This is a genomic window from Pyxidicoccus sp. M6 (genome assembly GCF_055568925.1).
In genome coordinates, this window is sequence record NZ_CM145714.1 from 6112439 (window position 1) to 7035184 (window position 922746).

The window sequence follows — 922746 nt, forward strand, 5'->3', positions numbered from 1 at the left end:
GGAGCGTCGAGGACAGGCCGCGCTTGAGCAGCACCGGCCGGAGCGACTTCCCCAGGGCCCGCAGCAGCGAGAAGTTCTGCATGTTGCGCGCGCCCACCTGGAGGATGTCCGCGGACTCCTCCATGAACGGCAGCTGCGCGGGCTCCATCACCTCACTGATGATGGGCAGCCCGTGGCGGCGGCCCGCCTCGGCCAGCACGTGCAGGCCGGGCTCGCCCATGCCCTGGAACGCGTAGGGGCTGGTGCGAGGCTTGAATACGCCGCCGCGCAGGACATGGGCCCCTGCGTCGGCAACGGCGGCCGCGGCGCGCTCCACCTGCTCCGTGCCCTCCACCGCGCACGGCCCCGCCATGACGACGAAGCCCGGGCCTCCGAACTCCACGGAGCCCACCCGGATGCGCGTGCCCTCGGGCCGCGTCGCACGCAGCACCTTCCTCGCGCCTGTATCCCGCGCCCCTACTGCGGGTGCGTCTGGCCGCTCGCCTCCCACGGACCCTCCGATTCATGGAGTTCAAGAGGTTTTGAACTCCTTGGTGCATGTATAGCCGAGATGGCTTAGAAGACAACCGAAGGTGATTGCCTCGCAATCGCGGATGAGGACCGCTGATGAAGACGCTCAATCCCGTTGAGGGCCAGCGCTGGGTGGCCGGAATGATGCCCCTGGCGGTTGGGGATCCGCTGGCGGGAGCGGACGTGCTCGGCGTTCCTTCGGTGTATTGGGAGCGGCCGCTGGCCCAGGAGGCCGCGGCCGGCTGGGGTGAGGCGGCGGTGGTGGTGGCGGAGGAGCCGTCCCAGGTCCAGGCCGCGCTGGCGTCCCTGGGCGCCCTGTCGCTTCGCTGGGTGGGCGAGGAGCCCGCGTCCATCCCTGGCCCGTGGTTTGGCGGAATGCGCTTTGGCGCCACCGGTGTGCCCGACGCGGCGTGGGACGCGCACGGTGTCGCGCGCTGGACGCTGCCCGAGGTGTTGGTGTGGCGCGACGGCACGGGGCTGAAGGTGGCGGCCTTCGCGCCCGAGGAGCGGGGTGGAGAGGACGCGGTGCGTTCGCGGCTGGAGCGGGTGCGTGCGTGCTTCCCGGAGGCGTACCGCCATCCGCGCGGCGCGGCCGTGGCGCTGGCGCAGTCGTCCTCGCGTCCGGCCTTCGAGGCGCGGGTGGAGCGCGCGCTGCAGGCGATTGCGGCGGGGCACCTCCAGAAGGTGGTGCTGGCGCGCTCGCTGGACGCGGAGGGGCCCGAGGCCTTCGACGTGGTGGACGTGTTGGCGCGCCTGCGCGAGCAGAACCCGCGCTGCGCCACCTTCCTCTTCCGCGCGCCGGACGGCACGTGCTTCCTGGGCGCGACGCCGGAGACGCTGTGCCGGGTGGAGGGGCAGGTGGTGCAGACGGAGGCGCTCGCGGGCACGGCGGCGCCGGGGCAGGCGGAGGGGTTGAAGGGGCACGACAAGGACTTGCGCGAGCACGACTCGGTGGTGCGCTACATCCTCGCGACGCTGCGCCCGCTGTCGGAGCAGGTGACGTCGGACGCGGAGCCCGCGCTGCTCCCGTTGAAGAACGTGGTGCACCTGCGCACGGGCATCCGCGCGGAGCTCAAGCCCGGCGTGACGGCGGCGCAGGTGGTGGCGGCGCTGCACCCGACGCCGGCGGTGGGCGGCTTCCCGCGTGAGCGCGCGCTGTCCTTCCTGGTGGAGCACGAGGGGCTGGACCGTGGCTGGTACGCGGGGCCGGTGGGCTGGGTGGGGCCGAAGCGGGCGCACCTGATGGTGGCGCTGCGCTCGGCGTTGGTGCGAGGCGCGAAGGCGCGGCTGTTCGTGGGTGTGGGCCTGGTGGCGGGCTCCACTGCGGAGGCCGAGTGGCGGGAGACGGAGATGAAGAGCCTGGCCATGTTGCGGGCGCTGGGAGGCGGGGATGTCGTCAGACGCTAACGTCAACGTGCTGTGGGCGCGCGCGTTGCTGGAGGAGCTGACGCGCGGTGGCGTGCGGCACGCGGTGGTGTGTCCGGGCTCGCGCTCGTCGCCGCTGGCGCTGGCGTGCGCCCGCGCTGAAGGTGTGCGCACCTGGTCCGTCATCGACGAGCGGAGCGCGGGCTTCTTCGCGCTGGGGCTTGCGAAGCAGTCTCGAGCGCCGGTGGTGCTGGTGGCCACGAGCGGCACGGCGGGCGCGCACTTCTACCCGGCCGTCATCGAGGCCGCGCAGGCGCACGTGCCGCTGGTGGTGCTGACGGCGGACCGGCCGCCGGAGCTGCAGGGGTGGGGCGCGCCGCAGACGGTGCCGCAGGCACGCTTCTACGGTGAGCACGCGCGCCTCTTCGCCGACCTGGGCCTGCCCGAGGCGAGCGACGTGGCCGTGGCCCACCTGCGCGCCACCGCCGCGCGCGCCGTCGCCACCGCGATGCGCGCTCCGCGAGGCGCCGTGCAGCTCAACGTGCCCTTCCGCGAGCCGCTGGCCCCGGTGGCCGAGCCCTTCGGCGAGGAGCGTCTCTCCGCGCTGACGAAGGCGGGCCGGCCCGGTGCGCCGCTCACGCGAATCGTTCCACCCGCGCCCATGCCCGACGCGGCCGCGCTGGAGGACGTGCGCCGCCGCATCGCCGCCACCGAGCGGGGCGTCATCATCTGCGGTCCGCGTGACGAGGCGGACGGCTTCGCGGATGCCATCAGCGCGCTGTCGCAGGCGACGGGCTACCCGGTGCTGGCCGAGGCCACCTCGCAGGCGCGCTACGGCGGCGGTCCGCTCACCGTGTCGCACTACGACGCACTGCTGCGCCACGCGCCCTTCGCGAAGGCGCACCGGCCGGAGCTGGTGTTGCGCTTCGGCGGAGGGCTGACGCCAAAGGTGCCGCAGCAGTGGCTCGACGCGTCGGGCGCGGACATCGTCCTCTTCAGCGATGGGGGCGCGCTGTTCGACCCGACGCACCGCGCGTCGTTGGTGGTGGAGGGCTCGGCGGTGGTGGCGTGTGAGGCGCTGTCGAAGGGCCCCACGCGTGGCGCGGGGGCGTGGGCACGGAGCTTCCTCGCGGCGGAGCGTCTGGCGCGCGGCGAGCTGGAGGCCGCCTTCGCCGAACAGCCCAATGCGCTCAGCGAGCCGCGGATTGCTCGCGAGGTGGTGGCGGCGCTGCCGGCCGGTGTGCCGCTCTTCGTCTCCAGCAGCATGCCCATCCGCGCGGTGGATGCCTTCGCTCCGGCGGGTGCGGTGCCGCTGCGGGTGTTGGCGAATCGCGGGGCCAACGGCATCGACGGCATCGTCTCCAGCGCGCTCGGCGTGTCCGCGGCGGCGGGGCGGCCGGCGGTGCTGCTCACTGGAGACCTGGCGCTGCTGCACGATGTGGGCGCCTTCGTCACCGCGTCGCGCGCGAAGCTGTCGCTCACCGTGGTGGTGGTGAACAACGACGGCGGCGGCATCTTCTCGTTCCTGCCGATTGCGCAGGCCGCGCGGCCGGATGACTTCGAGTCCCTCTTCGGCACGCCACACGGCGTGGACTTCGCGCACGCGGCGGCGCTCGGTGGCGCGCGCCTGCACCGGCCCACGACGCCCACGGCGCTGCGGGCGGCGGTGCGCGAGGGACTGGAGGGTGGACTCCATCTGGTGGAGGCGAGGGTGGACCGAGCCTCGAACGTGGACGAGCACCGGCAGCTGTTCGCTCGGATGGCTGCCGCACTGGGAGACGGACCATGGGCGTGACGCTGGCATATGAGACGTGGGGCGAAGGCCCCCGGCCGCTCGTGCTGCTGCACGGCTTCACCGGAAGCCGGAGCTCCTTCGACCACCTGTGCCCGCTCCTGGGCCGCGCGGTGAAGGCCATCACCGTGGACCTGCCCGGACACGGCGCCACGCCGCTGCCGCAGCGCACGGGCCGCGAGGGCTTCCTGGAGACGGTGGACGCGCTCGTCGCGCTCGTGGACCAGCTCGATTTGGGCTCGGTGGACATCCTGGGCTATTCGCAGGGCGCGCGCGTGGCGCTGGCCGCTGCGGTGCGCGCGCCGGACCGCTTCGGCCGGCTCATCATGGAGAGCGGCTCACCGGGCCTGCACCGCCGTCAGGAGCGGGCCGCGCGGCGCGAGGCGGACGCGCAGCTCGCGGCCTTCATCCGTGCCCGGGGCGTGGATGCCTTCGTGGACCGTTGGGAGGCGCTGCCCCTCTTCGAGGGCCTGCGCCAGTTGCCCCCCGAGCGCCGTGAGGCCCTGCGAGAGCGCCGCCGCGCCTGCACGCCGGCGGGATTGGCCGGAGCGCTGGAGTGCCTGGGCCTCGGCGTGCAGCCGGACTTCTGGCCGGAGCTCCACGCGCAGCGGCTGCCCACGCTGTTGCTCACCGGCGCCAGGGACGAGAAGTTCACGCAGACGGCGCGCCGCATGGCCGCGGAGTTGCCGGTGGTGTGGCGCCGCTCCTTCACGGACTGCCACCACGCGCCGCACCTGGAGGCGCCGGAGGAGTACGCCCGCGAGGTGCTGGGCTTCCTCCAGACGCCCTGGTACGAGGCGCCGCAGTTCGACAGCCCCGCCGCGACGGTGGCGGGCGCGGGGAGGGTGAGCTGATGAGCACGTCGGTTCCTGGCGTCGGGCCCACGGTGGAGAAGCCGCGCCCCGGGCTGAAGCTCTGGGTGATGGCGGCGCGGCCGAAGACGCTGACGGCGGCGCTGGTGCCGGTGCTGGTGGGCACGGCGCTCGCGTTCGGCCTGGGCGTGGGGCGTGCGCTTCCGGCGCTCGCGGCGCTCATCGGCGCGGTGCTCATCCAGATTGGCACCAACTTCATCAACGACTACTACGACTTCAAGAAGGGCGCGGACACGCACGAGCGGCTCGGCCCCAAGCGCGTGACGCAGAGCGGGCTCATCGCGCCGAGCACAGTGCTGGCCGGCGCGGCGGTGTGCTTCGGGCTGGCGACGGCGGTGGGCCTGTACCTCGTGGTGGTGGGCGGCTGGCCCATCATCGCGATTGGCGTCGCGTCGCTGCTGTGCGGCTTCGCGTACACGGGCGGCCCGTTCCCGCTGGGCTACCACGGGCTCGGCGACGTGTTCGTGTTCATCTTCTTCGGGCTCGTGGCGGTGACGGGGACGTACTACGTGCAGGCGGGCTCGGTGGGCACGGCCGCCTGGTGGGCGGCGGTGCCGGTGGGAGCCATCGGCACGGCGCTCATCGTGGTGAACAACCAGCGTGATGCCTCGACGGACGTGAAGGCGGGCAAGCGGACGCTGGTGGTGCGCTTCGGCACGGGCATGGGGCGCGCGGAGTACGTGCTGCTGCTCGTGCTGGCCTATGCGACGCCCTTCGCCATGTACCTGCTGGGGCAGGCGAGCCCCTGGGTCTTCCTGGCCCTGTTGAGTCTTCCACTGTCGATTCCACCTCTGAGGTTGATGATGACCGCCCAGGGGGCCGCGCTGAACCCGGCCCTGGGGGGGACGGCCCGGCTTCAGCTCGTCTATGGCCTGCTGTTCGCGCTGGGGCTGTACCTGAGATGATGTGAGGCCATGCGCATCGCCCAGACGTCGCTCACCCCGTTGCGGCTGGACCTGGTCCAGCCCCTGAAGACGTCCCGAGGCACGTATGCGGCGCGCGAGGGTTTCCTCGTGCGGCTGGTGGACGAAGCAGGACGGGTGGGCCTCGGCGAGGCGATGCCGCTGCCGGAGTTCGGCACCGAGTCGCTCGCCGACTGCGGCGCCACGCTGGAGGGCTGGCTCTCCGCGCTGAAGGGGCAGTTCCTGGGCGACTCGGTGCGAGCCATCGAGGACACGCTGTCTCCGTTCCCACCGGCGGTGGCGCGAGGTGACGGCGTGCGCATCCGCTCGCGCCAGGCCACGCCGGAAGGGCCCATGCCCGCGTCGGAGCACGCGCTGGAGCTGGCGCTGTTGGATTTGCTCGCGCAGCGGCAGGGCGTCCCGTTGTGCTGGCTGCTGGCGGAGGAGGCGCGGACGGAAGTCGCGGTGAATGCGCTGCTGGGCGCGAGCAGTCCGGAGGCCCTGGCCGAGGAGGCGCGCAAGGCCGTGGCCGAGGGCTATGGGACGCTGAAGCTGAAGGTGGCGGGCCGGCCGCTGGAGGAAGACGAGCAGCGCGTGAGGGCGGTGCGCGAGGCGGTGGGGCCGGACGTGAAGCTGAGGCTGGACGCGAACGGCGGCTGGTCCGAACCCGAGGCAAAGCGCGCGTTGGACAAGCTGGGCTGGTACGGCCTGGAGCTGGTGGAGCAGCCCACGCCGCCGGAGGACCTGGCCGCGCTGTGGCGCGTGCAGCGGCGGGCCCCGTGCATGGTGGCGGCGGATGAGTCGCTCGGCTCACCGGAGGCGCTGCGGGCGCTGCTGGCCGTGGACCCGCTGTTGGGTGGAGGCCCTGCGGTGGGCGCGGTGGTGCTCAAGCCGATGGTGCTGGGCGGGCTGTTGCCGTGCCTCGTGGTGGCGATGCGCGCGGCGCGGCTGGGCATGCAGTCGTACGTCACCAGCTCGCTGGACGGAGTGGTGGCGAGGGCAGGAGCAACGCATCTCGCGGCGGCGCTGCCTTCGGGAGCATTGGCGTCGGGGCTCGCGGTGGGGCGCCTCTTCGCGCATGAGCCCGCGACGCATCCGTATCGGCCCATTCAGGGGAACATCCGGCTGCCCCAGGCGCCGGGCCTGGGGCTGTCGCCCCAGATGGTGGGATGACGGTGTTGACGGACACGAAGCCTGACGCACAGCGAAGCTGGACCTGTCCCATCCGAGAAGGCGCACAGCGGCATCCGGAGGCACAGGCGCTCACCTTCGGCGCCAACGCATGGACGTACCGCGCGCTGGACGCGGAGGTGAGCGGGTGGGTGACGGCCCTCGAGGAACGAGGCATCGGCGCGGGTGACCGCGTGGCCTTGCTCGCGACGAACCACGTCGCCTCCGTGGGGCTTTTCTGGGCCCTCGGACGACTGGGGGCGGTGTTGGCTCCACTCAACGCCCGGCTCACGCGCGCGGAGCTGGCGCCGATGGTGGAGGACATCGAGCCCCGCCTCGTGCTCGCGCTGGGCACGCTGGTGGACCGCCTCTCTTCAGCCGGGCGGCTGGAGTCCTTCGTCGCCCCCGACAACCTGCCGTCCCCCACCTGCGCGCCGCTGCGTGACGATGCGCCTCGGGTCATCCTCTTCACGAGCGGAACGACGGGACGGCCCAAGGGGGCCGTCATCACGGAGGGCAACTTCCGAGCGTCCTGCAAGGCCTCCGCGGCGAACCTGGGCGCACACCCTGCGCCACGCTGGCTGGGCACGCTGCCGCTCTTCCACGTGGGCGGCCTGGCCATGCTCACCCGCACCGCCTACGAGGGCGGCTGCCTCATCCTCCACGACCGCTTCGACGCGGACGCGGTCAACCGGGCCATCGACACGGAAGGCGTCTCGCACGCGAGCCTCGTGGCCACCACGCTGGAGCGAGTGCTCGACGCGCGCGGAGACCGCCGCGTGCCGTCGACCTTCCGGCTCGCGCTCATCGGCGGAGGCCCCGTCCCCGTCCCGCTGCTGGATCGCGCACGCGCCGCGGGACTCCTGGCCCTCCAGACCTACGGCCTCACGGAGGCCTGCTCTCAAGTCACCACGGAGCGCCCCACCGAAGCCGATGGCCGCACCGCGGGGCCTCCGCTCCCGGGCAACTCCATCCGCATCGTCAGCGAGGACGGCACGGCACGCGGCCCCGGCGAGGAGGGCGACATCGAGGTGCGCGGCCCCACCGTCATGGCGGGCTACTGGCGCCGCCCGGACGCCACACGGGATGCACTCAGAGACGGTTGGCTGCGCACGAAGGACGTGGGCGTGCTCGACACGCGCGGGCGCCTCACCGTGCTCTCCCGCCGCACGGACCTCATCGTCCGCGGCGGAGAGAACCTCTACCCCGCGGAAATCGAAGCCGTGCTCCTGAATCACCCGGCGGTGCAGGAGGCCGCCGTGGTGGGCATCCCGGACGCGCGCTGGGGCGAAGTCCCGGTGGCCTTCCTCGCGCTTCGAGCCGGCCAGCCCACGCCTGGCTCCGAGGCCCTGGACGCGTGGTGCCGCCAGTCGCTCGCGGGCTTCAAGACTCCGGCGCGCTTCTCCTGGGTGGACGCGCTGCCTCGCAACGCCATGGGCAAGGTGGAGCGCACCGTGCTCCGCCAGCGCGCCTCCGCTGACGCCAAGGCCTGATTCTGGAGTCAAGTTGGAGACCAGGGGCCTCGCTCCCGTCCCTCGGGGGAGGGCGGGGGCCTCGTCGCGGTCTCCGGGGCCCACCAGGCCCTGGCGCCGTCAAGAAAGGACGGGGCCGGGCTTCAGGGGCGCGAGCCGCTCAGCACTCCGAGGCGGGATGGCCCCAGGGGTTCGTGCGCGGGTACGAGCGCAGCATCGCGTTCAGCCGGTACGCCGCGGCCACGGTGGCGCTAGCGCCGGGCCGACGGGCCGCGAGGGCCCCCCGGCTGATGGCCGCGCCCAACCGGGCAGCCTGCATCGCCAGCTGCCGCTCCACTTCGGGGGACCAACGGGGGAACTCGAGCCATTCCATCTGTCTGCTCCTTGAGGGACTTCGGAGCCTGCATCCCACCAGTCCGAATCTTGGAAATCACGACGCCGCGCGTTGGAGGGGAGCGTCACTGCCGTGTTCCCGACACGCCTGCCAGGTCACCGCTCCGCCGTGTTCGCTGACGAGCAGGCTGGGCGTTCTCCCGCACCGCACTGCGTCTTCCATGCGGGCGCAATCTTGAAGCATGCAAGGAATTGACAGACGCCGCCGAGTGGACGGCCGCCGGGTGTGACGCCACCCTGTGTCTGGACATGAGACATGCCCGATGAGCGGCAACGGATTCGCGAAGCCGAAACTCAGACATGCAAGGAATTTCCCCTCGAACGTTGAACTAGACGAGGGGGACGAAGGGCGGGACGGGACGCGGTGGGGGCTTTCGGGGCACGGACTGCTCGGAGCGGGGGCCCCACGGCGAGGGGAGAAGTCGGGCCGGTTTCCGAGGGGAAAACAGGTGATGCGGGGAACGGGATGGGTTTGCGCCGTCCAATGTTGGTCAGCTCGGCGCACGGTGGAAGTCAGGTGGGGGTCGGAGGGGTTGTCAGGTTGTCTTGATATCTTTATCTCCCAGGTCAAGGGGGGAATCGGTCCAAAGGCAGATCAACGCGCGCGTTACGCAACGGGAGGCGGACATGGCTCCAGAGACTGTTGATGTCATCATTGTCGGGTGTGGGCCTGTCGGAGCGATGGCGGCGAACCTCCTGGGGCAGCAAGGGGTACGGACGCTCGTCATCGAGCGGGAGATAGCCCCCCACGGCCAGCCCCGAGCCATCAGCGTGGACGACGAGGCGCAGCGCATCTTCCAGTACGCCGGCCTCGTGGAGGACCTGGCGCCGGGCTTCCACCCGTGCCGCCGCCTCCAGTATCTGGACGACGAGCTGCGCTCGCTCGCGGAGGTGGACTTCACGAAGGTGGACCAGCCCTTCGGCCACTTCGTGGGCGCCTTCTTCCAGCAGCCTCGCATGGAGGAGGCGCTGCGCAGGGGCATGGACCGCTTCCCTCACGTCAGCCTCCGGCTCGGCCACGAAGTCGAGTCCTTCGTGCAGGACGAGGAGGGCGTGACGGCTCGGGTGAAGGAGGTCTCGAGCGAGCACGCAGTGACGGTGCATGCCCGCTACCTGCTGGCTTGCGACGGCGCGCACAGCGCTATCCGCCATCGGCTGGGGCTGAAGCTCGAGGGGACGACGGCGCTGGAGCACTCGCTCGCCATCACCGTGGCCACCGCGTCTCCGGAGCCCGACTTCACCGCGTACCTCTGCGGGCCTGGCCGCCGCGGCTTCATCACCCGCACGGCGCACGACGAGATGCGCTTCGAAATCAATCTCGCGCCGGACCAGGACCTGGTGGCGGCGCGCAAGCCGGAGTTCGTCCGGAGCCTCATCGCGCCCTACCTGGACCCGGCGACGGTGAAGGTCCGTTCCGCCAATGTGTACTCGTACCACTCGCGTCTCGCGGAGCGGTGGCGGGTGGGGCGTGCGTTCCTCCTCGGGGATGCCGCGCACCTGATGCCTCCCTTCCTGGGGCAGGGGCTGTGCGCGGGCCTGCGGGACGCGGCGAACCTGTCGTGGAAGCTGGCGCTGGTGCTTGGGGGCGCGGCGGATGCGTCGCTGCTGGACACGTACGAGCAGGAGCGGCGCACGCACGTGGCCGAGGTCATCCGCAGCTCGGACGCCATGGGCCGGGTGATGATGACGGGCGGGCAGGTGCTGGCCCGGGCGCGCAACGCCCTCATCCAACTGCTCTACCGCATGCCCGTCACCGGGGACTTCATCCGCCAGTACAAGATGAAGCCGATGATGCCGCTGGAGCAGGGCTTCCTCGTCAACACCCGCCGCGCGAAGAAGGACGCTCCGGAGGGCACCTACTTCCCGCAGCCGCGCGTGGCGCTGCCGGACGGGAGTACCGCACTGCTGGACGACGTCCTCGGCGAGGGCTTCGCGGTGCTCACGCGGCCCGGTGCTTCCCTGGAGTCGCAGCGCGAGGCGCGGGCGCTGGCGGAGCAGCTCGGCGCGCGCTGGCTGCCGGTGTCCGCGGCGGAGCGCTCCGGTTCAGTCCGGGTGGAAGGCGTGGTGGACGTGGAGGGCCGGCTCGGCGCCTGGTTCGCGCGGCACGCGGCGGACTTCGTGGTGCTCCGTCCGGACCGCTACGTCTACGGCACCGCGGGGGGCCGCGAGTCCGGCCACCTGCACGGCTCGCTGCGCGGACGCATCCGCCCGCTGGCGCGCCGGGGCCACAGCCGCGTGCGGCGCGCGGGGTAGGCGCCTCGCGGGATTTCCGCCGGGACGGAAGCGAGTGGGGCAGGGGGCCGCGGAAAAAGCCACGGGCGTCGCGGGCAGACTCCTGCCCGTGACGCCCGGATGACTTCACTTCATGAGGGAAGAGAAGCGGCGCTTCAGGCCGCGGCGGACTTCAGCATCTGCTCGGCCTTCGCCACGCAGTCGGCCATGAAGTTCAGGTAGATCTCAAGGGCGCGGGCGCCGGTGCGGCCAATGATGGGCGCCTTCTCGGGTATCTGGCCCAGCAGCTTGCCCAGCATGAACTCGTTGAGGGCGGTGTGGCCCACGTCGAGCTCGGCGTGCTCCTTCACGAACGACATCGACTCCATGATGTTGTCGCCCAGCACCCGCTTCGCCTGCTCCATCAGGCCGGGGGCGAACACCACGGACAGGTTCTCGATCTCGTACTCGATGGCGACCTGCGCGGCCGGCACCGGACCGACGATGGTCTCCTCGTGGATGGCGCGGTAGTCCTTCATCGCCTGGGTGGGCGCCTGGGCAATCAGCGCCTCCGCGTTCAGCTGCGGCTTGCGGTGCTTGTTCCACCGGGCCACGAGGTTCTTGGTGTCCTCGATCATCATCACATGATGACCTTCCTCGTGCTTGGCGTGCTGGGTCAGCTTCTCGCCCACTTCCACGAGGCCCATCTTCTTCACCGTCGCCTCACCGGCGCGGCGGATCCAGCCGTCCACGGGCTCCGTCATGTACACGCCCAGGGAGTTGAGCTGGATGAGGAAACCCTCCACCAGCGCCGGGTCCACCTTCGGATCCAGCAGGGCCTTCAGCGCGGGGTGCGTCTGGAGCCGCTCACGCGCCTCCTTGACGTGCGGAACGTACAGCTCCTCCACGAGTTTCTTGCTCATGTCATCTACCCTTGGCGAGTGTTGTGGGCGCTTCGACGCCCGATGGTCAGTTCACTGATGTGTTCGAGGAAGTCCGGCACCAGCTTGGCGGAGATGATCCACATGTACGGATCAGGCCCGCTGTGGATGCCGGCCTCCTGCACGTAATCCCCCCCTTCGTCCTCACAGAGATAGTGGAACGAAGTGCGACGGCGCGCGGCGTACCAACGGCGAGCGGCATCGACCAGCGCGACATAAGCGGACGGCCCCGCCTCGGTGAGCGAGAACAGGCGGGCCATGTCCAACAGACTGTAGAGATTGGTGCCCTGCTGGCCCATCTCCAGGACAGCGGCGGCCACCGGAACGCCACCGCGGCGCGCGACGAGAATCTCGCGCTCACGCTCCAGGCCGAACTCCTTCCAGCGGGCCTGGACGGGACGCAGGTCCATGCGCTCCCGGCTGAAGTCCAGCGCGTCCACGTAGCAGGCGGGGCGCGTACGGGCGATGGTGTCCGCCAGAATCGTCAGCTCGTTCTGCGTGGCGGAGCCGACGGAGATGCCCTCGAAGGTGCGGCCCGTCTGCTCGTGGCTGTACACGTCGAGCATGTGCACCTTGCGCGTGAAGGCCAGGCCGGCGCCCGTCTCCATCTGCCGCTCGGCGTAGCGCACGTGCGCCTTGGCAATCCACGGGTTGAGGGCCTCCACATAGGCCACCACCCACTTGAAGTCCGGGTCGCTCTGCGGGTGCTCGAACGTGCGCAGATACAGGTCACGCATGATCTGCCCGGGCTCCGACACGTTCGCGGGCGGCTTGCCGGGGCGCTTGGCGACCTGGTGCCCCATCCACGCGTGGCGGTAGGGCTTCATGAAGGACAGCGTCGCCTCCAGGCCGCGCTCGGACGGCCACACCGCCTGGCAGAAGAGCTGCGGAATCTCGGCGGCCTTCTTCGCCATGTTGCGGAAGGCCAGGCGCAGCTCCTCGAACTCCTCGGAGGACTTGCCCGCCAGGCTGAAGAAGCCGGAGCGGGTGAAGAGGTCCCACAGCCCGTCCTCCAGGTTCTCACTGGTGCGGGTGTTGGGGGACGCCGCCTGCGACACGAAGCGCACCCAGCGCGCCTCGTCGGAGGAGTAGGGCATCACGCTCAGGCCGCACAGCACCGTGCCGTCCGCGCGGACGCTGCTGACGTAGCGGATCTCCCCGCGCAGCGTGATGACCTGACCGTCTTCGGTCTGCATCTCGAGCAGGGGCGGCAGCAGGCCCGGGAACACGAGGTCCTCGGGGCGGCAGCGCACGCACATGCCGGAGAAGGAAACGTCCACCACGTCACGGGCGAGCTCGCCCAGCTCCCGCCACAGCGGGTGGTGGAAGCGCACCGTGGTGCCGGCGGGGGCCGCCACGCGGCGGTGCCAACGGTGACGGATGCGGAAGATCACCTCGGGCAGCGGCGTGAGGAGCTTGTCACCCTCGACGGTGCCCGACTCCAGCTTCATCCGGTACGCGCTGTTGTAGCCGATGACGTCGATGTCGTAGGGCGCCTCGCCCCACTCGGCCACGGGCTCTTCGGTCTTCCACTCGAGCTGCGAGGTGGTGGGGTTGAAACGCTCCAGCACCATGCGCACCGTGCGGCCCATGCGGCGCATGACGCCCTTGTTACCGGACGCGCAGATGGCCACCAGGATGGAGCGGATGCGCTCGGCGTGCTCGATGGTGTCCTGCACCGGCAGCACCGACGCCGCCGGCTCCGCCACGCCGCGCTTCAGCGCGTCCGCCAGCAGGGAGAGGATCTGCCGGCCCTGCTCCAGCGTCACGCCCACCAGCTGCAGGCCCACCGGCGCGTTCGGCGTCTCGAAGTCCGTGCGGATGAAGGCGCCGTGGATGGGGCCAATCGTCACGCCGCAGCCGGACAGGTACACCGGCAGCGTCCGCGTCTCGGACGCATTCACCTGGCTGTTCGGCGTCACCCACACCACCGTGGGAGACAGCCGCGTCACCTCTCCAATGGAGGCGTCCGGCGTGCCCAGCGAGCAGGTGATGGCGTCAGCGCCCGTCCCGTGCAGCGAGTAGCCCGAGTCATCCAGGGCCGCCTCGGCAGGCGGGAGTGGAATCACATTGAAGAGCGCATCACGGCTGACGAACTCCAACGTCCGCTTGGCGAAGAGCGGATTTCCCCCTTCCATAGGCAGGAGCCCCCTTCTCCGGTGCTGAGGAACGCCTGATGCGGATGTCGAAGTTGCAAGCACAACAGTCCCTCCCTGCTCCAGCGGTTCTGCGGTGGGCGGCGAATCGCTATGGGTCCGCATCATACGGATTCAGGTGGAACAGTCAAACCGAATTAATTCAGCCACGCTGTTTTCTGGCTGGCGGGAATGTACGGCCGTGGGTCGGGGATGACAGGTGCTTTTCCGAGTTCCACGACTTTCAATGCCCTCCAGTGAACAACATCACGGAGATGTTGTCGCGCAACTGTAATGTCACAAGTCAGGCACGAAGTGCGTACTTTCTCGTAGTGGAAATAGAGAATGTCAGAGGTGGCCGTTAGAGTGGAAGCAGTCGGCCAGAGGGAGAGGTGAGGGATGAGTGCTGCGGTGAGCACGATGGGTGGGGCGCAGTCTGGAACGGGCTTCCATCAGGGCGGAACGGGGCGTGGCCCCTCATTGGAGGTAGTGGACGCTCCGGACCATCTGCGGGTGGACGTGGCGGAGGTGGCGCGCGCGGCGGTGGAATTGCTGAGCGCCACGCGCCGCCTCCATGGAGTGGAAGTGGCGCTGGAGCTGCCGGAGGACGCCGTCCCCGCGCGCGTGAGCAGCCGGCGGATGCAGCAGGTGATGCTGCTCCTCCTGGCGCACGCCGCGGAAGCGGGGAACGGGGAGGGCGTCCGGCTGACGGTGGACGCACCGGATGACTTCGGCGACGTGGGCCCGCGCTTCCAGGTGGTGGCACCCGGCGCGTCGCTCTCCGAGCGCGAGGCGAAGGCCGTCTTCCTGTCGCCCATGTTGGTGGGGCCGCTGCACCGGCGCCTGTCCCGTGCTCGCGAGCTGGTGGAATCCGTGGGCGGCACGCTGGAGGTCGCACGCGGCGATGACTCCGGTATCACCGTTACCGTTGAACTGCCCGCGCCCGGCCTGTCGAGCTGGTAGTCGCGGTGCCCGCGCCGCCGCGGTTGCTGCCGCGGCGGTTGAGGTGGAGTGAAGCCCCGGAGGACTGCTGCGCACGCGCCGGTCCTCCATTCCCGAAAGCGCTCATCGTATGACGCAGCACGGCGGAACGCCTGCCGCTCCGGGCGCCGTGCCTCCGCGCCGTCGCGCTTTCCGTTCACTGCCGCATAGGCGTCTGGCCTTCGCATGCGTGCAGCGGCGGACGCCCGCGCCATGCCGCTGGCTTCGATAAGTCCTGCAACCTGAGCGGTCGGCCAAACTCCTTGACGGGAGGGGGCGGGTTTTCGACTATCCCGCGCCTCTTCTTACACGGTCACACCTTCCAGGAGTTCACGCCCATGGCGCCCCCGTCTTCCGGAGAGAAGATCTCCCTGCAAAACGGCAAGCTGTCCGTGCCGAACAACCCGATCATCCCCTACATCGAGGGAGATGGCACCGGCCGCGACATCTGGCGCGCTTCCCAGGCGGTCTTCGATGCCGCTGTGGAGAAGGCCTACAAGGGCCAGAAGAAGATCGCCTGGCACGAGGTCCTCGCCGGCGAGAAGTCCTTCAAGCAGGTCAACAACTGGCTGCCGGATGAGACTGTCGAGGCCTTCCGCACGTACCTCGTGGGAATCAAGGGCCCGCTGACGACGCCGGTGGGCGGCGGCATCCGCTCGCTCAACGTGGCACTGCGCCAGATGCTGGACCTCTACGTCTGCCTGCGCCCCGTGCGCTACTTCAAGGGCGTCCCCAGCCCGGTGAAGACGCCGGAGAAGGTGGACATGGTCATCTTCCGTGAGAACACGGAGGACATCTACGCGGGCATCGAGTTCGAGGCCGGCACCCCCGCCGCCGAGAAGTTCCTGGGTCTGCTGAAGCAGGAGTTCCCGAAGGAGTTCGGGAAGATTCGCTTCCCCAGCAACATCGGCCTGGGCGTGAAGCCTGTGTCCAAGGAGGGCAGCGACCGCCTCATCCGCGCCGCCATCCAGTACGCGGTGGACCACAAGCGCAAGAGCGTCACGCTGGTCCACAAGGGCAACATCATGAAGTTCACCGAGGGCGCCTTCCGCAAGTGGGGCTACGAGCTGGCCGCCCGCGAGTTCGGTGACAAGGTCTACACCTGGGACCAGTGGGAGGTGACGAAGGCGGCCAAGGGTGAGGACGCCGCCAACGCCGAGCAGAAGGCCGCCGTGGCCGCCGGCAAGGTCATCGTCAAGGACTCCATCGCGGACATCACCCTGCAGCAGGTGCTCACGCGTCCGGACGAGTTCGACGTCATCGCCACGCTCAACCTCAACGGCGACTACCTGTCCGACGCGCTCGCGGCGCAGGTGGGCGGCATCGGCATCGCGCCGGGCGGCAACATCAACTACGTCACGGGCCACGCGGTGTTCGAGGCCACGCACGGCACCGCGCCGAAGTACGCGGACCAGGACAAGGTGAACCCGGGCTCGGTCATCCTCTCCGGCGAGATGATGTTCCGGCACCTGGGCTGGCACGAGGCCGCGGACCTGATGATCAAGGGCATGGACCGCGCCATCGCCAACAAGACCGTCACGTACGACTTCGCCCGCCTGATGAAGCAGGAGGGGCAGTCCGGTGTGACCGAGGTGAAGTGCTCCGAGTTCGGTCAGGCCATCATCAAGAACATGTAGTCCCCCGTCGGGGACCTGAGAGAGGGCGAATCCATGGCTCAGAATCGCAAGAAGAAGATTGGCCTCATCGGTGGCGGCCAGATCGGCGGCAACCTGGCGCTGCTCGCGGTGCAGAAGCAGCTCGGCGACGTCGTGCTGTACGACATCCCCGCGGCCGAGGGCATGGTCAAGGGCAAGGCGCTGGACATCAACCAGCTCTCCGCGGTGGACGGCTATGACTGCCGCGTCACCGGCTCCACGGACTGGAAGGACGTGGCCGGCTCGGACGTCATCATCATCACCGCCGGCGTGCCGCGGAAGCCGGGCATGTCCCGCGAGGACCTGCTCGACATCAACCTGAAGATCATGAAGGACGTGGCGGCCAACATCAAGCAGCACGCCCCCAACGCCTTCGTCATCAACGTGGCCAACCCGCTGGACGCGATGGTATTCGCGCTCCACAAGATCGCGGACCTGCCGAAGAACATGGTGGTGGGCATGGCGGGCGTGCTGGACACCAGCCGCTTCAAGTGCTTCGTGGCCGAGGCGCTGGGCTCCTCCATCCGTGACGTGGAGGCGCTGGTGCTCGGCGGCCACGGCGACGACATGGTCCCGCTCGTTCGCCACAGCACCGTGGGCGGCGTGCCGCTGACGCAGCTGATCGCCAAGGACAAGCTGGACGCCATCATCAAGCGCACCCGCGAGGGCGGCGCGGAGTTGGTGGGCCTGTACAAGACGGGCAGCGCGTACTTCGGTCCGGCCGCCTCCTCCATCGCCATGGCGGAGAGCTTCATCTTCGACCGCAAGCGCGTGCTGCCGGCCGCGGCCCTGCTCGAGGGCCAGTACGGCATCAACGGCTACTTCTTCGGCGCCCCGGTGCAGATCGGCGCGGGCGGCGTGGAGAAGGTCATCACCGTGGAGCTCGACGGTGACGAGAAGGCCCAGCTGGAGAAGTCCTTCCAGTCGGTGAAGAAGACGGTCGACTCGGTCAAGCTGTAGTTTCGCTGACGGGCACCCGAGGCCCGCCGGGTTCTTCCGGCGGGCCCTGTGCCTGATGCCGTGGATGACGCGGCCTTATCGTGGCCCGCGCGTTCCTTGCGGCGGAGTTTCATCAAGTTATCTAGCCTGTAGATCTCGCACGGGATGTCAGGGCCGTGGCGCGCCGCGTGGCGAGCCGGCTCACGACGGCAGCGTCGGGCATCCGGCAGTCAAGGAGACGATGATGGCAGCAGCAGCGCGGTTCACGGTGGTGGGCGGCGGTCTCGCGGGGCTGATGACGACAATCAAGCTCGCGGAGGCGGGTCACCAGGTGGATGTGCTCTCGCTCGTCCCGGTCAAACGCTCCCACTCGGTTTGCGCCCAGGGCGGCATCAACGGCGCGGTGAACACCAAGGGAGAGGGCGACCATCCGGACATCCACGTGAAGGACACGCTGCGCGGCGGCGACTTCCTCGCGGAGCAGACGTCCGTGAAGGGCATGTGCTACGCGGCCCCCGGAATCATCTACCTGCTGGACCGCATGGGCGTGACGTTCAACCGCACGCCGGAAGGCCTGCTCGACTTCCGCCGCTTCGGCGGCACGCTCCATCACCGCACCGCCTTCGCGGGCGCCACCACCGGCCAGCAGCTCCTCTACGCGCTGGACGAGCAGGTCCGCCGCTACGAGTCCGAGGGCAAGGTCACCAAGTACGAGTACTGGGAGTGGCTCGGCACGGTGAAGGACGAGGGTGGCCGCGTCATCGGCAGCGTCGCCGTGGATCTGCGGACCATGGAGATCCGCACCTTCCCGGCGGAGGCCGTGTGCCTCGCCACCGGTGGTCCGGGCATCGTCTTCGGGCGCTCCACCAACTCCATCATCAACACCGGTACCGCCGCCGGTCGCGCCTTCATGGAGGGCGCCATCTACGCCAACGGCGAGTTCATCCAGGTGCACCCCACCTCAATCCCAGGTGAGGACAAGCTGCGCCTGATGAGCGAGTCCGTGCGCGGCGAGGGCGGCCGCGTCTGGGTGCCCCGGAAGAAGGGCGACACGCGCAACCCCCGGGACATCCCGGAGAGCGAGCGCTTCTACTTCCTGGAGGAGAAGTACCCCAAGTACAAGAACCTGGTGCCCCGCGATGTGGCCACGCGCGAGATCTTCATGGTCTGCCGCGACCTGGGCATGGGCATCGGCGGCAGGGACGGCGTGTACCTGGACGTCACGCACATCCCGGCGAAGACGCTGGACGCCAAGATCAAGGGCGTCATGGAGATCTACGAGAAGTTCGTGGGAGACGACCCGCGCGTCACGCCGATGGTCATCTTCCCGGGCATGCACTACTCCATGGGCGGCCTGTTCGTGAAGTTCGAGGCGGACTCGAAGACGCAGACCCCCGTCGAGGGCAGCCCCGTCAACCAGTCCACCAACATCCCCGGTCTGTACGCCACGGGTGAGGCGGACTACGCGTTCCACGGCGCGAACCGCCTGGGTGCCAACTCGCTGCTGTCCTGCATCTACTCGGGCATGATCGGCGGCCCGGCGATGGCGGCCTTCGCCAAGAGCCAGAGCACCAGCGCGGCGGCCATGCCGGAGAAGTACTTCCAGGACGCGAAGCGCTACTGGGAGGACCGGTTCGCCACCATCAAGAAGATGAACGGCCCGGAGAACCCCTACGCGCTGGCGCGCGAGCTGGGCGACATCATGACGGAGAACTGCACCGTCGTCCGGTACAACGACCGGCTGAAGAAGACGGTGGAGAAGATCCGCGAGCTCAAGTCGCGCTGGAACAACGTCAACGTGCTGGACACGGGCAACGTGGCCAACCGCGCGCTGTCGTACACGAATCAGCTCTGGAACATGCTGGAGCTGGGCGAGGTCATCGCCACCAGCGCGCTGCTCCGCGACGAGAGCCGTGGCGCGCACTACAAGCCCGAGTTCTCGCTTCCGGAGCCGAAGGTGAAGGATCCGACCAAGGACCCCGAGTGGATGGCGCTGTGGAAGAAGCGCCACGAGAAGTGGGCGAAGACGACCATCGCGAAGTACAGCGAGCAGGGCCCGCAGATCTCCTACGAGGAGATTTCCACGCCGGTCCTGGATCCCGAGCCCCGCTGGTACGCCTGAGCGGAGCACGCAACTTCTGGTGGGCCCGCGCCAGCAACGGCGGGCCTTCCGTCACTGAATTGGAAGTGAAGGGTCGAGCGACATGGACACTGCACAGGCAACCGCCGTCACCACGAAGACCATCACCTTCCGCATCTGGCGGCAGGATGATCCGAACAAGCCGGGTCACTTCGATGAGTTCAAGGTTCCCTATACGAAGGGCGCCAACGTCATCTCGTGCCTGATGGAGATCCAGCGCAACCCCGTCACGGTGGAGGGCAAGAGGGTTCCTCCGGTGATCTGGGATGCCGCGTGCCTCGAGGAGGTCTGCGGCAGCTGCGCGATGAACATCAACGGCCGCGTGCGCATGGCCTGCTCCGCGCTCATCGACAAGCTGGAGCAGCCGATCACACTGGAGCCGATGAGCAAGTTCCCCGTGGTCCGCGACCTCGCGGTGGACCGCGAACGGATGTTCAACGCGCTCAAGCGCGTGAAGGGCTGGATTCCGGTGGACGGCACCCACAACCTAGGGCCGGGTCCGCGTCAGTCTCCGAAGGACCAGTCGGTGATGTACGTGCTGTCCACGTGCATCACCTGCGGCAGCTGCCTCGAGGCCTGCCCGCAGGTGACGCAGGAGAACAGCTTCATCGGCGCCGCCGCCATCAGCCAGGCCCGCCTGTTCAACATGAACCCGACGGGCAAGATGCAGTCCGAGGAGCGCGTCCGCGCGCTGATGGGCCCCGGCGGCATCCAGGACTGCGGCAAGGCGCAGAACTGCGTGAAGGTCTGCCCGAAGGAGATTCCGCTCACCACGTCCATCGCGGTGATGAACCGCGAGGTGACGAAGCTGATGATCAAGGACATCTTCTTCAAGGAAGAGGAGCAGAAGAGCCACGGCGGTCCGGGGTAGTCCCTCCGGCGTCCGTTTCTTCGCAGCGAAGCGGCCCCGTGCTGGCGTCCTCCGAGACGCCGGGCGGGGCCGCCGCCGTTTGCAGGACTCAGGGCTTCGCACCCTCGGCGCCCAGCGACTTCAGCGCCTTGTGGATCTCCTCCGCCAGCACCGGGTCCTCCGTGCGCTTCGCCAGCGTGCGGAGCGCGGCGACGTGCGCGGTGCGCAGCGCCTCCGCCGCGGGCACCGCGACATCCGGCTTCACGCCCACGCCCTCCCAGCTCGTCTTCGTCACCGCGTGCACCGTCTGCCCCATGGGGACGCCCACGACGAAGTGCGCGTCCGCGGGGACGGCCACGGCCGGGTTGGCGCCGCCGCGCGTTGTCTCGCCCACGATTCGCGCCCGCTTCCGCGCCTGCAGGTCATACGCGAAGGCCTCCGCCGCGGAGAAGGTGTCCCCGTCCGTGAGGACGTAGACCTCCTTGTCCCCGTACCGGCCGGCCACGGGGGGCTCGGGCGTGTAGAGGGATTCCTTCGGCCGGCCCTTCCACAACGTGTCCCGGACGTGCACCCGCTCCGGCAGCAGCCAGCCCAGGTACAGCGCCACCAGCGAGTCGTCGCCGCCGCCATTGCCGCGCAGGTCGATGATGAGCGCATCCGTGGCGGACAGCAGCCGCATCGCCGAGGCGGATGCCTCCGCCGCGTACTTCGGCTCCGGCAGGCTTATCAGGCGCAGGTAGCCCACGTTGCCGTGCAGCCGCTCCACGCGGCCGATGCCGAACGCCTCGCGCAGGGCCATGCGCTTCCAGCGCTCCTCGAGCGAGGCGCGGAACGCCTCCACCTCCGGCGTCGCGGGCTCCCACGGCGGGGGCAGGTTCAAGGGCACCGGCTGGGCGCTGTAGATGACGGAGAAGTGCGCGTCCTGGCCGTCCCTCACCAGGTGCTCGGTGAGGACGCTGGCCAGCTCCCGGGGCTCCGTGATCGCATCGTAGTCGCCGCGCTTCAGCCGGGAGCGCAGCATCCGCTCCGCCAGGGCCGCCTTGTCCGGCGAATAGAAGCGCGCCTTCACCCGGGCGATGACCGCGTCGATGATCCGGCTGCGCTCCTTCGCATCCAGGACGGGCGCCTCCGGGGCCTTCTGCGCATCCGTCGCGGAGGCGACAGCCGGTACGGCGAGGAGGAGCAGCCAGAGCAGGCGCCACGGACGGAAGGACATGGGCGAGGACTCCTGGAAGAGGACGGGGCAGGGGACGGATGCCCGGTCCTTCCCATCGAACGCCCGGGCGCGCGTTCCATACCGGTGACACCGGGCCTCGGAGCGGGCGCCTCGGCCGGGGTCATCCAGGCCACCCTGTCTTCCCGTCATCCCCGGGATGTCCGCCTGCCGCCGACGTGCCGGGCCTTGGTCTCCCTGGAGCCCCCACGGCCGTGAAGCCGGGCTCATCCTGGCGGACAATCCTGATTATCTCCTGTGCATGGGGCCGCACGGAGCGGCTCTACCGGGGTCAAACGGCCTTGCCATCCGTCGGTTTCTGCGCAATGAGGGCCCCGCGCTGACGCCTTCTGTCAAGGTCGTCTCCCTCGTCTCCACCGGAGCCTCGATGAAGATCCACGAGTACCAGGGCAAGGAACTCTTCCGGAAGTACGGCGTGCCCACGCCGAAGGGCATTCTCGCGCTTTCGCCCAATGAGGCGGAGGCCGCGGCCAAGCAGCTCGGCACGTCCGTGGTCGTCGTGAAGGCCCAGATCCACGCGGGCGGCCGCGGCAAGGGCGGCGGCGTGAAGCTCGCCAAGAGCCCCGCCGAGGCGAAGGACCTCGCCAAGGCGATGCTGGGCATGAAGCTCAAGACCATCCAGACCGGGCCGGAAGGCCAGACGGTCCACAAGGTCTACATCGAGCAGGGCCTGAACATCGGCCAGGAGCTCTACCTCGGCGTGACGCTGGACCGCGCCACCAGCCGCATCACCTTCATGGCCTCCCGCGAGGGCGGCGTGGAGATTGAAGAGGTGGCGGAGAAGCACCCCGAGAAGATCCTCCGCGAGGCGGCGGACCCGGTGGTGGGCTTCACCGACTTCCAGGGCCGCAAGCTCGCCTTCGCCCTGGGCCTCACCGGCCCCACGGTGAACAAGTTCGTCCAGTTCTGCACCGCGCTCTACAAGATGTACGTGGAGACGGACGCCTCGCTGGTGGAGGTCAACCCGCTCGTCATCACCAAGGAAGGCGACGTGGTGGCGCTCGACGCGAAGGTGAACTTCGACGAGAACGCGCTCTACCGGCACAAGGAGCTGCTGGAGTACCGCGACCTCGCCGAGGAGGAGCCCCGCGAGACGCAGGCCAAGGAGTGGGACCTGGCCTACATCGCGCTCGAGGGCAACATCGGCTGCATGGTGAACGGCGCGGGCCTGGCCATGGCCACCATGGACACCATCAAGCTGGTGGGTGGCAGCCCGGCCAACTTCCTGGACGTGGGCGGCGGCGCGAGCAAGGAGAAGGTCACCGCGGCCTTCAAGCTCATCCTCGCCGACCCGGCCGTGAAGGCGGTGCTCGTCAACATCTTCGGCGGCATCATGAAGTGCGACGTCATCGCCGAGGGCATCATCGCTGCGGCGAAGGAAGTCCAGCTCAAGGTCCCGCTCGTGGTCCGGCTGGAAGGCACCAACGTGGAGAAGGGCAAGGAGCTGCTGCGCAACTCCGGCCTTGCCATCACCCCGGCGGACAACCTGCGGCAGGCGGCGGAGAAGGCCGTCGCGGCCATCAAGTAGTCCGGCCCCTCCGCCAACACTTTCCAGAAGGAACGCCATGAGCATCCTCGTCAACGAAAACACGAAGGTGGTCTGCCAGGGCATCACCGGCTCGGCGGGCTCGTTCCATTCGAAGCAGATGCTGGAGTACGGCACCAAGCTCGTGGCCGGCGTGACGCCGGGCAAGGGCGGCACCGACTTCGAGGGCAAGGTCCCCGTGTTCAACACGGTGGCCGACTCCGTGAAGCAGGCCGGCGCCAACACCTCCGTCATCTTCGTGCCGCCCCCCTTCGCCGCTGACTCCATCATGGAGGCCGCCGACGCGGGCATCTCCCTCATCATCACCATCACCGAGGGCATCCCCGTCAACGACATGGTGCGCGCCAAGCGCTACCTGCAGGGCAAGCCGGGCGTGCGCCTCATCGGCCCCAACTGCCCCGGCGTCATCACCCCGGGCGCCAAGTGCAAGATCGGCATCATGCCGGGCCACATCCACAAGCCGGGCCGCATCGGCGTGGTGTCCCGCTCCGGCACGCTGACCTACGAGGCCGTGCACCAGCTCACGCAGCTCGGCCTGGGCCAGTCCACCGCGGTGGGCATCGGCGGTGACCCGGTCAACGGCACGGACTTCGTGGACGTACTGAAGCTCTTCAACGCGGACCCGGAGACGGACGCGGTCATCATGATTGGTGAGATCGGCGGCGACGCCGAGGAGCGCGGCGCCGAGTACGTGGCCCGAGAGTTCACCAAGCCCATCGCCGGGTTCATCGCCGGACAGTCGGCGCCTCCGGGCAAGCGCATGGGCCATGCCGGCGCCATCATCTCCGGCGGCAAGGGCACGGCGACGGAGAAGATGAAGGCCATGGAGGCCGCCGGCTTCCTGATGGCCGCCAGCCCCGCCGAGCTCGGCACCACGCTGCAGGAGGCCCTCAAGCGGGGCGCTCCGAAGAAGCGCTAAACCCCAACGAGCAAAAAAGAGGAGCCAGTCACATGGCCATCGAGCGCACGCTGTCCATCATCAAGCCGGACGGTCTGGAAAAGGGCGTCATCGGGAAGATCATCAGCCGCTTCGAGGAGAAGGGTCTGAAGCCGGTCGCCATCCGGCTGCAGCAGCTCTCCCAGAAGGAGGCCGAGGGCTTCTACGCCGTCCACAAGGCCCGCCCCTTCTTCAAGGACCTGGTGCAGTTCATGATCTCCGGCCCCGTCGTCCTGATGGTGCTGGAGGGCGAGAACGCCGTCCTGGCGAACCGCGACATCATGGGCGCCACCAACCCGGCCAACGCGGCCCCTGGCACCATCCGCAAGGACTTCGCCACCAGCATCGACAAGAACACGGTGCACGGCTCCGACAGCCTGGAGAACGCGAAGATTGAAATCGCGTACTTCTTCCGGGAGACGGAGATCCAGGCCTACCCGTACCAGAAGTAGCCAGCAGGCCCCTCGTGGAAGAAGAGGGGCCGCTGTTCCCGGCCCGGTGTTCAGTGCCTGCGAAGGCCTGGGCCCGGGCCGTTGTTCTTGCTGAAGACGGGTTGCGAAGCGTCCAGCAGGCGGGTAGGGGAGCGTGGGCTCCTTTGACTTGTCCTCCCGAGGTGTGGGAAGGGACGCCCTCGGGCCCACCGTTAACAGCCCAACGACGATGTCAGAGACCTCCGCTACCGCCCTGCCCGTGACTGAGCCGCTTCCGGCGCCCGCGCCCGCGAAGCTGGTGGACGTGGCCAGCCTGTCCATGGAGGCGCTCACCCGCTTCGTCACCGAGACGCTGGGCGAGCGCTCGTTCCGCGCACCGCAGCTCTACCGGTGGATCCACCAGCGCGGCGTCACCTCGTTCGACGAGATGACAGACCTGTCCAAGGCCCTGCGCGAGAAGCTCAAGGCGAAGGCGGAAATCATCCCGCTGGTGATGGACTGCGAGCTGCGCAGCACCGACGGCACCATCAAGTACCGGTGGAAGACGCGTGACGGGCGCTTCATCGAGTCCGTCTACATGCCCGCCGAGGACCGCAAGACGCTGTGCGTGTCCACCCAGGTGGGCTGCGCCATGGCCTGCGGCTTCTGCATGACGGGCACCATGGGGCTCAAGCGAAACCTCACCCCTGGCGAAATCGTGGCCCAGGTGCACGCCGTCAACCGCGAGGTCCGGAAGAACGAGGGCCTGGAGACGCTGCGCCCGCTCAGCAACCTGGTGTTCATGGGCATGGGCGAGCCGCTGCACAACTTCGAGAACCTCAAGACGGCGCTCTCCATCCTCCAGTCCGAGGACGGCCCCAACTTCAGCCACCGGCACATCACCGTCTCCACGGTGGGACTGGTGCCGATGATTGAACGCTTCGGCCAGGAGACGGACGTCAAGCTGGCCATCTCCCTCAACGCCAGCACGGACGAGCAGCGCAGCAAGACGATGCCCGTCAACCGCAAGTGGAACATCGCGGCGCTGCTGGACGCGTGCCGCAAGTTCCCCCTGCGCCAGGGCCGGCGGATTACCTTCGAGTACGTGCTCATCAAGGGCTTCAACGACGCCGACGAGGACGCCCACCGGCTCATCGAGTTGCTCAAGGGCATCCCCGTGAAGGTGAACCTGATTCCCTACAACGAGAACCCCGGGCTGGGGTTCCACACCACGGGTGAGGAGCGGGCCGAGCAGTTCCGGGCTATTCTCGCCGACGGGCACATCGCTGCCTACATTCGCAGGAACCGGGGCCGGGACATCGCCGGGGCTTGCGGGCAGCTCGCCAACCAGGGCGAGGCTGCACCTACCGACGGTGCGACATAAGGTCCCGAGCTTCCTTGACAATCCCGCGGGGGCGGCGGTAAGAGCGCCCCCCTTTCCAAAGTTGTAACTGTTATTTGGAGCAACTCATGGCCGTCGTCCTCCGTCTCGCCCGCGCGGGCGCCAAGAAGAAGCCGTACTACCACGTGGTCGCCACCGACTCCCGCAACCCCCGGGACGGCAAGTTCATCGAGGCCGTTGGCGCGTACGACCCGAACCTCGAGCCCCCCAAGGTGGAGTTCAACGAGGAGCGGCTGAACTACTGGCTGAAGACCGGCGCGACGCCTTCCGAGACGGTGGCGGACCTCATCAAGGTTGCCGCGAAGGCCAAGCCCGCGACTCCCGCGGTCTGAACCACGCTGCGCTGAGCGGACGTGGAGCAACTTCTTACGTATCTGGCGCGGGCCCTGGTCGACCAACCGGACCAGGTCGGCCTGCGCGTTTCCGAGGCGGAAGGCGCCCGGCTCTATGAGCTGAAGGTCGCCCCCGAGGACGTCGGCAAGGTCATCGGCCGTGACGGGCGCACCGTGAATGCCCTCCGGACGCTGCTCAATGCCGCCGCCCAGAAGGCCGGACAGAAGGTCCGCCTCGAAATCCTCGATGACCGGCGCAACGCGGCCGGCGCTCCTGGCGCCGCGGCCGTGCCGCCCGTGACTCCGGACGCCTCGCGGTGACGCCCCACCTCGAGCTCGGCTACGTGGCGCGAGCGCACGGGCTGCGCGGCGAGGTGGCCATCCGCACGTTCGACCCGGCCTCCGAGGCGCTCGATGTCGTCGAGCGCATCCTCGTGCGCACCCGCGGCGGGGAGGAGCAGGAGCTGTGGCTGGAGGCCGTGCGGCCCACCCCCAAGGAGAACATCGTCGTCCTGGAGGGCGTGGACTCGCGCAACGCGGCCGAGGCGCTCGTGGGCGCCAAGGTGTTCGTCTTCCGCGAGGATTTGGAGCCCCCGGCCGAGGGGGAGTTCTTCCAGGGTGACCTGGTGGGCCTCACCGCGGTGGACGAGTCCGGCGCGGAGCTGGGCCTCGTGGAGGAGATCTGGGCCACCGGCGAGGTGCCCAACCTCGTCATCCGCGCGCCGAAGCGCCCGGAGCTGGTGGTGCCCTTCGCGGACGAGTTCGTGCCCACCGTGGACATCGACGCCCGGCGCATCGTCATCCGCCCGCCCGAGTATGAGGAGGTGGGGCGGCCCGAGCGGAAGGTGCCCGGCGTGGCCTCCGCTGTCGTTGCCGCCGCCGCGGGTGACACCGGGTCCGGGGATGCCGAGGACTCCGACGAGGGCTCCGGCGACACGGACGAGGACTCCGGGGACGCGGCATGAGCCCGCCGTACCCGGTCGAAATCCTCACGCTGTTCCCGGGCATGGTCTCCAGCTATCTGGGGGCGAGCATCCTCGGGAAGGCCCAGGAGAAGGGCCTGCTGTCCGTCACCGTCACCGACGTGCGCGAGTACGCCGAGGGCAAGCACCGCGTGACGGACGACGCGCCCTACGGCGGCGGGGCCGGCATGGTGATGAAGCCGGATCCGCTGGTGGCCGCGATTGAAGCCGCCCGGGCGCGGCTGCCGGGCGCGAAGGCGCTCCTGATGAGCCCGCGCGGGCCCACCTTCACCCAGGCCACGGCGCGCGAGCTGGTGCGCCACGAGGCCGGGCTGATCCTCGTCTGCGGCCGTTATGAGGGCGTGGACGAGCGGGTGATGGCGCACCTGGATGGCGAGCTGTCCCTGGGCGACTTCGTGCTCACGGGCGGCGAAATCGCCGCGATGGCCGTGGTGGATGCTGTCGCGCGGCTTGTCCCCGGAGTGCTGGGCAACGTCGACTCGTCCGTCACGGAGAGCTTCGAGGAGGGGATGCTGGAGCACCCCCAGTACACCCGCCCGCCCGCCTTCCGGGGCGTCGAGGTCCCGGCAGTCCTCCAGTCCGGGGACCATGCGCGCATCGCCCGCTGGCGTCGATGGAAGTCGCTCGTGCTGACGCGGGAGCGGCGGCCCGACCTGTTTGCTCGCCTGCAGCTCTCGGCCGCCGACCAGAAATTGCTGGCTCGCCGGGAGGAAGAGCTGTAACCCTGTGCGTTCTCAGCGGGTTGATGCACAGCGGGCTTGTCCGACCCTGCTCTCTCTGGTAGTACGGCCCGCTCTTTCACGCGCCCCGCGCGTCAGTTTCCGATTTTCCGGAGTCAGTCATGCGTAACGCCGCCATTCAGCACGTCGAGGCCAAGTTCCTGCGCCAGGACGTCACCGCCTTCCGTCCTGGTGACTCCGTGCGCGTCCACTGGAAGGTGAAGGAGGGCGACAAGGAGCGCGTTCAGGCCTTCGAGGGTGTCGTCATCCGGCTGAGCGGCCGCGCCCACCGCGCCACCTTCGCGGTGCGCAAGACGTCCTTCGGCGTCGGCGTGGAGCGCATCTTCCCGCTGCACAGCCCCCGCTACGAGAAGATCGAGGTCCTGGCGCGCGGCGACGTGAACCGCAGCCGCCTGTTCTACCTCCGCAACCTCAAGGGCAAGGCCGCCCGCGTTGACGTGCAGGAGGAGGCGACCCCCGCCCCCGCCGCCAAGAAGGCCTGATTGCCTGCCTGCCCGGAAGGGCACAGGGGTTGTCATGAAAAGGAGCGTCCGATCCCGGACGCTCCTTTTTTCATTCGCGCTAACATGCGCAAGCCATGCAATTCGCCGAGGTCGCCGTCCAGAATGTCCGGGGCTTCTCTCCCGCGGGGCGCTTTGCGCTCAAAGCCGGGTACCTCGTCCTCAAGCCGCCCGCGGCGGAGGCGAGTCCGCTGGCGGGCTTGTCGCTCGCGCTGCTCTTCGCCGACGGGCGCGGCGGCGACGTCAGCTTCATGGCCCCGGGCGCGAAGACGGCCAAGGCGGCCCTCACCTTCGTGGGCGTGGACGGCGTCACGTACCGCGTGCTGCGCGAGTTGGGTGGTTCCGGGTCGCTGCACCGGATGAACAAGGCCACGCAGCAGGCGGAGCTGGTGTCCTCGGACACGTCGGAGATTGGCCAGTTCCTCCGGGGCCAGGCCGGCCTGCCGCCGCGCACCACCTTCGAGCAGGTGTACTGCCTGCAGCCGGCGCAGCTTCCCTCGAGGCGCCCGCGCAAGGCGGCCGCCGCCGCGAAGCCGGACCCGAAGACGTCCGGGAAGTACCCATCGCTGGCGACGGCGTCCGCGGTGCAGCCCGCAGAGGACATCCCCGCCGCCGAGGCGAAGCTGCGCGCGCTGGAGCAGGAGCTGGTGGGCTCCTCCGAGGTGGATCAGCTCCAGTTCAAGGCGGACGGCCTGCAGTCGCAGCTCTTCGATGCGGACCAGCGCCTGAAGAGCACCGAGGGGCTGAAGGTGGCCATCTCCGACGCGGAGGCCGCGTGGCGGGCCTCGCCCACGCCCGAGTCGCTCGGGTTGCCGCAGGACATCCGCAACCGCGCACACCGCTACCCCAAGGTGATGGCGAAGCGGGACGAGGCCCTGGCGCGCCTCAACCAGGACCGCGAGGCGGGAGTCGAGGAGTCGGCCCCTTACGTGGAGCCGCTCAAGGACAATCGCGCTTTCTGGGCGGGGCTGGGCGCGGGCATCCTCTTCCTCGCGCTGGGGCTGGGCCTGGGCTCTGGCGTGGACAACACGTTCCGCTACATCGCCCTGCTGGACATCCCCGCTTTTGGCGTAGCCGCCTTCATGGCGCTGCGCCACGTGGACGATTTGCAGAAGGCGTCCCGGCAGGGCAGCAAGGAGGGCCGGTTCGAGGCCCGCGAGAAGAAGATTCTCGATGAGTTCGAGGCCGAGGCCGCGCCGCTGCGCATGGCGCAGAAGGCGCTCGGCGTGGAGGAGATTACGGAAATCGTCCCCATGCTGGAGCGCAAGGAGCTGCTGGCCGCGCGCGTGGTGGAGCTGAAGCAGGAGCTCGCTGCCAAGGAGGCGGAGCCGGAATTCTTGGAAGCCTCCAGCCAGCGGCAGGCGCTGAAGGACGAACTGGAGACGGTCAACGCGGAGCTGACGCAGAAGGGCTCCTACGTGCGCGACATCCGCGAGGTGGAGCGTGAGATTGCCCGCGTGAAGGAGTCCATCGTGCTGGCCCGTGCGCCTCGTCCGGCCGCGGCTCCGGGGGCGGAGGGTGCTCCCGCGGCCGAGCCGCTGGAGGACCCGTCTCCCGTGCTGCTCTCACAGGCCGCGGATGTGTTCACCACGGACGTGCTCTCCGTGCAGGGCATGTTGAAGGATCGCTGCCTCCAGTACCTCACCGCGCTCACGGACCGGCGCTACCAGGGCATCGAATGGGACCGCGAGGGGCGCGCCTTCGCGCTCACGCAGGGCAAGCGCATCCCCGTGGGCGAGCTGCCGCCGAAGGACCTGGACCTCTACTACCTGGCGCTGCGGATGACGGTGGTGGAGAAGGCGAGCGCCCGCGTGAAGCGGCCCTTCCTGCTGGAGGACGTCTTCGCCGGCGTGGAGGAGGTGAAGCTGCCCCTTATCGCCCGCATGCTGAAGCACCTGGGCACGCTGACGCAGGTGCTGCACGTCACCGCGCACCCCGGCTTCGCGCAGATGTCGGACGGCACCGTTAACGTGTAGTCCGACGCGGCGGGTTGCCTCCACGAGGAAGGACCGGCGCGGGCGGCTGGTGTCGAGACGTGTGGCTTGATGCGGGGGCCCCCGGATTGGCGGTTCCTGGCGGCAGGTGGGGGTTGGAGGGGAGGGCGTATGCGGGGAGCGGAGCCGCGGGAGCGGCGGCAGTACGGGGATGCGGGCGAGGACGCGGCGGTGGCCTTCCTGGAGGCGCAGGGCTGGAAGGTGCTGGCGCGCAACTGGACGTGCCGCTACGGAGAGCTGGACGTCGTGGCCGAGCGCGGGGACACCCTGTGCTTCGTGGAGGTGCGGATGCGCTCCACGGCCGTATGGGGAGACCCGGCGCATACGGTGTCGTTCGCGAAGCAGCGTCGGGTGGTGAAGGCGGCGCTGCACTACCTCTTCGCGTATGGCCTCGGCGAGCGGATGATTCGCTTCGACGTGATTTCGGTGGTGGGGCGCGGCGAGCGCGCCACCGTGGAGCACATCCCCGGCGCCTTCGACGCGGGCATGTGAGAGGACGCCATGGCTGGAACGCTCTACCTGGTGGCCACGCCCATCGGGAACCTGGGGGACGTGACGGCGCGCGCGCTGCAGACGCTGCGCGACGTGCGCTTCATCGCCTGTGAGGACACGCGCCACTCGCGCGTGCTGCTGGACCACTTCGGCATTGGCGGGAAGGACCTGGTGAGCCTGCCGGCCTTCGCCGAAGGGCAGCGCGCCGGGCGAATCCTGGACCGGATTGCGGAGGGCGAGGACTGCGCGCTGGTGACGGACGCGGGCAGCCCGGCCATCAGCGACCCTGGCGAGAAGCTGGTGGCGGAGGCGCTGGAGCGCGGGCTGAACGTGGTGCCCGTGCCCGGCCCCACTGCGCTGGTGGCGGCGCTGAGCGCGTCAGGGCTGCCCACGGGGCGCTTCCACTTCCTGGGCTTCATCCCGCGCAAGGGCTCGGAGCGGCGGGCCATGCTGGAGGAGGTGGCCAACCTCTCCGCCACGCTGGTGCTCTACGAATCCCCGCGCCGCGTGGGCGAGACGCTGCCGGACCTGCTCGACGCCTGGGGCGACCGGCGCGCCTGCGTGGCGCGCGAGCTGACGAAGCTGCATGAGGAGTTCGCCCGGGGCACGCTGTCGGAGCTGGCGGCGCGCTACGCGGCGGAGGAGCCCCGGGGCGAGGTGGTGGTGCTGGTGGAGGGCCGCACCGGCGAGCGCCGCTGGTCCGAGGAGGAGCTGAAGAAGGCGCTGGAGGAGGGCCTGTCGCGCGGCGAGAAGCTCAAGGCGCTGAGCACCGAGCTCGCCCGCCGTGCGGGCTGGGCCGGTCAGGACGTCTACCGGCTGGGGCTGTCGCTGAAGCGCTGAAGCCGAAGGCTGGGACGGACTGGAAGCAGCCCGTCCCAGCGCGCGGCTAGAAGTTGAACGAGGCGCTCAGGTCGAAACGGAACGTGGTGCTCTCTACCGCGCGGAAGCGGCGGGAGACCAGGTCATAGCGCCAGTCGAACGTCGGGTTGAGCTCCGCGGGGTTCGACTCCACATCCACCGAGCCGCTGCCGTCGATGTCCTGCCCCAGCTCCTCGGCGGTGAGGGTGTGGTCGGTGTTGTAGAGGAACGTGCCCGAGGCGCGGATGGTGAAGGACTCGGCCGCGCTGGCGCTGACGCCCAGCATGCCGCCCACCTGGAAGTACTGCTCCGAGGTGAGGAGCTTGCCCAGCGCCTGGCTCAGCTCGTTGTAGTACCGGCCGCCGCCCACGTAGTTGCCGATGCCGCGCACGTCCAGGGCGAACTTCTGGGACTTCTGCGGCTTCTCGAAGGGCACCAACTCCACGCCGAAGAGCATGCCCGCCTGCGTGGGAGCGTGGATGCCCGTCTCCTTTCGCGTCCACGGGCCGGTGCCGCAATTCTGCGGTGCGCCCAGGGTCGGCGGGTCCGCGTCGCGCTGGTCGCAGTTGGAGTAGATGCCCGGGCCGCGCACGGGGATGGTGTAGCTGGCCTTGAAGTACGGCTCGGCCACGCCCATGCGGCGCGAGAAGGACGTGTAGATTTGATACTTGTGGACGCGGTCGCCGATGTTGCCGCGCTCGTCCGGGTCCGTGGTGTTGGCGCTCGGGTCGCGCTGCTTGGCGGTGGGGGCCTCGTAGTCCAGGCCCACAATCCACGTGGGCTTGGTGGGGTCCTTCTCCTGCTTGAAGAAGGCGTAGGCCAGCCCGAAGTGCATGTTGCCCAGGCCGCCGCGGAAGCTCTCCTGCGGGATGCCGAAGAGGGGCGTGGTGTTGCCTGGCCCGCAGCCCGCAATCACCGAGCCGTCCGGGTTCAGGCAGTTGTTGGTGATGGTGGAGTTCTCCGGCGACGACTCGGAGGTGTAGTCCCACCGCTCGTTCTGCTGGAACACCAGCGGCAGCTTGAACGAGAACTCGAGGTCCCGGTACAGGCCGAAGGCGAGCTGCAGGTTGAGGCGCGCGTCCACGCCCTTGTACCAGAGCTCGCTGGCGTCGATGCGCGTGGTGGCGTCCGACGAGCCCGCGGGAATGAGCTGCTCGCGGACGATCTTCGCGCGCGTCTGCGTGCGCTCGAAGCCCACGTCGATGAAGAGGTCGAACGGGTCGTCATCCTCGAACGACGACGCAATCCGGGTGATGTCCGCCGCGCTCGCGGCGAGGGGCGCGCCCAGGGTGACTGCGGCGAGTACGGCGCGAAGCCTGTGCATCCGACCTCCGACGGCGAATCGCCCGGGCCTTCCGGCAAGGCCCGGGGGCTTCCAGCTAGCCGCGCCGTCGGAGGAGTGTCAAGAAACGGGTAGGATTTACTTCCCGGCCACGGAGGTGCCGAGGAGCCCATCCAGGCGGCGCAATTCGGTCTCGAAGAGGGACTTGTTGGCCGTATTCAGCGAGCGGCGGTAGGTCTTGTGCTGCTCGAAGGGGTCCAGGACCTTCTCCTCGCCCAGCATGAGCTGGTAGTGCAGGTGGGGGGCGAAGGAGTGGCCCGTGTTGCCGCTGGCGGCGATGACCTGGCCCGTGGTGAAGCGGCTGCCCGGCTTCAAGTCCCTGGGCAGCTCGTCCAGGTGCAGGAAGAGGGCGCGCCGGCCGCGGCCGCCGGACTCCACCAGCTCCACGCAGTTGCCGTTGCTGCCCCAGTTCCAGTTCTTCCGCTTCACCACGCCGTTGAAGGGCGCCTTGATGGGGGTGCCCACCGGGGTGCGGAAGTCCACGCCCTTGTGGCGGCGGCCGTCGCGCAGCAGGGACGTCACCTGCTCGTAGTCGTCGATGGGCGACTTCTCCAGGCGCATCTCCAGCTCGTCGCCATTGGGGAGGTAGTAGCGGGCGTTCTTGTCGCCCTCGCCCTGGTAGCGGTAGGCGCTCATCGTCTTGCCCAGCTTGCCGCTGGTGAAGCGCACCGCGTACACGAGGGGCTCCTCGTTCTCACGGCGCTGGTACAGCACGTCGAGCGTGTCGCCGCGGAGGATTTCCCCCGGCACCTCCACCCACCACACCAGCGTGCGCGTCACCACCTGCGCCAGCGCGGGGCCCACCTCCGGGCCAGCGGCGCCAACGAGCGCCGTCTCCAGCGGACCGTCGATGCGCACCGAGGCGCGCTCCAGGCCGGCGGCCTTCACCGGGTCCACCGGGGCAGGAGGCGCGACGGGCGCCGCGGCCACGGCACCTGCATCCGCCGGAGCCACGGGGGCGGCGACCTGCGCGGCCTGCTCCGTGGCATTCACCATCCGCTGCTTCCACCACCACACGCCACCGGCGGCTCCGCCGAGGATGAGGGACACGGCGACCACCGGTCCGAGCGGGCTGCGCTTCGGAGGGGCACCGAGGGTGGGAAGGTTCGGCCGCATACAAGCTCCCTGGGTTTGGAAAGAGTGGGCCGGCCCGAAACCGACGCGCGCGCGGATTAATTTCGCCGCGCGCCGTTACTCGTCGGTTCCGTCGTCCTGCCCGTCTGGTGTGGTGTCGCGCAGGCCGAATTCCTTCATCTTCGTCTGCAGCGATTTGCGGCTGATCTGAAGCAGGCGAGCGGCCCGCGTGACGTTGCCGCCCGTCTCATCCAGCTTCTTCACGATGAGGTCGCGCTCCAGCTCGGCCGCCTTCATGCGGACGATGTCCTTGAGCCCCACCTCGCCCGTGGGCACTTCCATGGACGGCGTGGAAGCAGACGCCACGGCGCCCGCCTGCACGCCCGCTCCACCGCGGACCGGCTCGGGCAGGTCCTTCGCCGTAATCAGCGGCCCGTCCGCGAAGAGCAGCACGCGTTCGATGAGGTTCTCCAACTCGCGGATGTTGCCCGGCCACGCGTAGCCCTGGAGCAGGGCCATTGCGTCATCGGCGATGCCTTCAATCTTCTTGTTGAGGCGCCGGTTGTACTTGTCCACGAAGTGCCGCGCGAGCATGGGGACGTCGCCGCGGCGCTCGCGCAGGGCGGGCAGGGTGATGGGGACCACCGCGAGCCGGTAGTACAAATCCTTCCGGAAGCGTCCCGCCTCGATTTCCGCCTGGAGGTCGCGGTTGGTGGCCGCCACGAGGCGCACGTCCACGCGCGTCGTCTTGATGCCGCCCACGCGCTCGAACTCGCCCTCCTGGAGCGCGCGCAGCAGCTTCACCTGCATCTCCACCGGGATTTCGCCAATCTCGTCCAGGAAGAGGGTGCCCTCGTCGGCCAGCTCGAAGCGGCCCGGCTTGGAGGTGACGGCGCCGGTGAAGGCGCCCTTCTCGTAGCCGAACAGCTCGCTCTCCAGCAGCGTGGCGGGGATGGCCGCGCAGTTGATCTTGATGAACGGCTTGTCGCGCCGGCTGGAGGCGCCGTGCAGCGCGGTGGCGATGAGCTCCTTGCCGGTGCCGCTCTCGCCGGTAATCAGCACCGTGGAGGGCGTGTCCGCCACCTTGTCGATGATCTTGTAGACCTCTTGAATCTGCGGCGAGTCGCCGATGATGGCGGCGCGCGCCTTGACGTCCGGACGCACGGAGCGGCGGGCGCTCTCGTTCGTCTTGGCGGCCTTCGCGACGACGGAGGACAGCTCCGCCTGGTCGAAGGGCTTGGTGATGTAGTCGAAGGCGCCGGCCTTGATGGCGTCCACGGCGGAGTCCACGGTGCCGTGCGCGGTGATGATGATGACCGGCACGTCCGGGTTGGCGGCGCGGACGGTGCCCAGCACCTCCATGCCGCCCACCTTGGGCATCACCAAGTCCGTCACCACGATGTCCGCGCCGTTCTTGTGGAACTCGGCGAGCCCCTGCTCGCCGTTCTCCGCCACGGTGACGTCGAAGCCGTCCCGTCTCAGCATCGCGGCGAGCACCTTGCGGAGGTTCGCCTCGTCGTCGATGACCAGGACCTTTGCCATGAGGTGTGTCAGGGCGTGCGGCTAGCGGCGGTGCGTGGGGGCCGGGGGCGCGCTGTTGGCGCCGGGGCCCTCGAGGGTGCAGATGGCGTCCGGGTGCTTGATGCGCAGCAGCAGCGCCTCCAGCACGCGGAACGGGTGGTTCATCCGCGAGGCGCCCAGGTACGCGGCCACCATGTCCATGGACACGGCCAGGTCCATGTTCTCCCGGCCGGTGGACACCACCACGCCGGAGTCCCCGCGCAGGCGGTTGGACTGGTACACGCCGTCCGACGCGAGCTGGCGGATGGTTTCAATCTCCAGCACGCCCGTCTTCTCGTAGATGCGGTGCAACTGCGAGTACAGCCGCGGCGACAGCACCACGGCGTACGGGCCGAAGTGGCCGTGCTCGTTCAGCTTGCGCGTGGAGTCGACGATGGCCTGGAAGCCGCCGCCCGCCACCGTCCAGTCGCCGAGCGGCACGGTGAGCCGGCCGTTGGCCGTCATCAGCCCCTCGTAGCCCAGGCGCGCGTCGCCGTAGAAGATGAGCTCGTCCTCCTGCTGCGCGCACAGCGCGGCGGCGCCCGCGGCGGCGGACACGTCCAGCGGCATGTTGTGCGTGCGCGCCGCCTCGATGTCGCGCCAGTGCAGCAGGAAGTCCTTGTAGATGATGGGGATGGTCTTGAACTTGCGAGCGTCGGTGAAGACCATCGCGGTCTCCTGCTCGCCCACGATGTCCACCGCGCCGGGGGACACGCCCTGGAACTCGTCGTAGGGCACCGTCTGCACGCCCGCGCCCAGCGGACCGTAGATGTCCAGGATGCGACGGCCGACCAGCGACCGCCGAGCCACCTGGATGACGGTCTCGTTCAGGCGCGCCCACTCCTCTTCGCGGAGGGGGTTCTCGGCATGTCCAAGGAAGTCAGGCATCGGGTGTTCTCCAAAAGCGTCAACAAGCAGAGAAGGGGGACGTCAGCGACCGCTGCCACTGCTGCCACCACCGCCCCGGCGGAGCGAGCCGACGGTCAGCGGGTGGGACTCCGCCGAGGGCGGCGGAGCCGGGAGGCCATACATGAGCCGCTGCGGAGGCAGCGACGTGGGAGGCTCGAGGCGGCTGTTGCGGCCATTCACGGTGGGCGGCGCGGGAGGAGGCGCCGCCGGGGCCGCCCGCTGGGAGGGCGGCGGGGGAGCGGCGGGCGCTCCGGGCCCCGCGGCGGCACCCTCGAAGTGGCCGGTGGCCACCGGCTGCGTGAAGAAGGTGTCCTGCCCGCTGTCCAACAGGCGCAGCATGTGGACGGCCTCGGAGACGTGCTCCTTCTCCTCGGCGGCCAGGTGCAGGAAGAAGGCGCGGACGTCGGGGGACGAGGAGGCCCGGGCAAAGGCCTCGTATTCGTTGATGGTCTCGAGCTCGCGGGCCAGCACGCGGCGGATGCGCGCCACGTCGTCCAGGTCGCTGTCGGGGGTTCCGGCCATTGCCACCGGACCCTGGCAACCTGGCGGGTTAGCGTCAAGTGAAAGAGGCTGCCCGGGTTTGGCGTTTCATGCCACTCAACGGCGTGCGTAGAGTCCCGCCCCTGGTGACTGCCTCCACGCCCGAGCCCGTGTCCCCGCCGCCGCCCTCGACTCCTCCCGCCCGGCTCGCGCGCCCAGGAGGAAGGGGCGCGGTGCTCGTCGCCACCGGCATCCTCGCGTCCCGCCTGATGGGCCTGGTGCGTGAGCGCGTCTTCGCGCACTACCTCGGCAACCTGGACGCGGCGGCCGTCTTCAAGGCCGCGCTGCGCATCCCCAACTTCCTGCAGAACCTCTTCGGCGAGGGCGTCCTCTCCGGGTCGTTCATCCCCGTGTACGCCGGGCTGCTGGGGCGCGACGAGACGAAGGAGGCGGACCGCGTGGCGGGCGCGGTGTTCGGCCTGCTGTCGCTCATCACCGCCATCATGGTGGCGGTGGGCATGCTCGCCACGCCGTTGCTGGTGGATCTCATCGCCCCGGGCTTCGAGGACCACTCACGCGAGCTGGCCATCACCCTGGTGCGCATCCTCTTCCCCGGCACGGGGATGCTGGTGCTGAGCGCGTGGTGCCTGGGCATCCTCAACAGCCATCGCCGCTTCCTGCTGTCGTACATGGCGCCAGTGGTGTGGAACATCGTCATCATCGCCACGCTCGTCATCGCCGGGGCCGGCGGCGGAAGGACCGATGACGAGCTGGTGCAGGTGCTCGCCTACGGCGTGGTGCTGGGCTGCTTCCTCCAGTTCGCGGTGCAGGTGCCGTCGACGCTGCGGCTGTTGGGCGGCTTCCGTCCGTCGCTGTCGCTGGCCAGCGGGTCCGTGCGCCAGGTGCTGAAGAACTTCGGTCCGGTGGTGCTGGGGCGCGGCGTGGTGCAGTTCAGCGCGTGGGTGGACACCGCCTTCGCGACCATCATCTCCAACCGCGCGGTGTCCTCCCTGCTGTACGCGCAGACCATCTACCTCATCCCGGTGAGCCTCTTCGGCATGGCGGTGTCCGCCGCGGAACTGCCGGAGATGTCGCGCGCCTCGGGCGAGGGGCAGGACGTGGCCGCGAAGCTGCGCGAGCGCATCGGCAACGGCGCGCGGCGCATCGCCTTCTGGGTGGTGCCCTCCGCCGCCGCGTTCCTCTTCCTCGGGGACATGGTGGCCGCGGCGCTGCTGCAGACGGGGCGCTTCGGGGCAGGCGACTCGCGCTACCTCTGGTACCTGCTGATGGGCGCGGCGGTGGGCCTCGTGGCCTCCACCGTGGGGCGCCTCTACGCCTCCGCCTTCTACGCACTGAAGGACCCGAAGACGCCGCTGCGCTTCGCGATTGTGCGCGTGTCCACGGGCGCCCTCGGCGCGTGGCTGTTGGGCCTGAAGCTCCCCGGCTGGCTGCACCTGCCCGAGGACCTGGGCGCGGTGGGCCTCACCCTGGTGGGCGGCATGGTGGCCTGGCTGGAGGCCGGCCTCCTGCGGCGCCGGCTCGTGAAGCAGATTGGCCCGGTAGGCGTGCCCCCGGGGCTGCTGCCCCGGCTGTGGGCGGCCGCTGTAGCCGCCGGGCTGGTGGCCGTGGGCGTCAAGCTGGGGCTCGCGGCCCTGCTCGGCCCCATGCCCGACGTGGCGGAGTGGGGTGGGAGCATCCTCGTCCCCCCTCAGTTGCACCCGGTTGTTGGCTTCCTGGCGACGGCGATTCCCTTTGGCGTGGTGTATTTCTCACTGGCCGCCGCCATGGGGGTTCCAGAGGCCGGCGCGGTGTTCCGCAAGGTCGGCCGCAAGCTCCGGCTGGTGCGCTAACCTCCCGCGAATACTCGGCTCCTCACGGGCCAACCGGCGGTTGTTTGGACCCGCAAGCAGTGCGATGGGATGGCCTGACGCACCGCCTCCGTTAGTGGACGAAGCATCGGGGCACACGGCGTGCGCGTCATCTGGCTTCCGCCGGGCATGGCGCGCGTGTAGAGTGCGCCGCCTTTTTCACCGGGGCCCGGCTTCTCGGGAAGTCAGGGTCGAATTCGTCTCAGGAAGGTCTCGGCAGTGAGCGACGAGAAGAACGGTTCCAATTCTGGCGGTCCGGGCGGGATGGGTCCCAAGAAGCCGAAGGCTACCTTCGGCGACGTGATGCTCGGCATCCCCTCTGGGGGCAGTGGCCGCGGCGAGGGGGACCGGGGTGGGCGCGGTGGTGGCCGCGGTGGCGAGCGTGGAGGCGACCGCGGAGGTCGTGGCGAGCGTGAAGCGTCGCCGCGCCCCGAGGGTGGTGCCCCGCGCGGCGACCGTCCCCCGCGTGGCGGTGGTGACAGGGGAGGCGAGCGCCGCGGTGGCGGTGAGCGCCGTCCGTCCGGCCCCATGGTGGTCGTGAAGCGCGCGTCCGGCGTCATCGAGACGCGCGGTCCGGTGGCCGACAAGCCCGCCGACGCGACGGCCACGGCCGAGGCCACGGGCGCCGCCGCCGAGGCTTCGGCCGCGACGCCGGCCCCCACGCCTGCTCCGCGCCCGGCGCCGGTTCCCGCGCCCACCAGCGCGCTCTACGAGGAGGTCCCCGAGTCCCAGTCCTTCGCCGAGATGTTCGAGGCGCAGGCCAAGGAGGGTGGCACTCCGGGGCGCCGGGGCGTGCGCGTGGGCGAGAAGGTCCGCGGCACCATCTTCCAGCTCGGCGCGGACACCGCCTTCGTTTCAATCGAGGGCGCCGCCAAGAGCGAGGCGATGATCGAGCTGCGCGAGCTCAAGGACGATGAGGGCATCCTCCGCTTCGGCGTGGGTGACAGCATCGACGCGCACGTCATCGAGGTGGGCGCCAAGGGCATCATGCTGTCGCGCGCGCTCGCCAAGGGCAGCGCGTCCATGGCCCTGCTCGCCGAGGCCCGCGCCTCCGGCATGCCCGTGGAGGGCATGGTCCTCAGCGTGAACAAGGGCGGTGTCGAGGTCGCCATCGGCGACATCCGCGCCTTCTGCCCCATCAGCCAGCTGGACCTGCGCTTCGTGGAGAAGCCGGACCAGTTCATCGGCGAGAAGCTCCAGTTCCGCGTCACCGAGGTGCGTGAGCGCAACGTGGTGCTGTCGCGCCGCGCGCTCCTCGAGGAGGAGCAGAAGCGGCTGGCGGCCGAGACGCGCAAGAACCTGGGCGAGGGCAGGGTCGTCAAGGGCAAGGTCACCGGCGTGCGTGACTTCGGCGTCTTCGTCGACCTGGGCGGCGTGGAGGGCATGATTCCCGTCTCCGAGCTGTCGTACACGCGCGTGGGCCACCCGAGCGAGGTGGTCAACGTCGGCGACGAGGTCGAGGTGGAGATCCTCCGCATGGAGGCCGCGCAGCCCAACTCGCCCGACAAGAGCAAGCAGAAGGAGCGCATCACCCTGTCCATGCGCGCGCGCATGGAGGACCCCTTCAAGAAGGCCATCTCCGAGATCAAGGAGGGCGACCGCCTGCAGGGCAAGGTCGTCCGCCTGCAGCCCTTCGGCGCCTTCGTGGAGCTGCGCCCCGGCGTGGATGGCCTCGTGCACATCTCCGCGCTGAGCGACCGCCGCATCGCGCACCCGCGCGACGTGGTGAAGGAGGGTGAGGTCATCTGGGTGGCCGTCGAGAAGATCGACGCCAACGAAAAGCGCATCGGCCTGCGCCGTATCTCCGAGGAGGAGGCGCAGCGTCCTCCCGAGGAGCGTCCGGCGCCCACCGCCGCCAGCGCCCCCGCGCAGGCGAAGCAGCCCGCGGCGCCCCGCCCCAAGGTGGGCGAGGTCGTCGTCGGCAAGGTGGACCGCATCGAGCCGTACGGCGTGTTCCTCCAGTTCCCCGGCGGCAAGGGCCTCCTGCCGGCGAGCGAGACGGGCACCGAGCGCGGCACGGACCTGCGCAAGCACTACTCGCTGGGCCAGGAGGTGAAGGTGGCCATCCTGGACATCGACGCGTCCGGCAAGATTCGCCTCTCCGTCACCGCCGCCCAGCGTGCGGAGGAGCGCGCCGAGGTCGAGGCCTGGCAGAAGACGCAGCAGCCGCAGGGCGCGGGCAAGAAGGGCTTCGGCACCTTCGCCGACCTGCTCAGCAAGATGCGCAAGTAACGCCCCCTTTCTCCTCGCTGCTCCGGATGAATGGAGCAGCGCGGAGAAAGGTGTTGACGCTCCAGGGCGGGGACGGTACTTACCGCCTCGCTTCTCTCTGACGCGGGGTGGAGCAGCCTGGTAGCTCGTCGGGCTCATAACCCGAAGGTCGCAGGTTCAAATCCTGCCCCCGCAACTCGTTGCACCTGAAGCCCGGCGGAATGTAAGCCGGGCATCAGCGGTTCGAAGACAGACACATGACGCGGGGTGGAGCAGCCTGGTAGCTCGTCGGGCTCATAACCCGAAGGTCGCAGGTTCAAATCCTGCCCCCGCAACTCGGATCGGCCCGGTCATCCTCCTGGATGGCCGGGCCGATTGCTTTGGTGCACCCGCCGCCGGGACTCCTGCTCGTCCCTCGTGCGGACCAGGGGCCCCCAGAGGGTGTGTCGCAGTCGGCATCCTCCCGACGCTCCATCTTCCCGGTGAGGCCGCATGCGCTGGACGGGGCCCCCCTCCGCGCCTGCCCGCCGGTGAGGAGGAGCGCACCATGGACACCGAGGCCACGCACGTCCTGCTGGTGGGAGGCACGGGCAGGTTCGGGCACCGGCTCGCCTCGGCGCTGCTCTCGCGGCCCGGCATTCACCTCCACGGGCTGGTCCGCCCGGGCACGCCGCTGGAGTCGCTGGACGGGCTCGCGGACCAGGGCGTGACGCTCGTCGAGGGCTCGCTTCAGGATGCGCGAGCGCTCGACTCGGCGCTGGAGGGCGTGGACGCGGTGGTGTCCGCCGTGCGCGGCGGGCGCGACGTCATGGTGGACGGACAGTTGCGGCTGCTGGACGCGGCGAGGCGGCACGGCGTCATGCGCTTCATTCCCTCCGACTACTCGCCGGACTACTTCGGGCTGGGCGAAGGCGAGGACGCGCGCCTGGACTGGCACCGGCGTGTCGCGGAGGCCGTGGTGAAGAGCGGCCTGCGGCACACGTTCATCCTCTGCGGGGCCTTCATGGAGGTGGCGCTGTCACCAGCGGCGCACGTGTTCGATTTGGAGCGCGGGCACGTGGCGTACTGGGGCACGGGCGACGAGCCGTTCGACGTCACCGCGATGAGCGACGTGGCGCGGTGGGTGGCGCAGGCCGTGGTGGACCGGAGCACGGAGAACCGGCGGTTGGAGCTCGTGGGGGACGTGGTGACGGTGAACGAAGTGGCCCGGCTCTACGAGGAGCTCACGGGCCGCCAGCTCCAGCGCGTCTGCCGCGGCTCGGTGGAGGAACTTCGCCGCTACCTGGCGCGCGCGAGCTCACCGGTGGAAGAGGCGCGCGAGGGACTCGTGCGACCGCACCTCCTGATTCAGCTCGCCGGACGGGGCCGGCTGCGCCACCCGGAGACGGACGCATTCGCATGGCGCCAGCCGATGACGGTCCGCGAGTACCTCGAGGCGCAGCTGCGCACGTGGATGGCTTCGCCCGCGGAGGCCTCGCTCCCCGCGCACCCGTGAGCGCACGGCGAGGCCCTGCTCAGCGCTCCGGCGCGGGATGCCCAGGCGCGGGGTCGCACGCGATTTGCGCGCACTCGAGCGCCGTGCCGCAATGCCCGTCACAACAGCGCTCCAGCTTGCGCGGACAACCGCCCGCGTCCGCCGCCGGAGCAGGGGAGGGTGGCGGCACCTCGCGTTGCTCCACGCCCGCGTCGCGGCCTTGGACATCCGCGGCCGCCGCGCCGTTCCCTCCACCCGTCACCTGGGTGTCACCCGCCACGGCGGATGGAGGCGTCTTCGCGGGGCTCCGGCAGGCCGTGGAGTGCATCGCCGGGCCAGAAACCAAGAAAACGGAAATCCACAGGGTCCGGAACCACCGCATTTTTCCTCCGTATTCCCTCATAACCTGCCGCAACCACGGAATTCTGCGCCGCGTTGGGAATAAAACGCGAATGTCGCCTTTCAACCCACATCAGTAAGGGCACTAATCTCTCCAACAGGTGACAGTTTGTCACCTGGGGGTCATCCGGCTGCGACCTGGAGTTCCGGCGATGGTGCTGGGACACCTTCCCAGGTCGCAAGGTGGCTCCCACCCCGCCGAAAAAGGGAGCTCCCCCACGTGAGAAGGTTGGTTGCCACTCTGTCTGGCCTGTCGCTGGTGTTGTCTGGAGCCAGCGCTGTAGCCCGGACCCTGCCGAACTACGATGCCTTGCAGGACGCGAAGCCCGCGGGTCGAGTCGCCGCGGGTTTCAAGCCCGTGGACTTCAAGGGGCCGCGCGTCGCTCATCGTGATGAGCGGACCGGTTCTCCGACGTTCATCTGGGCCCAGAAGCGCGCGGATGCTTCGACGAAGCAGCGCGCCGCCCAGCTCGCGAGCATGGCGCCCGAGCAGGCCGCTCTGGAGCAGATCGCGGACGCCGCTCCGCTCTATGGCGTGAGCTCCTTCGAGGCCGCGGGCGCGAAGGTCGTCAACGTCAGCAAGAACAAGCAGGGCGTGAAGATCGTCACGCTGACGCAGGAGGCCGGCGGCATCGAGGTCTTCCGCAGCACGCTGAACGTCCTGCTCAACCGCAACAACGAGCTGGTGGCGGTCTCCGGCGAGCTCTCCAAGCACGCCTCCAGCGCCGCCGCGCCGCGCGTGAAGTTCCAGATTCCGGCCAACGCCGCCGTTGCCGCGGCCTACCAGGACCTCACCGGCACCGCGCTGGACGCCAGCCTGCTCAGGAACGTGAAGGCGGCCAACGCCGGCAAGTACACGCACTTCGACCTGGCCACCTACGCCCGTCCGCTGGAGGAGGGGCTCATCATCCCGGCGCGCGCGAAGCAGGTGTACTTCAACCTGCCCAACGCGCTGGTGCCCGCGTACTACGTGGAGCTCAACACGGGCCGCCCGGACAGCAAGGACTCCGACTACTACTCGTACGTCATCTCCGCGTTCGACGGCCGCATCCTGATGCGGAACAACCTGACCTCCGACGCGGAGTTCAGCTACCGCGTGTTCGCGGACTCCACGCCGCCGTACACGCCGCACGACGGCCCCGCCGGCACCAACGCCACGCCGCACCCGACGGGTGTTCCCGACGGCTTCCGGCCGCCGTACGTGGCGCCCGCGCTCGTCACGCTGCAGAACGCGCCCTTCAGCCAGAACGACCCCTGGCTGCCGGATGACGCCACGGTGACGACCGGCAACAACGTGGACGCGTTCGCGAACATCGCGGAGCCGGACGGCTACAACGACGGCGACCTGCGCCCCGCCGTCACCGCCCCCGGCGTGTTCGACCGGACCATGCTGTTCGACATCGAGCCGAACGCCAACCCGGAGCAGATTGCCGCGGCGACGACGAGCCTGTTCTTCCTCAACAACTGGCTCCACGACTGGTACTACGACGCCGGCTTCGACGAGGCGTCCGGCAACGCGCAGGAGGACAACTTCGACCGCGGCGGCATCGGCGGCGACTCCATCAACGCGCAGGCCCAGGACTTCAGCGGCACGAACAACGCCAACATGGCCACGCCGGCGGACGGTGCACATCCGCGCATGCGCATGTACCTGTTCGATGGCCGCGACGCGCGAGTGACCGTCAATGCCCCCGCCAGCGTCGCGGGTGACTACCGGGCGGGCATCGCCACGGACTTCGGTCCCCAGACGTTCGACGTCACGGGGGACGTGGTCGTCGCCCTGGACGCGGCGAACACCGCTGGCCCGTCCACCACGGACGGCTGCACCGCGTTTACCAACGCCGCGGCCGTGGCGGGGAAGATTGCCTTCATCGACCGCGGCACGTGCGCCTTCACCGTGAAGGCGGCCAACGCGCAGGTGGCGGGCGCCATCGGCGTCATCATCGCCGACAACCAGCCCGGCTACCTGACCAACCTCGGTGGTGCGGCCGACGGCATCACCATCCCCACGCTGCGCCTCACCCGGGCGGAGGGCAACGCGCTGCGCATCGCCGAGGGCCTCAACGTGCGCCTGGTCCGCAACGCGGCCCTCAACCTCGACGGCACGGTGGACAACATCATCGTGGCCCACGAGTGGGGCCACTACATCAGCAACCGCCTCGTCCAGAACTCCGCCGGTCTGACCAACAACCAGGGTCGGTCCATGGGCGAGGGCTGGGGCGACTTCACCGCCCTGCTGATGGTCACGCGTCCCGAGGACATCAACGTCCCGTCCAACGCCAACTGGAACGGCGCCTACGGCGCGGCCGAGTTCGCCACCCGCGGCAGCTCGCCGGACCCCGCGTTCTTCGGCATCCGTCGCGTGACGTACTCGTCGGACATGGCGAAGAACGCCCTGACGTTCAAGCACATCACCGACGGCGTGGCGCTGCCCACCACCGCCCCCATCTCCCCGGGCGGCGTCAACTCCGAGGTCCACAACTCCGGCGAGGTCTGGGCCACGATGTTGTGGGAGTGCTACACGTCCCTGCTGCGCGCGCATCCCTTCCAGGACGCGCAGGACCGCATGAAGAACTACCTGGTCAACGGGTACAAGCTCACGCCCGCGGCTCCGACCTTCCTCGAGGCGCGTGACGCCATCATCGCCGCGGCCTACGCCAACGACCCGGCGGACGGCGAGCGCTTCTGGAACGCCTTCGCCAAGCGCGGCGCCGGCGCCGGCGCGGTGGCTCCGCCCAAGGGTTCCACCAACCACGCGGGCGTGGTGGAGAGCTTCGTCACCGGCATCGACGTGCAGATTGTCGCCGCCTTCTACGAGGACGACCTGTCGCACCCCGGTGACGAGGACGGCATCCTCGACAACGGCGAGACGGGGCAGCTCACCTTCATCGTCTACAACAGCAGCTCCCAGCCCGCGACGGAGACCAGCGTCACCGTCATGTCGTCCACCCCGGGCGTGACGATGGGCAACCACGGCACCGCGGCCTTCCCGGAGATCCCCATCTTCGGCTACGGCATCGTGTCCGTCCCCGTGTCGCTGTCGGGCGCGGCGACGGCCCAGCGGCTCGACTTCTCGTTCGCCGTGCGTGACGATCGTCAGGCCGTTCCGGGCGACAAGACCGACACGCTGGCCTTCAAGGCCAACTACGACGAGGTCCCCAACGCGACCTCCAGCGAGACGGTGGAGGCCACCCCGAGCAGCCTGCCCTGGGGCGCTGAGTACAATGAGGACCTCGTCGAGGCGGAGTTCGGCGTCGTCGAGTTCAGCGACCTCAACCGCTCGTTCTACGGCGAGGACGTGGGCGGGCCGGCCGACTACAGCCTCGTCACCCCGCCGCTGACCGTCAGCCCGACCGAGCCGCTCATCGTCTCCTTCAAGCACTCCTACGACTTCGAGAGTGACAAGGACGGCTACTACGATGGCGCCGTCATCGAGCTCTCCGAGGACGGGGGCGACACGTGGGTGGACATCGGTACGTCGCTCTACACGGGCGAGCTGGTCGTCTACGCCGGCAACCTCAACCCGCTGAAGGGCCGCCGCGCCTTCGTCGGCACCACCGCGGGCTTCCCGGCGTTCAACAACGCCACGCTGAACCTGGGGACCGCCTACGCCGGCAAGACGGTGCAGGTCCGCTTCCGCATCGGTACGGACAACGGCGCCGGCTTCACCGGCTGGGTGCTGGACGACATCTCCTTCTCCGGCATCACCAACACCCCGTTCATCAAGATCTGCGCGGACTCCGGCGTGTGCGCGAACACCGCTCCGGTCATCTCCGCCGGTCCGGACGTGACGGTCAACGAGCGCAACCCGGTGTCGCTCATCGGTAACGCCTTCGATGCGGACGGCCAGGCGCTCACCTACACCTGGACGCGCGTGTCCGGGCCGAACGTGACCATCACCAACGCCAACACCCTGACGCCGTCCTTCACGGCGCCCGACGTGGCGGCCGACTCGAACCTGGTGCTCCGGCTGTCCGTCAACGACGGCGCCGTCACGGCAACCGACACGGTGACGGTGCGTGTCCTCGAAGTGAACCGCGCCCCCACCGTGAACGCGGGCATCGACGGCACCGCCGACGAGCGCACCACCGTGACGCTCTCCGGCTCCGCTTCCGACGCGGACAACGACGCGCTGACCTACCTGTGGACGCAGACGGCCGGCACCAAGGTCGCGCTGCAGGACTACGACAAGGCGACGGCGACCTTCACCGCGCCGGAGACGCAGACGGGCGAGACGCTCACCTTCCAGCTGAAGGTGAGCGACGGCAAGACGAGCACCAGCGACGCCGTGGACGTGATTATCGGCAACGTGAACCGCGCGCCGGTGGTGACGGCCTCGTCCGCCTCCTTCGACGAGCGCAGCGCGGCGACGCTGTCGGCTTCCGCCACGGATCCGGACGGAGACTCGCTGAGCTATAGTTGGACGCAGCCGGAGGGCCAGAACGTGGTGCTCTCGGGTGCTGACTCCGCGACGGTGTCCTTCAACACCGGCGAGGTGCCCTCAGACGCGGTCCTCTCGTTCACCGTGACGGTGAGCGACGGCCACGACCAGGCGAGCCAGACGGTCGTCGTGAACGTGCGTCAGGTCAACGTCCCGCCCACGGTGAACGCGGGTGCGGATGCCGCTGCGGACGAGCGCTCGGCGGTGACGCTGACCGCCTCCGCTTCCGACGCGGACAACGACGCGCTGACCTACCACTGGGTGCAGGTGGGCGGCACGCCGGTGGCGCTGTCCAACGCCAACTCGGCCACGGTGTCCTTCACTGCGCCGGAGACCGCCAACGGTGACACGCTCTCCTTCATCGTGACGGTGAGCGACGGCAAGTCGACGACCAGCGACACCGTGGACGTGCACGTGGGCTCGGTCAACCGCAACCCGTCCGTGACGGCCTCCGCGGTGGTGGTCGACGAGCGCAGCACCGCCTCGCTCGTGGCCTCCGGTGTGGACCCCGACGGCGACAGCCTGACCTACGCCTGGGAGCAGGTGTCCGGTCCGACGGTCACCCTGACGGGTGGCAACTCCGCGACGGCCACCTTCCCGACGGGCGAGGTGACTGCCAACACCGAGCTCACCTTCCGCGTGACGGTGAGCGACGGCCATGCCTCCGCCACCCACGACGTGGTGGTGACGGTGCGCAACGTCAACCGCGAGCCCGTGGCCGAGGCCGGCCAGGCCATCTCCGCCAAGGGCAAGGCCGCGGTCACCCTCGACGGCAGCGCCAGCGCTGACGCCGATGGCGACACGGTGACGTACCAGTGGACGCAGGTGGGCGGCCCGTGGGTGAGCCTGAACGGGGCCACCACGGCGAAGCCGACCTTCACCGCGCCGGACGTGAAGGCGAGCACGGAGTTCGTGTTCCGCCTGGTGGTGAGCGACGGCACGCTCACCAGCGCCGGCGACACCGTGACGGTGACTGTCACGCAGGCCGACAACATCGTCCCGGTGGCGAAGGCCCGCATCCTCCTCTCTGGCGACCAGACGTCGATGACGCTCGACGGCTCGGCCTCCAGCGACCCGGACGGCGACGCCATCACCTACAAGTGGGAGCAGACGGGTGGCCCGGCCGTCACTCTGAGCAGCCCCAACCAGGCGGTGCTCAGCGTCGACGTGCCCGAGCTCGATGACGACAGCGCCTCGTTCAGCTTCAAGCTGACCGTGACGGACGCTCGCGGCGGCACGCACACCGCCACCGTGGAGGCCACGGCCACGCCGGATCGCGGCGGCGGCTGCTCCTCCACGGGCGCGGGCGCCCCGGCCGGTCTGCTCGGCCTGGCGCTCCTCAGCCTGCTGCGCCGTCGGCGCAACACGCTGGCCTGAGGTGACGGTGCCGCCAGGCCCGGGCGGCTTCAGAGGCCCGGGCCCGGTGGTTCCCCGCTGAAGTCTTGAAGTCTTCCGGCGGCCGGTTCTCCCTTCGAGGAGGCCGGCCGCCGGTGTTTCTGGGAGACAGCGCTACAGCGGCTGCACGTGCTCCGCGAGGCGGCCGGTGGCGATGAGCTCCAGCAACTCGTCGCCCATGCGCTCGCTCTCGGAGACCACCTGATTCCAGGCGCGGATGCGCTCGGTGTCCGAGAGCCGCTCGAAGTCCACGCGGTCCGGAATCTTCCCGCCGGGCAGCCGCGCGACGAGCTCCTTCGACGGCGCAATCAGCAGCGCGCGGCGGAAGTTCGCCGGACGCGCGCGCCGCCAGGGCAGGGACTTGTCGAACCAGCCGGGCACCACGTACGGGTAGAAGTGCGGGTAGAGCACCAGCCCCTCACCCGGGCCGAAGTCCAGGTCCAGGTGGTAGTCGAGCACGCCGCCGTCGCGGTACAGGCCAGGCCGCGCGCCCGGAATCCTCACGCCGCTGAGCACCAGCGGAATGGAGCCCGAGGCCAGCAGCGCCGGGCGCAGGTTCTCCTTCGTCAGCGGCAGGTGCAGGGAGGGCAAATCCCTCAGCCCGGCGAAGGGACTGGTGTCCCCCGCGGAGTGGAAGATGACGCGCTCCATGTGGAGCCCCAGCGTGCGCCGGCTCACGAGGTTTCCCACCGCGCACAGTGCCAGCCCCAGCATCTGCACGCGCGGGTGCTCCACGCCCACGGGCCCCTTGCACAGCGCGGTGACGACGTGCAGCCGCGCCCACGGGTGGTTGAGGATGTCCGCCTCGCCGTCCTCTCCCAGCAGCGCGTCGAGGATGCGCGCGCTCGTCTCGCTCACCAGTGATGGCGGCGGCTTCGCGGGGTAGCGCTGGTCGATGTACGCCGCCTCGAAGCGGTGCAGCGCCGCCACCGGCTCTCTCTGCGCCACGCACGCCATCCGCCAGCTTCCAATGGACGAGCCAATCAGGTGCAGCGGCCGCGTGCGCCCCTTGAAGAGGCCGGCGAAGAGGGCCCGGTCCAGCCCCGCCAGCACCAGCCACTTCGGTCCGCCCGAAGCGCCGGGCACGACGTCCACGTCGTCGCCACGCAGGCCCCGCTCACGGATGATTCGCAATGCGTCAGGGCCGGCCAGGAGGGTCAGGTTGGATGCCATATCGGGGCCGGCAACGTAGCAGGCACCGTCAGTGCGCGCGGCGCTTCTCACATGCGCGGGGCGCGGCTTGCGACAGTCCTCGCGCCGCTGCTGTAGTGCGCGGCACCCCATGAAGAAGCCCACTCCTCCTGGCAGCTCCTCCGCGGCCTTGAGCCGCCGCGCCTTCCTCGGCGGCACGGCCGCGGCCACCGCCCTCGTCACGCTGGAGTCCCACGCGCAGGCCCCCGCCGCGCCCGCTTCCACAGCCGCGCCCGCCTCGAATGCGAAGCCCTTCGAGTTGGAGGAGGCCACCGTCGCGGACCTCCAGGCGGGCATGAAGTCCGGCAAGTACACCGCGCACGGGCTCACGGAGAGCTACCTCGCGCGCATCAACGAGCTGGACCGCAAGGGAGACCTCCCGCTCCTGTCCGTCATCGAGCTGAACCCGGACGCGCTCGCCATCGCCGCGGCGCTCGACAAGGAGCGCAAGGAGAAGGGGGCTCGCGGGCCGCTGCACGGCATCCCCGTGCTCATCAAGGACAACATCGCCACCGCGGACCGCATGGAGACGACGGCCGGCTCGCTCGCGCTGGTGGGCGCGAAGCCCCAGCGCGACGCCTTCATCGTCGAGCGCCTGCGCGCGGCGGGCGCGGTCATCCTCGGCAAGACGAATCTGAGCGAGTGGGCGAACTTCCGCTCCACGAAGTCCTCCAGCGGCTGGAGCGGGCGGGGCGGGCAGACGCGCAACCCGTACGCGCTGGACCGCACGCCGTCGGGCTCCAGCTCGGGCTCCGGTGTCGCCGCGGCCGCCAACTTCTGCACGGTGGCCGTGGGCACGGAGACGGACGGCTCCGTGGTGTCGCCCTCGGCGGCCAGCGCGCTCGTGGGGCTCAAGCCCACGGTGGGCCTGGTGAGCCGCTCCGGCATCATCCCCATCTCGCACTCGCAGGACACCGCGGGCCCCATGACGCGCACCGTGGCGGACGCGGCGGCGCTGCTCTCCGTGCTCGCGGGCATCGACACGTCGGACGCCGCCACCGCGGCGAGCCAGGGCAAGGCCCACGCGGACTACACGAAGTTCCTGGACCCCAACGGCCTCCAGGGCGCGCGCATCGGCGTGCCGCGCGAGCGCTTCTTCGGCTACCACGCGCCCACCGACGCGCTGGTGGAGCAGGCGATTGAACTGATGAAGGCCCGGGGCGCCACCATCATCGACCCGGCCCCCATCCCCACGGCGGCGAAGATGGACGAGCCCGAGTTCGAGGTGCTGCTCTTCGAGTTCAAGGCGGACCTGGAGGCGTACCTCGCCGGGCTGGGGGAGGGGACGCACCCGCGCACGCTCGCGGACCTCATCCGCTTCAACGACGAGCACCGCTCCACCGAGCTGCCGTACTTCGGTCAGGAGCTCTTCCACATGGCGCAGGCGAAGGGCCCGCTGACGGACAAGAAGTACCGCAAGGCGCTGGCGGACTGCCGCAGGCTGTCGCGCGAGCAGGGCCTGGACGCCGTCATGGCGAAGCACAAGCTGGACGCGCTCATCGCCCCCACGCAGGCGCCTCCGGGCCTCATCGACCTCGTGAATGGCGACCATTGGCTGGGCAGCAGCTCCACGCCCGCGGCCGTGTCGGGCTACGCCTCCATCACCGTGCCCGCCGGCTTCGTCTTCGGGCTCCCCGTGGGACTGTCCTTCATCGGCCGCGCGTGGAGCGAGCCCACGCTGCTGAAGCTCGCCTACGCCTACGAGCAGGCGTCACACCACCGCCGTCCGCCCACGTTCGCCCCCACGGCGGACCTGCGCCTGAAGGCGTCCACCTGATTCACCTTTCAGGAGGCGTCGCCGCACGGTGACGTCGCCTGGCGTGGCCGCGCTACTCCAACTCGCCCACGGAGCCGCGCTCGGGCCGCTCGCGCCAGTCATCGAGGTACGCGGCGAAGCCCGCCTTGGACTGGATGCGAAAGGTGGGGATGCGCGCGAGCGCCTCGGGCGGGAAGGCGTACTGCTCGCAGACGAGGCTCGCCCGCCGCGCGCCCTCCGGGCCTCCGGTGAAGGGCCGCACCTCGTGCTGCAAGTCGCCTCGGAAGTGCACCAGCATTCCCTCGCGCGGACGCACCTCGCCCACTGACGCGTTGTCGTGCAGCAGACACAGCTCGCCGCCCTTCGCGCGCTCCGGGAACTGGAGGTACAGCACGCTCACGTGCTGGGGCGTCGCGTCGGGCACGCCGCTGGGCTCCTGGAGCGTCGCGTCGATGTGCCGGCCCACGCCCGTGCCCGCGTCCAGCAGCAGCAGGTTCAGATAGAAGGCATTGGGTAGGAGCCGCTCCTTCCTTCGCCCCAGCAGCCGCTCGCGCCACGGCAACAACCCGCGAGCACTGGCCGGATCCAACACCCTCGCCAGGTAGCAAGAGAGGAACGGGAAGCGGGCCTCCAGGGTGGCGCGCCCCTCGTGTGTGAAGATGAAGGCGAAGCCCCGACTGGCGCGGAACGTCCCCATCAACGGGCTCCGCGCGACGAAACGTGAGCCGAGTAGGGACTCCCGGAGCATTTCGAGCTCCGGTGCGGGTAAGGTTTCACGTTGAGTGGTGTACGGGCGCACGTAAGGGAAAACCGCAAGACGGGTTCAATAGACCAATCGCTATTTTACAGCCTACCTTCTAGGTTCCAGCCCCGCCGTTCCTTCAACCCCCAGAAGGACCCCCATGAGTCAGCACCCTCGACCCACCAACAGTCCCCCTCCCGCAGCCCTCATCATGACGCAGATGGTGTACGGCTTCTGGGTTTCTCGTTGTCTGCAAATCATGGCCGAGTTGGGCATCGCCGACACCATTGGCGATGTGCCCAAGACGGTGGAAGAGCTCGCGGCAGCGAGCGACACCCACGCGCCTTCGCTTCGCCGGATGCTTCGTCTGCTCAGCAGCCTGGGGGTGCTGCGAAAGGACGAGCAGACCGAGCGCTGGGGGCTCACCGAGCTGGGCAGCATGCTGCGCAAGGACAACCCGGGCTCCGTGTACGGCTCGCTTCGCGCGCATGGCCACATGCTCTCCTGGCAGGCATGGGGGGACTTGAAGTCCTCGCTCAAGACGGGCCAGCCGTCCGTCGAGAAGTTCATGGGCGACACGTTCTTCAACTACATGGTCTCGCACCCGGAGGATGCCGCCATCTTCAACGGCAGCATGGCCGCGTACCAGACGCTCAACGCGCCCGCCGTGGTGAATGCCTATGACTTCAGCTCCGCCCGCACCGTCATGGACGTGGGCGGTGGCACCGGCACGCTCATCTCGCACATCCTCCGCGCGCACCCGGCCATCCAGGGCGCCATCTTCGAGATGCCCCACGTGGCGGCCGAGGCGCGCGAGCGCGTCGCCTCGATGGGCCTGAAGGAGCGCTGCGACGTCGTCGACGGCGACTTCTTCGCCAGCATCCCCAAGGGGCAGGACGTCTACATCCTGTCGCAGATCCTCCACGACTGGGACGACGAGAAGAGCCTGCGCATCCTGCAGAACATCCGCGAGGCGATGCGGCCGGACTCGCGGCTGCTCATCGTGGAGACGGTGCTGCCGGGCGACAACGCCATGCACTTCGGCAACCTCTACGACGTGGCGATGCTCGTCCTCGTGGGCGGGCAGGAGCGCACCGAGGCCGAATACTCGGCGCTGGCGCGCAAGGCCGGGATGAAGATCGCCGGCATCTTCCCCACCACCATGCCGCCGAGCGTCGTCGAGCTCGTCCCGGCCTGACGTGACGGGCGGGCGCATTCGCCCGCCTCAGTGCTTCGCCTCGTCGAGCATGTCGAGCAGGGCCTTCTCCGAGCAGTGGAGGCCCTCGCTCGTCGTCGCGGCCAATTCGTCCACCGACTCGAAGTAGCGGTCCACCACCTGGCCACGCTCGAACATGGCCAGCACGGACGGGTAGATGTACGAGGACTTCGCCACCGCGGGCGTGTTGCCCAGGTGCGCGGCGGCCTCCTTCACGGCGGCCACCATGGTCTTCTTGAGGGCCGTCTTCTTCGCGAGGTCGCCGCCGGCCTCCTTCTTCACGCGCTCGCGAGCCCGGGCCAGCGCGCACGCGCAGATGAGCGTGCCCGCCCAGGTGCGGAAGTCCTTGGCGCTGAACTGCGGGCCCATGACCTCCTGGATGTACTCGTTGAGGTGGCGCCGCCGCACGTCCACCACGGCGCCGTCATCCAGCACGAACTTGAAGACGTCGCGGCCGGGCACCTTCATCAACTGACGGACGATGGTCGCCACGCGCCTGTCCCGGAGCTGCCGGTGCTGCTGCTTGCCGCTCTTGCCCGGGAAGTCGAACGTCACCGTGTCGCCCGCCACGCGCACGTGCCGCCTGCGCAGCGTGGCCAGGCCGAAGCTGCCATTCTCGTCCGCGTACTGCTGGCTGCCGGGGCGGATGAAGCACGAGCCGAGGATGCGCAGCATGCACGCCAGCACCTTGTCCCGGCCCAGCCCCTGCCTGCGCAGGTCCGCATTCACGCGCCGCCGCATGCGGGGCAGCACCCGCGCGAAGCCGACGATGCGCTGGTACTTCTCCTCGTCCCGCCGCTTCCGGTGCGACGCGTGGTAGCGGTACTGCCAGCGGCCCGCCGCGTCCAGGCCCACCGCCTGCAGGCGCGCCGAGGGGGACGGAGCGATGGCCACCTGCGTCCACGCCGGAGGAAGCCGCATCGCGTCGATGCGCTCGCGGTCCGCCCTGGACACCGCCTTCCCGTCCGCGCGCACGTAGCGGAAGCCGCGCTTCGCGGTGCCCAGCCTCCGGATGCCCCCGCGCTGGAGCCGCTCGAGCTGCGTCTCTCCGCTGGCCCGGTGCCGCTCGGCCTTCCGGGGCTCCGTCGTCGGTGAGGTGGGCTCGGCGTGCATCAGCATGGGTCCGGGGTACAGGGAGACCCCCGCGCACCATGCACGGGGGCTCCCCGTGAGGTGGACAGCCCCGGGCCACGCGGCAACGCAGGCGTCGCCCGGCCGTCTGCCCCCGTTTCAGGCGGAAAAGCGCCTGGCCGCGTTTTCGATGGGAATAAGGCTCGTTTAGAGTGTGGCGCGAGCCATGACTGAGTTTCTCACAGCCATCCTGGCCTTCCCGACCGCCGTCTTCACCATCGTCATGGGCGTGGTGCTGACGTACTGGCTCTTCGTCATCATCGGCGCGGTAGGCATCGACGTCCTCGACGGACACCTGGACTTCGAGGCCGGCGCGAAGGCCGCCGGCGGCGCGCTCCAGGGAGGGCTCAAGGCCGCGGGCAGCGCGCTGGAGGGTGGGGCGAAGGCGGCGGGTGGGGCGCTGGAAGGTGGCGTGAAGGCCGCGGCCGCGCACGGGCATGACCACTCGGCGGACGTGGACGGCGGCATCCTCGCGGCGCTGGGCTTCGCGGGTATCCCCCTCACGGTGTCCGTCAGCCTCGTGGGCTTCATCTCCTGGGCGCTGTCGCTCCTGAGCGCGGGCCCGGTGCACTCCGCGCTGGATGGGCGGCTTCCGTCCTGGCTCACCAACGGCACGCTGGGCCTCGCGTGCTTCGTCGTGGCACTGGTGCTCTCCGGCTTCGCCGTGCGGCCGCTGCGGCCCGTCTTCGTCGCGCGGCGCGCGCCCGGCCGTGCGGAATTGATGGGCGGCGTTTGCAACATCAGCAGCGGCAGCGTCACGGACCGCTTCGGCCATGCCACCTTCGAGGACGGAGGCGCGGGCCTCATCCTCAACGTCGTCTGCTCCAAGGCCAATGGCCTCAAGCGGGGCGACCCGGCGCTGATCCTCGGCTACGACGCCGAGCGGGATGCCTACGAGGTGGAGCCGGTGGACTGGCTCCTCCCCGAGGAAATGAAGCAGCTCGGGGACCCGAGCAAGGCCGCGAGCATCGCTCGCGCGAGGGCGCGTCACTGAGGGACTTCCGGCGTCTGCCCTTTGGGAGGGCGGCGGCCGGCACAACACATCCGGAAGGCTTGTGCGGGGGACTTCCGGAGCTTGGTTCACGGCCCGCGGTTTTCACGTCACAGGAAAGGCCATGGAACTTTATCAGCTCCTCCCCATCATCGCGGTGGGCGTCATCGTCCTCGGCGGTATCGCCCTCACCATCGTCCGGCTCTATCGCCAGGTGGACCAGGGCAAGGTCCTCATCGTCAACACGCTGAAGAGCGAGCCGCACGTCACCTTCACCGGCACGGTGGTGTACCCCATCATCAACCGCGCCGAGGTGATGGACATCTCCCTGAAGACGGTCGAAATCGACCGTCGCGGGAAGGAAGGCCTCATCTGCAAGGACAACATCCGCGCGGACATCAAGGTCACCTTCTTCGTGCGCGTGAACAAGACGCGCGAGGACGTGCTCAAGGTGGCCCAGTCCATCGGCTGCGCGCGCGCCTCCGACCAGGAGACGCTGGAGAACCTCTTCGAGGCCAAGTTCTCCGAGGCCCTCAAGACGGTGGGCAAGAGCTTCGACTTCGTCGAGCTCTACACCAAGCGTGACGAAATCAAGGACCAGGTGGTCCGCGTCATCGGCCGCGACCTCAACGGCTACATGCTGGAGGACTGCGCCATCGACTTCCTGGAGCAGACCCCCGTCGAGATGCTCGACAAGGACAACATCCTCGACGCCGAGGGCATCCGGAAGATCACCGAGCTGACGACGAAGCAGAACGTCTTCACCAACGAGCTGCGCCAGGACGAGCGCATGGCCGTCACCAAGCGCAACGTCGAGGCGGATGAGGCCATCTTCGCCCTCGAGCGCCAGCGCGAGGAGGCCTCCGCCAAGCAGAAGCGTGAAATCGACAGCATCCACGCGCGCGAGGCCTCCGAGGCCGAGCGCGTGAAGCAGGAGGAGCACGCCAAGTCGGAGCTGGCCCGCATCAAGGCCGAGGAGGAAATCCTCATCAACGAGCAGAACAAGTCCCGCCAGGTCGAGGTGGCCCAGAAGAACCGCGAGCGCGTCGTCGGCGTGGAGGCCGAGCGCGTGGAGAAGGACCGCGCGCTGGAGGCCATCAACCGCGAGCGCGAGACGGAGCTGCAGCGCATCGCCAAGGAGAAGGCGCTGGAGGCCGAGAAGAAGGCCATCGCCGACGTGGTCCGCGCCCGCATCGCCGTGGAGAAGACGGTGGCGGAGGAGGAGGAGCGCATCAAGGACCTGCGCGTGAAGGCCGAGGCCACCCGCCGCAAGGACGCGCTCATCATCACCGCCGAGGCCCAGGCGCAGGAGAAGACGGTCAAGGACGTCAACGCCGCCAAGGCCAACAGCGAGATGGCCGTGTTCATGGCCAAGGAGAAGCTCACCCTGGCCGAGGCCGACCTCGAGGCCGCCGACAAGACGGCCAAGGCGAAGATGCGGCTGGCCGAGGGCATCCAGGCCGAGTCCGCCGCCAACGGCCTGGCCAACGTCCGCGTGAAGGAGGCCGACGCGCAGGCCACCGAGAAGCTCGGCATGGCGCAGGTGCGCGTGAAGGAGGCCGAGGCCGGCGCCATCGAGAAGCAGGGCCACGCCCAGGCCACCATCGTCCGCGAGCGCCTGCTGGCCGAGGCCGCGGGTGAGCAGGAGAAGGGCCTGGCCCGCGCCCGTATCCAGGAGGCCGAGGCCAGCGCCATCCAGAAGCGCGGCGAGGCCGAGGCCATCGCCATCCGCGAGAAGCAGCTCGCGGAGGCCGCGGCCATCCAGGAGAAGCTGCTCGCCGAGGCCCGCGGCCTCGCCGAGAAGGCCGCGTCCATGAAGCTGATGGACGGCGTGGGCAAGCAGCACGAGGAGTTCCGCCTCCGCATCCAGAAGGAGCGCGACGTGGAGCTCGAGGCCATCCGCGTGCGCAAGGACATTGCACACGCGCAGGCCGAGGTGCTGTCCAAGGCCTTCGCCAACGCGAAGTTCCAGATTGTGGGCGGCGACGGCCAGTTCTTCGAGCGCTTCGTCAAGGCGGTGTCCTTCGGCAGCGCGGTGGACGGCGCCCTGGACCACGGCGAGTCGCTGAAGAAGGCGCTCGGCGGCTACCTCAACGGCGAGAAGGACCTGCCGGCGGACCTGAAGGAGATCCTCTCCAAGCCCGGCCTGAGCGGCGACGCGCAGAACCTGGCGGTGGCCGCGCTGCTGCACAAGATGGCCTCCAGCCCGGTGGCCGCGCAGGGCGCGGGCCTCAAGGCGCTGGTGGCCGAGGACGGCCCGCAGCAGGGCTGAGCGAGTGAAGGGGCCGCCACCGCGCTTCACGCCGCGGTGGCGGTGGTTGGCGATGACGCCTCGTCCTGGCCTCACACGTGAGGGCAGGGCGGGGCGCTACGACGCATCTTCTGGTGAACATCCATGGCAACTGAAGGCAAGGGCGCGGCGCCCGGGGGCGAGGCGGCGCTGGAGGGCGGCAGCTACGAGGTCATCCGCACGCGACTGCTGGCGCAGGCGGACGCGCTCGGCGCGAAGGCGAACGACCTCAACGCGCGCCGCAAGGCGCTCTTCGGGGGCACGGAGCTCACCGTCATCGGCAACGAGCGGGTGCGCACCGAGAACAACTGCGTCCCGCGCGACATCGTCAGCGTCGGGAAGTACCTCCTCTTCGGCTACAACGTCTTCATCGGCCTGAAGAAGGAGACGTCCGTCTCCGACGTCTTCTCGCTGCACCGCTTCGAGAAGACGGCCGAGGGCTTCGACCTCTCCACGGTGCCCAACACCGAGGCCGGCGGCTTCCTCGCGGACCCGCGCTTCGTGAAGGACTTCGGCGAGCTGTACAAGTACTACAAGGACGCGAAGCTCCTGCAGCTCCGCCACCGCGACTCGCGCCTGCTGGCCATCTTCCAGACGGGCCAGTCGCTGCGCGACATCAAGGTCTTCCGCTTCAGCGTTGACGTGGAGGGCCGCGCCACGTACCTGGACAACCAGGGCGAGCGAGACCACGTCTTCCCGCCGTCGCACGACTTCGAGTGGACGGTGGCCACGCGCGAGAACTACGTCACCGGCCAGCACCCGCACGTCAACGTGCTGGACCAGGTCTTCGTGGAGACGGTGAAGGGCGACCTCACCGTGAAGGTGGAGAACAACACCTCCACCGGCCTGGGCATCTACAGCGAGCCCGTGGAGGACCCGGACCAGTCGCTGGACGACGCGGAGTTCGCCTGGGCGCAGGTGGGCACGCTCATCCTCCTGCGCGTCCTCCCCTTCCGCGAGAAGACGTACCGCTACCTCGTCTTCAACTCGCGCACGCAGCACGTGGTGCGCATCGACGCCATCGGCCAGTCCTGCGTGCGGCTGCCGGAGGACCAGGGCATCGTCTTCCCCGGCGGCTATTACCTGCAGACGGGGGACTTCAAGGTCTTCGACGGCGCCGCGTCCGCGGAGGGCATGGAGTTCGCGCGGGCCATCCGCTCGCCCAACGGTGAGGACGTGCTCTACGTCTTCCACCGCCGGGACGAGGGCTCCTACGTGCTCTTCCCGTACAACCTGGTGCGCAAGGAGGTGCAGAACCCGATTGTCGCCCACGGCATGAGCCTCTTCGCGGACGGGCGGCTGGTGGTGTTCCGCGCCACGTCCGCCGAGCCCACGCGCGTGCACCCCATGCAGGTGTGGCAGACGCCCTTCGTCTCCGCCGAGCACGCGGCGGCCACGCCTCCGGCCCCGGGCTACCTGGGCAAGGTGGGCAACGCGGAGCTGGTGCGCGGCATCTCCGACGCGCTGACGCTCCAGCGGATTGCGAAGTCGGACAAGCCCACGCGGCGCACGTACGAGGACCTGGTCACCGCGGCCACGCGCGCGCTGGATGCGTACTACTGGCTGGGCCACGCGGAGACGGCCTTGCAGGAGCCGGTGGAGGCGCTGCGGCGCACCTCCGAGCTCATCATCGACGAGTTCGAGAAGGTCCTCACGCTGCGCAAGCGCGCCACCGAGTCGCTCGCGGCGGCGGTGACGGCGCAGGACGAGTTGCTGCTGCGCGTGCAGCCGGAGCAGCTCACCACCGCCGAGGCCTTCATGCAGGCGCTGGCGGACCTGCGCAAGCAGCGCGGCCACCTGATTACCCTCAAGGACATCCGCTACATGGACCTGGGGCGCGTGGACGCCCTGGAGGCCGCGGTGGTGGAGGCATCCGACAAGGCCAGCGCGGCCTGCGTGGACTTCCTCCAGAAGGGCGAGGCGCTGCAGCCGCTGGCCACGCGCCTGGATGAATTGCTCGCGAAGCTGGAGCCCGTGCAGACCACGGCCGAGCTGGCTCCGCTGGGCGAGGACGTGGACAAGACGGCCCACGGGCTCGAAGTGCTGGGCGAGGTGGTGGGTGGGCTCCAGGTGGGTGACCCGCTGGCCCGCGCTCGAATCCTCGAGGGCATCTCCGAGCTGTTCAGCCGCCTCAACCGGGTGCGCGCCAGCCTGGGCGCCAAGCGCAAGGAGCTGTCCGGCCGCGAGAAGCGCGCGGAGTTCGGCGCCCAGTTCAAGCTGCTGGGGCAGAGCATCGAGAGCGCGCTGACTCAGGCGGACTCGCCCGAGCGCTGTGACGAGGCGCTGTCCCGCCTCACCGTGCTGCTGGAGGAGCTGGAGGGCCGCTTCGGCGAGTTCGACGAGTTCCTCGGTCAAATCACGCAGAAGCGCGAGGAACTGCTGGAGGCCTTCGGCGCCCGCAAGCAGTCGCTGGTGGACGAGCGCCAGCGCCGCGCGCAGGGCCTCTTCAGCGCGGCCGAGCGCATCCTCCAGGGCGTGCAGCGCCGCGCGAAGTCGTTCAAGACGGACGACGAGCTCAACGGCTACTTCGCGTCCGACGCGATGATCCAGAAGCTGCGCCAACTGGCCGAGCAGCTCATGGAGCTGCAGGACAGCGTGCGCGCGGACGAGGTGCAGTCGCGCATCAAGTCCGCGAAGCAGGACGCGCTGCGCGCGCTGCGCGACAGGCAGGACCTGTTCGCGGACGGCGACGCGCTCATCAAGCTGGGCACGTTCCGCTTCAACGTGAATACGCAGCCGCTGGAGCTGACGCTGGTGCCGCGCGAGGGCGCGCTGTACCTCCAGCTCACCGGCACGGACTACGCGCAGAAGGTGGAGGACCCGGAGCTGCTGAAGTACCGCGACTTCTGGGAGCAGCACCTCGTCTCCGAGTCGCGTGACGTGTACCGCGCGGAGTACCTGGCCGCCTGTGTCCTCGCGGACGCGGAGGACGGGAAGGGCGGGCTGACGCTCTCCGCGCTGCACGAGGCCGCGGTGGGCGGCACGCTGCTGGAGAAGGTGCGCGCGTACGCGGCGGACCGCTTCGACGAGGGCTACGAGCGCGGCGTGCACGACGCGGACGCGGCGGCCCTGCTGGAGAAGCTCCTCCACCTGCACCAGGGCGCGGGCCTGCTGCGCTTCGCCCCGGTGCCGCGCGCCTGGGCCGCGCTGTACTGGACCTTCGACGCGGACGAGGCGGGCAGGGCGCTGTTCCACCGCCGCGCCCGCAGCCTCGCGCGGCTGCGGACCACGTTCGCCTCGACTGGAGGCCTCGCCGAGCTGGGCACCGAATTGGGCGAGCGCGTGGCCGCGTTCCTCACCGCGCACGGAATCGAGCACTCGCCCGCGGAGGCTCGGCAGGCGGGCCGCTACCTCGTGGAGGAGCTGGGTGTGGAGCGCCCGCGCTTCACCACCAGCGGCGAGGCCCTGGCGCTGAAGGACCACTTCCTCGGGCAGTTGGACCGGCAGGGCACGCGCTCGGCCTTCGAGGATGATTTGCGCGGGCTGGAGAAGGACCTGGGCTCGCGGCTGGAGATTTCGCGCGCCTGGGTGGGCGCATACCTGACGAAGCGCGAGGAGGGCCCCGGCGCGTGGGCACACGTGGCGTTGGAGACGGCGGTGCTGCTGCTCACCGAGCGCAAGCTGGACCGCGAGCCCGCGGGCGCGCTGACGGCCTCGGAAGTCACCGCGCTGCTGGGGAGCCACCCTCGCATCCAGGACCGCAAGCTGCCCCTGCGCCTGGACGAGTTCCTCGCGCGCACCGGTGAGTTCCGGCAGGTGCGCGTCCCGCAGTACCAGGCCTACCGCGCCATGCTGCGCGACTTGCTGGAGCGCGAGCGGCGCAAGCTGCGCCTGGAGGAGCTGACGCCGAAGGTGCTCAGCTCGTTCGTGCGCAACCGGCTCATCGACGAGGTGTACCTGCCGCTCATCGGCGCCAACCTCGCGAAGCAGCTCGGCGCGGCGGGCGAGGGCAAGCGCACGGACCGCATGGGCATGCTGCTGCTCATGTCGCCGCCGGGCTACGGCAAGACGACGTTGATGGAGTACGTGGCCAGCCGCCTGGGCCTCACCTTCGTCAAGGTGAACGGCCCCGCGCTGGGCCACGCGGTGAAGTCCCTGGACCCGACCGAGGCTCCCAACGCCACGGCCCGCCAGGAGGTGGAGCGCATCAACCTGTCCTTCGAGATGGGCAACAACGTGATGCTCTACCTCGACGACATCCAGCACACGGACCCGGAGCTGCTCCAGAAGTTCATCTCGCTCTGCGACGGTCAGCGCCGCATCGAAGGCGTCTGGAATGGCCGCACGCGCACGTATGACCTGCGCGGCAAGAAGTTCTGCGTCGTCATGGCGGGCAACCCGTACACGGAGACGGGCGAGCGCTTCCGCATTCCAGACATGCTCGCCAACCGCGCGGACACCTACAACCTGGGTGACATCCTCGACGGGAAGGAGCACCTGTTCGCGCTCAGCTACGTCGAGAACGCGCTGACCTCCAACGTGGTGACGGCGCCGCTGGCCACGAGAGATCCGCAGGACACGCATCGCCTCATCCGCATGGCGCAGGGCGAGGAGGTGCCCGCGGGCGAGCTGAAGCACGGCTACGCGGCGGCGGAGCTGCAGGAAATCGTCGCGGTGTTCCAGCGCATGTTCAGGGTGCAGTCGGTGCTGCTGAAGGTGAACCAGCAGTACATCGCCTCGGCGGCGCAGGACGAGCGCTTCCGCACCGAGCCCGCGTTCAAGTTGCAGGGCAGCTACCGCAACATGAACAAGCTCACCGAGAAGGTCGTCGCGGCGATGACGGACGACGAGCTGGAGCGGCTCATCGACGACCACTACCAGGGCGAGTCGCAGACGCTCACCACGGCGGCGGAGCAGAACCTGCTCAAGCTGGCGGAGCTGCGCGGGCGCCTCACGCCGCAGAAGGCGAAGCGCTGGGAGGAGATCAAGCAGGGCTTCGCGCGCGTGAAGCGCATGGGCGGCAAGGAGGACGACCCCGTGGCCCGCGTCACCGGGCAGCTCAGTGGCATCGAGGAGCAGCTCGGCGCGGTGCGCGACGCGGTGGTGCAGGCGGCCTCTCAGGTGTCGCGCGGCGGCGAGCAGGACACGAACCCCGCGGGCGAGGTGTTGCCCCACCTGGAGTCCCTGCGCGACGCGGTGCTCGAGGTGGCGAAGGTGGGCCGCGAGGTGAAGGCCGCGCCGCCGCCCGTGGCGGCAACGGCCCAGGCCACGGACCTGGCGCCGTACCTCAAGCACCTCGCGCAGCTCCTCAAGGCGCTCACGGAGCGGGTGGCGGTGCAGCCGCAGCAGCAGGCCCCGGCCGTGGTGCAGGCGCAGGCGTCCGCGCCGGACTTCGGGCCCTACATGGAGCAGCTCTCGCGGGCCATCTCCGCGCTTGCGGATAGGCCGGTGAACGTGTCGGCCAACGTGCCCGCCGAGGCGCTTCAGCGCACGGCCCTCACGGGCCCGTCTCCGGCGGAGCTGAGCCGGCAGATCGAGCTGGTGGAGGGCGTGCTCCTCCCGCTGGAGCGGGCCTCACGGCGCGCCATCCAGGGCGAAGGGGAGGGCGTGAAGTCGCTCCAGGTCTGGCAGAACGTGACGGAGGCCCTGGAGCTGCTGCGCTCCATGCTGCGGCGGTAGAAGGCCAGGCTTCGGCTGTTTCATGGCGCGTGTGGAGCGTCCGTTCCCACGCGCTCATGGAGCCACTGGAACAGGTCCTGCCAGGCAGGGGCCGGCAGCTTGTGGCCTGACTCGTACCAGCGCACCTCGTGAGAGGGGCCCGCGGCACGATGCAGGGCCTCGGCCTTGGCGGGCGGGACGAGCGGGTCCTCGCGGCCGTTCAGGAAGAGGATGGTGCCGGGACGCGCGCGGCCCACCCAGCGGATGCCCTGCACGGGCCGCATGGCGGTCGTCCAGAGCACGTACTCGTCCAGGGGGAGTGAGGCCAGGGGGCCCTCCGGGGTGCCATCGAGCGAGGTGAAGTGGGAGATGACGCCGCCATCCGCGACATAGAGCACGTAGGTGGCGGGGCGCGGGTCGACGCCGGCGAAGAGCGCGCCCACACTGCCGCCATAGCTGCCGCCCACGAATGCAATGCGGGTGGGGTCCACATCCGGTCGTTCGAGGAGCAGGTCCACCGCGCGTTGCAGGTCCACGATGAGCTGCACCTGGTCCGCGCGGTCCGCCAGCGTGAAGCTCATCGGCGGGGCATCGCGTCGGGCAAAGGGCGCGTCCAGTGCCACCACCACAGCGCCCAGGGCCGCGAGCTGGAGGGCTCGGGGAAGGGCGGACAGCGCGCTGCCGGGGGCGCCGTGTTGCATCACGATGCCTGCCTTCCTTCCCGGACGTCGAGGCACGAGCAGGCGCCCCGTGGCACGGCCACCCTTCGGACTGACGAAGGACAGCGCGTGGACCTCCACGCCGTCTTCCACGGACAGGCGTGTCGTCTCCAGCTCCAGGGGCGCGTCACGGTCATATGCGAAGACCGCGAGCTCCGCCTCCGCGGCAACGTCGGGCAGAGGTGGCGTCGCGTTGACCGAAGCGGGGGGACTTGATGCGGAGACGGCGGTGGAGACAGGGGACAACAGCAACGAGAGTGCGAGCAGCACGGTGCGAGTCATTGAGGATCTCCCGGACCTGCCGCGAATCGGGCAGGGGCGCACACCGCCCGAGGCCGGTGCCGCTGCCCTCCGGTAGAGCAGTCTGCGTGCCACCGCTCGCGCAGACGCTCTCCGTCGGAAGCGTGCTCACAATCCCCCTCGCAGGGGTTCACCCACGGGACGCGGCCCTCCCAGAAGCGGACAGCCTCAGGCGAGGTGCACGGTCTCCTCGTACCCATCGCCGTCCGTGACGGTGACGGACTGGAGCCGGGGGAATCGCGCCTTCGCGAGTGCCACCACGTCCTCCAGCGAATCGCGAGCCTGCGCCTCCTCGCGGTACGTCACCGTGAGCTCCTCGACGCTGTTCGAGCGCATCCTGGACAGCTCGTGCAATGTCATGTCGTCGCCGCCGAGCCGGAGGATGCGCAGCCGGGGGAGCAGCTCCACCAGCTCGCCCGGGAGGCGCTGTGGGTAGAGCTCCTCGGTGATGTCGGCGTGCGCGCGCCGGCGCCGCCACGGGAAGGCGGGGAGCAGCTCGATGCGGGAGTTCGCACTGCCAGTCCACTCGGGCTCGAAGCCGTGCTTGCGCAGGGCCTCGACGACGGCGCGTCCCACCACGACGTCCTTCTCCTCGTCCCGGTACTCCTCATCGGTGAGTTCGCCAAAGGCGAGGTGCAGCGGACCGCCCTCCAGCGCGTGCTCGGTGTCCTGGCCGTGGAAGAACACCGCGCCCCAGGGCTCCAGTCCGCGCTCCCGCTGCTCGCTCGCGAGCTCCTGCATCATGTCCCAGCCGCCGCTCTGGGTGTCCGTGGCGCCCATCTCCGCGATGATGCCCTCGCGGCGCAGGTCCTCGAAGGCGGCCTCCAGCCGGTCCGCCTCGATGACCTCGGGCCAGGTCTTCTCGTCCGCCAGCCGCTTCCGGACGTCCTGGACGAAGGTCTTCAGCACCCTCCGGATGACGTCGTCGTCCTCCAGGGAGGGCCAATGGAATCCTCCGCCGATGGACAGGATCTCCGGCAGGGAATGGGTTCCAAGCGCGAGCTCGCGGCGCAGGTCCTCCACGGCTCCGTTGAACGCCTCGGTCTGTTCCTCGTCCAGAGGCGCCTCCTCGGGCTGGAAGCCCATGGCCTCCAGCCGCCGCGCGAGCTCCTCCGCCTTCGTGGTGAGCCCGAGCTTCTCGACGAGGCGGGGCATCGGCACTTCGCCGCGCGTCGTGGCGAGCACCTGGTGGTGGAGCTCCCAGAGGCTCGGCTTGTGGAGCTGCTCGACCACCACCCGCCAGTGGCCCTCGTCGTCGAGGGTGACCTCCACGTCTACGCCTGAGCCCTTCAGTGTCTCCCGGGCGATGGCCTCCACGCGCGCCTCCCTGGACGACTCGGCCTGCTCGGGCCTCAGCCCCAGGGCGCCCAGCTTCCGCGAGAGCTCCTCCGCCTGCGTCAGCAGGCCATGCTTCGCGGCGCGCACTGGACGAAGCACGTCGCCCCGCGTCGTGGCGAGCGGCAGGGGCATCAACTGCCCCAGGTCTTCATCGACGAGCTCGGCGGAGACCGACCAGTGCCCGTCCTCGCGCTCGTGGATGGTGAGGTCCGGAGCCCCGTGCACCGTGTTGACCGCCCAGTTCCCGAATCCTTCCTCGTTGACCGCCCGCGCGCCCGCCATCACTTCGAGGGCGATGGCCCGAACCTGCGCCTCCAGTTGTTCGTCGCTCACGCTGTGCCCCTTTTCAGAGGCATCCTTCCCAAACGCCAGCGGGGTTCAAGTGCAACTATGAGGCAATTCAACTCACAGGGGCTTAGCGACCTGGAGCGCGGGCGAGCCTTTCGAGCCGTCCGGCTCCCCGGGCCTTCGCCTCGCGGTCGACGACGCGCAGCAGCTCCGTCCCGTCGGCCCTTCGCCCCGCGGCAACCTGGGCCCGGGCCTGCGCCAGCCGCGTCTCGAGCCCGCGGAGCACGTGCCCCTTCTCCTCGAAGAAGCGGAGCGGCTCTCGCGAATCTCCGAGCGCGCGGGAGGGCTCACCCATCGCCGTCCAGAGCTGCGTCTCGACCACCGTCACCTGGTGCTGGAGGAGCTCGGACCGGGCCACGGCTCGTGCCTTCTCGAGCTCGGCCCGGGCTCCCTCCAGGTCCTTCTGCGCGAGCAGGCTCTGGCCCAGCACCACATGGGCCTCCGCCAATGCGTCGGACGCCTTCTGCTCCTCGAAGGACTGCTGTCCCTGACGCGCCAGCGCTTCCGCCATCGCGGGCTTCCGCTCATCGAGCGCGAGTCGCGCCTGCATGATGCGGACGTTGCTGGCATCGCCCTGGCGTTGGGCATCGAGGAAGAGGGCGAGTGCCTCCTCCAGGTGCTGCCGAGAGCGCGGAATGTCCCCCTGGTCCCGGTAGACGCCGCCCAGTCCGGCGAGCGCGTGGGCCCTATAGATTTCCAGGCCCGCCTCGCGGCTCAGCTCCAGTCCTTCGAGGAAGCGCTCCTCCGCGCGCGCGAGCTCTCCGCGCCCATGGTGGACGATGCCCAGGTTGAGCAACGTCGCGATGAGCCCGGGCCGCTCACCCGTTCTCCGCGCGAGCGTCAGTGCCTCTTCGAGGTGGACCTGGGCCTCTTGCAGCTCCCCCATGGCCACCAGCACATTGGCCAGACTTCCACGCGCCCGCATCTCGTCATTCGGCGCGCCGCGCCGCGTGGACGCATCCACGAGACGCTCCAGAATCTTCAAGGCCTCGGCGAGCTCTCCCTTCCTCCGCAACGTGTTCGCCAGGTTGTGCAGGGCCTGCTCTTCGCCCCGGACATTGCCAATCTTTCGCTGGAGGGCGACGGCCTTCTGGAGGGACTCGGCGGATTCGTCGAGCCGCCCCTGCTGGAAGTCCATGGCGCCGAGCATGTCCGCACCCCGGGCGAGACACCCATCCAACTGGAGCCGCTCGCACGTCTCCACGGCCTGGCGATGCGAAGCCCGCGCGTCATCCATCTGGCCCAGTTGGAACAGGGCCCAGGCCTGGGAGTACAGCAGCTCGGCCAGCACCCGGGTGTTTCCCAGCGGACGCGCATGGGCCTCGCCACGGCGGGCGGCATCGAGCTGGCCGCGGAAGTTCCCCATGTCCTGGCGGGTCGACGCCTCCTGAAGGTCGATGCGTGGATCCTGGTTCGCGGGGGAGGGGAGCTGGCGGAGCCGCTCCAGCGTCGACAGGGCCTCCCGTGGCTGGCCCGCCTCGGTCTGTGCGCGAGCCAGGCTCAGTCCGTAGCCCAGGTTGTCGGGGTAGAAGGTCCACAGGGCGCCGAAGGTCTTCACGGCCTCGGGATACGACTTGGCGATGGAGAGCACGTCTCCCTGGAGTGCCAGGCGGGCCTCTCGGGGAAGGCCTTCCGAGAGCTGGATGGCCCGCTCCGCCGAGGCCCGGGCCGCGGTGCTGTACCCCAGCTCCGCGGAGACCCGGGCCAACGCGGCGTGAATCATGGGGTGCGAGGGCTCGGCCCGGGCCGCTCGGGTGAGCAGCTCGTGGGCCTCATGCACCGCCTGCCGGCGCTGGGCCGCGAGGCCCTCGGCATAAAGACGGGCGGCCTCGGCTCCTCGCGGAAAGATGCCGCGGACGTCCCGGGCCTCCGACTCCGTCAACGCCTTCAGCTTCAGCTCCTCGCGCAGCGTCCTGCCCGCGCGTCGGGTCAGCTCGAGGACCCCGTCCGCGCGGGTCCCAGATTCGCTCACGCGGGCCAGCTCGGCACCGGACGCGACGTCGTGGAGGACCAGGTCGACCTGCAGCAGCTCGCCCGAGTCGCGCTCCGTCACGCGAAAGCCGCCGGAGAGCGCGAGCTCCGCCCCCGTCGCGAGCTGCAACCGGAGGAGCGCCTCGGTCGAGGGCGCCGTGGGAAGACGAAGGTCCGCCACCACCTGGGATGGCACGGTCCGGAATCCCTCGCCCGCCGACAGCTCCGCGGTGAGCGCATCCACGAGCACCGTCCCGAGCCAGGCGTGCGCGGGCGCCTGCGAGCGATTGTCCAGCGCCAGCACGGCCAATGTCCGGCGCTCCGCCGTGCCATTTCGCGCTGGCCCGTGCCAGGGCCGCCACGCGAGGGCCGAGCCGGTGAGCAGCAACAAGAGCGCGACGGCGCCCATCGCGAAGCGCTGCTTCAGGGGTGCCACCGAGCGGGCTCGAGCGAGCGCCGCCAGCAACTCCTCCATCGAGCCGTAGCGCGCTTCCGGATGCTCCGCCAACCCTCGCGCGAGCACCGCATGGATGCCCGCGGGGATGGGCGTGTGGTGATGCTCGCGGAGTGCCTCGTCCAGGGACACGCAGAAGCTGTACACGTCCGAGCGCACGCTGGCGGGGACCCTGCGAAGGAGCTCGGGAGCGACGTAGCCGGGAGTGCCCTCGATGCGGGAGGCGAGCCGCACCGTCACCACGTCGCCCGCCGCCCCCGGGAGCTCCGCCTCTGGAGCCGGCGCATGCGGTGGTGGGGGAGTGCCGGACGACAGCAGCCGCGCCAGCCCGAAGTCGGTGACGCGAGCGTTGCCGGTGCGGTCCACGAGGACGTTCTCCGGCTTGAAGTCGCGGTGCACGAGCCCCACCGCGTGAGCGGCGGCCAGGCCCTGTCCGGCCTGCTCGAACATGGAGAGGATTTCCTCGACGCCGCGCGGGCGCTCCTTCAGCCATCCCCGCAGCGTCGTCCCGTCCACCCGCTCCATGGCCAGGAAGACGCGCTCTTCCTCCACTCCGACGTCGTGCACGGTGACGACGTGGGGATGGGACGGCCGCGCCGCGGCCTGCGCTTCACGCAGCAGCTCTTCCGAGGCGGCCTGTCCCGTGGCGCGCAGCAGCTTGAGGCAGATGTGCCGGTCGAGCCGTGGGTCGTATGCCGCGTACACCACGCCCATCCCGCCCGAGCCGAGCACCTCCTGGACCACGTACCGCCCCAGCCGCGTCCCCCGGGGAAGGAAGCCGCCTCGCGCGGGCGTTCTCCGCTCCGTGATGACGTCCGTGGGCTGTTCCGCCCAGTCGGGAGGCTCGGCTCTCATGGTGCGCGGGCCTCTATCTGAACGAACGTTCGCTCGCAAGCGCCCTCATGCGCTCCTCTCCGCGGCCCCGGCATGAGGGTGATGCCCGGGGCCGCGCGTCTGTCGAGCGGCTTCAGCGGAACTGGCTGGAGCCGTCGACGCTGTCGTCGTCGAGCACCTTCGAGAGGGTGTCCTCCACCTGCTGCCCGTCGCTGGCGGTGACGCGGAGCTGGAAGCTGCCTTCGCCCATGCCGCTGGAGTTGACGAAGTAGTTGTAGTTCTCGCGGGGAACCTCGTTCCACCCGCCGGTGCCGCGCTTCCACTCCAGCTTCTTGATGGGGAGCCGGTGGTTGCGGACCTGGATGGCGGTCCACCACGGGTTGCTGCCGTCCTTGAAGTGGTACTCGAGGTTGCCGGCCACGTCACAGGACACGGGCGTCCAGGTGATGTTGACCCGGCCCGCCTGCATGTCGGCAATCTTGGCGAAGGCCTCGCGGCTCAGGTCCAGGTGGCCGCTGTTGCAGTCCGACGCCGGGCAGCGGTCGACGATGCGCACGCGGACGCTTCCCTTGGGACCCTTGACGTCCACGCACATGCCGCAGGCGGCGCTGTCGGCGTACTGGGCCTCGTTCATGGCCGCCACCATCAGGTCGCCGGTGGGGTCGAAGCTGCAATTCCCGGCGCCGTTGGCGTCGTAGTAGGTTGCGATGCCTTGCTGCTCCTCGCCGAGCGGCGTACCGCCGCCGGACGGGTCGTCACTGCACGCACCACACGCGAGGAGGGCGGCGAGGGGGAGGAAGAGGGAACGGGACTGTGGGGGAAGGTGTCGCATGCACGGTGCAGCATACCCGCAAATGGCGCCGCGTTTCCCCCACGGAATGGATAGCGGACATCCGCAATCCCTCTCACCGCGCCCGGCTTCCAACTCTTGCCCTGGAATGTCGGTCACCGGGGCCATGCAACACCAGATGTGCCAATGCAGCGATGCGTTACCTTTCTTCTTGCTCTCGAGGGTTCCATGCATCGAAACCGTGTCGTCACCCGATGGCTTCAGGGCGCTGTTCCCGCGCCCGTTCTTTCTCTCGACGTCCTGCTGCTGGCGGCCCTGCTCGTCCTCGTCACGGGCTGTCATGGCTCCGACCCGGAGCCGACACCCACGTCCCCCTCACTCGTCGAGAGCACCCAGTCCGCCGTCAACGTGCTGCCCCGCGACACGGTGACCTTCCACGTCGCCGCGAAGGACGACGCGAATCGCCCCCTCCGCATCACCTGGGAGGCCAGCGACGGCGAGCTCGAGGTGCCCCAGGGCACCGCCACGACGAGTGATGTGAAGTGGCGGGGGCCGGACTGCATGCCCGCGGGCAAGCGCATCCACGTTACCGCCACCATCACGAATGACGCGGCACCCGCCATCTCCCACACCTTCATTCTGTCCGCCCAGGCCTGCCCGGGCCCATCCATCGTGGGGGGATACATCCACTCGCTGGCCCTGCGCGCGGACGGCACCGTCTGGGTCTGGGGCCGTGGCGGCACGTCGATGACCAGCAGCACCCCCAGCACCATGGTGAAGGTGCCCGGGCTGTCCGACATCACGGCCGTGGCCACGGGAGGCGGCCACTCGCTGGCCCTGCGCGCCGATGGCACCGTGTGGGCATGGGGATACAACGCCAACGGTCAGCTCGGTAACGGGGAGACGTGGAGCACGGACCGCCCCGTCCAGGTGCGGGGATTGACGGGCGTCATCGCCGTGGCCGCGAGTGGCAACCACTCGCTGGCCCTGCGTGGCGACGGCACCGTGTGGGCCTGGGGAGACAACACCGACGGCGAGCTCGGTGATGACACCAACGAGGAACGTCACAGCCCCGTGCAGGTGCGGGGGCTGACTGGCGTCACGGCCATTTCCACGGGCTCCTTCCACTCACTGGCCCTGCTCGCCGATGGCACCGTCCGGGCCTGGGGACAACATCTCTTTGGCACGCCCGATGGAATGGGGGGGAGCGTCAGCTACACCCCCGTGCAGGTCGCCCCATTGACGGACGTCGTCGCCATCGCCGCGGGATGGCACAACTCGCTGGTCCTGCGCTCGGACGGCACCGTCTGGGCGTGGGGCATTGATGGCGAGGGCCTGCTGGGCGCCGGGGCAACGAGCTCCAGCACCACCCCCGTGCAGGTATCCGGGCTGACCGAGGTCACGCTCCTGTCCGCGACGCACTCCCACGCGCTGGCCCTGCGCGCGGATGGAACCGTGTGGACGTGGGGAAACAACAGCTTCGGACAGCTCGGCGATGGGACGAACACCCGCCGCCGCGCCGCACCCATGCAGGTGCCCGGACTGGTGGACGTCACCGCGGTGGCCGCCGGCGGCAAACACTCCCTCGTCATGCTTGCCGACGGAACCCCGCGGGCCTGGGGCTCCAACCTGGACGGACAGCTCGGCATGTCCATGGACACGACCCGGCGCTTCACCCCGGTGCAGGTGTCGAGCCTGTCGGGCGCCACCTCCGTGGCCGCGGGGTGGGACCACTCGCTGGCCTTGCGCGGCGACGGCACCGTCTGGGCCTGGGGCAGCAACCTCAGGGGGCAGCTTGGAATCGCGACGGGCAGCAGCGGCAGTGCGACGCCCGTTCAGGTTCCCGGCTTGAGCGGCTGCGTCGCCGTGTCGGCGGGCAGCGACTTCTCGCTGGCGCTGCCTGGCGATGGCAATGTCTGGGCCTGGGGCGCCAATTTCTACGGCGTGCTCGGCATCGAGGCGACGCTTGGCCGCGACACGCCCGGGGTGGTGCCCGGCGTGACGGGCGTCAGCGCGGTGGCCGCGGGCGAGTCCCATGTTCTGGCCCTGCGCGGCGACGGCACCGTCTGGGCCTGGGGAAACAACCAGGCGGGTCAGCTCGGTGATGGGACGACCACCGAGCGGCACAGTCCCGTGCAGGTGGCGGGCCTGACGAACGCCGTCGCCATTGCCGCGAGCCGGGCCCACTCGTTGGCCGTGCGCGAGGATGGCACCGTCTGGGCCTGGGGGAGCAACGGCTTCGGCGAACTGGGGGATGGGACGGCGACCGACCGCGTCACTCCGGTGCAGGTGCCGGGGTTGACGGGTGTCATCGCCGTGGCCGCGGGCTCGAACCACTCGCTGGCCCTGCGTGATGACGGCACCGTCTGGGCCTGGGGATTCAACTACGAAGGCCAGCTCGGGATTGGGACGAGGACGGGCCAGCTCGCCCCCGTGCAGGTGTCAGGGCTATCCGGCGTCAAGGCCATTGCCGCGGGTGGGGACCATTCGCTGGCTGCCATCGACAAAGGTCCCCTCAGCGCCTGGGGAAGCAACTTGCTGGGGCAGTTGGGGATTGGAGCGGGCTCTGGCCGGAACACGCCTGGACCGGTGTCCACGCTGCCTGGCGCCAGTTTCATGGTCGCGGGCGCCGCCCACTCGCTGGCCGTGGCCGGCGACGGTACCGTCTGGGCCTGGGGCCACGGCGCGTATGGACAGCTCGGGGAAGGCACGGCGGGCTACGTCAGCCGGCCCGTTGTGATTTCACTGCCATGAGGTATTGAGAAAGAGCCGGGTTCCCGCATACCCGGCTCACCCTGGCCGCGAACACCGACGGCGAAACACACGCGCACGCCGGGATGAATCCTCTCATGCCGCGCCGCATGAGTGTGAATCAAAAGACAGATTGTTGCTGCAATACGTCTCGAGATTGGTACCTTGCGCGCCCCTTCAACCAGGGAGTTGCAAGCGTATGCAGATGTTCGGACGTGGTGTCTATCTTTGCGCGGCAATCGCTCTCACGGCGTGTGGAGGTCAGGAGTCCCAGTCGCAGCAGCAGGAGCCGGGCTCTGAGGTGGCCACGCAGGAGGCGGGGCTCACCGAGGGCACGTCGCGCGGGTGCAGCTTCAGCATCTCCTACAGCGCGCGTCCGGGCACCCTTCCGCCCGTGTACGACGTGCAGTTGAACCGCGCGGCGTCGGACACGTGCGCGGGGGGCCAGGCGAGCCTGCCGCTGGGCTCGTCCACCAGCTTCACGCCGAGCATCTCGCTGGCGGCCAATGACCTGGGCGTGGCGGTGAGCTGGGTCTACAAGTCCTCTCCGAGCGGCAGCTCGCCGTCGCTGCTGGCCCTGCGGCACGTGGACCCGGACACGATGACCATCGTGCGCAGCGAGGGCCTCTCCGCGGGCAGGTTCGGCTCGGGCAGCATCTACTCGGGTAACCTGGCCATCCTCGCGGACGGCACCACGCTCACCGTGACGGGCACCAAGTACGGCGTCATCAGCGGCGAGACGGGCAGCGGCAGCAACTACGTCGCCACCTACGCCAACTTCTTCACCAGCACCGCGCCGCGCACCGTCGTGGCGTACTGATTCATGACTGAAACGGCGGCCCCGCGAGAGCAGGGCCGCCGTGTCCATGTCTCAGGGCTCGGCGGCGTAGAGCTGCCCGCGCATCTCGCCGTAGTAGGTGTGGGCCTTGGTGTGGAGGTTGAAGTAGAGCACGCCCTTGCGCGCCAGCCACTCCAGGCCAGCCACCGTCTTGGTCTGCGCGAGGAAGCCGAGCTCGGCGGGGCAGCTCTCCGGCAGTCCGGACTTCATGCCCTTCATGTCCTTGATGAAGACGATGTCCTTGTTGCTGATTTCGAGGGACATCTTGCCGGCGGCCAGCGTCTTCGTGAGGTCCCTGGACTCGCCGAGGTTCACGATGACGGGGCCGAGCACGCCCGGCGGGCCGCAGTGGATGTGGAACATGAGGATGTCGGCGGCGTTGACGCCTTCAATCTGGACGTCGATGTAGGCCTTGCTCAGGTCCTTGGCGAACCGCACCTGGCCCCAGCCGCGGGACTTGCGCTGCTCTCGCGGCGTGGAGGGCGCGGTGGCGCCGAGGCTCTTCTCCAGGACCTTCGGCGTCTCGGACTCTTCACCGGGCTCCTGCGCGGGGCTGAGGAAGGCCTCGTAGACGGTGAACGTCGAGGCCCCGAGCGCGGGCTCCTTGGCGTGGGCGGACAGGGCGAGCAGGGCAACCGTGAGGGCGAGTCGATTCGGCATGTGCATGGCGGGCTCCAGCGCGGGACGGATGCCTCCTGAGTAGCGCGGGCCCGGGATGGGTGATGGCCGAAGGTGGACAGCCAGTGTCCATTATCGGTCTGCTCACAGCGGGTCGAGGACGCCCCGGATGTGTGACAGCACGTGTTTGACCTTGGGAATCTCGGAGAGCGCCTCGGGGACGCTGATGCGCAGCGGGCGCTCGCGGCCCACCGCGTCGTGGAGCACGGGTACGAGCGTGTCGTCGGGGATGCCCGGGTCGGGCAGGTCGACGCTGGGCACGAGGCCGATGCCCTGGCCGGCGATGCAGCACGAGCGGATGAGGTGGATGTCCGGGGTGATGAGGGCGGGCTCCACGCGGAACAGGGGGCCCTTGAGCGAGGGCCACAGCCGCGCGTCCTCGCCGGGGGGCTCCCAGGCGAAGAGCTCGTGGCCCTGGAGGTCCTCCACGGAGTGGGGCGTACCGCGGCGCTCCAGGTACTCCCTGCTGGCGATGAGGCCTTCGCGGAGGCGGAGCACCGCGTGGGACAGCCACGGCCCCCTGGGCAGGTCCTCGCCGAAGTGGACGGCCATGTCCACGTCGTCGAGGGGCTCGCCGAGGGGGTTGTCGCTGAAGCGGGCGTGGACGCGGAGCTGCGGCCAGGCGGTGCGCAGCGCGCCGTAGAGGGGCGTGAGCAGGTGGGGCGGGAGGCCGATGGGGAGCACCACGCGCAGCAGGCCGGAGGGGGCCTGGCCCACCTCGCGGATGGAGGCGAGCAGGGCGCTCGTCTCCTGCATCATGATGCGTCCGCGCTGGGCGAGCACCGCGCCGGCTTCCGTCAGGACGATGCCCGAGCGGGTGCTCTTGAGGAGCGGTACGCCGGCGCGGGCCTCGAGCGCCTCGACACGGCGCCGCAGCGTCGTGCGCGACACGCCGAGGGAGTCCGCGGCCGCCAGGAACGAGCCCGTCTCCGCGACATCGAGAAAGGCGCGCAGCTCTTCCAGGTCCATGCTCTTGCCTCGCTGACGTGAGTCTACGTCAGCGGAGGCGCGTGGCCCTCCTCGGGGCGGAGCCAGAGGCTCCAGCTCCCGGAAGAAGAGCCGCCGTCATCACGGGGGCGTGAGCACTTCGACGAAGTAGTAGTCCGCCGAGTACGGCACCCGCTCCCGCTTGCCCTCGTCCGCCGCGCCCGCGCAGCCCGACGTCGGCGCAATCCCTCCCACGGTGTTCAGCCGGAGCACGTAGCCCCGCTGGGTCCCATCGGAAGTGGTGCGCGAGAACACGTCCGAAGGCAGCCCCTGGTCGATGCGCGCCGCGTTGGAGAGGCGCAGCACCGGGACATTCCCCGCCCCGTTGGGGACCGAGGCATCAGCGGCGCCGATGAAGAGCGTCTGCCCCGACGTGGGCACACCGCCATTCAGCGCCGGAGCGGAGACCCGCCAGGCGGGGCCGATGGGAGGCGTGCCGGTGGGAGCCCCGAAGTCGATACCGCCCGGGTACCGGAAGTGGTCGAAGACCAGCGTCTCCAGTCCGGGGACGTCCTCGGTGGTGATGGGGCGGAGGCCGGCTTCGGGCCGGAGGAAGGTCCAGGCGAAGCTGCCTCCGGAGCTACGGCACTCATACACCTGGGCCGCGGGCGCCGAAGGCGTGACGTCCGTGGGGAGGCTCACGGAGCCCGTCCCCAGGGGTGGTGCGCCCGCCGGAGTGTCGACAGTCTTGTATGCGGCCACGATGCGAGCGGAGGGACGCGAGCCGGGCTCGCGGCCCAGCAGCTCGCCGAGGTCGTAGTCCGTGCCTCCCAGATTCACGCGCAGCAGGTCCGCCGGCACGCCGTCCGGCAGCTCGGTGGGCGCGTCCCGGGTGATTCGCCGCAGGGCTTCCGTGGCCTTCTCCGCGTCGGAAGCGTCGTCATCATCATCGTCATCACACCCTCCGAGCACCGCTCCGGAGAGCGCGAGCGCAGCAATCACACACGAGGGCCACGGGCGAGAAGTCTTCAAAGGCGTCCTCCAGCGACAGTCGGCCCACGGTGAGGCCGGCCCGTCGTGCCAACAATCGTGCTGATGGAGGACCCACTGTTTCGCACTGGAAGGCGCGGCAGCCCCAGGATGCCGAGGCTCGGTGCTGCCGTTCCCCAGGGTTATTGCCGCCGGAAGATGGAGCGTCCCTCGCGCAGGCAGGCGATGAGCGCGTCGCGCCGGAGCCCGCTCGCATCGACGACCTCGTCCACGAGCCACTGCCGCACGCGCTCGAGGAGTTCCTCGTTCCGGAAGAAGTCCTCGTCGGAGCCCAGCTCGGTTTCCAGATCGCCACCGAAACGGATGTCGTGGTCCTCGCCCAGGAACAGCCGCGTGCGGATGCCGCCGGAAGCCATCAATGACTTGTCATTGCGGAAGCCATGGACGAAATCCCTGGCGAGGATGTCTCCGCCGACGAAGAAGGCTCCATCGGTGACGAGACTTCCGCAGCTCAGCTTCCCGGCGATGGCGACGCGCGAGTCCGGATCGGAGTCGCGAACGAGCCCCGTGACTTCCGTGTCCCCCAGCACGAGCAGGTTGCCCACGACATGCAGGTTGCCTTCGACGCGAAGGTCACCGGGGACGACGCGGACCTCGCCCGGTTCCACCTTCAGGTCTCCGGAAACGATTTGCGAAACTCGTGGCGTCAAAGCCGCCTCTCGAAGCAGCCATGCAGCCGCGTAGAACACCCAGGGCTCCGCGTTCCGTTTCCGGAGCTCGCGAACCCATTCCTCGGCGGAGGAGGGCACTGCCTCCGGGCACCGGTCGAGGACCTCCAGACGGCGCGGTTCTGCGTGTCGGGCTCACTCCCCAGGACGGTGCCCTCGGGTCCCACCCCGATGCAGAGGCGGTCTGCCTTCATCCGCACCTGGGCCGGGTGGGGCTGTTTCGGGCTGCGGAGGATGGGCGCCAACTGGGACCACGGCGTGTGCGGTCGTAGGGAATCTCCATCCGCGCAGTATGCCCCGCGCGGGAGGGCGCCCCTACGCCTGCACGTCCCAGGCGATGGGGAGGTGCTCGAAGCCGCGCAGCATGAGGTACGGCCGGCGAATGGCGGGCTCGTCGGTGCGCAGGCGCAGGTTGGGCAGCCGCTGCAGGAGCTGCTCGAAGGCAATCCGCCCCTCCAGCTTCGCCAGCGGGGCGCCCACGCAGAAGTGGATGCCCTTGCCGAACGCCAGGTGCTTCCTCGCGTCCGCGCGGTGGATGTCGAAGCGGTCCGGCTCGGTGAACTGCGTCTCGTCGTGGTTGCCGGACTCGTACAGGATGAACGTCCGCGAGCCCTTCGGAAGGGACACGCCGCCGAGCGTCGTGTCCGTCATCACCTGGCGGAAGAAGCCACGCACGGGCGGCTCCTGGCGGAGGATTTCGTCGATGGCGTTGGGCAGCAGGCCCGCAGGGTCCGCCTTCACCTCCCGCAGTTGCTCGGGGTGATTGAGCAGCAGCCACAGCCCGTTGCCGAGGAGCCCCGTCGTCGTCTCATGACCGGCGGAGAAGATGTCCATGGCGTTGCAGACCGCTTCCTGCTCGGTCATCGGCGCGGTGCCGCCCATCGACTGCGGCACGAGGAGGGTGAGCAGGTCCTCGCGCGGCTTGCGGCTCCGCTCGTGGAGCTTCTCCTTGAAGTACCGCTCCATGGCGATGAAGCCGTGCGCGCTCTCCACCTGCTGCTCGATGGGGGCCGTCGCGGACATCAACAGCGTCTTGTCGTCCGACCAGCCCTTGAGCTGCTGCATGTCCGAGCGCGGCACGCCAATCAGGTCGCAGATGACGAAGGCGGGCAGGGCGAAGGCGAACTGCTGCACCAGGTCTCCCTGGCCGTCCTTGATGAAGCCGTCGATGAGCCCGTTCGTCGTCGCCCGGATGGAGGCCTCCATCGCGGCGATGCGCTGGGGGCTCAGGGCCCGGCCGAACACGTTGCGCATGCGCGTGTGGGTCGGCGGGTCGCTCTGCACGAGCGACTGGAACTGCGAATAGCCCTGCTTGAGGATGTTGAGCACCTCGGGGTGCGGCTCGGCCTTGGCGTCGAGCGCTCCCACCGAGGAGAAGCGGTCCGTATCCCGCTCCACCTCGGCGATGTCCGCGTAGCGGGTGACGACCCACAGGCCGAACATGGGGCTGTAGAACACGGGGCGCTCACGGCGCAGCCGCGTGTACATCGCGTAGGGGTTCTCCATCTGGTCGGGAGCCATCGGATTGAAGGCGGCGACCAAGGCGTCAGTGTCCTGGATGTGCGTGCTTGGGGGAGCCATCCCCCCAGCATAGAGCACCTAGATAGCTGGATTCACTCGGATTTCGCGGGGAGCGCGTTGACGCCTGGGTTTGTCAGTACGCCATGTCATGGTTGCGCCCGGCTTTCACCGCGAGATGTGACATGCGGAAAAAAGCCAGACACGGGGGGACGCGCTGCGGCAGCGCTGACAGTGCGAGGTTGCCCTCCGAATGACCACGCAGAGGAGAGCATCAGTGAAAAAACACAGCCAGAACAATCCCATCACCCAGGCAGTCGCCACCGCGCTCGTCCTGGCGGCCAGCTCCGCGTCCGCGGCGGACCACGTCGACCTGCACCTGCAGGACGTCGGTGCCATCCGCCAGCAGCACGCGGCCATCGCCGCCACCGGCAGCCTGGCTCGGGAGGACGCCCGCCATGCTCGGGCCCTCGGCCTCGGCGCTGACTCGAGCCTGCGTCTGCTCGACCGCGTCAGCGAGCGTGGCGCGAGCAACTACCGTTACCAGCAGACGTTCCGCGGCCTGCCCATCTTCGGCGAGCACGTCATCGTCAACGAGGACGCCAACGGCGAGATTCGCACGCTGTTCGGGCGCAAGGTCACCGGCCTGGAGCGCGACATCCAGGATGGCACCCCGCGGCTCACCGCCACGCAGGCGCTGGACATCGCGAAGGGCGCCGGCCTCGGCAAGCGCATCAGCGCCATGCTCACGGCCAACGAGAAGGCCGAGCTGATGATCTACGTCGACGACGACGGCCGCGCCCACAAGAGCTACGTCGTCAGCTACTTCGCGGATGCCTTCGGAGGCGGCTCGCCGACGCGCCCGACGGTGATTGTCGACGCCGAGGACGGCACCGTGCTCCAGCAGTGGGAGAACCTGCAGCACGCGCTGGTTGGCACCGGCCCCGGCGGCAACCTCAAGACGGGCCAGTACGAGTACGGCACGAACTTCGGTTACATGGACGTGGCCCAGTCCGGCACCACGTGCACGATGACCAACACCAACGTGAAGACCGTCAACCTCAATCACGGCACGTCCGGCACCACCGCGTTCGCGTACACCTGCCCGCGCAACACGGTGAAGAACATCAACGGCGCCTACTCGCCGCTCAACGACGCGCACTACTTCGGCGGCGTCATCTACAACATGTATCAGGCGTACGTCGGCAGGGCTCCGCTGACGTTCCAGCTGACCATGCGCGTGCACTACAGCACCAACTACGAGAACGCCTTCTGGGACGGCTCGTCGATGACGTTCGGTGACGGCTACACCACGTTCTACCCGCTGGTCAGCCTCGACGTGGCCTCGCACGAGGTCTCGCACGGCTTCACCGAGCAGAACTCGGGGCTCATCTACTCCGGCCAGTCCGGCGGCATCAACGAGGCCTACTCGGACATCGCCGGCGAGGCGGCCGAGTACTACATGCGCGGCACCAACGACTTCCTGGTCGGCGCGCAGATCTTCAAGAGCAGCGGCGCGCTGCGCTACATGGCCAACCCGCCGCAGGACGGCATCTCCATCGGCCATGCCGCCGACTACCGGGACGGCATGGACGTGCACTACTCGTCCGGCGTGTACAACAAGGCCTTCTACCTGCTCGCCACGAAGACGGGCTGGAACACGCAGAAGGCCTTCCAGGTCTTCGCCCGGGCCAATGACCTGTACTGGACCCCGAGCACGAACTTCAACCAGGGCTCGTGCGGCGTGCAGACGGCGGCGCAGGACTACGGCTTCAGCGTGTCCGACGTGGCCTCGGCCTTCGCCTCGGTCGGCGTGAGCTGCGGCGGCGTCATCGAGGTGTTCCGGCAGACGGACGCCAGCGGCAAGCTCACCATCGCCGTGTTCGAGCGCTACGCGACGACGGCCGCCAACCACAACACCAACTTCGCGGTGACGGTGCCGGGTGACTTCGTGGTGATTGGCGGTGGCGGCGAGGGCAAGGAGAGCCCGGCGGGCAACCTGCTGACGGCGTCGTACCCGGACACCGGGCTGACCTCGTGGCTGGTCTCGACCAAGGACCACGTCAATGCCGACCCGGTGCAGGTCCGCGCCTGGGCCATTGGCCTGAAGGCCACGGGGCTGACGGCGGCGCAGCTGCGCAGCTATGTGACCCTCAGCACCGCGACCAGCGCCCTGGTCGCTCATCCCGACGTCACCGCGACCCTGCCTTCCGGCTATGTGCTGGCGGGTGGCGGCATCAAGGTGAACTGGACGGGCGGGGGCAGCCTCGCCACCGCCTCCGCGCCCTCGGGCACCGCCTCCTGGCGCGTGCGCTCGAAGGACCACACTGTGTCCTCGCCGGCGACGGCGGTGGCCTACGCGATTGGCATCAGCAGCTCGATTCCGGGCGTCGGCACGATTGGCAACGTCGTCAACAGCGGCACCTCGACGGTCGTCGCGCATCCGAGCTTCAGCGCGGGGTTGACCACGGGCTATGCGCTCAGCGGCTGCGGCGCGTTCGTGAACTGGAGCGGCGCCGGCAACCTGCTGTGGCGGATCAAGCCGTACAACTCCGGCTGCACCGTCTCCTCGAAGGACCACATCGATTCGTCGCCGGCGTCCATCTCCGGCTACGCGATTGGCCTCCGCGCGTTCTGAGTGATTGCGGCTCCGCTCCGGACGCCGCATGACGTTGAGGCCCCAGGTTCCCCGCGGGACCTGGGGCCGCGTCGGCACCGCGGAGTTCCATGGAAAGGCCCTACGGGGGGCAAGGCTTGACAGGGCGCTGCCCCTGCTGCCGAACTCCTTGGGTGCTCCCAGGGGACAGGTCCATGGCATCTGAAGAATCGCATTCAGTGGCGGCCCGGCCCGAGCAGCTCGATGGCGGCGACGAGCGCAGGATTCCTGGGGCACCCGAGTCCAGGCGCGGCATCTGGCGTCGCCTCGCGGATCGGGTGTTCGGGTACGACTATTTTGTCTGCTACGCGTGGGCGGATGGCCGCCCCTACGCCATGGAGTTCGCCGCGCGGCTCGAACGGCTGGGGCTTGATTGCTTCCTGGACTCCGAAGACTACGCCTTGTCGGATGACTGGGAGCGCGTGGGCAGCTGGACGCTTCGCAGGACCGGCCAGCTGCTGCTCATCGGCTCACCCGTGGCACTCGAGCGTCCGGCCGTCTTGCGCGAGGTGCGCCTGTTCGCGCGGACGGGCCGCCGGATTGTTGCCATCAGCTTTGGAGGCAGCCTCGACCCAAGCCGTGGAAACTCGAGGCTCTTCAGATACCTGAAGGCCCAGACCCTTCGCTTCGAAGAGCGCCCCGAGAGACTGGCCATCGGCCCCTCCGACGAAGCCGTGGAGCGTGTTGTCTCCAGCTTCGGGGTCGTCCGGCAGAGAGACAAGCGGCTGCGCCTCGTTTCCCTGACGGCCGTGCTCCTGGGACTGCTTGCGGTGGGTGCTGGCATCGCGGCGGTCCTCGCGGTTCTCGCGCGTGCGGCGGCGGAGGAGCGCAGCCAGATCAACCTCTCCCAGCGGCTCGCCGCACAGTCCGCGTTGGTCCAACAGGCCTTTCCCAAGCGGAGTGCCCTGTTGGCGCACGAGAGCCTGCGCGTGGCCAACGCGGCGGGAGTCGTGGTTCGCGATGCGGAGGAAGCGGCGCGCCGGGCGCTCGCGGCCTTGGGTGAGTCCACACCGTACGCGCACGAGGGACTCTCGGCGATGGCCCTCAGTCCAGATGGACGCTGGTTGGCCACTGGCGGCGAAGACACGTTGATACGGCTCTGGGACCTGGAGCATCCCACGGAGCCTTCCATTCTCCGTGGACATGAGACGGCCGTTCAGACGCTCGTCTTCAGCCCGGATGGGAAGTGGCTCGTCAGCGGCGGTGAGTACTACGGGCGTGGAATCATCACCGAGAAGAGCGACCGCAGTGCGTTCCTATGGAACGTCACCTCTCCACAGGCTCCACCCGTACGATTGGCAGGTCCCGGTGTCGCCGTGGAGATGGCATTCCTCAGAGCTTCCTCAGCGGTGGCTGTCATGTTCTCGGAGGGGGCCGTGGGCGTCTGGAATGTATCGAAGCCGGGGGCCGAGGCCCAATGGCTCGGGGGGACCGACCTCGATGCCAGGAACATCGCGGTGGATGGACAGGAGCGCTGGCTGGCGGTCGGTAATCGAAACGGAGCGGCACTGCTATGGCAGCAGGAGGAGCTGTCCGCGGAGGCAGAGCCGCTCGTGCTGGGCGGCCACGACGACCCCGTCGTGCGCACGCTGACCTTCAGCCCTGACGGACGGTGGCTGGTGACGACCAGCACCGACCCGCGGTCGGATTCTGGCGCGCCACCGACCTCCTCGCGAACGGCACGCTTGTGGAATCTCCAGTCCAGCACGCCCGCCGCAACCACGCTCGCCATCCGGGCGACGTGGCACCCGGTATTGCAGGTGGCGTTCAGCGAGGACTCGCAATGGCTGCTGATGCGCTCCGAGACGGCTGACCTGCGGCTCTGGCGCATGCCGGAAGTTCAAGGCGAGCCGCTGACGTTCACGCTCAGAGATGAAGGTGGCGACGAGCTCGACGGGCTCACGAGCGCGGCATTCAGCCGGGATGGACGCTACCTGGCAGCAGGGACAGAACGCGGCGGCTTGCGGGTCTGGCGTCTCGACTCAGGTGTGCCGCGTGACTGGCGCGCATTCTCGATTGCGAACGCCGAGGTGACGACGCTGGGCTTCTCGCCCAACAACGCGATGCTCTTCGCGGGCGGGCGCGATGGCTGGATTCGCGCCTGGAGTCTCGATGACACCAGTGGCCTGCCCGCGGATGTCATCGCCGGACACGAAGGCCAGGTGAATGGGCTCTGGTTCCTGCCTGGAGGCCGTGAGCTCCTGACGGTGAGCTACTCCAACCAGACCGTGGGAGGAGTCGGCGACGAATCCGTGCGCAGGTTCCGGCTGGATGACGCCCAACACCTCGCTCGTGCGGCGGAGCTCCTGCGGATTCCCGCCGGCGGCTATTCGGCGCAGCAGAGCGAGGACCGAGTCTGGGTTGCATTTGCATCCGGTGCGGACGAGACCACACTCATCAAGGTTGGCACCCGAGACTCGGCCGCTCGATACACTGTCGTCCCGGGTGCGCTCGTCCAGCAGGCATTCAGTCCGTCCAGTCGGTGGCTCGTCACCCATGCTGGCCACTCCGTCGTACTGACCCACCTCGGCGACGAGAAGCGTCTGACCCTGGACGCGGCCGGGAACACGAATCCGGCGGATGCCGACGCTCGAATCGTGGACGTTGCCTTCAGCGCGGACGAATCACGGCTGATGGTTTCGACCCGCCGGAACGTGCTGCTGTACGAAATGAAGGGCTCCGAGGTTCCCTCATTGAAAGCGACGATGACCGCTCCGAGCACCCCGTCATCGGGCCGGGTCGGGAAGGCCAGCAGTCTGTCCATGGCCCGTGATGGGAGGTGGCTGCTTGCAACGTGGCACCCGGAGGATGCCCCTGGTGCGACTCCGGAGGCCTTTCGCGGGAGCGCGACCCTCCTGAACCTGGGTGCGTCGGGACAGGTAGAGCAATACCGGCTGGACCTGCCCATCGCGCACACAGGCGTCATCATCGGAGACCACGCTGTCGTCTCGACGCCGGATGGAACCGCGTATGTGTGGCGGCTGCCGTATTCGCCCGGCGACCCGCCGGTCATCCTCCAGGGAGGCGGAAGAGCGCACCCGGCCACCGGGAACGCCTACGGGAGTCCTGACGGACGGTGGGCGCTCACGCTCTCGGCCGACACGGCATACCTCTGGAGACTCTCATCGAACCGGCGGAGCGCGGTCCGAGCAGCCATCGGGCCCATGGAGCCGAACGCCATCAACGGAAGCTACAGCGCGTGGGGCCGGGTCCGGTTCAGCGGCACCGGTAAGTGGCTCGCGCTGACGCAGAAGCAGGAGGAGGAGCCTCACATGCTGCTGTGGCTCGTGAGGTTGGATGGCGCGACCCCGGTGGCGAGGCGGCTTCCGCATGGTGAACAGGACACGTTCGAGGAGGTCGCGTTCAGCCTGTCGGGCGACTGGCTGGCCACGGGGGGCGGGACGAGTACTTCACGCATCGTCGAACATACCAGCATCAACCTCTGGGACCTGAGGAGGGCGGGTTGGGGAAGGGCTCCCATCCCACTCTCCGCGCATGAGACAACGATTGATGGGCTGCTGTTCGATGACCCCTACCTGTTCTCCAGCGCGGAGGACCGGTCCGTTGTCAAATGGGACACCTCGGTGGACGAGCCCGCCAGCGCGTATTCCTTCCTCCAGCGCTCCGCAGGCACGTCCTTCATGCAGAACGCCATCATTCTGCGCTCGGCCGTGCCTGGCACCGTCCTGACCCTCACGGAGGAAGGAAAGATTGGCTCTGAGTATTCGTTGCTGAACCGGTATCTGACCGACCCCGCGGGTCTGCTGCCCGTCATCCCACGGGTTGTCGGACGCCCCTTCACCGCCGCGGAGTCCAGGCGTTATCTCGCGCACTGAGCGGGGCATCGGCGCCGCGCGCTGCCTGCGCGCGTCAGCCCAGGCCCAGGCGGGGCAGGGTGACCTCGCGCACGCGGGGGATGCGGAAGCGGTAGAGGAACGCGTCCGCGAAGTAGTGCGCCAGCACCACGGCGTTGGTCGCGATGACGCCCAGCGACCACCAGGGCTGCTGCCTCAGGAGGTAGGCGGTGGCCGCGCCGTGCGTGATGCCATCCACCAGCGGCACGAAGGGGCTGTTGGCCACGCCCACCAGGATGATGGGCGCCATCACCGCCAGCATCGCCGCCCACGCCCCGGGCCCCCGCAGACGGGCCGTGGTCTCGCGAGCGGTGGGCTGCAGCATTCGCCCGGTGAGGAAGAAGTACTCCAGCCCGTGGATGCCCGCGCTCAGGATGGAGCCCCACAGCGGCCACACGAGGTACACCGCCACCACCGTCGTGTGCGCGAGGACATAGAGCTTCCGGGGCGCGCTCTGTCCCGGAGCTCCGTGCAGCGCGAGGACCAGCCGCACGGCGAAGACGGCCCAGATGGCGAGCAGCGCCCACGTGAGGCCATGGGGTAGCGAGCCGGACTCCGCCTGCCCGATGTCAATCATGGGCCGCGCGCCCGGTATGCCGGTGACGGGCAGCGCCAGGGTACGCACCATCATCAGGACCAGCGCGAGCGGGACGAACTGGCGCTGAAGAGTGCGCTCGGCATCCGAAGGGGGCGGGGCGCCTCCGGCACGTCCCCGGAGCGTGTGCAGCGCCCACAGTCCCTTCACCTGCGACAGCGTGTGGTGCATCGCCAGGACGTGGGTGCCCGAGGCCAGCAGGAGGGCGAGCAGGGGAGCGTGCTCGCTGGCGTACCAGAGCAGCCCGAAGGTGAGCGCGAACACCGCCGCCGAGCCGCCCACGAGCAGCCGGGACTGCGACGGCGTGGTGTGCAGCAGCTCGCGCCGCGTGCCCACCAGCAGGAATGTCAGGATGACGTGGGTGCCGTTGAGGAAGACGTACTGCGACGTCCACCGCCCGATGGCCTGGGAGAACCCCTGCGGGCCCTCGCCGGTGAAGCTCGCCAGCCACACGCACGCGAGCATCAGCAGCGTGGGGAGCAGCAACAGGCTCACGTCCACCCGGGGCGAGAAGAGCCACAGCCACTGGACGCGCGCGGACGCCGAGGCTTCGGACGTGGCGAGGGCAGGGGCGAGGGGAGGCGACATGCGCGCGGGAGTATAGCCCGGAGGCGGGTGGGGAGCCTCAGGGCAGCGTGAAGATGCTCCGGTACTGGGCCCACGTCGTCCGGTCGCCCGGGATGCGGCCCTGCCAATAGCGCGTCATCAGGAACCCCTCGAACGCGACGAGGAGGACGAGGACGGCCCCGGCGAGGCGCCGCGACACGGGGCGCTCCAGCCGCGCGAGGAAGCCGGCGATGCCCAGGGAGAAGAAGGCGCTGGCCTCGGTGAAGGCGCGGTGGCTGAAGCTGGACCCGTAGGGCCAGTGCCACCACGTGGACACCAGGTAGAGGTGCACGATGGAGAAGAGCAGCACCGGCAGGAGGTGGTCCCGCAGCCGCGCCCTGTCTCGCACGAAGCCCACGACGGCGAAGAGCCACACCGGCGTCCAGAAGAAGAGGCCCTTGCGGACGCTGAAGAGGACCGAGAGCACCAGGGGCCGGTCGAACTCGAAGCCCTGGCCCCGGTAGGAGAACACCAGCCAGCGCCCTGTCGCGAAATGCCAGTAGGCGACGAGGATGCTCAGCACCGCGCCCGCCGCGAGCATGGCCCACGCGACGCGACTCCAGTGCGCGCGGAGGAAGGCCAGTCGCTCCCGCTGCGTCCGCGTGTCGAAGACGCCGTACAGCGGGATGAACAGCAGCGCCACGGCATTGGGGTTGCGCACCAGCATGATGAACCCCGCCACGAGCCCCAGCAGCAGGGAGCGGCGCACGGTGGGCTCGCGGTACCACGCGGGCACGAGCACGAGCAGCGCCGAGAAGAGCGCGAAGGAATAGACGTGGCTGAAGATGGCGTCGGCGGTGCCGTAGTGGAACAGGTTGGTGCCGAAGGTGACGATGGCGAGCGTGGCCAGCACCACCGGCGCAGGGTAGAGGGCCTCCAATGCCTTGCGCAGCAGCGTCAGCCCGATGACCAGCGCGAGCAATCCGTTGAGCGCCGCCGCCACCTGGTAGGGCCGAGAGAAGCCGTCCTGGCGCGCGCCCACCAGCGGAGCGCTGACGTGCGCGACGAGGAAGGCGGGCATCATCAGGATGGCCTGGCCCGGCGGGAAACGATTGAGGTAGCGGCCCGTCGACTCGTCCAGCGTGAGCCCCAACTCGTAGGGCATGTCCGGTCCCCACTCGGCGGCCTCCGTGCGCAGGGACAGGTCGTGCTGAACGAAGAGCGCCGTGAGGTAGAGGTGGTAGCCGTACCCGTCCGAGCGGATGGGCGTGCGCGTCGGGTTCGCGCGGTAGAAGAGGACGAGGGCCACCAGCCCGAGCACGCCCACCGCCGGTGCGAAGAGCCTCAGCGCACGATGCACCCACGCGGGCGCGGACGAAGCTGGAGCGAGCGAGGATGTGGCGGGCGTCATTGGCACCGACTCTACCGTGCGCTGCCTCGATTCCTGCCTCTTCCTGCTGCCCCGGCCGTGCGTGTGATTCAACGCCCGATGGGCCGGGGAATCCCCTCGCCGCTTCGACGCCCGCCGAGCACACTGGGAAGGTCGCTCCTCCTCGGATGCTGTTCCCGAAGCCTGTCGGCCCAACTCCTAGGTCATTCAGGGGAGGAAGCGGTGAGGACACAGAGTCGACATGAGGTAGGGAGCCGCCGACGTACGCCCGTTCCCTCGGCGCGGACCGCGCGCAAGAGCGCGAGCCGGCCCGCGAAGGAGAAACAGTCCCAGCCCCGGCGCAAGGCGGCCCCGGTCTCCCCTGGAGGAGATGGACTGAACGTGCAGCGTGTCCTCTGGCGGGGGACCGCCGAGTCGTCGCTCGAGACCCTGCTCGGGCGCGAGTGGCTCGTGACCAATGGGCTGGGCGGCTATGCCGCCGGGACGGTGGCGGGTGTGCCCACCCGCCGCTTCCATGCGCTCCTCGTCTCGGCCCTCCCCGCGCCGCTCGGCCGGGTCGTGATGCTCAGCCAGCTCACGGAGCGCATCACGCTGCCGGATGGCCGGTCTGGCGAAATCAGTGGAAGCGAGCAAGCGCCCGGCAAGCTCGATGTCCATGGGCTCGCGGCGCTCAAGGAGTTCCGGCTGGAGCAGGGCCTGCCCGTCTGGCGGTACGAGGCCGCTGGCCACGTGCTCGAGAAGCGGATCGTCATGCTGCACCAGCAGAACACGGTGCACGTCCAGTACACGCTGATCAGCGGCCCGGGGCAGGTGACCCTGGAGGTACGCCCCTCGCTCCAGTTCAGGCGGCACGAGGACCGGCTCGACTCCCCCGTGGCCGAGGACTACCCCCTCACGCGAATGGGAGACCGCTACGAGCTGCGTGCGCCCGAGCCGTACCCTCCGCTCCGGATGCGATTCGTGGGGCAGTCGTCCACGTTCCTGAGCGAGCCGCGCGTGTTGGAGAACATGTACTACCGCCTCGAGGACCGGCGTGGGTACGACTCGGGAGGGCGCCTGTGGAGCCCGGGCAGCTTCCGCGTGGAGCTCTCCTTCGACCGGCCAGCGACGCTCATCGCCTCCACCGAGGATTGGGAAGTCATCGACGCGTTGACTCCGGTCCAGGCCCTGAAGTTCGAGGCGCTGCGGCGTGAGCGGATGCTGGAGGCCGCGCATCCGGCGGCGAGGACTGGCATTGGCCCGGCACTGGTGTTCGCCGCGGACCAGTTCATCATCTCCCCCGCGGGTCGCGTCGCGGATTCCGCGCGCGTGCACGCATCGGGAGACGAGCTGCGCAGCGTCATCGCGGGCTACCACTGGTTCACGGACTGGGGGCGGGACACGATGATCAGCCTGGAGGGCCTGACGCTCGTCACCGGGCAGCACGACATCGCCCGCGACATCCTGCGCACGTTCGCCTTCTATTCGAAGGACGGCCTCATCCCGAACCTGTTCCCCGAGGGCGGGAAGGATGGCCTCTACCACACCGCGGATGCGACGCTGTGGTTCTTCAACGCCGTCGACCGTTACATCCAGGCGACCGGTGACCGTGAGAGCGTGCAGCGAATCCTGCCGCTCATGCGAGACATCGTGGCGCATCACCTGCGCGGGACCCACTTCAACATCGGCGTCGACCCCGCGGACGGGCTCGTCCGTCAGGGCCAGAGCGGATACCAGCTCTCGTGGATGGACGCGAAGGTGGGGGACTGGGTGGTGACGCCCCGGCGGGGGAAGACGGTGGAGATCAACGCGCTCTGGTACAACGCCCTCATGCTCCTGGCGGGCTGGGAGCGGGAGCTCACGGGCGAGCAGGAGGCGCGTCAATACACCGAGCTCGCCGCGCAGGTGCGCAAGTCGTTCAACGAGCGGTTCTGGATTGAGCGCAGCGGCTACCTGTACGACCTCGTGGACGGTGAGCGCGGGGACGACGCGGCCTTCCGGCCGAATCAAATCCTCTCATTCTCGTTGACGCACCCGGTGCTGGACGAGAAGCGCTGGGCGCCGGTGCTCGAGAAGGTCATGGAGCAGCTCTACACGCCGGTGGGGCTCCGCTCTCTCTCGCCCGGACATCCCGACTACAAGCCCCGGTACGACGGCGACCTGCGCTCGCGAGATGCGGCCTACCACCAGGGAACCGTCTGGGCCTGGTTCGCCGGGCCGCTCGTCGATGCGTGGCTCCGCGTGCATCCGGGCGACCGCGAGGGCGCGCGGAAGCTGCTGAAGGGCTTCGAGAAAGAGCTGGGCGATGCGGGGCTGGGCACCATCGCGGAGATATTCGACGCGGACCCGCCATTCACTCCGCGCGGGTGTGTCGCTCAGGCCTGGAGCGTGGCGGAGGTCCTGCGCGCCTGGGTGAAGACCGCGCCGGAAGACGGGCAGGGCGTCCGGAAGCCGCCCCGGCGGAAGGGGACGACCCACGGCCGGCGGCACCCCGCGCGGCATTGAGCGGCCCATGGGGGCCACGCCTGAGTGGGGCGCGGCCCGTGCCCCGAATGAGTCCCGCGCGAATTCTTTGCCGCAGTGCGGCGTACTTCGGGGAGGATGCCGGGCATGACGGACTTCGGCATCAACGTGGACCCGGGTGAGGTGGGGCTGGACGCACAGCGGCTGCGGCGCATCGACACGCACTTCCGGCGGTATGTGGACGACGGGAGGCTCGCGGGCTGGCAGGTGATGGTTTCGAGGCGCGGCAAGGTGGCGCACCTGGCGTCGTACGGGCATGCGGACCGCGAGGCGGGGCGGGCGGTGGAGACGGACACCGTCTGGCGCATCTATTCGATGACGAAGCCGGTCACCTCGGTGGCGGCGATGATGCTGTGGGAGGAGGGCGGGTTCGAGCTGTCCGACCCCATCAGCAAGTGGCTGCCGGAGTTCGCGCAGCCGCGCGTCTACATGGGCGGCCCGGCGACGAAGCCCGTCACCGTGCCGGCCACGGAGCCCATCCGCGTGTGGCACCTGCTGACGCACACCGCGGGGCTGACGTATGGCTTTCACCGGGTCCACGTCACGGATGAGATTCACCGGCTGCGAGGCTTCGACCTTGGCGCGCCGGAGGGCTATGACCTGGCCGCGTGCGTGAAGGGGTGGGCGGAGCTGCCGCTCACGTTCCAGCCCGGAGCCGAGTGGAACTACTCGGTGTCGACGGACGTGCTCGGGCGGCTGGTGGAGGTGGTGTCGGGGAAGTCGCTCGACGTGTTCTTCCGCGAGCGCATCTTCGGCCCGCTGGGGATGCGGGACACCGGCTTCTGGTGCCCCGAGGACCAGCAGGGCCGGCTGGCCGCGCTGTACATGCCCGTTCCCGCGACGGGAAAGGCCATCCGCGCGGATGCGTTCGCGAAGCTCGGGACGAAGCCTCCGGCGTGGTTGTCGGGTGGAGGCGGGCTCGTGTCGACGACGCGAGACTTCACGCGCTTCACGTGGATGCTGCAGAACGGTGGCGAGCTGGAGGGAGTGCGGCTCCTGTCCCCGCGCACGGTGAAGTACATGACGCGCAACCATCTGCCGGGTGGAGTGGACCTCGCCACGTATGGCCGGCCGCTCTTCGCGGAGACACGGTACGACGGCGTGGGGTTCGGGCTGGGCTTCGGCGTGGTCATCGACCCGGTGGCCTACCGCGTGCCGACGAGCCCGGGCGAGTACCACTGGGGAGGCATGGCCAGCACCGCGTTCTGGGTGGACCCTGGCGAAGAACTCGCCGTTGTCTTCATGACCCAGTTGCTGCCGTCCAGCACGTGGCCGCTGCGCTCACAGCTGCGGCAGCTCGTGTATCAGGCGATGGTGGATTGAAGATGCGAGTGGCAGGCTGCGTCCGAACAATGGGGGGCGGTGGCTGGATCAATGGCTAACGTCTTGTCGGAGCCTACCAGGTATTCCGTTCCGACAATTCGGTTGTATGGCATTGGAGCTCCGGAGACGCGGAGTGCGCGTCCCCGAAGCCCCCGGGCCGGCCTGGTGGAGGAAGCGGCTTCGCAGGGCCCGTGGAATAACGGAGCCCGATGCGCGTCCGGAGGGCACATGAGGGGCTCCCGCTTCTGGAATGTCATGGTGAGGTGTTGCGCGCTGGCACTCGTCCTGATGGCGAGCATCGCCTCCGCGCGGGATGTGCATGCGGGGGCCTTCCTGCGCTGGGACCTGGAGGAGCGTGCCCGTGCGGCCGGAGCTCAGCGGGAGACGGTCTGCCAGGCCGTCTCGGTGAGCTGGCTCGACGCGGGGGACCGCGTGCTCTGGACGGCGCCACTCCCCGACAGGATGCGGGAGGTCGATTGGGAACCCTGCGGCTGCCGTCCGCCCGGGGATGGCGGCGTGTGCGTGTCGGGACTCCACGCGTACCTCGACCAGCCGCGTGCGTCCGTGCCTCCCTTCGTCGTCGGCATGCTCCGGAAGGGAGACGTCCTCGCCGTCGCGGACATGAGCGGCGTGCTGCTCCTGGACGTGCGCTCCGGCAAGGTGCTCCTCGACTGGGAATCACCCCGGGAACAGAACGCGCTGCTCTTCGTGGACGAGGGGCGCTTCACGCTCGAGGGCATCCCCGGGTGCTCCGGGCCGCTCGCGAGGGGGCGCCTGTTGCACCGCTGTGGCTCACGGTTCGTCTATTTCAATGGGACCGCCGTGGCGTTGTTCCAGACACGGCCGCCGGGCCTGGGGGCCGCCGTGCGCGCGGAGGCCGCGCATCTCATTCCGCAACGTCCTGCTCGCGTGAAGGCACGCATTCCCATTGGCGGCGGCACCTTCGTGCTGGAGGGCATTGTCTACCTTCACTGAGGCTCGGCGCAGGGGACCGCCGCGGCGACCCATGCCCTTCCTATTGCTATCGGCCGTCCGTGCTATCCGTGGGACTCGAAGTGGGGGGGCGCGTGCGGGGGAACACGGGGAAGTAGCAGTCGCCCTTGTAAGTGTAGGCGTCGATGTCGCACTCCTTCGTGGCCGCATTCCCCCGGATCCAGCAGCCACCGTTGATGGGGATCTGCATCTTGCTGGGGCAGCGGCCGTTGGCATCCGGTCGGCGCTGCCCTGGAAGGGGCTTCGGTGGAATCTCCAGGGCGATGCTCGTCCATGTGGACGGTGCTGCCCAGGTGGGTTCCACCGGTGCCGTCAACGCCGTGTCCCCGACAGCCACGGTGCCGCCATCCCTCGCCTCCTCGCTCGGTGACACCTGCGCCTTCTCCGGCTCCTCCCCAGTTCGCGCGGTCAGCAGCCAGGCGGCTCCGAAGGCCAGTGTCGCCCCCAGGCTGGCCGCCCCGGGCCAGGACCGCCACACGCGCCTCCTCACTCGCGGCGCGACGTGCGGGGGCGCGCCCCTTGCGCCCACAGGCAGCTGCTCCTCCCGAGCGAAGAGGGGCACATCCGCTTCGGAACCCGCCTTGCGCGCGGCCCGCTCCAGCGCCTCCGCCAGCTCGCGGGCGCTGCCGCGCGCCTCCGGGCGCACGGAGACCATCCGGGACACCAGGGCACTCAGCTCCGCACAGCAGCGGGCGTTGACGGCTCGCGGCGGCTGGGGACCGGGGCCAGCCTCATGCCAGACGTAAATCCCTTCGTCAGCGGGCTGTGTCGCGGGAGGGTACTCGTCCGTCACCAGCCGCCAGGCGGTGATGCCCAGGGCGAAGACATCGTCCGCGGGGCCGGGCGCGTAGGGCAGGGCGGAGGCCTGGATGGGGGGCCGCACGGAGCGCCACGCTTCCGGTGAGCGATAGGCCGGCGTGCCAGGAGGAAACGCGCCCCCGGTCAGCTTGGATGCACCAGAGTGGTACCTCGAGCCGAAGTCGGTCAGGAAGACCTGGCCATCCACCTCGCTCACCAGCACGTTGTCGCCTTTGACGTCTCTGTGAACGCCGCCCACGGAATGCGTAGCCTCCAGGGCCCGCGCGAGGTTGGCGAGGACTCGGAGCACCTGCCTCGACGTCGGCGTGTACTCCCGCGCCCAGTCGTACAGCGAAATGCCATCGATGAGCGCCATTGCGAGGAAGGGATAGGCGGGGCCCACCGGAGGCTTCCAACTCCCGTGGTCCACGAGGCGAGGGACGCTCGGGTGGCGGATGCGCGAGAGGAGCTCCACTTCCCGCGCGAAGCGCGCATCCCCGGGGTGCAGGGCCACCTTGAGGGCCACGGGGCCTGTCTCCGCACTGAAGGCGCGGTAGACGGCACCGTAGGCACCCATGCCTCGGCGCTCCACCACGCGCCAGGGGCCAATCCGGGTTCCCAGGGGAAGACGTGCCGGATTCACGTAACCAGGCTGCATGGAGCGCTCGTGAGGGGACGCAGTGGACGTTGCGCCCGGGAGACTACTCCGCGAGTAGTCTCGCGTCAGCCTTGTCTGCCGGATGGTAGCGACGCCGTGAACAGCGCTTGCTGAAAGCTGTGCTCTCGAAGCTCGCTCCTGCAGCGAGCGCATCTCTCATTCGAGCGACTTCGCGCTCCATTGCTCGACCATCAGGTCGATGAAGCGCCGCACCTTCGCGGGCAGGTGCCGTTTGCTCGGGTAGATCGCCATGATCCGGACGTCCTCCCTTTCGAAATCCGGAAGCAGCGCCTCGAGCCGTCCACTCGCCAGGTCTCCGTCGACCAGGAAGCCGGGAAGGGCGGCGATGCCCAGTCCCGCGACGGCCGCGTCCCGGAGCGCCTCGCCACTGTCGAGACGCAGGCGGCTTCGCCCCTCCACCTTCACCCAGGCGCCGCCCTTCTGGCGCAGACGCCAGCCCTGTCGTCGCGTCCGGCTGCTGAATATCAGGCAGTCATGCGCCGCGAGCTCCTCCAGCGTCTCGGGTCTGCCACGGGCCTCGAGGTAGGAGGGCGCGGCGCAGATGACCGCCCGGTGTTGAGCCACGAGCCGGGAGACCAGACGCGTATCCGTGCTGGACGCATTGATGCGCACGGCCAGGTCGTAACCCTCCTCGATGATGTCCGCGGCGCGATCGGTGAAGCTCACCTCCGCCTGCACCTCGGGCCAGGTCCGCAGATAGTCCCGCAGCAGGGGAAGGACATGCAGTCTGCCGAATGCGTCGGGCACGGTGAGCCGCAAGACTCCCCGAGGCGTGCCCGTGCGCTGCCCGACGCTGGCTTCCGCCTCGTCCAGGGCCGCCACGACCTGCAGGCAGTGCTCATGGAAGACACGGCCATCGTCGGTGAGACTCAGGTGGCGCGTCGTGCGATTGAGCAGGCGCACCCCGAGGCGGGATTCCAGCCGGGCCAGGGCCTTGCCAGCCGCCGAGCGTGTCAGGCCGATGGCCCGGCCGCCGCCCACGAAGCTGCCCGCGTCCACGACGGACATGAACGCGAAGATCTCATCCAACTGGGCGCGCTTCATGGAGGGCCTTCGATTGTAGCTCCCGCATCGCCGGAGAGGGGAACGCCGTTCGTCAATGGGCTCGGTATACGAGCCCGGCATTCACCTCTTCATCCTGGAGCCCACCCATGCCCGTAACCCTGCTCAACCCCGACGGAATCCCGAAGACCGAGGTGTATCGGCAGGTGGCGATTGCCACCGGCACCCGGCAGGTGCACATCGCAGGGCAGGTTGCATGCGATGCGAATGGCCAGCTCGTCGCGCGGGGGGACCTGGCTGGACAGGTGGCGCAGGCCCTCCGCAATGTCGCCATCGGCCTCGCGGCCGCTGGAGCGACGTTCAGCGACGTCGTCCGACTGACGTTCTACGTGGTCGATTGGAAACGCGAGCTGATGCCCGACTTCCTCGCCGGCATCGAGCGGGTCGCCAAGGAGTTGCAGCTCGCGCCGGCGCCGGCATCGCTGATCGGGGTCTCCGTGCTCTTCGAGCCGGGCGTCCTCGTCGAGATCGAAGCCACCGCGGTCCTGGACTGACCCACGCGGCAACCCGCGCACGAGCGCCCCACGGCCAATGGACCGCGGGGCGCTCCAGGTCCGCTTCGAGGCACTGGCGCAGTGCCCCGAGCCGAACCACCGCCCCTCAAGGGGCAGACTGCAGCGGCTTGCGCTCCTTCACGCAGGCCTGGATCAGCTCGAGCACGTTCATCTTGGTGCTGCCGACGTCGAACTTCTGCTCCTTGAAGTCGGGATACCGGTTCTCCAGGATGCGCCCCTCGGCGATGCACTCGTTGAGCTGCGCGAGTGCGTCGCTCTTCTTCCCCTTGGAGAGGAACTGCTTCGCCTGGTCGTAGGCCTTCTTCGGGCCTTCCTGGAACCGAAGCTGCACGTCGGCCCGCTTCTGTGGCTCCAGCAGCGCGTCTGCCTTCTGGGCGCACTGGGCCATCACCTCCTGGGGCCGGGTGGGGATACCGCCGACGAGCACGTCGACCGAGGCGAGGCTGGCGTTCTCCTTCACCATCCTGGCGCCGTCGTCCTGGCAGGCCTTGAGCTTCTCCATCGCGCTCGCGTACAGCCCCTGCCGCTTGCGCAGGTCCGCGGCGGAAGCGGCCTCTTCCGTCGCCTTGCTGGCGGCGGCCAGGGCCTCACCGGTCATCCGGCGCAACGCCCGCGCCTGCCGCGCGAACTCGAGCGCCTCCACCAGCTTCAGCCACTCGGCGCGTGCCCGATCCGCGTATGCCGCATAGCCCGCGTCCTGCCGCTGCAGCTCCGCGCGCGCATCGAACATCTGCATGATTTCGTCCACGCTCTTCGAGGCGGTCTCGACGTCGCCGTCGGTCGACGAGATGAGCTTCGCGGCTTCGATCTTCTCCTTCGTCGAGGCCAGTCGCTCGGTGAGCTGGGCGCGGGCGTCCGCCGCGGACAGCACGATCTTCCGCCGGTTGATGCGGTCGCTCAGCTCCGCCATGCGCTCCTTCGACTCCTTGGCGTAGACCGCGTAGTCGCGGTCCTTCTTGACGAAGGCGGCGCCAGCCTCCAGCACCACGCCAATCTGCTTGACCGCGTTCTCCGCCTCCTGGAGCTGCGCCTCCGTGGGCTTGTCCTTCTGAATCTGGGAGACCACGGCCGTCGCGTTCTTCCGCGCCTCGTCGACCTTCGCGCGCTGCTGCTGCAGATCGACCTCGTACCGGCGCCGCTCCATCGTCGCCCGCCCGTCCTTGAGCAGCTGACGTGCCTCGGCGGCGGCTGGACTGATGGCGGGGTTCTTCGCGTGCACCGTCTCGAGCGTCTTCTCCAGGACGACCAGCGCCGTCTTCGCCTCCTCGAACTGCTCGGCCGTCGCGGACCGCTTCTCGACATTGCGCAGGGCCTGCAGGACGTCGGCGCGAGCCGCGTCGAGGCCGCGCACCTGGAGGGCCACCTCCACCTCGACGAGCGTGTTCTTCACCTCGGCGATGTACTGGCCGATCGCCGGGCTCCGCGCGGCCTGCGGCTCGTACCTGTCCACCAGCTTCCGGACGACGAACGACGCCGTCTTGGCCTCGGCGAACTGCTCGGGCGTGGGCTTCCTCGCGCGGAGCGCCTTGGCGGCCACGATGAGCTCCTCATGGGCAGGCCCCATCTCCGCCTTGACCCGCGAGACACCCGCCTGCACCACGAGCTCCTCCATCCGGCGCTTCGCCTGCGTGATTTCGGCTCGTGCCTTCTCCGCGTCCGCGCGATACGCCTTGTCGCGCTCCTCGAGCGGCCTGCCCTCATCGAGCTGCTTCTGCAGCGCCGCCGTCGCCTTGTCGGCGGCGCCGAACTTCTCGTCCGACCAGGCCTTGTCCAGCTCGGCGAGCGCGGTGGACAGTCCCTTGCGACTGTCGGCCAGGAGCCCTCGCTGCTTCTGGGCCGACTGCTGCAGCCACCGGTCGTCGAGCGTCTTCTCGTGACGGGCGATGGTCGCGTCGACCTCGGTGAGGTACGCGGCGAACTTCGCATCCTGGTTCGTCAGGGGCCGCCCCTCCGCGGTCAGCTTCTTGAGCGCCTCCACCGCGGCCCGGGCATCGTCCATCGCCTTGGGGGCGGCGTCCTTCTCCGAGAGCTTCGCCATGCGCTCGTTCAGGGGCGCGAGCGCGCCGTCGATGCGCCGGCGGAACTCATGGATGTGGACCTTGGCCCGGCGCTCCTCGACGTACTCGCGCTGCGTCCGGAGCTGCTTCCGCGCGGCCAGGACGGTCTTGGCGTACTCGAGGTCCTCCGTCTCGAAGCTCGCGCCCGCATTGAGCGCATCCTTCAGCGCCTCCACCGCCGCGAGGGCGGCGTCGAGGTCGGTGTTGCTCGGCGGCTCCTTCTCGATGCGTTGAACGGCCGTGGTGAGGGCGGTGCGAGCGCTCTCCACCCGCTTTGATGCCTCCGCGACGGACCTCGCGGCGCCGGCTTCTGGAGACGCGGCGGAGGCAGTGGCAGAGGTGAAGACGAAGAACCCGATAAGTACCAGTACTGAGGGACGTACCATCCGCGCGAACCTACTACAGCGAAGCTGGGGAGCTCCGACTTAGTGTCGGCGCCCGTGCACGCCCGCTCGGCTCGCAAGTGGTGGCGGGGGCGCTGCCTGCGAACCACCCCAGGCCCGCCCCTCGAAGGCGCCGCGGACATCCTGTTCCGCTCCGCGGGGTAGGGCGCGCTCGCCGCGCGGAGAGATGCGCTCCATCAGGATCCGAGGACTACCCGGGCAGTCCGTAGCTGGATTGCATTGCTAACTTCTTCACCTATTCGAGCGTTCCGTGCTTTGGTAGTTCTACAGTCCTACCGCGTTTGGATAGACCACAAGCCATGAAAGCCGCTCCCTTTCGCCTGGGCATGCTGATCCCAGAGTTCCCCACGCAGACCCATGCCTTTTTCTGGCGGGAAATCACCGCCCTGCGCGCCGCAGGCATCGAGGTGCACATCTTCTCCACCCGGCGCCCGGCGGAGGACTGCCCGCACGAGTGGGCCGAGCGAGCGGCCTCCGAGACCACGTACCTCTACCCGCCGCGACTCTCGTCGGCGCTGGTTTCGCCGCGGGACTTCCCGGGCATGGCCCAGGCCCTCGTGTACGTCTCCAAGCTCTCGGTGGACATGAAGCAGAAGGCGCGGACGCTGGGGGTGCTGGCGTGCGCGGTGGACCTCCTCCACTACGCGCGCGAGCGGAAGCTGGACCATATCCATGGCCACTCCGCCGCGGACGCCGCGCACGTGCTCGCGCTCTGCAGGATCCTCGGCGGCCCGCGCTACAGCTTCACCCTGCACGGTGACCTGCCGGTGTACGGCACGGACCACGCCGCCAAGGCCTGGGATGCCACGTTCGTGGCGGCCGCCGCGCGCCCCATGCAGCGCCAGCTCATCGAGGACGCGGGACTGCCACCGGAGCGGACCTACACCCTGTGGATGGGCGTGGACACCGACCGCTTCCGCCCTCCGGCGCAGCGCGTGGAGTCCCCCCGTGGCCTGCACCTCGTCTCCATCGGGCGGCTGAACCTCTGCAAGGGGCACGTCCATACCTTCGCCGGGATGCGCAAGGCGCTGGACCGGGGACAGCAGGTACACCTCACGTTGGCGGGGCGGGGCCCGCACGAGAAGGAGATCCGCGAGGCCATTGCCCGCTTCGGGCTGGAGAAGCACGTGGACCTGGTGGGGCCGCTCGGAGAATCGGCGATCATCGAGCTGCTGCACCGGGCGGATGCCTGCGTGCTCTCCAGCACTGGCCTCGGCGAGGCCTCTCCCGTCGCGGTCATGGAGGCCATGGCGTGTGGCGTCCCCGCGGTCTGCTCCATCATCGGTGGCACGCCGGACATGATCACCGACGGGACGGATGGACTGCTGGTGGCCCAGGGCGATGAAGAGGGGCTGGCGGAGGCCTTCCTCCGGCTCGGGAAGGACGCCGCTCTGCGCGAGCGGATGGCGCATGCCGCACGCGAACGTGCCGTGCGCTCCTTCGACTACCGCGAGACGAGCCGCCGCCTGCTGGACGCGATCCAGGCCTCTCGCGCGCCCCAGCCTCAGCCTCAGCGTCAGGCTGCGTGAGAAGCTGGGGGCCCGAGCCGGCCTCTACATCCAACGGAACTTCCTCATCCTCAGACGCTGCGCCCTTCTCCTGCGCAGCGTCTGCAGTTGCATTTGATGGAAGTTTCTAGAACCAGCGGACTTGCCGAATCCCTGCTGCGCGCGAGCGCGAGCTTCGACGCGTCTGGAGTCCCCGTTCTCGCTTCTTGAATCCAGAGGAAACTCACGGCACACAGTTGCGGATAACTCCTTACACTCGTTTCCCCCGCGAGGAGTTGTCATATGGCGCCCCCCGTTCGCGTTGAAGGCAGCCGCACCACCGCGTATCGCCCTCCCGAGAAAGATGTCGCGCCCAAGCCCCAGGCAAAGCCTGCCGCGGCGCCCAAGGCCGCCGCTCCCATCAAGGACGAGTTCGTCCTTCCCACCGGCCCCACCGCTGGCAGGGAGGTTCTGAAGACGCTCCAAGGCGCGGTGGCGAAGCTCAGCGGCGACCCGCTCTCCGCCGACCAGAAGAAGGACCTGAAGGGCGTCTTCGGGAACAGCGTGGACCTGGACAAGGTCCGCGTCGTCAAGGGGCCATCGGAGATCTTCGACCATCTGCCCCGCCACGTGCCCGCCGTCACGCTTGGGAACAAGATCGTGGTCAATCCCAAGAACTTCCCGCCCTCGAAGGACCTCCTCGCGCACGAGGCCACGCACGTCTGGCAATACCAGAACCATGGCGCGGACTACGCGGCCAAGGCGCTGGTCGCCCAGAACGCCGGCGATGGCTACGACTGGAAGAAGGGCGTCGGGGAAGGCAAGAAGTGGGGCGACCTCAATCCCGAGCAGCAGGGCCAGCTCATCCAGGACGCCTACGATGCGGGCTACTTCAGCGGCACGCGCCCCATCAAGCTGGGTGGCAAGGATTACACCTCCTTCATTGACGAGTCGGTGAAGCAGCTGCGCGCGGGCAAGGGCGAACCGGACTGGGACGTCTCCAAGGTCAAGGAGAAGGTCAAGGACGTCGTGGACGGCGCGAAAGACGCCGCCGGCGACGCCTGGGACAAGGCGAAGAAGTGGCTTCGCCCGAGGTGGCTCTGACAGGAATTGAAGTACGCGGCCTTGCTCGGAGCCCGCTGCGTGCGTCGCTGTCACGACAGCGGGCTGAGCACAGTGCTTTGATGCTCCGACCATGACCGATGCGCTCCGTCCACAGACCGTGGTCGCCTCCTCGGACATCCTCGACGTCGCAGCGCTGCCCGATGGTGGCTACGCGGCGCTGACCCGGACGGGGATCGAGCTGTTCGATGGCTCACTCGCGCGCCGCGCCTCGATACCGGGCGAGCACACTGGACGGGTGCTCGCGGTAGCGGGGGAGCGCTTCCTCGTTTACGGGGCGCGGCCGTCGTGGCTCTACCTGGGCGAACCCGGCGGCACGCTCGCGAGGGTCGATGTCGGGTTGCTGGAGGCGGTTGCTGTCACCGAGGCTGGATTCCTCGCCGTCGGGAGTGATCGCGTGCTCGTGGAGTACGCCGGTGCCCGGACGGTCGTCTCGCCCGAGGGCCGCTTCGAACACGGCGGAACTGCGTGGCGCGGCGGGGTCGCCGTTGCCGGCCCCGAGGGGCTCGCGATCCTCGCGGCCGACGGCTCGATCGTCGCTCGTTCGACCGAGAAGCTGTTGCAGCGGTATCGGCCGGTCGCGCTCGCGCACGCGATTGCGGTGCCAGACCACGACGGTGTCGTCCTGTTCGACGGCTCGGCGCAGGTGATCGCGCGCATCCCGGAGTGGGCCAGCGCGGACGCGCTGGTCGCATTCGGGGAGGACGTGCTGATGTCTGTCTACGACGAGGACGCGCGCACGACCGAGGTCAGCTCTTGGGATCTCACCGGCGGCGAGCCGAATGAGCGCTGGAGCCGCACGTTCCCCGGCATGTTGCAGACACCGGTGGTCGTGGGGGAGCGCGTCGTGCTCGCGTCCTACGAGACAGCGGCATGGATCCTCGACGGCGAGGGCGAGGAGCTTGCGAGGCTCGAGCTGAGCGCCCTGGTAGACGACGTGGCCGCATTCGCGGGCGGCATCGTGCTGGCCGTGCGCGACTCGCCGGACGTCGTGTGGTGGCATCCCGATGCGCCGCGCCCGCGCCTCGCGCACGACGTGGCGCCGAGCCTCCTGCGCGCCGTGCCGGGCGGAGTCGCGTCTGCCGACGGCAATGTCCTCTACGTGTGGCGCACCGACGTGCAGGGGCCGGAGTTCGCGCCGATCGCATCCGAGCTTCCGATGAACACGCCGATCGTGATCGAGGGGGAACCCGTACAGATTGTCAGCGCCGGGCGGTTCACGCTTCGTGGCATGAGCCTTACCGGTAAGGGTAGGCCGCGGCGCATCCAGCCCGGTGCGAAGTGGCGGCCGCTCACCACACGCGACGAGGCCACTCGGTGGGTCGAGCGGCTCGTCCAGCGCAGGTTCGACGGGCCGTCTGCGCCGGTGCCGCTCGATATCCCGTACGGCGAGCTCCGGACCCGGCTCGGGCAGTTGCCGCTCGCCGAGACCGTCGACCTGCATGGCCGCGCCCTGTTCGCGGCGTCCTCGCTCGAGCCGGAGGTGTGCGCGCGGGTCTCGTGGGTCCGAGGGCTGTTCTTCGAGGAGCTCGCCGCCGCACTCGGCACGTCCGGCCGCGCGCTGCTCGCCGCGGTCAACGCACGCAAGCACAAGCTCGAGCCGCCGCGGCCGATGCCGGCGGGCTACGAGTACCTCGGGACGTTCATGACGTCGGGACAGCTCAACGTGAGCGACCCGTGCTACGTGGGCAAGAAGGTCCATCCTGCGATCCCATTCTCGCTGTCGGTCAAGGTCACCGGCCACGAGGGCGTGTGGCATGCCTTCGTGCGCGGCGGCCGGGAGTCCTCCACCGAAGAGTTGGTGGTGATCCACGACGACGGCTTCGACGTCTACGCGTCCGCGCTCGTCGGAACGATCGGCGTCGATTCGGGCTCCGCCGGCGTCTACGACGTGAAGTGCCCCAAGCGCCAGCCCAACGGGGACCTCTACGAGGGAACGTTCGCGGGGCTCGGTGTGGTTGCCAGCACCGGGTACGGCGACGGCTCGTACGGCGTGTACGTCGGCGAGCACAAGGGGCTCGTCGTCAAGATCCGGCTCCCCTATGTCGCGGACGATCCGGAAGTCGATCGCTCGGTCGCGAAGGTGCCCTCCGCGGCCAGGCCGTACAGCACGTCGGCGAAGTTCGAGGTCGGCGACACGATCGAGCACGCAAAGCTCGGCACCGGCCTGGTGATTCGCGTCCGTGGCGACGGCAAGATCGACGTCCGATTCGCCGATGACACGCGCACGCTCGTGCACGCCAGGAAGTAGCGCGCTCCAGGTCTGCCTGGAGGCACCGGCCTGGTGCTCAGTCTGCTGGTGGCAACGCCAGCAAGCCTTCGATGCCGGTGAGGAGCTTCCGGGCGCTGAGCTCTCCGGTGACCCGCTCCCCGACGCCGTCGGGGTCGCTGTCGACGCCGAGGATGTCCTGGCCACTCCCGATGCCGACGTAGCCCTCGACGACCAGGTCGCCTCCGATGAAGACCTGCACGGCATGGGCTCCGCTCCAGGGCGGAGGCTTCGTGAGCTCGTGCGGCCAGAGGCGCCTGCAGAGTTCCGAGGCGAGACGGGGAGGGTGGACGGCCACCTGCGTCCGCTGGCTGGCTTGGACGAGCGGAGTCGTGATGACCGAATCGATGCGGGCGTCGCCCTGGGCCTTCTCGAGGTCGCCGTTCTGGTGCACCCGGAGCCACAGTCCCGGCCGTTTCTGCAGGCGCAGCATGAGCGGGCTACCCATGCGGGAATGGCTGGCGATGCGCGGCACCGCCACGGCAGGCTCGATGACCGCGTCGCCGACGTCGTGGACGCCGACGTCTCCATTCGAAGTCCCCACCGCGACGAAGCGGTCGTTCGGAGACACGCTCAGGCACGAGATTTCCCACGCGGGCACCTCGCATGGCAGCACCCCGAGCACCCGTCCGCTGCGGTTCGAAATCAGCACCACGCCATCCTGGCCGCCGGTCGCGAGCCATCGCGTGCTCCGGGCCATCGCCAGCAACGGTCCGCAACTGTAGTGACTATGCATCAGGAGCTCGGAGCTCCAGTCATGTCTGCCGGAATCGAGGTCCCACTTGTAGAGGCGCGGCCGGACCGGCTCGTCATCCCGGTTGAGCTGCGATTGCACGGCCACCGCACGGCGCCCGGGAGGCAGCACGAAGCCGTTCCCGAAGGCCACGTCCCGGTCTCCCTTGAGTCGTGCGAGCTCCGCACCTGTCCGCGTGTCGAACCCCACGAGGTCCCACTCGAAGAAGCACCACAATTCCGTCCCGTCGCGGGAGAACGACAGGCCGCAGTAGGGCTCGAAGGTGGAGAGGCCTTTCAGGAGCTGCTTCGGCTCCTCGCCAGGTCTCCAAGACCAGAGCACGCCGCCATCGGCGCCGAAGCCCGCCCAGTACACTCCGCCGTCCGGAGCCACTTCCAGCGCCTTGGCATGAGCCCGCTGGCGTGTGCTCGCGAGCTCCCCGCCGGAGTCGAGCGCGTACACCCGGACGACCTCGTCGTCGAACGTCGCGGCCAGCCGGTCCCCGGATGGGAACAGCCGGACGTGGTTGACGCCCTTCGCGACCTCGACCTTCAACACGGTCCGCGCGGCTTCGACGTCCCACACGCAAACCGTGGAGTCGTTCCAGGCAGCCGAGACGAGTCGTGACGAGTCCGGGGACCAGTCTGCGGCGATGATGCGCGTGGAGTGGCCCGTGAGCGTCGTGCTCGGCCTGTGAAGGCGCCTCTCCCGCGATGACGTGCTCATACATCCAAGAGCTACGCTCCTGGAGCGCATTCCGCAACGTCACCGTGCCTTCCCAGCTCAGGTCTCCGCGGCCTCTTCGGCGCGGACTACGCCCGGGCGCCGATCATCCAGCAGGCAGCGGTGAAGCGGACTTCCGCGCCGTGCACATAGGGCTCGAAAGCGGCGCGGGCCGTTTCGATGACCCGGGTTCGAGTCCCGTCGTCCGCCTCCTGGAGAATCAGGCCGAGAGGACCGAACCGGGTCAGGTAACGGACCAATTCCTTCTCGGGGAAGGTGCAGGCGAAATCGATCGGCCGGATGTCGATGTCGGCCCAGCCGCTCTCCTCCAGGATGCGGTGGACCCGCCGCGAGTCCGCGAAGGCGAACTGCCCCGGCGCGTCGGGCCGGCGGGCGGGGAGGTTCGGCAGGAGCGGTGCCGCGGCGCGCTCGGCCGTCGTCATGAATGGATTCTCCGAAGGACTCCGCCAGGCGATGCACCGCAACCCGGCGCCGTCCCTGGCTGCATGCCTCAGGTTGGCAAACGCCCGGACGGGGTCGTCGAAGAACATCACGCCGAAGCGCGAGATGACCATGTCGAAGCTCGCGGGCTCGAAGACGGGGTCTTGAGCATTGGCGCGGATGAAGTCCGCCGGTATGCCTGCCCGTTCGGCGCGGGCCCGGGCGGCGGTGACCATCGGCTCCGAGATATCGATGCCGGTGCACCGGCCCTGCGCACCGAGCAACCTCGCGACCGCGAGCGTCGTGCTGCCCGTACCGCAGCCGATGTCGAGCACCCGGCGACCCGAGCCGGCGGAGACCGCTTCGACGAGCAGGTCCTCCATCGGCTTGAACATCGCATCGACCAACTCCTGCGCCTCGACCCAGGTGCGGCCGGCGTGGCCATTCCAAAGCTTCGTCTGCTCGTCATCGGTCTGTCGCGGGACACTCATGTTCGTCTCCTTGGGCGTGCTTTCGAGAATCGGAAGCCATACCCTGCCACTTCAAGTCGACTTGAGGTCAAGCGGATGAGAGACCTGGACATCACCGAGGTGGCGAAGCGGTCCGGCGTGCCTGCCTCCACGCTGCGGTTCTATGAGGAGAAGGGGCTCATCACCTCTACAGGCAGGCGAGGCCTGCGCCGCCTGTTCGAGCCCGGGGTGCTGGAACGGCTGGCGCTGATAGCGATGGGGCGCGCCGCCGGCTTCTCGCTCGATGAAATCGCGCGGATGTTCGCGCCGGACGGCCGGGTGCGCATCGACCGACAGGTGCTCGTGGCCAAGGCGGAGGAGCTGGACGAGACGATTCGCAAGCTCAGCGCCATGCGCGACGGCATACGGCACGCCGCCGCCTGCTCCGCGCCGAGCCACATGGAATGCCCCACCTTCCGCCGCCTCCTGCGGGCCGCCGCGTCCGGAGCGATTGGAGAGCGGAGGAAGAAGGCCCCTCAGAAGTTCGACTTGTAGAAGGCCGGCAGCTTCAGACCGAAGGTTTTCGTGTGCAGGGTGAAACTCACGGGCGGCTGGAGTCACTACGCGCATCACCGAGGAGTACGCAATGCGGATGCTGCTGCTGGTTCTGGCAATGACATGTCTCCCCGTGGCTGGTCGGGCCGAGACCTCGGCCAGTTACATCAAATCCAATGCCCATGGATTCAAGAACCTCGAGGTCTCCCCTTCGCTGCTGAGCTCCATCGAGGACAAGAAGCTCATCCTCCTGGGGGAGTCTCACGGAACCAACGAGATGACCGACCATGCCTTCAAGATTGTCGAAGCAATGGCCAGGAACCACGATGTTGCCGTGGGCCTGGAGTTTCCGGTCGACATCCAGGACGAGATTGATTCATTCCTGAAGACCGGTGACGACAAGGTCCTGGCTCCGCTCGAGTTCTTCCGGAATGCCGAATACCACTCCGGACGGGGCAGTGAGGCCATGGTGCGGCTCCTGAGGAGCCTTCGCGCGCTGCCGAAGGTCAAGGTCTTCTGCTTCGACATTCCGAAGGGGCAAGGTGGGAAGGAGGATTTCGCCGCCAGGGACACGAGAATGGCCATGAACATCGTGGGTTTCCTGAAGAAGAATCCAAGCAGCACGGTCATTGCGCTGACGGGCAATCTCCACTCCCGGTTGACGGTCGGCACGCCCTGGGACCCGGACACGAAGAACATGGGCTCGGAGGCGCTGAGGCTCTCGGGCGGAGCTCTCTCGCTCGAGAACTCCCGGAGCATCTACTTCCGTTACGATGAAGGCTCGGCATGGCAATGCCTGGGCGACAGCAACAACAAGGTCGTTTGCGGAAATAACAAGTTCGGCCCTTTGAAGACCGTCTATCGAACGGCTGTGAATCTCGACCGGTACTTTCTCGAGGAGCCTGAAATCACCGATGGTCATTTCAGCGCTGTCTTCATCAAGAAGGTGTCGGCGTCACCGCCATGGAAGTCAGGCCGTCATTAGAGGCATGCCTCGTTCTGGCTCAGGGACGCTGAAGGCGGGGAAAATCGGCAGGACGCGTAGCCAGCTTTTTTCGGGCCTACGTATTCAGGCCGGAATCACTCGATTCCCCATCGCGCGCGCCACCGCGTGCGCCGCCTGCTTCAGCACATGTGTTTCACGTGTGACCGCCAGATCGTCACGTACTACGAGCCCGTCGAGCTGTCGGACGGCGACATCATCGAGTACACCATCGAGCACGGTGTCGCGAGCCCGGACGTCGTGGAGTTCAAGCTGGAGTCCGGTCCGGACGTGACGTGGTGGAAGCAGGTCACCATCATCGGCGGTGGCGAGACGTGGCGCGTGTGGAACCAGGACGGCCACTCGTGGTGCGACTGGCCGAGCCCGTCCACCTCCAACTGCAACACCAACTCGCAGTGGACGAGCATTGTCACCGCCCCGGGCACGCGCTTCGTCTTCAGCAAGGCCAAGGGCATCTTCGCGACCCACGAGGACAAGTACGCCCTCTACGGCCTCTACAACCGGCTCACCGGCGGTGACCGGGTGACCTTCCGCTGGACGCGGGACTGACGCACGGGTGGGTTGTGGTGGCATCGAAGCAGAGGCGGAGTCCGAGCCCATGGGCACTGCGTTGGCATGGAGGTGCGTATTGGCATGTCAGCGTGTGTGCGGCGTGGCGGAGGCCGCGGGTGTTACGGGCTCACCGTCACCCCGCGCCAACGCCTCCCGGTTCTTGAAGAAGATGAAGACGCCCATCACGACGAGGAAGATGGAGAAGGCGCGCTTGAGGACCGCCTGCGAGACATGGTGGGACGCCCAGGTGCCGATGAGGATGCCCGCCACCGCGATGGCCGTGAAGATGCCCAGGTAGAGCCAGGGCACGTCGACGTGGCCGAGGTAGCCGGCGAAGCCCACGAAGGAGTTGAGGGCGATGACGAGCAGGCTGGTGCCCACCGCCTGCTTCATCGGCAGGCCCACCAGGAGCACCAGCGCCGGGACGATGAGGAAACCGCCGCCCACCCCGACGAGTCCCGTGAGTCCACCCACGCCGAGGGCGGCCAGGGCCATGACGGGGAAGGACGCCTTGTGGGGCTCGGGCGCGTGAGCGGTCTGCTGGCGCGCCGCGAGGGCCGCCTCCTTGCGGCCATTGCGGAACATGAAGAAGGCGGCCACGAGCATCACCGTGGCGAAGAGCAGCAACTGCAAGGCGCCCGAGACGAAGGCGGACAGGCGCGCTCCGGCGTAGGTGCCCGCCATGGCCACCGCCCCGAAGAGGAGGGCTGCCCGGAGCTGGACGTTGCCCCTGCGCCAGTGGCCCGCCGCGCCGAAGAGACTGGTGACGCCCACCACGGCCAGTCCCATGGCGATGGACTCCTTGGCCCCGAAGCCCAGGACGTACACGAGGATGGGGACGGTGATGATGGAGCCGCCGCCGCCGAGCAGGCCGAGCGACAGGCCAATGAGTGCGGCGAGGGAGAATCCGATGATGGGCATGGCGTCCTTTCCCGCGCGAATCCGCGCTCAGCCCTGGGGCCGGGCAGCGGGCGTCTCGCGCACGGCGAGCATTCCGCCCGCCAGGTTGTAGAGGTGTGTGAAGCCACGTCGGGCGAGCGCCTGCGCGGCCTTCGCGGAACGTGCACCCGAGCGGCAGATGAGCAGCAGCGGCGCCTCGCGGGCCCAGGAGGCGGAGGCCTCCTCCACCGTGGCCAGCGGGACGAGCTCCGCCCCGGGCAGGTGGCCCAGGGGGCCGGTGTACTCATCCGGCTCGCGCACGTCGATGCGCCGCACCCCGGAGCCGAGCGTGTCGAGCTGCGAGGGCGTGATGTCCTGGTACGGACGGGGAGTCATGTTCGTGCCTCCTTCGGAGCAGGGCAGGGCGCTCAGGCGCCCTGCGGTGAGGGCGCCACGTGTCCGCAGGCGCGGTTGGCGGGGACAGCGACGTCAATCTTCCGGGGCTTGGGAAGGTTGAGGTTCGCCATGATGTGGATGAACTCCTCCCGGCTCTTGCCGGCCACGCGAGGGTTATGCCGCTTCTCCTCGGCGATGCTCGTCGCCGTGCGGCCCTTGTAGTCGTGGCCGGGGTAGACGAGCGTGTCGTCGGGGAGTGTGAAGAGGACGCGGGTGAGGCTGTCGTAGAGCTGGCTCGCGTTCCCGTTCTGGAAGTCGGTGCGGCCGTTGCCGCGCACGAGCAGGGCATCCCCGGTGAAGACGCGGTCGCCGAGCAGGTAGCTGACGCTGTCGTTCGTGTGTCCCGGGGTGGCGAGCACCTGGAAGACGAGCTGCCCGACGCGCATCTCGGCCCCGTGGTGTGCCTGGACGTTGGCGCATGAGGCGCCTCCCACGCCACCCACCACCGTGCACTGCGTGCGCTCGCGCAACACGCCCGACGCGGTGACGTGGTCCGCGTGCACATGGGTGTCGAAGACGTGCGTGAGGGTGAGGCCCAGCTCGCTCACCAGTTGCAGGTCCCGGTCGACCTGCTCCAGCACGGGGTCGATGAGGACGGCCTGGCGCGTGGCCTCATCGCCAATGAGATACGTGTACGTCGAGGACTCTGAATCGAAAAGCTGGCGGAAAATCATGTCGAAGCCTCCTGTCCATGAGAGCCAGGGGGCCGCGAAAAGGATTCAGGGCGTTTTCCAGTCGGACTGGGGCAGGCAGGGGAGCAGGGGATGGCTCTCCAACCTGGGCGCGGGCTCCTGCAGCGCGCCCGCCGCGGAGCCGGAAAACGGAGGGTGAATCCTTCTTCTTGGACCCTGGCTCCAACGGGGCATGACTTCCTCCATCATTCTTCCCCTCCTGGGCGGGGCTCTCATTGGCCTGAGTGCGTCGCTTCTGCTCCTGGCCAATGGCCGGGTGGCCGGCATCAGCGGCGTGGTGGGCTCGCTGCTGGCTCCCGTCCGCGGTGACATCGCCTGGCGCGTGCTCTTCTTCGCCGGGCTGCTCACCGGCGGCCTGCTGCTGGCGTGGTTGCGTCCCGGCTCCTTCGCGGCCCCCTCGTCCCTGAACGCGGGCGGCATTCCGCTGCTGGTGGGGGCCGGACTGCTGGTGGGGTTCGGCTCGCGGCTGGGCAACGGCTGCACCAGCGGACACGGCATCTGCGGCATCAGCCGGGGTTCCGCCCGCTCCATCGCGGCCACGCTCACCTTCATGGCCACCGGCATCCTCACCGTCTTCCTGGTCCGCCACGTCTTCTAGAGAAAGTTCCCATGCGTCCTTCCATCAGTGCGTTCCTCAGCGGCCTCATCTTCGCCTTAGGCCTGGGCCTCGGCGGCATGACGGACCCGGCCAACGTCCTCGGCTTCCTCGACCTCGCGGGTGACTGGGACTACCGGCTCGCGTTCGTGATGGCCGGCGCCATCGCCGTGCACGCGGCGCTTCGTCCGCTCATCCACAGGCGGGAGCGGCCCCTGTTCGCCGCGAAGTTCCCCATGTTCTCCGGCAGCCAGGTGGACCGGAAGCTCCTCGTGGGCGCGGGCCTCTTCGGCGTGGGCTGGGGGCTCGGTGGCTACTGCCCCGGCCCGGCGCTCACTTCGCTGGCCAGCGGTGCCTCGCAGCCGCTCGTCTTCGTGCTCGCCATGTTCGCTGGCATGGGCCTCGCCCACGCGCTGCAAGCGCGGCGGAGCACGAGAGCGGAGACTCCGGGCCTGGGCGCGACGCCTGCTCCGTGATTATCCGGGAGTTCTTCACCCGACCCACCGTGTCACGCGTGGCGTGACGCGGTGGGGCTTCACACCCAGGCCTCTTCGGAGAGACCGAGGCCCTGGGACACGGCCAGGCACGGACCGGTCTACCCGCCCGCGCTGGTGCCCGTGGGTGACTGCGTGCTCGCCAGCCACCCACCACCCAGGGCCTTGTAGAGGCTGACCAGGTTGGACAGGCGCGAGAGTTGCGCGGTGATGAGCGTCTGCTGCGCGCTGTAGAGGTCTCGCTGCGCGGTCAGCAGGTTGATGTAGCTGTCCATGCCTGCCCGGTAGCGCTGCTCGGAGAGCTTGTAGCGCTGTTCCTCCGCGGCCACGCGCTGTGTCTGTGTTTGGAGCTGAGCGTCGAAGGAGTCACGGGCGACGAGCGCATCCGCCACCTCGCGGAACGCCGTCTGGATGGTTTGCTCGTACCGCGCCACCTCGATGGACTTCGACACCTCCGCCACGTCGAGGTTGGCCCGGAGCCGGCCTCCCGCGAAGAGGGGAAGGCGAATCTGCGGGATGAAGCTCCACACGCCCGAGCCGCTTCCGAAGAGGCCGGAGAGCTCATCGCTGGCCGTGCCCAGCGAGCCCGTCAGGGTGATGGACGGGAAGAACGCGGCGCGCGCCGCGCCGATGTTGGCATTGGCCGCCTTGAGCGCGTGCTCTGCCTGGAGGATGTCGGGCCGGCGCTGCAACAGGTCCGACGGCAGCCCCGCAGGCAGCTCCGCGAGCAGGTGCTGGTCGACCAACGATTGCGGCGCGGGGAGCCCCTCAGGCAGGGACCTTCCGATGAGGAGCACCAGCGCGTTCTGTGCCTGCGCCTGCTGACGCTGGTAGAGCTCCAGCGCGAAGCGGCTGGCGTGGACCTGCGTCTCCGCCGTGCGCAGGTCCAGCTCCGACGCCCGGCCCAGCTCGTGACTGCGCCGGGTGATGTCGAAGGACGCCTCCACCGTCTCCAGTGTCTGGCGCGCCAGCTTCACCTGCTCATCGAGCGCGCGCTGCGTGAGGTACGCCTGCGCAACCTCCGCCACGAGCGCCAGGTGCGCGGTGCGCTGGGCCTCGCCCAGGGCCAGGTACTGCTCCAGCGCCTGATTGTTGAGGCTCCGCACGCGGCCGAAGAAGTCCAGCTCGTAGGCCGTCACTCCCACGCCCACGCTGTACGTGCTCGACTCCACCGCCTGTCCCGTGGGGCTCTGGAAGGCGGGCAGCCGCTGAATCGTGTCGCTCGCGGTGGCGTTGACGGTGGGGAACAGGTCCGCGCGCTGGATGCGGTACTGCGCCCGCGCGCGCTCCACGTTCAGCGCGGCGATGCGCAGGCTCCGGTTGTTCTCCAGGGCCAGCGCCACGAGCTGCCGCAGCCGCTCGTCTCCAAAGACATCCTTCCAGCCGAGGTCGGCCGAGTGCGTACCCTGGCCTCCCTCATCCTTGGAGGCCCCTGGGAAGGCCGAGGCGACGGGTGCCTCGGGACGCTGGTACTTCGGAGCGAGCGTGCAGCCCGACAACAGGGCCACGCTCGCGGCGGCCAGCAGGGAATGTCTAACCATGGACGACACCTTCGACGGCGGGTGCCGGCGGCACCACGGTGAGAGGCTTCGAGAATCTGCGAAGGATGACGACGAAGAACACGGGCACGAGGAACACCGCCAGCACCGTGCCGGACACCATGCCTCCGATGACGCCGATGCCGATGGCGTTCTGGCTGCCCGAGCCCGCACCGCTCGCAATCGCCAGCGGCAGCACGCCGAGGATGAACGCGAGCGACGTCATGATGATGGGGCGCAGGCGCATGCGTACCGCCTCCAGCGCAGCGTCCTTCAACGTCCGGCCCTGCTCGTGCAGCTCCTTGGCGAACTCGATGATGAGGATGGCGTTCTTCGCGGACAGGCCAATCGTGGTGAGCAGGCCGACCTGGAAGTACACGTCGTTGTTGAGCCCGCCCAGCAGCGCCGCCAGCAGCGCGCCGAGGACGCCCAGCGGCACCACCAGCATCACCGACACGGGGATGGACCAGCTCTCGTACAGCGCCGCCAGGCACAGGAACACGACGAGCAGCGACAGCGCATAGAGCGCCGGGGCCTGCGAGCCCGACAGCCGCTCCTCGTAGGACATGCCCGTCCACTCGTAGCCGATGCCCGGCGGGAGCTTCTGGACGAGCTCCTCCAGGGCCTTCATCGCCTCGCCGGAGCTGTGGCCCGGCGCGGCCTCGCCGAGAATCTCCGCCGAGGGCAGGCCGTTGAAGCGCTCCAGCTTCGGCGAGCCATACGTCCACTCGCCGGTGGCGAAGGCGGAGAAGGGCACCATCTCCCCGAGCGCGTTGCGCACGTACCAGCGGTCGATGTCCTCCGGCTGCATGCGGAACGGCGCGTCCGCCTGCATGTAGACCTTCTTCACGCGGCCCCGGTCGATGAAGTCATTCACGTACGCGCCGCCCCATGCCGTGGACAGCGTGCTGTTGATGTCCCCCAGCGACAGTCGCAGCGCCGCCGCCTTCTCCTGGTCGATGTGCACGCGGTACTGCGGCGCATCGTCGAGTCCGTTGGGGCGCACCTTCGTCAGCGCCGGGTGCTGCGAGGCCATGCCGAGGAGCTGGTTGCGCGCCGCGATGAGCGCCTCGTGGCCCAGCCCGCCCCGGTCCTGGAGCTGCAAATCGAAGCCCGTCGCGTTGCCGAGCTCCTGCACCGCCGGAGGCACGAAGGCGAACACCATGCCCTCCTTGAGCCGGGAGAACGCGCCCATGGCCCGGCCCGCCACCGCCTTCGCCTTGAGCGCGGGAGACTTCCGCTCGCCCCAGTCCTTGAGCTTCACGAAGGCGATGCCCGCGTTCTGCCCACGGCCGCCGAAGTTGAAGCCGGCGATGGCCATCACGGACTCGACGGCGTCCTTCTCCCCATTCACGTAGTGGTCCGTCACCTTCTGGAGCACCGCGGTGGTCCGCTCCAGCGTGGCGTTGGGCGGCAATTGCACCTGCGTGAGGAGCATTCCCTGGTCCTCGTCCGGGAGGAACGCGGAGGGCAGGCGGACGAGCAGCACGCTCATCACCGCGACGAACACGGCGTACACGAGCATCGACCGGCCCGTGCGGCCCAGCAGCTTCGCGACGAGCCCCTGGTACCGGGTGCTGGTGCGCTCGTAGCCGCGATTGAAGGCGCCGAAGAAGCCGCGCTGTCCGTGGCCATGGGCGCCGGGCTTGAGCAGCGTGGCGCACAGCGCGGGTGTCAGCGTCATGGCGACGATGACGGACAGCACCATGGACGAGACGATGGTGATGGAGAACTGCCGGTAGATGACGCCCACCGAGCCGCCGAAGAAGGCCATGGGAACGAACACGGCGGACAGCACCGACGTCACGCCGACGAGCGCGCCGGTAATCTGCCCCATGGACTTGCGGGTGGCCTCCTTCGGAGGCAGGCCGTCCTCGCTCATGACGCGCTCGACGTTCTCCACCACGACGATGGCGTCGTCCACGAGCAGGCCGATGGCCAGCACCATGCCGAACATCGTCAGCGTGTTGATGCTGTAGCCGGCCGCCGCGAGCACGCCGAAGGTGCCCAGCAGCACCACCGGCGCGGCGATGGTGGGAATCAGCGTCGCGCGGAAGTTCTGCAGGAACAGGTACATCACCAGGAACACGAGGAGGATGGCCTCGAAGAGCGTCTTCACCACCTCTTCAATCGACAGCCGCACGAAGGGCGTGGTGTCCATGGGGTAGGTGACCTGCATCCCCGCCGGGAAGAACCTGGCCAGCTCGTCGATGCGCGCGCGCACCGCCGTGGCCGTGTCCAGCGCGTTGGCGCCGGTGGCCAGCTTGATGCCCAGCGCCGTGGCGGGCTTGCCGTTGTAGAAGCTGTTGCTCTCGAAGGATTCGCCCGTCAGCTCCACGCGCGCCACGTCGCGCAGCCGCACCTGCGAGCCGTCCGGGTTGACGCGCAGGAGGATGGCGCGGAACTGCTCCGGCGTCTGGAGGCGGCTCTGCGCCGTCACGGTGGCGTTGAGCTGCTGGCCCTCCACGGAGGGCGCGCCGCCGAGCTGGCCCGCGGAGATTTGCGCATTCTGCGCCTGGATGGCGGCGCTCACGTCGGCGGGGGTGAGCTTGTAGCTGGTGAGCCTGTCCGGGTTGAGCCAGATGCGCATGGCGTACTGGCCGCCGAAGAGCTGCACCTCGCCCACGCCGGGCACGCGGCTGAGCGGGTCCTGGACGCTGGACGCGACGTAGTCGCTCAAGTCGTTGCGGCTCATGCTCCCGTCGGTGGAGATGAAGCCGACAATCATCAGGAAGTTGCTGACCGCCTTGTTGACGCGCAGGCCCTGCTTTTGAACTTCCAGCGGGAGCAGGGCGGTGGCCGTCTGCAGCTTGTTCTGCACCTGCACCTGGGCGATGTCCGGGTCCGTGCCCGCCTCGAAGGTGAGGTTGATGGTGACGTTGCCCGCCGAGTCGCTCGACGAGGCCATGTAGCGCAGGTGGTCGAGCCCGTTCATCTTCTGCTCGATGACCTGCGTGACGGTGTCCTCGAGCGTCTGCGCCGAGGCACCGGGGTAGAAGGCGCCGATGCTCACAATCGGCGGAGCGATGGCGGGGTACTGGGCGACGGGCAGGCCCAGAATCGCGAGCGCGCCTCCCAGCATGATGATGATGGCGATGACCCACGCGAAGATGGGGCGGTCGATGAAGAATCGGGCCACTGAGGTTTCCTCGGAGGTGCCGGGCGCTCAGCGCGCGGATTGGGTGCCGGGGGAGCTCGCGGCGGGCACCGCGCGCACCTCGCTGCCGGGCCGCACCTTCTGCAGGCCCTCGACGATGACCCGGTCTCCCGCGGTCAGCCCTGCCGTCACGAGCCACTTGTCACCGACGCTCCGGTCCGCCACGAGCGTGCGCGGCTCGGCCTTGTTCGCCGCGCCCACGACGAGCGCCGTCGCCTGGCCGCGGGAGTCCCGCGTGACGGCCGCCTGGGGAACGAGGAGCGCATCCGGGTCCACGCCCTCCTCGAGCCGCGCGCGGACGAACATGCCCGGCAGGAGCAATTGCTTCGGGTTGGGCACGAGGACGCGCAGGGTGATGGAGCCGGTGGACGGGTCCACCGTCACGTCGGAGAACTGCAGCGTGCCCGGCTCGAGGCACGCGGTGCCGTCCTCCAGGAGGAGCTTCACCTGCGCGTGCGTGGCGTCCGCGCGCCGCAGCCGCCCGGCCTCCAGCTCGCGCTGGAGTCGCAGCACCTCGGTGCTCGACTCGGAGACGTCCACGTAGAGCGGGTCCAATTGCTGCACGGTGGCCATGAGGGTGGCCTGTGCCTGCTGGACGTAGGCGCCCTCCGTCACGCTCGCGCGGCCGATGCGGCCGGACACGGGGGCGGTGACGCGCGTGTAGCCCAGGTTGAGCTGCGCCGTCTGCACGGCCGCCTTCGCCGAGGCGACGTCCGCCTGGGACACCTTCTGCGCCGCGGTGGCGTTCTCGTACTCCTGCTGGCTGATGGCGCGCGCCGCGAGCAGCTCCGTCGCGCGCTGCGCCAGGAGGCGGTTCTGCTCCAGGCTCGCCTCGGCCCGGGCCAGTGTGGCCTTCGCGCTGTCGAGCGCGGCTTGATAGGGCAGGGGGTCTATCTGGAAGAGGGCCTGCCCCTCCTTCACGTCGCTGCCCTCGGTGAAGAGCCGCTTGAGGATGATGCCGCTGACGCGAGCTCGCACCTCGGCCACGCGGTACGCGGACGTCCGTCCCGGCAGCTCCTTCGCGAGCGTCACCGGTGACGGATTCACCTGCACCACGCCCACCTCGACGGGGCCCTGCGGGCCCATGGGGCCTGCACCGGCCGGTGCGCCGGACTTGTTGCCACACGCCGTCAGCAGCAGGGCCCCGAGGGCCGTGGCCCGCAGGCCTCCGACATAGGGGCCGCGGAAGGGCCGGCGGGGGCTTCCCCGCCCGGCGGCTCTCTGGACTCTGGATTCTGTCTTCACCCTGCCTCCATCGGGCTCACGGCCTGCGGCCGGCCCTCGAATGGGTCGCCTGAACTGAACGGTTCAGTTCAGGCTGGTGGATGAGTACTGTCGCGGCTATTGTTCGTCAAGACTGAACGGTTCAGTTCAGTAGCGCCGTGGGGGTGGCGGGCGGGGCCGGGACAGGCGAGAAGGGTGGAGCATGCCGAAGGCACCGACAGAGCTATCGCCGGCCAAGCGGGCGCAGATCCTCAAGGGCGCGTCCGAGGTCTTCAACGAGCTCGGCTTCGAGCGGGCCAGCGTGGACGCGATTGCCGCGCGCGCGGGCGTCTCGAAGGCCACCGTCTACAACCACTTCCAGGACAAGCAGGCGCTGTTCCTCGCGTGCTTCACCGAGGAGAGCCGCGCCCTGGACGAGCACCTGCGCCACGTGCTGGACACGCCGACGGGTGATTTGGAGAAGGACCTCACCCAGATTGGCGAGGCCCTGCTGGGGCTCATCCTGTCGCCCGCCGTCCTCAAGCGGCACCGCGTCTTCACGTCGCAGGTGGACCACTTCCCGGAGCTGGGCGCGGCGCTGTTCGAGCACGGCCCCCGGGCCACGCAGTTGCGGATGACGAAGTACCTGGAGCGGGCCGCCGCCAACGGGGAGCTGGTGCTGGACGACCCCGCGCTGGCCGCGCAGGACTTCTTCGCCCTGTGCCACGGTGACCTGACGCTGCGCGCGCAGCTCGGCGTGCTCAAGGACTCCACGCACGCGCAGCGGCGCGCGCGTGTCGCCCGCGCGGTGCGCCTCTTCCTTCGCCTCTACCGGCCGGAGCCGGGCAGGGAACGGATTGCTGGGCGCTGATTCGCGGTCCCGCTGATGTGTGCCCGTTGAAAAGGGCCCGATATGCGGCCTGGGGCTGGGAGTTACCTTGGGTGTGGTTCGCTCGCATCCGGGAGGACACCCCATGCGTCGTGCAGCCCTGGCTCTTCTTCTGTTCCTCTCCGCCTGCGCCCATGGCCCCGCGCAGCGCTCCGGCCCCAGCGTCGTCCTGGCTCCGGCGGAGCTGGCTCGCCAGTCGGGCCTGGAGCCCTGGGCCATCTCCATGCCCTTCGACAAGGGCCAGGATGGCACGGAGCTGGTGCTGAAGTTCCTGGACCGCGCCGAGGCCTCCGGCGCCCACTTCGTCAGTGACGTGCAGGTGGTCTTCATGGCCGAGGAGGACGGCCAGCCGCTGGAGTGCCGCACGCGCCTGGTGCCCCCGGGCACCGCCAGGGACCTCCAGAAGGGCATTCGCACCGCGAAGGCGGACACGCGGCCGGCGCTGACGCTGGTGATGCGGCCTGTCTCCACCGTCCAGTTCTCCTGTGGGGAGACGCAGGTGGCACGCCTTCAGACCCAGGCCTACACGGACTCCGTTCCGACGCCGACGACGCGCACCAACGCGAGGACGAGCGGGCATCCCTTCAACACCGTCACCCAGTGCGGCTACCAGCCCGTGACGCGGCTGCTCACGCGCTACGCCTTCGAGGACGCCGTCAATTACGTGCCGCCCGAGCTGTCCCGCATCCAGCAGGTCCGCCCGACGCTGCATATCGAGGAGACCGGGGCGGAGTGCCTGCCCCGGCTGCCGTCCGCCCCGGCCGTCAACCGCATCGAGGCCATCGCCTACGGCGGCTCGGGCCCGAGGGCCGCGATGCAGGCCACTCCCGACGTCCTCCCGGTCCGCCTGGACCTCTGATGTCTTCGAAGCGCGGACGCCGTTTCCCGCGCTCGTGTCGCAGGCGCCGATGTCTTCAGCGCCCGAGCGCCCCGCTCCGCGGCTTCCGGCACGGGGCGCCCGCTTGCGTCACATGCCACGCACCTCGTGGGGCTTGTAGGGCGCCTCGAGCGCCTTCAGCTCCTCGGGAGTCAGTTTGAGGTCGACCGCGCGCACCGCGTCCTCCAGATGCTCAGGCTTCGTAGCGCCGATGATGGGTGCCGTCACAGTGGGGCGTGACAGCAGCCACGCCAGCGCAACCTGGGCAGGAGGCACGTTGCGCGCGGTGGCCACCTTCTGGGTCGCCTCCACCACCTCCCAGTCTCCGGGCTGGTCATAGAGCTGGCCGGAGAACGTGTCCGACTTCGCGCGCGCCGTCGTCTCGCGGTCCGTCAGCGACTTGCGCGAGCCCGCGAGCAGGCCGCGCGCCAGCGGGGACCAGGGGATGACGCCGATGCCCTCGGACTCGCACAGGGGCAGCATCTCCCGCTCCTCCTCGCGGTAGACGAGGTTGTAGTGGCCCTGCATGGACACGAAGCGCGACCAGCCATTCAGGTCCGCCACGCCCAGCGCCCGCGCGAACTGCCACGCGTACGCGGACGAGGCGCCCAGGTAGCGCACCTTCCCCTGGCGCACGAGCTGGTCCAGCGCGGACAGCGTCTCCTCCAGCGGCGTGTTCGGGTCCATGCGGTGGATCTGGTAGAGGTCGATGGCCTCCACGCCCAGTCGCTTCAGGCTCGCCTCGCAGCCCTGGATGATGTGCTTGCGCGACAGGCCGCGCATGTTCTGCCCGTCACCCATGGGGAAGTAGACCTTGGTGGCGATGACCACCTCGTCCAGGCGAGCGTAGCGGCGCAGGGCTCGGCCGGTGACTTCCTCGCTGACGCCCACCGAGTACATGTCCGCGGTGTCGAAGAAGTTGATGCCCAGTTCCACCGCGCGGCGGAAGAACGGCTGCGCGGACTCCTCGTCCAGCACCCATGGGCGCCAGGTGGGCGTGCCGTAGCTCATGCAGCCCAGGCAGATGCGGGACACCCGAAGGCCGGTGCGGCCCAGGTTGGTGTACTTCATCGGTTCAATCCTCCGTCGTGCTGGAAAATCCGGAGCGCTCGGGCACCCCGGTTCATGGAGCGCTCGCGTCATACCCCGTGTGGGTGGGTCTTTCGTGAACGGGTGTCTTTTCTGAATGCCCAGATTCCGCTAAACGTAAGGGGAATCCGAGGGGGACGCTGGACGAAGTCGTCGTGCGCGCGTCCCCGGATTTGCGGGTGGGGTGCGCGTCGCGAACCTCCGTTTGCGGTGTCCTCCCGGGAAGGCCCCCCCCGGGACACACGACATGCACCTGTTGACGCGCGCCGACCCCGCCACCGAATTCGTCTGTCCGGAGAACCTCACCCTCGTGGACCTCTGCCGCGCCCGAGCCGCGGCGCAGGGCGGACAGAACGTTTTCACCTTCTTGGAGGAGGAGGGTGAGCGCACCGTCACCTACGCGGAGCTTGACGCGGGGGCTCGGGCTGTTGCCGCGTTGCTTCAGCAACACCTGGCACCTGGAGAGCGCGCGCTGCTGCTGTACCCGCCGGGCCGCGAGTACGTGCTGGGCTTCCTGGGGTGCCTGTACGCGGGCGTGGTCGCGGTGCCCGCGTATCCGCCGGACCCGATGCGGCTGGGGCGCACGCTGCCCCGGCTCCAGGCGTTGGTGGCGGACTGCGGGGCGCGCGTGGCGCTCACCACGTCCGGCATCGCGGACATGGTGGAGCCGCTCACGGCGGACGCGCCCGACCTGCGCGCGCTGCGCTGGCTGGCCACGGACGTGGTGCCGGCGACGGAGTCGGAGCAGTGGCGCGCGCCCGAGCTCACGGGCGACGCGGTGGCGTTCCTCCAGTACACGTCGGGCTCCACGGGGACGCCGCGCGGAGTGGTGCTGCGGCACCGGCACCTGCTGCACAACTCGGGGCTGATTGCGCGCGGGTTCGATGCGAGCCCGAATCCAGTGGGCGTCATCTGGCTGCCGCCGTACCACGACATGGGGCTGATTGGCGGCATCCTCCAGCCGCTGTTCCGCGACGTGCCCACGGTGCTGCTGCCGCCGCTGTCCTTCCTGCAGCGTCCCATGCGGTGGCTGGAGGCGGTGTCGCGCTTCGGCGGCACGGTGAGCGGCGGGCCCAACTTCGCGTTCGACCTGTGCGTGCGCAAGAGCACGCCCGAGGAGCGGGCCGCCCTCGACTTGAGCCGCTGGGAGGTGGCGTTCTGCGGCGCGGAGCCGGTGCGCGCGGAGACGCTGGAGCGCTTCGCGGAGGCCTTCGCGCCCGCGGGCTTCCGGCGTGAGGCGTTCTACCCCTGCTACGGGCTGGCGGAGGGGACGCTCATCGTCACCGGAGGGAAGCGCGCGGCGGCGCCGGTGGTGCGGAGGTTCGCTCGCGAGGGGCTGCGGCACGGCGAGGCGCGGGCGCCGGTGGACGGCGAGGTGGAGGCGGTGCTCGTCGGGTGCGGCGAGGCGCTGGGTGGGCAGGAACTGCGCGTGGTGGACCCGGAGACGGGCGCACCGAGCGCGCCGGGGCGGGTGGGGGAAATCTGGGTGCGTGGGCCCAGCGTCGCGGATGGGTACTGGCAGCGGCCGGAGGAGACGGCTCGCACGTTCCATGGGCGACTGGCGGACTCGGGCGAGGGGATGTTCCTGCGCACCGGGGACTTGGGCGTCGTCGAGGGTGGCGAGGTGTTCGTCACCGGGCGGCTGAAGGACGTGCTGGTGCTGCGCGGGAGGAACCACTACCCGCAGGACCTGGAGTTGTCGGTGGAGCGGTGCCACCCGGGCCTGCGCCCTGGCTGTGGCGCGGCGTTCTCCGTGGAGGTGGATGGGGAGGAGCGGCTCGCGCTGGTGCAGGAGGTCTCCGCGAAGGTGGCGGGGGACGTGGACGACGTGCTCGCGCGCATCCGCGCGGTGCTGGCCGAGGAGCACGGTGTCGCCGCGCATGCGGTGGTGCTCATCTCCGCGGGCGCGTTGCCCAAGACGTCGAGCGGGAAGGTGCAGCGGCGCGCGTGCCGCGAGGCGTTCCTGGCCGGCTCGTTGGATGTGGTGCGGGAGTGGCGGGAGCGCGCCTCCACGACAGATGCGGCGGAGGGCGGGGCACACGTGGCCCGCGCGGAGGTGAGCCCGCCCGGTGTTGATGGTGGAGCTTCAGCGGTGCGCCCGGAGGAGCCCACGTTCGGAGCGGATGCACGCAAGGAGTCAGCACCGGGCCACGGCGACGTGCTCGCATGGCTCCGCCCCCGGGTGGCGCGACTGCTCGGTGTCGCCGCGGATGAGCTGGACACGGAGGTGCCGCTCACGCACTTCGGCCTCGACTCGCTGCGCTCCCTGGAGGTGCTGCACGCGGTGGAGGAGGGCTGGCGCGTCTCGTTGCCGGCCGCACTGCTGCTCCAGGGACCGAGCCTTCGCGAGGTCGCGGCCTGGGTGGAACAGAAGCGCGGTGAGACCTCTGGCGGTGCTGCGTCCACGTCCACTGAGGGGTCCGCGACCCATGTGTCCGACGGACAGCGCGCGCTGTGGTTCCTCCAGCGCATGGCACCCGGGAGCACCGCGTACCACGTGGCCCGCGCGCTGCGGTTCACCTCGTCCGTCGATGCCGCCGTGCTCGGGCGCGTTTTCTCGGCGCTCGTCGCGCGCCACCCCGCGCTGGCCTCCGCGTTCCCCGAGGAGCGCGGCGAGCCCGTGTTGCGGCCCGCGGCCACGGTGCCGTCACTGGAGCTGGAGGACGCCTCGTCGGCGACGGTGGAGGCTCTGCGCGAACGGCTCGACGCCGAGGCACATCGGCCCTTCGACCTGGAGCGTGGACCGCTGGTGCGCGCGCGCCTGTTCACCGGTGCGCCGGGCGGGTCCGTGTTGCTCATCGTGCTGCACCACCTCATCACCGACTTCTGGTCGCTGGAGGTGCTGGCCGAGGAACTGGGCACGCTCTACACCGCCGAGGCCCAGGGCACACCCGCCGCGCTGCTTCCGCCGCCGCCTCCGGCTCCCGCCATCCTCCGCGCGCAGGAAGCGCGCTACACCGGCGCCGCGGGTGATGCGCTCCAGGCGTGGTGGCGCGAGCGGCTCGGTGGCGAGCTGCCCGCGCTGGAGTTGCCCACGTCGCGGCCCCGTCCCCGGCTCCAGTCCTTCCGTGGGGCCACCGTTTCCTTCCGCGTGGAGCCGCGAACGGCCGCGCGCCTGAAGGCCCTGGCGCACGCGCACGGCGCCACGCCATTCATGACGCTGCTCTCGGGGTACCTCGCATTCCTGCGCCGCTACACCGGGCAGGAGGACATCATCGTGGGCACGCCCACGGCGGGCCGGACGCGCGCGGACCTGTCCCGGCAGGTGGGCTACTTCGTCAATCCCGTCGCGCTGCGCGCCCGGATGCCCCGCTCGCTGTCCTTCTCGGGACTGCTCACGCAGGTGCGCGGCACGGTGCTGGAGGCGCTGGAGCACCAGGAGCTCCCCTTCGCTCGGCTCGTCGAGCGGCTCCAGCCTCGCAGAGACCCGTCCCGTGCTCCCGTCTTCCAGGCGATGTTCGCGTTGCAGTCCGGCCGGCCCGGGCGCGAGTCGCTGGGCGCATTCGCGCTTGGCGAGCCGGGCGTGAGGGCCCGCCTGGGCGCGCTGGAGGTGGAGTCCTTCCCGCTGGGCCACCGTGCTTCCGCCTTCGACCTCACGCTGATGATGGCGGAGGTGGAGGGGGGCTTCGCCGCCAGCCTGGAGTACTGCGCGGACCTCTTCGACGCGGAGGCCGCCGCGCGCATGGCGCGTCATCTGCGCGCGCTGCTGGAGACGGCCTCCTCGTCACCGGATGTCCCATTGGTGGAGCTCCCGCTGCTGGATGCCGATGAGCGGCGCGCCCTGGTGGACCTGGGACGACGGACGGACACCCAGAGCCCCGTTGCCACTGCGGAAGCCCATCGCCTCATCGAGAACCAGGCCGCGCGGACGCCCGACGCCGTGGCGCTCGTCGCGGGTGCCACGCGCTGGACGTACCGCGAGCTGGATGCCTGGGCAGGACGGTTGGCGGCCCGGCTGCGACGTCATGGCGTGGGGCCCGAGGTGCGCGTCGGCACGTTGGTGGAGCGCGGAGGGCCGGAGGCGGCGGTGGCCTTCCTCGCCGTGCTGAAGGCGGGCGGAACGGTGCTGCCCTTCGAGCCGTCGAATCCTCCCGAGCGTGTGACCTGGATGCTCGCGGACGCGGGCGCGCGGGTGCTGCTGGCCCACGGACGACTCGCGCAGCGGCTCACGCTTCCCGAAGGTGTGGAGCTCCTGCATTGGGAGGAGCACGGTGCACCGGGCATGGCCGCTGACGAGCCGGTCCTCTCCGGCTCCTCCGTGCCTTCGCCGGACTGTGCCGCCTACGTCATCTACACCTCCGGCAGCACCGGCCGTCCCAAGGGCGTGGTGGTGACACACCGGGGTGCCGTGCACATGGCCGGGTCCATGAGCGCGGGCCTTCCCCTCGGGCCGGGGACGCGGCAGCTCCAGTTCTGCTCGCCCTCGTTCGACATCTCGGTGTCCGACTACTTCCAGGCCCTCTCCACCGGAGCCGCGCTGCACCTGCCTCCGCCCGGCGAGCTGCTCGCGGGCGAGGCGCTGCACCGTGTCCTCAAGGAGCAGCGCATCACCACGGTTGTGCTACCTCCGTCCGTGGCCACGTTGTTGCCCGAGGCCCCGCTGCCGGACCTGACGCTGCTCGTGACGGGAGGAGAGGTCTGCCCGGCGGACCTCGTGACGCGCCTCGCGCCGGGCCGCACGTTCTTCAACGCATACGGCCCCACGGAAATCACCGTCTGCGCCACATGGGGGCGCTGCTCGCCGGGAGAGGCGGGGCCGCCGCCCATCGGCCGGCCGCTGTCTCACATCGACGCGTACGTGCTCGACGATTCGATGCAGCCCGTGCCCGTGGGCGTGGCGGGAGAGCTGTACATCGGCGGGCCGTCCGTGGCGCGCGGCTATCTTGGCCGCCCGGAGCTCACAGCCGAGCGCTTCGTGCCGGACCCGCATGGGGGCGAGCCCGGCGCGCGGCTGTACCGCACGGGCGACGTGGTGCGCTGGCGCGCGGATGGGCGGATCGACTTCGTGGGCCGCGCGGACTCGCAGGTGAAGCTGCGCGGCTTCCGCATCGAGCCGGGTGAGGTCGAGGTGGCCCTGCGCGAGGTGGCCGGGATGCGGCAGGCGCATGTCACCGTGTGGCGGCCTCCGGCGGGCGGAGAGCCCCGGTTGGTGGCGTACGTGGTGCCCGCGTCCGGTGAGCCGCTCGCGCCCGGCGAGGTGAAGGCCCTGCTGCGCGCGCGGCTGCCCGAACACCTGGTGCCCGCGGACATCCTCGCGCTGAGCGCACTGCCGCTGCTGCCGAGCGGCAAGGTGGACGCGCGTTCACTGCCTCCGCCCACGAGGAGCGCGGCACCCGACGGTGCGCCGCGCACGCCTCTGGAGGAGACCATCGCTCGTGCGTGGGCCGAGTCGCTGGGCCACCCGTCGGTGGGCGTGCACTCGCACTTCTTCGACGACCTGGGCGGCAGCTCGCTCACGGCGGTGCGGGCGTGCGCGCGGCTGCGCGAGTCGCTCGGCAGGGACGTCCCCATCACCCACTTCTTCGAACATCCCACCGTCCACGCACTCGCCCGGCGGCTGTCCGCCGAGGCGCAGCCGGCGGTGGAGGGCGTGAAGCACCAGGAGCGCGCGGAGGCCCGCAGGCAGGTCCTCCAGCGTCGCGGAAGGAACACCCGAGGCCATGAGTGACCAGGACGTGACGACGGGCGTGGGCGGCAACGACATCGCAATCATCGGCATGGCGGGACGCTTCCCCGGTGCCGCGGACGTGCGGGCCTTCTGGCGCAACCTGTGCGAGGGCGTGGAGTCCATCTCCCGCCTGAAGCCTGGAGAGCTGGAGGCCTCTCCCGTCGCTCCAGAGGCGGTGCGCCAACACCCGGACTTCGTGCCCGCGGCGTCGGTGCTGGACGAGGGCGAGTCCTTCGACGCCAGCTTCTTCGACGTGCCGCCGCGCGAGGCGAAGTGGATGGACCCGCAGCAGCGCGTCTTCCTGGAGTGCGCCTGGGCCGCGCTCGAGGACGCGGCGTATGACCCGGAGCGCTACGCGGGGAAGATCTCCCTCTACGCGGGCGCGGGGCCGTCGTTCCACACGCTGTCGTTGATGGGGCAGGGGAAGCTGGACCCGGCCTCGCTCTTCGAGCTGCTGGGCACCACGGGCGAGAACCTCGCGACGAAGGCGTCCTTCAAGCTGAAGCTGCGCGGTGAGAGCCTCGCCGTCTACACCGCGTGCTCCACGGGCCTCGTGGCCGTCCACATGGCGTGCCAGAGCCTGCTGCTGCGCCAGTCCGACATGGCCATCGCCGGAGCGGTGCGTCTGGCACTGCCGCAGCGCACGGGCTACCTCTACCAGGACGGGATGATTCTCTCCCCGGACGGACACTGCCGCGCCTTCGACGCGAAGGCGGCGGGCACGGTGCCGGGCAACGGCGTGACGGCGGTGGTGCTCAAGCCGCTGGAGGACGCGCTGCGGGACGGGGACCACGTGTACGCGGTCATCCGTGGCTCGGCGCTGAACAACGACGGTGGCCAGAAGATTGGCTACACGGCGCCGAGCGTCGAGGGACAGGCGGACGTCATCGGCGAGGCGCTGGCGTACGCGGGGCTGGAGGCGGGGGACATCGGCTACGTGGAGGCGCACGGCACCGGCACCGCGCTGGGGGACCCGATTGAAGTCGCCGCCCTGACGCGCGCGTACCGGAGGCAGACGGACCGGAAGGGCTACTGCGGCCTCGGCTCGGTGAAGACGAACATCGGCCACCTCGACACTGCGGCGGGCCTGGCCGGGCTCATGAAGGCGGCGCTCGCGCTTCACCATGAAGAGCTGCCTCCCAGCCTGAACTTCGAGCAGCCCAACCCGGCCATCGACTTCGCGAACAGTCCCTTCTTCGTCGTGAATTCGCGCAGGGCGTGGCCTCGGGGCGAGGTGCCCCGGCGCGCGGGCGTCAGCTCGTTCGGCATTGGCGGCACCAACGCGCACGCGGTGCTGGAGGAGGCGCCGCTGCCTCCGCCGCTCGCGCCGACCGCCCGGCCGACGCAGGTGGTGACGCTGTCCGCGCGCACGGCGGGAGCGCTGGAAGCATCGGCGAAGCAGCTCGCGGACTGGCTGGAGTCCGCGCCGGCTGACGTGGTGCTGGCGGACCTGGCCTTCACGCGCAACGTGGGACGCCGTGGCTTCGAGCACCGCCGTGCCGTGGTGGCGAAGGACAGGGCGGAGTTGGTGGCGCGGCTGCGTGCTCCGGGCAAGGCGCGGGTGCTGGAGGACGTGGCGGCGGCGCGGGAAGGGCGTGTGGCCTTCCTGCTGCCGGGGCAGGGCGCGCAGTCGGTGGGCATGGGGCGCGAGCTGTATGCGGCGGAGCCCGCGTACCGTGAGGCGCTGGACGCGTGCCTGGCGGGGTTGGGGCCTTCGCTCGAAGCGGCGGTGCGGGGCGTGCTGATGCCCGCGCCCGGAGCGGAGGCGGCCGCGCGCGAGACGCTGGCGGACCCGCGCTTCGCGCTGCCGGCGCTGTTCTCCGTGGAGTACGCGCTGGCGCGGCTCTGGGAATCGTATGGCGTGAAGCCGTACGCGCTGCTGGGGCACAGCTTCGGTGAGTACACGGCGGCGTGCCTCGCGGGAGTGATGCCGCTGGAGGACGCGCTGGCGCTGGTGACGGCGCGTGGGCGGCTGATGGCGCGGATGCCTCCGGGAAGCATGACGGCGGTGGGCGCGGCGGAGGAGGTGGTGCGCCCGCTGCTGTCGGGCGGGCTCTCGCTGGCGGCGGTGAACGGGCCGGAGCGGTGCGTGGTGTCCGGGCCCTCGGCGGAGGTGGAGGCACTGGAGCGCGAGCTGACGGCGCGCGGAGTCGGCGTGCTGCGGCTTCCTGCGGGGCACGCGTTCCACTCGGCGGACGTGGAGCCGCTGATGGACGAGCTGAAGCGCGTGGTGTCCGGCCTGCGTCTCTCCGCGCCCCAGGTGCCGTACGTGTCGAGCGTCACCGGCACGTGGATTCGTCCGGAGGAGGTGACGGACCCGGCGTACTGGGCCCGGCAGATGCGCGCGCCCGTGCGCTTTGGTGACGGACTGGAGGCCCTGAAGGCCGACGGCTGCACCGTGTTCCTGGAGGTGGGGCCGGACCAGGCGCTCACCGCGTTGGCGAGGCTGGGCCTGCGCGGTCACTCGGGACGCGCCGTGGCTTCGCTGCCGCGCGCGGGGGCCAAGGCGTCCGAGCATGCGGCGCTGAGCGAGGCACTGGGTGCGCTGTGGGAGCAGGGCCTGGAGGTGCGCTGGGAGGACGTCTACGCGCACGAGCAGCGGCGGCGATTGTCGCTGCCGACCTATCCATTCCAGCGACAGTCCTTCGCGGTGGAGGTGCCCGCGTCCCTTCCCGTGTCGTCCGTTGCCGCCGTGCAGGCAACGGCGCCTGTACCGGAAGCCGTCGCCGCGCCGCCAATGGAGCTTCCGTCGGACAAGGCCGCGCCACGCACGGACGTGGAGCGCAAGGTGTTGGAAATCTGGCGCGAGCGACTGGGGCGCGCCGACTTCGGCATCCACGATGACTTCCTGGAGCTGGGCGGCAACTCGCTGATGGCGGCGCAGATGCTGACGCGCCTGCGCGAGGCCTTCCCCGTGCAGCTCCCACTGAGCGACCTGTTCGAAGCACCGACGGTGGCCGGTGTGGCGGCGCGCATCCAGGCGCGAATGGGCACGGGGGAGGAGCGCACGGAAGCGGCGCTGCCGCCCCTGGTGCGCGTGCCTCGTGAAGGGGCGCTGCCGTTGTCGGTGGTGCAGGAGCGCGTCGTCGCGCTGGAGCAGGCGCTGCCGGGCAACCCGGCATTGAACATGTCCATGGTGCTGAGGCTGCGCGGCACGCTGGACGTGGCCGTGCTGGAGCGCAGCCTGGAGGCGATGACCCGGCGTCACGAGGCCCTGCGGACTTCGTATCCCCGAGTGGACGGGCGCACGGTGCTGCGCATCGCCCCGGAGCTGAAGCTGCCGCTGAGGGTGGAGCCGCTGGCGGGGAACACGCCGGAGGAGCGCGAGGCCGAGGGGCGCCGGTTGATTCACGCGGAGACGGCGGGGCCGCTCGACATCGAGCGTGGGCCCGTGGTGCGCGCGCGGCTGCTGCGGCAGGCATCGGACGAGCACCTGCTCGTCGTCACGGTGCACCACGTCGTCTGCGACACGTGGTCGCTGGTGGTGTTCGGGCGGGAGCTGGGAGCGCTCTACGGTGCCTTCCAGCAGGGCCGGCCGTCGCCGCTGCCCGAATTGCCCGTGCAGTACACGGACTACGCGGCGTGGCAGCGCAAGGCGTTGGAGGTGGGCGCGTTCTCCTCGCAGATGGCCGCGTGGCGCGAGCGGCTGGTGTCGCTGCCCGAACCGCTGGACCTGCCGGTGGACCGTCCGCGCGGAGACAGTCCCGCGCTGAGCGGTGTGCGCCGCAACGTAGGCTTCTCCCTGGCGGTGACGCGCGCGGTTCAGGCGCTGGCGCAGCGCGAGGGCATCACCCCGTTCATGGTGCTGCTGGCGTCATGGAACGCGCTGCTGCTGCGCTGGACGGGCCGCGATGACCTGGTGGTAGGCACGCCCATCGGCAACCGGAGCCGCCCGGAACTGGAGCCCGTCATCGGCTACGTGGCGCACGCGGTGCCGCTGCGCACGGACCTGTCCGGGGACCCGACCTTCCGCGAGCTCCTCGGCCGCGTGCGGGATGTGACGCTGGAGGCGTACGCCAACCCCGACGTGCCCTACGAGTACCTGGTGCGCGAAATCGAGCCCAGGAAGGACACGGGCCGCGAGCGCGTATTCGACACGCTGTTCATCCTGCACACCCGCTTCGAGCCGCACCTGGACCTGCCGGGCCTGCGGATGAGCCTGGTGGACGTGGAGGACGGGCCGGTGCAGTTCGGCGCAGTGCTGTCGTCCCTCTCCGTGTCCATGGGCGAGAGCGAAGAGGGCTTCTCCGGCACGCTCGACTACGCGATTGAGCGCTTCGAGCCCGCGACGGTGGACCGGCTGCTCGCGCACTGGGATGCGCTGCTCACCGCGGCGGTGGCGGAGCCGGACCTGCGCCTCTCCGCGCTGCCGCTGGAGGCGAGCGAGCCACACGTCGAGCCTTCCCTGGTGCCGAACACACCGGTGCCGGCGGCGTCGTTGCTGGAGGCACGAGCCGCGAAGGAGCCCGGAGCCGTGGCGCTCACCGTGGGCGAGCGGCGTGTCACCTGGGGCGAGCTGCGCGAGAAGGCGCAGAAGCTCGCGGCGGTGCTGACCGCGCGAGGCGTGGGGCCCGAGGTGCTGGTGGCCGTGTGCCTGGAGCCGTCCGTGGAGCGCGTGGTGGCGCTCTGGGCGGTACTGGAGGCCGGCGGTGCGTATGTGCTGCTGTCCGTGCCACAGCTCCGTGAGCTGGCCGCACTGGCGCCCGAGGGTGGACCGCAACCCCTGCTGCTCGCCCACGAGCGCGTGCGGACGAGCGCGACGCTGGATGTCTCGCGCGTGCTGCATGTGGACACGCTGCTCGCGGAAGGGAAGGGCACCGATGCGCTCGCGTTGTCCCGCGCTTCGCTCCTGCCCCATGCAGGGACCACGGGCTCACTGGAGACGCTCTCGGAGTCGATGATTCGCGCTTCTCGCGCGGAGTCACCCACGCGCAGCCGTCCGGCGAATGTGTCCGCGGAGACGATGGTGTGCCTGGAGCCGCGAGTCGGTCCCTCGGGAGACCGGCTCCGCGCCATCCACACGCACCGCACGGTAGCGGACGTGTTCCACCGCCTGGATGCAGTGGGGAACACGGCGAATGGTGTGTGGCTCGCGACGGAGGAGAGCCACGCTCCAGGCTCGGGGCTGGAGCTGCTGTGGGCCCTGTCGCGGGGCCTGCGTGTGGTGGTTCCGGAGGAGCGTGCCCGCCTCCACCTGCTCAATTCGGGTCATGGTGCCGGGCGTCGGGGACCGGACTTCAGCCTGTCGTTCTTCGCCAACGACGAGGACTCGCTCGGAGGACGCAAGTACCGGCTGCTGCTGGAGGCGGCGAAGTTCGCGGACGCGAATGGCTTCTCCGCGGTGTGGACGCCGGAGCGGCACTTCCACTCCTTCGGTGGTCTCTACCCGAGGCCGTCGGTGGTGGGCGCGGGCGTGGCCACGGTGACAGAGCGCGTGGGCATCCGCGCCGGCAGCGTGGTGATCCCGCTACACGACCCCGTTCTCGTGGCCGAGGAGTGGGCCGTCATCGACAACCTCTCCGAGGGCCGAGTGGGTGTGTCGTTCGCCTCGGGCTGGCACGCCAACGACTTCGTCTTCGCACCGGACCGCTACGCGCGGCGCAAGGAGGTCATGCTCCGCGGTATCGAGGAGGTCCGCGCGCTGTGGCGGGGTGGCACGGTGCGGCGCCTCAATGGCGCGGGTGACGAGGTGGAGCTGTCCCTCCGCCCGCGTCCCGTCCAGAAGGAGCTGCCCGTCTGGCTCACCGCCGCGGGAAGTCCTGAGACGTTCCGCCTCGCGGGTGAGCTGGGTGCTTACGTGCTCACCAACCTGATGGGCCAGAAGCTCGATGAGCTGGCCGGAAAGGTGGCGATCTATCGCGAGGCCTGGCGCCAGCACGGACACGCGGGCCGGGGGCACGTGAGCCTCATGATGCACACGTACCTGGGCGCGGACCCCGCGACGGTGCGCGAGCGTGTGCGTCAGCCGTTGCTCGACTACTTCCGCAGCTCGGTGGACATCACCTCGGGCTTCATCGCCAGCCTGGGGTTGCAGTTGGACCCGCGCTCACTGACGCCCGCGGACGTGGATGCGATGCTGTCTCACGGCGTGGAGCGCTACCTGGAGGACGGTGGCCTCTTCGGCACACCGGACTCCTGCGGCCCCATGGTGGAGCGGGTGCGCGGGCTCGATGTGGATGAGCTGGCCTGCCTCGTGGACTTCGGTGTGGAGGTGGAGGCGACGCTCGAAGGGCTGCAGCATCTGGATGTGCTGCGTGGCCGATATTCGCCAGCGCCAGCGGCGGCGGTGCCGCTCTTGACGCTGCACGAAGGGCCCGACGCGGCGGAGACGCTGCGGTCGCTCGTGAGAGACGCGGGCATCACCCACCTGCAGTGCACGGTGGCACAGGCTCGTGCGCTGTCGGAATCGCTCGGCTCGCTGCGCCGCGTGCTGTTGGAGGGCGCGACGCCGGACGAGGCTTCCGCGCTCGCTCGTTCCCTGGGCACGGACGTCGTGTGCCGCACCGAGGGGCTCGGGACCTGGTCCATGCCCGGTGATGGGCTCGTGGGTTCCTGGGAGGTCGTCGACTCGCGGGGCCGGCCTGTTCCACAGAACGTGGTGGGCGAGCTCGCGGTGACGGGCGCGGGTGTCCCGCGAGGCTTCTGGAACGCGCCAGGCTCGGCATCGCTCCGCATCCTCCAGGACACGCAGTCCGGGACGCGCAAGCTCCTGACGGGCCGCCGCGCCCGCCGCCGCATCGACGGTTCCCTGGAGCTGCTGGCCGCCGTGCCCGTGCCGTCGCGCCGTCCGAAGCCGCCGAAGGTCGCGGTGACGCCGGGCGCTTCGGCGAAGAAGCCCGAGGGCCCGCCGCCCATCCCGCGCGTCTCGCGAGACAAGCCGCTGCCGCTGTCCTTCGCGCAGCAGCGCCTCTGGTACATGGACCACCTGGAGCCGGGGAACGTGGCCTACAACAACGCCGTCGCGCTCACGATGAGCGGCGCGTTGGACGTGGCCTCGCTGGAGCGCGCCCTCAACGAGGTGGTGCGCCGGCACGAAGTCCTCCGGACCACCTTCGCCATGGCGGACTCGGGCTCGGTGCAGGTCATCGCACCGTCGCTGGAGGTGCCCATCGTCCTCTCCGTGGCGGAAGGCGCGAGCGAGGACGAAATCTCCGCCTGGGCGAGGGATGAAGCCCGCCGCCCGTTCGACCTGAAGACCGGCCCGCTCATCCGCGCAGCGCTGCTGCGGGTCACCGGCACCGAGCACGTGCTGCTGCTCGCGCTGCACCACATCGTCTCGGACGGCTGGTCCGCGGGCGTGATGATGCAGGAGCTGGCGACGCTCTACGCGACCTTCCAGGCGGGACTGCCGTCGCCACTGCCCGAGCTGCCCGTGCAGTACGCGGACTACTCCGTCTGGCAGCAGGAGTGGATGCGCGGCCCCGAGCTGAAGGCCGAGCAGGACTGGTGGCGCGACGTGCTGGCCGACGTGCCGGTGCTGCGCCTGCCCACGGACCGGCCCCGGCCTCCGGTGCAGACGTACCCCGGCGCTCGACTGCCCTTCGGCGTGTCACGGCAGCTCACCGATGCGCTGAACGCGGTGGGCCGGCGCGAGGGCGCCACGCCCTTCATGGTGCTGATGGCGGCCTGGCAGGCCCTGCTGCACGCGTACTCGGGGCAGGAGGACTTCGCGGTGGGCACGCCGGTGGCGGGCCGCAACCGCCCCGAGGTCGAGCCGCTCATCGGCTGCTTCATCAACTCCATCGCCCTGCGCGCGGACCTGTCCGGTGACCCGACGTTCACCGAGCTGCTGGGCCGCGTGCGCCGCTCGGCGCTGGGTGGCTTCGCGCACCAGGAGGTGCCGTTCGAGAAGCTGGTGGACGCGCTCCACGTCGCGCGCGACCTGAGCCACACGCCCATCTTCCAGACGATGCTCGTGCTGCACAACACGCCCGCGCCGGAGGTGAAGCTGGCGGGGGTGCACATCCGCAACCGGGCCGTCCACACGGCCGCCACCAAGCTCGACCTCACGCTGGAGTTGGTGGAGTCGAAGGAGGGGCTGACGGGAGGCATCGAGTACAACACCGACCTCTTCGACGCGGACACCCTCTCCCGGTTGTCGGGGCACCTGGTCCGTCTGTTGGAGGCGGTGGCCGCGTCGCCCGAGCAGCGCCTGTCCCGCCTCTCGCTGCTGTCCGAGTCCGAGAAGCAGCGGCTGCTCGTGGAGTGGAACCCGCCCGCCGCACCCGAGGTCTCCCGGAACGACACGGTGCCCGCGCGCTTCGCGGCGCAGGTGGCTCGGACACCGGACGCGGTGGCGGTGGAGGACGGCTCCCGGCGGCTCACGTACCGGGAGCTCGATGCGCTGTCCGCGCGGCTGGCGAAGCACTTGCGCGGTCTGGGCGTGGGAAACGATGCGGTGGTGGCGCTCGCGCTGGTTCGGCCCGCGGACGTGGTGGCGGGAATGCTCGGCGTCATGCGCGCGGGCGCGGCGGCGGTGGTGCTCGATGTGGACCACCCGGCGGAGCGGCTCTCCGGAATCCTCGAGGACACGCGGGCGCGCGTGGTCGTCTCGACTGTCGCGCATGCCTTGCTGGTCCCCACGCGCGAGGGCACGACGGTGGTGTCGCTGGACTCGCTGCCTGAAGCGGCCGGTGGAATACAGCCGGTGGGGCGCGCGGGCACGGCGGAGACCTGGCTCCCCGCGCCCGAGGCACACCATGCGGCATGCATCGTCTACACGTCCGGCTCCACGGGCCGGCCGAGGGGCGTGGTGCTGGAGCACCGGCAGCTCGTCTCCGCGACGCGGGCCCGGCGCGAGGTGTACGGCGCGCCCAGCATCGTGCTGTCGCTGGCGCCGTTCACCTTCGACGCCTCGCTGGCGGGCCTGCTCTGGTCCCTCTTCGAGGGCGGCACCCTGTGCTACCCGGACCTGGAGGGGCGTGAGGACCCGAGGAAGCTCGCGGAGCTGATGGCCCGGGCTGGCGTCACGCACCTCATCTCCGTGCCGGCGCTCTACGGTCAGGTGCTCGCGGCGGCGCCGCCGGGAGGCCTGTCCGGCCTGCGCGCGGTGAGCGTGGGCGGCGAGGCATGCCCGCTGGAGCTCTCGCGTGCGCACCACGAGGCGCTGCCCACGGTGGCGCTGTTCAACGAGTACGGCCCCACCGAGGCCACCATCTGGAGCACCGTGCACCGCGTGCGTCCGGACGAGCAGGGCAGCGTGCCCATCGGCCGCGCGGTGCCCGGAGCCCGTGTGTACCTGCTGGATGCGCGGCGCCAGTTGGTTCCGCACGGTGCGCCGGGCGAGCTGTACGTCGGCGGCGCGAGCGTGGCGCGCGGCTACCTCAACCAGCCGGTGCTCACCGCCGAGCGCTTCGTGGCGGACGCCTTCGACGGACGCCCCGGCGCGAGGATGTACCGCACGGGAGACGTGGCGCGCTGGCGGAAGGACGGGACGCTGGAGTTCCTCGGCCGCGCGGACACGCAGGTGAAGGTGCGCGGCTTCCGCATCGAGCCGGGCGAAGTCGAGGCCGCGCTGCTCGCGAACCCCGCGGTGAAGGACGCCGCGGTGGTGGCGAGGGAGGACGGCAAGGGACCGAAGCGCCTCGTCGCCTACGTCGTCGCGACGGAGGGGAAGGCCGAGGCCCTGTCCGCCACGGAGCTGAAGGCGTGGCTGCTATCTCGACTGCCACCGTACATGGTGCCCGCCGCGTACGTGGCGCTGCCGGCCCTGCCACGCACGCGTCACGGCAAGGTGGACACGCGCGCGCTCCCCGCGCCGGAGACCGGTAGCGCGGAGGCCCGGGGCACCGCCGTGGCTCCGCGCAACGAGGTGGAGGAGAAGCTCGTGGCACTCTGGCGCGAGGTGCTCCATGTGGAGCGCATCGGCATCCACGACGACTTCTTCGAGCTGGGCGGAGACTCCATCCTCGGCTTGCAGATCATCACCCGGGCCCGAGCGGCGGGCATCGAGCTGTCCCCGAAGCAGCTCTTCCAGAACCCCACGGTGGCGCGGCTCGCCACCGTCGCGGGGACGCGGCTTTCCGTGCAGGCCGAGCAGGGGCCCGTGGTGGGCCCGGTGGCCCTCACGCCGATTCAGCGCTGGTTCTTCGAGCTGGGGCTGGAGGCGCCGCACCACTGGAACATGTCGCTGCTGCTCGACGTGAAGGCCGCGTTGGAGCCGGCGCTGCTGGAGCGGGCGCTGACGCACCTGGTGGAGCACCACGATGCGCTCCGCCTGCGCTACGCGCGCGCGGAGGACGGCTGGCATCAGGCCTCCGTGGCTCCGGGCGAGCCCATGACACTGGTGCGCGTGGACCCGTCCACCGCCTCGGTGAGCGAGCAGGCGGAGACGCTCCAGCAGTCGTTGCGGCTGGACGGTCCGCTCCTGAAGGCGGCGCTGCTGGAGCCGGGCGAGGGGCGGCCGGCGAAGCTGATGCTGGCGGTACACCACCTCGTGGTGGACGCGGTGTCGTGGCGCATCCTGCTGGAGGACCTGGCGGTGGTGTACGCGCAGCTCGCGAAGGGCGCGCCGGCGCAACTGCCGCCGAAGACCACGTCCTTCCAGGCGTGGGCGCGCGGGCTGGAGTCGCTGGCGCGCTCGGAGAAGCTGGCGGCCGAGCGCACGTGGTGGCTGGAGCGGCGGTGGGGCGAGGCCGCGCGGTTGCCTCGGGACTTCTCGGACGGCATCAACACCGAGGCCACCGCGCGCACGGTGCGCGTGTCGCTGGACGCGGAGGAGACGAAGGCCCTGCTGCATGACGTGCCGAAGGCATGGCACACGCAGCCGCAGGACCCGCTGCTCACCGCGCTGGCGCAGGCGCTCGCGGTGTGGACGGGACGAAGCGCGGCGCTGGTGGACGTGGAGGGCCATGGCCGCGAGGAGGTGCTTCCGGGCGTGGACGTGTCGCGCACGGTGGGTTGGTTCACGCGCTTCTTCCCGGCGCTGCTGGACCTGCGAGGCGCGCAGACAGTGGGCGAGGCGCTGCGCGCGGTGAAGGAAGGCCTGCGCGCGGTGCCGTCGCAGGGCATGGGCTGGGGCCTGCTGCGCTACGTGGCTCGGGACGCGGAGTTGTCCGCGCTGCCGTCGGCGGAGGTCGGCTTCAACCACCTGGGACAGGTGGACGGCGCGGTCGGCGCGGGCGCGCCCTTCACGCTGGCTCCGGAAGGAGATGCCCTGCGGCAGCGGGCTCCGAGCTCACGCCGTCCATACGCGCTGGACGTGACGAGCGCGGTACGTGACGGGCGGCTCGAGGTGACGTGGACGTACAGCGAGGCGCTGCACCGTCGCGAGACGGTGGTGGCCGTGGCGGAGGACTTCCTCGCGCGGCTGAAGTCGCTGGTGGTGGCGTCGCGGGCGCCGGACGCGGGTGGGCACTCGCCGTCCGACTTCCCGCTGGCGAAGGTGAAACAAGCGCAGCTCGACAAGCTGTCCGCCCGATTCGGGAAGAAGACGCGATGAGCGACAACATCGAGGATTTGTACCCGCTGTCGCCCCTGCAGGGCGGCATGCTCTTCCACGCCCTCGCGGAGCCCGGACAGGGGCTGTACTTCAACCAGCTCGTCTGCGAGCTGCGTGGGCGGTTGGATGTGGACGCCTTCATCGCGGCGTGGAAGGGCGCGCTGGAGGCGCATCCCGTGTTGCGCACGGCGCTCGTCTGGGAGGACGTGGACGAGCCCGTCCAGGTCGTGCTGCGCGAGGTGGACCTCCCGGTGCGCATCGAGGACTGGCGCGGGCTGTCGCGCGAGGCGCTCGACGCGAGGCTGGCGAGCTTCTTGAGGGAGGACCAGCGCGAGGGCTTCGACCTGTCCAGCGCGCCCCTGGTGCGGTTGACGCTGCTGCGCACGGAGGAGTCGGCGTGGCGGTTCGCGTTCAGCCACTCGCACCTGATGCTGGATGGGTGGTCGCTGCCGCTGCTGCTGCGCGACGTGTTCGCGCTGTATGGGGGGAAGGCTCGGAGTCTGGTGCCGCCTCGGGCCTACCGCGACTTCATCGCGTGGCTCGGAGAGAAGGACGCGGGGCAGGCACGGGACTTCTGGACGCGGTCGCTCGCGGGCTTCACGGAGCCCACGCCGCTCGAGTTTGGTGCCGCACCGGTCGTGGGCTCGGGGCGGGGAGAGCGGACGCTGCGCCTCGGCGCGGAGGAGACGGCGGTGCTGGAGTCCTTCGCTCGAAAGCGGGGGCTGACGGTTGGCACGTTGGTGCAGGCGGCGTGGGCGTTGTTGCTGGGCCGCACCAGCGGCAGGGACGACGTGCTCTTCGGCGTCACGGTGGCCGGACGTCCGGGTGAGCTGCGCGGCGTCGAGGACATGGTGGGGTTGTTCATCAACACCATCCCCGCGCGCGTGCGGCTGACGCCGTCGATGACGGTGGATGCGTGGCTGCGAGAGCTCCAGGACTGGCTGCTGGAGGCGCGGCAGCATGAGCACACCCCGCTGGTCGAGGTGCGGCGGTGGAGCGAAGTCCCCGCGGGCGCGGCGCTCTTCGAGAGCCTCGTCGTCGTGGAGAACTATCCGCTGGATGCCGCGCTCAGCTCGGCGATTCAAGGCATCGAGGTGCGGGACATCCGCTCGGTGGAGGTGGACAACCATCCGTTGTCGCTCGCGGCCGTGCCCGGTCGTGAGCTGGTGCTGCGCATCAACTACAGCGCCGAGCGGTTCGATGTCGCGACGGTGGACCGCATGCAGGTGCATCTGCGTCACCTGCTGCGTGCGTTGGCCGGTGGGGAAGGAAAGCCGCTGTGGACACTCACCCTGTTGGACGAGGAAGAGCGCAAGCGGGTGCTGGTGGAGTGGAACCAGACGGCGAGGGAGTACCCGAGAGACGCGACGCTGGCGGAGGTGTTCGCGTCGGTGGTGGCGAAGTACCCGGACAAGGTGGCGCTGGAGTTCGGGGACGAGAAGCTGACGTACCGGCAGTTGGACGCGCGAGCGAATCAACTGGCGTGGCACCTGCGCGGGCTGGGCGTGTCCACGGACTCGCGAGTCGCGGTGGCGCTGGAGCGCTCGCTGGAGCTGATTGTCGCGCTGGTGGCCATTCTGAAGGCCGGTGGTGCGTACGTGCCGCTGGATGCGGCGTACCCGCGAGAGCGGTTGAGCGCGATGGTGGAGGACGCGAAGCCGCAGGCGCTCATCACCACGCATGAGTTGCTGGTGAAGCTCCCCGCGTTCGACGTGAGGACGGTGGTGCTGGAGGAGGCGACGCTGTCCGCGCAGCCCACGCATGCGCCGCCCATGGCCGCGTTGCAACAGAGCCTCGCGTACATCGACTTCACGTCGGGAAGCACGGGGAGGCCGAAGGGAGTGGGGACGCCGCAAGCGGGCGTGCTGCGCACCGTCTTCGGGGTGGACTACGCGAAGCTGGGGCCGGAAGAGACGCTGCTGCTGATTGCGCCCATCTCCTTCGACGCGTCGACGCTGGAAGTCTGGGGCGCGCTGCTGCACGGGGCGAAGCTGGTGGTATTCCCGCCGCACGCACCGTCGGACGTGTACGAGTTGGAGTCGGTGCTGGTGAAGCACGGCGTCAGCACGTTGCACCTGACGGCGGGACTCTTCACGCAGGTGGTGGACACGCACCTCTCGGGCCTGCGCACGGTGAAGCAACTCCTCACGGGTGGCGACGTGGTGAGTGCGCCGCACGTGCGCCGTGTCCTCGAGGAGCTGCGCATACCAGTGACGGCCTGCTACGGGCCGACGGAGACGACGCTCTTCGCCTCGTGCCACCGGATGACGGACGCCTCGCAGGTGGGTACGTCGGTGCCGATTGGACGGCCCATTGGGAATACGCGGGCGTACGTTCTGGACGCGTCGGGGCAGCCAGTGCCAGCGGGAGTGACGGGCGAGCTGTACGTGGGCGGGGACGGAGTGGCGCGAGGGTACGTGGAGCAGCCGGCGCTGACGGCGGAGCGCTTCGTACCGGACGGCTTGTCGGGAGTGCCTGGGGCGAGGCTGTACCGGACGGGAGATTTGGCGCGGTGGCGCAAGGACGGAGTGCTGGAGTTTTTGGGCCGAGCGGACGCGCAGGTGAAGGTGCGCGGGTACCGGATTGAGTTGGCGGAGGTGGAGTCGGCGCTGCAGCGGCGCGAGGAGGTGCGCGAGGCGGTGGTGGTGGCGAGGGAGGACGGGCCTGGGGGCAAGCGCCTCGTGGCGTACGTGACGGCGAGAGAGGGCAGGGCGGTGGAACCGCAAGCACTGCGTGCCCACGTAGGCGCGACGCTGCCGGAGTACATGGTGCCGTCGGCGGTGGTGGTGCTGGAGGCACTGCCGTTGACGTCCAATGGCAAGGTCGATCGCAAGGCCCTGCCAGCGCCCGAGTCCACACGGGCCGCCACTCGAAAGGAGCGCGTCGCACCCAGGGACGTTACCGAAGAGACGCTGGCTGCAATCTGGTCCGAAGTCCTCCGGGTGCCGCAGCCAGGCATCCACGACGACTTCTTCGAGCTGGGCGGCGACTCCATCCTCAGCCTGCAGATCATCGCGAGGGCTCGGGCTGCGGGCCTGCACCTCGCCCCCAAGCAGCTCTTCCAGCACCCGACGATTGCCCGGCTCGCCGCCGTGGTGTCCACGGCTTCGGCCACGCAGGCGGAGCAGGGCGCGGTGGAGGGCACGGTTCCGCTCACGCCCATCCAGCATGCATTCCTGGAGGACCACGCCTCGGAAGAGCCGCACCACTTCAACCAGGCGGTGATGCTGGTGGTGCGACGGCGATTGGACGCCTCGCTGCTGGAGGCCGCGCTGCGCAAGGTCGTGGAGCACCACGATGCGCTGCGCATGCGGTTCACCCGCGACGATGACGGGCACTGGCATCAGCACAACGCAGGTGCCGTCCACGGTCCCACGCTCAAGCACCTGGACCTCACGGCGGTGCCTGAGGCGGGACGTCCGGCCCTCATGGGCCATGTGGCCGCCGAGCTTCACGCGAGCTTCCATCTCGACGCGCCGCCCCTGCTGCGCGCGGCCCTCTTCGACTCCGAACGCGAAGGCGATGCACGCCTCCTGCTCGTCGCGCACCACCTGGTGGTGGACACCATCTCCTGGCGCGTGCTGGTGGAAGACCTGGAGGTCGCCTGCCAGGCCCTGATGCGTGGGCAGGCGCCCGCGCTTCCTCCCAAGACGACCTCGTTCAAGGAGTGGGCGGAGCGTCTGCGCGCGCACGCGCTCTCCGAATCGCTGAACCCCGAGCTGCCGTACTGGCACGACGACGCCCGCGCCCACGTTCCGCCCCTGCCGCGTGATGAGGCGTCGGGGCCGCCGACCGTGGCCTCCGCGCGGCTCCACTCCGTCTCCCTGGAGCTCGACGAGACACGCATGCTGCTGCGTGAAGTGCCCACGGCCTGGAGGGCCCAGGTACAGGACGTGCTCCTCACGGCCCTCGGCCGCGCGCTGTCGTCGTGGACGGGACATTCGCGCTTCCTCGTCGACACCGAGGGGCACGGCCGTGAAGACCTCTTCCCCGGCGTGGACCTGTCCCGCACCGTGGGCTGGTTCACGTCCCTGTACCCGCTGCTGTTGGAGGTGCCAGAGAACGCGAGTCCCGGAGACGCACTGCGCGCGGTGCGCGACGGCGTGCGGCGGCTTCCGGGGCGTGGTCTCGGTTACGGTCTGCTGCGCCACCTGAGCCAGGACGCACGGCTGCGCTCGCTGCCTCGCGCCGAGGTGTCCTTCAACTACCTCGGTCAGCTCGACGCGTCCCTGGCTGCGTCCACGCTGTTCGCGCTCTCGCAGGAACCGTCGGGCCCTGCCATCAGTTCCAGGGCCGTGCGGGACCACCTCCTGGACGTCAACGCGTACGTCCAGGGCGAGCGGCTGCACGTGAGCTTCACCTACACCCCGCACCTGCATGGCGTCTCCGTCGTGCAGGGGCTCGCGGAGGCGTTCCTCCAGACGCTGCGCACGCTCATCGTCACGCGCGCCTCCGAGGACGCGCGGCGCTACACGCCCTCGGACTTCCCGATCGCGCGCCTGTCGCAGCCGGTGCTCGACACGCTGGTGCCTTCGGGAACGCTCGTCGAGGACCTCTACCCGCTGTCTCCCTTGCAGCAGGGGATGCTCCTCCAGACGCTCCTGGCGCCGGCCTCCGGCGTCTACGTCACCCAGCTCGGTTGGACTTTCGGTGCGCCGCTGGACATGGGCGCCTTCCGCCGCGCGTGGGAGAGCGTCATCGAGCGGCATGCGGTGCTTCGCACCTCCTTCGTGTGGGAAGGACTCGACGAGCCCGTGCAGCGCGTCCACCCTCGCGCGGCGCTCTCCATCGAGGAGCACGACTGGAGCGGCCTGTCTGCCGCCGAGCAGGACGCGCGCTTCGAGTCCCTGCTGCTCGCGGACCGTGCCCGCGGCTTCGATGTGAGCCAACCGCCGTTGATGCGCATCACGGTGGCGCGCCTGGATGCCCGGGTCCACCGCGTGCTCTGGACGCACCATCACCTGTTGATGGATGGCTGGAGCCTGGGCGTGCTGTTCCGGGAGTTGCTCGCGACCTACGGAGCACTGCGCGAGGGTCGACCGACTCCATTGGGCAAGGCGCCTGCGTACCGGGACTACATCGCCTGGCTGCAGGCGCAGTCCGAGTCGCAGGCGGAAGCGTACTGGCGAGCGACGCTGAGGGGCTTCACGTCGCCCACGCCGCTGCCGGGCCTGCTCTCGGCGAGCAGGCAGGGCCTGGCCCGTCGCAAGGACACGCGCTCTCTGAGCCTGCGCGCCGAGGAGACGCACGCGCTCCAGTCCTTCGCGCGCCAGCATCAGCTCACCGCGAACACGGTGGTGCAGGCCGCGTGGGCGCTGGCCCTCTCGCGCCACACGGGGCAGTCGGACGTCCTGTTCGGCGCGACGGGTTCCGGACGTTCGGCTCCCATGTCGGACATTGAGAACACGGTGGGCCTGTTCATCAACACCGTGCCAGTGCGCATCCAGGTCACGAGCGAATCCCCGGTGCTCGCGTGGCTGAAGGACCTGCACGTGAGACAGCTCGAGCTGCGCCAGTACGAGCACTCTTCGCTGGTGCGCATCCAGGGCTGGAGTGAGGTGCCTCGCGGGACGGCCCTCTTCGAGTCCCTGTTCATCTTCGAGAACTATCCGCTCGACTCGGCGGTGGGTTCGCTGAGTGCGGGCCTCGACATTCGCGACGTCGCCGTGCGCGAGCAGGCAGACACGGCGCTGGAGGCCGTGGTCGTTCCGGGGGAACGGTTGAGCCTGAACCTCGCGTACGACACGTCACGCTTCGATCCGGACCTCCTCGACGGGCTGTTGCGGCACTGGGCCACGGCACTGCGGGAGTTGGTGTCCCGACCGGAGCGACGACTCGGTGACGTGACGCTGTTGGATGGGGACGAGCGCCGACGGGTGCTGGTGGAGTGGAACCAGACGGCGAGGGAGTACCCGAGGGACGCGACGCTGGCGGAGGTGTTCGCGTCGGTGGTGACAAGGTACCCGGACAAGGTGGCGCTGGAGTTCGGGGACGAGAAGCTGACGTACCAGCAGTTGGACGCGCGAGCGAATCAACTGGCGTGGCACCTGCGCGGGTTGGGCGTGTCGACGGACTCGCGAGTGGCGGTGGCGCTGGAGCGCTCGCTGGAGCTGATTGTCGCGCTGGTGGCCATTCTGAAGGCCGGTGGTGCGTACGTGCCGCTGGATGCGGCGTACCCGCGAGAGCGGTTGAGCGCGATGGTGGAGGACGCGAAGCCGCAGGCGCTCATCACCACGCATGAGTTGCTGGTGAAGCTCCCCGCGTTCGACGTGAGGACGGTGGTGCTGGAGGAGGCGACGCTGTCCGCGCAGCCCACGCATGCGCCGCCCATGGCCGCGTTGCAACAGAGCCTCGCGTACATCGACTTCACGTCGGGAAGCACGGGGAGGCCGAAGGGAGTGGGGACGCCGCAAGCGGGCGTGCTCCGCACCGTCTTCGGGGTGGACTACGCGAAGCTGGGGCCGGAAGAGACGCTGCTGCTGATTGCACCCATCTCCTTCGACGCGTCGACGCTGGAAGTCTGGGGCGCGCTGCTGCACGGGGCGAAGCTGGTGGTATTCCCGCCGCACGCACCGTCGGACGTGTACGAGTTGGAGTCGGTGCTGGTGAAGCACGGTGTGACGACGTTGCACCTGACGGCGGGACTCTTCACGCAGGTGGTGGACACGCACCTCTCGGGCCTGCGCACGGTGAAGCAACTCCTCACCGGTGGCGACGTGGTGAGTGCGCCGCACGTGCGCCGTGTCCTCGAGGAGCTGCGCATACCAGTGACGGCCTGCTACGGGCCGACGGAGACGACGCTCTTCGCCTCGTGCCACCGGATGACGGACGTCTCGCAGGTGGGCGCGTCGGTGCCGATTGGACGGCCCATTGGGAATACGCGGGCGTACGTGCTGGACGCGTCGGGGCAGCCGGTGCCAGCGGGAGTGACGGGCGAGCTGTACGTGGGCGGGGACGGAGTGGCGCGAGGGTACGTGGAGCAGCCGGCGCTGACGGCGGAGCGCTTCGTGCCGGATGGCTTGTCGGGAGTGCCTGGGGCGAGGCTGTACCGGACGGGAGATTTGGCGCGGTGGCGCAAGGACGGAGTGCTGGAGTTCCTGGGCCGAGCGGACGCGCAGGTGAAGGTGCGCGGGTACCGGATTGAGTTGGCGGAGGTGGAGTCGGCGCTGCAGCGGCACGAGGAGGTGCGCGAGGCGGTGGTGGTGGCGAGGGAGGACGGGCCTGGGGGCAAGCGTCTGGTCGCGTACGTGACGGCGAGAGAGGGCAGGGGGGTGGAGCCGCAAGCGCTGCGTGCCCACGTGGGCGCAACGCTGCCGGAGTACATGGTGCCGTCAGCGGTGGTGGTGCTGGAGGCACTGCCGTTGACGTCCAATGGCAAGGTCGACCGCAAGGCCCTGCCAGCGCCTGACTTCGCGCTCGCGAGAGCTGCGGCTTTCGTCGAGCCACACACGGACACCGAGCGGAAGCTCGCGGACGTTTTTGCGGATGTACTGCGGCTGAAGCAGGTGGGCCTGCACGGTAACTTCTTCGAGCTGGGCGGTCACTCCCTGCTGGCCACCCGCGCCGTCTCCCGCCTTCGCGCTGCCTTCGGCATCGAATTGCCCCTCCGCGAATTGTTCGAAGCGCCCACGGTGCAGGCGCTCGCGGAACGCATCGAACGTCGCACGCGCGCGGACAGCGGCCTCTTCGCGGCCCCGCCGCTGAAGCCACGCGAGGATCGGAGCCGGCCTCCGCCACTCTCCTTCGCGCAGCAGCGGCTCTGGTTCCTGGATCAGCTCAAGCCAGGGAGCGCCATCTACAACATCCCATCGGCCGTGAGGTTGACCGGGTCGCTCGACAGCAAGGCGCTCGAGCTGAGCTTCGAAGCCCTCGTGCGGCGTCACGAGTCCCTGCGCACCACGTTCCGCACCGAGGCCGGAGTCCCGGTGCAGGTCATCACGGAGTCCCCCGTGCTCGTCTGGCGCGAGGTGGACCTGAGCTCGCTTCCAGACTCCAAACGCGAGGCCGAGGCGCGACTGCACATCGTGCGCGAGTCGCTCCGTCCCTTCGACCTGGAGCGGGGCCCGCTCTTCCGGGCGACGCTGCTGAAGCTGTCCGCCGAGGACCACGTGCTGGTGCTCGTGCTGCACCACATCGTGTCCGACGGCTGGTCCACGGGCGTGCTCGTCCGCGAGGTCGGAGCCCTCTACGACGCCTTCTCGCGGGGGCTGCCGTCGCCGCTTCCTCCGCTGCCCATCCAGTACGCGGACTACACCGTCTGGCAGCGAGGGTGGCTGAGCGACGAGGTGATGGAGGCGCAGCTCGACTGGTGGAAGGCACAGCTCGCCGGTGCGCCTCCGCATGTGGAGCTGCCCACGGACTTCCCGCGGCCGAAGACGCTCTCGAACCGGGGAGGCACGGTGCCCGTGCGCCTGCCTCGCGAGCTGAGCAACGCGCTCAAGGCGCTGGCGCAGCGTGAAGGAGCCACGCCCTTCATGCTGCTGCTGGCCGCATTCCACGTGCTGCTCTCGCGGTACTCGGGGCAGGAGGACATCGCCGTCGGCTCGCCCATCGCGGGCCGCCGCCACGCGGAGACCGAGGGGCTCATCGGCCTCTTCATCAACACGCTCGTCCTGCGCGCGAGACCCTCGGGCCGGCGCTCCTTCCTGGAGCTGCTGCGCCAGGTCCGCGAGACGACGCTCGGCGCCTATGAGCACCAGGACGTACCCTTCGAGAAGCTGGTCGAGGAGCTCCAACCGGTTCGAGACCTGGGGCGGTCGCCGCTGTTCCAGGTCCTCTTCGTCCTCCAGAACGCGCCAATGGAGGAGGTGCTCCTGCCCTCGCTGGCCATCCGCCCGATGGAGGGCGGAGTCGGCGAGGTGTCCAAGTTCGAGCTCAGTCTCAACCTCTCCGACTCGCCCGAGGGCTTCTTCGGCCATCTCCAGGTGGCCGCCGACCTGTTCACCGAGGCGACAGGTTCGCGCCTGATGCGGCACTTCCAGGTGCTGCTGGAGGCCATTGCCTCCAACCCAGAGCAGCGCCTGTCCGAGCTGCCAATGCTGACGCCAGCCGAGCGCCAGCAGGTCCTGCAAGCGTGGAATGGCACCAGCTCCGACGCATTGCTCGATGGCAGCTTCCATCACGCTTTCGAGCAGCAGGCCGCACGCACCCCGGATGCGCCCGCCGCCCGCTTCGAGGACACCGTCCTCTCGTTCGCTCAGCTCGAGGCTCGGGCCAATCAGCTCGCGTGGCACCTGCGCTCGCTGGGTGTCGGGCCCGACGTTCGCGTCGCGCTGTGCCTGGAGCGCTCGGTGGATTCGGTGGTGGCGTTGCTGGGCATCATGAAGGCCGGTGGCGCGTACGTGCCGCTCGACCCGGCGTGGCCCGTGCAGCGGCTGGAGCTCACGCTGCGTGACTGCTCCGCCCCCGTGCTGCTCGCGCACCAGCGAGTATTGGGCACGTGGACTCCAGCGGCCGTTCAGGTGGTGTGTCTCGATTCGTCGGAGGCACTGCCTGCTTCGCTGCCGACTCACAGTCCGGCGGTGGCCGTGTCGGCCAGCAATCTCGCCTATGTCATCTACACGTCGGGCAGCACGGGCACGCCGAAGGGCGTCATGGTGCAGCACCGCTCGGTGCTCAACCTGAGGCACGCGCTGGCTCGCTCTGTGTACGTTGGCCAGCCCTCCGGTCTTCGGGTCAGCGTCAACGCGCCGCTGGCCTTCGATGCCTCGGTCAAGCAGGTCGTGCAGCTCCTCGATGGCCACTGCCTGTGCATCGTCCCGGAGGAGACGCGGCAGGACCCGCGAGCCCTGCGCGATTGGGTGCGCCGCTTCCAGGTGGACGTGCTCGACGGCACGCCTTCGCTGCTGCGGCTTCTGGTGGAGGATGGCCTGCTCGACGATGCGTCGGCCCCGCGCCTGCTGGTGCCCGGCGGTGAAGCCATCGACGAGGCCCTGTGGCAGCGGCTCGCCGCGGCGCCTCGCACTCGCACCTTCAATGTCTACGGTCCCACCGAGTGCACGGTGGACTCCACCGCATTCGCGGTGCTCTCCGGCACGCAGCCCACCATTGGTGGTCCGCTGGCCAACGTGCGCGCGTACGTGCTGGACGGGCACCTGCAACCGGTGCCCGTCGGCGTTCCCGGCGAGCTCTTCATCTCCGGCGCGGGGCTCGCGCGTGGCTACCTGGACCGCCCGGCTCTCACCGCCGAGCGCTTCCTGCCCGATGCCTTCAGCCCCACGCCCGGCGCTCGCATGTACCGCACGGGAGACCGCGTGCGGTGGCTCGCGGACGGCACGCTGGAGTATCTCGGCCGCACCGACTTCCAGGTGAAGCTGCGCGGCTTCCGCATCGAGCTGGGTGAAATCGAAGTGGCCCTGGCTCAGCACCCGTCCCTGCGTCAGGCGCTGGTGCTCGTGCGCGAGGATGCGCCCGGTGACAAGCGGCTCGTTGCGTACGTCGTCCCTACCGAGACGGCTCTCGAGCCTGCGGACCTTCGAGCCTTCCTCAAGCAGCGGCTGCCCGAGTACATGGTGCCGTCGGCCTTCGTGCCGCTGGAGTCCTTCCCGCTCACGCCCAACGGCAAGGTGGACCGGAAGGCACTGCCCGCACCGGAGGGCAGTGCACAGGCCGCTGCCTATGTGCCGCCCACGACGCCCACCGAGGAGCAGCTCGCCGCGCTCTGGGCGGAGTTGCTGCGCGTGGAGCGGGTGGGGCGCCTTGACGACTTCTTCGCGTTGGGCGGCCACTCGCTGCTGGCCACGCAGGTGGTGTCGCGCCTCCGAGGACTCGCGGGAGTCGACCTGCCGCTCCGCGAATTGTTCGAGTCCCCCACCGTGGCTGGGCTCGCCGCGCGGGTCGACGCGCTGGCACGTGCCTCCACGGGCGCCCCGTTGGCACCGCCGCTCCGGCCCGTGCCGCGAGCCGGGCCGCTGCCGCTGTCCTTCGCGCAGCAGCGCCTGTGGTTCCTCGACCGGCTCCAGCCCGACAGTCCCTTCTACAACATGCCCGCCGTGCTCTGGCTGGAGGGCACGCTCGACGTGAGCGCTCTGGAGCGCGGCCTGTCGGAGTTGGTCCGCCGCCACGAGGTGCTGCGCACCACGTTCGAGGAAGGACCCGTCCAGGTCATCCATCCCCCCGCGCCCGTGCCGCTCGCGGTGGTGGACCTGACCGTGCTGTCCGACGACCTGCGCGAGAGCGAAGCGCGGCGCCTGGCTCGGGAAGAAGTCCGGCGCCCGTTCGACCTCCGGCGCGGTCCGATGCTGCGCGCCACGCTGCTGCGCGTGTCCGCAGCGCGCCACCTGCTGGTGCTCAACATGCACCACATCGTCTCGGACGGCTGGTCCCTGGGCGTGCTGGTGCGCGAGTCCGCCGCGCTCTACGCGGCCTTCGCGTCGGGCCAGCCATCGCCGCTGCCCGAGCTTGCCGTGCAATACGCCGACCATGCGGCCTGGCAGCGCGGCTGGCTGCGAGACGCCGCACTGGAGGCGCAGCTCTCCTGGTGGCGCGAGCACCTGTCCGGTGCGTCTCCCGCGCTGGACCTGCCCACCGACTTCCCCCGTCCCGCCGTGCCGGGCCTGCGGGGCGCCATGCTCACGCGCGTGCTGCCACGTGCGCTGGCGGACGCGCTCAACGCGCTGTGCCGCCGCGAGGGCACCACGCTGTTCATGGCGCTGCTGGCGGGCTTCGAGGTGGTCCTCTCGCGCTACTCGGGACAGGACGACTTCGTCGTCGGCACGGACATCGCGGGCCGCAACCGCGCGGAGACGGAAGGGCTCATCGGCTTCTTCATCAACCAGCTCGCCCTGCGCGCGCGGCTGGAGGGAGACCCGACGTTCCGCGAGCTGCTGGGCCGCGTGCGACAGGCCACGCTCGGCGCCTACGCGCACCAGGACCTGCCCTTCGAGGAGTTGGTCCGCGCCCTCAACCCCGAGCGTGGCCAGGGCCACGCACCGCTGTTCCAGGTGAAGCTGGTGCTCCAGAACCAGCCCGCCTCCTCGCTGGAGGTGCCCGGCCTCACGTTGCGCGGCGAGCACATGGACGCGGGCACGTCCCGCCTGGACCTCACCGTGTCCGTGGCCGAGACGACCCGAGGCCTGGAGGTCGGCTGCGAGTACCGCACGGACCTGTTCGAGGCGGAGACGATTGACCGGTTGGTGCGGCACCTCGGCACGGTGCTGGAGGCGGCAGCGGCCCGGCCCGAGGCCCGCCTGTCCTCCCTGCCGCTCCTCACCGAAGCCGAGCAGCGGCAGGTGCTGGTGGACTGGAACGCCACGGAGCGGGACTTCCCGCGAGACGCGTGCGCGCATCACCTCTTCGAGGCTCAAGCCGCGCGCACTCCTGACGCCGCGGCGCTGCGCTTCGAGGGCCGGTCGCTCACGTACTCGGAGCTGGACCGTCGGGCCAACCGGCTCGCGCATCACCTGCGCGCGTTGGGCGTGCGGCCCGAGGTGCCGGTGGCGCTCTGTGTGGAGCGCTCGCTGGAGCTGGTGGTGGGCATCCTCGGAATCCTCAAGGCCGGCGGCGCCTGGGTGCCGATGGATTCGAGCTACCCGGTGGAGCGCCTCACGTACATGCTGCGCGACTGCGCGGCACCGGTGCTCGTCACCACCGAGGCCATCGCGGACGAGCTGCCCGCCGGCGGTGAGCAGCTCGTGCTGCTGGATGCCGAGGCAGCGCTCATCGACGCTCGGCCGGACACCGCGCTCACGGTGGAGGTGAGCGCGGACAACCTCGCGTACGTCATCTACACCTCGGGAAGCACGGGCCGTCCCAAGGGAGCGCTGTTGCAGCACCGCGGGCTGTGCAACACGGCGCTGACGGCCGGGCGCGAGCACGGGTTCCATCCTTCCAGTCGCGTGCTCCAGTACGCCGCCTTCGGCTTCGACGCCTCGGTGGCGGAAATCTTCGGCGCGCTGCTGGCGGGGGCGACGCTTGTCCTCGCGCCTCGCGAACGGCTGTTGCCCGGTGTGCCACTGCGCACGCTGCTGCGCGAGGAGTCCATCACCGCCGTCACCCTGACGCCCTCCGTTCTGGCGCAACTGGAGCCGGAGGACTTCCCCTCGCTGGAGACGCTCATCTCCGCGGGCGAGGCCTGCACGCCGGAGCTGGTGGAGCGCTGGGGGCGCCGTTTGCGGATGCTCAACGCGTACGGTCCCACGGAGGTCACCGTGTGCGCGACGCTGGCCGGGCCGCTGCGTCCGGGAGAGCGGCTCACCATCGGCCGTCCCTGGGCCAACGTCCGCACGTACGTGCTGGATGCCGCGTTGCGCCCGCTGCCTGTCGGCGTACCGGGCGAGCTGTACGTGGGGGGTGTGGGACTGGCCCGTGGCTACCTGGGCCAGCCGTCACTGTCCTCCGAGCGCTTCGTGCCGGACCCGTTCTCCTCTGTGCCTGGGGCACGGATGTACCGCACGGGAGACCGGGCGCGCTGGCTGCCGGACGGCACGCTGGAGTACTTGGGCCGCATCGACCAGCAGGTGAAGCTGCGCGGCTTCCGCATCGAGCTGGGAGAAGTGGAATCCGTCCTGGCGCAGCACCCCTCCGTGCGCGAGGCGGTGGCCACCGTGCGCGAGGACGCTGCTGGAGAGCGGCGCCTCGTCGCATACGTGGTCGCGGAGGAGGGTGACGCGCTGGATGTGGCCTCGCTGCGTCAGGCCCTCAAGCAGCGTCTGCCCGAGCACATGGTGCCCGCGGCCATCGCCGTGCTGCCCGCGCTGCCGCTGACGCCGAATGGCAAGGTGGACCGCAAGGCCCTGCCCGCACCGGAGGGGGCTCGCACGTCGGCCACACGCGAGTACGTGGCGCCGCGCACGCCGCTGGAGGAACAGCTCGCCGCGCTCTGGGCGGAGTTGCTGCACGTGGAGCGCGTGGGTGTCCACGACGACTTCTTCGAGCTGGGTGGCCACTCGCTGCTGGCCACGCAGTTGGTGGCGCGACTGCGCGACTCGCTGGGCGTGGAGCTTCCGCTGCGCGTCTTCTTCGAGGCACCCACGTTGGAGGCACTCGCCCCGCGCGTGGAACAGGCAGCGCGGAGCCTCGCGATGCCCGCGCTCCGGCCGGTGCCCCGCGACGGTTCGCTGCCGCTGTCCTTCGCACAGCAACGCCTGTGGTTCCTCGACCGGCTCCAGCCCGGTGATGCCACCTACAACGTTCCCTCCGTGCTGCGCGTGGAGGGACGGCTCGATGTGGCGGCGCTGGAGCGGGCCTTCACGGAGCTGGTGCGCCGGCACGAGAGCCTGCGCACGCGCTTCCCGGACGAGGGAGGTGTTCCCGTCCAGGTCATCGAGGCTCCGGGGCCTGTCCGGCTTCAGGTGACGGACCTGCGCACGCGAGAGGACCGGGAGGCAGAGGCGCGGAGGCTGGCGCGTGAGGAGGCGGCTCGTCCGTTCGACCTGGCGCGGGGGCCGCTGCTGCGTGTCTCGTTGCTGCGGCTCACGGAGGACCAGCACCTGCTGCTCCTGACGCTGCACCACATCGTCTGCGACGGCTGGTCCTCGGGTGTGTTGGTCCGTGAGCTGGAAGCCCTCTACGTGAGCTTCGTCGCGGGACGACCTTCGCCGCTGCCGGAGCTGCCGCTCCAGTACGCGGACTACTGCGTCTGGCAGCGCGAGTGGCTGCGTGACGAGGTCTTGGAGTCGCAGCTCGCCTATTGGAGGACGCATCTGGCCGGAGCGCCGCATGCGCTGGAGCTGCCCACGGACTTCCCCCGTCCGCCCGTGTCGTCCTCCCGGGGCGCGAGCTTCGAGTTCCACTTCTCGCCAGAGTTGTCCCGTGGACTCCAGTCGCTCTGCCGAGCCGAGGGCGTCACGCTGTTCATGGCCTTGCTGGGCGCGTTCCAGGTGGTGCTGGCCCGTCACTCCGGACAGGACGACATCGTCGTGGGCACGCCCATCGCCGGCCGGCGCTTCGCGGAGCTGGAGGGGCTCTTGGGCCTCTTCATCAACACGCTCGCGCTGCGGACTCACTTGGAGGGAGACCCGTCCTTCCGCGCGGTGCTGGGGCGCGTCCGCGAGACGACCCTGGGCGCGCAGGCCCATCAGGACATCCCGTTCGAGAAGCTGGTGGAGGAGCTCCGGCCCCAGAGGGATTTGGGCCGCTCACCGCTGTTCCAGGTGATGCTCATCCTCCAGAACACGCCCGACGCGGGGACTCAGCGGAGTAGCGCGCTCTCGATTCAACCCGTTGAGGTGGAGAGCGACACCGTCAAGTTCGACCTCACCGTGGGCTTCGTCGAAACGCCCGAGGGCGTGCGCGGGCAGATTGGCTACCGCACGGACCTGTTCCGCGAGGAGTCCGTTCGCCGGCTGGTCGACCACCTGCGGGTGCTCCTGGAGGTCGTCACCGCCAGACCGGAGCTGCGCCTGTCCGAGCTGCGCCTGTTGACCGCCGAGGAGCAGCGGCGGCTGCTGGTGGACTTCCAGGGGCGCGATGATGCGTACCCTCGCGACGTGTGCCTGCACTCGCTCATCGAGGCGCAGGCGGCGCGCACGCCGGATGCGGAGGCGGTCCGCTTCGAGGACTCGGCGCTCAGCTATGCGCAGCTCGATGCTCGGTCCAATCAGCTCGCGCGGCACCTGCGCTTGCTGGGTGTGGGGCCGGAGACGCGCGTGGGCGTGTGTCTGGAGCGCTCGCTGGAGTTGGTGGTGGCGCTGCTGGGCGTGCTGAAGGCGGGTGGTGCGTATGTGCCGCTGGACCCCGCGTATCCTCGCGAGCGGCTGGCGTGGATGCTGGAGGACTCGGAGGCTCCGGTGCTCCTCACGCAGCGGCGCCTGCTCGAGGTGCTGCCTCCGCACTCCGCGCGGGTGCTGTGCCTGGACGCGGATTGGGACGTGGTGGCTCGTGAGGACTCCTCGCGTCTCGCGTCCCTCGCGGGTGCCGACTCGCTGGCCTACGTCATCTTCACCTCGGGGAGCACGGGCCGGCCGAAGGGCGCGATGAACGCGCATGCTGGCATCGTCAACCGCCTGCTGTGGATGCAACGGGAGTACGGGCTGACGTCGGCCGACACGGTGCTGCAGAAGACGCCGTTCAGCTTCGACGTGTCCGTGTGGGAGTTCTTCTGGCCGCTGATGACGGGCGCGCGATTGGTGCTGGCCCGGCCCGGTGGGCACCAGGACCCCGCGTACCTCGTGCGACTGATGGAGCAGGAGCGCGTCACCACCGCGCACTTCGTCCCGTCCATGCTGCAGGCCTTCGTCGAGGAGTCCGGACTGGAGCGGCTCACGGACCTGCGCCGCGTGGTGTGCAGTGGCGAGGCACTGCCCGCGCCAGTGGTCCGCCGTGCGCAGGCGCGACTGCCGGTGGCGGAGGTCCACAACCTCTATGGCCCCACCGAGGCGGCGGTGGACGTGACGTATCACCCGTGCCCGCGAGGCGATGCGCGGGCCGTGGTGCCCATCGGCCGGCCGGTGGCGAATACGCGCATCTACGTCGTGGACCGCTACGGGCAGCTCGCGCCGGTGGGTGTGCCGGGTGAATTGCTCATCGGCGGCGTCCAGGTGGGCCGGGGCTATTGGCGCAGGCCGGAGCTGACGGCGGAGCGCTTCGTGCCGGACGCGTTCTCCGGTGTCCCGGGAGCACGGCTGTACCGCACGGGTGACCTGGCGCGCTGGCTGCCGGACGGCACGCTGGAGTACCTGGGCCGGCTCGACTTCCAGGTGAAGCTGCGCGGCTTCCGCATCGAGCTGGGCGAAGTCGAAGCCGCGCTGCGCGCGCATCCAGATGTGGGCGACGCGGTGGTGGTGGCACGCGATGACGGCCCGGGTGGCATGCGACTGGTGACGTACGTGGTGCCGAGCACGTCTGCCGGTCGCTCACTTCACGAGCGCGCCGCACCGGAGCACATCGCGATGACGGGCTCCTCCGTCGCTTCGAACGGAGGCCAGCCCGTCGAAGTGCCTGTGCCCAAGGTGACGGAGCTGCGCACCTTCCTGTCGCAGCGGCTGCCCGCGTACATGGTGCCCTCGGCGTTCGTGGTGATGACGGCCTTGCCGCTGACCCCCAGCGGCAAGGTGGACCGCAAGTCACTGCCAGCGCCGGAGGATGGGGCCGCTACGTCGAGCTCCGTGTACGAGCCTCCGCGAACCGCGCTGGAGGAATCCCTGGCCGCGGTCTGGGCACAGGTGCTGCGCATGGAGCCGGGGCGGGTGGGGCGGCGCGATGACTTCTTCGCGCTGGGTGGTCACTCGCTGCTGGCGACGCAGGTGGTGGCACGGCTGCGCGAGGCTCTTGGCGTGGATGTTCCCCTGCGTGCCCTCTTCGAGGCGCCCACGGTGGAGCGGCTCGCGGCCTGGCTGGAGGGCGCGAGGACCGACGGCCCCGCGCGCCACTGCGTGACGTTGCAGGAGGGCACGGGCACACCGGTGTTCCTCGTGCACGCGGTGGGGGGCGCGGTGGGGCCGTACCGCGAGCTGGCTCGGAGGCTGAAGCGGCCTCTCTACGGACTGCAGGCCTCGGGGCTCGATGGACGCGAGCCTCCGCTGGATACCGTGGAGGCACTGGCCAGGCGGTACGTGGAGGCAGTGCGCGCGGTGCGGCCGGAAGGGCCGTACGTGCTCGGCGGCTGGTCCATGGGCGGCGCAGTGGCCTTCGAGATGGCGCGCGAGCTGGAGCGACAGGGACAGCAGGTGGAGTTGCTGGTGCTGCTGGACAGCTTCGCTCCGTCGGAGGAACTGCCCGCGCAGGAGCCGGATGGCGCACTGCTGCTCGCGGGCATGGCCATGGACCTGGCGCGCACGGCGGGCGCCGAACCGACACTGCGGCCCGAGCTCCTCGAAGGACTGTCCGACGACGAGCAGCTCACCCGGGTGACACGGCATGCGCGTGATGCGGGCTGGCTTCCTCCGGAGGTGCGGGACTCGGACCTGCGCGCATGGCGCGACGTGATGCGGGCGAACCTGAGCGCGCAGATGGCGTGGCGGCCCGGGGAGTATCGCGGTCCGGTGCTGCTCCTGCGCGCGAAGGACTCGAAGCGCGAGCACGCCGTGGATGCGAGGCACGGCTGGGCGCATTGGGTGAAGTCACGCCTCACGGTGGAGGACGTCCCCGGAGACCACTACAGCGCGCTGCGAGCACCTCACGTGGATACGCTGGCGGCCCGGCTCACGCGGCATCTCGATGAAGCCTCGGACGACTCGACAGGAGACGAGCAGCGCGAGGAGGGTTGAGCATTAGAAAGCCAGGCACCTCCCCATGACGGCTCGCTGGCGGCCGCCACCTATCTGGGCCAGCATGAAGCGGTCGAGGAGGAGAGCATGAACCGTCTGCGCGAGCTCCTGGGCATCGAGCTCCCCATCATCCAGGCGCCCATGGCCGGGGTGCAGGGGAGTGCACTCGCCATCGCGGTGTCCAATGTCGGAGGCCTGGGGTCGATCCCCTGCGCGATGCTGACGACCGATGCCCTGCGCAAGGAGCTCGGAGCCCTCCGGGCGGGCACGTCGAAGCCGTTCAACGTCAACTTCTTCGCGCACACCCCACCTGTGCCGGACGAGGCTATCGAGTCCGCGTGGCGCGAACGGCTCGGTCCCTACTACCGCGAGTTCGGAATCGACCCCGCCAGCGTCCCGGCGGGCCCGGGCCGCCTCCCCTTCGACGCCGCGGCCGCGGAGGTCCTGGAGGAGTTCCGCCCCGCCATCGTGAGCTTCCATTACGGCCTGCCCACCCCCGAGCTACTCGCGCGCGTGAAGCGCACGGGCGCGAAGGTCCTGTCCTCCGCCACCACCGTGGAAGAGGCACGCTGGCTCGAAGCGCACGGCGCCGACGCAATCATCGCGCAGGGCCTGGAGGCCGGCGGCCATCGTGGGCACTTCCTGTCGGACGACCTGACGCGGCAGATGGGCACCTTCGCGCTGCTGCCGCAGGTCGTGCACGCGGTGAAGGTGCCGGTCATCGCGGCCGGGGGCATCGCGGATGCCAGGGGCGTGGCGGCGGCGCTGTCGCTGGGCGCCGTGGCGGCGCAGGTCGGCACCGCGTACATGCTCTGCCAAGAGGCGACGACGAGTGCGGTGCACCGTGCGGCCCTGAAGCGCGAGTCCGCGCGGCACACCGCGCTGACCAACATCTTCACCGGCCGGCCCGCCCGCGGCATCGTCAACCGCGCCATGCGCGAGCTGGGGCCGCTCAACTCCGCCACGCCGGCCTTCCCGCTCGCGACGGCAGCCCTGTTGCCGCTGCGGGCGAAGGCCGAGGCCGCGGGGAGCGGCGACTTCTCGCCGCTCTGGTGCGGCCAGAACCCCGAGGGGTGCAAGGAAGTCGGCGCCGCCGAGCTCACCCGGGAACTGGCATCGCTCGCTTGAGCGCCTCAGGTCGCGCGGTGTCCCCGCGACTGCATGCGCGCCAGGCAATCGGGGGCCGCTACGGAAATCTTGGCTTCTTCAGGGCCGGGCCGTCGCGCTGGGGCCTGGCGCCGGCGCGAAGGCATCCACCAGGCCCTGGGCCACTGCCGCGGAGAACGCCTCCAGGGTGCGTTCCTCGCGCCAGCGCGCGGCCTCCTCGAAGTCGAGCGCGTGGTGCGTCTCGATGATGACGGAGGGAATGGTCGGTCGGCGGAGCACGAAGATGCGGCGGTGCGTGGGCTCGCTCACCTTCGCGACGAAGACGCCGGACTGCGCGGCGTCGGCGGCATAGAGCCCCGTGTAGTCCACGCCGTCATAGGTACGAAAGCCGGCGCTCCCCATGTTCCGGGCGAGCGCACGGGCCAGCAGGGCCCGCTGGGAACGAAGGGGCGTACCGGCCTCCTCGGACCAGAGCACGCTGAAGCCGGGGGACGCGTCCTGCCGGTAGCACTGTTGTCCCGGCGTGGGTTCCCAGGGCTGCGCCAGGCCGCGCGCATCCGAGTGCAGGCTCAGCAGCACATCCGCGTTCCAGCGCCGCGCGGCATTGAGGCGGGACGGGTAGGGGACGCGCTCGCCCGGCTTGCGGCTCAGGCGCACGCGGAAGTGCCCGGTGGCCTCCAGCCGCCGAGCCAGGTCCTCCGCCACGCGCAGGGTGAAGGCTTCTTCGTCCTCGCACGTGACGGAGCGGTTGCCCGTGTTCCCCGCCGCACCGTGCCCCGCGTCCAGGTAGATGCGCCGCTTCCCGAAGCCCTCGGGAAAGCGCACCTCCGCCACCGTGAGCGGTGCGCCCGGGGCGGGCCACGCGGGTGAAATCGTCGAGGCCTCGGCGACGCCGTGTGCCGCGGGGACGGAGGTCGTTTGCACCGTGTCCGATGCAAGCGCGGACCCGGCTCCCATGGCGATGCACAGTCCGAGCAGGAACGAGGCTTTCAGCATGGCGGGTGTGACGCCCGGGGGCGGAGCGTGGTTCCGCAGTGTCTCCCGACGTGTCGCCCTCGCGAAAGAGGTACCCGGTGCTCCTGGGCCGCATCTCGCTTCCCCGCCTGGTGGGGGCGGAGGCTCTGCGCCCCGCAAAGACAACGGGCAGGTCCCCAAGGAGGGAACCTGCCCGTGTCACTTCAGGCCGTGAAGCCTCGCGCTAGGCGCGGACCTCGGGCTCCGCCGGCTTCTGCGCCAGCGGGGCCTCCTTGCCCGGCTCGCCCCCGCCACTGCTGGCGAGGCCGACGGGCATGGACTCCAGCGCGGCCTTGAGCACCTCGTCCATGTGCGTGACGAAGATGAACTCCAGCTCGTTGCGCGCCTGGTCCGGCACGTCGATGAGGTCCTTGCGGCACCGCTCGGGCAGGATGACCCGCTTGATGCCCGCCCGGTGCGCCGCCAGCACCTTCTCCTTGATGCCACCCACCGGCAGCACCAGGCCACGGAGCGTCGCCTCGCCCGTCATCGCCGTGTCGTGCCGCACCCGGATGCCCGTCAAGAGGCTCGTGAGCGCGGTGAGGATGGTGACGCCGGCCGACGGCCCGTCCTTCGGAATGGAGCCCGCCGGGAAGTGCAGGTGCAGGTCCGTCTTCTCCAGGAAGTTCGGGCTGATGCCGAGCTGCTCCGCCTTGCTGCGCAGGTAGCTCAGCGCCGCCGTGGCGCTCTCCTTCATCACGTCGCCGAGCTGGCCGGTGAGCGTCATGCCGCCCTTGCCCGCCATCTTCGTCGCCTCGATGAAGAGCAGGTCGCCACCCGCCGCCGTCCAGGCGAGGCCCGTGGCCACACCCGGCACCTCGGTCCGCTCGGCCACTTCCGAGTAGAACGTCTCGGGCCCGAGGATCTCCTTCACGCGCTCGGCGTTGATGCTCTGCTTCTCCGTCTTCCCGCCGGCCACCTCCACCGCCACCGCGCGGCAGATGTCCGCGATGCGGCGCTCGAGGTTACGCACACCGGCCTCGCGCGTGTACGACGTGGTCAGCGTGAGCAGCGCCTCGTCGGTGATCTCGATGTGGTCCCCGCTGAGCCCGTGCTCCTTGAGCTGCTTGGGCACCAGGTGGATGCGGGCGATGCTCTGCTTCTCCTCGAACGTGTAGCCCGTCAGCTCGATGATCTCCATGCGGTCCCGGAGCGGCCCGGGGATGGGGTCGAGCTGGTTCGCCGTGGCGACGAACATGACCTTGGACAGGTCGAAGGCCACGTCCAGGTAGTGGTCGCTGAACGAGTTGTTCTGCTCCGGATCCAGCACCTCGAGGAGCGCCGCGCTCGGGTCGCCGCGGAAGTCCGCGCCGAGCTTGTCGATCTCGTCGAGCATCATCACCGGGTTCTTGGTGCCGGCCTTCTTCATGCTCTGGATGAAGCGGCCGGGCAGGGCGCCGACGTACGTGCGACGGTGGCCGCGGATTTCAGCCTCGTCACGCACGCCGCCCAGGGACAGGCGCACGAACTTGCGGCCGGTCGCCTTCGCCACGCTCTGGCCCAGCGACGTCTTGCCGACGCCCGGAGGGCCCACGAGGCAGAGGATGGGGCCACGCATGTCGTTCTTCAGCTTGCGCACCGCGAGGTACTCCAGGATGCGCTTCTTCACCTTCTTGATGCCGAAGTGGTCCTTGTCGAGCTGCTGGCGCGCGTTCTCGATGTCGAGGTTGTCCTCGGACACCTTCGACCACGGCAGGTCGGCAATCCAGTCCAGGTAGGTGCGCGAGACGGTGTACTCGCTGGAGGCCGCCGGAATGGTCTTCAGGCGGTTGAGCTCCTTCTGGGCCACCTTCTCCACGTCGGGCGGCAGGCCCGCCTTCTTCAGGCGCTCCTGCAGCTCGTCGAGCTCCTCCTCCTCCTCGCCCATCTCGCCGAGCTCTTCCTTGATGGCCTTGAGCTGCTGGCGCAGGTAGTACTCGCGCTGGGTCTTCGACATCTCGCCCTTCACGGCGGAGTCGATCTTGTTGGAGAGCTTGAGGATCTCCCGCTTGCGGTTGAGCAGCTCGAGGACGAGCTTCATGCGCGCCTTGAGGTCCACCGTCTCGAGGACGGCCTGCTTCTCCTCAATCGGGACGTCCACGTTGGCGGCGATGAGGTCCGCCAGGTGGCCCGGATGGGTGATGCTCTCCACCAGCTCGGTGGCGGCGGCGGGCAGCTCGGGCATCAGCTCGATGACCTCGCGCGCCAGCTTCTTCAGGTTGATGCCGAGGGCCTCGACCTCGACGTTCTCCGAGGAGGTCTTGTCCTCCACGGCATCGACGCGGGCCTTCAGGTAGGGCGCTTCCTGCACCAGCTCCACCACGCGGAAGCGGGCGAGGCCCTGGACGACGAGCGAGTAGTTGTCCTCGCCCATCTTCAAGAGCTTCACGATGCGGGCGACGGTGCCCATGGTGTAGAGGTCGGAGGCACCGGGGTCCTCCTCCTCGGCGCGGCGCTGCGTGACGACACCGATGACCTGGTCGTCGCGCACCGCGTCCTTGATGAGGGCAATGGTCTTCTGTCGGCCGACGGCCAGCGGAAGCACCCCGCCCGGGAAGAAGACGCTGTTCCGCAGCGGCAGGATGGGCAGCACCTGCGGAATGTCTTCCTTGTTGATGAGCCCCGGCGGAGCCATCGCGGTCGGCATGGCGCTCGCGGCGGAGCCCTTCTTCTTCTCGTCGGACATGAAGTTCGGCCTCTTCTCTTGCTCTTGCTCAAGCCCGGTCAGTAAGCGACCGGACCGCTGGACTTCTCTCGGTTTTCTGCGACGGATGAACCAACGTAACAACCAAAACGGACATGGCAAACGCGATGTGCGATTTTCCACGCCCTCGTCGGATGCCCGACGATCCTCTGAAGTCTCGCGTCCTTGCGTGGGGTGGGGCATGCTTGCCCCCCCAGCCTGATGCGGCGCGCCGCCCCCGGGGCGCGCCGACCCCCTCGGAGGCACCCATGAAGCTCCGCACCTGTGCAACCTTGTTGCTCCTGCCGGCCCTGTGGGGGGCGGCGTGCAAGTCCCCCGTCGACGAGCCGGGCTCCACCCTGCCAGGGAACTGCGAGGCCGAGTCCCCGCTCGTCGCTTCTCAGAAGACGGACATCCTCTTCGTCATCGACAACTCGTCCTCCATGGCCGAGGAGCAGGAGGGCATCGCCCGGGAATTGCCGGCCTTCGTGGAGGCCCTCAAGGCGGGCGGCGGCGGCCTGGAGCAGGACTTCCGTGTGGGCGTCATCACCACGTCCGTGTACCGCCGGACGCTGTTCCAGGGGAAGGAGACGGTCCGCTACTACGACGAGGAGGCCGGCCGCCTGAGGCCCGTGCCGGACGCCTCGGGCCAGGCGACGGACGAGCACTTCATCGAGGGGACGGACGAGTTCCTGGTGGAGAAGTTCCGCCGGCTGGTGGAGCAGGGCACCGAGGGGAGCGGGCAGGAGACCCCCTTCGAGGCCGTGCGCCTGGCGGTGACGGAGCCGCTGGCCACGACGAGCATCGCCGAGGGCGGCAACGCGGGCTTCCTGCGGGACGGGGCGCGGCTCCTGGTGGTGGTGGTGTCCGACGAGGAGGACTGCAGCTCCACCGCGCGCCCGCCCCCCGTGGTGCTCACCGACGACACGTCGGTGGATCACTGCACGGAGCAGGGGGACAAGCTGACGTCCGTGGACGAGTACTTCTCGTACTTCCAGGGCCTGCATGATTCGACGGGTGCCTCCCGCGAGATCCTCTGGGCCACCATTGGACCGGTGGCGCTGTCCGACAAGCGCGCCGGTCTGATTCAGGACGTCACGAGCGACGGCACGTACGTGCGCAACGTCGACTGCCCGACGTCGAACGGGCCGGGCTACCGGCAGCGCGCCATGGCGGAGAAGTTTGATCAGGACCTGCAGAACCTGGACTCCATCTGCAAGGAGGGCTACCGGGAGACGCTGCTGGGCATCGCCGCGCTGGCCTCGGTGGCGCAGAGCATCGACGTGGTGAACCTGCCGGATCCGCGGCTGGCGCAGGTGGAGCTCACTCGCGCGGATGGAACGGTGGAGCGCTGCTCGGTGGCGGCGGGTGACTTGCGCTACGAGCCCTCGGGCGAGGAGCGCTCCGCGCGCCTGTACTTCCTGGGCTCGTGCCTGCGCCGCGCGGATGACACGAAGGTGGAGGTGAAGGTCCTCTGCGCCGGCTAGCGGCCCGGGAGTCCCCCTAGACGCTGGAGATCTCTCACGTCGCACGCGCGGACCCGCACCGTCAGGTCGGATCCGCCGCCCCGTCGCCATGCGTCCTGTGCGGCGCATGTCAGACCCCCGAGCATACTGAACGAGCGTCCAGACAGGCGTTCGTGCAGTCCGGGTTCTGGCGAGGAGGCGAGATGCGCGCGGCGGTGGAGCAGCGGGTGGAGGCGGGGGCGGGAGGCTCGGCCGGCTCGGTCGTCGAGCAGCTTCGGGAGCGGATCCGCCAGTTGCAGGCGGCGCCCCGGCGCTACCTGGCGGTGCTTCGCACGGGGATGGAGGCGGTGGATGCGCTCTTGCCCGCGGGCGGCTTCCCGCTGGGGCAGGCGGTGGAGCTGTGCGGCGAGGCGGCCTCGGGGCGCACCAGCCTGGCACTGCGCGCGGTGGCGGCGGCGCACCAGGAGGAGCGGCTGTGCGCGTGGGTGGATGGCCCGCGCGAGCTGTACCCGCCCGCGGCGGCGGCGCTGGGCGTTGATTTGGAGCGGCTGCTCATCGTGCGGCCCCAGGCGCCCGAGCAGCGGGTGTGGGCGGCGGTTCAGCTCGCCCGCAGCGGGGCCTTCGCCTGCGTGGTGCTGGATTTGACCCGAGGGGTGGGCTCGACGGCGAGGGCACCTCGGATGGCCCTGGCGGAGGCGCGCAAGCTGGCGGACGCGGCGGAGCGCGGGGGCGGGCTCCTGCTGTTGCTCACGTCTCCGGACGCGCCGGCGGACGGGGTGACGCGGCTTCGCACCGAGGCTCACGACGGGAAGGGCTGGTCCGTGGAGGTGGTGCGCAGCCGGCAGGGTGGCACGGGGACGCGGGCGGAGCTGCCGTGGAGCGTGCTGTACCCGGAGCTGGGGCTGGAGGGCGGCGGACGGGTGCTGGACGTGGCGGAGGGCGGCGCGGATGTCACTCCGGACTTCCTGCGCGATCAGTCCGGGGCGCTGCGTAACGGTTGCGGAATCCTCGGCCAGCGGCCCGGCCGTGATGCGCCCATGCCGTCCCTGCGCGAGGGCCTGGACGCGGCCGGCGCGGCGTACTGAGGGGGGACATGCGCAGGGCGTATCTGCACTTCACGCGCTTCCCGGTGCAGCGCCGGGTGCTGGAGCTGCCGGAGCTGGCGGGCCGGCCCTTCGCGCTGGTGGAGGAGGTGCGCGGCCAGCGGCGCGTGGCCTTCGCGTCCACCACGGCGCTGAAGGCCGGGGTGCGCCCGGGCATGACGCTGACGGCGGCGACGGCGCTGGAGCCGGTGCTGCGGCACTTCCCCTACCGCCCGGAAGACGAAGCGCGGGCGCTGACGGCGCTGGGCGAGGCGCTGATGGCGCTGGCGCCGGGCTTCCAGTTGTCCCCGCCGGACGGCCTGTGGCTGGACGCGGGGGCGGCGCACCTCGTGGATGGCGAGGCGCGGCTGGTGACGCTGGCCCTGGAGCGGTGCGCGGAGCTGGGCTACCGGGGGCATGCGGTGGTCGCCTCGGAGGCCTTCACCTCGCGGGCGCTGGCGCGGTACGGGGCCCGCCGGGTGGAGGTGGTGCCGGAAGGCGAGGCCGCCCGGGCGCTGGCGCCGCTGCCGCTGGCGGCGCTGGAGGGCGGAGAGGTCGCGCCCTTCGCCTCGCTGGGACTGACGACGCTGGGGGATGTGGCGGCGCTGCCCGCGGCGTCGGTGGCGGCGCGCGGTGGGGCGGCCGGGGCGCGGGTGCACGCGCGCTGCCGGGGGGAGGACGACACGCCCTTCGTCGCGGCGGTGCTGGACGAGGTGCTGGAGGAGCGTGTGGTGCTGGACTTCCCGGCGGAGTCCTTCGAGCCGCTGCGCTTCGCGCTGAAGACACTGACAGACCGGCTGGGGGCGCGGCTGTCCGGGCGGCGGCGGGCGGCGGTGCGGCTCACGTTCTCGCTGAAGCTGGACCCCCGGGGGCAGGCCCGGGTGCCGCTGACGCTGGCGCGGCCCACGGCGCAGGCGAAGCTGCTCATGGACCTGGCTCGGCACCGGCTGGAAGAGTTGAAGCTGGAGAACCCGGTGGCGGAGGTGTCCGCTCGGGTGGACGAGCACTCCGAAGACAGGGGACAGCAGCTCGCGCTGGGGGACGCTCCGGAGGGAGACGCGGCGCTGGAGGTGGTGCTGTCGCGGCTGGTGACGACGCTGGGCGAGCAGTCGCTCTTCGCGGCGGGGCTGGAGTCCGTCCACCGGCCGGAGGTGGCGCACCAGGGGCGGGCCTTCCACCCGCCGGAGCGCAGGCGGGGACTCGCGGCGGACGGGCTGGAGGCGGGTGCGCGGGGAGACCCGGCGCCGGGCGTGGGACGGGAGCGGCCGTCGCGGCTGTTGGCTTCGCCGGCGTGCCTGGACGCGGAGGTGGCGCAGTCGGGGCGGCTCGTGGCGGCGCGGCTCGGCGGGAAGCGGCACCGGGTGACGGCGATGGCCGGCCCGGAGCGGCTGTCCGGAGAGTGGTGGTCCGACGCCCCCTACGAGCGGGACTACTACCGGGTGCACTTCGAGGGGCTGGGCCCGGCGTGGGTTTTCCGGGATGGGCGGGACGGGCGCTTCTACCTGCAGGGACTGTTCGACTGACGTCCCGTCGGCCTCGGCCACCGGGGAGGGCGGCCCCCGCGGCCGTCCTCCCCGGTGGCTCCGTTACGTCGGGAGCCTCGCTACGTCACGGAAGCACGTTCTCGCAGCGGCCCGGGATGGCGCCCTTGCGGAGTTGCTTGTTCATCTCGTGCGGGAAGCTGACCTGCTTCGTCTTCGGCTTCTTCCCGTGCGGGTCCACGCACACCGCCACCTTCTTCAGCGTCACGGCCCAGCCCTGCACTCCGAGCGGCCCGAAGCCCCAGCCGGTGATGACCCGGCCGTTCTCGCTGATGGCCATGGGCGTGCCGAGGTCCCACTGCTCGACGCCGTACATGCCCTGGCCGATGAGGAAGTCCCCGAGGTTCACCATGCCCAGCTCCCGCGTCCACAGGAACGGCTCGCGCTGGATGAAGAAGCCCGAGTAGCCCAGGACGACAGCGCCGTCCTCCGACACGGCGCTCGCCGCCGAGCGGTTCCAGAAGTCCGGCAGGCCGGGCACGGGAAGCTTCCCGAGTGACTCCAGGCCGGTCTCCTCGTCGAAGCGCCAGGCGTTGCCGTCCTGCCCGCCCAGCCCGACGATGACCTTGCCGTCCGAGCTGACATCCGAGGCCTCACCGACGGGCTGCTCCGAGTCCACCAGGAACTGCAGACCGTCCTTCCAGTAGACGCCGATGCGGCCGGGGTACGTCTCGCTCAGGTCGTTCCAGCCCACCACCACCTTGCCGTTCCTGTTGGTCGCGTTCGCCCGCGTCCACGGCCCCAGGCCGCCCAGGTTCTCCAGGCCGCGCTTCGCCGTCCAGCGGAAGGCGAACGGAGCACCGCAGCCCTCCGGGCCGTACGCCAGGCCCACCACCGCGTCGCCGTCCCCCGAGATGTCGAAGGGGCTGGTCTGCGTCGCGTCGCACGAGCCCACCTTGCCGTGGCCCACCGGGAGGGCCTTCCAGGACTGGCCGCCCTGCCAGAGGCCCACGCGGATGAGGCCGTCCGAGCCCATGAAGCTGCCGCTGATGACGTGCCCGCTGTCGTCCACGCTCACGTTGCCGGTGCCACCGAGCACCGTGAAGCCGTCCTTCTCCGTCCACCGCCAGCCGGGCGCGTCCTGCCCCGCGAAGCCGCCGACGATGACCTTGCCGTTGCCCGACACGCCCGTGGCCTGCGTGCTGGCGACGGGAATCGCGAGGAAGTTCTCGTCCGCCTCCGCGGTGTTGAAGAGGATGTCCGCGGTGATGGGCGCACCCGCCGCCGCGACGAGCGCGGTGGAGGCGCAGCGGTCATCGGTCTCCGTCCGGCCGGACTCGCCCGTGCCGTTGTAGAACTCCTCGGCACCCGGCAGCGGCGAGGGAGGCGTGGAGAAGCCGCCCTCCACGATGCCGTCCACGTACACCACGTACCGCGCGCCCGGCGTCAGGCCGTTGAGCGTGAAGCTTCCATCCGGCGTGGTGGACGCGCCCTGGCTGTAGTCGCCGGACAGCGCGGACACCGCGTCGCCGTAGGGGTTGTCCACGTTGCGCGCGATGACGTTGATGCCGGTGATGGGCGTGCTCCCGTCCGTCAGCAGGATGCGGCCGCGGATGCTGCCCCTGCTCGCGGGCCAGCCGGCCGCGGGGTAGAGGTTGGAGAGCGAGGCGACGTCGTCCGGGTGCTCCACCGTGGACTGCACCCGGCCCGTCTGCCCCGGGTTGATGAACGGGTACATCGTCTCGATGTCGTTCAGCGTGAGCGGGGCGGAGTAGGGCGGCGTGCAGCCCGCGGGCGCTTCCGTGTCTCCGAGGAAGGCGATGGCGCCGTTCGTCTGGGTATGGGCCAGGTTGATGGCGTGGCCGAACTCGTGGGTGAGGACGCCTGCGAAGTCGGCACCCGTGACGTCCGCCGGGTCCACGGCGGCGCCGTTCATCACCGCCCAGCTCTCGATGATGGTCGTCCCGTCGGTCCACTCCGGGCTGGCGATGCCGAGCACCCCGTCGGGCGCGCCGAAGAAGTCGCGGATGATGGAGCCGTCGTGGTCGTACAGGACGTGGATGCCACCGCCGTTGAAGGCGCCCACGACGAGGTCCGCGTTCGTCCCGGTGATGTCCGGCAGCCCCAGGCTGGCGAAGTCACCGGCCACCACGGCCGTGAAGTCCGAGGTGGGCACCTGCGTCCACTGACCGAACGCGAAGGCGGTGAGGCCATCCGCCGTCTCGTTGGACAGAGGCCCCAGCGCGTCCAGGTCGGTGTACACCTGCACGGGCACGCCGTTGGGCCAGGCGTAGGGAATGTGTCGGTCCGGGTCCGCGATGGCGAGCGGGCCGCCGGCGTGGGCCAGGGTGGCCGTGGTGAGCACGGCCGCGGCGCCGATGCGGAGGAAGCAGTTCCTAGCGCGCATTCTTCATCCTCCCCTGGGACACCCAGTTCTCCTTCACGGCGCGGCGGACCAGCCCGAGGAAGGCCGTGGCATCCACGGCGCCCCGCTGCTTCGCCAGCATCGCGGCCTCCTCCTGCTTCAGCAGGGCGGGGTCGACCTTCACGCCCGCGAACAGGCCCTCGTTGTCCACCGCGTTGAGCACGCGGTTGTTGGAGATGCGCAGCTTGCCCTGCGCCAGTCCCACCGCCGTCTGCAGGCCCGTGAGGCGCGCGGGCGCGTGGAGGAACATCACCACTCGCTCATCCTTCAGGTAGCGAGGCCAGCCCTCCGGAGTGACGGCCATCAGCGTGCGGCCATTCGCCATCTTCCGCGGCGCCATGAGCCCGAACTGGCGGAAGGTGTACGTCCCACCGGCCTGCTTCCCGCGGAGGTTCTCGTCCACGCGCAGGGTGACTTCCGTGTACGGCACTCCACGCGCGTCGATGCCGTCGGTGACGCGCTCCACCGCGCCCACGAGGATGCTGTCCGACTGCTCGATGAGCTCCACCAGGTTGCGCTTCTCCACCGACGCGGCGGATGCACCCGTCGAGAACAGCAGGCAGCAGGCGAGCAACGCGAGCACTCCGCGCCGCGTGCCTCCGCCCACCGGGCTCCACTCCGGATACGACATGTCGACCTCCCAGACTGCGGTGAGTCCTCCGACACAGGTCTGTGCCGGAGCACGTCGCGGACGGTAGGGCCGGGGTGAAGGCAGACACCATCGGGGACTCCCTGAGAGACCTCGGGGAATCCCTGAGGGGTGAATCGGCGCTCAGGTGGACTCGGCGGGCACCAGGCCGTGGCGCATGGCCAGCCGGACGAGCGCGGGCACGTCATAGATGCCCAGGCGCTCCATCAACTGGGCGCGGTGCGTCTCCACCGTCTTGACGCTGACGCCGAGCCTCGCGGCGATGCCTCGCGTCCCATGGCCCTCCGCGATGAGCTGGAGGATTTCGCGCTGCCGGGGCGTGAGCAGCGCCAGCGGGTTCGCCGCGGGCGGCTTCTGCTCGTCGGTGCGCAGGAAGCCCGCCACCACCGCTCCGGAGATGGCGGGGCTGAGGTACGTGCGCCCCTGGTGGACGGAGTCCAGCGCCACCTTGAGCTCGTCCACCGCGGAGTCCTTCACGAGATAGCCGGCCACGCCCGCGCGGAGCGCCTGGGCCACGTACTCGGTGGCGGTGTGCATGGAGAGGATGAGCACCCGCGTGGCGGGGGACAGCGGCGCCAGTCGCTTCGCCACCTCGATGCCATTGAGCCCCGGCAGTGAGATGTCCAGCAGCAGCACGTCCGGACGCAGGCGCCCGGCCAGCTCGATGACCTCCTGGCCGTCCCCACTCTCCGCCAGCACCGTGACGTCCGGCAGGGACTCCAGCAGGGCCCGCAGGCCCGCTCGCACCAGCTTGTGGTCATCCGCCAGCAGTACGCGCACGGTGCTCCTCCTCGTTGGCGAGGGGAACCTCGGCCACGACGCGCGTCCCCTCGCCAGGACGCGACGTCACCTCGAAGCGGCCGCCCAGCTCCCGCACCCGCTCCTGCATGCCGAACAGGCCGAAGGTCCGCGCCGCGCCTCCCGCGAGGGCCGCCTCGGGTGCGAAGCCCCTCCCGTCATCGCGCACCTCCAGCCAGACGGCGGCTCCCGAGGGCTCCAGCCGCACGTCGATGCGCCGCGCGCCGGAGTGGCGCACCGCATTGGTGACGGCCTCCTGGATGACCCGGAAGAGGACAATCTCCCTGCCGGCCCCGAGCATCGGCAGATTCTCCCCCGCGTCGAAGCCGAGCTCCACGCCGCCGCGCTGTCCCACGCCCCGGAGGTAACCCTCCAGCGCGGGCACCAGGCCCATCTCGTCGAGCACCGGCGGGCGCAAATCGATGGAGAGCGCTCGCACCTGGCCGATGAGCCCGTCCACCATGGCAATCGTCTCCGTGAGCCGGTCCATGCCCGCGCCGTTGGCACGCGCCGCCGTCGCCACGAGGCCCAGATTTATCTTCACCGCCGTGAGCGCCTGGCCGAACTCGTCGTGCAGCTCGCGGGCGAGGTGCCTGCGCTCCTCCTCCTTCGCCTCCTCCAGCCGCATCGTCAGCCGCCGCAGGTGGGCGAAGGCCTCGCGAAGGCCGTCGCGACTGGAGCGCGCCTCCTCCAGCGCGGCTTCCCGCTCGGCCTGGAGCGCTCGGAGCGCCTCGTTGCGCCGCTGCAGGGCCCGGGTGCGCCAGGCCAGGCCCGCCACGACGACGAGCATCACCAGGACCAGCGCGCCGACGCGCACCTCCCCGCGCCGCCAGAAGGGTGGAGCGACTCGCAGGGCGAGCGGGCGTGTCTCGTTCCAGTCCCGCCCCGGCGCGCGTCCCCGGATGCTCAGCAGGTAGTCGCCGGGCGGCAGCGCGTGGAAGGTGAGCTGGCTGCGCGTCCCGAGCGGCGTCCAGGGCCCGTCGGCGGTGAGCTGGTAGGCGTACTCCGCGTCGCCCCGGCTGAAGTCGAGGACGGAGAACTCCAGCGAGAAGGGCTGCGCCCAGGGCACCTCCAGGGACGTCAGCTCCCACACGGGCCGCTCGGGGAGTGCCTCCAGCCCCTCGATGGAGGTGATGATGATGGGCGGCGTCGGGCCTCGCTCGGGACGGATGGAGGGGTCCAGCGCGACGATGCCCTTCGTCGTGCCCCAGTAGAGCCGGCCTCCGTCGAGCGCGACGGCCTTGAGATTGAACATGGCCGTCGGCAGCCCGTCGGCGGTGCCGTAGCTCTCGAAGTGTCCCGAGGCCTGGTCGAAGCGCGAGAGCCCCGCGCGCGTGGCCACCCAGAGCGCGCCATCCGGGGCGAACGCGAGCGCCACCGCGTGGTCATCGATGAGGCCCTCGCTCCGGGTCCACCGCTCGACGCGGGAGATGCCTCCCTGCGCATCCGGCGTGGCCCGGTGGAGCCCGCCACCCACGGTGCCAACCCACACCGCGCCGGACGGGTCCTCCAGCAGCGCGCCGACGTGGTGGTGGTTGAGCCCTGGCGAGCCGCCCGGGGACAGGCGCGTGCAGTCGAGCGACTCGTGCTTCTCCGTGCAGAGCGCGGCCCCGCCCGAGCGCGTGCCCATCCAGATGCGCCCGCGGCGGTCCTCCATCAGCACCGTGATGAAGTCGTCGGGCGGTGAGCGCGGGTCCACCGCGGAGTGACGGAAGACGACGAAGTCATCCGTCTCCGGCCGGTAGCGGTAGAGGCCACCGCCGCCGGAGCCCAGCCATACGCGGCCTCGCGAGTCCTCGAGCAGCGAGTAGACGAAGCCCGGCGCCCGGCCTTCTCCCTCGCCCAGCCCCCGGCGGTAGAACCGGAAGTCCCCCGTGACGGGATTGAAGCGCCAGGCGCCCTCGGAGATGCCGGCCCAGATGAAGCCTTCGCGTGTGCGCAGCAGCGAGAGGACGCCGTGCACCTGCTCGTCGGGCGGCGCGGGGATGACCAGCGGCTCCACCGTCCCCGTGGCCACCGTCAGCGTCGCCACTCCGTCGCCGTAGTGCCCCAGGAGCAGGCGACCCTCGCCATCCGGCAGCACGGCGTAGAGGTCTCCCTGGGCCAGCGCGTTCGCTTCCGCCGTGCCCACGGTGTCCACGCGCTGGAGGACGGGCGGGTGGAGGGAGGCGCGGAACAGCCCCGCGCCGAACGTGCCGACGAACAGTCCCTGCTGGGCGTCCAGCGCCAGCGCGCCCTGGTCGATGTGCTGCCCACCCGCGCCCCGGACCGGCATCTCCACCCCGGCCAGCCTTCCGGTCGCCGTGTCCAGCCGGTAGAGGCCCTGGCCGTAGGTGCCAATCCAGAGCGTCCCGTGTCCATCCGGCTCCAGCTCCGTGACGTTGACCAGCGCGTCGGCGAGCTCCGGTGGTGAGAGGTCCACGCGGCGCAGGTGCCCGGTGCCGGGCTCCACCCGGTAGAGGCCATCTCGCGCGCCAACCCAGAGCCCTCCCCGCGGGTCCGGCGCGAGCGTGAAGACGTTCAACGGGGCGAGCTCTCCCGCCTCGGCGGGGACACGCTCGAACGAGGTCTTTCCCGCGCGCCGGCGGAACAGGCCCCGGCCGGTGGTGGCGACCCAGAGCTCTCCGGAAGGCTCGCGGTGCACCGACATCACGAACTCGTCCCCACCACCGGGAAGCAGTGGCACCCGGGTGGCGCGTCCGGTCGACGGGTCCAGCAGGCTGAGCCCGGAGGCGGTGCCCACCCACAGCCGGCCGTCCTCCTCGTCCTCGAGCGCGAAGACTCCGCCGTCGTCGATGCTCGTCGGGTTCGCGGGGTCGTGGCGGAAGTGCTGGAACGTCCAGCGCGCCCGGTCGAGCAGGTTCAGTCCTCCCGTGTTGGTCCCAATCCACAGGCGGCCCCGCGCATCCTCATGAAGGGTCCTCACGGCGCTGCTCGACAGGGAGTCCGGGTGGCCGACCTCGTGCTGGAACTTGCGGAAGCGCTGGCCGTCATGGAGGTAGAGCGCCTCGCGCGTCCCAATCCACAGCAGCCCCACGTGGTCGCGGAACACCTCGGTGATGATTTCGGCCTCGAAGGAGCGGGAGACACCCACCTCACGGAAGTCGAACCGCTGCGCCCCGGATGACGCTCCGGTCATGAGCAGCAGGAGCAGCAGGCTCCCGACGAGTCTGACCACACCACGCGTGACGGCGGACATCCGGCCCACCGTACCAGCAGTCACCGCATGTCCGCGCGGCCACACCCGGGAAAGTCAGGTGTGCATCTTGGGGGAGGGAGTGCTGAAGTCCGGGCGCTTCGTGCGCTGCCTGCATCGCAGCCCCCTTCCATCTTCCGGGTCCATCGCCATGCGCATCCTCCGTCCCGCCGTCGTCCTGAGTCTCCTGCTCGCCGCCTGTGCCGCGCCCCAGGTCCGTCCGCCTGGAGCCATCCGCAAGGTGGTGGTGGTGGTGGGCTCGCGCGTGGACACGCTGCCCACGGCCACGTACCGCGAGGATTTGATGGGGGAGGGCAACCCGCGCACGGTGCTCGTGAGTCAGACGGAGGCGGTGCTGCGCGAGCGCGGCTTCGAGGTGGTGGGCACGCGAATCTCGGCGGCCCCCGCGCCCTCCACGGACGAGGTGGTGAAGCTCATCGACGACAACCAGGCCGAGGCCGCGGTGGTGGTGGTGCTGGCCTGGGTGGACGCGTCCACCATCTACTCGCTGGGCCGGGCCGAGGTGGTGCTGGACACGGGCGTGGTGTCCCCCGGTGGGGACCTCAAGTGGCGCAACGAGACGCACACGGTGTCCCAGGTGAGCGTCTTCACGGCGCAGGCGGACTGGAACTCGTACCTGCGCAAGGCGGTCATCGAGGCCGTGCGCGCGGTGCCCTGAGCCTTTGGGCACCGCGCCGCTCCGCGAATCGTCAGGGCGCGGGAGGCGGCTTGGGGCTGGCCCGGCGCAGGTGCTCGTGGACGGTTTCGGCGCGCAGGTAGAGGAACTGGGCGTCGCCGAAGGCCAGCGTGTCCCCGTCGTGGAGCGGCACCTGGGCGCGGTAGGCCAGCGGCGCGCCGTTGAGGAAGGTGCCGTTCATGGACTCCGCGTCGCGGACGGTGAAGCCGCCGCGCTCGGCGTTCCACCGCAGGGTGGCGTGGTGCTGGGAGACGGACGGGTCCGGCACCACGAGGTCGCACGTGTCGGTGCGGCCCACGGTGAACTCCTCGCCGTCGACGGTGGGCTGGAGGAAATGGACCTCCAGGCTGTCGAAGTCGCGGAGCATGGCCAGCAGCCGCTCTTCCATGCGCGCGCGGTGGGCCATGGCGACGGTGCGGACGCTGGTATTGCTCAGGGCGGCGGCCTGCAGCAGCGCCGCGGGTGGCTGGATGAGGGCCACCGGGCCGGACGCGGCCATGAATGCGTCCAGCGGGGCCCCGGCAAAGGGACGGAGCTGTTTCACGGACACCATGCAACCTCCACCCTACGTGCAAGCGGTGGAGACGGGAAGCGCTCCGTGGGAGCGTACGGGGCGCATGCGGGTCCTCGTCACCGGAGCGGCGGGTTTCATCGGGCATCACGTCAGCGCGCGGCTGCTCGCACGGGGGGATTCCGTCCTCGGCGTGGACAACCTGGACCCGTCCGGCGCCGTGCCCCTCAAGCAGGCCCGGCTCGCTCGCCTGAGGAGCCTGCCGGGCGCCAAGGGCTTCACCTTCCATCCGGTGGACGTGACGGATGGGGAGGTGCTGCGCGCCCTCTTCGAGCGCGAGCGCCCGGAGCGGGTGGTGCACCTCGCGGCCCGCGTGGGCGTGCGGGAGAGGGGGCCGGGGGCCTCGCGAGGCTACCTGGATGCGAACGTCACCGGGTTCCTCCACGTCCTGGAGGCAGCGCGGGGCGTGGAGCACCTGGTGTACGCGTCCTCCAGCTCCGTGTACGGCGCGGGCTCACCGGTGCCCTTCCGGGAGGACGCGGCGGCGGACCGGCCGCTGAGCGTCTACGCGGCCACCAAGCGCATGGACGAGCTGCTGGCCCATACCTCAAGCCACCTGCACGGGCTGCCCACCACGGGCCTGCGCTTCTTCACGGTGTATGGGCCGTGGGGCCGGCCGGACATGGCGCCCATGCTCTTCCTGCGGGCCCTGCGCGAGGGGCGCCCCATCGACCTCTACGGCGAGGGCCGGATGCGGCGCGACTTCACGCACGTGGACGACGTGGCGGAGGCCGTGGTGCGCGTGTTGGACAGGCCACCTTCCGGGACACCGCCGTACCGGCTCCTCAACGTCGGCCGGGGCGAGCCGGTGGCGATGCGCGACTTCCTGGCGCTGCTGGAGCGGCACGTGGGGACGCGAGCGCGGGTGAATCCGCTGCCGGCCCAGCCGGGAGAGCTGGACGCGACGTGGGCGGACGCTTCCGCGCTGGAGCGCGAGACGGGCTTCCGCGCCCGGGTGTCGGTGGAGGAGGGCGTGGCGCGGCTGGTGGCGTGGGACCTCGAACACTCCGGCCGCTGAGCCGTTGAGTCGCTCCGCGCACGCCGTGTCTATAGTGCCGCCGTCGGGACGCGCGTCCCGGTCACCCGGGCCGGCGGGTGGCGTGCTCCTCGAATCCATCTTCTGCAACGCCCCGCCGGAGTGACGTCATGGCCCGCCTTTCCCTCATGCTTGCCGCCCTCGTTCCGTTGCTTGGAGCCTGCTCGGACTCGGCCAACGACGACTGTGTCCGCGACGCGCAGGCCGGCTACGAGGCGCGGGAGCCCTTCGACGCGCGCACCCGGGTGAGACGGGTGGACTGTGGCTTCCAGAGCAGCGTGCACGCGCTGTCCGTGCTGGCGGACGGCTCCGCGTGGCTCCGCCGCGGCGAGTTCAAGGACCACGGCGACGAGAGCTTCTACTACCCGGCCGTCAAGGTGCTGACACACGTGGGGCCCGGGGGAGAGCTCCTCGGCGAGCTGACGATGCCGGACTTCATCCAGGACTTCGTCGTGCACCCCAGCGGGGAGCTCTCCGTCTTCGGCTGGGAGAAGACGGCGTCGAAGACGGAGCTTCAGCTGCGGCGCCTGCGTCCGGACGGCACCGTCATCGCCGAGCGCGTGCTGCGCAACGATGTGCCTCCGGAGGAGCGGCTCTACTTCGAGGCCACACCGGACGGCCGGGTGTCGAAGATCGAGGTGCCGGAGGACGAGCGCACGATGACGGCCCTCCTCGTCCAACCCGTCGGCGAGGACGTGTACGTGCTGGCGGGAATGGACGGCCTGCGCCTGCTCCGGCTCGACAGCCGCCTGCAAACGCAGTGGGTGGGGGTGGTGTCGCCGAGCGTGGCTCTCCGGGCCTCGACCTGGGAGCAGATGTACGCCATGGGCGCGCCCTTCATCGGCTGGGCGCTGACGGTGGACGAGTCGGGCCGGGCCCACGTCGCCACGCCCCTGCTGGACGTCCAGCGGCGCGCGTACGCGGAGTCGCTCCGGCGGCTTCCGGACGGGCCGCAGCGCCGGGGCATCCTCGTGACGAGCTTCGAGTCCACGGGCGCATTGCTGGGCGCGAGAATCGTACCGACGGACACCGCGGACGATATCGCCGGCCTCGCGGTGGGGGGCGGGGCCTTCGCCATCGGCGCCCGCTCGAGCAGCCGGACGGAGCGCGAGGACAAGCGCTTCGACACCAACCTGTTCTTCGCCTCGGGCCGTCTGGACCGCCCGGCGGAGGAGTACGTCACCCGCGACTTCTCGCTGGACCAGGACGAGGCGCCCGTGGCCCTGGTGCCGTGCGGGACGGAGCGCTACTGCCTCGCGGGCCACACCGGCTACGTGGAGCTGAACAACGGGCGCACGCAGGACAACGGCAAGGGCTTCATCCTGACGCTGGACGCGAGCGGCGCGCAGCAGGACCTCCTGCTCCTCGAGGGCCAGCGCGACACGGAGGTCGTCCAGGCCGCGGCGGGCCCTGGCGGCTCGGTGGTGTTCGCGTTCTCCACCAACTCGCCCCCCAACCCCGCTCGCGTGGCCGACCACCTCAAGAACAACGAGGTGTGGCTGGGCGTGTACGGCGGCCCCTGACGCCGGACGCCCTGGAGGCGGCGGCCCCTGACGCCGGACGCGGCGGCTCCTGCTCAGCGAGCCGCCGCGCGGGACTTCGAGCTCCAACTCACAGCAGGGGCACCCTCGTGGACACGGGCACCACGACCTGCTCCGCGTAGTCCGCGGGCGTGAGCACCTTCACCGTGCCGGAGTACGAGTACGTCCGGCCGAGGAAGTCCGCGTGGGAGAACTGCAGCGAGTACGTCCCAGCGCCGAGCCACGAGGAGAGGTTGCTGGACGAGCTGTAGCTGATGCCTCCCAGCGTCCACGCGAAGGACGAGGCGACGACGGAGAGCGTGGCACCGCGCGCGCCCCAGGCGGAGGACAGGCTGAGGGGCTCGGTGGTGCGGATGACCGTGCGGCCCACCAGCTCCGCGACGCGCACGGGCTCCGGGTAGAGGATGTGCAGCGCGAGCTGGTCCCACGTGGACAGGCCCGAGTGGCCGTAGTTGCCGTCGATGCCGCAGGCCAGGAACTGGTAGTGCATCACCGAGTACCTGTCATACGGCGTGAGGTGGCCGCTGCTCGCACTGCCGCCGTAGCCGCTGGCGGTGCACGTGGCGGAGTCCACGTCGTTGCGGACGTGCTCGTGGGCGAGGCCCAGCGCATGACCGAACTCGTGCAGCGTGTGGTTCCTCCAGGGCACGCCAAAGCCGTCCGCGTCGTCACCCAGCTTCAGGTTGTAGCGGCAGCTTCGGTTGGCGGTGAGGTCGCTCGGTGCGTTGGACCAGCTTCCCCAGCCGTTGTTCTCTCCGTTGTAGTTGCCGTTACCGTCGAGGAACATGGGGCAGCCGTTGCCGGGCACCATGCCGGTGCCGGAGACGCTGGTGCCGGGCAGGACGACACGGATGTCGCCGCCGAACCAGTCATCGCCGTTGGCCTGGACGATGGAGGCCGGGCAGGTGCCCAGGTAGTTGAAGCGGATGTTGGCGGCGCGCTCGAAGTCGTGGATGTAGTCGAGCACCTGCTGCACGCGCGTGGCACGCGAGGTCAGCGCGTCGCCCACGAAGCAGATGCTGGGCGTCGTGCTCCGGACGCCATGTTGCCAATACAGGGAGGCCTGGGCGGGGAGTGCTCCCAGCAGACAGGCCAGGAGGGAAAACCCATACCAGACGCGTCGGATTTCCATGGGAGGCCTCAGGAATCCGTGACGTCTCACCACATCGCAACCCAGTTGATGAGCCGGCAGTCATTGGACTGACAGCCGATGCTGGTGCCCGCGGTGGTAGAGGGGTTGTAGTCGATGGACAGCGTGCGGCCACCGGCGAGCGCGGTGCTGAGCAGGCTGAGCATGCGATTCGCATGAGCGGTGTCGGTGGTGGACAGCGCGAAATACCAGATTCCGCCCGCGGCGGACGCGGCGCACTTCACGTGGATGCGGCTGGAATACACTGCCACATTGGCAGGCGTGCAGGACGCGCTGTCCGCGAGCGCGGGAAGGCTGGTGAGGGCAAGGCCGAGAGCGAGGGCAGGGGCGATACGGGACGTCTTCATCATCATTCTCCAGGGTGCGGACGCGGAATGCGTCGGTGTTGGTGCAGTGAGAACGAGGGCTCGCGAAAATCTTCCCGGCGATGCGAATTTCTTCGTCAGGAAATTGTAGGGAAGCTCGACGACCCGATGCCGAAGCTCCGTCCGTAGGTATGTAGAGGGGGAGTCCCGAAGTCCGACAGTGATTGGGCCAGCACCCCGGCCGGGTGGGTGTCTGGAGCAGGGGATGTGTGTATGCGCATTCCCGCTGGAAGGATGGTCATGAGGGGACACCGCGGTCATACGCGCTCGCGTACGCAGCGCGAATGTCAGAGGGAGGCTGTCTCATGCCCGGCGTGAAGGTGCAAACCACCCGGGAACCGGCGCGTGTCCGGTTCAAGCCTCCAATAGCGCTACCTCAAACCGAGCCGCGTGAGATGGATGCGGAGCGGGAGAAGCTGCGGGACATCCTCGAGGATGCTCCGGCTTTCACGCCCGTGCCGTCCGCCGTGGCGCCAGAGTCTCCGCCGGCCTCCGTGTCTTCCGGCGCGGGTGGGCCTCCTGTCGTTCCCCTGGGGGACTCGGGGCCGCCGTCCGTGTCTATCGGCGGAGTCGGTGAGGTCTCCGGACATTCAGCGGCGCCGTCTGCGTCCGTTCTCGCAGGAGACATCGTCTTCGTGCGCCCCTCGGCAGGTGGCGTCAGTGCGCTGCTCGATGAAGGACGCGCGGAGGTGGCGAGGCAGGGCAGGGACGGTGAAGCACTGCTCTCGCGCCTCGTCACGCTGCTGCTCGTTGGGGACACGGTCATCTGGTTCGGACCGAACGGGCAACAGGTGGACGCCTTCATGCTCCGGCCGGACGCCTCCACCTGGAGGCCGGGCTGGTACCTCGCAGCCGAGTCGGAGCTGTTGCGCCTGGTGGAGCTGAACGGCGAGCGAAGCTGGGAGTCGTGGGTCTTCGAGAAGGAGGACGTGGCGTTCCTCGCGCGCTGGCTGAAGCCGGAGGAGGCCCGGCGCTTCACGGAGCGGGTCGGCAGGGAGGGCGGCAACGTCGTGGCGTTGGTGGGCATCCCCACCACCACGCCCTCCGGTGGCACGGGGAAGGTGGACACGTCGGGCGCGGAGCAGCTCGTCGCCGGAGTCCGCGAGCGGTTCGCGCAAAAGGCGGACGACACCGGTGTGCCGGGCGGCGAGGAGGGGCTGTCCACATCGGAGCGCCGCGTGGTGCCGGACCGGCTGGTGGCCTGGTCCAACGAGCGCGGCGCGTTCGTCAACGTCTGGGTGGATGGCGCGCACACGTCGCTCCCCGTGGCGGGCGACGAGACGGTGGACGCGCTCGCGCGGCGCGTACAGGAGGCCGCGGAGGAACTGCGCGAGTCGCGTGACGCGGAGGCGAGCACGCGCGTGACAGGTGGGGCCTCGGAGACGGGCTTCACGAAGAAACAGGGCACGGCGAGGCCGGAAGCGCCCAGGCTGGAGGGAGCAGCGCGCGTGGCCAACGCGCCCGCTTATCCGGCGCGCATCATCAACTACGGCCCGGACATCACCGTCACCGGCGCCACGCAGCGCTTCGAGATGGTGCTCGACTACGCGCCCGCGGGGATGACCACGATGGACCAGGTGGCCGCGCGGCTGCAGCCCATCTCGTACGTCTGGGACATCTACGAGGTGACGGACGTGAAGCCCGAGGCGCGCGGCGCGCTGGCCTGGCGGGCCACGGACTCCGTCGAGCAGCTCTCGCGCATGGAAGGCTCCGCCCGCGACGTCGAGCGCGAGCTGGAGGACAGCGGAGAGGACACGCGGGCCGACTTCGAGGATTCCCTCTCAGGTCCGGCGCCCCTGGTCGCGGCGACCTGGCAGGCCCGTGCGGCGTGGCTGGGCGTGGTGGGTCTGAGCAACGTGGTGCGGCTTGGGCGGGCCAGCATCAGCAGCTACATCGACCTCGTCACCACGCCGCGAAGCGAGCAGGGCATCGGGTGGAGTCACGAAGGCGAGTTCCTCATCCGCTGCATCGCCACGCCGACGTCCGACGAGAGCAGTGTCATCCGCCGCGCGTCCAGCATCGCCACCTTCGCGGTGAAGGTGGTGGACGTGAATCGGCGCGCCGCCGAGGTGAACGAGCGCGGCGCCAACGAGCTGCGCCGGCTGGAGGCCGAGCGCGACACGGCGGAGGGTGAAGAGCGCGAGCGGATCGATGCTCGCATCGCGGCGCTGCACAGGGCGGAGACGGGTACCGCGGCGGAGCTGGGGGCAGACGCGGTGAAGGCGCTGGAGCAGCGCCTCGCGGCGGCGGACCGGCTAGCCGCGGACCGCAAAGCCGGCACTCCGAGGGAGCAGCGGAGCGCGGAGGCGCGGCTGCTGGACGTGCAGCTGGAGCTGCAGGGCATTCCGCTCGGCGAGTACCAGCGTGAGCTGCGCGCGCAGAAGAAGGGGATGGACGCGCGCCTGCGGCTGATTGGCGAGGTGGACGGCAGCATCCCCGGGCGCGACTTCCGGCCGCACGTGACGCTGGTGTCCGAGGAGACGGGCCAGGTCAACGAGCTCATCATGATGCTCGGCGAGGCGAAGAACTCGCACGAGGGGGCCCGGCACTACCTGCTCGCGGACGTCACCGTGCCCTCTCCGAGAGACAGGCACGTCTTCGAGGGGCGCAGCACGCAGGCGGGCGCGGCGGGCCACGCGGAGGCCGTGCGCAGGGCGTTCGTCGACTTCCGGGAGAACAACGGCTACGGGCGCGGCACGCTCGCCATCCGCCTGCCCGAAGCGCTGGAGAAATCCGCGAACGGTCCGCTGGGCGTGGAGCCGCGGATGCGGAGCGCTCCGGGCACGCGCGCCCGGGTAATGCAGCGCCTGAGAGACCTTGCCACGGCGGCGGAGCTGGCCGGCCTGTTCCTCACGGGGCCCGTGGGCCTGGCGGTGGGAGCGGTCGGCGCGGTGGCAGGCGCCGTCGTCGCGGTGGACAGCCTGTCGCGGCGACACTCGGCGGGAGCGCTGCGGTGGGACTTCGAGACGATCATGGACGTCTCGTCGATTGTCGGCGGCATGGCGGGCGTGGCGGCGCCTTCGCTGGGCGCGCTGCGCAACGTCCCTCGCTGGGCCAACCGCGTGGAGCGGCTGCAGGGGATGCTCCACATCTACGGCCAGCTGCAGCTCGGCTCGTCGGTCATCGTCATTCCGGTGCAGCTCGAGATGGAGCTCGCGGCGCTGGAGAAGCAGAAGGGGCAGCTCAGCCCGGGCGAGCTGGCGGCGAGACGGGCGGAGGCCATCCTCGGCGCGGTGCGCTCGGGGTTGATGACGGTGGAGTCCGCCGCGCAGATGCTGCACCCGGGCGACGCCGGAGGCACGCGTCGCACGTGGGTGTCCGAGACTTCAGCGCGGCCCGTGGAGGCGGAGGCTGGCAGGCCCGTGACGGGAGAGGCTCCCGACGTACGCGCGCGTCCGGACGGTGAGCCGCACGTCACGCCGGAGGGCGATGGTGTCGCGACGCCGCGCCGTGAGGACTCCGCGCTGGCCTCGCGCGAAGCGGCTCCGGCGATCCATGCGCCCGAGGTGAACACGCGGGTGCGCCAGCTGGAAGCGGAGCTGGGGGACTTGCAGGGCCGGGTCTCCGTGGTGGAGCACCCGGACTTGAAGAGCGGGTCCACACGCGTGCGCTACCGGCGCGGGCGGTTCCAGCTCGAGGTGGGACCGGACGCGGGCCCGTTCCAGATTCGCACGCACCTGGAGACGGCGCGCATCCTCCTCCGCTACGAGGGGCCCATCGGCCACATCCGCCGGCTGCTCAGCCGCATCACGCAAATCTTCACCCGCATCCCCGGCTACGGCACGCAGGGCTTCGAGTCCCGCCTGGAGGTGCGCAAGCTGCGCGGCATCATCGACGAGCTGGAGGTAATGCGGCGGGACATCGAGGGCCGCATCGAGCAGCTCGGCGACAAGGACAGCGCGGCGCTCGCGCGCGAGGCCGAAGCCATCCAGCAGCAGCTCGATACCCTACGGGGCCAGCTCTACTACTACGAGAGCCTGGTCGACTCGGTGGCCGAAGGGCGAGGCTTCGTCGCCGCCTACGAGAAGGCGACCCTGCAGGACCTGGGTGCGCAACAGGCCGAGCTGGAGGCCATCCGTGTACGGCTTCAGAAGACGGGCCAGGAGCCCCTGACAGCCATCATCGACCGGGCGGCGGACCTTCAGGCCGAAGGCCGCCTGGTGGGGCTTGAGGGGTGGCTCCGGGAAACCGCCGCGCAGCTGGCGGACCGACGGACACTCGACCTCCGGCTGAGCGCACTCACCGAGGCCGTGAAGACAACGGTCTCGGCGGACCCCTCGGACCGTGTGGTCCTGATTCCTCCCGCTCCAGGAACCACGGGAGCATTCACCTCCATGCTGGAGTCGGGCGCCGCCACGGGCGGCCGGATTCCCGAGCAGAATGAGCAGTACGCTCGTACTCGCATCCCACCCGACAAGCGGGCGCTGTTCGACTTCTGGGCCAGTCGCGCGGTCCGGAGCGGCGTCCCGCTCGAGTCGAGGCTGGATTGGAGGGCCGGGAAGGGGATGCCTCAGGCCCGCTTGGAGGCCAGGCTGGATGAGCTGGCGGCGGAACTGGCGTCACATGAGCGCCTCTACCGACACGGCTCCAACCTGAGAGCTCCGCTCCGGCCGGACCTGCCTGGCTTCAAGCAGGAGGGCCAGGTCTCCATCCGCTTCGAGGCGAAGCCCCCCGCGGACTTCGAAATCGAGCAGGCCAGGCGGCTCCAGGACTACAAGAAGGAGGAGCTCGTCCTCTTTGGAGACACGGCCCTGCGGCAGTCGTACCCGGGCATTGACGGGACGCTGGGCTCACCGCCACGGCCCATGCAGCTCAAGTACATCCCTCCGAATGACAGGGATAACTTCCCCCCCTCGTCCGTGCGCGGCACGGCAATGGGGGCGTTGGAGAAGGCGCGCGCGGCCGGCATCCACCACGTGGAGGTCTACATCGAGGTGCCGGGCTACACGCTCGCGGAAGTGGAGGGCGGCTGGGCCGGTCCCCTGGAGGGAAAGGACAAGAAGCCCAGGGTCGTCGGCGACGTCTTCGACGGAGACCTCGTGTCGCTCATCGAGATCCACTGTCAGGACGCCAAGGTTCGCGTCACGTTCGATGGCACGCGGTATGACTTCAAGAAACTTCCCTGAAGGGAGCGGGTGATGGCGGGTCACTTCATCAGTTGCCTTGCTCCCGGAATCGGGCTGGAGGCGCATGGGCGGCTCGCGGAGGCGCTTGCCCGCGTGGGGAGACAGGTGCTGGCGCGCCAGCGTTTCGAGCCCGGCGCGCCGCTTCCAGTGCACGAGCCCGGAACACTCCGGTGGCGTGTGCTCCGCGCCCGCGAACGTGGAGGTGCGGTGCTGGTCCTCGACGAGCACGGGCCGGAGCACTGGGACCTCTGCTTCTTCAGGGGCTTGTCGGCGGTGGCGGATGGCCTCGTCGTGGGCATGGAGCAGTACGACCTGCTCACGCGAAGAGGACTCTGCGGCTTCTTCTCCGGGCGCACCCTCGAGGTGGCGCGTGAGGAAGGGGGGCTGACGTCCACCACGCTGGGAAGTCCGCCCCTGTACCAGCTTCTCGGAGGGCGCTCCCTGGTGGACCTGTATGAGGAGCGCTTCGCGAACCTCTGCGGCACGCTCCCTGGGAGACTGCACTACGCGGAGGTATTGGCGGTGGAGGATTGGAAGGTATCCGCCCCCATGGAGCGCTTCTCGCCCGAGGCCCTCTCCCGCGAAAGCCTCCTGATACTGTCGGATGTGGAGGAGCGTGCATGGCGCACAGCGGCCGAGTCTGGCCTGATGCGCGGCGGCCGCTGGCGAGCCAGGCGCTCCCCCGCCTTCGACGCACCGTATGTCGAGGTCCGCCACGACGGCGCCTTCGAGGACGCCCGAATCATCGACCTCTCCCGCGTGCTGGGGTGCTTTGTCTCTGCGGTGGAGTTGTGTCCGGCGGGGACTCCGTTCCGGTGGATGGAGGCGAGCCATGGCGCGCTGGAGGACTCGGGCACCGGAGCGACAGGCGAAGAGTTGCTCAAGGTGCTTCTCCGGTCCGTGTTCCAGATGGGCGAGGGCCCCGGGCTCATCTTTGGCCACGGAAACGACGGCTGGAATCAAATTCCAGGATGAGTGTTTTCACTCCTGACCGCCAGTCAATCATTGGGTCCGGCAGAAAAATCGTCCCGCCAATATCCAAGCAAAATTTCCTGGCGCGTATAGGGAAAGGGTTGGCGGGGGGGCGATAGGCGGTTGTCAGACGTCGATTGTATAAGCCTTCGCAACTCACGGCGGTGCCTCAGGCGCCGGGCGCGGTCGGGCGTCCGGTAGCAGTGCCTGGCCTGCTCCTCACTTCATACGGCAGTCCGTCTCAACTCCCGTCATGACCTGACAGGTCAGACGTGTGTGCAATTCATTTCTCAAGGAGAAGTGGCATGGCGACCTATCTGCACCCCGGTGTCTATCTGGAAGAGATTCCGAGTGGTGCAAAGCCTATCGAGGGCGTGGCGACATCTCTTGCCGCCTTCGTGGGTGAGGCGACACGCGGGCCCCTGGGCACGCCGGTGTTGGTGCACAGCCTCGAGGAGTACGAGCGTACCTTCGGGGCCATCAGCAGCGAGCAGGATGCAATGGGTTTCGCGCTGCTGGCCTACTACCAGAACGGTGGCAAGGACGCGTACGTCGTCCGCGTGGCCAACCCCTCGGGGGCGCAGGCCGCGTCGGTGACGCTGAACAACACGGACGTGACGCCGGACCCGGTGCTCACCCTGCGCGCCACCAGTGAAGGCGCGTGGGGCAACGGGCTCCACTATCGCGTCACCCGCTCGGCCTCCCTGGCCGCGCCCGCGTTCACGCTCGAGGTCGGTCACATGGAGTTGGTGGACGGGCTGCCGCGCTTCAAGGCGGACCTGACGTTCCCCAACCTCTCCATGAACGAGCGCGCGCCGACGTACGCGCTGGCCGTGGTCAATGGCGAGTCCTCGCCGGTGAAGCTGCAGCTCGCGAGCCCCACCGTCATCGGAGACCTGTCCAACGGCGGCAAGCTCACCGGCGCGGCGCTCCACGCCACCACGGTCCCCGCCAACTACTTCGCCCCGGGGCCCCTGCCGGCGGAGCTGCCGTTCAGCCTCAACCTGGACGGACTGGGAGCGCGCTCCTTCACGCTCCTCAAGGCGGACCTGGCGCTGGGCGGCACGGACGCCGCCGCGGACGCCGGGAAGGTGGCCACCGCCCTCCAGAACGCGGTCCGCGCCCTCGCGCCCACCGACTCGCCCTTCAAGGACTTCACCTGCGCGTACGACGGCACCAACCGCCAGTTCGTGCTCACGTCCGCGAAGTCGTCGTCCTCCTCCGTCGAGGTGTATGACAGCGCGCTCGCGCGGCTCATGAAGGTGGACCCGGCGTCCAACCCCGCGCAGGTGCACGGCTCGGCGCTGCTGGTGCCGGCCACGGTGGAGGCCAGCGCGACGGCGAAGCTCGCGGGCGGCGCCGCTGGCGCGCCCCGCACGGAGGACTTCCAGGCCGTCTTCGCCGGCGCGCTGAAGAAGATTCGCGACATCACCACGGTGCTGCTGCCGGGCAACTCCCTGCCGAGCACCGGTGCGGGCAACGGTGCCGTCAGCGCGGCGCTGGCGCACTGCGAGGAGCTGCGCAACCGGGTACTCATCGTCGACCCGGAGCCCGGCTTCGAGCTGACCTCCGCGTCGAAGGTGGACCAGCTCAAGCTGCCGACGTCCACGTACTCCGTCGCGTACTACCCGTGGGTGAAGGTGGCCAACCCCTTCTACAAGGCGGAGGCGCCGGGGACGAAGAGTCCCACCGTGCGCGTGGCTCCGTCCGCGTTCGCCGCGGGCATGTGGTCCCGCATCGACGCGCGCCGCGGCGTGTGGAAGGCGCCCGCGGGCGTGGAGACGGGGCTGACGGGCGTTGCCGGCCTGGAGTTCGTGGTGGACGACGGGACGCAGGACCAGCTCAACCCGCTGGGCGTCAACTGCCTGCGCTCGCTGCCCAACTTCGGCTCCGTCATCTGGGGCGCGCGCACGCTGGCCACCAAGGCGGAGCCCGAGTGGCGCTACGTGTCCGTGCGTCGCACGGCCATCCTCATCGAGCAGAGCGTCTACAACGGCATCCAGTGGGCGGTGTTCGAGCCGAATGACCACCGGCTGCACGCGGCGCTGCGCACCAACATCGGCTCGTTCATGGACGGGCTGTTCCGGGCCGGCGCCTTCCAGGGCGAGAAGGCCTCCGACGCGTACTTCGTCCGCTGCGGTCTGGGCGACACCATGACCCAGGGGGACATCGACCGCGGTCAGGTCATCGTCGTCGTCGGGTTCGCGCCGCTCAAGGCGGCCGAGTTCGTCATCGTCCGCATCCAGCAGAAGCTCCAGCAGTAAGGCCACCGAAAGAGGTGATGAGACATGGCTGCACCGATGTTCACGGTGAATACGCACCGTCACGACCCGTACCGGACCTTCAAGTTCCAGCTCCTCATCGACGGCCGTCCGGTGGCCGGACTCAAGAAGATGGGGGCCCTCAAGAAGAAGACCGAGGCCATCAAGTGGCGCACGGCGGGAGACCCGTCGCACGAGCGCATCCTTCCGGGGGGCACGAGCTACGACCCCATCACCCTCGAGCAGGGGCTGACGCATGACCCCGTTTTCGAGGCGTGGGCCGCGCTGGTGAACAACGTCGAGGGCGACGCGGCGATGTCCTTGAAGAACTTCCGCAAGGACCTCGTGCTCAACGTCCTCAACATGCAGGGCCAGGTGGCCATCTCCTACAAGATCTTCCGGGCCTGGGTGTCCGAGTACCAGGCGCTGCCGGACCTGGACTCGCAGGCGATGAACGCGGTGGGCATCCAGACGCTCACGCTCCAGCACGAGGGCTGGCAGCGTGACACGAGCGTGCCCGAGCCCGCGGAGACCTGATGAGACTGCCCGGGGGACTCCTTCGCGCGGGGGGCGTGCGGCGCGGCTTCCGCTTTCGCGAGCTCGACGGTGCCGTGGAGCTGGGCATCGCCGAGCTGGCGGGGCGGGACACTCCGCTGCCGAGGCGGGTCTCCCAGGTGCTGGCCGCCACGCTGGAGCACGTGGGCGGCGAGCCGGTGAGCGAGGCGCTCGCCGGTGAGCTGTGCGTGGCGGACCGGCAGTTCCTCATGCGCGAGCTGGAGCGGCTGCTCGGGGTGGAGCAGCCGTGGCACACGGTGGTGTGCGGCGCGTGTGGGGAACGCTTCGACTTCGAGCTGCGTGTGTCGGAGCTGCCGGTGAAGGAGGCGGGCGAGGGGTTTCCCTTCGCGGAGGTGGAGACGGCGCGGGGACGGCTGCGGGTGCGCGTGCCCACGGGCGCGGACCAGGAGGCCCTGCTGGAGGACGGGGGCGAGGCGGATGCGCGAGCGCTGCTGGCTCGCTGTGTGGAGTCAGGTGGGGACGTCGCGCGGCTGGAGAGCGAGGACCTGCGCCGCATCGATGACGCGCTGGAGGCGGTGTCTCCGGCGGTGGTGACGCGGGTGGGCGCGACGTGTGTGGCGTGCGGGGTGGTGCGCGAGGTGGAGGTGGACCCGTACGCGTGCCTGGCGATGAGCCCGGCCGCGTTGCTGGAGGAGGTGCACACGCTGGCCACCACGTACCACTGGAGTGAGCGGGAGATTCTCGCGCTGCCGAGGCACAGGCGGCGGCAGTACCTGCGTCTCGTGGAGCGGGACGCGGGTGTGACGACGTGATTCGGGCGGGAGTGCGCGATGGGGTTTCTGACGGACATTCTTTCCGATGCACACCGGAAGCAGGCGCCCGGCGCGGGGCCGGACGCCGACGCGACCGGGAGCGCGCACGCGGATGCGGCTGGGACGGCAACTCCGGAAGACCAGGGAGGCGGAGCGGCTCTCCGGACCGAGGGACTCGCGTTGGAAGGCCGGGACACCTTCGAGCTCGCGTCCAACACGGTCCGCGAGCGCTCGGCGACGCAGTCCCTGACGACGCGCACGGTTGCCTACGATTCAGTGCTCGCGGCACCCGTGCACGCGAAAGCAGATGGCCTGGCGTCGGGCGCGTTGAAGCGAGTCAGCGCAGACAGCTCTGTGCAGCGGGACGAGGACCGTGCAACACCCGGTGTGTCGTCGCTTGGGCGCGACGGGCGTGCGAAGTCGGGCGGTGTTGTGAAGGCAGAGGTGGAGCGCGCCGAGGCCCATGACTCGATGCAAGGGGCCGAGGCACTTGCCGCCACTTCGCGAGTGTCCGGTGCGCCTTCGTTCCTCGCTCGCTCTCTTCCGCCGAAGATGTCCCCTGGGGCTTCGTCCTTCCTCGCGGCGGGCCGCGAGCCTTCCTCCCTTGCGGTGCCCCATGATGTCGCGCGCACGGGAGCGACTGCACCACTCACCGACGCGAGCGACCTTGTCGTCACCCGTCCGGACGCCGAGGCGAGTCTCTCCGCGCAGGTGGCTGAGGCGCTCGCGCGAGGGGCGCGCGGCCCCATGTCCGTGCCCGGCACGGCCGCGGTTCGAGTCTCCGGGAAGACGCAGGGGGCAGACACGCTGCTCCAGCGCCTGCGCCGCGATGACACGGTGCCTGCGCCCAACGCGGCTGTGCGCGCCCCGAGCGCGCCTGACGCGGCCCCTGGCTCCGCTGTGTCGCCGACACCGGGTTCGTTCGCTCCACCGCATTCCGCGACGCACCCCACCAGTCCGGGGCAGCACATGTCTCCGACCGCGGCCGCGCGGGCAACGGGCTCGGCGGCGAGCCCCACCGGCGCTCGCAAGGACGCGGCTCCTGCCTCTCGCGTCAGCTCCCCGTCGCGCGCACTGACTCCATTCGGCGCGGCGCCGCCCGAGCCGGTCCGGCCTCCATTTGCTCCGCCTCGGCGCGAGCCCGCGGAGCCTCGCGTCCACATCGGCGAGGTCCACGTGGTCATCACCGCGCCCGCACCTGCTTCCTCTCCGTCGTCTTCCTCCGCGCTTCCGAGCCATGGCTCGGACCTGCTCAACCGTCACTACCTCCGGAACGCCTGAGATGGCTCTGCCTGAATCCTCGGTCTCCGTCGCCTGCCGCTCGCTCGCGGACTTCGTCCGCGAGAGCTTCCGCGCGCTCGGACAGACGGTCCGCGTGCCCATCGGCACTCCGGCCGCCGCCGCGCCTGGCGCGAGCGATACGGACCACCGGGTCAACCTGTTCTTCCATCGCTTCGAGCCGCCCCCCATGGGCGCGGACGTGCTCCCCGGCCAGCCGTGGTTCCTGCGCGTGCACTGCCTGGTGACGGCCTTCGCCGCCGCCGAGGACACGGTGGGCGCGGGCGAGAACGACCTTCGCCTCCTGGGCGAGGTCATCCGCCTCTTCCACGAGAAGCCCGTCATGGACGCGGTGGACGCGTCCGGCGAGGTCGTCCGCATCACCCTGGTCTTCCAGCCGCTCAGCCTGGACGACATCAACCGCCTCTGGTCCACGCAGAAGGACGTGGCCTACCGTCCGTCCGTCGCGTACGAGCTGTCGCTCGTGCCCGTGGTGCCGCGCACGCGCACCGTCGAGGGGCCGCGCGTCGTCTCCGTGGGCGCGCGGGTGCAGCAGGGCACGAAGAAGGGCCCGGTGGTGCCCGTGCCGGGCTGGACGCCGCCGCTGCCACCGCTGCGCGTGGACACGCTCCAGGAGGACTGGGCGCCACAGTTGGGCTTCGTGCGCGGCGGCACGTGCACGCAGAGCCTCGTGTTCGAGGTCGGAAGTCCGGAGCTCGCGGACTTCGTGCCGGAGGCGGTGGTGGCCGGTCTGCCGGGTGCGTCCGTGCACTTCCGCTGGGACGTCTGGGAGCGGACCACCGGCTGGCGCACGGTGGACACGGCGGTGGACGCGACGGTGGCGGTGTCCGAGGTGGACCCGGAGCATCCGCCCGCGACGTCTCGCGCCACCGTGCCGCTGCCGTTCAAGGATCGCGCGGGCCAGGCGGTGCTCTACGCCGTGCACCGCTACCGCCGCGCGGCAGACGGGCCGAGCGGGGTGGAGCTCGAGGTGCGCGGCAATCCCGTGCTCGTCACGCTGCACGGAGGTGGCGCATGAGCGCGGACTCCCTGCGGGTGGAGGTGGAGCGCGTGGAGATTCTCGGCCAGTGCCTCGCGCGGCTGCGCCAGGGCGCGAAGCTGGAGGACGCGGTGCTCGGTCAGCTCCGCGACGCCCAGGTCCACGTGCGGCGGGGCCGCGAGGACGGCTCCACGTGGCAACGGCTGCGCACGGGCGCGCTCACGCCCATCGAGTACGACGTGCTGGCGTGCGCGGTGGCGCCGGAGGTGGAGCCTCGCGTGGGCTGGCTCTTCCAGCAGCTCCAGCCCGGCGCGACGCAGCCCGTGTATCCGTCCGCGGCGCTCATCCAGGAGCTGCTCGCGCTGCAGCCCGCCGAGGGCGCACGGCTGTCCACGGTGCTGTCCGAGGACGCGCCGCTACGCAAGCGGGGCCTGCTGGAGCGCGAGGAGTCCGGGCCCTACGCGCCCCTCCGTCCGGGCCGGGGCATCACCTCGCGGCTGCTCGGGGCGCCGGAGTCTCCGCTCTCGCTGCCCGGCGCCCTGCGCGTGCAGGGGACGGCGCGCTGGGAGGAGCTGGTGCTGCCCGAGCCGAAGCTGGCGGTGATGCGCGAGTTCCTGCTGTGGGTCCGTCAGCGGCAGACGGTGGTGGAGCAGTGGGGAGGCCGCGCGGTGGGCGGGCCGATGGCGCTGTTCGCCGGCCCGTCGGGTACGGGCAAGACGTTCGCCGCGTCCGTGCTCGCCACGGAGCTGGGTTGGGAGCTGCATCGGGTCGACCTCGGTGCGCTCGTCAGCAAGTACATCGGCGAGACGGAGAAGAACCTCAACAAGCTCTTCGACGCCGCGCACGGCCGCGACGTCGTCCTGCTCTTCGACGAGGCGGACAGCCTCTTCGGCCGACGAGGAGAAGTCCGCGAGGCGCGCGACAGGTACGCCAACCTGGAGGTGAGCCACCTGCTCGCGCGCTTCGAGCAGCACGACGGCCCGTGCATCCTCACCACCAACCTGCGGGGCAACCTGGACGCGGCCTTCGCGCGGCGCTTCCAGGTGGTGGTGGAGTTCCCCCGGCCAGACGCGCGGGCCCAGGCGAAGCTGTGGAAGGGTCTGCTTCCGCCGCGTGCGCCGCTGGCGCCCGACGTGGACCTGGAGATGCTCGGCGCGGCGGTGAACCTGTCCGGCGGCAGCATCCGCAACGCCGCGCTGCACGCGGCCTACCTGTCCGCCGGCGCGGGCACGCCCATCTCGCTGCGGGAGATTGCCCTCGCGGTGTGGCGAGAGCTGGGCAAGGACGGGCGCGACGTCTCCCCCGCGGAGCTGGGGCCGCTGCGCCGCCACCTGCCTCGGGAGGTCGTCACGTGTTGACCATCGACTCGCTTCATCTGGAGCTGCCCGCCGGCCTCGAGGGCCGAGCGGATGCCATCGCCCGTCGGGTGGCGAGCGCGCTCTCGCGCGCGCCGATGCACATCGAGGGAGAGCACCGGCTGCCTCGCGCGGACGTGGCGCTGGAGCTGAGCCCGGAGCTGTCCGACGGAGAGATTGCCTCGCGCATCGCCACCGCGCTCCTCACGCACGTCAGGGGCACCGTGGATGCCGGGTTCATCGTTCAGGAAGGAGGCCGCGGATGGTGAGGGTGACGCGAGGCGCGCTGGTGGAATACGGCCTGTCCGTTCCGCCGCTGATGCTGGTGTTCGACTTCAACCCGAAGAGCCTCTCCCGTACGCGCACCCTCCGGCTGCGCGCGGGAGGCACGCCGGGACTGCGCGGGGGCTACGACTTCGTGCTGCCCACGGAGACGCCGCGCGTGGCGCAGGGCGTGGCCGTGCAGCCCGAGACGCTCACGCTGGAAATCCTCCTCGACGCCACGGACCGCATGCACGAGGGCGACCCGGTGGCGGCATCGCTCGGCATCCAGCCGGAGCTGGACACGCTGCGCACGCTGGTGGAGCCCAAGTCGCAGGGGCCCGGAGGACTGCAGCTGCTGGCCAGCCTCGGGCTGGGCTCGGAGCGGGCCTTCCAGCGCGAGCAGTTCGCCTCCGTGCTGCTCTTCGTCTGGGGCGGACAGGTGCTGCCGGTGTTCCTCATGTCGGTGAACGTGGAGGAGTCGGACTTCCTGCCGTCGCTCGTCCCGTACCGGGCCCGGGCGTCACTCACGCTGCAGGTCATCGAGGGGAAGAACCCGTTCTACCTGCGGGAGAAGGCGCGGCAACTGGTGGGCGCCGCGGTCAACAGCGGCCGGTTGGCCACGGACGTGCTCAAGGGGGTGCTGTGATGTTCCTGCGTGACTCGCGCTACGCGAAGGCGAAGGCCTTCGACGAGGACCCGGAGCTGGGCGAGGTGTTCCGCGGCGTGCGTCCTCGCGCCATCGGTCCGGCCACCGGCGTGCTGGAGCACGTGGTGCGCTCGGGAGAGCGGTTGGACCTGCTGGCGCGCCACTACTACAACGACTCGAGGCTGTGGTGGCGCATCGTGGATGCCAACCCCGGCTTCCTCTACGGCGGAGACATGACGCTCGAGGCCTACGTGGGCCAGGTCATCGTCATCCCGAGAGCGACGGAGTAGCGCCATGCTGGCTGAGCTCATCAGCGCTCCGTTCCGCGCGCCCGCCGAGTGCGACATCCAGGTCCGAGGCCGCTCCATCTCCGAGCTCTATCCGTACCTCGCCGAGGTGCGCGTGGAGCTGGGACGCGAGCGCGCGGGCGCGGCCACGCTCGTCTTCGAGACGCGCCGTGACGAGAACGGGCGCTGGACGGTGCAGGACGCGCAGGTGCTGGTGCCCTGGGAGCCCATCGTCATCGAGGCGCTCTTCGGACCGCAGCGCGGCGAGGAGGTCTTCCGCGGGTACATCCGCCAGGTGCGCGCGGACTACCCCGAGGACTCGGGCGCCGCGCGCGTCACGGTGGCCTGCCAGGACGAGTCGCTGTCCATGGACCGCGAGCACGTGCGCCGCGTGTGGGGCGCGGACGTGCCCACCACGGACCGCATCATCCTGATGGAGATTGCGGGGCGCTACGGGCTCACGGTCGACCTCACCAGTGGCGCGGGCATGAGCGGGCTGGTGGTGCCGCAGGACTCCACGGACATCCGCTTCCTGCGCGCCCGCGCGGAGGCCAACGGCTACGAGCTGCTGGTGCAGGGCGGCGAAATCTACTTCGGCCCCATGCGCCTCACGGCCGAGCCGCAGCCCACGTTGCGCGTCTACGCGGGGCTCGACACGCACTGCCGCTCGCTGTCGATTACGACGGACGGCCACCTGCCCAACGCGGTGGCGGTGGACGTGACGCCCGAGGAGGGCTCCAGCTCCAGCCGCCGCGAGGTGACGCCGGACCTGCCGCTGCTCGGCACGCAGGCCGCTCAGGGTGGCAGGGAAGGGCGGGACTTCACCTGGCTGCTGACGCGCGAGGGCACGGTGGACGAGGAGGAGCTCGTCGCTCGCGCGCAGCGCAAGGTGAACGACTTCTCCCTGCGCGTGCGCGCGGAGGGCGAGGTGGACGGCACCGCCTACGGGCACGTCCTCAAGGTGGGGCAGCCGGTGTCGGTGGATGGGGTGGGCGAGTGGCTCGGCGGCGTCTTCTACGTGGATGCCGTGACGCACGTCTTCGCGCAGGACGGGTACCGCCAGGGCATCCGCCTGCTGCGCAACGCGTACGGGGACAACCTCGGCGGCGGCGCGCTCAACGCATTGAGGGGGATTCTGTAATGGACGAGGTGCTTCCCCAGCTCATCCGGCAGGTCCGGGAGAAGTACTACGGCAAGTACCGCGGCTTCGTGGCGGACAACGAGGACCCGCAGGGCCTGGGCCGCATCAAGGTGAGGGTGCCCTCGGTGCTGGGCAGCGAGGCCTCGCCATGGGCGCTGCCGTGCGCGCCCTTCGGCGGCGGTCCCGCCCATGGCTGGTTCGCCGTACCCGAGGTGGACGCGCAGGTCTGGGTGGAGTTCGAGGAGGGCGACATCCGCCGTCCCATCTGGACGGGCACGTTCTGGCAGAAGAAGGCGGACGTGCCGGAGGACGCCGCGAAGGCGCCCGCCACCACGCGCCTCTTCCAGACGCCGAGCGGCCACGTGTTGTCCTTCAGCGACAAGAAGGACGAGGAGCAGGTGCGGCTCGAGCACGCCAAGGGGGCGCGGCTCGCCATCGACCCGAAGGGCTCGGTGGCGCTGACGGATGCGAAGGGCGCCACGGTGGTGATGGACGCGGAGGGCGAGGAGCTGCGCATCGAGGACAGCCACGGCAACTCCATCGTCATGTCCTCCAGCGGCATCAAGGTGGAGGACTCGAGCGGCAACACCATCGAGACGGCGTCCTCGGGGGTGACGGTGAAGGGGCAGAAGGTCGTGGTGGAAGGGACGCAGGTGCTGCTCGGCGGCGCGGGCGGTGAGCCCGTCATCAAGGGCCAGAGCTTCCTGGCGCTGTTCGCCACGCACATCCACACGTCCGTGCCGCTGGGGGGCCCCACGTCGCCGCCGATTCCCCAGGGCGAGATGAGCACGCTGTCGATGTCGGTGATGACGAAGTGAGCGAGAGGGACGAAGGATGAGCGAGCCATTCGACCAGAGCCAACGACTTGGAGACCCGCCCTGCCTGGCCTTCCCGTTCCGCGTGGAGGCACAGGGCCCGGCCGTCAGCCGGCGCAGCCAGCACGTGCGAGAGCAGATGGAGCAGGTCATCTTCACCACGCCCGGCGAGCGGGTGTTCCGCCCGGACTTCGGCGGCGGCGCGAAGATGCTGGTGTTCGAGCCCAACGGCACGGCGCTGTGGGACGTGACGCGGCGGCGCCTGCAGGCGGCGCTGGCGGACGCGCTGCGCGGCGAGGTGGACCCGGGCAGCCTGGAGGTGGAGGCGGTGGGCGACGGCGAGAAGCTGGAGCTCGTCGTGCGCTACCGCCTGACGACGCTGGGCGTGCCGCAGCAGCAGACCTTCCCCATGGGAGGCTACGGTGGCTGACACGCCGACTCCCGAAATCGTCTTCGAGCCCGGCGTGCCCGGCTGCGGGCGGCGCGTGGTGCGGGGGCTGCCCCGGCCGCTGCCGGACGTGGGCAACGACTTCGACTGGCAGGTGCGCGACTTCGACGGCTTCCGCCTCTTCATGATGGAGGAGCTGGCGGCGCGCTTCCCGGAGCGCCAGCGCTGGACGCCGGCCGACATGGAGGTCGTCCTGGTGGAGGTGCTGGCCGCGGTGCTGGACCAGCTCTCGGACATGGCGGACCGCGTGGCGGCGGAGGCCTTCCTGGAGACGGCGCGCCGGCCGGAGTCGGTGCGCCGCCTGCTGAAGCTCATCGGCTACGACGCGGAGCGCATGGCCTTCGCGGCGGGGGAGATTCGCACCAACCCCGCCACGGACGCGGCGGGCGCCCGCACCGAGCTGGAGCGCGCCTGGGCGGCGAACCCCTTCCTCATGGAGGCCGCGCGCCGCGCCGGCCCGCGCGAGCTGCACGTGCAGCGCCGCATGGTGACGGTGGAGGACTACGGGCGGCTCCTGGAAGAGCACCCGCTGGTGCTCCATGCCCAGTCGCTCCTCGAGTGGGGTGGCGCATGGCCGGTGGTCCGGGTGGCCATCATCGGCTGGAACGACCGGAGCCTGGACACGCCCGAGGGCACGGACGCGCGCTCCACCGTCCCGGCGGACGTGCGCAAGCGCGTGGAGCGCTTCCACATCGAGCGTGGGCTGGAGGCGCCGTACTGGCCGGACACCACGCTGCGCATGCTGCTGGCCGACTACGTGGACCGCTACCGGATGATGGGCCAGGAGGTGCAACTGCAGGACGCGGTCCCCGTGGGCATCCAGCTCGAGCTGACGCTGCAGGTGGCGCGCGACTACTTCCAGTCCGAGGTGCGCGCCGCGGTGGAGCAGGCGCTCGGCCGGGGCCAGGGCGGCTTCTTCGAGCCGGGCCGCCTGCGCTTCGGCGAGGACATCAACGTCAGCGACCTCGTGCAGGCGCTCACCGCGCTGGAAGGCGTGGAGACGGTGGCCATCGACCGGTTCAAGCGCGCGGGCTCGCGCTTCCCGGACCAGCTCGCGACGGGCCGCATCGTGCTCAAGGGCACGGAGCTGGCCACCTGTGACAACGACCCGAGACACCCGGAGCGCGGCGCGTACACGCTGAACCTGCGGGGAGGGAGGCGAGGGTGAGCAAGACGAACGACATCACCCGGTGGAACCGGGCGGGACTGCGACGCATCCGCTACGTGGATGCCAATGCATCCAAGTTGCTGGAGGAGATTCGCGCGCGCCTGGACGAGCGCTTCAACCGGCCGCTGGAGCTGCCGCGCTGGCCCGCCATGGCGGGGCCTGCCTCCGAGACGGAGACGGAGCGCGAGGAGCGGTTGCTGGCGCAGTACGAGGCGCCGCGCGCCCCGGTGCCCGACTGGGGCTGGGAAATCGCTCGCGCGCTGGCTCGCGCGGGGCATGTGCTCGTCGAGCACGTGGATGCGTACGCCAACGAGGGCTACCTCGGCACGGCGACGCAGTGGGAGAGCCTGCGGCGGCTGGTGGAGATGATTGACTACCACCCGGCGCCGCCCGCTTCGGCGTACACGCCTCTGGTGCTGCAAGCGAAGGCGGGCACGCGGGGCCGCGTGGTGAAGGGCTTCGCCGTGCGCCACTCTCCCGCGGATGGAGGCACGCCCGTCGTCTTCGAGACGCTGGACGAAATCGACGTGGCCCCGGAGCTCAACCTCGTGCTGCCCGCGGGGCATGGCGTCAATCCGGGCGCGCTGCTGACCGGGATGACGAGCCTGGTGCTGGAGGGGCGCGTGTCCGGCATCCAGGTGGGGGAGCCGCTCGTCCTGGAGAATGAGACGGACGGCAGCTTCATGGCCCACGTGGTGGAGGGCGTGGTGCAGGGCGAGAGCACCACCACGGTGATGGTGGCGCCCGGGCTCGAGGGCGTTGGCTTCACGCGGGGCCGCACGCGCGTCCATCTCAGGCCGAAGGAGCGCCTCGCACCGCTGGGCTCCGTGCTCGGCACGCAGACGGTGGGCACGACGCTGCGGCTCGCGGTGGAGCCCGCGGGGCTGCTCGCCGGGGACGTCATCACCGTGTCGGACGGACAGCGGCGCTACTACCGGCGCGTCTCCTCGGTTCAGGGGCGGGTGCTGGAGTTGAACCGCGCCGTGGGGGTGTTGGCGCTGGACCGGGCCACGGTGGCGCGGCCGGTGGTGGTGGCGGTGGCGGGAACCCCGCAGACGCAGGACGTGGCCGGCAGCACGCCTCCGAAGGTGGAGCACCTCGTCAAGCTCGCCGGCGCGTGGGCACGGCTCAACGGAGAGACGCTGGGAGACCCGCGCGCCTTCGACGGGACGGTGTCCGAGTCCGAGGTGAAGGTGGTGTCCGCCGTGGAGGTGCCGGTGCAGTCGCCGGACGAGGCGAACCGCGGCCACACGGTGCTGACGCTCACCCAGCAGCGCGCGCCGGAGGAGCCGCCCGCCCGGCTGGCGAACCCGCGCGTGTTCCTGGTGCCGCCACCGGCCTCGGCTGGAGGCTGGGCGGTGGACACCTTCCTGAGCTCCGCGGACCCGGTGTCGCGCCTGCCGATGCCGCTTCGGGTGGAGACGCCCCGGGGCCTCGTCCCCGGTGACCTCGTGGCGGTGGTGAGCGGAACGCAGGTCTCCTGGGGACGGCTGGGCTCTGCCACGATGGCTTCGTCCCTGGAGTACGCCGACTTGTGGCCGGAGAGCACGTGGCGGGGCCGCGGAGGGAGCGACTACCCGCGGGCGGACACGCGCGTGTTCGGCCGGTTCCAGGAGGTGGTGCAGCTGGAGGGCTGGGACGTCAACACGACGCCGTTGAGCGGTTCGAGCGTGCCGCTGGAGCCCGTTCCCGAGGGGCTGACGTCCGGCCGCCTCGTGGTGGTGCGCCAGGAGGGGACGGAGGCGCCGCCGCTGCTCACGCGGGTGCGGGCCACGAGCTCGGGAGGCGTGACGCTGATGGATGCGCTGCCTCAGGGCACCACGGTGGCCAACCTGGTCCTCCACGCCAACGTCGTCCTCGCGGGACATGGCGAGCGCAAGCCGGAGCAGGTGCTGGGCAGCGGCGACGCCACGCGGACGGGGCAGCGCTTCCTGCTGCGGGAGCGGGACGTCTCCTTCATCGCGGACGCGACGCGTGCCTCGGGCGTGCGCGCGGACCTCGACGTGCGGGTGGCGGGGCGCACGTGGACGCAGGTGGAGAACCTGCGCGACTCGGGCCCCACGGACCCGCACTACACGGTGCGCGTGGTGCAGGAGGGCGCGCTGGCGGTGGTGTTCGGTGACGGGCGCAATGGACGGCGCCTGCCCACCGGCGCGAACAACGTGCGCGTCTCCCTGAGAGCGGGGGCGGGCCTCGGCGGCAACCTGGCCGCCGGCAGCCTGCGCAAGCCGGTGCGTCCGCACCCGCTCATCGAGTCGGTGGAGCAGCCGCTCGCGGCCGTGGGTGGCAATGACGTGGAGGAGCTGGAGTCGCTGCGCCGCAACGCGCCCGCGCTGGTGCTGACGCTGGAGCGCGCGGTGTCCACGGAAGACTTCGCCAGCCTGGCCATGGGCCACAGCAGCGTGTGGCAGGCGCGCGCCGTCCTGCGCCGGGCCAGCAGCTCGCGGCGCACGCAGGTGGAGGTGGTGGTGGTGCCCGCCTCGGGTGGCGAGCTGGGCGTGCTGAAGCAGTCGCTCACGGACTTCCTCCACGCCCATGCCGCGCCGGGCGTGGAGGTGGCCGTCACGCGTTTCTCCAGCACGCCGGTGACGCTCGACGTGGAGGTGGAAGTGGACACGAAGGCCCATGACCCGGAGACGGTGGTGCGCTCGGTGAGGGCGGCGCTGCTGGAGGCCCTCTCGCTGCGCCGCCGCGAGCTCGGTCAGTCGCTGTACCTCAGTGATGTCTACAAGGTCGTCGAGGCGGTGACGGGCGTGGAGAGCTCGGTCTGCGTCATCGACGGCACGCCGGGCCTGCAGCGCAAGGACGCGCCGGATGGCTCGCACATCATCTACCTGGCGCCGGAGGGGCAGGGCCTCACGGTGCGCTTCCAGGAGTACACGCTGTGAGCACGGGAAACGGGACGGGAGGCGGCATCGGCGCGCAGCTCCTCGGGATGTTGCCGGAGATCTACCGCGGCCGGGACAACGGGGACCTGCGCGCGTACCTGGAGTCCTGTGGCGAGGTCCTGGACCTCGTGAAGGACGTCATCGGCCAGCGGCTCGCGGACTCGTTCGCGGACCACCCGGACGCGCAGGGCTGGGTGCTGCCGTATCTCGCGGAGCTGCTGGACCTGAGGCTCATCTCGCCGGGCGAGGCCGAGCAGCGACAGGAGCTGTCGCAGGCCGTGGCGCTGCGCCAGCGCAAGGGCACTGCGGGCGCGCTGGAGCAGGTGGGCCGAGCGCTCGGGCAGTACGCGTGGGAGACGGACGACCCGCGGCGCGAGCCCGCGATGCCGGTGTACCTGCAGGAGGGGTGGAAGCGCGTGGCCGTCACGCCTCGTGTGGGGCAGCCGCTGTTGCGGCCGGAGTTGCTGGGCGCGTTGCCGCCGCCGGGCTCGAACGACCCGCGCCAGGTGTCGCGCCACCCCGCGCTGCCGGCGGTGATGGTGGACTTCCGGCGCGTCTCGAGGAAGGTGGCGGTGCCGGCCCGGCCGGATGGGGTGCCGCGTCCGCCGCTCCAGCAGGAGCCGCACGGCGTCCCGGAGGCGCCGGGGCACTTCGATGACGTGTCGCTGCGGCTGCCGGACCTGCGCGCGCCTTCCGCGCGGCGCGGCCACGTGCACCCGAAGCGGGTGATGGTGTTCACGCTGGCGCGCGCGGGTTTCTTCCCGGCGGGCTGGGAGCAGGGGGACACCTCGGTGCCTCCCACGCCGGAGGACCCGCTGCGCTCGCGTCCGCGACGCCGTCCAGGCGTGCTGCCCGCGCGTCCCGTGTCGGGGGACTGGCTCGTGGAGAACCTCGTTCTGCCCGAGGGACAGTCGCTCCAGGTCACGGAGGGCGTCCGGCTCGTGCTGCGCAACTGCGTGGTGCGCGGCGACGTGCTCCTCGAGGCCGGCGCGCGGGCGCACGTCATCGAGGACTGTCTCGTGCGAAGCGCGGTGCGGCTCACGTCGGGCACGCTCACCGTGCGCCGCAGTGCCCTGTCAGGGCTCGTCGTGACAGCGGGCTCGCTGGAGGAGCCCGTCGTCGAAGTGGAGGACAGCCTCGTCTGGGACGTGAGCAGCGAGGCGTTGGTGGCGCTGCTGAGCGCCACCGTCCTCACGCTGCGGACGGCGCGCTGCTGGGCGAGTGACTCCATCTTCACGGGGCCGTTCGAGGTCCGCGAAGGCGAGGGCACGGGCCGGCTCAACTGCTTCCGCTACTGCCGCCTGCCTCCGGAAGTCATCAGTGGCTACGTCACGAGCGGCGAGGCCTTCGAGTGCACGGGAGACGTGCCCCGCTTTCGCGCCACGGACTTCGGCCAGCCGGGGGCCGGCGTCCTCACGGAGGACAACAGCGCGCGGCTGCGGGACGGCGCCGAGGACGGAGGCGAGCTGGGGGCATACCACCACCGGCGCTACGCCCTGCGAGACCAGGCGGTGATGGTTCGCGTGCGGGAGTCACTCCCCGCGGGCATGACCGCCGTCCTCGTCCCCGACGAGCGGCTGGCCCTGCCACTGCCTGTCGTGACGCCTTCCACTTCTGAATCCTGAACCGACCTCTCGAAGGAAGAGCCTCATCATGAAGACACAGATTTCTCGCCACTCGCACCAGCCGGAGAAGCGCTACTCGGGCGTGTACCAGCAGCAGGGCCGGATGTTGACGGACGCGGACTGGAACGAGCTGGTCACCATCATCAACGAGCGCATCTCCCAGGCGCTCGGCCACGTCGTGGGGAGCGGCATCCCGTTCACCGAGGAGTCGCAGTTTCGGTTCGATCCGCTATCAGGGTCGATCGACCCCTGCACCTTCTATGTCCAGGGATTGACCGCGGAGATCCCCTCGTCGGTGTTCTACGGCAACCAGCCGGATCTTCCGTTTCCTCCCTATCCCCTGATGGAAGGGGACATCATGTACCTGGACGTGTGGGAACGGGCCGTGTTGCCACTGGAGGACGCCCACCTGAAGGACCCCGGCCTGCACGGCGCGGACACCTCAACGCGCACGCAGGTGATGTGTCAGCTGAAGCGCAGCCCCGGTGGCGTCGATCCCATCAATCCAACCCTGAACCCATCCTGTGGTGACGGGAGGTTCTCGCTGCGGCTGCGTCCGACGGGCACCGAGTCGGAGCCCGATGCCGCGCGGGCTCCTGGCAACTATGTCTTCCGGATCGAGATCCACGACGTCAAGGGCCCTGCCCAGGAACCCACCGAATTCACATTCAAGTGGTCGTCCGAGAATGCCTCCGAGGTGTACGCCAACGACGACCAGGTGCCCCAGGAGTTCAAGGGGGACGACTGGACCTACGAGTTCTACAACGACTCGAGTGAGCGGCACCTGGGCGTACACCTCGCCAGCGCGCCGGGATTCCCGGTGCGCGGCATCTTGACGTCTGGCTACCCGGCCTCGCCTCCAAACCCGAGCGCCTGGCCCTACGTCCGCAGATGGGACGGCTGGGGTGTGATGAGGCGGGAGACGGACAATACATGGACCCTGGTCGAGGGCAGGGACCGGGGCGTGGTGCTGACACAGGTCGCCGGCGAGCCCGTGAGGCATGGCGAGGCACGGATGGTCGATCGCACCTTGGAGCTCGCCACACAGGAGCTGCAGCTCTCGCTGTCCTGGCCGAACAGCCTCGTGGTCGCTGGGGATTTCTGGCTGGCAACGGTGCGCGAGAACGACGAGGTGGAGCAGCTTCTCGCCTTCAACGCACCACCCGCCGGAATCGTCCACCGCTACCTGACGCTGGGGAGGATCGTGGTTCTCACCCCGGAGTTTGGGGTGTTCATCCCGGCGCTGAACATTCGGTTCCCCTCACTCTCGACGCTGGCTTCGGCGGAGGAGGTCCGCTCGGGTTCTGGCTACATCGGCAGCTCGGAGATCCGGACCTCGCTTCGGAGCCTCACGGCAGGCAACGTGAAGTCGCAGCTCTCCGAGCTGCTCACGCATGTGAACAGCGTGGGGACCGTCGTGCATACCGCCTCCTTCCAGGGGGCGGTGACGTCGGGTGCTGGCTCCGCCGACCGGGGTGACGGAATCCTGGTCATGCGCACGCCCACGGCCTCGACGACGCAGTCCTTCGAGCTGCGGAGCAACCCCACCACCCATGTCATGGGACACCATGGTGTAGGCAGCTTCATCTCCTTCAGTGGGTCGTTCGATAACGTCAGGAGCAACGGCCAGTCCGTCCACGTCATGCGCGGCGCCGCCACTGCCAATTCATCACATACCTCCGGAGGTTTCGGATTCCGGATCGACCATGATGGAACGGCACGCCGGCTCTACGGCGTGGCCTACGGCGCGAATGGCGTGCAAGCCCAGAGCTGGCAGCTCCGTTCGTCGCTCCCCGACGGCGTCCATACCGTCAAGGCCATCCGCGAAGGCACCATCATCCGCTTCTACATCGATGGGAGCTCCACCTCCACGATGCCCGTGGCGAACATGGCGGAGACCACGACCGACACCTATTCGGTGACCATGTCGAGCCCCGGCGCGCAGCCCCTGGAAATCGCCATCACCTCCCTCGCCGTGGGGAACGTGCTCACCTGAGCAGCCGTCTCACTCGTTCTACCCCGACGCCACCTCCACCCGCCCGTGCTCCACACGCCAGGATTCAGACGTGCACGCACGGGCGAAGGCGGCGTCATGGGTGACGAGCAGCAGCGCGCCCGGGTACTCGCGGAGCGCCGCCTCCAGCCGTTCAATCGACGGCAGGTCCAGGTGGTTGGTGGGCTCGTCCAGCACCAGGGCCCACGCGTGCTGTCCCAGCCCGCGCGCGATGAGCAGCTTGCGCGCCTCTCCCGGTGACGGCTGCTCCGACGCGAGCAGCCGCTCCGGGTCCACGCCGAGCGCGGCCACCAGCGACAGCACGCGCCCGCGCTCCTCGGGAGGCAGCTCGCGCACCGCGTCCAGCGTGGCTCGAGCCTCCTCGGCGCCGACGTCCTGGGGCAGGTACAGCACCTTCTCCCGCGGCACGCGCGAGTGCTCCAGCAGCGCGCGCACCAGCGTGCTCTTCCCGGCGCCGTTGGGGCCCTCGATTCGCACGCGCGCCTCGCGCCCCACGGACAGCTTCACCGGCCCGAGCAGCTCCACGTCCCCCGCGCGCAGCGACGGCGCGTCGAGCGTGAAGAGCCACGGATTCGGCGAGCGCACGTAGCCCACGAACACCGAGCGGCCCACCGTCTTGTCCGCGGCGAATTCACCCACCGCCTCGTTGGCGCGCTCCAACTCACGGCGCAGCACGCCCACGCGCTGGCCCGCGCGGTCCTCCGCCCAGCCGGCGACGACCTTCGCGCCCATGGAGCGCGCGTCGTTGTCGTTCTTGTCCTTCATCCGCTTGCGCGTGTGGCGGTTGGCGCTGGCGCCCTGCTGATCTCTCCGGGCCTGGTCCAAAAGCTGCGCCGCGCGCCGCACCTCCGCGCGAGCCCCCTGGTGCGCGGCCACCTCCGCCTCGCGCTCCGCATCCCAGTGCACCTGCGCGGCGGAGTACGCCCCGGGCCACAGCCGCGCGGTGCCTCCGTGCACGCGCAGCGTGGACGTGGTGAGCGACTCCAGCAGCGAGCGGTCATGCGACACGACGACGCCGATGCCGCGGAAGCGCTTCAGCGCGGCCACGAGCCACGTGCGCGCCTCCGCGTCCAGGTGGTTGGTGGGCTCGTCCAGCAGCAGCACGTGCGGCTCCGCGGCGAGGGCCGCGCCCACCTGCCACCGCTTGCGCTCGCCCGGGGACAGCGTGGGCCAGCGCTCCAGCGCGGTGACGTCCAGCCCCAGCTGCCCGTGCAGCCGCCGCGCGAGCGAGTCCCACGACTCGGCGAAGGCGGTGATGTCGGGCGTCAGCGCCTCCACCTCCTGTGGACAGAGGCGGACGGTGGGCGAGGGCGGCTCGAATTGGAGGTGCCCCTCCGTGGGCGTCAGCTCACCGGACAGCAGGCGGAGGAGGGTGGACTTGCCGGCGCCATTGGCACCGACGAGCCCCGTCCAGCCGGCGGGGAGGTGGAAGTCGACTTCGGAGAGGACGGTGACGGCGTCGGAAAAAGCAAACGACACGCGGTGCGCGCGAATGGATGACATATGAAGCGAGCTCCTGAATCCAGGGCGCGAGCCCGCCGGAAGGCGGCTCAGCGCGGGAAAGGCAAACGGGCCTGGGGATTCAGCGGCTCAGCCTCAAGGGTGAATCGACCTCGCGTAGGGAGGGGGTGTCAGGCCCTCCGGTGGAACGAGCACAATCTATGGCCAGAAGCGGACGGGAATGCAACCCCTGTCCGCCCGGCGGCATTCCTGGACGGGGCGCGCGCGGGCGCCCTGACGTCCGGAATACATCAACCCAAGGATGCGCGGGCTGCCCGGTTGCTGAGCGCCAGCCGCAGCGCGCCGACAGAGGTCACGATGGCGCTGAACGTGGTCAGAATCAGCGCGAGCGTCACGTTGCGGAGTGACTCATAGAAGCCCACGAGGAGGACGGACGTCGGCGCGTCCGAGCCCGCGCCGGTGTAGTAGCGCAGCACGGAGATGATGCCGGAGGCGAAGCCGAGCGCGCCGGCCATCAGGGTGACCAGCCCGAGCGACAGCATCAGCGGCACGTAGCGCGACTCGGGCCGGCGCGCGTACTGGAGGCAGGTGAGGATGAGGGCGAGCCCTGCGAGCGACGTCGGATACATCCCCCAGCCGCCTTCGATGAACGCTTCCTTCATGGTGTCTCCGGGTGACTGCGGTGTCCGGCCTCACGGACACACCGGCGCGGAAAAGGTTCCCACGCCGGGCCGGACGTCACCGGGCGTCAGTCGTCCTGCGACTCGGAGGGCGGGCGCGGCCGGCGCGCGGTGACGGCGGGCGTGCCGACGAGCGTGGCCGCCTCGGGGACGGCGGTGCCGCGGGCAATGGCCTGGGCGCTCAGCGCGGCGGCGGAGGGCGCCGGGGCGCGGGGAGCCGAGGCCTGGGCGGTGGGAGCCCGCTGCTGCTTCTGGGCCGTCTCGCCGAAGAGGTCCTTGATGGCGGAGACGGCGCCCAGCGCGGCGGTGGCCTCATAGGGGATGAACATCTTGTTGTCGCCCTTGCCCAGCTCCTGGAGCGTCTCCATGTAGCGCAGCGCGAGCACCTCGGGGGTGGCGCGGCCCTGGTGGATGGCCTCGAAGAGGAGGCGGGTGGCCTCGGCCTTGCCCTCGGCCTCCAGCATGACGGCGCGCTTGTGGCCCTCGGCGCGGGCAATCTCCGCGTCGCGCTCGGCCTCGGCGCGGAGGATTCGCGAAATCTTCTCACCCTCGGCCTGGAGGATGGCGGCGGCCTTGTCGCCCTCGGCCTTCGTCACCTCGGCGCGGCGCTCGCGCTCGGCGGTCATCTGCTTGGCCATGGCGGACTTGATGGCCTGGGGCGGCTCGATTTCGCGCAGCTCCACGCGCGTCACCTTCACGCCCCACTTCTCGGTGGCGTCGTCCAGCACCATGCGCAGCTTGGTGTTCACCGTCTCGCGGCTGGTGAGCGTCTGGTCCAGCGTCAGCCCGCCCATGATGTTGCGCAGGTTCGTCATGGTGAGCTGCTCGATGGCCAGCGCCAGGTTCTCCACCTGGTACAGCGCCTTCTGGGGGTCGACAACCTGGTAGTAGATGACCGAGCCGACCTCCATGTTCACGTTGTCGTGGGTGATGACCTGCACGGTCTCGAAGCCCATGACCTGCTCGCGCAGGTCCACCAGGTTGCTGCGCATGTAGCGGTTGCCCGCGCGCATCTCGAAGGCCCGGGGGCTGTCGAGGAACGGAATCAGGATGTTGAGGCCGCTGGTGGCCACGCTGTGGAACCTGCCCAGCCGCTCCACCACCATGACCTTGGCCTGCGGGACGATTCGGATGCCGGTGATGAGGGCGATGCCCACCACCACCGCCGCGATGAGCAGCAATACGGTCAGGAAGTCCACTTAGCCCCTCTCCTTCTTCTTCTGTTCCACCAGGGGAACCGACATCGACGCCGAAGGGCGGCGCACCCAAAGCTTCAAACCTTCCACCTGCTCCACGGTGACGCGCTCGCCCTCGGGCACGAGCCCCGACAGGGAGCGGGCCATCCACAGCTCTCCGTTGATGCGCACGGTGCCCCCATGGGGCTCGCCAATGGCCTCCACCACCACCGCCTCCTGGCCCAGCATCGCCTCGACGCCTGTCTTCAAATGCGAGGCGGTGCGCATGAAAACGTTTTTGAAGAGGGTGCGCGACGCGCCGAAGAGGCCGGCGGACACGGCGGTGAAGAGGAAGAGCTGGAAGTTGATGCCCAGGCCCACCGCGGAAGCCAGCGACGAGGCCAGCGCCCCCACCGCGAACCAGAGCATCACGAAGCCGGAGAGCTTGATTTCCAGCGCTCCGCAGACCAGCGCCGCGACCATCCAGAGCTGCCAGGCTGTGGGGGTGAGGTCCATGGTCCCCTTGTTTGGCAGCCGCCTCGCCATCCTGTCAAACCCTGGGGTGGGGGCATGGCGTAGGGCGGGAAACAATCGCCCTGGAGCCGGAGGTTTCGGCTCCGGACCACCGCCGTATCCTGGATATCCATGCCGTTCCTGTCCATTCGTGGCGCGAAGCTCTACTACGAGGACACTGGAGGCCCCGGCGAGCCGGTGCTCTTCAGCCATGGGCTCCTATGGGACTCCCACCTGTTCTCCCGGCAGGTGGAGGCGCTGAAGGGCCGGTACCGCTGCATCAGCTATGACCACCGCGGGCAGGGCCGCAGCGAGGCCCCCGAGGACGGCAAGCCCATTGACCTGCGCACCGTCTACGAGGACGCGGTGTCCGTCATCCAGGCGCTGCGGCTGGCGCCGTGCCACTTCGTGGGCCTGTCCATGGGCGGCTTCGTGGGGCTGCGCGTCGCGGCGCGGCACCCGGAGCTCTTGAGCTCGCTGGTGCTGCTGGACACGTCGGCGGGGGCGGAGCTGCCGAGCAACCTGCCGCGCTTCCGCATGCTCTCCGCGGTGACGCACTGGCTGGGGCTGGGGCCGGTGGTGGACCGCATCATGCGCATCTACTTCGGGCCCACGTTCATGAATGACCCCGCGCGGCGGGCGGAGCGGGAGGCGCTGCGCCGGCAGCTCGCCAGCAACCCGCGCGCGGTGTGGCGCGCCATGGACGGCGTCATCAACCGCCGCAGCGTGGAGGACGAGCTGCACCGCATCGTCACCCCGACGCTGATCCTCGTGGGCGAGGAGGACGCGGTGACGCTGCCGGAGATGGCGGACCGGCTGCACGAGCGCATCTCCGGCTCGCGGCTGCTGCGGCTGCCTCACGGCGGGCACATGAGCAACCTGGAGCAGCCCGAGGCGGTGAACGCCGCCATCTCCTCGTTCCTGGACGAAATCTGCGAGGACCAGCTCCAGGCGGTGTGAGGGATTGCGCAATCCCTCACGGCGTGTCTGGGATTGATTCCCGGGCGCGCGCAGCTCTCGGCGCAGGGCGCGGACTCGGACAATGGCGGTGGGAACGGCAGGGGAGGCGAGGGCGCTGCAGGCCGCATGGGCTCCGAGGCACCGGCTCCACCGTCCCCGCACTCCCTTGTAGAAGGATGATGCACCCCAGGCGCGTGGTTTGAGGTGCGAAGAGCCCACGCCCTTCCGGGGCCGCGACGGCGCGTCCGTGCCTGGTATCCGCCGGCGCTTCACGGTGGGTAGTTCGAACTCCCAGGAACTGAACAGTTGCTCGGTCTCCCCCGGGATTCAAAGTAGGGGGCCGGCCCCTCATTCTCTAGGCTGCCCCCGGCCCTGGGTTCCATTGGAGACAACCTGCTTGAGCACCGCCCATCAGCCCATCCAGTCCCCTGTGGAAGGCGAGCCCGTGGCGCCACCTCGCCAACGCGAGGATCGCTACAAGCTCGCCATCCAGAGCGTGAAGGACTACGCCATCTTCATGCTGGACGCGGAGGGCCGGGTCCAGACGTGGAACTCGGGCGCCGAGGCCATCAAGGGCTACAAGGCCGAGGAGATCATCGGCCACTCCATCTCCCGGTTCTACACGCCCGAGGACGTGGCGGATGGGCGGCCCCAGCGGCTCCTCGGCGCCGCCGTGCGGGACGGGCGCGTGGAGGACGAGGGCTGGCGGGTACGCAAGGACGGCACGCGCTTCTGGGCGGACGTGGTGATTACGTCGCTCTGGGACGAGTCTGGCAAGCTGTACGGCTTCAGCAAGGTGACGCGGGATTTGACGGAGCGGCGCGCGGCGGAGGAGGCGCTTCGCCAGAGTGAGCTCCGCTTCCGGCTGCTCATCCAGAGCGTGAAGGACTACGCCATCTTCATGCTGGACCCGACGGGCCATGTGGCCACCTGGAACACGGGCGCCGAGCGCATCAAGGGCTATACGCCCGAGGAGATCATCGGCCAGCACTTCTCGAGGTTCTACCCGCCGGAGGAAGTGTCGAGCGGCAAGTGGGAGCGGGAGCTCGAGATTGCCGTGGCCGAGGGGCGGTTCGAGGAGGAGGGCTGGCGGGTGCGCAAGGACGGCTCGCGCTTCTGGGCGAACGTCGTCCTCCAGCCGGTATGGGACGGCGACCAGAAGCTCGTCGGCTTCGCGAAGGTGACGCGGGATTTGACGGAGCGGCGCGACGCGGAGGCGGAGCGCCTGCGGCTCGCCCAGGCGCAGGAGGCCATCCGCCTGCGCGACGAGTTCCTCTCCATCGCCTCGCATGAATTGAAGACACCGCTGAGCGCCATCCAGCTCCAGCTCCAGAGCCTGTTGCACGGCAGCCACGGCCTGGAGCCGAAGCTGCGCTCCAAGGCGGAGCGCGCGCTGCGCGGCGGCGAGCGGCTGACAGCCCTGGTGGAGGCGCTGCTGGACGTGTCGCGCATCGCCACGGGGCGGTTCGTGCTGAGCCCCAGCCGCATCGACCTGGCGCGGACCGTGGAGGAAATCACGGAGCGCTTCCGGGAGCAGGCCGCGCAGCAGGGCTGTGAGCTGCTGCTCCGGCTGGGAGAGTCCGTCACCGGCGAGTGGGACTTGTTGCGCGTGGAGCAGGTGGTGACCAACCTGCTGTCCAATGCGCTCAAGTATGCGGCGGGAAGTCCGGTGGAGCTGGCGGTGAGAGCCGAGGGCGACAACGCCGTCCTCACGGTGTCCGACAGGGGACCGGGGGTACCGGAAGCCGAGCGGGACCGCATCTTCGGCCGCTTCGAGCGCGCGGCCCCGATGCGTCACTTCGGTGGGATGGGGCTGGGGCTGTACGTGGCCCGGCAGATTGTCGAGGCGCACGGGGGCGCCATCGCCATCGAAAGCGTGCGACCCCACGGGGCCCGGTTCATCGTCACCCTTCCGCGCGCGCCGAAGCCGGCGGCGGCTCCGAAGGCATCCGTTGGAGAGGAGGCGGGCTCGTGAAGCGGCACAAGGTGCTGGTGGTCGAGGACGACACGGAGATCCGCGAGGCGATGGTGGAGCTCCTGGAGGACCAGGGCTGTGAGGTGACGGGAGCCGCCAATGGCGAGCGGGCGCTGGCCTGGCTCAAGAGCACGGAGGCGCTGCCGTGCCTCATCCTGCTGGACCTGATGATGCCCGTCATGGACGGCCATGCCTTCCGGGAGGCGCAGGTGCAGGACCCGGCGCTGGCCGGCATCCCGGTGGTGGTGGTGTCCGCGTACCGGGACGTGTGCGGAGATGCCGAGAAGCTCAATGCGGCCGCCTTCATCAAGAAGCCGCCGCGGCTCGAGGAGCTGGTGTCGGCCATCGACCGGCATTGCTGAGGCCTCAAGCGGGGCGGCGTGTACCCGGATCGTCCTGACTGACATCAACCCATGACGTCTCCTCGCCTGCTGAGTGCAGATCCAACCTAGCGCCTGAACGCCCGGCCAGTATGTTGATCGGCCGTGGACTACGCCGAGCTCGTCTGTCGCTCCAACTTCTCGTTCCTGCGCGGCGCCTCGCATCCGGAGGAGCTGGTGGCCACGGCCGCGAGGCTCGGGTTGCGCGCGCTGGCGCTGACGGACGCGGACGGGCTGTACGGGGTGGTGAAGGCGCACCTGGCGGCGAAGGAGCACGGCCTGAAGCTCATCCTCGGGGCCGAGCTGACGCTGGAGGATGCCCCGCCGGTGGTGGTGTACGCGGCGGATGCGACCGGCTACGCGAACCTGTGCAGCCTGGTGTCGCAGAGCCGGATGACGCACCCGAAGGGCGAGGCGGGGCTGCCCTGGCGGGCGCTGGCGGACCGCTCGGCGGGGTTGCTCGCGCTGCTGCCGGAGCCGTGCCCGGTGGAGCGCGTGGCCCCGCTGGCGGAGGCCTTCCCGGAGCGCTTCCACGTGGGCCTGTGCCGGACGCTGTCGGCGGGGGACTTCGCGCGGGAGACGCGGGTGGACGCGCTGGCGCGGGAGTTGGGCGTGCCCGTGGTGGTGCACAACGACGTGTACACGCACCACCGCCGGCGTCAGCCGTTGCAGGACGTGCTGGTGGCGATTCGTCACGGGACGACGGTGGACAAGACGGGGACGCTGCTGCTGCCCAACGCGGAGCGGACGCTGAAGGGGCCGTATGAGATGGCGCGGCTGTTCGCGGACCGGCCGGAGGCGCTGGAGCGCTCCTGGGAGCTGGCCTCGCGCTGCCATGCCTCGCTGGATGACCTGCACTACCGCTTCCCGGAGGAGGACCTGCCCGAGGGACGCACGGCGAACGAGCACCTGCGCGCGCTGACGTATGAAGGGCTCGCGGTGCGCTATCCGGGCGGCGTGCCGCCGGAGGTGGTGCGGCAGATTGAACATGAATTGAAGCTCATCGCCGCGCTGGACTTCGCGGGGTACTTCCTGGCGCTGTGGGACATCGTGAAGTTCGCGCGAGGGCGGGGGATTCTCTGCCAGGGGCGGGGGAGCGCGGCGAACTCGGCGGTCTGCTACGCGTTGCAGATCACGGCGATTGACCCGGTGCGGATGGGGTTGCTGTTCGAGCGCTTCCTGAGCATGGAGCGCAAGGAGCCGCCGGACATCGACGTGGACTTCGAGCACGAGCGCCGCGAGGAGGTGCTCCAGTACGTCTACGAGAAGCACGGCCGGCAGCGGGCGGGCATGGTGTGTGAAGTCATCTGCTACCGGGGCCGTCTGGCCTTGCGCGAGACGGGCAAGGCGCTGGGGCTGTCCCTGGACCAGGTGGACAAGCTGTCGAAGGTGGCGGCGGCGAACGGGTTCCAGGTGACGCCGGAGGTGCTGCTGGAGGCGGGGCTGTCTGCCTTTGACAGCCGGGTGCAGAAGACGCTGTCCCTGGCGATGGAGATGGAAGGCTTTCCGAGACACCTGTCCATCCACGTGGGCGGCTTCGTGATTACGCGGGAGCCGTTGACGGAGCTGGTGCCGGTGGAGAACGCGGCGATGCCGGGCCGCACGGTCATCCAGTGGGAGAAGGATGACATCAACTCGATTGGCCTGCTGAAGGTGGACCTGCTGGCGCTGGGGATGCTGACGGCGCTGTCGAAGTGTCTCGCGCTGATTCGAGAGCACCACGGGCGTGAGCTGTCATTGGCGACGATTCCGCCGGAGGACCCGAAGGTCTACGACATGCTGTGCGAGGCGGACACGGTGGGCGTGTTCCAGATAGAGAGCCGCGCGCAGATGAACATGCTGCCGAGGCTGAAGCCGAGGACGTTCTACGACCTGGTGGTGGAGATTGCCCTCATCCGCCCGGGCCCGATTGTCGGGAACATGGTGCACCCGTTCCTGAGGCGCAGGAACGGGGTGGAGAAGGTGGAGTACCCCAGCGAGGCGGTGAAAGAGATCCTGGGGAAGACGCTGGGCGTGCCGCTCTTCCAGGAGCAGGCGATGAAGCTGGCCATGGTGGCGGCGGGCTTCACGGCGGGGGAGGCGGACGGGCTGCGGCGGGTGCTGAGCCACAAACGCGCGGAGTCGATGCTGTTGCAGTACCGGGGCCGCTTCGTGGAGGGCTGCATTTCCCGTGGGTACGCACGAGCCCAGGCAGAAGAATGGTTCGACAACTTCCGAGGCTTCGCGCACTACGGCTTCCCGGAGAGCCACTCCGCGAGCTTCGCGCTGATTGCGTATGCGTCGAGCTGGCTGAAGTGCCACTACCCGGGGGCCTTCACGGCGGCGCTGCTGAACTCCCAGCCGATGGGCTTCTACGCGCCGCACACGTTGGTGGCGGATGCGCAGAGGCACGGGGTGGAGGTGCGGCCGGTGGACGTGCAGCGCTCGAAGTGGGACTGCACGCTGGAGGACGGCGGGAAGGCGCTGAGGTTGGGGCTGCGGATGGTGAGGGGGCTGGGGGCGTCCGCGGGGCGCCGGGTGGAGTCGGCGAAGAGGGAAGGCGAGCTCTTCCGCGACGTGGGAGAACTGGCGAGAAGGGCCAGGATTCCGAGACACGAGCTGACGCGGCTGGCGCTGGCGGGATCGCTGGCGGAGCTGTGTGGCTCGAGGCGCAAGGCGCTGTGGGAGATCCAGGCGCTGGGGCCGCTGGACTCGGATGATCTGTTCTTCGGGATGTCGATGGACGGCACGGAGGTGGAGCTGCCGTCGATGAACCTCTACGAGCGTGTCGTCGCCGACTACGACACGGTGGGGCTGTCGCTGGAGAAGCACCCGCTGGAGTTGCTACGGCCCACGCTGAAGAAGATGGGCGCGGTGACGGCGGAGGGGCTGAAGAGGGTGCGCTCGGGGCAGAAGGTGGCGGTGGGCGGAATGCTCATCTGCCGGCAGCGGCCTCCGACGGCGAAGGGCATCTGCTTCATCTCACTGGAGGACGAGACGGGGATTGCGAACCTCGTGGTGCCTCCGGACGTGTACGAGGCGTGCCGGAAGCAGATCCACGGCGCCCTGTTCATCGTGGGCCAGGGCGTGCTGGAGCGCTCGGGAAATGTGACGAACGTGAAGACGAAGTCTGTGAAATCGCTTCAGCAGTGACCACAAATTCAGTTTGGTGCGATACGTCTTGCCGGAGTCGAACTGGAGTAGACCAAGAACGAATCGTAGCGAATCATGTGGGCTGGCGAGCGTGGGCGAACTGCTCCATGCGAATGTTGAGAAGGTCGTTGGCGAACCCGCGCACAATCAGTGCTTCCAGGTCTTCAATCATTCCGTCGTCCACTGAGTAGGCGCTGAAATATGCGGCTAAATCGTGGAGGCGCAAATAGCTCTTTCGAGGCTGTCTTGCATGTTCATATTGCGGTTTGAATATTTGATTTCGGTGTGGGTGTGAAATTTGGAAAAGAGTTTGAGTCAGGCGCGGCCTGTTGAAGGCGTTGTTCATCTCTTTCCACAGGGACTGCTTGCGTGCTTTTCCTGCATATAGGGCGCGCCCTCCTGAATCGTAGAAAACGTACACCCCTGATTGTGACTCCAGTTCTTTGCGCAACCCCTTGAGATAGAGCGTACTCTTTGAGTCAAATATTTCGTACTTTGCTCCGTTCCTTGATTGGGCGCATTGGACCCGAAAGTGTTCAGCTATTGGTCTTATCGCATTGTGCTGAGATCTGCTGATGGCGGATTTTTGGGTTTTCCTTATGAGGCGCGCCATCTGTAGCGGTGTTACATTTTTGTTGCTCTTCTTCCAGGTAATTATTGTCTGTGTGGTGATCCCAAGGACTCTTGCTAGCTCGATTTGAGATCGAGTCTCAAGTGTTTTCTCTAGTGCGGCAAAGAAGTCTTTTGCCTTCATGTTGTGAACTGGAGGGTGCGCAGTTAGGGGAGTCAACTCTCTGTGGTTGAGAGCGGCTGGAATTCTTCTTATCTTCGAAACTTCTGCTGACTGGCTGCGTTGTCTACTTCGTTTCCAAAAAGCACAAGCAATTCGTCGATGTGAGGGTAAAGTTGGAGGTAGTCTTCGAGTGCGACTTTTTCATCGTCGCCATGCGCAACTCCATTTCTGAGTTCCAGCAGGCGCTCAATAATGGGTTTCTCTGCGAGGGAGTACTCAGGGCGATAGTCAAGACCCAGGGTCTCTATGATGTTTTTGAACAGATCAACCTTGAGGTTTGATCCGGTGTCTATTGTTTTTTCGATTGAAATGTATGCCTCTTCGGATTGTTTGGCTCGGAAGAAGTTGACTACATCGATATGCGGCCTGATTTTGTTGGATTGTTGGGCTGTGTTGAGCGTTTTGCGCGATGCTATGGCAGTGATGTTGGCCGCCAGTTCATCATATGGTAGGCGCTGGTTGTTGATGAATTCGAGGTAGTACTCGCCTGTCGTCTTGACGAATCCTTCCCAATGCGCGTAGAGCACGGCTATGGCGCCGCGAAGGAATGTTCGCCTTTGGAACCCCATGGTGTTGTCTATTAGTGACTTGTATTGAATCAGTTCCTTTCTGCGCCAGCCCAGGTCTTTCTGTATGGCCGAGTTGAGTTGCGTGAGGGTGCGTATGCTCATGGGATGAAGTGTTTTCTTCCGAAGGGAATCGACTTCTGAATTCTCTCTCTGGCGGGAACGCCAATGCCGATGTGATCAGTAAAGTCAGGGCTGTTCCACATGGACTTGATTAGGGTGGTGAGCTTTGATGGGGCGTTTGATGTTTGCTGCCATTTGTTGATGTTGTGGGCGACGCCGAGAGCGACGGCCTCATAGGCTGAGATTAGAAAAGGCCCTCGAAAATCCGACTTTGAGCTGTCGTATTTTCTGAAGCTGTTTTGGTTGAGGGCCTGCGATAGTAGGTTGAATGTCTGTTCGAATGTGGATTGTTCGTTAGCTCGATTGAAGTTTTGATTAGAGGCGAGGATGCGGTTTTGTTCATCGAGGAAGTCGCCCAGATCCTCGATCTTTCGCAGTTGTTGCTCGGGGATTTGGTGAAGTGCAAAAAACCTTAGCAGAAGCTCTGTGCGGTATTGTTGGTCTTCAAGGCGCTCGGATAGTTGAACGCACTCTTTGAAGTTGATGTTTCCGTTTAGCGTTTGCATCCAGTCGAATAGGGATTCGTTCATCCAGACGAGAACGCAGTTGCGAACCTCTTGTCTGGATGCAAGGCTCCCACCTGTGTTGAGTCTCTCAAATAGTTCGTACTTGCTGGTGGGGTCGGACTCTTTGAGTATGATGTGTAGGTCGAGTCGTGAGCGCCTGAAGTCGAGTTGCTGTGAGGTTGTAAAGGCTTCTTCTGGCTGGAGCCTGTTCTCGAAGGACTTCCCTTGGAGAAGCGGAAGTAGCTTCGTTTCTGAGAGCACAAGAGGCTTTTTCAATGCGCCGTTGGGATCTTTTAGAATACCTAGGAATTCAAAGATGGTGCCGAGTCGTTGGACTCCGTCCACAACATCCCATCTCCCTTCTTTGTCTTGGGCAACAAAAATTGGAGGGATGGGGATGCGCAACAGTATTGACTCAATCAGCTTTGTCTTCTGGTCGATTGTCCATCGTAGAAATCTTTGGAACTTGGGATGAGTATCAAGTTCTCCTCTTTCATAGAGGCCAGCCAGTTCTCCAATCGACATGGAGAGCCGATCGCTGTGGGTTTCTTCGGGCTTCGATCTGTTCCTGTAAATCCAAGATGCCTCCAGTAGGTGTTTGTTTCTGAAATTAGTTCTCGCTCAGCAGTCGAGCGTCATCTAAATCCAGTTCATCCCAGATGAGGTCAACGCCATGCTGCACGAACCGCAGTGCCGCTGCCTTGCTTCGTGGCCCGTGCTTGTTGTCCATGCACCACTGCGCATGTTCGCACAGCAGTGTCAATTCCAACGTCCGCCCTAGCGTAAGTGCGAACCGTCGGGCTCCAGCCTCCAGCATCGCGGGATTGCCCAGCGCTTCAGACACCCACGCCCGCGCGTGCTCCAGTGCGCTGTGCGCCGCGTCCACGCAGGGCCGCAGACCCGAGTCACGCACCTTCGCCAGTCGGCTGTCCACCTCGTGGAAGAACGCCTCCAGCGTGCCTTCCTTCGTCAGGGCCCGCAGCGCATCCAGAGACAGAACGTTCGTCGTTCCCTCCCAGATGGACAGCACCTGTGAGTCCGCCTGGATGCGTGGGATGCCCGTGTCCTCTACGTAGCCCGCGCCGCCGAAGGACTCGGAGACCTCGGACGTGACGTGCACCGCTTGACGCCCCGTCGTCAGCTTCGCCAAGGGCGTCACCAGCCGCTGAAGTAGCAACTCCTGCTCCGTGGCCACCTTCGTCTCCAGTCGTCCCAGCAGCTCCACCGCGCGGAACGCCAGCATGAACCCCGCTTGGAACTCCGCTTCCAGTCCCGCCAGCGTGTCCACGTGGAGCGGCTTCTCCGCCAGCTTCGCTCCGAACTGCACCCGCTTCTGTGCGTAGTCTCGGGCCAGTGCCAGCGCACGACGCATGCTCCATGCCGAGCCTGTGGCGTTCCATGTGCGCGTCACGTTCAGCATCCACGCCATGTTCTTGATGCCGTCCGTCAGTCCGGCCACCGGAATCGCCAGCGTCCCATCCAGCGTCAGTTCCGCCGTGGGCACCTTCCGCGTCCCCAGCTTGTCCTTCAGCCGGTTGATCTGGATGCCATTGAGCTTCCCCGCAGCATCCCGCGTCTCCACGTAGAAGATGGCCAACCCCTTACCACCGGGGCCATTGCCCTCGGGCCGCGCCAGCGTCAGCGCCATCTGCGCCGTCGTCGCTGACGTGAACCACTTCGTCCCGTAGAGCCTCCATCCCTCGGGCGTCTTCCGCGCCACCGTCTGCGTCAGGCCCACGTCCGAACCACCGGTCCGCTCGGTCATCCACTGGCCCGACGTCCAGAAGCTCGCCGGGTCGCGCGAGGTCAGGTGGGGCAGGGCGCGCTCAATCAGCTCCCGGTTCCCCAGGTTGAGCAGCGACCGGGCCGCCCCGTCCGTCATCGCCAGCGGGCACGAGTACACGTCAAGCGACGCCTGCACGAGGTAGTTCAGGACGAACTGGTGCACGCGGCTGAGCTCACCGCTCTTCTGCTCGTACGCCGTCGCCACCAGGCCCCGCTTCGCGGCGAGTGCTTCCGCTTCCTTCCATAGCGGCGACACCTCGATGTGGTCGATGCGGTGGCCCCACGCATCCCACTGCGTCAGCTCGGGCTCGTTCAGCCGGTCGCGCAGTTGGAACTGGTAGTAGTACCCGCCGCCCAGCTCGCCCAGCTCGCGGAACTCGTCCAGGTGCGTGCGCCGGATGTCCTCGGGCAGCGTGCGCGCCAGGTAGCTCTGCAGGAGCGTGTCGTCGTCGTACTGGTTGCCAAGTCGCGGAGGGTCCTGGAAGAAGCTCATGCGCCGAAGCTAACACCCGCTCTCCCGGGTGGGCACTCCTCACGTCAGACGGCGGGAGGCGCCAAGGGGCGTGCAGGACTCGCCTGCTACGTCTGCGCATGGGCGACAGCATCCCACCGGATGATGGCCTCGTTCCCACTCAGACTTCGTCGAACTGTGCCCCGACGATCCCAACTCGCTCCAGCGCTTCCTTGATGTTGCCGTCCACGATGATCGGTGGATGCCAGCCCCACAGCCGGAACACATGGGCGTCGCCGACCTTCGACTTGTCGATGCGAAGACCGGACACGGCTCGATACTCTCCAATCTGGTCGGGCCGTTCATCTTCAGGGCCGTAGCGTTGAACCTCCGCACATGCCGCGTCATCGATGCAACGAATCTCGCGCGCGACATTGAGCAGGTAATAGGGCTTGTCTTCCCCTTCGACGTCGACAGGGAAGATCTGCACATCGTCGGGCGCGAGTTCTCGGAACACGGACGCGATCCGTTCGTTGACGATCGGCGTCTGCCCGGCTCCAGCAGTCGTGTAGTCCAGGGCCTTCCCAGGGCGCCTGAAGGGGACACGCAGCTTCTCGTGGAGCTCGACCTTCCGGCCCTGCATGAACTGCCAGCCGTCCTCGAGTTCTGCTCCCGAGAGGTGTCTTGGCTCCGTGAGATACCAACGCCCGGGCACGTACACATCGATAGCCAGGTGAAAGAATCGTCGTTCCATACCCTCAAGCTCCCGGCTTCCCAGGGATGTGCACCCATCGAGTGCCCTGCAATGGTCAGGTCTCGTCGGTGGCAGGACCCACGGACCTTTTCAGACTTCATCGAACCGTCCCCCCACAATCCCAGCCCGCTCCAGCGCTTCCTTGATGTCGCCGTCAACGATGATGGGCGGATGCCACCCCCACAACCTGAACACGCGGGCGTCGCCGACCTTCGACTTGTCGATGCGGAGACCGGATACAGCGTGATACTCGCCTACACGTTCCGGGTATCCGTCTTCCGGAGTGTAGAGCTGGACCTCTTCACATGCTGCGTCGTCGATGCAGCGAACGGTGCGCGCAACATTCAGGAGGTGATGGGGCTCTCTCTCTCTATCCTTCGACCTTCACGGGGAAGAGCTGCACATCTCCGGGTGCCATCTTGCGGAATACGGCGGCGCCTCGCTCGCTCACGATGGGGGTTCCGGCGACGGTTGTCTTGTCGAAGTCCAGAGGCCTACCGGGCCGAGAGAAGGGAATGTGCAACGGCCCGGGGTCGCCAACGGGTTTCCCTTCAATGAACGCCCAGATGTCCGAAACCTCGTGCCCTTCGAGATTCGTGGGTTCGAGCAGGTACCAACGACCAGGCATGTCCACGTCGAAGTTGAGTCGGAAGAATCGGCGATTCGTCACGTCATGCCTCAGGGGCGTTCACGATGTGCTCCCCAACTTCATACCGGCAGTCGTGAGATGCGCAGCAAGACGTTCCCGTGAGTCCTCATAAAGCCCCCGAGTCGAAGCCCCGCGGCCAGAATCACCGCGGGGCAAGCACGACGCTCGCGCTACGGCTGCAGCGTGAACCGGTAGTTCGCGCTGTAGTTCGAGTCCCACCGGTGACACGAGCCACGGTCCCAGTTCTCGAACCACATCTGCACGGACCGAGCTCCAGCCGGCGGCGTAATCGTCACCGGCACGCCGAACCGCGAGTACCCGGACACGGCCGTGACGCTCGTGCTGCCCGACGCGCCCGTGTCGAACCGGTAGTACACCCACACCTCCCACGTCGGCGCGCCGTTGTAGAGCAGCCGGCACTCAGGCAACCGGTCGATGTCGAAATCCACGACGAACGGCTGGCCCGCCTTCAGCGTGCCCACCACGTACTCCACCCAGCCCTCCTGGAAGACAATCGTCGGAGGCGTCGCCGTGCCAGCCGGGTGCACCGTGAAGCGGAAGTTCGTCCCGTAGTTCGAGTCCCACGCCTCGCAGCCCGCGCTCGACACGCGGAACCACACCTCCAGCGGGCCCGAGACGGGCAGGGCGATGACAGGCCCGGCCCCCGTCGTCGGAGCGCCCGCCACGTCGAAGCTGCCCACGGCGCCGTTGTTCAGCTTGTAGTACCCGGTGAGGCTCCAGCCCGGGCTGCCGTCCGGCAGCGTGACGCGGCACTGCGGCAGGCGGGTGGCGTCATAGGCCACCTGCACCTGTCCACCGGCGATGAGCGGCGAGGACTCGGAGAGGCTCCAGTTGGCGTTGAAGGTGATGACCGGCGCCGCCGTCTGCGCCGAGGCAACGGTGCCGACGAGCAGCAGGGGCAGGGTGAGCAGGGACAGAAGTCGCTTCACGGACATGGCTCCTATGGAAGAGGGGAGCCTCCGGCGGGGGCGGAGGGGCGCGCATCCATGCCACAAGCCCTTGACACGGAAAACCCGCACTGCGTGAAAATCCGCCCAACCCCGTCACTGTCCTGTTTCAATGAAACAGCAGCGATGCGGTAGGCTCGCGGGCTCTACCCCCGAGCGAGCGCCAATGTCCCTGTTCAAGAGGCCGTCCCCCTCGGCCCCGGACGAAGCGGCCGACGATTCCAACCGCAGCATCACCCCGGTGGAGACTCCCGCCGTCTCCAGCCCCGTGCTCTCCGGCCCGCCCCGTCCGCGCACCGTCACCAGCACCAGCCCCGCGCTTCCGCCCCGGCCTCCCGCGCCCGCCGCCCAACGCCCGCCGCCTCCTCCGCAAGAGGGTCCCGACTTCCCCACCGAGCGCCGCTCCGTCGTCGTCTCCCCGGACGCCGCCATCCCCGAGCGCCGCGCTCCGTCTCCGCTCGTGTCGCCGCCCGAGCGCCGTGCTCCGCCCGTCACCACCGCGCCCCCCGAGCGCCGAGCGTCGCCTCCCCCGGTCGCCACCGCCACGTACTCGGGGCCTGATCGCCGCGTCGCCAGCAGTCCTCCGCCGAGCGCCGAGCGCCGGGGACCGGGACGTCGGGCCGCGGACGGCGCCCCCGGGGCCGATCGCTTCTGGCCCACGCAGCCGCGCGCCCTGGAGGACACCGGCCTCACGGCGACCTTCGTGGAGGAGCTCGTCCTCAAGGCCCTCTTCGCCGCCGGAGAGATGCGCGGCATGGACCTCGCGGCCCGGCTCCAGCTCCCCACGGCCATCGTGGACGACATCATCGAGGGCCTGCGCCGCCAGAAGTACGTGGACATCCGCGGCGGCGGCGCGTCCGGCGTGGGCAAGTCCACGATGATCTACCAGCTCACCCCGTTCGTGACGGACGTGCTGCGGCAGATCAACGACCGCAACCGCTACAACGGCCCGGCGCCCGTGCCCTTCCAGGAGTGGGTGGCCGCGGTGAAGAAGCAGACCGTCCGCGGCAACCGCATCACCCGCGCGCGGATGCAGGACAAGTTCGGCGACCTCATCATCCGCGACTACATCTTCGACGGCATCGGCCCGGCGATGAACTCCGGCCGCGCCATCTTCTTCTACGGCCCGCCCGGCAACGGCAAGACGGCCATCTGCCAGGGCATGGTGAACTGCTTCGAGGGGGACATCTTCATCCCCTACGCCATCCTCATCGACGACTTCGTGGTGAAGATTTTCGACGCCAACCTCCACAAGCCCGTCGAGGACGACGAGGGCGCCGCGTACGACAGGCGCTGGGTGCGCTGCCGGCGGCCGCTCGTGGTGGTGGGCGGTGAGCTGACGCTGGAGATGTTGGACCTCGTCTACTCGCCGGAGGTGAAGTTCTACGAGGCCCCGTTCCAGATGAAGGCCACCAACGGGATGCTCCTCATCGACGACTTCGGCCGGCAGAAGGTGTCGCCGAAGGAGCTGCTCAACCGGTGGATTGTCCCGCTGGAGAGCGACATCGACATGCTCACCCTGCACACCGGCAAGAAGGTGCAGGTGCCCTTCGACGTGTTCGCCGCCTTCTCCACCAACCTGGACCCGAGCGACCTCGTGGACGACGCCTTCCTGCGCCGCGTCCGCTACAAGCTCGAGGTGCAGCGCCCGGACGAGGAGCAGTTCCACGAAATCTTCCAGGTCATGTGCCGCAAGCGCGGCGTGCCCTACGACGCGGCCGCGGTGGACTACCTCATCGACACGCACTACCGCCCGGTGGGGCGTCCCTTCGCCGCGTGCCAGCCGCGAGATCTGCTCGACCAGGTCATCGACATGGCGCACTACCAGGGCACCGAGCCGCGCCTGGAGCACGCGCTGCTGGACGCGGCGGTGCGCGGCTACTTCGTCCGCTTCGACGCGAGGAAGGGCGCGCCCGCGACGCCCTGAGCCTCACGTCGCCTGCGCGAAAGGTCCCCAGGGCGAGGGCTCCAGCCACCGGCGCACCTCGTCCACGGGGACGTTGGCCAGCACGTCCACCAGCGACATGCCGTGGACGAAGCGGCCCTCGCGGCCCTGCGGATACTCGGGGTGCCGGAAGCGCTGCCACAGCACGCGCACGTCCGCGTCCCGGAACAGCGCCACCTTGAGGTACAGCGACGAGCCCAGGCCCGAGTAGTACGTGTGCGCTCCGAGCTGCTGGCAGTACCGCACCAGCCGCTCCGACTTGTCGTCACCCCGGCGCTCCAGCGTGGAGGCGAGGACGATGTGCGGCGTGAGGCCCAGTGGCTCGTGGAAGAGCGCCATGCTCGCCAGCAGCACCCGCAGCAGCGAGCCCGGCCCGGACTCGCGCGCCGCCGCGTCGTAGAAGGACTCCAGCCGAGGCAGCACCTGCGCGGCGAAGTACGGCCGCTTCCCGTACAGCGCCACCAGCGTCTGGAGATGTTTGCGCGCCCACGGCTGGCGCGTGTCCACGGCCAGGTCCCGGATGAGCATGTCCCGGTGCGGGTCCTCCAGGGGGATGGACAGCCACTGGAAGCCGGGCTCGCTGGGTGGGGGCAGGGGGACGTTGGCCGGAAGTGCCACCCGGGTGCGCCGCTGCCAGCCGCGCCGCAGCCACTGCACGTTGTCCAGCACCACCAGGGTGCCCGCTCGCGCCACCTGCTCGTAGAAGTCCACCCACGGGAGGTAGTGCGGCTGCTCGGCCACCAGAATTCCAGGGATACCCGGCACGGATTCGATGATATGCGGCCCGCCCCGCCCTCTGGTGGCCGTCGAACACCCAACGGAGTCACCCAATTACAGCCCGCTGGGAGGGCCGTGAGGCGGGCGGGACCCACCCTGGAGGGCAAGGGGCGGGCCTGGATTCTCGTACTGCGGGGCTGTAAGATTTCAAATGCACGGCTTCCCAGAGGAAGCAGGAAGGGGCGGGATGAAGTTCCTCTGCGTCAGCACGGACACGCGGCACCCCGTGGCGGAGGAGCTGCGCCGGCAGGGGGAGGACGTGGCGGTGGCGTCGACGGTGGCCGAGGCCGACGCGGCGCTGGTGCACGGGCCGGTGGACGTGCTGGTGGTGGAGGCCAGCGACCTGGCGGCGGACGCGCGGTGGCTGGACTCGCTGCGGATGCGGGCGCGGCCGGACGTGCCGCTGGTGCTGGGGCTGGCGCGGGCGGGCTCGGACGCGGAATTGGAGCTGTTGCTGGCGGCCGGCGTGGACGAGTACCTGGTGACGCCCTTCTCGCAGGGCGAGGTGCGAGCGCGGCGGGTGATGCTGGAGCGGCGCGGCGCGGCGCGGCGCCAGCGGCGGGACTCCGAGGAGGCGGCGCGCGGGGAGATGGAGCGGCTGTCCGCCATCATCCAGACGCAGGCGGACGTGGCGCTGGCGGGGCTGGACCTGGACGAAATCATGGGCCTGCTGTGCGAGCGCTCGCGGGTGCTGTGCGGCGCGGACGGCGCGGCGGTGGCGCTGGTGGAGGACGGCATCGTCGAGTACCGGGTGGCCACCGGCAGCGTGTCCCAGCACACCGGCTTCAAGCTGAAGGTGGAGGGCAGCCTCACCGGCGCCAGTCTGCTGCGCGGCGAGGTGATGCGCACGGACGACACGGAGAACGACGTGCGCGTCAACGTGCGCGCCACGCGGCACGTGGGCGCCCGGTCGATGATTTGCATCCCGCTGTGGCGCGAGGCCCGGCCGGTGGGCGCGCTCAACGTCGTCGCCCGTCAGCCGCACGCGTTCGATGACCGGGACGTGCGCACGCTGGAGCTGATGGCGGGCCTGCTCGGCGCGGCCATGGGCAATGCCACCGAGGCGAAGGCGCGCCAGGAATTGATGGTGCAGCGCACGGCGGCGCTCGCCGCGCTGCAGGAGTCGCAGGAGCTGTTCGAGTCGTTCATGAACAACAGCCCGGTGAGTGCCTTCATCAAGGACGAGCAGGGCCGGCGCGTCTGGGTGAACGAGCCCTACCGCCGCTTCTTCCGGCTGCCGGAGGGCGTGGACGTCCAGCAGCTCGACGACATGGCGCTGATGCCGCTGGCGTCCGCGGAGCACGTGCGCCGCGAGGACCAGGCGGTGCTCCAGTCCGGCAAGCCCAGCGCGACCGAGGGCATGATTCCGACGCCGGACGGCGACGAGCGGTACTGGCTCACCTACCGCTTCATCGTGAAGGAGCGCTCCGGCCGGAAGCTGCTGGGGGGCGTGGCGCTGGACGTCACCGAGCGCAAGGCCATGCAGGCGCAGCTCGTGGTGTCGGACCGGTTGGCCGCGGTGGGCACGCTGGCGGCCGGCGTGGCGCACGAAATCAACAACCCGCTGGCCTTCGTGCTGTCCAACCTGTCCTTCCTCACGGGTGAGCTACAGGGAGTGTCCCGCGAGCTGCCGCCGGGGCGCACCGCGGAGATGGAGGAGGTGCTGCGCGAGGCGTCCGATGGCGCGCACCGCGTGCGGCAGATTGTCCGCGACCTCCGCACCTTCTCGCGCGGGGACGACGAGGTGGCCACCGCCGTCAACGTGCAGGCGGTGCTGGAGTCGGCGATTACGATGGCGCGCGGCGAGCTGAAGATGCGCGCGCAGATTGTCCGCGAGTACCGCGAGGTGCCGCTGGTGGAGGGCAACGAGGGGCGCTTCGGGCAGGTGTTCCTCAACCTGCTCATCAACGCCGCGCAGGCCATTCCGCTGGGCAAGCCGGAGCAGCACGAGGTGCGGCTCGTCCTTCGCCACTCGGGAGACAGGGTCATCGTCGAGGTGAAGGACACCGGCAGCGGCATGCCGCCGGAGGTGCGCGCGCGCATCTTCGACCCGTTCTTCACCACGAAGCCGGTGGGCGAGGGCACGGGACTGGGCCTGTCCATCTGCCACGGCATCGTCACCGGCTTCGGCGGCGAAATCACCGTGGAGAGCGAGGAGGGGCGGGGCAGCACCTTCCGCGTCAGCCTCCCGGTGGCGCAGCGCGGCCGCGACACGCTCGTGTCGTCGCCCATGCGCCCGCACCTGCTGACCTGACTTCAGCGCCTGAACACGGGCGGGAAGACGCGCGGCGCCTTCTTCTTCCTCACGCAGCGCACGTCCGCGCCCATGTAGCAGGCGGAGAACGCGCGGCGGCGCAGCCCGGGACGCCCGCGTCCGGAGCGGTGCCACACGTGGTTGTGCACGAGGATGGACTCGCCCGCGCGGACCGGGAGGGGCAGGGCGTGGCGTTCCGCGTCCGCAGCCGCCACCGCGTCCGCGGGGATGACGCCGCCCAGCGCCGTGACGAGCCCGCCGCGATGACTTCCCGGCACGACTTCCAGACAGCCCCCGCCCTCGGGCGCGTCGTCCAGCGCGGTCCAGATCTGCAAATCTGGCTCGCGCGTGAGGCCCCACAGCTTGCCCCCGTCCTGGTGCCACGGGAGGTTGCTGCCTCCGGCCTGTCCCTTGTGGAACAGGATGGCGCGGTACAGGACGATGTCACCGGAGATGCGGGCGCGAGCAAGCCGCTCGAACAGCGGGTTCTCCAGCCACGCGAGGAAGCGCGGGTCCTTCTCCAGCTTCTCCAGCTTGCGGTAGTCGAGCGACGGCCCCTGCCAGCCCAGGCCCAGCGGCGCATCCTCGTAGCGGCCGGTGGTGGCGTCCGGCTGGAAGAACATGCCCTCATGGACGACGCGGCCGAGCATGAGGTCGTCCGCCCGCTCACGCAGGGCCTCCAGGCCTTCGTCGCCGAGCACCCGGCCCAGCCGGGCATAGCCGTGCTCGGCATAGTGCGCGAGCGGGGTGCTGATATCGAACTGTTCCGCGTCCACGCAGAGCATGCGCCCCACTCATAACCCGGCCATGCCCCGGGCGGGGAGCGTCACGGTGGGGTGAATCACCGCGAGCCACTGTCACGAGGGCGCCTGCCCGGAGGCACGGAGACCTTGCGCCCTCCCGAGGGGCGCCCCATGGTTGGAAGTGGCATGCCCTACCGCCGCTCCACCCGCTTCGTCGTCGCCCCGGATGCAACCCGGGTGGCCTGGCATACGCACGTCGGCGACCTGATGGAGGACCACGCGGACACGGAGTTGCGGGAGCGGCCCACGGTGCTGCTGACCAACGGCATCGGCACGTCGGAGAACTTCTGGCGGTACATCGTCGCCAACCTGGAGCAGGACCACCGGGTGGTGCACTGGAACTACCGGGGGCACGGCAGCAGCGAGGACTCGCGCGGCGGGGACTACCGCGTGCCCGTGCACGTGGATGACCTGGAGCGCGTCACCGAGGCGGTGATGGCTCGGGGCAACGGGCGGCCGCCGCTGCATGTGGCTTTCTCCATGGGCGTGCGCGTCCTGCTGGAGTTGTACCGGAAGCGGCCGGACCTGGTGCCCGCGATGACGCTCATCGCCGGCACGCCCGGGGCACCGGGCTCGGGGAGCCGCAACCCCGTCGCTCTGGCGGCGTTGTCCGCCACGCGGGGGCTGTTCCGGGCCACCACGCCCGTGCTGCCGCTGGCGGCGCCGGTGGCGCACGCGGTGATGGCCAGCCGCTTCGCCTATCCGCTGGGCCGGGCCGTGGGCGCGCTGCGAGCACGCGCGCCGCGAGCGGACATCGACGAGTTCATGAATGCACTGCGGCGGATGAGCCCGGAGGCGTACTGGTACACGCTGCGAGGGCTGGCGGAGGGGCACGCGTGGGACGTGGTGTCCCGCGTGAAGGTGCCCACGCTCATCATCGCCGCGCGCGACGACACCCTGGTGCCGCTGCGGGAGATGGAGCGCATGCGCGACGCCATGCCGCACGCCCACTGGCTGCGCGTGGACGACGCGGGCCACGCGGGACTGCTGGAGGCGGGCACTGAAATCGCGGACGCCGTCCGTGCCTTCCTCGTGCAGCACGGCATGGAAGCGGCACGCCCGGATGCTCCCGCCAGGCCCTCTCTCTAGTCTTCAGCGGAGGCTGGCTTCGGCTTCCGCGCGTCATGGCGCTCCTGTGCCACCTGGCCGGGTTCTGGGGCTGAGCCGGCCACACCGAATCGGAGGAGACCATCCACTACTGGATGCTGGCGCGTGTTCGTGTTCGGCGGTGGATGGCCGGAGTGTCTGTCATTGGATGGAAGGGGCTGCTCCGGGGCGGTGTCTCGCGTGTTCTGATATTGTGATTTTACATCCTTCGTGGATGTGAGTCGCAGTCTCTTGAGGGAAGCGCATGCAGACCGTCGAGCTCGGCCGCTGCCGCGGTGTGGGGAGTCGTGTTGTTTCGTGGGCCCTGGTGTCGTGCGTCCTGATGTCGGGGGCGCCAGGCTGCGGGCAGGTGGAGGAGCCATCGACCGAGCCTCCCGAGCCACAGGTCCAGGTTCAGGAGCTCGAGACCGGAAACGCGCTGTCAATCAATGGCTTGTCGTTCAATGGGCTGTCGTTCAATGGATTGTCGTTCAACGGGCTGTCGTTCAACGGCCTGTCGTCACAGTCGTTCAAGTCGTGGTTCCAGTCGAACCCGGCGCGGGCCGACGAGGTGATGCGCTACGTGGTCCGCTGCGCCGTGCCCGCGGGGCAGACGCGGACCTTCACGGATACGACGGCGGGAAGGACATACACCTGGTCGGGCTCGCTGGGCCTGGCGCCGCTCTGGTCCAGCGGCGTGGCCGCGCCGGAAGCCGAGCAACAGCTCGTCTCCGCATGCCTGGCTGCGCATGTGAATGCCTACGGCATCAGCGTCCCCGTCTCCATCCTGGGCCGGAATGCCCTGGGTGGGGTGCTCGCGTACACGGTCGATGAGCTGAATGGCTTTCCGAAGGAGGAGTCCTGCTTCTTCGGCAATCTCTTCACCGGGCAGGGCATCTACGCGGGCAGCCGCGGCACGCTGTTGAACCTGAGCACGAGCAGCTCGCGGGCGTGTGCCGTGGTGGACGGCTCGGGGAGTCAGCGCAAGAACTGCTCACCGCTCGTCTACGTGGGGGACTGCTCCAGACATTGCTCGCTGGATGTCCTGGGGCTGTTCTACGTCGACTGCAACTACGCGGGTAGACACTTCCGCCCTCTCACCACCCGGCTCAGAGACCAGGACATCTTCCGGTGCGGCGACGGCAAATGCCAGGTGGCGGAGTCGTGTGGAAACGCCAACTGGTACAACAGCTGCAAGGCGGACTGCGGCCTCTGTCAGTGAGCCCGGGGTGCGCCGCCGGCCCGCCTGCCGCGGTGTCCGGAGGCGCACGGGCGGGAGCGCCCGGCGGGACACTTGCGCGTCCACCGCGGAGAGCCTGTCTGCCCCGTGGCACCATTGGCGGACGTCCGCGGTCGTCCCCACCGTGGTCTTGTCATGTGGCGTGTCCTTTCGCTCCTGCTCCTGCTGGCGGGTGCCTGTGAGAGCGGCAGGCCGCCCGAAGCCCCCGACGGAGGGGCCGAGACGGACGGCCCGGAGCCCGCGCCACCACCGGCCCCTGTACCTGAGCCTCCGCCCGCGCCTGCACCTGAGCCTCCGCCCGCGCCCTCCGGGCTTCGCACCGTGGAGGAGTGGGAGCGGTTGTTCCTGACCACCTGGGAGCGCGAGCACCAGGAGAACTACCTGCGCAGGAGCCAATCGACGGACAGCGTGGACTTCTACTACCTCGCGGACAGCATTGACGCGAACACCGCGATGTACCGGGCCACCCGGCGGACCGCGTACCTCGATCGCGCGCTGCTCTACGTCAACAACCTGGTTGGCACGGCCCGTGTCTCCCGGTCGCTGTCCAGGAGCCAATTCAAGGACGACTTTTTGGGCTGGGCCTCGGCAACGTCGACGCCCCCGGGGCAGGAGTTCGCACTGTACGAGAGCTACTGCTGGCGCTACGTCACGCACCTGCTGCGCCTCATCCGCCAGACGCCCGAGCTCTACGACAGCGCCTCCTACCGCTCGCAATACGAGCAACTGCTGGCCTTCACCGAGAAGAACATCTTCGAGAAGTGGTTCGAGCGAGGAGCCAATGACTACATCTACCGCGGGCGCACGCACATGGCCGCGCACTGGGCATTCATCGCCATGGACCTGATGCTCATCACGACGGACGCCTCGAGGAGGGCCACGTACCAGGCCGTCTTCGACAACATCAACCAGGGCCTGCCCAACTACCATGCGTCCCTGCGCTCGCAGCTCGGACCGCATCACCTGCACCCCGAGGCCTGGTTCTGGAGCAACAGATGGGGCTCGCACGCGCGGCCTGGACAGGACGTGTCGCATGGGAATGGGGTGCTCGCGTTCGTCGTGGAGGCGCACGACGCCGGCCTCACGTGGACGGAAGATGACGTCCAGCGCTTCATCGCGACGCTCGACACCGTCGTCTGGCCCGGGGAGGAGACGTACGCGAAATACGTCGACGGCTCCGGGAAGGGAAACGGCTGGTTCAACGATGGCTGGATGAAGCTCGGCCGCTACGACGTCGGCCTTCAGCGCCGGCTGGAGCAGCACCGCGTGGGCGAGAACAGCCAGTACTACGCCAACGGCGCGCTCAACGCGCGCATCCTGTCCGAGCCTCCCAGGCCGTGAGGCGCATCCGTTCCTCGACGCCTGGGGCCGGAGAATTGGACGGCGCTTCTATCGGCTGGAAGCAGGCTGCAGGAAGAGCAGGTAGTGCTGCGGAAGGTCGTTGTACTCGGAGACGATGGCGTAACCCGCGGACTGGGCGGCGGCGACCAGCGGCGGGCGCATGGCCCGCACGTGCGTCACCGCGATGCGGCCATTCGGCGTGAGGGCGGCGCGCAGGCGGTTCAGGTAGTCCACCCGGTCCGCGAAGAAGTGGTCCACCTCGGAGAGGAGGATGAGGTCGTACGTACCGGGCTCGAGCCCCGGGTCGTCCGGCGCCACCTTGCGCACCACGACGTTCTTCCGCTCGGACATGCGCTGGCGGAGCCTCGCGAGGACCTCGTCGTCGATGTCGGTCGCGACGACCTGGCCCGTCGGCCCGACGGCATCCGAGAGGCGCGGCGTGAAGTAGCCCAATCCGGCGCCGACATCCGCGATGCGCTGGCCCGGCGTAATCCCGAGCGCGGCGACGAACTTCGCCGGCTGGCGCGACTGGTCATACGCGGGTTGATCGCCCTCGACTCCGCCGACGCCATGCAGCTCGGTAGGGGGCTCCGCGGGGGCCGCCTTCGCCGGTGCGGGAGCGGGCTCCTGGCGCTTCGCCTCGCCGCTCTCGGAGCGGCACGCGGCGGTGGATGCCGTCACCGCACAGAGCAGCATCAACGCGAGACGGCGGGGAGTTGCAGGCGCACGAGAGAAAGTCATGGTGGTCACCGGCCAGCGATGGGACTGCCTGTCTTGGACTGAAGGAGCAACGGGTGCTCCTCCGGTTGCCGGGCCGAGGTAGCCCGGCGGGTCCTGCATGGGCCCTACCCGCTAACAGGGAGTGCAGTAGGTGGCCTTGAGGTAGATCGTCCGCGTGCCCCAATTCGTGATCCACCTGGCAGAGCAGGTGAAGTACCCCTCGCCGACCAGCGTGGTCATGGTCGCGTCCGAGTAGTACTCGAACTCACAGGACTCATCGGGCCGCGCTTCAGCCTTCGGGGCGTAGGCCAGGTTCATCAGGAGCGCCAGGGCCGGGACCGCGAGCGCGCAGCCAAAGATCAGCTTCTTCATGTACTGCCTCCGGATTGGGTTCGGGACGGCGAGCCGGAGGCTATGAAACGCCGGAATGTTCACTCAAGGTAAATTCCGGCATTTTCAGCAAAGCCAGAATAAGTCGAAGAGGTGCACCTGCGTGGCTGGGCGGGGTGGCTCGGGAGCATTCGCCTTCGCTGGTAGCCCCATTCCATACACGCCATGAGATGGATGGTGCTTCATGGAGGCATTTGCATCCTGAGTACGGAAACGGGTGTGCAGGCCGCGCTGTGCGCATGTCCCTGAAATCACTGACAAACCAGCCTTAGCTGGAACTGACGGGTTCTTGTGTAATTGTAGCCTGCCGTTGATTGCGTACCGGTGGACATTTGTGGGATTCAGGAAGTCCCTGCAGTCGTAACGGAGTTTCCCCTAATGCCCTGGTCCTTCCGGCAGCTCCTGGCGCCGCTCTCGGCGCTGCTCATCCTCGTGTCCGCTTGCAGTGATGACCCGGAATGCGGCAACGGCGTCGTGGAGTCCGGCGAGCAGTGCGACGACGGCAACACCGCCGACGGCGATACCTGCCCGGCCAACTGCCAGTCCGCGCCTGTTTCGGATGGTGGTAGCGCCGTCTGCGGCAATGGCCACGTGGAAGGCACCGAGCGCTGCGACGACGGCAACCGCACGCAGGGCGACGGCTGCGAGAATGACTGCACCATCACACCCGAGCAGATCCCGGACTCCGGTACGACGGTGGACGCGGGCTCGGACGCGGGTGTGGAGACCGATGCGGGCTCGGAGACGGATGCGGGCTCGGAGACGGATGCGGGCTCGGAGGCGGATGCGGGCTCGGAGGCGGATGCTGGTTCGGAGACCGACGCGGGCTCCGTGACGGACGCGGGCTCGGAGACGGATGCGGGCTCCGTGACGGATGCGGGCTCCGTGACGGACGCGGGCTCGGAGACGGATGCAGGCTCCGTGACGGACGCGGGCTCGGAAACGGATGCGGGCTCCGTGACGGATGCAGGCTCGGAGACCGACGCGGGCTCCGTGACGGATGCAGGCTCCGTGACGGATGCCGGCTCGGAGACCGACGCAGGCTCCGTGACAGATGCCGGCTCCCCGACGGACGCGGGCTCTGAGATCGACGCGGGCACGGGCATCGACGCCGGCTCGGACGCGGGCTCGGACATCGACGCGGGTACGGGCATCGACGCCGGCACGGACGCGGGCTCTGAGATCGACGCGGGCACGGGCATCGACGCTGGCACGGATGCGGGCTCTGAGATCGACGCGGGTACGGGCATCGACGCGGGCACGGACGCGGGCACCGACATCGACGCGGGCACGGGCAGCGACGCTGGTATGGACGCGGGTTCCGACACCGACGCGGGCACGGGCACCACGGACGCCGGCACCGACGCGGGCACGGGCACCGACGCGGGCACGACGCAGGTGGCCCTGGCCGACCTCGGTCCGACGGGGAACTTCGCTCGCTCGGGCTTCACCGGCCCGACGTTCCCGGATGCGCTGCGCGTGACGCTGAAGGAGCCCGCGCCGACGGACGTCTGGGTGGAGATGGCGTCCTCCAGCCGCGCCGTCACCATCGAGGGTGGCAACCTCGTGCGCGTCCCGGCCGGTGCCACGTCCGCCGCCGTCATCGTGACGGCGGACCTGGCCGCGGACCCGGGTGTCACCAAGGCGGTGCTGACGGCCACGGTGGGCAGCGACTCGCGTCAGGCCACGGTGCGCGTCCTCGCGGTGAACCAGCCGGCGTCCCTGTCGCTGCTGACGCCCGAGGCGGCGGTGGTGGCGGGCGGCGCGAAGCACACCTTCACCGTGGTGCTCGACGTGCCCCCGGCCGTGGACACGGAGGTCCAACTCTCCCTGCAGCCCGCGTCGCTGGGCACGGTGCCCGCGCGGGTGACGGTGGCGGCCAACACGCTGTCCGCCAAGTTCGAGTTCACCGCGGCCGAGACGGCCGGCCAGGGCCAGTTGGTCGCGACGCTCGGCGCCCAGACGGCCGCGTCGAACGTCCAGGTGACGGGCACTGGCGCGAACCACGTCGTCATCAGCGAGGTCGCGGCGCGCGGCCCTGGCACGGGCACCCCCGGTGACAACGACGAGTTCGTCGAGCTCTACAACCCCACCTCGAGCACGGTGGACATCTCCGGCTGGAAGGTCCAGTACCGGTCCGCGAACGGGGCCGCGTACAACAACGGCTTCGAGCTGCCCGCCAATTCGACCATCGCGCCGAGGGGCTACTTCCTGGTGGCCAGCGGGAGCTACCTGCCCGGGTCGACGGGGGCCGCGAGGGATGCGAACTGGGGCACCACGCTCACCCTGGGCGCCGGCGGCGGCCATGTGCGCATCGGCCCCGCGTCGCTGTCCACGAACCTCAACGACTCGGCGACGGTGGACAAGCTGGGCTACGGCACGGCCGTTGGTGCGGAGGGCTCCGCCATCACGTCCACGCCGGCCACGACGGGCAGCTTCGAGCGCAAGGCCAACGCCAACGCCACCGCGGCCTCCATGGAGACCGGCTCGGACGCGCTGAAGGGCAACGGGCAGGACACGGACAACAACGGCGCCGACTTCATCCTGCGGACGACGCGCCAGCCGCAGGGCAAGGCGAGCGGAACCGAGCCCCAGTAGGCGGGCTCGCCCCCACCCCCACCGTGAGTGCGCGCGGTGGGGGCTGGAAATAGCGCGCGGGTCGGGCCATAAGCCTCCCGTGCGCGTCGTCTCCTGGAACGTCAACGGGCTGCGTTCGGTTCACCGCAAGGGATTCCTGCCATGGCTGGCGGGCTCCCGGGCGCAGGTGGTGGCCGTGCAGGAGGTGCGCGCCCGTGAGGACCAGCTCCCCGAGGAGGTGCGTGCCCCGAAGCGGTGGAGCACGCACTTCGTCGCCGCGGACCGCCCCGGCTACAGTGGGGTGGGGCTGTACTCCCGCCTGGCGCCGGATGACGTGGTGACGCGGCTGGGCATCTCCGAGGTGGACGTGGAAGGGCGGCTGCAGATTGCCCGCTTCGGGAAGCTCACCGTGGTGAATGGCTACTTCCCCAACGGCAATGGGAAGGACCGCGACCTCAGCCGCATCCCCTACAAGCTGGACTTCTACCGCCGCCTCTTCGAGCGGCTGGAGAAGCCGCTGCGCGACGGCGGGCGGGTGCTGGTGGTGGGGGACTTCAACACCGCGCACCAGGACGTCGACCTGGCGCGGCCCCGGGAGAACCGCGAGACGAGCGGCTTCCGCCCCGAGGAGCGCGAGGAGTTCGACCGCTGGATTCGCGCCGGCTGGGTGGACACCTTCCGCCATTTCAACAAGGCGAGCGGGCACTACTCGTGGTGGAGCCAGCGCGTGGGTGTGCGGGAGAAGAACATCGGCTGGAGGATTGACTACGTGCTGGCCACGCCGGCGGCCATGGCGTACGTGCGCAAGGCGGCAATCCACCCGAATGTGACGGGCTCGGACCACTGCCCGGTGAGTGTGGACCTGGACCCGGCGGTCCGCTGACGGTTGTTCGAGGCTCTCATGAACGCACTGCTCTCCATCTGGACGTGGCTCGAGATCAGCCTGGTGGCGCTGTTGGGCTTCTTCGTCCAGCTCGCGCTGGCCATCGTCACGTGGCCGTTCGACCGGTTGCGCTACGTCACCGGGCGCTGCTTCCGGCTCATCGGTGTCACCGCGGCGAAGCTGACGCCCTACTGGCGCTTCGGTGTCCACGGCCCGGTGCCGGAGCGGGTGACGGGGAACGTGGTGTGCGTGAGCAACCACGAGTCCAACGCGGACCCGTTCCTCATCTCGCACCTGCCGTGGGAGATGAAGTGGCTGGGCAAGGCCAGCCTCTTCAAGATTCCGGTGGTCGGCTGGATGATGTGGATGGCGGGTGACATCCCCGTGCACCGCGGGGACCGCGACTCCGCGACGGGCGCCATGGCCCGCTGCAAGGAGTGGCTGGCGAAGGGGATGCCGGTGATGATCTTCCCCGAGGGCACGCGCTCGAAGACGGACGAGCTGCTGCCCTTCAAGGACGGCGCGTTCCGGCTGGCGATTGAAGCGCAGGCGGACCTGCTGCCGCTCGCGGTGAGCGGGACGCGCAAGGCGCTGCCGAAGCACTCGTGGCGCTTCGCCACGTCGCGCGGGCTGGTGACGGTGGGCACGCGCATCTCCACGAAGGGGATGACGCTGGCGGACGTGGAGAAGCTGAAGGACCTGGCGCGCGAGCAGATTCTCGCGCTGCGCGCCGGGCTGATGCCGCTGACGGGTGGAGGCGCCCAGGCTTCCGGCTCGGACGCCGCGAACGCCGCGTAGTCAGCGGAGCGGGGCAGGGCGTCTTCAGACGTCCTTGTCCTCGTCGTCGAGGATGTGGCAGCGCATGTCCTCGTCCAGCGCGTCCTCGATGATGCCGCGCACCACGTCCTTGCCGCCAATCATGAAGGAGAGGCTGACCTTGTCGCCCGCGACGTCACCCTCCTTGTCGATGTGGAGCTGGCCGCCCAGCGCCACGGCGTCACCGTCGACACGGGCGCCGTCCTTGATGCGGACCTCGCCGCCGAAGGACAGTGCGTTGCCCTTCACCCGCGCGCCGGCCTCGACGATGACCCGGCCGCGGATGGCGACGGCGTCCTCGACGACAGCGCCCTTGCGGATGATGACGTTGCCCTCCAGGGCGACGGCGTCCTTCACCTTGTCACCCGCCTCGATGACCAGGTCCGTGCCCTGCACGGCGCGGCTGCCGTCCTTGGTGTTGGTGGCACACACCACCTTGAAGTCACGGGGCTTCTTCGCGGGGGCGTCCTCCGCGAAGGCCGAGCCGGCGAAGGTGAGGGCGAGGGCCAGGGCGGGGATGGGCGACAGGCGCATGGTCGGCTCCTGAGAGGCGGGACACCCTTCCTACGCGGGAGTCTCAACCCGATTGCATATCGCCTGGCGCAGTAAGAATTCCGTGGGGTTGCGGCCTGGCCGGCGTCCCTGGCGCCTCCCCGACTCACACGCTAGAAGGCGCCCGCGATGACCCGACCGACCTGTTCCCAGCATCCTGATACCGCCGCCACCACCGAGTGTGGCGGCTGTGCGAAGCCCCTCTGTGCGAAGTGCGCCACCTTCGAGGGTGGCAAGGACCGCTGCGCCGCGTGCGTCGCGCGCTACCACCAGGCCAAGAAGCTCCGCACGGTGATGGTGGGCGCCGCGTTCGGCGTGGCCGCCGTCGGCGCCGGCGCATGGTTCGTGCTGAGCCCCGCCAGCGAGTCCGCTCCGGAGGCCCAGGCCTTCGACTACGGCAAGAAGGGCGTGCTTATCCGCCACCTCAAGCAGGAGCTGGACCTCAACCCCTGCGACAAGACGAAGGGCCGCGAGTACGTGCAGGCCCTCTTCGAGGCTGGAGACCACCAGGGCACCATCCAGGCGGCGGATGCCTTCATCGCGAAGTGCGGGAAGTCCACCGCGCTCCGGCAGCTCACGTACACCGCGCACGTGCAGCGCCAGGAGTACGAGCTCGCCGCGAAGGACGTGTCGGAGCTCCTCGAAGGGGCCCCGGACAACACCAACTACCTCGTCTGGCGCGGCATGGCCTACGAGGCGAGCAACGCGCTCGACAAGGCAGCCTCCGACTTCCAGCAGGCCTTCCTCCTCAAGCCCGAGGTGATGCAGGTCGCCAACCTGCTCGCCACCCTCGCCGTGCGCCAGGGCCGCGCCTGCGACGCGCGGGTGACGGTGCTGGAGCACTTCCAGGTGGGCCCCACGCCCGCGCGCGGCTCGAAGGAGGAGGAGCGCCTCAATCAGCTCTCCAGTGCCCCCCGCTGCGGTACGGACGGGCAGGGTCGCGCCGAGCTGTCCCTCTCATCGAAGGGGCCGGCGCAGGTGGAGGCCGTCGTCGGAGGCAAGGAGACCGGCCGCTTCCTCGTGGATACCAGCGCCGCGCGCGTGGTGCTGTCGAAGGCCTTCGCGGACAAGCTCGGGCTCAAGCTCGAGGGCGCCCCGGCGTTGCGGCTCCAGGCATCCCATGACCGGCTCGACGTCCGCCTGGTGAAGGTGCCGGAGCTGTCCCTCCAGGGGGCGAAGGCCAGCAACGTCGAGGTCGCCGTCACCGAAGCCGCGCTGCCCGAAGGTGTGGACGGGCTGCTCGGGCTGAGCTTCCTCGCGCGCTTCGACGTGAAGCAGGACGCGAAGGCGGGCCGGATGACGCTCACGGCGCGGCCCCAGGACGCGCAGGCCACCGAGACGCCTTGAGTCTGGCGGCATAGGATGGGGCCGGGCGCGCGCCTTGCACTGCCGCGCCCTGGTTCCACTCCGGAGGCACCCCTGGCACCCCCGCAGACGCAGCACGATGACTCGAACGACCTGACCATCTGGGTGTACGCCTTCGGCTACTTCGCCGCCTATGCGCCATACAGCGCGCTGACCAAGGCCCTGTCCGGCGGCTCGCTGCCCGGCATGACGCAGGGCATCTCCGGCTTCACGCTGCTGCCGGTGAGCACCTCGGCCTCGCTGGTGGGCATGTTCGTCTTCATCACCCTCAAGCGGTGGTGGCGCTACGCGGGGCACCGCGAGGTGCTCGGCCTTCGCGTGCCCCTCCCGGGGCGGTGGACGTTGATGTCCGGGCTGTGCTCGGCGGCCATCATCGGCACCACGACGCTGGCGTACACGCTGCCGGGCGCGTCCATTGTCTTCATGATGTTGCTGATGCGGGGTGGGGTGCTCGTCCTCGCGCCGTTGGTGGACGTCCTCAGTGGACGGCGGGTGCGCTGGCCTTCGTGGGTGGCGCTGGCCTTGAGCCTGGGCGCGGTGGTGGTCGCCACCGGGACGGACATGCGCGGCACCCTCACGACGCTGGCCATGGTGGACGTGGGGGTGTACCTCGCCGGCTACTTCTTCCGGCTGCGCGCCATGAGCCACCTCGCCAAGTCCGGCGACCCGGCCGTCTCCATCCGCTACTTCGTGGAGGAGCAGATGGTGGCCACGCCCGCGCTGGTGGGCACGCTGGCGTTGCTGGCGCTCATCGGTGGGGACGGCATCCTCGGGGATGTGCGCGCCGGCTTCACCGGCTGCCTCGCGCGCGGCCACCTGCTGGAGGAGGTGCTGGTGGGCCTGCTGTCGCAGGGCACGGGCATCTTCGGCGGCCTCATCCTGCTCGACGCGCGGGAGAACTCCTTCACCGTGCCGGTGAACCGCGCCTCCAGCGTGCTCGCGGGCGTGGTGGCGTCGTGGGGCCTCTCCATGTGGATGGGCCTGCCCGGCGTGGGGGTGAGCGAGCTGACTGGAGCGGGGCTCGTCATCGCCGCGATGGCTGTGCTGGCCGTGCCCACGTTGCGCGCCGCACGCGCCCGGGCCGCCCGCGAGGCACAGGCCCGGCTCCATCCTCAGTGACGGCGCGCACTTCCTGCGGGGGCACCGTCACGAATTGCGCGCCAGCTCCCGCAGCGCGGCGATGAGCACATCCAGCTCGCGGTGGATGGCTCGGAGGGCGAAGGCCGCGCGGCCCGGAGGCTCCGCCGTCTCCTCCAGCGCGGCCCGGCCTTCCGCCAGGGCCTCGCGCAGGGCGCGCGCCTCCAGCAGCTCCAGCGTGGGCCGTATCTTGTAGGCCTGGTAGCCGAAGGCCTCCCGGTTGCCCGTCTCGAGCGCCTGCTGGAAGTCGAGCTTGTATCGCTCGCAGCTCCCGGCGGTGAGGGTGCTCAGCTCGACGATGGCGTGCCGGTCGTCCTCCAGCAGGCGCTGAAGGCGCCGGAAGCTGAACGGCGGCCCCGCTGACGCTGGAGGCTCCGAAGTCTCCGCCTCGCGTTGTCGCCACGTGGCATGGCGCGCCAGCAGCGCGGCGAGCTCCGGCGGCTTGTAGGGCTTGCCGATGAAGTCCGTGAAGCCCGCGGCGCTCGTCCGGTGCTCCAGGCCGCTGTGGGAGGATGCCGTCACCGCGATGATGGGGATGCGCGCGTGGTGTCCGCCGGGCAGGGCGCGGATGGCGCTCGCGGCCTCGTAGCCGTCCATGACGGGCATGCGCACGTCCATCAACACGAGGTCGTACGCGTCTTCCTGGACGCGCTGGACGGCCTTCCGCCCGTCGCCGACGACGTCGAACGCGGCGCCCCACTTCTTCAGGAACTGCGTCAGCATGAAGACGTTGATGTCGTTGTCCTCGGCCACCAGGATGCGCAGCCCCTGGAGGAGCCGGGGGTTGGCGTCGCCCTCCGCGGGTTCCTTCGCCGCGGGCTCCTCCTGGCCCGTCTTCATCCGCAGGGTGAAGGAGAAGCACGAGCCCCGGCCCGGCGTGCTCTTCACGGCAATCCGCGCGCCGTGCAGCGCCACCAGCTTCTGGCTGATGGCGAGCCCCAGCCCGGTGCCCCCGTACTTCATGCCGATGTCGTAGTCGGCCTGGGTGAACTCCTCGAAGATGTGCGTCAACCTGTCCTCGGGAATGCCGATGCCCGTGTCGGTGACGGCGAAGTCGAGCGACACCGAGTCCTGGAAGGCCTCACGCACCCGCAGGGACACCGTCACCGCGCCGTGCTCGGTGAACTTGATGGCGTTGCCCACGAGGTTGGTGAGCACCTGCCCCAGCTTCACCGGGTCCCCGAGGACGAAGGCCGGCACGTCCTCGTCAAGCTCCGCGACGACGGGGAGCTTCTTCTCCTCGGCCTTCACGGCGAGGGCGGCGAGGGTGCCGTAGACGAGCTGGCGCAGGTCGAAGTTCCGCTCCTCCAGCGTCGCCTTGCCTGCATCCAGCTTGCTGAAGTCCAGGATGTGGTTGATGAGGCCCAGCAGGTTCTCCGACGAGGACGCCAGGATGCGGACGTACTTCTGCTGCTGCGCGGACAGCTCCGTGCGCTGCAGCAGGTGGGCGATGCCGATGATGGCGTTCATCGGCGTGCGGATTTCGTGGCTGACGGTGGCGAGGAAGTCCGACTTCGCCTTCGCGGCCTGCTCCGCCTTCCTGCGCGCCAGCACCAGCTCCCGCTCGAACTTCTTCCGGTCGGAGATGTCGAAGAGGGTGGTGCGGTGGAGCACGGCCCGGCCCGCCGCGTCCTGGCGCTGCACGGTGCTGGCGAGCACGGGCAGCAGGGCGCCCGTGCGCGTCACCAGCTCGAACTGCACCTCGTTGACGAAGCCCTGCATCTGCAAGAGGGGGGCGTAGTGCGTCTCGTGGAAGATGCGCCCGCCCACGGACAGCAGGTCCTGGAAGCGCCGGCCCGGCAGCAGCTCCTCGCGCGTGAGGCCCATCCAGCGCAGGAAGGTCTGGTTGGCCTTGACGATGACGCCGTCCGGCCGCGTGGAGATGTAGCCACACGGCGCGTTCTCGTAGAGGTCCTCCGCGCTCTCGTCGAGCAGGTCCTCCCGGATGTTGCTCACGGCGCGTGGCGTCTTGTCCAAGGCGGCCCCAGGGTGACTTCCGCCCACTCTGGCCCCGAACCGACGCGCCCTACAAGCAGCGCTGCCCCGGAGCGTTGCTGCCGGACATCGTGCGCCAGCGGGCGCGGGCTACTTCTCCGGGGCGACGTGGAGCGTCAGCACCGGACAATGCGCGCGGGAGACGACCTTCTGCGCCACGCTGCCCAGTAGCAGCTTCGGCAGTCCGCGGCGGCCGTGCGTGCCCATGACGATGAGGTCGTACTTCCCCTGCTCGGCGAGGTCGAGGATGGTGGACGCGGCCTCTCCCACCAGGACCTTGTTCGTGAGCGGGACGGGCGGCTTCTCCAGCGCGTTGATGAGGGCCGTCAAATCCTTCGTCGCCGTCTCCACCGCCACCTGCTCCAGGGAGAGCGAGTTCCAGCCCGGCGCGGCCACGAGCAGGTCAGGCGCCACGTACTGCGGCGGCTCCCAGGCGTGGATCACGTGCACGGCGGCCCCGAAGGGACGGGCGAGCTGGATGGCGTAATCGATGACGGCGCGAGAGCCTTCGGACAGGTCCACGGGAACGAGGATGCGAGAGGGAGCGGGCATCGGGTCTTCTCCTTGCGGGGTGCTTCCCCGCGGGCTTCGTTGCGGGGCACCTCCCCGCGGGCTTCCATGAGGTCGACTCACGCTCATTGAAAGAAGCGTGCCGCCGCCAGCGTGCCTGTCCGGCCCACGGGCGTGCAAGCGTTGCGCGAGGGGAGGCATGCGGCGCAGAGCATGCGCAGCATGGGCAACTTAACGAAGCCGAGGACTTCCCCATGCCTCCTCCTCCCATCGATCAAGGTACCGTCCTCATCATCGGCGCGACGGAAGGAATCGGCCGGGAGCTCTCCCGGCTGCTCTCCCGGCGGGTGCGTACCCTGGTGCTCGTGGACAAGCGTGCCGACCGTCTGGAGCCGCTGCGGGACGAGTTGCTCGCACACAACCCCACGCTCGGTGTGGTGCTTCACCGCTGTGATGTCGCGAAGCCGAGCGAGGTGGACACATTGCTCGCCTCGCTGGAGGCGCACTTCATCCGCGTGGACGTGCTGGTGAACAACGCCGCCCTGGGTGAGCGCGGCCTCTTCGCCGAGGAGGCCTGGGGGCGCGTGGAGGAGATGCTGAAGGCCAATGTCTGGGTGCCCGCGATGCTGACACATCGGCTGCTCGGGCCCATGTTGGCGCGGGGGCGCGGAGGCGTCCTCAACATCGGCTCGGGGGCCGCGCGGTTCATCCTGCCCGGCTCCGCGACGTTCGCCGCCACGCAGCGCTTCCTCGACGGCTTCACGGAGTCCCTGCGCCTGGAGGTGGTGGGGCAGGGCATCACCATCACCCGCGTGGCCCCCGGGCCGCTGTGGGATGCGGGCGAGGAGGCAGTCACGGACGAGCTCGCGCCCTTCTTCCGCATCTCCCTGTCGCGGTGCGCGCGCGAGGCGCTGGCCGGATTCGAGCGGGGCGAGCCGCTGGTGTACCCGGGCTTCGGCCACCGGTGGGTGATGCGCCTGCTGCCGCTGCTGCCGCGCTCGGTGAAGCGCGGCCTGGGACGGTTGGTGCTGCGGGGCCTGCGGCGCGAGTCGCTGCTGTCGCCACAGGCTCCCCCGGTGGGGCCCGAGGAGCGGCCGGTGTTGCTGGCCGGCGAGCCGTCACCCGTGTGACGCGCAACGCCGCATGGAGCAACTCCCGCTCGGGGCTGCGCTGCCGGGGCCGAGAATCCGGCCTCGCGCGAGGCGTACCCGAGCGGGCTCGCTCCCGGCGGATTACAGGCCGATCTCAGCCAGGCGCGCCTTGACGCGGGTGGCCTTCACGCCGGTGTTGGCGGTGCCGCGGCCGGACGAGTTGCCGCCCAGGCCGATGTGGTGCAGGGCCACCACCTCGTTCGAGGAGGTGGACAGCACGGGCGAGCCCGAGGAGCCGCCCAGCGTGTCCGCGTCGTAGGAGATGTCCGTGGTGCTGTAGTTGCCGTTCTTCACCACGCCCGGCGAGGACTTCTTCGTCGGCGAGCAGCCGCTCGTCGTGTAGTAGTCGCAGTTCTGGTGGACGACGTAGACGCTGGCGTTGGTGGCCGCGTTGGTGCTGGAGACGGTGAGCCAGCCGTACACGTCACCGGGGAGCTGGCCGTTGACGGCCGAGCAGCGCACCGCCGTCATGTCGTCGGTGGACCACGTCTTGATGAAGGTGGCGCAGTCGTACCAGATGCGGCCCGTGGAGGCGACGCCGTCCTCGTAGTTGAAGGACGCGCGCGCGCCCACCGCATTGGCGGCGCTGCCGATGCAGTGGTTGTTGGTGATGATGACGTCGCGCGACACCAGCCACGCCGTGCAGCGCGAGCCCACCGCGGGGATGGACAGGTAGCCCACCGCCTTGGAGCGCGTGCGCTGCGTGCCCGTCAGTGTCGTGGCGCTCACCCAGTTCACCGAGCCCACGATGACGTTGGACTCCTGGGACGCCAGCGGCTCGTTGGCCTCCACATCCGGGGCATCCGGCGGAAGCTCGGTACCGCAAGCAGACAGGGCACCCACCAGGAACAGCGCACGAACGCTCTTCGCGAACATCGGACCACCTCCTCGCGCGGAATTGCGCGGCGTGGCCCCAGGCACGCTCCGTGCCACCGCATCCCTCCGAGGGAGGACCTCCTCGCGGCCGGGCCATTGTGGAGCATGGCCGCTCGCGTAACTCAATTGCGTTTGTAAAGTCGCTTCACGCCGGCCCGGTGCATTCCCAGCGGGCGTCTTGACTTACCTGTTTTGCTGGAACTGTCGTTTTCCTGGGCAGTGACGCTCCGCGTGCTGTCGCAGGTCCGGACAGTGCCCGGAAAAGTACAGGGCCGCGACCCATGGAGGGTGCGCGGCCCTGGTGCGTCACGGCGGGGGCAGGGGCCCTTCAGCCGATGATCATGTCCTCGCGCTCGAGGGTGCCCTCGGAGAAGCGGCGGAGGTTGAAGCGGGTGAAGAGCTCATCGGACTCGCCGGTGGCCATCCACTTCGCCATCCGCTCGGCGACGGCGGGGGCCATCATGAAGCCGTGGCCCACGAAGCCGGACATCTGGAGCATGTTGTCCAGGCCGGGCGTGCGGCCCAGCACCGGGTTGTTGTCCGGCGTCACGTCGTAGCAGCCGGCCCACTGGCGCAGCACCTTCACGTGGCCCACCTGGGGGAGCTGCTCCATGAGGGCCTGGGCGAAGCGCGCGACGAAGCGCAGCGTGCTGCCCATGTTGAGGCCCGCGGGCTCCTTCGGGTCACCCATGCCGCCGACGATTTCGCCGCGCATGGACTGGCTGAAGTAGAGGCCCGTGTCGAGCACCGACACCAGCGGCCCGAGGAAGGGCTTGAGGGGCTCGGTGCTGAGGATTTCGTGGCGGTGCGGCTCGTTGGGGAGCTGCACGCCCGCGAGCTTCGCGACTTCGGGGCTCCACGCGCCGGTGGCCACCACCACGGTGTCGCAGGCGATGTCGCCGCGCGTCGTCTTCACCTTGCGCACCTGGCCGTCGCTCGTCTCGAAGCCGGTGACGTCCGTGTACGTCTCCACGCGGACGCCCTTCTTCTTGCAGCCCTGCGCGTAGCCCCAGAGGAAGGGCCAGGGGAAGATGACGCCGTCCTCCGGGTTGTAGGACGCCGTCAGGCAGTCCTTCATGGTGAGGCCGGGGACGATGTCGCGCGCCTCGTCCGGGCTGATGATGCGCGTGGGCACGCCGAACTTGTTGTGCAGCGCCACGTTGCGGTCCAGCCGCTCCGCCACCGGCTTCGTCTTCGCGAGGAAGATGTAGCCGCCCTGGCGCAGCCACACGTTGATGCCCAGCTCGCGCGCGAAGCCCTTCATCAAGTCGATGGAGCGCTTGGCCAGCTCGACGAGCGCCGGGGTGCCCCACTGCATGCGCACGCCGCCGCCGTTGCGGCCGGACGCGCCCGCGCAGAGGTAGCCACGCTCCAGCACCACCACGTCCGTCTCACCCAGGCGCGCCAGGTTGTACGCCAGCGCGAGCCCCATGATGCCGCCGCCGATGATGACCACCTTGGCCTTCTGCGGCAGCGGCCCCTCCGGCTTGAGCGCGGCGGGGAAGGCGTCCACCTCCTGCGGCACGCCGCCCACCGGCGGCTGGTCCATGTCCACCGGAGCAGACGCGAGCAGCCGCAGCTCGGTGGGGTAGAGCGGCGGGCGCGGAGTGAAGGGCACCACGGCCTGGGGCTTGAGGGCCTTCTCCTGCTCCAACAGCGAGGCCACCGCCGCCAGACAGCTCTTGCCCTGACAGATGCCGGTGCCGAAGCCCGTGTAGCGCTTCACCGACTCCACGTCGCAGAAGCCGCGAGACACCGCGTGCTTGACGTCGTCGACCGTGACGTCCTCGCACGAGCACACCATCGCCTTGCTCATGACAGCCCTCCCACCAGCGCCTCGGCCGCGCGGCGTCCGGCGGCGTCCGCTTCCTTCGCCGTGCCTCCGCCGGTGATGTCTCCCGCGGAGAACACATCCGTTGCCTGCGTGCGCCCGTCCGCGTCCGCCTCCACCACGAAGAGGCCGCGGCCCGCGTCGAACGTCACCTGTGCGCCGCCCTGCCGCGCCAGCTCGAAGCTGGGGCTGACGGGGATGGACACCAGCACGGCGTCACAGGACACCTTCTTCCTGCCGCCGCCCGCCTGCGTGTAGCTGAAGGCGTTCACGCGCCGCAGGCCGTGGGCCTTGGGCTCCGAGCCCTGCACCGCCAGCGGGTGCGCGTCCTTCGGCGGCGCGCCCTTCAGGTCCACCACCGCCGTCACCTTCACGCCGCGCTCCTCCATCAGCTTCGCGAGCGCGTGCAGCTCCGGGCCCCAGCCGACCAGCGCCGCCATCTCCGGCGCCACGTCGTAGCGGCGCAAGAGCAGGCTGGCCGCGCGGCCCGCGTACACGCCGGGCAAATCGTTGTTCTCGAAGGGCAGCATCGGCGGGTGGCCGCCCGGCGTGAGCAGGAAGCGCTCCGCGTAGACCTTCAGCAGGCGGGGGCCTTCCGGCTCCAGCGCGCCCACCGCGAGGTAGCGCCCCTGCTCGTCGTCATACAGGCCCAGCACCGAGGCGCGGGTGAAGATGCTCCCCTTGGGGAAGGCCGTGAGCTCCGGCACCCCGGGCGCGTCCTTCTCCGGCGCGCCGTACGCCAGGCGTCCGCCCAGGTACTCGTTGCGCTCGAAGAGGTGGAAGGGCACGCCCCGGCTCGCCAGCACGCGGGCCGCCGCGAGGCCCGCCGCGCCGCCGCCCACCACCGCCACGCGCGTGCGCAGCGTGCGGGCAGGAGGGGCGACAGGCGCCTCCTCTTTCGGCAGCAGGCCGAGCCCCGCGAGCTGCCGCGCCACCTTGGCCATCACCTGCTCGACCACCGGCACGCCCGCGAACATCTCGTGGTGGTCCAGCCCCTTGGGGAAGAACCAGTCGATGGTCTCGAAGACGTCCACCTTCGCGGAGGGGTATGCGTTCTGCCGCTCCAGCCGCATGCCGTCGCGCGCGGGCGTGCGGCACGTGTAGACGTTGGGCATGCCGTCCACCCGCATCAGGCAGTGGGAGCAGGCGGCGGCGAAGCAGTACGGGCTGCGCGGCCGGTGGTACTTCACGGAACGGGCGAGGACGGGCTCGTCCGCGGCGGCCAGGGAGCACGCCACCGGCTCACCTTCGATGGCGGGGATGCTCTCGCCATCGAGGTCCACGGTGATGGCCCTGCCGCGCGGAGGTGCATCTTTGAGGCGTCGCATGGGGCGCCCAAAATGGCGCACCGGGCCGGGGGAATCAAAGCCTCTCGGGGCATGACGCACCATGGCCATGCGCGTCAGGCGACAGTGCAGTTGATGGAGCGTGCGAGCTTCTCTAAGGGCTCGCGGAGCCTTGCCCCCAAAACACCTCGGGGACCGCCACGGGCCGTACGGGCCTCGCGGACAGTCCCCGGAAGGAGCGGAGTGCCGGGCTGGAGGCACGGCACGGGAGTGGAGGTCCGGGCTGGCGGCCCGGCACGGGCCCGTTACACGGGCTGCTCGGTGGAGTGGATGACGGGCTCGGGCATGCCGCGCGAGCGGTTGCCGAAGCGGGTGCGGATGACCGCGCCCAGCGCCATCAGGCAGATGAGGAAGGAGACGATGGCGCCCAGCACGGGGATGGCGCCAATCACCATCAGCACCAGCAGGCCCAGCGCGAGCACCACCGCCTGCGTCTTGCGTCCGCGCAACAGCGGCAGGTGCGTGCCCACCTCGCTCGCCACCGCCGCGTAGCCCAGCGCCACCGCGAGGGGCGCCGCCATCCACAGCACCAGCGCCGCGGGGATGCCGATGATGGTGATGCACAGCACCACCGTCAGGGGAATCATCGCCAGCATGCCGAGGAAGCCGGTGAGCCCCGCCTGCACGGGCTGGCGGCGGACCTCGTCGCCGAGCTGCTTCATGCGCGCCGGGAAGAACATCTGCCCCAGGAAGCCCAGGCCGAAGAGCACCGCGAAGGTGAGGATGAAGCCGGCCAGCCCGCCGCCGTCGTCGCGGTCGCCATCGTCCTCGTCGTGGTCGTGGTGGTCGTGGCCCTCGTTGCGCGCCTCCTGCATGCCGCGCTTGAGCTCACCGGCCACCATGCGGCCGATTCCGGCGCCGCCGAACGTCTCCACGCTGCCGTCCACCTGGGCACCGTCCGCGCGCTCCACCGTGCCACCGAAGGAGGACACGTCACCTTCCACCTGCGCGTCCGGCCCGAGGATGACGTTGCCGCCGAAGGCGTGCGCGTCTCCCTCCACGTGGCCGTGAATCTCCAGGTTGCCGCCGAAGGCGACGGCGTCGTCCTCGACGTGGCCATTCACCACCAGGTTGCCGCCGTACACGACGGCGCTCTCCACGTTCTGGCCCTTCTTCACCTCGAGGGACTGGCCGCGCGCCACCACGTCGCGGCCGCCGCGGCGGTTGCGGCGAAGCTGCTCGTTCGTCTTCTGCATCTGCTCGTGCACCTGCTCCCGCAGTTGCTCGGCATTCGCATGCATCTCCTCCGCCTGGGCGCGCGCCTCCTCCGCCGCGTCCTCGGCGTCCTCGGCGTCCTCGCCGGGCATGGGCGGCATCGGAGGCATGGGCGGCATGGCCGGCATCGGAGGCATGGAAGGCAGCGAAGACGTCGCCTCCTCCTTCGCGGGCGGCGAGGCAGGATGCGCGGCGTCCGCGCTCTCACCCGAGGCGGCCGCCTCCTTCTCCTTCGCCGTCATGGGGCGCAGCGTGAAGATGGAGCCGTCCTGCTCCATGCGCAGCGAGTAGGCGCGGGACACGGTGCGCAGCGCCTGGGTGGCGGTGACGCCGCGCAGGTGCACCTCGGCGGGCGTGTCCAAATCGCCCGTGACGACGAGGTTGAGGCCGCCCTTGTCGGCGATGGTCTTCAGCGCGTCGCGCAGGCTGCCGCGGAAGCTGACGTCGATGGTGCGCTCCGCCTGCGCGCTGGCCGCGGCCTGCGGGGCGTTGGCACCTTCCGCTCCGAGCGCGAGGGGCGCGCCGAGCAGCAGAGCGGGGAGAAGGATTCGGGGGGAGATCTTCATGGTTCGCTCAGGCTTCGGAGGGGGTGGGAACGTTGCCCGCCAGCCGCTTCAGGCCCAGCAGGGACATCAGGAGGAGGAGGGCGAGGGTGGTGGCCACCGCGAGCCCCGCGGTGGACCACAACGCGTGGGCGCCACTGAGGACGCCCTCGGCGAACAGCCTTCCTTCCACGATGAAGGAGGCGACGCCGGTGCCCAGGCGGCCCAGCGCCTGGTCATTCATGAGGAGGTAGCCAAGACCTCCAATAAGGGATGTGAGGAGGATGGCCAGGCCGGACCAGACCTCGCGCCGCTGCGGAATCGGCTCCGCGGCCACGCGGGCCATGACGCTCGCCACCAGCGTGGGCGGCGGAAGCGGGTCCGCCAGCCGGTACAAATCATTCTCCATCAGCCGGTGCTCTTCGAGGACGGCGCTGCACGCCTCGCACTCGGCGGCATGGTCCAGGGCGGGACCTTCACCTTCCTCCAGCTCCGCGAAGAGGACTTCCAGGTCCGGGCACGGGTGCGGAGTCATCGGGCGGCCTCCTCGGGCGCGGCGGGGGTCATCTTCTTGCGCAGCTTCTCACGGGCGCGGAACAGCCGCGCCATGATGGTTCCCGGAGCACAGCCCATGACCTGGGCAATCTCCTTCGTCGTGCGCTTCTGGACGTAGTAGAGCGCCAGGACTTCACGGTCCTCGGCGGAGAGGGTGGCCATGGCCTCCTCGAGCGACTGCCGCTCCTCGGTGGCGATGGCGCGGTCCTCTTGCGACGCGTCGCCGCTGGGGAGGACCTCCTTCATGGGCTCCAGCTCCTCCGTCTTCACCTTGGTGCGGCGGCGGAGCAGGTCCAGGCAGAGGTTGCGGGTAATCGCCAGCACCCAGAGGTCGAACGGGCGCGTGTCGTCGTAGCGGTGGAGGTTCTGGTAGGCGCGCAACAGCGCCTCCTGGGCCACCTCCGCGGCCTCGGCCTCGCGCTGGAGCAGCCGGAGCGCCAGGCCGTACACCGGGCGCTGCACGCTGCGCACGAGGGACTCGAAGGCGGACGGATCACCACGGCGAGCGGCCGCGACGTCCGCCTTCCAGGGGAGCGGGGGAGCCTCCTCAGCCATCAGCATCCCGATGGCATGGGCGAGCGACCCGGGCACGTCGTCGAGGGCAAGAGCGTTCACGCCTAGGACTACGGCGCCCCCGCCCAGCCATTGCGTGCGGCTGTGACATCTCTATTTCTTCCGTGATTTCGAGGCCTTGGCCGCTCGCTTGGCCGCCGTTTCAGATCGCGCCACCTCGCGCGCCGCCTTCTTCTGGCGCTGCCGTTCGCGGAATCCGAGGGGCACGGCGGGGGCCTCCGGACGCTCGGCCGCCTGCTTCTGGGTGGCCAGGGTGCGGTGGCGGGAGGGCCCCTCGGTGGCGCGTGGCTCGCGCCCCTCGGTGGCCCGGCGGCGGGAGTCCGACGGAGCCCGGGCACCACGCTCCTCGCGGCCGGCGGGCGCGCCGCGGCGGGGGCCGTCCTCGCCGCCGGCCCGCTCCATCTCCACGAAGCGGGGGCGCTGGGTGGCGCGGATGACCTCGGGGGTGTCCTCGGCGTACTCGAAGTGGAAGAGGCGCTTGATGACGAGCGTGGCGTACGCGCCAGGGGGCAGGGTGAAGGCGACGTTGACCTTCACGGCGTCCCGGTTGAGCTCGTCGTTCTGCGTGCGGCCGATGACGAGCTTGTGCGGGAAGACGAGCAGCGGCCGCTCCTCGTGCTTGAAGTAGAGCCGGCGCGGCTCCTCCTCGATGCGCAGGTCGGAGAGCTGGAGCTTCTCCCGGCCCAGCACCCACTTCACGGCCTCTTCCACCTTCGGGTCCGTGAAGGTGGTGTCCGGCGCGAGCAGCGGGAAGGTGGCGTCGCGCAGGGTGCGCAGCACCTCCGGGCTGGCGTCGCGGTGGAACAGCAGCGTGCCGGCCTGGTAGCGCAGGGGGAAGAGGTGCTCGCGCGGCAGCAGTAGCTGGAGGTAGCGCCGCACGCCCTCGTTCCAGAGGTAGCTCTGGTACGTGAAGAGCAGCATCGCCCGGTAGTCCGAGTCGATCTGCATGAAGGCGCGCACGAAGTCCTTCGGCTCCTCGCGCAGGGACTTGAGGATGCGGTGGTACTTGCGCGTGCCCTCGTAGGGGACGCGCGCGTCCCAGCGGCCCCAGTTGTCGCGCCAGAAGGCCTTCACCTTGGCGTCCTCGGTGCGGTCCAGCTCCGAGGGCGCGGCGAGGTAGTTGTGCAGGGCCGCCTCGAAGTCGCCGCGGATGAGGTCCTTGGCGATGAAGCCCTGGCCGTGCTTCAGGGAGCCGAAGCGCTGGCTGTCGAAGTAGTTCACCACGCCCAGGCGGTTGACCTCGGCGGTGGCGACGTTGAGGGGCCCCAGCGACTGGGGGCTCATCGCGCGCACGGTGACGGAGAAGCGGTTGGAGGTGATGTTGGCGGCGGACAGGGGCTTGTCCGTGCGGCCCAGGTACTTCAGGCGCAGGTCGGGCTCCTGCATGTCCACGTCGGCGCCGTCCACGGCGATGATCTGCTCGGTGCGGCCCTGCTTGTCCTTGAGGCCGCAGTAGCTGATGGCGCCGGGCTTGAGGCCGAAGGCGTCCCGCAGCCGGGCCACCGCGTCGAAGGTGGACAGCTTCTGCTTGTCCATGAGGTAGACACGGTGACGTCCCGTGGCGACCTCGTCGAAACGGTAGGACTCCTTGACGGAGAAGTCTTCGGGCTTCTGTTTGATTCTCACGGGCCCCCCTTAGCAGCGTGGGCCCGCGGATTGAAGCGCGAGCGCCAGGAAGGGTTAACGTCGGGGCCCATGCGGCTTCTTCCCGCCCTGCTTTCCGCCCTGGCGCTGGCCCTGGCCCCCGGCTGTGCCACCACGCTGTCCACGATGCAGACGGCCCGTACGCTGGAGCCCGGGCAGGTCCAGGTCTCCGGGGGGATGGGCGTCTTCATCCCCGTGGGCAACCTCATCCGGGTGGTGGACCTCGGCATCGACCAGGGCAAGGAGGCCCGGGACGCGGTGGACGAGGACCGCCCGTACGAGCTCACCGAGGAGGCCCAGCAGAAGCTCCTCACCGCGGGGGTGTCCCTGATGGTGGCCCCGCCGGGCGTCAACCCGGAGCTCATGGTGCGGGTGGGGGTGGTGGAGGGGGTGGACGTGGGGGTGCGCTACAGCGGCATCTCCCTGCGGGTGGACGGCAAGGTGCGGCTCGCCCACGGTGGGGAAGGGGGGCGCAGCTACGACATGGCCCTGGGCCTGGGCGCGGCGCGACACTTCTTCTCCAGCCCGGTGTTGGACGTGCTGGAGGTGGTGCAGATGGGCGACTTCAGCCGCTACGACGTGGAGGTGCCCCTGTACGTCAGCGCGGACTTCGGGGACATCTTCAAGCTCTACGGTGCGCCCAAGTACGTCTACAGCCGCACCCGGCTGGACGCGCGGCTGGTGGACTATTCGAAGGAGGGCAAGCCGGTGAGCGGCTTCGACGCGACGCTTCCGGCCACGGTGAACAGTCACTTCTTCGGCAGCACGGTGGGGCTGGCCCTGGGCTACCGGTACGTCTACTTCTTCGCCGAGCTGACGGGCGGTTACGTGAGCTGCAAGCCCAACCTGTTCGGTACGGAGCGGCAGTTGGGTGGCGTTACGTTCTACCCGGCCTTCGGGATGGCCATCCGGACGGGGGCCCCGAAGCAGGAGCGGGCCGGCCATGGCCGCTGAGGGTGGAAGCGGGCTGGATGCTGACCGGGCGTGCAGTCTTCCGGACGTCGGCTGGGGAGGGGGGACGGCGTCGAGCGTTCCCCGGATTCGGGTGGCTCTGATACTGTCCGCGCCGGTGAGGATTCGCGCGTGACCCAGGCCCCCGCCCCATTCGCTCAGAAACCCGGGCAGCAGATCCGCGGCCCCCGGCTGACCGGGCGCTTCGCGGACGGCAGCCTGGGTGAGTTCCCCTTGGGACCGACGACGTCGCTCGGCCGGCATCCGTCCAACACGCTCCGCCTGGTGGACCGGGAGGTCTCCAAGGAGCACGCCATCATCGAGCGCGTGGGCAAGGATTTCGTCCTCAAGGACCTGGGCTCGTCCAACGGCACGTTCGTCAACGGCCGGCGCGTGAAGGAGCTCAAGCTGCGGGACGGGGACGAGATTGCCCTCGGCTCCTCTCGGCTCATCTTCCACAGCGGCGAGCCGGCGGTGAACCACACCGCGCCCACCGCGCCCGGCGTGACGGTGGTGGCGCAGTCCGTGTCCATGCCCGCCTTCCTGGCGCAGATGGACCAGGTGCCGCAGAACTTCCGTCCCGTGGAGCTGGTGACGGACATCGACGCGCTGAAGCGCGACTACGAGAAGCTGCGCATCGCCCACGAGTTCCACCGGCAGGTGAGTCTCCAGGGCAACCAGACGGGCCTCTTCGAGCAGATCCTCAAGGTGGCCTTCCAGCTCCTGGCCGCGGACCACGGCGTCATCCTGAAGGTGGCGGATGACGGCCAGTTCATCCCCGCGGCGGTGCACCACCGCACGGACAAGGCCGTCAACGTCATGCTGTCCGACACCGTGCTCAAGCGCGTGGTGGAGACGCGCAAGGCGGTGCTGACGGCGGACGCCATCATCGACGAGCGCTTCTCCGCCGCGGAGAGCATCGTGGCCCAGGGCATCCGCTCCGCCATGGCGGTGCCGCTGATGGTGAACGACAAGATTCAGGCGGTGCTCTTCCTGGACAGCCGCCAGCAGATCAACGCCTTCTCGGAGAAGGACCTCACCATCCTCTCCGGCATCGCCGCGCAGGCGGGAATCGCCCTGGAGAACGCGGCGCTGGCCGAGCAGATCCGCGCCGAGGCGGTGACTCGCGCGGAGCTCAGCCGCTTCCTGTCCAAGGCGGTGGCGGACGCGGTGATTGCCGGCGAGGCCGAGGACCTGGCTCAGAGCCGGCTGGCCGAGGTGAGCTGCCTCTTCGCGGACATCCGCGGCTTCACGACGATTTCGGAGAACGAGTCGCCGCAGGAAGTGGTGAACATGCTCAACGGCTTCTTCTCGGCGATGGCGGACGTGGTGTTCCGCTACGAGGGGAACCTGGACAAGTTCATCGGCGACTGCGTCATGGCCGTGTGGGGCCCGCCGCTGTCGCACCCGGACGACGCGGCGCGGGCGCTGCGCGCGGCGCTGGAGATGCAGGACGCGGTGGAGGCCATCAACCGCCAGCGCACGGCCGAGGGCAAGAAGCCGATTGAAGTGGGCATCGGTGTGAATACCGGCCAGGCGGTTGTCGGCTACATGGGCAGCGCCGAGCGGCACGAGTTCACGGCCATCGGCGATACGGTGAACACGGCGTCGCGCCTGTGCGGCCTGGCCAAGAGCGGCGAGGTGCTGGCCTCGGAGAGCACGGTGCGCAAGGCGGGACACGGCTTCGACGTGGAGGGGCTGCCGGCGATGCAGGTGAAGGGGAAGGAGAAGGCCGTCCCGACGTACCGCGTCCACGGCGTGGAATACACCACGGCCGCTTCCCCGCGCCGCGCATGATGACGACGCAGGCCTGTCCCAACTGCGGGACGCAACACGACATCCGGGTGTACGTCAGCGGGCAGAAGTTCACCTGCCGCTGCGGCATCAAGATTGAAGTGCGTCGCGGTGACTCCACCGCCGCGGCGGGGGGCCTGCGCAACACGGTGGTGCCTGGAGGCAGCGGCGTGTTCGACCGGAAGTCCCGCGTGGGCAACGGAGCGGCGGAGGCGCAGGGCCTGAAGGCCGTGACGGAGGCCATCACCGTCGTCCCGGGCGCGGAGGCCCCGGGTGTCGCCGCGCCCATTTCGGTGGTGATTCCCCAGGCGGAGCGGTCCGCGCCGGCGGGCCAACCCTCGCGTTCGGCGGTGATTCCTCCCTCGGCGGTGCCGGAGTTCGGCGTCGCGAAGCCGGATTCGAGCGGCGCCCACAAGAACGGGGCACCGGCTCCGAGTGCCCAGGAAGCGCGGGACGCGGCGAGCGGCGTGGCGCTGCCCTCCGACGTGGTGGGCTCGGACGCGCCGGTGGATGCGACGGTGGTGCGTTCCTCGGCGGTGAGGACGGGCCATGGCACCGCGCGCTCGGACCTGGGCGAGCAGGACCTGGGCACCTTCGTCGCGGCCAGCAAGGTGGACCTGCCGGGCTTCGAGCTGCTGGAGATGCTCGGCCGGGGCGGCATGGGCGAGGTGTGGCTCGCGCGCCAGCAGTCGCTGGCCCGCACGGTGGCGGTGAAGCTGCTGCCGCCGCAGCTGGCGAAGGACCCGGAGTTCGTCACCCGCTTCGAGAAGGAGGCCACGGCGCTGGCCGCCCTCAACCACCCGCACATCGTCCAAATCATCGACCGGGGCGTGGCGGGCGAGCACTACTACTTCGTCATGGAGTACGTGGAGGGCCGCTCGCTGCGCGAGGCGATGGCGGCCGGCCTGGCTCCGCAGCAGGCGCTGAAGCTCCTGCTCTCGGTGGCGCGCGCGATTGAGTGCGCCCACGACAAGGGCATCATCCACCGCGACCTCAAGCCGGAGAACATCCTCCTGGACTCGCGGGGCCACGTGAAGGTGGCGGACTTCGGGTTGGCGGGCATCCAGGGGCCGGACTCGCGGCTGCAGCTCACCGCGACGGCGGTGGCCATGGGCACGCTGAACTACATGGCCCCGGAGCAGCGCCGCGACGCGAAGAGCGTGGACGGGCGCGCGGACCTCTTCTCGCTCGGCGTCATGCTGTACGAGGTGCTCACCGGCGAGCTGCCCCTGGGGCGCTTCAAGCTGCCGTCATCGAAGGTGCCAGGGCTGGACCCTCGCGTGGACACGGTGGTGGAGCGGCTCCTGGAGACGGAGCCGCAGGCCCGCTACGCGACGGCGGGCGAGCTGTGCACGGCGCTGGAGGCGATGATCTCCATCTCGTCCGCGCCCGGCCTGTCCCCGAGCCAGGGGGACACCCGGATTGTGCCCGCGAACGCGCGAGCCCAGACCCGGCTGACGCGGAAGATGCGGGCGGGCTGGCGGCGCGTGCGCGCGGGCCTGTCGGTGGTGGGCGGGCTCGCGCTGCTCGGCTTCGCGGTGCGCTGGTTCGTGGGGCCGGTGAGCCTGCACCTCGGCAAGGACGACCGGGTGGTCATCGGCACCAATGGCGTGCAGGTGGCGCCCGGTGCGAAGCCCTGGCCGCCGAACACGTACGGCGAGGTGTTTGCCTCGGTGAACCTGGTGGACGCGGCGCAGCCCGGCGGGTCGTCGCGCTTCGAGGTGGGCTTCGAGGCGGGCGACGAGGAGATCAACGTCCACAGCGGCCAGTGGACGCTGAAGGACGGGGAGCTCAAGGCGATTCAGGGCGGGAAGGAGACGGACGGGCGGCGGCTGGTGCCTCGCGCGTACGTGGCGCACCGCTACTTCTCCACCAACGACTTCCGGGCCGAAGTCATCATGGACGTGAAGCCGCTCGGGAAGCAGTACCCCGAGGAGCCCGACGCGCAGCACTACGGCGAGCTGGCCTTCCGCATCAAGGACCTCCAGGTGTCCGCCTTCGCCATTCCGGAAGCGGGCATGCGGCTGGCGTGGCGCTACTTCACGGAGGACGGCCAGGAGGTGGTGGGCAACAGCGCGCTGGACACGGACAACCTCGTCGAGGACGAGATGCCCCTGCCCGCGCACGGCCCCTACCTGGTGCGCCTGCAGATGCAGCGCATGAAGGGCGGCATCCTCGTCGAGGCGTACCTGAACAACGAGCGCTTCGCGCGCAAGCTCCTGCCCGGGCTGGAGGACCGCGTGGGCAAGGTGGCGCTCGGGTGCCGCAACCTGGAGTGCTCCTTCGACGACTTGAAGGTGAAGGGCGTGCTCGAGGCGCGTCCCAAGCGCAAGGTCGCGCAGGGCGCGGGCGGCGCGGAGTAGGACACCGCGGCTCACAGCTTGAGCCAGGCCACTCGCAGGGCCACCGTGAAGAGCCCGTGGAATCCATCGTCCACGGGCGGCAGCGGGAAGGTGCTGGAGCCGGCGCCGGGAATCGACACGGTCTGCTCGCCCACCCGAATCGTGTAGCTGCCGATGGACGCGGTGATGATGGGGCCGAGGAACAGGTTGCGGGAGATTCGCACGTCCCCACCGAGTGTGAGGCGCGCGTACGTCGGGCCGCGGTCGGTGATGGAAATCTTGACGTCGGCGGGCACCGAGCCCCCGTCGGGCGTGGGGACTTCAACGGAGCCCTCCAGGTCGCTCGGGGCGATTTCCAAGCCCACGCCGAGCCCCACCCACGGGTCGAAGCCGGAGCCGGGCCGGAAGTGGTAGCGGCCCTCGGGGCCGAAGCGCCACTGCCGGAAGTTGCATTCGAAGCCATCGGGGCAGGACAGCTCGCTGTCCTTGGAGAAGACCTTCTCCCACGAGCCCCACAGGCCGACGTACCAGTGCGGAGTGGCCCGGTAGCCCACCTCGAGGAGGATGGGGAGGGTGATGCTGGAAGCGTCGGTGACCTTGAGGTCCTCCGGCTGGCCCGTCACCAGGTTCGCGCCGTTCTTGTAGACGTAGCCCGCGCCCGCGCCCGCGCCCACGCTCAGCGAGAACTGCGGGCCCACCAGCTCCTCCTGGCGCGGTGAGTCCGTTTCCTGGGCCGCCACGGTCCGCGCGAGGCCCAGCGTGAGCAGCAGCGTCAACGTCCAGCAATGCCTTCCAGGCATGGGATTGCCCCCTCCGTGTGCAGCGCCGCGCAGGTGATGGGCGAGGCGTCCGACGCCAGGAAAGGGCACGCCGGGACACCGTCATGTCGAGGAGGACAGCGGTACTCGCGCGGGCTGAATTCCGATGATTCCGGGATTCATGTAGTGCCTGTGCGTGCACGGGAACCAGTGCCCCGACGTCGGTGGGGGAGTCGAGCAGGTGTCGTCATCCGGCCCTCGGAGGCAGGGGCTTTTGTGGCGGGATGTCGGTGCGGGAGTCGGGCAGACATGGGAGCCCGGCCTTCGGGGCGGTTGCTGTCGAGGGATGGACAGCTGCCCGTCCCCGGGGAGGGAGCTTGCACGTGCGGGCCGGCGTTCCCACCTTGCCCAGGTCGTGGCCTGTCATGAGGCGGCCGCGCCGAGCCTGGCGGGGAACGGGATGGACCTGTGGCGCATCCTGCTGGCACCGCTGTACGCGACGTGCCTGGCGGCGCTGGTGGTGACGGCGTTCGCTTTCGGACGGAAGGACGCGTCCGCGCGGCCGTGGCGCGTTCCGCTCACGTGGTTCGGGTTGCTGGTGCTGGGCGCTTTCTGCGTTGCGTGGCGGTTCCAGGGTGGAGCGCTGAGAGTGCTGTCGTTCGATGTGGCCACGAAGGCCGCGGGAGCGGCGCTGCTCGTCGTGGCGGCGGGGCTGGCCGTCCGAGGTTCACGGGTGCGATTCCGCGCGGACCTGCTGCGGGCCTCGGTGCCGAGGCCGCTGGATGAAGCCGTCGCTGCGTTGAGAGCGGGGCAGGCGCCGGGGTGGGGAGTGTTCCGGGGGAGCCTGGACGCCGCGGACACGCTGACGTCACCGGGTGGAGTGGCCTGTGCCTTCTACGAGGCGGAGGTGCGTGAGGTGGCGGAGGACGGGCGCAAGGGGCCGATGCTGTCTCGCGAGCGCGCCTATACGCCGGTGTTGGGGTTGAAAGGCGAGAAGGTGAGGGCGACGGTGCGCTTCTCTCCGTCGTCGCTGATGGCGCCGGTGGAAGTGCGCCGCTGCCAGGCGTTGCCGGGAATGGTGCCCGCGTCCTGGTACGAGGAGATGCCCGCCACGGAGACGGGGAATCACGCTTCGCGGACCACGGCCCCGGAGGCCCTCTCGTGGGAGCGCGTGGGCGCGGCGGGAGAGACGTGCCTCGTGGTGGGCGAATTGCGACGCGGTACCGAGGACGGCACCTACGTGCTCTGCGGGCGGGATGGCGGGCCGGCGATGGTGGTGCTCGGCCCCGAGGCGCCCGTCACAGGAGGCATGCTGGCACGCCGCGCCTGGACGCACTTCGCGGCGGCCGGAGCACTGTCCATGGCTGCGGCGTTCGTGCTGTCGGGAGTCCTGTGAGTTCGACGACGCGATTTCAGAGGTAGGTGTCCCCGTGAAAGCGCGGGGATGGGCGCGTCACTGCGCCGGGGCGTCGAGCACGTCCGAAAGCGTGGTGGCGTGAAGGGACTTGTCGAACCAAAGGTCCAGCGTGGCGACGTCGGTGCAGTTGAGGATGCGTTGCCGGGCCTGTTCGTCCACGTGCAGTCCCCGGACGGTGAGGATCCGCAAGATGTCCTCGGCCCGACCACGGATGACGCCCCGTTCGAGCCCCCTTGCCAGCCCGCTCGCCAGGCCCTCCTGACGTCCCTTCTCGATGAGTTCCTCGCCGTAGCTCCGCATCAACTCCTCCGCGCGCTTCTCACCCACCACCGAGATTAACACCTGTCCGGCGGCGGCATGTGCCGCCTGGTCTCGCAGCGTCCATGGCCGCTGCGCACCGGACATCCAAGCTCTCTGAAGCGCGAGGAAGCCCGGGAACGAATCCCGGGCTCCCAATGCTTCAAGCCCGGTGTCTCAGGCCCCGGTGCCCTTCGCCGTGGAGAACACCAACTGTTCCCCCCGGTCCGCCATCGTCACGGTGAAGGTCCGCTCCACGCTGGCGAGCCCCATCGGCGTGGCCTTCGCCAGCTCCGACAGCAGTGAGCCCGCGGCGCGCAGGTGGAACCCCGTGTTCCACATGCCTTCCAGCTCACCGAACACGGTGCGCAGCTCATCCGGCGCCTTGCGCTCATCAATGGCCCGGCGCAGCCGCACCATGCCCGCCACGAAGGCCTGGCACTTGGCCAGCGTGCCCGGGTTCTTCTCGATGACCTGCGCGAACGAGAAGCTGCCGCTGTCCGGACGCCACTCGCTCTCGATGAGCAGCAGCTCCTTCCCAATCGGGTCCTTCTTCAGGAAGTACTCGGCGATCTGCGCCGCGCGCGACGGCGGCAAATCGCGCGTCATCATGCTGCCCTTCTCCTGCACCTCGCGCAGGTACGTCTCCCAGATGGGCGCGTACACGGAGCGGCGGAACTCCGCCGAGGCCCGCGGCGTCTGCTCGCTCCACGGCAGGGCCCGCGCCAGCGCGCGTGAGAACGTCGCCACGTCGAACGACTGCATCTGCGGCACCAGCGCGCGGAACGTGTCGTCCGCCATCTTCAGCTCGAGCCGCGTTTCAATCGGCTCCTTGCCCGTGTCGTTCTGCAGCGTGCTCATGACGGCGGCCGCGTCCACCGCGTCCAGCACGCCCCACACCACGGCGTCATCCACCGCCGCCTGGAGCTCCTTCCGGGTCATCTTCTTCTGCCGGCCCCACAGCATCAGGTGCAGCCCGTAGCGGAAGTCCGACGCCACCGGAGCAGGGGAGAACCGCTCCATGTCCGCCTTCAAGTCCACCACCCACTGCCCGCGGTTGCCCAGCAGCTTGTCCTCGTACCCACGCCGCCCGAGGAACGCCTGCCGCCGCGCGCCCTGGCCGTTCTCTTGCGTCACCCAGCTCTCCTTCCGGGTGCCGCCCGCCTTGAGCACCTCGAAGGAGCCGAGCCCCAGCGAGAAGCCATACGCCTGCTGCCGCGTCAGCGTGTTCGTGTGCAGGTAGTTGAGCAGCTCGACGGACTTCTGGTTCTCCGGCAGCTCCTTCATCCACTTCAGCAGGTCCACCAGGTTGCCCTTGATGAGCGAGCCGTGGAACCGCATCGCCGTGGCGTCGTCCACCACCACTTCCAGCAGCGTGGAGGACTCGGACAGGCGCAGGTACTCGTACTGGAAGCCGGCGGCAATCTGCGTCTTCGTCGCCTCGTCCAGCTTGCTCTCGACCTTCTTCTTGAAGCCGTCCCACGCCGCCTTGATGTTGGAGACCTCGGCCAGCGCCGGGTCCAATCCAATCCGCTCCAGCACGAGCCGCAGCGCCTGCTTCTGCGCGTCGTTCAGCTTCGCCTTGCTCGCCTTGTCCACCAGCGCGTCCATTACCTGCAACGCGGTGGCATCCGCCGGCAGGCCCGTCTGCTTCGCCAGCTCGCGCAGCGCCGGGCCCAGACTCGCTTCGAGCACCCGGCCGAGCTGTGCCTTCACCGCAGCCGCGTCCACGAACTCCACCTTGACGCTGAGCCCCGCGCCGAGCGTCGCCTCGCGCGACTTCGCCTTGCGCACGGCAATCTGGATGCGCCCGGGCTGTGGCCGCGAGAAGGTGAGCTGGAAGTCATCCGTGAGGCCGACCTTCGCGGACACGGCCGCCTTCACGTCCGCCTTGAGTGCCAGCAACTCATTGCCGCGCACGAAGGCAAGCTTGCTCAGGTTCCCCGTGAAGAGGTCCGCCCAGTTCAGCTCCAGCCGCGTCTGGAGATTGCCGCGCGCCTGCCACGACAGTGCGTCGCCCGAGTTGAGCTTGGCGATGTCCGTGGACTGCATCAGGCGCAGCTCGGCGAGGTCCATCCGCGCCGCCTCGCGCATGTTCTGGGCGAGCGGGTGCGCGCGGTAGTCGCTCAGGGTGACGGACAGCTCGCCCTCCGTGCCGCCCGCGAGGAAGGACAGATTCACCCCCGCCGCGGACTTCACGCGCGCGCTGATTTGATAGCGCATCCACCCCATGTCTCCGCCGAGCAGCAACTGTGGACGTGGCGCGCCCGGCGCGGGCTCCTCCTCGGTGGCCTCGCCCACCACGCGGTTCTCGTCCACGTCGCCGGGCGAGTTGAAGTTGCGGATGGATGCCTCGGCACCAGCCTCGAACGAGAGGGTGAAGTCCGTGAGGTTCAGCTTCGGCGGGAGGAGGTTCTCCTGCGTGAAGGTGCCCTGGGCGAGGGACACCTTGATGTCCTGGTCCACGAGCTTCACGTCGGGAACCTGTCGGGCCACCTCGTCCGGAAGCTTCGCCAGCAGCTTTTTGACCACCTTCATTCGGGTCCCCCTGGGCTATGGCCGTCGGCCATGGAGTTCGCGGCCCTCTGGTCGTACGCCGACCGGGGGGCGCGGAACAAGCCACGTGCCCGAAACGACAGGCAGTCAGCGGAAGCCTGCCCCCGGGGACAGGTGCCCGCGCACCCTCGCGCGGCGCGTCAGGCCTCGTCGCCCAGGCCGTACTCCTTGAGCTTCCGCGCCAGCGTGTTGCGGCCAATCTCCAGCACCTTCGCCGCCGCGGTGCGGTTGCCCTTCACCGCGTCCAGCACGCGCAGGATGTGGCGCCGCTCCACCTCCGCCAGCGGCAGCAGGCCCGCCTCGCCGCTCGCCGCCTGCGCCGGAGCCGCCTCTCTCTCCGCGGTGGCGGGAGCGGGCGAGAGCGGCGCGCGGTCCAGGTTGGGCAGCGGCAGGTGCTCCTCGAGGATTTCGCCCTCGCACAGCACCACCGCGCTCTCGATGCAGTTCTCCAATTCGCGCACGTTGCCGGGCCAGCGATAGCGCTTGAGACGCTCCAGCGCGGCGGGGCTGAGACGCGGAGGCTGCAGGCGGTGGCGCTTCGCCACGGCGGCGATGAAGTGCCGCGCGAGCCGCTCGATGTCCTCGCCGCCGCGCTCGCGCAGGGGCGGGAGCACCACCTCCACCACCTTGATGCGGTAGTAGAGGTCCTCGCGGAAGCGGCCCTCGGCCACCATGCGCGCGAGGTCCCTGTGCGTGGCGGCGACGATGCGCACGTCGACCTTCACCGCCTGGGTGCCGCCCACACGCTCGAACTCGCGGTCCTGCAGCACGCGCAGGAGCTTGCCCTGCACGGGCAGCGGCAACTCGCCAATCTCGTCGATGAACACCGTGCCGCCGTTGGCCGCCTCGAACTTGCCGGGCACGCGGTGGTCCGCGCCGGTGAAGGCGCCGCGCTCGTGGCCGAACAGCTCGTTTTCAATCAGCGTCGCCGGCAGCGCCGCGCAGTCCACCTTGATGAAGGGCTGGTCTCTCCGAGGTCCGTTGACGTGCACGGCGCGCGCGAACAGTTCCTTGCCGCTGCCGCTCTCGCCGCGCAGCAGCACCGTGGCGTCCGTGGGCGCGGCCTTGCGCACGAGGCGATAGATGGCCTGGAGCTGGGGCGACTCGCCGATGATGCGGTTGAAGAAGTAGCCGACGGGCGCCTGCGGCTGGTCCTTGGCGCGCTGGAGCTCTTGATAGAGGCTGGTGCTCTGCAGCGCGGTGCTCACCTGCGAGGCAATCGCGGTGAACCGCTCCGTGTCGTCCGCGGTGAAGGTGTCTCCGCCGCGGCGGTTGAGTACCTGGAGCACGCCGTAGAGCGCGCCGTCCGCGTCGCGCAGCGGCACCGCGAGCAGGCTGGTGGTGCGGTAGCCCGTCATCCGGTCGATGTCCGCGAAGAAGCGGCGCTCGCCGCGCGGGTCCGGGACGTTGATGGCCTGGCCCAGCTCGGCCACGGTGCCGGCGACGCCCTGGCCCAGCTTCACGCGAATTTGCGACACCTCGGGCAGGTGCGCCGCGCGGCTGAACAGCTCTCGACGTGCGGGGTCCAACAGCCACAGCGTGCCCCGGTCCGCCTGCATCGTCGTGGCGATGCGGTCCATCAGCGTCTGGAGGAAGGCATCGAGGTCCACCTCCCTCCCGACGAGACCGCCGAAGGGGAGGAGCACCTGCGTGACGTCCGAAGGCGGTTGGGGCATGGGGGGCAGCGGCGGAAGTACGAAGGCCGCGGCCTCACCATAGCATCCGGAGGGCATCGGGCCGTCCCCCTCTCAGGCCGCGCGGCCCAGGACGAGCCGCTGGCCCTCGCGCGCGGGCTCGCACACCGGGAAGAGCGAGCGGGCCTGCTCGGCCATGTCCTCCAGCACGTCGTCCGGGTGCGCCGGGTCGTGGTGGAAGAGGCACAGCCGGCGCGCACCCACCATCTTCGCCACGCCCGCCGCGTCCATCATCGTCGAGTGGCCCCAGCCCTTCTTCGACATGCCCTTGCGGCCGTCGTACTCGTCGGGCGTGTACTGGGCGTCCAGGCACAGCACGTCCGTGCCCTCGAAGAGGCGCGCGACTTCAGGAGACATATCCTCCATGCGCACCTCCACGTCCGTCGCGTAGATGAACGAGTGGCCGTCCGCCTCCACCCGGTACGCGAGGCACCCCTGCGGGTGCGGCACGTCGATGGGCGTCACCTTGAACGGGCCCACCTCGATGGGCTTCGCGTGCAGCGCCGAGCGGAAGTCCATGTGCGAGCGCATCGTGGACAGCGGCACCGGGAAGTGCGGCGGCTGCATCTGCGCCGAGAGCTCGGAGAGGAGCGCCTGCGCGCCATTCGCGCCGGGGCCGTACATGACGAGCTCGGACGTGGGCAGGTACGCCGGCGTGAAGAAGGGGAAGCCCTGCACGTGGTCCCAGTGCAGGTGCGAGAAGAACATGGTGGCCTTCTGGGGCGCGCCCTCGCGCATCATCACTTCCCCCAGCGCCCGGATGCCCGTGCCCGCGTCCAGGATGAGCCGGTGGCCCTGGCTCGTCACTTCCACGCACGCCGTGTTGCCGCCGATGCGCGAGCCCGACACCGCGATGCTCCCCCGAACCCCGTAGAACCGGACTTCCATGATGAGCCTCCTAAAGTGGGGGACATCCTCTTCGGACGTCCTGACACCCGGAGGCATGAGCACGGAAAGTGCCAAGTCTAAGTGTTTGGATTCATTGGGGACGGAGTGCCCGGTGTCGGGCCCTGCACCATTCTGGATCGCCACCGGATGGCGCGTGCGCGCCAAACCGGAGCATCCGGGCTGACGGGGGTTCCGGCTCTGGGACGTGGGATGTGCGGAGGTATTCAATCACGCCTGGACGGTGGGGCGGCCGGAACGACGTACGCCCGGAGTCCGGAGCTAGATTCGCGCGGATGAGGCTCCTCGTGTTGGTTCGTCCCTCCACGTCCCCGGAGGCCGCGGCCATGGACGTCGCCGAGCTCGCGGGCATCTCGCGGCAGGACGCGCGGATGCGTCTCGTCGTGGAGCCTCCCGCGCCACTCGCGCTGGTTGCTCCTGGCGAGGCGGCCGCCGCGGTGGCGCGGCTGGGCCGGATGGGGCTGGCCGTCGTCGCTCCGCCGATGCCACCTCTCTCGGACGCGCAGTACACGGTGGCGCGCACGGTGGCAGTGAGCCCCGAGGTGCTCTCCGTCCGTCCACGCGATGGCGCCTCCGTCGAGCTGCCCTGGAGCGAAGTGGGCGCCATCCTGCGGGGCGCCGTCGCCACGCGCACGGAGAAGGAGTCCGTTCAGAGACAGGTGAACACGACGCTCGGCATGTCCCTGGACGGCAGCATCACCGCCCGCAGCGAAGTCATCAGGACGTGGGAGACCTCGGCGGACGAGGACACCGAGCAGCTCATCCAGGTCTTCGGCAGGGGAGGTCAGCGCCTGTCGCTGCGCGAGCGCTCGCTGGACTTCTCGGGCCTGGGCCAGGAGAAGGCGGCGACGCGCTTCCAGAACACCGTCCACCTCGCGAGGCTGTTGAAGGAGAAGGCACCGCACGCCTTCTACGACGAGCGCCTGGTGCGGCTCGGGCGCCGCCCGCTCCCGGTGTTCCTGAGAGCCCACGACAGGGGGCAGTCCACCTCGCCCACCACCCAACGCACCGACACCCGCCTCACCTTCGAGCTGTTGTCCGAGGCGCTGTGGCTCGCGGTGTGCGAGGGGCTCCTGCCCTGAGGGCTCGGCTCGGTTCGACGCTTGGTGGTCGACAATCTTCCCACCAGGGACGCGGGTGCGCAGGTCGAAATGCGAAGGCCGGCCCGCCCACTGGGGACGGACCGGCCTGGAGCACATGCTACGTCGCGGGGCTCAGTTCACGCTGACCGCGGACCAGGCGGCGGCCACGGCCTTGTACTGGGTGCTGGTGGAGCCGTAGAGGTCCGTCGCCGCCTTCAGCGTGGCCGTGCGGGCCGCCGCGTAGTTGGTGGTGGACGTGAAGTACACGGTGAGCGCGCGGTACCAGATCTTCCCCGCCGCGTCGCGGCCGATGCCGGTGACGGCCGTGCCGTTGCAGGTGGGGCTCGCCGGGCTGGCGGCGGAGCCCTGCGACAGCAGGTAGAAGAAGTGGTTGGCCACGCCGCTGGAGTAGTGCACGTCGATGGAGCCGATGCCGCTGTACCAGCAGTCCTTCGACGCGCCATCCAGCGAGGGCTTGTACATGTAGCGCAGCGCGTCCCCGGCCTTGTTGGGCGTGTAGATGCGCTCGCCGATGAGGAAGTCGCCCGGGTCGTTCGCGTTGGCGGCGTAGAACTCCACCAGCGAGCCGAAGATGTCGCTGGTGGCCTCGTTGAGGCCGCCGGACTCGCCCGAGTAGACGAGGCCCGCGGTGCGGCTCGTCACGCCGTGGGTCATCTCGTGGCCGGCCACGTCCAGCGCCACGAGCGGGGTGAAGGTGGTGCCGTCGCCGTCGCCGTACGTCATGCAGAAGCAGGAGTCGGTCCAGAACGCGTTGTTGTAGCGCGTGCCGTAGTGCACCTTGCTGTAGCCGGTGCGGCCCGCGCCGTCGATGCCGTTCCGGCCGTGCACGTTCTTGTAGTAGTCGTACGTCGTCTTCTGGCCGAAGTGCGCATCCACCCCGGCGCTCGCGGCGTCGCTGGTGGTGCCGCTGCCCCAGACGTTGTCGGCGTCGGTGAAGATGGTGCCGTTGTTGGTCGTGTAGAAGCCGCTGCCACGCGTCGTATCGCGCATCTCGTAGCCGCTGGTGATGGAGTTGGTGCCGATGCTCACCGTCCCCAGGTAGAGGCTCTTGCCGGAGCCGGTGGCCGCGGCGGTGTGCACGCCATCCCACGAGCCGCGCAGCTCACCGGTGCGCGCGTCCACCAGCACGTGCAGCTCGCTGGGCGTCTGGTCCGACTTGATGCCCTCGAGCACCACCTCGTACGCGAGCCCCGGAGCACGCTCGGGCCGCGCGTCGATGATGAGCTCCGCGCTGGACGGGCCGCTGCGCTGGCCGACGAAGGCCGCATCGGCCAGCACCGTCGCCGCCGCGGCGTCGAAGGAGGGCAGGGTGGAGAGCCCGCGCAGCGCGGACGGCGCCGCGAAGTCCACCTCGGAGGCGCGGCCCGCGTGGTTGTGCACCACCAGGTCACCGCCCAGCACGCGCAGGCCCCCGAACGAGCGGTCGAAGCGCACGTGCTCGGAGCCGTTGTCGTCCACGATGACCGTGCGCGCCGTCAGCTTCTCGGAGGCGTCCGCCTTGGCGACCAGCTTCATCGCACGCGAAACGACGGCCGACTGCTCGGAGGAATCCGTCAGCTCACGCGACGTGTTCACGGGTGTGTCATTCGCATCACCACATCCCACAGCGCACAGCGCAAGCGTCGCGACAGCAGTCGGCAGGAATCGCTTCATTGGGCGGTACTCCCAGGCGGGGTTGGACGGCGGCCGACTTGTACGGGCTATCCGGATTAAGCTCAAATTAAGTTAAATTACGGAGTTCCTGGCTGGGTGGGTCCTGATTACCCGAGTGCCTATTCGCAGCGAGCGCCCTGGGTGAAGGGACCTCCGGTGACGGAGCCCTGCCGCGCACAGACGACGGAGGTCGAGTCCTTGTTGAGGAAGAGCGACACGACGTCGTTGTTCGAGCTGATGTACTGGTACGTGCCGCTGAAGTAGGGATTGGAGAGGGTGTATGTGTAGAGCGGCGCGGTGTTTGTCTTCAGGGTGATCCAGCTCGCGTAGAGCGACACGCGCGCGTACTGGGCCGGGTACTGGGGGTTTCCGCAGCTCGTGCCCCAACTGACGATACCGGCCAGGACGCGCGTGCCATTCTTCAGCACCGTGAGGGGCCCGCCGCTGTCTCCGTCGCAGGGGCCCTTGTTGGGCGTGGTCGTCGAAATCAGATCCGCGGTGAATGGCACGTTCGGGTAGTACGTCTGCGCCAGGGTGCCGCTCAGGATGCTCACGTCCGCGGTCTGCAACACATTGGAGCCCGAGCCGGGCTTGCTGAGCAGACCCCAGCCGGTGACGCGCGCGGTGACGCCATGGGCGGTGACGCCCGAGGCCGAGTCGTCCGGCGACACGAGGCCGATGGCCTTCACATTCGGACCACTCAGGTCCAGGGGCGTGGACAGACGTAGCAGCGCCACGTCCTTGCCGCTCGTCACGGCGTTGGTGAAGCCAGGATAGACGACCACCTGGGCGACCGTGCGGAGCTGCCCGGAGGTGCTCATCCCACTGACCGTGGTGCTTCCCGCCCCCACGCGCGCGGGTGGGGTGATGACACCGCCCGCGTTCACACAGTGCTGCGCGGTCAGGATCCAGCTCGCGTTGACCACCGAGCCGCCACAGAAGTGTGAGCCCGAGCTGTTCTGGAGCGACACCTGCCAGGGATTGTCACCAATGGCCGCGTTGGTGCCGCCGATGATGTCCTGCCCGGCGGACGCGAGCGGCTCCACCGGTGAGGGCCCGTCGAGCACTTCCGGACCACACGCAATGATGAGCAACATCCCACTGGTGATGAACGTGCGACGAACGAACCTGCTCGGGGACATGGACGACCTCGGAACCGCGGGGGAGTGAGGCCGCTCCAGTGTGAAATCGGCACCACCCGAGGTCAATGCGGGCACCGTGAGGTCACCCGGCGGAGCTGAGGCTGGGTGGAGCGCGATTGACGCTAGGGATTGGCGGGAACGGCTGTCAAACCTCGCTGCATCGAGGCCTGGCGCGCCCACTCCGCGCCGAGGAGCAGGCGGAGGAACTGGGGAAACTCGCGCCCCGGGTAGCGGTGGACGACCGCGTCTGTCATCCGCGCGAAGGTCTCCGGCGTATACGCACCCTGCGGGTGTTCCGCGGCGACGGCATCGATGACGGAGTGGAGGTACTCGCGCTGCTGGTCGATGAGCTCGGGGCCGCCGGGGCGTCCGTGCCCCGGGTGGACCCATTGGGGCTTCAACGCGCTCAGCTCATCCAGGCGCTGAAGCCACGCGTCGGTGCTGCCGTTGTCGAACCAGCTGTGGCTGCCATTCGTCACGAGGTCGCCTGTGAAGAGGTGGCCCTCCCACTCGACGACGACGTGGGCCGGGCTGCACCCGGTGCCGAGCACGTGCGCCTTCACGGTGATGCCGCCGGCGCTCAACTCCGTGGTGCTGCCGCCGAAGCTGTCGGGGAGGGTGAGGGTGCGCGGGTAGAGCGCGATGGCGTACTTCTGGAAGAAGACGGGCCACCAGCGCTCGTGAGCCTCGGGGATGCGCTCGCGCACCTGCTCGGAGGTGACGACGGGGACGCCGAGGTCCTTCACCCAGGCTGTGCCGTTGAAGCGGTCCGGGCTCGGGTGCAGGACGATGGCGAGCTTCACCTTCTTGCCCGTCTTGTTCTCCGCGAAGCGGATCTCCTTGCGCAGCGCCGTGGGCACGAGCTGCGTGTCGATGAGGATGAGCCCCTCGGGGCCTTCAATCCAATACGACGCCGTCTTGAAGGACCACTGGCCCGAGACGTACTCGCCGACCCGTTCATCTCCCTGCTCCTGGACGGAGCTGGAGTACCAGTGGCCGTCCTCTGCCGTTCTCGGGGCAGCACACCCACTCACGAGGAGCACGGCGAGCGCAGTCATGAACAGGCGTCTCATTGCCGCGAGCATGGCCCTCACTTCTCCAGCGGCTTCGCACGGACCTTCGTCCGGCCGCTGCCGACTTCGAGGCACAGATTCCAATCGCCCTTGCGCAGTGCCTCCGAAGGATCGGGCTCCAGCCAGCGCCGCAACAGGCGGTTGTAAGCCGCGTATTCGTTCTCGTCGTCGTGTTCGAGATTCAGGTCGGCCATGCTGTCCTTCCACTCCTCGTACAGGCGCTTCTGCTCGGGCGTGGGCCGGTACGGCTCGCCGCCCCAGTAGTCGACAATCTTCCCACCGGGGACACGGGTGCGCAGGTCGATGAGGGCTTCGTCGATGTCGCGTCGGCGCGGATGCATGACCGCGCTTCTACTACGCGGCTCGGAGCAGCCACCGCGCCCCGGCCGTGGACCCCGCGCCTGAAGCGGGGCCGTCGAAGTCACCGGAATCCGGCCGGTTGTGCGGGCTGCTGAATCACTAGACGACCGGTCTAATGGTCGTTAGATCCGGCCCCATGAACGTGACTGCCGCTCCCACGGACGTTCGCCGGCACATCCTCGACGTGGCCCACTCGCTGATGCTGCGCAAGGGGTTCACCGCGGTCGGCCTGACCGAGGTGCTCGCGGCGGCGAAGGTGCCAAAGGGCTCGTTCTACCACTACTTCGGATCCAAGGAGGCCTTCGGCGAGGCGGTGCTCGAGGCCTACTTCACCGACTACCTGGCGCGCGTGGACACACTGCTGACGGCGCCGGGCACGGCCGCGCAGCGGCTGATCAACTACTTCCACGACTGGCTCGACTCGCAGACCGGTGAAGAGGCGCAGAGCCGGTGTCTCGTCGTCAAGCTCGGCGCGGAGGTCTGCGACCTGTCCGAGAGCATGCGCGCGGCGCTGGACCGCGGCACTCGTGGCATCACCGAACGCCTGGCTCGCTGCATCGAAGCGGGCAGGGCGGATGGCTCGATACGGGCCGTGGCGGACGCACAGGTGGCCGCGGTCACGCTCTATCAGACCTGGCTCGGTGCGAGTCTGCTCGCGAAGATCACGCGCAACCGCGCGCCGCTGGACACGGCCATGGCCGGCACGCGGCAGATGCTGGGCCTGACGCACGACGCTTGAGGCGGGAGCGGCACCTGCGTTCCCGCCTCTTGCTTTGAGCTTCTTCTAGACGACCGGTCTTTTGGCCGTCTCGCACCGTTCGCGCTCGCTCGAGCCGGGGCGCGTAGCGCGCCCGCCGAATGATTCCCCCACAGAAGCAGGAGCAAACCCATGCCACAAAGCGACACCGTCAATCGCCGCGTTGTCCTCGCCGCTCGTCCGCGCGGCCTGCCAACGCCGCAGGACTTCCGTTTCGAGGAGGCCGCTGTCCCGACGCCCGGCGAAGGACAGGTGCTGCTGCGCACGCTGTACCTTTCGCTCGACCCATACATGCGCAACCTGATGGACGAAGCCGGCACGAGCTACGCATCCGCGGTGCCACTGGGCGAGACCATCGTGGGCGGCACGGTCAGCCGCGTCGTCGCTTCCAAGCATCCGCGGTTCCGCGTCGGAGAGCTGGTGCTTGGCAACTCCGGTTGGCAGGACTACGCGCTGTCGGACGGTCAGGGGCTGACCCCGCTCGGTGACCTGGCACAGCCGTCGCTGGCGCTGGGCGGGCTCGGCATGCCGGCGTTCACCGCCTACGTCGGCCTGCTCGATATCGGCCAGCCCAAGCCGGGCGAGACCGTGGTCGTGGCGGCGGCGACGGGTGCGGTCGGCGCGGTGGTCGGGCAGATCGCCAGGCTCAAGGGCGCGCGTGTGGTCGGCATCGCTGGTGGCGCCGACAAGTGCCGCTACGCGGTCGAGGAGCTCGGCTTCGACGTCTGCCTCGACCGCCGTGATCCACGGATGGCCGAGCGTCTCGCCGCCGCATGCCCGAAAGGCATCGATGTCTATTTCGAGAACGTCGGCGGCGAGGTGTTCGACGCGGTGCTGCCGCTGCTCAACAACGGCGCGCGCGTGCCGGTGTGCGGGTTCATCGCGCACTACAACGACGAGACGCTGCCGGCAGGCCCGAACCGGCTGCCGCTGCTGTTGGAGACGGTGCTGCAGAAGCGCATCCGCATGCAGGGCTTCATCATCCTCGACCACTACGCCGACCGCGTCGACGCCTTCCGCCGCGACATGGGCGAGTGGCTTGCCGCCGGCAGGGTGAAGCTGCGCGAGGACCGGGTCGACGGGCTGGAGAATGCGCCGTCGGCATTCATCGGCCTGCTCCAGGGGCACAACTTCGGCAAGCTCGTGGTGCGCGTCGCCGACCGTTGATGCGCCGCCAACGCGCTCTGAAGCGCGGACTCCGCCGCCCTCGCGGCCCGGGTGGGACGAGGGCGGTGAGCCGGGCACGTCAGAGGTGGTAATGCCCCGCGGCCTCGGGCTGGTACGGCACCGCGACGACGCGCAGGCGCCGGGTGCGTCCGCCCGGCATGGGCCACGAAATGGACTGCCCCACCGAGAGGCCGATGAGCGCGCTGCCGACGGGAGCGAGGACGGAGACGCGGCCATCGTCGCTGCTGGCATCGCGCGGGTAGACGAGCGTCACCTGCCGGCGCTCCCCCGTTTGCTCGTCCTCGAAGATGACGGTGCTGTTCATCGTCACCACGTCCGCGGGGACTGCTTCCGAGGCCACTACGCGGGCCCGGGCCAGCTCGACCTCGAGCAGCTCCGCGAGCTCTGCCGTGCGGCCGCCTCCATGGTGGTCGATGACGTCGCGCAGGCGCTCCAGGTCGGTCTCGGTCACGATGAGGGATTGCTCGGGGTTCATGGCTCCAGGCTCCCTTGAATGGAGATGGGGTTGAACCTCGAATAACGGCGGGCGCGCGGGACTATTCCCGGGGACTCAGCCACCCGAGGGCATGTCGAGCACCCACCACTCGATTCCGTGCGCGCCGTCATCGGCGAGGAAGAAAACGCGTGAGCCGGCACGCGTGAAGAAGTAGGGCAGCGCGCCGAGCCGTCCCGGTGCCAGTTCCTGTCTCGGCTGGGTGCCGGCCCAGGTGCCATCGGTGCGCCACAGCTCCGAGCCGTGCTCGCCGTCGTCCGCGTGCAGCAGCGCCAGTCCGCCGACGTCCGTCATCCACCGGGGGTCCGAGTGCGCCGGGCCGGGACGGAGGTCTCTCAGCAGGGCCGTGCCGCCCGCCGTCCCATTCGAGCGCCACGGCTCATGTCCGTGCACGCCGTCATCGGCGCTGAAGAGGACGGTGGAGCCCAGGGCTCCGAACCAGCCGGGGTACGAGCCCTCCGGTCCGGGCCGCACGTCCGCGAGGAGCGAGGTGCCACCGGGCGTGCCGTCGGTGAGCCACGGCTCGCGGCCGTTCATCAAGTCCGTCGCCGCGAAGTAGACGCGGTTGCCCACCACGGTGAAACCATCCGGGACGGAGCTGCCCTCGCCGGGCTGGATGTCGTTCAGCAGCAGGGTGCCGGCCTCGGTGCCGTCGCTGACATAGGGCTCGTTGCCATGCTCCAGGTCTCCGGCGGAGAAGATGACGCGCGTCCCGAGCGCGGTGAGGCCGCGAGGGAAGGAACCACCGAGCCCCGGCACGAGGTCCTTCACGAGCCGCGTGCCATCGGTGGTGCCGTCGCTGACGCCGAGCTCCCAGCCTTCATCCGCGAAGAAGCCGGCGAAGAACAGCCGTTCCCCCGCGACGAGCAGATGGCCTCGCAAGCCATCCTCCGGGCCCGGGCGGAGGTCCTTCACGAGGAACGTGCCCTCGGTGGTGCCGTCGGTGCGCCACAGCTCCTCGCCGTGGATGCCATCGGTGGCGGTGAAGTACGCGATGCTGCCCATCACCACTGGCGAGCCGAAGGAAGCGCTGTCCTCCAAGCCCGGGTGGATGTCCTTCACGAGCACGGTGCCCGCGCGAGTCCCATCGGTGCGCCACAGCTCGCGGCCCGCGATGCCGTCGTCAGCAAAGAAGAGGATGTGCGAGCCGAGGACGACGAACTGTGAGGGCTCCGAGCCCGCGGGCCCCGGACGGAGGTCCTTCAGGAGGACGGTGCCCTCGGGAGTGCCATCGGTGAGCCAGGGCTCCTGGCCGACGCTGCCGTCATCCGCGTCGAAGAAGAGCACGCCACCCCGAGACGTCCACGAGGAGGTGGACGGAGGGAGGGAACCGGGGCGCAGGTCCTGCACCAGGCGGGCGTGGTCCACGTCCCACTGCGCGGTGGCCTCAGCGGAGACAGTTGCCGTGCTGAAGAGCAGGCGCGCGGGGAGCTGGATGACGTCGCCAGGGAAGTGGAGGGCCCAGAGCTCGTCGCCGGTGTCGCGGTGGGTCGCGTTGAAGAACAGCCGTCCGCCGCTCACTGTGAATCCATGCGCCGAAGAGGAGAGCGCGCCGCCAGCGATGTCCCGGATGCGTGAGGTGGTTCCGGCATGGCCGGTGCTTGTCCACGGCTCGTGTCCCTTGCCGGGCTCACGGGCGGCGAAGAAGAGCCGGCCCTTCTGCGCACGCAGGAACGCGAGCGCCGAGCCCTCCGGTCCGGGAGTGATGTCCTTGACGAGCACGGTGCCCCCGGGCGTGCCGTCGCTGCGCCACAGCTCGTCGCCATAATCGGGAGACCAAGCGGAGAAGCAGAGGAGGTTGCCCACCGCCGTGAGCTCGCGAGGATTGGAGCCGGCCGCACCCGGTGCGATGTCCGAGATGCGGTACGTGCCGTCGTGAGTCCCATCGCTGCGCCACAGTTCGTCACCGTCCTCTGGGGTACTGGAGACGAAGAAGAGGAGCTCGCGTGCGGAGGTGGGGCGCGGGTCGCTGTCGAGCGTGGGCCGTCCGAGGTTCGCGAGCCGCACCGTTCCATTCGCGGTGCCGTCGCTCTTCCACAGCGACAGGGACGCAGGGGTGAGCTGGGTGACGTCATCGTCATTCGACTCGAGCTGGACGAAGAAGAAGAGCCGCCCCGAAACATCCGTGAGGCCCAGCGGCCGGCTGATGAAGCCGGTGGGAGCTTCCAACTCGCGAACGGGAAGGGTGCCCTCCGGAGTGCCGTTGCTCTTCCAGAGTGTGCGGTCGACGAAGAAGTAGAGCCGTCCACCCGACACGGTGAGGTGCGAGGGATACGAGCCCGAGCCACCGGAAGCGAGGTCCTTCACCAGCCGGGTGCCTGCGGCCGTGCCGTCCGTGCGCCACAGCTCGACGCCGGAGTTGCCGTCACTGGCGACGAAGTAGAGGACGTTTCCGAGGGCGGTCAGGTCCCGAGGGCCCGAGCTGGAAGGACCGGGGCGCAGGTCGATGACGAGCGAGGTTCCGGAGGGTTTGCCATTGCTACGCCACAGCTCGTCGCCGTGCTCGCCGTCATTGGCGATGAAGAAGAGACTGCCGCCGACAGCGGTGAGGTCATGGGGCTCCGAGCCCAGCGGGCCGGGACGGATGTCCTTCACCATGAAGGTGCCGGAGTCCGTGCCGTCGCTCTTCCACAGTTCCGTGCCGCGCGAGAGGTCCGTGGCGCCGAAGAGGAGGGTGCCCGCGACATCGGTCAGCTCGTAGGGCGCGGCGCTGAGCCGGCCTCCCGCGATGTCGTCCACGGAGTACGGAGCGCTGGACATGAGCGCGGAGTCGCCGTGCCCGAGGTCGGCGTCATCCGGGAGGAGCGCAGGCGCGGAGAGGGAGCCATCACAGGCGATGGCGCCCACGAGACAGAGCAGGAGGAGACAGGGGCGGACAGGCTGCGAAGCCATGGAGGGCACCGTCCTTCGCGCCGGAGAACGCACGCGGGTGGGGCGCCAAAGCTGGGCTCAATTCGCTGGCCGGATAGCCTCCCCCGAGGGCAGCAGCCGTGCGTCCTCGACGACACACGCAGCGCCGTCCGGCCGCTGGCGTAGCACCTGCCATCCAGCAGCCGTCAACGGAGAGGGAGAGCGCGAACGGTGAAGCCTACTCTCGTCCGCGTTCAGAACGCGCAGTCCGCGCCCTTGCTGGGAAGCGCCGACCGCCCACCGGAGAGGTACGCGTCCACGGACTTCGCGGCCTCTCGTCCGTCCGAGAGCGCCCAGACGATGAGGCTCGCACCGCGGCTCGCGTCACCCGCGCAGAACACTCCGTCCGCTGTCGTCGCGAAGCGCGCGTCCACCTGCACGGTGCCTCGTGGCGTGAGCTTCACGCCCAGCTCCTCCGACAGCGTCCCCGGCTCCGGCCCCGTGAAGCCCATGGCCAGCACGAGCAGGTCCACCTCCAGCGTCGACTCCGTGCCCGGCAGCTCCACCATGCGCGGCAGGGCTCCAGGCTCGCGGTGGAGCTCCACCTGCACTGCTTGCAGCGCCTGAAGCCTTCCATCCGTTCCGCTCAGCCGCTTCGTCAGCAGTCCGAAGGAGCGCTCGCCGCCCTCCTCCTGGCTCGACGACGTGCGGAACACCACCGGCCACTTCGGCCACGGATTGCCCGCCGCGCGCATGGCCGGGGGCGCGGGCAAGAGCTCCACCTGCACCACGCTCTTCGCGCCCTGCCGCAGCGCCGTGCCCAGGCAGTCCGAGCCCGTGTCACCGCCGCCCAGAATCACCACCCGCCGCCCCGCCGCGTCCAGGCGCGCGTCCCTCTCGCCCTGGCCCGCCACGAGCCGGTTCTGGTGCTCCAGGTACTCCATCGCCTGCACCACGCCGGACAGCTCGCGCCCCGGCACCTCCAGCTCCCTCGGCCTGCGCGCGCCCATCGCCAGCACCAGCGCATCGTGCTTCGCGCGCAGCTCGCGGAAGCTCAGCGCACCGCCGACATCGACGCCGCTGACGAAGGTGATGCCCTCCGCCTCCATCACCGCGAGCCGCCGGTCCAGCACCGACTTCTCCAGCTTGAAGTCCGGGATGCCGTAGCGCAGCAGCCCGCCCGGCTTCGCGTCCCGCTCGTACACGGTGACGCTGTGTCCCGCCGCGTTGAGCTGCGCCGCCGCCGCCAGGCCCGCGGGCCCCGAGCCCACCACGCCCACGCTGCGTCCCGTGCGCCGCGCGGGCGGTCTCGGCTTCACCCAGCCTTCCGTGAAGGCCCGCTCGGCAATCTCCTTCTCCATCTGCTCAATCGTCACCGCGTCCCGGTCGATGGCCAGCACGCACGCCGCCTCGCACGGTGCGGGGCACAGCCGGCCCGTCATCTCCGGGAAGCCGTTGGTGCGGCTGAGCAGCTCGTATGCCTCGCGCCAGCGTCCCCGGTACACGGCCTCGTTGAAGTCGGGGATGAGGTTCCCCAACGGACAACCCTGGTGGCAGAAGGGCACGCCACAGTCCATGCACCGGCCCGCCTGGCGCCTGGCCTCCTCGGGCGCCAGCGGCAGGGCGAACTCCTTCCAGTCCCCTACGCGCTCCTGCTTGTCCCGCTTGTGCGCGTGGACGCGCGGCCACTCCATGAATCCCGTCGGCTTTCCCATGGTCAGGCCCTCCCGCCCGAGCTGGCCGTCTGCTGAAGCTGCTCAGTGATTGCTTCCATGGGCTTGCGCGCCGCGCGCCGCGCCTGGAGCACGCGCTTGTAGTCCGTGGGCATCACCTTCACGAACCGCGGCACCATCAGCTCCCAGTTGTCCAGCACCCGCCTCGCCAGCGCGCTGCCCGTGTGGCGGTGGTGTCGCTCCACCATGCCGTGCACGAGCCAGATTTCCGACTCGTCCACCAGCGACTCCAGCTCCACCATCTCCAGGTTGCAGCGCTGCCGGAAGGACAGCTCGCGGTCCAACACGTACGCCGTGCCGCCGCTCATGCCCGCCGCGAAGTTGCGGCCGGTGGGGCCGAGCACCACCACCACGCCGCCCGTCATGTACTCGCAGCCGTGGTCGCCCACGCCTTCCACCACCGCCTGCGCGCCGCTGTTGCGCACCGCGAAACGCTCACCCGCGAGCCCTCGCAGGTACACCTCGCCGCCGGTGGCGCCGTAGAGGGCCGTGTTGCCCACCAGCACGTTCTCCTCCGCCACGAAGCGGCTGCCCTGCGGCGGGTAGACGATGATGCGCCCGCCGGACAGGCCCTTGCCGACGTAGTCGTTGGCATCGCCCTCCAGCTCCAGCGTCACGCCCGCCACCAGGAACGCGCCGAAGCTCTGTCCCGCCGAGCCCTTCATCTTCACGTGGATGCGCCCGTCCGGAAGGCCCCGGCCGCCGTGCCGCCGTGCAATCTCGCCCGACAGCATGGCGCCCACCGCGCGGTGCGTGTTGCTCACCGGCTGCGTCAACAACAGCGGCGGCCCGCCATCCAGCACGTGGCTCGAGGCCTTGAGCAGCGTGTGGTCCAGGTGGTCCGACACGTCCTTGCGCCACGGCTGCGTGCAGTGGCGCGGCTCGCTGGCCGGCGCCGCGGGCGCCGTCAGCATCGCGGACAAATCCAGGCGCTTCGCCTTCCAGTGGTCCACCGCCGGCCGCTGGCGCAGCAGGTCCACGCGGCCCACCAGCTCCTCCACCGTGCGCGCGCCCAGCGCGGCCATCTTCTTGCGCAGGTCCTCCGCGACGAGGAGGAAGAAGTTCACCACGTCCTCGGGCCGGCCCTGGAAGCGGCCGCGCAGCTCCGGGTCCTGCGTGGCGATGCCGGCCGAGCAGGTGTTGAGGTGGCACTTGCGCAGCATGATGCAGCCCACCGCCACGAGGCTCGCGGTGGCCATGCCGAACTCCTCGGCGCCCAGCAGCGTGGCCACCAGCACGTCGCGCGCGGTGCGCAGGCCGCCGTCCACCTGCACGCGGATGCGCGAGCGCAGGCCGTTGTGCACCAGCACCTGCTGCGTCTCCGCAAGCCCCAGCTCCCACGGCAGGCCCGCGTGCTGGAGGCTCGACAGCGGCGAGGCGCCCGTGCCGCCCTCGTAGCCGGAGATGACCACCGCGCCCGCGCCCGCCTTCGCCACGCCCGCGGCGATGGTGCCCACGCCCACCTCGCTCACCAGCTTCACACTGACGCGCGAGGACGCGTTCACGGACTGCAGGTCGTAGATGAGCTGCGCCAGGTCCTCGATGGAGTAGATGTCGTGGTGCGGGGGAGGGGAGATGAGCGTCACGCCCGGCGTGGACCACCGCACGCGCGCAATCCGCTCGTCCACCTTGTGCCCGGGGAGCTGGCCGCCCTCGCCAGGCTTCGCGCCCTGCGCAATCTTGATTTGGAGCTCGTCCGCGTTGACGAGGTACTCGGTGGTGACGCCGAAGCGCGCGCTCGCCACCTGCTTGATGGCGCTGCGGCGCGAATCACCGTTCTCGTCCGGCGTGTAGCGCCGCGACTCCTCGCCACCCTCGCCGCTATTGGAGCGCCCGCCCAGCCGGTTCATGGCAATGGCCAGCGTCTCGTGCGCCTCGGCGCTGATGGAGCCGAAGGACATGGCTCCGGTGACGAAGCGGCGTGCAATCGACAGCGCCGGCTCCACCTCTTCGAGCGGTACCGGCGTGCGGCCCTCCGTCACGACGTCCATCAGCCCGCGCAGGTTGCAGTGCTCGCGCGTCTCATCGTCCGCCAGCCGCGAGTACTCCGCGAACTGCACCGGGTCATTGCCGCGCACCGCCGCCTGCAGCTTCGCAATCGTGGACGGGTTCCACTTGTGGCGCTCACCCAGGCGGCGCCACCGGAACTGGCCGCCCACGGGCAGCATGCCGGCCTCCGCGTCCGCCTCCGCGCCGAAGCCGCGCACGTGGCGCTCGCGCACTTCGCGCCCGAGCTCCGGCAGGCCCACGCCCTCCACGCGCGAGGACGTGCCGGTGAAGTGCCGCTCCACCAGCGAGCGTTGAAGCCCCACCGCCTCGAAGAGCTGCGCGCCCCGGTAGGACTGGAGCGTGGAGATGCCCATCTTCGACATCACCTTCAGGAGGCCTTCCTCCAAGGCGTGGATGAAGCGCTCCTGCGCCTTCTCCGCGTCCACCGCCAGCTCGCCCGCGTCCGCCATGGCGCGCAGCGTGTCCAGCGCGAGGTACGGATTCACCGCCGCCGCGCCGTAGGCGAAGAGGCAGGCGAAGTGGTGCACCTCGCGCGCCTCGGCCGTCTCCAGCAGCAGGCCCGTGTACATGCGGATGCCGTCGCGCACGAGCCGCTGGTGCACGGCGGACATGGCGAGCAGCGCGGGAATCGCCGCGTGCGCCGCGTCCACGCCACGGTCGCTCAACAGCAGGATGCTCGCGCCCGAGTCCACCGCGTCCACGGCCGCGGTACAGAGCTTCTCCACCGCGGCCTCGAGAGCTCCCTCGCCGCCGTCCACCGGGTAGAGGAGGGAGAGGCGCTTCGTCTCGAAGAGGCCCTCACCGTGGATGGTGCTCAGCCGCGCGAGCTGTCCGTTGGTGAGGATGGGGCCCGGCAGCGACAGGCGGTGGCACTGCTCCGGCGTCTCCTCGAAGGTGTTGCTCTCCGGGCCCAGGGCGGTGGCCAGCGTCATCACCAGCGACTCGCGCAGCGGGTCGATGGGCGGGTTCGTCACCTGCGCGAAGAGCTGGTGGAAGTACGAGAAGAGGCTCGGGGCCTGGTCGCTCAGCACCGCCAGCGGCGTGTCCGTGCCCATGGAGCCCACCGGCTCCTTGCCCGTCTCCGCCATGGGCGTGAGCACCGAGCGCACGTCCTCGGCGGTGAAGCCGAAGGCGCGCTGGAGCCGCCACAGCTCCTCGCCGCGCAGCCGCTCCGGGGCGGTGACGGTGGGGAGGTCATCGAAGGTGTAGACGTTGCGCTCCAGCCACTTGCGGTAGGGCCAGCGCGTGGTGATGTCGCGCTTGACGTCCTCGTCCTCGAGGATGCGCCCCTCGACGGTGTCCACCAGCAGCATGCGGCCCGGCGTCAGGCGCCCCTTGCGGCGAATCTGCGAGGGCGGCACGTCGATGACGCCCGTCTCCGACGCGAGGATGATGCGGTCATCCTCCGTGACGAGGTAGCGCGCCGGACGCAGGCCGTTGCGGTCCAGCGTGGCGCCGATGAGCTGCCCGTCGGTGAAGGCAATCGCCGCCGGCCCGTCCCACGGCTCCAGCAGGGCGGAGGAGTACTCGTAGAAGGCGCGGCGCTCGTCGGCCATCAGCGCGTCGCCCTCCCACGCCTCCGGAATCATCATCATCAGCGCGTGCGGCAGCGTGCGGCCGCCCAGGTAGAGCAGCTCCACCATGTTGTCGAACTGCGCCGAGTCGCTCTTGCCGGGGACGATGACGGGTTGGAGCGGCTCCAGGCTGCCGCCCAGGCGCGCCGTCTGGAGCAGCCCGCGCCGCGCCGTCATCCAGTTGCGGTTGCCACGAAGTGTATTGATTTCGCCGTTGTGCGCGATGAAGCGGAACGGCTGCGCCAGCTCCCACGTGGGGAAGGTGTTGGTGGAGAAGCGCGAGTGCACCAGCGCCAGTGCGCTGATGAAGTCCGGCTGCTGCAGGTCCGCGTAGAAGCGCGGCAGGTCCACCGGCAGCATCAGCCCCTTGTAGATGAGCGTCTCCGACGAGAGGGACGCGACGTGGAAGAGCCCCTTCGGGTCCACGCCGCGGTCGCGCACGCGGTTCTCCGTCAGCTTGCGGATGCGGTACAGCTTGCGCTCGAAGGCGCTGGGCACCACGCGGCGCCGGGAGATGAAGAGCTGCCGGATGACGGGCGCGGCCTCGCGCGCCAGGGGACCCAGGTGCTCCGGGTCCACGGGTACGTCGCGCCAGCCGAGGACGCGTTGACCTTCCTCCGCGACCACCTGCTCAAAGGCCTCCTCGCACGCGGCGCGCGCCACGGGCTCGGGCGGGAGGAAGACCTGCGCGACACCGTAGTGCCGGCGCGCAGGCAGCTCGAAGCCGAGCTCCGGGACGACGCGCTCGAAGTAGCGGTGGGGGAGCTGCACCAGGATGCCGGCGCCATCTCCTGTTCGAGGGTCCCTCCCAGCGGCGGCGCGGTGGCTCAGCCGATTGAGCAGCTCGAGGGCGTCCTCAACGATGCCTCGGGAGCGCTCGCCGCGAATGTGGGCCACGAAGCCCACACCGCAGGCGTCATGCTCGGTCTCGGGCTCATAGAGGCCGTACCGGCCGGGGAGGATTGCGGACATCAACTTCCCCCATTCCCGCCAACGCGGGAGGTTATGTGTGTGACGCAGGATGCTAACGCGTCGCGTTGCCAAATGGCAGCCCTCGGCGAGTTTTGGAGGGTTCGCCAGAGGGGCTGTCCGACACTCCGGGACAGGGAGCCGTCGGTTTCCAGGCAGCCGCTTGGCCCTGGAGGACGAGCGTCCCGTGACACGGGGCGGCGCTCGGAAGCCAGGGTGATGACGCGGAGCATGGGGGAGGGAACGAGGGTGGCGCGGCCTTTTGTTTCAGGCAGGCACGCCAGCAGCCGCTGTACCGCCAGGGCCCGTCACCCCGGTCGGGCGCGCGGGACTGCTGGTGCGGTGCGGCACTTTGTTCTACGCAGGCGCGCCACCGTCCCACTCCCTCGCCAGAGCCCGTCATGCCCTACACGCCCATCATCGGCACGCTCGGCTACGTCATGTCGCCGGACCGTCAGCGGGTGCTGCTCATCCACCGCAACGCGCGGCCGGAGGACGCGCACTACGGCAAGTACAAGAGGGCCCAAGTTCGCCCGGTGCCGCCCGGCACCGCGTAGCGCCGCCCCAGAGTGATGGGCGGGCAGGTACGCGCCGCCACGCATCGCCACGCGTCGCCCTAATCCAGCAGGGGCGGGACACTGATGGGACGCCGGAGCCGGACCCCGTCGAGTCCTTCCGAGCCACCGTTCCGCCCCGCGTGGAGTGCCCGGACTGTGCCGGCCGGCAGCGGGCGTGCGCGAGGCACGCCCTGGAGTCGGCCCTCAGCATCTCCGATGTGATGACGGACGCCTTCCGGGAGCAGACTCCGAAGGCGATTGAGGCCGAGCGCGTCCCCCGCCTGGAGCTGGCGCTCCGGCTGGTGCGAGACGTGGTGCGGGCCAACGCCGACTCCTTTGGTGAGCAGGCCGCCTTGCCGGGTGCCGTCCTCCAGGGGCTCGCGCTTCAGGTGGATGCGCTGATTCGCGAGGTGCTCCGGTGATGGCTTGCACCTCTACGGTTGACGTCGCGGCCTGCTCGGAGCGCGGGAGGCGTGCCCACCACGAGGATGCGGTGGGGCACCGTCCAGGACCTGAGACGGCGGTATACGCGGTCGCGGACGGGCTGGGCGGGCACTCGGGCGGTGACGTCGCCGCGCAGCGCGCCGTGGCCGCCGTCCTCGATTTCGTGCCAGGGCCCGGGGACCTGGCCGGCATCGCCCGGGGCGCGGTGGGCCTCGCGCACGAGCTGGTGCTCGATGAGCAGAACCGGACGGGCCTCGACTGCCGCACCACGCTGGCGCTGCTGCTGGTGCGCGGCGAGCGCGCGGTGGTGGCGCACGTGGGCGACTCCCGCGTGTACCGGCTGCGCGCCGGAGTCCTGGAGCAGCTCACCCAGGACCACCGGCATCCCATCCGCCGGAACGTTGTCATGCGCTCCCTGGGCAGCCAGCGGTACGAGGAGAACGCGCCGGTGCCCGACGTCCGGGAGCTGGACGTGTCCTCCGACGACGTCTTCCTCCTCACCACGGACGGCGTGCACGACACGCTCGGCAACACAGGCATCCGCGAAGTGCTGAGCGACGTGGCCGAGCTGGGCACGCGTTGGGCCGCCGAGGAACTGGTGCGCCAAGCCCTGGAGCAGGGCAGCTCCGACAACTGCACCGCCCTGGTGCTGCGCGTTGGAGGTGGCCGGTGAGAACCGTCATCGCCTTGCTCGCGGCGCTCGCCGCCGGCTGCCCGACGGAGCCCTCGTACACGCCCCGGCCGGGCGCCTGCCACTACGTGGAGTGCAGAGGCCTCACGTGGCTGCCTGGGTACTGGCAGTGCGCGGTGGTCTCGGACGGGGTCGCGCGCGTGTCCTTCGGCACCCGAGAGGAGGCCGAGTCCTTCATCCAGCGCCACGGGCTCCTCTCCTGCGCGGGGAAGGCGGTGAGGCCGTGAGTCGCCCGGGACACTTCAGCAGCATCTCCATGCGCGGCCCGCTCGGGCATGTCTGCACGCTGCGCGCTCCCGGCATCGAGGTGGAGTGCCACGCCCGCACGCGCCAGGACGCGGAGGCGAGCGCGGCGCTGGCCCTCACCCAGGAGTTGCGCCGGCGCGAGCAGGCCGCGTTCCGCGCGGGGCGCCTCCTTCAGTCCTACTCGCTGTCCACGCGGAGTCCCGCATGAGCACACCCCTGCGAATCGTCCTCGTGGGCTGCGGCGCGAAGAAGGCGGACAGGGCCACGGTTGCGTCCGAGCTCTACACCGGGCCTCTCTTCCGGAGCGCTCTGGCGTACGCGCTCGCGCGCTACCCCCGCGAGAAGGTCTGCATCCTCAGCGCGCACCACGGGCTGCTCACGCTGGACGCCGTGGCCGCACCGTACAACGTGCACCTGGCGCAGCTCTCCGAGCAGGAGTGCGAGACGTGGGCGGAGGGTGTGGCCGCCGAGCTGCGCCGGCGCTTCCCCGTCGAGACGGCCGAGGTAGAGGTGCTGGCGAGCCGCCTGTACGTGGAGACACTGCGCCCCCACCTGCCGGTGGGGTGGAAGGTGTCGGCGCCGCTGGCGGGGCTCACCGCGCTGGCGTGGCGAAAGTGGCTGCGGCAGGCACGCGAAGCCGCCCGCACGTCGAATCACCCTGACAAAATTCGGGTGCCGGCGGTAGAGATGGAACAGTCGCCCGGACGGCGCCTGTACCTCTTCGCCGTCGACGGGAAGCGGGTGCCAGAGTTTGCCACCGTGTCCCGCGTGCGCCGCGCGGACGGGCATCTGCAGGGCTACCAGCGGCCCGAGGCGCTGGCCCACGTCCAGGCCATCCGCGCGTACGTGGAGAGCGCCGCGCCGCTGATGCCCAACGCGGTGGTGCTCGCGTTCGACAGCCGTGTCCGCTTCGAGGCGCTCACTGCGGAGGCCACCGGCCCGGCACGGCACGGGCACCTCGTCATCCCCCTGGTGGCGGGGGAGGGCGCCCCTGGCTTCATCGTGGATGGGCAGCAGCGCCTAGCCGCCGTGCGCGAGGCGGAGGTGGCTTCTTTCCCGCTCGCGTGCTCCGCGTTCATCACCGACGACGTGGGGCATCAGGCGGAGCAGTTCATCCTCGTCAACTCGACGAAGCCGCTGCCGAAGGGCCTTATCTACGAGCTGCTGCCCAGCACCCGCGGTGCGCTGCCGGACGCGCTGGAGCGCCGCCGTTTCCCCGCCGCTCTGGTGGAGCGGCTCAACCTGGACGAGGGCAGTCCGCTGCGCGGCCTGGTGAAGACACTCACCAACCCCGGTGGGCTCGCTCAGGACAACAGCTTCCTCAAGGCGCTGGAGAACAGTCTGCGTGACGGCGTCCTGTACCGCTTCGCCGAGGCGGAGGGCGGGCCGGACGTGGACGGCATGCTGGCTCTTCTGCGCGCGTGGTGGGGCGCCGTGGCGAGCACCTGGCCGAAGGCATGGGCGAAGTCGCCGAAGGAATCCCGCTTGCTGCACGGCGCTGGCGTCGTGGCGCTCAGCTTCCTCCTCGATTCGGTGGATGTGCGGCTCAGGGCGGAGGTGGGCCGTCCGCCGCCGACTGAGGCGCAGTTCGCCCGAGAGCTGGCGCTGCTGAAGGACGAGTGCCGGTGGACGGACGGCGTCTGGGACTTTGGGCCCGGACGGCAGCGGCGGTGGAACGAGCTGCAGAACACCTCCAAGGACGTGGAGCTCCTCTCCAGCTTCCTCACGGTCACGTACCGCGAGCGCAGCAAGGACAAGCCCGCGCCGAAGGGCCGGGCACGAAAGGCAGGTGCCGCATGACGTCCTGCAACCGCCGTCCGCCTTTCGGGCATGACCCGTCCGGTGGAGTGCCCACGGAGCGCCAACTCGAGGTGCTGAGCTTCATCGACGAATTCAAGTCCGCGCACGAGATGGCGCCCACGCTGCGCGACATCTGCGTGCGCTTCGGCTTCTCCAGCACCAACGGCGCGAACGACTTCCTCATCCGGCTGGAGGGCTACCGACTCCTGACGCGGCAGGAGGCCAAGGCGCGCTCGCTGCGCCTCACCGAGTCGGGCAAGGCCGCCGTCGCGGAGTTCCGCCGGCAGCGCACCGCGGCCTCCCAGGTACTGCGGAAGGAGGGGGAGAGCCGTGTCTGACAACAGCGCAATCGAGTGGACCGACGCGACGTGGAACCCGGTGCGCGGCTGCTCCCGGGTGTCCCCGGGCTGTGGTGGCGGGACGCCAGGCTCGCTCAAGGGCGGCTGCTACGCCGAGCGCGTCGCGGCGCGCTTCTCAGGGCCGGGGCAGCCCTACGAGGGACTGGCGAAGTTCACGGAGGCGGGCCCGCGATGGACGGGCGTCGTCCGCGTCGTGGAGTCGATGCTGTTCCAGCCGCTCGCGTGGTCGCGCCCGCGCCGCATCTTCGTGAACTCCATGAGCGACCTGTTCCACGAGAGCCTGGCGCTCGCGGACGTGGACCGCATCGTGGCGGTGATGGCGATGTCGCCCCAGCACACGTTCCAGGTGCTGACGAAACGCGCCGCGCGGATGCGGGACTACTTCAACGCGCCCGACCTCGCTCATCGGCTCGGCGTCGTCATGGCTCGCATGCTGGAAGACAAGCCGCGCCTGCTCCGGAAGCGCGCAACGGTGCCCATTCAGCTCCCGCTGCCGAACGTGTGGGGCGGCGTCTCCGTGGAGGACCAGGTGCGCGCGAACGAGCGCGTGTCCGAGCTCATCGCCACGCGGCTCGCCGTGCGCTTCCTGTCCTGTGAGCCGCTACTCGGGCCGGTGAGCATCGGGCTTCTGGGGACGATGCCGAAGACAATCAGCCCCATCTACGCGCCGGTCCGCGACCGCATCCACTGGGTCATCTGCGGTGGCGAGTCGAAGGACGGGGCGAGGCCCATGGACCCGGCCTGGGCCCGCGCGCTCCGCGACGAGTGTGTCGCCGCCGACGTGCCGTTCTTCTTCAAGCAGTGGGGCGAATGGGCACCGCTGGAGGCGCTCAAGAGCGACCCGGCGCAGACGGCCAAGGTGCACGGCGGCAAGGTGCCGGAGATGCAGGTGGGCAACGCCACCGTGTATCGCGTGGGGAAGAACGCCGCCGGCCGCGAGCTGGACGGGCGCACCTGGGACGAGTTTCCCGCTGAGGTGCCCCGTGCGTGAGCACCGCTGTGAAAGCCTGCGCCACCCGGTGGGCTGGCCGGACGCGGACCTCTTCAAGTGCGTGGCCTGTGGCCGCTGGGTGGACGCGCACTGCGAGGGCTGGTTCGCCATGGACGGCGACACGGGGCGGTGCGACCCGTGCGAGTTCAAGGCCACGGGCCGCAAGGCGCCCGACCACGGCCTGCCGCCGCCTCGCGGCAGTTTGGGCCATGCGGCCCGGCTCGCCGCTGTCCCCGTCGACGTCCTCCCGCGCGGGGTGACGCTCATCCGCCCCTGGGCGTGGGCGGTGGCCTGCGCAGGGAAGGACGTGGAGAACCGCACGTGGGAGCCGTGGCGCTCCGCAGTGGGCGGGTGGCTCGCCATGCACGCAGGCCTGAAGTGGGACGAGGCGGCCCTGCCGTGGATTCGTGAGCGCGTGGACTCCCGGCGCATGCCGCTGCCTGCCAAGGGCGAGGACCCGAGCGGCGTCATCGTCGCGGTCGCCCAACTGGGCGCCGTCCTCACGAGCTCCGCGTCCCCCTGGTTCACGGGCCCATACGGCTGGCGTCTCGACAACGTCGTCCGTCTCCCCAAGCCGGTGCCGTGCAAGGGCGCGCAGGGGCTCTGGCAGCTTCCCGCTGACGTGCTCGCGAGCGTCCGGGCTGGGGTGGAGCAGCTCCGCGCGGAGGTCCGGCGATGACCTCCGCGAAGAACATGGCCGAGCGTCGTCCGTCGCTGCCTGGGTGGGCGGAACTCGACGCTCCGCGCTCCGGTGGCTCCGTGCTGTCGGTCAGCGCGTGGCGACGTACCAGCAGCGGCGCGCTGGTCATCTCCGCCCTGGAGCTGGCGGAGATGCCAGACCGGAGCGGTACCGGCCCCCAGTGGCACATCTCCGTGTCGCGCCTCGGTGGCCGCCCGCGTCCGGCGGACGTGCGCGCCTCGCTCCGGGCCTTCGGCCTCATCGGGGCTGAGGAGGACAATCACCACCCGGGCGTCGCGCGGCACTTCTGGCTGCCCGTAGACCCGGCCCACCGCGTGGACTGCGAGTGCAAGGAGGACGAGCAGCTCATCACGGAGTCGGACGGATACCGCTGGACGAACCCGCACGAGGGGGAGTGCCGCGGGTGCGAGCTGCAGCGTGCACTGGGCCGTCCGTGTCCGCTGCACGCCCAGAAGGGAGTGCCTCGGTGAGCCGCCGTGCCCGAACCCTCGGCCTCGCCGCGCTGGCGTGCGTGTGCACCTGCACGGGCGTCCACGCCGCCCGCGTCGAGCAGCACCTGCCTCACGCCGCTGCACTCGCGGCCGGCGCCGTCGTCGCCTTCCTCTCTGCGGTGCTCGTCACCGTTGCCTACCTCACCCGGAGCCGTCACCCATGAGCTGCATCCGCGAGTACGAGTACACCGTCGGCTACCTCTTCTGCGGCAGCGGCCTGGGGGCCCTGGGCCACGACGCGGCCAGCCTCTCCCTGGACGGGCACACCGCGCGCTGGCGCAACCTGGGCGGCGTCGACTTCGACGCGCTCGCCTGCGAGGACTTCCGTCGCCTCACCGGAGCGCCGGCCCTCTGCGCGGACGTGGCGGCCCTCACCCCTCAGCAGCTTCGCGCTTTCTGGGGGGCGCGCGCGCCGGACATGACGAAGTGGAGCCCGCCCTGCAAGGGGGCCAGCCAGCTTCTCTCCGTGGAGGCCAGCCAGTCCGCGAAGTACCAGGCCATGAATCGCCTCATGCTGGACGCGACACGTCTGGTGCTGGCTGCCTATCCAGAGCCGGACAACCGCCCGGCCCTCATCATCGTGGAGAACGTCCCCAGCTTCCGCACGCGGTGCCGGGAGACGTTGGCGGAGACCCTCCGCCTGCTGCGCGAAGCCGGGTACGTGGTGGACGTGCGCACGCACGACTTGGGCGCGGAGGGCGGGTTGGCGCAGCGCCGTGAGCGCTTCACCCTGGCCGCCCGCTGCCCGCGCCGATGCCCCGTCCCGGTGCGTTTGCCCCCGCCGAGGCGACTCCGCGGAGTCGGGGAGGTGCTGGGGCCGCTGCCCTGGCCGGACGACCCGCGTGCCGGGCGCATGCACCGGCTGCCCCGCATTGAGTGGCTCAACGCCGTGCGACTGGCTTTCGTACCGCCGGGCGGGGACTGGCGCGACTTGCCCACGCGGGGCGGTGTGGTGGAGTGGCTCGCCGCGCGCGGGCTGTGGCCGACGGGGGGGGACACCGCTGGCTTCCGCGCGCTGGTGGAGGAGCAGCTCGGCAACCCCGTGGCGCAGGGCCAGCAACGGCGGGAGGTGCACCGGCGCCACCCGGTGCAGGCCTGGGCGGAGGCGGCACCCACTGTGTCGGGCCCTGGCGGCGCCGGGCTGTGCGCGGTGGAGGACAGGCGGGTGGAGCAGCTCGCCCTGGGGCATGAGCCGCGACGCGGCGCGGAGGGCGTGGCTGCGTGGAATGGCCCGGCGGCCACCGTGCGCGGTGTGGCCCGGCATGACAACGGGGGCGCTGCGGTGGCGGATGCCCGGGTGGACGCGCTCGCCTTCGGCACAGGCCAGCGCGCCGGCTCCACGGGCGTCTACGAGTGGAGTGCGCCCGCGCGTACCGTCATCGCCACGCCCTACGTCAGCGGGGGGAGTGCGCCCGCCAGCGTCGCGGACCCGCGCACGCTCGAGCAGTTGGGCCTGGGCCGCACCGCAGAGGGGGCGGACACGTACAAGGGGAGGCCGGGCCTGCTGGGCGTCGGCTCGTGGACTGAGCCGAGCCCAACCGTGGTGGGGCGGGCCACCGTCTCCGGAGGCAATGCCCAGGCGGCCGTCGCGGATGAGCGCGCCCGCGAGGGGTTGGAGCGTCTGGGCGTCGGGGAGAATTGCCGGAATGGCTTCTACGGCGTCCTGGAGTGGGGGGAGCCCGCCCGCACGGTAACGGGCAGCCTCCAGCTCGACAACGGCCCAGCGGTGGTGGCGGACCCGCGGCTGCCGCAACCGCGCCCCCTCATCGACATTCGCATGGCGCTCGCCCTGCTTGCCGAGGGCTGGGAGGTGCCGCGCGGGGCTCTCATGCCCGCCATCGTCTCGCCGCTGTCCGGCTGCTGGCACCGGCCCCTCACCACGTTGGAATTGGCGGTGCTTCAAGGCCTGCCGCCGGTGGTGGGCGACGAGCCGCTCAGCCTGGCCGGCAACAGCGACAGGGCCTGGAGGGAGCGCATCGGCAACGGCATCCCCGTGGGCGGGGCGGAGGCGTGGGGCCGCAGCACCTTGGAGGCGTTGCTGCGCTCCGGCCTGGGCAACCCATGGAGCGCGTGGGGCGGTGGGCACTGGGTGGCCCCGGCGCTGGAGGGCTACGCGGCATGAGTCGCCAGTGCAGAAAATTGGGGATGTCAGGTCCGGCCGGTACCTGCGGCCCCATGACATCCCTCGTCGCCCTGTCCATGAGGAGCGTTGAATGAGTGCCTGCGCATCCAGCCCAGGCCGCGCGCCTCTCCTCGCCGTCGCCGTCCCGCCGGAATGGGCCTGGGCAGTGGCGGTGCGCAACACCGCCGTGCTCAACGCGCCCGACGCCCCGCCCAACGCGGCGCTGGGCGGCTACGTGGCAGTCTGCGCCGGCGCCGAGCACGAGCCCGCCCTCGTGCCGTGGGTGGCTACCTGGTGCGCGGTGGAGGTGCCCCCTGCCGCCGAGCTGCCTGTGTGTGCGGTGGTGTCGGTGGGGCGCCTGGAGGCCGTCTCCCAGCACCCGGACGGCCCGCGCGAGTCGCACTGGTACGTGGGCCCGGTGGGGCTGTGGCTGGCGGACGTGGTGCCTCTGCCTGAGCCGGTGCCCTGCCAGCCGGACCCGGTGTCCATGTATTGGACCTTGCCCGAGGATGTCCTCGCTGCGGTGCGCGCGGCCTACTCTGCGGTGAGGCAGTCCGATGCGGCCCGGTGGCAGGCGTACGAGAAGCGCGCATCCGCCGCCCTCAACACGCCAGCGCCCCCGGGGCTCCGCGAGCGCGTGCTGAAGCTCTGCACGTGTCGCCGGGCGATGACTCTGTGTCCCACCTGCAGGGCCTTCCGTTGCCCGTACCCGGCATGCCCGCCGCATGCATGCGCGCAGGAGGTCCGCCAGCCGTGAGTTGCCCCGAGGACAAGCAGCAGGGGAGAGGCGCCCCGGGCCGCGCCACATGCGAGCTCCACCACCTGACGTGCCAGTTCGGCTTCCGCGTGCTGACTGGCACCACCGGCCGGCCAGAGCGCGTGGAGGTGTCCATTCCCGGGTACCGGGCCACGTGGCGCCGCATCCCCGGGAGCTTCTACGAGCGCGAGCCCGACACCCGAGAGGAATCGCCATGACGTCGTGCGCGCGCCGCGAGGACGCGGCACCCACCGAAGCTCCTGACGACATCCCGCCCGGCCACGTGCGCCTGCGCTCCGGCCAAGTGGTGCCCGAGTCGCTGGCCGCCCAGGTGCTGCCCGCGCCCCAAGGCGCCGAGGCTTCGCTGAGGCTTCGTCAGGAGCGCGCCGGGCTGGCCACGCCTGCTCCTGCGTGCACCTGCGCCCGGGGCGAGTTGGAGGAACTGCTCGCGGCCCTGGCCGAGGAGCGCGCGTCCCGGGTGCGCATGGAGGGAATGCTTCAGCGGGCGCTCGACCTGCTCGCCCAGGCGCTGGAGTCCCGGCCCATCGGAGTCCCAGGGCAGGTGCCCGTCTCCCCCCAAAACGTGTCCCCGGCCGTCCCTCTCGTTGTCCCCTCGTCCCCGGGGGACGCGTCCCCCTCTGTCCCCCGGGGACGAGGGGACATGAAGGGGGGTAGGGGGGAAGCAGCAATAGCGACGACGAAGTCGGAGCGGTTGCGAGAGAGAGACAGACTCAAGAAACAGAGGAAGAGGGCGAGACTGAGAGCAGAGAAGGAAGCTGCTGCTGAAGGCGCGCACGAGGCGTCCCCCTCTGTCCCCCGTCCCCTGTCCCCCGGGGACGCGTCCCCCTCCGTCCCCCCGGGGGACATGTCCCCTCCGGCCCGCGCCCCGGCGCCGCCCGCCGTGCGCCGCAGTGCCCGGCCGGCATGGACGGACGACTCACCGCCGGGCCCGGAGAAACTCTTCTTCGCGTGGTGCCAGGAGGAGCGGCAGCGCATGTTCCCCAACGCCCTGCAGGAGCGCCCTCCTGCCGGTTGGGGCGCCTGGTACACCGAGGCGCTCGCCGTGGTGGGCGGGGACGAGGAGCGCCTGCGCGCGGCGTGGCACACATGGCTCGCTGACTCTTGGGGGCGGGGATGCAACCCGGTGTGCCCCGCGAACGCGTTCACCAAGGTGTGGCGCCGGCACGTCCCGGGCCAGGACGTCCCCGCCGAGGGGGCTCTGCCGCCGGTGCCCGCGAGCGCTGCGGAGGCTCGCCGCAGGTCTGCTCTGGGGGTGGGCCGTGGCGAGGAGCCGCCGCGCGTCGCGTGCGCCACCGGCTGCGGCGAGGTGAGCTGCCAGCTCGTGTGGGGCCACCCCCTGGCCGCCAAGTGCCTTGCGCGCTTGGAGGCGGAGGTGGCCACCTGGACTGGGGATAGCGTTAACGCGTGGGTACAGGCTGTGCGGGCCGGTTTGGCGCCTACAGCAAGTCATTCAGCATGAGTTGCCCAACTCTTCACAGCCTTATGCAGCCAGTTGATATTGAGCACTACTGCCACACCCACAGGTCTAAGGCGTCCAACGGGCGCGCATTTCATCCTCGTAGAAGAACGCCCCCTCGATCCTTATGGCCCAGCTTCCGACAATATCTTTCCATACGGATTGAACTGCATCCAGCGGCACCGACACAATACGCTCACCCATTGATGGGGTTTGCCTGTGGCCCTTGAGCGTGACGACGTTCTCGGCGGCTGCAATACCAATAACTTCTACAAAGTCGTAATAGGCAGACCTCGTGTACACTCGAAGCACCTTTCGCTCTGTCTCCGGAATGCCTTGAAGCAGTACTGCTGCCCGACGAGTCAGGGCGTGCATGATGAGAGGCAGGCTAGATGGCTGAAGCATAGTCGTGTTTGTTGCAGTGCGAAGTGGAAAGACAAAGCAATGACCGGCATATCCATCATTTTCGTCGCCGCTCAACCGAACGCCGACTGCCTGATCTGGGAAGGCCCACACGTTTGCGGCGACGACGAATCCTCCCTGGTGTGGGATCACGACCACGTCGAGCACTGGTGCTGGAATGCAACGCTGCGATGCTGCGTTCTGGAGCTCTGTCTTGATGCTGCTTGCTACGCCATGCGTTAATGGCACATAACCAGAGATTTTGCCGGTCGCCTTGTCCTCCTGCGCTCCAATCAAAAGAGTGCCGCCGTATGCATTTGCGAAGGCGGCAATGTCCTTTGCCATTTCAAAGTGATTCCATTGCTCTTTGCCGTTGGGAAATTTCTCCTTCTTCAGCACAGCCTTGAAATCTAGGGTGAGGCGCTCTTGACCGCCTCCTAATGGAGGCAGGTCGCTGGTTGAGAAGATCATAAGAGGAATATCCCAGCCCAATGAGGGGCTTTACAAGTGCGTTGGTGCGTGCACGCAATGATAATCCAGTCGAGGATGTGTTCAGAGGAGTGCGCATCGCAGTGGACATCGCGAAGCAATTCTGGAATCCGCGCCCATTCAATTCTGCAGTGCTGGCGCGTCGGGGCTGTGGCGCGTCCGCCTCACACTCGAGCTGCTGCCTGGAGGTGCTGCGTGACGGCCTGCGATGTCCTCACCTGCGCGGATGACCGCTGCAGAAGGCCGCTGCCAGCCGACGCGGACCCGCGCGCCCGCTACTGCACCCGTAAGTGCCTGCTGCGCGTCTCCGCCCGCACCGCCGCGCGAGCACGCTCGAAGACGGGCACCACCAACCGACAGCCGGCCTTCATCCGCCGGCTGCGCGCCGAGGTGCCCGAGGGGCTGTGCGTCTACTGCAAGGAGCCCCTCGCTCCGCGCCAGCGCTTCATGTGCGCGAAGCCGAAGTGCCGCTCTGCCTACAGCGCAGACCACCGGCGCGAGACGCGGACGATGCAGGAGTCGGGGGCGGACGACATGGAGGACAGCCCCGGAGCGGTACTCGCCGCGGAGCTACGCGCCAGCACCGTGCAGCTATCCGCGAAGCTCGACGCGTTCCGGGCGCGGGTCCACGAGTTCTGCGCCAGCGTGCTGGTGGGAGGGGTGCGGTGAGCTGTGCGATGAGGTAGACCCGGCCATCATGGCGTTGCCGAAGCTGGAGGCCTGATTGCGGTCGGCCTGTGTCTCAAAATCCAGTGCGGCACATCAGCTGGCGCCTGTGCACGCGTTAATGCCATTGTGTCTGACTATAGTGTGTCAGATTTTTTGCTGCCAAACTCAATGTCCCATGCAACAACTCATGTGGCTCATGCGTATGTGGGCGAGCTATGAAAGGGGCATGGGGCTGTGCGAACAGACATTATTGAACAGGCAATGTGGTTTATTGTGCATCTTCGACTCTCTCGGATGAGGGGGTACCTTGATGCAATGCGAGAACTCTCTGCGAGACATCCTTCAGGACATGATGCTGATGCTGCGCGCGACGAACTCCGCCGTCTCATGCGGGCCTATAACGCGTGGCGGCTCATGGGGAGTGAGCGGCGTCTGCGTCTTGGGTTGTTTTTTCTCGGTGCGGCCCATCAATAGCTGGCTTCGTGGGTGCTGCCATTGGGTGTCATGCGATAGCCTTCTGGCGATGCCGCGACAGAAAGTGATGTCTCCCCGGTGAATCGGCTGATGGTTGCGGCCCGTGTCCTCCTCTCCATCGAGAGTTGACGGCGAGGAGGACACTGATGATCTGCATCCGCTTCGAGGTGCCCGTGGTGACAAAGAACCCCACCAACCAGCGCGAGCACCCGATGGCCCGGCACCGCCGCGCGAAGGGCCAGCGGGACGCCACGGGCTTGCTGTGGCCTGGGTGGAAGGGCCCGGCCCTCCTGGTGGTGCGCCTCACCCGGGTGGCGCCCCGCCGCCTGGACCGGGACGACAACCTGCCGGCCGCGTTGAAGTCTGTCCGCGACGAGGTGGCTCGGCAGCTCCGCGTGGACGACGCGTCGCCCCTTGTCCGGTGGGTGTACGCGCAGGCCCAGGGCACGCCCACGGTGATGGTGGAGTTGGCCTGGGGGGACGACGAGCTCGCCGCGGCCGTTCGCGCCCAGGATGCGCTGACACCGCCTCCTCCGCCTGTGCCCGCTGAGCCCAGGGCCCAGCCCCCGGCCCGTTCGCGCACTGCGAAGAAGGCGCCCAAGGCCGGTGGAGTGTCCCGCTCGTTCGCGGACATGGTGAAGCCGGCCTTCCGGAAGGGCGGTGTGCCGTGATGGCTGGCCGGCGGAGCGCTCCCGCCGGCCAGCTCTGCATCAGCGACCTACCGACGTCGCGGACGATGCCGCGCGCGCATGGGCAGGGGCTTCACGCTCTTCACGGCTTCCTTGGGGAAGAGCTCCAACTGCTCCGGTTTGAGCCGGAGGTCGAGTTCAAGCTGCGGCTTCGCAGGTGGTCGCTTGCCGTAGTCCCAGGTGGGCTTGCCCCGGATGGGGAAGGCCTTCTTGCCGTACTGCCATGCGTAGATGATCCGGCCGTTTCGCAGCCGGATTCGTGGAGTCCACCCGACGATGGGACGAGGGTCCGGCCGCAGGCGGCCCCGACTGCGCCGTGTAGCTGTGTTCACCACTGTGCGACCGCGTTTGAACGCGGTATGGGCTTGTTGTGTCGACAGTCTGCGTTTATCCTGTCGGCGTTCTTCGCTGTTCGCGCGGCGGGGACTGGCTGTGTCTGTGGGAGTTGGCGCTCTCCACTCAGCCTGAGGGGTCGGGCTCTTCTTCGGCCGACCCCTCTTCTTTTGTTGTGGCGGCCCGGTCGTGCTTCGGTCCATTTTCTCGCGACTCATTCGTTCTCCTGCGTGTGACTACCCAGGTGAGTGCTGGGAGTTTGAGGCAGACCATGTACGCTGCCTGTCGTTGGACAGGGCAGTGACCAAGAGAGCGACTTCTGCTCCCGAGACGGGCTGGTCTGTTCAGGCGAGGGGCCGTATTAAGCTGCTGGGCCCCTGTCGACGGACAACCGTGCGCCCGCTTTCACCGCACCGTCGACCGGCCACAAGCTATGGGGGGGCATTTTACGTGTCAACGCAAGACCCCGTAACTGGCTGGGCCCGATCATTGCAATCTATGATCGAGCTCCAACACGATTCGTCACGTTGTGATTACGACGCTTGGTGAGGAGCCTAGTGACTTGTTGTATGGGCTTCCTGAAATCCAACCTGAGCGGCTGGTCTGCGGCTGGATTTACGCGATTCCGCCCGCGTCCGGACCGTCTGGAACGGGCGTCTCGGGCGGTGCCGACGGGATAGGTGAAGGTGGGGCGATGGGCGTCTCGGGCGCAGGCTGCTCGGGGGCGCCCTGGGGCCGCTGAGGGTGTGGACGGCGCGGCGGAGAGCCTCCTCGAGCTCGCGGGCGGGCGGGGCGACGGTGGAGAGCAGCTGGTTGGCGCAGCGGGCGTGGCGGCTCTGGCTCTCCGCGGCGAGCTTGAGCTGGGTGAGGGCGTCGCTGACGAGCCTGCGGGCGTCCTCCAGCTTCTGGCGGGCCTGGTAGTAGGCGACGTCCGTCATGAGCTTCTGGAGCGTCAGGCGCTGCTCCTCGGTGATGCCGGAGAGCTTCTCCGCGCGGCGCAGGTAGTAGAGGCCCTGGTCCACCTTGGCGGGCTCGTCCGAGTTGATGCGCGGGCGGGCTAGCGACTCCAGGAGGGGGAAGAGGGCGCGGTCCAGATCGTCGCGCTCGGTGAAGCTGCGCATGGCGAGGGAGGTGACGTCCTGGCCCTCCACGGGGATGGGGGCATAAGCGTCCGCCAAGCGCGCGTCCCCGGGGCGGTAGGGCGCGGAGCCCGCCGGCGCGTTGCGGCCCTTCATCACCACGAACTGCCCGTCCACGAGAGACAGCGATGTCATCCTCGCCCCGCGCTGCCGTCTCCAGCGAAGCCTTCCAGGTGGGAGCCAACGAAGAACGGCCAGAAGCCTGCATCCACGACCGCGTCGAATGCGGTTGGCGCGGTCGAGTTACTGCGAGGCCGGCGTCCGGAGCAGCCGTGCCGGTCCATACCGTTGACGGAGGCTCGGCATTCAGCTCACCTTGTGGGGCGATGCCCTCCTGCCCACAGCCTAATCAGTGCTCCGAGGATGGCTGCCGCCGGCCCGCAGCGCCGCGGCACAAACGCTGCTGGGGGCACCTGAAGCGCGTGACGCGCAAGCAGTCCCTGGAGACGCCCCTCGCCGAGGCGTACTCCTCGCCGTGGGATCGCCTGACGGCTGCTGCCCTGGCGTACGCGGATGCGGCCGATGACGAGGAGGACTTCGTAAGGGCGCGGGACCGGCTCCGGAAGGCTGCGCTCGCATATGCCCGAGCGAGGCGCGCGCGGCTGAAGCGAGATGCCGCGCGAGAAAGGCCACAGAGTTCGGAAGGCCAGCTCACGTTCTGGCCGAAGGGCCCAAGGTGATTGGGCCCTTCGGGAGGCAGGCGCGGCGATGTTACCGCCTCTGCATTCTCTCCATCCTGGCCATGTTTTCGCGGGCTTGCTGCTGCTGCTCGAAGCGCTTGTATTCCTCGTTGGCAAGTTCGCTTCGGGTCTTCACGCCGCCCTTCCCAGATTCAGCTCGCCAGATGACCCGCATTCCAAGGAACATCCCCCCAATAGCGTCTTCAGGGCCCAATCTCGTGATGGCGGTGACCAGATCCCCGACCTCGTTGAGGGAGAGCTCCGCGAGGCGCGCTTCGAGCTCATCATCAACGAGCAGGAAGATGGTCTCGTCGGCGTTCCGACGCCGAGCTGCAGCCTTTTCTCTCATCAGTTCTGCTTTGAGTCCTGCCATACATCCTCCAGTAACGTGAACCACGTCGTTCTGTTCCACGGCCGTGGTGCCCGACCGCATGAGGGAGAACACGGGGCATGTGTGGGATATGCCATCTTCTCGTCGCTCCTCGCGCTGAAGTGTGGTGCGCCGGACGCTGTCCACGCTGCCCGGGAGACTGGGCACCGTGGCACGCGAGCGCACCAGGAAGCCCACCACCAGCACCGGCCGGGAGGCACCGGCTGAGTCGTCGCGCGAGCTGACGCCGAAGCAGGCCGCCTTCGTCCGGGAGTACTTGGTCGACTCCAACGGGACGCGGGCCGCCATCCGCGCTGGGTACTCCGAGCACTCCGCCGAGGTGACGGCCTCGAAGTTGTTAAGGAATCCCAAGGTCTTGGCGGCCGTGGAGGCGGGGCGGGCCGCCATCGACGCTGCCGTCCAGGAGAGCATCGTCGTTGAGGTGGTCGAGGTGCTCCGCGAGCTGCGGCGCATCGGCTTCTCCGACATCGGAGAGGCGGTCGGCGAGGACGGCACCGTGCTGTCGCTGAAGCGCATGCCGGAGGCCATCCGTCGCGCCATCTCCAGCATCGAGGTGGAGGCCCTCTTCGAGGGGAAGGGGGAGGAGCGCGTCCAGGTCGGCACCGTGACGAAGGTGAAGCTCTGGCCGAAGGACAAGGCGCTGGAGCTGCTGGGCAAGTACCTGAAGATGTTCACCGACAAGGTGGAGCTGGGCGGTGAGCTGAAGGTGAGCCACGAAGACGCGCTGGGGGCCCTGGAATGAGGGCGGCCCGTGCCAGCGGCAGGGTGCCCCTCCAGCGCCAAGTGGTGAGGGGCCGGGCACCGAGGGAGCTGAAGGCGCGCTCCGGCAGGGAGCGCCAGCGCCGGGGCCCCGTCGAGCTTCCCCCACGCGAGAAGGTCATCCGCCAGCGGCTGAAGGACGACTTCCCGCACTACGCCTCGCGGTGCCTGCGCATCCGCCCGAAGGAGGTGACGGGCGGGGACTTGCCGCCGCTGAAGCTCAACCGCGCCCAGGCCTTCATCCACGAGAGGCTGGAGGCGCAGCTGAAGCGCATGGGGCGCGTGCGCGCCATCATCCTCAAGGGGCGGCAGCAGGGCTGCAGCACCTACGTGGAGGCGCGCTTCTACTGGAAGGTGTCCCACCGCAAGGGCGTGCGCGCCTTCATTCTGACGCACGAGGACCCGGCCACCGCCAACCTCTTCGAAATGGCGAAGCGGTACCACGACAACTGCCCGGAGCTGGTGCGCCCCTCCATTGGCGCGTCCAACGCGAAGGAGCTCGTCTTCGACAGGTTGTCCTCCGGGTACAAGGTGGGCACCGCGGGCAGCAAGGGGACGGGACGCTCCTCGACGATTCAGTACTTCCACGGCAGCGAGGTGGCCTTCTGGCCCAACGCCTCCACCCACATGCGCGGCGTGCTGGAGGCGGTGCCGAATGCCGAGGGCACGGAAGTCATTCTGGAGTCCACCAGCGACGGGCCGCAGGGCCTCTTCCACCGTCTGTGCAAGGCGGCGCAGGAGGGCGCCAGCGAGTACGAGCTGATTTTCGTCCCGTGGTTTTGGCAGCCCGAGTACCGGCTGCCGGTGCCCGAGGGCTTCCAGCGCACCTCGGAGGAGGACAGGTACGCGGCCCTCTGCCTGGAGGCGCACGGCTACGAGTTGGAGGACGCGCAGCTCGCCTGGCGCCGCTCGAAGATTGCGGCCTTCGAGAAGGGCGTCCACGACTTCCGGCGCGAGTACCCGGCGACGGTGGAGGAGGCCTTCAAGGCGGCGGCGGTGGGCGCCCTGTGGACGCAGGAGTTGCTGGACAACGCCCGGGTGCCTGAGCTGCCGAAGGACGCGGAAGGGCGCCCGCTGCCCATGGTGCGCGTGGTGGTGGCGGTGGACCCGGCCGGCGGGGACGGCCCCAACAACGACGAGGTGGGCCTCGTCTGCGCGGGCAAGGCCACCAACGGCCACGCCTACGTGTGGCGCGACGACTCGGCGAAGTACTCGGCGGAGGGCTGGGCCACCAAGGCGCTGGCCGTCTACGAGAAGGAGAGCGCCGACGCGGTGGTGGGCGAGAAGAACTTCGGTGGCGACATGGTGGAAACCACCATTCGCAGCAAGGCCCGCGAGTCGCACAAGCACGTGCGGGTGAAGGTGGTGACGGCTTCGCGCGGCAAGGCGAAACGCGCGGAGCCGGTGGCGGCCCTCTACGAGAGGGGCCTCGCACACCACGTGGGCCGCCTCATTGCCCTGGAGGACGAGCAGACGACGTGGGTGCCGGGCGAGTCCACCTGGAGCCCCAACCGCATGGACGCCGCGGTGTGGGCCCTGACGGAGCTGATGCTGGGCGGCCCGGAAACCTTCCAGGTGGGGAGCTACCGGTGAGCGCCGCCCGTCTTCGTCTTCGCGAGAGTCGCCGCCCGCGTGCGCACGGGGTGCCGAGCGCCGCCCGACGGGACAGGGTGTGGGTCATCGTCCGCATGTTCTCGCACCTGGTGGACCCGCGGTACCGCCGCCTGACGCGCATGGCCTCCGGCGCAGGGGCGTACGTGCACCTGCGCCGAGCTGGCCATGCAGAGGGGAGGCGCTGACGTGGCCGCCGCCGACGTCAACACGCCGAGCAGCACCTACCGGGACATGCTGCCCGACTGGGAGCTGGTGCTGGCCCTGCTGGGCGGCACCCGTGCCATGCGCGCGGCCGGCACCCAGTACCTGCCGAAGTACGCCCGCGAGGAGGAAACGGCCTACCGGGAGCGCCTCCAGCGCACCGTCCTCTTCAACTACTTCGCCAAGGTGCTGTCCTTCCTCGCGACGCGGCCCTTCACGAAGCCGGTGCGCCTGGGCGACTCCGCGCCGGAGGAGTTGAAAGCCCTGGCCGAGGACGTGGACAAGCTCGGCAGCGACGTCACCTCGTGGGCCCGCCCCGTCTTCAAGGACGGGCTGGCCAAGGGCCTCACCCACGTGCTGGTGGACTTCCCCGCGGTGGACGCTGAGGCGGTGCGGACGCTGGAGGACGAGAAGCGCGCGGGACTGCGCCCGTACTTCGTCCACGTGCCCGCCGAGTCCCTCATTGCCGCCTACGTCGAAGTGGTGGACGGCGAGGAGCGCCTCACCCACGTCCGCATTCGCGAGTCCGAGGTGCGGCGCGAGGGCTTCGAGGAGGTGAAGGTGGAGCGCGTCCGCGTCCTGGAGCCGGACGCCTGGGCCCTGTACGAGCGCTCCGGCACCAGCGAGTGGGCGCAGGTGGACGGCGGGCCCAACAAGCTGGGCTTCATTCCCCTCGTCACCTGGTACGCGCACCGCGAGGGCTTCCAGCTCGCCAAGCCGCCGCTGCTGGACTTGGCGCACAAGAATGTCGAGCACTGGCAGAGCAGCTCGGACCAGCGCAACGTCCTCACGGTGGCGCGCTTCCCCATGCTGGCCGCCTCGGGTGTGGCGCCGCCGCCGGGGCGCGGCGAGGACGAAGGGGAGGGCGGTGGCCTGAAGGTGGGCCCGCACTCGCTCCTCACGACGGAGTCGCCGCAGGGGAAGTTCTACTACGTGGAGCACACCGGGGCGGCCATTGAGGCGGGCCGGCAAGACTTGGAGGACTTGAAGGAGGAAATGGCCGCGCTCGGCGTGGAGTTGCTCGTCCGGAAGTCCGGCGGCACCACCGCCACCGAGAAGTCCATCAACACCGCGCAGTCCCACTCCGAGCTGCAGGCCATGGCCGAGTCCTTCGGCGATGCCCTGGAGCTGGCCTTCTACTTCGCGGCCCGGTGGCTTGGGCTTGAGGTGGAGGACGGGGCGCTGAAGGTGGAGGTGCACACCGACTTCGGCCTCTCCGAGGGCGACGCGCAGGGGCTGGACGTCCTCTTCAAGGCACGCGCGGCCCGGGAGATTTCGCGGCGGGCCTTCCTCGGCGAGCTGAAGCGCCGCGGTGTCCTCGCGCCGGACTTCGACGCCGAGGTGGACGCGGACCTTCTCCAAGCCGAGGGGCCCGCGCTGGGCACCCTGCGCCCGCCGGCTGCCCCTGGCACGTCCCCAGGGCAGCAGCCGGCTCCGGGAGGCGCGTCATGACGGTGGCCCTCGTGGTGGCCGTGCTCGCGGCCCTGGGGAGCGCGGCCGGGTGGGGGCGTGCGGAGCGGCGGCGGAAGGCGGCCGAAGCGCGCCAGGCACTACCCGAGGACCTGGAGCGCCCGGGGGAGCGCGCAGCGGCGACTCCCCCAGCCTCGGCACCGGAACCCGGCGAGCCGGAGGGGCCGGGGCAGGTGAGCACGCTGAAGCCCTGGCAGGTGGTGGACTTCCCCCACTTCGTCGGCGTCCGCCACGCCAACGGCACCTGGACGCACGTCATCCTCAAGCCCACGGGCGAGGCGCTGGACGTCGAGGCCGCCGGCAAGCGCGTGGAGCTCCACGACAACGGCATCGAGTTCCTGCCCCCGGAGTCCGGGACGGCGGCCGTCCTCCCCTTCCGCGCGCGCGGGCCGGACGACTCACCCAAGGGAGGTGCATAGGTGGCCGGCCCCTCCCTCACCGCCAACGAGGCTCTCCTCGAGCGCACTCTCGCGCACGCCGTCCAGGTGGAGCGCTACAAGGCCGGCGTGGTGCACCGTGTGGTGGAGTTGCTCAACGCCACCGAGGACAGCCTCGCTGAGCAGCTCTCCGCCCGGCTGGAGCGGATTCTGGACGCGGGCGGCTTCGACGCGGGGCCCGTCACCACCGCGCGGCTGCAGGACATGCTGGAGGCGGTGGGCGGCCTGCGCGCGGAGGCATACGCCGCTGCCGCCGGCTACCTGCGCGAGGAGCTGTCCGTCTTCGCGGCGTACGAAGCCCAGTGGCAGTCGGCCGCGCTGCAGGAGACGCTCATCGTCGAGCTGTCCGTGGCCGCGCCCACGGCGGAGGTGCTGCACGCGGCCGTCTTCGAGAGGCCCTTCACCGGCGCCGTCTTCGAGTCCTGGGTGGAGTCCATGCCGGCGGCGGACCTGGAGCGCATCTCCCGGGCCGTCCAGGTGGGCGTTGCCGAGGGGCAGACGACGCAGCAAATCGTCCGGCGGGTGGTGGGCACGCGGGCAGCCTCGTACGCGGACGGCGTCACGGAGGCGAGTCGGCGCAGCGTGGAGACGCTGGTGCGCACCGGCCTCAGCCATGTGTCCACCCAGGCGCGCGAGGAGGTGTACCGGGCCAACGCGGACATCATCGAGGCGGTGCGCATGGTGGCCACGCTGGACGGGCGCACCACGGTGGGGTGCATGGCCCTGGACGGGAAGGTGTTCCCCGTCCGCGAGGGGAAGCGTCCTCCTTTCCACCCTGGCTGCCGCACCACCACGGTGCCCGTCATCGACGGGGTGAAGCTGGTGGGCGACAGGCCCGCCGTCACCGACGTGCGGACGCGTCGCCAGCGCGAGGTGGACTTCCGCGCGGAAGCGAAGGCGCAGGCGGGCGCGGCCTGGGCGGACATGTCCGAGAAGGAGAGGCGCGCGGCCATCGCCCGGCAGCGGGAGAAGTGGGCGCGGCAGCACATCGGCCAGGCGCCCAAGGGGCTGTCCTACGAGGACTGGCTGCGCCGTCAGTCCGCCAGCTTCCAGGACGAGGTGCTGGGGCCCACGCGCGGGCGTCTCTTCCGCGAGGGCGGCCTGCGCCTGGAGAGGTTTACGGACGCCAGCGGGAAGACGCTGACGTTGGAGCAGCTGCGCAAGGCGGAGTCTGCCGCCTTCGCGCGCGCGGAGTTGTAGCGCTACTGGCCCTCAAGGGCCGAAGGAGACGTGGCACATGGAGTTCGAGTGGCAGGCGGAGTTGGACGCGGTGGACATCGTCCCCGAGAAGTTCCGCGGGCTGTACGCGAAGGGGGAGGGTGAGGGCGCGAAGTACACCCTCGACGCGGACATGGTGAAGCGGCTGGACAACAGCAGCCTCACCACCGCGCTGAAGAAGGAGCGCGACTCCGCGAAGGAGTTGAAGGCGCTGGTGTCCGCCTTCCAGAAGCTGGGGAAGACGCCGGAGGAGGCGGAGAAGCTGGTGGGCGACTTGCGCGCGCAGTTGGCCGAGTCCCAGAAGGGGAAGGAGGGCGCGGCCGCGTGGGAGAAGCAGCGCACGGAGCTCGAGTCCGGACACGCCAAGGCGCTCGCGGAGAAGGACGCGACGCTGGAGTCCATGCGCAGCGCCCTCCACAAGCGACTGGTGCACGCGGAGGCGCTGTCCGCAATCACAGACGCCAAGGGCAGTGCCGCGCTTCTGTTGCCTCACATCGAGAGTTGTGTGAAAGTGGTGGAGGAAGACGGCGACTTCTTGGTCCGTGTTGTCGACGCGAAGGGTGAGCCTCGCGAGCACAAGACGGGCGGCTACGTGACGACGCGAGAGTTCGTCGCGGAGCTCAAGAAGAATCCTGACTTCGCTCGGGCCTTCGAGGGCACGGGTTCCTCCGGAAGCGGGATGCGACCGGGGGGCAAAACGGGCGGGACGCCCGGCAGTGAGGTGCTTTCCCCCTTGCAGCGCATCGCTCGGGGGCTTGCAGACAGGAAGTAACCGTCCCGGGTTCGCGTGACGCGGCCTGAGACAAACCGGGTGTGACGCCCGGAGCAATCACTCTCTCCCATTCCCAGACGTGTCTCTCGGGCTTCAGGCAGCCCTTGCCCGTGGCGCGTCCGCACGCCGTTGTCTCTTATCCCTCTCGCCGAGGAAGAAAGCCTTTCCATGCCTTCCGTTACGCTCATCGAAGCGGCCAAGCTGAGCCAGGACGACCTGGTGGCCGGCATCATCTCCAACATCGTCACCGTCGACAGGTTCTACGGCCTCCTCCCCTTCGAGCCGGTGGAAGGGCCGGCCGCCGTCTACAACCGAGAGAATGTCCTCGGTGACGTGCAGATGCTCGGCGTCGGCGGCACCATTACGGCGAAGGCGGCCACCACTTTCACCCAGGTGACGAGCGCGCTGAAGCGCATCGTCGGCGACGCCGAGGTGGACAACTTCGTCGAGGCGACGCACTCGGACACGACGGACCAGCTCGCTGTCCAGGTGGCCGGCAAGGCCAAGGCGGTGGGCCGCAAGTACGCCAACCTCCTCCTCAACGGGACGGGCGCGAATGACGAATTCGAGGGCCTGCTGGCGCTGGCCAGTGCCGGCCAGACGCTCATCGCAGGGCCCAACGGAGCGGCCCTCTCTTTCGGGCTGCTGGACGAGCTGCTCGACAGGGTGACGGCGAAGGACGGGAAGGTGGACTTCCTGATGATGCACGGGCGCACCATCCGCTCGCTGAAGGCGCTGCTGCGGGCGCAGGGCGGTGCCGGCATCATCGAGACGCTGGAGCTGCCGAGCGGCGAGGAGGTGCTGGAGTACGAGGGCGTCCCCATCTTCCGCAACGACTGGATGCCGACGAACCAGACGCAGGGCACCTCCACCAACTGCACCAGCATCATCGCCGGCTGCCTGGATGACGGAAGCCGGCGGGTGGGCATTGCCGGGCTGCACGCGAAGAAGGCGATGGGGATTCAGGTGAAGGACATCGGCGAGTCGGAGACGAAGGACGAGTCGATTACCCGCGTGAAGTTCTACTGCGGCCTCGCGGTGTACAGCGACCTCGCCCTCGCGGTGGCCCAGGGCGTCACCAACTAACCAGGCCTCTCCCAACGCCGGGTGGCAGCCAGGGGAATGCCGTCCCTGGCGTGCGCCTCCGTGCTGTCCAACCTCGTGCCCAGCCGGTGCTGGGCGCCTTCCATGTGGAGCATGACGTGACTTCGACGACTGGAAACCGACGCACCGTGGACGTGGTGCTGGTGGGCCCCCGAGAGGGGCAGACGTGCAGCCTCGCGGGCTTCGACTTCAAGGACGGAGTGGCGCAGGTGCCGACGAATGCGGCCACGGCCATTCACGTCCTCGGCAAGTACCACTCGGCGTACCCGAAGGACTCGCGCGAGTACGAGGAAGCCCAGTCGCGCTGGGAGCGCACCCGGGCCGCGGGCACCTCCGGGACGACGGGCGCTACCCCCTCCTCTGCGCCGGCCACCAGCGCGCCCGGAGCGACGGCCCAGGGCGCTGAGCTGGCGCGTGTGAAGGCGGAAGCCGAAGTCGAGCGCACCGAAGCCGAGGCGGAGATGACACGCCTCCGGGCCGAGCTGCGCAACGCCCGCGAGGCCCAGCGCGCCGCGGAGTCGAAGCTCGCCGACGCCGCCAAGCCGCAGGAGGCGAAGCCGGCCTCTGCGCCGCCGCCGCCCGCCGAGGAGCCGCAGAAGGGCGGCCGGGCCAAGAAGGCGCAGGGCGAGTAGTCCGCGAGCCCCACCAGAGGATACCCCATGCCCCTCGACGCAACCCCGGGCGGCCCGGCCGCCGACTCGTACTGCACGGTGGAGGAGGCCGACGCCTACCACTCGGCGCGCGGCCACAACACCGCGTGGAGCATGGCGGACGTGGCCACGAAGGAGCGGCACCTGAAGTGGGCCACGCGTCTCCTCGACGCCCACTACACGTACGTCGGGGCGCGGGCGAGCGCGGAGCAGGCGCTGGCATGGCCCCGGCGCAACGTGGTGCTGGACGGGTGCCCCGTCTCCGACGCCAGCGTGCCCCTGCAGGTGAAGGGGGCGGTGGCCGAGTTCGCCTTCCGCCTGCTGGGCGAGGACTGGACGGCGGGCCTGGGCCCGGTGGTGGACGAGGGTGTCCAGGTGGGGCCGCTGCGGACGTCGCCGGAGAAGCACGTGCCCATTCCCGCCCAGGTGGCGACGCTGGTGCGCCGGCTGGTGCGGGGCGGCACGGCTGGCCTCGGCAGCCTGGAGGTCCAGCGGGGATGAGCGCCCTGGCAGACAGACTGGCCCACAAGGCCCTCGAGCTGGTGAAGCGCTACGGCGAGGCGGCCACTCTCACGCGGCGCGTGGTGGGGGCCTACAACCCCGCCGATTCCGCGCCCTCGGCGAGCGCCACCACGCACCCGGTGCTGGTGCTGGTGCAGGCCGACAGCGGGCAGGGCCAGGAAGGCGACGCGCTGGCCAAGGGCACGACGGTGAAGGTGGGCCACCGCAAGCTGCTGGTGGCCGCCAGCGGGCTGCCGGTGGTGCCTGGCCCCGGTGACGAGGTGGGGCCGCTGGAGGGAAGCACCTGGCGGGTGCTGGGGACGGAGCCGCCGGTGCAGCTGCAGGGCACGCCCGTCCTCTACGTGCTTCGGGTGGCCTCATGACTCTCAAGCAGACGGACGCCCGCGTGCGGCGCGGGGCCGGCTTCACGCGCCAGGTGGAGTCCTTCGTCAATGCGGCGACAGGCAAGGCGAGCGAGGTGGTGCGCAAGGCTGCCCTCGGCGTGCTGGCCAACGTCGTCACCGCCTCGCCGGTGGACACCGGCCGCTTCCGAGGCAACTGGCAGGCCGGCGTGGGTGCGCGCCCGTCCGGAGAGGTGGAGGGCGCGGACAAGGACGGCAGCGCCACCGTGGCCGAAGCCCAGCGCGTCCTGGAGGGCGCGGAGCTGGGCGACTCCGTGTACGTCGCCAACAACCTGCCGTACGCGCGCCGGCTGGAATTCGGCCACAGCCAGCAGGCCCCGCGCGGCATGGTGCGCGTCACCCTCGCCAGCCTCCGCGAGATTCTGGCGGAGGCGGTGAAGGACGCGAAGGGAGGGCAGGGCCCGTGAGCACCGTCCTCCTCGACATTCAGCGGGCGCTGGAGCTGCACGCCCAGGCGGTGCTGGCGCCCGTGGTGGGGCAGGCGGTGGCCTACCCCAACGTCTCCTTCGCTCCGGCCGAGGGCGTCCCCTGGGCGAAGGTGGACCACCTGCCCGCGCGCACCGGCCCGGCCGGCGCCGGGGTGGACTCGCAGACGCGGCGCCCCGGCGTCTTCCAGGTGTCCCTCTTCTTCCCCTACGGCCAGGGGACGAAGGCGTCCACCGACGCGGCCCAGGCGGTGTGCGACGGCTTCAAGCGCGGCACCTCGCTGACTCGCGGCGCCACCACCGTCCGCGTGCAGTCCGTCTCCCCGGGCCCCGGCGCGCGCGAGGACACGTGGTGGGCCGTGCCCGTCTCGGTGTGGTGGTTGGTGCACTCCATGGATTGAGCCGCCCCACGCGGGCGGACGGAAGGAGAAGTCATGGTTTCAGCTTCAGGGCAGCGCACGGCGGTGCGGTACGTGGCTGAGTCCGCCTTCGGCGTCGCGGCGAGCACCACCTTCAAGGCGCTCCGCTTCACCGACGTGGGCCTCAACCTCGCCAAGGCGACGTACCAGTCCAATGAGATTCGGCCCGACAGGCACCGCGTCGATTTGCGCCACGGCATGCGCAGCGTGGGCGGGGACTTGGGCTTCGAGCTCTCCCTCACCACCTTCGACGACTTGCTGGAGGCCGCGCTGGGTGGCACCTGGGAGTCGGTCACCTCGGGTGCGCTCTCGCTGGAGGCCGACGCGGACACGGACTCCTACGTCCGCGCCGCCGGCAGCTTCCTCGCGGACGGCTTCCTGCCGGGTGACGAGGTGGTGGCGAGCGGCTTCACGCAGGCGGGCAACAGCGGCCGCGCCCGCGTGGTGGCCGTCACCGCGCTGGCCCTGACGGTGGACAAGGCCCTCACCGACGAGGCCGCCGGCGCGGGGCGCACCGTGGCCCTGGTGGGCAAGCGCCTGAAGTCCGGCACCGTCATGCGCACCTTCTCGGTGGAGCGCGCCTTCACCGACGTCAACCAGTACCTCCTCTACCGTGGGTGCGCGGTGGACGACTTCAAGCTGTCCGTGAAGCCGGAAGAAATCGTCAGCGGCAGCTTCAGCTTCCTGGGCAAGGACATGCTGCAGGCGGGCGCCTCGCATGCGGCGAGCGTCACCCCGCCCGGTATGCACAGCCCCTTCGACGCCTTCACCGGCCGCCTCTGGGAGGGCGGCCAGGTGGTGGCCAACGTCACCAGCCTGGAGTTGGACGTCTCCAACGGCCGCAGCGTCAAGGGCGTCGTCGGCCACAACAGCCCCCAGGAGATTCACGAGGGCGGCTTCGAGGTGTCCGGCAGCGTCTCCGCGTACTTCAGCGACGCCACCTTGCTGAACCGCTTCCTCGACGAGGAGGAGTCCAGCCTCGAGTTGCTCCTCATGGACCCGAATGGCGCCGACTTCCACCGCATTCGCGTGCCGCGCCTGAAGTACACCGGCGGCGACTTGGACAACCCGAAGGAGGGCCCCGTCGTCCAGACGTTGCCCTTCACCGCGCTGCTGGACGCCACTGCCGGCGCCTCCCTCGTCTACCAGCGCAGCAACCCGTAACCCCTCCCGCGCGGGCACTCCCGCGCTTCCCCCCGCAGTCCCCGAAGGAGCACCATGGACACCAATGGCTTCGACTTGAGCAGCCTCCAGCAGCGCGACACCGTGCAGGTGGACATCCTCCACCCGCTGACGGGCGCGGCCACCGGCACGCGCGTCGAGGTGGCGAGCACGGACTCCACCACCTTCCGCGTGGCGGAGCGCGAGCAGCGCAACCGCCGGTACCAGCAGCTCCAGCTCGGCAACCGCCGCGCGGCCCTCACCGCGGAGGAGTCGGAGGCGGACGCGCTGGAGTTGCTCGTCCGCTGCACCGTCTCCTGGAGTGGTGTGCGCGAGGGCGCGGTGGCGGTGCCCTTCACCCCGGAGAATGTCCGCCGAGTCTACACGGCCTACCCGTGGCTGCGGCGGCAGGTGGACGAGGCCATGGCGGACCGCGCCCGTTTTTTCGAGAGCTCGCCGACGAGCTCCTCGGCTACGCCCGCCACCACTTCCGCCTGAGCCGGGAGGACGCGTCCGGAGTCTCCCTTCGCGCGCAGCTTCAGCAGGTGGCGAAGTCCACCGGGCAGGTGCCGCCGGGGCTGGTGGGCGAGCACTCCCTGCCGGAAGCGCTGGCCCACGTCTGGGAGTGGTTCTGCGAGCTGAGCAATGCCCGCAGCCCGGGAGCCTTCTCCGTAGCCCCCATCTCCTACCAGGACATCGCGGCGTGGGCCCGGCTCACCGGCCACAGGCCCACGGCGGCGGAGGTGGCGCTGCTGCGGGAGCTGGACGCCGCGTTCATCGCGTCCCTGCGGAAGGAGTGACGGGTGGAGGCGACGACGTCAACGGCGGGGCGAATCCAGCTCAGCTTCGCTGCACTGGTCGCGACGTCGAAACTCCGAGAAAGGCTTCGTGACTTCCTCGCCAGTGTCGATGTCACGGACTGCGACGTGGGTGTACCCATCCTTCATGTATGACTGGGACGCGCAGTCGAAGAGGGAGAACTGCTTCTTCAACTCTGCGGCGCGTACTGAGGAATCACCCTGCGGAAAGCGGATCACCCGGACGAAGGTGGTGTTGAAGCGGCCGGCTGTCTCCAAGCGGAAGTCAGGGCCCGCGAGAGCTTTATTCGTCTCGCGGACCTCTTCCAGCCTCATCTTCTCCTTCGCCTTCTCCTCGTCGGAACGCAGGTCACACCCGGCCACGGCGACGAGCAGGAGCGAGGACACACATAGCGCGCGCATGGAGCGAAGCCAGCACAGGGCCAGCGCCTCTCGCCACTGTACGTGATTTCAGTATTTGGCCTTTTGTCTGGTTTCGCCGCTCCGTAGCTCGTGAAGGGGCTCTTCCATGTCCTCCGAAGGCATTGACCTTGCCACGCTGTCCATCCGCATCGACTCGTCCGACGCGAAGACGGGCGTGGAGTCCCTCACGAAGCTCAGCGGCGCCGCGGAGAAGACGGAGACGGCGACGAAGAAGGTGGAGACGGCCACCGAGCAGTACATGAAGGGCCTGGAGCGCATGGTGCGGGAGGTCGAGGAGACCAACCGGGCCCTGGAGCGGATGCGCACCGTCAGCAAGGACCTCGAGCTGGTGAGCGCGGCGGCTGGCGGGCTCCAGGCGGCCTTCGGCAACACCGGAGGGCTCCAGCGCTTCAACACGCAGCTCGGCGCCACGGACGTCGCCATGTCCCGCTTCCAGCAGTCCCTCGCGGACACTGCTGCGGTGGGCCGCTTCATGGGGGAGCTGGAGCGGGCCTCCCGGAAGCTGATGGACATGCACGCGGCGCAGGAGAAGGCGGCCGCCGCCGTCCGGGACGTCCAGCATGTCACCGAGGCCGCCGAGCCTCCCGTCACGCGCCTTGCGCGCGGCCTCGGCGGGCTGGTGGGGCAATTCGTGGGCGTGGCGGCTGCCGGCGCGGCGCTGCGCAGCGCCACCACCGAGGCCCTTGGCTTCGGGACGGCCATGGCTCAGGTGAGCACGCTGCTGGACGGGGAGCAGTTGCAGATGATGGGCACGCTGGCCGAGCGCGCGAAGGCCCTGGGCGCGGAGTTCGGGCGCATGCCCACGGACCAGGTCAAAGCCCTCTACGACATCATGAGCGCCGGCGCGTCCGACGCCGCGCAGGCCACGGAGATGCTGCGCGTGGCCAACCAGCTCGCCATCGGCGGCGTCACCGATGTGGGCACCGCGGCTGACGGCCTGACGAGCATCATGGCCACGTACGGCAGCAGCCTCCGGAGCGCCACCGAGGCGGCGGATGCCATGTTCGTCTCGGCTGCGGACGGGAAGACGAGCATCGAAGCCATCGCCCGGCACATCGGCAAGGTGGCCCCCATCGCCTCGCAGACGGGCGTGTCGCTGCAGGAGCTGCTGGCGGCCAACGCGGCGCTGACGAAGTCGGGCATCAAGACGGAGACGGCCCTGGAGGGCGTGCGCAGCATCCTCGCGCAGGTCGCCAAGCCCTCGGAGGACGCGGCGAAGCTGGCCCGCGCGCTGGGCATCGACTTCACCACCGCAGGACTGCGTGCTCGGGGCTTCGCCGGCTTCATGGAGGACGTACGCGAGCGCACGCACGGCAACACGGAGCAGCTCGCCATCCTCGTGGGAGGCGTCGAGGCGCTGCTTCCTGCCATGGCCCTCACCGGCACCGCCGCAGCGGACTTCGCCGCGTCGCTGGAGCACATGAAGGACTCGGCTGGCCGCACCGAGGAGGCCTTCAACAAGATGGCCGAGACGCCGCAGATGAAGCTGGACCAGCTCCGCGCGCGCTTTGCCGCTCTCCAGGTGGACGTAGGCGACGGGCTGCTATCCGCCATGGGACCGGCCATGGATGGGCTCCTGCGCCACTTCAACGAGGCCACGACGGCGGTGCGCTACCTTGGCGAGGGGCTCGCGGTGCTGGCCACCATGCGCGCCGCCGGGTGGGCCCAGGAGTGGACGAAGGCGCTGGCGGACAAGGCCGGCGCGGCGCGACAGGCCCGGGACGCGGTGACAAACGCCGCGCTCGCGGATGCCAACTACTCGCGCCGGGTGAATGAGAGCCGGGCGGCGGCGCTGCGCAATGCCCTGGCCATGCTGGAGCAGCGTCAGGCGGCGCTGGAGACGGCGGCCGCCCTGGAGGGGCCCTTCACGGTGGCCCACACCCGCGCGGCCATCGCCTCCAACGCGCTTGCCCAGGCGAAGGTGAAGGAGGCCCTGGCCATCGAGGGGGCGTCCTTCGCGGCGCGCGCGGGCTCGGCGGCGCTCAACGCGCTGGGCGGCCCCATCGGCATCATCACCACCGCGCTGGGGCTGGCGGCGACAGCGTATTTCGAGTTCGGCCGGGCGGCTGAGGAGGCCAGCGAGAAGGCGAAGCAGGCCATCCGCGAGAGCGGAGCCGCAGCGGACCGGGCCAGCCAAATCATCACCGACCTCCAGGCGCGGCTGAAGGTGGAGAAGGACCTGACGAAGCAGCAGGAGGCCTACAACCTCGCCCGGCTGGAGTTCATCAACCTGGGGCCGAAGTACGAGAAGGCGCTCAGTGCCGGGACGGGCACTATGGAGGGCTTGCGCGCTGACTTCGAGCGGATGGTGAAGGCCGACCTCGTGGATGCGCGCCTGGAGCAGGAGCGCCTCAAGAAGTACTGGGCCAACACCGAGAAGGCGATTTCCCGCGACGCCGAAGGCCAAACGCTCCACCAGCTTCCGGAGGAGATTCGGGCCACTCCCAAATACAAGATGCGCTCGGAGAAGGAGCTGAAGCCCATCGAGGAGGAGCTCCGGGCCCAGCGCGAGCGGGAGGTGCAGCTCCTCAAGGCGCAGCAGCGGCTCGACGACGCGGCGAAGGCTTCCAACACGCTGACTGCGGAGGAGGAAAGGCGCGCAGCCGCCACGGGGAAGGCGAATGCCGCCACCTCGCAGTCCGCGCAGGCCCTTCTCGACGACGCGAAGGCGAAGGACGAGGCGGCGAAGAGGGCTACGGCGTGGCTCGTCCGGCTGGAGGAGGAGGCGCGCGCTCTGGGCAAGACGAAGGGGGAGGCCCTGGAGCTCTCCGACGAGTATGCGGCGCTCACCGCCGAGCAGAAGAAGCAGGCGGACGCGGCCATCGCGAAAATCAAGGCCGCCGAGGCCGCGGAGGAGATGGTCAAGGCTGCGGCGAAAGCCGAGGAGGAGCGCACGCGCATCCTCCAGGAGCTGAACCGCGAGCTGGGCAACCCCGGGGCGGAGAAGTACGCGCAGGCCCAGCGCGTCCTCCGCGATGAGTGGAACCTCGGACGCCTCTCCCTCTCCGCCTACCAGGCGCAGCTGGCCAAGGCGCGAAGCCTCTGGACGGACGAGGGGAGGGCGGAGGCACAGCTCGCCAAGGAGTTGGAGCAGCTCGAGCGCCAGCTCAGCCCTCTCGCCGAGGCCCAGAAGCGCATGGACATGGTCAACCGGCTCTTCAAGGAGGGCCGCCTGGGCGCCGAGGCGTACCGGAAGGAGGTGGAGCGCCTCCAGGAGCAGCTCTCCACCGGCTTCGCGCTGGCGAAGGACTCCATGGTGGCGGCCACCCAGCACATGGAGGACGCCTTCGTCACCTTCGCCACCACGGGCAAGCTGGAGTTCGGCAGCATGGTGGACGGCATCCTGAAGGACCTGAGCCGGCTTATGGCTCAGCGAGCCTTCGTCGCCCTGCTGGACACTGCCACCAGCGCGCTCGCGGGCGCGTGGGGCGGGGGAGGCGGCGGAGCCACGGTGGGCGGTGCGGACTTGTCCGGCATGTTCGGCTCCATGGTGGGCGGAGCTGCGGGAGCTGGCGGGGCGGGGAAGCTGAGCTTGGGGGCTGAGGTACCCCAGGTGCCGAAGCTCTACGTGCCCAGCAAGGCGGACATCCTCCCGCCTGCAGAAGCAGGGACCGGGCCTGCTCCCACCGTCAACCTCACCGTCAACGTCAACCAGGACGGCTCTTCGTCCGTGGACGTGCAGTCGCAGGGCGGCCGCGAGGAGGCGCAGCGAATGGGTCGGCACCTGGCGGACGCCATCCGCAAGGTGGTGGGCGAGGAGCTTCAGCCTGGCGGCAGCATTTACAACTTCACCTGGAGGCGTCGATAGAGGCCGGCGGTGTGTTGTCACGTCCGAGTTTTGGCGACAGAACCGGGCCACGCCCAACGCGGCGCGCTTGCGCGGTGAGGGCCTCAGTCACTAGCTCGGTGGGCCTGCCTCCACCTCTGTGGCTGGCCGGCCGCTTCATCTCCTCTATACGTGACGTCGCGTGACGAATCCCTGAGACATCCGTCGCGTCACAGCCGGCTTTCCGGCGACTCCATCCATCCATGGATGGGTGCGGCCTTGGGAGGCGCACGAAGAGGGGGATGGGATGGACACAACCACGCGGCAGACAGGCGTGGAGACTCCGTATGACAGCTCGGAGCTCGATGACAGCCTTCTGCGAAAGGTCGCCCGGAGGGAGCCGCGGCTCTCGTTGCCTTTCCCTGGAGAGCGGCTGGGGGGCCAGGACGGGTGCCGTTACGAGGTCACGCGGTTGCTCGGCCGAGGAGGCATGGGCCACGTCTTCAGCGCCCTGGACCACGAGCTCCAGCGCACGGTGGCCCTGAAGTTCCTCTTGCCGCGCGGGGGACAAGCCAGCACCGAGATGCTTGCGCTCCTGCGCGAGGAGGCGCGGGCCGTTGCCCGGTTGGACCACGAGAACATCCTCCGCATCCACGACGTGTCCGAGTGGAACACCGGCTTCCCCCAGGAACGCGAGGGGACGCCGCTGAGGATTCCCTTCCTTGTCATGGAGTACCTGGAGGGCGAGTCCTTGCAGGCCCTGCTGCGGAGGGAGCGGACCGACCTCCGGCGTACGCTGGACCTGATGGCCGATGTCGCCGCAGGGCTTGCCCACGCGCACGAACGGCACCTCGTCCACCGCGACCTCAAGCCGGGAAACGTCTTCGTGTTGCGTGAAGGCAGGGCGAAGTTGCTCGACTTTGGCCTCGCGTGGACGGTGACGCAAGCGTCGGCGGGGGCCATCCCCATGGGCGGGACACCCGCGTACATGGCTCCGGAGCAGTGGCGGGGAGAGGTTCCGGATGCACGCGCGGACATCTGGGCCGCCGGCGTCCTCCTCTTCGAGTTGCTCACCGGCGAGCATCCGCTCTCCGGACTGCGTGACCCTGAGCTGCGCGGCCGCCTCCTGTCCGAGGAGCCCCTGCTCCCGCCGCGCGAGCGCTGCCCCGGCCTCCCCGGCCCGCTGGAGCAACTGCTGGAGTCCGTCCTGGCCAAGGACCCGAGCCAGCGTCCCTCCTGCGGTGCTGAGCTGGCCGAGCGGCTGCGCGCGGTGAGGGAGCTGCTGGTGCCTGACGTGCCCAGGGGCCCGCGAGTCCTGGGGGCGGGACGGCGGTGGGTGTCGCTGGTGTCCTGCCAGATGGTGCCCCTCCAGAAGGCCGGAGCGCGGCTCGACCCGGAAGACGGCAGCGAGCTGGTGGCCACCTTCCACCAGGACTGCGCGAACATCCTCCATCAGCACGGAGGCGCCATTACCACCGCGGTCGGCGCGGAGGTCCTGGCCTGCTTCGGCCACCCGGTGACACGCGAGGACGACGCGGACCACGCGGTCCAGGCGGCGCTGCACCTGGCGCGCCCCCTCTCCGGAAAGGCTCCGGGCCCCGGTGGCTTCGCGGTGAGGGTGGGCGTCCACACGGACCAGGTGGTCCTGGCCGAGGCCCTGCCCACGCAGCCCGGCATTGCACCGGCCCTCCAGGGCGAGGCCCCGGACGTCGCGACCTGGCTGGCCACCCAGGCCGAGCCGGGCACGGTGCTGCTCAGCGGAGGCACGTACGCGGTCGTGCGGGGCGGCATCCAGGCCCAGTGTCTCGGGGGGCGGAGCATCCAGGGGCTGTGGGGGACGTCATCGGTGGAGGTGTACCGAGCGCTCCAGGAGAGTCCCGGCATGAGTCGTTTCGCCCGGGCACTCACGCTGGGCACGCTGACACCGCTGACGGGCCGGGCGCCGGAGCTGAAGCGCCTCACGCACGCGCGCAGTGAGGCGCTGGGCGGCAGGGGCGCGCTCGTGCTCCTCCGAGGTGAGGCCGGCATCGGCAAGTCCCGGCTCGTCCAGGAACTGCACGACCGGGAGTCTCCCGGCGCCAGCACCTGGGCCTGGTGCCAGTGCTGGCTCCAGAACACGGCCAGCGCCTTTCATCCCCTCCTGACCTGGCTGCATCGCGAGCTGGGGTTCACCTCCGACGACGACACCGCGAGCAAGACGCGGAAGCTGGAGCAGAGAATGGAGGTGCTCGGAATGCCCATGGAGCACCGGGCCCCCCTGGTGTCGCTTGTCCTGAGGTCCGTCGACAAGGGCGCTCCCTTCCTCCAGTTCTCACCGGAGCGCCAGCAGGCGGAGATGCACAGAGCGTTGGTCGCCTTCCTCCAGCGCGAAGCCTCGCGGCGGCCCCTGGTGCTGGTCGTGGAGGACGTGCACTGGGCGGACCCCTCCACCCTACGGTTCCTTGGCGTGCTGCTCGACCACCTGGAGGACACGAGACTGTGCGTGCTGCTCACCAGCCGCCCAGGCTTCCGGCACTCCTGGGCGGCCCATGCGCACTTCCAGTCATTGGAGGTGGAGCCGCTGCCGCCCGAGGACTCCGCACGGCTGGTCCAGTGGGTGGCCGGAGACCAACTCCTGGAACCGGGGACTGTCGAGCAGTTGGTGAAGGGCACGGACGGGGTGCCCCTCTTCGTGGAGGAGCTGACCCGGGAGGTGCTGCGGGAAGGAGCGCCCGGATTGGGCTCGACGGGAAGCCCCATGCTGCTGCCCGCGACGCTCCACGCGCTGCTGCAGGCCCGGCTCGACCAGCTCCCGCCTCGGCAGCGAGCCCAGGCACAGCTCGCGGCCACCCTGGGACGTGAGTTCGACTACGACCTGCTGCGCGCCGTCACCTTCCTCAGGGAGGACGAGCTACTCCGGGAGCTTGAGGGACTAGAAGGGGCCAGGCTCCTCTTCCGTCGGGGAGAGCCGCCCTACGCCACGTATGCCTTCAAGCATGCGCTCGTGCAGGAGGCGGCCTACCAGTCCCTGCCGCGTGGCACGCGGCAGCGCCACCACGCCCGCGTCGCGCAGGTTCTGGCCTCTGACTTTCCCGAAGTGGCGGAGGAGCAGCCCGAGGTGCTGGCGCAGCACGAGACTCTGGCGGGGTTGGTGGAGCAGGCCGTGGAGCACTGGCGAAGCGCCGGCTACCTCGCCACGATGCGGTTGGCCCTCTCCGAGGCCATCAGCCACTACTCGCGGGCGCTCGAGCAGGTCGTGCTGCTGCCGGCCTCACGGGAGCGGGACCAGCGGGAGCTCGCCCTATGCGGAGAGATGAGCACGATGCTCCTCGGCGAGAAGGGCTACGCCGACTCGGAAGTGAAGGCCCTCCATGCTCGCGCCCGTGCATTGTGCGCCCCGGGCGACGACCTGCCCCTGCTCGTGCTCTGGGGGCTCTGGACCAGCGCCTTCGCCGACGGCGACCGCGAGGGCACGGATCAGCTCGTCGAGCGCTTCCATCACCGGCTCGCCACCCACGACGACCTGAATACCCGGGTGTTGCTCCACGGTGAGCTGGCGCACTGGTCCTTCTTTCGGGGTGATTATGTCGGCAGCCTTCGGCATAGCCAGGAGGTGAGGACCGTGCTGCGTGCGCCAGGAACTGAGGCGCTGCACCTGGATTCCCGTGGTGTGAACCTCGACGTGCTGCTGGCGATGATCACCGTGCCTGGAATCGCGATGATCTGCCAGATGATGATGGGGTACGCCGATCAGGCGCGCGCGAGCTACGACGAGGGACTCGCGCTCGCCGAGTCGATGCGCAGCCCGTACATGGTCCCGATGATGCTCACGTTCGGCGGGGGGCTTGCCGTAGAAGCAAGAGATGTGCAGGCAGCGCGGGGCATGTTGGGAAGAGCACTCGCCATCTGCACCGGGAACCGCTTCCCCTTCGTGAAGTTGAACGCCCTCTGCCTTCATGGCTGCACCACCGCATGGCTTGGAGACACGCGCTCCGGAATCGAGGAGATCCATGAGGGCCTCGCCCTGGCGCGAAGCCTGGGCGACAGGCTTCACTACGCTCCCCATCTGCGATTGCTCGCCGTGGCGTACCTCTTCAATGGACAGTTCGATGAGGGCTTGGCCGCCGCGAACGAGTCCTTGGAACTCACGAAGACTGTAATAACCCGCTATCACCTCCCGGGCCTGCTCCAGGTGCGGGGGACGTTGCTGCGTCAGAAAGGGGAGGACGCGGCGGCACGTGCTTGCTTCCAGCAGTCGCTGGAGACAGCGCGGGAGCTGGGTGCCAGACTCTACGTGATGCGCGCGGCCGTGGCCCTGACCCCATTCCTGTTGGACACCGGTGAGACGGAGGCGGCGCGCTCGCTGCTGGCCGAGGGCTGTGACGGCATTCCGGAGGGGGACGGACTCATGGAGGTGCAGGACGCTCGGAGCCTGCTGGCCTCGCTCACATGAGTGCTGTCTGACGGAGCGAGGCCCGCGATTGACTGGAAGTGCCTCGCCTTTGACTTCGAGCCCTGACCGACTCCCCGGCCGCCGTCACAGAATCGGGCTCACGGTAGGACGGGCAGCGGCGAGAATGTGCCCGGTCTCTGGCCATCCGGAAGGCGTCCACGCCCCCGCCGAACATGCCGGCCATGGAGCGCTTCCCCTTCACCCCGGACTACGGCGCGCAGCTCGAGAGCCAGCCCCGGGTACGCAAGGCGCAGTTCGGCGACGGGTACTCGCAGCGCTCTGAGGACGGGGCGCGCGGGCTGCTTCAGCGCTGGTCCCTCCAGTTCACCGCGCGGAAGAAGACGGAGGCGGACGCGTTGGAGGCCTTCCTCCGCGCACACCGCGGGGTGGCGGCCTTCGAGTTCGTCGTGCCGGACAGCACCTGGGCCGTCACCGGTTTCCGCTTCGGCACGGGGGACGGCGCGCGCACGCAGTTCCTCTTGCAGCGGCCGCTGTCTCCCGAGGTGCCGGGCGAGCTGGTGCCCGCGACGGGGTGGGGGACGGCCCCGCTGGTGTACCGGGACGCCGTCCTGGTGGTGGGGACGAGCTACGCGCTCTCCAGCTCCGGGCTCGTCACCTTCACCGCTGCGCCTGGCGCTGGCGCCGTCCTCACCTTCACGGCCTCCGGTGAGCAGGTGCTCAGCGTCGTCTGCGAGAAGTGGACGTCCGTGGTGAAGGGCTTCAACGCGTACGACGTGAGCGCCGAATTCGAGGAGGTGGCGTAGGTGGGCATCGCAGAGGACATCCAGAAGCTGGAGCCGGGGGCGCTTGTGGAGCTCTTCGTGCTGGACGCCAGCGCGCTGCCGGGCGGCGGCATCAACTACTTTCACGCCGGCACCAACGGGCTTGGCGGGCCGGTGGTGTGGCAAGGCGCGGAGTACCAGCCCTGGCCCGTCCAGGCCCGGGGCTTCGACAAGTCCGGCACCGGGCGGCTGCCGAGGCCCACCCTCACGCTCGCCAACGTGCTGGGCACGGTGGGCGCCCTCGCGCGGGACTTCAATGACTTGCTCGGCGCGCGCGTCATTCGCAAGCGCACCTTCGTCCGCTACCTCGACGCGGTGAACTTCCCTGGCGGCGTCAACCCCTCAGCGAGCCCGGTGGACGCCTTCCCGGACGACGAGTTCGTCATCGACCAGAAGACGACGGAGAACAAGCACCTCTGCGAGTTCACCCTCGCGGCCCGGTGCGACCTGGATGGCGTCCGCATTCCCCTCCGCGTCATCACCCAGATGTGCGGCTGGGAGTACCGGGGCGAGGGCTGCGGCTACGCGGGCCCGCCCGTGGCGAAGGTGGACGACACGCCGACGTCCACCCCCGCCGAGGACCGGTGCGGGAAGCGCCTCGCGAGCTGCAAGCTGCGCTTCGGGGCCACCGCAGTGCTCCCGTACGGTGGATTCCCCGGTGTGGGACTTCTCAGGTGACGGACGCCGTCCGTGAACTGCCCAGTCAGGGCTCGTTACTTGTCATCGGGAATGAACCTTCCGGACGGACCATCCATCACGAATCGGCTATCGAATGGAGGTGGGAGTTTGATGCCGTCGAGAGGGTTGCTGTCAGGGTGGTGAAATATGCGAATGTATGCATTTGCTGCTACAGAGTGATTGAGCGCTTTGGCATGCTCGGGGGTCCCTTCCCGGACAATCTCTCCCGCAGGCGCATTGCGCGCCAAAATAAGCGCATGCTGTGAATCCAGAGGCATGCGGATTTCATCGCACATCCCGAATCCTGCCATTGAGTATGCACCGCCTCGGTTGCTGGGCAGCGTCCAGGTCACGACCGGCGAGTCCGAGGTTAGAAGACAGGGGGAAGGGAACCGCAAGAGTTGCCATGTTCTGTCATTGGCGACTCGTCCAAGTCCGGGCGCCATTTGGAGCAACTGAACAACTTCGGCATTGCTGCCAGGGGTGACTTTATACGCGTCCGTGGCCTTCAGCCGGTTGATTCCTTCTTCGACTTCGACGTCAGTTGGTTCGCGCCCCAACTGCTGCATAAGGACATGGCGGAGCGTCGACCGGGGAGTGTTGACGAGCACGACCTTCATGAGCTGATCGTAGAGCTTTCGGAAGCTGTCCCTCTGGTCCCTCCCTCGAAGCCATTGGAGGGCAATAAAGAAACTCAATACTTCGCGATCTTCTGCACCTGGGGGGAATGTCTGCGGTGTCAGATTCGTGAGAGAAGTACGAAACTCCGTCTCAAGCTGACCGAGTGTTTTCTCAAGTTCAAGTGATGGGCCGGATTCCGTTTCGAGACGGTAAAAGAACCTCTCTGATGCGACATCGCGGACGGGAGACGTGTATCTCCTATGCGGAGGGACTCTTTCAGTGACCTTGAGTTGTTCCCGGGTGTTCGCGAATCGGCGAAGGTAAAACTGCGGTACGTAGTGATGTTTGATTGGGTCGCTCATGTCGGAACGAGCATAGCGCCGCCTCTGGATGGGAACCTGCCGTGGGGCTGCTCGATTGGTGGGTACTAGCCTTTACTCGGGCGCGGCAGCGCGGCTCCTACACCGACCAGATGCCGGACGGAGTCCACGGCCGGGGCGAAGAAGAAGGGTACGCGCAACGTTGCGCGCCTCAATCGGAGCCCCGTGATGCCCGCCGGACTGGAGCTCGCCGCAGACGTCGTCGACCGCGCTCGTGAGCACGCGCGGGCCGAATATCCGCGCGAGGCGTGCGGCCTCGTGGTGCTGGTGGCGGGCGCGCAGCGGTACGTGCCGTGCCGGAACCAGGCCGAGGGGCAGGCCCACTTCATTCTCCACCCAGAGGACTACGCGCGGGCGGAGTCGGAAGGCGAGGTGGTCGCCGTCGTCCACTCCCACCCCAACGCGGCGCCGGAACCGAGCGAGGCGGACCGCGTCATGATGGAGCGCTGGGGCCTGCCCTGGCTCATCATCAACGTCCCCGTGGGCCACTGGCGCGTGTGGTACCCCACCGGGTATCGGCCGTCCCTCATCGGCCGTCCCTTCAGCCACGGGGTGCTGGACTGCTTCAGCCTCATCCGCGACTACTACGCGGAGCGGCTGGGCCTTGAGCTGCCGGACTTCCACCGGCCGGACGACTGGTGGGAGAAGGGCGGCAACCTCTACCTGGAGAGGTACGCCGAGGCCGGCTTCGTCGACGTCACCGGCAGCCCGCTGCGAGAGCATGACGTCCTCCTCATGCAGCTGCGCTCACCGGTGCCCAACCACGCGGGCGTGTACCTGGGCGCGGACGTTGTCCTCCACCACCTCCAGAATCGGCTCTCCGGAAGGGAGACGTACAGCGGCTTCTGGGAGCGGATTACCCGGAAGGTTGTGCGGCACCGCAGCCTATGCTGACGACGGTGGTACTCGGCGGCCCGCTGGGCCGTCGCTTCGGGCGGGTGTGGCGGCTGGACTTGGGCGTGCCCTCGCCGGCAGAGGCCGTGCGCGCGCTGTCCGCGGTGTGCGAGGGCTTCTCGCGCTACCTCGTGGAAAACAGCGAGCCGGGCTTCCACGTCTTCGTCGGCAAGCAGGACGTCGGCGCCGGGGAGCTGGCGACTCCGGCCGGAGGCCCCCGCGTCATCACCGTCATGCCCGCGCTGGCCGGGGCGAAGTCGGGCTGGTTCCAGGTGGTGCTGGGGGCCGTACTGATTGTCGCTGGCGTGGTGCTCTCCGTCTACGGCTACGGCGCCGGCACGCCGCTCATCACCATGGGCGCCTCTCTCGTGGTGGGCGGCGTCTCGCAGCTCCTCTTCGCCCCGCCCACGCCCCTGGCGCCCGTGGAGCGGCCGGAGAATCAGCCCTCGTACACCTTCAACGGGCCCGTCAACACGCTGGGGCAGGGGCACCCGGTGCCCATCTGCTACGGCGAGCTGGAGGTGGGTAGCTGCGTCATCTCCGCCGGCATCGTCACGGAGTGGAATGCCGGGGGCGGCTTCGGCGGCGCGGGCGGCAGCGGGCAACGTGGGCCGCAGAATGAGCCGCCCAGCGGCGGCGGCTGCCCCGCCCCGTGGGTGCCCATCCTCCTGGCTGACGGCCGCGAGGTGCCTGCGGGCGAGCTGCAGGTGGGGGACTGGGTGCGCACCCAGCACGAGGCGACGCTGGAGTGGGGCGACTTCCCCGTCACCGGCGTGGCGCACCTGGAGGCCGACTGCTGGCGCGTGGACCTGGAGGACGGAAGGGCCTTCGAGGGCACGTACAACCACCGCGTGCGCACGGACGCGGCCTGGGTGGAGGTGTGGCACCTGGTGCCCGGCGCGCGCCTCCTGGGGGCCAACCCGGGCGTGGTGCGGCAGGCAGTGCCGTGCGGACGCGGGCCCGTGGTGCGCATCACCGTGGGCGGGGCGCACACGTACCAGACGGCCGGCTGCCTCTCGCACAACGTGAAGCAGGCGGACCCGGAGGCGTAGCGTGTCCGAGAAGGCCCCCCTCATCGGCTACGGCGGTAACAGCGGCGGCAAGGGCGGCAGCGAAGCCCAGCGGACGCCCGTCGAAAGGCCGGACACGCTGAAGTCCTCCGCGCACGCGCGCGTCCTCGACTTGCTGTGCGAGGGCGAAATCGAAGGCCTCGTGGACGGGCTGAAGTCCGTCTTCCTCGACGGCGTGCCGGTGCAGAACCCGGACGACTCCTTCAACTTCCGCGACGTCACCCTCTACGACGTGAAGGGCACCCAGGGGCAGGAGTTCATCCCAGGCTTCCCTTCGGCGGAGGCGGAGTACGTCGTCAACACCGAGGTGAAGAAGGAGACGCCGGTGGTGCGCACCGTCACCGACGCCAACGTGGACGCGGTGCGCGTCACGGTGCAGGTGCCGCAGCTTTCCCAGCAGAATCCCGTCACGGGCGACATCATCCCCGACACCGTCTCGCTGGCCATTGACGTGCAGAGCAACGGCGGCGGCTACGTCCAACAGGACTTGAAAGGCGCGGGCCGCATTTCGGGCAAGTGCACCAGCCCCTACGAGAGGACGTACCGCATTGAGCTCACCGGCAGCCCGCCGTGGGACATCCGCGTGCGGCGCCTCACCTTGGACAGCAGCTCCGCGACGCGGCAGAACAAGACGTTTTGGAAGTCCTACGCCACGCTGGTGGACGAGAAGCTCAGCTTCCCCAACAGCGCCCTGTGCGCGCTGCAGGTGTCCGCGCACCAATTCCAGTCCATTCCGACGCGCAGCTACCGCATTCGAGGGCTGAAGGTGCGGGTGCCCTCCAACTACAACCCCACCACGCGCCAGTACACCGGCACATGGGACGGCACCTTCCAGGTGGCGTGGACGGACAACCCGGCGTGGTGCTTGTACGACTTGCTGACGACGAAGCGCTACGGACTGGGCCGCTTCCTCAACCCGGCGCACGTGGACAAGTGGGGCCTCTACACCATTGCCCGGTACTGCGACGAGTTGGTGCCGGACGGGAAGGGCGGCCTCGAGCCGCGCTTCCGCTGCAACCTCTACCTCCAGACGCAGGCAGACGCGTACCAAGTGGTGAACAACCTCGCCTCCGTCTTCCGGGGCATGACGTACTGGGCCAGCGGCGCCGTGTACGTGGCCCAGGATGCTCCCCGCGACGCCGAGTACCTCTTCACCTCGGCCAACGTGGTGGACGGCCTCTTCACGTACAGCAGCAGCGGCCGGCGCGCGCGGCACACCGTGGCCCTGGTGACGTGGAATGACCCGGCCAACCACTTCCAGTCCGCGAAGGAGTACGTCGCCGACGAGGAGGGCCTCGCCACCTACGGCTACAACCCCACGGAGGTGGTGGCCCTGGGCTGCACCTCGCGCAGCCAGGCCCAGCGGGTGGGGCGGTGGCTGCTGTACACCGAGAGGCTGGAGACGGAGACGGTGGTATTCCGCACCGGCCTGGAGGGCGCGCTGCGCAACCCCGGCGCGGTGGTGAAGGTGCTGGACTCGCACCGGGCCGGCCGCCGCTGGGGCGGGCGCGTGGTGGCGGCCACCGCTTCCCTCGTGGAGCTGGACTCGGACGTCACCGTGGAGGCGGGCAAGGCGTACACCCTCTCCGTGGTGCTGCCGGACGGGAAGGTGGAAGAGAGGCCCCTGGCCGCGCTGGCACCGGCGCCGTACCGGGCCCTCCGCGCCGCCCAGCCCTTCTCCGCGCCGCCCGCGCCCCAGGCCGTCTGGGTACTTGCCGCGTCCGACTTGGCGCCCACCACGTGGCGCATTCTCAGCGTCAGCGAGGTGGAGCCGCACGTGTATGAAGTCACCGCGCTGCGCCACCACTCCGGCAAGTACGCGGAGGTGGAGTACGGGGTGAAGGTGCAGCCGCTGCCCACCTCGGTACTGCCGTCCTCCGCGCCGCCCTCGGGGCTGGTGGTGGGGGAGAGTCTCTACAAAACCACCAACGGCGGGCTGAAGGTGTCCCTCAACGCCCGGTGGACGCAGCACCCGGGCGCCACCGAGTACGTGGTGCGCTGGCGGCAGGAGGGCGGCAACTGGGCCACCGAGAAGGGCGTCCAGGTGCACTTCTGGGAGCTGCGCGACATCGCCCCTGGCGCGTACAGCGTCCAGGTGGCCGCCGTCCTCAACGGCCTCGTCACCGCCTTCTCTGAGGCCTCGTACACGGTGCTGGGCAAGGCCGCGCCGCCCTCGGACGTCTCCGGCTTCGGGTACTCCGTCAACGGCAACACCGTCACCCTGCGCTGGGCCGAAATTCCCGACTTGGACAGGGACATGTACGAGTTGCGCTACGGCGGCTTCGGCTGGGACACCGCCACCTTCATCGCCAAGGTGCGCGCCACCGCGTACGAGTGGGCGCTGCCGTCCGCCGCCAACTACACGGTGTGGCTGAAGGCCGTGGACACCTCGGGCAACTACAGCGCCAACGCCGCGTCCGTCAGCGTGCTGGCCTCGCCCACCACGCCGTCCTCCATTTCCATGACGGTGTCCTCCACGCCGCCGGCCTGACGGGGAAGACTTCATGCGAGCTCGAGAGAGAGAAGGCGTCGGCGGCGTCGTCGAGGACGGCACTCCCACCAACCGGCTGCCGAAGGTACTCAAGCCGAAGTACCTCGACATCCGCTGGGAGCACACCGAGGTGCTGCCGGCACACCTGCTGGTGGGCTTCCAGGTGGCCGTCTTCACCGGCAACAACCCCAACGACACGGACGCATACCTCGTGGAGCCGGTGCGCGTGGGGCCCGCGGAGAGGCGCGCGGTGGTGTCGCTGCGGGTGGCGGCCACGGTGAATGCCCGCTGCGCCGTCCAGGCCCTCTACTCCAACGGCAACCAGAGTAGCTGGCTGTTGATGGTCTCCAGGAAGCGCTGATTCCTGGTCATCGGTCGCCCGGAGTTCCGTGACTTCGTGGCCGGCACCGTCGGCGCGTGCAGCCAAAAAGTTGAGGGGTGGGGAGTGCGCCGGTGGAGTCCGCGGTCGCGCGCGTCCTGAAAAACGGAAGGCCCACCAGCGACACCTGGAGGGCCCTCCTGGAGGCGCGCCCTGGTGTGCGAGAGGGGCGGGCCGGTGAGGCAGGGGTAGCGCAGTCCGGGGCGTAGCGCCAGAAGTCGGCGCGCGCGGGAGGCTGCGCGTGGAGTCGCTGCGGTTGGCGGTGTGCGGTCGGCCGGAGTGCCGACGGCTGTTTCAGCTGTGCACCGGATGCGACCGGGGCCAGCGCTACTGCGAGCGGGCCTGCGGCAGGAGGGCGCGCGCGGAGTCGGTGCGTGCGGCCGGGCGGCGCTACCAGCGCACGCGGGACGGGCGGCACGCCCACGCTGCGCGCCAGGCTGCATACCGGGAGCGACGCAGGAAAGTGACGCATCAGGCTCCCCCGGAGGCGGCTCACGAGGCGACGGTGCCACTCGCGCCGGTCCAGGCCACCACGCAGGTGGCCTCGGAGCCGAGCGCAGCGAGGCCCCCTCCGCATGCACTGCCGCCTTCTCCCGCCTGCACGTTCTGCGGGCGCCAAAGCCCCTTCCTCCGCCACACCACCTTGGCGCGCACCCGAGTGGGCCCGCGTTGGCGGCGCGGCCTTCCGTGAGGAGGTGGGCGGATGATTGCCCCGGAGGTACGTGCCCGCATCCGCCGGCTGCACTACGCGGAGCACTGGCCGGTGGGCACCATCGCCACGGAGTTGGGCCTGCACCACGACACCGTGGAGGCGGCCCTCGAGGACGTGCAGGTGGCCCCTGCCGATAGGAGCACGGTGAAACCCACCGTGCTGGGCCCCTACACGGACTTCATCGACGCCACCCTCAAGGCCCACCCGCGCCTGAGGGCCACGCGCCTTTTCCACATGGTGAAGGCCCGGGGCTACCCGGGGGGCTACGAGCAGGTGAAGCGCTACGTGCGGCGGGTGCGCCCTGGGCCCCAGGCCGAGGCCTTCCTGCGCCGCTGCACCCTACCTGGCGAAGAGGCGCAGGTGGACTGGGGCAGCTTCGGCAAGGTGCAGGTGGGGCGGGCCTCCCGGACGCTCTCCTGCTTCGTGCTGGTGCTGGGCCACTCGCGCGCCATGTACGCACGCTTCTTCCTGGGGCAGACGATGGAGTGCTTTCTGCAGGGCCACGTCCAGGCCTTCGAGGCGCTCGGGGGCGTGCCTCGCAGCCTCCTCTACGACAACTTGAAGTCCGTCGTGCTGGAGCGGGCCGGAGACGCCATCCGCTTCCACCCCCGCGTGCTGGAGGCCGCCGGGCATTACCACTTCGCGCCCAAACCCTGTGCCCCCTACCGCGGCAACGAGAAGGGCAAGGTGGAGCGCACCATCCGCTACCTGCGCGATTCCTTCTTCGCCGCTCGCAGCTTCCACGGCCTGGACGACCTCAATCGGCAGCTCAAGCGCTGGGTGGACGAGGTGGCCCACCAGCGTCGGGTGCCCGGCGACGCCTCGGGCCGCACGGTGGCCGAGGCACTGGAAGACGAGCGTCCCCGCCTGCTGCCGCTGCCCGCCCACCCATTGCCCACCGACGTGGTGCGCCCCGCCTCCTCCGGCAAGACGCCCTACGTGCGCTTCGACGGCAATGACTACTCGATTCCGGATGGCCTGGTACGCCGTCCTCTCACGCTGGTGGCCTCTGCCACCACGGTGCGCCTGCTCGACGGCGCCCAGCAGGTCGCCTCGCACGTGCGCAGCTGGGACAAGGGCGCCCTCGTCGAGGACGCCCAGCACCTGGCCGCGCTGGCCAGGAAGAAGGCCCACGCCCACGAGCTGCGCGGACGGGACTTGCTGCGCGCCCGCTGCCCACGCGCCGACCAGATGCTCCAGGCGCTCGCCGACCGCGGTGACAACCTCGGCAACCACACCGTGAAGCTGCTGGCGCTAGCAGAGCGCTACGGCGCCGCGGAACTGGACGCCGCCCTGGCCGAGACGCTCGAGCGCGGCGCACTCGGGCCCGCCTCCGTCGCCCACGTCCTCGACCAGCGACGCCGTCAGAAGGGGGCGCCTCCGCCGCTGCCCCTGGTGCTGCCAGATGACCCGCGCGTGCGTGAGCAGCGCGTCCCCCAGCATTCCCTCAACGCCTACGACGCCCTCCTCGAGGGCGACCCGGAGCAAGCACCATGATGCCCCTGAAAGAACGTCTCACCGCCCTCGGCCTGAGCCACACCAGCGACGCACTCGATGACCTCATTGCCATGGCCACCAAGCGCAGGTGGGGGCCGACCGAGCTGCTGGAAGCCATCGCCGAGGAGGAGACGAAGGACCGGGCTCGTCGCAGCGTGGAGCGGCGCCTGTCACGCAGCAAGCTCGGCGCGCTCAGGACGATGGCCGACTTCGACTGGGGCTGGCCCAAGCGCATTGACAGGCCGGCCGTCGAGAGCGCCCTGGCCCTGGACTTCATGGCCCGCCCCGCCAATGTCGTCCTTGTCGCCCCTCAGGGATTGGGCAAGACGATGATTGCCCAGAACATCGCCTACAACGCCGTGCAGGCTGGCCACTCCGTCCTCTTCACCACCGCCTCCCAACTGCTGCTCGACCTGGGCAGTCAGGACTCCGCCAGGGCCCTGGACCGGCGCCTGAAGCACTACTGCACCCAGGCGGGTCTGCTCGTCATCGACGAGATTGGCTACCTCTCCTACGACGCCCGGAACGCGGACCTGCTCTTCCAAGTGGTGTCGCGCAGGTATGAGAAAAAGCCGATTGTCTTGACGACCAATCTGCCGTTTTCGGAATGGACCACCATCTTCCCCAACGCCGCGTGCGCCATCGCTCTCATCGACCGCGTCATCCACCACGCCAGCATCATCAGCATTGAGGGCGACAGCTACCGCCGACGCGTGGCCGAGGAGTCCCGCGCCGAGCGCAAGGCCAAGAAGGGCTGACCCCCTCCGCGTCCCACTGCGGCCAGCCGGCCCCGCTCTCCCGCTCCGCGGTGGGGGCGGGGCCGAGCTGCATCCGATGACCAGATTTCCGCGCTCCGCGATGACCGCCAACATAGCTGGCGCGTCCTCGGCGGCGCCGTGGCGGCGGACCCGGACACCGTCACCATGGCGGTGCAGGACTTGTCCAACGTCACCACGGGGGCCGTGAAGACGTCGCTTCTGGCGCCCGCCGCCGTCAGCAGCGACAAGGTGGCGCCCAGCGCCATCGCCACGCAGCACCTGCTGCTGCCCCCGTCCGACAACCTCGTACCCAACGGCTACAGCGAGGCGGGGACGGCGGCGCTGGGCAAGTCCCCGGAGGGCGACTTCCTCGTCGAGGAGCCGGCCAACGCGAAGGAGGGCCGCTGGTGCCGGAAGGTGCCCCTCCTCGACTCGGCCTCCCAGGGCGGGCGCTGGCCCGGAATCAGCTTCACGGGAGGCTACGGAAGCACGGCCTCCAACAAGCTGAAGTGCGCCCCGGGGGACCAGTTCTTCGCCGAGGTGTGGGCGAAGTCCTCGGCGCCGCTCTCGGGTGGCGCGGGCGGGGGGCTCTTGCTGCTCTGGGAAAACGCCAGCGGCGTGTACGCGGGGCAGGCGACGAGCGTCACCCTGAGTGGCCTCACCACCACGTACCAGCGCTACACCCTCACGGGGACGTGTCCGGCCGGGTGCACCGGCGTGCAGCTCTTCTGGGAGCTCAACCCCCAGCCCGCGGACTTCGGCAAAGCCGTCTACTTCGACGCCGTCTCCCTCCGGAGAATGGTGACGTTCGACTTGCTCTCCGCCAACACGCTGAAGACGTCCAACTACGCGGAGGACGGCGACGGCTTCCCGATTGCCGGCGCGAAGCTGGACAACGTGGGCACGGCGCTGAAGGTGGCTTCCGGCAACCTCCAGGTGGGGCGGTACCCGTTGGAGGCCATTTTCTACAAGGGCCTCGTCACCCTCGACGGCCCGGGCCCCGGAAACCGCTGCTTCTACCGGGGCAACAACACCGGCGCGGTGCGGGGTGGGGCGCCCAACGTGGACAGGGTGCGGGTGGAGTGCGCGGACAACATCTCCACCGCGTCGCTGTCCTGGGCGAAGTGGAGCCTCTTCTTGGAGCCTCAGTCGCTGGACGACAACCTCGACGGCATGCGCCACGCGCGCGTCGAGTTGTGGGTACGCGAGCCGCAGAACACGGGCTTCCGACAGGCCGTCATCTACGTCCCGCTGACAGACAGGGTGTACCGGGACGCCACCGAGGCCTCGGCCAACAACGTCGGGGCGACGTCCTTCGACTTCACCTTCGCGGGCAACATCTCCGGGCTGGCGGCCTCCGGCGTCCGCAACTGGTACCTGCTGGTGTCCGTCGTCAACGTGTACGGGGCGAGCGCCAGCAAGTGGTACCTCCCCACCACGACGCGCAACACGGCCTTCAGCTCGCAGTACGCGGCGCCCTTCTCCGGGGCGACGTCGGGCGGGGGCGGTGGTGGTGGAAGCGATGGCGGCGGCTACTGCCCCGCGCCGTGGGAGCCGATTCTCCTCGCGGACGGCGGCGAGGTGCCGGCGGACCTGGTGCGTCCGGGCATGCGCGTCCTCACGTGGCACGAGTCCTCCCTCAAGCCGGACGTGTACGAGGTGGCCGGAGTCTCCCGGGCGCGCGCGCAGCGGTACCGGCTCGTGCTGGAGGACGGCCGCACGGTGGTGGCCTCGCGGCCGCACCCGCTGTACGCGGAGGGACGCGAGTGGACGGCGCTCGCCGACTTGCGGCCCGGGGACGTCCTCCTGGGCGCCCGCCCCGGCCGCGTCCGGCGCGTGGAGCCGGAAGGCGAGGGCGACGTCGTGAAGCTGTCCGTCCACGGGGCCCGCACCTACCAGGTGAAGGGGCTCCTCTCCCACAACGCCAAGCAGCGCGAGTAGCCCGCGCAGGAGTCCCCGCATGTCCCTCACCGCTGAAGAGGTGTACCAGCGCAACGCCATGGAGGCCCGGCGCCGCGAGCTGATGACGCAGCTGGCCCGCGTGCGCGGGTACCTCGACGCCTCGGCTGCGTCGTCGCGGTACTTCGCGCGCATCAACCAGGACACCCAGGTGCAGCGCGAGGAACTGGAGCGGCAGCTGCGGGAGCTGGACGCGGGCGGCGCCGCGGGCCTCACCGACGACTGGGGGAAGTACTCCGCCCTGGAGCTGGCCGCTCAGGAGGAGCGATACGCCGCCAAGGCGGGCTGCTACGACTGGCTGGTGGCACATCCCACGGCCACGCTCGCGGAAGCCGGCGCGGAACTGGAGCGCCTCATGCTGGAGGCGCGCAGCACGGCGGGCCGGCCTTGGCTGCTCTCGCGTGGTGAGGGTCTCGTGCGCGAGTGGCAGGCGAATGCCTTCGCACGCGGCCTCATCCCCGAGGACGACTGGGCGGTGTTCCGGGACTGGCTCCTCGTCGTCGGCAAGGATGCGGCGGTTCGCTCTTCCAGTTGGTAATCGTCACGGGCGCCAGCAGAAGTGGAAGCTCTCGTTTCGATGAACGTAGATAACGCGTACGGGATTTCGCTCGATGTTGCCTGGACCCGCTGAAATGCCTTCGTACTGGGCTTTCAGTTGGTTCCTTTCATATGGGCCACCCGCACGATCATCGATAAGCAACAACGCGCGGAGCTTGGCCTCCGTCTGCGGAAACCGGGACAACTTCCGGAGTTCGGACGCATTGGTGCTACTGCAAAGGTCGCCGCCTCCAAAGCGCGGCCGGAACGCAAACTCAAGCAGGAGCGGGTTCGGCCCCCCAATCCGGAAGTCGACCATGCACTTCGAGCCACAAACGTCAATCGGGTATTGCCTCGTTACGGTGGTGCCTGGGTGACGGAATCGCGTAGTCAGTAAGCCAAAGAGCAATGGATCAACATCCCGCTCACGCTTGGGCCGGCCGCTGTATGCCTGGAGCAACTCCAAAGTCGTACGGGATACATCCATCAGCTCCGAGATGTTCGATTGCACCGGCTCAATCAACATAGGTTCACCATGGACGCATCAGCTCACCAACAGCTTCGCTGGGATGAGGCCAGAGGCTGATGTGAGGGCGAGTGGTGCGGCAGTGTGAAATGAACTCACTCACTTTACAGGCTGGACGGGGTTCCCGCACGGAGTACTGAGCAGAACACGCGCCATCACCGGACGCCGTCCACGCTCAACCGGAAACTCCGGCGGCATGAGCGCTCCCCTCCGCACGTGGTGCGTCCCGTGACGCCCACTCCCGAAGTCGCCATCCTCTTCCTGGCGGTGAGCCAGCTCATCGTTCCGCTGCTGAACGGCCTCCTGGCCCGCCGAGCGACGAAGCACGAGAGCGCGGTGGACCAGGTGCCCCTGCTCGTAGAGCGAATGGGCACCGTCGCGGCGGACGTGAAGGACATCAAGGCGGACATGCGGCGGGTGGCCGAGCACGAGATGCTGCTGCGCGAGGTGGACCTGCGCCTCAAGGCCCTGGAGAACTGGCAGGTGGAGGCGCGTCCCCAGCTCGCACGGGCTGCGAGCGAGGCCCACCTGCTCATGGGCGAGCGCAGCGCCCGGCAGATGCAGCACGCCGCCAACGTGGTGGCCGCGCGCGACGCCGGCCGCGACGGCACCTGAGCTTCACCGCCGTGCGCTCGGCGCCGGCACCACCCGCAGCCCCCGAGGAGTCACATGCAGCCTGCCGCTGAAGTCCGCACCGAGAAGGCCATGCCCGTCGATGAGTTCCGCGGCCACGCCGAAAAGGAGTTGGCGCGGAACAACAAGAACCCGGAGTCCATCGCCATTCTGCTCCGTCATGCCATCCACCCGCACGGGTACGCGCTGGCCTTCGAGTACATGCGCGTCTGCTCCGAGCTCACCGGCGAGCCCCTCAACAACGAGGGTGTCTGGGAGCGCGGTGCGAAGGGCGAGCTGTGGCTTCCCGAGGCGCTGGAGGTCCACCAGCGCGCACTCGCGGCCCAGCCCTGACTCTCCCTCCCGCTTTTCCTTCCGGAGCCCCCATGCCCAGCTCGCAGCGCGCCGCCTTTCTCGCTCTCGTCCTTCAGCAGATGCATTCCCCGTACAGGTGGAGTGCGAAGGGCGCCCGGGATGACGTCACCGGGCAGCGCCTCTTCGACTGCTCCGGCCTTGTCACGTGGGCACTGCACCAGGTGGGCGGGCCGGACTGGCGGGCTACCCACAACACGGACCGGCTCTGGGCGGAGTGCGCGCCGGTGCTCGCCACTGGAGAGCTGCTGCCCGGGGACCTCGTGCTGTACCACCGCGCTGGCGCTCCCGACGACGCCGAGCACGTCATGGTGCACGTGGGCGGGGGCGTCGTGGTGGGTGCCTCCGGAGGTGGTCGGGCCACGCTCACGCTTGCCGACGCCGCCGCGCACGTGAAGGCCTTCCCACACTTCGGGTACCGACCGGACCTCATGGGCTTCCGCCGGCTGCCCTTCACCTCGTAGCCCCGCTGTTCCCTCGCAGTCCCCTGGAGTCCTCGCATGAAGAAGACACTCACCCTCGCCGCCGTCCTCGCGGTGGTACTCGCCGCGCCGGTGGCCCTGGCCCAGGACGGCAGCGTGCCGCCGGAGCCCACGCTGAAGTCCATCGTCCTGTCCGCCCTCGTCACCGCCACGCCCGTGCTGGCCACCGCGCTCGCGGGCCTTCTGGCGGCCGCCCTCGTCGCCCTCACCAAGAAGCTCCAGGCCCAGGCCGGGGAATCGAAGCTTGCGCAGGTGGCCACGCGCGCCAGCATGCTCGCGGAGGGCGTCGTCCGGGACATCGAGGTGACGCTGAAGCCGAAGCTCGAGGCGGCGTCCGCTGACGGCGAGCTCACCCCGGCCGAGCTGAAGCAGCTCAAGGACGAGGCCCTCGCGGAGCTGAAGCGCAGCCTGGGCGAGCGGGGCCTCGCGGAGCTGCAGGAGGTGCTCAAGCTCACCGCCGGCAGCGTGGGCGTGTTTCTCTCCGGGCTCATCGAGGCGGCCTTGGACCGCATGAAGGCGAGCCGGTCCACGTCCACGGCGGACGAGGTGGTGGCGGCGGCGCTCTCGATGGGCGCCATCGGCAGCCAGGCGGCGCTGGCCCCGGTGGCGTCGGGCCCTCAGACGCCCCGCGGGTAGCTGTCGCCGCGGGGCTCTCCCGAGTGCTGAATGACGTTCCCGTGCGCAGCGGGTACGTGGAGGCCCAGGCCGGCGTGTCCTCCCTCACCGGCGCCTACGCGCGCCTGGAGGGTGGGGCGCGGCTGCGCAGCAACCTGGGGCTCTTCGGCTTCGCCGAGGCAAACGCGCGCGAGCGCATGGTTGGCGCTGGCATGAGGTGGACGTTCGGTTGGTGAGGCGTTCGCGACGAAGTCAGGCGGCCCGCCCCGGGTACCCGGAGCGGGCCGCCGTGCTTTCGGCATCGCACGTGCAATGCGCTTGAAGTCGCAGTCCTACCCAACGCGCAAAACGAGCACACGCACATGAAGCCCTACTTCGAGTCCGACACCGTCACCCTGTTCCACGCGGATTGCCGCGACCAGCTTCTGGACCTCCCGTCTCAGTCCGTGGACCTTTTGCTCTCGGACCCGCCCTACGGAATGGCCTTCGAGGGGAAGGGTGAGCACTCCGCCCCCATCCGTGCGGACGGTGCGCGCCAGGGCGTGCGCGTGCTGCGCCAGGCGCTCACCGCCGCCGGGCCAGCGCTGAAGCTGGACGCGCACGCGTTCCTCTTCTGCCACTGGGCCTCGTGGCCAGACTTCTACGACGCGGTGGCCGCGCACCTGCGGCTCAAGGGCGCCCTGGTGTGGTGGAAGGACCGGGGTGGCTCCGGCGACTGCACCGGCTCCTTCGCGCCCGATTACGAGGTGGTGCTGCACGCGGCGGGGCCGAAGCGCCGGCGGCTCGCAGGAAAGCGCCGCGGCGCCGTGCTCGCGGGATTCCCTCCGGTGCCGCCGCGCCAACGCACGCACCCCACCGAGAAGCCCGTGCCGCTGCTGGCGCACATCGTGGAGAAGGCCTGCCCCGAGGGCGGCACAGTGCTGGACCCGTTCGCGGGAACGGGCGCTACGCTGGTGGCGGCAGTGCAGCTCGGCCGCCGCGCGGTGGGCATCGAGCTCGAGGAGCGCTATTGCGAGGTGGCGGCCCGCCGTGTGGAGCAGGCGCTGCGTGAGGGGCCGGGCCGCTCGGCCTGACGCGGAGGGCAGGGCGGCTGCTACTCGCGGCTGCCCTTCACGGCCAGCTCGGACACCAGGTGCAGAGGCCGCGCAACTCCCTTGGGGTATATGCCTGCCCCTGCCGCGCTCCCATCAGGCGCGCGGCAGGGGCCTGGGCCTCTTGGCTGTCTTGAGCTGTCTTAAGCCTCAACACCCCGCGGACTGGGGTGGCCCTCGCGCCGGGGCCAACCTCGCACATGCCGTGGGAAAGCCCAGGTGCTCCAGAATCGCCCGCACCCCTGGTGCTCCTTTCACGTACGCCAAGCCCCGTGCTCGCCTCCTCCGCACCTGCTTGGCGGAGCGGCGCCGTGTCAAGGTTTAATCAAATTACCTGAACGGTGTTAGCGCTCTGGCTCGACCGCGCACTGTTTGCTCGCATCAAGCGCAGCGCGAGCGGCGATCGAAGACGAAGCCCGCGGATCCTTCGCAATTGACTGCAGGCGCGCTTGCGACCGCTTCGTGCACACGAGCCCCAACCCCCTGATGGCAGCGTCACGCCAGCGATTGACCTGCTTCGCATCCTCGTTGAGCCGGAACTGTTCCTCGGACTCGGCGAGCAGTTGCTCGGTCCGCTCCGGACCGATTGCCTCGCGCCCATTCGCCTCCAGCCAGCGGCGCCGCATTAGCCAGCGCTCTCCGAGCGACGACTGGAGCGCTTCGCGCTCCTCAAGGGTGGGACCGAACTCAAATGCCTCCCATAGCGCCCTCTCAAGCACCGAGCCCGCCGAAATCATCTGCTTGTTGAGGGAAGCTTTGCCGGTACTGCCGGTGCTGCAATCCTGGCGTAGCCAGCGCGTGAGGAGACGCTGATGGTCTGGCCTGAGCGCCGAGAAGACCGGCCGGTCAGCGGCGTACGCCGGACCGACAGCGAGGTGGAAGAAGACAATCAGCAGCAGTTGCATCGTGCGCATGGAAACCTGCCTAATTAGGAGGGAAGGTCGCTCCGTCGGCCCAGATCCGCTTGTCGGCCTTCGGACAGCGGCGGGTCGTGGTGCTGATGTTGCAATCGTCTCGGAGCGGCATGTTGGGGCGCAGCGAATAGACTGCGGTCGACCGAATCGCGGAGATGCTGCGGATATGCGCGCGGAACGCTTGGCCCTCGGAGAGAAACTGTCGCGTCCCGCCGTTCGACATCATCACATTGGTGCCGTCGAAACGTGAGTCACCGTCGACATGGTCGAGCGCGAGGCAGTGGCCTATCTCGTGTGCCAGCAGGCCAGGCGCGGCGTTCTGGCCCACCGCCACGCTGTCTCCATGCGCAACCTCGCCGAGACCATTGCCGGTGCCGCCGTTCACTGCCGGAACCCAGTAGATGTTGAGACGCCCGTTCACGTGTCCGATGGCCGTTTCCAGTTGGGCGAGGTTGGTGACGTTCTGAAAGTCCGGCGCATTCACGTTTTGCGTCGCATCGCGCAGGTCCAACTGATTCCAGTCGAGACCGACCCGCTCCTGGTCGAGGAGGGCTCCCGCCTGGATGGCGGCACTCAGCGCCTCCACGGCCTGAACGCCGAACGTGTTGGGGGCGGTGACAACCCAGATGGTGACCGGCACGCGGAAGGTGTTGGTCATGCTGGCGCTCATATGGTCGGGGCGGGGGCTCCACGGCGTCGAGACGAGCGTCGGCGCGCGCCCGGACGCGAATGCGATGACCTCGTTCGCCTGCGTCGAGGATCTGAGCTCGCCGACGTCGAACGTTGTGTTGGGAGCAGTGCCAGTGAGCGCGAATGCGAGGTCATCCACCTGGGCGCCGGTCGAGCGTAGACCGTCGACACAGATCCCGACCTGGGCGTTACCGGGGGAGTTCGTAGCTCTGAAAACGTCGTTCCCGCCAACGGGGCAAGTTTCCGAATCAATGCGGCAAGGGGTCCATCGGCCGTTGATGCATTCCCGCTCGCCAGCACATCCCTCCTCATCGAAGCAGTCCGTGGTAGAGCCATCCCTGCACCCGGCATATGCAATTGACGGCGCCATAGCGGATGTGAACATGACGGCGAAGACGGAAGACAACTGGATCCACCGCAGAGGACGGTTCATGGACATTCCCGAGTCGCCAGTAGGCGAGGCACTCACCCGTGCACGCACGCGGCATTGATGTCGTTGATGCGGCTAATTCCACATACGCTATCGCGCTGCCAGAGAAGTGCACATGGCCTGAGCGCCGAAGCCATGGCCCAGCAGTCTCAGAGGATGTTGAAACGCATAAGAGGGCTGGGGGCTCTGTTGAGGAGGAGGGAGGGTTCAGATGGGCCGAGAAGGGCCGCTGACGGGGCCGCCCGAGTTGTGCTCCCGGGCCAGCTCGAAGACGAGCTCGTTGACGAGGGCACTCACCCGGGGCTCCGTGGCCCGGGGGAGCGCGGGCACGTATCAAACGGGCTCCTCGCCGCAGGCGTGTCCAAGCCCTGAATGAGTTGGCGTCCACTCCCGGCTAACTTGCCACCCTCCGGGCTGTCGCCGCTGTCCTCCAGTTGTCGCGGAAGGCCCCGGAACATGCAGCTATCACGGCTTCTTTCGACTTAACTCGACCTTTGCCGATAGTGGTGGATCATTGGGATCGGCTCTCAGCACGATCGTCCCAGAGAAAGAATCTCCTTTGAACGTACCATCCACGTTCTCCCAAGGACTCTCCCATCTCCCTCTGACATCCGTCCTCACCCCAATTACTGAGTGCGTCTCGATATATTCAAGAGTAACAGGATTTTGATGGCTCACACTCACAGACAACACGCCATCCCTGTCCTCTATAGTGAACATAATGCCTGCACTCTGCATTCCCTCGCGCGAAATGGTCCCGACCCAAGTTCCGCTCGCGTCATAGTTACTGGGTTTTTGCGGCTGGCGCGGCGACGCGCACCCAAAGGAGAGCAGCGCTGATAACACAAACACACAAAATAAACGGCCCTTGAGAGGTGAGCCAAGTGCAAACATTGGCGACTCCGGCAATGGCAAATGCTTCGCAAGGATTGAGACTATTCACAGCAATTGCAGAAACGCATCTGGGCTTCTTCAAATGCAGGGCCGCCACGTTTTATCACGCCCACGGAGTACGCGCCTGCAAAGGATTTGCAGGCGTAGCGAAGTATGGTTTGTAGAGAATGCGGGTACGCATCTTCGCATGCCTTAAACAGCCTAGGCGCAAATCCGAAGTCACAGAAATTCTTATCGCTCGTGCAGGTGCTATAGCATTTGTCGTGGTCGTTGCACGCGTCTTTGAAATTGGCATCGCCGAAAGAATCGGGAGCATCATAAGGCGCTCCTTCAGGACCACATCCGTTAAAGCCCGGGGGAATGCGCTGCACGCGGTTTCGGCATTTCGAAAGGTCGGTGATGGGGCTCTTAGGAAGTACCTCGTTGTTAATACAGCACTGCGCCGCCCGATCATAGCATGTGCTCCCACATTCGGCCATGGGAGCGGTATCGCAATACACAGAGACACCCCTGCCTGGAGCAGGCGGAACATAGCGACACGTTCCAGGACACCCATTCGCTTTGCAGGCCGTTCCTGGTTCGCAGGGCCAGTTATAACAAACACCTGGAGGGCCGGGGTATGTTGAGACAGTCGAGCACCCGCTGGCGATGAAATAACACGATTCGCCCATGTATGTGCCGTAAGGCCATGGATTGGAGATAGGTGTCCCCGCGCAACTGCAGACATGAATCGTTCCGGCCGTATACTGCGGCCAATCACTTGTGACAGGGCCGCAATCAAAGAAACATCCGCCGGGCGAGTTGCAGGGGTACTGAGCCCAAGCACGTGCCGGGACAATCAGTACCATCGCCGCAACTGCGTGGAGCAGCACCTTGCGGAAGTTGAGTGTCATACAACGCCACGTGCCCATATATTGCCTTGCTCCCTCTCGTCGCTTTCGAAGTGCTGGAAATCCCCGCCGACAAGCCGTTGCCAGTGAGTAGCTCCCGATGAGGAATCCCGGTCATTTCGAGCTGCGCTTCATGCTCGGAGGCATCCTGGTACGTGACCGAGCGCTCGGAGTAGGTCTTCTGTTCGATCGCAACCGACGCCCCCGTTGCCAGAATGAGCGAGAGCAGGTGCTCGCCGCGGGCAGCCCGAGCTGGGCTGATCCTTGTTCTCTCAATGCTTACGATGCCAGACGCGGACGCACGCTCCAGAGTTCCACATCGCCTCCCTGACGCGGAGCCCGGAGCGTCGCACCTGATACTCCTGTCCCTTCGCAATATGCGCTTGGTTCGTCCGCAACCGAATAAGTATAAAGGACGAGGGATTTGTTGAGTGGTCGACGGGCTGGAGCAGAGAGGTAGGCGCTCGGCGAGCGCCACCCTGGTGCTGCCCCAGCAGTGCACGCACCCCACCGAGAAGCCGGTGCCGCTGCTGGTGCACCTGGTGGAGAAGGCGTGCCCCGAGGGCGGCACGGTGCTGGACCCCTTCGCGGGCACCGGCGCCACGCTGGTGGCTGCGGTGCAGCTCGGCCGGCGTGCCGTGGGCATCGAGCTCGAGGAGCGCTACTGCGAGGCGGCGGCCCGCCGGCTGGAACAGGCGCTGTGGGACGGCCCGGAGCGCGCGGCCTGATGTGTAGGGGAGGGCAGCGGCCACCTGCGGTTGCCCTCCTGTGCTAGCTCGGACACCAGGTGCAGAGGCCGCGCCCCCTTGGGGTACACGCCTGCAGTGCGCGGCAGGACTTTGGCTCTCTTGGCTGTGTCGGCTTGAGCCTCAACACCCTCCAGCCTGGGGTGGCCCTCGCGTAGGGGCCAATCGCGCACTCGCAGTGAGCAACCGAGGTGCTCCAGAATCGTTCTCACCCCTCCTGCTCCCTTCACTATTACCAGTCATCAGGCGAGCGCAGGATCGGAATAGGAACGTGATCGATGAGTAGACCGCTAAATCTTAATTTAATTACTATGCCCCGTTGACCATGACGCCTGTCGGTTCGCGTGATGAGCCACATGGCTCCTACAATAGCAGTTGCAGCATAACGACCTGCCGAGGGAATCAGGCCGATAATGGCGGACACTGGCGATGATGCCGCGTTTATTGCCTCGATCTCTTCGTGCGACAGCTTGATTTTCATCGTGAAGCCAATAAGCGCATCTTTCCAGGGATTGGTGTGTATATCTTTTATTTCCGCCATGGTCCTGCTCGCGAGGCGCATCTGAAATAAATGTATCCGCCCAGCAAATGGGCATGGTGTGGGACGCCTTCTAACTAAAGTAGGCCGGGGCAGCCCTTGACGCATGCGGGAGTGAAAGTCGGGAAGCCGGAGTGGCTGCGGGCCGCCGAGGAGTTCGGGGCCAGCGGGCTGGCGCAGCGTGAGTTCGCCGGGCACTGAGGGCTGCGGCTGAGCACTTTGCAGTCGTGGGGGCTACCGCCGTCGGCGCCAGGTGAGTGCGGTGGCCGAGGTACCGCTTCGGGAGCGGCTTGCCTTCCGGCCCGCCGAGACCGGCGTGCATCTCGTCCACCTCGTCGTGCGTGCCGTCCGCGCGCAGATGCGTCGGCCGCCCACCAGCATTCGCGGCCCGCCGCACCCGCAGCGCTCATCCGGTGCGAGTCGGCGAGGTGGCGCGGACTGCTCCTCGGGCTCGCCGCGGAGCTGGCGCAGGTCGCGCGCAGTCCTCGCGGACGCGCTTCCGGCGCAGTTGCTCCGGCATCTGTGCTGGGGGATGGGCTCTCCGCGCGTGGGCACCTCCACGAGGGAGAAGGGGCGCCCCTACCCCGCAACGTTCGGCAGGCGTCAACCCCTCCCCAGGGTGATAGGCGCGCCGCACAGCCCCCGTCAGGCTTCCGTGCATTCCCGGGGGGACGACGTGTCGAAAGAGAACACGAAGCTCATCAACGGGCTGAGCCCGGTGACGAGCGAGAGCGAAGGGACGGTGGTGGGATTTCCGGACGTATGCCTGACGCCGGGGCCCAACGGCCCGATGCCGGTGCCGTACACCAACGTCGCCAAGAGCGACTCGTTGAAGAACGGCTCGAAGACGGTGTTCATCAACGGAGCGCCCGTGTGCCTCTCCAACTCGCACCTCGGCACGTCCACTGGGAACGAGGCGGGCACGGCCGGCGGTGGTGTTGCCTCGGGGAAGACGAAGGGGCCCGCGCACCCGCTGAACTTCTCCTTCGACGTGAAGATTGAGGGGAAGCCCGTGGTGAGGAACACCGACCTTTTCACGCTGAACGGGTACAACGCCGGGCCCGCGCCCATCATGCAGTCGCAGACTTCGCGCCCCGTTGCTCAACGCATCGAGGAGCGCGAGGTGGCACAGCCGGTGGAGCTGTGCCCCCACTGCCGCAAACCTCGGCACGCGTTCGAGAAGGGCGACCGCATCGGCTCGAACCTGGGCAACTCCGCCGTCCTAGGAAGAAACATTCTCGCCGGGCGTCCGCTCGCGAGCCATGTCTGGTACGCCGGGCCATTCTCGCTGGCCGCTCACCACCTGATTTGTCTGGAGGCGGTGAGCGGTGCCCTGTGGGCGCGCGTCTGCTTCGATTACGGGTATCACATCGACCGGAGCCCCAATGGCGTCTTCCTGCCGATGAAGATGGCTCTCGCGTGCCAACTCGGCGTCGCCGTCCACCGCGGCAACCACTCGGAGGGGCACGCATTCGAGCTGCACCTGCCGTACCCGGACGGCGTCAAGCGTCTGCTCGACGGTGTCATGGAGAAGGTAAAGAGCGGCGCCTACTGCTCGAACCCGGATGCGCTGGTGAAGAAGCTCGACAAAATCAGCGCGTACATCCTGGACCAGATTCGCGTGTTCTCGTGGACGTTGACGCGTGACGGGCTGGACTACGCTCCCGGTGCTCGCGGTTGTTCCGGGCTCACGAGCATCAAACAGAAGCCGAGCGCGTCCCCATGCCCTCACCAGCGGCGTCATGGTCTGAAGCATGCCGTGAGCGCCCAGCTCCTCACGGGGCGCCCGCTTTCCGTGGGAGAATGATGCGTATGAGCACGGACTACTTCGTTGTCACGAGAGCTGGCTCAGACCGGTTCCCGCTACTGGAATGGGACGAGGATGGGGGAGCCTTCTACAGGGGGGGGCCTGTTGTGGTGCAACAGCCCATCAAGCTCCGCCTGGGCGATCCAGTGCCGTCTGCCCCGGTGATGGTGGACTACCACAGCCTTCCTCGACCGGTGGTTTCCACTCGGCTGCGGGATGTGCTGGAGGACCTGAAGCTCCACGGCGTTCAACTCGTGCCGGCGGACGTCCGTGTCACTGGGGCCGATGTCAGGCGCTACTGGCTCGTCCATGCCTACCAGCGGATTCCCTGCATCGACAGAGAGCATTCCCGGCTCCACATCGACGAGGATGATGGTGACGTCCTCGGCATTCAGCGCCTAGCGTTGGACGCGAACGCGCTTGAGGAGATTCCGGAGGAGAATCGACTGGTGTTCCGCCTTGCGGAGTCGCCCTCAGTGCACCTCTTCCACCGCGTCGTGGTGGACCGGGTGATGGGGCTTACGCCTCCACCCGAGGGGCTCAGATTCATTCCTGCCTCTGACTGGAGCGACGCTGCCGGGTTCCGCTGAGCTGTCATGCCGCCGCTTACGCGGGCGGCACCGTGACGCGCCCTCCACCTCATGCGCCGGGTCCGCTTCCTTGTGGCCATGGCGCTCGCGGCATCGCCCGTCCACCTGCGGCTGGAAGGGCAGCGGGTCCCGCGTCGCGGATCGATGCTCGGCGGGGCGAGCCGGACCCGCTGCCTGGCACCTAGCCTCACGCGCTACCGTCTGCTCCTGCTGTGCCCAAATGCAGTACGTGGAGGGGGGGCATGTTCTTCAGGAAGCGTGAGCCGCGACCCGAGCCGGTGGCCACTCGCACCGGGCGCCGTCCTGGGCAAAGTGCGCGGGAGAAACAGCAGGAGCTGGAGGACGCCGCGCCCATCAAGACGTTCTTCACGCGGCTCTTCGACATCCACACCGACGAGCGGGCTTGGCGGCTCGGCGCGGACGGCGAGGAGCGCGTGGGCGCGCTGCTGGAGCAGATCCGTCCTCAAGGCTGGCACGTCGAGCACGACGTGCGCGTGGGAAGCCGCGGCGCGAACCTGGACCACGTTGTCATCGGTCCGCCCGGTGTCTTCGTCGTAAACACGAAGGCGCTGACCGGGGAGGTGGTGGTGGATGGGGACGACGTCCTGGTGGGAGGGCGCCGCAGGGGCTACGTGGAGAAGCTGGAGGAGGAGGCCCAGCGCGTCCGCGCATGCCTCCTGGAGGCCACCCAGCGGAGAAAGCTGTGGGTGCAAGGGCTGCTCGTCCTCGCCCACCGGGAGCCCGTCGTGAGGCAGCCGCCCCGCAACGTGGCCGTCCTCCACCACACCGAGCTGGTGCCAGGCCTCCTGGGGCAGCCGGTGAAGCTCGGCCCGGAGGAGGTGGCCGAGCTCGCCGAGGCCGCGCGGCGCGAAGAGACGTGGACCGAGTAAGGCCGCCGGGCGGCTTCAGTTGCGGCGCTTCCCGGCCCGGAATTCGGTGGCCCAGCGCTCCAGGTTGGCCGTCACCGTGCTGTCCTCGAGCGGCTGTGGCGTGGCCGGGCTGCGTCCCGGTACCGGTGCGGGGCGCGAGCTCTCTGCGCGAGCGGCCGGTGTCACCGGCTGGCCCTTCTTCCGGACCCACGCACGCGGGGAAGAGCTGGGCGGCGCGACTGCGGCCGGCGGGGTGACCTTCTCCGTCTCCGCACGCCGTTTCCTCGTGAGGATGATGTCGGGGAGGCTGTGGGGCGCGGCGTCTTCCACCCACGCGCGGTGGAGGCGTCCGGTGGCCACCATGAGGCGCCGCTTCTGGTAGTGCGTCGCGCAGTACCCGAGGCTGCGCACTGGGTTGCGACAGCCGATGACGGCACAGGCTCGGGGCTCCGGTACCGTTGGTGCCGCAGCAGGTGCCGCCGGCTGGGATGGACGTGCCGCTCCCGCAGAGGCGCCCGCGGTGGAGCGGGGCTGGTGCCGCTCCTTGCCGGTCAAGCGCTGTGCAAGGCGGCTCAGGTCCGCCGTCAGTCCGGCGAGAGATGCCTTCAGCGCGCCGCGGAGCGCATCCCGAAGGGCTTCCTCCAACGGCAGCGGGCCCGAGGCGGGGCCACCGGAAACACGGGGGCGAGTGCTTCGAGGGGGCGGAGCGGAGCGACGGAGTCTGGGCATGGGGAGTGGCTTCGCTGCCGGGGCTCACGGACTCGGCGCCCCAGGACGTGCGCTGACGGTTAGCACGCCCGGTACCCGCAGCCCAGCCCACGCTCTCCGGTGATGTCCGCTCGCTCGCTACCGCCGCTCGTGCCGAGCAACGGCTACCAGCTATTGCGCATTGCCTCCCGTCGGGCTTCGTCGCGGCGGGCGTCCTCGCGCTGCTGCCGGCGCCGCTCCTCCTGGCGAGCCTCCTCGCGCCGCGCGTCCTCCCGCTGCTGGCGGCGGGCCTCTTCCTGGCGCTGGGCGTCCTTCCCCCAATTCACTTCGCGCCAGATGGCAGCTTCGCCGCGCTCCTTCGCCGGGGACGGAGGTGAGGCGGGGGACTCGCCAGTGCCTCCAGAGGCAGTGGCCCGCTTCCGCGAGGCCGCCTCGTAAAGGGAGACGTTGTCGATGCAGACGCCACGCACGCAGGTGTTGCCGATGTAGCAGGGCGCCTGCGGGCCGCACGCCTCGCCCACGTCGCGGTAGTGGGTGACGGGCGCTGCGCACCGGCCCCCAGTGCAGGTGAGCCCCAGGCAGCACCCCGAGGAGCCTCCACACGAGGCACCTGCGGAGCCGCATGTGCGCGTACCGCCACCGGACGGCGGAACGCACGCGCCTTCACGGCACACGAGGCCCCCGCAGCAGGACGCACCGGCACCACACGGCGAGTCCATGGGGACGCACGACGAGGAGGCAGTACAGACGCCCGTAGGGAAGGGGGAGCTGGGATTGCCGCCTTCGCAGGTGAAGCCCGGACAGCAGGTGGCCGACGTGTCGCAACGCCCGCCGCCACGATTGCAGAAGAGGCTGGTGCCAGGTGCGGAGCGGCAGACACCCTGAGAACAGACATTCGCCGACGAGCAGCAGTCAGCGTTGGTGGAGCACGGCCCGGAGCTGTTGCTGCACTGAGGTGGACTGGCGAAGGCCGAAATTGAGGAGAGGAGAAGGGCGAGAACGACGGCAGGGCGGGACATGGTGACTCCGTGCAAGAGCTGCCCGCGAGGGGCAGCGAGAGGCCAGAGGCGGGAGAGAGGCGGGCGTTACGCGCACCGGATGAAGGATTCGTGTCTCAGAAGGGGACGGTGCCGCGCCCTCCCCCCAGCGCCGCCGCATGCCTTTCAGAATCCGCAGGTGTGCGTGTTTGAAGCCGGGTAGTACCGGCAGTCACTCGGCCTCGCGCAGAGCGGCGAGCACTGGTTGTTGCTGCCGGCGGGCAGTGAGCAGGTGTTGCAGAAGCAGGCCGTCTGGTGGCCGAATGCGGTGACGAAGGTGGAGCAGAAGCCTGCGGAGGAGCCGGTGCTCGCGACGCAGTTGTTGGCCAGCAGGATGCCCAGGCTTTCAGCGCACGCGAAATGCACCTTGGGCGTGGGCACGCTCGCGCCGTCCGCCGACGCGCAGACGCCGTTGGCGTCGATGCTGTCGCACGTGCAGGCGCCGTTACCCGCGGAGTCGATGGTGCGGCACTTCCCCGCGCCGCAGGCCATGGCGACGACGCCGGCCTGTGCGTCGCACCTCACCCACGTGTCCCCTGCGCAGTAGCCGTACTGGCTGATGCTGCCGCACGGCCCGCCCACCTTGACGCAGCGCTCTCCGGCCTGGTCCGGCACGTAGCCGGGGTTGCAGCCACAGGTGTCCGCCTTGGCGGTGCAGGTGGAGTTGGATGGGCACGTCCCACAGGTGCCACCGCACCCGTCCGGCCCGCACACCTTCCCCTGGCACTGCGGGACGCAGACGCAGGCCCCGGCTGCGTTGCAGGTGGTGCCCGAGCGGCACGTTCCGCAGCTGCCGCCGCACCCGTCAGGTCCGCACTGGCGGCCGTCGCAGCGAGGCACGCACACGCACTGCCCTGACTGGCAGGCCTGCCCCGAGCCGCAGGTGCCGCACGAGCCTCCGCACCCATTGTCCCCGCACGTCTTCCCGCTACAGGAGGGCGTGCATGTGGCCACGCACTGCCCTGCGGAGGTGCAGACCCGGCCGCCCGAGCAGGTACCGCAGGTGCCGCCACAACCGTCCGCACCGCACTTCCGTCCAGCGCAGTTGGGCGCGCACGTACCGGCGTCACCTGGGCGCGTGCCGGCGTCAGCGGTAGAGCTGCCACCATCCACAGTGGAGGTGCCCCCGTCCCTCGTCACCGGAGGCCGCTGCTCCTCCTCGTCAACTTCGCCGTCCGTCGGGCCGCACCCGGCCAGGGCAGTGGCGACGAGCAGCAGCAGGAAGTGGAGGCGGGCGCTCAGAGTGTAGGGAGGCATGGGCGTGTCCTTTCCGGGCCGCAGGCGCGGCCGGGCGGGGAGGCTTCGGACGCCCGCCCGTAGCAAGCAGGAGGCCGGGGGCGCCGCGCGCGCCGCGAGAGGGAAGGTGGCCCGTTCATGGCGGCCAGGCCCGTCCGCTACCCGGGACGGGCGTCCTGGCTCGAGATGCCGCACCTTCGCCCCGTTCTCGGCGGGAACAAGAGACACGAGGCGAGCCGCCGCACGCGCCGGGAGCCCACGGCTACGGCGCCCCGCGGCCTGCGCGGACTTCCTCCTGGATGGCCGCGAGCTGAGCGGAGTAGTCCTTCCCGTTGACGAGGAAGGGCTTCGGAGGCGTCGCGAAGCTACCTCGGCGGAAGGCCTGCTCCAGCAGCTCCGCCTGTTGCTCCGGATTCATCTCCGCCCAGGGCGTGCCCTCGCTCAGGGTCTTCGCGTAGTCGTACCCGTCGCCCAGGTACTGTCCGGCGAGGGATTCGCTCATGTAGTCCGTGCCGCCGTTCTCGTGCTGCCACACGTGGGCCGTCTCGTGGACGAGCAGCGCCTCGGTGAGGGGCAGGTGCTTGGCGGGGCACGTAGATGGTGTCCCCGAGAGTGAAGGGCCGGCCCGACGCGGTGAGCAGGCCCGCATTGCCCTCCTTGATGCGAACCTTCGAGTAATCGATGGAGTCGCCGTAGACGCTCCGGAGCGCCGCCAGCTCGGAGTCCGTCAGTTTCCTGCCCACCGGCTCCACACCCAACAGCGTCTGGACGGCGCCGATGGTCCTCCCGCCCATCATCATCAGCGCGTCCACGGGCGTCTGGACTACCTTCCCAAGGCCGTGGCCGAGCTGCGCGAGCCCTTCGCCGACGTGGCCCGTGACGACCTTGCCGAGGCCGCCCGCCAGCGTCCGCGCGGCCTCGACGCCGTTGCGCACGAGGCCCATGGCCGCGTCGGCGGCACCGCGCGCCAGTCCGCGGAGTGCATCGCCTGTGGCGGAGGTGAACGAGCTCCAGAAGCCCTTCTGCGCGGTGCCGCTGCTCTTGCGTGTCACCTGCTCGGGCTCGGCCTGCGCGAGGGCCGCCCCCATCACTGCGGGTGGCACCGTCGCCGGCGCCGGCGGGCCGAACGCCTCGACGGAGTTGGTGGATGGCGAGGCCGTGTCGCGCACGAGGCGCAGGGCGGGCCCGGGGGCACCTCCTGCCGGTGAGGAGAGTTCGGTGGGCGTGTCAAAGTCGGGGCGGCCAATGCGCGTCAGTCTTTCCATGGTGACTCCCAGAAGCGGTGTCCGTGCCCTGGTGCAGCGGACGTGCCTGGAAGTGCGGCACGCGTACGAGCGGCGACCAGCGGCGTACCGTCTATGCCTTGGGACGAACGTGCCGCCCCTGGACGGCGTGCGAGCGCTCAGGACTTCCGCGTCGCGGTGTCGGGCGCCCTGGGCTCGGCTGGTGGCCCTGGTGACGAACCTAGTGGGTGAAGGGCGAGGTTAGCAGCTCGCCCTCGACCTCTCCCATGCGGGCGTGCTTGCCGTGAGTGCCTCCTGCGTCGAGGACGGGCTCACCGCGCGTCACGGATCGCTCACCCTCCCAGCGCCCTCGGCGCGCTGAATCAACCCCTGCAGCGAAACGGCCTACCCCGGAGCGGTTCCGAGGTGGACCACGGAGCGGCTGGGGTCCTCCAGCATGGGCAGAGCGGCGGAGATTCTAGGGGAGAGGTATGCGGACAAATTCGGTCCGCTTCACCCGGGACGGGTGGTTTACCCAAGGACACATATCATGCTTCCGATTCTTCCTCACTTCGACCGTCTCATCCCCTTCATCCTCTTCGCCCACGCCCAGCCACCTGGCAGCGTGCTCGCGTCTACTGGCGACACGGTTCCGTTCGCCTCGACCTTCGCGCCGCGGTGCCATGTAGACGGGACTCCATGCCCCTGGCTGGATTGGCAGGGCGGCGGCCCGACCCTCGGTCGCGGCTCCACGTTGCCCCAGTGCATCCACGGGAAAGACACTGTCTACGTGCTCACCGGGATTCGCTGGGGCAGTTTGACGGCCGAGGAGGTTTTCGGGCCGCAGCCCGTGTGAAGGCGGACGCTGAGCAGGCGGCGGTGGTGCTGCGATGTAGCTCGCTCTGGGCTCCCAAAGCGGGGCGTGCTGCGTCTGGGAGCCTCAAGCATGGGGCAGAGCGGCGATGACTCTAGGGACGTTTAGACGGGTTGACAGCCCGCCGCGCCCATGCCGGGTGCGCCACCTGAGTCTAGACCATGGATAGCATCTTCCTCCTCCAGCCCTTCCTGTGGAACCTCTCATCTTCCATCGACCACCACGGGCGTTGGTCCGACCTGATGCTCAAAGCCGCTGCCAGCTACAAGCGGGCAGGCCTGCTTGAGCAGGCGGAGCGGGCGATGGACGCGGTGATTCAGCACCGCCAAGCCGCAGGCACCCTTGAAGCGGACCTCATGTCGCGATTGAGGGGCCAGCGTCCTCGTGGCATTGCCTAGCGGCGGCACCGCCGCCGTGCCGTGGGCATCGAACTTGAGGAGCGCTACTGCGAAGTGGCCGCTCGGCGGGTCGGGCAGGCGGTGAGCGAGGCATCGGGCCGGGCAGCGTGAGGTGCGCACGTATCAGGATCTGCAACGGATGGAGACGCTGCGGTGGGTGCAACATCCATGTTTCGCGATGTTAGGTGGCAAGAAGAGCACCATTCTGCGTGTCCTACACTTCCGCGAGTGTCTCCGCAGGCGTACTCATGGTCAATGGTTGATGGAATGCGCGCTGGAGAAGTTTTGACACCCGGGTCCAAGGCGAGCGAGGGTGCGGCCGTGTCCAAGTCACCACGAAAAGGCGTCCTTATCGCCCTCGAAGGCATCGACGGCGCCGGCAAGACCACTCAGGCCAGCCGCCTCGAAGCTGCGCTCAGCAGGCGTCATGAGGTCGTACGGACGAAAGAGCCTACCGACGGCCAGTGGGGTCGCGCTCTCCGCGACTCTGCAACGCATGGTCGGCTGTCGCCGCAGGATGAACTGGCGCTCTTCCTGAAGGACCGCCGCGAGCACGTGAACGACCTCATCACTCCGGCTTTGGCGGCAGGGAAGGTGGTCATCGTTGACCGCTACTATTTCTCGACGGTGGCGTACCAGGGGGCGCGGGGCATGGACCCGCAAGAGCTGCTGGGCCTCAATCAGTCCTTCGCGCCCGAGCCGGACCTGCTCGTCCTCTTGGACGTGGACGCAGAACTAGGCATTCGGCGTATCCGTGAGCGCGGCGACAAGCAGAATGCGTTCGAGCAGGCCGCAGCATTGGAAGAAGCCGCTCGCATCTTCCGCGCCATGGACTTCCCGTACCTGATGCGCGTTCCCGGCACGTACTCGCCCGACGACATCACCGCTGCCATCCTCGAGTGCCTCTACAGCGGGCCGCTCGCGAGCAACCGCGTCCCGATTTCTTCCAGCAAGGGTCGGCCGGCGGTGAACGGCGATGTTTGGATGCAGCTCGCCTCTGGTGGAGTGAAGCGGTAGCACTCATGTAATGAGGCGTGTGCGAAGGGCTCGGCCAGCGCCGGGCCCTTTAGTTTTTTGGGGAAGCATGCGGCAGGTTGCCCATCCGGGTTGCCTGTGCCGTTACGCTGGCGGCACCGTGAAACCCTGCACCTCGTGCTTCGGGTGCGCGTCCTGGTGTGCCATGGCGCTGGCGGCCTCGCCCGTCCACCCGCAGCAGGTGGCGCAGCGATAGACGCGACAGCCGCCAGCGAGGAGCAGCTCGGCGACGTTGGGGTGGAGGAGGAGCAGGTCCAACGCACCGGAGCGGTGCGCGCGGGGGATGCCGGCGCGTACGAGTTGGGCCACCAGCGCCTCCACGCGCGCCCACGCTTCGCGCGACACGCGGAGCCCGTTGATGCGCACGGTCGTCCCCGCGCGTGCCTTGCGGCGCTCCGGTCGCGTCTTCCTGCTGTCGTGGGGCATGGAGGCGCGCAGTCTACTCAGCGCATCCGCTCGTGCTGATGCCGCTCGACGGGCGGGTCCTGGACGCGCCGTTCGCGAGTATCGAACCCGCTGCAGGACTTCCTCCGCGAGTAGACGGCAGCTCTCCGCAACAGCATCGGAACCCTCGGCCAGAGGGCAGGACGGGACGCGCAGATGCTGCCCTTTGGAGGCCATCTCGGGACGGCCCTGGAAGTCGTCGCGTTCAGTCCTTGCGAGACACCACCACCTGCGCGACGCCCGGGGCCACCCAGCGCCGGGCCGAGTAGCCAGCCACGTAGAGCCACTTCACGTCCCGGTTGCCGGCCCCGTGCCGCTGACGCTTGAGGTGGCCGCGCACGAGCACCTGCTCGGCGAGGCGGCCGGCCGTCCCGTCCACGCCGCTGCCCGGGGCGGCAGGGGAGTGGGCTCGAGCAACTCGCTCCTCGTCCAGGTACACGTGTCGCACGTGGACGCCCTCGGCGCCGGTGCCGCCCTTCTTCGTGCGCCGCGCCGTGTCCCTCTGGCGCTCCTCCTCCACGCGCAGCGGGGCCCCCTCGGCATCAAGCAGCAGGCCCAGTACCACCGCGAAACGCGCGGCCTCGCGGGCCCACGTTTCGTGCGCGGACATGTCGTCCACCAGCGGCGACGTCGTCTGCCGCGTGCCTTCGTCCAGTTCCTCGCCCGTCCACCGCGGGCGCCACTGGACGACGCGGCACCAGTCGGGTGCGCCGAGTCCAATGAGGTACGTGGTGCCGTCCAGCTCGTAGCCGGCCAGGGCCACGGTGTCGCCCCACAGGCGCTCTCCCGCCTCCGGGCGCCTCACCTCCACGAGCCACGGCCCCCGCAGGAGACGGGGAGGGGAGTCCGGTAACGAGTGCACGTCCGTCTCCGCCACCTGCCGGGCGGCGGCGGGCCGCACCTGGTGCGCCACGAGCCGGCGCTGGGACAGCAGCGCGAGGGCGGCGACGTTGACGAGCTGGGACGCCTGGGCGGCCGTGTCGGGCCCCCAGCATGTGCCGGCGATGACCCCGGCGGCTTCGCGCACCGGCAGCGCCGAGGGGGCCTCCTTCGCGTAGGGGCGCGCCTCCATTACCAGCTCCAGCAGGCTGGCGTTGTCCGCGCTCCAGCTCACGAGTCCTCCGGGGGCTTCCACCCCAATGTCTTGGCGTGCTCCACGGCCGCCTTGCAGAGGGCCCCGGACGTGTTGGCGCCGTGCTCAGGGTCTGGATTCTTTCGCAGGTCCTGCACGAGGTAGCGGACCGCAGAGTCGGCCGCGCGCGTCAGGCTGACCTCGGGCTTGCGCGCCACCGAGCCCTTTCGAGCCCGGCGTTTCTCGGGTGATGTCTTCGTCGGGTTGTAGGGCACGACACCTCCTGACGGCGTCACTGCACGTTATGAAAGCGCCAGACACGAACCGCGTCGTCTTCTTCTGCCTGGAGCATCGCGACGCAGTTCCAGCACGGCGCCTGCTCAGCAGTCGGCAACTCGGGGTGGTCCTCTGGCCCCCAGTCGCCCAGCGTGGTGAGGCACTCCTCACAGACGGGCTGGCCGTCCACGTCGCGACGCGTTCCCTTCTGCACGCTGGCGTCCACCCAGTCTACGCAACGGGTGTGGCACCGGTGGACCGTCCCGGGGTGGGCGCCGCTCCCCAACGTCCCTGTCGCCGTCCGCAGGTAGAGCACACCGAGGGTGAGTCCTCCCTCTATCCCGCATACGGGACATGTGAGCTGTGCTTGGTGGCGCGGGTAATCCGCTCTCGCGGGCACGAGTTCCGCACGGACCACGCCTTCCAGCGTGTAACCGTGCGTCGCGAGCGATTCCAGCTTCAGGTCCACGGCAGCTTCTCCTCCCGGCTGCGCCGGGAACCACAGGGTTGAACCGCCCGAAGGCATCAACGCGAGAGGTCTGCATGGAACGCGCGTGCGTGCGCGTCACGCGAAATGCACAAGCTCCTCGCCGTGCTCGCGGTACAGCTCCTCCACCTGCACTGCAGTGAGCTGCTGGCCATCCTGCTCCACCGTCACTGGGCCGGCGGCGCGCATCAGCCTGAGCTCGCCCACCCGGCGTAGTATCTCCAGCACGCTGCTGGTCTCCAGCGACGTGCGCCCATTTACCTGTACCTTGAACATGACACTTCCCCCCGCGCTCGACGTGGCACGTCTGTCGCCCATTGCCTCGACGATAGGGCTGGCTCCACTTCATGCCAATAGAGCCGGCACTGGGTGAGGCGTGTCCCTGGACAGGCGCGCCGACGCGTCATCACGGCGAGGCCTCCTCCACGGACACGGCTGGCAGCGTAGGGGACTGGCCTCGGCGGTGGCGAATCCTGGGCGGCGCGTGGGCCTCCTCCTCGCGAGGTATTGCCTGCTGGGCCTCTACCAGGGCCAGCGCATCCCTCGCGCCCAGCGCCGCGAGCGCGGCCTGCTCCGCGGCCCCGTACTCCGTGCGTGCCCGGGCCAGCCTCGTCCGCGCGGCAGGACTCCCGTCCAGCACGTGCATCGCCTGCTGCAGCTCCAGCTCCGCTCTCCCGAGGCGCTCCGCGAGCGCCACCCGCTCCGTGTTGGTCATGCCGCCGGCCAAGAGCAGGAGGCGTGCCGGTCGAGCTTCTTGCCCAACGTTGACAAAGCCCGTGCTGGATGGGACCCATTGGGCGGACGGGACGTGGTGTCTCACCCGAACGTGGGGGTTGCCGATGGCTGCAAGTGAATGGAGCAAAGCCGAGCTGGACACGTTGCTTCGGGCGCTCGTGAGTCCGCACGTGCCAGATGATGCAAAGCGCGCTGTTGCGCACGAGGTCAGGAATCAATGCCTCGGAGGGGCCGGCTATGACAAAGCCCTCGCACACTCAATCCTGACGAAGCTCGGATACGCCAGCTTGGCTGCCAAAGACTAACGGCGGTACCGCGCAGAACCGAAGGCTCGCCCTGTCGTTGGTTCCCGTATGGCGCCGTGGGCCTCACATCCACCGGCTGCCGTGCGGCGTCGAGCGCACCGAGGTCGGCCACCAGGTGCACGGCGCGCTCGACGTGCGGCGCCGGTCGGCCCTTTGTCTCCAGCGCCTCGTTGAAGAGGGAGACGGCAGCGGCCGACAGGTGCTGGCGGGCGCCGGGGATGGGGGACTCGGGCATAGGCGCCTCCTGGGGCAACGGCAAGGTTCTCATGCCCGGCTGGTTGCGCTACCAATCAGCGGCTGGCGCGCAGGAAACTACTGCTGCGCGGAGGGCTGCTGTGCGTCCAGCAACATCCGCGCGATGCCGTCGCCTTGCTCTCCCCACAGTGCCTGTCCGGCGTTGATGTACGCGCGCTCGGCCTCGATGTACCGCTCTGCGGTGGCACGGCCGCCGTTCAGCGAATCCCGCGCGTCACGCAGCGCCGTTGCAGTCCTCTTCAGGCGCACGGCAAGTTCTTCCTGCTCGGCCTCGCTCAGCCGGACCCCGGCGAGAAGGCGGCGAGCTTGCGCGCGTGCCCAGTCGACCGGGTTCTCACCGCGCACGTTCATCATCCCGTGTGCGTCATCGGTGACGATGCGCGCCCTTACAGCGAACTCGACGATGTGCCGCATGAGCCACGCCTCCAGGGGAGGCGTCTGGTTGATGAAGACGACAGCGGGCAGTTCATGTTGAGCGGCAGTCAATGTGACCTCCATGTGCGGGCGCACCTACTGCCCGCTCGTGGAGTCCCAGCATTGCGCGCAGCGTGCGTCAATCCTGGTCGCCTGTACGGGGCTCAAAGAAGCAGCTCTGCCTGCTCGCTTGGCTTCGCAGGTGACGGGTATTCGACAGCCCGGGAGCAGCTGCCCCGCGCCGCCCCCGGCATGTGGGCCAGTCGTTGAATCGCGAGCGTGAGCAGGCCGATGACCTCCCCAGCCGCGTGAGCCCGCCCACGTCGTCCCACGCGGAGCCGCCCAGGCCGCTACGGTCGGGTGGCGCCATGCCCCGGGCGGTCTGTGCGCACGTCTCGCGCCAAGCCGTCACCTCGCGCGGCGGTGGGGGCGGGCCCTTCGCGAAGGGGTTGAGGAACTACTCGCGGGGGAACCCGAAGCGCACGGCGTCCAGCAGCTTGTCGAGTTCGATGGCAGCGCGCTCAGCCAGACGGAGCCGGCGCCGTGCCGTGCCGTGCCGTGTGGAGACTCGGCTCGCCGGAGGCCACCCGGTAGCGCAGCGTCTCCAGGGCAGTGGTGAGGGTGTGGCGCAGCATCAGCGCGCTCCCGGCCACGTGGCGTACCAGCAGCCGCCCTGCCCATCACCGCGGAGGGCCACAGGCACTTGGTGGGCGTCCGGCGGGCGCGGGCTGCCGCCCCAGCACGTGACGCGGTAGACGCGCTGGGGGCCCACGGTGGCGTGGACCTCGGGCAGCGAGTGCCACGCGCCGTCCGCGAGCAGGGCCCGTAGACGCCCGGCAGCCTCGCCCAGGCAGCGGTGCTCCGCGCACTGCCGGTCTGGCGCCGCAGGTGGCAGTGTCCATCCGTCGCGAACCCCCGCCTCGGGGAGGTGCCACGGCTCGTTGCAGGCGGAGAGGCCATGCCGCTGCCGCTCGTCCCGGCACGTCGTGCGCGACTCCCGTTCCGATGCTGCTGCAGGTGCTGGGCGCTCGGCTGGCGCCGCCTCGCCGAACAGCCCGAGCTGCTCGACGTGCAGCATGGGCGGTACCGGCCTGTCGTCCACCACGGGCGGCGGACGGGCAGGAGGAGGGGCAGGGGCGGGCGGCTCCTCGCGGGCGGGCGCGGCCACGGGGACCGCAGCAGGCACCGGGTACACCTCGGGTCGCCAGAGGCCGTCCCGGGCCAGTCGTGCGCGCTCGCGTAGCTCCGGCAGCAGCTCCGCGTCCACCGGGGAAAGGCGTGACGCAGGCGCGGCTGGCACCGGCTCGAACACCTGCACCTCTTCCAGCCACCACGCCACCGTGCCACGGCTCTCCACGCCACGCGGCCACCACCACGCGTCCCGGCCGAAGGCGCGGGAGTCGTTGCCCACGGTGGACACCTCGGCGAGCCGGGCCACGGCCACGTAGCAGTCGGCCGGGAGGATGTCGCCGGCAGGCGCCTCCAGGCCGTGGGCCTTGCGCAGCCACTCCACGGCGGCGGCGGCGTAGTCGCGCGTCGCGTAGAAGGCGAGCCAGCACCCGAGAAAGGATTCCGGCGGGAGAACGGCATGCCGCCGGGCCGGGACGCCAGCCCGCGCGGGCTCCACGTCCTCGGGGAAGACGCTCCACATGCCGTGGTGGGTGAGGGCCCACGTCCACGGACGGGCGAGCGGCAGGTGGAAGACACCGCGGCCCTCGCGCGTGTAGCGGACGGGCCCGCCGAGCCGTGACGTGCTCATCGCCGGAAGTCCTCCGGGAGCACGCGGCACGGCGCGGACACGTCGAGCGCTGGCGGGCGCCGTGGGTGCTCGGACTCCCACTCGCGGAGCACCGCGAGTACCACCAGCGCCCAGAGCGCGAGGGCAAAGGCCCAGAGGAAGGGGCGGCTCATTCGGCACCTCCGCGGCGGCGCAGTTCCGCCTCCACCTCGTGCGTCGCGTCCAGCACGCGCTCCTGGTCGGCGGGGGATAGTTCCTGCGCCGTGTCCGGGTCCTGCTCCAACCACCCCGAACCGTTGCCCCGGTCTTGCACCAGCGTCGTCGCCAGCACCCGGAACACGTACTGCCGCGCCTGCTTCTTGTTCACGCGGCACCTTCCTCGGACTCGGGCCGGCGGAGGCGCTCGCTGCGCTCCAGCAACTCCGCCAGCGCGCGGCACGCAGGCGTCCACGCCGGGCCGCCTCCTGGCGCTCCGCACGCGCAGGACGTCGACGGCTGCATGCCACCGCGAGGGTGCTGGGCGCGCACGACGGCGCGCAGCGCATGGAGGTCGTCCTGGTCGACGCCGCATGGATGCAGGCTGCTCCCCTCTACGGGCTCTCGGGCTAAGAGGCCACCCGGCATGCCGCCGTGCTCGATGCAGCGGCGCTCGCCGGGGCCGGCAACCCGGTTGGGACACGTGCGCACCATCCCGAGCGGGTAGTCGCAGAACTTCCGCTCGGGGAAGTCTGGCACCAGCTCTGGTTTCTCCGACTCGGCAGCCGGGGCGGCCGCATCCTTCACCAGCGTGTAGCCCCGCACCCGACCGGCTTCGTCCAGCCGGACGCGTGTCTTCCGGCCTGACGGATGGCGGATGCCCTCCGCGAAGCCGCCCGGCTTGCCGTCGGAAGCGGTGACTTCCAGCGTCGGCGCGTTCTTCCGTCGCAGCCTGCGCGAGTCGTTGTCCCGCCACACCTGTCCCTTGGCGGCTGGCTTCTGCTCGCAGATGCTCAACGACCGCCCTCCCCGGCACGCGGCGCGGTGACGACGGCCGGGCGGCCCATGTCCGTGACGAGGTTGCTCTCACGCACCACCTGGAAGCACAGCACCGGGCAGGCGAAGAGGTAGCAGAGCAGGTGCCGCGACTGCCGGCTGTCGTAGTCGCCGACGAGGGCGAGCTCCACCCCGTTGATGTCGAGGTGGAGGGCGTGCCGGCCACCGGGCTCTTCCCGGAGATTGAGAGGCTGGACGGCGAAGGAGGGCAGGACTGCGGGCGCGTCCACGTCGAGGGGCAGTGCGCGAATGCGCCCAGCCAGCTCACCGCGCGTCGGCGTCTCGTCCACAGGCCCGGACAGGACGGCCTCGGCAGCCCGCTCGCGCATGTCCTCGGCGCCGAGCTGGGCAGCCCGCCATGCAGCCCAAGCCAGGACTCGGTAGGCGTGGTCCCCGGGCACGCAGGCCGAATGCTCCTGCTGGAGGCGACGGAGGGCGGCACCTGCCTCGCTGATGTGGCCGTGCTTGCCGGCCGCATCGAGCGCGAGCCGCACGGCCCTCCAGTCCACGTCCTGGCCCTCGGTAGAGGGGGGCGCCAGGGCCAGCGGAGGCAGGCTGGGCGGGGGCGGAGTGGACCGCGAGCGCGGGGCGTCTTCGGTGGCAGGAGATCCCTGGCTGTAGCGCTTCACTGCGGCGGCCAGCAGCGCCTCATCCTCGGCGGACAGCGGGGCATGCCGCTCTGGACTGGAGCTCCTCCCGCACTTCGCGGCGTCGGCGTCGGCGCGGTAGCGCCTCAGCACCTCGCGGGCGGCCCACTGCTGGCCCTGCTTGTACGCAACGTCCTCGTCGTGGTGGCCCAGCGTCTGACCATCGTCGTGGTTTGCCACCTCCTCAACCACCTCCTCCAGCAGCCCGGCCAGGGTGGGGTTGGGCGCCTTCGCCGTGAGCGGGCAGGAATCTGAGTGCGCGTGCGGCTTCGGGACGCGTATGCCCTGGGCGTCCACCGACTGTGATGTCTCGGTACGACACCGCCGGCACCACGAGCGCTCGGCGCTCCACTGCACCAATTCGCTCTCCAGTGCGGCCTCCAGTTCGGCCACCTGCGTGCGGAGGGCGTCGCGCTCGGAGCCCAGCGCCGCCACCTGGACCTGGAGCGCGGCGTATTCCCCGTCGAGGTTCCTCACTTGCTCGCGGAGAGCGTCCCGCGTCACCTCGTCGTGCGCGGCTCCCACCTGGGCCACCGTGACAACCTGGTCGAGCTGAGTCTCCAAGATGGAGGCTCGCTCCTGCATCTTCGCGAGCTGCGCGCCGAGAGTGGCCTTCTCCTCGCGGAGGGTGGACAGCTCCTGCTCGACCTCCCGCGCTCGCTCCTGGTCCAGCCTGGCGTTGGACTCCGCCTGGGCGCGCAGTCTCGCCAGTTCCTCGCGGGTGTCATGGAGGGCAACCCGCGTGGTGGTCAGCTCATCCTTGGCCTGCCGCAGCTCCAGCGTCTGGTCTGCACACAGCGTCATGGGTACCTCGGGGACAGCGGAGAGATGCGCGGGCGGCCGGCACAGCACCGCCCGCGCTGAAGTCAGGGGAGGGAGAGGGCTACTGCGCGGGCGGAGGGACCGGCAGCGCGAGCTCGCCCCGGATGACCGTCTTCAGCACCGTGGCCGAGGGCAGGTCTTCGGGGTGGCCGAAGATGTCCTTGCTGATGACGATGTAGCTACCCGCCTTGCCCACGTCCAACGTTCCCAGGTCGTGCAGGCGGCGCACCTGGGCGGACCCTCGGGTGAAGACCTCCACCGCTTCCGCGACCGTCAGGCGCTCCTCGGGGCGGACTTCAGAGACCATTCTGAGAATCTGCCGAAGCGGAGCCTCCGGCGCGCTGAACGTGTCGCCACCGGCGCCCACGGTGAAGCCCTCGCGCTTGAGCGTCGCGAACAGCTCCGCGTGGTCCAGCTCGCGCGCGTCGTGGTAGGGCTTCATATAGTCCATGAAGGTCCAGTGAGGCGGATTTACGACCACGTCCGCACCGACAGCCCGCAGCAACAACCGCGAGGCGCGGTCGCTCATCGCCAAGTGCTCCACGGACATGCAGAGTCGTTTGCCCGTGTCGAGCTCGACCGCGGCGGCGACGAGGGCAATCTGCCGGGCCGCGCGGCGGCCCCATGCGTGAATCATCAGGCACTGGCCATTCGCGAGCGTGCTCCGCATCCGGGCCTCCAACTCTTGGTTCGACAGGTTGAGGCGTCCACGCCAGCCCGCGCCGACCGACGGGCAAAGCTCCGGATTCACGTACGGGTAATCAGAGGCGCCACCGCATGCCGCGATGGCACCGTCTGCAAAGGCCTTCACCCACTGCACCCTCCCAGCGCGCATGAAGGCACGGACGGGGCACTTCTCCGTGGGCGACAACAGGAGGCACGCGGTGTCGATCTCCACGGGGTGCTGCACCGAATCGACGATGGGCATCGTCTCGGCGGCGAAGCCGTCGAACGGAATCTCCATCGCGTAGATGATTCCTTGTCCGAGCGCGGTGTTCGCCCACACCCGGTACTGCTCCCTCTTCGTCTCAACCGGGATGCGGGACCCGGTGATGCGGAAGAAGGGAATCTCGGCCATCTCTTGGATATGGCCGTCGGCGGCGCCTGAGGGCAGTCGGCCCAGGTAGCCCATGTACGGGTCAGGCGAGCCCGCTGCATACCCGAGTCCAGCGGCATCGAAGGCGGCCTCATTGGCCGTGACACCGTGGCCCTCCAACGCCTGGAAGGCCACCACCGGATTCAGCGGCGCTGCCACGGTGAGGTCTCCGCGTGGGAAGCGGCCACGGCTTCCAATCAAGAACCTGGGGCCGACCAACTGCACCATCGGTTGGCCAGGAGCGAAGAGGTTGGCCGCACACCACTGTGCAGCGTCCACCGCCTCCTGGTACTCGGGGTCGGTGTTCAACTCCTGCGTGCCAGGGAAGAACACCGGGCACACGTCGCCCGGCTGGAAAGGGGGGCGGAAGTGGTCGTGGATTTCCACGAATCCCGGCGTGACGACCGTTCCAAGCCCGCGCTGGTCGTCCACGGCGGTGCTCGGGCCCACGTACGCCTGGACCTTCGCAGCGCTGCCGGCTGCAACCACCTGCCCGCCACGAATGGCCACGGCTTCCACTCGTGAGATGGCCGGGTTTCGTGACGACGTGTGGATGTCGCCGAATACCACCCGGTCTGCCGGGGTGATGGGAGTGCTCGCGAGCGTCGCGAGCAACAACAACGAGGCAAACATCACTTCTCCTTTGGGGACTGCGGCTGGACCGAGACCGCGGGCCGGAGTTGCACCGGCAAGTCGAGGTGGGCGTGCGCTGTTGAGTCCGCGGTGGTGCTGCTGAAAAGCCCGGGAGCGGCAGGGCAGGGGGGAAATCCCTGCCGCCCCCGGTGGCGCGCGATGTGCGCGCCGTGAGAACAGCCCCGCCGGACCGCCCGGCGGGTGTGGCGGTGGACGGTTCGGTCCAGACAGTCCCGAGGGCTGCTGGCCCGCCCACCTCCACGACAAGGCCCCGCCCGTACGGGCGCGGGGTGCCGCCTCCCATGAGGCAGCAGGTGCGCAGGCGGTGGTGCTGGGGCCTTGAGCCCCACCCCGGCACAATGCCGGCGCCCGCGCACCGACAACGTCAGGCCGCGTCGGCGGCTGCGTGTTGCGGCCGATGCCGCTTCACCAGGTTCGTGCGTCGCACCGTCACAGCCCCGTCCTTGCGGAGCCCTTCCAGCACTTCGTCCACCAACTTCGTCAGGCGGTGGCCTGGGTGCTCGCGCATCCAGGACCGAAGCGCCTCGTTGAGGTGGGCCTTCGTGCACGTGGCCTCTGTGCGGACAGCATGTCGGGCAACGTCCGGGCCGAAGCGCTCGGTCAGGAGGATGGCGGCGCGCTGGGCATCTAGCGTCTCCCGCGTCTGCGTGACGACGCCGTACACCTCCCCATTCGACAGAGGGACAGGGGTCGAGCGGGCGAAGTCATCGAGGCTCGCGCGTACGCGGTGCAGCACTTCCTCGGCGGCCTCCAGCCGCTCTAGCACGGCAGGAAACGTCTCCAGGGTGAGTGGCGAGAGCATCAACGGTTCGCCACCGCCGAGGGCACGCGCCAGCGATGTCTTGGCCGGGCAGTGGGCGAATGCCGGGCAGAACTGGCAATGTGCGCCCTCCACGGTACGTGGGGCATGGCCTGCTGCAACACGGGCCGCCTCTTCCTCGGCACGGGCCAAGACGTCGCGGAAGCGCGCGGCGGCGGCTTCAAGGTCCAGTTCGTCGAGGTCCGCCTTGTCCCACCATGCCTCGCCCTCATGGATGCGGCAGATAGCGACGGTGGCCCGCGTCCGTCCGTAGGCACGGGCGGCGGCGAGGGCGTACGCGGCGAGCTGCATGTTGCTCGCCGCCGGCGCGACGGGAGCCCAGCCCGTCTTGTAGTCGATGACGATGACGGACTCGGTCGTGACGCCCACCACGTCCGCGGTGCCCGGAACCTGCCACGGCTCGTGCGCGGGGTAGTCGCGGCCGAGCCCGCGCCCCAACTCCCGGGCGGTGTCCGCCTTCACGTCGTAGAGGAAGGCAACTTCGGACGCGTACGCCTCGGGCTCGCATGCGGGAAGCCGCGACAGGTCGATGGCCTCGCAGCTCGCGAGGTGCTCCTCGGGCACTCGGGCCAGTGCTTCGGGGACTCCGAGTGCGCTGACGTTGGCGAGGTACTCGTGGATGATGGTGCCCAGCAAGGCGGCGCTGCTCATCGTCCGAGACTGGGGAAGGACAAGGGAGGGTGGACAGGCGTCGGCCCGCTCCATCCCGGACATGGACAGTCTCACTTGCCCATCTCCTTCAGCTCACGGCGGCGCGTATTGAGCTTGGTGCCCAGCTCGGCGCGGCGAGGGTTCTCCTTCGGGATGGCGGCCACCTGCCGGGAGAGCCCGTCCAGGTCTCGCGAATCCGTCGCCCCAGTAATGGCCGTGTCGAGCAGGTCGAGCGGGTCGCGTCCCTCGACAGGCGACGTCTCAGCGCTCTGTCCCGTGGGAGCCACTGCCTCGGAGCCACCCGGAGGGGGGGCGTCGTTGCTGGCACCTGGAGCCGTCGGCGCCGTGGGCTTCGCAGACTTGCCCGTCCGCGCTTCGAGCAGGTCAGGCCAGCGGGCCTCGCCGTTCTTCACGCTCGTGTGCACCTTCCGGAGCTCCACCAGTTCGGCCGGAGTGAGCTGCTCGAAGGGCTTTCCGACATAGGACTTCAGCTCCTCCACCGGCACGCCTACCTGCCCGAAGGCGTCGATGATGCGCTTGCGCTCGGCGGCCGGGTCCTGCTGGGCGCGCTTCTTCAGCGTCTGCTCCACGCGCTCCTCGGCCTCATCGGCGATGTCTCCCGGCAGGACGCGCAATACGTGGCCACGCAGTGCCTTGGACTCCAGCGCGGCCTGCTTGTTGAGCAACTCGTCATCACTGGCCTGGACGAGGTACACCTTCTTGCCGCGCGTGTTGGTCCGCTCGCTCAACACCACCTGGCCGTCACGGACGTAGTTCCGCTCCACTGTCTTCTTGACGAGGATGTCCTTGGAGTAGGTGAGATTGGACTCCAGGTCGGTGAGCGACACGCGAACGATGCGCTTCTCATCGTCCTCGTAGATGATGCTCGTCTCCGGCAGGCAGTTCGTCATGCACCGAAGCGCCGCCTCGGCGAACCGGATGGAGAGGCCATCGATGGTGCCGTCCCCGACAGGCTTCGAGTAGCGCGCCACCTCCGCGAAGCCGGGCCGGTCGCACTCCTTCATGAGCCGCTGGCGCACCACGTCCCAGTCGCGCGGGTTGCGCAGGGCCATGATGTACCGGGCCTGCACGGCCGCCTGTGCCTGAGCCGCGACGGCCGCACTCGCCGTCTCCGCACGGACTTCCAGCGACTGAGCGCCGAACTCCTGTCGCACGAGCGCACCCGAACCAGCAGCCACCTCATTGCCATTCCGCATTGATGTCCTCCTAGGTTGTTAATTAATGCACTACCTAATGGGTCTGACATTCGACCGCGTCCACGAGCGCCTCTTCCACTGCCGCGCGCAGCCGCCGCTCCTCGTCGCGCGAAAGCTCGGCGAGGTCCGCGTGTGGAACCTCGACATCGCGCACGTCCCAGCTTTCGCCCGCGCCGCTCACCGTGCCGCTCGCTTCCACAACGCGCCGGCAGTCCGGAGACGTCAGCGCGCAAGGGCGCCACGCCATGGCGGTGTCGGACAGTCGGAGCCCGACGCGGACACGGAGGCGGACGGGAGCGGGACAGGTCATGACGCGGCCACCTCTCGCTCCATGGCGTTGAGCGCGGCGAGCCCGGCATCCCAGTGCTGCTTCCGCGCCCGCCACAACTCCACGCCGAAGAAGCTCACCAGCGACACTTCCGTCGCATGCAGCTCCAGCAGCGCGTTGCTCGCGCGCGTGACGGTGGCCTGCATCTCGCGCCAGCGCGCCTGCGTGGCTTGGGCGCTGTCGGGCGTGAGGTTGTGCAACACGTCCTCGGCGGCGCGCTTCATCTCCCGCGCCGCGGCCTGGCGCTCTGGCAGTCCCGCCGCTTCGGCCAGCGCCTCGCGAATGGCATCCCCCTGCTCGGGATGCCACCACTCCTCTAAGGCGCGCAGCCGGCGGCAGACGTCGCCGAGCTCGCCCACGGGCGCGTTGCTCGTGCAGCTCATCGTCCGCCCTCCGTCTTCTTGCCCCAGCGTGCCTGCGTGAGGGCGAACACCGCGCGGGCGCCCTGCGCGAGGCCCCACTCGGCCTCCATCGCGCGGGCGTTTCGCTCCTCCTCCTCGCCATGCTGGGCGCTCTTGACGGCCGCCTCGTGCTCGTCAGCCTTGGCCTCGTGTTCCCTCGCGTACGCCTCCACCAGCTCCGCGAGCGCGGAAAGGGGCACGTACTGCTCCGGCGTCGTCTCTGGCGAGGGCTCGGGGAGCGCGTGGCCCTCGCGTTCCACCGTCGGCCACGTCTCCGCGATGCGCGCCGCACCCAGTGCCGAGCGCAGCGGGGACCACTTCCCGCCACCGGCAGCGCTCCACGCGTAGACGGCGAACCGCCCGCGTGGCCCCAGCGCCCCCACGAGCACACGAGACCAGTGCGAAGTTCCGCCCGTGCGCACCTGCCCGGTGCGCACCTCGGCAGCCGTCGTCGTCTTATTCCGCGCGCCCATGGCTACGCAGCCTCCGACTGGAAACGCGCCAACATGCGCCGGGCGCTGGGCAGGTAGCGCTTCGCCATGGAGTCCCCAGCAGCCTCGCGGAGCGCCCAGTGGCACACGAGGGACTCGGCGGCGGCCACGCGCTCGGCGCTCGTCAGCTCGGAGGCGCCGTCCTCAAGCACTCCCTGAGAGAGCGCGGCGCGATAGTCCGCGAGCTGCTCGGAGACGTCCACGCGCGGCCCCGTCCACGGGCGCACCTCGTGGTGCCAGAGGAGGACGTGGCCGAGCTGTCGCCAGCGCGCCGTCGCGTCCGCCCAGGACATCTCGCCCTGGTCCGGGTCGAGGACTCGGCTGTCCCACACGGCCCAGTGGCCCTGTCCGGAGGGTAGGCGCAGGTAGAGGACGGCACGTGCCGGGAGCGGGCCTGTGCCTCGCTCGCGCACCAGCTCGAGTCCCGCCTCTTGCAGCGCGAGCCAGAGCCCGTAGTCACCGACGCGCGTCCACCCCATGCGCTCGCAGACGGCTTCCACCGGCTGCCCCGTCAGGGCGGCAACGCAGGCCTGTCCGCACGTCACCGCAGTGGGCTGGGTCACCCAGTGGGCACGGCCCAGCGGGCGGTGGGCGCGGTACCAGCGGCGCCAGTGGGGGTACGCCGTCCGCCACGCGAGGGCGACGGCACCCACCCACCCGAAGGCGGCTGCGAGCGCCCCGAGGCCCAGCCACGGCAGCGCCAGCCGGAGCTGCGCGGCGCGCGGGGAGCACTCCACGCGTACGGGCTCGCGCCCCTCAGCCTCTGCCTGCTCGCGCTCGCGGGCGCTGATGCTGTCCAGCTCGGCGCCGTAGAGCAGCGCCGCCAGCGAGAAGCCCAGGCCCGCCACGGTGCGCAGCGTCTCCCAGGCGGGCACAGCGCCCAGCTTCGCGCCGTGCTCGGCCACCACTGCGCCCAGCAGCAGCACCGCGTAGGCGCCGCGCTCCACGTGCCACGTGCGCACGCCTGCGGCCTCGGCGCGGGACTCCAGGCCCAGCAGCGCCCGGCGCAGCCAGGGGCCCGGCTCGGCGCGCTCCTCGACGATTTCGCAAAGCTCCGCCAGCAGCGTCGCCATGACGCCTCCTGAAACCGGTGAATGGGAGGGAAGGGCCGGAAGCGCTCCGGCGGGCGGCCTCGCAGGGGAGGCGTGTGGGCTACGCCGCCGTTGGGTCGTTCTTCACGGCCAACTGGAGCTGTTCGTAGAACCCCTCCGGCCAGTCCTCCGGCTCGCCGTAGAACTCCACCGACGCCAGCAGCTCACGCGCCAGCGCACGGGGCCACTTCGCCGGGCGGACCTTGCGGCGCGGGCCCTCGAACAGCGAGTTCACCGCGTCCTGCTTCTCCTGTTCCGTCATCTCTCCAGCCATCTGCCACCCCCTGAGCATGCTTCGTCGCCTCGGCGTCCTCGTCGGCCACCCGACTCGCGCCCGCCCTTCGCCCCTCTCCCTCCCGGGAGCCCCGTCCGTCCGCCGTCACTTCGGAAGCCATTAATAAGCGATGCGCTAGCGGTCCGCAAGCGAATCGCTTACGGTGTGCCAGCATTGACCGGCATGCCGCCGGACGCCTACATGGAGGGGACCCGTGACGCGAGGTGCCGCCGTGGCGCAGTACAAGAGGCCGGAGAAGCGCGAAGAGCCGCTGGGCCTTCGCCTGACGAAGTCGGAGAACCAGGAACTGTTGGATGCGCTGGCCGAGGAGCAGAAGGACCCTTCCAACAAGGAGCTGACGCGGACGGAACTAGGGCAGCTCATTTGGACAGACGGGCTCGACCTGTACGCCGCGCGACAGGTTGTCGGTCCGGAGCGAGTGCGTGCCCTGGCCGCGCGCGCCTACGCAGGTGACGAGCGGGCTCTGTTGGCGGATGCGCTCCGCCGGTTGGTGGACATCTCCGAGCCGCAGGTCGCGGAGAAACCTCCGAAGAAGGGCGGCAAGTAGGTGAGCAGCCGAGAGCATGGGAGCGTCATGAATAAGGACGACCGCAAAACGTCAGGATGTGGACGGCGAACGGACGGCACCGCCCAGCATCACTACGCCGCGCGCCTGCGGGACGTACCCGGGTACGCCCGGGTGTACCTCGCGGTGGAGCGCGCCCTCGGCACTCCGGCCGTCGTACAGACGTACACGCGCGGGGATGCGGAGCCGCTCCCCGCTGGGCTGGAGGTGCTCGTGAGCACGGGAGACGCGCCGAGGAGCCTGACCGTGGAGGTACGCGATGGGCAGCCCAACGACCTCGTGCCGGCGCTCGAGGATGCGGCGAACCTCCTGCGCACGGTGGCGCACCGCCCGGAACTGGCGGCCCACCTGAAGGCCACGCCGCAGTCCCGAACTGCCCTGCCACAGGCTCCTCTCGTGCCCTCCGTCGTTGCCCCGCGGGCGCCCGCCCGTCCGGCATGGTGGCGCTGGGCGCTGCCGGGCGCCGCGCTCGCCGCGGGTGTGGCGCTGTTCTTCTGGCCGGTTGCTGTCAACTCGCCGCCGCGCCAGGCGCGGACGGTGGTGGAGTTCGAGCCCGGCACGCCGGACACGCTTTGGCTGACGGACATCAACCAGTTCAGCTCGACGCCGAAGCCCATGACAGTGAATAAGCGCGTCCTCCTACCGGAACGGCCTCTCCTGGGGCAGGACACGCCGCCATGCCCAAGGGGCTACCACGCCATCAACGGCGGCTGCTGGGCTCGCCTCGCGGAGTCGGCGCCCGACTGCCCGAAGGGCTCGGCTGAGTACAAGGGTGGCTGCTACCTGCCCATCAAGGACGAGGAACCTGTCCCGATGAGCATCGACCGGAGGCGACCGTGATTGCCGCGCGCCACCGACGACAGCGTCCACAGCCACTCGCGCCGCCGGCTGCTAGACGAGACGTCCCGAGGTGTTGCGGAGACACCGAGCGTGTCGTCTGCAACTGCGGCAATGCATACGCCTGCCGCGTCTGCGGCACGGAGACGCACGCGTCGCATCCGGATGAGGCGTAGGTGGCGTGCTCGCGACTGAAGAAGGTCTTGCTGTGGGGGCTGGCCGGCCTCGCTGCCCTTGGAGGTGGGACAGTCCTCCTGGTGCGCGCATCACGAGCTTCGCCCCTGAAGCGCTGCTACTGGGGCCAGGTGCCCGAGGAATTCCTCCCCATGGACCGGGAACGGCTTCGGGCCCGGCATCGAGCCTACGACGAGACGATGCGCCTCATGATGGCGCGGCACGGTGAGGAGCTGTACCGCGCGGAGCAGGCTCATGCGAAGGGCCGCATGTCGAAGCAGCGGCTGCAGGAACTGCGAAACGCTCAGGCTAAGGAGCAGAGCGAGACGCGTGCTGCGTTCGACGCAGGGCTCATTCAACTGTGCCAAGAGGTCGACGCGCTCGCGGATGAAGCTCGTCGGTGACTCGCTACTCCGTCGACGTCGCGTGCATGCCATCCAGTTGCACTTGACAGCGCCCGCACAGCGGATGCACCTTGCACGGTGACGCACGCAGTACCTGGACCGAGCAGTTCACGGTTAGCGGCCAGGAATCCCACAGAATTCAGAGCGCTGGCGGTGGCACTGCGGTGATCCATCGTCCAGCGTTCCGGCTCGCGACGGTTCTCTAACCGTGGCCGTCGCGCGCCGTCTTTCCGGGAGTTTGCCATGCTCGCCCAGCTCCAGCCTGCTCAGAGCCGAGACGCCGGGCACGGCGCTCCCCTCTGCAACTCTGTCACTGCTGTGGATGCGGTGTCCGTCACTCTGGACGGTGCGCGCTTAAGACTCCGAGTGCGAACTGCTGGCACGGCCCCTGCCTATTGCGTGGGGTCAGGCCTGATAAAGTGTTCAGCGGGTCATCGAGCATGAGCAACTGGGGCGAGCACATGGGCAACTGTGATTCACCAACACCGGGCGGACTGCGGCTCGTGAAGTCCGACGAGGCGCAGCCCGAGGGGCTGTGGACGCTCGAAGACGTCTGCGCCTTCTTGAGAATGGGCAAGACGTGGGTGCGCGAGCAGGTCGCCTCTGGCACGTTACCAGTCGTTCGGCTGGGCACGGCGGTACGCTTCAACCCCGCCGCCATCAAGGCGTGGGTAGCAGCCCGGGAGAAAGGGAGCCGCTGAGCCATGGCCCGCGCGTACTTCCGCCCGAAGAAGGGCTTCGCCGGCAAGCGCAAGGAGGCGCCACGCAACGGCACTTGGTGGATTGATTACACCGGTGCCGACGGTGAGCGCCGCCAGGAGCGGACGCCTGCGCGGACCGAGACGGAGGCCGAGCGCTACGCGCAGGAGGCGGCCCAGCGCGCGTATGGGGTTCGTACCGGCGTCACGACTGCGGCCCCGGCAGAGTTCCTCACCTTTGCCGCAGCCGCGCGGCGCTACCGGGAGACCGTGAGCCACCTCGTTAGCTACCCGCAAATCGAGGTGTACCTCTCGAAGCACTTGGAGCCGAACATCGGTCGGAAGCTGTTGCAGGAGATCACCCCGGCAGACATCGACGCGCTCGCCGCGCGCCTCGGCAAGAAACTGGCTCCTGGCACCGTGCAGCAGGCACTGATTCGTGTGAGCGCCGTCTACACGTGGGCATGGCGGGCTCGCATCTACCGCGGAGACAACCCCGTCTCAGAAGCTTCGAAGGTGGACGTCCCGAAGCGCTCGCCGCGCGCGCTGACGGCGCCCCAACTTCAGGCGCTCCTGGCGGTGGCTGGACCGTGGCGTCTGCTCTTCCTGGTGGCCGCGTGGTGTGGCCTTCGGAAAGGGGAGGTGTCCGGGCTGCGCTGGGAGGACGTCGACCTTGAGCAGGAGTTGCTCCATATCCGGCGCAGCTACGACCGTGGCACCACCAAGGGCCGCAAGGAGCGCGTTGTGCCTCTGCCGTCGTGGTTGGCAGAAGAACTCCGTCAAGCACGCGCCGAGGCACGCAGCTCGCTGGTGTTTCCGACCCGCGACGGCCGGATGCGGACGCACGGCAACTTCCGGGCCCATGACAGCTTCCGGCGTGCCCTCGTGCGCGCCAACCTGGTTAAGGGGTGGCGGCTGGCGTGCCGCTGTGGCCACGTGGAGGAGACGCCCGTCAAGGCTGCGAAGCCGTGCGCGAAGTGCGGCGCCTCTGTCCTGCCGCGAGGCATTCCTCTCGACATGACCTTCAAGCACCTGCGCAGCACCTGCGCGACGTTGCTGGGGGACCTGCGCCTCGCCCAGGTGATGCTCGGGCACTCCAGCCCCCAGGTAACGGCTCGCCACTACCATGCCGCCGAACTCGCCGCGCTTCGGCGCGCAGTTGAAGCACTTCCTCGGGCGCGGGACACTGGCGTGACACCGCCTCCCGCTGCCCCGCAGGCTCACCTCGCCATGACTCGAAACGTGCAGTAGTTACAGGGGGTTGTAACGTGCGTCGCACCGCCATGAAGCCGAAGGCCGTTATACGGCAAGTACAACGGCCTGGGCGGGAAGATGGACCGCGACGAGGACGTGGCCGCGTGCATGCGCCGCGAGATTCGCGAGGAGGCCGGCATCGAGTGCGTGGAGATGGTGCTGCGCGGCACCATTTCGTGGCCCGGCTTCGGCAAGCAGGGCGAGGACTGGCTCGGCTTCGTCTTCCGCATCGACCGCTTCGAGGGCACGCCGCTGGAGCGCAACCCGGAGGGCTCGCTGTCCTGGGTCCCCGTGGTGGACCTGCCGAAGCTCAACCTCTGGGACGGAGACCGGCACTTCCTGCCGCTGGTGTTCGACGACGACGTGCGCCCCTTCCACGGGGTCATGCCGTACTCGGGGGGCCGCGCGGTGAGCTGGTCCTTCACGCGGCTATAAGCGTGGCGCGTGCACCCCATTCGCCCAGGTGACAGGACCGCTGTCGGCGCGCGACAGCCTCATACTCAAAGTGCGGCCCCACTGAACGCGCCCGTTGACGGCTGGCCTGCTCAGGGAGTATCCATTGCTAGGGTGAAAATGAGAACGATTCTCAATTTCGACTTTCCGGCGGTGGTGGACGAGCGCGTCGCTTCGACGGAGCGCGCGAAGTCTCAGCCTTCGTCCCAGGCGGCGTTGTTCCGCATGGGGGAGGCGGCGCCGGGAGAGGCCGTGTCGAAGCGCTGGGGCCAGGCCCTGGTGGTCGCCGTGGCCCTCCACGCAGGGGTGGTCGCGGGCGCGGTGATGCTGCCGTCCGCGCCGGTGAAGGCCCCCGCGGAGCCGGAGCCGGAGTTGGTGTTCCTCACGTTCGCGCCTCCGCCGCCCGCGCCCCCGAAGGGTGGCGCCGCCCAGGAGAAGGCCCAGCGCCCGACCCATGCGCGCGTCGCGCGGCCCGTGGAGCGCCAGTTCACCGCGCCCGTGCCGAAGCCGATTCCCGAGCCCGTGGAGGCGAAGCCCGAGCCGGTGCCGGAGCCTCCTGTCGCCGAGACGCCGCCCGAGCCGGAGACTCCGGCCGCCGAGCCGGCCGCGGTGGCGGGTGCCGACACGGGCGTGGGCTCTGTCGTCGGTGGCGTGGTGGGCGGCGTCGTCGGTGGAGCGCAGGGCGGGGTGGTGGGTGCCTCGGGCGGGACGGGTGAGGCCCTGGGGTTGAAGCAGGTGTCGCGTCCTCCGGCGGTGCTCAAGCAGGTGGCGCCGGAGTACCCGCGCAGCGCGCGCTCGGACGGGGTTCAGGGGTTGGTGGTGGTGCGCATCATCGTCGGCACGGACGGCAAGGTGGAGCCGGAGAACACGAAGGTGATCCGCTCCGTGCCCGCGCTCGACTCGGCGGCCATCGCCGCGGTCAACCGGTGGCGCTTCAGCCCGGCGCTCGGGCGCGAGGGCCGGCCGGTGCGCGTCATCATCGAGATTCCCGTCGAGTTCTCCCTGAAGTGAAGCCCCGGGCCTCCCCCCGGCCCGTTCATCCCCGCGAGTTCCAGCCGCGAGCGCGTGAGCTCGCGACGAGTCTGCCCGTCCATGAATCGCACGTTCCGCAATGTCATCTTCTGGATCCACCTGGTGGTGGGCCTCGTCGCCGGGCTCGTCATCGGGGTCATGTCGCTGACGGGAACGGCGATTGCGTTCGAGTCCCAGATTGTCGAATGGGCCGAGCGTGACGCGCGGCACGTGCAGGTGCCCGCGGCGGACGCGGCCCGGCTGCCCGTGGACGAATTGGTGGCCCGCGTGCGCGCGGCGCGTCCGGAGGCGCAGCCCTCGGGCATCACCGTGTACCCGGAGCCCGACGCGGCGGTGATGGTGAACCTGGGCCGCGAGAGCCTCGTCTACGTGAATCCGTACACGGGCGAGGTGAAGGAGGGCGGCGCGCAGGGGTGGCGCGACTTCTTCCATGTGAACGAGGAGCTGCACCGGTGGCTCGCCGCGGAGGGTGAGAGCCGCGCGGTGGGCAAGGCGCTGACGGGCGCGAGCAACATCATCTTCCTGTTCCTCGCCGTGTCGGGCCTGTACCTGTGGTGGCCGCGCAAGTGGACGCTGCGCGCGATGCGGCCGTCGCTGTGGTTCCGGAGCGGGCTGAAGGGCAAGGCGCGCGACTGGAACTGGCACAACGTCATCGGCTTCTGGTCGCTGCCGGTCATCATCGTGCTCACCGCGTCGGGCATGGTGATTTCGTACCGGTGGGCGTCGGACCTGGTGTTCAAGGTGACGGGCAATGCGCCGCCCGCGAACCAGGGCCCGCCGGGCTCGGCGTCGGTGAAGGTGACGCCTCCCGCGCCGGGAGCGCAGCGGATGAAGCTGGACGCGCTCTTCGCGGAGGCGCGCAAGGGCACTCCGGAGTGGACGTCCATCACGCTGCGCCTGGGCGGCGGCCAGCGTCCGGGTGGCCCGCAGGGTGCGCAGGGGCAGGGCGCGCGTGGTCCGCAGGGCATGGAGGGCCGTGGCGCCGACGGTGCGCCAGGCGGCGGCCGTGGCAACGGCGAGTCGCGCGGCGGCGGAGTCGACGCCCTGACCTTCTCCATCCGCGAGCGGAACGCGTGGCCCCTCTTCGCCACGACGCAGGTGTCGCTGGACCCCTTCACCGGCCAGGTCGCGAAGCAGGAGGGCTACGCGGACTTCAACAGTGGCCGCAAGCTGCGCACGTGGCTGCGCTTCCTCCACACCGGCGAGGCCTTCGGCTGGCTCGGCCAGCTCATCGCGGCCATTGCCTCGTTCGGCGGCACGGTCCTCGTGTACACGGGCATCGCGCTGGCCTGGCGCCGCTTCTTCCCGCGCCGCAACGCGAGCAAGGTCTCCGCCCGCGATGCCGCCGCTGCTCCCGTGCAGCCGGAGCCCGAGACGACCGCGTAGGTATCGCGGTCCCCAGGGCGGCCTGGCGTCGACTCCCCCCCGCGCCAGGCCGCCCACCGCAGTCTTCCCGCCGTTCCCCGCGCCGGCCTGACGCCCCACGTCGGGCCTCTCATCGCGGGCCGCTACGTGACTCAAAGTTGATTCTGCGTATCAAAATTGGTTTCCAGGAAACCATCGAACAGGCCTCCCCGGCCAGGAGCAGCAGAGCAGCCATGTCCCCCAAGAATCCCCGTACCTCAGGCATCCGCTCGGCAGTCGGTCACTCTGGAGGCGTGCGCGCGGCGCTGCGCCCCTGGAGCCAGGCCGCGGTCGGCCTCGCGTCGGCGCTCGCCGCCACCAGCGCGGTCGCCCAGGAGCCCGCGGCCGCCCCCGTGGACCCGGCCACGCAGCCCGCGGTGCAGGTGGAAGGGGCTGAGAAGGCGGGCGCCACCGAGGTGACTCCGGCGGCTCCCCAGCAGTCCGGCACGGAGGCTTCCGCGCAGCCGTCGGAGCAGGGCGCCGAGAACACCTTCACGCTCCCAACGGTGAAGGTGGAGGGCGAGGCGGAGCGTGGCTATCAGGCGAAGGAGAGCAGCCTCACGCGCCTGCCGAAGCCGCTCGTCAACACGCCGCAGACCGTCACCGTCGTCACCGAGGAGGTGCTCGAGGAGCAGCAGGTGACCACGGTGCGTGAGGCGCTGCGCAACGTCTCCGGCATCACCGCGAGCGCGGGCGAGGGCGGCCGCCAGGGTGACGCCTTCATCCTCCGCGGCTTCTCCGCGCAGAACGACATCTCCCGCGACGGCGCGCGCGACCTCGGCTGGTACTCGCGCGACACGTTCAACCTGGAGGGCGTGGAGGCCTACTTCGGTCCGTCCTCCGTCCTCTTCGGCCGCGGCTCCACCGGCGGCGCCATCAACCTGGTCACCAAGAAGCCGAAGCGGACCTCCTTCCAGGAAGTGTCCCTGAGCGGCGGTACGGCGCCCTCCGGCCGCCTCGCGGTGGACCTCAACCAGGCCGTCTCCGAGGACTTCCAGCTGCGCCTCAACGCCATGGGCGAGCTGAGCAGCGCCGCGGCCCGCGACGTCGTCAAGGACGACCGCATCGGTATCGCCCCCTCGCTGCGCTACAAGCTGGGGGAGCACACCACCCTCGAGGGTGACTACCTCTTCCAGCGCGAGTCCGGCGTCCCCGACTACGGCGAGCCGTACTTCAACACCTATCCCGTCTCCACGTCGCTCGACGTGCCGCGCAACTCCTTCTACGGCGTGGAGGGCGAGGACAAGACGCGGGTGGACGCGCACGTCGCCACCGGCAAGCTGAGCCACCGCTTCAGTGAGGTCCTCCAGCTGACGAACACGCTGCGCTACGGCCGCGTGGACCGCTTCGCCCGGCCCACGGCGCCGCGCGGCCTCACGCCCGCCACGGCCCCCACCACCATCGGCCGTCAGCGCTTCGAGACGGAGACGGACAACACGTACCTCGCCAACCTCGCGGACGTGCGCGGCACCTTCGAGACGGGCTTCCTCAAGCACACCACCAACGCCGGCGTGGAGCTGACGTGGGAGAAGCGCGGCCAGGGCCGCTTCAACCTCAACGCGGTGGGCCTGCCCACCGGCACCAACCTCCCGGCGGACCTGTTCGACCCGGACCCGGCGCCGGACCTCTCGTCCGTGCAGCGCGTCTTCTCCACCGCGAGCACCAGCCTGCAGCGCACCCTGGGCCTGTACGCCGCGGACCAGATTGAAGTCGGCAAGTACGTCGAGGTGGTGGGCTCCATCCGCTACGACGTCTTCAACACCGACTACGTCACCACGGCGGCCACGGGCGTGAAGACCCGGTTCGAGAGCAGCGACCACCTCTTCAACGGGCGCGCCGGCCTCGTCCTGAAGCCGACGGAGAAGACGAGCGTGTACGGCATGTACGGCACGTCCTCCAACCCCTCGTCGGAGATTGGCACGCTGTCCAACGAAACGGTGAGCCTGGACCCGGAGAAGAACAACATCGTCGAGGTGGGCGCCAAGGGCGAGTTCCTCAACGACAGGCTCGGGCTGACGGGCGCAGTGTTCCGCATCAAGAAGACGAACGCGCGCGTGCCGAACACGGACCCGGAAGGCCCGCCGCAGATTCTCGAGGGCGAGCAGCGCGTGCAGGGCTTCAACGCGGGCATCGCGGGCACGATTACGAGCGGCCTGCGCGTCATGGCCAACTACACGCTGATGGACTCCGCGATTGTGGAGCACACCAACCCGTACCTCATCGGCCAGCGCCTGCCGAACACGCCGCGCCACAGCCTGTCGCTGTGGACCACGTACCAGGTGATTGAGCACCTGTCCGTGGGCGGCGGCGCCGTCTACCAGGACGTGACGAGCGTCAGCAACCCGACCGCGGCCACGACGGCGACGAACTACGTGCCCAACTACTGGCGCTTCGACGCGTTCGCCAGCTACGAGTGGAACAAGGCGCAGTTCCAGCTCAACGTGTACAACCTCACGGATGCGCTCTACTACGACCAGTACTACGCGGGCCACGCCGTCCCCGCGGACGGCGTCTCCGCGATGCTGACCGCGCGCTACCGCTTCTAGCGGACACCCGTCCCGAAGGAGTCCTCTCCATGATGCTTCACATCCCCAATGTCCTCGGCGCGGAGCAGGTGGCTCACTGCCGCGCCCTCATGGAGAGGGCCTCCTGGGCGGACGGCCGTATCACCGCCGGCTACCAGTCCGGGCAGGTGAAGAAGAACCTCCAGCTCCCCGAGTCCAGCCCCGAGGCGCGGGAGATGGGGGACATCGTCCTGGCGGGGCTGGAGAAGAGCGCGCTGTTCGTCTCCGCCGTGCTGCCCAAGCGCGTGTTCCCCCCGCTGTTCAACCGCTACGAGCCGGGCATGACGTTCGGCTCGCACGTGGACAATGCCATCCGCAGGATTCCGGGGACGCCGGAGCGCGTGCGCACGGACGTCTCCGCCACGCTCTTCCTCTCCGAGCCGGACAGCTACGACGGCGGCGAACTGGTGGTGGAGGACACCTACGGCAACCACTCGGTGAAGCTGCCGGCGGGGGACCTCATCATCTACCCGGCGACGAGCCTGCACCACGTCACGCCGGTGACGCGTGGCGTGCGGCTCGCGTCGTTCTTCTGGACCCAGAGCATGGTGCGCGACGTGTCCCAGCGCGCGCTGCTCTTCGACATGGACACGTCGATTCAGCGGCTCAACCAGGAGGTGCCCAAGAGCCCCGCCCTGGTGATGCTGACGGGTGTGTACCACAACCTCCTGAGGCAGTGGGCGGAGCCCTGAGCTTCAGCCGCGGTCCTTGCGCACGGGCACCTTGCGGCCGCGCAGCGTCGTCTCCTTCAGCGCGGCGATGATGCGGTTGGCGTCCGGCTCCGGCACCTCCACCAGCGAGAAGCTGTCGCCAATCTGGATGGCGCCGATGCGCGACGAGTCGAGCCCCGCCTCACCGGCGATGGCGCCCACCAGGTCCGCGGGCCGCATGCCCGCGCGCCGGCCCGCGCCAATCCACAGCCGGGTGATGTCGTACGACGGCGGGCCTCCACGCCCCTTGGTGCCGCGCTCCGGGCGGCCGGGCCGGCCACCGGGCCCGCCGAACTTGCCGGGGCGCTCGGGCCGCTCCTTCGGCGGGGCGACGGTGGGGATTTCCTCCTCGTGCGCCTCGCGGCCCTCGTCCTGCGAGTCCTGGTAGAGCTTCAGCGCGGCGGCGGCGATGTCCATGGCGTCGAACTCCGAGGCCAGGTCCTCCACCACGCTGCGCAGCGAATCCAACTCGCCGGCCACCAGCGTCTCGCGCAGGGAGGAGCGCAGCAGCTCCTTCCGCTTCTCGCGCAGGTCCGCGACGGTGGGGACGGTGGACACTTCGATTCGCTGGCCGGTGACGCGCTCGATGTTGCGCAGGAACCGGTGCTCGCGCGGCTCCACGAGGGTAATCGCCACGCCCTCGCGGCCGGCACGGCCCGTGCGGCCGATGCGGTGCACGTAGGCCTCCGGCGCGTTGGGCACGTCGAAGTTCACCACGTGCGACAGCCGGGGGATGTCCAGCCCGCGCGCCGCCACGTCCGTGGCCACGAGCAGGTCCGTGCCCTGCGACTTGAGCTGCTTGATGACCCTGTCCCGCTGCTCCTGCGTCATGCCGCCGTGCAGGGCGTGGGCGCGCCAGCCGCGACCGTTGAGGGACACGGTGAGGTCGTCCACCTCGGTGCGGGTGCGGCAGAAGATGATGGCGGCGGACGGGGACTCCACGTCGAGCAGCCGGCCGAGGGTGGCAATCTTGAACGCGCGCGGGACGATGTACGCCGTCTGGCGGACGCGGGGCATCTCGCCCTGTTCCACCTTCTCGCGCGCAATCTTCACGCGCACCGGGTCCTTCAGGTGGTTCTCCGCGATGGTGGCGATGCGAGGCGGCAGCGTGGCGGAGAAGAGGGCCGTCTGCCGGTCCTCGGGCGTGCCGGAGAGGATGGCCTCCAGGTCCTCCGCGAAGCCCATGTCGAGCATCTCGTCGGCCTCGTCGAGGACGACGGTGCGCACGTCGTCGAGCTGGAGCGTGCCGCGCCGCAGGTGGTCCAGCGCGCGGCCCGGGGTGGCGACGACGACGTCCACGCCGCGCTTGAGCACGCGGAGCTGCTGGCCGATGACCTGCCCGCCATAGAGCGGCAGCACGGTGACGCCGAGCTTCTGGCCGTAGCGGTGGATGGCCTCGGAGACCTGCATGGCCAATTCGCGCGTGGGGACGAGCACCAGCGCGGAGGTGGCATTCGGGCGGCTCTCGCCCGGCGTCAGGTGGTGGAGCAGCGGCAGGGCGAAGGCGGCCGTCTTGCCGGTACCGGTGGCGGCGATGCCGAGCAGGTCCTTGCCTGCGAGCAGCGGCGGAAGCGCGGCGGCCTGGATGGGCGTGGGCTCCTCGTAGCCGAGCGTGTTGAGCGCCTCGACGAGCGCGGGCTTGAGGCCCAGGGATTCGAAGGTGGCGTTGGAAGGGGCTTCGGGAGGAGGGGAGGCTTTCACGGGGCGGGCTTGTACCACCGGCTCTTGCCGGCGTGCCTCGGAGAAAGCCGGATTTGTCCCACACCCGAAATCAGCGCGTGACGTGGGAGGGATGGGGTGATGCTTATGGATGGGCTGGCTGCTATTAGGGGTTATTCTTGTCTGGCGGGGTTCAGTCCGTGATGAACGAGGACAGGAACGTGAAGTCCTTGTTGGAGACGGAGCCCAGGGCGGAGAGGGGCGGGCGCGCCTTCCTGAAGTGCTCCTCGCTGTAGACGCCGGACAGGCCCACCACGCGCAGGCCGTGCAGGTCCATGACGCCCACGCGGCCGAGGTAGTGGCAGTGGCGGGTCAGCTCGAAGCCCTCGGGGTGGGTGTCGAGGTAGCCGTAGGGCTCGTGGTTGCCGCCGATGAAGTAGACGGGCCAGGGAAAGCCCCGGCGGAGCTTGTGGTACGGCCCGAAGTCGCCGAGGTGCCGGTACTTCGCGGGAGCGGCCATGGAGGCGAGGTCGGCCTCGTCGCGGTGCGGCTCGAAGTCACCGACCTGGAGGACGAAGTCGAACTGCCGATGGAAGACCTCCGTCGCGTGCCGCAGGTGGTTCACCATGCGGTTCATGTGTCCGTGGACGTCACCCACGGCGGCGAAGAAGACCCTGGTGGCGTTCGTGGGCATGGCGGTTCCTGGCGTTCATGGGACGGGGACGTGGGAGCCGGGCTGACCGGGTGGTCAACCGACGAGCGAGGGCCAATTGCGGCTGACCCACGCGCGCTGCTCGGCTTCGGCACGCCAGCGGGTGTCCTCACGGTCGATTCTCCGTGAGCGCGCGAGCAGCGGTGCCAGCGCCGCGAGCATGCGCTCCGCGAAGGGCGCATCGTGGACGACGAGCAGTGCCTCGCTCTCCCAGTAGGCCGCGGTGACGTCCAGGTTGGCGCTGCCCACGGCCACCGCTGTCGTGTCGCAGACAAGGAGCTTGGCGTGGACGTGGGGATAGACGCGCTCCAGCTCGGGTTCCCACTTCGGGGCGGGCGGCATGGCGAACTCGTAGGCGATTCCGCCCGCGTCGATGACCGCGTCCAGGCGACTGCGGACGTAGCGGTCCGCGACCTCTCGCAGCGTGCCTCCCGCGAAGTGGCTCTGCTGGCCGTAGTGCGGACGGACGCTGCCGAAGAGGACGTCCACGCGCACGCCACGCTGGAGCGCGGCGACGAGCGCGTGCTGCAATTCGAGCAGCAGTGGGAAGGTGTTCACGAGGACCAGTCGCGAGCGTGCCTGTCGGATGAGCGCGAGCTGCGTGTCCAGCGTGTGCGTGTCCTTGAGCCCCTCGTGCAGGACGAGCCGCGCCGACATGGAGCCGGTTGGCGCCGCGGTGGGAACCGGGAAGGCTTCTCCGCCCGCGCGCATCCACTCCGCGAGGAAGGCGCGTTCCAGCTCGGAGACCAGCGGGCCGGTGAGCCGCGCGCCACAGTCCAGCCAGGGCACCTCGCGGTAGTCCGATGTCCGCTTGATGGCGACCTCGTCGAAGCCCGTGTAGTAGGGCGCGCCCATGTTGCGGCCCGTGACGAAAGCCTGCTCCGTGTCGACGAGGAGCAGCTTGCGGTGGTTGCGCTGCTTCAGTGCCTGGAGGTTCGGCAGGCCGGACAGCGGCGCGATGGCTCGAACCTCGACGTTGGGCGTCTGGGAGAGGTGGACGAGCACCGGGTTCATCGCGCCGAAGGAGTCATGTCCGCTGTAGAGCGCGTCGGCGAGGAGGCGCACGCGCACGCCCCTCGCGGCCGCACGCTTGAGGGCTTCCGCGAAGCGGGCCGTCACGGCGTCGTCCTCGACGATGTAGCACTGCCAATGGACGGTACTGCGAGCGCTGTCGATGGCGGCAATCACCGCTTCGCGCTCCCGTGCGTTGTCGAGCTCGACGTCGATGGTGTGGCCCGCGACGCAGCGGCTGCCTCCGGCGAGCGTCAGCTCCCGGGAGAAGGTGTCCGGCTCGTCCGGTATCGGCAGGGGAGCCGGTGCGTGCCCATCCGGGAGGCGCAGCAATTCGCTCGGTGTCAGGGTGCGGAGGAAGGGGTGGACGGGCTTGTTCTCGTCGCGGGTAACGACGGCGGAGATGGCGGCTCCGGCCATGGCGAGCCGCATGGCCACGCGGACGAGGCGCTGAGCATCCACGAGGCGCGGCACGTCATCCGCGCGTGCGTCGTCGAGCCACGCACTGGCGTCGATGAGGAGCAGCGGTGCGAGGCCTGGCATCAGCTTGTGGAGGCGCTCGCGGTGGGCGTCGAGCGGCTCACTGTCGCGCAGGCGGACGAAGACGGGATGGCTCGTGTCCGAGACACGCATCAACACGTCCTGGAGCGCGGGCTGGGTGACGTGGCTGTCGATGAGCAACAGTGGCTTTTCGGGAGCGAGCACGTGACACGGCGCAAGCTCACGCGTGGCGGAGTCGAACGCGAAGGCGAGGGCGCGGACGTGTCCGGGCCGGATGTGGCTGAACCACGAGGTGGGCAGTGTCGCGGTGCCGCCCTGATGCTGGGCACCTCCAAGTGGTGCACCGCTCTCGAAGGCGGTCAGCACTCCGGGCGGGGGCACGGTGACGGTTGGCATGATCCCCACTTGCTCGATGGCGAAGCGGGGCTCGTAGCCTGGGAGGAGCAGCGAGTCCGAGACGGCATGCCGCTCCTCGAACATGGGGGACGTCGGGAGCGTGCGCGGCAGGAGCAGCGCGGGGACGTACGAATCCTGGAGTGCCCGGGCGCCAAACATGCCGAGCAGGCGCGCGTACATGTCATCGACCGCATCGGTGGCGACGAGCAACAGGTCCGCGCCCCAGCGCCTCGCTGCCTCCTCGTAGGCTTCGGCCCGGTCCATGGGACTGAAGGAGAGAGGCTCGATACGCACGGTCTCCGTCACACCCAGCGCGTGCGAGAGGGCTTCGAGCTCATGGGCCTTCTCGGGAGCTTCGGAGGTGGTGAGCGCGATGAGCTCTCGGGACGGCGCATGGTTCGCGAGAAAGGTCGCGACTGAGCGCAGCCCCCTACCATCCGGAGACACCGCGATGGCCAGGCGCGAAGTAGGGGAGGGCACCGAGGGACAGTGTGCGCCGACGGAGAGCACGTGCAGCCGCTCGCGGATGGCGAGCGCCAGGATGGCACTGACGCGAGACCGAGGTGACGTGCCGAACAGCGGGCCGACGACGACCAGGTCCGAGCCGTGCTGCCGGGCCGACTGGATGACGGCGTCGGTCGAGAGGTGGTCTTCGAGCTGGTGCCCGATGCCAGTGGCCACGTGCCAGTCGCGCATGCCCTCCCAGAGCAGGTCGAGCGCGTTGAGGCTGGGCGGCCGGGGCGCTTCGAGGTCCCGACGCTCGGGCGACACGGCGTAGAGGTGCACGCTCTCCGGCGAGGGTGCGAGACGGCGTGCCGCGGTCAGCACCTGTTCCGGATTCGCGCTGGCATCGAAGAGGATGAGCAGGCGTCGGAACATGGCGGAGCGCGGCCCTTCAGTCCTTCCAGAGAATCTTCCACGGATGCTTGCGCAGGTCCGTCACCAACGTACGCAGCTCATCATAGAGCGTCGGGTCCTGGAGCACCGCGCCGGCCGTGCCCTCGCCTGCTTCAATCTTCGCCAGCACCCGGTCCGCCCTCGCCGCAATCCCTTCGAGCTGCCCCGCCGCGTTCGTGAAGCGCTCCAGCGCCAACTTCACGCGCTGCCCGTCCTCCGGCCCCAGGGCTCCCGTCACCGCGGCCAGCCCATCCAGCGTCGTGCCCGCGGACTTCGTCAGCCCGGGCAGTTCGTGCCGCATCACCGCCGCCGTGGCCGCCGCGTCCTCAATCAACTTCGCTCCCTTGCCCCCGGGCTGGAACGACTCACGCGCGTACGCGGCAAGCTGGCGCAGGTCCTTCGACGCCGCCGCCAGCTCCGAGGCGAGCACCTTCACGTCGGCCTCGTTCTCATTCAGCATCCGGTCCAGCGTCTTTGTCAGCCGGGACACGTTCGCCGCCAGGTCCGTCACCGCCTCCGGGTCCTTCTCCAGCATCGCGGACAGGATCTCCACGAAGCGCGAGAGCTGCTCCGCGAGGATGTCCAACCTCGGTGCGTCCGTCCCTCGCACCGCCTGTCCCCCGCCCAGCGGCTTCTCCGCCGCCCCCGGGTTCAGCTCCAGGTACGGCTCGCCCAGCAGGCCCACCGTGGCCACCGTCACCCGCGCATCCGCGCGCAGTGCTCCCAGCGCCTCCGGTGCCACCGCCAGCTCCATGCGCACCGGCAGCGGCCGTCCCTGCGCATCCCTTCGCTCGGGCTGCAGCCGAATCGCCTGCACGCGTCCCACCTGCACGCCGCCCAGCTTCACCGGCGCGCCCTCCACCACGTTGCCTGTATGGCCGAAGTCCACCGCGAGCTCCGCGCTGGAGCCCACCGTCAGCTCGCCCATCAGCCACAGCAGCACGAGCACGCCCACCACCGTCGCCAGCACGAGGGCGCCCACCTTCAGCTCCAACCGTCGCTCATCCATCCGTCGCGCCCTCCATGAACGGCGCCGTCAGCACCCGAAGCTCGGGCGCCGTGGACTCCAGGAACCCGGCCGGCGGGCCCAGGTACGCACAGCGTCCTCCCGCCACCACCAGCACCCGGTCCGCAAGCCCCTTCAACTGCCGGTAGTCGTGCGTCACCACCAACCCGCCCAGCCCCCGCTCCTTCAGTGACGCCATCACCTCTTCCACCTGCGACGCCGCTCGCCGGTCCAGCCCCGTGGTGGGCTCGTCCAGCAGCAGGTAGCGTGGCTTCAGCACCAGGGCTCGCGCAATCGCCGCGCGCTTCTTCGCTCCGGGGCCCAATTCCGGGGGCAGCCGGTCCGCCCACTCTTGCAGGCCCACCTGCTCCAGCGCGGCGTCCACGTCTTCCGCGCGGGCCTCCGGGTCCGCGAGCCGCACGTTCTCCCGCAGCGTCCGCCAGTCCAGCAGCGCCGGGCCCTGCACCAGATACGGCGCCTTCCTGCGCAGACGCACCAGCTCGCGCTCGGGCTGCGTGTCCACGCGCTCACCCCAGAGCTCCACCTGGCCCGCGTCCGGGCGCAGCAGGCCCACGGCCATGCGGCACAGCACGCTCTTGCCGGAGCCACTCGCTCCCGCGATGAACGTGAGCTCTCGCGTGGAGACCTCTGCCGTCACGCCTTGCAGCACCTGACGCCCTGTCTCGAACGTGACTCGCACGTCCGTGAAGCGCAGGGTGTCTCTGTTGGGGCTCTCGCTCACGCTCGGGCTCACAGGCGCAGCAACTGGAAGGCGAGGGACACGGCGAAGTCGATCAACAGACAGCCGAGGCTCGCCGCCACCACGCCGGAGGTGGTGGCCTCGCCCACCGCCTCGGCTCCGCCGCTCGCCCTCAGGCCCGCCACCGCCGCCGCGAGGGGAATGTATAGCCCGCAGCCTCCCGCCTTCAGCAGCGCCGCCAGCAGGTCCCATCCATCCACGTAGCGCGGGTCCATGAAGGCGCGCCCGTCCACGCCGAAGACGAGGCTCGCGACTCCCGCCGCCGCCAGCGTCGCCGACACCGTTCCAATCGCGCTCAGGAGCGGTACGCCGAGCACTCCGGCAATCACCCTCGGCGCCACGAGGTCGGCGTACGGGTCTCCTGCGGACATCTCCAGCGCCTCCACCTGCTCATTGACGCTCATGGTGGAGAGCTCGGCCGCGTGGCTGGCGCCGGCTCGCGAGGCCGTGAGCATCGCGGACATCACCGGACCCAGCTCGCGGATGAGCAGCTCGAAGTAGGCGGGGCCGAGCACCGCCACGTTGCCGACGAAGCGCTTGGCCTGGCTGTTCGCAATCGTCACCAGCACCGCGCCGAAGAAGGCCATGCCGGACATGATGAGCCACACGCTGCGCCCGCCCAGTTCGTGGAGCTGCGCCAGGGACTCGCGCCAGGGCACTCCGTCGCGCAGCGAGGCCCGCACGGTGCGCATCAACATCACCGCCGGGGCTCCGAAGAAGGACAGCACCGCGCTCATTTCATCCACCCCGTCAGCAACGAGGTGAGCAGCAGGTCGAGCACGAAGATGGCCGCGCAGCTCTGCACCACCGCGCTCGCCGCCGCCTGGCCCACGGCTCGCGCACCGCCTCGCGCGGACAGGCCCACCGCCGTGGACACCAGGGAGATGGCGAGGCCGTAGGCGCCCGTCTTCAGCACGCCTCCGAGGATGTCGAGCGGGTCCAACATGTCCGCGAACGTGCCGTAGAAGACACGCAGCGGCAGGTCCAGGGCGAGGAGCGCCGCCACGGACTCGAAGAGGATGGCCACGAGGAACGTGAAGGTGCTCAGCGCGAGCATGCTCAACTCCATGGCCACCACGCGCGGCGCCACGAGGATGGCGAACGGGTCCAGGCCGATTCCTCGCAGGCCTTCAATCTGCCCGCCCACCTGCATGGTGGCCAGCTCCGCCGCGTTCCTCGCTCCGATGCGCGCCGACATGATGAGCCCGAGCAACAGCGGGCCGAACTCCCACAGCACCCCGTAACCCGCCGCCCAGCCGAGGAAGGCCCGCGCTCCGAAGCGCTGGATGTAGAGGCCGGATTGCAGCACCACGATGACGCCCGCCAGCGCCGCCGTGGCCATCGCCAACGGGAGGGAGTCGTAACCGAATTGCACCAGCGCCCGAGCCAATTCGCGGCGCTCCAGCCGCGGCAAGCCCAGCACCGTGCGGCCCGCGACGAGCCCCAGTGCTCCCGCGCCGCGCACCGTGTCCAGGCCAGTGCGGCCCAGCCAGACGAGTGGCTTCATGCGCGCACCTCGTCTCGCGAATGCTCACGCTTCAATCCCGCACGCTCCGAATGCTCCAGATGCTCCCAGCCTCTGGGCGCTCGCGCCAGTGGCCTCACGCGAGCACCTCGTCCGGCGCGTGCTCCAGCTCCGGCGCGGGAGCTCCGTCATGCACCAGCTTCCCACCGCGCAGGTACAGCCAGCGGGGCAGGGGCAGGTCCACCGGCGCCTCTGGAGCCGCGACGAGCAGCGTGCCGCCTCGGGACACCTCCAGCAGCACGCGCGCCACCTGCCGCGCCGTGCCCGGATCCAACCCCGCGAACGGGTCATCCGCCAGCAACACCGAGGGCCGTGCCGCCAGCGCCCTCGCGAGTCCCGCGCGCTTCTTCATGCCTCCGGACAATCGCTCCGGCAGCTTGTCCGCCGCCTCCGCGAGCCCCACCGCGCGCAGCACCTCGTCCGCCCTCGCGCGGGCCTCGGCCTCCGGCACGCGGCGGCGGGTGAGGGGCAGCATCACGTTGTCCCTCACCGTGAGCGAGTCGAACAGCGCGTCCGTCTGGAACACCATGCCGAACGCCGCCTGCCTCGCCCGGCGCTCGGAGGAGGACAGTCGCGCCGCCACCTGTCCATCCCACAGCACGCTTCCCTCCGCCGGAGTCACCAGCCCCGCCAGCGCCTTCAGCAGCGTTGTCTTCCCCGCGCCCGAGCGCCCCAGCAGCAGCGCCTGCGTCCCTGGAGGCAGGGCGCACGTCACCGACGCCAGCACCGTGCGCGCTCCGTACCGCACCGCGAGGCCGTCCGCGCGTAGGTCCATACTCACGGCCGCCAGCGGACCAGCGTGCCGCTCGAGCCCGCGCCCCACAGCCGGTCCGGACGCGTGCCATTCAGCGCATTCAGCCGATGTGGCGCCACGGTGACGCTGCTCCACGCCGCACCGTTGAAGAAGTGGATGTCATTGGACCCCGACGCCACCGCGTAGATGGCGGTGCGTCCCACCGCCAGCATCGCGCGCACATCCACCACGCCCGTCCCCGCCACGGTGAGCGCGGGCTTCGCCGTCCACGCCGTGCTCGAGCGCTCCAAGAGCAGTCCTCCGTCGCCCGCCGCATACGCGAGCGTGGGCGTCAGCACCCGCACCGCGCGCAGGAAGCCCGTGGCGCCCACGGCACCGAGGTCCTCCTTCGTCCAGGTGCCGCCGCTCGCGGGCGCACGCCATGCGGCGGGCACGTTGTTGACGTTCTCCGCGCCCACCACGAGCAGCGTCCCCGGGGACAGTCCATGAATGGCGCGCAGGTTCGCGGGCACCTGCGTGACGAGCTCCGGCGCGGCCTGGCTCGTGGCGCCCTCGACGTACCGCCAGCGGATGACGCGGCCCTGGCTGTCCACCGCGAAGAGGCTCACGGTGGTGTCCTGCACGAAGCCCACCAGGCCATTGATGGCGGCGTCCCCGAGACCGCTCACCTCGGCGCAGGAGTCCAGCGCTCCCGGTGCCACGGTGGCCAGCTTCCCCACGCTCGAGCCGAGGAACACGCGCCCGTTGCTCGCCGCCCACGCGGACTTCCAGTCGCCGGGGCAGCTCGTCACCGGCGTGAAGGTATTTCCATCCACGTGCAGCACCCGGCCCGCGCTACCCGCCAGCCAGCCCGTGGTCTCACCGTACGGCGCCACCGCGTTCCACTCCGCATCCGCGGCGCCTACGTCCGTGTCCACCGACCACGTCGCCGTGGCGCACCCGGCGACGCCGTCGTCACGCGTGCCATCGCAGTCGTTGTCCAGCCGGTCGCACACCTCGGTGCCGGTCTTCGAGGCGTAGCTCGTGCCCTCGTCACAGTCGTCGCGCGTCTTGCTGGCCCCCTGCGCGGGTTCCGTGCAGCGGGCTGACGTCTCCGTGCCCGCGCTGCCGTCTTCATCCTCGTCGACGTACCAGGTCACCGGCTGCTCGGTACCTATGCACGCCGAGGCGGACTCCGACTGGCACCGCGTCTCGCCCCGGCAGCCCAGCTCCGTCGTGCACGAAGTTCCCACGGCGAACGTGTCGTCGTCCGTCACGCCGTCGCAGTCATCGTCCAGGCCATCGCAGCGCAGCTCGTCCTGCCCGGGGTGGATGTCGCCGTCGCCGTCGTTGCAGTCGCCGCCCCGGGCCGCCGTGTTGGCGGGCTTCACGCAGCCGGGCACCGAAGCCACGTCCCGGTCCCCGTAACCGTCTCCGTCGCGGTCCGGCCAGAACTCCTTGTCATCGGGCGCGTCGGCCTCGCCATCCACGCAGTTGTTGTCGACTCCGTCACACAGCTCCGTGGCCTGCGGGTGGACGTCCGCCCGCGAGTCGTCACAGTCCGTGCCGGGCCGCGGGCCCGTCGCGGCGACATACTCGTCGTTGTCACGGTCCTCGGCGCGCAGGTCCAGGCGAGCGTCCGCGACACCCACCTCCGGCACCTGGGCCTCCACGGACTGCTCCGCCACCACGGGGCCCACGCACGAGCGCTCGTGCGCCGTGGCCGTCAGGCGCAGGTTCCGGCTCCAGCCCTCGCGGCCGAGCACGGCCACCGTCCGGGTGTCGCTGACCACGCCCGTCGCCACGTTCACCGGCGTCGACTCCGTGCGCGACGGGTCCTCCAGGTCGTCCACCTTCAGCGTCAGGCACCTGGGCTGGAAGGTTGCATACGAGATGGAGACACGCAGGGCACCCGCGGAAGGAGGGGGCTCCTCCTTCTTGCACCCCGACATGGAAACCGCCACCAGCACCACACCCAGCAGGAATAAACGCATTGCTTGTGCATTCCCGGGCGCGCCTTGGCGCCCGCCGTCATGACGCACCCAGGTCAGAAAACCGGAGACCCTGAACAGACGCAATAGACCGTCGCGCGGGCCACCGTCCAGACGCGCGAATGGCCATGGTTCCCCTCCGACACCTTCGTTATATGGCGCGCCGAATCGCTCCCCCTGGCCCGAGTCCCCAACGCCTGCCCATGCCCACCGTCCGTCCCGTCCTCGCCACGCCCCTCTGTGCCTGGCTCGCGCTCGCCGCGCCCCAGGCCCTGGCCCAGGACGCCGGCACCACCCCTCCCGCGTCGGGTGCGGAATCGGCACCGTCGGGTGCGGAATCCGCACCTGGCAGCGCGGAAACAGCACCCGCGGGTGCGACGCCTGCCCAGGCCGCGCCCATGTCGCTGGAGCGCGCGGTGTCCCTCGCCGCCGAGCGCAATGAGTCCGCGCTGGCCGCCGAGCAGCGCTCCGAGGCGGCCCAGGCCCGCGTCGCCCGGGCGCGCGCCTTCTTCTTCCCGGAGCTGACGGCGACGGGCACCTACACGCGGCGCTCCAACCAGTCCACGCGTGACGTGGGCGGCCAGCAGGTGGTGCTCCAGCGCTACAACGCCCTCAGCGCCAACATCGTCGCGCGTGTGACGCTCTTCGACGCTCGCGGCTTCCCGCTCTACCGGGCCGCGAAGCTGGAGGGCGAGGCGTCGAAGCTCGACTCGGTGGAGGCTCGCCGCCAGGTGTCCTTCGAGGCCGCCAATGCCTTCCTCGCCTCGCTCGCGGACCAGCAGGTCTTCCAGGCCGCCGAGCAGCGCCTCGACTTCGCGCGCCAGTCGCTGGAGGACGCGAAGGCCCGCGCGCAGGCGGGGCTCGCCAGCACCAACGACGTGACGCGCGCGGAAGTGGAAGTCGCCACCGCCGAGGTGCAGCGCACCAGCGCCCGCAACAGCGCGCAGACGAGCCGCCTGGAGCTGGGCTACCTGCTCGTGGAGCCGGTGGAGGGCACGCTGTCTCCGCCGGACACGCTGCTGTCGGAAGCCGCGCGGCCGCTGACGGCACACGAAGCCGTGGTGCAGGGAGCGACGGAGCGGCGCCCCGACATCCTGTCCGCGCGGCTGCGGGTGCAGTCGCTGGAGGCCAACGCGCAGGAGCCGCTGGCGCGGTTGCTGCCGGCGCTCGGCGCCTCGTACACCTACCGGCTCACCAACGAGTCCGGCCTCACCGGGCGCACCGGTGACGGCTTCTTCAGCGTGGACCTCACCTGGAGCCTCTTCGACGGCGGCGAGCGTTATGCAGAGCGCCGGGAGCGGGTGGCGCTGGCGAGGGCGGCGAAGCTGGAGGAGCAGGCGACCACGCGCCGGGTGGATGTGGACATCCAGCGGGCGCGGGTGGGGTTGGAGAACGCGCAGGCGGCGCTCGCGCAGAGCGAGCTGGCGGTGCGCGCGGCGAAACAGAACGCCGAGGAGCAGGGGATTCTGTACCGCCAGGGCCTGTCGACGGCGCTGACGGTGGCGGACGCGGCCGTCAGCCTGTTCGAAGCCGAAGTGGCCCATGCGCAGAGCCGCTATGCGCTGGGCGTGGCCCTCCTGGGACTCCGGGCGGCCGTGGGACTCGATCCTCTGGGGAAAGAACCGTGAAGGTGATGCGACGCGCAGGAACGCTGACCGTGACCGTGGCCGTGCTGGCCCTGGGCGCGGGGTGCAAGAAGGACGCGGAGGCGCAGAAGGGCGGCGCCCCCGGTACTGCCGCGGCGGCCCCGGGCGGGCGCGGCGGCGGTGGCCCCGGTGGAGGCTCCGGTGGTGGCCGCGGAGCCATCCAGTTCCCCGTCGAGGTGGCACCCGTCGAGGTGCGCGACGTGGAGTACGTCGTCAACGCGGTGGGCTCGGTGGAGGCCTTCGAGCGCGTGCAGATTACGGCGCGCGTCCCCGGCGCCGTGGAGCGCGTGCTCTTCGCGGAGGGGCAGGCGGTGAAGAAGGGCGACGTGCTCGCGGAGATCGAGCCCGCACGCTACGCCATCGCCGTGCGCGCCGCGGAGGCCGCGCTGGCCAAGGCGAAGGCATCGCTGGAAGAGGCGAAGGCCGGTGCCGAGCGCCGCGCCGCCGTCAACGAGGCGAAGCCGGGCCTCCTGCCCGCCGAGCAGCTCGAGTCGTACCAGACGCGCGCGCGCACCGCGGAGGCGGAGGTGGCCACCGCGAAGGCGCTGCTGGACCAGGCGCAGCTCAACCAGCGCGACGCGTACGTGCGCGCGCCCATGGACGGCGTGTTGCAGACGCGCACGGTGCAGACGGGCCAGTACGTGCAGCCGGGGCTCGTCATGGCCACGCTCATCCGGCGCGACCCCATGCTCCTGCGCTTCACGGTGCCGGAGGCGGACGTGGCGCGCATCCAGCCCGGCATGCCGGCGCGCTTCACGGTGCGCAACGGCGGCGGGAAGTTCAGCGCGAAGATTACCCACGTGGCGGCGGCCGCGGACGACAGCAGCCGCATGGTGCCGGTGACGGCCGAGGTGTCCGGCGAGGACGCGAAGGCGCTGCGCCCCGGAGCCTTCGCCACGGTGTCGGTGCCGGTGGAGACGCGCGGCGGCAGCCCGGTGGTGCCGCAGACGGCGGTGCGCCCCAGCGAGCGCGGCTTCCTCGCGTACGTGGTGGAGGGCGACAAGGCCCGCGAGCGCGTGCTGGAGCTGGGCATGCGCACGGCGGACGGACTCGTCGAAGTGCTCGAGGGCGTGAAGGCCGGAGACCAGTTGGTGGTGCGCGGAGCGGAGGCGCTGCGCGACGGGGCGGCGGTGCGAATCGCGGAGGGCCCGAAGCCCACCCTCAAGGGTGAGCCGGGCGCGCAGCCTGAAGCCGCCAACGGCGGAGGTGCCCGCAGATGAGCCTCACGGAAGCGTGTATCAAGAAGCCCGTCTTCGCCTGGATGATCATGGCGGCCACCATCGTCTTCGGACTGGTGGCGGCGGACCGCATCGGCATCAGCCAGTTCCCCGACGTCGACTTCCCCACCATCAACATCTCCGTCACCTGGGAGGGCGCCAACCCCGAGGCGGTGGAGAGCGACCTCATCGAGCCCATCGAAGAGGCCGTGACGCAGGTGGAGGGCGTCAAGAGCATCACCTCCAACGCGCGCCAGGGCGGCGCCAGCATCACCGTGGAGCTGGACCTGTCGCGCAACGTGGACCTCGCGCTGCAGGACGTGCAGACGCGGGTGAGCCAGGCGGCGCGCGCGCTGCCGCGTGACATCGACCCGCCCGTCGTCTCCAAGACGAACCCGGAGGACCAGCCCATCATGTGGGCCGGCGTGTCCGGGCCCTTCTCGCAGCAGGTGGTGAGTGACTTCGCCCGCTACCGCGTGAAGGAGCGCCTGCAGACGGTGCCGGGCGTGGGGGAGGTGCAGCTCGGCGGCTCGCTGGAGCGCAACGTGCGCATCTGGGTGGACGCGAAGAAGCTGGACGCGCGCGGGCTCACCGTCACGGACGTCATCGCCGCGCTCCAGCGCGAGCACGTGGAGTTGCCCGCCGGCCGCATCGAGATGGAAGGCCGCGAGGTCAACGTGCGCGTCATGGGCGAGGCGCTGGACCTGGAGACGCTGCGCGGCCTGGTGGTGCGCGAGCAGGACGGGCAGCCGGTGTACCTGCACGACGTGGCGCTCGTGGAGGACGGCTTCGAGGACGTCCGCCGCTTCACCCGCGTCAATGGCCAGCCGGCCCAGGGCCTGGGCATCCGCAAGCAGCGCGGCGCCAACGCGGTGGCCGTGGCCCAGGCGGTGCGCGCGGAGCTGGACAAGATTTCGAAGGACGCGCCCGAGGGCATGCAGGTGGGCATCCGCTTCGACTCGACGAAGTTCATCGAGGAGAGCGTCCATGAAATCGAGTTCGAGCTGCTGCTCGCGTGCATCCTCACCGCGTTCGTCTGCTGGGTGTTCCTGGGCTCGCTGTCCAGCACGATGAACGTGGTGCTGGCCATTCCCATGTCGCTGTTGGGGACGGTGGCCGTCATCTACTTCCTCGGCTTCACGCTCAACACCTTCACGCTGCTGGGATTGGCGCTGGCGGTGGGCATCGTGGTGGACGACGCCATCATGGTGCTGGAGAACATCTTCCGGCACGCGGAGGAGGGGAAGGACCGGGTGCGCGCCGCGCGCGAGGGCACCGCGGAAATCACCTTCGCCGCGCTCGCGGCCACGCTGGCGGTGGTGGCCATCTTCCTGCCCGTCATCTTCATGAAGGGCGTCATCGGCAAGTTCTTCCTCCAGTTCGGCGTCACGCTATGCGTGGCGGTGCTGCTGTCCTACGTGGAGGCCATCACGCTGGCGCCGGCGCGCTGCGCGCAGCTGCTCAAGACGTCGCGCGAGGGCCGCAGCAAGGTGGGCGTGTGGGTGGACAACGCCTTCACGAAGCTGGAGCACCAGTACGGCCGGGCCCTGGGCTGGGGCCTGAAGCGCCCGTGGTGGGTGCTGGGGACGTCGGTGGTGCTGCTCGTGTCGAGCGTGTTCGCCTTCCGCGCGCTGCCGGGCGAGTTCGTGCCCTCGCAGGACCAGAGCCGGTTGATGGTGCGCCTGCAGACCGCGGTGGGCAGCAGCCTGGAGGAGACCAACACGCTCTTCCAGAAGGCCGAGGCCTTCGCTGCCTCGCGGCCGGAGGTGCAGAGCGTCTTCGCGACGGTGGGCGGAGGCGGCGGCGCCAACAGCGTCAACGCGGGCATGCTGATGCTCACGCTGGTTCCGCCGGATGAGCGCATGCCGCAGGCGCAGCTGCAGCAGATCTTCCGCAAGGAGCTCAACAGCATCCCCGGCCTGCGCGCGGTGGTGCAGGACATGTCGCAGTCGGGCTTCACCGCGCAGCGCGGCTTCCCGGTGGAGTTCAGCGTGCGCGGCTCGGACTGGGACCAGCTCGTGACGGCCAGCCAGGAGATTCGCGAGAAGCTCCAGGCCAGCGGCAAGGTGGTGGACGTGGACACCGACTACCAGCTCGGCATGCCGGAGCTGCGGATTACGCCGGACCGGGCGCGCGCGGCGGACCTGGGCGTGCCAATCGAGACGGTGGCTTCGTCCATCAACGCGCTGGTGGGCGGCCTGCGCGTGGGCAAGTACAGCACGGGTGGCCGGCGCATCGACGTGCGGCTGCGCCTGCTGGCCGGTCAGCGCTCGCGGCCGGAGGACCTGGCGCTTCTCAAGGTGCGCACGTCGAGCGGCGCGCTGGTGCCGCTGTCCTCGCTGGTGTCGCAGGAGGAGCGCCCCGCGCTCCAGGCGATTACCCGGAGAGATCGCGAGCGCGCCATCAGCGTCTACGCCAACGTGGCGCCCGGCTCCAACCAGGAGGAGGCGCTGGCCACGGTGGAGCGGCTCGCGAAGGACATGCCCGGTGGGGTGCGCGTGGTGCCCGGCGGCGCGAGCGTGGCCTTCCGCGACTCGATGAGCAGCCTGTTCTTCGCGCTCTTCCTCGGGATTGGCGTGGCGTACATGGTGCTCGGCGCGCAGTTCAACTCGTTCCTGCACCCCGTGACGGTGCTCACGATTCTGCCGCTGTCGGTAGCGGGCGCGGCCTTCGCGCTGCTCGCCACCGGCACCACGCTCAACATCTTCAGCATGATTGGCCTGCTGCTGCTGATGGGCATCGTGAAGAAGAACTCCATCATCCTGGTGGACTACGCGCTCCAGGAGCGTGAGCGCGGCGCGGACGCGGTGCAGGCCATGCAGCGCGCGGGGCCGGTGCGGCTGCGGCCCATTCTCATGACGTCCACCGCGACGATGATGGCGGCGGTGCCGGCGGCGCTGGCGCTGGGCGCGGGCTCGGAGACGCGCGCACCCATGTCGATTGCCGTGCTCGGCGGCCTGTCCGTGTCCACCGTGCTCAGCCTGCTGGTGGTGCCCGCCTTCTACGTGGTGGCGGACCGGATGAAGGCGCGGCTGGGCGCGAAGCTGGGGAAGAAGCCGGACAGCAAGTCCGGGACGCCCTCGCACGGGCCTCGCACCGACGAGCCCCGGCCGGCCACGCACGGCTGAGTCACACCGCCACGCGTTTCACGACGCCGCCAGTGTCCCTCACGGGGGCTGGCGGCGTCTGCGTTTCGCTGCGCTACCGGAACAGGGTGAGCACCTGGGTGAACGTCCTGTCACCATTGGGAGTGGTGGCCAGCACTCCCCGCGCCCCCATGAAGGCCCCCGTGCCACCGATGATGGGAATGAGCGAGGTGCCCGTCTCGGCCTCACGGCCCGCGACGGTGATGGTGCCGTTGGCCATGGTGAGCGTCCACTGGCACTCGCTGAACTGGCCCGGCAGCGTCCGGATGCAGTAGCCGCTGTTGCTGCCGATGGGCTGCCGGGCCTCGTTCAGCAGGGGCTGGTCGAACACGAACATGTCTCCCGGCGAGTCCCCAGGCGCTCCCAGGTCCACCGGCGTGGCGATGCCGCTGCGGGCATCCGCGATGGTGACGAACGTGGTGTCCTGCTTCGCGTGGGCGCTGGAGAAGTCCAGCAACTGGGTGGCGGCAAGCACTGTGACTGCAGCCATGAGAAGGACCTTGCGCATTGTGTCTCTCCGTGGGTTTGCCCCGCTGGGGGCGTGGAGGCAGCGGTTTCCCAGAAGAGGCGGTCCGTGGCAACAGACGGAGCCGGAGCCCCGCGGTGCGGCAGCAGTGGAGTCGCGCGACAGCGCTTCGGTTCCACGCACGCCGCCAACGTCCCTCATGGGGCTGGCGGCGTCGGCGTTTTGGAGAGGGACTCAGGGCTCGGCGGCAGGGCCCAGGTCATCCTGGCGGTGGCCGAAGCACTCCGCGTCCTTCAGCGGAGAGCCGAGGCGCAGGCGGAAGTCGCCCGAGCCCGGGTCCTCGAAGAGCGGGTCCAACACCACGTTGCCGTTCTCGCCCATGACGACGCGCGGAGGGACGTCGTGCGTCTCCACGGCGTCCTGCTCGTTCAGGAAGAAGACGTTGCAGCGGATGTCGCCCGTCTGCACGTACATATGGGCGAGGCCCACGGACGAGCCGGCGATGACGTTGCGCTGGATGTCGACGTAACCCGCCTGCACGCCGATGCCGAGGGCCGTGTTGTTCCAGAAGATGTTCCCCTCCACGCTCCCCGTATCCTGGAGGTGGTTGAAGGCGAGCGCGTGCCCGTTCTTCCAGAACAGGTTGTTGCGGACCTCCGCGAGCGCGTGGAAGTAGAGCAGCACGCCGGTGTCGTTGCCCTCGAAGATGTTGTGCGTCACGCGCGCGGATGTCTTCGCCTCGTGCCCGTCCGCGACGATGGCGGCGGCGTACCAGTTGCCGCCGCACCAGCTCCACAAGTCATTCGACATCGTGCACCACGTGGTGGAGCCCACGTTCCGGAAGGTGAAGCCGGAGATCTCCACGTCGCTGGCGCCGGAGAAGTCGACGAGGCTGACGGGCTCGCCGTGGCCGTCCCAGAGGGTGATGGGCGCGCCCGCGCCGACCAGCCGGATGCCGCTCTTGAGGACGACGTGCTCGGAGTAGACACCGGGCGCGACGTACACCGTGTCCCCGGCCTCCGCCGCGTCGATGGCGGCCTGGATGGTGTCGTAGTACTTCGGCACCACGAGGAGGCGGGGCTCCCGGGCCGGCGGAGTGGGATTCAGCACGGGCTCTCCAGCCACGACAGGGGCCGGGGGCCTGTTGTCGGCGGATGCCGGTGTCTGCTGCGTGGCGGGCGACTCGAGCGCCGAGTCCTCGGCATCGAGGGACTCGTTGCCCGCGGGACTTCCGCAGGCTGTCAGGCACAACGCGAGCAGCGAGAGCGAGCTAGGGTGCTTCCAGGACATGGTTTCCCTCCGATTGCGGTGACGAGACAACCGGCCCCTGTTGCGCCACGGAGTGTTACCGCAATTCGAAGCGGATGGGCTCCTCGAAGATCTGAGGCGCATGCCCATCCTCCCCTCAGAGTTCTGAGGGAAGTGTCTGGTATTGGAGAAGCCTTGCCATGTCCCGGTGGGTTATCGTTCGCGGCGTATGATGCTGGAGACGGGAAGACCGGGGGCGGGCTCGCGAGCCCCCTCGTACTGGCGGGGCCTGCCGTTCTTGTTCCTCGTGCTGGGCTGCGAACCGGAGTCCTGTGCTTCCGGGCGCGTAGCCCGCTCCGGGAATGACGAGCTGGTGAAGCACTACAAGCTGTTCGCCCGGGTCACCAGGAGACTCCCGCTCGACTCACGGGAGCGGATTGTCGCCGAGCTTCGGGAGCTCCCCGGGTTCAAGGAGAGCCCGACACTCTGCGACCATACGCCGGATGCGTGGTGTGCCACTCACGAGGTTCCGCATCCGAATGTTGGAAGCATCTACTACGTCCTCAGCGTAGCTCCCCAGGAGAATGGGCTCCACAGGGTGTGCCTGCTCATCAATGGGACGCATACATCCGTGTCAGAGGCTGTGTATGCCATCGAGGAGGAGCTCGGACTCGAGGCGAGGCGGGACGAAGAGCGTGGGGAGCCGGTATGGTACCTGCCGGATCGCCTCATCAGGAGCGACCTTTGGGGGGCGTCTACCTGTGTTGAGCCATTGGAGGAACGCGAGCGCAGGCCTGGGGAGCCTGAGCCCGGCTGACGGCCGACAGCCGCTCGCAGGCCCGGCTGACGAGCGCCGTGTCGCTCCCAGGCATGGGCTCTGGCAACAGCCACTTGCGCAGCCAGCCGTCGCTGCCATGCACGAGCAGTGCCCTGCCTTCCTCCACGATGAAGGCGCCAAGAGGCTTCTCGCCGGGGTTCTGCCGCCTGCCAGCCTCTCCGGGAACCGCTGGTTCTGGGGAAAGCGAGACGAGGGGAACGCCTGTATCCGGGTCGCCGACGATGAGCTGTTTCTTGTCGTAGTCGTACTGGAGCTGGAACAGCGGCCGTGAGGGCTGCAGGAAGGGCTCCAGCAGTTCCGTCATGCCGAAGGACTCGGCCGTGCCTGTGTCCAGATTCCACGCAAGGTACTCGCCCTTCCCGGACAGGGCATGGAGGGTGTGCAGCCCGCCTCCGGAGGGGACGGCGGCGCCTCTGACTTCCAACCCTGGCTCCTCCGGGGGATGCCTGCCGACCTCGCGTTCGTCGCCGTCATCGGATACCGACCAGAGTGTGGGATCAAAACCCTCCAAGCCCACGAGGAGCCGCTTCCCCATGCTGTCGAAGAACAGGCCGGTCACCGGCCACTTCGTCCAGAAGCGATGGACTTCGTCGCGCCGCTCGGTATCCCAGATGACTACTGCGCGCTCGTAGGGGTGTCCCTCCGTGGCGAATGCGAAGCGGCGCCCCGAGGGCTCCCAGGCCACCCGTGTTACTGATTCCATGGGGGTGAGTTCCACATGACTCCAGCGGCGCTTGTCACGGTCGAACCATGAGATGGAGCCGCTCTGGCTCCCCAGGAGCAGGCGGCGCCCATCACGGCTGAGTGCCGCATCCGTCATTCCCAGGAGAGGCTGCCACTCGATGATGTCCTCCTCCTGGCCCGTCTCCACATTCACGAGGTGGAGCTTGCCGGACTGCGGGCACGCGAGGAGCACATGGACCTGGTCGAGCATGGCCGCCACCAGATGCCCCCGCGTGCCGGAGGCCGGAGGGCAGCTTCCGTTTCGCACGCCCACGAACAGGCCGGCGCGGATGGACCAGACATGTATCCGCCCCTTGTCGGTGGCGGTCAGGAGCGCTTCATCGGGAGTGAAGGCCACGAAGGGCTCTAGCGGCTCGGTATGCCAGAAGACCTTGAGCAGCTCGCCCGTGCTGGCATCCCAGAGTCGGAGGGACTGGTCCCGCCCCACCGTCGCGGCATAGCGCCCGTTCTGGGAGAAGGCCGCCGCGAGGACCGTGCCCGCGTGTCCGGTGAGCCTTGGCTTCTCCTGTCCTGTCTCACGCTCCAGGATGGCCGCCACCCCGTCCAGCCCGGCGACCAGGACGCGCCTGGCCTCCGTGTCGAAACCCACCTGGAAGATTCCTTTTGCCCGCACCGGGAACTTCTGCGCGACGGTTCCGTCCAGCGCCGTGACGGTGACCTGCCGCTCGCTGGTCAGCAGCAGTTGCCTGCCATCGGGTGTCCACAGGGAGGGCTCGTCCGAGCCGAGCCCTCCCTCCAACGTCGCCCGGATCGTGCCGTTCCGGTAGTCCCAGACGGTGGTCCGCTCCGCTGCAATGCTTTCCACCAGCAGGAGATCCCCGGCGGGGGAGAACACAGGCCGTGCGCTCGCGTGCTCTGGCTGGCGGAACCGGCGCAGGCGTTTTCCGGTGGCAGCATCCCAGATGTAGACCATCCCATCCCTGAGCACCGCGGCGGCGACGGCGCCCTCCCCGGACAGAGAAGAGCCGGAGATGTCCGCCCAGAGCTCGCCCTCCATCCGCGCCAGGCGCCTTCCCTGGACGAGGTCCCAGGTCTCGACCCATGGGGGGGCTTGCGAGCTGCCATGGACGACCGCGATGCGTGATTGCGCCGCGCAGCTTCCCGCGGCCACCGGGGGCCCATCGTCTCGGAGCACCCGTGACTCTCCCGTCGAAAGGGACCAGCTCACGAGGCCGTGCCGGGGATGCCAGGTCAGCGCCAGGTCCCACCGGGGGCAGACGGCGATAACGCGTGCATCCTTGTCCGAGTGCCCGAGCACACGAAGGTCCGCCGAGGCGGCAATCGCCGCCGCGAGGCCACCCCGGAGTTCCCCTGGATGGGGGCGCGGCGGCGTGAGGTAGGGCTCTGCCTCCTTGAGCGCCTTGACCAGCGAGTCCTCCGCCGCCTTCAAGTTGTCCAGCGACATCCGCCTCTGTTGCTCGGAGAGACTGCGCTTCTCCTCCTCCAGGACTGCTCCGGTCGCCTCGAGCGAGTCATTCCGCAGCCCGCTCCATACCGCCACGCCGAGCGTGGTGAGCAGCGCCGCCGCCACGGTTCCGAGGATGAGGCTCCATCGCCGCCGGACCCGGCGGTGGACGCCCCACAGCTCCGACAGAGGAAGCCCGAGCAGCCGTGCACTGACCCTGGCGGCAACCTCCGCGAGCTTCGGTGACCGCCGCATCCTTCGCGCGTCCAGCCCCCGCAGCTCCCGTAGGTCGAGTACCAGTGGCTCGGCGCCGGCCTGCCGGAAGGCTTCTTCCAGAAGCGTGGGAACCGCCGGCTCGCCATGCTCCCGCGGCAGGAAGGACGAAGTGCCATCGGCCAGGACGATGAGCACCTGCTCCACGGAATGATGGAGGAGGAACGCCTCCACTTCCCTGAGCACCCAGCGGGAGGCCATGGCGGCGGGACTGGCGAGCAGGACCAGGTATCGGCTCCGGCCCAGCTCGCGCTGAATGCTCCCCCACAGATGCGGGGTGGCCTCGAGGTCGCTCGCATCACGAAAGACCCGCAGGCGGCGCACGAAGGGAAGCGGCCGGGCCATGGCTTCGATGGCGGCCTGCAGCGCCTGCGCCAGGAGCTCGTCATGCTCGTGGCTATAGGACAGGAAGGCGTCGTAGCCGCGGCCGGATTCCGAACTCGGTGTTTCTGGTCGTAGGAGCCTGGACACAGCGAAGGGCGACTCTACACGACGAGGCCGTAGTCATGCTGCGCGCGGTGCGCCTCGGAATAGGGCGCCATGCGCAAGGCCGGTGGCCTCTCCGAGGGCCGCTGGAGGCGCGATTTGTTGGTGAACTCCTGGCACCTCTATCTAGGCTGCGCCGCGTTCCTGATTCCCACGGAGGCGTCGTGAAACGGCTCGTGCGTGTGTTGTCCCTGCTCACCCTCGTCATCGGGACGGTGGCCTCGGCCCAGGCTGCTGCTCCCACCGAGGCACCCCGGCGCGTGGCCGTGCGCGCCGCGCGGATGCTCGACGTGAAGAGCGGGAAGTACGTGGCCCAGCCCGTCATCCTCATCGAGGGCGAGCGCATCACGAAGGTGGGGCCCGGGCTGCAAATCCCGGAGGGCACCGAGGTGGTGGACCTGGGGAATGCGACGGTGCTTCCGGGGCTCATCGACTGCCACACACACCTGATGGCGCGCGAGTCGGAGTCGCCGGATGCCTACGAGCTGGCCCTGCTCACCAAGTCCCAGGCCACGCGCGCGTTGGAGGGCGCGGCCAACGCGAGGGCCACGCTGCGCGCCGGCTTCACCACCGTGCGCGACGTGGAGAACGAGGGCAGCGGCTTCGCGGACGTGGCCCTCCGCGACGCCATCCGCCAGGGACTGGTGGAGGGGCCGCGCATGCTCGTGGCCACGCGGGGCATCGCGGCGGTGGGGGCGTACCACCCGTTCGGTGTCTCTCCCGACGTGAAGGACCTGCCCACGGGCGCGCAGTTCGTCAGCGGGGTGGAGGAGGCGCGCCGTGCGGCACGTGAGCAGCTTGGCCAGGGGGCAGATCTCCTGAAGATCTACGCGGACTGGGCCACGCCCACGCTCACCGTCGACGAATTGCGCGTCATCATCGAGGAAGCGCACAAGGCCAAACGCAAGGTGGCCGTGCACGCGATGACGCCTGAAGGCATCCGCAACGCGCTCGAGGCGGGCGCGGACTCCATCGAGCATGGGCACAAGGCGGACCGCGAGGCGCTGGAGGCCATCCGCAAGAAGGGCGCCTTCCTGGTGCCCACGGTGGGCATCCTCGAAGCGCTGGTGGAGCGCGCACCGGACGCGGCCACGCGCGGCAATTTCGAGCAGCGGCTCGCCGGGGCACGGAAGATGGTGGCGCTCGCTCAGCAGCTCGGCGTGAAGCTGGCGAGTGGCTTCGACGCGGCCTCGGCCTGGCAGCAGGGGCGCAATGCCATGGAGCCCATCGCACTCCACCGGGCGGGCCTGCCGCCCATCGAGGCACTGCGCTCCGCCACCACGCGGGCGGCGGAGTTGCTCGGCCTGGAGCAGCACGTCGGGGCACTCGAGGCGGGGCGCTATGGCGACCTCATCGCCGTCACCGGTGACCCGCTGGTGGACATCACCGAGGTGCAGCGCGTGCGGTTCGTGATGAAGGGCGGGGTCGTGGTCGTGGACACGCTGAGCCGGGCCACGATGAAGGCGCCAGCCGCTCCCGCGGCACACTGAGGGCGGGCGTCCGGACGGGCTCCCGTCCCCGGGCCTACGGCGGGAGGTGCCGACTCGCCAGCGCTGATGGGGCCGTGGACCGTGGCCACCGTGACGTGGGTCAGCCGGACACGGCGGTGACTTCCGTCGCGAGCAAGGAGACGACCCCATGGCGCAGCACACCCAACCCCCTGGTGATGTTCATGCGGTGCCGGTGAAGGAGCGCGACGAGCCGAAGGACCGCCAGGCCTTCATGCTCGAGCTGCAGAACAGCCAGGAACTGCGTGTGAACAACGTCCAGTCGAAGGCGGCGGCGGAAGCGGTGCTCTGCACGCTGGCCCGGCGCCTGTCGGACGGCGAGGACGTGAAGCTGATGCGCGCCCTGGGAGACCGGATTGGTGGGCTGCTGGGCGCGTGCGTCATTCACCGGGGCCCGTCGCACGCGAAGCGGATGACGCGCGACGAGTTCATGACCGACGTGGCGGACCACCTGCGCATCCCCGTGGACCAGGCCTTCCGCGTGGTGACGGTGGTGTTCACCGCCATCCGGGACCGCATCCCCGAGGACGAGGTGGCGGCCGTGGCCTCGCAGCTCCCCGCGGACCTTGCGGACCTGTTCCGCCGGCCGGTGTAGCGGGGGGAAACGAGGGAGCGAATTCCTCCTTGGCGGCAGCCACATGCCGGGAGCCAGGGCGGGGAGCGATGAGCACCCCGCTTGTCACTGCATGATGGCGCCATCAAACCTGCATAGCTCTACGCATCAGTAGCCATCCCTGACCATGATCTGGCTGATCTTGATATAAGATTTGCCGTACGTGTAGACACGGGTCTCCAGTTGGTGGCCGTTGCGGTATCTCCAGTCGAAGTCCAGGTGGAACCACTGCCATTGGTAGGCTCCTGAGAACTCGCCTCGCCGGATGACCCTGCTGGCAACGATCTGGCCGGCGGTTGCATCGTAGATGTCCACGTTCATCAGCGGCTCGTTGTTGGCGGTGTTGTTGTCGACAAGCATGTTGTAGGGCTTGCCCTGAGTCATCCCTTCAAATGAAGCCGAGCGCTTCTTGGAAGACAGGGTGGCGATGGAGGATTTCGGCGAAGCGTTCGACGAGGGGCCGCAATCGCTCCTCCTTCATCATGGGGATGGCCTGGTAATACATGCAGCCCTGTCGGAAGAGCGAGTAGGTGCGCGTCTTGACGGTGTTGGCCTTCAATCCCTTCTCCATGCCGAGACTCTCCCCGGCGGCGCCCAGCAGTGTCAGGAGTACCTGCGCCAGGGCGCTCACCAGCAGGAGCCTGTCGCGCCGCTCGGCACTCTTCACGCGCGCCATGGACAGCCCCATCCCGAATCTCAAATCCTTGACGTCCCGGAACGTTTCCTCGCACGAGAAGCGCCGGGAGTAGAGCTGCCTCGCTGCCCCACCTGTCGCCTGGCGTCCCCTCCAGTTTTGGAGACATTCTGGAGACAAAACCAGGGGCGCACGGTGGCTGCCGCGGTCGGACAATGACAGGCAACGTCGACCTTGATTGCCTATCTCTCGCGATGAGGGTGAGCGGGCCCGACGTGGGTTCCTCGAGTCCGCTATCTCGGCTTCTCGATGGGGCTCGATGCTGTCGCGACATCACCCTGGCAGGAGGCCAGACCTCACACGCTCCACCGCCGCAAGAACGAGCGGAGGAGCTCATTGAACGCGCCGGGAAGATGAAGCGGCACGTAATGACCGCCGTGCTCGAATTCGTGATACTGCGCCCGCGGGATCTCTCGTTCCATGTGGCGGCCGTATCGCGGCACGGTGAGTGTGTCCTCACGTCCCTGGACCACGAGCGTGGGCGCCTTGATTCCAGCGATGCGATCGGCCGCATCGAAACGCAGGACCTCGGCCAGGTAGTCGAAGCTGCGCTCATAGCCCGCGTCGCGCTGCGAGGCTTCGAGCGCCAGGGTGCGGCGCGCGAGCGTCGAGGGAGCCTCTTCGGGCGTTGTCCGCCAGAGATCCGCGAGCATCCTCCGAATCATGTCCTCCATGTTCCGGACGCTGTCCTCCTCCTCGAGGTGAGAGGTCGTATTGACCAAGGTGAGCGAGCGGACGCGGTGGGGCAGCGCAAGCGAAAACTCCTGCGCGACCATCCCGCCCAGGGACCATCCCACGAGGTGCACGGCCTCGTGGACGCCGAGCCCATCGAGCACGGCGGCGACCCGCCCCGCGATCCGCGCCGGCGACAGCGAGCCGTGGGGCGCAGTGCTCCGGCCATAACCCGGGTGGTTCGGGACGATGACCCGAAAGTCACGCTGGAGCTCTTCGATCTGGAACACCCAGATCGGGATTGACGCCATGATGGGGGGGAGCAGCACGAGCGGAGCGCCCGTGCCCGCGCACAGGACGTCGATGATTTCTCCGGAGGAGAGCGTGACCATGAAGGCTTCGAGGGAAGTGCCCGAGCCCACGAGCGCCCCAGGGACGTGCGTGATGTTCACGTCGCGCTCGACCCGCTCGACTGAGAGCGCCGGCTCCTCTTCCTCGGCCTTGCGTGCCGCTGCGGCGCCATCGCCGACCTCGTCCGGAGAGGGCCGCGTGAGCGTCGCCTGACGGATTCCGAGGAGCAGGTTCGTCAACGTGCCCAAGGTGAGAGTCTGGCGGGATGCATCGGGTCGCAGGGCCATCTGTACGGACATCGTGACGCCGAATGTTTGCTCTGCTCGTCGAAGCATCTGGAGATACATCAGCGAGTCGACACCGACGCTCTGGAGAGAGCGGTCGGAATCGACTCCTGCATCGTCGCGCAAGGTCACCTGGCGAAAGATGCCGCGGATGAGCCGCTCGACCGTGGCCGGATCGTCGAGGTTCTGCTCTTCGTGGCTCGCCGTCAGCGCCCGGCTCCTCACGAGCAGCGGGTTGGAGGCTTTGGGCAGCGTCACCGGGTTTGCCCGATAGCGCTGTTCAGGGCGCGAGGCGAGGGCGCTCCGAAGCTGCTCCTTCGATGCGGGCGTGGTGCGGAGGGCGTCCACGGATGCGACCGGCTCGCCCAAGGCGTCGGCGATGGCAAGCGAGACCGTCCCTTCGCCATCGCGGCGAGAAAGGCGCACGCGCAGGCAGGATGCTCCGGTCGCGAACAGGGAGACGCCCACCCAGGAGGAGGGGAGCGCCACCTCGCCTGCATCGAGAAGAAGGGAATCGAGCGCGAGCGCGTGAAGGGCAGCGTCGAGCAAGGCTGGATGCAGACCGAAGTGGTCGGCCTGCCGTGCGGCCTCTTCGGAGAGGTCAACCTCGGCAAACAGGTCGTCGCCCTGCTTCCAGGCGGCGCACAGGCCCTGGAAGTCGTGGCCATAGGCGAGACCCGCGTCGGCGAGGCGGTCATAGAGGCAGTTCAGGTCGAGCGGGGTGGCTCCCGCCGGCGGCCATGCGCGCAGGTCGAAGGAGGCCGACTCCGTGGATGATCCAAGGGTGCCGGTGGCGTGGCGGGTCCATGGAGTGTTGGGCGGGGCGTTCTCGGGCCGGGCGTGGAGGGTCACCGACCTGCGGAAGGCCTCATCCGGGATGCCGACGGAGAGCTGAAGATGGACCGCGCCCTTCGAGGGCAGCACAAGCGGGGACTCCAGGGTGAGCTCCTCGATACGGTCGAGCCCCACGCGGTGGGCGGCGACGAGGGCGAGCTCGACGAAGGCGGTGCCAGGCAGGAGGACCGTATCGAACACACCGTGTCCGGCAAGCCAGGGGTGGCTTTGCAGCGAGAGACGGCCGGTGAAGAGCAGGCCATCGGCATCAGCGAAGGGAACGGCGGCGCCGAGAAGCGGATGCTCGGCGGAGACAAGGCCGGCGGAGGCCACGTCGGCGCTGCCGGCCTTGGGAGCGCCGAGCCAGTAGCGCTCGCGCTGGAAGGCGTAGGTGGGCAGCTCGATCCGACGTGCGCCGAAGGGGGCGAAGAAGGCCTTCCAATCGAGCTCGTGTCCGCGGGCGTGCAGGCCACCCAGAGCGGCGGTGAGCGTTTCAACCTCGGGACGATCATTGCGGACGGCGGGCAAGAAGAGAGCGCGGGCCTGGGCCTCGTCGGACAGGCAGTCGTGGGCCATGGCGCAAAGCACGCCATGAGGTCCGAGCTCGAGGAAGGTGGTGACGCCTTCGGCCTCGAGGGTGCGCACGCCCTCGAGAAAGCGGACGGCGTGGCGCACGTGAAGTACCCAGGTTTCGGGCGAGCCGAGCTCCTCGGCGCTGGCACGCTTTCCAGTGATGTTGGAGACGATGGGAATGCGCGGCGGATGGAAGGTGAGCCCCTCGACGACGTGTCGAAACGCGTTCAGCATTCCATCCATGTGAGGGGAGTGGAAGGCGTGGCTGACCCGCAGACGCGTGGTCTTGCGGCCGAGGGCTTTCACCTGCGTTGTGACCTCGAGCACGGCCTCTTCGTCCCCCGCCACCACGGTGGAGAAGGGGCCGTTGAGCGCGGCGATAGCGACGTGGGCCTCGCGTCCGACGAGCAGGGGCGCGACCTCGGCCTCGGAGGCCTGGAGCGAGACCATGGCGCCGCCCTGGGGAAGGGCCTGCATCAGGCGAGCGCGTGCGACGACGAGGGTGCAGGCGTCTTCGAGCGACAGCACGCCGGCGACGTGGACGGCCACGAGCTCGCCGATGGAGTGGCCGAGCAACAAATCGGGCCTGACTCCCCAGCTTTCCGTGAGCCGGAAGAGGGCCACCTCCAGGGCGAAGAGGGCCGTCTGGGTGAAGGCGGTCTGGTGGAGCAGGGCGGCATCCTCCGAGCCTTCGGTTGCAAACAGGATGGGCCGCAGGGGCCGCTCGAGCTGCGCATCGAGATGGCCGCAGACGATGTCGAGGGCGTCACGGAAGATGGGGAAGGCATCGTAGAGCGCCCGGCCCATGCCGGGATGCTGACTTCCCTGTCCGGTAAAGAGCAGCGCGAGCTTGCCCTGGGCCTTGGCTTCGCCGAGCACCCCGTTGACAGCGGAGCTGCCCTGAGCGATGGCGCCGAGCGCCTCGAGAAGGGCTGCGCGGCTCTTCGCGACCACCACCGCGCGTCGTTCGAAGTGCGTTCGCGTGAGCGCGAGCGAACAGGCCACGTCCGCCAGCCCGAGGTCCGGATGGGCCTCGAGGTGTGCCCGCAGCCGCTCGGCCTGCGCACGCAAGGCCGCTTCGGTCTTGCCCGATACGAGCAACGGCAGCGCCGCGGGCACTTCGGTTCGTGCTGCCTGTTCGGAAGAGCCCGGAGTGGGTCCGTCCTCGGAGGATGGCCAGAGCTCCGGGAACGCCGCGCCGGACGGCCGCTCTGCCGGGTAGAGCTGCCGCCAGGCCACCTGCTGGCCGCGGGTGTAGAGGACCCCCAGGGAATCGAGGAGCACCGCCCGTCCTGGCTCCTCGCGGCGCATCGAGGGCAGCGCGAGCCCAGGTTGGACGATGGGGCTCCGGTCGGAGCTGGCCTGCGCGAGGCATTGCTCGACCGCCCGCGCGAGGACCGGATGAGGATTGATGTCGAGGAAGACGTCATGCCCGCTGCAGATGAGCCGCTCGATCGTCTCCGCGAAGAGCACCGGCTCCCGGAGGTTGTTGCACCAGTAGTCGGCGTCGAGCTCCGAGCCCTCCAGGCGATGGCCCGTGACGGTCGAGTAGAACGGCACTGGGGCGCAGCGGGGTCGTATCCCTTCCAGGGCCGAGAGGAGCTCCGGCAGGAGAGGATCCATTTGCGGACCATGCGCCGCGACATCGACGTTGATCCTCCTGGCGTACACGCCCGAGCGTGCGAGCTTGGAGATGAGCTCGTCGATCGCGGCCGGCTCGCCCGAGAGCACGACGGAGCTCGGGCTCATGATTCCCGCGACGGAGACCTTGTCCTCTCGCGCCAGGAGGGTGCGCCGCACCTCCTTCAAAGACAGCTCGACGAGCGCCATGGTCCCGCGGCCGGCGGTGCGCTTCTGGAGCCGGCTCCAGACGCAGATGATGCGCGCGGCGTCCTCCAGGCTCAGACAGCCGGCGACGGTAGCCGCGGCGATCTCGCCCATGCTTTGCCCGACGACGGCCGCCGGCTCCACGCCCCAGGACCGCCAGAGGGCCGCGAGGCCGACCTGGACGGCGAAGATTGCGGGCTGGACCCACGCAATGTCCTCGAGCCATGTCGCGTCGCCCGAGAGCAGCGCGTCCAGCAACGATCCGCCGAGGTGGGGACGCATCACCCGATCGCACCGCTCGATCGACGCGCGGAAGGCAGGCTCGCGTAGCAGGTCCGCGCCCATGCGGCGCCATTGCGCCCCCTGCCCGCCGAACACGAAGACGGGGCCGAGGCGCCCCCCGCGGGCAATGCCTGCCACCGCACCCGGGAGCGGGCGTTCCAGCAGCAGACCGTCGAGCCGCGCGGCGAGGTCGTCCCGTGTGCGCGCCGTGACAGCGATCCTCTGGTCTCCTTCGCCCGCGTGAGGGGCCGCGGCAGCGCAGAGCTCCGGGAGCGAGAGGGGTCGAGAGCCATCCAGGCAAAGGGCCCTCACCCTGGCCGCGAGCTGCCGGAGACGCTCGCCGTCCAGCGAGGCGAGGGGCACCAGACAAGCGCTCTCCAGACGAGCGCCTTCGAGGACGACGTGACAGTTCGTCCCGCCGAAGCCAAAGGAGCTCACGCCCGACAGGGCCCTTCCATCTCGTTCGGGCCAAGGCTCCCTGGAGGTCGGGATCTTCAGGTGGAGGGCGTCGAACGGGATGTGCGGGTTCGGGAGCTCGAAATGGAGGTTCGGCGGAACCGCCCGGTGCTTCAGCGCGAGGGCCGTCTTGATGAGCCCCGCGATCCCTGCCGCGGTTTCGAGGTGGCCGATGTTCGTCTTCACCGACCCCAGGAGTAGCGGCCTATCAGCGGGCCGGCCTGCACCCAGCACGGCCCCGAGGGCGCTGGCCTCGATCGGATCGCCGAGCACGGTCCCTGTCCCGTGCGCCTCGACGTACTGGACGTCCCGCGGGTCGACGCCCGCGTTCGCATACGCGTCCCGGAGCACGAGTTCTTGCGCAGCGGGGCTCGGCGCGGTCAGGCCGTTGCTGAAGCCATCATTGTTGATCGCGCTCCCGAGGATGAGGCCATCGATGCGATCGCCGTCCGAAAGGGCACGGGACAGGAGCTTCAAGACCACCACGCCCCCGCCCTCGCCGCGGCCATAGCCGTTCGCGCGGGCGTCGAAGGCTTTCGAGCGGCCGTCGGGGGCCAGAGCCCCGAGCCTGGCCATCGCGACCATGCTCTCGGGCCCGCTCATGAGGCTCACGCCGCCCGCGAGCGCGAGCGTGGCCTCCCCGAGGAGCAGGCTTTGACGGGCGTAGTGGACCGCGACCAGCGCGGACGAACAGGCGGTGTTGATGGCGACGCTCGGGCCGCGCAGGCCGAGCGTGTACGAGACGCGCGCGGGAATGATGCTGAGGTCCTGCCCCGTGGCGCTGTGCTGCGTGAGGCGAGCGAGGGAGCTGCCAGACAGCCTGGCATAGTCTTGCCACATCGCGCCGAAGAACACGCCGGTCCTGCTGTCTTTGAGAGAGCGCGGCGGGACGCCCGCGTCTTCGAGAGCCTCCCAGGAGAGCTCGAGCATCAGGCGCTGCTGGGGATCCATCTCGGCGGCCTCTCGCGGAGAGATGCCGAAGAACGTCGGGTCGAAGCGATCGATCCCCTCGATGAAGCCCCCCCAGCGCGTGCCCACCTTGCCGGGCGCGAGGGGATCGGGATCGTAGAGCACGTCGGTATCCCACCGGTCAGGGGGCACCTCGGTGATTGCGTCTACCCCGGACTCCAGGAGTCTCCAGTAGCTGTCCAGGTCCGGCGCCCCGGGGAACCGGCAGGCCATCCCGACGATCGCGATGGGCTCGTTCTGCGTGGGACTGCGTTCGGCGCGTCCGGGCACAAAAGCCTCGAGATCACTCGCCCCACCGGCCAGGTGACGCGCCAGCGCCTTTGGGGTCGGGTGTTGCCACACCAGGACGGGCGACAGGGGGCGCCCGAGCGCCTGAGCCAGGTCCGCGAGCATGCCTGTCGCGCCCTGCGAATCGAGACCATGACGATTGAATCGTTCACGGACATCGATGGATCGCGGCTCGATGCGCAGCCGCTCCGCGAGAAGGGATGTAATCAAGCTGCGGAGGTCATCCTCCGTCAGCGCTGGCAGCTGCGGATGGAGCATTGCGTTGCTCATGCAGTTACACTGCAACAATCTGTCATACCCCGAAAGAGACTCGGGGTGAACCGGGCTGCCCGCGGGGGCGAGCAGCTGTCAGTCGACGCCGGAGGGGATCCGCGTCGCGTCGTCGCCGCGGGCGTGTCCCAGCGAGAGCAGGAGCCCCTGTGGCTGCTTATCGAGTGGCGAGACGGTGAACCCGAGCCGGCCAATTACTTCCTCGCTTCCCTGCCGGAGCGCAGGACGAAAAAGCAACTCATCCGTTTGGTGATGCAGCGCTGGAGAACCGAGCGCGTCTACGAGGACCTCAAGGGTGAGCTGGGCCTGGACCATTACGAAGGCCGCCGCTTCCCGGGCTGGCATCACCATGTCTCGTCACGCAACTCTACCGGAAGCTGGGGGCGGAGAACCGCACGCAACTCATGCTTCGAGCGGCATCCCTTGGGGTAAAGCCACCACGAGGCAGATGAAATTTGTGGAGGGACAGCCTCCATCAGGAAGTAGCTCAGTACTTCTTGGTATCTTCTCGCCCGAGCCCGTCGAGTGCTGGGACGGATTTTCAGTTCAGAACTCTCTCGCCCTACCTGCGCTTCTGCGGCTTCTTCATGAAGCGGCTCAAGCGCACCTTGCCCAGTCCGCGCCCGCCGAAGAGGTACCAGGTGAAGACGGCGCCGAAGAGCGCCGCCGCCAGGGCGATGCCCACCACGCCCAGCACCGGCACGCCTCCGTACATCCACGGCTTCGGCGCGAAGGCGATGAACGCCCCCACGATGAATCCGCAGGCGCACAGCCCGAGGAACGCAATCACCGCCGCGCTGCGCAGGTTCTCGTTCAGCTTCTCGAACTGGTCCGCGCGCACCGTGACGGTGAACTTGCCGGACTCCATGTCGAGCAGGATTTGCGACAGCTGCGTGGGCAGGTCCGCCGCCATGGACTGGAAGCGCAGCAGCGTCCGCATCAGCCCGCCCTGCAACTGCGACGGGTCATACTTCCCGGCGAGCAGCTCCTTCGCGTACGGCAGCGCCACCTCGATGATGTTCATCTCCGGGTAGAGGCTGCGCAGCATGCCCTCCGTGGACACGGACGCGCGGCTCAGCAGCGCGTACTCCTTCGGAATCCGGATGCGGTACTTCACCGCGAGGTCCAGCAAGTCCCTCAACAGCGAGCGCGTGTCCACCTGGCCCAGCGTCGTCGCCAGGTGCTGGCCGAGAATCGCCTCGATGTCGTTGCGGAAGCCCACCAGGTTGGCCCGCGCGTCCGGCACGCCCACGCGGTAGAGGATGCGCGCCACCGAGTCGCTGTCCTTCAGCGCCACCGCGAGGCACAGCATCACCAGCGTCTCCTGCATCGGCCGCGTCAGCCGCCCCACCACGCCGAAGTCCAGCAGCGCCAGCCGGTTGCCCTCCAAGAGGAGGATGTTCCCCGGGTGCGGGTCCCCATGGAACAGCCCGTCCTCGAAGAGCTGCCGGAAGCTCGCCTCCAGGATGTGCTTCGCGATGACCTTCCGGTCCTCCTCCGCGAGCTGCGCCTGATTGATTTTCACCCCGCGGATGAACTCCAGCGTCAGCACCGTGCGGCTGGACAGGTGCGGGTAGACGCGCGGAATGTGGAGGTACGGCCGCTCGCGGTGGTTCTCCAGGAAGGCGCGGACGTTGTCCGCCTCGTTGAGGAAGTCCAGCTCCTCGTGGATGGCCCGGTCGAACTCGTCGATGATGCCGCTGGGCGTGTAGACGCCCGTCTCCTCCACCACGGCCTCCAGCAGGCGCGCCAGGCTGCGCAGCACCCCGAGGTCCGAGTCGATGCTCGCGGCGATGCCCGGCCGCTGCACCTTCACCACCACCTCCTCGCCCTCCAGCGTCACCGCCCGGTGCACCTGGGCAATCGACGCGGCGGCCAGCGGTGTCGGGTCGATCTGCGCGAAGAGCTCCTGTGCCTCCTTGCCCAGCGACTCGCGAATCTGCGCGTGCACCTGCTCCAGGGGAATGGGGACGACGTTGTCCTGGAGGAGCGCCAGCTCGTCGATGAACTCCGCCGGCAGCAGGTCCGCGCGGGTGGAGAGCACCTGGCCGAGCTTGATGAAGGTGGGGCCCAAATCGCTCAGCAGCATGCGGAAGCGCCGGGCGGTGGAGGCGCGTCGCGTCTCCGGAGAGACCTCCACCTTCTCCTTGCGGCCCAGGATGCGCCACAGGCCCGCGCGCTCGGCCAGCTCGCCGAAGCCGTGGCGCGCGGCGATGACGGAAATCTGCCGAACGCGGTTCAAGTCCTGGAGAATCACGAACGCCGCCCCTTTTGCCCGCAACGTTACGCCGGGGCGACGGGCTTCGCCACGAACCGCAACAGCACGTAGCCCACCACCGCGGACAAGAGCGAGCCCACCAGGATGCCCAGCTTGGCCTCGCGCAGGAGCCCCGGCTCGCTGGCGAAGGCCAGCCCCGCCACGAAGAGCGCCACGGTGAAGCCGATGCCCGCCACCACCGCGACTCCGTGGAGCTGCCCCACGCCCGCGCCTCCGGGCATGGCGGACAGCTTCGCCTTCACCGCTCCCCAGGTGAAGACGAAGATGCCCAGCTGCTTGCCCACGAAGAGACCGACGATGACGCCCAGCGGCAGGGGCTTCAGGAGGTCTCCCCAGCCCATGCCCTCCAGGGAGATGCCCGAGTTGGCCAGCGCGAACAGCGGGACGATGCCGTAGGCCACGTACGGGTGCCACAGGTGCACGAAGCGGTTGAGCGGCGGCTCCAGATCCTCCAGCCGCTCCTCGATGTAGAGAATCTGCGCGCCGCGCACCTGCTCGTCGCCCACCTCCTGGACACACTGGGACGCGAAGCCAGCCAATTCCTCCAGCACCTCGCGGCCTGCGCGGGTGGGAAGCGCGGGGATGAACAGCCCGAGCGCGACACCGGACAGCGTGGCGTGGATGCCGGCGTGGTGCATGACGTACCAGAGCGCCGCGCCCGCCAGCAGGTACATCAGGCCGCTGCGCACGTAGAAGCGGTTGAGGACGCCCAGCGCCGCCAGCACGCCCGCGCTCGCCAGCAGCCATTCAACGTGCAGCCCGGTGCCGTAGAAGAGGGCGATGACGAGGATGCCGCCGATGTCGTCGAAGATGGCCAGCGCGGTGAGGAACACCACCAGCCCGTGGCCCACCCGCGCCTTCACCAGCGTGAGACAGCCGATGGCGAAGGCGATGTCCGTGGCCATGGGAATGGCCCAGCCCGCCATGGACGGGGTGCCGTGATTGAAGGCGGTGTAGAGGAGCGCGGGCACCACCATGCCGCCCAGCGCGGCGATGAGCGGCAACAGCGCGCGGGACACGGTGCGCAGCTCGCCCGAGGTGAGCTCGCGTTTGATTTCCATTCCCACGACGAAGAAGAACAGCGTCATCAGCCCGTCGTTGACGAGCTCGCGGAAGCTGAAGCCCGCCCGGGCGCCGTCCAGGCCCAGCTCCAGGTGCGCGTCGAAGAGGGCGCTGTAGGTGGCGGCCCAGGGGGAGTTGGCCCACACCATGGCGGCCACGGCGTTGAAGGCCAGGAGGATGCCGCTGCTCGCCTCCAGCCGGAAGAAGGCCTGGAGGGGGAACAGGGCGGCGCGGAACAGCGCGGGGACGGGAGGCGGCGGCTGGGGGCGCGGCAGCGGCGTGGGCGTCGTCGGGGGCGTCTCCATGACGGCGGCAAGATGCACGGCCGGGCGGGCGGGCGCACCCGTTTTCGGCCGGGGGGCGGCGGGGAGTGTCAGCGAGTGTCAGCGGTGGATGGTAAGGGAACGCGGCAGGTAGGGTGTCGGGTTCGTTGATCCACGGGTCGGGTCGTGAGAGAAGGACGGTGATGGGCGTGACTCAGCAGGCGAAGGCAGCGAAGGCGGCGGTGGACCTTCCGGGCGACGTGACTCCAGACGTAGTCCCGGGCGCGCCGGGCTCGGGTGGCCCGGTAGAAGGCGCGGGCGCGCGGGAGATTGCCTCCCTCACACCGATGATGCGGCAGTACCTGGAGCTGAAGGCGCTCCACCCGGACTCGGTGCTGTTCTTCCGGCTCGGGGACTTCTACGAGATGTTCTTCGAGGACGCGGTGCGCGCCTCGGAAATCCTGCAGATCACCCTCACCGCGAGGGCCAAGGGCGCGGACAAGGTGCCCATGTGCGGGATTCCGTACCACTCGGCGCGGCGCTACATCGCCCGCCTCATTGGTGAAGGCCTGAAGGTCGCCATCTGCGAGCAGGTGGAGGAGCCCGGCAACGGGCCCGGCATCGTCCGGCGCGAAGTCACGCGCGTGATTACCCCCGGCATGGTGCTGGACGAGGAGGTGCTGGAGCCGCAGGCCAGCAACTTCCTCGCCGCCGTGTGCTGGAGCGAGCGTGGCTGGGGCGCGGCGCTGCTGGAGGCGTCCACCGGCGAGTTCATGGCGGTGGAGGCGGCGAGTTCGGCCGAGCTGGCGGAGGCGCTGTCTCGCGTGGAGCCCCGCGAGCTGCTGGTGCCGCAGGGGCAGCGCAACGCTCCAGAGGTGCAGCAGTTGTGCGGCCGGCTGTCGCGTACTCCGGCGGTGGCGGAAGGGGAGGCGGCGGCCTTCGAGCCCACACGCGCGGCCAACTACCTGCGCGGCCACTTCTCCGTGCAGTCGCTGTCCGCCTTCGGGCTGGACGACGCGCCCATGGCGACCGGAGCGGCGGGCGCGGCGCTGCGCTACCTGAAGGACACGCAGAAGACGCCCGCGGCGCACATCGACCGGCTGAGCCGGCAGGAGCGCGCGGGCCACCTGCTCATGGACGAGTCCTCCCGGGCCAACCTGGAGGTGCTGCGCTCCCAGCGGGACGGCGGGCGCAAGGGCTCGCTGCTGGGCGTGCTGGACAGGACGGTGACGAGCCTGGGCGCGCGCAAGCTGGCGCGCTGGCTGGCGTCTCCGCTGGGCTCGCTGCCGGAGATCCACGCGCGGCTGGACTCGGTGGAGGAGCTGTCCGGGCGCAGCGTGTGGCGCGAGGAGCTGGCCACGCTGCTGAAGGAAGTGGGTGACTTGGAGCGGCTGTGCGGCCGGCTCTCGCTGGGGGCGGGCAACGCGCGTGACTTGCGCGCGCTGGGCGTGTCGCTGGCGCAGCTTCCCAGGCTGGGGGCGGCGCTGGCGCGGTGCCAGTCCTCGCTGCTCAGCGCTCTCTCCGGGCCGCTGGGGGCACTGCCCGAACTGGCGGAGCTGCTGGGGCGCGCGGTGGCGGACGAGCCGCCGGTGACGCTGAAGGAGGGCGGGATGATCCGCCCCGGCTTCCACCAGGAGCTGGACAAGCTGGTGGCGCTGTCCACGTCCGGCAAGGACGTGCTGCTCCAGATTGAGGCGCGGGAGAAGGAGCGCACGGGCATCTCCTCGCTGAAGGTCCGCTACAACAAGGTCTTCGGGTACTACCTGGAGGTGACGAAGGCGAACCTGCACCTCGTGCCGGCGGACTACATCCGCAAGCAGACGACGGTGGGCGCGGAGCGCTTCGTCACGCCGGAGCTGAAGGAGTACGAGGAGCAGGTGCTCACCGCCGAGGAGCGGCGGTGCGTGCTGGAGCTGCAGCTCTTCGAGGAGCTGCGGGCGAAGGTGGTGGCGGAGGCGCCGCGCATCCGCTCGGCGGCGGAAGCGGTGGCGGCGTGTGACGCGCTGCTGTCCTTCGCGCGCTGCGCGGCGGAGTATGGCTACACGCGGCCGGAGGTGGACGCGTCGGAGGTGCTGCAAATCACGGCCGGCAGGCACCCGGTGGTGGAGCGCATGCTGGGGGCGGGCGAGTCCTTCGTCCCCAACGACGTGCAGATGAATCCGGAGGACGCGCAGCTCCTGGTCATCACCGGCCCCAACATGGCGGGCAAGAGCACGGTGATGCGGCAGGTGGCGCTGACGGCGCTGATGGCGCAGGCGGGCTCGTTCGTCCCGGCGAAGTCGGCGCGCATCGGCCTGTGTGACCGCATCTTCACGCGCGTGGGCGCGGCGGACAACCTGGCGCGCGGGCAGTCCACCTTCATGGTGGAGATGACGGAGACGAGCCACATCCTCCACCACGCCACGCGCAAGAGCCTCATCATCCTGGACGAGATTGGCCGCGGCACGTCCACCTTCGACGGCCTCTCCATTGCCTGGGCGGTGGCGGAGCACCTGCACGACAAGGTGGGCGCGCGGGCGCTGTTCGCCACGCACTACCACGAGCTGGTGGACCTGGCCCGCGAGCGGCCCCGGGTGAAGAACCTGTGCATCGCCGTGAAGGAGCAGGGCGGCAAGGTCATCTTCCTGCGCAAGCTGGTGCCGGGCGGGGCGAGCCGCTCGTACGGCATCGAGGTGGCGAAGCTGGCCGGCCTGCCGCCGGAGGTGGTGTCCCGGGCGCGCGAGCTCCTGCAGAACCTGGAGTCGGGCGAGCTGGACGACGCGGGCCGGCCCCGGGTGGCGGTGCGGCAGACGGGGAAGAAGGGCTCGACGGCGGGGCAGCTCGGCCTGTTCGTCGCGGAGCCGGCGCCGGTGCTCCAGGCCTCGGGCCCCGCGCTGTCTGCCGCGCAGCAGAAGGTGTTGGACACGCTGAAGGCCATCACCATCGACCGGATGACGCCGCTGGATGCGCTCAATCTGTTGGCGCGGCTGCAGCGGGAGCTGGAGTAGCGCGGTCCTCGCGCTGTCGCTCAGATTACAGAGCGTTTCCCGCCACTCCCCATGGGGCCTCTTCGTGCAAAGAAGAAGGCCCATGAGGCTGGTTTTCATCTGTGTGGGAGTCGTCCTGGCCACGGGCTGCGCGGCCCGGGGTGTGCCTGAGCAACGGCCTGTCACGTCCTCGGCGGGCGTGGCGGATTCGCGAGCTCCCGTCGTCTTCGAGGGGATGTGTGACGCCTCGGGCGCGGTGGCCCTGGGCGGGGACATGTTCGTGGTGGGGGACGACGAGGACAACGTCCTCCGCGTCTATGACGCCCGGCGCGGCGGCCCTCCGCTGAAGAGCGTGGACCTGTCACCGGACCTGGAGCTGCCCGCGAAGAAGAAGCCGCCCGAGGCGGACATCGAGGCGGCGACGGGGCTGGGCTCGCTGTCCTTCTGGCTCACGTCGCATGGGCGCAACAGCTCCGGCAAGAAGCAGGAGAGCCGCCTGCGCTTCTTCGCCACGGAGGAGACGGACGGAGGCCCGAGAGTGGTGGGCCATCCGTACTCGCACCTGTTGGATGACCTGCTCGCGGACCCTCGGATGGCGCCCTTCGGGCTGACGCAGGCGGAGGCGCTGCCTCCGAAGTCGCAGGGTGGATTGAATATCGAGGGCATGACGGCGATGGCGGATGGGAGCTCGCTCCTCATCGGGTTCCGTAGCCCTGTGCCGGAAGGCAGGGCGCTGGTGGTGCCCGTGCTGAACCCGGTGGAGGTCGTCCGCGAGGGCGCTCGTGCGCGGCTGGGGGAGCCGAGGTTGCTGGACCTCGGGGGCCTGGGCATTCGCTCGATGTCGTGGTGGCGCGGGCGCTACCTCATCATCAGCGGCGCCACGGCGAGCGAGGCGACGTCGCGCCTGTTCACCTGGCGCGGTGGGGACGATGCGCCCGTGCCCGTCTCGGAGGTGGACCTCACCGGGCTGAATCCCGAGGCCTTCTTCACGCCGGAGCAGGTGGACGAAATCCTGCTGCTGAGCGACGACGGCACCGCTCCGCTCGACGGCGTGGAATGCAAGCGCTTGAAGGACCCGGCGAAGAAGCGCTTCCGGGGTGTCTGGGTGAAGCTGGCTCCCGAGCCGGTGTGACGGGGCCTCGGAGGCTGTTGACGGATTCCGGGCTAACGCCCGGTCTTCCACCCCCAGATGGGCATGCCGCGTGCGACGCGCATGGGCAACTTGGGCCAGCTGCCTTCGCTTGCCTGAACCAGGACTCGGTAGACATCGGTGAACTCGAAGGCCGCATACAGGCGCTCACTGCACTCGTGTAACATGTATCGCCCCTGCGGCTCGGGGAGCTGAACCACCAGCCTCTCGGGCTCGCCGTCCAACCTCAGGTCCGCAATCCACCGGTCGTCACCCTCGCGCCGGATATCGACAATCACAATCTCCACTCGCATCACCCCGGCGTCGAGAGGTCAGTGCCCGGCCTCGGATTATATGCGTTGAGCTACCGCTGAGATGCCCGATGTCCGGGCTGAGCGGAGCTCGCGGTTGGCATGCGCCGTTGCGGACGCGAGGTGCGGTAGGCTCCATACCGCATGCAGCTCGCCATTCCCCATGCACCCCGGCGGGTGCGGTTGACGCAGGTGCCCGGCGCGGTGGGCCGCCTCGTGCGCGGCGTGGTGCTCGGCCTCGCCGCCATGGCGCTCCTCGGCACCGGAGCCGCCTGGGCCGGGCGCTTCTTCGTGGAGGAGCAGGGCTTCGCCGCGCGGGCCGAGGAGATTGAAGGCTTCGTGGTGGCCACCCGCCTGCCGCCGCCGGACGCACGCGACGGCGCGGAGGGCGCGCTGGAGGTGCTCTACACGTTCGCTGACAAGGAGCACTCCGTCTCGGGTGTCCGCACGTATGCCGAGTACGCGGAAGGCCTGGGGCGGGGCGCGAAGGTGAAGCTGCTCGTGGACCCCGCCGTGCCGGACCGGCCTCGCGAGGCGGGCTTCGCGCGGGCCCGGGCCACGCGGGTGGGGCTGCTGCCGTGGGGCCTCGGCCTGGGCGCACTGGTGGCCGTGGGGCTCTTCGCATGGGAGACGCGCCGGCTCTTGCGCGCGGAGGTGGAGCCGCTGCGGCTGGGCGCGCTGGTGTGGCTGACGCCGGATGGACCGTTGCCGGAGACGCGAGCCGAGGTGTCCTTTCCCGCGCACTACTTCCGCCAGGACGTGAAGCACGCGGTGCGCGCGAAGGTGCGCCCCGGGCGGGCGCCAGTGCGCAACGGGGACAAGGTGCTGGCGGCGGTGGTGCCCCGGCAGCCCGACTGGGCGCGCGTCATCGACCAGGACCTGGCGAAGGAGCTGGGCTGGGTGCGCTGACGGCCGAAGGTATGGGCCGAAAATTTGCCGGTGGCATGGGGCCGTGTGACACACGCCTGTAGCTTGCTGTCCGCCGGAGGAACCCATGCGCCTCGCTCTCGTGCTGCCCGTGCTGCTGTTGCTCGTCCCGGGCGCGGTGGGAGCGGCGAAGCGCAACGAGGCCGAGGAGGCCTACCAGGGCGCCCGGCGTTCCTACTACGCGCTGAAGGACGACGCGTCCCGCCGCAAGCTGCGCCACCACTGGCTCAACGTGGTGCGCAAGTTCGAGGCCGTCGCCAGCAAGCACCCGAAGTCCGACCGCGCTCCGGACGCACTCTTCACCGCGGCCGAGCTGCTCTCGGAGCTGAGCCGCGTCTCCTTCGTCGACGAGGACCTGAAGGAGGCCATCGCCCACTACAAGCAGGTGCGCGACGGCTACCCGAAGCACCGGCTCGCGGATGACGCGGCGCTGGCGCTGGCGCGCATCTACGTGAACCGGATGGACCAGCCGGACGTGGCGCGCCGCATCCTCACGGAGACGCTGTCCAACAACGGCAAGGGAGACCAGGCGAAGGACCTGAAGGCGCTGCTGGCCACGCTGCCCGCGCCCGCGAAGCAGGCTCCGGCGAGCAAGCCCGCGCCCGCGAAGCCCGCGTCGCCCGCCGCCGAGGAGCGCAACACCGCGGTGGCCCAGGTGTCTCCGCCGGCCGAGCGTCCGAACTCGACGCTGGTGGGCGCCATCGAGAAGCTCGCGCGTGAGCCGTCGCCGATGATTCCCCGGCTGGACCCCAACGCTCCCGCGGCCAATGACGACAGCGAGGACGAGAAGGGGCTGGACGGCGCCGTGGCCGCCGCGCTCGCGGCGAAGGAGGCCCGCGCCGCCACGGCCACGCCGAAGAAGCCGTCGGACGAGCTGGAGTCCAAGCCCGCCGCCGAGCCGAGCGCCGTGGCCTCCGCGAAGAAGCCGGCCACCGAGCCGGAGCCTGCCCGTGACTCCAAGGCCCCCGCGTCGAAGCCCGCGGCCGAAGCGGCCCCCGCCGTCGCGGCGGCCGGCAAGCAGGAGCGTGACGAGGCGCCGTACACCATCGTCGTCTCGCCGCCCGAGCCGCCGAAGCCCATCACCCGTCCGGTGGACGACAAGGTGGCGCAGGCGCGGCTGAAGGCGGTGGCGAAGCAGTCGAAGAGCGCGGAGCTGACGCTGGCGGAGCAGCTCGGCCTGAAGGTCCGTCGCGTCATCATCGACCCGGGACACGGCGGGCACGACACGGGCGCCATCGGCAAGGAGGGGACGCGCGAGAAGGACGTGGCGCTGTCCATCGCGAAGAAGCTGGCGGACGAGCTGCGCGAGAAGGGGCTCGAGGTGGTGATGACGCGCGACGATGACCGCTTCATCCGCCTGGAGGACCGCGCGAAGTTCGCCAACACGGAGCGCGGCGACCTGTTCATCTCCGTCCACTGCAACGCGGCGGCGAGCCGCAAGCTGCGCGGCGTGGAGACGTACACGCTGAACACGTCGGCGGACCGCTACTCCATCCGGCTGGCGGCGCGCGAGAACCAGTCGTCGGAGAAGGGCATCAGCGACCTGCAGTTCATCCTGGCGGACCTGGCGACGAAGGCGAACACCGAGGAGTCCTCGCGGCTGGCGAACCAGGTGCAGAAGAACCTCGTGTCGGGTCTGGCGCGGAAGTACTCGGGCATCAAGGACCTGGGCCACAAGGAGGCGCTGTTCTACGTGCTGCTCGGCGTGAAGATGCCGGCCATCCTGGTGGAGACGTCCTTCCTCTCGAACCCGGAGGACGAGGAGCGCCTGGCTTCGGGCGCGTACCAGTCCGAGGTGGCGAAGGCGATTTCGCAGGGCGTGGAGGACTTCCTCAGCGACCGCCGCCGCGTGGCGAAGGTGGACTGAGGCACGCCGTCAGCCCGGGGGCAGGGTGCCCACCTGGGCGAGCACGGGACGGCTGAGCTGGAGGTAGAGCGCCTCCACCTGGCCGGGCTCGAGCGCGTTGCGCGAGTCAATCCACCAGGTGAGCAGCTCCATGAAGGCCCCGGCGAGGTAGTGCGTCGCGGCCTCGCGTGCCGGGCCCGCCGGGGCGAGCCGCTGCAGGTCCTCGCGCACGAGCCCCACCACGAGCTCCGTGAAGCGCTTCACCACCACGTGGCCGCTGTGCTTGCCGATGATGGCGCGGAACACCCGGCGGTTCTCGTCCGCGTGGGTGAGCAGCCCGCCGGCGAACGCGAGCGGCGCCCCGTCCGTGCCCGCCGCGCGGAGTTGGGCGCGCAGCGCCTTGCGCAGGTCATCGAAGCCGCCGAGGAGCAGCTCCTCCTTGTCGGCGAAGTGCGCGTAGAACGTGGAGCGGCCCACGTCCGCTCGCTCGCACACGTCCATCACCGTGATGGCGTCCCAGCCGCGCTCCAGGATGAGCGCGATGAGCGCCTCGCGCAGCATCCGCCGGGTGCGCGCCACCCGCCGGTCCATTCCCTCCGCCGTCTTCGGCTCCATGCCTGCCTCCGTTCCCGGACAGTCGCCCGGCCCGTGTCCCGAATGGGGCGGGCGGGCCGGGGCTGTCGATTGCAGCATCCCACGCTCTCCGTATTCATGGACACATGTCCAGGAACGAGCATGGTGTCCCGTTGGTCGAGTTGAAGGAAGTCACCCGCACCTACGCCGTGGGAGGCGCGGCGTTCACCGCGTTGAGGGAGGTGGAGCTGAAGCTGCCGCGCGGCGAGTTCATCGCGGTGGTCGGCAGGTCGGGCAGCGGCAAGTCCACGCTGCTCAACCTCGTGGCCGGCATCGACCGGCCCACCCGGGGCGAGGTGAGGGTGGACGGAACGCCGGTGCATGCGCTCGACGAGAGCCGGCTCGCCGCGTGGCGGGGCCGCAACGTGGGCGTCGTCTTCCAGTTCTTCCAGTTGCTGCCCACGCTCTCCATCCAGGAGAACGTGATGCTGCCGATGGACTTCTGCCGCACCTTCAAGGGGCCGGCGGCACGTGCGCGGGCGCTGGAGCTGCTCGATCGCGTGGGCGTCGCGGACCAAGCGCACAAGCTGCCCTCGGCCCTCTCGGGAGGACAGCAGCAGCGCGCCGCCATCGCCCGGGCGCTCGCGAATGACCCGCCGCTGCTGCTCGCCGACGAGCCCACGGGCAACCTGGACTCGGCCACGGCCGGGGCCGTGCTGTCCCTGCTCGCGGAGCTCGCGCGTGGGGGCAAGACGGTGATGATGGTGACCCATGAGCGCGACGTCGCGGCCCGCGTCGACCGGGTCATCACCCTGGCGGACGGCCGGGTGGTATCCGACACGGCGGACCGGCGCGAGCGCGTGGAGGCGGCCCATGGTTAGCCCCCGCTGGCGCAAGCTGCTGCGCGACGTGTCGGCCGAGCGGGGCCGCATCGCGGCGATGACGGTGGCCGTGGCGGTGAGCCTCGTGGCCGTGGGCGCGGTGCTGGGCGCGCGCGCCATCCTGACGCGGGAAATCGCGGTGAACTACCTGGGCACGCATCCGGCCTCCGCCACGCTGGGGCTGCCCGGCGGCGTGGACGCAGCGCTCGTCGAGGAGGTGCGCCGTCAGCCGGACATCGCCGACGCGGAGGCGCGCGACGTGGTGCTCGCACGGGTGCGCGTGGGCGACGACTGGAGGCCGCTGCTGCTCTTCGTCGTCGAGGACTTCGACGGCCTGCGGCTCAACACCTTCCGCCACGAGAGCGGCGCCTGGCCTCCGCCCGAGGGCACCGTGCTCGTGGAGCGCAGCGCGTTGCCGATGCTCGGCGTGGGGCCGGGGGCAGACCTCCTCGTGAAGCCTCCGCATGGCCCGGCACGCGAGGTGCGGATGGCCGGCCTCGTGCATGACCCCGGGCTCGCCCCCGCGTGGCAGGAGCGCATGGGGTACGCGTATGCCACCCGCGCCACGCTCGCGTGGCTGGGCGAGCCGCCGGTGCTGCACGAGCTGCGCATCACGGTGCGCGAGCGGCCGCTGGACGCCGGAGCGGTGGAGGCCCACGCGAAGGCGCTCGCGGCGTGGCTCGGCGGGCGGGGCCATCCGGTGAGCGAGCTGCGCATCCCTCCGCTCGGCAAGCACCCGCACCAGCGCCAGATGGAGTCCGTGCTCCTGCTGATGCTCGCCTTCAGCGCCATGGCGCTCGTGCTCAGCGCGGTGCTGGTGGCCAGCTCGCTCGCGGCGATGCTCGCGCGGCAGGTGCGGGAGGTGGGGGTGATGAAGACGCTCGGCGCTCGCACGGGGCAGGTGGTGGGGCTGTATGCGGCGCTCGTCACGGGCGTGGGGCTCGCTTCCGTCGCCGTGGCGGTGCCCCTCTCGCGGCTCGGTGCGCTCGCGCTCGCGGAGGCCGTGTCGGCGATGCTCAACTTCAACCTCACCCGCACCTTCATCCCGCACCACGTCCACGTCATGCAGGCGGCCGCGGGCCTCGGCGTGCCGTTGTTGCTGGCGGCGCTGCCCATCCTTCGCGCGGCCCGCGTCACGGTGCGCGAGACGCTCGAGCGGCACGGGGTGAGCGCGGACGCGCCACGCGGACGCACCGCCGCACTGCCTCCTCCACTGCGCAACGCCTTGCGCCGGCCGGCGCGCCTGGCCCTCACCCTCGCGCTGCTGGCCGCCGGAGGTGCCATGTTCATGACGGCGCTCGATGTGCGGCGGAGCTGGGAGCGCAACCTCGACAAGATTCACGAGACGCGCCACTACGACGTGGAGGTGCGCTTCCACGACGCCGAGCCCATGCGCGTGGCCGAGCGTCTGCGGCAGCTCCCTGGCGTGCGCCAGGTGGAGCCGTGGGGCTACGCGCCAGCCGCCTTCGCCCGTCCGGGAGAGCTGGACGTGGTGCGCACGTACCCGGACCGGGGCCATGGCAGCCTCGCGATGCTGGCGCCGCCCGCTGGGACGCACCTCGTCGGCTTCCCGCTGCTCGCGGGACGGTGGCTCCAGGAGGGGGACACGGACGCGGTGGTGCTCAACCACGTGGCGCTCGCGCAGGCGCCCGGACTGCGCATTGGCGACCCGGTGCTCCTGTCGGTGGATGGGCGCCCGACGGCGTGGCGCCTCGTGGGCATCGTGGAGGAGGTGGGCTCGCCCGGCGTGGCCTACGTGACGGACGCGGCCTTCGCTCGCGCCAGCGGTACGGAGGGGCGGGCGCGCATGCTGCGCATCGCGACGAGCGCGGCTTCGCCGACGGTGCGCACGGAGGTCATCCGCGACGTGGACGACGCGCTCGGTGAGGCGGGCATCGGGGTGGAGGCGGTGATTCCATTCTCCGAGCTGCGCACCGCTGTCGGCGACCACGTCCTCATCCTCGTGAGGATGCTCGTCGCCATGGCGGCGGTGATGGCGACGGTGGGGATGCTCGGGTTGTCCTCCACGCTCGCCGTGAGCGTGATGGAGCGCACGCGCGAGCTCGGGGTCATGAAGACGCTGGGGGCGACGCCCTCTCGGATTGTCTGGATGCTGGTGGCCGAGGGGCTCTTCATCGGCGTGCTGAGCTGGGGACTCGCGTTCGTGCTGTCGCTCCCCCTCACCGCCTTGGTGGATGGGCTGGTGGGCCGGCTCGGCTTCCTCGCGCCGCTGCCGTTCGTCATGTCTCCTGGCGCTGTCGTGGGCTGGCTCGGGCTCGTGGTGGTGGTGAGCCTCGTGGCCATCGCGCTGCCCGCGCGCAGGGCGGCGCGGCTCGGGGTGCTGGAGGCGCTTGTCTCGACGTGAGCTGTGTCGGGAAAGGGGAGGGATGCGCGGTAGCGCCTGTCTGCCCGCTCGCAGTGCTCCAGGGCATGAACTCGGACGCTCCGGCGGGGGCGTGACGTGCTACGAGCGTCCACATGTCGAAGCCCCATTCCGAGCGTCCGAGAGCGGTTCTCGTCGGTGTCCAATTTCCCAGCGTGTCGGACACGGAGCACGCGGCGGACCTCGCGGAGCTCCGCCGCCTGGTGCACACGCTCGGGTATGACGCCGTGGCGACGGTGTCCCAGCGCCGGACGAGGCTGGCCACGGGAACGGTGCTGGGCACGGGGAAGCTCAAGGAGCTGGCCGCGCTCACCGGAGGGCCCGGCGTGGTGACCTCGGGAGCGCGCCGCCAGACGTCCAAGGCCCGCGAGCGCTGGGAGGCCGAGGACGCGGAGGAGGCCGACGCGGAGACGCAGGCGCCGGAGGATTCCGGCGTGGAGCCGTCCGACGCGGAGGAGGGTGACGCCGGAGAGGAAGCGGCGCTGCCCGATGAGCCCTCGGTGTCCGGTGACACCCTGACGGGCCCGCGTCCCACGGTGGTCGTCGTGGACCACGAGCTCTCGCCGAGCCAGCTGCGCAACCTGGAGAAGGCCACCGGGGCGCAGGTGATGGACCGCGCCGGCGTCATCGTCGACATCTTCCACCGGCACGCACGGAGCCACGAGGCGCGGATGCAGGTGGAGATTGCACGGCTCAACTACCTCGCGCCCCGGCTGCGCGAGTCCACGGGGGGCCGGGAGCGGCAGCAGGGCCGGGGAGCCGGAGACTCCGCCGTGGAGCTGGACCGGCGCAAGATTCGCGACCGGCTCGCGGAGCTGCGCGAGGGGCTCGCCGCCATCCAGAGGGATCAGGACCACCGGCGGTACGCGCGTCGAGACCAGCTCCGGGTGGCGCTGGTGGGCTACACCAACGCAGGCAAGTCCTCGCTGATGCGAGCCCTCACCGGCAGCGAGGTGCTGGTCGCCGACCAGCTCTTCGCCACGCTCGACACCACGGTGCGGGCGCTGCACCCGGAAACGCGGCCGCGCGTGCTCGTCTCCGACACGGTGGGTTTCATCCAGAAGCTGCCGCACGACCTCGTCGCGTCGTTCCGCTCCACGCTGGACGAGGCGCTGGAGGCGTCACTGCTGCTGTACGTGGTGGATGCCTCTGATTCGACCTGGAGCGCGCAGCTCGAAGTCACGCGGACGGTGCTGCGGGAGATTGGCGCGGATGCCGTCCCGAGCCGGCTGCTGTTGAACAAGGTGGACCGGCTGGATGACGCAGCGAAGGCCGCGCTGAGGGAGCAGCACCCGGACGCCATCCTGCTCTCGGCCCACCGGCCGGACGACGTGGTGGCGCTGCGGCGCGGCATCCTCCAGTTCTTCGAGGCGTCCATGGTCGAGGCCCACCTGGTGATTCCCTACGCGAGCCAGGGCCGCATCGGCGAGGTGTATGAGCACACCACGGTGCTCTCCCAGGAGTACGACGAGACCGGCACGAAGCTTCGCGTGCGCGGCCTCCCTGCCGCGATTGCCCGGCTCACGCAGGCGTTCCCGCGCTGAGGGCTCGATACGGAATGCGAATCCTCTTCCCCTCGGACCCTCTCTCGCCTCGGAACGTCGACGACGCCTTCGCCGCCGAGGCTGACGCCGCGCGCGCCTGCGGCTGGGAGCAGGGCCTCGTCAGCCATGAGGCGCTGACCCGGGGAGGCTCCCTCACGGACCTCCTCGTGGGCGTGCCGGAAGGCGAGGGGCACGAGCCGGCGGTCTACCGTGGGTGGATGCTGCGCCCGGAGCAGTACCGGCGGATGGATGAGGCGCTTCGCGCACGAGGCCTCGCGCTGGTGACGTCGCCCGAGGCCTATGCGCATGGCCATCATCTGCCGGGCTGGTACGACGCGGTGAAGGCCTGGACGCCTCGCAGCGTGTGGACGCGCGAGGTGGGCGCCGGGGCGGAGGACACATGGATGCGCCTGCTCGAGGGCTGGGGTGACCGGCCGGTGCTCGTGAAGGACTTCGTGAAGTCCCGCAAGCACGAGTGGGCCGAGGCGTGCTTCATCCCCTCGGCCCGGGACAGGTCGGCCGTCTCGCGCGTCACCCGCCGCTTCCTGGAACTGCAAGGGGAGGACTTCAACGAGGGGCTGGTGTTCCGGGAGTACGTGGACCTGATGCCGCTCGACGCGCACCCGCGCAGCGGCATGCCGCGCGGGCGGGAGTTCCGGGTGTTCGTCCTCGATGGACGACCCCTGCTGGTGACGCCGTACTGGGACGACGTGGATGGGATGGAGGCGGGCCCGGTGCTGGAGTCCTTCGCGGAGGCCTTCGCCCGCGTGCGCAGCCGCTTCTTCACCGCCGACGTGGCCCAGCGCGCGGACGGTACGTGGACCCTCATCGAGATAGGCGATGGGCAGGTCTCCGGCCTTCCCGAGCGGGCCGACCTCCACGCCTTCTACGCCGGGCTGAAGTCCCGTCTGGAGGCCACGCCGCGCTGAGTCGGGCCATCCGGAAGATGCGGCTGCGACGCACCGTGCGAGACGCCGCGCGTCCAGGCGCTCGACGCGCTGCGGCCTGATAAGCGAGCGCGTCACGCGCTCCGGCTGACGGGCCCATGACATGCGCATGAGACAAGCCCGAGGTGTTGCGTTGTTTCCGCACACCTCGGAGCCCCTCATCCATGGAACGGACCCCCCAGCTCGCCGACAAGGAGCTCCTTGCTCGGACACGCCCCTTCGCAGTCCAGGACACCGCGAGGGCAGGGTGGAACATCGCGGCGACGTACGGTGCGTTGATTGTCACCGTGGCCCTCGCCGCCGCGGCTCCGTGGTGGCCGCTGCGGGTGGTGGGCACGTTCCTCGAAGCACTCGTGCTCGTGCGCGCGTTCATCCTCTTCCATGACTTCATGCACGGAGCCTTGCTGCCCGGCTCGCGCGTGACGCGGCTGCTGTTCCATGTGCAGGGCATCCTGACGCTGACGCCCGCGCGCGTCTGGAACGACACGCACAACCACCATCACGCCAACACCGCGCGCATCGCCGCGTCCGCCGCGGGCACGTTCACCACGTGGACCACGGAGACCTGGAACAAGGCCTCGCGCTGGCAGCGGCTCGCGTATGTGGTTGAGCGTCATCCGCTGACCTTCGTCACGGGCTACTTTACCGCGTTCCTGCTGAGCCTGTGCCTGGTGCCGTTCCTGAAGAACCCGCGCCGGTACGCATCCTCCGGGCTCGCGGTGCTCGTGCACGTCGCGCTGTCGGTGGCGGTGTGGCGTGTGTTCGGTCCGGACGTGTACCTCTTCGCGCTCCTCGGGCCGCTCGTGGTGGCCTACGCGCTGGGCGTCTACCTCTTCTATTCGCAGCACAACTTCCCGGACGTGGAGATTCGCGAGGAGGCGCGGTGGACGCACGCGGGCGCGGCGCTCGAGGCGTCGAGCTACCTGCACTGCGGACCTGTCCTCGCGTGGTTCACCGGCAACATCGGCTACCACCATGTCCACCACCTGAATCCGCGCATCCCGTTCTACCGGCTGCCCGAGGCGATGGCGGCCATCCCGGAGCTGCAGAACCCCCGCGTCACCACGCTGCGTCCGGGGGATGTGCTCGCGTGCCTGCGGCAGAACCTGTGGGACCCGGACCTGGGCCGGATGGTGCGCTACCCCGGAACGTGAGCCGCCGGCCCGCCATCCTGCCCCCGCGTCGCATGGCGTGCGGCGGGCGGGATGCGCACCTCGCGATGCGCACGGCGTGTGCCGTCCAACCGAGGAGCCGCGACGATGGCCGACGCCCGCGTCGAGCAGACGTTCCAGAAGAGCCTCCACACGCTCTCGCCAAACGGCTCGGCCTGGCGGTCGGAGACCGACAGCCTCGGCTCCATGGGGATTCCGGTGGACGCCTACTGGGGCATCAACGTCCGCCGCGCACTGGACAACTTCGCCATCAGCGGGCGCCCCATCTCCGTGTACCCCGACCTGCTGTACGGCTACGCCTGCGTGAAGCAGGCGGCGGCGCGGGCCAACGCGGAGCTCGGGGGCCTGGACCCGGGCCGGGCGGAGCTCATCGACCGCGCGTGCGAGGAAATCAAGGGCGGCGCCCTCCACGACCAGTTCGTCGTGGACATCATGCAGGGGGGCGCGGGCACGTCCACCAACATGAACTTCAACGAGGTCATCGCCAACCGGGCGCTGGAGCTGGATGGCCACCCGAAGGGGGCCTACGCGTTCCTGGACCCCAATGACCATGTGAACCGCAGCCAGAGCACGAATGACACCTACCCGACGGCGCTCAAGGTCGGGCTGATGGTGTCCATCGAACGGCTGCTCGCGCAGTTGGAGCTGCTGGAGCAGGCGTTCCGCGAGAAGGGGCGGGAGCTGGGCGGCATCGTGAAGATTGGCCGCACGCAGCTGCAGGACGCGGTGCCCATGACGCTCCAGCAGGAGCTGGAGGGCTTCGCCGCCACGCTGGGCGAGGACCATCAGCGCTTCCGGACCCTCATCATCCGCCTGCGGGAAATCAACCTCGGGGCGACGGCGATTGGCACGGGCATCGCGGCGGACCCGCGCTTCGCGGAGGCCGCACGCAGGCACCTGTCGGCCATCGTCGGGTACCCGCTCGTCACCGCGCCGAACCTCATCGCGGCGACCACCGACGTGGGTGTCTTCATGGAGGTGTCCGCCGCGCTCAAGCGAAGCGCGATGAAGCTGTCGAAAATCTGCAACGACTTGCGACTGCTCAGCTCCGGGCCCCAAGCGGGGTTCGGCGAAATCCAACTCCCGCCGAGGCAGGCCGGCTCGAGCATCATGCCGGGCAAGGTGAACCCGGTGATTCCGGAGGTGGTGAACGAGGTGGCCTTCGTCGTCGCGGGGGGCGACGTGACGCTGACCATGGCCGCCGAGGCGGGGCAGCTCCAGCTCAACGCCTTCGGGCCCGTCATCGCGCACGTGCTGTTCGAGAACCTCAAGTTCATGACGGCCGCCATGGAGACGCTGCGCGTGAATTGCGTGACGGGCATCACCGCCAACCGGGCGCGGCTCGAGCGGCAGGTCCGCTCCTTCGTCGGTGTCATCACCGCGCTCATCCCCTACATCGGCTATTCCGAGGCGTCGCGGCTGGCGCGCGAGGCCCTCTCCACGGACGCGGACATCGCCGAGCTGGTGGTGTCCTCCGGCATGCTGACGCGGGAGCAGGTCACCCGGCTGCTCTCCGTGGAGAATCTCACCGGCGGCTGAGGCCCGCCGCGAGAGTCGCATGCTGACCCGCCGCCTGCGCCAGCTCCTTCGCAGGCCGTACTGGCTGCTGCTGCTCGGCCTGCTCTCCGCCGGCGTGGTGGTGGGGGTGCTGCTCGCGCGCGAGCAGGCGGAAACCGCTCCGGAGCTGTTCGGTGTGGCCTGGCGGGGCACCCCGAGCGATGCCCGCTCCGTGCTGGCCACGCTGTTCGGCGTGCAGACGACCATCCTCACCGTGGTGCTGTCGCTGAACGCGCCGCTCATCCAGTCCGCGGCCAACCAGTACTCGCCCCGGCTCGTCCCCATCTACCTGCAGAGCGCGCCGCTGCGCCGGGCCATCCCCCTCTTCGCGCTGTCGAGCGGCTACATCCTCGCGGCCGTGCGCCAGCTCGGACTCCTCGACGACGCGAGCGTGCGGCCCCGGCCCGTCATCTCCGGCGCCTTCGCCCTCGTCCTCATCGCGCTCTTCTTCCTCGTCTTCTGCATGATTCGCACCTTCCGGTACATGCGCGTGGAGCACGTGCTGGGACTCGTCCAGGACGCCGTCGTCGCGGCCACGGAGCGCCTGCGGCGGGTGTGTCTGGCGGGGCTGGCGGTGGATGCGTCGGCGGCCCTGGCGGCACCCGCACGGGCTTCTGCGCTGCGCGCTCCGGCGTCGGGCTACCTCTCCGCGGTGGACCTGCGGCGCCTCGCGCACCGTGCCCGGAGGTGGGGCGTGCGCGTGCGGGTCGACCTCCCCGTGGGAGACCATGTGGACCGGGACGAGATTGTCGGCTGGGTGGCGGCGGACGGCGGCGGGCCGGTGGACGCCCGGGTGCTGCGCGGCCTCGCCGCCGCGCTGGTGATTTCCCCCTCGCGCGAGCCCGACTCGGACCCGGCCTTCGGGCTGCGCATCCTCGTGGACGTCGCCAACCGCGCCCTGTCCTCGTCGTCGAATGACGCGTACACGGCGCGGCAGGCGCTGCAGCAGATGCGCTCGGTGCTGCGGCGGTTGGCGGGACTGCCCCCCGGGGACTGGAACGTCGTCGACACGGACGGCCGGGGGCGCGTCTCCGTCATGGCCCTGCGCCTGCGCGACTTCCTCCTCCTCGCCGTGGACGGCCCGCTCCTCCATGCGGCGGGCAACCCCGATGTGCTGGAGGAGGTGCTGCGGATTGCGCTCACCGTGCATCAGTCCGCGCGCACCGATGACGACCGCGCCGCGGCTCGGGACCTGCTCGAGCACGTGCTCGCGGAAGCCGGCGCCCACGGTGGACCGGGGCGTGAGCGCTACCGGCGCCTGCTCTCCGAGGCGGAGCGCGTCCGTGCGTCCTTCAGCGGGGGAGATGCCCCGGCGAACGATGGCCCTTCCGGCCGGGCGTGATGAGCGTTGCGCTTTGGCCCATGCCGGCCACGGGGGACGGGAGACGGTGATGCACGACGGGCGGCCCACCGCCAGGAACCCGCGGCGGCGGGAGGAAGGCGGCCCCGTGTGCGCCGCCCTGCGTGAGCTGCACGACAGCCTCCTCACCGAGGAGGGAGGGACGCTGGCGACGTACATCCCCGAGCTGGCGCGGGCGGACCCGGCGCTGTTCGGGCTCGCGCTCGCCACACTGGACGGGCGCGTCCACGCGGCGGGCGACGCGGACGTGCCCTTCACCCTCCAGTCCGTCTCGAAGCCGTTCGTGTACGCGCGGGCCCTGGCCGACCTGGGACTGGAGACGGTGCTGTCGCGGGTGGGCGCGGAGCCCAGCGGCGAGGCCTTCAACGCCATCAGCCTGGAGCCGGGCACCGGCCGTCCCTCCAACCCCATGGTGAATGCCGGCGCCATCCTGACGACGTCCCTCGTGGGCGGTGATGGGCCGGCCGCGAGCTTCGCCCTCATCCGGGACACGCTGTCCGCGTTCGCCGGCCGGCGTCTGGAGCTGGACGAGGCCGTCCTCGCGTCGGAGTGGGAGACGGGGGACCGCAACCGCGCGCTGGCCTGGCTGATGCGCAACGCGGGCGCGCTGCGCCGCGGAGTCGATGAGACGCTCGACGTGTACTTCCGCCAGTGCGCGCTCCTGGCCACCGCGGAGGACGTCGCCATCATGGCGGCCACTCTTGCCAACGGTGGCGTCAACCCGCGCACGAAGGAGGCCGTCGTGCCGGGGCCCGTGGCCGAGCACGTGCTCGCGGTCATGGCGAGCTGTGGCATGTACGACGGCGCCGGGGAATGGCTGCTGCGCGTGGGGCTGCCCGCCAAGAGCGGCGTCTCCGGGGGCGTCGTGGCGGTGAGCCCGGGACAGTTCGGTATCGGCCTCTTCAGCCCCCGGCTCGACGCGCGGGGCAACAGCGTGCGGGGCGTCGCCGCGAGCCGCGCGCTGGCCGAGCGCTTCCAACTGCACCTGATGCACCACCCCGGCCGCACCGCGCCCGTCATCGCCCGCGCCGGCGATGCGCGGACGCTCCACTCCGGCAGGCTCCGCCGCCGCACGGAGCGGGACGTGCTCCGTCAGCGCGGAGGCGCCATCCACCTGCGCGGCCTCCAGGGGGACCTCGAGTTCGCGGCCGCCGAGTCCGTCCTCCAGTCGCTTGGTGCGCTGCCCGCGAAGGCGCGGTGGCTGGTGCTGGATTTGGAGGGCGTCACCCGGCTCCACCCCATCGCGGCGCGGATGCTGGACGCCGCCGTGCTCGAGCTCGGCGGGCGTGGCATCACCGTGGCCGTGGGCGACGCACACCGGCGCGGGCTGCTCCCGCATGCCGCCATGGAGCATCCCTCCGGCGAGGAGGCGCTCGAACACTGCGAGGACGCGCTGCTCGCCCGGCACGGCACGCTGCTGGCGCCGGACGCGGTGCTCGCGTGGGAGGCGCATGACGCCTGGGCCGCCCTGGACGACGAGGCGCGCGCCGCGCTGGCCTCGGCCCTGCCGGTGCGGGCATGGGGCCGTGGCGACAGGGTGCTCGTTCCGGAGGGAGAGGACCTGCTCCTCGTCCTCTCCGGGCGGGTGGGCGTGTACGGCCCGGGCGCCGGAGGGCGGAGGCTCGGCTCCGCGGGGCCGGGCACGGCCGTCCAGCGGCCCGGACATGCGGGTGGCGCCGGGGGCCCGGTGCTCGTCGCGGAGTTGCCCACCTCGGGCCGGGTGCTCGGCGCGGCGGAGCAGGAGCGGCTGGAGCGCGAGCACCCGCGCGTGCTGGCGCGGCTCTGGAGGTGGCTGGCCGGGGTGGGGAAGGAGTAGCTCCCGCCGTACAGCCCGCCCCGCGGTGCAGGTTGCTCCCTGGCGGAAGGTGTGGATGTTCCGCGAGTCATTACTGACCAGCCGAGGTGGAGTGCATGCGTACCGTTCCTTCCAAGAGGATGTCCCTTCTCACCGAGCGCGAGGCACAGTTGGTGCTGTCCAGCGCGCCCCGCAACCTGTCCGAGCTGACGCCGCGCGAGCTGCGCAGCCGCATCCTGCGCACCCGCCGCCTGATGGAGAAGTACCAGGACCAGGCGAGGCTCCAGCGACGGGAGGCACTCGGGAGGGTGGTGCCTTCGCGCTCGCGCCGCGCCGAGGGCAACGTCAATACCCGGCAGAAGGCCGAGTACTTCGCGCGCACGCTGGAGCGCTTCGAGAAGCGGCTGGCACGGCTCGAGAAGGAGTCCGAGGCCAGCGCCAGGAGGACTACCCGCGTCAAGCGAGGCGCGCGGCGCACCGCGGCCGTCGTGGCCCTGGGAGGACGCAAGCCCGTCCGGCGCACGCGCGCCGCGGGCCGCACCGCGACGGCGCGAGGCGCTTCCCGGCAGAAGAAGGGCGGGGCGCTCAAGCAGCAGCGCTTCCCGTCCGTGAAGCGCCAGTCCCATGCGTCCGCCCGGGGCCGGCGGACCCAGACGCTGCGGGACCAGCGGCGCTGAGTCAGCGCATCGTCTCGCGCAGCTCCAGGAGGAGCGAGTCGGCCGTCGCGGTGCTGACGATGCCGGTGCGGGGGTACTCCATGTCCACGACCACGTGGATGGCCACGGAGACGACGCCGACGAACACCAGCCGGTAGGGCCAATTGCGACTCGGGCCGCGCGCCGCGGCGACGCCCACGAGCGCGGCCCCGACCAGGGCCAGTCCCAGCATGAAGAGAAAGGCCGGGGTGGTGATGTGCGTACGCACGGCGAGCGTTCGCCGTGCCGCCACCTCCGCCATGAGGAGCACCGGGGGAAGCAGCAGGACCTCCTTGTCCGGCGCCTGCCTCGTGGCGGCCACCATCTCCGTCCAGACCTGCCGCTGAAGGCCCGCGGCCCTGGCGCGGTGCACCTCGAACTGCTCCACGCTGGGGAGCGATTGGTGCGCCTGGATGCGCTCGTCCAGGTATTGCCGGAGCAGGCCGCGCAGTGAGGCCTGGGGCGAGGCCGGCAGCACATCGATGCGGAACCACACGCCGGCAATGGCGTTGGCCTCGTCGACCACCAGTTGTCTGTGCGCTTCCAGGCGCCTGCCCGCCTCGGAGTAGGAGAAGGCCAGGACCAGCCCCATCAGGGAGAAGACCACGCTGGTGACCGCGCTGACCGAGGGGAGCTGGGAGGAGGAGAGCTTCCGCTTGAGCGCGATGCGGTAGGCCCCCTCGATGGCCACGAGCAGGAGGAGGCCCAGCACCAGCTCCAGGGCAATCATCATGCTCGTGGTGACGGTCCAATCCCTCATCCAGACCTCCCGGCCCCTTCGACGTGCGGGAGCGTCAGTGGCGGCTTTCGCTGGGCGGAGTGAACCCCACGAGGAAGTCGATGAGCAGGCGCGCGCCGTAGCCCGTCGCGCCCTTGCTGCGCCATGAGCTGTCGCGCTCGGCCCTCGCCGTTCCCGCCATGTCGATGTGGGCCCAGGGCACGCCCGCCACGAACTCCTCGAGGAAGAGGCCCGCGGTGATGGCTCCGGCATTGTCGCCGCCCACGTTCTTCATGTCGGCGACCTCCGACTCGAGCTCCTCGCGGTAGCGCCGGTCCAGCGGGAGCTGCCACACCGTGTCGCCGGTCCGCTCGCCCGCGACCTTCACCTGCTCGACGAGTGCCTGGTTGTTGCCCAGGACTCCCGCGCTCAGAATCCCGAGCGCCCGCTGGCACGCTCCGGTCAGCGTGGCGATGTCCACGATGGCGTCGACCCTCGGCGTCTGCTCGGTGGCGAGGACGAGCGCATCCGACATCACCAGCCGTCCCTCGGCGTCGGTGTTGATGACCTCGACCGTCTTGCCGCCGCGCACCGTCAGCACATCCCCCAGCTTCATGGCGGTTCCCGAGGGCATGTTGTCGGTGCACATCAGGTAGGCGGTCACCTCCGCCTTGCAACCGAGTGGCGCCAGCGCCGTCATCGCCGCGAGGATGGCCCCCGCGCCCGACATGTCGCCCTTCATGGTCGCGTGGACGAGGTCGTTCGGCTTCAGGCCGAGGCCGCCCGAGTCGAACATGATGCCCTTGCCGACCAGGGCGACGCGCCCCCGGGGCTCGACTTTCTTTCCCTTGCCTTCCTTGGGACGGTACGTGAGCTTGATCATCCGCGGCGGCTCCGCGCTGCCCGCGTTGACGCCCAGGATGCCGCCGCAGCCGAGCCCGGCCAGCGCCTCTCCATCGAAGACCTCGATGTCCAGGCCGCAAGTCCTTGCGAGGGACTCGGCCACCTCGGCCATCCGCGCGGCCGTGAGGAGGGTCGCCGGGGCGTTGGCGAGGTCTCTCGCGAGCGCCGCGGCGCGGGCGGTGACGCCGCCATTCGTGACTCCCTGCTCGGCCTCCTCGAGGTCACCCTCGGCCGTGACGAGCGTCAGGGCCTCGAGGGGCGGCTCCTGCTCCGGCGTCCGCTTGTAGGGCCTGTACCGGTAGCGGGCGAGGAGCACCCCCTCGGTCATGGCCTGCGCGGCGACGACTGTCGGCACCGCCCCCGTGTCGGGGAGTCGGATGGCGACGCGGGTGTGCCTGCCCACGGCGCGTGCGAAGGCCGCGGCGGCATCCCGGAGCTTGCCCGCATCGAGCTGCTCACGCGCTCCAACGCCGACGGCGACGAGCGGAGGGCCGTCGGTGCGCGCGATGACGAGGGTCTGACCGACCTTGCCCTCGAACCCCGCCGCCTTCAGTGAATCGCGGTTGAATCCATGGTCTTTCAGCGGTTCGTCGAGTCCAAGGGGCATGCCGACGCAGTCGACGTCGGTGGGGATGGACGACGCCGCGCCGAGCTTCGTCGCCTCCTTCGTTTCGATGGTGGGAGCGGGATGGAACGCGGCCTGCGCTCGCGTGTGGAACGATGTCAACATGACGGCCTCCTGATTACTGGAACTGGGCATCGAGCCGGGCGCAGGCAATGTCGGGAAGAAGCGTCGGCGCGCGCTGCCTGCCTGAAGCGCGCCGGTGCCTGGCCGGGATGGCCTAGTAGCGGTGGAAGGCGGCCTGCACGGCGCCGCGCTCCATTCCCCGCGCGAGACACAACTGCAGCAGCACGCGGGCCTTCTGCGGGTTGAGCTGGTCCGCGGCGACGAAGCCCTGCGCGTCGTCGTCCACTTCGATGTTTCGACCCACGTCGCCGCTCACCACGCGCGTGCTGCGCACCACCACCACGCCGGCCCGCGCAGCCTCGGCGAGCGCGCGCGCCGCCGCCGTGGACATGTTGCCGTTGCCCACGCCCGCCACCACGAGGCCCCGCGCTCCTTGGGAGATGCTGGCGCGCACCAGGTCCCCGGGCATGCCGGCGTGGGCGTAGAGGATGTCCACCCGGGGCAGGTGCCGCAGCCCGTCCACGGAGAACTCGGACGCGGTGGTGTGCGGGTGCGGTGGATGACGGAAGTAGCGGACGCGGCCGTAGCTGGCGCTGCCCAGCAACCCTGGCCCGGGGGAGATGAACGTGTGCACGTCCGTGGTGCTCGACTTCGTCACGTCGCGCGCGCAGTGCAACTCATCGTTCAGCACGACGATGGCCCCGTGCCCCCGCGCCTCCGGGTCCGCCGCGACGGCCACCGCGTTGTAGAGATTGAGGGGACCGTCCGCGCTCAGCGCGGTGGCCGGACGCATGGCGCCGGTCAGCACCACGGGCCGGTCGCTCTTCACCACGAGGTGCAGGAACCAGCCCGTCTCCTCCACCGTGTCCGTGCCGTGGGTGATGACGATGCCGTCCGCCGCGTCCTCGTTGAACACGGCTTGCACGCGCGCCGCCAGCTTCAGCCAGAGGGCGTCGTCCATGTCCTGGCTGCCCACCTGCGCCACCTGCTCCCCCTGCAGCGCCGCCAGGGCGCGCAGGCCGGGGACGGCGTCGATGAGCGCCTCCACGGCCACCTCGCCGGAGCGGTAGCCCGGCTCCACGCCGGAAGCAGCCCTCCCGGCGATGGTGCCGCCCGTGGCCAGCAGCCGCACGCGTCTCATGGCGGCCTCGCCCGGTGCGCGCACGCCGCCCGCGCTCACCCGAGCCCCCAGGGGAGCCCGAGCACCTGCCAGGCCACCAGCATGAGAATCCACACGACGAACACCACCGCGACGTACGGCAGCATGAGCGCCACCACCGTCCCGACGCCGGCCTCCTTCTGGTACTTCTGGGCGAACGTCACGATGAGCGCGAAGTACGCGTTCAGGGGAGAGATGGCGTTGAAGGGACCGTCACCCACGCGGTACGCGGCCAGCACCGCCGCGGGGTCCACGTTGAGCCTCATCAGGAGCGGCACGAAGACGGGCGCGAAGATGGCCCACTTCGGAATCGCGCCCGTCATGATGAGGTCGAGGATGGCCACCACGACGACGAACCCGACGAGCAGCGGGAGGGCGCCGAGCCCTGCTTCTTCCAGCACGTCACCCACCTTCACGGCCGCGAGCGTCGCCATGTTGGTGTACGTGAAGAAGGCGATGAACTGGCTGATGATGAACAGCAGGAAGATGAGCGAGCCCAGGCCCGCGACGGCCTTCTCCATGGCCTTGATGACGTCCACGCTGCTCTTGAGCGTCTTCGCGCCGATGCCGTAGGCCACGCCCGTCGCCAGGAAGAGCAGGGTGACGGCCACGATGAGGCCATTCATCAGCGGCGAGTCCCCGATGAGCGCGCCCGTCTCCGGGTTGCGCAGCGGCGCTCCCCGGGGCAGCGACAGGAGGAGCAGCACCGCGACCACGCCGAGGAGCGCCCAGAACGCGAACTTCAGCCCGCGCGACTCATCCGGGGACAGCGCGGCCTGCGCGGCCTCGGGCCGCTCGCCCTTGTACTCCCCCAGCCGGGGCGCGACGACCCGGTCCGTGATGAGGGAGACGACCACCGTCAGCATCAGCACCGAGGCGGCGGAGAACCAGAAGTTCGCCGTCAGGTCGATGGAGCGCTCGGGGTTGAGGATGTGGATGGCGTCGTTGGTGATGCCCGTGAGGATGCCGTCCAGCGGCTTGACGAGGATGTTGACGGTGAAGACGGCGGCGACGCCCGCGAAGGACGCGGCCAGGCCGGCCAGCGGGTGCCGGCCCACGGTGAGGAAGGCCGCCGCGGCCAGCGGAATCAGCACGAGGTAGCCGGCGTCCGCGGCCACGCTGGACAGGATGCCGACGAACACCAGGATGTACGTCAGCAGCCGCGCCGGCGCGACCTTCACCAGCTTGCGGATGAGCGCGCCCACCAGCCCCGCCGATTCGGCGACGCCGACGCCCAGCATCGCGACGATGATGACGCCCACCGCCGTGAAGTTCATGAAGTTCTCGACGACGCCCTCGAACATGAAGCGGAAGCCCTCCGCCGTCAGCAGGCTGCGCGCGGCGGTGGTCGTCTGCTCCAGGGCGTGGGTCTCCGGGTTGATGGCCTCGTACGTGGCGCTCGCGCCCACCAGGTAGAGGATGTGGGAGAGCACGATGACGATGCCGATGAGCGCGGCGAAGATGACCGCCGGGTGGGGCACCTTGTTGCCCACGCGCTCGACGGTGTCGAGCAGCCGCTCCATGAGCTTCTTCTTCGGCGGCGCCGTCCGATGGTTCTTCGCCTGTTTGTCCACGTCGATGTCGCCGAAATGCACCGCTTTCATGGGGCCATCCTTTCCAACAGGGGCATGCGGGCGTGCCTCGTCCTTCCGACGCCCGCGGGCTCTTCGTGCGCTCAGAGCGTCAGCTCGCCTCCCAGCGTGAGCGCGGTGTCCGTGCGGACGGCGTCCTCCGCGGGCGCGCTGTCGTGCTGCACTTCGAAGAACGTGGTGAGCGCGAAGCGATCCGTGAGGTGCACGGAGAGCTTCGTGGTGGAGTCGAACAGCACGCGGGTGTCGCCGAAGACCTTCGGGTGGAGCATGGCGTCCTCCCGCAGCTTGACGTGCTCGTTGATGTCGTAGCGGAACGCCACGCCCACCGCGGGAGACCAGTGGTCCACGTCCGGCAGGTCCTTGTGCTCGGGGCCGTACTCGAAGCGGCGGTCCTTGGCGAAGTGGGCGCCCACGTAGCCACGCAGGAACAGCTCGTTGGACTTCTTCCGCTGTTCGATCAGGGTGATGCCCACGCCCGCCTCCACCTCGGTGCGCAGCTCGAGGTTGGCCGGGTGGTCCGTCTCCGCGCTCACCTTGCCGTAGGCGCTCCACATGGGCGTGGCGCGGTACTCGCCGCGCACCCACGTGCCGAGCGACTTGGCATTCACCTCTCTTCCGCCGCCCTCCTCGGAGCTCGCGGCCTCTCCGTAGGCGCCGTCCGCCTCCACCGTGAGGGCCCACTCGGGCGACTCGTAGTCCGCGAGCGCGTCACCGGTCAGCATGAACTCCTCGGTGTTGCCGGAGAAGAAGGAGAGGCCGAGCCCGAACGAGCCGCTCCAGGGAGCGAGCTCCTCGTCCTCCTCCGCCGCGGCCTCCTTCACGTCCGCGGGGGCCTGGGGGACGGCCTCCGCGTCGCTGGATGGAGCGGGGGCCTGGGCGAGGACGGCGAGGGTGAGAAGGAGCGAGTTCATACGTACCTCGGCGGGTCTCTGTGCCGCGTCCGTGTCCGCATGAGGCTTTTCACGCGAGGGGGTCTGCGCAATCCCGTTGCTTTTGTCCGTGCCCGTCTGCCCATGCGAACGAAGGCCCCGGTGAGCGGGCCCTCGTGTCCACGAGCGGCGCGCGTCAGGGGGCCTGCTCGAGGAGGGCGCGCAGCCGGGCGGATTGCTCGTTGCTCCAGCCCTTCGGTTGCAACAATGCGACCCAGCCGTCCACGTGCTCGCCGGTGTAGACGTGACCGTGGCCGGGGGGGACGGCCATGCCCAGCGGCAGGTCGGCCGTCACCTGCCAGAACGTCACGAAGGGCAGCCACACCATGGCGTCCAGGACGTCGTCGCCGCGGGGCTCGCGCAGCCAGTCAGGCCGCCGCAGCAGGAGCTGGGGGCTCCACCAGGTGATGGGGTCCGAGGGGTGCACCAGGTAGAGCACCCGCGATGCGCCCCACGGCTCGGACGTGGGAGGGATGTCCACGCCTGGCTGCCGGCTGAACCGGACGATGCGCCCGCGCCGGTACACCGGCTCCACCTCGGGGCTGCCCGCGTCGCGATGGTCCGTGAACTCGCGGTACAGCGTGTTGAACTGGGGAGGGCCCACGAACAGCACGCCGTCGGTACGGTTGGCGAGGTCCCTCTCGCCACTGAACGCCGTCTCACCTCCGTACGAGCCCAGGCTCTCACCGAAGACGAGCAGCCTCGGACGTTGGCCCGCGGGCAGCTGGGACCAGCGCTCGTAGACGGCATCGAAGAGGGCTCGGCCCGCCTCTCGTGCGCGCGCCTGGTCCACCAGGACGGACAGCCAGGACCACAGGTGCGAGTACTGCGTGGCGACGATGGCGGAGTCGCCGCCCGTCACGTACTCGAAGGCCTCCACGGCCGGCGGAACCACCCAGCCGCTGCCGGTGGTGGTCACCACCAGCAGGTACTCGCGCTGGAAGCCGCCCGCTCGCTCCAGGTCCTTCACCGCGAGCGCGGCGCGGTCGTCCGCGTCCGGCGCGGAGGCGTAGCCCGCGTACACGCGGATGGGCTCCTTCGCGGGCGCGCCGTGGAACGCGGAGAGCGCCTCCACGGAGGGACCCGTTCCCACGAAGTTGCGCCCCTCGCGCCCCAGGGTGTCCCAGTCCACGAGGGAGCCGGGGCCACCGGAGCGCAGCGCGGTGCGGGGCGGGACGATGCCCTCGGCCGTCGTCGAGTCGCGCAGCGCGAGGCTGCGGTCCGCCATCGCGATGAGGCCGTCCCACAGCACGCCGCTCGCCACCAGCGCGGTGAGCACCACCACCGCCAGCGCGCTCGTCGCCCGGGCCGCGCGGGGCCCCACATGCCGCGAGAGCCAGGCGTCGAGCCGGCGGTACACGGCCCGCAGCCCCCGGCCCACGGCGAGGAAGAGGAAGAAGACGGCCGCGGCGACGGCGGGGGCGAGCAGGTAGCCCACCTGGCCCGAGGTGGGCATCTCCATGAGCTCGCGGATGCGCCGCTGCCAGTGCCAGCCCAGCAGGAGCGCGCCCGCCAGCGCCGCGGCGCCGGTGACGAAGAAGGCCCGCCACGCCAGGGGACGAGGAGTCCTCGCGGGCCGGTGGGCGAACTCACGCCAGAGCCAGGCGCCCAGCACGCCCAGCCCATAGCCGATGGCCGCGCTGATGCCGCTGACGAAGCCCTGGAAGGGCCCGCTGCGCGGCAGCAGCGAGGGAGTGAAGGACAGGCACGTGAAGACGAGCGCCACCCATGCTCCCGGCAGCGTGCCTTGAAGCCATCGGGGGACGGCACGGCTCACGTGCCAGGTGCCACCGCGCTCCGTGGTGGGCCCCGCAGGGCGAGGGAGAAGGCGTTCCATGCGACCCCCGGAAGTGGCGCCGCGCCTCGCGTCCATGAGGGGCCATGCCGGCCTCCCAGCGAGCGGCGCGCGGAGGTGACGTCCGCGCCAGCGGTGCCTGCCTCGTGTCCGAGGCACATCCCGAGGGTAGGACCGTGGATGCCACCCGGCAGCGGGCGCTCGGCGTTCCCGCCAGGTGGGGCGCCCACGGTCCGGCGTGGCCTCGCGCCCCGGGCACGGTTGACGGCCCGGGTGGACCGCGCACCGTTGTCGGGGAGGCTTCGAATGGCGACGACGGCATTGCCAGACATGGCGACGCAGGCCGAGCTGCAGGACGACGTGATGCGCTTCGAGGGCCGCTTCGCGGATCGGCTCCGCCAGTGCCCTACGCGAGCTTCAGCGCGCGCTCGTAGCGTTCGCCCCTTCGTGCTGCGCGTATCAGGTGCGTAGGACGGCTACCGCCTCAACCTCGAAGAGCATCCCATCCAGCGCCAGTCTCGGGACGGGAATCAGGGTGCATGTCGGCTTCATCGCGCCATTCCAGGCCTGGTCGAGCTCGGGACCGATGATGCGAAGCTTCTCCTCGGAGTGGTCCACCACCAGCATCGTGAGCTTGGCTACGTCACCCACGTCCCCTCCCACGGACTTCAGGGCGGTGCGGATATTGCTGAACGCCTGCCGGACCTGGAGGCGGAAGTCCGGCTGGAGCTGCCCGGCCTCGTTCTCGCCGCCCTGGCCCGCGAGGTAGATGAGCCGCGTGCCGGGCGCGACCTGAGCGACGTGGGAGAAGCCGTAGGGGCTCGGGTCGAAGAGCCCCTTGGGATTCGTCAGTACCAGTGCGGCGTTCTTCGTGGAGTCACCGTTTTGTCCCATGGTTCACCCATGTTCGTGAAACCCAGTGCTCCAGGGCCATCCGGTGGAACATCTGGAGCAGCGGCACCAGCGTCTGCTCACTGCACTGCGGGTTTCCGGTAAAGGCGTTACAGACATGCGGCGGCCCCCGGGAGCCTGGCTCGGCGCCCGGTCTTATCTTGGTCGTCGCGATCTCCCCCAGACCTGCGGGCGTGTCTGTGCGACGACGGCGGTGGAAAAGAGCAGCACGATCCAAAGCAGGTGGCGGGGAGGGTTTCTCATGGCCGACAAGCTATGAACCGGGAGTGAAGTCCGTGGGGCGAGCCTCCAGTTGGAAGACGGCCCTCGATGGACACCCGTGAAAGACTCACGGGTGTCCATCACATCAACGGCTCACTGAACCGTCATCAACTCGTTTCCGTAGCCCGGGTACTCGGAATAGAACAGCACCTGGCTCCCGAACACCGTCAGGCCGCTCGGGTAGCTGCTGTACGGATAGCCCGGGCCGCTCCCCGGAAAGATGTCGAGCAACACCGTGCCCGTGGCCGTGCCGTCGGACTTCCAGAGCTCGAAGCCGTTGGTGCCATCGTTGGCGCCAAAGAACATCTTGTTGTTGAGCACCACGAAGCCGCCACCTCCCGGATTCGAACCCGTGGTGCCAGGCCGGATGTCCTTGACCGGCTCGGTGTGGAGGTCGGTGCCATCCGTCTTCCAGAGCTCATTGCCCATGGCTCCATCATCCGCGCTGAAATAGAGATAGCCGTTGAGGAAGGCCCACGGCGTCGGGAGGGAGCCCAGGCCTCCGGCCCGGATGTTTCGGACGAGCACCGTCCCCGCATCCGTTCCGTCCGTCTTCCACAGCTCCGGTCCGGCACCGAGCCCGCTGCCACGGAACACCAGCGTCCCGCCCGCGTTGAACAGGTACTGGGGGTCATCCGCGCTCAGGAAGTAGCGCTGCGAGCCGCCCAGCCCCGGCCGGAGGTCCTTGACCAGCGCCGTCCCGGCGGGCGTGCCGTTCGTCTTCCAGATTTCCAGACCGTGCACGTCATCGAACGCGGTGAAGTACAGCGTGGTGCCCACCGGCGTGAAGCTGCTGGGACCGCCGCCGCCCGCCGCGGAGGTGAAATCCTTCAGGAGGTACGTCCCCGCCGCGGTGCCGTCGCTGCGCCACAGCTCCGTCCCGTTCCCGCCGTCGTTGGCCCCGAAGTAGAGCACGTTGTCGAAGACCACGAAGCCGTAGGGCTCGGAGGAATCCGGTCCCGGCCAGATGTCCCTGACGAGCACCGTGCCCGCCGCCGTGCCATCGCTCTTCCACAGCTCATAGCCGGTGGTGTCGCTATACGCAGAGAAGTACACCGCGCCATTGAAGTAGGTCATGTACCGCGGAGCCGAGCCGTTGACCCCGGCGTAGATGTCCTTGACGAGCACCGTGCCCGCCGCCGAGCCATCGCTCTTCCACAGCTCGGCTCCCGTCACGCCATCATTCGCCTGGAAATACACGACATTCCCAGCGCCGACGGTGAGCGTGGGATTGGACCCGGCGATGCCAGGCACGATGTCCTTGACGAGCACCGTGCCCGCCGTCGTGCCATCCGTCTTCCACAGCTCACGGCCAATGCCTGCACTGTAGGCGGTGAAGAACACCACCCCATTCGCCTGCGCGAACCAACCGCCCCCCGAGGCATCGCTCCCCGGATTGACATCCTTGAGGAGCACCTGCGCACGCACCTCTCCCGAGGCCAGCGCCAGCGCGGACGCGGCCAGGAGACTTCCCAGCTTCCAAGACATTCAAACTCCCAAATGAAGACATCGCCGGGCATCACCCAGCGATGGCGTACCAGTGAACGGACACTTCGGAAGCGATGAGGGACGACTGCGAATCCCTAAAGGTGTCCGGCCCCGGCATGGCCCACACGCCCGACACGGGAGACACGACGTCTCTCCCTCTGTCCCGGCGGGCCACCAGTCTCGAGCTGACTGGCACCACGCATCGCGAGCGCCGGAATACGAGGGATTCCCACAACCATCAAGTCAAAAATAGACAGACGTAGATGCGGGAAACTTCCAGCCGCGGCGGATCGTCAGGCCGGGAGGGGGTGGACGCCCGGCGTCACGTTTTCCATCCGCGCCGTGCACTGCTGAGGCCGAGGGAGACTTCGCGTCCCTCTCGGCCTCGGAGACAGGTGTGGCTCAGGGGCAGACGCAGTAGCCGTTACAGGCGTAGTCACGCGTGCAGGACGAGGTGCCACAGGCCGCCATGCACTGCTCCTGGGTGCCGTACCAATTGGAGTAGTTGCACGTCCACCTCATCGGGCAGATGCCCTGCTGCGTGACGTTCCTCTCGGGGAGCTGCTCATCCACGGAGACGGACTCGGACACGGGGGCCTGGTTGGCCTCATCCGTGCCGCCGCAACCCGACACGGAAACAGCGATGCCGACAAAGACAGCCACGAGAGAAAGGGGGATTCGCATGGGAGAGACTCCGGGTTCAACGTGTTGAAACTCAACAGCGGTATCCATGTTACACCGGTCATGCGGTCTCTCAAGGTTGTATCAGCCGTGAGTCACGGCGGCTCTCGTGCCTCTTCCTGCGCGCCTCGGCGAGCACCTCCAGGCGCACAGGGGGCATCTTCACGAGCCACTCGTCGAGGTGTGCCAGATCTCCGGACTTCTCGTCGACCGTCGTTGCCCCAAGTGGCAGACTCATCCTCCATGGGAACATGGCTGAACGTGGCCTTCATTCAGTGTGCGGATATCGCCCGGGTAGAGAGAGAGCTCTCACGCTTGTTGGTGGAGGGGGGGCGGCGATTGACGGTACCCAAGCCGCGCACCCCGGAGCTGTACGATCGCATGCAGTACGGGCTGGGGGACGAGGTGCAGCGCTGGGGATTGGCCGGTTTCCACGGCGCCCCCGGGTGGACCGTCCTGCGCACCGCACCCTTCGAGCTCCTGATGCAGGGAACTCCGCCGCTGCTCGCACGCCTTTCCTCACGTCTGGGCGTGCCCGCATTTCAGTACAACATCTATGACTCCACCCCAGAGTTCCTGATGGAGGTTGATGCGAGTGGGCGCGTCGAACTCTCGGGATTCGTCGGTATGGAGATAACGCGCTATTGGAACAGCGAACCGCCGATGGAGCGTTTGGATACACAATTTCGTATCATCGATCCATCAGCAGTGGCCGCATGGGCGGAGTCGGCCATGCCGGAGGCGCGTGTTACCGGAACGCTCTATCGCCCCCGCGCCAACCCTCCCCAGACGGACTTCGACAAGCTTCGTGAGTCACAGCGGGCGGATCTCGAGCGATGGCTCGGCCAGCTAGGCACCCGAATCGACCCCGAGAGCCATGAGTGGCGGGTTCATCCCGCGCACATCGTTCGCAGGCTCGCTCAAGCTGGCAGCGCGTTTCTTCCCGCTGATGAGTGCGTGGAGCCGGCCATCAAGACTGTATTTGGCGGGCCGAACGCCAGGCACTGCGACAACCTCTTTCTCGTGGAGACGCTCCTCCCCCATGCACCCATGCCCGTCGATGGGTTCGTGTTGTACGCGGAAGCGAGCAGCCAGTAACGCCTACGTCTTGAAGACCTCCACGCTGCGCACATCGCGGTGCAGAAGGTGCACCTTCAGGATGCGGGCGAAAGCGCGGAAGCCCAGCGCCTCGTAAGCGTGCATGAGGAGCGCTCCCGCCTCCTCGCGCAGCTCGTCGGCGTCCAGCCAGTGCAGGTAGAGCCCGAGCGCGTGCGCATACGCCGCGCGGCCCTCGGCGAGCTCGCGCCGCGCCTCCTCGAGCCATGCCTTTCGCACCTCCATCGAGGCAGCGCCCCTGGACGCGCCGAAATGGGGCACGTGGGCCGGCACCGTCCCCGAGCCCGGCTGCAGGGCGAGCCGCGGGCTGCCCGCGGGATACCCCTGCGTGCGTGGCCAGGGGCACGAAGGCTCGTCGTCCGATGCGCGCCGCGACGCCCACGCCTCGATGGCATCGAGGTGGGCCGCCACCACGCGCAGGGCGCGCCATCGCTTCAATGGATACTTCCGCGACTCCGCGTCCTCGGTGACCATCAGCTCCTGCCGGGCGTTAAAGATGCCATCGGCGATCTGGTAGCGCAGGAAGGCGACGATCTGGCTCGCTTTGTCGAGCCAGGTCTCGGCGCTGTCGCGCGCGTAATTGTGGGCGATGACCGGAAAGTGGTCGGGGCTTTCGTACCAGAAGCCCCAGTGCAGGCCGTCCGAGCCGCCGCTCAGGAACGAGACGAGCTGCGGCGCGTCGGCGCGATAGCGCATATCGAGGCGCGGATCGAGAGGCCCTTCGCGCCCGGGAGGGACCTCGTCGTACATCACCGAGGCGTCGTGGACCTCGCGCGAGAGCCCTCCCGGCGCGAACCATTCGGAGATGCCGGCCGTTTGCATCGAGAGCGCCACGTCCAGCCACGCATTTCCACGCTGCTGACCCGCGGGCGGCTGAAAGTAATGCTCGGGGGGGTTCTCGGGCAGCTCGCCCAGGGCCGCGCCCAGGGCCGCGAGGCTCGCGATCCCCGACGGGAGCTTCAGCCCATAGACCTGCTCGTAACGCGCGCGGACCGCGGCGAGCGTGTCGAAGGCCGCCTCGGCGATGGGAGCGACGCGCGCCGCGAGGGTCTCCGGCGAAAGGCCAATCTCCTCAACGAACGCCTCCCAGCCCTCGTCCTCGGCACCTTTCGGCGGCGCCGGAGGTTCCAGGCAAGCCTCCTCGGGAAAGAGCTCGTCGGACCGTTGCCCCCATTGCGCGCGCAGCGCGTCGAAAGCCTCGAGGCGCGCTCCCCAGTCCTCCGCGTCGAGGGCCGCGCGCGCGACGACGAGGTTCTCCTGCTCGGCCCAGCGAGTGACGACGAGGTTCTCCAGCTCGATCGGCTCGTGGCTCGCACCGCTGCTCTTGAACGTGGCCAGCTTCACCAGGGCCCAGAGCCCCTCGCCGGTCCAGAGTGGGTGCGCCTCGGGGAGCAGGAGAGAGAACATCACTCGCTCCTCGCCGCGCTCGACGTACATGGGGAAGCGCGAGAGATAATCGTGGAGTTTGCGCAGCTTCGGGCCGAGCGCACAGAGCTCTGGCACGGCGGTGTCGTCGACGTCGACGAGGGTCAGGCGCTCCGGCTCGAGGATCAGCTCGCCGCCGCTCGCGAGGCGCAGGGTGGGGTGCCCCTCCTCGGAGATCGTCACGGATGCGGGGCCGGCGGGGCCGAGCAGCGACTGGATGAGGGCCTCGAAGAGGTCGTCCATGATTCTCCTGCGCGAGAGCGCGCGTGGGGTGGGGAGGCTAAGGGTTGGCACTGCGAAGGACCAGCGCCTTTCGCCGGGCGATGCGGTCGGTCGCAGCCCGTGCCGGATTGCCCCCCTCCAGGGCCTTCGGGCCTCTGCGACGTGCCTTGCTACATTGCTACAGCCTCACCCGGTGGCCTCGGCGCATAGAAGGATAGGCGTCAACACCCTGCCTGCGTCTGCGCCGCTCCTTCGCGTGTCACAACACGCCCGGGCTTCATCGCGCCGCTGGTGCGCTCCGAGCCGTGGTGCCGCACTTCGGTACGCTCCGAGCACCGTAGCCGTCAGAGCGTGCTCGCATAGGCACGGGCGGACGAGCCTTGACCCACAGCCCCCGCACTTGATTGAAAGGACGCGACCATGCAACTCCACGCTTGCGCCGCACTCCTGCTCTTCCTCTCGGCTTGCGCTACGCCGGTGCCGAGCTCAAGAGCGCGCGTGTCCCGGAACCCAAGGGTCGCCAATCTCCAGAGAGCGGCGACGCTGCCGTGGAGGGACGGAGGTCGTTGCGCCGTCCAGGAGGCTTCCCAACCATGGCCTGTGCTGGCGGAGCGGTGCTTTGCAGCCCTCGACCATGACCGGGTCCGGTTCAACGACCCGACGAGAAGATGCGCGGTCGCCTCGGCGGGCACGGCTGCCTTGGGATTCGGCCTCTGTGTCTTGGCTGCTCCGGAATTCGTCGTGGGCGCGGTGATCGTCGTGGGCGTCGTGGTGGTGGGAATCGTCATCAAGGAAGCGCTGGATGCGTATGAGCTGAGAGGGAGTAGCCGGGAGGAAGTCGAGCCCGCGCCCCAAACGAAGCCAGCCCCGCAGGAACCCTCAGCGAAGCGAAAGCCCAAGCCGGAGCCATCAGGGCAGGACTGGTTCCCTCCAGGACCGACCGAGCCACTGGAGCGAGAGCGCCATCCTGAGTGCAGGCCCGTCCCGGTGCCTCACGCGGGCAAGGATGACCCGCATAACGAGTGCGCCGACAAGTTTCCGCCGAACAGATATCCCGGCATGGACGTATTCGTGGGCGGTGAGCGCTTCGATGCGCTGCAAGTTGGCGCGAGCGTGCTGTGGGAGATCAAGACCCATCGATTTGACACGTATCTTGAATTTGTCCGGGATCGGGAAATTGAGAAGGAGTTGGAGCAAATAGAAAGGGAGCGAAAAGCTGCGGCGGCGTGTGGATATGACTTCATCATTGGGGTGAGTACCCAGGCGCACAAAGAAGCACTGCTCGCTGTTGTTCCCTCCCTCAGGATCGTCGTCACGGGATGCAAACGATGACCACCCAAAATCGCCTTGTTCTGACCGTCTACGCGCCTGCACTCGTAGGTGACGACAAACGCACACTCGCTGCCGTTCATGGGATGGAGAAGGCGCTCCCTGGCTTGCGTCTAGAGTGGAGAGTTACCGGGGGGCGACGGCTTGCTGCGCTGCCACAGCGCGACACGTGGCTCGTAGAAAAGACCAAGGACGGGGGCTTCCCTCTTGTGTGCAACGGGGACGAGAGTTACCCCGTGACGGTTATGGGGAGGGGAAACTCGGGACTCTTCAGCCCTGGCGGTCAGGCCCTGTTTGAAGTCCATGCGAAGTTGCCGCTAGATGCCGCGGTTATCGCGGCAGCGGCTGAGCTGCTGGATCGCGTAGGGGAGGGCACACGCGCGTTCTGGGGGCGTGCGACCCCACACGACGCTGCGGTGGACATCGCGTATCAGACAGCACCCACGCTGGAAGGGCCGCCGTCCCCACGCCGGGGGCTGCCCGCCCTGAAGCTCTTCGAGCATATCCGCTCGCCCGAGATTCCCTATTATCTCGGGTGGCTGAACTATTGGTCTGCCGCTGCCGCACAGGCCATCGGGTTCCCGGACCCCGCCCGCGACGCGGACCTGCTCTCACGGGCGCGGCGCACGGCGACGGGGGGCTGGGTCGTGCAGCTCACGGACGCACCGCTTGATCTCGACAACCCCGCCCACCTGGACGCGCTCAAGCGGGCCTATGAGCGCTTCCCGGAGATCGGCGGTCGCTCGGCGCCTTGACCCCTCAGCTCGGGGCGCCCTGCGCACATGCCGGTGTCGGCCCAGGGTCGTCTAAAGAAAGGCTTGGCTGTTTGTCGGCAGCGATGACCATGCCCAGAGCGCCGGCCACCTCTTTACCCGCATCGCCACCGCCCGGCTGTATCGCTTCAACCCCGACTACTTGACTTTGCTGCAAGTACCCAGGTCCGCATACACGTTCGCGTCCCGCATGGAGACCCAAGCCGCGTCATTTCGTTCCACGAACTCGGGCGGACGCTCTCCAGTGGTAATCTGGATGCACTGGATATCGGGCCAATACTGGAGGCGAAACCAAGTCGCAGTCTTCGCGTTGTTGATCGTGACCAGCGTGGGGGGCTCCTTACTCATGACGATGGAGAAGGAAACGTCCAGCCCGACGTCGAAGGTGCATCCAAGTATGTCGGCCCGATTCCCATGGCACTTCTTTTGTTGGTTCACGAGCGAAACCAACGAAATGGTCTTCGCTCGTCCTGCCTTTTTGCTTGGCTCTTGAGCGAGCGCGAGCGGGCCCACCAGCATCAGGACGACAACAGCACCGGGCTTCAGCTTCATGGCACCTCCCAGAGGAGTGGGACTCGACCCAATCTAACACCGCTGAGATACCCGGGCGAACTCTGGAGTAGGTTCCTGCCTCATGGGAACTTGGATGAACGCGGCCTTTATTCAGTGTGGGGATGTGGACCGGGTTGAGAGAGAACTTGCCCGCATTGTGGTGGAAAAGGGGCGGCGACTCGTGACCCCGAGACAGCGCAAGACTGACCATCGAGATCCCATGCAAATCGGAAAGGGTGAGGAGGTTCGCCTTTGGGGGTTCGCCGGTTTCCGTGGCGCCCCGGGATGGACTGTCATCCGCACCGCCCCCTTTGAATTGTTGATGCAGGGAAGCCCGCCGCTTCTCGCACGCCTCGCCGAACAGGTGGGCGCACCTGCTTTCCAATACAACATCCACGACAGCAGCTCGGGATTATTGATGGAGGCGGACGTGCGTGGGCGTGTGGAGCTTTCAGGGTACGTTTCGCACGAGCCGAGAGAATACTGGAACGGAGACCCGCCAATGGATCGCGTAGAGCCGCGCTTTCGCATCATCGATCCCTCGGATGTGGCTGCATGGGCCGAGGCAACCATGCCAAAGGCACGGGTGAAAGTGATGGATTCCTCCAAGGGGAACCTCCAGATGGAAGATCCCGAGCTGACGCGGTGGCTCCGCGATATTGACGCCGAGGTTGACCCCACGGAAGGTCGGCCCGGCCACTATGACGTGTGGACGTTTCATCCCGCGCACGTCATCCGCAAGTTCGCGGAGGCAGACGACACCGGCCTATTCCTTGATCCGGATTGGTGTGTGGAACCGGCCTTCAAGGCTGTTTTCGGCGGTCCGAATGCCGAGCACTGCGACAACCTCTGCATGGTGCAGACGCTAATCCCCCACGCACCACTGCCCATTGACGGGTTCGTACTCTACGCAGAGTCGAAGGAGTAGGAACGCGAACGGGTGTTGGGTGGGCCCCCGAACACCGACTTCAGCGTCGAGGGATGGCCTTGCCCGACAGCAATGTCGCCGGTCGTGAACATCATGGACGTGAGCGAGCGCCCCCGCTTCGGGTGCTCGATTGCCATCGTCTATGCGATCGCGCCGCCCATCGAGGCTCCCACGACATGCGCGGAGTCGACCTTCAGTGCGTCGAGCAGGCCGACCGCGTCAGCGGCCATGTCGGAGAGGGTGTATGAGACCGACGACAGGTCGCCCCTGAGCGCCGCGGGCAGGTCGGCTGGCGGGGGCAGTACCGCATCAACTCGGGAGCCTACCCGGCGAGGTTCTGGGATCGCGCAGCGCGCGGATGCGGTAGAGGCGGCGCACGTCGTGCGCGTCGTAGAGCCGTTGGTGCTCCTCCGTCCGCGCCGCTGGCGCGAGCAGCCCGATGTGCTCGTCGTGGTGAAGGGTGCGCACCGTCAATCCGGTGGCAGCCGCCAGGTCGCCGATCCGCCAGCGTCGCCGACTCGTCGTTCGTTCCTTCATGGCCGGCGTACGGGACAACCTGACGTTGCGTCAGGTGCAAGGCCACCGGAACGACTTGCGCGGCTCCTGACTCAGAGCGCTTCGGTCGCGAGGACCTTCACGTCGACCGGCAGTTGCTCCGGCTCGCCCGGCTGGACCAGGTGGATGCGTGTGCCGGAGGCACCGTGGCCGAGGCCGGGCTTCAGCACCTGCTGGGTGTCGTAGTGGCCGCCGTTCTGCCGCCGGAACGGGATGGGGGCGTCCGTGAACAAGCCATCCAGCCGCGCCACGAATGCCTCCGCGACAGCCGGCCACTGCTCCGCGCTCAGGCGGTCGGTCTGATAGGTCGCGAACGGCGGCAGGACATCCATGCCAGGATAGTAGAAGACCCCGTGGTGGATGGGGAACAGGAGGTCATCCAGGGCCCCGTTGACGCCGCGGTCGGAGTAGTGCGGCGCGCGCCCTCCAATCGTGACGGACAGCATGGCACGGCGGCCCGTCAGCGTGCCCTCGCCATAGCGGTCGCCCCAGCGTTCGCCCTCGTGCACGCCGACGCCGTAGGCGAAGCCGTAGGCAAAGACGCGGTCGATCCAGCCCTTGAGGATCGCCGGCATCGAGAACCACCACAGGGGGAACTGGAAGATGACGGCATCGGCCCAGAGCAGCTTCTGCTGCTCGGCCGCGATGTCCGGGCTCTGCGTGCCGTCCGCAAAGGCGTGTTTCGACGCCCGCACATAGGACAACCGCTCTCCAGATTCGTGGTTCAGGAAATCGTCGCCATCGGCGACAGCCTTCCACCCCATGGCGTACAGGTCGGAGACCCGGACCTCATGGCCCCGCGTGCGGAGGTGGCGCACCGCGAGGTCCTTCAGTGCGCCATTGAGCGAACGCGGCTCTGGGTGGGCGTAGACAATCAGGATGTTCATGGACGTGCCCCTTCAGTTGGACATGGAGAGGGCCGAGCCTCCCCGCGTCTTCATGGCGAAGTGGTACGATTCAGGTTCCGATTTCGCAAGTACGCACAAGTTTGGGCAGTACGCACAAAAAGGGAACCATGGCTCGAAAGCGCGACGACGACTCGAACACCAACTGCGCGGTGGAGGCGTCCCTCGGCGTCATCGGCGGACGCTGGAAGGGCGTGGTGCTGTACTGGTTGTTGAAGGGCACGCACCGCTTCGGTGAGCTGCGCAAGCGGCTGCCGAACTGCAGCCAGCGCATGCTCACCCTGCAACTGCGCGAGCTCGAGGAAGACGGGCTGGTGAAGCGTACCGTCTACGCCGAAGTACCGCCGCGCGTGGAGTACGAGCTCACCGCCTTCGGACGCTCACTCGAGCCGGTGCTGCTGGGACTGCAGGATTGGGGTGAGAAGTACAAGCGCCGGCTCCAGCGCGTGTGAGCCCAGGTATCAGCCCGTTCGCCATGACCGCGGAGCCCCGAGCCCGTGGAGCTCAGCCGGCTCGCGCGAAGGTTCGTGGCTTCCCGCGTTGACTCGTGCGGGTCCACCCGCGGAGGCGGTAGGGGAGCGCTGACAAAAAAGTCTGTCTCTTCGCGAGGACTCCAGGTACAGGGCACGGCCAGGGGCCGACGACCTGTCATTTCCGTCCGCGATGCGCGGATGTGGAGGTGCGAGATGCAAAGAGTCGGAGTCCTCTTCTCGATTCTCACCAGCGTGCTCCTGTGGCTGCCCGGGCGCGCTCACGCGCAGACCCTCGAGCGGCCCATCGAGGTCATCGGCCCCGAGGGGTACACCCGGAGCGTGTCATTCACGCTGTCGCCGGACGCCGTGTCACAGGCCGTCCACCTGTGGATACAGGCGCACAATCTCAGCTACGAGGGCAAGGGCTCCGTCCGCTTCAACGACGACGCGACGTGGATTCCCCTCAATAACTCCACCGTGACGGTCGAGGGCCGGGGCAGGAACTACGGCGGCATTGGCGGCGCCTTCGCCACGCTCTCGATGAGGCTCCCGATTCCGGCAGGCGCCCTGAAGTCAGGCACCAATACGCTCCACTTCCGCTTCAACTACACGGACGAGCGCTCCATCGGCTACCGCGTCCTCCGGTTCAACCTGCTGCGCGCGGATGACACGCAGGTCATTCCCGAGAGCGCGTTCTCCGACGTGGATCCCCACTCATGGACAGCGCCCTACCAGGACCTGGCGTCCATCTCGGAGGGTGAAGCCCTCTGGAGGACCGCGACCCTGGTGCCATCCTCGAAGAATGGCACGCCGATGCGCGCTCACTGCATGGACTGTCATACCCAGAACGGGATGGACCTGAAGTACTTCGGCTACTCGAACCACACCATCGTGGAGCGCTCGAAGTTCCATGGCCTGACCGAGGAGCAGGGCCTGAAGATTGCCTCGTATATCCGCTCCCTGTACGGCGTGAAGCCCTGGGGGCGCCCGTGGAATCCACCGTACCAGCCGGGGCCGGGCCTGGACTCACTCGGCGTGGAGCGGTGGGCGGCCGGCGCGGGCATCGAATGGGTCCTCCCCGAGGACAAGGACATGCTCCCGTACATCTTCCCCGGGGGCATCACCGAGGAGGCGGTGTCCACCAAGGCGAACCTGAGCGCTCGGGAGATTCCCACGACGCTGCAGCTTCCGGACTGGAACCACTGGCTCCCGAGCATCCACCCCAAGGACGCCTGGGGAGATGACTTCGTGAACTCGCGCGTCAGCGGCAGCTACGACGGCCAGGGCACGTGGGCGCTCACCTATGACCCGACCGGCACCAAGACGGGGAGGGCACACGCCGCACGCGTCGTCGCGTCTGGCTATTCCACCTACCGCAGCGAGCTCGTCTACTTCGCGGAGGAGTGGAATCTGTCGCTGTATAATTTCCTCCTCCCTCGCTATCCCGACACGGTGAAGATCTCCGACCCGGTCTACTCGCGGAAGATCTACTCGACGGGGCTCTGGAAGCTGGTCAAGGAGTTCGAGCTCATGAACGAGTTCCGGCTCGACGGGCACTATCAGCAGCTCTTCCCCACGGCGCGTGACTCGAGGGCCTGGTTCTTCAACTACAGCTTCGATGTCTCGCCGAACACCATGAAGCTCCCCGCCGCGAACACGGGCATCAACAACAACTCGACGTTGATGCACCTGTATTTCTCGACGGCCTGGTACCACGTCGCGCTCGTGCTCAACAATGGCAACCACAGCAACGGGGACCGGAGGAACTCGCAGCGCCCCATCGACTGGCCCTATGTCCATGGCTTCATCCTGCACCTGAGCAATGACGTGGCGGGCAATCCCTCGACGATGTCGAACCAGGTGCTCTTCCTCATCAAGGGGATGCAGGTCGCGGACAACTCGCTGCCCTTGAGTCACAACGGAGGCTGGCACATCCGGGGCCCCGCGAGAATCACGTCCCTCGTGCACTTCGGTTGGTCCGCGGCCCGGAGGACCTGGGGCATCTCCCCGGAGCAGCGCAAGGCCATCTTCCAGGTGCTGCTGTCGACCTGGCTCAAGAAGACGAAGGAGTACTCACCGGAGACCTGGCGGACCGCCTACGCCATCGACCCGAGTCAGCCATACACCTTCGTCGACCAGTTCCCGGCCATCAACAACATCTGGTACATGATTCCGCGCTTCCGGTACTTCGGCGTCGACGCGGCCCTCGTGGAGGAGCTCACCCAGTGGGCGGAGAGCGTCTTCACGGGCGTGGACTGGACTCCGGTGCGCAACGCCACCTGCACCGAGCGCGCCTCCGGCGAAATCTCCTGCACGAGCGGGTAGAGCTGAAACATTCCTCCGCTGTTTAAATCAATCCAAAGATTGACACTCCGATTTGAGCGCTCGCAATGTCAGCCGGTCGCCGAGACTGGCGACGGGGAGCGCGCCAGCGCGCCGCGGGCAGTCCCGCGGCGCGTGCGGCGCGCACTGATGTCATCGCATCCACGACGCTCATTGCTGGAGGTCACACCATGTCGAGGTCGAAGCAACTCTCGTCTTGCCTCCGTCTCACTCGCCGAGCCTGGCCGGCGCTCGCTGCGCTCGTCCTGACCGCGCTCGCGCCGGCGGCTCGCGCTCATTCAGCGGTCTACGGTGGTGGCCCGTTCTATTCCGGCGGCACCGCGGTGATGGACGACCTGCGCGGCTCGGGCTTCACGACAATCATCCTGTGGAGCTTCCACATCGAGGACAACGGCGACCTCGTCTACAACGACATCCCGGTGGTCAGGAACGGCGCCTACATCGGCGACGCTGCCTGGCCGACGCGGCTGGCCACGCTCAAGACCGCGCCGACCTCGGTCAACCGCATCGAGGTGTCCATCGGCGCCTGGAGCGTTCCCGATTTCGAGCGCATGGCCAGGCTGGTCAATGGCACCGCGACCGGCTGCGGCAGCACCCTCGTCTGCGGCACGGGCAGCAACAGCATCCTGTACCGCAACTTCCAGGCGCTGAAGACCGCCACCGGCGCCGACGCGGTCAACTTCGACGACGAGAGCGCCTACGACCTCGCCTCGACCACCCAGTTCGGGCAGATGCTGATCGGCCTGGGCTACAAGATTGCCTTCGTGCCCTATACCAACCAGACCTTCTGGAGGAGCCTCAAGGACAACCTCGGCAGCGCGGTCGACCGCATCTACCTGCAGGTGTACGACGGCGGCGCCGGCAACAATCCGGCGAGCTGGAACACCGCGATGGGCATGACTGTGGCCCCGGGCCTGTGGTCGCGCCACGGCAGCGGCTGCACCAGCGGCGACAGTCCGGCCACGGTGCAGAGCAAGATGACCAACTGGAAGAGCAGCGCCGGAATCACCGGCGGCTTCATGTGGCTGTACGACGACATCCAGGCGTGCTGGTCACAGGGCACGACCGCGCAGTACGCGGCGGCCATCAACACCGCGGTCAGCGGCAACTCCCCGCCGGTGGCCAACTTCAGCGTCAGCGTGAGCAGCCTGACCGCGACCTTCACCGACGCCTCCACCGACAGCGATGGCAGCATCGCCTCGCGCAGCTGGAACTTCGGTGACGGCACCAGCTCGACGGCGACCAACCCCAGCCGTACCTATGCCAGCGCCGGCGACTACAACGTCAGCCTGACGGTGACGGACAACGGCGGCGCCAGCAACACCAGGACCCAGGCCGTGTCGGTCGGCACCGGCAACATCAACCTGGCGCTCAACAAGCCGGCGACCGGCACCAGCGCCTGCAACGCCAACGAAGCGCCGGCCAAGGCGGTCAACGGCAGCGTCTCCGGCGGCACCACCGACAAGTTCTGCTCGTTGACCTCTCCGTCCTGGTTGCAGGTCGACCTCGGCTCGGCCCAGACGGTCCGCAGCTTCGTGGTCAAGCATGCCGGCGCGGGTGGCGAAACGACCAGCTGGAACACGCGGGCCTTCACCATCCAGACCTCCACCAACGGCACCACCTGGAGCACCCCGGTGACGGTGACCAACAACACCGCCAGCACCTCCACGCACGCCATCACCGCCACCTCGGCGCGCTACGTCCGGCTCAACGTGACCACCGCGACCCAGAACGGTGACCCGGCGACGCGTATCTACGAATTCGAGGTGCGCTGACCCCGCTCGCTGCATCCACCGAGCGGAGCAGGAAATACAAAGGGGGACGGGGCAGGGTGGCCCGTCCCCCCGAAGTCGCGGAGCCGCCGGTCAGTAGCCGACGTAGCCGCTGCCGTTGTTGAGTCCCTTGATGCCGGGGACGTTGGAGACCGAGCCGTAGCGCGCGATGGAGTAGCGGACGCCCGCGATGATGTTGTCCACCGGGTTGCGGATGTTGTCGTGGCCGGGGAGCTTGTGCGCGTCGAACGTCGGCTGGATGGTCTGCATCAGGCCGATGGAGGGCGTGCCCTTCTTCGCGTTGGAGTCCCAGTTGTTGATGGCGTTCGGGTTCCCGCTGGACTCGTGCTGGATGATCTTCGCGATGTCCTGCGGATTCATCTTGTCCGCCGGGACGCCATTCGCCTTGAGGATGTCCGTCGCCTGCTTGATCCAGTCACCGACCTGGCCCTTGGGCACGTCACCCGGCGCCTGCGTCCCGGTGGTCTTCTTGGTGCCGCCCGTCAGGTCCGGACCCTTCTTGCTGCCGGCGCCTTCCGCCTTGAACTCGTCCTTGCTGCCCGGGATGTTGAGCTTCGCCCCCGAGTAGATGAGGTTGGCGTTCTTGATGTTGGGGTTCGCCTTCATCAGCGAGCCCACATCCGTGTGGTAGCGCTTCGCAATGCCGCTCAGCGTGTCGCCTGACTTGATCCGGTAGTCACTCATGGGGGGAACCTCGTGATTGCCGAAGACGGTGATGCCTGATTCTCGGGAGGATATTTCCGGAGTTTCGCCCACATTTACGTTTTTTGTGGGTAACTGGCCTTCATGCTCCGACCTTGCCGGCGGTCAGCTCACACCCGGGATGCGGCCCTTCAGCAGGGCTTCCACACGCTCGCGCACCGTTCCCAGGAGGGACTTCAGGGGCTCCATGCCGCGCAGCGGGCCCAACTGCGAGAGGAGCGGCAGGGCCAGGGGCTCCAGGTGCAGCACGTCCCAGACATGGGGCAGGCCCGCCGCGTGGAGCTTCGCGTCCAGCTCGCGCAGGGGCACCAGCTCGGCCAGCTCGTGCTTCTCGGGGTCCCAGATGCGGCAGTACTCCCCGATGGGCGTCATCCGGAATCCGGGGGTGCCCGTCAATGAGCCCTCGTTGCCGTACTCAGGCACGGTGGGCTGGGGACTCGCGCTGGCTGGGGGCGGAGGCGCATGGGGCTCCTTGCCATGCCGGAAGGTGAGGTAGTGGTCGATGATGGCGTTGACGGCATGGCGAGCGGACTCGTTCGCCGACTCCATGGTGGTCATCCGCGTGAAGGTCTTGAGATAGGTGCCGGCGAAGACGAGCTTGGCGAAGTGCACCTGGTAGCCCCCGTGCGGCGCCTGCCACAGGTCGGGGTGGCTCTCCGAAGGCGCTACGCACCCGGAGGAAGGCACCATCGGGTCCCAGGGGTCGGCGCCGGGCCTGCGGTCCCAATCACCCACGACGGGGATGAGATAGGGCGTCCGGTTCTCGACGGCGCGCTCCTTGCCGTCCGAGTCCTTCTCGAAGCGGATGGAGCGGTCCAGGTGGTACCAGGCGGGCTCCGGCAACTTGAATCCAGGGTCGACCGACTGGGGGAGGGGCGCGTTGTGCTGCTCGGTGGCGTTCCTGATCTGCCGCCACACCTCGTGAGCGATTTCCTCGCGAGAGCACGTCGAGGGGCTCTTCAGTCCGGGCTCGCGCACGTACCAGTTGCCGATGTCCACGCTGAGCACCGCGCCGAAGCCGTCCTGCCAGTAGGCGGGCGGAGACGCCCAGTACTGCTGGCTGTTGATGGCGGACAGGCCCCAGGGCGCGTCGAGGAAGTAGATGTAGCCCTCTGCGAGCCGGACGGTGGAGGGAAAGTAGAACTGGATGCCGGTGAGCGTCTGGAACCGGTCCCAGGGGTCGTGGCCGGGAAGCACGTGCGGGTCTCGCGACTGCTCCTCCTCCTGCCCGCGCGGGTTGGCTGGAATCCGGGTGGTGAAGCCGCGCAGTCCACCGATGACGCCGATGGCCGGCTCCAAACCCTTCGTCACCTCCTCCGCGGCCGCCGCGTCGGTCGCGACGAGGTAGTAGTCCACCAGCTCGACGTCGCCCTCGGACGACTCCGGGTCGTGCCACTCCGTGTCCTGTTTCTCTGCCTCTTCGAGGGAGGGACGCCACCAGGCGACGAGCCCGCGTTCAGTGGACTCGAACCGGGTCAGCTTGCCCAGGACGAACTCGACGCTCAGGTATCGCTCCAGGTATCGGCGCCATGGGCGGAGCCAGGCCAGGGTGGTGGGCCCATTGAGGGTGCCATCCGTCTTCGGCATGGGCAGCAGGTTGTTGAGGTAGAGCTGCGCGAGCGTGTTGCCATTGGTGCGCGCATCCCCCCATTCCCCATCGAAGGCAGCCAGCACCCGGGGCGCGAACTTCATGTCGCGCTTGAACGCCTCGCTGTACGTGTAGCGGCTCGTGTTCGTCTTCGGGTCACGGTCCTCCAGGTATTCCCACCAGGAGATGCTCTCGTATTCGGCCTTCCTCCGCTCGGAGCTGGTGCACAGGTAGCGCCAGATGCGCAGGGTGAACTGGAGGGTGTCCGTGGGCGGGTAGCCGGAGTCGGCCAGCTCCCAGAGCTCCTGGAGCATCTCCACCGGACGGGTGGCGGGAGCCCGGCGCAGGAAGCGGATACGGCGGCCCTGTGAGGCGATGCCGTAGAAGCTGGAGGGGACGAGGTTGTCGAAGACGCGGCGGGGCGTGAGGTTGTCGTCCTCGTCCAGGAGGGGCGTCTCCACCATCGTGGAGGCGAGGTGACGGTAGGACGACGGGATGAAGCGGAAGCCGTGCTCGCCGGGCAGGAAGTGCAGGAACTCGAACCATATTCCCTCCTCGTCCTCGAGCTTGCGCAGCGGCTCCTCCAGCACGCTCTCGAGCTGCGTGGCTCTCTCCTCACCGACGATGACCACCCGCTCCGGCGGGAAGGGCCAGTTCACGTTGTTCAGCAGGTACTTGCGCAGGTAGTCCGCGTTCTTCCTGCGTGCCATCCTGCGTGTGGGGCTCGGGGGCGTACGCAGATGGAGCACGCCCACATGCTTCGAAGTCCTGTAGCGGCACTTCGCCATGATCGGGGCAAGCCGGTTGACATCGATGGAGCCGGGCTCCGCCTTGTCCGGGTCGAAGGATGGGGCGAACGCGTAGAAGAAGCGGTACTCGTCACTGAGCGCGAGCCTGCCGCCCTCCTGGAAGTTGCCCTGGGCCCCCTTCTCCACACGCACGAACTGGGTGCGGGCCATCCCTCCCACGGCGATGCCACGGCGGGTGAGGTCCCCTGCCTCGTCGTACGACTCGACCTGTCCCATCTCGTCGCATTCCCGGGCGCACTCGATGACGCGTACCCGGAAGCCCCGGCGAGCCAGCTCGTGGGCGGCGGTCAACCCGGCGATTCCCGCGCCATAGATGTGGACGCGGGCGAGCCTCCTGGGTTTGTCGGGAGGGAGCTCCCCACCATCGCTGCGTACCGTCATGGACGTCTCCAGATGGCCGCGGGGCCTCGCCCACGGAAGCCATCGAGATGGCTCCGCATGACTGCTTTGCCGGAGGCAAAGGGTGACACCTTGTCCCTGGCAAGCCAGAAGCCCGGAAGCGCCGGGCACCGTCTGGAATCGCGCAGCACCGGGCCCGGTGAACCATCCAGGAGCGGCGTGCCGGTTAGAGGCAGTCCGTCACGAGCTCCTGGCCTTCGCAGTGCGCGTCCTGGGCGGCGTAGCACTTCGCCGAGATGAGGGTGCCCCAGGTCGCGATGCGCCACCACCCCTCGTCGTCGACGCAGTGGCCGAGGGAGTCCTCGTCCATCACCTCGCACACCAGGTCTTCCGCCGCGCGGATGGAGACCTGGTGCCGGTAGCTCTCGGCCGGGATGCTCTCGTTGGACTCCGCGCATCGTCCGAGGGAGCCACATTGCTGGAGCTCCGACTTCCACTCCGTCCCTCCGTAGTGGATGTCCGAAAAGATGGAGAGGTTGCCGGGCTGACCGGCCTGGGCGATGGACGCCGCGAACAGGGCCGCGATGATGGCGAAGCGCTTCATGGGGTGTCCGGTTCCCCGGGTCAAAGCCCGGCGCCAGGTAGAGCGGCCTCGCGCCGGATGTGATTGGCGGTGGGCTGTCGCCTCCCACGATGGCGTGCGGAGGGCGCGGCGCCGGGCTGTCGCCTCCTGGCTCTGGTGCCCGGCCTGACTCCTGGACGGTTGCATCCGGCCTGACAGCCCGCCTGCTTCATTACGAGCGAGCCCGAGGATGGCCATGCATGTTCATGACCTGGGCGTCTCGAAAGGAGTCAAGCGATGCGAAGAGCTGTCCGGCTCGCCGTGCCCACCGCGGTGTTGTTATCGATGGTCTGCGTCGTGTTACCTGCCAGTGCGTCGACCAGCGAGGATGTTGCCATACGGGAGAGCGACCAGCGCCCGGTCGCCAGGGCCTGGTTCAACAGCGGAAGGACCCCGTGCCTGCCTGGACTTCCCAACACACTCACGCTCGCGGTGGAGGAGGGCGCTGAGTCGGCCGAGGTCTATTGGGACATCCGGGGGGAGACCAGCGGAACCTGGAAGGAGACGGTCGATAACGTCGACAAAGAGAAGACGTTCTCGGTGTCCGGACCGGTCCAATCCAAGGCGCAAATCCGGTACAGGGTATGCGGCACGCTCGAGGGACAGAAACACTGCGGCGACGGCGCGTCCGACTGGGTTCGCTAGCCCTTTCAGCACCGAGCCGCTCGCTCACTTCGTGGAGCCGACCAGGCGCGTCCCGGCCATTGATAGCGGGGCTGCTGGGTAGCGGGCGCTGCCTCGCCAGCTTCCGCCTTTTCGATACCCCGAAGGCCGCTCCGTACCCCGGGCCGATGGCGGGGTGACCGGGCCATGGGAACCGTCGTGGCGAACGGCAATCATCGAGGGAAGGAAGGTCGCGATGAAGCGTGTCGTCGTCGATCACTTCGGCGGGCCCGAGGTCGTGACGGTCGTTGATGAAGACGCTCCGCGACCGGGGACTGGCGAGGTCCGCGTCAGGGTTCTGGCCGCCGGCGTATCTTTCACCGATGCCCAGCTGCGCGCCGGCACGTATCTCGGCGGGCCGAAGCCGCCGTTCACGCCCGGCTACGAGCTCGTCGGCGTCGTCGAGGAGCTCGGCCCTGGCTGCTCGAGGTTGCGAGTGGGGGACCGGGTCGGCGCGCTGACGGTGTGGGGCGCCGATGCGGAGCGCGTCTGCGTGCCGGAGAAGTACGCGGTCGAGGTGCCCGAGGATCTCGACCCGGCCGAGGTCGTGAGCCTCGTCTTCCCGTACATGACTGCCTATCAACTGCTTCACCGCACGGCGAAGGTGAAGCGCGGGGAGACGGTGCTCGTGCACGGCGCGGCTGGCAGGGTGGGCACGGCGCTCCTCGAGCTCGGAGCGCTGGCCGGACTTCGCCTCTACGGCACCGCTTCGGCTCGCGACCGCGCCGCGGTCGAGCGGCTGGGCGCGGTGGCCATCGACTACCGCAACGAGGACTTCCTGGCGCGGGTGCGCGAGCTGACCGGCGAGGGGGTGGATGTCGCGCTCGACGGAATCGGTGGCGTGTTGTCGCTGCGCTCCTTCCGCGCGCTGCGGCCCGGAGGAAGGCTCGTCGTGTTCGGCCGCTACGCCACGCTCGCGCACGGGCGCAAGAACTGGCGAGCGGTGTTCGAGTGGTACGCGGCGACCGCGCTCGTCGCGCTCTGGGGGCTGGTCTCACCTCGCCGGCGGGTGCGCTCCTACCGGATCCAGAAGCTGCGCATCCGCCACCAGGATTGGTTCCGGGAGGACCTCCTCGTGCTGCTCGAGCGGCTTCGTCGTGGCGAGATCCACCCGGTCGTGGCCGAGCGCCTGCCGCTGTCCGACGCGCGTCACGCCCACGAGATGCTCGAGCGCTCGGCGGCGAAGGGCAAGCTCGTGCTCGTGCCATAGCCTGCTCCTGGGGTGGAGCCGCCCCGCCTTGTGTGACTCCGGAGCGCGTCGTTAGATGGCCCGATGGGTGTCCGGTTCGGATTTCGTGGGGGTTGGGGAGCGTGGCTGTACGCGCTGGTGTTTCTCTTCTTTCTGCCGGCCTGCGAGGCCTTCGACAGTGGCCCCACGCTGGAGACGAAGGCCCGGCGGGCGGAGGCCGAGCAGAGGCCCGCGGATGCGCTGAGGCTCTACACGCGAGCCTGTGACAAGGGCGTCCTCACGAGCTGCCTGCGCCAGGGACAGCTTCTCGCCGAGGGACTCGGGACGGCGAAGAACGAGGCCGAGGCGCTGAAGCCGTGGCTGCGCGCGTGCGATGGCCAATTGGCGGACGCATGCGCGGCGGCGGCCGCCGTCCTCGCGCGGACGCCCGCGGAGGTGAAGCGCACGCAGGAGCTCGAGAAGAAGGCGTGCCAGCTCGGCCGCCAGGGCTCATGCGTGGACTGGGCCTCGCGCTTCATCGACTCACTGCAGGAGAAAATCGTCGACGCCCCCATGGCGGACAAAGAGGAGTACGCCAACGCGTTCGCGGCGCTCCGGAGCGCGTGTGGTGCCGGGGAATCCCGCGGGTGCGAGGTCGTGTGCTCGAAGACGAAGGGCCTTGATTCGGACGCCTGCCGCGCGGGCTGCGACAAGGGAGCGGCGCGGACGTGCCACTTCGTCGCGCAGTCCTATCTGAATCAGGAGAAGCGCGACTTCAAGCAGGCCCAGGCGTTCGAGGAGAAGGCCTGCGAGGGCGGTGAGTCCGTGGCCTGTCTGACGCTGGTGCGACTGGGGCGACGGGGCTGGTTCAAGGGCGTGAAGCCGGCGGTGCTCGTGAAGCGAGCCTGCGAGCTGGGGGACTGCTCCGCCGCGTGCGAGCTGGGGGATGCCAAGGCGTGCGACGCCGAGGCGCGGAGGCTCGCCGCGAAGGGAGACGCGGAGGTCGCGAAGAGGAGTCGGGGCGAGAGTGGCTGAGCTGTCCGCGCTGTCCACTCACCTTCATCGGAAACGACGCGAGCGCGCCGTCGCTCGGAGCGGTGGCCGAGGGCTCCTTCGTCGAGCCAGGCCGGACCGAGTCCTTCATCGAGCTCAGTGGGTGTGAGGGGTACGAGTTCACCGGCATCACGCGCGGCACGTTCGGCCGGCGGGTGCTCCTGGCGGAAGTGGACGGCCATTGGAAGCTCATCCGCTAACCACAGCATCGAGTGGAAGTGGGACGGCGACACGCTGTCGGTCCAGCAGGACTATGTCACCACGCAGAAGTTTCGCGGCGCGCGCAACAGGTTGGTGGACCGCGACTGGCGCGCGGCGCGCTCCTTCGACTGAACGGCACGCCTCGAAGAAGCGAAGGACACCCGGCGAACCTCGCGCCGGGCGCTCGCGTCCGAGTCGTCGTCGGTAAGTAATTTCGGATGCAATCCAGTTACCGGACCTCTGTCGTTGCAGGATTCCCATGTCGAAACTGCCGGATTTCGAGGGGCTGGCGATGTTCGCCAAGGTGGCCGAGGAGCGTTCGTACGCGGGGGCCGCGCGAGCCATGGGGCTGTCCGTGGCGACCGTATCGCGTGGCGTCAGCCGGCTGGAGGAGCGGCTCGGCGCACGGCTCTTCAACCGCACTTCGCGGCGACTGGCGCTGACGCCGTTCGGGCGGACATTGGCGGAGAGCGCCAGCCGCCTCTATCGCGACGCCGAGGCCATGGAGCACGCGGCGCGGGAACAGTCCGCCCAGCCGCGGGGGCTCATCCGCCTGGCGGTGCCCATGTCCTTCGGCCTGCGCTGGGTGGCGCCGCTGATGCCGAAGTTCTTCCGCGCCTATCCCGAGGTCTCGGTGGATCTTCACCTCTCGGACGAGGCCGTGGACCTCGTGGGGCAGGGCTTCGACGCGGCACTGCGAATCTCGGCGCAGCTGGACCCGTCGCTGGTCGCGCGGCGGCTCTGTCCTGTCTCACGCTTCATCGTCGCGGCGCCGCGCTACCTGGAGCGGCACGGCCGGCCGAAGCACCCTCGCGACCTGATGGGCCGGGACTGCCTTGGCTACGCCTACCGTGCGCGGAGCGACGCCTGGCGGTTCGTCAACGCCGCGGGCCAGGAGGAGAGCGTCACGCCCACCGGCCGGCTGCGCGCCACCAATGCGGATGCCCTGGTGCCCACCGTGCTCGCGGGGCTCGCCATCGCCGAGCTGCCCGAGTTCATCGCGAGCGAGTACCTCCGCGACGGAAGGATGGAGGTGCTCCTGAAGGACTGGCCCCTGCCAGCCGGCGGCCTCTACTTCGTCACGCCCGCCACGGGTGTCCGCCCCGCCAAGGTCGAGGTGCTCTCTGCCTTCTTCGCGGAGCACCTCTCCAAGCCCACGTGGCGCTGGCCGCGGTGACACGGCCTTCACTGTCCCTCCATTCCTGCAACGATGGTTTGCAATCCTTGCGGTTTCGGCGCCACGCGCGTCCCGCTACATGTGGCTCACACCAACGGAGACCGCCGATGCGCCTCGACGCATGGCTCGCCTCCCAGGAGGACCATCATGTCCCGCAAGCTCGAAGGAAAAGTGGCCGTCATCACCGGTGCCACCAGCGGAATCGGCCTCGCGGCCGCCCGGCGGTTCGTGGCCGAGGGCGCGCACGTCTACGTCACCGGCCGGCGCCAGGCGGAGCTCGACGCGGCGGTCGCGGTGCTCGGCGGCAGCGCCACCGGCGTGCGCGCCGACGCATCGAGCCTCACCGACCTCGACCGGCTGTTCGCTCGCGTGCGCGAGGAGAAGGGGCGCATCGACGTGCTCTTCGCCAACGCGGGCGGCGGCTCGATGCTGCCGCTCGGCGCCATCACCGAGGAGCAGTTCGACGACACGTTCGGCCGCAACGTGAAGGGCGTGCTCTTCACGGTCCAGAAGGCGCTGCCGCTGCTGGCCGAGGGCGCATCGGTCATCCTGACCGGCTCGACGGCGGGCACCGAGGGAACCCCGGCATTCAGTGTCTACGCCGCGACCAAGGCCGCGGTCCGCAGCTTCGCGCGCAACTGGATTCTGGACCTCAAGGGCCGGAGCATCCGCATCAACGTGCTGAGCCCTGGTGCCACTCGCACGCCGGGCCTGGTCGACCTCGCCGGGCCCGACGCCGCGAAGCAGCAGGGGCTGCTCGACATGCTCGCCTCGAGGATTCCGATGGGCCGGGTGGGGGAGGCCGACGAAATCGCCAAGGCGGCGGTGTTCCTGGCCTCCGACGACTCGAGCTTCGTCAACGGCGCCGAGCTCTTCGCCGATGGCGGCCAGGCCCAGGTCTGAACGAGCGAGCCCCAGGACGCGGCCAGCCTCATCTGCCTCTCCTGCGATGGGCGGGGAGGCCTCGGGCTGTTGAAACCCCGGTCCCCACGTCCAATCGCGTGCCACCTGTGGGGCAGTGGCATGTCGGGTTGCTTCAGCGAATATCGGGGAGGCGCTCGAAGATGCGCGTCGGCTCACCCTTGTACTTTCCGACCGCGAACTCGTGGAAGCCGCACTTGCTCGCGACCTTGATGGACGCCGCGTTCTCCAGGTCGATGAGGCACACCACGCGCTCCGGGCCGAACTGTCCCACGGCCCACTTCAGCATCGCCCGCACCGCCTCCGTGGCGTACCCCTTGCCTTGGGCCTCCGGAACGAGCGCCCAGCCGGCTTCCTTCGCGCCGCCGAGCGACGGCTGGATGTCCCTCCGGAAGTCCGCGAGTCCCACCTCGCCGATGAACCGGCCCGTGGCCTTCTCGCGCACCACCCAGAACCCGTACCCCATCACGTCCCAGTGGCCCACGTAGCGCAGCAGCCGGGCCCAGCAGTCCTCGCGCGTGGACGGCTTGCCGCCGATGTAGCGGGTGACCTCCGGGTTGCCCCACATCGCGAAGGACTCCTCGAAGTCCTCGAGCCGATGGCCGCGCAGCGTGAGGCGCTCGGTGTCGATGGCGGGGATGACGGTGGCGGGCATGGACTTCACTCCTGTGTGCGAAACACGGCGGGGGAAACGGCGCTCTTCCCGAGGACACCACTCCGGGCCAGATGGCGCGCTGCCCGGTGTTCTACACCGCCGTCGTCCGAGGTGAACTGTCCCAGCGCAATGAGCTCAGCGTCTCCGAGAACCGCGAGCTGTTCTGGACGCGCGACGTCAACGCGTCGCCACCGCCACGGCTGCCGGAATCTTCTCCCGCATCAGCTCCACGAACCTGCGCAGCCTCGCTGGATGGAACCGCGCGGCCGGATAGACCAGATACATCGGCAGGGGCGCGGCTCGCCAGCGCGGCACCAGGTGCACGAGCCGGCCACGCACGATGTCCTCGTGCAGCACCCAGGCCGAGCCTACGCAGACGCCGAGGCCCTTCACCGCCGCGCTCCGGATGGCGTAGAGGCTGTCCGTGCTCAGGCGCGGATGGAAGGTGATGGGCCGGACCTCGCCGGTGGTCACGTGGGTCAGCGATATCTCGTTGCGATAGAACGTGCGCAGCGACAGCCACGGCAGCCGCGCGAGCTCGTCGGGATGGGTCGGCACGGGCAGGCCCGCCAGCACTGACGGCGCGGCCGCGACGATGCGCGGCACCTCGGCCACGCGGATGGCCACGACGCTGGGGTCATTCACCTCGCCGACGTGGATGGCGCAATCGATACCGGTCGCGATGAAGTCCACCGCCCGGTCGTGCAGCAGCCATTCGACTGAAACCCGCGCATGACGATTCAGGTACTCCGTCAGCGGCTCCACCAGTAGCTGTTGCCCGAACGCATGCGGCACCACGACGCGCAGCGTGCCCTCCGGTTCGGCGCTCGCGCCGCGCAGGTCGGCCTCGAACATCTCCCAGTTGGCCAGCAACTCCTTCGCGCGCTCGTAGCAGCGCGCACCGTCCTCGGTGAGCTTCATCGCATGGGTGGAGCGCTGAAGCAGCCGCAGCCCCAGCGAGCGCTCCAGCGCCTGGAGCCGTCGGCTCACCGTCGGCTGCGTGGTGCCCAGTTGCGCGGCGGCAGAGGACAGGCTTCCGGCGTCGACGATGCGGACGAAGGTCTGCATCAGCTCGATCCGGTCGGCGGTGGCTGGCGGGGTGGGGGAGGGGAGCCGCTTCTGGGAACCACGCGGCCGGGCCGGCTTGGAAGGGTTGGGCATGGGGGCGCGCTTCGAGCTGCTTTATACGCGGAGCGTATATCCGCTGTGCGGACCACGCTACTACCGGGTCCTTCCCCTCTGGCGCACTGTCACCTCGTCTCGCAGCGCCGAGGTGAACGTCATGTCCTTCATTCGTGCCGTACATGGAACCGCAACGGCCAGTCCGTCCCAGCCCACGATTGCCAGTCACGGGGCCAGCGCGCCCTTGTCGGGCGGCCTGCGCCTGCTGCTGGCCGCGGGCGCCGGGTTGTCGGTGGCGTCGATTTATTACAGCCAGCCGATGTTGGGAGTGATGGGGGCTGGCATTGGCGCCTCGGATACCGCGGTGGGCCTCGTGCCCACGCTCACCCAATTGGGCTACGCGCTGGGCATCCTGCTGCTGACGCCGCTCGGTGACCGCTTCGACCGGCGCCGCATCATCCTCATCAAGGCCGCGCTGCTGAGCGTAGTGCTGCTGCTGGGAGGAATCGCTCCGGGCATCGGACTGCTGCTGGTGGTGAGCTTCGCCGTCGGCCTGACGGCGACGATGGCGCAGGACATCGTGCCGGCCGCGGCGACGCTGGCCCCCGAGCGCGAGCGCGGCAAGGTGGTGGGCACGGTGATGACCGGCCTGCTGCTCGGCATCCTGTTGTCCCGTGTCATCAGCGGTGTGGTCGCCGAGCACTTCGGCTGGCGCGCCATGTACGTGATTGCCGCCGGCAGCGTGGCCCTCATCGGCGTGGCGGCGTGGCGCGGCCTGCCGCGCTTCCGTCCGACGAACACGCTCTCGTACGGCGCGCTGCTCGGCTCGCTCGCCAGCCTGTGGAGCAGGTATGGCGCCCTACGCCGGGCCGCGCTGGCGCAGGGGTTGCTCTCGGTGGGCTTCAGCGCGTTCTGGTCCACCCTCGCCGTGATGCTGCATGGCGCACCGTTTCACCTGGGCAGCGCGGCGGCAGGTGCCTTCGGTCTGGCCGGTGCGGCCGGGGCGTTGGGCGCGCCAGTGGCCGGCCGTGTCGCGGATCGCTTCGGTCCCGAAGTGGTGACTCGCCTGGGCGCCGGACTGACCGCTGTCTCGTTCGCCACGATGCTCGCGTCGCCGTGGCTCGAACCGAGCGCACGGCTGTGGCTGATTGCCGGCAGCGCGATTGGCTTCGACCTCGGCGCCCAGATCACACTCGTGGCGCATCAGACGATTGTCTTCGGTATCGACCCCGCCGCGCGCAGCCGGCTCAACGCGGTGTTGTTCGTCTGCATGTTCATCGGCATGTCCATCGGCGCGGTGACGGGCAGCCTCGTGCTGGCCCGGTGGGGCTGGGTGGCGGTGACGGTGCTGGCGACCACCTCGGCGCTGGCGGCCTTGCTGGTGCGCCTGTTTCCAGGAGCCCGCACGGCCCCCTGAGCCACTACGGTAGAGGCAAGGCCGGGGGACCGCACGATTGCCCCTCGGGCACGCTCAAGTGGGGCACGAGCCCCTTCGCGACCGGACAGGTAGAACCGGCCTCTGCCGGAACTACTGGCAGTGGCCGGAGATCGGCTTCGTTTCGGCCCTGTAGATGTACCCTTTGTGCTCGATGGCCCCGCAGGCAGAGATGCACTTCCCGTTGGTGCCGTGCAGGCGCACCGGGCCGGCGTACAGCTTGAAGTGGCCACTGTCCTCCGCCGCTGGGCCGTCCTCATCACATGTCGAGTCACTGGGGCGCTCGCACTTGACGAGACGGACCGTCATCACCTTGGGCTCGTCCGTCCCCACGGTGGCGATGGCGGTGGCACAGTTGGTCCCGTTGGCCTCGGGGGAGTAGTAGACGACCAGCATGCCCACCTCGCCGATGGGCCGCCTTTCGATGAGCTCTCCAGTGCACGGGTCCGGGTCCGCCATACCCGCCTCTTGGGCAGGCGCGCTCCCCATCGCCAGCGCAACGGCGGCCAGAAGCGTGGCGGCTCCCCTCATGACCGACTGGCGTCAGAGCCTGGCGAGCAACCGGCGCCTCCCCGGATGGAGTCGAACGGGTTGTCCCTCATCGTCTTGCCCTCCTGGCCTCAGAGGAGTATCCGCACGATGCCGCGCACGTGCCATCCGCCTCCGGCGAGGAATCTGGCGGCCACGCCTGCGATGGCCGCACCGCGGCAGCCAGCCGCGCACGCACCGGCCGAGGGTCTGCTTCCTCCCGCGCGAGCTTCGGCCGGAGAGGTCGAGTCAGAGCCCCCGCTCGCGCAGGGCCTGGAAGAGCGAGGCGTAGAAGGCCTCGGCGTCGAAGCGAGAGGACCAGCCAATCTGGGCCCAGTGGTCCGCCTCGACGACGCCGAACACCTCGCCCCACTTCTGCGAGTCCGCGGGCACCACGCCGTCGTTGGCGCCCACGCAGTGGGACAGGTACAGATACGTGGGCAGCAGGACGGGGTTGAGCGCCCGGGTGCGCTGCTGGAAGGCGCCCACGTAGCTGGCATACAGCACGCCGCGCGCGTCCGGGACGAGCCGGTTGAACTCGGCCATCTTCGCCGTCGTCAGGTCGTAGAACGCGTCGGTCCCCACCGTCAGCGCCTCGCACAGCCGCTTGAGGCCCAGCGCGTCTCCGAGCAGCCGCGTGCCCACGTCCGCGAGCGGCGTGCCGTGGTGCGGAGTGCCAATCGTGGTGAGCGACGCCACGCGCGAGGCCAGCCCGAGCTGGGAGATGGCATACCGCGCATCCAGCCCTCCCATGCTGTGGGCGATGATGTTCACCCGCTTCGCATCCAGGCTGCGCACGGCCTGGGCCAGCGCCTCCGCGCGCTGACTCACCGAGCCTGTCGGAGGCACGCGCACCACGTACACGTCCGAGCCGAGCTGGCGCAGCCGCGCGGGTACGCCCTTGAAGTACTCGTGGCGGCGGTCGCCCACTGTCAGCTCATCGAAGCCCATCAGCCCATGCGCCAGCACCACCGGATAGCGCAGGCCCCGCGCCGCACGGCGGACCCGGCGCGAGCGCAGGTGGCGGAACGCGAGCAGCCCCAGGCCCCCCAGCACCAGCAGGGCGAGCAGCACGGCTCCCAGAAGCTCGAGCGACATACGCCGTGAGCATGGCCGTCCCCCCAGGTCGTCATCAAGCGACCGGTGTCGCACCCGGTGCACCGTTGTCCGCGTAGAAGACCGCGCGGTCTTCGAAGGTCCGCGCTCTGGCCAGCCGGCGATAGCGGCACGCCGGGGTGGGCAGGGAGTGCCAGGTGTGGGACGGGCGTCTAGGATGGACCGATATGGGAATGCTCATCGTCGGTGTCTTTCTCCTGACGCTCGTCTGCGGGGGCGTGGTCGGAGTCGCATCACTTCTCGTCTGCCTGTATGCGCGGCGGAAGGGACGCGGCTCCCTGAAGCAGTACCTGCTGATCGCCGGAGGCGTCACGGTGCTGGTGGGCGTGGCGGCCCTGGCATGGATGTTTGGCGGTCCTTCATCGACGGGGGCTCCTTCGGGGATGGACTACGACCGGGTCATCAGTGGAGCGGCCCTGCTCGGGAGCGCGCCCGGGTGCGGGCTGCTCGCCGGGCTCCTGGCCCTGTTCCAGAAGAACGCTCCGGCGCCCGTCACGCAGGCCTGAGGCGCGAGCCATGCCCGTCATTCCGCCCCGCCTCTACGCGATGGTCGCCACCCGGGCGCCAGTGGCGGCGATCTTCCGCCGCGGGCCCGCCGGGTACTGGCACGTCGGTCGCTGGGACCTGGTGAGCGGCGAGTATGAGCCGGGGGCCTGGCTGCGGGGGATGCTCTACCCGCGGCGGTGTGACATCTCGCCCGATGGCTCACTGCTCCTCGCCTTCATCCTGAAGCGGACCGGGGCCGGCTTCCTCGGGCCCGAGCCCGGCCTCCGTGCCTACTTCACGGTGAGCCGGCTTCCGTGGCTGTTCGCCCTCGCGGCATGGGCCGAGAGCGGCACCTGGACGCGCGGCGTCCACTTCGTCGAGACGTGGGCAGGGCAACGCCCCTTCGTGCTCGGCACGCCCGACGCGGGAGACGCGGAGCCGCTCCGGCGCCACTACGCAATCGAAGCCACTCCGAACATCCAGTACGCCGCCGAGCGACGACGGGGATGGACCGAGCACGAAGACTCGCCGGCCCGTGAGAGCGGCGGCCCCTGGGACGAGCAACGCAGCGCCATCCTCCAGAAGGCACGCCCGAAAGGCCCCGGCCGGCTCGTGCTGACCGACCAGGGCCTCGACCTCCGGGCTCCCCGCGTGGAAGGGCGCGCGCCCGCGTTCGCGCTGGAGCGGGCGGGGCATGTCGTGCCTCTCGAGGACGCCGCGTGGGCGGATTGGGACTCGCAGGGGCGCCTCCTCGTGGCGACGGTCGACGGGCGGTTGGAGATTCGCGACCCCGACCACCCGCGATACGCACCGGTGTCGTCGCATTCGCTGGCGGAGCTGCATCCCGCGCCACGGCAGGCACCGGAGTGGGCGCGGCGCTGGTCCAGGTGAGCGTCGTGTCCTCCCTCGTGGGAGTCGGCTGCTACGGTGTGTGTCCTTACAGGAGACACACAATTGCATCTACTCATGAGGCATGAGGTGGGCGCGGTCTCGCGGTGGCGCCGGGGCACGGGCTGGGCGATGGCGCTGTTGCTCGCGACGGCTCCCGCCGCGGCGCAGACCTCCGTAGAAACGTCCGGCGAGGCCAGGCCCCCCGCCGTGGTGCGGGCGCTGGGGCTGGCGGCGGTGGAGTATGGCCAGCAATTCGTCGTCACCTGCGAGGAAGAGGACCCGTCGCCCTTCTTCTACCCGGGCCCTGACTGCGCCCGGGTGGAGGGGATGAGCTTCGACATCCACCGGGACAACTGGTCCTCGAACTACCTCAACTACGACGACCCGCAGGACCCCTCCAACGCGGGATTGCTCACCCGCCAGGGCTATATCTCGCTCCAGCTCGCGGACCCCACCGCCTACAAGGCCCTGGCGCTGCTCAAGGCCTACCAGGCGACTGGCAGGGCTTCGTTCCTCCAGCGCTTCCGGCACGCCTTCCTGCGGCAGATTCTCGACAAGCAGCTCCCCAGCACGGCCCTGGGATTGGGCGCGGTGCAGACCTTCCAGGCGTCCTACTTCCCGGACCCGCAGCAGGACGTCACGCTGGACGCGACGGGAGCCTTCGCCAACTCCGCCACGCTGGCGGGTGGGACGGATGGTGTGCTCGGCACCGCCGATGACGTGCTGACCTGGCGGTGGAACGGTCACGCCGGCTTCAACTTCGCCGCGCTCGCCGAGGTCCTCTCCACCTACGCGCAGCTGACGGGAGACACGCAGGTCCTGCCCGCCATCGAGCGCGCGGGACGCTTCCTGCTGCGGCTGGAGCGGCGCACCGCCACGGGTGAGCCGGAGGGGAGCTGGGCCTACGGCGTCGCGCCGGCCAACGGGTTCCCGAACCGGATGACCACCGGCATCATCGGGCTGACGCTGCTGAAGCTGTCCACGCTGGAGTCGCTGCCCGGGGCCTCCGACTTCAGGGCAGGGGCCCTGCGCGCGGCCACGTGGCTGCGGCAGCAGTCCCCTGCGGGAGTGGACCCGGTCTCCACCGGTGCCGAGCTCCAACTCCTGCTCGCGGCGGGCGAGCAGGGCGCGGCCATCGCCGCGGCGGACGCGCTGCTGGCCCGCGTGACGACGCCCGCGTGGTTCTCCTGGGGGGACCACCGCTTCGCGGATGACCTGCATGCGCTGGGAGGCGTCGCCAGCCCGTGGGGCTCGGGAAGTCTCCAGTCACCCTGGTTCGCCACCTACAACGTCGCCGGCCTGCTGGAGCTGGGCCGGGCCACCGGAAGTGCCCGCTACACCCTCGCCGCCACGCTGCTCGTCGGCTGGCTCTCCGACAAGATGGCCGTGTCCCTGCGCGACGCGGACATCGTGCGCGTCCAGGACCTGCGCGGCGGGCTCGTGCGCATCCACGGAGGAAGCTGGTGGGGCCTGGTTCCCGAGACGTATGAGCCGAACACCGGCACCTACGTGGACTGGAGCGGCGCGGAGGTGCGCACCGTGCCGGGCCTCGTGCTCGAGTGGGTGTCCGCCCCGGAGGTGGACCTCGCGCAGCGAACCCCCTCCTGGCTCGAGGCCGGGCTCGGACTGGACTTCGAGCGGCTGCTCCATGCGCGCGTGCGGGCCGACCCGTACTACGCCCACATCAGCCAGGTGTACCCGTGGAACGGCTGGACGCTCGTTCCGCGAAACCTGGGTGAGGTGAGCCCGTCCATCAACCCGCTGCTGGCCGACGACGCCGCGCTGGCGCTGCTCGACTACGTCGTGCTCACCCCTTGACGTCGATGCGGGAGCGCCAGCTCCCCCACAGCGGAGGGGTGCCCGGGTAGCGGTCCTCGGACTCGGGCACCCCGAGGTGCTCCCTCAACCAGCGCCGGCCGAGGAAGGTGTTGGAGTGGTAGGCGAGCGCCTCGACCGGGTACCTCGACGCGGCGCCCTGGGGGCACGCCCACCGGGCATGACAGGTGGTGTCGCACCGCGCGGATTCGGCGTGGAAGGCGCTGCACCGGTCCACGTCCCAGGTGTCCCCGGGGAAGGCCTGTCCGGGACAGGCGGAGACGCACGGCGCCGGGCAGCCGGAGCAGAGGTCCGGCCCCCCCGGAGCGCTGGCGGGCAGCACCGCGTCCACGAAACAGGCGGCTCGCAGGCCCACCCAGGTTCCGTGCTCCGGATGCATCAGCAACCGGAGCCGGCTGTCGGTCCCCAACCCGGCGAGGTACCCGAGGAGCCGGAAGTCCACCTGGAAGGGCGCATCGGACGCCGCGAAGTACCACCGGCGCGCCAGGTCTCCCAGGGCCACGTCCGCCCGCTGCACCTCTCGATGCACGAAGGCCTCCAGTGGGTGGGGCTCGTGCGTGAGTCGGCGGGTGTCCTTCGCGAGGTCCGCCAGGAAGGCCCGCCACAGGGCCGCGCCCCCGTTGCCGACCACGATGATGGAGCGGGCTCCCGGCATCAGTGCCTGGGATTGGCGGGCCGGTCCTACCCGGGAGTCATATTCGGCGAGGTCCGCCACGCCGAGCAGGTTCAGGCCCGAGTCATGAAGCCGGGCGCGCAGCGCATCCAGGAGGGACATGAGCCCCGGATGATGGCATGGCGGTGGGCGGCGGCGAACCATCCCGTTCATTCCCCATGCTCGTCTGTTCGGAGAGCTCGGGAAACACGCCGCGCCGTTCATTCATCGAGGACGCCCAGGATGTCATCCAGGTCCGGGAAGAGGGACTCGAGCGATTCCAGGAGCTGCTGCTTCTGATTCGGGGGATACGGCGCGTCGCGGATGCATTGCAGGACCCACTCGCGCTCATGGAGGGTCGCGGCGAGCCGGACCGCCGCGTACAGCTCCACCGGGTCATCCATTCTCAAGGTGCGCGGCGCGAGCGGAGGAGACACCGGCCGCATGGGCACAGCGTCGAGGACGGCGTTGAGCGCCGAGACGGCCGCGCGCGCGTAGCGCTCTCCGATGCGGCCATATGCCTGTGTCTCCACGAACGCGGGCAGGTCGCGCTCCTCGAGCTGGATGGCCGCGCCGAACGGGTGCGCCCTCGAGGCGGCGAGCAGCAGCCGCACGGCCCGCCAGGGCCAACCCGCCCGTAACATCGGCTCGGCCGCGTTCGAGTCCAGGAAGGCATGGCGATAGCGGAGCAGGGCGTCCTCGTCGCGCTCTTCCCATCTCCTTGGCTCCTGCGTGCGGGGAGCAGGCTTCTTCCCCTTCTTCGCGCGCTTCTCATCCGCCTTCCGGCGCTTCCGCTCCCGCGCTTCCTCCTCGGCCCGCAGCGTCGCGTCCGAGGCGTGCTTGTCCGCCAGCCTGTCGGACAGGAAGCGCTCCTCGCCCCGCGACACGTCCGCGCGCAGCGCGGGCTCATCGAGCGCCAGCACGTTCAGCACGTCCTCCGACCTCGAAAGCGACCAGAGGAACTCGCGGTCTGCCTCCGGGACTTCTGTCCGGAAGTAGCGTGCGAAGTCGGCCGTGGCCTCGCGGAGCTCCGCTTCCGCCGCGTCGAGCGTGGGCGCATCGGGCAGGTCGGTGATGGAGTGGGGCACGAAGCAGTGCCGCCACACATCCGCCCGATGCTGCTCGTAGTAGGCCTTCGACTCCTCGCGGCTGACGCCCAGTGAGTGGGAATAGCCCTCGACGTGGTCCGTGAACTCCACCACCACGTCAGGCAGTGGGTCCGGTGCACCGGCGTCCCGGTGCCAGGCGCGGGCGTCGAAGGGGACGAAGGCCCGCAGCCGTGTCGCGCCCCGGGCCCGCAGGTGCTCCAGCCAGGCCGCGAACGATGGCGTGAAGCCGCCCTCCACCGGGTAGCCACGAAAATACTGGTGCGTCGTGTACGACTGCAGGAGCGGGAACTCCAACGGGTCGGGGAGCAGCGGCTCACCGGCGAGCCTCGTGTTCCCGTAGACGACGAACTGGAGCCGCTTCGCGAAGCCCACCCAGTGGGGGCCGCCACGATGCGGGACGCGTTCGTAGAAGGAGAGGTGTGGCGCAATCGAGCTCATCGCGAAGAGGCCTCCGCGCGCGAGCGTCGCAGAGGCGTTACCTCCGGGCCAGCATTCACTGGCACCGATGCCCACATCGATTGCCAGCGCATTCGTGCGGAGGCGTCGTCGCTTTCGGGTGAGTACATTCTAGACTTCTACGTCTGGCAAACCACCACGCACACGGCTGGCGCGAGGTCGCTCTTCACGGGGGCCTTGCGATGCTGACAGGGACACGCGGCCCATGAACGACGCGGAGCGACTCGTGGCGGAGGAGGAGGCTGGGAGCTCGGTGGCGCCGCTGAGGGAGCGGCTCGTCGACTACTTCTTCGGTTTCGACTTCTTTGTGTCGTACCGCTGGGCGGACGGCAGGCTGTACGCCGTGAAGCTGCGCGATGCGCTGGCTCGCCGCGGCCTGGTGGTGTTCCTGGACAGCAGTGATTTCGCGCGGGGCGACAGTTGGAAGAAGCAGGCGCAGCGCGCATTGCGGCGGAGCAGCCGTCTGCTGGTCGTGGGGAGCCCACGGGTGCACGAGTCCACCGCGGTGCTCAAGGAGCTGGAAGTCTTCTCCAGCCTCGGCCGCAGGCTCATGCCCATCGACATCGCCGGAGCGCTGGCGCCCGGTCGCGACGGGCCGCTCATGCGCTATCTGCCTCCGGAGTTGCTCCGGTTCGTGGAGCCGTCCAGCGCCTGCCTGGTAGATGGGCCCTCGACCGAGGTCATCGAGGACATTGTTTGTTCGTTTGACCTGATCCGGCAGCACGCGCGCAGGCTGCGCTGGCTGGTTTCGACCATCGTCGTGCTGCTGGGCTTGCTGGTCGCCGCCAGCACGGCCGGAGCGTACGCGCAGGTGAAACGCGAGGAAGCCGCCGCGGAGGCCAGGGCGGCCAATCTCGCCCGCGAGCATTCCGAGAACCGGAGGCTGCAAGCAGAAGCGGCGCACGCGGACGCTGTCCTGGAGAATCCGCAGCAGTGGGCAGCCGGGTTGGCACTGGTGACCGCGGCGGCGGCTTCGGATGTGAAGATGCAACCGGAAACGATTGAGGCACTGCGCTTCGTGCTGCTGCGAGCGGTCTGGCTCGCCACTCCGTATCGAGTCGTCGTTCCCGATGCATCGCGTACCGCCACCTCGGCGTTCCTGCCGGCCAGTGCCCGCGTGGTCGCCGTCGGTGGCGATGGCAATGTGCGGACGTTCGACCCCGTGACGGGCAGCGCTTCTCTGGTTCCGCTGGACCGGCGGCGCGAGGGCAAGCTGCGGAGGATCTCCTTCGCTGCCGACGAGGCCAGCGTCGCCGCGGTCGATGACCACGGAATCGTGGACGTCTGGCGAGCCAACGGAGAGCGGGTGCGGACCATCGCCACGGATGCCCCGGGCGTGGTCGGCGTCTTCCTGGCCGCTGACGGCCGGCGAGTCATCACTGCGGGCTCTGACGGAGCGCTCCGGAGCTGGGCTCTGGACGGCGGTGCCGATGAGCTGCTCTGGCGCGGGCAACACCCCATCCTGGCCGCCTCAATCTCCGCGGACGGGACTCGCATGGCAATCGTCGATGACGCCCCAGGGGCGCGCATCATCGACCTGACCCGTCCTGCGAACCCACTGCCGCTGCTCACGAGCCCCGCGACGGGCCGCCTCGTCACCATCGCTTTCTCCGCGAACGGGGACCGGGTCGTCACCGGGAGTCAGGCCGAGCTCGTCGAGGTCTGGGATGCCAGGACGGGCCGCCGTGAGAAGGACCGGCCCGGTCATTATGGAGAGGTGAGCGCGACGGCCTTCTCGCCCGACGGGACGCTCGTGGTGAGCGGCGGGCAAGATGGCACCGTCCGGGTCTGGCATCTGGCAAGCGGCCAGCAACGCATCTTCTTCGGACACCTCGGACCGGTGGTCTCCATCGCATTCTCCAAAGATGGAGAGCACATCCTGTCGTCGAGCGAAGACGGCACGGTGCGGCTTTGGGATGCGCACCCGGAGCGCGCGTTCGTCGTCATCGACGGGAAGATGGCGGCGCAGTGCGGACAATCGGTGACGCGCGACGGGGAGCGCATCGTCACGCTCGACCGAGAGGGTGTCGTTCGCATTTCAGCGACGCGCACGGGGCAGGTGGTCGCCAGAATGCCCCGGGAGGAGAAGGGCCCGTTGGTGGCTGCGATATCGCCCGACGGGAAGTGGGTGGCGACCTCGGGAGACAAGGTGCCGCCGGCAATCTGGGACGTGGCAACCGGTCGGCTCCTGCGGCGGCTTCAGGAGCCAAAGGATTGCAATACGCTTGCCTGGTCCAACGACGCGACCCGGCTCGCCATCGCTGCCAACAGCGGCGCAAGAATCTGGGAGCTCACGCGCGACGGGCTCCGCGATGTGGCGTCTCGCGAGAAGGTCTACGCGGCCGTGTTCTCGCCGGATGCAAACCAGGTTGCTTCGCTGGGCTCCAGCGGAGTCATCTCGATCTGCGGAGCGGAGCAGGGCAGCGAGTGCTCGCGCCTGGATGCACATTCGGTGTACGGGGGCGTGGCGTGCTTCAGTCACGACGGCGGGTGGCTGGTGAGTGGAGGCGCAGACCGGCTCGCGCGGCTGTGGCAGTTGCGAACCGGCGGGAACGTCACGCTTCCCGCACACGGTGATTCCGTCGATGGGGCTGTCTTCGCACCGGGTGACGAGCGTGTGTACACGACGAGCGCGCAGGAGCAGACCGTTCGCGCATGGAACGCCGCGACCGGGGACCTGCTCGGTCGCGTGAATCTCCCTTTCGTGACCGACGCCGCGCTCGAGCTTCCCGGCGACCGGCTTGCCGTGACGACGGGAGTGCAGACGTGGATTGGCTCGATGGACTCGAGCGACCTGCTTGCGCAAGCCTGCGCGGTGCTCCGGCCGCTCGAGAGTGTTGCTGGAATCAAGCGCGACACACTCGAGCAGGTTCGACGGGACTGCGCGCGGCTGGGGCGATAGCGCGACCTGCTCGGGGGCTCGCTCTCGACTTGAACTTCACCTACGAAGCCGCTGCAGGTAGGAACAGGTCCATGAAGACCTGGATGAGTGGAGTCTGCGAAACGTACGGCATCAACATCCACTACCTCCGAACCGGAGGCGCCAACCCTCCCGTCGTTCTGCTCCATGGATTGCTCGGGAACGGCGCCTGCTGGGCTCCCTTGGCGCGCGTGCTCGAAGGTGAATTCGACGTCGTCATGCCCGACGCCAGGGGGCACGGCGGTTCGAGCGCGCCGCACCACGGCTACCGGTACGAAGATCACGCGAGCGACGTCGTGGGCCTCATCCGTGGCCTGGAGCTCTCTCGTCCGGTTCTGCTTGGCCACTCGATGGGCGGCATGACCGCCGCGGTGGTGGCGAGTCGAGGGGTAGGGGGCATCCGCGGCCTCGTCCTGGTCGACCCGACGTTCTTGAGCCCCGAGCGCCAACGCGAGGTGCGCGACAGCGACGTCGCCGAGCAACACCGCCGGGCCCTCGGCTCACACAAATCTGACCTCGTTGCACAGGCTCGAGCCCGACAGCCGCGTCGCTCGCCCGAGATCATCGAGCTTCTTGCCGAGGCGAGGCTGAAAACCCGCATGGGCGCCTTCGACGTCCTCACACCGCCCAACCCCGAGTATCGCGAGGTGGTGAGCGCGATTGACGTCCCAATCCTCCTCGTCATTGGGGACAGCAGCCCCGTCGTCACGCTCGAGATGGCAACGGAACTGCGGAGCCTCAACCCACGCGTGCGAATCGCACAGGTACAGGACGCCTCCCACGGCCTTCCGTTTGACCAACCCGAGCGCCTGGGCGAGGTGGTCGCGTCGTTCTTGCGTGAGCTGGCTTAGCTGCTGCAACTCGCGCTCGAGTCTCCCCACCCCGGCGGCGCGGGATGTTTGCCGGCGCGGTGAAGTCTTTCCTGGTTCATCGGACCTACGAGCCGGGGCGTTTGCGCGTTTTCTTCTTCGCGGCCGGGGACTCCGACACATCGAAGATGAAGACACTGCCGTCCATGCATCCGAGGAAGAGCCCCTTCCCATCCGCGGTGAATGCGGCGGAGGTCACGTCCATGGAGGGCGAGTCGAACACCGCGAGGAGCGCGCCGTTGGAGGCATTCCAGAGGCGCGCCGTGCCATCCCTGCTGCCTGTGAGCAGGCGCCGGCCGTCGGGTGAGAACTGCACCGCCGTTGCTTCGCGGGAGTGTCCCTCCAGCGAGAATGCGCACTCACCCGTCCGGGTGTTCCAGACGCGGGGAACATTCATCAGCCGCTCCGTTACGGCCAAGACCCCACCGTCCGGAACCGGGTCCCCACCTCCCGCCGCCAGCCACCTTCCATCCGGCGAGAAGGCCAATTTCCTGAATGGCCCCATGGCACCTCCTGGCACGGAGAGCTCCCGAAGCCATCTCAGCTCCCGGGGACGGACCTCCCAGAGCAACACCTTTCCGTCGTGCCCCGTGGTGGCCATGAGCTTGCCGTCGCGGCTGAAGCGAATGCGCTCCACGAGGCTTTCGTGCCCCTGGAGCACGGCCTCCCATCCGGACTGCTTCAAGCTCCAGAGGTGGACGTCGCGCTCGGTCCCCAGCGCGAGCCAGCGGCCGTCGGGGCTGAATGCCACGGATGCGAAGGGCGGCCCGTTGTCAGGATGGAAATCCATGGTGGGCTCGTAGGCGCCCACGCGCCACAGCCGAGCCACACCATCCCCGCCTGTCGTCGCGATGAGCCTTCCATCCGGCGAGAGAGCGGCAGCCGTGACAGCCTGCGGGTGGAGATAGGGGTTGCCAGACGGCTTGCCTGTCTTCGCATTCCATAGCCGCACAGTGCCGTCCTCGCTTGCCGTCAACCAGCGAGTGCCGTCGCTCGATGCGGCGATGTCATGGACCCTCTTCGTGTGGCACTCGAGCCGGCGCACCTGGAGGCGCTCCAGCGCCTCCGGGGAGGAGAGTCGGGAGGGGTCGGCAATTGCCAGGTCGGCGTCGAACACCTCCATCTCCGGGACCTGGAGTGACGCCACGGGCTGTTGCTTCCACCACTCCCGCAGCTTCGCGGTGACGTAGGTCGCCAGTTTGCCGGTCGTGACCAACTGCGTCGCCGGATCCACGGCTTGTTTCCGGAGCCCCTCCAGCACGAAGTAGGTGAAGGCGCCATGCCCGAGGCTGTCGGACTCGTTGGCAATCTGCCCGTCGCTGCAGCTCGCGAGCACCACGATGCCCTGCGCGTCCAGGTAGGCGCCCCGCATGAAGGCCTCATGGTCGCCGTTGTCGATGACCTCGCGTCCCGACTCGCCGCTCTGACAGGCATCCATGAGCAGCACCAGCCGCTTCGAGCGCCCCTCCCGCATCAGGCGCTTCACCTCGTCCACGGTGAGCGCGTGGGCGTAGGTGTCCTGTTTCCACTCCGCATCGGCGAGCAGGAGCAGCGTCTGCCCGTTCTTCATCTTGCCGTGACAGGAGAAGTGGACGAGCACGAGGTCCTCGGGCTTCGCCTTCCGTACGAGCGCCCGAAGCTCGCGGACCACGTTCTCGTACGTGGGCCGCATCTTCGCCGCGTTCCCGTCCTGGAGCGTCTGGACCTGGTAGCCGTAGGCGCCCAGCACCTTCTCCAATTGCCGCACGTCATTGACTGCATACTTGAGCGGCTTCGCGCTCAGCGGGCGATGGTCGTACTCATTGACTCCAATCAGCAGCGCATGGCGCCGGGCTACGGGCCCGAGGAATCGCTCGACCTCGTCCTCCTCCGGGGAGCCGAAGGGGTTGTCGTCCGCGCGCGCGGCGTTGCGTCGGGTCATGGCGAGTCCTCTCACGTACCGCCGCGCTCGCGGCGGAAGGTCTTCACGTCGAGGTTGTGGTGCTCCACCCAGCGATACACCTGCTTGCGTGAGCGTTTCATGGCCCGTGCCACGTCGGCCACCACGCCCCCGTGTTGCCGCAACAGTTCCTCGAGCCGGGTCTTGTCGGGCGGAGGCTCCTGCGCCGCGTCTTCGCGCGCGTCCGGGAGCGCCTCGGCCGTCGCGGGAGCCGCGGCTTCCGCTTCGTGGCGAGAAGAAGAGGTGAGCAGCTCCTCGGCCAGCGCCCACCCGTAGGGGCCGGTTCCGCCCTGGATGCGGAGCCGCTTCGCCAGCGCGAGCACCTCGCGCACGTTGAAGGGCCAATCATGCAGGAGCAGCCGCTCCACCAGCTCTGGCTCCAGCACCGGCGCGGGCACCGCGAGCCCGTGGGCCAGCAGCAACGGCACGTCCTCGCGGCGCTCGCGCAGGGGCGGCAGGTGGATGGGAAACTCAGCGAGGCGCGCGTAGAGGTCTCCCCGGAATGACTTCCCGGCCACGGCCGCGCCCAGGTCCTTGTGCGTGGCGGCGATGATGCGCACGTCGCACGGCTGCTGCGCAGTGGCGCCCACCGGAAGCACGGCGCGTTCCTGGATGGCCCGCAGGAGCTTGGGCTGCAGCGCGGCGGGCAGGTCGCCCACCTCGTCCAGGAAGAGGGTGCCACCTTCGGCGGCGCGGAACAGCCCCCGGCTCGCCACGGCGCCGGTGAAGGCGCCCGCCACGTGTCCGAAGAGCTGGCTCTCCGCCAGGCTCTCCGGAATGGCACTGCAATTCACCGGCACGAAGGGGCCCTTGCGTCCGGACAGCTCGTGCAGGGCCCGCGCGGCCACCTCCTTGCCGCAGCCCGTCTCTCCCAGCAGGAGCACGGTGACCTCACTCGGAGCCACCTGCGCGAGAAGGGCGCGCAGGCGGCGCGCGGCCACCGAGGTCCCCAGAAGCTCGCGCACCGGCGCGTCGCCGAGCCCCTTGGGCTCCGCGCTGACCAGCAGCAGCGAATCGCCCACCGAGACGACGTCACCCTCCGCGAGCGGGGACTCGGTGATGCGCCTGCCATTGACAAAGGTGCCATTGCTGCTGCCCTCGTCCACGAGGCGCAGGTCACCCAGGGGGCCTCGGTGGACGCTCGCGTGGCGGCGGGACGCGCGGGGGTCTCCCGGAATGCAGACACCCTGTTCCACCTCGCGGCCGATGAGCAGCCCGTCACGGCCGGGCACGTGGTGCCGGGGCGGCGACAGCAATTCCCTCCCCGAGTACACCAGCACGAGCGTTTGGGTGACGGCCGGCCGGGAGACACGAACCGGCGGTTTCTTCTCGGTCGTTTTCATTACTTGTGGGTGATGGGCTTCTCGGTCGGGTCCGGTGGGGGCTCACGCCCTCCGATGAGCTCCGCCAGCCTCTTGCGCGGCAGGGCAATTTTCGTGGCGACGACATGAATGGAGCCCTTCGTGCCGTTGTGCATGAAGGCGCCCTTCTGGGGCAGCCGGAGCTCGCTCCCTGCCTTGACGCCGAGATCCTTGATGCGGGACATCAGGCCGATGCGAACGAAGTGGGACTCGGCGTCCATCTGCAGCACGTAGACGAACGCCTGGCCCCTGGGGAGCTCGCCCTCCACGGCGAAGAATCTGCCCTCGCCAAGATGGATGGCCTCATCCGGCTCCAGGCGCTTCGGACGACCCTTCGAATCCAGGTACTCGATCGCCCACGATAGCTTCTTCAGCTCGGTGCTCTTCATACCCCCTCCTCACATCAGAAAATGTTCCGGTCCGAATCGCACGCGGGCCAGGGGACGCGCGGGGCGACTTCAATCCGACGCGCAGCGGAAGCCCAGGCCCGCCATCACGCCCCCGCGCTTCCAGCGGCTGCGCGTGGCCGCGCGAGACATGAACGCATCCGCCTGGTACGAGCCGCCCCGGAACATGCGCAGGTCCTCGGGAATGGAAACGCCGGGCTCGGGGGCGCGGGGATTCACGCACTCGCCACAGTCCGCGTAGTACGGCCGCGTGAAGGCATCTGCCACCCACTCGGCCACGCTTCCGCCGAGGTCATGAATCCCTTCGGGCGTCACGTCGTCCGGGGCCGAGCCCACGTCCATCCGCGTCGCGGGAAGGTGCCCGCATCCCCATCTGGGCGTGCGTCCGAAGACGACGCCTTCACATCGTGGCGGCGCGGCGCCCCAGGGATGGACGCGGCGCTCCACACCACGCGCGGCGAGCTCCCACTCTGCCTCGGTGGGCAGTCGCTTGCCGAGGAGCTGGCAGTAGCGGGATGCGCCGTCCCAGGTCATCTGGACCGCTGGCGCGTTCTCCGTGCCGGGCCGCACGGCGAAGCGGCCCTTCGCGGCGGGCTCGATGCCGCTGGCCCCAGGATGGAGGTCCACGAGCAGATAGCCAGAGGCCCGCTCGTCGACGAAGCGTGGACGGTGGTCGTCCCGGTCCTCGCGGATATCCACCGCGGACGACATCAGGTTGAGGAACGCGGTGAACTGTTCCTGGGTGACCTCGTACCGGTCCATCTGGAAGGGCGAGAGCGTGACGTCATGTGCCGGCAGCTCGCGTTCCAGCCGCTTGCGGTCGTCGGCCGTGCAGCCGCCGGGCATGCTCGCGCACCAGGCATCGAGCTCCTCGGGCGTGCTGCCCATGCGGAAGCGGCCTCCCGACAGCCACACCATGCCATCCAGCGCCGGAGCCCGGGGGCGAGGGCGCTCGCTCTTCCTCGCGACGAGCCAGGCCACGGGAGCCGCGATGAGCAAGACTCCCATGGTCACACCCGCCAGCGTGCCGGGCCTGGGGCGGGAGAAGGGGAGCCGTGGCGCGGGGCTCCGGGCATGCGCGTTTGCAGGGGGCGTCCACGGCTCCGGCGGGGCGGTGTCGTGTGCGGGCTTTCGCTCAGCGAAGCTGGGAATGGCGTCCCGCGAATGCGCCGCGAATTCGCCGTGCGCTGGCTTTCGTTCCTCGGCGGTGGGAATCGCGTCCTGCGCGCGCATCGCGAGGAGAACGTGCTCCGGCGCCGGTCTTCGCTCCTCGACGGTGGGAATCGCGTCCCGTGAATCCCCCTCATCCGAGAGACGTTGGGGCACCGAGGCCTCGGAGACGGGCGCTGCGTCCGGAGTCTCCCGCTCCAGGTGCTGGAGTTGTTCCACCAGCTCCGCCATGCGCGGACGGCGGGAGGGCTCCTTCGCCAGCATCCGGCGCAGCAGCGCGGGAAGTGCCCCGGGCACGCGGACCCGCTCGGGCAGCGGAGGCGGCTCCTGGAAGAGGTGCTGACGCATGACGGCCGATGGCTCGCCCTGGAATGGAGGCCCGCCCGTGAGCAGCTCGTGCAGAAGGACGCCGAGCGCGTAGACATCCACGCGGTCATCGAGGTCCTCGCTTCCCGCGCACTGCTCGGGCGCCATGTAGAGCGAGGTCCCGAGCACGACGCCCTCGGTGGTGCGTACGCTCCCATCGCCGACGAGCACGGCGATGCCGAAGTCGAGCAGCTTCACCCGCTCGCCGCCGGCCGCCTCCTCGTCGTGGACGAGCATCACGTTCTCCGGCTTGAGGTCGCGGTGGATGATGCTCCGGGCATGCACCGCGGACAGCGCGGCGGCGATCTGCCGGGCGATGCGCAGGGCCGCGCGGGTCCCCAGCGCGCCAGCGCGCGCGAGCCGCTCCCGGAGCGACTCTCCCTCGACGCGCTCCATGAGGATGTAGGGCACTCCCGCCGGGAGCTCACCGAAGTCGAAGACGCGGACGAGCCCGGGATGATGCACGAGGCTCACCGCGCGGGCCTCGTTGAGGAAGCGCGGGCGGGACGAGGCCCGGCCCGACGGGTCCTGGAGCACCTTCACCGCGGCGCGCTGTCCGATGATTTCGTGGACGGCCTCGTACACCACGCCCATGCCGCCGCGAGCGAGCTCCCGCGTGATGCGGTACTGGCCCACCACCGCCCCCAGGAGTGGATCATCAGGCTGCATCTTCGCGGCTCCCTCGGCGTGCGCGGGCACCTCGTCCATGAAGCGGCGGCAGTATAGCGGACGCGAATCCCACCATGTCGACACGGGGCGCGGAGCAGGGGAGTCAGCCACGTCGCCGTCACATGTGACGGCGCGGGCGGCGCGCGGGCCGTCACACCTGCCCAGGCCTCGCGCGCGCATGCTCCGGCATCGCCTCCAGAGGGAAACAGCGCAGGCACGCGGGGTGCACGAGGGCCCGGGCGACGCAGACGCGTCGAATCCCATCCCGAGGAACCCATGAACCGTCACACCCGCACCGTCGTTGCCTCGCTGTTCGCGCTCACCACCTTCGCCGGTACCGCGCAGGCGCGCACCGTCTCCGGCTTCAGTGGCAAGCCCACCAACCCCGCTGACGCCGCCTGCTTCTCCGAGTGGTACGGCACGCTCACCAACAACTGCACCGGAACCCGCGTCCTCGAGTACCCCCTGCCTGTCGACACGTCCGGCTCCTACTGGGGCTACGTGAATGCCTACGGCGCGACCAGCGCCAACACCGTGGGCTGCCAGGTGTACGGCCTCAACAAGGAGGTCACCCTCGTCTGGTCCGGCGCCATCGTGTACCTGTCCACCTTCGGTGCCTCCGCGGGCATCGAGCTGGGCCGCGCCTACGTGCCGGACCTCGGCACGCTGAACATCGCGTGCTGGTTGAACCAGGGCGGGCGCGTGAACAGCGTGAGCTGGGGCCTGTAATCACACACCGGGCCGCCGCTGTCACTGCTTCACGGGCCGCGGCGGCCCTTCATTCTTTCGAGGGGAATGTCCCATGAAGACCTGGCATGTCCTGGCAGCGGGCACGGGCGCTTGTGCGTGGCTCGCCGTCTCACTCGTCCAGCAGCAGCACGCGCGTGAGGAACTCCAATCCCTCTCCACTCGCGTGGAGCAGATGGCCACGGCGCGGCGGGAGCCGCTTCCGCCCACGGAGGACCTGCCCGGCACGGTGGTGCGTGAGGTGCGGGTCGAGGTGCCGGCGCCCGCTCCCACGGCCCCAGCGCCCATGGCCGCGCAGGAGCCGCTTCCGGGGCCCGTCACCGCGCCCGCGCCCGTTCCGGCGGAGGTGGTGAGCGAGCGCATCGAGGAGCGCTTCGGCATGGAGCCTCCCGACACCACCTGGGCCCGCGACGCGGAGCACCTCGCGGAGGGGGGCGTGCGCGCGGCGCTGCCGGACCACTCGCTGCTCCGGTCCGTCGAGTGCCGCGCGAGCATGTGCCGCATCGAGACCGAGCACGTGGACCCCGAGCGCTCGCTGAGCTTCGTCCGCACCGCGTTCATGACACCGGGGCGGCAGGTGTGGAACGGCGGCTTCCTGTCGATGCGCGCGGAGGACTCGGCCGACGGCAAGGTGGTGACAGTCACCTTCCTGGCTCGCGAGGGCCGGGAGCTGCCCATGCGGGAATTGCTCGCGCCCGTGGACGGCAGTGGGGGCCTGGAGGCCCAGGCCATACAGTGAGGTGGATGTCTGGGAATGATGCCGCGCACGCCGCAATGCGCCACGGCGCGGAAAAGCACACTCCCAGCGAAGGGATTTTTTCTCCCCCGTTCATCGGGTGTTCGGGATTTCCCCGAACATATGAACTCCCATGAGGGGGGCTGGAAATGAAGCGAATCCTCAAGACGTGGACTCCGGTCGTGTCGCTGGCGGCGCTCGTCGCGGCGCCTGCGGCGCTCGCCGGGCTCAAGTCGGAGTCGGCGTACTGCTACAAGAACACGGATAACTCCGGTGGTTGCTATGGAAACCTGCTCGGCTTCCGCAACCATACCGGCGCCAACACGTACGCGTACTTCATGCAGTACTACTCCGGCAGCAAGTACTTCTACGCGGCGTACACGTCCGGCACGACGACGACGTACTTCAACTGCACGCCGAACGCGACCACGGGCGCGCAGTGGTCCAAGGCCATGAACCACCAGGGGTACTTCTCCATCTACTGGGATGCCACGGGCGCTTGTACTTCGCTGTATCTGAGCAACGGCAGCAACTACTCCAACTTCTGAGCCGCCATGTCTGTCAATGCCCTGCGTGGATGGCTCCCGGGCCTCGTCCTGGCCCTGGGAAGCGGAGTGGGTAGCTGGCTCGCGGTGAGCCAGGGACAGCAGGCCCAGGAGCTGCGGATGCAGCAACTGTCCGACGAAGTCGCGTCGCTGCGCCGGGTCGTGCGGGCGCTGCCGGCGCCGGCTTCCGTCATGCCTCCTGGAGGCAGCGCGGCGGGCGTTCCACCCACCCTGGAGTCGGGCGCGGCACGGCCCACGTCCGAGGACCTGGATGCCATCGCCGCGCGGATGGTCACCCTGCTGAAGCAGTCCGGGGCACTCGCCGAGGGCTCGCATGCCGCGGAGCCTCCGGCGCCACCTCCACCCCTGACTCCTGACCAGCAGGCGGCCGCCACCCGGGCCGACGCGTTGGTGGATCGGGTGGTTTCCAGCGGGCGCATGACAGCCGACGACGTCCGCGACATTCGCCGTGAGCTCATGCAGCTCGGTGGACGAGCCGAGGCCGAGGCGCTCCGCCGGCGAATCGTCGTCGCCATCAACCAGAACCGGCTCACCCCGCCGGACGATGCCGAAGGGCTGCCGTAGGGCCCGCTCGACACGCCCGGGCAGGAAGGTGTCTGCCTGATGGAAGCACCCCGGGAGGACGCGTCACGCGCTCCTGGAAGCAATCCACCCGAAACCCATACGGGGCTCGGCCGCGCGCTGGCCCCTCCAAGGAGAAGACAATGAAGTCCCTGCACCTGAAGTCGCTGACCCCGGTGGTGGCGCTCGCCACCCTCGGCCTGGCCACCGCCGCGAGCGCGGGCCTGCAGTCGCAGAGCGCCAACTGCTACCAGTACACGGATGGCTCGGGGTACTGCTACGGCAACATGATCGGCTTCCGTGAGGATGCGACGACGACCTCGTACGCGGCCTTCCGCGAGTACGAGGACGGCACGCGCAGCTTCTACGCCCGGTTCACGGTGTCGGGCGCCACCACGCCCAGCACGTACACGTGCATCCCGGACGCCACGGTGTCCTCCATCTGGAACCTGGCCCTGAGCACCCGCGGCTACTTCTACGTGTCGTGGAACACCGCCGGCACCTGCACGTACCTCCGCCTGAACAACGGCTCGAACTACTCGAACTTCTAGGCGGCGGTTGGGATTGATGCCCGGGGTGGGGTGAAGCGTGACCCCGCCCCGGGCTTCATCCACGGCCGGGCATGGACGGCGGATAGGTGCATGGCCCGCGAGTCCGGCTCAGCCCTGCTGCGAGGGCTGCTCCCGCTCGGACTGCTGCGCCTTCACCGTGTCCTCGCGGATTTTCTCGGAGCGTGCGCACAGGTCATTCCATGCGGCTTCGTACTCCTTCTTCAGCCGAGGCCACTCCTTGCCCTTGCTCTTCATCAGGTCCTTGAGCACCGCCTGGGTGTTCTGGAGCGAGCGGCGCAGGAAGGTGAATTCCTCTCGGGTCAGCAGCGAGCTCTCGGCGCGGCTCCGGGAGAAGGACGCTTCCCAGCCGTCTATCTGCGCGCCCAGGGTCCGCAGCTCCGCGTCCCGCTTGCGCTCATAGCCCGCGTGGACGACCTCTACCTTCGTCTCCACCTCGGCGACGGCCTTGTCGGTCGCCTCGTAGGCCCTGCGCAGCTCCGCCTTGCCGCCCTCGAAGTCCTCGGTCCCTCGCTTGCGAATCGAGTCCAGCTTGCGGCGGAAGTCGTCCATCAGCTTCTTCGCTCCGGACAGCTCCTTGATTTCGGCCTTCGCCTCGCGGACGTCGGCCGAGGCCTCGGCTTCGGCAATCTGGGCGTCGAGCCGTTGCTTCTCCGCCTCCATCTTCTTCACATAGGCCTCTTGCTCGGTCATGGCTGCCGGCTCCTCCCCGCTGGCTGTTCACCTCAGGGAATGGATGAGGCGCCCCGGCCGGGACGAGTACCGGCCAACGGGCATGAGCCGAGTGCCTGGAGCCCAGGGGCGGCGGGCCGGGCACCGTCGCCCTGCCTGGCGGCGGCGCGGGTCCTTGGACAGCATGGACTCCAGCGACGTCCCGGTCAGAACTGGTAGCTGGCCTGCAGCGAGACTTCGCGGCCCTGCTCCCGATAGCGGCCCTGCATGTACTGCGCGGCCACGGTGTCCTGGTTGTCGAGGAGGTTGAAGCCATGCAGCGAGAGGTCGAGCCCCGTGAGCCCGACGTTCTCCACCGAGAGTCCCAGGTCCACGTAGACTCTGTCGTTGGAGTACCCCCACGAGCTGGTCTCATGGAAGAACGTGGGCTGGCGCGTGAAGTAACGCACGCTGGGACTGACGAAGAAGTCTGCGCGAGGGCTCCAGTCGACGCCGGCATTCGCGGTGAACGCCGGGCTCGCCGCCATCTCGCCGCGGTCCGACTGCGGGACGTTTCCGAACGACGTGCCCGGGGCGGTCTGCTTGAAGCGGGTGGAGGTGAAGGCCATGTTCCCTCGGAGGAACAGGTTCCGGGACAGCGCCGCCTGGCCCTCGAACTCGACACCGCCGCCCTCGAAGTCGCCGACGTTGGTGAAGGGGCCTCCCCAGGAGATGAAGTCCTTCAGCCGCTCGTAGTAGACGGTGGCGGCCAGGCGGGCGGAGCCGAGGCGGACGATGTTCTGCCACTCCAACGTCGAGAGCACCTCGGGACGCTGGACCAGCGGGTTGATGCGCGCCCAGTCAGGAGCGCTCGGGTTGTCGCTGCCCCAGACGGCGTTCAGCGGCCCCGCCCAGGTGCTGGGGGTGCGAACCGCCGTGTTGTACATCACCTTGCTCGTCCACTGCTCGAGCGGCGTCACCACCACCGCGAGCCTCGGGCTGAAGTAGGTGTGGTTGAACCCGAGCATCGAGTTCTTGTCCAGGCGGCCCGCGGCCACCAGCTTCACGCTGGCGTTCAGCCGGAACTCGTCCTGCACGAAGAGCCCGAGCGCAAAGGTGTCATCATCCTGGACGAGCTTGTGAATCTGATTGAAGGGCCCGTCATAGGAGGGGTCATCCGGAGACCAGGAGAAGATGGAGTTGTTCCGGTTCTGCTCCATCCTTCCCTGCAGGCCGAACTGGAGGTGGTTCCTGTCCGTCTGGTGGGTGAAGGCCTGCTCCACGCTGTAGGCCTGCTGCGCGAGGTCGTAGCTGCTCTCGCCCTGCAGCTCCGGCGCCCCTTGCGTGAACATCCGGACGAGCCGCTTGTTGTCGTAGCTCAGGCTCGTCCGGCTCGCGAAGTGGTCCGTCCAGCGACTGTTGTTGCGAATCGTGAGCCCGTCGACGCGGTCATAGCGCTTGCCGTCCAGGCCGGTCGGCTCTGACACCGCGTGCTTGAGGTCGGGAAACGACTGGTTGAGCGACGTGGCCTGCACCTCCCAGCCCCGGTACCCGGCCCTCAGGGTCATGAAGTAGCTGGGGTCCAACCGGCCCGTGTTCTCGTTCCCGGTGAGCACCGGAGCGCCGTGGTCCACGGGGCTCCAGGCGTCCCAGCCCTTCCGGTACATGCCCGTGAACGTCCCCACCAGGAAGCCCTCGTCTGCAATGGTCGTCCCTACGATGGCCGTGCCATTTCGGAGGTAGTTGCCGAGCGCCGCGCTGACCTCGTTCTCCCTGGCATCACGGGTGATGATGTTGATGGTGCCGAGCAGGGACTCCGTCCCGTAGAGGACCGAGCCGGGGCCGACGATGACCTCCACCCGCTCCGCGATGGAGAGGTCGATGGGGCCGTTGAGGAAGTCGGATTCGACCACGTTGGCGATGGAATCGCCGTTGATGAGGATGGCGAACTTCTCGTTGTCGTTCGGCGCGATTCCCCGGGCCTGCAGCGTGAACTGCACGTCCTTGTGAAAGACGCCAAATCCAGGGACTGTCCTCAACAACTCCCTGAGCGTATGAAAACCGCGATGTTTGATTTGCTCCTTCGTGAACACGTACATCGTATTGGGGGCGTCATCGACGGATTCCTCTTTTCTCGATGAAGTCACCACCCGGACGTTCAGCAGCTCCTCCAGGGACAGCTCGCTGATGTCCTGAGGGGGGGCTGCCTCTTCCAGTGACGTCGCGTGGGAAGAGAAGGGTGACAGCGCGATACCTGCAGACACGAGCCACGGAATTCGCCGCAAGAAGAGCCTCGGTGTGGGTGCGAAGGAGATGGCCCGTGCACCGTGAGCAGCGGCCGGCCCTCGTTCGGACCCTGATGCCGGGGCGAGGGATGCCATCCCTTGCCGATGTGCTGTTCATCGATGCCACGTGCCCAGAGCAGGAGAGCCCCCAACTGCATGGAAAAAGCATGTTTCATGCCGCGGTCGGGGGCCTGAAGTATCGCATGGTTTCGAACACTTCGCTGGTGTCAGCATTGACGACGAGGTCAGCTCCATCCCACTCGCCATCCCAGCGAGCAGCCAGGCGCTCATGAGCGGGTAGCCTGACGAGCCCATGCGTGAATCCTGGCCCGACCTCGCATGCTCGCCGTGGAGTGGTGCAATCACTCGCACCAGTCCTGGGAGATGTCTGCATTTTTCGAAACAGGTGCCTTCTCTTGCCGGGGCACGCTTGGAAAATGAGCCCGGTGGCAACGACAACCTGAGCGGCTTCGTCAGCCCCGCTTGCTCGGGGAGTGGCTCAAATCCCTGAGGTCACGTTGCCTTGATGGCCTGGCTTCATCGCAGGTCTCCGCCATCGCTCCTCCCATGGGGGAGGAGCTTCGGCACCTGTCTGGTGCCTCTACAACCTGCTAGAAGTCCCGAATCGCATCCATCACCGAGACCAGCGCCTCTCGATTCAGGGGCTCGGCGGGAGTCCCTGCGGTGGACCGGAGCTTCTCGTCCACCGCGTCGATGATGCTCACCAGCGCGTCGTATATGTGCTCTCGCTCCTCGGTGAAGATGAAGGTGTGGCGAGCATCCAGCTTGTTGAAGCCCTCGATGTATGCCGTGACGATGGGCGTGAGCGCGGACACGAGGGCGGCGGGTGAAACGTTCTCCTCGGCTGCGGCCTCGAGTGCGGCGGACCTTGCCTGCCGGTACAGCGCCGCGGCCTTTTTGGCCTGGGCAGGGGTGATGTTGTCGGCCCCGTCCCAGATACGAAAGGGATTGTCCAGGTTCTCCGCCAGCCAGTCGGCCTTGCGCGGCTGCCGCACGGACAGGTCCAGGCCCTCGCGAGCAGCGGCCTTGTAGTCTTTCTTCACCTTGGCGGCGACGTCGGCGGGAATGCTCGTCAACCAGAGCATCCCCAGGTTCGGGAAGCGCCCCGGGCCGGGGAACTCGTCGGGTGACATGCCGAATATGTCGCTCAGCGTCAGTGTCTCCAGGGATGGAAGTGCCGCCAGCTCGGCGGTGTTCCTCAGGTAGCCAGGCGCGCCCCAGATGCGCAGCTCGGTCAGGCTCGGAAACCGTCGCACGATGCTCGCAACATCCACGTCGCGGGCGGAGTTCACATTCATGCCGTCCAGGGCGTCCAGTCCGGACCAGTTGATGGCCGGGTTGCTCGTGTTCAAGGTCAGCCAGCGGCCCGCGGCCTCACCGTGAATCTTCAGCTCCGGGCCGGCCTGGCCGACCAGGGACAGGAACTCCAGCCCTTCGTTCAGGTAGAGCTCCTGGAGGCCCGTCACGTCGAGCGTGAGCCGGGTCAACCGGGCTCCACGCAGGTCGATGCGACACTCACCGTGGTTGCGCACGTCCGACTCGTAGACAAAGGGGCGGCGGCGGATGAAGTCGAACAGGCCGGGGATGGGGGCGTCGGCGTTGACGGAGGTCAGCAGCGGCAGTGCCTCGAACACCGACAGGTCGGGCGCGGCGGCGAGGCGCTCCGTGTCGAGCCGCTGCGTCGAGCGGCGCACCTCCATGTCGCCCAGCATGAACAACACGCGCTTGTCGCGAGCGGCGTCCATCTGCTTGAAGAGGTCGCGCTCGGCCTGGGGGATGGCTTCCCAGCGGCGCTGATTGTAGAGGTGGCTGCCGGAGGGCCAGCCACTGTAGCTGTTGACGTCCTCGACGACGAGGGGCGGACGGTGGCCCACGAGGGTGTAGCCGCGAGGAACCTCGGCGGATGCCCAGACGTGTACGCGGTGGTCCTTCCAGAAGAAGAAGTTGAAGTTGGCGGGCGCCATGGCCGCCACCGCGGAGGAGTCGGGCAGGGTGGGGCCCACCCAGTCCAGCGCCAGCACGGAGGCCATCTCCCGCTTCCCTTCGACCTTCAGGGCGGTGACCTGGACCGCCGAGTAGGCGCCGAGCCGAGGGGTGTAGACAGCGAAGATATCTCCAGGCGTGGGCTTCATGTTCGGGCGACTCCTCAGGCGGGTGGTACGGCTCTCTGGCCCGCCAGAGAATCGACAGCATCTACATCGTGGGCTGCTGAGGAGTCGAGCGGCGCTCACCAGCGCCCGCGCTCCCAGCCCCTCTACGGCCGAGGGCTCCCCTTCACGCCAGCCCAGTTGAAGCCACTCAACCGGGGGACCCGTGCAACAGGGGGCCTGCGTGCCCAAGCATGTATGGCCCGATGACACAGCGCCCACGGTTCGTGTCTGGCACTCAAGGAGGAATCATCATGAGAAGGCAGACCCCGCGTCTTCTGTGGGTGGGAGTGCCCCTCCTCGTCGTCCTCGCGGTCATCGGCGGAGCGGCGGTCGCCCAGCCGTCCCAGGTGACGAACCCGGCACCGGGTGCGGCCGGCACGTCCGACGAACCGGTCAATGCATTCAAGCAGATCTCCAGTTCGAGCAATCAGGCTGACAACCCCGTCTTCACAATCCCCGCCGGCAAACGCCTGGTCATTGATTATGTGTCGGTCAAGGGCACGGTGCCGTCCGGAGACTCGGTGTCGGGTATCCACATCAACAACCCGGTCGTGCACTTCTTCGTCGTGAATGACCAGGGCACCGACATCAACGGCAAGAGAGTCTTTACGGCCGCGCAAAGCTTCCAGGCCACGCTGGGTCCTTTTCCCGTTCCGACCAACGTCGTCATCCGAATGGAGCGGAAGACGTTCGGGGCCGGGAATGAGGCCTCACTCGGAGTGTCCCTCGCAGGGCATCTGCTGAATCCATGACCTCCCACCCGGGAGCCCGGCCTCTCCCAATGGGCTCCCACGCAGGTGCGGAGGAGGCGAGGGTGGCGCTCGACGCTGGCGCCACCTTCTTCCAATCTTATTGGCGGAGTGCCAATAATGTCGTGGACGGCCCGTTCCCCTGGAGCTCGAATTGGATTTCTCCCTGTCGCCCGAGGTCGAGGACTACCGCCTGCGTGTAAGGGCCTTCGTGGAGCAGCACGTGCTGCCGCTGGAGAAGCAGCCCGACGCTTTCGACGCGCACGAGAACATCCGCGAGGACGTGGTGGCCCGGGTGCGCGCCCGGGCCCGTGAGGAAGGGCTGTGGGCCTTCCAGATGCCGAAGTCACGCGGAGGGCAGGGCCTGGGCGTGGTGGGCATGGCGGCCTGCTACGAGGAAGCGGCGCGCTCGCCCTTCGGGCCGGTGATGTTCAACGCCGCGCCGCCCGATGACGGCAACATGATTGTCCTGGAGAAGGTCCTCCGGACCGAGGACCTGAAGCAGCGCTGGCTGCAGCCCATCATCGACGGCAAGGTCCGCTCTGCCTTCGCCATGACGGAGCCTCAGGGTTGTGGCTCGGACCCGTCCCTCACGTACACGAAGGCCACACGGCGCGGCGACACGTGGGTCATCACCGGGCGCAAGTGGTTCATCACGGGCGCGGAAGGGGCCCAGCACTTCATCCTGATTGCGCGCACGTCCGACGACGAGCGCAAGGGCCTCAGCGCCTTCCTGTTCGACGCGAGCCAGCCGGGTTGGCGAATCGAACGGCGCATTCCCATCATGGGGCCGGAGGAGCACGGCGGGCACTGCGAAATCGTGTTCGATGGCCTGGAGATTCCGGATGCACACCGGCTGCTGGAGGTGGGGGACGGCCTCAAGGTGACGCAGATTCGTCTGGGCACGGCGCGCCTCACGCATTGCATGCGCTGGCTGGGACTGGCGAAGCGGTGCCTGGAAGAAGCGGGCGGGTACGTGTCGAAGCGCATGAGCTTCGGCTCGACGCTGGCGCAGCATGAAGGCGTGCAGTGGATGCTGGGAGACGCCGCCAAGGACATCCACATCGGCCGGCTGCTCACCATGAGCGCCGCGTGGAAGCTGGACCAGGGCGACTTCGCCCGCACGGACATCTCCATCGCGAAGATTCACGTCGCGGACACGCTGCACAAGGCGGCGGACACGGCCATCCAGTTGCTGGGAGCGCGTGGCTACTCCAAGGACACGCTGGTCGAGTGGATATACCGCTACGCCCGGCAGGCCCGGCTGGTGGACGGTGCCAGCGAGGTGCACAAGCAGGTGCTGTCACGCGCGTACCTGGCGGAGGGGCCGGGCTTCTTCAAGTGGGGCGTGTGACCCATGCAAGACGCGCAGAGGACGGCACTGGAGCGCTTCCTGGCGCAGAAGTCCGGCGCCCGCGCGGTGCGAATCGACGAGGCGCGCCTGCTCTCGGGAGGCGCCATCCAGGAGAATTGGCTGCTGAAGGCCACCGTCACCGGCGGCGCGCATGACGGGGTGCTGGAGTGCGTCCTGCGCGCGGACGCGCCCTCGGGCGTCTCGGTGTCGCACAGCCGCGCTCAGGAGTTCGCGCTGCTCCAGGAGGCCTTTCGCGTGGGAGTGACGGTTCCCGAGCCCCTGTGGCCAGGCGACACCGCTGTGTTCGGCCGGGACTTCTTCGTGATGCGCAAGGCCCGCGGCACGGCCGCGGCGCACCGGCTGATGAAGGAGCCGGGGCTGGGCGGGGACCGCGAGCGGCTGACGGAGCGCATCGGTGAGGAGATGGCGCGGCTGCACACCCTGCGTCCCCCGTCGGAGCGGTTGTCCTTCCTGCCATCGCCGGTGCGCTCGCCGGCGCTGAAGGGCGTGGAGGAGTTCCGGGCCTTCCTGGACGGACACCACACGCCCTTCCCGGCGCTGGAGTGGGGCATCCGCTGGTTGGAATTGCACGCCCCACGGACGCGGGAGTGGGTGCTGGCGCACCGTGACTTCCGCACGGGCAATTACATGGTGGATGAGGCGGGGCTCACGGCCGTGCTGGACTGGGAGTTCGCGGCGTGGTCGGACCCGCTGGAGGACCTGGGCTGGTTCTGCGCGCGCTGCTGGCGCTTCGGCCAGCTCGACAAGGAGGCGGGCGGCATCGGCTCTCGCGAGGCGCTGTTCCGGGGCTATGAGCGCGTGAGTGGCCGCCGGCTCGAGCGCGAGGCGGTGTTCTACTGGGAAGTGTATGCCCACGTGCGGTGGGCGGTGATTGCGCTCCAACAGGGAGAGCGCCATGTGTCCGGTCAGGAGCCCTCCCTGGAGCTGGCGCTGACGGCGCACATCGTGCCGGAGCTGGAGCTGGAGATTCTCCGGATGACGGGGGTGGGCCATGCGTGAGCGTCCCGACGGCGCCGAGCTGCTGGCGATTGCCCGCGAGGTGCTGCGCAAGGAGCTGCTGCCCCTGCTGCCCAGGGACAAGGCTTATGGCGCGCTGATGATTGCCAACGCCATGGGCATCGCCGAGCGCCAGCTTCGCAACGGCACGGCCCCGCAAGAAGCGGAGCGGCGGGCGCTGTCCACGTTGCTCCAGCGTGACGGGGAGCTGCTGGCGCTGAACCGTGAGCTCGCGGCGCGAATCCGCCAGGGCGTGTTCGACGACAGCGCCGAGGCCCGCGAGCTGCTGTGGGAAGCGACGGTGCAGCGGGTCCGGGAGAGCGCGCCGAAGGCGCTGCCGGACGTCAGGTCCACCGGTCCTGAGAGGGGAACACCGCTCAGCGCGGGCACCCCATCGGAGTCCACGCCGTGAAGTTCGCGCTGTTGTAGCTCCGCGAGCAGTTCGTCTCGGAGCCACCACCAGGGTTGTCACACCCGTTCGAGTCAGCATCGCCGTTGATGGCCCCATCGTAGCCGGCGACCCTCGAGGACATGCTGTAGATCTCGTCGTCGCCGTTTCCGCCGAAGAATTCGACCTTCTGCCCCGTCAGAGCACCAGAGAGGCCAGTGCAGAGGAGGTCGTTTTGATCTCCCCCCGACACGCGGATGATGTCGGTCGCGTTCAGGTCTCCCGTTGCTCCAACGATCTCATCACGTCCTTTTTCGCCGAAGACGTATTCTCCATCGTTGTCGATCGAGTCTGCCCCCGACTGCGTTTCGGCGACGTTGATGTAGTCATTTCCGTTGTTTCCCATGATCACATCCGGGCCATCTTCTCCCGTGAGATGATCCATGTAGTCCAACGAAGCACTGCCCGAACCATAGACCCTGTCGAAATTGCCGCCGGGGCGCGCGTATCCAATGAACCACTGGGGTGCCGTTTGATGCCCGTTGCTGCTGAGATTCCACTCGTTCCCACTGGCATCGGTGAACTTGAATCGGATGATGTCGCGTCCATCCCCGGTCAGGACTTCCACTGCATTCAGTGGATACCAATCCGTGGAATCCAGGGGGCAGCAGAACTCCGCTCCATCCACCGTCCCCCAGGCTGAATACCGCGTATACAGCAAATCCTCGATGAAGCTGGGATTCCCGTAGCTCGTCACGACGACCACCTCGTTATCTTCCGACGAGTCGGTGGTATCGCAGCGCATCGTCTTGGAGACCGCGTCCCTGGTGCAGACGTCGTTGCAGGACGCCGCGTCATAGTTCGTCGGCGTCGTGGGGCAAGCTCCACCTGCCGCGAGGGACTCTGCTCCCCCGCCTATCAGCAATATTCCCATCACGATTTTCCAGCCTGCGTCGGGTCCGAGCACGTCTGACTCCCATGGAGGGAGTGGTGTTGGCCCGTCGTTCCCTCTGTCAGGTAGACGCCATGAATGATGCCTGTGACGTGTCCGGCGACGACCCGCCCGGCAGGACCTGGGCCGGGGAATCCCTCCTCGGCATCGTCCCACGCGTCCGGAATGGGGCCCACACCCGAGCGCGGAGGGATGAGCCCAGCGGGGGATGGCGGGACAGGTCGGGGGCCGTCGTGATCTGCTTCCACGCCTCGTGGGCGATTTCATGGCGCGAGCAGTTCGAGGGGCTCTTGCCCTCGGCGCAGTTCATGCGTCCGCTGCTTCATTCTCGGCGGAGCCGATTGCCCAATCCCTGGCAACCCACGGTGAATGCTCCGTGGCATTCCGTGGAACCGCCCATATTGCCACCAGGCGGCGGCATCTCGTGTCATCGTCGACCAGGGGCGCGAGCTGCGGGCCATCAACACCCGCTTCCTGGTCGGAGGCATCATCTTCCGCGGGCAGTAGGTCGCAGGGCGCTCTCCGGTATGGGCGCTGACCGGGCCGGCGTCACCGGCGCCCCCCGGTTGAGGCGCTTCATCACACGTGGCGGCGCTTGCCAGCGCCCTTGAACAGCTCAACGCACGAGCCTCGACACGGGCGAGCCGTGGCCCGCCTCGACAAATTGCTGCCGTACCGCTGGCGCCCTGCGTCTGCGCTCGACTCGTCCTGAGGCGCATCAGACGGCAGCGATGTGCACCTCCAGTCGCGGCGTGCGCTCCTTCTTCGCTTCATGATGGCGCTGCACTCGCATTGGTGGACGCAGAGCGCTACCCGGCCGAAGAAACTGTCGCGCTGTACCATGAGCGCTGGGAGCTCGAGCTCGGCTTTGATGAGGCCAAGACCGAGATGCTTGAGCGCGAGGAAGCGAGCTCAGCCGCACATGCCTGCTGCCCAGCCCGAGGATGAGGATGCACAGCTCGGCGCCCTCCCATCGGCCGATGAAGAACTCGCCCGGGTCGTGAGGAAGCTCGAAGACCCGGGGCTGGAACGAGCGGCCATCGAAGATGCGGAAGCGCGGTCAGCCGGCCTGCATGGGCCGAGCCTACCAGCCCACGCCTTCACTCCGCGGAGGCTGCCGCGTCCGGGAACACGTCATGGAACCGGCGAGGCCCCAGCGTGGTGAGCCGGTGCAGGAACAGGCCGATGCCCGCGCCGCCCATGCCCAGGTCGTGGCTGATGCGCAGGAGGAAGCGGCCCGGGAAGGCGATTCCCTCGGGCCTGTCCAGGCGGAACAGCAGCGTCTGTCGCGCCTTCTTGCGCGCCTGCTCCAGGTAGTGGCGGTCGCCCGTCACCCGGTACATGTCCAGCAGCGTCTCTCCGATGGAGGCGAGCCCCTCGAACAGGTGGGGCATCGCGGAGAACGTCACGTCGCAACCTCGCGCCGCCCTGCGGGCCAGCTCCAGGTAGTGCGGCTCATTCAGCACCTCGTAGAAGCGGATGAGCGTGGACGCCACACCGCCACCGCCCTTCAGCCAGTAGGGCCGATGCCCCTTGTCCTCGACGTTGACGCCCCAGACGAGCCCACCGTCCCGCTCCCGCCCATGCGCCACGTCGAAGTCCAGGGCCTGTCTCGCCGCCTCCAGGAAGGACGGCTCGCGGGTGACGCGCCAGAGTGAGAGCAGGAAGAAGGCGATACCGCTGCCGCCCCGTCCGAAGCCCAGGGGAATCGAGCCGTCCTCTTCGTCACGCCAGAACAGTCCCGCGGGGGAGCGCTCCGCGCACCGCACCACGTGCTCGCCCGCGCGGCCCGCCAGCTCTAGCAGCTTCGTGTCGCGCGTGCGCAGGTGCAGCGCCAGCGCGGCGAACCCCCACCCGGCGGCCCCGCCGAACAGGTCCGCGGACCTGAAGGCCAGGGGTGACGCGGGCACGTGCCTCATCAGCTCCAGCCCCCGCTCGGGCAGGCCCAGCTCCACGAAGCTCCAGGCGATGCCCGCGAGGCCGGAGTAGAGCCCGGGCGGATACGTGGTGGCGTCCACCGGCTGTGCCAGCAACCAGTCCCGCACGGCCCGGGGGAGCTCGCAAAGCGTCTCCCACAGGAAGAGCGCGGTGCCGCAGGCGCCATGCCCCAGGCTCAGCGCATTGGTCAGGAGCGTCTGGGTGTCGGAAGGAAAGAGCCGGTCCGAGCGCGCCGCGTCCATCGACGAAAGCATGTGCCTCGCCAGGCCCTGGTTCGTCTCGCGCAGCAGGCCGGCCTCCGGCACCACATCCTCACGTGCTACCGCGGCGCGAGCGCCCATGACTCCACCTCCTTCCGCGCGAGGTCCGCACGTCCGTCGAGCAGGAACCGGATGATGCTTCGCACCTGGACCGGCAGCCCCTCCTCCACGAAGTGGTCGAGGAAGCGCAGGTGGGGCCGCGTCCTGTCCACCTCGAACAGGGTCTGCACGGGGCAGACCAGGCTGTAGAGGAGCATGCCGCACGCGTAGAAGTCGTCGAAGGGCTCGAGCCGGGAGAGGGCGCGGCGCTCCGGGTGACGGAAGCCCGGGGTGTACCACTGGGCAGCGGAGGCCGAGTCCTCGCCGAGCGGCAGGGCCCCCTCGAAGTCGATGAGCCGGAGCTCCCCCGTCTCCAGGTCCAGCAGGACGTTGCCGGGCGAGATGTCACCCACCAGCAGGCCCTGCGCGTGGATGGCCTCCAGCGCGTCCAGCAGGCGCAGCGCCACGTCCCGCAGGAGGGCGCAGAACCGGCCCACGCGGCTTTTGTCATCCAGGTGGGTGAAGACGATGACGTCGTCGTGGACCCGCACCCGGGTCAGCGGCTGTCCCTTCACGAAGGAGGTGACGAGGAAGGTGTGCTCCCACTCCTGGAACAGCTCGACGAGCTCGGGAACCGCTGGCAGGCCGCGCAGGCGCTCCAGGTTGTCACGCTCCCGGTGGAGCGCAGACACTGCGTCGATGGTCAGCTCTCCGCCCATCCACAGGTCCGTCCGAGGCCGCGCCTCCTTGATGCAGACGGTGTTCCCGGTCCTCCGGTCGATGGCCCGGTAGACGCCACCGGTGTTGGTGAAGGTGAGCGCCTCCTCCACCTGGTAGCGGCCGTGTAGCAATTCGTCATCGCCCTCCGGCTCGCTGGCGTCCGGCAGCGGGTCCTGGACCCACGGAGGGAGCTGGAAGTAGGGCGTCCGCTCATCCTCGACGAGCGCCCCTCCGGGCTCGCGAATCATCAGCCGCCGCGTGCCGTCCGCGCGCAGTTGCTGAATCCGCTGGAAGCCACCGTACCGGTAGAAGACCCCCTTGCTGTCCCGGTACCGCTTGTCCGAGAGGATGTAGGGGCCCTCCAGGTCCTTCGTCGCCTGGTGCAGCGCTTCGATGAGCGTCAGGAACGCCGCCGTGTCCGGCGGGTAGACGGCCATGAACTTGCCCGAGGCCTTCCGAGGAGAGCGCTTCGAGTTGTGGAAGCGCAACAGCGCCGGGTCGGCCACGAGCTTGAAGACCACTCCCGCGCGGACGCACACCGGGACGACCCGTCGCAAGGTCTCCGGCGCCTGCGCCACCGTCGAGGCGACGTGGATCTTGAAGCCCTGCGGCGCGAGGTCCGCGCCCTCGGGAGCCGCCTGGAGCCAGACGTCATATCGCGACGTCGTCCACCCCTCCGGGAGCATCGACGCGAGCAGATCCTGATAGGCGCGGGTGATGGGAAAGCGGCCCAGCGTCTCGAAGTAGTCGCGGTGGCTGATGGTGAAGGAAGAGAACTCCTCCATGCGGTGTGGCTCCTGGCGCGGGCTTCGTGAGGAAGGGAATCCCCCGCACCGGGCGCTCGACGAGCCGCCCGGGCGGGTGACCTCCACTCTCCATCAGAGCCACCTCGGGCCCAGGGGAGAGTGCAACGCCTTCTGCTCAGCCGTTGAGACAGCCCGTGCTGCACAGGGAGCTGCTCGCACTGTCGACCTGGCATTCTTCCTTGGCCGTCGCGAGCTTCTGGAGAGCGAGGATCTTCTTCATGGCAACCTCCGGCTGCTGTGGTGGGATCTGCCGCGCCAGGAATGGCGCAAAGACAATCTAGTTCTATAAAACAGACATTCCAAATGGAAATGTTTGTATGTGGTCGGGGCGGCGTAGGCCCTGTGGGAGCCATGGCTGTGATTGCGCGACTGGGACGGAAAAGTCGACGCCCATTAGAGTCGCGATGCGTCGACGTTCCTTCGTCGTGCCGCGGCATGTAAGGGTATTCCACGAGGGCTGGTGCGTGACATGCCAGGGAGGGCATGGGGTCATCCGCCGGGACGCCGGTCTTCCTCTCACGCGTCCCGTCGCGCCATCGCACCGTCGCGTGGCCCCGGTGGCTCCGCATTCGTACGGCAGTCACAGAGGTGCCTACCTTTTCCGGGGGGCACTCCTCCCGGGAAGTCCTCGCGAGCCGCGGCCTCGCGAGACGGGGAAGGCGGTGGCGAGATGGCCCACGGAGACTTCGGCAGGACGGCGGCCTGGCTGCTCCCGAGAGCCGTCCTCGCGAGCCTCGTCTATGCCGTGCTCGCGGTGCTGAGCGACGAGTACTTCTACTCCGACCCCGCCCGGTTCCTCGCGTTCTGGCTGCCCGCCGGCTTCACGCTGGCGCTGCTGTTGCGCACGTCGGTGCGGACCTGGCCCGTCTGGCTCGCGACCATCTTCGCGACGGAGGCGCTCCTCCAGCTCCTCGCCCATGGGCGTCCCGCCGGGCTCTCCCTTGCCTGGGCGGTCGCTGACAGCCTGGAACCTCTGCTGGGCGCCGCGCTGTTGCGCGCCGTGCTCCGGCGCCCGATGACGCTCAGCCATCCGCGGGAGGTGCTCGCGCTGGTGGGGTTGGGGGCCCTGATTCCCGCCATGCTGAGCGGGCTCATCGCCGGAGCCGCGGCCGCCTGGTGGGTGGCGTCGGACGTGCCCTTCCTGACGTGGTGGACGAGCTGGTGGTTGGGCGATGCGCTCGGCGTGGTGCTGGTGGGGCCATTCTTCCTCACCGCGTACCCCTTGCCGCGCCTTCATAGCCGGCGCCGCGTGGAGCTGGCGGTGCTGCTGGTGCTGCTCGCGGTGCTCAGTCTGTGGGTCTTCAGCATTCCGTCCATGCCCGGCACCCAGGGGCAGCTCACCATCGGCTTCATCGTCCTGTATGCCGCCTTCGGCTTCTTCGTGTGGGCGGCGCTGCGCTTCGGCGTGCTCGGCGTGGCCACCGCCACGGGCGTGCTGGCCCTCATCGCGGGGTGGAACGCGGGGCGGGGGCGGGGGCCCTTCCAGCTCAGCTCGGCCACGCCTCACGAGGCGTTGCTGGCCACCCAGGCCCTGCTCGCCGTGCTCAGCAGCCTGTCATTGATGCTCGCCGCGGCGCTGCGGGAGCGGCGCAGGGTGGAGCGGGGACAGCGGCTGCTCGCGGACGCGAGCGCGCTCCTCGCCGAGTCGCTGGATGACACGGCGCTCGCGCGCGTCGCCCGGAGGGTGGTGCCCGAGCTGGCGGATGCGTGCGTGTTGTCGCTCAGGCATGGAGGCCCGAGGGAGATGGTCCCCGTGGGCGTGGCGGGGGAGCGCGATGCCCTGGAGGGGCTGATGCCCACGCGCATGGCCGCCGCGGTGGGCTCGGGGACGCCACGGGAGGGTGTGCAGCTCACGCTTCCGCTCGACTGTCAGGGCCATATCGTCGGGCAGCTCGCGCTCTACCGGACGCAGCCGGGGCGCACCTTCGAGCGGGATGACCGGGCGCTCGCGGAGGAGCTGGCCCGGCGCTGCTCGCTGATGATCGAGCGCGCCCAGCTCCATGACCAGCTCGAGGAGGCGGTGAAGCATGCGCAGGAGTCCCTGGCGCAGCTCGACACCGTGCTGCAGACGGCGCTGATTGGCTCTGCCTTCTTCGACTCGGACCTGAAGTGCCTGAGGGCCAATGACGCCTTCCTGAACCTGCTCGGACTGGGGGACGGACGGCCGGAGGCGCGCCATGCCACGGATTTGTGCTCGGACCTGGTGCCGCTGTTGCGGCGGACGCTCCAGTTGGGTGAGCCGGTGACGGAGCGGGAATTGGAGCGGCGCTCGTTCGGCGAGGAGCGGTACCTGTGGGTGAGTGCATTCCCATTGCGGTCCGCCGTGGGGCGGGCGCCGTTCGGCGCGGGCGTGCTCGTGTATGACATCACGGACCGCAAGCGGGTGGACGCGGTGCACACCCGGCTGCTGCGCGAGGCCCGGACGGCCATCCGCGCGCGCGACGAGTTCCTCACCTTGGCCGCGCATGAATTGAAGACGCCGCTGACGCCGCTGGCGATTCGCATGGAGGCGCTCGCGACCCGGCTGCGCTCGGACCATCCGTCGGAGGCCCGAACGCTGGAGGGACTGCGCTCGCATGTGCGGAGGCTTCAGCGGCTCATCGAGCACCTGCTCGAAGCGGCCCAGGTGGACACGGGGCAGCTCTCCATCCGGCTCGCGCCGGTGCCGTTGCACGCGCTGGTGCGCTCGATTGCTCCGAGCTTCCCGCGCCTGGGGACGTCGCACTCGCTGCACCTGGACACGGGAGACGAGGAGGCGTGGGTGCTGGGAGACCGGCTCCGGCTGGAGGAGGTGCTGCTGACGTTGCTGGAGAACGCGGTGAAGTACAGCCCGGAGGGAGGGACGCTGCGGGTGACGCTCGACGTGGCGGGGGACGAGGTGCAGGTGTCGGTGTCAGACCCGGGCGTGGGCATTCCTTCCGAGCAGCGGGCGCATGTGTTCGACCGGTACTTCCGGGGGAGCAACACGCCGGTGCAGTCCTATGGCGGGCTCGGGCTGGGGCTGTTCCTGTGCCGGAACATCCTGGAGTCGCACGGCGGACGCATCTGGGTGGAGAGTGAGGTGGGGCGGGGGTCCACGTTCACCTTCGCGCTTCCCGTGCTGCGGGCGAGCCGGGTGACGGAGCGGCGCGAGCAGCCCGCGGAGCACTGGGCGAGCTGATTCATCTACGGCAGCTCGCAGCGAAGCAGGTCCTTGTCGAACACGGGACCCAGCAGCATCCACTTCCCGGAGACCGCCGCCGTGGCGGTCGCGGACGTCTGCCGGCCATCGTCGAGGAACACCTCCTCCACCTCCAGCGTGTCGCCCTTGGCCTTCAGCCTCAACACCTGCGCGGGAGCGCGCGTCGCTCCGGACACGTCGTTCGCGTGGGCCACGAAGTCCAGCAGCTTCGGGTGGCTGCCAATCCACAGGTCACCCCGAGCATCCAACTCGATGTTGTCCGGTCCGGTCCCCAGGGGAAGCGTCAGCCGCCGCGTCAGCGCGCCCGAGTCCGCATCCCGCGAGTACACCGTCAGCGACCGGTCGAGGACCTGCGACAGGTACACCGTCCGCCCATCCGCCGAGCGGTTGATGCCGTTCGCGTAGGCCGTGCCGCTGACGACCTCCCGGAAGCCCTTCCCGTCGAAGTACAGCACGTTGCCGATGGCGAGCTGCAGGTAGTCCTCCACCACCTGCATCGCTCCCGGTGGGAAGTGGTGGTCATTCGTCACGTAGAAGCGCTCGGCGTCCACCGGCACCACGTCGTTGGGCGAGACGAGGGCCGGGTCTGCCACCGTCTTGCGATGGACGAGCATCCCATCCGCGCCCACCTCGAAGCGCTCGATGCGGTTCTGGCCCGGCCCCGCGTGGTTGACCACGTACAGGGTCTGCGTGCCGTCCGGAGCGAGGAAGAGCCCGATGCCGTGCGGATGGAACGGAGCCGTGAAGGCCGAGGTCAGCAGCACGGGCGGCGCCGCGCTCGCCGGGTCATAGCGGTAGATGCCGCCCTGCACCGGGTGCCCCGCCTGAGTGGCGCGCCGGTCATCCGAAGAGATGTACGCGTGGCCGAGCGTCGGATGGAACGTGATGTCCTCGGCGCCGGGCATGCCGGACACCGGCGCGCAGCGGCCCGCGAAGTGGGGCGTGAGCTGCTGGAACTGCCCCGCATCCGACAGCGTCTTCACGACGAAACCGGCCAGCACCAGCAGCACCACACCGAGCCCGACGAGGAATTTCTTCTTCATGCCGCCACTCTAGTGATTCCCCGGCCGGATGACGAAGAAGCCCGCCGCTCGAAATGGCCCGTCCTCCCCGGGCGAGTCACTGATTCGCGTGCCACTGCCGCCACCGCTCCCGGGGGTTGTTGTCCTTGTTGCGCACCACCGGTGCCGGCAGGTGCTGTGCGCTCCAGGTCTCGACACCGTCGTAGTGCCGCAACACCGTCCGCAGCCACACGCGCCAGCGGGCGACCTCGTCGAAGTTCCCGAGCGCCTCCTGCGCATCGAGCATCAAATCGATGGCGTCCAGGTCATGCGGCCAGAACTCGAGCGCCTCCTCCAGCAGCGCCCGGGCTCCGGCTGCGTCATTCCGGCCCAGCAGCTCCCGCGCCCTGGCGCAGCGGCTTGCCGTCTCCGCGCGGGCCTCGTCGACGAGCATCGCGAACGCGGCGAAGAGATACCGCGCCCGCTCCATCTCCTTCCCGGGGCACGGCCCGTTGAAGGGGCCATAGTCCGGCTCCACCTGGTCACCGGAGTAGCCCGCCCCCGAGCCGCGCACGAGGCCGTACTTCGTGACGGACTGGTTGCCGAGGTCGCGCTTGACGCCATCGACGATGGCCTTCGAGTTCCAATGGACCTCCACCCCCGGGCCGTAGAAACGCTGGGCCGTGACGAACTCGGAGTCGTAGGCCGCCTCCGCCAGGGCGGCATGGTCCGCGGACAGGAACAGGCTCATCTGGCTGCCGGCGCGGTCCACGTCCACCAGGTGGGCGAAGAAGTACTTCGCCTGCTTCCGCGCCACGTTCGCATACGCGGCGAAGGCCACCGCCAGGCCCTCAATCATCTCCATGCCGAGCGCGCGGCAGTTGTCCACGTGGCCCGCGTCGGTCCGCTTCTGCTCGAGGTATCGCCGTCCCAGGATGAGCTCGAGGATGATGAGCGGCTCCGCCAGCATGTTCGCGTAGACCTTGTTGCATTCCTTCGGGTTGTCCGGCCGGAACATGAAGAAGAAGCGCTTGCGGAACTCGCTGTCCCCGAACAGGTCCGTGAGCGTGATGAAGTCCGCGAAGTCGGCGATGCCCGAGCGGCGCAGGTTGACGTACTCCACCGCCGCCATCCACGTGCCAATCTTGCCGTTGCCGATGCCGCCGTGCGGCTTGGCGTCGGTGACATCCTCGAGCAGGTCATTGAGGACGCGGTAGCGGCCCCAGCCATCCATCAGGCGCGCGAACTCCAGCCGCTGACTGCCCAACGCACGCGTGTGGAAGATGTCACCCAGCGCCGTGGGAATGAGGCCGTGCCGCAGCAGCCGGTAGACATCCCCGAAGCCCGCGTCGAGCGCGTCCCTGAAGTGATTGTCAGACAGCGTGTGGTCGACGAGGTACTGGAAGTAGTCCTCGCCCTGGGTCTCATAGACATACGCGACGATGCGGGTGTCGGTGTCCGTCGTGTCCGGCTCGGACTGGCTCTCCTTCTTGCGCAGCTTCCAGGTGAAGACCTTGTCCGGAGGGAAGTGCTGGATGGGGAAGCTCTTGATGATGAGGATGTCGAGCGGCCGGGGCAGCCGGCTCGTCAGCCTGAGCATGTCCTGGTACTTGTGGAGCGCGTCGAGCACGACATTCTCCCGGAACAGCTCCATCACCGGCTCCGCGACATGTTCGTTCGCGGCGGCCTCGGGCGTGGGGACCAGGCCCAGGTCTTCGGGCCTGGGCGGAGGAATCCCGAGGCTCCGAGCGTCGAAATCGACTTCCGCCGCGCTCTTGCCGGGCAGCCGCTTCTGCGCCTTGACGGCGATGCGAAGCGGGCCGGCCTGGAAGATGGCGGTGCGGTTCAGCACCCGGATGGGCACCGGATTCGTGATTTGAAACCTCGCGCAGAAGTCGTCGAAGGAGAGCGTCAGGACGACGCCGGGGATGATGCCGTGCTGCTCGAGGTTCTCCATCACCTTGTCAATCTCGCGCAGCAACTCCGAGCCTTCGAGCCGGGCCTTCCGCGCGTGGGTGCCCTGGAGGAGCGGCCCGGCGAGCGTGAGCCGGAGGAAGGCCTTGAAGGTGTTGCTGGACGTGCCTCCCTGCTCCAGGTGGATTCTCGCGAGCTTCCCGAAGACGTCGCCGAGCTCCCGGGCCACCTTGGGGTGGAGGAAGAGCAGCGCCCCCACCTTGAGGAAGTCCTCCCTGCCGAGCTGCTCCAGCCGCTTCCAGCGAGCCTCGTCCGAGTCATCGCTCAGCAGCGCGTCGATGATCTCCCAGGGTTTCATGTCGCACTCCCGGAGGACGGCTACCGATAGCCGTCATGAAGCGTGGTGTTGCGCCACAGCACCGCCAGGGAGGGCAGGGTGAACGTCACCTCGGCGGAGACTGCCTGGCGTGAGTCCCTCAAGCGAGCCTCCAGCATGGGCGGCTCGTCCATCCGCACCGGGGCGCTCATCACGTTCCTGGCGGGCGCGTCGCTCAGCTCCCGGAAGTCGTTGAAGAGGCCCTCCTGCTCCGACGCCCAGAGGCGGGCGACGTAGTCCGTGGTGCCCTGCTCGAATCCTGCCTCCTCCAGCCCGTAGGCGACGCCGGGGGTGTGCTTCACGTCTCCCGGCGTTCCGGGCGTGAGCCGTGTCCCGATATCGGGCGCGCTCAGGACCTTCTGGATGTCGAGCACGGACTTGAAGACGAGCAGGTTCGACGCGCGCTCGTGGATGAGCAGCAGGAGCGACCGCGCCCGGCCACTGCCGAGCAGCTCGAAGTCGAACGCCACCTGGCGGTGGTAGACGGGGCCAATCGCGGAGCGCCAGCGCTTGCTCGGGGCTTCGGGAAACCAGACGTGTGGGGTGTGGAGTCGCACCCCGAGCGCCGGGTCCTCCGAGCGCGTCTCCGGCGGCACGTGGGTGGGCTGGTACACTGCGTCGGGCTCGTCTCCGTTGACCGAGAACCGGCCGTCCCACAGGAACCAGCGGCGGAGGCAGCGTCCCTCCACGCGTTCCTCGCGGTACGGGCAGGGCTTCGTCGTCTGCCCCAGGGTGGTGCCGCTCTCGTTGCGCTCCGCCTCCTCGCCACTCCGGCCGAGCGCGACCTCCTGCTGCGCCCTCATATGTCCTCCGGTACGGGACCCAGGCCCCGGCCCAGGTGCGCCCGCCGGAGCGCCGTGGCGTAGAGCCTCTCCACCTTCGAAGACTTGCGCGGCGGCCCCCGGTCCTCGAGCAGGGGCCGGGCCCATGGCAGCTCCGGGTCCTCATCGAAGCGCAGGCCGAAGACGAACATCACGTTGAGGTACTTGCACACCTCGTCGCACGCGCTGATGCCGTACCCGCGCGCGCGGCGGACGCCGTGCTCGATGGCGCGACGCGTGCCCTCGCGCCCGGCGTCCCTGCACGCGTCCGGGAAGTGCGTCTCGGCGTGGCGCACCATGCGCTCGACGAAGCGGTCCACCGCCACCGCGTCCAAGGAGACCACCTGGGCGTCGCGAATCACCAGCATGGGTCCCGGTAGTCTGCAACCCCGCTGGCTCGTTTTCAATGAGTTGCGCGTTAAACGGCCTATGCCTTCCAGGCCTCGACATCGCGCGCAGGCTCAGGCCGGACGTTCCACCCGTCCGTCCGCGTGACGCGCGAAGCGGCCTTCCTCGCGCGGGTGCACGGGGTCATGGCTCGGCCACGGCCAGCCGCCGAAGCCCGTGCGCTGGTAGTCCGCGAAGGCCTGCTGGATTTCCTGCCGCGAGTTCATGACGAACGGCCCGTACTGCACGACGGGCTCCCCAATCGGGCGCCCCTGCAGGAGCAGCAGCTCCGCCACGTCCGGTCCGTTCTCCAGCTCCACGTCCACGTCCGCGCGCAGGTCGATGCCGTGTGACGCAGGAATGGGGCGGCCCGCCACGCGCAGCCCGGAGCCGAGGAAGAAGTACAGCATGCGGTTGCTGCCCCGCGCCGCCGCCGGCAGCGTCCAGCGCGCGCCCGGTGCCAGCTTCAGCGTCCAGATGGCCACGTCCGACTCCGCGTGCGAGGCCCAGGACTTCGGCGGCGGTGGTGGCGCCTTCACGTCGCCCAGCCGGCCCGCGACCACGGTGACCTCCGTCGTGCGGCCCGCCTCGTCCTTCGCCACGTGCTTGGGAATGACGTGATTCCAGAGCATGGAGAAGTGCGGCTCCACGAGCTTGTTGGCGCGCGGCAGGTTGAGCCAGATTTGAAACAGCTCCACCGGGTTCGGCTGGTCGCGCTTGAGCAGCGGGAACATCTCCGAGTGGTTGATGCCCCCGCCGGCCGTGAGCCACTGCACGTCACCCCCGCCGAAGCGCGCCGCCGCGCCCAGCGAGTCCGAGTGGTCCAACAGGCCATTGCGTACGACTGTCACCGTCTCGAAGCCCCGGTGCGGGTGCTGCGGGAAGCCGGGCACGACGGTGCCGTGGTACATGTTCCAGCCGTCCCGCCCATCGAAGTCCTGGCCGAGGTTGCGGCCCGCGAGCGACGCGGAGGGCCCCAGGCGCTCGTTGCCCGCCGGGTACCTGTCGTCGTGGTGGACGCAGAAGAGGAACGGGTCCGGCGTCCGCCACGGCATCCCGCCGAGCGGCTCCACACGGAGAATGGCTTCCTGCTGCGTGCTCTTCTGCTGACTCATTCCCTGCTCCTCGGCCTTTCCGGAGCCGCGTGAACATCCCGCGGCGGTGGTGACTCCCGCCGCCGCAATCAGCTTCAACGCCGCTCTCCGGCTCACCTCATCCACGGTCCACCTCGTGCTCCATGCCGCTGTGGCCGCTTCATCCTAACAACGGGAATTTCGCGCCGCTCCCCCCGCATGGCGCTTCACCGGTCTCCGCGCGAAGCCGACGAAGGCGCGCGGCGCGGGTAGTAGGACGGGCACCAGCCCTCCAGCACGCGCACCAGGCGGCCTTGCGCAATCAGCTCCGTGGGTTGGAGGTGCTCACCGCCGACGCGGCGATGACGGAGGTACCGGTGTGAAGGGCGGCAGTGGCGTCATCGAGGCGCGCGCCACCTTCCTGCCGTCCCGAGGTTCGAGCTCGCGCTCCAGCTCATCCACGGCGCGCAGCTCTTCCTGGAGGTGCTCGCGCTCCTCGTCGGAGAGGGGAAGCTGCTGGAGCTCGGTACGCAGGGCTCCTGCGCGGTCGCCGTCTCCCATCGCCACCGCCAGCTCGACCCGGGCCGTGAGGGCCCGCGCGCGATCCATCGGCGGCGCGGGCTCGCCCCGGGCGAGCGCCACGTCGAGGACCCTCGCCGCCGCGGCGTCGTCCGTCTTGAAGTCGCGCAGGCGGGCGGCGGCGGCCACCGCCTTCGCCAGCCGCGATTGGGGCTCGAGCGAGCGTGGTTCCGCGTCGTCCTCGGTGGCACCGGCCTGGTTGCGCCGGACGAAGATGATGGAGTTGCCGGACAGGTCGACCAGGGTGAAGCGGCCCTGGCCGGGCTTCAGCCGGGTGATGCGGGGGATGCCCGACACCGGGAGCTTTCCGCGCGAGCGTCGCAGGGCCTCGGAGAAGGTGGCGTGCAGCGGCTCCACGTCCGGCACCACCACGAGGCATGCACTGTACCCGGCCTCGGGCTTCAGGCCGACGAGGCCGTAGAAGTGCAGCTCGATGCCCTCGCGGCGCACCACCGCATACGGATTGGGCGAGCGCTGCCGGTACGTCGCCTCGAAGCCGAGGGGCCGGTAGAAGGCCAGCGTCTCGTCGAGCGAGACGCAAGGGAGCAGGGGAATCATCGACTCGCCGCTCATCACGCCTCCTCGAGGTGCTGACGCACCTGGCGCAGTCCGTCCACCGTGGCCTTCAGGGCCCTCGCGTCCATGGCCGCGGCGAGCTGGTTGGCCCAGGTCGCCTGGCGGGCCTCGACCTTGCGCAGCGCCTCGCGGCCCCGCTCCGTCAGCGCGATGAGCTTCGCGCGGCGGTGGTGCGGGTTCTCGCGGTACTCGATGAAGCCGTCCCGCTCCAGCGCGTCCGCCGTCTGCTGCACGCTCTGACGCGCGAGGCCCATGATGCGGGCCACGTTCGCCACCGGCGCCGGCTCGTGGTCCACCACGCCGAGCACCTGCCACCGGGCGCTGCTGAGCCCCAGTGACTCCGTCAGCGTATCGCCGGCCTGTAGTGCCAGGCCGTTGACGCGGAACACCTCCAGCACCAGCTCCGTGAAGAGCTCTCCTGCCGCCGTGAGCTTCGCCATGGACATGGATCTGCCAATTCGACAGGTTCCTGTCAATATGGGCGAGGCTGCGCGTGGCAGCTCCGGTGCCGCGCGGATGTGCCACGTGTAAACGATTGTAACTAACGCGCCAGGGGCAGGCGCGGAGGCTGCTGGAGCACCCAGTCCAGGAAGGCCCGCGCCGCCGGCCGCAGGCGCCGGTGGGCCGGGTAGACGACGAAGTAGCCGGAGCGCGCGGGCAGGGTGGGGCCGGGCAGCCGCACGAGGCGGCCATCCGCGAGGTGCGGCGCGACGATCCGCTCCCGCCCGAGCGCCGCGCCCAGCCCGTACACCGCGGCCCGCAGCGCGTCCGTGGTGTCGCTGAAGCCGTGGCGCTCGTCGAAGGGCACGTCGCGCACGCCTGCCGCGCGGAACCAGTCCGTCCAGCCCTGGCGCGACAAGTCCCTCACCAGCGGCAGCTTCGCGACGTCCGCCGCGTCCCGCAGGTCCCGGACGCCGGGCAGGTGGGGCGAGGCCACCGGGAAGAGGGCCTCGTCCATCAGGTGGTGCGCCGTCAGCCCCGTCCAGTGGCCCTCTCCGTGGCGGATGGCCAGGTCGGGGCCGCCCTCGTCGAAGCGCGTCAGCGACGCCTCCGTGTCCACCTGGATGCGGATGTGCGGGTGCGCGGCGATGAAGGTCGGCAGGCGCGGCACCAGCCACGTGTACGTCAGCGAGTGCAGGGTGTTGATGCGCACGCGGTTGCGCTCGTCCCGCGCGACGCTGAGGCCTCGCATCACGCCGTCGATGTCGGCCATGGCGCTGCTGGCCGTGTCCGCGAGCTGGCGCCCCTCTGGCGTCAGCAGCACGCCGCGCGCGTGGCGCTGGAAGAGGGCGACGCCGAGCTGGGCCTCCAGCTTGCGCACATGGTGGCTGACCGCGCTGGTGGTCAGGTGCAGCTCCTCCGCCGCGCGGGCGAAGTTCTGGTGACGCGCGGCGGACTCGAACGCCGCCAGGGCCGGGAGCCAGTCGGAGGGGAGGGGCATGACGAGACTCAAATCATATTTGAGGCTGCGTGGAAAAACATGCGCTTGTCGGGGAAGACGCTCGGGGACATCTAGAGGGCCAGACAACAGTCATTTTGGAGTCTCGTCATGAGCTCATCCACGCTGGCCCGTCCTCTTTCACCCTCCCTCGCGGTCTCCTGGCAGACGCCGCTGGAACTGGGAGTGCTGGGCGCCATCTGGGGCGCGTCGTTCATGTTCATGCGTGTCGCGGCGAAGGACTTCGGCGCGATGCCACTGGTGGAGATTCGTCTGGCGCTGGGCGCGCTGGTGCTGATGCCGTTCCTGTGGCGCGCGCGGGCGTCCTTCCCGCTGAAGCGCTGGCCGATGCTGGCGCTGGTGGGGGCCATCAACTCGGCGGTGCCCTTCTCGCTGTTCGCCTGGGCCGCTCAGCGTGCGCCGGCCGGCGTGGGCGCCATCTGCAACAGCATGGCGGTGCTGTTCACCGCGCTGGTGGCGTTCCTCTTCTTCGGCGAGCGCATCGGCGGGCGGCGCGCGGTGGCGCTGCTCGCGGGCTTCACGGGCGTGGTGGTGCTGGCCAGCGGGAAGACGACGGGCGCGAGCATCGGCTGGGCGGTGGGCGCGGGCACCACGGCCGCGTTCCTCTACGGCATTGGTGGAAACCTGGTGAAGCGGAAGCTCTCGGGCCTGCCGCCCGGTGCGGTGGCGGCGGCCACGCTGCTGTGCTCGGCGGTGCTCCTGCTTCCGTTCGCCGTCTACTCGTGGCCGGAGCACGCCATTCCGCCGCGGTCCTGGCTGAGCGCGGGTGGGCTCGGCGTGCTCTGCACCGGTGTGGCCTACGCCATCTTCTACCGGCTCATCATGCGCATCGGCGCGGCGCGCGCCTCCACCGTCACGTACATCGTCCCGCTGACCGCCGTGACGTGGGCGTGGCTGCTGCTGGACGAGCCGCTCACCGTCCCCATGCTCATCGCGGGGACGATGATTCTCGGCAGCGTAGCGCTGAGCCAGAAGCAGCCGGCGTAGCGGACTCCGAGCAACGGGCGGCGCGCGGACGTGCCGCCCGTCACTCCCGAGGACGGACCCGCTACTCCGACGCGAGGTCCCGCTTCTCGAACAGCCACACGGTGAGGAGCATGAAGGCGATGGAGAAGGCCACCACCGACAGGGTGCTCGCCTGCCAGGTCATGTCGTGGCCCAGGGCATTCTCCACGTCCTGCTTTTCGTATTGGCTCAGCGCCAGCCACTTCGTCTGGAGCGAGTCCAGGTTCGCCATCGGGGAGATCCACCCTCCGGGGAGGAACACCGCCCCGCGCAGCAGGTGCTGGGCGGTGAATCCGAGCAGGGTGCCGCCGATGAACGAGCGCGTGGCCACCGAGGCGAGCATCACGAGGCTGATGGTGCAGCCGAACTCCAGGGAGTAGTACGCCACCATCCTGCCGAGGTCTCCCGCGCCCAGGTTCACCGGGCCGGGCACGAAGGTCAGGCCGAGGGCGAGCGAGCCCCCCGCGCCCATGACAATCGAGAAGGCATAGGTGAAGGCCACCGCGCCCAGGCTCAGCACCAGCGTGGCCAGGAACTTCGCCACCAGCGACGAGGCGCGCGAGGTCGTTCTCGGCAGCGTCATCTTCCACGTGCCGCCGGAGTACTCGCTGCCCACCGCGCCCGCGGCCACCACCGTGATGAGGAGGGGGAGCGAGATGTTCGCGATCTTGATGGTGTTGAACAGGCAGCCCGGGAACGTGACGAGGCCGCGGGCCCAATCTCGCATGTTGTCGTTGGCCGACCCGGCAATGGCGATGGGCACCGGCAGCACCCCGAAGAAGAGCAGCAGCCCGAGCACGCCGAGGAAGAGGTTCCGCTTGCGGGCCTTGAGGAGCTCCGCCGTGAATTGACGATGGAGCGCGATGAGGTTCATGGGTGCTTGCCTCCCCGCGCGTTGGCGGTGGCCTCGAAGAAGAGCTGCTCCAGCGAGTTGCGCTTGGGCCGGACCTCGTACACGTCCACGTCCGCCTGGAGGAGCTTGCGCAGCACGCCCGGCACCGCGCTGTCCGTGCCCTCGGCCAGCAGCCAGCCCGCGTCGGACGTGTGTCCCTCCGCCGGCGGCAGGCCCAGCAGGGCCGCGGCCCGGGCCATGGACGAGACGCGCAGCTCGATTCCACTCGACGCCAGCAGCTTCGCGACGTTGCCCTGGGTGCGCAGCTCGCCGTTCTGGACGATGGCGACGTCCGTGCAGATGCGCTCCACCTCCTGCAGGAGGTGGCTGGAGAGGAACACCGTGCGGCCCTCGCGCCTCAGCGAGCCGATGAGGTCGCGAATCTCGCGCGCTCCGTCGGGGTCGAGTCCGTTGGTGGGCTCGTCGAGGAAGAGCACCGGCGGGTCGCCGATGAGCGCCGCCGCGAGCCCGAGCCGCTGCTTCATGCCCAGCGAGAACTGCTTCACCGGGCGCTTGAGCTCCTTCCCCAGGCCGACGAGGTTGAGCAGCCGGTCCGACTCCCCCGAGGCCAGCGCGTGGCCCGCGCCGAGCGCCATGGCGCGCAGGTTCTCCGCGGCGCTCAGGTACGGGTAGAAGGCGGGCACCTCGACGATGGCGCCGACGAGCGTGGACAGGCGGGGCCGCTCGCGCAGCACGTCCACCCCCATCACCGACGCCGCGCCGGACGTGGGCTTGATGAGCCCCAGCAGCATGCGGATGGTCGTCGTCTTGCCCGCTCCATTCGGCCCGAGAAAGCCGAACACGGAGCCGGTGGGGACCTCGAGGCTCAGGTTGTTCACCGCCGCCAGGGCGCCGTACCTTTTCGTCAGGCCCTCCGTACGGATGGCGTAGTCCATGCGGGTTGCTTCCTTGATGCGCGTGCGTGGAGAGGAGAGGGCCCTGGATTTAGCAGGGCCGGCCGTTCAGCAGCCAACCCTCCAGGAGGCGGACCGCTCGGAGACAGCAGGGAAGTGGAGGGCTGTAACCCGATTCGGGGCTCGCGCGTACCAGGGGAGAAATCGCACGCGCACCCCGCGTGCCCGGAGGCCGAATCCATGTCGCCCGCTGCCGCCATCCCACTCCCTTCCCGCCGCGCACCTCCGCCGGGGGCGCGCCGGCTCCTTCCCTTCGCGCTGGTGGCCTTCGCCGTGCTGGCCGCGTGCACCGAGGCACGCGGCGCGGCCCCGGGTGCCAGCGCTCCCACTCCGAGGTCCCTCGTGAATGACACCCGCCAATACGTGAAGCCCGCCGACGCGGAGCTCCGCCGCACCCTCTCGCCCCTCGCGTACGAGGTGACCCAGGAGGAAGCCACCGAGCCGCCCTTCCACAACGCCTTCTGGGACAACCACGCGGAAGGGCTCTACGTGGACATCGCCACCGGCGAGCCGCTGTTCTCCTCGCGCGACAAGTTCGACTCCGGCACCGGCTGGCCCAGCTTCACGCGCCCCGTCGACGGCGCGCGAGTCGTGGAGAAGCGCGACGGCAGTCTCGGGATGGTACGCGTGGAGGTCCGCTCGAAGGCCGGTGACTCGCACCTGGGCCATGTGTTCGACGACGGGCCGCGTCCCACCGGCCTGCGCTACTGCATCAACTCGGCGTCGCTGCGCTTCATCCCGGTGAACGACCTGGCGAAGGAAGGCTACGGCGCGTGGCTCCCGCTGTTCGGCCGCGCGGCGCCGGCGAGCGCGACGGCTCCAGCGACGAAGGCGGGGAGCGGATCGTCAAAGGCCACGGCGCCGGCGGCGGCCACGGAGACGGCGCTGCTCGCGGGCGGCTGCTTCTGGGGCATGGAGGACATCCTCCGGACGATTCCGGGCGTCATCCGCACGGACGTCGGCTACACGGGCGGCGTCTTCAAGCGCCCCTCCTACGAGGACGTGAGCTCCGGCGAGACGGGGCACGCGGAGTCGGTGCGCGTGGTGTTCGACCCGAAGGTGCTCAGCTACGAGACGCTGCTGGAGAAGTGGTTCTTCCGCATGCACGACCCGACGACGCTCAACCGCCAGGGCAATGACGTGGGCACGCAGTACCGCTCCGCCATCTTCTATCTGTCCGACGAGCAGCGCCGCGTGGCCGAGGAGGTGAAGGCGCGCGTGAATGCATCCGGCAAGTGGAAGCGCCCCGTCGTCACCGAAATCACCCCGGCCGGCGAGTTCACCCCCGCCGAGGAGTACCACCAGGACTACCTGGAGAAGAATCCGGGCGGCTACACCTGCCACTACATGCGTGACTGAAGACGCGCGGGGAGCCGTGGTGGCTCACGGCTCCCCGGCGCGCAGTAGCAGTCGGAACGAATGTGCGGCCCGCCTGGAGAGCGGGAGGGTTGCCGCGTTTCGAATCAGCCGACGCGCGGGAAGTCCACCTCGGTGCCGGCCACGACGTTGAGGTAGTTGGTGAGCACGTTCTGCGCGACGGCGGCCACCACCTCCACCAGCTCCGCGTCGCTCAGCCCCGCCCTGCGCGCCTGTGCGAGCTGCGGGCCCACGTCCGCGGCCCGCGTGCGGGCGATGGCCACGGCCAGGTCCAGGATGGCCTGCTCGCGCGCGTCGGGCGAGCGGCCGCTGCGGAAGCCGGTCAGCTCATCCGCCTTCACCCCGTGCCCCTTCGCCAGCGCCGTGTGCGCGGAGAGGCAGTAGGTGCAGCGATTCAATTCCGCCACGGCGATGGCGATGGCCTCCTGCGTGCGCGGCGACAGCTTCGCGCGGCCCATGGCGTCGAAGTAGCCCGCCACCGCGTCGAGCGCCGCGGGCGAGTGGGCGAAGGTGGAGAACATCTTCGGCACGCTCCCGAACTTCGCCTTCAGCGCGGCCAGCGTGGGCTCGGCGGCGGCGGGCGTGTTGGTGGAACCGACAGGGGCGATGGTGGGCGTGGTCATGGCGGTGCTCCTTGCAGACAGCGGGTTGAGCGAGACGTCGAATTAGTATCGACTCGATACTAAATGCACCCCGCTACCCCGGCTTGTCAAGTCGGTATCGGCCCGATACCTTCTTCGACATGGCCGTCGACCGCCTCTACGCGCTGCTCGAAAGACTCGGGAACCTGCTCCGCACGGAGGAGCGGGCGGCGGGGCTGCCGCATGGGTTGCAGCCGGTGCACCTCCAGGCGCTGCGCTACCTCCAGTCGTGCAACCGCTACAGCAACACGCCCGCGGCGCTGACGGAGTACCTGGGGCTCACCAAGGGCACGGTGTCCCAGACGCTGCTGCTGCTGGAGGAGAAGGGGCTCTTGCGGAAGGAGGCGGACACGGAGGACCGGCGCGTCGTCCACCTGCTGCTGACGGACGCGGGGCGCAAGGTGCTGAAGGAGGCGCTACCGCCGGACCTCTTCAAGCGGGCCCTCGCGAGTCTTCCGGGCGGAGGTGAGGCCCTGGAGGATGCGCTCACGGGGCTCCTGCGCTCCCTGCAGGCCGCGAATGCGCAGCGCAGCTTCGGAGCGTGTGCCACCTGCAAGCACTTCCAGCGCGAGGGGGCGGGCCGCTTCCGCTGCGGCCTCACCCAGGAGCCCCTGTCGCGCGAGGACAGTCTATTGCTGTGCCGGGAGCACGAGGCCGCGCCCCCGGGACACTGAGGTGCATCCCGACGAAGCTCAGCCCGCCTTCGCGGTGAGCTGCCGCACGGCGTCCACCGGCACGGTGTAGCCGGAGGCGACGAGGAAGTCCGCGACAGCGTTCGTGACGGCGCCCTGCACAGTCGAAGCCTGGGTGGGACTGCAGTGCACGCCGACGCCGAGCACGGGGCCCAGCGCGGTGAACTCCGCCACGCCGACGGACGGCGCGGGCTGCTGGAGGACGCCGGGCAGCGTGGCCACCATCTCCTGGAGCGCGCGCATCTGCATGCGCACGTCACCGCCGTGCAGCACCGGCACCTTGACGACAATCTTGCGGTGCGGATGGTGCGTGAAGTTGATGATGTTGTCGCCGAACAGCCGGTTGTTGCCCACGGAGATGCGCAGGTTGTCCGCCGTGTCGAGCGTGGTGGCGAAGAGGCCAATCTCCTGCACCACGCCGGAGACGCCCGCCGCGGAGATTTCATCGCCCACGCGGAAGGGGCGCAGCACGAGCAGGAAGATGCCCGCCGCGAAGTTGGAGAGCAGGCCGGACCACGCCGTGCCAATCGCGATGCCCGCCGCCGCGAGCAGCGCGGCGAAGGACGTCGTCTCCACGCCCATCATCCCCAGGATTCCCAGCAGCAGGAGGATGGTGAGGGAGCCGGCGAACAGCGACTCGACATAGCGGATGAGCGTGGCGTCGAGCTGGCGCTTCTGCAGCGCCAGGTTCAGCACGCGCCGGAATCCGTTGATGACGGTGCGGCCCACGAACCAGAGCACCAGCGCCCCTACCGCCTTGAGCAGGAAGGGGAGGGCTTCGGTCAGGGCCAGCGACTTCAATTGATTGATGATGTCGTCCATGGCCGCGCATTTTGCAGACATCGGGCCAGGAGCGTCACTGCACGCAAGTGCATGGAACACCGTGGGTGCCACTCCATTGGTGGTCAAAGCACTGCTCGGGCTGACGTGTCCGGCCGACTGCCCACCCGTGGAGTTGACGTGTCAGCTCAGGACGCGCCCAGTCCCAGCTCGCGGAGGCGGCGCTGGAGGGCGCGCTTGGAGACCTCCAGCCGCTGCACCATCTTGTCGAGGTCTCCCTCGCACTCGTGGAAGCAGCGGGTGATTTCCTCCGGGCTCAAGTCACGCGCGGTGCGCAGGAGCGAGCTCTTGTCGATGAGCACGTAGACGGAGGGGCGCGGGATGCCCAGCCAGTCCGCGGTGGCCTTGAGGTCCCACGAGCAGGCGCGCAGGGCCTCCAGCAATTCCTGCTCGCTCACCTCGGAGGGCTTGCGGCGCGCGGGCTTCGCCTCGGGCGTGTCGTGCGCGGCGGCCGTCGTGGGAGTCGGCTCCCTCCCGGGGACGGGCAGGGCGTCGCCGTCGAGCGTCTGCTCCAGGCGCGCGTCGATGCGCAGGTGCGGCATGCCGCGGCTGCCGATGATGAGCTGCCGGACGACGTTGCGGAGCTGGCGCACGTTGCCGGGCCACGCGTAGCGCACCAGCCGCACGGCCAGCGATGCGGGCAGCCAGGGCTCCGTGCGCGGGTCCGTGGCCGTCAGCGGCGCGGACTCCCCGGTGGTCTCCAGCTCGTGGCGCGCGAAGTACATGAACAGCGGGCCAATGTCCTCGCGGCGCGCGCGCAGCGGCGGCATGTGGACTTCGTAGCCCGCGAGCCGGTGCAGCAGCGGGGCCTTGAACAGCCGCTCCTGGATGCGGGCCTCCAAATCGGAGTCCGTGGCCGACACGAGTCGCACGTCCACGGGCACCGGCGTGTGGCCGCCCACCGGGTACACCTCGCCCGTCTCCAGCACGCGCAGGAGCGCGGCCTGCACCTCGGGGGGCGCCTCGCCCACCTCGTCGAGGAAGAGGGTGCCGCCCTGGGCCGCGCGGAAGAAGCCCTCGCGGTCCCTCGTGGCGCCGGTGTACGCGCCGCGCTGCGCGCCGAACAGCTCGGCGGAGACGAGCTCCTTCGCCAGCGCGCCCAGGTTGACGCTCACGAAGGGCCCGGCGCGGCGGGGGCCCAGGTCGTGGATGGCGCGCGCCACCAGCTCCTTGCCCGTGCCCGTCTCGCCGCGGATGAGCACGGGGACCTTCAGGTCCGCGACGCGGCGGATGTCCTCGCGCACCTGGCGGATGCCCTCGCCCTGGCCGACGATGCCCAGGTCCGGAGGCGCGGGCTCGCGCTGCGCCGACGCGAGGTGGAGCAGCACCACCACGCGGTCCGCGAGCACCAGCGGCACGCCCGCGGTCAACTCTTCCGGAGAGAACTCGCGCGCGCCCTGCACGGGCACGTCCGCCACCCACACCCGCGTCCCGTTCTCCGGCACCACCAGCCGCAGGTGGCCCCTGGCCGCCGGCTCGAAGTGGATGGGGGTGCGGCTGATGAACGGGTCTCCCAGGGGCTGCGTTACCAGCCCGCCCGGGCGGGTGAACTCTGGCGCGTTGCGTGACAGGGACGCCGTCCGCCCGGAGGTGGTCAGCGTCTCCAGCAGCAGCAGCTCGCCGATGCGCTGGGGATGCGGGTGCGAGATGACGGTGAGCGCCGGAATCACCCGCTGGGCGGACGATTCCCGTCCGTGCGAGTGCTCGGCGGTCTGCGACGTGTCGTCGGAGAGCTTCTGCTGCATGAGGGTTCCCGAGTCTCCGCGTCCTCTATCAGCAATCCATGCGGCGCCCTATCGGATCTCCGCGGCCGTGGAGGCGGGGTGTGACGACATCCACAGGGAAATCTCCGCGGCCTTCCGTTCCTGCCCCATCTTTCCGCAGTCCTCGTGGGCCTGGGTGGCCAGCTCGCGAGCACGAGAGCGGTCGGCGCTTGCATCCCACAATGCTCGCGCCAGCGCCCATCGGGCATCGGGACGAGCACGGACGGAGACCTGTTCGAGCGCCTGCTCCAGCAGGGGTACGGCCGCCGCGGGCTGGTGACGGGCGAGGTGCAGCTCGCCCAGGCCGAGCCGCGCGAGGGCGAGGAGGCGCGGGTCCTCGGCCTCGTGCTGCTCTCCGGCGGCCATGGCCTTCTGGAGCTGGCGCGCGGCGTCATCGAATCTCCCCAGCCGCACCAGCGTGCGGCCGAGGAGCGCATTCACCTGAGCGGCCTCGGAGGGGTCTCCTCCCTGGACCTTCTCGTGCAGCGCCAGGGCACGTTCGAACTCCTCGCGTGCCTTCGTGTCCTGGCCCATGGCCGCGCGGACCTCGCCGATGCTGGCGTGCGAGTGGGCGAGGCTCGGGTGTGCGTCGCCCAGCGTCTCCTGGCGCAGCGCGAGCGCGCGCTCGTGGTGCTCCAGCGCCTGCTCCAGGCGGCCACGGGCGAGCAGCACGTCACCCAGGTTGGCGAGCGAGGACGCCACCATGGGGTGGTCGGCGCCCAGCAGCTTGCGCCGCATCGCCAGGGCGCGCTCGTACAGGGCCTGGGCCTCCGCGTACTCGCCCAGCTCCTCGTGGACGATGCCCAGGTTGTTGAGCGTCACGGCGATGGTGGGGTGCTCGGCGCCGAGCGCTTCCTCTTTCAGCGCGAGGGCGCGCTCGAAGTAGCCGTGCGCCTGCGAGTACTGCCCCTGGTCCATGAAGACGTTGCCCAGGCCGTTGAGCACGCGCGAGAGGTTGAGCTTGTCCGGCCTCCGCGCGCGCTCCATGAGGGTGAGCGCGCGCTCGTAGGACTCGCGGCTGTGCGCGTAGTCGCCCGTCATCCAGCGCACGTTGCCCACCGTCTCCAGCGCCAGCGCGAGGAGCTGCTCGTCACCCAGCCGCTCCGCCGCCGCCGTCATCGGCAGCTCCAGCCACAGGGCCTCGGCGTAGCGGGACTGGCGCGCGCCCACCTCGGTGACGAGGAAGCTCCAGGCCTGCGACTCCAGCACCGCGTCCTTGCCCTGCGCCGCCTGGATGAGCGCCTCGCGCAGGCGCAGCTCCGCGCCCTTGTAGTCGCCGGCGCCGTCCAGGTGCATGGCGTGCCAGAAGAGCGCCTGCCCGTGAGCGGGCGGGTAGCCCAGCGCCACGAGCTGCGGCCGCAGCTCCTCCGCGAGCGCGAGCCCCTCCTTGTACTTGCCCGCGCGGTGGAGCGCTTCGAGCCGGTCTTCGAGGGGCTGGAAGGCCTCGACGCGGGCGCGCACCGCCGGGTCCTCGGGCGGCGGCACGGAGGCGGTGAGCAGGCGCGCGTCCGCGCAGTCACTCAAGGGCGGCAGCGACTGCACGGCCTGCGCGGCCTTGTCCACCAGCTTCGCGTCCGACTCCTTGACGAGCAGCTCCGTGAGCGCGCCGAGCTGTCCGCGCCGGCGCTCCAGGCACACCTCGCGCAGCGCGCCCAGCCGCTGTGGCTGCGTGGAGCCCTCCTGCCGCGCGAGCTCGCACGCCTCGGTGCGCTGCTTCACCCACTCCTCCGAGTAGGCGTCGAGCATGCGCGCCACGCGCGCGGCGGTGTCCTTCGCCTGCGGCAGTCCGGTGTCCACCAGCGCCGCCTCCAGCCGCTTCGCGAGCGACGCATCCCAGACACCCGCGAGGCGCCGCTCCATGCCGACGCACGCGGAGGCGGGGGGCTCCTTGCGCACCCAGCCCCAGATGGCCGCCACGCCCAGGAGGGCCACGCCGCTCGCGAGCGCCCCCGCGCGCAGCAGCGCACGCCGCCGCTGCTCCGGGTCGTTCTCCAGCTCCGCCAGCAGCTCGCGCATGGAGCCCGGACGCAGGAGCGGATTCGCCTTCAGCCCGCGCAGCACGGCGCGCGCCACCCACGCGGGCACCTCGCTGTCGGGCGGCGGGGGGATGATGCGCTCGTCGAGGCGGGCGTCGAGCAGCGCCGCGAAGGTGTCGCCCGGGAAGGGCCGCACGCCGTAGAGCGCTTCGTAGAGGGCCACGCAGAAGCCGTACAGGTCAGTGCGCGCGTCCACGGCGTTGCCCTGGAGCTGCTCCGGGGCCATGTAGCGCGGCGTGCCGAGCACCTTGCCGGACTCGGTGAGCGGCTCCATCCACGTGCGCGGCATCGGGGCCTGCGCGTCCGGCCGTATCTCCTCCAGACCGGCCCCATGCGCGGCCTGCGCGAGGCCGAAGTCCGTCACCCGGACACGGCCGTCCTCGCCGACGAGGACGTTCTCTGGCTTGAAGTCGCGGTGCACCAGGCCCGCCGCGTGCGCGGCGACGAGGCCCCGGCCCGCGCGGAGGAAGGCGCGCAGCACCTCGCGCCAGGGGCGCTTCTGCTGCCGCAGCCACTGCCCCAGCGTCTGCCCCTCCACGTACTCCATGGCGATGAAGACGGAGTCGTCCTCCAGCCGGCCGGAGTCGTAGACGTGCACCACGTTGGGGTGGTTGAGCCGCGCCATGGCCTGCGCCTCGCGCAGCAGGCGCACCTGGGACTCGTCCTGCGCGTCGAGGCTCCAGATGGGGCGCAGCAGCTTCAGCGCCACGCGACGGTTGAGCCGCACGTCATAGGCCGAGACGACCAGCCCCATGCCGCCGTGGCCCAGCATGCCCAGCACCGTGTAGCGGTCCGCCAGGACGCGGCCCGGAGGCGGCGAGGTGATGCCACCCGTGGGGCTGGTGTCCTGCGTCTCCTCCGCCCCCGAATGCGCGGAGTCCTCCCGACCCGGGCCAGGAGCAGGCCCCAGGGTGAGCGTCTCTTCAGGAACGTTGGCGTCGGCCGCCCCCCCGGGCCGAAGAGGACTCATGTCCACGACTGTACATCGGCCCCGCGTCCCGCCATACCCTGCGTGAGGACTGACGCGTTTGTCGGGAATTCAATGATTCGGGTGCCCGGCGTTGCAGTTCCTCGAAATCTGAATCCGCGGTGGCTGCGGCAGTGACGCGGTGCGCTCCTGCCTGTCACCGCGGGTGTGGTGGTTGCCGTGGCAGTGTCAGGCGTTCCACGCTGCCAGTATGGGTCGAGCTCGTGCACATGTGCTCCTGCTGCTGGTGGTGGCGGGCTGCGCGCCGAAGCTGAAGCTGTCGAGCTCGGTGCTGGCGGCGGATGCGGGCCGCGGGTCGGAGTCCGGCCGGGTGAAGCGCTACGGCTTCGACGGCACGCTGCACGAGACGTGGGAGCTGGACGAACCTCCGCACACGATTCTCGCCACCGCGGACGGGAAGGGCTTCTGGGTGGGGTGGTTCGACGAGGCCCGCTGGTACGAGCTGAAGTCACGGCGCTGAAACGCGGCCCGTCGGCAGGACGGCCGCTGGGAGCTGGCCGTCATCCGCTTTCCGCTCCCCATGGCATGTGCATGGGGAGCGGTTGCGCGCGACTACTGCAGCACCGCGAGCAAATCTCCACCCTGCACCGCACCCTTGAGTGAAGGTACGACCTCCGCGACGGTGCCGGCGCGCGGGGCGCGGACCACCGTCTCCATCTTCATCGCCTCCAGCGTGACGAGCGGCGCGCCGGCCTCTACCCGTGCGCCCGGCTTGACGTGCAGGGCAATCACGGTGCCCGGCATGCTCGCGGCCACGTGGTTCGGGTTGGAGCGGTCCGCCTGGCGCCGCGCCTCCACCTTCGACGCGAGGCTGCGATCTCGCACCAGCACCGAGCGGTTGTGCCCGTTGAGCGCGAAGTACACGGTGCGGCAGCCGTCATCGTCCGGCTCGCCCACGGCCGTCAGACTGATGACCAGCGTCTTGCCCGGCTCGAGGTCCACCCAGATTTCCTGCCCCACCTCCATGCCGTAGAAGTAGTTCGGCGTGTCGAGGATGGACACGTCCTCGTACTTCGCCTGGTCATCCAGGAAGCCCGCCATGACGCGCGGGTAGAGCGCGGAGGAGATGGCGTCGACGCGCGTGAGCGGGTGGCCCGCCTTCTGCGACAACTCCTGCTGGAGCTTGTCCAAATCGAGCGGCGCCATGCTCGACGAAGGCCGGCCCTCCACGCGCGGCAGGCCCTTGAGCACGGCGGCGCGCAGGTCCTCCGGGAAGCCGTTGGGCGGCTGGCCCAATTCGCCTCGGAAGTAGCCCACCACGCTGGAGGGGAAGTCCAGGCGCGGCGCCTCGGCGATGAGCTTCGCGCAGGTGAGGTGGGCGCTGTCGTTCATGTCCACGCCGCGCACGGCGAGGTCGTTCTTCAGGAGGAAGATGGCGAAGTCGCCCACCATCTTCGAGGACGGCGTCACCTTGGGGATGTCCCCCACCAGCGCGTTGACGAGCGCGAAGGCGTCCTTCACGTCGTTCCACCGGCCGAGCAGTCCCATCTCCGCCACTTGCGGCCGGAGGTTGGAGTACTGACCGCCCGGAATCTCGTGGTAGTAGACCTCGCTCGTCGTGCTCTTGAGGCCGCTCTCGAAGGGGGCGTAGTACTCGCGCACGTCTTCCCAGTAATTGGCCAGCGGCTGCAGGCGCGCGTTGGCCAGTCCCGTCTCGCGCGGGTGGCCGCGCAGCGCGCTCACCAGCGCATTCAGGCTGGGCTGACTGGTGAGGCCCGCCATGCTGCCGAGCGCCACGTCGACGATGTGCACGCCGTGTTCAATCGCCTCGAGGTAGCTGGCGATGCCGTTGCCCGCGGTGTCGTGCATGTGCAGGTGGATGGGCAGGCGCGTCACCTCGCGCAGCTTGTCCATCAGCATGGCCGCGGCGCGAGGACGGAGCAGGCCCGCCATGTCCTTGATGCACAGGAAGTGGGCGCCCGAGTCCTCGATGCGCTTCGCGAGGTCCGCGTAGTAGTCCAGCGTGTACTTCTTGCGCTTGGGGTTGGCGACGTCGCCCGTGTAGCAGATGGCCACCTCCGCCACCTTGCCCGTCTTGAGCACGCGGCGGATGGAGACCTCCATGCTGCCGAGGTCATTGAGGCTGTCGAAGATGCGGAAGACGTCCACGCCCGCCTCGGCCGCCTCGTCGATGAAGGCCTCCACCACGTTGTCCGGGTAGCTCGTGTAGCCCACGGCGTTGGCGCCGCGCAGGAGCATCTGGAGGAGCAGGTTGGGCGCCGCGGCCTTCAGCGCGCGCAGGCGGGCCCACGGGTCCTCGTTGAGGAAGCGGTACGCGGTGTCGAACGTCGCGCCGCCCCAGGCTTCCAGGCTGAAGAGGTCCGACGCGAGGTGCGCGGTGGCCGGCGCCACGCGGAGGATGTCGCGCGTGCGCATGCGCGTGGCCAGCAGCGACTGGTGCGCGTCTCGCATGGTGGTGTCGGTGAGCAGCACCTTCTTCTGCGACAGCACCCACTCGGCGAGCCCGCGCGGGCCCTTCTCCGCGAGAATCTGCGCGGTGCCGCGAGGCACGGTGCCGGGCGGCGTCACCGGCAGGCGCGGCTCCAGGAACTGGGTGGGCTTGAGCCGCTGCGGCTTCTTGATGGTGGGGTGCCCGTTGACGATGACGTCGCCCAGGTACTGGAGGAGCTTGCTCGCGCGGTCCCTGCGGGGCGCGAGCTGGAAGAGCTCCGGTGTCTCGTCGATGAAGCGCGTGTACGTCTGGCCCTGCTGGAAGGCGGGGTGGCGCAGCACGTTCTCCAGGAAGGGGAGGTTGGTCTTCACGCCGCGGATGCGGAACTCGCGCAGCGCGCGCTGTCCCTTCATCACCGCGCCCTGGAACGTGGGCGCGTAGGCGATGACCTTCACCAGCATGGAGTCGTAGTACGGCGAGATGTGCGCCATCGTGTAGCCGTTGGAGCCATCCAGCCGGATGCCGAAGCCGGTGGCCGCGCGCCACGCGGTGATGACGCCCGCGTCCGGCATGAAGTTGTTCGCCGGGTCCTCGGTGGTGACGCGCAGCTGCACCGCGTAGCCGCGCGGGACGATGGACTCCTGCGAGGCGATGCCCACCTCGGGCGAGTCCAGCCGGTACCCTTCCGCGATGCGAATCTGGCTCTGCACCAGGTCCACGCCCGTCACCTGCTCGGTGACGGTGTGCTCCACCTGGAGCCGGGCGTTGCATTCGATGAAGTAGAACGTGTCGCCGGAGACGAGGAACTCCGCCGTGCCCGCGCTGGAGTAGCCCGCCTCGCGCGCCAGCCGCACCGCCGCGTCGCAGATGGCGGTGCGCAGGGCGGGGGACAGGTTGGGCGCGGGCGCAATCTCGATGACCTTCTGGTGGCGGCGCTGCACCGAGCAGTCGCGCTCGAACAGGTGCACGAGCTTGCCGTGCAAATCACCCAGGAGCTGCACCTCGATGTGGCGCACGCGCTCCAGGAACTTCTCCAGGAACACCGCCGAGGAGCCGAAGGCGCTCTTCGCCTCGGAGCGCGCGGAGGCGAGCGCGGACTCCAGCTCCTTCTCCTCGCGCACCACGCGCATGCCACGGCCTCCGCCGCCGTGCGCGGCCTTCACCAGGACAGGGCCGCCGTGCTGGACGAAGAAGGCGCGGGCCTGCTCCAGCACGCGGGCGTCATCGCCTTCGAGCGTGACGCCGGGCACCACCGGCACGCCCACCTTCTGGGCCAGCCGCTTGGCGGCCACCTTGTCGCCCATGGTCCGCACCACCGCCGAGCGCGGGCCGATGAAGCGGATGCCCCGGCGCTCGCACGCCTCGGCGAAGTCGGCGTTCTCGGAGAGGAAGCCGTAGCCCGGGTGGATGGCGTCCACACCGGCCTTCTGCGCGACGTCGAGAATCTCCTCGATGCCGAGGTACGCCTCCACCGGGCGCTTGCCTCGGCCGACGAGGTACGCCTCATCCGCCTTGTGCCGGTGCTCGTGGGTGCGGTCCTCGTCGCTGTAGATGGCGACGGTGCGGATGCCGAGCTCGTTGCAGGCGCGGAACACGCGGATGGCAATCTCACCGCGGTTGGCGCACAGCACCTTCTGGATGGGCTTCGGGGCGGGTTGGACCATATGGGCGGGGCTGTTAGTCATTCACCACGCCCTGACGCAACCTCCCCCGGATGGAAAGTCTTCTACAGGGCGCTGATCACAGCCCAACGCCCCGGGCGACGTTGGTGCGACAGGAGGATTTCGGACGCCAGGGCACTTGCGTGCCCGGCCTGCTTCAGGTGCTGGAGTGCGACTGCTGCGCGACGGCCTGGGTGCTGCCGCTGGCGGTCTCCTCGTAGTCGAGGTCGCGGTGGAAGGTCTCCTCGATGCGCAGCAGCGCGAGCAGCGCGAGGCCGAAGCAGAGGCTGCCCACCATGAGGGCGGCGTTGGCCACGGTGATGCCCTCCACGCCCTTGAGCCACGCGAAGCCGCTGGCCGCGAGCGCCGCCGAGCCGCGCACGAAGTTGGGCACCGTCGTCGCCACCGTGGCGCGGATGTTGGTGCCGAACTGCTCGGCCGCCATCGTCACCAGCACCGCCCAGTAGCCCACGGTGATGCCCATGAAGAAGCTGAGCACGTAGACCATGGTGCTGGTGAGCCCCGGGACGAGCCCGTAGAGCAGCATCAGCGCGAAGCCCGCGGTGAGGTTGACCGCCACCGCGCGCTTGCGGCTCTTGAGCCACTGGCTGAAGACGCCCGCGAGCAGGTCGCCCACCGTCAGGCCGATGGAGCCGTAGAGGATGGCGTTGCCGGCCGTCACCGTGCCCTGGACACCGAGGCCCGCCGTCAGCTCGGGGGCGAAGGTGAAGAGGATGCCCGTGGTGAAGTAGATGGGCACGCCGATGAGGATGCAGCAGATGTACTTGAGGAAGCGCCCACCCTGCAGGAGCAGGAACGGGTTGGCGCGCGACGGGTCCGTCTTCTTGCTGAACAGCTCGGACTCGGAGACCTTGAAGCGCGCGAAGAGCAGCGCGATGCCCATCAGGCCGCCGGTGACGTAGGCCGTCTTCCAGCTCAGGTGCTGGCCGATGTAGGCCGCGGCGACGATGCCGAGCATGCCCAGCGTGGCGACCACGGTGGTGCCCAGGCCGCGCTTCTCCTTCGGCAGGGACTCGGCGACCAGGGTGATGGCCGCGCCCAGCTCGCCCGCGAGGCCCACGCCGCCGAGGAAGCGACAGAGGGCGTAGCCATTCACGTCCCAGATGAAGGCGTTGGCCAGGTTGGCGAACGAGTACAGGAGGATGGAGCCGAACATCACCGACAGGCGCCCGCGCTTGTCGCCGATGACACCCCAGATGAGCCCGCCGACCATCATGCCCACCATCTGGGCGTTGTAGATGAAGAGGCCCTTCTGGAGGATCTCCGCCGGGTCCGTGATGCCGATGTCGACGAGCGACGCGCGGCGCACCACGCCGAAGAGCGTGATGTCGAAGAGGTCGACGAAGTAGCCCAGCCCGGCGACCACGACCGTCAGATTCAGCACCGAGCGGAGCTCTCTCAGGAATTTCATAGGCGGATCAAGGCGTGTTGCGGGTCTTGGAGCAAGCGGGATGCATCATGCCGGGGAGGGGGCCGCTTGTCGCGAACGCGCGTGAGATATGAATCAGCATTCAGGTCCGGGCAGGCAGGCTATCCGCCCGGGACACCCTGCACGTCAAGACGCGGCGCGGCGTCAGGGCTTCGTCCCCTCTGGGGGCGCCTTCGTCCCAGGCCCCGGCGGTTTCGTCACATACATACCGGGCGTATGAGCCGCCGCCGGTATCACCGATGCCACCCGGGGGCGCCGCGACACGGCCGGCCCTCGGGCCTTCGCGTGCATTCACGCACGCATCCGAGGAGGCATCTTGAGAGTCCTGAAGCCCATCCGAAGCGTCTTTCTCGCGTCCACGCTGGCCCTGGCCTCCGCGCCGGGCTGCGGCGGTGACGCGTCCCCCGGCCCCGAGGCCGAGGCCGTGCTCCGCGGCCAGGAGCAGGGGCTGTCCTGCGAGCAGCTGGTGCCCGCCATGACGGGGGCCACGACGCCCTCCGGCACCGTGACGCGCTCGGGCGTCTACAGCGCGTCGTACGAGGCGTGGCAGGCGTTCGACGGCAGCGTGGGGTCCATGTGGATTTCCGCGGAGGGCCAGACGCCCGCGTGGATTGGCTACCAGTGGGCCAGCGGGACGAAGACGGTCAACCGGTACGCCATCCACTACCTCAACGGCTCCATCACCACGCGCGCGCCCAAGCAGTGGACGTTCGAGGGCTGGAATGGCTCCGCGTGGGTGGTGCTCGACACGCGGACGAACCAGGTCAACTGGGCGGGCAACGAGCGGCGCGAGTTCGCGGTGACCTCGCCCGGGGCGTACTCGCGCTACCGCCTGAACATCTCGGACGACAACGACACGCGCTCCGGCATCGTCGTGATTTCGATGGGGCGGCTGGAGCTGCTCAACTGCGCCACGTCGACGTACCCGGCGGCGCAGGCCGCGTGGACGCGGACCACGGGCTCGCCGGGCGGCTTCACGCGCGTGCATGACCTCGTCGGAGACCCGGCCGGGCGCACGTACATCACGGGCATGACGCAGCCGGGGCTGGATGGCAGCCCGCTCGTCGGCCTGATGGACGCCTTCCTCCAGGCGCGGGATGCGAATGGGACGAAGCTCTGGTCGGTGCAGATTGGCGCGCCCGGCGGCATCGCGCTGGGCTACGGCGTCGCTCGCAACCGGACGTGGGAGGACATCTACGTGGGCGGCTTCGTGGATGGCTCCGTCGACGGGACTCCGACGACGGGGTACCGCGAGGCCCTGCTGACGAAGTACCGCTACACCGGCGTGCGGCAGTGGACCCGGCAGTTGGGGAACGTGGGCTCCAGCACGGAGGGGTTCGGCGTGGCGGTGGATGGCCTGGACAATGCCTTCATCGCCGGCACCGTGGAGGGCGCGCTGGACGGCAATCCCGCCATCGGTGTGTCGGACGCGTTCGTGGCGAAGTACGACTCCGCGGGCAATCGCCTGTGGACGCGGAAGGTGGGCGCGGCGGGCACGCGGACGGATGGGCGGCGGGTGTCCGCGGACAGCGCGGGGAATGTCTACGTCTCCGGCTGGACGGAGGGGGCCCTCGACGGCAACGTGCGCATGGGGCCGCAAGACTTGTTCGTCGTGAAGTACAACGCGGCCGGCGTGAAGCAGTGGACGCGACAGCTCGGGTCTTCGACGACAACGGTGTGGCTGTATGGCTCGGCGGTGGACCCGGCGGGCAGCATCTACGTCTCCGGCTACAGCGGCGGCGGCCTGGACGGCAATCCGAACCCGACGTCCGGCTCGGATGCCTTCATGACGAAGTACGACGCGGCCGGCGTGAAGCAGTGGACCCGGGAAATCGCCGGCGCGGGCGGCGGCTCCTGGTCCATGGGGCTCTTCATCGACGACACCGGCGTGTACCTGTCGGGCAGCGGCTCCGGTGATGTCGGCAACCTGGCGGGGGCCGGCACGGGGGCGGCGCACAACTTCGTCGCGAGGTACGACACGGCCGGCAATCGGCAGTGGGTCGTCCAGCAGGACGCGGCACGCCGCAATGGCGCCGACGTGGTGTCGTACGCCACCGGCGTGTCCGCGGACTGGAATGGGAACCTGTACGTGGGCGGCTTCACCAGCGGTTCGCTCGGCGGCAACACGGTGATGGGCGACCCGGATGGCTTCGTGACGAAGCTTCCGATGCCGTAGCGTGAAGGGCGGCGCGGCGGTGGTGGGACTGCCGCTCCGTCATTCCTCGGCGTCGGAGGGAAGGTCGTTCATGAGGAAGCCAGCGATGGACTGCTGCTCCCCCTCGGGGTCGGTGGCGCGGAACCTGGCGAGGCGTTGACGGGCCTCGGTGTACCGGCGCAGGCCGACGAGGGCGGAGATCTCCGCCACCCACGCGTCGCGCACCACGGTGCGCTCCGCCGGAGTCACTCCCGGGGCCCAGGCGTCTACGAAGGCGCGGCAGCTCACGACGGACACGTCATGGAAGCGTCGAGTCGCCGGGCTGAAGCAGTGCTTGCGGGCGAGCTCCCAGAACACCCGCCTGGTGGGCTCGCCGCGGCCTTCGAGCCGGACGCGCTCCGCCTCCAGCTCCGCTTCGAGTTTCCGCAGCTCGTCCTCCATCTCCCGGCGGGCTCGCTGCTCGTTGGCGATCTGCATCGCGTTGGCGCGCACCAGGGTCGTGATGGCGGGGGCCAGGTCGCTGTCCGGGAATTTGCGGAGGAAGGCGTCTCCCGCCTCGGCCACCTTCGCCATGTCGCCCAGCGTGCCCAGGGTATTGACCCAGAGCCAACCGGCCTGCTCGGCGGGAAGACGTCCCATGTGACTGGGAAGGTCCATCCGGAAGATGCGCTCCGCGTCCCGCGCGAGGGAGGGAGTGCGTACCTGGATGGAAAGGCCGTCAATCAGCTCCAGGGCCGCCGCCGAGCGCTCGTCGGCGGACCGGCCCGTGTCATCGAGGAGGGCTCGCAGCGCTGCCTTGCGGTCGGCGGAGGTGGGTTTCGTGGTGGGAGCGGGGTTCGCGACGCCCGGTTCGAGTCGGGCGAGCTTGGGGCCTGGGGCGGTGGCCCGTGAAGCGGGCGGTGTGTCGTGGCCAGGCGCCCGTGCGTTTGGGGGGTGGCGTTCAGTCGCGCCGAGGGAAGGAGTCACGGCCGTGGGTACCGGAGCGACAGGGGGCGCCGGGCGCAGCAGGAAGGCCGCTACTCCGGGGAGGGCGAGCCCCAGGGCCACCAGCAACGCGGTGAGCACCGTGGAGGCACGCGGTCCCCGGCCCGTGGAGGTGGAGCGCTCCTCGACCACATCCTCGTCCTCCACGTACAGCGTGCCCCCTCGCATTCGGGGCGAGGCGGCAGGCGGGGAGGGTGGGTCGTCATCGGGCTCGGAGCCCGGGGAGCTCGTGGTCACGGCGCGGCGGGAGCATAGCGCAGCCGGTCCATTCCACCGCTGGACGCGGCGCGACGTGGGGTTTGTCCGCTACGCTGGATGCAGAGGGTGCGTGTCACATCATGAGCCAGCGCGGAGCGACAGAGTCCGGGAGCATCCCGGGGCGCCAGTCACGGTGGCCCGCGACGCTGCGCATCTGGGCGCTCGGCATGGCGGCCGGGACGCTGGGCGCGCTGCCGCATGCATTGCGTGCTTATGCGCAGGAGCCGCGCGACTTCCTCTTCAAGCTGGCGCTGGAGCTGGTGCCGTACAGCGCCTGGGCCCTGCTCGGTCCGCTGGTCCTCAGCGTCTTCCAGCGCGTGCCTCCGGAGGGCCCTCGCCTGGGGCGGAACCTGGGCATCCTGCTGGTGGCGGGCTCGGGCTTCGCTCAGCTCCACGTGTTGCTTCTCGCGCCCGTCATGGCCGTGCTCCAGCAGTGGAGCGCGCGGGGCGTGTCCTTCACCACGGGCCTGTGGGAGCTGCTGCTGGGACGCGGCGCGGTGGGGTACTTCGAGTACCTCCTCTTCCTCGCCGCCTGGGCCGCGCTCCGGGCCGCGCGGCGTGCACGTGAGCGCGAGCTGGCGGAGTCACGCCTCGCGGTGCAGCTCGCGGAGACGCGGCTGCGGGCCCTGCGCGCGCAGCTCGATCCACACTTCCTCTTCAACACGCTCAATGCCGTCACCGGCCTGGTGCGCCAGCAGCGCAACCCCGAGGCCGTGGAGGCGCTGGTCGAGCTGGGACACCTGCTGCGCGCGAGCCTGGAGGGCCGCGGCGATCACGAGGTGCCACTCGAAGACGAGCTGGAGCTGGTGCGGCGATACCTCGGCATCGAGCAGCTCCGCTTCGGTGGCCGCCTGGAGGTCCACCTGGAGCCTGAGCCCGGGACACTGCGCGCCCAAGTTCCATCGCTCATCCTCCAGCCGCTGGTGGAGAACGCCATCAAGCACGGCACCGCGCGCCGCGCCGGGCGGGGCCGCATCCTCGTGCGCAGTGTGCGCGCCGGAGACGTGCTGCGACTGGAGGTGCGCGACGATGGCCCGGGACTCAGTGCTGGTGGGGCAGGTGGCACGGGCATCGGCGTGGCCAACACGCGCGACCGCATCCGCGAGCGCTACGGTGCCCCCTACGGCCTGACGCTGGAGGACCTGCCGGAGGGCGGCGTGCTCGCTCGTGTGGAGCTGCCCTTCATGGAGGCGCGGCCGGACATGATGGACGAGGAGGTGCGGAGCCGTGCGTGAAGGAAACGCCGAGCAGACCGGCTGGCGCGTGCTGGTGGTGGACGACGAGCCGCTGGCGCGCGACAACGTGAAGCACCTCCTGGCCCGCGCGCCGGACGTCACGAACGTCCGCGAGTGCGAGAGCGGCCGCGAGGCCGTGGAGCTCATCCTCCGCGAGCAGCCGGACCTCGTCTTCCTCGACGTGCAGATGCCGGAGCTGGACGGCTTCGACGTGCTGCGCGAGGTGGGCCCGGAGCGGATGCCGCCGGTCATCTTCGTGACGGCCTTCGACCGATACGCGGTGAAGGCCTTCGAGGCGAACGCCCTCGACTACCTGCTCAAGCCGTTCAGCGACCGGCGCTTCGAGGAAGCACTGGAGCGGGCCAGGCGGCAGCGAGCCCAGGGGCGGGACAAGGCCCTGCTGGAGCGGCTGTCCGCGCTGCTCGACCTGCACCGGGGTCGCTCACCGGAGCCCGAGCACCCGGCGCCACCTTCCTCGCCGCCCGAGGGCGGCTACATCGAGCGCATCGCCGTGAAGACGAACGGCAAGGTGTTGCTGGTGCCGGTGCAGGACCTGGACTGGTGCGAGGCCGAGGGCAACTACGTGGTGCTTCACGCGGGCAGCCGGAGCCCCATGTTGCGCGAGACGCTGAATCAGGTGGAGCAGTGGTTGGATCCGCGCCGCTTCGTCCGCGTGCACCGCTCCACGCTGGTCAACGTGGAGCGCATCCGCGAGCTGGAGCCGGACGTGGATAAGGGCTGGGTGGTGGTGCTGCGCGACGGCACGCGCCTGCGGCTGAGCCCCGGCCGCAAGGCCGCCGTGGAGGCGCTGCTGCGGCAGTCATTCTGAGCGAGCGCCGCGCACCTTCTCCAGGGCCCTTTCGAGCCGGGCGATGTCGTAGGGCTTCGGCAGCACCACGGCCCGCGCCAGCGCGTCGCCGCTCTCCGGTTTCACCGCGCCGCCCTGTCCGGAAGCGATGATGACGCCAAGCCCGGGCTCGGAGCGGAGGGCCTCGCGCGCCAGCTCCATGCCCGACATGCCAGGCAGGCTCACGTCGGTGAAGAGCACGTCGATGTGCGCGGATCCCAGCACGCCTCGCGCCTCTTCCGCGCTCCCGACGGCCTTCACGTCGTGCCCCAGCGTCTCGAGCAGGTCACACGTCGGAAGCCGGATGTCCTCGTCGTCCTCCACGAGCAGGATGCGCATGGGCCCCGCCTTCGGGGTGGTGCGCTCCGGCACGGACCGCACGGCCGAAGCGCGCGCTTCTCGTTCGGCGAGCCGCTGCTGCCGGGCCCGGAGCAACTGGCGCACCTTGCGGGCCAGGTCCTCGCGCCGGTAGGGCTTGCTCAACAGGTGCACGCCCGGGTCCAACCGGCCGCCGTGGACGATGGCGTTCTCCGTGTAGCCCGAGGTGAAGAGCACCTCCAGGTCCGGCAGGAGCGCGCGGGCCTGCCGCGCGAGCTCGGGGCTGCGCACCGGACCCGGCATCACCACGTCGGTGAAGAGCAGGTCGATGGGGATGCCGCTCTGGAGCACCGCCAGCGCGCTCGACCCGTCCGACGCCTTGAGCACGTGGTAGCCCAGCTCCGTCAGCAGCTCCACCGCCGTGGCGCGCACCTCGGGGTCGTCCTCGACGACGAGCAGCGTCTCCGTGCCGCCCTCCACCTGCTCCGTGACGACATCGCTGCGTGCCACCTCCGGCTGGAGCGAGCGCGGGAGGTAGATCTTGATGGTCGTCCCGTGGCCCACCTCGCTGTAGATCTTGATGTGGCCGCCGGTCTGCTTGACGAAGCCATACGCCATGCTCAGCCCGAGCCCCGTGCCCTGGCCCTCGGGCTTCGTGGTGAAGAAGGGCTCGAAGGCGCGCTCCATCACGTCGGGCGTCATGCCGCAGCCGGTGTCCGAGACGGCCAGCAGCACGTACTGCCCCGGAGCCACGTCCGGGTGGAGCTGGGTGTAGTGGTCATCCAGCATGGCGTTGCCGGCCTCGAGGGTCAGCTTGCCTTCGCCGTCCATGGCATCGCGCGCGTTGATGGCCAGGTTGAGGATGACGTTCTCGAGCTGGTTCGGGTCGGCGTACGTGTTCCACAGGCCGCCGCCGATGATGGTCTCCAGCTCGATGTCCTCGCCGAGCGCGCGGCGCAGCAGCTCGTCCATGCCGCGCACCAGGCGGCCGAGGTTGATGACCGTGGGGTCCAGCGGCTGCTGCCGGGCGAAGGCGAGCAACTGGGCCGCGAGCCGGGCGCCGCGCTCGACGGCGCCCATGGCGGTGGCCACCCGGCGCCGGGCCGGCCCGTTGGCCCCGAGCTCACGGTCCAGGAGCTGGAGGTTGCCGCCGATGACTTGAAGCAGGTTGTTGAAGTCGTGCGCCACGCCGCCGGTGAGCTTGCCCACGGCCTCCATCTTCTGGGCCTGGCGGAGCACGGCCTCCGTCTGCCGACGCTCGGCCTCGCTGTCCTCCAGCGCCTGGGTTCGCTCGCGGACCAGCTCCTCCAGGTGGTCGCGGTAGCGGCGAAGCTCGTCCTGGGCGCGCTTCTGCTCGGTGATGTCGTGGCCCTGCACGAAGATGCCGGAGATGGCGCCGTCAGGCTCGACGACGGGCTGGTACACCAGGTCGATGTAGACTTCGTCCAGCGGGGCACCGGGATGCCGCTGGAGGAGCACCTTCATGCCGTGTCCGACGAAGGCCCTCCCCGTGGAGATGACGCCGTCGAGCAGCTCGAAGTAGCCCTGGCCCGCCACCTCGGGGAGGGCATCGCGGACGGCCTTGCCGATGATGTCCCGGTGTCCGACGAGCTGGTAGTAGGCGCCGTTGACGAGCTCGAAGACGTGTTGCTTCCCCCGGAGGAAGCACATGAAGCCAGGGGCCTGCTCGAAGAGGCGGCGGAGGTGGCGCCGCTCTGCGTCCAGTGTCTGGTTGGCTGCCTGGACGTGCTGCGCGCGCTGGAGGACGCCCGCTTCGATCTGCTCCCGGGAGGCTTCGACGAAGGCCTCCGCCCTGTCTCGTGCCGCCTCCGCGTCCTTCACCGCCTGCTTCAGCCGCTGCAGCTCGGTGACCTCCACGGTGTGCTGGAGGATGAAGGCCACTTCCCGGGCCGAGTCGAAGATGGGGGTGTGGGTGGCGCTCCAGTACCGCTCCTCGGTGACGGGGCCCTGCTCTGTCTCCCTCGGGACGCGGTACGGAATCAGCGCGAGGCTGTCCGGCACCCGGTTCGTCAGGACCCGGAGGAAAGACTCCCGCAGTTGGCGCGCGCTGGCGTTGTCGGGGTCGTTCGGATCATTCGGGAACGCGTCGAAGACGTTCCGCCCGAGCAGGTCTTCCCGCCGGCTTGCCGTCACCCGCAGGTACGCGGCGTTCGCCGCGACGTACCGCAGCTCGCGGTCCAGCAGCATGTAGGGGTTCGGCGACGCTTCGAAGAGCGACTGGAAGTCGATGGTGTCGGGCATCGGGCGGGGCTGATGTGGCACCTCATTAGTATGAGGTGCGACATGTTGCGACCGGGATGGCCGATTCCACAGTGTGGAAGTGTCCCTGAGTACTGATTCATGTTGTCTCAGTGACACTCAGCGGCGGCCGCGGAGCCTGTGTAGTAAGGGCAATGCCTACATGAACACGTCTTCAGCCAGTTTTTCAGGGGCTCGGGCGGGCGTTTCCAAAGGCGCCTGAAGGGCAATGCCTACATGAACAACTCTTCAGCCAATTTCGGACCGTCCTGCAATGGGACGCAGAATCGCCATGCCTACATGATCGGACGTACAGGTTGTTTCCGCCGGCTCCATGGCCGATGAAACAATTAAAGACAAACATAGACACAATTCAATGCGCCGATGTTTGTCTTTAGTTGTGTTTGTGATTATGGTTCATGTGTCGACACATGTATCACCGCGACGGCTACGACTTCGCGCGCTGCTGGTTGAGGCGGTCGTAGTGGCGGTAGCCGAGCTTGTCGAGCGCGCTCGGGGGCGCGAGGCCGATGTCCACGAGCGTCTTGATGTCATACGTGCCGGCGAGCACGGGCGGCGCGTAGTTCCGGATGGCGTCGGGGGTGCGGAACTTCTGCAGCGGGTAGAGCACCGTGCTCGTGTGCACGTGCATGAAGTGCGCGGCGGACTGGCGCTGCCAGCCGGGCACGCCCGGAGCGGTGATGACGTGGGGCGTGGCGAGGAAGGTGCCGCCCGTGAGGATTTCGAGCTGCTGGCCCACCTGGGCGACGATGCAGCCGGCGGGCGCGGTGCCGCGCACCATCTTCCCCTTGGGGTCCTCGGCCGTCGCGCGGGTGCGCAGGTACAGGCCGCTCTTGTTGTCGGGGCCCGGTGCCGCGTTTCCGGCAGGGTCGAGGAAACGGCCTCCGGGGAGCAGCGTGAGGAGGTTGAAGTCCGTGTGCTCCTCGCCCCAGACGATGTCCGTGTTCACCTGCGACGCGGTGAGCGGCAGGTACTGGAGGGCGCGGGTGACGTGCGGGGCGCGCTGGCAGAAGTCGGAGAACGCCGTCTCCGGCAGGCCCAGCGCGAGGGCCGCGCCGCGCAGGAGCTTCAGGCCGGCCTCATGGAGGGAGCGGCCGAGCTGCATGATGCCGTCCTGGAAGAAGGCCGGCGGATTCGAGGGCCAGACGTTCTCCGGGTACAGCTCGGGGAACTCCATGGCGGCCTGTTCGTCGTTGGGGTAGGGCGCGACGAAGTAGCACTCCTTGAAGTCCGGCTGGCCGTTGCTGGCGACGGCGACCTCGGTGTTCGGAGGCGTCCAGCCGCGCTGGTACCAGATGTCGGCGCGGCCGAAGGGCTTCTTGGCCTCGGCGGGGCGGGCGATGAACTCGGCGAAGGCGTCGTAGAAGCGGTTGAGCGCCTGCGTGTCGACGCCGTGGTTCTTCAGGTACACGAGGCCGAAGACGCCGAACGCCTCGCGGATCGCCGCGGAGGCCCGCTCGATGCGCGCCGGGTCATCCGACACGAGGTCGGCGAGGTCGACAGTGGGGATGTTCAGCGAAGAGGTCTCGGCCATGGTGGCCAAGGTGTATCGCTCCTCGGGGCGGAAGGGGAGGCCCTGCTATGCGGTTCAGGTCCACCGGCCGGGGAGGCGACCGCCTCCTACCCGCCCATGGGGTGGGCGGGTAGGCGGGAAACCGGGTCGCCCCGGAGGTCAGTGTGGCCGCCGTGGGCCGAGGAGGGCTTCGAGCTCGGCCAGGCGTCGCTCGGCGGCTTCTCGGAGGCGGGCTTCTTCCGCCAGTCGGCGCTCCAGCTCATCCGCGCGGCGCTCGACCTGTTCCACCACCCCCCGCATCTGCTCCACCAATTCCGCCGATTCGAGCAGCAGCTCCTCTCCCGCCCACAGCCGTAGCTTCTCGTCCACGATCTCCAATTCCAGACCCAGCACCTGCGAGACGAAGCGCCCCTTGTTGGAGGTCATGGGCGTGTACGTCCGTGCCTCGGGCGTCGCCAGCCGATAGCCCAGCAGCTCCTCCCGGGAGCGGTCGTAGATGAAGTACTCCGGGATACCGAGCCGGGCGTAGCGCTTCACGTTGTATTCGGCGTCCTTCTTCCGGTCGCCGCCGACGTGGACCTCCATGACCCAGTCCAGTCCCTTGCCTTCATGGCTGACCACCCACTTGCCGCGCATGTGGGGCTCGGCGTCGAGCACCACCAGCAGGTCCGGGGCGAAGCGCCGCTCACCCGGGTAGTAGATGGGCAACTCCGAGCCGATATAGGCCTTGCGCTTCTGCCGGGCGAAGTAGCCCTGGAGCGCGTCGCGCGTATGTGCCTTGCCGAAGTAGTGGAGGTCACCCTCCGGCATCGCCAGTTCTGCGTCCGTCACCTCATCGGGCAGGGACTCCACCACCCGCGCCCGTTCCTCCGGTCCCATTGCGTCCCACTCCGCTTGCGTGGGGGCCCGGGGGAAGGCGCCTCCACGTTTGTCCGTGTGCCATCCCATGCCTGGAAGCGTGCTGTGCATGGCCACGGCCGTCAATGCCCCCGCGGCCCATTCAGCAAGCGACGGGCCGGGCCGCCGCGGCGCGTTTCACTCGCGAACGTCGGGTTCCGGGCCTCGAACGCCATCCAGATTCAGAATCGGTGTCCCCATCCACGGACACTTCAAATCCACGCTCGAACTCCTGCACGCCCCCGGGCGCTCCGTTATCGTCCGCCGTCGCTCCGCGAGGTGCCCACCGTGAAGACGCTCTTCTCCGCCTGGTTCCGCATTCCCTTCTGGCAGCGAGTGCTCGGAGGCTTCGTGCTCGGAGCCTTCGCCGGGTGGCTCGTGGGGCCCGCCTCCGGCACGTGGTTCCAGCCGCTCGGCACGCTCTACGTCAACCTCATCAAGATGATCGCCACGCCGCTGGTGTTCTTCGCGGTCATCAACGCCGTGGCCGCGCTCCACGGGCAGAAGAGCGTGGCCGCGCTCGGCGGCAAGACGTTCCTCTGGTTCGCCATCACCGCCGCGCTCGCCGTCGCCGTGGGGCTCGCCACCGGCAGCCTCCTCGAGCCCGGTGTCGGCGTGGGCAAGCTCCAGCCCGCCGAGTCCTATACGCCCCGCGAGGTCCCCGGCCCCGTCCAGGTGCTCATGGACGTGGTGCCCACCAATCCGTTCGCCGCGCTGGCCGGCGGGAAGATCCTCCAGGTCATCTTCTTCGCCGGCCTCCTCGGCTTCGCCCTCGTCAAGCTCGGCGAGAAGACGGCGCGCCTGCGCGAGCTGGTCCGCGAGGCCAGCGACGCGATGATTCAAGTCACCCGCTTCGTGCTGCAGCTCACCCCGCTGGGCACCTTCGGCCTCATCGCCGCGCTTGTCGGCACCTACGGCTTCGAGCGCCTGCTGCCCCTCGGCCGCTTCGTGTTCGCGCTGTACCTCGCGTGCGCGCTGCACGTCGTCTTCGTCTACGGCGGCCTGCTGCTGGCGCACGGGCTCAACCCGCTGCGGTTCTTCCGTGGCGCCGCGCCCGGCATGCAGGTGGCCTTCGTCAGCTCGTCCAGCTTCGCGTCCATGCCCGTGGCCCTGCGCAGCGTCACGCAGAACCTGGGCGTCAACAAGGACTACGCCTCCTTCGCCGTGCCGCTCGGGGCCAGCATCAAGATGGACGGCTGCGGCGCCATCTACCCGGCCATCGCCTCGCTCTTCGTCGCGCAGTACTTCGGCCTGCAGCTTTCCGCGTCGCAGTACTTCGTCATCCTCCTCGCCTCGGTGCTGGGCAGCTTCGGCACCGCGGGCGTGCCCGGCACCGCCGTGGTCATGGCCACCGTGGTGCTCAGCTCCGCCGGTCTTCCGCTGGAGGGCCTGGGCTACCTCCTCGCCATCGACCGCGTCCTCGACATGATGCGCACGCTCACCAACGTCACCGGGCAGATGCTCGTGCCGGTGCTGGTGGCTCGCGAGGAGGGGCTGCTCGACGAGGCCGTCTACAACCGCGCCTCCAACGTGGGGCTCGAGAAGGAAGTCGTGGAGTGACGCGCGGCCCACCCGCCTGAGGTGGCGCTCGGCGGAAGAGGGCCCGGCCGGCTGCCCGGTCTTCTTCCCCCGCATCGTTCATGTGCGCACGTTGACCCCCAGGCTCCAACCTGGGGAATCCATGAGCGCCACCGTCGCCGACTATCTCCTCTACCGACTCTCGCAGTGGGGCGTCCGCCGCATCTACGGCTACCCCGGTGACGGCATCAACGGCATCCTCGGCGCGCTCGGGCGCACCTCGGAGTTCGACTTCGTCCAGGCCCGCCACGAGGAGATGGCCGCCTTCATGGCGTGTGCCCACGCCAAGTTCACCGGGCAGCCGGGCGTGTGCCTCGCGACGTCGGGCCCCGGCGCCATCCACCTGCTCAACGGCCTCTACGACGCGAAGCTGGACCACCAGCCGGTGGTGGCCATCGTCGGACAGCAGTCGCGCGCGGTGCTCGGCGGCCACTACCAGCAGGAGGTGGACCTGCTGGCCCTCTTCAAGGACGTGGCCAGCGAATACGTCACCATGGTGACCAACCCCTCCGCCGTGCGCCACGCGGTGGACCGGGCCGTGCGAGTGGCCCTCTACGAGCGCACGGTGACGTGCATCATCCTCCCCAACGACATCCAGGAGGAGACGTACCAGAAGCCCGAGCGCGCCCATGGCACCGTCCACTCCAGCGTGGGCTACAGCGTGCCCCGTGTCCTCCCGCGCGAGCCGGATTTGCGCCGCGCCGCGGACGTGCTCAACGCCGGCAAGAAGGTGGCCATGCTGGTGGGCGCCGGTGCAGCGAACGCCGCCGACGAGGTGGTGCAGGTCGCGGACCTGCTCGGCGCGGGCGTGGCGAAGGCGCTGCTCGGCAAGGCCGTGCTGCCGGACTCGCTGCCCTTCGTCACCGGCTCCATCGGCCTGCTCGGCACCAAGGCGAGCTGGGACCTCATGTCCGAGTGCGACACGCTGCTGATGGTGGGCACCAGCTTCCCGTACTCGGAGTTCCTCCCGAAGGAGGGGCAGGCGCGGGGCGTTCAAATCGACGTCGACGGGCGGATGCTCGCCATCCGCTACCCGATGGAGGTCGCCCTGGTGGGCGACAGCCAGGAGACGCTGCGCGCGCTGATTCCGCTGCTCCAACGCAAGCAGGACCGGAGCTGGCGCGATTCCGTGGAGAAGAGCGTGCGCCAGTGGAGCAAGACGGCCGAGGCGCTGGCCATGGAGTCCGCCAACCCGCTCAACCCCCGCCGCGTGTTCTGGGAGCTGTCACCGAAGCTGCCCGACGACGTCATCCTCACGGCGGACTCGGGCTCGGGGACGAGCTGGTTCGCGCAGTACCTCCAGATTCGCAAGGGGATGATGGCGTCGCTGTCCGGCAACCTGGCCACCATGGGCTGCGCGGTGCCGTACGCCATCGGCGCGAAGTTCGCCTTCCCGCACCGGCCCGTCCTCGCCGTGGCGGGCGACGGCGCCATGCAGATGAACGGCAGCAGCGAGCTCATCACCGTGGCGAAGTACTGGAAGGAGTGGAAGGACCCGCGCTTCATCGTCCTCGTGCTCAACAACCGCGACCTCAACATGGTGACGTGGGAGCAGCGCGTGCTGGCCGGGGACCCAAAGCTGCCCGCGTCGCAGGACCTGCCGGACTTCCCGTACGCGCGCTACGCGGAGTCCATCGGCCTCAAGGGGATTCGCGTCGACAAGCCCGAGTCGCTCTCGCGCGCGTGGGACGAGGCGCTCAGCTCGGACCGGCCCGTCGTCTTCGAGGCGTACGTGGACCCCGACGTGCCGCTGCTCCCGCCGCACATCACCTTCGAGCAGGCGAAGCATTACGCCCAGGCGCTGATGAAGGGCGACGTGGACTCGGGCGGCATCCTCAAGCAGTCGCTCAAGAGCATGGTGGATACGCTCGTGCCGCACAAAGGCGGCAAGGAGTAGTCGCGTCCTTCAGCGCAGCACGGGCAGGGGGAACTTCAGCGGCTTGCCGTCGGAGGCCACGGCGTTGCCGTCCACCTCCGCGGCCCCGAGCCCCTGGCGCTGTCCCTGGAACGTGGCCTGCGGGTTGCGCGCGGACGCCTTGCCCGCGTGGAAGACGGCGAAGCGCGCCGTCAGTGCACCCACCGTCGTGAGCACGTCCGCCGCCACCTGCTTCCACCGTGCGCGCCCGGGCAGCACGTCCAGCGCGAGCCCCGCCGCCGAGCACACGCGCGATGTCTTCCACAGCATGCCGGACAGGCCATCCTTCAGCGGCCTCGCCACCTCAGGCACCCGCTCCGCGTCGCGCACCATTGCGACACTGGTGACGAGCTCCGCCACCTTGCCCGCGAGACGGTAGGGCCGCAGCACGCGCGCCTCGGCGGGCCCGTGAGGCAGCAGCGACAGCAAGCTTCCCGCGGACGCGGTGGCCGAGGACATGAAGAAGAGCGGCAGCGTCCGGTGTGTGGCCTGCCACACCGGAATGGCCGTGTTGCACAGCAGCACCGCCGTGTAGCCCGCCAGCGGCATGCCCAGCAATGCGGCACCCGCCGCGGCGGCGCGGCCCACCGTGCCCGGCCACCCGCGACGGTGGCTCAGCAGCAACGCCAGGGTGTTCAGTCCCCCCGAGCCTGCCATTACCCACGAGCCGATGCTCATGGGCGAGGTGGGGCGGAACACGCGCAGCATGTTGAGGAAGCGTTCCGGCCGGCCGAGGTCGTGGATGAGCAACCCCGCGCTGAGCATGTCTCCCACGACGCCCGCCCATAGGCCGCGCCGTCCCAGCCGTGCCAGCTCCGGTCCGCCAGCCACATCCGCCGCGAGGCCCAGCAGGCTCGCCGCGCCCGCCACGCCCCCCACGTAGAGGTACGCGGGGATGGACCAGATCCACACCGGCTCCTTCACGGACGGCAGCCCGTAGTAGCTCGGTGCCGTCTCGCGGTCCGGCCCGGCGCGGGAGGGAATCACGGGCAGGGGAGGTGGGTGCGGGAGCTCCGGGTCCCTCACGCGCTGCTGCGCGCCCTCGCCCGAGAGGATGCCCAGGTGCGGGTCCACGTTGCGGCCGTCGCGCTTGCGTTGAATGCGGTCCAGCAGCGTCGATTCATTACCGGTGTCAGGAGGGTTCACGTGCGCACCTCCCGGCCCATCAGCACGGAGCCGAGCGCCACCGCCGCCATGCCCAGCGCGCCCCACGCCACCATGCCCCACGTGCGCGCGCCCTTCTTCGTCGGCACCACCGGGTCCGGCGGGAGGCCGTAGACCTCGGGCCTGTCCACGAGGAGGAAGAACGCATTGAGCCCGCCCGTGCCTGGCTGATTCGCCGCGTCCTTCCCATACAGGTATGCATCCGTGACGCCCCGCTCGTGCAGCGCCCGCACGCGGTTCTCCGCGCGCGCGTGCAGCTCGTCCAGGTCTCCGAAGACGATGGACTCGGTGGGACACGCCTTGGCGCACGCGGGCGTCATGCCCTCGCCGAGCCGGTCGTAGCAGAGGGTGCACTTCCACGCGCGCCCGTCATCCTCGCGCCGGGAGATGACACCGAACGGGCAGCCCACCACGCAGTACCCGCAGCCGTTGCACACGTCGGGCTGCACGTAGACCGTGTCGAACTCCGTGCGGACGATGGCGCCGGTGGGGCACGCCTCCAAGCACCCGGCCCGCTGGCAGTGCTTGCACACGTCCGACATCATCAGCCACGAGAAGTCCCTGACGCCCGTCGACTGCCCCTGCATCGGCACCTGTCGCTCCACGAAGGCCACGTGCCGCCACGTCGAGGCGCCCAGCGCCCCGGTGTTGTCATAGGACATGCCGGTGAAGTGGAAGCCGTCGTCCGGGAGCTGGTTCCACTGCTTGCACGCCACCTCGCACGCCTTGCAGCCGATGCAGAGGGTGGTGTCGGTGAAGAAGCCCTTCTGGCCCATGAACTACCGCTCCTGTTCCAACTTCTCCTGATACGTGTCGTGTGCGTGCTCGGGGACGCGCGGGGTGTCGCGCCGCAAGTCCGGAGTCCCCGCCGGCAGCGCGGGTGCCACGTCGCTCGTGGTGGAGCGCTCGCCCGTGGCGTGCCGGCCCGCGACGATGTCGCCGGTGAAGGCCTTGGACTCCTGAATCTCGACGTTGGGGTCCGCCACGAAGGGCAGCAAATCGTTGGCCCCACTCGCGCGGATTCGCCCCGTCACGCCCCAGTGGTAGGGCAGGCCAATCTGGTGCACCCACGTGCCGTTCAGCTTCAGCGGGCGCATCCGCTCCGTGACGAGCACCCGGCACTCCATGTCTCCGCGCGCGGTGCGCACCGTGGCCCAACCGCCATTCGTGAGACCGCGCTCCGCCGCGAGTTCCGGGGACACCTCGCAGAACTGCTCGGGTTGCAGCTCGCTCAGCCAGGACAGCCAGCGGCTCATGCCTCCCGCCGTGTGGTGCTCCGTCACTCGGTACGTGGTGAGCACGAAGGGATAGCGCGGGTCCGCCCAGGCGCGGTGCAGCGGCACGTCGCGACGCCGCCACTCCAGCCGCGCCGGATTGCACTGCTGCGCGTAGAGCGCGTTCTCCACCGGCGACTCCGGCGGCTCGTAGTGCGTGGGCAGCGGGCCGTCCATCATGCCGCTGGGCGCGAAGAGCCAGCCCTTGCCGTCCACCTGCATGATGAACGGGTCCGTCCCGCCCAGCGCGTCCACGCCGCGCGCGTGCTCCGGGGGACGGTACGTGGGCGGCCGGTCCGCGATGAAGTCCGGCACGTCCTCGCCGGTCCACCGCAGCTTCTCAGCGTCCCACCAGACGTACTTCTTCCGCTCGCTCCACGGCCTGCCGTCCGGGTCCGCCGAGGCGCGGTTGTAGAGGATGCGCCGGTTGGCCGGCCACGCCCAGCCCCACTCGGACGCCACCCATGACTGCTCGCGCGCGGGCTTGCGACGTGCCGTCTGGTTGATGCCGTCCGCATAGCAGCCCGAGTAGAGCCAGCAGCCCGAGGCCGTGCTGCCGTCGTCCTTCAGCTCGGAGAAGCCGTTCACCAGCTCGAGGCCCGGCACGGTGTAGCCGTTGATCTCCCGCAGCACCGCCTCCGCGTCAGGCTCCGCGCCCCTGCCGCTCGTGGGGTAGTCCCACGTCAGGTCGTGAATCGGCTGGTCCCTGCGCGCCTTCGAGTCTGCATAGAGCGCCTTCAGCCGGCGGCCCAGGTGGTAGACGAAGTGCAGCTCGCTGCGCGCATCGCCAGGGGGTTCCACGGCCTTGTCGCGCCACTGGAGCAGCCGCTGCGTGTTGGTGAAGGTGCCGTCCTTCTCCGTGTGCGCGGCGGCGGGGAAGAAGAAGACCTCCGTCCGGATGTCCTCCGTCTTCACGTCGCCGTTCTGGATTTCGGGAGCGCGGCGCCAGAACTCGGCCGTCTCGATGAGCGTGAGGTCCCTCACCACGAGCCAGTCCAGCTCGCGCAGCCCCTTGCGCTGCAGCGCTCCGTGGGACGAGCCAACGGCGGGATTCTCTCCTATGACGAAGTAGCCCTTCACCCGGCCATCCGCCATGTCCGCCACCGTCTGCATGTGCGAGTGATTGCCGGTGAGCCGGGGCAGGTGGCCGAAGAGGAAGTGGTTCTCCTTCGTGGCCGCGTCGCCGAACCAGGCCTTGAGCAGCGACACCATGTACTTCGGCAGGTTGCTCCACCAGCCGGTGCTGGTGGCGTGGTCCTCGAAGTAGTCGCTCAGCGCGTAGCCCTGCCTCGCGTGCGGCATGGGCATGTAGCCGGGCAGCAGGTTGTAGAGCGTGGGGATGTCCGAGGAGCCCTGGATGGACGAGTGGCCGCGCAGCGCGAGGATGCCGCCGCCGGGCCGGCCGATGTTGCCCAGCAGGAGCTGGAGGATGGCCGCGGTGCGGATGTACTGCACGCCCACCGTGTGCTGCGTCCAGCCCACCGCGTAGCAGAACGCGGTGGTGCGCTCGCGGCCGGAGTTGTTGCACACCGCCTCGGCCACCTTGAGGAACTGATCCTCCGGCACGCCGCACACCTTCGCGACGATGGCCGGCGTGTAGCGTGCGAAGTGGCGCTTCAGGAGCTGGAAGACGCAGCGCGGGTGCTGGAGCGTCTCGTCCTTGCTCGCCTCGAAGCGTGAGGAGCCTTCCGCCTCGCCGCCCTTGCCGGCGCCGGGCTCGGCGTACAGGTGCTTGTGGCCGCCCGCGGGCACGGTGCCGCCCACGCCCTCGTACTGCCACGTGGCCGGGTCGTACTTGCCGTTCTCCGCGTCGTAGCCGCTGAAGAAGCCGTCCAGGTCCTCCGTGTCCTGGAAGCCCTCGCGGATGATGTTGGCCGCGTTGGTGTAGTGGAGGACGTACTCCTTGAAGTAGCGCTCGTGCTCCAACACGTAGTGGACGAGCCCGCCCAGGAACGCGATGTCCGAGCCCGCGCGGATGGGCACGTGCTGGTGCGCCATGGCGCTGGTGCGCGTGAATCGCGGGTCCACGTGGATGAGGGTGGCTCCGCGCTCCTTCGCCTCCATCACCCACTGGAAGCCCACCGGGTGACACTCGGCCATGTTGGAGCCCTGGATGACGATGCAGTCCGCGTTCGCCAGGTCCTGCTGGAACGTCGTCGCGCCGCCTCTACCGAACGAGATGCCCAGACCGGGCACCGTGGAGGAGTGTCATATTCGAGCCTGGTTCTCCACCTGCACGATGCCCAGCGCGGTGAAGAGCTTCTTGATGAGGTAGTTCTCCTCGTTGTCCAGCGTGGCGCCGCCCAGGTGGGCAATTCCCAGCGTGCGCTTCACGTCGAAGCCATTGACGTCGGTGTCCTCCCACGTGGCGTCGCGCGTCCTCTTCACGCGCTCGGCCACCATGTCCATGGCCTCCTCCAACGAGAGCGTCTCCCACTCGGTGCCGCCGGGGCGGCGGTAGAGCACGTCGCGCACGCGGTGGTTGCCGGTGACGAGCTGGAACGTGGCGGAGCCCTTGGGGCACAGGCGCCCTCGGGAGATGGGCGAGTCCGGGTTGCCCTCGATGTCGAGGATGCGGCCGTCCTTCACGTACACGTCCTGCGCGCAGCCCACCGCGCAGTACGGGCAGACGGACTTCACGACGCGGTCGGCCCCGGTGGTGCGCGGCTCGAGCATACGGCTTCGCTCGGTCATCGCCGTGTCGCCGAGCGCGGTGGCATCTCCCTTCCGCAATTGCCGGAGCACGGGCCAGCGGCCGAGCAGGTCGAACACTCCCACGACGTTCCTCCCGCGTGACGCACACGTCTGCGCGGGGAAGATGGGGGCGGGCGTGCCGACATGGGGGCCCTCGCCGCGCACGTCGTCACGCTGACAACGCTTGGACGCTCGGGGTGTCGCCGGGTGGATGGGAGCCTTGCCGGAAGGCAGACTCCCATCCGTGCAATTCCATACGCATGCGCTGACATTGGCGGGCGTGCCCGCCCTGGCCGTCCACGTGGGCTCGCGCGAGGAGGCGCTGCGCCGGGGCGCGGTGCTCCTCTTCCATGGCCTCGGTGGGTCGAAGGAGGTGCACACGGCGGAGTTGTCCGCCTTCGCCGCGCGCGGCCTCTATGCCGTGGGCCTGGATGCCGTGGGCCATGGCGCCCGGCGCTATGCGGACTTCGACGTTCGCTTCAGCTACACCGACCCGCACCGCCGTGACGAGGAGTTCCTCACGGTGGTCCGTGAGACGGCGAGCGAGGTCCCGGCCCTGCTGGATGCGCTGGTGGGGCAGGGCGCGGACGCCGGGCGGCTGGGCCTCTGCGGCGTCTCGATGGGCGGCTTCATCACCTACGCGGTGGTGCCGCGAGAGCGGCGCCTGGCCGCCGCCGCACCGCTTCTGGCCTCGCCCGAGTGGAGCCTGCCGCTGCCGGAGAGTCCGCACCTGCACCCCGAGCGCTTCTTCCCGGTGGCCTTGTTCAGCCAGAACGCGGGGGCGGACGAGGTGGTGCCCGCCGCGCGGGCGCGCGACTTCCACGCGCGCCTGGAGCCCCTCTACGCACCGGCCCCGGAGCGACTGCGGCATCGCGAGTTCCCCGGCGCCAGGCACATGATGCCGATGCACGACTGGGAGGAGGCCATCCGCGGCGCGGTGGCGTGGATGGACCGCTTCGTCGCCGGGGCGCGGTGAGGGCTACTTCACCTTCAACTCGTGCTCGCCGCCCGGATAGACGAACGAGTCACGGGGCGCGTACCAGCACCACGCCTCCACCTTCTGCAGCGGGTTGGACGGGCGCAGCGCCCACGTCGGATGGTCCGGCGCGAGGAACTCCAGGGACACGAGCTCGAAGCCGGAGGCAATCTCGCCGACGTACGGGTAGTTGCCGGCCATCAGCTTGTTGTCCACCTTCGTCACGTACATGAGCTGGCCGCGCGCCACCGAGGCCACCTGCGAGCCCACGCGCGCCACCGTGCGGATGATGGGGATGCCGTCCACGCGCGTCGTCGCCACCAGCCGCCCATCTTCCAGCTCCAGCGTCGTCGAGCCCGCGGACGCGGGGACGCCGCGCGCGCCCACGTAGTCTCGCACCGCTTGCGAGGAGTTGAGGTAGTGCGTGAAGAAGCGGCCCGGCGTCACGCCGTCCGGCGCCGTGTGGCCCTCGAGGTCCAGGCCCATGTACGTCAGCGAGTACGCGCCGAAGCCCGACGTCTGGTCCGCCGAGTCCACCACGTACTGATTCATGAAGAGGGCGCGGTTGGCCGCGGGCGACAGGCCCTTCGGCAGCAGCGCGGCGGCGGCCTTCGGGTCGGCGGGAATCCAGCTCGAATACAGCATGCGGCTGTTGATGACGAGTTGCGGCGCGGCGAGGTTGCTGGCGGTCATTGACGGCTCCTGTGACGTGGCGCCACCAGCGGCCCTACCGGGCCCCAGCGGCCGGATGAATCCCCTTCAATTCATTCGGAGCGAGCCACACGGACGGGCTGTCGTAAATCGCACCCTCGGGTCGTTTCGTCGTGGCGCGGAGCGTTACAGCGCACGGGTGAGGGTGACGGGGTACGTGCGCCCCTCGCGGTGGATGACGAGCGTGGCCGGGCTGCCCGGTGCGCCCAGCTCGCGCCGACGGGCGTCGCCCGCGTCGAGGACCGTGGCGCCGTCGATGGACTTCACCACGTCGCCAATGCGCAGCGAGGCCGCCGGGCCTGCCTCGGCAATCCAGCTCACCGTGACGTCGTCGCCGCTCATGCCGAAGTAGAGCCCCAGGCGCCCGGACTCCACGCGCGCGGGCCCCATGCGCCAGTCGCCGAGGTCCACCGCCTTGCCGGACATCAGCGTCACCTGCCGGTCCGCGAGCTGTCCGCGCCGGCCCCACGCGATGACCCGGTGCGGGCCTGGTGCGACGTCCTCCACGCGGAAGCGTCCATCCGCTCCGGCAGGGGGCGAGAAGACTCCGTCCACGTCGACGAACCCGCCCGCGATGGGCGCGCCCGAATCGTCCACGAGGCGCCCTGACAGACTGCCTCCGGCTTCGACGACGACGTCCACCTGCGTGGCGGAGCCGGCGGCGACGGTGGCCTCCGCCTTGCCCGCGCGGCCATCCGGAAGCGTGGCGGTGAGCGAGACCTTCCCAGCCACCATGTCGTCGACGACGAAACGGTCCCCCGTGAAGTCGAGCTCCTGGCGGGTGAGGAAGTCGTCGTCGGTGCGGAGGGCAGTCACCACCAGCCGGAAGCCCTCGACGGCGCGGCCTCCCGCCGAGCGCACCGTGCCCGTCAGCCGTCCTCCCGCAGTGAGCTGGAGCGTGACGGCCGTGCGAGACAGCGGCACCGAGGGCAGGTCTCCCCGGCGCCCGCCATTCGTGGCCCACAGGTGCATCGAGGCGCTGCCCAGGCCGTCGGCCACCAGCGTCGCCTGGCCGGAGGCGTCGGTGACTTCCTCCAGCAGGATTTCGTTCTTCCCCGGCTCGCCGCCCATCACCGTCGCGCTGACACTGGGCGCACCATTGGGTTCGAGCACGGTGACGACGATGGGACGGCTCGCCTCGCGCACCTCCAGCTCCACGCGCTTCGTGCCTCCGGCCTCCAGCTCCACGACTTTCTCCTGGTCGCCATTCTGGTTGCCGGTGTCCGTCATCCAAGCGGTGAGCCTGTATTGGCCCGCGCGTACCCGCATGGACCATGCGCCGTCGGGCGTGGCCGCGACCTTCACGGATTCGGAGTAGGGCGCGCCGACCTTCAGCGCGGAGACGGTGACGGGCCTGGGCGGTACGCGGCCTCCTCGGATTCGCACCGTTCCTTCGAACAGCCCTTCTTCGTGGAGCTTGATTCGAACGCGGCTCGTCTCGCCCGGAGAGACCTTGACCATCTCGCGGCCATTGGGCTCGCTGCCGGGACGGCGGGCGGACACGAACACCTCTCCCGGGGGCAACCCTTCGAGCGTGAAGTTGCCCTGCGCGTCCGTCACCGTGACGAGCGCGCCCTCCAGCGGCGCCATGCGCCAGCGCGTCTCGGGCGTGACATGGATTCCGGCCACCGGCTTCTCGGCCTCGTCCACCACCGTGCCTTCGATGCGGCCGTAGGCCTCCAGCTCGGCGACGAGGTCGAAGCGCTGGCCGTCGAGGACGGTGACGCCGCTTCGCGACCACTTCTTGAAGCCGCGCGCCCGCACCGTCACCGAGTACATCCCCGGCGCGAGCGAGCCCGCCTCGAAGCGGCCGTCCTCGCCGGAGATGGCGCCGGCGACCTCCGTGGGGTCCGCGTCGAGGCTGAGGGTGAGGGCGCCCGGAGTGACGGAGACCGCGGCACCTGCGATGGCTTCGCCCGAGCCCTTGCGCCGGACGACTCCCGCGAGCGAGGCCGACGCGCCCAGGCGGATGCGCACGTCGCGCACCGTCATCCCCGCGCCGACGGTGACTCGCGACGGGGCCGAGCCCGTCTGGGCTCCCTGTCGCGCGGCCACCTGGTACACCCCGGGAGGCACGTCGAGCGAGAAGCCTCCGCCCTCGCTCGTGTCGGTCTCCACCGCGTCCCCCGTGCCCGAGGCGATGACGCGTGCGCCCGCCGCGGGCTTGCCGTCGGGCAGCTCGACGAAGCCCTCGATGAAGGCTGAGCCCTCCAGCTCGACGGTGAGCCCGGAGGAGGGCACGTGGACGCGGCTGATTCGCCTGGGCGCATGGCCCGGCGCGCGGGCGTCCAGTTGGTATTCGCCGGGCGCGAGCCCCTGGACGCGGAAGTCGCCGCGCCCATCGCTGGTGGTGGTGTGGCGTTCCTCCTCCGGCATCGACGCGTTCATGGAGAAGGCGGTGGGCCGCATGAGGTCACTGCTCGAGGTGCGCGGCGTCAGCGTGAGCTCCACGAGGGGCACGGGTGTCCGTGAGCCGCGCTCCACGGTGACGCCGTCGAGCGTGCCTCCCGCGTCGAGCGTGAGCCGCACCGAAGTCACGGCTTCGCCTCGAGGGCGTGTGACGTGGGTGCGCGCGGTGGCGAAGCCCTCCGCCCGTGCGGTGACGAGGTAGTTCCCCGGACGCGCGGGCAGCACGATGACGCCCGCGTCGTCGGTGACGCCGTCGCCCGCGAGGAACCAGCCGGGCTTCCCCGCGCGGGTGCCGCCGAGGCCGTGCAGGTAGAGCGTCACGCGTGCGCCCTTCGCGGGCCCGGTGGCGGAGCGCACCTCCGCGCGCAGGGTGCCTTCCTCCTCGCGCATCGGCTCTTCGACGCGGGGCGTTCCTCCTTCGGTGGCGGAGGTTTTCATGGCCTCGGACGAGTTCGTGCTGCCTGGGGTACCTGGCAGGGGGCGCTCGACCAGGACATTGGCGGAGTGGGGGGCGGCCTGGGAGGAGGTGGAGCCGTGGGTGTCAGACCTGCTGGACCACCAGAGCCCGGCCCCGATGAAGGCCGCAACCATTGCCACGAGGACGAGTGCGTTCCGCTTCATTCCGCCTCCTGAAGCCAGCATCGCGAGGAACGGCCGCATGACAGCGGACATCCTGTTCGGGTTCCGAGCATTCGCCACCTGATTGCGCAAAGGCAAATGCCCCGGCGCGGGCGCGTCATCGATGCTCGAACGGTCCGTCGTGCATGAGTCCGATAATCGTGCCCGGAGTGGACCGGGTGTGTGGGCGCTGTGAATTTTGGTCTACCCTCGCGCAATGGCGGTGAATGTCGTGGCGTGGGCGGACCCGGTCCGTCAGCCCGAGCCGGGCCGGCTGCGGGCATGGCACCTCGTGTGTCCGTCGGACTCGCTCCGGCGTGGGCAGGTGAGGGGCTTCAACCTCGGCGGGAGGGAGTTGGTGCTCTTCCGGGGGCAGGGCGGCGGTGTGCATGCACTGTCCGCGCACTGCGCGCACATGGGCACGCACCTCGCGGGTGGCACCGTCGTCGGTGACTGTCTCCGCTGCCCGCTGCACCACTGGCGTTTCGACGGCAGTGGTGCGTGTCAGACAGACATGGGCGGACGGCCCGGGCAGCGACCGTTCCCCGTGGTGGAGCGCTTCGGCGCCATCCTCGTCTTCAACGGGCCGGTGGTCCTCGCTCCTCCGCCGGAAGTGGGGGCCTCGGACCTGTCGTGGCGCACCGGCCCTGAGGTCATCGTGCGCTGTGACTGGCTGCCGCTGGTGGCCAACTCCTTCGACATCGAGCACCTGCGCACCGTGCACCACCGTGAGCTCTGGGATACGCCCGAGCTGGAGCGGGTGGACCCATTCACGCTGCGCCTGCGCTACACGTCGCGCGTCACCGGCTCCGGGCCCAGTGACTGGCTGATGAAGACGCTGTCCGGCAATCGCATCCGCGTCACCATCACCGTGCATGGCGGGACGCTCCTCTCCGTGGAGAGCGACCTTGGCCGGACTCGGAGCGCGCTGGTCGCCGGCTTCCGCGAGACGCCCGAGGGCATGTCCGTGCGGCTGGCCTTCGCCGCTCGACGGGGACGAATCCCAGGCATGGACCGGCTGTCGCTCGCGGTGGCTCGGTGGCTCTTCACGTCGTTCCTGCGCAGGGATTTGTCCGTGCTCCACGGCATGCGCTTCAACGCGGCCGGCGCGGCGGAGGACCCCATCCTTCGCCAGTTGATGACCTTCACCGCCAGCCTCCCCGAGGACCGCGATGACGAGCGAGGGTAGGGGAACGCCCATCCCAGCCCGGCTCAACGTCGTGCTCCTGGCCTCGGCGATGGCCGTTTGCGCAGGGTGCCTCTGGTTGGCCTCTCATGCGGGCTCGTGGGCCGTGCGTTTGTTGGCAGCGGTGGTGTTCTCGTTCGTGAACAACACCGTGTTCTCGCTGCTCCACGAGGCGACGCATGGAGTGCTGCACCCGTCGCGCCGCATGAATGACGGACTGGGGCGTTTGGCGGCGACGCTGTTCCCCACGTCCTTCACCATGCAGCGGGCCTTCCACCTCAACCACCACCGGCACAACCGGACGCGGCTGGAGCAATTCGACTACTTCCGGCCCGGCGACAACCGCTTCCTCAAGCGCGCGCAGTGGTACTCCATCCTCAGCGGGCTCTACTGGGTGTTCGTGCCGGTGGGCGCGGTGGCCTTCGCACTCGTTCCCGGCTTGCTGCATCGGCTGCGTGGCACGGGGACGCGGTATGGGGAACAGACGGGGGCGGATGCGTACCTCGGGCGACTGGAGGAGGCGCCAGGGGCTTTCATCCGGTGGGAGGTGCTGCTGGCGGTGGGAGTGCAGGGCGGGCTCGCGGTGGCGCTGGACCTGTCCGTGATGGGATGGGCGCTGTGCTACGCGGCCTTCGCCATCAACTGGAGCGGGCTCCAGTACGCGGACCATGCGTGGTCTCCGCTGCATGTGCGTAATGGCGCGTGGGATTTGCGCGTGGCCGCGCCGGTGCGGTGGATGTTCCTCAACTACCACTACCACCGCGCGCACCATCGGCATCCGCAGGTGTCGTGGCTCTACCTGGAACGCTACGTGGACCCGGGTGTCCCACGGCCGTCGTTCCTGCGTGTCTGGCTGTCCATGTGGCGTGGGCCCCGGCCGTTGCCCGCGACGGTGGAGTCCAGTCTGGTCCCGCATGAGGAGCCGTTGGCTGTTGCGGTGGAGGAGCGATGAGCCCTGGTCCTTCGCGAGCTGCTTCGTCGCACGTGATGCGGGAGGAGCGATGAGCGAGAGCCCCTCGCTGTTCGGTGTGCCCCGACGAGAGGAGTTGCTGCTCACCGGCTCGCTCGCGCTCGGCTTCGCCTTCTTCTTCCTCGCCGTGTACGGCGGCGCGAGCTGGGTGACGGGCTTCTATTCCGGCGGCCTCCGCGTGGACCTGCCCTTCGAGCGGCACCTCCCATTCATCCCCGCCTGGGCCGCCGTCTACGTGAGCATGGACGTGCTCCTGCTCCTGTCCCTGTTCGTGTTCCGCACGTGGAAGGACATGGTGCCTTTCGCGCTCGCGCTCTGTGCTGAGACGGTGGTGGGCGCGGTGGTCTTCGTGGTGCTCCCGGTGGAGGTCGCCTGGCCCGCGCGTGTCGTGCAGGACGGCTGGGCCGGCATCTTCTTCGTGGCCGATACGATGAACCTGGAGCGCAACTACCTGCCATCGCTCCACGTGGCCTTCGCGTGCACGGCCGCGCTGGCCTATGCGGAGCGTTCGGGGTGGTTCGCACGACTCCTGTTCGGACTGTGGGCTGCGGCCATCGCCGCGTCCACGCTGTTCATCCACGAGCACCACCTGGTGGATGTCGTGGCTGGCGCGCTGCTCGCCTGGGGGACGTGGCGCTTCGTCGCGCCTCGGGCTCGCCGTGAGGACTTCCTGGCTGCGCTCCGCGTGGAGGCCCTCTGTGCTCGCGAGCTGTACCGCTTCTCCCGCCGGCACCTGCGCTATGCGCTGATTGCCCTCGCGCTCTACCGGTACTCGCTGGGCCGGTGGTGGCGCGCCGCCCGCGTGGCGCGGGTGGGGTTCTGCTTCCTCCAGCTCGTGGACGACGTGCTGGATGGAGACCGCACCGTGGATGGCGAGCCGCTCGACTGGGTGGACGCGCTGCTCGCGGAGCTGAAGACGGGACGCGGGCGGGACACCGGCACTTCCGCCACGCTGGGGCAGGTGCAGGTCACGAAGCTGGAGTCAGGACGCGGGCGGGACACCGGGACCGCTGCCACGCTGGGGCACGTGCTGCTCGACAGCCTGGAGTCTCCGGAGGCACGGGCCAACGTCTTCGCCCTCATGCGCACCATGCGCGGGGACCGCGAGCGGGTGAGCGAGCAACGGTGGCTCTCCGCCGCTCAGCTCGTCGCGCAGCACCGAGACACCTTCCGGCTGTCGGTGGACCTGATGCTCTACGTGGCCGGAGCCGACGTGCGTGCCTCGGACGTGCCGGCGCTGATCGACGCTTTCTGCTGGTGCTCCACGATGCGCGACCTGCGCGAGGACCTGGAGGCCGGGCTCTACAACGTGCCGGCCGAGGTGGCGGAAGAGGTGCGGGCCGAGGGCGTGGACCCGACCGACTGCGACGCCCTGCTGGCCAGGAACGCGGGGCGCGCGTGGGTGTTGGCGGAGTACGCTCGCGCCCGCGTCCTGCTGGACCGCTCCGCCGAGGAGCTGTCCGCCCTCGAAGGACGCACCGGCGTCCCGCTGCTGCGCCTCTTCCACCGCTCCATCGAGGGCTTCCGCGCAAGGCGGCTGCCCCGCCGCCTGCCGTTCCTTCGCGAGCCCGCGAGCGTCAGACCGTGGCCTTCTGGCGCCGAGTCATCCGGCCCACGATGAAGCCCGCGAGGAGCGCGCCCAGCGTCGCGACGGTGATGAAGATGCCGCCGTAGTACTTCAGCTTCCCGAGCAGTGGGTTGTCGAACACGTTGGTGGAGTAGTGGAAGGCGGCAATCCGCCACTGGTCACCCTCGCGCAAGAGGGTGCACGTCCACCGGCCGTCGATGACGATGTCCGTGCCGTCCGTGAGCACGTAGTGGTCCTTCGACGAACCCCAGGCGACGCCCGTGTTGCCATAGAGGTGCGTGAGGTCATCCACCTCGAACTTCGCGGTGATCTTGTCCACCACGCGGTTCGGCCCGCTCATCATCTCGTCGTAGTACGCGCGGATGGCGTCCTTGCCCATGCGCACGTCGTTGTTCATGGTGGTGAAGACGACGTCCGGGGTCAGGTGGGACAGCAGCCGGTCCACGTCCTGCTTGTTGAGCGCGTCCTCCATATCCTGCTTGAGGGCGCGCAGCGCGTTGTGCGTGGCCTCCACGTCCGCGGGAGTGCCGCCGGCCGCGACATCCTGGGCCCGGCCGGGCGCCGCGAGAAACAAGAGCAGCAACGCCACCACACCGCCGAGGGTCCGCGTCATGAGGCCTCCTGCCTGCGAGTGGCCGGAGCATCCTCGAAGCTGCGTGCGGGAGGAAGACTTCAGAGGTCGCGGCTACCGCCCCTGGATGCAAGAAGACTTGGAGCCGGGCCAGGATGCACACCGTTCCTGCCATGGACCTGCCCGCGCTTGCCCTATGCTGCGCTCCGGAAGGTCGCGAGGCCTCGTCGGAACCCGCCTCCCGGAGCGCCCGCTTGAGCACCCGGAAACCCACGAAGAAGACCCGCCGGACCCCGGCTCGCGTGCCGTCGCGCAGTCTCGCCGCGGCGCTCGGCCCCACCGTGCCCATGGTGGTGGGGATTGGCGCCTCCGCCGGCGGGCTGGAGGCATTCAACGAGCTGCTGCTGTACCTGCCCGAGCGGACGGGCATGGCCTTCGTGCTCGTGCAGCACCTGTCCCCCGAGCACGAGAGCAACCTGGCGTCCCTTCTGTCCCGGGCGACTCCGCTGCCCGTCGTCGAGGCCCGCGACGGCGAGCGGCTCCAGCCCGACCACGTCTATGTCATTCCTCCAGGGGTGCTCCCCGCGCTCCGGGACGGCGTGCTGCGCTTCACCCGCCGCCCGCGAGGGCCCGGACTCCCCCGGGTCATCGACCACTTCCTGGGCTCGCTCGCGCGCGAGCTGGGGCCCCGCGCGGTGGGTGTCGTCCTCTCCGGAACGGGCTCGGATGGCACGCGGGGGTTGATGGCCATCCAGGCCGCCGGGGGCGCCACGCTCGCGCAGGCGCCCAGCTCCGCCCGCTTCCCCGGCATGCCCCAGAGCGCCTCCTCCGAGGGCGCCGTCGGACGCGAGCTGCCGCTGAAGGAGCTCGCGCGGGCGCTCGCCTTCCTGGGCCCCCGGCACGAGCCGGCCCCATCCCCCGCGCCCGAAGAGCCGGACTTCGCGAGCGAGCCCGAGGCCATGGCGCGCCTCTTCCAACTGCTGAAGGCCGCCGGCGGCGTGGACTTCTCCCAGTACAAGCCCACCACCATCTACCGCCGCCTCACCCGGCGGATGCTCCATTGCCGGATGTCGCAGCTCCCGGACTACGTCACCTGGCTCGAGTCCCACCCCGCCGAGCTGGATGCGCTCCGGCACGACCTGCTCATCCACGTCACCAGCTTCTTCCGCGACCCGGAGACCTTCGAGGCGCTCGCGCGCGACGTCATCCCCGAGCTGCTCCACCGGCGCGACTCCAACGCGCCGCTGCGCGTCTGGGTGCCCGGCTGCGCCACCGGAGAGGAGGCGTACTCGGTGGCCATCTGCTTCCTGGAGGCGATGGCCGGCATCACCCCGGCACCGGGGCTGCAGGTGTTCGCCACGGACCTGAGCGAAGCCGCCATCGAACGTGCGCGCGCCGGCTTCTACCCGGACTCCATTACCGACCACGTCTCGCCCGAGCGCCTGCGCCGCTTCTTCGTGAAGGTGGACGGGGGCTACCAGGTGGCCAAGCGGGTGCGCGGCCTGTGCATCTTCGCGAGGCAGGACCTGGTGAGCAATCCGCCCTTCTCGCGGATGGACCTCATCAGTTGCCGCAATGTCTTCATCTACCTGGGCCCGGCGCTGCAGCGGAAGGTGCTGGCCACGCTCCACTACGCGCTCAACCCTCGCGGCTTTCTTGTGCTCGGGTCCTCGGAGTCGGTGGGCCCCGCGTCGGACCTGTTCTCCCTGCACGACAAGCGGCACAAGGTCTACCGGAAGAAGGGCGTCACGCCGCGGTCTGGCTTCTTCCTGTCTCGCGTGGAGGCTCCGCACCCGCAGCACGCCGAGGCGTTTCCCCCCGAGCTGGCGGTGGCGGCGCCGGACCCGCAGCGGGAGGCGGACCGCATCGTCCTCGCCCAGTACGGGCCTCCCGGCGTCATCGTCAACGACGCGCTGGAGATCATGAACTTCCGCGGCCACACCGGCGCCTACCTCGAGCCGATGCCGGGCGCGGCGAGCCTCCAGCTCCTGAAGATGGCGCGCGAGGAGTTGTCGCTGGAGCTGCGCGCCGCGCTGAGGCAGGTGAAGCGGCAGGGCAGCCGCGTGCGGCGCGAGGGCATCCGCCTGAGCGAGGGCTCGCGCGAGCGGCGAATCAACATCGACGTGCGCCCGCTGCGGGCTTCCTCCGGCGGCCACGAGCGCTATTTCCTCATCCTCTTCGAGGAGGCGCCCGAGCCGCCTTCCCGCGCCGAGGCCCCGCGCGTGCGCGGCGTGAAGGGCCGCGTCCCCCCGGAGGTGCGGCAACTGCGCGAAGAGCTGGCCGCCACGCGCGAGCACCTGCAGGCCGTCCTGGACGACCAGGAGACCGCGCACGAGGAGCTGCGGGTCGCCAACGAGGAGTCCCAGTCCACCAACGAGGAGCTGCAGAGCACCAACGAGGAGCTGGAGACGGCCAAGGAGGAGCTCCAGGCCACCAACGAGGAGCTGACCACCGTCAACGAGGAGCTGGAGAGCCGCAACCAGGAGCTGAGCCAGGTCAACAGCGACCTCAACAACCTGCTGGGCAGCACCCATATCGCTACCGTGATGGTGGGCGGTGATTTGCGCATCCGCCGCTTCACGCCCATGGCGGTGTCCCTGCTGAAGCTGTCGCCGGGCGATACGGGGCGGCCCCTGGTGGACGTCCACTCCCCGCTGCTGCCCGCGGACCTGGGGGCCGCCATCACCCAGGTGACGGAGACGCTGGCCACCATCGAGCGCGACGTCCAGGACGCAGAGGGGCACTGGTTCCAGCTCCGGCTGCGCCCCTACAAGACGGTGGAGAGCCGCATCGAGGGCGCGGTGGTGACGGTGTTGGACGTCGACCGGCTCAAGCGCAGCCTCGAGGAGTCCCAGCAGGCGAGGGAGCTGGCGCACGCCATCCTGGACACGCTGCGCGAGCCGTTCCTCCTCCTGGACGGTGCCCTGCGCGTGGTCTTCGCCAACCCCGCCTTCTACCAGGCCTTCCAGGTGTCGCGGGAGCAGACCCAGGGCCGCCGCGTCTACGAGCTCGGCAACGGTCAGTGGAACATCCCCCGGCTGAGGGAGCTCCTGGAGGAAATCCTCCCCCGGGACTTGTGGCTGCGGGACTTCTCCGTCGAGCACGCCTTCGAGAACATCGGGATGCGGCGGATGCTCCTCAACGCGCGGAGGCTCATCGGGGAGAGCTCGGCCCCGGGGCGCATCCTGCTTTCCATCGAGGATGTCACGGGCAGGACGTAGGGCGGTCGGGCAGGAGCCGGGGGGGATGGCCCCCCGGGGCAGGCCAGGGTACACCCGTGGATGTTGTTCCTGCCCTGGGGGGGTGGATGAGCCACTTCGCACAGATGTCGAAGGCCGAGCTGGTCCGCGCGCTGGAACAACTGGAGCCCGTCCTGGTGGCCCGGGACGCGCTGTCCGCCACGGTGCAGGACCTGCAACGCCATCAGATAGAGCTGGAGATGCAGAACCGCGCGCTGCGCGAGGCGCAGCAGGCGCTGGAGCAGTCCCACCACCGCTACGTGGACCTCTATGACTTCGCCCCGGTGGCGTACCTCACGCTGGACGCGCGCGCCTGCATCCAGGAGCTGAACCTCACGGCGGCGGAGCTGTTGCGCCAGGAGCGCTCGCGGCTCGTCGGCCGGCCCTTCGTGTCCTTCGTCGAGGGCGCGGACGTGGGCCGCCTCCTCCAGCACGTGCGCCGCTGCCTGGCGGAGGGAGGGGCGGGGAGCCTGGAGCTGAAGCTGCGCATCGCGGGGACGCGGGCGGACGTCAGGCTCCACACCGCGCCCTTTCCGAGCGGAGCGCCGCAGGGCGGTCAGGTGTGCCGGGTGGCGATGGTCGACATCACCGAGCTGCGGGAGGCGCAGACGAAACTGGCGCTCGCCGAGCGGCTGGCCTCGCTGGGCACGCTGGCGGCGGGGGTTGCGCACGAGCTGAACAATCCGCTGGCCTTCATCGCCCAGTGCCTGGAGCTGGCCCGGCTTCGGTTGGGGGAGGGCACCCTGGGGGCCGCGCGGAGCGAGGTGCAGGACCTGCTCGTGGACGCGGCGGTGGGCACCGAGCAGCTTCGCACCATCGTGCGCGACCTGCACACCTTCGCCCGCGCGGAAGAGGACCACCGGGAGCGGGTGGACGTGCGCGAGGTGCTGGGGCGCTCCGCCCGGATGGCCCAGGGGGAGATCCGCCACCGCGCGAGGCTGGTGCGGGACGAGGCGGAGGTGTCCCCGGTGCTGGCCAACGAGGGGCGGCTGGGACAGGTGTTCCTCAACCTGCTCGTGAATGCGGCGCGCGCGATTCAAGAGGGGCGCGCGGACCAGAATGAAATCCGCGTCACCACACGGAACGAGGGCGAGTCCGTGGTGGTGGAGGTGCGCGATACCGGTCAGGGAATCCCCCCGGAGCGGCTGGCCCGCATCTTCGACCCGTTCTTCACCACCCGGCCAGAAGGGCAGGGGCTGGGGTTGGGGCTCAGCATCAGCCAGAGCCTGGTGTCGCGCATGGGCGGCGAGCTCACGGTGGAGAGCGAGCTGGGACGGGGCAGCCTCTTCCGCGTCCGGCTGCCGGCGGCGTCCGCCGAGCACGTTTCGCCCATCCCGCTTCCGCCGCGCCGGCCCCTGCGCCGGCCCACCCGGAGGGGGCGCATCCTCATCGTGGACGACGAGCCGAAGCTGGCGTTGACGCTGGGAATGCTGCTCGAGGAGGCGCACGAGGTGACGCGCTGCCTGAAGGCCCGGGACGCGCTGGAGCTCATCCGCGCCGGGCCCCTCTTCGATGCCATCCTCTGCGATTTGATGATGCCGGAGATGACCGGGGAGCAGCTCTTCGAGGCGGTGAGCGCCACGCAGCCGGAGCAGGCGCGCAGGATGATCTTCATGACGGGTGGGGCCTTCACCACGGGCGGCCAGGACTTCCTGGAGCACGTGAAGAACCCGCGGCTCATCAAGCCCTTCCGGGTGGACGAGCTGGAGGCGATGCTCGCGCTGATTGTGGGCTGAGTCCGAGGTCGCCGCCGGCCCGTTGATTCGGGCCGGACACGGCGCCGCGCCCGGGGGCAATTACCCCGTCCGGGGGGCGCGCCTATCCCTCTGCACTCGGAGGTGTGACATGGCCATGACGGACCGTCCCGCGACGCTCGTGCTCTCGGGTGGTGGCGCGAAGGGGGCTTTCCAGGTGGGCGCCGAGCGCGTCCTGCGCGAGGTGCACGGGTTCCAATGGGAGCGCGTCTTCGGTGTCTCGGTGGGCGCGCTCAACGCCGCGATGCTCGCGCAGAATGCCTACAAGGAACTGAACGACATCTGGCTCAACATCCGCGAGTCGGACGTGTACCGGAAGTTCCCCTGGCCCGTCATCGCCCTACGCATCGGCCTGCTGCGCAAGCTGGGGCTCTATGACGCCTCGCCGCTGCGCGACCTGATTTATCGATACGCCGCCGGCCGCCCCTTCGTGGTGCCCGCGCACGTGGGCCGCGTGTCGCTGGTGTCCGGCCTGTACGAGCAGGTGTCCAGCGACTCGAAGGAGTTCCTGGACGCCGTGTGGCAGAGCGCCACCATGCCCGTCATCTGGGAGCCCATCGGCACCAACGCACTGGTCGACGGCGGCCTTCGTAACGTCACGCCGCTCGGGGATGCGCTGGAGTTCGGGCCGACGGAGATTGTCGTCATCGGCTGCTCCTCGCCGAAGATTGAACCGGTGAAGCCCCCGTCCACCATCCTCGACGTGGCGAAGCGGGCGCTCACCGACATCACCATCAACGAAATCCTGTTCAACGACGTGGACGAGTTCATCCGCATCAATGACCTCGTCCGCCAGGCATACGACGAGGGCATCACGCTGCGCCGCCCCGACGGCACGCCGTATCGCTACTGCCGCATCACCGTCATCCAACCCGCGAAGCCGCTGGGCGACACGCTCGACTTCTCGCCGGAGATGATTCGCATGCGCATGCGGCATGGCGAGGAGATGGCCCGCTCCGCCATGCAGCCCTCGGGTGTGGGGCCGGGCGAGCGCATGTCGCCGCAGGTGGGGCCGTACTCGGTGCCCCCCCTGCATGCGTAGCCGCCTTCAGGGCGCGAAGTCGAAGAGGGTGACGACGGGGTAGTGGTCCGAGCCGCCCGTCTCCAGCACCCGTGCACCGGACAGCGTGAGCCCCCGTCCGAGGATGTGGTCGATCTCTGTATTGATGATGGGGCTGAACAGCGGGAAGTTCGCGGGCCACGTCGGGCCGCAGCTCGCGTCCGGTCCATCGCAGGCATGCGTGAAGCCCGCGGCGGCGAAGGACTTCATCGCGTCGCCCCCGCGCGTCTCGTTCATATCGCCGAGCAGCAGCAGCGGCAGCTTCTCCTTCGCGTAACGCTCGACCAGTGCCTTGCCCTGCTTGTCGCGCAGGTTGGCGTTCTTCGGAAGGGACTCCAGCAGGCTTTCGTCCTTCCTGTGCTGCGCGCCCGGCGCCATCAGGTGCACGCACACCACCTTGAGCCGGTGCCCGTTCACGAGCACGTCCGCCTCCATCGCGGGCATCTTGTGGGGCCGCTGGGGAAAGACCTCCGTACGCAGCAGCTTGTGCCGGGTGGCGATGCCCACGCCCCAGGTTCCTCTTCTGGGCTCGAACCTCCGCTGCGAATACTCCTTGCCCAGCCGCCGCTCGAAGGACCAGGCGAAGCGAGGTGTCAGTTCCCGCAGACAGAGGACATCCGGCTTCGCCATCTCGATGACGTCGACGGACTTCTCCACGTCCGCAAACGAGGCGGAGTAGAGGACGTTGTACGTCATGGCCTTGTAGGGCGCCGGGGCAGGCGCGGGCCCGCTGCCACAAGCGGCGAGGAGCAGGAGCGCCGCGAGACGTGGGATTCGCATGGGGCTCGCCGGCATTGCAAGGCCGGGACCGGAAGCCGTCACCGACTCGCGCGGCAAGGCCGGGGCGTGGAGCCGTCACAGCTCACGCGGCAGGACGGCAACGGTTGTGGCTCGCGGTACGCAACGTGTGGCTGGAGGAACGCGGGAGGAGGGGAGGTTGCATGCTCGTGGTGGCCCCTCTGTAGGATGTGGTGAGTCGCTCCCGGCACGAGAGGTCTGATCACGTCATGCGTTCCCCGTCCGAGGTCGAAGCGTCCCACGGCGACTTGATGGACCGCATCACCTCGCTTGCTCGCGAAGCCTCGACGGCGACGGACCTGCGCCGGCCGGACATGGTTGGAGCCCTCAACGCGCTCATGGACGGTCTGCCCGCGGAAGCGCGCAACGAGGAGACCGCCACCCGGCTCGAACAGCTGCTGGAGGACGGTCACCTGGATGGGCTCCGGGACGGTGACGGGCAGTCGTCCAGCATCGTGGCCACGCGGGCCCTGCTGAGCCTGGGCCACCCCCACGCCCTGCGCGTGTCTCCGGAGCGACTGGATGCCCTGCGTCGCTGGGAGCGACGGATGCTACCGGTGCCGTGGTTCAAGCTGTCCGTCACGCTCTTCTTCGCGGCCTTCATGCAGCTCGTCTTCGTGGCGATGGGCGACGAGCCCCGGCAGTACTGGCTCGACACCATGGACCCCGGGGGCAACGCGCCCAGGCTCGTCATGGAGTTGGAGTACTGGCTCCACGTGGCGGGCGGACCGCTCATGGCCTCCGGTCTGATGCTGGCCAACGGTGTTGGCTGGCTCGCGGCCATCACGGCGGGCCGGTACATGAAGGTCCGCCCGTGGGTCCGCCGGGGCTTCTTCACCGTCGCGGCGCTGGGGCTGCTGCTGGGCGTGATGCACTTCGGGGGTGACGCCACGTCCGTCGGGGTTGGCGCCTGTGTCTCCGCCGCGGGAGCGCTGGCGGCGGGGCGGATGTTGCGCTCTCCGGAAGCGTGACGTCACGGAAGCCGTGAGGCGTTCCACACCAGTCCGGTCAGCACCGGTGGGCGGATGGGAATCGGCTGGCTGTAGCCGTGGCAGACGACCTCCAGGTGGTTGCCGGACGGGTCGTTGAAGTACAGCGAGGCCTGCCCCGGGAAGCCGAGCTGCAGCGGGCCCTCCGTCGGCACCCCGTGTGACTCCAGCCGTTGCTTCCACTTCAGCATGTCGCCCGGCGGCACGCGGAACGCGAGGTGCGGGTGTCCCTGCGTCACCCCGGGCTGCCCATTGCGCTGGAGGAACAGGTCCACGCGCGTGGTGCCGCCCAGGTACAGCGACACGTGGTAGGTGCCCTCGCCGTCGTTCTCCGCGGGCGGACGTCCGAACCGTTTCAGCGCCGCCGCGTCAATCGTCATCAGGTGCGCCGCGCCCAGCACGTCGCAGTAGAAGCGCCGCGCCTCGGCCAGGTCCGTCACCGGAATCGTGACGTGGTCCAGGTCTCGAAGCCGCAGCCGCCCGAGCCCCGCCAGCGTTCGCCGCGTCCGCAGCGACCACGTCCGGGCCCCGAAGCCGAGAGCGATCATCCGATTGCGCACTGCAACCAACATGGTGCCTCCCTTGTTCAATCAATTGATTGATTGAAAGTAGAGGCAATGCCGGGATTCCGTCAAGTGGGGTGCGAGGTCCGCTCGACCCTCCGCATTCGCGCTGGTAGATCGCCCCGGATGAAGCGAGCGACTCCAGGCCGGCCCGTGAAGCGCGAGCCGGCCACCGAGCCCGGTGACCAGCGGCGCATCGAGCTGCTCGAAGCGGCCTACGTCCTCATCGCAGAGAAGGGGTTGGAGGGCCTCCGCACGCGTGACATCGCGGCGCGCGCCGGGGTCAACATCTCCACGCTGCACTACTACTTCGGCACGAAGGAGGCGCTCATCGTCGCCGTCGTGGACCACGTCCGCGACAAGTTCACCGCGCCTCCAGCGGGACGCCGCGGCGAGGCGCCCTCATGGGACGCGAGCCCGACGCTGCTCTCGCACCTGGAATCCGCGTGGCGCAGCTTCCAGAACGACGCGCACCTGTCCACGGTGCTCCAGGAGTTGGTGGTCCGGGCCAGCCGGGACGCCGCCGCCCGAGCGGCCTTCAAGGCGCTGCACCTGTCGTGGAACAGGATGGTCGAGGACCTGCTGCGTGCCGAGGTGGAGCAGGGCCGCCTGCGCGCGGACCTGGACGCACAGGCGGGAGCGCGCATCGTCACGTCCTTCATCATGGGCGCGATGATGCAGCTCGGCGTGAATCCGAAGGCGTTCGACTACGCCACCCTCGCGGAGGAGCTGGAGCGCTGGGCCGGAAGCTCCGGCGCTCCCCGCCGCTGACGTGCCGCTTCAGGCGCGGACAATCTGCACGTTGAAGTCGGGCGTGCCGAGCGCCCCGTAGAGCCGGAGCCACAGGAACATGTGGCCCTCGGTGGCGCGCGCCCCGGAGATGTCCCCCAGGTCGACGACGCGCTTCCAGCCGAAGCCCTCGGTGAGGAGCTGTGTCACCTGCTTCTTCGCGCCCGCGTCGTTGCCAGCAACGAAGATGTCCGTGGGCGCGGACAGCCTGCCCGGGTCCACCATGACGCCGACGGTGACGGTGTTGAGGCTCTTCACCACCTTCACGTCCGGGAAGGCACGCTGGAGCTGCTCGCCCAACGAGTCCGTGTTGCAGACGGAGAGGGTGGGCGGGAAGCCCTTGGAGAAGTCGAGCGGGTTGGACACGTCCACCAGCACCTTGCCGTTCAGGTTCCCCGCGCCCGCGAGCTTCAGCGCCTCCAGCGAGGCCGTGCCGGCGGTGCAGTTGAACACCAGCTCCGCGAAGGCGGCCGCGTCCGCGAAGGTGCCCTGCGACGCCCTCGCGCCGGCCTTCTTCGTCCACGCCACCGCCTTCTCGTGGTTCGCCGTGCGCGAGCCCATGCGCACCTCGTGGCCCAGCTCCACCAGCTTGCCGCCCAGCGTCTCGCCGACGGTGCCCGTGCCCAGAATCGCAATCTTCATGAGGTCCTCTCCTGCTTCGCGGTTGGCGCCAACCTAACCGTCAACCGCACGCGCTTCGAGCACCCGGAAGTTGAACCATCGTCAACTCCTGGTTGACAATCCGCGCCCATGGACCTGTTCGCGGGCGTCCTGGCCTTCCGGCTGGTGGAGGTGCTCGCGGCGCATTCCGCGGAAGGGCCTCCCGTCCACGCCCTGTGCCTTCCCGGGCGGCAGTCCGTGCCCCGGGTGCAGGCGCTGCTGAAGCTCCTGTCGGAGGAACTGCGACCCGGGGGCCGCGCGTAGTCGGGAACCTTTCAGTGCCCTGGCGCGTCCAAGGACTGGAGCCGGGGCCTACCAGGTGGCGGGCACGCCATCCTGCTTCGCATGCCCCGGCCGCACCGGTGCCTCCGGATTGACGTCCGGGGGCTCGCCCGACGCGGCATGGGCCGGCGTGTCCGGGCGCTCCGCCGGTGCGTCGTTGATTTCCTTGTAGAAGCGCCTGCCGATGAAGACACCGAGCACCAGCGACACCACGAGCCCCACCGCCGACACGAGCGTCATCACCGTGCGGCCCTGGGCCAGCCCGCTGCCGAACTGCGCCGTGAGGAAGGTGCCGGGAATGGTGCCCAGCATGACGCCCGCGAGCAGGGGCCACAGCCGCGCGCCGCTGGCCGCCGCGGCCACCAGCATGACGTCGGTGGGACACAGCGGGTTGATGCAAGCCATCAGCGCGAAGAGGAAGTCGTGGCGCCGCGCGGCCCGCACCAGCGCCGGATATCTGCCGCCAGCCAGGCGCATCATCGGCCGGGTGCCCAGCTTGCGTGCCAACCCGAAGAGCAACATGGCAGACAGGAAGCTGCCCGTTAGTGAATAGAGGGTCGCTGCGAGCGTCCCGAACATCATCCCGCCCACCGCGGTCAGGAGCTGACCGGGGAGCAGCGTCACCGGGCGGACCGCGAGGAAGGCGACGTAGGCGAGGGGAGCTGCGTCGCCGAAGGGCTCCAGGACGGACGCGATGCGCTTCTGGTCGATGAAGTCCGGACCCAGGAGCCGCAGCATGACCAGTCCTCCCACCGAGACGAGCATCGGTGCCAGGACCCGGAGCCAACTCTTCGCCGACTGCGCCACGCCGTGCCTCCCCCGCGGCCGGATCGCCGGACGCGCCGTTGGCAGAAGGTGGGAGGTGGAGCGGGAATCGGCAATGTGCGGTGAGATGTTTTCAACAATGGAGCGTCCTGGCGGACGGGCCACTGCCCGGCATGGATGCTCGGCAGGCGCACCCAAGCCTTCGAAATCCCTCGGGTTTTGGTGTGGCGTGTCAGGCGTGAACGGCTGGCGGTGTACGGAGCTTGCTTGCATCGGGGCGCTTCCGTCCCAAGGTTTCAGGCAAGGGGCACCGAGGCGAGGGACGGGTGGCAGTCACGAGAGGAGATGGCGACATGTCGGACAAGGACAACAAGGGCAGCATGACGGTGGCCGAGGCAGGCCGTAAGGGCGGTGAGACTGTCCGCAACGAGCGCGGCCGTGAGTTCTACGAGACCATCGGCCGCAAGGGCGGCGCGACGGTGAAGGCCGAGCGGGGCCGCTCGTTCTACGAGGAGATCGGCCGAAAGGGCGGCGAGACGGTGAAGGCCGAGCGCGGCGCCAAGTTCTACGAGGAGATCGGCAAGAAGGGTGGTGACCGGGTGAAGGCCACCCGCGGGCCGAACTTCTACGAGGAGATCGGCCGCAAGGGCGGGCAGAAGGTGAAGAAGCTCATCGAGGAGGGCAAGCGCGCGGCTCGCGCGGCGATGCAGCCCCCCGCCGGTGAGGGCCCGCAGGAGGGCGCGGCGCCCAGCACGCCTCCAGCCTCCGAGCCGGCCGGCCAGGGCCCGGGCAACGAGTAACGTGGCGCCAGGCGCGCGGACCCGGTAAGACGGCCGCGTGTACCTGGTCATCACGTTCCTCGAACAGTTGGAGGGGACCGAGCGGGCCATCCGCCGGCTCCGGGAGTTTGGGATTCCGGAGCCGTTGGTGGTGCGCGCCCGGAGCGCAGCGGCTGCGCTGTCCGCTGAGGTGCCCGTGTTCGCGGGCCTTCGCAGCCTCGCGCTCGGCGCGGACGAGGACCGTGTCCTCTTGGTGAGCCTGCTGCCCGTCGCCGCCGCCGAGGAGGTGGAGCGGCTGGTGCAGCGTGTGCAGTTGGAAATGGATGCGGACGACCCGCCCATGGGACGCCTGGTCGCCCTGCCGGTGATCTCCGCGCCCACGCACCGGCGCTCGTGACGCGAGGCACGGGGCGGTGTAAGCACGTCTCGTGCAAGCGCTGCTCGTCCTCCTCTCCATCGCGGCGCTGTCGCTGCTCGCCTCCAGCCGGGTGCTGGACCCCGGGCGTTTCCCGGCATTGGCGAGGCTGGCGGCCAGCGGCTTCCTGTTCCTGCTCGTGGGCATCTTCCTGGGCCCGTCCATGGTGGGGCTGCTCACCGCGGGCAACCTGGAGAGCCTGCGTCCGCTGACGGCGCTCGGCCTGGGTACCGCGGGCGTCATCCTCGGGCTCAACCTGGAGCCCCGGCTGCTGAGGCTGTTGCCGCGGCCGGTGTACTCGGCGGCGCTCGCGCACGCGGGCACGGCCTTCCTGTTCGTGGCGCTGCCGCTGCTGGCGCCGCTGCTCTGGGCCTTCAAGCTTTCCTCGCAGTCGGCCTTGGGGGCGGCGGCGCTGCTGGGCGCGGCGGCGAGCCTGTCCTCCGGCCACTTCGCGGTGCTTGCGTACCGCGCCGGACGCATGGACAGGGCGCGGGGGCTGGGCGTGGCGCTGCTCACCATGCTGGATGACGCGGTGGGGCTGGGCGTGCTGGCGCTGGCACTGGTGCTGGGCGCGGCGAGCCACCTGGGCGAGGGGCTGGGGCTGGTGTGCCTCGCGGTGCTGATGGGCGTCATGTGCGGGGCGCTGCTGGCCTTCCTGACGCACTCGCTGAAGGACCTGGCGGAGCTGACCACGGTGACGCTGGGCGGGGTGGCGCTGGTGGCGGGCGCGGCGGCGTACCTGCGCGTGTCCGCGCTGCTGGCGGGCGTGGCCTGCGGCGCCACGCTGGCGCTGGTGGGTGGGCGCACGGCGGAGCGCGCGTCGCGCGCGCTGGGGCGGGTGGAGCGGCCCGTGTTCCTGGTGCTGGTGTTCCTGGTGGGCTGCGGCGTGCACGCGCGGGACTGGGGTGCGTGGGCGCTGGTGCCGGGCTTCGTGGGGCTGCGCTTCCTGGGCAAGGTGCTGGGCGGGAAGCTGGCGCAGCGGCTCGCCGGAGGCGCGCTGGAGCTGCCGCCAAGGCTGGGCTACGCGCTGATTGCCCAGGGCGGCCTCGCGCTGTGCCTCGTCGCCGAGTACGGGATGCTGGTGCCCGGCGGGCTGTCGCAGCGCGTGCTGGACGTGGTGGTGGTTGGCGCGGTGGCGAATGAGTTGCTCGCCGGCCAGGCCTTCCGTCAGGTGCTGGGGGCCGCCCCGGCGCCCGCGCGCGCGGCACCTCAGCCGGACGTGGGGGTGGCGACATGAAGGGCGCCGTCATCCGCCTCGTGCTGCTGGTGGGGCTGCTCGCCATCATCAGCCGGGCCCAGATGCTGCGCGCGGACGCGGGTACGCCGGTGACGCTGGCGGCGGGCGCGCTGCTGTTGTGCGGCCTGTTCGCGGGGAAGGTGGCCAAGGGCCTGGGGCTGCCCCGACTCACGGGCTACCTGCTGGTGGGCGTGGCGGTGGGGCCGTACGCGCTGGGCTTCATCCCCAACGCGGGCGTGAAGGGGCTGGAGCTGGTGAAGGGGCTCGCGGTGAGCCTCATCGCGCTGGTGGCGGGCACGGAGCTGAGGCTGGGGCTCATCCGCCAGGTGGGCACGCGGGTGGCCCTGCTGTGCGCGGGCGTTTGCGGGCTGACGTTCGTCGTGTGCTTCGGGGCGCTGTTCGCCTTCAAGCCATTGCTGCCGTTCATGGCGTCCATGACGGTGGCGCAGGCGCTGGCGGTGAGCGCCCTGGTGTCCACGGTGGTGGTGTCATTCTCGCCCACCGTCACCATCGCCATCGTCCAGGAGACGAGCGCGCGCGGCACCTTCACCGAGTTCCTCATGGCGTTGGTCATCATCGGCGACCTCCTGGTCATGGTGGCCTTCGCGCTGGCGGCGGGCGTGACGAAGGCGAGCTTCGGCGGCGGCCTGGACGTGGCGGAGCTGCTGGGCGGGGTGGGGTGGGAGCTGTTCGGCTCGGTGGGCGTGGGCTGCGTGCTGGCGGTGGCGGTGCTCGTCTACATGCGCGGCGTGAAGCAGGAGCTGCCGCTGTTCCTGGTGGGCCTGTCCTTCGCGGCGGCCGAGGGCGGCGCGCGGCTGCACCTGTCTCCGCTGCTGGTGTCCCTGGCGGCCGGGGCCCTGGTCGCCAACCTGGACGAGCGCGCCGGCGAGCGCATCCACCATGCGATTCAGCAGGCGGGCCTGCCGGTGTTCGCGCTCTTCTTCGCGGCGGCCGGCGCGGGGTTGAAGCTGGACGCGCTGGTGACGGTGGGGCCGGTGGCGCTGCTGCTGGTGGCGCTGCGGGGCGTGGCCATCTGGTTCTCCTGCCGCCGGCTCGCGCCCTCGGATGACCCGCGCCTGCGCCGCTACCTGTGGATGGGACTCATCTCCCAGGCGGGCGTCACCTTCGGGCTCGCGGCGCTGGTGTCGCGGACGTTCCCCACCTTCGGCCCGCAGGTGGAGGTGTTGATTGTCGCGATGATTACCGCGCACGAACTGGTGGGCCCGGTACTTACGCGGCGGGCGCTGGCCGCCAGCGGGGAGATCCGCACGGACGAGGCGCCCGGAACGGCGTAGGCTGATTCGCATCTCAGTTGGCAGGACTGGAAGACACGGAGACATCGATGGCCGCACCCATCCTCGAGGTGGACATGGAGCACCCGTCGCCGCGCCACGTGCAGCGCGCGGTGGAGGTGCTCGAGCGCGGCGGGCTCCTGGCCTACCCCACGGACACGTACTACGGCCTGGGGTGCGACCTGAGCTCGAAGAAGGGCATCGAGCGGCTGTTCCAGCTCAAGGGCCGCGACAAGAAGAAGCCGCTGTCCTTCCTGTGCCCTGACTTGTCGGACGTGGCGCGCTACGCGCATGTGAGCAACTTCGCGTACCGGACCATGAAGGGCCTCACTCCGGGTGCGTTCACCTTCATCATGGAGGCGACGCGGCTGGTGCCCGATTTGATGATGACCAAACAGAAGCAGGTGGGCATCCGCGTGCCGGACGCTCCGTTGGTGCGCGAAATCGCGCGGACGTTGGGCCGCCCTCTGGTGACCACGTCGGCGACCAATACGGAGGGTGTGCCGCTCACCGACGCGAAGGACATCAAGGCCGAGCTCGGACACGGCCTGGACCTCATCCTCGACGGTGGTGTGACGCTCAACGAGCCGTCCACGGTGATTTCACTCATCGGCGATACGCTTGAAATCCTCAGGCAAGGCAAGGGTAGGCTAGGGGATTGAACCCGACGAAGGGGGGATGCCTTGGTTCAGGGGGGAACGGCACCCGGACCCGTTGATTGTCCGGATCAGGTGCCAGGACTGCTCACGCTGTTACTGTTGCTACTGTTCCGCCCGGTGGACCTGCACTACCGGCTGCGGGCCGCGGGCATTCGCGCGCCGGGCGGACGCATCGGTCAGCTCTGGCGTGAGCAGGCCGAGGGAGGCCGGGCCGCGGGCCTCTACGTGAAGCGCTTGTTGCTGGTGCTCGTGGTGGGCTCGCCGCTGATGACGGTGGCGCTGGGGCTGGGGCTCTTCGTCGCGGGGATTCCCCTTCATCGGGGCTGGGGCCTGTCGGCGGTCATCTGCTCGGCGGTGGGGTTGATGCTGGCGCTGGTGTCCGGGCTGGCCACAGGTGTGCTGCTCGGCTCGCTGGCGAGCCTGTCCATGCTGGTGGGGCTGCACGCCACGGCCGGTGGCGCCTTCGGGCCGCTGATGGGCGGCGCGGCCGGGGTGGCGGTGGGCTCGTGCCTGGGCGTGGTGGCGGGGCTGGCGTCGGGGAGCATCGCGAGCCTCTCCGGAGGGCGCGGGCCCTCGGTGGTGCGCGTGCAGGTGGCGGCCATCTTCACGAGCGTGATTCCCATGCTGGTGTGGAGCGCCACATCCACCGTGTCCTTCGCGGGCGCGGTGGCGGCGAGCGCGCTGGTGGCCTTCCTGGTGTGCGCCTTCCGGCTGCCGCTGTACGCGCTGGAGGTGCTGGCGTCGGCGGTGGCGTACGCGGTGGAGCGATGGACCGGGCGGCCCACGCTGCAGTGGGTGCCGGTGCGGCATCACAACCTGAGCTACCTGCCGCACCCGTTCCTGGCGAGGCACCTGGCGCTGGCGGTGCGCTCACGGCCCGCGGAGGTGCTGGCCGTGGCGGATGCGTGCCTGCGCTCGCCGGGCAACATCCTGGTGGGCTGGCCATGGGTGGTGCAGGCACTGGAGGCGGCGTCGGGCGCAGGGGCCGTGGAGCCGCGGAGCTGACCCGACGTTGGGCTCGCGTGACGAGGCCACCAGGCAGTCAGACTGTTGGCCGCTGAGTTGCCTCGGCGCGTGCGTCCGGTACCTTGGCGCCCATGGAAGGGTTGCTCGACGCGTTCATCGCCTTCATCCGCGCGGAGCGCGGGCTGTCCGGCAAGACAGTGGACGCCTACGCCTCGGATATCACCGCGTACTTCGATGACTTGCGCGCGCGCGGCATCGACGACGTGACGCGGGCGAAGCAGGAGGACGTCTCCGCGCACCTGTCCGCGCTGGGAAAGCGCGGCGTGGGCAAGCGCAGCCAGGCGCGCCACCTCGCCGCGCTGCGTGGCTTCCACCGCTTCCTCGTCGCCGAGCGCATGGCCGACAAGGACCCGACCGAGGACCTCGACACCCCGCGCTCGGCGAAGAAGCTGCCCTCGTTCCTCACGCTGGAGGAGGTGGAGCAACTGCTGGCCGCCCCCGACGAGCGCACGTCCACGGGCCTGCGCGACAAGGCCATGCTGGAGGTGCTGTACGCCACGGGCCTGCGCGTGAGCGAGCTGTGCGGCCTGGGGCTCAACGACATCCAGCTCACCGCGGGCTACCTGGTGGCGAAGGGCAAGGGCGCCAAGGAGCGCCTCGTCCCGCTGGGCCGCGTGGCCATCGAGAAGGTGCAGGCCTACCTTGCTGTCTCCCGGCCGGCGCTCATCGGCAAGCGGCAGTCGAAGGCGTTGTTCGTCACGCCTCGTGGCGCGGGCTTCACGCGCCAGGGCTTCTGGAAGCTGCTCAAGCGGTACGCGCTGAAGGCGGGCATCCGCAAGCCGCTGTCACCGCACAAGCTGCGGCACTCGTTCGCCACGCACCTGGTGGAGCGGGGGGCCGACCTGCGCGCCGTGCAGCAGATGCTCGGCCATGCGGACCTGGCCACCACGCAGATCTACACCCACGTGAACAGCGCCCGCCTGCGCTCCGTGTACGACGAGTTCCACCCGCGCAGCGACGTCTTCGTCCCCAAGCCGAAGAAGCGGAAGACGGGCACGTAGGCACTGAAGCCCAGTGATTCCGGTGGGTTGGGACGCGGGAAAATGGCTCGGAAAAGAATTGTGGAAAGGCATGTCGAGAGGCCGGCCCGGGCTCCGACGTAGCGGTGACAGCGCGCTCAATGACGGGGCGCTGGGACTGAGAGGGAGTCGACCATGAAGTACATGCTGATGATGAATCACCCGGGCAAGGGGCCGTACGCGATGGCGAGCTGGCCGCAGAAGGACATCAAGGCGCACATCCAGTTCATGATCGGCTTCGCCAAGAAGCTCGGCGCGTCGGGTGAATTGGTCGCCGCCGAGGGACTGGCCGGGCCCGACCAGGCGAAGCTCATCCGCGCCGGAAATGACGGCAAGCCCATCACCGACGGCGTCTTCGCGGAGTCGAAGGAGTTCCTCGTCGGCTACTGGATCATCGACGTCGAGAGCCCCGAGCGCGCCTATGCCATCGCCGCGGAGGCGTCCGCCGCGCCCGGGCTCGGTGGCAAGCCGCTCAACATGGCCATCGAGGTGCGCCAGGTGATGAGCGGGCCTCCTCCCGAGTTCATGTGAGGCCTGCGTCTCCCAATACCCGAAGCGAGCAACTGCTGCGCGAGCTTGCGCCGCAGGTGCTCGGCGCGGTCATCCGGCGCTTCCACGACTTCGCGGCGTCGGAGGACGCGGTGCAGGAGGCACTGCTCGCGGCGGCCATGCAGTGGCCTCGCGACGGCGTGCCCGAGGATCCGCGCGCATGGCTCATCCAGGTCGCGGCGCGGCGCACCACCGACCACGTCCGGGCGGAGGCCGCGCGCCGCCGTCGTGAGGAGCTGGTGGTCAGCCTCGTGCCGCCGGAGCTCCAGCTCGTGCTCGGGGCCGACAGCGATGAGACGCTGGGGCGGGATGACGCGCTCGTCCTGCTGTTCATGTGCTGCCATCCCTCGCTCACGCCGGCCTCGGCCATCGCGCTCACGTTGCGCGCGGTGGGCGGCCTGACGACTGCGGAGATCGCCAAGGCGTTCCTCGTGCCCGAGGCGACGATGGCGCAGCGGATCAGCCGGGCGAAGCAGACCATCAAGACGTCCGGCGTGCCGTTCCAGATGCCCACGCCGGAGGAGACCGCGCAGCGGCTCGGCGCCGTGCTGCACGTGCTCTACCTCATCTTCAACGAGGGCTACACGACGACCTCCGGCACCGAGCTGCACCGCACGGACCTATCAGGAGAGGCGATTCGCCTCGCGCGCATGCTGCACGACCGTCTGCCGGACGATGCGGACGTCACGGGCCTGCTCGCGCTGATGCTCCTGACGGATGCACGGCGCGCCGCGCGGACCGCTCCGGATGGAATGCCCATTCCGCTCCCCGAGCAGGACCGGAGCCTGTGGAACCAACAGGCCATCGCCGAGGGCATCGCGCTCGTCACCGAGGCGATGTCGAAGGGCCGGGTGGGGGAGTACCAGATCCAGGCTGCAATCGCGGCCGTGCACGACGAGGCGGCGCGGGCCGAGGACACGGACTGGCCGCAGATATTGGCGCTGTACGAAGTGCTGATGGAGCTGTCCGACAACCCGATGGTGACGCTCAACCACGCGGTCGCCACGGCGATGGTGCATGGGCCGCGGGCGGGCCTGGGGTTGTTGAAGACGCTCGATGATGACGCGCGGCTTGCAGGGCATCACCGGCTCGACGCCGTCCGCGCGCACCTGCTGGAGCGGGCAGGGGAGCGGGACGCGGCCATCGAGCACTACCGCAAGGCGGCGGGCCGCACGACGAACATTCCGGAGCGGAACTACCTGCTGCTGCAGGCGGCGCGGCTGAGCGACACGGGCGAGTAACGAGGCCCTGTTGCCGCCGAGGCAACGTCCATCCGTGGGCTGTAACTCGCGGGGCTACACGCCGCCGTGCGTTGCGCCGTGGTTCCGCGAAGATCCGCGCGGCCGTGCGTTTGCAGTCTTCGCCGCACTCCACCGCCTCGCGCTCGGCAGGGCCCTGAGCGCACCCACGGAGCGCAACGCATGAGACTCACGAGACTCATCCCTTCTTCACCCCACTCGAGACGGAGGCCGGGACTGGGCGCGTTGCTCGTCGCGTCCTCGCTGCTCGCGGCGAGCGCGGAAGCCGCCGACCTCAAGGTCATGACCATGGGGCTCGGCTCGGGCTCGGTCACCGCGCCCGGCATCACCTGCAATAGCAGCGGTGGCGACTGTGACGAGCCCTATGGGGCGGCCACCATCGTGACGCTCACCGCCGCGCCCGCCGCGGGTTCCACCTTCGCCGGTTGGAACATCGACGCGGATGCGGACACGAGCTCCACGCCGGACTGCACGGGCTCGGGGCTGACCTGCACCGTGACGATGAACGTCGCGCGGTCGGCCAAGGCGGTCTTCAACCTCAATCCCGGCACCATCAATCCGATCACGGCCGTCGACCCGACCAACATCACCCCCGACGAGATCGCGACGTACCTCGCCGCCAACCCCGCCACGAACACCGTGGCCCGCTTCGTCGCCGCGCTGCCCGTGCAGTACCGGCAGAGCGCCATCCTGATGACGCGCTCGGAGAGCCTCCAGACGGGAACCGCGGAGCACCCGCGCATCCTGCTGTCGAGCGTGAATGCGAAGTCCGTCTTCTCCATCGGGCCGATGCAGCACGCGTCGTACCCGGGCTCGCATCCGGACGTCATCGAGTACATGCAGTGGGACCCGGCCACGAAGAACTTCCGCTTCCACGAGATCATCCTGACGTCCATCCCGGCGATGGGCTCCATTCCCCCGCGCACCCGGCACATCGAGAAGGACGACACGAAGTGCTCGAGCTGCCACTCGACGCGGAACGTGGTCAACCTGTCGGACATCCCGGGCACGACCGGCTGGCCCATTGGCGTCATCAAGACGAAGAACAAGCCCAACTGGGACCCGTATGACAGCTGGGGCGGCATGCTCCCGTTCAACCGGGACCGGCTCTATCTGGGCTCGTTGGACACGGCCGCGTTCCGCAAGCTCTTCAATCCCTGGACGTGGCGCTCCACCCCCTCGGTTCGCGCGGTCGTCGAGCAGCTGAGCCTGCAGCCCCCGGGGGTTCCCGTCGCCCACAAGATCACCCGCTACCAGGGCGGTGCGAATGACGGCACGCCCCGGTTCTCGTTCGACACGACGGCTCCGGTGACGACCGAGCCGGCCCCGGTGGGCTCCGTCGCCTCGGTGTCGAGCGCGTACCAGTTCAACAACACGTCGTCCGGCACGCCCACGACCGTCATTCGCGGAGGCTCCTTCGTCACGCTGTACCACCTCTCGGCGCCCACCGGCATCGAGGGGCGAGGCGTCCAGTTGTTCGACCTCCTCGGCGGCCTCGATGGCACGCTCAACCAGACCCGCATCGCGGATGAAGTCGCGAGCCACCGCTGGGCGACCGGCAGCGTGTACCTGGATCCTCGGCCCATGGCCCTGGCCATCACCAAGGGTTGCCTCACCATCAACTCGGCGCTGAACACGGTCCAGAGCACGACGTCCCCGCTGACCATCAACCAGGCGTTCTTCACGGCGCGCACGGGCATGGACATCAACACCCTTCGCGCCGACACCGACTCGCGCTCGAAGAGCATTCCGCGCCGGAAGGCCGACATCCAGAAGTTCAACCTCGATAGGACCGGCGACATCTACGTGATGTCTCCCGGGACGGTGAACGGCCAGATCCCGCTGTACGGCGCCGCGACCAGCTCGGGGACGTCCACCGCGATCTCCCGCATCCGGAGCGAGGTCTTCCGCCGGCCGATCGAGGCCGGCCTCGGGAGCCCCGACTCGACGGTCATGGGCGGCATCTATGTGGACCGCGAGGACTACGTGAACAACACGTCGCGGGTCACCCTGTACCGCTACTTCCTCGAACCGCTCGGCATCTCCGTCGACAAGTGGTCCCTGGGCGTGCGCGGCCGGTCTCGCTCCTATGCCTTCGCCGACGTGTTCAGCACGTACACGAACGCCATTCGCACGGCGCTCGAGGCCAGCCTGACCGCCGAGCCGGTCCCCGGCCTCGCGTCGCCCTTCAGCTGCTCGGACGTGATTACAGCGGTGAACTCCACGCTGGCTTCGCTGCCGGCGACGTCGGCCGTGCCGACGTACACGGACGTGCAGCGCATCTTCAACAAGAGCTGCGTCGAGTGCCACGGTGGGCTCGACTATCCGCCGTACAAGAACTACGGCACGTACCTGAAGCTGCAGGAGAACCAGGTCGGCCCCGGCGTGGACCCGCTCGCGCAGTCGTATTCCATCGCGGCGCCCATGGCCACGAGCCTGGCGGGCCCGCTGTATGACCGCATCACCCGCACGTCGGAGGGCTGCCCGGGCGGCGTGATGCCGTGTGGTGGGCCTCCGCTGAGCAAGACGGACGTGGAGACGATTCGCCGGTGGATCCAGGGTGGCAACCCCTCGACGTGGGGAGATCCGCACCTCACGACGATTGACGGCGTGCGCTACGACTTCCAGAGCGCCGGCGAGTTCGTGCTCCTGCGCGATCCAGGGCTGGAGATCCAGGCGCGGCACACGCCCATCCAGACGGAAGGGCCGGTGGGGCCGGACGAGCACACCGGGCTGACCTCGTGCGTGAGCCTCATCTCGGCGGTGGCGGTGCGCGTCGGTCCGCACCGCATCACGTACCAGATGAGCTCCGAGAAGCGGGAGTACCTGGAGCTGCGCGTCGATGGAAAGCCCGTGCAGCTCGGCACGGAGCTGCTGCTCCCCGCGGGCGGGCGCATCGTCCGGACGCCCTCGCAGGGGGGCATCCAGATCGAGGCGGCCGGTGGGACGCGCGTCATCATCACCGTCGATTGGTGGGCGCACTACCAGGTCTGGTACATGAACGTCAGCGTGCAGCGCGCCCGCGCCACGGAGGGCATCCTCGGCCCCATCGCTCCGGGGAACTGGCTGCCGGCGCTCCCGGACGGGTCGCAGATGGGGCCGCGCCCGTCGGACCCGTACCAGCGCTACGTCGACCTGTACGAGAAGTTCGAGGGCGAGTGGCGGGTGAAGGACTCCACGTCGCTGTTCGACTACCCGGCCGGGTACTCCACCGCGTCGTACACCATCGAGAGCTGGCCGGAGTACAAGGCCGAGTCGTGCAAGATCGACAAGGCGCCGCCCGGGATTCCGATCGCGGAGGCGCTGCCGTCCATCGAGTTCGAGAAGGCCCTGGAGCTCTGCAAGGACGTCACGAACGACGAGCGCCGCAAGAACTGCGCGCAGGACGTGGCGGGCACCGGTGACCCGACCTTCGCCAAGACGTTCGTGGAGGCCGAGAAGGTCGAAGCCAACCAGCAGCCCGGTGTGCCGGGGCTGGTGGGACCGAAGGACTTCGACACCGCCCCGGCGGAGATCACCTTCAAGTGGGAGTCCACCTACGACAAGGACCAGGACACCGTGCTCTACCGGCACTGCGTCTGGCCCGTCGATGACCGCTTCACGTTCCAGGTGTGCGACTCGAAGGCGACGCAGGAGCTGTCGAGGACGCTGGCGCTGGAGGGCGGCCGGGACTACTTCTGGAAGGTCATCGCCGAGGACGGCAGGGGCGGTAGCTCCGAGAGCAACACGTGGCGCGTGACGGTGAAGAAGTAGCGCTCACGAGCTGAACGGAAGAGAGAGGGCCACCTCCGCGCATGGCGGGGGTGGCCCTTTCCATTTCCGCGCGCCGCGTGACGCGCTCAGGTCCCCACGCCGACAATCGGCGCGCCGTACGGGTCCGTGCTCGTGCGCCGCGTCGCCGCGGCCTGTTCGCTGTCGGGCAGGGGCGCCACGTGGATGAGCCCGCTCGCCATCAGCCGGTGCACGGAGCGCGACGCGGCCAGCTCACCCATGGCCGCCGTGCGCAGCGCCTGCCGGATGCTCCGGCTGCCGCGCAGCTTCGAGTACAAATACAGGTCATCCGCCGTGAGGTCCGGCGGGGTGGGGCGGGGAATCGGCTCGAAGACGAGCCTGCCGTCCAGGGCGAAGAGCTCGTCGCTCAGCGCCAGCGTCAGCCGCACCTCGGCCTCGCGGTAGAGCGCGTGCGCCTCCGGCACGGGCCCTCGCTCCAGCACCTGCGCCGCCAGCGCCACCGCGTGGTCGTACTTGCCCGTCTCCAGGAAGCGCTTCACCAGGTTGAGCAGCTCCGCCAGCTCCGCCGCCTCGCCCAGCTTCGGCCCCTTGGGTCGCTGCGGCGCCAGCGCTCCGCGCCGGTACAGGTGCAGCACCCAGCGCGCGGCGAACAGCGGTGCCTCCTTCGCGCTCGCCAGCATCTCGCCCAGCGTGGCCCCGCTCGCCGCGAGGTCCAGCAGCACGTCCTCCTCCTCGGAGAACGTCTCCACGGCGAACTCGCGGAACACTCGGAACGTGATGTCCTGCCTCGGGAAGATGTCCCGGAACACGCCCCACTCGCGCAGCCGCGACACCGCGTCCCGGTGCAGCGTGGACAGGGGCAGCTTCAGCCCCACCGCCCGCCCGGCGGCCGGCAGCCCGGGGGTGAACTCCACCTCGCCCGACTCCCAGGCGTAGCAGTCGAACATCGCCTCGCGCGCCTTGTGCTCCATGGCCTCGATGAGCCGGGGCAGCTCCACGAAGCAGCGCTGCACCAGGAAGGTGCCGTAGGGCACGCCGGCGCCCTCGGCCGCCTCGAAGGCCGCCGCCGCCCGGGGCGCGTCGAGGATGCGCAGATTCACCAGCACCTGCGCCAGGTGCTCTCGCGGGTCATTCGAGCTCTCGCCCACCAGGTAGCCGTCCTTCACCTGGAAGCACCGGCGGATGGCTCCGCGCTCCACCCGCAGCGTCCCTTCCACGCCCGGCGCGGAGAAGAGCGGTGGCATCACCATCTGCAGGCGATAGCTGGCGAGACTCCCGTTGAATGACTCCATGCCGGTGCATCCTCCCGAGGTGAGACGTCACGAGTGCCCGCGCGTGCTCGCAGGTGGTGCTGTCAGGGTAGCGTCCCACCCACCGTCCCCGCATTGCAAGTGCCCGGAATTCCTTGGAATTTTCCAGGCAGTCGCAAAATTTCACCCAAGGGTGGGGCGGATTTCCGGAAGGTGACGGAAGCGCCGCAGCTTCAACGGAAGGTTGCAGGGGGGCGGCGGGTGTGCGAACCAGCCGCGTCCACCACCCGTCACTCGAGTCGGAACCGACATGCGGATTCTCTCAGGCGTCCAGTCGTCCGGAAAGCTGCACATCGGCAACTATTACGGCGCGCTCCGTCAGTTCGTGCAGCTCCAGGATGAGGGCGAGGCGTACTACTTCATCGCGAACTACCACTCGCTCACCACGCTGAGGGACCCGAAGGTCGCGATGGAGATGACGCGCGACGCGGCGATTGCGTACCTCGCGCTGGGCCTGGATCCGAAGAAGGCCATCCTCTTCCGGCAGAGCGACGTGCGCGAGGTGCTCGAGCTGTACTGGCTGCTCGGCACCGTGACGCCGGTGGCGAACCTGGAGCGGGCCACCAGCTACAAGGACAAGCTGGCCAAGGGAATCTCAGCGGACTTCGGCCTCTTCGCGTACCCGGTGCTGATGGCCGCGGACATCCTGCTCTACAGCGCGGACGTGGTGCCGGTGGGCAAGGACCAGGTGCAGCACATCGAGTTCGCGCGCGACTGGGCGGTGAAGTTCAATACGACCTATGTGCCCGGCTATGACCCGGCGGATCCGGAAGGCAAGGAGCGCGGTCACGCGCCGGGCCTGCTGCGGCTGCCCGCCGCGCGCATCCAGGAGTCCACCGCCGTGGTGCCCGGCATCGACGGACAGAAGATGTCCAAGTCGTACGGGAACACCATCGACCTGTTCGGCGACGAGAAGGAAATCAAGAAGCGCATCATGTCCATCAAGACGGACTCGACGCCCGTGGAGGCACCCAAGCCGGTGCCCCAGCAGCCTCCGTCGACGCCCGGGCTGGTCAGCGATGCGCCGCTCTATGATTTGCTGAAGCTGATGCTCCCCGAATCGGAGTTCCGCGAGGTGGACGCCTCCTGGAGGGCGGGCGGCAAGGGCTACGGCGAGTACAAGAAGAAGCTCCTCGAGGCCTACCATGCGACCTTCGGCCCGGCGCGCCAGCGCTACGCCGAGCTGGTGGCCGACCCTGGCGCGCTGGAGAGCATCCTCCAGGCTGGCGCCAGCCGGGCCCGTGAGGAAGCAAGCAGGCTGATGGACAGGATCCGCCGCGCGGTGGGCATCCCCTGAGGTGGAGTGACTGAACGGGCTTTCACTGCCGATTGTTTGACCCACCTGGAAGGCACTGTTAAGGAGGTGTGTCCCCCCGACTTGCGCCCAAGGCCAAGGAAAGTCGGGCCTTTGCGCGATGAGCCGTTCCCCTCACACCTTCGAAGGCAGCCCAAGGACCTCCGGTGAGTGAGGGCCGCCGCGCACCGGCCGAAGAGGCCGCCCCCGATGGGGAGTCGCCCCGCAGCCCGGGTGACTCCTTCCGCGTCGCGCTGCCCAACTTCGAGGGTCCGCTCGACCTGCTGCTCCACCTCATCAAGGAGCACCGGGTCGACATCTTCGACATCCCCCTGGCGCTGATCACCGAGAAATACCTCGAGCACCTGGAGCGGATGCGGGAGATCAACCTGGACATCGCCGGCGAGTTCCTGGTGATGGCCTCCACGCTGGCGCACCTCAAGTCCCGCATGCTGCTGCCCCGGCAGGACCCGGCGGCGGTGCAGGAGGGCTCGGAGGTGCTGGCGGCCGTCGAGGAGCCGGGCGACCCGCGCGCGGAGCTCGTGCGCAGACTTCTGGAGTACCAGAAGTACAAGGACTCCGCCGAGCAGCTCGCGGGGCAGGACCTCCTCGGGCGTGACGTCTTCACCCGCAACGTGCCGGTGGAGGCGGTGCCCATTCCCGAGGAGGAGGTGGGCCTGCAGGAGTTCAGCGTCCTCAAGCTGATTGAAGCGCTGGACCGGGTGCTGGAGCGGCTGACGCCCAAGCTGCAGCACGAGGTGGTGCGCGAGAAGGTGACGCTGTCCGAGGCCATGATCCGCATCGCGGAGCGCCTGCGGCCGGCCGGACAGGTCCTCTTCGAGAGCCTGTTCTCCGAAGAGGAGACACCGACGCGCCAGGAAATCGTCATCACCTTCCTGGCCATCCTGGAGATGACGAAGCGGCGGCTCATCCGGGTGGTGCAGGAAGAGCCGCTCGGGCCCATCCTGCTCCTTCCCAACGGGGACGCGCTGGAGAAGCTGCTTCCCACGGAGGTCGACGAAAGTGACTACCGGTAGCAACGGACCGCAGGACGAGACCCCGGCCCCTGGCACGCCCGGCGGCCCCGGCCCGTTCTCCGAGGATGAAATCGCCGCCGTCACCGGCCCCGGCCCGGCGGACGATTTGGACGACGTCGAGGCGGTCGCCATCGAAGAGGACTCGGACGAGGCGCCTCCCGATTTGGAGACGTCGTTCGAGAAGCTCGTCTCCAAGAGCAAGAAGCTGTCGCCGGACCGCATCCGCACCGTCATCGAGAGCGTGCTCTTCGTGGCGGAGCGGCCGCTGTCCGTGGACGAGCTGTTCATGGCCACGGGCATCGACCGGGAGCTCATCTCCGAAGCGCTGAACCAGCTGTCCGGCATCCACCGGGACGGCATCAGCGGGATTGTCCTGTACGAGGTGGCGGGCGGGTGGCAGTTCCGGACGGACCCGCACTCGGGCGAGTACGTGCGGCGCTACCTGCGGGTGAAGCCGCAGCGGCTGACGCGCGCGGCGGTGGAGACTCTGGCCATCATCGCGTATAGGCAGCCCGTGACACGGCCGGAGATTGAAGACATCCGCGGTGTGGACTGCGGCGCGGTCATCAAGGCCCTGATGGACCGCAAGCTGGTGAAGATATTGGGCAAGCGCGAGGAGGTGGGGCGCCCCATCCTCTACGGCACCTCGCGCGAGTTCCTGGAGTTCTTCGCCCTGAAGGACCTCTCGGCCCTGCCGACGCTGCGTGAGTTCCACGAGCTGACGCAGGAACACCGGGAAATCGTGGAGAAGGAGACGCAGCCGGTGCCGACTGCGGCGGGGACCGTGGACACGTTGGCGGACCCCGGGTTTACGAAGCGGATGGAGAAGAGCGCGGCGGCGAGTGAGGCCGCGCTGGAGGAGCTGGAGGAGGCCATGGAGGCCGCGGACCGGACACAGAAGGTCAGCTCCAGCGTCCTGGACACGCCCCCTACGCCCGTGACGGGCGAAGCGGGGCCCAAGCCCGAGTGACGGGCAACGACGGAAGAAGGCAAGGATGGCTGCCGAAAGATTGCAGAAGTACCTGGCTCGCGCGGGAGTGGCTTCGCGCCGGCACGCAGAAGAGCTCATCACCGCGGGCCGTGTGACGGTGAACAACGAGACGGTGACGGAGCTGGGCAGCCGGGTGGAACCGGGCACGGACCTGGTCGCGGTGGACGGGACGCTGGTGACTCCGCCGGATGAGTCCTCGTACTACCTGCTCTACAAGCCCGTGGGCGTCGTGACGACGCTGTCGGATCCGCAGGGCCGGCCCACGGTGGCCAACTACGTGGAGGAGACGGGCAAGCGCCTGTTCCCCGTGGGGCGGCTGGACTACGACGCCGAGGGCGCGCTGCTCTTCACGGACGACGGGGCGCTGGCGCACAAGCTCACGCACCCGAGCTTCCAGGTGCCGCGCATGTACCTGGCGAAGGTGAAGGGCTCGCCGGACACGGCCACGCTGGACAAGCTGCGCGGCGGCGTCCGGCTGGAGGACGGCATGGCCACGCCGCTGTCCGTGGACGTGTTCGAGGCGGCGGAGAAGAACACGTGGCTGAAGATTGTGGTGGCCGAGGGCCGGCCGCACCTCATCAAGCGCCTGTGCGCGGCGGTGGGCCACCCGGTGGTGCGCCTGTTCCGCCCGGCGTACGCGGGCATCGGCGTGGAGGGCATGCGGCCCGGGGAGTTGCGCTCGCTGAAGAAGGGCGAGGTGGAGCAGCTCAACGCCGTGTCCGAGGGACGCGCGCAGCCGGCGGCGGTGGAGCTGAGGCTGCCTCCGCGCCGGCACGGTCGCGCGGCTCCGGGCTTCGAAGGGGACGACGAGACAGAGCTGTCGATGGATGACGAGGCGCCCGCGCCTCGCTCGGGGATGGAGCGCACGGCGGCTCGGGCCGCGCGTGCGATGGATGCGCGTCCCGAGAAGCGCGAGAAGCGGGAGAAGAAGCCGGCGGCCGGTGGTGGTACGGGCCTGGCCCGGTTCGGCCGTGCGGCCGGTGCGGCTCGCGGTGGCGCCGGAGAGGGCCGTTCGCGTGGCTTCGGTACGGAGCGCGGCGCGGGCGGCGAAGGCCGTGCGCGTAGCTTCGGTGGCGCTGCTCGCGGTGCTGGTGGCGAGGATCGCCCGCGAGGGCGTGGCTTCGGTGCTGAGCGTGGCGCGGGGGGTGAAGGCCGTGGTCGCGGCTTCGGTGGCGCTGCTCGTGGTGCCGGTGGTGAGGATCGTCCGCGAGGGCGTAGCTTCGGCGGCGCGGGTGGTGAAGGCCGTGCGCGTGGCTTCGGCGCGGAGCGTGGCGCGGGCGGTGAAGGCCGTGCGCGTGGCTTCGGTGGCGAGGGCCGTCCCGAGCGTCGCGAGGGGCCCACGCGTGGTGAGGGCCGTCCGGCGCGGAAGGAGTGGGGCGCTGGTGCCGAGGGCGGTGCGCCTCGTGGCGCGGGCCGTCCCGCTCGCAAGGAGTGGAGCGGCGGTGACGAGGGCGGCGCGGGTCGTCCTGCTCGCAAGGCCTGGGGCGGCGACGAGGGCGGCGCTGCTCGTCCGGCGCGCAAGTCCTGGGGCGGTGAGGAGGGCGGCGCGGGTCGTCCTGCTCGCAAGTCCTGGGGTGGTGACGAAGGCGGTTCGGGTCGTCCCGCTCGCAAGGCCTGGGGTGGCGATGAGGGCGGTGCTGCTCGTCCGGCGCGCAAGTCCTGGGGTGGCGATGAGGGTGGTGCGGGTCGTCCTGCTCGCAAGTCCTGGGGTGGTGACGAAGGCGGCGCCGCTCGCCCTGCGCGCAAGTCCTGGGGTGGCGATGCGGGTGGCGCCGCTCGCGGCGAGGGCCGTCCTGCTCGCAAGGAGTTCAGCGGTGGTGGCGACGAGGGAGCACCTCGGAGCCGTGGCGCCGGCCGTCCCGAGCGCCGTGAGTGGTCCGGAGGCGGTGCCGAAGGAAGAACGCCTCGGAGCTCCGGTGGCGAAGGCCGTTCGCGAGGCTTCGGCGGCGCCGCTCGCGGAGCGGGCGGTGAGGGCCGTTCGCGTGGCTTCGGTGGCCCCGGCCGTTCCGAGGGCGGTGCGGGTCGTCCTGCTCGCAAGGCCTGGGGTGGGAGCGACGAGGGCCGCGCGCCCCGGAGCGCCCGTCCCGAGCGCCGCGAGGGCTTCGGCGGTGGCGCGGGGCGTCGCGAGTTCGGTGGTCCGCGCGGAGCGGGCCGTCCCGAGCGCCGCGAGGGGGCGCCGCGAGGCGCCGAGGGTGGCGCACCCCGGGGCCGTGGCGGCGCGGGTGCTCGGGGGGCAGGCGGCCGTCCGGAGCGCAAGGAGTGGAGCCCGACCGACTCACGCGGCAATCCCAATGAGCGCGTCGTCCGCGCGGGTGCCCGCCGAGGCCCTCCAGAGGAGCGGGGCGGAGGCGAGAAGGGCGGCTTCCAGGACTGGAGCAAGAAGAAGGAGCGCTCCGCGACGCCTCGCTGGAGCAGCGAAGGCCCCCGAGGGGGCGCGGGCCGACCCCCTCCGCGGGGTCCTCGCCGTCCCCGCTGAAGTCACACGCGGTGGATTGGGCGCGAGGAGGGGCCCATTGATATAACCGGCGCCGAAACTTGCACTGATTGTCTCAGCGGAGACCGATGCGAACCGGCGCGCGCCCCTTCATCCTCGTTCTGGCACTGGTCCTCGGCTGCAACGGCAGCCGGGACCAGCTCCTCGCCGACCTCCAGAGTCCTCGCCCGGAGGTCCGCGCTCTCGCCGTGAAGAAGCTGGCCGGGCAGGGCAATGCGGACGACCTCGTCCTCTTCACCCGCGCGGCCAAGGACCTCGCCGCCATCGTCCGGGCCGAGGCCGCCGTGGCGCTCGGTGAGAGCCAGGACCCCCGCGTGGTGGACCTGCTCGGCGAGCTGCTCGAGGACCCGGACGAGGACGTCCAGGGGCGCGCCGCCATGGCGCTCTCCAAGGTCAAGAACGACAAGGCCAAGGCGTACCTCACGCTCCAGTACGGCCGACGTGGCCGCGCCACGCGCCAGGTCATCGTCCAGGCCCTCAAGAGCGCGAACGTCCACGACGCCATGGCGGAAGTCGTGGCCGCCGAGGCCAAGGCCCAGTGGGACCGCAACCTCCTCGCCTTCACCGAGGGCGCGCTCCCCGAGCGCGTGGGCGCCGCCGAGGAGCTGGGCAAGAGCGGGCGTCCCGAGGCCGTGGAGCGACTGCTTCCGCTCGTGCGCGACAGCCAGGTCATCCTCGCCGCCGCCGCCGTGCGCGGCCTGGGGGATGCCGGGGACAAGCAGGCGGTGGGGCAGATTGCCCTGCTGCTCGACGAGAGCTTCCCCGAGCTGCGCGAGTCCGCCATCACCGCGCTCATGAAGCTGCAGGACCCGGCCGTCGCGCCGAGGCTCCAGGCCGTGGCGGTGGAGAAGAGCGCGGTGAGCCCGCTGGCGCTCGATGCCATCCTCGCCTTCCCGCGCTCGCCGGAGACGGACAGCGCCCTGTGCGCCATCGCGCTGGACGGCGCTCCCGCCGAGGCGATGGCCGCCGGCCTGAGCATGCGCGCTCGCGGCGGCTGCCCGGTGGAGCCCATCGCCGAGCGGCTCTCCCGTCCGGCCACGGCCGCCAGCGGCCTCCAGGCGGTGGCGGGCCTCGGCCCCGCGGCGCAGCCGCTGCTGGCCAAGGTGACGCCGTGGCTCAACCAGCCGGACTCCTCGCTGCGGATGCTCGCGGTGGAGGCCGTGGCGGCGGTGGGAGATGCCGCGTCCGTCCCCGCGCTGCAGAAGCTGTACGAGCAGGAGGTGAAGGGGCTGGAGGCGATGCGTGCCGACTGGGTGACGCAGAAGCTGCCAGAGAAGTACGGCCCGGGCTTCGACCCGGCCGCGGCACCGTCGGACGCGCATGGCCACCTCGCGGGCGACGCGGAGCGCGCGGCCAGGCACGCCACGCTCTTCGAGCGCGTGAAGGCGCTCAACGCGGCCCGCGCGCGCGAGGCCGGCCAGCCGGTGGTGCTGCACCGCGTGCCCACCGAGCTGTACGACGACGTGGAGGGCGAGCGACTGGCGCCGCTGGCCACGCTGCTGCGCGCGCTGGGCACGTTGAAGGCTCCGGGCGCGCTGGACCTGCTCAAGGGCTACAGCCAGGACGGGAGCTCCACGCTGCGCCTGGCCGCGCTGGTGGGGCTGGCGCGGCTGGGGCCGGAGGGCGTGGAGGTGGCGAAGGCGGGGCTGCTCGAGCCCGAGCGGGATTTGCAGAAGGCGCTGGCCCAGGCGCTCTCGGAGGCGGGCGAGCCGGGCCAGGCCGCGCTGGCGGAGCTGATGCCGAAGATGGGCAGCGAGAAGCTGCTGGCGCTGGACGCGCTCACGCGCGGCTCCGGCGTGCCGGCCTCGGCGTCGGCGGCGCTGCAGACGGTGGTGCGCGAGGGCGGCCCGGAGGCGGCGCTCGCGGCGCAGTTGCTCGGGCGGATTCAGGCGAAGGACGCGGTGCCCACGCTCCTCAAGGCGCTGGACGAGACCAACAGCGTGGCGCGGCGGGACGTGCTGCTGGCGCTCGGTGCGATTGGCGACTCGCAGGCGGCCGAGGTGGTGGCGCGTGATTTGTTCCACGACCTGCCGGAGATTCGCGCCGCCGCCGCGTCGGCGCTGAAGAAGATTGGCACCCCCGCGCAGGCCGAGTCGTTGGCCGCGCTGAAGGGGGACTATTTCCGCTCCGTCCGGGAGTCGGCCGGCGCGGCGTTGACGAAGGACGGCACAGCCGCCGGGGGGGCGCGCTAATGGAGCTGCGAAAGCTCAAGGACAAGGCCACTGAAGCCTTCACCAAGGGCCGCTTCTCCAAAGCCGCGGAGTTATACGAGGAATACTGTCGGGCCGACCCGAAGGACCTCCAGTCGCGCCTGCGCACGGGGGACGCGTGGGCCAAGGCCGGTCAACGCGACCGGGCCATCGCCGCGTATCAGTCCGCCGCCGAGGGCTTCGCGAAGGAGGGCTTCCTCCCGCGCGCCATCGCCGCGAGCAAGCTGATCCTCGAATTGGACCCCGCGCACCAGGGCGTGCAGCAGATGCTCGCGGACCTGTACGCGCGCCGGGGAACGCCGGCCGGAGCGCGGGCCCGTGGGCCGATGGGCAGCGTGCTGTCCGAGAAGCCTTCTCCGGTGGCTGCTCCGGCCTCGACGTCGCGGCTGCCCCCGGAGGTGCGGGCGGCGGTGGCGGAGATCGACCTGGACGTGGAGGTCGAGAGCCCCGCCCTGGAGGGCAGTGGTGCTCCGGTGGACCTGTCATCCGAATTGCCCGCGGAGCTGTCGCTCTCCGTGGAGGCGTCTCCGGGGCAGGGCGCACGGGCTGGCGCGGAGGAGGTGGTCGTCCACTCCGTGAGCGTCGGGCTGTCGGACGACGCGGCGACGGGCGGCGACGAGCCGATCCTGGTGGGCGAGGTGGTGGAGGAAGAGCAGGCGGCCGGTGCGTCGGACGAGCTGCTTCCGGTGGTGAGCGGTGTCGCGGCGGAGGAGCACGCGGCTGAAGATGCCGCTGCGCCGTCGGAGCCCGTGGCCGTCGAGGCTGCATCCACGGCTGCCGAGAGCACGGTTGCTGCCCGTCCGCAGGACATCGCGTCCACCACGTCGACCACGCATGGTGCGACGCTGGTTGCCGCTCGTCCGCAGGACGGTGTCCCCTCTGCGGCGTCCACTCAGCCCCCGGTCGCCGCGCGTCCTCCGGCGAGCTCACTGCCTCCGGGCCTCGCGCCTCGTGCGACGCAGCGGTTGACCAATCCGGTTGCGCCGCCGTCCGCGCCCGCGAGCCCGCTTCCCACCGAGCCTTCCGTACGTACCCCGAGCGGCAAGTGGAAGGCCCTCTCATCGCCCATCGCGGACACGAGCGTGACGGAACCCATCCCTCCGTCGTCGGAGCCCGCGCCCGCGAGCACGTCCTCCGCGCCTCCGGGGCTCCGTCCGCGCCGTGCCGAACCGCAGGCTCCCGCCGGTGCCACCGCGCTCCCGTTTCGAGAGCTGGGCGCGTCGCTCCGTGCCGCGTCCTCGTCCTTCACGGAGCTGGAGCTCGAAGCCGACTCGCTCCTGCACGCGGTGGAGCTCGCCGCGCAGGCCGGCCTCAGTCAGCGCACCGCGATGTCCGTGTCCTCCGCCACGGACGAGGAAGAGGTCTACAGCCTCACCGAGGAGGTCACCTCCGACGGGCGCTCGGTGAACGAGCTCCCCGCCGTGCCGCTGTTCTCCGACCTCCCGCGCGACGCCTTCATCGAGCTCTTCGAGCGGTGCCCGCTGCGCCGCTTCGGCCCGGGCGAGCGCATCATCGAGCAGGGCACGCACGGCGACGCCTTCTACGTCATCTGCGAGGGCTCCGTGCGCGTCTTCCGGACGGAGAACGGCGAGCGCCAGGACCTCGCCACGCTGGAGGGCGGCGCCTGCTTCGGTGAGATGGCGCTCCTGTCCGGCGCGGCCCGCACCGCCTCCGTCGAGGGCGTGTCCGAGGACACGCAGCTCCTCGAAATCTCCGCCCCGGTGCTGGCCGAGCTGTCCCGCCGCTACCCGCTGGTCGCCAAGGCGCTGAAGAAGTTCTGCCGCCAGCGGCTCCTCACCAACGTGATGAACACCTCCGCGCTCTTCCGGCCCTTCAACCGGAAGGACCGGCGCACACTGGTGGAGCGCTTCCGCGCGCGCGACGTCGAGCGCGACGACATCGTCATCCGCGACGGGGACCAGACGGACGGCCTCTACGTGGTGCTCTCCGGCGAGGTCGACGTCAGCAAGGATGGCCACCTCCTGACGAAGCTGAAGGAGGGCGACCTCTTCGGTGAGATCTCCCTGCTGCAGAAGACGCCGGCCACCGCGACGGTGGCGGCCTCGCGTCACACCACGCTGCTACGGCTGCCGCGCGAGGACTTCGACGCGCTCATCTCCAGCCACCCGCAGATTCTCGTGCTCGTCTCCGAGCTGAGCGACGAGCGCCTGTCGCGCACGAGGCGCGTGCTCGGAGAGGCCACCTCCACCGGTGCGGCTCGGGCGGAGGGCGACGAGGAGCTCATCCTGGTGTGAGGCGCGCGCTCAGCGCACCTTCGCCAGGTAGTCGTCGCGGGTCACCAGCCCTCGCGTCTCCAGCAGCTCCAGCATCGCCCGCAGCGAGCGGGCCTGCTGGGCCACCATGCCCTCCAGCCTGGACACCTGCTGGGACAATTCCTCCACGCGGTGGAGCAGCTCGCTCTCGCGCGGGCTCGGGTGCGCCGACGCGCGCGACGCCAGGGCGATGGGTTCCGACTCGGAGGGCGGGGCCAGCTCGAAGGTCGTCTCGTCGATGCCGAAGGTGAGCGGCGAGGCGGTGGGGGAGGTGAACTCCCCATGGTAGTGGCGGCGGATGGCGCGCTCGATGGACGACGCGGCCGCCACGACGACCTGGATTCGCTGGCCGGTGTGGAACGCCAGTTCCTGGAGCGACTCCACGTTGGTGGGGTCCGCCGTGGCCACGGTGAGCAGCTTGTTGACCGGGTCCGCGGCCGTGGGGAACACGGTGTAGCGCTCGGCGATGTCCGCCCGGAGCGCCTGGAGGACGACCGGCGACGGCGTGTGCGCCTCCAGGTCCATCGTGGGAATGGCCAACTGCCGGGACAGCGCGTGGACCATGGAGCTCTCGTCCACGTAGCCCATCTGCACCAGCGTGAGGCCCAGCTTGCCACCCCACTTGCGCTGCTCGGCGAGGGCGGAGCGCAGCTGCGTCTCCGTGAGCAGGCCGGCGTCCATGAGGATTTCCCCGAGCCGACGCTTGCGGCCAGGGAAGGAAACAGGGGGCGGGGTAGGCGAAGAACTCACGGCCGCCGAGCATACCAGCCAGCCGTGCACAGAACCCCCAAACCCGGGGGTATGGCCGGGTAGGAGCATGAAGGCGGGAGTTGGGGTAGAACCTTGGGTGAATGACTCGAAGCATCCTTCCATTCCTCGCGCTGGCGCTCACCGCCGGCTGTGCGTCACAGCGGCTGGCCGGCGCGGACCTGGACCGCGTCAAGCGGCCCGCCTTCATCTCCCGAATCGAGGAGGGCGCGGGGCCCAAGAGCCTCGTGTTCCGCGAGGACTCGGCGTACAGCGGCAAGCTGAAGAAGCTGGAGCCGGTGGAGGCGGACCGCCGCCTCACGGTGAAGCTGCAGCAGGCCGTGACGCGCTTCGAGATTTCCGAGCGCCTGCGCGTCAACACGCTGTCGCAGCTCCCGCGCGAGTACCCGTGGACGCGCGTGGTGGACCCGGCGCGCGTGGCCTCGGTGCTGGAGAGCTTCCTCGTGGAGGAGGTGCCCGCCAACGCGCCGGATTACGACCTGATAACGCCGCTCGGCGCGGACACCGTCGTCGAGTTCGTCATCCAGGAGTACGGCATGCGCAGCAACAAGGGCCACGCGGGCGCGTACGTGCGCGGCTACGGGCGCATGTTCACGCTCGACGGGCGCTCCGAGGTGTGGCGCCGGCCCTTCGAGGTGGACCAGGTGGCCGCGGGCGAGCCGCATCTGGACCCCTTCAAGGTGGGGAAGAACCCGGACCTGTTCCGCCAGGCAATCACGTCCATGATGGACAAGGTGGCCGTCACCTTCGTGAAGGACCTGACGCCGAAGGACCGGCGCGGCGGCCCACCCGTTGCGGCTCCGCCGGGTTCGGCCGCGCCGGATACCATCCCGGGCACCGCTGGCCAGCGCATGCAGGCGAAGCCGCCCGAGAAGGAACTGCCCTCGGGCGAGCTGCCGGACCCCGACCCGGAATAGCGGCGGGCCTCAAAACAGCGCGTGCTCCGCGAGGAGCACCGCGAGCCCCACGGCGAAGCTGACGAGCGTGACGGGCAGGCCGATGCGGAGGTAGCCGAGGAAGGACATGTTCACCTTCCCGCGCGCGGCCTCGAAGACGATGAGGTTGGCCACGCTGCCGACGAGGGTGAGGTTGCCCGCAAGCGTGGAGCCCAGCGCGAGCACGTGCCAGCCCAGCTCCACGTTCTGCAGCGTGGGCACCCACGTGCGCGCGAGCATGACGAAGGGCACGTTGCTGAAGAGGTTGGACGCCACCAGCGTCAGCCCCGCGAAGCCGAGCGTCTCGCGCCAGGGCGGGCCGACCATCAGCGGCGAGAAGAGCTCGCGGATGTCCTCGGCCCAGCCGTGCTTGTTCACGCCGTACACGACGACGAAGAGGCTGGCGAAGAAGAGGAGCAGCACCCAGTCCACGCGCTCCAGCGCCTCGCGCGGCTCACGGCGGGACAGGGCCATGACCAGGGCGGCGCCGGCCAGGGCGCTCCAGCTCATGGGCAGGCCGGCGAAGAAGGCCGCCACCACCCCGGCGAGCACGACGAGCGTGAGCCACAGCAGGCCCCGGTCCACGGGCGGCGGGGGCGGCTGCGGGTCGAAGCGCTTCGCGGGCAGGTCGTACCGGAAGAGGTACAGGAGCGCCCCGGTGACGATGGCCGTCGAGAGCAGGGCGGGCAGGGCCATGTATGCGGCGAAGCTGGCGTAGGACAGCCCCGAGGCGCCCTGGATGAGCATGTTCTGCGGGTTGCCGGTGAAGGTCGCCACCGAGCCGCTGTTGCTGCCCATGCACACCGCGAGCAGGTACGGCACGGGCGGCAGCTTCGCGTCCTCGACCGTGACGAGCACCAGCGGCGTGAGCATCAGGCACACGGTGTCGTTGACGAGGAACGCGGACAGCACCGCGGAGATGAACGTCACGGCCACCAGCAGCAGCCGCGGCGTGTGGGCCCGGCGCACGGCCCAGGCACCGGCGGTACGGAAGAAGGCCGCCTGCGACAGGTAGGCCGCCAGCAGCATCATGCCGAGCAGCAGGATGATGGTGTCCGCGTCGATGGCGTGCCGGGCGGGGTCGTCGCTGTGGCCGTAGACCTCGGCGGGAGTGACGACTCCGAGCACCACCATGAGCACGGCGCCCAACAGCGCTCCGCCGGGCCGGTCCAGTTTCAGGAACGGAAGGCGCGCGCCGGCGATGAAGACGTAGGTGAACAGGAAGATGGCGAGGGCCACGGGCGCGGCACCCTAGCCGAGAGTGGCCGGGCGCGCCGCAAGCGCGTTGTCCGCCCCGGTGTACGCCTGTACAGTGCCCGACCCATGAAGCCTGAGAAGGAAACGGACGCCTTCGGTGGCCCCCGGCGCACCCCGTGGAACGCGCCTCGCGGGTTGGACGCCGTCCTCCAGGGGTGGCGCTCGGACCGGCAGCTCTGGCCCAGCTTCGTCCTCGACGAGGCCACGCCCGCGAAGGCCGGCACCTTCGCCCCCATTCCCGAGGACGTCGCGCCCCAGGTCCGCGAGGCCCTGCGCCAGCGCGGCATCGAGCAGCTCTTCTCGCACCAGGCCGAGGCCTACCGGCTGGCCCGCGCGGGCAAGAGCCTCGTCATCGCCACGCCCACCGCGTCCGGCAAGAGCCTCTGCTACAACCTGCCGCTGTTGGATCGCTTCGCCCGCGAGCCGCAGGCGCGCGCCCTGTACCTGTTCCCCACCAAGGCGCTGTCCAGAGACCAGGAGGAGTCGCTCCGCGCACTGATGCGCGAGGCGGGCCTGTCCCACGGCGCGATTACGTTCGACGGGGACACTCCGGCGGATGCGCGGCGGGCCGCTCGCGAGCGCAGCGGCGTGCTGCTCACCAACCCGGACATGCTGCACACCGGCATCCTCCCGCACCACGCGAGCTGGGCGCGGCTGTTCTCCAACCTCCGCTACGTCGTCATCGACGAGCTGCACACGTACCGAGGCGTCTTCGGCTCGCACCTCGCCAACGTGCTGCGCCGCCTGCAGCGCGTGGCGCGCTTCCATGGCGCGGACCCGGTGTTCATCGCGGCGTCGGCCACCATCGGCAATCCGCAGGCGCATGCGCGGCGGATGCTCGGGCGCGAGGTGGAGTTGGTGTCCGAGAGCGGCGCTCCGTCCGGTGAGCGCCGGGTCATGGTGTTCAACCCGCCCGTGGTGAATGCGGAGTTGGGCATCCGCGCGAGCTACCTCAAGACGGCGGTGCGCCTCACCTCGGACCTGGTGCGCGCGGGCGTGTCCACGCTGCTGTTCGGCCAGTCGCGCAACAACATCGAGGTGATGCTCAAGTACCTCCGCGACCGCTTCGTCGAGGAGAAGCTGGACCCGTCCCTCATCCAGGGCTACCGCGGCGGCTACCTGCCGGGCACGCGTCGCGCCACGGAGGCGGCCCTGCGCGCGGGCGAGGTGCGCTGCGTGGTGGCCACCAACGCGCTGGAGCTGGGCATCGACATCGGCTCGCTGGACGCGGTGGTGTGCGCGGGTTACCCGGGCTCGGTGGCGGCGCTGATGCAGCGCTTCGGACGGGCGGGGCGCCGAGGAGCGGGGAGCCTCGCGCTGCTGGTGACGTCGAGCGCGCCGCTGGACCAGTACATGGCCGCGGATCCGCGCTTCCTCATCGGCGCGCCCGTGGAGCACGCGCGCATCGACCCGGACAACGTGGAGATTCTCGTCCAGCACCTCAAGTGCGCCTCGTTCGAGCTGCCCTTCGAGGAGGGCGAGCCCTTCGGTGACGTGCCGCCCGAGTCGACGACGGAGGCGCTCGGGTTCCTCGCGCAGCACGAGGTGGTGCACCCCACCGTGGGCGAGGCGGGGAAGCGCGTGTACCACTGGTCCACGGATGCGTACCCGGCCAACCACGTGTCCCTGCGCAGCGTGGGCTGGGACAACGTCGTCATCATCGAGCGCGGCACGGACCGGACGCTGGCGGAGATGGACTTCCGCTCGGCGCACACGATGCTGCACGAGCAGGCCATCTACCAGCACGAGGGCGAGCAGTACCAGGTCGAGCACTTCGACTACGAGAACCACAAGGCCTTCGTGCGCAAGGTGGCGCCGGACTACTTCACGGACGCAATGACGTACGTGCGCGTGCACGTCATCCAGGAGGACCAGTCCACGCCGATGGGGCCGGACCTCCATGCGGGCATGGGCGAGGTCAGCGTCATCGAGAAGGTGGTGGGCTACAAGAAGATCAAGTTCCACACGCACGAGAACGTGGGCTACGGCGACGTGGCGCTGCCGGAGATGCAGATGCACACCACGTCGCTCTGGCTGACGGTGCCGGAGTCCGTGGTGCGCTCGATGCGCGCGCCCCGGCCCGCGGTCATCGATGCGCTGCGCGGCGTGGCCACGGCGCTGCGCACGGTGGCGTGCGTGGGGTTGATGATCGACCCGAGGGACGTGGGCAAGACGCTCGGCAGCAAGGACGATGGTGAGGGGCCGCCTCGCAAGGACGGTGGCGTGGGCTTCGACCCGACCATCTTCCTCTACGACAACGTGCCGGGCGGCGTGGGGCTGGCCGCGCGGCTGTATGACCAGCGCGATGAGTTGATGCTGCGCGCGCGCAGGCTGCTGGAGTCGTGCCCGTGCGAGGACGGGTGCCCGGCGTGCATCGGTCCGGCCGCGGGGGCGACTCCGGGGAGTGCTCCGGTGGAGCCGTTCTCTCGCAAGCGGCTGGGGCTCGAAGTCCTGTCGGCGCTCGGCGTCGCGGGGATGCAGTAGGCGGAGGTCCGGTCCGTGAACCTCAAGAGCAAGCTGGCTCGGTTGAATGGCGTGGGGCCCGGAGGCAAGGCTCCGGCGAAGCCCGCGACGGCCGTTGTTTCTGAGGGGCAGGGGACGGCGACTGCTGCGCCGGTGGAGCCGCGCGCGGAGGCGGGGCCGGTTCCTTCCACGGCAACGGTCGTTCCACCCGCGGCGGGCATCACCACCGGCTCCGAGCCTCAACGTTCGCAAGACCCGCGCATCGCCTCGTTGCAGCGCATGCTCGTGGACTGGTCGAAGCGCCAGGAGACCTCCTCCGCTCGCCGGGCCCAGGCTCCGGCACCGCGACATGGGCCCCTGCCCGTGGAGGCGCGGTCGACGGCGTTCGGCACCGTGCATGTCTCCGAGCGTGTCCTTTCTCCCGAGCACCGTCATGGCAGTGCGCCGTTGGCGGGAGCACTCGACGTGGAGGGCGAGCTGGTCGCGAGCCTCGCGCTTCAGGCGGAGCTCGCGGGCGTGGACTTCCAGCGGATGCTCTTCCTCGACACGGAGACCACAGGCCTCGCGGGCGGCACGGGCACGGTGCCGTTCCTCGTGGGCCTTGCCTGGTTCGAGGGGCGCTCGCTTCGCGTTCACCAGCTCTTCCTACGCCGGCTGGGCGAGGAGTCGCCGATGCTTCGCGTGCTCGCGGAGCGCATGGCCCAGTCGTCATGCATCGTGACGTTCAACGGAAAGAGCTTCGACTGGCCGCTGCTGCGCACGCGCTTCGTGCTCAATCGCGTGCCGACTCCCACCGAGCTCCCGCACCTGGACCTGCTGCACTGTGCCCGCCGCGTCTTCAAGCACCGGGGCTCGGGCGCGCGGCTTGTCCAGATGGAGGAGACCGTCCTCGGTCATCGTCGCGTGGGTGACGTGGATGGCGCGCTCATTCCCGAGCTGTACTTCCGCTTCCTCCGTGGAGGAGATGGCTCGGCGCTGACGCCAGTGTTGGAGCACAACGTCAACGACCTGCTGCTCCTGGCCGCGCTGCTGGGCGAGCTGGTGCGGCGATTCCGCGCGGGTAGTGCCGGTGCCTCGGTGCCTCCCAGCGAGGACCCGCGAGACTTGCTGGGCTTCGCGGGCGTGGCACTGCGCGCTCGGGACTATGAGCGGGCCCAGGCCTTCGCCCGTGCCGCGGCGGCGGGGGACAACGGCACGGTGGGCGTGGAGGCGCTGGCCCTCGCTTCGCGCCTGTCTCGCAAGGCGGGGGACTCCGCGACGGCTGCGGAGCACCTGCACCGCGCGCTCCGGTCCGCACGAGGTTTCCAGGCCGCCACGCTCCACCTGGAGCTGACCAAGCTCTACGAGCACGCCCTCAAGGACCTGCCGAAAGCGCTCCAGCACGCGCGGCTCGCGGCGGCCGCGGAGCTCCCGGAAGACCACCGACGCCGCGTTGCTCGGCTCGAAGGACGCATTGCTCGAATGGCCCGGGCATATCCGCTGGACCTCACTGCACCGCCCGAGCGTTCCAGAGTGTGAGCTGAGGCGGAACACCTACCGGAGCGCCGCATCCACCTCCGGCGTGGCACGCTCCCGGAGGCTGGCGTCCAGCCGCTCCTCCTCGGCGGGCGTGAGCGCTCGGTATGCCGTGGGGAACGCCAACTCCAGGTCCACGCGCACGTCGAGCACCACCTCGTCGAGCACCGACGCTCGCGACTCCCGGCCGCACTTGGACACCGCGCTCGCGATACGCGCGGGGTTGACCAGCCGCGCCGCCCACGCGCACAGCTCCTCCAGCGAAAGTCGCTGCCCCGCATCCCAGGCGGCGCTCTCGTCGAAGCGAGCCTCGTCGAACTCCTCGATCTTCCGCTTCCAGGCCAGGCGCTCGCCCGGCGCCGCGCGCGCGTCCGCCTTGATGACGATGCCCTCGGCCACGTTGTCGGCGAGCGGCGGAAGGCCGAGCAGGGCGGGAATCCGCGTCGTGGCTCGGGTGGGCACGGTGCCCATCTCGGAGCGTGGCCCTCGCCGCACCACCGGCGGCGTCAGGAGCCTCGTCTCGCGAGCCAGCGCCTCCACCTCGTGATGGGCCAGCAGCGTCCCTTCGTCCTCCTCCGAGCGGGCCACGAGCACGTCGAACACCGCCCACCGCAGGTCCGGCGCATACCAGATGCCGGTCTGCACGGCCGTCATCCCGGGCACCGCGGGAACATCCGGGTGAGGGTACCGGCCTCCGAAGAGCTCGCCGTACAGGTACACGTCGCGCCCCTCGGCGCCCACGGCGCGGGCCAACCTCGCGGCACCGTCCGTCAGCTCCGCGCGGAGGAGCTGCCAACCGAAGAATGCCTCATCGTCGGCCAGCCAGGCCTTCCGCTTGCCGAACCGGACCGCCCCCGCGCGCACGCCGATGACCAGCTGCGCGCCGTGGAGCTTCTCCAGCGCGACCCAGGTGCCTCCCGGGCCGGCACGGTCCTTCACGTCGCGGGACGCGGGCATCTTCAGGAAGGGACGGAAGCGCATGACAGCCTCGGAGCCGGAGCACTCGGCACCGGGAGGGCGCCGCGCGTGCCATCCGGACGTGCGCCTTCAATCCAGGCTGACTCCCTCCACCCGGACCCGAGCCGCTGTCCGGCATTCCTCCTTCACCGGAATCGGACAGATGGTGGGGCAGGGACGCTCGCTCCATTGTCAGACAGGCACATCATTGAGGCATGCGCCGTCGCCGTGCGCTATGAGGGCCCCATGAAAATTACCAAGGACAGCGTCGTCTCCCTCGATTTCCGCCTCCACCTCGGTGACGGAAAGACGGTGGATGAGAGCGAGCCCGGCGAGCCGCTCGTCTACCTGCAAGGGTCCGAGGAGCTCGTCATCGGACTGGAGAAGGCGCTGGAGGGCAAGACGAAGGGTGACACCCTTCAGGTCGTCGTCACCCCCGACGAGGGCTACGGCGACTACGACCCGGACGGCCTCGAGGAGGTCCCCCGCAGCGAGTTCCCCGAAGGCCTGGAGCTCGTCGTCGGCGGCGTCCTCAGCGCCACCGACCCGGACGGTGACGAGGTCGACTTCTTCATCAAGGAAGTGAAGGGCGACACCGTGGTGGTGGACTTCAACCACCCGCTCGCCGGCAAGACGCTCCACTTCGACGTCACCGTGCGCGAAGTGCGCCCCGCCACGCCCGAGGAGCTCGAGCACGGCCACGCCCACGGCCCGCATGGCCATGGCCACGACCATGACGACGAGGAGCACGACCACGACGAAGAGGGCGACGGCAAGAAGCACGACCACTGATGCCGGTGGCCGTGCCTCCGTTCACAGGCGTGTGACGGTGACGCCCTTCCGGGCGATGTAGAACCAGCTCTCGAAGACTCCGCCCGGAAGGTGTGGCATCGCCACGCCGAGCAACCTCTCCGTCGAGGCCGAGTACACGCGGTCCTTGTAGTCGTAGATGGTCCCCAGGTGGATGCGGATGAGCACTCGGCATCCGAAGGGGATGGCCTGCTGCACCAGCGTGGCGTCATTGGTCATCGCCCAGGTCAGCACGGTGGAGCTGTCCGCGTAGGCGTTGCCGTGCAGCGTGAGGATGCTCATGGGCTGCAGCGGCTTCGACGGGTCCGAGTTGGGCTCCAGCCACACCTCGACGAGGCGCGGCATCCGCTCGATGAAGCGGTCCGCCAGCTCCGACTTCAGGTGGACCTGGATCTTCTCCAGGTTCGCGATGGCCCCCGTCCCGTCGTGCGGCCAGTTGATTTCGTCGATCCACGCGAAGTCCTCGAGGCCGCCCGCGGGGCCCTGCGGACCTTGAGGACCGGTGGGGCCCATCGGGCCAACAGGTCCTGCGGGGCCGATGGGGCCCGTGGCTCCCGTGTCGCCCTTGAGCCCTTGCGAACCGGCGGGCCCTTGCGGGCCCGTGGGCCCTGCCGGACCGGTTGAGCCCGTGTCGCCCTTGATGCCCTGGGGACCTTGAGCACCAGCGGCGCCGGTGGCTCCGGTGTCTCCCTTGATGCCTTGTGGACCCTGGAGACCGGCGGGGCCGGTGGCGCCCGGCGGGCCTTGAGGGCCCTGCAACCCGGTTGCGCCCGTGTCTCCCTTGAGTCCTTGAGGACCGATGGGCCCCGAGTCTCCCGGGTCTCCCTTCGGGCCCTGCGGACCCGCCGGCCCCGTCTCACCTTGCGGCCCCGGAATCAGCTCCACGTCGAGCGGCGCGCCGTCGAAGTGCCAGCGTCCCTCGTCGTCCTGCACGAACTCGCCGCTGTGCTTGTGGTTGCCCACCGCGACGAACAGGGACGGGTCCTGCTCCACCGTGAAGCCGTCACCCTTGAGCAATCGCGCCACCACCAGCGCGTCCGGTCCTGGCTCCGTCGCGCTCTCCGGCTCCAGCGTGGCCGTGGTGGTGAGCAGGTACAGCGTGGGCATGCCGCCCATACGCAGGTTGGCCTGGTCGCTCTCCTGGGCTTTCAGCACCACGCGCCATGGGCCATCGCCCGTGGGCAGGGGAAACGTCTTCGCTGTCTCCACCGACAGCCGCAGGCCTCCGGGTGAGAAGGCGACGCCGGGCGAGAGGGTGACCGTGGCCGCGACGTCCGCCTTGAAGCCCCACGCGACGCGGCCCAGGCCCACGGTGCGTCGCAGGTCCAGCACGCTCTCCCGGAGGCGGTTCTGCATGTGCTCGAGGTGGTCCGCGGTGACGCGGAGTCCCTCCAGGAATCGACTGCGCGCGTCTTCGGCCATGAACGAGCTCCTGATGCGAGTCGGTTACTTCGAAACCACGGAGACCAGGTCCCTCACGGTGACGGTGCCGGAGGCGAGACTGGTGACGCGTACGCTCGCCGTCTTGCCGGTGACATCGAGCGAGAACGTGCTTCCCTCGGGCGGCCACAGCACGGCCACGCCACGAGCCGTCGGAGTGATTCGCACCTCCGGAGTGCCCGCCACCGGAGCCACCGCCCCCGTGAGCACGGGCAGCAGCCGCACCGGCGGCGCAACTGTCGAGTTCTTCCGAGCATGTCCAATCACATGGATGCGCCCGCCCAGCGAGCCGGACAGCGTGAGCGCCGCGGGCAGCGGCTCCCATGGGCCCGTGGGCGCGCCACGGCGAAGGGGAGGGGGAGTCTCGCCCGTCGCGTACCGGCCCAGGCTCCACTCCACGGTGCCACGGCCCACCAGCACCGCCGCCCACGGAAGGTCTCCGCGCAGCGTCACGGGCTTGGGGAACTCGAACAACGTCCACGTGTCCGAGGTGTCTCCCGCGGCCGGCGCCTCCAGCACCACTGGCGTGCTGGCCGAGGCACCCTCCAGCGCCGCGCCCGCGGTGCCCTCGGCGGAGGCATCCGGCTGGTGCGCGAGCAGCAACACCCGCACCTCCGCACCGCCGGCCCTCGCGCGCAGCGGAAGACGGACACCTGACAGCTCCATGAGACCCGAGGCCTCCGTGAGCCGCACGCACGCGGCCCGCTCCGCGTCCAGCACCAGGTCCGCTTCGGGAGCAACCGCGGGGCCCACGGGAGGAAGCCCGCGCTCGGCGGGCAGCGTCGCGGCCACCGTGAGCCGCACCTCCTCCACCTTCTTCGCGCCAGAGGACAATGTGAGCGGCACGTCCTGCACGCCCTCGGTGGCGAAGACGAGGTCCTGCCGCCCCTCGGGCTCCAGCGGCGTGCGCACCAGGTAGCTCACCTTGCGCGTCCCCGCCAACAGCGCCAGTTGCCCGGGCTGCCGCGCCAGCAGCTCCACGTGGAAGGTGCGCTCCTCCGGGTGGTCCGGGTCACCCGTGAGCTTCGCGAACGCGTCCCGCAGCGACACCGTGCGCTGCGTGGCGTTGCCCACGCGCTTGAAGTCCTCCGGTCCATCGCCCGGCTGCACAGGCCCGGGCCACGTCCACGCGGGCGCGCCTCCGTCGATGCGCAACTCCAAATCACCCGGCAGCGAGGGCAGCTCCACCGCGAGCCGTGAGCCCGCGACGGCGTCCGTGAGGCCCGCGGGCTTGCTCGCGGTCAGCTCGATCAGCAGGCGCTCCGTGCGGACCTCGGAGGTGAAGCGGGCCACCGAGGTGCTCGGGTCATCCTCGATGTCACTGTACGGCGGCGGGTAGATGTGCGCGTTGGCGAACGCGCTGCCCGTCCAGGCACGCACCCCGATGATGGCCAGGAATCCCCCCGGCAGCGAGCCGCTGACGATGTAGCTCTCTCCGACGAGCGCCACCGCGCTCACGGTGCGCGGCGTCCCGAAGTCCACCACCACGGTGAGGTCACCCTCCGGGCCCTCCTGCCGGCGCACCTGTCCCACCGAGCCCAGGGCGCTCCAGCTCGCGCGGTCGGCCTGCACCACCACGTCCAATTCGCGCACCAGCGCGTTGCCCGGGAGCTTCACCTCCAGGGCCGCCGTCACCGAGCCGTTGGCCACGCGCTGCTGTGCAATCCGCACCTCGCGGGTCGCGATGGGCTCCGCGATGGCGTAGGACGCGAGCTGCGCCTCCACGACGACGCCGGAGGCCCCCACGACGGCCTCCAGCACGCCCCCCGTCTTGCCGGATGAAGCGGCCATGGCTCAGCTGTATGCCTTCGCGCCCTGGAGCACGCGGTACGCCGCGTCGAGCGACGTGGTGGGGTCCTGGTCGTTCAGCACGATGTCCGCCTGCTGGAGGATGCTGTACATCTGCGCGCGCTCGGCGTCGTTGAGGTCCGCCGCCGTGGGCTTGCGCTCCAGGATGCTGCGCGCCTGCTCGACGTACGGTGCCACCTGGTCCACGGTGCGGTGCTGGAAGCCGACGTGCGCCTTGTCCACCAGGCCCATCTCGATGTTGGTGGGCGGCACCAGCACCAGGTCCACCACCGTGCCCTTGGCCACGCGCGTGCCGGGCTTCACGCTCTGCTGCACCACGCGCGGGGTGCTGAAGGGGATGACGGGCTTCAGCCGCTCGACATAGGCATCCACCCGGGAGAGGTTGAGCTGCGGGGATGTGATCTCCACGCCGTCGCGGACGATGACCATCTCCGCCGCCTTCGAGCCCACCTCGATGGCCCCCGCGAGGACCGACGTGGACAGCGTCGCACGCGTGGCTGTCGCCGTGGCCTTCGTATCCGTGGTCGCGGCCTGCGGCGCCGTGACAATCGTCGCCGCCAGATCTGCATTGGGCTCCGTGGTGGTGGTTCGCGTCGTCGGGGCCTTCGTGGCCGTGGTGCGCGTCGGCGCTTTCTCCGTCGTTCCTGTCCCGCTGCCCGCTCGCGTCTTCGTCGTCTTTCGGGTCGCCATGGTCGTCTCTCACTTCTGCAGGTTCTGAACCTTGCCGAGCACCAGCCCCAGCGCCTCCAGGGCCTTCTTCGCCTCCACCAGCGTGAGGCCCGCCATCGACGGCACCTCCACGGTGGTTTCAATCTTCGGCGCCACCGCCACGGCGAGCGCCACCGAGCTGCCGCCCACCGGTACCAGCGTGCCCGCCGGCGGCGACTGCACCAGCACCAGCGACAGGTCGTACTCGGGGCCCGGCGTCGCGGGCGGCAGGTCCTTGCCCTGCGTGTCCAACAAACGCGAGACGGTGATGGCCTTCGCGCTGAGCGCGGTGCGCGCTTGCGTCAGCGTCATGCCGAACACGGAAGGCATGGGGATATGGGTGGCGGTCAGCGCCAGGTCCAGCGAGAGTTCTCCCGACGCCGCGGTGATGGTGACGTTGCCGGTGGCCACCGCGTAGCCGGGGGCCTCGGCGCGGATGGAGTAGGCGCCGGGCACGAGCCCCTGGAGATAGTGAATCGTGTCCGGCGACACGGGCCGCACGGCTTCAATCGGTGGCGAGCCGGTGGCGGTAGCGGTGACGCGCACGGAGGCCAGGTCCACGCCGGGCGTGGTGATGCGCACCTTGACGGTGTGGACGGAGGCTTCGAGGTATTTGTGCAGGCCATCGACGCCGTCGACCACGTCGTTCCACGCCTGCGCGGTGAGTGGCTCTCCGGGGTTGACGTGCCGGGCGATGAAGGGGTTGAGCGCCATGTTGATTCCTTTCGTCCGTCAGGATGCGGGCGGCACGGGGGACAGCTCGGTCCCGCCCAGGATGCGAAGTGTCGGGTCTCCCTCGGGCAGGGGCAGCACGCCCGTGCCGAGGATCCAGGTGTCGTCCAGCAGTCGCGTTTCGATGAGCACGCCCGCCGAGCGGAAGCGCTCCAGCGCCTGGGCCACCCGCTCCAGGGCGGTGGCCTCGGGCGTGTCCAGCACCGCGAAGCGCGGAGGGATGGACACGCGCACCACGTAGGCCTGGTGCTCTCGCCACGCAATCTTCAGCTTCGCGGCGTCCGGGTGCATGCCCGGTGGTGGCGCGAAGACCGAGGCGTCCGCGAAGCCGATGACGAAGTAAGGCGTCGCGCGGCGCACGGTGAAGGTCGGCGCAATGCCCTCGCGCAGGGACAGCGTGTTCTCCTGCACGAAGAAGGCGAAGCGCGTGTCGCCCACGCCGATGCCGGGCACTTCCAGCGCCACGGGCGGGTGGGGGAACACGGCCTCGCGGTCCAGGCTGCCGGCGGGCGTGGCCACCGCGAAGGTGAGGGGCCGTGCGCTCTCGGGCAGGCCCGGCCCGTCGAAGACGAAGTCGCGCACGTGCGGCGCGGTGGCGTCCGCGAAGCAGGCTCCCGTCCACGAGTAGCCCCGGTCCGTCACGTCCACACCGTCGAGGCGCAGCGTGCCCTCCTCGGTGAGCACGAGCTGCTTCCCATCCGGCACGGAGCCCGCGAAGCCGAAGCCACAGCCCTCGTCGCGGTTGACGAGGTGCGGGCCCACCGTCTTGTCGTCGAGCCCCTCGATGCGCACCTCCAGCTCCGCCTGCGAGAAGCCCCGGCGCGACACGCTGAAGAGGGCCGCATGCGGGCGCGGCCCCAGGTCGCGCTCCTCGCGGCGCAGCGGGTTCTCCTCGATGCCGATGATTTCATTCTCGAAGGGGAGGGCCGGCACCGGCTCCGGGCTCAGCCGGTCCTTCACGTAGGTGACGTGCCGGTAGCGGTCGACGCTGTGGAAGTAGCCGTCGGTGCGCGTCAGGTCGAGCGTGGTGCTGCCCGTCTCGCGAATCTGCTCGAGCACCTCCGCGTTGCGCGCCGTGTCCACTTCGAGGTCCAGCGCGTTGGCCGCCGCCTCCAGCAGCGAGGCCACGGTGATGTTGCCCTGGCCGTGGATGCGGCAGATTTCACGCACCCGCTCGCGTGCCGCGTCCAGCACGTTGAGGAACGTCACCGTCCTCCGCGCCGCCGCCACCAGCGCCGTGGCCGCCGCGTTCAGGTTGGACGGCTGCGACGGCGGTGCGTACCGGGGCAGCAGCGCTCCGGGCGTCTCCGTGCCCCAGAGACGGAAGAGGGCCTCGGCCTGCGCGTCGCGCTCGGTGGCATTGCCCGCGGTGACGGCGGCCTCCAGCGCCTTCGCCAGCTCACGCACCTTCGCGGCGCGCAGGAACAGGAGGTCCAGTTGCGCGCGGTCGATGCCGTGCAGTCCGCCCAGCAGCAGCAAGTCCCGCAGCGTGTCCGCGTCCGCCAGCCGGTGTGCGCGGCGCACGCCAGCCAGGTCCGAGGACAGCAGATCCAGTCCCCCGGCCAGCGCCGTCACCGACTCGAAGAGCTGCTTGCCGGGCCGGGCGGCCTCCAGGTGCGCGGGGAAGCGCTGGAGAATCTGAAGGGGGCGCGTGCTCACGGCGTGGTCACCTTCACGTTGCGAATCCAGGCCAGCTCCTGGGGCGTCAGCGTGAGCGTGGGGCTGGTGCCATTGAGGCGCACGCCCGCCGTCACGTACTCGCCCGTGTAGCTGAGGCTATTCACGGTGAACGTCTCGGGCGGGGTGATGAGCCCTCGCAGCGCGGCGGCCGACAGCCCCGTCAGCGAGCCCACGCCGTCGCGGAGCTGCGCCATGATTTGGAAGCGCGCGGCATCCAGGTTTGCGGCCGTGTCTCCCAGCGCGCCCGCGCCGATGAGCGTCACGCCCACGGTGACGTCCAGGCCCAGCAGCTCGCCCGCGACGCGGACCTCGATGCTGCCTCCGTCCTTCGTCGCCACGGAGGGACGCCGCGTGCGGCCGGGGAAGACATTGCGGTGGCGCGGTCCCGTCGGGTCGGTCGGCGGGTACAGCTCCAGCGCCACGTCCACCACGCCCGCGATGGCCATCAGCGCGCCGACGACGCGGTTGTAGACGACGGGCTCGCCCACGCCGGCCTCCGCCACGGTGGCGCGCAGCGTCTCCTCGGCCAGTGTCTTCAATGCCGTGCGGTCCTGAGCGGACAGGCGCGCTGAGCTCGGCACCACGATGACGCGCGCCACCACCGGGGCGAACAGGCCCTCGCCGTCGAGGCTGTCGTGCGGGTCTCCCTCCATTTCGGAGACGAGATTCACGCTCGGGGTGATGGCCTGCGGCGGCGGCGAGACGCTGAGGTGGTGCAGCACGCGCACGCCCACGGGGCGGGTGTTCTCGATGAGGTCCACCGCGCGCTCGGCCTGCGCCGCCGTCAGCTCCGCGGCGATGCTCACCGTCACGAGCCCGGGGCGGGTGAGCGGGTCCTCCTCCAGCAGGATGTCCTTCTCGCGCACCCCCGGCAGCGTGGCCAGCGCGCCCTTGAGCGCGCCCACGGTACCCTGGCCCGCTGTCTCCAATGCGCGGCGGGCTCGCGCGCGCAGGGCCTCGTCCGTCTCCGGCTCGCCGTCCAGGCGGGTGCCCAACGGATTCTCCGCGCTCTCGACGCCGAGGATGGGACGGTGGATGACGGTGATGGCTCGCACAGGCGCGACGCCCGTGGCGCCGCTGTCGCGAGCGCGGATGGGCACCTCCACGGACAGGCTGCCTCGGTGAAGGGTGCGGTCCTCGGTGGTCTCGAACTCCGCCAGCGGAGGCTCCGCCGTGGACAGCCGCGTCCCCTCCGAGATGAAGATGTCCGCGGGCGCGGGGCTGGACCGACTGAACACCACGGTGCCCGTCGCGAAGGTGCGGTCTCTCCGCTCCAGCCCCACGAGGCGCACCAGGTTGTCGAGGTCGCGCCCCGTGGCGGTGTCCAGGAAGCCCGCTTGATAGACGCCCTCGAGCTGCCGCGAGACGACGGCGTACTCGCGCGCGAAGCTCTCCGACAGCAGGCGCACCACGCTGCCGGGATTGCGGTCGTTCAGCCGGGGCGCCGCGCCGGAAGGGCCACGGTGGTCGTAGTTGGCGAAGAAGGCGGTGCCCTCGTCCGGCCACACCGCGTCCGCGGCGGGTGTCCCGTCCGGATCCGCGAGCCACACGAGGGTGCCATCCGCGCTCAGCGAGAAGTCCGTGTCGAGCACGAAGCGGTAGAACGTTCCGTCCACCTGGCCGAACACGGACAGGGTGCTGGGGATGACGGGCCCCGGTGGCGAGAGGCTGAACGGCGCGTTCTCCGGCAGGAAGACGAAGCGCTCTCGCGCCACGCCGCCGGTGAGCGACAGGAGCAGGTCCTCGACGAACTGCGCATACGGCTCCGCGGCGTAGCTCATGGCCGGGGCTCCAGGGAGAAGGGCACCACGAGGTTGAGAGGCGTCGGCTCGCCCACCACGCGGACTTGCAGCTCGATGCGCACCGTCTCGCGCGGTGGTTCGTGCTCCGCGCGGACGTCCGCCTTGAGTACCTTTTCGATGCGCGGCTCCTGCGCCAGCGCCTGCAGGACGAAGAGCTTGATGAGGTTGCGCGTGCGCTCCACGTTGGGCTCGCCGAGCAACTCATGGTGGCGCGAGCCGTAGTCCGGGTGTCCCAGCGGGGCCAGCTCACCCTTGCGCGTCTTCAGCCGGTTGGCGATGGCCTGCGTGAAGGCTTCAACGCCCTCCACCACGCCCAGGTCCTTGAGGGCGCCGCGCCGGGCCGTGGACAGGTCCGCGTCCTCGAAGAAGCCCTGGGACCAGGCGTAGTCGAGTTGCAAATCCCGCCCGAGGAAGGGGGCCACATCCTGTTCGGTGCGCTGCTTCATCACGGAGCCCCCGTGTCGGTGATGAACGGCGCGGCCGGCGGGCCGAGGATGGTGAGCACGCCGGGGCCGCTCGGAATCATGTCGCCCACGCGCACCAGTCCCTGGCCGTTGATGACCACGCTGGTGGAGCCGCCGTTCCCGATGGGCAGCACGTACGGCACGCCGGAGATGGAGTTCACCATGTTGCAGAGGCTCCCCGCCGTGGCCAGCGGCATGCCATTGGCCGTCGCGATGACCTGGGTGATGACGGTGATGACGCCCGAGTCCGGAGGCCCGGACGCGCCGGGGGAGAGCACCACGTTGCAGCCGATTGTGACTGGCGGGCCTGGCACGTTCCGCTCCTCATGACGCGCTGAACTGCGTGTTGCCTGCGATGGATACCGACGCGCCCTTCACCTTCGCCTCGCTCTGTCCCTCCAGCGTGGCCGAGCTGCCCTTCACCGTCGCCGACCCCTGGGCCGTCAACTTCAAGTCCCCCTGCGCCTCCAGCTCCATGTCGCCCTGCGCCTGCACGGACACCTTGCCCTTGGCCTGGATGGTGACGTCGCCGTCCTTGTTGATGACCACGGACGTCTCGCCCATCGTCACCGTCAGCGACTCGTCCTGGAGCGTGACGGTGCTTCCTCCGGGCAGCTCCATGTGGAAGCGCTTGACGTTGGAGTCCTCCTCGTCGGGCGGCTGGTAGACGACCTCGTGGAGCGCGGCCTTCGGTGGGTGCGCCTGGTCGTCGTAGACGCAGCCGACGACGATGGGGGCGTTGAGGTCTCCACCCACGAAGTTGACCAGCACGAGGTCGCCTTCATTGGGCAGCGCGGAGAAGCCGATGCGGCCCACGGCCACGGGCACTCGCGGAAGCTCCACGCCGCTGGCGCGCAGCTTCACGTCCACCTGATGGTTGGCGGGGCTGTCGTCGGAGTCGTGCGCGTGGACCTGCGTGACGGTGCCCAGCTCGGGCTGGCGCACGCGGGCCAGCTCGTCGCGGATGATGGCGCGCAGGGTGGCGACGAGGCCGCTCACAGGAGACCTCCCAGCATTCCGCCGCCACCGCCCGCGGACTCCACGGTGAGCGTGGTGGTGAAGCCCTCGCGCGCGTCGAGCACATGCGCCACGGACAGGACGCGCAGCGGGCCCGGGTCTCCGGAGGGCAGGTCCTTCACGGCGATACGTGTGCCCGGGCGAACCTCGGGACGGCCGGTGACGGTGAGCTGTCCCCGGAGCGCCGCGCGGCCAGCGCGGTCCGTGAGTGCCTGGGCGAGCTGGTCCGCGGCGTCCTTCGTGCGGAAGGCGGGCACCACGCGCACGGGGCCGCTGGCGCCGCTCGCGGGCTCGCGCTGGAGCCAGTGCCACTTGTCGGAGCCGGAGTCGCTGGCCGCGCCCGAGGCGACCACCGCCGGAGCCTCGGAACTGGGGCCGGGGCCGAGCTTCCACGCGAGCAGGTCCGCGCCGTAGCGGAGGTCCACCTCGGCGGCGCCGGAGCGGACGGGGACGAAGCGCAGGCCGCCCTCGGCGCTGGCGCCCACGTCCGCGCCGGTGAGCGTGGCCAATTCCAGCAGGTGGGCCCAGAGCGATCGCCGGTCGTCCACGCTGTAGGCCTCGAGTTGGAGCGTGCCCTCGACTTCATCGACGTCCACGTCGGAGGCGAGGTCGCGGATGATGTCGCCCACGGACTGGGACACGTACGTCTGCGAGCGGCGCGCGCGGGACAGCGCCACCGTGGCCGCGAGTCCTTCGAGCAGCGTGCCGTCCGGCCCCGCGAGGATGGAAGTGACTTCGCCGGACCAGACGGCCTCCTCGTCGTCCACGTTGCCGAGGGCAATGGCCAGCGTGTCACCGGGGGCGGCCTCGGCCAGCTTCGACGCGGGCCACAGCGTGAGCTCCACGGCGTCATGCGCGCCCGCGAGTCCGAGGTGAACCTGGAGCCGCACGAGGGCCGCCTCCGCCGCCGTGTAGTCGCGGCCGGAGAGCGTGAGGACGGCGTTGGGGCGCGAGAGGCTCATGGGTCCAGCCCCTCCAGAGAGACGCCTGCGCGCTCGGCCTCTCGTCGCAGCAGCCGCTCCAGTCGCTGCGTGAGCTTTGCCTCTTCCATGCGCTCAGCGAGGACGCTCGGGACAGCGGGGGAGGGCAGCGCGGCATTGGCGAGCAGGGGCGGGGGAGGATGCGACTCCGTCCTCGCGCGAGGCATCGGTGCCGCACCGGAAGACGCCCGCGCCGCGAGGCCAGCGAGGCCCTTCAGTTCATTGCGCGCTTCCTCCGTACGAGTAGCGCCCACGCGATGCGTCTCCGCTCGTGCCGCGAGTCCCGCGAGTCCACCGCGCAGCTCCGCGCCGCGAGTCGGAGGAGCATCTACGGGCGTGGAGGCACCGGACGCGGGTGTTTCCATGTTCGCGGTGCCAGGCCGTGGCTCCGTGGCGGTGACTCGCGACCGGACAGGGCCCCGCGAGTCGAGCCGTTCCAACGCACGTTCCAGCGGACTCGCCAGCGACGCACCGGAGGCAGTGTCCCGCGCCGCATCCTTTCCAAGTACAGCCGGTGCCGGCGTGAGGCTTCGAGACAGCACCTCGGCGACCTCACGGCTGGACTCCTGCGTTAGCGACACCACCGGCGTCTCCAGTGCCGCCGTCACCCCCACGTTCCGGGCCCGCTGTTCGAGCCGCGCACGAACCTCCTCACGCGAGGGAAGCCGAGGGCTTTTGTTGTCCCCGGGCTCGCGCACTCCGGGCTTCGCGATGGCGCGTGTGGACTCCGACCGCGAAGGTGTCTCCGCTCCGGGGCCCGCCATCTCCTGGAGCCGCTGCAGATCCACGCCGCGCTCCGGTACTTCCGCCCGTCTGGAGCCCTCGGTCCGTCGTGCCTCCGTCAGTCCGGACGCACGCGTCCCACCAGTCACGGGCCTACGGTGCTTCACCGCCTCCAGCGCTTCACGCGCGGACGGCTCCGGCATGCTCGCGGTGCCGCCGCGCCGGACTCGTGGCTCCACCGCGCCACCGTCCGTTTCCTCCGTCCCCAGCTTCGTCAGCGCCCGCTCCAACCGCTCTGCCACCGACGCCGGAGCCAGCAGCGAGGCGAGCCGCTCGCGCAACATATCCTCCACGGCTTCCGGCTCCGCGGAGAGCACGGGTCGAATCCGTGCCTCGGGCTCCAGCGTGGACAGCGTCCGTCCCGGCGCCGCCGCCAGGCCGAACAGCTTCCGGAACGTGGGGTGGACGCGGCGGCTCATCGTCACGCGCCCCCGTCCTGCCCGTCACGGGCGAGCATCTCCAGGTACAGCAGCACCTGCCCCACCGTCAGCTCCGAGCACTCCGCGGGCGTCCAGCCGAACTCCTTCGCCAGCACGAAGCACGCCTTCGCCAGCGGCGCCTTCACCGCGCTGTCCAGGTCGTCCTCGCCCAGGCTCAGCCCGCTGATGGCGTTGACCTTCTCCAGGAGGAACTGCACCAGGCCCGCCGACAGGCTGCCCACCTGCTCCACGGTCAGCTTCGGGGTCACCAGCGCCTGCTGCACCATCAGCACGCTGGTCAGCACGCGCTGCTCCTTCGCGGCCCGCGACACACGCTCCACGTCGCGGATCTGCAGCGGGCGCAGCACCACTTCCCCCGCGCTGCCCGTGGGGGACTCACCCATGCCCGGCTTCAGGACGTTCGCGGGGAGCGAGACAGTGAATGTCCCCGCGGCGCCTGCCAGGAGTTCCTCGGCGGTAAGGCTCGCCATGTCCGACTCCTCCTCCTTCCCGCGCTATGCCGCCGTGGTGTCTTCGACCTTCACCCAGAGGGCCCGGAAGCTGACCTTCTCCATCACGTAGTCATCCTCGGGCAGGCTGTAGTTCCACTCGTCGATGCGCACGCCCGCCACCGTCACCGTGGCCGTAGTCCCCGGCACGCCGGGGTTCTCCAGCCGCAGGCTCAGGTTGAAGGCCGGGCTGACGAAGGTGCCCGCCGGCCGGTTGTCGGCTGCGTCACCCAGCATCAGCTTCAGCAGCGCGCCGTTGACGTGCGCGCGCTCGATGGTGCCGTAGACGTTCATGTTCCCGGGGCGCAGCTCCGTGGCGAAGCGTTGCCCCAGCTCGTGGAAGGGCTTCACGTCGTTCGTCACGCGCACCGTCACGCCGGTGCACCGCCCCACGGGCGTCAGCGAGTACTGGTCCGCGATGGCCTTCGCCTTGTCACCCTCGGGCCCGGAGTCCACCGCCACCGAGATGGTTCCATCCGAACCGCGAAATACCGTGCCAGCCATGTTCTTGCTCCGTTCTTGCGGGACGCGCGGTCAGCGGACCCATCACTCGAGGTTCATGATCACCTTCACGAAATCGATCGAGAAGGTCGGCTGCAGGGTCATCTCCACCAGCGCGATGCCATTGATTTCCTGCTGGCGCGTCGCACTGACCTTGAGCTTGTACGCGGTCAGCATCTCGTCCAGCACCATGCCGGACAGGAAGCCATCGAGCGTGGCCTGCAGCGCCGCGCGCACGCGCGAGTTGTTGAGGCGGCCGATGTACGGATTCGAGCCGATGCGCACGCCCGCCTTCGCGTAGTCCACGATGCGGCGCACGGAGATCTGCTTGAAGGCCCCCGTGTCCGTGGTGATGCCCTTCAGCACGCGGATGCCCAGGTCCTTCTTCAGCGCCAGCACCCGGTTGCCGAGCAGCGACTTCTGCTGCGCGCGCGAGTACTCGGTGGTGACGTCACCCACCGCCACGTCCTTGTTGGTGAGGCTCACGTGCGGCGCCACCGACGAGAGCCGGCCCGCCACCAGCGCGGCGGTATAGGCCGGCGGCAGCCTCGACAGCGGGTTGGCCTGCCCAGCCTTCGCCGCGTCGTCCGCGACGATGCCCGGCGCCACCAGCACCACGCGCGCGGAGGACACCTTCGTCGCGTCCGCGGTGCCAATCGTCGCCGGGTCATCCGTCGAGGCACCGAGCACGGCGATGCGCTCGCGCCCGTCGTTCTCCGTGGCCTCCAGGTGCGCGAGCACCGGCGCCGCGTTGTCATTCGCGTTGGCGCCCGCCACCACCACGATGTTGACGGGCTGGTTGGCCAGCAGCGCGAGTCCGGCGGCGAACTCCGTGTTGGTGGGCGGGTTGCCGTTGGAGGTGACGGTGGTGGGGTTGGCCACCTTGTTGACGAAGCGATTCGCGTCGGCCGGAGCGACGGTGCCCGCCGTCACCAGGACGCTGGCCGCGTTGATGGCTGCGGCGAGCTCGGAGACGGTGGCGCCGGTGTATTCCTCCTTCACGCGCCCGAGGGAAATCTGGAGGCGGGTGCGGTTGTCGTTCGCATCAGCCGGCGCGTTCTTGAACGTCGTCACCACGACCTTGATGTCGTTGCCCCACGTGCCCGGCGTCTTCGCGGTGAGGGCACATACCGGCGTGTCGGTGCCGCCCACGTCCGCGGTGAGGTTCCACGTCGTGGAGGGCATGGTGCCCACCACGTTGGCCACGCGCACGGCGTAGACGGTGGCGGCTCCACCGGCGAAGAGTTGCTCCAGCGCGCGCGTCAGGCTGAGCGCTCCGGTGGTGGGGCCGGTAGCAGGCCACGCGTCGTAGCTGCCGAACGTGTCGAGCGCCTCCGTGTAGCTGCCGAGGAGCTTCACCTCGTTCAGCGGGCCGCGGTTCGCGGTGCCGACGATGCCCACGTTGCCCGTGGTGATTCCGCCGACTCCAATCAGGCCCTCGGCCCGGACGTCGATATACGTCCCGGGGAGGATCATCTCTCCAATCGTCTCACTCATCCTGCGCTCCTCGTCAGCCGTCGTTGTCCCGTCGCTTCACTCCGTGCCTGGCCGCCTCGTGCTCCGCGGCCTCCGCGTGCCCCGCTCAGCCGCTGTCGGGCACCCCCACGTTCGCCGTCACCGGAATCTGGCGGATGACTCCGCCCGACGACTCCGGCCGGTCTACGTCCCGCTCGAACTCGAATCCCAGCCGCGCCGTGCGGCGCCGTGCCTGCGGAGGCGCCTCTCCTGGAACGCCCACGCTGCCAAGGCTTCGCAACTGGATGGAGGTGAGCCGCGCCACCGCCCCGCGCGCGCCGGGGCCGAGCAGCGCCTCCACCACCGCGTCCGAGAGCTGCACCGCCTCCGGCCCCGCGCCCGTGCACGTGTCCACGCGCAGCACGCCGTTGAGCCGCTCCACGCGCCGCTCCCACTGGCCCAGGAAGTACGTCACCTCCACGAGGCCAGACGTGTCCAAGGGGTCGGCGAAGGTCAGCACGCCCACCGTCGGGTCCGCGCTCACCTGGTTGGTCCCCGGCGTTCCTGTCACCACCGTGTACGGCGTGCCCTTCACCGTGACGGTGAGGTCGGACGGGCCCAGCGTGCCCTCGCTGCCGTCCGAGCGCACCAGCCCGCCATGGGGCAGGGTGAGGCGCAGCCGGTCCGGGCTGACCAGCGAGAAGGACGGGTCCTCCGGCAGGCGCGGATTCGCCAGGTCGATGCGCGCCGTCCACGGCAGCGCGCCGGTGATGACGGAGCCCGTGTCTCCCAGCCCGATGCGCGGCCGCGAGGACTCCTCCAGCGACAGCACCACGGCGGGCAGCTCCGTGCCACCGGCGGGCTCCACCACGCCCACGCTCTTGGGCTCGGGCGTGAGCGGCAGCCCGGACAGGTACGACGCCACGGAGGCGAGGAAGGCGGATTCCACCGTCATGGCGCGGCCTCGAAGCGCAGGGCGCGCAGCACGGCGTTGGTGGCCAGCGGCCCGCGCGTGAAGAAGCTCCAGAACGCATCCACGCCCGTCAGCGTGGCCAAGGGAGGCATGGGGTCCAGCTCCGTCCCCGTCGCCGCGTCCACGCCCCGGCACACGGCGCCCAGCACGAAGGCCTTCGCCCACGCGGCGGGGTTGGTGGGGGCAGGGTCCGCCGCCGTCAAATCGAAGCGCACCACCTGCCACGTGCCCGGCTGCACGTTGTTCGCGCGCTTGCGCACCTCAATCGCCGTCCACGGACCGGTGGTGGGGTGGTTGACCGGCGCTTGATACAGCTCCACGTCCACGTGGATGGCCACCTCGTGGCGGTTGTGGACGCGCACGTAGATGGCGTTGTCGTTGCCGGGGCGGATGCGGTCTCCCGCGCGCGCGTCGAGCAGGTTGCCCAGCGGGCCCGTGGGTGAGTTGAGGTCCGCGGCCGGAATCGCGTCCGCCACCGCCCTGCGCAGCACCAGCACGTCCGGCGAGCGGCCGCCCCAGGCCACCGAGCCCCGCCGGCCGAAGTCGTCCAGCCCGTCGCGGATGAAGACGGCGTCGTAGCGCACCGGCGTGACGCGCAGCGCGGCGCGGCGCTCCAGGCTGATGAACACGTCGACGTTGGCCTGGGCCGAGGCGAAGTCCAGCGGGTCCTGCGCGCAGTCGCACAGCGCCATCAGCGCCACGTTGCGGCGCACGGTGAGGGGGAGAATCCAGTCGAAGCGCACCACCGCCGGCTGGCCGGGGCGGATGGCGCCCACCGTCTGCACTCCGGCGCGCTGCCACGCCGAGCCCGCCGTCGGGTCGTTCGGGTAGTTGATGTCGGCGACGTTGATGAAGGGCAGGTTGACCGGGTCGCCCGCGTTGGCCCAGTAGAGGGACACCCGCACGTTGTTCGCCGTGTCGTAGCCGCGGTTGTGCACCTGCACGTAGATGCGGTTGGTGTCGCCGCTGATGGGCTGCTCGGAGATGAACTCCTCGTCCAACTCGGAGCCGTCCGGCAGGTGGCCGTAGCGCTCGGACTGGAGGAAGCGCCGCGCGCGGTCCTCGAACTCGGGCGCGTTCACCTTGACGTCGATGGACTGCCTGTTGTTGTCCAGGTGGTCCGTGGCGTGGGCCGCGGGCAGGCGCGGGTCGCCCGGTGGGCGGTTCGCCGGTGCGTAGGGACGCGAGTCGTCCATCGCGTGGTTGCGGATGGACAGCCGCACCGGCGGCACGCGGTAGTCCTCGTCGGTGACGTAGGGCCCCGGGTCTCCGTTGCCCTGCACGCCGCGGATGCTGGCCTCGAAGCAGCCTCGCGCGAAGCTGGCGGCGCGCAGCGTGTTGGTGACGGGCACCACCTCCAGGTCGTTCACCAGCATGGGGCCGAGTCCGCGGTTGAACGACTTCCACCGCGTGTTGATGGCACCTGCCGCCGGCAGCGGCACCCCCGCGTACTGCGGCAGGCTCCGCGTCACCCAGACGCCGACGAGCGTGCCCGCGAAGAGCACGCGCTCGTCGGTGGGATGGAACGCGAGCGAGGCGACGCCGCCCTTCGGCAACTCGTTGCCGCCGCTGATGTCCTTCCAGGTCGCGCCCCTGTCATGCGACAGCATCACCTTGCCGTTGGTCGCGTATGCCGCCACGGCCACCACCTCCGGGTGGCCCGGGTGGATGGCGAACGCGGAGATGAAGGCCTGTACGCCCGCCGTGTTGAACGGCGTGGTGTGCGTCCACGCGCCGCCGTTGTTGGACGTGGCGAAGACGTCGCCCGTGCTGGTGCCCACGTAGAGGTCGTTGGCCGCCGCCGCGCCCGGACCGAAGGCCATGGCACTGGTCTCCGACATGCCGCCTCCCAGCGGCGCGGTGTACGCGAGCGGCGGCGCGCCGAGCTGATTCCAGTTGGTGCCCGTGTCCGGAGTGATGAACGCCGCTCCCTTGCGCCCCAGCAGCAAGCGCCCGGGCGTCGCCGGGTCTCCGCGCACGAGCCCCCGGAACTCCTGGCCATTGGCCGCGGGGATGCCACCGTCGATGGTGGTGGTCTGCACCTGGTAGTCGTCGATGGCACCCACCACGCCCGTCACGGGGACATCGCGCAGGGGCGTGGTCGTTCCGGCCAGCCCCACCGTGGCGCTCTGCGTGCGCTCCTGGTTGGTGACGACGAACAGGCGCGCGTCCGTGGGGTGGAAGGCCATGGAGCCGCCGTCGCCACCGCCGGCCCGGTACCACGTGGGACCGCCGTAGCTGACGAAGGTGCCGTTGTCCTGCATGCCCCCGCCGAAGATGGAGGGGAATAGCGGGTGCGTGCTGATGTCGATGAACTGCGCGCCGATGATGCCGTAGCTGCGCTTGCGCCACGTGACGCCCGCGTCCTCCGTGAACGAGACGCCGCCGTCGTTGCCCACCCACAGCCGCTGGGGCGCGGCCGACGTGCGCTCGCGCAAGTCGTACAGGATGGCGTGCATGTCCGCGTGCTGCGCACGCAGGTCATGCGTCATGTAGTTCGTCCAGTCGATGAGCCGCCCCCAGGTGCCTCCCGAGTTCGTGCTCTGGTGCAGGTCCACGTATCCGGCCACCACGGTGGCGGGGTTCGTCGGGTGCACGGCCAGCTCCAGGCTGTAGAAGGCCTGGCCCGGGCTCGGGCTCGCCGCCACCAGCGCCGTGGGCGGGTGCATGAAGTTCACCACGCCGCCCACGGGCACGTAGGCGAACGTCGCGCCGCCGTCCGTGGACCGGAGGAGGGGCAGGGCGAACCGGTTGTTGTACGTGACGGGCGGAGAGAACATGTCCTCCGCGAGCGCGTACGCGATGTTCGCGTTGGACGGCGCGAAGGCCAGCCGGATACGGCCCACCGGGTTGAGCGTTGGCGCCGCGTTGGGCCGCGTCGGCGGGAAGCCACCGGAGGTGATCCACGCCACGTTGCCGGAGGAGCGGTTGAAGACGCCGCGGAACACGCCCGTGCCCTGCGCCGCCACGAGCAGCCAGAGGTTGCTCGCGTTGGTGGGGTCCTGAGCGAGCGCGACGTCGGTCAGCATCGTCATCCCCGTCGGGAGCACCTCCCGCGTCGCGCTGGTGCCCTCGAAGCGCCACAGGCCCGTACTGCTGGCGGCCCAGATGCGGTTCGGGTCTCTCGGGTCCACCACGATGCGCGTGTACCGGAAGGCCGCGCCGGGGTTCGGCGTCGCCTGGAACTCGTCGCCGTCCGCGAGCCGCTCGAAGGTGGCGCCCGCGTCGCGTGAGCGGAACAGGCCGATGCCGCCGGTGGCGTTCACCGTCTTCTCGCCCGTGCCCACGTAGATGAAGCGCCTGTCGCTCGGCGCCACGGCGATGCTGCCCACGGGGACGATGCCCAGGTCGGCCTCGCCCAGCGGCTCCCACGTGTTTCCCTGGTCCGTCGTGCGCCACAGGCCGCCCTCGGCCGCGCCCGCGTAGAACGTGTCGAGCTGCACCGGGTCCTGCGCGAGCGCACGAATCGCACCGCCCACGTTGCGCGGGCCGAGCGGCGTCCACCCGTCACCGGAGCTGTCCGCGGGGGCCGACTTCGCATGCTGGAGCGCGTCCCAGATGATGTTGGTGACGGAGATGTTGCCCGCCACCGTCATCTCCAGGCGCCGCTGCTTCTCCCACTCGCGCATGAGCGGACGGCTTCCGCCCTCGGGCACCGGCGGCCGTCCCTGCGTGGGGTTGTTGTCCGGCAAGTCCTCGTCCGCCACCGCGTTCACCTCCTCTCACCGCACCGCGACTCGAGGGCCGCGGCAGTCAGGGCTCACGTCACTGCAGGGCCACGGGCTCCGGCAGGTCGAACAGGTAGGCCAGGGCCCGGCTCAGGTCCTGGTGGCTCGGGTTGCCGGGCGCGCTGCCGGCGGGGTCGGCCATGTTCGTGTTGCGGCTCGCGCGGTCCAGCCACTCGCGCAGCAGCGGCACCCAGCCCTGCGCGTTGCTCACCGGCTCGCCCGCGGGCGCGCGCGGCGGCACCCAGGCCGGGTCTCTCGGCTGCGGCAGGGCCGTGTCGTACTGCGCCGGGTCTCCGCCCTTCTCGCTGCGCGCGCCGCCGGCCACCAGCATGCGCCACTCGTTCATGCGGCGGCGGTCCAGGCTCCAGTTGCGGAACACCTGGTAGACCTTGGACACGCCCGGGTCCACCGCCGTCCCCGAGCCCGCGGCCTGCCGGCCCTGGAGCTCCGGCACGCTCCGGTTCGCCTCGGTGAGCAGGTGCGGCGTCATGCCCAGACACAGCAGCGCGCCCAGGTCCGCCGCCAGGTCCATGACGTTGCGGCCGCCCACCACGCCCGGCGGCACGCGCGGGTCCGTCACGTACATGTACCCGTCGGCGCGCTCCAGGTGCGGGCCCACGCGCGCGTACTCCTTGCGCGAGGTGATGGCCGGGTTGAAGGCGTTGTCCACCCACAGCTCCCGCTCGCCGACGACGCGGGTGACGGTGCGCACCTGGCCCTGGATTTCAATCTGGTCGCCCTCGTCGAAGAAGAAGTCGAAGCCGGTGTTGAAGCCCGTCACCACGGTGCCGGCCGTCGTCACCTCGCCATCGCCCTTGGCGCCGTCGTCCTCGGGGGCGGGGGACTCCACCGGCCCCTTCGCGCCGAAACGCACGGACTGGTACGGCTTGTCCGCGTGGTGCAGCACGTACGTCGTGTTCTCCGCGGTGGTGCCCAGCTTGTGCCAGACGTCCGTGGGCAGCGGCACGGTGATGCGCTTCTGCGGGTGGTTCTCCTTGAACGTCGCGCCGGTGGGCAGCGGGTACTCGCGCTCGCCGTCCGTCGCGTAGACGAGCGCGGCCCGCAGCTTCAGCGTCTCGCCTCCCGGGCCGGTGAGGTTCTGGTTGAGGTACTCCGCGTACTCGCGCGCGCTCATGGGCGCGATGGGCGCCTCAATCGTACGCACGGGATCGCCGATGCCGGAGAAGCTGAAGTCCAGCCGCGACTGCTCGGAGCGGACGTACAAGTCCCCGGGGCCTTCCCACCACAGCTTGAGCAGCGCCCGCTCGCCGGAGGGGTAGTGCAGGCGGTCCAGCGCCGTCGGGTCTCCACCCGGCAGGCTCCACAGCGTGCTGTCGTCGAACACGCGCACGAAGTGCGGGCGGTCCGCGGGGAAGGGCTTGGGCTGCTCGGGAATGCGCGCGTCGCGCAACTCGGGGGCCTTGGCTATCCACTGCCAGATGAGGAGGCCCGCGACGGCCAGCGCCACGATGATGAAGACCGCCAGCCCCACGTCCGGACCGATGAGGCGGAAGACGCCGACGATCAACATCAGGACGAGGCCGATGACGGCGAAGATGAACGGCATGCCGTAGATGAGGCCCAGCGCGCCGCGCGCCTTGTGGTCCGTGGCCATGTCCACGATGCCCTTCACCGTGAAGACGCTGGTGGCCAGTCCCCACGCTCCGAAGACGATGCCCCAGCGCACCCACGTCGGCGGGTCCGCGCCCAGCGTGGCGAAGAAGGTGATGGCCAGGATGGCGGACAGACCCGTGGTGGCGAGTCCCGCCGCGTGCAGCCCCTCCACACCCTTCGTGGTGAGGGCCGCGAGCCAGATGCCGTAGAACGCGGTGGGAATCAGCGCGAGCGTCATGGGCAGGGTGAGTGCCTCGAACCAGGCGCGCTCCTCCACATCGTCCAATTCGCGCTCGAAGAACTGCCGCGCGTGGGGCATCGCCGCCATCAGCGGCACCATGCTCATCAGCGGCAGCATCAATGGCGTGAGGAAGAAGAACCAGCGCCACGCGCCCCAGCCGTAGCCAATGGCCAGCACCGCGTTGCGGTAGAAACCGTAGCCGTCGCGGATGAAGTCCACGTCGAGCGACGGTGGCTTGTGCTCGAGGAACTCCGCCTCGAAGCCGCCGAAGCCCACCGGCCGGCCCGTCTGCGCGTTGTACACGCGCTCCATCGCGTCCACGTACGCGGCGAAGAAGGCGCCGGGCACCTCATTCACCGTGGGCCACCACACGTCCCAGTCCTGGCCCTCGCGCGTGCCGCCGCGCAGCAGCACCTGCTGCGCCACCTTCGCGTCGATGGTGCCCTCGCCACCCTCGTGGCTGAACTTGCCCCGCGTGCTGTAGTTCTGGTGCCACTCCAAATCGTTGATGTACGGGTGCGAAATCACGTCGCCCGCGATGTGGCACAGGTGGCCCAGCACGTAGCCGGCCAGCAGCCGGGCCTGGTCCTCGGTGGCGCGGCCCTCGGACACGGCGCGGCGCACCTGCGTCCAGAGCTCCAGGGCGAACGTCGTCGTCTTCGCCACCACGGGCTCGCGGTGGCTGTCCGGGTTGCCCTTGTGGACGGTGTCGAAGACCCAGCCCTGGCCCTTGGCGAAGAGGGCCGCGAAGGCCGGGATGTCCGGCCCCATGGAGCCCATGACGGAGAAGCGCGATACGCCCTGGCCCAGCGGCGTGGCGTAGACGGTGGTGTCGGTGGGGTACTGGATGGCGGGCGCCGCGTTGGCGTTCTCGGACATCAGCCGGTGCGCCTGGTCCGCGAGGTACCAGAGCCGGTACTCCAGATCCGTCAGGGTGGCGCCGGTGTTCAGCTTGGTGCGCAGGGTGTCGCGGATGTTCGCGAGCCGCTCGCGCGCCAGCAGCATGATGGTCTTGTGGGTCAGGACGGCTGGCATGGCATCACCCCACGGACACCGAGCCGCTCACCGAGCCGCCGCTGCCGGGCGCGGGGAGGGCCTGCTGGAGGCGCTGCAGCGCCTCGGTGGTACGGTCCAGCCCCTCGTCCACCTGGGCGGCCAGGTCATCCAGCGCGTCCAGCACGGGAGCAATCAGGTTGTCGAGGTTCAGCGCCTCCAGCGCCTTGATGATTTCGTCGTAGATGGCGATGGGCGATGCGAGCAGCTCGCTCGCCTTCAGCTTGGCGACGACGCGGTCCTTCGTGGCCTTCAGCGCGGTGAGGATGGCGCGCAGCGTGGCCAGCGGGTCGAAGGCGAGCAGCTCCGCCTTCAGCGCGTCGAAGGACGCCAGTGAAGGCGCCAGCAGCGCGGACGGCGCGAGCGCCTGGATGCCGGCCTTCGCCGTCTCGTAGATGGACTGGAGCCCCTGCCGCAGCGGCGCCAGGTCCAGCGCGGCGGCGATGGACTGCACGTCCGCGATGGCGTCCTTCACCGGGGCGACGATGAGGTCCACCAGCGCGGCGATGCGGTTGCGCACCGCGCTGACCACGGGCGTAAGCAGGTTGGAGAGCCGCACCGGGTCCAGCGTCTGGAGCACCGCGAGCAGCGCCTCGCGCAGCCCCGTGTCCAGCGAGGGGATGCCCAGCGTGCGCAGCAGGGACTTGAAGAAGTCGCGCACGGCCTGGAAGGGCGAGAAGGCCTCGCCCAGCCGCCGCACGCCTTCGTCCACCTCGGAGAGGCCGGTGGCGCGAAGCGAAGCGGTGCGGCTCGCGGCGGTGTCCAGCAGCGCGAGGTAGCGGGTGCGGTTCTGCGTGAGCGCGGCCAGCCGCCGCTCCGCGTCCAGCCTGTCCACCAGCGCCTGGATTTCATTCACCACCGCGAGCTGCCCGGCCCCTGCGGCCCGGCCGCGCAGCACGCCCACGGAGGAGCGCAGCGCGGCGGTTCGCTGGCCCACGCGCGTGGAGAGGCCCGCGAGGTCCAACCCGCGCACGGACGTCTGCGTGGCCAGCACCGCGTCCGCGATTCGCGCCGTCCTTCCCGCCAGCGCGCCCGCGCCGGAGTCACCGCCGAGCCAGCCCAGCACCACGTCGAAGGTCCACGGGTGGATGCGCAGCCCCGTGCCGGAGAGCAGTGTGGTGAAGAGCGCGCCCAGGCCGCCGGACAGCTTCAGGTTCGGCACCCGCGTCAGCAGCGTGCGCAGCTCCGACAGCGCGGCCTCCAGTTGCGGCCGGATGAGCGCCGGGTCCACGCGCTCCATCAGGTCCTTGAGCTGCGTGGCGAGCAGATCCAACGAGTCGTCCCACGTGTCCAGCTTCAGCTCGCCAAGCACCTTGTCCCGCGCGGCCTTCAGCCGGTTCTCCAGCGGGGTGATGAGCGCGGCGGGCGAGTACGCGTCCACCGCGGTCAACACCTGCGCGAAGGCATCGTCCAGGGGCTGGAGCGCCGCGTGCACGTCGAAGGCGCCCAGCGAGCCCTTCACGCGGTTGATGGCGTCCTCCACGGGTTGAAGGGTGAGGCGCGGCAGCAGCTCGTCCGCCTTGGCGGAGATGCGCGCGAGCTGCGTGTCGATGGGCTCCTCGAGCTGTCGCGGGTCCGCCTTGCGCACCTCGGTGATGAGGCTCTCGTACTTGACCTGCAGGTCGTGCAGCGCGTCCTCGATGGGCTTGCGGAGCTGGAACTTCCCGTCCGGGCCAATCTCGAACCAGCCCTCCACGGTGTCCTTCACGCCCGGAATGTCGATGGCGCGGATGGGCGCGGCGGCCTTGTCCACCTCGGCCTTGATGTCGTCCGGGAGCATGCCGAAGGGCACCAGCTCGAAGGCGTCCGCCGCGGTGTCGATGACGTCCACCGCGGTGTCGAAGTACGGCCGCATCTGCGCCTGCGCGAGCGTGTTGGCGAAGCCGCGCACGTTGTCCGCCACCTGGCCCACCACCTGGTCCAGGTGCAGGGACTCGATGAACGCCTCGGCGTCCTTCAGCAGCGCCAGCACCTGCGCCTTGAAGGTGTCCACCGCCGTTTCCGTCTGCGTGAGCGCGGTGTTGACGGTGCCCGCCACCGTGCCCAACGCCGTCTCCACGTCCTCCACGAGGTCGCGGATGGCGTTCATGACGTCGGTCAGCGGCTGCAGCGCGTCGCGGATGGCGTCGGCGATGGTGCCGAAGGGCAGGGCGGCCACCGCCTGCCGCACACCCTCCAGCGCGGCGCGCGCGGAGTTGATGACACCCGTGATGACGCTGGCGAGCTGGTCCACCACACCGGTGACGGCACCGAGCCCGTCGGTGATGGGCCGCGTCACCGCCGTCAAATCGAGCGCGGTGATTTCCGAGGCGATGCGCGCGGCCTGCCCCTCCACCAGCGTGAGCAGCGCGTCGAGCTGCATGGCCGGCCCCGGAGGCACCTGCAGCGACAGCATCGGGCGCAGCGCGTCCACCAGCGCGCGCATGGCGCTGGAGATGGGCGTGGTGTCCACCGAGCGGAGCAGCGCCGTGGCCGCGGCGACCTCGGCTTCCACTTGCGCCACGTCCATGTGGACGAGCGTGGCCTCGCCGAAGCCCAGCGAGCGCGCGAGCAGCTCCTCCAGCTCCGTCATCCGCCGCACGGCGTTGCGAAGGGCCGCCTTCGCCGCGTCCACCTCGCCCGCGTTGTCCAGGTCGATGCCGGCGATGAACGTGGAGAGCAGCGCGCCGTCCGTGCCGAGCGACGACTCCAGCGCGCCCACCGCCTTGCCCACCGTGCCCGAATCCAACTGGCGGGCCATCAGCGTGGTGAGCCGCTCCGCCTCCGCGAGCGAGGACTCCAGCGCCATCAGCGCCGCCACCGCTCGCGCGCTGCCCACCGCGGCGGGCAGCAGGTTGGCCACGGCGCTCGCGCCGCTGAGGTTCAGTCCGGACGCGCCCGCCACCGTGCGCAGCAGGTCCGCCAGCGCGCGCAGCTCCGGCGCACCGCCCAGCAGGTCGCTCATCCGCAGCAGCGCGGAGAGGATGCCGCCGTCGCCCGGGGCCTTGAGCACGTCGCCCAGCCGCGTCGTCAGCTCGCGCAGCCGCGTGGGCAAATCTTGAGCGGTGACGGTCTCCACAGCCTGGAGCGCGGACTCCAGCGGGCGCACCACGTCGCCCGCGCCCGGAAGCTGGGCCAGCAACGGCGCTACCTGCGAGGCGAGCCGAGACACCGACGCGCTGACGCCGGACGCGTCCACGCGCGCCGCGCCCTGAGACACCTCGCCCAGCCGCGAGTCCGGCGCGGGCGGCGTGGCACCCTCGAGGGTCGACGTGGGCCCGGTGAGCGCGGACAGCAGCGTCGACACCAGCCCGCTCGCGTCCAGCTTGCCCTGGACGTCGGTGATGGGGGCGGCCACTCACGCACCCCCGAAGAGCGCGGCCAGTGGCGACAGCAGGCTACCGGCGTTGGACAGGTTCTCCTTCAGCGAGTCCGCCGCCTCCTTCACCGGGGAGAGCAGGTCGCCCACCTGCGGCACGTCCGCGGCGATGGCGGGCAGGTCCAACCCGTCCAGTCCCAGCTCCGCGAGCAGGTCCAGCTCCGCGTCCAGCTCCAGCCCCAGGTCGGCGCCCAGGCCCGGCGGCTCCGGAGGCTCGGTGTACTCGCGCAGGATGATTCGGTAGCGGAAGACCTCCGGCGCGGACGCGTCCTCCTCGAAGGACAGCTCCTCGATGAGGACCTGCTCCAGCTCGGACTCCTTGACGATGTCCGCCACGAAGTCCACCGGCTCGCCGGCCTGGAACTTCGAGCGCAGCTCCGCGAGGAAGGTGTCGCGTGTCTCGTCACCCCAGAGCGAGCCGGTGATCTCCACCGCCAGGGCGCCGCGCCCCAGGTCCTGGTGCAGGTCGCCCGAAAGCCCCGCCACGGGCAGCACCGCGAGCCGCCGGGACTCCAGCGACGCGATGCGCTCGATGTGCGCCGGCTCCCAGCCGCCGATCATCGGACGGACAAGCACTCACAGCCCCCCTTCGCGCGTGCTGCGTGAACCCGCGGACGGCTCTGCGTGTGACTTTCAGTGAAACCTATCGTACCGCGAGACAACTCGCAAACCACGCCCGCACGGGTTGTACTGGTTGATTCACCCGTCGTGCCGGGTATTTCGCGAAATTGAACGGATGAGGCGCCGTTTCTTCGCTTCAGGCCAGGGGGCGCTGCGCCGGGGCCCGATTTCTCGGCCCCGGCGGTGGTCGCCTCGGCAAGAACTGACTTCGGTAACTCAGTTGCCGCCGAGCAGGTCCGACGAGAAGGCGAAGGCGCCGAGCACGTACGGCATCCCCGCCTCGCGGTTCGGGTGCTTGAAGTACCAGCCGGTGATGAGGAGGAGCGTGGGCTTGTTGAACAGCGTGCCCTCGCTCGTGTTCAGCGAGTACGCGGCCATGGGGCCCACGCGCATGTGGCTGTTGTCGCCGACGGCGAGGCCCGCGCGCTCCGCTTCACCGTACCGGGGGAACACGGCGCTGAAGCGCAGGCCCACCACCCACTGCGGAGAGGCGAGCATGAGCAGGTCGGTGTCGTTGGTGAAGAGCCATCCCTTGCCGGGCACCAGCGTGTCGAGCAGCCCGTCGTAGAACGTGGCGCCCTCGCCCTGGCGCAGGTCCACGTTCCAGTACTCGATGGAGAACTTGGTGCGCAGGACGAAGTTCCTCAGCTTGCCCTGGACGGTGGGCTCGACGAGGAAGTGGTGTCCGGAGGTGCTGTACGCCTCGTCCTCGCGCAAGTCGCGCGCGTCGTCCGAGAAGTCCGCCTGCGCGCCGGGGTACGACTGGAGGAAGCCCATCGTGCCGAAGTAGCTGACGTACTCGTAGCCGGCGCGCACGTTGAGCATGGCCACCGGCTGGACCTCCACCAACGGCCCCACCTTCACGCCCGCGGGGTTGGCCTTGAGGCTGAGCGCGCCGCTGACGAAGGTGTCGCGCATCAGCATGGACTCGCTGTCGAAGAGGCGCTTCTGCAGCACGAGCCGGTTCTGCGTCTCCAGACCAATCGGGTTGTAGCGGACGAGGCTGAGGCTCGCGAGGTAGAGGCGCACGTTCGGAATGGGCGCGAGCGGGGCCTGAACGGGCGGCGTGGGGGACTGCGGCGTCTGGGACGCCTCGGTGTCGGTCTGCTGCGCGAGCACCGGGCTGGAGAGGCCGAGACACAACGACAGCGTGAGCAGGGACAGCGCGGTATGTGGCTGCATCAGGACACCTTCTCTGGGGTGGGGGAAGGGGAGAGCGCCGGGGCGTCCTGCGTGCCCTCGCGGCCGCGGCTCACGACGAAGCCGAAGGCGGCGGCGGTGAAGTACATGATGAGGCTGTAGATGGCGGGCGGTATCGCCATGGTCGGATTCGCGAGCAGCGTGGGGCTGAGCGCAATCGCCATGGCGAGCATCCCGTTGTGGATGCCGATCTCCATGCCGATGGCCACCGCTTGACGCCGCGGCAGCCGGAGCAGCAGCGGCAGGAAGTAGCCCACCCCCATGCTGGCCACGTTGAAGGCGAGCGCGGCGGGCCCCACCTGCCGGAAGAAGCCGAGCATGTTCTCCCGCTCCTGATACACGGCGCCGCCGATGACGGCGGCGAGGAAGAGGACGGACAGGAGGCGGATGGGCCTGTCCAACGCCTTCGCCGCACCGGGCCGGCGCGAGCGGACGAACATCCCGATGCTCACCGGGACCAACACAATCGCGACGACCTGGATGACCTTGCCGAACTGCATGGGCACCGCGCGCCCCTCGCCCAGGAAGTGCGCCATCGACAGGTTGATGATGAGCGGCAGGGTGACGAGCGTGAGCGCGCTGTTCACCGCCGTCAGCGTGATGTTGAGGGCGACGTCCCCGCGCGCCAGGTGGCTGAAGAGGTTCGCCGTCGCGCCGCCGGGCGAGGCGGACAGCAGCATCAGCCCCACGGCCAGCTCGGGAGGAAGGTGGAACGCGTGCGCCACCAGTGCGCACACGGCGGGCAGCAGCAGCATCTGGCTCATCAGCCCGACGAGCACCGCGCGCGGATAGACGATGACGCGCTTGAAGTCGTCCAGCGTCAGCGAGAGCCCGAGCCCGAGCATGATGATGCCCAGGGCCACTGGCATGAGGACCGCCGTGAATACGTTCGTCTGCATTCGCCCCCCGGAACGCTCGTGTGTCCAGCGTTGGACATGGGAGCGTCGCAAACTCGGGCGCGTCGCTTCAAGCCACCCCCCCATGTTTGGGAAATGGCTCGCTGCGTCAGTGATGCAATGCGGTGGCGGTTATTGCGTGGCGGCGGATCCACCCCGGCGGCTCGAGGTGTCGAAGCGGCGGAAGAAGCTGTCCGCGTTCCACTTCGGGGGCTCGGGCGCGTCCGCCACGCTCCGCGCGAGGCCGGCGAGGAGCTGTACGAACTTCGCCGCGCCCTCCTTGTCCATGGGCTGCGACAAGTCATCCGACGGCGCGTGGTAGCGCTCGGTGTACCAGGCCTTGAAGAGCTTCTCCTCGGGCGTGTCCTTGTCGAAGCCGAACTTGAAGGCCAGCGCGGGCACGCCCTTCAGGATGAAGGAGTACTGGTCGCTGCGGATGAAGCGCATCTGGTTGGGGTCCGGGTCCGGCACGAGCGTCACGCCCTGGGCCGCGGCCACCTGCTGGAGCGCCGCGCCGAGCGAGGACTCCTCCTGGCCCAGCGCCATCAACCGCTCGAGCGGGAAGAGGGGCAGGAACATGTCCAGGTTGAAGTTGGCCACCATGCTCGAGGTGGGCACGGGAGGCCGGGCGGCGAGGTACTTCGAGCCGAGCAGTCCCTTCTCCTCGCCCGTCACCAGCGCGAAGAGCACCGAGCGCTTCGGCTTCGTGGCCTGGAGCGCGCGCGCCACTTCGAGCACCGCGGCCACGCCCGTCGCGTTGTCCATGGCGCCGTTGAAGATGCGGTCGCCCTTCACGGGCTCGCCCACGCCCACGTGGTCCAGGTGCGCGGAGAGGACGACGTACTCCTTCGCCAGCGTCGGGTCGCTGCCGGGGAGCACGCCCACCACGTTGGCGGACTTCAGCGGCGCGTCGACGAACTCGGCGCGGGCCTCGAGGCGCACGGGCAGCTCGAAGTGGGGCAGGGGTTTGTCCGCATCCGCGAGCGCGAGGAGTTCCTTGAACGTGTGCGGGCTGCCCGTGAAGAGCTGCTCGGTGCGCGCGGCGTTGAAGGTGACGCCGAGCTTCATGCCCTGGTCCTCGTTGAGGGCCGGGTCGGCGAACTGCATCGACGGCATCTTCCGCGCGCCGGCGACGCGGGACCAGGGCACCTCCAGGTGCTTCGGGTTCTGCAGGACGACGACGCCCACCGCGCCGGCCTTCTTGAGGGCCTTGGTGCGCTGCTCGCTGGACGCGTAGTGGGCGCGCAGCGGACCGGAGATGCTGGACGGGCCGCCGCGGAGGATGACGGCGACCTTGCCCTGGAGGTCCAGGCCCGCGAAGTCGTCATGGCCGGCCTCGGGGATGGACAGGCCGTAGCCCACGAAGACGAGCGGCGCGTCCACGGTGCCCGTCTCGCCCGTGCGGGAGGAGATGATGGCGTCCGTGCCCAGGACAAGGGGCACCTTCTTGCCGTTGCGGACGAGCGCCAGACGCGAGCGCTCCTCCACGAGCCGGCGCGACACCAGCTCCATCTCCTGGAGGTACGAGTCGCCGGACACGGGCTTCACGCCCAGCGTGGCGAGCTGCTCGGAGACGTACGTGGCGGCTTTGCGGTAGCCCTCGCTGCCCGTGTCTCGGCCCTGCAGCGAGTCGCTGGCGAGGAAGCGGACGTGGCTCCACCAGCGCTCGGCCTCGGGAGAGAGCGCGGCGGATGGAGGAGAGGTCGTGCCCTTGGCGGCCGGCACAGCGGACTTGGAGGCCGGAGCCGCCGCGGCGGGCTGCGCGGCGTGAGCGGCCGGTGCGGCGAGGAGGGCAAGCACGGGCAGGAGCGGGGGACGGAGCATGGTGGAGGGCTCGCTTGGTGGGCCAGGGGGACGGTGGCCGCCGCGGGGCCAACATCATGGGCGACGAGGCATTCCGCTGCACCCGCCAGCCGGGGCCACGCGGGCATGTCTCGACGATACGGAAATCCGGGTTTGGCCCGACGTGCTCGCGCGCGACTCCAGCCCGATTCTCGACGGAGGGGGCGGAGCCTTCGCCCGAGACAACGACGCCCTGCGTCAGGTAGGAGGGAAGGCCATGAGTCGAGTGCTGGGTGAGCTGTTGGAGCTGCTGAAGCTGGAGCCCATCGAGGAGAACCTCTTCCGCGGCCGGAGCCAGGACCTGGGCTTCCGCAACCTCTTCGGCGGTCAGGTGCTGGGGCAGGCGCTGTCAGCGGCCAGCCAGACGGTTTTGCCGGAGCGCCATGTCCACTCGCTGCACGGCTACTTCCTGCGCGCCGGGGACGTGGGTCTGCCCGTCGTCTACACGGTGGACCGGGTGCGCGACGGAGGCAGCTTCACCACGCGCCGTGTCGTCGCCATCCAGAAGGGCCAGCCCATCTTCACGCTGATGGCGTCGTTCCATGTCGACGAGCCGGGCTTCGCGCACCAGGCGAAGATGCCCGACGTGCCGGGCCCCGAGGGGCTGTCCACGGATTTGGAGTTGCTGCGCCGCCAGTCGCACCTCATCCCCGAGCGCCTGCGCGAGAAGTTCCTCTGCGACAAGCCGATTGAGATTCGCCCCGTCGCGTACGTGGACCCGTTCCACCCCGACAAGCGCGAGCCCGTGAAGCACGTCTGGTTTCGCGCGGACGGCGCCATGCCGGATGACCCGCAGGTGCACCGGTACGTGCTGGCCTACGCGTCCGACTTCAACCTCATCAGCACCGCGCTGCTCCCGCACGCCACCAGCTTCTTCCAGGCGCACATGCAGGGCGCCAGCCTGGACCATGCCCTCTGGTTCCACGGGGACCTGAAGGTGAACGACTGGCTGCTGTACTCCATGGACAGCCCCTGGGCCGGCAACGCGCGCGGCCTGTCGCGAGGGAGCGTCTTCACCCGAGATGGACGGCTCGTCGCCTCGGTGGCGCAGGAGGGGCTGCTGCGCATCGTCGAGAAGGGGAAGGGCGGGCAGAAGCAAGACGGGTGAACGTTCTCCCTGTCCTGGCAGACGGCGTGAGGCCGTGTAGTCCCTGAGTCGCCGCCCGTCTCCACACTGGGTGTTGACTCTCCACACCACTCTGTGGGGTCGAAACCACCCTCCCACACGGGAATATCTACAGGGGTTACAACTATCCGGGACCACTGGGGTTTTCCGGACATGGCACTCGCATTGCTCCTTGCGTGGTCGATTCACACCCCCCGAGGCCATGCGTGTCTAGAACGAAATCCTGGGAGCTCTCCCGTCGCAGCGTGCTGCGCGGTGCCGCCGGCGCAGTGCTCGCGCTTCCGTGGCTCGAGGCCATGGCGCCTTCCGTCGCCCGGGCACAGGCCGCCGGTACGCAACCCCCGCTGCGCTTCGTAGGCATGTTCCACTCCGCGGGCGTCATCCCGGACCAGTGGTTCCCCACCGCGGAGGGCTCCAGCTATGCGCTGCCCGCGAGCCTCTCCCCGCTGGAGACGGTGAAGAATGACGTGCTCGTGCTGAGCGGGCTGCGGCTCGGCAGCTGGGACTACTTCGAGAGGACGCACGAAGGCGGCTTCTGGATGATGCTCACCGCGAGCGAGCAGATTGTCGCGGGCGCCACCGACTCCATCGACCAGGTGATTGCCAGCGCCACGTCCTCGCAGGTGCGGGTGCCGTCGCTCACGCTGAGCGTGGAGAACAACGGCTATTACAACCCGGGCTACCAGGACTCGAACAACGACGGGTACATCGACCCGAAGACGTCGTCGTACGACGACACGCAGGACCACTGCAGCGGCGGCGAGCAGTGCATGGTGACCTTCGCCAAGGGCCAGCGCCTGCCCAACACCTACAACCCTCGTGTGCTGTTCACCCGGCTCTTCGGCTCGCTGACGCCGACGGGGCCCACGGACGCGGAGCGGCGCATCTGGACGTACCGCCGCAGCGTGCTGGACCGCGTGACGTCGCAGGCGAAGTCGCTGCAGGGCCGGCTCGGCCAGGCCGACCAGATTCGCCTCGACGAGTACCTCTCCGGCATCCGCGCAATCGAGCAGTCCATCCAGAAGGCGGAGCAGGGCAACCCGGCGCCCGCATGCAGCCCGGGCGCGCAGCCGGTGGGCATCCCCATGGACCGCACCGCGTACGCGGACCTGATGTGCGACCTCATCGTGAAGGCCTTCGAGTGCGACGCCACGCGCGTGGCCACGCTGATGCTCGGCATGTGCGTGAGCCCGATGACCTTCGTCGTCAATGGGCGCACGTTCTCCCATCACGGGGACGCGTCGCACCACGGCAATGACGAGGTGAAGAAGGCCGCGAAGGTGGAGATCGACAAGTGGCAGGTGTCGCGGCTCACGCACCTCGTGCAGAAGCTGAAGGCGGTGCGCGAGGGCGACGGCACGCTGCTGGACAACGTGGCCGTCTACTACTCGAGCGACATCTCCAACAGCGACTGGCACAACCACTACGACATGCCCGTCATCCTCGCGGGCCGCGCGGGCGGCGCCTTCCGTCCGGGGCGTCACGTACGCGCGACGAACAAGCGCTGCGGTGACGTGCTGCTGTCCATCCTCCAGGCCTTCGGCATTCCGCGCGGCAGCTTCGGTCCGCTCGCGCAGGCGCCGCTGTCCGGACTGGCGTGAGGGGAGGGAACCATGCGCGCCAACAAGCTCCTCTTCGGACTGCCGCTGCTGCTCATCTCCTGCTCGAGTGAAAAGCCCACGGGCCCCACCACGGAAGGGCCCGGGCCTTCTCCTTCCGCGCTGAGCTGCTCGGACGGGGCCCACGCCCTGCGCCGCCTCAACCGCGCCGAGTACGACAACACCGTGCGGGACTTGCTCGGCGAGACGAGCCGGCCCGCGTCCACCTTCCCGGCGGACCCCACGGGCGCGGGCTTCGACAACGAGGCGAGCCTGCTCAGTGTCTCGCCCGCGCTGGTGGAGGCGTACGAGGCCACCGCGGGCCGCCTCATCGACCAGGCCTGGGCGCGGGACGTGGCGGCAACCCCGTCCGGCGCCGCCGTGCGAATCGAAGCCGAGTCCGCCAGCGCGACGACGGGCGGGGCGGAGTCGAACGGCACGGTGTGGAACCTCTGGTCCAACGGCGACCTGACGGCGACCTTCAACTTCGCGAGCGCGGGGGACTACCAGCTCGCCGTGCGCGCGTGGGGCACGCAGGCGCCGCCGGACCCGGTGAAGATGGACTGGCTGCTGGACGGCACGGTGGTGGCGTCCTTCGACGTGCCGGCCACCACGGCCACGACGTACACGCGGACGGTGAAGGTGTCGGCGCCGGGGCAGAAGCGCTTCGCGGTGCGCTTCACCAACGACACGTATGACCCGAACACGTCCACGGACCGCAACCTCCTGGTGGACTGGCTGGAGGTGAAGGCGCCGGCCTCGACGGGCGGCACGGCCGAGCCGGCCCTGCGCGTGTGCGACCCGGCGAAGGTGGGCGAGCAGCCGTGCGCGCGGCAGATGGTGGAGCGGCTCGCGCGCAAGGCCTGGCGCCGCCCCGCGACTGCCGCCGAGGTGGACCCGTTGATGGAGGTCTACACGCTGGTGCGCTCCTCGGGAGACAGCTTCGAGCTGGCGACGAAGTTCGCGCTCCGGGGCGTGCTGCTGTCGCCGAACTTCCTCTTCCAGGTGGTGGAGACGCCGGCTCCGGACTCGGGCAAGCGCGAGCTGACGAGCCGCGAATTGGCCTCGCGCCTCTCGTACTTCCTCTGGAGCAGCCAGCCGGACGCGGAGCTGACCGCGCTGGCGGACGAGGACAAGCTGAAGGACCCGGCGGTGCTGGAGGCGCAGGTGCGGCGGATGCTGAAGGACTCGCGCTCCGAGGCCCTGGTGCAGAACTTCGCGGGCCAGTGGCTGGGGCTGCGGCAGGTGGACGGCATCAACCCGGACCCGGCGCTCTTCCCGCAGGTGGACACGGCGCTGAAGCAGGCCATGCGCGAGGAAGGGGAGAGCTTCTTCCGCACCTTCCTCCGCGAGGACCGCAGCGCGCTGGACATGCTCGACGCGGACTTCACCTTCGTGAATGACCGGCTCGCGGACTACTACGGGCTGCCGAGACCGGGCTCTGCTTCGGCCACGCGCGTGGCCGTGACGGACGGGCGGCGCGGAGGATTGCTCGCGCAGGCGGGGTTGCTGGCGCAGTCGTCGCTGGCCACGCGGACGTCGCCGGTGCGCCGGGGCAAGTGGGTGCTGGGGAAGCTGCTGTGCGCGGAACCACCCCCGCCGCCGCCCGGCGTGGAGGGCCTGCCCACGACGCTGCCTCCCGGGGCGACGCTGCGCCAGATTACGGAGGCGCACCGCTCGAATCCCTCGTGCGCGGGGTGTCACAACGTGCTGGACCCGATTGGCTTCGGCCTGGAGAACTACGACGCGGCGGGAGGCTGGCGCGTCGTGGACAACGGCTCGCCGGTGGACTCGGCGGGCAACTTCCGGGGCACCGCCTTCCAGGGGCCGAGGGAGCTCGCGTCCATCCTCAAGGCGGACCCCGCGTTCGCCACGTGCATGAGCCGCAAGGCGCTGTCCTATGGGCTCGGCCGTGAGCTGACGGATGCGGACGACCCCGTGGTGCTCAACGTGGACGAGCACTTCGCCCAGGGCGGCTATCGCCTGCCGGAGTTGCTGGTGGCCGTCGCGCTCAGCGAAAGCTTCCGCAACCGCTGCCCCGTGCCCGCGGCACCGTGACGTGACACACCCGGCGCCGTGCGATTCGAACCGCACGGCGCCGGAGCTGCATCCGTTCGTGCAGTCATCCAAGAGGAGCTGGGCAAGCGAGCGCCAGGCCCCTTCGGGGAGGTTCCTCCGAAGCAGTGCGGGCCGTGTTTCCCTGGCATCGAGGAAGAGGGCTAGGGTTCGCGTCCTCATGGCCTGGTCCCGATTCGCACTGACGCTACCGCTCTGGCTCACGACGGCATGTTCCTCCTCGACGAACCCCTCCGCGGGTCCGCAGGCCGCCCAGCCGGTGCGCCCTGCGTCGAGCTCCGCCGTCCGGTCCGCGCCCGCGTCGTCATCTTCCACCGAGGGCACGGAGCGGGGCGGCGCACGCAACCCGTTGTCCGAGGAGCAAGAGCGCCTCCTGAAGGAGCGCATCATCCTGCTCTCGGGCCCCATCGATGACGCGATGGCGAACCTCGTCGTGGCGCAGCTTCTGTTCCTGGACTCGGAGGACCCGAGCCAGGACATCCAGCTCCGCATCGACAGTCCTGGAGGCAGCGTCACGGCGGGGCTGGCCATCTACGACACCCTAAAGTTCGTGAAGGCCCCGGTGTCCACCCTGTGTACGGGGCAGGCGGGTCCACTGGCGGCCCTGCTTCTCGCGGGTGGCACCAAGGGCAAGCGCTACGCCGTGCCGACCTGTCGCATCATGATTTCCCGACCCGTGGCCATCCCGAATGGGAGTCCGCAGGATCAGGAGGTCGTGAAGGCGGAGGTCGCGCGCATGAAGGCACGCATCGAGGAGGTGCTGGCACACGACACCGGGAAGACGACACAGCAGATCAGCGCCGATACCGAACAACCGCGCCACATGAACGCGGAGGAGGCCCGGGCCTACGGAATCATCGATGGCATCCTCGCCTCGGGTTAGGCTCGCTCGCGTCTCTTCCGGACGGAGGTCAGGACCATGCGCGCGGTGGTGTTCCAGCACGAGGCACACGAAGGAGTCGGCCTGCTGGGGCCGGTGCTGGAGGAGGTGGGCTTCAAGCTGGTGAACCGGTTCCGCACGGTGCGTCGCGAGGACGTGGACGCGGACCTCCTGGTGGTGATGGGCGGCCCCATGGGCGTCTACGAGGCGGACCAGCACCCCTTCCTCCACGAGGAACTGGCCATCCTCACCGAGCGGCTCGCCAATGAGCGCCCGTGCCTGGGCGTCTGCCTGGGCGCCCAGCTCATCGCGTCCGCCGCCGGCTCCGAGGTGTTCCCCGGCAAGAATGGCTTCGAGGTGGGCGCCGCCCCCGTGCGCTGGACGCAGGACGGCCTGAAGGACCCGGTGCTTGCCGGCGTGCGCCAGAAGACCGTCGTGGCCCACTGGCACGGAGACACCTTCAAGCCCGTGCCCGGCGCCACGCTGCTGGCTTCAACGGACCGCTACTCGCAGCAGGCCTTCCGCCTGGGCACGTCCTACGCCTTCCAGTTCCACCTCGAGCTGACCGCCGCCGAGCTGGGCGGCTGGTTCGACATCGAAACCGAGGACCTCCAGCGGCGCGGCAAGGACCTCCAGGAACTGAAGGCCCAGCTCCCCAAGCTCAAGGCCGCCGAGACGGAGAACACCGAGTTGCTCCAGCGCCTCGCACGGCACTTCGCGCAAGTCGCGGCCGCGCGCTGACGGCTCACTCCTCCACGAAGTCCAAATCCCTGCCGAACGTCTCGTCGATGCCGCGCAGGGCCGCGAACGCAGCCACCAACGCCGCGCCGCCCACGCACAGCGCAGCGCCACGCAGGCCGAGCGACGGCGTGGCGAGCTGCAACCCCGAGGTGAGCAGCACCGTGGAGCCGCGGATGAAGTTGGGCACCGTGGTGGCCGCCGTGGCGCGCAGGTTGGTGCCGAACTGCTCCGCGGCGATGGTGACGAGCACCGCCATGTACCCGGCGGAGAACCCGAGCACTCCGCAGCACGCATAGAAGGCCCACAGCGACGTGCCCCCCACCGTGAAGAGCGCCGCGGTGCCCAGCACGCCCAGGAGCAGGAACACCGCCACGCTGCGCTTGCGGCTCCGCGTGAACTGGCTGAACAGGCCGCTGGCCAGGTCGCCCAGCACCGTGCCCACGTTGCCCACCAGCACCGCGTGCGCCGCCAGCGGCACCTCCTTCATCCCCAGCGCCTTGCCGAACTCCGGCGCGAAGGTGATGAGCACGCCAATCACGAACCAGATGGGCACGCCCACCAGCACCACGGACAGGTAGCGCCGCGCGGACGGGCCTGGCTTCAACAGCCGCAGGAAGTTGCCCCGCTGCACCGCCTTCTCCTTCAGCGCGGTGAAGAGGCGGGGCTCGTGCACCGTCAGCCGCAGGCACAGCAGCGCGAAGCCCAGGCCACCGCCAACCATATAGGCCGTACGCCAGTCCAGCCGGCTGCCCACCAGCGCGGCGGCGATGGCGCCCATCACCCCGTTGGTGGCCACCAGCGTCGTGCCGTAGCCCCGGTGCTCCTTCGACATGAGCTCGCTCACGAGCGTGATTCCGGCCCCGAGCTCACCCGCCAGCCCCACGCCCGCCAGCACTCGCAGCACCGAGTACTGCTCCATCGTCTGCACGAAGGCGTTGGCGAAGTTGGCCGCCGAGTACAGGAAGATGGACCCGAAAAGCACGGAGAGCCGTCCTCTCCGGTCTCCCAGCACGCCCCAGAGGATGCCGCCCGCCAGCATGCCGAGCATCTGCATGTTGAGCAGGTGCACGCCCGCGCTCATCCGCTCGGTCGCCGCGACTCCAATGGCTTCAAGGCTTTGCGCGCGCACCACGCTGAAAATCACCATGTCGTAGATGTCGACGAAGTAGCCGAGCGCGGCGACGAGGATGGCGAGGCGGGCTGCCCGTTGGAGGTCAACCGGAACTGAGGTGGCGTTCATATGTGGCCATCATCCACCAGGGGTGGTCACCCAGGACAGGTGGAGGAGGGCAAGGCCGCTCTCCTGGCTTCACCTCTTCGATATCGTCTATGCAACAATCCGTATCATTCGGTAGGGGATGAACGTCCCCGCCCCGAACACACCGGCACCGCCGGGGGGAACGGAGTACGGATGTCCTGGTTGAGCAGTCTGGTGGTGATGTTGCTGACGCAGCTCCCGGCGGACGGGACCGCGCAGCTCCAGAAGGTGGACGGGGTGATGCCCGCGCTGCGGCGGATGGCGGCGGACCCCGAGGTCATCCAGGCAGTACGTGCCCAGAATGCGCGCCGTGTTCCGCTGACCACCATCCAGTCGGAGGACGAGACCTGGCGCGCCAGCCCCATGCTCACGCCCTTCAAGCAGCGCGTGCTGGACACCGCGTGCTCGCGCGTCCTGAACCGGCACCGCGAGAAGCTGGGCCGCGTGGTGGCCGAGGCCTTCGCCATGGATGACCAGGGCGCGCTGGTGGGCTCCACGCGCCGGACCTCGGACTACTGGCAGGGCGACGAGGCCAAGTGGCAGGTGCCCTTCAGAAAGGCCCAGACGCTGCGCGAGAAGCCCTTCTTCGACGAGTCCTCCCAGGCGTACGTCATCCAGGTCTCCCTGCCAGTCAGCGACGGTGGGAAGACCATCGGCGCCCTCACCATCGGCCTGTCCCTCCTGGACCTTTGACCCGTAGCTCCCGCTCTTCTTCATGCGACTCCTGGACGGAATGAAGCTTCGCACCCGCCTCACCCTGGCGGTGTCCCTGCTGATTCTCTGCGCGCTGCTGCCGGTGAACCTGTTCCTGCGCTTCTCCACGACGGAGAACCTCCAGCAACAGATTCACGGCATGCTGAAGGTGGAGGCGGAGGGGCTGCGCGACCTCGTGGAGGCGGCGCTCGTCGAGCGCGAGGCCAACGCGCGGAGCTGGTCGGAGGACGCCATCCTCCGCGGCGCGCTGCTGTTCGGCACCTACGAGAAGAGCGACGCGGTGCTCGCCTCGCTGCAGAAGCGCCACCCGTCCTTCACCGGGCTGGTGCTCTTCACCGAGGACGGCCACGCCGTCTCCGCCAGCGACCCCATGCTGCGAGACGCGTTCGCCGGCCGCACGAAGGAGGTGCTCGCGGCGGGCTGGTTCCGCGCCGCGCGCGAGGGGCGGCTCGACACCAGCGCCGTCACCGAGATGGACCCCGTCTTCCGCCGCCGCGTGCTGCCGTTCGCGGTGCCGGTGCTGAGCCCCATCAGCGGCGCGCGCATCGGCGTGCTGCTGGCCGCCTTCGACTGGGACCAGATGGGCGCCGTGGTGTCCTCCGCGCTGGAGCGCTCTCGGGCCCGGGGACATGAGAGCTTCGCCCTGGAGGTGCTCTCCGCCAGCGGGGGCACGCTCTATGACTCCCTCCCGGCGGGCGCGTCGCGTCCCGCGGACGTCGTCCATGAGGAGGCCGTCGACCAGGAGACGGTGAAGGACGTGGGCGATGGCTGGCGCTTCGTGGCTACGGTGGACCCGGACGAGGCCTATGCGCCGCTCAACCGCGCCGCCACGGTGGCGCTCTCCATCATGGTGTCCGCGCTGCTGCTGGCCGGCGTGGCCGCGTGGCTGCTGGCGCGCGGCATGACGCGCCCCATCTCCACGCTGAGCGAGGTGGTGGGCCGCATCGTCCGGGACGGAGATTTGACGCAGAAGGTGCACGTGCCCACGCGCCGTGACGAGGTGGGCGAGTTGGCGGAGTCCTTCTCGCGGATGATGAGCCACCTGCGCGAGTCCACCGCCAGCCTCCAGCAGGGCACGCGCGTGCTGGGCGAGACGGTGGCCGAGCTCACCGCCGCGTCGACGCAGCAGGAGCGCAACCTGACGCGGCAGGCCGCCGCGCTCCAGGAGACGCAGGTGACGGCGCAGGAAATCAAGCAGACGTCGATGATGGCGGCGGACCGCTCTCAGACGGTGCTCGGTGCCAGCGCGCGTGCCCGCGAGGTGGGACAGGCGGGTGAGGCCACCGTCAGCGCCAGTCTCCAGGGCTTCGAGCAGCTTCGCGAGCAGGTGGGCCGCGTGGCCAGCAGCATCTCCTCGCTCGCGGAGCGCACGCTGCAGATTGACGGCATCACCCAGTCGGTGAAGGACCTGGCGGACCAGTCCAACATGCTGGCGCTCAACGCGGCGATTGAAGCCGTGCGCTCGGGCGAGCACGGCAAGGGCTTCGGCGTGGTGGCGCGCGAGATTCGCAGCCTCGCGGACCAGTCCATCGACTCCACCGGCCGCGTTCGCGAGATTCTCGAGGACATCCGCCGCGCCATCCAGGCGACGGTGAGCCTCTCGGAAGAGGGGCAGCGGCGCACCGAGGCGGGTCTGTCCCAGGTGCGCGCCAGCGGCGACAGCCTGCGCGAGCTGGCGAGCATCATCCAGGACAACGCCAACGCCGCGCAGCAGATTGCCGCCGCCGTCACGCAGCAGAACGCGGGCGTCGCTCAAATCTTCACGGCCGTCACGGACCTCTCGCGGATGATGGACGAGACGATGCAGGGCCTGAAGGGCACCCAGCGCACCACCGAGATGCTGCGTGACGTGGCCCAGCGCATGGACGTGGTCGCGAGCACCTACCGCGTCTGACGGACGAGATGCCGCGCGACGAAGGCTTCAGCCCACGGAGATGCCTCCGCCCTGGACGATGAAGTCCCTGCGTGTGAAGCGCGAGACGAGGGCCTCCGGCTGGTCGGCGTAGGACGTGTGGGCCTCGGCGCTGGGGATGAGGTGGTAGGCGGCGCGCACCTGGTCGGCGAGGACCTCCACCACGGTGAAGCCGTGGGAGTCGGTGTCCACGAAGGTGATGCCCGGGTTGCCCTCGCGCAGGGTGGCGTCCTGCTCGGTGACGACGTAGCGGTACACCGCGGAGCCGGGCGGGAAGCCCGCGGCCTCCACCTGGCCCGCCGCCTCCTCCTTCACCGACGAGGACGAGATGGCCGGCGCGGTGAGGGCGGGCACGCCCAATTCCACGGACGCGAAGGCCGCGTGGATGTCCCCCGACACCACGACGGTATGGTCCGACGTGCGCCCGCGCAGCTCACCCAAGAGCCGGGTCCGCTCCTGCGGGAAGCCGTCCCACTGGTCCACGTCGAAGTAGTACCGGTTGCGCACCGTGGAGGGCTCCACGTCCGGCTTGTTGCTCAGGTCCCACACCATGGTGGTGGGCGACACGGAGCTGACCAGCACCTTCCACGTCTGCGGGCCGGATGCCTCGCCCAGCACGAAGGCGGACTGCTCGGAGCCCAGGACGTTCTGCGCCTCGCCGCCGGTGGTGACGTCCCGCGCCGCCGCGTAGACGTCATACGTGTCCTTCACCACCACGTAGCGCGAGCCCAGCCGCGAGAAGAGCTCTGTCTTCCCCAGGTGCACGAAGCCGATGCCCCGGGGCTTGTTCGTGGGGGAGATGGGCGGGCGGCCCGCCTGCGCGAGCACCGGGTTGACGTACGCCAGCGCATGCGGGCCCCGCACGGCCTCGTCGGCGCGAGCCTCCGCGTCCTGCTGCGTCAGCCCCGCCGCCACCGCGAGCTGCGTATAGACACCGACGAGGATGGTCCGAGCCTCCGCGTACTCCGGCGCGCTGATGTCCACGTACGCGAAGGTGTCCGCGGTGAAGGAGCCCGCCACGCCCAGCGCCGTCAGGGTGTCCGCGTCCACCGCCACGGCCGCGGGCCAGGCGTCCTCGGGAATGAGATGGTCCGGGTGCTTGCTGCGGTAGTCGGTGACGATGAGGCGCAGCGTCGTCCCGAAGTCGAGGCTGCGCCAGATGCGCGTGTCCGGGTAGCGCGGCATCGCGTCGATGTCCACCGGGCCCTCGGACACGTCGTCCGGGTCGATGGGGAGGTACTCGAAGAAGGCCAGCTCCGCGTTGCGGCGCCGCTCCGGCTCGGCCTCGTCCTGACGCCCGTCGGTGTAGTTGGCGTGCGCGTCCCACGAGTCGTCGGAGAACTCGTGGTCGTCCCAGGTGACGACGAACGGGTAGCGCTCGTGGGCCTGCTGGAGGAACGTGTCCGAGCGGTACGTCTTGTACAGGTCGCGGTAGTTGGACAGCGACGCGGCGGCGAGCACCGTGCCCGCGGAGGTGGTGAGTCTCAGTGCGCCGTCCGGCTCGCTGAAGCGCACCTGGCGCGTGGTGCCGGGGAGGGCGGCCTCCAGCGTCGTCTCGTAGACGTAGTCCCCGAGGAAGACGACACAGTCCAGGTCCTCGTCGAGCTGCACGAGCCGCTGCCAGGAGTTGTAGTAGCGGCCGTTGTAGTCCTGGCAGTTGGCCACCACGAAGCGCACCGGCGTGTCCGAGCTCGCGTCCGGAGCCGTGCGCGTGCGCCCCACGGGCGAGGACACCCGCCGGCCGTTCCGCTCCTGGAGGAACCGGTAGTAGTACGTCGTGCGCGGCGCGAGCTCCGTCACCTTGACCTTGAGGACGTGGTCGTGTGCCGAGCTGACGGTGACGCCCTTGAGCTCCAGGACGCGCTGGTTGAAGCGGTCATCCAGCGCGACCTGGACGGTGAGCGACACGTCGGCGTCCGCGTTGCCCGGGTCCACGGCGCGCGTCCAGATGACCACGCTGGTGGGGCGTGGGTCTCCGGAGGCGACGGACTGCGGGTAGAAGGTGCGGTCCTCGACGATGGGCAGCTCGTCGTCGTCATCGTCGGAGCAGCCGAAGGCCGTGCTCGCGGCCACGGCGGCCAGGCACTTCAGGACGGAACGGCGGTCCAGCACTCGCGGCATGGGGTGGCTCCTCGGCATACCGGGAGGAATGCTCCCGGAGAACGCGCGAGGTTACGGAGCGCACGGCGGCGCTCCATCGGCCCCGGGGCCGTCCGTCCCGTCCGCTTCCCGTCAGCAGGACCTGCCGTCAGGACAGGCGAGCGTGCTCAGCTCCTCGACGACTTCGGGGCCGCCGAGGTGATGTCCGCGTTGAGGTCCTCACCGCCCGCGGTGCCATCCGCGCCGTAGGAGATGACCACGGGCCTGCCGGCCTCGTTCACGTACACGTACCCGTTGCCCCACGGGTCCGTGGGCAGCTTGTCCAGGGCCTGGCTCTCCACCAGCGCATTGAGTCCGGCGGAGGTGTCCGGGAAGCGGCCCGTCTTCGCATAGTGAATCTTGAGGGCGGACTCGATGACCTTGATGTCCAGCGCGGCGGTGTCCCTCTTCGCGTCGTTGAGCCTGGGGATGACGGCGACGCCCACCGCCGCCGCGAGGAGCCCGAGGATGGTGATGACCACCATGATTTCGATGAGGGTCATTCCGCGGCTGCGACGGCGCTGCTGCTGCTTCGTGTTGGTGTGGTTCATGACTTTTCTTCGCCTCACGTGACGTTCTGGCAGGCCATCGCGTCGCCTCGATGTCGCGCTGTCGTGAACCCCCTCGACTCCGCGCATGGCGCTGCCCCTGAGAGCCCTTCGCCAGCCTTCGGCGATGGGCCCACGGGGACGTCAGTGCAGGCGGCGTGCCCACCCATGGAGGCGGGGCCGGGAATATTCGCGGCGCACCCCGTTCAGAGGCCGTAGCTCCACCACGCTTCTCCAGGACATCTCATGAAGAGCCACTTCCTCGCCCGGGCCGTCAGCGGCCTCGTGGCGCTCTCCACCCTTGCGCCCTCGCTCGTCCACGCGGCCTGCGACATCGACAGTGCGGCCCAGTCCGCTCCGGCGCTGACGTCCTTCAACTGGTACCACCGCATCGACGGGGCGGGGAACGTCGCCGCCTCGCACCCGGACGGCTACTACCAGATCAGCTCCGCCAGCATGGTGAACCGCGGCGCGTGGCTGGACGCGACGCTGCCGCGCATGCCCATCTACAAGCCGTTCCGCGAGAGCACGGTGACGGTGGGGACGGGGTGGATGTACGGCGCCAACTCGCGCCACAACGCGGTGGACTACGGCAACGGCGGCAACAGCTTCCGCGTGGACGCGGTGGCGGACGGCACGGTGTTGTGGGTGGGCTACATGCCCAGCCCGGGCAACGTGGTCATCATCGAGCACACCGCGAAGGACGGCTCGAGGTTCCGCACCGTCTACCATCACCTGCGCGACGGCCGGGACGAGGACATCGCCCGCGCCCGCCTGACGAAGACGTATTACGAGAAGGGCAACGGCGCCGGCTCCTTCGCCACGGCGGACGCCGCGTGGAAGAACTACCAGAGCCAGGCGGACACGGACGGACAGACGCTGACCAACGGCGCGACGTCCGCGCAGCTCACCGCGATTGAGTCGCGCTGGGGCACCAACTCGCAGGGCATCCTGGTCAGCGAGGGCCAGACGGTGAAGGCGGGGCAGCAGATCGGCATGGCCGGGCTCACCGGCGCGCACGGGATGAACAGCTCCATCACCAACACGCACCTGCACATCATGTTCGCGCGGCCCGCCGAGCACTGGGTGGGCGGCGTGAAGCAGAACCTGTGGACGTTCTTCGACCCGTACGGCCTCTACGCCCTCAGCGCGTCCTGCTACCAGACGGAGTATCCGACGGGGCAGGGCGGTCAGGCGGATCAGCACGCCACGCACTTCGCGCCCTTCTTCCAGGACTTCGCGGGCGTGGACTCGGGGAAGTTCCAGCAAGGGTTCAACTACTTCGCGTCCTTCGGCTGGTTCCCCTCCACGCTCGCCACCGAGTCGAGCGGCTGGACGTGGAAGCTGGGCGGCTCGTTCCAGTACAACCCGTCCGCGCCCGTCACGCGCACGTTCCGCACCTTCGCGCAGCACCAGTCGGACGCGGACACCTGGTATCCGCTGGGCTGGCGCCCGGACAAGGTGGTGGGCATGACGGCGCCGGACGAGGCCCGCTTCACCGCCATCTACGCGCCCATCACCGGCGGCTACATCGCCCGGCACAAGATGACGCCGAGCTGGTTCGGCTCGCAGGTGGGCGACAACTACAACGCGGGCTATCTGATCACAGATGCCTCCGCGTACCTGGACGCGGGCCAGCTCTTCTTCACCGGCACGTGGGTGAAGCAGCCGTCGGTGACGGCGCAGTACGCGTACCATTCCATGACGGAAACGGACCTGTGGAACACGGATGACACGCTGAAGGCCTCGGGCTTCAAGATGGTCAGCGTGCAGAAGTACTCGCACCCGGGCCTGGGTGACAGGTACCTCGCCCTCTGGCACGTCACGTCGAAGACGCTGGTTCCCTTCGTCAACCTCACCCCGGACCAGTTCCGCTCGTACCGCGACCTCTACGCGGGCCTCTTCAACTACCGCGTGCGTCACGTCAGCGCGTACGGCGGCAAGTACGCCGTCATCTTCGAGAAGTAGCCCCCTGAGACATGAAACATGGCTCGGCCCGTGGATCAGGGCCGGGCCATAGCGATTCCGAGGGGTTGAAGGCGCAGCCGCTCGAAAATTCCCGGGACGTTTCAAGAATCCGGGCCTCGTGCGTTTGGTTGTTTGGGACACACACCGGCCCGCTGGGGAGGGGCTGGTGACTGAGGGGGGCATATGGCGCCGACGTATGACGCGCTGGTTATCGGCACCGGCTTCGGGGGAGCGGTGGCCGCCTGCCGTCTGGCGCAGGCGGGGCTGTCCGTGCGCGTGTTGGAGCGGGGGAAGCGCTATCCGAAGGGTGGCTTCCCGCGCGACTGGGAGAACCCGCTCAACGGCTGGTTGTGGAAGCACGAGCAGGGCCTCTTCGACGTGAAGCTGCTGCAGGGCATGAGCGTCGTCCAGGCCGCGGGGTACGGCGGCGGCTCGCTCATCTACGCCAACGTGCACCTGCGCCCGCCCGCGGAGACCTTCGCGACGGACTGGCCCGAGGGCTACAGCCGCGAGTCATTGGACCCGTACTTCGACCTGGTGGCGCACATGTTGGACCTGCAGCCCATCACCGCGTCCGCGCGGGGGCTGCCCACCAAGACGCAGCGGATGAAGGACGTGGCGAGGCAGCTCGGGCGCGAGGCGCAGTTCTTCTACCCGGACCTCGCCGTGCGCTTCGCCCCCGCGGGCGAGTCCCTGCCCAACAAGTTCGGCGTGCATCAGGAGGGCTGCAACTACTGCGGCGAGTGCGACATCGGCTGCAACGTCCGCGCGAAGAACACACTGGACCTCAACTACCTCGCCGTCGCGGAGCAGCGCGGCGCCCAGGTGTCCACGCAGGCCGAGGCCACCCGAATCGAGCCGCTCTCGCCCGAGGGCTACCGCGTCACCTTCCTGGACCACGGCGCGGGCGGCGCGGTGCGCACCGTGGATGCGCGCCGTGTCTTCCTCTGCGCGGGCGCGGTGAACACCACGGAGCTGCTGCTGCGCTGCCGTGACGAGTGGGGCACGCTGCCCGACCTGAACGAGAAGCTGGGCTGCCGCTACTCGGCCAACGGCGACTTCCTCGCCTTCGCGCTGGAGACGCGCGAGGTGTGGGACCCGTCCGAGGGGCCCACGATTACCACCAGCCTCGTGGTGGACCAGGGGAAGGGGAAGGACAAGACGTGGTTCCTCTTCCAGGAGGGCGGGCACCCGGGACAGGTGGCCGGCATCCTCCAGTCGCTGGACCCGGGCCATGACGTGAAGGTGCCGGCGGAGCTGCTCCAGAAGGAACTGGTGAAGGCCCTGCGCAGGCGCTCGCGAGGAGCAGCGGCCATCGAGCGCGAGCGAGACCGTTTCCAGTCCGTGTTCCTGGCCATGGGGCGTGACCGGGCCAACGGCCGGCTCGCGCTGCGTCCGCTCACGGGAGAGATGGAGGTGCGCTGGGACGTGCCCTCCAACCTGCCGCTGTACCGGACGCAGGAGCAGCTCTGCCAGGACATCGCCCGGGCGCTGGGCGCGCGCGCCGTCTACAACCCGCTGTGGGAGCGGCTGCACATCCCCGTCTCGGTGCACAACCTGGGCGGCTGCGCCATGGCCGATGCGCCCGCGTACGGCGTGCTGGACGCGCACGGCGAGGTGCACAACTACCCCGGCCTGTTCGTCCTCGATGGAGCCGCGCTGCCGTCCAGCACGGGCGTCAACCCGTCGTCCACCATTGCAGCGGTGGCCGAGCGCAACGTGGAGCGCGCCATCCGCATTGCCCTGGGCAAACCCAACTGGGTCGCCCCCGAGCGCGCGGGCACCGCGGAGCCGCAGCCCGTCCGCGTGGCCCAGCGCATCTTCCCTGAATCGCAGCCGGCACGCGTGGTGCCAAGAGAGGACCCGATGAGGACGGTGGTGATTCCCGAGGGCGGTACGGTGCCGTCACCGACGCCGGTGGTGGGCCTGCGCTTCACCGAGCGGATGCGCGGCTTCCACTCGCCGGGCCATGTGCCGGCGGATGACTTCGTGGGCGCGGAGAAGGCCGGCAAGCGGGCAGGGCACCTGGCGGAGTTCGTCATCACCATCACCCTGCCGAGCCTGGACCGCTTCCTCGCGGAGAAGGCCCACGGCGGCATTGCCCAGGGCACGGTGCACGTGCACGGCCTCACGCCGCCCGAGGGCGCGGACGTGACGAATGGCGTCTTCAACCTCTTCGTGGACACGGACAGCTTCACGGAGCGGAAGATGCTCTACCTGCTGCCCTTCACCGGCGTGGACGGACAGGCGTACGTCCTCGACGGGTACAAAGACGTGCGGGACGACGACGGCTTCGACGTGTGGGGCGACACGTCCACGCTCTACACCGTCATCCGCCGGGGCACGGAGCGGAGCTCGCCGGTGGTGTCCAGCGGCATCATCCGACTGCACCTGCCGGACTTCCTCCAGCAGCTCACGACCTTCTCGGTGTTGGGCACGGATTCGCCGGTGCAGAAGGCGGATGCGCTCAAGCGCTTCGGGAAGATGTTCATGGGCCACCTCTGGGACGTCTTCGCCCGCACGAAGCTGGAATAGGAGACGCACACCTTGGGTATGGCGACGCGGTACGACGTGGTGGTGGTGGGCTCGGGCTTCGGGGGCTCCATCAGCGCCCTGCGGCTGGCGCAGGCGGGGAAGTCCGTGGCGGTGCTGGAGCGTGGCCGGCGCTACCGGCCCGGCGAGTTCCCCCGCGACGTGACGCGCGCGGATGAGCTCCTCTGGCGCCACCCGTCGCGGCTGGAGGCGCAGGGGCTCTACGACGTGCGCTTCCTGTCCGGCATCGGCACGGTGACGGCGAGCGGGGTGGGCGGTGGCTCGCTCATCTACGCCAACATCCACGTGCGGCCGGACGCCGCCGTCTTCGAGGACCCACGCTGGCCGCGCGCATACAGCCGCGCCTCGCTGGAGCCGTACTTCGACAAGGTGGCCCGCGAGCTGCGTCTGGAGCCGGTGCCCGCGTCCATTCCCCTGCGCAAGCGCGACATCTTCAAGCGCGCCGCCGAGCGCATGGGCCGCCCGACGTTCGACCCGCCCGAGGCGGTGTCCTGGACGGAGCCGGCGGGTCCGGGCCGTAAGGTGTGCCAGCTCTGCGCGGAGTGCGAGTTCGGCTGCCAGTACGGCGCGAAGAACACGATGGACCAGACGTACCTCGCGCGCGCGGAGGCGCTGGGCGCCACGGTGTGGCCGCGCACGCTCGTCTCGCACGTGGAGCCGGCGCCGGGCGGCGGCTACCGGGTGCACTGCACGGATTTGACGACGGGCGATCGGCGCACGGTGGAGGGCTCGCGCGTGGTGCTGGCAGCAGGCACGCTGGGCACGGTGGAGCTGCTGCTGCGCAGCCGGGACGGGGCGAAGACGCTGCCTCGCGTGAGCGCGCGGTTGGGGCACGGGTACTCGGGCAACGGAGACTTCCTGGGCTCGCTGCAGCACGCGCGCGAGGACCTCCAGCCGTGGGTGGGCCCGGACGTGGCCACGGTGATGCGCTTCACTGATGAACAGCCGCGCTTCACGCTGGTGACGGCGACGTTCAACCAGCCCGCGACGGCGGTGCTGGCGGGCATGGGGCAGCCTCGGCTGGGGCCGTTCCAGGGCATCGGCTATCCGCTGTGGACGTTCCTCGGGCCCGTCGTTCACAAGGCGTTCGCGAAGGGCCTGTTCAGCAAGCCTCTGAGCAACCGCGTGGACCCGGCGCGCACGTCCAACCTCTTCGCCATCGGGCAGGACAACGCCAACGGGCGCATGGGGCTGAAGAGCGGACGGGTGGACGTGGAGTGGGACTACGCCGGGGAGAACGCGGAGCTGGTGAAGCGCATGTCCGCGGCGATGCAGGAGGTGGCGTCGCAGTACGGAGGCACGTACGCGCCGCTGATTACGTGGCAGTTGTTCAAGCGGCCCTTCACGGTGCACTCGCTGGGCGGGGCGCACCTGGCGGACTCGCCCGAGCACGGCGTCGTCTCCACCGAGGGCGAGGTGTTCAACCACCCCGGCCTCTACGTGGCGGACGGCTCCGTCATTCCCACGGCCATCGGCTTCCACCCGGTGATGACCATCAGCGCGGTGGCCGAGCGCATCGCCGAGGCCGTGTCCCGCGGCTTCTGAACCCGATTCGAGATTCCGAGGAGAGAACCATGGACACGCTTCCACCGGCGCAGCGGCACGACTTCAAGACGGGCGACGGCGTTCAGTTGTGGCTCACCCGCTACCAGGGCGGGACGAAGGGCCCGGTGCTGTTGGTGCACGGGGCCGGCGTGTGGAGCGGCATGTTCATGCTGCCCACGCTGAAGGAGAACTTCGTCCAGTTCCTCGTGCGCCATGGCTATGACACGTGGCTGCTGGACTGGCGCGCGAGCGTGGAGTTGCCGCTGCGCCAGTTCACGCTGGACGACGCGGCCGAGCACGACATGCCGGGCGCGGTGCGGAAGATTCTGGACGTGACGAAGGCGGGCTCGGTGCAGGCGGTGGTGCACTGCGCGGGCTCGACGGCGTTCTTCATGTCCATGGCCATGGGGCGCCTGCCGGACGTGCGGAGCGTGGTGGCGTCGCAGGTGGCGCTGCATCACATCGTCCCGCCGGCCACGCAGCTCAAGGCGATGCTGCGGCTGCCGGAGACGCTGGACGTGGCGCTGGACTACCTGTCGCCGGACGAGGACCCGAAGAATCCGCTGTGGCAGGCGGCGTTCGGCAAGTTCTCGGACCTGCTCAGCCACGAGTGCGACAGCACGGTGTGCCACCGGCTGACGTTCATGTACGGGCACCTGTACCGGCACGCGCGGATCAACCGCGAGACGCATGAGCGGCTGGAGGAGCAGTTCGGCCCGTGCAACATGCTCACGTTCCGGCACCTCGCGCAGATGGCGCGCGCGGGGCACGCGGTCAGCTTCGACCACGGCAAGGAAGAGAACGTCCGGCGCTATGGCCGCGAGACGCCGCCGTCCTATCTGCGGGCCGAGCACCTGCGCCGGCCGATCACGTTCCTGTCCGGCGAGCAGAACGGCACGTACCTCCCCGCGTCCACGGAGCTGACGTTCGAGTGGCTGCGGGAGGAGAACGGAGCGGACTGGTACCAGCGCAAGACGCTGGAGGGCTACGGGCACCTGGACACGTTCATGGGCAGCACGGCGGCGCGGGACACGTACCCGGTGGTGCTGGAGGCGCTGCAGGCCACGGGGTGATGCGCTGGCATCGAGCTGCTCGAGTGGCTCGACGCCTCACCGTGTTGCCGTGGTAATGAGCGCGTCCAAAAGGGAGGCAGCCACATGCCCGCGGGACGCGCAGCAGATGGAACCTATGCGGCCGGAGTTCGTCGCACCGTCGACCTGACCGCCGAGGACGCCTGGAGGAACTGGGGAGGGCAGGAGGGCCTTCCGCGCTGGCTTGGACGCGCGGAGCAGCCTCTGGAGGAGGGCACGGAGACGGTGCTCGCTGACGGCACTCGGGTGAAGGCCATCCGGGTGCGGCCGCCGTCACACCTCCGCATCAGGCTGGAGCGTGAGGACTGGCCCCAGGCGAGGACCGCGCAGCTCCGCGTTCTTCCCGCCGCCCGTGGTGTCACCATCGCGCTGCATGCGGAAGGACTTCCGGATGCTTCCACTCGCGCAGACTTCATCGAGCGCTGGTCGCAAGCGCTGGGGGGCGGAGCATCGACGAGTCAGAGCCCCGGAAAGAAGACCGCAAGCAATGCGCCGGTGAAGAAGTCAGCGGCGAGCAAGAAGACCGCAAGCAAGGCTGCGGCGAAGAAGCCCGCGGCGAGCAAGAAGCCCGCGGGCAAGAAGCCGGCTCGCAAGGCTGCGGGGAAGAAGCCGAATCATCGACCTTCGTAGTGTCCCCACGAGCGGAGCGGAATCAGCTGCAGCTCTTCGCCCGCTCGTTGCACTCGCTCACGCAGCCCGGCGTGTCGAAGTCCACCTCGGAGTTCTGCGGCTTGTTGCTCGCGGGCCCCTCGGGGAACCGGTTGGAGGCCCGCGGAGGTGCCTGGCACGTGTCGAGGCACGCGTTGTACTCGTTGCGGCACGGCTCCGACATGCCCGACGTGTTCAGCGTGGCGCAGCCACCCAGCGCACCCGCCAGCGCCGCAATCGCGAGAGCGAATCTCATCTCCGCAATCCTAGCCGATAACGAAACGGCGCTGGCCCAGCACCCCGCCGTCCATCTCCACCACATCGCCCGGCTTCAGCATGCGCGGGTTGCGCGCGTGGGTCCGCAGCGCGGCGGCCAACCTCGCGCTCGCGGGCAGCAGCGCGCCCACCTTCCGCTTCCACGGCGGCACCGTGAAGGCCACGCCCGACGGTGTCCCCGTGAGCACGACATCTCCCTTCTCCAGCACACCCGATGATGCCGCCCGAGCAGCCTGCAGCAGCAGCTCGCGCGGAGACAGGATGAGGTCCATCGTCCGGCCCTGCTGGCGCGGTTCGCCATTCACCGTGAGGGTCAGCGTCACGTCCAGGCACGCCGCCGCCTGCGGTGTATCCGGCACCCAGAGCAGGGGACCCGCCACGAGGAACCCCGCGAAGCTCTTCGCCGCGCACCAGAACGCCATCCGGTCTTCCCGGCCCTCGCCCAGCACCTGCACCGAGCGCGCCGTCACGTCATTGGCCAGGAAGTACCCCACAGGAGGCGCGAAGCCGGGCCGCTCCAGGTCCTCGACGCGCGTGTCCTCCAACATCAGCAGGCCCAGCTCCACCTCGTAGTCCAGCAGCGGAGGCAGCGCGGAGAACCGCGCCGCGAGAGACATGACGAGCCGCGCGTCCAGCCGCTCCACGGCCATCAGCAGCGCCTCGTGCGAGGGGCACTTCACCGCGTCTCCCTCGCGCAGCAGCGAGGCCGGGTCCTTGGTGAAGACCGCCGGGCCCTCCGCCTCGCCGCCCGTCTCGTTGATGTGCGCCGCGTACGTGAGCCCGAGCGCATGCACGTGCCGGGGTGCCAGCTCCAGCGGGAGGCTCTTCCCCGGCGTCCGGCCCGGAGTCAGCGCGCGCATGACCGCGGGCGTGGCCTGGGGCGTCTTGAGCAATCTCATAGACCCTCCACCGCACCACGAGCCACCGGCTCATCGAGGCACGTCTCATCCCAGCCGATGTACCGCACACCCGCCAGCGGCTCGGGAGCGTGGAACTCCAGCGCCCCCACGGCCGAGGTGAGCCGTCCCTCCTGTCGCCACGCGGCGAACGGATGCGCGCGGGTGAACAGCTCCACCTCGCACGTGGCCACGTCGCTCTGCGCCACGTGGACATCCCAGCCCGTCGGGTCCCGATACGCATACCCCGCGAGCGTCCGCGGGTCGCACCACGCACGGCCCTTCATGGACGCCGTGGCGGACGTCGCCTCGAACAGCAATTCCCCCGCGCGAGGCACCTCCATCCGCGTGAAGAACAACCCTGGCACCTCGTGGAACGCATGCTCCTTGCGAGCCGCGCGCAGGTAGATGGGCGTGAGCCGGGGACCGAAACCCTCACGCCGGGGCAGCACGGACAGCGCCTCCAGCGACGCCTTCGAATCTTCCTTGAAGACGGGCACGTACAACCACGTCAGCTCCTCGATGCGCCGGTGCCCCCACAGGTGCTTTTGCAGGCCCGGCGCGCCGCGCACGTCGTACCGCCGGCCATCCACCGTGACGGTGCCGGTGAAGGCGATGTCGTCATACGCATGGGACACATGCGTGACGAGCGGCAGCAGGTCCGTGCCCCTCGGCGCGCGCCGCACGGCCGAGGAGGTCTCCGGCGTGAAGCGCAAATCCCAGTCGATGGCATGCCCACCCGAGGCCACCCGCCCATGGCACCGTCCCGGCCCCAGCTCCGACTCGCCGATGCGGATGCCGAAGCGCCCCGGGGTCCCGGCGCTGAACTCCGACATGGGATGAAGGGACTTCAGCGCCACCGTCGGCGTGGGCGAGGCGCCGTCGAATGCCGCCGCCCACACCGTGGCGCGAGGCTCACCGGGCGCACCCGGGGCCGGTGTGAAGAGCGTGTAACGCAGCCACCACGCGCGCTCGCCGTTCCGGTCCAGCACCACCAGGAACCAGATTTCGAAGAACCCTGGCTGGCCCTTCCAGCGCGGCAGGTTGGCGCGCTCGCTCGAAGCCATATCTTCCCCCTCGTGGACGGCGACTCCGCCATCAGGGGACAACGCTCGCAGAGGCGGGGACTTCCCGGCAAGCCGCCTCAGCGGCCCGGCTCGTTCCACATCACACGGTAGGTGGCGCTGTCCTCGTCGAAGCGGCTCACCTCCACCGTCGTCCCCGGGGCGCCCGCGGCACGACCCATGGCCAGCATGACCCCCTGCTTGAAGTAGCGCAGCGAGCCCGGCTCGTTGAGCCACACCTCCGCCTCGTTGGGGCCGCGCTCGGAGATGCGCACCTCGGTGTAGTTGTTGCTCGTGCGGAAGCCGTGCTGCGCCTTCCACAGCATCCGCCACGGGCCCAGGAGCTTCATCACCCCGAGCAGGGCGCGCCCCATCATCGTGTCGCGGTAGCCGTCAATCATCCGCTCGCCGAGCAGGCGCCACGCCACCTCCTCGGGCTCGTTCGGGTGCATCGCCCTCGCCGTCAGCGCCACGCAGCGAATCCACGTCTCCAGCGGGTACGCCGGGAGCAGCGGCCGGTCCAGGTCCAGTCCCTCCATCCGGAGCTGCTCCTTGAGCAGCGGGGACACCCGCCCGGTGAGTCCCCGGACGAAGAGCCCCTCGACGATGGGAGGGAAGACGAGTCGCTCGGCCATGCGGGGCATTCCATCCCCGGGCCCACCGGTCGGGTCAAGTGTCTCGGACAGGGCTCTGTGCGTTCCGAACGGGGTAGGGCGTCAGCGGGCCAGGGTGGGACAGCGCCCACGGGGCCGGAAGGGCACGGCCCACAGCCTGCGGACGCCCTGGCCATTCACGGCCGTGAAGAACGTGTCCCAGCCCGAGCGCACGAAGCTCCTCGGCCATGCGTCGCGCATCCCTGGGGCCACATCGTCCAGCGGCAGCGTCACACCGGTGGTGCCATGGCTCACCCAGGCCTCGCGTCCACGCCCGGAGGTGCTCGCGCTGAAGAAGAGGCCGCCCTGGTGGGCCTCCAGGTGCTCGGGCCAGGCGCCCGCCATGCCCGGCTCCAGGTCCGTGAGCAGGCCCGTCCCCACGGCGGTGCCGTCGCTCACCCACAGCTCGCGCCCGCGCAGCCCGTCGTCCGCGGTGAAGTAGAGCTGCGGCCCGAGCACGGTGAGCTCCGCGGGCGACGAGCCCTCGTCCCCGGTGCGGATGTCCTTCACCCGCACCGTGCCCTTGCGGGTGCCGTCGCTGCGCCACAGCTCCACGTCCATGCCCTCCATGTCCGTGGAGGCCGCGAAGTACAGCTTGCCTCCCATCCCCCGCATCTCGCCCGTGGAGGCGAAGTCCGCGACGCTCAACGGCGGCCCTCCGTCCGTCACCATCAGGTGGACGTTGTGGCGGTGCATGTCGCCCATGACGAAGAACACGCGGCGGCCCGCGGCCGTGGGACCTCCGAGGACGGCGCCCTCGCTCGACATGCGCATCAGCTCGACGGGCGCGGAGCCGGGCGTGAGCTTCACCACCACCGTGTAGAACACCTGGGACTGGGCGACGAAGAAGAGCGAGCCGTCGCTGTTGCGCGTCAGCCGGTCCGGGTTGGTGCCCTCGGGCCCCGGGTCGATATCCGCGACGAGCACCGTGCCTGCGGCGGTGCCGTCGGTCGCCCACAGCTCGCGGCCGTGGGCCTCGTCGCTCGCCGCGAAGTAGAGCCGGCCGTCGGCCTCGAAGAACGAGCCAGGGAACGAGCCCGTCGGTCCGGGCCACAGGTCCGCCAGCAGGTGCGTACCGACCTCGGTGCCATCGCTCGTCCACATCTCCGTGCCATGGTCCGCGTCCTCGGCGGCGAAGAAGACGCGGTCGCCCAGGCGGGCGAGCTGCGTGGGCGGCATGCCGATGGGGCCCGCGGGGAAGTCCTTCACCTTGAAGGTGCCTTCGCCCTGGATGCCGCTGCTCACCCACAGGGACTGGCCGGATGTGTCGTCCCCCACGAAGAAGAAGAGGCCGCCACCGGCGTGCACCGGCTCGCGGCCCTCCTGCTCGAGGTCCGCGAGGGCGGGGCCCAGCGGGACGGGCGTCAGGTCACACAGCTCCCACGTGGAGTCCTCCATGGTGGAGCCCCTGCCGGACTCCGACGCGTCTCGAGGCGCGGGGCGGGCCGGGTCGGGTGATGAGCAACCGGCGAGGACCGCCAGCACCAGGGAGAGGGCACGCCAGCGGCGCATCGAGGACCTCGACAAGAAGGGGGTGTGGGACTTGCGGAATCTGGCCGCCTCCGGGCTCTTGCCAACCGGTGCGGAGGGAGGGTGCGAGTCACCGGCGCGCGACACTCCGGGTGTCCGGGAAGGACATTTCCTCGGACGCGGGGACCGATTGGCTCACGACGGACGCCACCTACGTTTGCGGCCCCTGTCATGGGCAGCACCGCCCCGGAGGCCGCGATGTCGTGGAGCCCCTTCTTGCCCCGGCCGCGAGGACTCGTGGCGGTCCTCGTGGGAGCCGTCCTGCTGGCCGGTCCGGCCCTGGCGCAGAGCGCATCGTCGGACGTGGGCACCTGGTCCAGTGTGATGAGCTGGCCCATCACCGCCACGCACGCGAGCCTGCAGCCGGATGGAAGGGTGATGTTCTTCGGCGAGTTCGACGAGGGCGATGGCCCGCCCCGGCGGTGGGACCCCGCCACCAACTCCGTCACCTCGCTGGCGCGCCCCGGGTACAACATCTTCTGCGCGGGGCACTCGTACCTCGCGGATGGCCGGCTGCTCATCACCGGCGGGCACATCGAGAGCCACGTGGGACTGGCCGACGCGAGCATCTATAACACGGCCTCGAATTCATGGACGCGCCTGCCCGACATGAACGAGGGGCGCTGGTACCCGACGAACACGACGCTGCCGAACGGGGACGTCATGGTGCTCTCGGGCGAGGTCGACGGCTCGGGCGACATCAACACGCTGCCCCAGCGCTTCCTGGCGAGCAGCCTGACGTGGCGGAACATGACGGGGGCGGTGCTCAAGCTGCCGTACTACCCGCGCATGTTCGTGGCGCCGGACGGGCGGCTCTTCTACGCGGGGCCGCAGCGCCAGTCGCGGTGGATGAGCACGTCGGGGACGGGCTCGTGGTCCACGGGGCCCTCCAGCAGCTTCGGCTCGCGGCCATACGGGCCCGCGGTCATCCTCGACGGGCGCGTGTTCATCATCGGCGGAGGAGACCCGCCGACGGCCACGGTGGAGACCATCGACCTGAACGCGTCCTCGCCGTCATGGCGGTACGTGGCGTCGATGTCCACGGCGCGGCGGCAGCACAACGCGACGATTCTGCCGGACGGCCGCGTGCTGGTGACGGGCGGGAGCCGGGGCAGTGGCTTCGACAACGCGGACTCTCCGGTGCACTCCGCGGAGGTGTACGACCCGGCGGCGAATCGGTGGACGCGGCTGGCGAGCAACACGGTGTACCGGGGCTACCACGCGACGGCGGTGCTGCTTCCGGACGGGCGGGTGCTGAGCGCGGGAGGCCGCAAGCGGACCACGGCGGAGGTCTATTCGCCACCCTATCTCTACAAGGGCGCGAGGCCGTCGGTGAGCTCGGCGCCGACCACGGTGGCGCCCGGGGCGACCTTCACCGTGTCGACGCCGGACGCGGGACGGATTTCGCGCGTGTCGCTGATTGCGCTCGCGTCGGTGACGCACGCGTTCGACCAGAACCAGCGGCTGGTGACGCTGAGCTTCAAGCGGAACTCGGGGAGCCTGACGGTGACGGCGCCGCGGAACAACAACGTGGCGCCGCCGGGCTACTACCAGCTCTTCCTGGTGAACGACGCGGGCGTCCCGTCGGTGGGGCGGATGGTGCGCATCACCACGCAGTGACAGAGCGTGCGTCTCCGCGCGCCAATACCAAAAAGAGAAGACCCACCTGGGGTGCGGCACACCCGCGCAACCTGGCTCGCGTCGAGGGAGGACACATGGTGCGCCAGGCAAGGCGCTAGACTCCGTGCATGTCCTCCGCGCTCGAGTCCGGACTCTACGAGACACTCCTCAGCCTGGAGCTGCGCAAACGCCTGGATGCCTCGGAACGCGATGGCTGGTGGCACGACGTCCAGAAGTGCGATCCGGCGCTTCGACCCGAGGTGCTTGCCCGGCACGTCTACATGTTGACGCGGCGCGCACTGACTTCGGTGCCCTCGGACGATGCGCAGGCCGAGAATCAGGTGCGCCTCACCAACGACCTCATTTCCCTGCTGAGTCGGGTGGGGAATGACGACACCGTCCTCACGACGGACCAGGTCTACGAAGAAGCCCAATTGCTCCGCGAAGCTCGCCGGGTCGAAAACTCCCTGGCGACCCAGAAGCCGACAATCCGGCCTCATCTCTCGCTCGCAGAGAGCGGGCTGTTGGTGAATGGGCGCCGCGACTACCAGGTGGGGCCGGAGCTCGCACGGGAGATCGAGAGCGCCGACCGCATCGACCTCCTATGCGCCTTCGTCCGCTTCGCGGGCCTGCGTCTGGTGCGAAAGCAGCTGGAAGAGTTCGTCCGCCGCGGAGGCCAGCTGCGTGTCATCACCACCGTGTACACCGGCTCCACGGAGCGCCGAGCCCTCGACGAGCTGGTCAAGCTGGGCGCCAAGGTGAAGGTCTCTTTCGAGACGGACCAGACCCGTCTCCACGCGAAGGCCTGGCTCTTCCACCGCAAGACGGGCCTGCACACCGCCTACATCGGCTCGTCGAACCTGACACACAGCGCGCTGGTAGATGGGCTGGAGTGGAACGTGCGGGTGAGCCACGCGGACAACGCTGGCATCCTCGAGCGCGTCGGCGCCACCTTCGAGCAGTACTGGAGTGAGCCGGAGTTCGTCCCATACGACCCGGACCGGGATGGCGAGCGGTTGTCCGTGGCACTTGCGCGGGAGCGGGGAGGCTCTGGCACGTCCGCGCTGGAGCGACTCGTCGCGCTCAACATCGAGTTCGAACCGAAGCCGCACCAGCGGCAGATGCTCGAGGCCCTGGAAGCCGAGCGGCAGCATGGGCACCGGAAGAACCTCGTCGTCGCCGCGACGGGCACGGGCAAGACGTGGGTGGCCGCGTTCGACTATCGGCGCCTGCGTGCCCAGGGGCACGAGCGGCTCCTGTTTGTTGCCCACCGGGACGAGATTCTCCAGCAGAGCCAACAGGTCTTCCAGTTGGTGCTGCGGGACTCTGCGTTTGGCGAGCGACTCGTTGCGGGGGAGCGGCCGGTCAATGGGGCTCCGCACGTCTTTGCCTCCGTGCAGTCCCTGCAGCGCCAGCTCGAGACCCTGACCCCGGACGCGTATGACGTCGTGGTCGTGGACGAGTTCCACCACGCGGAAGCGCCCACCTACCGCAATTTGCTGGAGCGCCTGAAGCCCCGCATCCTGCTCGGTCTCACCGCGACCCCAGACCGCGGGGATGGGCAGTCCGTGCTGGGCTGGTTCGACGGTCGCATCGCCTGTGACGTCCGGCTCTGGCAAGCCCTCGAGCAGCAGTTGCTCTGTCCCTTCCAGTACTTCGGCGTCAACGATGGCACCGACCTCTCGTCGGTGACGTTCAAGCGAGGAAGGTATGCGAAGGGAGAGCTCGAAGCGGCCTACCTCGTCACCGGTGATGACATCCGTGCCCGTCGCATCCTCCAGGCCGTGGAGGAGTACGTACACATTCCCCAGACGATGCGTGCCCTCGGTTTCTGCGTCAGCATCAAGCACGCGGAGGTCATGGCGCGGCACTTCAACAACGCGAACCTTCACGCGGTGGCCCTGCATGCGGGCTCTCCGGATGGGGAGCGGCGTGACGCTGTCGCAAGGCTGCGTCGGGGCGAGCTTCAGGCCGTCTTCACCGTGGACCTCTTCAACGAGGGTGTGGACATCCCCGAGGTGGACACCATCCTCCTGCTCCGGCCGACCGAGAGTGCCACCATCTTCCTCCAGCAACTGGGCCGCGGCCTGCGTTGGTCTCCAGGCTCGAGCAAGAGCGTCCTGACGGTGCTCGACTTCATTGGACAGGCGAGCAAGAGCTATCGCTTCGACGTGCGCTACCGCGCCATCGTTGGAGGCACGCGACGGCAGTTGGAGAATGAGCTGGAGCATGACTTCCCGCGCCTGCCACCCGGCTGCGCCATCCGGCTGGATCGGATTGCCCGGGAGCACGTCCTGCAGAATGTCCGAGCCGCCGTCCAGCAGGCGCGGCGCATGCTCCTGGAAGAACTCCAGTCCCTGCCTCCCGAAACGCGCTTGTCGGAGTTCTTGAAGGCCACGGGCTACGAACTGGAGGACGTCTACGGACGCGCCTCGGAGCGCAGTTCCTTCACGGCGCTACGGCGCGATGCAGGTTTTGAACGACGGGCTGCTGGGCCGCACGAAGGGGCGCTCTCCAAGGCGCTGCCCCGGTTGCTCCATGTCGGTGATGAAGAGCGATTGAGGGCATGGCGCGCCTGGTTGTCGCAGCCAATGCCTCCCGCACCGGCAACGCCTGGCAGTCGGGAGCAGCGCCTGCAGTGGATGCTGTTTTCCGCACTCGGCTTCCGGAGTCGCCCGGTGGCGGAGTGGTCGCAGGCACTCGCGGAGCTGTGGTCCGGTGTGGCTTTGCGCGAGGAGTTGCTGGAGTTGATGGAGCTCCTCGCGGATCGGAGCCGGCGGGTCCACACCCCGTTGGACACCTCAGGCTCCGTGCCGCTCGCAAGCCATGCGACGTATGGACTCTACGAAGTGATTGCGGCCTACGGGGTGCTGGGAACGAAGGGGACGCTGCGGGAGGTGCGAGAGGGCGTCCTGTGGGTGGAGGCGCACGGGACGGACCTGCTCTTCGTGACCCTCGACAAGTCGGACGCGGACTTCAAGCCGACCACGCGCTACGCGGACTACGCCGTCTCACCGAGCCGGTTTCATTGGGAGTCGCAAAACGCCACGTCGTCGTCCTCGCCCACAGGTCGGCGGTACGTCGAGCACGTCCAGCGGAAGACGCGCGTGGTCCTCTTCGTGCGCGAACGCAAGAAGGATGACCGAGGCGAGTCGATGCCGTACCTCTGCCTGGGCCCGGTCCGCTACGTAAGCCATGAGTCGGAGCGACCCATGCGCATCCTGTGGGATCTGGAGATCCCCATGCCCGCGGACTTCTTCCAAGCGACGAAGGTGGCCGCCGGGTAGGTTCAGCAGCCGGGCCCCCAGCCGCTCCTCGAGCCGTCATCCGTGAAGCACACCAGAATCAGGGGCGCCGATCTGGCCAAGGAGCGGCTCGAGACGCTCGCGGCCCGCGGCTTCAAACGTGTGATGAACGCTCGCATGGCCGCCAGGGTCTGGGCGCTGATTCAGAGCACCTGACCCTGGCGGCTCGCGTAGCGCTCGGCCAGCACCGAGCACACGATGAGCTGGAGCTGATGGTAGAACATCAGCGGCAGGACGATGAGCCCCAGCGCCGGATGTGAGCCGAAGATGAGCCGGGCCATGGGCACACCAGAGGCCAGCGTCTTCTTCGAGCCGCAGAACACCGCGGCAATCTCGTCCTCCTTCTCGAATCCGAGCGACCGCGTCACCGTGGTGCTCAGCGTCAGCACGAGTGCGAGGATCAGCGCCGCGCCGCCGAGCGTCATCGCCAGCAGGCTGCCGCCGTAGTGGGAGAAGAGGCCCGACTTCACCGAGTCACAGAACGACGCATAGACGAGCACCAGGATGAACACCCGGTCGAACATGTTGGTGTACTTCCGGTAGCGCGCGAACCAGCTCCCCAGCACCGGGCGGAGCAACTGGCCGATGACCAGCGGCAGGAGCAGCAACCCCGCCAGCTTGACGATGGCGTCCCCCAGCGAGAGCGACTGCCCCGTCGTCTTCGCGAGCAGGCTGACGATGAGCGGCGTGAGCACGACGCCCAGCAGGCTGGACAGGCTCGCGTTGAAGATGGCGGCCGCCACGTTGCCTCGGGCGAGGCCCGTCATCGCCACCGAGGAGGAGATGGTGGAAGGCACCGCGCACAGGTAGAGGAACCCCAGCGACAGGCCGGGAGGAAGCCAGCGGCCCACGAGGGCATCGAGCAGCAGCCACAGCAGCGGGAACACGCCGAAGGTGAACGACTGCACCACGAGGTGGAGCCGCCACTTCATGACGCCGGCCTTCAGGTTCGCCAGCGGCAGGCCGAGCCCATACAGGAGGAACACCAGGAAGATGCCGACGTTGGCGACGACGTCCGCATGAAGCGTCCCGCCGGTGCGGCCGAAGTCGGGGAAGAGGGCGGCCAGCACGACGGCGACGACCATCCCCACCAGGAACCAATCCCGAACGAGCCGTTTCACGATGCGAAGGGGCATGTCTGGGGCTCCATACTCCGTGCCGCACCGGACCTCCACCACCGGCGCACGGGAGGCACTCGCCGGGCGTGCTACCGTCCGTCGCCGCCATGACCGTGACTCTCCAGGAGCTGGGCCCGGAGCTGCTCGACCAGGTGGGCCCGATGTGCGCCCGCGGAAGCGCGGGCTGGAGCTGGCGGCGGAGAAGGGCGACCCCTGCTTCCTGGAGACAGCGAAGGAGTCCAACCGCGAGTGGTATCGCGGCTTCGGCTTCGAGACCCAGCGCATCGAGCCATGCTTCGACGGCGGTCCGCCGCAGTGGTTCATGTGGCGGCCGCCCGAGGCGGCGCAGGTGGATGCGCCACCGGCCGCGCGGGCTCCCGGAGCCGGGTAGCCGTCACATGCCCATGGGGCCCAGCTCGTGAGGTATCGGCACGCCTTGCCCCGGCGGCGGTAGCGCGAGCCGACGCAGCGCCCCGTCGTGCCACGTCATGAAGCACAGGTCCGGGGACTCCAGTGGACGGTCGAAGTCGAAGTGCACGCGCATCGGCCCGACGTCATTGGATTCCTTCACGGTGATGTTCAGCCCAGACAGTTGCACCTGCGTCCCAGGTGCTGGCGAGACATCCCGGTAGACCTGCTCCCAGAAGCTCAACTTCCGCGCGTCCGTGCGCACCACGAGGTCGAAGCCGTTGGCCGACGTTCGCTCCAGGGAGTGGTCGTGCGGCGCCGCGCTGAGCAGCCGGAACCGATGGGGCGCCCGACCCGTGAGCGCCATGGCCGCGGGGACATAGGTGGCGATGACGGGGTCCGCCGCGGCCACCATGACCAGGGTGCCGTCACATGGCGGAGTCGAGCGAGCAAGGCTCCACTGCGCGTCGGCAATCCGCCCCAACGCCACGGCGACCGCCATCCGGAAGAGCGGCCCGAAGAAGAAGTGCCCGAACGCGAGCATGACCACCGCCGCGCGGAAGCCCACGCGCGTCCACCGCGAGAGCCCCGCCTCACGAGAGGCCTGCCAGCTCCGCACGAGCAGCACGGCCACCAGCGCGCTGCCCGCAACCAGGGGAATCATCAGCACCCGCCCGCCGATGACACCCACGGCGCCGGGGACGACGGAGGCCAGTCCTCCCGGTAGCAGCCAGCGCAGCGTGCGCCGCTCCTGTTCCGACATGCGCCCGCGCAGGGCTCGCAGGAGCACCAGGGCTCCGATGGTGACGATGGCTCCCCAGACAGCGAAGGCCGGATGCAGCGGCGGCACGCCCGCGACCGCGTCGGACGGTGTGGCCACGACGAGGTCGCCCAGGAGGATGAACACGCGCTCGGCCACGGTCGCGACGAAGGCGCCTGGAGCACGGGCCGGGTCCAGGTACGCGCCGCTGCCTCGGGCGCCGTAGCCCCGGGCCACGTAGAACACGAGGTACGCCGCCACCACCAAGACATAGGGCGCGAGCGCCACGGCCGCGCGTCGCGGGCCTTCTCGGCGGCCGAACAGCTCGTAGGCGCCAATCAGCGCCACCGCCCCGAGCGCCGGCTCTCCTCCGAGCAGCGAGATGACGAGGAGCAACGGTCCCAGGAACCACCCCGGCTTCCAGCCGTCCTCTCGGGCCCGCAGGTGGAACGCCAGGGCGAGCAGGCCCGGCACTCCGGACACGAGCGGATGCCGTGCGGCAATCCACGCCACCGGCATCAGGTGCGCCGCGGCCACGGCGTAGGCAATGGTGGCCACGGCCGCCAGCGGTGCGGGAAGCCATCGCTTGTGCAGCCAGCCCACCACCGCGACCATCGCCAGGAACCAGGCGAGACTGTGCAGGTGGGCAGGGAAGGGCGTGTCGCCGAAGAGCTTCGTGTCCAGGACGAGCAGCGCGCTGGTCAGCGGCCGGAAGAAACGGACCGACAGCGTGTCGGGCGTCCACCACGGAATCAGCCCACCTTCCCGGAGCCCCACCGGCGACGTGGTCGACGTGCCCGAGAACTCGTAGAGGCCCAGCGGGCTCCACTGGCCGAACTCGTGGAGCTGCCCGGAGATGATGAGCCGGTGCAGCAGGTCATCGAGCACCAGCCCCACCGTCAGGGAGGGCAGCGACACCAGCACCCCGAGCCCCAGGGCCAGCACGAGCGAGCGGGGCCAGCGCCACCAGGAGCGCGGCCGAGCGGCTGCCTGTGTCCCTGGGCTCCCGCCCGCTGTCTCCCCCATCTCCGGCATGAGCGTGACGCCTCCGTGTGCCGCGGGGTGAGATTACCCCGAAGCTGGCACGCGGCGTTGGGGCCCCCCGCGTGCCGATGTGACGAATGGCACCCGGCCGACGCACGCACGAGCCTCGACGCAGGGCGCTACGAAAGACTCGTTCCACCGAGCGAGGGCATTGCCCTTCGTCCCGGCTTCCTCCACCATGCCGCGCGGAGGTGGAACATGAATCAGGATTCAGGTCGGAGTGCTCTCGTGACGGGCGCCGCGAACGGCATCGGCCTCGCGGTGGCGGAGAACCTGGCGGCCCAGGGCGTGCGCGTGCTGCTGGCGGACCTCGACGAGACCGCGGGCTCCGCGGCGGCGAAGCGCCTGCCAGGTGCGCTCTTTCAACGTGCGGACGTCTCCTCCCGTGAGGAATGTCGAGCCCTGGTGGCGACCGCCGAGCGCGAGTGGGGGCGGCTGGACATCCTCGTCAACAACGCGGGTCTCCAGTACGTGTCCCCGGTGGAGGAGTTCCCCGAGGACCGCTGGGAGAAGATGATTCAAATCATGCTCGTCGGGCCGTTCCTGCTGACGCGCTACGCCCTGCCGCTGATGTACGCGCGCAAGTGGGGCCGCATCATCAACATGTCCTCGCTGCACGGGCTCGTGGCCTCGCCGTTCAAGTCCGCGTACGTCTCCGCCAAGCACGGCCTCATGGGCCTGACGAAGACGGTGGCCCTGGAGGCCGCGGACAAGGGCGTGACGGTGAACGCCGTGTGCCCCGCCTACGTGCGCACGCCGCTGGTGGAGAAGCAGATCGCCGACCAGGCGCGCGTCCACGGAATCACGGAGGCGGAAGTCATCGAGAAGATCATGCTCGCTCCCGCCGCCGTGAAGCGGCTCCTCGAGCCCTCCGAGGTCGCCGCCTACGTGTCCTTCCTGTGCTCGGATGCCGCCGGCGGTATCACCGGGTCTGCGCAGGTGATGGACTGCGGCTGGACGGCTCGCTGAGCGAGTCCCCGCCGGGGCTCGCGGGGGGCACCTCCGCGAGCTCCTCCCGGAAGGTCTCCGCCGACAGGTACACGGAGACGAGCGTCACCACGGCCAGCACCACCATGTAGAGCGACACCGGCCACGCCTCGCCGCCGGAGCGCGACAGCAGCGCGGTGGCGATGACGGGCGACAGGCCTCCGGCGAACACCGACGCGAGCTGGTAGCCCAGCGACGCGCCGCTGTAGCGCACGCGCGTGCCGAACAGCTCGGAGAAGAAGCTCGCCTGCGGGCCGTACATGGCCGCGTGCGCGATGATGCCCAGCGAAATCGCCAGCCAGATGAGCCCCGTCTCCTTCGTGTCCAGCAGCCAGAAGAAGGGGAAGGACATCAGCCCGCAGCCCACCGCGCCCGCGAGGTACACCGGCCGGCGGCCGAAGCGGTCCGACGCGGCGCCGAACGCGGGAATGGCCACCAGGTGCACCGCCATGGCCACCAGCACGCCGTTGAGGAACGTGGAGCGCGGAAGGCCCAGCCGCTCGGTGCCGTACGAGAGGACGAACGTGGTGATGATGTAGAAGAAGCCGTTCTCCGCGAAGCGCGCCCCCATCGCCAACAGGATCTGCTTCGGGTACGTGCGCAGCGCGTCCAGCACGGGGATGCGCGGGGCCGCGGGCTCCGGCTTGCGGTGCTGGAACACGGGCGACTCGGCCACGCGCAGGCGGATGAACACGCCCATGCCGATGAGCACCGAGCTGAGCAGGAAGGGGATGCGCCAGCCCCACGCGAGGAACTGCGCCTCGCTCAGCCGGGAGAAGACGGAGAACACGGCCGTGGCCAGCAGCATGCCCGCCGGTGCCCCCATCTGCGGCCAGCTCCCGTAGAAGCCCCGGCGATTCGGCGGCGCGTGCTCCACCGCCATCAGCACCGCGCCGCCCCACTCACCGCCGAGGCCAAAGCCCTGGACGAGCCGCAGCAGCACGAGCAGCGCCGGGGCCCAGCTGCCCAGCGTGTCGTAGGTGGGCAACAGCCCCACCGCGAAGGTCGCGAGGCCCATGAGCATCAGCGTGGCGCTGAGCATGGCCTTGCGGCCCAGCTTGTCGCCGTAGTGGCCGAACACCACGCCACCCAGCGGACGGGCGATGAAGCCGACGGCGAAGGTGCCGAAGGCCGCCATCGTCCCCGTCAACGGGTCGAAGGAGGGGAAGAAGAGGCGGTTGAACACCAGCGCCGCCGCCGTCCCGTAGAGGAAGAAGTCGTACCACTCGATGGCGGTGCCGATGAAGCTCGCCACCGCCACCTTGATGATGGAGTCCTGCCGCTCCTGCGTGGGCTGCATGTCTTCCCCTCCCAGTGTCCGGTGTGGTGATTACAGCAGCAGGCGGAGCGTCATGAAGTAGGACGCGTCGATTTCGTCCTCCTCACGGTCCTGCTTCTTCTGGTAGCGCGCGTAGCGGGCGCCCAGGGCCACGTCCTCGGTGAACCAGTAGGTGCCACCGATATTGAGGTACGTCTGCGTCGTCTTCGTCACCGGCTCCACGGCGGGCGAGTCCCCGGTGGCCGGCACGAAGCTGGGCGAGCGGTCCGTCACCCGGGCGAGCTGGACGCCCACGCCCGAGCGGCCCTGGATGTTGAAGTCCACACCGGCGGAGAACGTCGTCGCCGTGTAGCGCGTGCCCAGGAGCTGGTCCGCGAAGCCCGGGGTGCTGTTGGTGACGTCGTTCTGCACGCGGGCGATGTTGAAGAACGGGGTGATGAAGAGGGGGATGCCCACGTTGGTGTGCAGCTTCAGCAGCAGGTTGCCGCGCAGGTTGTTGCCGTGCAGCAGCGGGTCCGTGCGCGACGTCGTCTGGTAGTTCACGTCGAAGACCTGGGCCATGGCCTTGGCCTCGAACAGCTCGTGCGTGTACGCGATGGATGGGCTGAACACCTGGAAGTGCAGGTCGTCGTCGGGCTGGCCGTTGCGGAAGTTGCCCAGGGGCCGCTCCCAGAAGCGGCTGCCACCGCCGAACGAGCCGCCCACCTGATAGGAGCTGGACGTGCTCAGCGGGTTCGCCGCCGTGTAGCCGAAGCCCACCCGGAAGCCCTTCCAGTCATACGCCGCCTGCGCGCCCTGGCCGCGGTTGAAGCCGCTGTAGAGGAGCGGGTCTCGCGTGTACTTGTCCGCGAGGAGCGTGTCCGCCACGTGGGTGGAGATGTAGTCCACGCTGGCCGGGTCCAGGATGATGCCGGCCTCCACCGTCGCGTTCCACCGCTGCAGGCGGATGACCTGGTCGCGGACGCTGAAGGACGCGGTACCTTCCCAGACACCCGAGCCGTGCGCGCGGATGTTGCGCTCGAACTCGCTCTTGAAGGAGACGTACTGGCCCAGGCGCCCCTCGAAGCCGAAGCGCGTGAGGGCCACCGTCGTCGCGCGGCTCTCGCGGTTGCGGTTGAGCGTCTGGATGAGGTTCTCCACGTGGATGCCGCCCGCGAGCGCGAGCAGCGGCTTCACGTAGAACGCCTCGTTGCCAATGGCGATCTTCGGCCGGACGACGGGCGGGGGCGTGGTGTCGATGACCTCGCTGGTGCCCGCCATCTCCTCGGGCGTGGAGGGCTTGTCCGCGTCCTTGTCCTTGTCGGCCGGCGCGGCCTTGTCGGCGGAAGCCTCGGCGGCGGCGGGCGCGGCCTCTGGAGTCTGCTGGGGCGCGTCGGAGGCGGGCGCCGCTGGCGCGGACTCGGCGGCGGCGGGGGACTGGGCCCAGGCGGCCGGCACGGTGCCCAGGGCCAGCGCGCACAGGGTCGCGGTGATGGGAAGTCGCTTCATGGAGAGTGCTCGGGAAGGTGTGGGAGGTACTGCTGCCGGCCCCGCCGCGTGTGAGGGCCGCGGCGGGGCCGGCTCCTTGGGGGGGAGGGGGAGCGGGCTACTGCGCCAGGTAGCGCAGCACCAGGTCCAGCCCCGCGGAGGAGCGCATGGAGCCGAAGTGGTTGGCGATGAAGCCCTTGTTGAAGTAGCCGCTCGTGTCGTAGTCGCTCAGCGTGGTGAGCGTGTTCGTCACGCAGCCGTCCATGTCGATGCGCGAGGCGGCCTCGGAGACGTAGTAGTCCTGGTAGTTGGAGCCCTTCGTCTTGTCCGTCATCGTGATGGTGAAGTACTTCACGACGTTGTTGCCGCACTGGCCCGTCTTGCCGAAGGCGTAGTCACCGTCCGCGCACGGAGTGGCGAAGAGGTCGCGGGGGCCGTTGAGCGGCTTGTGGAAGTACGTCTGCACGTAGTTGGAGCGGCTGCCCATCTCGCAGACGATGGTGCCGCGCATGGTGTCGTTGGCGGCGCACAGCGAGTTGGGCTGGGTGTCGTAGGTGGACACGCCGTGGTTGGCGCCCGAGCCGAGGATGACGTGGCTGAGCTGGGGGAAGGGGTTGACGGCGCCCGAGCGGCCGGCGCTCCACTCCACGTACATGCGGCGCAGGGCATCGCGCGCGACGGTGACGCCCAGCGAGTGGCCGATGAGGGCCACCTTGCGGTTCGGGTTGTTCTTCATCACCGCCTTCACCAGCGACTGGAGGATGGGCGTGGACCAGCCGTGGTCGATGTTGCCCGCGGCGTTCTGCGTGGTGCTGTTGGCGGCCGGGTCGATAGTGGTGACGATGTCCGTGCGGAAGTCCACGGCGATGACGCGGTAGCGCAGCGCGACGAGCTTCTCGGCGAGCTGATCTCGCGCGGTGGTGTCCGCGGTGAACTGCACGTTCTCCGTGGCGGTGTTGACGGAGGTGCCCTCCGGGAGGAGGAACTTCTCCCAGGTGTGCGGGCGGGTGGAGTTGCCGTGTACGAGGATGACGATGGGCTTGGAGCTGTCCTCGTTGCCTTGCGCGTACTCCTTGGCCGCGCAGGGATAGCCGTCGATCTTCGCCACGTTGCCGTCGAGGTAGTCGGTGGCCGCGTTGGGGCCGCCGAAGGCGACGGCGCCCGTCCACTTGCCGTCGTTGTTGCCGTCCTTGTAGGGCGTGGTGCCGGCGTTGTTGGCCTTGTCGTAGTAGAGGTTCGTCACCGAGCAGCCCGGGTGGTTCGTCAGCGGGCGGTAGTGGCCGTCATAGGTGCGGTAGTTGTCCTGGTTCTGCGGCACCGTGGTGGTGATTTCCGCCATCTCCGGCGCGTCCTGGATGGACCAGTTGGCGATGTCGATGCCCGCCGCCTGGACCTCGGACGTCTTCGCGGAGATGCGCTCGCGACAGGCCTTCACCTCGGCCGGAGTCTGGTCCTGGGGAGTCACGCCCTCGTCCGGGTCCTGGTTCTGACATGCCAGCCCGCACAGCCCGAGGACCGCCGCCACAGCACGAATAGTCTTGCGACGCGTTGCCATTTGTAGCTCCGTTGCAATCGCTTACAGGGTTTCAGTGGAAGTGCGGGTGATTCCCTGGCGAAGCACACTGGATGGAGGGAAGCCCCGGCCCGCGGCGGAGACGCCATACGCCGCAAGTAGTGGATTCGTACCAAATCAACTGCACGCGGAGCAAACCGGAGTTGAAGGCTGATTCATCTTTCGGCCGCGCGGAGTTGAAGCCTGATTCAGTATTGCAGTGCGTCACGCGGCCTGAACATGAAGCCTGATTCAGTATTGCAGTGCGTCAGCCGCTGAGCGACACGCATCGCGCGTCGCGGTGCGTCAGACATTGCGAAGTCCGGTGTCCATCGCGGCGCGTCATGGGTGTACGTTCCGACTCCTGGACTCGACGTCACCAGGAAGGCGTACATCGAATGAACCCACGTCACCTCAGCCGCGGGGAGTTCCTCGCCCTCACCGGCCTGCTGTCCGGCTCCACCCTGCTGCGCGGCACCGCGGAGGCCGCCGCGCCCGCCGCGTCCGCACCGGCGAAGAGCGCCGCGCCCCCCGCGATGCCGTCCCGCGCGGAGATGGAGAAGATTCGCCGCGAGTGCCGCGCGTCGCTGTCGCTCGGCTTCCCCAACGACACGGGCGAGGAGCTCATCCGCATTGGCGAGTGGCTGAAGCGCCAGGGCGTGTCGCGGGACTTCTATGGGGGCGGTGAGTTCGTCCAGGCCTTCGAGAAGAAGGTGGCGGGGCTGCTCGGCTTCGAGGATGGCTGCTACATGCCCACGGGCACCATGGGGCAGCTCGTCGTCCTGCGCATGTACGCGGACGCGAGCGGCAACCGGCGCGTGGGCCTGCACCCGTCGTCCCACCACATCCTGCACGAGGACGACGCGCACGCGGTGCTGCACAACCTGCGCGAGGTCGTCCTCTGCCCATGGACGCGGCCGCTGCTGGCCAGCGACGTGCGCGACGCGAAGGATCCGCTCGGCACGGTGAGCGTGGAGCTGCCGGTGCGGTGGCTGGGCGGACAGCTCCAGACGTGGGAGCAGTTGGAGGAGCTGAAGCAGGTCTGCCGCGAGAAGGGCGTGAAGCTCCACATGGACGGCGCGCGGCTGTGGGAGAGCCAGCCGTACTACGGGCGCTCGTACGCGGACATCTGCCGCGGCTTCGACTCCGTCTACGTGTCCTTCTACAAGATGGTGGGCGCGCTCAGCGGAGCCATGGTGTTGGGGAGCGCGGACTTCGTCAAAACCGCGCGCGTCTGGCGGCACCGGCACGGCGGCAACCTGTTCCAGATGCTGCCCTACGTGGCGTCCGCGGCCATGCGCCTGGACGAGGTGCTGCCGAAGATTCCCGGCTACGTGAAGCGCGCGAAGTCGCTGACGGAGGCGCTGGCCGCGGACTCGCGCATCTCCGTGCTGCCGCGTCCCGTGCAGACCAACATGTTCCGCGTCTACCTGCGCGGCGACCCGGCGGTGCTGACGCGGCAGCGGGACCGCATCGCCCGCGAGGACAAGGTCTGGGTGTCCAACGGCTTCGGCCCCACGCGCGTGCCCGGCGTCTGCGAGACGGAGCTCCAGGTGGGCGAAGATGTGGGGAACATGAAGGACGCGGAGATTGCCCGCGCCTTCTCGCGCCTGCTCGACGCGTGAGCAGGCAGGCGTGCCCGGCCGGATGGAGTGCGGGCGGCCGGGCCCGCCCGCGGAGGGAATCGCGCACGACACTCTCGTGCGTGGCGGGTTGCGCGGGCCTCCGGCTGCGTTACCTCAAGTCATGACCGAAGTTCAGCAGACGACCCGTGACTACAAGATCCCCGATGGGTGCCCCATCTGCTCGGCGGACCTCCCGGTGCGCGTCACCGCGTCCGGGCCCAGTGCCGTCTGCAAGCACTGCGGCTGGTTCGGCCGACCCCTCATCACCGTGACGCATCAGGGCCTTCGTGTCTCCGTCGAAGGCAGGCAGGCTCAGGCATAGCCCTCGCTCAAGGCTGCGACTGCGGCCCCTCCGGCTTGCAGTAGGTGCGCGGCGGTCCCTGGTCGTTCATCTCCACCGAGATGTTGGCGGTGGGCCGGCACGCGCGAAGCTGCTGGTCGCACTGGTAGGGCGGCTCCCGCCCGCAGTCCGCCGTTACGTTGCACGACTTCAGCCAGTACGCCTTCGACGCTTCTTCCGGTACCCGGAGGAGCACCGAGCCCTTCTGGCGGCAGCCGCTCGGCGGAGGCTCCGCAATCACGCAGGCGCCACCGGGCCAGGGCCCGATGAGCTCGTGGATGCAGACGCCGTTGGCGCCGCACTCGGCGTCCACCCGGCACCCGACTCCAAGCGGCACACCGCAGTCTCCGTCCGCCGCTGGGGGCGCGTCGGGAGGCGGTGGCCCACCCGGTGGCTTGCATTCGAGCGGCGTCGAGACGAAGTGCCAGCCCTCCGCGAGCGGGGCTCCGGTGGGTGAGTCCTGGGCCGTCAATGGCTGGGGCGCGCGAATCAACACCCGCCCGGGAGAGCCTCCGATGAGCGGCTCCGTGTCGTCCCTTCGCCGGTTGCCGTTCGCATCCTGGTACGCGCCGAGCCACGCGACGCCCACCTTCGCTCCCGAGGGGCGCGTGACGAGGTGCTCGGCACCGGGCTCGTCGAAGATGCGCACCTCGAAGTTCCGGTAGTACTCCGCGCGGATGGCCGTGCCCGCCTGCTCGACGAGCACGTCCTGCTCACCGGGGAGCATGCCTCGGAGGCTCCAGAAGACGGCCACGCTCACGTCGGGGTGCTCCGTGCCGACGTGCTCCGAGGTGCCCGTCACGCTGCCCGGCACCGTGAACAGCGGCGTCCCCGAGTACGCGTCGTCGACGAGCGAGTCGCCACAGGCCAGCGCCGTGCCCGCGAGCACCAGCGCGAGCCCCCGGAGGCTTGAAGTCACCAGCGCCATACGACTCCTCCCGAGCCCCACCAGGTGAGGGGCGTCACCAGCTCACGGTCCACCTCCACGCCGTTCTGCACCACGGCGCGTGGGAAGAGGCCCGTCACGGGGCCACCTTCGAAGCGCAGGGCGACTCCCGCGCCGAGCTGCCGCTCCACCAGCAGGATGCCGCCGAAGCCCGCGCCCCAGGCGCGCCGGTCCTGGACGCTGCGCTCCGTGTCGAAGCGCTGCTGGTGCAGCACGCCCTCGAGGAAGAGGCCGAAGGCCACGCTCGCGGGCTCCAGGTCGATGAAGCGCAGCAGGGACAGCCCCAGCCCGAGCTCGGTGTGGCGGTGCGGCAGGAGTCCGTCCGCGCTCGTCGCGCTCACGGTGGAGCCGCGCAGGCGCAGGCCCACCGAGCCCCACTCGAAGTCGAGGCCGTAGCCGAGCTGGAGCTGGGGCAGGGCGCCTTCGCCCGCGAGCGCCTGGCCCCGCATCCCCGCGAGGAGGGAGAGGTTGTGCGAGTACGGCTTCGACCCGCCGCGACGCCGCACGAGCCTGTCGTAGCGGACCGTCTCGAAAGGCAGCGCGGCGAGCTCCACGGCGGCCCCCGCGGCGAGCGACACCTGGTACTCGCGGTACTCGTCCGACTTGCGCTGCTGCACGAAGTAGCTGCCGGCGGGCAGGGACAGCTCGCGCTTCTGGCCCTGCGGCGTGACTTCCGCCACCACCGGGCCTCCCTGCCGTCCCTCCATGATGAGGTAGAGCGCGGAGTCCGCCAGCCGGAGCTGGCCCGTGCGCCCGCGCTGATTGGCCGGTGTCGAGAGCACCAGCTCGCCGCGTCCCTTCACCTCCCACGAGTAGGTGGGGTGCTGCAGCGCCACCGTCTGGCCGCTCGAGCGCAGCGTCTGCGCGTAGGTGTAGCCGTAGGCCTCGGTCAGCGTCACGTTGCCGTCGTCATCGTGGTCCGCAGCGCCGCGCAGCGCGTTCGCCAGGTGGTGCGTGAAGAACGAGCCGCGCAGCCGGTCCGACTCCTGGCTCGCCTCGCCCGCGGCGCTGGAGGTGATGATGGCCAGGCCCTCGGTGGCCACGTTGTCCTTCAGGCTGATGTCGAAGGTCGCCGCGGTGCTCATGCCCTTCACGCGCGTCACCGTCCCGGAGCGGCATGCATCCAGCACGAGGAGGCGCACTCCGGCGGGGGAGCCCTCCACCAGCGTCTTGATTTCCTCCAGTGGAAGCTCGGTGCGTCCCAGGTGCAGCGACGCCGCGTCGGCGTGGCCCGAGTAGAAGACGATGAGCGCGGTGGACTGGCCGGCCCCGGCCTGGACGCGGATGGCGGCGTTCACGTCCTGAAGGGCGCGACGTACGTTGGCCGCGTCCTCTCCGAGCAGCAGCAGCGTGCGCCGGGAGGAGACGCCGCCGTGCTCGCGCAGCACGTCGGAGAAGAGGCGCGCGTCCTGCTCCGCGTACAGGAGGCCCACCTCGCTGGCGGCGCCGTCGTTGTGGCCGATGGCCACGACCCACGTCTGCTCCGGCAGTGCGCGTGCGGACAGCGGCGCGAGCAGCGCGAGGATGAGTCCGAGGAAGAGGCCCCGGCCCGCGCTCATGGCCTTGGCCCCTGCTTGTCCATGATGAACGGCGTGCTGACGCAGCCCTTCGGGCAGGAGGGCGCGGTGTCGGGGCCCGTGGACTCACAGCGCGGCGGGGCGCTGACGTCGGGGCAGTGCACGAGGTAGAGCGTCTCGCGGCCCGGCTGCGCGTCGAGCGACACGGCGCCAGGGAGCTCGATGGCGTTGCCCGCGGACAGGCGCGTCTGTTGCCCGGGCTCTCGCGGCCAGGCGGTGTAGAGCGCTCCCGAGGCTTCGACTCCGAGGACCATCACCTGGCCTTCGTCGGGCAGGTCCACTGAGAAGCGGAGCCGGTCTCCTGGAGCGAAGGCGCCGCCGCTGACCACCTCCTCGGCGTGGTCTCCCGCGAGCCGAAATACGTGCAGCGCGGGCGAGCCCTTGAAGCGCGTGCCCTGCGTCTGCGGGCTCACCCACACGAAGACGACAGCGGCGGTGGCCACGGCTGCAAGCGGGACGAACCAGCGCAGCAGCCGGTGGTGCAGGGGAGGGGGCCGGTCGAGCCCCGTGCGGATTCGCGCCAGCATCGCGCGCGGATCCACTCCGTCCACGGCGTCGAAGCCGGCGCGGCGCTCGACCATGCGGGCGGTGCAGTCCGTGCAGCCGGAGACGTGCTGCTCGAGGCGCTGCGCTTCTTCCTTCGCGAGCTCTCCGGCGTGGAGCCGGTCCAGCGTGAAGTCGGATGGGCAGCCCGGGCCGCCCTGTCGCAGGTTGGTGAAGTCAGGGGGGCTCATGATCGCCTCCTTCCGAATCCGAAGAACCCGGACGGCTTGCGCTCCGGTGGCAAGTTGTTGACGGCGGGGGCTTCGGTGTCCAACGCGGTCCTGGCCGAGGCCCAGGCCTGGAATCGCTCGATGAGGTTTCCCACCGTGCGCTTGGACACGCCGAGCACCTCGGCGGCTTCCTCGTGCGACATGCCGTCGAGGAAGACATAGACGGCGGCGCTGGCCTGCCGCTCATCCGCGTCCGCGAGGAGGCGGCGGAGGAGCACGAGGTCATCGGGGCTCGCCGGCTCGGTCCGCGCCTCGGCGTCACCGGCGGAGGGCATGTGCTCCGCGTACAGCTCGGCGCGGCGGGAGCGGTCCCGGATGAGGTTGAGACAGTAATGGGTGGCGATTTGATACAGCCAGGTCGTGAGCTGGCTCTGGTGACGGAAGCCCTCCGCGCCTTTGAAGGCACGGATGAAGATCTCCTGCGTGGCCTCCTCGGCGTCCGCGGGATTGCCCAATAGGCGCAGGGCCCGGCGGTAGACGCGCGGACCATGCTGATGGAAGAGCTGGGAGAGTTGCTGTGAGTCGGCTCGGCTCACGACACCGTTCGAGGGCGGGTGGGGGCCGGAGCGTAACAGTGATGACTTGCCCGGTTCGATACGACCCCGGGACGCCTGGTCCCCCTGCGGGGCCGGTGTGTCGCTCCGGGTCTGAACTAGGATGGTCATCATGCGAGCCGTCTCCTGCCTTCCCTCCCTTGGACCCGTGGGGCCGGACTTCGGGCAAGCGCGATTCACGGCTCGGTTTTTTTCGTTGCTGGCCCTGGGGTTGATGGCGGCGTGCTCGGCGAGCGAGCCCCCGGATGCCTCCCCACCTGAGGTCTGTTGGACCCCACTGGATGAGGCCGCGATTGCGAGCCCTTGGCGGGCTCCTTGGAACAGTGTGGGAGAGCCTGCGCTCGATTCGGCCGGTTTGGGGGCGGAGGTGGAGGTCGCAGTCGGGACTGGGGGGACGGCGCTCCGGGTGTCCGGGGTGGATGGGGCGGCTGCTTGCTTCCAACTGCACGAGGTGACGGAGCCGGATGGTGCTGCGTGGGTCACTCCGCCGACCTCGGGCGAGGACTACGGGCCCTACTGTGTGAGCTGTACGGAGCGTGTGTCCGTGGGCGTGGGCTCGGGGTTGTACGTGCTGCCCTCGGGTGACCCTGGGCCTGCCGCTGCGTCACGGCTGCGCGTGCGAGTCGCGGCTCGCGAGTGCTCGACGTTCCTGCCCACGCGGACCGGGGAGGCACCGGCGCGTCTGCGCGTGGAGGCGTTGAACCTGACTGACGTGGAGGAGACTCGGGAAGGCGTGGTGTTGCTGGAGGTGGCGATTACGTCCGGCTCCGTGTTTCATGACGACGATGCGCCTCTTCCGGAGGAGCTCGTTCAGGCGATTGCGCAGGTGAATGCGCTGCTGCGTCCGGGGCGGCTCACGGTGAAGGCCGTTCGCGTGCGCCGCGTGGAAGGCGAGGACCCGATTGAGCTCCAGCGCGGGGACCTCACGGCGCTGAACCGTCTGCATGCCACGGTGCATGCTTGTGACGAGGGTGGTGTTGCGCCGGATGACGGTTGGGTGCCCGTGGTGCTCGCGGGTTGTCTGCGCCTCACGGACCCGGTGTTGAAGACGTCGACGGAGCCGGAGGGCTTCGTGCCGCACATCCCGGATGGACTGGCGGCGCAGGGCAGGGCGCACGGTGTCTTCATCCGGGGACGTGATTGTCGCGAAGGTTCACAGCCCACGGCGTGGCCGTCGGGTTACCTCGGCCGGCTCATTGCGCACGAATTGGGGCACTACCTGGGGCTGTATCACTCGGTTGAAGAGGACGGGACGACGGACCTCCTCGATGACACCGGTGCGGACAATTTGATGTTCTGGCGCCCGGCCTCGGTTGCGTCACCCGCGCTCAGCGCGAGCCAGTTCCGTGTCATGCGCCGGCATCCGGTGGTGCGGTGGGACGGCGCGCCCTGACGTAGCGCGCTGGGCCCTCGTCGACTGGGACAGTTGCTTATCGTGGAGGAGTGTTGGCCGCCTGGGGCTGAGGCCTTGTTTCCGCAGGCGGCTCCTGGGGCGTTGGGGGCGGTCCACTACGAAACCTGAAAGTCAGATATCCAAGGCCTGACATCCCGAGTGCCCGTGGAGTAGTGACGCTCCGGGAGGATGCTGACCGCGAACGGCTCCGAGGCTTCTTCTCTGGAGAGGCTGTAGCCGCAACGAGCAGGGTGCTCTCTCCTGATGTGAAAGCTGCCGACTCAGGAAGAGTTGCCTCGATGGCAGGAGTGAAGTTCATCGGCACGGTGTCGTGCGGAGTCGCAACGGCAACGGCCTCGGTCGATGCGGAGTGCTCCATCAGCTTGCGAATCAGGATCGCCACTCCCGCCAGCATCAGTGCCAGGACGCTCCCAGACACCACGATTCGCTTCCAGTTCCTGCCGCGCCGCCCGGACTTCTGTTCCGGAGCAGGATGCATGACTCCCGCGGGGAAGACGGTGTCCTTCGGACGTTCGGAAGGGGAGACTTCAGAGCTGGAACGAGCTCCGGGCACGGCACGAAGCGGAGGAGTCGAACGTGCATTCCCCTGTCCCGCTTCGGGTTGCAGCAGCGTCCTGAACTCCCCGGCAACGCCGATGGCCGACGCTGGACGGCGATGGGGCTCCTTCCTCAGTAGCCGCAGAACGAGCTCATCCACCCGTGAGGGCAGCGGCACCACGGAGGATGGCGCTGGAGGAGGAGCCGTCAGGTGCTGAAGCACCCAATCCATGTATGAACGGCCCGAGAAGGGCCTTCGCCCCGTGAGCATCTCGAAGGCGATGATGCCCAACGCGTACAAGTCCGTGCCCGGTCCCACGGCTTCGCCGAGGGCCTGCTCCGGTGCGATGTACTGGGGAGTCCCGACGATGAGGTTCGAGTGCGTCTGATCGACCGTGCTGTTGGGGGCGTCTGCGCACTTGGCCAGTCCGAAGTCGAGCAGTTTGACGTGCTCGATTCCGTTGGATTGCCGCACCAGGAAGATGTTGCCCGGCTTGAGGTCTCGGTGGATGACGCCCGCGGCATGCGCGGCGGAGAGCGCATCGAGCACCTCGCAGAGCAGCGGGACTGCGTCCGCGAGAGGCAACGGAGCCCGCTCCTTGATGAGCTCGCTCAAGGGGCGGCCTTCGAGGTACTCCATGACGAGGTACTGGCCGACGCCCGGCTGCTCCCCGAAGTCGAAGACGTCGATGATGCCGTGGTGGCGGATGGCGCTGGCCGCGCGGGCCTCGCTCAAGAGGCCTCGCGCGAGGAGTCTTCCGTGGGGGTCTGTCCGGATGAACTTGATGGCCACCTTGCGGCCGATGGCCACGTGCTCGCCCTCGTAGACGACGCCCATGCCGCCGCTGCCGATGTACCGGCGGACCACGTACTCGCCGAGTTGTTGGCCGACGAGTGAATCAGGCATCTCCGGTGCGGAGAAGGCACCGGGCTGGAGTGTCTCGGTCGGAGGGGAGTGCGGATCGCCAGGAAGAGGACCGCCCTGGTGGGGGCATTCCACTGCTCCCAGAAGAAGTGACTCTCCGCAGACCTGGCACGAGCGTGAATCAGGTGAACGGTACATGGCTACCCCTCCGGCCATAATGACTAACATGTTCAATGGATATTCCGCGACTGACAATCTTTGTCACCCGAGGACATGCGCGGATCGTGGTGGCAATATTTGTCGATAACCGTGGTCGCTCCTGCCCCCTGTCTGAAATGGATGTGGAAGCAGGGGCCAAGTGACCTCCGCTGCGGCTCAAACTCTCCACAGATGAGTCAGCGTAATCGCGATGGCTCGGCGCACCTGTGAACCAACTCACAACCCCGGGTGGCTGGGCTCTGAATTCTCATAGCGCTATAAGCCGTCGTCAGCACACCCGAGGGGGCAGCCATGTTCATCCTCATTCCCGTGGGCCGGGAGTGGACGGTCACGAAGCAAGGGCGGGCTCGGGCCGAATACCGCTGTCAGCAGTGCAACCTGTCCACTCCGGTGAGCCTCGTCACCGAAGGTGTGGGCACGGGCCTCAGTGCGCTCTTCCTCAATGACGAGAAGGCACAGCGGGAAGCCTCCGACGCGGCCTCTCAGGCCGTGGCCGAGGATGTGCGGTTGTCGCTGCGCCTCATGCGCTGCCCGGGGTGTGGCGTTCGGGACGGGAAGGCCGTCGCGAAGGTGTTGGCCCAGGGCTTCTGGCCCGCGGTGGGTTACGCCCTGCTGGCCTGCTTCATCTGGGTGCCCGTGACGTTCATGCTGTTGCCGTGGCTCCCGGCCGACATGGCGCTCGCCGATCAGCTCCTCATCGGGGGCCTCGCCGTGGTTTTGGCCGCCACCTTCGCGAACACGCTGAGGCGCCGCTACCAGCGACGCATGGTTCGAGCTCGCGAAGGCGTCCGGTTTGGCAGCGAAGCCGAAGCGGTGCCAGCCGAGGAGGCCGCGGCTCCAGTGGACGAAGTGGCCCCGCCACCCATGGTGCGGCGCGGCCCGCCGTACACCGTCCATGACGACGTCCCCGAGCCGGAACCTCTCAAGCCAGGGGAGGGCGTCCCATGTAGTCACTGCGGCACTCCAAACCTGCCGGCGGCCGAGTTCTGCAGGCAGTGTCTGGGCGCACTCAGCCGGACTGCTTGACGCGGAGAGCCGTGGCTCCGCCGCCTCGCCCGTGCGGCTGACAGCCCGCGGAGTGTCTCCGGAGAGTGACGGGTGAGGAGTTCCCAGGCGCCTGGAACCCACTCCAGCGGCTGGCGCGGGACTTGCGACAGGGGCGCCGCCCGGCACTCTCGTGTCCCCGGCTGCGTCACCCCTGCAAGGAGAACATCGTGTTCCACGGTGCCACACGTCGTGAGGTCCTGCTCTGCGCGCTGGGCAGCCATGCCCTCGTTCGTACCCTGATGGCGCAGGAGGCCCTGGCCGGGCCGGTGCGGAAGGAGGTTCAGGCCTGGGCATCCCGGACGTACCAGTTGTGTGCGGATGTAAAGGGCCGGAAGTTGGAGCCACGAGAGTGGCAGCGACACGTGGAGGAGCTCTTCGCGCGAGTCCCGCTCCCCGACCTGCTCCGGGCCATCGACTTCGACAAGCTGAGGCCGGGAATCTCGCTGCCGGATGACCGCGCGGACGCGGTGAATGCACCGTTCCCGCAGGTGGAAGGAATGCCTCGGCAGTTCGGCACGAAGATCTTCGGGATGCAGCAGGGGCGGGCCATCGTGCCGCACGGGCACCAGAACATGGCTTCGATGCACCTGGTGCTCGCGGGGGAGTTCCACCTGCGGCACTTCGAGCGGGTGGAGGACCAGTCCGAACACCTGGTGCTCCGGCCCAGCATCGATCGGGTCGCGAAGCCGGGGGACCTCTCCAGCATCTCGGATCAGCGGGACAACGTGCACTGGCTGGTGGCGACGCGGGGACCTGCCTACACGTTCGATCTCATCGTCGTCGGGCTTCAGCCGGACCGCGGCTTCGACTGGAAGATGGACCACGTCGACATCGACGGCGCGGAGCGACGGAAGGACGGCCTGCTCCGCGCGCGCCGCATCGACTTCGACGAGGCGATTCGACGCTACGGCAAGAGCTGACGGACGGGAGGCTCCCGCTCATCGGGCTCCGGCGCGCCTGGCCGTTCGAGAGTTGTGACTGTGCGGTCGGAGGTGTTGGCTTACGCCCACGCGCACAACCCTGGTGGCTGGGGATGAAAGGACGGGGAAGGCGTCCCATACCGACACTGCGGGGCCGTGAACCTGCCGTCGGCCGAGTTCTGCCGGCAGTGCCTCGGCGCCGTCAGCAGAACTGACCTGTACCCTCCCATCCGAGGGCATCCGCGGGAGGCGGTAATGGCCTCGAGACTGCGCCTCGGCATTCGAACGAGAAAGTTCGCATGGGGGGACGCGTCGTTGCTGGAAGCATGGGGCACGCGCGTGACCCGCATGCGCGATATCGCGCTCGTGGGGTTCGCCGCCGTCTACGCCCTGGGTTACATCGCTCGCGCCCTCCATGCCTGGGAACACAACCTCGGTGTGCTTCCCGGCGTTGACCTCCAGTACTTCGTGGCCGGACTGATGCTGCTCGCCCCTGCTGCCCTGGTCGTGCTGGTCTGTGTCGGTGTGTGGCGATTGCTGCAACGGGTCGTGCAATGGGAGCGGCAGCGGCCCGCTCGCCGCCAGCGGGTCGACAATCTCCTCTACCTGCTGATGGGTGCCGGCGTGGTGCTCTTTGTCGTCGGCCGCGGCGATGCAGTTGGAGATGTTGCATGGGTGTTCGTGACCGTCTGCATCTACGTCAGCATCGTGTTGGCGGTGATTCGCGGAGACGTGCGCGCGCGACAGATGGCGGCTGATGCAGGGGCGTTCGGCAGTTCTGGCGTTCGCCTGCGCGCCATCGCCTTCTTCAACAGGTTCCAGGTGGGCATGCAGGTTGTATACGTGGGCGTGGCCATCATCGGGCTGCCGCTCCTCGCGATGCTGCTCGGCGCGACGAAGTTGCTCCCTGTGCTACCTCAAGCGCTCGGGGGCGCCGCTCCACGCTGTGCCCAGTTCGACGTTGATACAGCCATGCTTTCGCCCCCGCTCGTGGACGTGTTGTTTGCGTCGGATGCCGCAGGTGCGGCGGGCCAGGGCTCCGCGCGCACTCGCCCGGTCTGGACCTACTATTCGGGTAGTGACGTCGTGCTGTTCAAGCTGCCCGAGGATTCCTACCCGGTGAGCGCCGCATACGAGCTGAAGCGCTCGGCGATCCATTCGGTCCTGTGGTTTTCCCACAGAGACTCGGCGCGATGCCGAAGGCCTTGACGGGCTTTGGGAGGCCCGTCGTCGAACTTGCGCACGTTGGCGACCGACGGTGTGCGATCTGCTGTTGCGCGGCCGGTGCTAGCTCATTAGCATGCTAGCATCCTAGAGATGAGGTGCCGATGGCCGACGACGTCAAGCAGTTCAACGTGTACCTGCCGGTCGCCCTCATTCGCGAGGTGAAGCACCACGCCGTGGAGACGGAGCAGTCGCTATCGGCGATCGTGGCCGCCGCCCTGCGCGCCTACCTCGACGAGCAGTCACCCAAACGGAGAAAGCCATGACGACGAACGGAATCGCAGGCCTCCTCATCGAAACGCACAACTGGGGCAAGACGGTCGCGTTCTGGAAGGCGCTCGGGTACGAGCTCGAGTTCGAGACGGATCACCACTCCGGCCAGCTTCGACATCCAAGCGGCGGGCCGTACCTCTTCATCGCCGAGCGCCCCGAGGGTTCTCCGCTCCAGCTTCAGCCGATGCTCACGGTACACGACGCCGCGCGGTTCTCACCTCCGAGCTCGGGTACCGTCGTGCGCCCCTTCGAACCGCAACATTGGGGCGTTCACGAGTTGCTGCTGGCCGATCCCGATGGTCGCCACTTCAGCGTGCAGGCGCCGCTGCCCGAAGGAGCCAGGAAGGAGCATCATCATGGCTGACGCGTCGCCCCTCGTTCCCGAGAACACCGCTGTCCGCGTCGCGCTGTGGCGCGCGCTCCACGTGCTGACCGATCCCGCGCCGCACGTGTTCGAAGACAAGGTCGGCCTTGCCATCGCGGCGCCGGACGCGGATTGGCAGAAGCGACCGGACATGAGCCCGTTCACGCGGCCCTTCCGTGCCTCCATCCTGGCTCGCGCGCGCTTCGTGGAAGATCTCCTCGAGGAGCAAGCCGCTCGCGGTGTCGTGCAGTACGTCATCCTCGGAGCGGGCCTCGACACCTTCGCTCAGCGTCGGCCAGAGCTCGCCTCCCGCCTCCGTGTGTTCGAGGTCGACCAGCCAGGTCCCCAGGCGTGGAAGCGCCAGCGTCTCGTCGACCTGGGCCTCGGTGTCCCGTCGTTCCTCCGGCTCGTGCCGGTCGACTTCGAGCGCGGCGAGGCATGGTTGGAGCGGCTGGCAGCGGCTGGCTTCGACGCGAAGCAGCCGACGCTCGTTGCCTCCACGGGCGTCAGTATGTACCTCACGAGGGACGCCATCTCGGCCACGCTGCGCCAGATCGCGGCACTCGCACCGGGCTCCACGCTCGTCATGTCGTTCATGCTGCCGATCGAGCTCGCGGACCCGGAGGTGCGCCCCGGAATCGAGGCAGCGGCGCGGGGCGCGCGAGCGAACGGCACGCCGTTCATCAGCTTCTTCACGCCGGAGGAGATGCTCGCACTGGCTCGCGAAGCCGGCTTCCGAGACGTGAAGCACGTGTCGGCGGCCGCGCTCGCCGAGCGCTACTTCTCCGGTCGAGCCGATGGTCTTCGCCCGCCCAACAACTCGGAGGAGCTGCTGGTCGCATCGACGTGACGCACAGCGGCCCGCCCCAGGCATCGGAGCGGGCCGCGTCTGGTGGTGCGCGTCAATTCGTTCCGCGCCACTCGCACTCATCAGGCAGGCCTAGCGAAGCTCCTCGGCGCGGACATAGCGGCCGATGAGCACCTGGAGGTCCGGCACCGTCTCGCGGTGGAACTGCTGCACCAGCGCGAGCCGCGCCGACGCATCCGTGTTCGCGGCCGAGCCGAGCAGAGAGATGAGCGCGGAGCGCGTCCGAGCATCGGGCTCCGTCGCGAGGCGCGCGGCGGCCGCGGCGAGCACGGCGGGCGAGGCCGCCCGGTCCTGATCGCGCACCTGCTCGGCCAGCGTGTCCGCGATGGCCCGGCGCACCTGCGCGTCCTGCTCCTGGCCAAGCCACTCGACGAGCACCGGCTCCATCGTCTCGGGCTCCATGCGGCGCCAGGCCCTCGCGGCATGGGCCCGCACCAGCGGGGACTCGTCCGACGTATGCGTGCGGAGCGTGTCCGCGAAGCGCTCGTCACCGGCATTGCCGATGGCGTCCAGTGCCACCGCGAGGTCTTCCGTCCCTCGCGACATACGCAGGCGCGTGTCCAGTTCCTCGTGCGCGAGCTGGCTCAACTCGGGCTGCCGCGCGTCCATGCGGTGGGAGAGGGCGCCGAGCGCCAGGAGTGATGCGTCCGCCACCTGCCGCTCCTCCGCGTCCGTGCGGAGGCCTCGCGACTGGTCGATGAGCGCCTTCGCGGTGCGCTCCGTGGGGCGCGGCACGTCCTGCAGGGCCACGGCGGCGCGCATGCGGTCCTGCGTGTTCAGCCCCCGGTCCTTCAAGGCCGCCGCGAGCCCGCTCTCCGCCGCGAGCGTCCCCGTCTTCTCCAGCGCCAGGAACAGCGCGGCGTGGATGGACTCCGGCAGCGTGCCCCCGCGCAGTCCGGCGATGACGTTCGGAATCGCTTCGGGGTGCACGGACAGGTAGCTCGCCAGCCGGCTCGTGGCGTCATGCAGCCCGTTCGGGCCTGCGCCGAGCCGCTTCGTGAAGTCCGCCAGCGCCGCGTCGAGCGTGAGCGCAGCGAGCGCGGGCTCCGGCGCCGCGGGCAGGTCCGAGGCTCGCGTGGCACCCGCCGGCGCGCTCCCCCAGGCGAAGCGCTCGGCGTCGAGCCCGGCCAGCGCCGTCGGCGCACCGCTGACACCTTCCAGCCGCTCCACCTGCACCTCCGACGTCACGTCACTGAGCAGACGGGTGCCCATCCACACCTTCAGGTGCTCGCCCCCGCCGAGCGTGCTCACCCAGCGCCCCTTCGCATCCAGCGTGGCGCGCGTCTCCGCGGAGAGCACGTCCACGCGCATCCTTCCCCCGAGCTGCGGCGGAAGCAGGGGCAGGGTGGACGCGATGTACCGCGCATGCGTCCGTGTGAACGACGGCGCCGCATCAGAGGCCGCCGCATCCATCGTGTACGTCGCATCGAACGCGCCCAGCGAGTCCTGGTGCCGGGACACCCACTGCGCCCGGCCCAGCGGCGGGAGGATGACCTCCGACGACTGGAGCATTCCCTGGAGCTGACGCCGCGCCTCGGCATCGACAGACGGTGCGAAGGCGAAGTCACCGAAGCGGCAGTCACGGCCAAGCTGCACCAGGAACGGCGACTCGAGGGCGGCGCGGCGGGCTGGCTCCACCTCCGCCGCGCCTCCTTCGAGCAACTGCACATCGGTCAGGGTCGCGGCCACGACCCATCCCGCCGGCGAGCGGTCCTCCAGGACGCGCCACCACATCGTGGCCTCCAGGCGGAGCTGCTGGGACGAAGAGGACTCCGACGCTTGCGCCGAGCTGACGGCGCGCACGTGGAAGGCCAGCTCCTCTCCCACGGAGAACCGGCAGGACAGGGGACGCCGGGCCACCGGGGACTGCTGCGCGCCCCCCGAGGGACGCACCCAGGCATAGACAGTGGCCAGCGCGAGGACGAGGGCTCCGAAGAGCACGAGCGTGCGGCGGGTCATGGTCGCGTTCCTCTTCACTACTGCAGGGTGATGGCCGAGCCGCTGCGGTCCAACAGCGTCGAGGTGAACGCGTAGCCGTCGTAGCTGAACAGGTTGTACTCAGCCAGCGTGTCCCAGCCCCAGCACACGTAATAGAAGGTGATGCCCCACTTCTTCTTCTTGCACCAGTTGGCCTCGAGCTGCTCGATGGTCAGGTCGATGCTCCCGTCGAGCGTGGAGATGCGGAACACCGCGTCCGCGTCGTAGGCCACGGTGAGCTTCACCGGGTTGGTGCTGTTCACCACCAGGTACAGCTTCGCGCTCACGCCATCGCTGTCACTCGTGTTGAAGCCGAGGATGGTGACGGACGCGGACAGCGTCGCCTTGTAGAGCGTGAGGTTCAGCGTGCCGCTCACACTGAGGCTCGCATTCACGTACGGACGGACCTGCGCGGAGATGCTCGTGGTGGACGCCGTCACCCCCATGTCGAAGCCCGCCGTCGCGGAGAAGCACCCCGAGATGTTGATGGACGCGACGACCACGCCGTACGTGTACGTGAGGCACTTCTCCTTCGCGTAGCTCTTGTCGTACGTGTACGTCACCGAGCCCGCGGAGTTGCTGTAGCTCAGCAGCGACACGCCGAACACCTTGAAGCCCGTGTCCATCGACGCGACGGCCGGAGACACGGTGGCGGAGGCGTCCCCCCATGCCTGCGCCAGGTCGAAGCTGCCGAAGAAGCCCTTGATGGACACCGTCGTGTCGTTGTCCGTGTACGCCCCCGTCAGGTTGAACGTGTTCGTCGAGCCGCCGGACAGCGCGAGCTGAATCGTGCTCGAGGAGCCCCACGCGTTGCTGTACGTCTTCGTCACGTCCAGCGACGAGGCCAGGTTCGACGTGTGGTTGCCGCGCACCAGCCGCACGGTGAACACCTTGCAGTTGTTCGCGGTGCCGTTCTGCCCGGCCACCATCGGGTCACCGTGCTCCGGGAAGGGCACCATGGCGCAGGCGCGCACCTGGAAGTCGGTGGACGCCGCCCACGGGCCGCCGGGGCTGGTCAGCGTGCGGAACTCCGGGGTGGGGTGCAGCCGCGCGTCGAACTGCAGATCCTCGCCCGGCTTCACGGTGTTGATGGGCGCGTGCAGCGCCTCGGGGTTGGCGTTCAGCCGCTTCCAGCCGACGTTGCCCGTGTCAGGCTGCGCGATGATGTCGTACGCGAAGTCCACCGTGCCCGGCAGCGTGGACGAGCCGGCCTCGTCGAAGTCACGGCCGAAGGCCGCCACCGTGAGGTTGGCGATGAAGAGCGGCCGGGGCGCCTCGCCCGCACCCGCATTCACGTCCGAGGGCTGCGCCTCGGGGTTCAGCACGATGACGGACGAGTCCGGCGTGGCCTGCTTCAGCTCCACGTCCGTGCCCGGCGGAGGGCGCACGGTGACGTTGATGACACAGCCCGCGCGCTCCACGCCCGTCACGGGGTCCTTCGTCTTGCAGCGCTGGTTCACCGCCGTCGTGGCCTCCTTCTCGTTGTAGACGAGCCACTTGTTCTCCTCGGTGGTGAACTCGTCCGCGCCGTCGAGCAGGACGAAGAAGTTGGCGGCGCGCTGCGGGTCGCCCGCCAGGCACTCGGGCGGGACAATCCCCGTGATGTCCACGTACTGCTGGCTGCCGTCGCCCGTCAGGGTGACGCGGGTGCCACCCACCAGACAACTCTGGAGGCTCTCCAGCTCCGCTTGCGTGGGATTCGGGCCGCTCGGCTTCTGCATGAGGCCCAGCGACACGACGAAGCTGTTGGTGCTGCCCGTGCCCTTCAGGCCCACCCGCGCCTTGATGGGGAAGTTGACGAAGAGGTTGCCGCCCCCGGCCTGGTCCACGTTGAGGCTGTTCACCTCGATGGTGAGCGGGCCGCCGATGCAGGTCTGGAGCGCCACGTCATAGCGCTGGCCCGTCGGGCACTGGCACCGGTACGTGGTGGCGCCGGACGCGATGCCGCACGTGGCGCCGCCGCCGCACGAGACGGGCGCCGAGCCGAACTCGCACACGTACGCGCTGGTGTTGGCGCACTTCACGTCGTCCCAGTAGCCCGAGTCCGCGTACATGCGGGCGCACTGCTGGATGCCGTACTCAGGATGACCTCCGCCGTCGTTCGGCTCACCCGAGGCCCAGTGGAGGTACGTGGGCGTGTCGCCCTCCACCGTCTGCCAGCCGGCGGAGGTGCTCGTCTGACCACTCAACTGCGACAGGCCGATGTACGTCAGTTCCCCGCCGGTGATGGAGCGGATGGCCTCGTTGCCGCTGTCGCTCATCGGCACGGCGAGCCGGCCGCCCATGGCCGTGCAGTCCGCCTTCGCGCCCGCCCACGTCCGCGCGGTGGAGTAGCGGTAGTACACCGTGTCGCCACTGGTGATGCTCGCGGCCGGTGCCGGGGCACACAGGTCGGTGGAGCTGAGTGAGGCGCTCTGCGCGCCCGGCTCGGGGAGAGGGGACGCGGTGTCCACGTCCTCGACATTCGTGCCGGCGGTTCCGCCGCAGGCACTCCAAAGAACGACGAAGCCCAAAAGCAGGCCACGCGGCACGAGGCCGCGGCTTCCGTTTCCACGCATGGGAGACACTCCGGGTCTGCGAGTGAGGTCTCTCCGGGCCGGGAGCGACCATGCCCTCCCACCGCGACCACACGGCCACGGCTGGGGCACACGGACTGGGACCCGCGGCGTGAAAATCCGGGCAACACCCGGCGTACGATTTTCGCGGTGACTACTTCTGGACGGTGTCCAGCCGGTTCACGTTGCGCAGCTCTGGGAACCACCACGCCCAGAGCGCCACCACCACCACGGTGCCCACCGCGCCAATCACCACCGCGTTGACGGCGCCCACGCTCTCGGCCAGGGCGCCCGCGCGGAATTCGCCCAGCTCGTTGGAGGCGCCGATGCACATCATGTTCACCGCGCCCACGCGGCCGCGCATGTCGTCCGGCGTAGACACCAATTCCAGCGTGTGCCGCACCACCACGCTGATCATGTCCGCCGCCCCCGCCACCGCCAGGGCCAGCAGCGACAGCGGAAGCGAGCGGCTCACGCCGAACACGAGCGTGGCCGCGCCGAAGATGGCCACCGCGATGAACATCTTCCACCCGGCGCGCTCGCCCACCGGCCGCACCGCGAGGAACACCGCCACCACCGCGGCGCCCACCGCCGGGGCACAGCGCAACAGCCCCAGACCCGACGGGCCCGTGTGCAGCACGTCCCGAGCGTAGATGGGCAGCAGCGCCACCGCGCCACCCAGCAGCACCGCGAACAGGTCGAGCGTGATGCTCCCCAGCAGGAGCCGCTGCCGGCGCACGAAGTGGAGGCCCGCCACCAGCGTGGCGAAGGACAGCTTCTCCGTGGACGCGCTGCCCGTGCGCACCTTCAACGAGAGAATCCACACCACCGTGAGCGCGCACAGCGAGGCCGAGGTGATGTAGGCCCCCTTGGCGCCCATCCACCCGTAGACGAGGCCGCCCACGGCCGGGCCGGCGATGGTGGCCACATTCCACGTGGTGGAGTTGACGGCCACCGCCTTCGTCAATTCCTCGCGCGGCACCAGGTGTGGCGTGAGCGCGGCGCCGGCGGGCGCGTAGAAGGCGCGCGCCGTGCCGAAGAGCACCAGCACGCCATAGACGAAGCGCACGTCGGTGATGTGCCCCAGCGTGAAGGACAGCAGCAGCAGGCTGCACAGCAGCATCACCGACTGGCACACCGCGAGGATGGCCCTCCGGTCCACCCGGTCCGCCACCTGTCCGCCCAACAAGCTGAAGGCGAGGAAGGGGATGAACTGCGCCAGGCCCGTGTAGCCGAGCGCCAGCGCGCTCCCGGTCAGCTCGTATATCTGCCAGCCGATGGACACGGACTCAATCTGTGCGGCGAGCACCGCGCACAGCCGTGCAATCTGGTACACGCGGAAGTCGCGATGGCGGAAGACCGAGCGGGAAGGGGAGGCGTCGTCGACGAGGGCGGCCATGCTGTGACGGGGCTCTAACGCACGTGCCCCGCTCGCGCCACCCTGTTACGGACCTGCCCGCCCTCACCCTCAGTGCAGGATGGGCGCGGCGGCCGCCACGGGTTGTCGGAGAAGCTCCACCGTGAAGGAGGCGCCCATCCCCGGCTGACTGGAGACGGAGATGGTGCCGCCCATCCCCGCGAGGATTTCGCGGACGATCCACAGCCCCAGTCCCAGGCCGCCGTAGTGCTGCTCGGACACGGCGCGCTCGAAGCGCTCGAAGATGCGAGCCTGGTCCACCTTCGCGATGCCGATGCCCTCGTCGCGGACGATGAGCCGCGCGCAACGCTCGTCTCCCGTCACCAGGAGGGAGATGGGCCGGCCCTTGCCGTACTTGATGGCATTGGCGAGCAGGTTCGTCACCACCTGCTCCAGGCGGACCCGGTCCCACCTGCCGCGCGCGCTGCCCTCGGTGCGCAGCACCAGCGTGCTGCCGCTGCGCGCCAGTTCCTCGCGAAAGCGGATGCCCACCTCGCGCACCACCTCCGAGAGGTCCAGCTCCTCCGGATGATAGGGCAGGCGCCCCTCTCGCACCCGGGCGATGTCCAGCAATTCGTCCACCAGGTGCCCCAGCCGCTCCACCTGCCGCGCGATGACCTCCGCCTTGGGAGCGAACTGCTCGAGCGCGTATGGCTGCTCACCACGGGTGAGGCGCAGCAGCGACTGCGACTGGAGCCGCAGCGTCGTCAGCGGTGTGCGCAGCTCGTGCGAGGCGATGGAGAGGAACGTGTCCCTGGCGCGGATGGCCTCGACCCGCTCCTGGTGCATCCGGCTGTTGTCCACCGCCAGCGCCACGCGGCGCGCCACGTCCCGCGCCAGCTCCACCTCGGTGTCGCCGAGGCGGCGCGGTGAAATGGTGGTGAAGCTGATGGCGCCCAGCACCCGGCCGCGGCCCACGAGCGCGAGGCGCATGCAGGAGCCCGCCGGGTCGCCCAGTCGCAGGTGGCCCGCCAGCGACGGCCCGTCACCCTGCTCGGTGCCGAGGAGTCCGGGCGGCTCGGAGACGTCGCGCAGCCGCTGCTCCTCGCGCGGGTCCAGGTGGGCCACCGCCTCCCGCACCAGCCGCCCGTCCTCGTGGAGGAGGTCGAGGACGCAGCCATCCGCCACCAGGGGCACCGACAGGCGCACCGCGAGGGTGAGCGCGCGGCCCAGGTCCGTCTGCTCCGCGAGCGCGCCGCTCAGCTCCGCCAGCAGGGCGAAGCGCTGGCGCGCGGCCTCGGCGGTCGCGCGCGCGGCCTCCGCCGCCCGGGCCTGTCCCTCCAGCTCGCGCGTGGCGCGCAGCTCGATTTCCGTCATCGCCGAGGTCGCCAGGTCCTGGAGGATGGCCAGGTCCTCCTGCGTCCAGACGCGCGGTCCGGTGTCGATGGCGCACAGCGTGCCCAGGATCTCCCCGCCCGGCGTCTTCAGGGGATAGCCGGCGTAGGCCACCACGCCGAGCTGATCCACCGCGAGGTTCTCCTTCAGCATCGGGTCCTGGCGGGCGTCCTCGATGACGAGCGGCTGCCCGGTGGCCACCACGTGGATGCAGAAGGAGTGGGTGAGCGGCGTCTGCCGGACATCACTCCAGGGAGCAGGCAGGCCCGCGCAGCTCTTGAAGAACTGCCGGTCCTTGTCGAGCAGCGTGACGAGCGACACGGGCACATGCAGCGTCCGCGTCGTCAGCCGCGTCAGCCGGTCGAAGGCTTCCTCAGCGGGACTGTCCAGCAGGGCCGTGCGCTGCAGGGCATCCATCCGGCGCTGGCGATTGATGATCTGCTGAAGCTCGGACACCTGCCGCTCCAGCCGCACGGATGCCCGCCGTGGCATGGCGCCAGGAGTGCCGCCTTCGTGTGCTCCGCTCTCCGGGTGCATGCCCGCCTCCCCATCCTCCCAAGGGTGCTCACCACGCGTCCGGGATGCCCGGGGGATTCGCCTGGGTCGGTTGGGCCGGGCCATGGAGGGAAATTGCAAGGAGGCCGAAGTCCCTGGGCCACGCGCGGCGTCACTCCTCTTCGCCGCGCGCGAGCCTCATCCCTGGATGCCCCTCCGCCAACGTCGTGTGCTCACGCTCCTGAGTGAGGCCGGAGGCGCTGGCCAATGTCTCCTGCTCGCGCTCCTGCGTGAGCCCGGTGGTGCTGGAGAGCTTCGTGTCCCCGTGCGGGTTGTCGGCCCGCGCCACCGAGTGCGTGTGCGCGCGTTCGAGCCGGGTATTGGACAGCGGGTGCTCGCTGCCCGGAGTGCCCTCGGCGAGGGTGCGGTGCGTGGGCTCGACGTGGACGTACTCGAAGCGCTCGCGCGGCTCGCGGGGCGTGAGGAGCTCGCCGAGCGGTCCGGGCAGGGCTTCGTGGAGCCGGTGCAGGCCGCCGTCGGAGAGCGCCTCGGCCAGCACCCCGCAGACGACGCCCGTGTGCTCCATCGCGAAGCCCGGCCGCACGTGCTCACGTCTGGCGACGCGCGTGTAGAACGTGCCTTCGTCGAAGTCCTGGCCCGGGCCATCGGTCTCCAGCATGCGGACCAGCGGGGCGGGGAGGTCCTCGGCCAGCCGGAGGACCTCCTTCCTTCCGAGCCGCTCGCCCAACACGCCGAGCACGGCGCTCGCGACGTGGGCGGCCTCCTCGGGGCCGGACAGCCCCGCACGCTCGGTGACGCGTGTCAGGAACTCGTCGTGGGTCATGCCTGCCTCCCTTCGTTCCTGGGACGTTGTGCATGTGCGGCGCCGCCCGGCCTCCGGCGTCCGTGGGTCCCACGAGGGGCAGGCAGGGGCTCGTGCTACCGTCGCGGGCGATGCGCTCTTCCAATACCGCCGTGTTCCGCGCCGCCGCGCTCTCCCTCGTGCTCCTGTCCATGCTGGTGGGCTGCCGCAAGACGGACGCCGAGCGGGCCGCCGAGGAGCGGGCGGAAATCGAAAAGAAGATCCGTGACTCGTACGCGCTGGTTCCGTACCGCGCCATCAAGCTGACGCTCCGCGCCGAGGGCCAGCCCAACGCGCCCGAGGAGATTGCCGCCCTCTGGAAGGCCGTCGAGGAGACGCGGACGCTGCCGGACAATCCCGCCACCGCGGAGGAGTCGCGCCGCGTGGCGAAGATGTACCTGGACCTGGGCATCGCCTTCTACAAGGCGAAGAAGACGCTGGAGAAGCGCGACGAGGACGAGTTCCCCCTGCTGTGGAACCGCTTCATCCCGGACACGCCGGGCCCGCTGTCGGGGTACGACGCGGGGCAGGAGCACGCGCTGCTCGCCGCCGCGTGGGTGGTGCTCGACCAGGCGGACCGGGGGAACCGCGTCCCCGCCACGGACATCGTGTTCTACGAGTTGTCGCGCGCCGTGCCCCAGCCCTCGTGGCCCGCGGGGCTGCGCGTGGGCGTGCAGGGGAGCCGCGGCCTCGCGTTCTGCGGCGCGGGCTACCACTACGCGGCCGAGGAGGAACTGAACGCCTACATCTCCGGAGTCGAGGCCCTTCCGCCGGACAGCTTCTCGCCGACGGCGCACAGCACGGCCGCGGAGCAGCGCGAGGCGTTGCTCGCCGCCGGCTACTTCGTGCGCGCGTGGAACCGCATGGGGCTCAAGCGCGAGCGCGCCGCGGAGGACGACATCGAGCGCGGCCTCAAGTCGCTGGAGAAGCTGGGCGTGGAGAACGAGCTGACGTGGTGGGGCTGGGCCTTCATCCACTTCCGCCGCGAGCGCTACGAGGAGTCCGCGAAGTTCCTCGACAAGCTGGCCGCGAGCCCGTACCTCGGCCCGACCGCGCGCGAGGACATCCACACCAGCGCGGAGGAGATGCGCAAGCACGGCAAGAAGCTGCCCATCTTCCTGCAGGCTCGCGCGGCCCTCATCCTCACCGAGGCGCTCATCGCCCGGGCGGGAGGGATGGAGAACATCCTCATCACCGTGCTCGGCCCGGAGCGTGGGAAGCAGGTCTACGAGCCCATCGCCTGGATGGACCGGGTGCGCAGGGGCGTGGCCTCCGTCTCCATGGACTCGGTGAAGCAGGGCGCGGGCGACACGCTGAACGCCGCGAAGGAAGCCGGCGGCAAGGGGCTGGACGCCGCGAAGGAAGCCGGCGGCAAGGGGCTGGACGCGCTGAAGAAGAAGCTGGGTGGGGGCTCGGACTCCACGGCGGAGTCCGGCCCCCACTGAGGCGTGACGCTCAGGGCACCTCGGCGGGGATGCCGAGGCTGCGCAGCCACGCGTTCGCGAGCGGCGTCGGGTCCTGGCCCGTCTGCGCCTTCACGAGGTCCAGGAACTGCTGCATGCGGGCGGTGCCGCCCACGTGCTGGCGGTAGAAGGTGGACAGCGCGCGGTCGATGGCCGCGGTGCCAATCTGCTTCTCCAGCGCCTTGTAGAAGAACGCGCCCTTCTTGTAGGGGATGTTGGACCAGAGCGGGTGGTTGAGGATGTCAATCGTGTTGCAGGTGCCATCCGGAAGCGCGAGGGTGTCGCCGCGCGAGACGGCGCGGTCCAGCTCGCCCTTCCACTGCACCCAGACGGCGGCCTCGGCCTCCGCGCCCTCGGTGGCGCGCACGGAGCGGGCGGTGAGGTACTCGGCGGTGCCCTCGGAGAGGACGAAGTCCTCCCAGCACTGGATGCGCACGCCGTTGCCGTACCAGCCGTGGGCTGCCTCGTGCTGGTGCACCAGCTTGTCCTCCATGGCGTCGGAGGCCACGTGCCAGTACGGGTGGTGCTCCATGCCGCCGTACGCGCCCGGGCCCCAGTTGGCGGACACCGAGCCCACCTTGCCGCCAAAGGAGTACGGGCCGTACTGCCGCTCGTAGAAGTCCACCGCGTCCTTCAGGTGGTGCGTGCCCGTGGTGGCGACGGCGGCCTCACCGGGCAGGTGCCACACGGAGACCTCCGTGCCCGCGGTCGTCGTGCCCAGGGGCAGCTCGGTGTAGTCACCCACCGCCCACGCAATCATGTACGCCGGGGCATCCGCCGGAATGCGCGTGGGGTACACGGCCTTCTTGCCCGCGGGGAGGTTGCTCACCTTGAGCGAGAACTTCACGCCGTCCGCCAGCGCCGGGTGGCAGGGGAAGAGGTTGGGGCAGAAGGACGGCCACAGGAAGGTGGTGCCGTTGGGCTGGTAGCCGTCGTAGTTGGGCGTCTCGACGAAGGTGTAGTCGATGAGCACGGTGCTCGCCCACACCGGCAGGCCGATGTCGAGCTGGCCGTCCTGCACGGTGTAGTTCAGCGGGCCGCAGCGGCTGCGCACGCCCTGAATCTGGATGTTGCCGACCTTCAGCGACAGGCCCGGCGCGAGCGACGGGGCCACCTGGATGGCCGCCGTGGCGCTCAGCGTGTCCAGCTTCACGTCCAGCGACGTGGTGAGGATGTTGCGCGACAGGCTGGCTCGGGGCTGCGGCAGCGGCAGGCGATCCACCAGCGCGCACAAGTCCGGGCACGCGCCGAATGGAGAGCCCTCCGGGACAGAGGCGCAGGACAGCGTCTCCTGGGTCTCACCGAGGGATTCGGACTCGGGGGCGGAGGAGGTCGTGGGTTCTTCGGTCTCCGTGGGCGAACAGGCCCAGAGGCTCGTGAGGGACAGGAGGACGGCGGCTCTTCTCGCGACGGTGTGCATGTGTGTTTTCCAGGAGAGACAAGTAAATCCAGTGACTCTCCTAGCACACCTTCGAGGCCGGCTAGAGGACGTCCCGGGTGGTGGGGCCGCGGCATGTCGTGCTATCCGGCCGCTTCATCCAGGAGGCCCACGAGATGCCCGCGACGAAGAAGGCCGTGGTGAAGAAGGCGCCAGTGAAGAAGGCCGCACACGCAAAGGCTGGCGCCAGGCCGGCGGTGGAGAAGGGCGCCGCGAGGAAGGCCTCGCTCGTGAGTGCCGATGCGAAGACGGCCGCGCCTGCCGGGGAGGTACCCATCCTCCCATTCGAGAGTCAGGGTGCGTGGGACACGTGGCTCGAGAAGAACCATGCGTCGTCGCGTGGCGTGTGGCTGAAGCTCGCGAAGAAGGCGGCGGGTGTCCCCTCGGTCAATTACGCGGAGGCGCTGGAGGTGGCGCTCGTGTGGGGTTGGATTGACGGGCACAAGAAGAGCTTCGACGACGCGTGGTGGCTCCAGAAGTTCACGCCGCGCGGGCCGAAGAGCATCTGGTCCAAGGTGAACTGCGAGAAGGTGCAGGTGCTCATCGACGCGGGGAAGATGCAGCCCACCGGGCTCGCGGCGGTGGAGAGCGCGAAGAAGGACGGGCGCTGGGCCCAGGCCTACGACTCACCGAGCAAGGCGACGGTACCTGAGGACCTCGCGGCCGCGTTCACCGCGAATCCGAAGGCCGCGGCGTTCTTCGCCACGCTCAACGCCGCCAACCGCTATGCCGTGCTGTGGCGCGTGCAGACGGCGAAGAAGCCGGAGACCCGCGCCCGGCGCATCTCCGACCTCGTGGCGATGCTCGCCCGCCACGAGAAGCTCCACCCCTGACTCACGCCGACGTCTTGCGGAACCGTCGCGAGGCCAGCGTCATCACCATGGCGCCGAAGACGCCGAGCAGCACCACCTGTCGCCACAAGTCGACGAGGCTCGCGCTCTTGAGCAGCGTGCCTCGCAGCACCTCCACGTAGTAGCGCACCGGGTTGAAGTACGTCACCCACGCGAGCCAGTCCGGCATCGCGTGAATCGGCGTCATCACTCCGGACAGCAGCACCGCCGGGAGCAGGAAGAGGAAGCCACCGACGAAGGCCTGCTGCTGCGTGCGGCTCAGCGTGGCGATGAGAAGCCCCACGCCCAGCGTGGACAGCAGGTAGAGCAGGGTGGCCAGCGCCACCAATCCCAGGTTCCCCCGCAGCGGCACGTGGAAGACCCACGCACCCACGCTCAGCGCGAGGCCCACGTCCACGAGCCCGATGAGCACGAATGGCGTCACCTTGCCCGCCATCAGGATGCCGGGCTTCAGCGGCGTCACCTGGAGCTGCTCCAGCGTGCCGCTCTCGCGCTCGCGCGCCAGCCCCATGGCCATGATGATGGTGGTGACGACGAGCAGCAGCATCGCCGCGATGCCCGGCACGACGTACACCGCCGTGGACAGCTCCGGGTTGTAGAGGACGCGCGGCACCAGCGCCACCGGTGAGCGGGGCGGCGTCTCTCCGCGGGCCAGGGCCTCCGCCCGCAGCTGCCGAGACGCGCGCTCGGCCGCATGCCGCGCCACCATGTCCACCGCCACGCCCGAGCGCACCGGGTCCGACCCGTCCACCAGCGCCTGCACCTGGGCGCCCGACCCTCGCAGCACGTCCTCCTGGAACTCCGGAGGGAAGACCACCGCCACGGAGGCCTCGCCGCGCTCCAGCAGTTCCTGCGCTTGGGTCTCGTCCTGCGGTTCCGCCTTCAAGTCGAGCGTGTCACCCGCCAGCAGCGAGCGCGCATAGTCTCGGCTCTCCGAGGTGTGGTCGCGGTCCACCACCGCCGTGGGCACGTGGCGTACGTCGAAGTTCACCGCGAAGCCGAGGACGAAGAGCTGCATCAGCGGCGCAATGGTGAGCAGGGCCATGACGCGCCTGTCCCGCACCGTCTGCCGGACCTCCTTCACCACCACAGCCCGGTACTGCACGACCAGGGGATGCATGTGTCCGTCCTCCTTTCAGTCCAGCCGCCGCTGGAAGCGACGGGTGGCCAACGTCAGCATCACCGTCGCGAACGCCGCCATGGCCAGCATCTGCGGCCACAGCACGTCCAGGCCGTTGCCGCGCAACAGCACTCCGCGCAGCGTGCTCACGAAGTACCGCGCCGGAATCAACAGGCTCACCACCTTCAGCGGCGGGGGCAGGTTGGCGATGGGGAAGATGAAGCCCGACAGCAGCATGGAGGGCAGCACGGACGTCATCGTCGCCACCTGCGTGGCCACCACCTGGTTGCGAGTCACCACCGAGATGAGCAGCCCCTGGCCCAGCATGCCGATGAGGAACAGCAGCGCTCCCAGCCCCAGCGCCACCACGCTGCCGCGCACCGGCACGTCGAACACCCATGCGCCCGCGGTCAGCACCAGCAGCACCTGCAGCAGGCCGATGCCGAGGTACGGCAGCAGCTTGCCCACGACGATTTCCAGACGTCCCACCGGCGTGGCGAAGAGCTGTTCCATGGAGCCGCGCTCCCACTCGCGCGCCACGGTGAGCGCGGTGATGAGCACCGCGACGATGGCCAGCAGGTACGACGCGAGCCCCGGCACCAGGAACAGCGCCGAGCGGCTGTTCGGGTTGAACAGCGTCCGCACCCGCACCTCCAGCGGAGGCGCCCGGGGCACGAAGCCCGCGAGCTTCCGGCTCGCGACTTCCACCAGGGCCTGCATCTTCGCCAGGGCCTGCGTGGCCGTGTTGCCGTCCGCGCCGTCGAGGAGGAACTGCACCTCGGCGCCGCCCGTGGCCACGTCCTCGGCGAAGCCCCGGGGCACCACCAGCACGCCGATGGCCCGGCCTCGCCGCAATTGGCGCAGCCCTTCCTCGGGCGACGTGCCCTCCCACTGGACGATGAACTCCTCGGACGCCGTGACGTTGCGCACCAGCTCGCGCGACTGCGCGGTGCGGTCCTGGTCCACCACGGCCAGGCCCAGGTGGTCCACGTCGAAGCTGATGCCGAAGCCGAAGAGCACCAGCAGCAGCACCGGCATCGCCAGCGCCAGGTAGAGCGTGCGGATGTCCCGGCGGATGTGCAGCACCTCCTTGCCGGCCATGGCGAGGATGCGGCCCACCGTGCGCTTCACGTGTGAAGTGGCCATGGCGCTTCAGTCCTCCCCTCGTTGTGCCCCGGCGGTGAGCGCCAGGAACACGTCGTCGAGCGTGGGCGCGGACTCCTCCAACTCCAGCGGGTCCACGCCCCGCACGCGCAGCCACTGCCCGAGCGAGTCCGCCGTCAGCCGCGCCGGGTCCACCCGCACCGTGGCGCCCGAGCCGAAGCGGCTCACGTCCAGCACGCCGGGCTCGCCGCGCAGCGCATCCAGCGCATGGGCGAGGTTGGGGCCTCGCACCTCGAGGACACGGCCCGGAGCGTGCGTGCGCTTGAGTCCCTCGGGCGTGTCCAGCGCCACCAGCCGGCCGTCCACCATGATGCCGATGCGCGCGCAGTTCTCCGCCTCGTCCATGTAGTGCGTGGTGACGAAGACGGTGGTGCCGCCCGCGGCCAGCTCGCGGATGAGCGCCCAGAAGGAGCGGCGCTGCACGGGGTCCACGCCCGCGGTCGGCTCGTCGAGGAAGACGATGCGCGGACGGTGCAGCACCGCGCTGGCCAGCGCCACGCGCTGTTGTGTCCCGCCCGGCAGAGAGCCCGTCACCTCGTTCTGGATGGAGGTGAGCTGCATCCGCTCCAGCATCTCGCCGATGCGCCGCTCCAGCTCGCGGCCGTGCGCGCCGTACGCGGAGGCGAAGAACTCGAGATTCGCCCGCACCGTCAGGTCCAGGTACAGCGAGAAGCGCTGGGACATGTAGCCGATGCCCGCCTTCACCCGCTCCGGCTCGGCGCTCACGTCGTGGCCCGCGACTCGCGCGTGGCCGCCCGTGGGCTTCAGCAGGCCGCACAACATGCGGATGGTGGTGGACTTGCCGGCGCCGTTCGCGCCCAGGTAGCCGAAGATTTCTCCGGCCCCCACGGTGAAGCTCACGTCGTTGACGGCGGTGAAGGCGCCGAAGCGGCGCGTGAGGTGCTCCACCTCGATGGCCGTGCTCATGCGGCTCTCCCTCCGGTGCCGTTGCGCCGTTCCACCAGCGCGAGGAACACCGCCTCGAAGTTGGAGGCCGCCACTCCGTGCTGGCGCGCCAGCTCTCGCGGTCCGCCCTCGGCGATGAGCTCGCCCGCATAGAGCAGCCCCACGCGGTGGCAGCGCGCGGCCTCGTCCATGTACGGCGTGGACACCACCAGCGTCATGCCGTCGTGCACCAGCGTATAGAGCAGCTCCCAGAGCTCACGGCGGCTCACCGGGTCCACGCCGTTGGTGGGCTCGTCCAGGAGCAGCACGCGCGGCCGGTGGAGCAGGGCGCACGCCAGCGCCAGCTTCTTGTACATGCCGCCGGAGAGCGCATCCGCGCGCCGGTCCGTGAAGCGGCCCAGCCGGGTGATGTCCAGCAGCCGCTCGCGCCGCGAGGCGAAGTCCTCCTTCGACAGGCCGAACAGCCTCGCGAAGAAGGTGAGGTTCTCATCCACGCTCAGGTCGCCGTAGAGGGTGTTGCGCTGAGGCACCAGGCCCAGCCCCTCTCGCACCTGGGAGCGCGGGTTCGCCGGGTCCTCGCCCAGCATCCGCACGTGGCCGCCGTCCGTGCGAAGGAGGCCCGCCATGAGGCGGATGGCTGTCGTCTTCCCCGCGCCGTCCGGGCCCACGAGGCCGTACACCTCGCCGTGGCCCACCGCCAGCGAGACGCCGCGCAGGGCCTGCGTGGCACCGAAGCTCTTGCGTACCGCCTCCAGCGCGACGTCCGGCGCGGCGCTCATGGCCGCTGCTCCGCCATGGCCGGCACCTGTCCGGGCTCCAGCGTGATTTCCACCGGCATGCCCGGCAGCAGCATCCCCTCGGGCGCGTCGATGTGGACCTCGACGGGATAGACGAGCCTGTCCCGGTCGCTGCGCGTCTGCACGTTGCGCGGCGTGAAGGCCGCCTCGCGCGCGACGGTGACGACGCGGGCGGGGAAGGTGCGGTCCGGGTACGCGTCCGCGCGCACCGTGGCCTCCTGCCCGGGGTGCGCGGCGGCCAGCTCCGCGTTGGGCAGGTAGAAGGTGGCCTTGGGCCGGGCGGTGTCCACCAGCCGCGCCACCACCGCGCCGGGCAGGGCCAGCTCTCCGGGCTCCAGCGCCAGCGTCTCCACCGAGCCCGCCATCGGCGCGCGCAGCTCGCACTCCGCCACGTTGATGCGGGCGCGGCGCAGCGTGGCCTCGGCGGCGTCCACCCCGCGCACGGCGGCCTCCGCCTGCTGCTGGCTCGCGCGCTCCTGCTCGGCGGCGGCGCGGGCCTGGCGCCCGGCGGCCGTGCTGGCATGGCGCGCGGCCTCGAGCTGCTGCTCCAGCGACGCGGCCTGGGCCTTCGCCTGGTCCAGCGAGGCCTCCGTCGTCGCCCCGCCCATCTGCTGGAGTCGGTCCGCCTGCCGCTTCGCGAGTCCCTGCTGGTCCGCGAGCGAGGCAATCTGCGCCTGGCTGCCCGTGGCCTGCGCGGCCACCGCTTCGCTATTGCGGGTGGAGGCCAGGGCGGCGGCCCGCGCGGCGTCCGCCTGCGCTCGCGCCATGGCCAGCCGGGCCTCCGTTTCCGCGAGGGTGGCCTCGGGCTCGGTGCAGTCGAGCGTGACGAGCAGCGCGCCCTTGTCCACCCGGGCGCCTTCCTCCACGTGCCGGGTCAACACGCGGGCATTGATGCGGGCACGCACATCCACGCTGGTGCCCTCCACCACGCCCGAGCCCCCGGCGGGCCCTTCCGCGGCCCGGCGGTCCTTCAGGATGCGGAACCCCAGAAGGGCGCCGAGCACGCCCACCAGGACCACGAACAACACGACGGCACGTCGCATGGACTCTCCCCTCGAAGCCGCGACTCGTCACGCGGTGACGAGCAGGCCCATGGCAAGGCCCATGCCGTGCGCGCGTCAGTCGGAGGGAGTGCCCGGGTGTCGGATGCCCGCGCGGTCCCCCTGCCGGAAACCCGGCACCCCCGCCGGAAGGCCGACGGGCTTCTTCCGGCGGGCCATTCACATCCTCCTGTTCGCCTCCCCATACGCGGCAAAACTGCGCATGCGCCGCGAGCAGGGCTCCTTCAGAGGGGGCGAGTCATTGGACACCGCTTCTTCATGCTTCTTCACGGGCTCGCGAAAAGGACGGCATGGCACCTTGGGCCCGACCTCCTCCATGGGGAGGAGGGGCCCTGGTGGCCGTCCACGCCGGTGGCATCGCCATTGCTCAGTGAGTCGTGCGCCACATCTCGTGCGCACCCGAGGAAGAGGAAGACGCCCCATGCTGCTCGACATGTACCTGTTCTTCTGTCTGCCACTCCCGAGTCCAGCGCGCGGCTCCGCCCGGGCGCCGGGGGCGAGGGGCGGCTCGGGAAGGCAGGCCTCGGCCGGTCCACGGAAGGCCTCGCGCCAGGAGGAGGACATGGGCGGGCAGGCCGCCAAGGGGACGCGCGGAAAGCGGCGCTCGTCGCGGCCGGCGCTTCGGGTCATCGATGGAGGCCGCCCCGGCGTACGATGAGACCCGCGGTGTGAGCGGAAGGGGCAGGCCATGGACTCGCGGACCCGGCGCAACTTCGAAGACATCCAGCTCCGGCACCTCAGCCGCATCTTCGGCCGCATGGTGGTGCTGCGAGCCTCCGTCGGCGCCGGCCTGTTCCTCGCGGTGGCGGCGATGGTTGCGCTGGACGGCGCGCCGTGGCGGATGGTCTGGCTCGTCGTGCAGAAGGTGAGCGCACTCTCGTTCTTCTTCTACGAGCTGCGCCGCTACAAGCGCGAGGGGCTCACGAAGCGCAGCGTGCCCGTCAACCTGTTCCTCGGGGTGCTGTTCCAGCAGAGCCTCGTCATGGGGACGGGAGGCCTGGCCAGTCCGCTGCTGTTCATGGTGTTTCCGCTGGCCTTCGTGGGCGCCACCACGCTTCCCCGGGTGTGGCACCTGCGCCTGTTCAAGGCGGAGCTCGTAGCGCTGACGTTGATGGCGGTGCCCCAGCTCGCGGGGTGGCTGCCCATGCTGCCGCTGTCCTACCTGGGCGCGCCGCCTCGTCCGTGGATGTTCGCCATCGCGGTGCTGATGTTCCTGTTCATCATCGCGACCAACGCGGTGGGCGCCGCCATCCGCATGACGTTCGACGACATGCTCCGCGACGCGCTCGCGCAGCGAGACGAGTTGCTGGCCACGCACCGCTCGTACTCGCGCGCGCTGGAGTCCATGTCCGGGGAGATTGCCCACGAGCTGAAGAACCCGCTGGCCACGGTGAAGGGGCTCACGCAGCTCATGGTGCGTGAGGCCGGCCGCGCGCAGCCCACCGAGCGCCTGGAGGTGCTGTCCAGCGAGGTGGTCCGGATGCAGGGCATCCTGGAGGAGTTCCTCAACTTCTCGCGGCCCCTGGTGCCGTTGTCGGTGAGCGCGGTGGACCTGGTGGCGCTGTGCGACGAGGCGCTGGTGCTGCACGAGGGATTGGCCGCGCAGGGCGAGGTGAAGCTGGAGCGCGTGGGCGAGGGGCCGGTGCATTCGGTGTGCGATCCGCGCAAGGTGAAGCAGGTGGTGATGAACCTGCTTCACAACGCGATTGAAGCGAGCCCGCGTGGAGGACAGGTGATTCTGGAGGTGGACGCGAACTCCATCGGCGAGGCGCGGGTGTCCATCAAGGACCAGGGCGCGGGACTGTCTCCCCAGGTAGCCGGCCGTGCCTTCGAGGCGGGCGTCACCAGCAAGGCAAAGGGCTCCGGACTGGGGCTGACGGTGGCACGCGCGCTGGCGCGGCAGCACGGCGGAGACGTCAAGCTGGAGAACGCGTCCAGGGGAGGGTGCGTGGCGGAGCTGGTGCTGCCGAGAGAGCTGCCCGCGGACGTCCTCAAGCCCGTCGGCATGGGCGAGGTGGCGCATGTCGGCTGATTCCGGGCAGGGAAGCGCCGGGCGCATCACGACGGCTCGGGCCGGGGGCGGGACGCTCCTGGCACCGTCCTGTTCGGAAATGTCGGGACATTTGCGCCGCAAAACCCCCGACAAAACCGAACAGGACGGTGTTGTTGCCGCCCCCGGGCCGGCGCCCATCCATGACGAGCACCTCTGCGAGCACGAGGTGGCCCATGTCGGCTGAGTCGGGCGCTACAACGGACGTCCCGCATCCCGTGCTGGTCGTCGATGACGACGCGGGCGTGCGCTTCACGCTGAAGGAGACGCTGCGCAGCCTGCCCGGCGTCACGGTGGACGTCGCGGAGGACGGCGAGGTCGCCCTGGCGAAGCTCGCGTCGAAGTCGTACGAGCTGGTCATCACCGACCTGCGCATGCCGCGCGTGGACGGCATGGAGTTGGTGAAGCGGCTTCACGGACAGCCCCACGCGCCGCGCATCATCGTCGTCACCGCGCATGGCTCGGAGCGCTTCGCGGTGGAGGCGGTGAAGGCGGGCGCGTACGACTACTTCCGCAAGCCCTTCGACGTGGACGAGCTGCTCGCCGTCGTCACCCGCGCGCTGGAAGCGGTGCGGCTGCGCGACGAGAACGAGCGTCTTGCCGGCGAGCTGAACCTGTCCCGCTCGCTGGTGTTCGCCTCGCAGGCCATGGGCCGGCTGGCGCAGCTCGTCCAGCGCGCGGGCTCGCGGGACGTGACGGTCCTCATCACCGGCGAGAGCGGCACGGGCAAGGAGCGCGTGGCCGAAGCGCTGGTGCGCGCCTCGCCGCGCGCGGACAAGCCCTACCTGCGCTTCAACTGCGCGGCGCTCACGGAGGAACTGGCGGAAGCGGAGCTGTTCGGCCACTCGAAGGGCGCCTTCACCGGCGCGAACCGCGTGCGCCAGGGCCTCTTCCGAGAGGCCGACGGCGGCACGCTGCTACTCGACGAAATCGGCGAGCTGGCCCCGCCGCTCCAGGCCAAGCTGCTGCGCGTGCTGCAGGAGGGCGAGGTCCGGCCCGTGGGCGAGGACCGCCCCGTCAAGGTGGACGTGCGCATCCTCGCGGCCACGCACCGCGACCTGCGCCGTCGCGCCGCGGAGGGGACGTTCCGCGAGGACCTGTACTACCGCCTCAACGTGGTGCAGCTCCGCGTGCCGCCGCTGCGCGAGCGTCCGGAGGACATCCCCGTCCTGGCCCGCATGTTCCTGGACCGCTTCAGCGACCGCTTCCACACCGGCCCGCTGAAGATTCCCGACGGCTTCTTCGAGAAGCTGCGCGCCCTGCCATGGCCGGGCAACGTGCGCGAGTTGGAGAACACGCTCGAAAGCCTCGTCGCGCTCTCCAGCGACGGCGAGCTGGACCTGGGCCTGCTGCCCGTCCCCGAGTCTCCGGCCCCCGGTGCGCCCGTGAGCGCCACCGCTCCGGGGCCGAGCTCCTCCATGGAGGCATCGGACGGCGTGGGCCTCAAGGAGCGCGTGGAGGCCTACGAGCGCGGCCTCGTCCTGGACGCGCTGCGAATCGCCGGTGGCAATCGCAGTGAAGCCGCGCGCAGGCTGGGCATCGGCCGCGCCACGCTGCACGACAAGCTGCGCAAGTACGGGCTGGACGCGGCCCCGGAAGAAGGCGGGTAGGGCGCCCGGTCCGGGGAGCGTCACCCTCGCTCAGTTTCCGAGGCCCTGCACCTGCACGGGTGTCGGGCGCCCGGTGAGGGTCCCGTCCCCGAGCTGTCCCGTGCCGTTATCGCCCCATGCCCAGACGGCACCGTCCTGCCGCCGTGCAAGGCAGTGGTGTCCACCCGCGGCAACCGCCGCGATGTTGGAGAGTCCCGGCACCCACACTGGCGAGTAGCTGGAGGAAGTCGTCCCATCCCCGAGCTGGCCCAAGCCGTTGTAGCCCCAGGTCCAGACATTTCCGCCCATCAGCACCACCGTGTGAAAAACGCCTGCGGAGATGGCGGAGACGTTGAGAAGACCCGTCACCTGTACCGGGACGGAGCTGCTGAATGTGCCGGGCGACCCATTGCCAAGTTGTGCGTTGAGGTTCAAGCCCCAGGTCCACACCGTGCCGTCGCTGCGCAGGGCGACGGAGTGCTCCGTGCCCGCGGCGATGGCGGTGATGTTCATGAGTCCTACTGTCTGCACCGGAATGTTCTGCTGGGTGGTCGTCCCATCCCCGAGCTGGCCATAGGGATTCCAACCCCAGCCCCAGACGGTGCCGTCCTGGCGCAGCGCGAGGCTGTGCTCCTGCCCCGCAGCAAGGGCCGTCACATTGGAGAGCCCCTGCACCTGCACCGGGGACCGGCGGTTTGTGGTGGTGCCGTCTCCAAGCTGCCCGAGTCCGTTGTATCCCCAGCCAAAGAGTATTCCGTCCCGGCGTAACGCGAGACTGTGGTGCTGTCCTGCGGCGATGGCGACGATGTCGGAGAGTCCGGGCACCTGCACAGGGGCGTAGCGGCGGGAGGTCGTGCCATCTCCCAGCTGACCTCGGAGGTTGAGGCCCCAGGCCCAAAGGGTACCATCCTGGCGCAGGGCCAGGTTGTGACGCCCACCCACTGCGAGGGCCGTGACGTTGGAGAGACCCAACACCTGGACGGGGGCGGTTCGGCGGATGTTCGTTCCATCCCCAAGCTGGCCATCGTCGTTGTCACCCCAGGTCCAGACGGTGCCATCCTGTTTCAGGGCGACGGAGTGGGAGAAGCCGCCGAGCAGGGTCTCGACCGGGGCATTCGCGCAGGTGGGCACTCCCATCACGGTGAAGGCGTGGGACGTGGACAGCCCCAGGGCATTCGAGACCGTGACCGTCACCGTCGGCGTCGTGCCCCCCGGAACACAACCCGGCGCCGTCCACGAAACTTCGCTCGTCGTCGCGTCACTCGAAACCAGGCCCAGGCTCCCCGCGCCCGTGGCCCAGGAGAAGGTCAATGCGCTCTCCTGAGGGTCCATGGCTCCAACCCGGAATCGGACGGTGCCACCCACCGGCGTGCTGCTAGACTGGAAGGTCTCCTGCACTTCCGGCGGGAAGTGCGCTTCGGACCGGGGACCCACGCAAATCCTCAGCGTGCCTGTCGTCTGCCCGCCCCGGCCGTCCGTCACAGACACGGTGAGGGCACAACTGGCGCACGGATTGCCGGCGGGTGGTTGCTCCGAGGGCGTGAAGCTGGCGCTGGCCGAAGCGGGATTGGCCCAGGTCCCCTGGCATCCCGCCGTCCACGTGTAGGCCAGGGAGTCTCCATCGTTGTCGCTCGCGGCAGCCACCACCGTGGTGGTCTCTCCGACAGCGATGGAGGAAGGTGAGGCCGTGACGCTTGCCACCTGTGGCCAGGTATTCACCGTGACGTTGACGGCCGCGCTGCCCGTGCCGGTGCTCACCGTGATGGTCAGGCTGAGCGCCGCCGTGGCCCCTTTCGAGTCCGTCACCGTCAACGTCAGCACCACGGGACCGGACACTGCCGGAGCGGTCCACGTCGTGGTGAGCGCGGAGGGCGAGCTGAAGCTGCCGGCGCCTGCCGTCCAGGCGTAGGTGAGGATGTCACCGGCGTTGGCATCCTGGACGGTGGCCTGCAATGCCACTACGCCCTCGGTAGACACCGTCCCGGGACTTGCCACCACGGAGGTGATGACAGGCACTGCATTCTCGAAGGGAGGCGGCGCATTCACCTCCTGGAGCACCAGCGTCACCACGGTCGTCTGCCCTGCGGCGATGGTGACGTCCGTCACCTGGCCGGCGTAGACAAGGGTATTGGCGGCGTCGAAGGCCTCGCCACGGAAGAGTCGCCCGGAACCCGCCGGCAGGTTGCCCAGCAATCCGCTCCACTGCCCGCCCGCTCTCACCAGCGTCTCGGTGCGAGTGGCCATCCCCGGCCCGCTGACCGTCAACTGCACTCGCGCCACGTCGCTGGCGCTCAATGCCTGTGGAAACGTCACGACCGCTTGGGCCGAGCCGGTGGCTTCGTCCGTGGAGCAGCCGGACACGGCAGCACAAAGGGCCAGGATGAAGCGCAGCAATCGCATCCTTCCATGTCGATGCATGGCATTCCTTTTCAATGGGTGGTTGCGCCTCTGGATGGGGCGCCACATCACATGCCGGCTCAGTTGGGGTTGTCTGACAATCGTTCCGAGAGGTGATGGCTGCTGAATCCGAGTCACAACAGCACCACGGACGTCAGTGATGACCCGGATAGGCAGACGTCTGGATTTGCGCCAAGCTTGCCCGGGGCGAAGCCGCACTTCATTTCCAGCCGCATGCGCGAACAATGGGGACGGCCAGGGGCCAAAGCGATGATGGGAGGGCTGAACGTGGAGGCGAGGCGGGTAGGGCGCCCGGTCCGGGAGTGTTCACTCCCCGGGTGAAGTGTTTCCTTGTCGGCACCGCTCCGGTGCGGGGCTGCTGGAATCGGCGCGGATGCGGTCATTCTCTACCGCAACGTGCCCGCGACCCTCCGCTCGAGACCCGTGCCCGACGCCAGACCCCCACGCTCCATCTCCCATGCCTCGCAGGTGAGCATCCTGCTGGTGGACGACCTCCCGGCGAACCTCTTCGCGCTGGAGTGCATCCTCGCCCCGCTCGGGCAGAGGCTGGTGCGTGCCGCGTCCGGACAGGAGGCGCTCCGGCGGGTGCTCGACGAGGACTTCGCCGTCATCCTCCTGGACCTGCGGCTGGGTGACATGAGCGGCGTGGAGGTGCTGACGCTGCTGCGCCAGCGCGAGCGCAACCGGCGCACGCCCGTCCTCATCCTCACCGGCATGGATGGAGACTCGCCGGAGCTGCAGCCGGCCTTCAAACAGGGCGCCGTGGACTACATGCGCAAGCCCCTGGTGCCCGACGTGCTGCGAGACAGGGTCTCCCTCTTCGTGGAATTGCGTCAGCAGCAGGCCGCGCTGCGGCGGCAGGAGCAGCAGATCTCCGAGCTGTCCTCCCGGCTCGAGGCCGCCGAGCGCGAGCTGCACGGCCTCCGTTCCGATTCTGGGACGTCCGTTCCACAAACGGAATGAGCCGGCGCGCCGCTGCGCTCTGAGCGCTGGGCTCGGGAGTCGGGAACAAAACGTGCAGCCGGGCGTTCGGGGCGCTTCGGAGTCGGAGCTTCCGACGCCGGCCGTCCCCCAGAATGTCGCCCTCTCCCCAGGAGCGTGCATGCACTCCGTGTCCCGCAGCCTCGCGGCACTCCTGCTGCTGTCCCTCGCCAGTCCGGCGGGGGCGCAGAGCACCGCGCAGGCCCCGAAGCCGCCGTATGGCTATTCCCCCGAGCGCGTCGAGCGCATCCGCTCGCGCTACACCAAGTACGAGTTCCGCATCCCGATGCGCGACGGCGTGCGCCTGTTCACCGCCGTCTATGTGCCGGTCGACGCGTCTCCGGCGAAGCGCTACCCCATCCTGATGATGCGCACGCCGTACACCGTGGCGCCGTACGGCGTGGACCGGTACCCGGGCTCGCTGGCTCCGAGCGAGGCCTTCGAGAAGGAAGGCTTCATCTTCGTGGGCCAGGACGTGCGCGGCACCCACATGTCCGAGGGCGAGTTCCTCAACGTCCGCCCGCACAACCCGAAGAAGTCCGGGCCGAAGGACGTGGACGAGAGCACGGACACGTACGACACCATCGACTGGCTGGTGAAGAACGTACCGAACAACAACGGCCGCGTGGGCCAGTGGGGCATCTCCTATCCCGGCTTCTACACGTCTGCGGGTGCCATCGACTCGCACCCGGCGCTCAAGGCCGTGTCCCCGCAGGCGCCCATCGCTGATTGGTTCTGGGACGACATGCACCGGCACGGCGCCTTCAACGTGGCGCTCGCGTTCAACTTCTTCTCCGTGTTCGGCCAGCCCCGGCCGCAGCCCACCGACGGCGAGGAGTGGAAGCCGTACGACATGGGCACGCCGGACGCGTATGAGTTCTTCCTGAACCTGGGGCCGCTGCGCAACGCGGACGCGGAGCACCTCAAGGGCCAGGTGTCCTTCTGGAAGGACATCGTCGCGCACCCCAACTACGACGCCTACTGGCAGGCGCGGAACCTGCTGCCGCACCTGAAGAACATCAAGGCGGCGGTGATGACGGTGGGCGGCTGGTACGACACGGAGGACCTGTACGGCCCCCTGCGGACCTACGCGGCCATCGAGAAGCAGAACCCGGGTACCACCAACACGCTCGTCATGGGCCCGTGGCAGCACGGCGGCTGGCAGGGGACGGAGGGCTCCGGGCTGGGTGACGCGGAGTTCGGCTTCAAGACGAGCGAGACGTACCAGGAGCTGGCGCTCGACTTCTTCAAGTCCTACCTCAAGGACAACAAGAAGCCGGAGCTGCCGGAGGCGCTGGTGTTCGAGACGGGCGCCAACCGCTGGCGCCGCTTCGAGTCCTGGCCGCCGAAGGGCGTGCGCGACACGAAGCTCTACTTCCAGCCGAAGGGCGGCCTGAGCCTCAACAAGGCGCCCACCGGCACCACGGAGACGTTCGCCGAGTACGTGAGCGACCCGGACAAGCCGGTGCCGTACACGGCGGAGCTGACGTCGGGCTGGGCCAAGAACTACATGACGGAGGACCAGCGCTTCGCGTCGCGCCGGCCGGACGTGCTGGTGTTCGAGACGGAGCCGCTCACGCAGGACCTCACGGTGGCGGGCCCGCTGGAGGCGGAGCTGTGGGTCTCCACGACCGGCACGGACGCGGACTGGGTGGTGAAGCTGGTGGACGTGAATCCCGGCAAGCTGCGCGGCTGGAAGAAGGAGGATGACTTCTCCGGCAAGAAGAACCGCGGCGGCCAGCAGACACTGGTGCGCGGCGAGCCGTTCCGCGGCCGCTTCCGTGACAGCTACAGCGAGCCGAAGCCCTTCAAGCCCGGCGAGGTGACGAAGGTGCGCTTCACCATCAACGACGTGTTCCACACCTTCCAGCGTGGACACCGGGTGATGATCCAGGTGCAGTCGAGCTGGTTCCCCTTCATCGACCGCAACCCCCAGACGTTCGTCCCCAACATCTTCGAGGCGAAGGCCGAGGACTTCACGCGGCAGTTCCACCGCGTCTACACGTCCGCGGCGCACCCCAGCTTCGTGAAGGTGGGCGTGCTGCCGTCGGCGGACAACTAGCGTCGCGGTGCTCGGGCCGGGGGCACAGTGCTTCCGGCCCGACAACTCCCGGGGACGGCGGGAAGGTCACCTTCGTCCTCGCGGGAGATCCCCCTCCGTTCCTGTTACGCTTCATCCGCAACGCGGTAACACCGTGGACGTGAGGGATATGGCCGGCACGGAGGGGCCCGACAGCGGGCGGGTGGAGCTCGACGGCAGCGAGGGTGAGGGAGGAGGGCAGATCCTCCGCTCGGCGCTGTCGCTGTCGCTCATCACCGGCCGTCCCTTCCGCATCTCCCGCCTGCGCGAGAAGAGAGACCCACCGGGCCTGCGTCCGCAGCACCTCGCCTGCGTGCGCGGCGCCGAGGCGCTGAGCGGCGGCTCCAGCGAGGGCGCCACCGTGGGCGCGTCCGAGCTCACCTTCACCCCCGGCCCCGTGCGCGCGGGCGACTACCTGCTCGAGGTGGGCACCGCCGGCAGCACGCCGCTGCTCTTCCAGTGCCTCGTGTACCCGCTGGCCCTGGCCGGTGGCGGGCGGCTCACCCTGCGCGGTGGCACGCACCTGCCGCACAGTCCCAGCTTCCACTACGTCGCCACCGTCTGGCAGCCGGTGGCCCGCGCGTACGGCCTGCCCGTGACGATCACCATGCCGCACGCGGGCTTCTACCCGGAGGGCGCGGGGGAAATCGTCGCGGAGGTGGGCGCGCCACTGGAGCCGCCGCTGCTGGTGGAGCTCCCCGCGCGCGGCATGCTGCGCGAGGTGCGCGTGTCCTCCTTCACGGGCGGGCTGCCGTTCACCATCGCCGAGCGCCAGTCCCGCGCCGCGGTGGCGGCCCTGCGCGAGCGCGGCATCCTCGCCGAGGCGGAGAACCGGCCGCTGGCGGTGACGCGCTCGGTGGGCACCGTCACCTTCGTGCTGGCCCAGTTCGAGCACACCATCGCCGGCTTCACCGCGCTGGGCGAGCGCGGCCGTCCCGCGGAGGAGGTGGGGCGCGAGGCCGCCGTGGCGCTGGCGGACTTCATGGAGACCGGGGGCGCGCTGGACGAGCACCTCGCCGATCAGATCCTGCTGCCCGCCGCGCTGCTGGCCTCGGGGCGGCTGGGCCCGGCGACTCCTGGCACCACGCGCTTCTCGGCGGCGCGCATCACCGACCACCTCACCACGCACGCCCGCGTGGTGGAGCGCTTCCTGCCGGTGCACGTCAGCGTGGACCCGGGCGGCGACGTGGAGGTCCGCCCGCGCTGACGGGGAGGCTCAGGCCTCTTCCTCGTCACCCCGGTTGGCGCCGAAGGTGTTGGCGCCGGCAATCTCCTTCGTCGTGTTCCGGTAGGCCCGGAACGCGAAGGGCGTGGCCGCCACGAAGACGAGTCCCACCAGGCCGATGGCCATCCAGGGGATGGGCTTCGACTTCACCTGGATGTCCTTGCCATAGGAGTTGAGGTTGTTCCCCATGGCGCGCTGCTTGGCGAGCTCCTTCTCCTCGGCCGTCAGCTCACGAGGGGCTTGGAAATCCCGCACCTGGCGACGGGGCTGGGCCAGCGCGGCACCGGCCGAGGACAGGGCGAGGACGAGAGCGAGCCGGGGGAGAACGTTTCGCATGGGCGCTGAGGCTAACACGACCCAACGGACGGGCTGAACAGGGCTTGCGCGCCCGAGGGCCCTCCATTACGGCGCAGGACGCCCACATTTCCCCCTGGACGCCATGCTGCGACTTCCCTTCGTCGCCCTCAGCAACCTGCTACTGCTCGTGCGAAGCCTGCTCGGGCTGCCCTTCCGGCTGCTGGCCTCGCGCCACCGGCCGGCCTACGTGCGCTTCCGGCTGACGGGAGACCCGCCGTACCGCCAGCAGCGCCAGGCCCGGTTCCGGCTCGGGGGCGCGCGGCCGGAGCCGTCGGCGATTTCGTCCGTGGAGCGCTTCCGCGAGTCGTTGCGGCTGTTGGCGAAGGACGCCCGGGTGAAGGGCATCCTGCTGGAGGTGGAGAACCTGGCGGTGCCTCCGGCGAAGCGGGATGCCCTGGTGGCGGTGCTTGCGGAGTTCCGCAGGGCAGGCAAGCGCGTGGTGGCCTGGGCGGTGAGCGTGGACACGGACGCGTACCCCGTCATGTGCGCGGCGGACGAGGCGCTCCTCGCGCCGATGGGCCGGGTGGACGTGGTGGGCTACGCGGCGGAGGCGACGGCGCTGGGCGAGGGGCTGTCGCGTGTGGGCATCCGGGCACACTTCGTGAGGCGCGGTGACTACAAGACGGCGCCGGAGCTCTTCACCCACGCGACGGTGTCGGACATCCAGGCGCGCACGGTGGAGTCGTTCCTGGACGAGCGCTACGCGGACCTGGTGGACGCGGTGGCCCGGGGGCGCCGCAAGACGCCGGAGGAGGTGAAGGCGCTCATCGACCAGGGGCCCTTCAGCGCGAGGCGCGCGGTGGAGGCGGGGCTGGTGGACGCGCTGGTGAGCGAGGCGGACCTGCCGGCGCACCTGGGGCTGGTGAAGCCGGGCGAGGCGCACGAGGACGAGACGGAATTGGAGTCGATGGCGACGTACCTGGCCACGCTGCCATTTCCGCCGGTGCGCTGGAGGCGGCTGCGGCTGCCGCCGAGGGTGGCGCTGGTGCCGGTGTCGGGCGTCATCGTCCCCGGGCAGGCGGGGAGCAGTGAGCGCATGGCGTCCTCGGGCTCGGTGGCAAGGGCGCTGCGCGCGGCGGGGCGGGACAGGCGCGCGAAGGCGGTGGTGCTCTACATCAACAGTCCGGGCGGCGCGCCGCTGGCGTCGGAGCAGATGTTGGAGGCGGTGCAGCGGGTGGGGCGGAAGAAGCCGGTGATTGCCTTCATGGACCGGGTGTGCGCGAGCGCGGGGTTCATGGTGGCGGTGGGGGCGAAGGAGATCTGGTCCGCGCCACACGCGGTGGTGGGGTCGATTGGCGTGTTCGCGGGGAAGTTCGACGCGTCGGTGTTGATGGAGCGGCTGGGCGTGCACCAGACAGTGATTGTCCGGGGTGAGAATGCAGCGCTCAACGTCAACTCCCGAGGCTTCACGGAGCGCGAGCGGGCGACGCTGGAGGCGGAGGTGGAGGAGATCTACCAGGCCTTCCTGGCGCACGTGGCGAAGGGGCGCGGCCGGACGACGGAGGAGATTCATTCGCTCGCGGAGGGCCGTGTGTATTCGGGGATGCGAGCGAAGGGGCTAGGGCTGGTGGACCACGTGGGCGGCTTCGAGGCGGCGTGTGGCCGGGCGCTGGAGCTGGCGAAGGTGTCCGCGGAGCGCTTCGACCTGATCACCTATGGCGGGCCGAAGCGGCGCTTGTCGTTGCTGAAGCTGTTGATGGGCGCGGCGAGGGCGCAGGTGTATGCGCTGTGCCCGACGGCGTGGCGCCTGGGAGGAATGTGGGGGGCGGAGCGGTTCGAGGATGCCCCGGGGCTCCTCGGTGAGTGGCTGCGTGACGCGGTGACGGAGTGGTGGGAGCGTAGTGGGTATGACCGCGGATGAATGTCTGGACCGCTTCGGATTGCGGCCCAACCCTGATGACCTGGATGCAATCCTGAGTACGCCCAGGTCCAGGCCGACTACTACGGTGACGAATCGACATGCTGACGCTCGTGTTGGTGGTGATGATGGCGGAGGCTCCCGTGCCTCCTTCCATCGAGCAGATGAGTCTGGAGGAGGTTCTGTCCTGTGCAGGCAACCCACCGAAATGCGAGGCCTCGGACTGGGACCTGGGGCGTGAGCTGGCGCGCCGCTTTGGCGTGGCGGAGCTTTCCTCGCGTCTCCAACACGCCTCGGATGCGAAGCGCAGGGTGCTGGTGTTTGCCCTGTACTCCGCGCCATCGAATCCGGACGTGGCGAGGCTCATGAAGGAGTTCTCCAGCGACCCGGACGAGGAGATTGCGTACTACGCGCTGAACTACCGCGCGAAGCGCTGTGAGAAGGATGCCCTCGCGAAGCTCGTCGCGCCTCCGTACAAGCAGAGGGCCGCGTGCGAACAATGGGCGACCACGGTGTCTCTGGTGGGGAAGTGCCAATACAAGCCCGGTGGCCGCTTCCTCGTGGAATCCCTCGATTACGCCTGCCTCAATATCGTCATCGCCGCGGAGGAGGGGCTGCGAAAGCTCTACCCGGATGCGCCTTCCTCCTTCGAATCGTTGCAACAGGAGAAGGCGTATTTCGAAAAGCGGGTAGGGGAGCGTCGCTGATTCCGGGGTGAGCCGATGACTGAATCCAAATTCCCGACTGCAATCATCTCCGTGCCCGCGCTCCAGGCGATGCTCGGGGATCCGCGCCTCGTGATTCTGGAGGTGAAGATGAAGCCGGTCGGCGCGGCCGCCACCTCCGCGTCCGAAACGGCTCCCGCGCGGATTCCCGGCGCCCGCGTCTTCGACCTGGACGGTGCCTTCAGCGACCACGCCCAGTCTCTTCCACACATGATGCCGGGTCCCGCGCACTTCGAACGCGAAGCGCGCAAGCTCGGCGTCAACCGAGACAGCCTCGTGGTCGTCTACGACCGGGTCGGTCTGTATTCCAGCCCGCGTGCCTGGTGGATGTTCAAGGCGATGGGGCACTCGCAGGTGGCCGTGCTCGACGGCGGCCTGCCGGCGTGGACGGAAGCGGGGCATCCGACCTCGACGGAAGCGGCCCATATCGAGCGCGAGGGCGACTTTGTCGCCAGGCCGGTAGCGGATGCGTTCTGCGACGCAGCGGCTGTCGAGCGAGCCTTGAGCGATGCGAGCTACGCCGTGCTCGATGCGCGCTCGCAGGGGCGATTCGAGGGCCGCGAGCCGGAACCGCGCGCGGGACTGCGTCAGGGGCACATGCCCAACGCCGTGAATCTGCCGTTCACTGACGTGCAGGTGAAGGGACACGCGAAGAGCCCGAGCGAGCTCGAGGCTCTGTTCGAGAGCAAGGGCGGCTCGCGCCGGAGGCTCGTGTTCAGTTGCGGCTCCGGTGTCACGGCCTGCGTGGACGCGCTCGCGGCGACGCTCGCGGGCTACTCGGACATCCGGGTGTACGACGGCTCGTGGAGCGAGTGGGGACTACCGTCGAGCCGGCCCGTGGTGCGATAGGAACGAACATGCTGATCGAGTCGAAATCCATCCCGGATTCGTGGGGTGCTACCCTCCGCGTCCCATGAAGCGCTCCGTCCTCCTCAGCCTGCCCCTGCTGGCCGCCTGCGCCACCGCGCCGCGCGAGCCCGTCTCCGTTGCCGAGGCCTATGCCCGGGCCCTGGATGAGGGGCGCCTCCAGGACGCCTATGCCCTCACCAACGGAGGGCCCGAGGGCGAGGTCGCCTTCCTGGATCGCTACTCCGATGAAGCCACCCGCAAGGAGCGCGCCGCCGCCGTGCGATCCGGAACCGCGGTGCTAGAAGCCCGTGCTCCATCCGTCACGCTCGCGCACACCAAGCAGGGCTGGCTTGTGGTGGAGGCCCGGCCAGCGGACGTCCCCAAGGCAGCCCTCTCGCGATTCCTGGACACGGTCGAGGCTCGTGACTGGCAGAAAGCCTGGAGCCAGCTCGCCGCGCCGCTGCGCGCCCGCTACACGCCCGAGCGCTTGCGCGAGGACTTCGAGCATGAGCCCCTCGCGAAGGAGCGCCTGCGCCGGGCCCGGCTCGCCCTCAACGCCAATGTCCGCGTCGGCGCCGGCGAGGCGTTGTTCCCGCTCGGTGAGGACCGCGCCGTGGTCCTCGTGCTGGAGGACGGCGAATACCGCGTGGCCGCCATCGAGTGACGCCCCGCTCACATGGTGGCAGGAGCTCGAAGCCATCTCGAAGGAGCTCGGCTACCCGGACGCCATTGCCGAGCACAGGGTGAACGGCAGGGGTGCCGGTGAGGGCCCGTCCTGAGCGCCGCCCGCCCGTTCCTCCAGTCCACCTCATGGCCCCGTTCAGCTCACCGTCCGTGCTCCGCCGGACGACAGCCCGGCGAAGTGCACCCGAGGGCCATTCGCGTTAAACGACGTTGACAGCCCCCGGGGGGCTGGCAGATTCCGCGACCGTTGGCGGCCCCCAACCGCCCGTTTTCCTAAAGGTTTCAGGTGTTCAGATGAGCGTTTCCGAGGCGGACATCCTCGCGGCGATGTCGAAGGTCATGGACCCCGAGCTCCACGTGGACCTCGTGAAGGCGGGGATGGTGAAGGACGTCCGCGTCTCCGGCGACTCGGTGAAGCTCAAGATCGAGCTCACCACTCCGGCCTGTCCCCTCAAGGGAAAGATCCAGGCGGACGCCGAGGCCGCCCTCAAGGCCGTCCCGGGCCTCAAGAAGTTCGACATCGAGTGGGGCGCCCAGGTCCGCGCGGCCGGCGGCGGCGTCCCCGGTGGCGCGCTGCTCCCCAAGGTGAAGAACGTCATCCTCGTCGGCGCCGGCAAGGGCGGCGTGGGCAAGAGCACCGTGGCCCTCAACCTCGCCACCGCGCTCGCCCAGCACGGCGCCAAGGTGGGCCTGCTCGACGCGGACTTCTACGGCCCCTCCGTGCCCCTCATGACGGGCCTGTCCGACAAGAAGCCCGTGAGCCCGGATGGCAAGTCGCTCGACCCGCTCCTCGCCCACGGCCTCAAGGTCATGTCCATCGGCTTCCTCGTGGAAGCGGACCAGGCCCTCATCTGGCGCGGCCCCATGCTCCACGGCGCGCTGATGCAGCTCGTGCGTGACGTGAACTGGGGCGAGCTCGACTACCTCGTCCTCGACCTGCCGCCGGGCACCGGTGACGTGGCCCTGTCGCTGTCACAGTCCATCCGCGCCGCGGGCGCCGTGCTGGTGACGACGCCGCAGGACGTGGCCCTGGCCGACGTGGTCCGCGCCAAGCAGATGTTCGACAAGGTCCACATCCCCGTGCTGGGCATCGTCGAGAACATGAGCCAGTTCGTCTGCCCGAACTGCTCGCACGCCACGCCCATCTTCAACCACGGCGGCGGCCGCAAGGCGGCGGAGATGTTCGGCATCCCATTCCTCGGAGAGATTCCGCTGGATCTCAAGGTGCGTGAGTCCGGAGACTCCGGCGTTCCGGTGGTGGTGGGCGCGAAGGACAGCCCGGAGGCGAAGGCCTTCCAGGAGGTCGCTCGCAATGTCGCGGGCCGCGTCTCCACGCAGAGCATGAAGAGCATGCCTCTGCCGGTGGTGCAGGCCCGATAACTTCCCAGGAGAGGCTCCATGGCTTCGGCCGGCAACGACGACTTCCCGCCCGACCCGCTACTCGATGAAGAAGACCGGCAGACGGGGCGCCCCAGCGGCCCCGCGGGCTTCGTTCCGGAGTTCGTCCGCCGCATGGCCGTTGCCGGCCTCGGTGCCCTCTTCATGACGGAGGAGGGCATCCGCAACCTCGCCGGTCAACTCAAGCTCCCCAAGGAGGCGCTGGGCTTCATCCTCGGCCAGGCGGAGAAGACCAAGGACGAGATCACCCGCGTCGTCACCGACGAGCTCCGCCGCTTCCTCCAGTCCGAGAAGCTGCGCGACGAGTTCCTCAAGCTGATGTCCGGCATGACGGTGGAGATCAAGGCGCAGGTCCGCCTCGTGCCGCCGGAGAAGTCCGAGCCGGAAGCCGAGACGCACAGCGAGCCGAAGGAGAAGAAGCACGGCGGCACGCCCCGCGTCGTCATCTCCGAGCTGAACGCGCGGCGCCCCGGCTCCAAGCGGACGAAGAAGGACTGACGGTGGCGGACACGCCTCCTCCCGCCGAGTCCTCATCCGAGCGCCGTCACTGGCGCTCCAGCCCGCTGGCCAAGCGGCTGCCGTTGCTCATCCTGGCCGCCATCGGCCTCTGGCTCTGGCAGCACACGGGCACTCCCGAGCGCGAGCTGCACTTCCAATTCGAGGGGCCCGGCTGGAGCGCCGCGCGTGCCCTGGACCTCCAGTTGGTGGACGCCGAGGGCCAGGTGCTCAAGCGCGAGGAGCGCTTCTACGCGAGTGGCCCGCCACCGGAGGAGACCTTCAAGGTGGACCTGCCCCAGGGGGCCTGGCGCGCGCGGCTCTTCGTGAAGGTGGAAGGGCGCGAGGAGCGTGTGCGCCTGGAGGAGCCACTGGAGGTGGGAGAGGACGTCCACATCGTCCGCCAGCTCCGGTTGCCTCCCGCCGGTCGTTGAACTTCCTCAGGGCGTGGGCTATTGGCGCCCGACGTCACTCACATACCGAGCGAGGGGTTCGCGAACACCATGGCAACGGAGCATATCGTCGTCGTCGGGGCGGGGCAGATGGGCGCGGGCATCGCGCAGGTGGCACTGCAGGCCGGTCTGCGCGTCACGCTGGCGGACGTGTCCAAGGAAGGCCTGGCCAAGGGCGCGGAGCGCATCAAGGGCGGCCTGAAGAAGCTCGTCGAGAAGGGCAAGCTGGACGAGGCGAAGCGCGCCGCCGCCGAGGCCAACCTCGTCACCCTCACGGACGTGAAGCAGGCGAAGGACGTGGACTTCGCCGTCGAGGCCGTGACGGAGAACGAGGACCTCAAGCGCCGCATCTTCCAGGACCTGGACAGCGTGGTGCGCCCGGGCGGCATCCTCGCCACCAACACCTCGTCCATTCCGATTACCCGCATCGCGGCGTCCACCAAGCGTCCCGAGTCCGTCATCGGCATGCACTTCATGAACCCGGTGCCGGTGATGCAGCTCGTGGAGCTCATCCGCGGCGCGGCCACGTCCGACGAGACGTACAACACCACGCGCGCGCTCTCGGAGAAGATGGGCAAGACGACGGTGGTGTCCAAGGACTACCCGGGCTTCATCGTCAACCGCATCCTCATCCCCATGCTCAACGAGGCCTGCTTCGCGCTGATGGAGGGCCTGGGCTCGGTGGAGGACATCGACACCGCGATGAAGCTGGGCACCAACCAGCCCATGGGCCCGCTGCAGCTCGCGGACTTCATCGGCCTGGACACCGTGCTCTACATCGCCGAGGTGCTCCACAAGGGCCTCGGTGACTCCAAGTACCGCCCGAGCCCGCTGCTCCGCCAGTACGTGGACGCCGGCTGGTACGGCAAGAAGAGCGGCCGCGGCTTCTACAAGTACTAGTCCCAAGGAGCCCACGCACATGGCCTACGAGAACATCCGGCTGGAGAAGGACGGCGCGGTCGCCACGCTCTTCATCGACCGCCCCAAGGCGCTCAACGCCCTCAACAGCAAGACGCTGCAGGAGATGGAGGCCGCGCTGGGCTCCATCGGCACGGACGTGCGCGTGCTCATCGTCACCGGCGGCGGCGAGAAGGCCTTCGTCGCCGGCGCGGACATCGCGGAGATGGCGGCGCTGAGCGAGACGCAGGCGCAGGAGTTCGGCGCGCTCGGCCACCGCGTCATGGCCGCGCTGGAGGCGCTGCCCATCCCCACGATTGCCGCCGTCAACGGCTTCGCGCTCGGCGGCGGGTGCGAGCTGGCCCTGGCCTGCGACATCATCTACGCGTCGGAGAAGGCGAAGCTCGGCCTGCCCGAGGTGGGCCTGGGCGTCATCCCCGGCTTCGGAGGCACCCAGCGCCTCACCCGCGCGGTGGGCCGCGCTCGCGCCAAGGAGCTCATCTTCACCGGTGAGCGCATCGACGCGGCGAAGGCGAAGGAGCTTGGCCTCGTGCTGGAGGTGCTCGCTCCCGAGGCGCTGCTGCCTCACTGCCGCGAGGTGGCCGCGAAGATTTTGAAGAACGGCCCGCTCGCCATCGCCAAGGCCAAGCGCGTCATCGAGCAGGGCGCGGACCAGGACCTGCGCGTCGCCAACGAGCTGGAGCGCAAGACGTTCGGCGAGCTGTTCGGCTCCGCGGACCAGCGCGAGGGCATGAAGGCGTTCCTGGAGAAGCGCCCCGCATCGTTCACCGGGAAGTGAAGTGCGGCGGACGCTCGCGGCCGGGGGACTGCTGACGTGCCTCCTGGCCGCGGTGCCGTCACGGGCCGCGGAAGGAGAGGGCGGGGACGGGCGCGCTCCGGCGCTCGTCTCGTGGAAGCGCTCGTTCTGCATCTACTCCGGGTGCTTCCTCGAGCCGCTCATCCCCGATGTCCGCTACGAGTGGGACGCGGACTCGAAGGAGCGATGGCTCCTTTCCTGGCCCATCCACCCGTGGGCCTCGCCGCCCCTGGACATTCCGGGGCCGACGTTGTTCGTGTCGCCCTTCGTGGAGCCGCAGCTCCGGCTGAAGCCTTCTGCCATCCGCCTGCTCGCGGGGGCCCGGGTGTATGCCTTCCCGGACACGCTGCGCCTGGGCGTGCTGGCGGAAGGCGCGGGGCTGTGGGGCGAGGACGGCTCGGGCGGCGTGGCGGGCGTGGGGCTGACGTACGACCTCATCGAGCGTCACCGGAACACCGTGCCGTGGACGGTGTCGCTCGTCCTGCGGCGGGCCTGGACGGGGGAGGGCAACCGGACGGACGTCTCCTTCGACGTCACCGTGCCCCTCAACATGTTCTTTGGCTCACCCTCGGATTCCGGGGAATCGGCCAGTCGCTCGTCCTCTAATCGGGACGGCAACCCACGCTTGCAGACAGGGCCATCCTCTTCGCTGTTCCCGAGGGGAAGCCCCCATACTATGTAGGCCCTTCTCTTTTTTTCCTCCCGCAGTTGAGGAGCCTCATGAACTTCGAGCTGACCGACATCCAGCGCGAAATCCAGCGGATGACCCGCGAGTTCGCCGCCAAGGAGCTGATCCCCAACGCCCGCAAGTGGGATGAACACCACGCGTGGCCCACGGATGCGGTGAAGAAGCTCGCGGAGCTGTCCCTGCTGGGCGTGGCCGTTCCCGAGAACCAGGGCGGCGCCGGCCTGGACAACGTCTGTTACGCCATCGCCATGGAGGAGATCAGCCGCGGCTGTGCCTCCACCGGCGTCATCATGAGCGTGAACAACTCGCTCTACTGCGACCCGGTGATGAAGTACGGCACCGACGAGCAGAAGGAGCAGTTCCTCGCGCCCTTCGCCCGCGGCGAGAAGCTCGGCTGCTTCGGTCTCACCGAGCCCGAGGCCGGCTCCGACGCCGCCGCCCAGAAGACCGTCGCGGTGAAGCGCGGTGACGAGTACGTCATCAACGGCTCCAAGAACTGGATCACCAACGGCCCGAAGGCGGACGCCATCGTCCTCTTCACGATGACGAACAAGGAGAAGGGCAACAAGGGCATCACCGCGTTCCTCGTGCCCACCAACACCCCCGGCTTCATCCGCGCCGAGCCCGACAAGAAGATGGGCATCAGCGCCGCCTGGTCCTGCTCCATGTTCTTCGAGGACATGCGCGTGCCGGCGAAGAACATGCTGGGCAAGGAGGGCGACGGCTTCAAGATTGCCATGAGCACGCTGGACGGCGGCCGCATCGGCATCGCCTCGCAGGCGCTCGGCATCGCCCGCGCGGCGTACGAGGAGGCGGTGCGCTACTCCGGTGAGCGCAAGTCCTTCGGCAAGCCCATCCGCGAGCACCAGGCCATCCAGTTCATGATTGCGGACATGGCCACGGAGATCGACGCGGCCCGCCTGCTGGTGTGGCGCGCGGCGCTGCTGAAGGACAAGGGCGTGCGCCACAGCCCGGAGAGCGCCATGGCCAAGCTGTACGCCTCCGAGATGGCCAGCCGCGTGGCGAACAAGGCCCTCCAGGTGCACGGCGGCATGGGCTACAGCAAGGAGATGGACGCCGAGCGCCACGTGCGCGACGCGCGCATCACCGAAATCTACGAGGGGACGAGCGAGATCCAGCGCATCGTCATCTCGGCCAACCTGTTGAAGGAGTAGGCATGATGAAGCGGGTTCTCCTCCCTGCGGTTCTTCTTGTCTCGGCGGTGGCGCTCGCGCAGGGCGCTGCCGCGAAGAAGCCCTCGGGCGGGAAGCCCGCCCAGGCTCCGGCCACGGCCCCCGCGAAGAGCGAGGGGCCGGACGTGGAGCACATGCCCTTCACCCCGGACTCCATCCGGCAGGTCGTCACGCACAACCAGGGTCGCATCCAGGAGTGCTACGAGGACCACATGGCGGAGAAGGACAAGAAGGTGGAGGGCCGGCTGAACACGACCTTCACCATCGACGCCAACGGCCTGGTGAAGAACGCCAAGGTGGTGAAGAAGACGAGCACGCTGAAGGACCCGGGCCTGCACGACTGCGTGGTGTCGGTGCTGTCGTCGATGACGTTCCCCAAGCCGCCGGACGGCGCGGACCACCCCATCGAGTACCCGTTCAACCTCAAGGCCATCGAGTAGGAAGACCGCCGTGAACCTCGAGCTGACCGAGACGCAGACGCTGATCCGCGACACCGCCCGCAAGTTCGCGCGCGAGCGCGTGGCCCCGCAGGCCCGCACCCTGGACCGTGAGGAGCGCTTCCCCACGGAGCTCTACAAGGAGATGGGTGAGCTGGGGCTGCTCGGGGTGAACATCCCGGCGAAGTACGGCGGCTCGGAGGCGGGCGTCGTCTCCTACTCGCTGGCGATGATGGAGATGGCGGCGGCGGATGCGTCCACGGCCGTCACCATGGCCGTGACGAACATGTGCGCGGAGCTCATCAACGCCTTCGGCACCGACGCGCAGCGCGAGAAGTACGTCACGAAGCTGACCTCGGGTGAGGCGATTGCCGGCTCCTTCGCGCTGTCCGAGCCGCACGCGGGCTCCGACCCGGGGGCCATGCTCACCTCGGCGGTGAAGCGCGGGGACAAGTACGTCCTCAACGGCACCAAGCAGTGGATTACGTCGGGTGCCTACGCGGGCGTCATGGTCGTGTGGGCACGCACGGCGCCGACGGGCAACAAGGGCCTGTCGTGCTTCATCGTGGAGGGTGGGACGAAGGGTCTCATCATCGGGAAGCATGAGGACAAGATGGGCCTGCGCTCCTCGAACACGGTGGCGCTGACGTTCGAGGACTGTGAGATTCCGGCGGAGAACCTCCTGGGCCAGGAGGGGCAGGGCTTCCGGTTGGCGATGACGGCGCTGGACGGTGGGCGCATCGGCATCGCGTCGCAGGCGTGCGGCGTGGGCCGCGCGGCGCTGGAGGCGGCGGTGGCGTACTCGAAGGACCGCAAGGCCTTCGGCCAGTCGATTGGCGAGTTCCAGGCGCCGCGCTTCATCATGGCGGACATGAAGACGCAACTCGAGGCGGCGGAGCTGCTGACGCTGCGCGCGGCGTACCTGAAGGAGCAGGGCCAGCCCTTCTCGCGCGAGGCCTCCATGGCGAAGCTGTTCGCCAGCGAGATGAGCAACAAGCTGGCCGACAAGGCCGTGCAGCTTCACGGCGGCTACGGCTACATCGACGAGTTCCCCGTCGAGCGCTACTTCCGCGATGCGCGCGTGCAGACCATCTACGAGGGCACCAGCGAGGTGCAGCGGATGGTGATTGCCCGCGAGACGTTCAAGCTGCTGGGCTGAGCCCGAGCGTCCCGGCCTCCCCCCACGCGGAGGCCGGGAGCACCGGGCAGCAGGGCTACAGCTGGAAGTCGACGGGGCGCCCGAGCCGCACGGCTTCGATGCCGCGCTCGCGCGCACCCGCCAGCAGCCGGTCGGACTCCTTCATGCGCGGCGCGTCCGGCGAGGCGGCGGGGCCGATGATGTGCTCCACCCAGGGCTCCAGGCCCATGGCGTAGTTGTAGAGCCGCTTCGCGCCCAGGATTTCGAGCAGGCGCAATCCCTCGGCGGCGTTGCTCCCGCGGCAGCGGCGGTTCTTCTCCAGCTTGCGATCCCGCTTCTTGGGGAAGAGCGCCTCCACCGTCCAGGTGTGCGGCGCGCCCTCCGTCTCGGTGTTCATGAACACCGTTTGAATCTCACCCACCACGCTCCGCAGGTTCCGGTAGACGTCCTCGTCGATGCAGGTGGAGTCGGCGGCGAAGAGCATCTGCTCGCGCCCGGTGCGGACGATGAAGGCGGACTTGGCGTGGCCCAGGTCGCCGTGCTCGCCGAGGAAGGGCGAGACGATGATTTCGCCGTCGGGGATGGGCAGCGACTCCAGCGTGTCCAGGTCGTGCACGTTCTTGAAGCCGAGCGCGTGGCCCAGCAGCCTCGGCGAGTAGTCACCCACCATGAGCCCGTTCGAGCGCGGCACCACGAGGTGGCCGATGCGGTGCCGGAGGCGGAGCAGCGTCTCGAAGGAGAGGTGGTCCGCGTGGCTGTGGGTGATGAGCACGTAGTCGATGCGCTCGGGCAGCTCGGCGAACGTCATGCGCTCCATACCGCCGGAGACGGGGCGGGCGGCCACCATGGCGTCGACGAGGATGGAGGTGCCCTTCCACTCGATGAGCACGCACGCATGGCCGAGATAGCGCACCCGGGGCGCGCTGCCTTCCCAGCGAGACGGCGCCGGGAGCGGCTCGGAGGAGAGCAGGGGCATGAGGTCCGCCTCGTTCGTCACGGCGGGCCCGAGCAGGTCACGGATGTAGCCGAGCGGCTTGGGCGTACGGTCCATCTCGAAGAGGCGGTCCCAACGCGCGTCGGCGAACGGCACGCGCAGGTCCAACTGCCCCGGCTCCATCAGCCGGGGTGTGGACAGAATCGCGGGCCGGCCGGCGTCCGACTCGAGCCGGGACAGCCGCACGGACTGCGTCTCCGGCTTGTAGTGGCGGCTGCGGTACGTCATCCCCTCCAGCAGCCGCATGAAGGGGCGGTTGTTGTAGTCGTAGACCAGCTCCACGAGCCCCTTCAGCGGCTCGGGCACCTTCGCGTAGAGCGGCTCCAGTGACTGGCCCTTCGCCTCCGCGAGGAGCCACGTCTGGAATTCGTCCACGGCCTCGGCCAGCTTGATGCGGTCCGCCTGCTCGGTCAGCGTCGTCTGGAGCAGTGCCTTCACGTCGCCCGCGCGTGACGGGGGAATGCCGACGAACGACGACCCGCTCAGCGCGGGGTCCTTCGCTGCCTTCGCGTGAAAGTCCGGGCTCTGCAGGTACGCCTTCAGCAGCGGCACCTGGTAGTTGTTCAGGTGGAGGGCGGAGGCGACCGGGACGAAGGTGAGCCACCAGGCCGCCCAGCTATTCACGAGGGGTTCGGCGCAGGTTTGATCTGCCAGACGATACAGGGGCTCGGCCATGGTTCAGCGTCTCCGGTGCGGGTACCAAGGTGTCAGGTCGCGGACGGCCCGGAGGAGAAATCACAATTGTCCTTGAATGCAAGCTGGAGCGGACTGGCTTGGAGCACGGGGCTCGCGGCTATGGCACGCGCCCCCCGTTCGCAGGTCCCCGCACTCGTCGTGAAGCAGGTCCCATGGACTCCATGGGGCGGTTTCCGGTGCGCTCAGCGGCCACGCACCACGCGCTTCTTCTTCGCGGACACCTCACGCCGGGGCGGAGCGTCCGGAGCGGGCTTCGGCGCCTCGTCCCTCGCCTGCGCCAGCCACACGTCTATCTCCGCGACCTGCGCCGGCTTCTGCAGCTCCTCGAAGCGCGCCCGGGCACGCAGTGCTTCCGCGAGGCTGTTCGCGGGATCGGTGCCCGTCTGCCAGAGCGCGCGGGCCAGGGCGAAGCCCGTCAGCGCCAGGGCCTCCGTATCGACGTCCTCGTACGCGAGCGCCTTGCGCAGCGGTGCGACGGCATCCGCCGCGCGTCCCTGCGCCAGCAGCACCTGGCCGATACCGTCGTACGAATAGGACAGGTTCGAATCGTCCTCTCCCAGCGCCTTGCGCTTGAGCTCCACCGCGGATTGGAAGGTGGCGAGCGCATCGTCGTAGCGCTTCAGGTCGATGAGGCACATGCCTATCTCGTCCATCGCGTCCGCGACCAGCGGGTGCTCGGCTCCGAGCGCGGCCTTGCGCACTTCCAGCCCGGCCTGAGCGTGGGACAGGGCCTGAGCGGGCTCTCTGTTCTCGCGCAGCGCGGTGGCGAGGAGTACGTGGCGGTTGCCCATCTCCGGATGGTCTGGTCCCTTGGCCGCCTCCGTCAGTTGGAGCGCCTCGGTGAGGAGCTGGATAGCGCGCGCGTGCTCTCCCTGCCGCAGCACCGCAAGGCCGAGGTTGTAGGTCACCTTGGCCCGCTTCGGATGCTCGGGCCCCAGGGTCTCCTCCTGGAGCGCGCGCGCCTTCTCGAAGAAGTCACGGGCCTGCGGGTAGAGGCCCTGCATCATGCGGATGTTGCCCAGGTTTCCCATCAGGTCCATGGCCAGCAGCGGCTCTCCGCCGAGCCTCGTGAGGATGGCCTGCCCCACCTCACCCCAGCGCTCCGCCTGCGCCGTCTGTCCGTGGTTCGCCTGCGCGAAGATGAGACGGGTGAGGATCTCCAGACGCATCCGGTCCGAGCGGCTGGCCTCCGCCGCGTCGATGGCCTTCTCCATCTCACGGAGCCCCGCGTCCTTGTCTCCCATCTGCTGCTGGAGCCAGCCCAGGTGGTTGTGCAGCTCTGCCTGCAGCGGGAGCCACGCCGCGGCGTCCACCTTGGGCTGCAGACGCTTCGCCTCCTCCAACGCCTTCGGGTAGCGGCCCGCGTCGAGGAGCGCCTTCACCTCGGCGAGCCGCGTTTCGAGCCGCTCAATCGTGGCGCGCCGCTCCGGGTCCGCGGGGCGCGGCATCTGTTCCGTGAGCGACTCCACGTCCCCGCACGGCGACAGCGAGGGGAGGGCGCCCGTCGCATCCACGGCCCGCTCCACCACCTTGCCATCCGCCTCGGTCAGTTGGCCCACCAGCGCCCCGAGGTCCTTGCGCCGCCGCTCCAGGCACACCATGCGCAGGGACATCAGCTCTTCCGTCTGCGCGCCGCGCACGCGGGTGTCCTCGCACGCCGCGGTGTGCTGCCGCGCCCAGTCCCCCGCGTAGCCGTCCAGCATCCGCGTCACGCGCTCCGCGGTCTCCTTCGCGAAGGGCCGGTTCGTCGCGGCGAAGGCCGCTTCCAGCTTCTGGCGAGCGGCCGGGCCCCAGGTCGAGGCCACCAGGGACTCCGAGCCGGCGCACACCTGCGAGCGGTGATGGACGTAGAACCCCACGCCCGATGCGACCAGCGCCGCGGTACCCACGCCGAGCATCGCGAAGCGCCGGCGGGATTGGCGCGACTGCTGGGACAGGGCCTCCAGCAGCGCCTCCATGGAGGCGAAGCGGTCCTCTGGACTCAGCGACAGGCCGCGCAGCACGACGCGCCGCACCCAGGCGGGCACGCGGACGTCCTTCGGCGGCTCGCGGATGACGGTGCCCGGCGCCGCGCTCCGGAGGATTTCCCCGGACAGCGTCCCCGTGCTTTGCAGCGCCTGCGCCGCGAGCCGCTGCACGTGCCGGTGCTCGAAGGGGCGCTTGCGGTAGAGGGCCCAGTAAAGCGACGCGCAGAAGCTGAACTGGTCCGAGCGCGCGTCCGCGCCCTGGTCGATGTACTGCTCCGGCGGCATGTACTGCGGCGTACCCACCACGGAGCCGGCGGCCGTGAGCTCCGCGAGGAGGCCAGGGTTGGCGGGGTCCTCGCGCGTGTCGCCCTCGAGGTCGTCCTCGTCATGCTGCTCCGCGGCCAGCCGCGCGAGGCCGAAGTCCATCACGTACACGCGCGAGCCATTGCCCACGAGCACGTTGGCCGGCTTGAAGTCTCGGTGGACGAGCCCCGCCTGGTGCGCCGCGGCCAGTCCCCGGCCCGCCTCGATGAAGACGCGGACGATGTCCTGCCACGAGTGCCCGCCCTGCTTCACCCAGTCATGCAGGTTGTGGCCCTGGATGAACTCCATGGCCACGAAGACCTGCTCGCCATGGGTGCCCACGTCGTGCACGGCGATGACGTTGGGGTGGGAGACGCGGGCCATGGCCTGCGCCTCGCGCAGGAGCCGCGCCCGGCCGTACTCCAGCGGGCCCACATGGTCCGGGTGCAGCAGCTTGAGCGCGACCTTGCGGTCCAGGTCCGGGTCATACGCCGCATAGACGATGCCCATTCCCCCTTGTCCGATGGACTTGAGGATGACGTAGCGCTCGACGTGGGTGCCGCGCTCGAGCGGCCGCTCCGCTTCGGGCGCGGTGTTGCGCCGGCGCGCGGGGCGCTCGGCCCGCATCTCCGGCGTCGTCTGGGGCGCTGACGGGTCCGCCCATTCCGGGCGGCCGGTGTCCGGTCGTCGGGGGGGCACCGGCGAATCGGGGGTCTGCTCATCCTGGGGTTGGCGGGCCATGTCGTGTCAGGAAGCCATGCACGGGGACGGAGTGCCCCGCGCGGTGCGCTCGTCAGTCGGTCGCGGACTCGTAGGTGATCCTCTTGCCGATGCCTCCCTGGTTGAGTTCGCTGTCCTTCAGCTTCGCCAGCACGAGCTTGTCCCTCTTGAACACGCTCTGCTCGAGCCTCTCCAGCAACGCAAAGAAGTCCTTGCTCCCCATGCCGTTCAGCAGCTTCTTCACGTACGCGTCGACGTTCTTGAAGAAACGCGTGACGGGCTTCTTCGAGGGCGCCGTTCCCGCGGCGGGCTCCGTGTTGTAGGTGATCCCCCGCAGGTGGGGCTTCTTGTCATCCTTCCCAGCCGGCTTGGGCGCGTCGGGGACCTTCTTGTACGAGGTGTCGACACCGGCGAAGACGTCATCCGTGGCCGTGAAGGCGGCCTTGTCGGGATGGGACTTGGGCGTGTTCTTGGATGGAGAGGTCTTCGGCTCCGGAGCCGTCATGCGTGGGCCCCCGAAGAACTGGTCCTGCCGCGAGTAGCCTGGCCCGGAGCGTCCCCCGAAGCGCGGGTCCAGCACGCTCCCCGCGTCCAGTTGGTCCGCGTAGGTCCTGAGGCCTCGCTCGAGGTAGATGCGGCCCGATGAGCCGTCATGTTCGCGATGCCGGCCGTAGGTGTCCTGCTCATCGCCCGTGGGCTGGAAGGGGTTGCGCGCAACGAAGTTGCTCCAGCCGAACGGGAGCTGGAAGGCTCTCGGATCCACGGCGCCCCAGGGAGCCGGCGGGGGAGGCGTCGAGGGCTTCAGGTCCCCTCCAGGCCGTCCCACGGGCACGAGGACGCCGCCATGGGGCGGGGCCTTGTCGACGGCCTCGCGGAGCTGCTTCGGCGTCACCACCGTCTTGCCCTTCTTCAGCGGATCCGAGATGACGTAGTTGCCGTCCTGCGTCGTCTTCCGGATCAGCACCCAGTGGGAGCTGGCCTCGTGGGTCTTCGGGTCCGTGACGCGCACCCTGGCGAGAAGCATGCGCCCCTTGCCGAGCTGCTCCTTCGCGACCTCATCGTTGAAGGGACCTCCCAGGGCCTTGCCACCCGGGACGGGGACGCCGGCGCGCTGCAGCATCTTCCCGATGCCCCTGAGCGTGGTCCCCTTTTCGGTCACCAGGCCCCTGCTCAGGTGGTTGATGACCTGGGCATCGGTGCGCCCCGTCCACCGGCCCCAGGCACGCGCCACCATGGCCACGGAGGTCGCGCCGCAGTTGTACGCGGCATTCTGGTAGCCCTTCTCGTACCCCTCGGGCGTCACCTGGCTGATGTGCTCGGAGGACTTGAAGCCCTCCTTGGGCGCCTGCTTCACCTTCGCGACTTCGGCGGCGTGCGGCCTTCCGGCGACGTGGTGGCGCTGGACGTGGACTGTCACGGGACTCTCCCGGGGTGTGGGATTCACCAACAGTCCGGATTATCGATTCTCTCAGGAAGTGGTTGCCGTGCCCCGGAGGGCAATCCGCGCACCAGGCGCACTACCCGACAGATCGGCCAGCTCGGGTGTTCGGGATCAGCGGAAAAGAGGGGAGGGGCCCGCGGCCGCCGACGTTTCGGGACCAGTCCACCCCCCCGGGCGCACCTCCCCCGTGACAGACGCCGGTCACTGGACTCGCGGGCCTCCACCCGTCCGGTGAACGAGGCAGGCTGGAAAATGTCGCAATCGCCAGAATTTCCAGCCGCTCCGGGGACTTTGGAGCCCTGCCGCGTGCTGTCGGAACCCGTACCGGGGACGGCCGCCGTCCGGCCGGGCGGCCGGGGCGCTCGGGGTGTCGCTCGGGGCGGGAGGGCTGCGCGGGGGGATGGCCGTTCTTAAGTAGGTGAAGGGTCCATCCGGCCGGGATTCGCGTCCGTCCGCCTGGAGTCCAGGCGGCGGGACACCGACCTCGGGGCTTGACATGCCCGGGGTGGGCCATCCACCCATCATCACATGGGGCACGCGCTCGCTTGACTACCGGAATTATCGGTGTCTAGGGTGCGCGGCTTCCATCAAATCAAGGTCCTCAATGAGGAGGACGCACGCGGCGGCCCGTTGCTCCCCGCAGGCCGCTGCGTATTACCCACCATCAGGGGGCAGCTGTACCGTTTCAAAGGACTTCCTCTACATGCAGCAGAACGTGAACCAGCAGGTCGGGATGGACGGCGGTGACGAAGATTTCGCCGCAATGTTCGAGGCCTCGCTCAAGGAGCGCGGTGGTGACGGCATCCTGAAGGAAGGGGAGATCGTCAAGGGCACCGTGGTCCAGGTGACGAAGGACTTCGCGATTGTCGACATCGGCTACAAGTCCGAGGGTCAGGTCCCGATCTCCGAGTTCACCAATCCTCGCGGTGAGGTCTCCGTCAAGTCGGGTGACCCCGTCGAGGTCCTCCTGGAGAGCCGTGAGAACGACACGGGCATGGTCGTCCTCTCCAAGGAGAAGGCCGACAAGATGCGCATCTGGGACGAGATCAGCGCCGCCTGCGAGCGCGATGAGATCGTCAAGGGCACCATCGTCGGCCGCGTGAAGGGTGGCCTCTCCGTCGACATCGGCGTGAAGGCGTTCCTCCCCGGCTCCCAGGTGGACATCCGCCCGGTGCGCAACCTTGACCAGTACATCTCGAAGGAATTCGAGTTCAAGGTCATCAAGTTCAACAAGAAGCGCGGCAACATCGTCCTGTCCCGCCGCGTCCTCCTCGAGAAGCAGCGCGAGGAGATGAAGAAGGAGACCCTGAAGAACCTGCGCGAGGGCGCGGTCCTCAAGGGCGTGGTCAAGAACCTCACCGACTACGGTGCGTTCATCGACCTCGGCGGCATCGACGGCCTGCTCCACATCACCGACATGTCCTGGGGCCGCATCGGTCACCCCAGCGAGATGTTCAACGTGGGTGACGAGGTCCGCGTCGTCGTCCTCAAGTTCGACCCGACGCAGGAGCGCGTCAGCCTGGGCCTCAAGCAGATCCAGGAGGACCCGTGGCACCGCGCCGACGAGAAGTACCCGGTCGGCACGCGCGTCAAGGGCAAGGTCGTGTCCATCACGGACTACGGCGCGTTCATCGAGATCGAGCAGGGCGTCGAGGGTCTCGTGCACGTGTCCGAGATGTCCTGGACCAAGCGCCTCAAGCACCCGTCCAAGATTCTGGAGGTCGGCCAGGAGGTCGAGGCCGTCGTCCTGGACATCGATCCGAAGGCCAAGCGCATCGCGCTGGGCATGAAGCAGATCGAGCAGAACCCCTGGACGCTGCTCGAGGACAAGTACCCGATCGGCTCCGTCATCAAGGGTCAGATCCGCAACGTCACCGACTTCGGCGTGTTCGTCGGCGTCGAGGAGGGCGTGGACGGCCTGGTGCACGTGTCCGACATCTCGTGGACCCAGCGCATCAAGCACCCGGGCGAGATGTTCAAGAAGGGCGACGAGGTCGAGGCGGTGGTGCTCAACATCGACGTCGAGAACGAGCGCTTCAGCCTGGGCATCAAGCAGCTCCAGCCGGACCCCTGGGAGACGCTGTCCGAGCGTCTGCCGGTGGGCAGCCGCGTGAAGGGCAAGGTCACCAAGGTCACCGACTTCGGCGCGTTCGTGGAGATCGAGCCGGGCATCGAGGGCCTCGTGCACGTCTCCGAGCTGAAGGAGGAGCGTGTCGAGAACCCGCGTGACGTGGTGAACGAGGGCCAGGATGTCGAGGTGAAGATCATCGACATCAACACGCCGGACCGGAAGGTGGCGCTGTCGATGAAGGCGCTCATCGGCGAGGGCGAGGACTACCGCGAGTACCTCCGCAAGCAGGCGGAAGGCTCCAAGGCGCGCCTCGGCGACGTGATGGCGAGCAAGCTGAAGAAGTAATCCTTCAGCGGCAAGAGCCTCACGGCGTGACGGCCGGGTTCCCGAAAGGGGGCCCGGCCGTTGCCGTTCAAGGGGTCATGTCAGGCGGCGCGCGGTGGAACTGTCCTTTGACTTCCCACGACGGCACGGCTACTCACCGGCTCGCGCGAATCCGGGGGCCGGTGCGCGTGGGTACGAACCGCATGCACTTCCGTCCTCTGTCCCTGGCCTCCGCCCGTTCCGGGCGACTCTCATCCCTCCTTGCGTTCGCGCTCGCTTCGGGCGCGTTGTCCGCCTGTTCCGAGGATGGCGGCGACTCGAACGCCGGCCGCGAGCCCGGCAAGGCCCGCATCGAAGCAGTCGTCCCGCGGGCCGCCGTCGGTGAGTCACTGCCCTTCCGGTGCACCGCCGAGGACCCGCAGGGCCAATCCATCGAGTACCTCTTCGAATGGGGCGACGGCAGCGGCGAGACGACGTACTCGCAGCTGATGCCCAGCGGCACTCCGGGCGAGGTGACCCATGCCGTCACCCGGGAGGGAAGCTTCCAGGCGCGCTGCCGCGCGAGGGACCTGACGGGCCTCCTCGGCGCGTGGTCCGACCCGGTGGAGTACACCATCCAGGGGACCGAGGTGGCGCGGCTCGACGTCCGCGTCCAGGTGGTCGGGCGTGGGCGGGTGACGAGCACCCCCGCGGGGCTCGACTGCGCGGACACGTGCCACGACAGGTTCGCGAGGGACTCCGTGGTCACCCTCGCCGCGACGCCGGAGCCCGGTTGGCGCTTCGTGGGCTGGTGGGGCTGTGACGACGAGGCGGAGCCGTACACGTTCGCCGTGGACCGGGACGTGAGCTGCTCGGCGCGCTTCGCTCCGGAGACGGAGTCCGCCGTGGAGTGGATGCGCGCGGGCGCGCGCTACCCCAAGAGCCCCGTGTGGAGCCCGGACGGCAAGCGCATCGCGGCGCTCGACACGCTCACGGCCACCCTGGATCCGAACCGGCTGCGCATCTGGGACGCGGAGAGCGGCCGGGTGCTGCGCACGATTGACGGCGGCCCCTGGACCCGGGGCTTCAAGGCGGTGGCCTGGAGCCCTCGCGGAGACGTGGTGGCGCTGGGTCGCAGGGATGGAAACCTGGAGCTGGTAAACGCGACGACGGGAGCCGTGCTCCGGGAGTGGCGGGCGCACGGCAGCGAGGTGAGCGCGCTGGCGTGGAGCCCGGACGGGCAGCGCCTCGCGAGCGCGGGGGGCGACGCCGGCAAGGAGGTGCGGTTCTGGCGCGCCGACACCGGGACCAGCGCGGAGACGAACCGGACGGCACAGGGCCGGGTGCGGCGGATGGCATGGAGCCCGGAGGGAAGCCGGCTCGCGCTCGAGGTGGGGTTCCCCGGAGCAGCGGGCTCGGAGTGGGTGGAGATCCATGGCATCGCCCCCGCAATCTTTCAGGAGCTGCACACCGACGTGAGCAGCTTCGCCTGGAGCCCGGATGGCGGGCGCTACGCGGTGGGCGCCCGGGGTGAGGTGCGGCTGTATGCCTCGGCGACGCACCAGCTCCAGTCCACGTGGAGTGGCACGTGGGGAAGGACGTGGCTGCTGGACTGGAGCGCGGATGGGCGATGGCTCGGGCTCGGAGACACTTCGCGGACGTTGGTCATCCTGGAGGCCGACACCGGCACCGTGGTGGCGGACGCTCGCGAGAACGGGCCCGTGGTCATCAGCGCCGGAGGCTACGACGGGCTGCGCTTCCACCCGTCGAAGGCGGAGCTGGCCGTCGTGGAGGACATGCCCGCGGAGGTCACCCTCGTCACCGTGGATGCGCAGGCCCACGTGCTGCGCAAGCGCGAGCTGCTGGCCCACACCCTCGCCGTGGAGTCGGTGGCGTGGAGTCCCACGGGAGCGCGGCTGGCCAGCGGTGGCCGCGAAGGGCCGGTGCAGGTGTGGGACGGGCAGGGCGCCCCGGTGCGCACGCTGTCGGGGCACGGGGACAAGGCGGTGCGCGCGCTGGCCTGGGATGGGAGCGGCACCCGGCTCGCGAGCGGCGGCGCGGACGGGCAGGCCCGCGTGTGGCGCGTGGAGGACGGCGCGCTCGTCGGGGCGCCGCTCCAGCACGCCACCAGCGGCGAGACGCAGCCCATCGAGGTCCACCGCGTCGCGCTGAGCCCGGAGGGTCGTCGCCTGGCGACCTATGCCGGCTTCAATCCGGCCTCGGCCGCCGGGGGCACGGTGAGGATCTGGGACGTGGACGCAGGCACGGTGCTGTTCCGCTTCCCGCGCAGCGACCGCACGGTGCGCACCCTGGCCTGGACGCCGGAGGGCCGCTACCTCGTGGCGGCGTACTCCGACGTGAGCTGGGAGTTGTGGGACTCGCAGACGGGCGAGCTGCGCCTCGTGGACCCCGGAGTGGACACGCACACGCTGGCGGTGGCGCTCAGTCCGGACGGCACGCGGCTCGCGCTCGGCCAGCAGGATGGCGTGTCCATCCGTGACCTGGACACGGGCGCGCTGCTGGCGGTGTCCTCCGGGCTCTTCACGCCGTATGCGTTGACGTGGAGCCCCGACGGGCGCCGCATCGCCGGAGGTGGAGTGGGGGGCCTCGTCTTCATCTGGGACTCGACGAGCGGCCTCTCCATGCGGGTCCTCGGCTCCCACGACGGTGACGTGAATACCGTCTCATGGCGCCCCGACGGGCAGGCCCTCACCTCGGGAGGCACCGACACGGCGTTGAGCACCTGGCGCTTCTTTCTGTGAGCCGGGCCGCTCCGCGCGGGCATCCGTGACGGGGCGGCGTGAGGCTCCCCTTTGACTTCCTCCGGAGGCGCGGCTACGTCACCTGTTCGCGCGCATTCCGGGGCCGGGGCGCAAGGGAACGAACTGTATGCATACCCGCCCCGTGTCGTGGCCCCTCGTCCGCTCCGGTCTGCTGCTCACCCTGGTCCTCGCCGTGGGCGTGTTGTCCGCCTGCGACGATGACCGGGCCCCGCGTGACACGCCGCCGCAGCAGGCCCGCCTCGAAGCCCTCGTCGCCACCGGCGCGGTGGGCATGCCGCTGCGCTTCCAGTGTGCATCCCTGGACGCCGAGACGGCCCTGTTGGGCTACGCCTTCGACTGGGGCGATGGCTCCGAGCCCACGGGTGTCATCGTCACCGCGACGGAGTCGGGCACGCCGGTGGAGGTGGAGCATGCGTACGCCCAGCCGGGCGGTTTCGCGGTGCGCTGCCGCGCCCAGGACGGCGCGGGGCAGCCCGGTCCCTGGTCCGAGCCGGTCCAGGTCCACGTGCGGGCCTCGCCCTCGGGCCCGGTGCTCACCGTCGCGCTCGAGGGAGAGGGCTCGGTTCGCAGCGAGCCGGATGGAATCTCCTGTGGCACGTCCTGCGAGGCCACCTATCTGGAAGACACCTGGGTGCTGCTGGAAGCCACCCCTGCCGTGGGCTGGGGCTTCTCTCGCTGGGAAGGCGCGTGCGGCGGGCCGGGCTCGCGGTTCCAGGTGCTGCTGCGCGGAGACGTCCGGTGCGTGGCGCGCTTCGAGCGGAAGCCCACGAACTTCATGCTCGACGTGACGGTGGTGGGCGAGGGCGACGTGACGAGCATCCCCGCCGCCATGCAGTGCCCGGGGCCCACCTGCTCGGTGCGCTTCGCGGACGCGGAGCTGGTCACCCTGCGCGCGGCGCCTCGCGCGGGCTGGCGCTTCGGCGGCTGGGCGGGCGACTGCGCCAGCCCGGACAAGGAGCTCCAGCTCGAGCACGTGAAGAATCGGATGTGCGTTGCCCGCTTCCTGCCCGACGTGCGCCTCGCCTTGGACTGGGGGCGCATCGGCGCGGACGGTGTGAGGGAGCTCGCGTGGAGCCCGGACGGGGGCCTGGTCGCGTCGGTGGATTCCGGGGCCGAGGGGATGCTGCGCGTCTGGGATGCGCGGACCGCCGACGTGAAGCATGTGAGCCGGCGGCTCATCACGCGCTACGTGTCGCTGGCCTGGAGCGGCGCGAATGGGCTCGTGGCCACGGGCATGTCGGACGGCACGGTGCTCATCCTGGACCCGTCGACGTGGGAGACCGTGCACGAGCTGCGGGGCCTCACGGGGAACACCGTGGAGGCGGTCGCCTGGAGCGCGGATGGCAAGCGATTGGTCAGCGCGAACCAAACGGGCGCGGTGCAGTTGTGGGACACCTCCACGTGGGCGCTGGTGGGGCAGCACACCGTGGGGCGGGACGTGGAGCGGGTGGCGCTGAGCCCGGATGGGCGGCGGCTCGGCGTCGAGCGCTTCAACTCCATCGTCGGCGTGGAAGTGCATGACCTCGAATCGGAGCAGGTGGACCAGTTGGAGGGCCGGGGTTTCGCGTGGAGCCCGAAGGGCGACCGCTACGCGGTGGGCTTCGAGGGCGAGGTCCGGGTCTTCGCTCCGGGCGAGGCCGAGCCCCTCGCCGTCCTGACGGCGCCCGAGTCGCAGGTGTCGGCGCTGGACTGGAGCCCGGACGGCCGGTGGCTCGTGGTGAGCGACCAGGGCCAGAGCCTTCTCGTACTGGATGCGGAGTCGGGCACCCTCGTCGCGCAGGTCCCCGGCGTCCTGCCCAGCGGAGGCCTTCGCAACCTGCGCTTCCATCCCACGCTGCCGGTGTTCGCGGCGGCCTCGTCGTTTCCGCTGGAGGTCAGCGTCGTCACGGTGGACGCGGCCAGCGGCACCGCGAGCCGGTTGGAGCTGACGGCGCACAGGGCCCCGACCCGCGTCGCGGCCTGGAGCCCGGCTGGAGACGTGCTGGCCACGGGCGGCTTGGACGGGAGCGTGCGGCTGTGGGGCACGCGGGGGGAGCCGCTCCACGAGCTGGTCGCGTACAACAACCCGCCCTATGTGTCGGCCGTGAATGCCCTGTCCTGGGACGCGGCGGGGCACCGGTTCGCCTCGGGCGCGGATGACGGGGCCGTGCGCTTGTGGAACGCGGATGGCACGCCCGCGGGCCCGCGGTGGCAGCACGGCATCAGGGTCGACCAGGTGGCCCTGAGTCCGGATGGAAGTCGGCTCGCCGCCGTGGGGTCCCGGTACGAGCCGGACACGAACGCCTTCGAGGACGGCTGGGTGAGCATCTGGGACACCGCCACCGGGGACCGGGTGGCGTACTTCCAGGAGACGTCCTCCCCCCCGTGGGAGATGACGGCGGAGGCGATGACCTGGACGCCGGATGGAGGCCAGCTCCTCATCGCGTGGAGGAACCTCTCCTGGACGCGATGGGAGGCCGCTTCGGGAGCGCGTCAGCGTGTGAAGGCCGAGGGCGTGACGTCCCCGCTCACCGGAAGCGCCGCCTTCAGTCCGGACGCGCGTCAGTTGGTGGCCAGGGGACAGCTGGGGGCCACCGCCATCTGGGATGTGGCGTCCGGCGCGCTCGCCGCGAACCTGGTGGGCGGCGAGTTCCCCGACGGCCTGGCCTGGAGCCCCGACGGCCGGTTCATCTCGGGCGGCACCCATGCGGGGCGGCTCCTCATCTGGGACACCCGGCTGGGCCTGCTCGTCTTCAGCGAGGACCGCGTGCATGGCGACTGGCTGGAAGGCACCGCGTGGCATCCCGACGGGCACCACCTCACCACCGTGGGGTGGGACCTGCGTGTGATGAACTGGAGCGTGACGTGGTGAATATGACGTCACATTCATGTTCGCGGTCGCGCCGTCCGACCGGTCGGGCGGGAGCCGGGTGTCCTGCTCGGATTTCGGGCCCTGTACATTCAAGGGCTTACAAAGGCTGGCGCAGTGCGTTGCACGCAGTGGACGCTCCCGTCTGGAGCCCGAGCGAGGACGCTTGAACTCCAGGGAGTGCCCGGTGATAAGGGCCCCCGTCGCTGTTACCGAAGCTCATCGGTCATCCTCGAACGGAGGCAGTTTTCATGGCTCGTGAAGTCGTCATCGTGGGCGCGGCCCGTACTCCCATCGGCTCCTTCCAGGGCTCGCTTTCCAAGCTGACGGCCCCGCAGCTGGGCGCCATCGCCATCAAGGCGGCGCTGGAGCGCGCGGGTGTGAAGCCCGAGGCCGTCCAGGAGGTCATCATGGGCTGCGTGCTCCAGGCTGGCGTCGGCCAGGCGCCCGCTCGCCAGGCGACCATCTTCGCCGGCATCCCGGAGGCAGTTCCCGCCACCACGCTGAACAAGGTCTGTGGCTCCGGCCTCAAGGCCGTCATCGCGGGCGCGCAGGCCATTGCCCTGGGTGACGCGGACGTCGTCGTCGCCGGCGGCATGGAGTCCATGAGCAACGCGCCCTACCTCAGCCACACCATGCGCGGCGGCTCCCGCATGGGCAACGTGGAGTTCAAGGACGCGATGATCCACGACGGCCTCTGGGACGTGTACGGCAACGTCCACATGGGTCTGTGCGCGGAGGAGTGCTCCACCTCGCAGGGCATCAGCCGCGCCCAGCAGGACGAGTACGCGGTCGAGTCCACCCGCCGCGCCATCCAGGCCCAGAAGGAGGGCCTCTTCACGGCGGAGATCGTCCCCGTGCAGATTCCCGGCAAGAAGCCGGAGGACATCGTCACCGTGACGGAGGACGAGGGTCCCCGCAACGCGAAGCCGGACAAGATTCCGGGCCTGAAGCCCGTCTTCAAGAAGGACGGCACGGTGACGGCCGCCAACGCGTCCTCCATCAACGACGGCGCCGCGGCGCTGGTGCTGATGAGCGAGGAGCGCGCCAAGGCGGAGGGCCGCACCATCCTCGGTCGCATCACCGGCTATGACCAGGCCGCGCGCAAGCCGGTGGAGTTCACGATTGCCCCGGCGGACGCCATCAACAAGCTGCTGAAGAAGAAGAACCTCGCCGCGGGCGACGTGGACCTGTGGGAGATCAACGAGGCGTTCGCGGTGGTGTCCATCGCCAACAACCGCCTCCTCGGGCTGGACCCGGCGAAGGTGAACGTGCGCGGCGGCGCGGTGGTGCTCGGCCACCCGATTGGCGCCTCGGGCGCGCGCGTGCTGGTGACGCTGCTGCAGACGATGAAGGACCTGGGCAAGAAGCGTGGCGTCGCGTCGCTGTGCATCGGCGGCGGCGAGGGCATCGCGCTGATGGTGGAGCGGTAATCTCTCCCTCTCCCTGACGGGGGAGAGGGGCGGGGTGGGGGCCTTCCCGGGCCTTCACCCCGTTTCCATATCGGGAGGGCGGATGAACAAGGTCTACGCGAACGCGGACGAGGCGGTCGCCGACATCCCGGACAACTGCACGCTCATGAGCGGCGGTTTCGGTCTGTGCGGCAACCCGGAGAACCTCATCGAGGCACTGCACCGCAAGGGTGTGAAGGGCCTCACCATCATCTCCAACAACTGCGGCACCACCGAGCTCGGGCTCGGCATCCTTCTTCAGAACAAGCAGGTGAAGAAGATGGTGTCCAGCTACGTGGGAGAGAACAAGGAGTTCGAGCGGCAGTTCCTCTCCGGCGAGCTGGAGGTGGAGCTGAACCCTCAGGGCACCCTGGCCGAGCGCATCCGCGCCGGCGGCTGCGGCATCGGCGGCTTCTTCACCCCGACGGGCGCCGGAACGCAGGTGGCCGAGGGCAAGGAGACGCGCATGATTGACGGCCGTCTCCACGTCCTGGAGACGCCGCTGAAGGCGGACTTCGCCATCATCCACGCGTGGAAGGCGGACACCTGGGGCAACCTGGTGTTCAACAAGACCGCGCGGAACTTCTCGCCGATGATGTGCATGGCCGCGAAGGTGACCATCGTCGAGGCCGAGCACATCGTGCAGCCCGGCGAGCTCGACCCGGACCAGGTGCACATCCCGAGCATCTTCGTGAAGCGCATCGTCCAGGCGAAGAACCTCCAGAAGTGGATCGAGCGGCGCACCGTCCGCAAGCAGGCGTGAGGAGCCCATGGCACTGACTCGTGAACAGATTGCGATGCGCATCGCCAAGGAGCTGCGCGACGGCTTCTACGTCAACCTGGGCATCGGCATCCCCACGCTCGTCCCCAACTACATCCCGGCCGGCGTGGAGGTGGTGCTCCAGTCGGAGAACGGCCTGCTCGGAATCGGCCCGTACCCCGTCGCCGGGCACGAGGACCCGGACCTCATCAACGCCGGCAAGGAGACGGTGACGACGGTGAAGGGCGCGTCGTTCTTCGACTCCGCGCTGTCCTTCGGGATGATTCGCGGCGGCCACATCGACATGGCCGTGCTCGGCGCCATGGAGGTCAGCGAAGAGGGTGACCTGGCCAACTGGATGATCCCCGGGAAGATGGTGAAGGGGATGGGCGGCGCCATGGACCTCGCGGTGGGTGCCAAGCGCATCTACGTGGCCATGGAGCACGCCAACAAGGAAGGCCAGCCGAAGATTCTCAAGAAGTGCTCGCTGCCGCTGACGGGCCTCAAGTGCGTGCACCACATCGTCTCGGACCACGCGTACATCGACGTGACGCCCGAGGGGCTGGTGCTGCGCGAGGTGGCCCCCGGCGTGACGGTGGAGCAGGTGCAGAAGCTCACGGAGCCCAAGCTGAAGGTGGCTCCGGACGTGCGCGAGATGAAATTCTGAGCGCACGGGGATAGGGTGCTCTCCCGCGGGCGTGACGTGACGGCCCGCGGGGGACTCCATCCATGTCCGAGACTTCACAGAAGCCCAACCCCAACGACCGCGCGCCGCGCGTCGAGTACGAGCTGCCCGTCGCCTACAGCAGCGTGACCGGCTTCGTGACGGACTGGGCCGTCAACCTGTCGCGCGGTGGGCTGTACATCAACACCGACAAGCCGCTGCCGGTGGACACCGTGGTGCGGCTGCTGGTGACGCTGCCCGGCGCGCACTTCCCGGTGGAGCTCAAGGGCCGGGTGACGCGCACCAACGCGTTGGGCGCCGCCTCCGCCAATCAGTCACCGGGGATGGCGGTGGAGTTCGTGGACGTTGACGACGAGAAGCGGTCGCGCATCGGGGAGTTCGTGGAGCGCCTGCGCACGGAGTTCCCCTCGGAAGATGTCGTCGCGACCCGGAAGTGACTGGCGGCGCTCGGTGCAGGGCGCCGCCCACCGAGCCTGTGAATGCTGCCGTTACCTGAGACTCCCGTTGAACTGACGATTGAGCGCCTGGGCCAGCTCGGCGAGGGCGTGGCCTCCTGGCAGGGACGCACCGTGTTCATCCCCGGAGCGTTCCCCGGCGACACCGTGCGAGTACACCTGGAGACGCAGGGCCGCGTGCTGCGCGGGCTGTTGCGGCAGGTGGTGAAGCCCGGGCCAGACCGGCGTGAGCCGCAGTGCCCGTGGGCCGGCGAATGCGGCGGCTGTGACTGGCTGGGGCTCACCGAGTCCGCCCAGCGCGCCGCGAAGCAGGAGATCGTCCTCTCCACCCTGGAGCACCTGGGGCACCTGCCGAGGGAGTCCTTCACCGTGCGCCCGCTGATGGTGGCGCCTCGCGACTGGGGCTACCGGCGCCGCGCGGTGCTGCACCCGACGGGCAAGGGGACGCTGGGCTACTTCGGGCGGCGCAGCCACGAGCGCGTCCCCGTGTCCGAGTGCGGTGCGCTGACGCCCGTGCTGACGGAGCTGCCGGGGAAGCTGGCTCCGCTGCTCAAGCCGCTGGCGAAGGACACCGAGGAGGTGCTGCTGCTGGCCGAGGGCGACAAGGCCGCCTTCGCCGTGAACCTCACCGGGTCGGTGACGGCGCGGCACGTGGAGGCGGCCGAGGCCGCGGTGCGCACGCTGCGTCTGGAGGGCGCGGTGTTGACACCGAAGGAGGGCTCGCCGCGCGTGCTGGGCAAGCCGGCGCTGCGCTCGTACTCGCCGCTGCGGCCGGAGGTGCCGCTGTACCTGCGGCCGGATGCCTTCGCGCAGGCGCACGCGGAGGCCAACGTGGGGCTCGTCACCTCGGCCATCTACGAATTGGGCGCGAAGGACGGCGACGCCGTGCTGGAGCTGTACTCGGGCAACGGCAACTTCACGTTCCCGCTGGCGGCGGGCGCGGCGTCGGTGCTGGGCGTGGAGTCCTCGCCCGTGGGGGTGGAGCTGGCCCAGCGCAGCGCGCGCGAGGGTGGGGTGAACAACGTGCGCTTCATCCAGGGCGACGCGCGCAAGGCGTGCGACGGGCTGGTGGCCGAGGGGAGGAAGTTCGACGTGTGCCTCGCGGACCCGCCACGCACCGGAGCGCCCGGCCTGGCGAAGTGGATGACGGCCCTGGGCGTGCGCCGCGTGGTGTACGTGGCGTGCGACCCGGCCTCGCTCGCGCGCGACGCCGCCGGGCTGGTTGAGGCGGGCTACAAGCCCCTGGCCCTCCAGGTGGTGGACATGTTCCCCCAGACGCACCACGTGGAGGCCGTCATGTCCTTCGAGCGGAGCGCCTGATTCACGCCAGTCCGCACCAGCCGAAGGTGGGGCCGGTCCGGGCGGCGCAGGCCGCGGAAGGAACGTTCATTCCACTGCTCCCGCTCTCGGGCGGGGGCGAGGCGGAGGAAATCCCACCGAAGCCGAGCCCGCACTGATTGTGCGTTTGGGGCTTTGCACCAGGCGCGGGCTCCCGGGGCACAACCCGACGTTCTCGACGGACGAGGAATCGCTTAACCTGTAATCCGAGAAATTTTAGTGATTACACCGCGTGTAGCAGGGGAGGAGACGACCGCCCGCTCACGCTCGCTGCATTCCGGATTGCACCGGAGCCCCGCGCGGACATGATGGTCAGGTGGATGCCCGCATCGTCGAGTTCGCCGAAGTGCTCCGCCAGAACGGCGTGCGCGTCAGTACGTCCGAGGTCCAGGACGCGCTGCGCGCCACGACGGAGGTGGGACTGAAGGACCGGAGCCTGTTCCGCTCGGTGCTCCGCACCACGCTGGTGAAGCGCGAGCTGGACGTGGACACCTTCAACCGCGCGTTCGACTTCTACTTCTCCGGCGCGGCGAAGACGTTCGAGGGCATCGACAAGTCGCTCGCGAAGCAGCTCGAGGAAGAGGGCTACCTGGAGGGCGACCTGCTGAAGATGGTCATCATCCAGATGGCCCAGCTCCTCCCGGAGATGTCGCCGCTCACCCAGGCCATCCTCGAAGGCGACCGGGCGCGACTGGCGCAGATCTTCCGGATGGCCTCGCTCCAGCTCGACCTGTCGCAGTTGGAGAGCCCGCTCCAGGCCGGCTTCTTCTCGCGGCGCCTGCTGGCCGGGGCGGGCATGGAGAAGGCCCGCTCCGACATGAAGTCGCTGGAGGACGAGCTGCGTGCGCGCGGCCTCGCGCCTGAGGGAGTGGAGATCGTCTCGCGTCACGTCGCCGCCGCGATGCGGAAGATTGAAGACGCCGCGCGCCAGGAGGTGAAGCGCCAGGCCGAGGCCCGCATCCGCCGCCGCACGGACACGGTGCAGGACAAGCCGCTGCACCTGCTCACGCAGGCGGAGGTGGACCAGATGGAGTCCGCCGTCCGCACGCTCGCGGAGAAGCTGCGCAGCCGGCTCATCCGCAAGCAGCGCTCGTATCGCCGGGGCGCGCTGAATGTCCGCCGCACCCTGCGCCGCAACATGCCGTGGGGTGGGGTGCCCATGGTGCCGCAGTTCCGCCGCCGCAGGCCGGAGCGCCCGGAGCTCGTGGTGCTGTGCGACGTGTCGGACTCGGTACGGAACGCGTCGCGGATGATGCTCCTGTTCATGCACACGCTGCAGTCGCTGTTCGTGCGTGTGCGCTCGTTCGTCTTCGTGTCTGACGTGGGCGAGGTGACGCAGTACTTCAAGGACCTGGACGTGGACGAGGCCATCGACATGGCCACCGCGGGCAAGACGGTGTCCTTGAGCGCCAACTCCAACTACGGCCGAGCGCTGGCGGACTTCACCCGCGACCACCTGGGCAGCATCACCCGCCGCACCACCGTCATGGTGATTGGCGACGGGCGGAACAACTACAACGCGAATAACGCGTGGGCCCTGAAAGACTTGCGCCGCAAGGCGAAGCGCCTCCTCTGGATTTGCCCCGAGGAGCGGGGCAACTGGGGAATCGGCGACAGCGAGATGCTCACCTACGAGAAGCACTGTCACCAGGCGGTGGTCGTCACCTCCGTGTCGGACCTGGCGCGCATCGCGGACCAGCTCGTCCCGGCGTGAGCGCATTCCCGCAAGACACCCGTAGCGTCAGGGTGGCGCATTTTTTCTGTCAGGAATGACGGGAGACCGCCGTCACAGCGAAACCTTCCGGGGGTGCGTCACTTTCGCAGGCACGCGCCGAGGGCGAATCGTATAGAGGGGTCGCCCACAACACCCCCTGCTGAGTTCCGCTGATGACCTCCCACGCCACAGCTCCTTCCGAGGCTGCGCAGCCTCTCGATTCGCAACCCGTTCGCAAAAGCAACCGCAAGTCTTGGGTTCTTGGAATCCTGGCCCTGCTCGCCATCGTCGGCGTGCTCATCGGCATCAAGGCGATGCAGATTGGCGCGATGATTCAGGCGGGGTCCTCCTTCGTCCCACCTCCCGAGGCCGTGACTTCGGCCAAGGCCGAGTCCGTGGAGTGGCAGGCAGCCCGAGATGCAGTGGGCTCCGTCCTCGCGGTGCGCGGCGTGACGCTCGGGGCCGAGATGTCCGGCATCGTCCGTGAAATCGGCTTCGAGAATGGCTCGGTGGTGAAGAAGGGCCAGGTGCTCCTCAAGCTCGACACCACCAGCGAGGCGGCGCAGTTGACCGGCGCCGAGGCCGACGCGGAGCTGGCCCGGCTGACGCTGGCCCGCGTCAAGACGCTCCACGGGCAGGGCGCCAACACGCAGTCCGACCTCGAGTCCGCGCAGGCCCGCTCCGTGCAGGCGGACGCCGCGGCCGCCAACCTGCGCGCTGTCATCGCGAAGAAGGTCATCCGCGCACCGTTCGATGGGCGCATCGGCATCCGGCAGGTGGAGCTGGGGCAGGTCATCTCCCCGGGCTCTCCCATCGCCTCGCTCCAGTCCGTGGACCCCGTCTACGTGGAGTTCCTCCTGCCGCAGCAGGCATTGTCGGCTGCGCGGGTGGGGCAGAAGGTCCGCGTTCGCGTGGACGTGTTCCCGGGCGAGATGTGGGACGGCGAGCTCACGACCATCAACCCCGAGGTGGAGGTCTCCTCGCGCAACGTGCGCATGCGCGCCACCGTGCCGAACCCGAACGGGCGCCTGCTGCCGGGCATGTTCACCAACGTCGAGGTGCTCGCGGAGGGCAAGAAGACCGTCGTGGCCATTCCGGCGACGGCCGTGCTCTTCGCGCCGTACGGCGACTCGGTGTTCGTCATCGTGGACGGCAAGGACGCGGCCGGCAAGCCGAGCCCCGTGGCCCAGCAGCGCTTCGTCCGCCTGGGCGAGCGGCGGGGTGACTTCGTCGAGGTGACGTCCGGCCTGACGGCGGGCGAGGTCGTGGCCAATAACGGCGCCTTCAAGCTGCGCAATGGCGGCACGGTCCTCATCAACGACGCGCAGGCGCCAAAGCCCGAGGCCGCGCCGCAGCCGGTGGACCGGTAGAGCACGGGAAGACCGCCATGAATTTTACATCGCTCTTCATCCGCCGGCCCGTGGTGGCGCTGGTGGTCAACCTCCTCATCGTCATCGCGGGACTGCAGGCCATCCAGTCCCTCAACGTGCGGCAGTACCCGCGCAGCGAGAGCGCCGACATCACGGTGACGACGGTCTACGTCGGCGCCAACGCGGAGCTCGTCCGCGGCTTCATCACCACGCCCCTGGAGCGCGCCGTCGCCTCGGCGGATGGCATCGACTACGTCGAGTCCCAGAGCTCGCAGGGCGTCTCCATCATCCGCGCCCGGCTCAAGCTCAACCACGACGCCAACCGGGCGCTCAGTGAGATCAGCGCCAAGGTGGACCAGGTGCGCGGAGACCTGCCACCCGAGGCCCAGGTCCCCGTCATCAACATCGAGTCGGCGGAGAGCCAGTTCGCCGCGGCCTATCTCAGCTTCTCCTCCGAGTTCCTGAAGCAGAACGAGATTACGGACTACCTGGTGCGCGTGGTGCAGCCACGGCTGACGGCGGTGGAGGGCGTGCAGCGCGCGGACCTCCTCGGAGCGCGCACGTTCGCCATGCGCATCTGGCTCAAGCCGGACCGGATGGCCGCGCTCAACATCAGCCCGGCGCAGGTGCGCCAGGCGCTCGCCGCCAACAACTACCTCGCCGCCGTGGGCCAGACGAAGGGCTCGCTCGTGCAGGTGAACCTCACGGCGAACACGGACCTGCGCTCGGTGCAGGAGTTCAAGCAACTCATCATCCGCCAGGACGGCGGGGCGGTGGTGCGGCTGGCGGACATCTCGGAGGTGGTGCTGGGCGCCGAGGATTACGACACCGACGTCGCCTTCAACGGGCAGACGGCGGTGTTCATCGGCATCTGGGCGCTGCCCACGGCCAACTCGCTGGACGTCATCAAGCGCATCCGCGTGGAGATGGATTCGCTCAAGCGCGAGGTCCCCGAGCAGCTCAAGGCGGACGTCGCCTTCGACGCCACGGAGTACATCCAGAACGCGCTCGACGAGGTGGTCGGGACGCTGCTTGAGACGCTCCTCATCGTCGTGGTGGTCATCTTCCTGTTCCTGGGCTCCGTGCGCTCCATCCTGATTCCGGTGGTGGCCATTCCGGTGTCGCTCATCGGCACGGTGTTCCTGATGCAGATGTTCGGCTTCACGGTGAACCTGCTCACGCTGCTCGCGGTGGTGCTCTCCGTGGGCCTCGTGGTGGATGACGCCATCGTCGTCGTGGAGAACGTGGAACGTCACATGGCCGAGGGCCTGAGCCCGCTGAACGCGGCGCTCAAGGGTGCGCGCGAGCTGGTCGGCCCCATCATCGCGATGACGATTACGCTCGCCGCGGTGTACGCGCCCATCGCGTTCCAGGGCGGCCTGACGGGCTCGCTGTTCCGCGAGTTCGCGCTCACGCTCGCGGGCGCCGTCACGCTCTCCGGCGTGGTGGCGTTGACCCTGTCACCGATGATGTCGGCCTACCTCCTGAAGGCGGGCCACGAGAACCAGGGGCTGTCGGGGTTCATCAATCGCGGCTTCGCGCGCCTGCGGGCCGCGTACTCGCGCTCGCTGGATCGGGCCCTGGGTGCACGCGCGGTGGTCTACACGATGTGGGTCGTGCTCAGCGTGCTCGCGTTCCTGATGTTCTCGCAGTCGCCGGCGGAGCTCGCTCCGACGGAGGACCAGGGCATCATCTTCGGCATCGTCAACACCCCGTCCAACTCCACGCTGGAACAGCTCAGCCCGTTCGTGCGTGAGGTGAACGACACGCTGATGGAGATGCCGGAGTCCCAGTTCAGCTTCCAGATCACCAACCCGGGTGGAGGCTTCTGGGGCCTGGGTTTGAAGCCGTGGGAGAAGCGCGAGCGCTCCGCCGCGGCGGTGCTCGCGGAGACCCAGCAACGACTCGGCGTCATCCCCGGCGTCCAGACGTTCCCCCTCCTGCCTCCGGCCCTCCCGGGCGGCGGCAACTTCCCGGTGGAGTTCGTCATCGCCTCCACCGCGGAGGCAAGCGAGCTGCTGGCGTTCGCGAACCAGCTCCAGGAGAAGGCGGCTGCGAGCGGACTGTTCGCCTTCCCGCCGATCATCGACGTGAAGATCGACCAGCCCCAGTCGGAGGTCGTGGTCGACCGTGAGAAGGTGGCTCAGCTCGGGCTGAACCTCGGGACGGTGGGCCAGGACTTGAGCGCGGCGATGGGCGGCAACTTCGTCAACCGCTTCAACATCTCCGGGCGCAGCTACAAGGTCATCCCGCAGCTCCTGCGGGCGTCCCGGCTCAACCCCGAGCAGATGAACGACGTGTACGTGACGGGCCCCAACGGGCAGCTCGTGTCGCTGTCCTCCATCGCGACCCTGCGTGACACGGTGGCTCCGCGCTCGCTCAACCGCTTCCAGCAGTTGAACTCCGTGAAGCTGAGCGGCGTGGCCATCCGGCCGCTGGACGAGGCCCTCACCTACCTGGAGACGGAGGCGGGGAAGATCCTGCCGAAGGGCTACCGCATCGACTACACGGGTGAGTCGCGGCAGCTCCGGGTGGAGGGGAACAAGTTCCTCGCAGCCTTCGCCCTCGCGGTGGTGCTGATCTTCCTGGTGCTCGCGGCGCAGTTCAACAGCTTCAGGGATCCGCTCATCATCCTCATGGGCTCGGTGCCGCTCGCGCTGTTCGGCGCGCTGCTGACCACGTTCCTGAAGATGCCCAACCCGATGATGGCTTTCTTCACCGACGGCTTCACCACCACCCTGAACATCTACTCGCAGGTGGGACTGGTGACGCTGGTGGGGCTGATTGCGAAGAACGGCATCCTCATCGTGGACTTCGCCAACCGCCTGCAGGAGGAGGGGAGGTCGAAGCTGGACGCGGTGAGGGAGGCCGCGTCCGAGCGTCTGCGCCCCATCCTCATGACGTCGGTGGCGACGGTGGCGGGCCACTTCCCGCTGGTCCTCGTCGAGGGCCCGGGCGCGGCGGCGCGCAACAGCATCGGGCTCGTGCTCGTGACGGGCATGGCCATCGGCACGCTGTTCACCCTGTACTTCGTGCCGGCCATCTATTTGCTCATCGCCCGGAAGCGGACGGCGCCCACGCTGGACACGGCGGGCGACGAGGCGGTGCCGCAGCTCGTCCCCGCACCCGCGGGGCGGCAGGGGCACTGAATCACGCCGGGTCCGGAGTCCCTCGGGGGTGTCGTGCTCCCGAGGGACTCAAGTGAGCTCGCAGGCCTCCACCCTGGTACGTGCGAGCGGGCCTGAGCTCATGGGCAGCCCGCTCCATCCCAGGAACATTCCCCCTCGTGCGACGCGTCTTTGTCTTCAGGGAGTCTCGCTTCAGTGACTCCGCTGGCGACGCGAGCGGAAGAGGAGGCCGAGCAGCATCAGGCTCCACGGCACCGACGCGGAGGTCGACTGACAGCCGCAGCCACTGTCGGGCGGAGGTTCTTCGGACGTGCCTCCGTCCTGCGTGCCGGCGTCGGTAGTGCCTGCATCCGTGGGCACCGAGCCTGCGTCCCCTGCGCCCGCATCCACGGGCTGCCGCCCGGCGTCCACCTCCGCGCCACCGTCCACCGTGCCAGCATCCGGCTCCGTTCCGCCATCTCCTGGCGGAACACCTGCATCCGTGGGCCCTGGGCCACCGTCTTCCGCGCCCGCATCTGTCGGCGCGGGGCCCGCATCCATGTCGCCTGCATCCGTGGGGCCCGGACCCGCGTCGATGTCGCCCGCGTCCATCTCCACGCCGCCGTCGGAGGGCCCGCTGCCTCCGTCCTCCGTCCCTGCATCCACCTCCACCCACGGCTCCACGGTGACGTCGAACGTACAGCTCGCTCGATTGCCGGAACCGTCCACCGCGGTGACCGTCACCTCCGTCAGCCCCACGGGGAACACCGAGCCGGACTCCGGATCCGTCGTCAGCGCCGGCGCTTCACCCGAGTCATCCCGAGCGCTCGCGGCAGGGAAGGTGACCACGGCGCCGTCAGGTCCGGTCGCGGTCACCTGCACATTCGCGGGACACGTCACGCGCGGAGGCCGCGTATCCGGCACGAGCCCCGAAAGCTTGAACAGTCCCTCACCCGTCGCATCCATCGCGGTGAAGTAGATCGTCGGGCCCTGCGCGGTCAGGTTCGACGGGTTCGACGAGCTCGTGCCAGGGAAGACGTCGACCAGGGTGGGCTTGCCCGTAGGCGTGTCCAGCCGCCACAACTCACGGCCCGCATCCGGCGTGGTGGCGACGAAGAACAGCGGACCTTCCGGCGACACCAACGTGAGTGACGCCGGAAGGGACGAACCCGTCCCCGGATTCAGGTCCGCCACGAGCACGGTGCCATCGGCCGTTCCATTCGTGCGCCACAGCTCGGTTCCTGTCGTTCCCGAGGAGTCGCTCCCCGCGAAGAAGACGAAGTCCCCCCAGCCCTCGAAGTCGGGCCCGATATCCGTGCTCGCGCGTACCGCGGGGCTCACCCGCTGCGTTCCCACTCCGGTGCCATCCGAGCGATAGATGGCGTTCCCCATCCCAATCCCCAGCACCCAGAAGTACAGGTGGTCCTTCCATGGGTAGAGATCGATGGGAACGCTGTCGAAGGGACCGAGGTCCACCACGAGGCTCGTCCCTCCCGACGTCCCGTCCGACACCCACAGCTCGCTGCCCGTGTCGCGCGTGGTGGCCCGGAAGTACGTCGCCTTCCCAAGCTGCGTGAACCCTCCGGGCGTGGAGTCACGGGGCCCCTGATTGATGTCGAGCACCAGCCGCGTGCCCCCAGGCGTGCCGTCGCTCACGAAGGGCTCCTGACCCACGAACGGGTCCGTGCCGGAGAACCACGCGAGTCCCTGGGACACCGAGACCTCCGACACGCTCGACGGCGCACCCGCCACGGTCTGGGTGCCCGCCTCCGTGCCATCCGACTGCCACAGCAGGCCATTGAGCTCCCGCAGGAACACGCGCGTGCCGGTGCTCTTCAGCGTGAAGGACGAAGAGGGCAGGGCCTTCAGCAGCGACGTCCCATCGGGCGTCACATCGGTGGACCACAGCCCGGCGCCAGAGGTGAAGAGCACCCGACCGCCGAAGGGCACCATGGAGAACGACGCCCCTTCGGAGTACGTGGCCTGGTGCAGCCGCTGCGTCCCCGTGGCCGTGCCATCCGAGCGCCAGAGCTCCACGTCCCGCAGATTCGCGGACTGCCGGCCGACGAGGAGCCAGTCCTCGAACGGCAGGAGCTGCTTCACTCCCGACATGGCCGCGACCTTCTCCACGGGGGCCAGCGCCGGGGGCCGGGCTTTCTCCGACCGCGACGATTCGAGGTGGGGCGGTGCCTCCTCCATGCATCCGCCCACCGTGAGAAGCCCCAGCAACCCAATGCCCTCCCGCCTCAGGTTCCAAGCGCGATTTCCCATTTATCCAGGTTACAACGCCCAACAGGCCCGCGGCACGACGCCCCCTGGTAGGAGCCGCTACAACGCGCCGCTCCAGGCTGTTAGATGCGAGAGCACTCCCATGGCACCCTCCCTCTTCGACGACGCGGGCTATCAGGACATCCGGAACAACGAGAACTCGGCCAACCTGGAGGCGGCCGATGACCGCACTCTCCGTATGGCGGCACCGCGGGTGGACGGCGCGATGCTCGACGCCCTGGTGCGCTACCAGCGGACCTGGCTCTCCCACGCCGAGGCCGGGCAGGGGGCGGAAGTCCTCGTGCGCGCCCACACCGAGGCCCTGGCGACCTCCGGCCTGGACCTGAAGACGGCGGAGCAGGGCATCGCCATGCTGCGCGCCTTCTGCGGCCGGCGCTGGGCCGTGCGGAAGTTCGAGGACAAGCTCCGTCAGGTGGAGGGTGCCACTGGCCCCGATGTGGAGGACCTGCGCGAGCGCATCCGCGAGGAGCTCACGAAGCAGGAGCGCGCCACGGACGGCCTTGCCCGGCGCTACGGCGACGAGGCCCTGGCCCTCATGCGCGCCCGCGAGGGGGAGCTGGTGGACCTGCACACCCGGACGACACTCCTGCTCAGTCGGGGATGAACCGGGGCGTCCGTCCGGTTGCATTCCGCCCCCGGGCATCGCATAACGCCACGTTCTTCCTCAGGGTTCTGACATGAAGCGCTACTTCATCCACACCTTCGGCTGCCAGATGAACGTCAACGACTCGCTCCGCATGAGCGAGGTGTTGGCGAAGATGTCCTACGAGCCGACGCCGGTGCCCGAGAACGCGGACCTCATCATCCTCAACACCTGCGCCATCCGCGAGAAGGCCGAGGACAAGATGTTGTCCGCGCTGGGCCGCTACAAGCCGGTGAAGGCCAGCCGGGGCGCGCTCATCGGCGTGGGCGGGTGCGTGGCGCAGCAGGAGAAGGACAAGCTCCTGAAGAAGGTGCCGTACCTCGACTTCGTCTTCGGCCCCGACAACATCGCGAAGCTGCCGGACATCATCGGCCGCGTGTCCGAGGACCGCGCGCGCGTGGTGGAGGCCGCCTTCGTCCATTCCGAGGAGTACGTCTTCCCCCGCGCCGACCCGGAGACGTCTCGCGGCAAGGTCACCGAGTTCGTCACGGTGATGAAGGGCTGCGACAACGTCTGCTCGTTCTGTGTGGTGCCGCACACCCGCGGCCGCGAGGTGAGCCGCGCCTTCCCGGACGTGCTCGTCGAGGTGGCGGACCTGGCGAAGGTGGGCGTGCGCGAGGTGACGCTCATCGGGCAGAACGTGAACTCGTACGCGGGCGGCATCTCCTTCGCGCAGTTGCTGCTGCGCACCGCGGAGGTGCCGGGCATCGAGCGCGTGCGCTTCACCACCAGCCACCCGCACGACCTGTCCGACGAGCTCATCGACGCGTTCCGCACGCAGCCCAAGATTGCTCCGCACTTCCACCTGCCCGTGCAGTGCGGCAGTGACCGCATCCTGAAGATGATGCGCCGCGACTACACCGTGGTGCAGTACCTGGAGCGGCTGGAGAAGCTGCGCGCCGCGCGGCCGGGCATCGCCGTCACCACCGACATCATCGTGGGCTTCCCCGGAGAGACCGAGGAGGACTTCGAGATGACGATGAAGCTGACCGAGCAGGTCCGCTACGACAACCAGTTCTCCTTCGTCTTCAGCCCGCGTCCCAAGACGGGCGCCGCGCTGAAGGAGCACGAGTGGGGCCCGGTGCCGCACGAGGTGAAGATTGCCCGCCTGGAGCGCCTGCAGAAGCTGCAGCGGCGCATCAGCACGGAAATCACCGCGGCGCTGGTGGGCTCGGAGGTGGAGGTGCTGGTGGAGGGCCACTCGCGCTACGACGCCACCAAGCGCTTCGGCCGCACGCCGGAGAACCGCACCGTCAACTTCGACGGCGACGCTCCGGCCGGCGCCATCGTCACGGTGAAGGTGGAGCGCTCCACGCCGAACCAGCTCTCCGGGAAGCAGGGCGCCGTACTGTCCATGCCCACCGTGGAGCCGTTGCCCGTGGCCCCGGCCGCCTCGCCGTTCCACGTCATCGCGGAGGCCTGAGTTATCGCTCGACGCCGTGCGCCGCGAGAGCCGCTGACTCGCGGGCCCGGTTGCCCCGTGTTAGGACTTTCCGCATGGCTTTAGTGCCCGCGACCACCCTCAAGGCGTGCCCCATCTTCAAGGGCTTCACCGACACCGGCATTCAAATCTTCGCCGGTGTCGCGGTGCCCCGGGCGTTCCCCAAGGGCACCGCAATCTTCACCGAAGGCAAGTCGGGAGAGTCGCTCATCATCGTCGGCGAGGGCACCGTGCGGCTGAGCGCGAAGAGCGCCTCGGGCGAGGACGTACCCCTGGGCGAGGTGGGCGCGGGCGAGCCCCTGGGCGAGCTGGCCCTCGTGCAGAAGGGCGAGCGCCTGTGCACCGCCACCGCCGCCACCGATGTGTCCGCCTTGGAGATTCGCGCCTCGGATTTCCAGAAACTCCTGGCTTCGAAGCCTCAGGCGTGCGTGAAGCTGCTGATGGGCATCGTCGCCCACTTCGGCCAGAAGGCGCGGGACAACCGCGACATGCTGCGCACGCTCGTCGGAAAGGCCCCGGCCGCCTGACGGCCCCGTGCTAGCGTGGGGCCACGCCCATGCGTGCCCCCCTCCTGGCCATGCTCGTCCTGCTCGGGGCTCCCGGCCTCGCATCCGCCCAGGCCCGGGCTCGCGCCGTCGTGCCCACGCTGGTGGAGGAGGACTGGTTCTCCAGCGTGTACTCGGCCGGTGGGCTGGAGGTCCGCGCCGATGGCCGCGTCTTCACCCTGTTCGCCCTGCTGAACCGGCTGGGCTACGACGCTGGCACGCGCTACCGCGAGCACCCGGTGCCCGCGTACCGCTATGGCCCGGCTCGCGAGCGTGTGCGCGAGGCGCTGGTGACGGCCGCCCCGGCGGTGCTGGCGGACGCCCGGGCCTTCTTCGACGCGCACCCCGTGCCGGTGGAGGACTACCTGGCGCGTCTGCTGGCTGGCCCCCAGGCGTCCCCAGGAGCCCGCGGGCTGGACGGGCTGGAGGTACTGCTGGCGCGCGTGGAGGCCGAGTGGCCGGTGGCGGCGCTCCGGGCGGAGACGTTGGACCTGTATCGCGCGGAACAGCGCGCCTGGCTGCCTTTGTTGGATGCACCGTTTCAACAGGCGGCACGACTCCTGGGCCAGCCGGAAGGCAAGCCTGCCCTCGAGGTGGTGGTTAATCTGCTCGACGCGGAAGGCAGCATCCGGCGGGTGGAGACGGGACGTGGGTGGGTGTTGGTGGTTGGTCCGACTACCCGGCGGCCCGAAATGGAACTCCTGGTCCGGGAGTTCGCGCGAGGCGTGCTTTCATCACGTATGGGGACACGCTTGGAGGGTAGGTGGACGGGTGGCGCGGTGGCACTGCGTGAGGCCCGGGTGGCGGGGGCGACGGAGGCGACGGTGGGGGAGTACGGGGTGGCTTTGCTGAGCCGGGCGCTGGCGCTGATGGCCACCGGCGCCCAGGAAGCGGCCTATGAGGCGGCCGGCCGCCAGGGGTACTTCGGATTGAAGGCCCTGGCCCGGAGTTTTGAGGACTCGCGCCCGGTTGATGCCTGGGCGCTGGATGGGCTGTCCCGGGTGAGCCCGGGGCAGGCCCTCCGGAAGTGAACGGACGGGACAACGCGTGCAAGACATCCTCAACCACCTGCTCGGCGATGCACAGGGCTTCGTCGCCTACGTCACCGTCTTCAGCGTCCTGGTGGCCTGTGGCCTGGGCATCCCGCTCCCCGAGGACATCTCGCTCATCCTCGGCGGCTTCCTGGCGCACAAGGGCGCCGCCAGCCTGCCGGTGATGATGGTGGTGGGCTTCGCCGGCATCCTCGCGGGTGACAGCCTCATCTTCCTCGCCGGCCGCCGGCTGGGCGGGAAGCTGGGCCGCAACGACGGCACCGGAGGGGGCTTCTTCGCCCGCATCGTCACGCCCGAGAAGCGCGCCAAGGTGGAAGGGCTGTTCGCCCGGCACGGGCAGAAGATTGTCTGCATCGCCCGCTTCATGCCCGGCGTGCGCGCGGTGACGTACTTCACCGCCGGCTCCGTGGGCATGTCCTACTGGCGCTTCATCTTCTGGGACGGGCTCGCGGCGCTGCTGTCCGCGCCCGTCTTCGTGTGGCTCGGGTTCCACTTCGGCAGCCAGCTGGACCACTTCATCGACATCTTCAAGGAAGGCCAGTCCGTCGTCATGGCGGTGCTGGTGGTGGGCGTCGTCGGGTACGTGCTGTACCGGCGCCGTCAGGCGGCCCGCCGCGCCGCGGCCTCGCGCGCGGGCGTGCAGCCCGTGAGCATGCCGTCCCGCGTGCAGGAGCCGCTGGCCCCGCCGATGCGCAACTCGGTGACGGGCAAGGGCGAGCCCCTGTTCGAGGTCGCGGCCTCGGACAAGAAGGTCTCGTCGTCCGACCCCGTGCGCGGCGAGTTACAGAAGACGTAGCCCGCCGGCGTGGGTGAAGACGTCGCCCGCCGCAAAGCGGAGCTTCGTCGGCGCCTGCGCCTGAAGGGCATCGAGGCCGCCGACGGTCAACCGCGGGTGTCAGTCGCGCAGCAGCTTCTGGCCCGCCAGCACGTGCTCGCACAGGTTCAGTGAGAGGTTTCCGCGCGGGTCGAGCGTGGGGGCGAGCCGCGCTGTGAGGGCATCGCCCTCGATCGGGTCGGGCGTCGAGGCTGGGAGATAGAGCGCGCCGCGGTGACTTGGCCGCAACCACGCACCCATCTGCTCCTCGCCGTGGACAACCAGATGGGTCGCGTCCGTGCCGTCGGTCACGAGGTTGCCGGTCAGCTTGAGGTCGCCCTCGATGAACACCTGGGCGTCGCAGCTGAGCACGAGATCACGAGCGATCAGCGAGCCCTTGATCCACAGCGGCACGTAGAGGTCGAGGTCGCGGATCACCAGCGGGCCGTCGACGATCAGGTCGCCTTCGACGACGCATACCATCGGGGCTTCATTGCGGACGTAGGTCGGCCCACTCAGCTTGAGCGTGCCGTCGTGGACCACGAAGTCGACCTCGCGGCCGCCGAACAGGTCCTCGTAGTTGACCGAATCGAAGCTGACCTCGAGCAGGTTGTAGCGCGCGAAGCCGAGCTCGCGTGCCAGGGGTTGGAACCGCGCGCCGGGCAGCGTGGTGTAGGGCTGGGGTTCGAGGGCCATGGGGCGTGATTAACGCATCGTCCACGCGCTGGCCAGCGCGGGCACCTCACCCGCGGGCAGTTCGTGCGGCGGGTGTCACGGGAGTCATGAGCGGCCGCGCGTCCGGGCGTCGCGGGTGAATGGCCACCACTCCCAGCCGAGACTGTTGGCGAGCGTGTTGAGCCCCCTCGGAAGATTTCGCTCGCGCCTGGGACGCACTGGCTGCGCGTCTACTTCGCGCAGATGGACGAAGAGCCGATGACGCTCGAAGTCCTCCTCGACAACGAGGAGTGGCCTGAGCTGCGGGATGCGCTCGAAGCGGCCCCGTGGCCGAGCGCTCCTGGATTCCGCGCTCTCCGCGGAGGGAATGAAGGAGCTACGTGGCCAGGTCTCAGCGGTCCCCGCCACAACGGCGCCTGGGTCGAAGCCACCAGCGACGTCGGCCGAGGGCGCGCCGTCTCGAAGCGCGCCCGAAGTCCCCAAGCGTCCGTGGTGGAAGTTCTGGTGAGCGTGCGCCAGCGCGCTCACGTGAAGGTGCAGAGGAAGTCCAGGGCGAGCTGGTAGCTGGCAATCTCTTTGCGGCGCGGGAAGACCTCGGCCTCGCCCGTGGAGGGGTCGAAGCCGAGCCAGATGCTCTGGTCCCCCCGGTTGCACTTCAGCAGCACCCAGTGGTCATCGGGCTGCCGGCTGGGCCGGTAGAGGTGGGGCATCCGGCAGAGCCCGACGCCCATGACGAGCGCGTCCACCTGGAGCGGCTCGTCACGGTCGGGTGAGTCCATGCCACCCTCCACCCGCCACGCGACCAGGAACGCGCTCCGGGCCAGCGGGTTCCGCACGTGGTCCGGTGGCTTCGAGATGCGCATGGACAAGGCCGGCAGCTGGTTCGCGTCGAAGGTCACCGGGTCGAGCATTGGCAGCTCGGGAACCTCCAGGTCCATCCAGAAGCGGCACGACGCGACGGGATCGTCGATGCCCGCGGCCAGTCGCCACTGGTCCGCGCCCACTCGTTCCACGTCGACGCGGAAGCCCATGGCGGGGCGGTCCTCATGGATTTTGCCCTCCGCATCGAGGCTGACGGCCAGGGAGATCTGCTCCGGGTCCTGCCCGCCACGCACATGCGCGTTCACGGACGAGATGCGCTCCAGCCGCCTCAACAGCTCGAGGTCGATGGGACGGGCCGGCGGCCGCGTCCGAGGCGGTGGCGTGGGAAAAACGGCCGTACTGTCACGTGCCTCGACGCGGCGCTCGTAGTCGGTGTCCGCGGGGTCGCGGACCATGGCAGTGACGCGCTGCCCACCGAGCGGGTGCGGCTCGATGGACTGCACCTGGACCTTGACCCCCGTGGCAGGTTCGAAGCCCTTGCACGCGCTCACTCCGAAGCGGACGGCCGTTCCGTTCGCGAGCCGGACCACACCGACGTTGTCGGCGACGACGTAGCTCTCGATGGCCCCCAGCTCTGGACCTGCCTTCGGCTTCCTCTTGAACAGGTCCATCAGCCCCATGGGGGATACCTCCTGGAGTCGCGGGAAGGGACCGTGCAATTCAATGGCAACTGCACGGTCCCTTGCAAACCCCATCAACGCGCGTTCTTCAGTGCCTCCCGCAGCCGCTCCGCCAGCTCGCGCACTCCGGGCTGACGCAGCAGGCTGTAGTGGTCACCGGGCAGCAGGTGCCGCTCCAGCGAGTTGCCCACCAGCGTGGACCAGCCGCCGTCCTCCGGCAGGCCCTCCGCGTCGTCCTTCGCCTTGAACAGCACCACGCGGCCCTCAGTGGCGGGGGCCTCGTAGCGACGCGAGGCGCGCAGGTTGGCCTCGAACACGCGGAACAGCGCGCGCAGCTGCTCGGCATCCATGCCCGGGGGCAGGGCGCCCGCGCTGGCCGCTGCTTGCAGCAGCCGCTCCAGCACCGCGTCAGGCTCCAGGCCCATGAGCTGCTCCAGGTCCAACGGCAGGTCCGCGAGCGACGCGCCCATCAAGTCCCTCGCGAACATGAGCGCGAGCTGCACGCGGTCCGGCTCCGGGTCCGCCGCCGTCACGGCCGGGACGTAGGAGTCGATGAGCGCCAGCAGCGCCACCTGCTCGCCACTCGCGCGGAGCTGCCGCGCCATCTCGTAGGCGATGACACCGCCCATGGACCAACCGCCCAGGTGGTATGGCCCGGACGGCTGCACCGTGCGCAGCGCCTTCACATACTCGGCGGCCATCTCCTCCACGGTACCGAGCGGCGCGCTGCCATCCAGCCCCCGCGCCTGCAGGCCGTAGAACGGACGCTCCGTTCCGAGCAGTCGCGCCAGCTCCGCGTACGCGAGGACGTTGCCACCCACCGGGTGCACGCAGAAGAACGGCGCCGCGTCGCCCATACCGGGCTTGCCGAAGGGCACCAGCGGAGAGGACATCCCCGCGGCTCCACCGCGCAGCAGCGTCGCGAGCTGCTCCACCGTGGGGGCCTGGAAGAGCGCGGCCAGCGGGAGCTGCCGGCCCGTGGCCTCGCGCATCGCAGCCATCAGGCGCACGGCCAGTAGCGAGTGGCCGCCCAGCTCGAAGAAGTTGCTGCGCACGCCCACCGGCTGCACGCCCAGCACCTTCTCCCACGTCCGCGCCAGCAGCAGCTCCAGCGCGTCACGCGGAGCCACGTGGGCCTGCATGGGCGTGTCACCCGTCTTCGGCGCAGGCAGTGCCTTCCGGTCCACCTTGCCGTTCGCATTGAGGGGCAGGGCGGCGAGGGGCACGAAGGCCGCGGGCACCATGTACTCGGGCAGGCGCTGTTGCAGGTGGGCGCGCAGGACCTGCGCGTCCACGTCCGTGCCCACCACGTACGCGACCAGCCGCTTGTCACCGGGCACGTCCTCGCGCGCCAGCACCACCGCGTCCTTCACGGCGGAGTGCGTGCGCAGGGCGGACTCGATTTCACCCAGCTCGATGCGGTAGCCGCGCACCTTCACCTGGAAGTCCAGGCGGCCGAGGTACTCCAGCGTACCGTCCTGCCTCCAGCGCGCCTTGTCGCCGGTGCGGTACAGCCGCGCGCCGGGCTCGGTGCTGAACGGGTCCGGCACGAAGCGCTCCGCCGTCAGCGCGGGCCGGCCGAGGTAGCCGCGCGCCACGCCTTCGCCCGCGAGGTACAGCTCTCCAGGCACACCGAGCGGCGTGGGACGCAGCGCCTCATCCAGGACGTAGGCCCGGGTGTTGGGCAGCGGCCGGCCAATGACGGGCACTGCGACGGAAGAGTCCTGCAAGGGCCACGTGGTCGCGTACACCGTTGCCTCCGTGGGGCCGTACGCGTTGATGGTGCGCGTGCGCCGCGTGCGCGAGAGCGGCTGCCAGAGGGACAGGTCCATGGCCTCGCCCGCGCACACCACCATGCGCGGCACGTGCGCACGCTCCAGCAGGCCCGCCTGGACGAGGAGCGTGAGCTGCGCGGGCGTGCAGTCGAGCACGTCCACGCGCTGCTGCTCCAGCCACGCGAGCATCGCCTCCGGATCCTTGCGCGTGTCCTCGGGCAGGAGACACAGGCAGTGTCCGTCCGCGAGGTGGATGAGCTGCTCGACGGACACGTCGAAGAACAGCGGCGCATTGAGGCTGACCCGCAGCCCCTTCGGCATACCCGCGTAGAACGTGCGAGCCGTGGCCTCGTGCAGGTGGAGCACCGAGCGGTGCTGCACCATGACGCCCTTCGGCGTGCCCGTGCTGCCCGACGTGTAGATGACGTACGCCAGGGTCTCCGGAGTGACAGACGACGGCACGTCGTGCGAGGGCAGGGTCGCCAACAGCGCCGCCTCCGAGTCGAGGCAGAGCAGGTGACGGACCTCCGGCTTCCACGCGTCCGCGAGGTGCTGGACCGTGAGGAGCACGGACGCGCCGCAGTCCTGGAGCACGAACGACCTGCGCTGCGAGGGCGCCGCCGGATCGATGGGCACGTAGGCGCCGCCGGCCTTGAGCACCGCGAGCAGGGCAATGATGGCCTCGGGCGTGCGCTCCACGCAGAGGCCCACCGTGACGTCCGGCCCGACGCCCAGCGAGCGCAGCCGCGCGGCGAGCTGGTTGGCCCGCGCGTTGAGCGTCGCGTAGCTCAGCACGGAGTCACCGAGCTGCACGGCGGGAGCGTCCGGAGTGCGGAGCGCCTGCTGCTCGACGAGCGTGTGGAAGCAGGTGTCGCGGCGGAAGTCGGCCGCCGCGCCGTTCCACTCGACCAGTACCTGCTGGCGTTCCTCAGTCGTCTGCATGCGGAGCGCGGAGAGCGGTGCATCCAGTGCGTCCAGCGCGCCCTCCAGCAGGAGTTGGAAGTGGGCCATGAGGCGCTCGGCCGTGGAGTGCTCGAACAACTCCGTGCTGAAGATGAGCCCGCCACGGTAGCCATCCGGCATGCGCGTGAGGCTGAGCTCCAGCTCGAAGCGGCTGGCCGTGTACTCCACGTCCACGCCTCGCAGCGTCAGCTCCGGCAGGGACATGCCCGAGTCCGGCGTGTTCTGCAGGACGAACATCGCCTGGAACAGCGGCGTGCGGCCCAAGTCACGCGCGGGCTGCAGCTCCTCGACGAGCCGCTCGAATGGGATGTCCTGGTGCTCGTACGCGCCCAGCGTGGTGCCACGCACCTGGGCGAGCAACTGGCGGAAGCTGAGCGACGGAGCGAAGCGCGCGCGCAGCACCAGCGTGTTGACGAAGAAGCCGATGAGCCCCTCCGTCTGCGCGTGGCGCCGGCCCGCGATGGGCGAGCCCACCAGCACGTCGTCCTGCCCCGAGTGACGGTGCAGCAACGTCTGGAAGGCCGCGAGCAGCAGCATGTAGGGCGTCACGCCCTCGCGCTGAGCCAGGGCCTCCACGCGCTGCGAGAGCGCGGAGGTCAGGTGCACGGACACGGCCGAGCCCTGGTGCGTGAGCGTCGCCGGCCTCGGCTTGTCGGTGGGCAGGTCCAGCGCGTGCGGGGCTCCGCCGAGCTGCTCCCTCCACCAGCCGAGCTGGGCCTTCAGCGTCTCGCCCTGAAGCCAGGTGCGCTGCCACACGGAGTAGTCCGCGTACTGCACCGGCAGCTCCGACAGTGGCGATGCCTGACCGTGCCGGAAGGCCTCGTACAGCATGACGACCTCACGGACGAGGACGCCCATGGACCAGCCGTCGGAGATGCTGTGGTGCATGCACAGCAGCAGCACGTGCTCCGCCGGCTCCAGCTTCAGCAGCGTGACGCGGAACAGGGGGCCCGTGGCCAGGTCGAAGGGCTTCTGCGCGTCCTCGGTGGCGACGCGCAGGGCCTCGGCCTGACGCTGCTCCGGAGGCAGCGCGCTCAGGTCCACGAGCTGGAGTGGGCTCGACGTGACCGGGTGGATGATCTGGTACGGCTCCCCGCCCTCGGAGTGGAAGGTGGTGCGCAGCGACTCGTGGCGGCGCACCAGCTCCTCGAAGGCGCGCTCGAAGGCGGCCGCATCCAGCGTGCCCGAGAGGCGCAGCGCGGAGGGCATGTTGTAGAGCGCCTGTCCCGGCTGGAGCTGGTCGAGGAACCACAGGCGCTGCTGCGCGAAGGACAGCGGGATGCGCCCCTCCGCGCGAGGCACCCGGACCAGCGGCGGCATGCGGTTGCTCGCCGTGGCGTTGCCGATGCGATCCGCGAGGGCCGCCACGGTGGGGGCCTCGAAGAGTGCGCGCAGGGGCAGCTCCACGCCGAAGGTGGCGCGGATGCGGGCCACCAACTGCGTGGCCAACAGCGAGTGGCCTCCCAGGTCGAAGAAGCTCTCCCGCCGGCCCACCATGGGCACGCGCAGCAGCTCCTTCCACAGCTCCGCGAGGCGTCCCTCCACCGGCGTCGCCGGCGGCTCATTGGCCGCGAAGGACTGGAGCTGTGACGCCTCCAGCGCGGGCAGCGTCTTGCGGTCCACCTTGCCGTTGGGCGTGAGGGGCAGGGCGGTGAGCGACACGAAGGCCGCGGGCACCATGTACTCGGGCAGGTGCTTGCGCAGCTCGGCGCGCAGGTTCGTGACGTCCAGGGACTCGGTGCCCTCGGACGGAATCACGTACGCCACGAGCCGCTTGTCGCCGGGCGCGTCCTCGCGCAACTGCACCACCGCGTCGCGCACCGGAGCCTGGGCCCGGAGCGCGGCCTCGATTTCGCCCAGCTCGATGCGGATGCCGCGCACCTTCACCTGGGTGTCGCCTCGGCCGAGGTACTCCAGGCCTCCGTCTCGACGCCAGCGGGCCTGGTCTCCCGTGCGGTACAGCCGCTCTCCCTTGCCGAAGGGGCTCGGGACGAAGCGCTCCGCCGTGAGGTCCGGACGGCCGTGGTAGCCACGGGCCAGCCCCTCGCCGCCGATGAACAGCTCGCCGATGACGCCCGTCGGCACCGGCACGAGGTCCTGGTCCAGCACGTACAGCATCACGTTCGTCAGCGGCCGGCCGATGGAGACCTCGCGCCCGTCCTGCACGGACTCGGACGCGCACGTCAGGTCCACCGAGGTGGCCACCGCCGTCACCTCCGTGAGCCCGTACGTGTTCAGCAGCGGCACCGTGTTGCCCACGCGCCGACGCCACTGCGCCACGCGCTCGGGCGCGGCGCGTTCACCACCGATGACGACCCACTTGAGGCCCGCCGGCAGCTTCGCCTTGCCCGCGTCGAGGCTCGCCGTGACTTCGTGCCAGAAGGCCGTGGGCAGGTTGAGCTGCGTCACGCCCGCGGCCTCCACCTTCGCGAGGAAGGCATCCGGCGAGTCCAGCATGTCCGGCGTGCGCAGCACCAACGTGCCGCCGCGCGTGAGGCACGGGTAGATCTCCTCCGCGCTGGTGTCCCAGCTGATGGAGGCAAACTGGAGCACGCGGTCTCCCGGCTCCACCGGGAAGGCGCGCCGCGCCGCGAGGGTGAAGTTCACCAACGAGCGGTGCTGCACCACCACGCCCTTCGGTCGCCCCGTCGAACCGGACGTGTAGAGCACGTACGCCGCCGCCTCGGGAGGAACCTCGGCGCCCGTGTGGGGCACGTCATCCGCGTCCGGCACCGCGTCCACGTCCACCCAGACGCGGCCCGGAGCATCGCCCAGCTTCGCCTTGAGCCCGTTACGAGCCACCACCACGCGCGCGCCGCTGTCCTCCAGCATGAAGGCCAGCCGCTCCGCCGGGTACTCCGGATCCAACGGCACGTAGGCGCCGCCCGCCTTCAGCACGCCGAGCAGCGCGGCCATCAGCTCCACCGAGCGCTCCACGCAGATGGCGACCCGCGTCTCCAGCCCCACGCCGAGCTTCCGAAGGTGAGCCGCGAGCCGGTTCGCCCGCGCATCGAGCTCGCGGTACGTCACCGTCGTGCTCCCGGCCACCACGGCCGGAGCATCCGGAGTCCTCGCCACCTGGGCCTCGAACAGCGCGTGGACGCGCGCGTCGTGAGGCAGCTCCTCGCGCACGCCGTTCCACTCCACCAGCAGGCGCTGGCGCTCCTCGTTGCCCAGCAGGGTCAGCCCATCCACCCGCGCATCCGGCCGCGCGAGCACGGCTTCCAGGAGCTGACGGAAGTGCTCCCAGAGGCGCGTGGCGGTGGAGGCCTCGAACAGGTCGGTGCTGTAGTTCAGCGTGCCGACGAAGCCCTCGGGCGGACGGAACAGGTCCAGGCTCCACTCGTAGAGGGCCACGCCGGTGTCCTCGACGTCCGCGGGACGCACGGACAGCTCCGGCAGCACCAGCTCCGGCACCGGAGCGTTCTGCATGGCGAACATCGCCTGGAAGAGCGGCGTGCGGCTCGCGTCGCGCGTGGGCTGCAGCTCCTCCACCAGCTTCTCGAACGGCACGGCCTGATGCTCGAAGGCGCCCAGCGTCATCTCGCGCACCTGCGCGAGCAGCTCGCGGAAGGTGAGCGCCGGGTTGAAGCGCGCGCGCAGCACCAGCGTGTTGACGAAGAAGCCGATGAGCCCCTCCGTCGCGCCCTGGTTGCGGTTGGCGATGGGCGAGCCCACCAGCAGGTCGTCCTGCCCCGAGTACCGGTGCAGCAACGTCTGGAACACGGCCAGCAACAACATGAAGGGCGTCACGCCCTCGCGCTGGGCCAGGGCCTCCACCCGCTGAGTGAGGCCGAGCGGCAGCCGCACGTGCAGCGTCTCGCCCTTGTGCGAGAACACCGCCGGACGCGCCTTGTCGGTGGGCATGTCCAGCGCGTGCGGTGCGCCGCCGAGCTGCTCCTTCCACCACGCGAGCTGGGCCTCCAGCGTCGCGCCCTGCAACCAGCCGCGCTGCCAGACGGCGTAGTCCGCGTACTGCAGCGGCAGCTCCGGCAGCGGCGAGGGCTGGCCGCGCCGGAAGGCCTCGTAGAGCGCGGTCATCTCGCGAACGAGCACGCCCATGGACCAGCCGTCGGAGACGATGTGGTGCAGGTGCAGCACCAGCACGTGCTCCCGCGCGCCGAGCTTCAACAGCAGCGTGCGCAGCAGCGGTCCGTTCGTCAGGTCGAACGGCTTGCGAGACTCCTCGGTGGCCAGGCGCACGGCTTCGGCGTTCCGCAGGTCCACCTCTTCAATCTTCGAGAGGTTCACCTTTTGGAGCGGCACGAACAGCGTCGGGTGCACTTCCTGGGCGGGCTCGCCCTCCACGGTGCGGAAGGTGGTGCGCAGCGACTCGTGGCGGCGCACCAGCTCCTCGAAGCTGCGCTGGAGCGCGGCCTCGTCCAGCGCGCCCTCCAGCTTCAGGGCGAGCGGCACGTTGTAGAGCGAGTTGCCCGGGTGGAGCTGGTCGATGAACCACAGCCGCTGCTGCGCGAAGGACAGCGGCAAATCCTTCGTGCGCTCGGCGCGGGTGAGGGCCGGAGCCCGCGTGCCCCGGGCCGACGCGAGACGCGCCGCGAGGCCGGCCACGGTGGGCGCGGTGAACAGCTCGCTCAGCGGGAGCTCCACGTCCAGCGCGGCGCGGATGCGCGACACCACCTGCGTGGCCAGCAGTGAGTGGCCGCCCAGCCGGAAGAAGTCGTCGTTGATGCCGACCTTCTCCACGCGCAGCACCTCCGTCCAGATGGCGGCGAGCTTCGTCTCCAGCTCGTTGCGCGGCGCGATGTACTCGCCTTCGTTGCCGGCCGGAGCCTCCGGCGCGGCGAGGGCCTTCCGGTCCACCTTGCCGTTGGCGTTGAGGGGCAGGGTGGCCAGCTCCACGAAGGACGAGGGCACCATGTACTCGGGGAGCTGCCGCTTCATGAAGGCGCGCAGGCCTTCCATGTCCAGCCCTGGAGTCGCAGGCACCACGTACGCCACCAGGCGCTTGTCGCCGGACACGTTCTCGCGGACCAGCACCACCGCCTCGCGCACGCCGCGGAACTGGCGGAGCACCGCTTCGACTTCGCCCAGCTCGATGCGGAAGCCGCGCACCTTCACCTGGAAGTCGGTGCGGCCGAGGAACTCGAGCGTGCCGTCCGCGCGCCAGCGCACCTGGTCACCGGTGCGGTACAGCCTCGCGCCCGGCGTGGTGGCGAAGGGATTCGGCACGAAGCGCTCGGCCGTGAGGTCCGCGCGGTTGAGGTAGCCCCACGCGAGGCCATCTCCGCCCACGTACAGCTCACCGGGCACTCCCGGCGGCACCAACTGGAGCGACGCATCCAGCACGTACGCGGTGGAGTTGGACAGCGGCCGGCCAATGGGCACCGAGCGGCCCACGTCGTCCGCCGCGCGCAGGGTGTGCGTGGTGGAGAACGTGGTGTTCTCCGTGGGGCCGTAGCCGTTGATGAACACGGCGTCGGGCGACATCCGCGCGAGGTGCTCGCGCACGCGCTGCACGGGCAGCACGTCGCCACCCGCGAGCACCTGACGCACCTTCGCCAGCTCTTCTCCGTGGTGCTGCGACATCTGGTCGAACAGGGCCGCCGTGAGCCACAGCGTGGTGATGCGCTCGCGCACGAGCAGGGACGCGAGCTCCTTCAACGACATGGCCTCGGCCGGTGCGAGCACCAGCTTCGCGCCGTGCAGCAGCGCGCCCCACAGCTCCAGGGTCGACGCGTCGAACGCCGCCGGAGCGAGCTGGAGGATGACCTCGTCCGGACCGAACCGCATGAAGCGGTTGCCCTGGACCAGGCGCACCACACCCCGGTGCGGCACGCACACGCCCTTCGGGCGGCCCGTGCTTCCCGAGGTGAACATCACGTACGCCAGGGACTCGGCGCTCACCGTGACGTCGGGCGCGGTAGCGGAGCGCGAGGCAATCGCGTTCCACTCCGCATCCAGCAGGAGGCGCGAGCCGCCGACCTCACGCAGCACATCCACGAGGGACTGCTGCGTCAGCACGACGTCCGCGCCGGCCTCGCGCAGAGTCCAGATGATGCGCTCCACCGGGTGGTGGGCGTCCACCGGCACGTAGGCCGCGCCGGCCTTGAGGATGCCGAGGATGCCGATGACCAGCTCCGGCGAGCGCTCCACGCACAGGCCCACGCGGGCACCGGGCTTCACGCCCAGCGCGCGCAGGTGGTTCGCGAGCTGGTTCGCCTTCGCGTCCAGCTCTCCGTACGTCAGGGTGCGCGAGCCGTAAGCCAGGGCCACCGCGTTGGGCGCACGGGCCGCCTGCTGTGCGAAGAGTGCGTGCACGGCAGTGTCGCGCGGGTAGTCCGTCGCGGTGTCGTTCCAGGCGGACAACACCTGATGCCGCTCATCCTGGGTGAGCAGCGGCAGGCGAGACAGCGGCAGGTCCGGCGAAGCGACTGCGGCCTCCAGCAGCACGCGGAGGTGCTCGGCCATGCCGCTGATGGTGGCGCGCTCGAACAGGGCGGTGTCGTAGTTGAAGCCGCCGTGGAAGCCGCCCTCGGTGCGGTGGAACGACAGCTCCAGGTCGAAGCGGATGAGGCCGTGCTCCGGCTCCATGGAGCGCATCGACATACCGGGCAGGGACAGCTCCGGCAGCGGCGCGTTCTGGAGGGCGAAGATGACCTGGAAGAGCGGCGTGCGGCTGAGGTCGCGCGCCGGCTGCAGCTCCTCCACCAGCTTCTCGAAGGGCACGTCCTGGTGCTCGTACGCGCCGAGCGTCGTGTCACGCACCTGGGCCAGCAGCTCGCGGAACGTGGCTCCGGGCTTCAGGTGCGTGCGCAGCACGAGGGTGTTCGCGAAGAAGCCGATGAGGGCCTCGGACTCCGCATGGCGGCGCGCGGCGATGGGCGATCCGACGGAGACGTCGTCCTGACCCGAGTACCGGGACAGCAGTACCTGGAACGCCGAGAGCAGGAGCATGAAGGGCGTGGCGCCTTCACGCGTGGCCAGGGCCTCCACCGCCTCGCTCAGCTCGCGCGAGAGGTTGAGGGGCATGGGCGCGCCCTGGAAGGACTGACGCGGCGGGCGCGGCTTGTCCGTGGGCAGCTCCAGGTGCGCCGGGGCGCCCGAGAGCTGCTTCTTCCAGTAGCCGAGCTGCGTGTCGAGCACCTCACCCTGGAGCCAGTTGCGCTGCCAGACGGCGTGGTCGGCGTACTGCACTGGCAGCTCGGGCAGCGGCGAGGGCTGGCCCTGCGTGAAGGCCGCGTAGAGGGCGGCCACCTCGCGCACGATGACGCCGGTGGACCAGCCGTCCGAGATAATGTGGTGCAGGTTCAGCACCAGCAGGTGACGCGCCTCCTCCATCTTGAGCAGGAGCGCGCGGACCAGCGGACCCTTCACGAGGTCGAACGGACGGCGCGCTTCCTCCGTGGCGAGGCGCAGTGCCTCCGTCTGGCGCAGCGAGGCATCAGCCAGGCGCGTCAGGTCCACGGACTCGATGGGCAGCGAGGCGCCCTCGTGGATGACCTGGAAGGGCTCACCCGACTCGGCGCGGAACGTGGTGCGCAGCGCTTCGTGACGGCGCACCAGCGCGTCGAAGCTCTTCTGGAGCGCGGCCACGTCGAGCGCGCCCTCCAGCGTCATCGCCATGGGAATGTTGTACGCGCTGGCTCCGGCGCCGAGCTGGCCGATGAACCACAGGCGCTGCTGCGCGAAGGACAGGGGCAGCGGCGCGGAGCGGTCCGCGCGGGTCAGCGGCGGCACTTCGCGCGAGCCAGTGGGCGTCTGCTGCCGGGAGTCCACTCGCGCGGCGAGGCCCGCCACCGTGGGCGCCTCGAAGAGGGTGCGCAGGGGCAATTCCACGCCGAAGGTGGTGCGCACGCGGGCCACCAACTGCGTGGCGAGGAGCGAGTGGCCGCCCAGCTCGAAGAAGCTGTCCTGCGTGCCCACGCGGCTGACGCCGAGGAGCTGCGCGAAGAGGTCCGCCAGCGTCTTCTCGGTCGGCGTGCTCGGGGCGACGTACCGGCCGCGCTGGGCCACGGCGACGTCCGGTGAGGGCAGGGCCTTGCGGTCCACCTTGCCGTTCGTCGTGAGGGGCAGGGTGCCCAGGTGAACCACCGCGGAGGGCACCATGTACTCGGGCAGGCGGTCCTGCACGTACGCGCGCAGCTCCGTGGAGTCGAACGGGCCCGCGTCGCCGGTGACGTAGGCGACGAGGCGCTTGTCGCCCGGCGTGTCCTGGCGCACCACTGCCACCGCTTCGCGCACTCCGGGGTGCGTCAGCAGCGCGGCTTCCACTTCCGCCAGTTCAATCCGGTAGCCGCGCACCTTCACCTGGTTGTCGATGCGGCCCAGGAACTCCAGCACTCCATCCGCGCGCCAGCGCGCCTTGTCGCCCGTGCGGTAGAGACGCTCTCCGGCCACGGTGCTGAAGGGGTTGGGGATGAAGCGCTCCGCCGTGAGGTCCGGCCGCGAGAGGTAGCCGCGCGCCAGGCCGTCGCCGCCGATGAACAGCTCTCCCGGGATGCCCGAGGGCACCGGCTGCAGGTGCTCGTCCAGCACGTACACCTGCGTGTTGGCAATCGGCCGGCCAATCGGAATCGCGGTGCCCACCTGCGCCGCGTCCGTCATCCGGTAGGTGGAGGTGAAGAGGGTGGACTCAGTGGGGCCGTAGCAGGCCGTCACCGGAATGCCCATTCCCGCCACCACCTTCCTCACGTGCGCCGCGCTCACGACATCGCCACCGGTGAGGAGCTGGCGCACGCCCTTCAGGCTCTCGGGCTTGAAGTCCACCACCTGCGAGAAGAGGCCCGCGGTGAGGTGCAGCGTGGTGACGCCGTGCTTCTTCACCACGGTGCTCAGCAGCTCCAGGTCACTGGGTGACTGGGGCGGGAAGACGACGAGGCGGCCGCCGAAGAGCAGCGGGCCCCAGATCTCCAGCGTGGACGCGTCGAAGGAAACAGGGGCGATGAGGAGGAACGTCTCCTCCGGCCCCAGGTGCGCGTACTTCGCGCCATGCAGCAGGCGCATGACGCCTCGGTGCTCCACGGCCACGCCCTTCGGACGGCCCGTGCTTCCCGAGGTGAAGTCCACGTAGGCCAGGTGGCGCGACGTGACGCCGGACACCGGCCGCGTGCGGGGCAGGGCCGCCAGGGGCAGCTCCTCCACGAAGAGGCACGGCACTGACTCCGCCACGGGCAGGCTCTTGCGCAGGGCCTGCGTCGAAATCAGCAGCTTCGGCGGTGCGTCCTCCAGCATGAAGGCCAGCCGCTGCGCCGGGTACGAGGCGTCCAGCGGCAGGTACGCGCCACCAGCCTTGAGGATGGCCAGCAGCGAGACGATGAGCTCCACCGAGCGCTCCAGGCACACGGCCACCAGCGCATCCGGTCCCACGCCGTGCAGCCGCAGCAGATGCGCGAGCTGGTTGGCGCGCGTGTCGAGCTGCGCGTAGGTGAGCTTCTCGTTTCCGAACTCCAGCGCCACCGCGTCGGGACGCAGCGTGGCCTGCTGCTCGAACAGGTGGTGGATGCACGCCTCGCGCGGGTAGTCGGAGGCCGTCGCGTTCCACTCCACCAGCACCTGCTCGCGCTCGCGCTCCGTCAGCAGCGGCAACAGCGGCAGCGGCAGGTCGGGCGAGGCGACCACGGCGCGGGCCAGGCCGGTGAGGTGCTCGGCCAGGCGCTCGACGGTGGCCCGGTCGAAGAGGCTCGTGGAGTACTCGAAGCGCACCGTCATGCCGCCACGGTGCTCCCAGACCTCCAGGCCCAGGTCGAACTTGGCGTTGACCACGGGCACCGCCACCTGGCCAATCTTGAGCGACGCCGGGGACGCATCCGGCTCCGGCGTGTTGAGCACGTTGAGGATGACCTGGAACACCGGCGTGCGGCTCAAGTCGCGCGGCAACTGGAGCAGCTCCATCAGCCGCTCGAAGGGCGCGTCCTGGCGCGCATAGGCGCCCAGCGCCTGCTGCTTCACGCGGCCCACCAGCTCACGGAACGTCGGCGCACCGGACAGCCGCGAGCGGAAGGCGAGCGTGTTGAGGAAGCATCCGATGAGCCCCTCCACCTCGGGCTGCGAGCGGCCGGCGATGGGCGTGCCAATCGCGAAGTCGCTCTGGCCCGAGTAGCGCCCCAGCAGCATCTGGTAGAGCGCCATCATCACCATGAACGACGTGGCGCCCTCGCGGCGGCCCAGCGCGAGCAGCGGATCGCTCAGCTCACGCGGCCACTCGAAGGCGTAGAGGTCGCCCGCGTAAGACTGCACCGCGGGGCGCGGACGGTCCGTGGGCAGCTCCAGCGCGGGCACGCCCTGGAGCTGGTCCTTCCACCAGCGGAGCTGCTCCTCCAGCACCGCGCCCTCGAGGTACTGGCGCTGCCACACCGCGTAGTCCGCGTACTGCACGGGCAGCTCGGGCAGGGGCGACGGGATGCCCGCGCCGAAGCAGGCGTAGAGCACCGTCAGCTCGCGCGCGAGCACCATGTTGCACCACGCGTCCGAGACGGCGTGGTGGAGGATGAGGCTGAGCACATGGTCTTCCGCGCCCAGGCGCAGGAGCCGCGCGCGCACGGGGCTCTTCTCCAGGTCGAAGGGAAGGGCCGTGTGTTCCTGGCAGCGGCGAATCATCGCCGCCTCGCGCTCCTCGGGCGTGGCGCCGTGCACCTCTTCCACCGGCATGGGCAGGCTGCCGCCCGGGTGGATGATCTGCACCGCGGTGCCATCGTCCGCGAGCGTGTACGTGGTCCGCAGCACCTCGTGCCGGCGGACCAACTCGTTCAGCGCCTGCTGCAGCGCTTCCGCATTCAGTGCGCCCGTGAGGCGGAAGTTGGACGCGTTGTTGTAGGCGGAGCTCTCCGGCTCCATCTGCTGGAGGTACCAGAGCCGCTGCTGTGCGAAGGAGAGCGGCAGCGGCCTGTCGCGCGGCGCGCGTGGAATGGTGCGTGCCGCGGCCGGCTGAATCGCCGGGGCCTGCGTGGCCGCCGGAGCAGGGCGCGGCGCGGGAGTCGCGGGAGCCTTCGCCGCCGGAGCCACGGGGGCCTTCGCGGCGGGCAGGTTCACGGACTCCACGCGGCCATCCGCGCGGAGGCGGACGTGCCGCCCCGTGCGGTAGAGATGGCGCGCCGCACCGGTGGGGTGGGGCACCAACCGGCGGCGCTCTTCCTCGGGAGCGCGCCAGAGGCCTCGCGGCAGGCCCGCGCCTTCCAGCGCCAGCTCGCCCACGACGCCCGTGGGCACGGGCTGGCCCGCCTCGTCGAGCACCCAGACCTGGAGGCCCGCTGCCACGCGCTCACCCGGGCCCTTCGGTAGCAGGGCGCCTTCCATGGTGCCACCGGCGAGCAGCACCTCCACGCCCGCGCTCTGGCGCAGCGCCGTGGCCAGCTCCGCCGACGCGCCTTCGAGGACCAGCGCGCCCACCGGGCCCAGCGACTCGCGAGCCTTCGGCATCTCCGCCAGCGTGCGCGCCAGCCGCGCGGAGGTGTGCAGGAGGACGGCGCCGGACTCACGCGCCAGCTCCAGCAGTTCGCCCACGCCCTGGTTGCTCTCCACCAGCACCTGCTCCTGGCGGGCGGTGGCCTCGGCCTCCATGCGCTCGCGCAGCTCGGCGAGCTTGCGGAGGCCTTGCAGGACCACCTTCGTCTCCACGCCGAAGTCGATGAGGCAGGCCACCTCGTCGATTCCCGCCTCGCGCATGTCGCGCATGCGCTGCACGCCGCTCTCCACCGAGCCGATGAGGCCGGTGGCCTTCGCGTAGTGCTCGAACGAGTGCTCCAGGATGGCGTTGATGTCCTCCTCGGAGACCTTGTCGATTTCGCCCTGGAAGCCCTGTGCCGCGAGCAGGCTGGCGACGATGTCCGCCGAGCCCCGGAAGTAGCCCAGCAGGGGCTTGCGCACCGTGCGCAGCACCTCGTCCTGGTCGTCACCGATGAAGGTGTGGACCATGCAGGTGATGTGGCCCCGGCCCGGGTGGCCGTTGCGGCGCCACGCCTCGCGGTACAGCGCGACCTTGGGCTTCAGCTCCTCCAGCGAGTGCGCCAGCAGGCCGGTGAGGACGCCCGCGCCCAGCTCGCCCGCCATCCGGAAGGTCTCCGGGCTGGACGTGGCGGTGAGCCACACGGGCAGCTCCTTCTGCACGGGCTTGGGACGCAGCGCCACCTCGACGGTGATGCCGCCGCCGCCCTTCTTCCGCTGCTTCTCTCCGCGCCAGATGGCGCGCAGCGTCTCCAGGTTGCGCAGCAGGATGTTGCGCCGGTCCTCGTAGGCGGACGGGTTGAAGGAGAAGTCCTGCACGTGCCAACCCGTGGCCACTGACAGGCCCACGCGGCCGTTGGAGAGGTTGTCCACCACGGACCACTGCTCGGCGATGAGCATGGGGTCATGCAGCGGCAGCACCACACTGCCCGAGCGCAGGCGCAGGTTGCGCGTCACCGTGGACAGCGCCGCCGCCACGACGGCCGGCTGCGGGTAGAGGCCGCCGAAGGAGTGGAAGTGCCGCTCGGGCGTCCACACCGCGGAGAAGCCGTGCGCGTCCGCGAACTTCGCGCCCTCGACGAGCAGCTCGTACTTCGGGCCGGACAGCGTGTCCTCATCGTTGGCGAAGTAGATGAGGCTCAGGTCCATGGCCTGCGTGCGAGGCCCACCGCCATTGAGGCGCACGAGCTGCGCGGCCATGCGCTCGGACGGGAAGAGCACTCGCATGCCGCGCGAGAGGGCCCACAGCGATTCGAGCTCCGCGCGGTCGGTGGTGGTCTCGGTCGCCGCGAGCCACGTGCCGCCCTCGGAGGGGCGGAACCGCGCGTCCATCGCGTCGAACAGCTCCGTGAGGGACTGGTGGTTCAGTGCCCACGCGGGCTTGCCAGGGCCGGCCGGCAGCAGCCACGCCAGCGTGTCGGGCTGGACGTTCGAGGTCGAGGGCGTGGAATCGACCTCCAGGGTCTCTTCGACGTAGACCGTGCGAGAGGCATCCAGCTTCGTGGACGTCACCACTCCGCGCCACGTGACGAGCACCGGCGTGGTGGCGCCCTCGGGCGAGTAGACGGCGAGGCCTCCCAGGTCGGAGTTGCCGAGCGTCACGGTGGCGCCGCCGGCCTCCAGCACACCCCAGAGGACGGCGAGCTTCGCGGGCGAGGGCTCCAGGCACACCGCGACCGGGTCACCCGGACGCACGCCGAGGGCGCGCAGGCGCGCGGCCACACGGCTCGCACGGGTGGACAGCTCCGCCAGGGTCCACTGCTTGTCGCCCTGGCTCACGGCCACGGACTGCGGGCTCCGGCGCGCGCGCTCCACGAGCAGCGCGGGCACTGCGGCGGACACGGACGCGGGGAGGGGCAGGGGCCAGGCGCGGCGCTCGGCCTCCGTCACCAACGGCAGGCGCGAGACGCGCTCATCCGGACGGGCGAGCGCGGCCGCGAGCATGGCCTGCAGATGCTCCACGATGCCTCGCGCGGTGGCCTCGTCGAAGAGCTCGGTGGCGTACTCGAGCGCGCCGTGGATGCGGCCATTCTCCTCGGAGAGGACGAGCGTCAAATCGGACAGCGTGGCGCCCCACTGCACGGGGGCATTGGGGACTTCCACCAGCGAGCCACGCACGCCGGTCAGCTCCAGCGCGGTGGCGCCTCCACCGACGTTGGAGTGGTAGACGAACACGGTGTCCGCCATCCGGCCCTTGCCGATGTCCTTTCCGGGGACGAGCTCCTCGACGAGGAACTCGAAGGGCACGTCGGGCCGGGTCTGCGTCTCGGACACCTCGTGCTTCACGCGGCCGAGCAGCTCACGGAACGTCGGGTCTCCCGCGAAGCTGGTGCGGAACGCGGCCGAGTGCGCCACGTAGCCGATGAGCCCCAGCAGCTCCGGACGCGTGCGGTTGGCGATGGGCGTGCCGACGATGATGTCCGTCTGCCCGCTGTAGCGGTGCAGCAGCGTCTGCCACGCGGCCAGCACCGTCATGTACGAGGTGAAGCCCTCGCGCTTGCCGAACGCACCCACCTCGCGTGCGAGCGCGGGCGGGAAGTCGACAATCATGCGCACCGAGGTGAGCGGGCAGCTCTCGGGACGAGGCCGGTCCGTGGGCATCTCCAGCCGGCGCGGCATGCCGGCGAGGCGGTTGCGCCACCACTGCTCCTGCTCCGGCATCAGGTGCTCGGCGGTGTTGCGGCGCTGCCAGGCGCCGAAGTCCGCGTACTGCACGGGCAGCGGCGGCAGCGGTGACGGCCGGCCCTGGCGGAAGGCGCCGTAGAGCTGGCCCAGCTCGTGGACGAAGATGGCCACGGACAGCGTGTCGCAGACCACGTGGTGGATGGCGCCCACGAGGATGTGGAGCTGCGCGTCCAGCTTCACCAACACCGTCCGGATGACGGGGCCCTTCACCAGGTCGAACGGGCGCGCGGACTCCTCGCGGGCGATGCGCATGGCCTCCGACTCGCGGTGCTCGGCGGAGCCGGTCAGCTCGATGATGTCGAGCGGGATGTGCACGTGCGGGTGGAAGCGCTGCACGGGGCGGCCGTCCACGACGTCGTACGTGGTGCGCAGGGCCTCATGGCGGTTGACGATCTCCTGGATGCTCCGCTGGAGCGTGTCCACGTCCACGAAGCCTTCGAGGCGGAGGACGAAGGGAATCGTGTACGCGGAGAGGCCGGGGAGGTGCTGCTCCAGGCGCCAGACGCGCTCCTGCACGAAGGACAGGGGCAGCTCCTGGTTGCGCGCCAGCGGCACGAGGGGCAGCTCGCGGGTCTGCGGCTGCTGCGTGGCCGGGGCCTGACGGAGCAGCGGCTCAATGCGCTCGGCGATGCCGGCGACGGTGGGCGCCTCGAAGAGGGCGGCGAGCGGGAGCTGCACGCCGAAGGCCTCGCGCACCTGGTTGAGGAGCTGTGCGGCCATCAGCGAGTTGCCGCCGATTTCGAGGAAGTTGTCGTCGCGGCCCACGAACTCCAAGCCGAGCCGCTCGCGCCACAAGGCCGCGAGGCGCTCCTCGATGTCACCGCGTGGGGCGTCCTCGCGGACGGGCACGGTGGAGGTGGATACAGAGACGGTGTTGGCCGGGGCAGAGGTGGACGGAATCGACGCCACCATGGGCTGCGTGGTGGCCGGGGCCCGGACCGGGGTGTCCGCCGAAGTCACCGGGGCCGAAGGCAGGCCCGTCGCTCCGACCTGTGCGGAGGCTTGAACAGGCGATGCAATCACTGCCGGCGCGGTGAAACCGGGAGCCGCGACCTGCCCCGTCGGAGTCACGGCCACGCGTGCCGCGGGCGCCACCACCACGGATCCCTGAGCGGTCGCCGGTTGCGCGCTGACCGTCGTGGGCTGCGTGAGCCCGGAGGCTGCTACGGGAACCGACGCCGGGGGCGCGGATGGAGGCTGTGCGAAGACGGGAGCCGACGCCTGTCCCGCTGGAGTCACCACCATGGTGCCCTGCAGCTTCGCCGGGGCTGGCGCCACCGGAGCCTGCGAGGGCAGCGCAGCGGGAGCGAACGTCCCGCTCACAGTCGTCTGTCCGGGCTTCACCTCCACCCAGCAGCGCTTCTCCTGGAACGGGTACGTGGGCAGGTGCACCTTGCGGCGCTGCTCGTGCGCGTAGAAGGCGGACCAGTCCACCTCCACGCCCAGCGTCCACAGCTCGCCCACGGCCTGCATCAATCCCGACTGCTCCGTGGTGGTGCCGCCACGTCGCAGCGTGGCCAGCGCCTTCACGCGGTCGCGGTCCTGCCCCAGGCACGCGCGCACCAGTGGCGTGAGGTCCTGAGCCGGGCCCACCTCCAGCACCACGCTGCAGCCCTCTTCGAGCAGGGCCCCCACGGCCTCGCTGAAGCGCACCGGCTGGCGCATCTGGTTCGCCCAGTAGCGCGGCTCGGTCAGTGCACCCGGCTGCGCCCACGTGCCCGTGACGCTGGACGCGTACCGCAGCGTCGGCTCCGCGCGGCGAAGCGACGCCACCACGCGCTCCAGCTCCGGCATCAGCGGGTCGATATCCGCCGAGTGGAACGCATGCGGCGCGGGCATGCGCACCGCACCGATGTCACGGCGCTTCAGCTCCTCCTGGAGCCGTTCCACCTCGGCCACCGGCCCGGCGACGACGCACCGGTCCGGAGAGTTCAGCGCGGCCAGCTCCAGCCGTCCGGACAGCAGCGGCATCACCTGCGCCTCGGACATGGCCACCGCGAGCATGGCCCCCGGAGGCATGCGGTGCATCAGCTCACCTCGCGCCACCGCCAGCTTCACTGCGTCCTCCAGCGGCAGCGCGCCCGCGATGCATGCGGCGGCGTACTCGCCGAAGCTGTGACCCAGCACGGCGTGGACCTCGAGCCCCCAGTCCATCCACATCCGCGCCAGCGAGTACTCCACGGAGAACAACGCGGGCAGTGCCACGCGCGTGTCCGCGAGCAGCGCGGTCAGCTCCGCGTCCTTCTGCTCCGGAGCCGCCTGCAACAGCGTGCGCACCCGCGCTCGCAGCGACTCTTCCAGCAGCCCGAGGCACGAATCCACGTGCGCGCGGAAGGTGGGCTCGGCCGAGTACAGCTCGCGGCCCATGCCCAGTTGCTGCGCGCCCTGGCCCGGGAACACGAGCGCCACGCGGCGCCGCCGTGCCGACTCGTCCTTCACCTTCACCGCCGTGTACGGCTTGCGGAGCTGCTTCACGAGGTCCGCCGCGTCCGCTGCGACGACGGCCCGGCGGAACTCGAAGACCTTGCGGCCCAGGGCGTGGGTGAAGGCCACGTCCGGGAGCGACAGCTCCGAGGCCTGGGCCTCCGCGTGCGAAGCGAGCTGCTTCGACGCCGCCTCCAGCGCCTCGGGGCTGCGCGCCGACAGCGTCACGACATGGTGGGTCCGCGTGGTGGAGCCACTGGTGGACATAGGGGATTCCTCGAGCACGGCGTGGGCGTTCGTGCCGCCGATGCCGAACGAGCTGACGGCCGCGCGACGCGGCGTCTCGCCCCTCGGCCACGACCGCAGGGATGTATTGACGAAGAAGGGACCGGAATCGAAGTCGATCTGCGGGTTGGGGCGCTCGAAGTGCAGGCTCGGAGCAAGCTCTCCGTGGTGCAGCGACAGCGCGACCTTGATGAGGCCCGCGAGGCCCGCCACCGTGTCCAGGTGGCCGACGTTGGTCTTCAGTGAGGCCAGCGCGATGGTGCCGCGGCGGTCCGCCGCCAGCCCGTACGCACGCTGGAGCGCGGCCACTTCAATCGGGTCACCGAGCGGCGTCGCGGTGCCGTGCGCCTCCACGTAGCCGATGTCCTTCGGCTCGAGGCCCGCGCGAGTCATGGCCTGGGTGATGACGGCGGACTGGCCCTGCACGCTGGGCGCGGTGAAGCCCGACTTGTGGCGGCCGTCGTTGTTGGTCGCCGTGGCGCGGATGACCGCGTAGATGGCGTCGCCGTCGCGCTCCGCGTCCTCCAGGCGCTTGAGCACCACGGAGGCCACGCCGTTGCCGGCGATGGTGCCCTGCGCCTTCTCGTCGAACGCGCGGCAGTGCCCGTCCGGAGAGAAGATCATCCCCTCCTGGTACACGTAGCCCGTGCGCTGCGGCACGGTGAGGCGCGTCGCGCCCGCGAGGGCCACGTCGGACAGGCCAGCCAGCAGGTTCTGACAGGCGAGGTGCACGGCCACGAGGCCCGTGGAGCACGCGGTGTAGACGAGCGTGCTCTCACCCGTGAGCCCCAGCTTGTAGGACGTCTTCGTGGCCAGACTCTCGTGCGTCGCGGTGCCGTACAGCTCCATGATGGCCGCGCCGTCCAGCGGCACCGTGGCGCGCACCGCGTCCGTGTAGCCGGAGTCCGTGGCGCCCGCGTAGAGCGAGATGGCCCCCGGGAAGCGCTCCGGGTCGATGCCCGCGTCTTCCAGCGCGCTCCACGCGCACTGGAGGAACAGGCGCTGCTGCGGGTCCATCCACTGCGCCTCGCGCAGGGACATGTCGAAGAAGGCGTGGTCGAAGCGGTCCACGCCATCCAGCACGCCGCCCGCGGCGACGAAGTTCGGGTGCTGCCACAGCTCCATGCCGTCCGGCAGGCCGGGCATGTGCTCCAGCTCGTCCGCGGTGAAGCGGGAGATGGACTCGATGCCCTCGCGCAGGTTGCGCCAGAACTCCTGCACGGACGCGGCGCCGGGGAAGCGGCCCGCCATGCCGATGACGGCGATGGCGCCCGAGCCCTTCTCGGTCTGCACGGTGGGACGCGGACGGTGCCCGGGCGCGGGCTCCTGGGCCTGCGCGGCGGCACCGGCGGCCTCGCGCTCCAAGCGGAGGGCGAGGTCATGGACGGTGGGGTGCTCGAAGAGCCACACCACGGGCAGCTCGCGCTTCAGCTCCTCGCGCAGGCGCGCGGCGATGCGGACCACGGACAGCGACGTGCCGCCCAGCTCCTCGAAGAGGTGGTCGTGCACACCGACGCGGTCCGCGCCGAGCTCCCTCGCGTAGAGCGCGGCAATCTGCTGCTCCAGCGGATTGGCGGGCTCCACGAAGCGGCCCATGCGGCCAGTGGACGCGGCGTCGGGCGCGGGCAGCGCCTTGCGGTCCACCTTGCCGCTGGGGCTGAGCGGCAGCACGGGCAGCGTCACGAAGATGGACGGCACCATGTACTCGGGCAGCCGCTGGCGCAGCTCCGCGCGGAGCGCGGTCGTGTCGAGCGACTGGCCCTCGCGCGGCATGGCGTACGCCACCAGCCGCTTGTCGCCGGGGACGTCCTCGCGGACCACCACGGCGGCCTCGTGCACGGCGGGGAGGGCGCGCAGGGCGGCCTCCACCTCGGGCAGCTCGATGCGGAAGCCCCGCACCTTCACCTGGTGGTCGACGCGGCCGATGAACTCCAGCGTCCCGTCCGCGTGCCAGCGGGCGAGGTCTCCCGTGCGGTACAGGCGCTCACCGGGCGTCGTGGAGAACGGGTCCGGGATGAAGCGCTCGGCGGTGAGGTCCGGGCGCGAGACGTAGCCCTGCGCCAGGCCGTCGCCACCGAGGAGCAGCTCTCCCGCCACGCCGACGGGCACCGGTTGCAGGCGCGCGTCCACCACGTACACGCGCGTGTTGTCGAGCGGCCTGCCGATGGGCACGGTGAGGCCTACCTGCTCGGGCCGCTCCAGCGTGTAGCAGGTGGCAATGACGGAGACCTCGGTGGGGCCGTAGCCGTTGGTGACGGACTTGCCCAGGTTCTCCAGCACGCCGCGCGCGTGCGGCACGGAGAGCACGTCTCCGCCCGAGTGGATGGCCCTCAGCTTGCGCAGGATGTCGGGCCGGTGCTCCGCGAGCTGCGAGAAGAGGCCCGCGGACGTGTGCATGAACGTGACGCCGTGGCGGTCCACCGCCTGGCCCAGCGCGTCCAAGTCGCTCGGCACGGACTTCGCCGGGAGGATGGCGAGCTTGCTGCCGTGCAGCAGCGGAATCCACATCTCCATCACGGAGCCGTCGAAGGAGATGGGCGCCAGGAGGATGCCCGTCTCGCGCGTGCCGAAGCCGAGGTAGGGCTCGCTGTACACGAGGCGCAGGACGCCCCGGTGCTCCACGGCGACGCCCTTGGGACGGCCCGTGCTGCCCGACGTGAAGATGACGTAGGCGACGTGACGAGGGCCGATGCCCGACTCGAGAGGCGTCGTGGGCTGGGACTCCAGCGCCAGCTCCTCCGCGAAGAGGCACGGCACGGACTCCTCCGGCAGGTGGAGCTGCGCACGCAGGGCGCGAGAGGTGAGCAGCAGCCGGGGCCGCGCGTCCTCCAGCATGAAGCCGAGCCGCTGCGCGGGGTACGCGGGGTCCAACGGGACGTACGCGCCGCCCGCCTTGAGGATGGCCAGCAGCGAGACCATCAGCTCGATGCCGCGCTCCAGGCTCACGGCCACGCGCGAGTCCGGGCCCACGCCGTGCGAGCGCAGCAGGTGCGCCAGCCGGTTGGCCCTCGCTTCGAGCTGCCCGTAGGTGACGCGCTGGTCGCCGCACTCCAGTGCGATGGCGTCGGGGCGCTGCGCGGCGTGGAGCGAGAAGGCCTCATGGATGGTGACAGCAGGGTACGGACGGGTGGTGTCGTTCCAGTCGACGAGGACCTGCTGGCGCTCTTCGGGCGTGAGGAGGGGCAGGGTGGCCAGCGGCCGTTCCGGCGTGGCGACGATGGCCTCCAGCAACGTGCGCAGGTGGCCGGCGAGGCGGGCCACCGTGGCCGTCTCGAACAGGTCGGTGCTGTACTCGATGACGCCGCGCAGCCCGTCCGGTGCCTCGGCGAGCATGAGGCCCAGGTCGAACCGCGCGGTGGCGTTGTCGACTTCCAACGGGCGCATCGTCAGGCCCGGGACGCGCAGCTCCTCGGTGGGAGCGTTCTGCAGGGCGAAGATGACCTGCACCAGCGGGCTGCGGCTCAAGTCACGGTGGACGTTCAGCTCCTCGACGAGCTTCTCGAAGGGCAGGTCCTGGTGCTCGAAGGCGGCCAGCGTGGTGTCACGCACCTGGCCGAGCAACGCGCGGAACGAGTCTTCCGGCCGCACGCGGGCGCGCAGCACCAGCGTGTTGACGAAGAAGCCGACCAGCCCCTCCAGCTCGCCCTGACGGCGGCCGGCGATGGGCGAGCCGATGAGCAGTTCCTCCTGCCGGCTGTAGCGCGACAGCAGTACCTGCCACGCGGCGAGCAGAGTCATGAAGGGCGTGGTGCCCTCCTGCCGCGCGAGGGACAGCAGGCGCACCACCAGTTCGCGGGGAAGGTGCACGGGCAGCAGTGCACCGTGGGGGCTGCGCACGGCGGGCCGGGCCTTGTCGGTGGGAAGGTCCAGCACCTGAGGCGCACCGGCGAGATGCTCCTTCCACCACTCGACTTCCCGAGCGAGCACGTCGCCCTGGAGCCACTGGCGCTGCCACGCGGCGAAGTCCGCGTACTGCACGGGCAGCGACGGCAGCATGGGCGTCTTGCCCGAGGTGAAGGCCTCGTAGCCCGCGGCCACCTCGCGAATCATGACCGCGATGGACCACCCGTCCGAGACGATGTGGTGCATGACGAGCAGCAGGACGTGGTGCTCCGCATCCAGCCGCAAGAGCCGCGTGCGCAGCAGCGGGCCGGCGCCCAGGTCGAAGGGACGGCTGGCCTCCTCGGTGGCGAGACGGAGCGCTTCGGTCTCGCGCGTCTCCGCGGGCGTGGGCTCCAGGTCGGTGATGGGCAGTGCCCATGCGGCGTGCGGATGGAAGACCTGGACGGGCTGGCCTTCCTTCATCGCGAACGTCGCGCGCAGGGCCTCATGGCGCGCAACGAGGTGCTCCAGCGCGCGGCGCAGGGCCTCGGTGTCGAGCGTGCCATCCAGCCGGAGCGCGCCCACCATGTTGTAGTTGGTGCTCCCGGGCTGGAGCTGGTCGAGCACCCACAGGCGCTGCTGGGCGAACGACAGCGGCAGCTCTCCGTCACGCGGGACGGGACGCAGCGGCGGCGTCTTCGGTCCCTCGGTGCGGACGAGGAACTGCTCCTCCACGAACTCCGTGACTCGGGCCACCGTGGGCGCGCCGAAGAGGGCGCGCAGGGGCAGTTCCACCTGGAAGGTGGAACGCAGGCGCGAGATGAGCTGCGTCGCCAGGAGCGAGTGACCGCCCAGGGCGAAGAAGTCATCGTGCAGGCCCACGCGCTCCACGCGGAGCAGCTCGCGGAAGATGACCGCGACGCGCTGCTGGAACGGAGTGAGCTTCTCGGGCACGGCGGGCGCGGACGTCGTGGTACCCGTGGAAGCATCCGGCGCGGGGAGCGCCTTGCGGTCCAGCTTGCCGTTGGGCGTGAGGGGCAGGGCCGCGAGCGCGACGAAGGCGGACGGCACCATGTGGGCCGGCAGCCGCTCCGAGAGGAAGGCCTTCAGCGTGGCCGCATCCGGCGTGGGCGTACCCGTGACGTAGGCCACGAGCCGCTTGTCTCCGGGCACGTCCTCGCGCACCAGCACCACGGCCTCGCGCACGGAGGCGTGGGCACGGAGGGCGGACTCCACCTCGCCCGGCTCGATGCGGAAGCCGCGCACCTTCACCTGCGCGTCCACGCGGCCGGCGAAGTCGAGCGTTCCGTCCGCGAGCCAGCGCGCACGGTCTCCCGTGCGGTACATGCGCGCGCCCGGCCTGCTGCTGAACGGGTCCGGTACGAAGCGCTCGGCCGTGAGGGCAGGGTGGCCGGGGTAGCCACGGCCCACGCCCTCGCCGCCGATGAACAGCTCGCCGGGCACACCGGTGGGCACCGGCTCGCCGTTCTTGCCAAGCACGTACACGCGCGCCCGGGCCACGGGCCTGCCGATGGGCAGCGTCACCGCGTCCGCCGAGACGTTGGCGGCGGGGTGGAACGTCGCGGCCACCGTCGTCTCCGTGGGGCCGTAGAGATTCACGACCTGACCCCGAGGCCCGGCCGCGAGCACGGCCCGCACGGCGCGAGCGTCCGCCTTGTCGCCCCCGAAGAAGACGTTGCGCAGCGAGGCCAAAGCCTGGGGCTGCTCGCGGGCCACCTCGTTGAAGAGAGCCGTGGTGAGCAGCACCGTGGTGGCGCCCACCTCGCGCAGCTTCTTCGCGAGCTGCGGCGGGGACAGCGTGACGTCGCGCGGGATGATGACCAGCCGAGCGCCGTTGAGCAGCGCGCCCCAGACCTCGAACGTCGCCGCGTCGAACGACGGCGTGGCCACCTGCGCGACGCAGTCCTCCGGCGTCAGGCGCATGTAGTTCGTGTCACGCACGAAGCTGACGATGGAGCGGTGCTCCACGCCCGCGCCCTTCGGCGTGCCAGTCGAGCCCGACGTGTAGAGCACGTACGCGAGCTGCCCCGGCGCGACGGACACGCCCGACAGCGCCGTCGCGGGTTGACGGGAGATGACCGGCCACTCCGAGTCGAGGCTCACCGTGGGTCGCCCATGCTCGGGCAGCGACGCGAGCACGGGCTGCTGCGCCACGACGGCGGAGACACCCGCGTCCTGGAGCATGAGCGCCAGTCGCTGGCGGGGATACGCAGGGTCCAGCGGCACGTAGCAGCCGCCGGCCTTGAGGATGCCCAGCATGCCCACGAGCAGCTCCGGCCCGCGCTCCACGCAGAGGGCCACACGCGCCTCGGGCTTCAGCCCCAGCGACAGCAGGTGCCGCGCGAGCTGATTCGCGCGGGCATCCAGCTCTCCGTACGTGAGCGTGCGGCCCTCGTGCTCCACGGCCACCGCGTTTGGCGCGCGACGAGCGTGAGACTCGAAGAGGGCCGGGATGGACTCCGCCACGGAGGCGCCGGACGTCGTCTCGTTCCAGGCCACCAGCACCTGGGCGCGCTCGGCCTCGTCCATCAGCGGCAGGCGGCTGACTCGGACCTTCGCGTCGCGGACCACGGCCTCCAGCAGCACGCGGAAGTGCTTCGTCAGCCGCTCCGCGGTGGCCACGGAGAAGAGGTCCAGGCTGTACTCCAGCGCGCCCTCCAGGGCTCCGCCGCGCTCCATGAGCGAGAGGCTCAGGTCGAAGCGCGCGGTGTCCGTGACGGTGTTCAGGATGTGCACCTGCACGCCCGGCAGCGACGGCGGCTGCATGGGCGCGTTCTGCAGGGCGAACATCACGTTGAACAGCGGCGCACGGCCCTCGGTGCGCTCACCACCGAGCGCCTCCACGAGCCGGTCGAACGGCACGTCCTGGTGGACGTACGCGGCCAGCGAGGACTCGCGGACGCGGTCCACCAGCTCCGCGAAGGTCGGATCGCCGTCCACGCGCGAGCGCAGGACGAGCGTGTTGACGAAGAAGCCGATGAGCGGCTCCAGCTCGGACCGGGTGCGGTGGGCGATGGGGCTGCCCACGGCGAAGTCGTCCTGGCCGGAGTAGCGCGAGAGCAGCGTCTCGTACGCGGCCAGCAGCACCATGAAGAGGGTTGCGCCCTGCTCGCGGCCCACCTTCTCCAGCGCGTGGACCAGCTCCTCCGGCAGCGTGAAGAAGTGGCTGGCGCCGCGCAGCGTCCGAGTCATCGGACGGCCCGACTCGGCGGGCAGTTCCAGCGCGGGGACGCCCTGGAGGCGCGACTTCAGCGACTCGAGCTGGGTCTGGATGCCCTCGGACTGCACCCACTGGCGCTGCCATGTGGCGAAGTCCGCGTACTGCACCGGCAGCGCGGGCAGCGGAGAGGGCTGGCCCTCCTGAAGCGCTGCGTAGACGGAGGCGACTTCACGCACCAGCACGCCCATGGACCAGCCGTCCGAGACGATGTGGTGCATGCAGAGCAGCAGCACGTGCTCCGCGGCTCCCGTGCGCACGAGCACCGTGCGCAGCAGCGGGCCGGTGGTGAGGTCGAACGCGAAGTGGGCCTCCTCGGCCATGCGCTTGCGCAGGGCGGCCTCGCGCGTGGACGCGTCCAGCGTGCTCAGGTCGTCCACCGGCAGCGACCACTGAGAGGGCGCGGGGTGGATGACCTGCACGGGCTGGTCATTTCGCGTGGCGAAGGTGGTGCGCAGCACCTCGTGGCGGCGGACCACTTCCGCGAAGGTGTTGCGCAGGACGTCCACGTCCAGGTCGCCCGTGAGGCGCAGGGCCACGGGGACGTTGTAGACGGCCTGGCCCGGCTGGAACTGCTCCAGGAACCAGAGGCGCTGCTGCGCGAAGGAGAGCGGCAATGCGCCCTCGCGCGGCACGGGCAACAGTGGCGGCATCTCCGCGCGCGTCGCGTGCAGGAGGAGCGCTTCGATGCGCTCGGCGAGCTGCGTGAGCGTGGGCGCCTCGAACAGGGTGCGCAGCGGCAGCTCCACGCCGAACTGCGCGCGGACCCGCGTCACGAGCTGCGTGGCCAGCAGCGAATGGCCGCCCAGCTCGAAGAAGTCGTCGTGCGCGCCCACGCGCTCCACACGGAGCACCTCGCGGAACAGGCCCGCGAGCTGCTGCTGGAGCACGGACATCGAGCCCGTGTCCGAGTCCGCCGAGTCCGTCGGAGTGAGGTCCGGCGCGGGCAGTGCGCGGCGGTCCACCTTGCCGTTGGGCGACAGGGGCAGGGACTCCAGCGCGACGAAAGCGGTGGGCACCATGTACTCCGGCAGGTGCCGGCGCAGGTGCTCGCGCAGGGCTCCGGTGTCCACGTCCTCGGGCGTGACGTACGCGACGAGCCGCTTGTCTCCCGGCACGTCCTCGCGCACCACGGCGGTGGCCTCGGCCACGGCGGAGTGCTTGCGCAGCGCCGCTTCGACCTCACCCAGTTCGATGCGGAAGCCGCGCACCTTCACCTGGAAGTCCACGCGGCCCAGGAACTGGAGCGTCCCGTCCGCGAGCCAGCGCACCCGGTCTCCCGAGCGGTACAGCCGCGCGCCCGGAGTCGTCGAGAACGGATTGGGCACGAAGCGCTCGGCGGTGAGCGCGGAGTGGCCCAGGTAGCCCCGGGCCAGGCCGTCACCGCCGATGAACAGCTCACCGGGCACGCCCACGGGCACGGGGCGCAGCGCCTCGTCCAGGACGTACACCCGCGTGTTGGCGATGGGCCGGCCGATGGACACGGACTCGCCGATGACGTCACCGGGCGACAGCCGATGCGTCGCGGTGAAGGTGGTGCTCTCGGTGGGGCCGTAGCCGTTGATGATGGAGCGGCCCTGCGCCAGCCGCTCGCGCACGCGCGGCACCGGCAGCACGTCGCCACCCGCGAGGAGCTGCGGCACGCGGGCCAGCGCCTCCGGCTGGTGTTGTTGCATCTGGTCGAACAACGCCGCCGTCAGCCAGAGCACGGAAACCTGATGGCGCACGAGCGCCTGTCCCAGCTCCGCCAGGTCCGGAGTCCCCTGCGGGTAGAGCACCAGCCGCGCGCCGTGGAGCAGCGCGCCCCAGACCTCCAGCGTGGACGCGTCAAAGGCCAGCGGCGCGAGCTGGAGGACGACTTCGCTCGCCCCCAGGTTCACGAAGCGCGAGCCGATGAGCAGGCGCACCACGCCCCGATGCGGAATGGCCACGCCCTTGGGCGTGCCCGTCGAGCCGGAGGTGTACGTGACGTACGCGAGGTTGTCCGGGCCCACGGTGACGTCCACCGGGTGCACGGGCTGGCGCGAAATCCGCTCCCACTCGGAGTCCAGCGACACGAGGGGCTGCGAGCCCGCGGGAAGCTCGTCCTCCAGCGACTGCTGCGTGAGGATGGCGGCCACGCCCGAGTCCTCGAACATGAACGCGAGCCGCTGCGCCGGGTAAGACGGGTCCAGCGGCACGTACGCGCCGCCGACCTTGAGGATGCCGAGCACGCCCACGACCAACTCCAGGCCGCGGTGCATGCAGACGCCGATGCGCGACTCGGCGCCCAGGCCCAGCGAGCGAAGGTGGTGCGCGAGCTGATTCGAGCGCGCGTCCAGCTCCGCGTAGGTGAGGGTGCGGCCCTCTTGCTCCACGGCCACGGCATCCGGAGTGCGCCGGGCCTGCGCGGTGAAGAGCGCGTGGACCGTGGCATCCGCCGGGTACTCGGCGCGGGTGTCGTTCCACTCGACGAGGAGCTGGTGTCGCTCGCGCTCGGTCATGAGCGGGAGCTCACTGAGGCGCAGCTTGGAAGCCCCCTGTGCCACGGCCTCCAGCAGCACGCGCAGGTGCTCCACCATGCGGCGCGCGGTGTCCGGCGTGAAGAGGTCCAGGCTGTACTCGAGCTGGCCCTCCAGCGCGCCCCCGCGCTCCATCATCGCGAGCGTCAGGTCATACCGGGACGTCTCCGTGGCGAGCGGGAGCACGCGCACGTCGAGGCCCGGAAGCGACGGTGCCTCCAACGGCGTGTTGAGGAGGACGAAGAGCGTCTGGAACAGAGGCGTGCGGGAGAGGTCGCGCTCCCCGCCGAGCGACTCCACCAGCCGGTCGAACGGCACGTCCTGATGCGCGAAGACGCCCAGGGACTCCTCGCGCACGCGGGCGATGACGCTCGCGAACGTCGGGTCTCCGTCGAGCTTCGCGCGCAGCGCCACCGGGTTGACGAAGAAGCCGATGAGGTCTTCCAGCTCGGGCCGGTCGCGGTGGCCCACCGAGGTGCCGACGCAGAAGTCGCGCTGTCCCGAGTACCGCGCCAGCAGCGCCTGCCAGCCGGCCATCATCACCATGAACAGCGTGGCGTTCTGCTCGTGCGCCACGCGCTCCAGTCCGGCGATGAGCTCCGCCGGGAAGCTGAGGAAGTGCGTGGCCCCGCGCAGGCTCCGCGATGCGGGCCGCGCATGGTCCGTGGGCAGCTCCAGCACCGGAGCGTCCTGGAGGTGCGAGCGCCACCAAGCGAGCTGAGGCTTCAGCGCGTCGCCTTCCAGCGTGCGCCGCTCCCAGGCCGCGTAGTCCGCGTACTGCACCGGCAGCGACGGCAGCACCGCCTCGCGGCCCTGCGCGAGGGCGCCGTACAGCGCGGCGACCTCACGCACAATCACTCCCATGGACCAGCCGTCGGAGACGAGGTGGTGCATCACCAGCACCAGCACGTGCTCGTCCGTACCCGAGCGCAGCAGCACCGTGCGAAGCAGCGGGCCGTGCTCCAGATTGAAGGCGCGGTGGGCTTCCTCGCTCATGCGCCGCTGCATGGCGGCCTCACGCGCGGAAGGCACCAGCGCGCTCAGGTCCTCCACGGGCAGCGCCCACTCGGACGGAGCCGGGTGGATGACCTGCACGGGCCGGCCGTCACGGGTGGCGAAGGTGGTGCGCAGCGCCTCGTGGCGGCGGACCACCTCCGCGAAGGTGCGGCGCAGGACGTCCACGTCCAAGGATCCGCGCAGGCTGAGCGCGGCCGGCATGTGGAAGGCGGCCTGTCCCGGCTGGAGCTGCTCCATGAACCAGAGCCGCTGCTGCGCGTAGGAGACCTCCAGGGCATCGCCGGACGTACGGCTGACGCGCTCCAGGGGCGGCAGCGCGGCCCCGGGCACTACCGCGTCGATGCGCGCCGCGAGGCGGGCCACGGTGGGGGCCTCGAAGAATGCACGGAGCGGCAACTCCACTCCGAGCTGCGCGCGCAGCCGTGTCACCACCTGCGTGGCCAGCAGCGAGTGACCGCCGAGGATGAAGAAGTCGTCGTGCAGACCCACGCGCTCCACGCGGAGCACTTCCCGGAACAGCGCGGCGAGCTGCTGCTCACGCGGCGTCCGAGGCTCCGCGAAGTCCGCCGAGGAGCCCGTGTGCGCCGGTGCCGGCAGGGCCTTGCGGTCCACCTTGCCGTGCGACGTCAGGGGCAGGGCGGCCAGCGGCACGAAGGCCGACGGCACCATGTACTCGGGCAGGCGCTCGCGCAGGGACTCGCGCAGGCTCGCCACGTCCGCGTCCGCGGGCACGACGTAGGCCACGAGGCGCTTGTCGCCGGCCACGTCCTCGCGGACCACCACGGTGGCCTCGGCGATGTTCGTGTGGGCGCGCAGGGCGGCTTCGATTTCGCCCAGCTCGATGCGGAAGCCGCGCACCTTCACCTGCGAGTCCATTCGGCCGAGGAACTCCAGCGTGCCGTCCGCGAGCCACCGCACGCGGTCTCCCGAGCGGTACAGCCGCGCACCCGGCGTCGTCGAGAACGGATGGGGCAGGAAGCGTTCCGCGGTGAGTGCTGGGCGGCCCAGGTAGCCCCGGGCCAGGCCCTCGCCGCTGATGAACAGCTCGCCGGGCACGCCCACGGGCATGGGGCGCAGCGCCTCGTCGAGCACGTAGGCCTGCGTGTTGGCGATGGGCCGGCCGATGGAGACGGAGTCACCGACGGCATCCCCGGGCGACAGCCGGTACGTGGTGGTGACGACGGTGACCTCGGTAGGGCCATAGGCGTTGCGGATGGAGGCGCCCAGGGCCAGCCGCTCACGAACCCGTGCGGCGGGAATCACGTCTCCGCCGACGATGAGCTCCTTCACGCGAGCCAGCGCCTCCGGCTGGTGCTGCTTCATCACGTCGAAGAGGGCGGTGGCGAGGATGACGGCCGTCACCCCGTGCTCGGTGATGAGCCGCGCCAGCTCGGTCACGTCGGGAGTGGACGCGGGGTAGAGGACCAGTCGCGCACCGTGCAGCAGCGCGCCCCAGATCTCCAGCGTCGTCGGGTCGAAGCTCAGCGGCGCGACCTGGAGCACGACGTCAGCGGGACCCAGGTTCCAGAAGTCCGTGCCGAACAACAGACGCAGCACACCCCGGTGCGGCACGCCCACGCCCTTCGGCATGCCCGTCGAGCCGGACGTGTACGTCACATACGCGAGGCTGTCCGGCTGGGCCGGAGCGGCCACGTCATGCGAAGGCTGGCGCGCGACGACGTCCCAGTCGGAGTCCAGGCACACGACGGGCCGCGAGCCCGCGGGCAGCACCGGCACCAGGGACTGCTGCGTGAGGACGGCGGAGATGCTCGCATCCTCCAGCATGAAGGCCAGTCGCTGCGCCGGGAGCGCCGGGTCGAGCGGCACGTAGGCGCCGCCTGCCTTGAGGATGCCGAGCAGTCCAACCACCATCTCCAGACTGCGCGTGGCGCACACGCCGATGCGCGGCTCCGTTCCCAGGCCCAGCGACAGCAGGTGCCGGGCGAGCTGGTTGGCGCGCGCATCCAGCTCCGCGTAGGTGAGGGCGCGATCCTCGAAGCGCACGGCCACGGCGTCGGGCGTGCGGCGGGCCTGCTCGGTGAAGCGCTCGTGGACGGTGGTGACCGGGTAGTCCGCGCGCGTGTCATTCCACGTGACGAGGATCTGCTGGCGCTCGGCCTCGCCCATCAGCGGCAGCTCGCTCAGACGGCGCTGCGCGTCCTCGGCGATGCCCCGGAGCAGGCGCTGGAAGTGCTCCGCCATGCGCCGCGCGGTGTCCGGCGTGAAGAGGTCCAGGCTGTATTCGAGCTGTCCCTCCAGCGCCCCGCCGCGCTCCATGAGCTGCAGCGTGACGTCGAACTTCGACGTGTCCGTGGCGCTCGGCAACAGCTCCACCTGCATGCCCGGCAGTGACGGCGGCTGGATGGGCGCGTTCTGCAGGACGAAGAGGGACTGGAAGAGGGGCGTGCGGGACAGATCACGCTCGCCGCCAATCGCCTCCACGAGCCGGTCGAAGGGCACGTCCTGGTGGGCGAAGGCGCCCAGGGACTCCTCGCGCACGCGGCCCAGCAGCGTGGTGAAGGTCGGGTCACCCGCGAGGTTGCAGCGCAGCGCGAGCGTGTTGACGAAGAAGCCGATGAGGCCTTCCAGCTCCGGACGCGTGCGGTGCGCCACTGGCGTGCCCACGCTGAAGTCCGTCTGCCCCGAGTAGCGCGCCAGCAGCGCCTGCCAGCCGGCCATCAGCACCATGAACAGCGTGGCGCCGTGGCTCTGGCCCACCTTGTCGAGCGAGGCCACCAGCGCCGGAGGCACGGTGAAGAAGTGCGTCGCGCCGCGCAGGGAGCGCACGGCCGGACGCACGGAATCGGTCGGCAGCTCCAGCGCCGGAACGTCGCGCATGCGCGAGCGCCACCACTCCAATTGCGATGCGAGCGCCTCGCCCTCCAGCACGCGCCGCTGCCAGGCGGCGTAGTCCGCGTACTGCACCGGCAGCGACGGCAACACGGGCTCGCGGCCCTGGGCCAGCGACTCGTACAGCGCGGCCACCTCGCGCACCAGCACGCCCATGGACCAGCCGTCCGAGACGATGTGGTGCATGTTCAGCACCAGCACGTGCTCGTCCGCGCCCGAATGCAGCAGCACCGTGTGCAGCAGTGGGCCGTGCTCCAGGTCGAAGGCGCGGTGCGCGTCATCGCGCAGGCGCTTTTGCACCGCGGCCTCGCGAGCCGTGCGCTCCAGCGTGCTCAGGTCCTCCACGGGCAGCGCCCACTCGGACGGAGCCGGGTGGACGACCTGCATGGGCCGGCCGTCGCGCGAGACGAAGGTGGTGCGCAGCGCTTCATGGCGGCGGACGACTTCCGCGAAGGTGCGGCGCAGCACGTCCACCTTCAGCGCGCCCGTCAGCCGCAGGGCCACGGGGATGTTGTACGCGGCCTGTCCCGGCTGGAGCTGCTCCAGGAACCACAGGCGCTGCTGCGCGAACGAGACCTCCAGCGTGGCCTCGGAATCCGTCGCGCGCGGCAGCGTCTCCAGGGGCGGCGCCTCGGCGGCGACGCGGGACGAAGCGCTCTGCAGCGACTGCACGCGCTCCGCGAGGCGGGCCACGGTGGGGCACTCGAAGACGGAGCGCAGGGACAGCTCCACCTTGAGCTGCGCGCGCAGCCGCGTCACCACCTGCGTGGCCAACAGTGAGTGGCCACCGAGGGCGAAGAAGTCGTCATTCGCGCCGACGCGCGTCTGGCCGAGTACCTCGGTGAAGATGCGCGCCACGGCCTCCTCGGCGGGCGTGCGCGGGGCGACGTACTCGTCCTCGATGACGATCCGGTCCGCTTCCGGCGCGGGCAGTGCGCCCCGGTTCACCTTGCCGCTGGGAGTCAGTGGCAGCGTGGGCAGCACCACGAAGGCGGAGGGCACCATGTGCGGCGGCAGCTTCTCCACCAGTGCCTGACGGACGCGCGCCACTTCACGAGCACTGCGCGCGCCGCGCAGCGGGTCGTTCGCGAGGCGGTCCAGCGGCACCGGCTCGTGTGCCTCCGGCATCAGGTCCACCAACGCGGCCTCACCCGGCCGGGCGAACACGACATCCACCGAGCCATCCGCGTACGCGGACGCCCAGCTCACCCGCACCTCGTACCCGAGCGCCCCTCCGAGCGCGTACAGGTCCTCCGGCTCCACGCCACGGGAGCCCGGCCAGTCGCGCAGCACCTCGCGCAGCGCGGCCACGGTGGGCGGCCTCCCCGAGCCCGTCAGCAGGTCGACGAGGCGCGCATCATCCAGCACGCGCGCGTTCGGCAGCCGTCGCACCGCGAACAGCGCGGGCTTCGACTCCAGCCGCTCACGCAGCGCCTCCAGCGTGAAGCCACTGCCGTCCACCCACTCGGGCTGCACGGACGAGCCCGCCTCGCCGCCGACGTGGAGGATGACCTCGTAGCGGAAGCGGCTCAGCTCGTTGTCGTAGCGGGCGTGCTTGGGCAGCACCTCCACGCGCGAGATGCCCGGCACCTCACGGACCAGCGCGGTGAAGAAGGCAGGGGAGACGACCAGCTCCTCCTCGGCCAGCACGTCGCGCTGCACGCGGTACAGGAGCTGCGCGGAGGACAGGTTCGACGGCGCGCGGTGCAGGCGGATGGACGCGCGGAACGCGTTGAGCAGCGCCAGGTTGCGCACGTCGCCCAGGAAGATGCGGCCGCCGGGGCGCACGGCCTTCACCGCGCCGCGAATCACCTGGAACAGGTAGTCCGCGCTCGGGAAGTACTGGAGCACCGAGTTGCAGATGACCGTATCGAACGAGCCCGGCTCGATTCCGGAGAGGTCATCCACCGAGCGGTGCAGCAGCTTCACGGAGGCGAGCGACTCGCCCAGCCGCTCGCGCTGGCGCTCGATGCGATCCAACGCGGGCTTCGCGAAGTCGATGCCCCAGTACGCCTCGCAGCGCGGGGCCAGCCGGTACAGCAGGAGGCCCGTGCCGCAGCCCAGCTCCAGGATGCGGCGCGGCTTCAGCGCGAGAATCTGCCGCACGGTGGTGTCCACCCACTCGCGCATCTGCGCGGCGGGCAGCGCGTCCCCGGTGTAGCTGTCATTCCAGCCGGAGATGTCGAACGTCGGGTCCTCGCTGCGCGAGCCCTCGGTGTACGTCTCGTCGTAGACGGCCTTCCACTGCGACGTCTGGTCCACCGGGCCCGCGTCCTTCAGGTCCCCGAGCACCAGGTACGCCGCCAGCCGCTTGTCACCGGGCGAGTCCTCGCGCGCCATCACCACCGCTTCGCGCACGGTGGGGTGCGTGGTGAGCGCGGACTCGATTTCGCCCAGCTCGATGCGGAAGCCGCGAATCTTCACCTGGTTGTCGATGCGGCCCAGGTACTCCAGGTCTCCGTTGGGCAGGCGCCGCGCGAGGTCTCCGGCGCGGTACAGCTTGCGTCCCGGCACGGGCCCGAAGCGGTCGTCCACGAAGCGCGCGGCGGTCAGCTCGGGGCGGCGCAGGTAGCCTCGCGCCACGCCGAAGCCACCGACGTGAATCTCACCGGGTACGCCCACCGGCACGGGCTGGCCGGACGCATCCAGCAGGTAGATCTGCAGGTCGGGAATCGGGCAACCGATGACGCTGGACCACGGCCGGTCCAGGTCCAACATCCGAACCGGTCGGTATGTGACGTGGACCGTCGTCTCGGTGATGCCGTACATGTTGACGAGCGTCGGGCGCTCGTCGCCGTGCCGCTCGAACCACGGGCGCAGCGCGGCCAGGTCCAGCGCCTCGCCGCCGAAGATGACGTAGCGCAGGGCCAGGGCCGGCAGCTCACCGGCGGAGGCGGCCTGCTGCTCGGCGTGGATGAGCTGACGGAACGCGGTGGGCGTCTGGTTGAGGACGGTGACGGCCTCATCGGCCAGCAGCTTGTAGAAGGCCTCGGGCGAGCGGCTCACCCAGTAGGGCACCACCACCAGCCGGCCGCCGTAGAGCAGCGCGCCCCACAGCTCCCAGACGGAGAAGTCGAACGCGTACGAGTGGAACAGCGTCCACACGTCCTGCGCTCCGAAGTTGAACCAGGGGTCCGTGGCGGTGAAGAGGCGCACCACGTTGTCGTGCTGCACCATGCAGCCCTTGGGGCGGCCGGTGGAGCCCGAGGTGTAGATGACGTACGCGAGGTCCGTCGGTGAGTTGCAGCGGGGCGGACGCGGGGCGCTGGTGCCGGACTCGAACACCTTGTCGATGCGCACCACGGCGGCGCTGCCGGCCGGGGGCACGCGGTCCTCCAGCGAGGCCTGCGTTACCAGCATGGGAGCCTGAGCGTCCTCCAACATGAAGGCGAGCTGCTCGCGCGGGTACGACGGGTCGATGGGCAGGTACGCGCCGCCAGCCTTGAGGATGCCGAGCAGCGTGACGACGAGGTCCAGGCCGCGCTCCAGGCACACGCCCACGAGCACGTCCGGCCCCACGCCGTGGCGGAGCAGGACATGGGCCAGCTTGTTGGCGCGCGCGTCCAGCTCCCGGTACGTGAGGTGCTTCGACTCGAAGGTGACGGCGATGGCGTCCGGCGTGCGGTCCACCTGCGCCTCGAAGCGCTCCACGAGCGTGCCGTCGCGAGGCGCGTCCACGCGCGGGTTCCAGGCGTGCAGCACCTGCTGACGCTCGGCCTCCGGCATCAGGGGCAGCTCGGTGAGGCGCGCGGACGGTGCCTCCACCATGCCGCCGATGACCACCTCCAGGTGGCCCAGCAGCCGGTCGATGGTCTCCGCGTCGAACAGGTCCGTCGCGTACTTGCAGCCGATGAGCAGGCCGTCCGGGCCGTGCGCGGCCTCGAAGGTGAGGTCCAGCTCGGTGGTGCGGTTGTCCAGCAGCGACACGTCCACCGTCAGCCCGTGGCCCGCGGGCATGCCGTGCGGGATGTCGTAGTCGTCGAGGACGAAGGCGATGTTGTACAGCTCGCGCCGCTGCGACCCGGGCTGCGCCGCCGCGAGCACGTGGTCGAACGGGACGTGGCCGTGCGTGAGCGCGCCCAGCGTGCTCGCCTTCACCGCCTTGAGCAGGCCCGTCACCGTGGCCTCGGACGGCAAGCGCACGCGCAGCGGGACGAAGTTGGTGCAGTCACCCACCAGCGAGCGGATGCCCGGCACGTCGCGGCCGGAGATGGCCGAGCCGAGCACGAAGTCGGCCTGGCCGCTCCACCGGTGCAGCACGGTGGACAGCGCGGACACCACGCACATGAACGGCGTGGCGCCCTCGCGCCGGCCCAGCGTGTGCAGCTTCGTCATCAGCGACGCGGGCAGCAGGCGGGAGCGGCGGGCTCCGTGGAAGGACAGCCGCTGCGGCCGAGGCCTGTCCGTGGGCAGGGCCAGCAGCGACGGCGCCTCCGCGAGCGTCTGCTTCCACCACGTCAGCTCCTTGGCGAGAGCCTTCGGAGTGAGGTGGGCGCGCTGCCACGCGGAGAAGTCCGCGTACTGGAGCTCGGGCTCGGGAAGGGGAGAGGGGCGGCCCTCGGCGAAGGCGGCGTGAAGCGTGGCCAGCTCGCGCACCAGCAGGCCCACGGACCAGCCATCCGCGATGAGGTGGTGGATGGAGACGACGAGGACATGGTCGTCCGGCGCGAAGCGCAGCAGCGAGCAGCGCAGCAGCGGGCCGGTGGTCATGTCCATCGGCTGCCGCCCGTCGAGGCCGGCCTGCTGGTCGAGCACGGACTGGCGCGACTCGGGCGGATGGGCCGTGCAATCCACTTGCGGCAGGGGCACGGGGGCCGGCGCGTGGACGTGCTGGCGCAGCTCGCCGTTGTGCGAGCTGAAGGTGGTGCGCAGCACCTCGTGACGGCGCACCCACTCCGCCAGCGCGCGCTCCAGCGCGGAGACGTCCAGCGGGCCGCGCAGCGTGAGGGCCAGGGGGATGTGGTACGCGGTGGAGGACGGCTCCAACTGCTGGATGAACCACAGCCGCTGCTGGGCGAAGGACGCGGGGATGGGCGCGGCCGCGTCCTGACGACGACGCAGGGGCGGAAGCGACGGCGCCCCGGCTCCACCCGAGCGGGACAGCGACTCCGCGAGGCCCCGCAGGCTCAGGTCCTGGAGGAGGGCGGCGGCGGAGACGCGCATGCCGAACCGCTTCTCGATGCGTCCCTGGAGGTCCGCGGCGGCGAGCGAGTCCATGCCGAGCCGCGTAAGCGGAGCCTCCGCGTCCTGCTTCGCGGCGTCCGGTCCGAGCACCGCGACGAGCTCCTCGCGCAGCGCCTGCTCCAGCTCCAGGGCCGCTGCCGTGGGCTCCACTGAAGTCGCCTGCATCTCCTGCATAGGCGCGGGCGCGGGCGCCTGTGACACCGCCGCATCCGTGCGCCACAGCACGGACAGCTCACCGGACACGAGCGCCGCGCGGCTGGCGAAGCGCTGAATCTTTCCGCTCGACGTCTTGGGCACCGCGCCCGGAGGCAACAGCGCAATCGTGTGCGGCTGCACCTCCAGCTCGCGGGCAATCGCCTGCCTCACGGTGTCCGCCACGGCCTCCAGCGCGGACGGGGCCGCGGCCTCGGCCAGCTCGCGGCCCACCTCGGCCACCACCGCGAGCGCCTCGCCCGCCGGCGTCTCCACTGCGAAGGCCGCTACACCGCCCGGACGCACGCGCTTGTGCGCGCGCTCCACCACCGACTCCACGTCCTGCGGGTACAGGTTCCTTCCGCGCAGGATGATGAGGTCCTTGCGCCGGCCCGTGACGATGAGCTGGCCGTCCTCCAGCAGCAGGCCCAGGTCTCCGGTGCGCAGGTACTTCGGCCCATCCTCCGCGCCGATGGGGACGGCCTGGAACGTCTCCACGCTCTGCTCGGGCTTGCGCCAATAGCCCCGCGCGATGCTCCCGCCGGACACCCAGATTTCACCCACGCGTCCCGGCGCGCACGGCACGCGAGTCTCCGGGTCCACCACCAGCAGGCGCTGCTCCGCCAGCGTCATGCCGCAGCCGACATGCGCCCGGCTTCCCGCCGCGCCAGCCTCCGCACGCACGGCCGTCCCCCGAGCGAGCGCCGCGTCCTCCAGCACGTGCACGCGAGGGACGCGGCCCTTGTCCTCACCGGTGACGATGAGCGTGCCCTCGGCCAGGCCGTAGCACGGGTAGAACGCCTCGCGGCGGAAGCCGGTGGGCGCAAACACCTCCGCGAAGCGGTCCAGGGTCGACGAGCGGATGGGCTCGGCGCCGGTGAAGGCCACCTCCCACGCGCTCAAATCCAACGCCTGGATTTCCTCCGGCGTCGCACGGCGCGCGCACAGCTCGTACGCGAAGTTGGGGCCGCCGCTGATGGTGCCCTTGAAGCGGGACACGGCCTCCAGCCAACGCATGGGGCGCTGGAGGAAGGACATGGGTGACATCAGCGCGACGTGGAAGCCCGCGTACAGCGGCTGGAGGATGCCGCCGATGAGCCCCATGTCGTGGTACGGCGGCAGCCAGATGACGCCCGTGCTGTCGTCGCGCACCTGGAAGGCATTGGCGATGAGCCCCAGGTTGTGGAGCAGGTTGGCGTGAGACAGCATCACGCCCTTCGGCGTGCCCGTGGAACCAGACGTGTACTGGAGGAACGCGAGCGAGTCCGGGCCCACGTCCGGCTCGCGCCACGAGGACTCGCCGCCCGCGGGCAGCTCATCCGTGGCCAGCCAGTGCAGCGCGCGGAAGTCCGGCGCCTGCTCGAAGACGAAGTCCGCGAGCGCGAGGATGCCGGAGGTGGTGAGCACCACCGTGGCCTCCGCGTCCTGGATGATGGCTCGCAGGCGCGGCAGCGTGCGCTCCAGCCGCACCGGGTCCGGGGGATACGCGGGCACCGCGATGGCTCCCGCGTAGAGGCAGCCGAAGAAGCCCGCGATGTAGTCGAGCCCCGGCGGATACAGCAGCAGCACGCGCTGACCCACGGCGCCTCGAGCCTGCAGCACGGCGGCGATGCGGCGCGCGCGCTCGTGCAATTCGAGCGAGCTCAGCGACGCTTCTTCGCCTTCGGAGTCACCAAGGAACGTGTACTGACGGTCGTGGGCCTTCGCCCCGGTCGCGCGGTGGACCAGGACATCGTTGAGGAGTCGAAAGGTGTGGGGCATGGCGGCGGCGCTCTTCCGTCCGGTTATCAACGGGGCGCCTCATATCAGGCTGTGCCCACGTTTAAAGATTGGACAGAGACGTCGCACTGTTACTCCTGCTCTGGATTTACCCAGAGCGCGGAGCACGACAACTGAGTGAGCAATTGGATGTGCTCAAGGCCTTCCAAAGAGGCCTTTGAGCCAACCCATGAAGCCTTTCTGCTTCGGCGCAGTAACAACAGGCGTTGTCACGTGTGAGGGCGACGGTGCCTGGGTGGTTCCGCGTGCGGGCGTGTGCTTTGGCGCCGCGTGAGGCTGAGACACCGGCGCGGTGCCATTCGACGCGAGCTTCGCGGGAGACGCCGGGCCCGTGGCCGTCGCACCCGCATGAGGCGCGGCCGAGGGAGCGCGCTCCGTTTCGAGCTGCGCCACCTTCGCCTTCACGGCCTCCGGTGTGTCACGCGTGGTGAAGGTGCTCGACACCTCGCGGCCCGTGGATGTCTCACGCGCCGTCACCTTGAGAAGTGACTCATTGTTCACTTCGAAGGTGATGGACACCTGCACCGCGCCGCGAGGCTTCTTCGGCAGGCCCGCGAGTTTCAGCGTGCCCAGGTACTCGTTGTCCGCCGCCTTGTCCGAGTCACCCTGAAACACCGTGAGCTCCAGCTCGGTCTGCTCATCGCGGTGCGTGGTGAGCGTGTAGCTCTTCGTCGAGGGCAGCGAGATGTTGCGATCCAGCACGGGCTTGAAGCGCCCACCGGGCAGCCCCACGCCGATGGCCATGGGCAGCACGTCGATGAGCACCACGCCCTCGAGCTGTCCCAGGCTGTGTGCCAGCAGCGCCGCGCCCAGGGCCACGGCCTCGTCCGGGTGCACGCCCTTGCTGGGGGGCTTGCCGAAGAACTTCGTGATCTTCTCGTGCACCAGCGGGAAGCGGCTCTGGCCACCGACGAGGATGACCTCGTCCACGTCCTTCGGGCCCAGCCCCTTGGCCTTGAGCACTTCGTCGCAGACCTGCACGGTGCGGTCGACGAGCCCCTCGGTCAGCTCGATGAGCTTCTGCCGCGTCAGCGTGACGTCGAGGTCGTACGGCTTGTCGTCGATCATCGTCACGAAGGCCACGTGCACGCGCATCTCCTGGCGCTCGGAGAGGGCGCACTTGGCGCGCTCGGCGGCGTCGTTGATGCGCTGCATGGCCACGCGGTCCCCCTGGAAGGGACGGCCGGTCTTCTTCTGGAACTCCTCCAGGAGGTACGCGACGATGGCGTTGTCGAAGTCGAGACCGCCGAGGAACGTGTCACCGCCGGTGGAGATGACCTCGTAGACGTTGTCGCTCAGCTCCAGCACGGACGCGTCGAACGTGCCGCCGCCCAGGTCGTACACGAGCACGCGCTGGTTCAGCTTCTTGCCGTAGCCGTACGCGAGCGCCGCCGCGGTGGGCTCGTTGAGGATGCGCTCCACGTACAGGCCGGCCAGCTTGCCGGCCTCGCGCACCGCCTGGCGCTGGTTGTCGTTGTAGTACGCGGGGACGGTGATGACCGCGCGGGACACCGGCTGCCCGAGCTGGTTCTGCGCCACCTCGCGCACCTCGCGGAGGATGAGCGCGGAGATCTGCTGGAGCGTGTAGATGCGGTCGCCCAGCTTCACGCCCGCGTCACCGTTCTCGCCGGCGGCAATCTCGTAGTGGAAGCGGTCCTTGATGTGCTCCACCACGGGCGACGCGTAGGGCCGGCCCACCAGCCGCTTCGCGCCGTACACCGTCTGCCGCGGGTTGGTGAGCATCTGCCCCTTGGCGGGGTGGCCCACCACCAGCTTGCCGCGCGTGTTGACGGCGATGATGGAGGGCACCGTGTTGTGGCCCTCGCGGCTGGGCAGCACCCCGGGGCGGCCGTTGCGCACGTAGGCCGCGCATGAGTTCGTCGTGCCCAGGTCGATGCCGATGATGAGCCCCGTCCGCTTGGGCTCCTCGGTGTTCAGATCCAGCGCCGCGTCCGTCATCATGACAGGACCCGTCGCAGGAGCCCCGATCACCGCTCCGCTGGAAGGACCCACCGGAGTCGCTACGGACGCCCCCGCCGCAGGTGCACTCGGAGCGGGGGCAGGGGAGGGGGCAGCCACCGGCGCGGCGACCGGGGGTGGGACCGTGTAGTCAGGCGTTCCCACGCCGTTGGGGATGGGGGGAACATCCGACTGGGCGTGGGGCATGGCGACGACGGCCGAGTCCAGGAACCGGCGCGTGTGCGGATCCACGTTGAGGAAGCGCAGGCCCATGCCCGTGACGCCCTGGCCGCCCTGACCGGTGACGAAGTGGACGATGGCGGAGGCGAAGATGATCCGCTCTCCACTGGCCAGCTTCAGGTCGAGGGTGACGACGGTGCCCGGCGGCTTCACCGCTCGGGCGCGCAGGTAGATGCCGCCCCGGGTGATGTTGCCGCCGTACTTCGCCAGGAACTCTTCGGGCGTCGCGAAGGGCAGCTTCACGACCAGCCCGACCGCAGCCTGATTCGAATCCGTCAAAGCCGGTTCCTGCGCCGAGAGGGGAAAACCCTTGTGATTATTGCCCGAAGTCCGAGGGAACGGGCGTCAAAAAGACAACCCTTCCGTGTTGCGCACTGGCAGCGTACCTCGTATGGAACCGCACCCGCAGGCGCTGGTGCCCCGCGGGTATTTCACGCCCCGGGAGCGCCGCTCATGCTGAACCCCGATATCCGGCTCGCCCTCACCTTCGATGACGTCCTGCTGGTTCCGGCCGAGAGCTCGGTCGTCCCCAAGGACGTCGACCTGACGACCCGGCTCACCCGCAACATCCGACTGAACATCCCCCTGCTGTCCGCCGCCATGGACACGGTAACGGAAGCCCGTACCGCCATCGCCATGGCCCAGGAAGGCGGGATTGGCGTCATCCACAAGAACATGACACCCGAGCAGCAGGCGATCGAGGTGCTCAAGGTCAAGAAGTTCGAGAGTGGCATGGTGGTGGACCCTGTCACCATCGAGCCTGACGCCCCGCTGGGCCGCGCGCTGGAGCTCATGCGCCACCACGGCGTGTCCGGCATCCCGGTGGTGCATGGCCGGCGCCTCGTCGGTATCGTCACCAGCCGCGACGTGCGCTTCGAGACCAACTTCACCCAGAAGGTGGAGGCGGTGATGACGCGCAAGCTCGTCACCGGCCGCGAGGGCATCGCCCAGGACGACGCCCAGAAGCTGCTGCACGAGCACCGCATCGAGAAGCTCCTCATCGTCAACGACGAGTTCGAGCTGAAGGGCCTCATCACCATCAAGGACATCGAGAAGCGCCGCACGCACCCGAACGCGGCCAAGGACGCCAAGGGGCGCCTGTTGTGCGCCGCCGCCGTGGGCGTGTCCGCGGACCGCGAAGCGCGCATCGACGCGCTCATCAAGGCGGGCGTGGACGTCATCGTGGTGGACACCGCGCACGGGCATTCCAAGGGCGTGGTGGAAGGCGTGCGCGACACTCGGAAGAACTTCCGCGGCTTCGACCTCATCGCCGGCAACGTGGCGACGGCGGAGGCCACCCATGCGCTCATCGAGGCGGGCGTGGACGCGGTGAAGGTGGGCATCGGCCCCGGCTCCATCTGCACCACCCGCGTGGTGGCGGGTGTGGGCGTGCCTCAGATCACCGCGGTGGATGACTGCGTGCGCGAGGCGGAGAAGCACGGCATCCCCATCATCTCCGACGGCGGCATCAAGTACTCGGGCGACATCGTCAAGGCGCTCGCCGCGGGTGCCAGCACGGTGATGATCGGCTCGCTCTTCGCGGGCACCGAGGAGGCCCCCGGCGACGTCATCCTGTACCAGGGCCGCAGCTACAAGAGCTACCGCGGCATGGGCAGCATGGGCGCCATGAAGCAGGGCGCGAAGGACCGCTACTTCCAGTCGGACGTGGAGGCCGTGAAGCTGGTGCCCGAGGGCATCGAGGGCCGCGTCCCGTACAAGGGCACGCTGTCCATGAACGTGCACCAGATGCTCGGCGGCATCCGCAGCGGCATGGGCTACGTGGGCTGCAAGAGCATCGACGAGCTCCGCCACAACGCCACCTTCGTGCGCATCACGTCCGCCGGGCTCAAGGAGAGCCACGTGCACGACGTCATCATCACGGAGGAGGCGCCGAACTACCGCGTGGAGTAGCGCGGGCTGAAGGGGCCCTGTTCGCGGGGCCCCTCGCTCTCGCGGAAGTCGCGGCACGAAAAAGGGCCCCGGCCAGCTGGCGGGGGCCCTTCGCGCTTCAAGGGACTGACGCAGGCGCGGGACTACTTGCCGCGCTTGCGGCCACCGCTCTCGGACGGGGCTTCCTCGGCCGCGGACGCCGGGGCCACCTTCTTCTCCGCGCCGGCCACGCGGCTGAGCAGCGCGTCCTTGTCGTCCGGCTCCAGCGTCTCGATGGCCTGGCGGAGGGTGTTGAAGTCGAGCCGGGCAATCGTGACGGTGTTGCCACCCTTGATTTCCTGCACGGTGGGCACGGCCACCAGCTCGCGGATGTAGGTCTCGAACTCCACGCGGACGTCGGCGGTCTGCTGCACGCACGTGTCCTTGGCGTTGACGAGCTGCTGGCTGCCCTCGCGGTAGCTCAGGTCCGGGTTGCGGTTCATCGCCTCCTCGAAGGTGGCGGTGCGCTTGCGGAGCGAGGAGTACAGCTCGATGTAGTCCACCAGACGGTCCGTCTCCGGGCGGTTCACGTTGCGCGCCTTGTTCAGCGCATCCGTGGTGTCGTCACACGTGAGCTTCTGGAGCTCGGAGGCACCCGGTGTGTCCTTGACGGCGAGGTTCTGCGTTTCCCGGTCCAATCGCTCGTCCGAGCTGATCTCCTTTACGCAACCTGAAGCGGACAGCACGAGCAGCGTCACTGCAGTGGGGGCGGACAGGCGGCGGAGCATCCAGACCTCGAACAATTGAAGGTACTTGGGCGTTGATTTCCCGAAGTTTGTAGCGATAAGGGCCCCCAGCCGTCAACGACGCCCCCTTGGAGACCCCGGTGGACCTGCACGCCGAGAAGATCCTCATCCTCGATTTCGGGAGTCAGTACACGCAGCTCATCGCCCGGCGCGTCCGGGAGCTGGGCGTGTACTGCGAAATCCACCGTCCGGACCTCCCGGCGGAGGACATCCGCCGCTTTGCTCCCCGCGGCATCATCCTCTCCGGTGGGCCGGCGTCCGTGGAGGCGCCCGGTTCCCCGCGCTGTGATCCGTTCGTCTTCGAGGCCGGCGTGCCCGTCCTGGGCGTCTGCTACGGCCTGCAGCTCATGGCCAAGCTGCTCGGCGGCCGCATCGACCGCGGCGCGCACCGGGAGTTCGGCAACGCGGAGGTGGAGGTGCTCGCCCGCCGTGGCCCCTTCGCCGAGTTCAACCCCGGCGACCGCGTCCAGGTGTGGATGAGCCACGGCGACCGGGTAGACGAGCTGCCGCCCGGCTTCGAGGCCATCGGCCGCAGCGGCAACTCGCCCTTCGCGGCCACCGCGCACACGAGCAAGCCCTGGTTCGGCATCCAGTTCCACGCGGAGGTGGTCCACACCCCGATGGGCAAGCAGATGCTGCGCGCCTTCCTCTTCAACGAGTGCAAGGTGACGGGCTCGTGGACGATGAAGGGCTTCATCGACGAGGCGGTGGAGACCATCCGCCAGCAGGTGGGCGAGAAGGGCCGCGTCATCTGCGCGCTGTCCGGCGGCGTGGACAGCTCCGTGGCGGCGCTGCTGCTGCACAAGGCCATTGGCCCGCGCCTGCAGTGCATCTTCGTGGACAACGGCGTGCTCCGTCAGGGCGAGCGCGCGCAGGTGGAGGCGCTCTTCGTGGACCGCTTCCACGTGCCGCTGAAGACGGTGGACGCGCGGGCGCGCTTCCTGGAGAAGCTGGCCGGCGTCACGGACCCGGAGAAGAAGCGGAAGATCATCGGCCGCGAGTTCATCGCCGTGTTCGAGGAGGCCTCGCGCGACATCCAGGACGCGGAGTTCCTCGCGCAGGGCACGCTGTACCCGGACGTCATCGAGTCCGTCTCGTACAAGGGCCCGTCCGTCACCATCAAGAGCCACCACAACGTGGGCGGCCTGCCGGAGACGATGAAGCTCAAGCTGGTGGAGCCGCTGCGCGAGCTGTTCAAGGACGAGGTCCGCGCGCTCGGCCGCGAGCTGGGGCTGCCGGACGAGATGGTGTCCCGCCAGCCGTTCCCCGGCCCGGGCCTGGCCATCCGCGTGCTCGGCGAGGTCACCGAGGCGAAGCTGGACCTGGTGCGCCGCGCGGACGCCATCGTCCAGGAGGAGATTCGCGCCGCCGGCCTCTACAAGGAGATCTGGCAGGCCTTCGCCGTGCTGCTCCCCGTGCAGAGCGTGGGCGTCATGGGCGACGAGCGCACCTACGAGTCCACCTGCGTGCTCCGCGCCGTCACCAGCGTGGACGGCATGACGGCGGACTGGGCGCGGATTCCGTTCCCCATCCTGGAGCGCATCTCCACGCGCATCACCAACGAGGTGCGCGGCATCAACCGCGTCGTCTACGACATCTCCTCCAAGCCGCCCGCGACGATTGAGTGGGAGTGAGCCGGGTAGGGGACGGTAGGGTGTCGTAAAGCAAAGAGGCTGCCCGGAGCGAAACCGGGCAGCCTCTTCGTGCTTCAGGGCCCGGCGTGACTCACCGGGCCCCTATGCGGTGGGACGAATCACCCCGCCGGGTTGGCCTTCACGGGCGGCACCTTGGTGCTGCCGGGGCGCAGCTCCTCGAGGACGCGGGTGGCGCCGTAGATCTTCTGCAGCGCCTCGATGATGGCGTCGCTGTGGACGGCCACCGTGCGGTTCACGCTCTCGTCGAAGCCGTACTCACCGCCGAGCGACTGGATGTTGCCGTCGAACACGAGGCCGACAATCTCACCGTCCTTGTTGATCATCGGCGAGCCGGAGTTGCCGCCGATGATGTCGTTGGTGGTGACGAAGTTCATGCCCGTCTTGCCGTCGAGGATGTTCTGGGCCTTCAGCCAGGACTTCGGCAGGGCGAACGGGTCCTCCCCGGTGTGACGCTCGAAGGTGCCAGCCATCTGGGTGATGGGGGCCACCTGCTTGCCGTCCTCCATGTAGCCCTTCACCGAGCCGTAGGACACGCGCGGGCTGAAGGTGGCGTCCGGGTACTGGTTGGTGCCGTAGACCTCGAACTTCGCCTTGGCGATGAGCTCGCTGTTCTTGCGGATGACGGCCTCGATGTTCTCCTCGTAGTTCTTGCGGACCGCGCGGGCATCCGGGTCCACCAGCTTCGCCAGCTCGATCATCGGGTCCTTGGAGGCGGCCAAGGCGGCGCTGTTGCCCTTCTCGTCGAACAGGGCCTTGCGGGCCTTCACGTCGATGAGCTTGGAGCCCTTCACGACGCGGTTGGCCACCGTCGCCGGGGAGTCCTTGCCGAGCACCTTCTTCACGAACGGGTGGTCCGCGCCCAGCTCCTCACGCATCTTGGTGAGGCCGAACGTCAGGCGCGCAATCTCCAGCTCCGGGTAGATAGGGGCGGGGCTGAAGAGCTGGGCCTGGAGGGCGGGCAGGGCGGCCTGGTTGTACTCACGCAGGCGCTGGCCGTTCTCCTTGGGGAGCTCCTCGGAGGCGCGAACCAGGGTGCGGGCAATCTGGAACAGGGTGGAGGACAGGCCCTGGCCCTGCTCCATGTAGCCCAGCTCCTTGCGGATGTTCGCGAGCTGCTCCTCGGCCTTGGCGATTTCATCCCACGCCGCGCCGTACTTCTTCTTCATCTCGGGGTTGGACTCGACCTTCTTGCGCAGCTCCTGCTCCGCGGCGACCTTCTGCGCGAAGAACTTCTTGTCGACGAGCGCCTCGTGACGGCCCTTCATGGCCTTGATGGCGTTCTCCACGCCGAACAGCATGTTGTTGGAGATGCGCTTCTGCTCGGGGCCGCGCCGCTGGAACTCGGTCACCATGCCGCGCATCTCGGAGAGGTAGATGAGCGTCTTGGGCAGGACGACGTCGCGCTGGAACTCCAGCTCGGAGATGGACAGCCCGCGCGAGGTGCGGCCGGGGTTGCCGGACACGAAGGTGAGCTCACCCTCCTTGGCGCCGTGCTCGGACCACTTGAAGTAGGTGTCCTTGGTGCTGGCCGGCTTGCCGTCCTGGTAGACGCGAAGGAACGTCACGTCCAGGTCGTAGCGGGGGAACTCGAAGTTGTCCGGGTCGCCGCCGAAGAAGGCGATGGCGTGCTCGGGGGCCATCACCAGGCGCACGTCCTGGAAGCGGCGGTACTTGTACAGGTTGTACTTGCCGCCCTGGTACAGGGTGACGACGTCGCAGCGGACCTTGGCGTCACCGGCGGAGCACTGCTGCTCCAGCTCGGACATCTTCGCCTTGAGGGTGTCCGCGTACTGCTTGCCGGACATGCCCTGGGTGGCCTTGTTCAGCGTCTCGGTGACGTCGGTGATGCTCTCGAGCTGGTTGATCTCCATGGCCGGGCACTGCGTCTCCTCGGCCTGGGTCTTGGCGTAGAAGCCGTTGGCGATGTAGTCCTTCTTCGCCGTGGAGAGCTGCTCGATGCAGCCGCGGGCACAGTGGTGGTTCGTCATCACCAGACCGTCCGGCGAAACGAAGCTCGCCGAGCACCCGCCCGCGAGCCGCGCCGACGACAGGCGCACCTTGTCCAGCCACTGCTGCGTCGGCTCGAAGCCGTACTTCTCCTTCACCTTGGCGGCGGGGAAGTTGTTGTAGGTCCACATTCCCTCGTCGGCCAGCGCGGGCGCCGCACCGAGAAGGGTGGCAATCACGAACAAGCGCTTCATGAACAGGTCCTTTCCAGAACCGGGGGGACGGTCGCGTTCTGCGGGAACCCCCAGGCTGGGTCAAGCCGGTAAAAAGCCGGGAATTATTCCCGGCGCACGGAACATGCGAGCGGCCTTTCGATTCCGTGCCGCCCCACCGACGCGTTACGTCGGTTTCCCTCGGTAATTGCGCTGAACACAGCACGAATTCCGGGCCCAGAAAGACTCAACGGCTCCCGGCGGGAAATGTCGCAATACCGCGTGTCGAAAGCCTGGGAACGGGCGGCCTGGCAGGGGCTGGTGCGGTGCGTCGTGTGTCGGTTGCGGGATCCGCGTGACCGGTTCTGGGAAGTGGCGTGTTGCTCGGCGCGAAGTGTGGCGCGGCTCGCCGACAGTGAAGTCCGTGGCAGCGGAGCACGGTTGGCTCTACCTGTTCCCGGAGGAACTCGGATAACGCTCTCAAATCCGAGCGACGTGACTGGAGACACGCAATGGATACGACGAAGCGCCCCTACGTCATCTGCCACATGGTTCCGTCGGTTGACGGGCGCATCGTGGTGAAGCACTGGGGGCTCGCGACGAGCGCCCTGGGCGAATACGAGGCGACGGCGCAGACCTTCGACGCGGATGCGTGGATCATCGGCCGGGTCTCCATGGAGCCGTATGCCGGGAAGTCCAAGGTCCCCAAGCGCAAGGACCCACGGCCGATTCCGCGCACGGACTTCATCGCGCGGCGGGACGCGGAGTCGTACGCGATTGCCTTGGACCCGTCCGGGAAGCTCACGTGGAAGTCGGCCTCGATCGACGAGGAGCACGTCATCACGGTGCTGTCCGAGGCGGTCTCGGATGATTACCTGGCGTTCCTCAAGGCCCGGGGCGTTTCGTACGTGTTCGGCGGGAAGACGCAGTTGAGCCTGCCGCGGGTGCTCCAGAAGCTCCGGAAGCATTTCGGCATCAAGACGCTGCTCCTGGAGGGTGGCGGGAAGATCAACGGCACGTTCCTGGCCGCAGACCTCATCGACGAGCTGAGCATCCTGTTCGCCCCGGTCGCGGATGGGAGCGTCGGGTCTCCGTCGCTGTTCGATGCGAAGCCCGGAAGGGGGCCAGCGCGAAGCCTCAAGCTGGTCTCGGCGGAAAAGCGCAAGGGGGACCTGCTGTGGGTCCGCTACAAGGTGCAACGCGGTCGTTGACGCGCTGCTGGGTGCGCCATACGCGGCCCGCGAATGAGAAGGGCCGTGTCGCCGTAGGCCCGTCGCGCGCAGCGCACGCCGTCACGGCAGTGCCTGCGCGGCGGTGCCTGCACGAGCATTCGAACCAGAGCTCGCCGGTGCGCCAACTCCGGTCCCGGCGAGCCTTGGCCGCCGTTCCGGACCGGGGGCAGAAGTGGTTCCGGAGGCTCCAAACGAAGGCCGATTTCGGGCCCCGGGAACCCATTTGCTTAGTTTACATAACGCATGTTATCGGACCTTCCGACAGAGGGAGAATGGGGACGCATGGTGACCTTCGCGTGCTGCCTGGTGGGCTCATTCCGGGCCTCCATCCCGGGTTCCATGGCGCACGAATCGAGGTCCGCCCGTGAGCCGGCGCCGTCGGCATCGCCGTTTCCCGAACCATCGTTCCGAACCGTCGTGGCACCGCCCTTTTCGACCGTCATCCGAACCTCACGCGGCGCAGGCGTGCGAAGAGCCTCGAAGGATGCCGGCGCCCGCTTCCGCGCATACCGCCGACCCGGGCCTGATTCCGGAGCAACCCGGCCGCACCGCGGACGACGCTGACGGCTCATGACATGTTCCGCGTCCGGCACTTCGCTGGAGGCTCGGCTGCCTGCATGGCACTCCGTGCTTTCCGGAGCCCTTTCGCGCGCATACCGTGGCCGGCCCATGTGCTTCCTTCGATTCGGCCTCGCTGCCGCCACCTGCTGTGGAGCCCTCATGCTGGCTGGCTGTCCCGAAAAGCCAGCGGCCACGGTCGATGCCGGCACCGCCGTCCAGGTCCCCGCGGCGCCTCCGCCCGCGCGCTTTTCGCTGACCTACCAGGCCCCGGATGCCGGCGTGGCCGAGATCTCCCTGGCCCCGGATGAAAAGCCGCTGCTCGAGCCCACTTCGGAGCTCGAGTTGCGCAGCTCCGTGGGCCTCCGGAACTACCGGGTCCGCCTCTTCGACGAGGCCGAGCGCGCCATGGTCTCCGACGACGACGTCGAGGAATCCGACGCCGGGCTCGTGTACCGCATCCACCTGCCGCAGCCCCTCAAGACCGGCTTCGAGTACACGCTCGTCGTCGACGCGCAGACTGGCTCGGGCTTCACCGACACCCTCGGCCGCGACGTCGAAGAGCTCCGGGCCACGTTCCAGGTCGCTGGCGAGAAGGAAAAACCGGCTCCGCCGCCTCCGCCGGCCAAGAAGAAGAAACGTAAGTAGCCCCAAGCGTGGGCCGCTCTCAGTCTTGGCGGCCTCCAGGAATGTTCTTGAGGCCGAATGTTCTTTCTCGCGAAAGAATGTTCTTCGGCGCCCGACTGGAGCCCGAAATGTTCTTGGCGCCCTTCTGGTCCGAAGAATGTTCTTTGGCGCCCTTCTGGGGCCCGGAAATGTTCTTTCGGGCGCCCTGCCAGGAATCTCAGCGTTCCGCCACCGGAGGCAGCCCCAGCGCGCTCTGAAGCTCCCGGAGCTTCGCCTGGATGGTCCGCATGTTCTCCGGCCCCATGCGCAGCAGGTGCTTCTGGGCGGGGCTCAGCCCCTCCATTTCGGGCGAAGCAAAAGCGTACAGCGCGCCCTGCGGCCGGACCTGCACGGCTCCTTCCGGAACCGGGACGGTCAGCAGTTGCTGGATGGCCCGGCTGAACGTCCTGTCGAACGGCTGCCCCGGCGGCGCAATCTCGCGATGGGCCTGGTCGATGAGCGACTTCAGCTCGCGGTACACGCTCCCGGCGGCCTGTGCGTCCAGCGAGCTGAAGACCCGCGCCACCGTGTCGTACCGCGCGTAGCTTTTCGGGTCGATGGCCGTCTTGTCGCCGGAGCCGGTCACCTCGAAGGCGCCGGCCGGAGCCAGGAACCCGAGGACCATGCGCGGGCTGGCGCCATCAGAGATGTTGTTCACGGCTGCCGTGAAGCGTCGGACTAGGTCCTTCTCCTGGAGCCACTTCGCGAACTCGGGCTCGCCCGAGAGCCGGGCCATCAAGTCGCGGACGCGGCCATCACTCTCCGGTAGCGAGGCCTCCTCCACAGGCGGCGCGGCCCCCGCGTCGACAGCCACGGGCACGCTGGTCACCTCGGGAGCCTGCACCTGCCGCCGGAGCCCGTAGTACGAGGCCACCACTCCCAGGCCGACGAGCAGGAGCACCACGGCCAGCGTCTTCGCGCGGGAGCCTCGCGGGGGCTCCGAAGGCGGCGTCGGCGAGGCACCTGCGGGCGTCGGATTCATCGGGTCGCTCATGCGTTCCTCCGTCGTGGACCGCTGAACCTACAAACGAGTCCTCGGCACATTCCACCAGACAGATGCCAGGATGGCGGGCACTGCACACCGGAAGCATCGTCTGCGATCCGTGAGAGAACCAGTACGCCTTCCAGGCCGAGCTTCAGCCATCCACGACGGAAGGCCTCGCGGCATTCGAGGTCCTCGTGGCCCACGGTAGAGCCAGCACAAAACGGAGAGCCGTCCCGGAGTGGGCATTGGCCACGTAGAGGCCTGGAACAGGCGCGCCTTGCTCCTCGACGAGGACCGTCGAGACATAGCCAGTGACGAGGCGAGGCCACCTGCGCCTCAGGTGGCGGACGAACCGTCGGACCACCCACTGCGCGGCTTCGCCGGGGACGACGAAATCGTTGTCGGCGCCGCACCCGGCCATGGCTCACCGTTCCTCGGAGATTCGCTGCGTGCTCACGCCCATGACGCCGGCAGCGCGCCGAGGATGACAAGCGGCTCTACCGGGAAGGAATCGGACGCAAAGGGCCCCTGAGCCCCCTGCCCGCTCAGGAATCCTGCTCCATGGCCCGGACCCTCGCGAGCGTATGCAAGTCCCGCTCGGTGGGCCCCAGGTCCAGGATGATCTTGCTCACGTCGTAGAGCACGTCCCCGCGGTCGAACACGGGCACGCGGGGCACGTCCAGGTTCAGCTCGTCCGCGCCGCGGTTGTACGTGAAGTCCATCAGCGTCCGGAGCTGGAACGAGTCATACAGGTTGTACTCGACCAGGAACCGCAGCGCCTCCACGTCGCCACGGCGCAGGTACGCCCGCCACAACAGCACCGCGTCGTACCCGTTGACGCCCTTCAGGTGCGGCGGCCGCTCGGCGCCAATCTTCCCCTCGATTTCCTTCAGCCCGCCGCCGATGCCCAGCCGCCGCGTGACGAAGCGCAAGTCGATGTGCGCCTCCGGCACCGGGAAGCGCCCCGGCCCGAAGTAGTCCCGCAGCACCGGCACGTCGAAGCACGAGCCGTTGAACGTCACCCACAGCCGCCGCTCCGCCATCGCCTCCGGCAGCGCGTCCATGTTCCGGCCCTGGACGAACACATGCAGCCCGGCCGAGTCGAACAGGCTCACCACCGTGGGCGCCTGCGCGTCCTTCCCGTCCGTCTCGATGTCGAAATAGACGGCGTCGTCCTGGAACGCCGGGTACAGCCGCCAGTGCTCACGCGGCGGAATCAGCTCCGCCAGCTTGCGCAGGTCCTTCCGCTCCAGCGCCTCACGCGCTTCCGCAATCCGCGCCCGGGCGATGTCGTCCGTCTTCTTGCTGATGGCCACCCCGGTGCCGGCCGCCGGGAAGTCGTCCCAGGTCCGGATGCCTCGGGACCACAGGTCCTTCTCTCGCCAGGGCCCCACGCCGGGGATGTGCTGGAACGTCCGCTGCAGCATCAATCGAGCGAGCCCAGCCTTCCCGCCACCAGGTCGTCCAGGAGCGGGATGTCCGCCTCGCAGAACGGCAGGGCCTGCATCTCCGCCGGCGTGAGGAACGCCAGCGTGTGGGCGCCCAGCGGCTTGGGCTCACCGGCCACGAGACGGGCGGCATGGAGCACCAACTCCACCGTGAGGTCCGGGTACGTGTGCCGGCCTTCCCACAGCCGCCGGCCCACGGAGAGCTCCACGTCCAGCTCTTCGCGGCACTCGCGGGCCAGGGCGGCCTCGTCCGTCTCTCCCGGCTCCACCTTGCCGCCGGGGAACTCCCACAGCAGGGCCCGGCTTCCGCCGGGGAGCCGCTGCTGCACCAGGAACCGGTTGCCGTCCTCGGGCCTCGGAATCAGCGCCGCGACGACGCGAACCGTCCTGGTCGCCTTCTGCGTCACCCGCGAATCCCGTTCACGTCCAGGGCGTACAGGTAGCCGTTGTTGGACAGCACGAACACCTGCTTGCCCCGGACGTAGGGCGTCGCGGTGATGCCGTCGCCCGGGTTCCACGCCACCCGAGACCTACCCGTCTTCGGGTCCAGGAACAGCAGCGAGCGCTGAATCGGCACGAGCAACATTCCCTGGACGAACACCGGAGCGAACGCCGCCCGTTCCCCCAGGGGAAGAGACCAGAGCACGCGACCGCTGTCCGCCAGGTAGGCGTCCACCCGGCCGTCGCCCGCCGCGAAGAGCATCTGCCCCCGCGCCAGCAGCGACGTGACACCGCCCACGGCGGTGTTCCACAGCATGTCGCCCGTGTCCGTCTCGAGCGCGAAGATGCCGTTCTTGTACGAGGCCACGAACAGGTGCCCGGCCTCGTTGATGACCGGCTGCGTGTCCACATCCAGGAACTCGGTGCCCGCGCCGGACAGCGACTTCTCCCAGGTGGCGCTGCCGTCCGCGAGGCTCAGCGCCACCACGAAGCCGTCCGAGAAGCCGATGTAGGCCGTGCCCTGGTGCACCAGCGGCGTGGACGCGCCGCGGATGGTGAAGCCGGGCGGCGGATCCCTCCGGTACTGCCAGGCCCACACGCCGTCCGCGGCCTTCACCGCGAAGAGCGTGTCGCTCTGCGACGCCACCAGCACCAGTCCGTCCGCCACCACCGGCACCGTCGCCAGCGACTCGCCAGCGGCGTACTTCCACTTCACATCGCCCGTGGCCGAGTCCAGCGCGTACAGCACGCCGTCACCGCCCGGCACGTAGACGACGCCCTCGCTCACCCGGGCGCCCGCGTTGAAGCGAACGGGCGTGCGGAAGGACCACTTCACCTTCCCGTCGGAGCCCACCGCGCGGACGAAGCCGTCGCGCGTGAGCGCGATGACGTGCTTGTTGTCCGGGTCATAGGCCGGGGAGGCCACCTCGCGCGGCGCGTACTCCAGGGACACGGGCGGGGCCAGCGGCGCCCACCAGTTCACCGTGAAGTAGTCCACCGGGGGCTGCGCCCCAGTCCGAGGCAGCTCCGGATTCGTGTAGAGCGACGCCGTGCTGCAACCGCCCAGAAGCCCCGCGACCGCGGCGCCGCCCAGCCAACGCTTCCAGCTCAAGAGCCGCTCCTTCATAAGTCGGTACTAGCCCGCGTCCTGACCCGTGGCCGCCGGCGCCGGCGCGGCCGGCGCGGGAATCTTCACGCCCTCGGAGGCCAGCACCGCCAGCCGCTCGCTGGCCTGCCGCGCCGCCGCGGTGTTCGGGTGGTCCGTCGAAATCTTCGAGAGAACCTGCGCCGACTCCTCCTTCTTGCCCTGGAGGATGAGCATGCGGGCCTTGTGGTACGCGCCCATGCCCGCGAGGAACTCGCCGCCGCCCGAGGTGTCCATCTGCTCGAAGGACTTGATGGCGTCGTCGTACTTCTGCTGGGCCTCGTAGGCGTAGCCCTGGCCCTCGAAGGCGCCGGCGCGCAGCGGCTCATTGGCCGGGGCATCCTTCAGGAAGGCCCCGAAGGACTCCTGCGCCGCCGGGTAGTCGCCGAGCCGGAACTGCGCCTTGCCCAGCGTGAGCGCCGCCGTCGTCGCGGAGCGCGTCCCGCCGTGGGCCTTGCGGAAGTCCGAGAGGGCCGTCACCAGCGCCTCGTCCCGCTCCTTCAGGGACTTGAAGGCGGGCTCGGTCTCACCGGGCTGCGGGGGCTCCACGCCCTCCACCGGACGCTCGAGGACGGCGAGCGCCAGGCCCAGCGCCTGGGAGGCCTTCTCCTCACCACTCTTGGAGACCTCGTTGGCGATGCCCACGCCCAGGCCGCCGACGATGAGCACGCCCGCGGCGATGCCGATGAGCTTCTGCCGCTGCGCCAGCCAGTCGCTGGCCTCGGAACCCACCTTCTGGAAGGTGTCCGGCTGGCGAAGCTCCCTCTGACGAATCTTCTCGGTCTTGGTGGTTCCGGCCACGTCTGGCAACCTCTCTAGTCGCTTCGGTGCTCTACCCTGGCAGAGGGTGGAAGAGCGGCGCACTGTATGGAGCGCGCGCCGCGAGTGTCAACGCACGGACGCTTCAGTGCTTCCCCTGAAGGTGCGGCTTCTTGCGGGCGGCCCGCTTCGCCTGTCCGGGGCGCTCCCGGAAGATGAGGCGGATGGGCACCCGCAGGTCGAACGTCTTGCGGAGTTGGTTGGTGATGTACCGCTTGTACATGTCCGGGACGCCCTCCGGGTGGTTGCACGTGAGGGCGAACGTCGGCGGCGCCGCGGCCACCTGGGAGATGTAGTACAGGCGCAGGGGCTTGCCCCTCACGATGGGCGCCGGGTGGTTGTCCACCATGTGCTCCAGCAGCCGGTTGAGCTGCGGCGTCGGGGCGCGGAAGCGGAACTGCTTCGCCAGCTCCACCGCCACGTCCACCACCTTCTCCACCTTCGAACCCGTCAGCGCCGAGGTGAAGAGGATGGGCGCGTAGCCCACGAACTTGAGCGCGTACTTCAGCGACTCGCGGTAGGTCTCCTGCCGCCGCTGGTCCACGCCAATCAAATCCCACTTGTTGATGACAATGACGAGCGCCCGGCCCCGCTCCTCCGCCAGGCCCGCCAGCTTGGCGTCCTGGTCCACCGCCGGCTCCGTGGCGTCCATCAGCAGCACCGCCACGTCGCTGCGCTCCATGGTCTTCAGCGCGGAGATGACGGAGTACTGCTCCACCCGGTGGGCAATGGTCTTCTTGCGCCGGATGCCGGCCGTGTCCGTGAGGATGAGCTTCTGGTCCTTGTAGGTCAGCGGCGAGTCCACCGGGTCTCTCGTGGTGCCCGGCACCTCGCTGGCCACCACGCGCTTCTCCTTGAGGATGGCGTTGACCAGGGTGCTCTTGCCCACGTTGGGCCGGCCGATGATGGCCACGCGGACGACGCCGTCGTCCGGCGGGGCCTCGGCGTCCTCGTCCTCCGCCTTGGGGGGCAGCTTGGCCACCACCTCGTCGAAGAGGCCCGGCACGCCCAGGCCGTGCTCGGCGGACATGGCCTGCACCTCGCCCAGGCCCAGCTTGTAGAACTCGGCGGCCAGCGCCAGCATCTGCCCGGACGTGTTGTCGAGCTTGTTGGCGGCCACCACCACCGGCTTGCCGCTCTTGCGCAGGTACTTCGCCACCGCCTCGTCCGAGGGCGTGAGGCCCTCGCGCGCGTCGACGACGAAGATGGTGACGTCGCACTCCTCCACGGCCAGCTGCGCCTGCTCGCGCACCTGCTGCAGCAGCGTGTCCTCTTCACCGGGCACGAAGCCGCCGGTGTCGATGAACGTGAAGGTGCGGCCCTCCCACTGCGCGTCGGCGTAGTGCCTGTCGCGGGTGACTCCGGGCATGTCCTCGACGAGCGCCAGGCGCTTGCCGACGAGGCGGTTGAACAGCGTGCTCTTGCCCACGTTGGGGCGTCCGACAATCGCTACCAGGGGCTTCATCTCAGTCGTATCCCAGCTTCTTGAGGCCTTCGGGGCGCTCGCTCCAGCGAGGCTCCACACGCACCCGGAGGTCCAGGTACACGTGCGCGCCCAGGAGGCGTTGCACGGACTTGCGCGCGTCCGTGCCAATGGTCTTCAGCATCTGCCCCTGCTTGCCAATGATGATGGCCTTCTGACTGTCGCGCTCCACGTAGATGGAGGCGGCAATCCGGATGAGCCCTCCCAACTGGTTCGGCGGCGTGCCCGGCCGGGGCTCGCGCTCGGACTCGTCGAAGATGTCCACCAGCACCGCGGTGGAATAGGGAATCTCCTGGCGGCAGTGACGCAGCACCTGCTCACGGATGTACTCGGCCACCAGCGCGCGCTCCTGCTGGTCCGTGAGCATGTCCTCGTCGAAGACGTTCTCCCCTTCCGGCATGTGTCCCAGCACCGCGTGGAAGAGGCGCTCCACGCCGTCCTTCTCGCGCGCGGAGATGGGCACCACCTCCGCGAAGGGGAACTCGTTGCGGTACAGGTCGATGAGCGGCAGCAGCATCGCCTTGGGAATGGAGTCGATCTTGTTGATGACGAGGAAGGTCGGCTTGCCGATCTTCTGCAGCCGCTCGAGGATGGTGCGGTTGCCCGGGCTCACCTCGAGCTTCTCGCCCGCGGGCGGCTCGATGAGGAAGAGCACCAGGTCCACCTCCTCGGCGGCCTGGAGGGCGACCTCCACCATGTACCGGTTGAGCTCGCCCTTGGCCTGGTGGATGCCGGGCGTGTCGATGAACGCCACCTGCCCCTCCGGGCGCGTCACCACGCCGAGGATGCGGTTGCGCGTCGTTTGAGGCTTGGGCGAGACGATGGCGATCTTCTCGCCCGTCAGCGCGTTGAGCAGCGTGCTCTTGCCCACGTTGGGGCGGCCGATGAGCGCGGCGAAGCCGCTGCGATGTGTCTTCTGGGGGGAGGCCATTGCTTCGGAGGTGATCTGGGAGTCCCCGCCACTGCGGGGAGCCCCGAAGGAGAAACGTCTGTGAACGCCCTATAACAGCCCGCCGCCCGGCCATTGCGCATGGACGGGCGGCAGCCGGGCGGACTACGGCTGGGTCGTCGAGATGGTCAGCTTGTTGATGCGCACGTCCTGGCGCGGGCGGTCGCTGGCGTCGCGCGAGGCGTTGGAGATCTTCTCCACCACGTCATAGCCGCTCACCACCTCGCCGAAGATGGTGTGCTTGTTGTTGAGGTACGTGGGCTTGGACGTGGTGATGAAGAACTGGCTGCCGTTGGTGTTGGGGCGGCCGACGTTCGCCGTGGCCAGCAGGCCCACCTTGTCGAAGGTGCGACCGGACTGGTACTCGTCCGGGACGTTGAAGCCCGGGCCACCGCGGCCGGTGCCCGTCGGGTCGCCGCCCTGAATCATGAAGTTCGGAATCACGCGGTGGAAGATGACGCCGTCATAGAACGGCTTCTTCGTCTTCTCGCCCGTGTGGGGGTCCGCGAACTCGAGCTCGCCCGTCGCCAGGCCCACGAAGCTGGCCACCGTCTTCGGGGCGTCCTTCGAGAACAGGCGCACCACAATCTGGCCCTGCGTGGTGTCGAAGGTGGCGTAAAGGTCCTTGCCCGCCTGGGCCTCGTCCATCATTCCCATACTGCCCTCCCGTCTGCTGGAGGCCCGCCCGGATGGACGGGCCCGTGTCAGGTCCTCTGTCCCGCGTGCCGCTCGCTCACTGCTTCGGCGAAGCCGGCGCCTCCGGGGCCTTCTTCGGGGCCGCCGCCGGAGCCTTCACGCCCGCGGGCGCCTTGTCGCTCAACACGACCTTGTTGATGACCACCGGCGTCAGCGGCTTGTCGCGCGCGTCGCGGGGCACATTGGCAATCTTCTCCACCACGTCATAGCCCTTCACCACCTCACCGAAGATGGTGTGCCGGTTGTTCAGGTACGTGGGCGTGCTGGTGGTGATGAAGAACTGGCTGCCATTGGAGTTGGGGCCGGCGTTGGCCATGGCCAGCAGGCCGACCTTGTCGAAGGTGCGGCCGCTCTGGAACTCGTCCTCGAAGCGGTAGCCCGGGTCGCCCATGCCGGTGCCGGACGGGTCTCCGCCCTGAATCATGAAGCCCGGAATCACGCGGTGGAACACGGTGCCGTCGTACAGCGGCGTGTTCTTCTTGTCGTCTCCCGACCTGGGGTCCCGCCACTGCTTCTCACCCGCGGCCAGGGCCACGAAGTTGGTCACCGTCTTGGGGGCGTCCTTGGCGAAGAGCCGGACGACGATGTCGCCCTGACTCGTCTTCAGCGTGGCGTAGAGGTCCTTGCCGGTCTCGACCTTCTTCGTCCACTTGCCGGCAGCAGCGGCGGCGGGAGCGGCGGCCGAGGCGGTACCCACCAGGAGGCAGGCCACCAGCGCGAGCGTCATTCGGAGGGCGGAGGGTCGCATTCGGCGGGCACCTTATGCGCCACCCCTCCCCCGTCCAAGCGGTTTCAGCCCGGGGTGTCTCCCCCTGACGTTTCGGTGGGCGTGGGGCGGGGCTCGGCGGATGTGGGCAAGCGCTGCGGGAGCATGTCCAGCGTCATCCGGGCCGCGGCCTGCTCCGCCTCCTTCTTGCTGCGCCCGGTGGCGCGCGCGAAGGGCTCGTCGCCGATGAGGACCTCCACCTCGAACGTCTTCGAGTGCTCCGGGCCTGACTCCGACACCACCCGGTAGCGCGGCGGCATCTTCAGCCGCTCGTGGATGACCTGGCCCAGCGCCGTCTTGTAGTCCTTGTCCAGGCCGGAGGCCGCCTCGTCGATGAGGTCCGCGAAGAAGCGGTCCACCAACTGGAGCACCGGCTCCATGCCCGAGCTCAGGTACAGGGCGCCGAAGACGGCCTCCATGGCGTCCGCCAGCAGGGAGTTCTTCTCGCGGCCCTTGTACTTGTCCTCGCCCCGGCCCAAGAGGAGCAGGTCGCCCAGCGGGACGCGCCGAGCCACCAGGGCCAGCCCCTCCTCGTGGACGAGGCGGGCGCGCACCTTGGTGAGGAAGCCCTCCGGCACGTCCGGGTAGCGGCGCCACAGCCGGTCCGCGACGGCGAGGTTGACGACGGCGTCGCCGAAGAACTCCAGGCGCTGGTTGTCCTTCAGGCGCAGGTCCGGGTTCTCGTTGACGTACGTCTTGTGGGTGAGCGCTTCAATCGCCAGGTCGTGCCGGGAGATGGACACTCCCAGGCGGGACTCGAGGATCTGCACACGCTCGGCGAGGTTGAGCTTCTCCACGCACTTCACTCCTGTGGCGCGTCCGGACCCACCAGCCTCACGGCCTCGGGGGGGACCTTCAGCAGGTCCGCCACCATCCGGACGATGCCGGGAAATTCATCCAACTCGAACCGCCCCGCCCACACCTTGCCCTGGGCCCCCGCCAGCAACCCCCGGAAGGTGCGCCCCGCCACCCGCGCCGCGGCGAAGCGGTAGGGACGGCCCTCCACCTGGAGCTGGGCCAACAGTTCCAGGCTGCTGCGCGGGGGCACCAACGCCTCCGCCCCGAACTTCTCCACGATGTCCGCGAAGCGCACCAGCCCGGCACCCACGGGCACGGGCTGGGGCCGGGCCGCCGGCTCGCCGAACAGCGCGGAGAGGTAGCCCGTCAGCGCGGCGCGCTCGCGGAACTCGGACAGCTCCAGCGTGTGGCCGCTCGCGCTGCGGACGTCTTCCCCGCCGCGCACCACCCGGGCCACCCGGAAGTTGCCCAGCCGGTCTGCCACCAGCGTGACGGTCAGCTCACCGTCCACCACCTCGGTGGACAGCTCCAGCGTCTCCGGGTCCACGCGCGGGGCGAGCCCCAGCACCTGGAGCTCCGCCGAGCGCCGCTGGACGTGGAAGATGTGCTCGTTGAAGGCGTCGGACAGCAGCGCCTCGATGTCCGAGACGTCGCTGAGGGCCCCCACCAGGATGGGCGCCAGCCCCACCACCGCCGCCGGGGCGATGGGGATGAGACGGTCCCCCATCACCTGGAAGGTCACCTCGGGGATGAAGGCCCGGGTGACGGGGTTCACCAGCGGAGAGGACTCCAGGTCCAGCACCGCCTCGGTGCCGGCCACGTCCTCCCTCACCTGCAGCCCGAGTCCCTCCAGCCGAGCAGTATCCATTACGCCCCTTTGAAGATTTCGCGGGCGATGATGGTACGCTGGATCTCGCTCGTCCCCTCACCAATCTCGCAGAGCTTGGCGTCGCGCAGGTAGCGCTCTACGGGGAACTCACGGGTGTAGCCGTACCCCCCGTGGATCTGCACCGCCTTGTTGCAGGCGCGCATGGCCGACTCGGAGGCGAAGAGCTTGGCCATGGAGGCCTCCTTCGAGTACGGCTTGCCCTCGTCCGCGAGCTTCGCCGCGCGGTGCACCAGCAGGCGGGCCGCGTCGATCTCCGTCTTCATGTCCGCCATCATCCAGCGCAGGCCCTGGAACTCGCCGATGGGCTGACCGAACGCGGTGCGCTCGCGCGAGTAGCGGATGGACTCCTCGAGGGCGCCGCGGCCCAGGCCCACGGCGAGCGCGCCGATGGTGATGCGGCCCTTGTCGAGGATCTGCATCGTGTCGATGAAGCCGCGATCGATCTCCCCCACGCGGAAGGAGTCCGGCACCTCGACGTTCTCCAGGATGAGCTCGGCGGTGTCCGACGAGCGCATGCCCAGCTTTCCGTGGATGGCGCGCTGGCTGAAGCCCGGCATGCCCTTCTCCAGCAGGAAGGCGGTGATGCCCTTCTGCCGCTTCTCTGGAGACGTGATGGCCAGCACCACGAAGACATCGCCCACGGTGCCCTGGGTGATGAACATCTTGGTGCCGTTGAGCACCCAGTTGTTGCCCTTGCGGACGGCGGTGGTCTTCATGCCGGAGGCGTCCGAGCCGGAGCCGGGCTCCGTCAGGCCCCACGCGCCCAGGGCCTCGCCGGTGGCGAGCTTGGGCAGGTACTTCTTCTTGAGCGCCTCGCTGCCAAACACGCGCAGGTGGCTGGTGCCCAGGCCGTTGTGGCTCGCCACCGTCAGCGCGAGCGAGCCGTCATAGCGGGCGATCTCCTCCACGGCGACCGCCACGGCCAGTGAGTCCATGGCCGCGCCGCCGTACTCCTCGGCGACCAGCATGCCCATGACGCCCAACTGGCCCAGCTCCCGGACGACTTCCAGCGGGAACTTCTCCTCCTTGTCCCACTCGCGGGCGTACGGCTTCACCCGGCGTTCGCAGAAGTCACGGAGGGAGGACTGCAGTGCGCGGTGGCTTTCAGGAAGTTCGAAATCCATGGTGTCGGCAGGATCTATAGCAGAGCGCCCCAGCGCAGGCCGGGGCCTTGCGTGGGGAGCAGGTTTTCTACTCAGACGGGATAGACACCGTGCTTCTTCTCGGCACGGGGCTGGTGGCGCTGGGAGTACAGCCGATAACGCTGGCTCAGCTCCTGACGCAGGCGGTCTCCGGGGACGATCTCATCGATGACCAGCTCGCTGGCCAGCTTGTAGATGTCCACGTCGGCCTTGTACTCGTCGCGCAGCTTCTGGACGTAGGCCGGCCGCTCGGCCTCGGGCAGCTCCTGGATCTTGTTGTAGTAGACGGCATTCACGGCCGCCTCCGGGCCCATGACGGCGATCATCGCGCCGGGCAGCGCCAGGGTGGCTTCCGGCGCGAAGCCGGGGCCGCTCATGGCGTACAGGCCGGCGCCGTAGGCCTTGCGCACCACCACGCAGATTTTCGGAACGCTCGCTTCGGACACGGCGGAGATCATCTTCGCGCCGGCGCGGATGATGCCGGCCCGCTCCACCTTGGTGCCGATCATGAAGCCCGGCACGTCCGCCAGATAGAGCAGCGGGATGTTGAACGCGTCACACAGCCAGATGAAGCGCGCCGCCTTGTCCGCGCTGTCCACGAAGAGCACGCCGCCCTTGTACTTGGGCTGGTTGGCGACGATGCCCACGGGCATGCCGTCGATGCGGGCCAGGCCGGTGATGAGCTCCTGCGCGAAGAGCTTCTTCACCTCGAACCAGCTGTCCTCGTCGATGAGCTCCTTGATGAGCGCATGCATGTCGAAGGGCTTGTTCTGGTCCGCGGGGACGATCTCCTCCACGCGCTTGCCGCTGCCCTTCGGTGCAATGGGCTGCGCCTCCGGGGCGCGCTGGCCGAAGTTCTCCGGGAAGTAGCTGATGTACTTCTTGGCGGCGGAGATGGCCTCCTCCTCCGTCTTCACCAGCACGTCGCCGACGCCGGAGATGGAGCAGTGCATCTTCGCGCCGCCCATCTCCTCCAGCGTCACCTTCTCGCCAATCACCATCTCCGCCATGCGCGGGCTGCCCAGGTACATGGAGGCGTTGCCGTCCACCATGATGACCAGGTCGCAGAACGCGGGGATGTACGCGCCACCGGCGGCGGAGGGCCCGAAGAGGAGGCACACCTGCGGCACGAAGCCGGACATGTGCACCTCGTTGTAGAAGATGCGGCCCGCGCCGCGGCGGCCGGGGAACATCTCCACCTGGTCGGTGATGCGGGCCCCGGCGGAGTCCACCAGGTAGAAGAGCGGGCAGCGGAGCGAGCGGGCCGTCTCCTGGATGCGGAGGATCTTCTCCACCGTGCGGGCGCCCCAGCTCCCCGCCTTCACCGTGGAGTCATTGGCCATGATGGCCACGGTGCGACCGGCCACCTTGCCGAGACCGATGACGACGCCGTCCGAGGGCAGCTCCGGGTCCAGGTTGTTGGCGAGCTTCGCGTCCTCGACGAAGGAGCCTTCATCCACCAGCAGGCGGATGCGCTCACGGGCGAACAGCTTGCCCGCTTCCTTGTTCTTCGCGTGGTACTTCTCCGCGCCGCCCTTCTCCACCTGCGCAATCTTTTCCAGCAGCTTCGAGTCTTGGGACATGGCCCGGGCCACATAGCAGAAAGGTCCCCGTCTGGCTGCCTTCTCTCCGAGGGTGCGCCGCGTCGTGACGTCCAGCTTACGACGCAGTGTGTGAACGAGGGGGCGCGGGGGGTGCCGCTGGCGGGCCCCCTGCCTACCTTGGAGCCCTATCCGGGGGGCAACACGCGAGCGGTGACGCCTCCCGTACTCATCTGGCCGTGGAGGGACGCATGTTCGCAGCGAAGAAAGGCAAGTGGATGGCGAAGGGGTTGGCCAAGAGCGACCTCATCCGTAAGGCGGTGGCGCACAAGATCATCAATGACCTGCCGCGTGCCGCGCGGAACCGGTGGGAGGACTTCGAGCCGGACGATGTCCTGAACCTGATTGGCTTGAGCACCTACAAGCCCGTGCGCAGCGGCCTGGGTGGCCTGGGCGTCTTCATCCTCGGCGTGGCCGCCGGTGGCGTGGCGGCGCTGCTCTTCGCCCCGAAGACGGGCACCGAGCTGCGCACCACCGTCAAGGACAAGGCGATGGGCTACGTGAACCGGCAGAACATCAACATCGGCCAGGAGAAGACCGCCAGCGCCTGAGGCGGCCATCCACTGACTGAAGGTCCTTCGGGGGCGCCCGTCCTGCACATCCAGGCCGGCCGCCCCCGGTGGTTTTTTCAGCGCCCCTTGTAGACGGGCGGGCGCTTCTCGGCGAAGGCGCGCAGGCCCTCGAGCCGGTCCTCCGTCTTGAGGATCTCCTCGTACTTGCGCAGCTCCAGCGCGAGCGCGTCGTCCAGCTCCAGGCCGACGCCCTCGTCGATGGCGTGCTTCGCGGTGCCCACGGCGAGGGGCGCGTTCTTCACCACCGTCTCCGCCAGCCCGAAGGCCACCTCCAGCAGGTGCCCCTCCGGAGCGAGCCGATTGACGAGGCCGATGCTGAAGGCCTCGGCCGCGTTGACGGTGCGCGCGGTGAGGATGAGGTCCTTCGCCCGGCCCACGCCGATGAGGCGCGACAGCCGCTGCGTCCCGCCGCCGCCGGGGATGATGCCCAGCCGCGTCTCCGTCAGGCCCAGCTCCGCCGCAGGGGCGGCGACGCGCAAATCACACGCCAGCGACAGCTCCGTGCCGCCGCCGAAGGCCGTGCCGTTGATGGCGGCGATGAAGACGCAGTCGCTCTTCTCGATGGCGCGGAGGGTGCGGCGCAACCCATCGAGGAAGGCGCGCACGTCGTCCTCGGACATGGTGGCGCGCTCCTTCAAGTCGGCACCGGCGCAGAAGGCCTTGTCGCCCGCGCCGGTGATGATGACGGCGCGCACCTCGCGGCCCGAGGACACGCGGGCGACGAGGTCACCCAGTTCCTTCAGCATGGCCCGGCTTATGGCATTGCGGCGGCCCTCGCCGTCGATGGTCCAGATCTCGATGGCACCCCGTGCGTCGACCTTGAATTCCGGCATGTGCGCTACCCTCTCCAGGCCCGTCCGGCGGGCCGCCCTGGGACGCGCCAGAGTGCGGCGGGAAGCCGGGTCTGGCAAGGCGGAAACGGTTAGCATTGGACGCATGTCATCGCGCTTCACACCGCGTCGTCTGTCCCGTTGGGCTCCCTGGCTGCCTTCCACGCTCGCCCTGGTGGCCCTGGTTGCTCCCCTGGTGGCCCTGGCCCGAGGCGGCGGCGGTGAGCACTACACCCGTCCCTCGTCGGACGATGACGGCGGCGGTGGTGGTCTTCCCCTCTGGCTCATCTACGAGCTGTTCCGCCTGGTCTTCCGCTACCCCAAGGTGATGCTGCCGCTGATCGCCATCGGCTTCGTCGTCTGGTGGGTCTACAAGCGCAACCTGCACCCGGACGCCACCACGCGCCGCGCCCTGGAGCAGCACGAGGCGGACCGGCGCACCCAGGTGGGCCAGCGCGACGTGCAGGGCTGGGTGAATGCCCTCAAGCTGAAGGACCCCGCCTTCGAGCTGCAGCCGGTGCTCGACAAGACGAAGTGGTTGTTCCTGGAGCTGCAGAAGGCGTGGTTCCTGCGCGACATGACGCCCGTGCGGCCCTTCCTGTCGGATGCCACGTGGCAGCGGTTCAACGTGCAGCTCAAGCTCCTGGACGCGCAGGGCGTGCGTGACGCGATTACCGACTTCCAGGTGCTGGACATCCAGCTCATCGGCCTCACGCAGAGCCAGTGGTTCGATGGCATCCAGATTCGCGTCCAGGCGCGGATGCGTGACACGGACGTGCCCGCATCGTTCACGGACGCGCAGGCCACGGACGCCGCGCGCAAGGTTCCCCCCGAGTCCTTCACCGAGGTGTGGACCTTCGTGCGCAAGCCCGGTGCGCAGACGCGCCTGGGGCAGGACCTGTTCCAGGGCAAGTGCCCCAACTGCGGCGCTCCGTTCGCGGGCGGCGCGGCGAACAAGTGCGATTACTGCGGCGCGGTGGTGAACTCCGGTAACTACGACTGGACGCTGTCGGAAATCACGCAGGGCGTGGAGCACGTGCGCTACCACAAGACGGTGGACGGGCTGCTCCCGGCGCGCGAGGAGGACCCCGCGCTCAACCTGGAGATTCTGGAGGACCGCGCGTCACTGCTGTTCTGGAAGTGGATTGATTCGCAGAGCCGGGGCGACGCGAAGACGTTGGCGAAGGTGGCCAATCCCGAGGCCGTGCAGCGGCTGGGCTCGGAGCTGGAGAGCCTGCGTGGCAAGGGCCGGCGCCGCGTGTTCCTGGAGTGCGCGGTGGGCTCGGTGGACGTGTGCTCGCTGGAGGTTCATCCGGAGGGCTACGACGTAGCGCACGTGGACGTGCGCTGGAGCGCGCGCATGGGCGTGGGGCCCGTGAATGAAAAGCCGCCGCAGCTGCCCACGGTGCCGCAGCGCTTCATCTTCTCGCTGGTGCGCAGGCACGGCGCGAAGACGAACACCGACAACGGCATGTCCACGGACCGCTGCCCCAACTGCAACGCGACGCTCACGGACAGCGCCTCCACCTCGTGTGACTTCTGCGGCACGCAGCTGGGCACCGGTGAGCGGGACTGGGTGCTCGCGTCCGCCCTGCCCTTCGAGGCGTGGAACGTGGAGCAGGATCAGCGGCACCAGGCGCACGTGCTGCGCAAGGCGGTGGCCACGCAGAAGGAGCGCGAGCGCGTCCCCTCCCCCGCCTCCGACGTCGTCATGGACGTGCAGGAGCGGCAGCGGCTGCTCTACATGATGGCCGCGATTGCGGCGGCGGACGGCGAGGTGTCGTCCAGTGAGCGGAAGCTCTTGAAGCTCTGCTCGGAGCGCTGGGGCGTGGAGTGGGACAACGTGGAGATGGCGCTGCGATCCGGGCCACAGTTGTTCGACCGGTTGGTGCCGCGTGGCTCTCCGGAGGCGGAGCTCATCCTCCGCAACATCGTGGAGATCGCGATGGTGGACGGGCGAATCGACCGCAAGGAGCGGCGCATGCTGGAGACGGCCGCCGCGCACCTGGGGCTTCAGGAGAAGCTGTCCTCGATGCTCGGCGAGATTTGACGACGAGGGGCGGCCCGGAGCTCCATCCGGTGCCGCCCTTCTCGCGTTCAAGCAGTGACGCGCGTGATCAGCTCTGCGCGCTCTGCTGTTGCATCCGGCGCGACGCCTTCTTCTCGCGCTCACCCAGCGCCGCTTGCAGGTACTTGCCGGCCAGCTTCCGGCCAATCAGCTCCTGCGCAATCTCCCCGGCCTCGACCAGCTTCTCCAGGTTGATGCCCGTCTCCACGCCCATGCCATGCAGCATGAACACGGCGTCCTCGGTAGCCAGGTTGCCCGCCGCGCCCGGCGCGTAGGGGCACCCACCCAGTCCACCGATGCTCGCGTCGAACGTCGTCACGCCCGCGGACAAACCGACCAGCGCATTCGCCAGCGCGGTGCCGCGCGTGTCGTGCATGTGCAGCGCGAGCTTCTCCACCGGGATGTACTTGAGCAGCGCTTCGAGAATGCGCTCAGTCTGCCGAGGCGTGCCGACACCAATCGTGTCACCCAGGCTCAACTGATACAGCCCCGCGTCCACGAGCTGCCGGCAGATGTCCACCACCCGCTCCACCGGCACGTCGCCCTCGTACGGGCAGCCCCACACCGTGGACAGGTAGCCGCGCACGCGCATGCCCGCCGAGAGCGCCGCCGCCGTCACCTCGCGCGCGCCCGCCAGGGCCTCGGCGATGCTCTTGTTGATGTTCTTCTTCGAGTGGGCCTCGGACGCGGAGATGAACACCGCCGCCTCCTCCAGCCCTGCATCCTTCGCGCGCTGCAGACCCTTGAGGTTGGGCACGAGCGCGCTGAACACCACGCCCTCGCGCCGCCCCACCATGCGCAGCAATTCCTCCGCGTCCGCGAGCTGCGGAATCCACTTCGGCGAGACGAAGGACGTCACCTCGATGCGCTTCTCGCCCGCGGCGACGAGCGCGTCGATGAGGCGCGCCTTGTCTCGCGTGGGCAGCGTGCGCAGCTCGTTCTGCAAGCCATCCCGGGGGCCGACCTCATAGACGTCGACCCGCTTCGGAAGCTGGCCCAGCCAGCCGGTTGGCACTCGGGAATTTGCGTTCGGATTCACTGGACGAGCTCAGCGACTTCGCAGCGCTGCTCCCACAATCAAATCGGTCGACCGGGATTGCGGTGGCCCACCGTCCAGCCCACCGTGCACCCAGGCCGTGAAAAACCCCGTGACTTCCAACAGCCGAGTCAGTTCCGCAAGGGGATAGTAGCGAATGGCATACGTCGCGGTGAGACGCCGACCGGTCGGTAGGGTGAGCGTCCGCCGCCCCTCGTCTCTTCCTGTAACCGCGTCGAAACGGCTCTGCTCCTCCAACACGCTCCCGTCCGGAAGCGTCTGTTGGAATGCCGCCGCCGGTGACTCCACCAACCGCTCGTACGGCACCGTCTGGAACACCAGCCTCCCTCCCGGACGCAGTACGCGCGCCACCTCGCGCAGGATGTGCACGTGCTCGTCGTCCGTGAAGGCGAACAGTGTCGAGTACCAGGCGTAGGCTCCGGCCAACGAGGCGTCCTGAAACGGCAGCGCGCGCAGATCTCCCTGCACCGCGGGAAACCCTGTCCTCCGCATGGATAGTGATAGCGCGTCTAATTCGAGACCGATGACGCGCCCGGCCAAAGGCCCCATGGAATTGAGGCGCGCCGCGTGACGTCCGTGGCCGCAGCCCAGATCCACCACCGGTGCCGGGCCGGGCACGTCCGCGAAGGCGCGCTCCAGGTACTCCACCTCGCGGGCCGTGACAGCCTCCGAGAGGAACGGCAGCGTGCTGCGCAGGTAGAGCTCACCGAAGAAGGACACGGGCGTGTGACTCCCACCTCAATGGCAGCGAGGTCTTCAGGGAAGAATACGGGCGGCCCGCACGTGCTCAAGTGCGCGCGGGGCCTTCGGCGTATGGATTCCGCGCATGTGAGGCAGGAGGCAGGGCCGGCCGGTGGGAGCCCTGGCACCCTGCTCCCACTCGGCGGGTTCTCCTGAGGCGCCGCACCTGATCCGCGGGCGGTGGGACTGGTGGACCACATCAGACCCATTGCTCCGGGCGGGTATTGCGCCTATGGGAGGAACACGGTGCTGCCCTACGGGGCAATGGCACCCCTCCTCACTCTCAAGGACGCACCATGGCGCAAGTGCCTCCCCCGTCCTCCACCGACTTCCCGCCCCCGTCGCTCGACGCGTGGCGCAAGGCCGTGGAGAAGGACCTGAAGGGCAAGCCCTTCACCTCGCTCCAGTCGAACCTGGAAGGCGGACTGCCCCTTCAGCCGCTCTACACGCCCCAGGACGCTCCGCCTCCCGTGGAGCCGCCGGGCGTGGCCCCGTACGTCCGCGGCACCCAACCGCTGGGCCACACGGAGGGCGGCTGGACGGTGTGCCAGGAGTACGCCGGCCCCGACGTGGCCTCCACCGCCGAGGCGCTGCGCACCGACCTGGAGCGTGGCGCGCAGGGCGCCTGGCTGCTGCTGGACGCGCCGCACGGCATCGACGTGAAGGACGCCGCCACGCTGCAGAAGCTCCTCGCGCACGTCCCGCTGGAGCGTACGCCCGTGCATCTGGAGCCGGCGCGTGACGTGCTCGCTCCCGCGTCCCTCCTGCTCCAGGTGGCGGATGCGAAGCGCGTCGCGCGCAGCGCCCTCAGGGGCAGCCTGGGCGTCGACCCGATTGGCGCGATGGCGCGCGCGGGCGCGGCGAAGGTGGATGTGGCCGGCACGCTCGCGAAGGCCGCGCCGATGGTGACGTCCCTCCTGAAGGAAGCGCCGGGTCTGCGCGTGCTGCTGGTGTCCTCGCGCGCCTGGGCGGACGCGGGCGCCACGCCGGTGCAGGAGCTGGCGTGGGCCATCGCCACTGGCGTGGAGTACCTGCGCGAGCTGGAGCGCGCGGGCGTGGCTCCTGGAGACGCGGCGCGCTCGGTGCAGTTCGCGCTGTCCGTGGGCGGGCAGTTCTTCCCGGAGATTGCGCGGCTGCGCGCGGCGCGGCTGCTCTGGTCCAAGGTCGTCGCCGCATCGGGTGGTGCGCCGGAGGCCCAGGCCATGTCGCTGCATGCGCGCACGGCCAGCGGCACCAAGACGAAGCGAGATCCGTGGGTGAACATCCTGCGTGCCACCGCGGAGTCCTTCGCCGCCGTCGTCGCGGGCGCGGACAGCGTGAGCACGTCTCCTTTCGACGAGCCCCTCGGCACGCCCGATGAACAGGGCCGGCGGCTCGCGCGCAACACGCAGCTCATCCTGCGTGATGAGTCCAGCCTCAATCGCGTCGCGGACCCCGCGGGCGGCAGCTACTTCCTGGAGCAGCTCACGCAGGAGCTCGCTCGCGCGGCATGGACGGAGCTGCAGCGCATCGAGTCGCTGGGCGGCATGACGCGCGCCCTCGTACAGGGGGACGTGGCCCGCGCACTCACGGATGCCGTGGCCGCGCGCGACAAGGCAGTGCGCTCGCGTCGCCTGCCCATTGTCGGCGTCAGCGAGTTCCCGCACCTCACCGAGGCCCCCGTCCAGCGCGAGCCGCATTCCACGCCCGCGCCCGTGGTGCCCGAGGGTGGCTTCGTGCCGCTGCGCCCCGTACGCCTGTCGGAAACCTTCGAGAGCCTGCGCGACGCGAGCGACCGTCACCTGGGCCTCTCCGGTGCGCGCCCTCGCGCCTTCATGGTGAGCCTGGGCACGCTGGCCGAGCACACCGTGCGCTCCACGTGGGTCACCAACGCGCTGGCCGTCGGCGGCATCGAGACCGTCGAGCAGCGCGACTTCGCGGATGCCGCGCAGGCGGCGGAAGCCTTCGCCTCCTCGGGCACGCCGCTCGCGGTCATCTCCGGTCCGGACACGCTCTATCTCGAGCAGGTGCCCGCGCTCGCCAAGGCCCTCAAGGCGAAGGGCGCGCGCACCGTGGTCGTCGCCGGACGTCCCGGTGACAACGAGGCCGCCTTCCGCGCGGCCGGCGTGGACCTCTTCATCTCCGCGGGAGCGGACCTGTTCCAGCTCCTGAAGACCCTGCACCAGCACCTGGGAGTCGCCTGATGCGCCCCACCGTCCCCGACTTCTCCCGCGTCGCCTTCGACGCCCCCGAGACGCAGCCCTCCCCCACCGTGCGCGACTCTCAGTCGCGCCAGGCGCGCGAGGCCACCTCCAACGCCGAGCGCTGGGAAACGCCCGAGGGCATTCCCGTCAAGCCGCTCTACACGCCCGAGGACCTGGAGGGCGTGGCGCACCTGGGCTCGCTGCCGGGTCTGCCTCCCTTCGTGCGCGGCCCGTACTCCACGATGTACGTGCAGCAGCCGTGGACTGTGCGTCAGTACGCCGGGTTCTCCACGGCCGAGGCCTCCAACGCCTTCTACCGCCGCAACCTCGCGGCCGGTCAGAAGGGCCTGTCCATCGCCTTCGACCTCGCCACGCACCGTGGCTACGACAGCGATCATCCGCGCGTCGCCGGTGACGTGGGCATGGCGGGCGTGGCCATCGACTCCATCAAGGACATGCGCATCCTGTTCGACCGGATTCCGCTCGACCAGATGTCCGTGTCGATGACGATGAACGGAGCGGTGCTCCCCATCCTCGCGCTCTACGTGGTGGCGGCCGAGGAACAGGGCGTGCGCCCCGAGCAGCTCAGCGGGACCATCCAGAACGACATCCTCAAGGAGTTCATGGTCCGCAACACGTACATCTACGGACCGGCTCCCTCGATGCGCATCGTGGGCGACATCTTCCGCTTCACGGCGGAGAAGATGCCGCGCTTCAACAGCATCAGCATCAGCGGCTACCACATGCAGGAAGCCGGCGCGTCGCAGGACCTGGAGTTGGGCTACACGCTCGCGGACGGCGTCGAGTACATCCGCGCGGGGCTCGCCGCGGGCCTGGACGTGGACGCCTTCGCGCCGCGCCTGTCGTTCTTCTGGGCCATCGGCATGAACTTCTTCATGGAGGTGGCCAAGCTGCGCGCGGCCCGCCTCCTGTGGGCCCACCTGCTCAGGGGCTTCAAGCCGAAGAGCGACAAGAGCCTCGCGCTGCGCACGCACTGCCAGACGTCTGGTTGGAGCCTCACCGCGCAGGACGTCTACAACAACGTCGTGCGCACCTGCGTGGAGGCCATGGCCGCCACCCAGGGCCACACGCAGAGCCTCCACACCAACTCACTCGACGAGGCCATCGCGCTGCCCACCGACTTCAGCGCGCGCATCGCCCGCAACACGCAGCTCTACCTCCAGTTGGAGAGCGGCACCACGCGCGTCATCGACCCGTGGGGCGGCAGCTACTACGTGGAGCGCCTCACCCATGAGCTGGCGCACAAGGCCTGGGCGCACATCCAGGAAGTGGAAGCGCTGGGCGGCATGACGAAGGCGATTGAAGCCGGTCTGCCCAAGCTGCGAATCGAAGAGGCCGCGGCGCGCACGCAGGCGCGCATCGACTCGGGACGTCAGGCCATCATCGGCGTGAACAAGTACCCGCCCGAGCGCGAGGACCGCATCGACATCCTCAAGGTGGACAACACCGCCGTGCGCGAGGCGCAGATTGCGCGCCTGCGCGAGCTGCGCGCCGAGCGCAACGCCGACGAGGTCCGCCGCCGCCTGGACGCGCTCACCGAGGCGGCCTCGCGCAAGGAAGGAAACCTCCTGGCGCTCGCCATCGACGCGGCGCGCGCCAAGGCCACCGTGGGCGAAATCAGCGACGCGCTCGAGAAGGTCTTCGGGCGCTACGAGGCCACCGTGCGAAGCATCTCCGGAGTCTATTCGGCCGAGGCCGGTACCGCGGGCGGCATCGCCGACGCGCGTGCGAAGGCGGATGCCTTCCTCGCGCGCTTCGGCCGCCGGCCGCGCATCCTCATCGCGAAGATGGGCCAGGACGGTCATGACCGCGGGCAGAAGGTCATCGCCACCGCGTTCGCCGACCTGGGCTTCGACGTGGACATCGGTCCCCTCTTCCAGACGCCCGAGGAGTCCGCGCGTCAGGCGGTGGAGAACGACGTGCACGTCGTCGGTGCCAGCTCGCTCGCCGCCGGCCACCTCACGCTGGTGCCGGAGCTGAAGCACGCGCTCAAGAAGCTGGGCCGCGAGGACATCATGGTCGTGGTGGGCGGCGTGATTCCGCCGCAGGACTACGACGCGCTGCGGGCCGCCGGCGCCGCCGCCATCTTCGGGCCGGGCACCGTCATCGCGAAGGCAGCCACCGAGCTGCTCGACAAGCTCTCCGCCGAGCTGGAGGCGGCGTGAAGCTGCTGCCCGCGGACACCTACGTCGAGGGCGTCCGCGCCGGAGACCGCGCGGTGCTCGCGCGCGCCATCACCCTGGTGGAGAGCGAGCACCCTCGCCATGCCGCGCTCGCGCAGGAGGTCCTCACGCGCCTGCTGCCCCACACGGGCCGCAGCCAGCGCGTGGGCATCAGCGGCGTTCCGGGCGTGGGCAAGAGCACCTTCATCGACGCGCTCGGCATGCACCTCGTGCGCGGCAACCACAAGGTGGCGGTGCTCGCCATCGATCCGTCGAGCACCATCTCCGGCGGCAGCATCCTCGGTGACAAGACGCGCATGGCCCGCCTGTCTCGCGAGGCCGACGCTTACATCCGTCCCAGTCCTTCGAGTGGCACGCTGGGCGGCGTGGCGCGCAAGACGCGCGAGACGCTGCTGCTATGCGAGGCCGCCGGCTTCGACGTGGTGCTGGTGGAGACGGTGGGCGTGGGCCAGTCGGAGACGGTCGTCTCGGAGCTGGTGGACTTCTACCTGGTGCTGATGCTCGCGGGCGCGGGCGACGAGCTGCAGGGCATCAAGCGCGGCATCCTCGAAGTCGCGGACATGATTGCCATCAACAAGGCGGACGGCGACAACGCGCAGCGCGCCGAAAGGGCCCGCGCCGAGTACCGCGCCGCCCTGCACCTCATGCGGCCGGGCGCGGAGCCGGTCGTCACCACGTGCAGCGCGCTGGAGGGCCTCGGCATCGACAAGGTGTGGAGCGCCGTGGAGTCCCAGATTGCCCAACGCGCTGCATCGGGCGAGCTGACGCGGCGCCGCAAGGCGCAGCAGGTGGGATGGATGTGGGCCATGGTGCAGGACGGGCTGCGAGCGGCCCTGCATGCGCACCCCGAGGTGTCCGCCCTCGTGCCCGTGCTGGAGCAGAACGTGCGTGAAGGCGAGGTGACGCCGACCTCGGCCGCACTGCGTGTGTTGGAGGCCTTCCTGCCTCGTTCGCCAGCCTGACAGCCCGCGTCAGGCAGCGGGCACCCGCCGTCTCAATCGCTTGCCGGGCCCGCATCGCACTTCTAGTGTACGCGCGTGCGACTCGTTCAGCCGAACACCGTTCCCTCGCCTTACAAGCCCCGTCACCACGTCCGCATTGTCACCGCGGCGAGCCTCTTTGATGGCCATGACGCGGCCATCAACGTGATGCGCCGCCTGATGCAGGCGTCGGGCGCCGAGATCATCCACCTGGGCCACAACCGCTCCGTGGCGGAGATCGTCGACTGCGCCATCCAGGAGGATGCCCAGGGCATTGCCATCACGTCCTACCAGGGCGGTCACGTCGAGTTCTTCAAGTACATGATCGACCTGCTCCGCCAGCGCGGCGCGAACATCAAGGTGTTCGGCGGCGGTGGCGGCACCATCCTCCCGACCGAAATCGAGGAACTGCACAAGTACGGCGTCACGCGCATCTACTCGCCGGACGACGGGCGGGCCATGGGCCTGCAGGGGATGATCGACGACCTCATCGCCCAGTGCGACTTCGAGAAGCGGCCGGCGGACTTCAAGCCGCTCGTCAAGAAGCCCCTCCCCCAGGAGCCCGAGCGTCTCGCCGCGCTCATCACCATCGCGGAGAACTTCGCGGATGCGGGCGAGGACTTGCGCAAGGCCATGGCGGCGGCCCACCTGGATGCGCCGCGCGTGCCCGTGCTCGGCATCACCGGCACCGGTGGCGCGGGCAAGTCCAGCCTCGTGGATGAGCTCGTGCGCCGCTTCCTGGCGGACTTCCCGGACAAGACGCTCGCCGTGCTGTCCGTGGACCCGTCCAAGCGCAAGTCCGGCGGCGCGCTGCTGGGTGACCGCATCCGCATGAACGCCATCGACAACCCGCGCGTGTACATGCGCTCGATGGCCACGCGGCAGAGCAACCTGGCGCTCTCCCGCCACGTCGCCCACTCCATCGAGGTCTGCAAGGCGGCGGGCTTCGACCTCATCATCGTGGAGACGTCCGGCATCGGGCAGTCGGACACCGAAATCACCGAGCACTCGGACGTGTCGCTCTACGTGATGACGGCCGAGTACGGCGCGGCGACGCAGCTCGAGAAGATCGACATGCTCGACTTCGCTGACGTCATCGCCATCAACAAGTTCGACAAGCGCGGCTCGCTGGACGCGCTGCGCGACGTGCGCAAGCAGTGGAAGCGCAACCACAACGCCTTCAACATCGCGGACGACGCGGTGCCCGTGCACGGCACGATTGCATCGCAGTTCAACGACCCGGGGATGAACCGGCTCTACCGCGCCATCATGGACGCGCTGGTGAAGAAGACCGGTGCCCAGGTCCACTCGCACTTCGAGCTCACGCCGGGCATGAGCGAGAAGAAGTGGATCATCCCGCCGGAGCGCACGCGCTACCTCGCCGAAATCGTCGAGACGTGCGAGTCCTACGACGCCTTCGTCCGTGCGCAGGCCGCGATTGCCCGGCGCATGTACCAGCTCCACGGCACCATCCAGGCGCTGCGCGCCAACGTGGGCAAGAAGCGGCTGGAGATTGTCGAGCCGAAGGACCCGTCCGACGTGGTGCAGGTGACGGAGCGCGTGGAGGGCGAGCCCGCGTACCTCGGCGAATTGGTGACGCTGTACCAGGATCTGGAGAGCCGCCTGCATGCGGACTGCCGCCGCCTGCTGGCCGAGTGGCCCGCGACGAAGCGGCGCTACGCGGCGTCCAAGTACCAGTACCAGGTGCGCGACAAGGTCATCGAGCTGGACCTCTACACCGAGTCCCTCTCGCACCTGCGCATCCCCAAGATTGCCCTCCCCCGCTACGAGGACTGGGGCGACATCCTCACGTGGCTCCTGCGCGAGAACGCGCCGGGCGCCTTCCCGTACACGGCGGGCGTCTTCCCGCTCAAGCGCGAGAACGAGGACCCCGCGCGCATGTTCGCGGGTGAAGGCGGTCCGGAGCGCACCAACAAGCGCTTCCACTACGTGTCGCGCGGGCTGCCGGCGAAGCGCCTGTCCACCGCGTTCGACTCGGTGACGCTGTACGGCGAGGACCCGGACCACCGGCCGGACATCTACGGCAAGGTGGGCAACTCGGGCGTGTCGATTGCGAATGTGGACGACGCGAAGAAGCTCTACTCGGGCTTCGACCTCGCGGACCCGTCCACGTCCGTGTCGATGACCATCAACGGCCCCGCGCCCATGCTGCTGGGCTTCTTCCTCAACGCCGCCGTGGACCAGCAGTGCGAGAAGTGGATTCGCGAGCAGGGCCAGGTCGAGGCCGTCGAGAAGAAGATCGACGCCATCTACCGCGAGCGCGGCCTGCCCCGCCCCCGCTACCAGGGCGAATTGCCGCAGGGCAACGACGGCCTGGGCCTGCTGCTGCTGGGCGTGTCCGGCGACGAGGTGCTGCCGAAGGACGTCTACGAGAAGATCCGCGCGAGGACGCTGCAGCAGGTGCGCGGCACCGTGCAGGCGGACATCCTCAAGGAGGACCAGGCGCAGAACACCTGCATCTTCTCGACGGAGTTCGCCCTGCGGGTGATGGGCGACATCCAGCAGTACTTCATCGACCAGAAGGTGCGGAACTTCTACTCGGTGTCCATCTCCGGGTACCACATCGCGGAGGCCGGGGCGAACCCCATCTCCCAGCTGGCCTTCACGCTGGCCAACGGCTTCACCTTCGTCGAGTACTACCTGTCGCGCGGGATGCACATCGACGACTTCGCGCCCAACCTGTCGTTCTTCTTCTCGAACGGCATGGACCCCGAGTACACGGTGCTCGGCCGCGTGGCGCGCCGCATCTGGGCCAAGGCCATCCGGGACAAGTACGGCGGCAATGACCGCTCGCAGAAGCTGAAGTACCACATCCAGACGTCCGGCCGGTCCCTGCACGCGCAGGAGATTGCCTTCAACGACATCCGCACCACGTTGCAGGCGCTGCTGGCACTGAATGACAACTGCAACTCGCTGCACACCAACGCCTACGACGAGGCGATTACGACGCCCACCGAGGAGAGCGTGCGGCGGGCGCTCGCCATCCAGCTGGTCATCAACAAGGAGTTCGGCCTGTCAAAGAACGAGAACCCCAACCAGGGCTCGTTCATCGTCGAGGAGCTGACGGACCTGGTGGAGGCGGCGGTGCTGGCGGAGTTCCGCGCCATCTCCGAGCGCGGCGGCGTGCTGGGCGCGATGGAGCGGATGTACCAGCGCTCGAAGATTCAGGAGGAGTCGCTGTACTACGAGACGCTGAAGCACGATGGAACGCTGCCCATCATCGGCGTGAATACGTTCCTGGACCCGAAGGGCTCGCCGACCATCATCCCGCCCGAGGTCATTCGCGCGACGAAGGAGGAGAAGGACTACTCCATCACCTCGCGTGACGCGTTCTGGAAGCGGAACGCGGCGACGGCGCCCAAGGCGCTGGAGGCCGTACGCCGCGCGGCGCTGGACAACGGCAACGTGTTCGCCGCGCTGATGGACGCGTGCAAGGTGTGCACGCTGGGCCAGCTCTCCCGCGCGCTGTACGAGGTGGGCGGCCAGTACCGGCGCAACATGTAGTGCGCCGGTAGACGGGCACTGAAATCGGGGCCGGGGGCTGCTGCGACGTCAGCGGTTTCCGGCCCCGGTGCTTTCAGGCTCCATGAGGAAACCGTGATGCAACGGTGAGGAATGCGCCGCCCACGCGGTGGCACGCTCGCGGCCCGTGGAAGGGATTCGAGCATGCGTGTGAAGGTGTGGTTCCGGGCAATGGGCGTCCTGGGGGTGCTGCTTGCGGCCGAGGCGTTTGGCGCCGAGGCGCGCGGGGTCATCGTCGGCACGGTGAAGGATGCCGAGACGGAAGAGCCTGTGCCCGACGTCGTCATCACGGCGACCTCGCCGTCGATGCAGGGCGAGCAGACCGTGGTGACGGACGCCCAGGGGAGGTACCGGATTCAGGACCTGCCTCCGGGGACGTACACCGTGCGGTTCGAGAATCTGTTGTTCCGGCCGTATGTGCGAGCCGACGTGCCGCTGAAGGCGGGGCATGCCATCCGGCTCGGTGTGCTGCTCGTCGCCGACCCGGACATGGCGGACGGGTTCGGCTGTGTTCCGCCGTCCGTCGACGTCAGCACCTCGACGACGGGCCAGGACTTCGCCTTCGAGCCCAATTTCTACCGAGGGCTGGGCCAATCATCGGGCGCACTCGGCGCGGTGCGTGCGGTCGAAGACTTCGCGCCGCTCGTCCCCGGTGTGATGGACGTGGCCGGAGGACTCTCCATCAACGGTGCCTCCGTCTTCGAGAACGATTACCGGCTGGATGGCCTGTCCCTGCGCGGTGCGGTGCTGGGACTCCATGCGCTTTCGCTGAGCAACGAGTTGCTCGAGCTGACCAATGTCGTCACGGGGGGATACCTGCCAGAGTACGGCCATGCCACGGGAGGTGTGCTGAGCTCGGTGACCCAGTTCGGCTCCAACGAGCTGACGGGCTCCGTCTTCGCCTTCTGGAAGCCAGGCATGCTGGAGGGGCGCCGCGAGAGCGCGGGGCTCGTGAGCCAGGACGCGCTCAGGCACCAGGGGGACTTCGGTGCCACGCTGGGCGGCCCCATCATCAAGGACAGACTCTGGTTCTTCGCGGGAGTCACCCCGGCGCTGAGCCGGGTCGAGCGGACACCTCAGGCCGAGACTCCGAGCGCCTCTCGGACCTTCGACGACGTGCGCAGCCTCCAGGCCCTGGGCAAGCTGACGTACCTCATCAACCCGGACCACAACGTCTCGCTGGCGCTCATCACCGCGCCGTCTTCCCTCGAGGGAGGAAGCATCGACTCGACGTTGGGCGCGCTTCGCTACTCCGCTGCATTCGCGGACAAGAAGGTCCTGGTCGATGTCCACGCGGGCTGGCTGTCCCAGCGGGTGACGCCTCGGGAGGGCGAAGACCGCACGGCCGACCAGTACCAGGTCCATGCCAAGGCCACGTGGCTGGCCACGTGGGCGGGCATGCACGTGGTGAAGGCGGGCGTGGACTCGGAATGGCTCGTCCATGAGCGGCCGGGCGCGAGGACTCCCAGCCAGGTCTTCGGGGGCTACGTGCAGGACAACGCCACCTTCCTCAGGCGGTTCACCTTGAACGTGGGCACCCGCTACGACGTGCAGCGCCTCGACGAGGCGGGCCCTGGCCACGTCACCACGGCCCGGCTCTCGCCTCGCGTGGGCCTCGTCATCGACCCGTGGGCCAACGGCCGGACGAAGGTGTTCGCCCAATATGGGAGGTTCCAGGGACTGATTCCGCTGGGGCTCGTGGATGCAACGGAGGACGTGACGCTGGACCCGGACCTCCTGCCCCTGTCCTCGCGCGAGGTCATCGCGGGGGGCGAGCACGAGGTCGTGGCGAACGTGGTCCTCGGCGCGACGTATGCGCATCGGAGGCTGGAGAACGGAGTCGCGCTCGTCCCCCTGGCGGATGGAAGCGGTGTCGTGCTCGCCAATCCCGGCTCCGGGCTCGCCGCGGACTCGCCGCGCGCGGCGCGCAACCACGATGCGGTGACGGTGGAGCTGCGCCGCACCGCCCTGACAGGCTGGCAGTGGCAGGCCAGCTACACGTGGTCCAGGCTGACCGGTAACTACGCAGGCCCGTTCACCGTGTGGACCGGGCTCGATCCGCAGCGGCGGCTGCCGCTCGACCGGCCCCATGTGGTTCGCGCCCTCGGGGCCCGCGAGTTCCGCCTCGACCGCCGCCGTCGGTGGCATGCCGATGTTGGTGCTTCGTACCTGGGGGCTTCGGGCCTGTTGCTGGAGGACTCGGGAAAGCGCACGCCGTGGATGCAGTCGTTGGACGTGTACCTCGCCCTGCGGTACGCGCCGCTCAAGCTGCAGGAGGTGACGTTCCGCCTCGACGTATTCAACGTCCTCAACTCGCAGGAGCCGGCCCAGGTGGCCGAGCGCGACACGGGGCTCGTTCCCGTGCGCTACCAGGCTCCGCGCCAGGTGCGGCTCGGCGTGCGGTACGACTTCTGACGTGTCGACGCCGGGCGCATGGAGGCCCGGCGTCGGCGCATGGACGCATCCCGGGTCTACAGCCGGGAGCGCTCCTGCACCACGGGCGAGACGTTCCCGGTGGACTCGGCCGCCAGGGCCCGGGCATTCGCCGCGGGCGGTGTCACGCCCATCCACGTGAAGAGCTTCGTGAGGGCCAGGGTGCGCTCGGGCTCGGGCAGGCGGACGATTTGCGAGTTGGTGTGGTTGGCGTCCGGCACGAAGAAGCGGAAGGAGTCGTTGCGCTCCCGCACCTCGAAGGGACCGGCGGACCAGGGGTCGTGGTCCCCATAGAGGAACAGCATCCGCTCACCGTGCTGACGGACCCAGTGCTCCACGCGGAACATGAGGCTGTAGTCGAACCGCTCCTCCACCGGGAACGACAGGTACTCGGTGGGCACGTCCTGGCGCGGGTAGCGCAGCAGGCCGCGCAGGTGGCGCGTGGGATAGGCGTTCCAGCCAATCTCCGTGGCGGACTGGTAGTAGTAGGCCGCGAAGTAGTCGAGCGCCCCGTCGCCGTAGGTGAAGACGAGGCCCACGACGCCTTCGAGGAAGGCGAAGGCCTCCTCCGCCGGAGCGCCGGGCGCGGGGATTTCCGCACACAGGGACGCGTCGCCGTACTGCCAGAAGTAGAAGGGCATCTCGACGACGGCGAACTCCAGGGTGCGGTCCAGGCCAATCAGCCCGAAGCTGTCCCCCTGCTCGGCGGCGAGCGACTCCACGAAGGGCAGCAGCTCCTCGCGACGTTGCAGCAGCTCCTGCTGGAAGGCGCGAAGCTTCACACGGCAGTCGTCGGGCCCCACCTGGTCGAGGAAGCGGACGAAGCGCTGGTCATTCAGCCCGTGCACATTGGGCGCCACGTACGCCAGCGTGGCGTCCACGTCGTCCGGGTAGAAGTAGCGGTGGTACACGGCGGCCATGCCACCCTTGCTGCCACCCGTGGTCAGCCAGCGCCCCGAGTAGAGCGGCTTGAAGGCCTGGATGATGCGGTGGTAGTCGCCGGCGGCCTGCCGGATGTTGAGCAGCTTCCAGTCATTGGACGCCGGCCGGGAGGTGCCGAAGAAGCGGTGCTCCAGCGCAAGCTGGTTGGCACCGAGCAGCGCCGTGGGCTCGTACTGGAACGGGAACCCGCCCAGGCCGTAGCCGCCTGAGTACAGCACCACGGGCGCGTCCACCGAGCGGTGCAGCAGGGTGGCGCGCAGTTGGAAGCGCTCTGCCTGGGGATGACGGTGGTCCGCCGGCTGCTCGAAATAGAGGCGGAAGAAGCGCGTGCCCGGAATGGGGGATGCCACCTCCCCCACCACCGTGAGGCCGGGGATGGACTGGAGCCGGGTGAGGATGTCCTCCGAATCCGCTCCGGCCTCCAGGGCGCTCGTGGCCTGTACGGGCTGCGCGGTGGTGGCTCCTGGCTCCGCCAGGGAAGCGTCACCGCAGGACTGTAGCAACACGGAAACAGCTACCAACCATGCCGTAAAGGAGACTCCAGTTCCGCCTGAGCCCTTCATTCATGCTCCTCCAGTTGGGATTCGCAGCAGTGCATTCACTGAACGAAAGCGGAACGGCCCCATATCGGGATGCTGGATTGTTGCGTTTTGACGGTTTTTCTCGTTTTTCGCGTTAAAATCCTGCTCATGCCCATATGATGTCTTCCATTGACTGCCTCACTGGAGGGTGCCTGCCATGAAGAGAGTTCTTGCCACCGCGCTCGTCGTGACTGTGACCGCATGTGGAGGTGAAGAAGGAGGACCGTGGAGTGGCGCGGAGGACGGTTCCTCCGAACTGCTGGCGGGAACGAGCGCGGGGCTGGCGCAGCCCTCCCCCGCCTTCATTCCGAAGCCCACGGGCACCTGCCCCGAGTTCCAGGACGGGACGCTCACCTTCCGGCCGGCGGGAGTCCCGGCCCGTTCGGTTCGCATCTGGATGTCGGACGCGGCCCGGACGCTGGATGGCCCGCTCGTCTTCTACTGGCACGGCACGGGCAGCTCTCCGACGGAGGCCACCACGGGGCTCGGCACGACACAGATTGAAGCCATCAAGGCGCTGGGTGGAATCGTCGCGGCGCCGACGCGAGACCCCGCCGCGGGCACCTTCCCCTGGTTCTATGTCTCGTCCACCACGCGCGACGACGACTTCAAGGTGGCGGACGAGGTCCTCGCCTGCGCCATCCAGAAGATCGGCATCAATGTGAGCCGCATCCACAGCATGGGTTTCAGCGCGGGAGGCCTCAACTCCACGCAAATGAGCTACCGCCGCTCGGGCTACATCGCGAGCGTGGCGACGTACTCGGGCGGGAGGACCTCCACGATTCCGACGCAGGACGCGTCGAACAAGTTCGCCGCCATGATCTTCCACGGGGGCTCGTCCGACCAGGTCGTCATCAACTTCCAGACGGCGAGCACGAACTACTACAACGACCTGAAGTCCAAGTCCCAGTTCGGCGTGCTGTGCAACCACGGAAGGGGGCACGCCATCCCCACGGACGCGCGCGCGGCGGTCTGGCAGTTCTTCCAGGCCCACCCGTTCGGCACCGTCCCGTCACCCTGGGCGGGTGGACTGCCGAGCTCCGTGCCCAGCTACTGCCAACGCTGAAGCCGCTGGGCGCAGCCGCTGGAGTACTGACGACGCCCGTCACCGCCGATGCGCGCCATCAACGAGCACCGGGCCCGGGAGGCATTCGGGCCCGTGGAGCTTCTCGAAGTCACGAGCGGCTGGAGCGGGACCCGATGTCGTGGCGCACCGATGCCGAGTGCGTCCTCGGCTGTTCGGTCAGCTCCGACGGTGGCTCCTCCAGGACTCCGAGTCGCAACAGCTCGGAGTACTGCGAGATGCGCTGCCGGAAGAGGCTCTCGCTGCGTCCCCAGAACAGGAGGAGGTCGCGCGAGCGGTCCTGGCGATGGCAGATGTAGATGCCGTACTCGTTCTTGTTGGCTCCGAGCCAGTCCGGATGATGGTGGCGCACGGCGAGCAGGCCGCTGTAGCGCGACAGCGGCTCGGTCGACGTCTGTTTGCGCATGAGTCCGGCGGCGCGCTGGCGCAGCTCCTCGGGCGTCACCTCCACCCGCAGGTGGGTCAGGACACACGCGAGGGTGCCCCCCACTCCGAAAAAGCCGCCGCCGAGAATGACGACGGTGAGCCACCACCAGGTCGTGAGCACCTCGACGATGGGCACTCCCTGGTCCACCACGTAGGCCACCGGCACGACGCCGAAAAGCGTGAGGCAGAGCAGCGTGTAGGGCACTCCTCCAAGATAGGGCCGGTGCGTGATGCGCAACGGCAGGTGCTGGCCCATGTCGAGTTTCGGCAGCGTATGGGCTTCGGTTTCAAAGATTCGCATCGGCGGTGCCTCGTCAGACTTGCGCAGAATGCGTGGCTATCTGGAATAGCCATCATGCCACGTTTCCGCGCATGAGGCTGAGAGGAGCACCGTCGAGGGCGGTGGGCCGGCACTGCCCTGCCTCGACAACGCGGCGCGGGTGTCGCTCACAGACGCCGCGTCATCTTCTTCGTCACTTGCGCGGCAGCTTCGCGCGCAGGCGTTTCACCGCCTCGTCGAGCACGCCGTCCGTCTTGCAGAACGCGAAGCGCGCCATCCCCTGCCCCAGGTGGCGGTGCTCCGGGCTGTAGAAGACGCTCGGCGGAATGGCGGCCACGCCCACTTCGGACACGAGGTGCCGGCAGAACGCGATGTCGTCCGCGAAGCCGTATTTGGCGATGTCCGCGAGGATGAAGTAGCTGCCCTGCGGTGCGAAGGCCGTCAGCCCCGCCTCGCGCAGTCCGCCCAGCAGTCGCTCCCGCTTCGCCGAGTACGTCGCCGTCAGCTCCGCGTAGTACGCGTCCGGCAGCCGCAGCGCCGCGGCCATGGCCGCCTGCAGCGGTGACGCCGTGGCGAACGTCACGAACTGGTGGGCCCGCTGCACCGCGTCCCGCAGCGGCGGCGGCGCGATGATCCACCCCACCTTCCACCCCGTCAGGCTGAACGTCTTGCCACCGCTGCTCACCGTGACGGTGCGCTCCGCGAGGCTCGGCAGCGTGGCCGGGCGCAGGTGCTTCGCCGGCGCGAAGACGATGTGCTCGTACACCTCGTCGGACAGCACCTTCACGTCGTACTCGGCGCACAGCCCGGCGAGGAACTCCAGTTCCTCGCGGGTGAACACCTTCCCCGTCGGGTTGTGCGGCGAGTTGAGGATGAGCAGCCGCGTCTTCGGCCCGAAGGCGGCGCGCACCTCGTCGCGGTCGAACCACCACTCCGCATGCGTCGCGTCCGGCGGGCGCAGCGGCACGTAGCGCGCGGTGGCGCCCACGAAGGTGATGTTGGCGTCATACGAGTCGTAGAACGGCTCGAACGTCACCACCTCGTCGCCCGGGTCCACGAGGCCCAGAATCACGTCGAGGATGGCCTCGGTGGCGCCGCTCGTCACCGTCACCATCGTGTCCGGGTCCACCTGCTGGCCGTAGAAGCGCGCGGCGTGCTCGGAGATGGCGTTGCGCAGGTCCTTCGCGCCCACGCCCATGGCGTACTGATTCACGCCGTCGCGGATGGCCTTCTGCGCGGCCTCCTTGACGGCGTCGGGCCCGTCGAAGTCGGGGAAGCCTTGCCCCAGGTTGACGGCGCCGTGCTTCGCGGCCAGCGCGCTGAACTCGGAGAAGACGGTGGTGCCGAAGCGGGTGACTCGCTGCGCGGACACAGGCCGGGACATGGAGGGTGGCTCCTCATGGCCGGACCGTCATGGTGGGGACAACGCGGGGCCGGCCGGCTTCAGGGCCGTACGATAGCGTCCACAGGGACGGAGCGCGCGGCCCTCTCGCCTTCCCGCTGCCGGGCGGCCCGCGACAGCCCCAGGGCCAGCCCCGCCACCACCATGACCAGCGGCACCGCGCACACCAGGTCCGTGGCGTAGTGGAAGCGCCCGGCCAGCGTAGCGGTGATGAGCCCGAGGCCCGGCCCCAACATGAGCCAGAACAGGGGCTTGTGGAACCGCCACGCGTAGAAGAGGACCAGCAGGGTGGTGCCGGTGTGCCCCGACGGGAAGCAGTCCCGCGCGTACTTCGGCGCGCGCATCAGCGAGTCCAGCACTGGCGTCAGCACCGCGCCCTGCAGCGGCCCGTGGAACTCGCCGATGAGGAAGTAACGGGGCCCCACCGCGGGCACCAGCGAGTACGCCGCGTAGTTGAGCAGGAACAGCAGCCCCAGCCCGGTGAGGTACTCGTTGAAGTCGGAGAAGACGCCCCGCTCCCGCCGGTAGAGCGCGATGCCCAGCACCAGCGGCCAGAAGAAGTGGCCGTAGTAGCAGAGCAGCAGGATGTCATTGAGCCACCCCGGGACGATGCGCCCCAGCTCCACCGCCGCCTGGAAGCCGAACAGCTTCTCGTCCGCGGCCACCAGTTGCGCGTCCTTCAGGATGGGGTTGAGGGTGTCCACCACCGGCCCCAGCCACCCGTGCGTCAGCACCGCCACGGGCAGAAGCCACCAGTCCGCCGCGGTCGTGAGCCAGCGGTGGCCCGGAAAGGAGGCCTCCGCTGTGCGGAGCACCAGCGGGCCGGCCGCCATGAAGGCGAACAGGCCGGCGTTGTGCAGTGAGTGTGGCACCCAGCGGCCGGGCCCCACGAGCACCAGCGCGGCCAACGAGCAGGCGACCAGCACCACGAGGTCCACCGCGTTGAGGTTCACCTGCACCCCTCGCTCGGACTTCAGCAGGGCCGCCAGGCTGCGGGGACTCTGGAAGGACACGGAGCTCACGCCGACTTCCGCTCCCCCGGCGCCTCGCTGCTGCTCACGCCAGTCATACCGAGCTCGAGGCTCCGCACGAGGGCACCATCCCCCACCACAGCCGCCTTGCGCCCCTTCCACCGCTCCAGGAGGGCAAGCATCGCGGGGAAGAAGACCGTGGTCCCCAGGAAGGTGCACACGACCCCGAGCAGTGCAATCTGTCCGATGCTGCGCAGCCCCTGGTGGTTGGCGACGAGCAACGCGCCATAGCCCGCCGCGTTCGACAGCGTGGCCACCACGGCCGCCAGCCCCGTGTGCCGCACCACCTTGCCGAGCGAGCCGGGCCCCTCCTCCTCGTACCGGTGGAAGAGATGCACCGAGTTGTCCACGGCGATGGCGAGCAGGTTGGGCAGCACCACCGCGTTGATGAAGTTGAGCTGCACGTCGAACAGGTACATGCCGCCCGCCAGGCACGTCATGCCCAGGAACAGCGGCCCGGTGACGAGCAGCGCGCGCTTGAAGCTGCGCAGGCTCAGGAAGATGACGAAGAACACCACCGCGGCCGCGGACCAGAGGATGAGCGGCCCATCCCCGCGCACCAGCGCGAAGATGCGCGCGGCGATGCGGTTGCTGTCCAGCACCGCCATGTCGATGCCGCGCGCCTTGGTGGCCTCCACCACCTGGTCGATCTGCGCCGCCCAGCGCTTCAGGTCCTCCGTGTCGTAGTTGGACACCGAGGGGAACAGCAGCAGGAACGTGCCCTTGCCGTCCGTGGCCTCGAAGCGGCGGCGGACCTCCACCGGCAGCGAGTTCAGGCCATACGGCTTCGCGTCCAGCATCTGCTGGAAGCCCTGCAGCCGCGCATCCTCCTGCGCCGACGCAGGCAGCCCGTGCAGCAGCTTGCGGATGCCGTCGATTTCCGCCTCGCGGCGCCGCAGGTCATGCGGCACCAGGTCGTTGAGGGACGCGCTGCGCAGGAACACGGAGTCCGCGCCATTCTTCCGCTTCACCTCCGCGATGACGTCCTCCACCTGCGCGGCCTGCGTCGTGTCCTCCACGAGGAAGATGGCGGGATTGAGCGGCTGGCCGAGCTGCTCGGTGACGTGGTCGTCCAGGCGCGAGGCCGGCGAGTCACCCTTCAGCTTGCGCATGTCCGTCTCGAAGCCGAGCCGCGGGGCGATGACCACGGAGAAGCCCGCGAAGGCCACCACCGACAGGGCAATGGCGACGATGACCGTGGTGGGCCACCGCTTCCACTCGCGCTCGGGCTTCGCCGCCGCCGGGGCCGCCTCGGCCGCCGTCGAAGCATTGGCCGCGGGCGCGGCGTCCTTGCGCGCGGGGCGCAGCCGCTCGGCGATGGCGAGCAGCGAGGGGCCCATGGCGTACGCCGCCAGCACCGCCAGCAGCACGCCCATGCCGGCCAGCAGGCCGAACTGGTTGAAGGCCTGGAACTGCGCCAGCAGCAGCACGAAGAAGGCCGCCGCGTTCGTCAGCGCCGAGGTGACGGCTCCGCTGAACGTCCCGCCCACCGCCGCCTTCAGCGCGTCGCGCGCGGACTGGTGCTCGCGCTCCTCCCAGTACCGCATGCACAGGTGCACGCCGTACTCGATGCCCAGGCCGATGAGGATGGCGACGAGGAAGCCCGTCACCACGTTGAGGTGGCCGATGGCGACCTGCGCGAAGCCGAACGTGAGCAGGATGCCCACGAAGACGGGCAGGCCCACCACCGCCAGCGCGGCGATGCGCCGGGTGGCCAGCAGGATGAGGCCCACGGCAATCAGCGCGGACAGGACGCCGGCGCGCGACAAGTCACTCCGCATCACCGCGTCCTCTTCGATGCGGTTCTGGAAGTTGCCCGTCGCCTCCAGCTTCACCGCCGGGTAGCGCTCCGTCGCGAGCGCGCGGCCGGTGCCCTTGGCCAGCTCCACGAAGCGCCGCGCGAAGTCCAGATCTCCCGCCGTCCCTGACGGCTTGATCATCAGGTAGACCTCGGTGCCGGCCTCGTTCGCCAGGTACTCCTTCATGCCCGCGTTGGGCGTGTGCTTCTTCGCGATGGCGTCGAAGTCCGGCGGCGGCGGCGTGGCCCCCAGGTCGATGTAGAAGGGGTTCGCCTGCTGGCGCTCGTAGCGGACGCGGGCCTCCAGGTCCTTGCGCAGCTCCGCCAGCTTCTCCGCCGGCAGCAGCAGCAGGCCGTGACGGTTGAAGAAGTCCACGTCATAGCTGTGCTCGACGTAGCGGACCTCCGGCAGGGCCTCCAGGCGCGCCTTGAGCTCCCTCGCGTAGGCCTTCAGGCGCGCCGGCGTGTCGCCCTGCGCCACGAGGACCAGGTACCCGTCCCCACCCGCCTTCTGTGACACGCGTGTCAGGTCTTGAACTTCACGGGCACCCTGGGGAAGCAGCTCCACGAACGACCCGCGGAACTCCAACCGCGACGCCAGCGCCATACCTCCGGCCGCCAGGAGCGCGAAGACGAGCAACACCTGCCAGGGCCGGGACACGGCTGCCTGGATGAATCCTTCGAACCACCGCTGTCGCAGAGACCGCGCCACCGTCCACTCCTCGATGAAGGCCGGCTAAAGCAAATTCCCAGCCAGTCAATGGCCCCCGCAAACATCAGGCCGGAGCGAAAGCTTCCAGGCCTCCGGAGGCCCTCCGGCGGGCGTGCAGCCATCTGCATACGGCGTATTCCACTATTCAATGGACAACGCTCGTGTGGCGGCGGCGTGCCATCAAAGTCGCGGTGCTGTCAAGCGAGCGCGACCGGTTGCCTGCCTCGGCAGGGACCCGAGCAACAGTCCGCGCCTTGACACTGTCGCTAACCCTCTTTATTCACGGCCCCGCGTCCCCCGTGGGAGGTCGCTGGACGCAGGTTTCCGAGGTCGGAACGAGCCCTGCAAGGGCGGCTTGACCGGAGATCCGCAGTCCCCCCGAAAGAGGATCCACCCTCCCGACGCAGGCCGAGAAAGACCACCCCATGAGCGACGTCTTCGAGAAGTGCAGCAACTGGAAGGACTACCGCATCGCGAAGGCCACGGGGCTCTACCCGTACTTCCGGGCCATCGAAGCGTCGCACGGCGCCACCGAGGTCGAGATTGAAGGCCGGCGCGTCATCATGGTGGGGTCCAACAACTACCTGGGCCTCTCCGCGGACCCGCGGGTGAAGGAAGCCGCCATCAAGGCGGTGGAGAAGTTCGGCACCACGTGCTCCGGCTCGCGCCTGCTCAACGGCACGCTGGCGCTGCACGAGGAGCTGGAGGCGCGGCTGGCGAAGTTCCTCAACCGCGAGGCCGCCATCGTCATCTCCACCGGCTTCCAGACGAACCTGGCGCTGGCGTCCATCCTCGGCCGTCACGACATCGTCTTCAGCGACCGGCAGAACCACGCGTCGCTGGTGGACGGCATCCGCCTGTCCTTCGCGACGGAGCGCAAGTTCCGCCACAACGACATGGACCACCTGGAGCAGCTGCTGGCCCAGGCGGAGCCCAACGCGGGGAAGATCATCGTCACCGACGGCGTCTTCTCCATGGAGGGCGACCTCTGCAACCTGCCCCGCATCGTGGAGCTGGCGAAGCACTACAACGCCCGCGTGATGACGGATGACGCCCACTCCATGGGCGTGCTGGGCGAGAAGGGCCGCGGGACGTCTGAGTACTTCGGCCTGGAGAAGGAGACGGACCTCGTGATGGGGACGTTCTCCAAGAGCTTCGCGTCGCTGGGCGGCGTGCTGGCGGGGCCCTTCGAGGTCATCAACTACATCCGCCACAAGGCGCGCTCGGTCATCTTCTCCGCGTCCATGACGCCGGCGTCCATCGCCGCGGCGCTCAAGGCGCTGGAGATCATCGAGGCGGAGCCGCAGCGCCGCGAGCGCCTGCTGGACATCGCGGAGAAGATGCACAACGGCTTCCGCGCCATGGGCTTCGACACGGGCGTGTCGGTGACGCCTGTGGTGCCGGTGCACATCGGCGACCAGGTGAAGTGCTTCCGCTTCTGGCGCGCGCTGCACGAGGCGGGCGTCTTCGCCAACCCGGTGATTCCGCCGGCGGTGGAGGCGGGCCACGCGCTCATCCGCACCTCGTACATGGCCACGCACACGGACGCGCAGCTGGACCGCGTGCTGGACATCTTCGAGACCATCGGCCGCAAGCTGAACGTGATTCCGGAGACGCGCCCCACGGTGTACGAGCCGGTGAAGATTGCCCGGCCCGGCACGCGCATCCTCAGCAACAAGGCCAGCGAGAAGTGGGCGGCCGGCTCCGCGGGCCTGCTCGCGGAGAAGGGCGGCATCACCCTGGAGCAGCTGTCGCGCATGTCCTCGCGCGAGGTTGCCGGCAAGCTCTTCGACGCGGTGGAGCAACTCACCTGGCGCGCCGCCAACCTGCAACCGGATGACCTGCGCAAGCTGGGCAACGCCCCGCTGAAGCTGTGGGAGAAGCGCGGCGAGCTGCCGGGCCTCCTCCTGGAGAAGGGCGCCCACTTCTTCATGCGCAACGGCACCAACGGTACGCACACCGAAGACAGGAACTAACCCACCCATGGCCCTTCCCGCCGAGCCTTCGCCCGCGACTCCTTCGCTCCCGCCCCTGCCCTCCGACGTGCAGGTGAGCCCCGTGCGTGGCTCGGCGGAGAAGATGCTGTTCATCCGCTTCCCCTACGGCATCTACAAGAACGACCCGAACTGGGTGATGCCGCTGGAGATGGAGCGCAAGGACTTCCTCGACCCGAGGAAGAACCCCTTCTTCCAGTACGGCGAGGTGGAGCTGTTCCTCGCCCGGCGCGGCAATGAGGTGGTGGGCCGCATCGCAGCCATCCGCAACCCTCGCCACATGGAGATCCACGGCACGAAGGAGGGCTTCTTCGGCCTCTTCGAGTGCGTGAACGACGCGGGCATCGCCCGGGCGCTGCTGGACACCGCGGCGGCGTGGCTGCGCGAGCGCGGCCTGAACGCGATGCTCGGGCCGGCCAACTTCTCGTCCAACCAGGACTGGGGCCTGCTGGTCGAAGGCTACGACACGCCCCCGGCCATCATGATGCCGCACAACCCGCCGTACTACGCGGCGCTGCTGGAGGCGTGCGGCCTCACCAAGGCGAAGGACCTCTACGCGTTCGAGCTCTCCTCCTCCGCGGCGCCGCCGGAGAAGGTGGTGCGCATCGCGGAGAAGATGCGCCTGCGCGAGGGCGTCACCGTGCGGCCGGTGAACATGAAGGACCTGGACGCGGAGGTGAAGCGCATCCGCGACATCTACAACTCCGCGTGGGAGAAGAACTGGGGCTTCGTGCCCTTCACCGACGCCGAGTTCGACCACCTCGCCAAGGATTTGAAGGCCGTCGTGAGGCCGGAGCTGGCGCTGATGGCCGAGGTGAAGGGCGAGCCCGTCGCCTTCGCGCTCACCGTCCCGGACGCCAACCAGGCCATCAGGGCGGCCAACGGGCGGCTGACCCACTTCGGCCTGCCCATTGGCCTGGCGAAGCTGCTGCTGGCCTCGCGCCGCATCAACCGGCTGCGCCTCATCATCCTGGGCATCAAGGAGGGCTACCGGCGCCGCGGCCTGGACGCCATCCTGTACCTGGACACGCTGCGCACGGCGAAGCAGCTGGGCTACGTGGGCGGCGAAATCTCGTGGACGCTCGAGGACAACCACCTCGTCAACCGCGCCATCGAGTCCATGGGCGCGCAGCGCTCCAAGGTGTACCGCGTGTACCAGCGCGCGCTGTAATCCCTCATCACGGAGGCCGTCTTGCATTTCCTCCTCACTGGAGGCACCGGCTTCATCGGCCAGCGGCTCGCGCGCCGCATCATCGAGCGCGGTGACACCCTCACCGTGCTGGTGCGGAAGAGCTCGAAGCGCGGCCCCCTGGAGGCCCTGGGCGCCCGCTTCGCGGTGGGCGATTTGACGACGGGCGAAGGCCTCGCCGAGGCGGTGCGCGACGTGGACTGCGTGCTGCACCTCGCGGGCGTCACCAAGGCCCGCGAGCCCGGCGGCTACTTCGAGGGCAACGCCAACGGCACCCGCCGCGTGGTGGAGGCCATGGCCGCCCTGCCCCGCCCTCCCCGGCTCGTCTACTGCTCGTCCCTGGCCGCCGCCGGCCCGTCCACGCCGGAGCGCCCGCGCCGCGAGGAGGACCCGCCGGCGCCCGTCTCCATCTACGGCCGCAGCAAGCTGGGCGGCGAGGAGGCGGTGCGTGAATTCGCGGACCGCGTGCCCTGCGTCATCGTCCGGCCGCCCATCGTCTACGGGCCGGGGGACACCGAGTTCCTCCCGTCCATGCTGCCCATGGCGAAGCTGGGGCTGGCCATCAAGAGCGGCTTCGGCCTCAAGCGCTACTCGGTCATCCACGTGGATGACCTGTGCACCGCGCTGCTGGCGGCCGCCGAGCGTGGCGCCACGCTGTCGAAGGACGACGTGGCCCGGGGCGTCTACACCGTGTCCGACGGGCGCGAGTACACGTGGGAAGAGGTCTGCGAGGCGCTGGCCGGTGTCCTCGGCCGGGGCCGACCCATCGTCGTGCCGGTGCCGAACGCCATCGGCTACCTCATCGGCCTGGGCTCGGAGGGGATGGCTCGCCTCAAGGGCACCATCCCCATCCTCAACCGCGACAAGGTGCGGGAGATGACGTGCCCGGCGTGGACGTGCACCACCGAGCGCGCCTCGCGGGAGCTGGGCTTCGCGCCCACCATCCCCCTGGAGCAGGGGCTCGCGGGCACCCTGGCCGCGTACCAGCAGGCCGGCGGCCGCTGAAAAGCGAAGGCCGGGGCCCCTCCTGAGAGGGACGCCCGGCCCTGGCTCGCTGCCACTTCAATTCAGCGCAGGACTACTTCGTGCCGCCCTGGGCGCCAGCGTTGCCCGCGGGAGCGTTGGTCGGAGTCGCGGCGCTCTTGGCGGACTTGCCCGCGTTCTCCTTCTCCAACTGCGCCCGCTTGCTCTTCAGCGTGGAGAGCAGGCCGTCGAAGCCCTTGTCGGCGAGCAGCTTGCGGAACTGGCCCTTGTACGTGTCCACGAGCGACACCTGGTCGGTAATCACGTCGTAGATGCGCCACTCCTTCTTCGTGTCGGGCCGGTAGAGCCTGTACTCGATGGGGATGTTGTCCTTCTTCAGCGTGAGGATGGTGTTGACCGTGGCCTCGTTCCCCTGGGCGGTCTCCTTCACGTACTTCACGTCCGCGTTGGCCTGGCCGATGGCCTTCTGGGCGTAGGAGGCGCGCAAGAGGCCCGTCATCGTCTCGGTGAAGTCCTTGCGCTGGGCGGGCGTGAGCGTGGCCCACTGCTTGTCACCCAGCGCGCGCTTCGCCAGCTCCTCGAAGTCGACGAACTTCTCGACGACGGAGGCGAGCGAGTCGACGGTGGCGTTGGGCGCGTTGGCGGCCTTCTGGACATCCGCATTCCCGGACTTGACGACCGAGAGCGGGCTGGCTGGCGCGGCGGCGAGCAGGGCGGCGGCGAGCAGGGATGCAATCATGTTTTTCCAGGCTCCGAGTTGGAGGACGAAAGAGAAGACAGATGTAGGGGCCAGGTTATTCACCCGGCGCGGGCGGTGCCCCGGTGACGCGGTCCAGGGCGGCCATGCCCAGGCGGACGTCGAACCAGCTCTTCGACTTGTCGCCGGACGCCTGGGCGTAGGCGGTGAATGCCTCCACCAGGTCCCGCGTCTCACCCGTACCCAGGTCGAACGCGGCGAAGGCGGCCGTCACCCAGCGGCGGGCGTTCTTCTCCGCCTCGGTGTAGGCCCTGGCGCGGGCCCAGGCCGCCACCAGCTCGCCGTGCACCTTCGTCACTTCCAGGCGGATGCCGGCGTGGATCTGCTTCTCCTGGGCGCGCAGCTTGTCCAGCTCCGCGCGAGCCTGCTCGAGCTGCGCGTCCTTCACGGGGATGTCGAAGGTGCCGCGCATCACCAGGCCCAGGCCCACGGTGCGGTCGTTGTACGGGTCATACGCGAAGGGGCTGCGCTGGCGCGTGGCGCTGGTGGTGATGCGGATGTCGTAGAAGCCGGCGAGCCCGATGTCCGGGAAGTAGCTGCGCTCGCGGATGAACACCTCCGCCTCACGCGCGGCGATGCCCGCGGTAATCGCGGTGAGCTCCGGCCGGCGCTGCTCGGCGAGCTCCAGCGCGCGCTCCAGCGAGGGCGGCTCCACGGCCTCTTCGAGCGGCAGGTCCTCCTCCACCACCGCCACCGGTGCGCCCGGCTGCGTATTGGCCAGCAGGCCGATGGCGGCCATCGCGAGCTGCTGGCCCTGCAGGGCCTCCGAGCGGCGCGCGTCGACAACCTGCCGGAAGAAGCGGACCTTGTACGTGTCCACCTGCGACACCTGTGAGGACTCCTCCTTCAGCAACGCGTCGATGCGCTCGGCGGCGTCCTCCAGGCGCTTCGAGACGTCCTCCAACTGCTTCAGGCCGGAGCGCGCGAGCTGGTAGCCGTAGTACGCCTGCGCGGCCTGGAAGCCCGCCTCGGCCCGGGCGCGCTCGCGCAGCGCCTCGCCCACCACCGGCCCGCGGGAGCCCGCCTTCTCCAGCGCGGTCAGCTTGCCAAAGGTGTAGAGGGGCAGCACCGCGTTGCCCGTGGAGAAGGCCGTGATGCCCACGTTTCCGAAGTTGAGGTCTCCCTCGAAGGAAGCCTTGGTGGTGGGCGGACCGCCCAGCCCGTCGTTGCGGGCCTCGGGCACGGGGCCGCCCAGGCCCACCGTGATTTCGAACTTGGGGAACCAGGCCCACTTCGCCTGCTGGTAGAGCGCGTTGAACTTGCGCAGCTCCGCCGTGGCCTCCTCCACCCGTGAGTCCGTGGCCCGGGCCCGCGCCACCAACTGCGCGAGCGTCAGCGGTGCCGCCTGGGAAGGGACCTGTGAGTCGGGCGTCTCGCTCACCTCCTGTGTGGCCTGCTGCGCCTGCTGCGCGGGCTCGCGCGCGGGCGCGGGCGACACCGACTTGGTGGCGTTCGGCATGGCCGTGGGCTGATCCACCGTGTTCGGGGCGATGGTGGGAGGCGACGGAGGAAGCTGCGGCGCTCCGGTGCCCGTCCGGGGGGCCTGCGGGCTGGGGCCTGGGGAGTCCGTGCCCGTCGACGGCGTGGGGGACGTTCCCGTTCCAGGGGAGGTGGAGGTGCCCGTCCCGGGCGTGGTGGAGGTGCCCGACGTCCCCGTGCCAGACGTTCCAGGAGAGGGAGACGGGCTGCCTCCCGGCCCCACCGTCCCGCCGGGAGTGAGCTGTGCCGCCGAGAGTCCGGCCGCCAGCACCAGCGCCACTGTCACGCCTCGATCCAGGTGTCTGCGCATTCCTTCGGCCTCGTGCGGGCCCCATATCCGAGTTACCCGCGACGACGCAGCATCTTCCTTCCTCGAAGCGCCGTCACCCGCCATGTTCGTTCCATTTCCACCGTCCGATGCCTCTCGGAAGCCCTGCCCTGGCGGCGTGGGGGCCGTCCGGCCGGGGCGCCCGGAAGTGTGCTCACGTGGAAACGCTGACACTCGGACGCGAAAAGGAGTTGGTTGGACGTGGCGTATGCAGCAGATTGCGAGCCGTTCCCGAGTCGGGCCACCAGGCCCGCATGACCGAGGACCCCCACACATGGCCTATACCGATCGCGTCAAGCAGATCCTGTCCTGGTACACGTCCGACAACCCCGGCACGCTGACCAACCTGGCCCGCCTCATGAACACCGGCACGCTCGCCGGCACGGGCAAGCTGGTCATCCTCCCGGTGGATCAGGGCTTCGAGCACGGTCCCGCGCGCTCGTTCGGCCCCAACGTCGCCGGCTATGACCCGGACTACCACGCGCAGCTCGCCATCGACTCCGGCTGCAACGCCTACGCGGCGCCGCTGGGCTTCCTGGAGGCCATCGCCGGCAAGTTCGCGGGCGAGATTCCCCTCCTCCTCAAGCTCAACAACTCCGACTCGCTGGCCAAGACCGCCGCGCCCATCTCCGCGGTGACGTCCTCCGTGAAGGACGCCGTCCGCCTGGGCTGCGTCGCGGTGGGCTACACGATTTATCCGGGCTCCGCCGCGCGCAACGAGCAGTACGAGGCGCTGCGGGAGATCATCAAGGAGGCCAAGGAGTACGGCCTGCCCACCGTCGTCTGGGCCTACCCCCGCGGCAACATGTCCAAGGAGGGTGAGACGGGCATCGACGTGGTGGCGTACGCGGCGCAGATCAGCGCCCAGCTCGGCGCGCACATCATCAAGGTGAAGCCGCCGCAGGACCACATCGAGCAGCCCGAGGCGAAGAAGGCCTTCGAGAAGGCCAACATCCCCACCAAGACGATGGCCGACCGCGTGCGCGAGGTGGTGCGCTCCGCGTTCAATGGCAAGCGCATCGTCATCTTCTCCGGCGGCGAGGCCAAGGACACCGCGGCCCTGCTCGAGGAGGTTCGTCAGATCCACGCGGGCGGCGGCTTCGGCTCCATCATGGGCCGCAACGCCTTCCAGCGTCCGCACGACGAGTCCGTGAAGCTGCTCAAGGACGTGATGAACGTCTTCGCCAGCGGCCGCGGCTAGTCGGCGCGAAGAGCCTCGGGGCCATGGCCCCGCGAAGTCCGAAGGCCCGTCAGGTCTCCCCTGGCGGGCCTTCTTCGTTGGCCATGGGCCCGGACGCGAGCGCGGCGCACGCACGATGCCGGCGCCGGAAAACAAAAAGGCCCGCCTGGTTTCCCAAGCGGGCCTCTTCATTTCAGAGTGGAGCTAATCGGGATCGAACCGATGACCTCTTGAATGCCATTCAAGCGCTCTCCCAGCTGAGCTATAGCCCCGTCTTTTGCTGCTGAGCCGCTGTGGGGAGCGGCCCGACGTCGAAAGTGGGTGCCTTCTACCGCGCCTTTTTGCCGTTGGCCACAACTGTTTGAGGCTTCGTGGCGTTTTTTCCAACCTTCAACCGCTCCGCGACCTCTTCTCCTTCCCGGAGGATGTCGGTGAGCTCGCGTGCGTGGGCCTCGGCCGCCTGCTCGGCGGCCTCGACGGCCTTGAGGACGGAGGCGAAGCCGGCGGGCAGCTCCAGCTTGCCCTTCTGCACCTGGCGCCAGACGACCTCGCCCAGCTCCTTGAGTGCCCGCTCCTTCTGGTCCTTCAACACGGTGGTCTTCGCGTTGGCGCGAGCCAGGTCCGTGTTGCGCTCCACCGCCTCGCGAAGCTGGGCCAGCCGGGCCTGCGCCGCCTGGAAGGCCTCGTTGATCTGCTTCACCACTTCAGACTGCTTCGGGTCGGCCGCCACGTGGGTGCACCCCTTGAGAATTCAGACAGTTGCGTAGCGTGTGGGCTCGCGGGCTGTCAACCCCGCGCCCGCTTCCGGAGCCGCGCCGCGAAGAAGCCGCCTCCGGGCACGCGAGGTGGCATCGCCTTGAGATACGGCCCCTGCGCCGCCAGCGCCGCGCGTTCCGCTCCCAGCACGTCTCCTACCGGCTCCAGCGTGAAGTCCGGGTGCTTCGCCAGGAAGGCCTCCACCACCGCCTCGTCCTCCTCCGGCATCACCGAGCACGTCGCATAGACGATGAGCGCGCCCGGCTTCGTCTGCGCCGCCACCTCATCCAGCAGCCCCGTCTGGGTGGCCTGGAACTCAGTGACTTTCGCCGCGGTGAGCTTCCACTTCTGGTCCGGCTCGCGCGCCAGCGAGCCCGTGCCGCTGCACGGCGCATCGATGAGGAGCACGTCCGCGTCGGACAGGGGCAGCGGGTGCGGGAAGGCGACCTGCCGCAGGGAGAGCCGGCTCACCCGCTCGCGGGCTTCGGCCAACCGGCGCCGGCTGCGGTCTCCGGCCAGCACCCGGCCGGACGGGCCCACGAAGTCCGCCAGCGCCAGCGTCTTGCCGCCCGCTCCGGCGCACACGTCTGCCACGGTGAGCCCCTCCAGCGAGCCCCCCACGGGACGACACAGCTCGGAGATGAGCTGGCTGCCCACGTCCTGGACCTGGAGCTTCCCGGACTTCATCACCTTCGTCTCGAAGATGCGGTGGCTGGCGTCCACCACGCGCACCGCGTCCGGAGCCGCCGCCACGGGCTCCGCCGTGACGCCCTCCTCCGCCAGCGCGGCCAGCACCGCGTCGCGCGTCCCGGGAGGCCGCACGCGGAAGTGAAGCGCGGGCTCCTCGTCCAGCGAGGACAGGAGTCCCTCCAGCACATCCTCCGGATACACCTGCGCCAGCCGCTGTACGAACCAGGAGGGGAACGAGTAGCGCACCGCCAGCCGCTCGGCGGGCGAGTCCGCCACGGGCGCCTCCGGCAGCGGCGACTCCACCACCTCCTGCAGCAGGTCGTCCTTGATGGTGCGCGGGCGCACCGGACCGGGCAGCCGCACCTCGGGGCCAATGCGCTTCCAGCCCTCGCCACAGAAGATGCGCCGCCAGAGGGCATAGCGCACCAGCGCCTGGTCCTCCGTCAGCCCCACCTTGCCCATGGTGTGTCCCAGCAGTCGCGCCGCCAGGTCCAGGAGCCGCTGGTGCCGGGACAACTCGCGCACGGCAAACGCAGTGAAGCGCCGCTCCTGGCCACCCAGTCCATCCGCTTCACGCAGCGCCTCCGCGAGCGCGGCCTTCAGCGGCTCTCCCCGGAGCACCTTGATGTGCGCCTGGAGGGCCGCGGTGGCGGCGCTGCGAGACGGACGCCCGAGCCGGGCCGCGTCCAGCGGTTTCGAAGGCCACACGGAATCCACGGGGGCGCGCCTCTAACCTTTCAGCGCCAGGGTGATGGCGAGGCACCCCTCGCGGGAGTGCACCTCGGGCGCCTGTCCGGCCCCCACGAAGAGGTACCGGGGCGCGGTGTGCCGCTCGCCCGCCACCTCCAGGTCTCCCTCCACCAGCAGCACGCCCTCCCCGCCCTTCGCGCGCGGACGCCACGTGAAGGCGCGGCCGGGCGCCACGCGCAGCCAGAGCGCGGCCCCCTCCGCCTCGTGAGAGACAGGGGTCGTGTGGACGCCGGGCGACAGCTCCGTCCATGCGCTCTCGAGCGAGGGGGCCCTCGCGGAGGCCACTCCCTCGGCCTGCCGCCGCAGGCCGAGGAAGCGCTCCACCAACGTCATGATGTCGTCGAGCTGGAAGGGCTTCACCAGCACCGCGTCCGGCACGTGCGGGCGCAGCGTCCGGGAGACCTCGTCCGGGGCGGCGGCGCTGACGATGGCCACCGCCTGCTGGGCGCGTCGGGCGGCCTCCAGCACCGTGCGGCCGCCCTGCTCCCGGCCGGCGATGCGCAGGTCCGTGATGACCAGGTCGAACCGCTCCGAGCGCAGGGCCTCCAGCGCCTCGGTCTCGGTACCGACCTCGCGCACCTCGGCCAGCTCGGCGATGATTTCGCCCATGCCTTCCCGGAGGCTCGCGTCGTCCTCGACCAGCAGCACCTTCATTGCGGGGAGCCTCCGCCTGGCCTGACGGCTGCCGGTCCTCTTCGGACCCGGGCGAGGCCGGCACGCTCACATCCGCCGGTCTGCCCTGTTCGGATAATGGCCCTCCCCGGACTCGAACCGGGACGCGGGGTCAGCCGCAGCGGATTTTGAGTCCGCCTCGTCTACCAATTTCGACAGAGGGCCGCTTGTTGCGAGAACGACCAGACGTATACCGCGACCTGAGCGGTTGTGCATCCGAAGATTGCGGTGTCGAACGCACATCGCTAAGAGGGGCCCCGCATGTACAACCTTCTCATTTCCCTTGCCGTGGGGATTGTCGTCGCGCTCCTGGTGAAGCTCGCCGGCTTCTCCCTCTGGGCCGGTCTCGTCCCCGGGATCATCGCCGTCGTCGGCACCTTCATCCTGCTCGCCCGTCGGGTGGCCGGCCGCATCCAGGCCCTGATGACGGTGGTCCAGGCGGACCTCCAGTCCCAGCCCACCAGCCAGAAAGACGCCCAGGCCAAGGTGGACCGGGCCGTGAAGACGCTGGAGCAGGGGCTGGTCTACGACAAGTGGCAGTTCCTCGTCGGCCCGGAGATCCACGCCCAGATCGGCATGCTGAAGTACATGGTGAAGGACCTGGACGGAGCGAAGGCGCACTTCGAGAAGTCCAGCGCGCGCAACTACATGGCCAAGGCCATGGAGGGCGCCCTGTACTACCAGCGCAAGGACTTCCCGGCGATGAAGGCCGCCTTCGAGGCCGCGGTGAAGAGCGGCAAGAAGGAGTCCATCGTCTGGGCCGTGTACGCGTGGTGCCTCCTGCAGAACAAGGAGAAGGACGAGGCGCTCAAGGTGCTGGCGCGCGGCGTGGAGGAGAACCCCAAGGACGAGAAGCTCAAGGGCAGCCTCACGCAGCTCCAGAATGACAAGCGCCTGAAGATGAAGCCCTATGAGCCCATGTGGTGGCAGTTCGGGCTCGAGGCCCCTCCGATGATGCCCCCCATGGGTGGCGGCCGTCGGATGCAGTTCATTACGCGACGCTGATCGCCCGGCGGGGGGCGTGTGAGCGTCCGCCCCCGTACGGGAATTCCTACCGGGCCCTTCAAGACGATGCTGGAACGTCTTCCGACCCGTTAAAACGGGGGCACGGAGAGGGCACGCAACCACCTGAAATCACTGTGCTGGGACTGTGCGGGGCCGGGGCATGCTGCTTGCTCCAGGGCCGTGCGCGTGCGGCGGCGCGAAGCGGGCCCGCGACGCGGCGGCTTACGGGCTTGGCAGCCGGAGGTCTCGGGTGAAGGTTGCGGGAGTCGGCGGGTGCTTGCAGGACCGGGTGGCGGCGGATGCGCGTGGGGCGCTGGGGCGTCGGGAGCACTCGGCAGGGCGTGGCACCCGAGACTTTCGGCCTGCCATTTCGCAGCAGGCGAGTGAAGCGGAGTGGTGCATGGAACGGCGTGGCCGTACCTCGGGGCGGTCCCTCCTCCTCATCATCGAGGACGACGCGGGGGTCCGCGAGAGCCTCATGGACCTGCTCGCGTCCCGCTTCGACGTGCTCGCAGCGCCGGACGCGGACGCGGGGCTGGAGCTGGCGCGAGAGCACCGGCCGGACATCGTCCTCCTGGACCGTTTCCTGCCCTCGGGGGACGGGCTGCTGGTGCTGGAGGCGCTCCAGCGCGACGCGCGCACCGAGGCCGTCCCCGTCATCTTCCTCACCGGCGATGCGGACGAGGCCACCCTGGAGCGCTGTCTGGAAATGGGCGCGGTGGACTTCATCCACAAGCCGGCGAGCGCGCGTGAATTGCTGGCCCGCATCGACCGGGCGCTGCGCCAGAGCGAGCAGCAGCGCCGCCTTCAAATCCTCGCGCAGACGGACGCCCTCACCGGGCTGGCCAACTTCCGCGCGCTCACCGTGCGGCTGGAGGAGGAGTTCCGCCGCGCGCACCGCTACCAGTACCCGCTGAGCGTGGTGGTGATTGACTTGGATCACCTCAAGGCCATCAACGACGGCATGGGGCACGACGTGGGCAACCGCGCCATCCTCGCGCTGGCGTCGCAGCTCAAGGGCAACCTGCGCGAGTCCGACTTCGCGGCCCGCTTCGGCGGCGACGAGTTCGTCGCGCTGCTGCCTCACCAGACTGCGCTGGAGGCGGCCGTGTTCGCCGAGCGCATCCGCTCTGGCCTGCGCAGCGTGGGCGTGCAGAAGAGCGACGGTCGCCCTGCCCCCTTTGGCCTCAGTGTCAGCGTGGGCATCGCCGACCATACGTTGGAAGGGCCGAAGGAGGACCCGGACGCGCTGCTGAAGGCGGCGGACGCGGCCCTCTACGAGGCGAAGCGGGAGGGGCGGGATCGGGTGGTGGTGTTCGGCCGGCCGGTCATCTCCCCGCCGGTGCAACGGCACTGAAGGGCAGCGCGGGCGAGCAGGCAACGGCGGGGCAGCGAGGGCGAGGATATGCAGGGCAACAGGCTGGCGAGCGGTTCGAGGGTTGCAATCGTCGGAGGCGGCATCGCCGGCGCGGGGCTGGCGGCCTCGCTCCTCTTCAACGGGCGGGCACGCGGCCTCACGCTGGACGTGCGCGTCTACGCGGGCGGGACGGCGGAGCGCACCGCGCCTCCGGCCGTGCTCACCCCGGAGTGCCGCTCGCGCCTGGCCGCGCTGGGCTGCCGCATTCCCACCGAGTGGCGCTCGCACGAATTGCGCGGCGTGGAAATCATCGCCGAGGGGCGGCGCGAGCTGCTCCCCGCCGCCTCGGGCGGGCTGTGGGTGGTGGACGGCTGGCCGCAGGGTGAAGGCGGGCTGGCGCAGGTGCGCGACGTGCTCGCCACGGCGGCGAGCGCCCAGGGCGCGCGCTTCGTCTCGCGGCACGTGGAGAAGGTGGAGCGTCAGGCCCCGGCGCCGGACGCGCCCGCCTCCGTGCGCGGCGCGGGGCCGCTGGTGGTGCGCGCGCAGGGCAGCGGAGACCGCTTCCACGCGGTGGCGCTGGCCACGGGCGCGGGCCCGCTGATGGGCGACGCGTTCTTCAAGGGCTTCCGTCCGGCGCCCACGGTGGCGGCGGTGCAGGCGCGGCTGCGGCACGCGTCGCCCCGGCTGGACCTGGCCCCGCTGGCGCGCCTGTGGATTGCACCGCTGCCCACGGTGGACGGGCTGTTCCTGCTGCCGGGTGCGGGCTCGGTGTACGCGCTGGCCTTCGGCCCTGCGGTGACGCCCGCAGACCTGTGCCAGGCGCTGATGATGGCGGCGCGCGACGGGCTGGTGGAGGAAGGCTTCGAGTTGGCGGCGCTGGAGACGACGCGCCTGCCCTACGGGCCCGGCCGCACGCTGGTGGCGCCGGGCCAGGTGGTGGTGGGCCCCGCGGCCTTCGGCCATCCGCTGCAGGTGGGCCTGTCGGAGACGCTGGCCTCGTGCAGCCGCGCGGCGGTGGCGCTGCTGGACGGTGGGCTGGAGGCGCCCGCGCTGGAGCGCCGGTACGTGCGCGAGGGCCTGGGCGAGCTGATGGAGGACGCGGCGGCGGGTGCGCGCTCCATCACCTGGCTGCGCCGCGCGGGGCGGCGGGCGCCGGCGGCCTTCATCGCGGCGAAGCGCCGACGGGGCCTGGGCGGCGTGTACGGCGGCGGCGTGCTGGGGCTGGGCGCGCCCACGCCCACGGCGCTGCTGGGCTCGGCGCGCTGGGCGGGCCTGCGCGAGGTGGTGGGCTCGTTCATGCGCACGACGATGGAGCCGGTGCCCACGGTGGTGCCCGAGTTGGAGCCGGACCTCTACTACGTCGTGGACGATGACCCGGACGCTCGCGAGGCGCTGACGGCCCTGCTGGAGAGCACGGGCGCGAAGGTGGTGGCGTTCGCGGACGAACTGGCGCTGTTCTGCGCGGTGGCGCGGCGGCCACCCACGGCGATTCTGCTCGACGTGGTGCTGCACTGGGTGGACGGTCTGCGGTTGGCGGAGGGGCTGAAGCAACACCCGCTCACGCGCAACACGCGGGTGGTGGTGATGAGCGGCCTCAACCGTCCGCACGTACGCCAGCGGGCGCTGGACGCGGGGGCAGAGGCCTTCCTGCCCAAGCCCGTGGACCCGGAGCGGCTGTTGCGCCTGCTCACCGGCCGCGTGCCGGTGGCGCCGCCCGCGGTGGAGCCGGAGCGCCGGTCCACCGTCGGTGATGAGACGCTGGGCGAGGACCGTTACGCGTCCTGACTACGCGGTGACCTGGCGCATCGCGCGGCGAAGCGTCAGTGAGCCGGCCATGAGGGCCACGCCCCGGAAGAGGATGCCGATGCCCACCATGGTGCCCACCAGCCACACGGCGGAGATGGGCCACTGCGCCATCACCACGATGCCGAGGAAGACGGACACGGCACCGTAGAGGAAGTCCCAGCCCCACCGGGGATAGCGGTCCACGATGGACGTAATCGCGTGGAACAGGCCGCTGGCGAAGAAGTAGCCGGCGAGCATGAGCGTCAGCGCGGCCAGGCCGGCCTTCGGGTACACGAGGATGAACAAGCCCACCACGGTGGAGAGCACGCCTCCCAGCAGGTAGAGGACGAAGGGCCCGCCGGACTTGCGGACGCGGAACGCGGCGACGATTTCCGAGATGCCCGCCACGGTCAGCATCGCGCCGAAGAAGATGGCGGTCACCAGGCTGGTGACGAACGCGGCACCCAGCGACACGATGCCGAGCACCGCCAGCAGCAGACCCAGGAGGAAGGGACCGCCCCAGATGGACGAGGAGACCCTCGGTTCATTGCCTGGGGTTGTTCCCTGATTGCGCTCAATGGTGATGGCCATGCCGTCCGCTCCGCGTTGTGAGCACCCGGGCGTTCGGCAGGCCGCGCGTCCGTCAGGCGAATGCGCGGCGGCACCCGGGGTCCGGGGCTCGTCCAGCCGCGAACATGGGAGCGCGAGGCCGCGCGGACAACGCGCGCCCCACCGCTCCTCCCCTTCCCTGCTCCTCCCTGGCGCCTCCGCGTGAGCAATCTCGAACGAGCCCTGGCAGGCAGAAACGCCCCAGGTTCTTTCGAAGGGCTCGAACGCGCCCGGTGGAGAGTGACTCCCCGATCGAACCCGTCGTCCGCGAGCCTCAGGTGCTTTCAGGTGGCTCGGGCCGGAGCTCGTACGGCGGCTGCAGGAACACCGCGCCGGGCTCCTTGCGGAACCACGTGAGCTGCCGCTTGGCGTAGCGGCGCGTCTCCTGTGCGGTGTCGTGGATGGCCTCCGCCACGGTCATCCGTCCCTCCACCACCGCGCGCGCCTGCACGTAGCCCACGCTGCGCATGGGGGCCGCGTCCGCGTAACCCCGGGCCATCAGCTCTCGCGTCTCCTCCACGAGCCCCCCGGAGAACATGGCCTCCGTGCGCGCGTTGATGCGCTGGTAGAGCTCCTCTCGCGGCGGGTCGAGCACGTACAGCCGGAAGGGATACCGGTCCGCGGAGAACGCATGGGCCCTCCGGAACTCCGAGGCGGGCACGCCCGTCTGCGCATGAATCTCCAGCGCGCGGACGACTCGGACCAGGTCCTGTGGGGGCAATTTCGCCGCCGTCTCCGGGTCCACCGCCGCCAGCCGGCGATGCACCGCCTCACGTCCCTCGGCGGCCGCCTGGGCTTCCAGCTCCGCCCTCAGCTCGGGCAGCGCGCCGGGCGCATCCACCACACCGTGGAGCAGCACGCGCAGGTACAGCCCCGTACCGCCCACGACGAACACAGGCCGTCCGCGCGCGGCAATCTCGGAGATGACCGCGTCCGCGCGCCGTTGGTACTCGGCGGCGGAGAACGCCTCCAGCGGGTCCACCGCGGACACGAGGTGATGTGGCACCGCGGCCAGCTCCTCGGCCGAGGGCTTCGCGGTGCCGATGTCGAAGTGCCGGTACACCTGCTGCGAGTCCGCGCTGACAATCTCTCCACCCGCGCGGCGCGCCAGCTCGATGGCGAGCGCCGTCTTCCCCGACGCCGTCGGCCCGGCAACCACCGTCAGCAGCGGCCCTCCCTCCGTCCCCTCACCCATGTCCCGCTGCCTCCAGAGCACCACGCACCACCGCCGCGGCGGATGAATCCCGCGCGAACACCAGGCGCACCGGGGACACCTCCGACAACAGCCTCCCCGCCGCCGCCATCAGCCCACCGCGACCGGCGGCCGTCGTCTCGGGCAACAGCGCGTTGAGCAGCAGCATGCGCCCGACGTCGCCCGCGGCCTGTGACTCCCACCGCGAGCCCGCGTCCCACGCCAACGTACCCACCGCCATCAACCGTGCCTCACTCGGGACACCCACGTTCCACGGCGTCCCCGCGACGCGCCACTCGGAGGGCGCACGTTCATCGGGCCACACCGCAACCAACTCATCGGAGAGCAGCTCGCCGCCCGCGTCCGCCCACAGCGCGCCCAGGGTGCTCTTCCCCGCCCCCGAGTGCCCCACGAACAATGCCGCCCGCCCCTGGTGCGCCACGGCCACGCCATGCACCAGCAGGCCGCCACGCCGCGCGAGCGCTCCCGCGAGCATCACCTTCAGCACCGTCTCCACGGGAAAGCGCCCAGGCCCCACCACCGTGGCGCGCAGGCCGTCCGCGGAAACTTCCGCGGAGTAGTCCTCGCCCTCCAGGCGCAGCGAACCCTCCGGAGTACGTTGAACGCGGGGGAGCTCGCGGGTGGCGGGCGCAGGCCGCGCCACCTCGGGGGCGATGGACTCGAGCCGGGCCACCGCGCCGCAGTCCTCCGAATCAGGGACGAGGAACCGCGAGAACAACCGCCGCAGCGAGCCACGAAGGCTCGCGTTGGCCACCTCCACCGCCACCGTCCAGCCCGCGATGCGCAGGCGGACTCCGGTGGCGGGTGGAGTTTCGTCGGAACCGCCGCCACCACCGGGACCGGGCATGCCGGTGCCCGGCGGGCTCAGGGCATGCACTCCGACTCGCCCGGGATGTTGCACTGGGAGACCTGCGCCAGCGCCACGAAGGGCTGCTCCCAGAGGATGGCGGGCGGCTCGTACTTCGGCCGTGCCTCGAAGGCCGGGGCCGGCGCCGCATTCAGGTCAGTGTTCCGGTCCGTCATGGTGGAAGGCTCTTTTCTCACGGGAAGGGTACCGTGAAAGCGCAGATGCGGCCATCTTGCGTGCCCACGTGCAGACGGCTCACGGTGGTGTCGACCGTCGGCGTGCCAATGCCCTGCGCACTCCCGAGCGTGACCTGCTGCGAATCCGTACCATCGGTCAGCTCGAGCTGGTGCACCTTTCCATCCGAGCTGCCCACGTAGACACGAGCCACCGCGTTGCGGTTGAAACCAAACGTGCCGGAGGGGCCCGCGACGGGCGTGCTCCACTTCATCGCCGGCACCGTGCCTCCGGCAGGCGTGTCCCAGAACTCCACCCGGCCCGCGGCGATGCTGGCCACGAAGCCACCGCCCTGCGGACGCACGAAGCTGGTGAAGGCGGGCGTATTCGCCGCCGGCCGCGAGGCCACGGTGACGTTCCACGCCGGCTGCAGGGTGGCCGTGTTCACCGCGTGGACCACACCGTCGCTGTCCGTCGCGTAGATGAGGTTGGTCACCGCGTTGCGAACGAGGCTCACGTCGATGTCACCCACCGGCAGCCGGGCGACTTCCTGCGCCGTGGGGCCGGTGGCCAGCGTGTTGAGGACGCGCAGCGTGTCCGCGCCCCCGTTCGTCTTCGTGCCGATGAAGAGGCGGTTGTTCGTGTAGTCCACCACCATGCCGCCGCTGACCATGCCCAGGTCGCCGGGCTGGTACGTCCACACCAGCGCGCCCGTGGCGGCGTTGAGCGCCACCACTCGGTTCTGCGCCGGGTCCGACAGGCGCGTGGCGAAGAACACCAGGTCGCGGTTCGGGTGCGCGGCCTGGTACGCCGCGTTGGCGAAGTCGTAGAGCTGCGTGACGGGGAACGACTGGATGATGCCGATGGGCGCGCCGCCGTTGTCCCACCGCCACAGCACCTGGCCGGTGCTCGCGTTGATGGCGTACGCGACGCCGGCCTGGTCACCCACCAGGATGTACTGGCCGGGCAGGCCGTGCAGCGGCACCACCGGGAAGCGGCTGCCGATGAGGCCCGACAGGGGCAGCGGCCTCCAGCGCTCGGCGCCGTCCTGCGACGGGTTGCTCACCTGCGTGAGGTTCGCCACCACCGAGTTGTTGAAGGAGCTGAAGATGCCCACGCCCAGCTCGGTGACGGGCTGCACCCGCGCGTCCAGGCCCACCGAGTAGCACCACAGCGGCGAATTGGTCAGTCGCGCCTGGGGGGTGACCACGAGCCCGCTCGACGTGGGCTGGTTGCCCGACGAGTACCAGCGCACGTCATCCGCGTTGTACACGCGGTAGTAGTACGTGGTGCCGTTGGTGACGGAGTCCGTGAAGCTGGAGGCCGTGCTGAAGCTGTCCGTGTAGACGACGGTGGCGTTGCCGAGGGCGTTGCCCACCGCATAGCTCCGGCCCTGCACCGGCGCGGTGTTCGGTGCGGTACCCGCGGCGCGCAGCACCAGCACGCCGCCGTGCTGCGCGGGGTTGTCCCACGTCAGCGTCACGCTGGCATCGCGAGCCACCGCCGTGACGCGTGCCAGGTCGGGTGCGGTGCCAGTCAGCAGCGTCACCGGAGCCTCGATGCGGATGGGCGTGTTGGCGTCATCCACCAGGTGCAGCCGGTGACGGAACGCCGTCGGCGCGGTGAGCGCCGTCCCGGAGCCGAAGTTCGTGTACGTCACGGAGAACGTGGCCGAGCCATTGACGGGGATGCCCGCCCCCGAGGCCGTCCAGGTGATGACGCCGGTGGCGGGATCGCGGGCGGCGCCCCACCCGCCGGTTATCGCGAAGCTCCCGTAGGTGAAGTAGTTGGCCGCGGGGCGCAGCAACCGGACCTGGAAGATGGGGAGCGCACCGCGGTTCTCCACCGTGTACGTGAAGACCTGGTTGGTGACGTTCGCGGCCAGCGCCTTGGGATTGATGCGCACGCGCTGCAGGACGATGCTGCCGCGCGGAGAACTCACGAGGTCACCCGCCAGCGCGGTGCCATTGCGGGTCGCATCCGCCTGGGCCTGGAAGAAGTAGTCCGCTCGTTCGGCACCGGTGACCCGGTAGCTCCAGACGAACTGAGCGGACGTTCCAGGCGCGAGCCGGCTCACGCTGGCGGGCGTCGGCCCCGAAAGCTGCGTCAAGGTGGCCGAGCCCTGCGGCACCAGACCGCGAGGACGCACGTCCACGAGCGAGTCCGTGGTGGACGTGTTGGTCACCGTCATCCGCACCTGCACGGTGTCGTTGGTGAAGGCATCCAGGGTGTCCACGTCGACGGACGCGGCCAGCGGGCCCACGTTCACCATCGGCGTTTCCGCAATCTGGGAGGTGGCGTTGTTGTTATTGGTGGCACGCACGTGGGCCACGGTGGCGCCGGCGGACGTCACCTGGGCCCGGGCCACGAAGACGCCTGCGTTGCGCGCCGGAATGTTCCGGGTGAAGGGCGTGGGCTCGGTGCCCACCACCGTGAAGTTGACGGTGCCCGTGCCGGTCGTCGGCCCCACGGCGGTGACGTTGGTCAACGTCCCCGTCCCCGACGCGCGGCTCTCGACGACGATGCGGGCCGCGAGCTCCGAGTTGACCCCCAGCGCGGGCGGGCGCACGGAGACCTGGGACGACAGTGCCGAGCGAACCCAGGGGCTCTGGGCCGTCAGGGTGATGCTGAACGTGCCGCCCTGGCACTGGTCCGTCGCGCTGGTGCCAGCCACGAACCGGTCCGCTACCTGGTCGGCGGCGGCCGCCCCGGGAATCATGCGGAGGGTGAAGCGGGCCGACTCCCCCTGCCCCAGGCCGTTGTTGCCGACGGCGCAGGAGTCCGACGTGGCGAAGGTGATCTGCCGCGCCGTGACGTCGAAGAAGATGACCTGCCAGCCCGCGGGAGCAGGGCTGTCCAGGAGGGTGTAGCCGGCGGGCAGGACGAAGGAGATGTTCGTAATCCGGCGCGAGTTGTTGTTCGACGTGTTGAGCGCGTCGACCGTCACCTCGGAGACCTCGTCCATCACCACGCGCGCCACCGTGTCGTTCGGGCTGGGCACCGGGGTGATGCTCCACGTACGGGACGTCTGCGCCGCCGCGAGGGTCGGCACCAGGAGCGCGAGGAGTACCGCGAGGCGGGCGTTGAAGGGATTCATGGCGGGCCTCACGTCACGGGTCCAGGGTGAAGGCGGCCGTGGTCAGCGGCTCGCCGTCGAGGAAGAAGCGCACCTGCCACGTCCCGCTCATGCCCGTCGTGGCCACCGTCGTCCCGGCCACCGGCAGTGAGAAGCGCACCTTGCGAGACTCCTCGGGCGGCGCCTCCACCACCGACGTGCGCCGCTCATACGGGTGGCCGGCGGGAGAGACGAACTCCACCTCCACCGTGCCCTTCCCGCGCACGCCGCCCACCGTCAGGTCCACATCCACCTGCGACACCGACGAGAGGCCACGGGCGCCCTCCTCCAGGCCCACGACGGCGGCGCTGCCCGTCACCGGGATGACCGTGGGCGCGGGGGCGACCTCCTCCGGAGGCGGCCGCTGCGCGCTCTCCGGGCCGTTGCCGAGCACATCCGTGGAGGGCAGCGGCTCCGTGGGCTGCTCATTCGTGCCCGGGTCCACCACCGGGGCCTGGGGGGACTTCCCCTCCGTACACGCGGACAGCCACAACGCCGCCGCGAGGAACGCCGTGCGCGCTCGCATCACAGTACCTCCTGTGTCTCGTCAATGAGGCCCAACCGGGCCAGCTCCGTCAGGAAGCGCAGCGTGTCCGAGAGGACCTGCCGCGCGTCCACCTTGAATTCCCGCGCCACCTGCTCCGCCACGTCGCGCGCAGTGCGCGTCCCATCGCAGAGCTCCCAGACGCGAATCGCCGTCGGGTTCAGCCCGCGCAGCGTGCGCCCGTCCGCGTCCAGCACGATGAAGTCCGAGCCGAACCGCTGGCCCGACACGCCTTCGCGAGGCCGGGGGATTCGGTTCTCGAGGAAGCCCGTGCTCATGAGCGCCCTCCCCGCCCCAGCAGCGACGCCAGGCGCCACTTCACCGCCACCCGCAGGCGTCCCAGCCGAGACGGCCCGCGGTCCCATCCGGCTTCCATCACCACTCCGCTCCGTCGCACGCTGCGCACCAGGCCCAGCACGCGTGAGAGAGGCAGCGGCGGATCCTCCGCGGGCGAGTTGTCCCCGCGCAGCGCGAGCATGTCCGCGTCACACCGCTTCACCCGGTGCAGCACCAGTGCATGGTCGAACCGCGCGAGCACCACGTCTCCGGGACGGGGCTCTCGCGTAAGCGGCTCCACCCCCGCCAGGTCTCCCGAACGCAACGACGGCCACATGCTGTCCCCCCGCACGGGGATCCAGCGTAGCGCCGTCGGCACGGTGGAGTGGGAAGATTCTGACGTCATCGGAGGAAGGGCAGTCTAACCCACCGGCACAGGCACGGCGAGCACAGCAGGCGCCGCTCTCCCTGACTTTCCCAGGGGTTACACGCCTGCTCGACCTTCATGGCTCCCAGGAGAGTCCCCGCCCTCCCGGCTGCCTCCCGGCCACTCGAGAGGCAACGGGAGGCAGCGGATGGCACCGGAAACGTCAGGCCGGCGTCGCGGCGCGGTGGGCGAGGACCGTCTTCGCCACGTCGTCCAGGGCCACGGGGATGGCGTCACCGCCGGCCATGCGCTTCAGCTTCGCCTGGCCACTGGTGCGCTCGGCCTCGCCGAGGACGAGCGTGAATTGCGCGCCGCTCTTGTCCGCGCGCTTCATCTGGCTCTTGAGGCTGCCGCCGCGCGTGTCGAAGTCCACGCGCAGCCCCTCGCGACGCAGGCGGCTGGCCAGCGTGAAGGCCGTGTCCTGCGAGCCCTCGTCCGCCACGGCGATGAACAGGTCCGGCGCCAGGGTGAACTTCTTGCCGCTCTCCTTGAGCAGCAACACCAGCCGGTCCAGGCCCATGGCGAAGCCCACGGCGGGCACGTCCGGTCCGCCCAGGCCCTTCATCATCGTGTCATAGCGGCCACCACCGCCCACGGTGCTGGCGGTGCCCAGCGCGGGGTGCGCGGCGATGAACTCGAAGACGGTGCGCGTGTAGTAGTCCAGCCCGCGCACCATGCGCGGATTCACCACGTACTTGATGCCCAGCGCCGTCAGCTTGCGCTGCAAGTCATCGAAGTGCGCGCGGCACGGCTCGCACAGGAACTCGAGCACGTTGGGCCCCGCCGCGGCGACGGCCTGGCACTTCTCGTTCTTGCAGTCGAGCACGCGCAGCGGGTTCGTCTCCATGCGCCGCTGGCAGTCACCGCACAGCTCTTCCCGGTGCGCCTTCAGGTACTCCACCAGCTTCGCGTGGTACGCGGGCCGGCACGCCTCGTCGCCCAGGGAGTTGAGGTTGAGCGAGATGTCCTTCAGGTCCAACGACTCCAGGAACTGGACCACCATGTCCATCATCTCGACGTCCTGGGCGGCCTCCTTCGCGCCGTAGGCCTCCGCGCCGATTTGATAGAACTGCCGGTAGCGGCCCGTCTTCATCCGCTCGTACCGGAACATGGGCCCCATGTAGAACCAGCGGGTGACGGGCTCCTGGTTGTTGACGGAGTGCTCGATGTACGCGCGCGCTGCGGGCGCGGTGCCCTCGGGACGGAGCGACAGGCTTCGGCCGCCCTTGTCGTCGAACGTGTACATCTCCTTGCCGACGATGTCCGTCTCCTCGCCCACGCTGCGCACGAAGAGCGCGGTGTCCTCCACCATGGGCGTGCGGAGCTCTCCGTAGCCGAACCGGCCGAACAGCTCGCGGGCCCGTCCCTCCACGTGCTGCCAGATCTCGATCTCCCCCGGGAGGAGATCATTCATGCCCTTCACACCGGAGATCTTCTGACTCACGAAATCACTCCAATGCGCTTGCCCAGCCGCACCACCGCCTCCTCCTTGAGGCTGTCGTCCCAGACGACGCGCTTGGGCTCGAAGAGGAGGATGACGGTGGAGCCCATCTCGAAGCGGCCCAGCTCGCCGCCCTTCTCCACCTTGAAGCCCGAGTCGTACTTGTGGACCTTGCCCGGCTTGCCAGTGTGCGTGAGCACCTCGTCGTACGTCGCCTTGATGCGCGACACGCAGGTGGCGCCCACCTTCACCACGGCGCACTTGCCCGCCACCGTGTCCAGGTACGTGATGAGCCGCTCGTTGACGCAGAACAGGGACTGCTTGTTCTTCACCGACGCGGGGTTCACCGGCCAGAACTCACCGGGGATGTACGCGTAGCCCGTAATCGTGCCGCCCAGCGGCGCGTGGATGCGGTGGTAGTCGCGCGGGGACAGGTAGATGGTCGTCCAGGCGCCGCCGTGGAACGGCTTCGCGGCCTCCGAGTCGCCCAGCAACTCGTCCACCGTGTACTCGATGCCCTTGGCCTGCAGGCACCGGCCCTGGTCCGAGTAGCCCACCTGGGACACGCGGCCGTCCACCGGGGACACCACCACCTTCTCGCCCGGGTCGATGGGGCGCAGGCCCGGCTTCAGGCCGCGGGTGAAGAACTCGGCGAAGGTGGGGTAGCGCTCGAAGGAGTGCTCGGCCTCCTCCATGTCCACGTTGTACGCCTTGGCGAAGGCGCGCATCGCCGCACGGTGGACGGGCGCCGGAGCGGGCAGGCGCGTGGCCAGGCCCACCGCGTGGGAGATGGCGGACTTCGGCAACAACTGCATCAACTTCATGAAGGTCTGGTCGTTCATTCGGCTTGGGTGCTGCGAAAAGAGTCGGAAGGGGCCCGTCGCGCCTGACGGCCCCGCCTGGAGGAGGACTGGAGTCTTAACGTCCCGCGTCTGCCCCGGGCTGCGGCACCGCGCCGCCATCGGCGGAGACTGTCACGGTGCGAACGGCGCTCTTCGGTAACAGCGTGAGGACCTTCCCCTGTTCGATGAGCAGCAGCGAGTCCACATGCCCGGGGTACTCCAGGCGGCAGGACGTGCGGTCGGCCAGCTCCCACGTCTCGCGCATGCCCCGCCCCTCCACCTCGAGGGGGGCGCCGCGCCGGAAGCAGCCGCGGAAGCCCGCCACCAGCTCGGACGCGGAGGTGCCCGACTGGGGACCGCTGAGCCCTGCGTCCGGAGGGCCGGCGTCGGCGGGCCCGGCAGGGGCTCGGGGCTCCTCGCGTGGGCTGAGGGAAGGCAGGGACACGCCGGCCGGAACCTCGCGCGCGGTGGCGATGGCCTTCTCCCGCGCCTCCGTCTCGGCCTGCATGCGGGCGCGGCCATCCTGGATGCGCTGGAGCAGCTCGCGGGCGCCCTGCGCGTCCAGGCTGTCCGCCGGCACGCGCTGGAGCTGCGCCTCGATTTCACCAATCTGCGGGTCCAGGAACGCTGCATCCAGCTTCTGCGCGTACAGCGCACGGAAGCGGCGCGCGGCCTCCTCGTAGTCGGCGGAAGGGCCCGAGTCGCGCTTGCAGGCCAACGGCGCGAGCGCGAGCAGGAGGACAGAGGCGATGCCCGCGAGGGGCCGGAGGGACACTCGAAGGACGGAAGTACGCACGGGACGGGTTTTATGTCACGTCCCCGTCCCCCGTGCCGGGTTTTTGCACCGCCGCGTCAGACTCCGAGGAACAGGCGCTTGCCGAAGTTCAGCGCCAGGTCCGCGTCGAAGATCTTCTGGGCGGACGTCTCGATGTCGTACTCCACGCGGACGTACTCCACCGTGCGCGCGTCGGTGTCGCAGATGACGAAGCAGGCCCGGTTGTCGTAGTCGCGCGGCTGGCCCACGCTGCCCACGGAGATGATGTACTTGTAGCCCTTCCGGATGCCGAACTTCTGGGCCACCACGTCGTTCACCTCGCCATTGCCGATGGCGAAGGCGCGGCACAGGTGGCTGTGGCCGATGAACGTCACTTCGGGCAGCTCCGCCACGTAGGGCGTCAGCTCGCGGGCCTGCTCCAGCGCGAAGATGTACTCGTACGCCTTCGGGTCGATGGGCGAGCCGTGGCAGAAGCCCACGTCGCCGATGCGGTACGTGTACGGGAGGCTGCGCAGCCACGCCATGTTCTCGTCGGTGAGGACGTTGGCGGACCAGTCCAGCGCGTGCCGGGCGGCGTCGTAGTAGTACGAATAGTCCATCCGCCCCGCCACCGCCGCGTCGTGGTTGCCCAGCAGGGTGACTTCCGCCACCGAGCGGACCAGGTCGCAGCACGGATTGGGCGAGGCCCCGTAGCCGACGATGTCCCCCAGCGAGACGAAGCGGTCCACCTTCTGGTGCTCGGCGACGCGGAGCACCTCGGTCAGCGCTTCGATGTTGGAGTGGATGTCGGAGATGACGGCGATACGCATGAGGGCCTCGGTGGGGGGACCGGGTCAGGCTTCAGCCGGCCCAGCCGACCTTCACCTGGTTCTGCTTCTGCTGAGAGATCATCTGCCGGAGCCGTCCCAGGGTTTCGCCGTCCAGCGACTCGAAGCGCAACCCCATGCCGGGCGGGAAGGCTCGCTCCTCCTCCTCCCGCAGCCATACCACTGTGGCGTGGGCGTGGATCTCCGGATCTCCCCCGGGCGTCAGCCGGACAACGGCTCGGGCGCCACGGGCCAGGGGGGTACTCGTCCTGAGGAAGAGCCCTCCCTCGCTCAGGTTGGTGATGCGCGCGTAGAGCGTGACGTTGTCGCCCTCGCACCAGCACCGAAGCTGGGTGGGGATCCGCGTGTGCTTTCGGTTCTCGCTCAACCCCGTTCCTTCTTCCGGCTTCGGCTCCTGTCCCGCAGCCTAGGGACGGCATGAATCCAGCGTCAAGTTCGTGGGGTGGGGGTTTTCCCCACCCTCCAGGGCTGGTGGATCAGCGCTCCAGCGGGCCCAGGTCGTCGAAATGGGTGAGCGTGCGGAACTCGGCGAAGCGGGCGTGGATTTCGGGGCGGGTGACTTCACGCAGCCGCTCCAGGCTGAACTTCTCCACGGTGAAGGAGGCCATGACGCTGCCCATCACCATGGCGCGGCGGAGCACCGCCGCGTCCGGGCCGCCCGACGAGGTGGCGAGCGCTCCCATGAAGCCGCCCGCGAAGGTGTCACCCGCGCCGGTAGGGTCGAACACCTCGGCCAGGGGGAAGGCCGGGCAGGCGAAGATGTGGTCGTGGTCGAAGAGGAGCGCGCCGTACTCGCCGCGCTTGATGACGACGCGCTGGGGGCCCATGGCGAGAATCGCCCGGGCCGCCTTCACCACGTTGTGCTCTCCGGCCAGCTGCCGGGCCTCGGCGTCGTTGACGAAGAGCAGGTTGACGCGCTTGAGCGTCTTGAGCAGCGCGGCGCGGCTGCCGTTGATCCAGAAGTTCATCGTGTCCGCGGCCACCAGCTTCGGGGCGCGGACCTGGTCCAGCACCTGCGCCTGGAGCTCCGGGTGGATGTTGCCGAGGAAGACGTACGGCGTGTCCCGGTAGGACTCCGGCAGCTTCGGCGAGAAGGCCTGGAAGACGTTGAGCTGGGTGTCCAGCGTCTGCGCCTCGTTCAGCTCGTAGCCGTAGCGGCCCTTCCAGCGGAACGTGCGCCCGGACTCACGGGTGAGCCCCTCCAGGTCGATGCCCCGGCCGCGCAGGAAGTTGAGGTGCGCCTCGGGGAAGTCCTCGCCCACCACCGCCACCACGCGCGCCGGCGTGAAGAACGAGGCCGACGTGGAGAAGTAGGTGGCCGAGCCGCCGAGGATGTCCTCCTTCCGTCCGAAGGGGGTTTCCACGGAGTCCAGAGCGACGGAGCCGACGACGAGCAGGGACATGCGAGCTTCCTGAGGGGAGAGATGCCGTCACAAAGCACGGCGCTCCCCGGGAACCCCGTGCCGTAGCCGGGTACGTGTTTTCCCGTCCCCCGTCAAGAGTCCACGGGGCGGCGAGCGGCGGCTTTCAGGGGGTGGGCGCGCCCACGACGGTGAGGATGGACTTCAGGTCGTCGTCGGTGAAGAAGAGGCCGCCGCCGACGAAGAAGTCCCGGCCTGCAATCAGCCGCTGCGTCGCCAGGTCGCGCTGCTGGGCGTTGAGGATGTCGTCCATGCCCGCCACCACGAAGAGGTGGTCGAAGGCCTGTGCGCGCAGGGTGGCGCGCAGGCGGGGGTAGCGCAGCTCGTCCGCCGCGAAGTTGAAGGCGTCCAGCTTGAGCGTCAGCGCATCGTCGAAGAAGTGCAGGTCGCCGCCCACGCCACCGGTGGACTCGATGAGGCCCACGCGCAGGGTGGTGAAGTACCAGCGCTTGGCGAACTGGGCGCTGATCTTCAGGCTCTCCTTGGTCACCTTCTGCGTCTGGATGACCGGGTCGCCCTCGGACGGCGGGTTGGTCTGCACCACCTGCGTGGACACGGTGCCGCGCGGGTCGTCCACCAGCTCGAGCAGGTAGTACTTGTCCGGCTTGGGGATGAGGCGGACGGAGAAGACGTTCTTCGAGCGGCCCTGGGCGGCGAGGTAGGTGGACTGGATGCCCACCTCCGTCTGGAGGTCGGTGAGCCGGGCGGCGAAGCGGGCCACGTCCGTCACCGTCTCGCGCACCTCGCGGCCCACCGTCTCGTCGGCCAGCAGCACACCCGCGGCGCCCTCCCCGTCCTTCACCTTGCGGGTGATCTCCTCCAGGTTGCCCAGCGTGCTGTCCAGCTTGTTGAGCGTCTGCTTCAGGCTGGCGACGGTCTCCTTCACGTCGCCCTCGCCCGTGCCGACGATGTTCTTCACGCTCGCGAGCACCTCACGCACGTCGCGGGTGATCATCTCGATGTTGTCGACGATGCGCGACACGTCCGCGGAGTTGCTGCGGGTGATGCCGCGCACGTCCTCGGAGATGCCCTCCACGTTGCCGACGATGATGTCCAGCCGGTCCGCGTTGCGCCGCACCGTCTGGTCCACCGAGTCCGACAGGCGGACGAGGTTCTCGACGATGCGCTGGAGCGAGCCCTGGCCCTTCTCCCCGCCCAGCACCTCGCGCAGCGAGCCCGTCACCTGTTGGATGTCCGCGGTGATCTGCGATAGCGACTCGAACACCGCCTCCATGCCGGCGGTGTCGATGACGCGGCGGATCTGCCCGCCGTTCTCCATGGACGGCGCGTTCTCCGTGCCGGGATTCAGGTCCAGGAGGAAGTCGCCGAGCAGCGACTCCGAGCGCTTGGTGACGACGGCGTCCTCGCGCAGGTCCACGTCCTTGCGGATCTTCAGCCAGACCTTGGCGCGCGTCCCCTCGAGGGTGATCTCGTCGATCTCTCCCACCGGGATGCCGGCGATCTGCACGCGGCCGCGCACGGCGAGGCCCGAGGCGTCGCGGAAGTACGCCCAGACGCGGAGCGACTCGCTCTCACTCAGTCCGCCCTTCTTGGCGAACAGGACGAAGGTGATGAAAAAGGCTCCCGCGGCGATGACCAGCAGGCCAACACGGAAGGGCGTGACGAGCTTCTTCACCTGATGTGACTCCGAGGGCTACCGGCCGGGCGCGACTCTAACGTTTTGCATCCGGAGTGCCACCTTTTCCTGAGGGGGGCACCCTGCCCTCCCACCTGAACCCCGGCTCAGTTCTTTCCGAACCAGGTCTCCAGGAAGACCTTCACCGCGGGGTGCTGGGACTCGCGGAGTTGCTCCGGAGGCCCGTTCTCCACGATGACGCCCTTGGAGAGGAAGGCAATCTGGTCCGCCACGTTGAAGGCGGAGGCGATGTCATGGCTGATCACCACGCTGGTGACCCCCAGCCCCTTCTGCGCGGCCAGGATCATGTCGTCCACGTAGTCCGTGGTGATGGGATCCAGGCCGGTGGTGGGCTCGTCGTAGAGGACGATCTTGGGGCCGAGAATCGTGGCGCGGGCCAGGCCCACGCGCTTGCGCATGCCGCCGGACAGGTCCGCGGGGAACTTGCCCTCCACCGCCTGCTTGAGGCCCATCAGGTCCAGCCGGGCGCGCACCTTCTGGCGGATGACGTCCTCGGAGTCCTTCGTGTGCTCGCGCAGGGGGAAGGCGACGTTCTCGAACACCGTCATCGAGTCGAACAGCGCCGCGGCCTGGAACACCATGCCGAACTTGTTCCGGACCTGCTGGAGCTGCGTGACGCTCATGGGGACGATGTCCTCCCCATCGATGATGACCTTGCCGCTGTCCGGCTTGAGCAGGCCGATCATGTGCTTCATCAGCACCGTCTTGCCGGAGCCGGAGCCACCGAGGATGACGCACGTGCTCCCGGCGGGCACCTTGAGGTTGATGCCGGTGAGGACCTTCGTCTCGCCGAAGGTCTTGTGCAGGTCCACGATTTCAATCATCGGCGTCGTGGACGGGGACGCGGCGGGGCCGGAGCCCTCGCGGGTGGGCGCTGGAGCCTCCATCAGTCAGTGCCAGAGCAATCCGAGGATGAAGTCGAGGATGAAGATGGACAGCGCGCTGGCGACCATGGCCTCGGTGGTGGCCTGGCCCACGCCCTTCGCACCGCCGGACGCGTTGTAGCCCTTGAAGCAGCAGATGAGAGCCACCGCGAGGCCGAACACCGCCCCCTTCACCAGGCCCTCGTAGATGTCCATCGGCGCCATCCACTGCTGCGTGCGCGAGAGGAACGTACCGGGAGAGATGCCCAGGGCCCCCACCGCCACGAGGTAGGCGCCCGCCATACCCGTGGTGTTGAAGAGCATGGTGAGCGCCGGCACCATGAGCAGTCCGGCCAGCACCCGCGGGACGAGCAGGTACTGCACCGGGTTGACGGCCATGGTCTCCAGGGCGTCCACCTGCTCGGTGACGCGCATGGTGCCCAGCTCGGTGCACATGGCGGAGCCGGCGCGCATCGTCACCATGAGCGCGGAGAACACGGAGGCCAGCTCGCGGGTGAGCGTCAGCGCCACCGTGGGACCCACGAGGCTCTCGGCGTCGAAGAGGGCGAAGGCGGTGGACGTCTGGAGGGCGAACACCATTCCGGTGAAGGTGCCCGTCAGGCCCACGATGAAGATGGAGCCCACACCCACGAAGTCGAGCTGGGCGAAGAGGTTGGCCAGCCGGTAGGGAGGCCGGACGGCCCACCGGAACACGTCCAACCCCAGGGTTGCCAGCCCCCCGAGGGTGCTGACGACATCGATGAGGCCCTTACCGAAGTTGGCCACGGATTGGTGGAAGAATCCGGGTTCGCGGGTCGGGCTGCTGGGGGTCTGCGTGGTCATGCGGTGTGAAACCTACTCTTGACTGACCGGGCGTCAGGTGCAAGCGAAGTGATGACTCCGGAGGCCGGTGGGGAGACAGGCGTCGAAGACGCTTCCTCCCCGTGAAGCGAAGCGTTTATGTTCCGCGCCCCTTAATCTTGACTCACTGCCTGGGGACTCCAAGCCCGGGCCGAGAAACAGACGAACATGGCAACTCATAAGGTCGGCGGCGAGGTGGACGCCCAGTGCACCCGCTGCAAGCTCACTCTCGCGCACACCATCCTGGCGATGGTGGGAACGAAGATTGCGCGGGTGCGCTGCAATACCTGTGGCGGGGACCACGCGTACCGCGCGGCACCGGGCATGACGGACCGCCCGTCCTCGTCCAGCAGCAGCGCGCGCGCGTCCCGGGCGTCGTCCTCCTCCTCGGCCGCGGCCAAGGTGGAGAAGGTGGTCATCTCCTTCGACGAGCAGCTCGCCGGCAAGGACACCGCCCACGCGATGAAGTACAGCCCGAAGGACACCTACCAGGTGGACCAGGTCATCCAGCATCCAACGTTCGGCGCGGGCTTCGTGACGGCGGTACGCGGCGACAAGGTGGACATCACCTTCCGCACCGACACGAAGACGCTGGTGCACGGCCGCGGCGGCGCTCCGGCGGAGAAGCCGGCGTTCAGCCCGCCCAACGCCCGCAACACCGGGCCCGCGGACAAGCCGCTTCCTCCCCAGTCCCCCGAGGCGTCGACCGGGCCCGCGGCTGAGGGAGAGGCTCCGGCCCCCACCGAGGGTTGACCGGTTCGGGATGGAGGGGATGAAGTCGATGCCACGGTCCGTGAGCATGCGTCCCCTCCCCCTCTTCCTGCTGCTCCTCGCCGCCCCGGTGTGGGCGGCCCCGCCCGGGGTCTCGGTGTCCTGGACTCCGGAGCGGGTGGTGCTGGGGCAGGACTTACGGGTGACGGTGGAGGTGCGCGTCCCTCCGGACTCCGGTCCGGTGCGCGGCGCGGCCTCCTCCGGGACCTTCTCCCAGGAGCGGGTGGAAGGTGGCGAGGTGCGCGCCTTCCAGTGGACGCCCCCGGCCGTGCGTCATCCGCTGGTGGCGGTGCTCGCCTTCTGGATTGAAGACGGGGCGAAGGCCTCCGCGGCGCCACCGCCGGAGTGGGCCGTCGTCCGGATTCCCCTGCTGGGCAAGACGCAACTGGATGTGTCCACCGACGCCGAAGCCAGCGTGGTGGTGGAGGTGGGCGGCAGGCGCTTCGGTCCGGTCCTGGCGGATGCCCAGGGCCATGCGCGCGTGCCGGTGGAGGTGCCTCCGGGGGTGCGCTCCGCGAACGTGCTGGCCACGCGGGACACGCTGCGCACCCGCGCGGTGATTCCGCTGGACCCGCCGCAGGAGGCGCCGCTCGTCGCGGCACTCACTCCGTCGCCGCTTCCCTCCGAAGGCAGCGGTTGGCTCCTCGTGGCCGGTGAGGAAGGCCTCGCCCCGGAGGAGCTGGAGGTGTCCGCCGAGGGTGCGACGCTGTCCGTCGACGACGAGGCGTTCCGCGCGAGCGCGGTGGAGATCTCCATCGACGGCGCCGCGGTGTCCGTCGAGAGGCTGCACGAGGTGGTCCGGGAGCTGGAGTCTGAAGGCACGGCGTCGCAGGCTGCGTCCTCCATGGGCGCGGCCACGTCGGGTCGAGCGGACCCGCGCTCACGCCGACAGCCTCTTCTCGCCGCCGCGATGACGTCGGGCGAAACGGCCCGCGAGGAGGACGCGCTCGCGCTGCCTGACGAGCCACCTCTGCGCTATCGCGTCACCCCCGAGCCGGACGCCACGACTGTCAGCGTGACGGTGCGCCGCAAGGGGCGCGAGGACCGGGCGCGCGCCACGGTGGCTGTCCTTCCGAAGCCGGTGTCCGTGGTGGTTACGCCTCCCACGGTGACGCCTCCTCTGCCTGACGTTCCCCGCCCCACGCCACCGCCCCCCTCGCCGGCAGGCCACTGGCGCCCCTCCGTCTTCGCGCTCGCGGGTGGCGCCTTCGCGGGCGGGGCGAACACGGGTCCTACCGGCGCGGTGGGTGTCTCCCTCGTGCCGCCGTGGTGGGAGGGCCGCTTCGCCGCCGAGCTCGAGGCAGGCCTGCGCACCGCCACCTTCGACGGGCGCCTGGACTCGCTGGGCGCGGTGCGCTCGCGGGTGCTGGCGGTGCCGATGCTCGCCTCGGTGCGCGCTGTCATTTTCCAGCGTGCCGCGCTCTCCCTGTACGGGCGAGCAGGCGGCGGAGTCCTGCCTTTCCGCCACCGACTGCGGAGCGACTTCCAGGAAGATGTGAAAGAGAGCAAGCTGGCGGGGATGGGCTTTCTCTCCGTACAGGGAGCGGTCCGACTCGGGCGCTGGAGCGCGCTGGCGGAGTTGCGTGGCGCCTGGGCGCCCGCGCGCACGCCGTGGCTGGACGCGCAGCTCGGCGGCCTGAGCGGGCTCCTGGGCGTGAGGTTCGAGCCATGAGCCCGAGCCGGGTCAGCGCGCTGCTCATTGCCGCCCTGCTATCGGCCTGCGACTCCAGCTCGTCGCTGCCCAACCCGGACATCCTCTCCGTCACGCCCAACCAGGTCATCGTGCCGCGCGACCTCCCCGCCGCGCAGCGCAGCCCCGTCCGGGTGTCCCTCGACGCGGTGATTCCCGTCCGCGTGGACTACGGCGAGGAGCAGGTCACCACCGACGCCGCGCGGGTGTGGATTGGCTCCGAGCAGGCCCCGGTCCAGTGGGTGGAGCAGGACGGCACATTGACTGTCGTGGTGCCGGAGGTGCTCGACACCGGCAGCTACGACGTCCGCGTCGCGCTCTCCGATGGGCGCGAGGCGACCCGCTCCTCCGTCCTCAGCCTCATTTCCGGAGCCGGTGAGCCATGGCCCCCCTCGGGACCGGACTCCGGAATCCAGGAGCCCGAGGACGCGGGCCCGCTCGTCCTCACGGACGCAGGCACCATGGAAGACGGAGGCCTGTCGCCCGGAGGCGGCGACGCGGGCGTGGAGCAACCCGAGGACGGCGGGCTCGGCCCCAATGACCCGATACGCCCCGGAGACATCACCGGCTTCGAGCTGGATGCCGTGGGAGACCAGACGTGGGGCGCGCCCTTCATGGTCACCGTCCGCGCCATCGGGCCGCGCGCGGCACACTTCCAGGACAGCGTGGAGCTGACCGTGAACAAGACCGGCGCCGTGAGCCCCCTCAAGCTGGGCCCCTTCGACAATGGGCTCTGCACGCAGGCGGTCACGGTGAAGGCGCGAGGCGCCAACGTGAAGCTCACCGTGACGGACGCCTACGGCGCGCAGGGCACCAGCAACGGCTTCAAGGTGGAGTAGCCGCCCCGCGTCGCAGCAGCTCCCGCGCGCGCTGCATGTCCTCGGGCAGCGGCGCCTCCACCGCGCGAGCCGGCACACCGGGCAGCGCCGGCCATTCCACGCGAGCCGCATGCAGCGGCGTCCGGGCGAGCACCACCACCTCCCCTTCCCCGCCGAGGTCCTTCTCCGTCAGCGGCGTGTCTCGGCCGTACTGGTGGTCCACCAGCAGCGGGTGTCCGAGGGACAAGAGGTGCACGCGAATCTGGTGCGTGCGCCCGGTGAGCGGCTCGGCCTCCACCAGCGACGCGCGCTCGAAGGTCTCCACCGGCCGCACCCGCGTGCGCGAGGCCTTGGCGTCGGTGTCTCCCGGCCGCGCCACGCGCATGCGTCCCTTGCGCGCGGCCACCAGCGGCGCGTCCACCATGCGCGGCGCCTCCACCCGGCCCTCCACCAGCGCCAGGTAGCGCTTGCGCACCTTGCCGGACTCGAAGGCCACGGAGAGCGCGCGGTGCACCGCCGCGTCCAGCGCGAAGACGAGGACACCGGACGTGTCCCTGTCCAGGCGGTGCACCACGAAGACCTTCTGGCCCCGCTGCGACTCCAGCGCGTCTCGCAGCGAGTGGCCGCCGTCACGCCCGGGGATGACCGGCACCCCGGGCGGCTTGTCCACGACGAGCACGCCCCCGCCCTCGAAGAGGATGCGGGCGTCCGTCACTCGTACTCCGACGCGGGCACGACGGAGATGGGGCCCAGGCCCTTGAGGTGCTTCTTCACCTCGTCCGCGCGGCCGAGCACGACGATGGCGGGCGCCTCCGGCAGGCAGTACTTCTTCGCCGCCGCGGCCACCTGCTTCGGCGTCACCGCGCGCAGCCTGTCCCGAAACTTCTCCACCCAGTCATCGCCCAGCCCGTGCACGCGCGTGTCCGCGATGCTGCCGGCGATGGACTCGTTCGTCTCCGTGCGCAGCGGGTAGAGGCCCGCCAGGTACGCCTGCGCATCGGCCAGCTCGCGCGGCTTGAGCCCCTTCTCGCGCACGCTGCCAATCTCCCCCAGGGCCACGTCGATGATTTCGCGCGTGGAGGCCGTCTTCGTGAAGGTGGACAGCGCGAAGACGCCACCGGCGTTCATCGCGTCGAACCACGAGCTGACGCCGTACGTGAGGCCGCGGTTGACGCGAATCTCGTTCATCAGCCGCGACGTGAAGCCGCCGCCCAGCGCGATGTTCATCGCCGTGGCCGGGAAGTAGTCCTCGTGGCCCATGCGGAAGCCGGGGCCACCGATGCGCACCTGCGACTGCGTCTGGTCCGGCTTGTCCACCACCAGCACGCGCCCGGCGCCCGGAATCTTCTTCACCGGAGGCACCGTGGGGGGCGCATCCGGCCCGCCCGTCCAGCCGACGAAGGCCTCCTCCGCGGCGGCCACCACGCGCTCCGGCTTCACCGCGCCCACCACGACGAGCATGGCCACCTTCGGCCCCATGCGCTCCTGGTGGAAGCGCACCACGTCGTCGCGCGTGAAGGTGCTCACCGTCCGCTTCGAGCCACCCACGTCGTGCCCGTACGGGTGGTCACCCCACAGCGCGCGCACCATCGCCCGGTCGGCGATGACGGACGGGTCGTCCAAATCATTCGAGAACTGCGCCAGCGCACGCTCGCGCGCGTCGTCCACCTCGGACTGCGGGAAGGACGGCTCGCGCACCAGCTGGCCCAGCACGCCCAGCATCTGGGCGAAGTGCTCGGCCGGCGTGGTGAGGGCGATGGACATCGTGTCCTCGCCCACGCCCACGCCGAGGCTGGCGCCGACGAACTCCACCGTCTCGTCAATCTGCTGCGCGGTGAGGCGGCGCGTCCCCCGGCGCAGCAGCCGGGCGGTGAAGTCCGCGAGGCCGTGCTTGCCCGCGGGGTCGGTGGCGCTGCCGGCGCGCAGCACCAGCCGCATGGACACCAAGGGCAGCGGGCCGCGCTCGGCGGCAATGACCTTCAGGCCGCTGGACGTCGTGCTCTCGTGCAGCGTGGGCAGCTTCAGCGCGCCGGTGGACGCAGCCTGCGCCTTGCGAGGCGTGGCCGTGCGGCCGGACGCGGGCGCCTTGCGCGTGGCGCGCTTGAGGGCCCGGACCGGTGCCTTCACGGCGCGGGCGACGGTGGACTTCACGGAGGTCTTCAGGGAAGGGCTCTTGCGAGAGGCCATGTGGTAGGGGCTTTCCTTGTCGGGCCGGCTCAGGCCTCGGAGGGCGCGGGCAGCAGCGTCACCACGGAGCGACGCTCGGGGGCGAAGTACTTCGCGGCCACGGCCTTCACCATGTCGTTGGTAATCGACGTGTACGCGGAGGGCAGCGTGAGCAGGCGGCGCCAGTCACCCAGCAGCGCCTCGTAGTGGCCGAGCGCATGGGCGCGGCCGTTGTTGGTGGCCAGCTCGCGCATGTGGTCCGCGCGCAGGTTGTTCTGCGCCTTCTGCAGCTCGCGGTCCGTGATGCCCTCGCGGGCCATCTTCTCCAGCTCCGCGTACAGCGCGGCCTCCACCGTCCGCGGGTCGGAGTCCGGCTTCAGCTCCAGGTAGAACAGGATGGTGCCCGGGTCGATGCGCCAGCTCCAGTCGAGCATGATGGAGACGGCCAGCTTCTGCTCGTACACCAGCGAGCGCACCAACCGGCTCCCCTCGCCCTTCGTCAGCACGTACTGCGCCACGTCCAGGGTGAAGGTGTCGTCCTCGCGCGCGGACGGGCCGCGGAAGCCAATCATCAGCGCGGGCGACTGCGCGGGGTGGCGCACCTGCGCGCGGCGCTCACCCTTCTGCTCCGGCTCCGCGTTGAGCACCTTGGCCGGTGCGGGGCCGCGCGGAATGTCGCCGTAGTACTTGCGCACCAGCGCCAGCGTCTTCTTCGGGTCGATGTCCCCGACGATGTAGAGCACCGCGTTGTTGGGCGCGTAGTACGTGCGGAAGTACTCCTGGCAGTCCTCGCGGGTGATGTTCTCGATGTCCGCCATCCACCCGATGACGGGCCAGCGGTACGGGTGCGCCTTGTAGACGAGCGTGCCCAGCTCCTCGTCCATGATGCCCGCGATGTCGTTGTCCACGCGGACGCGGCGCTCCTCCTTCACCACCTCGCGCTCGCTGGTCAGCGTGTCCTGGGAGATGCGCAGCGAACGCATCCGGTCCGACTCGAGGTCGAGCACCGTCTCCAGCGAGTCGGCGGCGAAGTCGTCGTAGTACACCGTCATGTCATTGGAGGTGTACGCGTTGGAGCGGCCGCCGTTGGACTCCAGCGTCTTGTCGAACATCTTGGGGCCGTACTTCTTCGCCCCGTTGAACATCATGTGCTCGAAGAGGTGGCTGATGCCGGTGATGCCGGGCCGCTCGTTGCGGCTGCCGACCTGGAAGAAGGTGTAGAGGCTGACCACCGGGGCCTGGTGGTTGGCCAGGAGGCGCACCTGGAGGCCATTGGGCAGCGTCGCCTCGTGCACGTCGAACAGGGACTCGAGGGCGGGATCCGCCGCGCGAGCGGGGGCAGTGACTTGGGAAGCCTTGCGCATAGGCCCCCAAAGTACATAGAGCGCGGCTATAGATCCACGACGCCCGCACGCAGGGCCATCACGACGGCTTCCACGTGCGAATTGACGCCCATCTTCCGGTAGATATGTGACAGGTGGGTCCGCACGGTGCGCCGCTCCAGCGTCATCACCTGCCCCACCTCGGCGTTGGACAGGCCCTTGGCCACGAACCTCAGCACCTCGAACTCCGTGGGGGTGAGGCTCCAGGGGTTCTCCGCCTTCTTCTCCGGCGCCGGCTTCGCCTGCACGGACTGGAAGTAGTTCCAGAAGCGGCGGGCGATGATGGGCTCCAGCACCGTGCCGCCCTCCATCACCTCCTGGATGCCGGAGCGAATCTTCTCCGGCCCCACCCGCTTCACGAGGTAGCCGGACGCGCCGGCCTGGATGGCCTCGTAGACCTTCTGCTCGTCGTCGAACGACGTGAGGATGAGGATTTCCACCTCGGGCGCGCGGCGCTTCACCCGCTGCGTCACCTGGATGCCGTTGATGCCGGGCAGCTCCAGGTCCAGCAGCACGAGCTGCGGCCGCACCTCGAGGATGGCCTCCACCGCGGCCTCGCCCTCCTGCGACGTGCCCACCACCTCCAGCTCCGGGAAGGTGCCCAGCACCTTGACCAGGTTCTTCAGGAGCTGCGGCTGGTCCTCGACGACGAAGATGCGGGTCCGGTCCATGGAGTCACCGTCTTGGAGTGTTGACGAAGTTCACCACCAACTTGCGATGTTGCCCGCGCGCGAAGCGCAACTCCGAGTCCTGGGCCTCGCCGGTGGCGATGGACACCAGCCGGATGAGCCGCGTCCCGGCCTTGATGGGGAGGCGGGACAGCGGCGCGTGCCGGCTCACCCTCTCTCCGTCGATGTACACGCGCGCGGGCACGTTGGAGGAGATGGTGAGGTACGCGCGCTGGGACTTCGGCGGCAGCTTCGCCTCGGAGACGTCCTCCTCCTCCGCCGGAGCCGTATCCTGCGCGGCGGCCGCATGGACGGACTCCGGAGGCCGCACGGGCTCGGGAGGCGAAGGCTGGGGCACCGGCTCGGGCTCCGGAGGCACCGGCGCTTCGGACGGCTGGACCGCGAGCTCCGGGTCCCGGTTGGGGGGACCGCCCTCCTCGGGTTGTCCGCCGAGGCGCCACGCGGCGAGCACGAAGCTGAACACGCCCACCAGCGCCAGCACGCCGGCAATGGCCATCAACTTCCCGCGCCGGCGGGTGGTGCGAGACAGGTTCTCCTCCACCGTCATCGCCCGCTGCGCCGCGGAGATGGCCGGCTCGGAAGGCGGCGGCCTGGCGATGTCGTCGCGCTCCTTCGTACCAGCGCGGACGGACGCGGAGAACGGCTCGGGCAGCGGGCGCGGAGCGCGCTCGGCGGCCGGGCGGCGCGGCCGGACGGTGCGGCGGCCGGACGTGGAGACGGAGACGGACAGCTCCTCGTCGTCCTCGGACGGGCTCGGGCCGGAGAAGTCCTCCACCGAGCGGATGCGTGCGTTGCGCGCGCCGGCGCGCGTGGGCTGCTGTCCGTTGGCGCCGCCCTGCGGGACGAGCTGCTTGCGAGGCTTCGGCGGAGCCGCGCCCGGAGGCGCCTCCCAGCCGAGCTCCAGCGGCCCCGCCTGTCCCGGTCCGGTGTCCTCCCCTTCCTCGGCCGGAGCCTCCTTCCGCTCGGGCGCTCGGGCGCGCGAGGGGGGCGCCGCCGGCTCCGGCTCGTAGTCCTCCGGGCGGTACTCCTCGAAGGCGGGCGTGGCGGAGTCCTGCGTTTCCGCGCCGGCCTCGTCCTCCGAGAGCGAGCGGCTGAAGGGCGCGCGCTGGATGATGGAGGCCTCGGGCTCCTCGGCGTGGAGGTCGTCCATCTCCGCGCCGGAGATGGGCTCCAGGGTGAAGGTCTCCTTGAACGGCGCGGGCCCCACCATGCCAGCGAGGCTCACCTCGTTGGGGAACAGCTCTCCCACGAAGCGGCGCACGTCGTCCGCCGTCGGCATGCCGCCGCTGGCCGCGAGGAAGTTGCGCAGCGAGGCCGCGAACTCTCCGCACGAGCGGAAGCGCCGCTGCGGGCTCGCGTCCATCGCGCGGAGGATGAGCGGGTCCAGGCGCGCATTGATGCGCCGGTCCACCCGGCTGGGCGGAGGCAGCGCCTCGGCGCGGCGCGTGGAGACACCTCCGCCTCCCGCCACCACGGGCTCGCGCTGGGTGAGCAACTCGTACGCGATGGCTCCCAGCGAGTAGACATCGGACTGCTCGGTGTGGGCCTCGCCGCGCGTCACCTCGGGGGCGCGGTACGTGCCACGGCCGCGGTTGCCAAACGCGCGCCGCAACTGCGGCACCGCCATGAGGGCACGCAGCGCGCCGAAGTCGCACACCGCGGGCGTGCCGTCGCGCGACAGCACCACGTTGCCCGGCGTGAGGGCGCCGTGGAGGACGCCGGCCTCATGCGCCTGCTGCACGGCCTCCAGCAACTGGATGACGATGTGGAGCGCCACCGCGTGCGGCAGCACCACCTCCTTGGTGTGGAGCCGCTGCAGCGCGAGGCCGAGCGTGAAGCCATCCAGGTCCTCGCGCACCACGGCGAGCCGCTGGCGCACCACGCCGATGTCCACCACGTGGAGGATGCCGGGGTGGCGCACGGACTGGAGCAGCCGCGTCGTCTCCGCGAGGTCCAGCGCGTAGGCCGGGTCCGACGTCTTGGGGTGGAAGAGCTTCACCACCACTTCGCTCGCGGGGAGCTGGAGGCCCTCGTACAGCTCCGCGAGCTCGCCGGTCTCGATGCGGCCTGTCAGCCGGTACGTGGCGCTCATCGCTTCTTCCGCGCCGGGCGGCGCCGGGATACGGCGGAGAAGACGAAGCCACACCAGACGCACGACTCACCGCGTCGGCCCTTGGGGAGCTCCAGGGTGCAGCCGGGGCAGCGGGGCCGCGCGCGAGCGGGGACTGCCCGCGTGGGCTCGCTCGCCGTCCGAGGGGCCTGGCGAGCGGCGGGCCGGGAGGTGCTCGCGCTCACATTCATGCGGAGCCGGGCCTCCAGGAGACGCACCCTGTCTTCGAGCGCGGAGATCCGGGCGGACAGGCGCACATGGACCTCCTCGGCATTCTCGGAGGGCTGGCGTCGGACGGTCGAGCGCATCGGGGACAGGGAGCGTGCCACGCCCTCTTCTTACCCCGCAAGGACCGCGCCGGGGAGGGATGCGCATGCTATGTGTTGGTGTCCCGTGTCCCAGACTCTCTCTCCCTTCCACCCCATCCCCGGCGGGCCCATGCAGGACCCGCTTCACGGGAGCTTTCGTTCACCTCTCAACCAGGCCCGGGCGGTGAACGCCACGAAGCGTGCCCACGAGCTGATGAACGAGGAGGCGCTCGCCGAGCTGATTGCGCTGCATCGGGATCGGCATCGGCATGACGTGGTGCCCCGGGCGCGGGAGGTGTTCGTCAACCGCAACCTGCGCATGTCGAGCGTGGAGCTCATCGGCTTCGACATGGACTACACGCTGGCCATCTACCACATGCGCCGGCTGGAGCAGCTCTCGTTCGACATGACGTTGGCGAAGCTGGTGACGGAGTACGGCTACCCGCCGATGGTGGGCGGCCTGCTCTATGACCATCACTTCGTGATGCGCGGGCTGGCGGTGGACCGGCTGAACGGCAACATCCTGAAGATGGACCGCTTCGGCCACGTGGGCCGCGCGTTCCACGGGCTGCGTCCGCTGAAGCCGGAGGTGTGGCGCGAGCTGTACCGCAACAAGCGCGTGCGCCTGCGCAACCCCCAGTTCGCGTGGAACGACACGCTCTTCGCGTTGCCGGAGACGTGCCTCTTCGCGGGCATCATCGAGCTGATGGAGTCGCTCGGGCAGCGCGTGGACTACGGGAAGCTGTACGACGACATCCGCGAGGCCATCGACACGATTCACCGGGACAACTCGCTCAAGCGCGAGGTGCGCAAGGACCTGGGCCGCTACGTGTTCCTGGACCCGGAGCTGGGGCCGGCGTTGCACAAGCTGCGCTCGGGAGGGAAGCGCCTGTTCCTGCTGACGAACTCGGCGTGGGACTACACGGACGCGGTGATGAAGTACCTCCTGGACGGGCAGCTCGCGGAGTACCCGAGCTGGAGGAACTACTTCGACGTGGTGGTGACGGCGGCGGGCAAGCCGGGCTTCTTCGCGGAGGGGCGTCCCTTCCTGGAGTTGGACCCGAGCACCGAAGAGGGCCGCGTCATCGGCGAGGCGAGCTCGCTGGACCGGGGCAAGGTGTACTCGGGCGGCAACCTGCCGCGCTTCGAGGAGCTGACGGGCTACCGCGGGGAGAACATCCTCTACGTGGGAGACCACATCTACGGCGACATCCTGAAGTCGAAGAAGTCGTCGCTGTGGCGCACGTGCATGGTGGTGCAGGAGATCGAGGACGAAATCACGTACACCGACTCGCGGCAGGAGGAGATTGAGACACTGTCGCAGGTGGAGCGGGTGCGCGAGCGTCTGGACGATGAAGTGAACCACCACAAGACGCTGCTCAACACGCTGGAGCGCCGTCTGGAGCGCGAGCCGCTGACGAAGGACGAGCGGGTGCAGGCGGAAGAGCTGCGCAAGCAGACGAAGGCCGAGCTGGACCGGATGCGCCGCGCGATGAAGGAAGCGAGCGAGATTGCCGACACGTTGGAGCAGGACGTGGAGGAAGGCTTCAACCCGTACTGGGGCCTGCTGTTCAAGGAGGGCAACGAGAACAGCCGCTTCGGGTACCAGGTGGAGCAGTACGCGTGTCTCTACACGAGCCGCGTGTCGAACTTCCTGCACCACTCGCCCATGCAGTACTACCGCTCGCCGCGCGACAAGATGCCGCACGAGCAGGCCGGTGTGCTGACCGCGGCGCTGTCACCCATGGGTGGAGAGGGGCCGCCGAAGGGCGCTGGGAAGGACTGAGCGCCCGGACATATGCGAAGCCTTCGGAGCCGCCTGTTCCGTCTCTACATCAAGCGCAGGACGTCGCGGGGTAGGGGCGCCACGCTGGCGGAGCGGCGCCGGTGGCTGGATGAGCGTCGCGACCACGCTCAAGCTGCGTGACGAGGGACGCCCGCTGCCCGGCTGCGTGGTGGCGCTGTCCCCGTGGATGGACCTGGAGGTCGCGGGCGAGTCCGCCACCACGCGTGCCCGGGTGGACCCCTTCTTCCCCTCGCCGGACGGGCTGCTGCAATCCGCGCGGATGTACGCGGCCGGGACGTCCCCGCGCCATCCGTACGTGTCGCCCGTGCACGCGGACCTGCACGGTCTGCCTCCGCTCTACCTTCAGGTGGGGGACCTCGAAATCCTGCTCAGCGACTCGGAGACGGTGGCGCGCAAGGCGCGCGAAGCGGGCACCGACGTCACGCTCGAGGTGTGGCCCGGCATGTGGCACGTGTGGCAGGCGCTCACGCGGTACGTGCCGGAGGCCCGCCGCGCGATGGAACAGGTGGGCGCTTTCGTGCGCGGACGGCTCGGCTGACGCGCGAGACTTCGTGGCATAACGCTCACACGTCCGTCCTCGAATCGTGGCGGACTCTTGACGTCATGGCTTCATCCAGGAGTTGCAAGGTGCGCGCGCTTTCCGACCCTCAACTCCCGCAAGGAGCCGTGCGCCTCATGACGCCGACGAGATTGATGACTCTCGCCGCGGTGACCCTCTCCGCGTGCCTCGCCTCCCCTTCCGTCGTGTCCGCGAAGGACAACCAGGACGACGCGCACGACAGCCGCATCGAGCTGTTCGGCCGCAAGCCCCAGCGCCGCATCAACGTGCAGGTGGGCCCGCGCCCGTACTACCTCGTCGAGGACATGGATGAGAGCGCGCTGAAGCGGAAGCTGCAGCAGTGCTCCGAGGGCCCGTTCTACAAGACGGAGTTCTCCATCGCCCACCGCGGCGCCCCGCTCCAGTTCCCCGAGCACACCAAGGAGTCCTACGAGGCCGCGGCCCGCATGGGCGCCGGCATCCTCGAGTGTGACGTCACCTTCACCAAGGACCGTCAGCTCGTGTGCCGTCATTCGCAGTGCGACCTGCACACCACCACCAACATCCTGGCCATCCCCGCGCTGGCCGCGAAGTGCACGCAGCCCTTCCAGCCGGCGAACCCCACCACGGGCCGCGCGGCCTCGGCGCTGTGCTGCACCAGCGACATCACCCTCGCCGAGTTCAAGCAGCTCTGCGGGAAGATGGACGCGGCCAACCCCGCCGCGACGACGGTGGCCCAGTACCTCGGCGGCACGCCGAACTGGCGCACGGACCTGTACTCCGCCTGCGGCACCGTGCTCTCGCACAAGGAGAGCATCGAGCTCTTCAAGAAGCTCAACGTGAAGTTCACGCCCGAGCTCAAGGCGCCCAGCGTCCCCATGCCGTTTGAGGGCGAGTACACGCAGCAGATGTACGCGCAGCAGATGCTCAACGAGTACAAGCAGGCGCGCGTCGACCCGGATGACGTGTGGCCGCAGTCGTTCGACCTGAACGACGTCCTCTACTGGATTCAGCACGAGCCGCGCTTTGGCAAGCAGGGCGTGTACCTGGACGGCCGTTACGAGATTCCGGGCACCATCTTCGACCCGAACAACCCGACCACGTGGATTCCGAGCATGGACGAGCTGGTGGACTCGGGCGTGAAGGTCATCGCGCCGCCCATCTACGTGCTGCTGACGTTGGACTCGGCGGGGAAGATCGTCCCCTCGGCGTACGCGAAGGCCGCGCGGGCCGCGGGGCTGGAGATCATCACCTGGTCCTTCGAGCGCGCCGGTCCCCTCAAGGGCGGCGGCGGCTTCTACTACCAGTCCGTGGCGCCCGCGATTAACAACGACGGCGACATGTACGTGGCGCTCGACGTGCTTGCCCGGCAGGTGGGCGTCATCGGCATCTTCAGCGACTGGCCCGGCAGCGTGACGTACTACGCGAACTGCATGGGCCTGTAGGCGCCGCGCTGGCGGTGAATGTCAGACCCCTCCGTAGACTCCCGCCCTGACAGGTTGACTCCCCGTTACATCGGGTGTCATACCAGCAACCTGTCAGGTTGTTTCTCCGGGAGGCGTGCGTATGGGGCAGGACAAGGGGAAGAAGCCGGTTTCCTACGAGGACATCGAGGCTCTTCCGCCAGGATGGGTGGGGGAAATCGTCGCGGGGGAGCTGTACGCGTCACCGCGGCCCGCAGTCGGGCACTTGAAGGTTTCCATGTGGCTCGGCGCGCTCCTGGCCACCCAGGTCGAGGAGACTCCGACGGGGCCGGGAGGTTGGTGGTTCCGCGCCGAGCCGGAGCTGCACTTCGAGCCGAACGTCGTCGTGCCGGACCTCGCGGGATGGCGCCGCGAGCGGTTTCCGGAGCCAGCCGACCCGGAGACGCCGTGGCTCACGGTCGCGCCGGACTGGGTCTGCGAGGTGCTGTCCCCTTCCACGCGTACGGTGGACCGCGTGCGGAAGATGCCGCTGTACCACCGCGAGGGCGTGCAGCACGCGTGGCTCATCGACCCCGTGCGCCGCACGCTGGAAGTGTACGGACGCGGGAAGAATGGCTGGGTGCGGACGGCGCTGTACGGCGGGAACACGGTGATTCGCGAGGCACCGTTCGAAGACGTCTCGCTGGACCTGGGGCGCCTGTGGACACCCGGGCCAGGCGGCGCGGCCCACCCCTAGTCGAGACAGCTTGGAGCTGCTCACGAGCCCGCGGGCACGTCCCTGGCAAGTGCGCGGCGCGCTACGGTGCATCTACTTCGCGAGCTCCACCGTCACCTTGACGGAGCCCGGCACGTTCAGCGCGTCCACTCCGGAGTCGAGCCTGCCCATCACGATGATGCCGCCGCCGCTGGTGATGGTCTGGCCATCGTGGCGATAGAAGATGGCCAGGTCAGGACCGGGAGGCCAGTACACGACGTCACCGACCTCATAGGTCTGCGTCCGCCCTCCCCCTTCCGAGATGGCCCTGGGCAGATGCGCGAACTTCTCGCGCTTGAACAAGTCGTTCATCGTCAGCGTGAGCGGGAGCAGCGAGGCGAAGTCCCTGGCGGTCTCGTTGTCGCGCAGCGTGGCGTTCAGGACCTCGTCTCCCACTCTCAGGCGAATCTTCATGGTGCGTGTCTCGACAGGGGTACGTTGCCGCGCGTGGACGATGAGTGCCGGCAGGTTCAGGCCGAGGGCGAGCACGGCCATGACGGCCACCCGGGTTCTTCGTGGGCGCGACGAGGAAGACGCGGCGCTCAAGGCGCCTTCTTCCCAAAGAGTTCCTTGGCGCGCGCGATGGCGGACATGGCGTTGGGCCAGCCGACGTAGAACGCCAGATGGGTGATGAGCTCGACGAGCTCCTCCTGCGTCACGCCGTTCTCGATGGCGCGAGGAAAGTGGAAGCCCATCTGCTCCGTCTTGCCCGTCGCCACGAGCGCGGCGCAGGTGATGAGGCTGCGGTCGCGCTTGGACAACTGCGGCCGCTCCCAGACGTCGCCGAAGAGCACGTCGTCGGTCAGCTCGACGAGCTTGGGGGCGAAATCGCCGATGGCCTTCTGGGCGGCGGTGGCGGGCTTCTCGGTGGTGCGCATGTTGCGTTCTCCTTTCAGGGCTGCGCGCTGTACTGCGCGTCGGTGACCTTCTCCATCCACTCGACGACCTTGCCGTCGAGCGCCTCCTGGATGGCCAGATGGGTCATGGCAGTGGTGGGCGAGGCGCCGTGCCAGTGCTTCTGTCCGGGCGGAATCCACACCACCATGACTCGCACCGTCGCGGACCGCGCGCTTGAGTCCTCCGCGAGTGTCAGGGACGCAGCAGCGTCTTGATGGCGCGGCGCTCATCCATCGCGCGGTAACCCTCCGCGACCTGCTCGAGCGGTAGCGTCAGGTCGAAGACCTTGCCGGGGTTGACCTTCTGGCTCAGCACGAGGTCGATCAGCTTGGGCAGGTAGCGGCGCACCGGAGCCGGACCACCGTGAAGATGCACGTGAGAGAAGAACAGGCCCTGCCCGTCGAGCTTCACGCCGTGCGGGACACCGACGTAGCTCACGAACCCGCCCGGGCGCGTGGCGCCAATCGCCTGTTGCATCGACTCCTGCGTGCCCACGCACTCGAGGACCGCGTCCGCGCCGACGCCCCGGGTCAGCTCCTTGATGCGGGCGACGCCTTCGTCACCGCGCTCGGTCACGATGTCCGTCGCGCCGAACTCACGAGCGAGCTTCTGCCGCGGCGCATGGCGGCTCATCGCGATGATGCGCTCCGCGCCCATCTGCCTGGCGGACAGGACGGCGAGCAGTCCGACGGCGCCATCGCCGACAACCGCCACGGTCATTCCCGGCTTCACGTTGGCCGCATCGGCGGCGAACCAACCGGTACCGAAGACGTCGGAGACCGCGAGCATGCTGGGAATCAGCGCGTCCGGAGGAACCTCGGGCGTGGCCACCAGGGTCCCGTCCGCGAGCGGCACACGAACCCTGGGCGCCTGCGCGCCGACGACGGGCTCGCGGTGCTGGCACGACGACTGGTAGCCGGCCTTGCAGTGCGGACACGTATTGTCGGAAGCGAAGAACGAGCCGATGACGAACTGTCCGGGCTTGATCGAGGTGACGGCGCTTCCGACCTCCTCGACGATGCCGCAGTACTCGTGCCCCATCGGAGTCGGCTGCTTGACTTCGTTGATGCCGCGATAGCTCCACAGGTCGGAGCCGCACACGCAGGTGGCGGACAAGCGAAGGATGGCGTCGGTGGGCTGGACGATCTTCGGGTCGGCGCGCTCTTCGAAGCGCACGTCGCGGGGGGCATGGATGACGGTTGCTCGCATGAGCGGGCTCCTTCCTGGGTTTGGGCCGAGGGGCTGCTGTCTCGGTTGCCTCTCCCCCGGCACCGCGCGTGGCACGGCGTCGAGGCGAGTGCTGGGGACACCCCATGAAGTACGCCTCACCCCCGCACGGCACTAGAGGTGCGGCGGCTAATGGGCTGTTAAGCGATGATTGAAAGTGCCGTGCGCCTTCCCACGTGCGGCGAAGTCTCCAGGGTCTCGCAGGAGCTCGCTCGATGAAGACGGCCCTCCTTCCGCAGTTGCAGGTGTTCTTCGCGGTGGCTCGCCTGCGCAGCTTCAGCGGCGCTGCGCGCGAGCTGGGCGTCTCCACGGCCGCGGTGAGTCAGTCCGTGCGCCAGCTCGAGGAGCAGCTGCGAGTGGTGCTCCTCACCCGCACGACGCGCAGCGTGTCGCTGACAGAGGCCGGTCGGCGCCTGGTGGAGGGCGCGGGTCCCGGTCTCGGCCAGGTGCTCGCCGCACTCAACGAGGTCTCGGCCCAGCCGGGAGAGGCGGTGGGACATCTCAAGCTGTCGGTGCCGCGGGCCGCGATGCCCTTCCTCATCACCCCGGTGCTGCCCACCTTCCGCGAGCGACACCCGCGCGTGGAGGTGGAGATCGTCATCGAGGACCGCTTCGTGGACATCGTGGCCGAGGGCTACGACGCCGGCGTGCGGCTGAGCGAGGCCATCGAGCGTGACATGGTGCAGGTGCGTCTCACCGACGCCTTCCGCTTCGTGGTGGTGGCGGCCCCGAGCTACCTCGAGCGCCACGGCACCCCGCAGCGTCCCGAGGACCTGCTGCGCCACGAGTGCATCACCTTCCGCTCACAGACGACGGGGGTGCTCTACGTGTGGGAACTCGAGCGCGGGCGCAGGAACTGGCGCGTGCCCGTGCGGGGTGGCGTCGTGACCAACGACCACATGGCCAGTCTTGCACTGGCGGCCGAAGGCATGGGCCTGGCGTACGCTTTCGAGCCAGCGGTGCAGGAGCATTTGCGCGCGGGGCGGCTCGTGAGGGTGCTCGAGGCCTATGCGCCCACCGTGCCCGGCTACTTCCTATACTTCCCCAGCCGCGCGCAGCGCTCCGCGCCCCTGCGCCTCTTCATCGAAGCGGCACGCGAGCTCTCCGTCAGGGCGGTGTGAGCCATCCGTTCGCGAAGCTCCGTGGCACCTGGGGCGCGACTGCGCTGCCCCGTTTCTCGGCCTACTTCTCCGGCCCCAGGTCCGCGGGCGCCTCCAGCCCCATGCGCTGGAGCAGCGCCCGCTGGAGCGCGAGCGTCATCGGCCCCGGCTTCCCCTCCCCTACCTTTGCTCCGTTCACCGCGACCACGGGCTGCACGTCCGTGGTCGTCCCGGCGAGGAACACCTCCTGGTACCGGCCCCGGTCATTCACCGCCGCCGCCTGCTCCTTGACCGGCATCCCCAGCTCACGCGCCAGGTCCAGCACGATGTCTCGCGTGACGCCGGGAAGGATGCGCGGGTTCTTCGGGTGCGTGTGGAGCACTCCGTCCATCACGACGAACACGCTCGTGGAGGCGCCCTCGGTGATGACGCCATCTCGAACCAGCAGGGCCTCGAACACGCCGGCCTCACGTGCCTGCTGTTTGGCCATGATGTTGGGCAGCAGGTTCACCGTCTTCAAGTCGCACCGGGCCCAGCGCAGGTCCGGGAGCATCAGCGCGCTCACGCCCTCCTTGCGCTGCGTCCACGGCACCTGGAACGGTGAGGCGGACAGGTAGAGCGTGGGCGGAGTCCCCGCTGGCGGGAAGTAATGGGTGCGCGGCGCGGCGCCTCGGGTGAGCTGCAGGTACACCGTCGCCTGCCGTCCCGTCAGCCCGTTGGCCTCCAGGAGCTGCTGGCTGATGTCGCGCACCCGCGCCCGCGTGAAGCCCTCGGGCACCGACAGCTTCAGCTCCTTGATGCCTCGCTGCAGCCGCTCCCAGTGTGCTTCATCCGCGAACAGTCCGCTCGGGAGCACGCGCGTCACCTCGTACACGCCGTCCCCGAAGAGGAAGCCCCGGTCCTCCACCGACACGCGGGCCTGCTCCAGCGGGAGGAACTCTCCATTCAGATAGACGTGCAATCGCGCCTCCGAGTGCTCGTGTCTCAGGGTGTCGCAGCCGGGCCGATTCCATGCTGGCGCAGCACCTCGCGCACCCTCGATAGCGGAATGGCCTCCACCTTCTGTCCATTCCCGCTCACCGTGCTGGCCATGAAGAGCGAATTGTAGATGGCCTCCTCCGTCGCTTCGACCACCGCCCGGAACAGCGGCGACGCCGCGTCGTTGCCCAGCGTCTCCACTGTCATCCGCTCGGCGTTGAAGGCCCGGCGCACCGAGGTCGCCGTGGAGAATGCGATGACGTAGTCCCCCGAGCCATTCGACGCCGACGAGCCCGTACGACCCAGTCCCAGCGTGGCGCGCTCCGCGAGCCTCCGGAGATTGCGGTGGTCCAGCGGCGCGTCCGTGGCCACGACCATCATGATGGACCCGTCACCGCGCTCCTCGACGTCCTTCTGGAACGCGTAGCGCCCGAGCGCCCTGCCCACCGGCGCGCCCATCACCTGCAAGACGCCGCCGTAGTTGGACTGCACCAGCACGCCCACCGTGTAGCCGCCCAGCTTCTTCGGCAGCACGCGCGACGACGTGCCGATGCCGCCCTTCCAGCCGAAGGCCACCGTCCCCGTCCCCGCTCCAACGCTGCCCTCCACCACCGGCCCCGAGGTGGCCTGCGCGAGCGCGGCCCGCACCTCCTTGTCGCCCACCGGCCGCGTGCGGATGGCATTGAGGCGCCCGTCGTTCGTCTCGCCCACCACGGGGTTGATGGAGCGCACGTCCTCCATGCCGGGCTGCTCCAGCATCCAGCCCACCAACGCATCCGCCACGCGCCAGACGCACAGCGTGCAGGTGAGCAGCACCGGAGACTCCAGCTCGCCCAGCTCGTTCACCTGCGTGCTGCCGAGCAGCTTGCCGAACCCGTTCATCACGTGGATGGCGGCCGGCACGCGCTCGCGGAACAGATTGCCACCGTGCGGGAGGATGGCCGTCACGCCCGTGCGCACCGAGTCCCCCGCAATCACCGTGGCGTGCCCCACCCGCACACCGGCCACGTCCGTGATTCCGTTGTGCGGCCCCGGCGTGAAGATGCCCGGCGCCACACCGAGCTCCCGCGCGCGCACTCGCGGCTCCGTGGGAGCCTTCCTCTCGTCCGCCATCTTCTCCTCCTTCGGCGCGAGCGCATGCGCCGGCCCGCACAGCAGCAGGCCCAGCACGCACCACGCCAGTGCATCGCCGCGCATCCTCCACCTCCAGACAGGAAGCTGCCCTACGGAACCGGCACCGGCCCCATCCGTCCCCAGACGACATCCGTGAAGCGCGAGCCCGGCTCCGGCTCGAGCCCGAGCTTCTTCAGGTCATCCGAGTACCGCGCGCCCTTCACCACCACCCAGCGCCGCGCCACCCGGCGCCCTTCCGCCAGCGTCTCCGGCGTCAGCGGCGCGTGCTCGGCAAAGCGGCGCAGCACCTCGAACGCGGGCTGCGCCTTCTTCGGCTTCCCGAACATCGGGTCGAAGAACACGACGTCGAACGCACCGGACGGCAGCGTCTTCAGGTACTCGCGCGCATCCGCGTGCATCACCTCGATGGGGCCCGAGTCCGGCCCCAGCTCGTAGCGGCGCAGTCCCTCTCCGGCCACCACGCTCAGCGCGAGGCTCTTCTCCAGCCCCACCACGCGCCCGGAAGGGCCCACCGCCAGCGACGCCACCAGCGCGTCCTGCGCGAGCCCCAGCGTGCAGTCCAACACCGAGTCCCCGGGCCGCAGCTCCGCCACGCGCACGAAGGCATCCGGCTCGCCGTCGCGCAGGCGCATGCGACGCAGGTGCGCCATGCCCGCGTGGAACCCGAACGAGCCCTCCTTGTCCCACAGCGTGACGCCGTCCACACCCACCACCAGCAGCGCGTCCGCCTTCACGCCGAACCACGGAGCAACGCCTTCCTTCGAACGCCGGGGAAGGAACGGCAGGCCCCAGCGCGAAGCCACGGCCCGCGCCTCGCGAATCTGGTCCGCGTCCACCTTCGTGCTGGTCGTCACCGCGAGCGGAATCGGCGCCATGTCCGCCGCGCATCCTGCCCGACAGCGCGCCCGTGGCAACGCCTCCGTCGAGCAGAGCTGACGCTTTGCGGCAAGCGGCTCGACGCGCCGCGTTCGACGTCGCACAGCCGACAGGGCCAACCCCGCTTACCGAAATTCATAGGAATTCTTATCGACTCGGCTAAAACCCGACTTACTTCGGACGATGGAGAATGTGGCTCTGTCGTGCGGAGTGGCTCGCTGGGGAGAAAACCATGCGCAACAGAACCGCAGGACTTGCAGTGGTCGTTCTCGTCGCCACGCTGCTCGCGTGCGACGCATTCGCGGCAACCTACGGCGTCACGCCGTCGGGCTCCTCCGCGCTCTTCTACGTCGACACCACGTCGTGGGCGGACATCCACTACATCAAGAACAACGGAGGCCAGCTCAACATCCGGATGGCGGTGACCAACGGCCGCAACGAGTACGCGGTGACGGGGCTCGTCGCGGGCGACTTCATCGACTACTCGTTCACGTACTGGGACGTGACCTGCAACTGTGCTCGCGACACCACGTGGACGCGGTACACGCACTCCGGCACGCCGCCGCCACCGGTGGACGCCGGCACGCCCGACTCGGGGACGCCTGACGCGGGCTCCACGGATGCGGGCCAGCCCCCTCCTCCTCCGACGGGAAACATCGTCCCGCTCTTCGACAACACCACCGCGCTGGAGCCGGCCACCGTGGAGGATACGGCCACGGCCCTCATCACCCGCATCGGTGACCGCGTCCGCGACCGCCACGCGCGCGAGGACGAGTACCAGGCCTACGACCACTACCTGCAGCTCTACTTCCAGAACCGCACGCACAGCATCGAAATCGTCGACGAGGTGGCCAAGGGCGGCAGCCGCATCGTCGTGAACCTGCGCACCATCTACCCGTACGACAGCCCGGACTTCCGCGCGTTCTTCCGCGGCCTCAACACCGTGGCCGAGTACTTCCACAACGCCGACTTCACCACCGTCAATGACTACCTCTACACGGCCAGCGTCAACTTCAACGCCAAGGAAGGCCGGGCCATCCGCGTCGGTGACCGGATGGAAATCGAGGTGGGGGTCTTCCTTCGGCAGCCGGTGGAAGGCCGTTTCAACTACTACTCCACGGCCATGCTCTACATCGTCGGACAGGGCGGCATCGTCCCGTTCGAGGTGTCCGGCGCGACGGAGGACTCGTTCGCCATGCCCGAGGCCGGCTGGAGCGGCGGCCGCACGACGCAGAACCAGCCCATGTCCAACGAGCCGGACAACCGGTTCCTGCAGATGGCGCTGAACATGGCCCCCGTGAATGCGCAGCCCTTCGTCGAGGGCCGGCGCATCCACCACACGAACTTTGGGGACGGCAGCCACTCCGAGCAGCCCAACCCGGTCTTCACCGCGCAGGCGGGCAAGCTCGGGCCGAACTATGTGTCCGCGTCCTGCATCTCCTGCCACGTGCAGAACGGCCGCGGCCTGCCCCCCGCCTCGGTCAACACCACGCTGGGCAACTACGTGGTGAAGGTGGGCAATGCCAGCGGCGGGGCGGATGCGTTCCTCGGCTACCGCTTGCAGCCCCGCCGCACCAGCGGCACGCCCGAGGCGGATGTCCGCATCTCCGGGTGGGCAACCACGAGCGGCACCTTCAGTGACGGCACCGCGTACCAGCTCCGCAAGCCGGCCTATGGCTTCGTGAACGTCACGCCCACGAACTACTCGGCCCGCATTACCCCGCAGCTCGTGGGCATGGGCCTGCTGGAGGCGGTACCGGAGAGCGCCATCGCCGCGCTGGCGGACCCGAACGACAGCAACGCGGACGGCATCTCCGGGAAGATGCAGACGCTGCGCGACCCGGAGACGGGCGCGACGCGGCTGGGCCGCTTCGGCTGGAAGGCGGGCGCGGCGAAGCTGAAGCACCAGATTGCCGACGCGCTGGTGAACGACATGGGCGTGACGTCGCCCATCTTCACGGCCATGGACTGCGGTGCGCAGCAGACGGGCTGCTCCGGGACGAGCACGGAGCTGTCCGCGTCCGACCTGGACAAGCTCACGCGCTACATCGCCCTGCTCGGCGTGCCGGCGCGGCGGGACTTGCGTGACGCCACGGCCCTGCGCGGCGAGACGCTGTTCTCCAGCGCGGGCTGCGCGAAGTGCCACACGGCGACGCTGACCACCAGCCCGTACCACCCGAACGCGGAGCTGCGCGGACAGACCATCCACCCCTACTCGGACCTGCTGCTGCACGACATGGGCACGGGGCTGGCGGACAACCTCGGCGAGGGCCTGGCCACCGGCTCCGAGTGGCGCACGCCTCCGCTGTGGGGCATCGGCCTGACGGCGGGCGTCAGCGGCGGCGAGGCGTACCTGCATGACGGCCGCGCCCGCAACCTCACCGAGGCCATCCTCTGGCACGGCGGTGAGGCGCAGAACGCGAAGAACGCCTTCACCAGCATGAGCGCCGCGGACCGCGCCGCGCTGCTCAAGTTCCTGCAGTCGCTGTAGGTAGCGCGTAGTTGCACGGAGCCCGCCCTGACAGGGAGCGGGGCGGGCTCCGTGGTTTCAGCTCACCTCAGCACTCGTTGCCGCCGCTGACCTCCACGGTGATGACGAAGCGCGCCTGGTTGAAGACCAGCGTCCAGAAGCGCCCCGTGGAGCAGTAGTCCGGCTGCGTCTCGCGGCTCCAGCCATAGACGTACGCCGTGTAGCTCTCACCGGTGTTGATGTACCGCTCGATGTCGTTGGCCAACGTGGTGCCAATCTGCGAGCGGACCTGCGCGCGCGTCAGCGTGACACCACCGGACACCCAGGGCAGGCGCGGGTCGCTCACCAGCTCGAGCGCGATTGGCGCCGCGTCGGCGGGGCTCACCGTGCCGGTGACGGGCTCGTTGATTTCCAGCGCGTGCACGTCAGCGCCCACCTGCGCGGCGGTGGCGGCGAGCTGCGCGTCCAGCGCCGTCTCGACCAGCTCGATGTGGGTGATGGACTGCTCGGTGGTGGTGGCCGGCCCGGTGGGCTGCGGCTCCGGCGCCGCGGAGGGGCCGCAGGCGACGAACAGGGCGCTGCTCAGGAGGAACGACGGGAGGGTGAAACGCTTCATGGACTTCCTCCGGGGGGATGCCCACCGGACAAGGTGCCCGGCGGGTGCGCAGGGGATAGCCGAGCCCCGGAGTCAGTCCAAATCAAAACGCCACTGTATTGCGATAAGATGAGAAATACTTTCCGCGTGCCACGCACTTTTCCCGTGCTGCCGCGCGTGCGTGACTCAGGAAGCGTCCGCCATCTGGAGCTTCTTGCCGCCCTGCATCTTCTCCACGGTGACGGACTGATTCCGGCCGTTGCGCTTGGAGTGGTACAGGCACTGGTCCGCGAGGTCGATGAGCTGCTGCTTCTCCATGCCGTGGTCGGGGAAGGTGGCGATGCCCAGCGACATGGTGATCTTCAGCGGGCCCATCTCGGTCTGGAAGGTCTCCGCCTTCACGGCCTCGCGGATGCGCTCGGAGATGGTGTAGGCGCCCTTGGAGTCCGTCTCCGGCATGACGATGACGAACTCCTCGCCGCCGTAGCGGGCGACCACGTCGGTGTCGCGCGCCAGCGACTTGATGATGCGCGCCACGCCCTTGAGCACCTGGTCTCCCGTGGGGTGGCCGTAGGTGTCGTTGACGCTCTTGAAGTGGTCCACGTCGGTGAGGATGACCGAGCACTTGCGCTGGTAGCGCCGTGCCTGCGCCAGAATCTCGTCCGCCTTCGCCTGGAAGGTGCGGTGGTTGAACAGGCCGGTGAGGCCGTCCGTGGTGGCCATCCGCTCCATCTGCTCGAAGAGCTGCGCGCGCAGCACCGCCTGGGCGGCCTGGATGGCGATGACTTCAATCATCCGCAGCACGTCCTGCTCGAACACGGACTTCTTGCGCGAGCCCGCGACGAGCGTGCCGAGAATCCGGTCCCCCGCCATCAGCGGGAAGATCTTCAGCGCGCCGAGGCCGCGAATCTGCGTCTCGTCGTCGAAGATGATCTGCCGGTCCATCGCCTTGATGTCGCGGCCCGGCAGCGGCGCGCCGTAGCGCACCACGTTGGCGACGAGCCCGTTGTTGTCCTCGAAGGACTGTCCCTCCAGCGCCTGCCCCTGGGCGGTGACGCCGGACATGCGCACCACGCGGTGCATCCGCTTGCCTTCGACCTCGGACACCAGCGTCACCGCGCAGAAGTCCAGACCCGCCAGGTGCCGCGCGCTCTCCAGCACGGCGACGAAGACCTGGTCCGGGTTGCCCGCGCGGTTGAGCTCCTCGATGGCCCGGAAGAACCGGTCCTTCTCGTCGCGCGTCTTGCGGATGTAGCTCATCACCCGCTCCACCTCGATGGAGCGCAGCACCTCGCCGGCGATGATGGACAGGAGCTTCTCGTCCTGGTCGCTGAAGGGCTCGTTGCCCACGCGGTCCGCCACGAGCACGCCGCGCACCAGCCCGCTGCCCTCGATGATGGGCACCGCGAGCAGCGCCTGCACCGTGGGGCCGCCGCTCTCGTAGTACGTGACGCCCTTGAGGCCGTGCGGCGAGTTCATCCGCACCGGCGCGCGGCGCTTGAGCACGCCGCCGATGATGCCCTCGCCCGCGGAGAAGCGCTCGCGCTGCACGCGCTCGGAGCCGGAGCGACAGTCGTAAAGCTTGAGGCTGCGGTCATCCGACGTGAGGAGGAAGGCCACGCAGGTGTGCGTGCGCAGGCCCGTCTCGGCGATCTCGAGCGCCGCCTGCACCGCGCCTTCCACTTCCTTCACCGAGGCGACGAGCCACTTCTCGTCGCTGCTCATGCCGCTGAAGCTGTCCTGCGTGCCGGAGGACACGAGGCGGAAGGTGCGCGCGCGCTCCTCCACCTCGCGGATGCGCTTCTGCACCGCGTCGCTCTCCGCCCGGCGCGCCGCGGCCATCCGCGTGGCCAGCACCAGGTGGTACAGCCCGGAGAACAGCGCCAGGAAGGCCGCGTGCGTGGCGAAGCCCGCGAAGTTCGGCGCGTGCCCGCCGAGCGTCACCAGCGCGTCGAACACCAGCGCCACGCCCAGCAGCGTCAGCCCCGCGTTGCGAGGGAGGAACGCCACCAGGAAGGCCATCAGGAGATACACAATCGGGAACAGCTCACCGCCGCCGATGGCCACGACGATGAAGGCCGCGGCGATGAGCCCGCCGCCCAGCTCCAAATCGTCGCGCAGGTCGATGACCGCGCCCACCGAGCCGCGCATGGCGCGGCGCCACGCGGCCACGGCGATGCCGACGAGGAGGAAGCCCACCAGGGCGGCCTCGGTCCACTCCAGCGTGTGCAGGCCGCGGAAGCCGCCGCGCGCCAGGTGGATGAACACCGCGAGCGCCGCCGCCGGAGGGATGGCCCTCACCGCGTGACGCAGCAACCTTCCGGGAGACGGAAACGAGGTCAGCGACGTCATGGGGACTCCAGGTGGAAGACGATCTCTCCCGGCTTCACGTAGCCGAGCTCCTCGCGCACGGCCCGCTCCAGGGCGGCCGGGTCCTTGCGCAAGGCGTTGATCTCCTGCCGCAGCGACTCGTTCTGCTCGGCCAGCGTCCGGTTGCGCTCCTGGAGCGCATCCACGTCCTGGCGCAGCGCCATGTAGCGACGGAAGCCCTTGGCGTCCGCCACGGACAGCAGGCTCAGCGCCCCCGCCACTCCCACCGCCGCCACCAGGAACTTTCGCCGCGCCGTCATGAACGCGCCGAAGGTACCAGCGACCCCCTGCCCCGCAAGAAAACCGCTCCAGGCATGTAGCAGGCGATCCAGCCGGCCCCCTCTCGCACAATCTGTCCGAGGAGACGTGGGCTCCCCGTGGGCTCGAGCCTGGGGCCACGGAGACCCGACGTCTCACTCCGTCTCGACGCCAGGAGCTCCAACGTGAATCCCATCCCTGAACCGAGGCGCCGTGGCCGTATCGCGCCACTGGCTGCCCTCCTCCTGCTCTCCGCCTGTGACGGCGGAAGCGCCACGGCCGCCGCCCCGGCGCCGTCGCTGCCCGCGGTGAAGCTGGCCGAAACGGGCGGGTTCTCCGCCACCATCCGCCGGACGTCCCACGGCATCCCCCACGTGCTGGCCGGCGACTACGCCAGCCTGGGCTACGGGTACGGCTACGCCTTCGCGCAGGACAACCTGTGTGAGCTGGCGGAGGTCGTCGTCACCGTCAACGCGCAGCGCTCGCGGTACTTCGGGCCGGACGCGACGTACCCCGCCACGCTGGGCGGCAACATCAACAACCTGAAGAGCGACTTCTTCTACCAGTCCATCAACAACGCGGGCACGGTGGAGGCGCTGCTGGCGCAGCCGCCGCCGCGCGGCCCCTCGGCGGAGATGCGCGAGCTCGTGCGCGGCTACACGGCCGGCTTCAACCGCTACCTGCGCGAGACGGGCGTGGACGGGCTGCCGGACCCGCGCTGCCGGGGCGCGGCCTGGGTGCGGCCCCTCACCGAGCAGGACCTCTACCGGCGCTACTACCAGCTCAGCCTGCTGGCCAGCTCCACCGCGTTCCTCGACAACATCGTCGACGCGCAGCCGCCCGGGCCGCTGCCGGACGGCGTCCTGCCGGTGCCCATCACCCTGCCCGACGTGCTCCCCGCCGGCACCATTCCGACGCCGAAGGACCTGGGGCTGGGCAGCAACGCCATCGGCCTGGGCCGCGAGGGCACGCGCAACGGGCGCGGCATGCTGCTGGGCAATCCCCACTTCCCGTGGGAGGGCTCCGAGCGCTTCTACCAGGTCCACCTCACGCTGCCGGGCCAGCTCGACGTGAGCGGAGCCAGCCTCCTCGGTGTGCCGGTGGTGCTCATCGGCCACAACGCGCACGTGGCCTGGAGCCACACCGTGTCCACGGGCTTCCGCTTCACGCCGTACGAGCTGAAGCTCGTCCCGGGCACTCCGACGTCGTACTTCTACGACGGACAGGTTCAGCAGATGACGCCGAGGCCCACCACGGTGCTCGCGCGCAACGCGGACGGGACGCTGGAGCCGCGCACTCACACGTTCTACTGGACGCGCTTCGGGCCCATGTTCGAGTACCCGGACGGGTACATGACGTGGAACCAGCTCACCGGCTACGCCTTCCGCGACCTCAACGCGACGAACTTCCGCGTGCTGGATCAGTTCCTCGCCATGAACCGCGCGGGCAACGTGGATGAGCTGCGGCAGGCGCAGGACTACTGGCAGGGCATCCCCTGGGTGAACACGGTGGCCGCGGACGACCAGGGCCGCGCGTACTACGCGGACTCGGCCATCGTCCCGCACGTCACGGACGAGAAGGTGGCGCGCTGCGTGGTGTCGCCGGTGGCGCTGCTCGTCTACCAGTCCGCGCACCTGCCGGTGCTGGACGGCACGCGCCCGGACTGCGAGTGGGGCTCGGACGCGGACGCGGTGCTGCCCGGCATGTTCGGCCCGGGCCGCATGCCGCACCTCGTGCGCCAGGACTATGTGACGAACTCCAACGACAGCTACTGGCTGGCCAACCCGGCGCAGCCGCTCACCGGCTATGACCGCATCATCGGCGACGAGAACACCGCGCGCGGCCTGCGCACCCGGCTGGGGCTGAAGATGGTGCAGGGACGCCTCGCCGGCACGGACGGACTGGAGGGGAAGCGCTTCACGCTGGAGCAGCTCCAGACGGTGATGTTCAACAACCGCAACCTCTCCGGCGAGCTGCTGCGCGACGCCGCGGTGACGATGTGCAAGCTCAACCCGTTCATCCTGCTGGAGGACGGGCGGTTCGTGGACGTGCGCGCGGCATGCCCGGTGCTGGAGAAGTGGAACCTGCGCGGTGACCTCGACAGCGCGGGCGGCGTGCTGTGGCGCCTGTTCATGATTCGCCTGCCACCCGTGACGGGCGGCCCGTACGCCGTGCCCTTCCTGCCCACGGACCCGGTGAACACGCCGCGCGGCCTCAACACGCTGCACCCGCAGGTGGTGCAGGCGCTGGGCACCGCGGTGCAGGTGATGCGGGACCGCGGCCTCCCGCTGGACGTGGCCCTGGGCACCGTGCAGCGCGTGCACCGCGACGACGCGCGCATCCCCTACCACGGCTGCTACGACGCGGAGGGTTGCTTCAACCAGATGGGCGGACTGCTCCAGCAGGACTACACGTACAAGCCGTTCCTCGGGACGAGCTTCGTGATGGTGGTGTCCTTCACGGACGCGGGCCCGGTGGGCCGCTCGCTGCTGGCCTACTCGCAGTCCAGCAACCCGGCCTCGCCGTACTTCGCGGACCAGACGTGGATGTTCTCCCGCAAGCAGTGGGTGGACATGCGCTTCACCGAGGCCGACATCGCCAGCGACCCGGAGCTCACCGTTACGGTGTTGCAGGAGTAGACGCGCCGCGTTTTTGCGCTACGGCTCGGCCAGCAGCTTCTCGATGGCCTTCGCCACGTCCGTGTGCCCTTCCACGCCCTCCCACCCGGCCACGGCGCGGCCCCGCTTGTCGAGGAGGATGGTGGTGGGCAGCGCTCGGATGGGGCCGAACGCCGTCTGGCCCTCGCGCAGGGCGTCGTTGGCCACCAGCACCGGGTAGCGGAGCGCGAAGTGGTCAGCGAAGGGCTGGAGCACCTTCTCTCCCTCCAGGTCCATGCCCACGGACACCACCTGGAAGCCCTTCGCGCCGTAGTCGCGCTGCAGCGCCTCCAGCGTGGGCATCTCCGCGAGGCACGGGAAGCACCACGTCGCGAAGAAGGAGACGAGCACCACCTTGCCGCTCAGCGTACGCATGTTGTGCGGGGTGGGCCCCACCGACGGCAGCGCCAGCGCGTAGAGGAAGGCGGGCCCCGCATCCACCGGCCTCGTGCCGCGGCCGCAGCCGGCCAGTGCCAGCACGAGCAGCGCCGCGCACAGCCGGAGTCGGGCGGCCGTCCTCATGCCGCTGTCGTCGGCGCGACGCCCGTGGCGCGCTGGCAGTCCTTGCACAGCCCGTACAGCTCCATCTTGTGCGACGTCACTTTGAAGCCGTGCTTGCGCGCCACCGCGTCCTGCATCGCCTCGATGCGATCATTCTCGAACTCGACGATGGTGCCGCAGCGGGTGCAGATGAGGTGGTCGTGGTGCTCCCGCCCCGCCGCCGCCTCGTAGCGCGTCTGCCCGTCGCCGAAGTTGCGCGCGTGGGCCAGGCCGCACTCGTTGAGCAGCTTCATGGTGCGGTACACGGTGGCGACGGACACCTTGGTGTCCTGTTCGCGCACCTTGTTCCACAGCTCCTCCACCGACAGGTGACCACCCACCGAGAAGAAGGTGTCGATGATGAGGCTGCGCTGGCGGGTGCTCTTCAGCCCGTGCTGCGCCATGTAGCGGGCGAGCACCTCGTCCTTCGACTCATCATGCTCATGGCTGTGGCTGTGGCTCATGTCCGTTCCTTCAAACGCCCCACGGGTCCGCGCCTGCATCGAGCTACCTCGGTAGGGGGCCGACCCGGTCCGCCCTCCGCTCCTGTTGTAACCGGTTCAGGGGGCCACTGCGACCCGCTTCATTCCCCACCAGAACCCGCCCCAATGTCGAAGAAAGCGCCTCTACGGATTGTTGGTCTTCGAACGTGCGGGGCGAAATACCGCCCCTCGGCCCGGCTCGCAACGTCCGGCGAGCGGCGACAGGTGGCCCCCGCCTACCTGCCCGCCCGTCCCTCCGACTTGCACTCGCTGGTGGCTGTTTAGATTGGAGTCGGACTGGCTCATTGACACCCGTCTGGCGGCGAAGATAGAGGCATCCGCCCTCGTAAACGAGCATTTTTCGGCGACTTTCCATGACCAGCCCCTGGCAGCGACGACGACAGCCCGATGACGTTCCCACCCCCGTGGCGGTTGCCGTCTCGGATTTCTGCCGCCGCGCGAAGTCCCCGGCCCCGGCTCCGGAGGTGCGCGAAGCGCTCGCCCTCCTGGCCGAGGACGATGACTTCCGCGTCCGCACCCTGACGGATGCCGAGCCGGAAGCCTCCCCGCTCGGCCCCTTCGCCGTGGTGGACATCCTCCGTGGCACCGCCCCCGCCCTGGCCGCCCAGCGGCAGGCCTGCGGCTACTACGACGTGGCTCGCGAGCTGGCCCACGTGCGCGAGGAGAAGACCCCTCCGCCCGCCCCGGCTCCCGCCGTGCCCGTCTTCGCCACGCCGCCCGCCGCTTCCGAGGAGGGCGAAGGGAAGGCCGGCAAGAAGGCGGGCAAGGCCGCGAAGCAGGAGGCCGCCGTCCAGGAGCGCATCGCCCCGAAGAAGCGCGCCACCGCCGAGGCCGACGCCGCCGACGCTGGGGCACAGGGCTTCGACGAGGGCGAGGACCTGGGCTTCCTCCGCCGGGATTTGCCCCGTCCCCGGGGCCGCTTCACTCGCGTGGAGGCGCCCCGGGCGTCCTTCATGGAGCTGACGCGCCTGAGCAGCAAGCCGGGGGTGGAGGCGGCCCTGGAGGGCGCCGAGCACCGCTTCGCGCTCCTGAGCAACCTGTCGCAGCGCTACAACGGCTCGCGCGGCGAGCTGACGCTGGTGGACCTGGAGAACGTGCTCAAGGACCACGGGCTCCTGGAGCCCCTCACGGAGAAGGAGAAGCGCCAGGTGCTGGCCGCGTACACGGATCAGCGCGGCGCCTCCGGCCGCGTGGGCTGGTCCCTGGGGCTGAGCCCCTCCGAGCTGCAGCGGCTCATCGCGGTGCTCGGGCTGGGCGAGGAGGTGGAGGCCCTGCGCGAGCGCTTCCGCCGCGAGGCCCTGGCCACGTCCCACCTGACGCACCGGCTGGACCTGCTCGGCCGCGAGAAGTACCTCGCGGACCTGGGCATCCAGCGGAAGTTCTCCGACTCCCTCCGGAAGGAGCTGGAGCGACTGGTGGCCGACGAGCTGCCGGACGCCACCGACATCCACGGGCTGGCGGATGCCGTGGGCCGCAAGCACGGCGCGCCCGCCGAGCTCGTCTTCCGCGCCTTCGAGCGCCTGGGCCTGGCGGAGGGGCTGCGCAAGCGGCTCCTCGCCGGCGCCCCCCCATCAACTCCCTGACGAGGCACCGCGAACCATGCCCATCTACGAATACGCCTGCTCGAGCTGTGGAAAGACCATCGACGTGCTGCAGAAGATCTCGGACCCGGCTCCGGCCGCGTGCTCCGCGTGCGGCGCCGAGGGCTCGCTGTCCAAGGTCGTCAGCCGCTCCAGCTTCGTCCTGAAGGGCGGCGGCTGGTACTCGGACCTGTACAGCTCCACGAAGAAGGACAGCTCGTCGTCGAGCGGCTCGTCGTCGTCGAGCGGCTCGTCCTCGTCGAGCAGCTCGTCCTCCTCGAGCAGCTCGTCCTCCTCGAGCAGCTCCTCAACGCCCGCCGCGGCGTCCGGCGACAAGAAGTAGGCCCCGTCTCACCGGCGGGCCGGCCGAAAATTCGCTCAGGGCACGGGAGCGGCGCACACTTGCGCCCCGTGCCCTTCCCTCCTTCGAAACGTCCTCCCCGCCACTGCGCTCTGTGCGGTCACCCGGAGCTGACGGATGCGCGCGGGCTCGGCCGATTCCTCCTCGTCGCGGACCCGCTGGGCCGTGGCCCCGTCTGTCCTCCCCAGCGCGGCTGCCGTGGCGGAGCCAAGCGCGAGGAGCATGCGCCGTCCCCGCTGACGCAGGCCGCCCGCTGAGCTAAGCAGGCCCCTCCCGCGCACGTGTCTCGCGGAGGTGCCATGCCGCTCAACAGACTTCGCCTGTCCTCCCTCGCCGTCCTCGTCCTCACCGCCGTTGCCTCGGGCTGCGCGTCCTACACCAAGATGCCGCCCGAGGCCCGGACCTCGCTGAACGGCGCCCTCACCGGCCCCGAGGCGGTGCAGTACCTGCGCGTCTCCAGCCACGTCACGCCCTTCTTCGGTGACGCCTCCAAGCGCCTCCTCACGCCGTACGCGCCCGAGGACGTGCGCCTCCTGGATGACACGAAGGGCAAGCCCATCAACCCCGGCGCGGTGGAGCGCATCCTCCCCGCCGGCACGAAGCTGCGAATCACCCAGGTGGAGTTCCCCACCTCGTGGGTGGTGGCCGAGCGCGTCCTCTACACCCCGCGCACCTGGCCCTGGGTGTACCTGGCCGAGGAAGGCGCCACGCCCCAGACGCCGCCGCTGGTGCTGGTGCTGCCGCCCAACATCGAGCGCCCGGATGACTTCCGCGCGGAATTGGAGAAGTACCTCGCGCCCCGCGAGCTGACGGCGCAGCTGGACGCCCTGGCCCCGGCGGTGAAGGAAGCCGTCCGCGAGAAGCGGCTGGTGCCCAACATGCCCATGGACGCGGTGCGCATGGCGTGGGGCCCGCCGGAGCGGGTGCTCCGCACGCTGGACGGCACGTCGAAGAACGAGGAGTGGACGTACCCGGGCGGCCGCCGCAAGGCCTTCCTCACCGACGGCCGGCTCGTCCGCGCCGAGGAGGCCGGCAAGCCGCTCCTCCAGTAACGGGTGCTTCGAAGGCCTACCGGCGGCGGCGCTGCTTGCCGCCCCGGCCCCCACCGCCCTTGCGCGCGGCCTGGGCCTCGCCGGGACGGGTGAGGCGCGGCAGCTCGCCGGCCATGACGGGCCAGAACTCGCCCTTCAGCAGCTCAGCCACCAACTCCGGCTGCGTCTTGATGTCGCGCTTGAAGAACGTGGCGCCCCGGCCCACCTCGTCCAGCGAGCCGCGCGCGTCGCTGCCCCCGATGCACGGGAGCTTCAGCGCCTCGGCTGCCTCGACGGCGAGGTCATTGGCCGTCTGCTTCACCCGCGCGTTGTAGCCCTCCACGGCGGAGAGCAGGTTCAGCGTGCGGATGAAGTCCATGGCCGGGTTCTGCGAATCCCGGTCATAGGGCCGCGCCGCGACGACGGCCGCCCCCAGGGACTTCAGCTTGGGGAGGCACTCGGCGGCGCTCCACGGCTTGTCGCGGTTGCTGCCCCATAGCTGCACCGGCTCCGGGGCCAGCTCCGGCTTCGGGAAGAAGCAGAGGTACTGGCCGCGGTCCGTCAGGAGCTCCAGCCCGACGAAGACCTTCAGCTTCGACTTCGCCCCCAGGTCGAACAGCTCGTCGCAGCCGTCCTGGGTGTTCGTCTCGGTGAAGGCCACCCCGTCCAGGCCGAACATCGCGGCCCGCTCCAGCACGTTGCGAGGGTCCAGCTCGCAACCCTTGGACAGGTAGGAATGGGCGTGCAGGTCGATGAGCATGTGGGCGCCGCTCCCTAACAGGCCTTACCCGGGCCTGTCGAGCCTGCCGCGCCCCCACTCCTCAGGCGAAAGCGTAGGACTGGAAGGTCCCCTGCCGGGCCTGCGTGTTCTTCTCCTCGTACGTGCGGATGAGATACCCCATCAGCATCAGCGAGGAGGTGTTCTCCAGCACCCTCGACGGGTCCTTGGAGATGAGATTCGCGCTGTAGTTCAGGAAGAACTGGGCCAGCTCCTCGCCCGCCTCCTTCACAATCAGCGCGTTGAGCGCGGTGGGCTCCATCGTCCGAATCGTATTGATGAAGTCTACCGCCAGGTCCTTCTTGGTCTTCATGTCCACGGGCCTTCCCCCTTCCCCACCGCCGCCACCGCCCGCGGCCCCTGCCCCGAGCGCCCCAATCACCAGGTGCGACTTGGCCAATCTAGGCACGCGGCCCGCCCTGCAAACCCCCGCCCCGTCAGGATCAACATCCGGGTGCCAGGGAAGCCGGGTTTTTGACACCTCTGGAAATAGCGTGCCATAACCCCCTATTGTCCTTTGTCAGTACCGCACAAGGAGTGGCAGGCGATGTTCACGGGCGTGAAGGTCTTCTCCGCCACCAAGGCGAAGGAGCGCGAGGAGCTGGGTGAGAACGTCACCCGTTGGCTGAAGAGCAACGCGGATCTGGAAATCGTGGACCGCGTCGTTTGTCAGTCTTCCGACAACGAATTCCACTGCTACACCCTCGTGCTCTTCTACAAGCACGGGAAGAGTCAGCAGCAGCAGTCGCAGCCGTAGTTCTTGGTTCCCTACACGGGGTCGGTGGAAGGAAGGGGCGGCCTCCCCTCTCACCCGACGGCCCTGACACCAGTCGCTCGCGCTACGGCAGGAGAACCTCTCCCGGCACGTACACGGAGACACTGCGCGGCGGCAGCTCCACCACGGTCGCCGTCCCCTCGAGCTTCAGCTCACGGCCGCTGAAGATGTCCTTGTACGTCGCGTTCCTCGCGGCGAGGCTTCCCACCAGGTCGATTTCCAGCGGCGGCCGGTTCACCGTGCCCCGGTTGATGACCACGATGGCGCCCTGCCCGTTCGGCAGGCTCCGCTGGAAGATGTAGAGGTCGCTCTCCACGCGCAGCGTGTGACGGGCGCCCGTCTGGAGCGCCTCGTTCTCCGCGCGCGCCCGGCCCAGCTTCTGGACCAGGGCCAGCAGCTCCGCCTCCAGGGACTCCAGCTCGGTGCCGAAGCGCATCATCCGGCGGTTGTCCGGGTCCCCAGCGCCCGGCATGCCCATCTCGTCGCCGTAGTACACGAGCGGCACGCCCGGCTGGGTGAGCAGGAAGGTGAAGGCGTACTTCGCCTTCTCGAAGGCGGCCGGGTCCGTCACCGTGGCCGGCGGGCGCGCGTTGCTGAACGGGTCTCCCCCCTCCCCCTCGAGCTGCTTCGCGGCCTGGGACATGAAGCGCGCCACGTCGTGGTTGCCCAGGAACGGCGAGTTGAGGGTGCCCGGCGCGTAGAAGACCTCGTTGGAGCGCACGGCGGTCTCCACGATGGTCAGCGGCTCGCCGTCCGCGAAGGCGCGGCGGATGGGCCAGTACAGGGGGAAGTCGAACTGGCCGTCCAGCTCGCGCGGGCTGATGTAGCGGGCAATCTGCGAGCGTCCGTCCTCGCCCACGAAGGTCTCACCGACGAGGTAGAACTCGGTGCCCGTCATGGCGGTGATTTCCTTCAGCCGCCCGCGCAGCGTGCGCCCCGCCACCTGGTCCATGTGCTTCACGGCGTCCATGCGGAAGCCGTCGAAGTCCGCCTCCTCCAGCCACCACAGCGTGTCGTCGATGAACTGGTCCACCATGTCCGACGAGCGCCAGTTGAAGTCAGGCAGGTAGTCCGTGAACTTGCAGGTGAGGCGCTTCTCCTCCCAGTCGCAGTCCTGGGTGCCGCACACGCAGCTCGCGGACGTGTTGAACCAGCCGTCCGTCTTGTGCTGACTCCAGTACGGGTGCTCCTGGTGCACGTGGTTGAGCACCAGGTCGGCAATCACGCGGATGCCCTGCTTGTGGGCGGCGGCGGTGAGCGCGCGCAGCTCCTCCAGCGAGCCGAAGCGGTACTGCGTGGTGCGCGGCTTGGACGGCCAGTAGCCGTGGTAGCCCGCGTAGTACTTACCGCCCGTGCCGATGAACCGCCCCTCCGGGTTCTGGTCCACGGGGGAAATCCACAGCGTCTTCACGCCGAGGTTGGAGAAGTAGCCCTCCTCGATTTTCTGGGTGATTCCGGCGAAGTCACCGCCCTGGTAGTTGGCGATGGGGTCCACGTCGGCCACCGGGCCGTCGTTGTCCGCCCGGGCGTTGCTGAAGCGGTCGGTGAAGGCGAAGTACATCAGCCCCGACTCCCAGCGGAACTTCTTCGGCTCCACCCAGAAGGGCAGGTAGAGCGGCGCGGCCTCGCGGCCGTCGGCGTCCTTCGCCGTCACCTTCACGTGGTGCTTGCCCACGGAGACGGAGGTGTCGAGCCGGAACAGCCCCGTGTCGCGATTGAACGCGTCCGGCTTCGCCTCGCCGTCCAGCGTGAGGACGACGCCCTCCTTCGCGGGGCCAGACTCGTCCGTGCCGTCGAGGTAGGCCACCTCCACGTCCAGCTTGCCGTCACGGCCCACCGAGAAGCGCCGCAGCTCCAGCGCCGGCTGGCGGCAGTCCGGCACCGTCAGCTTCGAGTACTCCTCCGAGCGCACCCAGCGGGTGTACGGATTCTGCGGGTCCATGAGCTGCGTCTCGCCCCGGACGAAGCGGTAGCCGTAGTCGCGCGGCTCCAGGCCCTCCAGGCGCGCCGTGAAGACGCCGTCTCCCCGGTCCTGCAGCTTCAGCGGATGGGTGGAGGAGAAACCGTCCCACTCGCCGATGACGGACACGGTGCCCTGCACGGACTGCTGCGGGGCATAGGTCAGCGTCACCTCGCAGGTCCGGACGGGGATGGAATCGGAGTCACCGCAGGCGGCAACGGACAGCAGCGCCGGAAGCGCGAGGGCGCGGGGGATGCGGGAGAGCGTCATGCGAGCCCCCTTTCTACGGGAGCCCCGCTCGCTTTTCCAAGTCCCCGGGGCCGAAGGATTTGACTCGGCGCGTCGTGAGCCCCTGTGACTACGGGTGGGCCTCGTACTCCTGGAGGACGCGGATGACCTTGCCGGCGTGGGGGTGGTCCGCCGGGGCCAGTTCCAGGAAGCGGCGGTAGTGCTTCGCCCCCTCCTCCACGTTGCCCAGGCGGGCCTCCACGGAGCCGAGCAGCAGGTGGCACTCGGCGTTGTGGGGCGCATCCGCCACGCACTTCCGGGCCTGGGCGCGCGCGGCCTCGAGCTTTCCCTCCTTGAAGAGGGCCTGGCCCTGGGCGAGCGCCGAGTGCTGTGCGGACGCCTCGGACGTGGCCTCCGAGGGGTCGGCCTTCGTCCCGGAGGCCAACGTCACCTTCTGTCGCTGAGCGCCGGCGCCCCGGGGCAGTGCCTGCACGCGGACCGTCGGAGTACCGCGCTCCGCGAGAGGTCGGGACTTCTCCACGCGCACCCGCACCGCGCCGAGGTTGTCGGAAGGGTCGTCGTCGATGAAGCCACAGTGCAGGCCCCGCACGCCGGTGACGCGCGCTTCCTCCCCCTGGGACACGAGGAATCTCAGCGCGAGGTCCGGCGGAGTCTCCTCCGGCTTCACCTGCTGGACGCAGGCCACCGTGGGCGTCGGGCCGTGCTCGCGGCCGCGCGTGAAGGCCCCCTCGTCCACCGGCTCCACCGTCAGCCGGTAGGTGTCCTCCAGCGTCAGCCCGTCGAGGACGAGCGCGCGGTCCATGGAGGCCGTCATCCATTCCGGGTGGAGGGTGAAGCGCTGCACCTCGCCCGTCTTCACGCGCGTGGCCGTCACGGTGCGCTCGGGCAGGTCGTCCTTCGTGGTGGGCAGGCCCAGCGTGAAGAGCATCACCCCGGACGCGCCGCGGAGGACCTCCGGCTTGCGCGACACGGTGCCCACCGCAGTGTGCGCGTCCACGTCCGGTCCCGTGAGGAGGAAGAAGAGCGTGGGCATGGAGCGGCCCCGGTCCGCATCCGTCACGAACGTGGCCTCCGCGAGGCGCCACTCCGACTGCGCATCCAGCATGCCGAGCGCCGCGCGCGCGGGCGAGACGCGGAAGACGTGCTGCCCGGCCTCGAGCTGGAAGCCGTCCACCGGCCACGTGACGGAGGCCGGGGCCGCGGGTGCCTCCGCCATCCGGGTCTTCTGCTGCGGAGCCACCGGGGGCGCCTGCGTTGGAGTCTGCGGGGTGGGCCTCAAGGTCACGGGAGGCGGGGGCGCGGCGGGCGCCTCCTGTTCCGCCCAGTCCGCCTGGAGCCACGGGAAGGCCAGCCACACCAGCGCGGCAATGGAGAGCACCGCCACGACGCCCACCACCGTCGACGGGCTGATGCCTCCCTGGCGGGGGATGGCCTCCGCCGACACGGTGGGGGGCTCCTTGCGCTCGCGAGCGAGGCGCGCGAGGGCCTTCGGCTCCTCCGTCAGGTGCTCCTGCGTCTGGGGATCGACGTCGAGCTGGGGTCTGGCAGGATCGGTGGGACGGGGAAGCGGTGACTCGGCCTTCCAGACGGACAGCTCCTCCACGAAGGACGCCGGCACCCGGGTGTCTCGCCCCTCCGCCGCCATGTCCTCGCGGAAGAGCTCGCGCAGCAGGTGTGCGACGGACATGGACGAGAAGCGCGGCGCGGACGTGTAGAGGAAGCCGGCCAGCGCGTCGCCCAGCTCGTGCGCGGACTCGAAGCGGTCCTCCTTCTTCAGCGCGAGCGCCTTCATGATGATGGCGTCCAGCGGCGCGGGGAGGTCCGGCCTCACGTCGCGAGGTCTCGGCAGCGCCTGCCGGCTCACGAGCTTGCGCATCACCACGTACTCGGGCCCCTCCAACGGCAGGCGCCCGCACGCGAGCAGGAAGAGCAGCACGCCGGTGGCCCACACGTCCGTGCGCGCGTCCACCTCTTGACCGCTCGCCTGTTCCGGCGAGAAGAAGAGGTACTTCCCCTTCACCACGCCCGGCGCGGTGTCGAAGCTGCGCAGCGAGCGCGCCTTGGCGATGCCGAAGTCGACGATCTTGACCTGCCCCTCGTAGCTGACGAGCACGTTGTCCGGAGAGATGTCCCGGTGGACGATGCCGAGCGGCTGGCCCTTCTCGTCCGTGCGCGTGTGCGCGTAGTGCAGGCCCCGGCACACCTCCAGGGCGATGAAGGTGGCGACGGGCGCGGGAAGGCACGAGAAGCCGGAGCGCTGCGCGCGCTTCATGATGCGGTGGAGCGGCTGTCCGTCCACGTACTCCATGGCCAGGAAGTAGTCGCCGTCCACCCGGCCGAAGTCGAAGACCTGGGCGATGTTGCCGTGGGACAGCGTGGCGGAGATGCGCGCCTCGTTGATGAACATGGAGATGAAGGCTTCGTCGCCGGAGAACTCGGGCAGCACCTTCTTGATGAGCACGGGCTTGGTGACACCGGCGGCGCCCATCAGCCGGGCGCGCCATGCCTCCGCCATGCCCCCCCGGCCAATACGCGTCTGCAGTTCGTACCGGCCGAAATGTCTTCCCTGCTCACTCGCCATGGAGCCCCTACAGTAGCGCTGTGGCAGGGCGGTTGCTAAGCCCTCGGCATCGCCGGAGCCGGGGAGGCTTCATTCGCGGGGCCGCTAGGGCTCGGGGGTGTCGGCTCGCTCATACGACTCCAGAAGCTGTCGCACCGTCTTTGCCCGAGGATGGTTCGGGTGGTGCTCGACGAAGCGCCGGTACCGGCTCACCGCCTCCTCGACGCGATTCAGGCGGGCCAGGGCTGAGCCGGAATACAGCAGGCAGTCCGCGTGCTCGGGCACGAAACCCAGGCAGGCATTCGCCATCGCGACTGCCTGCATGGCCCTCCCCTCGGTGTTCGCTTTCAGCAACTCCTTGACAGTTGAGGCCAGGCTCTCCGCAGACAACAACCTGCTGGCCTCGACGGACGAGGACTCCGACAGTGGCTGCTTCTGGCTGCCGCGGCCGATCGGCACGACGTGCACCTCCATGAGGCCCACGTTGTCCGAGGGGTTGTCGTCGACGAAGCCACATTTGAGCGCCTCGACTCCCTCGACGCGCACCTCGTTGCCCTGTCCCAGGAGGAACGCCACGGGCCCCCTCACGGCGACATCTCCAGCCGGCGCGGAAGGCGACCATTGGATGCAGGCGATCCAACGCTCGAGACCGCGCCCAGGTCCACGGATGCGCGCTGGAACGCCACCCGAGACCGTCAGCGTCAGGGAATACCTGACCGAGCGACTCAGCCCCGTGAGCAACGCGGCCTTTTCCAGGGACGCGCCTCTGTCCTCCGGGCTGAAGGCGATCTGCTTCTTCGAGCCAGCCTGTGCGCTCGCGAGCTGGATGCTGCGCTGGCGCGGACTCCCCATGGAGGGCGGGCTCAACGTGAAGAAGGAGATGCTCGAGGCCCCGACGAAGAACATCGCTTCGTCGGTCACCTCCCCGAGGGAGTCCTCCGAGGACATCCGCGGGCCCGAGAGCAGGTAGAAGATGGGGGGCGGATTGGAAACGGAAGGACTGAGGACCTCCTCCGGCTCCGGCCGCGAACGCGGGTTCTCGGAGATATCCGTCACCTCGTAAAGCATGCTCGGTGCCAGCCCCGTGTCGGCGACGAAGCTTCGAGGCACCAGGATGACATCCCGCCGGGCCTCCAGCCGGAAGGTCATCTCACGGGCGGTGTCCGTTGCCGTGCCTGGTGCCTCGCGCGCGGAGGCCGTCGTCGCCGTGGCCTCGACGGGCGCGACGACCGCCTCCTGTTTCGGCGCTTCCACCGGGGCGGCACGTTCCTTGACGGCAACCTTCTCCAGGGCCTTCGCCGGCGGCGGCTGCGGTGACGACGGTTCATTCTCCGTGGGAGTCGGGCCCGCGCCCCAGGTGGGTAGCAGCACGGCGCCAGCCCCGAGCGACAGGAGGAGGCCCGCGCCAGCAACGAGCGCTCCCCGTGAGAGACGTGGCGAGGACGCCGGCTTCGTCTCGTGCTTCGGCCCGCGCTCGACGGCCGTCTGCCTCGCCTTCGGGGGATGCGGCGAAGGCCCGTCCCCATTCCGCGTCGGGGCGAGGTTGGGCGCGGTGCTTCGCCAGAGAGCCAGCTCCTCCCGGAACGAGGGCGGCACCGACATCTCGCGTCCCTCCTTGGCCAGCTCCTCGCGGAACAACTCCCGGACGAGGTGCGCCAGGTTCATGGAGGAGAACCGGGGATCGAAACCGTAGAGGAAGCCCGCCAGCGCATCGCCGAAGGCGTGGCTGGACTCGAAACGTGCCGACAGGTCCACCGCCAGCGCGCGCATGACGAGCTTATCCAGCGCGGCGGGGATGCCACCGCGCAGCTCGCTGGGCGCGGGGAAGTCGCCGCGCGCCATCCGCACCATCACCGTCTGCGGCGGACCGGTGAGGGGGCGCTGACCGCACAGCATCTCGTACAGCACCAGGCCGGTGGCCCACACGTCCGTGCGCGCATCCACCTCCTCACCGCGCGCCTGCTCCGGCGAGAAGAAGAGGTACTTCCCCTTCACCACCCCGGGCTCGGTGTCGAAGGTGCGCAGCAGGCGCGCCTTGGCGATGCCGAAGTCGACAATCTTGACCTGCCCCTCGTAGCTGACGAGCACGTTGTCTGGAGAGATGTCGCGGTGGACGATGCCCAGTTGCTGCCCCTTCTCGTCCGTGCGCGTGTGCGCGTAGTGCAGGCCCCGGCACATCTCCAGCGCAATGAACGTCGACACGTGGATGGGCAGGGCCGTCAGGCCGCCGCGCGCCGCCCGCTTGAGGATGCGGTGGAGCGGCTGGCCGTCCACGTACTCCATGGCCAGGAAGTAGTCCCCGTCCACCCGGCCGAAGTCGAAGACCTGGGCGACGTTGCCATGGGACAGCGTGGCGGAGATGCGCGCCTCGCTGATGAACATGGAGATGAAGGCCTCGTCACCGGAGAACTCCGGCAACACCTTCTTGATGAGCACGGGCTTGGTGACGCCGGCGTCGCCCACCAGCCGGGCGCGCCACGTCTCCGCCATGCCGCCTCGGCCGAGCCAGGACACCAACTCGTAGCGGCCAAACTTGTCTCCGGGTTGCAAGGCCATCGCGGCCTGGAGCCTACCTTAAAAACCGGGAATTCCAGGCCATGCGCCCCACCCGCGCCGTGGTATGTTCCGCGCCGTGTCGAGTCTGGGAGACGAGGACGGGGACGAGCTGGTCCGAACCGATGCCCTTCCTGCCATCCGCACCCCTCGCGTCCGCATGCGTCTGGTGGTGCTGACGGGGCCGGATGCAGGCAAGGCCTATCCACTGCTGCCCGGGCGCTACCGCATCGGCTCCGAGGCGACCTCGCACATCGTCATCCCGGACCGGGCCGTGTCGCGCCAGCACCTCATCCTCGAAGTGCGGGAGGATGGCGTACGCGCAGTGGACCCGGGCTCGCGCAACGGTTCCTTCTGTGAGGGCATGCGCTTCTCCGAGCTGGAGGTCCGTCCCGGCGCCGTCCTCACCCTGGGCAACACGGAGCTCAAGCTGGTGCCCGAGGGCGAGAAGTCGCGCTCCCTGCCCCTCTCCACGCGCGGCAGCTTCGGCGGGCTGGTGGGCAACAGCCGGCGTATGCGTGAGGTGTTCACCATGCTGGAGCGGCTGGCCGCCGGTGAGTCCGACGTGCTCATCCAGGGCGAGACGGGCACCGGCAAGGAGCTGTGCGCGGAGGGCATCCACGCCCAGAGCCCGCGCAGCCGGGGGCCCTTCGTCATCGCGGACCTCGCGGGCATCGCCCCGTCGCTGCTGGAGAGCGAGCTGTTCGGCCACGTGAAGGGCGCCTTCACCGGTGCCAACACGGACCGCGCGGGCGCCTTCGAGCGGGCCCACGGCGGCACCCTCTTCCTCGACGAGGTGGGTGAGTTGCCGCTGGAGGTGCAGCCTCGCCTGCTGCGCGCGCTGGAGCGCCGGCAGGTGAAGCGCGTGGGCGCCAACGACTACCGCACCGTCAACGTGCGCGTGGTGGCGGCGACGCACCAGGACCTCGAGGGCGCGGTGAAGAACGGCCTGTTCCGCGGGGACCTGTTCCACCGGCTCGCGGTGCTGCGCGTCATGCTGCCTCCGCTGCGCGAGCACCCGGAAGACATCCCGCTGCTCATCGACACCGTGCTGGAGCGCATGGGCCGTCCGCCCAGCGCCCTGTCGGACCAGACGCGCGCGCTGCTGGCGCAGTACCCGTGGCCGGGCAACGTGCGCGAGCTGCGCAACGTGGTGGACCGCGTGGTGAACCTCGGCGAGGAGGCCCTGCCGGACATCCCCGACGCGCCCGCCCACGCGCCGATGTTCTCGGACGATGACCCGGAGAACACGGTGCCCATGTCCCTGGACCTCCCCTTCAAGGAGGCCAAGGAGCGGCTCATCGACGGCTTCGAGCGCGACTACCTGCGCACCCTGCTGGAGCGCTGCGGAGGCAACGTGTCCCGCGCGGCGCGCGAGGCCGGCATCGACCGCGTCTACCTGCGCAAGCTGCTGCGCAAGCACGGGCTGGACACGTCGTCGACCTAGCACTTCGTCGAGACTCCAGGGAGGCTGCGCGCGCGGCGGAGCCGTGACTGCGTCGCGCGAAGGATGCCTGCGGCTCGCCCGTGAGGGCTGTGCGCCTTGAGGCCGTGGCTCGCGTGCACAGCGTTCGGGGGCTGCCATGCTCCCTCCCTCGTCTCGCCCCCTCCTCGCGGCGCTGTCCCTGCTCGCCGCGCTCCTGTCCACCGGCTGCGGCACCCGCACCGGCGATGAAGCCCGCACCGGGCCCGTGCCGCGCATCTGGACGCTGCGGCACCTGCACGAGCGCGCGGCCCTCACGCCGTCGCTGCCGGCAGGGCTCTCCACCCTCGGAGTCGGCGAGCCCATCACCCTTCGCGGACGCCGCCTGCCGCAGTGGTCGCCGCCGTATCACCACCTCGAGCGGCTCCAGGCGCGAAACCACGACGGCTTCAACGTCCTCCCGGCCTTCAGCGAGGGCCGGCCCGTGGCCTTCACGGTGCTCGAGGTCTGGGAGCACGTGCCCGAGGTCTGGGTGCAGCCCTGGTACGTGCTCGTCACCGAGTACGACGCGGCCCATCCGGACGCGCACCGGCTGAAGGGCGCGCTGCCGCTGGTGGACATCGGCGACGACAGCGTCTTCTACAGCCCCTTCTGGGAGGTGACGTACGTCGTCGTCCCGAAGGACACGCCGCCGGACCGCTACCGGAGCGCCACGGAGCTCTACGGCGCGGGGCTGCGCATGTACCGCGGCGGCGGCCTGCTGGCGCCCCTCGCGCCGGCGGACCTGACGCCCGCGGTGGCGGAAGGCAGCGCGACGCCCCTGCGCCCGCTCTCCGGCGACGGCGTGGGCGTGCCCGTGCGGGGCGAGGTGTGGCTGCGCGGAAGGCGCGTGGGCCACCTCGACTTCGGCACGCGAGCCTTCACCTGGAACACGTCGGCGGAGCGCAACGGCGTGGTGGACGAGGCGCCCCTCTACCTCTTCGCCACGGCGGACGCGGCGGGACGCCCGGTGCCGCTGGGCCTGCCCCCGGTGCTGGGCTCGGGCCGACGCGCCGGACGGAGCGACTCCGGAACGCCGCGCACGGGCGCGCTGATGCGGCCGCACCTGGTGCTGCTACCGCCCGGCGCGGCCCCCTTCATTCCCTCCGAGCTGGCGGAGCTCAAGGCGTCGTTGCGCGCGCGCGGCGTCAACGTGGTGGACGCGCACCCGACGGCGGAGCAGCTCGCCGAGGCGAAGGACTACGTGCTGCGCGTGGCCCTCAACCCGGAGTGCTTCCAGGACCTGACGCGCTTCCCCCAGGCCTGCCGGTGGCTGGACTCGCGGGCGGCGGTGGAGGCCCACGTGGAGCCCGCGGCCGTCATGCCCCAGGACGTGCTCTTCACCTCGCCCATGCTCTCCCTCGCCGGGTGGCAGCCGGGCTCGTGACGCGGGGGTGAGGGCGCTGTCGGCTGGTCGTCACATGGCGGGGGCCGCGTGGATTCACCTCCACGGGCTCTGCTAACCCTGCGGGGCACACGCCTGCCCCCGCACCCGTGCCCCTCCCCCTCTTCCCGCCCTCACCGCAGCAGCGCCTCCCCGCGCTCGTCGCCGAGGGCGTGTGTCTCATCGCGCTGCTGCTGGCCTGCGTGAAGCTGGGGCGCGGCGTCGAGGGCGTGTTGGACCTGGGGCTCTGGGACGAGGCGGACTACCTCCAGCGTGCGCTGCTCATCCCCGAGCGCGGACTGCCGGCCCCGGAGTGGGGACCGCTGTACTCGCTCTGGTACCTCGGCCTCTCGCGCCTGTGGCCGGATCCGGTGGACGTCTTCTACGGCAACACGCGGCTCCTGCTGCTGCTCACGTCCGTGGCGGGCTACGCGCTCCTGCGACGCGTCGGCGCGAGGCCGTGGCTCGCGCTGGCCGGTGCCTCCGTGTACCTGCTGTCCATGGCGCCGCACGTGCTGCCGCGCCCCACGCTGCTCGCGCTCCTCGTCATCGTCGCCGCGCTGCTCCTCGCGTCCACCGCGCGCACGACGGAGGACGCCTGCGTGCGTGTGGGGCTCGGCCTGCTCGTCGCGTCGTTCGCGCGCCCCGAATACTTCCTGTCCTTCCTCCTCGCGTCCGGGGTGCTGGTCGCGCTGCTCGTGCGGAGCGTCGCGAAGGAGCGCACCCGCTGGCCCCGGGCCGTGCGCACGGGTGTGGCCTATGCGCTGGGCGCCGTGGTGCTCATCGCGGTGATGGGCAACCCGTTCGGCAACACCCGCAACCGGCGCTTCTTCGCGTTCTGCCAGCACTTCGCGGACAACTACGTCCGGCGCACGGGCCTGCCGGTGAACCCGTGGGGCCAGTGCGACACGGTCATCCAGCGCGTGTTCGGCGACGTGGACTCGCTGGGCGATGCGGCCCGCGCCAACCCGGACGAGATGCTCGCGCACGTCGGGCAGAACGTGCGGCGCTATCCGCTCGAGTCGCTTCGGATGTTCGCGGCGGGCCACGGCGGTGTCTCGCCCCTGCCCGGGGGGCGCCGGCCATGGACGCGGGAGCAGGCAGGGCACCTGTTGCTCATCGCCGTGGCGGTGGGCTTCCCACTGGCGAGGCTCCTCCGCAACGCGCGCAGGGTTCCGCGGGCCCTGCGGAGCCGGCGCGTGCTGGGCACCGTGGCCGCGGCGTGCGCGGTGCTGCTGCCCGTGCTCGTGTCCGTGGTGCTCATCCAGCCGCGCCAGCACTACCTCGTGATGCAGGGGCTCATGGCCCTCGCGGTGCTCGCCGCGCTGGCGTCAGCGGCGCGGGCGCCTCGGCGGAGTGAAGCCCTCCTCCCCGCGAGCCTCGGCCCGAGGCCCGCGGGACTGGTGCTGACCGCGATGGTGTCTGGCGTGCTGGTGCTGTCGGTGCCGGACCTCGTGCAACGCCAGGGCGGCCCGGCGGCGGTGAAGAAGGACCAGTTGCTGCGCGTGTATGCCCTCCGCGCGCTCGGGCTGTCTTCACGCGTCGACCCGGGGGGAACCATCGGCGTGCTGGATGCGCAGGGCGGCCTCGCCGTTTACCTGGGACCGCCATTCCGTCGCATCCCCACGTGGACGAAGCACACGTGGGAGCCGCTCCCCTCCTTCTTGCGCCGCCAGCGCGTCGACCTCGTCATCCTGGACGCCCGCCTGCGCGAGGACCCGCTCTTCTCCGGCGATTCGGCGCTGGAGGACTTCCTCTCCGAGCCGGGTGCCTTCGGCTACACCACCTGGCGCATCCCCGGCGTGGACCTGCTGCTCGCGGTGCCGGAGTCGTGGACGTCGCGGGACACGCGATACCCCGCCGTGTCGCGGCCCTCACCCCGACGATAGGCCCACCGGAATCTGTCTGTATTTCTTCAGTCACGCTGAATCGGACGCATTCGGAAATCAGCAGTGTGGACCCGTGGCCGTTTGGCCCCATGGCGGGTCAATTCCTGCCGAAAGGGTTCGAAGTATTGGGAGCCCTGCTGGAGCCCACCGACTTTATGACTCTGCTTTCGCGCCTTCGTTCGAGCTTCGCTGCCCTGCTGACCGTCGCACTGCTGCCCGTCCTGGGCTGCGGTGGCGGTGAGGGCAAGGTCACGGTGTTGATGACCGACGCGCCGGGCGACAACCTCAAGACCGCGGTCGTCACCATCTCCGAGATCTACCTCCAGGGCGATGGCGACAACGGTGATGACGACGGCGACATCAACAAGTCCAACGGCGACAAGGGCGGCCGCGTGGTGCTGCTCGACGAGCCCGTGACGGTGAGCCTGCTGGACCTGGCCAACAAGACGTCCGAGCTGGTGTCCGACGCGGTGGTGCCGAACGGCGACTACCACGAGCTGCGCTTCGTCATCACCGGCGGCTACATCGAGGTGAAGAACACGGACGGCACCACGTCCATCTTCGCCTCCTCCAGGGACTACGCCGAGCTGCCCGAGGGCGCCGAGGTCGAGGGCACCCTGCACATGCCGAGCTACGGCTCGTCCGGCCTGAAGGTGAAGTTCTCCGAGACGCTGAGCATCGAGGGCGAGCAGAAGGTCCTGCTGGTGGACTTCGACGTCGCGCAGAGCTTCGGCAAGGAGGCCGGCGGCTCGGGCCGCTGGGTGATGAGCCCGGTCATCAAGGGCGCCGAGGTGACGGCGTCCGGCAGCATCAACGTGACGCTGACGAAGGGCGCGGGCGTGTCGCTGCCGGTGGTAGATGACCACCAGGTGACGCTGGGCGACTTCCGCGCGGTGATGATCAACGCCGCGGGCAGCCGCGAGGAGCTGGCGCTGACGGACGCGGACGGCAACGGTACCTTCGAGGCGAGCTTCAAGTTCCTCATCCCGGGCACCTTCTCCGTGAGCATCGCGGGGCCCACGGGCGTGACGTTCAGCACCTCGCCGGATGCTCCGGTGACGGTGGAGCTGGGGTCCGGCAAGAACCTCACGCAGGCCTTTACGCTCACCGACGCGCAGGCGGAATAGCGCGGGCGAGCAACAGATTGCAGTCGGGTCGGCGCGGGGCCGACCCAGGCGAGGCGTCGGGGCGTGCTCCCCGGCGCCTCGTTTTTTTGTTTCCGACTCCGGTCGGTTGGCGCGGGGCTCGGACGCATCAGCGTGGCATCGCGAGTGAGCCGTGAGCAGGCGCGCAGCGGCGGGCCGTGGGGCCGGCTCATTCCAGTGCTTGTTCCGCCCCCTCCCATCAGCCGTACCGCGGCCCCATGAACGCAAACGGGCCCGGAGCAGCATGGCTCCGGGCCCGGCTCACGCGGGACGCGTGAAGGAAGCGCCCCTCAGTAAACGACGAGCGGATGCGGCGTGTGGTAGCTGACGATGGTCAGCACGGGGATGAGCGGCGCCTCTTCATCCGTGTCGCCGCCGCCCGAGGTGACGCGCATGCCGTCGAAGCGCGCCAGGATGACGTAGTCGCGCCGCGTCTCCAGGAACGGGTCCGCGCGCGGAAGCCTGCCGAGCGCCTCGCGTCCCGTCTCGTCGGAGATGTTGTCGTAGTGCTTCCGCGTGAGCGTGCGGTTCTCGCGCTGGCGCGACTGCACCGTGCCGCCAATCCGGCCCATTCCGGTGAGCTGCGTCTGCCCGTCCAAATCACCCGAGTAGGACGACAGCGAGTCCGTGCGCTCGCCGTAGCCCACCGGCATGTCCGACTCCGCCGACTGCAGCGCCTGCTCCACCAGCCACACCGTGGGGCGCTCGCCCTCCGAGCGCTGGTCCGCCACGCGCGCGCGCAGCAGCACGTAGCGGCCCTTGTACGTGTCCGGCCGGTCCATGGCCGAAGACAGCGAGAAGATGGGAATGCGCCGCTCCTGGAGCGTCTGGAGCTCGCCATTCACGGCGCCTCCGCGCTGGGCCACCACGCGGGCGATGAGCGACGCGCCCTCGGGCCGCACGCGCAGGTCCTCTGCCCAGGCGCGGCCGAGCAACGCATTGAGCTGCGTGAAGGGCGTGTTCTCGATGCACGCCTTGAGCGCGGCCCAGCCCTCGTCGCGGGACTCGGCGTGCACCCGGCGCGCGGCGGCCTCGCAGAGCGCGGGATTCGGATAGCGCGCGGCGAAGGCCTTCGGGTCCGCCACGGCGCTCGGCGCGGGAGGCTCGGGCGGCGCCGGGGGCGGCTTCTCCGCGACGACCTCCTGACGGGGCGGCGGCGGGTCCGACCACGTCACGTGCGAATGGGCCGTGCCGCATCCGGCGGCGAGCGAGCCCATCAGGGCCCAGGCAGGGAGCATCCAGGGATGGCGGAGCATGAAGGGACTCCTAGAGCGAGGCGGAGCCAGACTGCGTGGAGCGGCTGTGCTCCCGGACCGTGGGCGCGGACCGCGAACCGGACGACTGCGACGGCAGCACCATGGAGCACGCGTCCGAGCAGCGGTCGCTCATGCACGAGAGCGCCGCGGGCGGCGCGAACTGCTGCGACACATCCGCGTAGCACTGGTCCCCCTTGCTACCGGGGCACCCCGCGCGCGCGGCGCACTCGCAGCACGGCGAGGCCACCGTCGCCATGAACTGCACCTCCTGCAGCACGGAGGACAGGGCGCGGTAGCAGGCGCGAGCCCCCGGCGCGAAGCGGCCCTTCGCGTCGATGATGGACGCGGTGCCCTCCAGGCCGCACTGGTCCACGGCGGTGATGAAGCGGCGCTGGCACATGCTGGTGAGCGTCGAGTCCGAACGCCCGTCACGCGAGGTGCCCACCGTTTCCGAGCAGAGCGCCTTCGCCACGTCCTGGAGCATCTTCTTGTTCGCCGTGTCCTGGCTGTCGCTGGGCGCGCCGGAGGACTGGTCGGCTTCGAAGACACACTCCTTGCCCGCGCGGAGGGTGTCGACGGTGCACGCCCACGCGGTAGGCGAGTCGTCCGCGACGGGCGGCGCCGCGAGCGCTTCAGGAGGAAGGGCCGGCGCGTTGCTGTCCGGCGCCGAGCCCAACAGGAACAGTGAGACGAGGAAGGCCTTCATGGACACGGCAGGTTAGGACGTCGCGCCCCCGGGCACAAACGCTCTCGCGCGCGACTGTTCCGTCCTCCCCTTCCCTACCTTCGTGGGTGGGGCTTTCGTCTGGCTCACGACGATGGGTTTCTCTATCAATTCCGGCGGAGTGGCCTCCTTGTCCTTCGGGTCCGCGACCCACTCGGGCTCGCGCACCGTGTCGCCGGCCTTCCACGTCCGGGGCACGCGCCGGATGCCCACCGGGTACACGGTCAACTGCCCGTCCCTGTCTATCTTCAGACGGAGGAAGTTCTTCCAATCCGGAATCGCCAGGGACGAGAACGCCTCGTTGGGGTGACACCCGAACACATTGAGGGAGATGAGCAGGTACACCCCCATCAAGGTGGGCCCTACGAGGAATCCACCGGCGAACAACAGCAACCCGCTGGCCACGTCCCGCCTGAGCGTGTCCCCGCCCCCCATCACGGCCCCCGATAGCGCGGAGGCGAACCATGTCAGCAGCAGGGCCGCCAGCACGTGCACGCAACCATGGAGCCCGCCGGCAATCCTCCGCCACCAGGCCCCCCGGCGCGCATCCGCGAAGCCCACCATCCCCGCCACCACCAGCGCCGAGAGCAGCAGCGAGCCGCTGTTCGCGATGAGCCGCGACAGCACCTGGCCGAAGGAGTGCGAGGGCCCGGTGGCATTCAGGTCCGCCACGATTCCCCAGCCGAGCAGCGTGTAGAGGACGCCGATGAGCACCCCGAACCACGGGTTGTGGCCGAGGAAGCCCAGGTTGCGCCACGTCAGGCGGCTGGACACCTCGGGCTTGGGGAAGCTCTCCTGCAGCACATAGCCGTCCGGACGCGAGTCCACGCGAGGCAGGTGCGTGGGATGCAGGAAGGCACCGCCTCCGCCCGCGACAATCTTCTGCCGCCCTTCCTCGTTCTCGTGGCGCCGGTAGTGGTGCAGGTCTCCCGCGAGGAAGACACTCACCTTCTTGCCGAGCACCGTCTGCTCGAGGAAGGCGATGTTGTTGTCGAGGAACTCGCGGCCGGCGTGGGGCTTCACCTGCTGGTGGATCCACTCGGGCTCCGCGTTGCAGAGGATGACGCGGTCGCCGTCACCCATCTTCTCCGCCACGTTCTCGAAGAACTGCACCTGCGCGGCGTCCACGTCGGACTCCAGTTGCATGTCGGTGCCCAGCAGCCACCACCCGCGCGGCAGCTTGACCGCGAAGTAGCTGCGCCGCTGGTGCGTACGCCAGGCGGAGGACTCGCGGCCCTGGCAGAACAGGCGCAGGAAGGACACCAACCCGTCGTACCAGTCGTGGTTGCCCGGCAGCGCGAACAGGTGCGGCCGCTGGCGGCCATGGTGCATGGCGGCCTCGTAGGGGCGCACCGTGCGGGCCTGGTACTCGTCCACGCTCGCGGTGGGGTACACCTGGTCGCCACCGAAGACGAGCACCTCGCCGCCCTTCGTCACGTGCGTGGCGCCGGAGGGGTCCGTGAGGGACAGCTCCGGCCGTGTGACGGCGAGCGCAACGGCATAGGTGCTGTCCCAGCCGTCGCCCAGGTCCGCCACGTAGTCGAGCCACAGCTCGTCCCGCTCTCGTCCGGCGTCGTCCACGGACAGGTCGTAGAAGAGCTGCTGCGGTGAGGCCACCGCGTCCAGCAGCCGCCGGTCGGCCTGCTTGCCGATGGTGCCTGACAACAGCGCCTTCACGCCCGCTTTCGCGAGGACGCTCGGGTCGAACCAGCACACCATCTTCCGTCCGGGGGGAGCGGTCGGCGGGGGCGCGGCTCCCCTGCCTGGAATTGCATGCACATCGACAGTTCGGGTCTGCGCCATGGGGGAGCCTCCGCTGAGGCCGAGTGGCGAGGATGGCGACGTGACGCCAGCGCCCGGCCGCCCGGTGCCTCTTCACGCCGGAGGTGGAGGCGCCACCGCTTCCGGCGATTC

General features: G+C 69.6%; 687 protein-coding genes, 4 tRNA genes and 6 pseudogenes (2 of these 697 only partly in view). 357 read left to right on the top strand and 340 right to left on the bottom strand.

Annotated features, from left to right (window positions below; all coding sequences use genetic code 11):
- Positions 1 to 430 carry the 5' portion of a 3-deoxy-7-phosphoheptulonate synthase gene (gene aroF, locus ACVTJA_RS24515; protein ID WP_465839614.1) on the bottom strand. 410 nt of this gene lie to the left of the window's left edge, so 430 of the gene's 840 nt are visible here — the first part of the coding sequence; its start codon is at positions 428 to 430; its stop codon lies beyond the left edge, outside the window.
- A 176-nt stretch (positions 431 to 606) separates the two neighbouring features.
- Here aroF and ACVTJA_RS24520 point away from each other — a divergent pair, with 176 nt between their 5' ends.
- The 6 genes from ACVTJA_RS24520 to menE are packed head-to-tail and all read left to right on the top strand — an operon-like array spanning position 607 to position 8104.
- Positions 607 to 1917 (top strand): isochorismate synthase, encoded by a 1311-nt coding sequence (locus ACVTJA_RS24520; RefSeq protein ID WP_465839616.1) that lies wholly within the window; start codon positions 607 to 609, stop codon positions 1915 to 1917.
- Positions 1901 to 3670, top strand: coding sequence for a 2-succinyl-5-enolpyruvyl-6-hydroxy-3-cyclohexene-1-carboxylic-acid synthase (menD, locus tag ACVTJA_RS24525; protein ID WP_465839618.1), 1770 nt, complete (start codon positions 1901 to 1903; stop codon positions 3668 to 3670). Before ACVTJA_RS24520 ends, menD begins: the two co-directional genes overlap by 17 nt.
- The gene (gene menH, locus ACVTJA_RS24530; RefSeq protein ID WP_465839620.1) at positions 3661 to 4521 is read left to right on the top strand and encodes a 2-succinyl-6-hydroxy-2,4-cyclohexadiene-1-carboxylate synthase; all 861 of its coding nucleotides are present in this window, start codon (positions 3661 to 3663) and stop codon (positions 4519 to 4521) included. Before menD ends, menH begins: the two co-directional genes overlap by 10 nt.
- A complete protein-coding gene (locus tag ACVTJA_RS24535; protein ID WP_465839621.1) occupies positions 4521 to 5444 on the top strand; it encodes a 1,4-dihydroxy-2-naphthoate polyprenyltransferase in 924 nt (307 codons plus the stop codon). The genes menH and ACVTJA_RS24535 overlap by 1 nt, the downstream gene beginning before the upstream one ends.
- A 9-nt stretch (positions 5445 to 5453) precedes the next feature.
- Positions 5454 to 6614, top strand: coding sequence for an o-succinylbenzoate synthase (gene menC, locus ACVTJA_RS24540; protein WP_465839623.1), 1161 nt, complete (start codon positions 5454 to 5456; stop codon positions 6612 to 6614).
- Positions 6611 to 8104, top strand: a complete 1494-nt coding sequence (menE, locus tag ACVTJA_RS24545) for an o-succinylbenzoate--CoA ligase (RefSeq protein WP_465839625.1) — start codon at positions 6611 to 6613, stop codon at positions 8102 to 8104. The genes menC and menE overlap by 4 nt, the downstream gene beginning before the upstream one ends.
- A 139-nt stretch (positions 8105 to 8243) precedes the next feature.
- Here menE and ACVTJA_RS24550 read toward each other — a convergent pair whose 3' ends face one another.
- Positions 8244 to 8456 (bottom strand): hypothetical protein, encoded by a 213-nt coding sequence (locus ACVTJA_RS24550; protein ID WP_465839627.1) that lies wholly within the window; start codon positions 8454 to 8456, stop codon positions 8244 to 8246.
- Between the two features lie 701 nt (positions 8457 to 9157).
- On the opposite strand from ACVTJA_RS24550, the gene ACVTJA_RS24555 reads away from it, so the two are divergent.
- Positions 9158 to 10729, top strand: coding sequence for a bifunctional 3-(3-hydroxy-phenyl)propionate/3-hydroxycinnamic acid hydroxylase (locus tag ACVTJA_RS24555; protein ID WP_465839629.1), 1572 nt, complete (start codon positions 9158 to 9160; stop codon positions 10727 to 10729).
- 134 nt (positions 10730 to 10863) lie between these two features.
- On the opposite strand, the gene ACVTJA_RS24560 is transcribed toward ACVTJA_RS24555, so the two are convergent.
- The gene (locus tag ACVTJA_RS24560) at positions 10864 to 11610 is read right to left on the bottom strand and encodes a hypothetical protein (protein WP_465839630.1); all 747 of its coding nucleotides are present in this window, start codon (positions 11608 to 11610) and stop codon (positions 10864 to 10866) included.
- 5 nt (positions 11611 to 11615) lie between these two features.
- On the bottom strand, positions 11616 to 13766 hold the full coding sequence (locus tag ACVTJA_RS24565; protein ID WP_465839632.1) for a PilZ domain-containing protein: 2151 nt from the start codon (positions 13764 to 13766) through the stop codon (positions 11616 to 11618).
- Positions 13767 to 14162: 396 nt separating this feature from the next.
- Between ACVTJA_RS24565 and ACVTJA_RS24570 the strand changes: the two genes are divergently transcribed.
- From ACVTJA_RS24570 to sdhB, 5 genes are all read left to right on the top strand, one after another.
- On the top strand, positions 14163 to 14726 hold the full coding sequence (locus ACVTJA_RS24570) for a histidine kinase (RefSeq protein WP_465839634.1): 564 nt from the start codon (positions 14163 to 14165) through the stop codon (positions 14724 to 14726).
- A gap of 356 nt (positions 14727 to 15082) precedes the next feature.
- A complete protein-coding gene (gene icd / locus ACVTJA_RS24575) occupies positions 15083 to 16381 on the top strand; it encodes an NADP-dependent isocitrate dehydrogenase (protein WP_465839635.1) in 1299 nt (432 codons plus the stop codon).
- Between the two features lie 33 nt (positions 16382 to 16414).
- Entirely contained in the window at positions 16415 to 17359 is a 945-nt protein-coding gene (mdh, locus tag ACVTJA_RS24580; RefSeq protein WP_465839636.1) for a malate dehydrogenase, read from the top strand.
- A 223-nt stretch (positions 17360 to 17582) separates the two neighbouring features.
- A complete protein-coding gene (gene sdhA / locus ACVTJA_RS24585) occupies positions 17583 to 19460 on the top strand; it encodes a succinate dehydrogenase flavoprotein subunit (RefSeq protein WP_465840512.1) in 1878 nt (625 codons plus the stop codon).
- An 82-nt stretch (positions 19461 to 19542) separates the two neighbouring features.
- Positions 19543 to 20349, top strand: coding sequence for a succinate dehydrogenase iron-sulfur subunit (sdhB, locus tag ACVTJA_RS24590; RefSeq protein WP_465839638.1), 807 nt, complete (start codon positions 19543 to 19545; stop codon positions 20347 to 20349).
- Positions 20350 to 20437: 88 nt separating this feature from the next.
- On the opposite strand, the gene ACVTJA_RS24595 is transcribed toward sdhB, so the two are convergent.
- Entirely contained in the window at positions 20438 to 21544 is a 1107-nt protein-coding gene (locus tag ACVTJA_RS24595) for a S41 family peptidase (RefSeq protein WP_465839640.1), read from the bottom strand.
- A 385-nt stretch (positions 21545 to 21929) separates the two neighbouring features.
- On the opposite strand from ACVTJA_RS24595, the gene sucC reads away from it, so the two are divergent.
- From sucC to rsmI, 12 genes and pseudogenes are all read left to right on the top strand, one after another.
- Positions 21930 to 23090: an ADP-forming succinate--CoA ligase subunit beta gene (gene sucC, locus ACVTJA_RS24600; RefSeq protein ID WP_465839641.1), complete on the top strand. Its 1161-nt coding sequence runs from the start codon at positions 21930 to 21932 to the stop codon at positions 23088 to 23090.
- A 37-nt stretch (positions 23091 to 23127) separates the two neighbouring features.
- Entirely contained in the window at positions 23128 to 24027 is a 900-nt protein-coding gene (gene sucD, locus ACVTJA_RS24605) for a succinate--CoA ligase subunit alpha (RefSeq protein WP_206728040.1), read from the top strand.
- Between the two features lie 32 nt (positions 24028 to 24059).
- Complete coding sequence (gene ndk, locus ACVTJA_RS24610; protein ID WP_169348402.1) at positions 24060 to 24497, top strand: nucleoside-diphosphate kinase; 438 nt, start codon at positions 24060 to 24062, stop codon at positions 24495 to 24497.
- A gap of 208 nt (positions 24498 to 24705) precedes the next feature.
- On the top strand, positions 24706 to 25839 hold the full coding sequence (gene rlmN, locus ACVTJA_RS24615) for a dual-specificity RNA methyltransferase RlmN (protein WP_465839642.1): 1134 nt from the start codon (positions 24706 to 24708) through the stop codon (positions 25837 to 25839).
- Positions 25840 to 25925: 86 nt separating this feature from the next.
- Positions 25926 to 26189 (top strand): 30S ribosomal protein S16, encoded by a 264-nt coding sequence (gene rpsP / locus ACVTJA_RS24620; protein ID WP_169348400.1) that lies wholly within the window; start codon positions 25926 to 25928, stop codon positions 26187 to 26189.
- 21 nt (positions 26190 to 26210) lie between these two features.
- Entirely contained in the window at positions 26211 to 26510 is a 300-nt protein-coding gene (locus tag ACVTJA_RS24625) for a KH domain-containing protein (RefSeq protein WP_465839643.1), read from the top strand.
- Positions 26507 to 27022: pseudogene (gene rimM, locus ACVTJA_RS24630) on the top strand (ribosome maturation factor RimM); the annotation flags it as partial. The gene ACVTJA_RS24625 and the pseudogene rimM, both read left to right, overlap by 4 nt.
- A gap of 128 nt (positions 27023 to 27150) precedes the next feature.
- Positions 27151 to 27894: a tRNA (guanosine(37)-N1)-methyltransferase TrmD gene (gene trmD / locus ACVTJA_RS24635; protein WP_465839645.1), complete on the top strand. Its 744-nt coding sequence runs from the start codon at positions 27151 to 27153 to the stop codon at positions 27892 to 27894.
- 119 nt (positions 27895 to 28013) lie between these two features.
- The gene (gene rplS / locus ACVTJA_RS24640) at positions 28014 to 28394 is read left to right on the top strand and encodes a 50S ribosomal protein L19 (protein ID WP_465839647.1); all 381 of its coding nucleotides are present in this window, start codon (positions 28014 to 28016) and stop codon (positions 28392 to 28394) included.
- A gap of 95 nt (positions 28395 to 28489) precedes the next feature.
- Entirely contained in the window at positions 28490 to 30388 is a 1899-nt protein-coding gene (locus tag ACVTJA_RS24645; protein WP_465839649.1) for an AAA family ATPase, read from the top strand.
- A gap of 129 nt (positions 30389 to 30517) precedes the next feature.
- A complete protein-coding gene (locus ACVTJA_RS24650; RefSeq protein WP_465839651.1) occupies positions 30518 to 30898 on the top strand; it encodes a YraN family protein in 381 nt (126 codons plus the stop codon).
- 9 nt (positions 30899 to 30907) lie between these two features.
- Entirely contained in the window at positions 30908 to 31738 is an 831-nt protein-coding gene (gene rsmI, locus ACVTJA_RS24655; RefSeq protein WP_465839653.1) for a 16S rRNA (cytidine(1402)-2'-O)-methyltransferase, read from the top strand.
- Positions 31739 to 31784: 46 nt separating this feature from the next.
- On the opposite strand, the gene ACVTJA_RS24660 is transcribed toward rsmI, so the two are convergent.
- From ACVTJA_RS24660 to ACVTJA_RS24680, 5 genes are all read right to left on the bottom strand, one after another.
- Positions 31785 to 33080: a hypothetical protein gene (locus ACVTJA_RS24660; protein ID WP_465839654.1), complete on the bottom strand. Its 1296-nt coding sequence runs from the start codon at positions 33078 to 33080 to the stop codon at positions 31785 to 31787.
- 96 nt (positions 33081 to 33176) lie between these two features.
- Positions 33177 to 34214: a M23 family metallopeptidase gene (locus tag ACVTJA_RS24665; protein ID WP_465839655.1), complete on the bottom strand. Its 1038-nt coding sequence runs from the start codon at positions 34212 to 34214 to the stop codon at positions 33177 to 33179.
- A 75-nt stretch (positions 34215 to 34289) separates the two neighbouring features.
- Positions 34290 to 35714, bottom strand: a complete 1425-nt coding sequence (locus ACVTJA_RS24670; protein ID WP_465839656.1) for a sigma-54-dependent transcriptional regulator — start codon at positions 35712 to 35714, stop codon at positions 34290 to 34292.
- 21 nt (positions 35715 to 35735) lie between these two features.
- Positions 35736 to 36620: an encapsulin nanocompartment shell protein EncA gene (encA, locus tag ACVTJA_RS24675; protein WP_465839658.1), complete on the bottom strand. Its 885-nt coding sequence runs from the start codon at positions 36618 to 36620 to the stop codon at positions 35736 to 35738.
- A gap of 42 nt (positions 36621 to 36662) precedes the next feature.
- The gene (locus tag ACVTJA_RS24680; protein WP_465839659.1) at positions 36663 to 37163 is read right to left on the bottom strand and encodes a ferritin; all 501 of its coding nucleotides are present in this window, start codon (positions 37161 to 37163) and stop codon (positions 36663 to 36665) included.
- Between the two features lie 68 nt (positions 37164 to 37231).
- Here ACVTJA_RS24680 and murJ point away from each other — a divergent pair, with 68 nt between their 5' ends.
- From murJ to ACVTJA_RS24705, 5 genes are all read left to right on the top strand, one after another.
- Positions 37232 to 38971: a murein biosynthesis integral membrane protein MurJ gene (gene murJ, locus ACVTJA_RS24685; protein ID WP_465839660.1), complete on the top strand. Its 1740-nt coding sequence runs from the start codon at positions 37232 to 37234 to the stop codon at positions 38969 to 38971.
- Between the two features lie 282 nt (positions 38972 to 39253).
- Entirely contained in the window at positions 39254 to 41221 is a 1968-nt protein-coding gene (locus ACVTJA_RS24690; protein WP_465839662.1) for a S1 RNA-binding domain-containing protein, read from the top strand.
- A gap of 101 nt (positions 41222 to 41322) precedes the next feature.
- Positions 41323 to 41396, top strand: a tRNA-Met gene (locus ACVTJA_RS24695).
- 65 nt (positions 41397 to 41461) lie between these two features.
- Positions 41462 to 41535 (top strand) — tRNA-Met (locus tag ACVTJA_RS24700).
- Positions 41536 to 41747: 212 nt separating this feature from the next.
- Entirely contained in the window at positions 41748 to 42695 is a 948-nt protein-coding gene (locus ACVTJA_RS24705) for an aromatic alcohol reductase (protein WP_465839664.1), read from the top strand.
- A 19-nt stretch (positions 42696 to 42714) separates the two neighbouring features.
- On the opposite strand, the gene ACVTJA_RS24710 is transcribed toward ACVTJA_RS24705, so the two are convergent.
- A complete protein-coding gene (locus ACVTJA_RS24710; protein ID WP_465839666.1) occupies positions 42715 to 43002 on the bottom strand; it encodes a hypothetical protein in 288 nt (95 codons plus the stop codon).
- Between the two features lie 291 nt (positions 43003 to 43293).
- Between ACVTJA_RS24710 and ACVTJA_RS24715 the strand changes: the two genes are divergently transcribed.
- Complete coding sequence (locus tag ACVTJA_RS24715) at positions 43294 to 48891, top strand: myxosortase-dependent M36 family metallopeptidase (RefSeq protein WP_465839667.1); 5598 nt, start codon at positions 43294 to 43296, stop codon at positions 48889 to 48891.
- 132 nt (positions 48892 to 49023) lie between these two features.
- On the opposite strand, the gene ACVTJA_RS24720 is transcribed toward ACVTJA_RS24715, so the two are convergent.
- Complete coding sequence (locus tag ACVTJA_RS24720) at positions 49024 to 50082, bottom strand: patatin-like phospholipase family protein (protein WP_465839669.1); 1059 nt, start codon at positions 50080 to 50082, stop codon at positions 49024 to 49026.
- Between the two features lie 109 nt (positions 50083 to 50191).
- Between ACVTJA_RS24720 and ACVTJA_RS24725 the strand changes: the two genes are divergently transcribed.
- A complete protein-coding gene (locus ACVTJA_RS24725) occupies positions 50192 to 51877 on the top strand; it encodes an amidase (RefSeq protein ID WP_465839670.1) in 1686 nt (561 codons plus the stop codon).
- A gap of 52 nt (positions 51878 to 51929) precedes the next feature.
- Here the strand turns inward: ACVTJA_RS24725 and ACVTJA_RS24730 are convergent, their stop codons facing one another.
- The gene (locus ACVTJA_RS24730; protein WP_465839672.1) at positions 51930 to 52655 is read right to left on the bottom strand and encodes a 2OG-Fe(II) oxygenase; all 726 of its coding nucleotides are present in this window, start codon (positions 52653 to 52655) and stop codon (positions 51930 to 51932) included.
- A gap of 103 nt (positions 52656 to 52758) precedes the next feature.
- Here ACVTJA_RS24730 and ACVTJA_RS24735 point away from each other — a divergent pair, with 103 nt between their 5' ends.
- On the top strand, positions 52759 to 53796 hold the full coding sequence (locus ACVTJA_RS24735) for a methyltransferase (protein ID WP_465839674.1): 1038 nt from the start codon (positions 52759 to 52761) through the stop codon (positions 53794 to 53796).
- Between the two features lie 27 nt (positions 53797 to 53823).
- On the opposite strand, the gene ACVTJA_RS24740 is transcribed toward ACVTJA_RS24735, so the two are convergent.
- A complete protein-coding gene (locus ACVTJA_RS24740; RefSeq protein WP_465839676.1) occupies positions 53824 to 54933 on the bottom strand; it encodes a DNA topoisomerase IB in 1110 nt (369 codons plus the stop codon).
- Positions 54934 to 55111: 178 nt separating this feature from the next.
- On the opposite strand from ACVTJA_RS24740, the gene ACVTJA_RS24745 reads away from it, so the two are divergent.
- From ACVTJA_RS24745 to ACVTJA_RS24755, 3 genes are all read left to right on the top strand, one after another.
- A complete protein-coding gene (locus tag ACVTJA_RS24745; RefSeq protein WP_465839677.1) occupies positions 55112 to 55939 on the top strand; it encodes a hypothetical protein in 828 nt (275 codons plus the stop codon).
- A gap of 121 nt (positions 55940 to 56060) precedes the next feature.
- Positions 56061 to 58208 carry a flotillin family protein gene (locus tag ACVTJA_RS24750; protein WP_465839679.1) on the top strand — a complete coding sequence of 716 codons (2148 nt, stop codon included), beginning with the start codon at positions 56061 to 56063 and terminating at the stop codon, positions 58206 to 58208.
- A 123-nt stretch (positions 58209 to 58331) separates the two neighbouring features.
- Positions 58332 to 63845, top strand: coding sequence for a DNA repair ATPase (locus ACVTJA_RS24755; protein WP_465839680.1), 5514 nt, complete (start codon positions 58332 to 58334; stop codon positions 63843 to 63845).
- 20 nt (positions 63846 to 63865) lie between these two features.
- On the opposite strand, the gene ACVTJA_RS24760 is transcribed toward ACVTJA_RS24755, so the two are convergent.
- From ACVTJA_RS24760 to ACVTJA_RS24775, 4 genes are all read right to left on the bottom strand, one after another.
- Positions 63866 to 64825, bottom strand: coding sequence for an alpha/beta hydrolase family protein (locus ACVTJA_RS24760; protein WP_465839682.1), 960 nt, complete (start codon positions 64823 to 64825; stop codon positions 63866 to 63868).
- 186 nt (positions 64826 to 65011) lie between these two features.
- Positions 65012 to 66514, bottom strand: coding sequence for a DUF6891 domain-containing protein (locus tag ACVTJA_RS24765; RefSeq protein ID WP_465839684.1), 1503 nt, complete (start codon positions 66512 to 66514; stop codon positions 65012 to 65014).
- Between the two features lie 82 nt (positions 66515 to 66596).
- Positions 66597 to 69809, bottom strand: coding sequence for a protein kinase domain-containing protein (locus tag ACVTJA_RS24770; RefSeq protein ID WP_465839686.1), 3213 nt, complete (start codon positions 69807 to 69809; stop codon positions 66597 to 66599).
- A 112-nt stretch (positions 69810 to 69921) separates the two neighbouring features.
- Positions 69922 to 70620: an expansin EXLX1 family cellulose-binding protein gene (locus ACVTJA_RS24775; protein WP_465839688.1), complete on the bottom strand. Its 699-nt coding sequence runs from the start codon at positions 70618 to 70620 to the stop codon at positions 69922 to 69924.
- 186 nt (positions 70621 to 70806) lie between these two features.
- Between ACVTJA_RS24775 and ACVTJA_RS24780 the strand changes: the two genes are divergently transcribed.
- The gene (locus tag ACVTJA_RS24780; protein ID WP_465839689.1) at positions 70807 to 73332 is read left to right on the top strand and encodes an RCC1 domain-containing protein; all 2526 of its coding nucleotides are present in this window, start codon (positions 70807 to 70809) and stop codon (positions 73330 to 73332) included.
- A gap of 196 nt (positions 73333 to 73528) precedes the next feature.
- The gene (locus ACVTJA_RS24785; protein ID WP_465839691.1) at positions 73529 to 74149 is read left to right on the top strand and encodes a hypothetical protein; all 621 of its coding nucleotides are present in this window, start codon (positions 73529 to 73531) and stop codon (positions 74147 to 74149) included.
- A gap of 51 nt (positions 74150 to 74200) precedes the next feature.
- Here the strand turns inward: ACVTJA_RS24785 and ACVTJA_RS24790 are convergent, their stop codons facing one another.
- The 5 genes from ACVTJA_RS24790 to ACVTJA_RS24810 form a co-directional block, all read right to left on the bottom strand.
- On the bottom strand, positions 74201 to 74827 hold the full coding sequence (locus ACVTJA_RS24790; RefSeq protein ID WP_465839692.1) for a CHRD domain-containing protein: 627 nt from the start codon (positions 74825 to 74827) through the stop codon (positions 74201 to 74203).
- 102 nt (positions 74828 to 74929) lie between these two features.
- Complete coding sequence (locus tag ACVTJA_RS24795) at positions 74930 to 75814, bottom strand: LysR family transcriptional regulator (protein ID WP_465839693.1); 885 nt, start codon at positions 75812 to 75814, stop codon at positions 74930 to 74932.
- 99 nt (positions 75815 to 75913) lie between these two features.
- The gene (locus tag ACVTJA_RS24800) at positions 75914 to 76804 is read right to left on the bottom strand and encodes a DUF3455 domain-containing protein (protein ID WP_465839695.1); all 891 of its coding nucleotides are present in this window, start codon (positions 76802 to 76804) and stop codon (positions 75914 to 75916) included.
- Between the two features lie 140 nt (positions 76805 to 76944).
- The gene (locus ACVTJA_RS24805) at positions 76945 to 77472 is read right to left on the bottom strand and encodes a hypothetical protein (protein ID WP_465839697.1); all 528 of its coding nucleotides are present in this window, start codon (positions 77470 to 77472) and stop codon (positions 76945 to 76947) included.
- Positions 77473 to 77805: 333 nt separating this feature from the next.
- Positions 77806 to 79032 (bottom strand): cytochrome P450, encoded by a 1227-nt coding sequence (locus tag ACVTJA_RS24810; RefSeq protein ID WP_465839698.1) that lies wholly within the window; start codon positions 79030 to 79032, stop codon positions 77806 to 77808.
- 253 nt (positions 79033 to 79285) lie between these two features.
- On the opposite strand from ACVTJA_RS24810, the gene ACVTJA_RS24815 reads away from it, so the two are divergent.
- Entirely contained in the window at positions 79286 to 81646 is a 2361-nt protein-coding gene (locus tag ACVTJA_RS24815) for a M4 family metallopeptidase (protein WP_465839700.1), read from the top strand.
- A gap of 173 nt (positions 81647 to 81819) precedes the next feature.
- Positions 81820 to 85500 carry a TIR domain-containing protein gene (locus ACVTJA_RS24820; protein ID WP_465839701.1) on the top strand — a complete coding sequence of 1227 codons (3681 nt, stop codon included), beginning with the start codon at positions 81820 to 81822 and terminating at the stop codon, positions 85498 to 85500.
- Between the two features lie 34 nt (positions 85501 to 85534).
- Here ACVTJA_RS24820 and ACVTJA_RS24825 read toward each other — a convergent pair whose 3' ends face one another.
- Positions 85535 to 86701: a hypothetical protein gene (locus ACVTJA_RS24825; protein ID WP_465839702.1), complete on the bottom strand. Its 1167-nt coding sequence runs from the start codon at positions 86699 to 86701 to the stop codon at positions 85535 to 85537.
- Between the two features lie 37 nt (positions 86702 to 86738).
- Entirely contained in the window at positions 86739 to 88070 is a 1332-nt protein-coding gene (locus ACVTJA_RS24830) for a hypothetical protein (RefSeq protein ID WP_465839704.1), read from the bottom strand.
- A 360-nt stretch (positions 88071 to 88430) separates the two neighbouring features.
- Between ACVTJA_RS24830 and ACVTJA_RS24835 the strand changes: the two genes are divergently transcribed.
- The 3 genes from ACVTJA_RS24835 (at position 88431) to ACVTJA_RS24845 (ending at position 92849) form a co-directional block, all read left to right on the top strand.
- Positions 88431 to 90533: an amylo-alpha-1,6-glucosidase gene (locus ACVTJA_RS24835; protein ID WP_465839706.1), complete on the top strand. Its 2103-nt coding sequence runs from the start codon at positions 88431 to 88433 to the stop codon at positions 90531 to 90533.
- 105 nt (positions 90534 to 90638) lie between these two features.
- Positions 90639 to 91874 carry a serine hydrolase domain-containing protein gene (locus ACVTJA_RS24840; RefSeq protein WP_465839708.1) on the top strand — a complete coding sequence of 412 codons (1236 nt, stop codon included), beginning with the start codon at positions 90639 to 90641 and terminating at the stop codon, positions 91872 to 91874.
- Positions 91875 to 92102: 228 nt separating this feature from the next.
- Positions 92103 to 92849, top strand: a complete 747-nt coding sequence (locus ACVTJA_RS24845) for a hypothetical protein (RefSeq protein WP_465839710.1) — start codon at positions 92103 to 92105, stop codon at positions 92847 to 92849.
- Positions 92850 to 92895: 46 nt separating this feature from the next.
- Here ACVTJA_RS24845 and ACVTJA_RS24850 read toward each other — a convergent pair whose 3' ends face one another.
- Together ACVTJA_RS24850 and ACVTJA_RS24855 are read right to left on the bottom strand one after the other, a co-directional pair.
- Positions 92896 to 94323: a serine/threonine-protein kinase gene (locus tag ACVTJA_RS24850; protein ID WP_465839711.1), complete on the bottom strand. Its 1428-nt coding sequence runs from the start codon at positions 94321 to 94323 to the stop codon at positions 92896 to 92898.
- Between the two features lie 156 nt (positions 94324 to 94479).
- Positions 94480 to 95388, bottom strand: a complete 909-nt coding sequence (locus ACVTJA_RS24855; protein ID WP_465839712.1) for a LysR family transcriptional regulator — start codon at positions 95386 to 95388, stop codon at positions 94480 to 94482.
- A gap of 107 nt (positions 95389 to 95495) precedes the next feature.
- On the opposite strand from ACVTJA_RS24855, the gene ACVTJA_RS24860 reads away from it, so the two are divergent.
- Positions 95496 to 95900, top strand: a complete 405-nt coding sequence (locus ACVTJA_RS24860) for a RidA family protein (RefSeq protein WP_465839714.1) — start codon at positions 95496 to 95498, stop codon at positions 95898 to 95900.
- Between the two features lie 106 nt (positions 95901 to 96006).
- Here the strand turns inward: ACVTJA_RS24860 and ACVTJA_RS24865 are convergent, their stop codons facing one another.
- Positions 96007 to 98364: a hypothetical protein gene (locus ACVTJA_RS24865; RefSeq protein ID WP_465839716.1), complete on the bottom strand. Its 2358-nt coding sequence runs from the start codon at positions 98362 to 98364 to the stop codon at positions 96007 to 96009.
- 317 nt (positions 98365 to 98681) lie between these two features.
- Here ACVTJA_RS24865 and ACVTJA_RS24870 point away from each other — a divergent pair, with 317 nt between their 5' ends.
- From ACVTJA_RS24870 to ACVTJA_RS24880, 3 genes are all read left to right on the top strand, one after another.
- A complete protein-coding gene (locus ACVTJA_RS24870) occupies positions 98682 to 99911 on the top strand; it encodes a glycosyltransferase family 4 protein (protein ID WP_465839718.1) in 1230 nt (409 codons plus the stop codon).
- Between the two features lie 261 nt (positions 99912 to 100172).
- Positions 100173 to 100973: an eCIS core domain-containing protein gene (locus tag ACVTJA_RS24875; RefSeq protein WP_465839720.1), complete on the top strand. Its 801-nt coding sequence runs from the start codon at positions 100173 to 100175 to the stop codon at positions 100971 to 100973.
- 91 nt (positions 100974 to 101064) lie between these two features.
- The gene (locus ACVTJA_RS24880) at positions 101065 to 103242 is read left to right on the top strand and encodes a hypothetical protein (RefSeq protein WP_465839722.1); all 2178 of its coding nucleotides are present in this window, start codon (positions 101065 to 101067) and stop codon (positions 103240 to 103242) included.
- Positions 103243 to 103279: 37 nt separating this feature from the next.
- Here the strand turns inward: ACVTJA_RS24880 and ACVTJA_RS24885 are convergent, their stop codons facing one another.
- The 3 genes and pseudogenes from ACVTJA_RS24885 to ACVTJA_RS24895 form a co-directional block, all read right to left on the bottom strand.
- Positions 103280 to 104551, bottom strand: coding sequence for a WD40 repeat domain-containing protein (locus ACVTJA_RS24885; RefSeq protein WP_465840785.1), 1272 nt, complete (start codon positions 104549 to 104551; stop codon positions 103280 to 103282).
- Positions 104552 to 104620: 69 nt separating this feature from the next.
- A pseudogene (locus ACVTJA_RS24890) lies at positions 104621 to 104749 on the bottom strand (hypothetical protein); the annotation flags it as partial.
- Between the two features lie 56 nt (positions 104750 to 104805).
- Complete coding sequence (locus ACVTJA_RS24895; RefSeq protein WP_465839723.1) at positions 104806 to 105648, bottom strand: class I SAM-dependent methyltransferase; 843 nt, start codon at positions 105646 to 105648, stop codon at positions 104806 to 104808.
- Between the two features lie 75 nt (positions 105649 to 105723).
- Between ACVTJA_RS24895 and ACVTJA_RS24900 the strand changes: the two genes are divergently transcribed.
- The 3 genes from ACVTJA_RS24900 to ACVTJA_RS24910 all read left to right on the top strand — a co-directional run bounded on the left by ACVTJA_RS24900 (position 105724) and on the right by ACVTJA_RS24910 (position 107713).
- A complete protein-coding gene (locus ACVTJA_RS24900) occupies positions 105724 to 106161 on the top strand; it encodes a helix-turn-helix domain-containing protein (RefSeq protein WP_465839725.1) in 438 nt (145 codons plus the stop codon).
- A gap of 91 nt (positions 106162 to 106252) precedes the next feature.
- Entirely contained in the window at positions 106253 to 107146 is an 894-nt protein-coding gene (locus tag ACVTJA_RS24905) for a hypothetical protein (protein WP_465839726.1), read from the top strand.
- A 147-nt stretch (positions 107147 to 107293) separates the two neighbouring features.
- Positions 107294 to 107713 carry a hypothetical protein gene (locus tag ACVTJA_RS24910; RefSeq protein ID WP_465839727.1) on the top strand — a complete coding sequence of 140 codons (420 nt, stop codon included), beginning with the start codon at positions 107294 to 107296 and terminating at the stop codon, positions 107711 to 107713.
- A gap of 87 nt (positions 107714 to 107800) precedes the next feature.
- On the opposite strand, the gene ACVTJA_RS24915 is transcribed toward ACVTJA_RS24910, so the two are convergent.
- Genes ACVTJA_RS24915 through ACVTJA_RS24925 form a run of 3 tightly spaced genes read right to left on the bottom strand, consistent with a single transcriptional unit; the run spans position 107801 to position 109725 of the window.
- The gene (locus ACVTJA_RS24915; protein ID WP_465839728.1) at positions 107801 to 108637 is read right to left on the bottom strand and encodes a sulfite exporter TauE/SafE family protein; all 837 of its coding nucleotides are present in this window, start codon (positions 108635 to 108637) and stop codon (positions 107801 to 107803) included.
- A 27-nt stretch (positions 108638 to 108664) separates the two neighbouring features.
- Positions 108665 to 108991, bottom strand: coding sequence for a rhodanese-like domain-containing protein (locus ACVTJA_RS24920; RefSeq protein ID WP_465839729.1), 327 nt, complete (start codon positions 108989 to 108991; stop codon positions 108665 to 108667).
- A 32-nt stretch (positions 108992 to 109023) separates the two neighbouring features.
- Entirely contained in the window at positions 109024 to 109725 is a 702-nt protein-coding gene (locus tag ACVTJA_RS24925; RefSeq protein WP_465839730.1) for an MBL fold metallo-hydrolase, read from the bottom strand.
- A 190-nt stretch (positions 109726 to 109915) separates the two neighbouring features.
- On the opposite strand from ACVTJA_RS24925, the gene ACVTJA_RS24930 reads away from it, so the two are divergent.
- A complete protein-coding gene (locus ACVTJA_RS24930; RefSeq protein ID WP_465839732.1) occupies positions 109916 to 110341 on the top strand; it encodes a YeeE/YedE family protein in 426 nt (141 codons plus the stop codon).
- Positions 110342 to 110418: 77 nt separating this feature from the next.
- Positions 110419 to 110814: a DUF6691 family protein gene (locus tag ACVTJA_RS24935; RefSeq protein ID WP_465839733.1), complete on the top strand. Its 396-nt coding sequence runs from the start codon at positions 110419 to 110421 to the stop codon at positions 110812 to 110814.
- A gap of 119 nt (positions 110815 to 110933) precedes the next feature.
- Here the strand turns inward: ACVTJA_RS24935 and ACVTJA_RS24940 are convergent, their stop codons facing one another.
- The 3 genes from ACVTJA_RS24940 to ACVTJA_RS24950 are packed head-to-tail and all read right to left on the bottom strand — an operon-like array spanning position 110934 to position 116772.
- Complete coding sequence (locus ACVTJA_RS24940) at positions 110934 to 112373, bottom strand: efflux transporter outer membrane subunit (protein ID WP_465839734.1); 1440 nt, start codon at positions 112371 to 112373, stop codon at positions 110934 to 110936.
- Positions 112366 to 115509, bottom strand: a complete 3144-nt coding sequence (locus tag ACVTJA_RS24945; protein WP_465839736.1) for an efflux RND transporter permease subunit — start codon at positions 115507 to 115509, stop codon at positions 112366 to 112368. The genes ACVTJA_RS24940 and ACVTJA_RS24945 overlap by 8 nt, the downstream gene beginning before the upstream one ends.
- Positions 115510 to 115536: 27 nt before the next feature.
- The gene (locus ACVTJA_RS24950) at positions 115537 to 116772 is read right to left on the bottom strand and encodes an efflux RND transporter periplasmic adaptor subunit (protein ID WP_465839738.1); all 1236 of its coding nucleotides are present in this window, start codon (positions 116770 to 116772) and stop codon (positions 115537 to 115539) included.
- A 181-nt stretch (positions 116773 to 116953) separates the two neighbouring features.
- Here ACVTJA_RS24950 and ACVTJA_RS24955 point away from each other — a divergent pair, with 181 nt between their 5' ends.
- Entirely contained in the window at positions 116954 to 117601 is a 648-nt protein-coding gene (locus ACVTJA_RS24955) for a TetR/AcrR family transcriptional regulator (RefSeq protein ID WP_465839739.1), read from the top strand.
- A gap of 103 nt (positions 117602 to 117704) precedes the next feature.
- The gene (locus ACVTJA_RS24960) at positions 117705 to 118478 is read left to right on the top strand and encodes a hypothetical protein (RefSeq protein ID WP_465839740.1); all 774 of its coding nucleotides are present in this window, start codon (positions 117705 to 117707) and stop codon (positions 118476 to 118478) included.
- Positions 118479 to 118586: 108 nt separating this feature from the next.
- Here the strand turns inward: ACVTJA_RS24960 and ACVTJA_RS24965 are convergent, their stop codons facing one another.
- Positions 118587 to 119567, bottom strand: coding sequence for an aldo/keto reductase (locus ACVTJA_RS24965; protein ID WP_465839741.1), 981 nt, complete (start codon positions 119565 to 119567; stop codon positions 118587 to 118589).
- 265 nt (positions 119568 to 119832) lie between these two features.
- On the opposite strand from ACVTJA_RS24965, the gene ACVTJA_RS24970 reads away from it, so the two are divergent.
- The 4 genes from ACVTJA_RS24970 (at position 119833) to ACVTJA_RS24985 (ending at position 155967) form a co-directional block, all read left to right on the top strand.
- Positions 119833 to 125253: an amino acid adenylation domain-containing protein gene (locus tag ACVTJA_RS24970; RefSeq protein WP_465839742.1), complete on the top strand. Its 5421-nt coding sequence runs from the start codon at positions 119833 to 119835 to the stop codon at positions 125251 to 125253.
- Positions 125246 to 136693 (top strand): type I polyketide synthase, encoded by an 11448-nt coding sequence (locus ACVTJA_RS24975; protein ID WP_465839743.1) that lies wholly within the window; start codon positions 125246 to 125248, stop codon positions 136691 to 136693. The genes ACVTJA_RS24970 and ACVTJA_RS24975 overlap by 8 nt, the downstream gene beginning before the upstream one ends.
- A complete protein-coding gene (locus ACVTJA_RS24980; protein WP_465839745.1) occupies positions 136690 to 154839 on the top strand; it encodes a non-ribosomal peptide synthase/polyketide synthase in 18150 nt (6049 codons plus the stop codon). The genes ACVTJA_RS24975 and ACVTJA_RS24980 overlap by 4 nt, the downstream gene beginning before the upstream one ends.
- 87 nt (positions 154840 to 154926) lie before the next feature.
- A complete protein-coding gene (locus tag ACVTJA_RS24985; protein WP_465839746.1) occupies positions 154927 to 155967 on the top strand; it encodes an NAD(P)H-dependent flavin oxidoreductase in 1041 nt (346 codons plus the stop codon).
- 78 nt (positions 155968 to 156045) lie between these two features.
- Here the strand turns inward: ACVTJA_RS24985 and ACVTJA_RS24990 are convergent, their stop codons facing one another.
- Both ACVTJA_RS24990 and lon read right to left on the bottom strand, forming a co-directional pair.
- Positions 156046 to 156942 carry an N-acetylmuramoyl-L-alanine amidase family protein gene (locus ACVTJA_RS24990; RefSeq protein ID WP_465839747.1) on the bottom strand — a complete coding sequence of 299 codons (897 nt, stop codon included), beginning with the start codon at positions 156940 to 156942 and terminating at the stop codon, positions 156046 to 156048.
- 202 nt (positions 156943 to 157144) lie between these two features.
- Positions 157145 to 159625, bottom strand: coding sequence for an endopeptidase La (lon, locus tag ACVTJA_RS24995; RefSeq protein WP_465839748.1), 2481 nt, complete (start codon positions 159623 to 159625; stop codon positions 157145 to 157147).
- Between the two features lie 266 nt (positions 159626 to 159891).
- On the opposite strand from lon, the gene ACVTJA_RS25000 reads away from it, so the two are divergent.
- From ACVTJA_RS25000 to ACVTJA_RS25010, 3 genes are all read left to right on the top strand, one after another.
- Positions 159892 to 161109, top strand: coding sequence for a vWA domain-containing protein (locus ACVTJA_RS25000; RefSeq protein ID WP_465839749.1), 1218 nt, complete (start codon positions 159892 to 159894; stop codon positions 161107 to 161109).
- A 182-nt stretch (positions 161110 to 161291) separates the two neighbouring features.
- Positions 161292 to 162173: an ImuA family protein gene (locus tag ACVTJA_RS25005; RefSeq protein WP_465839751.1), complete on the top strand. Its 882-nt coding sequence runs from the start codon at positions 161292 to 161294 to the stop codon at positions 162171 to 162173.
- 8 nt (positions 162174 to 162181) lie between these two features.
- A complete protein-coding gene (locus ACVTJA_RS25010) occupies positions 162182 to 163693 on the top strand; it encodes a Y-family DNA polymerase (protein ID WP_465839753.1) in 1512 nt (503 codons plus the stop codon).
- Positions 163694 to 163778: 85 nt separating this feature from the next.
- Here the strand turns inward: ACVTJA_RS25010 and ACVTJA_RS25015 are convergent, their stop codons facing one another.
- The 4 genes from ACVTJA_RS25015 to ACVTJA_RS25030 form a co-directional block, all read right to left on the bottom strand.
- Entirely contained in the window at positions 163779 to 166058 is a 2280-nt protein-coding gene (locus ACVTJA_RS25015; RefSeq protein WP_465839754.1) for a hypothetical protein, read from the bottom strand.
- The gene (locus ACVTJA_RS25020; protein ID WP_465839755.1) at positions 166048 to 166707 is read right to left on the bottom strand and encodes a hypothetical protein; all 660 of its coding nucleotides are present in this window, start codon (positions 166705 to 166707) and stop codon (positions 166048 to 166050) included. Before ACVTJA_RS25020 ends, ACVTJA_RS25015 begins: the two co-directional genes overlap by 11 nt.
- Positions 166708 to 166848: 141 nt before the next feature.
- A complete protein-coding gene (locus tag ACVTJA_RS25025) occupies positions 166849 to 167505 on the bottom strand; it encodes a response regulator (RefSeq protein ID WP_465839757.1) in 657 nt (218 codons plus the stop codon).
- Complete coding sequence (locus ACVTJA_RS25030; protein ID WP_465839759.1) at positions 167483 to 170722, bottom strand: sensor histidine kinase; 3240 nt, start codon at positions 170720 to 170722, stop codon at positions 167483 to 167485. Before ACVTJA_RS25030 ends, ACVTJA_RS25025 begins: the two co-directional genes overlap by 23 nt.
- Before the next feature lie 67 nt (positions 170723 to 170789).
- Between ACVTJA_RS25030 and ACVTJA_RS25035 the strand changes: the two genes are divergently transcribed.
- Positions 170790 to 171398, top strand: a complete 609-nt coding sequence (locus ACVTJA_RS25035) for a hypothetical protein (RefSeq protein WP_465839761.1) — start codon at positions 170790 to 170792, stop codon at positions 171396 to 171398.
- A gap of 31 nt (positions 171399 to 171429) precedes the next feature.
- Here ACVTJA_RS25035 and ACVTJA_RS25040 read toward each other — a convergent pair whose 3' ends face one another.
- Positions 171430 to 171969, bottom strand: coding sequence for an FHA domain-containing protein (locus tag ACVTJA_RS25040; protein WP_465839762.1), 540 nt, complete (start codon positions 171967 to 171969; stop codon positions 171430 to 171432).
- A 64-nt stretch (positions 171970 to 172033) separates the two neighbouring features.
- On the opposite strand from ACVTJA_RS25040, the gene ACVTJA_RS25045 reads away from it, so the two are divergent.
- Both ACVTJA_RS25045 and ACVTJA_RS25050 read left to right on the top strand, forming a co-directional pair.
- The gene (locus ACVTJA_RS25045; protein WP_465839764.1) at positions 172034 to 173005 is read left to right on the top strand and encodes an NAD-dependent epimerase/dehydratase family protein; all 972 of its coding nucleotides are present in this window, start codon (positions 172034 to 172036) and stop codon (positions 173003 to 173005) included.
- A 128-nt stretch (positions 173006 to 173133) separates the two neighbouring features.
- Complete coding sequence (locus tag ACVTJA_RS25050; protein WP_465839766.1) at positions 173134 to 174546, top strand: hypothetical protein; 1413 nt, start codon at positions 173134 to 173136, stop codon at positions 174544 to 174546.
- Between the two features lie 88 nt (positions 174547 to 174634).
- On the opposite strand, the gene ACVTJA_RS25055 is transcribed toward ACVTJA_RS25050, so the two are convergent.
- Positions 174635 to 175696: a zinc metalloprotease gene (locus tag ACVTJA_RS25055; RefSeq protein ID WP_465839768.1), complete on the bottom strand. Its 1062-nt coding sequence runs from the start codon at positions 175694 to 175696 to the stop codon at positions 174635 to 174637.
- A 26-nt stretch (positions 175697 to 175722) separates the two neighbouring features.
- The gene (locus ACVTJA_RS25060; RefSeq protein ID WP_465839769.1) at positions 175723 to 176061 is read right to left on the bottom strand and encodes a hypothetical protein; all 339 of its coding nucleotides are present in this window, start codon (positions 176059 to 176061) and stop codon (positions 175723 to 175725) included.
- 413 nt (positions 176062 to 176474) lie between these two features.
- Between ACVTJA_RS25060 and ACVTJA_RS25065 the strand changes: the two genes are divergently transcribed.
- The 18 genes from ACVTJA_RS25065 (at position 176475) to ACVTJA_RS25150 (ending at position 200677) form a co-directional block, all read left to right on the top strand.
- Positions 176475 to 181205 carry a hypothetical protein gene (locus ACVTJA_RS25065; RefSeq protein WP_465839771.1) on the top strand — a complete coding sequence of 1577 codons (4731 nt, stop codon included), beginning with the start codon at positions 176475 to 176477 and terminating at the stop codon, positions 181203 to 181205.
- 207 nt (positions 181206 to 181412) lie between these two features.
- Complete coding sequence (locus ACVTJA_RS25070) at positions 181413 to 182180, top strand: hypothetical protein (protein ID WP_465839773.1); 768 nt, start codon at positions 181413 to 181415, stop codon at positions 182178 to 182180.
- Between the two features lie 302 nt (positions 182181 to 182482).
- Positions 182483 to 184441, top strand: a complete 1959-nt coding sequence (locus ACVTJA_RS25075) for a phage tail sheath C-terminal domain-containing protein (RefSeq protein ID WP_465839774.1) — start codon at positions 182483 to 182485, stop codon at positions 184439 to 184441.
- Positions 184442 to 184465: 24 nt separating this feature from the next.
- Positions 184466 to 184975 carry a phage tail protein gene (locus ACVTJA_RS25080; protein ID WP_465839775.1) on the top strand — a complete coding sequence of 170 codons (510 nt, stop codon included), beginning with the start codon at positions 184466 to 184468 and terminating at the stop codon, positions 184973 to 184975.
- Complete coding sequence (locus tag ACVTJA_RS25085) at positions 184975 to 185766, top strand: hypothetical protein (protein WP_465839777.1); 792 nt, start codon at positions 184975 to 184977, stop codon at positions 185764 to 185766. Before ACVTJA_RS25080 ends, ACVTJA_RS25085 begins: the two co-directional genes overlap by 1 nt.
- A gap of 969 nt (positions 185767 to 186735) precedes the next feature.
- Positions 186736 to 187047 carry a hypothetical protein gene (locus tag ACVTJA_RS25090; protein ID WP_465839779.1) on the top strand — a complete coding sequence of 104 codons (312 nt, stop codon included), beginning with the start codon at positions 186736 to 186738 and terminating at the stop codon, positions 187045 to 187047.
- A gap of 1 nt (position 187048) precedes the next feature.
- Positions 187049 to 188083: a Pvc16 family protein gene (locus ACVTJA_RS25095; protein ID WP_465839781.1), complete on the top strand. Its 1035-nt coding sequence runs from the start codon at positions 187049 to 187051 to the stop codon at positions 188081 to 188083.
- Positions 188080 to 189402, top strand: a complete 1323-nt coding sequence (locus ACVTJA_RS25100) for an ATP-binding protein (protein WP_465839783.1) — start codon at positions 188080 to 188082, stop codon at positions 189400 to 189402. Before ACVTJA_RS25095 ends, ACVTJA_RS25100 begins: the two co-directional genes overlap by 4 nt.
- A complete protein-coding gene (locus tag ACVTJA_RS25105; protein WP_465839784.1) occupies positions 189396 to 189668 on the top strand; it encodes a hypothetical protein in 273 nt (90 codons plus the stop codon). The genes ACVTJA_RS25100 and ACVTJA_RS25105 overlap by 7 nt, the downstream gene beginning before the upstream one ends.
- A complete protein-coding gene (locus ACVTJA_RS25110; protein ID WP_465839786.1) occupies positions 189662 to 190309 on the top strand; it encodes a hypothetical protein in 648 nt (215 codons plus the stop codon). Before ACVTJA_RS25105 ends, ACVTJA_RS25110 begins: the two co-directional genes overlap by 7 nt.
- A complete protein-coding gene (locus tag ACVTJA_RS25115; protein WP_465839788.1) occupies positions 190309 to 190599 on the top strand; it encodes a LysM peptidoglycan-binding domain-containing protein in 291 nt (96 codons plus the stop codon). Before ACVTJA_RS25110 ends, ACVTJA_RS25115 begins: the two co-directional genes overlap by 1 nt.
- 4 nt (positions 190600 to 190603) lie before the next feature.
- Positions 190604 to 191737 carry a phage late control D family protein gene (locus tag ACVTJA_RS25120; RefSeq protein ID WP_465839790.1) on the top strand — a complete coding sequence of 378 codons (1134 nt, stop codon included), beginning with the start codon at positions 190604 to 190606 and terminating at the stop codon, positions 191735 to 191737.
- The gene (locus tag ACVTJA_RS25125; RefSeq protein ID WP_465839792.1) at positions 191737 to 192555 is read left to right on the top strand and encodes a phage baseplate assembly protein V; all 819 of its coding nucleotides are present in this window, start codon (positions 191737 to 191739) and stop codon (positions 192553 to 192555) included. Before ACVTJA_RS25120 ends, ACVTJA_RS25125 begins: the two co-directional genes overlap by 1 nt.
- A 16-nt stretch (positions 192556 to 192571) precedes the next feature.
- Positions 192572 to 192982: a GPW/gp25 family protein gene (locus ACVTJA_RS25130; RefSeq protein WP_465839794.1), complete on the top strand. Its 411-nt coding sequence runs from the start codon at positions 192572 to 192574 to the stop codon at positions 192980 to 192982.
- Positions 192975 to 194168 carry a baseplate J/gp47 family protein gene (locus ACVTJA_RS25135; protein ID WP_465839795.1) on the top strand — a complete coding sequence of 398 codons (1194 nt, stop codon included), beginning with the start codon at positions 192975 to 192977 and terminating at the stop codon, positions 194166 to 194168. The genes ACVTJA_RS25130 and ACVTJA_RS25135 overlap by 8 nt, the downstream gene beginning before the upstream one ends.
- Positions 194165 to 197056 carry a baseplate J/gp47 family protein gene (locus ACVTJA_RS25140; RefSeq protein WP_465839797.1) on the top strand — a complete coding sequence of 964 codons (2892 nt, stop codon included), beginning with the start codon at positions 194165 to 194167 and terminating at the stop codon, positions 197054 to 197056. Before ACVTJA_RS25135 ends, ACVTJA_RS25140 begins: the two co-directional genes overlap by 4 nt.
- Positions 197053 to 198681: a phage tail protein gene (locus tag ACVTJA_RS25145; RefSeq protein ID WP_465839798.1), complete on the top strand. Its 1629-nt coding sequence runs from the start codon at positions 197053 to 197055 to the stop codon at positions 198679 to 198681. Before ACVTJA_RS25140 ends, ACVTJA_RS25145 begins: the two co-directional genes overlap by 4 nt.
- A 28-nt stretch (positions 198682 to 198709) precedes the next feature.
- Positions 198710 to 200677, top strand: a complete 1968-nt coding sequence (locus tag ACVTJA_RS25150) for a DUF6519 domain-containing protein (protein ID WP_465839799.1) — start codon at positions 198710 to 198712, stop codon at positions 200675 to 200677.
- Between the two features lie 18 nt (positions 200678 to 200695).
- Here the strand turns inward: ACVTJA_RS25150 and ACVTJA_RS25155 are convergent, their stop codons facing one another.
- The 4 genes from ACVTJA_RS25155 to ACVTJA_RS25170 all read right to left on the bottom strand — a co-directional run bounded on the left by ACVTJA_RS25155 (position 200696) and on the right by ACVTJA_RS25170 (position 204527).
- Positions 200696 to 202198: an ATP-binding cassette domain-containing protein gene (locus tag ACVTJA_RS25155; protein WP_465839801.1), complete on the bottom strand. Its 1503-nt coding sequence runs from the start codon at positions 202196 to 202198 to the stop codon at positions 200696 to 200698.
- Between the two features lie 248 nt (positions 202199 to 202446).
- The gene (locus ACVTJA_RS25160; RefSeq protein ID WP_465839803.1) at positions 202447 to 202818 is read right to left on the bottom strand and encodes a hypothetical protein; all 372 of its coding nucleotides are present in this window, start codon (positions 202816 to 202818) and stop codon (positions 202447 to 202449) included.
- 86 nt (positions 202819 to 202904) lie between these two features.
- Positions 202905 to 204035 carry an SPFH domain-containing protein gene (locus ACVTJA_RS25165; RefSeq protein WP_465839805.1) on the bottom strand — a complete coding sequence of 377 codons (1131 nt, stop codon included), beginning with the start codon at positions 204033 to 204035 and terminating at the stop codon, positions 202905 to 202907.
- Entirely contained in the window at positions 204036 to 204527 is a 492-nt protein-coding gene (locus ACVTJA_RS25170) for an NfeD family protein (RefSeq protein WP_465839806.1), read from the bottom strand.
- 129 nt (positions 204528 to 204656) lie between these two features.
- Here ACVTJA_RS25170 and ACVTJA_RS25175 point away from each other — a divergent pair, with 129 nt between their 5' ends.
- The 4 genes from ACVTJA_RS25175 (at position 204657) to ACVTJA_RS25190 (ending at position 210971) form a co-directional block, all read left to right on the top strand.
- Complete coding sequence (locus ACVTJA_RS25175) at positions 204657 to 205484, top strand: alpha/beta fold hydrolase (protein WP_465839807.1); 828 nt, start codon at positions 204657 to 204659, stop codon at positions 205482 to 205484.
- A gap of 397 nt (positions 205485 to 205881) precedes the next feature.
- On the top strand, positions 205882 to 207459 hold the full coding sequence (locus ACVTJA_RS25180; RefSeq protein ID WP_465839808.1) for a sensor histidine kinase: 1578 nt from the start codon (positions 205882 to 205884) through the stop codon (positions 207457 to 207459).
- Positions 207456 to 207821 carry a response regulator gene (locus tag ACVTJA_RS25185; protein WP_465839809.1) on the top strand — a complete coding sequence of 122 codons (366 nt, stop codon included), beginning with the start codon at positions 207456 to 207458 and terminating at the stop codon, positions 207819 to 207821. The genes ACVTJA_RS25180 and ACVTJA_RS25185 overlap by 4 nt, the downstream gene beginning before the upstream one ends.
- Positions 207822 to 207944: 123 nt before the next feature.
- Entirely contained in the window at positions 207945 to 210971 is a 3027-nt protein-coding gene (locus ACVTJA_RS25190; protein ID WP_465839811.1) for an error-prone DNA polymerase, read from the top strand.
- Between the two features lie 73 nt (positions 210972 to 211044).
- Here ACVTJA_RS25190 and ACVTJA_RS25195 read toward each other — a convergent pair whose 3' ends face one another.
- The 8 genes from ACVTJA_RS25195 to ACVTJA_RS25230 form a co-directional block, all read right to left on the bottom strand.
- Positions 211045 to 211725, bottom strand: coding sequence for a hypothetical protein (locus ACVTJA_RS25195; RefSeq protein ID WP_465839812.1), 681 nt, complete (start codon positions 211723 to 211725; stop codon positions 211045 to 211047).
- A 68-nt stretch (positions 211726 to 211793) separates the two neighbouring features.
- Positions 211794 to 212435, bottom strand: a complete 642-nt coding sequence (locus ACVTJA_RS25200; RefSeq protein ID WP_465839813.1) for an MAE_28990/MAE_18760 family HEPN-like nuclease — start codon at positions 212433 to 212435, stop codon at positions 211794 to 211796.
- On the bottom strand, positions 212432 to 213484 hold the full coding sequence (locus ACVTJA_RS25205; RefSeq protein WP_465839814.1) for a GmrSD restriction endonuclease domain-containing protein: 1053 nt from the start codon (positions 213482 to 213484) through the stop codon (positions 212432 to 212434). The genes ACVTJA_RS25200 and ACVTJA_RS25205 overlap by 4 nt, the downstream gene beginning before the upstream one ends.
- A gap of 85 nt (positions 213485 to 213569) precedes the next feature.
- Entirely contained in the window at positions 213570 to 215237 is a 1668-nt protein-coding gene (locus tag ACVTJA_RS25210; protein WP_465839816.1) for an acyl-CoA dehydrogenase family protein, read from the bottom strand.
- A gap of 139 nt (positions 215238 to 215376) precedes the next feature.
- On the bottom strand, positions 215377 to 215949 hold the full coding sequence (locus ACVTJA_RS25215; protein ID WP_465839817.1) for an imm11 family protein: 573 nt from the start codon (positions 215947 to 215949) through the stop codon (positions 215377 to 215379).
- 90 nt (positions 215950 to 216039) lie between these two features.
- Positions 216040 to 216297 (bottom strand): imm11 family protein, encoded by a 258-nt coding sequence (locus ACVTJA_RS25220; RefSeq protein ID WP_465840514.1) that lies wholly within the window; start codon positions 216295 to 216297, stop codon positions 216040 to 216042.
- Between the two features lie 22 nt (positions 216298 to 216319).
- Positions 216320 to 216619: a hypothetical protein gene (locus ACVTJA_RS25225; protein ID WP_465839819.1), complete on the bottom strand. Its 300-nt coding sequence runs from the start codon at positions 216617 to 216619 to the stop codon at positions 216320 to 216322.
- A 149-nt stretch (positions 216620 to 216768) separates the two neighbouring features.
- Positions 216769 to 217554: a DUF6209 family protein gene (locus tag ACVTJA_RS25230; RefSeq protein WP_465839820.1), complete on the bottom strand. Its 786-nt coding sequence runs from the start codon at positions 217552 to 217554 to the stop codon at positions 216769 to 216771.
- Positions 217555 to 217732: 178 nt separating this feature from the next.
- Here ACVTJA_RS25230 and ACVTJA_RS25235 point away from each other — a divergent pair, with 178 nt between their 5' ends.
- Positions 217733 to 219493 (top strand): ATPase, encoded by a 1761-nt coding sequence (locus tag ACVTJA_RS25235; RefSeq protein WP_465839821.1) that lies wholly within the window; start codon positions 217733 to 217735, stop codon positions 219491 to 219493.
- A gap of 3 nt (positions 219494 to 219496) precedes the next feature.
- Here the strand turns inward: ACVTJA_RS25235 and ACVTJA_RS25240 are convergent, their stop codons facing one another.
- A complete protein-coding gene (locus tag ACVTJA_RS25240; protein ID WP_465839823.1) occupies positions 219497 to 220276 on the bottom strand; it encodes a WbqC family protein in 780 nt (259 codons plus the stop codon).
- Between the two features lie 199 nt (positions 220277 to 220475).
- Here ACVTJA_RS25240 and ACVTJA_RS25245 point away from each other — a divergent pair, with 199 nt between their 5' ends.
- Positions 220476 to 222542, top strand: coding sequence for a GAF domain-containing sensor histidine kinase (locus tag ACVTJA_RS25245; protein WP_465839824.1), 2067 nt, complete (start codon positions 220476 to 220478; stop codon positions 222540 to 222542).
- A gap of 2 nt (positions 222543 to 222544) precedes the next feature.
- On the opposite strand, the gene ACVTJA_RS25250 is transcribed toward ACVTJA_RS25245, so the two are convergent.
- Positions 222545 to 223327 carry a phytanoyl-CoA dioxygenase family protein gene (locus ACVTJA_RS25250; RefSeq protein WP_465839826.1) on the bottom strand — a complete coding sequence of 261 codons (783 nt, stop codon included), beginning with the start codon at positions 223325 to 223327 and terminating at the stop codon, positions 222545 to 222547.
- A gap of 144 nt (positions 223328 to 223471) precedes the next feature.
- Here ACVTJA_RS25250 and ACVTJA_RS25255 point away from each other — a divergent pair, with 144 nt between their 5' ends.
- From ACVTJA_RS25255 to ACVTJA_RS25265, 3 genes are all read left to right on the top strand, one after another.
- Positions 223472 to 224434, top strand: a complete 963-nt coding sequence (locus ACVTJA_RS25255; RefSeq protein WP_465839827.1) for an alpha/beta fold hydrolase — start codon at positions 223472 to 223474, stop codon at positions 224432 to 224434.
- 262 nt (positions 224435 to 224696) lie between these two features.
- On the top strand, positions 224697 to 225653 hold the full coding sequence (locus tag ACVTJA_RS25260) for a hypothetical protein (RefSeq protein ID WP_465839829.1): 957 nt from the start codon (positions 224697 to 224699) through the stop codon (positions 225651 to 225653).
- Positions 225654 to 226010: 357 nt separating this feature from the next.
- The gene (locus ACVTJA_RS25265; protein WP_465839830.1) at positions 226011 to 227012 is read left to right on the top strand and encodes a hypothetical protein; all 1002 of its coding nucleotides are present in this window, start codon (positions 226011 to 226013) and stop codon (positions 227010 to 227012) included.
- A gap of 48 nt (positions 227013 to 227060) precedes the next feature.
- On the opposite strand, the gene ACVTJA_RS25270 is transcribed toward ACVTJA_RS25265, so the two are convergent.
- A complete protein-coding gene (locus ACVTJA_RS25270; RefSeq protein ID WP_465839832.1) occupies positions 227061 to 227753 on the bottom strand; it encodes a class I SAM-dependent methyltransferase in 693 nt (230 codons plus the stop codon).
- 111 nt (positions 227754 to 227864) lie between these two features.
- Positions 227865 to 228104, bottom strand: coding sequence for a DUF6289 family protein (locus ACVTJA_RS25275; protein WP_465839833.1), 240 nt, complete (start codon positions 228102 to 228104; stop codon positions 227865 to 227867).
- A gap of 396 nt (positions 228105 to 228500) precedes the next feature.
- On the opposite strand from ACVTJA_RS25275, the gene ACVTJA_RS25280 reads away from it, so the two are divergent.
- From ACVTJA_RS25280 to ACVTJA_RS25290, 3 genes are all read left to right on the top strand, one after another.
- The gene (locus tag ACVTJA_RS25280) at positions 228501 to 230720 is read left to right on the top strand and encodes a lamin tail domain-containing protein (protein ID WP_465839834.1); all 2220 of its coding nucleotides are present in this window, start codon (positions 228501 to 228503) and stop codon (positions 230718 to 230720) included.
- 79 nt (positions 230721 to 230799) lie between these two features.
- Entirely contained in the window at positions 230800 to 231582 is a 783-nt protein-coding gene (locus ACVTJA_RS25285; RefSeq protein WP_465839836.1) for an exodeoxyribonuclease III, read from the top strand.
- Positions 231583 to 231600: 18 nt separating this feature from the next.
- The gene (locus tag ACVTJA_RS25290; protein ID WP_465839837.1) at positions 231601 to 232380 is read left to right on the top strand and encodes a lysophospholipid acyltransferase family protein; all 780 of its coding nucleotides are present in this window, start codon (positions 231601 to 231603) and stop codon (positions 232378 to 232380) included.
- A 24-nt stretch (positions 232381 to 232404) separates the two neighbouring features.
- Here the strand turns inward: ACVTJA_RS25290 and ACVTJA_RS25295 are convergent, their stop codons facing one another.
- On the bottom strand, positions 232405 to 232932 hold the full coding sequence (locus ACVTJA_RS25295) for an LbetaH domain-containing protein (protein ID WP_465839839.1): 528 nt from the start codon (positions 232930 to 232932) through the stop codon (positions 232405 to 232407).
- A gap of 147 nt (positions 232933 to 233079) precedes the next feature.
- Here ACVTJA_RS25295 and ACVTJA_RS25300 point away from each other — a divergent pair, with 147 nt between their 5' ends.
- Both ACVTJA_RS25300 and ACVTJA_RS25305 read left to right on the top strand, forming a co-directional pair.
- The gene (locus tag ACVTJA_RS25300) at positions 233080 to 234297 is read left to right on the top strand and encodes an aspartyl protease family protein (RefSeq protein WP_465839840.1); all 1218 of its coding nucleotides are present in this window, start codon (positions 233080 to 233082) and stop codon (positions 234295 to 234297) included.
- A 15-nt stretch (positions 234298 to 234312) separates the two neighbouring features.
- Complete coding sequence (locus ACVTJA_RS25305; protein WP_465839842.1) at positions 234313 to 235434, top strand: hypothetical protein; 1122 nt, start codon at positions 234313 to 234315, stop codon at positions 235432 to 235434.
- A 27-nt stretch (positions 235435 to 235461) separates the two neighbouring features.
- Here the strand turns inward: ACVTJA_RS25305 and ACVTJA_RS25310 are convergent, their stop codons facing one another.
- Positions 235462 to 237408 (bottom strand): PAS domain-containing hybrid sensor histidine kinase/response regulator, encoded by a 1947-nt coding sequence (locus tag ACVTJA_RS25310; RefSeq protein ID WP_465839843.1) that lies wholly within the window; start codon positions 237406 to 237408, stop codon positions 235462 to 235464.
- Positions 237409 to 237537: 129 nt separating this feature from the next.
- The gene (locus ACVTJA_RS25315; protein ID WP_465839844.1) at positions 237538 to 237999 is read right to left on the bottom strand and encodes a universal stress protein; all 462 of its coding nucleotides are present in this window, start codon (positions 237997 to 237999) and stop codon (positions 237538 to 237540) included.
- A gap of 212 nt (positions 238000 to 238211) precedes the next feature.
- Between ACVTJA_RS25315 and ACVTJA_RS25320 the strand changes: the two genes are divergently transcribed.
- Positions 238212 to 239087, top strand: coding sequence for an SDR family NAD(P)-dependent oxidoreductase (locus tag ACVTJA_RS25320; RefSeq protein WP_465839845.1), 876 nt, complete (start codon positions 238212 to 238214; stop codon positions 239085 to 239087).
- Between the two features lie 102 nt (positions 239088 to 239189).
- Here ACVTJA_RS25320 and ACVTJA_RS25325 read toward each other — a convergent pair whose 3' ends face one another.
- The 7 genes from ACVTJA_RS25325 to truD all read right to left on the bottom strand — a co-directional run bounded on the left by ACVTJA_RS25325 (position 239190) and on the right by truD (position 247672).
- Positions 239190 to 239984 carry a trypsin-like serine peptidase gene (locus ACVTJA_RS25325; RefSeq protein ID WP_465839847.1) on the bottom strand — a complete coding sequence of 265 codons (795 nt, stop codon included), beginning with the start codon at positions 239982 to 239984 and terminating at the stop codon, positions 239190 to 239192.
- Between the two features lie 328 nt (positions 239985 to 240312).
- Positions 240313 to 241800: an FAD-dependent oxidoreductase gene (locus ACVTJA_RS25330; protein WP_465839848.1), complete on the bottom strand. Its 1488-nt coding sequence runs from the start codon at positions 241798 to 241800 to the stop codon at positions 240313 to 240315.
- Entirely contained in the window at positions 241797 to 243143 is a 1347-nt protein-coding gene (locus ACVTJA_RS25335; RefSeq protein WP_465839849.1) for a 2Fe-2S iron-sulfur cluster-binding protein, read from the bottom strand. The genes ACVTJA_RS25330 and ACVTJA_RS25335 overlap by 4 nt, the downstream gene beginning before the upstream one ends.
- Before the next feature lie 263 nt (positions 243144 to 243406).
- On the bottom strand, positions 243407 to 244942 hold the full coding sequence (locus ACVTJA_RS25340) for a DUF8173 domain-containing protein (protein WP_465839851.1): 1536 nt from the start codon (positions 244940 to 244942) through the stop codon (positions 243407 to 243409).
- Between the two features lie 7 nt (positions 244943 to 244949).
- Positions 244950 to 245453 carry an anti-sigma factor gene (locus tag ACVTJA_RS25345; protein ID WP_465839853.1) on the bottom strand — a complete coding sequence of 168 codons (504 nt, stop codon included), beginning with the start codon at positions 245451 to 245453 and terminating at the stop codon, positions 244950 to 244952.
- Positions 245450 to 246028, bottom strand: coding sequence for an RNA polymerase sigma factor (locus ACVTJA_RS25350; protein ID WP_465840515.1), 579 nt, complete (start codon positions 246026 to 246028; stop codon positions 245450 to 245452). The genes ACVTJA_RS25345 and ACVTJA_RS25350 overlap by 4 nt, the downstream gene beginning before the upstream one ends.
- Positions 246029 to 246139: 111 nt before the next feature.
- Positions 246140 to 247672: a tRNA pseudouridine(13) synthase TruD gene (truD, locus tag ACVTJA_RS25355; protein WP_465839854.1), complete on the bottom strand. Its 1533-nt coding sequence runs from the start codon at positions 247670 to 247672 to the stop codon at positions 246140 to 246142.
- A 69-nt stretch (positions 247673 to 247741) separates the two neighbouring features.
- On the opposite strand from truD, the gene ACVTJA_RS25360 reads away from it, so the two are divergent.
- The 3 genes from ACVTJA_RS25360 (at position 247742) to ACVTJA_RS25370 (ending at position 252798) form a co-directional block, all read left to right on the top strand.
- Complete coding sequence (locus tag ACVTJA_RS25360; protein WP_465839856.1) at positions 247742 to 248644, top strand: hypothetical protein; 903 nt, start codon at positions 247742 to 247744, stop codon at positions 248642 to 248644.
- Between the two features lie 129 nt (positions 248645 to 248773).
- A complete protein-coding gene (locus ACVTJA_RS25365; RefSeq protein WP_465839857.1) occupies positions 248774 to 250438 on the top strand; it encodes an adenylate/guanylate cyclase domain-containing protein in 1665 nt (554 codons plus the stop codon).
- A complete protein-coding gene (locus ACVTJA_RS25370; RefSeq protein ID WP_465839859.1) occupies positions 250435 to 252798 on the top strand; it encodes a serine/threonine-protein kinase in 2364 nt (787 codons plus the stop codon). The genes ACVTJA_RS25365 and ACVTJA_RS25370 overlap by 4 nt, the downstream gene beginning before the upstream one ends.
- An 11-nt stretch (positions 252799 to 252809) precedes the next feature.
- Here ACVTJA_RS25370 and ACVTJA_RS25375 read toward each other — a convergent pair whose 3' ends face one another.
- On the bottom strand, positions 252810 to 253577 hold the full coding sequence (locus ACVTJA_RS25375; RefSeq protein WP_465839861.1) for an outer membrane beta-barrel protein: 768 nt from the start codon (positions 253575 to 253577) through the stop codon (positions 252810 to 252812).
- A 418-nt stretch (positions 253578 to 253995) separates the two neighbouring features.
- Here ACVTJA_RS25375 and ACVTJA_RS25380 point away from each other — a divergent pair, with 418 nt between their 5' ends.
- Complete coding sequence (locus tag ACVTJA_RS25380) at positions 253996 to 254931, top strand: hypothetical protein (protein ID WP_465839862.1); 936 nt, start codon at positions 253996 to 253998, stop codon at positions 254929 to 254931.
- Positions 254932 to 254988: 57 nt separating this feature from the next.
- Here the strand turns inward: ACVTJA_RS25380 and ACVTJA_RS25385 are convergent, their stop codons facing one another.
- The 4 genes from ACVTJA_RS25385 to ACVTJA_RS25400 form a co-directional block, all read right to left on the bottom strand.
- A complete protein-coding gene (locus tag ACVTJA_RS25385; protein ID WP_465839864.1) occupies positions 254989 to 255357 on the bottom strand; it encodes a hypothetical protein in 369 nt (122 codons plus the stop codon).
- Between the two features lie 69 nt (positions 255358 to 255426).
- Positions 255427 to 257787 (bottom strand): hypothetical protein, encoded by a 2361-nt coding sequence (locus tag ACVTJA_RS25390; RefSeq protein ID WP_465839866.1) that lies wholly within the window; start codon positions 257785 to 257787, stop codon positions 255427 to 255429.
- Between the two features lie 158 nt (positions 257788 to 257945).
- Complete coding sequence (locus ACVTJA_RS25395; RefSeq protein ID WP_465839868.1) at positions 257946 to 259538, bottom strand: sigma-54-dependent Fis family transcriptional regulator; 1593 nt, start codon at positions 259536 to 259538, stop codon at positions 257946 to 257948.
- Positions 259539 to 259553: 15 nt separating this feature from the next.
- Positions 259554 to 260387, bottom strand: a complete 834-nt coding sequence (locus ACVTJA_RS25400; protein ID WP_465839870.1) for an MBL fold metallo-hydrolase — start codon at positions 260385 to 260387, stop codon at positions 259554 to 259556.
- A 305-nt stretch (positions 260388 to 260692) separates the two neighbouring features.
- On the opposite strand from ACVTJA_RS25400, the gene ACVTJA_RS25405 reads away from it, so the two are divergent.
- Entirely contained in the window at positions 260693 to 261487 is a 795-nt protein-coding gene (locus ACVTJA_RS25405; RefSeq protein ID WP_465839872.1) for a hypothetical protein, read from the top strand.
- A 132-nt stretch (positions 261488 to 261619) separates the two neighbouring features.
- On the opposite strand, the gene ACVTJA_RS25410 is transcribed toward ACVTJA_RS25405, so the two are convergent.
- The 4 genes from ACVTJA_RS25410 to ACVTJA_RS25425 all read right to left on the bottom strand — a co-directional run bounded on the left by ACVTJA_RS25410 (position 261620) and on the right by ACVTJA_RS25425 (position 265717).
- Positions 261620 to 263083 (bottom strand): M4 family metallopeptidase, encoded by a 1464-nt coding sequence (locus ACVTJA_RS25410; protein WP_465839874.1) that lies wholly within the window; start codon positions 263081 to 263083, stop codon positions 261620 to 261622.
- A gap of 197 nt (positions 263084 to 263280) precedes the next feature.
- On the bottom strand, positions 263281 to 264303 hold the full coding sequence (locus ACVTJA_RS25415) for a serine protease (RefSeq protein WP_465839876.1): 1023 nt from the start codon (positions 264301 to 264303) through the stop codon (positions 263281 to 263283).
- A 122-nt stretch (positions 264304 to 264425) separates the two neighbouring features.
- Positions 264426 to 265361, bottom strand: a complete 936-nt coding sequence (locus tag ACVTJA_RS25420; protein ID WP_465839878.1) for an MBL fold metallo-hydrolase — start codon at positions 265359 to 265361, stop codon at positions 264426 to 264428.
- A 32-nt stretch (positions 265362 to 265393) separates the two neighbouring features.
- A complete protein-coding gene (locus ACVTJA_RS25425) occupies positions 265394 to 265717 on the bottom strand; it encodes a hypothetical protein (RefSeq protein ID WP_465839880.1) in 324 nt (107 codons plus the stop codon).
- 155 nt (positions 265718 to 265872) lie between these two features.
- Here ACVTJA_RS25425 and ACVTJA_RS25430 point away from each other — a divergent pair, with 155 nt between their 5' ends.
- Both ACVTJA_RS25430 and ACVTJA_RS25435 read left to right on the top strand, forming a co-directional pair.
- The gene (locus ACVTJA_RS25430) at positions 265873 to 266475 is read left to right on the top strand and encodes a TetR/AcrR family transcriptional regulator (RefSeq protein WP_465839882.1); all 603 of its coding nucleotides are present in this window, start codon (positions 265873 to 265875) and stop codon (positions 266473 to 266475) included.
- A gap of 150 nt (positions 266476 to 266625) precedes the next feature.
- The gene (locus ACVTJA_RS25435; RefSeq protein WP_465839884.1) at positions 266626 to 267660 is read left to right on the top strand and encodes an NADP-dependent oxidoreductase; all 1035 of its coding nucleotides are present in this window, start codon (positions 266626 to 266628) and stop codon (positions 267658 to 267660) included.
- Positions 267661 to 267739: 79 nt separating this feature from the next.
- Here the strand turns inward: ACVTJA_RS25435 and rnk are convergent, their stop codons facing one another.
- From rnk to gltB, 4 genes are all read right to left on the bottom strand, one after another.
- The gene (gene rnk / locus ACVTJA_RS25440) at positions 267740 to 268156 is read right to left on the bottom strand and encodes a nucleoside diphosphate kinase regulator (protein WP_465839886.1); all 417 of its coding nucleotides are present in this window, start codon (positions 268154 to 268156) and stop codon (positions 267740 to 267742) included.
- 75 nt (positions 268157 to 268231) lie between these two features.
- Positions 268232 to 271066 carry an ELWxxDGT repeat protein gene (locus tag ACVTJA_RS25445; protein ID WP_465839888.1) on the bottom strand — a complete coding sequence of 945 codons (2835 nt, stop codon included), beginning with the start codon at positions 271064 to 271066 and terminating at the stop codon, positions 268232 to 268234.
- 212 nt (positions 271067 to 271278) lie between these two features.
- Complete coding sequence (locus tag ACVTJA_RS25450; RefSeq protein WP_465839890.1) at positions 271279 to 272739, bottom strand: glutamate synthase subunit beta; 1461 nt, start codon at positions 272737 to 272739, stop codon at positions 271279 to 271281.
- 2 nt (positions 272740 to 272741) lie between these two features.
- Positions 272742 to 277313, bottom strand: coding sequence for a glutamate synthase large subunit (gltB, locus tag ACVTJA_RS25455; RefSeq protein ID WP_465839891.1), 4572 nt, complete (start codon positions 277311 to 277313; stop codon positions 272742 to 272744).
- 398 nt (positions 277314 to 277711) lie between these two features.
- Here gltB and ACVTJA_RS25460 point away from each other — a divergent pair.
- The 14 genes and pseudogenes from ACVTJA_RS25460 to ACVTJA_RS25525 form a co-directional block, all read left to right on the top strand.
- A pseudogene (locus tag ACVTJA_RS25460) lies at positions 277712 to 277825 on the top strand (7,8-dihydro-8-oxoguanine triphosphatase); the annotation flags it as partial.
- Positions 277826 to 278088: 263 nt separating this feature from the next.
- Positions 278089 to 278289: a hypothetical protein gene (locus ACVTJA_RS25465; RefSeq protein WP_465839893.1), complete on the top strand. Its 201-nt coding sequence runs from the start codon at positions 278089 to 278091 to the stop codon at positions 278287 to 278289.
- Between the two features lie 71 nt (positions 278290 to 278360).
- Positions 278361 to 278984, top strand: coding sequence for a PP2C family protein-serine/threonine phosphatase (locus ACVTJA_RS25470; protein ID WP_465839895.1), 624 nt, complete (start codon positions 278361 to 278363; stop codon positions 278982 to 278984).
- Entirely contained in the window at positions 278981 to 279229 is a 249-nt protein-coding gene (locus ACVTJA_RS25475) for a hypothetical protein (RefSeq protein WP_465839896.1), read from the top strand. Before ACVTJA_RS25470 ends, ACVTJA_RS25475 begins: the two co-directional genes overlap by 4 nt.
- Positions 279226 to 279456, top strand: coding sequence for a double-stranded RNA binding motif domain-containing protein (locus ACVTJA_RS25480; RefSeq protein ID WP_465839898.1), 231 nt, complete (start codon positions 279226 to 279228; stop codon positions 279454 to 279456). Before ACVTJA_RS25475 ends, ACVTJA_RS25480 begins: the two co-directional genes overlap by 4 nt.
- Positions 279453 to 281048: a DGQHR domain-containing protein DpdB gene (gene dbpB, locus ACVTJA_RS25485; RefSeq protein WP_465839900.1), complete on the top strand. Its 1596-nt coding sequence runs from the start codon at positions 279453 to 279455 to the stop codon at positions 281046 to 281048. The genes ACVTJA_RS25480 and dbpB overlap by 4 nt, the downstream gene beginning before the upstream one ends.
- A complete protein-coding gene (locus ACVTJA_RS25490; RefSeq protein ID WP_465839902.1) occupies positions 281045 to 281386 on the top strand; it encodes a LexA family protein in 342 nt (113 codons plus the stop codon). The genes dbpB and ACVTJA_RS25490 overlap by 4 nt, the downstream gene beginning before the upstream one ends.
- On the top strand, positions 281379 to 282398 hold the full coding sequence (locus tag ACVTJA_RS25495; RefSeq protein WP_465839903.1) for a DUF5131 family protein: 1020 nt from the start codon (positions 281379 to 281381) through the stop codon (positions 282396 to 282398). The genes ACVTJA_RS25490 and ACVTJA_RS25495 overlap by 8 nt, the downstream gene beginning before the upstream one ends.
- Positions 282391 to 283077 carry an ASCH domain-containing protein gene (locus ACVTJA_RS25500; protein WP_465839905.1) on the top strand — a complete coding sequence of 229 codons (687 nt, stop codon included), beginning with the start codon at positions 282391 to 282393 and terminating at the stop codon, positions 283075 to 283077. The genes ACVTJA_RS25495 and ACVTJA_RS25500 overlap by 8 nt, the downstream gene beginning before the upstream one ends.
- On the top strand, positions 283074 to 283568 hold the full coding sequence (locus ACVTJA_RS25505) for a hypothetical protein (protein ID WP_465839907.1): 495 nt from the start codon (positions 283074 to 283076) through the stop codon (positions 283566 to 283568). Before ACVTJA_RS25500 ends, ACVTJA_RS25505 begins: the two co-directional genes overlap by 4 nt.
- Positions 283565 to 283753 carry a hypothetical protein gene (locus tag ACVTJA_RS25510; protein ID WP_465839909.1) on the top strand — a complete coding sequence of 63 codons (189 nt, stop codon included), beginning with the start codon at positions 283565 to 283567 and terminating at the stop codon, positions 283751 to 283753. The genes ACVTJA_RS25505 and ACVTJA_RS25510 overlap by 4 nt, the downstream gene beginning before the upstream one ends.
- On the top strand, positions 283750 to 285711 hold the full coding sequence (locus ACVTJA_RS25515) for a DNA cytosine methyltransferase (RefSeq protein WP_465839911.1): 1962 nt from the start codon (positions 283750 to 283752) through the stop codon (positions 285709 to 285711). The genes ACVTJA_RS25510 and ACVTJA_RS25515 overlap by 4 nt, the downstream gene beginning before the upstream one ends.
- A 91-nt stretch (positions 285712 to 285802) precedes the next feature.
- Positions 285803 to 286468, top strand: coding sequence for a hypothetical protein (locus ACVTJA_RS25520; protein WP_465839913.1), 666 nt, complete (start codon positions 285803 to 285805; stop codon positions 286466 to 286468).
- Entirely contained in the window at positions 286465 to 286686 is a 222-nt protein-coding gene (locus ACVTJA_RS25525) for a hypothetical protein (protein WP_465839915.1), read from the top strand. Before ACVTJA_RS25520 ends, ACVTJA_RS25525 begins: the two co-directional genes overlap by 4 nt.
- Before the next feature lie 1328 nt (positions 286687 to 288014).
- Here the strand turns inward: ACVTJA_RS25525 and ACVTJA_RS25530 are convergent.
- Positions 288015 to 288818 carry an AlbA family DNA-binding domain-containing protein gene (locus tag ACVTJA_RS25530; protein ID WP_465839917.1) on the bottom strand — a complete coding sequence of 268 codons (804 nt, stop codon included), beginning with the start codon at positions 288816 to 288818 and terminating at the stop codon, positions 288015 to 288017.
- A gap of 213 nt (positions 288819 to 289031) precedes the next feature.
- On the opposite strand from ACVTJA_RS25530, the gene ACVTJA_RS25535 reads away from it, so the two are divergent.
- The gene (locus ACVTJA_RS25535; protein ID WP_465839920.1) at positions 289032 to 289505 is read left to right on the top strand and encodes a hypothetical protein; all 474 of its coding nucleotides are present in this window, start codon (positions 289032 to 289034) and stop codon (positions 289503 to 289505) included.
- A 620-nt stretch (positions 289506 to 290125) separates the two neighbouring features.
- Positions 290126 to 290650 (top strand): hypothetical protein, encoded by a 525-nt coding sequence (locus tag ACVTJA_RS25540; protein WP_465839922.1) that lies wholly within the window; start codon positions 290126 to 290128, stop codon positions 290648 to 290650.
- A gap of 47 nt (positions 290651 to 290697) precedes the next feature.
- Here the strand turns inward: ACVTJA_RS25540 and ACVTJA_RS25545 are convergent, their stop codons facing one another.
- From ACVTJA_RS25545 to ACVTJA_RS25555, 3 genes are all read right to left on the bottom strand, one after another.
- Positions 290698 to 291000 (bottom strand): hypothetical protein, encoded by a 303-nt coding sequence (locus tag ACVTJA_RS25545; protein ID WP_465839923.1) that lies wholly within the window; start codon positions 290998 to 291000, stop codon positions 290698 to 290700.
- Between the two features lie 555 nt (positions 291001 to 291555).
- Entirely contained in the window at positions 291556 to 292275 is a 720-nt protein-coding gene (locus tag ACVTJA_RS25550; protein WP_465839924.1) for an IF-2 protein, read from the bottom strand.
- A gap of 576 nt (positions 292276 to 292851) precedes the next feature.
- Positions 292852 to 293193, bottom strand: coding sequence for a hypothetical protein (locus ACVTJA_RS25555; RefSeq protein WP_465839926.1), 342 nt, complete (start codon positions 293191 to 293193; stop codon positions 292852 to 292854).
- Between the two features lie 124 nt (positions 293194 to 293317).
- Between ACVTJA_RS25555 and ACVTJA_RS25560 the strand changes: the two genes are divergently transcribed.
- The 15 genes from ACVTJA_RS25560 to ACVTJA_RS25630 all read left to right on the top strand — a co-directional run bounded on the left by ACVTJA_RS25560 (position 293318) and on the right by ACVTJA_RS25630 (position 305164).
- On the top strand, positions 293318 to 293953 hold the full coding sequence (locus tag ACVTJA_RS25560) for a terminase small subunit (RefSeq protein ID WP_465839928.1): 636 nt from the start codon (positions 293318 to 293320) through the stop codon (positions 293951 to 293953).
- Positions 293950 to 295563 (top strand): phage terminase large subunit family protein, encoded by a 1614-nt coding sequence (locus ACVTJA_RS25565; protein WP_465839929.1) that lies wholly within the window; start codon positions 293950 to 293952, stop codon positions 295561 to 295563. Before ACVTJA_RS25560 ends, ACVTJA_RS25565 begins: the two co-directional genes overlap by 4 nt.
- Before the next feature lie 207 nt (positions 295564 to 295770).
- Positions 295771 to 297237 carry a DUF4055 domain-containing protein gene (locus ACVTJA_RS25570; protein ID WP_465839931.1) on the top strand — a complete coding sequence of 489 codons (1467 nt, stop codon included), beginning with the start codon at positions 295771 to 295773 and terminating at the stop codon, positions 297235 to 297237.
- Positions 297234 to 297674, top strand: a complete 441-nt coding sequence (locus ACVTJA_RS25575; protein ID WP_465839933.1) for a hypothetical protein — start codon at positions 297234 to 297236, stop codon at positions 297672 to 297674. The genes ACVTJA_RS25570 and ACVTJA_RS25575 overlap by 4 nt, the downstream gene beginning before the upstream one ends.
- Positions 297675 to 298892: a minor capsid protein gene (locus tag ACVTJA_RS25580; RefSeq protein ID WP_465839935.1), complete on the top strand. Its 1218-nt coding sequence runs from the start codon at positions 297675 to 297677 to the stop codon at positions 298890 to 298892.
- A 37-nt stretch (positions 298893 to 298929) separates the two neighbouring features.
- Entirely contained in the window at positions 298930 to 299682 is a 753-nt protein-coding gene (locus ACVTJA_RS25585) for a hypothetical protein (RefSeq protein ID WP_465839936.1), read from the top strand.
- Between the two features lie 168 nt (positions 299683 to 299850).
- Complete coding sequence (locus ACVTJA_RS25590; protein WP_465839937.1) at positions 299851 to 300768, top strand: major capsid protein; 918 nt, start codon at positions 299851 to 299853, stop codon at positions 300766 to 300768.
- Positions 300769 to 300884: 116 nt separating this feature from the next.
- Positions 300885 to 301418: a hypothetical protein gene (locus ACVTJA_RS25595; RefSeq protein WP_465839938.1), complete on the top strand. Its 534-nt coding sequence runs from the start codon at positions 300885 to 300887 to the stop codon at positions 301416 to 301418.
- A gap of 27 nt (positions 301419 to 301445) precedes the next feature.
- The gene (locus tag ACVTJA_RS25600; protein WP_465839940.1) at positions 301446 to 301937 is read left to right on the top strand and encodes a DnaT-like ssDNA-binding protein; all 492 of its coding nucleotides are present in this window, start codon (positions 301446 to 301448) and stop codon (positions 301935 to 301937) included.
- Positions 301934 to 302320 (top strand): hypothetical protein, encoded by a 387-nt coding sequence (locus ACVTJA_RS25605; RefSeq protein WP_465839942.1) that lies wholly within the window; start codon positions 301934 to 301936, stop codon positions 302318 to 302320. Before ACVTJA_RS25600 ends, ACVTJA_RS25605 begins: the two co-directional genes overlap by 4 nt.
- Positions 302317 to 302766: an HK97 gp10 family phage protein gene (locus tag ACVTJA_RS25610; protein ID WP_465839944.1), complete on the top strand. Its 450-nt coding sequence runs from the start codon at positions 302317 to 302319 to the stop codon at positions 302764 to 302766. The genes ACVTJA_RS25605 and ACVTJA_RS25610 overlap by 4 nt, the downstream gene beginning before the upstream one ends.
- The gene (locus tag ACVTJA_RS25615; RefSeq protein ID WP_465839945.1) at positions 302763 to 303185 is read left to right on the top strand and encodes a phage tail terminator-like protein; all 423 of its coding nucleotides are present in this window, start codon (positions 302763 to 302765) and stop codon (positions 303183 to 303185) included. Before ACVTJA_RS25610 ends, ACVTJA_RS25615 begins: the two co-directional genes overlap by 4 nt.
- A gap of 33 nt (positions 303186 to 303218) precedes the next feature.
- The gene (locus tag ACVTJA_RS25620; protein WP_465839946.1) at positions 303219 to 304367 is read left to right on the top strand and encodes a phage tail tube protein; all 1149 of its coding nucleotides are present in this window, start codon (positions 303219 to 303221) and stop codon (positions 304365 to 304367) included.
- A 54-nt stretch (positions 304368 to 304421) separates the two neighbouring features.
- On the top strand, positions 304422 to 304862 hold the full coding sequence (locus ACVTJA_RS25625) for a hypothetical protein (RefSeq protein ID WP_465839948.1): 441 nt from the start codon (positions 304422 to 304424) through the stop codon (positions 304860 to 304862).
- Between the two features lie 47 nt (positions 304863 to 304909).
- Positions 304910 to 305164 (top strand): phage tail assembly chaperone, encoded by a 255-nt coding sequence (locus ACVTJA_RS25630; RefSeq protein ID WP_465839950.1) that lies wholly within the window; start codon positions 304910 to 304912, stop codon positions 305162 to 305164.
- Between the two features lie 18 nt (positions 305165 to 305182).
- Here ACVTJA_RS25630 and ACVTJA_RS25635 read toward each other — a convergent pair whose 3' ends face one another.
- Entirely contained in the window at positions 305183 to 305569 is a 387-nt protein-coding gene (locus tag ACVTJA_RS25635) for a hypothetical protein (protein ID WP_465839952.1), read from the bottom strand.
- Between the two features lie 121 nt (positions 305570 to 305690).
- On the opposite strand from ACVTJA_RS25635, the gene ACVTJA_RS25640 reads away from it, so the two are divergent.
- The 4 genes from ACVTJA_RS25640 to ACVTJA_RS25655 all read left to right on the top strand — a co-directional run bounded on the left by ACVTJA_RS25640 (position 305691) and on the right by ACVTJA_RS25655 (position 315263).
- Positions 305691 to 309413: a phage tail tape measure protein gene (locus tag ACVTJA_RS25640; protein WP_465839953.1), complete on the top strand. Its 3723-nt coding sequence runs from the start codon at positions 305691 to 305693 to the stop codon at positions 309411 to 309413.
- Between the two features lie 448 nt (positions 309414 to 309861).
- Positions 309862 to 313803, top strand: coding sequence for a protein kinase domain-containing protein (locus ACVTJA_RS25645; RefSeq protein ID WP_465839955.1), 3942 nt, complete (start codon positions 309862 to 309864; stop codon positions 313801 to 313803).
- A 182-nt stretch (positions 313804 to 313985) separates the two neighbouring features.
- Positions 313986 to 314567 (top strand): phage tail protein, encoded by a 582-nt coding sequence (locus tag ACVTJA_RS25650; protein WP_465839957.1) that lies wholly within the window; start codon positions 313986 to 313988, stop codon positions 314565 to 314567.
- Entirely contained in the window at positions 314568 to 315263 is a 696-nt protein-coding gene (locus tag ACVTJA_RS25655) for a phage minor tail protein L (RefSeq protein ID WP_465839959.1), read from the top strand.
- A 35-nt stretch (positions 315264 to 315298) separates the two neighbouring features.
- Here the strand turns inward: ACVTJA_RS25655 and ACVTJA_RS25660 are convergent, their stop codons facing one another.
- Entirely contained in the window at positions 315299 to 316246 is a 948-nt protein-coding gene (locus ACVTJA_RS25660) for a DUF4238 domain-containing protein (RefSeq protein WP_465839960.1), read from the bottom strand.
- 186 nt (positions 316247 to 316432) lie between these two features.
- Between ACVTJA_RS25660 and ACVTJA_RS25665 the strand changes: the two genes are divergently transcribed.
- The 14 genes from ACVTJA_RS25665 (at position 316433) to ACVTJA_RS25730 (ending at position 330241) form a co-directional block, all read left to right on the top strand.
- Positions 316433 to 317158, top strand: a complete 726-nt coding sequence (locus tag ACVTJA_RS25665; protein WP_465839961.1) for a C40 family peptidase — start codon at positions 316433 to 316435, stop codon at positions 317156 to 317158.
- Positions 317152 to 318210 (top strand): hypothetical protein, encoded by a 1059-nt coding sequence (locus ACVTJA_RS25670; protein ID WP_465839963.1) that lies wholly within the window; start codon positions 317152 to 317154, stop codon positions 318208 to 318210. The genes ACVTJA_RS25665 and ACVTJA_RS25670 overlap by 7 nt, the downstream gene beginning before the upstream one ends.
- Position 318211: 1 nt before the next feature.
- Complete coding sequence (locus ACVTJA_RS25675; RefSeq protein ID WP_465839965.1) at positions 318212 to 320719, top strand: TipJ family phage tail tip protein; 2508 nt, start codon at positions 318212 to 318214, stop codon at positions 320717 to 320719.
- Between the two features lie 13 nt (positions 320720 to 320732).
- The gene (locus tag ACVTJA_RS25680) at positions 320733 to 321080 is read left to right on the top strand and encodes a hypothetical protein (protein WP_465839967.1); all 348 of its coding nucleotides are present in this window, start codon (positions 320733 to 320735) and stop codon (positions 321078 to 321080) included.
- Positions 321081 to 321801: 721 nt separating this feature from the next.
- Positions 321802 to 323307, top strand: a complete 1506-nt coding sequence (gene istA / locus ACVTJA_RS25685) for an IS21 family transposase (RefSeq protein ID WP_465824713.1) — start codon at positions 321802 to 321804, stop codon at positions 323305 to 323307.
- Positions 323304 to 324065: an IS21-like element helper ATPase IstB gene (gene istB / locus ACVTJA_RS25690; protein ID WP_465824711.1), complete on the top strand. Its 762-nt coding sequence runs from the start codon at positions 323304 to 323306 to the stop codon at positions 324063 to 324065. The genes istA and istB overlap by 4 nt, the downstream gene beginning before the upstream one ends.
- A gap of 138 nt (positions 324066 to 324203) precedes the next feature.
- A complete protein-coding gene (locus ACVTJA_RS25695; protein WP_465839968.1) occupies positions 324204 to 326006 on the top strand; it encodes a Hint domain-containing protein in 1803 nt (600 codons plus the stop codon).
- Positions 326007 to 326025: 19 nt separating this feature from the next.
- Complete coding sequence (locus ACVTJA_RS25700) at positions 326026 to 326562, top strand: hypothetical protein (protein ID WP_465839969.1); 537 nt, start codon at positions 326026 to 326028, stop codon at positions 326560 to 326562.
- Between the two features lie 753 nt (positions 326563 to 327315).
- On the top strand, positions 327316 to 327702 hold the full coding sequence (locus tag ACVTJA_RS25705) for a hypothetical protein (protein ID WP_465839970.1): 387 nt from the start codon (positions 327316 to 327318) through the stop codon (positions 327700 to 327702).
- 54 nt (positions 327703 to 327756) lie between these two features.
- Positions 327757 to 328053 (top strand): hypothetical protein, encoded by a 297-nt coding sequence (locus ACVTJA_RS25710; RefSeq protein ID WP_465839972.1) that lies wholly within the window; start codon positions 327757 to 327759, stop codon positions 328051 to 328053.
- A gap of 32 nt (positions 328054 to 328085) precedes the next feature.
- Positions 328086 to 328535 carry an NlpC/P60 family protein gene (locus tag ACVTJA_RS25715; RefSeq protein ID WP_465839973.1) on the top strand — a complete coding sequence of 150 codons (450 nt, stop codon included), beginning with the start codon at positions 328086 to 328088 and terminating at the stop codon, positions 328533 to 328535.
- A 36-nt stretch (positions 328536 to 328571) separates the two neighbouring features.
- A complete protein-coding gene (locus tag ACVTJA_RS25720; RefSeq protein ID WP_465839974.1) occupies positions 328572 to 329189 on the top strand; it encodes a hypothetical protein in 618 nt (205 codons plus the stop codon).
- A 23-nt stretch (positions 329190 to 329212) separates the two neighbouring features.
- Positions 329213 to 329404 carry a hypothetical protein gene (locus ACVTJA_RS25725; RefSeq protein WP_465839975.1) on the top strand — a complete coding sequence of 64 codons (192 nt, stop codon included), beginning with the start codon at positions 329213 to 329215 and terminating at the stop codon, positions 329402 to 329404.
- Positions 329405 to 329530: 126 nt separating this feature from the next.
- Complete coding sequence (locus ACVTJA_RS25730) at positions 329531 to 330241, top strand: DNA-methyltransferase (RefSeq protein WP_465839976.1); 711 nt, start codon at positions 329531 to 329533, stop codon at positions 330239 to 330241.
- A 362-nt stretch (positions 330242 to 330603) separates the two neighbouring features.
- Here ACVTJA_RS25730 and ACVTJA_RS25735 read toward each other — a convergent pair whose 3' ends face one another.
- The 4 genes from ACVTJA_RS25735 to ACVTJA_RS25750 all read right to left on the bottom strand — a co-directional run bounded on the left by ACVTJA_RS25735 (position 330604) and on the right by ACVTJA_RS25750 (position 334098).
- Entirely contained in the window at positions 330604 to 331173 is a 570-nt protein-coding gene (locus ACVTJA_RS25735; protein WP_465839977.1) for a hypothetical protein, read from the bottom strand.
- Between the two features lie 10 nt (positions 331174 to 331183).
- Complete coding sequence (locus tag ACVTJA_RS25740; RefSeq protein WP_465839978.1) at positions 331184 to 332002, bottom strand: zinc metalloprotease; 819 nt, start codon at positions 332000 to 332002, stop codon at positions 331184 to 331186.
- Between the two features lie 498 nt (positions 332003 to 332500).
- Positions 332501 to 332623: a hypothetical protein gene (locus tag ACVTJA_RS25745; protein WP_465839979.1), complete on the bottom strand. Its 123-nt coding sequence runs from the start codon at positions 332621 to 332623 to the stop codon at positions 332501 to 332503.
- Positions 332624 to 333228: 605 nt separating this feature from the next.
- Complete coding sequence (locus ACVTJA_RS25750; RefSeq protein ID WP_465839981.1) at positions 333229 to 334098, bottom strand: hypothetical protein; 870 nt, start codon at positions 334096 to 334098, stop codon at positions 333229 to 333231.
- 410 nt (positions 334099 to 334508) lie between these two features.
- Between ACVTJA_RS25750 and ACVTJA_RS25755 the strand changes: the two genes are divergently transcribed.
- Entirely contained in the window at positions 334509 to 334805 is a 297-nt protein-coding gene (locus tag ACVTJA_RS25755; RefSeq protein ID WP_465839983.1) for a DNA methyltransferase, read from the top strand.
- 250 nt (positions 334806 to 335055) lie between these two features.
- On the opposite strand, the gene ACVTJA_RS25760 is transcribed toward ACVTJA_RS25755, so the two are convergent.
- Positions 335056 to 335364, bottom strand: coding sequence for a hypothetical protein (locus ACVTJA_RS25760; RefSeq protein WP_465839985.1), 309 nt, complete (start codon positions 335362 to 335364; stop codon positions 335056 to 335058).
- Positions 335365 to 336037: 673 nt separating this feature from the next.
- Here ACVTJA_RS25760 and ACVTJA_RS25765 point away from each other — a divergent pair.
- The 3 genes from ACVTJA_RS25765 (at position 336038) to ACVTJA_RS25775 (ending at position 338648) form a co-directional block, all read left to right on the top strand.
- Positions 336038 to 337168 (top strand): PAAR-like domain-containing protein, encoded by a 1131-nt coding sequence (locus tag ACVTJA_RS25765; RefSeq protein WP_465839987.1) that lies wholly within the window; start codon positions 336038 to 336040, stop codon positions 337166 to 337168.
- A 5-nt stretch (positions 337169 to 337173) separates the two neighbouring features.
- Positions 337174 to 337758, top strand: a complete 585-nt coding sequence (locus ACVTJA_RS25770) for an imm11 family protein (protein WP_465839989.1) — start codon at positions 337174 to 337176, stop codon at positions 337756 to 337758.
- A 242-nt stretch (positions 337759 to 338000) separates the two neighbouring features.
- Positions 338001 to 338648 carry a nuclease-related domain-containing protein gene (locus ACVTJA_RS25775; RefSeq protein ID WP_465839991.1) on the top strand — a complete coding sequence of 216 codons (648 nt, stop codon included), beginning with the start codon at positions 338001 to 338003 and terminating at the stop codon, positions 338646 to 338648.
- Between the two features lie 15 nt (positions 338649 to 338663).
- Here ACVTJA_RS25775 and ACVTJA_RS25780 read toward each other — a convergent pair whose 3' ends face one another.
- The 4 genes from ACVTJA_RS25780 to ACVTJA_RS25795 all read right to left on the bottom strand — a co-directional run bounded on the left by ACVTJA_RS25780 (position 338664) and on the right by ACVTJA_RS25795 (position 342257).
- Positions 338664 to 338990: a cell wall protein gene (locus ACVTJA_RS25780; protein ID WP_465839993.1), complete on the bottom strand. Its 327-nt coding sequence runs from the start codon at positions 338988 to 338990 to the stop codon at positions 338664 to 338666.
- 509 nt (positions 338991 to 339499) lie between these two features.
- Positions 339500 to 339856 carry a hypothetical protein gene (locus ACVTJA_RS25785; protein WP_465839995.1) on the bottom strand — a complete coding sequence of 119 codons (357 nt, stop codon included), beginning with the start codon at positions 339854 to 339856 and terminating at the stop codon, positions 339500 to 339502.
- 642 nt (positions 339857 to 340498) lie between these two features.
- On the bottom strand, positions 340499 to 341212 hold the full coding sequence (locus ACVTJA_RS25790) for a hypothetical protein (protein ID WP_465839997.1): 714 nt from the start codon (positions 341210 to 341212) through the stop codon (positions 340499 to 340501).
- 658 nt (positions 341213 to 341870) lie between these two features.
- A complete protein-coding gene (locus ACVTJA_RS25795) occupies positions 341871 to 342257 on the bottom strand; it encodes a hypothetical protein (protein WP_465839998.1) in 387 nt (128 codons plus the stop codon).
- Positions 342258 to 343866: 1609 nt separating this feature from the next.
- On the opposite strand from ACVTJA_RS25795, the gene ACVTJA_RS25800 reads away from it, so the two are divergent.
- Positions 343867 to 344103, top strand: a complete 237-nt coding sequence (locus ACVTJA_RS25800; protein WP_465840000.1) for a hypothetical protein — start codon at positions 343867 to 343869, stop codon at positions 344101 to 344103.
- A gap of 321 nt (positions 344104 to 344424) precedes the next feature.
- On the top strand, positions 344425 to 345120 hold the full coding sequence (tmk, locus tag ACVTJA_RS25805; RefSeq protein ID WP_465840002.1) for a dTMP kinase: 696 nt from the start codon (positions 344425 to 344427) through the stop codon (positions 345118 to 345120).
- Positions 345121 to 345222: 102 nt separating this feature from the next.
- Here tmk and ACVTJA_RS25810 read toward each other — a convergent pair whose 3' ends face one another.
- The 20 genes from ACVTJA_RS25810 to ACVTJA_RS25905 all read right to left on the bottom strand — a co-directional run bounded on the left by ACVTJA_RS25810 (position 345223) and on the right by ACVTJA_RS25905 (position 360376).
- Positions 345223 to 345564, bottom strand: coding sequence for a hypothetical protein (locus tag ACVTJA_RS25810; protein WP_465840004.1), 342 nt, complete (start codon positions 345562 to 345564; stop codon positions 345223 to 345225).
- Between the two features lie 223 nt (positions 345565 to 345787).
- Positions 345788 to 346696: a hypothetical protein gene (locus ACVTJA_RS25815; RefSeq protein WP_465840005.1), complete on the bottom strand. Its 909-nt coding sequence runs from the start codon at positions 346694 to 346696 to the stop codon at positions 345788 to 345790.
- The gene (locus tag ACVTJA_RS25820; RefSeq protein WP_465840006.1) at positions 346693 to 346929 is read right to left on the bottom strand and encodes a hypothetical protein; all 237 of its coding nucleotides are present in this window, start codon (positions 346927 to 346929) and stop codon (positions 346693 to 346695) included. The genes ACVTJA_RS25815 and ACVTJA_RS25820 overlap by 4 nt, the downstream gene beginning before the upstream one ends.
- 17 nt (positions 346930 to 346946) lie before the next feature.
- Entirely contained in the window at positions 346947 to 347399 is a 453-nt protein-coding gene (locus tag ACVTJA_RS25825; protein WP_465840007.1) for a hypothetical protein, read from the bottom strand.
- Between the two features lie 96 nt (positions 347400 to 347495).
- Positions 347496 to 347693 carry a hypothetical protein gene (locus ACVTJA_RS25830; protein WP_465840009.1) on the bottom strand — a complete coding sequence of 66 codons (198 nt, stop codon included), beginning with the start codon at positions 347691 to 347693 and terminating at the stop codon, positions 347496 to 347498.
- Between the two features lie 130 nt (positions 347694 to 347823).
- Complete coding sequence (locus ACVTJA_RS25835) at positions 347824 to 348132, bottom strand: hypothetical protein (RefSeq protein ID WP_465840010.1); 309 nt, start codon at positions 348130 to 348132, stop codon at positions 347824 to 347826.
- 637 nt (positions 348133 to 348769) lie between these two features.
- Positions 348770 to 349210 (bottom strand): hypothetical protein, encoded by a 441-nt coding sequence (locus tag ACVTJA_RS25840; RefSeq protein WP_465840012.1) that lies wholly within the window; start codon positions 349208 to 349210, stop codon positions 348770 to 348772.
- A 550-nt stretch (positions 349211 to 349760) separates the two neighbouring features.
- Positions 349761 to 350885, bottom strand: coding sequence for a hypothetical protein (locus ACVTJA_RS25845; protein ID WP_465840013.1), 1125 nt, complete (start codon positions 350883 to 350885; stop codon positions 349761 to 349763).
- Positions 350882 to 351037: a hypothetical protein gene (locus ACVTJA_RS25850; protein ID WP_465840015.1), complete on the bottom strand. Its 156-nt coding sequence runs from the start codon at positions 351035 to 351037 to the stop codon at positions 350882 to 350884. The genes ACVTJA_RS25845 and ACVTJA_RS25850 overlap by 4 nt, the downstream gene beginning before the upstream one ends.
- Positions 351034 to 351231 carry a hypothetical protein gene (locus tag ACVTJA_RS25855; protein ID WP_465840017.1) on the bottom strand — a complete coding sequence of 66 codons (198 nt, stop codon included), beginning with the start codon at positions 351229 to 351231 and terminating at the stop codon, positions 351034 to 351036. The genes ACVTJA_RS25850 and ACVTJA_RS25855 overlap by 4 nt, the downstream gene beginning before the upstream one ends.
- Entirely contained in the window at positions 351228 to 351857 is a 630-nt protein-coding gene (locus ACVTJA_RS25860; RefSeq protein WP_465840019.1) for a hypothetical protein, read from the bottom strand. Before ACVTJA_RS25860 ends, ACVTJA_RS25855 begins: the two co-directional genes overlap by 4 nt.
- Complete coding sequence (locus ACVTJA_RS25865; protein WP_465840020.1) at positions 351854 to 353347, bottom strand: hypothetical protein; 1494 nt, start codon at positions 353345 to 353347, stop codon at positions 351854 to 351856. The genes ACVTJA_RS25860 and ACVTJA_RS25865 overlap by 4 nt, the downstream gene beginning before the upstream one ends.
- Positions 353348 to 353426: 79 nt before the next feature.
- A complete protein-coding gene (locus ACVTJA_RS25870; protein ID WP_465840022.1) occupies positions 353427 to 355094 on the bottom strand; it encodes an amidohydrolase family protein in 1668 nt (555 codons plus the stop codon).
- A gap of 385 nt (positions 355095 to 355479) precedes the next feature.
- Complete coding sequence (locus tag ACVTJA_RS25875; RefSeq protein ID WP_465840517.1) at positions 355480 to 356649, bottom strand: PD-(D/E)XK nuclease family protein; 1170 nt, start codon at positions 356647 to 356649, stop codon at positions 355480 to 355482.
- An 8-nt stretch (positions 356650 to 356657) separates the two neighbouring features.
- Positions 356658 to 357803 carry a hypothetical protein gene (locus tag ACVTJA_RS25880; protein ID WP_465840023.1) on the bottom strand — a complete coding sequence of 382 codons (1146 nt, stop codon included), beginning with the start codon at positions 357801 to 357803 and terminating at the stop codon, positions 356658 to 356660.
- Between the two features lie 34 nt (positions 357804 to 357837).
- The gene (locus tag ACVTJA_RS25885) at positions 357838 to 357984 is read right to left on the bottom strand and encodes a hypothetical protein (RefSeq protein ID WP_465840024.1); all 147 of its coding nucleotides are present in this window, start codon (positions 357982 to 357984) and stop codon (positions 357838 to 357840) included.
- Positions 357985 to 358109: 125 nt separating this feature from the next.
- Positions 358110 to 358514, bottom strand: a complete 405-nt coding sequence (locus ACVTJA_RS25890; protein ID WP_465840026.1) for a hypothetical protein — start codon at positions 358512 to 358514, stop codon at positions 358110 to 358112.
- The gene (locus ACVTJA_RS25895) at positions 358511 to 359005 is read right to left on the bottom strand and encodes a hypothetical protein (protein ID WP_465840028.1); all 495 of its coding nucleotides are present in this window, start codon (positions 359003 to 359005) and stop codon (positions 358511 to 358513) included. The genes ACVTJA_RS25890 and ACVTJA_RS25895 overlap by 4 nt, the downstream gene beginning before the upstream one ends.
- A 2-nt stretch (positions 359006 to 359007) precedes the next feature.
- Complete coding sequence (locus ACVTJA_RS25900; RefSeq protein ID WP_465840030.1) at positions 359008 to 360096, bottom strand: hypothetical protein; 1089 nt, start codon at positions 360094 to 360096, stop codon at positions 359008 to 359010.
- Between the two features lie 79 nt (positions 360097 to 360175).
- A complete protein-coding gene (locus ACVTJA_RS25905; protein ID WP_465840031.1) occupies positions 360176 to 360376 on the bottom strand; it encodes a hypothetical protein in 201 nt (66 codons plus the stop codon).
- Between the two features lie 226 nt (positions 360377 to 360602).
- On the opposite strand from ACVTJA_RS25905, the gene ACVTJA_RS25910 reads away from it, so the two are divergent.
- The 10 genes from ACVTJA_RS25910 to ACVTJA_RS25955 all read left to right on the top strand — a co-directional run bounded on the left by ACVTJA_RS25910 (position 360603) and on the right by ACVTJA_RS25955 (position 370486).
- Positions 360603 to 360956, top strand: a complete 354-nt coding sequence (locus ACVTJA_RS25910) for a hypothetical protein (RefSeq protein WP_465840033.1) — start codon at positions 360603 to 360605, stop codon at positions 360954 to 360956.
- Positions 360957 to 360983: 27 nt separating this feature from the next.
- On the top strand, positions 360984 to 361814 hold the full coding sequence (locus ACVTJA_RS25915; RefSeq protein WP_465840034.1) for a hypothetical protein: 831 nt from the start codon (positions 360984 to 360986) through the stop codon (positions 361812 to 361814).
- Positions 361815 to 362137: 323 nt separating this feature from the next.
- Complete coding sequence (locus tag ACVTJA_RS25920) at positions 362138 to 362389, top strand: hypothetical protein (protein WP_465840036.1); 252 nt, start codon at positions 362138 to 362140, stop codon at positions 362387 to 362389.
- 440 nt (positions 362390 to 362829) lie between these two features.
- Complete coding sequence (locus ACVTJA_RS25925) at positions 362830 to 363090, top strand: helix-turn-helix transcriptional regulator (protein ID WP_465840038.1); 261 nt, start codon at positions 362830 to 362832, stop codon at positions 363088 to 363090.
- Between the two features lie 3 nt (positions 363091 to 363093).
- Positions 363094 to 364338, top strand: coding sequence for a tyrosine-type recombinase/integrase (locus tag ACVTJA_RS25930; protein WP_465840039.1), 1245 nt, complete (start codon positions 363094 to 363096; stop codon positions 364336 to 364338).
- An 81-nt stretch (positions 364339 to 364419) separates the two neighbouring features.
- Positions 364420 to 364776: an NUDIX hydrolase gene (locus ACVTJA_RS25935; protein WP_465840041.1), complete on the top strand. Its 357-nt coding sequence runs from the start codon at positions 364420 to 364422 to the stop codon at positions 364774 to 364776.
- A 138-nt stretch (positions 364777 to 364914) separates the two neighbouring features.
- A complete protein-coding gene (locus tag ACVTJA_RS25940; protein WP_465840043.1) occupies positions 364915 to 365805 on the top strand; it encodes an energy transducer TonB in 891 nt (296 codons plus the stop codon).
- Between the two features lie 81 nt (positions 365806 to 365886).
- Complete coding sequence (locus tag ACVTJA_RS25945; protein WP_465840045.1) at positions 365887 to 367212, top strand: PepSY-associated TM helix domain-containing protein; 1326 nt, start codon at positions 365887 to 365889, stop codon at positions 367210 to 367212.
- A 212-nt stretch (positions 367213 to 367424) separates the two neighbouring features.
- Positions 367425 to 369776: a TonB-dependent receptor gene (locus ACVTJA_RS25950; protein ID WP_465840046.1), complete on the top strand. Its 2352-nt coding sequence runs from the start codon at positions 367425 to 367427 to the stop codon at positions 369774 to 369776.
- A gap of 29 nt (positions 369777 to 369805) precedes the next feature.
- On the top strand, positions 369806 to 370486 hold the full coding sequence (locus tag ACVTJA_RS25955; RefSeq protein WP_465840048.1) for a Fe2+-dependent dioxygenase: 681 nt from the start codon (positions 369806 to 369808) through the stop codon (positions 370484 to 370486).
- Between the two features lie 3 nt (positions 370487 to 370489).
- On the opposite strand, the gene ACVTJA_RS25960 is transcribed toward ACVTJA_RS25955, so the two are convergent.
- The 9 genes from ACVTJA_RS25960 to ACVTJA_RS26000 all read right to left on the bottom strand — a co-directional run bounded on the left by ACVTJA_RS25960 (position 370490) and on the right by ACVTJA_RS26000 (position 381698).
- The gene (locus ACVTJA_RS25960; RefSeq protein ID WP_465840049.1) at positions 370490 to 372205 is read right to left on the bottom strand and encodes a DEAD/DEAH box helicase; all 1716 of its coding nucleotides are present in this window, start codon (positions 372203 to 372205) and stop codon (positions 370490 to 370492) included.
- Positions 372206 to 372356: 151 nt separating this feature from the next.
- Entirely contained in the window at positions 372357 to 372857 is a 501-nt protein-coding gene (locus ACVTJA_RS25965; protein ID WP_465840050.1) for a metallophosphoesterase, read from the bottom strand.
- 54 nt (positions 372858 to 372911) lie between these two features.
- Complete coding sequence (locus ACVTJA_RS25970) at positions 372912 to 375662, bottom strand: phospholipase D-like domain-containing protein (RefSeq protein ID WP_465840051.1); 2751 nt, start codon at positions 375660 to 375662, stop codon at positions 372912 to 372914.
- 16 nt (positions 375663 to 375678) lie between these two features.
- Positions 375679 to 376689 carry an MlaD family protein gene (locus ACVTJA_RS25975; protein ID WP_465840052.1) on the bottom strand — a complete coding sequence of 337 codons (1011 nt, stop codon included), beginning with the start codon at positions 376687 to 376689 and terminating at the stop codon, positions 375679 to 375681.
- Positions 376682 to 377428, bottom strand: coding sequence for an ATP-binding cassette domain-containing protein (locus ACVTJA_RS25980; RefSeq protein WP_465840053.1), 747 nt, complete (start codon positions 377426 to 377428; stop codon positions 376682 to 376684). The genes ACVTJA_RS25975 and ACVTJA_RS25980 overlap by 8 nt, the downstream gene beginning before the upstream one ends.
- Before the next feature lie 8 nt (positions 377429 to 377436).
- On the bottom strand, positions 377437 to 378183 hold the full coding sequence (locus ACVTJA_RS25985; protein WP_465840055.1) for an MlaE family ABC transporter permease: 747 nt from the start codon (positions 378181 to 378183) through the stop codon (positions 377437 to 377439).
- On the bottom strand, positions 378180 to 378953 hold the full coding sequence (locus ACVTJA_RS25990; RefSeq protein ID WP_465840057.1) for an MlaE family ABC transporter permease: 774 nt from the start codon (positions 378951 to 378953) through the stop codon (positions 378180 to 378182). Before ACVTJA_RS25990 ends, ACVTJA_RS25985 begins: the two co-directional genes overlap by 4 nt.
- Positions 378954 to 379047: 94 nt before the next feature.
- A complete protein-coding gene (locus tag ACVTJA_RS25995; RefSeq protein ID WP_465840059.1) occupies positions 379048 to 379746 on the bottom strand; it encodes an ABC transporter ATP-binding protein in 699 nt (232 codons plus the stop codon).
- A gap of 2 nt (positions 379747 to 379748) precedes the next feature.
- Positions 379749 to 381698, bottom strand: coding sequence for a MopE-related protein (locus ACVTJA_RS26000; protein ID WP_465840061.1), 1950 nt, complete (start codon positions 381696 to 381698; stop codon positions 379749 to 379751).
- A gap of 200 nt (positions 381699 to 381898) precedes the next feature.
- Here ACVTJA_RS26000 and ACVTJA_RS26005 point away from each other — a divergent pair, with 200 nt between their 5' ends.
- Genes ACVTJA_RS26005 through ACVTJA_RS26015 form a run of 3 tightly spaced genes read left to right on the top strand, consistent with a single transcriptional unit; the run spans position 381899 to position 387686 of the window.
- Positions 381899 to 383323, top strand: coding sequence for a TolC family protein (locus ACVTJA_RS26005; protein WP_465840063.1), 1425 nt, complete (start codon positions 381899 to 381901; stop codon positions 383321 to 383323).
- Between the two features lie 5 nt (positions 383324 to 383328).
- On the top strand, positions 383329 to 384561 hold the full coding sequence (locus ACVTJA_RS26010) for an efflux RND transporter periplasmic adaptor subunit (RefSeq protein ID WP_465840064.1): 1233 nt from the start codon (positions 383329 to 383331) through the stop codon (positions 384559 to 384561).
- Positions 384558 to 387686 (top strand): efflux RND transporter permease subunit, encoded by a 3129-nt coding sequence (locus tag ACVTJA_RS26015; RefSeq protein ID WP_465840065.1) that lies wholly within the window; start codon positions 384558 to 384560, stop codon positions 387684 to 387686. Before ACVTJA_RS26010 ends, ACVTJA_RS26015 begins: the two co-directional genes overlap by 4 nt.
- A 73-nt stretch (positions 387687 to 387759) precedes the next feature.
- Here ACVTJA_RS26015 and ACVTJA_RS26020 read toward each other — a convergent pair whose 3' ends face one another.
- The 3 genes from ACVTJA_RS26020 to ACVTJA_RS26030 all read right to left on the bottom strand — a co-directional run bounded on the left by ACVTJA_RS26020 (position 387760) and on the right by ACVTJA_RS26030 (position 393149).
- Positions 387760 to 388194, bottom strand: a complete 435-nt coding sequence (locus tag ACVTJA_RS26020; protein ID WP_465840066.1) for a dirigent protein — start codon at positions 388192 to 388194, stop codon at positions 387760 to 387762.
- A 210-nt stretch (positions 388195 to 388404) separates the two neighbouring features.
- Complete coding sequence (locus tag ACVTJA_RS26025; protein WP_465840067.1) at positions 388405 to 389460, bottom strand: right-handed parallel beta-helix repeat-containing protein; 1056 nt, start codon at positions 389458 to 389460, stop codon at positions 388405 to 388407.
- Positions 389461 to 390173: 713 nt separating this feature from the next.
- The gene (locus ACVTJA_RS26030) at positions 390174 to 393149 is read right to left on the bottom strand and encodes a toll/interleukin-1 receptor domain-containing protein (protein WP_465840068.1); all 2976 of its coding nucleotides are present in this window, start codon (positions 393147 to 393149) and stop codon (positions 390174 to 390176) included.
- Positions 393150 to 393328: 179 nt separating this feature from the next.
- Between ACVTJA_RS26030 and ACVTJA_RS26035 the strand changes: the two genes are divergently transcribed.
- Complete coding sequence (locus ACVTJA_RS26035) at positions 393329 to 394654, top strand: amidohydrolase family protein (RefSeq protein WP_465840070.1); 1326 nt, start codon at positions 393329 to 393331, stop codon at positions 394652 to 394654.
- 148 nt (positions 394655 to 394802) lie between these two features.
- Positions 394803 to 395267 (top strand): DUF2267 domain-containing protein, encoded by a 465-nt coding sequence (locus tag ACVTJA_RS26040; RefSeq protein WP_465840071.1) that lies wholly within the window; start codon positions 394803 to 394805, stop codon positions 395265 to 395267.
- Positions 395268 to 395393: 126 nt separating this feature from the next.
- Here ACVTJA_RS26040 and ACVTJA_RS26045 read toward each other — a convergent pair whose 3' ends face one another.
- The 3 genes and pseudogenes from ACVTJA_RS26045 to ACVTJA_RS26055 all read right to left on the bottom strand — a co-directional run bounded on the left by ACVTJA_RS26045 (position 395394) and on the right by ACVTJA_RS26055 (position 402785).
- Positions 395394 to 395669: a hypothetical protein gene (locus ACVTJA_RS26045; protein ID WP_465840072.1), complete on the bottom strand. Its 276-nt coding sequence runs from the start codon at positions 395667 to 395669 to the stop codon at positions 395394 to 395396.
- A 4-nt stretch (positions 395670 to 395673) separates the two neighbouring features.
- A pseudogene (locus ACVTJA_RS26050) lies at positions 395674 to 396036 on the bottom strand (IS4 family transposase); the annotation flags it as partial.
- A 239-nt stretch (positions 396037 to 396275) separates the two neighbouring features.
- Positions 396276 to 402785 carry an alpha/beta fold hydrolase gene (locus ACVTJA_RS26055; RefSeq protein ID WP_465840074.1) on the bottom strand — a complete coding sequence of 2170 codons (6510 nt, stop codon included), beginning with the start codon at positions 402783 to 402785 and terminating at the stop codon, positions 396276 to 396278.
- Positions 402786 to 402881: 96 nt separating this feature from the next.
- Between ACVTJA_RS26055 and ACVTJA_RS26060 the strand changes: the two are divergent.
- Positions 402882 to 403142, top strand: a pseudogene (locus ACVTJA_RS26060) (IS701 family transposase); the annotation flags it as partial.
- Positions 403142 to 403237, top strand: a pseudogene (locus ACVTJA_RS26065) (DNA-binding response regulator); the annotation flags it as partial. The pseudogenes ACVTJA_RS26060 and ACVTJA_RS26065, both read left to right, overlap by 1 nt.
- A gap of 110 nt (positions 403238 to 403347) precedes the next feature.
- On the opposite strand, the gene ACVTJA_RS26070 reads toward ACVTJA_RS26065, so the two are convergent.
- Together ACVTJA_RS26070 and nhaA are read right to left on the bottom strand one after the other, a co-directional pair.
- Entirely contained in the window at positions 403348 to 405042 is a 1695-nt protein-coding gene (locus tag ACVTJA_RS26070) for an ABC1 kinase family protein (RefSeq protein WP_465840076.1), read from the bottom strand.
- Between the two features lie 26 nt (positions 405043 to 405068).
- Positions 405069 to 406430, bottom strand: coding sequence for a Na+/H+ antiporter NhaA (gene nhaA / locus ACVTJA_RS26075; protein WP_465840077.1), 1362 nt, complete (start codon positions 406428 to 406430; stop codon positions 405069 to 405071).
- Between the two features lie 161 nt (positions 406431 to 406591).
- Between nhaA and mutS the strand changes: the two genes are divergently transcribed.
- Together mutS and ACVTJA_RS26085 are read left to right on the top strand one after the other, a co-directional pair.
- The gene (gene mutS / locus ACVTJA_RS26080; protein ID WP_465840079.1) at positions 406592 to 409375 is read left to right on the top strand and encodes a DNA mismatch repair protein MutS; all 2784 of its coding nucleotides are present in this window, start codon (positions 406592 to 406594) and stop codon (positions 409373 to 409375) included.
- Positions 409376 to 409457: 82 nt separating this feature from the next.
- Entirely contained in the window at positions 409458 to 410486 is a 1029-nt protein-coding gene (locus ACVTJA_RS26085; protein ID WP_465840080.1) for a DUF3616 domain-containing protein, read from the top strand.
- A gap of 32 nt (positions 410487 to 410518) precedes the next feature.
- Here ACVTJA_RS26085 and ACVTJA_RS26090 read toward each other — a convergent pair whose 3' ends face one another.
- Positions 410519 to 410797 carry a hypothetical protein gene (locus ACVTJA_RS26090; RefSeq protein ID WP_465840081.1) on the bottom strand — a complete coding sequence of 93 codons (279 nt, stop codon included), beginning with the start codon at positions 410795 to 410797 and terminating at the stop codon, positions 410519 to 410521.
- A 141-nt stretch (positions 410798 to 410938) separates the two neighbouring features.
- Here ACVTJA_RS26090 and ACVTJA_RS26095 point away from each other — a divergent pair, with 141 nt between their 5' ends.
- Both ACVTJA_RS26095 and ACVTJA_RS26100 read left to right on the top strand, forming a co-directional pair.
- Positions 410939 to 411703, top strand: coding sequence for a DUF3592 domain-containing protein (locus ACVTJA_RS26095; RefSeq protein ID WP_465840083.1), 765 nt, complete (start codon positions 410939 to 410941; stop codon positions 411701 to 411703).
- Between the two features lie 85 nt (positions 411704 to 411788).
- Positions 411789 to 413588, top strand: coding sequence for an N-acetylmuramoyl-L-alanine amidase (locus ACVTJA_RS26100; protein WP_465840084.1), 1800 nt, complete (start codon positions 411789 to 411791; stop codon positions 413586 to 413588).
- A 9-nt stretch (positions 413589 to 413597) separates the two neighbouring features.
- Here the strand turns inward: ACVTJA_RS26100 and ACVTJA_RS26105 are convergent, their stop codons facing one another.
- The gene (locus tag ACVTJA_RS26105; RefSeq protein ID WP_465840085.1) at positions 413598 to 414182 is read right to left on the bottom strand and encodes a TetR/AcrR family transcriptional regulator; all 585 of its coding nucleotides are present in this window, start codon (positions 414180 to 414182) and stop codon (positions 413598 to 413600) included.
- 104 nt (positions 414183 to 414286) lie between these two features.
- On the opposite strand from ACVTJA_RS26105, the gene ACVTJA_RS26110 reads away from it, so the two are divergent.
- The 9 genes from ACVTJA_RS26110 to ACVTJA_RS26150 all read left to right on the top strand — a co-directional run bounded on the left by ACVTJA_RS26110 (position 414287) and on the right by ACVTJA_RS26150 (position 426456).
- Positions 414287 to 415021 (top strand): ABC transporter ATP-binding protein, encoded by a 735-nt coding sequence (locus tag ACVTJA_RS26110; RefSeq protein ID WP_465840087.1) that lies wholly within the window; start codon positions 414287 to 414289, stop codon positions 415019 to 415021.
- Positions 415014 to 417386 (top strand): ABC transporter permease, encoded by a 2373-nt coding sequence (locus tag ACVTJA_RS26115; RefSeq protein ID WP_465840088.1) that lies wholly within the window; start codon positions 415014 to 415016, stop codon positions 417384 to 417386. The genes ACVTJA_RS26110 and ACVTJA_RS26115 overlap by 8 nt, the downstream gene beginning before the upstream one ends.
- A gap of 113 nt (positions 417387 to 417499) precedes the next feature.
- Positions 417500 to 418948 (top strand): GTPase HflX, encoded by a 1449-nt coding sequence (gene hflX / locus ACVTJA_RS26120; RefSeq protein ID WP_465840089.1) that lies wholly within the window; start codon positions 417500 to 417502, stop codon positions 418946 to 418948.
- A 14-nt stretch (positions 418949 to 418962) separates the two neighbouring features.
- The gene (locus tag ACVTJA_RS26125) at positions 418963 to 419877 is read left to right on the top strand and encodes an ATP-grasp domain-containing protein (RefSeq protein WP_465840091.1); all 915 of its coding nucleotides are present in this window, start codon (positions 418963 to 418965) and stop codon (positions 419875 to 419877) included.
- Between the two features lie 182 nt (positions 419878 to 420059).
- Positions 420060 to 421049 (top strand): fatty acid desaturase family protein, encoded by a 990-nt coding sequence (locus ACVTJA_RS26130; protein ID WP_465840093.1) that lies wholly within the window; start codon positions 420060 to 420062, stop codon positions 421047 to 421049.
- A gap of 105 nt (positions 421050 to 421154) precedes the next feature.
- Complete coding sequence (locus tag ACVTJA_RS26135) at positions 421155 to 422606, top strand: aspartate ammonia-lyase (protein ID WP_465840095.1); 1452 nt, start codon at positions 421155 to 421157, stop codon at positions 422604 to 422606.
- A 19-nt stretch (positions 422607 to 422625) separates the two neighbouring features.
- Positions 422626 to 423966 (top strand): DUF2254 family protein, encoded by a 1341-nt coding sequence (locus ACVTJA_RS26140; protein ID WP_465840097.1) that lies wholly within the window; start codon positions 422626 to 422628, stop codon positions 423964 to 423966.
- 106 nt (positions 423967 to 424072) lie between these two features.
- On the top strand, positions 424073 to 425800 hold the full coding sequence (glsA, locus tag ACVTJA_RS26145) for a glutaminase A (protein WP_465840099.1): 1728 nt from the start codon (positions 424073 to 424075) through the stop codon (positions 425798 to 425800).
- Positions 425801 to 425895: 95 nt separating this feature from the next.
- Positions 425896 to 426456 carry a hypothetical protein gene (locus tag ACVTJA_RS26150; RefSeq protein WP_465840101.1) on the top strand — a complete coding sequence of 187 codons (561 nt, stop codon included), beginning with the start codon at positions 425896 to 425898 and terminating at the stop codon, positions 426454 to 426456.
- A 1-nt stretch (position 426457) separates the two neighbouring features.
- Here the strand turns inward: ACVTJA_RS26150 and ACVTJA_RS26155 are convergent, their stop codons facing one another.
- The 9 genes from ACVTJA_RS26155 to ACVTJA_RS26195 all read right to left on the bottom strand — a co-directional run bounded on the left by ACVTJA_RS26155 (position 426458) and on the right by ACVTJA_RS26195 (position 437603).
- A complete protein-coding gene (locus tag ACVTJA_RS26155; protein WP_465840102.1) occupies positions 426458 to 427234 on the bottom strand; it encodes a bestrophin-like domain in 777 nt (258 codons plus the stop codon).
- A 34-nt stretch (positions 427235 to 427268) separates the two neighbouring features.
- Positions 427269 to 428825: a leucyl aminopeptidase gene (locus tag ACVTJA_RS26160; protein ID WP_465840104.1), complete on the bottom strand. Its 1557-nt coding sequence runs from the start codon at positions 428823 to 428825 to the stop codon at positions 427269 to 427271.
- 112 nt (positions 428826 to 428937) lie between these two features.
- Positions 428938 to 429924, bottom strand: a complete 987-nt coding sequence (locus ACVTJA_RS26165) for a type II asparaginase (RefSeq protein ID WP_465840106.1) — start codon at positions 429922 to 429924, stop codon at positions 428938 to 428940.
- A gap of 35 nt (positions 429925 to 429959) precedes the next feature.
- Positions 429960 to 431546 (bottom strand): AbgT family transporter, encoded by a 1587-nt coding sequence (locus ACVTJA_RS26170; protein ID WP_465840107.1) that lies wholly within the window; start codon positions 431544 to 431546, stop codon positions 429960 to 429962.
- A gap of 71 nt (positions 431547 to 431617) precedes the next feature.
- A complete protein-coding gene (locus tag ACVTJA_RS26175; protein WP_465840109.1) occupies positions 431618 to 432445 on the bottom strand; it encodes a DUF481 domain-containing protein in 828 nt (275 codons plus the stop codon).
- A gap of 154 nt (positions 432446 to 432599) precedes the next feature.
- A complete protein-coding gene (locus ACVTJA_RS26180; RefSeq protein WP_465840111.1) occupies positions 432600 to 434240 on the bottom strand; it encodes an alpha/beta hydrolase in 1641 nt (546 codons plus the stop codon).
- 477 nt (positions 434241 to 434717) lie between these two features.
- Positions 434718 to 435152, bottom strand: a complete 435-nt coding sequence (locus ACVTJA_RS26185) for a RidA family protein (RefSeq protein ID WP_465840113.1) — start codon at positions 435150 to 435152, stop codon at positions 434718 to 434720.
- 372 nt (positions 435153 to 435524) lie between these two features.
- Positions 435525 to 436919 (bottom strand): ELWxxDGT repeat protein, encoded by a 1395-nt coding sequence (locus tag ACVTJA_RS26190; RefSeq protein WP_465840115.1) that lies wholly within the window; start codon positions 436917 to 436919, stop codon positions 435525 to 435527.
- Between the two features lie 402 nt (positions 436920 to 437321).
- Positions 437322 to 437603, bottom strand: a complete 282-nt coding sequence (locus tag ACVTJA_RS26195; RefSeq protein ID WP_465840117.1) for a hypothetical protein — start codon at positions 437601 to 437603, stop codon at positions 437322 to 437324.
- Between the two features lie 336 nt (positions 437604 to 437939).
- Between ACVTJA_RS26195 and ACVTJA_RS26200 the strand changes: the two genes are divergently transcribed.
- The gene (locus ACVTJA_RS26200) at positions 437940 to 438698 is read left to right on the top strand and encodes a hypothetical protein (RefSeq protein WP_465840118.1); all 759 of its coding nucleotides are present in this window, start codon (positions 437940 to 437942) and stop codon (positions 438696 to 438698) included.
- Positions 438699 to 438701: 3 nt separating this feature from the next.
- On the opposite strand, the gene ACVTJA_RS26205 is transcribed toward ACVTJA_RS26200, so the two are convergent.
- Positions 438702 to 440384: a bacterial transcriptional activator domain-containing protein gene (locus ACVTJA_RS26205; RefSeq protein ID WP_465840120.1), complete on the bottom strand. Its 1683-nt coding sequence runs from the start codon at positions 440382 to 440384 to the stop codon at positions 438702 to 438704.
- Positions 440385 to 441104: 720 nt separating this feature from the next.
- Here ACVTJA_RS26205 and ACVTJA_RS26210 point away from each other — a divergent pair.
- Positions 441105 to 441695: a DUF6310 domain-containing protein gene (locus ACVTJA_RS26210; RefSeq protein WP_465840122.1), complete on the top strand. Its 591-nt coding sequence runs from the start codon at positions 441105 to 441107 to the stop codon at positions 441693 to 441695.
- Positions 441692 to 442447 carry a DUF5953 family protein gene (locus tag ACVTJA_RS26215; RefSeq protein ID WP_465840518.1) on the top strand — a complete coding sequence of 252 codons (756 nt, stop codon included), beginning with the start codon at positions 441692 to 441694 and terminating at the stop codon, positions 442445 to 442447. Before ACVTJA_RS26210 ends, ACVTJA_RS26215 begins: the two co-directional genes overlap by 4 nt.
- A 156-nt stretch (positions 442448 to 442603) precedes the next feature.
- On the opposite strand, the gene ACVTJA_RS26220 is transcribed toward ACVTJA_RS26215, so the two are convergent.
- Positions 442604 to 443017 carry a hypothetical protein gene (locus ACVTJA_RS26220; RefSeq protein ID WP_465840123.1) on the bottom strand — a complete coding sequence of 138 codons (414 nt, stop codon included), beginning with the start codon at positions 443015 to 443017 and terminating at the stop codon, positions 442604 to 442606.
- Positions 443018 to 443237: 220 nt separating this feature from the next.
- Here ACVTJA_RS26220 and ACVTJA_RS26225 point away from each other — a divergent pair, with 220 nt between their 5' ends.
- On the top strand, positions 443238 to 443945 hold the full coding sequence (locus ACVTJA_RS26225; RefSeq protein ID WP_465840125.1) for a hypothetical protein: 708 nt from the start codon (positions 443238 to 443240) through the stop codon (positions 443943 to 443945).
- A gap of 309 nt (positions 443946 to 444254) precedes the next feature.
- On the opposite strand, the gene ACVTJA_RS26230 is transcribed toward ACVTJA_RS26225, so the two are convergent.
- Together ACVTJA_RS26230 and ACVTJA_RS26235 are read right to left on the bottom strand one after the other, a co-directional pair.
- Positions 444255 to 444482, bottom strand: a complete 228-nt coding sequence (locus ACVTJA_RS26230) for a MerR family transcriptional regulator (RefSeq protein WP_465840127.1) — start codon at positions 444480 to 444482, stop codon at positions 444255 to 444257.
- Between the two features lie 71 nt (positions 444483 to 444553).
- Positions 444554 to 445387, bottom strand: coding sequence for an NAD(P)H-dependent oxidoreductase (locus ACVTJA_RS26235; protein ID WP_465840129.1), 834 nt, complete (start codon positions 445385 to 445387; stop codon positions 444554 to 444556).
- A gap of 128 nt (positions 445388 to 445515) precedes the next feature.
- On the opposite strand from ACVTJA_RS26235, the gene ACVTJA_RS26240 reads away from it, so the two are divergent.
- From ACVTJA_RS26240 to ACVTJA_RS26250, 3 genes are all read left to right on the top strand, one after another.
- Positions 445516 to 445857 carry a winged helix-turn-helix transcriptional regulator gene (locus tag ACVTJA_RS26240; protein WP_465840130.1) on the top strand — a complete coding sequence of 114 codons (342 nt, stop codon included), beginning with the start codon at positions 445516 to 445518 and terminating at the stop codon, positions 445855 to 445857.
- A 234-nt stretch (positions 445858 to 446091) separates the two neighbouring features.
- Positions 446092 to 448203 (top strand): hypothetical protein, encoded by a 2112-nt coding sequence (locus ACVTJA_RS26245; RefSeq protein WP_465840132.1) that lies wholly within the window; start codon positions 446092 to 446094, stop codon positions 448201 to 448203.
- A gap of 188 nt (positions 448204 to 448391) precedes the next feature.
- Positions 448392 to 449996 (top strand): galactose-binding domain-containing protein, encoded by a 1605-nt coding sequence (locus ACVTJA_RS26250; protein WP_465840136.1) that lies wholly within the window; start codon positions 448392 to 448394, stop codon positions 449994 to 449996.
- Between the two features lie 90 nt (positions 449997 to 450086).
- Here ACVTJA_RS26250 and ACVTJA_RS26255 read toward each other — a convergent pair whose 3' ends face one another.
- From ACVTJA_RS26255 to ACVTJA_RS26265, 3 genes are all read right to left on the bottom strand, one after another.
- Positions 450087 to 450698, bottom strand: a complete 612-nt coding sequence (locus ACVTJA_RS26255) for a LysM peptidoglycan-binding domain-containing protein (RefSeq protein ID WP_465840139.1) — start codon at positions 450696 to 450698, stop codon at positions 450087 to 450089.
- Positions 450699 to 450821: 123 nt separating this feature from the next.
- Positions 450822 to 453494, bottom strand: a complete 2673-nt coding sequence (locus tag ACVTJA_RS26260) for an NAD(P)-binding protein (RefSeq protein ID WP_465840141.1) — start codon at positions 453492 to 453494, stop codon at positions 450822 to 450824.
- 184 nt (positions 453495 to 453678) lie between these two features.
- The gene (locus ACVTJA_RS26265; protein WP_465840142.1) at positions 453679 to 454056 is read right to left on the bottom strand and encodes a hypothetical protein; all 378 of its coding nucleotides are present in this window, start codon (positions 454054 to 454056) and stop codon (positions 453679 to 453681) included.
- Positions 454057 to 454311: 255 nt separating this feature from the next.
- Here ACVTJA_RS26265 and ACVTJA_RS26270 point away from each other — a divergent pair, with 255 nt between their 5' ends.
- From ACVTJA_RS26270 to ACVTJA_RS26295, 6 genes are all read left to right on the top strand, one after another.
- Entirely contained in the window at positions 454312 to 454719 is a 408-nt protein-coding gene (locus ACVTJA_RS26270; RefSeq protein WP_465840144.1) for a hypothetical protein, read from the top strand.
- A 214-nt stretch (positions 454720 to 454933) separates the two neighbouring features.
- Positions 454934 to 455947, top strand: coding sequence for a medium chain dehydrogenase/reductase family protein (locus ACVTJA_RS26275; protein WP_465840146.1), 1014 nt, complete (start codon positions 454934 to 454936; stop codon positions 455945 to 455947).
- Positions 455948 to 456064: 117 nt separating this feature from the next.
- The gene (locus ACVTJA_RS26280; RefSeq protein WP_465840148.1) at positions 456065 to 456940 is read left to right on the top strand and encodes a hypothetical protein; all 876 of its coding nucleotides are present in this window, start codon (positions 456065 to 456067) and stop codon (positions 456938 to 456940) included.
- A 62-nt stretch (positions 456941 to 457002) separates the two neighbouring features.
- Positions 457003 to 457158 (top strand): hypothetical protein, encoded by a 156-nt coding sequence (locus tag ACVTJA_RS26285; RefSeq protein WP_465840149.1) that lies wholly within the window; start codon positions 457003 to 457005, stop codon positions 457156 to 457158.
- 260 nt (positions 457159 to 457418) lie between these two features.
- Entirely contained in the window at positions 457419 to 458336 is a 918-nt protein-coding gene (locus ACVTJA_RS26290) for a LysR family transcriptional regulator (RefSeq protein ID WP_465840151.1), read from the top strand.
- 147 nt (positions 458337 to 458483) lie between these two features.
- On the top strand, positions 458484 to 459239 hold the full coding sequence (locus ACVTJA_RS26295; RefSeq protein ID WP_465840152.1) for an SDR family oxidoreductase: 756 nt from the start codon (positions 458484 to 458486) through the stop codon (positions 459237 to 459239).
- A 133-nt stretch (positions 459240 to 459372) separates the two neighbouring features.
- Here the strand turns inward: ACVTJA_RS26295 and ACVTJA_RS26300 are convergent, their stop codons facing one another.
- Together ACVTJA_RS26300 and ACVTJA_RS26305 are read right to left on the bottom strand one after the other, a co-directional pair.
- The gene (locus tag ACVTJA_RS26300; RefSeq protein WP_465840154.1) at positions 459373 to 459912 is read right to left on the bottom strand and encodes a GNAT family N-acetyltransferase; all 540 of its coding nucleotides are present in this window, start codon (positions 459910 to 459912) and stop codon (positions 459373 to 459375) included.
- A 177-nt stretch (positions 459913 to 460089) separates the two neighbouring features.
- Positions 460090 to 460980, bottom strand: coding sequence for a LysR family transcriptional regulator (locus ACVTJA_RS26305; RefSeq protein WP_465840155.1), 891 nt, complete (start codon positions 460978 to 460980; stop codon positions 460090 to 460092).
- Positions 460981 to 461194: 214 nt separating this feature from the next.
- Between ACVTJA_RS26305 and ACVTJA_RS26310 the strand changes: the two genes are divergently transcribed.
- Positions 461195 to 462451 (top strand): MFS transporter, encoded by a 1257-nt coding sequence (locus ACVTJA_RS26310; RefSeq protein WP_465840157.1) that lies wholly within the window; start codon positions 461195 to 461197, stop codon positions 462449 to 462451.
- 111 nt (positions 462452 to 462562) lie between these two features.
- Here ACVTJA_RS26310 and ACVTJA_RS26315 read toward each other — a convergent pair whose 3' ends face one another.
- Complete coding sequence (locus ACVTJA_RS26315; RefSeq protein ID WP_465840159.1) at positions 462563 to 462928, bottom strand: hypothetical protein; 366 nt, start codon at positions 462926 to 462928, stop codon at positions 462563 to 462565.
- A gap of 318 nt (positions 462929 to 463246) precedes the next feature.
- Positions 463247 to 464095 (bottom strand): lipase family alpha/beta hydrolase, encoded by an 849-nt coding sequence (locus ACVTJA_RS26320; RefSeq protein ID WP_465840160.1) that lies wholly within the window; start codon positions 464093 to 464095, stop codon positions 463247 to 463249.
- Between the two features lie 185 nt (positions 464096 to 464280).
- On the opposite strand from ACVTJA_RS26320, the gene ACVTJA_RS26325 reads away from it, so the two are divergent.
- From ACVTJA_RS26325 to ACVTJA_RS26335, 3 genes are all read left to right on the top strand, one after another.
- Positions 464281 to 464619, top strand: a complete 339-nt coding sequence (locus tag ACVTJA_RS26325; RefSeq protein ID WP_465840162.1) for a hypothetical protein — start codon at positions 464281 to 464283, stop codon at positions 464617 to 464619.
- A 10-nt stretch (positions 464620 to 464629) separates the two neighbouring features.
- Complete coding sequence (locus ACVTJA_RS26330; protein ID WP_465840164.1) at positions 464630 to 465490, top strand: hypothetical protein; 861 nt, start codon at positions 464630 to 464632, stop codon at positions 465488 to 465490.
- Between the two features lie 87 nt (positions 465491 to 465577).
- Positions 465578 to 467308: a hypothetical protein gene (locus ACVTJA_RS26335; protein ID WP_465840166.1), complete on the top strand. Its 1731-nt coding sequence runs from the start codon at positions 465578 to 465580 to the stop codon at positions 467306 to 467308.
- Here the strand turns inward: ACVTJA_RS26335 and ACVTJA_RS26340 are convergent.
- Positions 467298 to 468101, bottom strand: coding sequence for a 4Fe-4S binding protein (locus tag ACVTJA_RS26340; protein ID WP_465840167.1), 804 nt, complete (start codon positions 468099 to 468101; stop codon positions 467298 to 467300). The two genes, ACVTJA_RS26335 and ACVTJA_RS26340, sit on opposite strands and share 11 nt — an antisense overlap.
- 98 nt (positions 468102 to 468199) lie before the next feature.
- Positions 468200 to 469525, bottom strand: coding sequence for a hypothetical protein (locus ACVTJA_RS26345; RefSeq protein ID WP_465840169.1), 1326 nt, complete (start codon positions 469523 to 469525; stop codon positions 468200 to 468202).
- Positions 469526 to 469748: 223 nt separating this feature from the next.
- Between ACVTJA_RS26345 and ACVTJA_RS26350 the strand changes: the two genes are divergently transcribed.
- Positions 469749 to 472445, top strand: coding sequence for a TIR domain-containing protein (locus ACVTJA_RS26350; protein WP_465840171.1), 2697 nt, complete (start codon positions 469749 to 469751; stop codon positions 472443 to 472445).
- Between the two features lie 71 nt (positions 472446 to 472516).
- Positions 472517 to 473314 carry an alpha/beta fold hydrolase gene (locus ACVTJA_RS26355; RefSeq protein WP_465840173.1) on the top strand — a complete coding sequence of 266 codons (798 nt, stop codon included), beginning with the start codon at positions 472517 to 472519 and terminating at the stop codon, positions 473312 to 473314.
- Positions 473315 to 473399: 85 nt separating this feature from the next.
- Here ACVTJA_RS26355 and ACVTJA_RS26360 read toward each other — a convergent pair whose 3' ends face one another.
- From ACVTJA_RS26360 to ACVTJA_RS26375, 4 genes are all read right to left on the bottom strand, one after another.
- Positions 473400 to 475253 carry a caspase family protein gene (locus tag ACVTJA_RS26360; RefSeq protein WP_465840174.1) on the bottom strand — a complete coding sequence of 618 codons (1854 nt, stop codon included), beginning with the start codon at positions 475251 to 475253 and terminating at the stop codon, positions 473400 to 473402.
- Positions 475254 to 475264: 11 nt separating this feature from the next.
- Positions 475265 to 476614 carry a sigma 54-interacting transcriptional regulator gene (locus ACVTJA_RS26365; protein WP_465840176.1) on the bottom strand — a complete coding sequence of 450 codons (1350 nt, stop codon included), beginning with the start codon at positions 476612 to 476614 and terminating at the stop codon, positions 475265 to 475267.
- A complete protein-coding gene (locus ACVTJA_RS26370) occupies positions 476614 to 477021 on the bottom strand; it encodes a hypothetical protein (RefSeq protein WP_465840178.1) in 408 nt (135 codons plus the stop codon). The genes ACVTJA_RS26365 and ACVTJA_RS26370 overlap by 1 nt, the downstream gene beginning before the upstream one ends.
- Before the next feature lie 69 nt (positions 477022 to 477090).
- Positions 477091 to 479424 (bottom strand): bifunctional serine/threonine-protein kinase/formylglycine-generating enzyme family protein, encoded by a 2334-nt coding sequence (locus ACVTJA_RS26375; protein ID WP_465840180.1) that lies wholly within the window; start codon positions 479422 to 479424, stop codon positions 477091 to 477093.
- Between the two features lie 96 nt (positions 479425 to 479520).
- Here ACVTJA_RS26375 and ACVTJA_RS26380 point away from each other — a divergent pair, with 96 nt between their 5' ends.
- From ACVTJA_RS26380 to ACVTJA_RS26400, 5 genes are all read left to right on the top strand, one after another.
- Positions 479521 to 479973 (top strand): hypothetical protein, encoded by a 453-nt coding sequence (locus tag ACVTJA_RS26380; protein WP_465840181.1) that lies wholly within the window; start codon positions 479521 to 479523, stop codon positions 479971 to 479973.
- Between the two features lie 73 nt (positions 479974 to 480046).
- Entirely contained in the window at positions 480047 to 480730 is a 684-nt protein-coding gene (locus ACVTJA_RS26385; RefSeq protein ID WP_465840183.1) for a hypothetical protein, read from the top strand.
- A gap of 146 nt (positions 480731 to 480876) precedes the next feature.
- The gene (locus tag ACVTJA_RS26390) at positions 480877 to 481275 is read left to right on the top strand and encodes a hypothetical protein (protein WP_465840184.1); all 399 of its coding nucleotides are present in this window, start codon (positions 480877 to 480879) and stop codon (positions 481273 to 481275) included.
- Positions 481276 to 481281: 6 nt separating this feature from the next.
- Positions 481282 to 481857, top strand: coding sequence for a hypothetical protein (locus ACVTJA_RS26395; RefSeq protein WP_465840185.1), 576 nt, complete (start codon positions 481282 to 481284; stop codon positions 481855 to 481857).
- A gap of 140 nt (positions 481858 to 481997) precedes the next feature.
- On the top strand, positions 481998 to 482405 hold the full coding sequence (locus tag ACVTJA_RS26400) for a hypothetical protein (RefSeq protein WP_465840187.1): 408 nt from the start codon (positions 481998 to 482000) through the stop codon (positions 482403 to 482405).
- 108 nt (positions 482406 to 482513) lie between these two features.
- Here the strand turns inward: ACVTJA_RS26400 and ACVTJA_RS26405 are convergent, their stop codons facing one another.
- The 3 genes from ACVTJA_RS26405 to ACVTJA_RS26415 all read right to left on the bottom strand — a co-directional run bounded on the left by ACVTJA_RS26405 (position 482514) and on the right by ACVTJA_RS26415 (position 487512).
- Positions 482514 to 483116 carry a sll1863 family stress response protein gene (locus tag ACVTJA_RS26405; RefSeq protein ID WP_465840188.1) on the bottom strand — a complete coding sequence of 201 codons (603 nt, stop codon included), beginning with the start codon at positions 483114 to 483116 and terminating at the stop codon, positions 482514 to 482516.
- Between the two features lie 185 nt (positions 483117 to 483301).
- Positions 483302 to 485455: a TonB-dependent receptor plug domain-containing protein gene (locus ACVTJA_RS26410; protein WP_465840190.1), complete on the bottom strand. Its 2154-nt coding sequence runs from the start codon at positions 485453 to 485455 to the stop codon at positions 483302 to 483304.
- 515 nt (positions 485456 to 485970) lie between these two features.
- A complete protein-coding gene (locus tag ACVTJA_RS26415) occupies positions 485971 to 487512 on the bottom strand; it encodes a gliding motility protein (protein WP_465840191.1) in 1542 nt (513 codons plus the stop codon).
- Between the two features lie 269 nt (positions 487513 to 487781).
- On the opposite strand from ACVTJA_RS26415, the gene ACVTJA_RS26420 reads away from it, so the two are divergent.
- From ACVTJA_RS26420 to ACVTJA_RS26435, 4 genes are all read left to right on the top strand, one after another.
- Positions 487782 to 488282, top strand: coding sequence for a hypothetical protein (locus tag ACVTJA_RS26420; RefSeq protein ID WP_465840192.1), 501 nt, complete (start codon positions 487782 to 487784; stop codon positions 488280 to 488282).
- A gap of 151 nt (positions 488283 to 488433) precedes the next feature.
- The gene (locus ACVTJA_RS26425; protein ID WP_465840193.1) at positions 488434 to 489633 is read left to right on the top strand and encodes an acyl-CoA dehydrogenase family protein; all 1200 of its coding nucleotides are present in this window, start codon (positions 488434 to 488436) and stop codon (positions 489631 to 489633) included.
- 3 nt (positions 489634 to 489636) lie between these two features.
- Positions 489637 to 490653 (top strand): phosphotransferase family protein, encoded by a 1017-nt coding sequence (locus ACVTJA_RS26430; RefSeq protein WP_465840195.1) that lies wholly within the window; start codon positions 489637 to 489639, stop codon positions 490651 to 490653.
- A complete protein-coding gene (locus ACVTJA_RS26435; RefSeq protein ID WP_465840196.1) occupies positions 490646 to 491062 on the top strand; it encodes a DUF6285 domain-containing protein in 417 nt (138 codons plus the stop codon). Before ACVTJA_RS26430 ends, ACVTJA_RS26435 begins: the two co-directional genes overlap by 8 nt.
- Here ACVTJA_RS26435 and ACVTJA_RS26440 read toward each other — a convergent pair.
- The gene (locus ACVTJA_RS26440; RefSeq protein WP_465840197.1) at positions 491028 to 492005 is read right to left on the bottom strand and encodes a hypothetical protein; all 978 of its coding nucleotides are present in this window, start codon (positions 492003 to 492005) and stop codon (positions 491028 to 491030) included. The two genes, ACVTJA_RS26435 and ACVTJA_RS26440, sit on opposite strands and share 35 nt — an antisense overlap.
- A gap of 354 nt (positions 492006 to 492359) precedes the next feature.
- On the opposite strand from ACVTJA_RS26440, the gene ACVTJA_RS26445 reads away from it, so the two are divergent.
- On the top strand, positions 492360 to 492497 hold the full coding sequence (locus ACVTJA_RS26445; RefSeq protein WP_465840198.1) for a hypothetical protein: 138 nt from the start codon (positions 492360 to 492362) through the stop codon (positions 492495 to 492497).
- A 593-nt stretch (positions 492498 to 493090) separates the two neighbouring features.
- On the opposite strand, the gene ACVTJA_RS26450 is transcribed toward ACVTJA_RS26445, so the two are convergent.
- Together ACVTJA_RS26450 and ACVTJA_RS26455 are read right to left on the bottom strand one after the other, a co-directional pair.
- Positions 493091 to 494269 carry a lanthionine synthetase C family protein gene (locus ACVTJA_RS26450; RefSeq protein WP_465840200.1) on the bottom strand — a complete coding sequence of 393 codons (1179 nt, stop codon included), beginning with the start codon at positions 494267 to 494269 and terminating at the stop codon, positions 493091 to 493093.
- Positions 494248 to 495732 carry a class III lanthionine synthetase LanKC N-terminal domain-containing protein gene (locus ACVTJA_RS26455; RefSeq protein ID WP_465840202.1) on the bottom strand — a complete coding sequence of 495 codons (1485 nt, stop codon included), beginning with the start codon at positions 495730 to 495732 and terminating at the stop codon, positions 494248 to 494250. Before ACVTJA_RS26455 ends, ACVTJA_RS26450 begins: the two co-directional genes overlap by 22 nt.
- A gap of 691 nt (positions 495733 to 496423) precedes the next feature.
- Here ACVTJA_RS26455 and ACVTJA_RS26460 point away from each other — a divergent pair.
- Positions 496424 to 498913, top strand: coding sequence for a sensor histidine kinase (locus ACVTJA_RS26460; protein WP_465840203.1), 2490 nt, complete (start codon positions 496424 to 496426; stop codon positions 498911 to 498913).
- Positions 498914 to 498918: 5 nt separating this feature from the next.
- On the opposite strand, the gene ACVTJA_RS26465 is transcribed toward ACVTJA_RS26460, so the two are convergent.
- The 8 genes from ACVTJA_RS26465 to ACVTJA_RS26500 form a co-directional block, all read right to left on the bottom strand.
- The gene (locus ACVTJA_RS26465) at positions 498919 to 499977 is read right to left on the bottom strand and encodes a strictosidine synthase family protein (RefSeq protein WP_465840204.1); all 1059 of its coding nucleotides are present in this window, start codon (positions 499975 to 499977) and stop codon (positions 498919 to 498921) included.
- 76 nt (positions 499978 to 500053) lie between these two features.
- Complete coding sequence (locus ACVTJA_RS26470; protein WP_465840205.1) at positions 500054 to 502207, bottom strand: hypothetical protein; 2154 nt, start codon at positions 502205 to 502207, stop codon at positions 500054 to 500056.
- Between the two features lie 20 nt (positions 502208 to 502227).
- Entirely contained in the window at positions 502228 to 503028 is an 801-nt protein-coding gene (locus ACVTJA_RS26475) for a hypothetical protein (protein WP_465840207.1), read from the bottom strand.
- Entirely contained in the window at positions 503025 to 503414 is a 390-nt protein-coding gene (locus tag ACVTJA_RS26480; protein WP_465840209.1) for a hypothetical protein, read from the bottom strand. Before ACVTJA_RS26480 ends, ACVTJA_RS26475 begins: the two co-directional genes overlap by 4 nt.
- Positions 503415 to 503507: 93 nt before the next feature.
- On the bottom strand, positions 503508 to 504548 hold the full coding sequence (locus ACVTJA_RS26485; protein WP_465840211.1) for a pirin family protein: 1041 nt from the start codon (positions 504546 to 504548) through the stop codon (positions 503508 to 503510).
- Between the two features lie 303 nt (positions 504549 to 504851).
- Entirely contained in the window at positions 504852 to 505658 is an 807-nt protein-coding gene (locus ACVTJA_RS26490; RefSeq protein ID WP_465840213.1) for a bleomycin resistance protein, read from the bottom strand.
- Positions 505658 to 506101, bottom strand: a complete 444-nt coding sequence (locus tag ACVTJA_RS26495) for a MarR family winged helix-turn-helix transcriptional regulator (protein ID WP_465840214.1) — start codon at positions 506099 to 506101, stop codon at positions 505658 to 505660. The genes ACVTJA_RS26490 and ACVTJA_RS26495 overlap by 1 nt, the downstream gene beginning before the upstream one ends.
- A gap of 101 nt (positions 506102 to 506202) precedes the next feature.
- Positions 506203 to 507102, bottom strand: a complete 900-nt coding sequence (locus ACVTJA_RS26500) for a LysR substrate-binding domain-containing protein (protein WP_465840215.1) — start codon at positions 507100 to 507102, stop codon at positions 506203 to 506205.
- Between the two features lie 108 nt (positions 507103 to 507210).
- On the opposite strand from ACVTJA_RS26500, the gene ACVTJA_RS26505 reads away from it, so the two are divergent.
- Positions 507211 to 508107 (top strand): DMT family transporter, encoded by an 897-nt coding sequence (locus tag ACVTJA_RS26505; RefSeq protein ID WP_465840217.1) that lies wholly within the window; start codon positions 507211 to 507213, stop codon positions 508105 to 508107.
- Between the two features lie 61 nt (positions 508108 to 508168).
- On the opposite strand, the gene ACVTJA_RS26510 is transcribed toward ACVTJA_RS26505, so the two are convergent.
- Together ACVTJA_RS26510 and ACVTJA_RS26515 are read right to left on the bottom strand one after the other, a co-directional pair.
- Entirely contained in the window at positions 508169 to 508999 is an 831-nt protein-coding gene (locus ACVTJA_RS26510) for an ABC transporter permease (RefSeq protein ID WP_465840219.1), read from the bottom strand.
- Positions 508996 to 509913 carry an ABC transporter ATP-binding protein gene (locus ACVTJA_RS26515; RefSeq protein WP_465840220.1) on the bottom strand — a complete coding sequence of 306 codons (918 nt, stop codon included), beginning with the start codon at positions 509911 to 509913 and terminating at the stop codon, positions 508996 to 508998. The genes ACVTJA_RS26510 and ACVTJA_RS26515 overlap by 4 nt, the downstream gene beginning before the upstream one ends.
- Before the next feature lie 198 nt (positions 509914 to 510111).
- Between ACVTJA_RS26515 and ACVTJA_RS26520 the strand changes: the two genes are divergently transcribed.
- Positions 510112 to 511290 (top strand): bifunctional methionine sulfoxide reductase B/A protein, encoded by a 1179-nt coding sequence (locus ACVTJA_RS26520; protein ID WP_465840222.1) that lies wholly within the window; start codon positions 510112 to 510114, stop codon positions 511288 to 511290.
- Positions 511291 to 511394: 104 nt separating this feature from the next.
- Here the strand turns inward: ACVTJA_RS26520 and ACVTJA_RS26525 are convergent, their stop codons facing one another.
- Positions 511395 to 511931, bottom strand: coding sequence for a carboxymuconolactone decarboxylase family protein (locus ACVTJA_RS26525; RefSeq protein ID WP_465840224.1), 537 nt, complete (start codon positions 511929 to 511931; stop codon positions 511395 to 511397).
- 119 nt (positions 511932 to 512050) lie between these two features.
- On the opposite strand from ACVTJA_RS26525, the gene ACVTJA_RS26530 reads away from it, so the two are divergent.
- Complete coding sequence (locus ACVTJA_RS26530) at positions 512051 to 512623, top strand: MarR family winged helix-turn-helix transcriptional regulator (RefSeq protein ID WP_465840226.1); 573 nt, start codon at positions 512051 to 512053, stop codon at positions 512621 to 512623.
- Positions 512624 to 512641: 18 nt separating this feature from the next.
- Here ACVTJA_RS26530 and ACVTJA_RS26535 read toward each other — a convergent pair whose 3' ends face one another.
- From ACVTJA_RS26535 to ACVTJA_RS26545, 3 genes are all read right to left on the bottom strand, one after another.
- Positions 512642 to 513463: a mechanosensitive ion channel family protein gene (locus tag ACVTJA_RS26535; protein ID WP_465840227.1), complete on the bottom strand. Its 822-nt coding sequence runs from the start codon at positions 513461 to 513463 to the stop codon at positions 512642 to 512644.
- 146 nt (positions 513464 to 513609) lie between these two features.
- Entirely contained in the window at positions 513610 to 515226 is a 1617-nt protein-coding gene (locus ACVTJA_RS26540; protein ID WP_465840229.1) for a sigma 54-interacting transcriptional regulator, read from the bottom strand.
- Positions 515227 to 515274: 48 nt separating this feature from the next.
- The gene (locus ACVTJA_RS26545; RefSeq protein WP_465840231.1) at positions 515275 to 518250 is read right to left on the bottom strand and encodes a serine/threonine-protein kinase; all 2976 of its coding nucleotides are present in this window, start codon (positions 518248 to 518250) and stop codon (positions 515275 to 515277) included.
- Between the two features lie 229 nt (positions 518251 to 518479).
- Here ACVTJA_RS26545 and ACVTJA_RS26550 point away from each other — a divergent pair, with 229 nt between their 5' ends.
- Positions 518480 to 518728 carry a hypothetical protein gene (locus tag ACVTJA_RS26550; RefSeq protein ID WP_465840233.1) on the top strand — a complete coding sequence of 83 codons (249 nt, stop codon included), beginning with the start codon at positions 518480 to 518482 and terminating at the stop codon, positions 518726 to 518728.
- Between the two features lie 92 nt (positions 518729 to 518820).
- Here ACVTJA_RS26550 and ACVTJA_RS26555 read toward each other — a convergent pair whose 3' ends face one another.
- Together ACVTJA_RS26555 and ACVTJA_RS26560 are read right to left on the bottom strand one after the other, a co-directional pair.
- The gene (locus ACVTJA_RS26555) at positions 518821 to 522324 is read right to left on the bottom strand and encodes a pyruvate carboxylase (protein WP_465840235.1); all 3504 of its coding nucleotides are present in this window, start codon (positions 522322 to 522324) and stop codon (positions 518821 to 518823) included.
- 154 nt (positions 522325 to 522478) lie between these two features.
- Positions 522479 to 523753 (bottom strand): MFS transporter, encoded by a 1275-nt coding sequence (locus ACVTJA_RS26560; protein WP_465840237.1) that lies wholly within the window; start codon positions 523751 to 523753, stop codon positions 522479 to 522481.
- 334 nt (positions 523754 to 524087) lie between these two features.
- On the opposite strand from ACVTJA_RS26560, the gene ACVTJA_RS26565 reads away from it, so the two are divergent.
- Positions 524088 to 525947 (top strand): SBBP repeat-containing protein, encoded by a 1860-nt coding sequence (locus ACVTJA_RS26565; RefSeq protein WP_465840239.1) that lies wholly within the window; start codon positions 524088 to 524090, stop codon positions 525945 to 525947.
- Between the two features lie 39 nt (positions 525948 to 525986).
- Here ACVTJA_RS26565 and ACVTJA_RS26570 read toward each other — a convergent pair whose 3' ends face one another.
- Positions 525987 to 527057, bottom strand: a complete 1071-nt coding sequence (locus tag ACVTJA_RS26570; RefSeq protein ID WP_465840241.1) for a hypothetical protein — start codon at positions 527055 to 527057, stop codon at positions 525987 to 525989.
- 191 nt (positions 527058 to 527248) lie between these two features.
- Between ACVTJA_RS26570 and ACVTJA_RS26575 the strand changes: the two genes are divergently transcribed.
- On the top strand, positions 527249 to 528403 hold the full coding sequence (locus ACVTJA_RS26575) for a sensor histidine kinase (protein ID WP_465840242.1): 1155 nt from the start codon (positions 527249 to 527251) through the stop codon (positions 528401 to 528403).
- Positions 528396 to 529232: a LytR/AlgR family response regulator transcription factor gene (locus ACVTJA_RS26580; protein ID WP_465840244.1), complete on the top strand. Its 837-nt coding sequence runs from the start codon at positions 528396 to 528398 to the stop codon at positions 529230 to 529232. The genes ACVTJA_RS26575 and ACVTJA_RS26580 overlap by 8 nt, the downstream gene beginning before the upstream one ends.
- On the opposite strand, the gene ACVTJA_RS26585 is transcribed toward ACVTJA_RS26580, so the two are convergent.
- The 3 genes from ACVTJA_RS26585 to ACVTJA_RS26595 all read right to left on the bottom strand — a co-directional run bounded on the left by ACVTJA_RS26585 (position 529224) and on the right by ACVTJA_RS26595 (position 534309).
- Complete coding sequence (locus ACVTJA_RS26585) at positions 529224 to 531830, bottom strand: response regulator (protein ID WP_465840245.1); 2607 nt, start codon at positions 531828 to 531830, stop codon at positions 529224 to 529226. The two genes, ACVTJA_RS26580 and ACVTJA_RS26585, sit on opposite strands and share 9 nt — an antisense overlap.
- Positions 531831 to 532275: 445 nt before the next feature.
- Entirely contained in the window at positions 532276 to 533382 is a 1107-nt protein-coding gene (locus ACVTJA_RS26590) for an isopenicillin N synthase family dioxygenase (RefSeq protein ID WP_465840520.1), read from the bottom strand.
- A 138-nt stretch (positions 533383 to 533520) separates the two neighbouring features.
- The gene (locus ACVTJA_RS26595; RefSeq protein WP_465840246.1) at positions 533521 to 534309 is read right to left on the bottom strand and encodes a Uma2 family endonuclease; all 789 of its coding nucleotides are present in this window, start codon (positions 534307 to 534309) and stop codon (positions 533521 to 533523) included.
- Between the two features lie 237 nt (positions 534310 to 534546).
- On the opposite strand from ACVTJA_RS26595, the gene ACVTJA_RS26600 reads away from it, so the two are divergent.
- Positions 534547 to 535818, top strand: a complete 1272-nt coding sequence (locus ACVTJA_RS26600; protein WP_465840248.1) for a dicarboxylate/amino acid:cation symporter — start codon at positions 534547 to 534549, stop codon at positions 535816 to 535818.
- 121 nt (positions 535819 to 535939) lie between these two features.
- Entirely contained in the window at positions 535940 to 537733 is a 1794-nt protein-coding gene (locus ACVTJA_RS26605; protein WP_465840249.1) for a thiamine pyrophosphate-requiring protein, read from the top strand.
- Between the two features lie 9 nt (positions 537734 to 537742).
- On the opposite strand, the gene nrfD is transcribed toward ACVTJA_RS26605, so the two are convergent.
- Genes nrfD through fdh form a run of 3 tightly spaced genes read right to left on the bottom strand, consistent with a single transcriptional unit; the run spans position 537743 to position 542967 of the window.
- Entirely contained in the window at positions 537743 to 538897 is a 1155-nt protein-coding gene (gene nrfD, locus ACVTJA_RS26610; RefSeq protein ID WP_465840251.1) for an NrfD/PsrC family molybdoenzyme membrane anchor subunit, read from the bottom strand.
- Positions 538894 to 539691 carry a 4Fe-4S dicluster domain-containing protein gene (locus tag ACVTJA_RS26615; RefSeq protein ID WP_465840253.1) on the bottom strand — a complete coding sequence of 266 codons (798 nt, stop codon included), beginning with the start codon at positions 539689 to 539691 and terminating at the stop codon, positions 538894 to 538896. Before ACVTJA_RS26615 ends, nrfD begins: the two co-directional genes overlap by 4 nt.
- A gap of 3 nt (positions 539692 to 539694) precedes the next feature.
- The gene (gene fdh, locus ACVTJA_RS26620; protein WP_465840255.1) at positions 539695 to 542967 is read right to left on the bottom strand and encodes a formate dehydrogenase; all 3273 of its coding nucleotides are present in this window, start codon (positions 542965 to 542967) and stop codon (positions 539695 to 539697) included.
- Between the two features lie 160 nt (positions 542968 to 543127).
- On the opposite strand from fdh, the gene ACVTJA_RS26625 reads away from it, so the two are divergent.
- Positions 543128 to 543859: an alpha/beta hydrolase family protein gene (locus tag ACVTJA_RS26625; RefSeq protein WP_465840257.1), complete on the top strand. Its 732-nt coding sequence runs from the start codon at positions 543128 to 543130 to the stop codon at positions 543857 to 543859.
- A 3-nt stretch (positions 543860 to 543862) separates the two neighbouring features.
- Here the strand turns inward: ACVTJA_RS26625 and ACVTJA_RS26630 are convergent, their stop codons facing one another.
- The gene (locus tag ACVTJA_RS26630) at positions 543863 to 544552 is read right to left on the bottom strand and encodes an acetoacetate decarboxylase family protein (RefSeq protein ID WP_465840258.1); all 690 of its coding nucleotides are present in this window, start codon (positions 544550 to 544552) and stop codon (positions 543863 to 543865) included.
- A 144-nt stretch (positions 544553 to 544696) separates the two neighbouring features.
- Positions 544697 to 547417, bottom strand: a complete 2721-nt coding sequence (locus tag ACVTJA_RS26635; protein ID WP_465840259.1) for a carboxypeptidase regulatory-like domain-containing protein — start codon at positions 547415 to 547417, stop codon at positions 544697 to 544699.
- On the opposite strand from ACVTJA_RS26635, the gene ACVTJA_RS26640 reads away from it, so the two are divergent.
- From ACVTJA_RS26640 to ACVTJA_RS26655, 4 genes are all read left to right on the top strand, one after another.
- On the top strand, positions 547416 to 547682 hold the full coding sequence (locus tag ACVTJA_RS26640; RefSeq protein WP_465840261.1) for a hypothetical protein: 267 nt from the start codon (positions 547416 to 547418) through the stop codon (positions 547680 to 547682). The two genes, ACVTJA_RS26635 and ACVTJA_RS26640, sit on opposite strands and share 2 nt — an antisense overlap.
- A 132-nt stretch (positions 547683 to 547814) precedes the next feature.
- Positions 547815 to 548786 carry a Rieske 2Fe-2S domain-containing protein gene (locus ACVTJA_RS26645; RefSeq protein WP_465840263.1) on the top strand — a complete coding sequence of 324 codons (972 nt, stop codon included), beginning with the start codon at positions 547815 to 547817 and terminating at the stop codon, positions 548784 to 548786.
- Between the two features lie 103 nt (positions 548787 to 548889).
- Positions 548890 to 549735 carry a fatty acid desaturase gene (locus tag ACVTJA_RS26650; RefSeq protein ID WP_465840265.1) on the top strand — a complete coding sequence of 282 codons (846 nt, stop codon included), beginning with the start codon at positions 548890 to 548892 and terminating at the stop codon, positions 549733 to 549735.
- 49 nt (positions 549736 to 549784) lie between these two features.
- The gene (locus tag ACVTJA_RS26655; protein WP_465840267.1) at positions 549785 to 551374 is read left to right on the top strand and encodes a phosphatase PAP2 family protein; all 1590 of its coding nucleotides are present in this window, start codon (positions 549785 to 549787) and stop codon (positions 551372 to 551374) included.
- Here ACVTJA_RS26655 and ACVTJA_RS26660 read toward each other — a convergent pair.
- Complete coding sequence (locus tag ACVTJA_RS26660) at positions 551331 to 551954, bottom strand: SgcJ/EcaC family oxidoreductase (RefSeq protein ID WP_465840269.1); 624 nt, start codon at positions 551952 to 551954, stop codon at positions 551331 to 551333. The two genes, ACVTJA_RS26655 and ACVTJA_RS26660, sit on opposite strands and share 44 nt — an antisense overlap.
- Positions 551955 to 552166: 212 nt before the next feature.
- Between ACVTJA_RS26660 and ACVTJA_RS26665 the strand changes: the two genes are divergently transcribed.
- The 3 genes from ACVTJA_RS26665 to ACVTJA_RS26675 all read left to right on the top strand — a co-directional run bounded on the left by ACVTJA_RS26665 (position 552167) and on the right by ACVTJA_RS26675 (position 557947).
- Positions 552167 to 555133, top strand: coding sequence for a chemotaxis protein CheB (locus ACVTJA_RS26665; protein WP_465840271.1), 2967 nt, complete (start codon positions 552167 to 552169; stop codon positions 555131 to 555133).
- A gap of 86 nt (positions 555134 to 555219) precedes the next feature.
- Entirely contained in the window at positions 555220 to 556887 is a 1668-nt protein-coding gene (locus ACVTJA_RS26670; RefSeq protein ID WP_465840273.1) for a hybrid sensor histidine kinase/response regulator, read from the top strand.
- Positions 556888 to 556996: 109 nt separating this feature from the next.
- Positions 556997 to 557947 (top strand): patatin-like phospholipase family protein, encoded by a 951-nt coding sequence (locus ACVTJA_RS26675; RefSeq protein WP_465840274.1) that lies wholly within the window; start codon positions 556997 to 556999, stop codon positions 557945 to 557947.
- 6 nt (positions 557948 to 557953) lie between these two features.
- Here ACVTJA_RS26675 and ACVTJA_RS26680 read toward each other — a convergent pair whose 3' ends face one another.
- The gene (locus ACVTJA_RS26680) at positions 557954 to 558745 is read right to left on the bottom strand and encodes an endonuclease/exonuclease/phosphatase family protein (RefSeq protein WP_465840276.1); all 792 of its coding nucleotides are present in this window, start codon (positions 558743 to 558745) and stop codon (positions 557954 to 557956) included.
- Between the two features lie 227 nt (positions 558746 to 558972).
- On the opposite strand from ACVTJA_RS26680, the gene ACVTJA_RS26685 reads away from it, so the two are divergent.
- Positions 558973 to 559734: a hypothetical protein gene (locus ACVTJA_RS26685; RefSeq protein ID WP_465840277.1), complete on the top strand. Its 762-nt coding sequence runs from the start codon at positions 558973 to 558975 to the stop codon at positions 559732 to 559734.
- 2 nt (positions 559735 to 559736) lie between these two features.
- Here the strand turns inward: ACVTJA_RS26685 and ACVTJA_RS26690 are convergent, their stop codons facing one another.
- The gene (locus ACVTJA_RS26690) at positions 559737 to 560324 is read right to left on the bottom strand and encodes a VOC family protein (RefSeq protein WP_465840279.1); all 588 of its coding nucleotides are present in this window, start codon (positions 560322 to 560324) and stop codon (positions 559737 to 559739) included.
- A gap of 117 nt (positions 560325 to 560441) precedes the next feature.
- Between ACVTJA_RS26690 and ACVTJA_RS26695 the strand changes: the two genes are divergently transcribed.
- Positions 560442 to 561086, top strand: a complete 645-nt coding sequence (locus ACVTJA_RS26695) for a TetR/AcrR family transcriptional regulator (RefSeq protein WP_465840280.1) — start codon at positions 560442 to 560444, stop codon at positions 561084 to 561086.
- A gap of 9 nt (positions 561087 to 561095) precedes the next feature.
- On the opposite strand, the gene ACVTJA_RS26700 is transcribed toward ACVTJA_RS26695, so the two are convergent.
- Positions 561096 to 561746, bottom strand: a complete 651-nt coding sequence (locus ACVTJA_RS26700) for an NADPH-dependent F420 reductase (protein WP_465840282.1) — start codon at positions 561744 to 561746, stop codon at positions 561096 to 561098.
- Between the two features lie 108 nt (positions 561747 to 561854).
- Between ACVTJA_RS26700 and ACVTJA_RS26705 the strand changes: the two genes are divergently transcribed.
- Positions 561855 to 562028 (top strand): hypothetical protein, encoded by a 174-nt coding sequence (locus tag ACVTJA_RS26705; protein WP_465840284.1) that lies wholly within the window; start codon positions 561855 to 561857, stop codon positions 562026 to 562028.
- Between the two features lie 48 nt (positions 562029 to 562076).
- Here the strand turns inward: ACVTJA_RS26705 and ACVTJA_RS26710 are convergent, their stop codons facing one another.
- Positions 562077 to 562811, bottom strand: coding sequence for a TVP38/TMEM64 family protein (locus tag ACVTJA_RS26710; protein ID WP_465840522.1), 735 nt, complete (start codon positions 562809 to 562811; stop codon positions 562077 to 562079).
- Positions 562812 to 563164: 353 nt separating this feature from the next.
- Here ACVTJA_RS26710 and ACVTJA_RS26715 point away from each other — a divergent pair, with 353 nt between their 5' ends.
- From ACVTJA_RS26715 to ACVTJA_RS26760, 10 genes are all read left to right on the top strand, one after another.
- Positions 563165 to 563611 carry a general stress protein gene (locus tag ACVTJA_RS26715; RefSeq protein ID WP_465840286.1) on the top strand — a complete coding sequence of 149 codons (447 nt, stop codon included), beginning with the start codon at positions 563165 to 563167 and terminating at the stop codon, positions 563609 to 563611.
- 37 nt (positions 563612 to 563648) lie between these two features.
- Entirely contained in the window at positions 563649 to 563987 is a 339-nt protein-coding gene (locus ACVTJA_RS26720) for a hypothetical protein (protein ID WP_206727577.1), read from the top strand.
- Positions 563988 to 564018: 31 nt separating this feature from the next.
- The gene (locus ACVTJA_RS26725; RefSeq protein WP_465840287.1) at positions 564019 to 565242 is read left to right on the top strand and encodes a sodium:proton exchanger; all 1224 of its coding nucleotides are present in this window, start codon (positions 564019 to 564021) and stop codon (positions 565240 to 565242) included.
- On the top strand, positions 565239 to 566537 hold the full coding sequence (locus ACVTJA_RS26730) for a cation:proton antiporter (protein WP_465840289.1): 1299 nt from the start codon (positions 565239 to 565241) through the stop codon (positions 566535 to 566537). Before ACVTJA_RS26725 ends, ACVTJA_RS26730 begins: the two co-directional genes overlap by 4 nt.
- Positions 566538 to 566584: 47 nt before the next feature.
- A complete protein-coding gene (locus tag ACVTJA_RS26735; RefSeq protein ID WP_465840291.1) occupies positions 566585 to 567196 on the top strand; it encodes an L-threonylcarbamoyladenylate synthase in 612 nt (203 codons plus the stop codon).
- 21 nt (positions 567197 to 567217) lie between these two features.
- Positions 567218 to 568198: a hypothetical protein gene (locus ACVTJA_RS26740; protein ID WP_465840293.1), complete on the top strand. Its 981-nt coding sequence runs from the start codon at positions 567218 to 567220 to the stop codon at positions 568196 to 568198.
- A gap of 92 nt (positions 568199 to 568290) precedes the next feature.
- Positions 568291 to 569220, top strand: coding sequence for a site-specific tyrosine recombinase XerD (gene xerD, locus ACVTJA_RS26745; RefSeq protein ID WP_465840294.1), 930 nt, complete (start codon positions 568291 to 568293; stop codon positions 569218 to 569220).
- A gap of 153 nt (positions 569221 to 569373) precedes the next feature.
- Entirely contained in the window at positions 569374 to 569769 is a 396-nt protein-coding gene (locus ACVTJA_RS26750; protein ID WP_465840296.1) for a YciI family protein, read from the top strand.
- Positions 569766 to 571028, top strand: a complete 1263-nt coding sequence (locus ACVTJA_RS26755; RefSeq protein WP_465840298.1) for an RNA polymerase sigma factor — start codon at positions 569766 to 569768, stop codon at positions 571026 to 571028. Before ACVTJA_RS26750 ends, ACVTJA_RS26755 begins: the two co-directional genes overlap by 4 nt.
- Positions 571029 to 571208: 180 nt before the next feature.
- Positions 571209 to 574799 carry a VWD domain-containing protein gene (locus ACVTJA_RS26760; RefSeq protein WP_465840300.1) on the top strand — a complete coding sequence of 1197 codons (3591 nt, stop codon included), beginning with the start codon at positions 571209 to 571211 and terminating at the stop codon, positions 574797 to 574799.
- Between the two features lie 86 nt (positions 574800 to 574885).
- Here ACVTJA_RS26760 and ACVTJA_RS26765 read toward each other — a convergent pair whose 3' ends face one another.
- Positions 574886 to 576070 (bottom strand): DUF4388 domain-containing protein, encoded by a 1185-nt coding sequence (locus ACVTJA_RS26765; RefSeq protein ID WP_465840302.1) that lies wholly within the window; start codon positions 576068 to 576070, stop codon positions 574886 to 574888.
- Between the two features lie 268 nt (positions 576071 to 576338).
- Here ACVTJA_RS26765 and trpS point away from each other — a divergent pair, with 268 nt between their 5' ends.
- The 6 genes from trpS to ACVTJA_RS26795 all read left to right on the top strand — a co-directional run bounded on the left by trpS (position 576339) and on the right by ACVTJA_RS26795 (position 586369).
- Positions 576339 to 577385, top strand: a complete 1047-nt coding sequence (gene trpS, locus ACVTJA_RS26770; protein WP_465823756.1) for a tryptophan--tRNA ligase — start codon at positions 576339 to 576341, stop codon at positions 577383 to 577385.
- Positions 577386 to 577549: 164 nt separating this feature from the next.
- Positions 577550 to 578419, top strand: coding sequence for a segregation and condensation protein A (locus ACVTJA_RS26775; protein WP_465823757.1), 870 nt, complete (start codon positions 577550 to 577552; stop codon positions 578417 to 578419).
- Entirely contained in the window at positions 578406 to 579389 is a 984-nt protein-coding gene (gene scpB / locus ACVTJA_RS26780) for an SMC-Scp complex subunit ScpB (protein ID WP_465823758.1), read from the top strand. The genes ACVTJA_RS26775 and scpB overlap by 14 nt, the downstream gene beginning before the upstream one ends.
- Positions 579390 to 579414: 25 nt before the next feature.
- On the top strand, positions 579415 to 581886 hold the full coding sequence (locus tag ACVTJA_RS26785; RefSeq protein WP_465823759.1) for a pseudouridine synthase: 2472 nt from the start codon (positions 579415 to 579417) through the stop codon (positions 581884 to 581886).
- A gap of 86 nt (positions 581887 to 581972) precedes the next feature.
- Positions 581973 to 584096 carry a HEAT repeat domain-containing protein gene (locus tag ACVTJA_RS26790; RefSeq protein ID WP_465823760.1) on the top strand — a complete coding sequence of 708 codons (2124 nt, stop codon included), beginning with the start codon at positions 581973 to 581975 and terminating at the stop codon, positions 584094 to 584096.
- Positions 584096 to 586369, top strand: coding sequence for a cyclic nucleotide-binding domain-containing protein (locus ACVTJA_RS26795; RefSeq protein WP_465823761.1), 2274 nt, complete (start codon positions 584096 to 584098; stop codon positions 586367 to 586369). Before ACVTJA_RS26790 ends, ACVTJA_RS26795 begins: the two co-directional genes overlap by 1 nt.
- A gap of 9 nt (positions 586370 to 586378) precedes the next feature.
- Here the strand turns inward: ACVTJA_RS26795 and ACVTJA_RS26800 are convergent, their stop codons facing one another.
- Complete coding sequence (locus ACVTJA_RS26800; protein ID WP_465823762.1) at positions 586379 to 587068, bottom strand: GspE/PulE/PilB domain-containing protein; 690 nt, start codon at positions 587066 to 587068, stop codon at positions 586379 to 586381.
- A gap of 170 nt (positions 587069 to 587238) precedes the next feature.
- On the opposite strand from ACVTJA_RS26800, the gene ACVTJA_RS26805 reads away from it, so the two are divergent.
- Entirely contained in the window at positions 587239 to 588072 is an 834-nt protein-coding gene (locus ACVTJA_RS26805) for a hypothetical protein (RefSeq protein ID WP_465823763.1), read from the top strand.
- Between the two features lie 9 nt (positions 588073 to 588081).
- On the opposite strand, the gene ACVTJA_RS26810 is transcribed toward ACVTJA_RS26805, so the two are convergent.
- Entirely contained in the window at positions 588082 to 589329 is a 1248-nt protein-coding gene (locus ACVTJA_RS26810) for an ArsB/NhaD family transporter (RefSeq protein WP_465823764.1), read from the bottom strand.
- 84 nt (positions 589330 to 589413) lie between these two features.
- Between ACVTJA_RS26810 and ACVTJA_RS26815 the strand changes: the two genes are divergently transcribed.
- Together ACVTJA_RS26815 and ACVTJA_RS26820 are read left to right on the top strand one after the other, a co-directional pair.
- Positions 589414 to 591831, top strand: coding sequence for a DEAD/DEAH box helicase (locus tag ACVTJA_RS26815; protein ID WP_465823765.1), 2418 nt, complete (start codon positions 589414 to 589416; stop codon positions 591829 to 591831).
- Positions 591832 to 591846: 15 nt separating this feature from the next.
- Positions 591847 to 593328 carry a ribonuclease H-like domain-containing protein gene (locus ACVTJA_RS26820; RefSeq protein WP_465823766.1) on the top strand — a complete coding sequence of 494 codons (1482 nt, stop codon included), beginning with the start codon at positions 591847 to 591849 and terminating at the stop codon, positions 593326 to 593328.
- Between the two features lie 15 nt (positions 593329 to 593343).
- Here ACVTJA_RS26820 and ACVTJA_RS26825 read toward each other — a convergent pair whose 3' ends face one another.
- Complete coding sequence (locus tag ACVTJA_RS26825; protein ID WP_465823767.1) at positions 593344 to 594306, bottom strand: RNA ligase family protein; 963 nt, start codon at positions 594304 to 594306, stop codon at positions 593344 to 593346.
- A 222-nt stretch (positions 594307 to 594528) separates the two neighbouring features.
- On the opposite strand from ACVTJA_RS26825, the gene ACVTJA_RS26830 reads away from it, so the two are divergent.
- Positions 594529 to 595074, top strand: a complete 546-nt coding sequence (locus ACVTJA_RS26830) for an FKBP-type peptidyl-prolyl cis-trans isomerase (RefSeq protein WP_465823768.1) — start codon at positions 594529 to 594531, stop codon at positions 595072 to 595074.
- 21 nt (positions 595075 to 595095) lie between these two features.
- On the opposite strand, the gene ACVTJA_RS26835 is transcribed toward ACVTJA_RS26830, so the two are convergent.
- The 22 genes from ACVTJA_RS26835 to ACVTJA_RS26940 form a co-directional block, all read right to left on the bottom strand.
- A complete protein-coding gene (locus ACVTJA_RS26835) occupies positions 595096 to 596514 on the bottom strand; it encodes a hypothetical protein (protein ID WP_465823769.1) in 1419 nt (472 codons plus the stop codon).
- Positions 596515 to 596538: 24 nt separating this feature from the next.
- Positions 596539 to 598323 carry a hypothetical protein gene (locus ACVTJA_RS26840; RefSeq protein ID WP_465823770.1) on the bottom strand — a complete coding sequence of 595 codons (1785 nt, stop codon included), beginning with the start codon at positions 598321 to 598323 and terminating at the stop codon, positions 596539 to 596541.
- Positions 598324 to 598326: 3 nt separating this feature from the next.
- Complete coding sequence (locus tag ACVTJA_RS26845; protein ID WP_465823771.1) at positions 598327 to 599031, bottom strand: hypothetical protein; 705 nt, start codon at positions 599029 to 599031, stop codon at positions 598327 to 598329.
- 9 nt (positions 599032 to 599040) lie between these two features.
- Positions 599041 to 599763: a hypothetical protein gene (locus tag ACVTJA_RS26850; RefSeq protein WP_465823772.1), complete on the bottom strand. Its 723-nt coding sequence runs from the start codon at positions 599761 to 599763 to the stop codon at positions 599041 to 599043.
- 18 nt (positions 599764 to 599781) lie between these two features.
- Positions 599782 to 601440, bottom strand: a complete 1659-nt coding sequence (locus ACVTJA_RS26855; RefSeq protein WP_465823773.1) for a hypothetical protein — start codon at positions 601438 to 601440, stop codon at positions 599782 to 599784.
- The gene (locus ACVTJA_RS26860) at positions 601437 to 603242 is read right to left on the bottom strand and encodes a baseplate J/gp47 family protein (protein ID WP_465823774.1); all 1806 of its coding nucleotides are present in this window, start codon (positions 603240 to 603242) and stop codon (positions 601437 to 601439) included. Before ACVTJA_RS26860 ends, ACVTJA_RS26855 begins: the two co-directional genes overlap by 4 nt.
- The gene (locus ACVTJA_RS26865; protein WP_465823775.1) at positions 603239 to 603709 is read right to left on the bottom strand and encodes a GPW/gp25 family protein; all 471 of its coding nucleotides are present in this window, start codon (positions 603707 to 603709) and stop codon (positions 603239 to 603241) included. Before ACVTJA_RS26865 ends, ACVTJA_RS26860 begins: the two co-directional genes overlap by 4 nt.
- Positions 603709 to 604041: a hypothetical protein gene (locus tag ACVTJA_RS26870; protein WP_465823776.1), complete on the bottom strand. Its 333-nt coding sequence runs from the start codon at positions 604039 to 604041 to the stop codon at positions 603709 to 603711. Before ACVTJA_RS26870 ends, ACVTJA_RS26865 begins: the two co-directional genes overlap by 1 nt.
- A gap of 10 nt (positions 604042 to 604051) precedes the next feature.
- Positions 604052 to 604726, bottom strand: coding sequence for a phage baseplate assembly protein V (locus ACVTJA_RS26875; protein ID WP_465823777.1), 675 nt, complete (start codon positions 604724 to 604726; stop codon positions 604052 to 604054).
- Entirely contained in the window at positions 604723 to 605706 is a 984-nt protein-coding gene (locus ACVTJA_RS26880; RefSeq protein WP_465823778.1) for a hypothetical protein, read from the bottom strand. Before ACVTJA_RS26880 ends, ACVTJA_RS26875 begins: the two co-directional genes overlap by 4 nt.
- Positions 605703 to 606926, bottom strand: coding sequence for a hypothetical protein (locus ACVTJA_RS26885; protein WP_465823779.1), 1224 nt, complete (start codon positions 606924 to 606926; stop codon positions 605703 to 605705). The genes ACVTJA_RS26880 and ACVTJA_RS26885 overlap by 4 nt, the downstream gene beginning before the upstream one ends.
- Positions 606927 to 606928: 2 nt before the next feature.
- Entirely contained in the window at positions 606929 to 607417 is a 489-nt protein-coding gene (locus ACVTJA_RS26890; protein WP_465823780.1) for a hypothetical protein, read from the bottom strand.
- Between the two features lie 24 nt (positions 607418 to 607441).
- On the bottom strand, positions 607442 to 607939 hold the full coding sequence (locus tag ACVTJA_RS26895; RefSeq protein WP_465823781.1) for a hypothetical protein: 498 nt from the start codon (positions 607937 to 607939) through the stop codon (positions 607442 to 607444).
- A 42-nt stretch (positions 607940 to 607981) separates the two neighbouring features.
- Entirely contained in the window at positions 607982 to 609433 is a 1452-nt protein-coding gene (locus ACVTJA_RS26900; RefSeq protein WP_465823782.1) for a phage tail sheath C-terminal domain-containing protein, read from the bottom strand.
- Between the two features lie 85 nt (positions 609434 to 609518).
- Positions 609519 to 610346 (bottom strand): hypothetical protein, encoded by an 828-nt coding sequence (locus tag ACVTJA_RS26905; RefSeq protein ID WP_465823783.1) that lies wholly within the window; start codon positions 610344 to 610346, stop codon positions 609519 to 609521.
- On the bottom strand, positions 610343 to 614071 hold the full coding sequence (locus ACVTJA_RS26910; protein ID WP_465823784.1) for a hypothetical protein: 3729 nt from the start codon (positions 614069 to 614071) through the stop codon (positions 610343 to 610345). Before ACVTJA_RS26910 ends, ACVTJA_RS26905 begins: the two co-directional genes overlap by 4 nt.
- Positions 614072 to 614129: 58 nt before the next feature.
- Positions 614130 to 616982 carry an MFS transporter gene (locus ACVTJA_RS26915; protein WP_465823785.1) on the bottom strand — a complete coding sequence of 951 codons (2853 nt, stop codon included), beginning with the start codon at positions 616980 to 616982 and terminating at the stop codon, positions 614130 to 614132.
- A gap of 4 nt (positions 616983 to 616986) precedes the next feature.
- Positions 616987 to 620337: a hypothetical protein gene (locus ACVTJA_RS26920; protein ID WP_465823786.1), complete on the bottom strand. Its 3351-nt coding sequence runs from the start codon at positions 620335 to 620337 to the stop codon at positions 616987 to 616989.
- Positions 620338 to 620934, bottom strand: coding sequence for a hypothetical protein (locus ACVTJA_RS26925; protein ID WP_465823787.1), 597 nt, complete (start codon positions 620932 to 620934; stop codon positions 620338 to 620340).
- 261 nt (positions 620935 to 621195) lie between these two features.
- Entirely contained in the window at positions 621196 to 622161 is a 966-nt protein-coding gene (locus tag ACVTJA_RS26930) for a hypothetical protein (protein ID WP_465823788.1), read from the bottom strand.
- On the bottom strand, positions 622161 to 623078 hold the full coding sequence (locus ACVTJA_RS26935) for a bile acid:sodium symporter family protein (RefSeq protein ID WP_465823789.1): 918 nt from the start codon (positions 623076 to 623078) through the stop codon (positions 622161 to 622163). Before ACVTJA_RS26935 ends, ACVTJA_RS26930 begins: the two co-directional genes overlap by 1 nt.
- A 129-nt stretch (positions 623079 to 623207) precedes the next feature.
- Positions 623208 to 624899 (bottom strand): M28 family metallopeptidase, encoded by a 1692-nt coding sequence (locus ACVTJA_RS26940; protein ID WP_465823790.1) that lies wholly within the window; start codon positions 624897 to 624899, stop codon positions 623208 to 623210.
- A gap of 235 nt (positions 624900 to 625134) precedes the next feature.
- On the opposite strand from ACVTJA_RS26940, the gene tesB reads away from it, so the two are divergent.
- From tesB to ACVTJA_RS26965, 5 genes are all read left to right on the top strand, one after another.
- Entirely contained in the window at positions 625135 to 626025 is an 891-nt protein-coding gene (tesB, locus tag ACVTJA_RS26945) for an acyl-CoA thioesterase II (protein WP_465823791.1), read from the top strand.
- 224 nt (positions 626026 to 626249) lie between these two features.
- The gene (locus ACVTJA_RS26950; protein WP_465823792.1) at positions 626250 to 627644 is read left to right on the top strand and encodes a DUF1552 domain-containing protein; all 1395 of its coding nucleotides are present in this window, start codon (positions 626250 to 626252) and stop codon (positions 627642 to 627644) included.
- 12 nt (positions 627645 to 627656) lie between these two features.
- Positions 627657 to 629699: a DUF1592 domain-containing protein gene (locus ACVTJA_RS26955; protein WP_465823793.1), complete on the top strand. Its 2043-nt coding sequence runs from the start codon at positions 627657 to 627659 to the stop codon at positions 629697 to 629699.
- A 178-nt stretch (positions 629700 to 629877) separates the two neighbouring features.
- Entirely contained in the window at positions 629878 to 630600 is a 723-nt protein-coding gene (locus tag ACVTJA_RS26960; protein ID WP_465823794.1) for an ATP-dependent Clp protease proteolytic subunit, read from the top strand.
- Between the two features lie 36 nt (positions 630601 to 630636).
- Positions 630637 to 631338 (top strand): glutamine amidotransferase-related protein, encoded by a 702-nt coding sequence (locus ACVTJA_RS26965; RefSeq protein WP_465823795.1) that lies wholly within the window; start codon positions 630637 to 630639, stop codon positions 631336 to 631338.
- Between the two features lie 4 nt (positions 631339 to 631342).
- Here the strand turns inward: ACVTJA_RS26965 and ACVTJA_RS26970 are convergent, their stop codons facing one another.
- Entirely contained in the window at positions 631343 to 632578 is a 1236-nt protein-coding gene (locus ACVTJA_RS26970; RefSeq protein WP_465823796.1) for an MFS transporter, read from the bottom strand.
- A gap of 171 nt (positions 632579 to 632749) precedes the next feature.
- Between ACVTJA_RS26970 and ACVTJA_RS26975 the strand changes: the two genes are divergently transcribed.
- Together ACVTJA_RS26975 and ACVTJA_RS26980 are read left to right on the top strand one after the other, a co-directional pair.
- Complete coding sequence (locus ACVTJA_RS26975) at positions 632750 to 633289, top strand: PDC sensor domain-containing protein (protein ID WP_465823797.1); 540 nt, start codon at positions 632750 to 632752, stop codon at positions 633287 to 633289.
- Between the two features lie 22 nt (positions 633290 to 633311).
- The gene (locus ACVTJA_RS26980) at positions 633312 to 635204 is read left to right on the top strand and encodes a methyl-accepting chemotaxis protein (RefSeq protein ID WP_465823798.1); all 1893 of its coding nucleotides are present in this window, start codon (positions 633312 to 633314) and stop codon (positions 635202 to 635204) included.
- Positions 635205 to 635231: 27 nt separating this feature from the next.
- Here the strand turns inward: ACVTJA_RS26980 and ACVTJA_RS26985 are convergent, their stop codons facing one another.
- Entirely contained in the window at positions 635232 to 637343 is a 2112-nt protein-coding gene (locus ACVTJA_RS26985; RefSeq protein WP_465823799.1) for an alkaline phosphatase D family protein, read from the bottom strand.
- 146 nt (positions 637344 to 637489) lie between these two features.
- Positions 637490 to 637912: a type II secretion system major pseudopilin GspG gene (gene gspG / locus ACVTJA_RS26990; protein ID WP_465823800.1), complete on the bottom strand. Its 423-nt coding sequence runs from the start codon at positions 637910 to 637912 to the stop codon at positions 637490 to 637492.
- Between the two features lie 243 nt (positions 637913 to 638155).
- Here gspG and ACVTJA_RS26995 point away from each other — a divergent pair, with 243 nt between their 5' ends.
- The 5 genes from ACVTJA_RS26995 to ACVTJA_RS27015 all read left to right on the top strand — a co-directional run bounded on the left by ACVTJA_RS26995 (position 638156) and on the right by ACVTJA_RS27015 (position 645696).
- Positions 638156 to 639877, top strand: a complete 1722-nt coding sequence (locus ACVTJA_RS26995) for a hypothetical protein (protein WP_465823801.1) — start codon at positions 638156 to 638158, stop codon at positions 639875 to 639877.
- A 183-nt stretch (positions 639878 to 640060) separates the two neighbouring features.
- Positions 640061 to 642412, top strand: a complete 2352-nt coding sequence (locus ACVTJA_RS27000; protein WP_465823802.1) for a GMC family oxidoreductase N-terminal domain-containing protein — start codon at positions 640061 to 640063, stop codon at positions 642410 to 642412.
- An 18-nt stretch (positions 642413 to 642430) separates the two neighbouring features.
- Entirely contained in the window at positions 642431 to 643975 is a 1545-nt protein-coding gene (locus ACVTJA_RS27005) for a GMC family oxidoreductase N-terminal domain-containing protein (RefSeq protein ID WP_465823803.1), read from the top strand.
- Positions 643976 to 644004: 29 nt separating this feature from the next.
- Entirely contained in the window at positions 644005 to 645048 is a 1044-nt protein-coding gene (locus ACVTJA_RS27010; protein ID WP_465823804.1) for an alpha/beta fold hydrolase, read from the top strand.
- Between the two features lie 243 nt (positions 645049 to 645291).
- The gene (locus ACVTJA_RS27015) at positions 645292 to 645696 is read left to right on the top strand and encodes a hypothetical protein (protein WP_465823805.1); all 405 of its coding nucleotides are present in this window, start codon (positions 645292 to 645294) and stop codon (positions 645694 to 645696) included.
- Between the two features lie 22 nt (positions 645697 to 645718).
- Here the strand turns inward: ACVTJA_RS27015 and ACVTJA_RS27020 are convergent, their stop codons facing one another.
- From ACVTJA_RS27020 to ACVTJA_RS27040, 5 genes are all read right to left on the bottom strand, one after another.
- Complete coding sequence (locus tag ACVTJA_RS27020; protein ID WP_465823806.1) at positions 645719 to 645970, bottom strand: hypothetical protein; 252 nt, start codon at positions 645968 to 645970, stop codon at positions 645719 to 645721.
- A 10-nt stretch (positions 645971 to 645980) separates the two neighbouring features.
- The gene (locus ACVTJA_RS27025) at positions 645981 to 646889 is read right to left on the bottom strand and encodes a fumarylacetoacetate hydrolase family protein (protein ID WP_465823807.1); all 909 of its coding nucleotides are present in this window, start codon (positions 646887 to 646889) and stop codon (positions 645981 to 645983) included.
- The gene (locus tag ACVTJA_RS27030) at positions 646886 to 647953 is read right to left on the bottom strand and encodes a hypothetical protein (RefSeq protein WP_465823808.1); all 1068 of its coding nucleotides are present in this window, start codon (positions 647951 to 647953) and stop codon (positions 646886 to 646888) included. Before ACVTJA_RS27030 ends, ACVTJA_RS27025 begins: the two co-directional genes overlap by 4 nt.
- A 77-nt stretch (positions 647954 to 648030) precedes the next feature.
- Positions 648031 to 648585 carry a DUF2378 family protein gene (locus ACVTJA_RS27035; RefSeq protein WP_465823809.1) on the bottom strand — a complete coding sequence of 185 codons (555 nt, stop codon included), beginning with the start codon at positions 648583 to 648585 and terminating at the stop codon, positions 648031 to 648033.
- Positions 648586 to 648666: 81 nt separating this feature from the next.
- On the bottom strand, positions 648667 to 650115 hold the full coding sequence (locus ACVTJA_RS27040) for an ELWxxDGT repeat protein (protein WP_465823810.1): 1449 nt from the start codon (positions 650113 to 650115) through the stop codon (positions 648667 to 648669).
- A gap of 255 nt (positions 650116 to 650370) precedes the next feature.
- On the opposite strand from ACVTJA_RS27040, the gene ACVTJA_RS27045 reads away from it, so the two are divergent.
- The 3 genes from ACVTJA_RS27045 (at position 650371) to ACVTJA_RS27055 (ending at position 655214) form a co-directional block, all read left to right on the top strand.
- Positions 650371 to 651753, top strand: a complete 1383-nt coding sequence (locus tag ACVTJA_RS27045) for a galactose oxidase-like domain-containing protein (protein WP_465823811.1) — start codon at positions 650371 to 650373, stop codon at positions 651751 to 651753.
- A gap of 128 nt (positions 651754 to 651881) precedes the next feature.
- Positions 651882 to 655040 carry a DEAD/DEAH box helicase gene (locus ACVTJA_RS27050; RefSeq protein WP_465823812.1) on the top strand — a complete coding sequence of 1053 codons (3159 nt, stop codon included), beginning with the start codon at positions 651882 to 651884 and terminating at the stop codon, positions 655038 to 655040.
- Positions 655041 to 655082: 42 nt separating this feature from the next.
- Complete coding sequence (locus ACVTJA_RS27055; RefSeq protein WP_465823813.1) at positions 655083 to 655214, top strand: hypothetical protein; 132 nt, start codon at positions 655083 to 655085, stop codon at positions 655212 to 655214.
- Here the strand turns inward: ACVTJA_RS27055 and ACVTJA_RS27060 are convergent.
- The gene (locus ACVTJA_RS27060) at positions 655202 to 656194 is read right to left on the bottom strand and encodes a bile acid:sodium symporter family protein (RefSeq protein ID WP_465823814.1); all 993 of its coding nucleotides are present in this window, start codon (positions 656192 to 656194) and stop codon (positions 655202 to 655204) included. The genes ACVTJA_RS27055 and ACVTJA_RS27060 overlap by 13 nt on opposite strands.
- Before the next feature lie 145 nt (positions 656195 to 656339).
- Between ACVTJA_RS27060 and ACVTJA_RS27065 the strand changes: the two genes are divergently transcribed.
- Positions 656340 to 656567, top strand: coding sequence for a hypothetical protein (locus tag ACVTJA_RS27065; protein WP_465823815.1), 228 nt, complete (start codon positions 656340 to 656342; stop codon positions 656565 to 656567).
- Between the two features lie 3 nt (positions 656568 to 656570).
- Here ACVTJA_RS27065 and ACVTJA_RS27070 read toward each other — a convergent pair whose 3' ends face one another.
- Complete coding sequence (locus ACVTJA_RS27070) at positions 656571 to 658379, bottom strand: hypothetical protein (RefSeq protein WP_465823816.1); 1809 nt, start codon at positions 658377 to 658379, stop codon at positions 656571 to 656573.
- Between the two features lie 237 nt (positions 658380 to 658616).
- On the opposite strand from ACVTJA_RS27070, the gene ACVTJA_RS27075 reads away from it, so the two are divergent.
- Positions 658617 to 659357, top strand: coding sequence for a 3-hydroxybutyrate dehydrogenase (locus tag ACVTJA_RS27075; protein WP_465823817.1), 741 nt, complete (start codon positions 658617 to 658619; stop codon positions 659355 to 659357).
- Here ACVTJA_RS27075 and ACVTJA_RS27080 read toward each other — a convergent pair.
- The 3 genes from ACVTJA_RS27080 to ACVTJA_RS27090 all read right to left on the bottom strand — a co-directional run bounded on the left by ACVTJA_RS27080 (position 659311) and on the right by ACVTJA_RS27090 (position 663586).
- Complete coding sequence (locus tag ACVTJA_RS27080; protein ID WP_465823818.1) at positions 659311 to 660675, bottom strand: MFS transporter; 1365 nt, start codon at positions 660673 to 660675, stop codon at positions 659311 to 659313. The genes ACVTJA_RS27075 and ACVTJA_RS27080 overlap by 47 nt on opposite strands.
- Positions 660676 to 660705: 30 nt before the next feature.
- On the bottom strand, positions 660706 to 662142 hold the full coding sequence (locus ACVTJA_RS27085; protein WP_465823819.1) for a hypothetical protein: 1437 nt from the start codon (positions 662140 to 662142) through the stop codon (positions 660706 to 660708).
- Between the two features lie 97 nt (positions 662143 to 662239).
- Positions 662240 to 663586: an esterase/lipase family protein gene (locus ACVTJA_RS27090; RefSeq protein ID WP_465823820.1), complete on the bottom strand. Its 1347-nt coding sequence runs from the start codon at positions 663584 to 663586 to the stop codon at positions 662240 to 662242.
- Positions 663587 to 664071: 485 nt separating this feature from the next.
- Between ACVTJA_RS27090 and ACVTJA_RS27095 the strand changes: the two genes are divergently transcribed.
- A complete protein-coding gene (locus ACVTJA_RS27095; protein WP_465823821.1) occupies positions 664072 to 665298 on the top strand; it encodes a threonine aldolase family protein in 1227 nt (408 codons plus the stop codon).
- Between the two features lie 329 nt (positions 665299 to 665627).
- On the opposite strand, the gene ACVTJA_RS27100 is transcribed toward ACVTJA_RS27095, so the two are convergent.
- The 4 genes from ACVTJA_RS27100 to ACVTJA_RS27115 are packed head-to-tail and all read right to left on the bottom strand — an operon-like array spanning position 665628 to position 669470.
- Positions 665628 to 666557, bottom strand: coding sequence for a hypothetical protein (locus ACVTJA_RS27100; protein WP_465823822.1), 930 nt, complete (start codon positions 666555 to 666557; stop codon positions 665628 to 665630).
- A complete protein-coding gene (locus ACVTJA_RS27105; protein WP_465823823.1) occupies positions 666554 to 668143 on the bottom strand; it encodes a caspase family protein in 1590 nt (529 codons plus the stop codon). The genes ACVTJA_RS27100 and ACVTJA_RS27105 overlap by 4 nt, the downstream gene beginning before the upstream one ends.
- A complete protein-coding gene (locus ACVTJA_RS27110; protein WP_465823824.1) occupies positions 668140 to 668895 on the bottom strand; it encodes a hypothetical protein in 756 nt (251 codons plus the stop codon). Before ACVTJA_RS27110 ends, ACVTJA_RS27105 begins: the two co-directional genes overlap by 4 nt.
- The gene (locus tag ACVTJA_RS27115) at positions 668892 to 669470 is read right to left on the bottom strand and encodes an RNA polymerase sigma factor (RefSeq protein WP_465823825.1); all 579 of its coding nucleotides are present in this window, start codon (positions 669468 to 669470) and stop codon (positions 668892 to 668894) included. The genes ACVTJA_RS27110 and ACVTJA_RS27115 overlap by 4 nt, the downstream gene beginning before the upstream one ends.
- A gap of 385 nt (positions 669471 to 669855) precedes the next feature.
- On the opposite strand from ACVTJA_RS27115, the gene ACVTJA_RS27120 reads away from it, so the two are divergent.
- Positions 669856 to 670881 (top strand): hypothetical protein, encoded by a 1026-nt coding sequence (locus ACVTJA_RS27120; protein ID WP_465823826.1) that lies wholly within the window; start codon positions 669856 to 669858, stop codon positions 670879 to 670881.
- Between the two features lie 37 nt (positions 670882 to 670918).
- Here the strand turns inward: ACVTJA_RS27120 and ACVTJA_RS27125 are convergent, their stop codons facing one another.
- Complete coding sequence (locus ACVTJA_RS27125; RefSeq protein ID WP_465840523.1) at positions 670919 to 672532, bottom strand: serine/threonine-protein kinase; 1614 nt, start codon at positions 672530 to 672532, stop codon at positions 670919 to 670921.
- 381 nt (positions 672533 to 672913) lie between these two features.
- Between ACVTJA_RS27125 and ACVTJA_RS27130 the strand changes: the two genes are divergently transcribed.
- The 6 genes from ACVTJA_RS27130 to ACVTJA_RS27155 all read left to right on the top strand — a co-directional run bounded on the left by ACVTJA_RS27130 (position 672914) and on the right by ACVTJA_RS27155 (position 677201).
- Complete coding sequence (locus ACVTJA_RS27130) at positions 672914 to 673549, top strand: DUF7577 domain-containing protein (RefSeq protein WP_465823827.1); 636 nt, start codon at positions 672914 to 672916, stop codon at positions 673547 to 673549.
- A gap of 188 nt (positions 673550 to 673737) precedes the next feature.
- Entirely contained in the window at positions 673738 to 674490 is a 753-nt protein-coding gene (locus ACVTJA_RS27135; protein ID WP_465823828.1) for a cupin domain-containing protein, read from the top strand.
- A 255-nt stretch (positions 674491 to 674745) separates the two neighbouring features.
- A complete protein-coding gene (locus tag ACVTJA_RS27140; RefSeq protein ID WP_465823829.1) occupies positions 674746 to 675699 on the top strand; it encodes a hypothetical protein in 954 nt (317 codons plus the stop codon).
- Between the two features lie 119 nt (positions 675700 to 675818).
- Complete coding sequence (locus ACVTJA_RS27145; protein ID WP_465823830.1) at positions 675819 to 675980, top strand: ribbon-helix-helix protein, CopG family; 162 nt, start codon at positions 675819 to 675821, stop codon at positions 675978 to 675980.
- A complete protein-coding gene (locus ACVTJA_RS27150) occupies positions 675977 to 676351 on the top strand; it encodes a hypothetical protein (protein WP_465823831.1) in 375 nt (124 codons plus the stop codon). The genes ACVTJA_RS27145 and ACVTJA_RS27150 overlap by 4 nt, the downstream gene beginning before the upstream one ends.
- Positions 676344 to 677201 (top strand): class I SAM-dependent methyltransferase, encoded by an 858-nt coding sequence (locus tag ACVTJA_RS27155; RefSeq protein WP_465823832.1) that lies wholly within the window; start codon positions 676344 to 676346, stop codon positions 677199 to 677201. Before ACVTJA_RS27150 ends, ACVTJA_RS27155 begins: the two co-directional genes overlap by 8 nt.
- Positions 677202 to 677291: 90 nt before the next feature.
- Here ACVTJA_RS27155 and ACVTJA_RS27160 read toward each other — a convergent pair whose 3' ends face one another.
- From ACVTJA_RS27160 to ACVTJA_RS27180, 5 genes are all read right to left on the bottom strand, one after another.
- Complete coding sequence (locus ACVTJA_RS27160) at positions 677292 to 679178, bottom strand: HEAT repeat domain-containing protein (RefSeq protein WP_465823833.1); 1887 nt, start codon at positions 679176 to 679178, stop codon at positions 677292 to 677294.
- Positions 679179 to 679195: 17 nt separating this feature from the next.
- Positions 679196 to 681754, bottom strand: a complete 2559-nt coding sequence (locus ACVTJA_RS27165; protein WP_465823834.1) for a lectin-like protein — start codon at positions 681752 to 681754, stop codon at positions 679196 to 679198.
- Positions 681755 to 681905: 151 nt separating this feature from the next.
- Positions 681906 to 683150 carry an MFS transporter gene (locus ACVTJA_RS27170; RefSeq protein ID WP_465823835.1) on the bottom strand — a complete coding sequence of 415 codons (1245 nt, stop codon included), beginning with the start codon at positions 683148 to 683150 and terminating at the stop codon, positions 681906 to 681908.
- A 69-nt stretch (positions 683151 to 683219) separates the two neighbouring features.
- Positions 683220 to 685040 carry a GAF domain-containing sensor histidine kinase gene (locus ACVTJA_RS27175; RefSeq protein WP_465823836.1) on the bottom strand — a complete coding sequence of 607 codons (1821 nt, stop codon included), beginning with the start codon at positions 685038 to 685040 and terminating at the stop codon, positions 683220 to 683222.
- Positions 685041 to 685170: 130 nt separating this feature from the next.
- Positions 685171 to 685842, bottom strand: coding sequence for a DUF2267 domain-containing protein (locus ACVTJA_RS27180; RefSeq protein ID WP_465823837.1), 672 nt, complete (start codon positions 685840 to 685842; stop codon positions 685171 to 685173).
- 110 nt (positions 685843 to 685952) lie between these two features.
- On the opposite strand from ACVTJA_RS27180, the gene ACVTJA_RS27185 reads away from it, so the two are divergent.
- A complete protein-coding gene (locus tag ACVTJA_RS27185) occupies positions 685953 to 687305 on the top strand; it encodes a hypothetical protein (RefSeq protein WP_465823838.1) in 1353 nt (450 codons plus the stop codon).
- Between the two features lie 10 nt (positions 687306 to 687315).
- Here the strand turns inward: ACVTJA_RS27185 and ACVTJA_RS27190 are convergent, their stop codons facing one another.
- Positions 687316 to 688743, bottom strand: coding sequence for a M1 family metallopeptidase (locus tag ACVTJA_RS27190; protein WP_465823839.1), 1428 nt, complete (start codon positions 688741 to 688743; stop codon positions 687316 to 687318).
- 134 nt (positions 688744 to 688877) lie between these two features.
- Between ACVTJA_RS27190 and ACVTJA_RS27195 the strand changes: the two genes are divergently transcribed.
- On the top strand, positions 688878 to 689594 hold the full coding sequence (locus tag ACVTJA_RS27195) for a YdeI/OmpD-associated family protein (protein WP_465823840.1): 717 nt from the start codon (positions 688878 to 688880) through the stop codon (positions 689592 to 689594).
- 1 nt (position 689595) lies between these two features.
- On the opposite strand, the gene ACVTJA_RS27200 is transcribed toward ACVTJA_RS27195, so the two are convergent.
- Genes ACVTJA_RS27200 through ACVTJA_RS27220 form a run of 5 tightly spaced genes read right to left on the bottom strand, consistent with a single transcriptional unit; the run spans position 689596 to position 694642 of the window.
- Entirely contained in the window at positions 689596 to 690732 is a 1137-nt protein-coding gene (locus ACVTJA_RS27200) for an ABC transporter permease (RefSeq protein ID WP_465823841.1), read from the bottom strand.
- Positions 690733 to 690747: 15 nt separating this feature from the next.
- Positions 690748 to 691878: an ABC transporter permease gene (locus ACVTJA_RS27205; RefSeq protein ID WP_465823842.1), complete on the bottom strand. Its 1131-nt coding sequence runs from the start codon at positions 691876 to 691878 to the stop codon at positions 690748 to 690750.
- Positions 691879 to 691884: 6 nt separating this feature from the next.
- Positions 691885 to 692823 (bottom strand): ABC transporter ATP-binding protein, encoded by a 939-nt coding sequence (locus ACVTJA_RS27210; RefSeq protein ID WP_465823843.1) that lies wholly within the window; start codon positions 692821 to 692823, stop codon positions 691885 to 691887.
- Complete coding sequence (locus tag ACVTJA_RS27215; protein WP_465823844.1) at positions 692820 to 693581, bottom strand: ABC transporter ATP-binding protein; 762 nt, start codon at positions 693579 to 693581, stop codon at positions 692820 to 692822. Before ACVTJA_RS27215 ends, ACVTJA_RS27210 begins: the two co-directional genes overlap by 4 nt.
- Positions 693578 to 694642 carry an HlyD family secretion protein gene (locus ACVTJA_RS27220; protein ID WP_465823845.1) on the bottom strand — a complete coding sequence of 355 codons (1065 nt, stop codon included), beginning with the start codon at positions 694640 to 694642 and terminating at the stop codon, positions 693578 to 693580. Before ACVTJA_RS27220 ends, ACVTJA_RS27215 begins: the two co-directional genes overlap by 4 nt.
- 706 nt (positions 694643 to 695348) lie before the next feature.
- Here ACVTJA_RS27220 and ACVTJA_RS27225 point away from each other — a divergent pair.
- Both ACVTJA_RS27225 and ACVTJA_RS27230 read left to right on the top strand, forming a co-directional pair.
- Positions 695349 to 696692 (top strand): sensor histidine kinase, encoded by a 1344-nt coding sequence (locus tag ACVTJA_RS27225; protein WP_465823846.1) that lies wholly within the window; start codon positions 695349 to 695351, stop codon positions 696690 to 696692.
- A 194-nt stretch (positions 696693 to 696886) separates the two neighbouring features.
- A complete protein-coding gene (locus tag ACVTJA_RS27230) occupies positions 696887 to 698320 on the top strand; it encodes a sigma-54-dependent transcriptional regulator (protein ID WP_465823847.1) in 1434 nt (477 codons plus the stop codon).
- 30 nt (positions 698321 to 698350) lie between these two features.
- Here ACVTJA_RS27230 and ACVTJA_RS27235 read toward each other — a convergent pair whose 3' ends face one another.
- Entirely contained in the window at positions 698351 to 700717 is a 2367-nt protein-coding gene (locus tag ACVTJA_RS27235) for an RCC1 domain-containing protein (RefSeq protein WP_465823848.1), read from the bottom strand.
- 423 nt (positions 700718 to 701140) lie between these two features.
- Between ACVTJA_RS27235 and ACVTJA_RS27240 the strand changes: the two genes are divergently transcribed.
- The 3 genes from ACVTJA_RS27240 to rtcA all read left to right on the top strand — a co-directional run bounded on the left by ACVTJA_RS27240 (position 701141) and on the right by rtcA (position 704985).
- Complete coding sequence (locus ACVTJA_RS27240) at positions 701141 to 701680, top strand: response regulator (RefSeq protein WP_465823849.1); 540 nt, start codon at positions 701141 to 701143, stop codon at positions 701678 to 701680.
- 139 nt (positions 701681 to 701819) lie between these two features.
- Positions 701820 to 703760, top strand: coding sequence for a CocE/NonD family hydrolase (locus ACVTJA_RS27245; protein WP_465823850.1), 1941 nt, complete (start codon positions 701820 to 701822; stop codon positions 703758 to 703760).
- Between the two features lie 148 nt (positions 703761 to 703908).
- On the top strand, positions 703909 to 704985 hold the full coding sequence (gene rtcA / locus ACVTJA_RS27250; protein ID WP_465823851.1) for an RNA 3'-terminal phosphate cyclase: 1077 nt from the start codon (positions 703909 to 703911) through the stop codon (positions 704983 to 704985).
- A gap of 9 nt (positions 704986 to 704994) precedes the next feature.
- Here rtcA and ACVTJA_RS27255 read toward each other — a convergent pair whose 3' ends face one another.
- A complete protein-coding gene (locus ACVTJA_RS27255; protein WP_465823852.1) occupies positions 704995 to 705339 on the bottom strand; it encodes a hypothetical protein in 345 nt (114 codons plus the stop codon).
- A gap of 103 nt (positions 705340 to 705442) precedes the next feature.
- Between ACVTJA_RS27255 and sppA the strand changes: the two genes are divergently transcribed.
- From sppA to ACVTJA_RS27320, 13 genes are all read left to right on the top strand, one after another.
- On the top strand, positions 705443 to 707221 hold the full coding sequence (gene sppA, locus ACVTJA_RS27260) for a signal peptide peptidase SppA (RefSeq protein WP_465823853.1): 1779 nt from the start codon (positions 705443 to 705445) through the stop codon (positions 707219 to 707221).
- A gap of 98 nt (positions 707222 to 707319) precedes the next feature.
- Entirely contained in the window at positions 707320 to 707925 is a 606-nt protein-coding gene (locus tag ACVTJA_RS27265; RefSeq protein ID WP_465823854.1) for a hypothetical protein, read from the top strand.
- Between the two features lie 15 nt (positions 707926 to 707940).
- Entirely contained in the window at positions 707941 to 708792 is an 852-nt protein-coding gene (locus ACVTJA_RS27270; RefSeq protein WP_465823855.1) for a sulfurtransferase, read from the top strand.
- A gap of 64 nt (positions 708793 to 708856) precedes the next feature.
- A complete protein-coding gene (locus tag ACVTJA_RS27275) occupies positions 708857 to 709456 on the top strand; it encodes a hypothetical protein (RefSeq protein WP_465823857.1) in 600 nt (199 codons plus the stop codon).
- Between the two features lie 314 nt (positions 709457 to 709770).
- The gene (apbC, locus tag ACVTJA_RS27280; RefSeq protein ID WP_465823859.1) at positions 709771 to 710856 is read left to right on the top strand and encodes an iron-sulfur cluster carrier protein ApbC; all 1086 of its coding nucleotides are present in this window, start codon (positions 709771 to 709773) and stop codon (positions 710854 to 710856) included.
- An 18-nt stretch (positions 710857 to 710874) separates the two neighbouring features.
- Positions 710875 to 711372: a hypothetical protein gene (locus ACVTJA_RS27285; protein ID WP_465823861.1), complete on the top strand. Its 498-nt coding sequence runs from the start codon at positions 710875 to 710877 to the stop codon at positions 711370 to 711372.
- Between the two features lie 2 nt (positions 711373 to 711374).
- The gene (locus tag ACVTJA_RS27290) at positions 711375 to 711803 is read left to right on the top strand and encodes a hypothetical protein (RefSeq protein WP_465823862.1); all 429 of its coding nucleotides are present in this window, start codon (positions 711375 to 711377) and stop codon (positions 711801 to 711803) included.
- A 69-nt stretch (positions 711804 to 711872) separates the two neighbouring features.
- A complete protein-coding gene (locus tag ACVTJA_RS27295; RefSeq protein WP_465823864.1) occupies positions 711873 to 712721 on the top strand; it encodes a 3-hydroxyacyl-CoA dehydrogenase family protein in 849 nt (282 codons plus the stop codon).
- A 19-nt stretch (positions 712722 to 712740) separates the two neighbouring features.
- Positions 712741 to 713517, top strand: a complete 777-nt coding sequence (locus ACVTJA_RS27300; RefSeq protein WP_465823866.1) for an enoyl-CoA hydratase-related protein — start codon at positions 712741 to 712743, stop codon at positions 713515 to 713517.
- A 1-nt stretch (position 713518) separates the two neighbouring features.
- Positions 713519 to 714217 carry a hypothetical protein gene (locus tag ACVTJA_RS27305; RefSeq protein ID WP_465823868.1) on the top strand — a complete coding sequence of 233 codons (699 nt, stop codon included), beginning with the start codon at positions 713519 to 713521 and terminating at the stop codon, positions 714215 to 714217.
- A 38-nt stretch (positions 714218 to 714255) separates the two neighbouring features.
- A complete protein-coding gene (locus ACVTJA_RS27310; RefSeq protein WP_465823869.1) occupies positions 714256 to 715398 on the top strand; it encodes an acyl-CoA dehydrogenase in 1143 nt (380 codons plus the stop codon).
- Positions 715399 to 715403: 5 nt separating this feature from the next.
- Positions 715404 to 715856: an AgmX/PglI C-terminal domain-containing protein gene (locus tag ACVTJA_RS27315; protein ID WP_465840524.1), complete on the top strand. Its 453-nt coding sequence runs from the start codon at positions 715404 to 715406 to the stop codon at positions 715854 to 715856.
- Between the two features lie 10 nt (positions 715857 to 715866).
- Positions 715867 to 717012, top strand: a complete 1146-nt coding sequence (locus ACVTJA_RS27320) for an acyl-CoA dehydrogenase family protein (protein WP_465823871.1) — start codon at positions 715867 to 715869, stop codon at positions 717010 to 717012.
- Positions 717013 to 717067: 55 nt separating this feature from the next.
- Here ACVTJA_RS27320 and ACVTJA_RS27325 read toward each other — a convergent pair whose 3' ends face one another.
- The 3 genes from ACVTJA_RS27325 to ACVTJA_RS27335 all read right to left on the bottom strand — a co-directional run bounded on the left by ACVTJA_RS27325 (position 717068) and on the right by ACVTJA_RS27335 (position 723088).
- On the bottom strand, positions 717068 to 718609 hold the full coding sequence (locus ACVTJA_RS27325; RefSeq protein WP_465823873.1) for an MBL fold metallo-hydrolase: 1542 nt from the start codon (positions 718607 to 718609) through the stop codon (positions 717068 to 717070).
- A gap of 254 nt (positions 718610 to 718863) precedes the next feature.
- On the bottom strand, positions 718864 to 721650 hold the full coding sequence (locus tag ACVTJA_RS27330) for a tetratricopeptide repeat protein (RefSeq protein ID WP_465823875.1): 2787 nt from the start codon (positions 721648 to 721650) through the stop codon (positions 718864 to 718866).
- A 94-nt stretch (positions 721651 to 721744) separates the two neighbouring features.
- On the bottom strand, positions 721745 to 723088 hold the full coding sequence (locus ACVTJA_RS27335; RefSeq protein ID WP_465823877.1) for a hypothetical protein: 1344 nt from the start codon (positions 723086 to 723088) through the stop codon (positions 721745 to 721747).
- A gap of 727 nt (positions 723089 to 723815) precedes the next feature.
- Here ACVTJA_RS27335 and ACVTJA_RS27340 point away from each other — a divergent pair.
- The 11 genes from ACVTJA_RS27340 to ACVTJA_RS27390 all read left to right on the top strand — a co-directional run bounded on the left by ACVTJA_RS27340 (position 723816) and on the right by ACVTJA_RS27390 (position 742039).
- A complete protein-coding gene (locus tag ACVTJA_RS27340) occupies positions 723816 to 725528 on the top strand; it encodes a 30S ribosomal protein S1 (RefSeq protein ID WP_206727716.1) in 1713 nt (570 codons plus the stop codon).
- 182 nt (positions 725529 to 725710) lie between these two features.
- Positions 725711 to 728248: a WD40 repeat domain-containing protein gene (locus ACVTJA_RS27345; protein WP_465823878.1), complete on the top strand. Its 2538-nt coding sequence runs from the start codon at positions 725711 to 725713 to the stop codon at positions 728246 to 728248.
- 127 nt (positions 728249 to 728375) lie between these two features.
- Positions 728376 to 731120 carry a WD40 domain-containing protein gene (locus tag ACVTJA_RS27350; RefSeq protein WP_465823880.1) on the top strand — a complete coding sequence of 915 codons (2745 nt, stop codon included), beginning with the start codon at positions 728376 to 728378 and terminating at the stop codon, positions 731118 to 731120.
- Between the two features lie 248 nt (positions 731121 to 731368).
- The gene (locus ACVTJA_RS27355; protein WP_465823882.1) at positions 731369 to 732550 is read left to right on the top strand and encodes a thiolase family protein; all 1182 of its coding nucleotides are present in this window, start codon (positions 731369 to 731371) and stop codon (positions 732548 to 732550) included.
- An 82-nt stretch (positions 732551 to 732632) separates the two neighbouring features.
- Positions 732633 to 733331 (top strand): CoA transferase subunit A, encoded by a 699-nt coding sequence (locus ACVTJA_RS27360; protein ID WP_465823884.1) that lies wholly within the window; start codon positions 732633 to 732635, stop codon positions 733329 to 733331.
- A 7-nt stretch (positions 733332 to 733338) separates the two neighbouring features.
- On the top strand, positions 733339 to 733995 hold the full coding sequence (locus tag ACVTJA_RS27365; RefSeq protein ID WP_465823887.1) for a CoA transferase subunit B: 657 nt from the start codon (positions 733339 to 733341) through the stop codon (positions 733993 to 733995).
- 62 nt (positions 733996 to 734057) lie between these two features.
- A complete protein-coding gene (locus tag ACVTJA_RS27370) occupies positions 734058 to 734450 on the top strand; it encodes a TIGR02266 family protein (RefSeq protein ID WP_465823889.1) in 393 nt (130 codons plus the stop codon).
- A gap of 42 nt (positions 734451 to 734492) precedes the next feature.
- Entirely contained in the window at positions 734493 to 735788 is a 1296-nt protein-coding gene (locus tag ACVTJA_RS27375) for a class I SAM-dependent RNA methyltransferase (RefSeq protein ID WP_465823892.1), read from the top strand.
- 334 nt (positions 735789 to 736122) lie between these two features.
- Positions 736123 to 737520, top strand: a complete 1398-nt coding sequence (locus ACVTJA_RS27380; protein WP_465823894.1) for a VWA domain-containing protein — start codon at positions 736123 to 736125, stop codon at positions 737518 to 737520.
- Positions 737521 to 737693: 173 nt separating this feature from the next.
- Positions 737694 to 738890, top strand: a complete 1197-nt coding sequence (locus ACVTJA_RS27385; RefSeq protein ID WP_465823896.1) for an efflux RND transporter periplasmic adaptor subunit — start codon at positions 737694 to 737696, stop codon at positions 738888 to 738890.
- A gap of 17 nt (positions 738891 to 738907) precedes the next feature.
- Positions 738908 to 742039 carry an efflux RND transporter permease subunit gene (locus ACVTJA_RS27390; protein WP_465823898.1) on the top strand — a complete coding sequence of 1044 codons (3132 nt, stop codon included), beginning with the start codon at positions 738908 to 738910 and terminating at the stop codon, positions 742037 to 742039.
- A 171-nt stretch (positions 742040 to 742210) separates the two neighbouring features.
- Here the strand turns inward: ACVTJA_RS27390 and ACVTJA_RS27395 are convergent, their stop codons facing one another.
- Positions 742211 to 744109 carry an HYR domain-containing protein gene (locus ACVTJA_RS27395; protein WP_465823899.1) on the bottom strand — a complete coding sequence of 633 codons (1899 nt, stop codon included), beginning with the start codon at positions 744107 to 744109 and terminating at the stop codon, positions 742211 to 742213.
- 259 nt (positions 744110 to 744368) lie between these two features.
- On the opposite strand from ACVTJA_RS27395, the gene ACVTJA_RS27400 reads away from it, so the two are divergent.
- The 5 genes from ACVTJA_RS27400 (at position 744369) to ACVTJA_RS27420 (ending at position 748763) form a co-directional block, all read left to right on the top strand.
- Positions 744369 to 744890 carry a hypothetical protein gene (locus ACVTJA_RS27400; RefSeq protein ID WP_465823901.1) on the top strand — a complete coding sequence of 174 codons (522 nt, stop codon included), beginning with the start codon at positions 744369 to 744371 and terminating at the stop codon, positions 744888 to 744890.
- A 73-nt stretch (positions 744891 to 744963) separates the two neighbouring features.
- A complete protein-coding gene (miaB, locus tag ACVTJA_RS27405) occupies positions 744964 to 746352 on the top strand; it encodes a tRNA (N6-isopentenyl adenosine(37)-C2)-methylthiotransferase MiaB (RefSeq protein ID WP_465823903.1) in 1389 nt (462 codons plus the stop codon).
- Positions 746353 to 746426: 74 nt separating this feature from the next.
- Entirely contained in the window at positions 746427 to 746897 is a 471-nt protein-coding gene (locus tag ACVTJA_RS27410) for a Crp/Fnr family transcriptional regulator (RefSeq protein ID WP_465823906.1), read from the top strand.
- Positions 746898 to 746926: 29 nt separating this feature from the next.
- Positions 746927 to 747946 (top strand): hypothetical protein, encoded by a 1020-nt coding sequence (locus ACVTJA_RS27415; RefSeq protein WP_465823908.1) that lies wholly within the window; start codon positions 746927 to 746929, stop codon positions 747944 to 747946.
- Positions 747947 to 747962: 16 nt separating this feature from the next.
- The gene (locus ACVTJA_RS27420; RefSeq protein WP_465823911.1) at positions 747963 to 748763 is read left to right on the top strand and encodes a DedA family protein; all 801 of its coding nucleotides are present in this window, start codon (positions 747963 to 747965) and stop codon (positions 748761 to 748763) included.
- 99 nt (positions 748764 to 748862) lie between these two features.
- On the opposite strand, the gene ACVTJA_RS27425 is transcribed toward ACVTJA_RS27420, so the two are convergent.
- The gene (locus ACVTJA_RS27425) at positions 748863 to 749477 is read right to left on the bottom strand and encodes a hypothetical protein (RefSeq protein WP_465823915.1); all 615 of its coding nucleotides are present in this window, start codon (positions 749475 to 749477) and stop codon (positions 748863 to 748865) included.
- Between the two features lie 222 nt (positions 749478 to 749699).
- Between ACVTJA_RS27425 and ACVTJA_RS27430 the strand changes: the two genes are divergently transcribed.
- The gene (locus ACVTJA_RS27430; RefSeq protein ID WP_465823917.1) at positions 749700 to 750020 is read left to right on the top strand and encodes a DUF6348 family protein; all 321 of its coding nucleotides are present in this window, start codon (positions 749700 to 749702) and stop codon (positions 750018 to 750020) included.
- Here the strand turns inward: ACVTJA_RS27430 and ACVTJA_RS27435 are convergent.
- The 3 genes from ACVTJA_RS27435 to ACVTJA_RS27445 form a co-directional block, all read right to left on the bottom strand.
- The gene (locus ACVTJA_RS27435; protein ID WP_465823919.1) at positions 749981 to 750958 is read right to left on the bottom strand and encodes a hypothetical protein; all 978 of its coding nucleotides are present in this window, start codon (positions 750956 to 750958) and stop codon (positions 749981 to 749983) included. The genes ACVTJA_RS27430 and ACVTJA_RS27435 overlap by 40 nt on opposite strands.
- A gap of 74 nt (positions 750959 to 751032) precedes the next feature.
- A complete protein-coding gene (locus ACVTJA_RS27440; RefSeq protein WP_465823921.1) occupies positions 751033 to 791055 on the bottom strand; it encodes a non-ribosomal peptide synthase/polyketide synthase in 40023 nt (13340 codons plus the stop codon).
- A 153-nt stretch (positions 791056 to 791208) separates the two neighbouring features.
- Positions 791209 to 793551 carry a TIGR02266 family protein gene (locus ACVTJA_RS27445; protein ID WP_465823923.1) on the bottom strand — a complete coding sequence of 781 codons (2343 nt, stop codon included), beginning with the start codon at positions 793549 to 793551 and terminating at the stop codon, positions 791209 to 791211.
- 174 nt (positions 793552 to 793725) lie between these two features.
- Here ACVTJA_RS27445 and guaB point away from each other — a divergent pair, with 174 nt between their 5' ends.
- Positions 793726 to 795183 (top strand): IMP dehydrogenase, encoded by a 1458-nt coding sequence (gene guaB, locus ACVTJA_RS27450; RefSeq protein ID WP_465823924.1) that lies wholly within the window; start codon positions 793726 to 793728, stop codon positions 795181 to 795183.
- Positions 795184 to 795305: 122 nt separating this feature from the next.
- On the opposite strand, the gene ACVTJA_RS27455 is transcribed toward guaB, so the two are convergent.
- Positions 795306 to 795929: a hypothetical protein gene (locus tag ACVTJA_RS27455; RefSeq protein ID WP_465823926.1), complete on the bottom strand. Its 624-nt coding sequence runs from the start codon at positions 795927 to 795929 to the stop codon at positions 795306 to 795308.
- 98 nt (positions 795930 to 796027) lie between these two features.
- On the opposite strand from ACVTJA_RS27455, the gene guaA reads away from it, so the two are divergent.
- Positions 796028 to 797581, top strand: a complete 1554-nt coding sequence (guaA, locus tag ACVTJA_RS27460; protein ID WP_465823928.1) for a glutamine-hydrolyzing GMP synthase — start codon at positions 796028 to 796030, stop codon at positions 797579 to 797581.
- Positions 797582 to 797700: 119 nt separating this feature from the next.
- On the opposite strand, the gene ACVTJA_RS27465 is transcribed toward guaA, so the two are convergent.
- Complete coding sequence (locus ACVTJA_RS27465) at positions 797701 to 799803, bottom strand: S46 family peptidase (RefSeq protein WP_465823930.1); 2103 nt, start codon at positions 799801 to 799803, stop codon at positions 797701 to 797703.
- A 470-nt stretch (positions 799804 to 800273) separates the two neighbouring features.
- On the opposite strand from ACVTJA_RS27465, the gene ACVTJA_RS27470 reads away from it, so the two are divergent.
- The gene (locus tag ACVTJA_RS27470; RefSeq protein ID WP_465823932.1) at positions 800274 to 800972 is read left to right on the top strand and encodes a RibD family protein; all 699 of its coding nucleotides are present in this window, start codon (positions 800274 to 800276) and stop codon (positions 800970 to 800972) included.
- A gap of 690 nt (positions 800973 to 801662) precedes the next feature.
- Positions 801663 to 802199 carry a hypothetical protein gene (locus ACVTJA_RS27475; RefSeq protein ID WP_465823934.1) on the top strand — a complete coding sequence of 179 codons (537 nt, stop codon included), beginning with the start codon at positions 801663 to 801665 and terminating at the stop codon, positions 802197 to 802199.
- A 196-nt stretch (positions 802200 to 802395) separates the two neighbouring features.
- Here ACVTJA_RS27475 and ACVTJA_RS27480 read toward each other — a convergent pair whose 3' ends face one another.
- The 13 genes from ACVTJA_RS27480 to ACVTJA_RS27540 form a co-directional block, all read right to left on the bottom strand.
- Entirely contained in the window at positions 802396 to 803211 is an 816-nt protein-coding gene (locus ACVTJA_RS27480) for a DUF3014 domain-containing protein (RefSeq protein ID WP_465823936.1), read from the bottom strand.
- Positions 803212 to 803747: 536 nt separating this feature from the next.
- The gene (locus ACVTJA_RS27485) at positions 803748 to 804629 is read right to left on the bottom strand and encodes a ribonuclease H-like domain-containing protein (RefSeq protein WP_465823938.1); all 882 of its coding nucleotides are present in this window, start codon (positions 804627 to 804629) and stop codon (positions 803748 to 803750) included.
- Entirely contained in the window at positions 804629 to 805057 is a 429-nt protein-coding gene (locus ACVTJA_RS27490; RefSeq protein WP_206727749.1) for a (deoxy)nucleoside triphosphate pyrophosphohydrolase, read from the bottom strand. Before ACVTJA_RS27490 ends, ACVTJA_RS27485 begins: the two co-directional genes overlap by 1 nt.
- Positions 805054 to 806217 (bottom strand): outer membrane protein assembly factor BamB family protein, encoded by a 1164-nt coding sequence (locus tag ACVTJA_RS27495; RefSeq protein WP_465823939.1) that lies wholly within the window; start codon positions 806215 to 806217, stop codon positions 805054 to 805056. The genes ACVTJA_RS27490 and ACVTJA_RS27495 overlap by 4 nt, the downstream gene beginning before the upstream one ends.
- 9 nt (positions 806218 to 806226) lie before the next feature.
- Entirely contained in the window at positions 806227 to 807036 is an 810-nt protein-coding gene (locus tag ACVTJA_RS27500) for a tetratricopeptide repeat protein (protein ID WP_465823941.1), read from the bottom strand.
- Positions 807037 to 807139: 103 nt separating this feature from the next.
- Positions 807140 to 808519, bottom strand: coding sequence for a ribosome biogenesis GTPase Der (gene der / locus ACVTJA_RS27505; RefSeq protein ID WP_465823943.1), 1380 nt, complete (start codon positions 808517 to 808519; stop codon positions 807140 to 807142).
- 1 nt (position 808520) lies between these two features.
- Positions 808521 to 809468, bottom strand: coding sequence for a GTPase Era (gene era, locus ACVTJA_RS27510; RefSeq protein WP_465823945.1), 948 nt, complete (start codon positions 809466 to 809468; stop codon positions 808521 to 808523).
- Positions 809469 to 809591: 123 nt separating this feature from the next.
- Positions 809592 to 810143, bottom strand: coding sequence for a peptidylprolyl isomerase (locus ACVTJA_RS27515; protein WP_465823946.1), 552 nt, complete (start codon positions 810141 to 810143; stop codon positions 809592 to 809594).
- A gap of 76 nt (positions 810144 to 810219) precedes the next feature.
- The gene (locus tag ACVTJA_RS27520; protein ID WP_465823948.1) at positions 810220 to 810930 is read right to left on the bottom strand and encodes a peptidylprolyl isomerase; all 711 of its coding nucleotides are present in this window, start codon (positions 810928 to 810930) and stop codon (positions 810220 to 810222) included.
- Positions 810931 to 810974: 44 nt separating this feature from the next.
- Positions 810975 to 811745 carry a ribonuclease III gene (rnc, locus tag ACVTJA_RS27525; protein ID WP_465823949.1) on the bottom strand — a complete coding sequence of 257 codons (771 nt, stop codon included), beginning with the start codon at positions 811743 to 811745 and terminating at the stop codon, positions 810975 to 810977.
- A gap of 5 nt (positions 811746 to 811750) precedes the next feature.
- Positions 811751 to 812614 carry a hypothetical protein gene (locus ACVTJA_RS27530; RefSeq protein ID WP_465823951.1) on the bottom strand — a complete coding sequence of 288 codons (864 nt, stop codon included), beginning with the start codon at positions 812612 to 812614 and terminating at the stop codon, positions 811751 to 811753.
- Positions 812614 to 813759, bottom strand: a complete 1146-nt coding sequence (locus ACVTJA_RS27535; protein ID WP_465823953.1) for an acyl-CoA dehydrogenase family protein — start codon at positions 813757 to 813759, stop codon at positions 812614 to 812616. The genes ACVTJA_RS27530 and ACVTJA_RS27535 overlap by 1 nt, the downstream gene beginning before the upstream one ends.
- Before the next feature lie 71 nt (positions 813760 to 813830).
- Positions 813831 to 815360, bottom strand: a complete 1530-nt coding sequence (locus tag ACVTJA_RS27540) for an acyl-CoA carboxylase subunit beta (protein ID WP_465823955.1) — start codon at positions 815358 to 815360, stop codon at positions 813831 to 813833.
- Between the two features lie 209 nt (positions 815361 to 815569).
- On the opposite strand from ACVTJA_RS27540, the gene ACVTJA_RS27545 reads away from it, so the two are divergent.
- Positions 815570 to 815929 carry a YtxH domain-containing protein gene (locus tag ACVTJA_RS27545; protein ID WP_465823957.1) on the top strand — a complete coding sequence of 120 codons (360 nt, stop codon included), beginning with the start codon at positions 815570 to 815572 and terminating at the stop codon, positions 815927 to 815929.
- Between the two features lie 77 nt (positions 815930 to 816006).
- On the opposite strand, the gene ACVTJA_RS27550 is transcribed toward ACVTJA_RS27545, so the two are convergent.
- Positions 816007 to 816783, bottom strand: a complete 777-nt coding sequence (locus tag ACVTJA_RS27550) for an enoyl-CoA hydratase-related protein (protein WP_465823959.1) — start codon at positions 816781 to 816783, stop codon at positions 816007 to 816009.
- Positions 816784 to 816886: 103 nt separating this feature from the next.
- On the opposite strand from ACVTJA_RS27550, the gene ACVTJA_RS27555 reads away from it, so the two are divergent.
- Positions 816887 to 818830, top strand: a complete 1944-nt coding sequence (locus tag ACVTJA_RS27555; protein ID WP_465823960.1) for a TIM44-like domain-containing protein — start codon at positions 816887 to 816889, stop codon at positions 818828 to 818830.
- A gap of 67 nt (positions 818831 to 818897) precedes the next feature.
- Here ACVTJA_RS27555 and ACVTJA_RS27560 read toward each other — a convergent pair whose 3' ends face one another.
- Positions 818898 to 819863 (bottom strand): hydroxymethylglutaryl-CoA lyase, encoded by a 966-nt coding sequence (locus ACVTJA_RS27560; RefSeq protein ID WP_465823962.1) that lies wholly within the window; start codon positions 819861 to 819863, stop codon positions 818898 to 818900.
- A gap of 33 nt (positions 819864 to 819896) precedes the next feature.
- On the bottom strand, positions 819897 to 820625 hold the full coding sequence (locus ACVTJA_RS27565) for a class I SAM-dependent methyltransferase (RefSeq protein WP_465823964.1): 729 nt from the start codon (positions 820623 to 820625) through the stop codon (positions 819897 to 819899).
- A gap of 317 nt (positions 820626 to 820942) precedes the next feature.
- Here ACVTJA_RS27565 and ACVTJA_RS27570 point away from each other — a divergent pair, with 317 nt between their 5' ends.
- The 5 genes from ACVTJA_RS27570 to ACVTJA_RS27590 all read left to right on the top strand — a co-directional run bounded on the left by ACVTJA_RS27570 (position 820943) and on the right by ACVTJA_RS27590 (position 831971).
- Positions 820943 to 822829 carry a methylmalonyl-CoA mutase family protein gene (locus ACVTJA_RS27570; protein WP_465823966.1) on the top strand — a complete coding sequence of 629 codons (1887 nt, stop codon included), beginning with the start codon at positions 820943 to 820945 and terminating at the stop codon, positions 822827 to 822829.
- Entirely contained in the window at positions 822829 to 825015 is a 2187-nt protein-coding gene (gene scpA, locus ACVTJA_RS27575; protein WP_465823968.1) for a methylmalonyl-CoA mutase, read from the top strand. Before ACVTJA_RS27570 ends, scpA begins: the two co-directional genes overlap by 1 nt.
- Positions 825012 to 825995, top strand: coding sequence for a methylmalonyl Co-A mutase-associated GTPase MeaB (gene meaB / locus ACVTJA_RS27580; RefSeq protein WP_465823969.1), 984 nt, complete (start codon positions 825012 to 825014; stop codon positions 825993 to 825995). Before scpA ends, meaB begins: the two co-directional genes overlap by 4 nt.
- 75 nt (positions 825996 to 826070) lie before the next feature.
- Positions 826071 to 829538, top strand: a complete 3468-nt coding sequence (locus ACVTJA_RS27585; RefSeq protein ID WP_465823971.1) for a methylmalonyl-CoA mutase family protein — start codon at positions 826071 to 826073, stop codon at positions 829536 to 829538.
- Positions 829539 to 829700: 162 nt separating this feature from the next.
- The gene (locus ACVTJA_RS27590; protein WP_465823973.1) at positions 829701 to 831971 is read left to right on the top strand and encodes a TonB-dependent receptor; all 2271 of its coding nucleotides are present in this window, start codon (positions 829701 to 829703) and stop codon (positions 831969 to 831971) included.
- A gap of 56 nt (positions 831972 to 832027) precedes the next feature.
- On the opposite strand, the gene ACVTJA_RS27595 is transcribed toward ACVTJA_RS27590, so the two are convergent.
- Positions 832028 to 833437, bottom strand: a complete 1410-nt coding sequence (locus ACVTJA_RS27595; protein ID WP_465823975.1) for a S28 family serine protease — start codon at positions 833435 to 833437, stop codon at positions 832028 to 832030.
- Between the two features lie 232 nt (positions 833438 to 833669).
- Between ACVTJA_RS27595 and ACVTJA_RS27600 the strand changes: the two genes are divergently transcribed.
- The gene (locus tag ACVTJA_RS27600) at positions 833670 to 834578 is read left to right on the top strand and encodes an alpha/beta hydrolase family protein (protein ID WP_465823977.1); all 909 of its coding nucleotides are present in this window, start codon (positions 833670 to 833672) and stop codon (positions 834576 to 834578) included.
- Positions 834579 to 834687: 109 nt separating this feature from the next.
- Here the strand turns inward: ACVTJA_RS27600 and ACVTJA_RS27605 are convergent, their stop codons facing one another.
- The 4 genes from ACVTJA_RS27605 to ACVTJA_RS27620 all read right to left on the bottom strand — a co-directional run bounded on the left by ACVTJA_RS27605 (position 834688) and on the right by ACVTJA_RS27620 (position 840245).
- On the bottom strand, positions 834688 to 835323 hold the full coding sequence (locus ACVTJA_RS27605) for a hypothetical protein (RefSeq protein WP_465823979.1): 636 nt from the start codon (positions 835321 to 835323) through the stop codon (positions 834688 to 834690).
- A gap of 172 nt (positions 835324 to 835495) precedes the next feature.
- Positions 835496 to 836686 (bottom strand): aminotransferase class I/II-fold pyridoxal phosphate-dependent enzyme, encoded by a 1191-nt coding sequence (locus tag ACVTJA_RS27610; RefSeq protein ID WP_465823981.1) that lies wholly within the window; start codon positions 836684 to 836686, stop codon positions 835496 to 835498.
- 59 nt (positions 836687 to 836745) lie between these two features.
- Positions 836746 to 837726 carry a phosphatase PAP2 family protein gene (locus ACVTJA_RS27615; protein ID WP_465823983.1) on the bottom strand — a complete coding sequence of 327 codons (981 nt, stop codon included), beginning with the start codon at positions 837724 to 837726 and terminating at the stop codon, positions 836746 to 836748.
- The gene (locus ACVTJA_RS27620) at positions 837723 to 840245 is read right to left on the bottom strand and encodes an efflux RND transporter permease subunit (RefSeq protein ID WP_465823985.1); all 2523 of its coding nucleotides are present in this window, start codon (positions 840243 to 840245) and stop codon (positions 837723 to 837725) included. The genes ACVTJA_RS27615 and ACVTJA_RS27620 overlap by 4 nt, the downstream gene beginning before the upstream one ends.
- 425 nt (positions 840246 to 840670) lie before the next feature.
- Here ACVTJA_RS27620 and ACVTJA_RS27625 point away from each other — a divergent pair, with 425 nt between their 5' ends.
- Genes ACVTJA_RS27625 through ACVTJA_RS27635 form a run of 3 tightly spaced genes read left to right on the top strand, consistent with a single transcriptional unit; the run spans position 840671 to position 844433 of the window.
- The gene (locus tag ACVTJA_RS27625; RefSeq protein WP_465823987.1) at positions 840671 to 842221 is read left to right on the top strand and encodes an aminotransferase class I/II-fold pyridoxal phosphate-dependent enzyme; all 1551 of its coding nucleotides are present in this window, start codon (positions 840671 to 840673) and stop codon (positions 842219 to 842221) included.
- A gap of 7 nt (positions 842222 to 842228) precedes the next feature.
- On the top strand, positions 842229 to 843410 hold the full coding sequence (locus tag ACVTJA_RS27630) for a GNAT family N-acetyltransferase (protein WP_465823988.1): 1182 nt from the start codon (positions 842229 to 842231) through the stop codon (positions 843408 to 843410).
- A gap of 21 nt (positions 843411 to 843431) precedes the next feature.
- The gene (locus tag ACVTJA_RS27635) at positions 843432 to 844433 is read left to right on the top strand and encodes an NAD-dependent epimerase/dehydratase family protein (protein ID WP_465823989.1); all 1002 of its coding nucleotides are present in this window, start codon (positions 843432 to 843434) and stop codon (positions 844431 to 844433) included.
- A gap of 73 nt (positions 844434 to 844506) precedes the next feature.
- Here the strand turns inward: ACVTJA_RS27635 and ACVTJA_RS27640 are convergent, their stop codons facing one another.
- Complete coding sequence (locus tag ACVTJA_RS27640; RefSeq protein WP_465823992.1) at positions 844507 to 845151, bottom strand: MlaC/ttg2D family ABC transporter substrate-binding protein; 645 nt, start codon at positions 845149 to 845151, stop codon at positions 844507 to 844509.
- A gap of 55 nt (positions 845152 to 845206) precedes the next feature.
- Positions 845207 to 846958, bottom strand: a complete 1752-nt coding sequence (locus ACVTJA_RS27645) for a TolC family protein (protein WP_465823993.1) — start codon at positions 846956 to 846958, stop codon at positions 845207 to 845209.
- Positions 846959 to 847250: 292 nt separating this feature from the next.
- Between ACVTJA_RS27645 and ACVTJA_RS27650 the strand changes: the two genes are divergently transcribed.
- Complete coding sequence (locus tag ACVTJA_RS27650; RefSeq protein ID WP_465823996.1) at positions 847251 to 848177, top strand: class I fructose-bisphosphate aldolase; 927 nt, start codon at positions 847251 to 847253, stop codon at positions 848175 to 848177.
- A gap of 178 nt (positions 848178 to 848355) precedes the next feature.
- On the opposite strand, the gene ACVTJA_RS27655 is transcribed toward ACVTJA_RS27650, so the two are convergent.
- From ACVTJA_RS27655 to ACVTJA_RS27675, 5 genes are all read right to left on the bottom strand, one after another.
- Positions 848356 to 848428, bottom strand: a tRNA-Ala gene (locus ACVTJA_RS27655).
- Positions 848429 to 848484: 56 nt separating this feature from the next.
- Positions 848485 to 848886: a hypothetical protein gene (locus ACVTJA_RS27660; protein ID WP_465823998.1), complete on the bottom strand. Its 402-nt coding sequence runs from the start codon at positions 848884 to 848886 to the stop codon at positions 848485 to 848487.
- A gap of 56 nt (positions 848887 to 848942) precedes the next feature.
- The gene (locus ACVTJA_RS27665) at positions 848943 to 850223 is read right to left on the bottom strand and encodes an RsmB/NOP family class I SAM-dependent RNA methyltransferase (protein WP_465840525.1); all 1281 of its coding nucleotides are present in this window, start codon (positions 850221 to 850223) and stop codon (positions 848943 to 848945) included.
- 108 nt (positions 850224 to 850331) lie between these two features.
- Positions 850332 to 851006, bottom strand: coding sequence for a response regulator (locus tag ACVTJA_RS27670; RefSeq protein ID WP_465824000.1), 675 nt, complete (start codon positions 851004 to 851006; stop codon positions 850332 to 850334).
- A 97-nt stretch (positions 851007 to 851103) separates the two neighbouring features.
- A tRNA-Leu gene (locus ACVTJA_RS27675) sits at positions 851104 to 851189 on the bottom strand.
- Positions 851190 to 851285: 96 nt separating this feature from the next.
- Between ACVTJA_RS27675 and ACVTJA_RS27680 the strand changes: the two genes are divergently transcribed.
- From ACVTJA_RS27680 to ACVTJA_RS27690, 3 genes are all read left to right on the top strand, one after another.
- Complete coding sequence (locus ACVTJA_RS27680) at positions 851286 to 852029, top strand: tetratricopeptide repeat protein (protein ID WP_465824001.1); 744 nt, start codon at positions 851286 to 851288, stop codon at positions 852027 to 852029.
- A 400-nt stretch (positions 852030 to 852429) separates the two neighbouring features.
- A complete protein-coding gene (locus ACVTJA_RS27685) occupies positions 852430 to 853386 on the top strand; it encodes a diguanylate cyclase (protein ID WP_465824002.1) in 957 nt (318 codons plus the stop codon).
- Between the two features lie 48 nt (positions 853387 to 853434).
- Positions 853435 to 855171, top strand: a complete 1737-nt coding sequence (locus ACVTJA_RS27690; protein ID WP_465824004.1) for a response regulator — start codon at positions 853435 to 853437, stop codon at positions 855169 to 855171.
- Here the strand turns inward: ACVTJA_RS27690 and ACVTJA_RS27695 are convergent, their stop codons facing one another.
- From ACVTJA_RS27695 to ACVTJA_RS27775, 17 genes are all read right to left on the bottom strand, one after another.
- Positions 855172 to 855762 carry an HdeD family acid-resistance protein gene (locus ACVTJA_RS27695; protein ID WP_465824006.1) on the bottom strand — a complete coding sequence of 197 codons (591 nt, stop codon included), beginning with the start codon at positions 855760 to 855762 and terminating at the stop codon, positions 855172 to 855174. It abuts the gene before it with no gap.
- Between the two features lie 292 nt (positions 855763 to 856054).
- Positions 856055 to 856975 carry a tRNA (adenosine(37)-N6)-dimethylallyltransferase MiaA gene (miaA, locus tag ACVTJA_RS27700; RefSeq protein WP_465824008.1) on the bottom strand — a complete coding sequence of 307 codons (921 nt, stop codon included), beginning with the start codon at positions 856973 to 856975 and terminating at the stop codon, positions 856055 to 856057.
- Positions 856968 to 857870: a hypothetical protein gene (locus ACVTJA_RS27705; RefSeq protein ID WP_465824010.1), complete on the bottom strand. Its 903-nt coding sequence runs from the start codon at positions 857868 to 857870 to the stop codon at positions 856968 to 856970. Before ACVTJA_RS27705 ends, miaA begins: the two co-directional genes overlap by 8 nt.
- On the bottom strand, positions 857858 to 858016 hold the full coding sequence (locus tag ACVTJA_RS27710) for a hypothetical protein (protein WP_465824011.1): 159 nt from the start codon (positions 858014 to 858016) through the stop codon (positions 857858 to 857860). Before ACVTJA_RS27710 ends, ACVTJA_RS27705 begins: the two co-directional genes overlap by 13 nt.
- A 17-nt stretch (positions 858017 to 858033) precedes the next feature.
- Entirely contained in the window at positions 858034 to 861111 is a 3078-nt protein-coding gene (locus ACVTJA_RS27715) for an outer membrane protein assembly factor BamB family protein (RefSeq protein ID WP_465824013.1), read from the bottom strand.
- 13 nt (positions 861112 to 861124) lie between these two features.
- Positions 861125 to 861655 (bottom strand): hypothetical protein, encoded by a 531-nt coding sequence (locus tag ACVTJA_RS27720; RefSeq protein WP_465824014.1) that lies wholly within the window; start codon positions 861653 to 861655, stop codon positions 861125 to 861127.
- Positions 861655 to 861951 (bottom strand): PqqD family protein, encoded by a 297-nt coding sequence (locus tag ACVTJA_RS27725; RefSeq protein WP_465824016.1) that lies wholly within the window; start codon positions 861949 to 861951, stop codon positions 861655 to 861657. Before ACVTJA_RS27725 ends, ACVTJA_RS27720 begins: the two co-directional genes overlap by 1 nt.
- Positions 861948 to 862286 (bottom strand): S24/S26 family peptidase, encoded by a 339-nt coding sequence (locus tag ACVTJA_RS27730; protein WP_465824018.1) that lies wholly within the window; start codon positions 862284 to 862286, stop codon positions 861948 to 861950. Before ACVTJA_RS27730 ends, ACVTJA_RS27725 begins: the two co-directional genes overlap by 4 nt.
- Positions 862287 to 862539: 253 nt before the next feature.
- Positions 862540 to 863820 carry a histidine--tRNA ligase gene (gene hisS, locus ACVTJA_RS27735; RefSeq protein ID WP_465824020.1) on the bottom strand — a complete coding sequence of 427 codons (1281 nt, stop codon included), beginning with the start codon at positions 863818 to 863820 and terminating at the stop codon, positions 862540 to 862542.
- Positions 863817 to 864659 (bottom strand): archaetidylserine decarboxylase, encoded by an 843-nt coding sequence (gene asd, locus ACVTJA_RS27740; RefSeq protein WP_465824022.1) that lies wholly within the window; start codon positions 864657 to 864659, stop codon positions 863817 to 863819. Before asd ends, hisS begins: the two co-directional genes overlap by 4 nt.
- 76 nt (positions 864660 to 864735) lie before the next feature.
- Positions 864736 to 865455 carry a hypothetical protein gene (locus ACVTJA_RS27745; protein ID WP_465824024.1) on the bottom strand — a complete coding sequence of 240 codons (720 nt, stop codon included), beginning with the start codon at positions 865453 to 865455 and terminating at the stop codon, positions 864736 to 864738.
- Between the two features lie 56 nt (positions 865456 to 865511).
- Entirely contained in the window at positions 865512 to 866243 is a 732-nt protein-coding gene (locus ACVTJA_RS27750; RefSeq protein ID WP_465824026.1) for a metallophosphoesterase family protein, read from the bottom strand.
- A gap of 31 nt (positions 866244 to 866274) precedes the next feature.
- Positions 866275 to 866628, bottom strand: a complete 354-nt coding sequence (locus ACVTJA_RS27755; RefSeq protein ID WP_465824028.1) for a TIGR02266 family protein — start codon at positions 866626 to 866628, stop codon at positions 866275 to 866277.
- A 109-nt stretch (positions 866629 to 866737) separates the two neighbouring features.
- Positions 866738 to 867664 (bottom strand): PfkB family carbohydrate kinase, encoded by a 927-nt coding sequence (locus ACVTJA_RS27760; protein WP_465824030.1) that lies wholly within the window; start codon positions 867662 to 867664, stop codon positions 866738 to 866740.
- A gap of 124 nt (positions 867665 to 867788) precedes the next feature.
- Positions 867789 to 869318 (bottom strand): MlaD family protein, encoded by a 1530-nt coding sequence (locus ACVTJA_RS27765; RefSeq protein WP_465824032.1) that lies wholly within the window; start codon positions 869316 to 869318, stop codon positions 867789 to 867791.
- A 107-nt stretch (positions 869319 to 869425) separates the two neighbouring features.
- Positions 869426 to 870163, bottom strand: a complete 738-nt coding sequence (locus ACVTJA_RS27770; RefSeq protein ID WP_465840527.1) for an ABC transporter ATP-binding protein — start codon at positions 870161 to 870163, stop codon at positions 869426 to 869428.
- Positions 870164 to 870229: 66 nt separating this feature from the next.
- Positions 870230 to 871045, bottom strand: coding sequence for an MlaE family ABC transporter permease (locus ACVTJA_RS27775; protein WP_465824034.1), 816 nt, complete (start codon positions 871043 to 871045; stop codon positions 870230 to 870232).
- A gap of 186 nt (positions 871046 to 871231) precedes the next feature.
- On the opposite strand from ACVTJA_RS27775, the gene ACVTJA_RS27780 reads away from it, so the two are divergent.
- From ACVTJA_RS27780 to ACVTJA_RS27790, 3 genes are read left to right on the top strand one after another with little or no spacing between them, the layout of a single operon-like run.
- Positions 871232 to 871816: a hypothetical protein gene (locus ACVTJA_RS27780; protein ID WP_465824036.1), complete on the top strand. Its 585-nt coding sequence runs from the start codon at positions 871232 to 871234 to the stop codon at positions 871814 to 871816.
- 46 nt (positions 871817 to 871862) lie between these two features.
- Complete coding sequence (locus ACVTJA_RS27785) at positions 871863 to 873506, top strand: hypothetical protein (RefSeq protein WP_465840529.1); 1644 nt, start codon at positions 871863 to 871865, stop codon at positions 873504 to 873506.
- Complete coding sequence (locus ACVTJA_RS27790; protein WP_465824037.1) at positions 873503 to 874363, top strand: hypothetical protein; 861 nt, start codon at positions 873503 to 873505, stop codon at positions 874361 to 874363. The genes ACVTJA_RS27785 and ACVTJA_RS27790 overlap by 4 nt, the downstream gene beginning before the upstream one ends.
- Here the strand turns inward: ACVTJA_RS27790 and ACVTJA_RS27795 are convergent.
- Genes ACVTJA_RS27795 through ACVTJA_RS27815 form a run of 5 tightly spaced genes read right to left on the bottom strand, consistent with a single transcriptional unit; the run spans position 874350 to position 880671 of the window.
- Positions 874350 to 875057, bottom strand: coding sequence for an RluA family pseudouridine synthase (locus tag ACVTJA_RS27795; RefSeq protein ID WP_465824039.1), 708 nt, complete (start codon positions 875055 to 875057; stop codon positions 874350 to 874352). The genes ACVTJA_RS27790 and ACVTJA_RS27795 overlap by 14 nt on opposite strands.
- Positions 875054 to 876529, bottom strand: a complete 1476-nt coding sequence (locus tag ACVTJA_RS27800; protein WP_465824041.1) for a M16 family metallopeptidase — start codon at positions 876527 to 876529, stop codon at positions 875054 to 875056. The genes ACVTJA_RS27795 and ACVTJA_RS27800 overlap by 4 nt, the downstream gene beginning before the upstream one ends.
- Positions 876530 to 876558: 29 nt before the next feature.
- Positions 876559 to 877872: a M16 family metallopeptidase gene (locus ACVTJA_RS27805; protein WP_465824043.1), complete on the bottom strand. Its 1314-nt coding sequence runs from the start codon at positions 877870 to 877872 to the stop codon at positions 876559 to 876561.
- A gap of 26 nt (positions 877873 to 877898) precedes the next feature.
- The gene (locus tag ACVTJA_RS27810; protein ID WP_465824045.1) at positions 877899 to 878561 is read right to left on the bottom strand and encodes a response regulator; all 663 of its coding nucleotides are present in this window, start codon (positions 878559 to 878561) and stop codon (positions 877899 to 877901) included.
- Positions 878562 to 878565: 4 nt separating this feature from the next.
- Positions 878566 to 880671 carry a serine/threonine-protein kinase gene (locus ACVTJA_RS27815; RefSeq protein WP_465824047.1) on the bottom strand — a complete coding sequence of 702 codons (2106 nt, stop codon included), beginning with the start codon at positions 880669 to 880671 and terminating at the stop codon, positions 878566 to 878568.
- A gap of 396 nt (positions 880672 to 881067) precedes the next feature.
- On the opposite strand from ACVTJA_RS27815, the gene ACVTJA_RS27820 reads away from it, so the two are divergent.
- From ACVTJA_RS27820 to ACVTJA_RS27835, 4 genes are all read left to right on the top strand, one after another.
- Positions 881068 to 882783, top strand: coding sequence for an HAD-IG family 5'-nucleotidase (locus ACVTJA_RS27820; protein ID WP_465824049.1), 1716 nt, complete (start codon positions 881068 to 881070; stop codon positions 882781 to 882783).
- A 109-nt stretch (positions 882784 to 882892) separates the two neighbouring features.
- Positions 882893 to 883342: an alpha/beta hydrolase fold domain-containing protein gene (locus ACVTJA_RS27825; protein ID WP_465824050.1), complete on the top strand. Its 450-nt coding sequence runs from the start codon at positions 882893 to 882895 to the stop codon at positions 883340 to 883342.
- A 137-nt stretch (positions 883343 to 883479) separates the two neighbouring features.
- Positions 883480 to 884787 (top strand): glycerophosphodiester phosphodiesterase family protein, encoded by a 1308-nt coding sequence (locus tag ACVTJA_RS27830; RefSeq protein WP_465824052.1) that lies wholly within the window; start codon positions 883480 to 883482, stop codon positions 884785 to 884787.
- Between the two features lie 121 nt (positions 884788 to 884908).
- A complete protein-coding gene (locus ACVTJA_RS27835) occupies positions 884909 to 885502 on the top strand; it encodes a Uma2 family endonuclease (RefSeq protein ID WP_465824053.1) in 594 nt (197 codons plus the stop codon).
- A 72-nt stretch (positions 885503 to 885574) separates the two neighbouring features.
- Here the strand turns inward: ACVTJA_RS27835 and ACVTJA_RS27840 are convergent, their stop codons facing one another.
- From ACVTJA_RS27840 to ACVTJA_RS27855, 4 genes are read right to left on the bottom strand one after another with little or no spacing between them, the layout of a single operon-like run.
- Complete coding sequence (locus tag ACVTJA_RS27840) at positions 885575 to 886015, bottom strand: cyclophilin-like fold protein (RefSeq protein ID WP_465824056.1); 441 nt, start codon at positions 886013 to 886015, stop codon at positions 885575 to 885577.
- 47 nt (positions 886016 to 886062) lie between these two features.
- On the bottom strand, positions 886063 to 886398 hold the full coding sequence (locus tag ACVTJA_RS27845) for a carboxymuconolactone decarboxylase family protein (protein ID WP_465824057.1): 336 nt from the start codon (positions 886396 to 886398) through the stop codon (positions 886063 to 886065).
- 14 nt (positions 886399 to 886412) lie between these two features.
- On the bottom strand, positions 886413 to 886565 hold the full coding sequence (locus tag ACVTJA_RS27850) for a cupin domain-containing protein (RefSeq protein WP_465824060.1): 153 nt from the start codon (positions 886563 to 886565) through the stop codon (positions 886413 to 886415).
- 44 nt (positions 886566 to 886609) lie between these two features.
- The gene (locus ACVTJA_RS27855) at positions 886610 to 887626 is read right to left on the bottom strand and encodes a zinc-dependent alcohol dehydrogenase family protein (protein ID WP_465824062.1); all 1017 of its coding nucleotides are present in this window, start codon (positions 887624 to 887626) and stop codon (positions 886610 to 886612) included.
- Between the two features lie 233 nt (positions 887627 to 887859).
- Between ACVTJA_RS27855 and ACVTJA_RS27860 the strand changes: the two genes are divergently transcribed.
- Positions 887860 to 888765, top strand: coding sequence for a LysR family transcriptional regulator (locus tag ACVTJA_RS27860; RefSeq protein WP_465824063.1), 906 nt, complete (start codon positions 887860 to 887862; stop codon positions 888763 to 888765).
- Positions 888766 to 888826: 61 nt separating this feature from the next.
- Here ACVTJA_RS27860 and ACVTJA_RS27865 read toward each other — a convergent pair whose 3' ends face one another.
- From ACVTJA_RS27865 to ACVTJA_RS27875, 3 genes are read right to left on the bottom strand one after another with little or no spacing between them, the layout of a single operon-like run.
- Entirely contained in the window at positions 888827 to 889705 is an 879-nt protein-coding gene (locus ACVTJA_RS27865; protein WP_465824066.1) for an aminotransferase class IV, read from the bottom strand.
- Between the two features lie 23 nt (positions 889706 to 889728).
- The gene (locus ACVTJA_RS27870; protein WP_465824068.1) at positions 889729 to 890919 is read right to left on the bottom strand and encodes a DmpA family aminopeptidase; all 1191 of its coding nucleotides are present in this window, start codon (positions 890917 to 890919) and stop codon (positions 889729 to 889731) included.
- A gap of 26 nt (positions 890920 to 890945) precedes the next feature.
- The gene (locus ACVTJA_RS27875; RefSeq protein WP_465824070.1) at positions 890946 to 891731 is read right to left on the bottom strand and encodes a class I SAM-dependent methyltransferase; all 786 of its coding nucleotides are present in this window, start codon (positions 891729 to 891731) and stop codon (positions 890946 to 890948) included.
- Between the two features lie 233 nt (positions 891732 to 891964).
- Between ACVTJA_RS27875 and ACVTJA_RS27880 the strand changes: the two genes are divergently transcribed.
- Positions 891965 to 894223, top strand: coding sequence for a di-heme oxidoreductase family protein (locus ACVTJA_RS27880; protein ID WP_465824072.1), 2259 nt, complete (start codon positions 891965 to 891967; stop codon positions 894221 to 894223).
- Between the two features lie 67 nt (positions 894224 to 894290).
- On the opposite strand, the gene ACVTJA_RS27885 is transcribed toward ACVTJA_RS27880, so the two are convergent.
- The 3 genes from ACVTJA_RS27885 to ACVTJA_RS27895 form a co-directional block, all read right to left on the bottom strand.
- Positions 894291 to 894818, bottom strand: a complete 528-nt coding sequence (locus ACVTJA_RS27885; protein WP_465824073.1) for a hypothetical protein — start codon at positions 894816 to 894818, stop codon at positions 894291 to 894293.
- Between the two features lie 165 nt (positions 894819 to 894983).
- Complete coding sequence (locus ACVTJA_RS27890; RefSeq protein WP_465824074.1) at positions 894984 to 897149, bottom strand: sensor domain-containing diguanylate cyclase; 2166 nt, start codon at positions 897147 to 897149, stop codon at positions 894984 to 894986.
- On the bottom strand, positions 897146 to 897427 hold the full coding sequence (locus ACVTJA_RS27895; protein ID WP_465824076.1) for an FtsB family cell division protein: 282 nt from the start codon (positions 897425 to 897427) through the stop codon (positions 897146 to 897148). Before ACVTJA_RS27895 ends, ACVTJA_RS27890 begins: the two co-directional genes overlap by 4 nt.
- A gap of 183 nt (positions 897428 to 897610) precedes the next feature.
- On the opposite strand from ACVTJA_RS27895, the gene ACVTJA_RS27900 reads away from it, so the two are divergent.
- Positions 897611 to 900064: an acylase gene (locus ACVTJA_RS27900; protein WP_465824079.1), complete on the top strand. Its 2454-nt coding sequence runs from the start codon at positions 897611 to 897613 to the stop codon at positions 900062 to 900064.
- An 18-nt stretch (positions 900065 to 900082) separates the two neighbouring features.
- Here the strand turns inward: ACVTJA_RS27900 and ACVTJA_RS27905 are convergent, their stop codons facing one another.
- Together ACVTJA_RS27905 and ACVTJA_RS27910 are read right to left on the bottom strand one after the other, a co-directional pair.
- Positions 900083 to 900604, bottom strand: a complete 522-nt coding sequence (locus tag ACVTJA_RS27905; protein WP_465824081.1) for a TlpA family protein disulfide reductase — start codon at positions 900602 to 900604, stop codon at positions 900083 to 900085.
- Positions 900601 to 901086, bottom strand: coding sequence for a Fur family transcriptional regulator (locus ACVTJA_RS27910; protein ID WP_465824083.1), 486 nt, complete (start codon positions 901084 to 901086; stop codon positions 900601 to 900603). The genes ACVTJA_RS27905 and ACVTJA_RS27910 overlap by 4 nt, the downstream gene beginning before the upstream one ends.
- A gap of 443 nt (positions 901087 to 901529) precedes the next feature.
- On the opposite strand from ACVTJA_RS27910, the gene ACVTJA_RS27915 reads away from it, so the two are divergent.
- From ACVTJA_RS27915 to ACVTJA_RS27925, 3 genes are all read left to right on the top strand, one after another.
- The gene (locus ACVTJA_RS27915) at positions 901530 to 902708 is read left to right on the top strand and encodes a hypothetical protein (protein WP_465824085.1); all 1179 of its coding nucleotides are present in this window, start codon (positions 901530 to 901532) and stop codon (positions 902706 to 902708) included.
- Positions 902709 to 902724: 16 nt separating this feature from the next.
- Positions 902725 to 903048: an FmdB family zinc ribbon protein gene (locus ACVTJA_RS27920; protein ID WP_465824087.1), complete on the top strand. Its 324-nt coding sequence runs from the start codon at positions 902725 to 902727 to the stop codon at positions 903046 to 903048.
- A gap of 317 nt (positions 903049 to 903365) precedes the next feature.
- Positions 903366 to 904118 (top strand): hypothetical protein, encoded by a 753-nt coding sequence (locus tag ACVTJA_RS27925; protein WP_465824089.1) that lies wholly within the window; start codon positions 903366 to 903368, stop codon positions 904116 to 904118.
- 16 nt (positions 904119 to 904134) lie between these two features.
- Here the strand turns inward: ACVTJA_RS27925 and ACVTJA_RS27930 are convergent, their stop codons facing one another.
- Positions 904135 to 904857 (bottom strand): PHP-associated domain-containing protein, encoded by a 723-nt coding sequence (locus ACVTJA_RS27930; protein WP_465824091.1) that lies wholly within the window; start codon positions 904855 to 904857, stop codon positions 904135 to 904137.
- Between the two features lie 61 nt (positions 904858 to 904918).
- Entirely contained in the window at positions 904919 to 905194 is a 276-nt protein-coding gene (locus ACVTJA_RS27935; protein WP_206727828.1) for a hypothetical protein, read from the bottom strand.
- Between the two features lie 228 nt (positions 905195 to 905422).
- Between ACVTJA_RS27935 and ACVTJA_RS27940 the strand changes: the two genes are divergently transcribed.
- On the top strand, positions 905423 to 905632 hold the full coding sequence (locus ACVTJA_RS27940) for a hypothetical protein (RefSeq protein WP_465824093.1): 210 nt from the start codon (positions 905423 to 905425) through the stop codon (positions 905630 to 905632).
- An 82-nt stretch (positions 905633 to 905714) separates the two neighbouring features.
- Here ACVTJA_RS27940 and ACVTJA_RS27945 read toward each other — a convergent pair whose 3' ends face one another.
- From ACVTJA_RS27945 to ACVTJA_RS27955, 3 genes are all read right to left on the bottom strand, one after another.
- The gene (locus ACVTJA_RS27945; protein WP_465824094.1) at positions 905715 to 907880 is read right to left on the bottom strand and encodes an alpha-amylase family glycosyl hydrolase; all 2166 of its coding nucleotides are present in this window, start codon (positions 907878 to 907880) and stop codon (positions 905715 to 905717) included.
- Positions 907881 to 907968: 88 nt separating this feature from the next.
- On the bottom strand, positions 907969 to 910440 hold the full coding sequence (locus tag ACVTJA_RS27950) for a serine/threonine-protein kinase (protein WP_465824096.1): 2472 nt from the start codon (positions 910438 to 910440) through the stop codon (positions 907969 to 907971).
- A gap of 84 nt (positions 910441 to 910524) precedes the next feature.
- Positions 910525 to 912975 (bottom strand): serine/threonine protein kinase, encoded by a 2451-nt coding sequence (locus ACVTJA_RS27955; RefSeq protein ID WP_465824098.1) that lies wholly within the window; start codon positions 912973 to 912975, stop codon positions 910525 to 910527.
- A 64-nt stretch (positions 912976 to 913039) separates the two neighbouring features.
- Here ACVTJA_RS27955 and ACVTJA_RS27960 point away from each other — a divergent pair, with 64 nt between their 5' ends.
- The 4 genes from ACVTJA_RS27960 to ACVTJA_RS27975 all read left to right on the top strand — a co-directional run bounded on the left by ACVTJA_RS27960 (position 913040) and on the right by ACVTJA_RS27975 (position 918834).
- A complete protein-coding gene (locus tag ACVTJA_RS27960; RefSeq protein WP_465824100.1) occupies positions 913040 to 914419 on the top strand; it encodes a sigma 54-interacting transcriptional regulator in 1380 nt (459 codons plus the stop codon).
- Between the two features lie 136 nt (positions 914420 to 914555).
- The gene (locus tag ACVTJA_RS27965; RefSeq protein WP_465824101.1) at positions 914556 to 915821 is read left to right on the top strand and encodes a hypothetical protein; all 1266 of its coding nucleotides are present in this window, start codon (positions 914556 to 914558) and stop codon (positions 915819 to 915821) included.
- Between the two features lie 107 nt (positions 915822 to 915928).
- Positions 915929 to 917707 carry a DUF6311 domain-containing protein gene (locus ACVTJA_RS27970; protein WP_465824103.1) on the top strand — a complete coding sequence of 593 codons (1779 nt, stop codon included), beginning with the start codon at positions 915929 to 915931 and terminating at the stop codon, positions 917705 to 917707.
- A 155-nt stretch (positions 917708 to 917862) separates the two neighbouring features.
- Positions 917863 to 918834 carry a DUF4382 domain-containing protein gene (locus tag ACVTJA_RS27975; RefSeq protein WP_465824105.1) on the top strand — a complete coding sequence of 324 codons (972 nt, stop codon included), beginning with the start codon at positions 917863 to 917865 and terminating at the stop codon, positions 918832 to 918834.
- Between the two features lie 308 nt (positions 918835 to 919142).
- Here the strand turns inward: ACVTJA_RS27975 and ACVTJA_RS27980 are convergent, their stop codons facing one another.
- The 4 genes from ACVTJA_RS27980 to ACVTJA_RS27995 all read right to left on the bottom strand — a co-directional run.
- Positions 919143 to 920108 carry a hypothetical protein gene (locus tag ACVTJA_RS27980; protein ID WP_465824106.1) on the bottom strand — a complete coding sequence of 322 codons (966 nt, stop codon included), beginning with the start codon at positions 920106 to 920108 and terminating at the stop codon, positions 919143 to 919145.
- 10 nt (positions 920109 to 920118) lie between these two features.
- Positions 920119 to 920814, bottom strand: a complete 696-nt coding sequence (locus ACVTJA_RS27985) for a hypothetical protein (RefSeq protein WP_465824108.1) — start codon at positions 920812 to 920814, stop codon at positions 920119 to 920121.
- Positions 920815 to 920826: 12 nt separating this feature from the next.
- Positions 920827 to 922551 carry a hypothetical protein gene (locus ACVTJA_RS27990; protein WP_465824110.1) on the bottom strand — a complete coding sequence of 575 codons (1725 nt, stop codon included), beginning with the start codon at positions 922549 to 922551 and terminating at the stop codon, positions 920827 to 920829.
- A 156-nt stretch (positions 922552 to 922707) separates the two neighbouring features.
- Positions 922708 to 922746, bottom strand: partial view of a patatin-like phospholipase family protein gene (locus ACVTJA_RS27995; RefSeq protein WP_465824112.1) — the 3' portion only. Its footprint extends 1476 nt past the window's final position; the window shows 39 of its 1515 coding nt (coding positions 1477-1515); its start codon lies beyond the right edge, outside the window — the gene reads right to left on this strand; it ends in the stop codon at positions 922708 to 922710.

Excerpts from the sequence above, each read along its gene's own strand:
- ACVTJA_RS25205 (WP_465839814.1), bottom strand. The coding sequence starts at position 213,484 with ATGTCGATTGGAGAACTGGCTGGCCTCTATGAAAGAGGAGAACTTGAT.
- ACVTJA_RS25935 (WP_465840041.1), top strand. The coding sequence starts at position 364,420 with ATGGACCGCGACGAGGACGTGGCCGCGTGCATGCGCCGCGAGATTCGC.
- ACVTJA_RS26850 (WP_465823772.1), bottom strand. The coding sequence starts at position 599,763 with ATGGCGCTCAACCCCTTCATCGCCCGGCACGTCAACCCCGGAGAGCCA.
- ACVTJA_RS27245 (WP_465823850.1), top strand. The coding sequence starts at position 701,820 with ATGCACTCCGTGTCCCGCAGCCTCGCGGCACTCCTGCTGCTGTCCCTC.
- ACVTJA_RS25605 (WP_465839942.1), top strand. The coding sequence starts at position 301,934 with ATGAGCGCCCTGGCAGACAGACTGGCCCACAAGGCCCTCGAGCTGGTG.
- ACVTJA_RS26890 (WP_465823780.1), bottom strand. The coding sequence starts at position 607,417 with ATGGCGAGCCTTACCGCCGAGGAACTCCTGGCAGGCGCCGCGGGGACA.
- ACVTJA_RS26220 (WP_465840123.1), bottom strand. The coding sequence starts at position 443,017 with ATGAAGCTGAAGCCCGGTGCTGTTGTCGTCCTGATGCTGGTGGGCCCG.
- ACVTJA_RS27080 (WP_465823818.1), bottom strand. The coding sequence starts at position 660,675 with ATGCAGCCCACGCAGGAGCGGCAGGACTCCATCATCAAGGTGGCGGTG.
- ACVTJA_RS24710 (WP_465839666.1), bottom strand. The coding sequence starts at position 43,002 with ATGCACTCCACGGCCTGCCGGAGCCCCGCGAAGACGCCTCCATCCGCC.
- ACVTJA_RS26295 (WP_465840152.1), top strand. The coding sequence starts at position 458,484 with ATGTCCCGCAAGCTCGAAGGAAAAGTGGCCGTCATCACCGGTGCCACC.
- ACVTJA_RS26615 (WP_465840253.1), bottom strand. The coding sequence starts at position 539,691 with ATGGGCCAGAAGGGCTTCTTCACCGACACCACCCTCTGCATCGGCTGC.
- ACVTJA_RS26415 (WP_465840191.1), bottom strand. The coding sequence starts at position 487,512 with ATGAAGCCCACGCCTGGAGATATCTTCGCTGTCTACACCCCTCGGCTC.
- ACVTJA_RS25800 (WP_465840000.1), top strand. The coding sequence starts at position 343,867 with ATGGATAGCATCTTCCTCCTCCAGCCCTTCCTGTGGAACCTCTCATCT.
- ACVTJA_RS25015 (WP_465839754.1), bottom strand. The coding sequence starts at position 166,058 with ATGCGCGCTAGGAACTGCTTCCTCCGCATCGGCGCCGCGGCCGTGCTC.
- ACVTJA_RS26095 (WP_465840083.1), top strand. The coding sequence starts at position 410,939 with ATGCAGCTCGCCATTCCCCATGCACCCCGGCGGGTGCGGTTGACGCAG.
- ACVTJA_RS27315 (WP_465840524.1), top strand. The coding sequence starts at position 715,404 with ATGAAGCGGGTTCTCCTCCCTGCGGTTCTTCTTGTCTCGGCGGTGGCG.
- ACVTJA_RS27605 (WP_465823979.1), bottom strand. The coding sequence starts at position 835,323 with ATGCGAATCTTTGAAACCGAAGCCCATACGCTGCCGAAACTCGACATG.
- ACVTJA_RS25660 (WP_465839960.1), bottom strand. The coding sequence starts at position 316,246 with ATGAGCGACCCAATCAAACATCACTACGTACCGCAGTTTTACCTTCGC.
- ACVTJA_RS26355 (WP_465840173.1), top strand. The coding sequence starts at position 472,517 with ATGAAGACCTGGATGAGTGGAGTCTGCGAAACGTACGGCATCAACATC.
- scpA (WP_465823968.1), top strand. The coding sequence starts at position 822,829 with ATGCGCCCCACCGTCCCCGACTTCTCCCGCGTCGCCTTCGACGCCCCC.
- ACVTJA_RS26590 (WP_465840520.1), bottom strand. The coding sequence starts at position 533,382 with ATGGCCGAGACCTCTTCGCTGAACATCCCCACTGTCGACCTCGCCGAC.
- ACVTJA_RS26450 (WP_465840200.1), bottom strand. The coding sequence starts at position 494,269 with ATGGGCGCTCGCGCCGCGGTAGCACGTGAGGATGTGGTGCCGGAGGCC.
- ACVTJA_RS26805 (WP_465823763.1), top strand. The coding sequence starts at position 587,239 with ATGACTCGAAGCATCCTTCCATTCCTCGCGCTGGCGCTCACCGCCGGC.
- ACVTJA_RS27190 (WP_465823839.1), bottom strand. The coding sequence starts at position 688,743 with ATGCACACCGTCGCGAGAAGAGCCGCCGTCCTCCTGTCCCTCACGAGC.
- ACVTJA_RS26900 (WP_465823782.1), bottom strand. The coding sequence starts at position 609,433 with ATGAGTGAGACGATTGGAGAGATGATCCTCCCCGGGACGTATATCGAC.
- ACVTJA_RS27025 (WP_465823807.1), bottom strand. The coding sequence starts at position 646,889 with ATGAGATTGCTCAAGACGCCCCAGGCCACGCCCGCGGTCATGCGCGCG.
- ACVTJA_RS26015 (WP_465840065.1), top strand. The coding sequence starts at position 384,558 with ATGAGCCTCACGGAAGCGTGTATCAAGAAGCCCGTCTTCGCCTGGATG.
- ACVTJA_RS26375 (WP_465840180.1), bottom strand. The coding sequence starts at position 479,424 with ATGCGCGCGCGAGGCCTGGGCAGGTGTGACGGCCCGCGCGCCGCCCGC.
- ACVTJA_RS25890 (WP_465840026.1), bottom strand. The coding sequence starts at position 358,514 with ATGAGCTGCACGAGCAACGCGCCCGTGGGCGAGCTCGGCGACGTCTGC.
- ACVTJA_RS26430 (WP_465840195.1), top strand. The coding sequence starts at position 489,637 with ATGCAAGACGCGCAGAGGACGGCACTGGAGCGCTTCCTGGCGCAGAAG.
- ACVTJA_RS27825 (WP_465824050.1), top strand. The coding sequence starts at position 882,893 with ATGAGCGTCGCGACCACGCTCAAGCTGCGTGACGAGGGACGCCCGCTG.
- ndk (WP_169348402.1), top strand. The coding sequence starts at position 24,060 with ATGGCCATCGAGCGCACGCTGTCCATCATCAAGCCGGACGGTCTGGAA.
- ACVTJA_RS26470 (WP_465840205.1), bottom strand. The coding sequence starts at position 502,207 with ATGAAACCCTGGGAGATCATCGACGCGCTGCTGAGCGATGACTCGGAC.
- ACVTJA_RS27945 (WP_465824094.1), bottom strand. The coding sequence starts at position 907,880 with ATGACGCTCTCCCGCATCCCCCGCGCCCTCGCGCTTCCGGCGCTGCTG.
- miaB (WP_465823903.1), top strand. The coding sequence starts at position 744,964 with ATGAAGCGCTACTTCATCCACACCTTCGGCTGCCAGATGAACGTCAAC.
- ACVTJA_RS25870 (WP_465840022.1), bottom strand. The coding sequence starts at position 355,094 with ATGTTTGCCTCGTTGTTGTTGCTCGCGACGCTCGCGAGCACTCCCATC.
- ACVTJA_RS24595 (WP_465839640.1), bottom strand. The coding sequence starts at position 21,544 with ATGTCCTTCCGTCCGTGGCGCCTGCTCTGGCTGCTCCTCCTCGCCGTA.
- ACVTJA_RS25710 (WP_465839972.1), top strand. The coding sequence starts at position 327,757 with ATGCAGCCTGCCGCTGAAGTCCGCACCGAGAAGGCCATGCCCGTCGAT.
- ACVTJA_RS25975 (WP_465840052.1), bottom strand. The coding sequence starts at position 376,689 with ATGGATGAGCGACGGTTGGAGCTGAAGGTGGGCGCCCTCGTGCTGGCG.
- ACVTJA_RS25385 (WP_465839864.1), bottom strand. The coding sequence starts at position 255,357 with ATGTCCGGTGCGCAGCGGCCATGGACGCTGCGAGACCAGGCGGCACAT.
- ACVTJA_RS25945 (WP_465840045.1), top strand. The coding sequence starts at position 365,887 with ATGAATCGCACGTTCCGCAATGTCATCTTCTGGATCCACCTGGTGGTG.
- ACVTJA_RS27495 (WP_465823939.1), bottom strand. The coding sequence starts at position 806,217 with ATGAAGGAGCGGCTCTTGAGCTGGAAGCGTTGGCTGGGCGGCGCCGCG.
- ACVTJA_RS27835 (WP_465824053.1), top strand. The coding sequence starts at position 884,909 with ATGGGGCAGGACAAGGGGAAGAAGCCGGTTTCCTACGAGGACATCGAG.
- ACVTJA_RS26970 (WP_465823796.1), bottom strand. The coding sequence starts at position 632,578 with ATGAACGCCACCTCAGTTCCGGTTGACCTCCAACGGGCAGCCCGCCTC.
- ACVTJA_RS26360 (WP_465840174.1), bottom strand. The coding sequence starts at position 475,253 with ATGACCCGACGCAACGCCGCGCGCGCGGACGACAACCCCTTCGGCTCC.
- ACVTJA_RS26835 (WP_465823769.1), bottom strand. The coding sequence starts at position 596,514 with ATGGCCGAAGACGCGCGCAGTCGATTCCTGGAGGGACTCCGCGTCACC.
- ACVTJA_RS24850 (WP_465839711.1), bottom strand. The coding sequence starts at position 94,323 with ATGCAGCCTGGTTACGTGAATCCGGCACGTCTTCCCCTGGGAACCCGG.
- sucD (WP_206728040.1), top strand. The coding sequence starts at position 23,128 with ATGAGCATCCTCGTCAACGAAAACACGAAGGTGGTCTGCCAGGGCATC.
- ACVTJA_RS25515 (WP_465839911.1), top strand. The coding sequence starts at position 283,750 with ATGAGCTGCATCCGCGAGTACGAGTACACCGTCGGCTACCTCTTCTGC.
- ACVTJA_RS26480 (WP_465840209.1), bottom strand. The coding sequence starts at position 503,414 with ATGCTGGTGATTCGCGACGCCCAGGTGGTCTCCTTGGACGCGGTGGCG.
- ACVTJA_RS27220 (WP_465823845.1), bottom strand. The coding sequence starts at position 694,642 with ATGCGACGTGCCGTCGTGTTGTTCGTGGTCCTGGTGGGCGTGCTCGGC.
- ACVTJA_RS25155 (WP_465839801.1), bottom strand. The coding sequence starts at position 202,198 with ATGTCATCCATTCGCGCGCACCGCGTGTCGTTTGCTTTTTCCGACGCC.
- lon (WP_465839748.1), bottom strand. The coding sequence starts at position 159,625 with ATGTCCGACGAGAAGAAGAAGGGCTCCGCCGCGAGCGCCATGCCGACC.
- ACVTJA_RS26675 (WP_465840274.1), top strand. The coding sequence starts at position 556,997 with ATGGCCATGACGGACCGTCCCGCGACGCTCGTGCTCTCGGGTGGTGGC.
- ACVTJA_RS24705 (WP_465839664.1), top strand. The coding sequence starts at position 41,748 with ATGGACACCGAGGCCACGCACGTCCTGCTGGTGGGAGGCACGGGCAGG.
- ACVTJA_RS25130 (WP_465839794.1), top strand. The coding sequence starts at position 192,572 with ATGAGCGAGCCATTCGACCAGAGCCAACGACTTGGAGACCCGCCCTGC.
- ACVTJA_RS27125 (WP_465840523.1), bottom strand. The coding sequence starts at position 672,532 with ATGTTAGTCATTATGGCCGGAGGGGTAGCCATGTACCGTTCACCTGAT.
- ACVTJA_RS24940 (WP_465839734.1), bottom strand. The coding sequence starts at position 112,373 with ATGGTTAGACATTCCCTGCTGGCCGCCGCGAGCGTGGCCCTGTTGTCG.
- ACVTJA_RS24665 (WP_465839655.1), bottom strand. The coding sequence starts at position 34,214 with ATGCGGCCGAACCTTCCCACCCTCGGTGCCCCTCCGAAGCGCAGCCCG.
- ACVTJA_RS26560 (WP_465840237.1), bottom strand. The coding sequence starts at position 523,753 with ATGAAATTCCTGAGAGAGCTCCGCTCGGTGCTGAATCTGACGGTCGTG.
- ACVTJA_RS27195 (WP_465823840.1), top strand. The coding sequence starts at position 688,878 with ATGCCCGCGACGAAGAAGGCCGTGGTGAAGAAGGCGCCAGTGAAGAAG.
- ACVTJA_RS25520 (WP_465839913.1), top strand. The coding sequence starts at position 285,803 with ATGAGTGCCTGCGCATCCAGCCCAGGCCGCGCGCCTCTCCTCGCCGTC.
- ACVTJA_RS24820 (WP_465839701.1), top strand. The coding sequence starts at position 81,820 with ATGGCATCTGAAGAATCGCATTCAGTGGCGGCCCGGCCCGAGCAGCTC.
- ACVTJA_RS25665 (WP_465839961.1), top strand. The coding sequence starts at position 316,433 with ATGCCCGCCGGACTGGAGCTCGCCGCAGACGTCGTCGACCGCGCTCGT.
- ACVTJA_RS27925 (WP_465824089.1), top strand. The coding sequence starts at position 903,366 with ATGCCGCTCAACAGACTTCGCCTGTCCTCCCTCGCCGTCCTCGTCCTC.
- ACVTJA_RS24775 (WP_465839688.1), bottom strand. The coding sequence starts at position 70,620 with ATGCGACACCTTCCCCCACAGTCCCGTTCCCTCTTCCTCCCCCTCGCC.
- ACVTJA_RS26545 (WP_465840231.1), bottom strand. The coding sequence starts at position 518,250 with ATGAGTCCTCTTCGGCCCGGGGGGGCGGCCGACGCCAACGTTCCTGAA.
- ACVTJA_RS27840 (WP_465824056.1), bottom strand. The coding sequence starts at position 886,015 with ATGGCCGTGCTCGCCCTCGGCCTGAACCTGCCGGCACTCATCGTCCAC.
- ACVTJA_RS24760 (WP_465839682.1), bottom strand. The coding sequence starts at position 64,825 with ATGACTCGCACCGTGCTGCTCGCACTCTCGTTGCTGTTGTCCCCTGTC.
- ACVTJA_RS26840 (WP_465823770.1), bottom strand. The coding sequence starts at position 598,323 with ATGGCCGCTTCATCCGGCAAGACGGGGGGCGTGCTGGAGGCCGTCGTG.
- ACVTJA_RS25330 (WP_465839848.1), bottom strand. The coding sequence starts at position 241,800 with ATGAGCAAGGCGATGGTGTGCTCGTGCGAGGACGTCACGGTCGACGAC.
- ACVTJA_RS27885 (WP_465824073.1), bottom strand. The coding sequence starts at position 894,818 with ATGAAGCGTTTCACCCTCCCGTCGTTCCTCCTGAGCAGCGCCCTGTTC.
- ACVTJA_RS25880 (WP_465840023.1), bottom strand. The coding sequence starts at position 357,803 with ATGCGGAATGGCAATGAGGTGGCTGCTGGTTCGGGTGCGCTCGTGCGA.
- ACVTJA_RS25245 (WP_465839824.1), top strand. The coding sequence starts at position 220,476 with ATGAAGTTCCTCTGCGTCAGCACGGACACGCGGCACCCCGTGGCGGAG.
- ACVTJA_RS26505 (WP_465840217.1), top strand. The coding sequence starts at position 507,211 with ATGAGCTCATCCACGCTGGCCCGTCCTCTTTCACCCTCCCTCGCGGTC.
- ACVTJA_RS27060 (WP_465823814.1), bottom strand. The coding sequence starts at position 656,194 with ATGCCCCTTCGCATCGTGAAACGGCTCGTTCGGGATTGGTTCCTGGTG.
- ACVTJA_RS26530 (WP_465840226.1), top strand. The coding sequence starts at position 512,051 with ATGGCCGTCGACCGCCTCTACGCGCTGCTCGAAAGACTCGGGAACCTG.
- ACVTJA_RS24560 (WP_465839630.1), bottom strand. The coding sequence starts at position 11,610 with ATGAGCAAGAAACTCGTGGAGGAGCTGTACGTTCCGCACGTCAAGGAG.
- ACVTJA_RS24905 (WP_465839726.1), top strand. The coding sequence starts at position 106,253 with ATGCGGATGCTGCTGCTGGTTCTGGCAATGACATGTCTCCCCGTGGCT.
- ACVTJA_RS27005 (WP_465823803.1), top strand. The coding sequence starts at position 642,431 with ATGGCGACGCGGTACGACGTGGTGGTGGTGGGCTCGGGCTTCGGGGGC.
- ACVTJA_RS25045 (WP_465839764.1), top strand. The coding sequence starts at position 172,034 with ATGCGGGTCCTCGTCACCGGAGCGGCGGGTTTCATCGGGCATCACGTC.
- ACVTJA_RS24770 (WP_465839686.1), bottom strand. The coding sequence starts at position 69,809 with ATGAGAGCCGAGCCTCCCGACTGGGCGGAACAGCCCACGGACGTCATC.
- ACVTJA_RS24750 (WP_465839679.1), top strand. The coding sequence starts at position 56,061 with ATGGAACTTTATCAGCTCCTCCCCATCATCGCGGTGGGCGTCATCGTC.
- ACVTJA_RS26115 (WP_465840088.1), top strand. The coding sequence starts at position 415,014 with ATGGTTAGCCCCCGCTGGCGCAAGCTGCTGCGCGACGTGTCGGCCGAG.
- ACVTJA_RS26685 (WP_465840277.1), top strand. The coding sequence starts at position 558,973 with ATGCGTTCCCCGTCCGAGGTCGAAGCGTCCCACGGCGACTTGATGGAC.
- ACVTJA_RS26495 (WP_465840214.1), bottom strand. The coding sequence starts at position 506,101 with ATGGCGAAGCTCACGGCGGCAGGAGAGCTCTTCACGGAGCTGGTGCTG.
- ACVTJA_RS26085 (WP_465840080.1), top strand. The coding sequence starts at position 409,458 with ATGAGGCTGGTTTTCATCTGTGTGGGAGTCGTCCTGGCCACGGGCTGC.
- ACVTJA_RS24855 (WP_465839712.1), bottom strand. The coding sequence starts at position 95,388 with ATGAAGCGCGCCCAGTTGGATGAGATCTTCGCGTTCATGTCCGTCGTG.
- ACVTJA_RS26385 (WP_465840183.1), top strand. The coding sequence starts at position 480,047 with ATGAAGACCTGGCATGTCCTGGCAGCGGGCACGGGCGCTTGTGCGTGG.
- ACVTJA_RS24990 (WP_465839747.1), bottom strand. The coding sequence starts at position 156,942 with ATGCTGAAAGCCTCGTTCCTGCTCGGACTGTGCATCGCCATGGGAGCC.
- ACVTJA_RS27690 (WP_465824004.1), top strand. The coding sequence starts at position 853,435 with ATGCAGGGCAACAGGCTGGCGAGCGGTTCGAGGGTTGCAATCGTCGGA.
- ACVTJA_RS27985 (WP_465824108.1), bottom strand. The coding sequence starts at position 920,814 with ATGAAGGCCTTCCTCGTCTCACTGTTCCTGTTGGGCTCGGCGCCGGAC.
- ACVTJA_RS24920 (WP_465839729.1), bottom strand. The coding sequence starts at position 108,991 with ATGACTCCCCGTCCGTACCAGGACATCACGCCCTCGCAGCTCGACACG.
- ACVTJA_RS27440 (WP_465823921.1), bottom strand. The coding sequence starts at position 791,055 with ATGCCCCACACCTTTCGACTCCTCAACGATGTCCTGGTCCACCGCGCG.
- ACVTJA_RS27340 (WP_206727716.1), top strand. The coding sequence starts at position 723,816 with ATGCAGCAGAACGTGAACCAGCAGGTCGGGATGGACGGCGGTGACGAA.
- ACVTJA_RS26940 (WP_465823790.1), bottom strand. The coding sequence starts at position 624,899 with ATGCTCCGTCCCCCGCTCCTGCCCGTGCTTGCCCTCCTCGCCGCACCG.
- ACVTJA_RS25430 (WP_465839882.1), top strand. The coding sequence starts at position 265,873 with ATGAACGTGACTGCCGCTCCCACGGACGTTCGCCGGCACATCCTCGAC.
- ACVTJA_RS27040 (WP_465823810.1), bottom strand. The coding sequence starts at position 650,115 with ATGCGCCGCTGGCGTGCCCTCTCCCTGGTGCTGGCGGTCCTCGCCGGT.
- ACVTJA_RS24680 (WP_465839659.1), bottom strand. The coding sequence starts at position 37,163 with ATGGCCGGAACCCCCGACAGCGACCTGGACGACGTGGCGCGCATCCGC.
- ACVTJA_RS27455 (WP_465823926.1), bottom strand. The coding sequence starts at position 795,929 with ATGCTCCGCCGCCTGTCCGCCCCCACTGCAGTGACGCTGCTCGTGCTG.
- murJ (WP_465839660.1), top strand. The coding sequence starts at position 37,232 with ATGCCACTCAACGGCGTGCGTAGAGTCCCGCCCCTGGTGACTGCCTCC.
- ACVTJA_RS27600 (WP_465823977.1), top strand. The coding sequence starts at position 833,670 with ATGAAGAGAGTTCTTGCCACCGCGCTCGTCGTGACTGTGACCGCATGT.
- ACVTJA_RS25335 (WP_465839849.1), bottom strand. The coding sequence starts at position 243,143 with ATGCGACGCCTCAAAGATGCACCTCCGCGCGGCAGGGCCATCACCGTG.
- ACVTJA_RS25275 (WP_465839833.1), bottom strand. The coding sequence starts at position 228,104 with ATGAAGAAGCTGATCTTTGGCTGCGCGCTCGCGGTCCCGGCCCTGGCG.
- ACVTJA_RS25040 (WP_465839762.1), bottom strand. The coding sequence starts at position 171,969 with ATGGTGTCCGTGAAACAGCTCCGTCCCTTTGCCGGGGCCCCGCTGGAC.
- ACVTJA_RS26410 (WP_465840190.1), bottom strand. The coding sequence starts at position 485,455 with ATGGCATCCCTCGCCCCGGCATCAGGGTCCGAACGAGGGCCGGCCGCT.
- ACVTJA_RS25540 (WP_465839922.1), top strand. The coding sequence starts at position 290,126 with ATGATCTGCATCCGCTTCGAGGTGCCCGTGGTGACAAAGAACCCCACC.
- ACVTJA_RS25915 (WP_465840034.1), top strand. The coding sequence starts at position 360,984 with ATGAATAAGGACGACCGCAAAACGTCAGGATGTGGACGGCGAACGGAC.
- ACVTJA_RS25810 (WP_465840004.1), bottom strand. The coding sequence starts at position 345,564 with ATGCCCCACGACAGCAGGAAGACGCGACCGGAGCGCCGCAAGGCACGC.
- ACVTJA_RS25360 (WP_465839856.1), top strand. The coding sequence starts at position 247,742 with ATGCGGCTTCTTCCCGCCCTGCTTTCCGCCCTGGCGCTGGCCCTGGCC.
- ACVTJA_RS26290 (WP_465840151.1), top strand. The coding sequence starts at position 457,419 with ATGTCGAAACTGCCGGATTTCGAGGGGCTGGCGATGTTCGCCAAGGTG.
- ACVTJA_RS25215 (WP_465839817.1), bottom strand. The coding sequence starts at position 215,949 with ATGGAACGACGATTCTTTCACCTGGCTATCGATGTGTACGTGCCCGGG.
- ACVTJA_RS24825 (WP_465839702.1), bottom strand. The coding sequence starts at position 86,701 with ATGTCGCCTCCCCTCGCCCCTGCCCTCGCCACGTCCGAAGCCTCGGCG.
- ACVTJA_RS24960 (WP_465839740.1), top strand. The coding sequence starts at position 117,705 with ATGCGTCGTGCAGCCCTGGCTCTTCTTCTGTTCCTCTCCGCCTGCGCC.
- ACVTJA_RS26935 (WP_465823789.1), bottom strand. The coding sequence starts at position 623,078 with ATGCAGACGAACGTATTCACGGCGGTCCTCATGCCAGTGGCCCTGGGC.
- ACVTJA_RS25380 (WP_465839862.1), top strand. The coding sequence starts at position 253,996 with ATGGACCTGTGGCGCATCCTGCTGGCACCGCTGTACGCGACGTGCCTG.
- ACVTJA_RS25290 (WP_465839837.1), top strand. The coding sequence starts at position 231,601 with ATGAACGCACTGCTCTCCATCTGGACGTGGCTCGAGATCAGCCTGGTG.
- ACVTJA_RS25720 (WP_465839974.1), top strand. The coding sequence starts at position 328,572 with ATGAAGAAGACACTCACCCTCGCCGCCGTCCTCGCGGTGGTACTCGCC.
- ACVTJA_RS27770 (WP_465840527.1), bottom strand. The coding sequence starts at position 870,163 with ATGATTGAAATCGTGGACCTGCACAAGACCTTCGGCGAGACGAAGGTC.
- ACVTJA_RS26175 (WP_465840109.1), bottom strand. The coding sequence starts at position 432,445 with ATGAACTCGCTCCTTCTCACCCTCGCCGTCCTCGCCCAGGCCCCCGCT.
- ACVTJA_RS27105 (WP_465823823.1), bottom strand. The coding sequence starts at position 668,143 with ATGAGCGCGGGCCGGGGCCTCTTCCTCGGACTCATCCTCGCGCTGCTC.
- ACVTJA_RS26510 (WP_465840219.1), bottom strand. The coding sequence starts at position 508,999 with ATGAACCTCATCGCGCTCCATCGTCAATTCACGGCGGAGCTCCTCAAG.
- ACVTJA_RS26300 (WP_465840154.1), bottom strand. The coding sequence starts at position 459,912 with ATGCCCGCCACCGTCATCCCCGCCATCGACACCGAGCGCCTCACGCTG.
- era (WP_465823945.1), bottom strand. The coding sequence starts at position 809,468 with ATGGCCTCCCCCCAGAAGACACATCGCAGCGGCTTCGCCGCGCTCATC.
- ACVTJA_RS26860 (WP_465823774.1), bottom strand. The coding sequence starts at position 603,242 with ATGAGCTACGCCGCGGAGCCGTATGCGCAGTTCGTCGAGGACCTGCTC.
- ACVTJA_RS25340 (WP_465839851.1), bottom strand. The coding sequence starts at position 244,942 with ATGAAGATCTCCCCCCGAATCCTTCTCCCCGCTCTGCTGCTCGGCGCG.
- ACVTJA_RS27400 (WP_465823901.1), top strand. The coding sequence starts at position 744,369 with ATGGCACCCTCCCTCTTCGACGACGCGGGCTATCAGGACATCCGGAAC.
- ACVTJA_RS27940 (WP_465824093.1), top strand. The coding sequence starts at position 905,423 with ATGTTCACGGGCGTGAAGGTCTTCTCCGCCACCAAGGCGAAGGAGCGC.
- ACVTJA_RS25770 (WP_465839989.1), top strand. The coding sequence starts at position 337,174 with ATGAGCACGGACTACTTCGTTGTCACGAGAGCTGGCTCAGACCGGTTC.
- ACVTJA_RS27775 (WP_465824034.1), bottom strand. The coding sequence starts at position 871,045 with ATGACCACGCAGACCCCCAGCAGCCCGACCCGCGAACCCGGATTCTTC.
- sdhA (WP_465840512.1), top strand. The coding sequence starts at position 17,583 with ATGGCAGCAGCAGCGCGGTTCACGGTGGTGGGCGGCGGTCTCGCGGGG.
- ACVTJA_RS27110 (WP_465823824.1), bottom strand. The coding sequence starts at position 668,895 with ATGAGCCCCCCTGACTTCACCAACCTGCGACAGGGCGGCCCGGGCTGC.
- ACVTJA_RS25965 (WP_465840050.1), bottom strand. The coding sequence starts at position 372,857 with ATGCCCACGAACGCCACCAGGGTCTTCTTCGCCGCCGTGGGTGACGTC.
- ACVTJA_RS25085 (WP_465839777.1), top strand. The coding sequence starts at position 184,975 with ATGAGACTGCCCGGGGGACTCCTTCGCGCGGGGGGCGTGCGGCGCGGC.
- ACVTJA_RS26315 (WP_465840159.1), bottom strand. The coding sequence starts at position 462,928 with ATGGCGGACCCGGACCCGTGCACTGGAGAGCTCATCGAAAGGCGGCCC.
- ACVTJA_RS26655 (WP_465840267.1), top strand. The coding sequence starts at position 549,785 with ATGAGCGAGAGCCCCTCGCTGTTCGGTGTGCCCCGACGAGAGGAGTTG.
- ACVTJA_RS26515 (WP_465840220.1), bottom strand. The coding sequence starts at position 509,913 with ATGGACTACGCCATCCGTACGGAGGGCCTGACGAAAAGGTACGGCGCC.
- menD (WP_465839618.1), top strand. The coding sequence starts at position 1,901 with ATGTCGTCAGACGCTAACGTCAACGTGCTGTGGGCGCGCGCGTTGCTG.
- ACVTJA_RS27845 (WP_465824057.1), bottom strand. The coding sequence starts at position 886,398 with ATGCGCACCACCGAGAAGCCCGCCACCGCCGCCCAGAAGGCCATCGGC.
- ACVTJA_RS27000 (WP_465823802.1), top strand. The coding sequence starts at position 640,061 with ATGGCGCCGACGTATGACGCGCTGGTTATCGGCACCGGCTTCGGGGGA.
- ACVTJA_RS25795 (WP_465839998.1), bottom strand. The coding sequence starts at position 342,257 with ATGCGGGCCTGCTCACCGCGTCGGGCCGGCCCTTCACTCTCGGGGACA.
- tesB (WP_465823791.1), top strand. The coding sequence starts at position 625,135 with ATGAGTCGAGTGCTGGGTGAGCTGTTGGAGCTGCTGAAGCTGGAGCCC.
- ACVTJA_RS25645 (WP_465839955.1), top strand. The coding sequence starts at position 309,862 with ATGGGCCACGTCTTCAGCGCCCTGGACCACGAGCTCCAGCGCACGGTG.
- ACVTJA_RS27750 (WP_465824026.1), bottom strand. The coding sequence starts at position 866,243 with ATGCGTATCGCCGTCATCTCCGACATCCACTCCAACATCGAAGCGCTG.
- ACVTJA_RS27095 (WP_465823821.1), top strand. The coding sequence starts at position 664,072 with ATGAACCCACGTCACCTCAGCCGCGGGGAGTTCCTCGCCCTCACCGGC.
- ACVTJA_RS25845 (WP_465840013.1), bottom strand. The coding sequence starts at position 350,885 with ATGAGCACGTCACGGCTCGGCGGGCCCGTCCGCTACACGCGCGAGGGC.
- ACVTJA_RS26435 (WP_465840196.1), top strand. The coding sequence starts at position 490,646 with ATGCGTGAGCGTCCCGACGGCGCCGAGCTGCTGGCGATTGCCCGCGAG.
- ACVTJA_RS26750 (WP_465840296.1), top strand. The coding sequence starts at position 569,374 with ATGAAGTACATGCTGATGATGAATCACCCGGGCAAGGGGCCGTACGCG.
- ACVTJA_RS25115 (WP_465839788.1), top strand. The coding sequence starts at position 190,309 with ATGTTCCTGCGTGACTCGCGCTACGCGAAGGCGAAGGCCTTCGACGAG.
- ACVTJA_RS25305 (WP_465839842.1), top strand. The coding sequence starts at position 234,313 with ATGGGGCCGGGCGCGCGCCTTGCACTGCCGCGCCCTGGTTCCACTCCG.
- ACVTJA_RS25620 (WP_465839946.1), top strand. The coding sequence starts at position 303,219 with ATGGTTTCAGCTTCAGGGCAGCGCACGGCGGTGCGGTACGTGGCTGAG.
- ACVTJA_RS26540 (WP_465840229.1), bottom strand. The coding sequence starts at position 515,226 with ATGCAGCAGAAGCTCTCCGACGACACGTCGCAGACCGCCGAGCACTCG.
- ACVTJA_RS24845 (WP_465839710.1), top strand. The coding sequence starts at position 92,103 with ATGAGGGGCTCCCGCTTCTGGAATGTCATGGTGAGGTGTTGCGCGCTG.
- ACVTJA_RS27415 (WP_465823908.1), top strand. The coding sequence starts at position 746,927 with ATGCGTGCCCCCCTCCTGGCCATGCTCGTCCTGCTCGGGGCTCCCGGC.
- ACVTJA_RS26265 (WP_465840142.1), bottom strand. The coding sequence starts at position 454,056 with ATGAAGCGCTTCGCCATCATCGCGGCCCTGTTCGCGGCGTCCATCGCC.
- ACVTJA_RS26150 (WP_465840101.1), top strand. The coding sequence starts at position 425,896 with ATGCGTACCGTTCCTTCCAAGAGGATGTCCCTTCTCACCGAGCGCGAG.
- apbC (WP_465823859.1), top strand. The coding sequence starts at position 709,771 with ATGAGCGTTTCCGAGGCGGACATCCTCGCGGCGATGTCGAAGGTCATG.
- ACVTJA_RS26400 (WP_465840187.1), top strand. The coding sequence starts at position 481,998 with ATGAAGTCCCTGCACCTGAAGTCGCTGACCCCGGTGGTGGCGCTCGCC.
- ACVTJA_RS27980 (WP_465824106.1), bottom strand. The coding sequence starts at position 920,108 with ATGCTCCGCCATCCCTGGATGCTCCCTGCCTGGGCCCTGATGGGCTCG.
- ACVTJA_RS26330 (WP_465840164.1), top strand. The coding sequence starts at position 464,630 with ATGCCCGTCATTCCGCCCCGCCTCTACGCGATGGTCGCCACCCGGGCG.
- ACVTJA_RS26825 (WP_465823767.1), bottom strand. The coding sequence starts at position 594,306 with ATGCGCTTCCGTCCCTTCCTGAAGATGCCCGCGTCCCGCGACGTGAAG.
- ACVTJA_RS26025 (WP_465840067.1), bottom strand. The coding sequence starts at position 389,460 with ATGTCCTGGAAGCACCCTAGCTCGCTCTCGCTGCTCGCGTTGTGCCTG.
- ACVTJA_RS25465 (WP_465839893.1), top strand. The coding sequence starts at position 278,089 with ATGACGGACGCCTTCCGGGAGCAGACTCCGAAGGCGATTGAGGCCGAG.
- trpS (WP_465823756.1), top strand. The coding sequence starts at position 576,339 with ATGCGGATTCTCTCAGGCGTCCAGTCGTCCGGAAAGCTGCACATCGGC.
- gltB (WP_465839891.1), bottom strand. The coding sequence starts at position 277,313 with ATGTCCGCAATCCTCCCCGGCCGGTACGGCCTCTATGAGCCCGAGACC.
- ACVTJA_RS25325 (WP_465839847.1), bottom strand. The coding sequence starts at position 239,984 with ATGTTCGCGAAGAGCGTTCGTGCGCTGTTCCTGGTGGGTGCCCTGTCT.
- ACVTJA_RS25060 (WP_465839769.1), bottom strand. The coding sequence starts at position 176,061 with ATGAAGACGTCCCGTATCGCCCCTGCCCTCGCTCTCGGCCTTGCCCTC.
- ACVTJA_RS26345 (WP_465840169.1), bottom strand. The coding sequence starts at position 469,525 with ATGAGCTCGATTGCGCCACACCTCTCCTTCTACGAACGCGTCCCGCAT.
- ACVTJA_RS27210 (WP_465823843.1), bottom strand. The coding sequence starts at position 692,823 with ATGAGCACGGCCATCGAGGTGGAGCACCTCACGCGCCGCTTCGGCGCC.
- ACVTJA_RS25750 (WP_465839981.1), bottom strand. The coding sequence starts at position 334,098 with ATGGGCACGTGGCGTTGTATGACACTCAACTTCCGCAAGGTGCTGCTC.
- ACVTJA_RS25995 (WP_465840059.1), bottom strand. The coding sequence starts at position 379,746 with ATGGACCTACGCGCGGACGGCCTCGCGGTGCGGTACGGAGCGCGCACG.
- ACVTJA_RS27180 (WP_465823837.1), bottom strand. The coding sequence starts at position 685,842 with ATGACCCACGACGAGTTCCTGACACGCGTCACCGAGCGTGCGGGGCTG.
- ACVTJA_RS25230 (WP_465839820.1), bottom strand. The coding sequence starts at position 217,554 with ATGTCCGTGAAGCGACTTCTGTCCCTGCTCACCCTGCCCCTGCTGCTC.
- ACVTJA_RS25780 (WP_465839993.1), bottom strand. The coding sequence starts at position 338,990 with ATGGTGGCCACCGGACGCCTCCACCGCGCGTGGGTGGAAGACGCCGCG.
- ACVTJA_RS24925 (WP_465839730.1), bottom strand. The coding sequence starts at position 109,725 with ATGATTTTCCGCCAGCTTTTCGATTCAGAGTCCTCGACGTACACGTAT.
- ACVTJA_RS24840 (WP_465839708.1), top strand. The coding sequence starts at position 90,639 with ATGACGGACTTCGGCATCAACGTGGACCCGGGTGAGGTGGGGCTGGAC.
- ACVTJA_RS27070 (WP_465823816.1), bottom strand. The coding sequence starts at position 658,379 with ATGCCGGAGATGGGGGAGACAGCGGGCGGGAGCCCAGGGACACAGGCA.
- ACVTJA_RS26445 (WP_465840198.1), top strand. The coding sequence starts at position 492,360 with ATGCTCCGTGGCATTCCGTGGAACCGCCCATATTGCCACCAGGCGGCG.
- ACVTJA_RS24880 (WP_465839722.1), top strand. The coding sequence starts at position 101,065 with ATGACCGATGCGCTCCGTCCACAGACCGTGGTCGCCTCCTCGGACATC.
- ACVTJA_RS26230 (WP_465840127.1), bottom strand. The coding sequence starts at position 444,482 with ATGAAGGAACGAACGACGAGTCGGCGACGCTGGCGGATCGGCGACCTG.
- ACVTJA_RS26110 (WP_465840087.1), top strand. The coding sequence starts at position 414,287 with ATGTCCAGGAACGAGCATGGTGTCCCGTTGGTCGAGTTGAAGGAAGTC.
- ACVTJA_RS25555 (WP_465839926.1), bottom strand. The coding sequence starts at position 293,193 with ATGGCAGGACTCAAAGCAGAACTGATGAGAGAAAAGGCTGCAGCTCGG.
- ACVTJA_RS26760 (WP_465840300.1), top strand. The coding sequence starts at position 571,209 with ATGAGACTCACGAGACTCATCCCTTCTTCACCCCACTCGAGACGGAGG.
- ACVTJA_RS26830 (WP_465823768.1), top strand. The coding sequence starts at position 594,529 with ATGAAAATTACCAAGGACAGCGTCGTCTCCCTCGATTTCCGCCTCCAC.
- ACVTJA_RS25920 (WP_465840036.1), top strand. The coding sequence starts at position 362,138 with ATGGACCGGGAACGGCTTCGGGCCCGGCATCGAGCCTACGACGAGACG.
- ACVTJA_RS24725 (WP_465839670.1), top strand. The coding sequence starts at position 50,192 with ATGAAGAAGCCCACTCCTCCTGGCAGCTCCTCCGCGGCCTTGAGCCGC.
- ACVTJA_RS27170 (WP_465823835.1), bottom strand. The coding sequence starts at position 683,150 with ATGGCCGCCCTCGTCGACGACGCCTCCCCTTCCCGCTCGGTCTTCCGC.
- ACVTJA_RS25445 (WP_465839888.1), bottom strand. The coding sequence starts at position 271,066 with ATGGCTTCGCAGCCTGTCCGCCCCTGTCTCCTCCTGCTCTGTCTCGTG.
- ACVTJA_RS25050 (WP_465839766.1), top strand. The coding sequence starts at position 173,134 with ATGGCCCGCCTTTCCCTCATGCTTGCCGCCCTCGTTCCGTTGCTTGGA.
- ACVTJA_RS26905 (WP_465823783.1), bottom strand. The coding sequence starts at position 610,346 with ATGACGGTGGAATCCGCCTTCCTCGCCTCCGTGGCGTCGTACCTGTCC.
- ACVTJA_RS27545 (WP_465823957.1), top strand. The coding sequence starts at position 815,570 with ATGTTCGCAGCGAAGAAAGGCAAGTGGATGGCGAAGGGGTTGGCCAAG.
- ACVTJA_RS26885 (WP_465823779.1), bottom strand. The coding sequence starts at position 606,926 with ATGAGCCGCCGCGTCCACCCCACGTTCCGGAAGCTGTTCGGCCTGGCG.
- ACVTJA_RS26690 (WP_465840279.1), bottom strand. The coding sequence starts at position 560,324 with ATGTTGGTTGCAGTGCGCAATCGGATGATCGCTCTCGGCTTCGGGGCC.
- ACVTJA_RS27785 (WP_465840529.1), top strand. The coding sequence starts at position 871,863 with ATGCGTCCCCTCCCCCTCTTCCTGCTGCTCCTCGCCGCCCCGGTGTGG.
- ACVTJA_RS25420 (WP_465839878.1), bottom strand. The coding sequence starts at position 265,361 with ATGACTGCGCTCGCCGTGCTCCTCGTGAGTGGGTGTGCTGCCCCGAGA.
- ACVTJA_RS27270 (WP_465823855.1), top strand. The coding sequence starts at position 707,941 with ATGACTGAATCCAAATTCCCGACTGCAATCATCTCCGTGCCCGCGCTC.
- ACVTJA_RS24780 (WP_465839689.1), top strand. The coding sequence starts at position 70,807 with ATGCATCGAAACCGTGTCGTCACCCGATGGCTTCAGGGCGCTGTTCCC.
- ACVTJA_RS25425 (WP_465839880.1), bottom strand. The coding sequence starts at position 265,717 with ATGCATCCGCGCCGACGCGACATCGACGAAGCCCTCATCGACCTGCGC.
- sdhB (WP_465839638.1), top strand. The coding sequence starts at position 19,543 with ATGGACACTGCACAGGCAACCGCCGTCACCACGAAGACCATCACCTTC.
- ACVTJA_RS25370 (WP_465839859.1), top strand. The coding sequence starts at position 250,435 with ATGATGACGACGCAGGCCTGTCCCAACTGCGGGACGCAACACGACATC.
- ACVTJA_RS27215 (WP_465823844.1), bottom strand. The coding sequence starts at position 693,581 with ATGAGCGCCGCGCCGGACGTCGCGCTGGAGGCGGTACGCAAGAGCTTC.
- ACVTJA_RS27235 (WP_465823848.1), bottom strand. The coding sequence starts at position 700,717 with ATGCATCGACATGGAAGGATGCGATTGCTGCGCTTCATCCTGGCCCTT.
- ACVTJA_RS26915 (WP_465823785.1), bottom strand. The coding sequence starts at position 616,982 with ATGCCAGCCGTCCTGACCCACAAGACCATCATGCTGCTGGCGCGCGAG.
- ACVTJA_RS25875 (WP_465840517.1), bottom strand. The coding sequence starts at position 356,649 with ATGTCCGGGATGGAGCGGGCCGACGCCTGTCCACCCTCCCTTGTCCTT.
- ACVTJA_RS26100 (WP_465840084.1), top strand. The coding sequence starts at position 411,789 with ATGCGCCTCGCTCTCGTGCTGCCCGTGCTGCTGTTGCTCGTCCCGGGC.
- ACVTJA_RS25055 (WP_465839768.1), bottom strand. The coding sequence starts at position 175,696 with ATGGAAATCCGACGCGTCTGGTATGGGTTTTCCCTCCTGGCCTGTCTG.
- ACVTJA_RS27950 (WP_465824096.1), bottom strand. The coding sequence starts at position 910,440 with ATGGCGAGTGAGCAGGGAAGACATTTCGGCCGGTACGAACTGCAGACG.
- ACVTJA_RS27920 (WP_465824087.1), top strand. The coding sequence starts at position 902,725 with ATGCCCATCTACGAATACGCCTGCTCGAGCTGTGGAAAGACCATCGAC.
- ACVTJA_RS27435 (WP_465823919.1), bottom strand. The coding sequence starts at position 750,958 with ATGGGGCTGATGGACCTGTTCAAGAGGAAGCCGAAGGCAGGTCCAGAG.
- ACVTJA_RS25270 (WP_465839832.1), bottom strand. The coding sequence starts at position 227,753 with ATGACTTTCTCTCGTGCGCCTGCAACTCCCCGCCGTCTCGCGTTGATG.
- ACVTJA_RS26555 (WP_465840235.1), bottom strand. The coding sequence starts at position 522,324 with ATGGTCCAACCCGCCCCGAAGCCCATCCAGAAGGTGCTGTGCGCCAAC.
- menH (WP_465839620.1), top strand. The coding sequence starts at position 3,661 with ATGGGCGTGACGCTGGCATATGAGACGTGGGGCGAAGGCCCCCGGCCG.
- ACVTJA_RS27185 (WP_465823838.1), top strand. The coding sequence starts at position 685,953 with ATGCGCTCTTCCAATACCGCCGTGTTCCGCGCCGCCGCGCTCTCCCTC.
- ACVTJA_RS25450 (WP_465839890.1), bottom strand. The coding sequence starts at position 272,739 with ATGGGAAAGCCGACGGGATTCATGGAGTGGCCGCGCGTCCACGCGCAC.
- trmD (WP_465839645.1), top strand. The coding sequence starts at position 27,151 with ATGAGCCCGCCGTACCCGGTCGAAATCCTCACGCTGTTCCCGGGCATG.
- ACVTJA_RS24935 (WP_465839733.1), top strand. The coding sequence starts at position 110,419 with ATGACGGACCCGGCCAACGTCCTCGGCTTCCTCGACCTCGCGGGTGAC.
- ACVTJA_RS27815 (WP_465824047.1), bottom strand. The coding sequence starts at position 880,671 with ATGAGCGCCACGTACCGGCTGACAGGCCGCATCGAGACCGGCGAGCTC.
- ACVTJA_RS25030 (WP_465839759.1), bottom strand. The coding sequence starts at position 170,722 with ATGTCCGCCGTCACGCGTGGTGTGGTCAGACTCGTCGGGAGCCTGCTG.
- ACVTJA_RS26240 (WP_465840130.1), top strand. The coding sequence starts at position 445,516 with ATGGCTCGAAAGCGCGACGACGACTCGAACACCAACTGCGCGGTGGAG.
- ACVTJA_RS25940 (WP_465840043.1), top strand. The coding sequence starts at position 364,915 with ATGAGAACGATTCTCAATTTCGACTTTCCGGCGGTGGTGGACGAGCGC.
- ACVTJA_RS25950 (WP_465840046.1), top strand. The coding sequence starts at position 367,425 with ATGTCCCCCAAGAATCCCCGTACCTCAGGCATCCGCTCGGCAGTCGGT.
- ACVTJA_RS25390 (WP_465839866.1), bottom strand. The coding sequence starts at position 257,787 with ATGAAGGTGGTCAAAAAGCTGCTGGCGAAGCTTCCGGACGAGGTGGCC.
- ACVTJA_RS26930 (WP_465823788.1), bottom strand. The coding sequence starts at position 622,161 with ATGCAGCCACATACCGCGCTGTCCCTGCTCACGCTGTCGTTGTGTCTC.
- ACVTJA_RS27160 (WP_465823833.1), bottom strand. The coding sequence starts at position 679,178 with ATGACCCGCCGCACGCTCGTGCTCTTCGGAGCCCTCGTCCTCGCGCTG.
- ACVTJA_RS24970 (WP_465839742.1), top strand. The coding sequence starts at position 119,833 with ATGCACCTGTTGACGCGCGCCGACCCCGCCACCGAATTCGTCTGTCCG.
- ACVTJA_RS25260 (WP_465839829.1), top strand. The coding sequence starts at position 224,697 with ATGCAGACCGTCGAGCTCGGCCGCTGCCGCGGTGTGGGGAGTCGTGTT.
- ACVTJA_RS24550 (WP_465839627.1), bottom strand. The coding sequence starts at position 8,456 with ATGGAATGGCTCGAGTTCCCCCGTTGGTCCCCCGAAGTGGAGCGGCAG.
- ACVTJA_RS24900 (WP_465839725.1), top strand. The coding sequence starts at position 105,724 with ATGAGAGACCTGGACATCACCGAGGTGGCGAAGCGGTCCGGCGTGCCT.
- ACVTJA_RS26390 (WP_465840184.1), top strand. The coding sequence starts at position 480,877 with ATGAAGCGAATCCTCAAGACGTGGACTCCGGTCGTGTCGCTGGCGGCG.
- ACVTJA_RS25835 (WP_465840010.1), bottom strand. The coding sequence starts at position 348,132 with ATGACCAACACGGAGCGGGTGGCGCTCGCGGAGCGCCTCGGGAGAGCG.
- ACVTJA_RS25200 (WP_465839813.1), bottom strand. The coding sequence starts at position 212,435 with ATGAGCATACGCACCCTCACGCAACTCAACTCGGCCATACAGAAAGAC.
- ACVTJA_RS24870 (WP_465839718.1), top strand. The coding sequence starts at position 98,682 with ATGAAAGCCGCTCCCTTTCGCCTGGGCATGCTGATCCCAGAGTTCCCC.
- ACVTJA_RS26005 (WP_465840063.1), top strand. The coding sequence starts at position 381,899 with ATGCCCACCGTCCGTCCCGTCCTCGCCACGCCCCTCTGTGCCTGGCTC.
- ACVTJA_RS24565 (WP_465839632.1), bottom strand. The coding sequence starts at position 13,766 with ATGGAAGGGGGAAATCCGCTCTTCGCCAAGCGGACGTTGGAGTTCGTC.
- ACVTJA_RS27470 (WP_465823932.1), top strand. The coding sequence starts at position 800,274 with ATGGATACGACGAAGCGCCCCTACGTCATCTGCCACATGGTTCCGTCG.
- ACVTJA_RS26160 (WP_465840104.1), bottom strand. The coding sequence starts at position 428,825 with ATGTTGACATCGTTCCACACGCGAGCGCAGGCCGCGTTCCATCCCGCT.
- ACVTJA_RS27650 (WP_465823996.1), top strand. The coding sequence starts at position 847,251 with ATGGCCTATACCGATCGCGTCAAGCAGATCCTGTCCTGGTACACGTCC.
- ACVTJA_RS25295 (WP_465839839.1), bottom strand. The coding sequence starts at position 232,932 with ATGCGCCTGTCGCCCATCCCCGCCCTGGCCCTCGCCCTCACCTTCGCC.
- nhaA (WP_465840077.1), bottom strand. The coding sequence starts at position 406,430 with ATGGAGACGCCCCCGACGACGCCCACGCCGCTGCCGCGCCCCCAGCCG.
- ACVTJA_RS25735 (WP_465839977.1), bottom strand. The coding sequence starts at position 331,173 with ATGCGCACGATGCAACTGCTGCTGATTGTCTTCTTCCACCTCGCTGTC.
- ACVTJA_RS27965 (WP_465824101.1), top strand. The coding sequence starts at position 914,556 with ATGCTCCCTCCCTCGTCTCGCCCCCTCCTCGCGGCGCTGTCCCTGCTC.
- mdh (WP_465839636.1), top strand. The coding sequence starts at position 16,415 with ATGGCTCAGAATCGCAAGAAGAAGATTGGCCTCATCGGTGGCGGCCAG.
- ACVTJA_RS25585 (WP_465839936.1), top strand. The coding sequence starts at position 298,930 with ATGGAGTTCGAGTGGCAGGCGGAGTTGGACGCGGTGGACATCGTCCCC.
- ACVTJA_RS25150 (WP_465839799.1), top strand. The coding sequence starts at position 198,710 with ATGAAGACACAGATTTCTCGCCACTCGCACCAGCCGGAGAAGCGCTAC.
- ACVTJA_RS26340 (WP_465840167.1), bottom strand. The coding sequence starts at position 468,101 with ATGTCCCTCCTGGATGCGCTGCGCGCCCGGCTTCATGACTCGGGCCTG.
- ACVTJA_RS27830 (WP_465824052.1), top strand. The coding sequence starts at position 883,480 with ATGACGCCGACGAGATTGATGACTCTCGCCGCGGTGACCCTCTCCGCG.
- rsmI (WP_465839653.1), top strand. The coding sequence starts at position 30,908 with ATGGCTGGAACGCTCTACCTGGTGGCCACGCCCATCGGGAACCTGGGG.
- ACVTJA_RS27895 (WP_465824076.1), bottom strand. The coding sequence starts at position 897,427 with ATGACGGCGCGGCGAAAGTTCCTGGTGGCGGCGGTGGGAGTGGCGGGG.
- ACVTJA_RS27695 (WP_465824006.1), bottom strand. The coding sequence starts at position 855,762 with ATGGCCATCACCATTGAGCGCAATCAGGGAACAACCCCAGGCAATGAA.
- ACVTJA_RS24570 (WP_465839634.1), top strand. The coding sequence starts at position 14,163 with ATGAGTGCTGCGGTGAGCACGATGGGTGGGGCGCAGTCTGGAACGGGC.
- ACVTJA_RS27780 (WP_465824036.1), top strand. The coding sequence starts at position 871,232 with ATGGCAACTCATAAGGTCGGCGGCGAGGTGGACGCCCAGTGCACCCGC.
- ACVTJA_RS25775 (WP_465839991.1), top strand. The coding sequence starts at position 338,001 with ATGTTCTTCAGGAAGCGTGAGCCGCGACCCGAGCCGGTGGCCACTCGC.
- ACVTJA_RS26630 (WP_465840258.1), bottom strand. The coding sequence starts at position 544,552 with ATGACCGCCAGCAACCTCGCCGCGCCGCAACTCGTCATCAACAGCCGC.
- ACVTJA_RS25415 (WP_465839876.1), bottom strand. The coding sequence starts at position 264,303 with ATGTCCCCGAGCAGGTTCGTTCGTCGCACGTTCATCACCAGTGGGATG.
- ACVTJA_RS26215 (WP_465840518.1), top strand. The coding sequence starts at position 441,692 with ATGACCACCCAAAATCGCCTTGTTCTGACCGTCTACGCGCCTGCACTC.
- ACVTJA_RS27550 (WP_465823959.1), bottom strand. The coding sequence starts at position 816,783 with ATGCCGGAATTCAAGGTCGACGCACGGGGTGCCATCGAGATCTGGACC.
- ACVTJA_RS26365 (WP_465840176.1), bottom strand. The coding sequence starts at position 476,614 with ATGAAAACGACCGAGAAGAAACCGCCGGTTCGTGTCTCCCGGCCGGCC.
- rplS (WP_465839647.1), top strand. The coding sequence starts at position 28,014 with ATGCGTAACGCCGCCATTCAGCACGTCGAGGCCAAGTTCCTGCGCCAG.
- ACVTJA_RS26255 (WP_465840139.1), bottom strand. The coding sequence starts at position 450,698 with ATGAGTGACTACCGGATCAAGTCAGGCGACACGCTGAGCGGCATTGCG.
- ACVTJA_RS26460 (WP_465840203.1), top strand. The coding sequence starts at position 496,424 with ATGGCCCACGGAGACTTCGGCAGGACGGCGGCCTGGCTGCTCCCGAGA.
- ACVTJA_RS27670 (WP_465824000.1), bottom strand. The coding sequence starts at position 851,006 with ATGAAGGTGCTGCTGGTCGAGGACGACGCGAGCCTCCGGGAAGGCATG.
- ACVTJA_RS25900 (WP_465840030.1), bottom strand. The coding sequence starts at position 360,096 with ATGGCGACGCTGCTGGCGGAGCTTTGCGAAATCGTCGAGGAGCGCGCC.
- ACVTJA_RS26370 (WP_465840178.1), bottom strand. The coding sequence starts at position 477,021 with ATGAAGAGCACCGAGCTGAAGAAGCTATCGTGGGCGATCGAGTACCTG.
- ACVTJA_RS24980 (WP_465839745.1), top strand. The coding sequence starts at position 136,690 with ATGAGCGACAACATCGAGGATTTGTACCCGCTGTCGCCCCTGCAGGGC.
- ACVTJA_RS24860 (WP_465839714.1), top strand. The coding sequence starts at position 95,496 with ATGCCCGTAACCCTGCTCAACCCCGACGGAATCCCGAAGACCGAGGTG.
- ACVTJA_RS25080 (WP_465839775.1), top strand. The coding sequence starts at position 184,466 with ATGGCTGCACCGATGTTCACGGTGAATACGCACCGTCACGACCCGTAC.
- ACVTJA_RS25255 (WP_465839827.1), top strand. The coding sequence starts at position 223,472 with ATGCCCTACCGCCGCTCCACCCGCTTCGTCGTCGCCCCGGATGCAACC.
- ACVTJA_RS25315 (WP_465839844.1), bottom strand. The coding sequence starts at position 237,999 with ATGCCCGCTCCCTCTCGCATCCTCGTTCCCGTGGACCTGTCCGAAGGC.
- ACVTJA_RS27710 (WP_465824011.1), bottom strand. The coding sequence starts at position 858,016 with ATGACGGACCGGAACACTGACCTGAATGCGGCGCCGGCCCCGGCCTTC.
- ACVTJA_RS27645 (WP_465823993.1), bottom strand. The coding sequence starts at position 846,958 with ATGCGCAGACACCTGGATCGAGGCGTGACAGTGGCGCTGGTGCTGGCG.
- ACVTJA_RS25000 (WP_465839749.1), top strand. The coding sequence starts at position 159,892 with ATGAAGCTCCGCACCTGTGCAACCTTGTTGCTCCTGCCGGCCCTGTGG.
- ACVTJA_RS27930 (WP_465824091.1), bottom strand. The coding sequence starts at position 904,857 with ATGCTCATCGACCTGCACGCCCATTCCTACCTGTCCAAGGGTTGCGAG.
- ACVTJA_RS25395 (WP_465839868.1), bottom strand. The coding sequence starts at position 259,538 with ATGCCCTCCGGATGCTATGGTGAGGCCGCGGCCTTCGTACTTCCGCCG.
- ACVTJA_RS25435 (WP_465839884.1), top strand. The coding sequence starts at position 266,626 with ATGCCACAAAGCGACACCGTCAATCGCCGCGTTGTCCTCGCCGCTCGT.
- der (WP_465823943.1), bottom strand. The coding sequence starts at position 808,519 with ATGAAGCCCCTGGTAGCGATTGTCGGACGCCCCAACGTGGGCAAGAGC.
- ACVTJA_RS26735 (WP_465840291.1), top strand. The coding sequence starts at position 566,585 with ATGGCCGCACCCATCCTCGAGGTGGACATGGAGCACCCGTCGCCGCGC.
- ACVTJA_RS26225 (WP_465840125.1), top strand. The coding sequence starts at position 443,238 with ATGCAAATCGGAAAGGGTGAGGAGGTTCGCCTTTGGGGGTTCGCCGGT.
- ACVTJA_RS25110 (WP_465839786.1), top strand. The coding sequence starts at position 189,662 with ATGGTGAGGGTGACGCGAGGCGCGCTGGTGGAATACGGCCTGTCCGTT.
- ACVTJA_RS24955 (WP_465839739.1), top strand. The coding sequence starts at position 116,954 with ATGCCGAAGGCACCGACAGAGCTATCGCCGGCCAAGCGGGCGCAGATC.
- ACVTJA_RS27535 (WP_465823953.1), bottom strand. The coding sequence starts at position 813,759 with ATGGATTTCGAACTTCCTGAAAGCCACCGCGCACTGCAGTCCTCCCTC.
- ACVTJA_RS27230 (WP_465823847.1), top strand. The coding sequence starts at position 696,887 with ATGTCGGCTGAGTCGGGCGCTACAACGGACGTCCCGCATCCCGTGCTG.
- ACVTJA_RS24985 (WP_465839746.1), top strand. The coding sequence starts at position 154,927 with ATGAACCGTCTGCGCGAGCTCCTGGGCATCGAGCTCCCCATCATCCAG.
- ACVTJA_RS27225 (WP_465823846.1), top strand. The coding sequence starts at position 695,349 with ATGGACTCGCGGACCCGGCGCAACTTCGAAGACATCCAGCTCCGGCAC.
- ACVTJA_RS27530 (WP_465823951.1), bottom strand. The coding sequence starts at position 812,614 with ATGGATACTGCTCGGCTGGAGGGACTCGGGCTGCAGGTGAGGGAGGAC.
- icd (WP_465839635.1), top strand. The coding sequence starts at position 15,083 with ATGGCGCCCCCGTCTTCCGGAGAGAAGATCTCCCTGCAAAACGGCAAG.
- ACVTJA_RS26845 (WP_465823771.1), bottom strand. The coding sequence starts at position 599,031 with ATGGCGACCCGAAAGACGACGAAGACGCGAGCGGGCAGCGGGACAGGA.
- ACVTJA_RS26485 (WP_465840211.1), bottom strand. The coding sequence starts at position 504,548 with ATGAGTCAGCAGAAGAGCACGCAGCAGGAAGCCATTCTCCGTGTGGAG.
- ACVTJA_RS26700 (WP_465840282.1), bottom strand. The coding sequence starts at position 561,746 with ATGAAGATTGCGATTCTGGGCACGGGCACCGTCGGCGAGACGCTGGGC.
- ACVTJA_RS27720 (WP_465824014.1), bottom strand. The coding sequence starts at position 861,655 with ATGCGAGCGCGCACGGCGTTCCTCGCGGCGGCGTTGTGGCTGTCCGCG.
- ACVTJA_RS25160 (WP_465839803.1), bottom strand. The coding sequence starts at position 202,818 with ATGAAGGAAGCGTTCATCGAAGGCGGCTGGGGGATGTATCCGACGTCG.
- ACVTJA_RS27035 (WP_465823809.1), bottom strand. The coding sequence starts at position 648,585 with ATGGCCGAGCGACTCGTCTTCCCTCCCATCGTCGAGGGGCTCTTCGTC.
- ACVTJA_RS26040 (WP_465840071.1), top strand. The coding sequence starts at position 394,803 with ATGGCGCAGCACACCCAACCCCCTGGTGATGTTCATGCGGTGCCGGTG.
- hflX (WP_465840089.1), top strand. The coding sequence starts at position 417,500 with ATGTCGAAGCCCCATTCCGAGCGTCCGAGAGCGGTTCTCGTCGGTGTC.
- ACVTJA_RS27805 (WP_465824043.1), bottom strand. The coding sequence starts at position 877,872 with ATGCGCAAGGCTTCCCAAGTCACTGCCCCCGCTCGCGCGGCGGATCCC.
- ACVTJA_RS25625 (WP_465839948.1), top strand. The coding sequence starts at position 304,422 with ATGGACACCAATGGCTTCGACTTGAGCAGCCTCCAGCAGCGCGACACC.
- ACVTJA_RS25700 (WP_465839969.1), top strand. The coding sequence starts at position 326,026 with ATGTCCCTCACCGCTGAAGAGGTGTACCAGCGCAACGCCATGGAGGCC.
- ACVTJA_RS26155 (WP_465840102.1), bottom strand. The coding sequence starts at position 427,234 with ATGAGGGATTGGACCGTCACCACGAGCATGATGATTGCCCTGGAGCTG.
- ACVTJA_RS26465 (WP_465840204.1), bottom strand. The coding sequence starts at position 499,977 with ATGAAGAAGAAATTCCTCGTCGGGCTCGGTGTGGTGCTGCTGGTGCTG.
- ACVTJA_RS26960 (WP_465823794.1), top strand. The coding sequence starts at position 629,878 with ATGGCCTGGTCCCGATTCGCACTGACGCTACCGCTCTGGCTCACGACG.
- ACVTJA_RS25280 (WP_465839834.1), top strand. The coding sequence starts at position 228,501 with ATGCCCTGGTCCTTCCGGCAGCTCCTGGCGCCGCTCTCGGCGCTGCTC.
- ACVTJA_RS26130 (WP_465840093.1), top strand. The coding sequence starts at position 420,060 with ATGGAACGGACCCCCCAGCTCGCCGACAAGGAGCTCCTTGCTCGGACA.
- ACVTJA_RS25830 (WP_465840009.1), bottom strand. The coding sequence starts at position 347,693 with ATGTTCAAGGTACAGGTAAATGGGCGCACGTCGCTGGAGACCAGCAGC.
- ACVTJA_RS25250 (WP_465839826.1), bottom strand. The coding sequence starts at position 223,327 with ATGCTCTGCGTGGACGCGGAACAGTTCGATATCAGCACCCCGCTCGCG.
- ACVTJA_RS24785 (WP_465839691.1), top strand. The coding sequence starts at position 73,529 with ATGCAGATGTTCGGACGTGGTGTCTATCTTTGCGCGGCAATCGCTCTC.
- ACVTJA_RS27610 (WP_465823981.1), bottom strand. The coding sequence starts at position 836,686 with ATGTCCCGGCCTGTGTCCGCGCAGCGAGTCACCCGCTTCGGCACCACC.
- ACVTJA_RS26125 (WP_465840091.1), top strand. The coding sequence starts at position 418,963 with ATGCGAATCCTCTTCCCCTCGGACCCTCTCTCGCCTCGGAACGTCGAC.
- ACVTJA_RS27410 (WP_465823906.1), top strand. The coding sequence starts at position 746,427 with ATGGCTTTAGTGCCCGCGACCACCCTCAAGGCGTGCCCCATCTTCAAG.
- ACVTJA_RS25345 (WP_465839853.1), bottom strand. The coding sequence starts at position 245,453 with ATGACTCCGCACCCGTGCCCGGACCTGGAAGTCCTCTTCGCGGAGCTG.
- ACVTJA_RS25840 (WP_465840012.1), bottom strand. The coding sequence starts at position 349,210 with ATGGAGGTCACATTGACTGCCGCTCAACATGAACTGCCCGCTGTCGTC.
- ACVTJA_RS27905 (WP_465824081.1), bottom strand. The coding sequence starts at position 900,604 with ATGAGGACGGCCGCCCGACTCCGGCTGTGCGCGGCGCTGCTCGTGCTG.
- miaA (WP_465824008.1), bottom strand. The coding sequence starts at position 856,975 with ATGGGTGAGGGGACGGAGGGAGGGCCGCTGCTGACGGTGGTTGCCGGG.
- ACVTJA_RS26490 (WP_465840213.1), bottom strand. The coding sequence starts at position 505,658 with ATGAGCGGCGAGTCGATGATTCCCCTGCTCCCTTGCGTCTCGCTCGAC.
- ACVTJA_RS25005 (WP_465839751.1), top strand. The coding sequence starts at position 161,292 with ATGCGCGCGGCGGTGGAGCAGCGGGTGGAGGCGGGGGCGGGAGGCTCG.
- istA (WP_465824713.1), top strand. The coding sequence starts at position 321,802 with ATGATTGCCCCGGAGGTACGTGCCCGCATCCGCCGGCTGCACTACGCG.
- ACVTJA_RS25300 (WP_465839840.1), top strand. The coding sequence starts at position 233,080 with ATGACCCGACCGACCTGTTCCCAGCATCCTGATACCGCCGCCACCACC.
- ACVTJA_RS24755 (WP_465839680.1), top strand. The coding sequence starts at position 58,332 with ATGGCAACTGAAGGCAAGGGCGCGGCGCCCGGGGGCGAGGCGGCGCTG.
- ACVTJA_RS25610 (WP_465839944.1), top strand. The coding sequence starts at position 302,317 with ATGACTCTCAAGCAGACGGACGCCCGCGTGCGGCGCGGGGCCGGCTTC.
- asd (WP_465824022.1), bottom strand. The coding sequence starts at position 864,659 with ATGAACGACCAGACCTTCATGAAGTTGATGCAGTTGTTGCCGAAGTCC.
- ACVTJA_RS26535 (WP_465840227.1), bottom strand. The coding sequence starts at position 513,463 with ATGGACGACATCATCAATCAATTGAAGTCGCTGGCCCTGACCGAAGCC.
- ACVTJA_RS26645 (WP_465840263.1), top strand. The coding sequence starts at position 547,815 with ATGGCGGTGAATGTCGTGGCGTGGGCGGACCCGGTCCGTCAGCCCGAG.
- ACVTJA_RS25640 (WP_465839953.1), top strand. The coding sequence starts at position 305,691 with ATGTCCTCCGAAGGCATTGACCTTGCCACGCTGTCCATCCGCATCGAC.
- ACVTJA_RS24910 (WP_465839727.1), top strand. The coding sequence starts at position 107,294 with ATGTGTTTCACGTGTGACCGCCAGATCGTCACGTACTACGAGCCCGTC.
- ACVTJA_RS25075 (WP_465839774.1), top strand. The coding sequence starts at position 182,483 with ATGGCGACCTATCTGCACCCCGGTGTCTATCTGGAAGAGATTCCGAGT.
- ACVTJA_RS26985 (WP_465823799.1), bottom strand. The coding sequence starts at position 637,343 with ATGCCGCGAGTGCTGGACCGCCGTTCCGTCCTGAAGTGCCTGGCCGCC.
- ACVTJA_RS26310 (WP_465840157.1), top strand. The coding sequence starts at position 461,195 with ATGTCCTTCATTCGTGCCGTACATGGAACCGCAACGGCCAGTCCGTCC.
- ACVTJA_RS26260 (WP_465840141.1), bottom strand. The coding sequence starts at position 453,494 with ATGACGGTACGCAGCGATGGTGGGGAGCTCCCTCCCGACAAACCCAGG.
- ACVTJA_RS26800 (WP_465823762.1), bottom strand. The coding sequence starts at position 587,068 with ATGGACGCCGGCCTGCTCACGGAGACGCAGCTGCGCTCCGCCCTCGCC.
- ACVTJA_RS26520 (WP_465840222.1), top strand. The coding sequence starts at position 510,112 with ATGTCGCCCGCTGCCGCCATCCCACTCCCTTCCCGCCGCGCACCTCCG.
- ACVTJA_RS25550 (WP_465839924.1), bottom strand. The coding sequence starts at position 292,275 with ATGACATCGCTGTCTCTCGTGGACGGGCAGTTCGTGGTGATGAAGGGC.
- sppA (WP_465823853.1), top strand. The coding sequence starts at position 705,443 with ATGCTGCGACTTCCCTTCGTCGCCCTCAGCAACCTGCTACTGCTCGTG.
- ACVTJA_RS27255 (WP_465823852.1), bottom strand. The coding sequence starts at position 705,339 with ATGCGAAACGTTCTCCCCCGGCTCGCTCTCGTCCTCGCCCTGTCCTCG.
- ACVTJA_RS25490 (WP_465839902.1), top strand. The coding sequence starts at position 281,045 with ATGACGTCCTGCAACCGCCGTCCGCCTTTCGGGCATGACCCGTCCGGT.
- ACVTJA_RS24720 (WP_465839669.1), bottom strand. The coding sequence starts at position 50,082 with ATGGCATCCAACCTGACCCTCCTGGCCGGCCCTGACGCATTGCGAATC.
- ACVTJA_RS27875 (WP_465824070.1), bottom strand. The coding sequence starts at position 891,731 with ATGGCGCCGATTCCGCTCGCGGTGACGACCAGCACGAAGGTGGACGCG.
- ACVTJA_RS24520 (WP_465839616.1), top strand. The coding sequence starts at position 607 with ATGAAGACGCTCAATCCCGTTGAGGGCCAGCGCTGGGTGGCCGGAATG.
- sucC (WP_465839641.1), top strand. The coding sequence starts at position 21,930 with ATGAAGATCCACGAGTACCAGGGCAAGGAACTCTTCCGGAAGTACGGC.
- ACVTJA_RS27295 (WP_465823864.1), top strand. The coding sequence starts at position 711,873 with ATGGCAACGGAGCATATCGTCGTCGTCGGGGCGGGGCAGATGGGCGCG.
- ACVTJA_RS27630 (WP_465823988.1), top strand. The coding sequence starts at position 842,229 with ATGGCCCTTCCCGCCGAGCCTTCGCCCGCGACTCCTTCGCTCCCGCCC.
- ACVTJA_RS25895 (WP_465840028.1), bottom strand. The coding sequence starts at position 359,005 with ATGGGCGCGCGGAATAAGACGACGACGGCTGCCGAGGTGCGCACCGGG.
- ACVTJA_RS27365 (WP_465823887.1), top strand. The coding sequence starts at position 733,339 with ATGGCACTGACTCGTGAACAGATTGCGATGCGCATCGCCAAGGAGCTG.
- ACVTJA_RS27300 (WP_465823866.1), top strand. The coding sequence starts at position 712,741 with ATGGCCTACGAGAACATCCGGCTGGAGAAGGACGGCGCGGTCGCCACG.
- ACVTJA_RS25195 (WP_465839812.1), bottom strand. The coding sequence starts at position 211,725 with ATGAAGGCAAAAGACTTCTTTGCCGCACTAGAGAAAACACTTGAGACT.
- ACVTJA_RS25955 (WP_465840048.1), top strand. The coding sequence starts at position 369,806 with ATGATGCTTCACATCCCCAATGTCCTCGGCGCGGAGCAGGTGGCTCAC.
- ACVTJA_RS25575 (WP_465839933.1), top strand. The coding sequence starts at position 297,234 with ATGACGGTGGCCCTCGTGGTGGCCGTGCTCGCGGCCCTGGGGAGCGCG.
- ACVTJA_RS24740 (WP_465839676.1), bottom strand. The coding sequence starts at position 54,933 with ATGCTGATGCACGCCGAGCCCACCTCACCGACGACGGAGCCCCGGAAG.
- ACVTJA_RS26980 (WP_465823798.1), top strand. The coding sequence starts at position 633,312 with ATGCGACTCCTGGACGGAATGAAGCTTCGCACCCGCCTCACCCTGGCG.
- ACVTJA_RS27680 (WP_465824001.1), top strand. The coding sequence starts at position 851,286 with ATGTACAACCTTCTCATTTCCCTTGCCGTGGGGATTGTCGTCGCGCTC.
- ACVTJA_RS26715 (WP_465840286.1), top strand. The coding sequence starts at position 563,165 with ATGTCGGACAAGGACAACAAGGGCAGCATGACGGTGGCCGAGGCAGGC.
- ACVTJA_RS24915 (WP_465839728.1), bottom strand. The coding sequence starts at position 108,637 with ATGCCCATCATCGGATTCTCCCTCGCCGCACTCATTGGCCTGTCGCTC.
- ACVTJA_RS27790 (WP_465824037.1), top strand. The coding sequence starts at position 873,503 with ATGAGCCCGAGCCGGGTCAGCGCGCTGCTCATTGCCGCCCTGCTATCG.
- rnk (WP_465839886.1), bottom strand. The coding sequence starts at position 268,156 with ATGAACCCCGAGCAATCCCTCATCGTGACCGAGACCGACCTGGAGCGC.
- ACVTJA_RS26420 (WP_465840192.1), top strand. The coding sequence starts at position 487,782 with ATGAGAAGGCAGACCCCGCGTCTTCTGTGGGTGGGAGTGCCCCTCCTC.
- ACVTJA_RS25715 (WP_465839973.1), top strand. The coding sequence starts at position 328,086 with ATGCCCAGCTCGCAGCGCGCCGCCTTTCTCGCTCTCGTCCTTCAGCAG.
- ACVTJA_RS27625 (WP_465823987.1), top strand. The coding sequence starts at position 840,671 with ATGAGCGACGTCTTCGAGAAGTGCAGCAACTGGAAGGACTACCGCATC.
- ACVTJA_RS25730 (WP_465839976.1), top strand. The coding sequence starts at position 329,531 with ATGAAGCCCTACTTCGAGTCCGACACCGTCACCCTGTTCCACGCGGAT.
- ACVTJA_RS26190 (WP_465840115.1), bottom strand. The coding sequence starts at position 436,919 with ATGTCTTGGAAGCTGGGAAGTCTCCTGGCCGCGTCCGCGCTGGCGCTG.
- ACVTJA_RS25020 (WP_465839755.1), bottom strand. The coding sequence starts at position 166,707 with ATGTCGTATCCGGAGTGGAGCCCGGTGGGCGGAGGCACGCGGCGCGGA.
- ACVTJA_RS27155 (WP_465823832.1), top strand. The coding sequence starts at position 676,344 with ATGGCTGACGCGTCGCCCCTCGTTCCCGAGAACACCGCTGTCCGCGTC.
- ACVTJA_RS26185 (WP_465840113.1), bottom strand. The coding sequence starts at position 435,152 with ATGGGACAAAACGGTGACTCCACGAAGAACGCCGCACTGGTACTGACG.
- ACVTJA_RS25010 (WP_465839753.1), top strand. The coding sequence starts at position 162,182 with ATGCGCAGGGCGTATCTGCACTTCACGCGCTTCCCGGTGCAGCGCCGG.
- rlmN (WP_465839642.1), top strand. The coding sequence starts at position 24,706 with ATGTCAGAGACCTCCGCTACCGCCCTGCCCGTGACTGAGCCGCTTCCG.
- ACVTJA_RS24535 (WP_465839621.1), top strand. The coding sequence starts at position 4,521 with ATGAGCACGTCGGTTCCTGGCGTCGGGCCCACGGTGGAGAAGCCGCGC.
- ACVTJA_RS25990 (WP_465840057.1), bottom strand. The coding sequence starts at position 378,953 with ATGAAGCCACTCGTCTGGCTGGGCCGCACTGGCCTGGACACGGTGCGC.
- ACVTJA_RS26305 (WP_465840155.1), bottom strand. The coding sequence starts at position 460,980 with ATGCAGACCTTCGTCCGCATCGTCGACGCCGGAAGCCTGTCCTCTGCC.
- rtcA (WP_465823851.1), top strand. The coding sequence starts at position 703,909 with ATGGCCGGCACGGAGGGGCCCGACAGCGGGCGGGTGGAGCTCGACGGC.
- ACVTJA_RS27590 (WP_465823973.1), top strand. The coding sequence starts at position 829,701 with ATGCGTGTGAAGGTGTGGTTCCGGGCAATGGGCGTCCTGGGGGTGCTG.
- ACVTJA_RS25235 (WP_465839821.1), top strand. The coding sequence starts at position 217,733 with ATGTCCCTGTTCAAGAGGCCGTCCCCCTCGGCCCCGGACGAAGCGGCC.
- ACVTJA_RS25590 (WP_465839937.1), top strand. The coding sequence starts at position 299,851 with ATGCCTTCCGTTACGCTCATCGAAGCGGCCAAGCTGAGCCAGGACGAC.
- ACVTJA_RS27360 (WP_465823884.1), top strand. The coding sequence starts at position 732,633 with ATGAACAAGGTCTACGCGAACGCGGACGAGGCGGTCGCCGACATCCCG.
- ACVTJA_RS26405 (WP_465840188.1), bottom strand. The coding sequence starts at position 483,116 with ATGACCGAGCAAGAGGCCTATGTGAAGAAGATGGAGGCGGAGAAGCAA.
- ACVTJA_RS26730 (WP_465840289.1), top strand. The coding sequence starts at position 565,239 with ATGAAGGGCGCCGTCATCCGCCTCGTGCTGCTGGTGGGGCTGCTCGCC.
- ACVTJA_RS26880 (WP_465823778.1), bottom strand. The coding sequence starts at position 605,706 with ATGAGCCTCTCGCGCCCCAACGCCGTCCTCACGCTCTCCGGCCGCGAC.
- ACVTJA_RS26105 (WP_465840085.1), bottom strand. The coding sequence starts at position 414,182 with ATGGAGCCGAAGACGGCGGAGGGAATGGACCGGCGGGTGGCGCGCACC.
- ACVTJA_RS26585 (WP_465840245.1), bottom strand. The coding sequence starts at position 531,830 with ATGCCCGACACCATCGACTTCCAGTCGCTCTTCGAAGCGTCGCCGAAC.
- menC (WP_465839623.1), top strand. The coding sequence starts at position 5,454 with ATGCGCATCGCCCAGACGTCGCTCACCCCGTTGCGGCTGGACCTGGTC.
- ACVTJA_RS26680 (WP_465840276.1), bottom strand. The coding sequence starts at position 558,745 with ATGCGAATCCCACGTCTCGCGGCGCTCCTGCTCCTCGCCGCTTGTGGC.
- ACVTJA_RS25170 (WP_465839806.1), bottom strand. The coding sequence starts at position 204,527 with ATGGACCTCACCCCCACAGCCTGGCAGCTCTGGATGGTCGCGGCGCTG.
- menE (WP_465839625.1), top strand. The coding sequence starts at position 6,611 with ATGACGGTGTTGACGGACACGAAGCCTGACGCACAGCGAAGCTGGACC.
- ACVTJA_RS26195 (WP_465840117.1), bottom strand. The coding sequence starts at position 437,603 with ATGCGAATCCCCCTTTCTCTCGTGGCTGTCTTTGTCGGCATCGCTGTT.
- ACVTJA_RS24790 (WP_465839692.1), bottom strand. The coding sequence starts at position 74,827 with ATGCCGAATCGACTCGCCCTCACGGTTGCCCTGCTCGCCCTGTCCGCC.
- ACVTJA_RS26245 (WP_465840132.1), top strand. The coding sequence starts at position 446,092 with ATGCAAAGAGTCGGAGTCCTCTTCTCGATTCTCACCAGCGTGCTCCTG.
- ACVTJA_RS26350 (WP_465840171.1), top strand. The coding sequence starts at position 469,749 with ATGAACGACGCGGAGCGACTCGTGGCGGAGGAGGAGGCTGGGAGCTCG.
- ACVTJA_RS27275 (WP_465823857.1), top strand. The coding sequence starts at position 708,857 with ATGAAGCGCTCCGTCCTCCTCAGCCTGCCCCTGCTGGCCGCCTGCGCC.
- ACVTJA_RS27010 (WP_465823804.1), top strand. The coding sequence starts at position 644,005 with ATGGACACGCTTCCACCGGCGCAGCGGCACGACTTCAAGACGGGCGAC.
- ACVTJA_RS26010 (WP_465840064.1), top strand. The coding sequence starts at position 383,329 with ATGCGACGCGCAGGAACGCTGACCGTGACCGTGGCCGTGCTGGCCCTG.
- ACVTJA_RS24865 (WP_465839716.1), bottom strand. The coding sequence starts at position 98,364 with ATGGTACGTCCCTCAGTACTGGTACTTATCGGGTTCTTCGTCTTCACC.
- ACVTJA_RS24875 (WP_465839720.1), top strand. The coding sequence starts at position 100,173 with ATGGCGCCCCCCGTTCGCGTTGAAGGCAGCCGCACCACCGCGTATCGC.
- ACVTJA_RS27640 (WP_465823992.1), bottom strand. The coding sequence starts at position 845,151 with ATGATTGCATCCCTGCTCGCCGCCGCCCTGCTCGCCGCCGCGCCAGCC.
- ACVTJA_RS26795 (WP_465823761.1), top strand. The coding sequence starts at position 584,096 with ATGGAGCTGCGAAAGCTCAAGGACAAGGCCACTGAAGCCTTCACCAAG.
- ACVTJA_RS26605 (WP_465840249.1), top strand. The coding sequence starts at position 535,940 with ATGAGCGCCACCGTCGCCGACTATCTCCTCTACCGACTCTCGCAGTGG.
- ACVTJA_RS26765 (WP_465840302.1), bottom strand. The coding sequence starts at position 576,070 with ATGGAGTCATTCAACGGGAGTCTCGCCAGCTATCGCCTGCAGATGGTG.
- ACVTJA_RS27480 (WP_465823936.1), bottom strand. The coding sequence starts at position 803,211 with ATGAGCGACCCGATGAATCCGACGCCCGCAGGTGCCTCGCCGACGCCG.
- ACVTJA_RS26000 (WP_465840061.1), bottom strand. The coding sequence starts at position 381,698 with ATGCGTTTATTCCTGCTGGGTGTGGTGCTGGTGGCGGTTTCCATGTCG.
- ACVTJA_RS26270 (WP_465840144.1), top strand. The coding sequence starts at position 454,312 with ATGCGAAGAGCTGTCCGGCTCGCCGTGCCCACCGCGGTGTTGTTATCG.
- ACVTJA_RS27990 (WP_465824110.1), bottom strand. The coding sequence starts at position 922,551 with ATGGTGTGCTGGTTCGACCCGAGCGTCCTCGCGAAAGCGGGCGTGAAG.
- ACVTJA_RS27355 (WP_465823882.1), top strand. The coding sequence starts at position 731,369 with ATGGCTCGTGAAGTCGTCATCGTGGGCGCGGCCCGTACTCCCATCGGC.
- ACVTJA_RS24690 (WP_465839662.1), top strand. The coding sequence starts at position 39,254 with ATGGGTCCCAAGAAGCCGAAGGCTACCTTCGGCGACGTGATGCTCGGC.
- ACVTJA_RS27030 (WP_465823808.1), bottom strand. The coding sequence starts at position 647,953 with ATGGCTTCGAGCGAGCGCGCCAACCTGCCGCGCTGGAAGGGCCAGCCA.
- ACVTJA_RS26660 (WP_465840269.1), bottom strand. The coding sequence starts at position 551,954 with ATGACGCGGACCCTCGGCGGTGTGGTGGCGTTGCTGCTCTTGTTTCTC.
- ACVTJA_RS26140 (WP_465840097.1), top strand. The coding sequence starts at position 422,626 with ATGCTGACCCGCCGCCTGCGCCAGCTCCTTCGCAGGCCGTACTGGCTG.
- ACVTJA_RS26575 (WP_465840242.1), top strand. The coding sequence starts at position 527,249 with ATGAGCCAGCGCGGAGCGACAGAGTCCGGGAGCATCCCGGGGCGCCAG.
- ACVTJA_RS27960 (WP_465824100.1), top strand. The coding sequence starts at position 913,040 with ATGTTCCGCGCCGTGTCGAGTCTGGGAGACGAGGACGGGGACGAGCTG.
- encA (WP_465839658.1), bottom strand. The coding sequence starts at position 36,620 with ATGCCTGACTTCCTTGGACATGCCGAGAACCCCCTCCGCGAAGAGGAG.
- ACVTJA_RS26380 (WP_465840181.1), top strand. The coding sequence starts at position 479,521 with ATGAACCGTCACACCCGCACCGTCGTTGCCTCGCTGTTCGCGCTCACC.
- guaB (WP_465823924.1), top strand. The coding sequence starts at position 793,726 with ATGCTGAACCCCGATATCCGGCTCGCCCTCACCTTCGATGACGTCCTG.
- ACVTJA_RS26045 (WP_465840072.1), bottom strand. The coding sequence starts at position 395,669 with ATGACTCAGGGCAAGCCCTACAACATGCTTGTCGACAACAACACCGCC.
- ACVTJA_RS27285 (WP_465823861.1), top strand. The coding sequence starts at position 710,875 with ATGGCTTCGGCCGGCAACGACGACTTCCCGCCCGACCCGCTACTCGAT.
- ACVTJA_RS26640 (WP_465840261.1), top strand. The coding sequence starts at position 547,416 with ATGGCCTCGGACGAGTTCGTGCTGCCTGGGGTACCTGGCAGGGGGCGC.
- ACVTJA_RS27350 (WP_465823880.1), top strand. The coding sequence starts at position 728,376 with ATGCATACCCGCCCCGTGTCGTGGCCCCTCGTCCGCTCCGGTCTGCTG.
- ACVTJA_RS25925 (WP_465840038.1), top strand. The coding sequence starts at position 362,830 with ATGAGCAACTGGGGCGAGCACATGGGCAACTGTGATTCACCAACACCG.
- ACVTJA_RS27020 (WP_465823806.1), bottom strand. The coding sequence starts at position 645,970 with ATGAGATTCGCTCTCGCGATTGCGGCGCTGGCGGGTGCGCTGGGTGGC.
- ACVTJA_RS24975 (WP_465839743.1), top strand. The coding sequence starts at position 125,246 with ATGAGTGACCAGGACGTGACGACGGGCGTGGGCGGCAACGACATCGCA.
- ACVTJA_RS27395 (WP_465823899.1), bottom strand. The coding sequence starts at position 744,109 with ATGTCGGGAGTGAAGCAGCTCCTGCCGTTCGAGGACTGGCTCCTCGTC.
- ACVTJA_RS27860 (WP_465824063.1), top strand. The coding sequence starts at position 887,860 with ATGAAGACGGCCCTCCTTCCGCAGTTGCAGGTGTTCTTCGCGGTGGCT.
- ACVTJA_RS27800 (WP_465824041.1), bottom strand. The coding sequence starts at position 876,529 with ATGGCCTCTCGCAAGAGCCCTTCCCTGAAGACCTCCGTGAAGTCCACC.
- ACVTJA_RS27370 (WP_465823889.1), top strand. The coding sequence starts at position 734,058 with ATGTCCGAGACTTCACAGAAGCCCAACCCCAACGACCGCGCGCCGCGC.
- ACVTJA_RS25985 (WP_465840055.1), bottom strand. The coding sequence starts at position 378,183 with ATGAGCGCGGTGCTGTCCTTCTTCGGAGCCCCGGCGGTGATGTTGATG.
- ACVTJA_RS27345 (WP_465823878.1), top strand. The coding sequence starts at position 725,711 with ATGCACTTCCGTCCTCTGTCCCTGGCCTCCGCCCGTTCCGGGCGACTC.
- ACVTJA_RS25565 (WP_465839929.1), top strand. The coding sequence starts at position 293,950 with ATGAGGGCGGCCCGTGCCAGCGGCAGGGTGCCCCTCCAGCGCCAAGTG.
- ACVTJA_RS25320 (WP_465839845.1), top strand. The coding sequence starts at position 238,212 with ATGCCTCCTCCTCCCATCGATCAAGGTACCGTCCTCATCATCGGCGCG.
- ACVTJA_RS24745 (WP_465839677.1), top strand. The coding sequence starts at position 55,112 with ATGACTGAGTTTCTCACAGCCATCCTGGCCTTCCCGACCGCCGTCTTC.
- ACVTJA_RS27810 (WP_465824045.1), bottom strand. The coding sequence starts at position 878,561 with ATGGACCGGACCCGCATCTTCGTCGTCGAGGACCAGCCGCAGCTCCTG.
- ACVTJA_RS25530 (WP_465839917.1), bottom strand. The coding sequence starts at position 288,818 with ATGATCTTCTCAACCAGCGACCTGCCTCCATTAGGAGGCGGTCAAGAG.
- mutS (WP_465840079.1), top strand. The coding sequence starts at position 406,592 with ATGGGCGTGACTCAGCAGGCGAAGGCAGCGAAGGCGGCGGTGGACCTT.
- ACVTJA_RS25100 (WP_465839783.1), top strand. The coding sequence starts at position 188,080 with ATGAGCGCGGACTCCCTGCGGGTGGAGGTGGAGCGCGTGGAGATTCTC.
- ACVTJA_RS27570 (WP_465823966.1), top strand. The coding sequence starts at position 820,943 with ATGGCGCAAGTGCCTCCCCCGTCCTCCACCGACTTCCCGCCCCCGTCG.
- ACVTJA_RS27475 (WP_465823934.1), top strand. The coding sequence starts at position 801,663 with ATGTGCTTCCTTCGATTCGGCCTCGCTGCCGCCACCTGCTGTGGAGCC.
- ACVTJA_RS26395 (WP_465840185.1), top strand. The coding sequence starts at position 481,282 with ATGTCTGTCAATGCCCTGCGTGGATGGCTCCCGGGCCTCGTCCTGGCC.
- ACVTJA_RS26165 (WP_465840106.1), bottom strand. The coding sequence starts at position 429,924 with ATGAGACGCGTGCGGCTGCTGGCCACGGGCGGCACCATCGCCGGGAGG.
- ACVTJA_RS24795 (WP_465839693.1), bottom strand. The coding sequence starts at position 75,814 with ATGGACCTGGAAGAGCTGCGCGCCTTTCTCGATGTCGCGGAGACGGGC.
- ACVTJA_RS27265 (WP_465823854.1), top strand. The coding sequence starts at position 707,320 with ATGCTGACGCTCGTGTTGGTGGTGATGATGGCGGAGGCTCCCGTGCCT.
- ACVTJA_RS26785 (WP_465823759.1), top strand. The coding sequence starts at position 579,415 with ATGGCTGCCGAAAGATTGCAGAAGTACCTGGCTCGCGCGGGAGTGGCT.
- ACVTJA_RS27205 (WP_465823842.1), bottom strand. The coding sequence starts at position 691,878 with ATGGCCACTTCACACGTGAAGCGCACGGTGGGCCGCATCCTCGCCATG.
- ACVTJA_RS26275 (WP_465840146.1), top strand. The coding sequence starts at position 454,934 with ATGAAGCGTGTCGTCGTCGATCACTTCGGCGGGCCCGAGGTCGTGACG.
- ACVTJA_RS26320 (WP_465840160.1), bottom strand. The coding sequence starts at position 464,095 with ATGTCGCTCGAGCTTCTGGGAGCCGTGCTGCTCGCCCTGCTGGTGCTG.
- ACVTJA_RS24735 (WP_465839674.1), top strand. The coding sequence starts at position 52,759 with ATGAGTCAGCACCCTCGACCCACCAACAGTCCCCCTCCCGCAGCCCTC.
- ACVTJA_RS25125 (WP_465839792.1), top strand. The coding sequence starts at position 191,737 with ATGGACGAGGTGCTTCCCCAGCTCATCCGGCAGGTCCGGGAGAAGTAC.
- ACVTJA_RS26090 (WP_465840081.1), bottom strand. The coding sequence starts at position 410,797 with ATGCGAGTGGAGATTGTGATTGTCGATATCCGGCGCGAGGGTGACGAC.
- ACVTJA_RS26500 (WP_465840215.1), bottom strand. The coding sequence starts at position 507,102 with ATGCCCCTCCCCTCCGACTGGCTCCCGGCCCTGGCGGCGTTCGAGTCC.
- ACVTJA_RS25670 (WP_465839963.1), top strand. The coding sequence starts at position 317,152 with ATGCTGACGACGGTGGTACTCGGCGGCCCGCTGGGCCGTCGCTTCGGG.
- ACVTJA_RS26975 (WP_465823797.1), top strand. The coding sequence starts at position 632,750 with ATGTCCTGGTTGAGCAGTCTGGTGGTGATGTTGCTGACGCAGCTCCCG.
- ACVTJA_RS27425 (WP_465823915.1), bottom strand. The coding sequence starts at position 749,477 with ATGGCCCTCGAACCCCAGCCCTACACCACGCTGCCCGGCGCGCGGTTC.
- ACVTJA_RS25905 (WP_465840031.1), bottom strand. The coding sequence starts at position 360,376 with ATGACGGAACAGGAGAAGCAGGACGCGGTGAACTCGCTGTTCGAGGGC.
- ACVTJA_RS27175 (WP_465823836.1), bottom strand. The coding sequence starts at position 685,040 with ATGCACCCGGAGAGCGGAGCACACGAAGGCGGCACTCCTGGCGCCATG.
- ACVTJA_RS26865 (WP_465823775.1), bottom strand. The coding sequence starts at position 603,709 with ATGAAGCAGCGCACCGAACAGGATGTGGCCCCCTTCCTCGGGCGGGAT.
- dbpB (WP_465839900.1), top strand. The coding sequence starts at position 279,453 with ATGAGCACACCCCTGCGAATCGTCCTCGTGGGCTGCGGCGCGAAGAAG.
- gspG (WP_465823800.1), bottom strand. The coding sequence starts at position 637,912 with ATGAACCACACCAACACGAAGCAGCAGCAGCGCCGTCGCAGCCGCGGA.
- ACVTJA_RS27975 (WP_465824105.1), top strand. The coding sequence starts at position 917,863 with ATGACTCTGCTTTCGCGCCTTCGTTCGAGCTTCGCTGCCCTGCTGACC.
- ACVTJA_RS26705 (WP_465840284.1), top strand. The coding sequence starts at position 561,855 with ATGGACCTGTTCGCGGGCGTCCTGGCCTTCCGGCTGGTGGAGGTGCTC.
- ACVTJA_RS24965 (WP_465839741.1), bottom strand. The coding sequence starts at position 119,567 with ATGAAGTACACCAACCTGGGCCGCACCGGCCTTCGGGTGTCCCGCATC.
- ACVTJA_RS27540 (WP_465823955.1), bottom strand. The coding sequence starts at position 815,360 with ATGTCCCAAGACTCGAAGCTGCTGGAAAAGATTGCGCAGGTGGAGAAG.
- ACVTJA_RS25970 (WP_465840051.1), bottom strand. The coding sequence starts at position 375,662 with ATGTTCCGACGCCTGCTCATCCTCTTCGATGCCAGCGCGAATCCGGAA.
- ACVTJA_RS26895 (WP_465823781.1), bottom strand. The coding sequence starts at position 607,939 with ATGGCTGGCACGGTATTTCGCGGTTCGGATGGAACCATCTCGGTGGCG.
- ACVTJA_RS27820 (WP_465824049.1), top strand. The coding sequence starts at position 881,068 with ATGTGTTGGTGTCCCGTGTCCCAGACTCTCTCTCCCTTCCACCCCATC.
- ACVTJA_RS27485 (WP_465823938.1), bottom strand. The coding sequence starts at position 804,629 with ATGCTGCAGCGGACGTTCCAGCACATCCCCGGCGTGGGGCCCTGGCGA.
- ACVTJA_RS24645 (WP_465839649.1), top strand. The coding sequence starts at position 28,490 with ATGCAATTCGCCGAGGTCGCCGTCCAGAATGTCCGGGGCTTCTCTCCC.
- ACVTJA_RS24830 (WP_465839704.1), bottom strand. The coding sequence starts at position 88,070 with ATGACGCCCGCCACATCCTCGCTCGCTCCAGCTTCGTCCGCGCCCGCG.
- ACVTJA_RS26595 (WP_465840246.1), bottom strand. The coding sequence starts at position 534,309 with ATGGGATGGCACACGGACAAACGTGGAGGCGCCTTCCCCCGGGCCCCC.
- ACVTJA_RS25210 (WP_465839816.1), bottom strand. The coding sequence starts at position 215,237 with ATGAGCTTCTTCCAGGACCCTCCGCGACTTGGCAACCAGTACGACGAC.
- ACVTJA_RS26955 (WP_465823793.1), top strand. The coding sequence starts at position 627,657 with ATGCGCGCCAACAAGCTCCTCTTCGGACTGCCGCTGCTGCTCATCTCC.
- ACVTJA_RS26170 (WP_465840107.1), bottom strand. The coding sequence starts at position 431,546 with ATGAAAGCGGTGCATTTCGGCGACATCGACGTGGACAAACAGGCGAAG.
- ACVTJA_RS27150 (WP_465823831.1), top strand. The coding sequence starts at position 675,977 with ATGACGACGAACGGAATCGCAGGCCTCCTCATCGAAACGCACAACTGG.
- ACVTJA_RS27955 (WP_465824098.1), bottom strand. The coding sequence starts at position 912,975 with ATGGCCTTGCAACCCGGAGACAAGTTTGGCCGCTACGAGTTGGTGTCC.
- ACVTJA_RS26455 (WP_465840202.1), bottom strand. The coding sequence starts at position 495,732 with ATGGAGGAGTTCTCTTCCTTCACCATCAGCCACCGCGACTACTTCGAG.
- ACVTJA_RS25375 (WP_465839861.1), bottom strand. The coding sequence starts at position 253,577 with ATGCCTGGAAGGCATTGCTGGACGTTGACGCTGCTGCTCACGCTGGGC.
- ACVTJA_RS26325 (WP_465840162.1), top strand. The coding sequence starts at position 464,281 with ATGGGAATGCTCATCGTCGGTGTCTTTCTCCTGACGCTCGTCTGCGGG.
- ACVTJA_RS25120 (WP_465839790.1), top strand. The coding sequence starts at position 190,604 with ATGCTGGCTGAGCTCATCAGCGCTCCGTTCCGCGCGCCCGCCGAGTGC.
- ACVTJA_RS27685 (WP_465824002.1), top strand. The coding sequence starts at position 852,430 with ATGGAACGGCGTGGCCGTACCTCGGGGCGGTCCCTCCTCCTCATCATC.
- ACVTJA_RS27050 (WP_465823812.1), top strand. The coding sequence starts at position 651,882 with ATGTCCTCCGCGCTCGAGTCCGGACTCTACGAGACACTCCTCAGCCTG.
- ACVTJA_RS27715 (WP_465824013.1), bottom strand. The coding sequence starts at position 861,111 with ATGAATCCCTTCAACGCCCGCCTCGCGGTACTCCTCGCGCTCCTGGTG.
- ACVTJA_RS25850 (WP_465840015.1), bottom strand. The coding sequence starts at position 351,037 with ATGAGCCGCCCCTTCCTCTGGGCCTTTGCCCTCGCGCTCTGGGCGCTG.
- ACVTJA_RS24895 (WP_465839723.1), bottom strand. The coding sequence starts at position 105,648 with ATGAGTGTCCCGCGACAGACCGATGACGAGCAGACGAAGCTTTGGAAT.
- ACVTJA_RS25760 (WP_465839985.1), bottom strand. The coding sequence starts at position 335,364 with ATGGCGGAAATAAAAGATATACACACCAATCCCTGGAAAGATGCGCTT.
- ACVTJA_RS27465 (WP_465823930.1), bottom strand. The coding sequence starts at position 799,803 with ATGAAGCGCTTGTTCGTGATTGCCACCCTTCTCGGTGCGGCGCCCGCG.
- ACVTJA_RS25930 (WP_465840039.1), top strand. The coding sequence starts at position 363,094 with ATGGCCCGCGCGTACTTCCGCCCGAAGAAGGGCTTCGCCGGCAAGCGC.
- ACVTJA_RS27855 (WP_465824062.1), bottom strand. The coding sequence starts at position 887,626 with ATGCGAGCAACCGTCATCCATGCCCCCCGCGACGTGCGCTTCGAAGAG.
- ACVTJA_RS27760 (WP_465824030.1), bottom strand. The coding sequence starts at position 867,664 with ATGTCCCTGCTCGTCGTCGGCTCCGTCGCTCTGGACTCCGTGGAAACC.
- ACVTJA_RS27385 (WP_465823896.1), top strand. The coding sequence starts at position 737,694 with ATGACCTCCCACGCCACAGCTCCTTCCGAGGCTGCGCAGCCTCTCGAT.
- xerD (WP_465840294.1), top strand. The coding sequence starts at position 568,291 with ATGGAAGGGTTGCTCGACGCGTTCATCGCCTTCATCCGCGCGGAGCGC.
- ACVTJA_RS26695 (WP_465840280.1), top strand. The coding sequence starts at position 560,442 with ATGAAGCGAGCGACTCCAGGCCGGCCCGTGAAGCGCGAGCCGGCCACC.
- ACVTJA_RS24650 (WP_465839651.1), top strand. The coding sequence starts at position 30,518 with ATGCGGGGAGCGGAGCCGCGGGAGCGGCGGCAGTACGGGGATGCGGGC.
- ACVTJA_RS25865 (WP_465840020.1), bottom strand. The coding sequence starts at position 353,347 with ATGACGCTGTGTGCAGACCAGACGCTGGAGCTGCGGCAGGCCAAGGAT.
- ACVTJA_RS26525 (WP_465840224.1), bottom strand. The coding sequence starts at position 511,931 with ATGACCACGCCCACCATCGCCCCTGTCGGTTCCACCAACACGCCCGCC.
- ACVTJA_RS25350 (WP_465840515.1), bottom strand. The coding sequence starts at position 246,028 with ATGGCTGAGGAGGCTCCCCCGCTCCCCTGGAAGGCGGACGTCGCGGCC.
- ACVTJA_RS27140 (WP_465823829.1), top strand. The coding sequence starts at position 674,746 with ATGGCCTCGAGACTGCGCCTCGGCATTCGAACGAGAAAGTTCGCATGG.
- ACVTJA_RS27085 (WP_465823819.1), bottom strand. The coding sequence starts at position 662,142 with ATGAAGCGACTTCCCATCACCGCGACCCTGTGCGCGCTGGCCCTGGGC.
- ACVTJA_RS26710 (WP_465840522.1), bottom strand. The coding sequence starts at position 562,811 with ATGCTCGTCTCGGTGGGAGGACTGGTCATGCTGCGGCTCCTGGGTCCG.
- ACVTJA_RS26815 (WP_465823765.1), top strand. The coding sequence starts at position 589,414 with ATGAAGCCTGAGAAGGAAACGGACGCCTTCGGTGGCCCCCGGCGCACC.
- ACVTJA_RS26790 (WP_465823760.1), top strand. The coding sequence starts at position 581,973 with ATGCGAACCGGCGCGCGCCCCTTCATCCTCGTTCTGGCACTGGTCCTC.
- ACVTJA_RS26020 (WP_465840066.1), bottom strand. The coding sequence starts at position 388,194 with ATGGCTGCAGTCACAGTGCTTGCCGCCACCCAGTTGCTGGACTTCTCC.
- ACVTJA_RS25090 (WP_465839779.1), top strand. The coding sequence starts at position 186,736 with ATGTCTCCGACCGCGGCCGCGCGGGCAACGGGCTCGGCGGCGAGCCCC.
- ACVTJA_RS27430 (WP_465823917.1), top strand. The coding sequence starts at position 749,700 with ATGGACGAAGAGCCGATGACGCTCGAAGTCCTCCTCGACAACGAGGAG.
- ACVTJA_RS26965 (WP_465823795.1), top strand. The coding sequence starts at position 630,637 with ATGCGCGCGGTGGTGTTCCAGCACGAGGCACACGAAGGAGTCGGCCTG.
- ACVTJA_RS27890 (WP_465824074.1), bottom strand. The coding sequence starts at position 897,149 with ATGACGTCGCTGACCTCGTTTCCGTCTCCCGGAAGGTTGCTGCGTCAC.
- ACVTJA_RS27725 (WP_465824016.1), bottom strand. The coding sequence starts at position 861,951 with ATGAGCACGGGCTTCCTCGAGAACCGAATCCCCCGGCCTCGCGAAGGC.
- ACVTJA_RS26995 (WP_465823801.1), top strand. The coding sequence starts at position 638,156 with ATGAAGAGCCACTTCCTCGCCCGGGCCGTCAGCGGCCTCGTGGCGCTC.
- ACVTJA_RS25650 (WP_465839957.1), top strand. The coding sequence starts at position 313,986 with ATGGAGCGCTTCCCCTTCACCCCGGACTACGGCGCGCAGCTCGAGAGC.
- ACVTJA_RS26135 (WP_465840095.1), top strand. The coding sequence starts at position 421,155 with ATGGCCGACGCCCGCGTCGAGCAGACGTTCCAGAAGAGCCTCCACACG.
- ACVTJA_RS26235 (WP_465840129.1), bottom strand. The coding sequence starts at position 445,387 with ATGAACATCCTGATTGTCTACGCCCACCCAGAGCCGCGTTCGCTCAAT.
- ACVTJA_RS25400 (WP_465839870.1), bottom strand. The coding sequence starts at position 260,387 with ATGGAAGTCCGGTTCTACGGGGTTCGGGGGAGCATCGCGGTGTCGGGC.
- ACVTJA_RS27870 (WP_465824068.1), bottom strand. The coding sequence starts at position 890,919 with ATGCGCGGCGATGCACTGGCGTGGTGCGTGCTGGGCCTGCTGCTGTGC.
- ACVTJA_RS24670 (WP_465839656.1), bottom strand. The coding sequence starts at position 35,714 with ATGGCAAAGGTCCTGGTCATCGACGACGAGGCGAACCTCCGCAAGGTG.
- ACVTJA_RS26055 (WP_465840074.1), bottom strand. The coding sequence starts at position 402,785 with ATGAGCAACGCAATGCTCCATCCGCAGCTGCCAGCGCTGACGGAGGAT.
- ACVTJA_RS26635 (WP_465840259.1), bottom strand. The coding sequence starts at position 547,417 with ATGAAAACCTCCGCCACCGAAGGAGGAACGCCCCGCGTCGAAGAGCCG.
- ACVTJA_RS25680 (WP_465839967.1), top strand. The coding sequence starts at position 320,733 with ATGCGAGCTCGAGAGAGAGAAGGCGTCGGCGGCGTCGTCGAGGACGGC.
- ACVTJA_RS25505 (WP_465839907.1), top strand. The coding sequence starts at position 283,074 with ATGACCTCCGCGAAGAACATGGCCGAGCGTCGTCCGTCGCTGCCTGGG.
- ACVTJA_RS26250 (WP_465840136.1), top strand. The coding sequence starts at position 448,392 with ATGTCGAGGTCGAAGCAACTCTCGTCTTGCCTCCGTCTCACTCGCCGA.
- ACVTJA_RS24930 (WP_465839732.1), top strand. The coding sequence starts at position 109,916 with ATGACTTCCTCCATCATTCTTCCCCTCCTGGGCGGGGCTCTCATTGGC.
- ACVTJA_RS25175 (WP_465839807.1), top strand. The coding sequence starts at position 204,657 with ATGCCGTTCCTGTCCATTCGTGGCGCGAAGCTCTACTACGAGGACACT.
- ACVTJA_RS26475 (WP_465840207.1), bottom strand. The coding sequence starts at position 503,028 with ATGAGGGCGCAGCAGGAGGTCGCGCTCGGCCGGAGTGGCGAGGAGGCG.
- ACVTJA_RS27390 (WP_465823898.1), top strand. The coding sequence starts at position 738,908 with ATGAATTTTACATCGCTCTTCATCCGCCGGCCCGTGGTGGCGCTGGTG.
- ACVTJA_RS25065 (WP_465839771.1), top strand. The coding sequence starts at position 176,475 with ATGGATGCGGAGCGGGAGAAGCTGCGGGACATCCTCGAGGATGCTCCG.
- ACVTJA_RS27200 (WP_465823841.1), bottom strand. The coding sequence starts at position 690,732 with ATGCATCCCCTGGTCGTGCAGTACCGGGCTGTGGTGGTGAAGGAGGTC.
- ACVTJA_RS26205 (WP_465840120.1), bottom strand. The coding sequence starts at position 440,384 with ATGGACGACCTCTTCGAGGCCCTCATCCAGTCGCTGCTCGGCCCCGCC.
- ACVTJA_RS26670 (WP_465840273.1), top strand. The coding sequence starts at position 555,220 with ATGAGCCACTTCGCACAGATGTCGAAGGCCGAGCTGGTCCGCGCGCTG.
- ACVTJA_RS25095 (WP_465839781.1), top strand. The coding sequence starts at position 187,049 with ATGGCTCTGCCTGAATCCTCGGTCTCCGTCGCCTGCCGCTCGCTCGCG.
- ACVTJA_RS27375 (WP_465823892.1), top strand. The coding sequence starts at position 734,493 with ATGCTGCCGTTACCTGAGACTCCCGTTGAACTGACGATTGAGCGCCTG.
- ACVTJA_RS25600 (WP_465839940.1), top strand. The coding sequence starts at position 301,446 with ATGCCCCTCGACGCAACCCCGGGCGGCCCGGCCGCCGACTCGTACTGC.
- ACVTJA_RS24660 (WP_465839654.1), bottom strand. The coding sequence starts at position 33,080 with ATGCACAGGCTTCGCGCCGTACTCGCCGCAGTCACCCTGGGCGCGCCC.
- ACVTJA_RS27730 (WP_465824018.1), bottom strand. The coding sequence starts at position 862,286 with ATGTGGCCGTCGTTGCGTTCGGGAGACCTGGCGGGGGTGGAGCCGCTT.
- ACVTJA_RS27310 (WP_465823869.1), top strand. The coding sequence starts at position 714,256 with ATGAACTTCGAGCTGACCGACATCCAGCGCGAAATCCAGCGGATGACC.
- rpsP (WP_169348400.1), top strand. The coding sequence starts at position 25,926 with ATGGCCGTCGTCCTCCGTCTCGCCCGCGCGGGCGCCAAGAAGAAGCCG.
- ACVTJA_RS27850 (WP_465824060.1), bottom strand. The coding sequence starts at position 886,565 with ATGGTGGTGTGGATTCCGCCCGGACAGAAGCACTGGCACGGCGCCTCG.
- ACVTJA_RS27910 (WP_465824083.1), bottom strand. The coding sequence starts at position 901,086 with ATGAGCCACAGCCACAGCCATGAGCATGATGAGTCGAAGGACGAGGTG.
- ACVTJA_RS27880 (WP_465824072.1), top strand. The coding sequence starts at position 891,965 with ATGCGCAACAGAACCGCAGGACTTGCAGTGGTCGTTCTCGTCGCCACG.
- ACVTJA_RS24555 (WP_465839629.1), top strand. The coding sequence starts at position 9,158 with ATGGCGGCGAACCTCCTGGGGCAGCAAGGGGTACGGACGCTCGTCATC.
- ACVTJA_RS27145 (WP_465823830.1), top strand. The coding sequence starts at position 675,819 with ATGGCCGACGACGTCAAGCAGTTCAACGTGTACCTGCCGGTCGCCCTC.
- ACVTJA_RS27555 (WP_465823960.1), top strand. The coding sequence starts at position 816,887 with ATGTCATCGCGCTTCACACCGCGTCGTCTGTCCCGTTGGGCTCCCTGG.
- istB (WP_465824711.1), top strand. The coding sequence starts at position 323,304 with ATGATGCCCCTGAAAGAACGTCTCACCGCCCTCGGCCTGAGCCACACC.
- ACVTJA_RS27165 (WP_465823834.1), bottom strand. The coding sequence starts at position 681,754 with ATGCGTGGAAACGGAAGCCGCGGCCTCGTGCCGCGTGGCCTGCTTTTG.
- ACVTJA_RS27515 (WP_465823946.1), bottom strand. The coding sequence starts at position 810,143 with ATGGGAATGATGGACGAGGCCCAGGCGGGCAAGGACCTTTACGCCACC.
- ACVTJA_RS27520 (WP_465823948.1), bottom strand. The coding sequence starts at position 810,930 with ATGCGACCCTCCGCCCTCCGAATGACGCTCGCGCTGGTGGCCTGCCTC.